Source organism: Rickettsia sp. MEAM1 (Bemisia tabaci) (genome assembly GCF_002285905.1).
Classification (GTDB): domain Bacteria; phylum Pseudomonadota; class Alphaproteobacteria; order Rickettsiales; family Rickettsiaceae; genus Rickettsia.
Genome location: NZ_CP016305.1, coordinates 115,343 through 1,038,088, shown reverse-complemented (window position 1 = coordinate 1,038,088; position 922,746 = coordinate 115,343). Strand labels below are relative to the sequence as shown.

Below are 922,746 nucleotides of genomic sequence, written 5' to 3'. Positions count from 1 at the left end.
TACTTTGACTAAACTTAATCGGTAAATTTATCAATTCTTTATAAATAATATCTTGCGGATGAGTTTCTAGCCATTTAGTAAATAAATATTTTCGCATCTCTAAAATATTTAGATTATTACCACCTCGTTTCAGCGGATTTTGCGGGATAATAGCTAAACTTAATATATCAATTAAGTTTAAACTTTTTAGGTCACGATTAAAATAAATATAGCTACTTGCCGCTATACCTTCAATATTACCACCATAAGGTACTAAGTTTAGATAAGCCGTTAAAATCTCATCTTTTGAATAATGTAACTCTATGTGAATAGCTTTGATAATTTGATAAATTTTACCAAAAATAGTAGAGGAATTTATCCCATATTTTAGACGAGCTACCTGCATTGTTATAGTAGAGCCGCCTATTTTACGATTATTTTTTAGATAAGTAGAGTAAAAAGCTTTGATTAAAGAGCTGGGATTAATACCGAAATGTTTATAAAAATGCTTATCCTCATATAATAAAACTGCTTCTATAAAGCTTTGCGGTACTTCATCAAGCGGAGTAAATATCCGATATTTATCATCTTTAGAAAGCGAGATACGCATTAACTCACCATTTCTATCGAATACTCTTTGCGAGAAACTTACCTTTTCAAGCAAGGAAGTAGGAGGAATAGCAAAGTATAATATTATACCGCTGATTATTGTAATAGGGAATTGCTTAGTTTTACGGGACAAAATAATAGCCTATATAAAAATACGTCATTATAAGGATTTGTAAGATTTTCCACATGGATCGAGAGTCGTCATTGCGAGGAAAAACTGAAAGTTTTGACGAAGCAATCCAGTTGAAAAATGCTAACTTTTAGCATTTTTATTATTTTTTCTGGATTGCCACGCTCCTTACAGTCGCTCGCAATGACGCCCCTCGATCCAAGCAACAAACCTTAAGCAAGGATGACATAACAATAACTATACAACATTATAAAGCATTTTTTCAAGTTCCTCTAAACGTTGTTCTATTCTTTCAATATCTTCTTCTGTTGCGGGGTTTTCTAATAAATATGCAACTTCGTCTTTGAGAGTATTTATCTCTTTTTCAACGAGATCTAACGTAATATTGTTGATGGTTTTTTTATTTTGATTTGACATTTGATGACTCCCGATTAATTAAAACCACCAAAGAAAACCTTAGGTGGTTGGGGAGTTAGAAGAACTGTCGTAGAAACAGCTATAATAGCTTTTAGGTTTAAAGTATACACTTTAAACCCTGAACATATGCTATCATCTCCCCAACCATAAAGTTAAGGAGCATTTTTAAATGGATAATGCTAACCATCTACGTTAAGGACTTCTACATCCCAGAATAGCATTAACTATTCCAGTTACGATTCTATATATGACTACTAAAAAGTCAATAAATTTATAGGTTAAATGTTATTTCTGCTTCTGTCATACTGTGGCTTGGGAACTAGGTTGTTGCACCCTTTATGTCATTCCTGCGTGAGGCTTTACCTGCGTGGATCAAAACGTCCTAGATGTCATTCCCGCGAAAGCGGGAATCCAGCATAAAGCGAGATAAGTCGAGCTTTTATATTCTAAAAAATTGCTGTATTTAGACTTTTTTTCCTGGATTCCCGCTTTCGCGGGAATGACATCAAAGCCATGCAACAAGACCGGCTTGTCCACGGGGTCCAGTAAAATAATAAAAAATACAAATAAAAAAAGCTCGATTTATCTCGCTTTATACTGGATCCCGTGGTCAAGCCACGGGATGACACCGAGGGCGTTTTTCGATCCACGCAAACAATGCCATCACGGGATGACAGTATTAGTTATTATTCAGCTCTTCTTCCTGCTGTTTATACCAAAGTTCTGCGTAATAGCCTTTTTGTTTCAGCAAGGTTTTATGGTTGCCTCGTTCAACTATATAGCCATTATCTAAAACAATAATCTCATCAGCGTCGATTATTGTTGATAATCTGTGAGCAATAATTAAGGTGGTATAATGCTCTGATATTTCTTTAAGACTTGCCTGAATTAGCTTCTCAGTTTTAGTATCAAGTGAGCTTGTGGCTTCATCAAATACATATATTGATGGATTTTTGAGTAACGTCCTAGCTATAGCGATGCGTTGCTTCTCACCACCCGAAAGCTTTAAACCCCGCTCACCTACTTGAGTCTCATACCCCTCCGGCAGGCTAGTAATAAACTCATGAATATGGGCATTCTTCGAAGCAGCTATAACCTCATCATAGCTAGCCGAATTATCACCATAAGCGATATTGTAATATATCGTATCATTGAACAAGACAGTATCTTGCGGCACGATTCCAATAGATTTGCGAAGCGAGCTTTGTGTAACCCCTCTTATATCCTGCCCGTCTATAGTAATAGTGCCACTATTAATATCGTAAAACCTGAAAAGCAAACGTGAGATAGTCGATTTACCTGCCCCGCTACTGCCTACTATGGCAAGCGTCTTACCACTATCTATAGTAAAGCTGATATTATGCAAAATCGGGCGTTCTTGATTATAAGCAAAATTCACCTCTTTAAAAGCGACTTCGCCTTTTGATATAGTAAGCTCTTTAGCATCCTCTACTTCTTCTAGTATGTCTAAAAGATTAAACATATCTTCCATACCAACTAGGGCATTCTTAATTTCCCTATAAGCAAATCCGAGTATTGAAAGCGGGATTGACAGCTGGAAAAGATAAGTATTAACCATGATTAAATCGCCAACAGTCATTTTACCTTGATTTATTTTAGTCGCCGAAAGTATCATAAGAGCGACAAGCCCAAGGGATATTATAACATCCTGCCCTATGTTTAAAATCGACAAACTATTGGTCGTTTTTGTGGCTGATTTTTCATAAATTTGTAGTGCTTCATTAAATTTAGAGGCTTCATATTCCTCATTACTAAAATATTTAACAGTCTCAAAATTCAGCAAGCTATCGATTGCCCTATTATTTGCGGTATTGTCGCTTTGATTCATCTCTCGTGCAAACGAAATCCGCCAAGTACTAATTAGGAAAGTGTAAAGAACGTAAATTGACATGGTTACTAAAATAGTGAAAGAAAACCAAATGCCATATACATACCATAATATCCCGCTTACAAGTATGATTTCTACACTTGTCGGAAGAATATTAAATAATGAATAACGCAACACCGCTTCTATGCCTTTAGTGCCACGCTCTATTGACCTACTTAAGCCGCCGGTTTTTCGTGTAATATGAAAACGCATGCTTAAATTATGCATATGCTTAAAGACGTTCAGAGCAATAAGCCTAGTCGCCTGATGCCCGACTTTTGAGAAAATAATATTACGTAACTCATTAAATATCTGAACAAATATTTTAGTCCCACCATATACCATAATCATACCAATAGTGACCGAAAGAGCTAGGTTTTTATTTAAGCCATCTATTACGTATTTATAAACTATAGGTACGAAAATATTTATTACTTTAGCAAGCAACAAACAAATAAGTGAAGTAACAATCCGCAAGCGTATGTTAAAATCCCTCGACCATAAATAAGGCAGAAGTGAATAGAATAAATTTTTATGTTGATTAGGCATTGTTTGATGTATTGTTACGTGGATTAGTTTGTCATCCCGCGAGCTTGTCCAGCAGTGTTTCATGACTTTTATGTCATTCCCGCGTAGTCGGGAATCCAGAAATACATTCGCCTAAATCGTTCCATTTAGGATTAATACTTTCTATCAATTTTATTTTCCAACTACGATTCCATTTTTTTAAAGCTTTTTCTCTAGCAAGAGCTTCTTTGATGTCAGCAAATTCTTCTGTATAAACAAGTTTTATAATATTATATTTTGATGTAAATCCTTTAATCACTTGTTGCTTATGTTCATAAGCACGACGCAATATATTATTAGTAACACCAATATATAAAGTACCATTGCGATCGGAGCACAATATATATACCCAATACATTCTTATTGCTATAGTTTTATTTTTTTCTGGATTCCTGCCTACGCGGGAATGACATAAATGATCGGTGCAGTAGAGTCGACGCTACGCCTCTCCTCGCAATGACAATAGGTTTTAAGCCCCAACAGCAGCTGAATTTACTTTCGGCTGTCCTTCTAGCAACTTATCTAATCTTCCCTCTTTGTCAAGATCGTATAAATCATCACAACCACCTATATGCATATTATCTATAAATATCTGCGGAAATGTTAATCTATCAGGATTATTTAACTTCTTTCTTAATACTTCTACGTTTGGATCTTGAGAGTTTTGAACTTCGATTTCTTCATAAGCAACTTCTTTTTTATCAAGTAGTGCTTTAGCTTTCATACAATAAGGGCAACCAGCAAGGGTATAAATAATAATAGCGTGTAATATAGCTTTATTCATAATGTTGTACTCTTTTATTTAATTTTAATATATTATCTTAAACTATAATTATTAAAGCAAGAAAAAAGCGATGAGTAACTTTTCTATTATATCAGATTATAAACCAGCGGGTGACCAGCCAAAAGCAATTGATGAAATTATCAAAGGCTTAAACAACAAAAAACGTTCTCAGATGTTGCTTGGTATTACAGGCTCAGGTAAAACCTTTACTATGGCAAATATCATAGAAAGAACCAACCGACCGACGCTTATTATGGCACATAATAAAACACTAGCAGCACAAATCTATTCCGAAATGAAATCGATTTTTCCGAAAAATGCAGTTGAATATTTTGTCTCATATTATGATTATTACCAACCAGAAGCTTATATTCCGAAAACCGATGTTTTTATAGAAAAAGACTCCTCAATTAACGAGCAGATTGACTTAATGAGGCACTCAGCTACAAGATCGTTATTAGAGCGCCGTGATGTTATAGTCGTGTCCTCTGTTTCTTGCATTTATGGTCTTGGCTCCCCTGATTTATACTATCAAATGACAGTCAATTTAGAGCCTGGTAAAAGCTACCCTCGTGATAAGCTACTTAATGATTTAGTGAATTTACAATATGAGCGTAATGATATTGGTTTTGAACGTGGTTGCTTTCGGGTTAAGGGTGATAATGTTGATGTTTTTCCGTCACATTATAGCGATAAGGCTTGGCGTTTATCATTTTTTGGTAATGAACTCGAGTATATTCACGAATTCGATCCGCTAACTGGTGAAAAGCTTGCTAAACTTGATAAAGCTATAATATATGGTAATTCTCACTTCGTAATGCCGAAAGAAACAGTAAATAAAGCAATATCGGAAATTGAAGAGGAATTGCAAAAACGTATCGTATTCTTAAAATCTCAAGACAAATTACTAGAAACACAAAGGATCAATCAACGCACTCAATACGATCTGGAAATGCTAACCGAAACAGGCAGCTGTAAAGGTATAGAAAATTACTCTCGATTCTTTACAGGTCGCAAAGCCGGAGAGCCACCGCCAACTTTGTTCGAATATTTACCTAAAGATGCGTTATTATTTGTTGATGAAAGCCACGTATCTGTACCGCAAATTAGAGCTATGTATAATGGTGATAGAGCAAGAAAAGAAGTGCTGGTAGAGCATGGTTTTCGTCTACCATCCGCTCTTGATAACAGACCACTAAAATTTGAAGAATGGGAGAAGTTTAGACCGCAAACTGTTTTCGTATCAGCAACGCCATCACTTTTTGAGTTAAATGAAACTGGCGGCGAAGTTGTAGAGTTAATAATTAGACCTACTGGGCTGCTTGATCCAGAATGTATTATTAAGCCTGCTACTAATCAAGTTGAGGATTTAGTGGGTGAAATTCAAAGCACGATTGCCAAAGGCTTCCGTGTATTAGTTACAACTCTTACCAAAAAAATGGCAGAAGATTTAACTAATTATTTACAGGAGCTTAAATATAAAACTTCTTATTTGCATTCTAACGTTCATACATTAGAGCGTATAGAAATATTAAGGGATTTAAGACAAGGAACAATTGATATTCTGGTCGGAATTAACTTGCTACGTGAGGGTTTAGACATTCCCGAATGCGGTTTAGTTGCCATACTTGATGCTGACAAAGAAGGGTTTTTGCGTTCGGAAGTATCGCTGATACAAACGATCGGTAGAGCTGCAAGAAATAGCGAGGGAAGAGTTATTCTCTATGCCGATAAAATGACTAAGTCTATCGACAAAGCTATTAGCGAAACGATGCGTAGACGGACTATTCAGCAAGAACATAACGAAAAATACGGCATAATTCCAAAAACCATCAACCGCACTATCCATGCTTTAGCAGAGCTTGAGAAAGTAGATAGTAAGCTTGATAAAAAACAAACCCATAATTTATTTGAAAATCCACCTAAGCTAAAAGCTCATATCGATAAACTAAGAAAAGAAATGCTTAAAGCTGCAAGCAACCTTGAATTTGAACAAGCAGCAAAACTTCGTGATCAACTAAAAACTTTAGAAGAGGCGGCATTAGAATTGAGCTAAATTTATGACAAGTAAACCTCTTTATCTAACGTCCCCTCGCTATTATCAACAAGCATAGTAATTGTTGCATCACCTGTTATATTAATGGTAGTGCGTAACATATCAAGAATTCTATCTATTCCGGCAATAATTGCTACACCCTCAATCGGTAAATGTACAGATGAAAGCACCATAGGCAGCATTATTAACGAAGCTCCAGGAATACCAGCCCCACCAATTGAGCCAAGGGTTGAGGTTAGAATAATCACTAAATAATCATGCGGAGCAAGCGTTACGCCCATCATTTGAGCAAAAAAGATAGTAGTAAGAGATAAATTTATAGCAAACCCATCCATATTAATTGAAGCACCTATCGGCAATACAAACGAGGTACTAGACTCTGAGATCCCAAGTTTCTCACGACAAACTTGCATAGTAGTTGAAAGAGTTGCTTTGCTACTTGAGGTAGAAAAAGCAAGTATCTGATACTCAAAGCTTTTCTTGTAGAAAGGTATAGGGGATACACGACAAAATATATATATAAGCAAACCGAATACTAGATATTGGAATGTCATCGCCACAACAACCGCTATAACAAGCTTTGAAAGGCTTATCATTACTTCTATGCCTTGCGTACCTATAATCCAAGCTGTTAAAGCAAAAGCACCATAAGGCGATAATTGAATAACAAAAGATATCATTTTTAGTACTAATTTTGACATTAAATGTACTAAATCAGTAATAGGTTCTGCTGCTGCTTTCATTTTATTTAAGGTAATACCAACAAAGACGGCAAAAAATACTACTTGTAAAACATCACCATTTGCAAAAGCACCAACAGCATTATCAGGTACTATATTTACAAAGAAATCTATTATATTAAATGAAGTTCTCTCAACCTTGCTAGAGCCAGAAGGATAAAAATCTATATGCATGCCTACGCCAGGTTTCAATATTGCAGCAACAGCAAGACCAAAAACCGTAGCAAAAAAAGTAGTTCCTAAAAAGGCTACTACCGCTTTCATGCCTACCCTGCCAAGTGCAGAAGTATCATTCATACTAGTAATGCCTGAAACCAAGCTAAAGAAAATTAGTGGTGCAATGATCATTTTTATCAAACGTAAAAATATGTCACCGACTGGCTTAATATAATCAACATATTGCGGTAGGTAAATACCGAATATAATACCGAAGATTAGACCTAAGGTAACTTTTTGCCATAATTTCATTTTTTACTCCGAATATACTTACTTAATTTAATTTTAATTCAACCATAGGTTTATTTACAATTTTGATTAATCCATTCTAAGTATTTTTGAAGACCGCAGTCAATATTTATTTTTATTATTTGCGGTAATTCATAATTATGAACTTCAAGGATTTTATTTTCAATCTTTTTATAATTAGAAGATTTTGCTTTAATCACAATTCTATATTCTTTTTCTAGAGCCACTTTATTAGCCCATTTAAAATAACTTTTCACATCATCAATTTGTATGCAAGCAGCAAGATCTAGCTCTAATAATAGAGAGGCTATTTTTTCAGCAATTTGTAAATCATTAGTCGTAGTTAAGATCAAGGCATAATCCTGCATGCTTAGACCTCAACAAAGCAATTAGGTGTCTCGAATAGTTTTATGCTAGTAACAAAGAATTTTTGACTTTCAAAAAGCTTAGGGAAAATCTCATTTTTTAAATGCAGAGCAATATTTTCTGCCGTCGGATTATTCTTTAAATAATATACTTTTTGACCTGTATGACTTTCAATTTTCTGCCCGATTTCTTTATCATCTTGATGCAAAATTAGGCTGTGATCAAAATTCTCATCAATCCAGCCTTTAGCTAAATCTTTAATCAAGCCAAAATCCACTACCATACCAAGTTCATCAGTATTTTTTGCTGCTATAGTTATTTCGAGAACATAACGATGACCGTGCAGATATTGACATTTATTTTTATGACCGATAATTCTATGCCCTGCATCGAACTCAATACGACGAGTACATTTTATCATTAATTATAACTCCAAGCAAACTATAAGTTTAGCAGTAGCTTTTCAGGACTTTCTATTAGCTCTTTAATTTTTACTAAGAATGAAACAGCTTCCTTTCCATCAATTATGCGGTGATCGTATGATAGAGCTATATACATCATCGGACGTATTTCAATTTTACCATCTATAGCCACTACTCTTTCCTCAGTTTTATGTAGTCCTAAAATACCAGATTGAGGCGGATTAATAATAGGAGTAGATAAAAGCGAACCATATACACCACCATTAGAAATCGAGAATGTGCCACCTGATAAATCAGCCATAGAAAGCTTACCATCTCTTGCTTTTTTAGCGAGTCCCCCTATTGTCTTTTCAATATCAGCAAATCCCATTTTGTCAGCATTTCTAACAACCGGTACGACAAGACCTTGCTCTGTTCCAACTGCTACACCTATATCGTAATAATTTTTATATACTAAATCATCACCATCTATCTCAGCATTTACTGACGGAATAAGCTTTAAAGCTTCAATAGTTGCTCTAACGAAGAATGACATAAAGCCAAGCTTTACGCCGTGCTTTTTCTCAAACTCATCTTTATACTTACCACGCAGAGCTATAACTTTTGACATATCAATTTCGTTAAAAGTAGTCAAAATAGCAGCTGTATTTTGCGAGTCTTTTAAACGCTGTGCAATGGTTTTACGCAAACGTGACATACGCACACGCTCTACTCTTTCTTCATTAGTTTTAGCTGAAGAAGTAGTAGTGGCAGGAGTAGGAGCGTTCATAGTCTCCAGCACATCACCTTTGGTAATTCTACCGTCTTTACCTGTCCCTTTTATATTATTTGGATCAAGCTTATTTTCAGTAACTAATTTCTGCACAGATGGAGCAAGGGTATTATTAGCAACTGCTGGCTTTTCTTGTACTTTTTCTGGAACAGGCTGGGAAGCTGTTTGAGGTTTTGCTGCTTCGTTACTATTTGTTGCTATAGCTTCCCCCTCATTTATATCGCCTATTTCTTCCCCAACTGCAACATTTGCTCCGTCAGCTTTTATTATTTTGCCTATAGTACCATTGCACGGGGAATTAACTTCTAATGTTACTTTCTCAGTTTCAATTTCCAATAATAATTCATCGGTTTTAACAGCATCGCCCTCTTTCTTATACCATTTGGCAATAGTAGCTTCTGTTACCGATTCACCGAGAGACGGCACTATAATTTTAACACCCATATTTGTTTCCTTATTTTTATCCTAAATTATTATACAGTTTATGACTTTGGTGCGTGGCTTAACTCACACCTGTCATCCCATGGCTTGTCCGGCGTTATTGCATAACTCGCATGTCATTCCCGCGTAGGCGGGAATCCAGAAAAAAGTCTGTCATACCGCGGCTTGACCGCGGTATCTCAGGACACATTCTATGGCACAAGATCCCGTGATCAAGTCACGGGATGACAATATAATTGACTAGATTCCCGCTTCCGCGGGAATGACATTATGGGCTTTTTTGAGCCATAAAGCAAATCTTACTTGTCGAATGACTTGTCTACACAAAGCTATCTCTTAATTTAACGCTTTTTTTAGTATTTCTTCTTGTTGCTTATTATGTGCTTGTAATGAGCCAACTGCTGGAGATGCTGATTCTTCTCTACCTATATATTTGAATTCATTATTAATTCCTGCTTCTTTTAAAGCATTATTTAGGTGAGAGGTTATATATCTCCAAGCTCCCATATTCATTGGCTCTTCCTGACACCAAATAAATTCACTTGCTTTATTATATTTTTTTAACAGCTCTACTACAACCTTTTTTTCAAATGGGTATAATTGTTCAAGCCTAATAATTGCTATATTACTATTACTGCCACGCATTTCGAATAAATCATAATATACCTTACCGCTACATAAAATTACTTTAGTAATATTGCTTGCTTCTAGTTTATTGACTTCATCTAAAACCGGCATAAAAGTAGTATTATCACTTAATTCATCAAGTTTAGAAACCACATTTTTATGACGCAACAAAGATTTCGGTGACATCACGATCAATGGTTTTCTAATGTTATCAATTATTTGACGACGAAGCAGATGGAAAATTGAAGCAGGCGTAGTAGGATATGTAACATACATATTATCCTCAGCTGCTAGCTGCAAGAATCTCTCAAGCCTTGCTGAACTATGTTCCGGTCCTTGCCCCTCAAAGCCATGCGGTAGTAAAACTACTAGACCGCTCATGCGAAGCCATTTTGTTTCACTGCTTGAAATGAATTGATCGAAAATAATCTGAGCTCCGTTAGCAAAATCGCCAAATTGAGCTTCCCATAAAACTAGATTTTTTGGGTTTGCGAGTGAATAACCATATTCAAAACCAAGCACATCATATTCAGATAAATTACTATCTGCTACTTCATATGTTGCTTGCTCTTTGGATAAGTTATTTAAAGGTATATAGGTAGTATCATCAACTTGGCTATGTAATACTGAATGACGATGTGAGAAAGTGCCACGTCCGCAGTCTTGCCCTGTTAATCTTATATTAGTACCGGATGTAAGCAGGCTTGCAAAAGCGAGCTGTTCAGCTGTTGCCCAGTCAATAGGCTGATCTGTTGTTAAAGCAGCTTTTCGAGCATCAAATAATTTAACCAATTTTGGATTAACGGCAAAATTTTTCGGCATTTCGCATAGCTTAGCCCCTAGATTTTGCAAAGTCTTTTTATCTACCCCAGTTACTGCCGCTTGTGTGCGAGTGCGGGTAATACCTTGCCATAAGCCACCTAAAAAATGAGCTTCTGGCTTATAATTCTTAGCCTGCTCATATTCCTTATCCAATTTTGCTTTAAACTGTTCTTTTAATTTAGCAAAATAATTATTATCGATTACGCCACCTTTCACTAGCTCATTTGCATAAATATTTCCAGGTGTTAGCTTACTCTTGATGATGTTATACATTTTGCCTTGTGTATACATCGGCTCATCGCCCTCATTATGCCCATATTTTCGGTAGCAAATAATTTCCACGATAATATCTTTACCAAATTTTTGCCTATATTCTACTGCAATATTTGTGGCTTTTAATACTGCTTCTATATCATCACCATTAACATGTAAAATCGGAGCTGCTATTATTTTTGCAAATTCTGTAGAATATCTGCTGGCTCTGGTATCTGCTGCATTTGCTGTAAAACCTAGCTGGTTGTTAATTACGAAATGTAGAACTCCGCCAATATTATAAGCAGCTAGTGGTGACATAGATAAACTTTCTGCCACAACTCCTTGACCACAAAAAGCAGCATCACCATGGACTAAAATAGCTTTAACTTTACTGCGTTTAGGATCTTTAAGTATATCCTGTTTTGCTCTTACTTTACCTGCAACTATTGGGTTTACAGCTTCTAAATGTGATGGGTTATCAGCTAGCGACAAATGTATCTTCTTATCACCTATGCTTCTATCCGATGAATAGCCTAAATGATATTTTACGTCACCTGAAACATTTAGCTCGTCAGGGAATACGCTACCACTTATAAAGCCTGCGATAACCGCTCTATAAGGTTTACCGACTACTTTAGTTAGCGTGTTTAATCTTCCACGATGAGCCATTCCTATGACGATCTCTTCCACACCTTGATGCAGAGATAAATCAATAGCCTTATTCATGGCAACTATGGAAGCATCACCGCCCTCTACCGAGAAACGCTTAGCCCCTGGGAATTTTGTATGTAGATATTGCTCAAATCCTTCTACTTCCACTAAGTCATTTAGGATATTTTTCTTTTCTTCCGAGGAAAATGAAATAACACCTGATTCTAATTTAGAATATAACCAATTTTTTTCCTCTTCGTTTTCTACCTGCTCAAATTCAACTCCAATAGAACCTGCATAAGTTTTATCAAGAAAATTAACTAACTCACCTAAATTATATGTTTTTTCTAAAAATTTATGTTCTATTACTTTACTAAGCTGATCATTTGTAAAACCAAAATTCTCTATATCAAGCTTTAAATCCTCTTTAGTTTTAGTAACTTCAAGCCCTAGAGGGTCTAGCTTTGCAAGATAATGGGCATATTTACGATAATTTTTTATCATCGCACCGACATTAAAATTATTTGGGGTGGATGTAGAATTTTCTGAAGTTTTAGACTCTTCTGTGGCTGCTGTTTTTATAATTACTTTAGCGGTACTTTTATTAAGAAGCTGATTGCTGTCCTTAACGCCCGCAAAAAACTCTTGCCAAGTTTGATCAACTGAAGCAGGATTTTCTAAATATTGTTTATATAGTTCTTCAATAAAAACAGCGTTCCCACCGAATAAAAAACCTGTCTTTTTTAAATTTTCTTCCATATTATTATTTGGTTTGTTTTTTGATTAGATGTCATACCGCGACTTGATCGCGGTATCTCTAGATACAATTCGTAATATTAAGATACCGCGATCAAGCTAGCTAGTATGACATATTTATTACAAATACTTATTCTCCAAGTACTTAATAAACACTTCAGGATTTATATTTTCTTCACCGCTAGCACTTTTTAGCAAATCAGGCGAATTTTTTAGTGAACCGAAATTTCTGAAATTTTTATTCAAATAATTATTTAAGTTACTAAAGTCACCTTTTAAAATATCATCTTTTACGTTTTTGTTTATCTCTTTTACTTTCTTCATCATCATTGATGCGATAATTGCACCATTTGTGTAAGCAGGAAAATAACCGAACCAACCACTAGACCAATGAATATCTTGCAGACATCCTTCGCTAAAACTTCTAGGTTTTATTCCTAAATATTCCTGCATCTTACTATCCCAAAAATTTGGCAATTCATCAAGATTTAATTCACCGCTAATAAGCAATTCTTCTATTTCAAAACGCAATATTACATGCATTGGGTAAGTTACCTCATCAGCGTTAACTCTGATAAAATCCGGCTTAACTTTCGTAATTGCCCTATATAAATTATCTGCTGAATATTCTTCCAACTTAAGGTTAAATTCATCACGAAGTAATTTTGCTAAAAACTCCGTAAACTCTCTTGACCTACCTACTTGCATCTCCATAAATAAAGACTGACTTTCGTGAAAAGCCATGCCTTTAGCACGTCCGACTGGCTGCCCCTTGTACATTTCTGGTAAGTTCTGCTCATATAAAGCATGTCTGGTTTCGTGAATAATCCCCATCAAACCACTTATGAAATTATCTTTATCATATCTGGTAGTTAAGCGTATATCATTTGGTGTTCCACCGCAAAAAGGATGAGTAGATTCATCAAGCCGCCCTCTACTCCCATCAAACTGCATAATTTCCATTATACGCTTGCCGATATTTTTTTGTATTTCAGGGCTTAATTCAGTACTTTTTACCAGTTCTTTTTGACTTTTCTGCTTTTCTAAAACCTTACCAATAAGCTCAGAAAGATTTTCTTTAACATATGAAAAAACTTTTTTAATCTCGCTGCTTGTTCTACTTGGATCATACATATCAATTAATGCATCGTAAGGACTGCAATTAAATACACCTGCACGTACTCTTTAGCAACTTCTCTTGTATAATCTAAAACTTTCTGCAAATGAGGCTTAAATAAATTATAATCATTAGTCTTTCTCGCTTTTCGCCAAACAAGTTCAGATTTAGTAGTTGCAGCTACTAATCTCTTTTGTAGCTCCTCATCGATACAATTTGCATCTAATATCTTCCGCTCAATTTCTCTTATATTAGCATTCTGCCATTCATCAAGATTTTTTGCCTCTTCCTTTGGCTCTGCTAACTAACTCTTTAAGCAACGGGGATTTAACCAGAGAATGAACTAGCGAAGTTAAAGATACCATCTCGTTTGTCCTACTTTCCCCTGATCCTATAGGCATATTTACCGCTATATCCCAATATAATATACTTAAGATATTTTCAAAATTTGAGATAGTTGAAAGTTCATTTTCTAGTTTTTTGTAATTGTTCATATGTATATCTTTATAATGTTATTTAGGCTTGCTTACTTGGATCGGAAAGCGTTCTTTATGTCATTCCCGCGTAGGCGGGAATCCAGAAATACATTTGCCTAAGTCTTCCCATTTAGGATTAATTTTTTCTATTAATTTTATTTTCCAACTACAATTCCACTTTTTTAATGCTTTCTATCTTGCAAGTGCTTCTTTAATATTAGTAAATTCCTCTGTATAAATAAGCTTTATAACATTATATTTTGTTGTAAAACCTTTGATTATTTTTTGCTTATATTCATAAGTACGACGTAGTATATTATTAGTAACACCTATATATAAAGTACCATTCCGATCAGAACATAATATATATACCCAATACATTAATTAATGTTTTTGTTTTAACATTTTTTCTGGATTCCCGCCTACGCGGGAATGACATAGAAGCCAAACAACAACCTAGGTACAAGCTAATTAGATGACACCAATGATGCTTGTCAAGAATACAGTAATTCTTTCGCCGCTTTTAAGCTTGCCTCAGTAATTGTTTTGCCTGAAATCATGCGGGCAAGCTCCTGTTGCCTTTCGCCTAAATTTAAAGTTTTTACTGTTACCTTTGTTTCTTTTTCTAACTGCGTTTTCTCAATTTTTATATGCAAATCTGCTTTTCCTGCCACTTGAGGCTGATGCGTTATAACTATCACTTGCGTAGCTGAACTAAGCTTTTTAAGCCTTTCGCCAACTTTATCCGCAACCTCACCGCCAATCCCAACATCTATTTCATCGAATATAATAGCAGGTTTAACCATCTTGTTAAATAAAGAAGTTTTTAAAGCAAGCATAAATCTTGATAATTCACCACCCGAAGCTATTTTATTTATTGCCTCCGAAGCCATCCCTGGGTTAGTGGAAGCTTTAAAAACTATATCATCTATGCCGTATGCTGCTGGTTCTTTTCTTTCTGCTATATTAACATGAAAGGTAGCTTTTTCCATTTTCAGCTGCTTTAATTCATGGTGCAACACTTCTTCTAAACGTTTTGCTGCGGCAAGACGTTTGCCCGATAAATCCTTACCAAGCTTATAATATTCCGTATTTAACTTTACTTCTTGCACTTGCAATTCTGCTTGATTTGCTATTTTCCCTTTCAAGCTATTTAGCTGATTTAAAGATTCCTCTAAAAATGTCTTGAGTGCGTCAGCAGAAACATTATATTTACGACTAATTGCTTTTATTGAAAATAATCTTTCTTCTATTTCTTCAAGTTTATAATCTAACTTGTTAAAATTTTCTAGAAGATTCGATAAATTTTGTCTTGCCTCTTCTAAATTATTATAAGCTTCTTCGAGATTTGTAGAAATATTTACGAATTCTTCATTTTGGCTTTGCTTTGCTAATAGTTTCTCCGCTTTACTAATTGAGCTATTTATTTCAGGATTATTAACCTGTTCTAGAATATCTTTGATTAGCTGCAAATCCTTATCTTTATTTTGCAAATCTTTTCGTATATTTGTTAGCTGCTCTTCTTCACCTATTTGAATATTAAGCTTAGTTAGCTCTTCGGTTACGAAGTTTAAATAATCAATTCTTGTTCTATAGAATTTTGTTTAAGTGCTATTTCGGCTATTTCATTACGGATATTCTGCCACGCTTGATAACACTTGGCAAGTTGCATACGAAGTTCTAAAAGATCTCCAAAACTATCTAAAATGTCACGCTGAGTATTAATTTCTAAGAGAGAGATATTATTGTTTTGCCCGTGAAGTTCAAATAAATAAGTAGCTAATTGTTGCATAATAGCTTTATTAACTACTTGATTATTGATAAAGAAATTTTTGCGTCCCTCTGCTTTTTGGACGCATTTTATAAGTAACGATTCCTCTAATTCAATAAAATTTTGAGTTAGGAAATTTTTTATTTCATCATTTAATGAAAAGACTATATTAACAGCTGCATAATCTTTTCCATGCTTTATTATGCCAGCACTTGAAGTTTTATAGCCTAAACAAAATAAAATAGCATCAAGTAAAATAGATTTACCGGCACCAGTTTCACCGGTAATAACGCATAAACCATTAGTAAATTCGATTTCTAACTCGTCTATCAGAATAAAGTTTCTAACTGAAAGACTCTCGAACATACTGATACTTGTTTAATAGCCTTTAACCAGTCTATAAGCATAGCTATACCATTTACTATCCGGATAGTTATGACCAAGGACCGAAGCATATTTCATTGCCTCATCCGGTAATCCAAGCATCATATAGCTTTCTGTCAAACGATATAAAGCTTCTACGCAATGAGAGGTAGTTTGATAATTTTCGACTACTTCTTCAAATCGATTAATTGCTGCCATTGGATTCTTTTTCTTTAAATAGAATCTACCAATTGTTAACTCTTTACCAGCTAAATGATCATTTACTAAATCAATTTTTAAAGATGAATCAATAGCGTATTTAGTGTTTGGGAATTTTGTAATTAGATCTTCAAAACTATCTTTAGCCAAGAAAGTTCTAGATTGATCATGATTCACATCAGAAATTAGCATATAATATGAAAGAGCTTTAAGGTAATATGCATAAGCAATATCAACATTTGCAGGATGTAGATTAATGAAAATATCAAGTACATCAACTGCTTCCTCATATTGAGCAGCAAGGAATAATGAGTATGCTTGCATTAGCTCTGCTTGCGGCGTAAATTCATTACCTGGATGCTGATAAAATATTTTTCCAAATTCTTCAGCAGCATTTTTATACTTTTTTTTCTCAAGCAGAGTAATGCCCTCATTATAAAGAGTAGAAATAGGAGTAACTAAATCATCACTATTTTTCTTGCTTTTACATCCGTTTAGAATGAGCCCTAAGCATAAAAGGACACTTAATATTTTTGCTAATTTCATAAGAACTTAAATTCAGTTAATACCTAAATATACATATAGGTTTAAAGGATTTCAAGAATTCAATTTCTAAAATTTTGTAAACTTATATATTTTTGCTAGGTTTTGTGTGTTTTTGATAAGGGTTTTTATTATTTTAATAGAAACTAGAATTTATAATGTTTGAGCTTTTAAATCTTAAAAAAAGATAAAGTACCCATAAGAGCAAATCTTATGAGTACTTTATCTTTAGAACTTAAATGTTAACAATTACGAAGTAACGCTGGTGGTACCACAACTAGCATTACCAGTGCTACCTGACACCATAGATACTATGTCTGGAGCTTTGAATAATATTATGATCGCAGCAACTATAACTAAAGCCACTTCCCATTGCAATTTTCCTCTAAGTGTTTGAATACCTAGCACGATTATACCAACAACAGCTATACCTCTTGCTGTATTACCTCTAAATATTAGAATCACATTACATAACGCCGCACCTACTGGATCGCCAACACTAGTAGCTAAGCTATCCATGGACATTGTTATAATAGCTAAACCAAGTACCATAAATAATAGACGTAGCGACATGTTATAATCAATTAATTCTTCATTTAATTTACGCAAATTCATATTTTTTACCTCAATTATGATTAGTTATTTAAAGATTAATGTATATTCTATTTACATATAAATCAACCTATAAATATATGTAATTTAGATTAATATACCAAAATATTGCAAAAATACTTGTTTTAAGTAACATTATAATCACATATTATGGTCTATAGTCTATGACTAACTACCAAATATATATACAAAAGTAAATAAAAATAACCATACTACATCAACAAAATGCCAATACCATGCTGCAAATTCAAATCCTAAATGCCCATTATTTTTAATAGCAAAGTCACCTCTTCTCGCCCTGAAATAGCATACTATTAAAAATATAGTACCTATAATTACATGTGCACCATGAAAGCCAGTTGCTAAATAAAAATTAGACGGATATATACCATCAGTAAATTTAAAACCAGCATGGTAATATTCATATGCTTGCATACAAGTGAAGAATATTCCAAGAATTATAGTAAGACCAAGAGCCGTTACACAATCTTTTTGATTACGTTCTTCTAAAGCATAATGAGCCCAAGTAACAGTAGTACCAGATAAAAGCAATATTAAAGTATTAATAAAAGGAATATCAAATGGATCAAAAACTTTAATGTTAGGTGGCGGCCATACGCCTTGTTTTATTACCCATACACCATCTAAAAGACCAACAGGTGATAAACTTGATTTAAAGAAAGATGCAAAAAATACTCCAAAAAACATTATTTCAGTTAAAATAAATAAAGCCATCCCAATTCTTAGACCATGTCTAACAGGCTCGGTATGACTATGATCTATTATTCCCTCTTTTATTACATCTTTCCACCAAGAATATAAGCAATAAGCTACTGAAATAACTCCAAAAGCTAGTATGTAATGGTTAAATTTATAGCTATGCATAAATGAAACGCCACCCGCAACTAAAATAAGTAAAGCAAATGAAGTTAAAATAGGCCAAGGGCTTGGATCAACTATATGAAATAAATGTGACTTAGTAGTAGGATGAGAATTATTCATATTTTATTTTTTTATTTCTGATTACATATGTAAATATAAATTATTATTTATTTAAAATCAAATTTTACCACAAAATATCAGCCAAAAAATATAAAAAATAGTACTTCTTAACTGAAAATTACATTTTTTATCAATATAACAACTAAAACCTCTTGACTATTTATATTATTCAACTAATATATGAAACGCTAATGATGTTTAAGCTCCATTGTTGCAAGACCAATCTGTCAAAAACTTATAAGTCAAGTTTATGCCAGGGGTCTGTTATTACTAAGTGAGTAAAATCATGAAGTATAATGGAGGTTGTTATATTGTAACAACGGAGCTTAACCCCTGGCACCCTATTTTTTCTTAATTCCTAATACATGAAAAGTAAAAAACACGATTTAAGCAATTTAGAGTCATATACTGATGAAGATGCTAACGTAATTTTAGGCTTAACTCTACAAGAAATTGAAATAATTAAATTTTTTGGTAGCGATAACTATTGCTGCGATATGAAAGAAGCTCTCTAAGATTGGGTATTGCTATAAAAAACTTGGGAATATTGAAGAAAGTAAGAAATATTTTGAACAAGCAGAACTTTATAATTCACAACCTACTCAAGACATAGAAAATATATATTTAGAACTTCTTGGATATGACAGCAGTGAGGATTAAATCTTTTTGCTTAGTTTAATAGCAATTCTACAAATCGCTTTTACTACACTACTTATTGCTTTCGCAAATATTGCTTGCTCGCTATCATTTATTATAGCCGTGTCTTTATGTTCAATCTCATCTAACCGAAATTTTACAATATTATCTAATAATTCTGGTTCAATGTTTTTATTTTCCAAATAATTTATTTGCTGTGCATAATGCTTCTCTATTACTTCTTCTACACTCTCCGTAACTAACATTGCTGTTTTTGTACCAATCTTGGAAGATATAGCTCCAAGTAAAAATCCATAATGATGCCAAAAAGATAATAAGGCAGTAGGTCTTACTTTCTTCTCTAATAATTTTTTCTCAAAATAATTTAGATGCACTTCTTCTTGTTCTAGCATCTCTTTAATTAATACATAGTCATTTTGAGATTTAGTATATTTTAACTGTCCTTGATAAATCCTTTTTGCTCCATACTCACCAGCATGATTAACTCTAATTATCTCTTGAATTTGTTTATCAGGATCAGAAAAATCAGGTCTTGACATAATATATCTTTAATATTTTATTAAAAAAATTTTTACTTTCTTTTTCTGATAAAAAACCTTCTTTAGCTGCATTCTTTGCTTGTACTGCCCAATACTTATCTTTAAATTGACTAAATTTTTCATACTCTTTATGAAACATAGGCGTAGACTGACCATACTTATCTCTAATAATCAATTCTTTCATTACTTAACTCATTATTATTTAAAAGTTTTTGTAAAAGATCAAACCCTGCAGGATTTAATTTATAATACACTTCCGCTTGTTGCAATATTCTTAAAGTCTTCAAGCACTCAGCTAGACTAAGGCTATTTGCTATTTTGGTAAAATCATTAATATACTGATAAAAAATAGGCGGTGATAGCGATTTTATTGCAGAATCAACACGCTCCCCATTTTTTACTTTCGACAACACTATATATAAATTTAGATAATGCCTTATTAAGGCTCTAATCATCAGCACTTCATTTATATTTTGCTTTTTTAATATATCTAGTTCTTTTAAAAAACTGACGTAATTTTTTTGTGAAAAGTACATTGCTAAATCGCTACCATTAGCTATGATCTCACTACTTAGCACCTCTTTAATGTCATTTAAGCTAACTTCTTGTTTATCATGCACAAAATATATCAACTTATTTATCTCGTTGGAAACTAACTCATGATCCCCTTTTAAATAATTTTTTAAATAAATGAGTGCTTCCCTATCTATAATTTTATTACATTTAGCTAATTTTTCTAAAACTATCTTCTCAATCTTTGCTTCATCATCATGATAACAAGCAAGCGAAGCTAGTGATTCTTCAGTTTCAAAAAATTTTCTAAAGCTGCTGCTTGAGGTAATATCTTCACCAATAAATACAGGAAAATTAATATAATTATCATTTAGAATTACTTTTAAATTCTTATCGATCGAATTTCCTACGCCTTTAATTCTAATTAATTCTTTTTGATTAAAGAAGTTAGACGAATTAAGCAATATCTCTAAAGAAGAAATATTAAGATCACTATATTCTATAGAAGTTTGCAGCATGTTAAACTTTTTCACTAAGTGACGGCAAATTTTATCTATATAACCTTTATCAGGACCATATAATAATAGAGCCTTAACCTTACCACTGGCTATTAATTCAAATAAACGATTAATTTGCGAAAAATAGAATTTCATAAATTATTATTTCGAGTAAAGTATAAAATTATTCTGCTGCGAATTTCCTCAGCTGCCGCATAGGCAAGGTCTATTCCTGTTTCATCTCTCTCAACACTTGAAGCATAAGGGGTAAAAATAGAATTATATGATGTTGATTGATAAAATTTTTCTTTGATTAATATTTTTTGGCTTTCTATATCAACTAATTGATATTTGACTAACTGATTAATATACTCCCTTAAAACATTCGAGTTTTTTTCTATGGTAGCAGGCGTAGTAGCTCCTGCTAATTCTGCCTTAAGAATATATTTTGCTTTTGTTTTTTGTGGTAAGATACTTGTTAATCGGTGATAAAATTCAGCCCCTTCTATTGTTTTAATAGGCTCTACCTCAATAGATTCTAAATTTTTAACTACCTCACTATTACTATATTCTGTATTATAAACAGGTTTTAAATTACAACCATTTACAAATACGAGTAGGAAAACAATAAATAAATAACGCATAATTTTTTAGACTTTTTTTGATTATAAGATGCTGGTTGGATTATAAGTGTCATTGCGAGCAAATGAAATGAGCGTGGCAATAGTATAATATTCCTGAGATTGCCTCTGCCCTCGGCATTGCCTCTCCTCACAATGACGATTCCCAATTCACGGGCAACTCTGCTCCAGGATAACAAATCCCCTAACATCTTTTTATATTAATATCAGTTTATTTTGCTTTTGTGAAAGGAAATTATGATAATTACTTTTTATTAATATTTAATATGAGACTTATTAATTTATGTTGACATACTTAAACAAGATTTGTATACTGCCGACTCGAAATAAATTTAGAGAAACATATGCACTTAAGATCATATAATATGGTAAAAACCTTTAACACAACAGGAAAATAGCTTTTTAAGGCTATTAAAAATCTTACTAAACCAAATAATGAAATAAAGCTAGTAAATTATAAATTTCAATACGAAAAATTATTTGAAACAAAAAATTCAACAAATAAATTTGAGCTACCATCATTACCAAAAGAAACAGCAAAGTTAGTAGTAACAGCAAAACAAGAATTATTGAAAGCACAACAATTAATGGGCTTTGACGCTGATGGTAAGCTCATATATTTTGATGAAATTCAAAATTATGCATATGAAGCAAATAGTGAAATAATTAAAATAACTGCTGCTAGCCGAGGTAAAAAGGTAGAGGTAATACAAGATTTCCCTCTACAAACAGCAACTAATATAGATTTTATTTCGGAGAGAGTAAAGTTAGTAAAAGAGGCAATGAAGCAGCCAGAAAATTTAATACGAACTGAATCTCATAACGGATATGAAACAAAATTTTATCAAGTTAAAAATTTAGGCAAAATGCCAGTCACCGAATTATAAATCTACGTATATCATTCCTGTTCTCACAGGAATGATATACGAACAACGACGATTTACCTTAGCCGAACTTCAACGTATCAGCTATCCGCTCCCATAGGCAGGACATAATAATTATTATCATCCATAAACCCTTTTTCATACATATAATTTTTTAAAACAGTACTAGTTTTATCATTTCATTAAGTATTACATACTCTTCATTTTTAATTGCTAAATTTAATACCTTATCTAATATTAATTTCTCACTATACTTTAATTTATCCCTACTATTCTTGGTCATAGAGCATATATAGTTCTCACAAAGATACAGTTTATCTTTAAATAATTGTAGCGTATTTTCAGGTGTTACTTCTTTATCATTATTATGTGGTTGTCCCATTAATCCCTCCTAAATCATTTCCTAATAATTCGTCCTCGAAATCTACCATTTTTTCATTAGGCGAATCAGGCAAATACGAATCATACCTAATAGCATCTCTCTCATAGTCTTTCAGTATTACTTTTATTTTATCAATTTCTTTCTTTGATAGTACTTCACTAAAGCCATATTTTTCTCCAAACATAAGAGGAGTCAAATTTTCCTTATTCTTCTCTGTTATTAGCTTAGGTTTATTTTGCAGTAATATCTCTATCATTTCTGCATCTGCTTTTGCTTTATTTTTAAGTGCCATATGCAATATATTATGACCTTCCGAATTAGTATAATTTATATATTCAGGAGCATAGCTTAATATTTTTTTTACTAACTGTTTTTTATTTGACATCACTGCTTGATAAAAAACATCTTTATTTTGTTTTAAATTGACAGATATATAAAATTTTAAATTTTCTTCATTTCCTTTAGCATATAAATATTGCAAAAACTTTAAACTATCTGGAGTTTCTTTAGTATCTTTAATAGACACTAATTTTGATTTTCTAATAGGTACTTTACCGCTAGCAACTTTTTTCTCATAATATTCTATTACTTTTTTAATGTCCCCCTTCGGGGATCAAAAATCCCTCGCCTTTAGGCGAAGGGAAGATATAATGAAATTGCTTTAGCAATGAATTTATATCAAGAAATATGAGAAGTTATAGAAAGAATAGTCATAGTCAGTATGATTTAAAAGTGCATCTTATATGGATACCAAAATATAGGAAGAGAATATTGATAGGCAAAGTATCGGAAAGGACTAGAGATTTACTGAGGCAGATTTGTATGGAACATGAAGTACATATAATTTCAGGGAAAATATCATGTGATCACGTACATATGTTTATCTCATATAAGCCGCAAATATCTCTTAGCAAGTTAGTACAGTATTTAAAAGGCATTAGCTCAAGAATTTTATTGCAAGAATTTACTCATTTACGAAAACAATTTTGGGGCAATCATTTGTGGGCTAGGGGCTATATGGCAGTCAGTTCAGGTAATATAACTGATGAAATGATACAGCACTATATTGATGAACAGGAAGGTGAACCTGTGAATGATGATCGATTTCTAATCGATTCCACTTTATAACCCCTCAGCTTATAGCTGAGGGTTGTTTAGTTTTACTATTTTGCTCGTTTGGATCTTCTTTACCAAAGCCATGTATTTTACCAAACATAATAGGAGTTAAATCTTGATTGTCTATCATTACTACTAAACAAGGTTCTTCTTTCAATAATATTTTTACCATTTTAACATCTACTATACCCATAAGAGCTTTATGCAGAATATTATGTCCTTCTAATTTAGTTTTTACATTTATTAAATCAGAATTTATTGCCAATATATCTTTTACTAATTCTTTTTTATTTTGTTCTACTGCTTGACAAAAAATACTTTGATTATGTTCATTGATAGACTTAAAATATTTTTTTAATTCATTTTTATTTAAATTCTCACAATCTTCTAAATTTAATTCTTTATAATCTGCGGGAATTGGTGCTGAAGTAGGTGTAGTTATTCTATCTTCTTCAGAATTAGGTGGAGGTGGTAAATCTTCTGATTTGCTTTTTTTTGTAACACTTAAATCTAAACTAGGTACGGATAATTGTTTTTGTTGTTTCTTCATTTTTTTTCCTAAATTATAATAATTAGAGCTTAAAATAATAAATTATAATGGTTTAGGCTTTTTTAAACTTGATCTTGCGGGGGTTGGTCATCTCCTACTAATTCGAGTTCTTGTTTTTGGCAAAATCTTTCTAATTTAGGTTCTATTTCCAACATCTTTGCTACTAAATCCTTTTCGCCATTATCATGTGCTTGACGAAAAATATTTTCAATGATTTCTTTATCATAACTAGTAACGTAGTGTTTTAGCATGTTAGAACTTTTAGAATTTTCTTTTTTAAGAAGACTTGCTGTTTTAAGAAATTGTAAATCTAATGGCTGAAATTTTTCTTGTAAAATTAAAGATTCTATAATTGCTGCTTCCTTTCTAGGTGTAATTGAGTTATAGATATCATTCTCATTACTATTGGGAGGTAAGTTTAAGTTAGGTATATATTTAGTCATCATTTCTCCTAAATTGATAAAAATTAAATTCTTAGTAATTTAAAGTTTATAAATTTAGAAGAAATAACACAATAAAGAGAGTTGAATTTGATATTATTTAATTGATTAACGATTGTTAATTTATCACAACTAAACTAGTTACTGAAGCTTTATATTTTCTGCATCCCATTGATGAGAAACATTATTATATTTGAGTATATACGGCTTAGTATCTATGGAATCTAGAGTTATATCCGCACTCATTTCATCATGAGACGAAATAATTTCATTGTAACCAAAATGAGCATAATATGGTTGGTAATTTTTAAACCTTATAGTTATAAATTTATCTTTAGTAATATTTGGCATAAGCTTTATTAAATCATCAAGATTATTTAGCTTTAAATCTTTCATCTCAAAAATTTGTAGTCTGTAAACATTTTTATAGTCTTTAGTAAAAAATGTTGGTATAGAGCTAAAACTACTACCGGACTGAACAGAAGCTATAGCTAGGGATTTAAGCGGAATGCCTGATTTATTACTAAAATAATCATCTACTTCAAAAAATATAGCACCGCCAAAATTTACCATTCTACTGATTTTATTATTATTGACGTTATATAGATTTACTGTTTGCTCAAGCTTTTTCCCATCACGGAATATAATAAGCTTCGTAACGGCGTTTTTAGAATTATCCATTTCTCTATCGAGCATTGCTAAATTACCGCCTAGCTCTTTATCATTAATAGCCCAAATAATATCACCGGCTTTCAAAACTTTTTCAGCAGGTGAACCTGCTAAAACTGTCTTAACGCTTATAACTCTATTTCTGCTATCGGGAAATTTCTTTATATATTTATCCATTTCCTCTTTAGGGAAATTATTATGTCTAACAGCTTTATTTAAAGAATATAGATCACTTATTATTCCTATATGTTGCCTTGTTGGCTCTTTATTATTTTTCAAGCTTTCTAAAGTGCGGATTACATAATCGCCGTGCAATGCTAAAGAGTGGGTCTTACCACCACCATATAATACGCCTATAGCCTCAATTTTATTGTTTAGCACTGGTGAGCCACTAGCACCACCAGTAATATTTAAATTAATTATATAAGTACCTTGCGGCATCATACCATCAATATTATATAGATCAGACAAATATCCAGTATGGAAAGAAAAGCCTTGTGCTTCGGTGTTACCGACTACAAAAACTTTCTGGTTTAATTTTGGAGACTCGCTAGAAAATGGTATTTCCATTGCGGAGTCAGGTATATCGTTACTTACTACCTTTAGAACGGCATAATCTTGCCAAATATCATAATATATTAATTTTGCCTCAGCTTGCTCACCATTATAAAAGGTAACAAAATAAGTACCGATTGCACTAAGCCCAATAACGTGAGTGTTAGTAATTATATAACCATTTTTCTTATCATTAATAAATCCGGTTCCTGTCCAGCTATTTGTATCTTCATAAGCTGATACAGCAATTCTAGTATCAATCGTCACAATAGCTTTCTTAGCTTTTTCAAATATAGTACTACTTATTTCCGGCGACGCTAAAACTATATTATTTAATAAAAATAGATTAACGATAAATAAAATTTTTGGTAAAATTAATAATTTTTTCATTCCCACCTCTTGTAAAATCATTAGATCAGCACTATATCAAATAAAAAGCAATAAACAAAATAAAAAATTAATAGAGGATTTATGGGAAAAGTAATAGGTATAGATCTTGGAACCACCAACTCTTGCGTTGCAGTGATGGAAGGTAAGGAGACAAAAGTAATAGAAAACTCTGAAGGTGAGCGAACTACACCGTCGATTATAGCTTTCGCAAATGGTGAAAAATTAGTTGGGCAGTCTGCTAAAAGACAGGCTGTAACTAACCCGCGTAATACTGTATATGCAGTAAAAAGATTAATCGGTAGAAATTTTACCGATCCAATGGTTAAAAAAGATCAAGAAATAGTGCCATATAATATAGTTAAAGCTGATAATGGTGATGCATGGGTTGAAGTTGAAGGGAAAAAACATTCACCTAGCCAAATTAGTGCTTTTATTTTACAAAAAATGAAAGAAACAGCTGAAAATTATTTAGGTGAAAAAGTAACACAAGCAGTTATTACTGTGCCTGCTTATTTTAATGATGCACAACGTCAAGCAACAAAGGATGCTGGTAAAATCGCAGGGCTTGAGGTTCTACGAATAATCAACGAACCAACTGCGGCAGCTCTTGCTTATGGTTTTGATAAATCAGCAAGTAAAACTATTGCGGTTTATGATCTTGGTGGCGGAACATTCGACGTTTCAATCCTTGAAATTGGTGATGGTGTTTTTGAAGTAAAATCAACTAACGGCGATACATTCCTTGGTGGTGAAGATTTTGATACAAGAGTATTAGAGCATTTAATAAATACATTCAAGAAAGAAAGTGGGATTGATTTACGTAACGATCCACTTGCACTTCAGCGTTTAAAAGAAGCAGCTGAGAAAGCTAAAAAAGAATTGTCATCTGCATTAACTACCGATATTAATTTGCCTTATATTACAGCTGATAGTAGCGGTCCAAAACATTTAAATATTAAATTTACTAGAGCGGAACTTGAAAAATTAGTTGATGATTTAATTGAGAAAACCATAGAACCTTGCCGCAAAGCTTTAAAGGACGCAGGCTTAAAAGCTGCCGATATTCAAGAAGTAGTTCTAGTTGGCGGTATGACCAGAATGCCGAAAGTACAAGATGCGGTGGAAAAATTCTTCGGGCGTGCTCCACATAAAGGCGTGAATCCTGATGAGGTTGTAGCTCTTGGGGCAGCTATTCAAGGTGGTGTATTAAATAAAGAAGTAACCGATATATTATTATTAGACGTTACACCTCTATCTCTTGGTATTGAAACTTTAGGCGGCGTATTTACAAGATTAATCGATCGTAACACCACGATCCCAAGTAAGAAAAGCCAAGTATTTTCTACTGCCGATGATAATCAGCACGCAGTAACTATTAGGGTATTCCAAGGTGAGCGTGAAATGGCAAAAGATAATAAAATGCTTGGTCAGTTTAATCTAGAAGGAATCCCTCCTGCTCCACGTGGCGTGCCGCAAATAGAAGTGACTTTTGACATTGATGCAAACGGCATAGTGCATGTTTCGGCTAAAGATAAAGCTAGCGGTAAAGAGCAGAGAGTCACAATACAGGCTTCTGGCGGTCTTAGCGATGCGGAAATCGAGCAAATGGTTAAGGATGCTGAGAAAAATGCCGATGAGGATAAAAAGCGTAAAGAGCTTATTGAAGCAAAAAATGCTGCTGATAGCTTAATTTATTCTACTGAAAAAACTTTAACAGATTATAGCGATAAATTATCGTCTGAAGATAAAGGAGCGGTAGAAGATGCTTTATCTGCTTTAAAAGCTGTTTTAGATTCAGAAGATGCTGCATTAATTAAAGAAAAAACAGAAAGCTTAACCGCTGCTAGTATGAAAATCAGCGAAGCAATGTATAAAGCACAAAGCGATGCTGGTGCTGCTGGTAGTGCTTCTGAAGAAAATACTGCTAGCAACGAAAAAGTAGTAGACGCAGACTTTGAAGATGTAGAGAAGAAGTAATTATATTAATATGTTAAGGTTTCTGGGTTATTCCCGCATAGGCGGGAATCCAGAAAAAACAACCTTACATAAAATTACTTATTTAGCAAAATAGACGTATAAAAACTTGTTTTTATATATCTTTACTTACTTCCCGCCTACGCGGGAATGACATTAAACCATATAATATAATTTCATGTCACAAGATTATTATCAAATCCTTGGAGTTAGCAAAACAGCAAGCAGTGCTGATCTTAAAAAAGCCTATCATAAGCTAGCTAAACAATATCACCCTGACAATGCAGCAGCTGGGGATACAAACGCCGAGAAAAAATTTAAAGAAATCAATGCCGCTTATGAAGTTTTGAAAGATGAGCAGAAAAGAGCAGCTTATGACCGATTTGGACATGATGCTTTCCAAAATCAACAAGCAAGAGGCGGAGCTGGCAGTCAAGGCGGTCATCCTTTCGGTGCTGATATCAACGATATATTTGGTGATTTCTTTAGCGACTTTATGGGCGGTGGTGGCAGAAGAAAGCCAACTTCAAGCAAGGTTAGAGGCTCTGATTTAAAATATAATCTTACGATTAATTTAGAAGAAGCATTTCACGGCATAGAGAAAAATATCAGTTTTTCCAGTGAAGTAAAATGCGACACTTGTCATGGTAGCGGCTCTGAAAAAGGTGAAACTGCAACTACTTGCGATGCTTGTGGCGGCGTAGGTGCAACTAGAGTTCAGCAAGGCTTTTTTATGATTGAACAAACTTGTCATAAATGTCAAGGTAATGGTCAAATCATCAAGAACCCTTGTAAAAAATGCCACGGCTTGGGGCGTTATCATAAGCAGCGAAACTTATCGATAAATATTCCCGCAGGTGTTGAAAATGGCACTCGAATAAGACATCCAGGCGAAGGCGAAGCTGGTATTAGAGGCGGCAATAATGGCGATTTATATGTTGATATTGCTATAAAGCCTCATGATATTTATAAGGTAGATGGAGCAAATTTACATTGCAAATTACCTATTAGTTTTGTAAATGCTGCCCTTGGCGGAGAAGTAGCGGTGCCGGTAATCGAAGGCGGCAAAGTTAATTTAACCATTCTGGCAGGTACACAAAATGGTGATCAGCTAAGATTACGTGGCAAAGGTATGTCTAAAATAAGATCAACTATTAGAGGCGATATGCTTGCACATGTGCATGTTGAGGTGCCTAAAAATTTATCAAAAAGACAAAAAGAATTATTAGAAGAATTGAGAAAAGAATCCGTAAATGAAAAAGAAAATGACGGAAGCTTTTTTAACAAAATGAAAAGTTTATGGTCATAAAATTAAGTTAACTTTTTTCTAGAAATAAAACCTCTGATGTTATAAATTATTAGTATCAATAATTATCAGAGGTTTTTTATGCCTTACAAAAACAATACCGACCTACCCGATTCAGTCAAAAATCATCTTCCAAAACATGCTCAAGATATTTATCGTGAAGCTTTTAACCATGCATTTGAACAATATAAATCTTCTGAAAAAAGACGGGATAACGATTCTAGAGAAACCGTTGCACATAAAGTAGCATGGTCAGCTGTGGAAAAGAAATATCATAAAAACGATAAGGGCGATTGGGTGAGTGATTAGTTTAAATTATTTTTCTTACAGTACCATAGTAACATTCTAGATTAGATTCACTCATGCAGAGAAAAAAAGAAGAATATTCAAAACTAAACAACCCTCAGCTATAAGCTGAGGGGTTATAAAGTGGAATCGATTAGAAATCGATCATCATTCACAGGTTCACCTTCCTGTTCATCAATATAGTGCTGTATCATTTCATCAGTTATATTACCTGAACTGACTGCCATATAGCCCCTAGCCCACAAATGATTGCCCCAAAATTGTTTTCGTAAATGAGTAAATTCTTGCAATAAAATTCTTGAGCTAATGCCTTTTAAATACTGTACTAACTTGCTAAGAGATATTTGCGGCTTATATGAGATAAACATATGTACGTGATCACATGATATTTTCCCTGAAATTATATGTACTTCATGTTCCATACAAATCTGCCTCAGTAAATCTCTAGTCCTTTCCGATACTTTGCCTATCAATATTCTCTTCCTATATTTTGGTATCCATATAAGATGCACTTTTAAATCATACTGACTATGACTATTCTTTCTATAACTTCTCATATTTCTTGATATAAATTCATTGCTAAAGCAATTTCATTATATCTTCCCTTCGCCTAAAGGCGAGGGATTTTTGATCCCCGAAGGGGGACATTAAAAAAGTAGCACTTCCTACTTTTAAAGTTTTTCAAAAAGAAGTAACTAGGAAATATCCTAATATTTCTATTAAAATTGATACTCAAACTATAATAAAAGAGATGGTTGACTCATTTTCAAAAGCTTTGTCTTCTTTATTTGAAGAAGATGATATAAAGTTTAATAATTTACATTATGCTGGAGGATATGTTTTAGGTTTTTTTTCATCTAATTTATGGACTCATTGGAAAGGTGAATATCTCTATCCTAAAATTCCAGAATATCAAAATCTAATGTTTTTAAGATCAATATATCTTTATAGTAAAATTGATTACATGCTTAACTATCAATATACTGATAAAATACAAAGAATTTATAATTATTTTACTCAATCCGATCAGAGTAATGTTATCCATGCGAATGATTCTAAGGACAACCTAGTGTTATTAGAAGATTTTAAAAAGCAAAAAAAAACTTATACTAATCAAAAATTTGCTGATTCGCTTACTAACTATTTAGAAAATTTACTTTTGCAAGAACATTATAAAGCTTTTGATAAAATTAATATAGATGATAACTTAAACAACATATGCAACCTTTTTGAAATAAATGAGATAATGGAATTAATTAGTTCTATTAAATCATCAAATTGAACCGACTATAGTATAATCGTTTTATTTGAAAAATTGGCTATGTCGTCTTTGTAAATCCTCAGATGCTCACGTACCTTTGTATGCTCTGCTCCTCGGCTTACAGACTCCATGCCCTTTTCCAAATAAAACTTCGTCTACCCAACTTTTCATTTATTAGCAGTATATCCTGAATTGAGATCAGATAGCTAGTTGTTCGCCAGTTTGCCTATTAGTTATAAGCGTTTGTATTAATGCATGTTGCCAAATCCAATTGAGTTTAATTATGTAGGATTGTTAATAATTCATCTTGTGTTTACGGTGCCAATGTGGGGATTTGAACCCCAGACCTACGCATTACGAATGCGCCGCTCTACCAGCTGAGCTACATCGGCAAGAATTTAAAATAAAAAAATTATTTTGAAAGTATTATTGTGGAAGTACTAGGCTCTATAAAGGAAAATTAATTTAATTTTTTGGTATTACTAATCAAGTATAGATATCGTCATAAGCTATACCACTGCAAGGAGCGTGGCAATCCAGGAAAAATAATAAAAATGCTATGCATTTTACTAGATTGCACACGTACAAAACTTATAGTTTTTCCTCGCAATGACGATATCTATTGCTTCGATGTCATTCCCGCATGAGGATTTGCTTGCGTGGATCGGAAAACGCCCTAAGGTAGTCATCTAGTTGCTTGGGAACTAGATCCAGAAAAACAACTAAAAATATCAATAATATTAATATTTTTAACTGGATCCCGTGAATAAATCACGGGATGACAGGAGGAAATAATCCATGCGGACAATGCCGCCACGGGATGAGAAAGGAAAAACTACTTCACGCAAGCACAACGACCATTTTAGGATGACATTTTACACTTTTTTCAAGCTATACAATAAAGCCTGAAACAAACTAGATTACAATACTAAAGATGCGTAGAAAATCTTAAGTGGAAATGCTGCGTATCGTCATATTTCTTCTTCTTAACCGCAAAACCCCAGTCCATTCTAATTGGTGCAAAGCGTGTTACCCAAATAAATCCGAAACCAACAGAAGCCCTAAGTGACTTATCATTATAGATACCATTTGGACTTTGATATTTCGCTTTATTTAAGCCTACTCCCCATAAGCTTCCTAAATCCATAAATACCGCACCAGTGAGGTTAAATTCTTCAGGTACTGGAGTTGGGAAGTTAAGTTCAGTAGAAAATGTATAATATCTTTTACCGCGTAAACCTTCGTTAGTAACTTTCTCGCGTGGTCCAACCCCACCGCTAGCAAAACCTCTTAAGCTATAATCACCTAAATTAAAGCGATCTGAAATTCTAATAACTCGTCCGCCGAGTGCTGCAATATCACCTCCAGAAGCAGATAGTTTTAAAGTAAGCTTATTTTGTATGAAAGATTTATAATATTTACCATCAACTTCATGTTTCAGATATTTATTATCACCTCCAATACCCGCATATTCTTGACTAATACTTACTAAATAACCATTCTTTGCAATAATTTTACTATCTCTTTGATCATAAGCAATAGTGTGACCAATAGCAGAAGTAATAAACTTACCCATTTGCTCCTGTAAAAATATTGAGCTTGATGGAGATGGAGCACTCAAGGTATCACGTTTAATTAAATAATCTATTTCGTGACTTAAATCTTCTTTAATTTCATAACCTAAGGAAGTTTTACCACCTACAGAATGCTGTCTATAATTTTGATCTGTGTTAGAAAGCACACTCTGACCACGACCGCTTTTATTGATAAATCCGCTTACACCTAGAGATAAATCACGATCTAAGAAATGTGGGTCAGTAATACCACCATAATAGCTTGTAGTATTTTTACTTACTTGCACACCAGCATTAAGTATTTTACCTGTACCTACTAAGTTACGCTCTAAGAAAGAGAAACGTCCAAATACCCCACCTGTGGTGTTATACCCTAAATCAAAACCAACAGAAGAAGTAGATTTTTCATCAACCTCAACATTTAAGTCATATTTATCTTTAGTTTTTGCTTGAGCAAAACTAATTCCTATCTTCTCAAAATAATCTAAGTTTCTAAGATTACGTTCTCCTTTTTCAATATAAGAACGGTTTAGTATATCATCTTCTTCAGATTTAAACTCTCTTCTTATAACATGATCTTCAGTTTTAAGATTATTAATAATATTAATTTTATTGATATAAACTTTATCGGCTTTCTCTATAATAAATTTAATATTAATTGTATGATCAGGATTTTTTACAATATCAGGATAAACATTCACTGCTGGATAGCCCACTGCTGTAAAATATTCTCCAATTTTATCAGCAATATTTTCAACTGTTTTCATATTGAAAACACTACCTTGCTTAATATTGACAATTTTATTAACAGGAGTTATATCAATATTGGTTAATTTGTTTTCTATTGTAACATTACCGAAATTATATTTTTCATCCTCTTCAAGAGAATATGTAAGAACGAAATATTCTTTGGTATTATTTAACTCAGCTGATACTGAAATTACTCTAAAATCTGCAAAACCAACTGATTGATAGAATTCTTTTAATAATTCTTTATCATATTCAATACGATCAGGTTCATAAGTATCATTACTATCTAAGAAACGAAACCAACGAGATTCCTTAGTTAAAACAACAGATTTAAGCTCTGAATCGCTATAATTTTCATTACCACTAAAATAAATATATTTAATACCAGTTTTTGGTCCTTCTGCGATATCAAAAATAACCTTAACTCTATTATTTTCTAAATCTTCAATTTTAGGTGTTACTATAGTAGCAAAACGACCACTACGTTTATAGATTTCTGATATTTTTTTTACATCTAATTCAATTTTAGCTTGGCTTAAAGACTCACCTGCCATTGTATAAATCTCTTTAGATAGCATATTAGCTTTTATTTTAGAGTTACCTCTAAACACTACGCTACTTATAAATGGAGTTTCAGTAACGCTAACAATTAAATTACCATCGCTTGACATATCCATTTTGATGTTTCTAAAAAGTGAAGTAGCATATAAGCGTTTTATTGCTTCGTCTTCTTTTAAACTATTATAACTTTCACCAGGTTTTAGCTTTAAATAGCTCTCAATAGTAGAGCGTTCAATTCTATGATTACCTTCTATAGTTATTTTACGAATAACTGAATCTGCTAAGGAAATGTTATAATAAAAAATTGTTACTGTTAAAATTGTTAATTTAATAATTGACCTGATTATCACCTAAAACCTTCTTATAAGATTTATTTAAAATTTTTGCGTTAAACGTACACTATAGTAAATAATATTAACTAGAGCAAGTAAATCTACCCACTTAAGAGAATAAATTTTTTATATCGTTAGAAAAAGAAATTACAGTAAGGAAAATTATTATCATTATACCTATTTGTAATAAAAGATTTCTAGCTTTAATATTCGGTAATTTACCTGTAACTGCTTCATATAATATGAATACTAAATGACCGCCATCAAGTACCGGTATAGGTAACAGATTAAGTAGTCCTAAATTTACTGAAAGCATTGCTATAAATAGTAAATACATCTCTATACTATGCTCTAAAGTTCTTCCTGATTCTTTTGCAATAGCTACCGGTCCACCTATTTCACTTACTGATCGCTTTCCTACAATCATTTGTAATGCTGCTTTTAAAGTTACCGCCGATACATCTATAGTATTAAATATTGCTTCTGATAAACTTGATAATATCCCTATTTTAGTGTGAACAGGTTCATTTTTAGCCATAATACCAATACGCAGTATTTTTCTAGCTTTTTCTACAACTACTTCTTCAGGAATTATACTAACAGTAAATTCTTCCCCTTTTCGCTCTATTAATAAAGTAGAAGAATTTAAACCATTAATTAGTATTTCTTTTTGTACATCAATAAAATCTTTAACTGCTTTATTATTGACTTTAACAATTCTATCGCCCTCTCGCAAATTAGCTTTTTCTGCTGGTGATTCAGCTATTACCTCCCCTATTACAGGCTGAATTTCTGGTTTACCGAAACAGAAATAAAATCCAGCAAATATTATTATGGCGAGTAAATAATTAATTAAAGGTCCTGCTGCAACTATTAAAAAACGCTCAAAACAGGATTTAGCATAAAACGCTACTTTTTCATTTATTTCTTGTGCTTTATCCATAATGTTTCGATCATAACCATAAATCTTAACATATCCACCAAGTGGCAATAAACAAATTTTCCATCTAACCCCTTTTGAGTCTGTAATACCGATTAATTCTTTGCCGAAACCTATCGAAAATTCTTTGATTTTTACATTAAAGAACCTTGCAACTGCATAATGCCCTAGCTCGTGGATAAACACCAAGATACTAATTGTTATAATAAATCCGACTATAGATAACATAATTTTTTTATTATTAATATGTAGGTAGACGAAGTTTAATTTGAAAAAGAGTAATCAGTCCATAAGTGCGAGACACGGAGCGTATACTTAAATACGTGAGTACCCCAGTATTTGTAGAACGATGTAGCCAATTTTTCAAATTAAACGAGTATACAAATAAGTAGTTTTAAAGTATAGTATATTTAAAACTTTATTTCTTTTTATGAGTTCAAATAAAATCAATAAGAAGTCGATTGCACGTATTGCAGCAATACAAGCTATATATCAACATATGTTACGGAACAATGATAATATAGATGATATAATAGAAAATGTACTTTCTTTTTATCGCAACGATACCTCTATGACTGATTCACCCATAAAAATATCACTAACTATAAGTCATTTTAAAATGTTGGTAAAGTTGGTATTTGAAAATATTGATAAAATAGATGAAATTATAAGTAATCATCTGGTAAATGATAAAAACCAAAATCACATACCTATTTTGCTACAGGCTTTATTACGCAGTGGTATATGTGAATTATTATTTTTTCCAGATATACCTACTAAAGTAATAATTAATGAATATACAGATATAGCAAATGATATGCTAAATGATCACGAAATAGGCTTTGTTAATTCTATATTAGATAAAATAGCACACAAAAATAAAAGATTTTATGACAAATAATTTAAGCGGTTATAGAAATAAGTTTGTTAGAGTTAAGACTTCTAAAAAACGCACTGTTTCTTCTAGTAACTGGCTAAGGCGTCAGTTAAATGATCCTTATGTTGCAAAAGCACGTATTGAGGGCTTTAGATCAAGAGCTGCATATAAACTCCTTGAAATTCATGAAAAATTTAAAATTTTTACTCCAAATATGAAAGTAGTGGATTTAGGAGCAGCTCCAGGAGGATGGAGTCAAGTAGCTTCTAAGCTCATTAAAGCTACGGATGGTAATTTAAAAAATAAAATAATTTCAGTCGATTTACTTGAAATCGAACCAATTCCTGGAGTTGAATCTTTTCAAAAAGATTTCTTTGAAAAAGATACTGAAGAATTGATTATACAAGCTTTAAAAGGCAAAGCTGATATAGTATTGAGTGATATGGCATCAAATACTATAGGTCATAAAGCTACCGATCATATAAGAACCTTGCTTTTATGCGAGCAAGCTTTTGAGTTTGCTTTAAAAGTCTTAAACCCTTCTGGTCATTTTATTGCCAAAATCTTTCGTGGTGGGACTGAAAATGAGCTTTTAAACAAAGTGAAACGCGAATTCTCTACTGTCAAACATTTTAAACCATCATCCAGCCGCAAAGAATCAACAGAAATTTACCTAGTTGCTCTAAATAAGAAATGAATTATTAATAATATTTAACTAAGTGGTTGACATTTATTTAAATATGCTTTATGGTAGTTTTTACTTAAGCTCTAGAAACCATAAAATATGGTAATTCAACTTAACAATGGAGAAAGTTAATGTTTTCTAAAATGTTTAATTATTTTGCTAGTAATAGTAAAACGCACCTTGATAATACTCAAGAATAAGCTATAAATTGTGGTCAGCATTCTGCTGAAGCAGCAAGTTACGCCGTAAAAACTTTACTACAAATTCTTTTAGGTCTTATTAATTTTAAAGAAATATCTGGATCAGTAATGACAGGATATGCCTTTGGGTTTGCTTTACCAGAATTTGCAAAGGTAATAGTAAAAAGCCTTGCTAGTACAATATTTTTCCACCCTACAGCTAGTATGATGGGTACTGTAGCAGTTACAGTAGCTGCTAATTCTGAAAATGTAGTAGAGTGCATAAAAAATACTGCTCATGCATTATATGACGCAGGTTCTACAGTTTATGAAGATACTTTATGTGCAGTAAATGGAGCAGCCGCAGCTGCAACTTTTGTTTATGATAATGTTTATAGTACCGACATGCAATTATCAGGAAATGCTATAGAAGCTGTATTATAAGTTTTCTATCAATTAAGTAAGGTAAAATTAAAGTTTCTTTACCTTACTTAATAATTCCTCTCGCCCTTTCTTCAAAAGCTACAATCATTTTTTCGGTTATTTTAATAAAATAGCTACCAACTAATTTCTCGAGCATTCTAGACTTCATTTCGAAATCAATAAAAAATTTTAGCTCAGTCCCTATAGGATGAGAAGTAAATTGCCAAGTACTTTTTAAATATTTAAAAGGACCAGAAATAGCCAAGGTATTAATGAAATATTCTTTATCATCTATTATTTTATTAGTAACATGAGAACGATAACTTTCTGAAAAACCTTTTAACTGAATCACAAGATCCGCGACGATTTCTTCACTATTTTCTGAAATAACCCTGCTAGCTACACACCAAGGTAGAAATTTAGGATAAGATTTTATATCCCAAACTAAATTAAATAATTCCTGAGGTTTATAAGGTAAGATTTTTGTTTGTTCAAATGATGGCATTATGTAGTTCTTTTCTTTTAAAATAGCAATTTTATACTCTTTTTAAAAGAAAAGAATAAAAGGAAATGATAATATAAACTTCAATAGAAAAAATATTAATGTCCCCCTTCGGGGATCAAAAATCCCTCGCCTTTAGGCGAAGGGAAGATATAATGAAATTGCTTTAGCAATGAATTTATATCAAGAAATATGAGAAGTTATAGAAAGAATAGTCATAGTCAGTATGATTTAAAAGTGCATCTTATATGGATACCAAAATATAGGAAGAGAATATTGATATGCAAAGTATCGGAAAGGACTAGAGATTTACTGAGGCAGATTTGTATGGAACATGAAGTACATATAATTTCAGGGAAAATATCATGTGATCACGTACATATGTTTATCTCATATAAGCCGCAAATATCTCTTAGCAAGTTAGTACAGTATTTAAAAGGCATTAGCTCAAGAATTTTATTGCAAGAATTTACTCATTTACGAAAACAATTTTGGGGCAATCATTTGTGGGCTAGGGGCTATATGGCAGTCAGTTCAGGTAATATAACTGATGAAATGATACAGCACTATATTGATGAACAGGAAGGTGAACCTGTGAATGATGATCGATTTCTAATCGATTCCACTTTATAACCCCTCAGCTTATAGCTGAGGGTTGTTTAGTTTTCAACTAGATTATCTTGACTAAATCATAATAACATGCTCTTATTTCAAGTATAATCAAACTAAATAATAAAATTAATTTGATTTATTAAGAAAAATTTATTACACTATTAATGTCCCCCTTCGGGGATCAAAAATCCCTCGCCTTTAGGCGAAGGGAAGATATAATGAAATTGCTTTAGCAATGAATTTATATCAAGAAATATGAGAAGTTATAGAAAGAATAGTCATAGTCAGTATGATTTAAAAGTGCATCTTATATGGATACCAAAATATAGGAAGAGAATATTGATATGCAAAGTATCGGAAAGGACTAGAGATTTACTGAGGCAGATTTGTATGGAACATGAAGTACATATAATTTCAGGGAAAATATCATGTGATCACGTACATATGTTTATCTCATATAAGCCGCAAATATCTCTTAGCAAGTTAGTACAGTATTTAAAAGGCATTAGCTCAAGAATTTTATTGCAAGAATTTACTCATTTACGAAAACAATTTTGGGGCAATCATTTGTGGGCTAGGGGCTATATGGCAGTCAGTTCAGGTAATATAACTGATGAAATGATACAGCACTATATTGATGAACAGGAAGGTGAACCTGTGAATGATGATCGATTTCTAATCGATTCCACTTTATAACCCCTCAGCTTATAGCTGAGGGTTGTTTAGTTTTTATTAACATATTCATTGATCAAGATGGAAAATCCAACACAAAAATTTATATCTTTTTCAGAACATAAAGCTGATATAGAGCGTATAAAACAAGCAATAGAAGAAGAAGGATGGGCAATAGTAAAACTAGTGCCTAATAAGGGACGTTTTATTGGTCTTTTGGAAAAAATTTCACATGCAGAAGATGAGGAAACCGTATATATCCCGCCGAGAAAAAAATATTAGTTAACTAAACAACCCTCAGCTATAAGCTGAGGGGTTATAAAGTGGAATCGATTAGAAATCGATCATCATTCACAGGTTCACCTTCCTGTTCATCAATATAGTGCTGTATCATTTCATCAGTTATATTACCTGAACTGACTGCCATATAGCCCCTAGCCCACAAATGATTGCCCCAAAATTGTTTTCGTAAATGAGTAAATTCTTGCAATAAAATTCTTGAGCTAATGCCTTTTAAATACTGTACTAACTTGCTAAGAGATATTTGCGGCTTATATGAGATAAACATATGTACGTGATCACATGATATTTTCCCTGAAATTATATGTACTTCATGTTCCATACAAATCTGCCTCAGTAAATCTCTAGTCCTTTCCGATACTTTGCATATCAATATTCTCTTCCTATATTTTGGTATCCATATAAGATGCACTTTTAAATCATACTGACTATGACTATTCTTTCTATAACTTCTCATATTTCTTGATATAAATTCATTGCTAAAGCAATTTCATTATATCTTCCCTTCGCCTAAAGGCGAGGGATTTTTGATCCCCGAAGGGGGACATTAAGCTTAAATAATCATGATATCTTTTCCGAAAGAATAAATATAGATCAATATTTAACTGAAAGTAAACTTGTAGAAGCAAATGGTATTTTAAATTTAAAATTGGGTATTAAGAAAGACTCGCAATTTTATTTAGATGGAGCACATTTATTGCGAAGAAATATGTTAATTTATAGTATCAGCTCATTTTTAACTCTTTAAATATTAGTCTCTATATATTTTAAAATATACAATACCATACAGCAGAATTTTAGAATTTTACATCAAGAAATATATGAAGAAACTGAAATAAATACAGCATTGATAAATAATAATAAAGCCGATCATGACTTAAGAAAGCTCTTTATAAAAAAATTAACAGAAATATATTTAAAACAAGAATTAGGATATACATACAATCCAAATGATTTTCCATTTAAGAATCAACTTTTTCCTATAAACTTAACTGATTTATCCCTTACTAAAATTAATATTGAAAATTTAATCAAGCTATTACAAGGATATTTCGCTCCTTATTTTGCTAAAATTGGTATTAGAACTACTAACAATATAAAAGAGATTGAAATTAACTGCTCTCTTGAAGTTTTTTATCAATTAATATTTAGCTTGGTATTTAATTTGGTAAAATTTATAGATAGGCAAAGCAATATTCCTCAAATAATTAAGATAGATTTTAACCAAGATAAAATTACTATTACTAACGATTGTTTTTCATTAGATGAAAAGAAAATGATTAAATTATCTGATATTATAATAGAAGAATATACAGATCTTTTTATTTTAAATTGTTACAAGATATTTAAATCGTTAAATGAACATAAATTTAAATATAATATCTTCTCGCATGATGGCTCACACTTAATAGAAATAGTGTATCCTCCATTAAATAACTCTAATTTAAATACAGGGAAGATATTAGATTTCACTAAATATTTAAACAATAAAAACTAAATATCATATTGAATATTTTTCTTGGACACGCTGATGTAATATCCATTCAATAATTTTATTATCAATAGATTCATCAGGTGTAGGGCGGTAGTAATTAAATACTTCATTTAAGGTTTGAGAAAATTCTGTTTCAGAAACTACTAGATTTAATTTTTTTATTGTTTTTATTATCTCAGGCAAGATTTTTTGAAATAAGATATAATCATCTTGACCAAGGTAATCATTAACTTTAATATTAGGATTATATAAATCCTTAATTAAAACACCTAAAGTATCAGCTATTGTTTGTAGAATCTCTGCGGAAGGTTTTCTGGATATACCTTTAATAATGTTATAAACACTATTTTTCTTTAGCTCTGCCTTTCTCTCAAGTTCTGTAATTTGAATATTACGTTCCTTTATGAATTTATATAAATTCTTTTGCAATACTGTATCTGACATGAGTTTCAAATTATAGTTGATATTTTATTTTAAAAGTGGTTATTATAATTACATGTATGTAATTGAGAAATATTATTGCTAAAATATAATCAATTTAGATAAGTTTTAAACTAGGCATAAATTAACTAGTAAACGCTAGTAACAACTTACCTTATAAATCCATATAAATTGATTATAAAACTAACAATACTATCCAGTTGAATACAAATGTAATATAAAAACATAAATTCATTATTTTAACTAAAATAATGTTGTTAGAACATATCATATGTCTTTTAAAAAAGGCAAGAAGATAATCATACCTAAATATACTCTAGGTATCAATATATTGCATTTTGTTACGAGAATATAGAAAAACAGAATATCTATACATCAAAATTCATCTCAACTTAATTACTTGCTATTTTTTTATGCCTTAGTAATTTAAGCTCTTACTTTAAAGGCACCAAATATAGAAAATAAGGAGAATATTTTGTGAATTCTATAAGAACAAATTTTTTGGGGTTGGGAAAAATATAGACATAAATTTAAAAAATATTTTTAGACAAGTAAATGAAACAACCGAAATATTTAATACATTTCTTATAGATAAAAATTTTACTGATGAGTGGGATGATGAAGATGATTTTGATGATGGTGTATGGATAGAAGTTCCACTTATAGAATCGAAAGAAATCTAAATCAATATATTTGCATGTCACTAGTTAATTTTTAAAGTAAATTTTTGAAAATTCCTTATACGTTAATGATAATTTATAATATAATTTAGTTAAACTATATTATTTAATTATGTCAAACGATAATTCTCAAGCTACCCCTCCTCTTTCTAAGCAACAATTATTTGCTTTTTTTGGTATGGTTGTTGGTATGTTTATGTCAGTGCTTGACATCCAAATTGTTGCAAGCTCACTATCCGTAATAGCAGCAGGACTTGCGGCTTCAAGTGATGAACTTTCTTGGGTTCAAACGTCTTATTTAATAGCTGAAGTTATCATAATTCCGATTACGGGATTCTTAGCAAGATTACTTTCCACTAGAATCTCTTACTTTGTTGCAGCTCTTGGCTTTACGATTATGAGCGTATTATGCTCACTTGCAACGAATATTGAATCAATGATTATCTTTAGAGCGTTACAAGGATTTTTCGGCGGTGCTATGATACCAACAGTTTTTAGCACTGTTTTTATAATTTTTCCGCCATCACAACGCCCTAAAATCACTATATTAATTGGGCTTGTTGTAACAGTAGCACCAACTTTAGGTCCAACACTTGGAGGATATATTACAGAAATTTTATCATGGCATTTTATGTTCTTGTTAAATGTCATACCTGGTATTTTTGTATGTAGCGTAGTTTTTTTATATGGGAATTTTGACAAACCAAATTACAACTTACTGAAAAATTTTGATTTCCTTGGCATAGCAATTATGGCTTTGACTCTTGGTTTACTACAATATGTTTTAGAGGAAGGTAATAAAAAAGGCTGGCTTGAGGATAATTTAATATTATTTTTAAGTATTGCGGTAGCTTTAGGATTTATTTTGCTAATAATCAGAGAACTAACTTTTATAAACCCGATTTTAGATTTAAAAACATTTCTTTATAAAGATTTTACGTTTGGCTGTCTCTATTCTTTTGTTATGGGTATAGGATTATATGGAGCAGTATATATATTACCATTATTCTTATTTACCATAGCAGGTTATGATACTCTGCAAATTGGTGCTACTATGATGGTAACGGGAATAGCACAATTTTTATCAGCACCACTAGCTGGAAGAATGTTAGGAGCGGGCGTAGATTTAAGGCTAATGCTGATTATAGGACTTGGAGGCTTTGCACTTGGATGTCACTTAAATAGCTTTCTAACACCTGATTCTAAATTTGCTGAATTTGTATTACCACAATTCGTTAGGGGACTTTCCTTAATGTTTTGCTTCATACCAACTAATAATATTGCTCTTGGTAATATGCCTAGGGAAAAAGTAGGGAATGCGAGCGGTCTTTATAACCTTACTCGTAATCTTGGAGGAGCGGTAGGACTAGCAGTAATTAGTACTATACTAACTAATGATACTAAAATTTTTATGCAATATCTATCAGAAAATATTCCCTCCACTTCTATAATGGCAATGGAGCAATTAGATTCATACACCGCATTATTAAGCGGAAAAGTATTTAATCCAGAAAAAGCCTCATATTTATTATTGGCTAATAAAATAAATACGGATGCATTTGTAATTGCAATAAATAATATATTTAATATGATAGCGTTATTATTTATACTTATAATGCTGCTAATTCCTTTTACTTCAAATATCAAGCTATCAGGAAATACTAATGCCCACTAAAATTTCAATTATATTATATTTTCCTTGGTTATTTTGGGAAATATGCAAGTCAGCTTTCTCAGTTATTAAAATAATTTGGCAAAGAAATATAGTTGTAGAACCAGTTTTTGAATGGGTTGATGCAGAAGGACTAAAAGATATCGGTGAAATAATATATGGTAACTCAATTACTTTAACTCCCGGTACAGTAACATTAGACATAAATAATAATATGTTATTAGTGCATGCACTCGATAAATCATCGATTGATGATTTACATAATGGTAAAATGATTAAAAAAATTAAAAGAATTTTGAGGATATGACATCAAATTTAAAATATAAGCGGGTTTTGTTGAAAGTTTCAGGTGAGGCTTTGATGGGTGATAAGCAATTTGGTCATGATTATGATACAATAAAAAAGATTGCTGAAGACATTAAAGAACTTATTGATTTAGGTGTAGAAGTTGCCATCGTAGTTGGCGGCGGAAATATTTATCGAGGGATTAATGCAGCATTAGTTGGTATGGATCGAGCATCAGCCGATTATATAGGTATGCTCGCAACAGTTATTAATGCTTTAACACTGCAAAATGTTATAGAAAGCCTAGACATCTATACAAGAGTTCTATCGGCTATTCCAATGATGACCGTATGCGAGCCATATATTCGTCGCAGAGCTAAAAGACATATGGAAAAAGGTCGGGTAATAATTTTTGCCGGCGGCACTGGTAATCCGTTTTGTACAACCGATAGTGCAGCCGTACTACGTGCAATAGAAATGAATTGTGATGTTTTGCTAAAAGCAACGCAAGTTGATGGTGTATATGATTCTGATCCGAAAAAAAATCCGAATGCTAAAAAATATTTCACTATTAACTACAAAGATGTTATAACTAACAACCTACAAGTTATGGATTTAGCAGCTATAGCAGTTGCAAGAGAAAATAAGCTACCTATAAGGGTATTTTCAATAAAAGAAAAAGGTAACATTGCTAAGGTAGTTCAAGATCAAGGGGAATATACTACAATCGAAGATTAGTATATTGCTCGTAAGAATTAGCTGGAAAACGTCATTGCGAGGAGGCATTGTTGCGTGGATCGAAAAACGTGTACCATATCATCCCGTGCGCTTGTAACGGGATCTTGTGCCATAGAATGTGTCCTGAGATACCTAAGGTACAAGCTAGCTAGTATGACAGACTTTTTTCCTGGATTCCCGCCGTTGCTAAGAATGACAATGGTGAAGCAATACTGCCACTTTTATACACTAAAATAATAACATATGGATAAAAAATTATGGATAAAGCAACTCTTAAGAAAAATTTACAAGAAAAAATGGATAAGGCTTTAAAAGTTTTAGATCATGAGCTTAAAGGACTTCGTACCGGCAGAGCTTCAGTTAATTTACTTGATAGCGTAACTGTAGAAGCTTATGGCGATAGAATGCCACTCTCACAAGTTGCCTCTCTAACAACTCCAGATGCACGAACAATTAACGTGCAGGTCTGGGATAAATCTATGGTATCATCAGTAGAAAAAGCAATTACAGTAGCAAATCTTGGCTTAACTCCATCATCAGATGGGCAATTAATTAGACTACCTATACCAGCTTTAACGGAAGAAAGACGTAAAGAACTTGCAAAACTTGCTCATAAATATGGTGAAGATACTAAAATTTCATTGCGTAATATTAGAAGAGACGGCAATGAAGAACTTAAAAAAATGGGAAAAGATAATATTATAGCAAAAGATGAACATCATAGTTTAGCAGAACAGGTACAAAAACTAACTGATGAATATAGTAGCAAAGTTGATTCGGCGATAAAGCAGAAAGAGCAAGAAATAATGACTGTGTGATAATTCAATTGTCATTCCGAGCGACTGCAAGGAGCGTGGCAATCTCATAAAGCAAACTCCTGAAATTGCCGCGTCGATTCTACGAATCTCCTCGCAATGACGATTTGGTATCCACGAAACAACCGAATAAAGAAAACAAAATAAATTATGATTACAAAAGAAGAAGTAAAAAAAATAGCAAAGCTTGCAAGGCTTAAATTTGAGGAAGATAAGGTAGAGGAATTTTCTAGCAGGCTTAGCTCTATAATGGATATGATCGATATTTTAAATGAAATAGATTGCACCGATGTTAAGCCTTTAACTTCTGTTTGTGAAATGCAAGCAAGAATGAGAGCTGATGAAGTTACAAGCAAAGACCATTCAAATGAATTATTTGATAATGTTCAGGGGGCTAGCAAGCAGCTTGCTAAAGAAGTGAAATATTTTATTACTCCAAAGGTTGTTGAATAATATGACGGAATTAAATAAGTTAAGTGTAGCAGATAGCCTAAAAGGCTTAAAGAATAAAGAATTTACCAGCAAAGAATTAGTTAATGCTCATATTAAGCAAATAGAAAAACATAAAAACCTAAATGCTTATGTTACAGAGACTTTTGATCTAGCTTTAAATCAAGCAGAAGCAGCTGATCAAAATTATGCCAAGAATCAGCCGAGAACTCTTGAGGGAATACCTTTCGCTGCTAAAGATCTTTTTTGTACAAAAGGGATTAGAACAACTGCTTGTTCTAATATATTAAGAGAGTTTATTCCTAATTATGAATCAGGTGTTACGCAGAATATTTTTAATAAAGGCGGGGTAATGCTCGGTAAAACCAATATGGACGAATTCGCTATGGGATCAGCAAATATTACTAGCTGTTTTGGTAATGTAATTAGCCCATGGAAAGCAAACGACGATAATGCCGATTTAGTTCCAGGTGGTTCCTCGGGCGGATCAGCTGCGGCAGTAAGCGGCTTTATGGCTAACGCTGCTCTTGGTAGTGATACAGGCGGTTCGGTGCGTCAGCCAGCAAGCTTTACTGGTTTAGTTGGGTTCAAGCCTACATATGGACGCTGCTCAAGATATGGTATGGTATCGTTTGCAAGTTCTCTTGATCAGGCTGGTATATTTACCCGAAGCGTTTTAGATAGCACTATTATGCTTGAAGCAATGATGGGTTTTGATGAAAGAGATTCTACTTCTATTAAGGCAGAAGTACCGCAATTACAACCTGCTATCGGAAGTTCTATAAAAGGCATGAAAATAGGCGTACCTCTAAGTCTTGGAGAGGGCGGAATTATCGAACCTGATATTATGAAGATGTGGCACTCTACTATAGAGCTGCTTAAGAATGCTGGTGCTGAAATAGTTGATATTTCTCTGCCACATGCTAAATATGGTGTGGCTGTCTATTATGTTATAGCACCTGCTGAAGCCTCTTCAAACTTATCTAGATATGACGGCGTAAGGTATGGGCTTAGAGTAGAGAAAGAAAATATGAGCCTAGACGAGATGTATGAAATAACGAGATCGTCCGGTTTTGGTGATGAAGTAAAACGCCGTATCATGATCGGGACATATGTACTTTCTTCTAGCTTTATGGATGCATATTATTTAAAAGCACAAAAAGTGCGTAGGCTTGTTGCTGATGATTTTAATAATGCTTTTGCAAAAGTAGATGCTATTTTACTGCCATCTGCTCCAACAGAAGCATTTAGAATCGGTGAAAAACAAAATGATCCAACTATTATGTATTTAAATGATTTATTTACCATTCCTGCAAGTTTAGCAGGGCTGCCTTGTGTTTCAGTGCCGGCAGGCTTGTCAAACAGAGGGCTACCACTTGGTATGCAAGTTATAGGTAAGCAATTAGATGAATATAATGTTTTAAGAGTAGCATCTGCCATAGAGTCAGGTGTTAAACATATTAAATTTGAGCCGAAAGGATTTTAATTATGGCATATATTGAAGGTAGTAGCGGAAAATGGGAATATGTAATTGGGCTTGAAATTCACGCTCAAATTTCCTCAAAATCTAAGCTTTTTTCAGGCAGCGGTACAACATTTGCAGCAAGCCCAAATTCACAAGTATCTTACGTTGATGCGGCAATGCCAGGTATGCTACCAGTACTTAATGAGTATTGTGTTCATCAAGCGATTAAAACAGGTCTTGGACTTAAGGCAAAGGTAAATAAATATTCTGTATTTGATCGTAAGAATTATTTTTATGCCGATCTGCCGCAAGGTTACCAGATCTCTCAGTTTTATTATCCGATAGTGCAGGATGGTACTATGGAAATATCAACAAGTACTGGTGAGCTGAAAACTATCCGTATTAATCGCTTGCATCTAGAGCAAGATGCTGGTAAGTCTATGCATGATCAATCACCGCATTATAGCTTTATAGATTTAAACCGTGCAGGTATTGGACTTATGGAAATCGTAACCGAACCTGATATATCTTCACCCGATGAAGCAGCAGAATTTGTTAAGAAGCTCAGAAGCTTGCTTCGTTATGTTGGTAGCTGTGATGGGGATATGGAAAAAGGTTCTATGCGTTGTGATGCTAATGTATCGGTAAGGCGTACAGGTGAACCCCTTGGAACAAGATGCGAGATTAAGAATATCAACTCAATACGTAATATTGTCAGAGCTATAGAGTTTGAAGCTAAAAGACAAGTAGATTTGATTGAAAATGGTGAATCTGTAATCCAAGAAACACGCTTGTTTAATGCCGATAGTGATGAGACAAAAACGATGCGTTCGAAAGAAGAAGCAGCTGATTATCGCTATTTCCCTGATCCTGATTTATTACTGGTTATTCTTTCTGATGAGCTGATAAATGAATTAAAAGCAAGCTTGCCTGAGCTACCAGATCAGAAAATAGATAAATATATAACCAAATTCGGTTTAAGCAAATATGATGCTGAAGTAATCGTAGCTGATGAGTCGGCTGCTAAATATTTCGAAGAAGCAGCAAATAAATGTGATCCTAAACTGCTTGCTAACTGGTTAATTAATGAATTGTTTGGACAGCTTAATAAAGCTTCGACCGAAATAAGCGAGTGTAAAATTACGCCTAACGATTTTGCAAAATTAATTAAATTGATAGAAGATAATATCATATCCGGTAAAATTGCTAAGACTGTTTTCGAAATTATGTTTGAAACCGGTAAAGCAGCTGATAAAATTGTAGAAGAACAAGGGCTAGTACAAGTTTCAGACTCTAATGTACTAAATGCTGTAATTGACGAAGTAATCAGCGAAAACCCTGATTCGGTTGAAGGATATAGAGGCGGTAAGGATAAATTATTCGGCTTTTTCGTTGGTCAAGTAATGAAAAAAACCGGCGGTAAGGCAAACCCTGGTCTTGTGAATCAGCTGTTGAAGGATAAGCTTGGTTCATAGTTATCCTTTGTCATCCCGCACACTTGTAGCGGGATCTCAGTATACAGACTGGAACACAAGATCCCGCTACAAGTGTGCGGGATGATGCATGGTAAAAACATTCAAACTAAAATATTACTCTTTATGAAATTTTTTAAAGTACTTTTATTATCTTTATTATTAATTTCTTGTGAAAAAAAAGAGCAAGAAGCAACTTTAATCGTTGGAACTTCAGCAGACAATCCACCCTATGAATTTATTCAAAATGGTAAAATTGTTGGGATTGATATAGATATTATCAACGCAATAGGCGAGCGTTTAAATACAAGAGTCATTATAAAAAACTTTGACTTTAATGGCTTACTTGCAGCTTTGGTAAGCGAAAATATCGATATTGCAGTTGCAGAACTTTCAGTAACACCAGAACGTGCGGAATATATCAGCTTTTCCGATAATTATGCTACAGCAAAATTTGCTGTATTATACAGGTTAGAGGACAATGTACAAAGTATTGGTGATTTAGATAACAAAATAATTGGTGTGCAATTAGGTAGTGTATTAGAAAAAAAAGCTGAAGAGCTTTCTAAAACAATGAATATTAAAGTTCATTCCTTAGCAAATAGTTTAATGTTAGTTGAAGAATTAAAAGCTAAAGTCGTAGATGTTATTATTTCTGAAGAGTTTCAAAATAAAAAGTTACAAGAATCAAATCCGAATTTAGCAAGTTATACTTTAGAGGAATTTTCTTCAGAATTTGCTTTAGGCTTGTCTAAAAATTCAGGATTAATTAAAGAAATTAATGAAGCTATAGATTCATTGAAAAAAGATGGTACTATCAATAAAATTATGAAGAAATGGCTGGGACAGTAACAGAAAATCAATTTAAAGATGCTATGAGCTGTTTTCCTGCTGGAGTAACAATCATAACTACTAATTTAAATAATAAGTTTTTTGGCTTTACTGCTAGTTCTTTCACCTCCGTATCTTTAAAACCGCCATTAGTATTATTTTGTCTTAATAAAAATTCTTTTAGCATAAAAGGTTTTGAAAACAGTAGTAAATTTGCCATTAGTATTTTAGCAGACAATCAAGTTGATATTTCAGAACATTTTGCAAAATCACATACTGATAAATTTGCAGCAATTGCCTATGAACTTGGACCTGCTACTTCTTGTCCTTTAATAAATGGAGCTATTTGTCATATAGAATGCCTAAAGCATGCCACCTATGATGGCGGTGATCATGTTATATTTATTGGTAAAGTAATAAATACTGCTATTAAAAACGACTCAAAACCTTTAATATATCATCATAAATCTTACATAAAATTAATATGATTATAAATATAGGTCTTAGCGGTGCTACTGGTAAAATGGGTAGAACTATTTTAGAGAGAATAGATAACTTTAAAAATTGTAAAATTTCAGCAAAATTTAATAGCACCCATGATTTACATGAGCTAAATGATTTATGTAAAAATTCTGACATAGTTATTGATTTCTCTACTTCTGAAATATTAGAAAAATTAGTTGATAGTGCTTTAAAATATGATACCAAATTAGTAATTGGAACTACCGGTCTTACTTCCTCACAGTTTAAACTTTTAGAAAAAGCAGCAAAAACCTTACCTATTTTATATTCTGCAAATATGAGTATAGGTGCTAATTTACTCGGTTATTTAGCAAAAGAAGCAACAAAAATATTGAATGATTACGATATTGAGATTTTAGAAGCTCATCATCGGGCTAAAAAAGATGCTCCTTCAGGCACTGCTATTATGCTTGCTGAAATGATTACAGCTGAAAAAGAACTAGATATAACATTTAACCGAGGCAATAAAACAAGAAGAAATAATGAAATCGGTATTTCTTCGCTTCGTGGCGGTAATGTACACGGCACTCATGAAATATTTTTCTTAGGCGATGATGAAACTATTAATTTGAAGCATGAAGCTCTTAACAAGAATTCTTTTGCCGATGGGGCAATAAGGGCGGCAATTTGGCTACAAGATAAACAAGCTGGTTTATATTCTATGCTCGATTTTTATAAAAATTTAATTAATTATCACTTGAAAAAGCCCATTTAAAGGACTATATTATACTATATAAACATAATCTTAAGGTTTCTTATGATCGATTATACAAAAACTTTGACAGCTTCATCATCTAAAAACAAAACTTTTGATGAAGGTCTAAGAAAATATATGCTTAAAGTATATAATTATATGGCTTTAGCATTATTACTAACTGGCATAGCTGCGGTAACAACTATATCAGTTGAGCCTTTATATAATTTAATGTTTCAAACAGGTTTTGGAACGCTTATAATGTTTGCTCCTCTTGGCATCGCTTTATATTTCTTTATGGGATTTGGGCGTATGAACTTGCAAACAGCACAAATATTATTTTGGGTTTATGCCGCTTTAACAGGTATGTCTCTTTCATATTTAGCTCTTGTCTATACTGGTGAATCAATAGCTCGTACTTTCTTTATTTGTGCTTCTGTTTTTGGAGCAATGAGCCTATATGGTTATAGCACAAATAGAGATTTAACATCTATGGGTTCATTTTGTGCAATGGGTCTTATAGGTCTTATAATTGCTTCATTAGTTAATATGTTCCTAAAAAGTTCAGGTCTTTCTTTTGCTACTTCTCTCATAGGAATAGTTGTATTTATGGGTTTAATTGCTTGGGATACTCAAAAAATTAAATCTATGTATTACATGGCAGGAAATGATGAAACAGGACAAAAGCTTTCTATTATGGCAGCTTTTACATTATATCTAGACTTCATAAATCTTTTCTTATATCTAATGAGATTTTTAGGCAACAGAAGAGATTAATATATACTCATTTTATTTGACATTGTCTTTTGCTTATAATCTTCCCCCATGGCGGCATTACTTGTGTGGATACCAAATCGTCATTGCGAGCAACTGTAAGGGGCGTGGCAATCTCATAAAGCAATATTTGACTCATGAGATTGCTTCGTCAATTACTTCGTAATTTCCTCGCAATGACGGAAAAACTAAACAACCCTCAGCTATAAGCTGAGGGGTTATAAAGTGGAATCGATTAGAAATCGATCATCATTCACAGGTTCACCTTCCTGTTCATCAATATAGTGCTGTATCATTTCATCAGTTATATTACCTGAACTGACTGCCATATAGCCCCTAGCCCACAAATGATTGCCCCAAAATTGTTTTCGTAAATGAGTAAATTCTTGCAATAAAATTCTTGAGCTAATGCCTTTTAAATACTGTACTAACTTGCTAAGAGATATTTGCGGCTTATATGAGATAAACATATGTACGTGATCACATGATATTTTCCCTGAAATTATATGTACTTCATGTTCCATACAAATCTGCCTCAGTAAATCTCTAGTCCTTTCCGATACTTTGCCTATCAATATTCTCTTCCTATATTTTGGTATCCATATAAGATGCACTTTTAAATCATACTGACTATGACTATTCTTTCTATAACTTCTCATATTTCTTGATATAAATTCATTGCTAAAGCAATTTCATTATATCTTCCCTTCGCCTAAAGGCGAGGGATTTTTGATCCCCGAAGGGGGACATTAACCCACGCAAGCAATGCCCTAGTTGCTTGCTAACCTTAAGTCCAGCTAAAAATCTGTTACTTTACCCTTATACTGCCAATCACCATATCTTGTTGGCTCTAGACCTTTAGCCCCACCGATTTCCTTTGGCATTTCTTTTTCCTTTGGCAAATTTTCTTCTTCTAATATATTATCTTTTTTATTATCCATGATATCAATTTATGAAATTTAATCGTATCTATATTAATAACCATTTAGCCGAAAATAGCAAGATCGAACTAAGTAGTGATCACACTCATTATATTAAAACTGTATTACGTCTTAAGGTAAATGATCAATTTCGAATTTTTAATGGCACCGATGGAGAATTCCTTGCACAGATTGCTAAATTAGATAGGAATAACCTTGCTATTACAATTCAAGAATGCTTGAGAAAACCTTGTGCTGAATCTTCATTAACGCTTGCTATGTCTATAATAAAACAAGATAAGTTAATGCTTGCAATAAATATGGCTACGCAGCTTGGTGTAACTAAAATTATTCCCTTAATTACTGAAAGATGTCAATTTAGATCAGTAAATATTGAGCGTTTAACAAAATGCGTTATTGAAGCAACTGAACAATCTGAGCGATTAAATCCTCCAGTAATAGAGCCTGCTATTTCTATACAAAATTATCTAAAAAAGAATAATAATTTTGTGTTATATGCAAACGAGCATGAGAAAGAAGAGAATTCTATATTAAAGCTTAAATCTTCTAACAAAGATATTACTGATATTTCGATTGTGATTGGACCAGAAGGCGGATTTACTAATGACGAGATTGCTTTGCTTGCGTCGTATAAGAACGCACATTCTATAAGTTTAGGAAAGAATATTTTACGAGCTGAAACAGCCGCTATAGCAGCACTTGCTCAAGTAAATTTAGTTAGGTAACAAAAAGCATTTGGAGTAATTCCTTTGTGGTGGGAAACCAGAAAAAAATAATAAAAATGCTATGCATTTTACTGGATTGCACGCGTACAAAATTTTCAATTTTTCCTCGAAATGACAAATCTATTCTAATAACAACCCAAGCCTATTTCCCACAGTAACATCAATATATTTTGCAGCAGCTGGAAGCCCTTTGATTTCCATTTCTACATACGTATCTTGCTTTGGAGGAATTTTTGCTTTGAGCTTTGTAATAGATACATATTCATCCAGAACTCTATTATTACCATCCATCGCCCTAACTTTAATTAAAGGATTAGATATTAAATAATCAGAGTTATTAGATATTTTATAAAACATTTTTATATTACCAGCATTATGTGAGCTTCCTAATTTAATTTCCTCTATTTTTAGCTGATCATACTTGCTCAAGGATTTAAAGCTATCTAGCAGTAATATAGCTAAACAAAAAATTATAAAGCTAGTCCACAAGAATGGAAAGACGTTATATTTTGGCTTAGGTGGAATATATGGCAAAATCACTGGTACGTTTGCAGAAAATTGATTACCATATCCATTTTTAATAGGTGTTTTAACGGCTTCGAATTTATCTTCATCAAAATCACTTAATTTACTGGTATTATAATCTAATTTTTGATACCAGATATGCCTACATTTAGAGCATTTAACTCGTCGTCCGTTAATACCTATTTGATTATTTGAGACAATAAATTTTGTTTGACAATTAGGACAACTAATATACATAGTAAATTTTTTTATATTTGACTTCATGATAAGGTTATTTATGCTTTTTAGCAATATAACAGTTAAAAATTATGTTCACATACATCAAAGAAATTAAAGAAGCTTGGCAAATAAAGGACAAGCTATTACAAGATTCCGTAAAACTTTCAGCATTAAAAAAAATACTGCACGATGTTATAGAAAGCCTAAATAAAGGTACTATTCGTGTTTGTGAAAGACAAGAAAATAGTTGGCAAGTTAATGAATGGGTAAAAAAAGCAATTCTTTTATATTTTATGACGACTGAATCACAGCTTTATAATAATAATTATAATAGTTGGTATGACAAAGTTGCCCCTAAATTCCCTTTCGATGCTGAGCTTAATAAATTTAAAGAGGCTGGCATACGCAAAGTCCCAGGATCTTTTGTTAGAACCGGCACATATATTGCTAAAAATGTCGTCATTATGCCGTCTTTTATCAATATCGGTGCTTATATAGATGAGGGAACAATGATTGATACATGGGCTACTATTGGTTCATGTGCTCAAATCGGTAAAAATTGCCATATTTCAGGCGGTACTGGAATCGGTGGCGTGCTTGAACCACTTCAAGCAAAGCCTGTTATTATTGAAGATAATTGTTTTATTGGGGCAAGATCGGAAATTGCTGAAGGGGTTATAGTAGAAGAAGGAGCGGTAGTTAGTATGGGTGTCTTCATTGGAGCTTCTACAAAAATAGTTTATAGAGATAGTGGTGAGATTATCTATGGCAGAGTACCTCCCTACTCTGTAGTAGTACCAGGAGTATTACCTAATAAAGAAGCAGATAAACCAGGACTTTATTGTGCTGTTATCGTAAAACAGGTTGATAAAAATACGAGAGCTAAAGTTAGTATTAATGAATTGTTAAGGAGTTGATATCTAAAAATATTATAAAAATAAATAATTATAAATTGTTATTATTATAATATAAAAACTATTTTTTATTTACATATAAAAATTTTGTTTAACTGTTGTTTTTTAACCTTGACTTGAAAAATATTAAGGCGTAACCTTATAGTTGCAATAAAATAATTAAGGAGGATAAAATGACAACTTTAGTAGGAATCCAAAATAATTTTGTAGATGCAATAAAGGAATTGGTTGAACTTGATTATGATGCTATAGAAGCATATGAAGCCGCCATTAATAGAATTACCGATGAGAATTATAAAATACAATTACAAAGGTTTAAGGAAGATCACGAAAGACATGTAAAAGAATTAAATGAACTGTTATCAAAACATAAAGAATACGAAATAACGGGTCCTAGCAGTAAACAATGGCTAACAAAAGGCAAAGTAGTACTTGCTACACAGATTGGCGATAGAGCTATATTACATGCTATGCTTTCAAATGAAGAAGATACTAACACTGCTTATGAAAGGCTAAATAATCATGCTGATAAATGGCATGATGCAGAGAAGGTTTTAGAACAGGGTTTTAAGGATGAACAAAAACATAAAAAATGGATAGAAAAGCAACTTAACGATTAACTAAGAAAATAAGGAGAGTACAGAGTTAGTACTCTCTATTTTTAGGTTTGCAAAAGCCTTGGAACTATATAGCTATGTAGCATTAGCCCTTTATCGGTTAAATAGAGATTTTCATCTAACCTAATTAAATCTAATTCTTGATAGTGGTTAAGGCTGCTAATATCTAAAATATTCTCTAATTTTGCATCTATTTTCTGCTCCAATGCAGAAATATTTATGCCTTTTTTAAGGCGTAATCCCATCATCAAAATTTCTTCAATTATCTCTTGCTTGGTTAACTTAGAATTAGTTTGAATACCATTATTTTTATTATTAACTGCTTCTAACCATTTTTCTGGTTTATGCCACATCATAATCGCCGATACTGAACTAGGATTTTCAATTATTCTACTGTGAGCACCAGGACCTATACCTAAATAATCATTATAGTTCCAATAGGTTAAATTATGCACACATTCTTGTCCCTCTTTAGCATAATTAGATATTTCATATCTAAAATAATTTTGAGATTCTAGATAATCATTCGTCCACTCATACATTTCAGCAGCCATATCAGAATTCGGGAGGATCAAATTACCATCATGAAACAACTTATAAAACGGTGTACCTTTTTCGATAGTAAGCTGATAAAGAGAAATATGCCCAGTAACAAGTTCCATTGCTTGTTTTAATTCTTGCTGCCAATCTTTTAATTCCTGACCGCTGCGAGCATATATCAGATCAAACGAAACTCTAGAAAAAATTTTATTAGCGGATTCAATCGTTTTAATAGCCTGCAATGAATCATGAGTTCTGCCAAGCTTTTTTAAGTCATCCTCTCTTAAAGATTGCACCCCAATTGAAACACGATTAATACCGGCGGCTTTAAATGCCTTAAATTTTTCTGTCTCAAATGAAGTTGGGTTAGCCTCTAGCGTTATTTCAGTTTGCTTATCTATTCTTGCAAGCTCACTAATTTTATTTATTATTCCCTCGACAATTTTAGGATTCATCAAAGAAGGAGTGCCGCCGCCGAAAAAAATAGATTTTATATATTTATTTTGAATAATATCTTTAAAATATTCTATTTCTTTCTCATAAGATTTAAGCCAATTATCATCATCTATACTATTCGCTATATGGGAATTAAAATCACAATAAGGACATTTAGACAAACAAAAAGACCAATGAATATATATGCTTAAATCATTCGCCTTAACTTCTTTCATAAACATAACTTACTTTAACTACTCAACTTCTGCTTTAGATAATTTCGTAATTTTTATAACAGACTCTAAGGGAAGTCTTTCTTTCATCATTTTTTTTGCCATAATAATTTTTTCTTCTTTTCTACCTTGTTGTATCCAATGATGAGTTATGCTTCCCATAATGTTCTCTCTTTTTTTAGGATTTAATTTTGACGATTGGCTTATTTAAGTTTTTTGATTTCGTCTTCATTTAAACCAGTTGAGGTAGCAATTAAATCAATTTTTAGACCTGCTTTAATTAAATTTCTAGCTATGGCAATCTTTTCTTCCTGCATTTTCTCTACCATAATAGCTTTTTCTTCTTCTCTACCTTGTTGTATCCAATGGTGAGCTATACTTTTCATAATGTTTTCTCTTTTTTTAGGATTTAATTTTGATTTAAGTAGTTTTTCTACTTCTATTATATCATCTTGTTTAATTCTGGTCAAAGTGTAGTATAAAATTAGTTCTATATGATCAATACCAATATCTATTTTAGCAAATTTAGGCAAAAGATCAGCTGTATACTCGTTTTATTTGAAAAAGAGCAAGGAGTTCATAAGGCGAGGAACGGAGCGTATACTTAATACGTGAGTACCGCAGATCTTATAGAACGACAACGCCAATTTTTGAAGTTCATCGAGTATAAATGCATTTGAAAAAATTCTTTAGAAACTAAAGGATTCTCAAACGCACTTCTTATAATTTCGTCGTGTTTAGGCTTTGTAGACACTTAATTATTGGTACACTATTAATATAAAAGGCATTATATGTATTTCTACTAATAGTACAATAATAATATAATATTTTTAACTAAACAACCCTCAGCTATAAGCTGAGGGGTTATAAAGTGGAATCGATTAGAAATCGATCATCATTCACAGGTTCACCACTAACTTGCTAAGAGATATTTGCGGCTTATATGAGATAAACATATGTACGTGATCACATGATATTTTCCCTGAAATTATATGTACTTCATGTTCCATACAAATCTGCCTCAGTAAATCTCTAGTCCTTTCCGATACTTTGCCTATCAATATTCTCTTCCTATATTTTGGTATCCATATAAGATGCACTTTTAAATCATACTGACTATGACTATTCTTTCTATAACTTCTCATTTCTTGATATAAATTCATTGCTAAAGCAATTTCATTATATCTTCCCTTCGCCTAAAGGCGAGGGATTTTTGATCCCCGAAGGGGGACATTAAAAGTGGTGGTTTGCTTTTAGGAAAACAACTTTCCAAGTCCACTACGAAGCAAGTTTTTAGGATTCATGTTGCTTGCTTTTTTCATCATATCGCTTATTTGCTTAAATTGTTTTAACAGGATATTTACTTTCTGCACTGTAGTTCCAGCACCCAAAGCTATACGTTTTCTGCGAGAAGCATTAATAATATCGGGATTTCTTCTTTCTTTCGGAGTCATAGATAAAATAATTGCTTCTTGATGTTCGATTATTTTACTATTTAACTTCGATTGATCTATCTGGTCCATAATCTTACCACTACCTGGAAGCATACTAAGTATACTACCAAAACCACCCATCTTTTTTATACTTTTCATTTGTTGCAAATAATCATTTAAATCAAACTTACCTTTTTTTAATTTAGCTGCTGTTTTTTCTGCTTGTTCTCTATCTACTATACTTGCTGCTTTTTCAACGAAAGAGATAATATCCCCCATATCAAGTATTCTAGACGCTATACGTTTAGCATCGAACTCTTCTAAATCGGTTAGTTTCTCGCCACTGCTTAAAAACTTAATTGGTCTTTGCGTAATATATTTTACACTTAATGCCGCACCACCCTTAGAGTCACCATCAATTCTTGACAAAATTAATCCTGAAATTTCTAGCTGCTCATTAAAGCTACTAGCCGTAACTACCGCATCTTGCCCTGTCATGCTGTCGATTACTAACAACGTTTCGGTTGGCTCTACTAGCTTCTTAATAGCTATCGCCTCATTCATCATTTCTTGATCAATTTGCGTTCTTCCGGCAGTATCATAAATCACCACATCATATGCCGATAATTTAGCCTCAGCCATTGCTCTTTTAACTATATCAAGAGGCTTCTCACCTTTAACAATTGGCAGTGAATTAATTTTTACCGAATTTGCAAGTATTTCTAGCTGCTCTTGTGCTGCTGGTCTATAAGTATCAAGAGAAACTAATAAGACTTTTTTATTCTGGTTTTTAAGACGCAATGCCAGTTTGCCACTTGCTGTAGTTTTACCGCTACCTTGCAGCCCTACCATTAAAAGATTTACTGGCGGTTTTGCATTTAAATTTAGTTTTATTTCATCTTCATTAGACGATAAAATATTTATCATCTCTTCATGGATAATTTTAATTATCATCTGCCCAGGTGAAACAGATTTGATAACTTCTTGCCCTAAGGCTTTTTGTTTAACTTCTGCTACGAAATTTTTTATTACAGGTAGAGCAACATCCGATTCTAAAAGAGCAACTCTTATATCTCTTAAAGCAGCATCTATTTGCTCTTCAGTTAAAAGCCCTGAGCTTACTAGCCGATCAAAAATCTTCGTTAAATTTTGCGTTAAAGTTTTAAACATAAAAATACATATTTGAATCAAGTTTTAATCTAATATATTTCTCTGAACATATTTTAGCAACAATAATATTTGTGACTTTTATACAACATGTTAGTTTTTTGATAAAAAATATATTCTTCAAATAAACCTTGAAAATTAGAGTCATATTATGCCAAAATGTCTTATAATAAGATAAAAATTTACAAAAATATTAAATTGCTGAAATTACCAAAAAACAAGAATCTAAAGAACTTGCAAATAACTAAGTAAAGAAAACTTATTAAAAATTTAAAAAACTAATAAATTTTGAATCTCACCCTAAATCTATAAACGATCAAATAGCAAAGCTAGCTGTTCAGGATACAGTATTATTAATATGCGAATTACTTAATAATAATCTAGATATTATTAATTGTGCCAAATCAATCTTACAAACTGATAATTTTAAAGCCTCAACTGAAACTAATATAGATAATATTCTATTATTTGAAAAACATGTGGAAACAATAGGCAGTACTGTACTTATTAACACCATATTTGATGAATAAAGACCTTAAGAAAACTCTTCCATCACTAATATATAACTAGCTTTTAAATCTAAATCATAATCGATTGTATTATATATTAGCTTTTTTATGTCAGCAAATTTTTGAATTAGATAAGAAAGGTTACGATCCGGTAATGCATGAAATATTTTATTTTCTAAATCAGAAAACTCAACATCAATATTTGAAGATTTTTTTAGAATTCTATTCATTAATAGGAGTATATTATCAGTAAAATCTAACCATAACTCTCTATCTTTAGCATTAAATTGCTTAATAAACTCTAATTTAGAATTTAAGTTTTCATTATCTGCTATAGGCTGAATAAATTTAGAATATAATTCTTCTTCAGAATGACTTTCAAACGATTTAGTACTAATTTTAAAACACCTTGATCTGATCGTAGAAATTATACTTGCAGCTCTTGAAGTGATCAAAAATATATAACTATTTTTAGGAGTGTCTTCTAAAATCTTTAGACATGAATTTGCAGCATTCAGATTCATAAGATCAGCTGAGTAAATTACGGCAACCTTACAACCTGAAATTGCAGAAGTTTTACTTAAGAACTCTTGTGATTTTCTTATTTGCTCAATAGAAATATTCTTAGCATTAGATGTAGCAGAAATTTCCCTAACAATAAGATGATAGTCAGGATTATTTTCGAGAGGAATATTATTTTTTAAAAGCTTTGAACATACAAATTTCTCTATATCTTTCAAAGCTTGCTCTATATTTTCTGCTTCAATAAGCCAGCTATTATGTAGCTTTTTATGTTTTAAACTAAACTCTAGATGCTCAATTATCATATAAACTAATAGTTAAGGCTTCTTTTAATGCCATAATCCTTGAAACATAATTATACCACCAAAGCTATAGGACTGCTAACAGTCCCACGACTGTACCTCAGGCTTAACTGCGGTACTATAGGAAAAAATATAAATTACTTATTATTACAAGCTTCTTTAAGTTTACTTCCAGCTTTAAATACAGGTTGCTTATAAGCAGGTATGGTCATTTTTGCTCCTGTTTTTGGATTACGACCCTCTCTTGATTTTCTGCTTTGTATTCCAAACGAACCAAAACCTGTGATATTAACACTATGTTGATGTTTAGTAGCAGAAATTATAGATTCAAGCACCCAATTAAGTGCCTTTTCTGCATCAGCTTTTGTAAATGATTTATGCCCCTGATGTTTATGGTGGTGACCATGCTCAGTCATAAAAGCAATAAATTCTGTCTTATTCATTTTTTTAGGTTGTGTACTCATAAAAAATCAACTCTCTATTTAATGGATTAATACATTACTGTCGTAGTACAACATATACAACTAGCAATAATGCACATCAATATATTTTTTTATTTTTTAACTAGGTTATTTAATTATAACAAACTCTTATTTTACTGCAAATATCCGTTATTTATAAAGTTTTAAAGATATATATAATTGTATAATTGATAAAAAAATGTAGCCATTTTACATCAGTTATGCTTTTAAAGCTGGATATAATTAAATAATTCAAGTAAAAATTTACAATAAATATATCAAAGAGAACATCAAATCAAATGTTATTATCTGAAATTTGCATAAAACGTCCAGTATTTGCAACTGTTTTAAGTTTAGTTATTTTAGTTCTTGGAACAATTTTTTTCACTAAGTTACAAATTAGAGGTACGCCAGATATTTCAATTCCTATTATAAACGTCAATGCTTTTTATGCTGGTGCTGATGCTTTATATATGGAAAAAGAAATCACAACCCGAATAGAAAAGGCTTTAAAAACAGTTAAAAACCTAGATTATATAACCTCGCAAAGTATCACTGGGCAAAGTAGTATTACTTTATCTTTCTTATTATCTACAGATATTGAAGTAGCATTAAACGATGTACGCTCTAAAATATCAGATATAACTTATATGTTTCCACAGGATATGAAAGCACCTTCAGTTGCAAAGCTTGATGCTGATAGCTTTCCAAGTCTTTTTATAAGCGTTGAAAGTGAACAATATAATGATTTAGAGTTAACAAAAATTGTTGAAGATTATTTGCAAACTCCTTTAGATAAACTAGAAAGCGTAGGACAGTCACAAATTTATGGCGGCAATGAATATATAATGAGAATAGAGCCTGATCCTAAAAAATTATATCAACATAAAATTTCTTTATTAGATATTGAGGTTGCCATAAGAGAGCAGAATAAAGATTATCCTGCTGGTAACATTAAAACTGGAGTAAATAATTTTATAGTAACTCTTGAAGGTTCTTTATCTAAACCAGAAGAATTTGGCAATATTATAATAAAAGTCCAAGATAATAGTATAATCAAACTACAAGATATAGCTAAAGTATATTTAACTGCTCCAGATAGTGAAGTATTATTTAGGTATAATGGGAAAAATTCTATTGCTCTTGGGCTTATCAAAGAATCTAAGGCCAATGTTATAGATTTATCAAATGATGTTACAAAAGAGATTGAAAAAGTAAAAGAGTCACTTCCTAAAGGAATAAGCTTAAATATTGCGTATGATGGAGCAAAACCTGTTAGAGATTCAATTTATGCAGTATTTCAAACCATTTTTGAAGCTTTAATATTAGTGATTTTAGTAACATATTTATTTCTTGCCTCTGCTAAAATTACCCTAATTCCATTTGTTACTATTCCTGTATCATTAATAGGTACTTTCAGCGTAATGTATGCTATGGGGTTTTCTATCAATATCTTTACGCTACTTGCTATGATCCTTGCAATCGGGCTTGTGGTAGATGATGCAATAGTTATGCTTGAAAATATATTTAGATACAATGAAATGGGTCATAAACCCATGGAAGCGGCATTGCTCGCATCTAAAGAAATAGGGTTCGCAATTATTGCAATGACTATTACACTTGCTGCTGTATTTTTACCTGTTGGATTTATAGATGGGTTTGTTGGGAAATTATTCATAGAATTCGCATGGACTTTAGCGTTTTGCGTTTTATTTTCAGGATTTGTAGCCTTAACTTTAACACCCATGATGTCAAGCCGTATGATTACTAAACATAACGCTCCGACTCTTAAGTTTTTAGTTAAATTCAATGAGCTTTTACAATTAATACAGGATAGATATATTCATTACCTAAATCTAACTTTTGATAATAAAAAGAAATTTATCTTAATTATTGCTGCGTCGTTTGTGGTATTAATCATCAGTTTTAAATTTGTGCAAAAAACCTTTATACCCCAAGAAGATGATGGATTCTTGCAATTATCTTTTAAAGGACCGGAAGGATCCAGCTTAGAACATTCTACTGAAGTAGTAATAGAAGCCGAGAAAATCCTTGCTAATTACAAAGATATAGCAGGTTACTTAATGGTAATAGGAGCAGGAGGTAGTGATAATGTCTTTTCTTTCGTACCATTAAAAGATTGGAAGCAGCGTTCTAGATCGCAAGAAACAATTAAGAATATGCTAAATAAGCAGTTCTCCGAGATAGCAGGTATGCAAGTTTTTGCTATGGATCCTCGCTCAATGGTCAGTAGTGGCGGAGGTAGCCCTATCGAATTTACTATTCAAACAAATCTTGAGTATGATGATCTAGATAAAATATCGCAGCAATTTATAGATATAATGAAAGCAAACCCGATTTTTTCTAATGTTAATAGGGACCTACAATCAGCAATGCCAACTATTGCTATCGAAATTAATCGTGATAAAGCTTATTTATATGGAATGAATATGGCAAATATTGGTAAAACAGTGCAGTATTTACTGGTAGGTCAACAAGTAGGTGATTTTAGAATGGGGAACGATCTGTATGAAGTGATGCTGCAATTTAATCAAAAAGACCGCAGTAGCATTAGTGATTTTAGTAAAATTCTGATACCGACAAAAAATAATAATATGCTGCCCCTTGAATCAATAGCTAATATCACAGAAAAAATATCCGTAAAATCATATAGCCATTATAACAACTCAAAATCTGTTACCATCTCTTCCGACCTTAGCCCTGATAGCAAAATTGAAGATGCGATTAACGAAATTAATAAAATAGCAGCTAACTTACTTGATTCGAGTAACACTATACTCGAATATATCGGAGAAATTAAACAAATGAAAGAAGCAGATAGTAATATGCTTATGACATTTGGCTTTGCTCTCATATTCATTTATTTGGTGCTTGCAGCACAATTTGAAAGCTTTGTTGATGCGTTATTAATATTGCTTGCTGTACCTTTTTCAATAACCGGTGGGGTGCTTACTCTTTGGATTTCAGGTAACAGCCTTAATATGTATAGCAATATCGGGCTTATTACTTTAATTGGTTTAATCACTAAGAACTCTATTATGATAGTAGAATTTGCTAACCAACTAAGGGAAAAAGGAGCAAATATTAGAAATGCTATAATAGAAGCTTGTACTCTTCGCCTGCGACCAATTTTAATGACTACACTTGCTGCTGTCGTAGGTAGTATACCACTAATTTTTGCAACAGGTGCGGGAGCTGCTGCCCGTAATTCTATTGGTCTTGTAATAGTTGGTGGCTTAAGCATTGGCACTATATTTACAATTTTTGTTATCCCTGTAATATACCAAACATTTAAGAAAAATTAATAACTTGTAAAATAATTTTACAAATATAAAAATTTAAATGGACATCTATCTAAAAATAGGAAATTATAATTGTATGGTAAATTGTTTTGAAGTCTAGATTTACTTAAACATCAATAATATGGAGAGCAAACTATGCTAATAAATACTTCTAGTAATCCACTTATCACTACTATACATTTACTATCTTCTATAGGTGCTATAAATTGGGGGCTAATTGGATTATTCAATTTTAACCTAGTAACACTTTTATTCGGTTCATTTCCAATTATTGTTAAGTTACTTTATATAATTATTGGTTTTTGTGGGATATATTCATTTTTATGTTTAGGAAAATTATTCTGTAAACCAGGTGTGGAAAAGGGGAAATAATTAATAACTTTAGTATTATCCGTTGAGAAAAAAGCGGATAATACTATCTTTAGTCAGTATAACAAGACTCTATATTTTTTTTAATTAATAGCTGAATTTTGACGAAGCAATCTCAGGAATATATTTCCTTATGAGATTGCTTTTTAACCTTAAGCATTTTCTTCGTCAAGTTTTGCTGCTACTTTATGCATTTTATCCATAAAGAAACCTGTTCCTGCAGGTACTAAACGCCCAACTATAACATTCTCTTTCAGTCCTCGTAGCTTATCAACCTTACCAGCAATAGCAGCTTCAGTTAAAACCCTAGTAGTTTCTTGGAATGATGCAGCAGATATAAATGATCTAGTTTGCAGAGAAGATTTAGTAATACCTTGTAATATTAACTGAGCATCAGCAGGTCTTAAACCATTCTTAATTGCTTTTTCATTTACTTCGTCAAATTCACGTCGATCTATCTTCTCACCTACTAATAATGTAGTACCGCCTGAGTCTGTTATTTCTACTTTCTGTAACATCTGACGAATAATTACTTCTATGTGCTTATCATCAATTTTTACCCCTTGTAGACGATAAACAGCCTGAACCTCTTTAACAATATAGCTTGCAAGAAGCTCTACACCCATCACTTTTAAAATATCCTGAAGTACTGGATTACCATCAATTAATAAGTCACCTTTCTTAACAAAGTCTCCCTCATTAACCACAACATACTTACCTTTTGGCACCATATACTCAAGACCCATTGAACCGTCAACTGGATGTATAATAATACGTCTCTTAGACTTATAATCTTTACCAAACTCTACTCTCCCATCTATCTCAGCAATCACTGCATGATCTTTTGGACGTCTTGCTTCGAAAAGCTCAGCTACTCTTGGTAAACCACCAGTAATATCCTTAGTAGTAGTTGACTCTTTAGGAATACGTGCAATTATATCACCTACTGATATTTGCACCCCATCTTCTACACTTAAAACCGCTCCAACTGGTAAATAATATCTTGCTTCTAAACCATTTGATAACATGATAATTTCACCCTTAGCGTCAAGAAGCTGGATTCGTGGTCTTAGTTCGGCTCCACGTGAATACTGTTTTGATTCAATGATAACTTTGCTTGGAATACCAGTTGCTTCATCAGTTACATCACGAACTGAAATTCCCTCAACCATATCTTTGAATAATACCTTACCAGATTTTTCAGTAATAATAGGTATGGTATATGGATCCCATTCTGCAAGCTTTTGCGTCTTAGTAACCATATCGCCCTCATCAACAAGTAATCTAGCACCATATGGGATTTTACTACGAGCTTTTTCATTGCCGTTATTATCAAGTAATAATAACTCACAGTTACGGCTCATAACAATTTTGCGTTCTTCGGAATTAATAACCACGTTACGGCTAAGAATTTTTACTTTTGCATCATATGAAGCTTCTACAAAAGATACTTCTGCTCCTTTCGTTGCTGCTCCTCCGATGTGGAAAGTTCTCATTGTAAGCTGTGTACCAGGCTCACCGATAGATTGAGCAGCGATCACCCCTATAGCTTCCCCTTCAGAAACTAACGAACCAGTCGCAAGATCTCTACCATAACATATAGCACATATACCGGTGGAACTTTCACAAGTTAATACTGACTTAATCATAATTCTATCTAAACCTGCAGACTCGATTTGCTCTAATTTAGACTCATTAATTAATTCACCTTTGGTAAGAATTAAATCATTAGTTACCGGATGATATATATTAATAGCCGCCGTACGACCTAGAATCATTTCAGCTAAAGGCACTATTACTTCACCACCTTCTATAATACTCTTTACTTCAATACCCTTATCGGTGTTACAATCTTTTTCAGTAATAATACAATCTTGTGCAACATCCACTAATTTTCTTGTTAAGTAACCTGAGCTTGCGGTTTTTAAAGCTGTATCTATTTGTCCTTTACGCATTCCGTTAGCAGAGTTAAAGCATTCAAATACTGTTAATCCTTCCTTAAAGTTAGCGATAATAGGTGTTGGTATAATTTGACCATTTGATTTAGTCATAAGCCCACGCATACCACCAAGCTGTTTAATCTGCTGGAAAGATCCTCTAGCACCTGAAATAGCCATCATATATATAGAGTTTATCTTCTGTTGATTCGAATCATCACTAACAGGTGGTTTAGCAATTTCTTTCATCATGTCATTAGCTACTCTATCAGTACATCTTGACCATGCATCAATTACCTTGTTATATTTTTCGCCGTAAGTAATTAAACCATTTGAATATTGCTGCTCAAATTTCTTAATCTCAAGCTGTGTTTCATCGATATGAACAATTTTAGATTTTGGTACAACCATATCATCCATACCAAAAGAAATGCCTGAAGAATAAGAATATTTGAAACCAAGTTTCATCAACTGATCAGCAAAAATTACTGTAGCTTTTTGACCGCAGTGACGATAGACTAAATCTATTACTAGAGATATATCCTTTTTAGTTAAAGGCTTATTAATAAACTTATATTCTATGTTAGGATTAGAATGCAACAACTCACCAACCATTAATCTTCCATAAGTAGTATCAACTATTACAGGAACTATTTTGCCCTCAGCATTTAACTGATTACGACGATATTTTATCTTAGTATGAATCGTTATAAATTTGTTATATAGAGCATGCTCCATTTCAGTTAGGTCTGAGAACATCATCCCCTCACCTACCTCATGATCAAAAGCAAGCGTTAAATAATATAAGCCGAGTACTATATCTTTATCTGGTACAATAATAGGACGTCCATTAGCAGGGCTTAAGATATTATTAGTAGACATCATAAGTACCCTAGCTTCAAGCTGGGCTTCAATCGATAAAGGAATATGTACAGCCATTTGATCACCGTCAAAGTCCGCATTAAAAGCAGCACAAACAAGCGGGTGAAGCTGTATTGCTTTACCTTCAATTAATAACGGCTCAAATGCCTGAATACCCAAACGGTGCAATGTCGGAGCTCTGTTAAGTAATACAGGGTGTTCTCTTATAACTTCCTCAAGCACATCCCAAACTTCAGGCTTTTCAGCCTCAACCATTCTTTTAGCTGCTTTAATAGTTGTAGCAATACCATATAATTCAAGCTTTGAATAAATGAACGGCTTGAACAATTCTAGAGCCATTTTCTTAGGTAAACCGCACTGATGAAGTTTAAGCTCAGGTCCTACTACGATAACTGAACGTCCTGAGTAGTCTACCCTTTTACCAAGTAAGTTTTGACGGAAACGACCTTGCTTACCTTTCAGCATATCACTTAAGGACTTAAACGGACGCTTATTAGCATTTTTTGCTGCTCTACCGCGGCGTCCGTTATCAAATAACGCATCTACTGCTTCTTGCAGCATTCTTTTTTCATTTCTAACAATTATATCAGGTGCTTTTGACTCTATAAGCTTCTTTAAACGATTATTTCTATTAATTACTCTTCTATATAGCTCATTAAGATCTGAAGTAGCGAATCTTCCGCCATCTAACATAACAAGCGGTCTAAGTTCAGGAGGCATGACCGGCAACACGTTCATAATCATCCATTCTGGCTTATTTTCAGATTCTAAAAAGTCCTCTACTAATTTTAAACGCTTTACTAACTTTTTCTTTTTTACTTCTGAAGTCGTATTTTGTAGTTCTTCGTATAACTCTTGCTTTAATGTTGGGAAATCAAGCTCTTTTAGCATTTGTTGTACTACTTCTGCACCAATAGACGCAGTAAATGCATCTTCCCCGTATTTATCCTTTGCTTTTTGCAGTTCTTCTTCAGTTAAAAGCTCGCCTTTTTGTAGAATAGATAATCCAGGATCAACTACAACATAATTTTCAAAATAAAGAATTTTTTCTATATCTCGCATCGTCATATCAAGAAGCGTACTAATTCTTGAAGGAAGAGACTTTAGAAACCAAATATGAGCAACGGGAGCCGCAAGTTCTATATGCCCCATTCTTTCACGTCTTACTCTAGAAACAGTAACCTCAACACCACACTTTTCACAAGTAATACCGCGGTTTTTCATTCGCTTATACTTGCCGCAAAGACATTCATAATCTTTTACTGGACCAAAAATTCTTGCACAAAATAAACCATCTTTCTCAGGCTTAAAAGTACGATAATTAATAGTTTCAGGTTTTATTACTTCACCAAAAGACCATGAACGTACTTGTTCTGGACTTGCTATATTAATTCTTATCTGATCAAATTGTTGAGTATCACTTAATTGTCCGTAAAAATTTACTACACTCATAAATACTTTTTCCTTAAAATTGCTCTTATATACCTTTGATGCTTCAAGATTTGGTATGCTAAATTACGAGAGTCACTTTTGCTTACGTAGTTTTCTACGTCTTACTTCACCGCTTACTTGCTTCCAAATTTTGAAGTATCTGCATTATACTTCTTTATTAGAGTTGTTGTGTGAGTATACTTCCTTTCTTTCAAGAGCAGCATTATATGCTCCTCCTAATAGAAAATTTTAATAGTTTTATTTAATAATCCTAAGATGTCACTTCAAGTTTTACATTAAGACATAAAGATCTAAATTCTTTTATCATCACGTTAAATGATTCAGGAATACCAGACTCAAAATTATTTTCACCACGCACTATAGAGTCATAAATCTTAATTCTACCATTTACGTCATCTGATTTAACAGTTAACATTTCTTGTAAAGTATAAGCAGCCCCATATGCTTGTAATGCCCAGCATTCCATTTCCCCAAAACGCTGACCACCAAAATGCGATTTTCCTCCAAGAGGTTGCTGAGTCACTAAACTATAAGGACCTATAGAACGAGAGTGAATTTTATTATCTACTAAGTGATGTAGCTTTAATAAATATTTCTGCCCTACAGTTACTAAGCGATCAAAATATTCACCAGTTCTACCATCAATTAGCTTTACTTGCCCTGAAAGATCTTGACCTGCAAGCCTTAGCATATCCTTAACGTCTTCAACCTTTGCACCATCAAATACTGGAGTTGCAAAATATACTCCCTTAGCAGCTTCATTACAGAATGAAATAATTTCCTCTTCAGATTTTTCAAGTATATGGTTAATATTTTCACCATATAGCTCGATTAAAAACTTTTTAATCTTTTCAATACTTACATGGTTAGTTTTATATTCTTCTACTAAACCTGCTATTTTTCTTGCTAGATTCACTGATGCCCAACCAAGATGAGTTTCAAGCACTTGCCCTATATTCATACGAGAAGGAAGACCTAAAGGATTGAGAACAATATCAACTACAGTTCCATCCTCTAAGAATGGCATATCCTCTTCTGGCACAATACGTGAAATAACCCCTTTATTTCCGTGTCTTCCCGCCATCTTATCACCAGGCTGTAATTTATGCTTAGTTGCAATAAATACTTTTACAACTTTTAAAGCACCTTGAGGTAAATCATCTCCACTTTGTAATTTTTCTACTTTAGTAGCAAACCTTTTATTAAGAGCTTCTTTCTTACCATCATAATGACTTTTGAGCTGTTCTATTTCGTTCATTACATTTGCATCTTCAACAGTAAACTGCCAAAGTTGTCCTTTAGATAAACCTTTTAATATTTCGCTTGTAATAGTTTGCCCAGTCTTTACTGTCTTAGGACTATTAATACTTATCTGTCCTACTAAAAGCTTCTCAAGCCAACTAAATACAAAATGCTCGATAATTTCTAATTCATCATCACGGTCTTTTGCTAATTTCTCAATTTGTTGTTTTTCAATAGCAATAGCACGCTGATCTTTTTCAACACCTCGACGAGAGAATACTCTTACTTCTACTACCGTTCCGCTAACCCCGGAAGGAACATGCAGCGATGAATCTTTCACATCAAAAGCTTTTTCTCCAAAAATAGCTCTCAGTAATTTTTCCTCAGGAGTAATAGGTGATTCACTTTTCGGCGTTACTTTCCCTACTAAAATATCACCTGCTTTTACTTCTGCACCTACATAAATTATTCCGACCTCATCAAGATGACGAAGTGCTTCTTCACTTACATTAGGTATATCACGCGTAATTTCTTCAGGACCAAGGCGAGTATCTCTTGCTATGACTTCAAACTCTTCAATATGGACAGAAGTAAATACGTCTTCTTTTACTATTCGCTCTGATATTAAAATTGAATCTTCAAAATTGTATCCATTCCAAGGTAAGAAAGCGACTAAAACGTTTCTGCCTAAAGCAATTTCACCATTATCGGTACTAGGCCCATCAGCTATAATATCATTCTTCTTAACATAATGACCAACCTTAACTAAAGGCTTTTGATTGATACAAGTATTATGGTTAGACTTTTGGAATTTTAATAAGTTATAAATATCAACTGAAGGTGCACTTTCGGTTTTTTGACCAATAGCTCTAATTACAATTCTATTTGAATCTACTTGCTCAACTATACCATCATTTAATGCAAGCACAGATGCTCCAGAATCTTTTGCTACTACTCCCTCAACCCCTGTACCCACAAAAGGTGCATCAGTTTTAATTAAAGGAACCGCTTGCCTTTGCATGTTTGATCCCATTAAAGCACGGTTAGCATCATCATTTTCTAAGAACGGTATAAGAGAAGCTGCAACAGATACAACCTGCATAGGCGTTACATCAATGAAGTCTACTTCATGTGGCTCTACCATTACAAAATTGCCACCTTCAACTCGGCAATTAATAAATTCGCCCTGCAATACTCCATCTTTATCAACCTTAGAATTTGCTTGACCGATCTTATACTTCCCTTCTTCAATAGCTGAAAGATATACTACTTCATCGGTTACATGTCCGTCTTTGACTTTTCTATATGGGCTTTCTATAAAACCATGCTTATTTATTCTAGCATAAGTCGCCATAGAGTTAATTAGTCCGATATTTTGACCTTCAGGTGTTTCAATAGGACAAATACGACCGTAGTGAGTTGGATGCACATCACGCACTTCAAAGCCGGCTCTATCACGACTAAGACCACCAGGACCTAATGCTGATAATCTTCTTTTATGAGTTATTTCAGATAATGGATTTGTTTGATCCATAAATTGAGATAATTGCGAAGTACTGAAAAATTCCTTTACTACTGAAACCAAAATTTTAGAATTCACTAAATCGTGAGGCATTACTGTATCAATATCACCTGCCGACATTCTTTCAATCACTGACTTTTCCATTCGAACAAGACCTATCCTGAATTGATTTTCTATCAATTCACCAACCGATCTAACTCTTCTGTTACCTAAGTGATCAATATCGTCTATAATCCCTTTGCCATCTTTAAGTTCTACTAAAACTCTTAGTATATTTTTTATATCATCTGTAGTTAAAACAGTAGTTTCATCAGAGATATTTAATTCTAACCTTGAATTCATTTTTATTCGACCTACTTCTGAAAGATCATATCTTTCAGGGTCAAAGAATAAATTATAAAATAAACTTTCAGCAGCTTCAATATTAGCAGGTTCGCCAGGTCTTAATACTCTAAAAATATCAAATAATGCTGATTCACGATCCTGGTTTTTATCAGAAAATAAAGTATTTCTTATATATGGACCGGATTGAGGATTAATTACTAGTACGCTAATATTTTTAATTTTCAGATCACTAATTACACTAAGTAACTCAACAGTAACCATTTCGCCGATTTTTGCTAATACTTCACCGTTTTCAGGATCTTTTAAATCCTCAGATAAATATTTACCAATTAAAGCTTCATGAGATACTAAAATATTATTAAGCCCTTCATTATTAAGCCCTTCCCCAGCATATTTTTTAGCTAAACTAGGAGTAATTTTTTGTCCCGCTTTAAGTAAAACATTTCCTGTATCAGCATCTATTAAATCACTTGTTAATCTATGTGCAGTAATATGGCTAGGCATAAATTTAACTGCCCATCCCTTATTTTTAACAACTTTATAATTTACTGAATCATAATAAAATTTTATAATTTCCTCTGTGCTCATGCCAATTGCTTTAAGCAAAGTAGTAGCATAAAGTTTTCTTTTTCTATCTATTCTAAAATAAATAATATCTTTAGTATCAAACTCTAAATCAAGCCATGATCCTCTATATGGAATAACACGTGCAGAATATAAAAGTTTTCTAGAAGAATGAACTTTGCCCTCATCATGATAGAAGAACACCCCAGGTGAGCGATGCATTTGCGATACAACTACTCTTTCTGTACCATTAATGATAAAAGTACCATTTTTAGTCATTAATGGGATGTTACCCATATATACTTGTTGTTCTTTGATACCTTTAATCTCTCGGCTACCAGTATCTTCGTCTATATCCCAAATACTTAACCTTAAGGTTACCTTAAGAGAAGAATCATAACTTAAGCTTCTTTGAGTGCATTCCTCTACATCATATTTTGGATTATCAAATTCATATTTAACGAATTCTAAGTTAGCAATATTAGAAGGATCAGAGATAGGAAAAATTGAATTTAATATAGATTGTAAGCCTTTATTTTTTCTTTCGGAATCTTTTGTATCTAGCTGTAGAAAATTTTTTTCATATGAATTTTTTTGAATCTCAATTAAATTCGGTATATCTGCTACTAAATTTATATGACCAAAATTTTTTCTTACTCTTTTATTATGTGACAAGGGTTGTACTTCAATATTATCCCTTAATGAAACCATATAATCTCCTGACTGATAAAAAATTAACTATCAACATTGAAGTTAATAGTTAAAGAAACTTAAAATAGACTTATTATTAAACTTTATTAACGCAAGCATTATGATAAGATTTTATAAAATCTTGTCTTAATACTGAAAAAACAAGGAAAATAATAGCTTAAGGTGGCTTTTGCTATCATTTTTATACTGTAAATCTTTTTAATATAACTTACGGTAAATCTTCACTTATAATTAAGGACAAGTCTTACTAGAGTCCTAATCTTTTTAGTCGAATTTAAGATTAAATTCTTATCTTAAATCTGCATCATTAACTTTTAATTTTTAATGCTTAGAGTTTAAGTTATTAACGTAAATACGGTTTTACAGTTTCATAACTTAACTACATTAACTAAAATTTTTGTTAAATGAAGATAATTTTGATAAAAATTTTTAATGGTAATTTTTAACTTAGCGTTAACTACTAGAAATTACTAACAAATCACTTTATAAAAAAGTAATTCATTAACAAAATAGCTAAAAGCCTTATTTAAATTTAACTACTAAAATAAGGCTTTTAAAAATTCTAATAAGCAATTTTAAATTTTATATTAACGTAAAAAATTTATTATAAAAATAAAATTACTTTAATTCTACTTTTGCTCCAGCAGCTTCTAATTTGCTTTTAATTTCTTCTGCTTCTGCTTTTTTCACATTACTCTTAATTGGCTTTGGAGCTTCATCAACTAATTTTTTAGCTTCAATTAAGCCAAGACCTGTAATTTCTTTTACAACTTTAATTACTTCCACTTTTTTATCACCACTAGAAGCTAAAACTACTTCAAAATCAGTTTTTTCAGCAGCTGCTTCAGCAGCAGGAGCGGCAGCGGCTGCTACAGCTACAGGTGCTGCTGCAGATACACCCCATTTTTCTTCTAACATTTTTACAAGCTCAGCTGCTTGCATTAATGTTAAAGATGATAATTGTTCTTCAATTTTAGCTAAATCTGCCATAATTTTTTCCTTTTTACTTTTATATATTATTATCTGAATTAATTTTTACTAGCATTTGCTTGTACTACCCTGGCTAAGCTTGAAGACGGTGCTTGTAAAACGCCTGCAATCTTAGTAGCCGGAGCTTGTAATAACCCAACAATTTTACTTCTAAGCTCATTTAATGAAGGTAACTTAGAAAGTTCTTTTATTGAATGTTCATTTAATACTTGTTTATCGACTATACCGCCAACAATCTTAAGATTTTCATTGCTTTTAGCAAAATTAACTACTAATTTTGCCATTTCAACCGGTTCTTTAGAATAAACAATAGCGGTAGGCCCTGAAAATAAGCTTACGATATCATCAAGACCTGCTTTATTTGCTGCTATTTTTGCTAAAGTATTTTTTACAACTTTAAAACCTGCATCCTTAGACTTAAGAGACTCCCTAAGTGAATTGACTTCACTAACAGTTAATCCGTGATAATGAGCAACGATTACAGATGGTGAATCTTTATAAATACTTGCTATTTCTTCTACAACTTCCAGTTTTTCTGATCTTAACACTCTATTAATTCTCCTTGTTACAACACTTGAGATGTTTCTATATTTATCTTAATAACTTATTATTTATTAAGATAGCTATTTTTTTATACTTTATTAGTCTACTTACAAAAATTTAGATTAATATTTGAAGTTTTACTTTAAGCTATATTTATAAAATTTAGTACAAATAAGTTTAATATATATTAGACTTTGCATAAATCAATAAGTTAGATAGCTAAAAAATATAGACTCAAATGTATTAAATTTAGTTTATGCTATACTAGCTAAATCTATTTGTACTGATGCACCCATAGTAGAAGATAAATATATTGCTTTTAAATAACTTCCTTTCACTCCAGTAGGTTTTGCTTTAACTACTGCATCAATAAACGCTTTCAAATTTTTTAATAAATCCTGATCCAGAAAAGATAATTTTCCAAGACCTGCGTGAATTATACCTGCTTTTTCTGCTCTATATTCTACTTGACCACTTTTAGCATTCTTAACAGCACCCTTAATATCTAATGTCACAGTTCTGAGTTTAGGATTCGGCATTAAACCTTTTGGTCCTAAAATTCTTGCAACTGAACCTATAGCTGCCATCATATCGGGAGTAGCTATACATACATCGAAATTGATCTTACCAGCTTTAATTTCATCAATAATATTGCTTGAGCCTACTAAATCTGCACCAGCAGCTTTAGCTTCTTCTTCTCTTTCTTCTTTACAAATAACAGCAACTCTTACAGTCTTACCTGTTCCTGCTGGTAAATTCACTACACCACGTACCATTTGATCAGAATGTCTTGGATCAATTCCAAGCTTCATAACTATTTCTAAGGTTGGATCAAATTTAACATAAGAAGCAGATTTTAATCTCTCAACCGCAGTTGTTAAATTATATAAACTATCCGATCTTACTTTAACGCGTGCTTCTCTTATTTTCTTACCGCCGCTAGATTTTATAGCAACATCTTTGTTATTTGACATAATAATTAATTCCCTACAACTTCAATTCCCATAGATGCCACACTTCCGCAAATAATCTTTGTTGCAGCTTTAATATCTTTTGTATTTAAATCAGGCATTTTTAACTTTGCAATCTCACGGCAATCATCCATAGTGATTTTACCTACCACAGCTTCCTTTTTAGTAGCTCCAGACCCTTTTTTAACTTTAGCATATTTCTTTATAAGATAAGATGCCGGCGGTGTTTTAACTATAAAAGTAAAACTTTTATCTGCATATATAGTAATAACAGTTGGAAGAGGTGTTCCTTTTTCAATACCTTGTGTAACAGCATTAAAAGCTTTACAAAATTCCATGATATTAACTTTTCTTTGTCCAAGCGTTGACCCTATAGGAGGAGCAGCGGTAGCTTCACCAGCATTTACATTCAAGGTAATATAACCTTCTATTTTTTGTGCCATTTACGAATATCCTTCTTTTCTCTCTTAATTATAGCCTTAAATTTTTTTATCTTTAAAGATAATCAAATAATAATTCTATTCATTTATTTACATTAGTCGTTTTTCTTTACTTGAGTAAAGCTCAACTCTATAGGCGTTGCTTTGCCAAATATTGATACTGAAACTTTTAATCTAGCTTTTTCTTGGTCTACTTCTTCTACAGTACCTGTAAAGGTTTCAAAAGGTCCTTCTGTAACAGTTACTATTTCACCGACCTCATATAATTTTGCATCTTTTGCTTCGGTTTCTAATCTAATATTCTGTATTTCGCTTTCCGTAAGAGCTTTTGGAGTAGTTTTACTACCTAAAAAACCTGTTACTCCTGGTATATTTTTTACTAAATGCCAAGATTTATCTGTCATATTCATTTTTATTAGAATATAACTAGGCATTAATTTTTTTTCTACCTTGACGTTTTTACCGCGTTTAACTTCGGAAACACCAAAAACCGGTACTAATATATCATCAAAAAAATCTGACATTTTTTGCTTGCTAATTCTCTCAAGCATCACTCGTTTTATACGATTTTCTGCTCCTGATGCAGTATGTATAACATACCACTTTTTTGTATCTTTTTCAGAATTTGACAATATATCATCTATATTTTGTTCTGCCACAATTTATTCCTTGATAACTTATTTACCGATGTTAAGTAAAATTTGTATTATATTATGTATACCATAATCGAGCACTAAACAAATTAGGCTAAAAACAAAAACCGCTACTATGACTACTAAAGTCGAAGCAGTTAACTCTTTTTTAGTGGGCCAAACTACTTTATAAGCTTCTTGTTTAACTTGTTCAAAAAACTTGTATATTTTATATTCTTTAAACATATTTATAAGTTATTTTATAGTAAAAACCCTATTACTTGTAATGGCAGGAGCGACAGGCATCGAACCCGCAACCTCCGGTTTTGGAGACCGGCGCTCTACCAATTGAGCTACACTCCTATCATATTTTAAATAAAAAATCAACAAAATTTATTGGCAACCTTTTTATTTAAATATAATATTTATAATCTTACTTTACTTTTAAGCTAATAATAAATATTATTTTTTAGCTTAAATAGTATCTGCAACTTGAGTTGGCACTTGATCATAATGATTAAATACCATACTATACTGAGCTCTACCTTGCGATAAAGATCTAAGCGTATTAACATAACCAAACATTTCAGCTAAAGGAACATATGCCTTGATCACTTGAGCATTACCTCTTGGCTCCATACCTTGAACTTGTCCTCTACGACTATTTAGATCACCAATAACATCACCCATATACTCATCTGGTATAATTACCTCAACTTTCATAATAGGTTCAAGTAATTTAGGATTACCTTTAGGCATCCCCTCTCTAAATGCTGCTTTTGCTGCAATTTCAAACGCAAGTACGCTAGAATCCACATCATGGAAAGTACCATCAATTAATGTAGCTTTAAAATCGATCATAGGATAACCTGCAATTACGCCTGTTTCCCTAATGTTATTTAATCCTTTTTCTACACCAGGAATATATTCTTTAGGTACAGCACCACCAACAATTTTACTTTCAAAAATAAAGCTCTTATTTTTATCTTCTTCTTTTAGATCTTTTACATCTTTTAAAGGTTCAAAAATAATTTTTACACGTGCAAATTGACCTGCACCACCTGATTGCTTTTTATGGGTATAATCAATTTCGCAAGCTTTAGTAATTGTTTCACGATACGCAACTTGAGGAGCTCCAATATTTGCTTCAACTTTAAACTCTCTTCTCATACGATCGATGATGATTTCTAAATGAAGCTCACCCATTCCTTTAATAACAGTTTGCCCTGTTTCTTGATCAGTTGAAGTTCTAAATGAAGGATCTTCAGCTGCTAAACGAGAAAGAGCTAGTCCCATTTTTTCTTGATCAACCTTTGACTTAGGCTCTACTGCAAGCTCAATAACTGGCTCAGGGAATTCCATTCTTTCTAGAATTACTTTTTTATCTTCATCTGATAATGTATCACCAGTAGTGGTATCTTTAAGCCCTGCTAATGCTACTATGTCACCTGCTGATGCTTCTTTTACATCCTCACGGTTATTAGCATGCATTAATAGCATTCTACCTATTTTCTCTCTTTTATTCTTTACAGTATTAATAACAGTTGTTCCGGAAGTAATCTTACCTGAATACACTCTAATAAAAGTTAATGAACCAACAAATGGATCATTCATAATTTTAAATGCTAAGGCAGAAAATGGCTCAGAAACAGAAATAGGGAAATCTTTTTCTTCACCTGTACTGACTTCAACGCCTTTTACTGTAGCAATGTCAATAGGTGATGGTAAATAATCTACTACAGCATCTAGTAGAGGCTGTACGCCTTTATTTTTAAATGCACTACCACATAAAACTGGATAAAAAGCTGCCGTAATAGTACCTTTTCTAATTAATTTCTTAATTTCTTCTTCAGTTACTTCTTCACCAGACAAATATTTTTCCATGATTTTATCGTCTAGCTCAACAATCATATCAAGCAAATTAGCACGATATTCTTCTGCTTTTGCTTTCATGTCATCAGGAATTTCTTGATAAGAATACTCAGCACCTAAAGACTCGTCTTTCCAAACTACTGCTTGCATTTTAACAAGATCAACAACTCCTTTGAAATTTTCTTCAATACCTATAGGCAACTGAATAACTAAAGGTTTTGCTCCTAAACGATCCTTGATCATGTCAACGCATCTATAAAAGTCTGCTCCCATTCTATCCATTTTATTGACAAAACACATTCTAGGAACATTATATTTATCAGCTTGTCTCCATACTGTTTCAGATTGAGGTTCAACACCTGCAACGCCGTCAAATACTGCAACAGCACCATCAAGAACACGTAAAGAACGCTCTACTTCAATTGTAAAGTCAACGTGTCCAGGAGTATCAATAATATTAATTTGTTTATCTTGCCATCTACAAGTAGTAGCAGCTGAGGTAATTGTTATACCACGTTCTTGCTCCTGCTCCATCCAGTCCATGGTAGCACCGCCCTCATGAACTTCACCTATTTTATGGGATTTACCTGTATAATATAGAATACGTTCTGTAGTAGTAGTTTTACCTGCATCAATATGAGCACATATACCGATATTACGGATATTTTCAAGCTTTTTACTCATATTTAGTTACCCTGCTTTGTTTTTTTAGGGCTAAAGTGTGAGAAAGCTTTATTAGCTTCAGCCATTTTATGAGTGTCTTCTTTCTTCTTAATAGCAACACCTCTATTATTTGAAGCTTCAAATAATTCTTCAGCGAGTTTATCAATCATCATTTTTTCAGAACGTTTTGTTGCCGCTGTAATAATCCAACGAGATGCAAGAGCATAGCCTCTTCTTTCATCAACCAGAGTTGGAACTTGATAATTAGCTCCTCCTACTCTTACAGAAGTTACTTCCAAATATGGCTTTACATTATTCATAGCATTGCTGAAAGTCTGATATGGATCAGCTTTATGTTTCTTTTCAATTTTATCGAAAGCAGAATAAACTATTTTTTCTGCGAGAGCTTTTTTTCCCTCTTTCATAATATTATTGATAAACCTAGAAAGTAAAACACTGTTATACTTCATATTAGGTAAAATTACTCGCTTTTCTGCGGCGTGACGACGTGACATTTGACTTTTTCTCTCTAACTAATAATTATTTTTTTATAGCTACAACTTGTTTACGAGGAGCACCATAACGTGAACGACCTTGTTTACGCCCTTTAACTCCGGCAATATCATAAGCACCGAGTACCACGTGATATTTTACCCCTGGAAGATCAGGAACCTGCCCGCCTCTTACTAATACTCTATCGTGCTCTTTCACACTATGCTTTTCACCAGGAATATAAACATTTACTGTTCTTTTATTACTTAAACGCACAGTTGCTACTTTACGAAGAGCTGAGTTAGGCTTTTTAGGAGTAACAGTTTTTACTACTAAACAAACTCCACTTTTAAAAGGATTAGCCTCTAACGCAGGAGATTTAGTTTTACGAACTTTTGATTTTCTTCCAAAACGTACTAATTGATTATATGTTGGCATTAAAAAAACACTCCAAAAAAACTTACAAGTACCACAGAGATTTCAAAAGTTGGAAGTCAAATAAGCGGTGAGACTGCACAGCGTACAAATAGTACGTGAGCAAAGACGAATCCCGAAATTTGACGTACTAAATCTTGAAATATCAAAGGTACATAGGATGATTAAAGGGCAAAAACTACTTTTGCCCTTTGAATTTTAAATGATTTTACAAATGCAAATAATATATTTACACTTTCAAATTAAATTACACTAAATTTAAATTATAATTACTTTTTCCATAAAAGCAAGTATGTTTTAACTAACAATTAGTTTTTTCTCTATTATTCTTGCTATAAAACTTATTAGCAGCACTAAAATATAGTAACAACAAGCGGCAACAATCATTGGGAAAAAATAATTATACGTCTCAAGCGATACAATTTGTGCTCTTTTCATCAAGTCCATTTCTCCAAACATTGAAATAATGGCTGACTCTTTGATTAAATTAATAAGCTCATTGGTTAGCGATGGAAAAATATTTTTAATTGCTTGTGGCAAAATTATATCTTTCATAATCAAAAATTGGGGGATAGCAAGAGCTTCTGCCGCGTCAAACTGTCCTTTATCAACTGCATTAATTCCTGCTCTTATTACTTCCGAAACATAAGCACCTGAATTAAGAGAAAAAGAAATAGCACCTGCCATAAATACAGTAAATTTAATACCTATTAAATAAGGCGATGCAAAATATATAATACTTAATTGGATTAATAAAGGCGTACCTCTAAAAATGGAAGTATAAAAATCTGCGAAAAGTCTTAATGCACGATTTTTATTTACTTTACAAAGTGCTAGCAATACTCCTATAACTAAGCCAAATATAACAGCAATAACGCTATATTTTAAAGTGACCAAAGTCCCTTCTACAATAAAAAGAATTTTTGGAGAAAATTTTATTAAATATTCAAACATATTTTTAGTGATATAATTTTTAGCTATTGTGCCAGATTTTTGTCATTGCAAAGAGCAAAGGACGTTATTGCATGGCTTGTTTATGTCGTTCCACGGAGGCATTGCCCACGTGGATCATTTTCCCCTGTCACCCCTTGGCTTGTCCACAGGGTCCAGAAAACAAATGACATAGTACTTCATGAGATTGCTTCGTCAAAACTTACAGTTTTTCCTCGCAATGACAATTTTTTAATACACTCTCTTCGCTGGTGGGATTGCTTTCACTTCATCACTCAAAGTAGTTAAAGTAACAGGTTTGTAATCAAGCCCTACCTTGCCGGCTTCGTCAACCCAACTAAGAGTGTGCTGCATCCAATCTTTATCGTTACGATCAGGATAATCCTCCCTTGCGTGTGCTCCTCTACTTTCTTTTCTTGCAGCTGCTGAATATACAGTTACTAAAGCCTGATCAAGTAAATTATCTAGCTCTAAAGCTTCAACTAAATCGCTATTCCAAATTAAAGATTTATCATTAATTTTTATATCTTTATAACCGCTTCTTATCTCGCTAATCATTTCTGCTACCTCATCTAGCACTTCTTGAGTTCTAAATACTGAAGCATGACTTTGCATAGTTCGTTGCATTTTGAGCCTTAAATCTGCAACCAAAATATTACCGCTACTATGACGAATTTTATCAAATCTACTAATAATTTTTTCAAGTGATTCTTCTGATACAGGTTTATGCGGACTTGCTGGCTTAATAAGCTCAGCTGCTTTTAGTGCTGCACTTCTGCCGAATACTACTAAATCAAGCAAAGAATTTGACCCTAAACGATTAGCACCATGCACTGATACACAAGCAGCTTCACCGATCGACATAAGACCTTTTACTACGCTATTATGGTTTTTGCCGTCTTTAATTATTACCTGACCATGATAATTAGTAGGGATTCCGCCCATATTATAATGTACTGTCGGAAGTACCGGAATTGGCTCTTTTGTTACATCAACACCAGCAAAAATTTTAGCTGTTTCAGAAATACCAGGCAAACGACTATGTAAAATTTCAGGTGATAAATGATTTAAATGCAAGAATACATGATCTTTATGCTCTCCAACTCCTCGCCCCTCACGGATTTCTATAGTCATCGCTCTTGAAACCACATCCCGTGATGCTAAATCCTTTGCCGCCGGTGCATAACGTTCCATGAAACGCTCACCATTAGCGTTAACAAGATAACCACCCTCACCTCTAGCTCCCTCTGTTATAAGACAACCAGCTGAATATATTCCGGTCGGATGGAACTGGACAAACTCCATATCTTGCAGCGGCAAGCCTGCTCTAATCGCCATACCACCCCCATCACCCGTGCAAGTGTGAGCGGAAGTTGCTGAAAAATAAGCACGCCCATATCCGCCCGTTGCAAGCACTACATTATGTGCTCTAAAACAATGCAGACTACCATCATCTAAATTCCATGCAACTACCCCTCTACATTCACCATCTTCCATTAATAAATCAATAGCGAAATATTCGATAAAAAACTGTACTTTATGCTTTAATGATTGTTGATATAAAGTATGAAGTATAGCATGTCCAGTACGATCTGCTGCCGCACATGTACGTTGTGCTGCCTTACCTTTGCCGTACTCAGTAGTCATACCACCAAAAGGACGCTGATAAATTTTTCCCTCTTCGGTTCTTGAAAAAGGTACGCCGTAATGCTCAAGCTCTAAAATCGCATCCGGAGCATTCTTGCACATATATTCGATTGCATCCTGATCGCCTAACCAATCAGAACCTTTAACTGTATCATACATATGCCAACGCCAATCATCCGCCCCCATATTCCCAAGAGCTGCACTAATACCACCTTGTGCTGCAACCGTATGGCTACGAGTAGGGAATAGCTTCGATATACAAGCCGTATTAAGACCTTCTTTAGCCATACCGAACGCAGCACGTAAACCTGCACCGCCTGCCCCTACGACTATTACGTCAAATTTATGATGAATTATATTATACGATTTGGTCATTAAGTTAATTTTCTATTTTTAAATGTTTGTATGGATTTCTTCCACTATTGTCACCCCGTGGCTTGTCCACGGGGTCCAGCTAAAAATACTTTAGTATTTTTATTATTTTTTCTAGATTGCTTTGTCGCTTTGCTCCGGCTTTGTTGTATGGCTCGGAAAATGCCTTATATGTCATTCCCGCTTTCGCGGGAATGACATCGGAGCTATGCAACAAGAACCTTTGCTCCTTGCAATGACGTTTTACAAAAATTTACTCATCATCAATTAAATCTAAAATTAATTTTTTGCTGAATATATCATTTTCAGCGTGATGTATTCCTACCCTTACAGCTTCCCTTAATATTATTAACCTTGCATTCTCTGCATCATACGCTTCTGATGCTTGTTTACTTTCCATAAAACACAGCTACTATAAAAGCTATGATAGTTAAAATACTAAATAGCTTCACTGCTATAATTAATGTATTCCGTAACTTGTTGCAGCTTACATAATCCTCTATTACTACCTGCATTCCAAGCATGGCATGATATAAAGAAGTAATTACTGCGATTAATAAAGGTATTAAATTAATAGGTCTTTTCAGCTCCCAAATAATAATATTTACATCACTGTTTTTATGGGCTAACGTAAAATATAGTAACCATACAGAACACAACACTAATATAATAGCGGTAATTCTTTGTAGTAACCAATGATGTGAACCACTTTTAGCAGAACCAGTATTTTTTGCTTTTACAATCTCTGCTCTAAAATCATATGTCATTAATTTTCTCTAAACACATTTTTTTTGTTATTTGTTTTAGCTTCTCAATCCTTTTAATGTCATTCCCGCGTAGGCGGGAATCCAGAAATACACTCGCCTAAATCGTTCCATTTAGGATTAATACTTTCTATCAATTTTATTTTCCAGCCACGATTCCATTTTTTTAAAGCTTTTTCTCTAGTAGGAGCTTCTTTGATGTCAGCAAATTCTTTTGTATAAACAAGTTTTATAATATTATATTTTGATATAAATCCTTTAATCACTTTTTGTTTATGTTCATAAGCACGACGCAATATATTATTAGTAATACCAATATATAAAGTACCATTACGATCGGAACATAATATATATACCCAATACATTTTTATTACTTTAATTTTATTTTTTCTGGATTCCCGCCTACGCGGGAATGACATAGAACGCTTTTCTCAATACACGTAAGTGAAACTCATACCAAAATAACATCAAAAACTTTTTTCTTTTGACTTAAAACTTATGTGCCTACGTTGGAATAGCATTGTACATTTCACACCCACAACAATATCGTAAATAAGACAGAACAAATAACCACGCTCCAGCCTGTTAAATTAACTGCTTTTATAGAAAAGCCTAATCCAATATCCCAAAATAAATGCCTGATGCCGTTGCATAAATGATAAAACCAAGCAAAGCTAGTTAGTATCAAACATATTTTTATAATGCAACAACAATTAGCTAGCTGTATATAATTACTATCAAATTTACTAAGAATAAACCACCATGCCAAAATTGAAACTGCAAAAAATAAAGCTACCCCTGTCATACGATGCAAAATCGACAAGGTAGAACTTATTTGCGGCTTATATATAGTTAGATGCGGCGAAATAGGACGCTTATTATAAATTTCTTGTTTGGTTTTAGTCATATTATATTATTGGTTTGTATTATACTTTTAAGACGAAGCTTTATTTGGAAAAGAGCAAGGAGTTTTGAAGCTTTTAACCGCAACGTGCATATAGTATAGTATCGGATTAAAAGCAAAAAACAACGTAGCCAATTTTTCAAACAAAGCGAGTATTACTTTCTCTCGAGCCAGTACCCTTCAGCAGGTGCTAGATCATCCGCCACCGCTCTTCTATCATCAAAAACAAAGCACTCACCTTGCCATAAATTATTCTTATTTTGCGTATCTTCTAAATATTGCAATATACCACCTTTTAAGTGATATACCTCTTCATGCCCCATACTTTTCAGTAAGCTAGTAGATTTTTCACAACGTATGCCGCCGGTACAGAACATTGCAATTTTCTTACCTTTAAGTAATTCAGCATTTTGCAGAGCCCAAGCTGGAAATTGTTTAAATGTTTCAGTATATGGATTAATTGCTGCTTTGAACGTACCGACTTCCACTTCATAGTCGTTACGTGTATCCACTACTATAACATCTTGTTTCGTAATGAATTCATCCCAATCTTTTGTCTCTATATACTTGCCTTTAAACAGATTAACATTTAAATTGTCAACATTCATCGCAACGATTTCTTTTTTAAGCCTGACTTTTAACTTTTGAAAAGGATGTATTTCGCTATAATTTATTTTAACATTCACGTTTTTCGCATTAGTTAGTTTTTTTAATTCTTCAAGTACAAGATTTACACTTTCATATGAACCTGAAAAAGAACCATTAAAACCTTCTTTCGATAATAAGATAGTACCTTTAAGATATTTTCTTTTACCGACAAATAATAGTTTCGGTATTAAGCTTTCCGGCTCTTCTATATTTACAAAACTATATGCACTTAAAATTGCAATTTTTTCACTCATAAATTATGGTATTGGTTGTTTTTATTTTATATGGTTTATGTCATCCCGTGGCTTGGATCATTCTCTCTCTGTCATCCCGTGATTTATTCAAGGGATCCATTACTTAAAAAGCCTAAATATAGCAAATTTTAAAATTAAAAGCTCGATTTTTCTCGCTTTTTTCTGGATCCCGTGGACAAGCCACGGGATGACATCGAGGGCGTTTTTCAATCCACGCAGATAACACCACCACGACATGATACTTAATTAGTAACCGATAATGGAACGAACATACTACTATCATCTCTCTCAATCAAAAGCAAAATATTTTGCTTTTCTGATTTTTTAGCATTTTCATATAATTCTTCTAGTTTATTTATATCGCTTATGCTTTCTTGGTTAACATTACTTACTAAATCACCAACTCTAAAGCTACTATCTTCTTCATCAACGTTTGTAATAACTAATCCTACCTTATCAGCAGATATAGCAAATTTTTGCTTTAATTCCTCAGTCAAGTTACTAAAAGTGATATTACTTTTTGTAATAGACGTACCATTATCTTCTTTCTTGGTAACTTTTTCTATATTTTCTTCTAGAGCTTCTTGTTTAACTTCCTCATTATCTGAAGTCATTTTTATTGGTAATTCTATTGTTTCTCCATCTCTTAATACTTTTACTTTCACTTCTTGATCGACAGGAATATCAGCAACAATTACACGTAATCTTTTAGTATTTTTAACTGCCTGCCCTGCAAACTCTAATATTATATCGCCTGTTTTGATGCCTGCTTTATCACCTGGATCATCTTTTTGTATTTTAGCAACTAACACACCATTAGTATCTTTTAGCCCTAAACCTTCTGATATTTCTTCGGTCAAATCTTGTATTGTTACACCAAGACGACCTCTATTTATTTTACCATCTTTTTTAAGACGCTCAATTATAGGCTTTGCAGTATTTGAAGGGATAGCAAAACCAATACCTATATTAGTGCCAAGCGGTGAAAAAATTGCCGTATTTACCCCAATTACTTTTTGATCCAGATTAAACATAGGACCACCAGAATTGCCGTTATTAATTGCCGCATCTGTTTGGATAAAATTATCGACTATATTATTAGTATCGATATCAATATCTCGTCCTTTTGAAGAAATAATACCCGCAGTAACAGTACCGCCAAGATTACCAAAAGGATTACCGATCGCAATAACCCAGTCTCCTACTCTTGCATCATTTGAATCACCAAATTCAACGAAAGGCAGCGGTTCTTCAACATCTATTTTTAAAAGAGCTAAATCAGTTTTAGTATCACTACCTATTAGTTTAGCTGGTAATTCAGTGTTATCAGCTAATTTTACATTAATCTTACTAAGATTAGCAATCACGTGATAATTTGTAACTATCAAACCATTAGGTTCAATAATAAAGCCAGAACCGAGCGGCATCGCTTTTGGAGTAGGGTCAACTTCTTCAAGATTAAGAGGTATGTTAAGACGTTCTAGAAAATCATTAATGAAATCCAGAGGTTTTTTTTCTTGTAAAGGGTCTTTTTCTGCAGCTTCTGCCTTATTATTAACATATTCTATAGTAGAAATATTAACAACAGCAGGGATTAAAGGCTCGACTATATCAGCAAAACTATAACGTGATGCATTATTTACTTTTAGAGGTACGGAATTTATTTCAGTAAATTCACTTTCCTCTTCGAAATCTATTGCTTTTGAAGATTTATTATTTTCTTTCGCTAAAACATTGTTATTAAATATTAAAATTATTATAACAAAAAATATTTTCAGATTCATATACTACTTAGCTAAATTAAGATATTTTAAAACTTCAGCATCGGGCGAAATGATAAAATTAGTATCTTCTTTCTTTAAAGAATTTTTATATACTAAAAGCGACTTATAAAATTTGTAAAATTCTGGATCGGCAGAATAAGCAGAATTATATATTTTAGCCGCTTTCTCGTCACCATCACCTTTGATAATTTGGGCATCTTTGTAAGCCTTAGCAAGTATTATCTTACTTTCCTTATCTGCTTTTGAGCGAATACGAACACTTTCTTCTTGCCCTTCTGCCCTAATTTGTGTCGCTTCTTTTTCACGAGCAGTTTGCATACGACGATAAATAGCCGCACTATTTTCTTTTGGTAAGTCAGATCTTAAAATTCTAACATCAACTACATCAATACCAAAGCTTTTAGCTTCACCATCTACTTGATTTAAAATATTAAGCATTACATTACTACGCTCTTGTGATAATAAACTACTTAGCGAAATCTTACCTATTACTTTTCGCATTGAAGATTCAAGGTTACGAGTCAGCCTAATTTTGACTCCTTGATAATCATGAACAGTTTTATAAAACATTACAGGATTATTAATTTGAAACTTAGCATAAGCATCAACAATAACTCTTTTACCATCAGCAGCCGTTAACTCTTTTGCTTCAACTTTAACATCTAAAAGACGCTTATCAAAAAATTCAACATTTTGAATTAACGGAACTTTAATATGCAGCCCAGGTTTTTCTATGGTTCTTACTGCTTCACCAAATTGGAATACTACAGCAGATTGACGTTGATCAACTGAAAATAGTGAGCTAGAAATTGATATCAGCCCAAAAATAGCCGTAAAAATTATATAGTAAATCTTTTGCATTTAATTTAACATTTTTTATTGTTTTTTGTATGCCACACTACGGCTTGACCGATGTTGTTGCATAAATCGAGAACTGTTTTTTATGTCATTCCCGCGGAGGCGTGAATCCAGAAAAATAAACATGAATACAGTAAATGTTTAAAATAAAAAGCTCGATATATCTCGCTTTATTCTGGATCCCAGCCGTTGCTGGGGATGACATTAAGGCTTAATAGCCATATGTGGCAGCAACGCATTATTAATAATAGTCTTACTTGAGCCACTTAATACTTCTTCAGCTACTTCTAAATATAGCCTGTCTCTAGTTACTTGCTTATTTGCAGCATATTGGTTATAAATTGCACTAAATCTTTGGCTATCTCCTTCGGCCTTTGATATTATTTCCTCTCTATAGGCTTCTGCTTCTTCTATAATTCTAGCTGCTGCCCCTCTAGCTTCTGGTAATACTTTATTATTATAGGCTTGAGCTTGATTTATTTCTTTTTCTTTATCTGCCTTGGAAGTCTGCACATCTCTATAAGCATCTATTACCTCAGCAGGTGGCTCAGCTTTTAACAATTGTACCTTTTCAATCATTACTCCAACGTTATAACTATCTAGAATTTTTTGTGCTAATGTTTCTATTTTATGAGTAATTTCCTGCTTCTGATCAGATAAGACCCAAGAAATGGGTGTGTTCCCTATCACTTCTCTAACAGCACTTTCTACTGTTGACTTAACTGTTTCTTCAGGCTTTTGTACGTTAAACATAAAATCCTCAAGATTACTAATATGCCACATTACGTCACAATTTAAAGCAACAATATTCTCATCACCAGTTAACATAATACTTTCACCGGCAATATTTTTGGTATCACCACCACTACGCACAGAATTATTTGTACGATATCCAATCTCAATTCGTCTTGATTGTTTAACTTTCTCGACTATTTCTTTTTCAAATGGGGCAGGTAAACGATAATTAAGACCAGCGTAACCTTTACGAACAAAACGTCCAAACCTTGTTACAGCCGCTTCTTCACCCTCTTTTACTTCATAAATACCTGAGGCAAGCCACAAAACAAAAGATGCTAGAGCAACTAAAATTATTGTTTTTGTACTGAAATTAAATTGAAACTGAAATTTATCAAAATTAAATTGATTTTTTCTTGGTCTTGTGAATATGTTATCATCTTTATCGTTATCAAAATCTTTCCACGGAGACTTTTTGAAAATTGGGATATATTTTTTACTAAGCATTTGCTTTTTATATTAATTTTGAAATTTGAAGATTTAGTGATTATATATATTATAGTATTTAACGTCAAGTTGTGAACTTATAGCAGACTTAAAAAGGAAATTTAATTATGGCTCATTTACACCAAAACCAAATTATTGATAAACTGCATAATATTGCTTTTAAAGACGGTACTTTTTTAAAACAAGTTATATCAAATATTATAATTAAACATAATAATGTTGGTTTTTCAATAGATATATCAGGCATTGACAAATTAGAAGCAGAAGAAATAAAGAATGAAGCAATTAAAAAGCTTAATGAAATAGTCGGCATAGGTAAAATAACTATTGTTTTTACTGAAAGTAGAATAGTGGAAAAAAAACCTCAAAAACCCAAACATTTTGTAGAGAATATTAAAAAGATTATCCTAGTCGCTTCAGGTAAAGGAGGAGTCGGCAAATCTACTATTTCGGCTCTTATTGCTCAGCAATTAAGTTTAGAGAATTACCGAGTTGGCATAGTTGATGCTGATATTTATGGACCTTCAATTCCCCATATATTTGGTATTAATGAAGTGCCGCAAACAGTGGGTGGGCGAATAATACCGGTAAGAGCAAAAAATATCGAGGTAATGTCTATAGGCTTCTTCGTTAAAGATTATTCCGCAATTATTTGGCGTGGTCCTATGGCTAGTAAAACTATTTATCAATTATTATCGGTGACAAAATGGGATAACCTTGATTATTTAATTATCGATATGCCACCAGGAACAGGCGACATTCATTTAAGTATGCTGGAGAATTATCATCTAAATGGCGTGATAATAGTAACTACTCCGCAAAAAATGTCGGGAATAGATGTCGTACGCTCGATAGATTTATATCAAAAATTAAATTTACCGATACTCGGAATAATCGAGAATATGAGCGATTTATTTGATGGTAATAGTGGTAATCATTTATCACAAAAATATAACATACCTTTAATAGCCCAAATTCCTGTTATGCCAAAAATAGCGGATGCTTGCGATAAATCACTGCCACTTACTGACTTACTAACATTACCTTTAAAGGAGTATTTATGATATGGGTAATTGCTGACGATAGAACCGGCAACACGCATCAAGCAATTGCATTTGCTGAAAAATTATCCAAAGAATATACAGTCATTAGGCTTGAATATAATTGCTTAGCTAAGCTGCCAAACTTTTTACTTAAATATTATCCTATTCATATAAAAAAAGAGATATTACGGGATATTTTAGATAAGCCTCTACCTGATATAATTATTACTGCTGGAAGAAGAACAGCAGCTTTAGCATTTTATTTAAAAAACAAGTTAAAAAAAGAAATTAAACTGATTCAAATAATGCAACCTAATTTATCTTATGAAGCGTTTGAGGCAGTCATTTTACCCTATCATGATCAAGGTCATTGCGAGCGACTGCAAGGAGCGTGGCAATCTCAGGACTTTTTCACTAGATTGCTTCGTCAATGCTATGCATTTCCTCGCAATGACAACATCATCCCAATAAACGGAGCTATCAATAACGTAATTGCTAAATTTGCTACAGCAGAGGCAGAACTACAAAAACACTACCCTAAGCTTAAAGAATTTATTGCCTTAATAATCGGTGGGAACAATAAGAAATTTAATTTCACTGAAAAAGAAGCTATTCATTTTTCTTTATTATTAAAAAGAATATATGATAATCAAAAAATTTCTTTTTTCATTAGTTTTAGCAGACGAACACCTGATTCGGTAAAAACAATTATTAAAAATAACATGCCGGCTTCGACAATTATTTATGACCCAACTACTGATACAGGGTTTAACCCATATATCGCTATGCTCGCTGAGGCAAAATATATAATCTCTACAGCCGATTCTATATCAATGTGCAGCGAAGCAGCTTCAAGCGGCAAACCTCTTTATATATTCTGCCCTTCAAATTTTAATTCTGCAAAGCACAAAATTTTTGTAAAAAAACTAGTTGAGCTGAAAATAGCAAGAATGTTTGATGAGTCTGTAACGAAATTAGAAGAGTATAGCTATCCACATTTAGATGAAGCTGAAAGAGTAGCTGAGATTATTAAACCTTTAATATAAAAGCTGGTAATTAAATGGGCACCGTCAAGTTAAGTAAATTAGTGTCACAAAGTACTATATTTTTAGATTTCAGACAGCAAGAAGTCTTTGAGTAGCTTCATCCCAAATGGATTTAGCGGACGCAAATGCAATTCTTTGCTCAGATGCTGTTTTAGTATATCTTCCAACATTTACAGCAAATATATTTCTGACTTTTCCCATCAGTGATAATGTACATTGTGCTGAATTAGGATGCTTAAATTTAATCAGTATCTTCTCTTTTCTCCTAGTTGGCTGATGGGCATTCTCAATCCGATTATTTAGTCTTTTATCGGTACGATGCTTAGTCCTAGGACACATATACCTAACTGGTTTAATGTAGCTTTTTAGCTTATCAGTCACAATAACCCTTGGACATGGATAATTACCCAATAATCTTGATAAAAAGCGAATAGCTGATTTCTTGTTACGACGCTTCTGCAGTAATACTTCTAATTCATGTCCCTCAGAGTCAACAGCTCTCCATAATATGAATACTTCACCTTTGATCTTGATATTCATCTCATCCAAATGCCATTTATCAGTTGGCTTTCGCTCTCTCTTACTAATAACATCTTGAAAATAAACTACAAACTTATAACACCAAAACCTTACAGTCTCATGACTTAATATAATACCTCGATAAGCCATCTGCTCTTGAACATCTCGGTAACTATTATTAAAGCGATGATATAACCATACTGTATGGCTAATAATGCTTGCTGGAAAACGATGTCTATTCGGGGCTTGAGTAATATGCATAGCGGTAAAATCTAGGATAAATTGTTACTGCTATTCTATAAATCATTCCCTGTAATTGCTCAATACTTAATTTATACCTCCCTTAACTTGACGGTGCCGGAAAAACTGATCCACACGTTGGCAACGTCGCCACGGGATGACAATACAAAACTTCTTGCAAATGTTGTTGCATAATAAAGCTATCGCTTATATACTTTACGGGACAAATTAAATCCGCTAAAATTCTGCATGGTAAATAGTAATTTTTATAGGAATCTGGGACCAAGAAAGCTAACGGCAATTGCAGATTTCCTACAAGATTTTATAGAAGCTCCTAAAATTCATGAAGATGTAGCTATTCATGATATTAAAATTTTACAAGAAGCCTCTTCTAATGATATTAGCTTTTTGAGCAATATTAAATATTCTCAATTTTTAAAAAATACTAAAGCTGCAGCTTGTATTGTGCCAAAAGATTTTGCTGGAGAAGTAAATCCCAATACTGTTTTATTGCGTGCTGAAAATTCATATTTTGCTTACGGCAAGCTAATAGATTTTTTCTATGCTCCAGTAAAATCGTATACTGCTAAAATAATGAAATCAGCTTATGTTGCAGAATCAGCAACTATAGGTAAAAATTGTTATATAGGTCATAATGCAGTTATTGAGGATAATGTTATTATAGGTGATGATAGTATAATAGAAGCAGGCAGCTTTATAGGTACAGGAGTGGTTATTGGCAGAAATGCTAGAATTGAATCTAATGTATCAATAAATTATTCTGTTATAGGAGATGATGTTGTAGTACTTTCAGGAGCAAGAATTGGCCAAGACGGGTTTGGCTTTTCTACTGAAAAAGGTATGCATCATAAAATATTTCATACCGGAATCGTTAAAATCGGTAATAATGTTGAAATCGGTGCTAACACTACTATTGATAGGGGATCGCTGCAAGATACTATTATAGAAGATTTATGCCGTATAGATAATTTAGTGCAGATCGGGCATAGCGTCAAAATAGGTAAAGGCTCTATTATTGTAGCACAAGCAGGCATAGCCGGAAGTAGCGTAATTGGTAAATATTGTGCTCTTGGAGGGCAAGTGGGAGTCGCTGGACATTTAAATATAGGTGATGGAGCTCAGGTAGCAGCGCAAGGCGGTGTAGCACAAAATATAGAAGCGGGTAAGATTGTTGGCGGTAGTCCAGCTGTACCTATTATGGATTGGCACAGACAATCTATTATTATGAAACAATTAATAAATAAGAGATCTAAATAAATGACTATCGATATTACCGAAATTATGGATTTGATACCTCATCGTTATCCGTTTTTATTAGTGGATAAAGTAGTTGAAATTGATCCTAATAAATCAATAACTGGCATTAAAAATGTTACTGTTAATGAGCCACAATTTACAGGACATTTTCCAGCAAGACCTGTTATGCCTGGGGTTTTAATGGTTGAAGCTATGGCACAGCTTGCAGCTATATTAGTTGCTAAATCTCTCGGCTCTACTAAAAATAAAGAAGTATTTTTAATGGCTATCGAGAACTCAAAATTTCGCAAAGTTGTCCAGCCTGGGGATACAATGCATATTCATGCTACTATTGATCAGCAAAGAGCTAATGTATGGAAGTTTTCAAGTACGGTTAAAGTTGATGGTGAAATGGCAGCGGAGAGTAAATTTACTGCAATGATAAAAGATAAATCTTAAGGGTATAGTAGTGTCAAATTCTAATATACATCCAACTAGTATAATTGCTGAAGGTGCAAAACTTGGTAAGAACGTAAAAGTTGGTCCATACTGTATTATTGGTCCAGAAGTAATACTGCATGATAATGTAGAACTAAAGTCTCACGTAGTTATTGAGGGGATTACTGAAATCGGGGAAAATACAGTAATTTATCCGTTTGCGTCTATTGGTCAACCTCCGCAAATCTTAAAATATAATAATGAGCGGTCAAATATGATAATTGGTTCTAACAATATTATTAGAGAATATGTTACAGTGCAGGCAGGAAGCCAAGGCGGCGGAATGATTACAAGCATAGGAAATAATAATTTATTTATGGTTGGTGTTCATATCGGTCATGATTGCAAAATTGGTAATAATGTAGTGTTTGCTAATTATGTAAGCCTAGCTGGACATATAGAAGTACAAGACTATGTCATAATTGGTGGCTTATCTGCGGTTCATCAATATGCAAGAATTGGTAAACACTCAATGATTGGCGGCTTATCACCAGTTGGAGCTGATGTAATCCCTTTTGGTCTTGCAAGCGGCAAACGTGCAGTACTTGAGGGGCTAAACTTAATCGGCATGAATAGGAAAGGGTTTGATAAAGCAGAGTCTTTAAACGCTTTAAAAATAGTTCAAGAAATCTTTTTAGGTGAGGGTAATTTCGCTGATCGAATCAAGCAAGCTCAAGAGAAATATAAAAACAATTCTATAGTAATGCAAATTATAGATTTCCTTGAGCAGGGCAGTAATAGATCAGTTTGTTCTTTTGAGAAGTAATTTTACTATAGTGGTTACTTCTCATAAATGAAAAATTAGTAGACTAGTATACTTATATTCCTAAAGTATCTCTATATAGCTCAAGCATAGCGTCCTGTTCAGCTAGTTTATCTTTATCAAGTTTTTTTAGCTTTAAAACAGTTTTCATCGCTTTAACATCAAATCCGTGTGAAGAAGCATCTTGAAAAATATCCTTAATTTCTTCAGATAGATCAGCTTTTTCTTGCTCTAACCGTTCTATTTTGCTTAAATATTGCTCTAATTGTTCTTTTACTACTACTTCAGACATAAAAAATTATTTAACCTTTTTGAATTTACTACTATATAATACAAATATCATTCTTATTCAATAAAATATTAATAATGCAAATTTATCCTTTGAGGCTTTTGCCTAATAAAATCGATTTTGATTTTATGCATTTTAAAAAAGTCAGTTACACTTTCTCAATTATTTTATCACTCATTAGCTTTATTTGGATTGGTATGTACAAATTTAATTTCGGTATTGATTTTGCCGGAGGTATAGTTATAGAAGTAAGGCTTGACCAAACGCCAGATTTACCAAAAATGCGTCAAGTTTTAGGTGAGCTTGGAATTGGTGAAGTAGTGCTGCAAAACTTTGGTAGTGAGCGTGACTTATCGATTAGATTTGGTAGTAGTAGCGAAGATAATTTAATGAAAAATATTGAGCTAATAAAGACAGCTTTACAAAATAATTTTCCTTATAATTTTGAATATCGTAAGGTAGATTTTGTTGGTCCGCAGGTCGGTAGGCAGCTAATTGAGGCGGGTACTATGGCGATGCTATTTTCGTTTGCGGCAATTATGGTTTATATTTGGGTGCGTTTTGAATGGTATTTCGGGCTTGGTATACTTATTGCTTTAGTGCATGATGTTATATTAGCACTAGGGTTTATGAGTATAACAAAACTTGATTTTAACTTAAGCACCATTGCAGCAGTGTTAACTATCATAGGATATTCTGTTAATGATTCGGTGGTGATATATGATAGGATTAGGGAAAATTTACGTAAATATCATAAAAAAGGCATCACGGAAATTATAAATTTAAGTATCAACGAAACTCTATCCAGAACAATTTTAACAGTAGTGACAACTCTACTTGCTAATTTGGCACTGGTTCTTTTTGGTGGTGAGGCAATCCGTAGTTTTAGCGTACTGGTATTTTTTGGAATAATAGCAGGGACTTATTCATCTATTTTTATTTCCGCTCCAATACTTACGATATTTGCCAATAGAAAATTTGAGAAGAAAACAGTTTAATGTAATGAGTATTATGTCATTCCCGCTTTCGCGGGAATGACGTAAATGAGTTACAGGGATGACATAATTAGTATATTCCATAACCCTTAAGAGTAATTTATGCTGAAAAAAGAAGATAGAATTTTTACTAATTTACATGGTGAGCAGAGCCATGATTTGAAATCTAGCAAGAAGCGTGGTGATTGGGATAATACTAAAGCATTGCTTAATAAAGGCAAAGAGTGGATTATTGAAGAAGTTAAGAAATCAGGACTTAGAGGACGAGGTGGTGCAGGATTTTCTACCGGCACTAAATGGTCTTTTATGCCTAAAGAATCAAAAAAGCCATCTTATCTAGTAGTTAATGCTGATGAATCTGAACCCGGCACTTGCAAAGATCGGGATATATTAAGATATGAACCACATAAGTTAATAGAAGGGTGTTTGCTTGCCAGTTTTGCCATAGGAGCAAATAGCTGTTATATCTATATTAGAGGGGAGTTTTACAACGAAGCTTCCAATATTCAGCGTGCGTTAGATGAAGCATATAAAGATGGCTTGATAGGAAAAAATGCTTGCGGTTCAGGCTTTAATTGTGATATTTATTTGCATCGTGGAGCTGGGGCTTACATTTGCGGCGAAGAAACAGCACTGCTTGAAAGTTTAGAGGGTAAAAAAGGTATGCCGAGGCTAAAGCCGCCTTTTCCGGCGGGCTTTGGGTTGTATGGCTGTCCAACTACTATAAATAATGTTGAATCTATTGCGGTAGTACCAACTATTTTAAGGCGAGGAGCTAGCTGGTTTGCATCCATCGGTAAGCCAAATAATACCGGTACTAAGATTTTTTGTATATCAGGTCATGTTAATAAGCCTTGTAATGTTGAAGAGGCAATGGGGATTCCTTTAAAAGAAATAATCGAAAAACATGCAGGTGGTGTTCGTGGCGGTTGGGATAACCTTAAAGCCATAATACCAGGTGGCTCTTCTGTTCCTCTGCTTCCTAAGTCTCTATGCGAAACTGCCGATATGGATTTTGATAGCTTAAAGGCAGCAGGCTCTAGTTTAGGTACTGGTGGGATTATTGTTATGGATAAATCAACTGATATTATTTATGCAATAGCACGTCTTAGTAAGTTCTATATGCACGAGTCTTGCGGTCAGTGTACGCCGTGCCGTGAGGGTACAGGCTGGATGTGGCGTGTTATGATGCGGCTCGTTAAAGGTGATGCCAAAAAATCCGAGATAGATCAGCTTCTTGAAGTTACAAAGGAAATAGAGGGGCATACTATTTGTGCTTTAGGTGATGCTGCCGCTTGGCCAATTCAGGGGCTTATACGTCATTTCAGAAGCGAGATTGAAGAAAGAATGCAGCAATAAAATGTCATTGTATTGATCAGTGCTGTCATCCTATGGCTTGACCACGGTATCCAGAAAAAGAAGCCTAAATACAACAAGTTTTTAAAGCTAAAAGCTCGATTTTATCTCGCTTTATGCTGGATCCTGTGGTCAAGCCACGGGATGACACCGGTACTTAAGTTGACGCCCTAAGGATGACATACAGCACATTCTATAAAGCTCGATACAAGCGAATTTTGCAGGATTCGCCTTTGCTCACGTATTTAATATACGCTCCGCAGGCTCACCTTGAAATTCATCTTGTCTAGAGCTTTCTGAAACATGCTGTACGAGCATTAATAACACAGCAAATAAATATAACTAAAAAAAACTTTATGCAAACAAATACTGAATCAAACAATAATAAAACAACTGCTCAAGAATGGAAATCTTTTATCTTAGTAGTAGTTGTTGCACTAATGATTAGAATATTAATAATAGAATCTTTTGTTGTTCCGACTGGGTCAATGAAAGCTACTATACTTGAAAATGATCGAATTTTTGGTACAAAATATAGTTATGGATATAGTAATTATTCTTTATCTTTTTTTGATTTTATTCATTTATTTAAAGGACGAATATTTGCTCGCACGCCAGAGCGTGGCGATATCATAATTTTTCGTCCTCCTCACGAAATGAATACTAGATATATAAAGCGTTTGATAGGGCTTCCCGGGGATAAAGTGCAATTAATTGATGATGTAATATATATTAATGATGAAAAAATAGAGCGTATAGAGTCAGAAACTTATGTTAGTGAAGAGGGAAGAAAATATTTAAAATTTAAAGAAACATTGCCAAATGGCAAAACATATTTTTCTTATAAGCTTGCTCCTGTTTTAGGAATTATGTCTAATGATAAATATGGTAACACAGATGCTTTTTATGTACCGGAAGGGGAATATTTCTTTATAGGTGATAATAGAGATCAGTCAAATGATAGTAGGATAGATTTAGGTTTTGTGCCGTTTGAGAATTTTATTGCCAAAGCACAATTTATTTGGTTTTCAACAAAAATAACATGGTGGGATAGTGATATAGGGGTTGTTAATCTGATATTAAAGTTAAAGCCTTGGGTAGAGTCTATTAGGTTTAATAGGATATTTAGAAATCTATACAGCATAGAGGATTGATGGAGTCATTTAAGGAGTTAGAAAAATTACTAGATTATAATTTTAAGAATAAGGCACTTTTAACAGAAGCCTTAAGTCATCCCTCTTTAAGACAGCATCATGAATATAAGGCTAATAAAGATTATGAGCGGTTGGAATTTCTAGGAGATGCGGTATTAAATTTAATTATCACAGAAATTTTATTTAATAATTTTAAAGAATATAACGAAGGAAACTTAGCTAAAATTAGATCATATTTAGTTTGTAAGGAAACAATTTGTGTTGTAGGAGCTAAGCTTGGTTTAAAAAATTATATTATTATGACGCATGGCGAAGAAATAGCCGGCGGGCGTGATAATCCTAATAATATTGAAAATGTTACAGAAGCTTTAATCGCAGCTATATATCTCGATAGTGATATTACTACAATTCATAATATTATAGGGAAATTATGGGCTGAATTTATAAAAGTCAAAGATTTAACAGATTATGACCCTAAAACCGCCTTACAAGAATGGGCACAAAGCAAAGATCATCATATCCCGATATATCGACTTATTAAAAGAGAGGGCGTAGCTCACTTGTCAACCTTTACAGTATCAGTAAAAATAAACGGCTACGAGCAAACAGGTAAGGGACACTCTATAAAAGAAGCTGAAAAAAACGCTGCGAGAAGTTTATTGCATAGGCTAAAAAATGATTAAACAAAAAACAGTCTCAGTTTGTATTATCGGCAGACCAAATAGTGGCAAGTCCACTTTGCTAAATAGAATAATTGGTGGAAAGCTTTCGATAGTTACCCCAAAAGTTCAAACAACTAGGTCGATCATTACCGGCATTATTACCCTAAAAGATACCCAAATAATCTTATATGATACACCAGGGATATTTGAGCCGAAAGGGACTTTAGAAAAGGCAATGGTTAGATGTGCTTGGTCTAGCCTGCATAGTGCCGATATTGTCATGTTAATTATTGATAGTTTGAAGCCGCTAGATAACATAACTCATGATATTTTAAATAAACTTCGCTCGCTTAATGTTATACCAGTAATTTTATTAAACAAAATAGATGTCGAATCGAAATATATAGACGACACTAAAGCTTTTTTAGCTGAAAATTATCCTGATAGTTTGCTTTTTCCTATTTCTGCTATATCGGGTGAGAATGTTGATAAGCTACTTGAATATATAACAAGTAAAGCAAAAATCGCTCCTTGGCTTTATGAAAAGGATGACATAACTGATTTGCCGATGCGTTTTATCGCCGCAGAAATTACAAGAGAGCAGTTATTTTTAGGTTTACAGCAAGAACTGCCTTATAAGCTAACAGTGCAAACCGAAAAATGGGAAGAGCTTGAAGATAAATCAGTAAAGATTAATCAGGTTATAGTAGTTTCAAGAGAAAGCTACAAAACTATAATACTCGGTAAAAACGGCTCAAAAATCAAAGAACTCGGAATGAAATCTCGCAAACAGATGGAACAGTTTTTTGGCTTCCCCGTGCATTTGTTTTTATTTGTCAAGGTGCGGGAGCTATGGGAAGATAATCCTGATTATTATCAGTATACTCGCTGAATTTGAAAAATTGGCGTCGTTGTCTTTTGCTGATAATCCTCACGTATTAAGTATACGCTGCGGTTATCAGCTTCAAGCCGCCTTGCTCTTTTCCAAATTGAGCTTCGTCTACCAACTCTTTATTTATTAAATGTATATATGGATATACGAAGCTGTGATCCCATAGCTTGTACACAGGATTTAGTATTTTAAAAATTATTTTATAGATCTTGTGATCAAGTCACGGGATGATACGGTAGGGGTAACAATGATAGTACTTGGGATTGATCCGGCACTTGGGAGGGCACCGTCAAGTTAAGTAAATTAGTGTCACAAAGTACTATATTTTTAGATTTCAGACAGCAAGAAGTCTTTGAGTAGCTTCATCCCAAATGGATTTAGCGGACGCAAATGCAATTCTTTGCTCAGATGCTGTTTTAGTATATCTTCCAACATTTACAGCAAATATATTTCTGACTTTTCCCATCAGTGATAATGTACATTGTGCTGAATTAGGATGCTTAAATTTAATCAGTATCTTCTCTTTTCTCCTAGTTGGCTGATGGGCATTCTCAATCCGATTATTTAGTCTTTTATCGGTACGATGCTTAGTCCTAGGACACATATACCTAACTGGTTTAATGTAGCTTTTTAGCTTATCAGTCACAATAACCCTTGGACATGGATAATTACCCAATAATCTTGATAAAAAGCGAATAGCTGATTTCTTGTTACGACGCTTCTGCAGTAATACTTCTAATTCATGTCCCTCAGAGTCAACAGCTCTCCATAATATGAATACTTCACCTTTGATCTTGATATTCATCTCATCCAAATGCCATTTATCAGTTGGCTTTCGCTCTCTCTTACTAATAACATCTTGAAAATAAACTACAAACTTATAACACCAAAACCTTACAGTCTCATGACTTAATATAATACCTCGATAAGCCATCTGCTCTTGAACATCTCGGTAACTATTATTAAAGCGATGATATAACCATACTGTATGGCTAATAATGCTTGCTGGAAAACGATGTCTATTCGGGGCTTGAGTAATATGCATAGCGGTAAAATCTAGGATAAATTGTTACTGCTATTCTATAAATCATTCCCTGTAATTGCTCAATACTTAATTTATACCTCCCTTAACTTGACGGTGCCCTTGACGGTGCCCTTTTCTATTATATTTTTGTACAATCTAAGTGATTTAAAACAATATTATAATTTTTAAGTTGTGAATATAAAGCAATATTTAAATTATTTTTAATATATTCAAAATCAGAGTTTTTCTTAATATCAATATTGAATCTAATATAGAAAGTTAAGCCGTTATTATCTACTTTTGTTAAAAATACATTCGCTTCTTCATTAGGAATTATAAAATCTAATTTGCCTATTGATGTTTTAAGTTTATCCATCAAACTTTCAGGATTTAATTTAGTTTCGCTACTCGGGAATGTTATTTCTACCTGATATTTTACTATATCATTATCTAGAGTCCAATTTGTTACATTATTTAAAATAATTTCACTACTAGGAATAAGGATAGAATGATTAGTAGTAGTCTTTAGAATAATACATCTAATGCCTATTGTTTTTACTTTTCCGATTACCCCTTTTATTTCAATTATATCCCCCTCTTTAATTGGTTGCTCGATCATTATAATAATTCCGCTAATAAAATTAGTAATTAATGTTTGCGTACCGAATCCTAAACCGAATGCTAATGCTCCGCCTAAAATGGCTAAGCTTCCCATAGGGATATTAGCTAGAGACATAGCAATAATTATATATAAAATACGTATTGAATATATAATTAGCTTACTTAAAATGCTTGCACTAGTATTATTTCCTTTCAATCTATGACTTATAAAGTTATTAACAAATCTAGATAGGCGTTCTGAATATTTAATGCCAAATAATAAAAGTAATATGAAAATACAAATATTACTTACTGTGATCTGGTTATTAGCAATAGGAAACAATTCATATTTCCATAAAGCAAGAAATTTTTGAGAAATTAATTCAATTCCCTCTTCAATATGATACATATTAATTCCTTTATAATAATTTGTTTTTTAAAAAATATAACAAGAAAAGTTAATATATAAGTAATATAATAAATTTAAAATGTATCAAAAATATAAATTCAATTTAGAAAATCAATTGATTGATAAGTTGCTTTTGAGTAACACATAATTTAATAAAGCTTGAAAGAAAAGTTGCATTTTAGCTTTTACAAAGATTATAATATTGGTTGGCACCGTCAAGTTAAGGGAGGTATAAATTAAGTATTGAGCAATTACAGGGAATGATTTATAGAATAGCAGTAACAATTTATCCTAGATTTTACCGCTATGCATATTACTCAAGCCCCGAATAGACATCGTTTTCCAGCAAGCATTATTAGCCATACAGTATGGTTATATCATCGCTTTAATAATAGTTACCGAGATGTTCAAGAGCAGATGGCTTATCGAGGTATTATATTAAGTCATGAGACTGTAAGGTTTTGGTGTTATAAGTTTGTAGTTTATTTTCAAGATGTTATTAGTAAGAGAGAGCGAAAGCCAACTGATAAATGGCATTTGGATGAGATGAATATCAAGATCAAAGGTGAAGTATTCATATTATGGAGAGCTGTTGACTCTGAGGGACATGAATTAGAAGTATTACTGCAGAAGCGTCGTAACAAGAAATCAGCTATTCGCTTTTTATCAAGATTATTGGGTAATTATCCATGTCCAAGGGTTATTGTGACTGATAAGCTAAAAAGCTACATTAAACCAGTTAGGTATATGTGTCCTAGGACTAAGCATCGTACCGATAAAAGACTAAATAATCGGATTGAGAATGCCCATCAGCCAACTAGGAGAAAAGAGAAGATACTGATTAAATTTAAGCATCCTAATTCAGCACAATGTACATTATCACTGATGGGAAAAGTCAGAAATATATTTGCTGTAAATGTTGGAAGATATACTAAAACAGCATCTGAGCAAAGAATTGCATTTGCGTCCGCTAAATCCATTTGGGATGAAGCTACTCAAAGACTTCTTGCTGTCTGAAATCTAAAAATATAGTACTTTGTGACACTAATTTACTTAACTTGACGGTGCCTACCTAACTCGTCATTGCGAGGAGCAAAGCGACGAAGCAATCTTGTCAAGCATCCTGAGATTGCCGCGTCGATGCTTCGCCTCTCCTCGCAATGACGATAAAAACTTACCACAAAACCTAGTTGCCATTAATCTCTCATAGTATATAATTTAAAAAACTATAATTAATTTACTTATGAAGCATTTAAAGATCATTTTAGCATTTATTATATTTACCTGCTCGCCTATTATATTTGCAGAAGAGTTAGATTCTGTTACGACTACTGAAGATATTGAGAATGATATATTTAACCTTATTAATAATGATCCGCTGGTTTTAAATTCTAATCAAGCCATTAGTGATAGTACAGCATTCAAAAATTGTGATAACTGTGAGATTATTGCCTTAAATAAGACTACTGCTAAATCTGAAAAACTTACGTTTAAAGTTGGTGAAGAACAATATTTTGGTAATATAAAAATCAAAATACATAAATGTGTTAAAAACCTTGATCCGTATAACGAAGATAATTATATATTGATGACTATAACGGAATATATAATTGACGAAGACCCTAAATTACTTTTTCAAGGATGGATGACCTCCGGCAGCATTTCACTTTCCACATTCGAAAACCCTATTTATGAAATCTTTGCTAAAGAGTGTTTTTAAGTTAACATGATAAACTATTTTTTTATATTCTTAATCCCAAGCCTTGGCATGATTGCTGGCTTATCAGTCGCAGCTACTGTTACGGTGTTTTTGTTGAGTATTATTTGCATATACATGTCATCCCTGCGAAAGCAGGAATCCAGAAAGAATATTTTAATGGATTCCCGCCTACGCGGGAATGACACAAAAAATAGCAGAAATAATACCGAAATAATATTCGCTGGTTGGTGCTTGATATCTTGTTTATTTGCGATCAGACCTATCAATAGCCTAACTAATTTTGTTCAAGTCTTTACAATCTTATTTCTTGGCTTTGTTGTTAGTAATTTCAAACCATTTCAAAATCGTCCTCAGCTTAAAAAAGCTTTAATATTTGGTACTCTTACGGCAATTTTACTATTCTTTGTCGAATATTTTTCTGATGGCTTTTTAACTAGAATATTTAAGGCAAATTTTAACCTTCATATGCTAGATCGAGGTTGTGCTTTACTTTCAATTACTGCGTGGGTAGTAATAGCTATTTTAATTTATGATAAAAAATATTATCACGCTCTAATATTATATATCTTAGTACTTTATTTATTAAGTATCTCTGATAGTTTAGCAAGTTTTCTAGGATTTAGTTTAGGCGGGATAGTATTTATTTTAGCAAGACTTATAAAGCCGATATTTTCTAAACTAATAATATTCGGTCTAATAACCGGCTCGTTACTATTTCCAGTTATAGCCGTACAAATTAATCCTAAGGAGTTATCAGATAAATATTTATCTACCCATCTATCAGCGGCACATCGTTTATTTATCTGGCATTTCGTTGCAAATAAAATTGCTGAAAAACCGCTTATGATTAATGGCTTTAATTCTTCTAAATATACCCAAGTTAAAGACAGTGAAATGATTGATTATACAGATAAAAAATGGCATCCTTTGCCGCTTCACCCGCATAATAATATACTACAAATTACTCTTGAGCTGGGACTAGTAGGATTAGCTTTATTCTTAAGCTTGGTTTACAAATATCTCAAACAAATTGGTAATATAGGAAATGATAATTTTAGAGCAAGCTCTTATGCATGTTTCATAAATTATTATATTATCGGCATGATTTCATATAATGTTTGGCAAATATGGTGGGTGGCAAGCAGCATTTGGGTACTAATTTTAATGAAGTTATTAGTCAAACCCGATATTGTCATTGATAATTAATGTTATTTGGGGTAAATATAGAATATAGTGTCATTGCGAGGAGGTATTGTTGCGTGGATCACTTATGTCATTCCCGCGTAGGCGGGAATCCAGAAAAAATTATAAATACAGCAAATTTTTAAAACTAAAAGCGTAGGTTATCTCGCTTTATGCTGGATTCCCGCCGTTGCTAAGAATGACATGGTACAAGTTTTTCGATCCACGCAACAATGCCTTGCGAGGATTAATTACCTTGTCATCCCGTGGTGGAGCCACGGGATGACACATATGACACCAAAACATAACAATAAAATATATGCTGCAAAACTCAGAACTTTTACAAGAATATTTACCTATTGCTATATTTTTTGGTATTGCAACATTAGTATCTAGCTTAATAATGATTCTACCGAATTTATTAGCTACTAAAAAATATAATAAAGATAAATTAGAGCCTTACGAATGCGGATTTGAGCCTTTTGACGATGCGAGATCAAAATTTGATATAAGATTTTATTTAGTTGCTATTTTATTTATTATCTTCGACCTTGAAATCACATTTTTAGTTCCTTGGGCTATTAGCCTTGGAACAATAGGCAAAATAGGCTTTTTCTCAATGATGTTCTTCTTATTCGTACTTACTATAGGATTTGTATATGAATGGAAGAAAGGAGCTTTAGATTGGGAGTGAGAAAATACTGGATTTCATATTGGGGCTTAACTTTCGTCATTGCGAGGAGCGTAGCGACGTGGCAATCTCAGGAATATTATATTACTTCATGAGATTGCTTCGTCGAAACTTGCAGTTTCTTCTCGCAATGACGTTCTCGATTTACGCAACTATATTTAACTTTATGTAAGAATAAAAATGCATAATAATTTTTATCAAGAAGATGAATTGCTGAATAATGAGCTTTCAAATCGAGGGTTCTTATTAACCAAAGTCGATGATGTCATCGGCTGGGCGAGAAGCAATTCATTATGGCCTATGACTTTTGGGCTTGCTTGTTGTGCGGTTGAGATGATGCAGGCAGCGGCAAGTAGGTATGATATGGATCGCTTTGGTATGCTGTTTAGACCAAGCCCAAGACAATCCGATCTTATGATAGTTGCAGGAACGCTTACCAACAAAATGGCACCAGCATTACGCAAAGTATACGACCAGATGGCTGAACCTAAATGGGTGCTTTCAATGGGTAGCTGTGCTAATGGCGGTGGGTATTATCACTTCTCTTATTCAGTAGTACGAGGTTGTGACCGCATCGTACCGGTTGACGTGTATGTTCCTGGCTGCCCTCCTACGGCGGAAGCTTTAATTTACGGGCTTATGCAATTACAAAAGAAAATCAAACGCACTACAGGTTTTAAATATGACGCTCGAAAAAATCATTGAAAAGCTTGCCGCTAAATCAAGTATATTGATAAATCCCATCACGGTTAAGGATTACCTAGCGTATAAAGTTGAGCCGAATTTTTTAATACCTTTTTTAAAAGCTTTAAAAGAATCAGAAGAGCTACGTTTTACTGTACTAACCGACTTATTTGGTGCTGATTTTCTTACAAGATGTCATTCCCGCAAAAGCGGGAATCCAGAAAAGACAACCTTAATAAATAAGAGGTTCGAAGTAGTATATAATTTATTAAGCTTAAAACTAAATAAACGTCTTATCATTAAAACTTATGTGTCTGAAAAAGAAAGCGTACCATCTATAATCAATATATTTAATGCTGCTTGTTGGTATGAGCGTGAAGTTTACGATATGTTTGGTATAAATTTTGACGGCAACGATGATAAAAGGCGAATACTTACCGATTATGAGTTTGAGGGGCATCCTCTGCGTAAAGATTTCCCGTTAACAGGCTATACGCAAGTTAAATATGATGAACAGGCAAAAAAAGTAACTTATGAACCAATTAATTTAGATATAGAATATCGTGAGTTTGATTTTAGCTCACCTTGGCACAGCCCTACTTATGTATTACCAGGAGATGAGAAGGCAGACAATGTCATTCCTGCGAAAGCAGGAATCCAAAAATAGATTTATAATCAGAAATTATTTCTTTTATGAAATACCAAATACCAATTGTACAAGGTCAAATATTTGATATAACATTACATAGTAATTCAATACTTGTAATCAATGAAGAATTTTTTGAAACATTTAATAAGAATATAAGTTACATACGTTTACGCACTACTGAAAAATTTTTAAAGAATATAGTAATTGATCCTTTACGCCGTTCATTTATAGAATACACAGAAGATACTGATCCTAATTATAAATGGAAAATAGTTTATTTAGAAAGTTCTTCTTCGTGCGAATGTGCTGTTTTAATAAATAAACAAACTCCTAATTTATGTAAGAATATAATTTATCCTGATTTTTTCCACCTAATGACTATATAATAAATGGAAATTTAGAAATATTACTTTTAGGTTCTATTAATGTCCCCCTTCGGGGATCAAAAATCCCTCGCCTTTAGGCGAAGGGAAGATATAATGAAATTGCTTTAGCAATGAATTTATATCAAGAAATATGAGAAGTTATAGAAAGAATAGTCATAGTCAGTATGATTTAAAAGTGCATCTTATATGGATACCAAAATATAGGAAGAGAATATTGATAGGCAAAGTATCGGAAAGGACTAGAGATTTACTGAGGCAGATTTGTATGGAACATGAAGTACATATAATTTCAGGGAAAATATCATGTGATCACGTACATATGTTTATCTCATATAAGCCGCAAATATCTCTTAGCAAGTTAGTACAGTATTTAAAAGGCATTAGCTCAAGAATTTTATTGCAAGAATTTACTCATTTACGAAAACAATTTTGGGGCAATCATTTGTGGGCTAGGGGCTATATGGCAGTTAGTTCAGGTAATATAACTGATGAAATGATACAGCACTATATTGATGAACAGGAAGGTGAACCTGTGAATGATGATCGATTTCTAATCGATTCCACTTTATAACCCCTCAGCTTATAGCTGAGGGTTGTTTAGTTTAGAAGAAATATAAAATAATGTCATTGCGAGGAGGCGTTGCCCACGTGGATCGGAAAATGTGTACCATGTCATCCCCGCGTAGGCGGGGATCCAGCATAAAGCGAGATAAATCGAGCTTTTTATTAAAAAAACTTGTTGCTTTTATGTTTATTTTTCTGGATTCCCGACTTCGCGGGAAGGGGTTGTTGCGTGGATTGAAAAAGGTCCTCGGTGTCATACCGTGGCTTGATCAAGGTATCTAGAAAAACAACTTTTAGTACTAATAATTTTAGTGTTTTAAGCTGGATCCCGCGATCAAGTCGCGGGATGACAGGGGAAAAATTGATCCATGCAACAACGCCTCGCGGGAATGACATAATTAATCCACGCGGGCAATGCCTTGCGAGGAGGGACATAGTCCCGACACGGCAATCTAGGAAAAATTATGAAACAACTGGCTGTATATATTACTACTAACAAAGAATGAACGTAAATTGGAAAAATTTATATGATGAAATTATTTAACTGGATTGCCACGTCGCCTATGGCTCCTCGCAATGACAAATGATATGACTAATAACACCAAAAGCATAACGTTAAATCTTGGTCCGCAGCATCCAGCAACGCACGGCGTTTTAAGGCTAATTCTTGAAATGGATGGGGAAGTAGTAAATAATGCTGATCCTCACATTGGATTACTTCATCGTGGTACGGAAAAGCTGATTGAGCATAAAACATACTTGCAGGCTATTCCTTATTTTGATCGTCTTGATTATGTTTCACCAATGTGCCAAGAACATGCATTTGCTTTAGCTACCGAATCTTTATTGGAGTGCGAAATACCAAGAAGAGCTCAATTTATTAGAGTACTATTCTCAGAACTAACGAGAATCCTAAACCATACATTAAATATAGGCAGCCAAGCTTTAGATGTCGGCGCAACCACCCCTTTATTATGGCTATTTGAAGAGCGTGAGAAAATCATGGAGTTTTACGAACGTGTTTCCGGCTCTCGTATGCACTCAAACTATTTCAGACCAGGCGGAGTTGCTGAAGATTTACCAGACGGCTTACTTGAGGATATAGACAAATTTATTGATCAGTTCCCTCCTAAACTTCAAGATATTGAAAATCTATTAAATGAAAATAGGTTATGGAAGCAGCGTTTAGTTGATATCGGTGTTGTTTCTCAAAAAGAGGCGATGGACTGGGGGTTTTCAGGTCCGATGCTTAGAGGTTCGGGCATAGCTTGGGATTTGCGAAAATTAAACCCTTACGACGTGTATGGTGAAATGGATTTTGAAGTACCAACTGGTAAAAACGGCGATTGTTATGACCGATATTTAGTGCGTATGCTTGAGATGTACGAATCTATTAAGATAATCAAACAGTGTATAGAGAAAATGCCGCAAGGAGCAGTTAAAACCGATGATCCAAAATTAGCACCACCAACAAGGGCTAAAATGAAAGAATCTATGGAAGCGATGATCCACCACTTTAAGCTTTATACCGAGGGGTATGATGTTCCAGCTGGTGAAACTTATAAGGCAGTAGAAGCCCCAAAAGGTGAGTTTGGCGTGTATTTATACTCTACTGGTGGTAATAGACCTTATAGATGCCGAATCAAAGCCCCAGGATTTGCTCACTTGCAAGGACTTGATTTTATGTCCAAAGGTCATTTAATGGCAGATGTTATTACTATTATAGCAACGCTTGATATAGTATTTGGTGAGATCGATAGGTAAATTAATGTCTTATGTCATCCCGTGGACAAGCCACGGGATGACACCGATGTGCTTTCGCAGGAATGACATAGCTCCTTAGACACCGAGAACCTAATACAGGAATGACATAGAACATATGAATACAAAAATTACAAATTTTAGTTTTGATAAGAAAAATTTAAGTCTAGCGGAGGATATCATAAAAAAATATCCCACCGAGGGCAAAAGAAGTGCTATATTACCACTTCTTGATTTAGCTCAACGTCAAAATGGTGGCTGGTTGCCTGTTCCTGCTATTGAGTATGTGGCGAATATGCTAGAAATGCCGTATATGCGAGTTTATGAGGTGGCAACTTTTTACACTATGTTTAACCTTACGCCTGTCGGTAAGAATCATATCCAAGTGTGCACTACTACCCCTTGTTGGCTACGTGGTAGCGATGATATAATGAAAACTTGTAAGGAAAAACTTGGCATAAAAGATAAAGAAGTTACAAAAGATCAGAAATTTAGTTTAATTGAAATTGAATGTTTAGGAGCATGCGTTAACGCTCCCGTAGTGCAAATTAATGACGATTATTATGAAGATTTAACGCCGGAAAAGATGGAAGCAATTATAGATAAGTTACAAAATGACTAGTATATTATTATTGTTACTCAAATTCTACCAATACTTCATCTCCCCGATGCTAGGTAATAATTGCTGCTTTTACCCTACTTGTTCAGAGTATGCTAAAGATGCTATAATCTCGCACGGCAATATAAAAGGATTATGGCTTGCTGTTAAAAGAATAATCAAATGCCAGCCACTTTGTGATGGCGGATATGATCCTGTGCCAAATAAATCAGAATGAATAGTAAACTAATCCCTCTTAGTCGGAAATTTTTCGCAAGAGATACTAATATAGTAAGTCAGGAGCTGCTGGGTAAGGTTTTATATTTTCAAGGCAAAACAGCTATTATTACTGAGACTGAAAGCTATATAGGTCAGGACGATCTGGCTTGTCATGCTGCAAGAGGTCGTACAAAAAGAACTGATATAATGTTTGGTCCGGCTGGTTTTAGCTATGTTTATCTGATTTACGGCATGTATTATTGTCTAAACTTCGTAACCGAAACTGACGGCTTTCCTGCTGCTACTTTAATTAGAGGAGCATATATTATTTCTACTAATGATTTATATACTGCAGATACTTCAAAAGTTGGAAGTCAAATAAGTGGTGAGCCTGCGGAGCGTATATTAATACGTGAGCACAGGCGAATCCCGAAATTTGACGTACCAAATCTTGAAGTATCAAAGGTAGATGGACCAGGCAAGTTATGTAGATATCTAGGAATTAACATCTCTCATAATAAAATTGACCTAATCAATAACAACGAATTTTTTGTCAGTGACATTAACCTAAAGCTCCCCTATTCTACCACTACACGCATCGGTATCACTAAAGGCGTAGATAAGCTATGGCGTTACGTTGTCACCAATCCTATTGATTTAACAAAAATATTATTTTAACTAAAAGCAGAAATTTGGAAGAAAATTATTGGAGCGGGTGAAGGGATTCGAACCCTCGACTTCGACCTTGGCAAGGTAGCGCTCTACCCCTGAGCTACACCCGCTTAAATATAGAATAATTAGCTGTGGGCATTTTAATATTTGAATTTAAGGGGATAAAATTCATTATTAATATTAAAACACCCTTGTGCTTTTTATTTAAGCGACTTTGAATATAAGAAATAATGGAATAAATTGCAACAGTTAAATTAGAAAATTATTAATATATTGCATTTATTTTTAAAACGATTTTTTCAGTTCATAAATCAACTCAAGAGCTTCTTTAGGCGAGAGTTTATCGGGATCTATGGTTTTAAATTTTTCTTCAAGTTTAGAATTCTGCATCTGTTTAGGAGGCTCAAGAGCAAATAAATTCAAATTATTTGACTCTGTCGATAAAATATTCTTTCCTTTACCTGCTGCATTTTTTTCAAATTTGAGCAGAATCTGCTCGGCTCTATTAATAACACTTGCAGGAAGCCCTGCTAAGGCTGCAACATGAATGCCATATGATCTATCAGCTGCACCTGCTATAATATTATGTAAAAATAAAATATCTTTGCCTGATTCCTCAATAGCAATAGTGTAATTTTGCATAGCTGGCAGAAAATTATCCATAATAGTTAGCTCATGATAGTGAGTTGCAAATAAGCAGCGACATTTCAATTTATCATGGATATATTCAAGCACCGACCAAGCAATAGATACGCCATCATAAGTAGAAGTTCCACGCCCTACCTCATCTAGTATAATCAACGAGTTTTTAGTAGATTGTGCAAGGATCGCCGATGTCTCTAGCATCTCTGCCATAAAAGTCGATTGTCCTTTAATCAGGTCGTCAGCTGCCCCGATTCTGCTAAATATCTTATCCACCATCTCTATTCTAGCACTTTTAGCAGGCACGAATGAACCTATTTGAGCAATGATTGCGATAATGGCGTTTTGACGCAGAAAAGTACTTTTACCTGCCATATTAGGACCAGTAATTAGCCAAATACGCTCTGCTTCCGATAAATGACAATCATTATGCACAAAGCTTTTTCTCTCTTTATTCAAAGCTTCTTCGACTACCGGATGACGCCCTTTAACGATATCAAAGCTTAAATCATCGGTAAACTCCGGTCTGACATAATCATTTTCACTTGCAATATAAGCAAAGTTACAAAATACATCAATGCCGCTTAAAGAACTGGCAAGAATCCGTAAATAATCGGATTGCTTCGTTACCCGCTTGCATATATCTTCGTATAACTCTTTTTCCAAACTTACTACTAAGGTTTTAGCATTAACTAGATCGCTTTCTAGTTTTTGTAACTCAGCCGTAGTATAACGCACGCTATTAACAGTCGTTTGACGATGAATAAATTTAGGATCATTAATCTTATTAGCATTTTTAGCGGTAATATCGATAAACAGCCCTATCACATTATTATGAGATATTTTTAAACTATCTATCCCTGTTTCTCTTTTATACTGATCTTTTAGTTTCTCAATATGTAATTTGCCGTTATTAATCAGATCATGCAACTGTAATACTTTCGGATGGTATGAGTGTTTTATAACACCACCATCATTTAAATTATTTGGGGCATCTTCGCATATGCTTTCTTCTATTAAATTATATAGCTCATCATTTCTTATTAAGGGTTTAACAATTTTTTCAATAAAACTTGGTAGCTCAAAACCATAATTATCAAAGAATATTTCTTTTATAGAGTTAGCTATCTCTAGCGTATATTTAATACTAAGCAAATCACGCCCCGAACCTCTATTCATAGTAATACGGGTTAAACAACACTCTATATCGCTGGTTTTCTTAAGTAGCTCACGGACTTTTGCAGTTATATCTAGATTAGAATGGAAAAACTCCGTTATATTTAAACGCTGATTTATTTTATGAGTATCAGTTAACGGACTTGATAAGAAGTTATATAACAACCGCCCACCTTGTTTAGTAACAGTGTGGTTAAGGGTGCTAAGCAAGCTTCCTTTATTCCCTCCGCATGAATTTGTAACAATCTCAAGATTACGTCTTGTTGAAAAATCAATTGTCATGTAGCTATGAAAATCGATAATCTTTGGCTTTGGTAAATTGGGGATATTCTCTTTTTGCGTTAGGGTAAGATATTCCAAAATACTACCTATCGCACAAATTTGACTGCTAGATATTTCCCCTACCCCTTTAATATCTTGCATTTTATAAAAATCTAGAATAATTTTTTCACACTTATTAGCAGCAAAAAAGCTATCGACTTGGTAAGTGATGCGGAAATTTAGTTGCTTGGAAATATTACTAGCAAGGTCGGACGATCTTAAATGCTCGCTAAGCAGAATTTCACGAGGCTTAAGGCGGGCAAGTTCATTAAGAATTTCAAGCTCAGGAACATTAACCACAAAAATCGTGGAAGTAGAAAGATCAGCATAACAAAGTGCTGCCGTATCTTTGTTTTTCGGCACAACAAGACTTGCTAGATAATTCGGCTCAGCAGTGGTAATTAGGTTTTCCTCAATCACTGTGCCAGGTGTTATAATACGGGTAACATTTCTATTAACTACTGCCTTATAACCGCCTCTATTCTTTGCTTCTTCTGGAGTTTCGAGTTGATCGCAAATAGCGACCTTATAATTTTCTTCGATTAATTTAGTTAGGTAATTCTCAAGAGCATGGTAAGGTACGCCGCACATCGGGACTGCTTCATCACCATTCTTACCCCTCTTAGTTAGAGCAATACCGAGTACGCCGCTAGCAAGCACGGCATCTTCATAAAACATTTCATAAAAATCACCCATTCTAAAAAGCAATAAGCAATCTAGGTGAGCAAATTTAATATCCAAATATTGCTGCATCATTTTAGTAGCAGCATCATAACCATATTTATGCTTAAACTCTTGAAAATCCATACCAAGTAAAATTATTTATATACTGGCTTATGACTATATAAGAATGTGCTAATGAATTAAATATATATTTTTTATTATCAGATTTTTAGATAATCATTGCCGTATTTTTCAACATATTCTTTATATTTACCTTTAAAATCGATAATATTTCTTTTATGAGAAAGAGCGATAATTCTAGTTGCTAAACTTGCGAAATCACGATCGTGAGTAACTAATATTACTGTACCCTCAAAATCAACCAAGGCTTTTTTAAGTGCTTCTCGTGATTCTAAATCAAGATGGTTTGTTGGCTCATCAAGGACCAAAATATTGCTTTTCTCTAGTATCATTTTAGCAAGTAATAATCTTGCCCCCTCTCCACCACTTAAATTTAGAATATTCTTATTTACTTCATCACTACGAAATAATACCTGCCCCAATATATTTCTTATAGTGTTCTCTGTTTCTTTTTCAGCATAATTTTTAAGCCAGTCAAGAATGCTAATATTTTCATTAAGTAATTCATGATGATCTTGAGTAAAATAAGATATTTGTGCTTCATATCCCCATTCATAACTACCTTGATCAGCTTCTATTTTATTCATCAAAATTTTTAATAAAGTAGATTTGCCGATACCATTTGCACCAATAATGATAATTTTCTCGCCTCGTGATATGCTAAAACCCACTTTATTTAATATTTGTTTATCTTCAAAGCTCTTAGTTATCTAATCAATTTTTAATACTAACTTCCCTGAAGGTCTTAGCTGCAAAAATCTAAATAACGGACTAATTCGTGAAGTTTTTTGCAAATCCGGCACTTGTATCTTTTCTAACTGCTTTTCTCGTGAGCTACTTTGCCTTGCTCTTGTACCTGCTCTAAATTTATCCACCCAAGCTTGCATATTTTCTATTTTTTTCTCTAAAAAATTTCGCTCACTTAGTTTTTGTTCAGCTATTATTGCTTTTTCTTGTACAAAATTATCATAATTACCCGTATATGATTTTATTTCTCCATAATCTATATTAAAATATCCGTTGCAACGTTATTTAAAAAAGCTAAATCATGGGAAATAAAAATTAATATTCCTTTAAAAGAATTTTTTAAATAATTCTCAAGCCAATAAATTGAAACAATATCCAAATGATTTGTCGGCTCATCTAATAATAAAATATCAGGATTATTAAACAGACTTTGAGCAAGTAAAACCCGCAATTTATAACCCCCCGAGGCACCGTCAAGTTAAGGGAGGTATAAATTAAGTATTGAGCAATTACAGGGAATGATTTATAGAATAGCAGTAACAATTTATCCTAGATTTTACCGCTATGCATATTACTCAAGCCCCGAATAGACATCGTTTTCCAGCAAGCATTATTAGCCATACAGTATGGTTATATCATCGCTTTAATAATAGTTACCGAGATGTTCAAGAGCAGATGGCTTATCGAGGTATTATATTAAGTCATGAGACTGTAAGGTTTTGGTGTTATAAGTTTGTAGTTTATTTTCAAGATGTTATTAGTAAGAGAGAGCGAAAGCCAACTGATAAATGGCATTTGGATGAGATGAATATCAAAATCAAAGGTGAAGTATTCATATTATGGAGAGCTGTTGACTCTGAGGGACATGAATTAGAAGTATTACTGCAGAAGCGTCGTAACAAGAAATCAGCTATTCGCTTTTTATCAAGATTATTGGGTAATTATCCATGTCCAAGGGTTATTGTGACTGATAAGCTAAAAAGCTACATTAAACCAGTTAGGTATATGTGTCCTAGGACTAAGCATCGTACCGATAAAAGACTAAATAATCGGATTGAGAATGCCCATCAGCCAACTAGGAGAAAAGAGAAGATACTGATTAAATTTAAGCATCCTAATTCAGCACAATGTACATTATCACTGATGGGAAAAGTCAGAAATATATTTGCTGTAAATGTTGGAAGATATACTAAAACAGCATCTGAGCAAAGAATTGCATTTGCGTCCGCTAAATCCATTTGGGATGAAGCTACTCAAAGACTTCTTGCTGTCTGAAATCTAAAAATATAGTACTTTGTGACACTAATTTACTTAACTTGACGGTGCCATTTTTAGAGCTAAAAGCTCGATTTTTCTTGCTTTATGCTGGATTCCCGCCTACGCGGGAATGACACCGAGGGCATTTTTCGAGTCATGTAATAACGCCGCAACTGTAAGGAACGTGGCAATCACATTAAGATAAACTTCTGAGATGCTTCGTCGCTTTGCTCCTCGCAATGACAATTTAGTAACAATTACTCAAATCTTGGAAATACTATAACCGGTTCTAGAATATTGCTAGCTGGTGTTAAAGCAAACTCAAGCGATAAATGCTTAAATAAACGCTCTTCTGTCTTCACCCCTAGCTGATCAAGCATTTTACTGGCAGAACTTGGCATAAAAGCCTGAAGTATTACGGCGATATAACGCAAAGTTTCTAGCAGAGCATATAATACCTCTAGCATTTTCTCAGGGTCTGTTTTTTTCAAATTCCAAGGAGCTTCGCTATCAATATAAATATTTGCTTCTTCGGCTAAATTAATAATATTATCAAGAATCTTATTAATCTCGGTTTTTTCCATTAGCAGAATATTCTGTTTAGCAGAATTAATTGCTGTTTTTAAAAGTGGTAATTCATATATTTTATTAATTGCATCTTGCGTGATTGCCGGCACTTTACCATCATTATTTTTATAAACAAAAGAAGTAGTACGTTGCAATAAATTACCGATCTTATTAGATAATTCGCTATTAATACGGGTAATTAGATTGCTGCGGGCAAAGTTACCATCCGCTCCAAATGTTATCTCACGCATTAAAAAATATCTAACCTGATCAACACCAAACTCCTCTATCAGCTTAATCGGATCAATAGTATTACCAAGTGATTTAGAAATTTTCTGCCCCTCATTAGTCCACCAGCCATGTGCCATAATTGTCTTAGGCAGCGGAATTTCAGCAGCCATTAAGAAAGCTGGCCAATAAACGGCATGGAAACGTAGAATATCTTTACCGACTACCTGTAAATTGGCTGGCCAAAACTTGCCGTAATTGCTATTTTGATCAGGATAGCCAAGGGCTGAGATGTAATTAGCAAGTGCATCAAACCACACATAAATCACGTGCTTATTATCGTTTGGGACTTTAATACCCCAGTTAAAAGTGGTGCGTGATACGGACAAATCCTTTAGACCTGATTTAACAAAGCTGATTACTTCGTTACGTCTTGATATAGGTCTGATAAAATCAGAGTTTGCTTCATAAAACTCAAGCAATTTATCTTGCCATTTTGAGAGATTAAAGAAATAGCTAGGCTCTTTAACCCATTCCACAGTTGCACCGGTTGGGGCTAATTTGTCCGCTGTTAGTTCTGATTCATCATAAAAAGCTTCATCACGAACGGCATACCACCCCTCATAAAACCCCTCATAGATAGAACCATTATCTAGTAATTTCTGCCAAAATATAGCTACTGCTTCTTTATGCCTTTCTTCCGTTGTTCTTATAAAATCATCATTTGAAATATGCATGGCAGTCATAAGATGACGAAAACTTTGAGATGTCTGATCAGTAAATTTTTGCGGATCAATATTTTTATCAATAGCAGCTTTTTCTACTTTTTGCCCATGTTCATCAGTGCCGGTTAAAAACATAACTTCACGACCGTTAAGACGCATAAAACGAGCGATTACATCACTTGCAACGCTGGTATAAGCATGCCCAATATGTGGGACATCATTAACATAATATATGGGAGTGGTAATATAGTAGGTATTAGTCATATCAAATTTAAGTGTTTTTTTATTAATTCGTGTACTTGCGTAGGATTAAGATCAGAAGCCTTAATTGTTACTATTCTCTCAGGAAATTTTTTGCTTAATTCCTTAAAGCAATCATAAATTTTATTGTAAAAATCTAGACCTCTTACGTCAAATTTATTGCTCATATTTCGTGAATTTACCCGCTCAATGGCAATAGAAGATTCTACATCAATAAAAAAGGTAATGTCCGGCATAAGAGGCGGCATTAAGTCTTTGTGCAGATTATATACGAGTTCTATACCGTTTTCTAGCTCTAATCCTTGATAGCAGGCTGTTGAGTCGATAAATCGGTCGCATATTACTATTTTCCCTGCCTGTAAAGCCGGTATAATTTTTTTTACCATATGGTCATAACGTGCTGCCATAGCTTGCAGTAGTTCAGACATCGGCAGTAGATCGGTGTGTACTAGAATCTCACGCATCTTTTCTGCTACGCTAGTTCCACCAACTTCACGGGTTAGAATTACGGGAATATTTTGGGATTTTAGATATTCATATAACATTTGACATTGGGTAGATTTGCCAATTCCTTCCCCTCCCTCAAAAGTGATAAATGTTCCTTGTTTTAATTTGCTCATTAATTGCAATTATTTTTACTATAACTTTCTAATAATATCTTTTAAAAAAATATTTACAAGGATTGTATATCGCTAATAAATGAAAAGTGGATAGAGTAGTTTATACGTCGAGTATATGCTTTTTTCAAGGTAGAAAAATTACACCCCTAAAGTTTTTTTGCCTTTAGCTTGCTCTTGCTCTACAGATTGAGTATGAGATTTGGCACGAGGGATTGCCAGATCAACTATATGTTCATAGCGTGCTCCGTTTTCAAGTAAAACACGACCACATTTATTCACTAAAGTTATATCATCTTTAGTAAATTTATTGAGAATAGTCTCTGTAATATCATAAAGAAATTTCCAAGATAATTCTATTCGTTCTTGTAAGGTGAGTTTTTTATTATCCTGATTTTTGTTATTAAGAGCAAAAGTTTCCTCAGAATTATTTTCTCCAGAAGCCGTAATATTTTTTTTACGTGATGCTGTTTTATATATTAAGTATATTACTAATACTACTAAACATCCTATAGCAATTAAAATATGAGTATTAAGCACTTTTTGACCTGCCTTGTGTTTGATTTAAGTTTTGTGATTTGGAAAGCACTGTAATTATTGCCTTACCTACTTTAACTAACTCTTCTACCTCAGGAGCTAATTTAGCTATTGTTAAAATCGGCTTAGGTATTAGATTAGTTGTTATTATCCCGCTTATAACGCTTTCTAATTTTTGTCCCCCTGGTATTACTCCTGCTATTTTTTTCACATCACTTGCAATTTTGGTAGCTGCTTCTGCTGCTTTAAATAAAGAAGTTATTTTATCAACAAAAGTAGTTTCAGGGTTTGCTGCTTTTAATAATTCTGTTTTTGTACTATTTAATCTATCACTAATAGTATTTTTGATGGAATGCAATTTTTCATCTTTTATCTCTTCAGGAAGTGCTTTTTCTACATCACTTTTTATTTTTGATATTTTTTCTTCTACCTCTTTAGTAGTTTGCGGTATAGCTTTGTTAGCTTCTATCACGTAATCTAACGATGATTCATTATTAGGATTTTTTGCTACTTTAATTACTTTCTCAATAGATTCTTTTGATATTTCTGAAACTTTTGAAATTTCAATAATTTTCTTAACAGGATCTTTGGATATTTCTGAAATTTCGGCAACTTGTTCAGCTTTTTTATAAACATCCTTAAGGTTTTTATTATCACTTATTTCTTGTTGCATCTTTTTAATATCGCTATGCCATTTTGTTATTTTTGGCAATAGTTTTTCGTGATCGATGAGATTATTGACTTTTTCAAGTATACCGCTTGCTTTTATAAATGTTGAAAGAATAGGTAGTTGAGTTGCAATTACAGTAATTAATATATTTTCTAATGATGTTATAATTTTCTTAGAAGCACCAGGATAAACTTCATCTAATTCTTTTTGAAATTTTAGAACTTGTTCTAAAACACTTAAACATTTTTCTACGATAATTCCGTCAAATAGAAATATCTTTTGTCTTTAACTGATCTTGATACGTTTTATCTAAAGCTTTTGATAATTCACTAAGAGATGTTTTTACTGTTTTGTTAAAAAGTTTTTCTATCTTCTCTAAATCTAAATTTTTAGTTTGTGCTAATTCTTTCAAGGAGCTTTTTAAAATACTAAGAATATTAGCTTCTAAATCTTTTATATTAGTTTTTAAAGAACCAGGAAAACTATTTAGTCTTTTTAAAAGGTTTAATAACTCTGTTTCTTGTTCTTTACTTAAACCAACAAACTGAGAAAAATCTATTAGAGTTTTAGGCATATATGTTATTTATTATCAATTGTTAATTAATTGTAACGCTTTGTGTAGAAAAATGAAATATAAAATAGTTATCATTGCCCTTAGAATTAATTTTTGTTATATTACGTGCTAACATTGTTACATAGTATTATATTATCTAACTTAAAAATAGCTATATTCTTGAAAGATTAAACTAATCTTACTACCATATTACCAACTCATTTAAAAAATTTATGCGTAAGTTAACTATATTTATTTTCTCATTATTACTAACTTCTCCCGTTATTGCAATAGATTTGCAAGAAGCTTTAACAGAAGGGTATAAAAATAACAATGATCTGAAAACTGCAAGAGTTAAATTTTTAAATTCTATTGAGCAGTTTCCTCAAGCTTTTTCAGGTTTTATGCCTAGTGCATCGTTGAGTATTAACAGAAATAATAGTAAAACCAAATATACTAATAAAAGATATGCTCAATTAGATGGTAACCCGCCAGAAATAGACAATAATCAAGGAGCATTAACAATTCAACAATCTTTATTTAATGGTGGTTCAGATGTTGCTGCTCTTAGATCTGCACAAGCAACTTTTAGAGCATCACGTGGTCAATATTATTCTAGTGAGCAAAAAGTATTATTAGACTTAATCGGTGCTTATCTTGATTATTTTGAAAGTAAAGAGAAATATGATATTTCAGAAAGTAGAGTTCGTACTAATATCCAACAAGTAAACACTGTAGAAGAAAAATTAAGGCTTGGTGAAGCAACTGAGATAGATATAGCAACTGCAAGAGCAGGGCTTGCAGCAGCAGAAACGAATAAGCTAACCGCTTATGCTGATTTCCAAGCAAAAAAAGCAAACTTTATTAGAGTGTTTGGTATAGAACCTACTGACATAGCTATGCCTATTTTACCTCAAGGATTGCCAAATTCATTAGATGAGCTAACAAAAAGAGCTGTTAATCTAAATCCTGAGATTGATTCAGCAAGACATAGCGTAACTTCAGCAAAGGCACAAGAGTTAGTAGAAAAGGGAAGATTATTACCGCAAGTAAGTGTGCAATTACAATCTGGTAAAACTAATTACAACCCACAAAATTTAAATACTCAACAAATAAATACTAGAAGTGTTACTACTACGTTATCTGTTAATGTTCCTATTTATCCAAATGGAGGAGCTCAATATTCAAAAATTAGATCAGCTAAAAATCAAACACGAAATAGTGCGATACAGCTTGATGGTGCAATAAGACAAGTGCAGGCTTATGTTATAAGTATATGGGAAGGGTTTGAAGCAGCAAAATCTCGTATTATTGCAGCAGATCAAGGAGTAGCGGCAGCTCAGATATCTTATGATGGTACAGTACAAGAGGAAATAGTAGGTTCTAAAACAATGTTAGATGTTTTAAGTGCTGAAGAAAAGCTCTATGATGCAAAAATAACACGTGTTGATGCTTATAAAGCTTCTATACTTACTGCATATCAAATGAAATCATTAACTGGTGAGTTAACTGCTCAAAGTTTAAAGCTTAAGGTAAAATACTTCAGTCCTGAAGAGGAATTTAAGACTATTAAAAAGAAAATGTTTATAGGTTTCTAAGTGAGTAAGGAAAGCAAGAAAAGCCAAGATATGTCGATAGAAGACATTCTAAAATCTGTTAAAGGAGTAATTAACGAGCGTAAAAATTTAAGCAGTGAGGACGAAGATATACTTGAGTTAACAGAAATAATAGACCAAGATGAAAAGGAGCTAATATCAACTAAATCTGCTGAAAAAGTAAATGATATTTTAAAAGATTTCACCTCAACTATTAAAGATAAGAATTTAGATAATAATGTTTCATCTAAAAATGCTCTTGAAGAATTAGTAATCGAAATGCTAAAGCCGGAACTTAAAACATGGCTTGATAAAAACCTACCTTCGCTTGTAAAAGAATTAGTAGAGAGTGAAATAAAAAAATTAGTACAAAATAGTAGGAAGTAGAGGATGTTAGGTTAAGCGTCATTGCGAGGAGGCTTTGTTGTGTTGATCATTATCCCCTGTCATCCCGTGATTTATTCACGGGATCCAGCTAAAAAATACTAATAAAATTAGTATTTTTTATTATTTTCTGGATATCGTGGTCAAGCAACTAGATGACTACCTTAGGGCATTTTCCGATCCTCGCAATGACCGAAAAATTGAGCCACGCAGCTAAAGTTCCTACAAGATGATAAACTCAAATAACTATTTAATAGGGAAATATATGTTAAATAAATTATGCAGAATATTATTTTTTATAAGTCTATCCCTAGTCACGTTGCAAAGCTATGCTGCTGCACCGCCGCCATTACCTATGCCATCACAAAATTCTGATATAAAAAGCAAAGATGAGCAACCTACTTCTGACTCTGGATCATCTATGTCCATTTTCGATAGGATTAAACAGTTTTTTCATAAATCGCCAAAAAAAGCTCCATTGCCTAACCCGCAAGCACAACAAGATAAGCCAAGTGATAAATTAGTTTCACAAGAATCTAACAAAAACGAAGTACAATTGCCTAGTGCAAATAATCAAACTCATCAAACTAATGCAAATTTAGCTTCACATAATGATACGAATAATGAGAAAGAAGCATCTGAGCCTTTTATAGACATGGGTAATGCAACATTACCTAGTGCAAGCAATCAGACTCATCAAACTAATGCAAATTTAGCTTCACATAATGATACGAATAATGAGAAAGAAGCATCTGAGCCTTTTATAGATATGGGTAGTGCAACACTGCCTAGTGCAAGCAATCAGACTTATCAAACTAATACGAATTTAGCTTCTCATGATGATACAAAAGATGTGGCATCTTCTAGTGAGAAAGAAGCAAATAGTACGCCTTTGCCTAATACTGCAAATAATGAAGAAGCACAGCCGGAACTTAAAGTAGCTGGATCTCTTATATCTAATCCACCTCTTCGTCCAGGTAGCTATGTAGTACCGCCTGCACCACGTACACAAGTATATCAACCTATTGCTCTGCCACCTACGCATCAATATATAAAGCTTACTCCTCCACCAGAGGCGAATGAACAGCAAGATAATGTAACTGCACCACTCCCTCCTCAAGTGGTAGCACCTGCACCAACAGTAATGCCAGCTACTCCTGTTCCTGTAGTTAATCAGCCTACAGCAAGTGACGTAGTAACACCGCCAGTAACGACTCCTGCACCTGTACCGGCAACACCATCTACGCCTAATATGCCTGTACCTACAGTTAATCAACCGACAGCACCAACTGCACCTAGTAATACGCCTATACCGGCGGTACAGCCTGTAGTTCCGCCTGCAACAATGCCAAATACAACCGATTCTTCAGCCAAAACTGATAATTCGAAAGAAACATTTACCGCCGATGTAAATTTGCCGAAAAAACAAGATTGGAATACTCCATTAAAGCCTGTTGAAGTGTTATCTGCAAATCAGAATCAAGGTTCTAATAATACTAATGCTGCTAACAATTCAGCTCCAGCTAATCAAAAACAGGTACAACCACAAAATACAAGCACTCCAGTAAGTTCTTCAAATGTAGTTGTTAAGAAGCAAGATAATATCGTTAATACAGAACTAACGGAATCAGCAACGAAATTTGCTAAAGATGAAAGCCAAATGTTGTTATTGCCTAATGATGATATTGTACTTGGTAAGTTAACCGAGCAGGCTACATTAGATCAGATGGATATATATTCATATATTAAGCTATTCCAGAAAAAAGAAGAATGGATAGCAAATGCTGATAGAAGAAAAGCTGTAGAAAGCTTGGTTAAATATGACAACGACCTAAATAAGAAAAAAGATATTACCGCTACTTTATCTTATTGTAGTGCAATAGATAATTCTTTTAAAGCAATCGACAGAAATAACCTCTCAAAATTACGTGTTTTACTTGATGTTTACCCTATTTACAAGAAAAAAAGGCACCGTCAAGTTAAGGGAGGTATAAATTAAGTATTGAGCAATTACAGGGAATGATTTATAGAATAGCAGTAACAATTTATCCTAGATTTTACCGCTATGCATATTACTCAAGCCCCGAATAGACATCGTTTTCCAGCAAGCATTATTAGCCATACAGTATGGTTATATCATCGCTTTAATAATAGTTACCGAGATGTTCAAGAGCAGATGGCTTATCGAGGTATTATATTAAGTCATGAGACTGTAAGGTTTTGGTGTTATAAGTTTGTAGTTTATTTTCAAGATGTTATTAGTAAGAGAGAGCGAAAGCCAACTGATAAATGGCATTTGGATGAGATGAATATCAAGATCAAAGGTGAAGTATTCATATTATGGAGAGCTGTTGACTCTGAGGGACATGAATTAGAAGTATTACTGCAGAAGCGTCGTAACAAGAAATCAGCTATTCGCTTTTTATCAAGATTATTGGGTAATTATCCATGTCCAAGGGTTATTGTGACTGATAAGCTAAAAAGCTACATTAAACCAGTTAGGTATATGTGTCCTAGGACTAAGCATCGTACCGATAAAAGACTAAATAATCGGATTGAGAATGCCCATCAGCCAACTAGGAGAAAAGAGAAGATACTGATTAAATTTAAGCATCCTAATTCAGCACAATGTACATTATCACTGATGGGAAAAGTCAGAAATATATTTGCTGTAAATGTTGGAAGATATACTAAAACAGCATCTGAGCAAAGAATTGCATTTGCGTCCGCTAAATCCATTTGGGATGAAGCTACTCAAAGACTTCTTGCTGTCTGAAATCTAAAAATATAGTACTTTGTGACACTAATTTACTTAACTTGACGGTGCCGCTCTACCCGCTAAGGATTGTGAGATGCTTTCAAGCAATAAAAAATTCTATGAACCTGTTAAAATAAACTGTCCAGCAATTTGATCATTATCTACTTTCGTTTGTATATATGAAAATAAATTAGGGCAGTATTGTACTTCATCAATGATTGCACCTTGACTATAAGTAGATAAAAAACCTCTAGGATCATTTTGGGCAAACTCTCTTATATCTATATCCTCAAGTGAGACATAGGGTTTATCTGAAAAAATCATTTTTACTAAAGTAGTTTTACCAGATTGGCGTGGACCTGTAACAGTAACCATCGGATAATACTTTGCCGAATATTTTATATAATCGGTTATATCACGATCAAACATAATATAAATTTGCTAATATTAATTATTGTACAAATTATAAATCCAATTTCTAATTTGTACAATATTTTTATGTCTTGGTCCTCTAGAAACTCAAAATTTTCTACATACCTAATGACAAAATTAAAATAACGATATATTATTTAATATACTCGTTTTATTTGAAAAATTGGCGGCGTTGTTTCATATTTTTTAATCCTCACGTATTAAGTATAAGCTGCGGTCAAAAAATATGAAACTCCTTGCTCTTTTCCAAATAAAACTTCGTCTATAATTTATCAAGGAAATTATGAGTGCAGATACTAATATTAGCGATGGTTTAGAAGTCGCTGTACAAGATCATTTATCGATTTTTTCTTTAATAAGTTCATCTGATATTATCGGTAAGTCAGTTATGCTAATGCTGCTTATCGCTTCTATTTGGTCGTGGGCTATCATTCTGGATAAAGTATTTAAGCTAATGCAAGTGCAACGAAAAATGCGAGCATTTGAAAATACTTTTTGGTCAGGTGGTGTTTTAGAGCAGCTATATGATAGCATAAAAAGGTCAGTTAATAATCCGCTAGCTTTAATATTCGTCTCAGCTATGGATGAGTGTAAAAGTATAAATACTAAGGGACTTCCTGAGCTATTAAAAAATAATCATAAAGAGCGTATTACAAATACTATGTATCTTGCTCAAAACAGAGAAATCGAAAAACTTGAGAAGAACTTAAGCTTTTTAGCAACTGTCGGCTCTAGTAGTCCTTTTATTGGGCTATTTGGTACTGTTTGGGGAATTATGCATAGTTTCCAGTCGATCGCTACTTCTAAAAATACCTCGCTTGCTGTAGTAGCCCCTGGTATTGCTGAAGCGTTACTTGCAACCGCAATAGGCTTATTTGCAGCTATTCCTGCTGTAATTTTTTATAATTATCTTATTTCCCGTATTACTCTGATCAATAATAAAATGGAAGATTTTATTAGCGAGTTAAACTCCATACTTTCTAAGGCAATAGATCAGGAGAAAATGTAATGGCTATTAAGCTTGCTGGAAGTAATAGAAAAAGTAAAAGAGATGTAGTTAGTGAAATCAACGTTACGCCGCTTGTCGATGTAATGCTTGTGTTACTAATTATTTTTATGATCACTTCCCCAATGTTAGTTTCAGGTGTAAATGTCGACTTACCTGAAACAAATTCAAGCCCAATTTCAGGACAAGATGAGCCTTTAGTTGTTACTATTAATAATAAAGGGGAAGTTTTATTGCTTGAAACACCTATTGAAAGAAAGCATTTAACTGATAAGCTTGTAAATATCACTAAAGAGAAAAAAGATACTAGGATTTTTGTGAGAGGTGATAAAAACGTTTCTTATGGTGAAGTGGTAGAAGTAGTATCAGAAATTCATGCAGCCGGATTTTCTCGTGTAGCTCTTATTTCAAATATTAAAAATAATGAAAAGTAACGATATAAACAATAAGGATAATTTCACAGTTTTCCTTAGCTGCTCTATTGCACTGCACTTACTTCTTTTATATTTTTTTCTATTTGGTATGCCATCTCTTTTTGAAAAATTACCAGAAGAACAAACCATAACTTTTGAAATGTTGCCTATTAGTGAAAAAGCTAATATCATAACGCAAACGAAGCAAAAAGAAGCTCCGATAGAGAACGAAGATGCTAAAAAATCAGAGCAGACTAAACCTAAAGAAGAGAAGCCTAAAGATTTACCTAAAGAGGAAAAAGCAAAAGAACCTGAAACTAAACCGGTAGAATCAAAGCCAAAAATAGAAGAAAAAAAGCCGATAGAGGAAAAAAAACCAGAAGAAGTAAAGGAAGCACTACCTGAGAAAAAAGAGGAAATAAAAGAAGAAAAGCCTAAAGAAGAAGAAAAAAAACAGGTAGAAGAAGTAAAAAAAACTGAAGAAAAGAAAGAAGCTAAGGGAGTTTATTCAGAAGGATTACCTCTTTCAGATAATGAAAGTTCATCAATAAAGCGTCAAATTGAAAGAAATTGGAGCAACATTCCGGCAGGTGCTAGGGGTAATAAGAATCTAATAATATTTATTCAAATTGTTTTAGATAAAGCAGGTAATGTAGAACAGGCAAAAGTTGTAGAAAAAATTTGCCCTGGTATTCCAAGTAGTATTTGCGAAGCATTAGCAAATAGTGCAGTTAGGGCAGTATGGAAAGCAAGCCCTATCGAAAACCTTGACCCTGCAAGATTTAATCATTGGAAAGAGTTTAAGTTTACCTTTAATCCAGGTAAGTTGTAATCTGTCATCTAGTTGCTGGCATTGCCTGCGTGGATCATTTTCCCCTGTCATCCCGTGAATAAATCACGGGATGACTACCTTAGGGCGTTTTTCGATCCACGCAGGCAATCCTAGCCACGAGGTGACGCCACCACACAAAGGAGTAATTTAGTGAAAAACATTATATATTTTGTTTTACTATTTTTTAGTGTTAATAGCTATGCTATTGAGACAATCAATATTGAATATGGAACGGCTGACCCCACTCCGATAGCGGTGAATAATTTTGAGGCTGATTCTGCTTCAGATAATACAGTAGGTCATGAAATAGTGAAAGTTATATCTAATGATCTAAAACTTTGTGGGTTGTTTCGTCCTATTTCTTCGGCTTCTTTTATAGAAGAAAAAACTGGTATTGGATATAAACCGCTTTTTGCTGCATGGCGTCAAATTAATGCTAGTTTACTGGTTAACGGGGCAGTAAAAAAGCTTGAAAATGGTAAGCTTAGAATTAGTTTTATATTATGGGATACATTGCTTGAAAAACAGCTCGGCGGTGAAGTACTTGAACTACCTGAAAATTTATGGCGAAGAGCAGCCCATAAAATTGCTGATAAAATTTATGAAAAAATCACAGGTGATAATGGTTATTTTGATAGTAAGATAATATATGTAGCTGAAAGCGGTCCTGATTTAAAAAAGGTAAAAAGAATTGCTTTAATGGATTATGATGGGGCTAATAATCGATATATTACCGATGGTAAATCGTTAGTTCTGACGCCAAGATTTTCTGGTTCAGCAGATAAGATTTTTTATGTTTCCTATGCTACTAAAAGACGAACTCTTGTTTATGAAAAGGATTTAAAAACAGGCAAAGAAAGTATAGTTGGCGATTTTGCTGGAATATCCTTTGCACCAAGATTTGCCCCTGATGGTAAAAAAGCTGTAATGTCTATAGCTAAGAACGGCTCAACTCATATTTATGAGATTGACCTTGCAACAAAAAGGCTTCATAAACTGACTGATGGTTTTGGCATTAATACTTCCCCGAGCTACTCACCGGACGGACGTAGAATTGTTTTTAATTCTGATAGAAATGGTGTTCCTCAACTGTATATAATGAATTCTGATGGTAGCAATGTCCAACGTATTAGCTTTGGTGGTGTTTCTTATATGGCTCCCAGCTGGTCGCCTCGAGGGGATTATATAGCATTTACTAAAATTATTAGAAGTTCAGAAGGTAAAACTTTTAATATCGGTGTTATGAAGCCATATCCGCAAGATGATAAAAATAGTGAAAGAGTAATAGCAAGTGGTTATTTAGTCGAAAGCCCTTGTTGGTCGCCTAATGGACGGGTTATTATGTTTGCTAAAGGTTGGCCATCAAACGGAAAATCTTCTGGCAAAAATAGAATCTATGCAATTGATTTAACTGGTCATAACGAGCGAGAAATCAAAACCCCTGGTGATGCGTCCGATCCTGAATGGTCAAATTTACTAAATTGACATCTAACTTTTGAAGTAGCTGCAGTATACCTTTAATACTTCAAGATTTGGCAAGCCAAGTTTCGGGATTCGTCTTTGCTCACGTAGTTTATCTACGTTCCGCAGACTCACCGCTTATTTGACTTACCAACTTTTGAAGTGGCACCGTCAAGTTAAGTAAATTAGTGTCACAAAGTACTATATTTTTAGATTTCAGACAGCAAGAAGTCTTTGAGTAGCTTCATCCCAAATGGATTTAGCGGACGCAAATGCAATTCTTTGCTCAGATGCTGTTTTAGTATATCTTCCAACATTTACAGCAAATATATTTCTGACTTTTCCCATCAGTGATAATGTACATTGTGCTGAATTAGGATGCTTAAATTTAATCAGTATCTGCTCTTTTCTCCTAGTTGGCTGATGGGCATTCTCAATCCGATTATTTAGTCTTTTATCGGTACGATGCTTAGTCCTAGGACACATATACCTAACTGGTTTAATGTAGCTTTTTAGCTTATCAGTCACAATAACCCTTGGACATGGATAATTACCCAATAATCTTGATAAAAAGCGAATAGCTGATTTCTTGTTACGACGCTTCTGCAGTAATACTTCTAATTCATGTCCCTCAGAGTCAACAGCTCTCCATAATATGAATACTTCACCTTTGATTTTGATATTCATCTCATCCAAATGCCATTTATCAGTTGGCTTTCGCTCTCTCTTACTAATAACATCTTGAAAATAAACTACAAACTTATAACACCAAAACCTTACAGTCTCATGACTTAATATAATACCTCGATAAGCCATCTGCTCTTGAACATCTCGGTAACTATTATTAAAGCGATGATATAACCATACTGTATGGCTAATAATGCTTGCTGGAAAACGATGTCTATTCGGGGCTTGAGTAATATGCATAGCGGTAAAATCTAGGATAAATTGTTACTGCTATTCTATAAATCATTCCCTGTAATTGCTCAATACTTAATTTATACCTCCCTTAACTTGACGGTGCCATCTAGAGCAAAATCATTCTCATCATAGATGAAAATTTTAATTAATTTGAGGTAGGATAAAGTACCAAAAATAATAGAGCGAAATAAACCCAAATAGGATTTTGGTAATTGTTTATCAACAAAACTTCAAATAAGTCAATCTGATTTTGTAAGTCTTATTTAATGGATTGGTGTAGAGAAATACCAAAATGATAAGTACAGCTATGTATAATAATAGGTCAATGAGTAGATAGCAGTTTATAAAAATCAGCCGCTAAGAAAAGCGATCCGGTTATTATGATATTTGCTTTATTATCGCCATTTATTTTTTTTATGTCCATAATTGCTTCTTCAAGACTTTCACTAGCAGCAAAATCAATACCAGTTTTACTTGCCTCTAAGGCTATTATCTCAGCATTATAGCTTAATGTTTCAGATAAAACTTTAATACCATAACCTTTAGTTATCAAACCTTTGAAGTAAGCACAAAACTCTTCTATATTGCGGTTTTTAGTCATACCGAGTATTAAATATATCGGTGATTTTAAATTATCACGAATCCACGCTGTTAAGGCTTGGGCTCCACTATTATTATGAGCTCCATCCACCCAAATTTGTACGTTATCACCTATTAATCTAGAATATTTTTGCGGATTAATTTTCTCGATTCTAGCAGACCAAATAGTATTTTGCAGACCTTTAGCAATAGCCTCATTATTAATATTAAATTGTTTATTAATAAGACTTATTAGTGCAATAACACTGGCTGCATTGATCAACTGATGATCACCAACTAAAGAGGGAGTAGGGAATTCATGTGTAAAATTTCGTGATGAGTAAATAAATCCGTTATCCGTTTTCTGTATACCGAAATCATACTCATAACAAAAGGTGGGAACTGCTAAATTTTCTGCCTTTGCAAATAATATTTCATGAACTTCGGGAACTTGTACGCTTACAACACAAGGTACACCCTGCTTCATAATGCCAGCTTTTTCAAAAGCTATTAGCTGCAAGGTTGACCCTAGCACATGCATATGATCATATGAAATAGGGGTAATTAACGTAATTAACGGCTGATCTATTACATTTGTTGCATCAAATCTACCGCCGAGTCCTGTTTCTAAAATTAATATATCAGCTTTATTATTCGCAAATGCTAGAAAAGCGGCAGCTGTCGTTCCTTCAAAAAAACTAGGTTCAATATTAAATTTCTCACTTACTACCCTTACATGTTCACAAACTTGCCATAATTCATTATCTGAGATTTTCTCACTAGCTACTATAATTCGCTCATTAAACTCTAATGAATGCGGGGAAGTATAGCAATGTACTTTATAACCAGCTTGCGTAAAAATGCTTTTAAGCATCGCACTACTTGAGCCTTTGCCGTTCGTACCTGCTATATGTATTACAGGAGGGAGCTTTAAATGAGGGTTACCTAAAGCTTTTAAAAGGCTATTTATGTTTTCAAGGTCATATTTAATTTGGTTTTTCCAGTTTGGTTTTGGTACTGGAAAATGCGGCATGAACATTTTTGTTGATTTTTTTGTGAATTTAGTGATTAATCTATAAAAGCTTTAATGGCTTTAGTTAACTCTTGTATTTGTTCAAGTGATAATTTACCAATTTTTTTCTGAATTTTCTCTTTTTTTATAGCACCACCTTTATCAATCATAATTTGAGATTCTGATACAAGCCCGTTTAGTTTTGTAGGAATCAATAACATACGAGCATCTGAATCATCTGTTAAATGTGTTGTTAAAGGACAAATTAATACACTAGAGCGATTTTTGTTATATTTGTTGGATTGAATAACAACAGCAGGGCGAGGCTTACCATAATCTCCTGCCAGTGCACAAATTATGATATCACCTTTCTCTATATTTATTTCACTCATTAAAAAAATTTACTCTCCAAAATCGTAATTATCTAGCCACAAATCAGATAATTTTTCATTTTCTAATTGTTTAATATCTTTAAACTGTTTAAGAAAATTGTTTACTGCTATATTAAGCAACTGATTTTTACCACAGTGTAATTCTGCAGCTGCCTTTTCAAGTCCTTGAATTAATTTTGGTTCGAGTTCTAAACTAGCTGAAGTGCTATTTGTCATTTTATACCTACACAACATAATTGATAATATAATTATAACATATTATATTATCAATTACATTGTATTTGAATTATATGTTGTTAACATTTCTATATTAAGCTTTTTGAAATATAGCCAATTTTTCAAGTTTATCTAGTATATTTGGCTTTTGGTTTTACTACGTTAATAAGCCCAATTAATAAAGCTGATTTAATTATACCTGGTATTATAAAGGGTAATACACCACCATAAAATGCACCGCTTGCTCCTATAAGTTTAGAAAGCCACATCCAGCCTAAGCTCATAATAATTATATTACCGATTAAACATAAGGTAATTTGATTTAATAGCTTATTATTAATAAAAATTTTATCTTTTAAGCTTGCCATAACGTATACAGCAATTATAAAGCCTGCTAGATATCCAGCGGTAGGACCGAATAATATTCGTAAGCCACTGGAAAATTCTCCAAATACAGGCACTCCTACTGCTCCAAGAGTTACGTAAGATAATATCGTTAAAGGGGCTGTGGTCTTATTATATGTAAGCCCGATAAACATAACTGCAACGGTTTGCAATGAAATAAATATCGGCTTCATAGGTATTATTATTTGCGAACAAATAGCAAGTAATGCTACCCCTAAAGCTATTTCTATTGTTTGCCTTTTTAATAATGGAAAAGAGATCGAACTAAGTTGCATAAGCTACCTCATATTTGATTTTTAAGTAAGTAACTAAATAGAATGATATGGGGTCGTTGTCAATAAACGAAAATAATTATTTTAGTTTTCTTCCACAGAATCTAAATCAAGCTTTTTATACATTTCTTGATAAGAAGAATATTCATTTATGTTTAAGCCATTAACTGATTCTTCTAATATTTTGATGGATTCTGCATTCAGTTCCTTTTCTTGTTTTTTCTTATTATACATAATACTGTATTTTTATAGCTGACATAAGCTTTTAGAAATCTAAATCTGTATAATAGCTTGGTGGAGTAAAGCCTGGGATTCTATCTTGCAATAATAATCTAAAAGCGGGTCTTGATTTAATGAGCGAATACCAATGTTTAATAACAGTCCATTTATCCCAATAAATTTCACTAAAATAATCAAGTACGGATAAATGACAAGCTGCTGCAATATCAGCAATAGTTAGGGAATCTGAAACTATATAACTTCTTTTCTCAAGTAAGCTAGTCATATATTCTAGGTGATAATTTAGGTTATTTTTTGCAGCACGTAAAAATTCAGTTCTTGGACTGCTCATTTTAGCGATTGATCTTATAACTTTTTCATCGATAATAATTTTAGTAACTTCACGATAGAACTTATCATTAAACCAAAAGAATAATCGCCTGATTTCACAACAAACATCTACATCCTCATCTAAAAAATTAAAATTTGGATATTTGCTATGAAGATATTCTACCAAAGGATAAATACCAACTACCGATAAGCCATATTGCTCTTCCAGAACAGGTAACGTTCCAGCAGGGTTTATTTTTAGGAATTCTTTATTAAACTGCCAATAATCTTCTTTAATTGTAGTAAATTGTATATCTAATTCTTTTAAAAAGACACGAGCTTGTCTTGAGATGGGACAGATAGGATAATGATATAATTTCTTCATTATGGGTTTAACATATATATTTATGTTCTTAGTGTCATCCCGTGGCTTGACCACGGGATCCAGCATAAAGCGAGATAAATTGAGCTTTTAATATAGCGAAAAAATTATTTTATAATTTTTAACTGGATCCCGTGGACAAGCCACAGGATGACAGAATAAGGTCTATAAGCCAGATTCTGTACGAACTATAAATAGCTCGTTGTAGTTATTTATCTAGGATAAACGTTATCGTTTACCTCAAGCAATCTACCCGCATTACAAACCAGTTAGAGATACCCGGGAGCTTATAAAAGCTCTGTAACGCCTATTTGATTTTGCTCTTGGTGGGGTTTACCATGCGTAACTTGTTACCAATTTACCGGTGTGCTCTTACCACACCTTTTCACCCTTACCCTACTCGATTAACTTGAAAAATTGGCGTCGTCGTCTTTGTAGCCTCTTCGGTACTCACGTACTTTTGTACGCTCCGTTCCGAAAGTCTACAGACTCCTAGCTCTTTTCCAAGTTAATCTTCGTATATATACATATATATACCAGGGCGGTTTATTTTCTGCGGCACTTTCCCTAAAGTAATATTACTCCGCTGGGCGTTACCCAGCACCATACCTCTATAGAGTCCGGACTTTCCTCGTAATTTTTTAAAAATCACGCAACTACACGACCTATTTAGATTATGCTAAATTTTCACAAATTAGTCAATATTTACTATTAACAATAATTTAACGTTGCCACTATTATTAGCATAATGTATAAATAGGGTTTAAGTTCCAAATACCATCAATAGACATCTTTCGAAACTTACTTATAGGGAGGAATTTAAAGGAGACGCGGAACGCAGAACCACAGCGTACATAAAAGTACGTGAGGATTCGAGTATCGAATCGACGTATAAATTACCCCTAGAAGTAGGGTTTGGGAAGATGTCTAATAATTATTAGCAAATTTTATATATATATGAAAAAATTAATTTACTATTTTGGTAGTAACGGTAGCGATGGGAACACTAGTATGAAAGATATACTTGGTAATAAAGGAGCTGGGCTTGCTGAAATGTCTAACTTAAAATTACCTATACCTGACGGCTTTACTATCACCACTGAACTTTGTAACTATTTTTATACTCATGATAATAGCTTTCCTAAAAATTTTAGACATGAGCTAAAAACAGCTGTAGAAAAACTTAAAATCACAACTGGCAAAATTTTTGGAAGCACTAAAAATCCTTTATTATTATCAGTAAGATCTGGTTCTATTGTTTCAATGCCTGGTATGATGGATACTATACTTAATCTTGGGATGAATGATGAAGTTTGTGCAGCTCTTGGTGAAGTTTATAAGAACAAAAGATTTGCTCTTGATAGCTATAAAAGATTTTTAGAAATGTATGGAGCAACTGTTTTATCCATACCAAGTGATTTATTTGAACAAATTTATGAAAGACATAAGATTCAAGCCGATATTTATAGAGATAGCGATGTTACGCCAGAATTATTAGAAAAAATCATTGAAGACTTTAAAAAATTACATGTAAAATATGCAGAAAAGTTAATAATCGATCCTTACGAACAGTTAGAATCGGCAATTAAAGCAGTACTGAATTCTTGGATGAGTAACAGAGCAGTTATATATAGAAAAATCAACAATATTTCCGAAAGCTTTGGCACTGCTATCAATATACAATCTATGGTTTTTGGTAATTTAAGCAAAACTTCAGCAACAGGAGTTATTTTTACTAGATCACCCTCTACAGGTGAAAAAAAGCTTTTTGGTGAATTTTTGATAAATGCTCAAGGCGAAGATATAGTATCAGGCACTAGAACACCTTTGCCTATTATTTCTGATGATTCAAATTCCATGAAAGCAACAATGCCGAAAGTTTTTGATGAATTATCAAAAATTTCTGAAACATTAGAAAAGCATTATCTAGATATGCAAGATATAGAGTTTACTATAGAAAACAGCAAGCTTTATATATTACAAACTCGTACAGCTAAAAGAACTGCCATTGCTGCTATAAAAATTGCTGTACAAATGGTGGAAGAAAAGCTGATCTCTAAAGAGCAGGCTTTAATGCGAATCGATCCTGAGTCGTTAAACCAATTACTGCACACTCGTATAGATTATAGCAAAGGTCTTACATCTATTGCGGATGGATTACCTGCCTCCCCAGGAGCGGCAACTGGTATTATCGTATTTTCACCTTATGATGCTGAAAAACTATCACATCACCATAAGGTGATTTTAGTAAGGCACGATACTAGTCCTGAAGACATTAACGGCATGCATGTTTCCTCAGGTATTTTAACAATACGAGGCGGTATGACTTCACATGCTGCGGTTGTAGCAAGAGGTATGGGCAAGCCCTGCGTTTGCGGAACTAATAATTTAGTAATAGATGAGAAAAAACAAACATTAACAGCTGGCGATCTGGTACTTAAACAAGGCGACATTATCACAATTGATGGCGGTACAGGGAAAGTTTTCTTAGGAGCAATGCCATTAATTCAACCTACTTTTAGTGAAGAATCAAAACTAATTTTAGAATGGGCGGATGAGACAAGTAAACTAAAAATTCGTACCAATGCCGAAACAGTAAGTGATGCTTTAGTATCCGTAAAATTTGGGGCTAAAGGCATCGGTTTATGTCGTAGTGAACATATGTTCTTTGATAAAAACAAAATTCCTCTAGTACGGGAAATGATTATTGCTCCTGATATAGATAGAAGAAAGCTTGCAGTGCAGAAATTACTACCTCTTCAAACACAGGACTTTAAGGCTTTATTTAGAGTGATGGGCGATAAACTGGTAAATATTAGATTACTTGATCCACCATTGCATGAGTTTTTACCTACAACTGAGGAAGATAAGAAAAATCTAGCAAGTAGTTTAAATTTGCCATTATCAATGATTAATCAACGTCTACATGCTATGCATGAGGTAAACCCTATGCTTGGTCATCGTGGTTGTAGACTTGGTATCTGCTCACCAGAAATTTATCAGATGCAAGTTGAAGCAATCTTTACAGCTATTTTTGAGCTCCATAAAGAAGAAAATATTGAATGCAAATTAGAATTAATGATTCCTTTAATTAGTAACGTTAATGAAATCAAGAAGCTTAAAGGTGATATTTATGAAATGATTCATGAGCTAGAAGAGCGTTATGAGCATAAATTTTCTTTTAGTTTAGGTACAATGATTGAGTTACCAAGAGCAGCACTTAACAGTAAAAAGATAGCTGAAGAAGTTGATTATTTTAGCTTTGGTACTAATGATTTAACCCAAACTACATATGGAATTTCCAGAGATGATATAGCCTCTTTCTTACCTTATTATTTAGAAGAAAGAATTTTTGAGTCCGATCCATTTACTACGCTAGATGAAGAAGGAGTAGGAGAATTAATTGAGATTGCCATAAAACGAGGAAAAAGCAGCAACCCTAGCTTAAAGCTTGGTGCTTGTGGCGAACATGCAGGACATCCTGCTTCTATAGAATTTTTTCACAGAATGAATTTGGATTATGTTTCCTGCTCCCCTTATCGTATTCCAATCGCACGAATCGCCGCCGCACAAGCTAAAATTAAACATGGATAGTCTTTTTGTCATTGCGAGGGGCACCGTCAAGTTAAGGGAGGTATAAATTAAGTATTGAGCAATTACAGGGAATGATTTATAGAATAGCAGTAACAATTTATCCTAGATTTTACCGCTATGCATATTACTCAAGCCCCGAATAGACATCGTTTTCCAGCAAGCATTATTAGCCATACAGTATGGTTATATCATCGCTTTAATAATAGTTACCGAGATGTTAGCAGATGGCTTATCGAGGTATTATATTAAGTCATGAGACTGTAAGGTTTTGGTGTTATAAGTTTGTAGTTTATTTTCAAGATGTTATTAGTAAGAGAGAGCGAAAGCCAACTGATAAATGGCATTTGGATGAGATGAATATCAAGATCAAAGGTGAAGTATTCATATTATGGAGAGCTGTTGACTCTGAGGGACATGAATTAGAAGTATTACTGCAGAAGCGTCGTAACAAGAAATCAGCTATTCGCTTTTTATCAAGATTATTGGGTAATTATCCATGTCCAAGGGTTATTGTGACTGATAAGCTAAAAAGCTACATTAAACCAGTTAGGTATATGTGTCCTAGGACTAAGCATCGTACCGATAAAAGACTAAATAATCGGATTGAGAATGCCCATCAGCCAACTAGGAGAAAAGAGAAGATACTGATTAAATTTAAGCATCCTAATTCAGCACAATGTACATTATCACTGATGGGAAAAGTCAGAAATATATTTGCTGTAAATGTTGGAAGATATACTAAAACAGCATCTGAGCAAAGAATTGCATTTGCGTCCGCTAAATCCATTTGGGATGAAGCTACTCAAAGACTTCTTGCTGTCTGAAATCTAAAAATATAGTACTTTGTGACACTAATTTACTTAACTTGACGGTGCCTTATTTTTATATTATTATACTAAATAATCAACCAGTTAATTTTTCAAATATGCTTTTAGAATATAAAGTTACTGTTTCTGAAAATGGTAGAATAAATATCCCAACAAAAATTCGTGATCAGTTGCATATTTCTTCAGGGGATCAATTGATGTTAGTTTTTGATAAGGAGTTAAAACTTATTCCTTTGAAAAGTAAAATTAGAGCATTTCAAGAATTAGTAAAATCTAAAAATAAAAATAATATATCTTTAGTTGACTCGCTAATTAAATCGAGAAAAGAAGAGTTTGATAATGATTTTCCTAATTAAATGTCCCTACTTCATGCTACTATCTTAACTGTTTTTCCTGAAATGTTTCCTGGTACTTTAGGGCATTCTTTGGGTGGGCAAGCTCTGCAAAAAAATATTTGGTCATATGATGTTATCAATATCTGTGATTTTGGTTTAACCAAGCATAAAAATGTTGACGATGAAGCTTATGGCGGCGGCGATGGCCTAATAATGCGTCCTGACGTGCTGGGTAATGCCATAGATCATGCCTTATCTTTAAATCCAAAAGCTAAAATTTACTATCCCTCACCTCGTGGTAAAGTCTTTACACAAGGCTTTGCTAAAGAGATATTACAGGATACAAATATTATATTCTTGTGCGGACGTTACGAAGGGATTGACGAACGTATAATTGAAGAGTATAATATAACCGAAATTAGTGTAGGCGACTACATTTTATCCGGCGGGGAAATACCCACTCTCACCATTCTTGATTGCTTAATTAGGCTACTGCCTGGGGTTTTAATGAACCAGAATACCCTTTCTTCTGAGTCTTTTGAGAAAGACGGGGAATTTGAGGGAGGGCTTGAATGCGGCTTATATACAAGACCTGAAGTTTGGCGTAACCGAAAAGTGCCGAGTGTTTTATTATCCGGTAATCATAAATTGATTAATAAATGGAAAAAAGAACAGTCGCTTATGATTACAAAATTACGTCGTCCGGAATTATTAAAAGATTTATAGAGACAAGGAAAGGAGTTAACAAATGAATATTATTGACCGCTTTGAACAGGAAAACATTTCAAAGCTTATTGAAAATAAAAAAATTCCTGATTTTAAAGCTGGTGATACAGTTAAAGTTACCGTAAAAATAGTTGATAGATCAGTTGAGAAAGATGGTAAAGAAAAGCTGACTGAAAGATTCCAAGCTTATGAAGGTGTGGTTATTGCTAAAAGAAATCGTGGCATTACCTCTTCGTTTTTAGTGCGTAAAATTAGCCATGGTGAGGGTGTTGAGAGACGCTTCATGACTTATTCACCAGTAGTACATGCTATTGATGTAGTAAAATATGGTATAGTTCGTCGTGCTAAACTTTACTATTTAAGAGAGAGAAGTGGTAAATCAGCGAGAATTAAAGAAAGACATATGCATATTGCTAAAAAGCCTAAAGTTAAAATAGCTGAGGCTGTTTAATCTTATTCGTTATTTCCGCTGCATGGATCAGTTTTTTCGTCATAAGCTATGCGACTGTAAGGAGCGTGGCAATCCAAAAAAGAGGGTCTGTCAGATTTTTTGTGTAAGTACGATTTCTCCATTTGCCCAATTTTGTAAATTAGTATCACAAAGTATAGCAAATTGATTTAAAGCCATCGCCCAATTCTTAATAGGCATTGTCCATTTTTTAGAGGCATTTGTCAACGCCAAAAAGATTATTTTCTGAATCGATTTGTTATCTGGAAATACTCCTTTATTTTTAATAATTTTACGAATTTGACGGTTAGTGGATTCAATAGCATTAGTAGTGTAAATCGCCTTCCTAATGTCTTCCGGAAAGCTAAAAAATGGAGCTATGCCAGACCAATTTCGTTGCCATATGTCAAAAATAACTGGATATTTTTCATCCCATTTTTTGGCAAAGTTTTGTAATTCTCTTAATCCCTCTGCTTCATTTATTGCAGAATAAACTGCTTTTAAATCAGCTGTTACCGCTTTTAGATCTTTGTATGATACGTATTTTACAGAATTTCTTACCATATGAACAATACACAACTGCACTATCGTCTTTGGAAAAATGCTATTTATCGCCTCTGGAAAACCCTTAAGACCATCAACACATGCAACATATATTTGTGCAACTCCTCGATTCTTCAGTTCTGTTACTACCTGCATCCAAAATTTACACCCTTCATTCTTGCCTATCCAAATTCCTAATAGCTCTTTCTTGCCATCCATATTCACTCCAATAGCTAGATAAACCGCTTTATTTATTATTACATGATTATCTCTTGCCTTAACATGAATACAATCTAAGTACATTATAGGATATACATTATCAAGTGCTCTATTCTGCCAAGCAGTTACTTCCTCTAAAATACCATCAGTTACCTTGGCACCGTCAAGTTAAGTAAATTAGTGTCACAAAGTACTATATTTTTAGATTTCAGACAGCAAGAAGTCTTTGAGTAGCTTCATCCCAAATGGATTTAGCGGACGCAAATGCAATTCTTTGCTCAGATGCTGTTTTAGTATATCTTCCAACATTTACAGCAAATATATTTCTGACTTTTCCCATCAGTGATAATGTACATTGTGCTGAATTAGGATGCTTAAATTTAATCAGTATCTTCTCTTTTCTCCTAGTTGGCTGATGGGCATTCTCAATCCGATTATTTAGTCTTTTATCGGTACGATGCTTAGTCCTAGGACACATATACCTAACTGGTTTAATGTAGCTTTTTAGCTTATCAGTCACAATAACCCTTCGACATGGATAATTACCCAATAATCTTGATAAAAAGCGAATAGCTGATTTCTTGTTACGACGCTTCTGCAGTAATACTTCTAATTCATGTCCCTCAGAGTCAACAGCTCTCCATAATATGAATACTTCACCTTTGATCTTGATATTCATCTCATCCAAATGCCATTTATCAGTTGGCTTTCGCTCTCTCTTACTAATAACATCTTGAAAATAAACTACAAACTTATAACACCAAAACCTTACAGTCTCATGACTTAATATAATACCTCGATAAGCCATCTGCTCTTGAACATCTCGGTAACTATTATTAAAGCGATGATATAACCATACTGTATGGCTAATAATGCTTGCTGGAAAACGATGTCTATTCGGGGCTTGAGTAATATGCATAGCGGTAAAATCTAGGATAAATTGTTACTGCTATTCTATAAATCATTCCCTGTAATTGCTCAATACTTAATTTATACCTCCCTTAACTTGACGGTGCCTTTTTTCTGGATTGCCAAGCTCTCTTCAACCGCATAACCCATGATGTGTTTTTTTAAATTGTACGGTACTAATTATTAATCAAGAATTTTACAATAAAATTGCTTGATTACCTTTGTCTGTTCTTTGATGTTTTTGTTCTATTATTAGGAGTGTTAGACGGTTGCAAATTGCCAAGTCTACTGATAGCTTTGCTATACTGTTGTACTTTTTTTGCTCTGGCATTTGCTATTGATCTAGTAACTTTAGCAGTTTCTAAGAAGATTTGTTGTGGAGTTTGTAACTGATCAATTTGATTATAATGATTTTTAAGAAATTCTTTTTTTACCTTTTCATCAACTCCTTTTAAATCAACATATGATTTATATAATTCTTTCAATTGTGCTTTAGATTCTGCCATTTGCTTATCAGAGGATTTTTTAGAAAGCGATTTGATAGAATCAGTGAAAATACTACCTATCTTTTTAAGAGTATTAATAGCGGGTGTTGTTATTTTCTTTATTCCATCATAAATTTTACTTAAAGTATTAGCGATAATGTCTAATAATTTTGGTTCTTGTTCTTTAGATATATCAGGAGTATTTGCTATTATATCTCTCATATCATATAGTTTAGTAGTAAAATCCATTAAAGGTATCTTTGTTTCCTTTTCATTTATTTGTTTAACTGCTTTACTAGCCATTTTAGCTTGCGTATCTAAACTATCAGCAATAATTGATTTAGTCTGACGAAAAGTTAAATTTTTTGGTTTATTTATTACAGGCTTCTTAGGTCTGTCTTCTTTTAATCTTTTCAGCCTATCACCCAATTCTTGATTAGGTCTATCACTAAGCTCTTTACTTTTCTTCTCTAATTTAATTTCAGATTCTATTTGCTCTATTAACTTCTCTGCTTCACTGCTAGGCTTTTTGGATGGCACGTAAGGCTTATCTTGCAACTTAGCAAGTCTTGCTTCTAATTCTTCCAATGATGGAATATTATCTCTATCTTGTAATTTTCTTAATCTTGATTCTAGATCTGATATATCAAATGAAGCCATAAATTACCTAATAAATTTTAATGTCTCTGACAGACTAGCATATTATATATAATGTAGTCAATTCCTATACATATAAAATTATTAGTAGAACTCAATATAATTTTTGGTATTAAGGGTTATAGTACTGGACAGTTATTATTCTATGTCATTCTTAGCAACGGCGGGAATCCAGCATAAAACGAGATAAATCGAGCTTTTTATTTAAAGAACTTGCTGTATTTATGCTTTTTTTCCTGGATTCCCGCCTACGCGGGAATGACGTACAAGGTCACCTACCTCTGAATAAAATATAACATTTTTTTAATAATTGTCCGATACTATAATTTAACATATGTGAGGATTATCAGCAAAAGACAAAGACGCCAATTTTTCAAATTCAGCGAGTATATAGCTTCAAGCAATAAGGTTCAGACATTAAATTTGCGAGCGAGATTGCGGAGCGTATATTAAATACGTGAGCACAATCGAGACTCGCTAAATTTGATGTCTGAACCTTATTGCTTGAAGCTATACTTATCCAGCACGTCAGACATAATTTTGCGGGCGATGGGAGCAGCAGCTTTACTTCCGCCGCCTCCATGATCAACAAAGACGGTAATGGAGTAACGAGGGTTATGATAAGGAGCAAAGCCTATAAATAAAGCATGATTACGTCGCTCCCAAGCTATAGAATCACGGCTAAGATCATCGTTAGCATTTGCTTTGCCTTGTACTTGAGAAGTGCCTGTTTTACCAGCAAGCTGTCTATCTTCCCCGAGTATCCTATTATAATAGGCAGTACCACCTGCAACATTCACTGCATTATACAAACTTTCCTGCACTATTTTAATATTTTCAGGATTAATATCAATATTATGATATTCTAGATAATTTTTGACTATTCTTGGTGTATATAATTTACCCATACTTGCAATAGCTGTAATAAACCTTGCAAGCTGGATAGGTGTAACACCTAAATAACCTTGTCCGATTGCTAAATTGAAAGTATCACCTATTGACCAAGGAAGCTTTAGTTTTTTCTTTTTCCATTCCTTTGATGGTACGAATCCTGAACTTTCAGGGGCTAAATCAATACCGGTTTTTGAGCCTAGCCCAAATTTTCTAGCAACCTCAAGAATTTTGTCAGGTCCCACTATCCTAGAGATCTCATACATGTAAGTATTACAGGAATGCTTAAGGGCAGATGACATATCAAGAGTGCCGTGACCAGTATGTTTCCAGCATCTAAAGCTATTAGTACCCAGTACAGAAGTACCGCTGCAAAAAAAAGTCTTGTTTGGCTTAATGCCCATTTCTAATGCTGCAAGTATGGTAATTATTTTAAAAACAGATCCAGGTGGATAAGAATTCTGCACTACTTTATTGATTAGAGGCTTATAAGGATCGTTAGTTAGACTTTGCCAATAACTCTCGGATAATTTGCTAAAATTATTTGATTCAAACGCAGGTGAGGAAGTACAAATTAATACATTGCCGTTTTCAGTATCCATAACTATTGCAGAAGAGCCTTGTGGATTTAGATATTCTTGTATTTTTTGCTGAAGATTTACATCGATATTCAAATGAATATCATTGCCTGATTTACTGGAAACACCAGAGATCTCTCTTATTTGTTTACCATAAGCATTAACTTCAACTTTTTTATAACCGAATTCCCCTCGCAATTTATCATCATAATATTTTTCGATCCCAGATTTACCTATATTAAAATCACTTAAATTATATACGTTCAATCCTTGTTTTTCTTGTTCATTTATCTGCCCAAGATAACCGATTAGGTGAGAAGTCACATTTGAAAAAGGATAGGATCTTAAATATCCTATATCGATAAATATATTAGTTAATTTATGTTTCTGCTCTTCAATTAAAGATACTTGTTGCCAATCAAGTTGATCGAGTATCATCAAAGGCACGTGACGGCTAGACTTCTTAATTTTTTGCTGGATATAATTATATTTTTCTTCGGATAAGTTTAAAACTTTACTAACTATTTCTAGCTCATCTTTATAATTATTATTAATGCTTCGATCTATTAATAGCTGATAGCATGGCTTATTAGTAGCTAGAATATTATTTTCCAAATCGTAAATTCTACCTCTGCTAGGTGGTAAAACAACAAAATTAATACGGTTTTTATCTGATAACGTCTTATATTCCTCGCTTTTCATAAGTTGCAGATAAAACATCCGCATTCCAAGTAAAGATAAAAGCCCAAGTTTACTTGCTCCAATTATAAAAGCACGACGTGAGATTAACTCATTATGTAATATTTTTTTGTTTAGCATGCTTTTTAAAATAACTTAGAGGAGAGTCAAATATAAGACGAATTAAATTATAAGAAAATATAGTTGTTAAATATTGAAATAAAATTGTTAAATATCCATCTATTTCTAACTTTTTTATTGTTACAAGTAAATATTTAAAGTTCAAGATAAATAAACAGTAAACACAAAATACGATGAAATTTACTAAATAATTTTTTACCGCAAAAAATTTTGAAGATAATTTTAAAATTATATAGGCTGATAAAAAAACTAAGGAATTTGTCCCAATAGGCATGGAATTTATTTGATCAAGCAGTAATCCTATCAAAAATATTCCGAGCATATTTAAGGAATATAACGTCATAAAATAATAAATAAATATGATTTCTATTGCAGGGAAAATTCTGCTTTTTATCCCAATTTTATAAGCAAATTCAGGAAATAATATTATAAAAAAACATAATAACGCAAACAGTAATCTAAATACTATTTGTACAGTGTTGTTTATTATTTCTTGTTTTATTTTAAACATGTTAATAAATTTAATTTTGTAACTTCCAATCCGTTATTGCGAAATAGTATTGTTGCGTAGACCCAAAAACATCCTCGATGTCATCCTGCGTAAAGGTTACGTAAATCGTTGACAAGAATTTAAGAAAGCAAAAGGAGTTTGTCCATCTAAAGATTGATGATTACGTATTTCATTATAATAAATTAAATACTAAAATAAGTCATCCTTTATTGTTTGCCAAAACCTTGCCATTTTTTCATTAGTTTAAGGTTTATATGATCTTGTATAACTGTGCGTCTAATAATATCCTCTCAAATGGATGGTTCTTAGAGAACGTAAATTCCGCTCCATTATCACTTAGTATTTTTGTAAATTCTATATTATAATTCTTTTTTATTACATTAAATATTTTCATATTTGAAAACATTATACTCAAGGGCACCGTCAAGTTAAGGGAGGTATAAATTAAGTATTGAGCAATTACAGGGAATGATTTATAGAATAGCAGTAACAATTTATCCTAGATTTTACCGCTATGCATATTACTCAAGCCCCGAATAGACATCGTTTTCCAGCAAGCATTATTAGCCATACAGTATGGTTATATCATCGCTTTAATAATAGTTACCGAGATGTTCAAGAGCAGATGGCTTATCGAGGTATTATATTAAGTCATGAGACTGTAAGGTTTTGGTGTTATAAGTTTGTAGTTTATTTTCAAGATGTTATTAGTAAGAGAGAGCGAAAGCCAACTGATAAATGGCATTTGGATGAGATGAATATCAAGATCAAAGGTGAAGTATTCATATTATGGAGAGCTGTTGACTCTGAGGGACATGAATTAGAAGTATTACTGCAGAAGCGTCGTAACAAGAAATCAGCTATTCGCTTTTTATCAAGATTATTGGGTAATTATCCATGTCCAAGGGTTATTGTGACTGATAAGCTAAAAAGCTACATTAAACCAGTTAGGTATATGTGTCCTAGGACTAAGCATCGTACCGATAAAAGACTAAATAATCGGATTGAGAATGCCCATCAGCCAACTAGGAGAAAAGAGAAGATACTGATTAAATTTAAGCATCCTAATTCAGCACAATGTACATTATCACTGATGGGAAAAGTCAGAAATATATTTGCTGTAAATGTTGGAAGATATACTAAAACAGCATCTGAGCAAAGAATTGCATTTGCGTCCGCTAAATCCATTTGGGATGAAGCTACTCAAAGACTTCTTGCTGTCTGAAATCTAAAAATATAGTACTTTGTGACACTAATTTACTTAACTTGACGGTGCCTTGCGAGGAGATGCGAAGCAGAGGGCGGAGGCAATCTCACCAAATATCCTGAGATTGCACACGTACAAAACTTACAGTTTCTCCTCACAATGACGAAAAACTGGATCACTATATCTAATGTATTTCCATCCAATTATTACCAGCTCTAATTTCGGTAATAATTGGTACATCCATATTGGTAGAATTTTCCATAATTTGCTTGATAATAGGCATTATCGTTTCTACTTCATCTATTGGTGCTTCAAATAATAGCTCATCGTGAATTTGCAACACTAACCTAGTTTTGAGTTTACGCTTCTCTATTTCTCTATCAAGTAGGGTCATCGCTATTTTGATTATATCGGCATTAGTTCCTTGAATCGGGGCATTGATAGCGGCACGCTCGGCAAATTGCTTGAGTCTTTTATCATTAATTAGCGGCACAAAACATTTACGTCCGAAGAAATCAGTAACATATCCATTTGCTTGAGCAAAGCTTTTAGTCGCTTCCATATATTCCTGTACGCCTTTATATTCAGCAAAATATTTTTTGATATATTCAGCAGCTTCGCTATTACTAACATTTAGCTGCTTTGCAAGCCCAAAAGCACTTATTCCGTAAATGATGCCAAAATTTATAGCTTTTGCTTTACGTCTATGTTCGCTAGTTAACTCCTCTTTTTGTAAATTGAAGATCTGACAAGCAGTTTGAGTATGTATATCATCTTTATTAATAAATGCTTGTTTTAAAGCCTTTATATCTGCGATATGGCTTAATATTCTAAGTTCTATTTGCGAGTAATCCGCTGATATTAATTTATAGCCTTGCTCTGCAATAAAAGCTTGCCTGATTTTATTCCCCTCCCCCGACCTAATAGGTACATTTTGCAAATTAGGCTCTTGTGAGCTAAGCCGTCCTGTAGTAGTGGAAGTTTGCAAAAAAGTGGTATGAATCCGGCGAGTTATATTATCTATTTGCTTTGGCAGACTATCAGTATAAGTATTTTTTAGCTTGGTAAGCTGACGCCATCTTAGCAATAAATCAGCGATAGGATAACCCTGTTCGCTAAGCTTTTCGAGTATCTCAGCACCCGTTGAATAGGAATTTGCTTTAGCTGAAGTTTTGCCGAATGGTAATTGCATCTTTTCAAATAAAATTTCACCTAATTGTTTTGGTGAACCAATATTAAACTTCGTGCCGCTTAAAGCAAAAATTTCTTCCTCAAGCTTTAATATTTCTGCTCCAAATTCACTAGATAATTGATTCAAATAATTCGCATCCACCTTTATGCCAGCTTTCTCCATTTTATCTATTACAAAGCAAACAGGTAAGTCGATTTCTTTATAAATTCTAAAAGCCTTGTTATCCTTAAGCTCTATTATAGTTTGCTGATAAAGATCGGTAAAATTAGCTACTATTTTTGCTGCCTCTTCTATTTCTAACGCTTCAAATAAATTCTTTTGCGGCAGACCTGCGGATAGTGCATAATTCATTAGCTCTAAATCCTCGATTGCTATAATTTGCTCTGCCCTACTAGCATAAAATTTCAGCAGAGATTTTAGTGAATAAGTGATTTTTTTTATTGACTGGTCAGTTAGTAAATTAAAAATAATATCTGTAAACCATTCATTATCAGCCTTAGAATTATAAGAAAAAAGATCATTAGCCTCATTTGAGATTTTAATGATATAAGCTTGACTTTTTAGGGATAAAATAAACGCAATATTAGCTCCTTTATTCTGCAACAAATATATGCCAAATATGCCTGCTTTTTTAGCCTTTTCAGCGAAAGCTTCAAGCTCAGCTTTATTACCAATCTCTTTTATCTCTAATACTTTTTCTTCTATTACTTCTTTATGTTCACTAATTTTAATGTCAAATAAATTCTCTGCTCTTTTACACAAAGATTTAAAGCCATATTCATGTAGAAACTCTGTTAATTTATTATGATCAGGTGGCGACCATTCCAAAGCATCTAGCTTAAAATCCATGTCAACATTATAATCCAGCCCAATTAACTGCCATGAAATTAGAGCAGCTTCCTTTGAGTTTTGTAGCGTCTCACGTTGTTTTATGCTTGAAACTTGCTCTAGGGAATTAAAGATATTCTCAACTGTACCAAACTGGGTAATAAGGCTGCTTGCGGTTTTTGGTCCTATTGACGGTACACCAGGGATATTATCCGACTTATCACCGATTAAAGCCATCACCTCACGTAATTTATCAGAAGTAACGCCGAATTTTTCAACAACATTATCTTCTGTAATATATTTGGCTTTTAGCGGATCATATATTTTTACATTGTCATTCATTAATTGCAGTAAATCTTTATCGTAAGATATGACTACTACTTCTTCCCCAATAGAAGCGGTTTTAGCTGCAAAAGTTGCTATGATATCATCAGCTTCAAAACCATTTTTTTCTAAAATTGGGAAGTTTAAATTTCTTGCAACATCACGCACTAATGGCAATTGTGCGATCAAATCCTCAGGCGGTGGTGGACGATTAGCTTTATATTCAGGATAAATTTCATGACGGAAATTTTTCCCGCCGCTGTCAAATACTACTGCTGCATGCTTCGGCTTAAAGTCGTTAAGTAGCTTTAGCAGCATTGATGTGAAGCCATAAAGAGCTCCTACAGGCTCACCTTTTGGGGAAGTTAAACGCTGTTGTGCATAATAGGCTCTGAAAACAAATCCGTATCCGTCTATAAGCAGTAAAGTATTTTTCTTGGTCATTTTGTACGAGGATTAAAGATAAATGATAATATAATAATGAATTAAGACAGTGATTTCAATTTAAGAATTTTACTCCTCTTTTTTTTAATCTCTGCTATATTCTATAAATGCCCTTAGTGTCATCTAGTTGCTTAAATGTCATTCCTGCTTAAGGCTTGCTTGCGTGGACCGAAAAACGCCCTAAGGTAGTCATACCGTGGCTTGGGAACTAGATCCAGAAAATAATAAAAAATACTAATTTTATTAGTATTTTTAACTGGATCCCGTGAATAAATCACGGGATGACAGGGGGGAGAATGATCCACGCAACAAATCCTATTACAGCTAGGAACAGTATTGAACGTTTTTTAAGACCCATATAATAAAACCTACAAAATGCATTATGTTTAAATTACTAAATCCTCATTATTTTGATAAATTGTCAAAAATAGTAATTCCTATATTGGCAATATTGACTTTTCTAACATCGGCTATTGGTCTTTACTTAGGGCTAGTAGTTTCCCCGCCTGACTATCAACAAGGCGAATTCGTACGTATTATGTATGTTCATGTGCCTGCCTCTTGGATGGCACTCGCTATTTATGTCTTTATGGCAGCGTGTAGCTTCAGCTATTTAGTATGGAAAACTACTATGTCATATTTGCTTGCGGTAGCTGCTAGCTATATCGGGACTACTTTCACTCTAATTAGCTTAGTGACCGGCAGCATATGGGGAAAGCCTATATGGGGAGTATGGTGGGTATGGGATGCACGGCTTACTTCAATGTTAATATTATTCCTACTATATTTAAGCTACATTATAATAGTTAATAGTGCAGAAGATATAAGAAAAGCCCAGAACCCTGCTTCTATTATTGCTCTTATTGGGCTTATTAACATACCAATAATAAAATTTTCGGTAAATCTTTGGTATAGCCTGCACCAGCCAGCTAGCGTTTTAAGATTAGGATCGCCAACCATTCACTCATCAATGCTAAAACCTTTAATGATAATGTTTGTAAGTTTTATATTATATTTTTTGTTAATATTATTTTTAAGAACCTCTATATTAATCAACAAAATTAAAAACCGATAAAAAAATGACCTACGCTAACTCAAGTTGCCAATTATTGCATAATTGCCAACTTGGCTTATATATAAGTTGTAGTTTATAATTAAGGTTATATTAACAAACAAAATTAAAAGTAAATAAAAAAATGACCTACGTTGTAACTGATGAATGTGTGAAATGTAAATATACTGATTGCGTTGAGGTATGTCCGGTAGATTGTTTTTATGAGGGTGAGTTTATGCTGGTTATAAATCCAGATGAATGTATAGATTGCGGGGTATGTGTATCTGACTGCCCAATAGATGCAATAAAACCTGAATCACCAGAATTAATTGAATGGGTGGAGCGAGCAAAACATTTTATAGAACATGAGAAATGGCAAGTTATTACTAAGAAAAAACCCGCTCTACCAGATGCTGACAAATTCAAAGATGAAAAAGATAAATTTAATAAATATATTGGTGTATAAAAGGGCTAATTATCTATTTGTGTCTATTTTGTCACAAACTTATCTAAAGTTCTTGTCTTAATCTATTAAAATTATATATTAATCTAGCACTACTAATAATAGTATGTTATACTAACCCTAAAGATAGCTTTTTATTAATTAATTCAAATTATTGAGGTACTAAAAATGAAAAAATTACTTTTAATAGCTGCTACAAGTGCAACAGTTTTATCTTCAGCCCTTTCATTCGCTGATTGCGGGAATGATAGCTGGTACTTAAGAGTAGATGCTGGTGCGGCAATGTTCAATAAAGAAAAGGACAGCCAAACTGGTCTTAAATTAAAATCTAATACAGCTTTTACTGGTGATATCGGTGTTGGTAACTATGTTGCAGAAAATTTCAGAGCTGACTTAACTTTAGGTACTACATTCAGTGGTAAATTAAAGAAGTCTGGTAATGTCAATGGAGTTAATCGTTCATCAAGCCATAAGCCTAATATCACACGTTTACTTATTAATGGTTACGTAGATCTATCTAATTTTGAGATGTTTGATGTTTTTGCTGGTGCTGGTATCGGTGCTACAATGCTGAAAGAAAAAGTTTCATATTCTCAAAATATTAATAATGTTACTGTTTCTAATTCTTATTCAAGCAAAAACACAACTAACCTTGCTTACAAACTAACTTTAGGTGCTTCTTCACAAATTTCTGATGGAGTTAAAGCAGAGTTAGCTTATAGCTGGATAAGTGATGGTAAGGCAAAAGGCGGGACTGTAAAAAATCAAGCAGGACAAAATGTGCAAGTTAAAGGAACACGTTATCAAAGCCATAACCTAACTGCAGGTTTAAGATTTGATATATAATCAAATAATAAGCGATATTTAATAGTTTCAAGTAATTAAAATAACTTTTCTATTACTTGGAACTATTTTTCATTAGATTTAGGTAATAATCTTATCTAAAATTTAGTTTTAATAACTAACAAATAATTTAAGGAATATTAATAATATGAAAAAATTACTTTTAATAACAGCTGCAAGTACAGCTATTTTATCTTCAGCTGCAATATTTGCTGCTACTGATCCTTGCGAAGGAGTTGTGATGAATGCCCCTATGACTGATTCAGCTATGAATTCATCAATGCCAGCATCAGCTATGGAAAATCTATGGTATCTAAAAGTAAATGCTGGTGCTGTAATTTTTGATAGCCAAAAAGATAAGCCTACAGGCATAAAAGTGAAGTCTAACACTGGCTTTACTGGCGAAATCGGAGCAGGTTACTATATTATGGATAATCTAAGAACTGATTTCACAGTTGGTTTAGTAACAAGTAATCATTTAAAAAAATCAGCAAATGATAAAAATGGTAATAGAGTTTCAGTAAAACACAGACCTAATATTGTAAGCTTCTTATTAAATGGTTATGTTGACGTAGTTGACTTAAATATGTTTAAAGTTTTTGCTGGTGCTGGTATTGGTGCTGCAATGGTAAAAGAAAAAATTTCATATGCATACGCTGATCCTGCTATCGCTGCTAATAAAAGTGGTAAAGTAAATGTTAAAAATAAAACAAATTTTGCTTATCAATTATCTTTAGGAACATCATTTGAAGTAGCTCAAGGCGTAAAAGCTGAGCTAGTATATAGCTGGATAGATTACGGTAAAACAAAAACTAAAACTGTTACTAAGAATGGTGAGTCAGCAAGCTTTGGTGGAACACGCTATAGAGGTAATAACTTAATGGCTGGTCTAAGATTTGATATGTAATTTTTTACATCTTTTAAATCCCTAAATCCAAGAAAAGAGAGTCTTTAGTTTCCTAAAGGCTCTTTTTTTATACACTCACGTCATTGCGAGGAAAAACTGTAAGTTTTGACGAAGCAATCCAGTAAAATACATAGCATTTTTAGGCACCGTCAAGTTAAGTAAATTAGTGTCACAAAGTACTATATTTTTAGATTTCAGACAGCAAGAAGTCTTTGAGTAGCTTCATCCCAAATGGATTTAGCGGACGCAAATGCAATTCTTTGCTCAGATGCTGTTTTAGTATATCTTCCAACATTTACAGCAAATATATTTCTGACTTTTCCCATCAGTGATAATGTACATTGTGCTGAATTAGGATGCTTAAATTTAATCAGTATCTTCTCTTTTCTCCTAGTTGGCTGATGGGCATTCTCAATCCGATTATTTAGTCTTTTATCGGTACGATGCTTAGTCCTAGGACACATATACCTAACTGGTTTAATGTAGCTTTTTAGCTTATCAGTCACAATAACCCTTGGACATGGATAATTACCCAATAATCTTGATAAAAAGCGAATAGCTGATTTCTTGTTACGACGCTTCTGCAGTAATACTTCTAATTCATGTCCCTCAGAGTCAACAGCTCTCCATAATATGAATACTTCACCTTTGATCTTGATATTCATCTCATCCAAATGCCATTTATCAGTTGGCTTTCGCTCTCTCTTACTAATAACATCTTGAAAATAAACTACAAACTTATAACACCAAAACCTTACAGTCTCATGACTTAATATAATACCTCGATAAGCCATCTGCTCTTGAACATCTCGGTAACTATTATTAAAGCGATGATATAACCATACTGTATGGCTATAATGCTTGCTGGAAAACGATGTCTATTCGGGGCTTGAGTAATATGCATAGCGGTAAAATCTAGGATAAATTGTTACTGCTATTCTATAAATCATTCCCTGTAATTGCTCAATACTTAATTTATACCTCCCTTAACTTGACGGTGCCGTACCGATAAAAGACTAAATAATCGGATTGAGAATGCCCATCAGCCAACTAGGAGAAAAGAGAAGATACTGATTAAATTTAAGCATCCTAATTCAGCACAATGTACATTATCACTGATGGGAAAAGTCAGAAATATATTTGCTGTAAATGTTGGAAGATATACTAAAACAGCATCTGAGCAAAGAATTGCATTTGCGTCCGCTAAATCCATTTGGGATGAAGCTACTCAAAGACTTCTTGCTGTCTGAAATCTAAAAATATAGTACTTTGTGACACTAATTTACTTAACTTGACGGTGCCTTCTGAAACTATCAGAACGGAGCGTAGATAAACTACATGAGTACCGAAAGGGCTACAAAGACGAATCAGCCAATTTTGAGAGATTAAACGAGTATATTTATTCAGTTTACTATAAAATTTAAAAAGAAATGGTAGCGAGGGAGGGATTTGAACCCCCGACACACGGATTATGATTCCGTCGCTCTAACCAACTGAGCTACCCCGCCAAAGATGTATTTTTATTGTGGATTTTGCTGTAAATGCGATATTTTATTGTTCTTCAGTTAGTATTAATTGCGTCCAATCTAAAAGCGTGTTCGGTATCATCTAGTTAGCTTGCACCTAGTTATTGTATGGCTTCAATGTCGTTCCTGCTTAAGGCTTGCTTTGTTGCATAGCTCAAGAAACGTCATTGCGAACGAACAAAGTGAGTGCAACAATCCAGAAAATAATAAAAATACTAATTTTATTAGTATTTTTAACTGGATCCCGTGAATAAATCACGGGATGACAGGGGAAACTGATCTACGCTAGCAATGCCGCCACGGATGACGCAGAGGGCGTTTTTCGATCCACGCAATAATGCTTCACCTACACGAAAACGAAATAAAACAATAAATTAACGTTTAGAGAATTGTGTTTTCTTACGTGCTTTATGTTGCCCGTATTTCTTACGCTCTACTACTCTAGAATCACGTGTTAAGAAGCCACCTTTACGTAAAACAGCATGAAAGTCTGGAGCTGATTGTGCTAATGCCTTAGATATACCGTGTAAGATAGCACCTTTCTGTCCTGAAATACCACCACCTCTAACTGTACAAACTATATCATACTGATTATTAGTCTTCGTTAAAGTAAAAGGTTGCAATATAGTTTTAACTTGCGTTTCAGAAGCAAAATATTGATCTAAACTTTTTTTATTAACAATTACTTGCCCTTTTCCTGGTTTAAGCCAAACTCGTGCTATAGCGTTTTTTCTTTTACCAGTAGCATAGAATCTACCTGAGTTATCCATTTTCTCTTTAGGAATTTTAACTGTTTGTTTATCAACAATTAAAGCTTCCTTATTTAGCGGCTTTTCTACTTTGTCTGTTTTAATCTTTAACGTTGTCATAGTTGATTACTTCTTATTTTTTGGATTTTGGCTTGCAAAATCATAAACTACAGGCTGCTGTCCTGCGTGAGGATGTTCATTATTTGCATAAATATATAGATTACTCATTTGCTTAGCACCTAAAGCATTTCTTGTAATCATTCTTTTAACTGCCATTTTAATGACTCGCTCAGGGTGTTTACCACTTAAAATTTTACCTGCGGTAGTATCTTTAATACCGCCTGGAAATCCGGTATGTCTATAATATATCTTCCCGTCTTTAGGATTTGCTTTTTTACCAGTTAATGTTACATGCTCTGCATTGATTATGATTATATTATCACCACAATCCATATGAGGAGTAAAGCTAGGTTTATGTTTACCACGAAGCATATTAGCAACTCTACTTGCAAGTCTCCCAAGTACAACATTTTTTGCGTCTATAACCCACCATTTTTTTTCAATTTCCGATGGTTTTGCAGAATAAGTTTTCACAACAATATCTTTTTAATTAAAATTTTTGAATAAAGATCTAAAGCCATATTTAATAGCATTAATACCGGTAGTTTGTCAAGTTATATTTAGTACTATTTGTTTCCGAATATTATTTTTCTATCAGTAGAAAAATATAAGTTTTTATTAGTAGTTAAACCATAATAATGGATATTATGAATGATTTTAGTAATATTTGGCACTGTACCTAAATGATCATTATTATCTAAATCAAAGCTATATAAAACACCACTCATAGAAATAATATCTAGGCTGCGGCTGCCGTTATTCTCTGCTATAAAAGGTGCTAAGAAAGTAGAAACTTTTAGTTTTTTGGAATCTTTTCCATCATTTAAATCAGCTACAAATTTTACTAAACCTGTTTCAGGATTAAAAGCAGCTACCTGCCTTGCATTATTTGTGACAAATAAACTATTACCGATTAAGGATGTTGATTGAATATCCTCAGCATTTACTTGCCAAATAGCTGCTCCTGTATCGAGATTTAATTTAATAAGTTTACCGAGTCCTGTGGCTATATATAAATTATTATTATCATAAATAGGAGCACATAAAATGCTAGCTTCTTCAAAATTTGGTATAGCTACATGATCGAAACTTGCAAATTCAAAATTCCATTTTACTTCACCATTTTTTGTATTTAACGCAAGTATTTGTCCGGAATTATAAGTTATTATTACACTATCTTTATGTACTATCGGTGTCATGAAATAGCTTGCTGATAGAACTTCAGCTAAACTCTCATGCTCCCAAACGTTTTTTAAAGTTTCGGCATTTAAAGCAGTTGTTTGATTGCTGATTGTTTGGACTAAAACCGTGCTATCATTTAGCATTACCGGTTTTGTTCGTATAATATCAGGAAGCTGTTTTCTAATTATTTCATAACCTGTTTTTGCATCTAGTACTACTAATAATCTTGAACCATATGTTACATATAATTTGTCGTTATAATGTAAAATGCCGCCACCAATGTAATTATCTTTTTTATTTCGGCTTAAATTATAAGACCAAATAACTTTATTTTTCTCTATAGAAAATGCCAAAACATTTGATCTAATATCTAACGCATAAATCATATTACCTACAAAAACAGGCTCTGTAATGGTTTTATTTTTAACAAAATCATAACGCTTGTTTTTTAACATATTTGGATTAAATGCATATATGTTTGCACTGTTCCCTAAATATATTGGCTCGTTAGATTGCAGAGATAATTTAGGAGTTAATTCAACTATATTTTTTACTCTTTTTGGACCAAGTGCGTTACATGCACTTAAAATAATGAGCGGTAATAATAAACTTACTATTTTTTTGATCATATTTCTCCTTTAATTCTATTATTTAGCTCTATCTAAGCCTGCAAGCAAAGCTTTTGCTTGATCTTTTAGTAAATCTGAAGTGTTATTTGATGCTACTAAACTTCTTAAATTCTTTTCTGCTTCTGCAAGCATATTACTCTTAATATCCCAAATAGCTTTCATAATATTTGCTGTAGCCCAAAAAGGCTTATTTTCATCATCAAAATAATTTAAATATTTTACTAATTTTTCTTTGTAAGCAATATCTAGCTTTTCATCATCAATAACAAGACTACACCATGCAATACGTGCATATGAAGTAACAATTTCTGAATATTCCTTATTTTCAATAATCTTATTTAGTAAATCTTTGGCTTCTGAATTTTGTTTCCCTGAAAGTTTTATAGCAACTTGCTCCAGTAAAGCAATCTCTTTTATCTTAGTATCACTTATGCTAACTAAATTTTCTAAGGTACTAATAGCAAGTTCCCTATTACCTTGCACAACTTCTAAATTAACTGCTTTAACAAAAATATCACCATTTTTTTGGTTATTTTCAATTTGCTTACTTTTATTGTTATTATTAATGACCATTATAGTAATAGATATTAAGGCAATAATTATTACTATAGGTAAAAGTCTTTTAAAAAAAATCAGCCTTTTTTCTTCATTTTGATCATTTAATACTTCGTCTAGAATATCTGTCATATTTTTTATTTTGATTTAGTGGTACAGCCAAATTTGAGCTTAGCATCTTCCGCCATTTTTTTAGATGCAGCTGTTCTATTACTTGGAAATTCCTTATTCAGCTTATCAAGCATATTGCAAGCTTCTGTAGTCTTCTTTAATTCACCAAGTGAAAGTGCTAGCTTTAATAGACCATCAGAGGATTTTGCTCCTTTTGGTGATTCTTTATAACCTTTTAGATAATTAACAGCAGCTGTATTATAATCTTTTTGTTTAAAAAAGCATTCTCCATACCAAAAATAAGCATTACTAATCATTGAACTTTTAGGATATTTTTGGATAAAGTTTTTAAATTTATTCTTAGCATCATCAGTCTTATTATCTTTGTAAGAAGCAAGAGCTAAATCATAAGCTTGTTTATCAGGTGCAACATCCTTGTTAGGTTCAGGAGCAGTTTTTACTTCCTCTACGTTATTAGGCAGATCTTTAAGCAGACTTACGTCAAAAATATCAGGGGTATTTTGATGATCTGTTTCCGAAGTTTCAGTGTTTTCGCTTAGTTGTGGAATATTAGAATTTTTGCTTAATATATCAATTTTATGCTGTAAAACCTCAATTTTACCAATCAATCTTCTAATTTCTTGCTCTTGCTCATCTAATCTACTTTCAAAATCATTACTTGCTGCATATTTTAAAGGTTGTCCCTTTATAGTGCCACTTTCTGCAAACGTTAATAATGAAAATAAAAGAGTAAATATTAAAATAACTAGCTTCATATTATTTTTTTATTTTTACAATAATGTTTCTTATAATACTGAAAATTTTCTAACATTCCACATGTTTTTAAAAATCTTACAATAATCTATCATATACCGCAGATATTTTAAGATTTGAAAGTCAAACAAGTGGTGAGCCTGCACAAGCAGTAGATAACCACGTGAGCACAGGCGGATCCTAAAATTTGACCTATACGAAGATCAACTTGGAAAAGAGCAAGGAGTTCATAAGACGAGGAGCGGAGCGTATACTTAATACGTGAGCACCGCAGTACTTATAGAACGACGCAGCCAATTTTTCAAGTTCATCGAGTATATTTTATATTTCGATGCTGCCGTCATAAGCAAAAGTCAATATAATAGTAGTTCCTTCATTTATTTTACTTTGCAAATCAAATTTACCATTCATAAGCTCAACTAACTTTTTAGTAAGGGGTAATCCGAGTCCAGTACCTTCATATTTGCGGCTAAGTTCACTATCAATCTGCCCAAATGTTGATAAAGTTTTTGGAATATCTTTTTCTTCAATACCAATTCCAGTATCTATAACTTTTATATATACTAATTTAGCTAGCTCATCTTTTTCCATTGTAACAGTAACGCTTCCACCAGAGTTTGTAAATTTCACCGCATTTGATAAAAGATTTAAAAATACTTGCTTAAGTCTTTTTGGATCTGCCTTTATAACGATATGCTCTTTCGGTGACTTGTTAACTAATTCTACTCCAGCTTGATCAGCTCGAGGCTTAACAAGTATAAGTGACGAGCTAACCAATTTATTTAAATCAAGGTCAATACTATCTACTTTTAGCTTATCCGCAGAAGCCTTAGAAAGATCCAAAATATCGTTAATCATACTAAGTAGATGCTTACCAGCATCATTAATATCTTTAATATAATTTCTACTTTTTTCTGGATCTTTTTCTGACATTAAAATTTCAGAAAAGCCTATTATGGCGTTAAGAGGTGTTCGTAACTCATGACTAATATTGGCAAAGAATTTTGTATTTGATGAACTAGTCTTTTCTACCTTTATTATTTCAGCTTTTAAATTTCTATTTGTTATTAGCTGCTCTTCGATAATATGCCTAGCATAATTAGTATTACTAACAATTATAGTACAAAATATTATAAAAATAATAATAAACGTTATAAAAACTTTTTGCTCAAGAGATATTATATTTTGCCATTGATTAGTAATATTAGTATTAATCTCAAGTATTGCATCTACTGGAAAATTGTTTAAATCACTACCTATAATAGGTATATAGCTAGTAATAAAAGAAGCTTTTTTTTCTGTTAAATCATTTTCATTCTGAATTATAACCCTAGGAAGTAATATATGACTTGTAACACCTTCAAGAGCACTTAACAAAGGTGCTTTTGCAGTAAGAGATCTAAAAAAATATTTATCAATTTTTGCGGTGAATATTTCAACTAAACTATCATCTGGATAATTATCCACACTATACATATTTAGCATATTACTGGTAATAAATTTATTACCGTTAAGATCATACAGAGAAATGTTAATATCAAGATTAGTAAACCAATCAGCAGTAATAATGACAAAATCAATGAATTCTTGATCTTGTAATAATTTTAAATAGCCAAATTTATGTAATTTATTAATTACATTTTCATGAGCATTCCAAATATTGCGGGTATAAAGACAAGCAATTTTAGTGTTTTGTAAAGCCACCTGTTTTACTATCATCTCTTTTATCATAAAATAACGATAAAACATCATATTTATGACAATATTAAGAAACAATACAACAAATGATAATCTGACTATATATTTATTATGGTTCATTATCACCTTATTTTTCTGTATACTCGTTTACTCAACTCTTCATTTAGTAGTAGTGTAATGTCTCACGTCATTGCGAAAAGATTCGTAGAATCGACGCGGCAATCTCAAAATCCTGTACTGTTTCATAAGATTGCCAAGCCACGGGATGACACAGGGGGAGAATGATCCACTCTTATTTAACTTCCCCTTTTGTCTCTAGATTCTTATTAATAATTAACCCTGTAATTACATCATAAGCACGAGCAAATTGGTAATCTTTTTTGTATAATTCAGATAATTCATTATCTTCTTGTTTATTATTTTTATCTTTTGTTTCTTTTTTACTATCTTTATTTTTGGATGAATTATCTTTTTCGGCATCATTCTTCAAATAATTTTTTAAAGAACTTTCAGAAAAACGTTTATCTATTTTTTTAACCTCTGGATATTCTACTTTTGCTGGTTCAATTATAATATCAGGCTCTATACCATCTGCTTGAATAGAACGACCGCTTGGTGTGTAATATTTAGCGACAGTAAGTTTTACAGCTGCTCTTTGATTAATTTGAGTCAAAGCCTGAACTGAACCTTTACCAAAAGATTTAGTTCCAAGTATTATCGCTCTTTTATGATCTTGCAACGCTCCTGCTACTATTTCCGCAGCTGAAGCAGAATTACCGTTTATCAGGACTATCATAGGAACTTTTGGAGCTTTCAGTGAAAACTCATTTGCTTTGGTTTCAGTATCGATCAAGTTAGCTCTACCTTTTGTCGTCAATATTATACCAGAATCAATAAAGTAATCACTAACAGCAATTGCCTGTTCTAGTATACCTCCTGCATTATTACGTATATCGAGAATAATACCTTTAATATCATCTTTACTTTCAGATTTAAGCTTCTTTACTGCTGCTTTCAATTCGGAGATTGTTGATTCGTTAAAAGTAATAATACGTATATAAGCAATATTATTTTTTTCTAAATGTGCTTTTATTGGGTTCATTTTCACTATTTCGCGAGTAAGCTCTATATCTTGTGGTTTTACCTCATCGGCTTTTATAACTAGTAATTTAACTTTAGTCCCCGGCGTACCTCGCATTTCTTTCACGGCTTTGTTAGGACCAATTGTAGATACTAACTCGTTATTCACCCCAACTATGTAATCCCCTCCTTTTAGACCAGCTTTGAATGCAGGCAAATCATCAATAGGAGATATTATTTTTATAGCCCCGCTATCATACATTATGGTAACTCCAATTCCGCCAAACTCACCTTTAGTAAATATAAAAATATCTTCAAAATCCTCACCTGTGTAATAACCTGAATGCGGATCAAGCGAATTTAACATGCCGTTAATTGCTTCATCTATCATTTTTTGTTTATCTGGTATTTCTACGTATTCTTTTTCAACACGTTCAAATATTTCCTGAAACTGCTTATAAGCTTCTTCGTTTGTTATTTTATTTTGAGGCTCTTTCGTTTCTTCTTTAGTAGCGGCAAATACAGAAACAAAATTTATAGTAAAAAATAATGCTATAATTAAACGTAAATACATAATACTCCATTTTCATTGTCATCCCGTCATTGCGAGGAGAAACTGTAAGTTTCGACGAAGCAATCTTAAGAGTCGTGTACTACTTCATGAGATTGCATCAAAGCTTCGCTCCTCGCAATGACGCTTATCTTAAATATCCAGCTCGTTAATAATCTTATCCATTTTAATTAAAGCTTGCTCATAAATAAATTGGAATCTTTTTTCCGGCTTTTTGCCCATCAAATCATCTACTATTTTATCAACATTTTGAAAATCTTCTAAAGTAACCTTTAATAATGATCTTTTTTCCGGATGCATGGTAGTTTCTTTCAACTGCATAGGCATCATTTCACCGAGTCCTTTAAATCTACCAACTTCAATTTTAGCTTTACTACTCTTGGATAATTTATCTGTTAGTTTGGCTTTTTCCTCTTCATCATTTGCATAATAAGTTTTATTAGACTGAGTTAAGCGATAAAGTGGTGGTTTTGCTAAATATAAATGTCCGTCTTCTACTAATTTTGGCATTCTTAAAAAGAAGAAAGTCATTAATAATGAAGCTATGTGAGCACCATCAACATCGGCATCAGTCATAATAATTATTTTCTCATAACGCAAGTTTTCTTTTTTATAATTCTTCATACTACCGCAAGCAAGAGCTATTTCTAAATCTTGTATAGCTTGGTTATTGACTATCTTTTCAAGCGTAGAGCTTGCGACATTCAACACCTTACCCCATAGCGGCAATACTGCTTGCGTTTCTCTATTACGTGCTTGTTTAGCCGAACCACCTGCCGAATCACCTTCTACAATAAACAATTCCGTACCTTCTGGTGAAGTTCTTGTGCAATCAGCAAGCTTACCGGGCAGACGTAATTTTTGCGTAGCATTTTTACGAGAAATAGTTTTTTCATTTTTCTTATTTAATCTAAACTCAGCAATGGCTATAAAATGCTCAAGCAAATTATTAGCTATGGTTTTGTTGCTACTAAGAAAATGGTCAAAATGGTCTTTTATAATATTTTCAGCAGGTTTGCTTACACCTTGAGATACTAATTTTTCTTTAGTTTGCCCTTGAAAAGTAGGCTCAGCTATAAAAATAGATAGTACAACACTTGCAGTTTCTAAAATATCTTCGATAGTTAGATTAGCGGTTTTTTTATTCCCAACCATTTCACCATATGCTTTAAGCCCACGTAGTAAAGCAGACTTAAGACCTTGTTCGTGAGTTCTGCCTAAGGGAGTTGGGACTGTATTACAATAAGATTGAATAAATGCCGAGCTGTCATTATTTTGCCAACAAATTGCCCATTCAAGCTTTATGCCGTCTTGCTCTGATTCAACATTTCCAGAAAAGATTTCTGGCGTAATTAAATCATCTGGTGTTATTTTTGAGCTTAAATAATCTTTTAAACCATTTGGGAAGTTTATTAATGCTTTCTTAGGTACATCGCTAGATGCTTCAATTTCACACTCCCATTCTATAGTAACACCTCGATATAAATAAGCTTTCGATCTTGCAAGCTCATAAACTTTTTTAGGATTAAAATGTAGTTTTTCGCCAAAAATTTCTGGATCAGGGATGAAATTTATCGATGTACCTTTTAGCCTTTTAGGTGCTTCTTCACATATTAATTCGGTTAATTTTTCACCTTTTGCATAGCTTTGCTTATATAATTTACCCTGCTTATATACTTTAATTTCTAGATGTTCTGCTAAGGCATTAACTACTGATACCCCAACACCATGCAATCCACCAGCAGTTTGATAAACATTGCTTGAAAATTTACCGCCAGAGTGAAGCGTAGTTAAAATAACTTCTAATGCTGATTTGTTAGGGAATTTTGGATGATTATCGATAGGGATTCCACGACCATTATCCGATATGGTTATACTGTGATCCTGATGCATTTTTATCGTGATAATACTTGCAAAACCGGCCACAGCCTCATCCATAGAATTATCAAGTACCTCAGATACTAAATGATGCATAGCATTTAAGTCTGTGCCACCAATATACATACCAGGTCTTTTACGAACAGGCTCAAGCCCCTCTAATACTTCAATATCTTTTGCACTATATGTATTGTTAACTATCTTAGGTTTTTTTTCTTTGTTGAAGCTAAATAGATCGCTCATAAGTTAGAATTACGATTAAAAAAGAATTTTTTATACTTCTTTAAATTAAACTATTTAGTATAGAAAAGCAATTATGGTTTGAAGAAAATATAAATGTTAACTAAAAATAGTTAGTAAGTTATATAATAGTTTAAAATAGATCTTAATAAACTAATAAGAGTTCTTATAATACTTAAAGATTTTTGTTAGAGTTAATTAATTAATATGCTATATAAATTATGACTATTAAAATATTTATTTGAGCTTTAAAATATATGAGCAATATTTCTGTAAATAAAGATATTAACCATGCTTTGGTAGAAGAGAAAAGACCTCCTATATATACAGCACTAAAATATTGGGGCAAAAAACCACACAATATTTGGGCAGAGTATATCAAAACGGCACCGTCAAGTTAAGTAAATTAGTGTCACAAAGTACTATATTTTTAGATTTCAGACAGCAAGAAGTCTTTGAGTAGCTTCATCCCAAATGGATTTAGCGGACGCAAATGCAATTCTTTGCTCAGATGCTGTTTTAGTATATCTTCCAACATTTACAGCAAATATATTTCTGACTTTTCCCATCAGTGATAATGTACATTGTGCTGAATTAGGATGCTTAAATTTAATCAGTATCTTCTCTTTTCTCCTAGTTGGCTGATGGGCATTCTCAATCCGATTATTTAGTCTTTTATCGGTACGATGCTTAGTCCTAGGACACATATACCTAACTGGTTTAATGTAGCTTTTTAGCTTATCAGTCACAATAACCCTTGGACATGGATAATTACCCAATAATCTTGATAAAAAGCGAATAGCTGATTTCTTGTTACGACGCTTCTGCAGTAATACTTCTAATTCATGTCCCTCAGAGTCAACAGCTCTCCATAATATGAATACTTCACCTTTGATCTTGATATTCATCTCATCCAAATGCCATTTATCAGTTGGCTTTCGCTCTCTCTTACTAATAACATCTTGAAAATAAATACAAACTTATAACACCAAAACCTTACAGTCTCATGACTTAATATAATACCTCGATAAGCCATCTGCTCTTGAACATCTCGGTAACTATTATTAAAGCGATGATATAACCATACTGTATGGCTAATAATGCTTGCTGGAAAACGATGTCTATTCGGGGCTTGAGTAATATGCATAGCGGTAAAATCTAGGATAAATTGTTACTGCTATTCTATAAATCATTCCCTGTAATTGCTCAATACTTAATTTATACCTCCCTTAACTTGACGGTGCCGTAAAGATTTATCAAATAGTAACTCTCTATAATAAGGTTGCTTTTCTTGTAAATTTTTCTCTAAACCTTCAATAATATCTTTAAGACAAGGGCTTGAATATTGTTTATACAAATTTTTAACATGGTTTAAATTATTAAGGCTTACCCGCCAATCTACATAAACATTTTTATAAGCTAGATTTTTTTGTTGTGTAGCATAATTTTTCCCAAATAATTGGTTAATAAGTTCGCTATAGCAAAAAGCAATGAGGTTCAGACATTAAATTTGCGAGCGAGATTGCGGAGCGTATATTAAAATACGTGAGCACAATCGAGGCTCGCTAAATTTGATGTATCAACCTTATTGCTTAAAGCTATACCATAATCAGAATTTCCTCCTTGATTACCCCTTAAATCAAAAACTATTATATTCTTTTTCTAAAGTTTTTAATTACAGCTAGAAGTGAATTAAATTCTTGTTGTTGCGATTCAGTTAAATCAAAGTTAGGTAAATCTATCCAAACAATATTTTTAAGAAAATACTTAATTTGAAATGGTTTAAAATTAGAAGGTATTATTTTTGGCGTTTTATTATACCAATTAACGCTTAAATGAGTATCATTAAAAGTGCTGGTAAAAGCTTCTATAATTTGCTTAGGGTTTTGAGATGTTTCATAAAAAGCTTTGTTTGCTTTTAGATAATTATGTTTAAGGTTTTCCTTAAATGTAGGGTCTTCTTTATTAAAAATACCAGGATGATTTTCTTGAATTTCGTTATAAATATATTTAAGATCGCTGTTTCTGTGATTATCATTCTGACAGCTATTAAAAAAATAATACTAAAAAATATATAAAGAAAAATCATATCTTATGTATATACTCAGATAGAACTTGAAAAATTGGCTCCGTCGTCTTATAAGATCGCAGGTAGCCAAATATAAGCTTCGCTCAGAGGGCTTTAGACCGATTACTCTTTTCCAAGTTGATCTTCGTATACCCAGCTCTTCATTTATTAGGAGTATATAATAAAATGATTGAATGCCCTTAACGATGCTTTTTGTCGCTCATAGCTCATTCTATTATTTATAGTCTCTATTTTTTGTAATTGAACTTAATTTTTTGAGTATAAAAAGAAGATTTAACAAGAGGAATTAAAAAATTTGCATTGCAAGCTTGGCAGCGACTTACTCTCCCATGCCTTATGACATAGTACCATTAGCGCTATGAGGTTTCACGTTCGAGTTCGGGATGGGATCGTGTGTTTCACTCATGCTATAACCACCAAGCTAGCAATACAAACTTTTTAAATAATAGATTTGTATTGGTTGCTGTTAGTGTTGTTGCATGGCTTAATTATCTTGTATCACAATTTGTATCCTGAGATCCCGTGGACAAGCCACGAGATGACATTATATTTTACTGGATTCCTGCTTTCGCAGGAATGACATATAAATAAAGCCACGGAATAACAATCATGCAACAACACTTTTATTAATTGATAAAGCTATTTTAACCTGATAACTTTATGAGTTGATACTGACATATTATAGAATAAACACTATATACATGTGTAATCTCACAGCAAAGTAAATCAATCGAGCTATTAGTATCAGTTAGCTACACGCATTACTGCGCTTCCACACCTGACCTATCAACGTGGTGGTCTTCCACGGCTCTAATGGGGAAGTCTAGTTTTGAGGTGGGTTTCCTGCTTAGATGCATTCAGCGGTTATCCCTTCCGTACTTAGCTACCCAGCTGTGCCGTTGGCACGACAACTGGTCCACCAGGGGTACGTCCACCTCGGTCCTCTCGTACTAAAGGCAGATCCTCTCAAACTTCCTACACCCACGGCAGATAGGGACCGAACTGTCTCACGACGTTCTAAACCCAGCTCACGTACCACTTTAATCGGCGAACAGCCGAACCCTTGGGACCTTTTCCAGCCCCAGGATGTGATGAGCCGACATCGAGGTGCCAAACGATTTCGTCGCTATGGACGCTTGGAAATCATCAGCCTGTTATCCCCGGAGTACCTTTTATTCGTTGAGCGATGGCCCTTCCACTCGGGACCACCGGATCACTATGACCGACTTTCGTCTCTGCTCGTCTTGTCAGACTCGCAGTCAGGCTAGCTTATGCCATTGCACTCTAAAAGTTGATTTCCGACCAACCTGAGCTAACCATCGCGCGCCTCCGTTACTCTTTGGGAGGCGACCGCCCCAGTCAAACTACCCACCATGCATTGTCTCGGATCCTGATTCAAGGATCTCGGTTAGATGTCAAGAACCAAAAGGGTGGTATCTCAAGGGTGACTCCACAAAGGCTGACGCCTCTGCTTCATAGTCTCCCACCTATCCTGCACATTTGATTCCTAACACCAGTGCAAAGCTATAGTAAAGGTTCACGGGGTCTTTCCGTCTGACCGCGGGAACTCCGCATCTTCACGGAGAATTCAATTTCGCTGAGTCGATACTGGAGACAGCGGGGAAATCGTTACGCCATTCGTGCGGGTCGGAACTTACCCGACAAGGAATTTCGCTACCTTAGGACCGTCATAGTTACGGCCGCCGTTCACTGGGACTTCAATTCAGAGCTTGCACCCCTCCTCTTAATCTTCCAGCACTGGGCAGGCGTCAGACCCTATACTTCATCTATTGACTTTGCAGAGCCCTGTGTTTTTAATAAACAGTCGCTACCCCCTAGCTTGTGCCACCCACAAATGGTTGCCCATATGTAGGTCATCTTTCTTCCGAAGTTACAGATGCAATTTGCCTAGTTCCTTCAGCATCGTTCTCTCAAGCGCCTTGGTATACTCTACCTGTCCACCTGTGTCGGTTTCGGGTACGGTCTATAATGAAGGTGTTATTTCCTGGAAAATATTCGCTGCACAATCAATCCAATAAGACTGTACAACTTACTACTTTCGTCACATCCTTCAGGTTCAGGAATATTAACCTGATTCCCATCGATTACGCCTTTCAGCCTCACCTTAGGGGCCGACTAACCTTGCGCAGATTAACTTTACGCAAGAACCCTTGGACTTTCGGCGAGAATGTTTCTCGCATTCTTTATCGCTACTTATGTCAGCATTCTCACTTCCGATACCTCCAGCAAACCTTACGGTTCACCTTCACAGGCTTACGGAACGCTCCGCTACCACTCACACCAAATGTGTGAATCCGCATCTTCGGTACATGACTTGAGCCCCGTTACATTGTTGGCGCAAGAAAACTTATTTAGACTAGTGAGCTATTACGCTTTCTTTAAATGATGGCTGCTTCTAAGCCAACATCCTAGTTGTTTTGGTCTTCTCACATCCTTTAACACTTAGTCATGATTTAGGGACCTTAGATGGCGGTCTGGGCTTTTTCCCTCTCGACTATGGACCTTAGCACCCATAGTCTGTCTGCTATGCTATACTCATCGGCATTCGGAGTTTGATTGAGTTTGGTAAGTCTGTGGGACCCCCTAGCTCATTCAGTGCTCTACCTCCGATGGTAACCGCTATAACGCTCTACCTAAATAGATTTCGCGGAGAACCAGCTATATCCGAGTTTGATTGGCCTTTCACCCCTAACCACAGCTCATCCCCTACTTTTTCAACAGTAGTGGGTTCGGTCCTTCAGCGGATTTTACTCCGCTTTCAACCTGGCCATGGCTAGATCACTCGGTTTCGGGTCTAATTCATCTAACTATAGTCGCCCTATTCAGACTCGCTTTCGCTACGCCTACACCTAACGGCTTAAGCTTGCTAGATAAACTAAGTCGCTGACCCATTATACAAAAGGTACGCCGTCACAAGACATAAATGCTTGCCCCGACTGCTTGTAAGCATTTGGTTTCAGATACTATTTCACTCCCCTTGTTGGGGTACTTTTCACCTTTCCCTCACGGTACTTGTTCACTATCGGTCACTAGAGAGTACTTAGGCTTAGAGGGTGGTCCCCCTATGTTCAGACAGGATTTCACGTGTCCCGCCTTACTCAAGGACTTCAAACTTTTTACCTATACGGGACTATCACCCTCTACGGTCAACCTTTCCATGTTGTTTTAGTTATTTTTTTTGAAGCCACTGGCCTGGTCCGCGTTCGCTCGTCACTACTAACGGAGTCTCGGTTGATGTCCTTTCCTCCAGCTACTTAGATATTTCAGTTCGCTGGGTTTGCCTCATATAGCTATGTATTCACTATACAATACCTAATAAATTAGGTGGGTTTCCCCATTCGGAAATCTTTGGATCAAAGCTTATTCGCAGCTCCCCGAAGCTTATCGCAGCGTATTACGTCCTTCATCGCCTTCTAATGCCAAGGCATCCACCAAATGCTCTTATTATATTTACTTACGCTTTATTACTTGAGATTACACGATGCATACAGAATTAATTTTATAATTTCTTCAGTATCTAACTCACGATATAAATTTTTATTATCGCGGTGTATTTAGTTTTTAGCTTTATCAACTTTTTAAACAGCTACAAAGTTTTGTGTTTCAAACCTTGAGTGATTGATTTTATATCCATAATTTCGAATGTTGTCAAACACTATTTTAAATAATTTTTAAATTTCTTTTTTACGATAAGAATAAAATATTATTTTAACTTCTTTTAAGAATCGACTTTTTTGGCTTTCCATTAGGACTTATTGCACTTTTTGGAACTTTTACATCTCTACCTGAATCTTCAAAAAAGAATCCATCTTTTTGTAAAATTTTATTCACTTTCTTCAATTATCCTTGCCTATTTACTAAGCCTTTCTCTGTTTTAACAAACAATAACTTACCATTTTTTCGTAATACTATTTCTTCATCGGCTTCAAAATTTTTAGATATTTTTAAATTACCCTCCTTATCAAACTTGCCTAAAATATCTTTTTGTAAATCGGCAAATTCTGCAAAAGCATATAATTTTAAATTTTGTTTTATCTGTTCAGGTTCAGTTATATATTCCCCAGCTTTATTAATAAAACCAGTTATCTCATATTTAAAATCTTTACCATGCAGAGTTTTTTTAACAAGAAACTGAGTTTCAGTAAGTAATTTAGTTTCATCCTCTACTTCATCGTCAACTATATTAATTATTTTTCTCTTTATAGAATAGATATCGCTATTTTTATCGAGTTTTAGATCAAACTCTTTAATTTGTGGATTTTCATTAAATCGAACTGATTTTTTATTTTTAGTCATAATCACCTCTGTTAAAGATTTTTTAATAATAATCAAGAATAGCTTGATATTAAACTAATGTAAAATATTTACGCTGCTTCAAAAGAAAGTTGATAAACTAATCATTAGTTTAATTTATATTAATATTTATTATACTGAAATCTTAAATTATTATAAACTTTTTGTTGACAAACTTTAGAACCATATTATATGGTAATGCACTAAAAGTTAATTTATAATTATTAAAGGAAATTATTTATGCATGGAAAATTAAATTTTGATAGTCATAACACAGATATTTTTAATTTAAATTTACAAGGTTTAATTACTCAATTAAAAAATATAAAAAAAGTAGAATTTGCTAAAACTAGTAAAGCAAATAATAGTTATATTGATATTATAAGATGTGTAATTGATCAAGCTATATCGGAAAACAATATGAAGGAATAATAGATGCTGATGTAATTGTAATTAGAGAGGATAGTCGATTCCAAATTAAAGTTCTGCTTTACAGGGGAGGACAGAAATGGGGGGAGCAAAACTATTCCCCCATTTATAGCAAAACAGCTACTAAATTAGAAGTTTTAGAGTCTTTTATAGGGCAGTTTTATCAAGCAAGAAAACCTGCTAAAGAAATAATAATTAACATGCCGATACAAAATTCTGAATCAATTATTAGTTCTCTTAAAAAACTATATAATATAAAAACTAAATTTATAATTCCAAAAAGAGGAAGCAAAGCCCAGATATTGAGAGATTTACTTACTACCGAATGAAGAAACAATTTTGTTAATTAAAGATTCGATATTAATTGCCGATTGAGTATATTTTATTTCCTCATTAGGTGTTAAATCAACATTATCGTTTCCAGGTACGATTGCAATATATTTACCTCCGAGTAAACCACTAGTAACTACTTGAGCTTTTGAGTCTTTAGGTATTTTAACATTCTCATTGACATTTAAATATACAGTAGCAAAATAGCTAGTTGGATCTAAAAAAATCTTTTTAACATTACCGATTTTTATACCTGAAATCATTACGTCACTTCCGACTGATATCCCTTCCGCACTTTGAAAGCTGGCAGTGAGCTGATATCCTTTGGCGTTAGTCATAGAACTGCCAGTTTTATAAGCAAAAATTAAGAATAGGAAAGCAATAATTAATACTGCAAAACCGATAATTGTTTCAATAATATTTTGTTTCATTATTTTTTATACCAAATAGTTAATTTATGGTTGCCATCTACTATATCTAGCATTTGACGATTTAGATGATTTTTGGCTTATTTTGTTACTTTCTTGCCAAGAAAAAAGCTTAACATTTCTCGGCACTTCATTTACTAAATGATGCAGCCATGCATGCCAACTTGGCGAAATTTTTGTTGGTTCGTTAGCATTTTTATAAATAACAAATCTTTTAGGACGTCCTAAATAGTCAAGCTTCTTACTTTCGTAATATTGGTTTAGTAACTCATCTTCTCCTACTTTTTTATGAAAAAAAGTAATAAAAAACTTATTTATCCACGACATTTTAAAATTTCTATAGCAGTTTGTCTTCCTTGGACTGCAAGTTTATCAGCAGCAATATTACCGCTATTACTTGCATGTCCTTTTACCCATTTCCAAATGATAGTATGTTTGCTTAATTCTTCGTACAAATTTTGCCATAAATCAGCATTTTTAACGGGTTCATTGTTGCTTTTACACCAGTTGTTTTTTATCCAATTATGGATCCAAACGGTAATACCTTGTTGTAAATACTTACTATCAGTATAAATTTCCACATGACAAGGTTTTTTTAGAATTTTTAGGGCTTCAAGAGCTGCTGTAATTTCCATACGGTTATTAGTAGTCTCAAGTTCATGCCCAAATATTTCCTTATTAACCTCATTAAATTGAAGTAAAGCTCCCCACCCTCCTGGACCTGGATTGCCAGAACATGCACCATCGGTATATATAACTACTTTCGATATATCTTCTTTCAATATTTTAACTAGGTTTAATAGGTTTAGACTTAGAAGAGTTACGGAATTTATCTAGCATAATAACATTTTTTGACAATAAAGCTTCATCAATTTTATCATTATTTTCTTCTTCCAGAATTTGCTTTTCTATTTTCAATATTTCAGCTGTATTATTATTTTGTATATTTAATTGCTGATTAAAAGTAAAACTATAGCTATTACTTGAATCAACAAAACTAATAAGAGCATCAAATGGTATATAGATTGTTTCCTTAATACCGCTAAAACTTAACATTACGGAAAATCCGGTATCTTTTACTACTATATTCTCAAATTGATTCTGAAGTACTATCGTTATTTCTTTTGGGTATGCTTGTCTAACTTTTAAAGGCAAAATGACAGCTGGATGATCGGTCTTATATGATATATATATTAATTGGTCCCAATATAAATTTTCATGCTGAATCCTTGCCAAAACCTTTTTTACAAATTCCAGCATAGATTCATTTAAAAATTTTTTATATTCGATATTCATATATTAGTAAAAAGTAAGTAAACAATAGATGATAATATTAATTTGCAAAAAAGGAATCAGTAACCTCATTGCGAGGAGCGAAGCGACGTGGCAATCTCGTGAAGTAGTATAAAATTGCTGAGATTGCTTCGTCAAAACTTACAGTTTTTCCTCGCAATGACGGTTAAATACCCATGCTATTTTCAAATTAAATCTTGAGGGTTTTTCTGTTGCCCGGTAAACCCCCAAACCGCGTAGGTTTATGCTACAGCTAAAGCTGGAGTACCTGCAGAACGATAGTTATCGTTTGCGTTTCTTTGTTTTGACCCGTAAGACAAAAGCCTGCGGCGGAATCATCCCGAGTAAAAGCAATTTTTTTATTAGGCACGTCGATCCTATTTCGCCCCCTCAAAATACTACTTATCTTTTAAAAATTGCTCTTTCATTTTATCAGGGATTCGTGATGCTCACGTATTAAGTATACGCTCCGCTCACTCACCCATCAAAATAAAATTCAATTTTTAAAATACAAGCAGTATTTGCATCATATTGTTATACGAAGATCAATTTCAAAAAGAGCAAGGCGTCCACAAGACGAGGAACGGAAGCAATTACTTAATACGTGAGTACCAGAGTACTTGTAGGACAACGTAGCCAATTTTTGAAAATCATCGAGTATGAGTATTGGTGGAGGCGTCGGGTACTGCCCCCGAGTCCGCAACCTCTATTCTAAATTACGTTTATTACTATAGCTATATTAGCACTTACTATTATCGCTTAATTTGATTAATTTGTAAAGGTTTTATAGATTTATATTTAAAATACGCTTATAATCAATATTAGATTTTAAATTACAAACTATTTTATGCTCCCAAATCTTGGAATTATTGCTGGTAAAGGTTCATTACCTTCTTTAATAGCAGGTAATTATAGAAAACAAGGTGGTAATTGTTATATAGCTGCGATAGAGGGCGAAGCTGATATAGAATTAATTAAAGACTTTGAGTATCAACCTCTTAAAATCGGTATGGTTGGAGCAGCTATTAAGTATTTTACACAACATAACGTAAAAAATATTATTCTTATAGGAGGAGTCGATAGACCAAATTTAAAAAATTTAGCAGTGGATAAAATAGGCGGTTTATTACTTCTTAAAATAATTAGCCAAAAAATTCGTGGGGATGATAATTTGTTAAGAATAGTAGCTAGTTTTTTTCAGAGTTATGGCTTTAAGATAATTTCAAGTAATGAGATATATCAAAATCAACAATGTGATTCTAATATTATAACTGATACTAGCCCTACAAGTTCTGATAAAAAAGATATTGAATTTGGAGTAAAATTACTAAATCATTTAAGTAAATTTGATATTGGTCAGTCGGTTATAGTTGAAGATGGTTATGTACTCGGCATAGAAGCAGCTGAGGGGACAGATAATTTAATAGCTAGATGTGCAGACTTACGTAAAAAATCTTACGGTGGAGTGCTTATTAAACTTTCAAAAATAGGACAAGATAATAGGCTAGATTTACCAACTATAGGCGTTAATACTATAAAAAATCTTGCTAAATATAATTACAAAGGCGTTGCAATTCAAAAAAACCAAGTAATTATAGCTGAAGAAGAGAAAACTATAAAACTCGCTAATGAACATAAAATTTTTATAACAAAATGTTAGCAATAGGTATTACCGGTAGCTATGCATCGGGCAAAACTTTTATTTTGGATTATTTAGCAGAAAAAGGATATAAGACTTTTTGTGCCGATAGATGCATAAAAGAATTATATCAAGATTTTAAAATACAAACTGATATTTTAAAATTATTGCCGGAGCTTGAAACTTTTAACATTGGAAAGATTAGTAATTTAATCTATAATAATGATCTTGCACGTGAGAAATTACAAAATTTTATTTATCCCCTGCTAATAGAAAAACTAATTCAATTTAAACAGGAAAACATAAAATCCAAATTCGGATTTGCCGAAATACCGCTATTATACGAAGCTAAATTTGATAAATATTTTGACTTTGTCGTAACTGTGCATTGCTCCGAAGAAATAAGAATGCAAAGAGCAACAACCAGATCTTCTTTTGATGTGGAAATCTATAATAAGATTAAAGAAATTCAGCTTTCACAAGAGAGTAAAATAGCAAAAGCAGATTTTGCTATAAATAGCGGCGTTGATATGTTAGAATTAGAAACTCAGATAGCAAAGTTAATAAAGGATTTGGAATGTCGAGTTTAAGAGAAATAATTTTAGATACGGAAACTACGGGACTTGATCCAAAAGGCGGTCACCGAATTGTTGAGATCGGTGCTATTGAAATGGTAAATAAGGTACTGACCGGCAGACATTTTCATTTCTATCTTAATCCAGAACGAGACATGCCATTTGAGGCTTATAGAATTCACGGCATTTCTGGTGAGTTTCTAAAAGATAAACCATTATTTCATACTATTGCAGATGATTTTTTAGAGTTTATTGCCGATAGTAAACTTGTTATTCATAATGCACCTTTCGATGTTAAATTTCTAAATCATGAATTATCATTATTAAAAAGAGCTGAAATTAAACTCCTAGAACTTGAACATGCTATTGATACTTTAGTGATGGCTAGAAGTATGTTTCCTGGATCAAAATATAGCCTTGATGCTTTATGTAAAAGATTTAAGGTGGATAATTCTGGCAGACAACTTCATGGTGCTCTTAAAGATGCAGCTTTACTTGCTGAAGTATATGTAGAACTAACCGGCGGTAGGCAGTCAGCCTTTAAGATGCTTGATAAAGCTACTAAGGTAAATAATTTTAGCTATAATCGCTTGGATTCTCAGGCACATAGGAATATTCCCGTTATTAAACCAACAAAAGAAGAATTACAAAAACATAAGGAATTCTTGAGCAAGATTTTAAAAACTGCTTCGTAAAGCGTCATTTTAGATGACTTATGTCATTCCCGCGTAGGCGGGAATGACAAATACACAACAACCCTCTAAAATCCAATTATGAAAACCAAACTCACCGTACTCATCACCTTTATAATACTGATCTCTTTAGGTTTTTGGCAGCTTAATCGCTTAAAAGAAAAGAAGCTATTTTTAGCATCGATGCAAAAAAATCTTACCTCCCATGCAATCGATTTAGCTGAAATTCATGACAACTTACCTTATCATAAAGTAAAAATTACTGGGCATTTTTTACCTAATAAAGACATATATTTATATGGTAGGCGTTCAATGTCGAGTGAAAAGGATGGCTATTATTTAGTTACACCATTTAACACCGATGAAGACAAAATTATTTTAGTAGCTCGAGGCTGGTTTAGTAACCGCAATAAAAATATTATTACACAAGCAACCAATGAGCAGCCTCATGAGCTTATCGGCGTTACTATGCCGTCCGAAAAAACCCGTAGCTACTTACCGGCTAACGACGTTAAAAATAATGTATGGCTGACCTTAGACTTACAAGAAGCATCTAAAGTTTTAGGATTAAATCTTGAGAATTTTTATCTTATTGAAGAAAGCAAAGATATTAGCAATCTAGATATTTTGCTACCGCTTTCAATAAATCACCTAGCAGCTATTAGAAACGATCATTTAGAATACGCTTTTACTTGGTTTGGACTCGCCGCCTCTTTAGTTGTAATTTATAGGATTTATAGGCGTTCAGTGTCATCCTAGGGCAAGGGATCAAAAAACTTCTTCAGTGTCATCCCGTGGCTTGGGAACTAGATCCAGTATAAAGCGAGATAAAATCGAGCTTTTAGTTTTAAAAACTTGTTGTATTTAGGTTTTTTTCTGGATCTAGTTCCCAAGCCACGGGATGATAGCAATAAATCCTAATTTATACAAAAAAACCACACAATGAACAATTTACAACAACAAGCTTCTGATCCTGATTATTCCGTTTGGGTGTCGGCTTCTGCTGGTACTGGTAAAACCAAAATTCTAACTGATCGGTTTTTACGGCTATTAATCAAAGGAGTAAATTTTCAAAACATATTATGCCTTACTTTTACTAACGCAGCTAGCATAGAGATGCAGCTAAGAATTAGTAACAAACTCAAAACTTTCTCTCTTTGTAATCCCAAACAACTAGAACAAGAGCTTTTCTTAATGAGCGGTTATAAGCCGCTTGCATTAGAACTTGAAAATGCAAAAAATCTATATAGCAAATTACTTGATAATAATGAACCTTTAAACATTTATACGATCCATGCATTTTGTCAAAAAATCCTTAAAACTTTTCCCGTAGAAGCTGGCATAACACCCGAGTTTCAGATTCTTGAAGAGACTCAATTACAAGATATCTTTCTAAAAATACGAAATGAGATTTATTTAAGCGATGAACATAATGATTTAATTAAAACTTTACTAAATCGTTTTCATGAAATAACTTTGCAAGATATTTTCAGCGAGATCATTGATCAGAAGATTAAATTTAAAAAATTATTTACTCATAAAACTATTCCGGCAGAAATACACAATAAGAGATTAGCATTATCCGAGCTAAATAATATCTATGATAAGGTAAAAAATTTATTTGCAGATTATGATTTAGAAATAGAGCCGAAAGAGCTATTTTTTACTAAAGATGGAAAAAAACGTAAAAGCCTTTTATCGAAAGAGCTAACCCAAAAACATCCTAAATTACTGTTAGAGTTAGAGAAGCTAACATCTCAGATTTATAAATTAGATGAAGAATATCGCATAGAAGAGCTAGAATATCATACTAATTTACTTTGTAAACTTGCTTATATTTTGCTAGAGAAGTATGAGAAATTTAAAGAAGAAAATAACTTGCTTGATTATGACGATTTAATTTACCATACCGAAAAATTATTCCAGAATAAAGCTATACATAAGTGGTTATTGCATAAGCTTGAAAGCAAGATCGATCATATACTCGTCGACGAGGCACAAGATACAAGCCGTGAACAATGGAATATAATCACCACTCTAATAACCGAGTTTAATAGAGCTGATAGTAGTATTTTTATCGTTGGGGATGATAAGCAATCTATATATAGCTTCCAAGGTGCTGATCTTGCGAATTTTAATCTAGTAAATGAGAAATTACAAACGAATCTTGCTAAAGCAAATAAAAAATATAAGAATATTACACTTGAATATTCTTATAGGTCGTGCAGCGAAATTTTACAATTTACTCATCAGGTTTTTAAATATATAAAACATTACCCTACTCTTTTCCTATCCGATAATCCGCTAATTTCTGCATTTCGTACACATAAAGGTTCTGTAACAGTTTGGTCTTTGGTAACAAGCGAAAAGCAGGAGGAACTTTTTTGGGCATTACCACAAGATTATGCCAATGCTCTTTCATCAGCTGATTTACTTATAGAAAAAATTATTAGCTTCATAAAGGAAAAAATAGCCAGCAAAGAAATTCTACCAGCAACCGGTAATCCTATATCCGAAAAAGATTTTATGATTTTGGTAAGAAAGCGAGATGAATTTAGCAATAATCTGATAAAAGAGCTTAACAAAGCTAACCTTAAAGTCGAGGCAAGCGATAAAGTAAACCTTAAAGAGCATTTGCCGATAATGGATTTAATTTCGGTAGCTAAATTCGTACTTTTACCTTATGACGATTTAAACCTTGCAGCCTTACTTAAATCACCGATTATCGGTATTAGCGAGCAACAATTATACGAACTTTTAATGAATAAAAATGATGAAAGTTTGTGGAAAAATCTGTCCTCACATACGGATATATATAATAAACTTACTTCTTTTATTGGACTTTATCAAAAATCCACTCTCGATAATTTTTTCGATTTAGTTGTGCATAATTTAAATTTATATATCGATGATATGATAAATGAATTATTAACTTTAAGCAAAAACTATACAAATGATATAGATAATTCTTTGCAAGGTTTTGTAGCTTGGTTTGAGAATAACGATATTTGGATTAAGCGTGATATGGAGCATTCCGATAAAATAAGAGTGATGACCGCACACGGTTCTAAAGGCTTGGAAGCACCAATTGTTATATTATGCGACTCCACCACCCTACCTATCAGCAGTAGTAAATTTATTTGGAGCAAAAACGAAGAAATGCTATTTTCTACAAGTGCTGCTGACACTCCTGAATTTCTACAAAAAATGAAAGATGCAGAAAAGCTAAAAGATCTACAAGAATATATAAGACTGCTCTACGTTGCAATGACTAGGGCTAAAGATCATTTAATTATATGTGGTTTTAGTAACAAATCAAATATCCCCGAAAACTGTTGGTATGAAATAACTAAAAATTTATTCAATTAATAGTTGCTTTACTAAACATAATATGCTATAAGACGCACATACAACCTATAGCAGCATATTATGTGGGACTTTTTTGAAAATAAAGCAAGAATTAAGATAGATAAATTTAAGCAATTACCGCCACTACATAAAGCAGTTTTGGACGGTAATGTCTCAAATGTAAGGATATATTTACATAGAAAATGTGACGTAAACGAACAAGACATCTATGGTAAAACAGCACTACATTATGCTTATGAAAAAAGAAACCTAGATATAATAAAGATATTGCTAAAATGTCCAGGAATAAAAATATGTATAAAAAATAATGATGATTACACGGCACCGTCAAGTTAAGGGAGGTATAAATTAAGTATTGAGCAATTACAGGGAATGATTTATAGAATAGCAGTAACAATTTATCCTAGATTTTACCGCTATGCATATTACTCAAGCCCCGAATAGACATCGTTTTCCAGCAAGCATTATTAGCCATACAGTATGGTTATATCATCGCTTTAATAATAGTTACCGAGATGTTCAAGAGCAGATGGCTTATCGAGGTATTATATTAAGTCATGAGACTGTAAGGTTTTGGTGTTATAAGTTTGTAGTTTATTTTCAAGATGGGCACCGTTAAGTTAAGTAAATTAGTGTCACAAAGTACTATATTTTTAGATTTCAGACAGCAAGAAGTCTTTGAGTAGCTTCATCCCAAATGGATTTAGCGGACGCAAATGCAATTCTTTGCTCAGATGCTGTTTTAGTATATCTTCCAACATTTACAGCAAATATATTTCTGACTTTTCCCATCAGTGATAATGTACATTGTGCTGAATTAGGATGCTTAAATTTAATCAGTATCTTCTCTTTTCTCCTAGTTGGCTGATGGGCATTCTCAATCCGATTATTTAGTCTTTTATCGGTACGATGCTTAGTCCTAGGACACATATACCTAACTGGTTTAATGTAGCTTTTTAGCTTATCAGTCACAATAACCCTTGGACATGGATAATTACCCAATAATCTTGATAAAAAGCGAATAGCTGATTTCTTGTTACGACGCTTCTGCAGTAATACTTCTAATTCATGTCCCTCAGAGTCAACAGCTCTCCATAATATGAATACTTCACCTTTGATCTTGATATTCATCTCATCCAAATGCCATTTATCAGTTGGCTTTCGCTCTCTCTTACTAATAACATCTTGAAAATAAACTACAAACTTATAACACCAAAACCTTACAGTCTCATGACTTAATATAATACCTCGATAAGCCATCTGCTCTTGAACATCTCGGTAACTATTATTAAAGCGATGATATAACCATACTGTATGGCTAATAATGCTTGCTGGAAAACGATGTCTATTCGGGGCTTGAGTAATATGCATAGCGGTAAAATCTAGGATAAATTGTTACTGCTATTCTATAAATCATTCCCTGTAATTGCTCAATACTTAATTTATACCTCCCTTAACTTGACGGTGCCGCTAAGTCTATTAAAAGTTGCAGTTCTAAAGCTAAAAATACTATAACTGAAAAAATGCTAGCACTAAGAGAGGATATAAAATTTGACTAACATATAAAGCTCCTCTATTATCTTGATCAATATATAATCACAAATAGAGTTCTAGTTATGAACAAAAATATAAAACTATTTTTTGCAGCAATTTTTATCGTATTCAGTGTAGGAAATAATATTATTTTGGCTGACGATTATCCCAAAAGTGAACAAGAACAGAAATGGGATGAAGTAGGTTCAATAGCTGGGGAAGAAGGACTAGTTTTTAGACCAGGTAGAATTAAAAATGAATCTACTAAAGCAGCTGGTTGTTCAATTAATAAATATCTATGGCAAGCATCAATAAATACTGTAAGTTTTATTCCTCTTGCATCGGCTGACTCAAATGGCGGCGTTATCATTACAGAATGGTATAGCCCTCCCGTTACACCCAATTTCCGTTTTAAAATAAATATATTCATTAAAGATGATGTAATACATCCTGACGCAATTGAAGTAAAAGTATTTGAAGAAGTGTTGAAAAATAAACAATGGGTAATGAATGAAAATACTTCGAATCTTGCTATCATACTTGAAGACAAAATTCTAAGAAAAGCAAGAGAAATATATATTAATAGTGCGAAGTAGAATACTCTTGGTGTCATCCCGCGACTTGATCGCGGGATCTCAGTACGCAGTCTGTGAAGCAAGACCCCGTGATCAAGTCACGGGGTGACAAGAAAATAGTCAAAAAATAAAAAAACATGAATATCGAACAAAAATGGCAACAAATTTGGCAAGGAGAAAAAGCCTTTGAAGTACCAAATGAAAGCAGCAAACCTAAATATTACGTTTTAGAGATGCTACCTTACCCATCCGGTAAAATTCACGTAGGTCACGTACGTAATTATTCTATAGGTGATGTGGTTGCTAGGTTTATGACCATGCAAGGCTTTAACGTACTTCATCCTATGGGCTGGGACTCTTTCGGCTTACCAGCAGAAAATGCAGCAATAAAAAACAATTCTTACCCAAAAGAGTGGACTTATTCGAATATCGAGAATATGAAAAAGCAGCTGAAATCGATGGGCTTTTCTTATGATTGGTCTAGAGAGATAAATAGTTGCGACCCTGATTATTATAAACATGAGCAAAAATTCTTCTTAGAGCTTTACGAAAGAAATCTTGCTTATCAAAAAGAATCTCTTGTTAACTGGGATCTGGTTGATAATACTGTACTTGCAAACGAACAGGTTGTTGATGGGCGTGGTTGGCGTTCAGGTGCGATAGTTGAAAAGCGTTATTTAAAGCAATGGTTCTTAAAAATCACGAATTATGCTGAAGAGTTATTGAATGAGATTCCAAATTTAACGGAGTGGCCTGAAGCAGTCCGCTCTATGCAAGAAAAATGGATCGGTAAATCAATAGGTGCTAACTTTTGTTTCAAAATTAAAGATAATGAAGATGCTATAGAAGTTTTCTCAACTAAGCCTGAAACTATCTTTGGAGCTAGCTTTGTAGGTATTGCTTTTAACCATCCAATAATAGAAAAATTAGTTTCTAAAACTCCTGAAATAGAAAATTTTATCGCTAAATGCTCTAATATAACTGGCTCTGCTGAACTTGACAAAGCTGAGAAAGAGGGAATATTTACCAGTTTTTACGTTGTTCATCCTTTTAACTCAAATATAACTTTACCTGTTGTTATTACTAATTTCGTGTTGATGGATTACGGCACAGGTGCAGTTTTTGGCTGTCCTGCTCATGATCAACGTGACCATGAATTAGCTGTTAAAATGAATTTACCTATAAAGCAGGTAATTGAAGCAGATACTGATGTGCGAAAAACTGCTTATACTGAAGATGGAATAATTATTAATTCTAGTTTTCTAAATGGCTTATCTACTAATGAAGCTAAGCAAAGAGTCATAGAAGAATTTGAGAAATTAGGCATAGGCAAACGCACAATAAATTATCGCCTGAAAGATTGGGGGATCTCAAGACAACGTTTTTGGGGCTGTCCTATCCCTATAATTCATTGTGATTCTTGCGGTTTAGTTCCTGTACCTGATTCGGATTTACCGGTTACGCTACCTGATGACGTGAAATTTGATGGTCACGGCAACCCTTTAGACAATCACCCAACTTGGAAGCATGTTAACTGTCCAAAATGTAGTAAGCCGGCTATTCGTGAGACTGATACTTTTGATACATTCTTCGAATCTTCTTGGTATTTCACAAGATATTGTAATAGCCAAGCCCTAGAAATGACCGACAAAAAAGCTTGCGATTATTGGTTGCCGGTTGATAAATATATTGGCGGAATTGAACATGCGGTAATGCATTTATTATATGCAAGATTTTTTACCAAAGTAATGAACGAGCAGAATTATGTTAGCGTCCGTGAACCTTTTAAAGGATTATTCACACAAGGTATGGTGCTGCACGCTACTTATAAAGATGAGCATAATAATTGGCTATATCCTGAAGAAGTAATTAAAAAAGGTAATGAATTTTTCCATAAAGATAATGGTGGTTTGGTTACACAAGGTCGCATCGAGAAAATGAGTAAATCCAAAAAGAACCTCATTGATCTTGAAACTATGCAACAACAATATGGTGCAGATGCAATAAGATTTTTCGTATTATCTGACAGCCCACCAGAAAAAGATTTAGAATGGTCAGCAAGCGGTATTGAGGGGTGTGCACGTTTCATCAATAAGCTTGAACAAATGCAAGAAGCGATAATAAAGCTTTCAGATAATGACAATACTAATAAAGAATTAAAGAGGTTAATCCATTTCACCATTAAATATGTTGCTGAGGATATAAAACATTTTGCTTTAAATAGAGCAATAGCACGTATGCGTGAACTTTTTAATGCTATATCGAGCGAGATAAATAAAGAAGAAATTGACGTGCAGAACGCAAAACACGGCTTTAATGTACTAATTCAGCTATTAAATCCTTTTATTCCGCATATTACAGAAGAAATTTGGCAAAAGCTTGGTCACAAAACATTTTTATATAATATGGCATTTCCTACTTTTGATGAATCGATGCTAGAGCTAGACACATATGTTATAGCAGTTCAGGTTAACGGCAAACTTCGTGATATTTATGAGTTTAATACATCCGCAAGTGAAGATGAAATAAAGCAAATTGTTATTAACTTACCAAAAGTTCAAAAATTTTTAGAAAGCAAAGAACCTAAAAAAATTATCCTTGTTCCTAAAAAGATCATAAATATTATTTGTTGAAGTTCTCATCACGCAACTCCTGTCATCCCGTGACTTGATCAGAGGAACTTATATCATATTCTGTGGGCACCGTCAAGTTAAGGGAGGTATAAATTAAGTATTGAGCAATTACAGGGAATGATTTATAGAATAGCAGTAACAATTTATCCTAGATTTTACCGCTATGCATATTACTCAAGCCCCGAATAGACATCGTTTTCCAGCAAGCATTATTAGCCATACAGTATGGTTATATCATCGCTTTAATAATAGTTACCGAGATGTTCAAGAGCAGATGGCTTATCGAGGTATTATATTAAGTCATGAGACTGTAAGGTTTTGGTGTTATAAGTTTGTAGTTTATTTTCAAGATGTTATTAGTAAGAGAGAGCGAAAGCCAACTGATAAATGGCATTTGGATGAGATGAATATCAAGATCAAAGGTGAAGTATTCATATTATGGAGAGCTGTTGACTCTGAGGGCACCGTCAAGTTAAGTAAATTAGTGTCACAAAGTACTATATTTTTAGATTTCAGACAGCAAGAAGTCTTTGAGTAGCTTCATCCCAAATGGATTTAGCGGACGCAAAGGGTCTGTCAGATTTTTTGTGTAAGTACGATTTCTCCATTTGCCCAATTTTGTAAATTAGTATCACAAAGTATAGCAAATTGATTTAAAGCCATCGCCCAATTCTTAATAGGCATTGTCCATTTTTTAGAGGCATTTGTCAACGCCAAAAAGATTATTTTCTGAATCGATTTGTCATCTGGAAATACTCCTTTATTTTTAATAATTTTACGAATTTGACGGTTAGTGGATTCAATAGCATTAGTAGTGTAAATCGCCTTCCTAATGTCTTCCGGAAAGCTAAAAAATGGAGCTATGCCAGACCAATTTCGTTGCCATATGTCAAAAATAACTGGATATTTTTCATCCCATTTTTTGGCAAAGTTGAGGGTGTCAGGAAGTTTGTGTAAGTTGTAAAAATAGTTAAGAATAAAAATAACATAAACAACTTACATGGAGCTAATATGAAGAACAATAACAAAGTATCAAATCCAGCTATAGAAAAATTAGTATCAGAAATACTATCACAAAGTGATCCATCTGAAATATTTGGTAAAGAAGGGATATTTCAGGGAATTAAAAAGCAGATAGTAAATAAGATTTTAGAGAAAGAAATGGAATCTCATATAGGTTATGAGAAACATTCTAAAAATGAGAAATACTCAGATAACAGACGTAATGGTAATTATGAAAAGACTCTAATAGATCCAGAAGGTCGTAAATTGACAGTAGAAGTGCCAAGGGATCGGGATGGAGAATTTGAACCTCAACTAATTCCAAAAGGAGTGCGTAAATTTGAAGGATTTGATGATAAAGTAATATCCTTATATGCTCGGGGAATGACCATTAGGGAAATACAAGGGCACTTAGAAGAACTATATGCCACCAAGGTATCATCTGAGTTAATATCAAAGGTAACTGATGGTATTTTAGAGGAAGTAACTGCTTGGCAGAATAGAGCACTTGATAATGTATATCCTATAATGTACTTAGATTGTATTCATGTTAAGGCAAGAGATAATCATGTAATAATAAATAAAGCGGTTTATCTAGCTATTGGAGTGAATATGGAGGGCAAGAAAGAGCTATTAGGAATTTGGATAGGCAAGAATGAAGGGTGTAAATTTTGGATGCAGGTAGTAACAGAACTGAAGAATCGAGGAGTTGCACAAATATATGTTGCATGTGTTGATGGTCTTAAGGGTTTTCCAGAGGCGATAAATAGCATTTTTCCAAAGACGATAGTGCAGTTGTGTATTGTTCATATGGTAAGAAATTCTGTAAAATACGTATCATACAAAGATCTAAAAGCGGTAACAGCTGATTTAAAAGCAGTTTATTCTGCAATAAATGAAGCAGAGGGATTAAGAGAATTACAAAACTTTGCCAAAAAATGGGATGAAAAATATCCAGTTATTTTTGACATATGGCAACGAAATTGGTCTGGCATAGCTCCATTTTTTAGCTTTCCGGAAGACATTAGGAAGGCGATTTACACTACTAATGCTATTGAATCCACTAACCGTCAAATTCGTAAAATTATTAAAAATAAAGGAGTATTTCCAGATGACAAATCGATTCAGAAAATAATCTTTTTGGCGTTGACAAATGCCTCTAAAAAATGGACAATGCCTATTAAGAATTGGGCGATGGCTTTAAATCAATTTGCTATACTTTGTGATACTAATTTACAAAATTGGGCAAATGGAGAAATCGTACTTACACAAAAAATCTGACAGACCCGCAAAGTTTTGTAATTCTCTTAATCCCTCTGCTTCATTTATTGCAGAATAAACTGCTTTTAAATCAGCTGTTACCGCTTTTAGATCTTTGTATGATACGTATTTTACAGAATTTCTTACCATATGAACAATACACAACTGCACTATCGTCTTTGGAAAGATGCTATTTATCGCCTCTGGAAAACCCTTAAGACCATCAACACATGCAACATATATTTGTGCAACTCCTCGATTCTTCAGTTCTGTTACTACCTGCATCCAAAATTTACACCCTTCATTCTTGCCTATCCAAATTCCTAATAGCTCTTTCTTGCCCTCCATATTCACTCCAATAGCTAGATAAACCGCTTTATTTATTATTACATGATTATCTCTTGCCTTAACATGAATACAATCTAAGTACATTATAGGATATACATTATCAAGTGCTCTATTCTGCCAAGCAGTTACTTCCTCTAAAATACCATCAGTTACCTTTGATATTAACTCAGATGATACCTTGGTGGCATATAGTTCTTCTAAGTGCCCTTGTATTTCCCTAATGGTCATTCCCCGAGCATATAAGGATATTACTTTATCATCAAATCCTTCAAATTTACGCACTCCTTTTGGAATTAGTTGAGGTTCAAATTCTCCATCCCGATCCCTTGGCACTTCTACTGTCAATTTACGACCTTCTGGATCTATTAGAGTCTTTTCATAATTACCATTACGTCTGTTATCTGAGTATTTCTCATTTTTAGAATGTTTCTCATAACCTATATGAGATTCCATTTCTTTCTCTAAAATCTTATTTACTATCTGCTTTTTAATTCCCTGAAATATCCCTTCTTTACCAAATATTTCAGATGGATCACTTTGTGATAGTATTTCTGATACTAATTTTTCTATAGCTGGATTTGATACTTTGTTATTGTTCTTCATATTAGCTCCATGTAAGTTGTTTATGTTATTTTTATTCTTAACTATTTTTACAACTTACACAAACTTCCTGACACCCTCGACGCAAATGCAATTCTTTGCTCAGATGCTGTTTTAGTATATCTTCCAACATTTACAGCAAATATATTTCTGACTTTTCCCATCAGTGATAATGTACATTGTGCTGAATTAGGATGCTTAAATTTAATCAGTATCTTCTCTTTTCTCCTAGTTGGCTGATGGGCATTCTCAATCCGATTATTTAGTCTTTTATCGGTACGATGCTTAGTCCTAGGACACATATACCTAACTGGTTTAATGTAGCTTTTTAGCTTATCAGTCACAATAACCCTTGGACATGGATAATTACCCAATAATCTTGATAAAAAGCGAATAGCTGATTTCTTGTTACGACGCTTCTGCAGTAATACTTCTAATTCATGTCCCTCAGAGTCAACAGCTCTCCATAATATGAATACTTCACCTTTGATCTTGATATTCATCTCATCCAAATGCCATTTATCAGTTGGCTTTCGCTCTCTCTTACTAATAACATCTTGAAAATAAACTACAAACTTATAACACCAAAACCTTACAGTCTCATGACTTAATATAATACCTCGATAAGCCATCTGCTCTTGAACATCTCGGTAACTATTATTAAAGCGATGATATAACCATACTGTATGGCTAATAATGCTTGCTGGAAAACGATGTCTATTCGGGGCTTGAGTAATATGCATAGCGGTAAAATCTAGGATAAATTGTTACTGCTATTCTATAAATCATGCCCTGTAATTGCTCAATACTTAATTTATACCTCCCTTAACTTGACGGTGCCCGTAGACCGCGTGGCAATCCAGAAAAATAGTAAAAAATAACTAATTTTAGCATTTTTTAGCTGGATTGCGTACGTACAATTACTTCGTAATTTCCTTAGCTCAGACGGAAAAACCGATCCACGTAACAATGCCATCTTACTGTTGAGGATTCATAGATTATTCGAGGTGATTTAACATCACTTTAGCGGCTTTTATGCCTGATTCTTTAGAGGTTTTTGGGTTGGATATTTCAGTATGGAAAGCTATTTTACTACCATCAAGATTACTGAGCATAAAATCGGTTTGTATATCACCATTATCTAAATATTTCGAATAAGCACCTATAGGCGTGCGGCAATTTGCATCTAAATATTCTAAAAGTGCTCTTTCTGGCTTTACCAATTCAAAAGTCAGTAGATGGTTAATTTGTTTGCATATCTCAATCATAGTATGATCATCTTTTCGTATTTCAATCGCAATAACACCCTGCCCTATACATGGCAACATCTGCGAATGCTCTATCAAATGACAATATTCCGGATTAAATGCATTAAGCCTTTTTAAGCCTGCATATGCAAGTATAGTTGCGTCAACTTCCTTATTAATTAGCTTATTGATTCTTGAGTCAACATTACCCCTAAACACTATTATTTCTAAATCTGGTCTTATTCTTTGTACACATAATTTTCGGCGTACTGATGAAGTCCCTATTACGGCATTTTTTGGCAGTTCTTCGATGGATTTATGTGTTAGACAAACAAACACATCTCTTGAATCTTCCCGCTCTAAAACAGCTTCAATACTCAAATCTTCAGGTATTATTCCTGGAACATCTTTCAAAGAATGAACAGCCAAATCAACCTTTTTATCAAGCAAAGCCTGCTCTATTTCTTTCAAGAATAAAGCCTTACCGCCTATATCATATAAAGGTTTATTTTGGATCAAGTCGCCGCTAGTAGTAATTTCTACTATCTCACAATTAATATTAGGAAAATGCTTTTTGATTTGCTCAATAACTAGGTTAGTTTGTGTTAAAGCGAGTTTACTTTTTCTAGTGCCTATCCTGATAGAATTTATCATTTAAATTTATTCTTAAATTATTGGTGCTATTTATGTGTTATCCCGTGGCTTGACCTATAGTACCGGACAGTTTTATTATATGTCATTCTTAGCTAGAGGCGGGAATCCAGTCAATTATATTGTCATCCCGTGACTTGATCACGGGATCTTAGAACACAGTTTGTAATGCAAGACCCCGTGGTCAAGCCACGGGGTGACACTAAAGTTACTAGATTCCCGCCGCAGCTAGGAATGACATTAAAGCCAACCTACATCATTTCAAAGGGACTAGAGAAACTTAAGTAATTACCGCTTATAACTACTTCATGATTCATAATAACCGGTTGGTTTACTGCTCCATGCCCTATTCCATCAGCTCTATAAGTCTCAATATTTGGAATATGGTTTAGACAGAAACTTTTTATAGCTAATTCTATATTTTCATCCCCGCTAGTAAAATCACCAAAAATTATCGCCTCTATTCCATCAAATATACCAGCATTCTTTAGCTGCACCAAATTACGATGAATTGCATAGCCTTTTTCGTTGACGTCTTCAAGCAGCAATATATTGTTTGTTTTTAGATTAACGGAAGTTCCAATTAGCTTGCTAAAAACTGTTAAATTGCCGCCTAGTATTTTTCCCTCTATAGGATTGTCATTAATTTTATTTATTGGCGAAAGAGCAATTTTACTATCTTCACCTTTTAAAACATTTAGGATAGAATTAATATCTTGATTTACAGGCGGCAAAAAAGAAGTTAGCACTGAGCCGTGAATAGTTGGAATATCATAATGACCATTTAAAAGTAGATGCAGTGCTGTAATATCGCTATAACCTATCAGGATTTTATCACCCTTTTTCTCTATATTAAAACAATCTTCTACAATCTCACTACAACCATATCCACCACGAAAAGCCCAAATTATCTTAACTTGCTCATTTTCCATTGCCTCTTTAAACATTCTAAGCCTTTCAGCTTTCGGAGCAGCAAAAAATGGTAGCTCATCACCTGCTAGCATTTTATCGTCTGCTAAGGTTTTAAAACCTTGCAAATTTAGCATTTCAATTGATTTAGCTAACCTATCTTGTGCATCAGGACAGCTTGATGCTGGTGCTATAATTGAGATAAAATCTTTTTGTTTATTAAAAGTAATTTTTTTCATGTTTTTTATGCCGTTCCTAGCTCTGATGTATATCCTATAATTTTTAAACTTCTATATCCATATAAACATTCCTCTTCATTAAAAAAATGATTTTCTTCTTCAAACTCCTTTGCAACTATTTTAGCATCACTATAGGCTTCATCAGTAATAACATTAATAATTAAATCAACTTCATTATCATTTAATAATTTAGCCCCTTTATTAGTTTCTATTATTTTATTTACTTGCTTTTCATGAACATCATTCATAGCAGTATTTTTCTTAATATATAACCTACCAGGTACTAAGTCTAACGCTTGTGTAATTTGGATTGAAGATTCCCCGCCAATAACTACTATGCTTTTTTCATTTTCTATAGCTGCACCTAAATATCCTTTAAATACACTTGGCTTTCCAAATACAAAATTCTCAAATTTTACTTTTTCCTCTGCTTCATTATCTAATATGCTTTTTACTCCTTTTAAAAAAGCTTTACTAACTAAATCAATATCACTATTTTTTTCATGTACTGGAAGTTTTACTTTGTCAGGAAAAGCTTTAGGATCATATTGACCGGTTCTAGGTCCATTTGTCACTAAAAGCATCATATTTTTTAATTTTACAATTTGAGCTAATTGCTCACCCAATTTATAAGCTTCTTCTTGGGTATAAAATTTTATTTTTCCATTTGAATCAGGAGCATCACCTGATAGACAGGTAAATATATAGCCGTTAGAAGAATCAGGAATTAACTTTTTATCAGCTAAATCTTTATACTCCTTTACAATCCTCTTTTGTAAGAGTATGAGGTATCCCTGTAGTGTCTATTAACTTAACCTTTGCTTCTTGAATTTGTTTGATTTGCTCTTGATTTAAAGCATAGAATGGTAACACTATATTATCTAGAATCTTTAAATTTTCTGTTACTTCATTTATTAATTGATGACCACTCCAAATAAATTTACTAGTGCCTTTGTTAGAGTTTAAAAGGCACCGTCAAGTTAAGTAAATTAGTGTCACAAAGTACTATATTTTTAGATTTCAGACAGCAAGAAGTCTTTGAGTAGCTTCATCCCAAATGGATTTAGCGGACGCAAATGCAATTCTTTGCTCAGATGCTGTTTTAGTATATCTTCCAACATTTACAGCAAATATATTTCTGACTTTTCCCATCAGTGATAATGTACATTGTGCTGAATTAGGATGCTTAAATTTAATCAGTATCTTCTCTTTTCTCCTAGTTGGCTGATGGGCATTCTCAATCCGATTATTTAGTCTTTTATCGGTACGATGCTTAGTCCTAGGACACATATACCTAACTGGTTTAATGTAGCTTTTTAGCTTATCAGTCACAATAACCCTTGGACATGGATAATTACCCAATAATCTTGATAAAAAGCGAATAGCTGATTTCTTGTTACGACGCTTCTGCAGTAATACTTCTAATTCATGTCCCTCAGAGTCAACAGCTCTCCATAATATGAATACTTCACCTTTGATCTTGATATTCATCTCATCCAAATGCCATTTATCAGTTGGCTTTCGCTCTCTCTTACTAATAACATCTTGAAAATAAACTACAAACTTATAACACCAAAACCTTACAGTCTCATGACTTAATATAATACCTCGATAAGCCATCTGCTCTTGAACATCTCGGTAACTATTATTAAAGCGATGATATAACCATACTGTATGGCTAATAATGCTTGCTGGAAAACGATGTCTATTCGGGGCTTGAGTAATATGCATAGCGGTAAAATCTAGGATAAATTGTTACTGCTATTCTATAAATCATTCCCTGTAATTGCTCAATACTTAATTTATACCTCCCTTAACTTGACGGTGCCAATTGATCATATAGAACTAATTTTATACTACACATTAAATCCTAAAATAAAGAGAAAACGTTATGAAAAGTATAGCTCACCATTGGATGCAACAAGGAAAGGAAGAAGCGAAAGCAAAAGCGGAAGCAGTAAAGCTAGTTAGTATTAAAATGCAAAAAGAAAAAATTACTATGGCAAAGAAAATGCTGAAAGAAGGTATTCCATTAGAGTCTGTTATAAAAATTACAGAATTATCTAAAGAAGATTTAGAAAGATAAAATCACTTTATATTTAAGTATTTTGATAAAGACTAAGAATCTCAAAATCTTGCCCTCGTAAAAAGAATTTTTCTGGCAACGTAATTTTTGCTACAAAATTTTTTACTGATTTACTTGATAAATATATTGTAGCTGTGGTATTACTCTGCTCGTCGTTATTTATACATGCTGATAGTAGAGTAATTATTTGTTCTAATTCTTCGTCATTTTTAGGGTAGAGCTGTAAATCAAATTGCTGATTGCCAGTTGCATTTTCAATTGATGAAAAGCTTTTAGCAGTGATTTTAATACCGCCCTCATCTTTAATGATATCGCAATTAACAACTACTAGACTTTTGACGTCAAGTAGATGTACGTAATCTTTTAAAACCTCTTCGCTAAAAATACTTAACTCAAATATATTTTCAGGATCAGAAAGCACTAGGGTAACAAATCTACCTCTTGCTGACATACGAGAATCTTTCTTTTGTATTACACCAGCAATCATTACTCTATTACTGCCATCAGGCAAATTATTATGTAAGTCAGCCGAGCTTAAGATATTTAAGCGATTGAATATTTCTTTATATTCTGTTAGCGGATGATTTGAAATAAATAACCCCATGGCCTCAAATTCATAAAAAGCTAAAGTATTTTTATCAGCGTAATCACTTGAAACTAATATTTCTTTGCTTAAGCTAGAGACTTTAATTAAACTAAATTGATTAGATGCCTGCTCTTCATGATAAGAAACCGAATATGCAAGAAGCTTAGAAATGCTTGAAAATAATTGCAATCTATTATCATGTAATTCATCAAAACAGCCAGCTTTAATTAGATTTTCAAGTAATTTACTGTTGATAGCTTTTGGTGGTAATCTCTCAATAAAATCAACGATCGATTTAAAAGCACCTCTTGCCTTTCTTTCTTCTTCTACTAACTTACCAAAATTCGGCGTGACTCCTTTTATAGCTCCAAGTGCGAAGATTATAGAACTATCAATGTCATACCGCGGCTTGACCGCGGTATCTTTTAATTGGTCTCCATGGATACCGCGGTCAAGCCGCGGTATGACAGACTTTACACTAAAATACCCACCTGAAATATTAATATTTGGTGCAATGATTTTTATATTATTATCTTTTGCTTCTTGTAGGAATAAATTAATTTTATCGTGATTATTTAGTTCAAGATTTAAGCATGCAACTACGAATTCTGCTGGATAATTAGCTTTAAGATATGCTGTTTGATATGAGATAACCCCGTAAGCTGCGGCATGTGCCTTGTTAAAACCATAACCAGCAAATTTAGCAACAGTTGCGAAAATCGATTTAGCTTGAGCCTCAGAAATATTATTAGCTATTGCACCTTTAACAAAAATTTCTTCTTGTTGTTCCATCTCAGCTTTAATTTTCTTACCCATGGCTCTACGAAGCAAATCAGCAGCTCCTAGCGTATAACCAGCTAAAACTTGAGCAATTCTTTGAACTTGTTCTTGGTATATTACTACTCCATAAGTTTCTCCTAAGATAGGCTTTAATAACTCATGCAAATAATCAGGCTGCTGTAATTTATGCTTACAAGCTATATAGGTTGGAATATTTTCCATAGGTCCAGGGCGATATAACGCACCAAGAGCTATTAAGTCATGTATGGAGTCAGGTTTAAGGCGTCTAAGGGCATCTTTCATCCCAACACTTTCAAACTGGAATACGCCGACTCCTTTACCTTTACATAACATTTGATAAGTTTTTTCATCATCAAATGTCATATCGTTAAAATCTATTTCTATATTTTGTTCTTTTAACAATTTCTTACAATCGGTAATAACAGTTAAAGTTTGCAGCCCAAGAAAGTCGAACTTAATTAAACCAGCAAGCTCGCAATATTTCATAGAGTAGCCGACTACCAACATATCGGAGTTAGCATCTTTATATACAGGTACTATATCAACTAAATCAGTACCAGCTATTACGATTCCTGCTGCATGTGTTGAGGAGTGGCGATGCAGCCCTTCAAGAATTAATGAGGTATCAAGTACTAGCTTAATTAATTCTAGCTCACCCTCTAAATTATATAATCCGTTACCTTTAGCAGCATTTGCAAGTTCTGGCACTTCTCGTATTGCCTGCTCAAGCGTAACGGGGTTTATTGCACTAAACGGCACTAATTCAGTTAGATAATCTGCAAATTTATAGGGCAAGCTTAGTACTCGGGCAACATCCTTAATTACCGCTTTTGCCTGCATTTTACCGAAAGTTATAATTTGTCCTACTCTATTATTACCATATTTAGAACGTACATAATTAATAACTTCTTCTCGTCTTTCCTGACAAAAATCAATATCGAAGTCAGGCATTGAAATACGATCTGGATTCAAAAATCTTTCAAATAATAAACCAAATTTAATAGGGTCAAGATCAGTAATAAGCAAGCTCCAAGCAACAACTGATCCTGCTCCTGAACCTCTACCTGGTCCTACTAAGATGCCTTGATTTTTACTCCATTTTATAAAGTCGGATACGATCAAAAAATAACCAGCGAAATTCATACTGCATATAATATTTAGCTCATAGTCAAGACGAGCAAAATACTCAGTTTTAATACTTTCTTGGTTTTCTACAGAAATATGTTCAGATTTGAATTTTGTATCAAGTCTTGCAAGTAATCCGTCTTTTGCTTCTTTTCTAATTAAATCAGTTTCACTAATGTCTTTAGTAGCAAAATTAGGAAGCATTGGAGGGTTTGTATGGGCAGCAAAATAACAACGCTGTGTTAAATTTACTGTATTTTCGATAGCACTAGGTAGATCGGCAAAAAGCTCGATCATTTCTTTTGCTGATTTAAAATAACAATTCTCACTAACTGTTTTACGATCAGGATATTCTTTAGTAACACCGGCAGAAATACATAATAATACATCATGTGCATCATGCATGCTTTTTTTGCTGAATAGTACTTTATTAGTAGCAACAAGCGGAATATTTAATTGTGATGCTATTTTAATATAAGTATCTTCAATAAGTTGCTCTTCGGGTAGATCGTGCCTCATAATTTCAAAGTAGAAACGATCTCCAAAAATTTCTTGCAAGTTTCGTGCAAACATTTCAGCTTGTTCTTCTTTATTAGCAAGCAAGCATTTTCCTATAACGCCTTCAGTATAACAACATAATACTATTAATCCCTCTTGATGTTCTTTTAAATCCTCAAAAGTAATATGGTTGCATATTTTACGATCATTTGTAGTAAAGGTGATACTGGATAGTTTAAGCAAATTTTTATAGCCAGTTTCATCTTTAGCTATTAGCAAAATTTCAGCAAAAACGTTTGCTTCATATTGTATATTTAAAATAACCCCGTGAATAGGCTGCAAACCTTTCTTTATTGCATATAAAGCAAACTCTAGCGATCCAAATAAATTCTCTTTATCTGTCAAGCAAATAGCAGGCATTTTATAAGAAGAGGCAAGCTCTACTATTTTTTCAGTAGTTAATGCACTCGCTAAGAAAGAATAGGAACTTTGAGTTCTTAAATGTATAAATTCAGTTTGCATTTTTAATTAGTGTTAAAGTGTATGATTTTGTTGTAGAGTCCTATGTCATTCTTAGCAACGGCGGGAATCCAGATTTTTAGCTGTCATCCCGTGACTTGATCACGGGATCTTGTATCACAGATTGTGTCCTGAGATACCTAAGGTACAAGCCGCGGTATGACAGACTTTTTCTGGATTCCCGCCTATGCGGGAATGACATCAGCACTAAATCTTACTTCCTACTGTATAATATCTAAAGCCTATGCTCTTCATTTTATCAGCTTTTAATATATTTCGTAGATCAATCATTATAGGTGTTTTTACCAAACTATAAATTTTCTGCCAATCAAGTGTTTGAAATTCACTCCACTCGGTAGTAATAACTATAGCATCAGCAGAATCACAAGCTTTGATTGCTGCGGAATCTAGATATAACAAATTTTCATTTTGAAAAGTTTTTTGGGAGTTTTCAAGACCCATGGGATCGAATGCCTTAACGTATGCACCTTTATCTAATAAATTTTTAATGATCTCAATTGCAGGGCTTGCTCTAACATCGTCGGTACCTGCTTTGTAGGTTAAGCCTAAAACTGCTATATTTTTACTTTTTAAATTTTCATCTAATAAAGTAGCTATCTTATCTACCATCAGGCTCGGACGTTCTTTATTACTTCTAATCACTGCTTCAAGAATTTTAGAATCTATGTGATTATTCTTAATGATACTATTTAATGCCAAGATATCTTTTGGAAAACATGAGCCTCCAAAGCCAGGTCCAGCATTTAGAAAGGCTGTCCCAATTCTTTTATCAAGCCCCATTCCTTTAGATAAATTTTTAATATCAGCCCCAATTTTTTCGCATAAATTAGCCATCTCATTAATAAAAACAATTTTAGTAGCCAAAAAACTATTTGAGCCATATTTAATAAGTTCTGCTGTAACTAAATCAGTTACTACTAATTCTGCTCCATTATCTGTTAAAGGCATATAAATCTTTCGTAATATATCCTCTGATTCTTTATTATTTACACCAATCACAATACGATCAGGATATAAAAAATCTTCTACAGCATTTCCTTCACGTAAAAATTCCGGATTTGATGCAACATTAAATGAGAAGCCTTTTTCTTTTAAATAATTAATGATATTATTACAACTATTCGGTGGCACAGTTGATTTGATAACTATTAAACAATCTTTGTTTATATGTAGAGATACTTTATCTATTGCCTCATAAACATAACTTAAATCGGCTTCGCCTGATTCTTTAGAGGGTGTACCGACTGTTATAAATACTGCTTCGGTATTGTTAAGTTCATCATTATAAAAGCTAGCAAACTTTAACCTTTCATGTTCCAAAGCTTGTGTAAAATATTTATCAAGTTTAGCTTCATAAATTGGTAATATTTTCTTATTTAACTTAGAGATTTTGGCTTCATCCTTATCAAGGCAAGTGACATTATGACCTAGATAGCTCATCATAACGCCTGAAACTAATCCCACATAGCCGCTACCAATAAATGTAATATTCATAATTTTTGATGATTTTTTCTAGATTATACTTTATATTTAACAAATATTACAAGTCTAAAACTTGCGTTATCTTTTAATCGATTTATAAACTCGAATGAATTTTCTCAAAAAAGCTTTTATTAGTATTTTTACAACTTTTGCTGCATTGTTTCTAATTGCATATTTAATTTTTTATAGTGCAAATCATGGACATATGAATAAGCCTTTAAAAAGAGTAATTGAATTTTATTTAAGTAAAAATGATATCAAAGCTGTAATAGATGACTTAAATTTTAAAGAAAATCACTTAATAATTAATAAAATTTCTTTATATCTTATAGATAATGCTGAAGGGGAAATTAATGACCTTGATATTACTTTAAATTTCAAAAATCTATTTTCTAATTCATTAATAGAAGCATATTTTAATGTAGCTCAATTTTCGGTAATATCAAATAATAAGGAAGAAATTATAAATACTCAAATAAATGGTGATTACTCCTTAAATATATTCCAAAGAAATATTTTAACTAATATAAACCTAACTTCAATAAAAAGTGATATTTTAACAGATGAAAAAGGGGCAGGGCTGCCGCTTGGAAAAGCTGTATGTGTTTATAAAACTAGCAATACAAAAAATAACCCTAAAATAGCTGATTGTAAGCTGAATTTTGGGAATAAAGCTTCTTTATCTTTAAACAGTAAAGTAACCGATAAAAACATAGATGCAAATGCCAATATAGTAAATATTCCTCTGATAATTTACCAAACAGTAGAAAAAATTATTCCTAACAATCCTGTGATATCGTATTTGCGGGAGCATATAAAACAAGGTCACATTCAAAACGGCGAATTGAGCATTAAACTAGATAGAAAATTTTTAAAAGAAAATATTTTAGAAGATGATAATTTAAAAGCAAATTTGCATATATCAAATTTTGAATATAAATATCATAAGGATTTACCTGCTTTAACTAAACTTGATACTAATGTAGTTATTTCAGGGGCAGAGGTAAAATTTTTGATTAACGAGGCTTATAGCGGTAACAGCGTTCTATCTAATGGTATTATGACTTTTAAATGGGAAGGACCTATTAAGTCACAATTTGTTTTTAATGCTACTGCTAAGGGTGAAATTAGTGATTTAGTTGATTTTATCCCAAATGATGCATATCAGAATATTAAAAATGAAGATATTGATTTGAAAGGAATTAAAGGAAATGCCAATTCAATAATAGAGATAATAATTCCTATCAATTCTGAAATCGATAATAGCTGTAATGTTACCTCAACATTAACTGATATAAATTTTAATACTTTAAGTAATAATATATTGTTACAACAAGGTGAGGCAAAAGGTGTTTTTAAAGATAACCAATTAAATATTACTGGTAAGGGTAAAATCAATAACTATGTAAGTAAATTTACTTACGACCACGATATGGTAGATGAAAATAATAATTGCCTGCTTAAAATACAAAGTAATATTACAGCAAATAATAAAAGTTTTGGCATATTAAAATTAATGTCAGGTAGTGCTGTTTTAGATTTTGAATATAAGAAACAAAATAACAATACAACTATTGATCTTAATTCTAACCTTGATAATTTAGAGTTTTATATAGATAAAGTAGCTATCCACAAACAGTTGCGTAAAAAAGCTAATTTAAATATCCATACTAAATTAAGTGATAAGGGTTCAGATAGGAATATCGAATTTAATCTGTCAGGGGATGATAGTTTAAAAATTAGTGGTAATATCTTAGCTAAGAAAGATACTTATAATATATCCTTGCTCTCCATCAATCATAAAAATACAAGATTAAGCGGAAAAATAACTATAGATAGTCATAATCTAAATACTGAAATTTATGGAAGTGTGTTAGATCTTTCAAACTCTAATATGATGGAGTTTTTACAAAAAGATGGTGATTCCACACGTAATGTAACGTTAAAAACTAACATATATAAAATTTTATTAAAAGATAATGTAATTTTAGATAACTTTGATTTAGCGATTAAATGTGATAAAGTACGCTGCTTCTCTGGCTTTCTAAATAGCAATATTTCTAATAATGGTAAAGTGAAGATGTCTCTTACTGCACAAGAAAGCTATGAACAATGGTTAATTGAGTCAGATAATGCTGGAGCATTACTTAAAGGGCTTGGGATGTATAGTTCTATGCAAGACGGTTATGTTAAAATTAACCTGAATACTAGAAGATATAAAGTTAAAAAAGGCGATATAATACCAATATTAGATGGTAAATTCTATATAACACGTTTTGCCTTAACCGATACTCCTTTTTTAACAAGATTAGTTTCTTTTGTTTCAATACCTGGTCTTCTTAGCTCGATAACCAATAATAAGAATATTTCATTTGAAGATATGAACGGTAATTTTAGTTATCAAGGAAACGTAATTACATTATCCGGTGCAGAAGCACACGGACCATTTTTTGACTTTACTATGAAAGGTAATATTGATACCAACCAAAAATTAATTCAAATTAAAGGTAACGTTATCCCATCATTTTTCTTCATTAGTAGTATTGTAACTAAAATACCGGTAGTAGGTAAGATATTTTCTAAGGTCGCACCTTATTCTTTAAAAATACAATATAAATAATATGTTTTTGATAAAGAAAATAAGTATAGATAAAATATATTTACTTGGGATTTTGCTCTTAGGTCTAATTTCTGGTTTCACGTTTAATTTAATTTTTTTTACCGTTCCGTACCAATTATCCGAAGCAAGATATACAACCGATATAATAGGTTTAATATCGCTTGCTGCTTTTCCTTATTGTTTAAAGGTTGTATGGTCTCCCTTTATTGATAAATATTCTATTCCTTTTTTATGTTCTAAATTTGGAGCAAGGCGTGGCTGGGCAATAGCATCACAGCTATGCCTAATTTTAGCGATGACCGGATTTTTAAGCTTTAGCCCTTGTGATAATATATATATTACAGCCACTATATTATTTATTATCTCTTTTTGTGCAGCTACTCAGGATATTGTACTTGACGCATACCGCATTGAGAGACCTACTTCAAAAAAAGAACTTTCTTTAGCATTTACCTTCGGTAGTATTGGATTCCGACTTGGTATGTTACTCGGTAGCGTCGGTGCTTTATATATATCGGTTATTTTTGATTGGAGTACTGTTTATAAATTGGCTATTTGTATTACTCTTCTTGGACCTATGATTGTTTTATGCATTAAAGAACCAAAGCCGAAACAACAATCTCATAGAACGAAAGATTTAATAAATCTGAAACAATATTTTGAAGTTATTAAAAGCAGTATTATATCCTTGAAGAACGAACAACGGCATTTATTGTTAATCATGCTGTTTGTTTTTTTATATAAAGCCGCTGATTCTATACCTATGGCTATGAGTTCACCTTTGTTATTAGATTTAACTTTTACTACTCATGAAATAGCTTTTATTTACAAGGCTTACGGATTACTTATCATGATAGTAGGAGGAGCATTAGGCGGAATTTTATCAACAAAAATCGGTATATTACGCAGCGTTTTAACCGGCGGCGTTATTCAATTACTTTCACCTCTTATGTTCATGATCCTTGCTATTGTCGGATATAACGTAAAGATATTTATAATAACTATTACTACGCAAAATTTTTGCATTGGTTTTGCTGGAACTATTATCTCTATATATTTTGCAAATCTCTGTAATAGTGAGTTTATTGCTACCCAATATTCTATTATAGCATCTTTTAGCTCGGTTGGTCGTATTGTTTTAGCTGCTCTTGGTGGCATTTGTGCAAAATATCTTCCTTGGTCTTTATTCTTTTTTTGTAATACGTTATTTAGTATGTTATTTATACTGGTCTTCTTTAAAGTGTATGGTAAGAAAATATAGAGTATCGCAAATAGCAAATTACTTAGGTAATTCGCTATTTGCGTAGAGTAAGGATAAATTTATCCCTATTCCTAATAACTAAACAACCCTCAGCTATAAGCTGAGGGGTTATAAAGTGGAATCGATTAGAAATCGATCATCATTCACAGGTTCACCTTCCTGTTCATCAATATAGTGCTGTATCATTTCATCAGTTATATTACCTGAACTGACTGCCATATAGCCCCTAGCCCACAAATGATTGCCCCAAAATTGTTTTCGTAAATGAGTAAATTCTTGCAATAAAATTCTTGAGCTAATGCCTTTTAAATACTGTACTAACTTGCTAAGAGATATTTGCGGCTTATATGAGATAAACATATGTACGTGATCACATGATATTTTCCCTGAAATTATATGTACTTCATGTTCCATACAAATCTGCCTCAGTAAATCTCTAGTCCTTTCCGATACTTTGCCTATCAATATTCTCTTCCTATATTTTGGTATCCATATAAGATGCACTTTTAAATCATACTGACTATGACTATTCTTTCTATAACTTCTCATATTTCTTGATATAAATTCATTGCTAAAGCAATTTCATTATATCTTCCCTTCGCCTAAAGGCGAGGGATTTTTGATCCCCGAAGGGGGACATTAAATGTTTTCTACTTCCTGACCTAACATATTCACATTTGATTCTTGTGAGTTGTTTACAGTATAATCTATGTCAAAAAAACTAATTTTATTAAATATAGCGTGCTTTATTTCGGTTGGTAAAATATATAAATCACCATATCCTTCTTTCCCTATTCCTGCTATTTTTAAAAAATTTTCATTTTTATAGTCATTTATTTTTTTAAAATTTGGTATTTCTTTATTGTTATAATTCCAAAACTCTTCAAGCGTACTTTGATCATATTTTTTGTATAATTTTAAATATTTATTTAACTCTACAGCATTTTTATCTTCACTAAACAATTTTAATTGTTCCCATAAACTTTCTAATTTTGCTTTATTGTTTTTGGTTATTATATTAATTTCCTTTTCTAGATCATTATCAATAGAATTTCTGAATTTAAAATTAGTTATGAATTGGTTTTGTTTAATAGCTTCTAACAAATCTTTTTTCATTTCTGGAGTTCTTGGAAACCAATGCACGCTAGTTGTACTATATAAGGTACCGGTAATATCATAAACTGCCCCTTTTTTTAAAACCGCTATCAATGCTTTTACACCTTCAGAGTCTAAATGACTAACATCAAGACTATGTATATTGTTTTCTTCAGAGTTTGCTATTATTTCTAAAACTTTATTTATAATTTTTTGATTTACTCCCTCACCCCATCCTCCTACTAGCACTTGGTTTAAGCTTTTATTTAAAGTAAATAATTCTTCTAATTTTTTTTCTAATGTTTGATTATCATTTACTTTCTCATCTAAATTAAAAGAAATGTTACCTAAATCCAAAATTTTTGCAGTAGTATTTTTTGAAATATCTTCTAATAATGAGCCTAATTCATTAAGAGTTTTATATTGGTTGGATATATCTATTTCAATTTTATTGTTCAACATATTATTCCCCTATTGTAATTTTGAAATAATATTACATTAATAATTTATTAAAATATCAAGAATTTATTAATAAATTTACTTTTTAAAGTTAAAAAATTAATTACATTTACTAATTTAGGGCAAGTTTAGTACGCTAGGGTGTGTTAAGAAAAATAGCAATTCTTGAAAAAGAAAAAAAGAAGTATATTATATAGTTATGAAATTATATTCTTTTCAAGAACATTTATCAGAGCTGAAAGTAAGATTATCTAGAATATTTATTATTTTTATAGTTGCATTTGCTATTTGCTATTATTTTAGTGATAATATTTATAGTTTCTTATTAGAACCGCTTGCTAAATTAAGTAAGGATAATTTACGAAATATAATCTATACTGGACTTACTGAGGCATTCTTTACTTATATTAAGCTTGCAGCTTTTGCAGCTTTCGCTATTATTATACCAGTAATTGCTTTAGAATGTTACTTATTCGTTAGTCCTGGATTATACCATCATGAGAAAAAAATTATTGCGTTTATTCTTTTTATATCGCCTATTTTATTCTGGTGTGGTAGTATTTTCGTTTTTTATTTCGTAATGCCAAAAGCTTGGAATTTTTTTCTTAGTTTTGAAAAGCGTGATTTAATAGTACCGATAGTTTTAGAAGCTAGGATTAGTGAATATTTAAATCTAGTTATTCATCTAGTTATAGCTTTTGGTGTTGCCTTTCAACTTCCAGCTGTTTTAATAATATTAAATATATTAAAAATAATTACAATAGAAACACTTAAGCAAAAAAGACGTTTTGCGATAGTTATTAACTTTATTATTGCAGGAATATTAACTCCTCCAGATATACTAAGCCAGTTTGCTCTTGCAATACCGCTGCTTTTATTATATGAAATTTCAATAATAATATGTAATTATATAGAAAAAACCGAGGTCATAAATGCTAAATATTAAATGGATTAGAGAAAATCAAGAATTATTCGACGAAAAGCTTAGGCAGAGATTTATTGAACCTATGGCGAAAAGAATCGAAGAGCTTGATGGTAAAAAAAGAAAAATCACTAATCTAATTCAAGAATTTCAGCACGCACGTAAAGTAAAGTCAAAAATTTTAGGTAACATAAATCCTAAAAGCGGCGAGGAATTTGAAGGATTACAAAGAGATGTCAAGGACATCAATGAAAAGCTAGAAGAACTCGAACAAGATTTAAATAATAATAATGAGCTAAATGAGCTATTAAATACTCTTCCTAATATTCCTGATGAAGAAGTGCCATATGGTATTGATGAAAGTATGAATAAATTAATTCGTACTCATGGAGAAGTAGATCTTAATGCTCAAAATAAAAAACAACATTTTGAGCTGGGTGTAAAACTAGACCTAATGGATTTTGAGCAAACAGCGAAAATTTCAGGTGCTAGATTCGTAACATTAAAAGGTGATTTAGCAAAATTAGAGCGTGCTTTAGCCAATTTCATGCTTGATATTCATACTGGAGAGTTCGGTTTTCTTGAAGTGTCGCCTCCAGTGCTAGTTCGAGATAATGCTATGTATAATGCGGGTCAGTTACCTAAATTTGCCGATGAATCTTTTGCAACCACAAACGGCTATAGGTTAATTCCAACTGCAGAAGTATCGTTAGTAAATATGGTTGCCGATACTATTATTCCTCGTGAAAAATTACCTATGAGACTTGTTGCTTATACACCATGCTTTAGATCAGAAGCAGGTAGCAGTGGTCGAGATACTAGAGGGATGATTAGATTGCATCAATTTAGTAAAGTAGAGCTTGTATCTATTACAACACCTGAAGAGTCAAAAAACGAGCATGAATACATGACTAACGCTTCAGAAACTATCCTACAGAAACTAGGATTACCTTATCGCACTATGCTACTTTGTACAGGCGATATGGGATTTGCATCACAAAAAACTTATGATATAGAAGTTTGGCTTCCTGGACAAAAGCAGTATCGTGAAATTGCTAGCTGTTCTAATTGTGGTGATTTTCAAGCACGTAGAATGAAAGCACGATATAAGGAATTTGGTAGTCATGATACTACTTTAGTTCATACCTTAAACGCTTCTGGCTTACCAATTGGTAGAACTATGGTTGCAATTTTAGAAAATTATCAAAATGAAGACGGTTCAATAACCGTACCGGATGTTCTGGTAAATTACATGGGAGGGTTACAAAAAATCACTGCATATAAAGAATAATCATTTATTAAACGTAAATAATTAGGTAAAGTTTTGTAATAATGTTTATTACATGATAAAGTTTTGCAGTAAGTGTTTGCGATTATAGCTTGGTGTTATAATAGGACTGGATCGTTACATGGCTTGTTTTTCCCGTCATAAGCTACGCGACTAAAAGAAGCGTGGCTATCTCATGAAACACCATATGATTTCTGAGATTGCTTAGTCGGAACTTTTAGTTTATTCTCGCAATGATGGCTCTCAACCCATGCAACAAAGCCTTCAAGGGATGACAACAAATTAATTTAAATTAAGGTTATTTGTGTTTAGTGGTTTACGAAAGTTTGATAAGGATATATATAATTATAATGCTCCGAATTTTATACCTATAGCATGTCACTATAATGAGCATACTTTGCTTACCAAGGATGGTAAGTTACTACAAATTATTAAAGTCTATGGTATCAGTTCGGAAAAAATTAGTGATAAAATACAAAATTTACGTGAAATAATTAGAGCTTCTGTAAAAAAGCATACAAATAGTTATGATTTTGCTTTTTGGATGCATACAATAAGAGAAAAACAAAATTTAGACGATCCTACTCCGTATAAAAAATTATTACCTGCTAACATCCATGCATTATGGCAGAGAAAAAACCACTGGAATGATAAATTTGTTAATACTTTATATATTTCCATAGTACATGATTCTGCCAAGATTAAAATTAAAAATTTTGGCTCCTTGATAAATTCTTTATCAACTAAATTAATTGTAGACTTTGAAAATAAATATTTAGAGTCTGCTGTTCAGAAGCTAGAAAGTCTTGCTAATAATATTTTGAATGACTTAAATGAATTTGATGCAGAAAAGCTTGGGATAACATTTGAAAATGAAAACACATTTTCTGCACCTTTATTTTTATATAACCGAATAGCTAATATTAACGATAGTGATTGTTTAGTACCTATAATAGATTTATCAAGTGCAATAGGTAGAAGTACTTATACGATTAGCGGTGATAAAATGATAGTAACGAATCAGGAGCAAAATAAAAAATTTATTTCCTTGTTATCTATCAAAGAATATCAGGAATCTCCTTCTGAAGCTCTGGATAAGTTCTTACAGCTGCCGCTTGAATTAATAATAACCGAGATATTTTACTTTGTTGATAAAAAAGTAGTGACTGCTGCTTTAAAGGGGCAGGATTATATTTTAAAAATTACTAATGATAATAACTTAATTGAGCATAAAGGGATTAATAAACTTAATGATAATAAATCTTCTTTTGAGTTTTGTAATCAACAGATTTCAATTGCTGTTATAGAAGAAGATGAAGATAAACTTACTGCTTCTGTTGCAAAAGCTGCAAGAGAGCTTTTTAAACTTGGTATTGTTCATGTAAAAGAAGACCTTAATATAGAACAAACATTTTGGGCACAATTACCGGCTAATTTTGCTTTCATACGAAGAATGTCGCCTTTATTGTCAGATCATATAGCATCTCTTGCTGCTCTGCACAACTCACCTTTAGGTAGCCAATATACTTCTTGGGGACGAGCATTAACACTACTTAGAACAGAAAGAGGTACTCCTTATTTCATGAATTTTCATGATAAAACTGGTAGGGGTAATACTTGTATTTTTGGTACAGAAAAAACTGGTAAAACAGTATTATTAAATTTTCTGGTGTCGGAATCAACTAAGTATGATCCAACAATAATTTATATCTCTAATAGCAATGATTCTAAAATTTTTATCGAAGCATTAGAGGGTACATGGTTGGAAATTGATAAGCAAATTATCAATCCATTTTTAGTAGATGATACAGAAAAATCGCAAGCTTTTATTTTAGAGTTTTTAAAGATGTTAAGTGGTCATTATATTTCACTGCTTAATGAAGTAGAACTAACTTTTTTAGAAAAACTCAGAAGTAAAATTTTATCAATTGATAAGGAAAAGCGAATTTTTTCTGACATCTTAAAATGGGAAGATTTTAAAGAAGAGGGTGGCAGTACAATATTAGATAAATTAAAAGGTTTCACAGAGGGACAATTATATAGCGGTTTATTTGACCAATCAGTTTTTAATATTAATGAAAGCAATATTGTCGGTCTTAATTTATATAAGCTTTCAGATGAACCTTTTGCTAAGCAATTCTATCCAAGTGAAAGAAAATATTTAGAACAATTTAATAATAACTTAAAAAAACATCAAAGTGTTTGTGCTAGTGTAGTTTATGCACTTACTTACCATTTAAGCTTAGTAGGTCCTAAACCTAAAATATTTGCTGCAGATAGTTTTGATAAACTCTATAAACCTGAAATTTATAGTGATAATATAAGCTTAATTTTTAATAATTTATCTGAAAATAATGGTGTCTTTGTAGGTAATTTTAATTTTATTTACCTTAAGGCATATCCGAAATATACTTTAAAAGCATGGCTTGAAATAATTAATACTAAAATTATTTTACCGTCTGATGTAAAAATCGAAGATCTAGATGAGATTTTAGGTTTAACAGATTCAGAAATACGTAAGTTATCGCAATTAATACTTACCAGTAGAATGTTTTTAATTAATAAAGATAATGAATCTATAGCTTTAGAATTAAGTATAGCAGCATTAGTCGGGGTCGTGCGTATTTTATCAAGTAAAAAGGAAGAAATGGCTATCTATAAAGAAGTGCTAGAAAAATACCAAGGACCGCCAGATAATTGGATTAATTATTTATACGATGCATTAAAGGTAGACTAGTCTACCTTTGATATTTCAAGATTTGGCAAGCCAAATTTCGGGATTCGCCTGTGCTCACGTAGTTATCTACGCTCCGCAGGCTCACCGCTTATTTGACTTCCAAATCTTAAAATATCTGCGGTATATGACTACTATGTAACAATATATAACAACTATTTTATAACAATTACTCAAAGTGTTGAAAAAATATTTATTATTTTTTTTATTTCTATTTTGCTCAATTAATACACATGCCAGTATTTGGGGTGATATAGGTGGTTGTATTACTGATCCTTGTAATTGTGGGCAAAGTGAAAGAACAGAAACTTGGAATAAAGGTCCAAATGAAATAACAAAGACATTTAAAACAGGTGCAAATTGTCCTCCTTGGAATAAAAGTGATGGTCGTGATACTGATAATTGTTTATTACAATTTGATTATCCTGGTAGATTTGTACCTTTTGTATTAAATAGATGTGCTCAAGCGTCACCAGACAGTACCTATTTTACTCCTAAAATAACTATTAGAATTCAAAGTTGTAATGCTGCTGCTTGTTGGTCTCAGAACGCTAATTTAAATTGGGATGGACAATGCGTATTATGGCCAACCGGTTATGGCTTACCGCTAACTAGAGTTTGTGCCAGAATTGCAGTGCCTGCAATGGCACCTCCTCCTGGAATAAATTCTGATCCTTCCCCTGCTGATCCTGGATATACTGAAGGATTTCATCTTAATAAAGTTGGTTTTACCGATAGTGACGATACTATAGTTGGGGTAGACGGACAAATACTTACTATTTCTTCCCCTAAGCTTTGTGCATATAGTGATCCAGGCCTTGTAAATCTTGTTTCAGATTCAGGAGCACATACTGACCTTGTGGACTGGAATCCTAATAGTCAACCCCTACATAAAACTACTAAGTTGAGTCCAATTGCCCAAGTATTAAAATTTTTAGTTACTACACTTGGTGGGGCAAATATACCAAGTTTGCTTTCTAAACTGCTTGGTATGATAAGTCAAGATTCGGAAATAATAAAAGTACTACAAACTGTACTTAACGCTATAGGTGACCTATTTAATTTCTTCCCTAATAAGGTAATAATACCAATCATTGAAACTTTTTGGTCTTTAAACGGTTCTGTAGATGATTTTTCTTTCGGTTGTGTACAATTACCTTTAGGTCCTTACCCGCCGCCATTTTGTAAAAGTTTAAACGAGCTTAGCGTTCCTGCGGTCGTTAATAATGTATGTAGTGTTAAAAACCCTGATGGAACTTTTAATCAATCTTCCGTTGTTTTGCCTTGCGTAGTGTCAAATGTTAGAAATAATATTATTAATAATACAGTACGTGTTAGTTTTAATAATCTTATACCGATTTGTACCGGTACCAATCCTGATCTTAATACTTGTGTAGAAATAAAAGGGGTATTTACTTCAGCAAGTAGTGCTCACGTAGCCACTGCGTATACAGATTTTATTAAACCTTGTAGTAGTTCTTCAAATGGTGTTCCTTGCATTAATACAAATATAAAATTAACTTGCGATGTTGCTGCTAATGGTTGTAATCAAGGTTTTAGAATAGTATATTCGCAGGTTATGGGTAGCCTTGAAACTCCTAGTGATTATTTTATAAGCGATATACCTGATTGTGGTACTGCAAAAGCAAATAACTCAACTTCTTGTCAAAAAATATGGGGAGCTAATATAGGTCAGTTTGTTGATGTAAGCGTACAATTTCCTTTAGAGCAAAAGCAAGATAAAGATAGTTTAATGCCAATACAGCAAAGCTTTACTTTAAATGATAGTAACAATAAACCTCGAAGCCTTTATGCTTCTATTAGTAATACTAAAACAGATACACAAGATCCAGCAGATATCTGTGTATTTGAATCGAGTAGTTTAGCAGGATGTGTTCCTAGAGTAAGTGATTCATATAGTTTAGCTACTTATGAATGCGAAAAACAATATTCGGGAATTACTTGCCCAAGTAATAGCTATTATACTCCACAATTTGTTGCTTCTATGCAAGTAATAGATGATAAGGGTAATATTATAGATCAAACTAGCACACTTGTAACCCCATTATCATATGCAGCACCTGACCCTAATAATCCTAATGCTACAGAAAGTATAGTAACGCTTGCTGGTTATAATTATAGTTCCTCTGTTGCATTTATCCCTAAAGATCCCCCAAAATATCCGGATGATAAATATATTGCTATGCCATTTTCAGGTCCTAATTCATTAAACCAAATAACAATTCACGGTGTATATAAAGATAATGTACCGCCTTATGACAATAATGGTAATCCAAACCCAAATGCAGTCTATTTAAAATATTTGGAATATATAAATGGTAAATATGTACAAGGTGGAACGCATACCTGCTTAATGCCTAAGAATTTCCAGCATTGTAGCCCTGTGCCACCACCACCATCAACAACACCTGGTAATCCTAATAATAATCAACAAATAAATTGTGTGCTTGCTAAATTAGATCAGCCAAATACTGTAGATTGTAGCGTATTTAAAAGTGAAGTTGCTAATTATGCAAATCTTAGTTTATGTGCAAGTACAAGCGGTTGTTCTCAAGTAAAAACTTTATCAGGTGCAGGAAAAGGTATTACCATTTATAGTTGTGCTAATAATACTAAATGTTATACTAATAATGATAATCCTAATACTCCTGTGTGCGTCTTAACTACAGACTATTTAAATAGGTTAGAACCTAAATCTAATTTAGGCTCTATATTAGATGCTACTCAATATTATAAAGTTACATTTTATCCTAGTGATGATCCTGCAAAACCTAATCAACCAATATATGATGTTAAGGTTTCAGATGTAAGAGATAAAACTTGGCGGGAATTAAATTTATGTTCGCCTATTTTAGCTCCTGTTTGTTCTGCAATTACTTCTCCTCAAGCTGCTGATGGTAATGCATTGTGGGGTGAAACAGATATAGGAGAGTTAAGAGTAGGTACATGTCCACCTAATTGGGTAGAAATAGATCCATCTTTAGATCCATATCCAAATCTGGAACCAAAAGGAACAAGCCTTAAGCGTTATTGTTTATCAAATTTTGATAAAAAAACTATTGAATTTGAGCCTTTAGGACAAAATATCGGGTGTAGAGAATCAAAAGGACTACCTATAGAAATTATTGAAAACAATTTTCCTACAGAACTAGTAAACACTCCTTATGATCCTACTACAAAAACCGGTGATTTTATTTTAAATGTAATACCAACTCGGAGTTCACAATGGAATGTTATGGCATTCCCTAATGACCCTAGAACTTTTATAGATGCTTCAAATGAACCTGGCGGCACAAAATTATTTACCATAACATTTAAAGTAACTTTAGATGCTATTATGGCAGATATTGATTACTTTAAAATTCTAGATTTATGGTATGATGATTGTACACTTGTATATGTTAACGGTACAAAACTTCTTAGTGCACCTATACCATCACAAGATTCTTTGGATCAAAAAGCTTATTGTAATAACGGTAATGATCAAGGACAAGCATTACAAGCTAAAAATTTACCGCTTGATATCAAGCCTTATTTAAAACAAGGAGAAAATATTATAAAATTCCAGCTAAGAGTTATGTATGGCGGTGGACTATATTACCATATGCAATATAAAATGCTTAGGTAAACGATGAGTTGGATTATTTTTTACACCATAATTTTTGCTTTACTAGTTCTTGATTTAGGAATTATTCATAGAAAGAACGAAGTAATGAGTTTTAAACAAAGCTTACTCTTTAGTCTTTTCTATTTTACAATATCATGCTTATTTGGCATTTATATTTATTATAATATGGGAGCAGATAGCACACGTGAATATTATACTTGCTTTCTAATTGAAAAGGCTATGTCGCTTGATAATATCTTTGTTATCTCAATTATCTTCCAATTTTTTAAGATTCCGCAAAAATATCAACATCGTGTTTTATTCTTTGGCATAATTGGCGTAATAGCTTTTAGGGCTGTAATGATTTATGGCGGGATTATGCTTATAAATAAATTCGTCTGGTTATTATATATTTTTGCCGTGATACTTATTGTTACGGGCGTAAAAACTTTTTATGTATCTCATAAAACCTTTGATATACAAAATTCTTATCTTTATAAGTCAATAATAAAATATCTAAATGTTACGTCTAACTTGGAGGGGGATAAATTCTTTGTTACACGTAATAAAAAACTATATATTACTCCTCTTTTTATCTCTTTGGTATTAATAGAGGCAATAGATTTAGTCTTTGCCATAGACAGTATACCCGCTATATTTGCTATTACTAATGATGCCTATATTATTTATACCTCAAATATTTTTGCTATTTTAGGGCTTAGAGCTTTATTCTTCTGTCTTGCAGAAATTGTTGAACGATTCAGCTATATCAAATACTCCTTAGCATTAATTTTAATATTTATTGGAATTAAAATATTTATTCATCATTATATAGCCATTCTGGCTTATATTTCTTTAACTGTTACTATTACTTTATTGCTATTGGGCATATTTGCTTCTGTAATTAGAAAAAATATAGTTGACCGCCAATAGGCTAAAGATATAATATCCTTAAAAATTTTTCCAAGATAAATATAATGATCAAATTACTACAATTATTTACTGTTGCTTTATCCATTTTTATTACTAATACTGTTTTTGCCGAAGAAAATATAAACGAGCAAACCGGCTTTTATATAGGTGGGGAAGGCGGCGTAGTTGAACCTGTTATTAGTAAATTTCGCCATAAACATTCTAATACCGAAATTATTTTAAAAAGGGCAGGTATGTATAGCGGAAAAATAGGTTATACAATTTATCCGCAAATATCTGTCGAATTCTCGGCAACTTATCAACCTAAATATCGTCTGCATTACGTATTACCACCACAAAATTTAAGCAATGGTTTAACTATACCTAAAACTCCTGGGAATACTAAAGTATTTTCGAACATATATATGTTAAATCTTATTTATGACTTAGAAGAGATGAATGGTATTACTCCTTTCGTAATAATAGGTGGTGGTATAGCTCAGGTAAAAGTTAAGCCTACCTCTTCAAAATGGGATGTTATAAATAGCGATTATTTTAAAGTAAGAAAAACACATAAAAATTGTGTTGCTTGGCAAGCAGGGCTCGGAGTTTCAAAATCTCTTTCTTCAAATTTTAGTGTAGATCTAACTGCAAAATTACAAACAGTATATCGGGTGAGAATTAATTATGACACACTTGATATGAAAACAGGACAATTTTTACCCGCAAAACCTATTAAAAAAACTATAGGTGTTGGAGAATTTGATATAGGATTTACTTATAGATTGCCATTTTAAAGATTCTGTGAAATATTTATATGGTAGCTTTGTCATTGTGAGGAGGTATTGTCGGCATATATGGATAAATGATTTATGCAACAAAGCTTCGCTTCTCGTAATGACGCTAATTACCGCAACTGTACTAATTAATCTAACTTATAAGGAAAAAATATGTATGCAAAAGCTAGTAATTCTTCAAATCTTCCTAATGGTTACGATAAAACAACGAAAGAAAAACATAACACGCAACCTGTTATTAATGGGGCAATAAAGCATAATACTTATGATGAAGTGCCGTATGAAAGCTATCCATATTCCTTTACTAATCCTTTTCATTTAAGCACTCTTGCGACTCTTTTCGGTGTAGATGCCCCGAGTGTAGAAACCGCAAAAATATTAGAGTTAGGTTGTGCTGCTGTTGGTAATTTAATTCCTCATGCTGTTCTTTATCCAAAAGCTCATTTTGTTGGTATTGATTTATCTAAAGTACAAATTGACGAAGCAAATAAAACTGTAAAAGAACTTGGACTGAAAAATATAGAATTTCATCATTGTTCTATACTTGATATTGATGATTCTTTGAATAAATTTGATTATATAATTTGTCATGGTGTAATGTCTTGGGTATCAAAAAACGTTAGAGATAAAATTTTTGATGTTATGTAATAAAAACCTAAGCAAAAACGGTATAGCATATATCAGTTATAATACTCTACCTGGCTGGAATATGGTTCGTACGGTTAGAGATATGATGCTTTATCATTCTAATTCATTTGCAAATGTACGCGATAAAATAGCTCAGTCTAGATTATTATTAGATTTTGTTAAAGATAGCTTAGAGAATTCAAAAACACCTTATGCTGAAGTATTAAAAACTGAAGCCAGATTATTATCGAAACAAACAGATCATTATTTACGTCATGATCATTTAGAAGAAGAAAATGCTCAGTTTTACTTCCATGAATTTATGGATGAAGCTAGAAAGCATAACTTACAATATTTAGTTGATTGTAACCTTTCTACTATGTATTTAGGTAATATGCCACAAAAAGTGGTAGAGCAGTTAAAAGTCGTAAATGATATAGTTAGAACTGAACAATATATGGATTTTATTACAAATCGTCGTTTTAGATCTACTTTATTATGTCATAATGATGTAAAAATCAATAGAAACATTAATAATGAAGATATAATGAAATTTAATATGATCTTTAACGTCGTTCCTGAAAAATCGCTTAAAGAAGTTGATCTTAATAATGCTTCTGAAAGCTTAGCATTCTTTTTGAACGGCAATAAAGATAGTAATTTAACAACTGCTTCACCCTACATGAAAGCTATTTTATATACTTTTAGTGAGCATCTTAATAACCCTCTAAGTTTTGAGAAAATAACCGAGGAAGCTAATAAAAAGCTACATGGTACTAAATTAAATGAAATAAAAGCTGAGCTTTTGGAAAACGCAATGAAGTTAGTATTACAAGGTTACATTAATATCACTACTCAGAAACATAGAGAGACACCTGAGCTTGATAAGCCTAACACTACGAAGCTTGTGATACATCAAGCAAGCCATACTCCTTATATGTGGGTTACAAATTTAAAACATGAACCAGTAGGTGTTAATTTCTTTGAAAAACTTGCTATTAGATATATGGATGGTAAGCATGATAAGAAAGCTATTATTGACGCAGTGATGGGTCATGTAGTAAAAGGTGAAATAAATTTAAGCAAAGACGGACAAAAAATAGAAGATCAAGAAGTAATACGTAAACAACTCGAGGTCTTATTTATGCCAATGATTGACAAGTTTGCCGCTAACGCTTTATTGGTTTAATATACAACCCGTCATTGCGAGGAGCGTAGCGACGAAGCAATCTCAGGAATCCTTACGAGATTGCCTCCTTCATCTGCCATGCATCTCCTCGCAATGACGAGGAAACACAATATAATAACTTATGCCCATATTTTTTTATTTATTTACAACATTAATCATAATTAGCAGTCTATGCGTTGTTTTGAGCAAAAATTCCGTATACTCAGTATTATGGTTAATTTTTGCCTTTATTAACGGCTCTGGACTTATGATATTGCTTGGTGCAGAATTTTTAGCAATGATGCTAATAGTCATATATGTCGGAGCAGTAGCAGTATTATTTTTATTTGTGATAATGATGCTGGATATGCATTTTAATAAAGCTATAATGCAGCTAAAGGAAAAGCCTATCTTAAGCATTTTTGTATCTTTGATTATGTTTGCTGATTTAGTAGTAATTATTTTACTTGGTACTAAAAATATTCATTTTAGTTCTGATCTATCGTTTGTTATAGCAAGTGATGTATCAAATACTAAAGCAATAGGAAAAATATTATATACTGATTTTATGATACCTTTCCAAATTGCAGGACTTATTTTATTTGTTGCTATGATTGGTTGTATTACGTTAACTCTTAGAAAACGTGACGGAGTAAAGCGGCAAAATATCGCAAAACAACTTTCACATAATAAAGAAAATGCTATATTAATGACAAAACCTTTTATAAACAAAGGAATTGAGAATATCAAATATGAATGAATATATAGGGCTTAACCACTATTTAATTTTGAGCAGTTTAGTTTTTACTATAGGGATGCTTGGATTATTTATGCATCGCAAAAATATTATCAATATATTAATGTCGATTGAACTAATGCTGCTTGCAGTTAATATAAATTTTGTTGCCTTTTCGGTATATATGCAAGAATTATCGGGGCAGATTTTCAGCATCATAATTCTAACTATAGCTGCTGCTGAAACTTCTATTGGTCTTGCAATATTACTAATATATTTCCGTAATAAAGGCTCGATTGAAGTCACAGATATCAATCAGATGAGGGGATAAAGATGTATCAAAGCATTGCTATAATGATTATTGTATTACCTCTTGCTTCCGCTTTAATAAACGGATTATTTGTAAGAAGAATAGATAAAAAACTAGCGTCTATAGTTGCAACATCGTTTTTATCTTTATCAGCATTATTTGCATTAATAATATTTTATCACACAGGACTAAACGGGCATATAATCCATATAAAATTATTGCCATGGATTGAAATTAGCCAATTTAAGGTAGATTGGTCGATCTATATAGACCAGCTAACAAGCATAATGTTTATAGCTGTTACATGGGTATCTAGCGTTGTGCATATTTATTCTCTTGGTTATATGGCGGAAGATAAGGGAATAGTACGCTTCTTATCGTTCCTATCGCTGTTTACTTTCTTTATGCTAATGCTAGTATCGGCGGATAATTTCTTACAATTATTTTTTGGTTGGGAGGGAGTTGGCGTCTGCTCGTATTTACTAATTGGTTTTTGGTACTCAAAAGAATCGGCAAATAAAGCAGCTATTAAAGCTTTTATAGCAAATAGAGTTGGAGATTTTGCCTTTATTTTAGGTGTAATAACAATTATTTTTTATTGTCATTCAGCAAATTATGAGGATGTATTTTTGCTTGCTCCAAAATTAGCTAATACAAAAATATTGCTAGCTGATTTTAAAATTTCTATCCTTGATATTGCTTGCTTATTGTTATTCATCGGCTGCATGGGAAAATCGGCACAGATAGGCTTACATGTATGGCTTCCTGATGCAATGGAAGGACCTACTCCCGTATCTGCTCTTATTCACGCAGCAACTATGGTAACGGCAGGAGTGTTTTTAGTAGCACGCTGTTCATATTTGTTTGAATACAGCCCTATGGTGCTACAATTCATCACGATCATCGGCGGTATTACTTGCCTTTTTGCTGCAAGCATTGCCATTATGCAAAACGATATTAAAAAAATTATCGCCTATTCAACTTGTAGTCAGCTTGGTTATATGTTTATGGCTTGCGGAGTATCAGCATATAATAGCGGTATATTTCATTTAGTAACGCATGCCTTTTTTAAAGCCTTACTATTTTTATCAGCTGGCAGCGTTATACATGCTGTTCATGAGCAGGATATATTTAAAATGGGTGAGCTGCGAAATAAGATGCCTATAACTTATGGAAATTTTTTAATCGGTTCGCTTGCGTTAATAGGGATCTATCCGCTTGCAGGGTTTTATTCAAAAGATTCGATCTTAGAAGCGGTTTATAGCATCGGATCATTTATGTTCATATTTGGTATATTAGCTGCAATACTTACCGCTATTTACTCAATGAAAATTATTATGTTGGTATTCCATGGCAAAACTAGACTAGAAAAAGATGTTTTCGAGCATGCTCATGAACCGCCTAAAGTAATGAATAATCCTCTTACCTTATTAGTTGCAGGAAGCTTTTTCAGTGGGATGATCGGTTATTATCTGCTTTCAATGGATAAACCAAATGATTATTTCCATGATAGTTTACTTAATTTACAAGTCTATAAGCTATTAGTTACTCATCCACCTTTGCATATTAAATTATTACCAATGATAGTGGGAATAATAGGGATTGTTGCAGGGATTTATTTATATAAATCAGATGTTGTTATATCATTCCCGCTTAGGCGGGAATCCAGTAAAGATAATTACTTTACCAAAATATTAATCAATAAATACTATTTTGATGAGCTATATAATTTCTTAATAGTAAAACCTATTAACTGCTTAGCTTGTTTATTTTATTCTGGTGATCAAAAAATAATTGATCGTTTCGGTCCGAATGGTTTTGCAAGGAGTGTTAATTGTTTTAGTATTTTAACTGGTAAAACCCAAACTGGATATATTTTTAATTATACTTTATATGTAGTATTTTTCATGGTTGCAGTAATAAGCTGTTTCGTGTGGATAGGGTAGCACCTCCACTTCTGTCATACTACGGCTTGTACCTAGGCTGTTATATGACTCTAAAATTTTTAAAGCTCTATCTGAATATATACTCCTAATAAATAAAAAGTTAATAGATGAAGTTTTATTTGGAAAAGAGCAAGGCGTCTTGAAGCTGAGAACCGCAGCGTATACTTAATACGTGAGGATTATCAGCAAAAGACAACGACGCCAATTTTTCAAATAAAACGAGTATATAATGTTAGAATTACCAATCATATCAATTACTATCTTCCTGCCGCTAATAAGTGTGCTATATATTTTGCTATTTATTAGTCAAAGCAAAAAACCCGATAAGCAAATACATACAATGTATGTTGCGGTGCTGAGTAGTGTTTTAACATTCATCTTAATTATATATATATTAATAGAATTTGATTCTTCAAACCCTGCTTATCAATTTGTTGAACGATATAGCTGGCTTGATAAAATTGGGCTTGAATTTCATGTAGGTATTGATGGTATATCAATATTTTTCGTAAGCTTAACTTCCTTTCTTACTCTTATTTGCATTATTGGGAGCTTATTTACTGTTAAAAAATATATCAAAGAATATTTGGTATGTTTTTTATTAATGGAATCCTTTTGTATAGGGGCATTTACCTCAATAAATTTATTATTATTCTACTTATTTTTCGAAGTAATACTAGTACCAATGTATATTATTATCGGAGTATGGGGTGGTGAGAATAGAATATATGCGGCTGTTAAATTCTTCTTATATACTTTCTTTGGCTCGGTATTTTTCTTGTTATCAATAATATATATTTATACTAAGATTCACAGCTTTGATTTAAGCAATATTGGCGAATTTACTAATAATTTCCCTTTGCATGTGCAGCAAATTTTATGGTGGGCTATTTTTATTGCCTTTGCCATCAAAATTCCTATGATTCCATTTCATACATGGTTACCTGACGCTCATGTACAAGCCCCTACTAGCGGCTCAGTTATTCTTGCTGGGATTTTGCTAAAACTTGGTGGCTATGGTTTTTTAAGGGTATTACTGCCACTTCTACCTAACGCATCGCAAGAATTTGCAATTTACGTAATTTGGCTTAGTGTTATTGCTATAATATATGCCTCCCTTGTCGCCTTAGCCCAAAAAGATATGAAGAAAATGATTGCCTATTCGTCTATTGCCCATATGGGTTATGTTACTATAGGTATTTTTAGCTTCACTGATAGCGGAGTTAGCGGGGCATTATTCCAAATGTTAAGCCATGGTATAATTTCTTCTTGCTTATTCTTAATAGTTGGCACTTTATATGAAAGATTACATACTAAAGAGATAGCTAAATATGGTGGTGTTGCAAGTAAAATGCTGGTGCTTGCAACGTTTTTTATGATTGCAATGCTTGGCTCTGTCGGTTTGCCAGGAACTAGCGGATTTATTGGTGAGTTTCTAAGCCTGCTTGGAATTTATAAGGCAAGTGTGATGGCAACTTTCTTAGCAGCTGTTGGTATAATTCTTGGTGCTGTTTACATGCTGAAGCTATATAAAGAAGTTATGCTGGGCGAAATTACTAATAAAGAAATCATTAATTTCAGAGATTTATATAGTTATGAAATAATCTCAATCGCTCCTTTAATATTACTAATTATTTATTTCGGTCTAATGCCAAGTTCTATTTTAAATGTATTTCATTTGTCAGTAGAGAATTTGTTAGTTAAATTTTTCTAGTTGATTATAAAAGATTCAAGTGTTACTCTAATTATAGAACTTTAAATTGAGGTCTATATGAAAAACAGAATAAAAAAAACAGTTAAAGACGTAAATGAGAAGCTAGATGATGCAAGTAGAGCAGTTGGTCAAGACGTTAATGAAGCAACAGGAATAAATGTAAGCCATGTTGTTAACCCAGAAGCATCTGACCATAAAGAAGCTTTAAGAAATGCTCGTGAAAAATTAGGAATGGGTAACAACCAAGAAAATCAGGATAATACAGAACTTGCTGGGGCTGGGGCTGGGGCTGGGGCTGGGGCTGGGGCTGGGGCTGGGGCTGGGGCTGGGGCTGGGGCTGGGGCTGGGGCTGGGGCTGGGGCTGATGCTGAACTAAACTCATGAAATTAAAATCTGGTATATTATCTACAATTTTCTCTAAATTATTTACAGGAGAAGAAATGGCAAATGAAAATTTGCCATCTTCTGCTGATAATGTAACTGATATAAATGTTGGAAGCCAAGCTTTAGAAACTAAGTTAGATGACAACCCTAATCATGATATAGTATTATTAGAGCTATACTAAGATGCTATCATTTCACCAATTAAAATTTAATATATATCAAAAACAATTATTTGATAATTTAAGTATTACTTTTTTAGATTCTGCTATTACTTATATAAAAGGAGCTAATGGTTGTGGTAAAACTTCGCTATTACGTATGGTAGCGGGCATTATGCAGCCAAGTAACGGTAATATTTTCTATAGAAATCTTAATGTTAACAATATTTCTAAACCTTATTGTACTTATATTGGTCATAATTTAGGTCTAAAGCTTGAGATGACTGTTTTTGAAAATCTAAAATTCTGGTCAGAGATTTATAATTCAGTGGAAACTCTAGATGCTGCCATTCATTATTTTAAATTATATGATTTATTAGATGAAAAATGCTATACTTTATCCAATGGATTGCAGAAAGTTGTAGCTTTAGCAAGGCTTATTGCTTGCCAGTCCGATCTATGGTTGCTTGATGAAGTTGAAACTAATTTAAGTAAAGAAAATAGAGATTTACTAAATAACTTAATTGTCATGAAAGCAAATAGTGGCGGTATTATACTTCTATCCTCTCACACCGAAAATCATATTAAATCAGCACAAATATTACAACTTACTTGAAGTATTAAATGAAATACTATAAAGTCAAAAAGTTCATAACTTTTTATTTATAGGAGTATAACTATGCAAGTAATAAAAGCTTTAGAACAGGTTTTAGCAGATAGCTATGCCTTATATTTCAAAACACAAAATTATCATTGGAATGTTGAAGGGGCTGAATTTAGAAGCCTGCATTTATTATTCGAAGGGCAATATGAAGATTTGGCAGAAAGTCTAGATGAGCTAGCTGAACGAATAAGAACTTTAGATGCTAAAGTTCCAGCATTATCAAATTTAATAAAACTAGCATCTATAAGTGAGCCGAATCCTAATGCTTCTGCAAATGAAATGCTAAAAAGCCTTGTAAAAGATCAAGATATTATAATATATACTTTATATAAAGGTCTAAAAATAGCCCAATCAGAGGGTGACGAGTGAACTGCCGATATGATTATTGGACGGATTAAAGTGCATGAGAAAAATAGGTGGTTCTTAAAAAGTAGTATAGCCTAATGTCATCCCTATTTCCGTCATTGCGAGCCACTGAAAGTGGCGTGGCAATCTCAGGAATATAGTACTGTTTTATGAGATTGCCACGTCGAGGCTTTGCCTCTCCTCGCAATGACGTTAATGCCTGTGACACCAAGTAACCAAAATAAACCAACCAACAAAATAAGAACAACATGGAACAATATGATATAGCCGTGATAGGTGGTGGACCTGGCGGATATGTTGCTGCAATTAGAGCAGCACAATTAAAGAAAAAAGTTGTATTAATAGAGAAAGAGCATTTAGGTGGAGTATGTCTTAATTGGGGATGTATTCCGACAAAATCCTTGCTAAAATCTGCTGAAGTGTTTGAGTATATAAAACACGCTAAAGATTATGGCGTTGATGTTGGTTCTGCTAAAATCGATATTAAGAAGATAGTTGAGCGTTCTAGAGAAATTTCAAATAAGCTAGCTGGCGGCGTTAAGATGCTACTTAAGAAAAATAAAGTTACTGTTATAGATGGAGTAGCAAAGCTTGAAGCAAATAAGGTAATAAATATTAATGATAACCTCAAAATAAAAGCAGATAATATTATTATAGCTACCGGAGCAAGAGCTAGAGTTTTAAAAGGATTCGAGCCAGATGGTAAACAAATTTGGACTTCAAAGGAAGCTATGATACCGCAGCATGTCCCGAAATCTATGATTATTGTAGGTTCAGGTGCAATTGGTATAGAATTCGCCTCATTTTATAATGCTATCGGGGTGGATGTTACAGTAATTGAAGCTCATAGCAAAATATTACCGGTGGAAGATATAGAGATTTCAAACCTTGCCCATAAAAGCTTTGAGAAAAAAGGTATAAAGATTATTACAAATGCTAAACTGATTAAGCAAACAAAATCGAAAGATGGTTTAGAAGTCGAGCTAGAGATAGCTGGTAAAACACAAAAATTACAAGCTGAAATTCTGCTTATGGCAGTAGGTATTGTAGCAAATACTGAAAATCTAGGGTTAGAGAAGACAAAAGTTAAAGTAGAAAATGGCTATATAGTTGCTAATGGTTTGATGCAAACAGCGGAAGCAGGGATTTACGCAATAGGTGACGTAGCAGGTGCACCTTGTTTAGCACATAAAGCAAGCCATGAGGGAATTATTGCAGCGGAAAACATTGCAGGCTTAAAGCCTCATGCTATCAATAAACACAATATTCCTGGCTGCACTTATTCTTCACCGCAAATAGCAAGTGTCGGTTTGACGGAAGAAGCTGTAAAAGCCTTAGGCTATGAACTAAAAATCGGTAGGTTTCCTTTTATGGCGAATGGTAAAGCCCTAGTTGGCGGTGACGCTGAAGGGTTGATCAAAACTATATTTGATGCTAAGACCGGTGAGTTACTTGGGGCACATATGATAGGTTCGGAAGTTACCGAATTAATACAAGGATATGTAGTTTCAAAGAATTTAGAGGGAACAGAGCTAGATTTAATTAATACCATATTCCCACATCCGACTTTATCGGAAATGATGCACGAATCGGTGCTAGCTGCTTACGATAGGGTAATACATATTTAATTATGAGTCTATCATATATTTTGTGTAAGTTGTAAAGCAACAGAGAAAGAAATACTGTTAAAATACAACTAGAACAAAGGTAAAAAATATGGCTAAGAAAATAGAAGCTGGTGTTAGAAGTGCAGATATAAATAATAAGTTAGTAGAGGAAATATTATCCCAATCTAATCCTAAAGAGTTATTTGGAAAGGATGGATTGTTTCAGCAATTAAAGAAGAGGTTAGTAGAGAGAATACTAGAGGACGAGCTAAGTCATGAATTAGGTTATTCGAGGCATAGCAAGGCATCAAAGCAAGATAGCAATCGTCGTAATGGTACGAGCGAAAAGACAGTAATAGATGACAGTGGTCAAAAGATAGTACTTGATATTCCAAGAGATAGAGACAATAGTTTTGAGCCTCAATTAATTCCTAAGGGAGTTAGAAGATTCACTGGATTTGATGATAGCGTTATTTCACTTTATGCAAGAGGTATGACCATGAGTGAGATTCAATCCCATTTAGAGGAAATGTATCATACAGAAGTATCTAAGGAGCTTATCTCGACTATTACAGATGGAGTTATGGAAGAGGTAATAAGATGGCAAGCCCGAGCATTAGATAGAATATACCCAATTGTATATTTAGATTGCATCATGGTAAAAGCAAGAGATAATAATATAGTTATAAATAAGGCTGTTTACGTTGTTATTGGTATAAATATAGAAGGCAAGAAAGAGCTTTTGGGTATTTGGATTAGCAAGAATGAGGGTTCAAAGTTTTGGATGCAGGTTGTAAGCGAATTAAAGAACCGAGGTGTAGAACAAATTTATGTAGCATGTGTTGACGGTCTTAAAGGTTTTAGAGATGCAATAAACAGTGTTTTCCCAAATACCATAGTACAACTTTGTATAGTACATATGGTACGTAATTCTTTAAAGTACGTTTCTTACAAAAATCTTAAAGAAGTAGCAGCTGACTTAAAACAAATCTATACAGCAAATAATGAGAATATGGCTAATTTAGCATTAGAAGAGTTTGCTAAAAAATGGGATAGTAAATACCCAGTTATTTCTGATATATGGATACGTAATTGGAGTGGTATAGTACCTTTCTTTGCGTTCCCTAAAGAGATTAGAAAGGTAATCTATACTACCAATACGATAGAATCGGTAAATAGACAAATCCGTAAAATTATCAAAAATAAAGGGGTTTTCCCAGATGATAAATCTATCACAAAAATTGTCTACTTAGCTCTTAAACATGCTGCAAAAAAGTGGACCATGCCTATTAAAGAATGGTCTCTTGCTTTGAATCAATTTGAGATACTATGTGGAAATTTTAAATATGAATTATTAGAAAATGATTTTTAACAATTTACACAAAAATGATGATTGACTCATAAATATTGTAGTGCATAATCATGTAATTATCAGTAATAATAAATATTTTAGCTTTAAATCTAACATGTTACTATGAATATAAATAGCTGTATTGTATTATTTATTTTTTCTTTTATAGCAACTACTATACTAACATGTATATTAACCAAATATCTTGCGGCACTCGGTTTAGTTGATGTACCTAGTAGTCGTCGCTCTCATGATAAGGTAACTCCTCGTGGTGGTGGTCTTGCTATCGTAATTGTTGTAATGGCTGCTTTAAGCAGTTTTGAATATATAACAAGCGGTTTGCTTACTAACTCGGCATGGATATTACCGCCATTATTTGTAATTGCGACAGTTTCTTTTTTAGATGATTTAAAACCTGTGCCGGTACTAATTCGGTTGATAACTCATTTAATTTGTTCTGCTTTTGCTATCTATCTTTTTATCTCTCTGGATTTTGCTGCTAATATTAATGTACCGATATATCTTATTTTTATTCCATTAATTATAGCTTTAAGTGGATTTGTTAATATATATAATTTTATGGATGGTATAGACGGCATGAGTTGTATAGAATCTATTCACCTATCAAGTACTATACTTATATTATGTTTACTACAATTTCAGGTACTTGCTAATCCATATTTTATATTTAGCATGAATATTGTTATACTTGGTTGTTCTGTTGGATTTTTAATATTTAATTGGCAGCCGGCAAAAATATTCTTAGGAGATGTGGGTAGCATTAGCCTTGGTTTTTTACTGGGTCTTTGTTTGTTAATGCTTGCTACTACAAATATTAACTTATTTGTAGCTTGTTTTATCGCTAGTTTATATTACTTAACCGATGCGGTACTAACTATATTAATTAGGTTAGTAAATAAAGAAAAAATTTGGCAACCTCACTTAAAGCATTTTTTCCAAAAAGCTGTCAAAAAAGGCAAATCCCATAAACGGGTAGTATCGATTATAGCGATTTGTAATGTATTTTTGATGATGTTATCAGTACTATCGTTATACTCACCGATAATATCTGTAATGCTTGCTTTAGGAGTAATTACTGTAACTGTCCAAAGTCTATTAAGATGAAGCTAATTAAAGATGATATTCATAAAATAGTTAGGCATATATTTGCAAGGCAGCATCCTTTGCTTCCTGAAATTATGTTTAATTGGAATAAAATAGTCGGATTTAAATTTAGCGATAAGGTATTACCTTTAAAAATAATTGCTGATACTAATAAAAAGCAAAAGATTAATACACTGTTTATACAAGCAGAAGATCACGCAACAGCTTTAGAAATATCTTTTTACCAAGAAATTATACTAGAACGCATCGCAGTTTATTTAGGCTTTAAGGCAATACACCAGATGCGGGTGACTGTCTATAAGCAAAAATAGTGGTGTCATAGCATTGACTGCGTGGACCAGTTTTTCCCTTGTCATACCGCGACTTGATCGTGGTATCTTAGGACGTAGTTTGCGATACAAGACCCCGTGGTCAAGTCACGGGGTGACATTAAAATTGACTGGATTCCCGCTTTCGTGGGAATGACATATAAGACAATTCTCGAGCCATGCAACAACGCCCGAATTAAATGAGTGTAGCAATCTCACGAAATTGTATTAATTACAGTTTAGTGGAATATTTAATATATTATTCCAAACTGTATCCCAGCCTTTTGTATGGGTAATGTTAGGGAAGACCTTATACTTAACGCAGTTAGATGAGCTAGCTTTTATATAAAGTTCTGTAATAAAAGTTGGAACTCTTTTGTCATCTGCTCCGGAGAGATGCAATTGAGGAATGTAGCTAATTTGCTTTGCGTAATTTATTGGATTTAATGATTTAGTTAGATAACCACGATAATTATGATGCTTGTCAAATTTCTCAGTATCTAAATTACTGGCAATCGTTATAATATCTTTCACATTACTATTTTGGCTAGCGATTAATATTGTAAGCCCGCCGCCACCTGAAAAGCCAACTAAGCTGAATTTTTGTCCGTTATTAATAGTATTTATGACATCATTAATTGAATTTACTACTTCATAGTTCATTCTTTTATCTAACCAATAATCATTGACGCATTTTGCGTTCATCTCTAAAGGAGTATATTGGCAAGGTCTTGCTATATAAACAACATTCGGTCGCTTATCGATTGTAGCAAGTCTTAACAACATCGGATTAACAGGGGTAGGGTTGTCAGAATTAACGCCTCCATCTGCAAGATATCCATCCCCTTCAATGTAAAATACAAAAGGCTGATTACGATCAGTAACACGCTGATAAGTTGTAAGAGTAAAATCACCACCTTTTACAAGTTGTTGCTGAAAATTATTTTGTTTAGCTATATCTTGCGAATGTTTCACTCTACTCGCCACGTCATGAGTAGTAGAACAACCAGAAAGTAGAACAGAAACTAAAAATATTATCCAAATAAAATTTTTCATAATGTATTTAATGGTTATTGGTAGATGCTTTATATTGTCATCCCGTGGCTTGACCACGGGATCCAGGAAAAAGCGAGATAACCTAATCTTTTAATTTTAAAGATTTACTATATTGTATTTTTTAATTACTGGATTCCTACTTTCGCAGGAATGACATCAGAGCCATACAACAAAGCCAGTTTTTCCTCACAATGACGTTACGATAATTAAAATGGTATTTCGTCATCTAAATCGCTATGATCGAAAGAAGGCTTGGAATGCTTATATTCACTATGACCTGAATCTTGAAGATTAGAACTAGTAGAATTTTTGCTATCCAACAATATTAATTGTGAATTAAAATTTTGCAATACGATTTCCGTAGTATATTTTTCCACGCCTGAACTATCGTTCCATTTACGGGTTTGTAATGAGCCTTCAATGTATAATTTACTACCTTTTTTAACGTAGCTTTTTACAACAGACACTAATCCTTCATTAAATATTACTACTCTATGCCACTCGGTCTTTTCTTTTTTTTCACCGGTAACACGGTCTTTCCAAATGTCGGTGGTGGCTAAAGAAAGATTCGCTATTTCCTTTCCTTCCCCTGTAGTTCTAATTTCAGGATCACGTCCTAAATTGCCTATTAATGTCACTTTATTTAAGCTACCTGCCATAGATTACCTATTTTAAAAATATTATTATTGCAATAATAAAATAAAAGAGCCTATAATACTACAGGTTTTTTAAAATATCCTAAAATTTTTCAGTAAGAGTGATATGAACCAAGAATATATCAAGGTACGTGGTGCTAAAGAGCACAATCTAAAGAATATAAATGTTGATATTCCAAGGAATAAATTTGTCGTTATAACCGGTCTTAGCGGTTCGGGTAAATCTTCCTTAGCGTTTGATACGATTTATGCAGAGGGTCAAAGAAGATATGTTGAGAGCTTATCTTCATATGCAAGGCAATTTTTGCATTTACAAAATAAGCCAAATGTTGAGTCTATTTCTGGATTATCGCCAGCTATTGCGATTGATCAGAAAACTACTTCTAAGAATCCGCGTTCTACAGTTGGAACTATAACCGAGATTTACGATTATCTCAGGTTATTATATGCAAGGGTTGGGATTCCTTATTCTCCGGCAACGGGTCTTCCTATACATAGTCAAACTGTTTCTGAAATGGTAGATATAATAAATGAATTGCCTACGGAAACGAAGATATATTTACTAGCTCCGATTGTCAGAGGACATAAAGGGGAATTCAAACGTGAGATTATGAATCTGAAAAAGGAAGGATTCCAGAAGTTAATTGTTAATGGGGAAACTTGTGAAATAGATGATTTGCCGAAGCTTGATAAAAATAAAAAACATAATATTGAAGTAATTGTTGATAGGATAGTTTTAGATGAGAATTTAGGCAATAGGCTAGCTGATAGTTTAGAGAGTTCATTAAATCTTGCTGATGGTATTACCTACCTAGAAATCGTAGAATTACCAACTGCCGCTAATACTGAATATGAAAAAAATCAGCGTATAACTTTTTCCGAAAAATATTCTTGTCCAGTGTCAGGATTTCAGCTTACAGAAATTGAACCAAGAATATTTTCCTTTAATAGTCCTTTTGGTGTATGTCCTAAATGTGAAGGGATTGGTAAAGAGTTTTTCTTCGATCGTGATTTAATTGTACCAGATCATAGAATATCTATTAAAGATGGTGCAATAGTGCCGTGGGGCAGTACGTCCTCAAAATTTATCCTAGAGACATTAAAAGCACTTGCTGAGCATTATAAATTTTCTATAGAGTCACCTTTTTCAGCTTTATCTGATAATATTAAAACAATTTTGTTTGAAGGTTCTGGAGAAGAGGCAATAAGATTTGAGTTTCATGATGGTTCTAAAACACAAGTAATTCATCAGCCATTCGCTGGAATAATACCGAGTTTGCAAGAAAAAGATCGTACTATAGAATCGGTTTTAATCAAGGAAGAGTTAGCTAAATTTAAGTCCGAACATAAATGTACGGCTTGTAATGGCTATAGGCTAAAAGACGAAGCTTTATGTGTTAAAATAGTAAATATTCATATAGGTGAAGTAGCAGATATGAGTATTGCAACACTGCAACAATGGTTTGCTCACCTAGAACAAAAATTAAATAAAAAACAATTATTTATCGCTGAACGTATCCTTAAAGAAATTAATGAAAGACTAAAATTTTTGATGAATGTCGGGCTTGATTACCTAACATTATCACGAGAGTCTGGTACTTTATCAGGAGGTGAAAGTCAGCGTATTCGTCTTGCTTCGCAAATAGGATCGGGCTTAAGCGGTGTTTTATACGTACTTGACGAGCCGTCCATTGGCTTGCATCAACGTGATAATACTAGATTAATTGAAACGCTAAAAAGGCTAAGGGATCTTGGCAATACTGTTTTAGTGGTTGAGCATGACGAAGAAACAATGTATGAGGCTGATCATATTATTGATATAGGACCTGGTGCTGGTATTCATGGTGGTCGTGTTATTGCTGAGGGTAATGCTGAAGAAATAAAGAATTTTGAAGAAAGTATTACAGGAAGATATTTAAGCGGTCGTCAAACAATTAAAGTGCCAACGCAAACACGAACAGGGCATGATAACAGAGCAATAGAGCTTATTGGAGCTGTTTCTAATAATTTAGATAATGTCGATATAAAAATCCCGCTCGGTACATTTACTGCTATAACAGGGGTATCAGGAAGCGGAAAATCAAGCTTAATGATTCATACTTTATATAAGGCTGCTTTAAAGCATCTAGAGCCTACAGCAAAAGTATTTCCAGGAAAATACCAAAAATTAAAAGGGCTTGAATATATAGACAAAATTATCGATATTAATCAGTCACCAATAGGCAGAACTCCACGTTCTAACCCTGCAACTTATACTGGTGCATTTACTCATATTAGGGACTGGTTTGTAGAACTGCCTGAGTCAAAAGCCAGAGGTTATAAAGTCGGTAGGTTTTCATTCAACGTTAAGGGTGGTAGATGTGAGGCATGTCAAGGTGATGGGCTAATTAAGATAGAGATGCACTTCTTGCCTGATGTATATGTAAAATGCGACATTTGTAATGGTCATAGATATAATAGAGAAACTTTAGAGATAAAATATAAAGGTAAATCTATTGCTGATATATTAATGATGACTGTTGAAGATGCAATGCAATTCTTTGAAAAAATCCCATTAATCTATGAAAAACTTATTACCTTAAATGAAGTGGGACTCGGATACATTAAAATCGGTCAATCGGCCACTACTCTTTCCGGAGGGGAAGCACAGCGTGTTAAGCTTGCTAAAGAGCTATCAAGACGTTCAACCGGTAAAACTCTTTACATACTAGATGAGCCGACTACAGGATTGCACATTGACGATATCAATAAATTACTAAAAGTGTTGCATAAGCTTGTTGATATGGGAAATACTGTTTTAGTTATTGAGCATAATCTAGATGTTATAAAAACAGCTGATTACATTATCGATGTTGGTCCTGAGGGCGGTGATAAAGGCGGTAAGATAGTAGTACATGGCACCCCTGCCGATATTGCTGCATGTGACGAAAGCCATACCGGTAGGTATCTAAAGCAGTATTTGAAATGATATAGTTTGTTAGATGCGTAGTATTGATGCGGCAATCTTAGGAATTTGTTAACAGTGCCATATTTATTAGGATTATTTTAATATTTTATCAATCTGTTTTAGAGGAATTAGAGAGGTATTTAAAAATTTACTTTCTTGTATTCCATTATAAACCAAGTAACTTTCAATGTTTGGATCTAGTTTATAAAAATAGTTTAGATTTTTTATATAATCAGGTTGGAAAGTTGAATTAAATTTAATTTCAACAGCTTTTATTGTTCCACCCCACTCTGCAACAAAATCTATTTCATGACCGCTCTTATCTTTCCAAAAATAAAAATTTGCTGGTAGTCCTAAATTCAAACGTCCTTTCAACAGCTCTAATATTACTAAATTTTCATAAAGTGCTCCTTTAAGATAATGTGTTTCTAATTGTTGTTCTTTTTCAAGTCCTAGTAACGTGCAGGCAATACCTGTATCGTAAAAATACAATTTCGGCATTTTAATAAGACGTTTATTAAAATTTTTATAAAATGGTTGAAGAAAAAAAATAATATAGCTTGCTTCCAGTATGCCAAGCCATTGACGGGCTGTTGTATGAGAAATACCACAATCTAAAGCAAGTGATGAAAAATTTACAATCTGTCCAATTCTTCCAGCACATAATTTTAAAAAAGTTTGAAATCGATTAAAATTTTCAATATTTTTTAATTGACGTACATCACGTTCAATATAGGTTTGAATATAGCTTGGGTAAAAATCTAAAGGATGCATATTTAAATTATGCAATAATGGATATCCACCTTTAAATATACTAGCTAAAGGATTTTCTGCTTCTTTTAGTTCTGATAAGCTAAGAGGTAAAAGAGTAACCATACCTATACGACCAGAAAGAGATTGCGATATATGGTGACTTAAACTAAAATTTTGAGAGCCTGTAATTACATATCGTCCTTTTTGAGATGATTCATCTACCACACCTTGCAGATATGATAAAAGTTCTGGAACATGTTGAACTTCATCAAAAATAGCTCCATTTTGATAATTAGCCAAAAATGAGCGTAAATCTTGTTGTGCTTGAATTCTAGTGTCTAGGTTTTCTAACGATACATAAGGTAAATGAGGAAATAATATTTTTGCAAGAGTAGTTTTCCCTGATTGTCTTGGTCCAGTAATACCTAAAACTGGGTAAAATTTAGAAAATTTTTCTAAAACTCCTTGTATAAAACGTTGATACATTTTAAATATTGCCTAATTGAATTTAATAGTTTCAATTTAGCACTCATTAATTAAAAATTCAAGAAATTTAGTTTTTCTGTTTTTAGATATTATGCATTTAATATTTACGAACACCCTCTAACTTGGTTAATCATCTGTAAATATTGATTCTGGAAGCTTCTGGAATCAATATTTTTGATTTCCCAGTTTTCACTATTTAGTATTACTGTTTTAACATTTAATTTGTTATATAAGTTTGGATTTTGCTCAGTACTTAAAACAAGACATTTATTATTAGACTCTTTAATTAAAGAGTCTAATTTACTGAAATATCTTAAGCTTTTTTGGCTGTCGCTATATAATTTTGTCGTACGGATATTTGTATCAATAAAAAAATACTCGCTACTATCGCTTAATAAAATCACATCTTTTAAATTAGCAAACTCGTTATTTTTAGCTTCTTGCAAATCTTGTAATTCTTTCATTGCTAGCTCAAGGTTATTATTAATGTCTGCTTGTAAATCAGGAAATTTTTTACTAAATACTTTAGCAAATTTTTGCAACATAATTCTCGTATTATCAAGATCAAGCCAAATATGCCAATTATCTTTTATGATTTTTAAATCTTTAATATCACTGATTTTTATAATTGTTTTAGCATGATTATTAATTAATTTTTCAGCAAAGCCATCAAACTCTTCATCTATATAAATAGCGATATCGGCATTTTTGACTTTCGCTAGATTACTTGGTTTTAAATTATAATGATGCGGGCAGCCATTACTTATGGCTAAACTCTCTATTTCCGCTTTATCTTTAACCAGCATTGCAGCTATGCTTGCAATTGGAGTAATGCTTGTTACTATTTTGGGTTTAGCGTAGCTAGTAAAGCTGAAGAATAGTAGGTAGAGTATGGCTATTGTCATCCCGTGGCTTATCCAACGTTGTTGCATGACTTCGATGTCATTCCCGCGTAGGCGGGAATCCAAAAAAAATAAATTTTTATACTTCATAGTTTTGATTCCTAATTAATGACTGGATTCTCGCCTACGTATGAAAGCTTTGTTGCGTATATCATTTCCCCCTGTCATTCCGTGAATAAATCACGGAATGACATATACTTATATATTACTAGATTCCTGCTTTCGCAGGAATGACACTAGTTCCAACTTACTAGGCTTAAAATCTTGATCTATCCAAATCTTTTTTAAGTAATTTAGTTTTTCGCCTATGTCTTTTTGTTCTATATTTATATTTAGTAAATCATGACCATTTATTGGGAATTTAGGTCGTTCTAATGAATCATATATATTTATAAATTTTGTTATTTGTGAATAATCTATTTTTTCTAATATACTTGCTGCTAATAAATATTCTTTATAGTTTTTATGCTCCAGCCAGATTTTTTTTATATCAAATTCATTGATTATATTTTTATGAATAAAATCTAATATAGATAATATCTGGATAGTTTCATGTTTTGAGAATTTCCAATCTAGAAAATTTTTTAGGTTTAAATCTTTTTGATAATATAATAATAATGCATATCTAGTACTTAATTCTAGATTAAAGCTTTTGGCTTGCTCTGCAATTTTTATTTCATAATTTTGGATAGAAAATATCAATGCCAAAATCCCTATTTCAAACATGGCTTTTAAAACTTCAGGGCTATTACTAGAAACTATAATTCTATCAAATTCACTTTTTATGCGTTCTCGTGATAAACTCATTAAGCCGCTTTTTAGTTCATCGCATGCTTTAAATCCTTCTGGATCAAGCCTATTTGCATAATAGCTAGAAAAACGAAAGAATCGTAAAATACGTAAATAATCTTCTTTAATTCTTTGGTGAGCAGCTCTTATAAATATTACTTTTTGCTGCTTTAAATCTTCAAATCCATTAAAATAATCATATATTTTACCTTTAAAATGGCAATAGCTTAAAGCATTAATAGTGAAGTCTCTTCTTTCTGCATCTTCAGCAAAATCATTTGTGAAAACTACTTTAGCGTGTCTGCCGTTACATTCAATATCTTTCCGAAGAGTTGTGATTTGGAATTGTTCCTTTTCTAAAATAGCTGTAATTGTACCAAATTTTAAGCCGGTTGGGATAGTTTTTATCTTAGCTTGGGATAAAATGCTTGTTACTTCATTTGGTAGTAAGTTCGTCGCTATATCAATATCATAACTATCTTTACCAAGCAAAGCATCTCGAACAGAGCCGCCAATTAATCTTGCTTCTCCTTTTTTATTAAGAAGACTCAAGATTTTTTCATATCCTTTTGAAGGAATATTTAATATTTTATTGATAGTTTGCATGACTAGATTTTATAGTACATTTTTTAGAATTGCAAAATATAAGTATAACTGGACTTTTGCTTAAAAAATCTCTATTAATAGTCATCAGATTTCCCGTGCATTTTGCTTTATAATTAAGATTGATATGAATTTCGGCTTCGTTGCAATAGTTATTTTTATTAAAGATGATTCTCTGCCCATAATTAGTTATGAAAAGATTATCTTGTAGCGGCAATAATATACTATCTTCTTGTCCAAACCAATTAGCACAATAAATCCTATTAAATTTTGCCATCTTATCGGCATAAATTTCAAGCTTACCTTGCTTATTTTTAATGTCCCCCTTCGGGGATCAAAAATCCCTCGCCTTTAGGCGAAGGGCACCGTCAAGTTAAGGGAGGTATAAATTAAGTATTGAGCAATTACAGGGAATGATTTATAGAATAGCAGTAACAATTTATCCTAGATTTTACCGCTATGCATATTACTCAAGCCCCGAATAGACATCGTTTTCCAGCAAGCATTATTAGCCATACAGTATGGTTATATCATCGCTTTAATAATAGTTACCGAGATGTTCAAGAGCAGATGGCTTATCGAGGTATTATATTAAGTCATGAGACTGTAAGGTTTTGGTGTTATAAGTTTGTAGTTTATTTTCAAGATGTTATTAGTAAGAGAGAGCGAAAGCCAACTGATAAATGGCATTTGGATGAGATGAATATCAAGATCAAAGGTGAAGTATTCATATTATGGAGAGCTGTTGACTCTGAGGGACATGAATTAGAAGTATTACTGCAGAAGCGTCGTAACAAGAAATCAGCTATTCGCTTTTTATCAAGATTATTGGGTAATTATCCATGTCCAAGGGTTATTGTGACTGATAAGCTAAAAAGCTACATTAAACCAGTTAGGTATATGTGTCCTAGGACTAAGCATCGTACCGATAAAAGACTAAATAATCGGATTGAGAATGCCCATCAGCCAACTAGGAGAAAAGAGAAGATACTGATTAAATTTAAGCATCCTAATTCAGCACAATGTACATTATCACTGATGGGAAAAGTCAGAAATATATTTGCTGTAAATGTTGGAAGATATACTAAAACAGCATCTGAGCAAAGAATTGCATTTGCGTCCGCTAAATCCATTTGGGATGAAGCTACTCAAAGACTTCTTGCTGTCTGAAATCTAAAAATATAGTACTTTGTGATACTAATTTACTTAACTTGACGGTGCCATTTTTTATATTAACTAAACAACCCTCAGCTATAAGCTGAGGGGTTATAAAGTGGAATCGATTAGAAATCGATCATCATTCACAGGTTCACCTTCCTGTTCATCAATATAGTGCTGTATCATTTCATCAGTTATATTACCTGAACTGACTGCCATATAGCCCCTAGCCCACAAATGATTGCCCCAAAATTGTTTTCGTAAATGAGTAAATTCTTGCAATAAAATTCTTGAGCTAATGCCTTTTAAATACTGTACTAACTTGCTAAGAGATATTTGCGGCTTATATGAGATAAACATATGTACGTGATCACATGATATTTTCCCTGAAATTATATGTACTTCATGTTCCATACAAATCTGCCTCAGTAAATCTCTAGTCCTTTCCGATACTTTGCCTATCAATATTCTCTTCCTATATTTTGGTATCCATATAAGATGCACTTTTAAATCATACTGACTATGACTATTCTTTCTATAACTTCTCATATTTCTTGATATAAATTCATTGCTAAAGCAATTTCATTATATCTTCCCTTCGCCTAAAGGCGAGGGATTTTTGATCCCCGAAGGGGGACATTAAATTTATCCTACCTTATTCCACGAACCACGTTGATCTTGAGTAAAACAGTCTATAGTGTTTTCCTGTTCGGTAATTTGGCTTATTTTTAAATTCAGCTTTTTTAAATCTTCTGGTAAATCAGTTATTATAATTATTCTTTTAAAATCGCTGACATACTCTTTAACTTGTAAAATTTTCTCTATGTTAGTCGGTGAGATAATAATAAGCACACTAGCGTTATTGGGATTTTGTAGTGTATCAGTAATGTAAATAGGCTGTTTTTCAGGTTGCGGGTCAACTTTACTGCCGTGAGGGATAAATTGTTTGCGGGAATAAGTCCAAAGATTTTTATTTAGCATTTCTTGCTGCTCTGCATCAACAGTAAGTACAACGCTCTTAAGATCAGAATAATAACACTTCTCTATCAAAAGAAAAATTGCTTTCAGCAGTAATTCATCACTTGTTTGATAAATACTAAATTGCTGCATAAAAACCTTAATATTATTCTTATGAGAAAAAATTTAAGTGGTACGGATGAAGGGACTTGAACCCCCACGCCTTGCGGCACAAGAACCTAAATCTTGCATGTCTACCAGTTCCATCACATCCGCATATACTCGTTTTATTTGAAAAATTGGCTGTATCGTTCAATTTTTCTGTTATGTCATTCCCGCATAGGCGGGGATCCAGTAACATTTAATGTTTCCATTAAAAAGTTATAATATACATCGTATAATTTTTGTAAATCGCTAATTTTGGTATATTCGTTTATTTTATGTGCAACGTCTGATAATAAACCGAATTCTACTAAGGGGCAATAATTTTTAACAAATCTTGCATCGGATGTACCGCCGCTTGTAGAAAAATTTGGTTTTATATTAAGAGTTTTTTCTACTATTGTAGCAAATTCTTTTATCTTATCATTAGGATTTTGAATAAAACTATCGGCAGCGCTATTATATTCTAGCGTATAATCTAATTTATACTTTTGGCAGTGTTGTTTAATAATTTCTTCTACCTGTTTTGCTAGAGTTTCTGCACTATACAAGTTATTAAAACGTATATTAAAATGTGCAATTGCTGTTTCGGGAATCACATTTGTAGTATTATTACCAACGTCAATATTTGTTACTTCGAGGTTTGAGCTTTGAAAAAATTTAGTACCTTTATCAAGCTTAATATTTGTTAGTTCGTTTAATACTTTTATTAAGCAAGGTAATGGATTATTTGCTTTTTGCGGATAAGCTACATGTCCACCTAAGCCTTTTACAGCCAACTTAAAATTAATACTTCCTCTTCTGCCAATTTTAATTGTGTCCCCTATCTCTTTTTCGCAAGTAGGTTCACCAACAATAGCAAAATCAATTTCATGTCCTTGATTATATATATATTGTAGCATCTCCTTAGTGCCGTGCTTTGCTTTTCCCTCTTCATCGCTAGTAAGTAAAAAGCTAATCGAACCTACAAAATCGGTGTTATTTTTTATGAAGTCTAAGCTAGCTGCTAGAAAACATGCAATTGACCCTTTCATATCAACTGCCCCTCTGCCGTATATTTTTTCGTCCTGCTCATGAGCTTTAAAGGGATTAGAATTATACCAAAGGTTAGGATCACCAGCAGGAACTACATCAACATGTCCAACAAAGCAAATATTAGGTTTACTATTGCCATAAACAGCATAAAGATTAGTAACTTGCTCGGTCTCACCAAAAATTTTTACCTCGGTCTTAAAGCCATGTTCTTTAAGCAAATTGTCAATATATTCAATAGCTCCGTTACTCTGGGGAGTTAGAGATTCAAAACTAATTAAGTTTTTTAGGTAGGTAGTGTGCATTAGAGTTATTTTTAACTATCTAGTTGTTGCTAAAATCTTTTTACCAAGTAGTGTGATTTTTTCTATAACAATCTTTTGGTTAGTAGGAATAATATTTTTAGTATCTCTATATGCAGAGCCAACTAAATTATAATTATTATTCTTTACTTCTTTTAAGTCTATCCTCTCAAAACTAAATTCAAACATATCAATTTTTGAATTTTCAACGACTTTTTTGAAATTGAAAGAATTATTTTTTCTTTTTTTTGTTGTTTGAGGTGGTACTAGTATTTTTTTTCATAAAACCAATAGTATCTTTGGTAATTAGGTTTATGTGCGTCAGTGAAATAAAGTATAGATGTTTTTACTCCCGTATAAGGTAGAAAAGTATCTTGCGGTAGAGAAATAACGGTTTGTAATTTTGCTTTCGATAATAGAAACTGACGAACGGCAGCTGTATCTCTTCTAAATAAAAATCCTTCAGGTACTACTAATGCCATCCTACCGCCTTCTCTTAAATTCTGAAGACAGTGAAGGACGCAAGAGGCATCACCGTTATTTTTAGCGATGCCGTTATAATAAAGATGTGTGATATGATTTTCTGTTACAGTTTTACCGTTTTTAATAGTCTTTTTAGTAATTTCCTGAGAAAAAGGCATATTAGTAACGATTATATCAAATTTTAATGTTTGATTAGTTGTAGGTCTGATATATTCAGGATTTTCAAGACTGTTTATCTGCTGGATTCCACTATGTCCGTCACCATGTAGAATCATATTCATTTTTGCGATTCTAGCGGTTGTAGTTATTTCTCGCCCATATAATGTATTATGCTTTAATCTTTCCAAGTCTTCGTCAGTGTTAATTATATTATTTTCTTTAATATAATTAAAAGCTTCTGTTAAAAACCCTCCACTGCCACAAAAAGGATCATATACTGTTTCACCAAATTTAGGGTCTACATAATTGATCGTAAGCTTTATTATATTTTTAGGAGTGAAATATTCACCCAAATAATCACAGGTTGATCTAGTTTTTTCTAAAAAATACTCAAACGCATTATCTTTTATATTTGTTGAAGATAAAATAAGAGGATCGATTGCATCAATGATATGACGAAGAGTATGGGAATTGCTTAGAGAAATAGGTGTGAAAACATCACCTCCATATTTTCTCTTAATTTGTTCTATAACATAGCCATTAATGTAACCGATAATATCGTCATTTGATTGAGCTTTAATACTATTTCACCAAGATTTTTCATTATTCTCACTTAGTAATTTCAAGAATAATATATTTGCAAATTCGCTAAATCTTTCTATCCCTGCTCGAAGCCCCTCGCTTCTTAAAAGGTTATTTAAGTTTTTAAATACGGATATTAATTCCTCACGTGAGACCTTAACTTCTTTTGGTATAGTCCAAGCTTCATTGCTGGATTCTTCTAAAAAAGCTAATAACTCTTTTTCACGTAATAATTCTTTTACTTCTTCACCGTTTAATATTAACTCTTTATTATTAGCGACAAAACGAGCTTCACAGTAAGTTCCGTTCATTGCAAATACTATATAAACGTCAAGCAGTTTCGCATATTCTGTAGCTTGCTCTAAAGCTTGCTTTAAATCCTTTCCTGCTTTCTTTGCTTCTATTATTGCAATAGGTTTATCGGTGTTGCTCTTATATAAAATATAATCGGGTCGCTTTCCGTTTAATTTATCTCTTTGTATTTCTAATTTAGGCTTTTGAAAATAAACATTTTTTTTAACATCATTATCTATATGCCAACCTTTATTTACTAGGTTGTTACTGATAATCCACTCAGTTTGTTGTTCTGCTAGCATAAAATTTAATACTAAAATATCTTAATTAATAATTATATATTCCTATATATATTCGTACAAGACTATAATGTTACTTAAGCATAAAAACAACTTTTATCCTATTTATAAGAATAAATTACTATTAAAAATTATACTTTGACTTTATTAAAAAGTTTCAATAATTTATATTAAAAATCTCGATATAATATTAAATAGCATGAGTATAGATAATAAACTAAAAGAATTAATTAAATCAGGAACTTTTGTTGGCATAATATTAATTATTGCATTCGCTTCAGCAATTACCGTTAGTAATACTAGTCTAAGAGGTCATTATATTTTTCTTATTTACAGCAAAATCGCCTTAACAATAGGAAATATAAGTTTAGAAACGACTTTTATAGAGTTAGTTAATGATGGTCTTATGACTTTCTTCTTCCTATTAATAGGTTTAGAAATGAAATTTCATTTAGTAGAAGGTGAATACAAAAATAAAAGAAAATTAGTATTACCTATGGCGGCAGCACTTGGAGGTGTAGTAGTTCCTGCGTTAATATATGTGTTTTTCAATTATAATAAACCTGAATTGATAAAAGGATGGGCAATTCCAAGGCACCGTCAAGTTAAGTAAATTAGTATCACAAAGTACTATATTTTTAGATTTCAGACAGCAAGAAGTCTTTGAGTAGCTTCATCCCAAATGGATTTAGCGGACGCAAATGCAATTCTTTGCTCAGATGCTGTTTTAGTATATCTTCCAACATTTACAGCAAATATATTTCTGACTTTTCCCATCAGTGATAATGTACATTGTGCTGAATTAGGATGCTTAAATTTAATCAGTATCTTCTCTTTTCTCCTAGTTGGCTGATGGGCATTCTCAATCCGATTATTTAGTCTTTTATCGGTACGATGCTTAGTCCTAGGACACATATACCTAACTGGTTTAATGTAGCTTTTTAGCTTATCAGTCACAATAACCCTTGGACATGGATAATTACCCAATAATCTTGATAAAAAGCGAATAGCTGATTTCTTGTTACGACGCTTCTGCAGTAATACTTCTAATTCATGTCCCTCAGAGTCAACAGCTCTCCATAATATGAATACTTCACCTTTGATCTTGATATTCATCTCATCCAAATGCCATTTATCAGTTGGCTTTCGCTCTCTCTTACTAATAACATCTTGAAAATAAACTACAAACTTATAACACCAAAACCTTACAGTCTCATGACTTAATATAATACCTCGATAAGCCATCTGCTCTTGAACATCTCGGTAACTATTATTAAAGCGATGATATAACCATACTGTATGGCTAATAATGCTTGCTGGAAAACGATGTCTATTCGGGGCTTGAGTAATATGCATAGCGGTAAAATCTAGGATAAATTGTTACTGCTATTCTATAAATCATTCCCTGTAATTGCTCAATACTTAATTTATACCTCCCTTAACTTGACGGTGCCTTTTTGTGTCATAACTCCCTCTTAAAAATAAAAATTAATTTATTTTAGTGTAATAAGTTAAATAAGTACTTTTCAAGAAATTTCCAGCATTAGTTATTTCTTAATAGTTAACATTTATTAAGGAACTTGGGTTATTGTGCCGTCCAGCCCCCATCTATCAAGAGTCCAGCTCCTGTTATAGATGATGCTTTTTCGTCACATAGAAAGGCACCGTCAAGTTAAGGGAGGTATAAATTAAGTATTGAGCAATTACAGGGAATGATTTATAGAATAGCAGTAACAATTTATCCTAGATTTTACCGCTATGCATATTACTCAAGCCCCGAATAGACATCGTTTTCCAGCAAGCATTATTAGCCATACAGTATGGTTATATCATCGCTTTAATAATAGTTACCGAGATGTTCAAGAGCAGATGGCTTATCGAGGTATTATATTAAGTCATGAGACTGTAAGGTTTTGGTGTTATAAGTTTGTAGTTTATTTTCAAGATGTTATTAGTAAGAGAGAGCGAGAGCCAACTGATAAATGGCATTTGGATGAGATGAATATCAAGATCAAAGGTGAAGTATTCATATTATGGAGAGCTGTTGACTCTGAGGGACATGAATTAGAAGTATTACTGCAGAAGCGTCGTAACAAGAAATCAGCTATTCGCTTTTTATCAAGATTATTGGGTAATTATCCATGTCCAAGGGTTATTGTGACTGATAAGCTAAAAAGCTACATTAAACCAGTTAGGTATATGTGTCCTAGGACTAAGCATCGTACCGATAAAAGACTAAATAATCGGATTGAGAATGCCCATCAGCCAACTAGGAGAAAAGAGAAGATACTGATTAAATTTAAGCATCCTAATTCAGCACAATGTGCATTATCACTGATGGGAAAAGTCAGAAATATATTTGCTGTAAATGTTGGAAGATATACTAAAACAGCATCTGAGCAAAGAATTGCATTTGCGTCCGCTAAATCCATTTGGGATGAAGCTACTCAAAGACTTCTTGCTGTCTGAAATCTAAAAATATAGTACTTTGTGATACTAATTTACTTAACTTGACGGTGCCTTTCAAACATAGCTTTTATTTCACTCGGCTTTTCAAGATTTACTCCTTGATAAAATATGTCAGCTGCACCAAGATTTTTTAATTCCGTAGAAATTTTTTGCACTTCATCATCTTTGCAAAACCATTAATAACTAATTTTGTACCAAGTTTTGCAAAATGCTTGGCTATTTCAAATCCGATACCACTTGTTGAACCAGTTATAACTACTACTTTATCTTTCATTTTTACCTCTTTAAATAAATATATAATCCTAATAAGAGAAGAGTTAGGTAGACGAAGTTTAATTTGGAAAAGAGCAAGGCGTCCACAAGACGAGGAACGGAACGTATACTTAATACGTGAGTACCGAAGTACTTCTAGGACAACGCCGCCAATTTTTCAAACTAAACAACCCTCAGCTATAAGCTGAGGGGTTATAAAGTGGAATCGATTAGAAATCGATCATCATTCACAGGTTCACCTTCCTGTTCATCAATATAGTGCTGTATCATTTCATCAGTTATATTACCTGAACTGACTGCCATATAGCCCCTAGCCCACAAATGATTGCCCCAAAATTGTTTTCGTAAATGAGTAAATTCTTGCAATAAAATTCTTGAGCTAATGCCTTTTAAATACTGTACTAACTTGCTAAGAGATATTTGCGGCTTATATGAGATAAACATATGTACGTGATCACATGATATTTTCCCTGAAATTATATGTACTTCATGTTCCATACAAATCTGCCTCAGTAAATCTCTAGTCCTTTCCAATACTTTGCCTATCAATATTCTCTTCCTATATTTTGGTATCCATATAAGATGCACTTTTAAATCATACTGACTATGACTATTCTTTCTATAACTTCTCATATTTCTTGATATAAATTCATTGCTAAAGCAATTTCATTATATCTTCCCTTCGCCTAAAGGCGAGGGATTTTTGATCCCCGAAGGGGGACATTAAACGAGTATACTTTACTTTAAAAGTAACTTATGTTAGATTTTACTTAAAGAAAAATGTATAAATCTATGGAAATTGTTAATAGCGTTGATGCATCTGTATCTTGTTGTGGCAAAGAACCGCCTTATGATCATCCGAAAGTTTATTTAGAAATTGATAAAGCAAAAAAGGAAGTTAGCTGCCCTTATTGTAGTAAGAAATTTAGATTAATAGAAACAAAATGACTATAAAGCTTCTTTCAGAAAGTACTATCAACCGCATTGCAGCCGGTGAGGTTATAGAGCGTCCCGCATCGGTTGTAAAGGAATTGGTTGAAAATGCCGTTGATGCAGGTAGTACCAAAATTGACATTATCTTAGAGCGTGCCGGCAAAAATCTAATCATCATTTCCGATGACGGCGTTGGTATGACGGATAAGGAGCTAGAGATTGCCGTTGAGCGTCATACTACTTCTAAACTTGATGAGACCGATTTCCTAAATATACATACTTTCGGTTTTAGGGGCGAGGCATTACCATCTATTGCCGCCATTAGTAAAATGCTGATTACTTCTAAAAAACGTGATAATCAAAAAGCTTTTCAAATTAAATTAATTGGTGGTGACGAAAAACAAATTGCTCCAGCTATTCATAATGAAGGTACTAAAATTGAGATAAGAGATTTATTTTTTGCTACGCCCGCACGTCTGAAATTTTTAAGAACTGATAAAACCGAGCTTGCAGCTACTGTAGATGTAGTTAAGAAAATTGCACTTGCACATCCTGAAGTTTCCTTTAGTCTAACGCATGATGGTAAAATTTTACTGAAGCTTAAAGGGCAAAACAAAGATGCAGAAAGTAATTTAAAACAACGAATAATTGACGTAATAGGTGAGGATTTTATAAAAAATGCCTTTTATATAGATTTTAAATCTCCTGATTTTTCTATTTATGGCTATACGAGCATCCCAACATATAATAGAGCATCTAGCGAAGATCAGTTTTTATTCATCAATAACAGACCAGTAAAAGATAAATTGCTGCAAGTAGCTTTACGGGTGGCGTATCAAGATTATATGCCGCGTGATCGCTACCCTTTATGTGCCATATTCCTACAAATCGATCCACAACTTGTTGACGTAAATGTGCATCCAGCAAAAGCTGAAGTTAGATTTCATGATCCGAATTATGTACGGAATTTACTTATAGATTCAATCAAAAATGCCTTGTCAAATAAAAGTCATATCGCATCCACCGCCATTGCATCTAGTGCTATTGAATTATTTAAAAACCCATTCGTTAATAAAGAATCGCCTGTAAGCAAACCTTTAAACGTGAATAGTAAACCTAGCGAATATCGACCTGCTACGTCACCTACTATCCCTAAATACACGCCAAATAATAGCTGCCAAAAATTAATAGATACACTACCACATGCTAGGATCGAGCAGGAAGTAGAGCAGCGTATACAGAACGAGCCGCAAAAATCTTCACAATATAGGCTTGGAGCTGCTAAAGCCCAGCTTCACACTACTTATGTTATTTCACAGACGGAAGATAGTATAGTAATAACTGACCAGCATGCGGCACATGAACGCCTTGGATATGAAAAAATCAAAAATTATATTAAGAATGAAGAGTTAATAAAACAGCGTTTACTCATTCCTGAAATAGTCGAATTACCGGACGAGAAAAGAGCAGATATTTTATATGAGAACAAAGATAAATTATCTAAATTAGGCTTAAGCTTAGAAAAATTTGGCGAAAAATCTATCATAGTAACCGAAATTCCCAATATTCTTGGTGATATAAACGTACAAAAACTAATTCAAGATTTAGCTGACCATTTAGTAGAATGCGGGGGAAATATAGCCTTAACCGAATTAATTGAGCATGTTACCGAGACTTACGCTTGTCACTATTCTATCAGAGCAGGACGAAAATTATCAGGAGAGGAAATGAACGCACTACTCCGCCAGATGGAAGAAACACCATTTTCAGGACAGTGCAACCACGGCAGACCTACCTATATTGAACTTAAGCTTAAAGATATTGAACGTTTATTTGGTAGAAAATAGATAGCCTTATTGGGTGGATCGACAAACGTCTTCAATGTCACCCCGTGACGGCATTGCTTGCGTGGATCATTTTCCTCTGTCATCCCGTGATTTATTCTATAGTACCGGACAGTTATTATTATATGTCATTCCCGCCTCCGCGGGAATGACATATAAGGTCACTTACACCTGAATAAAATATAATACTTTTTTAAAACTGTCCAGTACTATAATATTTGACATACTATATATACATTATAAATTATACTATATTGTACAATTCGTACTAATAGCTGTCAAGGCTATTGTAAGTTACACTTGTATTAGAGATAAGCTATTTTATCTAACAAAGCTTACAAAATCAGATTGACTTATTTAAAGTTTTGCCTAGAATCTTTTTGAGGCAGCTAAAGGCTGCTTTGGGGTGTCGAAACCTCACGCCAATATGGTTGTATCTACCATAAACGATACGCCCTCAACTTTATTAGGGTTGGGGTGATAATAGCGTATGTCCAGGGTTTAAGGTGTAAATCTTAAACCTAAAGGCTATTATAGACTGTTATTGACGGTTTTTCGAACTCCCCAACCACCATAAAATATTTTGTGGTGGTTAACACTTGAATAATTTAAGCTAGGAGAACTAAACCGTTATGAACAATATTGTAGAAAAAAGAATAACTCTCATTGAGCCATATTTAGATTTTATCATTAGAAATGAAGAATTAATGCGTGAAGTCTATCCAAATGGTTTGGATAGAGATTTAATGGTAGAATTTATTTTAGCTAAGAAACCTTATAAATCCTATGCTTACTATACTCTAATTCGTAGTTTATTCAAATCGCCATGCAATAAAATTATACTTATAATTGATAAGCAACTTTTAAAATCTTTCTTAGGTTTATTCCGCTCTATTATCTTTGGTACTTTATCATATCTCAAGTTAATTAAAATTTTCATCTATGATGAGAATGACTTTGCTCTAGATATAAAAGTCTTAAAAAGTAATGAAAATTACTTCTGGTCTTATAAAATTAATTACTTTAAAAAGCTGATTAATAGGGAGTAATTAGTTTTGCCTGCATGGATCGAGAGTCGTCTGAGCTTGGCAATCCAGAAAAAATAATAAAAAATGTTATAAATTAGCATTTTTTATACTTCTTTACTTTGTAATTTCCTCGCAATGACGTTCTAAACGAAAATCACACTCCGTGTCGTTCAGCAATTAGACCTTTTATCTCAGAAATAGCCTTAGCAGGATTTAGACCTTTCGGACAGGTTTTAGTACAATTCATAATTGTATGACATCTATAGAGCTTGAACGGATCTTCTAAAGCCTCTAGACGCTCGCCTGTATGATCATCTCGTGAGTCGTCAATCCATCTATATGCTTGAAGTAAAATTGCAGGACCTAAATATTTATCACCATTCCACCAATAGCTAGGGCAAGAAGTAGAACAGCACGCACATAATATGCATTCATATAATCCGTCAAGCTTCTCTCGATCTTTAATCGACTGCAATCTTTCAGCATTGGATGGAGCGGGACTATCGTTTTTAAGCCATGGTTCTATAGATTCATATTGTGCGTAAAAATGAGACATATCTGGCACTAAATCTTTTACCACTTTCATATGAGGAAGTGGATAGATTTTAATATCGCCTGAAATTTCTTCTATAGGCTTAATACATGCTAAAGTATTTGTGCCATCAATATTCATTGCACAACTACCACAAATTCCCTCACGACAAGAACGTCTAAAAGTTACAGTAGAATCAATTTCGTTTTTGATTTTAATTAAAGCATCCAAAACCATCGGACCGGTTTTGCTTAAATCTATCTCGAAACTATCAATAGTAGGATTCTCATCAAGGTCAGGATCATATCTATAAATTTTTATTTTTCTAAGATTAGATACATCTCCTTTTGCTTTATGTTCCTTACCTTTTTTTACAACTGAATTTGGCGGTAACCTTAACTCTGCCATACTATATACTCTTTAATATTATGATTTAGCTTTTATCTTCCTTTTTAGCTTTAATTGGTTTTGCTTTCTTAAGGTCTTTTTCTTCGGCTATTTTTATGGTAGATGATGCCGCACCAAAAGGAAAGTTATTTTCCTCTTCGGAATCTAGTTGTCTGCTGCTAAGTAAATTTTTAATTTGCTGACCTGATAATGTTTCATATTCTATTAAGGCTTTAGCAAGTATATGAAGTTGATCTAGGTGCTTAGTTAAAATGTCTTTTGCTAAATCATAGCCGGTAGTAACAATTTTCTTTACTTCTTCATCTATTAACTCTGAAGTACTTTCCGATCTATCACTAGAACTATTTCTATTAGTATACATATCTTCACTAGCACTTCCGTGATATACAGGACCGACCTTATCGCTAAGCCCCCAATCGGTAACCATTGCCTTTGCCATTCTGGTTGCCATCTTTATATCTGATGATGCACCTGAAGTTACCTTTTCTTTACCAAATATAATTTCTTCAGCTACTCTACCAGCCATGGCTACCGCAATATCTGCTTCCATCTTATCACGTGGCATTGAAAAACGATCATTTTTCGGTAATCTCATAACCATACCAAGAGCTCTACCACGTGGAATAATCGTAGCTTTATGAATAGGATCAGAAGCGGGACAATATAAACCAACTAAAGCATGACCTCCCTCATGATATGCTGTTAGTTTTTTCTGCTCATCGGACATAATCATTGAGCGACGCTCAACCCCCATCATGACCTTATCTTTTGCCTCTTCCAAATCATGCATTTCTACTTCTTTTTTATTACGCCTTGCAGCAATAAGAGCAGCTTCATTAACTAAATTAGCAAGTTCAGCACCAGAAAATCCTGGTGTTCCTCTGGCAATAATTCTTGGTACGATTTTAGTGCTGTATTTTACTTTCTTTAAATGCACTTGTAGTATTTTTTCTCGTCCATCAATATCAGGATTTGAGACAGTAATTTGCCTATCGAACCTACCTGGTCTTAATAAAGCGTTATCAAGAACGTCGGGGCGGTTGGTAGCTGCAATAATCACAACTCCCTCATTTGCTTCAAATCCGTCCATCTCTACTAGCATCTGATTTAGTGTTTGCTCACGCTCATCATTGCCGCCGCCCATACCGATACCTCTATGGCGACCTACCGCATCAATCTCATCAATAAAGATAATGCATGGAGCGTTACGCTTGCCCTGCTCGAACATATCACGCACACGGCTAGCACCAACGCCTACAAACATCTCAACGAAATCAGAACCAGAGATACTAAAAAATGGTACGTTAGCCTCACCGGCAATTGCCTTAGCAAGCAGCGTCTTACCTGTTCCTGGAGGACCTATGAGCAAACAACCTTTAGGTATTTTACCGCCAAGCTTTTGGAACTTGCTTGGATCTCTTAAAAAGTCCACTATTTCGGTTAATTCGTCTTTTGCTTCGTCAATACCAGCTACATCTTTGAAAGTTATTTTTGGACCCTTATCCGACAAAAGTTTGGCTTTAGATTTACCAAACCCCATAGCTTTACCGCCGCCATGCATTTGTCGCATAAAGAAAACCCAAACACCGATTAATAAAAGCATCGGAAACCAAGAAATTAAGAAGCTTAAAAACGTATTCATTCTTGTTTCAGGCGGCACCACTTCTATATTAACGTCATTATTATTTAGACGATTTACTAAATCAGGATAATCAGGAGCGTAAGTGCTAAAACTAGAACCATCATTTGAAGTCCCTTCTATTATTCTCCCTTGAATTTTAACTGAGTTAACAGTTTTTTCATCGACTTTTGTTAAAAATTCTGAGAAAGATATATTATTTTTACTGCTGAGTAACCCATCAGACTGAAAAACATTGAAAAGCAGTATTACAAAAACAAAAATTACTGCCCAAACTATAATATTTTTACCTTGATTATTCATTGATACAAAACCTAACAAAAATCATTAATTATAAACAAAAACATTCTTACTTAGTTTAAAACTGACTCAGTAAAAATGTGTAAAACGAGATGTAAAATCTGGAGCAAAAGAGACGTTAAAACTCTTTATGTCGTTATCATAGTATGATATATGTGGTATTGCTACAACTTTTTCAAGTATTTTAATAATAGGTAAGGTAAATAAAATCGCATTGTGGTTTCCACAAGATAGGTTTTTTAAAACTTCTAGATCTAGTTCTTTCTTGATTATTTTATAATCTTCTAGCGATAAATATGTTGCTACACAATTTTCTATGTCATGGTTTTTTGTAATACGAAAACGATTATCCCAAACCACTTGCTTATCCAATAATAACTTACTTTCTGGTAGCTTTTTACCAAACTCTCGATATATTAATAATTTATTTTGCATACGCTTAATTACGCAACCATGCAAAGTATTTTTAAAATCCAAACTTTGCGTAATTAATTTTAAAATAGGCTCTACCGAATAGAAACGAGCCGAGCGTTGTTGTCCGCTAATTATTATCAGTAAAAAATTAATTAGCTGCACTCGTACTTCTGGTGAAAATCTATTAAATTTAATTAAATCAAGAAAAGCAAAGCCATATTCAGATATCTTTACCGATTCGGCTATTGCGGATATTAATTCCGGTTTAAACTTATTTTCTACTAATTCATTAACTTTAATCTGCTGAGTAATTATATCATCTTTAATATAATCTTCTTGTTTGGCTAATTTCTGCCTAACTGCATTACGTCTATATTTAGTCGATAAATTTGATTGATCTTCAAACCATTTAATATTATTTGTAACTAAATAATTTACTAATTCGCTTTTAGGAATATTAAACAAAGGTCTAATTATTTGTGTATTATTATGCCAGTTTACGCTGCTGCTGCTAAGTCCGAATACACCGCTTTTACGCTCTAATCTAAGGCAAAAATTTTCTATATAATCATCTTCATGGTGAGCGGTTAATAAAACTAATATATGAAGCTTCTGGCACAATGAAGTCATTAAATCATAACGCCCTTTTCTTGCTCGCTCCTGTAAATTAGAAAAATTATTTTGATGATCGAAAGAAAGGCTATAAAACTTAAGCCCTAAACTGTTAGCAGTATTTTGGATATACTCAATTTCCTGCTTTGATTGCTCTCTTAAATTATGGTCAACCGATAAAACAAACAGCTCTATATTATTTTTCTTAGCCCAGATACTTGCAAGGTAAAGTAATGTTACTGAATCACTACCGCCAGAAACCGCAATAGCTATTTTAGATAAGCCAAAACCACCTATTAAATTATTGATGTTGTGTTCAAATTTTTCGTATAGCATAGAATTATTATATATAGATAACGTAAAAGTTTAAAGTGAAAAAGAACGCAATAAAATTTTATTTTTGTCAAAAATTTCTACAAATAAGAGAAAAACTATATTAGAAAAATTAGAACGGTTGAGGCTAGATTCTTATAGAGAAAATAATAATATTAAAAGACTAGCAGAATATGACGGGTACAGATTAAGAGTCGGTGATTATCGTATTATATATAAGTTGCTAAGACCAGTGCCGCTTTCGCCTGTACCGGAGAACGCATGACCAGGGGAAGAGGTAAGACCGCTTAAGTACTCGCCCATACCGCCAGAGTCTATCATATATTTTGTGTAAGTTGTAAAGCAACAGAGAAAGAAATACTGTTAAAATACAACTAGAACAAAGGTAAAAAATATGGCTAAGAAAATAGAAGCTGGTGTTAGAAGTGCAGATATAAATAATAAGTTAGTAGAGGAAATATTATCCCAATCTAATCCTAAAGAGTTATTTGGAAAGGATGGATTGTTTCAGCAATTAAAGAAGAGGTTAGTAGAGAGAATACTAGAGGACGAGCTAAGTCATGAATTAGGTTATTCGAGGCATAGCAAGGCATCAAAGCAAGATAGCAATCGTCGTAATGGTACGAGCAAAAAGACAGTAATAGATGACAGTGGTCAAAAGATAGTACTTGATATTCCAAGAGATAGAGACAATAGTTTTGAGCCTCAATTAATTCCTAAGGGAGTTAGAAGATTCACTGGATTTGATGATAGCGTTATTTCACTTTATGCAAGAGGTATGACCATGAGTGAGATTCAATCCCATTTAGAGGAAATGTATCATACAGAAGTATCTAAGGAGCTTATCTCGACTATTACAGATGGAGTTATGGAAGAGGTAATAAGATGGCAAGCCCGAGCATTAGATAGAATATACCCAATTGTATATTTAGATTGCATCATGGTAAAAGCAAGAGATAATAATATAGTTATAAATAAGGCTGTTTACCTTGTTATTGGTATAAATATAGAAGGCAAGAAAGAGCTTTTGGGTATTTGGATTAGCAAGAATGAGGGTTCAAAGTTTTGGATGCAGGTTGTAAGCGAATTAAAGAACCGAGGTGTAGAACAAATTTATGTAGCATGTGTTGACGGTCTTAAAGGTTTTAGAGATGCAATAAACAGTGTTTTCCCAAATACCATAGTACAACTTTGTATAGTACATATGGTACGTAATTCTTTAAAGTACGTTTCTTACAAAAATCTTAAAGAAGTAGCAGCTGACTTAAAACAAATCTATACAGCAAATAATGAGAATATGGCTAATTTAGCATTAGAAGAGTTTGCTAAAAAATGGGATAGTAAATACCCAGTTATTTCTGATATATGGATACGTAATTGGAGTGGTATAGTACCTTTCTTTGCGTTCCCTAAAGAGATTAGAAAGGTAATCTATACTACCAATACGATAGAATCGGTAAATAGACAAATCCGTAAAATTATCAAAAATAAAGGGGTTTTCCCAGATGATAAATCTATCACAAAAATTGTCTACTTAGCTCTTAAACATGCTGCAAAAAAGTGGACCATGCCTATTAAAGAATGGTCTCTTGCTTTGAATCAATTTGAGATACTATGTGGAAATTTTAAATATGAATTATTAGAAAATGATTTTTAACAATTTACACAAAAATTATGATTGACTCCCTTTCTTGGTTTTAATAATAAAAGTTCCCCATAACGCTTCGTTCTTATCAAATATTCCTCTAGCTGACCAATGTTGTGCAGGTTCTAAGCAATATTCTATATTTTGATCTTTGTAAGATTCACCCCACCCTAAAGTAATAATTTCAGCATCTTTAATATGCTTTTTTATTATTATATCATTCTTAAGAGGAGTAATAATTTTAGGCTTATCTCGTAGCCATAAATCGTTAATCGTTTTAATATCTAGATGATCATAATGATTATGGCTTATTAATATAAAATCGATTTTAGGTAAATCAGCAAAATCGATACCAGGTTTTACTACTCTTTTCGGTCCTACAAAAGTAAAAGGGCTTGCTCGCTCCGACCAAACCGGATCAGTTAAAATATTTAGACCTTGCACTTGAATTAAGAAAGTAACGTGACCTACATAGCTTACCCTTATATTCTCATCATGAGTTATTGGAGGAATATCGGCTGTGATAGATTCCGATAATGGTAGCCATTCTGACTTTTTTGAAGTCATTTTCCACTTTAAGATATCAAGCAAATTTTTAGGCTTAATATTAGGATCAAGGTTATAAAACATATTTTTATTTTAACGTGATCTTTCTGTTTGCTTATTAGATCGTTTAACTTGCTCTTTTTCTACAAAAGATTTTTTTGGCTCATTTGGCTTTTGTACTGATTTATGTGCAAACCCTGCTGCTTTTTCTCTTACTTCCATGACAGATTGCAGAGCTTCTTTTGGTAGTTGAGTTAACAATGCTGGTATCTTTGATTCTACTTCTTTCTTATTAATATTTATTTCTTTTGATTTCTTTAATTCTATTTCTTTAGCAAGATCTCTGCCAATAACATCATCTAATGCAGCTCCTATATAATCGGCAAACCGAACAATTGCTTCTGAGCTAGGTAATATTGTTTGTTCCTTTGTTATAAAATTTTTCCATAAAGTTTCATTGGTATTTGTTTCTGCAGCAAGTTTATATGCTGAAATACCTCTTTCTTTTAATTCTTCTTTTACCTTTTCTTTTAAATGATAACTTATATTATCTCTTAAATTTTCTTTATCGCTCATTATTTTTTCCCGTAAATATTCACTCCTAAAAGGCTTAAGAGTTATAACAATTTATTTCTAAATGATAAGAATTTATAGTTTGTATAGATTATTTACTAAACAACCCTCAGCTATAAGCTGAGGGGTTATAAAGTGGAATCGATTAGAAATCGATCATCATTCACAGGTTCACCTTCCTGTTCATCAATATAGTGCTGTATCATTTCATCAGTTATATTACCTGAACTGACTGCCATATAGCCCCTAGCCCACAAATGATTGCCCCAAAATTGTTTTCGTAAATGAGTAAATTCTTGCAATAAAATTCTTGAGCTAATGCCTTTTAAATACTGTACTAACTTGCTAAGAGATATTTGCGGCTTATATGAGATAAACATATGTACGTGATCACATGATATTTTCCCTGAAATTATATGTACTTCATGTTCCATACAAATCTGCCTCAGTAAATCTCTAGTCCTTTCCGATACTTTGCCTATCAATATTCTCTTCCTATATTTTGGTATCCATATAAGATGCACTTTTAAATCATACTGACTATGACTATTCTTTCTATAACTTCTCATATTTCTTGATATAAATTCATTGCTAAAGCAATTTCATTATATCTTCCCTTCGCCTAAAGGCGAGGGATTTTTGATCCCCGAAGGGGGACATTAATATATAACTAATAAATGACAAATAGAAGATATTTCACGATATAAGTAATAAGTTTTAAGATATTTTAATTAATTATACCGAAAATACTTCAAAATTTGGAAAGTTAAATAAGCGTTAATCCAAGATACATGTATTTAAGTGTTAACAGTGTTCTGTTTCAGATATTTTAAGAAGATCATATAAATCGAGAACTGTTTTCTCTAGTTGTTTATCATTTATTAATAGAATAATCTTAATTTCCGATATTTGTACCATTTGAACATTGATATTATCTTTTGCTAATTTTGATAATATCACTTCAAGCAATTTCAAATCATTTTTAATCCCATGACCAATAATTGAAACTGTAGCAATTTCAGTATCAAAGGTAAAATTACTTATTTGATTATTATTTTTCAAATTAGTAAGTAGTATATGTAAACTATTTTTATCTGTTAAATTAGTAATAAAACTATATCTTTTGTTATGCTCTATTTCTTGTATCAACTCAATATGATTATTATTTTGTGCAATAACACTCGCAACTTGAATAAAGTTTAACGAACAGCTTTCTATAGTTAGATATAATAAATTTTTATTAGAAGTAATGCCGCTAATTATTCTTTTTTCCATAATTTTATCTTTTGAAGTGATTAACGTGCAACCTGCTTCAGGTGCAAAAGTTGAAAGAATACGCATATCTATTTGATATCGCATTACTATTTCTGCTGCCCTTGGATGTAATACTTTTGCTCCACTTAATGCTAACTCTAACATTTCTGAAAAGTCTATCTCGTCTATCTTTTTTGCTTTTGGAATAATTCTTGGATCAGCAGCAAATACACCCTCTACATCCGTATAAATATCGCACCTATCTGCTTTCATAGCGGCAGCAATTAAAGCAGCGGTAGTATCAGAGCCGCCTCTACCTAATGTAGCTAATCTATTATGTTTATTGATTCCTTGAAAACCAGCAATTATAGGAATAATATTTTGTTGTAAACATTCGTTCAATAAGTTTGTATCAACTGATTCTACTAAAGCTTTACTGTGATTATCATCAGTCAAAATTGGTAATTGCCACGCCAAAAATGATCTGGCATTTATATTTTCTTCTTGAAGAGCAAGTGCAAGCAATGAAGCCGTAACTATCTCACCGCTAGAAAGTGCTACATCATATTCTGCAAGTTGAGATGATTTATTAAGACTTGATACTTCATTACATAATGTAACAAGTTGATTAGTGACCCCTGCCATAGCAGAAACTGCTATAATTACTTGATTATTTTTAGCTATTTCAGCTTTTATAGTAGGGATGATTTTTTTTATTCTGTCAATAGTTGCAACGGAAGTGCCACCGAATTTTTGAATTATTAAGGCCATAAATTATAGAAGCCTAGGAAATATTATGTTATATAGTCTTAATTCTGTCATACCGTGGCTTGTCCATGGGATTCAGAAAAATAATAAACATACTAATAAAAGCTTGATTTCTCTCACTTTATACTGGATCTAACTTAGCAAGCCAGCGTTGTTGCATGGATCAGTTTTTGCGTCATTGCGAGGAAATTACGGAGTAATTGACAAAGCAATCCAGCTAAAAAATGCTAATTTATAGCATTTTTTATTATTTTTTCTGGATTGCCACGCTCATTTCATTCGCTCGCAATGACGATTACACCATAAATACTTAATTATGCACTAGCGATTTCTGTAACGTTTACTATTTTATGATCACGCTTAGTTAAAAACTCTACTCTTCCTGATGTTAAAGCAAAAATAGTATGATCCTTACCAATCCCAACATTTACTCCAGGATGGATTTTTGTACCACGTTGTCTAACTATAATATTGCCAGGTATTACATATTGTCCATCAGCTTTTTTAACGCCAAGTCTTCGACCAGCTGAATCTCTTCCGTTCCTAGAACTACCACCAGCTTTTTTGGTTGCCATCTTATGATTCCTTTATTATTAACTTTTACAAAAAGTCTATTATTGTTTTGTAATATCTAATATTTTCAGCTCTGTCAATTCTTGACGATGACCAGCTTTACGACGATAATTTTTTCTACGTTTTTTCTTAAAAACTATAATTTTATTATCTCTAAGCTGGTTAGTAATTTCAGCTGTAACAACAGCTCCTTTTACTAATGGAGTACCGATAAAAGAAGGCTTTGAATATTCACCCATCATTAAAACCTGATTAAGCTGAATTTTAGAGCCAAGCTCACCTTCAATTTTTTCGACTTTAATAACGCTATTTTGATCTACTTTATATTGTTTTCCACCTGCTTTTATAACTGCGAACATGAAAAATATCTCTTTAAAAATTTATAAATATTTGTCGTATCATATTATTATATTGGCAATTAGTCAATGATAATTTGAAAGAGATCATCAGTATTTTTTACTGTTTTATTATATCCCGTGAACAAACCACGTGACAACAGAGACGGAAGCAGGTAGACGAAGTTTAATTTGGGAAAGAGCAAGGCGTCTTGAAACTGATAACCGCAGCGTATACTTAATACGTGAGGATTATCAGTAAAAGACAACGCTGCCAATTTTTCAAATTAAACGAGTATACCATCTATCTTTGCAGCTAGTATAAAATCGCTCTCAGTAAGACCATCAATTTTATGAGTCCATATTTCTACTATGCAAGCTCCCCAAGATATAGTCAAATCTGGGTGATGTACTTCCTGCTCGGCAATTTCAGCTATTTTATTAGCAAATTCTATAGGTTGCATAAAATTAGGAAATTTATACTTTTTGTATAGATGTCCTGACTCATTTACTATCCATCCATTTTGTAATTCAGATAGTAATTTATCGATTTCTTTTTTCTCAAGCGGTGGAACACCTCCCTCGCATGGAATACATTTTTTATGACTTAGTGAACATGTTATTGTCATAATAAACCTATTTTTTAATTATTATTGTTTTATCTTTTTCCAGTCTAGATTATTTAGCATATCAAATAGCTGTTGAAAACTTTTAATTACAAAATATGTTTTCTGGAAAGAATCTGTTTCATACTCTGTTTTTATCACTTTATTTAAATCAAACTCCAAACGCATAGGAATTTCTGATTCTAAAGAGTAAATAGATTCACCTTTAGAGGAAATAATACCAGCTCCGTATATTCGCAAATCATCATTTGACTTGATGAGTCCAAATTCAACTGTAAACCAGTATAGAGCCGAAGCAAATTTAAGCATACCCGCTTCAATGGCTTCTAAGCCTTTTAGCCCAAATTGCTGCATAAAGTCAGCAAATACGGGATTTACAAGTAACGGCGCATGACCGAAAACGTCATGAAATATATCGGGTTCTTCCAAATAATCAAGCTGATGAGGCTGACGAATAAAACAGGTAGACGGAAATTTACGCTCTGCTAGAAATTTAAAAAATAAATCTTCAGGTATAAAACCTCTTACCGGTATTATAGAAAAATTGGTTTCTTCCATTAATATTCTATTAAGCTCCGAAAATTTAGGAATTCGATCGTTACAAATTTTTAATTTTTCTATTCCTTCTACTATTTCGTTTGTAGCTCTGTTTTTTAATAATTCGGTATGTCTGTTAAATAATGTTTTCCAAATTTCATGATCTGTTTCAGTAAATTTTTCCCATTGCTCAGAACACACCATTGGGTGGTCTAATAAAGATGACATAGTTTCCTCGTAAGAATAATATTGTTTGATTTAATTTATTCTCTTTTGTAAGTATTAAAACGTCATTGCGAGCGAATGAAGTGAGCGTGGCAACCTCATTAAGCATCCTGAGATTGCTTCGTCGCTACGCTCCTCGCAATGACGTTTTTTAGTACTTAAAAGAGAATTTAGTTAATTGGTAATAATTTAGAATTCGATATTAATATCGATAATAAGAAACTTTAGTGTAGTAATATGAGAATGGGGTAGTGAAAGATATTAAATTAGCCGCAACACGACTAAACGTGAGTGATGGAATTTTTATAAGCTGGATAATTGGTGAGATAGACATTGTTTAAACTTGTTTGTTAAATTACATAATCGAAATATTTTTAAATTTTGATAATAATACATGATTTACTCCTTAATTAATCATAAATTAATTATAACATACTTAACATAAAGCTTCAATAGGTTTTATCAATTAACACAAATACAATCGCATATTGGGTTACTGCGGCGAAGATTGCAGCAGCTAGATCATCAACCATAACCCCAAGGCTACCTTTAATATTTTTATCAAGCCAATTAATAGGCCAAGGCTTTAATATATCAAAAAGACGAAACAAACAAAAAGGTAATATAAAAAGTAATATTATACTAACTTTTAAAGTACTAAAGTGCTTTACTAAATTTGATTCATTAGCAAAAATTGCTGAGAAAAATACTAAAATAACAGTTAGTAACTGCCCTACTACTTCGTCGATTACTACCTCTTTTGGGTCTTTGGAATCCGTATAGTTTAAGTATATTTTAGTAAAATATGTACCGAGTATTAGAAGTAATAGACATATAGCAGACGCTATAATGACTATACTGACAAGCTGAGCTTCATTAAGCGTAAGATTTGCAAAAGGAATAATTATTTTATTATCAACAACAAAATACATTATAGCGTAACATAAAGGAAAAGCAGCAAGAGAGCCGAAAGTACCTGGGCAATATTTTATTTTTCCGATATAAAAGAAAGTAACAAAGAATTCTGAGAATTGTTTTTTGGTAAACATTTTTGCTCTGGATTAGATTTATAATATATAATATAATAAAATTTTAACTTATATAGCAAGAAATACTATGGGAATGAGCTTCAGCCATTTATTAATAGTTCTATTAATTATTTTTGTATTATTTGGTGCTGGTAAATTACCACAAGTTATGTCCGACCTTGCCAAAGGTTTAAAAGCTTTCAAAGACGGCATGAAAGAGGATGATAGCACTAAAAAAGATTAGATGTTGCAACTAAACAACCCTCAGCTATAAGCTGAGGGGTTATAAAGTGGAATCGATTAGAAATCGATCATCATTCACAGGTTCACCTTCCTGTTCATCAATATAGTGCTGTATCATTTCATCAGTTATATTACCTGAACTGACTGCCATATAGCCCCTAGCCCACAAATGATTGCCCCAAAATTGTTTTCGTAAATGAGTAAATTCTTGCAATAAAATTCTTGAGCTAATGCCTTTTAAATACTGTACTAACTTGCTAAGAGATATTTGCGGCTTATATGAGATAAACATATGTACGTGATCACATGATATTTTCCCTGAAATTATATGTACTTCATGTTCCATACAAATCTGCCTCAGTAAATCTCTAGTCCTTTCCGATACTTTGCCTATCAATATTCTCTTCCTATATTTTGGTATCCATATAAGATGCACTTTTAAATCATACTGACTATGACTATTCTTTCTATAACTTCTCATATTTCTTGATATAAATTCATTGCTAAAGCAATTTCATTATATCTTCCCTTCGCCTAAAGGCGAGGGATTTTTGATCCCCGAAGGGGGACATTAAATATAGAATTTGATATGACAAATTTATCTATTACTATACCTGATTATATAGCTAAAGCAAGTAATGAAGTTGCTAAAAAACTAGGGCTATCTAGAACAGCTTTTATCCGTCAAGCAATTATACATGAACTTGATAATCTTCAATCTAAATTTGAGCAGGAAGGTATTATAAAGAGTTTTAATGCAATGAAAAAATCCCCTCAATATTTAGAAGAAGCGGAAGAAATAATGAATGGCTTAAACTCTGAATTACCGGAAGAAGATGAAAAATGGTGGGTCAAAAAGAAGTATTAACACGCGGAGGCGTTTATTTAGCACGACTTGATCCTGCTAAAATAAATGAAGTTGGGAAGATACGTCCTGTTATAGTATTAAATTCACAAATAATATTAGATTCGATTCCTCCTATAGTGTTTATTTGTCCTCTTAGCAGTCAGTCGTATCCAAAATTTAGTAACCTTCATTTTGAATTAGACATACGTGACAATTTAGAGGTTAAGAGTTATGCATTAGTAGAACATTGTAGAGCAATAAGTATAACAAGGATTATACATCAGAGGTTAGCACAAATCACTATTGTACAACAATTAATCGGTATGTAGAAATTTAAAATATAAATATTAAATGAAAACCGAATTACCTGAACGCTCTTTACATATTAGGGGCAGGCTAAATTTTATAGTGCAACAAATTGTAGAACTAGCACAAGATAAAATTGCTATGATTATCTTGTATGGCTCATTTGCTAGAGGTGACTGGGTGCGTGATCTACCTAATGGCTATCATAGCGATACAGATATTTTGATTATCTTAAAGAAAGGTAAGTATAAAGGTCATGCTACTTTAAACCTAAAAGATAGAATATATACAAGATTAAAAAGAAAAGGTGTAATAAAAGATCAAATTATTCCGTATGATTCACGTATATCAATAATTTTAGAATCAATAGAAGAGATAAATAGACAATTAGAAAAAGGACGTTATTTCTATACAGATCTTAAAAAAGAAGGGATACTTTTATACGACAGTGGATAGTATATTTTAAGCGAGGCTAAAGATTTACCTTGGAGCGAGATGAAAGAAATTGCTCAAGATTATTTTGAAGAGTGGTTTAAGAGTGGTAAATATTTTTTAAAAACTTCTAAAAATGCTTTGGAAGAAGAAATTTTTAATATCAGTGCTTTTTTGCTTCATCAAGCTACCGAAAGTTTCTATAGTACTATTTTATTAGTTTTTTCTAATTATAAGCCAAAATTACATGATTTAGAAAAACTAAGTAGTATGGCAGAAAATTATAACAGCGAATTATTACAAGTTTTTCCTATAGCAACTCCAGAGCAGAAAGAATGTTTTACGCTACTAAAAGAAGCATATGTTAAAGCACGATATGATAAAAATTATAAGATCACGAAAGAACAGCTACTTTATCTAATAGAGCGAATAGAAAAATTAAAAGAAATCACCGAAAGAATTTGTATGGTAAAGATTGGTGGGTAGGTTGTCATCCCGTGGTTTGCTAACTAGATCCAGTCAATAGGAAAGACATATTAAATTCCTCAAATTAAAAGCTCGATTACTCTCGCTTTTTTCTGGATCCCGTGGTCAAGCCACGGAATGACAGAAGCCAATTTCATGAGGTAGTATAAAATTCCTGAGATTGCCATGCTCATTTCATTCACTCGCAATGACAGAGAAAAGATCAATTCAACAAATGGATTATCTATTTAACTTCCAGAAACAGTAGTGTAAGTACCATTTTCTTTTCTAATAATATCATATTGTCTTTGGGCTATTGAATCGATAAAATGGATATTACCAGATAGACCTATATAATTTTGTCTACTATTTATTCTATTTAAAAATCTACTTAAATCGAATTCATTTCCTATGAAGCTGGCAGTCATACGTCCTAAATCATAGGAAAGTAGATGCATAAAACCCATATGATTGATTCCGAGAGCTTTTGCTCGCTCAGAAACATTACTGTTAAGGGTATTTAGCGAGCCAGTAAAGCTAATATCAATATTTTCTGGATAATCTACATCAATGCGGTTATCACCAATTAATATAGCTTTTTTATCTAAATTATATTTATTAATACTACCAGCAAGTAGGCTTAAATTTTTTGGATCATCCGATATATAAATAATAGGCTTTGTTGTATCGCTGCGTTCATTTATAATATCAGTATTATCCGAAACATTTTTTACAGCCTTTGCAATAGATTCAGGACTATCTTCATAAAATTCAGTAAGTGCTAAGGTGGCATTTTTCTGAATCAAAATATTTTGCATAACTTGACTAACAGTTTGAGAGTGTTTGCCTGTAGGCAGTAATGCCATAAAATCCTTATGACTACTTCCATAATAATTAACGATCCGGATTAGCTGCTTTAAAGGTGCATGACCAAATACGAATAATTTATCATCTGCAAGAGCAGGGTTATTTGACATAGTTATTATAACAATATTATTGGCTTTGGCTTTTTCGGCTATTAAAGAAGTAAAGTTAGAATATAAAGGACCTAGAATAATTTTAGTTTTACGTGCTACTATTTTATCCATAGCAGCTAATACATTTTTCTCATCTGAACCATCATATGATGTAACATGGATATAAGATTTTACTCCATCATTAAGACCCATTTTAATCAAATCTTTATATTGCTTACCAACAATACCATCAGGACCTTGGTTAGGCATTAAAATTGCAACCTCAATTTCTTTTTGTGCTTTTTTTACAGGTACAATAGTTTCTTCTTTGGAAGTTTGACAGGATGATAGATATAAGGAACAAAAAAACATTAAAATGATTTTTGCAAAGTTTCGTGTTATACTAGCCATAATATTACTACAAGATTTAAAAATTATGTTTTTAAAAGCGGGATTATATATTGTTTCGACACCGATTGGCAATTTTGACGATATCACACTTCGTGCTATATCAACCCTAAAAAACTCGGATATTATCTTATGCGAGGATACTAGAATATCACAAAAATTGCTAGCAAAACATGACATTCGTACTAAATTACAAGTTTATAATGATCATAGTGACGAGAAAGACAGAGAAAATATTATAAATCTAATAAAAGCAAATAAGATATTAAGTTTAATTTCTGATGCCGGCACTCCTTTAATTTCTGACCCTGGATATAAATTAGTACGAGATTTAAGATTGCTAAATTTCCACATAGATGTAGTGCCTGGTGTCTCTTCACCAATCACAGCATTAACATTATCTGCCTTACCTACTGATCGCTTTCTATTTTGCGGATTCTTACCTAAAACTATAGAAAGTAAGAAAAAACTTTTTACTGAGTTTGCAAATATCCGTGCTACGCTAATTTTTTTTGAGACAGCACCCCGCTTAATAAACACTTTATTAATAGCTAAGGAAATACTCGGAAATCGTGAAATATGTGTAGCACGTGAGGTTACTAAGCTTTATCAAGAAACAAAAACTGCAAGCATCGATGAAGTAATAGCATTTTATCAAAATAATACTCTAAAAGGCGAGATAGTATTATTAATTTCGGGGGTTTTACAAGAACAAGAAGAAAAGCTGGAGCTCAATTTAACAGAATTTATAAAATCATGTTTGAGTAAAAATTTGAGTGCTAAAACTACTACTGACCTTGCTTATGAAAAATTTAAAAATACATATAGCAAAAAAGAAATATATAGATTGGTAAATAAGCAAAAGAGCTAATATAAATTTACGGTAGAACATTTACCTTAAAATATGGTATAATTAAACAACAAAAAAGATATGTATAAAGGTTAATCCGAAAGTAGATTTAGCGTTTAAAAAGATCTTCGGAGTGGAAGAGAATAAGGATTTATTGATATCGCTTATTAATTCTATAGTCAGTGAAAAAGATCAAGTAAAAGAAGTAACGCTCCTTAATCCATATAATCCAAAAAACTTGTTAAATAAAGATAAACTTCTGAAAGAATTAAATAATAAAGAGCTAAGAAAAGCATTAAATGTGCTTGAAGTAATAAAAGTGATGAAGAAAGAGAAGAATATGAAAATCGCTTGAATTTGCTTAGAATTGAAGCTAGTGCCGTTAAAAGAGCCGAGGAAAGAAAGGAAGAAAGAGGCAGAGCTGAAGAAAAAATTGAAATGGCAAAAGAAATGCTAAGAGATACTAAACCTATAGAAAGAATAGTTAAACTATACTAAGCTTTCAACAGAAGAAATAGAAAAGCTGAAAGCAGTGTAACACGCAAACACACACGCTACTACGTTGGGCTTTGTAAATAAAATTTAATTTTTTGAAGAGTTGACAATATTAAAAAATATTTATACAATGATACAAGATAATCAACTAAAAAGAGTTTTGCTTTCTTAAATATTAATTATTTTAAAATGATTTTTAACAATTTACACAAAAATTATGATTGACTCAAATTTTTGGAAATACTATTTTTCAAATTTTTTTTGCTATTACCATCGCTATATTCCTTACCCCATATTTTAATTATCAAACCAAACAACTTTTTCTTACTGTTAGTATTTTCTTAAGAACTTTGTTAGTATTAGTATTTTGCTAGCTCAATAGCTTCTCCACTTGGTAATATTCCTAAAGGAGCAAAGTTATTTGTAATAATATTATTTAGTTGTATTTGTTTGTCAAATTTCCTAAACTTCATATTAGGTTGTGTTATTGGTACTATAATTATTCCAGCCCAAACAACTTATCAGGTGAATCAAGTATTAGATAATCTTACACCGTTTTGGACATTAAATTTACAGCCAATAATCTCTAATGATTTTGCACTTATTAGTGGATTTATTATAGGCTTTATCTTAAATATTTTTGGTTTTCCTATTATTAAATTTACAGTAAATAATGTTAACAAATTTTGTATGATGTTTTTGAATAAATTCTTTGTACCTTTGATTCCATTATTTATATTTGGTTATGTAGTAAAACTTGTGGATGAGAAGCTTTTTAATACTCTTTTAGAACAAAATTTAGAAGTAATGATTAAAATGATATGCTTCGTAATTACTTACTTAGTGTTCCATGTTTTGTTAGTGTCACAATTCAATTTAAAAAAAGTAATAGAAATTGTTAAAAGCCTTGTTTCGCCTATGGTTGCAGCTTTTTCTACTATGTCAAGTGCATCTGCCTTACCATTTAATTTAACCGCAGTTAATAAGAATGTCGGTGATAAAAACTATGCAAATTTTATATGTCCTACCATCATGAATATACATATGTTGGGCGATACAATTTGTATACCGATTATTGCTATATTATTATGAATTTTTATGATATTCCTATTTCAAATCAGCAGTTTTTAATATTTGCAATATATTTTACTTTAACAAAATTTTCAGGTGCTGGAGTACCTGGTGGAACAATATTAGTTATGTTACCGGTATTAGAAAAAACTTTAGGATTTACTTCTGAAATGTGTAGTTTAATTACAAGTATTTATATAGTAATTGACTGTGTTACTTCTTCAGTTAATGTAGCCGGTAATAATATATTTGCTATATATATTTATCCAATGTATAAAAAACTTCTAAAAATTTGAAGAATACCTAAATGACTATAGATTCTTTAAGTAAAATTAATAGGAAATAAACGGTCGTTATGTTAAACGTAACGACCTATTTAGTAACGATTTATTAACTACAGCTACAACTTTTTTTAGGTTTGTTGTTTTCTGCTGATTGTTCAAGTTTTTTACCCGCAGCTTGCATATCCTGCCCTGCTCCCTGCATTGTGTTACAAGCACTAGTTAAGAAAGCTACAGAGACTAATATAGAAGTTAGAATTATTGAACGCATATTTTACCTTTATCAAATTGAATCTAGATTTTATGAAGCAAATAAAAACTTGTCAATTTAAAATATAGGAAAAAGCATTATATTATTTACTTTTTGTACAATATCTCATTACTAATATACCGAACAACGCAGAAAGTAGTGAGCCAATAATTACCGCTACTCTCATAGAGTTTGAAGGGCAACCGCTTTCAAACGTAATACCGCCTATAAATAGGCTTAAAGTAAAACCGATTCCTCCAAGAATTGCTATAGAATAAAATTTTAACCATGAAGTATTACTTGGTAGGCTACAAAAATTAAACTTTACGCATGGATAGGAAAATAGCATAATTCCAAGTTGTTTACCTATAAATAAACCTAATATTACTCCAAAAGTTAAACTAGAGCAAACACTTCCAAAAGAGAAATCTTTTAGAAGAACTCCAGAATTCATAAATACAAATAAAGGTAAAATAAAATGGCACCGTCAAGTTAAGTAAATTAGTATCACAAAGTACTATATTTTTAGATTTCAGACAGCAAGAAGTCTTTGAGTAGCTTCATCCCAAATGGATTTAGCGGACGCAAATGCAATTCTTTGCTCAGATGCGAGGGTGTCAGGAAGTTTGTGTAAGTTGTAAAAATAGTTAAGAATAAAAATAACATAAACAACTTACATGGAGCTAATATGAAGAACAATAACAAAGTATCAAATCCAGCTATAGAAAAATTAGTATCAGAAATACTATCACAAAGTGATCCATCTGAAATATTTGGTAAAGAAGGGATATTTCAGGGAATTAAAAAGCAGATAGTAAATAAGATTTTAGAGAAAGAAATGGAATCTCATATAGGTTATGAGAAACATTCTAAAAATGAGAAATACTCAGATAACAGACGTAATGGTAATTATGAAAAGACTCTAATAGATCCAGAAGGTCGTAAATTGACAGTAGAAGTGCCAAGGGATCGGGATGGAGAATTTGAACCTCAACTAATTCCAAAAGGAGTGCGTAAATTTGAAGGATTTGATGATAAAGTAATATCCTTATATGCTCGGGGAATGACCATTAGGGAAATACAAGGGCACTTAGAAGAACTATATGCCACCAAGGTATCATCTGAGTTAATATCAAAGGTAACTGATGGTATTTTAGAGGAAGTAACTGCTTGGCAGAATAGAGCACTTGATAATGTATATCCTATAATGTACTTAGATTGTATTCATGTTAAGGCAAGAGATAATCATGTAATAATAAATAAAGCGGTTTATCTAGCTATTGGAGTGAATATGGAGGGCAAGAAAGAGCTATTAGGAATTTGGATAGGCAAGAATGAAGGGTGTAAATTTTGGATGCAGGTAGTAACAGAACTGAAGAATCGAGGAGTTGCACAAATATATGTTGCATGTGTTGATGGTCTTAAGGGTTTTCCAGAGGCGATAAATAGCATTTTTCCAAAGACGATAGTGCAGTTGTGTATTGTTCATATGGTAAGAAATTCTGTAAAATACGTATCATACAAAGATCTAAAAGCGGTAACAGCTGATTTAAAAGCAGTTTATTCTGCAATAAATGAAGCAGAGGGATTAAGAGAATTATAAAACTTTGCCAAAAAATGGGATGAAAAATATCCAGTTATTTTTGACATATGGCAACGAAATTGGTCTGGCATAGCTCCATTTTTTAGCTTTCCGGAAGACATTAGGAAGGCGATTTACACTACTAATGCTATTGAATCCACTAACCGTCAAATTCGTAAAATTATTAAAAATAAAGGAGTATTTCCAGATGACAAATCGATTCAGAAAATAATCTTTTTGGCGTTGACAAATGCCTCTAAAAAATGGACAATGCCTATTAAGAATTGGGCGATGGCTTTAAATCAATTTGCTATACTTTGTGATACTAATTTACAAAATTGGGCAAATGGAGAAATCGTACTTACACAAAAAATCTGACAGACCCGACCCATTTCAGACAGCAAGAAGTCTTTGAGTAGCTTCATCCCAAATGGATTTAGCGGACGCAAATGCAATTCTTTGCTCAGATGCTGTTTTAGTATATCTTCCAACATTTACAGCAAATATATTTCTGACTTTTCCCATCAGTGATAATGTACATTGTGCTGAATTAGGATGCTTAAATTTAATCAGTATCTTCTCTTTTATCCTAGTTGGCTGATGGGCATTCTCAATCCGATTATTTAGTCTTTTATCGGTACGATGCTTAGTCCTAGGACACATATACCTAACTGGTTTAATGTAGCTTTTTAGCTTATCAGTCACAATAACCCTTGGACATGGATAATTACCCAATAATCTTGATAAAAAGCGAATAGCTGATTTCTTGTTACGACGCTTCTGCAGTAATACTTCTAATTCATGTCCCTCAGAGTCAACAGCTCTCCATAATATGAATACTTCACCTTTGATCTTGATATTCATCTCATCCAAATGCCATTTATCAGTTGGCTTTCGCTCTCTCTTACTAATAACATCTTGAAAATAAACTACAAACTTATAACACCAAAACCTTACAGTCTCATGACTTAATATAATACCTCGATAAGCCATCTGCTCTTGAACATCTCGGTAACTATTATTAAAGCGATGATATAACCATACTGTATGGCTAATAATGCTTGCTGGAAAACGATGTCTATTCGGGGCTTGAGTAATATGCATAGCGGTAAAATCTAGGATAAATGGGTCTGTCAGATTTTTTGTGTAAGTACGATTTCTCCATTTGCCCAATTTTGTAAATTAGTATCACAAAGTATAGCAAATTGATTTAAAGCCATCGCCCAATTCTTAATAGGCATTGTCCATTTTTTAGAGGCATTTGTCAACGCCAAAAAGATTATTTTCTGAATCGATTTGTCATCTGGAAATACTCCTTTATTTTTAATAATTTTACGAATTTGACGGTTAGTGGATTCAATAGCATTAGTAGTGTAAATCGCCTTCCTAATGTCTTCCGGAAAGCTAAAAAATGGAGCTATGCCAGACCAATTTCGTTGCCATATGTCAAAAATAACTGGATATTTTTCATCCCATTTTTTGGCAAAGTTTTGTAATTCTCTTAATCCCTCTGCTTCATTTATTGCATAATAAACTGCTTTTAAATCAGCTGTTACCGCTTTTAGATCTTTGTATGATACGTATTTTACAGAATTTCTTACCATATGAACAATACACAACTGCACTATCGTCTTTGGAAAAATGCTATTTATCGCCTCTGGAAAACCCTTAAGACCATCAACACATGCAACATATATTTGTGCAACTCCTCGATTCTTCAGTTCTGTTACTACCTGCATCCAAAATTTACACCCTTCATTCTTGCCTATCCAAATTCCTAATAGCTCTTTCTTGCCCTCCATATTCACTCCAATAGCTAGATAAACCGCTTTATTTATTATTACATGATTATCTCTTGCCTTAACATGAATACAATCTAAGTACATTATAGGATATACATTATCAAGTGCTCTATTCTGCCAAGCAGTTACTTCCTCTAAAATACCATCAGTTACCTTTGATATTAACTCAGATGATACCTTGGTGGCATATAGTTCTTCTAAGTGCCCTTGTATTTCCCTAATGGTCATTCCCCGAGCATATAAGGATATTACTTTATCATCAAATCCTTCAAATTTACGCACTCCTTTTGGAATTAGTTGAGGTTCAAATTCTCCATCCCGATCCCTTGGCACTTCTACTGTCAATTTACGACCTTCTGGATCTATTAGAGTCTTTTCATAATTACCATTACGTCTGTTATCTGAGTATTTCTCATTTTTAGAATGTTTCTCATAACCTATATGAGATTCCATTTCTTTCTCTAAAATCTTATTTACTATCTGCTTTTTAATTCCCTGAAATATCCCTTCTTTACCAAATATTTCAGATGGATCACTTTGTGATAGTATTTCTGATACTAATTTTTCTATAGCTGGATTTGATACTTTGTTATTGTTCTTCATATTAGCTCCATGTAAGTTGTTTATGTTATTTTTATTCTTAACTATTTTTACAACTTACACAAACTTCCTGACACCCTCGGATAAATTATTACTGCTATTCTATAAATCATTCCCTGTAATTGCTCAATACTTAATTTATAGCTCAATTAACCTGACGGTGCCGTTTTCACCAATACAATCTATGCTATGTTCTGTATTATGCATATCATGATCTATATTATGCGAACTATTATGCCGCATGAATTGTATATAACATTCCTCTGATTCTGCATGTCTACCTAATGCCGCTAAACTTGCTCCTTTATTATTGTATGCTCCTACATAATTAGGATCGATTTGTATGGCTTGGTTATAAAGTTCCAATGCCTCTTCATGTCTACCTAATGCCGCTAAACTGAATCCTTTATTATTGTATGTTACTGGATACTGAGGATTCAGTTGTATGGCTTGGTCATAAAATTTCAATGCCTCTTCATATATACCTAATGCCGCTAAACTGAATCCTTTATTATTGTATGTTCCTGCATAATGAGGATCGATTTGTATGGCTTGGTTATAAAATACAAATGCCTCTTCATGTCTACCTAATGACGCTAAACTTGCTCCTTTATTATTGTATGCTTCTACATAATTAGGATCGATTTGTATGGCTTGGTTATAAAGTTCCAATGCCTCTTCATGTCTACCTAATGACGCTAAACTTGCTCCTTTATTATTGTATGTTCCTGCATAATGAGGATTGATTTGTATGGCTTGGTCATAAAGTTCCAATGCCTCTTCATGTCTACCTAATGCCGCTAAACTGAATCCTTTATTATTGTATGTTCCTGCATAATGAGGATTGACTTGTATAGCTTGGTTATAAAGTTCCAATGCCTCTTCATGTCTACCTAATTTCGCTAAACTTAATCCTTTATTATTGTATGTTCCTGCATAATGAGGATTGATTTGTATGGCTTGGTCATAAAGTTCCAATGCCTCTTCATGTCTACCTAATGCCGCTAAACTGAATCCTTTATTATTGTATGTTCCTGCATAATGAGGATCGATTTGTATGGCTTGGTTATAAAATACAAATGCCTCTTCATGTCTACCTAATGACGCTAAACTTGCTCCTTTATTATTGTATGCTTCTACATAATTAGGATCGATTTGTATGGCTTGGTTATAAAATACAAATGCCTCTTCATGTCTACCTAATGACGCTAAACTTGCTCCTTTATTATTGTATGTTCCTGCATAATGAGGATTGATTTGTATGGCTTGGTCATAAAGTTCCAATGCCTCTTCATGTCTACCTAATGCCGCTAAACTGAATCCTTTATTATTGTATGTTCCTGCATAATGAGGATTGATTTGTATGGCTTGGTCATAAAGTTCCAATGCCTCTTCATGTCTACCTAATGCCGCTAACCTTAATCCTCTATTAAAGTATATTCCTGCATATGCCTCTTCATCATTATTAGAATCGCTTGGATAATTTTCATACATATTTTCATCTCTCTTAGTTTTACTTACCCGTGGCTTCTTGCCACGATGTAGAAGTTAATACGGGATGTTAAAAAAGTCAATCAGGCTACACATATTGTGATATTTTCTATTTTTAATAGCAATAGATCAAAAAACAAAAAAATAATTTTAAGTATCCGTTTAAAATTTTGTACTATCGCAATCATGAATATTTGAATCTGTGTTTTTTGTACGCCTCTGAATTGTGTTCTTCGTAAACCATGATTCTCTTTAGCTTCACCAAATAAACCTTCTATTTTCCACTTTCTCTCAATGAGTTTTTGCTTAAAATCAATTCTATTCTGTCTAGCTTTTACCTCATCTATCTTGCTCTATTAATAGGCACCGTCAAGTTAAGGGAGGTATAAATTAAGTATTGAGCAATTACAGGGAATGATTTATAGAATAGCCGTAACAATTTATCCTAGATTTTACCGCTATGCATATTACTCAAGCCCCGAATAGACATCGTTTTCCAGCAAGCATTATTAGCCATACAGTATGGTTATATCATCGCTTTAATAATAGTTACCGAGATGTTCAAGAGCAGATGGCTTATCGAGGTATTATATTAAGTCATGAGACTGTAAGGTTTTGGTGTTATAAGTTTGTAGTTTATTTTCAAGATGTTATTAGTAAGAGAGAGCGAAAGCCAACTGATAAATGGCATTTGGATGAGATGAATATCAAGATCAAAGGTGAAGTATTCATATTATGGAGAGCTGTTGACTCTGAGGGACATGAATTAGAAGTATTACTGCAGAAGCGTCGTAACAAGAAATCAGCTATTCGCTTTTTATCAAGATTATTGGGTAATTATCCATGTCCAAGGGTTATTGTGACTGATAAGCTAAAAAGCTACATTAAACCAGTTAGGTATATGTGTCCTAGGACTAAGCATCGTACCGATAAAAGACTAAATAATCGGATTGAGAATGCCCATCAGCCAACTAGGAGAAAAGAGAAGATACTGATTAAATTTAAGCATCCTAATTCAGCACAATGTACATTATCACTGATGGGAAAAGTCAGAAATATATTTGCTGTAAATGTTGGAAGATATACTAAAACAGCATCTGAGCAAAGAATTGCATTTGCGTCCGCTAAATCCATTTGGGATGAAGCTACTCAAAGACTTCTTGCTGTCTGAAATCTAAAAATATAGTACTTTGTGATACTAATTTACTTAACTTGACGGTGCCGATGAAACTAATGAAATACCATAAATTAAGATGGTTATATTCGGCTTCAAAAATTGCTTTTAAATAATCTAGTATTTTCAATTATAAGTTAAAAACACATTATACCCGCCCAGCGATCCTTTTTCAATAGCAAGATCAAATTATTAAAATAAATTAAACTATATTATTGATTTTTATTAACTACATTACTATTATATGCAACTTTGGTAAGCATAACTAAATTTTAGGTATTCAAAATATGAGTAAAATAACCACAAATAATTCCACAAAAAAACTAAGACTTTTAAAATATTCTTTACTTGCTTCTATATCAGCAGCAGCAATAATTGCAATACCTTTTGAAGGAGTAGCAAGTAGCAAAGATACTTACCAAGATATAATGGAGTATAAGAAAGCATTAAATAGAGCTCGAAAATGTAGACCTTCAACAAAAAAAGGAAGAGAAAGCCTTAAAAGTAATGATTCAAGCCAAGATATAGAAGATTTGTATAAAAATAGCTCACCGGTACAACATTTAGAAAAAGAAAGATATACGCCAACGCCAAGAAAAAAAACATCACTAGATAACTTTAATAGTTCAGGAGATAAAACATTTGTAACAGCTAATAACACGCTTCCTTCAACTCTAAGTACTTCGTTTGATCAAATGGAGTATAAGTATATGGCTTTGAGGAAAGATGTTCAAATGAAGATGGACAAAATAGATAGTGCTATTGAACAGTCACAGGAAAATAATAAAAAGTCATTAAAACAAGCAAAAAGGAGTTTATCCAAAAAACAAAAAGCCATATTAAATGCAGCTAATATAGAAGAGCAAATAATAGAGCTAAAAAAAGCAGATAGCAGTTCAAGAGAAGAAAATAAGATAAAAGAGCTTGTTAAAGAATTAAAAAAGTCTAAGAAAAAAGTAGAAAAAGCGTATTCAGATATAGAAACGTTATTTCATAAATTAAAATTAGAGAAAGAAATAATATCATCTGGTTTTGATACATCGACTGTACAACAAGAGCCAAACTCACAAAGTGATTTTAAGCCTGCACAGGCTAGCACGTCTAAAAAACGTGGAGTATTTTCTCATGTTTTTAGTGAAGATAAAAAATTATTTCAAGATGCTGATACATCAGCAGAAGAACCAACAAAGCTTACAAAATCTCAAGAACAATTACACAGAACTAAGGCTGCTAAGCATGGTGTAGCTGATAAAAATAAAGCAACTGCGGATAAATTAAAAAGAAAAAGTTTAGAATATAAAGCACAGATAGAGCAAGATGAGAACGAAAGAATAGAAAAAATTAGAGTTGATAAAGAAGCACAAAAAACAGCACAAGAAGTACGAAAAAAACAGGCAGCTGAAGCATACGCAGCAGCAAAGAAAAAAAATAATATAGAAGAGGCATGGATACAAAAAAGTCTACTAATGGATACATTAGAAACGGAGATAGAAAAGAAAAGAGTATTATTAAATAACCAAGAGAGTGAACCGCAGGTTCAAGATAATTTAAACCAATTAGAAAGAATAAAAAAAATATTAAATCAAAAACCAGAATCTTTAGAGACTACAAGAGAAGGGATAGGACGAATAGGATCGTACGAAGATAAAACTGTAGCAGAAAATAAATTATTAAAAATAGAAAAAAAACAAGAAAAGCAAGAAGACTTAAAACTAAAAATAATAGGAGAACTGGCTAAGGAAAAGCCAAATCATAGTGATATAAAGAAATATTATGAGAAAGTAGAAAGGATTTCTGGAGAAATAAAAACTGAAATAGGACAAATTACTTTTCCACCGCAACCACCTGCTCGAGATAAAAATAACACTAATAATGTAAGCATTCCTGTAATACCTAGAGTGCAAAGGATTGTAGATAATAGCAAGTATTCAGGAGGATATTTAAAACCAAACCCGCCCTCAGTACAGGACCATATAGAAGTATTTCCAGATCCAGTTGTAAATGTGCAGCCTCAAAAAGAAGATCAGCCAAAACAACATCCTACGTTTACTCAAGCGGAAAACATACGTATGTTATCATTGATTAAAAGATATACGGAAGTAGGAGAACAAATAAAAAACCTACAAAAAACACCTAGTTCTTCTCAGCAAAAATTAATTGATACAAGTTTAGCAAGTATAAAAAAAGAGCATAAAAACTTAGACAATATAATTCAAGAATTGAATAAGTTAAGCTTAAAGCTAGTTAACAAGCCACAAAATGAAATAAGCTATAATAGGCAATTTAAGGAAAAACTTGCTGAAGCAACACAAATTGAAAGCAGAATAAATGGATACCAAGATAAGATAAAGACGAATGTAGGATTTATTGTAGCTAATAAAGAAGATACGCATATTGTTCCAAAAAATAATTTAGCTCTTTTAGGACATCAAAATATTGAGTACTCATTACGTAGAATTAATAGTGCTAAAAGTAATGGTATACAAAGTCCAGCATCATCTAATTTAGAATATTTAGCACTTGAAGAGAAAAGTAATGGTATACAAAGTCCAGCATCATCTAATTTAGAATATTTAGCACTTGAAGAGAAAAGTAATGGTATACAAAGTCCAGCATCATCTAATTTAGAATATTTAGCACTTGAAGAGAAATTTACCTCATTACGAAAATATGATGAGCTAGATGAAGAGCTTCAAAAAGTATCCACCAAAAAAAGTAATGTTGAAACACAACATCATGAATTACGCCGAAAAAGATTAGACCCTGAAAATTCACAATTACTTCAGGATTTAGCCCAGGAAGCTCTAAATTTATCAAAACAAGAATCACAGTTACAACAAGATATAGAGGATTTAGGTTCAACTCCTAGCTTTAGTAATTCATCAGATAGTGAGGTAGAAATAAAGGCTCAAGGATATAGTGCAACACCGTTAAAAAAATATGCTTCAGTTCATAGCATTAGTCATCTAGTCGGTAGTAAAGAAGACTTAAGCGTAGAATTTGAAAAATTAGTTAAAGCTGAAAGCTTAAACAATGAATCTAAGACAGATAGAGAAAATATAGACCCCAAATTTAAAACAGAATTTAAAGAAATTATGGATGGGTTTGACAGGGTAGATATAAATTCAGAACTTGAAACACTAACTGCAGCGAAAGGCTTAAACGATCAACCTAACGCAAATATTGGTACAAAAACTGAAGATGCTTCTGATCAACTATTATTATCAACTAATGAACATAGCTCCTTGGGAATAAGTAATGGTAGAGAGGATAAACCTAGTTCCTCAGGATTAAGTGATGGTGGAAAGAGTGAACATAGATTGTTAGGAGTAAGTGATGGTAGTGATGATGAGCATGGTCTTTTAGCATTAAGCGATGGTAGAGAAAGTGAAAATGATTTTTTAAAATTAAAAGATGGTGATGATAAACTTAGTTTCTTAAGGTTAAAGAGTGGCGAAAAGGATGAAGATAGCTTTTTAAAATTAATAGATAGTGATGATGATTATGATTCAGGTATAGAAGAAGATTTAGAATATAGTAAACCGCTTAAAAAGATTGATACAATTACAACTATCCCTCTTCCGCAAGCAGTAGAAGAAGTAAAAAAGAGTGTTGCAGCAATTGCTCCTACTACTAATCAACAAATTCAAACTGTTCAGAAAGTGACGAAAGATTCTATTTTTACTAGACTTGATTCTATTGCAGTAGTTAAAATTAATGAAGATAATAACGCTGCTATAGCAGCTGGTGATGAAGAGTCACCAGTTAAAAGAGGTCTATGGATGCATACTATGTACGGTGTTAATAACCAAGGTAGAGTTAATAATATTAATGGCTATAGAGGTATTAATAAAGGTGGTACTGTTGGTTTTGACGTTGAGATCGATAATAATATTATAGGTATTGCTTATAGTAACGTTCATTCAGTATTTAAGTTTAAAAATAACAATAATAATGATAAAGAAATTATTAAAAGTCATATAGTTTCTATCTATGTGCAAAAAGAATTACCGAAAAATTTTGTATTGCAAGGTTTAGTTGCTGCTTCTAAGAACTTTATTAAAAATAAAACTACTTATTTATTTAATAATACTAAATTTAAGAGTAATGTAAAACATCGTAACCATAGCTATAACGCAGAAGCTTTACTTAATTATAACTATCTGGCTAAAAATAATATAGTCATTACGCCAAATATCGGTTTAAGATACAGAAAATCACGAGATGGTGTATATAATGAAACAGGTATTAGTATTCAAGAAATAGCTCTTGCAACGAAAGAAAATAATATATTATCAGGAATTATCGGTGCTAAAACAAAAATACCTTTAAAAAATAATAATTTAGGGCTTACGCTGCATAGTTCCATAGAGCATAATTTCAATGAAAAAACTCAGAGAGTAAATAGAACTATTCAAATACAAGGTAATAAATTTACGCAAAATCATATAATACCGAAACAAGCAAAAACAGCCTATAATTTAGGTGGCGGAATTATAGGAAGTGTTAAGAACACGATTATTTCGTTGGATTATAACTATTATTTGAATAAACGTTATCATAGCCATCAAGGTAGTATTAAACTTAAAGTAAATCTATAATTTTGCTTGCAATACTTAAAAAGATATTGTATAAAACCTTTGAAGTTATTGTAATTAAAGTGCATTGTTATATTATCTGTTACCCCGTAAGGCTTGCTTAAGTGGATGTGGATATAGAGTCGTCATTGCGAGGAGATACAAAGTATCGACGTGGCAATCTTGTCAAGCATCCTCAGATTGCCACGCTCTTTTTAGTCGCTCGCAATGACGGAAAAATGGATCCACTCAGGCAACGCCTTGCGGGGATGACAAATTATAATAATATTTCTTAAAGGCCCCTTCGTCTAGCGGTTAGGACACCACCCTTTCACGGTGGGAACACGGGTTCGAGTCCCGTAGGGGTCACCATCCTTATTTCTCGATTATTCCTTACTAAAAATATTGTTGTGCGACTCAAGAGTCGTTATTGTGAAAAAGTATTATTTGCGTATATAAGTTTTCCTTTGTCATCCCGTGGTGGCTTGTTTGTGCACATCAGTTTCCCCGTCATTGCGAGGAGATACAAAGTATCGACGTGGCAATCTTGTCAAGCATCCTAAGATTGCGTACGTACAAGTTACTTCGTAATTTCCTCACACTGACGGGAAAATTGATCCATACTGCATGACACATATGTAATAAAAAACCTATATAGTTTGACTATGTAGGTTTTTTTGCTTTATAATGTACAAGATGACATTAAGAATCTTAAATAAAAAATTATGTTAAATAATATTAGAAAAACTGCCGATAGTTTTATAATGCGGGTTTTATTCGCAATGATCGTTTTTGCCTTTGTTGGCTTTGGCATTAAAGATGTATTACATGGAAGAGGTGGTAGCAATATCGTAACTTTTTCTCATGCGAAAAACATATCGCAAGAAGATTTTCTGCGGGCAAAATCTTTAGAAATTAACGCTATATCTAAACAAGTAGGAGTAAGCCTAACGGAAGAAGAAATAGCACAATTAAATATAGATAATAGAATCTTAAAAAGGCTTATTTTTGAGAATATCTTAGATTATCTAGTTAGCTATTATGATTTTGATATAAGTGACGATACTGTAAAAAATTTAGTAAAAGAATCACCAGTTTTTAAAAATGATCAAGGAATTTTCGATATAAAGCTCTTTAAAACTTATTTTAGAAATTCTTATACAGATGAAGAAAAATATTTAGTAAATTTTAAAGAAAAAGCTTTAAAAAATATTTTTGCTGGTACTTTTTTAGATAGCTTCTATGTTCCAAAAGCTATGACTGATAATATAGTAAATTATATGGCTGAAAAAAGAGAAGTAGAATTAGTGCAAATGAATCTACAAAACAAGCCAAAAGATTTACAAATTCCAGTTCCCTCTGATCAGGAATTAAAAGATTTTTATCAAAATAACAAATCTTCATTTGAAATACCTGAGAAGCGTAGCTTTTCATATATAAAAGTTACTACTGAAAACTTACAAAAGAAAATCCAAGTTACTAAAGAAGAATTATTAGAATTTTATAATGAGAATAAAGAGGAATTTGAAGAACAAAGTTTTGAGGATGTACAAAAACAATTATATGAACAAATAGAATCTCAAAAAATTGATATTCTAAATATGGAGCTTGCTAAAAACTTAGAAGATGATGTCGCAGCCGGTTCTAGCTTAGTTGAAATCGCAGAAAAATATGAGTTGCCTATTAACAATATCAATAATATAAGCTATGCCGATTTGATCGAAGACAAAATAATTGCCGAAAATGCCGATAGTATTTTTGAGCTTAGCGAGGGGGAATTATCTTATCCGATTGAGGCAGAAGATAAAAGCTATTTAGTACTTGTTGAATTAAAATCTATAAATCCAGCAAAAATACCTGAATTTGATAGTATTAAAGAACAGATAAATAGCACTTGGATAAAGCAATATCTTGCTGATCTTAATATAAAAATTATGAAAGATTTAGCAAAAGAAGACAATTTTAATACAGAAGATAACACATCAAATGCTAAAATACGTAACAAAACTTATATAAGATCAGAAATGGAAAATGATCAGATGTTAACCCCTGAAATATTATTATCCATTTTTAACACTAAAATAGGTGCTAATACTCCTGTATTTCAAGTAGGTGATGACTTATATTTTGCCCATATTAAATCTACAAATATAGATGAGCAGGTGGCTAAAAATATTAGAACTAACTCAGAAAAAAATATAGTACACACTATTAAAAATTCTATAATTGATGAATTGATTAACTATACGATCAAGCAAAACGATATGAAAGTGAAGACTATGTAAATGAGTTGTGTCACCCCGCGACTTGACCGCGGGGTCTTATGTCACAGACTGCATCCTAAGATACCGCGGTCAAGTCGCGGGGTGACAATTAGTATCCAATAACAAAACAACATATGAGCTTTAGAGATTTACCCGAGTTTTTGAAATTGTTAGAAAAAAACGGTGAATTAAAGCGTATTTCTGTTGAAGTTAAAACTGATCTAGAAATTACTGAAATCAGCAGAAGAGCATTGGAGCAAGGTGGTCCTGCTTTGCTATTTGAGAATGTTATAAAATCTAACGGCAGTAAATCTACAATACCTGTTCTAACTAATCTTTATGCTAGTATAAATCGTATTTGCATGGGGCTTAAGCTTCAGAATATTCAGGAATTAAGAGAGCTTGGAGTTTTACTCGCATTTCTTAAACAACCGCAACCACCATCATCTTTTAAAGAAACATTATCGATGTTACCGCTAGCAAAGCGTATCTTTGCTATGTCGCCTAAAACTGTTTTAAAAGCCGCTTGCCATGAGATTATTATCGACAAGCCTGATCTTAATGTATTACCAATCCAAAAATGTTGGTCTCTTGATGTTTCACCTTTAATTACTTGGTCTATAGTTGTAACTAAAGGACCAACCGATGAAAAGGTTGATAATTATAATCTCGGCATATATAGAATGCAGGTTATTTCAGAAAATAAATTATTGATGCGTTGGCTTAAGCTGCGAGGTGGTGCAGAGCATCACAAACGTTGGAAAGAATCGAAAAAAGAACCTTTCCCAGCTGCTATAGTTATTGGGGCAAATCCGGCAATAACTATGGCAGCAGTAATGCCGATACCAGAAAATATTTCGGAATATAATTTTGCTGGGTTGCTTGGTAATGAAAAAGTAGAGCTGGTAAAGTGTAAAACCATTGATTTAAAAGTTCCAGCACATAGTGAGATAGTGCTTGAGGGGTATGTTAGTCTAGATGAATATTTACCCGAAGGTCCTTTTGGCGATCATACCGGATATTACAATGATGTTGAAGAATTTCCAGTATTTACTGTAACAGCAATAACGATGAAAAAAAATCCTGTATATTTGAGTACTTATACAGGCAAACCGCCAGATGAGCCATCAATACTCGGTGAAGCATTAAATGAGATTTTTATCCCTCTTATTCAACAGCAATTTCTGGAAATTGTTGATTTTTGGCTGCCACCTGAAGGTTGTTCATATAGGGTTGCGGTAGTATCAATTAAAAAGTCTTATCCTGGTCATGCTAAAAGAATAATGCTTGGTGTTTGGTCTTATTTACGGCAATTCATGTATAGCAAATTTATTATCGTTGTTGATGATGATATCGATATTCGTAACTGGCAGGAAGTAATTTGGGCAATCTCAACAAGAGTTGATCCAAAGCGTGATACAACTTTCATAGAAAACTCCCCAATAGATTATTTAGATTTTGCCTCCCCAGAGTCAGGGCTTGGCAGCAAAATGGGAATAGATGCAACAGATAAAATATACCCTGAGACAAACAGAAAATGGGGTAAAAAAATCGAAATGGATCAGGAAGTTATCGACAAGATAAATAGTATATGGGATAGTCTAAAGATATATACTCGGTGAATTTCAAAAATTGGCTACGTCGTCTTGTAAGTCCTTCGGTGCTCACGTATTAAGTATACGCTCCGCTCCTCGGCTTACAGTCTCCTTGCTCTTTTTGAAATTGACCTTCGTATACCAACTCTTAATTTATAAGATGTATACCGGAATATACTATGTACAACATACCACACGAAACGATAATTAATAATTTCAAAGAAATAGCTGATAAATATCAAGAATTGATCATGCATTTAATGCAGGGCAAGGGTAGTATAATACCACAAAATTTAATGTCCCCCTTCGGGGATCAAAAATCCCTCGCCTTTAGGCGAAGGGAAGATATAATGAAATTGCTTTAGCAATGAATTTATATCAAGAAATATGAGAAGTTATAGAAAGAATAGTCATAGTCAGTATGATTTAAAAGTGCATCTTATATGGATACAAAAATATAGGAAGAGAATATTGATAGGCAAAGTATCGGAAAGGACTAGAGATTTACTGAGGCAGATTTGTATGGAACATGAAGTACATATAATTTCAGGGAAAATATCATGTGATCACGTACATATATTTATCTCATATAAGCCGCAAATATCTCTTAGCAAGTTAGTACAGTATTTAAAAGGCATTAGCTCAAGAATTTTATTGCAAGAATTTACTCATTTACGAAAACAATTTTGGGGCAATCATTTGTGGGCTAGGGGCTATATGGCAGTCAGTTCAGGTAATATAACTGATGAAATGATACAGCACTATATTGATGAACAGGAAGGTGAACCTGTGAATGATGATCGATTTCTAATCGATTCCACTTTATAACCCCTCAGCTTATAGCTGAGGGTTGTTTAGTGGAAAATAATTTTCAAGTTTTCCTTATTTCATGGGTTAATCCGGATTCATCTTTAGCAGAAAAAGACTTTGATGATTACTTACAAGATGGGATTTTAGCCCCTATTGAATATATTAGAAAGCTTGGCTTTAAAAAAATTGACTTCGTTGGATATTGCATGGGCGGAACATTTCTTGCCATTATTCTTGCTTATTTAAAAGTAAAAAAACTAGATTGCACTAATAGTGCTACGTTCTTTACCACCCTGCTTGATTATACTAGTCCTGGTGAGCTTGGAGTATTTTTTAATGAAAATACGATGAAGTATATTAAAGAGGATATGGATTTGAAAGGATATTTTGATGGAAAATATTTATCAAATACCTTTAGTTTACTAAGAGCTAATGATTTAATTTGGACATTTTTTGTAAATAATTATTTACTTGGCAAAAATCCTATGCCTTTTGATTTGTTATATTGGAATGCTGATTCTACAAATTTACCGGCAAGAATGTATCAAGAATATTTACAAAATACCTATTATAATAATTTACTAAAAGAGCCTAATACTTTAGAGGTATTGGGAACTAAGATAGATCTTAGTAAAGTTGATTGTGATTCTTTTTTTGTGGCAGCTAAGGAAGATCATATCGCACCTTGGCGTTCAATATATGATGGAATGAAATTAATAAATGGTAATAAGATTTTTTGCTTAACTGATTCAGGGCATGTAGCAGGAGTTATTAATCCTCCAAAAACTACTAAATATAATTATAGACTTAATGAGGATTTAAGTTTAAATAGTAGAGAATGGCTTTTAAAAGCTACGGAACATAAAGGCTCATGGTGGGATTGCTGGCTTAATTGGCTTATCAAAAGTAATGCTGAACTAGTAAAATCTTTAGATTATTAAAATTTAATATCAATTGAAGAAGCACCAGGAAGTTACGTTAAAAAATAAAAAAGTTTGTGAAGAGAAAAAATAAAAAATTTACGGAAATATTTATTGCCTTTATTTTAGGCATAGCAATAGGTGTTCTAGGATATTCAGATTATGGAACTGACCTAATAAATCAGTTCAAAATATCACATACACCGCCTCCAAAAATAAAGCATTACAATATTTCGCAGCTTTCTAGAAGTAAAGTTAGTACATGTTTTACTCCCCCATCAGGTTGTACTAAATTTATAGCAGATCAAATTGATACGGCTAGAGAGTCTATTTATATGCATGCATATGGCATGAGCGATTCATTGATTACTGCCGCTTTAATTGATGCTCAAGCACGTGGTGTACAAGTGAAAATCTTACTGGATCGTAGTAATTTAAAGCAAAAATTTTCTAAGTTACACGAATTACAACGAGCAAAAATTGAGGTAGGTATAGATAAAGTTCCGGGTATTGCTCATAATAAAGTTATAATTATCGATAAAAGGAAAGTAATAACCGGTTCATTTAATTTTACTGCTGCTGCTGATAAACGTAATGCAGAAAATGTAATCGTTATAGAAGATGCTGAGCTTGCAGACTCTTATCTACAAAACTGGCTTAGTAGGAAAGCAAGGAATGGATAATCCGTCATTGCGAGAAGCGTAGTGACGAAGCAATCTTAGAAGTTATTTCTATTTCCTGAGATTACCGTGCCACTTTCAGTGGCTCGCAATGAGAGTCTATCATATATTTTGTGTAAGTTGTAAAGCAACAGAGAAAGAAATACTGTTAAAATACAACTAGAACAAAGGTAAAAAATATGGCTAAGAAAATAGAAGCTGGTGTTAGAAGTGCAGATATAAATACTAAGTTAGTAGAGGAAATATTATCCCAATCTAATCCTAAAGAGTTATTTGGAAAGGATGGATTGTTTCAGCAATTAAAGAAGAGGTTAGTAGAGAGAATACTAGAGGACGAGCTAAGTCATGAATTAGGTTATTCGAGGCATAGCAAGGCATCAAAGCAAGATAGCAATCGTCGTAATGGTACGAGCGAAAAGACAGTAATAGATGACAGTGGTCAAAAGATAGTACTTGATATTCCAAGAGATAGAGACAATAGTTTTGAGCCTCAATTAATTCCTAAGGGAGTTAGAAGATTCACTGGATTTGATGATAGCGTTATTTCACTTTATGCAAGAGGTATGACCATGAGTGAGATTCAATCCCATTTAGAGGAAATGTATCATACAGAAGTATCTAAGGAGCTTATCTCGACTATTACAGATGGAGTTATGGAAGAGGTAATAAGATGGCAAGCCCGAGCATTAGATAGAATATACCAAATTGTATATTTAGATTGCATCATGGTAAAAGCAAGAGATAATAATATAGTTATAAATAAGGCTGTTTACCTTGTTATTGGTATAAATATAGAAGGCAAGAAAGAGCTTTTGGGTATTTGGATTAGCAAGAATGAGGGTTCAAAGTTTTGGATACAGGTTGTAAGCGAATTAAAGAACCGAGGTGTAGAACAAATTTATGTAGCATGTGTTGACGGTCTTAAAGGTTTTAGAGATGCAATAAACAGTGTTTTCCTAAATACCATAGTACAACTTTGTATAGTACATATGGTACGTAATTCTTTAAAGTACGTTTCTTACAAAAATCTTAAAGAAGTAGCAGCTGACTTAAAACAAATCTATACAGCAAATAATGAGAATATGGCTAATTTAGCATTAGAAGAGTTTGCTAAAAAATGGGATAGTAAATACCCAGTTATTTCTGATATATGGATATGTAATTGGAGTGGTATAGTACCTTTCTTTGCGTTCCCTAAAGAGATTAGAAAGGTAATCTATACTACCAATACGATAGAATCGGTAAATAGACAAATGGGTCTGTCAGATTTTTTGTGTAAGTACGATTTCTCCATTTGCCCAATTTTGTAAATTAGTATCACAAAGTATAGCAAATTGATTTAAAGCCATCGCCCAATTCTTAATAGGCATTGTCCATTTTTTAGAGGCATTTGTCAACGCCAAAAAGATTATTTTCTGAATCGATTTGTCATCTGGAAATACTCCTTTATTTTTAATAATTTTACGAATTTGACGGTTAGTGGATTCAATAGCATTAGTAGTGTAAATCGCCTTCCTAATGTCTTCCGGAAAGCTAAAAAATGGAGCTATGCCAGACCAATTTCGTTGCCATATGTCAAAAATAACTGGATATTTTTCATCCCATTTTTTGGCAAAGTTTTGTAATTCTCTTAATCCCTCTGCTTCATTTATTGCAGAATAAACTGCTTTTAAATCAGCTGTTACCGCTTTTAGATCTTTGTATGATACGTATTTTACAGAATTTCTTACCATATGAACAATACACAACTGCACTATCGTCTTTGGAAAAATGCTATTTATCGCCTCTGGAAAACCCTTAAGACCATCAACACATGCAACATATATTTGTGCAACTCCTCGATTCTTCAGTTCTGTTACTACCTGCATCCAAAATTTACACCCTTCATTCTTGCCTATCCAAATTCCTAATAGCTCTTTCTTGCCCTCCATATTCACTCCAATAGCTAGATAAACCGCTTTATTTATTATTACATGATTATCTCTTGCCTTAACATGAATACAATCTAAGTACATTATAGGATATACATTATCAAGTGCTCTATTCTGCCAAGCAGTTACTTCCTCTAAAATACCATCAGTTACCTTTGATATTAACTCAGATGATACCTTGGTGGCATATAGTTCTTCTAAGTGCCCTTGTATTTCCCTAATGGTCATTCCCCGAGCATATAAGGATATTACTTTATCATCAAATCCTTCAAATTTACGCACTCCTTTTGGAATTAGTTGAGGTTCAAATTCTCCATCCCGATCCCTTGGCACTTCTACTGTCAATTTACGACCTTCTGGATCTATTAGAGTCTTTTCATAATTACCATTACGTCTGTTATCTGAGTATTTCTCATTTTTAGAATGTTTCTCATAACCTATATGAGATTCCATTTCTTTCTCTAAAATCTTATTTACTATCTGCTTTTTAATTCCCTGAAATATCCCTTCTTTACCAAATATTTCAGATGGATCACTTTGTGATAGTATTTCTGATACTAATTTTTCTATAGCTGGATTTGATACTTTGTTATTGTTCTTCATATTAGCTCCATGTAAGTTGTTTATGTTATTTTTATTCTTAACTATTTTTACAACTTACACAAACTTCCTGACACCCTCTTTAAATATGAATTATTAGAAAATGATTTTTAACAATTTACACAAAAATTATGATTGACTCAGCACGTTTTAATCTATCGTTAATAGCAACACCTATATTTATTGAAGGTATGGGAGCAACCGCTATATGTTCCATATTATGAGCAGCAGCATAATCGTCTAATAATCTCAAATATGCATAAAGATTGGCTGCTGCTTCTGCAAGGTCACCTTTACTGCTTAAGTTTAATGAATATTCCCCTTTAAGATTGCTATCACCGAAATTTAATCCAATTTCTTTATCATTTAAGCTTATAGCATTTAATCTAATCGGTACTGTCGGAGAATAATGTTTCTCAAGCATTCCTGGAGCTTTAATATTAATATTTTTTGATGCTTTACCAATTTTGATATCAAGTGCTGCTTCTAACACTTCGGCAGTGATAAATCCCTCTCTAAGAATAGTAGGTGTGTCAGTCGTAGTATCAATGATAGTTGATTCTAAACCATATTTAGATTGATAATGTTTGTCTGTTAGAATAAAAATTTCTTCATTATCATTAAAATGCTTTGTAACATGATCTAGCCTAGTCGGGCTTATATAATTTGAAGGATTAGCACTTGGAGCAGCTATTGGCTTTCCGAATTGTTTAATAAGTTCCAATGCTAATGGGTGGGATGGTATACGAATCGCTATAGTTTTAAGTCCTGCCATAACTGCTGGTGCAATATTTGCATTTTCTTTTAACGGAACAACTATAGACAAAGGACCAGACCAAAATTTTTCTGCTATTTTTTTGGCTATGTAATTAAACTTACCGATTTCTTTTGCCTGCTCTATAGATGAGACATGCACAATAAGCGGGTTGATAGCAGGGCGATTTTTAAATTGAAAGATTTTTAAGCATGCTTCTTGATTAGTAGCATCTGCTCCTATTCCATATACAGTTTCGGTCGGAAAAACTACGACTTTACCGGAGGTTATAAATTTAACTGCTTGTTTTATCATAAGCGGTTAAATTTAGCGATCTTATGAAATAATTTGCAAACATCTTGTAATATTAACAACCGATTTTTGGCAATTTTTGGGTCACTATCATTAACAAGTACATTATCAAAAAAGCTAGTAATCGGAGTTAATAGAGTCTGCAATAAATTTAATGCCTTATCATAATCCTTATCGACAATTTGTAGTGAAAGCTTTTGAGTTACTTCAAATAATTCTTTTTCAGGTTGAGTACTAAATAGATTAGGCTCAACAGCTCCATCAATATTTTGGCTCTCAATTATGTTACTTGCTCGTTTATAAGCATTTAATAATTGCTTTCCGTCTTCTTTTTCTAAAAACTCTTTCAACGCATCAAGCTTAAATTTTATATTTGCTAAATTTAAATCAAGAACAGCATTAATTAGCGAAATATCATATTCATTTTTAAAATAAAATTTTGCTCTTTCTTCAAAGAACGATATTATTAAATCCCTATCTTTAACAGATGAATCCTTATATAGCTTCAAGGAAAAATCAATTAGATTGCTTAAATTCAGCTCTAATTTATTCTCAATTATTATTCTTATTATGCCTAATACCTGACGTCTTAACGCATATGGATCACCGGAACCTGTTGGGGCTTCACCAGCTATCATTAGACCTACTAAACTGTCTAATTTATCCGCAATCGCAAGCAAAGCAGCATTACCAACCGGTACGCTATCACTCAAACCTTGCGGCTTATAATGATCTCTGATTGCTACAGCTATTTCTTCATTTAGCTTTTCATGTTTTGCATAGTAATAACCCATAATACCTTGTAGCTCGGGGAATTCTCCAACCATTTCAGAAACAAGATCACTTTTGCAAAGTTTAGCTGCCGTAATTAAATCCTTATTATCAGGATCGATATATTTACAAATATTAGTAATACGCTCTACTTTTTCCTTTAAACTACCAAGCTTTGTGTGAAATGTTACAGCTGCAAGCTTTTCTAAATTTGCTTCTAAAGTTTTAGATATATCTTGTTTGTAAAAATATAAAGCATCAGAAAGCCTTGCAGATAATACTTTTTCATTACCTTGCACAACTAACGTGCTATTGGCAAACTGTCCATTACTAACAAAAAGGAAATATGGAGCAAAATTTCCTGATCTATCAAATAAACAAAAATATTTCTGATGAGTACGCATCGAAGAAATTAGCACTTCTTTAGGCAACTCTAAAAACTTTTGCGGTATTGCCCCGCATAATACTACCGGAAATTCACTAAGCCCTGCTACTTCTTCGACTAATCTTAAATCTTCTTTTATAGTTAAATTATGAGTATTTGCTTGCTCTAATAAACCAGTTTTAATTATTTCTTCTCGCTTCAATCTTTCTAAAATTACATGATTTTCTGTGAGTTTAGTTTTATAATCTTCAAAATTTTCTACTTCTATTTTTTTATTATCAGTAAGACGATGCCCGAATGTAATATTGTTGGCTGTTAAATGACCGAACTGCAACGGTAATATTTTGCCGTCAAATATACATAAAATATTTCGTAGCGGTCTAATCCATTTTATATTGTAATTTCCCCAAAACATAGATTTTGCCCAGCTATATTTATTAATAGCTTCCACGATAATTTCAGGTAAAATTTCTTTTATTTGTTTTTCTTCTACTTTTTTAATGTAGAAATAATATAATTGGTTATTAATTAACTTAGTTGAAAGCTCTAATTTGCTAACGTTATGAGCTTTACAAAAGCCACTAATTGCAGCTTCTGGTGCTTCCGTACTTGGTCCTTTAATTTCTATTGCTTTTGGTAACGTTACTTTCGGCAAATGTGTAGCATATAGCGTTATCCTGCGAGATCCTGAAAATACTTGTATTTTTGCAAAAATTTCATTTTCTTCAAAAATCTTCGTAAATATATTTAAATAACCCTCTTCAGCATCTTTTTGCATAAAAGCCGGTATTTCTTCGCTAAATAGCTCTAATAATAATTCACTCACCGTTTAACTCCAACCATTTCATACAACAAATTTTAGCTAAATGACGCACTCTTAACACATATGAAGCACGCTCCGTTACACTAATTACTCCACGTGAATTCAATAAATTAAAATAATGGCTTGCTTTTACACACTTATGATAAGCAACTAAAGGCACATTTTTATTTACTAACCGCACGCATTGTTCTTCGCTGTCTTTAAAATGTCTTAACAAAATTTCGCTATCAGCAAGCTCTAAATTATATTTTGAAAATTGTCGTTCAGCTTCAAAATCAACTTCGCCGTATTTTAGAGCTTTTTCACCTACTTGACCGTTCCAATCAAGCTCTTTTACTTCGTCGATTCCTTGGATATATAAAGCAAGACGCTCTAAACCATATGTGATTTCACCGGCAACTGGTTTACATTCTATACCGCCAATTTGCTGCATATAAGTGAACTGCGACACTTCCATACCGTCACACCATATTTCCCAGCCAAGCCCTGCAGCTCCTAGCGTCGGTGATTTCCAATCATCTTCAACAAACCTAATATCGTGAGCTTTTAAATCTATCCCTAAGCATTCCAAACTTTTAAGATATAGCTCCTGAATATTGTCGGGTGAGGGCTTTAAGATAACTTGAAATTGGTAATAATGCTGCATTCTATTAGGATGCATGCCATATCTGCTATCCCCAGGTCTTCTTGACGGCTGCACGTAAGCGACAGACCAAGGCTTGGACCCGAGACAACGAAGTACTGTTGCAGGGTGAAACGTACCAGCTCCAACATGGGCATCGTAAGGCTGCAAAATCGCACATCCATAATCCTGCCAATAATTCTGCAAGGTTAGTATAATTTGCTGAAATGATAGTTTTTTCATAAGGCGTTGTTATCGGGAAAGAAAATTTTGATCAATTAAAAGGATCGAATATTTTAATGTTAAACATATTATAATGCTTGGTATTTCTAGTAACTAATATCATATTATGTTGTTTTGCTTGTGCTGCTATTAAAGTATCGATTGGATTAGTACCGTCTATACTTATTAATTCTCCCCATTCTTCACATATTTCTCTGTCAATATCAAGAATTCTTTTATCATAATCTATTACTATTCCTTCTAACCATTTTTCTAATTTTAGACTTGCTACTTTATCTTTTTTTGCTAATTTTGATATACCTTTTCTTATTTCACCTTATAGTTATACAGCTTATATGTAATTGACTAGTGTGAATACTTAAAAACCACTGTACTACCTTACTATCAGGATTCTTTTTATATAATTCCGATATAGCGTTAGTATCTATTAAATATTTCATAACTCGAAATCTCTTGCCTTTCCTTGCACTCTTTGGAGATCTAATTTATTAAAATCAGGAGCACTCAATAAATACTCGCTAAAACTAAGTTTTTGTTTAGTAAGTTGTTTATAGTCTTTCATACTAATAACTACAACTGCTTCTTCTCCCCTTTTTGTAATACATTGAGGTGTACCTTGCATTGCTGTATCAACAATATTACTTAGCTTATTTTTTGCTTCGTGCAATTGCCATTTATTCATATTTAAGCTCCTACATGTCTAGATTAGCTAGATTATTATAACATAGATTATTTGTTTATGTAAATAGGTTTATAGGGCTTATGTGGTATCGTCATTGTGAAAGAGTGGGGCAACCCAAAACTTTTGGGTTGCCAAATTGATGCTATGACAGGAAGTAAATAAAAATTATTACATAGCAGTAATGCGTTGCTCTTCTGATTCTAATAATTTTTCTAATTCTTTTCTGTTATATTTTTTCTCTTTGAGATTTACCGCATTATCAAAAATATGTTGTACCGCTTTTTCTTCTAACGCAGGTCCTTTAAGCTGCTCAAAAGCTCTAGGGTTATTTTTATCAAACAATATATTTTCTTGACCAGGAAAGCTACGTGCTTGCTGCATAATAATTCTGCGAAGATCATCAGGCTCTACTTGTAAATTTTTATCTTTTGCATATTCTGCAAGCATTAACCCAATTCTAACACGACGTAATGCTAATTTATCATAGTATTCTTTTACTTGTTCTGGTGATTTATCTTTGAATACAGAATCATCTTGCTCGCTTTTGTCAGTTTCAGACTTTAAGATATTTTTTTCTTGATCTAATAAAGATTCAGGCACGTCAAAATCTAACAATTTTTCTAGTTGATCAAATAAATTCATTTTCATAATAGTAGAAATAGCTTCTTCCGACTCATTTTCTATTTTTTTGGTAAAGTGAGTGCGTAGCTCTTCAAGGCTATTGCTTTGGAATTTTTTAGCAAACTCATCATCAATGACTGTAGGTTCTGCAGTATGAACAGCTTTAACTTGGACTACAAAATGAGCATCCTTACCAGCTAAATCTTTAGCATGATAATTTTCAGGGAAAGTTACATTAACTTCTACTTCACTACCAGCTTTAGAACCTATTAATTGCTTTTCAAAATCAGGAATAAGTGCATTACTACCAATAACTACTTTAAAATCCGTAAGTTTGCCACCCTCAAAAGCCTCATCTTTAACATAACCAACTGCATCCATGGTAATTTGATCACCATCTTTAGCTTTTGCTTTACTTTCTTTGGTATAACTTTTCATCATTTCCGCAAGCTTTTTGAGTTGTTCTTCAACATCATCAGGACTTACTTCTAATTTCGGACGATTTATAGATATTTTCTTTAAATCTGGAATATCAATTTTAGGCAATAATTTCATTTTTATTGTAAATTCTAAAGGCTTATTAGGTTCGTTTTGCAAATCATCAATTTTTGGTCTGCCGATAATATTTAAATTATGCTCCTTAATAACATGATTTACTGAATCATTAATTCTTTTTTCTATTATATCATTTCTGACAGAAGCACCATATTTTTTCTCAACAATTGCAATAGGTACTTTACCAGCTCTAAAACCTGCTATTTTGACCTTTTTTGTTAAGTCGACCAGCTCTTTTTGAATATCATTATCTATTTCACTTAAAGGAGTTGAAATTTTAATATGAAAATCTAGCCCTTCGTTTTTTAATATGGTAGTTGCCATTTGTAATAATCCGTTATTTATAAATAATTCAGCATATTAGTTTGCTAATCAAAATAAACTATAGAGCCAAAATATGCAATAGTTTTTGTAAATCGGATATAAGTAGGTTAAGAAATTAGAATTGCCAAAGGCACCGTCAAGTTAAGTAAATTAGTATCACAAAGTACTATATTTTTAGATTTCAGACAGCAAGAAGTCTTTGAGTAGCTTCATCCCAAATGGATTTAGCGGACGCAAATGCAATTCTTTGCTCAGATGCTGTTTTAGTATATCTTCCAACATTTACAGCAAATATATTTCTGACTTTTCCCATCAGTGATAATGTACATTGTGCTGAATTAGGATGCTTAAATTTAATCAGTATCTTCTCTTTTCTCCTAGTTGGCTGATGGGCATTCTCAATCCGATTATTTAGTCTTTTATCGGTACGATGCTTAGTCCTAGGACACATATACCTAACTGGTTTAATGTAGCTTTTTAGCTTATCAGTCACAATAACCCTTGGACATGGATAATTACCCAATAATCTTGATAAAAAGCGAATAGCTGATTTCTTGTTACGACGCTTCTGCAGTAATACTTCTAATTCATGTCCCTCAGAGTCAACAGCTCTCCATAATATGAATACTTCACCTTTGATCTTGATATTCATCTCATCCAAATGCCATTTATCAGTTGGCTTTCGCTCTCTCTTACTAATAACATCTTGAAAATAAACTACAAACTTATAACACCAAAACCTTACAGTCTCATGACTTAATATAATACCTCGATAAGCCATCTGCTCTTGAACATCTCGGTAACTATTATTAAAGCGATGATATAACCATACTGTATGGCTAATAATGCTTGCTGGAAAACGATGTCTATTCGGGGCTTGAGTAATATGCATAGCGGTAAAATCTAGGATAAATTGTTACTGCTATTCTATAAATCATTCCCTGTAATTGCTCAATACTTAATTTATACCTCCCTTAACTTGACGGTGCCTATATGGATACCAAAATATAGGAAGAGAATATTGATAGGCAAAGTATCGGAAAGGACTAGAGATTTACTGAGGCAGATTTGTATGGAACATGAAGTACATATAATTTCAGGGAAAATATCATGTGATCACGTACATATGTTTATCTCATATAAGCCGCAAATATCTCTTAGCAAGTTAGTGGTGAACCTGTGAATGATGATCGATTTCTAATCGATTCCACTTTATAACCCCTCAGCTTATAGCTGAGGGTTGTTTAGTTTATACCTCCCTTAACTTGACGGTGCCCTGTTGAGTGCTGCTTACGTGGATTGGGTTTCCCTGTCATCCCGTAATTTATTCATGGGATCCAGTAACATAAAATACAAATAAAAAAGCTCGATTTTATCTCGCTTTATGCTGGATCCCGTGGCTTGACCAGTGTTGTTGCATGGCTCAAAAAACAAGTTTTTCAATCTACGCAAGCAAGCCTTAAGTGGGAATGACATACATGGCATTTCCTAAGCCACGGGGTAACAAAATTAAATCGTTTCAACGCACATAGCCATACCCATACCACCACCGATACATAAGGTAACTAAGCCCTTTTTAGCCTTATTTCTTCTTAATCCATGTATTAAAGTAATAAGAACACGTCCGCCGCTAGCACCGATTGGGTGACCGATTGCTATTGCTCCACCATTCACATTAACCTTGCTCATATCCCATTTCATTTCACGATTAACATAAATACTTTGAGCGGCAAAAGCTTCATTAACCTCGATAAGATCTAAATCATTAACACTCCAGCCGGCTTTGCTTAAAGCTTTTTGAGAGGCAGGAACGGGAGCAGTCCCCATAATACTTGGATCAACACCGGCAGAAGCATATGAGACAATACGAGCAAGCGGAGTTAGATTATGCTTTTTTAATGCCTCTTCGGATACTACCATAAGACATGCAGCACCATCATTAATTGAGGAAGCATTACCGGCAGTAACTGTACCGTTTTTATCGAAAGCAGGGCGTAATTTACCTAAAATCTCAAGGCTGGTATCAGGTCTTACTGTCTCATCATGATCAAATAAGTTAGTAGTTTTTTTAATCGTCACTTCAATAGGTAAGATCTCATCTTTAAATATTCCGGCTTTTTGGGCTTTCGCTGCTTTTTGATGTGAACTTAAAGCAAATTCATCTTGCTGCTCTCTAGTAATATTAAATTGCTTTGAAATATTCTCGGCAGTAATACCCATAAATACCCCTGAAAATACATCAGTTAATCCATCATATTGCATTAGATCAACCATTTTAATATCGCCGAATTTAGCTCCTGCTCTTATATAGCTGCCATGCATACCGAGCGACATATTTTCCTGCCCACCTGCTATCACAATATCGTTATCGCCAGTCATAATTGAGGCTGCAGCAAGTGCTACTGTTTTAAGACCTGAACCGCAAACCTTATTAATTGTATAGCCTGGTACTTCTTTAGGAATACCTGCATGAATGAGCGTTTGTCTTGCCGGATTCTGCCCGCTACCGCCTGTGATTACCTGCCCGAGTATCACCTCATTTATTAAAGCTGGATCGATTTTACTATTCTGCAAAATATCCTTTATTAGGTGCGTCGCAATCATTGGTGCAGGAGTAGTACTAAGACTACCCATAAACGAGCCGAAAGCTGTTCTTTTCGCATGAGTGATGTAAATCGGTTTTATCATGATATATACTCCTTAAAATAATATTTGTTACATTCCTGTCATCCCATGGCGGCTTTTTGCGTGGATCGAAAAACTTGTACCATGTCATTCCCGCGGAGGCGGGAATCTAGTTAACTATACTGTCACCCCGTGACTTGATCACGGGGTCTTTTATCGCAGACTGTGTCCTGAGATACCGCGGTCGAGCCGCGGTATGACATAGGGACTTTGTGCTGGATTCCCGCCTCCGCGGGAATGACATCAATTTAAATAACTCTGTCAGCTTATCATTTATCAAATAACTAATATGTCCGCCTGGTACCTCTATAAGAGTAGAGCTTTTAAACAATTTTTGCAAAGATAAAATGGAAGATTCAGGCACTATTTGATCATTTTTTGCAGCTACAATGGCACCGTCAAGTTAAGGGAGGTATAAATTAAGTATTGAGCAATTACAGGGAATGATTTATAGAATAGCAGTAACAATTTATCCTAGATTTTACCGCTATGCATATTACTCAAGCCCCGAATAGACATCGTTTTCCAGCAAGCATTATTAGCCATACAGTATGGTTATATCATCGCTTTAATAATAGTTACCGAGATGTTCAAGAGCAGATGGCTTATCGAGGTATTATATTAAGTCATGAGACTGTAAGGTTTTGGTGTTATAAGTTTGTAGTTTATTTTCAAGATGTTATTAGTAAGAGAGAGCGAAAGCCAACTGATAAATGGCATTTGGATGAGATGAATATCAAGATCAAAGGTGAAGTATTCATATTATGGAGAGCTGTTGACTCTGAGGGACATGAATTAGAAGTATTACTGCAGAAGCGTCGTAACAAGAAATCAGCTATTCGCTTTTTATCAAGATTATTGGGTAATTATCCATGTCCAAGGGTTATTGTGACTGATAAGCTAAAAAGCTACATTAAACCAGTTAGGTATATGTGTCCTAGGACTAAGCATCGTACCGATAAAAGACTAAATAATCGGATTGAGAATGCCCATCAGCCAACTAGGAGAAAAGAGAAGATACTGATTAAATTTAAGCATCCTAATTCAGCACAATGTACATTATCACTGATGGGAAAAGTCAGAAATATATTTGCTGTAAATGTTGGAAGATATACTAAAACAGCATCTGAGCAAAGAATTGCATTTGCGTCCGCTAAATCCATTTGGGATGAAGCTACTCAAAGACTTCTTGCTGTCTGAAATCTAAAAATATAGTACTTTGTGATACTAATTTACTTAACTTGACGGTGCCAGCTCAGGAAATGACTAGAAATATTATGTTTGTTGAAGATTTTGCAGATGGATGGAAGCTTTATGCTAAAACAGGAAGTGGAAATCGTCTTAATGAAGATAGAACTATAAAGTTAAAAGATCGTCAAATAGGTTGGTTTATAGGATGGTTACAAAAAGATAACCGCAAAGTTTTCTTTGTACACTTTATTGAAGATAAAGAACATCACGATTCTTATGCAAGTTTTCGCTCTAGAGAGGCTGCAAAAGAGAAGCTAAAAGGATTAATAAGCAAAGAACTAAAATAATTTTAGCTGTGTCATCCCGTGGTTTGGTGGCTCCTATGTCATTCCCGCAAAGGCGGGAATCCAGTAATTAATAAAAGTAAATACAATTAGTTTTTACAATCAGAAATTATATTTATTTAAATTTTTTCTGGATTCCCGCCGTAGCTAGGAATGACATCGAATGTGTTTTTCGATCCATGCAATAAAACCTTTAGTTACGTAGCTCATGACAGAAAAACTACAACAATCGAGCATATATGAACAAAACTTCTATAGTTTGGTTACGGCGTAATTTACGGCTGCATGATAATAAATCATTTGCAGCAGCACTTCGTAATTCTAATAAAATCCTGCCTATATTTATTTTTGATACCACTATTTTAGAAAGGTTTAAAAATCCACATGACAGACGGCTTTCCTTTTTAGCAAACACACTTTGTTTAATTAATGATGAACTTAAAAAGCTAAAAGGGAAGCTGTTAGTATTTCACGGCAATCCTTTTGATATTATTCCAAAACTCGCAGCTACCTTAAAAATTGAAAATATTTATGCTGATGAAGATTATGAGCCAAGCAATATAGAACGTGATAAAAAAGTTCAGGAGTTATTAGGCGATGATTGCACGCTTAATTTATATTGTGATCATTTACTTATAAAGCCTGATAGAGTTTTAACGAAAGATAATAAGCCTTATAAAGTATATACTCCTTATATGCAGGCTTTTCGTAAATTTATAGCGGATAATGGAAGTATATCACATAATAAGCTACTAACAAATTATAGCTATAATTTAGAGGATAAATTATATACACCAAAAAGTATAGAGCTGAAAACTATTGACCTAAATGTAGGGGAATCTGAAGCGTTAAAACAAATCGGTTACGTCTATAAGGAAGATGAGCTTTGGCAGCCTAAAAATGCTCAAAGTGTTTTGGATAAATTTATTACAAGAAAGATAAATCGTTACAAAATCGATCGGGATTTTTTATATCTTAACGGCACAAGTACCATCTCACCTTATTTAAGATTTGGGCTTGTATCTATAAGAGAATGTTACCACAAGGCTTTTAACGCTCCCTCAAATCCAAGTAGTATAACGTGGATTAACGAACTAATTTGGCGAGAATTTTACACAACTATTCTATATCATTTTCCAAATACTGTTAATGAGGAATTTTTAGAAAAATATAAAAACAAAATACTGTGGAATAATAAGAAAGAGTATTTTGATAAATTCATTAATGCCAAAACCGGTTACCCTATAATTGATGCAGCAGTTAAGCAGCTTGTCGGTGACGGCTGGATGCATAATAGGGCAAGAATGATAGTTGCTAGTTTCTTCAGCAAGAATTTGCTTTTAGATTGGCGGAAAGGCGAAGAGTTTTTTGCTCAGTACCTTATGGATTACGAACTTGCTTCTAATGTTGGCGGATGGCAATGGGCAAGCTCTTGCGGTACTGACGCTCAGCCTTATTTCCGTATTTTTAACCCCTATACTCAAGGGAAAAATTTTGACCCAGATGCTGAGTATATCAAAAAATATTTACCTGCCTTAAAAAAGGTCCCTCCCGCTATCATACATAATATTAATTTCCACAAAATGTATGATCATTACCTAGAACCGATAGTAGATTATGGGCTATCTAGAGCAAGAGCTATTGAGGTGTTTAAGGGAATTGCGTAAATGAATCTTGATGAATAATATGAAATTTCGAATGTAAAGTTCGAAATTTCATGATATAATCTTTTTAAAGATCAAATATTGTGATTTATGAAAGCCATTGTTGAACGTCCAAATTATCTAGAAAAAATAAAGATTCAATTTTTAAGTCATAAGATAGTAGCACTTCTAGGTCCAAGACAATGCGGCAAAACCACCTTAGCCCGTCAATTTGCTCACGGACATCAGGACGTACATTTTTTTGACTTAGAAGATATCAGAGATTTAGCAGCGTTAGAGAATCCTTATATAGCACTAGAAAACAAAAAAGGCTTAATTATCATTGATGAAATTCAAAGATTACCAAATTTATTTCCTACGCTGCGAGTTCTAGCCGATAAAAATATAGAACAACAATTTTTAATATTAGGTAGTGTTTCAAGAGATTTAATTAAACAATCCTCAGAAACCCTTGCCGGTAGAATATCCTATATTGAGGTACATCCTTTTTCTTTATTGGAAGTAAATAACATAAAACAATTACATTTATTTGGTGGCTTTCCGAATTGCTACCTTTATCCCGAGACAGGCTTTGATTGGCTAGAGCAATATATTAGAACTTTTTTAGAACGTGATATCCCAAATCTTGGCTTTTTGATTCCACCTGCTACATTACGCCGTTTTTGGACTATGCTTGCTCACTATCACGGAAATATTTTTAATGCTTCTGAAATCGGAAAATCTTTAGGAATAAGTGACCATACTATAAAAAATTATCTGGATATATTATCTGGTACTTTTATGATACGTCAACTATATCCATGGTTTGAAAATATTTCTAAACGTCAAAAGAAACGTCCAAAAATATATTTTACTGATTCAGGTATATTTCATCATTTAATTGATATTTATTCACAAGAACAATTATTAAAAAATCCAAAACTAGGAGCTAGTTTTGAGGGCTTTGCTTTAGAACAAATAATAAGGCTGTTTGATAAACGAAGCGAGGATTGCTATTATTGGGGAATACATCAAGAAGGGGAACTAGATTTGTTTATAAAGCATAAAGGCTTAAAACTAGGTTTTGAGTTTAAGTTTAGCGATGCCCCTATTCTTACTTCCTCTATGCATAAGGCTATACAATATTTAGCGTTAGATGAATTATTTGTTATATATCCTGGAGCTAAAAAATATCAATTAGCAAGTAATATAACAGTTGTACCTATTAACGATATAATAACGCTTATTTAAGTCACAGTAATATGGTTACCTGAATAGCCAATTAAAAATAATTGGGTCTGTCAGATTTTTTGTGTAAGTACGATTTCTCCATTTGCCCAATTTTGTAAATTAGTATCACAAAGTATAGCAAATTGATTTAAAGCCATCGCCCAATTCTTAATAGGCATTGTCCATTTTTTAGAGGCATTTGTCAACGCCAAAAAGATTATTTTCTGAATCGATTTGTCATCTGGAAATACTCCTTTATTTTTAATAATTTTACGAATTTGACGGTTAGTGGATTCAATAGCATTAGTAGTGTAAATCGCCTTCCTAATGTCTTCCGGAAAGCTAAAAAATGGAGCTATGCCAGACCAATTTCGTTGCCATATGTCAAAAATAACTGGATATTTTTCATCCCATTTTTTGGCAAAGTTTTGTAATTCTCTTAATCCCTCTGCTTCATTTATTGCAGAATAAACTGCTTTTAAATCAGCTGTTACCGCTTTTAGATCTTTGTATGATACGTATTTTACAGAATTTCTTACCATATGAACAATACACAACTGCACTATCGTCTTTGGAAAAATGCTATTTATCGCCTCTGGAAAACCCTTAAGACCATCAACACATGCAACATATATTTGTGCAACTCCTCGATTCTTCAGTTCTGTTACTACCTGCATCCAAAATTTACACCCTTCATTCTTGCCTATCCAAATTCCTAATAGCTCTTTCTTGCCCTCCATATTCACTCCAATAGCTAGATAAACCGCTTTATTTATTATTACATGATTATCTCTTGCCTTAACATGAATACAATCTAAGTACATTATAGGATATACATTATCAAGTGCTCTATTCTGCCAAGCAGTTACTTCCTCTAAAATACCATCAGTTACCTTTGATATTAACTCAGATGATACCTTGGTGGCATATAGTTCTTCTAAGTGCCCTTGTATTTCCCTAATGGTCATTCCCCGAGCATATAAGGATATTACTTTATCATCAAATCCTTCAAATTTACGCACTCCTTTTGGAATTAGTTGAGGTTCAAATTCTCCATCCCGATCCCTTGGCACTTCTACTGTCAATTTACGACCTTCTGGATCTATTAGAGTCTTTTCATAATTACCATTACGTCTGTTATCTGAGTATTTCTCATTTTTAGAATGTTTCTCATAACCTATATGAGATTCCATTTCTTTCTCTAAAATCTTATTTACTATCTGCTTTTTAATTCCCTGAAATATCCCTTCTTTACCAAATATTTCAGATGGATCACTTTGTGATAGTATTTCTGATACTAATTTTTCTATAGCTGGATTTGATACTTTGTTATTGTTCTTCATATTAGCTCCATGTAAGTTGTTTATGTTATTTTTATTCTTAACTATTTTTACAACTTACACAAACTTCCTGACACCCTCAAATAATTAGCTATTCAAATTATCATTCCTCCTTTGCCTCCTCTTGGTGGACGTCCAGCTACATCCTGACTAAAAGAAACTTGTGGCTTATTAGGTTTTTTAGGCGTATTAGCAGCTTTTGTATGATCTTTTAAGTCTTTTTTTATTTTATCTAATTCTGGTGATTTATCCCCTTTTAACCTAAGCTTCATCTGATCTACTTTCTTTCCAGTAGGATTATCATTCTTTTTACTCATAATAGTACCTTTTTTTAATTTATTTTTAAAAAATTAAACTTTTACACCTAATTGCAACTTGATGATATAACAAACAATTTAAATTTTAACTAAACAACCCTCAGCTATAAGCTGAGGGGTTATAAAGTGGAATCGATTAGAAATCGATCATCATTCACAGGTTCACCTTCCTGTTCATCAATATAGTGCTGTATCATTTCATCAGTTATATTACCTGAACTGACTGCCATATAGCCCCTAGCCCACAAATGATTGCCCCAAAATTGTTTTCGTAAATGAGTAAATTCTTGCAATAAAATTCTTGAGCTAATGCCTTTTAAATACTGTACTAACTTGCTAAGAGATATTTGCGGCTTATATGAGATAAAAATATGTACGTGATCACATGATATTTTCCCTGAAATTATATGTACTTCATGTTCCATACAAATCTGCCTCAGTAAATCTCTAGTCCTTTCCGATACTTTGCCTATCAATATTCTCTTCCTATATTTTGGTATCCATATAAGATGCACTTTTAAATCATACTGACTATGACTATTCTTTCTATAACTTCTCATATTTCTTGATATAAATTCATTGCTAAAGCAATTTCATTATATCTTCCCTTCGCCTAAAGGCGAGGGATTTTTGATCCCCGAAGGGGGACATTAAAATCATAAAATATGATATCATGCGTGGAATAAGCCACATATATTTTATACTTTTGGTGAATTAATTTGTATTAATTGCTATTATTAAAGCTAGCTTTCTAGGATTAGAATATGGATTTTGTGATAAGAAATGAGCTTATGAATAGTAAGCAGAATGGTAAATAATATTGGAATATAAATGACTATAATTTATAAAAATATAAGTCATTCATTCATATTAACCTAAGTATTAAAAATATAATAGTACGTGAGGATTATCAGCAAAAGATAACATAGCTAATTTTTCAAATAAAAAAGTATATTATCTATACTCATAATCTTTGTGGAGCTTGTTAGCTAGTGCCTGCTCCCAGCGATCACCGTTTTGCAGTAATCTTTCTTTATCATAAATAAGGGCAGTATGGGTTAGGCTGGCAAACTCAAAATTAGGACCTTCAACTATTGCATCAACAGGGCATGCTTCTTGGCATAGCCCGCAATAAATACATTTAGTCACATCTATATCATAACGGGTGGTACGTCTACTGCCATCTTCCCGCTCATCTGCTTCAATGACTATTGCCTGTGCCGGACAAATAGCCTCGCAAAGCTTACAAGCGATGCAACGCTCTTCACCGTTCTCATAACGACGCAGTGCATGCTCACCCTTAAACCTTGGGCTAACTGGGCTTTTCTCATAGGGATAATTTATAGTGACTTTAGCTTTGAAGAAATATCTTAAAGTCAAAGCCAAACCTCTTATTATCTCATATAGAAAAAAGGATTTTAAATAATTTATCATATTTTATTTTTCAAGCTTGAACCGATAGTGTTAATTAGCTCTTACATTACAGGAACATAATTTCTTATCCTTTTATAGATCTCATCCACAAGTTTTTCATCATAAGTGTGAGATATCATCTTATATCAAACATTTGGTAGGTGATCAGTATAAATTAATACACTAGATACCAAAACCACCCAAAATAAGGTTAGAGGTAAGAATACTTTCCACCCTAAACTCATTAACTGGTCATAACGATATCTTGGCAGCGTTGCCCTAATCCATAAAAAGCAAAATAGTAAAAATCCAACTTTAAAAACAAACCAAAAGAAACCTGGAATACAATCTAACCATGATATATTAAATGGTGGCAAATAACCCCCTAAAAAGAAAGTGGTAGTCATTGCACTAACTAATATCATATTAGCATACTCACCTAGGAAAAATAAAGCAAAACCCATAGAGGAATATTCGACATTATAACCAGCAACTAGCTCTGATTCTGCTTCCGGTAAATCAAAAGGCAATCTGTTTGTTTCGGCAAGCACCGAAATAAAAAATACCACCCCCATTGGCATTAGCATTAAATCAATCCACCACGGCATAGTTCTTTGTGCTTCAATAATTTGGCTTAAGTTCAGCGTGCCAGTAGTCAGCAACACAGTAATAATAACAAGCCCCATCGATACTTCATAAGAAATCATTTGTGCCGATGAGCGTATAGCTCCAAGAAATGCATATTTTGAGTTGCTAGCCCAACCAGCCATAATAATGCCGTAAACACTTAAGGAAGAAATAGCAAGAATATATAAGACTCCGACATTAATATCGGCAAGAACTACACCTTTGGCAAAAGGTATAACTGCCCAACCAATTAAGCTTAATATAAAGGTTATCATCGGTGCTAGGACAAATAATATTTTATCGGCGTTAGTCGGAATGATCGGCTCTTTAAATAATAGCTTTACCGCATCTGCTATAGGCTGCAAAAGCCCAAATGGTCCAACAACATTAGGACCCTTTCTAAGCTGCATAAGCCCAATCACACGACGCTCTGCATATGTCAAATACGCAACGCATAATATTAATGGGATAGTAATCGCCACCACCTTTAATGCGATTATAATTAACGGAAAAATATATTCAAAAAAGAGTTCTGTCATAATGTTATTTAATTGTCATACAATCGTCATTGCGAGGAGATGCGTGAGTGTCAACTTAACGCTCGGTGTCATCCCGTGGCTTGACCACGGGATGACAAATTATATTGGCTAGATTCCCGCCTACGCGGGAATGACATTATTATCACGCTGCCTCCTCATCCCTTTTCTGCTTAGCCTCTACACATCTTGCCATGGTTACAGAATTCTTACTAATAACGTCAGTCATGTAATAATTAATAGTTTCAGCAGTTATAGGCTCTTTTGATAATTTATCTTTGGAACTAAATTTAGCAAACTTATTATCTATAGTTTTACCGATATCAGCAAATACGGGATATTCTTCAGCAAGCTTTATTCGTACTTCCTGTAAATTACTTGCCCCAATATCCACTTGCAAATAATCAGCCAGCTCCTTAATTATCGCTATATCTTCTTTAGCATTGCCTACAGGTGATACTGCTTTTTCTGCTATTTGCGGTCTACCTTCTAAATTCACGTAGATCCCGCTCTGTTCGGTATAAGCAGCTGATGGTAAAATAACATCGGCTTTCGTAGCACCAATATCCCCATGATGTCCTTGATATACTATAAAAGCTGATTTAAGCTTATCAAATGGCAATTCATCCGCTCCAAGTAAATAAGCAAGTTCTATATCTTCTAATTTACCTAACGAAGTATCAAAACCGATATCAAGCCCACCAACCATCGATGCGTGATTATGCAGTATATTAAAGCCTTTCCAATCATCCCGCATGATATTATATTTATCGACTATTTTATGGATTAGCGATAATATAGCATGCCCGTCATTTCGTCCATAAACGCCATCACCTACTATAATCATCGGGTATTTTGCTACTTTTAATTCTTCTGCAAATTTATGTTCATCTAAAGCTAGCTCCTCAAGTATCTTGAGCTCACTCCCTAAATCCTGAATTTTATAGGTTTGGTTATGCCCCTCTCCTATTCTTGCTACTTTTAATGAACCTGCTCTAACTCTTCCACCTATTCTACTGTTTAGAACTGGTGCTATCTGTCTTGGATTTGCTCCAATTAATAAGCATAAATTAGCTTTTTCAAGCCCTGCAATAGTTGTATTAAATAAGTAATTTGCTCGCTGCGTAGTATCTAATTTATAGTCAAACTGATTAACGCTATAATTATTGCATCCTAGTTTTTGCAAGAAAGTTTTAAGCATAAACATTGCTTCAACGGAAGCAAGAGTCCCAGCGAAAGCAGTAATTTTTTCTGGCTTAATAGATTTAATTTTATCAGCTATTGCTTCTAAAGCTTCATTGAAGCTTGCAGAGACTAATTTACCATTTTTTCTAATATAAGGCTGATCCAAACGCTGATATTTTAAACCATCATAGCTAAAGCGATTTTTATCTGAGAGCCATTCTTCATTAATTTCCTCATTAACTCTTGGTAATACTCGCATCACTTCGTCACCCCTACTATCAATGCGGATATTTGAACCTTCTGCATCATGCACGCCAATACTAGCAGTATGTCTTAGCTCCCACTTACGAGCTTTAAAGGCATAAGGTTTGGAGTTAAGAGCTCCGACAGGACAAATATCTATCATATTGCCAGAAATTTCAGAATCCAAAGTTTGCTCTAAATAAGAAGTAACTTCCATATGCTCACCACGATGGATAGCCCCTATTTCTTCTATTCCAGCTATATCATTGGCAAATCTAATACATCTAGTACATTGAATACACCTAGTCATCGCTGTTTTAATCAGCGGTCCCATATATTTATCTTTAATAGAGCGTTTATTTTCGTGAAATCTATTAGTGCCTTTGCCATATCTAAAAGCCTGATCCTGCAAATCACACTCTCCACCCTGATCACAAATAGGACAATCAAGAGGATGGTTAACAAGCAAAAACTCCATTACCCCCTCACGGGCTTTTTTCACCATTGGCGTATCAGTATGAATAACCATGCCGTTACCTGCGGGCATTGCACAAGAAGCTATCGGCTTTGGTGATTTTTCCATCTCAACCAAGCACATACGGCAGTTACCAGCAATTTTTAAACGCTCATGATAACAAAAATGTGGGATTTCTTTACCGGCTTTTGTGCAAGCTTGATAAATAGTAGTACCTTCTGATACTTCTATTTCTTGACCATCTATCGTAAGTTTTATCATTCTTATTGTTTTAAAAATTGTACAAATCACCACTTTTTAGTAAATTTTACTGAGGTATTCATTTCATAAATTGTTGCAATACCGCTACAATTATTTTATCCAGTAAGTCATAGGATTTGGATATGCCTGATCTTCTATCATATATTTAAAGCCGATAGCAACACGCAATATATACCAAACAGCTAAAATAAAATATAACACTACGCCAATAACAATAAACGTAAATATAAAACATACGATCCATCCGAGAACACTAAGGCAGAAAGTACGGAATAAGAATATATAATGGCTAGTGGCAAAATTATTGCCTTTATCCTTGTTGAGATATGCAAAAAACACACCAATTAAAGGCAATATCGGTGCTACTATTCCGCATAAATATAATATATATACTACAATTAAATTTTTCTTACCGCTTTCGGTATATTCCTTAAGTTGTTTATCCATATTTTTACCTTTTATTTCTCTATTTCTAATTTCAACTTTTCTATTTCTTCTTTTGAAAGCTTAGTATATTTAATGATTTTTTTATAGGCTCATTATCTTGTAACATTTCTTTTGCTATCTCTATTTTACCTTCTTCTTTTCCTTCTCTAAACTTACTTTTTTGGTTTAATTCCTCTATTTGAGCAGCAAGCATCGCTTTAATATAATTGTCATATTCTGCTTCACTCCAATTAAATTGCTCAATAGTCTTATAGGCTGACAATACTATCTCATCCTTGGTATGCTTTGGCGGCTCTTTAGCTTTATCAAATTTAGCCATCATATATAGCCAATCATCTTCTATCGTCTCAAGCTCGTTCGCTTCTTTTGTAAACTTATCAAGCTCCACAAATACATATGATAAACATTTAAGTTGATTCCTACCATTACCAACATTAATGGTTTGATGATAACTAATACATTCTGTTTCTTCAGGTAATGCCTGAAATCCAGAAGTAATTACTACCATAACTACAGGGGCAAGGTCAGCATATTCTTTTCCTCTTTTCAATTGTGAAGAAAAAGCTACACAACCATAAAATTGTACCCTTGCTAAAAAAGCATCAGCATAACCATTTTGCATCTCAACAATATAAATATTGCCAGAATTATCTTTTACTTTAACGTCAACAATACTCCTTTTATTCTGTCCTAAATCTGGCACTTGTTCATTTGAAATATATTCAAGATCAATAATCGTTAACTCTTCCGGCAACCGCATAATATTATTGAGAAAGCTGATTAACCTTGCTTTATCTGTAAACAGCTTTTTAAAAGCTACATCATTTGTTGGGTCTAAATATCTTTGCATATTACTTTAAATTCTCTACCACAAAATGCATAATACTACCATGCTTTATATAATTTATCTCATTATCTGTAAATATTTGCAATATTAAATCAATAGTTTGCGTTTCACCATTTTGTTTTTTTATAACACATTTAACCGGATTATAAGGTTTTATATGTTCATTTAAACCTATAATATCAATAGATTCTGATCCATCTAATTTTAAATCAAAACGAGTCATATTATTTGTAAAAATTAGCGGCAATACTCCCATACCGACTAAATTTGAGCGGTGTATTCTCTCAAAGCTCTCAGCAATAACAGCTTTAACACCAAGCAACTGCGGACCTTTTGCTGCCCAATCTCTTGATGAACCACTACCATATTCTTTACCGGCAAAAATTACCGCAGATACATTATTTGCTTTATAATCCATTGCTGCATCATAAATAGTTTGCTGCATATTTTTTAGCTGGTTTATGGTAAAGCCGCCCTCTACTCCGCTGCACATTTCATTTTTTATGCGAATATTAGCAAATGTGCCACGCATCATCACTTCATGGTTTCCTCTGCGTGACCCATAAGAATTAAAATCAATAAGTGATGTTTGATGATCCGTTAAATATTTAGCAGCAGGGCTAGTTTTACTTATACTTCCTGCAGGTGAAATATGATCGGTAGTGATAGAGTCACCAAAAATCGCTAAAATCCGTGCAGATTTTATATCTTTTATATTATTCTTACTGCCTATATTTTCAAAATAAGGCGGATTATTAATATAAGTGCTGCTTTTATCCCAAGCGTATGTAGAACTGCCTGTTACCTCTAAGCTTTGCCATTCTTTTGTTCCGCTAAATATATCGGAATATTTTTCTACAAACATAGATGAATTAATAGAATTTGCAATGACCTTATCTATCTCTTCTTTACTTGACCAAATATCTTTTAAATAAACATCTTTGCCTTTATCATTTTTTCCTAAGGGGTGATTTGTCAGATCAGTATTAAGGCTACCGCTAAGAGCATATGCTACAACTAAAATAGGCGAAGCAAGGTAGCTAGCTTTAGTAAGGGGATTAATTCGCCCTTCGAAATTTCTATTACCTGATAAAACAGAAGCAACGACTAAGCCGTTTTTGTTAATAGTATCTTCTATTTCTGGGTTTAAAGGTCCTGAGTTACCAATACAAGTAGTGCAGCCATAACCGACTAGATTAAATCCTAATTGATCTAAATATTGATCAAGTCCACTACTCTTCAAATATTCCGTTACAACTTTTGAACCAGGAGCAAGTGAAGTTTTAACCCAAGGCTTAACCTTTAATCCCTGCTCTATCGCTTTTTTAGCAAGCAAAGCTGCCCCAATCATCACAGAAGGATTAGAGGTATTAGTACAGCTAGTAATCGCTGCAATCACCACGTCACCATTACCAATTTCATAATTCTGATTTGCTACAGCATATTTTTTATCAATGCTCATATTATTTGAAGAAAAAGTCGGCAACTCTTTCTTAAAACCACTCGCTACATCGCTTAAATTTACCCGATCTTGCGGACGTCTTGGACCTGCTAGTGAACTTGTTACTTCAGATAAATCCAGCTCTAAAATATCAGTATATTCTGCTGCATGGTCAAAATTGCACCATAAATCTTGAGCTTTTGCATATTCTTCTACTAGCTTGATCTGCTCTTTATCCCTACCTGTCAACTCTAAATATTTGATAGTTTCCTGATCAATCGGGAAAAAACCACAAGTAGCACCATATTCAGGTGCCATATTAGAAATGGTAGCACGATCGGCAATTGTCATAGCTTTAAGCCCTTCGCCATAAAACTCAACAAACTTACCTACTACTTTTTTCTTCCGTAGCATTTCAGTAATCTTTAAGACTAAATCGGTGGCAGTAGCAGTACCTGTTAACTTACCTGTTAGCTTTACGCCGATTACTTCTGGCAGAATCATAGTAAGCGGCTGTCCAAGCATTGTGGCTTCTGCTTCTATACCGCCAACACCCCAACCAAGTACCGATAACCCATTCACCATGGTTGTATGGCTATCTGTACCAACCAAACTATCAGGATAAGCCACACCATTACTATGCCATACAACCTTTGCTAAATACTCTAAATTTACCTGATGGCAAATACCTGTACCAGGCGGCACTACCTTAAAATTATTAAATGCTTGCTGTCCCCATTTAAGAAACTGATAACGCTCTATATTGCGTTTCATTTCCATTGCTACATTTTTGTCAAATGAGCTACCCGACGCATAAGAATCAACACTAACTGAGTGATCTATAACCAAATCAACAGGGATAAGTGGGTTGATTTTTAGCGGATCACCACCTATCTTCTTCATCGCATCACGCATAGCAGCAAGATCAACTATAGCCGGCACACCTGTAAAATCCTGCATCAAAACCCTTGTCGGCATAAAATCTATTTCCGCATCAGATTTTTTATTCTTTAGCCATTCTTTGAATACCAGTAAGTTTTGTTTTGAACCGGTACGTAGCACGTTCTCAAACAACACTCTCAAACTATAGGGTAATTTTTTTAAAGGCAAATCGATATCGCTTGCAGCTTTATTTATGTCGTAAATTTTGTATGAGATATTATTAACTGATAATTCTTTAAGATATTCCGAATTATGCATCTTTTGCATATTTTCCTCGTTTGATATTCGTTATGCGGTAGTTGGTATGTGTTGCTCCGTGGCTTGTACGACTTTGTTGCATGACTCCTATGTCATTCCCGCGAAAGCGGGAATCCAGTCTAAAAATTCTAAACACGGTAAGTTTTCAAAATTAAAAGCTCGATATTATCTCGCTTTATACTGGATTCCCGCTTTCGCGGGAATGACATAAGTGATCCATGCAACAACGCCTACAGTCGCTTGCAATGACATCAACTTAATATTACCCCAAAACGTAGATTTTTAAAACAAATTAATGCCGATGTGGGAGATATTTATATAGATTTTTGAAGAGCAGTGAGTTTATTTTCTATTTCTGCTTCACTTAAACCGGTAACGTTAATAGCTGTTTCTGTAGCTATGTTAATATAACTTCCTGTTACTTCGGTTACACCATTAGCAATAAGATAAGTAATTTTAGGCTTGTGCATATCATCTATGTAAACTTGTACTAAACCGGCTTTTAGGCTAACAATCATTGGAGCATGACCCTGCAATACACCAAACTCACCCTCTTCACCTGGAAGCGTTACCATTTTAGCCTGCTCTTCAAAAACGATATTTAAAGGCGTGATTATTTTAACGTTAATTGTTTCGCTCATATGATAATATAATTTTTCGTCATTATGACTGAACTTTGTTTCCTGTCATCCCGTGGCTTGACCTATAGTACCGGACATTTTTAAAAAAATGTTATATTTTTTCAGGTATAGGTGACCTTATATGTCATTCCCGCGAAGGCGGGAATGACATATAATAATAACTGTCCGGTACTATAGGCTTGACCACGGGATGACTACCTTAGGGCGTTTTTCGATCCACGCTGGCAATGCCGCCACGGGATGACACCGCAAATACTTTGAGGTCCACGTGGGATAACAATTTATTTTAGTGTCTTAGCTTTCTCCACCGCCTCTTCTATAGTCCCAACCATATAAAAAGCTGCTTCCGGTAAATCATCATATTTACCTTCTGTGAGTCCTTTAAAGCCTGCTATAGTATCGGCTAAATTAACAAACTTCCCCTCAGCTCCTGTAAATACCTCAGCTACGTGGAAAGGTTGCGACAAGAAACGCTGTATTTTTCTTGCACGTGATACTGTTAGTTTATCTTCTTCAGATAACTCATCCATACCTAGGATAGCGATAATATTTTGTAGAGATTTATAAGTTTGCAATATTTGCTGCACCTTTCTTGCTACATTATAATGCTCTTCCCCAACAATCATGGGATCAAGCACCTGCGAAGTACTATCTAGAGGGTCAACTGCCGGATAAATTCCAAGCTCTGCTATCTGACGGCTAAGTACTGTTGTGGCATCTAAATGTGCGAAAGATGTTGCCGGAGCAGGATCGGTTAAGTCGTCTGCCGGTACGTATATAGCCTGCACGGAGGTTATTGAGCCATGTTTGGTAGAGGTAATACGCTCTTGCAATGCACCCATATCGGTTGCAAGAGTTGGCTGATAACCTACTGCCGACGAAATTCTGCCAAGTAATGCCGATACTTCTGAACCTGCTTGGGTAAAACGGAAAATATTATCGACAAAAAATAAAACATCCTGACCTTGGTCCATATCTCTAAAGCTTTCAGCAATAGTAAGACCACTAAGGGCAACCCTTGCTCTTGCACCTGGGGGTTCGTTCATCTGCCCATAAACTAAAGCTACTTTTGATTTTTCAGGCTCTTCAAGATTAATAACTCCTGAGTCAATCATTTCATGATAAAGATCGTTACCCTCTCTAGTTCTCTCACCAACTCCAGCAAATACGGTATAGCCACCATGAGCTTTCGCAACATTATTAATCAGTTCCATTATAAGCACGGTTTTACCAACCCCCGCACCACCAAACAGCCCTATCTTACCGCCTTTAGTATAAGGGGCAAGTAAATCAACGACTTTAATACCAGTTACTAATATATTACGATCAGTTGATTGCTGAGTAAAACTAGGTGCAGATTTATATATAGACGAAATATTTGAGCCTTTAATCTTTCCTTTGCCATCAATCGGCTCACCTACCACATTTATAATACGCCCTAATGTTTCAAGTCCTACAGGAATACTAATTGGGCTACCAGTATCTACTACTTCCATACCTCGCACTAACCCCTCCGTGGAGTCCATAGCAATACAACGCACAGTATCATCACCTATATGCTGAGCTATCTCTAACACTATTCTTTGTTCACCGTTATAGCACTCAAGAGCATTTAAAATCGGCGGTAATTTACCTTTATTGGTAAATTTCACGTCAACTACCGCTGAAATAATTTGAGTAATTTTCCCGATATTTTTTTTCATTATTTTTTCTTTTGTTATAATTACTTAAAATCATAATTATGGGCGTATTTTGACGAAGATCAACTTCAAAAAGAGCAAGGAGTCTATAAGTCGAGGAGCGGAGCGTATACTTAATACGTGAGCACCACAGATCTTATAAGACGACGTAGCCAATTTTTGAAGTTCATCAAGTCAAACCGCTTCCGAACCCGCTATAATCTCTATCAATTCCGTAGTAATAATTGCTTGTCTTGACCTATTTAACTTTAATACCAATTTATTAATTATATCGTGAGCGTTATTTGTAGCATTTTCCATAGCAGTCATTCTTGAGCCTTCTTCACTTGCTCTATTTTGTAGCAGTGCATAATTTATTTGTGAATTAACATATAAATTAATCAAATTGGAAATTAGATTTTCTCCCTTATATTCATAAATATCGTTAGCTCCCTCTATCTTTGAATCATCATGATATTTCTCTATTGGTAAGATTTGCTGCTTCGTCATTATTTGAGTCATAGCATTTTTAAATTTATTGAAATAAATAGTACAATTACTTACTTCTAAACTTGTTACTAATGCCATAATCTTTTGCTTTATTTGCAACATTAGATTTTCATCATGGTTTTTTGGCAAGTCAAAATAACTATCAATATAACTTTCATAAGGCTTTTTTAATGCCTCATAACCTTTTTTCCCGATAATAATAAGCTTGATTTTTTCGCCTTCACTTTTTAAAGTCTCAATATCACTTTTTACTTGTTTAATTATCATATAATTAAACGTTCCACACAAACCACGCTCAGATGTCATAACTATTAGCAAGTTTGCTTTATTTGTCTCTGTATTGAAAAATTTTTGTGCTTCTATAGGAAAGTCATAAATATCAGCGGATAATACAGTAGACAGCATTTTACTAATAGCTTCAACATCAAAATTTGAATGAGCTATTTGATTTTTTATTTTTGTCAATTTAGAAGCTGAAACTAATTGCATTGCTTTAGTAATCTTCTGCGTAGATTTAACGCTTTTAATCCTAGTTCTTAGCTGTTTTAAATTTGACATAAAATTTTTCTTTTAATTCTTCTATGTCATTCCCGCTTTCGCGGGAATGACATTATCCTAATCTATCTTGACAAAGTCCTTAGCAAAATTCTCTAAAAATGTTTTTAATTTCTGTTCATTTTCTTCAGTGATACGCTTTTCACTTTTTATTGACTCTAAAATATCTTTTTGATTCTGCTTTATTTCACTAAGCATTTTTTCTTCAAATTCCTTAATTCTTTCTATAGGTATATTAATTAAATATTTTTTAGTTCCAGCATAAATACTTATTATCTGCTCTTCGACTGAAAAAGGATGATATTGTGCTTGTTTTAATATCTCAACGAGTCTCTTACCATGTTCGATTTGTGCTTTAGTGGCAGAATCTAAATCTGAACCAAATTGTGAAAAAGACTCAAGTTCTCTAAACTGGGCTAATTCAAGCTTTATCGAGCCTGCAACCTGCTTCATAGCTTTTATTTGTGCAGCAGAACCAACACGGCTTACCGAAATCCCGACATTAACAGCTGGTCTTATACCTTTATAAAACAGCTCGCTTTCTAAGAAAATTTGACCGTCAGTAATAGAAATAACGTTTGTTGGAATATAAGCAGATACGTCACCTGCTTGAGTCTCGATTATAGGTAGTGCAGTAAGTGAGCCACCACCTTTTTCCTCTGACATTTTAGCGGCTCGCTCAAGTAATCTTGAATGCAAGTAAAATACGTCACCAGGATATGCTTCACGTCCTGGTGGTCTTCTAAGTAACAATGAAATTTGTCTATATACAACAGCATGTTTACTTAAATCATCATAAATAATAAGTGCATGCTTGCCGCTATCACGGAAATACTCACCCATACTACATGCAGCATAAGGAGCAACAAATTGTAATGCAGCAGCTTCCGAAGCAGTAGCCGAAACAATGATTGTATAATCCATTGCCCCAGCATCTTCTAGTTTTTTTACTATCTGGGCAACACTTGATCTTTTTTGCCCGATTGCTACATAAATACAATAAATTTTATCTTTCTCATTTTTTAGCGAATGAGCTTGCTTTTGGTTAATAATAGTATCGATAGCTATTGCTGTTTTTCCAGTTTGTCTATCACCTATTATTAATTCTCTTTGTCCTCTTCCTATCGGGATTAATGAATCAATAGCCTTTATACCGGTTTGCACAGGCTCACTAACACTAGTTCTATCGATTATTCCTGGGGCTTTCATTTCAATATGGCGATATTCTTTGCTTTTAATATCACCCTTACCATCAATAGGGTTACCAAGTGCATCAACGACACGACCAAGCAAAGCAGTTCCTACTGGTACTTCTAGCACCTCTTTGGTTCTTTTAACCTTATCACCTTGCTGTACCTGATTATCATCCCCCATAATCACAGCACCAACGCTATCATTCTCTAAATTTAGAACCAGCCCTTTAACACCTGATTCAAATTCCACTACTTCACCGGATTGCACATTTGCAAGACCATAAATTTTTGCTATACCATCACCAACATTTATTACCTGCCCTACTTCTTCAAGCTCGCTTAAGCAATTGATATTTGCTATCTCTTTTTGTAATATATCAGCTACTTCAATAGGTTTTAATTTCATATGGTTTAAGTTTTTTATGTATTTAGTTTTTATTGTCATCCCGTAGCTTGTCCACGGGATCCAGTAATAAAAATACAAATATAAAAAGTTTAAGTTATCTTGCTTTTTTCTGTATCTAGTTCCCAAGCCACGGGATGACACCGGAAATACTGTCTGACCCGTGCAATAAAACTTGCATCTCCTCGCAATGACGTTTTTTATTCATGCAGCGATCTTAACTTTTTTCAAGGTCCTAGCTATCTTATCTAAACTACCTTTTATCGAACAATCTTGCAATATACTATCATATTTGATTACGATTCCTCCCATAATGGTAGGATCTATTTCAAAATTTATTTTTGTTTCTTGCTTGAGCTCTTTTTCGATATTTGTTTTAACCCATTCTTGTTCTTTTGGCTGCAATTTACTTGCAGAAATTACTTGCACTATTTTAATATTCTTGCTTTCATATAATAATTTACTATATGTGTTTGCTATATCTGCTAAGATAGAAGTACGGGAATTTTTTATCAACAATAATAAGAAATTTTGCATTATTTTGCTGATTTTAATATTTTTTACCAGCGAATTAATCACGTCAATTTTATCAACTTTATTTACTATAGGGGAAGATAATAGCTTTTTGACCTCTATATTATCTTCAATAATGCTAGTCACTAGATTAATTTCTTCAAGTATCTTATCTTGAGTATTATCAGATTTAGCATTATCAAATAACGCAACTGCATAATTCTGAGTTAAAATATCTTTATTCATAGCTTAATACTTTGCACATTTTATATTTATATTATTATATATCGGATAATATTTTATATTACATTGATATTTTTTAGAATCTTCTAAAAGCTCTTGTATATTTATATTAGATTCTATTTGGTTCTTCTTAACCTCACTTACATAATTCGCATCCGGCTTAGGCTGGCTAATACATTTTGAACGCATTTCATTATTAAAATAAGGAGTAAGAAAATATGCTAACTTATAACATATAAAAGTCTTCTCTGTTGTAGAATAATTATTATCAAAGTCAAAATCAAAATCAACTTGAAAATCTTTTGATAATAACTCATAAACAATCGGAGTTTGAGATTTTAATGATAATTGATTCTCAGATTGAGCACTTAGCTTAGGCATCTTCCACAAAAGTACTAATAAAGAACTTACTACATATACTGTAAAAATTATTACCACAGCAGTAATTAAAATTTTTGTTATTTTATGTCTACTAAATGCACTTAGCTCTTTATAAAATAACGTTTTTTTAAGATAAGCACAGCTGATTGCCATAAAAATTACCCCATAGCTACTTGCATATCTTTTAACACAACCTAAATCAATTCCACTAGGTGTGGAGTATATCGTATTTGCCATTACTATATATAAATATAGTCTCCAAGCTAAAAATATAATAAAGCATAAAATGGCAGTAATTACTAAAATTAAGAAGCTTTTTAAATATTGAGGTTTATATTTATGTATGCTAATTCCAGTAAACAACAAAATACCATAAATACATAAAAATGATTTTTTTCCTAATGCTTTAAAGACAATATTAATGTAAGAGGATATTATATTAATAGTTTTTGCTTCCTTATTAAATAATGAAGAAACTATTTTTACAAATTGATCTAGAGAATGTGGTTCTCTTCCTAAAGTTACGTGAGATTTAACATACATAAACCAAAGATAATTTGTTAAAAATGGTAAAATTAATAATATTATTAATACCCCAATTTTTACGCTCAAGGACTTTAATTTTTCATTATCATCTACTAACAAATTACAAAAAATCATTATAGAAGCAAACCACGACAACCATAAACCTACTTCTCTAAATAACGGCATAAATAATAAAATAGGCATTACCATTAATAATGCTTTATATTTATAATCTTCCAATATGAAAATAACTAATACTGACGAAAAAATAAATGCTATCAAACCATCATTATAAATTGCTCGCAGTACAAAACTTTCTTGAACAGGAAAGAACAAAACTAGTGATACTAATAAAATAGTTTGTACAAAATATTTATTTGCCATTAATGGTGCTAAGAATAGCATCTGTAAAATAAAATGACTTAACAATAAATCATTTTCGGAATAGCCAGGGAAGTATAACATAAAATAATGAAATATACTTGGACCCCGAGGATAATGTATATGCGAAGGTAAAATAGAGGTTAAACTATTTTGTGGGAATATATCGTTATAGCTTATCAATTCTTTAGTGTATACTGCCCAAAAAGCCAAATCATCCCATATATTTAGATAAGTAGTATGCAAAAAGAGATAATAACTTAAGGTAATAGCCGTTAAAACGCAAAGCTCTACTTTATATTGGAGAATGTTTGATCTTAATTCAGCAAATTTATATAAATCATATATAAGAGCTACTATACCTATAATAGTTATTAAGCAAGTGGCATAATATAATATTCCCGTTACAGAGCATAAAGTTAAGATTGCTACCAATATAGTAGTTACTATAGGCAAAGAAAAAGTAAATCTAGTTTTAAATATATTAGCAAAAAATCCCGCTAGCCCAAAAATACTTAGTAAAGGTAATATTATCATAAAGCATAATTAAGAGTCAATCATAAGGCACCGTCAAGTTAAGTAAATTAGTGTCACAAAGTACTATATTTTTAGATTTCAGACAGCAAGAAGTGGGTCTGTCAGATTTTTTGTGTAAGTACGATTTCTCCATTTGCCCAATTTTGTAAATTAGTATCACAAAGTATAGCAAATTGATTTAAAGCCATCGCCCAATTCTTAATAGGCATTGTCCATTTTTTAGAGGCATTTGTCAACGCCAAAAAGATTATTTTCTGAATCGATTTGTCATCTGGAAATACTCCTTTATTTTTAATAATTTTACGAATTTGACGGTTAGTGGATTCAATAGCATTAGTAGTGTAAATCGCCTTCCTAATGTCTTCCGGAAAGCTAAAAAATGGAGCTATGCCAGACCAATTTCGTTGCCATATGTCAAAAATAACTGGATATTTTTCATCCCATTTTTTGGCAAAGTTTTGTAATTCTCTTAATCCCTCTGCTTCATTTATTGCAGAATAAACTGCTTTTAAATCAGCTGTTACCGCTTTTAGATCTTTGTATGATACGTATTTTACAGAATTTCTTACCATATGAACAATACACAACTGCACTATCGTCTTTGGAAAAATGCTATTTATCGCCTCTGGAAAACCCTTAAGACCATCAACACATGCAACATATATTTGTGCAACTCCTCGATTCTTCAGTTCTGTTACTACCTGCATCCAAAATTTACACCCTTCATTCTTGCCTATCCAAATTCCTAATAGCTCTTTCTTGCCCTCCATATTCACTCCAATAGCTAGATAAACCGCTTTATTTATTATTACATGATTATCTCTTGCCTTAACATGAATACAATCTAAGTACATTATAGGATATACATTATCAAGTGCTCTATTCTGCCAAGCAGTTACTTCCTCTAAAATACCATCAGTTACCTTTGATATTAACTCAGATGATACCTTGGTGGCATATAGTTCTTCTAAGTGCCCTTGTATTTCCCTAATGGTCATTCCCCGAGCATATAAGGATATTACTTTATCATCAAATCCTTCAAATTTACGCACTCCTTTTGGAATTAGTTGAGGTTCAAATTCTCCATCCCGATCCCTTGGCACTTCTACTGTCAATTTACGACCTTCTGGATCTATTAGAGTCTTTTCATAATTACCATTACGTCTGTTATCTGAGTATTTCTCATTTTTAGAATGTTTCTCATAACCTATATGAGATTCCATTTCTTTCTCTAAAATCTTATTTACTATCTGCTTTTTAATTCCCTGAAATATCCCTTCTTTACCAAATATTTCAGATGGATCACTTTGTGATAGTATTTCTGATACTAATTTTTCTATAGCTGGATTTGATACTTTGTTATTGTTCTTCATATTAGCTCCATGTAAGTTGTTTATGTTATTTTTATTCTTAACTATTTTTACAACTTACACAAACTTCCTGACACCCTCATTACGTATCCATATATCAGAAATAACTGGGTATTTACTATCCCATTTTAGCAAACTCTTCTAATGCTAAATTAGCCATATTCTCATTATTTGCTGTATAGATTTGTTTTAAGTCAGCTGCTACTTCTTTAAGATTTTTGTAAGAAACGTACTTTAAAGAATTACGTACCATATGTACTATACAAAGTTGTACTATGGTATTTGGGAAAACACTGTTTATTGCATCTCTAAAACCTTTAAGACCGTCAACACATGCTACATAAATTTGTTCTACACCTCGGTTCTTTAATTCGCTTACAACCTGCATCCAAAACTTTGAACCCTCATTCTTGCTAATCCAAATACCCAAAAGCTCTTTCTTGCCTTCTATATTTATACCAATAACAAGGTAAACAGCCTTATTTATAACTATATTATTATCTCTTGCTTTTACCATGATGCAATCTAAATATACAATTGGGTATATTCTATCTAATGCTCGGGCTTGCCATCTTATTACCTCTTCCATAACTCCATCTGTAATAGTCGAGATAAGCTCCTTAGATACTTCTGTATGATACATTTCCTCTAAATGGGATTGAATCTCACTCATGGTCATACCTCTTGCATAAAGTGAAATAACGCTATCATCAAATCCAGTGAATCTTCTAACTCCCTTAGGAATTAATTGAGGCTCAAAACTATTGTCTCTATCTCTTGGAATATCAAGTACTATCTTTTGACCACTGTCATCTATTACTGTCTTTTCGCTCGTACCATTACGACGATTGCTATCTTGCTTTGATGCCTTGCTATGCCTCGAATAACCTAATTCATGACTTAGCTCGTCCTCTAGTATTCTCTCTACTAACCTCTTCTTTAATTGCTGAAACAATCCATCCTTTCCAAATAACTCTTTAGGATTAGATTGGGATAATATTTCCTCTACTAACTTATTATTTATATCTGCACTTCTAACACCAGCTTCTATTTTCTTAGCCATATTTTTTACCTTTGTTCTAGTTGTATTTTAACAGTATTTCTTTCTCTGTTGCTTTACAACTTACACAAAATATATGATAGACTCGAAATCTAAAAATATAGTACTTTGTGACACTAATTTACTTAACTTGACGGTGCCCACATGAGTTATAAATATTACCAGCAATATCATGAAAAACCGAAAGTCCTCCAGTTACAAAAGGTTTAAACCATCCCGCCGTAACCATATCTAACGCAATACATATTCCTTTTTCAATAGAAGTTGTACGCTCCATATGCCCAACATTTACTACTACTGCATCACTACTAGTAATACAAGAAGCCAAATATATAGACTGCAACCCTGAAAGAAAATACTTATAATACTTATATAAATCGGAATCTTTCTTCTCTAGCTCTTTTATTTGTGTATTAATGCCATCTATAGTATCAATATTTGCATTAGATAACATTTTCTTTATCTTATCAATTTCTTGTTCTAATGCACCAATTCTTTGTCCTTGTTCTTGTTGTACTTTATTTTGTCTTTGCTGTTCTAAAAATAAATGACGAATTGCTTCTTGTATAATTTGAGGCGATATATTATCATTATCTTGGATTGGATTAGCTATAACTAATTCTTGTGAATTCTTTTGCTCTAGTTCTTTTGCAAGTTTATAAAATGTAGTTTTTTGTAAAAATTGTAATGCTTTTTCTTCATTACCAGCGTTATTATATGCTCTTGCTATAAGCTGATTTAGATCTTGCCCCCTAAATATGTCGTTCCGAGAATTTGTCCGTGCTTCTTCAAAACAATATGCTGCCATTTCATGATATCGCTTTTGTTGAATTGGCTCCACTTCTTTCTGAGCCAGCTTATTATAGACTAAACCCGACTTATAGTCACAATGATGGACAAGTTTTTTTCGTTCAAATATATTTTCATGATTTGCGTCTAATTTTTTAGCATATTCAAATTGTTCAAGTGCTTCTTCATATTCCCCCTTTCTATAAGATTCAGTCCCTTTTGTCAGAAAAAATTTTATACCCTTTGTTGTATCAAAATCATGATACACCTCGTCATTATTATTCGGATCTACTCTTTCTTTGCTCATATAAAAATCTATTAAATTATTTATAACATGTTATGGCCGCCATTAATTGAGATAGTTTCGCCCGTGATAAATCCAGCATTTTCATCAACTAGAAATGCTACTGCTCTTGCGATTTCTTCAGGTTGCCCTAATATTTTTTTCGGAATACTATTAACGATTTTTGCAAGCACGTCTTCAGGTACTGCCCCTACCATTTCCGTTGCAATATATCCAGGAGCTATACAATTAACCGTGATATTTTTAGAAGTAGTTTCACGTGCTAAGGCTTTAGTAAAACCAATAATTCCAGCTTTAGCAGCAGAGTAATTAGTCTGCCCGATTTGTCCTGCTTGGGCGTTGATTGAGCTGATATTTACTATACGACCGTAATTTTGATTTCGCATCGGCTCGATTACGTTACTTGACATATTAAAGCAAGAATTGAGATTAACGTTAATTACATCGTTCCAATCTTGATGACTCATTTTATGCAGCATTTTATCTTTGGTAATTCCGGCATTATTAACCAAAATGCTTACTGGCTGTTTATATTCCTCTTCAATTTCTTTTATTGCTCTTCTGCAATCTTCAAAATCTGCAACATTCCAACGTTTGGTTTTGATACCATATTGCTCTTCCATAGCTTTTGCAGCTTCATGATTACTAAAAAAATTAGCAATAACAGTAAAACCTTTATTTTTTAATTCTTTGGCAATAGACTCTCCTATTCCTCTAGTACCGCCTGTTACAACTGCTAAATGCGACATTATTACTCCCTATATTATTATCTTTATTACGTTGATTTACTTTTGGTGCAGGTGTAACATTAGGAGTAATTCTTCCTCCATTATCCAATTCTACTGTAGGTTTATATATTATTTGTTGTTGGGCTTTATTTAAATCTGGTATTAGTTCAGTTAGTTCATTTTTTGGAGTAGTTACCACAACAGAAGGTGTTTGTATATTTGCAGCTATTTCATAATTTGTCGTTTGATACGGATTAGGCGTTTCTTTAGCTTTTTTCTGCTCTACTGGTTCATTAATTATTTGACCTTTTTTAAGCTTTTTAATTTTATTATTGGCTCCCGATGGCTCAATCATACTTTTTAATGATTCTTGTCTAGATTCAGGAAAACCTTGTGCCGTTACTTTTAATGTACCGTAACATCCGATTGTAGCACCACCCGCATAAACTCCGCCAGCTTGACCAGCAGTATGACCTGCTTTTAAAAGCTGTTCGTCAGCAGCTTTTACTTCTATTCCTAATTTATTAGCTATAGCAGTACTAGTTTGGTCATGTTCGGTAAGACCTGTACGATCCTTACCACTTGCACACATAGTAAGCGTTTCGTGCTTTGGAACATCTTTAAAAATAGAGTCTTTAGAATTTGAGATTTGGTTGCTTAAGTAATTTAATTTTCGTGAAATGCTACTACTTATATTTTCTTTATCTGCACCTCTATAAAAAATTGCGTCAGCTTTTTCTATATCTTGTTTTAAACTAGCTGCATTGGTTAATATTTCATGAGCTTGCTTAGATAACCTACCTGCATTAATTCTGTATTCAGCATTGTTTTTAGATCACCTTTCGGTTTATTAATACCAAATAATCTTTCTAATTTACCACGTGGTTTTAAATGGGTCGCAATATCTTTGAAGTTAGCTTCTTTTGGTAAATTATTAGCCAAATCGTTAAGTTGTTCTTTTGTACCATCAAAATGATTAAAACCTGCGATTTTTCTAAATTTATTAAACGCTGTATTAGTATAACGACCTCCTACATGATCTATAGCTCTTTTAGTAAGAGTTACTAACTTCGCATCAGGGTGCGGCACTACAAAATTTGCAGCTCCACTATTTAAAGTATTAGCATGCAATTTATGATCGCCCATCCATTCTTGAGCTTGCTTAGTATTTAAATCTGTAATTCTTTGTTGTGATTCTTTATCATGAGAAATAGAAGCAAGAGTTCCTGCATGTTTAGAGGCATGTATTATTTCAATAGGTTTATTTTCTTCAGCTATTGCTGTAATTTTCTCAAAAGCGTTTTTCATTCCTACTATTTGACGCAATTGAGTAGGGATAACATGCTCACCCTCTTTAATTGTTTCAGCATATTTATTAACTAACTGTCTTTCCCAACTAGGCATTTTCTTGAACCAATCTTTATCGGCTCTATTTTGGTACTCTGCTTTTTGCTCATCAGTTATTCCCTTTAGTGCTACTTCTGCCTCAATAACAGTATGATCTTTACCATTTTTATCTTTAATATTTGAGAGCGTTACTATATTACAATGTTCATCATTAAAATTCTGAAAATCTTTTGCTACATTTAGCTTCTTATGCACTTCTTTAATGCCATTATTTTCTAGCAGTATGGCTATATCATTAATCTTATCCTTTACATTAGGAGAGATCTGCATTTGAGAATTTTTTTCATTATCTTTATGAAAGCTATCAATAAAATCTACTGCTTGTTTTCTTAATTCTGTCTTAAGTGCTTCCAGTTTTCCTTCGATTTCAGCTATGTCTATTGCTGCTCTTATGACATTTAAATATTGCATCTCAAAGCTTTCCGTTCCAAGCTCTCGAGGATCTTTAGCATTTCGTGCATCACGAATTATTATCGGTGTTGTACCTTCTATCAACGGATCAATTTTAGTAAGTGTTATACCAGTTTTTTCTTCACGTAAAATTTCAAGCTTTTGTAATGCTTCAGTAAAATTACCGCTTTTAACTGCTTCTCTAACTTCATCCCTGTTTGTATGTAGAGGGGCTTGTTTGTTATTTGCTAAAAATTCATTTGTTTGTGTTGTAAGAAAATATTTATCTGCGTCGAATTGTTGTTTTAATCAGGACATAGTGAAAGCTTTATATATTAATATTTAGTTTAGTTAGATAGTAGACGAAGTTTTATTTGGAAAAGAGCAAGAAGTTTATAAGCACGAGGAACGGAGCATAGATAAACTACGTGAGTACCTCAGCACCTGTAGGACGTCGCCGCTAATTTTTCAAATAAAACGAGTATACCCTTGTATTATAATTTTAAAGTAATTATATAAACAATATCTATTAAAAAATTTTAATCTTATTAATTAAAATATATTATTTATATGAATATTGATAAATTTACTGCACATGCTAAATCAGCGATAACAAACTGTCAACACATTGCTGCTAAAAATGATCATCAGCAAATATTACCTTTGCACTTATTAGCTAGTCTTTTTAATGAAGGTACAGGGATCGTTAAAACACTTATTAGTAACAGCGGAGGTAACTTAAATATTTTAGCTGATCAAGTACAGGTAGAATTAAATAAAATTCCAAAAGTGCAAGTTGATGGCGGAGGAACAATTTATTCTTCTGCTGAATTTCTTAAAGTTTTAGAAAAAGCTAATAGTCTTGCTAAAGATAATGGGGATAGCTTTGTTACAATCGAGCGTATTTTGGAAGCTTTAAGTTTTGATAATACTATAGCTGGTAAAATTTTAACCAATAATGGGGTTAATAGCAAAAAACTAGCAGCTAGTATTTTGCAGCTTCGCAAAGGTAAAAAAGCTGATACTGAATCAGCAGAAAATAGCTATGATGCTCTAAAAAAATATGGCAGAGATGTAACTGAACTTGCGATCAGTGGTAAGCTTGACCCGATAATCGGACGTGATGAAGAAATCAGAAGAACAGTGCAAGTATTATCTCGTCGTATGAAAAATAATCCGGTATTGATCGGCGAACCTGGCGTTGGTAAAACTGCGATAATCGAAGGGTTAGCACAACGAATATTTAGCAAAGATGTGCCAGAAACTCTTATTAATTGCCGAATTATTGAGCTTGATATGGGAGCATTGATTGCGGGTGCTAAATATCGAGGTGAGTTTGAAGAGCGGCTTAAAGCTGTTCTTGGTGAAATAAAAGAATCAAGTGGTGAGATTATTTTATTTATCGATGAATTACATTTATTGGTCGGTACGGGTAAGACTGATGGAGCTATGGATGCATCGAACTTACTAAAGCCAATGCTTGCTCGCGGTGAACTGCATTGTATCGGAGCTACTACTTTAGACGAGTATCGTAAATATATCGAGAAAGACGCTGCACTTGCTCGTCGCTTCCAGCCTGTCTATGTTAGCGAGCCAACTGTAGAGGATACGATATCAATCCTTAGAGGTATTAAGGAAAAATACGAATTACACCATGCCGTGCGGATTTCCGATAGTGCGATAGTTGCGGCAGCGACTCTATCTAACCGCTATATTACGGATCGTTTTCTACCTGATAAAGCGATTGATTTAATCGATGAAGCTTGTAGCCGTATGAAAATCGAGTTATCAAGTAAACCCGAAGAGCTGGACGAACTAGATCGCCGTATTATTCAGATAAAAATAGAGCTTGCAGCTTTGAAAAAAGAAAGCGATGAACATTCTAAAAAGAAAATTGAGCATTTAACCGCAGAGTTAGAAAAGCTGGAATCTAAATCTTACGATATGAGTTCTAAATGGCAAGCCGAAAAATCCAAAATTCAAGGACAGCAGAAACTTAAAGAAGAATTAGACCGTGCTAGAATTGATTTAGAGCGAGCAGAACGTGATGCTAATTTAGCTAAAGCTAGTGAGTTAAAATATGGAATTATTCCTGAGATTATGAAAAAAATTCAGGAAACCGAAAATGCTGACAGTAAAGGCTTGTTAAAGGAAATCGTTTCAGAAAGCGACATAGCAAGTATTATTTCACGTATCACCGGTATTCCAATCGATACAATGCTATCAAGTGAGCGTGAACGTTTGCTTGTGATGGAGCAGAAATTACGTGAGTCGGTAATAGGGCAGGATGAGGCGATAAAAAGCGTTAGTGATGCTGTTAGAAGATCACGTGCAGGTATTCAGGATGTTAACCGCCCGCTTGGTTCTTTCTTGTTTCTCGGTCCGACTGGAGTTGGTAAAACTGAACTGACTAAGGCTTTAGCAGGTTTTCTTTTCGATGATTGTAATAACTTACGTATCGATATGTCGGAATATATGGAGAAGCATGCTATCTCTCGTTTGATAGGAGCACCTCCCGGGTATGTTGGATATGATCAAGGTGGAGTACTTACCGAAGCCGTAAGACGCCGCCCGTATCAAGTCATATTATTCGATGAAGTGGAAAAAGCCCACCCTGATATTTTTAATATTATGCTGCAAATCCTAGATGAGGGAAGACTTACCGATAGTCAGGGTATCACAGTTGATTTTAAGAATACTATTATTGTGCTAACATCTAATTTAGGGGCTGAAATACTCGTTAACCAAAAAGAGGGCGAAGATACTTATAAGGTAAAAGACCAAGTTATGGAATATGTGAAAGCCGTATTCAAGCCGGAGTTTTTAAATAGATTAGATGAAATTATATTATTCCATCGACTAAACCAAAGTAATATTCACGATATAGTAAAGATTCAGCTAGAGGGTTTAAAGAAAATCTTATCAGCACAAAATATCACTCTTGAATTTGATGAACCAGCTTTAAACTATTTAGCCTTAAAAGGTTATGATCCGAGCTTTGGAGCAAGACCATTGAAGCGACTTATCCAGCGTGAAATACAAAATAATCTAGCCAAGATGATTTTAGCAGGCGAGGTAAGTAGCGGAAAAATAGTAAAAATAACCACAAAAAAAGAAGAGCTACAGATACAAATAATTGATTAGTTTTCCTGTCATTTAGAAGAGGTGTTGCCTACGTGGATCAGTTTCCCGTCATTGCGAGCGGGTATTGTTGCGTGGATCACTTATGTCATTCCCGCGAAAGCGGGAATCCAGAAAAAAGCATAAATACAGTAAATTTTTAGGACTAAAAGCTCGATTTTATCTCGCTTTATGCTGGATCCCCGCCTACGCGGGGATGACATGGTACACGTTTTTTGATCTACGCAACAACGCCTTGCGAGCGACTGCAAGAAGCGTGGCAATCCAGAAAAAATAATAAAAATGCTATGCATTTTACTAGATTGCACACGTACAAAACTTATAGTTTTTCCTCGCAATGACGATATCTATACTTAGTTAGGAATGCTAGCCACCCTCAATTCACTTACCGATTGACTTTTTTAGGAAATAGAATATAAAATTGTGTTTGAAATAGTTAAAGCTATTTTGGGGTTTCAAAGCCTCTTGCTATTATGGTATATGCATCAGCCATAAAATGGTGCAATCCTCAATACTTATGGTTGGGGATGATAATAGACATGTCCAGAGCTTAAAGTACTAACTTTAGGCTTAAAATCTATTGTAAACTGTTAGTAGCGGTTTCTTTGAACTCCCCAACCACCATGAATGTTTTGTGGTGGTTAAAACTTGAGCAAATTGAGCAAACTAAACAACCCTCAGCTATAAGCTGAGGGGTTATAAAGTGGAATGGCACCGTCAAGTTAAGGGAGGTATAAATTAAGTATTGAGCAATTACAGGGAATGATTTATAGAATAGCAGTAACAATTTATCCTAGATTTTACCGCTATGCATATTACTTAAGCCCCGAATAGACATCGTTTTCCAGCAAGCATTATTAGCCATACAGTATGGTTATATCATCGCTTTAATAATAGTTACCGAGATGTTCAAGAGCAGATGGCTTATCGAGGTATTATATTAAGTCATGAGACTGTAAGGTTTTGGTGTTATAAGTTTGTAGTTTATTTTCAAGATGTTATTAGTAAGAGAGAGCGAAAGCCAACTGATAAATGGCATTTGGATGAGATGAATATCAAGATCAAAGGTGAAGTATTCATATTATGGAGAGCTGTTGACTCTGAGGGACATGAATTAGAAGTATTACTGCAGAAGCGTCGTAACAAGAAATCAGCTATTCGCTTTTTATCAAGATTATTGGGTAATTATCCATGTCCAAGGGTTATTGTGACTGATAAGCTAAAAAGCTACATTAAACCAGTTAGGTATATGTGTCCTAGGACTAAGCATCGTACCGATAAAAGACTAAATAATCGGATTGAGAATGCCCATCAGCCAACTAGGAGAAAAGAGAAGATACTGATTAAATTTAAGCATCCTAATTCAGCACAATGTACATTATCACTGATGGGAAAAGTCAGAAATATATTTGCTGTAAATGTTGGAAGATATACTAAAACAGCATCTGAGCAAAGAATTGCATTTGCGTCCGCTAAATCCATTTGGGATAAAGCTACTCAAAGACTTATTGCTGTCTGAAATCTAAAAATATAGTACTTTGTGACACTAATTTACTTAACTTGACGGTGCCGCCTCAGGTACAAGCAACTGGATGACAGCTTTAAAGCGAATGGCAATTTAATTCCGCTTCTTTCGTTCTTGTAAAATAATTGCATGTATTTGTTGAAGAGTATCGTTAAAATCATCATTAGTAATTATATGATCATATTCGTTAGAATGTGATATTTCCGCTTGTGCTGAAGCCATGCGTAGTTGTATTGCTTCTTCGTTATCAGCAGCTCTATTTCTTAAACGTTGCTCCAGTATTTCAAGGTTAGGAGGTAAAATAAATATAGAAACGGCATTAACTGCATTTTGCTTTATACTCCTTGCACCTTGCCAATCAATATCGAATAAAACATCTAGCCCTTGATTTAGCAAATTTTCGACATGTTTTTTAGGGGTGCCATAATAATTATCATATATTTTAGCATGTTCAAGAAATTGATTTTGTTTAACTAATTCTTCAAATTCAGATTTAGTTTTAAAATAATAATTCACCCCGTCTTGCTCATTTGGTCGTGGTTTTCTAGTAGTTGCCGAAATTGATAAGCGTAGATTATTATCGATTTCTAATAATGCCTTTGCTAAGCTTGATTTACCTGCACCAGATGGGGAAGATAAAATTATGATCAACCCTTTATTTTTTGTCATATTTACTAACTATTCGTATTAGGTACAGTTCTCTTTATTACCTCATCAGTAGTACAACTAAAATATTTTGCTATTTTTAAAATTGTATCTATTTCAGGATTAAATTCACGATTTACTCCCGCTCTCATAATTCTGCTAATTGTAGTATAAGGGACATCGGTAACCTCAGCGAGATATTTACGGTCTATTTTTTCTTGTTTTAACTTTTCTTCTAAAAATTCTTTTACTTTAGTAGCAAGTGCCATATTGTTATGCTCCAAATAGTTGGATTAAATATTTGTATCACGATGAAAACCATCTTTGGTGTTGTTGTTGCGTGGATCCTTTCCTCCCAAGCCACGAGAGGTATTGCCCGCGTGGATCATTTTCTCCTGTCATCCCGTGATTTATTCACGGGATCCAGCTAAAAAATACTAATTTTATTAGTATTTTTTATTATTTTCTGGATCTAGTTCCCAAGCAACTAGATGACACCAAGGACGTTTTGGATCCACGCGGGCAATGCCTATGCGGGGATGACATATGAGCCATTTACCAGCAGTTCTTTATAATTATAGGAATTTATACGGACTGACAATAACTAAATCAAAGCGAATATTATAATTATTATATTTACTACTGCTGCTTAAGAACATTTCAGCTGCTCGCTTAATTCTTTTTTGCTGATTAAAAGATACAAATCTATCATCAATGTTAGAACTTCTTGCTTTTACTTCAATAAAAACAATTTCTTTATTACGCAATGCGATGATATCTATTTCACCGACATAATAACGTTTTCTATGATGAAGAATTTGATAAAATTTTATTTTATAGATTACTATACAGATATATTCGGCGATAATACCAAGATATTTTTTCTTAATATTATTTACAGTATGTAGACGAAGATCAACTTTAAAAAGAGCAAGGATACTATAAGTCAAGGATCGCAGCGTATAATAATACGTGAGAACCGCAGATCTTATAAGGCGACGTAGCCAATTTTTCAAGTTCATCGAGTATACATTATTCTTTAGGCAATAATACTTGCACAAACTCAGTTTTAGATAGATCGGCAGCGATGTTAACTATAACATCATTTTCTGTAACTTTAGTGACATAACCAACTAAGATACCTGCTGGGTAAGTACTGCCATGACCAGAAGTTATTATCTCTTCATCTTTCTGCACTAAATGATTATTGGGTAAGTATAAAATTTTACTATTGTTGTTACCTGCTAAAATGCCTTGTTCTCTTGAGGAACTTGTTTTAATAGGTATTCTAGAGTTAACATCACTAATTAGCATCACTTTAGCATAATTATTACTTACTTCTATTACTTTGCCGACTAATACTTGTGAATTAGTCGTAACAATTTGATCAGGTTCAACTCCGTGTTTTCTACCAGCAGAAATTAATGCCGTTTTAGAAAAAGGACTAAAAGACACGCTTAATAACTTAGCAGTAACATACTTAAATTCTTCTTCCTCGGTAACTGTTAAGAGGTCTTTTAGAGCAATATTTTCAGCCCTTACTGATTCTACTTCGCTCTGAAGATGTTTGAGCCTTGCTACTTCAAGCTCAAGCTCTATATTTCGTTTTTCTAGATCTTGAAAATAAATAAATTTTTGTTTTATAGAATTTATACTTTCAAATATTTTTTCATAAAATACTAATCCAGCTGATAATACGCTGCCTGTTATTTCAATAGATATATTGGATATTTTTTTAGGTGAAACAAGAAATAAATATAAAGATAATCCAAGAAAAAATATGACAAAAAAGCGTTTAAGAGTAACTAGTATAGTTCTTACTAGCTCCAAGGAACTTGAAGAATTTTTTACTCTATTCGCAAGTATCGCCATCTTTAATCCTGTTTAAATAGTACATGTTTTAGCTTTGTAAAATCTTCAAGTGCTTTTCCTGTGCCGAGTGCTACACATGATAGTGCATCATCTGCAATTATTACAGGTAATTTTGTTGCCTCACTAAGAACAAAATCAAGATTTCGAAGTAATGAGCCACCACCTGTTAGCACTATTCCTTTATCCACTATATCAGAAGATAATTCGGGAGGCGTCGCCTCTAATGCTACTTTTACCGCCTCAACAATTTGACTTACTGGTTCTATTAGACTATCAGCAATTTGCCTTTCATTCAATACCATTTCCTTTGGAATACCATAAATTAAATCACGACCTTTTATTTCCATAACCCTTGGTTCTGCATTTTGATCTACATAAGCAGTACCTATTTCTTGCTTTATCTTTTCGGCTGTAGCCTCACCAATTAGCAGGTTATAATGCCTTCTTATATATGAAATAATTGCTTCATCCATCTTGTCGCCACCGACTCTTACGGACCTTGCATATACTATGCCACCTAGTGACAAAACTGCAACTTCTGTAGTGCCACCGCCAATGTCAACAATCATTGAGCCAGTTGCTTCTGTTACAGGAAGCCCTGCACCAATTGCTGCCGCCATAGGCTCTTCAATTAAATATACATCCTTACCACCCGCACTTTCTGCTGCTTCTTGAATAGCACGACGTTCAACAGGGGTAGAGCCTGACGGCACACAAATAACAATCGTTGGACCAAAAAAAGAACGACGATTATGTACCATTTTAATAAAGTACTTAATCATTTCTTCTGCACCTTTGAAATCAGCAATTACGCCGTCTTTTAAAGGTCTTTTAGCTTCAATATCAGTTGGCGTACGACCAAGCATCATTTTCGCTTCATGACCAAAAGCATAAGGCACAAAAGAGCCATCTTTTTTTATTAATGCAACTACTGAAGGTTCACGCAGAACAATACCGCGTCCTTTTTGATATACGATAGTATTTGCCGTACCAAGATCAATAGCCATACCGGAAGAAAACCCTTCCAAAAATTTCATTATCATTTTTCTTTTTCTCTCTAAATTCTAAAAATTCTTCTATGCTAAATTAATTATAGACGAAGTTTTATTTGGAAAAGAGCAAGGAGTTTCATATTTTTTGACCGCAGCGTATACTTAATACGTGAGGATTAAAAAATATGAAACAACGCCGCCAATTTTTCAAATAAAACGAGTATAATTTAAATTTCTTTATAATGTAAAATAATAAAGTTACTAATAAAAAATATTAACATACTTGGTAACAAAATAGCAGCAATTAAAGATAGATTATTATAGGTCAGTACCTTAAGTAATATTTCTGATAATGAATATACTATAAAACCTGAAAATAATCCTAATATTAATATTTTTTCTTGCGAATTATCACGTTGTTTTAGGCTAATAAAACAACTGGCTAAAATTATAGTCGCTATCATCATTGCAGGTTTAAATAGTTGCTTATAATAATAAACTTGGTAGTTAGTAATAGGTAGACCTGAATTTAATAATTCATCGATTAATTTAGGTAGATTCCAAATGGAAACCATTTCAGGATGAGTAAACTTATTGACCAAGCTGTTAACAGATAAATTAGTTGGTATAGTTAAGTTGTTATATGCTTCTGTACTATCTTTTGTAAAAACTTTTACCCTATTTAAATGCAGTGATTTATTCTCAATGATGCCATATAACGCATCAATTCTCTTTAAGAAGTTGTTGCTATTATCGATAAATAAAACTGTAACATTATTTAATTTTTTCTCAGAAATATTAATAAATTGTGTTTGAATTATTTGATTTTTTCCGTTTAAAGCTTCAAAAAATAATAAACCTGATTTAGATATTACTGCTTCATTATGTGTTTTTTTAGTAAGCTTTGCTTCTAGTAAATTATATTTTCGTAAGCCTAAAGCACCGATAGGATTTAATATAGTCGTAAAAACTATACCTAAAATTAAAGTTACGATACACGGAATTATCAATACTTGCCAAATATGAATACCACTAGATAGTATAGCAGTCAATTCATTATTTTTTGTTAAGTTTCTAAGGAAAAAAAGCATAGAAGTAAAGCTGATTAAAGCAGAAACTTGATTCAAAAGATATGGAACTTTATATAATATAAATCGCCAAAAAAAATCAAAAGGCACATACATGTTTTTGAATTTTTGTAAGAGATCAAAGAGATTGGATATGATTAATAATCCAATTAATATAGATAATATAATAAAAAAACACTTGAAATATAATTTAGCAAGATACCAAGAAAGTGTTTTTAAATTAATCATTTAAATTCAATTTAATAATGATTTTTTAGAATATTGTAAGGATTGCTTCGTCAATTACTTCGTAATTTTCTCACAATGACGGGAAAACCGATCCACGCGGGCAATGTCCCCGTGGTCAAACTAACTAGATGACACATATAAATTTGTGTGGTGGGGCTGGTAGGACTTGAACCTACGACCACACCGTTATGAGCGGCGTGCTCTAACCAACTGAGCTACAGCCCCATGTTCATCTGAATTTTATATAATTATTATGGCTATAAGTCCAGCAAAATTTTTATATTTTTTTAATATATACTTTAAATTTAGATATTTTTTGCTACGAATAAAACTTCGTCTATCCAACTCTTCATTTATTAGTAGTATACTCAAATGATTTGGAAAATTGAAATATAAAACAAGGATCGAACACGCAGAGCCTAACTTAATAGGTGAGCATGTGAGTTTCCAAAAGTTTTGCAGAGCCCCAATTCTTCAAAGAAGAAGAGTATACAAATAAAAAAGGTCTAGTAATAATTACTCGACCTTTCCTATAAATACTAAATTTGATGATTTAGAAATTTTTAGTGATGTACAACTGTTACAGCTCTACGATTATAAGCAAAAGCTTCTTCAGTGTTACCCATCATAGCAGGTCTATCTTTACCATAAGATATTGTGCTTACTCTATGATGCTCGATTCCTTTATGTTTTAGGAATTCCGCAGCTTTTTGTGCTCTTCTTTCACCTAAAGCTAAGTTATACTCTCTAGTACCTCTTTCATCACAATGTCCTTCGACAGTAGCTTTTACATGAGGATGTCTTGATAACCAGCAAGCTTGTCTTTGTAATTCTTCTTTAGCTTTTTCAGATAAAGCAGAACTATCGAAAGCAAACCATACAGCATTACCTGCTTGCTTTTCAAAATCTTTCATTATAGATGTTTCTTCTGATTGATTCATTCCACAACCATGTGATGCTCTTTTGGTTTTATTACACCCTGCAAGCACAAATAATGCAAGAAAAGCTAATGTTATTTTTGTTATTTTCATAATTAAACTCCTTGAGGTTATAATTTATTAAAATTTAAATTATTCAGTTAGATAACAAGTTTAAACTAACTAAAACTATGAGGTTAGTATATATCATTATTTTATGAGTTTAAAGGCTAAAATACTATAAAATACAAATAGTGCTATATAAATGTGGTAAAAATATCATTGACCTTTCCCCAAAACTCCCTTTAAAGAAGTCATAATGGGCTTTGGTAGAGTAGATAGAATATAATATATATATATTTTGTGATAAAGGTGAAAGCCGCCTTTCATCTTTATCACTCATTATTAATTAAAATCTTCTTTTAAAGTAGCATGTAATGCTACTTTAAAAGAAAAGAAGTATATCACCATTTTAGTAAAGCACTACCCCAAGTAAGACCAGCACCAATAGCCGAGAATAAAATAATATCACCTTTTTTTATTTTATTTGAAGCTTTGAGAGTACTTAAAGCAAGTGGAATAGAAGCAGCTGAACAATTAGCGTGTTTTTCTACAGTTTTTACTACTTTATGATCTTCGACATTTAATAGCTCGGCAAGCTTATTAATGATACGTATATTTGCTTGATGGGGGATAAAATAATCAATATCATTTACAGTGAAATTATTATTGCGTAATAATTCTTCTATAGATTGGTGCATTTTCTCTACTGCAAGACGGAATAGTTTCTGCCCCTGCATAATTATTTTACCGCTGCTGCCATTCATACTTACGCCGCCGTTGGTATATAGTATTTCGTAATCTGCACCGCTTGAGAAAATATTACTGTCTATTACACCGGAGTTATCATCGCTACGTTGTAGGATTACACTGCCTGCTCCGTCGCCAAATAAAACACAAGTAGCTCTATCTTCCCAATCTAATAAAGATGTCATTTTTTCAGCACCTATTAGCAGGATAGTTTTATATTTACCGGAAGAAATAAGAGAATTTGCTACTTGCACGCCATAAACAAAACCGGCACATACGGCTTGTAAATCAAATGATGGAACGTTAATTAAACCAAGATAACCTTGTAGTTTAGTTGCAACTGATGGAAAGCTATTGTCAGGAGTAGTAGTGCATGTAATAATTAAATCAATCTCATTTACCGAAACACCAGCGTCTGCTATAGCTTTTTCAGCGGCTTTTAAAGCAATATGAGAAGTATATTCAGTATCACCTGCTATATGACGCTGCGAAATACCAGTTCTTGTTCTGATCCATTCATCGTTAGTATCAACAAATTTTGCAAGCTCATCATTGCTAACAATTTTTGACGGAAGATACCCGCCGCAGCCAATAATTTTACAGGTCATAAAAATTTAAATTTAAGCTACTTCTTCTTCAGCTTCGATTTTTTTCTCTACTACTTGACGATTATTATAAGTACCGTCAACTAAAGAAATATGATGCGGAAGTTTATATTCACCAGTTTGAGAGTCAACTATTACATTAACTTTACCAAGTGCTAAATGTGAACGTCTCATATTACGTCTTGATTTTGATGTTTTCTTCTTTGGAACTGCCATTATTTACCTCTTTTATTAAAAAGTATTTGTCAAATTAGTGAAGCACTATATTATAATCTTATAATAAAATCTAGATAAAATTAAATTTATGAAATTTTTCTTAATATTCGTCTCCAGTATATTCGTCATTTTTTCCTTAAGCGGTTGCCAAACTATCGAAAATAGAGGGCAGTCTATAGATGACTCAGCACTTACAAAATTAGAAGCAAAAAAACTAAGTAAAACAGAAGTGGTAGAGCTAATTGGCACTCCTACCATGATCCCAGAATATTCTCAAGATACATGGTATTATGTTGAGCGAGTGATGTCACAAAGAGCTTGGCTTAACCCTAAAATCGTAAAACAGAGAATAGTAAAAATTACCTTTGATAGCCGTAATTTAATGCAAGAGATTGTCGTCATTGATGATTCACATAGACATGATATAGAAACGATCAGTGAATATACGAAAACATACGGCACTGAACTTAATGGCTTACAAAAATTCGTTAAAAACCTAGGTAGATTTAATAAAACTACTGGCGGAAATAAGAATAAAAATAAAAGCAAGAAAAAGAAATAAGTTGTTGTACTTTCATCCTGCTTAGGTCGAGAATCGTCATTGCGAGGAAATTATAAAGTAATTGTACGTACGCAATCCAGCTAAAAAATGCTAACTTATAGCATTTTTTATTATTATTTCTGGATTGCCCCGCTCATTTCATTCGTTCGCAAGGCACCGTCAAGTTAAGTAAATTAGTGTCACAAAGTACTATATTTTTAGATGGCACCGTCAAGTTAAGGGAGGTATAAATTAAGTATTGAGCAATTACAGGGAATGATTTATAGAATAGCAGTAACAATTTATCCTAGATTTTACCGCTATGCATATTACTCAAGCCCCGAATAGACATCGTTTCCCATCAAGCATTATTAGCCATACAGTATGGTTATATCATCGCTTTAATAATAGTTACCGAGATGTTCAAGAGCAGATGGCTTATCGAGGTATTATATTAAGTCATGAGACTGTAAGGTTTTGGTGTTATAAGTTTGTAGTTTATTTTCAAGATGTTATTAGTAAGAGAGAGCGAAAGCCAACTGATAAATGGCATTTGGATGAGATGAATATCAAGATCAAAGGTGAAGTATTCATATTATGGAGAGCTGTTGACTCTGAGGGACATGAATTAGAAGTATTACTGCAGAAGCGTCGTAACAAGAAATCAGCTATTCGCTTTTTATCAAGATTATTGGGTAATTATCCATGTCCAAGGGTTATTGTGACTGATAAGCTAAAAAGCTACATTAAACCAGTTAGGTATATGTGTCCTAGGACTAAGCATCGTACCGATAAAAGACTAAATAATCGGATTGAGAATGCCCATCAGCCAACTAGGAGAAAAGAGAAGATACTGATTAAATTTAAGCATCCTAATTCAGCACAATGTACATTATCACTGATGGGAAAAGTCAGAAATATATTTGCTGTAAATGTTGGAAGATATACTAAAACAGCATCTGAGCAAAGAATTGCATTTGCGTCCGCTAAATCCATTTGGGATGAAGCTACTCAAAGACTTCTTGCTGTCTGAAATCTAAAAATATAGTACTTTGTGACACTAATTTACTTAACTTGACGGTGCCCCTAAAATATCTCTAATCTCGGATTTACAGTCAGAAGTGGCAAAAATCATCTTGTTGCTGTAAGCTATTTTATTACATATTTTAAACATCGGGTTTTGACATCTTCTATGTACCAATAAAGGAAAACCAACTTTAACATTATTTAGGTTAGTTTGATATAAGGAATTACGATCTGCTAAATTCTGCAATGAAACTTCTGACGGAGACCAGTCATGGTATAAAACTTTAAAATTTTCACATAATTTTTTGATTAAATCCTGTTTTAATATAGAAATAGGTTCTGTTTGTAGTGGGTCACCTACCACCACCACCACAACTTTCTTCGATTTGTAAATAGCACTAGCTGCATATTGCGGCGGTATTTGTCCTGCTTCATCAATAAATAGCCAAGGAATTTCATTATGACTAGCTGTTGCAAACATTCTATCAAATGAATGGAAAGTCGTAGATACAACAGGTACAACCATAAAGAAATTTTGCCAAGCAATTTTGTTCATTTCAGGATTATCTGACGAATTGATTGCTACATCAAAAAAATATTTTAGACTATGCCAAAAATTATCTGAATTGGCGTTGATAAATATCTCATGCAATTTGACGGCACTTATGAATAGCTTTGATCTTAATTTCTCAAATTCAGGATTAAAGTAAGGAGTAACTTTATTTAAATCTTCAAAATTCTCTTCCCAATTTTTCCAAAATAAATCTTCTTCAAAATCTTTAACATTAAAATTTTTATTTTTTAAATATATAATTGATAAATTTATTTCATTATTAAGGTGTTTTATTTCTTCTATGGAAGATTCAATTTTGTTAATTTCAGCTTTAATATTTTTTATATTAGTGTTTATATAATTAATTTCTTCTGAATATTTATTTTTTAATTTAACTAATTCTAGCTTTTTCTCATAAAAAGAACTGTATTTTGTTGTTTTAAAAAATGCATGTATTTTTTCAAAAAAACCTAAATTTAATAGTTTCAGTTCATAATCAATTTCAAGAGTTTTGGAGTTTTTATAATTAAGTTCTGAGGCACCGTCAAGTTAAGTAAATTAGTGTCACAAAGTACTATATTTTTAGATTTCAGATAGCAAGAAGTCTTTGAGTAGCTTCATCCCAAATGGATTTAGCGGACGCAAATGCAATTCTTTGCTCAGATGCTGTTTTAGTATATCTTCCAACATTTACAGCAAATATATTTCTGACTTTTCCCATCAGTGATAATGTACATTGTGCTGAATTAGGATGCTTAAATTTAATCAGTATCTTCTCTTTTCTCCTAGTTGGCTGATGGGCATTCTCAATCCGATTATTTAGTCTTTTATCGGTACGATGCTTAGTCCTAGGACACATATACCTAACTGGTTTAATGTAGCTTTTTAGCTTATCAGTCACAATAACCCTTGGACATGGATAATTACCCAATAATCTTGATAAAAAGCGAATAGCTGATTTCTTGTTACGACGCTTCTGCAGTAATACTTCTAATTCATGTCCCTCAGAGTCAACAGCTCTCCATAATATGAATACTTCACCTTTGATCTTGATATTCATCTCATCCAAATGCCATTTATCAGTTGGCTTTCGCTCTCTCTTACTAATAACATCTTGAAAATAAACTACAAACTTATAACACCAAAACCTTACAGTCTCATGACTTAATATAATACCTCGATAAGCCATCTGCTCTTGAACATCTCGGTAACTATTATTAAAGCGATGATATAACCATACTGTATGGCTAATAATGCTTGCTGGGAAACGATGTCTATTCGGGGCTTGAGTAATATGCATAGCGGTAAAATCTAGGATAAATTGTTACTGCTATTCTATAAATCATTCCCTGTAATTGCTCAATACTTAATGTCCCCCTTCGGGGATCAAAAATCCCTCGCCTTTAGGCGAAGGGAAGATATAATGAAATTGCTTTAGCAATGAATTTATATCAAGAAATGAGAAGTTATAGAAAGAATAGTCATAGTCAGTATGATTTAAAAGTGCATCTTATATGGAGGCACCGTCAAGTTAAGTAAATTAGTATCACAAAGTACTATATTTTTAGATTTCAGACAGCAAGAAGTCTTTGAGTAGCTTCATCCCAAATGGATTTAGCGGACGCAAATGCAATTCTTTGCTCAGATGCTGTTTTAGTATATCTTCCAACATTTACAGCAAATATATTTCTGACTTTTCCCATCAGTGATAATGTACATTGTGCTGAATTAGGATGCTTAAATTTAATCAGTATCTTCTCTTTTCTCCTAGTTGGCTGATGGGCATTCTCAATCCGATTATTTAGTCTTTTATCGGTACGATGCTTAGTCCTAGGACACATATACCTAACTGGTTTAATGTAGCTTTTTAGCTTATCAGTCACAATAACCCTTGGACATGGATAATTACCCAATAATCTTGATAAAAAGCGAATAGCTGATTTCTTGTTACGACGCTTCTGCAGTAATACTTCTAATTCATGTCCCTCAGAGTCAACAGCTCTCCATAATATGAATACTTCACCTTTGATCTTGATATTCATCTCATCCAAATGCCATTTATCAGTTGGCTTTCGCTCTCTCTTACTAATAACATCTTGAAAATAAACTACAAACTTATAACACCAAAACCTTACAGTCTCATGACTTAATATAATACCTCGATAAGCCATCTGCTCTTGAACATCTCGGTAACTATTATTAAAGCGATGATATAACCATACTGTATGGCTAATAATGCTTGCTGGAAAACGATGTCTATTCGGGGCTTGAGTAATATGCATAGCGGTAAAATCTAGGATAAATTGTTACTGCTATTCTATAAATCATTCCCTGTAATTGCTCAATACTTAATTTATACCTCCCTTAACTTGACGGTGCCCCTGAGCTTTAAGGCTTACAGGTAATTGATCTGCTGCAAGTTTTTGTAGAAAAGCAATCTGTTCTTCAGGTGAAATTTCTAAAGAGCTAGAAAGCCACGCATTAGTTAAACCATTGTTCTTTCCCTTATCTCCTGAAGTATCTTGGTTACCATAACTAAACAACCCTCAGCTATAAGCTGAGGGGTTATAAAGTGGAATCGATTAGAAATCGATCATCATTCACAGGTTCACCTTCCTGTTCATCAATATAGTGCTGTATCATTTCATCAGTTATATTACCTGAACTGACTGCCATATAGCCCCTAGCCCACAAATGATTGCCCCAAAATTGTTTTCGTAAATGAGTAAATTCTTGCAATAAAATTCTTGAGCTAATGCCTTTTAAATACTGTACTAACTTGCTAAGAGATATTTGCGGCTTATATGAGATAAACATATGTACGTGATCACATGATATTTTCCCTGAAATTATATGTACTTCATGTTCCATACAAATCTGCCTCAGTAAATCTCTAGTCCTTTCCGATACTTTGCCTATCAATATTCTCTTCCTATATTTTGGTATCCATATAAGATGCACTTTTAAATCATACTGACTATGACTATTCTTTCTATAACTTCTCATATTTCTTGATATAAATTCATTGCTAAAGCAATTTCATTATATCTTCCCTTCGCCTAAAGGCGAGGGATTTTTGATCCCCGAAGGGGGACATTAAATTTTGTTACGTAATTATGGAACTTTTCATAACCTAATTCTTTAGTAATAAGACGTGAATACCAAAGACAGCTATTTTTCATCCAGTCTTTAGGTGTATGTGGCTGTTTCCAAACTTCAAGATAATCGTCATAACCATCTTTAAAAGGTAATTTTGGATGAGTTTCGTCAATTAAAATCCATCATCATAACCCATTAGACTTAAAACAATTTTAAAGGTAGAACATGGAGCATAGCGTGATTTGCAATCACCATCTTGTTTAATAAGCTTATCATTTTCCTTGACTAAAAAGCAATCTGCTTTAGCTGCAAAAGATGCAGTAAATGATATTAACGCAGTTAAGTATAGAGTAATTTTTTTCATTAGTTTTAACTTTTTTAGGTTTAGTATATTTCCTGAGATTGATCTTTTTCGCTAGGCACGTAATCAAAAACGTCATTATTATAATTGTTGTCTATAATTTCGCTTTCATCTTCAATTATCAGGATGTTATTGATCTTAAATGCTTCTATAACAGAACCACTATGCGTGATTTGACCAGTTGCTCTATCTACAGCTTGTAGCTTTATTGAATCAGGTACTTTAAAAGGTAAGGGCGGTTCATCTTTATAAGCGTTACTCATAAAATCAATAAAAATAGGCAATACTACGCTTGATCCTGTTGCTCTTCTTCCTAGAGTTCTTGGCGTATCATATCCAACATAACTCCCCACAACTATTTTGGGTGTGAAGCCTATAAACCATGTATCTTTACTATCGTTACTAGTACCGGTTTTTCCTCCGATAATTTTCCCTAATTTCTTTGCAGAGTAAGCAGTTCCCCTATCTACTACACCTGTTAAAAGTGAAGTAATTTGATAGTCACTTGCTGCATCCGTGACCATATAAATATTTTCTGCCGGAATTTCTAATATAGCGTTATCTAAATTATTATCTGAAACGTTACAAGTTGTACATTCTCTATCATCTCTGCGATAAATAACTTTGCCGTTACGATCTTTGATTAATTCAACAAAATGCGGCTTTATTCTTTTACCACCATTAGCAATAATGCCATAAGCATTAGTTATTCTCTCAAGCGTTGTTTCAATAGAACCAAGTACCATAGAATAGACTTTTTGCGGATTATCATTAATTCCGAATCGCTTAATTATATCAACGATTTTGGTGAGTCCCACCGCAGTTGCTACTCTAACTGTTACAAGGTTACGGGATTTTTCAAGTCCGGTACGCATAGTAATTGGTCCTAGAAACTTACCCTCATAATTTTTAGGACGCCAGCTTGGCATACCAGGACCTTGTGAGATTTCAATAGGACCATCATTAAAAATCTGATTTGGTTTAACGCCATTTTCAAGGGCTGCTAGATAAACAAAAGTTTTACTTAAAGAACCAGGTTGACGAAGTGCCTGTGTTACCCTATCAAATTTACTAGCAAAGAAATCATATCCGCCGACGCTTGCAAGTACCTGTCCAGTATTTGGATTCATGACCATAATAGCACCGTTTACTTCTGGAATTTGCCGTAAGGCATAATAATCTTTTACAGGTTCTACAACTATTACATCACCCTTTGTTAGTAGCTTTTTAGCTGATTTCAGCTCACTTTTTGCCCATTTCATTTCAGAAATAGGGATTTTAGATTTAGCTCCGCTTGCAAACCCGATCTCAGCTTGAGTATCAGTAACTTCTAAAACTACAGCGATTTTATATTCTAGAAGCGATGGTGTGGTTGGTAATTTTTTTAGTTCTTCTTGCCAGTTATTAAGTGAAATAGTAGCTATAGCTTTTCTGAAACCACGTTTTCTATCAAAATCTCTAAGACCTTTTCGTAGTGATTCTTCAGCAAATTTTTGCATTTTAGCATCTAAAGAAGTAATAATAGTAAGACCGCTAGTATAAAATTCATCTTTACTACCTAGCATTTTAATTACTTCATCCCTAACTTGCTCAGCATAATAGTCAGCCGTAACAGTTTCATCCAGATCTCGCTTTCGCAACATAATTGGGCTATCTACCGCCTCTTTTGCTGCATCGCTTGTGATATAACCATCTTCTAGCATCCGCATTATTACATAATCACGACGAGCTTTAACTCTAGCATAATTTTTCTCAGGATTAAGTTCAGAAGGTGCTTTAGGTAATGCTGCAATAAAAGCTGACTCCGCAATAGTTAGCTCCTCTACTGATTTGTTAAAATAATTTTGTGCGGCAGTAGCAACCCCATACGCACCACGCCCAAAAAATGTTTGATTGAGATATAATTCTAAAATCTGATCTTTGGTAAATACTCTTGAGATCATATAAGATAAAATTGCTTCTTTGATCTTACGTTGAAACGATACTTCATTGGTAAGTAAAAAATTCTTTACTACCTGCTGAGTAATAGTAGAAGCCCCCTCCATACGCCTATGATGAAGAAAATTTGATACGTTAAGAAACGCTGCCCTAACTATTCCAAATAAATCAACCCCTTGGTGGTTATAGAAATTTTTATCCTCTGCAGCAATAAAGCTTTCTTTTAATGAGGTAGGAATACTATTAATTGGAATAAATACACGTCGTTCAAAAGCGTATTCCTCCATTAATTTCCCATCACGAGAATAAATACGGGTTACCGAGGGAGGATAATATCTTGCTAGCTGTCTATAATCAGGTAAATTACGAGAATAGTAATATATTATATAAGAGACAATTCCGCAGCCTATTAAAAAAAGCAAAGCAAGAATTTTTAAACAAAAAAATAGAGATTTATACATGTATAGATGATATTTTTTTTTATTATACTAAAACTATGCAATATTATAAAGTATTATCTCTTTATTTTAATTGGCTTAAAGCGATGAGTATATAATTTATCTAAGTAAATTACCATTTTTCGTATTATTTTTTCGACACAAATAACACATCTAAAATTATATCCCTCTTCCTTGAGGTTGTCTTAATTGTTCTCTTTGTGCTTGTAACCTGTCTTGGTGAGTAGTTTTACCTGATTCTTTATTATTCACCTCTATATTGGGTTTATTAGAAGTACCAGCATAAATATCAGGATTTAGAGCAAACTTTTGCATTTCTCCACTTTGTGGCATTGTATTTATAAGGGTTTTATATTCTTCAAATGTTGGTTCTATCTTATCATAATTTGATAAGTGTTCTTTTATATGCTTACTGAAATATGTATTAATTACGGATAATATTTTTTCCTCTTCCTTAGATAATTTTTCTGGAGTGTTGATCGGTAAATCTTGCATACCTAGTATTGATTCTTGCAAAAGATCTTTTAAATTCTCATTTGCTATAATCGTACTATCTTTCTTACTTAATTCATCTTTAGCTAATGCATCTAAAAACGGTTTTATATTTTCGGCACCGTCAAGTTAAGTAAATTAGTGTCACAAAGTACTATATTTTTAGATTTCAGACAGCAAGAAGTCTTTGAGTAGCTTCATCCCAAATGGATTTAGCGGACGCAAATGCAATTCTTTGCTCAGATGCTGTTTTAGTATATCTTCCAACATTTACAGCAAATATATTTCTGACTTTTCCCATCAGTGATAATGTACATTGTGCTGAATTAGGATGCTTAAATTTAATCAGTATCTTCTCTTTTCTCCTAGTTGGCTGATGGGCATTCTCAATCCGATTATTTAGTCTTTTATCGGTACGATGCTTAGTCCTAGGACACATATACCTAACTGGTTTAATGTAGCTTTTTAGCTTATCAGTCACAATAACCCTTGGACATGGATAATTACCCAATAATCTTGATAAAAAGCGAATAGCTGATTTCTTGTTACGACGCTTCTGCAGTAATACTTCTAATTCATGTCCCTCAGAGTCAACAGCTCTCCATAATATGAATACTTCACCTTTGATCTTGATATTCATCTCATCCAAATGCCATTTATCAGTTGGCTTTCGCTCTCTCTTACTAATAACATCTTGAAAATAAACTACAAACTTATAACACCAAAACCTTACAGTCTCATGACTTAATATAATACCTCGATAAGCCATCTGCTCTTGAACATCTCGGTAACTATTATTAAAGCGATGATATAACCATACTGTATGGCTAATAATGCTTGCTGGAAAACGATGTCTATTCGGGGCTTGAGTAATATGCATAGCGGTAAAATCTAGGATAAATTGTTACTGCTATTCTATAAATCATTCCCTGTAATTGCTCAATACTTAATGTCCCCCTTCGGGGATCAAAAATCCCTCGCCTTTAGGCGAAGGGAAGATATAATGAAATTGCTTTAGCAATGAATTTATATCAAGAAATATGAGAAGTTATAGAAAGAATAGTCATAGTCAGTATGATTTAAAAGTGCATCTTATATGGATACCAAAATATAGGAAGAGAATATTGATAGGCAAAGTATCGGAAAGGACTAGAGATTTACTGAGGCAGATTTGTATGGAACATGAAGTACATATAATTTCAGGGAAAATATCATGTGATCACGTACATATGTTTATCTCATATAAGCCGCAAATATCTCTTAGCAAGTTAGTACAGTATTTAAAAGGCATTAGCTCAAGAATTTTATTGCAAGAATTTACTCATTTACGAAAACAATTTTGGGGCAATCATTTGTGGGATAGGGGCTATATGGCAGTCAGTTCAGGTAATATAACTGATGAAATGATACAGCACTATATTGATGAACAGGAAGGTGAACCTGTGAATGATGATCGATTTCTAATCGATTCCACTTTATAACCCCTCAGCTTATAGCTGAGGGTTGTTTAGTTTATACCTCCCTTAACTTGACGGTGCCTGTTTAAGAGCTAAGTAGACAATTTTGTGATAGATTTATCATCTGGGAAAACCCCTTTATTTTTGATAATTTTACGGATTTGTCTATTTACCGATTCTATCGTATTGGTAGTATAGATTACCTTTCTAATCTCTTTAGGGAACGCAAAGAAAGGTACTATACCACTCCAATTACGTATCCATATATCAGAAATAACTGGGTATTTACTATCCCATTTTTTAGCAAACTCTTCTAATGCTAAATTAGCCATATTCTCATTATTTGCTGTATAGATTTGTTTTAAGTCAGCTGCTACTTCTTTAAGATTTTTGTAAGAAACGTACTTTAAAGAATTACGTACCATATGTACTATACAAAGTTGTACTATGGTATTTGGGAAAACACTGTTTATTGCATCTCTAAAACCTTTAAGACCGTCAACACATCCTACATAAATTTGTTCTACACCTCGGTTCTTTAATTCGCTTACAACCTGCATCCAAAACTTTGAACCCTCATTCTTGCTAATCCAAATACCCAAAAGCTCTTTCTTGCCTTCTATATTTATACCAATAACAAGGTAAACAGCCTTATTTATAACTATATTATTATCTCTTGCTTTTACCATGATGCAATCTAAATATACAATTGGGTATATTCTATCTAATGCTCGGGCTTGCCATCTTATTACCTCTTCCATAACTCCATCTGTAATAGTCGAGATAAGCTCCTTAGATACTTCTGTATGATACATTTCCTCTAAATGGGATTGAATCTCACTCATGGTCATACCTCTTGCATAAAGTGAAATAACGCTATCATCAAATCCAGTGAATCTTCTAACTCCCTTAGGAATTAATTGAGGCTCAAAACTATTGTCTCTATCTCTTGGAATATCAAGTACTATCTTTTGACCACTGTCATCTATTACTGTCTTTTCGCTCGTACCATTACGACGATTGCTATCTTGCTTTGATGCCTTGCTATGCCTCGAATAACCTAATTCATGACTTAGCTCGTCCTTTAGTATTCTCTCTACTAACCTCTTCTTTAATTGCTGAAACAATCCATCCTTTCCAAATAACTCTTTAGGATTAGATTGGGATAATATTTCCTCTACTAACTTATTATTTATATCTGCACTTCTAACACCAGCTTCTATTTTCTTAGCCATATTTTTTACCTTTGTTCTAGTTGTATTTTAACAGTATTTCTTTCTCTGTTGCTTTACAACTTACACAAAATATATGATAGACTCGTTATATTTTATTCAGGTGTAGGTGACCTTATATGTCATTCCTAGCTAAAAGCAGGAATCTAGTAACTTTAGTATCACCCCGTGGCTTGACCACGGGGTCTTGCATTACAAGCTGTGTTCTAAGATCCCGTGATCAAGTCACGGGATGACAATATAATTGACTGGATTCCCGCCGTTGCTAAGAATGACATAGAGTAATAACTACTAGTACTATAGTGCTATTGATGCGGTAGGTAACAACTATAAAGTTTTACTCTTTTTCCGCATTCTTTCTAGCAGATGGGGAGAGCATGACACTTAGTTCTTTTAACGCCTTATCTTCAACATAATTCGGAGCGTTCATTAATAAATCTTCAGCTTGCTGATTTAATGGGAAAGCGATTATTTCTCTTATATTAGTAGCTTCCGCAAGTAACATAACGATTCGGTCTATACCTGGAGCTATGCCGCCATGTGGTGGTGCTCCAAATTTAAACGCTCTAATCATACCACCAAATCGTTTATCCACTTCCTCTTCACTATAACCAGCTATAGCAAATGCCTTATACATTATTTCCAGCTTATGATTCCTAACAGCACCGCTAGAAAGCTCTATGCCATTACAAACAATATCATACTGATATGCGGTAAGCTCTAACAGCTCTTCAGTAGTTTTAGCGTTCTCAAGAGCTTCTAACCCACCCTGAGGCATAGAAAATGGATTATGGCTAAAATCAATTTTACCGGTTTCTTCGTTTAGCTCATAGAATGGAAAATCGGTAATCCAGCAGAATTTAAAGCAATCCTTTTCAAGTAAATCTAGCTCATCAGCAAGTTTAATTCTTACCTTACCGGCAAGTTTGGCTGCTTTATCTTTTTTATCGCTAGCGAAAAATACCGCATCGCCATTGCTAATATTAGCAGTAGCCTTCAAATCTTCTAATTGCTGAGTGCTTAAGAATTTTGCGACCGGTCCTTTTGCTTCACCGCTTTCGCTAAACTGAATATAGCCAAGTCCTCCAGCTCCCTCCGATATTGCGAATTCTATCATTTTATCGAAGAAGCTACGAGGCTGACTTGTAGCACTCGGTGCAGGAATTGCTCGGACAATACTACCTTTTTTGATATTTTCCCTAAAAATAGTAAAGTCTGAATCTCTAAAAATTTCCGTTACATCAGTAATTACAATAGGGTTTCGTAAATCAGGCTTATCAGAACCATATTTCAGCATAGATTCGTTATATGGAATACGGATAAAGGGTGCTTCTGACACTTTCTTATCTGTAAATTTTGTAAATAGCTCATACATAACCGGCTCGATTGTGCTGAATATATCTTCTTGCGTAACAAACGACATTTCGATATCTAGCTGATAAAACTCGCCTGGTGACCTATCTGCTCTTGCGTCTTCATCACGAAAACACGGAGCAATTTGGAAATAACGATCAAATCCCGATACCATCAATAGCTGCTTAAATTGTTGTGGTGCTTGCGGTAATGCATAAAACTTGCCCAGATGTAATCTGCTTGGGACTAAGAAATCCCTAGCTCCTTCAGGTGAGCTAGCAGTTAGAATAGGTGTTTGAAATTCGGTAAAGCCTCTTGCAGTCATTAGCTGACGAATGTAAGAAATAATTTGTGAACGAAGCATTATATTATTATGCAACTTCTCACGTCTTAAATCTAAAAAGCGATGTTTAAGCCTTGAGTCTTCAGGTGCGTCTTTTTCCGTATTAATCACAAACGGCAGAGTATCAGCCGCTGATTCAATAATAAATTCACTGGCTAAAACTTCTATATGACCAGTAGGAAGTGTGTTATTAATAGTCTCTTCTGATCTTGCTACTACTTTCCCAACTACTGTAACAACTGACTCATAACGTAAACGGCTAGCATCGTCCATAAGCTGCGGATTTTGGTCGGTAAACACGATTTGTGTTATGCCATAATGATCACGTAAATCTACAAAAACTAGATTGCCATGATCTCTTCTTCTATGTACCCAACCAGACAGTTTTACTTCAGTCCCAACATCGGAAATTTTTAATTCGTTACAATTATGAGTTCTATATTTATGCATTTTATCTTTGTTTTTAAATCAACTCACTATAATCAAAATAGCTAAATCCTGCAATAAAATTATCTAGGTTCTGTGAAGGGTTCTAATTGATTTTGAGTTTTGAACTATTTTTTAGCGAAAATTAATAAGATTTTTGACGGAATAGTTATTCATATTTCAAAAAAATCTTGTAATTTGCAGCAAAAAAGAGTCAAAATTAAATCTTTTTAGAAATCTTCACAGAGCCTAGGATACAAAAGTAATATTTAGGAATTTTAAGAAATTTTTTAGTTCCTGACGAGCAACTATATGTGAGCTGTTAAATGCTCGGTCATAATTTGCGACTTTTAAATCAAGTAGAGTTAAACCTTGCAGAAATAACTCCCTATATATCACACGTTCACTAAAACCATCAGCGAGTTTAAAATTAATTCTTTTAGCAAGCTTGTTCAATACGTTACTAACACGTCTTTTATTTAGAGCATCAAGGTTACTTAAACGATTACGCAAAATTATCCAATCTATGCTCCCTCTATCACGACTAGCACGCTGCATTTTCTGTTCCCATATCATTTGGCTATAGATTGAAGGGCTAATAATTTCATCTTTATTGTCAACTTTTGCTATTACATCTAAATCTAAAAAGCTATCATTTATCGGCGTAATAATGGTGTCAGCATAAGAATGAGCAAGCCTTGATAAAGCAGTATGGCTACCAGGCGTATCGATTACTATATAATCAGCATCCATATTATCTGTTAATATCTGCTCAAAACTATTAGCTTGCTCCTCTTCAGAACTTTCTTTGACATGGAAATGCTTTGGTACTAGTACCGGTTTGTCAGGATTTTGCTCATTATATAAATCTCGATTTTTTAGGTAATTAGTTAAAGAGCTTTGGCGAGAATCGGTGTCTATACTTACTACTGAATATTTTTGATAAAGTAGTGCCACTATTAAATGGATAGAGCAGGTTGTTTTACCTGCCCCACCTTTTTCATTACCTATAACAAATATATAAGGCTTATTGCTCATAATTTTCCTTTATAAATTTCTCAAGTAGCCTTACACCATAACCTACTGCTCCTTTCGGACCAAGTGATGAGGGTTTACTGCTATTTGCAACGCCTGCTATATCTAAATGTGCCCATTCTACCCCTTCTTGAATAAAACGTTTGATAAAATGAGCAGCGGTAGAACTTCCAGCAGCTCCTGGCACATTACCGATATTTGCCATATCAGCTATGTCGGAGTTAATCATTGCATCATAATCTTCATGAAGCGGCATTCTCCATAATTTTTCATTTACTTCCTCACCAGCTTTTATTAGTTTATCAGCAAGCTCATCGTTATTAGAAAAACAACCAGCATATGTAGGACCTAAAGACACCACTATTGCACCAGTTAAAGTAGCAACGTCAATCACGCATTTAGGTTTGAATTTCTCTTGTGCATACCAAACAGCATCAGCAAGAACTAAACGTCCTTCTGCATCGGTATTTAAAACTTCAGCAGTTTGACCTGACATAGTAGTTACAACATCCCCAGGACGTTGTGCATTACCTGACGGCATATTTTCAACAAGCCCTACAACACCTACGATATTTACCGGCAATTCTTGACTAGCAACCGCAATCATAGCACCAACTACTGCGGCAGAACCACACATGTCATATCTCATTAAATGCATATTACTTGATGGCTTTAGAGATATGCCACCCGTATCAAAAATAACTCCTTTTCCGACTAGGGCAATATAAGGAGCATCTTTGCTTGCACCTTGATATTCCATTACCACTAGCTTTGATTCATTTTGTGAACCTTGACCAACTCCAAGAAGAGCTCCCATGCCAAGATTTTTCATTTCTCTTTCACCAAGAATAGAAACATCGACATTTAATTCTTCTAGTGTTTCTGCTATTCTTTCAGCGTATATTTGTGGAGTTTTAATATTTGATGGTTCATTACTAATATCTCTTGTGAAAAAGACCCCTTCAGCAATTAATTTTTTAACTTCAAACAATTTTGTTGCTTCTGCGTTATTATCTGTAGAGATTTCAAATGATTCTACAACAAACTTATCCGCTTCTTTTAAAGTAGTTCTGTATTTATCGAATCTGTAGGAAGCAAGTAACGCACCACTAGCAATTAAAGATGCAACATGTGATGATGTAAAATTGCTAATTCTATTTTTAATTTTTAAGCCAATAGTAGCGATTTTAGCATTAGTAACATTCTGTAATATTTTACCCCCTAACTCTTCGATTTTCGCTTCGGTTAGTTTTTCTTCACTTCCAAGCCCTGCTAATACTAAATATTTTACTTCCCCTGACTTAACAACGGAAGGAATAATTTTGATCTGCCCGTATTTACCGGTAAATTGTAATTTATTGGCAATAGTCTTAGAGATCAAACCATGATGTTGTTGGTCAAGGCTTATTAGTTCACTATCAAGTTTTAATTTGTCATCAATAAACACTATTAATGCTTGAGTATTTAATGATTCTTCCTCAGTAAAATTTACATGTAGCATATTTATTTTTCCTTATTAACATTTTCCTAGATAATTCTATTTATCTTATGAAACTTTGCAAGTATTAATTGCCTATAGGGAAACCAAATTAAAAACTAATTGACATAATTTAACGTTTTTTATATTTTTTGCCTCGTAATAATTAAAATTAAGTAATTTAATGCTGAGTCTAGAAGCTAAAACGGCACCGTCAAGTTAAGTAAATTAGTGTCACAAAGTACTATATTTTTAGATTTCAGACAGCAAGAAGTCTTTGAGTAGCTTCATCCCAAATGGATTTAGCGGACGCAAATGCAATTCTTTGCTCAGATGCTGTTTTAGTATATCTTCCAACATTTACAGCAAATATATTTCTGACTTTTCCCATCAGTGATAATGTACATTGTGCTGAATTAGGATGCTTAAATTTAATCAGTATCTTCTCTTTTCTCCTAGTTGGCTGATGGGCATTCTCAATCCGATTATTTAGTCTTTTATCGGTACGATGCTTAGTCCTAGGACACATATACCTAACTGGTTTAATGTAGCTTTTTAGCTTATCAGTCACAATAACCCTTGGACATGGATAATTACCCAATAATCTTGATAAAAAGCGAATAGCTGATTTCTTGTTACGACGCTTCTGCAGTAATACTTCTAATTCATGTCCCTCAGAGTCAACAGCTCTCCATAATATGAATACTTCACCTTTGATCTTGATATTCATCTCATCCAAATGCCATTTATCAGTTGGCTTTCGCTCTCTCTTACTAATAACATCTTGAAAATAAACTACAAACTTATAACACCAAAACCTTACAGTCTCATGACTTAATATAATACCTCGATAAGCCATCTGCTCTTGAACATCTCGGTAACTATTATTAAAGCGATGATATAACCATACTGTATGGCTAATAATGCTTGCTGGGAAACGATGTCTATTCGGGGCTTGAGTAATATGCATAGCGGTAAAATCTAGGATAAATTGTTACTGCTATTCTATAAATCATTCCCTGTAATTGCTCAATACTTAATTTATACCTCCCTTAACTTGACGGTGCCTCCTCAAGTATTAAAATGTACGCTGAGGTCAAAAATTTAGATGTTTCTTGCTCTTTTTCGAGTTGATTTTTATTTATTAAGAGGGTTATTTTTCTGCTCTAAACTGAATAAAGTAAAGCCTGTAAAGATTTTACTTTCTTTTTTACCTGTTGCATATTCTTCTAAAGACACTTCAACAATTTTTTTAGGACCTACTGGGGTTGCATGTCTAAAATAAAGTTTATCGTTTTTGGTAAATACAAACCCAACGTGCGCTATATTATGTTCTGATTTTGTTAGCTCTAATAGTTTTGAGTTGTCCATTGTCATAACCATAAGATATACAGCGTCATTCAGAAAACTTGATCCAAGTGAATTTTTTGACATTCGCCTTTGCTCACGTATTTTTATACGCTCCGCAGTCTCGTCTTTAAATTCATCTTGTCTAAAGCTTTCTGAATTTAGCTGTGTTTTATTTACTAGTTGCTTTGTCAGTTCTTGCTCATGATCTAAGAAATCAGTAAAGCTTATATAACTAATATCAGATTTAAAAGGTTTGATGGATTTTATCTGATGATATTTTTCACCAAATGAAAAGCATTCATCTTTAGATACATTATCTTTAATGTAATTATTGATTTGTGTTTCAAGTAAACCTGCTTTATTAATCATCGCAGTTTTAACTTTAGCATATGGAAGATTTGCAAATACATTTTCCATTGTAAGATATTTACTATTATTCTTTAACCATTCATCCATAAAATGATTTCTGTTAACATATGATATATCGTCAGAAGGAAACATAATTTTTGCTAAAGCTTCTGCAAGCTGCTCTTTAAATTTTACAGAATCCGCATTTGGTTCTTTTATTTCTGCTAATGCTATAACCATTTCTATATAGCTAAAGCAGTCAAAAGTTTCTAGATTAATTAGCTCATTCTTATCTCTATTCTTATCCCAAATAATTAAATTTGTGCCTATCTCTGTATCATAAGGTTTACCTATGAAATAGTCAGAATATGCTAATATTTTATTGGGAAAACTCTCATCTTTTAATGATATTGCTAGCTTGTGAAGATTTTGCATATTAATAGGAGAGATTTTATTTGTTTGTGTGCTTGTGTTTTGAACCTTATCAGTAGTAGGTGACTCATTAAAAGCATAGCTATTAAAAGAAATAATAGAACAAATGCTTAAAGTTAAAACTAATTTCTTTCTCATCATAAACCTCTCCTATTTAATAAAAGAGGTATTATAAAGAAAAATTAACTATTCATCAAGAATTAGCTAATAAATATTTACTATTTGAGAATTTTCATTAGTTCTTCCCATTCTCGTTTAGTCATTCCACTAGTTTCATGGATAACTTTTTCACCATTTATCATCTTTTTAATTACTTCTAAACCTGTACGGGAAATATTTGCTCCGCACATACGATATTCTTCAAAAGCTTCATAAGTAAAAGGTACCCAAGCTTTAACTATATCAAGCATCTTTTCGGCATAAACTCTAATTTCATATTGAGCGTGCGGATCAGCTCGTAGCCTTAAGAAGTGAAGCAAATTATGTAAATTAATTTTCCAATACCATTCCGTATAATAATTTAATGTCAAATTCATACGAGCAAGCTCCCTAGCTATACCGGTAGTATTTTCGTCTATGACATTACCATCTTCGTCGGTATTCATTAATTCCGTATAGTGCTTATAACAATTTCGGGCATCTTCTTCTAATATATTAAGGACCTTTTCGGCTACTTCTTTTGGTAGGCTATCGTTTTCTCGGCATTGTTTATTAGTACTAGATTGCGGGGCAATATTTTGTGGTTCAGGTAAATAAAACTCATTACCTAATATTGAGTATCTAGCAGAATATTCGTTAACGCTGGCTGTTCTATGCCTAATCCACTGTCTTGCAATAAAGATCGGTAATTTAATATGAAACTTAATATCACACATCTCAAAAGGCGTAGTATGATAGTGACGAAGCAAATAATTAATCAACCCTTTATCTTGGTTTAGCTGTTTTGTACCTTTGCCATATGAAACTCTAGCAGCTTGCACTATAGCACTATCATCGCCCATATAGTCGATCACTCTAATAAAACCATGATCTAATACCTTTATAGGCTCGTATAAAATTTCCTCAAGTGCCAGAACTACTACTCTTTTTGTTGCGTTATTCATTTATTCCTCTGTTTTTTTTAATTATCGTAATAATGATTCCATATCTTTAGTACTTTTATTCTTTTGTTTTTTTCATCAACTTCGTAGAATAATCTATGTTGTATATTAATCCTTCGAGAATACATTCCTTCATATATACCAGAAAGTTTTTTATATGGTGGTGGGGCACCGTCAAGTTAAGTAAATTAGTGTCACAAAGTACTATATTTTTAGATTTCAGACAGCAAGAAGTCTTTGAGTAGCTTCATCCCAAATGGATTTAGCGGACGCAAATGCAATTCTTTGCTCAGATGCTGTTTTAGTATATCTTCCAACATTTACAGCAAATATATTTCTGACTTTTCCCATCAGTGATAATGTACATTGTGCTGAATTAGGATGCTTAAATTTAATCAGTATCTTCTCTTTTCTCCTAGTTGGCTGATGGGCATTCTCAATCCGATTATTTAGTCTTTTATCGGTACGATGCTTAGTCCTAGGACACATATACCTAACTGGTTTAATGTAGCTTTTTAGCTTATCAGTCACAATAACCCTTGGACATGGATAATTACCCAATAATCTTGATAAAAAGCGAATAGCTGATTTCTTGTTACGACGCTTCTGCAGTAATACTTCTAATTCATGTCCCTCAGAGTCAACAGCTCTCCATAATATGAATACTTCACCTTTGATCTTGATATTCATCTCATCCAAATGCCATTTATCAGTTGGCTTTCGCTCTCTCTTACTAATAACATCTTGAAAATAAACTACAAACTTATAACACCAAAACCTTACAGTCTCATGACTTAATATAATACCTCGATAAGCCATCTGCTCTTGAACATCTCGGTAACTATTATTAAAGCGATGATATAACCATACTGTATGGCTAATAATGCTTGCTGGAAAACGATGTCTATTCGGGGCTTGAGTAATATGCATAGCGGTAAAATCTAGGATAAATTGTTACTGCTATTCTATAAATCATTCCCTGTAATTGCTCAATACTTAATTTATACCTCCCTTAACTTGACGGTGCCCTAAATACTTGTACTAACTCATTAGTAAAAAAATTTGTACGCTTTGTTACTTCTGATGTATGTACTGACTGTGCGTCATTCACAATACTAAGCATTATATTATCTGGATCTATTTCTTTAGAAGGAATCATGCCTTTTTCAAAAAATAATTTCTGCATTTCAGGGTCATGTGTATAAAAATGCATTAAATTATGATCATATTCATCTTTGGTGTTAACTAAAAAAGGATATTTTTCTTGATTATTCAATATGTATTTAATATATTCATCTTTTCCTTGTTGAGCAAAACTAAACATTATATCTTTTATTCTTTCTTCTTTATTAAAATCGGAATTAGATTCAAAATCTCTCAGCTGAATTAAATAATTACAAAACTCGCTTAATCCATTATCATCGGCAATCTTTAATTCTTGAATTTTAGGTAATTTTTTTACAATATCTTCTATTTCTTCAATCGACATTAGTGTTGATAATGAGATAATAGTAAGATTTTTTGTGCTTGAAGAATTAACTAAATCCGTTATCCCTTTATTCGTAATATCATTACAATCTTTAAAATTAATATTAGTAATATTTTGCATATTTAGAGAATTTGCTAAATCCATCAACGCTTTATCCGTGATAATAGTTCCTCTGAAATTAATGCTGGTAATATTTTGCATATTTGAAGAGTTTGTTAAATCCGTTAACGCTTTATCCGTAATGTTGCACCCTCCTAAATTAATGCTAGTAAGGTTTTGCATATTTGGTGAATTTACTAAACTTTCTACTCCTTCATCAGTAATCTTATAACAGTCCTCAAAACTAATGCTGCTAAGGTTCTGTATATTTTGTGAATCCGCTAAAGCCTCTATTCCTTTATTTGTAATCTTGTAACAGTATTGAAAATTAATGCTGGTAAGATTCTGCATATTTGGCGAATTAGCTAAAGCCTCTATTCCTTTATCTGTAATATAGATACAATTTATAAAATTAATGTCAGTAAGATTTTGTATAATTCCATCATTAATATACTTCCCAGCTAACTTTAATTGGGTCACTTGATGGTTATTGCTTAAAGATTCAAGTAAATCAGAAATATCTGGCTCTTTTAAGTTAGCGTTTTCTAAATCTAATAAAGTACCTTCTTTATATGAATCAAATTTCATCATTATACCCTTAATCAAATTGTCCTATATAATTATATTATTAATAATTTACTTTCCCAGATCAACTTATTAAATATTATTAACATATAAAATTAAATAACCTGACAAAAAAAGTACAATATATAGTATGAATAAATAAAGAATAGGAGTATTTGAAAAGGAACATATACTTCGTTTAATTTGAAAAATTAGCAGATAATGATTATCGCTCTTTCAAATTAAACTATTATATTAAATTTTAAAGTATTAACGGTATATTTCGCCACTTAAACTATTAAGTGCTGCTTTAGTAATTTTTACCTCAATAATTTTACCAAGTAAATCTTTATTAGGGTTTTTGATATATACGGACTGCATATAAGGTGTTTTGCCTATGATTTGATCATCAAATTTACCATTACGATCAAATAAAACTTTCATAATACTTCCTACACAGCTTTCATTAAAGGCTAGCTGTTGATTTGATAATTCTTGCTGTAAGATAGTTAATCTTTCTGATTTAATATGTTCAGGCACTTGATCGTTTCTTGTTGTCCCTGGGGTACCAGGACGTGGGCTATATTTAAATGAATAGCATTGACCATATTTTACTTTACGGACTAAATCTAAAGTATCGGTAAAATCTTCATCTGTTTCGCCAGGAAATCCAACAATAAAATCAGAAGATAAAACTATATCAGGTCTTGCTTTTCTTAAGCGATCAATTATGTCAAAGTAATAATCCCGATCATGTTTGCGGTTCATTGCCTTGAGTATTTTATTTGAACCTGATTGCACTGGAAGATGTAAAAACGGCATTAATTTAGGCTCTAAGCCGTGCAAGCTTATTAAATCATCTGTCATATCTATCGGATGTGACGTGGTATAACGTAATCTCTCTAAATTTGGAATTTTTGCTAAATGCCTTATCAAATCAGCAAGAGAAAATATTTTATCGTCTGATGTTTTGCCGTGATAGGCATTAACATTCTGTCCAAGCAGCATGATTTCTTTAGCACCGCTGCTAACTACCTTTAAGGCTTCTCTATAAACTTGCTCTACATTTCTTGAAAATTCAGCACCTCTAGTATAAGGTACTACGCAAAAAGTACAAAACTTATCGCACCCCTCTTGCACTGATATAAAGCTACTAGCTCCTTGCGGATATAACTGCTCAGGTAATTGGTCAAATTTTGCTTCTTCAACAAAATCAAGATCAATTAAGTGTTTTTCGTGTCTAACAACTTTAGAAATTAATTCAGGTAAGTTATAATAAGATTGAGGACCAACTACGATATCAACATAAGGAGTTCTGGTAAAAATTTCTTCGCCCTCAGCTTGTGCAACACAGCCAGCTACTACTATTATTGCTGAATTTAAACCTTGTTTTTTTCGTGCATCTTGTAATTTTTTAATGCGACCAAGTTCCGAATAGGTTTTTTCTGCGGCTTTTTCTCTAATATGGCAAGTATTTAAAATAATAACATCTGCTTCCTCGATATTTTCCGTAGGCTCATAGCCATAAGGATATAGCAAGTCCTGCATCTTAACGGAGTCATACACATTCATCTGACATCCGTAAGTTTTAATATAAAGCTTCTTACTCATATATAATGTTTTGTAATACCTTAAAAGGTCTACATTATAATATATTTAAATAACTTTATCAAATTTTTAAATAATATTAGATGACGGGTTACTTAGGTTCTATGCATTTTTAAAAAATGCATAGAATTTGGAATTTGTGTAGATTCTAGATAGGTTATATGAAAATAAAGAAGAAAGATAATTACATTATTTCACATTTAGAGTGATGTTTAGTACCTCCTAATTTTTTAACGCTATTATCTTGTTCTTGATGCAAATCTCCATGATGAGGTGGTGTTGAATGGTGAGTAACCATTTCTACTAGATTTTTGGAATGTTGTTGTGTTTGTTCTACAAAAGCTTTGTTTGCTTCAGGATTATAAGTTTTTTGGAATTCTTTAAATAATTCAGCGGCAGTTTTTTTTTCTTTAGACATAATTTTCTCCTTTTTTAGTTTTGTGATTGATTATTTTATAGATGAATGAATTATATTTCCCGACCTATTTTTTTTTGATTATTAATTTGTGGTTGTACATTTTGTGATATAGTTTTTTTAGGTTCTGAATTAGTTACAGAATCTTTTATTTTATCGCATTGGTGCTGAGTTTTTATATTTTGGCGTGTTTTTTTATCGTTTTTATCCAGCTCTTTATTATTTGTTATTGCGTCATGTTGATTATGAAGTAAAATATGTTTTTGCTTTAATTGTTCATGTTTATCAGGGCTTCTAGTACGTTCCGTTTTTTCTATAGCATCTTTAAATTGTTTTATATGTACGTGATCTTTTTCATGCGATGATTTTAATTTATCGAGATCACTCTTTATGTTTTGTCTTATTTCTCGAGCTTTTTCTAATAAGTCCTTATTTGCTGCTAGCTTTTCATGATTAGTTTTTAGTTTATTTATTTGCTCTGGGGTTAAATTTTGTTTTTTTATTTGCGATAAGCTGTTAATTTCTTTTTCTAGCTCTTCCTTTTCTTGCTGAGCTTTCTCAAATACTTCATTTATTCCTTTCTCTTGTTCTTTAAGCCCTGCAAATTTTTGTCTACGCTCTTCTACTTCTTGATGAGTTAGTATATTTTTATCTACAACTTTTTCATCAATTGTTATATCCCCTTTAGAATCTTTTTTTACCATTTCTTCTAGTGGGGTATATAATTTTTTATATTCTTCTAGATTTTCCTTAAATTTATCGTGTTTAGTATTAAGCTCTCTAATTTGTTCTGTTACTTTTGCTTTATATTTTTGTATTTCTTCTTGTTGTAGTTGCTGTTGTAATTTTTCTAAGTCTCTTGCATAAGTTTCAGAATTAGATTGTATTTCAGAAGTTTCTTGCTTTTTTATTATAGTGTTTTGAATTTCATCAATTATATTATTAAGATAACTATTATCAGATTTTAGCGATCGTATTTGACTTGCTAATCTACTTAATTCTGCAGGATTATTAGTAGCACTTACTTGAGAAAGTATAGATTTAATCTCATTAGAAATTTGAAGATCATCTATCTGTTTCTTGCTTATATTTTCTTTATTACTCACAATAACCTTTTATATCTATTGCTCTCATTGCGAAAAAACGTTAGCAAATAGTAAAATTTAAGTCAAGTATTTATTAACAAAAATTAACTTTATATTGTAAGCCACTGATTTAATAACTCATCAAGTTTCTTTTTATCATTAACTAGTTGAGTACTGATTTGATTATATTTTTGAGGGTTTGCTAAATATAAATTACTATCCTCAAGTTGCTTTTCTAAAGCTTTAATTGAAGCTTCTAATTTTTCAATTTCATGTGGTAATATTTCAAGCAAACGTTGATATTTGTAAGATAGTTTTTTGTTTTGTGGTTCTTTAGGACTAGAAATAGGAGTTATAGGCTTTGAGGTTTTTTTAGTTGTGGGGTTTGCAGTAAAATATTGTTTGTAATCTTCATATCCACCTGTTAAATCGTGAATTTTACCTTGAGCAAAGACTAAAGTACGTGTAACTAATCTATCTAAAAAATCACGATCATGGCTAACTACTATTAAAGTACCGGAATAATCTGCAAGTATGTCTAGTAAAATCTCTAAACTATCCATATCTAAATCATTGGTTGGTTCATCTAGGATGAGCAAATTGCCAGGGTTAATTAAAATTTTTGCTAGTAATAGTCTGTTAGCCTCACCTCCTGATAGAATAGCAGTTTTAGCATTTAGTAGCTTAGGGTCGAACATGAATTGCTTTAAATAACCAGCAACATGCATGGTTTTATCATTAGGCAAAAATACCTGATCCCCACCAGTAGGACATAAAGTTTGCTGTAAAGTATGATTATGGTTTAGTTTTTCTCGATGTTGATCAAAATATGAAATATCTAAATTACCACCATATATAATTTTGCCGATTTCAGGAGTAAGTTGTTTGGTTAGTAATTTGATAAAAGTAGATTTTCCTGAGCCATTCGCTCCAATTATGCCGATCTTTTCGCCTTTTTTAACACGGAAGCTAAAATTATCAATAATTTTAGTATTTTTATAGCTAAAACTAACATTATCAGCTTCGATAATAAACTTACTTTTAGCTATATTTTCTTCAAGCTCTGCTTGGACTCTTTGTTTTGAACGAGCTAGCTTTGCAGCGTGGTCTCTTGCTATATCCCTTAAAGTTTTTAGCTGAGCAAGCCTTTTCTGGTTACGCTTACGTCTAGCTGTGACACCTGCGTTTAACCAGTCATTTTCTTGAGCTAATTTTTTATTTAATTTCCGCAGGGCTGCTTCTTCTTGCTCTATAATAATATTTTGCCATTCGTCAAAATATTTGAATCCTTTATCGGATTTGCGTAAATGTCCACGATCAAGCCACCAAATTTTATTAGTCACGTTTGATAGAAAAGTTCTATCGTGACTAACGCAAATAATCGCACCATTATATGATTTAACGTATCCTTCCAGCCATTCAATTGTTTCAATATCTAAATGATTAGTCGGCTCATCAAGCAATAATATTTCTGGTTCTAATATTAAGGCTTTAGCAAGGCTGGCTCTTCTAAGCTGTCCACCTGAGTAGGTGGATAGGTTATCTGTGCCGTTGATTTGTAACTTTTCTAGTATTATATCTATTTCATACTTATCTATTTCATTTTTACTGTTCTGATCTAAAATGAAATCATAGACGTTAGAATTAAGTTTGATTGCAATATCTTGTTTTAAATATCCGGTTGTGATTGCAGGGTCTTTAAATAATTCTCCATTATCTAATTCATAATCTTCCGATATTACTTTCATTAGGCTTGATTTACCGCAGCCATTACGACCTATCAGACAAATCTTATCGCCTTTGTATAAATAAAGCTCTAAATCAGATAAAATTATTTTATCAGCAAAACTTAAATTACCATCTTTAATGTAATAGATTGGAGTAGTCATAAGAGTATGTTAGATCGTGGCTTGGGAATTATAGATCCAGTAAATAAATATAATAAGCGTAAGTTGTTTCTTTGGATTCTATGAATACGTTAATGTCATTGGATGCTCATATGTTATCCCTGCGAAAGTGTATTGTTGCGTGGGTACCAATTAGTCATTGCGAGCGAATGAAATGAGCGTGGCAATCCAGAAAAAATAATAAAAAATGCTATAAGTTAGTATTTTTTATACTTCCTTGCTTCGTCAATTACCTCGTAATTTCGTCACAATGACGGAAAAACTGATACACGCAACAATGCCTCCCGTGGCTGTATTGTTGTGTGGATCATTTTCCCAAGCAACTAGATGACATAGTGACTCCTGAGATTGCTTCGTCGAAACTTTCAGTTCCTTCTCGCAATGACAGAAAAAACCGCTCCATATAACAAGACTCGTCTTGCAATGATGTTAAATCTTTTTAATTATTAAACTAGTGTTAGTGCCGCCAAAGCCAAAAGAATTGGAAAGTACGTAGTTTATTTTAGCCTCTTTAGCTTTAAGTGCAACTAAGTCTAACTTAACTTCGTCCATTGGGTTTTCTAAATTTAGGGTAGGTGGTGCAATCTGATCTCTAATTGCAAGTGTACCAAAGATAAATTCAACACTTCCGGCAGCACCAAGCAAATGCCCTATTGAAGATTTAGTAGAAGACATTAAAACTTTAGGGTTAGCTTCTAAAAATAATCTCTGAACTGCATTTAATTCGATTGCATCTCCTATATCAGTAGAAGTACCATGTGCGTTAATATAGCCAATCGCATCAGGGGTTATACCAGCATCTTGCAGTGCTTCATGCATTGCTCGATAAGCTCCTCTTCCCTCAGGATGCGGAGCTGTCATATGATACGCATCACCCGTAGAGGCATATCCTACGACTTCACCATAAATTTTAGCACCACGACGTACAGCATGTTCGTATTCTTCTAAAACTACAACGCCAGCTCCTTCGCCCATAACAAAACCACCTCGATCCTTATCCCAAGGTCTCGATGCTTTTTCAGGGTCATCATTATATTTAGTACATAAGGCTCTTGCTGCTACAAAACCTGCAACTCCAACAGGTGTTACCGGTGCTTCCGCACCGCCTGCGATCATAACATCAGCATAGCCATGCTTTATCATACGCATAGCATCGCCTATAGCATGTGCTCCAGTAGAGCAAGCCGTTACTGCAGCTTGGTTTGGACCACTAAAGCCATATTTTATTGAAACAAGACCTGATAAAAGATTAATTAAGGAAGCTGGAATAAAGAACGGGCTAACTTTACCATTATTTTCTTGATGAAGCTTTACTGAAGTATCTTCAATCATTTTAAGACCGCCAATTCCTGAACCTAATATTAAACCAGTTCTGTCACGTGATTTTTGATCCTCTGGTAACCATCCACTATCTTCAATTGCTTCAGTTGCAGCTGCAACGCCATAATGGATAAATTTATCCATTTTACTCAATCTATTTACATCTTCAGTTTTCGTAAAATTTTCAAGTTTGAAGCCATTCTCTTCAGAATGGTTTAATAGCCCTGCAATTTTGCATGCAAGTTTGGAAGTGTCAAATGCTGTAATAGTTTTTATACCGCTTACTCCTTGGACTATATTATCCCAAGATGACTTAACGTTAAGCCCAATTGGGGTAATCAGCCCAAGACCAGTAATAACTACTCTTTTATTCATGGTTTGATTTAACATCCTTAATTATTTTTTATTAGGTCTTAATTTGACACAGATTAAGATTTATGTTCTTTTATATAGTTAACAACATCTGCTACTTTTTTTATCTTAGTTGCTTCTTCATCAGGAACATCAACACCAAATTCTTTCTCTATTTCCATCATTATTTCTACTGTAGATAGGCTATCTACTCCTAAATCTTCTGCAAATCGCGAGTCCACGCTGATTTCTTCAATTTTTTTCCCTTGATTATCAGCAATAATTTTGATAACTTTCTGCTCGATATTATCCACTTTACTCATAATTTTGAACTCCATAAATCATTTTTTATTAGTTTGTATATTTTAAACATACGTTTAATATTTTAAAATATTATGAATATTTATTATTCATAGCTATTTTAGTTTTAAAAGAACTTCTAGCACAAAAAATTGTTTTATGCCAGCATAAAATTTTATACCATTAACATTCCACCATTTACATGTAGGGTTTGACCAGTAATATATGACGATTGATTGCTTGCTAAGAATGCAACCGCATTTGCTATATCTTCAGGCATACCATATGTTCCTTTTGGGATTTTTCGTGTTATAGCTTCTTTTTGTTCATCATTTAACTTATCAGTCATATCAGATTTAATAAAACCTGGAGCTACTGCATTAACTGTAATTCCTCTGGTTGCAACTTCATAAGCAAGCGACTTTGTCATACCGATTAAACCTGCTTTAGAAGCACAGTAATTCGCTTGCCCAGGATTTCCTGAAACTCCTACTATTGAGGCTATGTTAATGATGCGTCCGTATCTATTAGTCATCATCTTTTTTATTGCTTCACGATTTAAGATGAAATTTGCTTTTAAATTAATATCAATAACTTGGTCAAAATCTTCATTTTTCATTCTTATTGCTAGCGTATCTTTGGTAATACCGGCATTACAGACTAAAATATCTAATTTTTCTATTTGAGCTACTAAATTGCCGCATTCTTCAGTATTTGTAAGATTACAGACTTTAATAGTGTAATTATCTTTTAAATCATTGCCAAGAGTTTTTAATTTCTCCTCATTACTCCCGCTTATAATTACATGACTTCCAAGCTTATGAAGCTGCCTTGCAATAGCACCTCCTATACCCCCCGAAGCTCCGGTAATTAATGCTGTTTGACCGCTTAAATCAATCATTTACTTCCTCCTCTTGTTCAAAATTTATATTATTGACTTTAGATGATTTTTCTCGTACAAGCTTCTCAATTTCATTAGAGATTTGTGGATTATCTTTCAAATATTGTTTAACATTTTCACGCCCTTGACCGATACGTACGCTATTATAAGAAAACCAAGAGCTGGATTTTTCTATTATGTCAAGCTTCACTCCAAGGTCGATTATTTCACCTTCTTTTGAGATACCTGAGCCATACATTATGTCAAAATCTGCTGTTTTAAATGGAGGTGATACTTTATTTTTTACTACTTTTACTTTGGTTTGGCTGCCTATTACTTCTTCTTTATCCTTAATAGAACCTATTCTTCTGATATCTATTCTAACTGAAGCATAGAATTTTAAAGCATTACCGCCGGTTGTAGTTTCAGGACTACCAAACATTACACCTATTTTCATTCTAATTTGGTTGATGAAAACAGTAATACAGTTAGTACGATTAATTGAGGCAGTAAGTTTATGTAAAGCCTGACTCATTAATCTTGCTTGAGAAGCCATTTGTGCATCGCCCATCTCGCCTTCAATCTCTGATTTTGGTACTAGAGCGGCAACACTATCTATTATTATCATATCAATACCGCCGGAGCGAACTAAACAACCCTCAGCTATAAGCTGAGGGGTTATAAAGTGGAATCGATTAGAAATCGATCATCATTCACAGGTTCACCTTCCTGTTCATCAATATAGTGCTGTATCATTTCATCAGTTATATTACCTGAACTGACTGCCATATAGCCCCTAGCCCACAAATGATTGCCCCAAAATTGTTTTCGTAAATGAGTAAATTCTTGCAATAAAATTCTTGAGCTAATGCCTTTTAAATACTGTACTAACTTGCTAAGAGATATTTGCGGCTTATATGAGATAAACATATGTACGTGATCACATGATATTTTCCCTGAAATTATATGTACTTCATGTTCCATACAAATCTGCCTCAGTAAATCTCTAGTCCTTTCCGATACTTTGCCTATCAATAGTCTCTTCCTATATTTTGGTATCCATATAAGATGCACTTTTAAATCATACTGACTATGACTATTCTTTCTATAACTTCTCATATTTCTTGATATAAATTCATTGCTAAAGCAATTTCATTATATCTTCCCTTAGCCTAAAGGCGAGGGATTTTTGATCCCCGAAGGGGGACATTAAAATATAGGCTTAATTCTAAAAAATCAAATTTTATTTTTTAAAGTTAAAATAAAACTTTTAGTGTTGAAAATTCTATAAAAATATACTAAAAGTAGTAAAACATAATATATAGAAAAATCCATGAGTGAAATAACAACAAATACTAATGAACTAATAAATGATATTAGCGTTCTTATTAATAATGCTAAAGTGAGAGTTGCCATTAAAGCTAACGCTGAAATGACAATGTTATATACCTTTGATATTTCAAGATTTGGTAAGCCAAATTTTGGGATTCGCATTTGCTCACGTACTATTTGTACGCTCCGCAGGCTCACCGCTTATTTAACTTCCAAATCTTAAAATATCTGCGGTATACTGGCATAGAGGTTCTTAAAAGTACAAGAGCGGAATACGGACAGGAGGTTATTAAGACTTTGGCTAAAGGTCTTTCTTCATTATATGGGCAAGGCTTTTCTCGTACAGCTCTAATTCGCATGAATCAATTTTATCAATCTTTTAAAGAACAACAAATTAGTGCGACACTGTCGTACCAATTAAGTTGGAGTCATATAATAGAGTTATTACCTCTAAAAGAACAGAATCAGAAAGATTTTTATGCCTATATGTCTATACAAGAAAATTGGAGCGTTAGACAGTTACGTAGTAATATTGATAAAATGTTATATGAAAGAACGAAGTTATCTAATAGATCTGAAGAGCAAGTAATATCATTATTTAAAACAGATTCTAGGTTAGAGCCTGATTTAATTCTTAAAGGCCCTTACATACTTGATTTTTTAGAACTTCCAGATGAACATTATGAAAAATGCAATATTACAGCGTATTGAACAATTTATTTTAGAACTAGGTACCGGCTTTTCATTTGTAGCAAGACAAAAGCGTATGACTATAGATAATGAACATTTCTATTTAGATTTATTATTTTTCAATAGAAAGCTAGAAAGATTAGTAGCGATTGAGTTAAAAACAGGAAAATTTAAAGCAGAGTATAAAGGTCAAATGGAGCTATATTTAAATTGGCTAAAAAAGAACGAATGTTTTGAAAATGAAAAGCCTCCAATAGGTATTATATTATGTTCTGAAAAATCTGACGCACAAGTAGAATTGTTAGAAATGTCGGCAAGCGGCATTCACGTTGCACAATATTGGACAGAATTACCTCCTATAGAGATTTTGCAGAAAAAAATCGGAGAAATAGTATTGCAGACAAAAAGAATTTATGAAAATAGACCTATTGCAAACGCATATGAATAAAGATAATTTGTATATCCTTGATATTTCAAGATTTGGTAAGCCAAATTTCAGGACCCGCCTATGGTGATGAATAGTATCGGATAGTTTTTATTCTAGGTCATTCCCGCGGAAGCTTTGCCTGCGTGGATCATTTTTTCCGTCTGAGCTGAGGAAATTACGAAGTAATTGACGAAGCAAGGAAGTAAAAAAATGCTAAAATTAGTTATTTTTTACTATTTTTCTGGATTGCCACGCGGTCTACGACCGCTCGCAATGACGGTTTTAATAATACTCCAATTTTATCTGGACACTACTGTGCCTATGCGGGAATGACATAGGGTGAAAATTGTCCGGTACTATGGAATAAATCACGGGATGACAAAGGAAAATGATCCACGCAAGCAAGCCTTAAGCGGGAATTGTAAAGGTCACCTACACCTGAATAAAATATAACACTTTTTTAAAACTGTCCGGTACTATAAGACAAGCAACTAGATGACACCGATCACGTTTTTCGATGTAGGAAATGCCGTTATAAGGTAATATAGGAAACTAGTCCACACAAGCAATACTTACTTCTTTGCATATAATAAGTACTAATTATGCATTAACTAAGATAGATGTTTAGTGATTATTATCTTATCTATCCCGTAATTAAGTTGCGGGATAAATAAAGCATTTGGATAAAGACAAATCAAATTGTAAAATGATAAAGCTAGTCTTATGCTGACTCAGCTAAAGGCTCTGTTGTAGATTCTTCAGTTTTTTGTTCACGTAAATAGTCTTGTACTTCTGATTCTGATCTTGCAACAATTACTGTAACATCTGTGCTAAGCTCAGCATGTAATCTTACTTCAACCTTGTAAATCCCTGTAGATTTGATTTGAGTATCAAGAATTATATTTAAATGAGAAATAGGGTAAGATACAGCTTGAGATAATTTTTCGGCTATTTCCTTATTATTTACTGAACCAAATAATTTACCATCATCTGAGGTCTGACGAACAAAAATTAATTTTTGATCTTTAATAAGATCATTAATTTTTGTTATTTCTTCTTTTACTTGTTTATCTTTTTCTTCTAATTCATGCTTCTGCTTAACAATTAAATCTTTATTAAGCTCAGTAGCTCTAATAGCTAATTTTTGTGGTAAAAGATAATTACGACCAAATCCGTCGGCTACTTTATGTATTTCCCCTATCTTACCTAATTTTCTTACCGGTTTAATTAAAATAACTTCCATGGTATTATACATCCTTTACTTAGCTTGAAATACAAAAGGTAACAATGCTAAAATTCTTGCAATTTTAATAGCATTATTTAGCTTTCTTTGTTTTTTTGCACAAACATTTGTGATTCTACTTGGTAGCATTCTACCGCCTTCAGAAACAAATTTTATTAAAAGCTCTGGATTTTTATAATCAATAACTGGTGCATTAGACACGGAAAGAGGACAACCTTTACGTCTTCTAAAGAACACTTTTTTAGAAGCTCTTTTCATTGGTTTTCGGGTTGTTGTTTCACTAGTATTATTTTTCGACATTCTTTACCTTAATTCCTGCAAATTTAGATTTGATTATTTTAATTAGCCGTTACATCAATTACTGGAGTATTTTCTGTACTTTGATTTTTTAATATCGGTGAAGGCTCATTACTAATTGAATCTACTTTCTGTGTAAGAAATCTTATGATATTTTCATTAAGTTTCATTTTTCTTTCTAGCTCTTGCTTTACAGCTGGAGTAGTATCAAGACCTAAAAGGTAATAATGTCCTTTTTTGTGATTACCGATTTTATAAGCTAAAGCTCTTAATCCCCAGTATTCTTTTTTTACAATAGCACCGTTATTATCTTTAATGATTTTACTAAAATCATCAACAATTTTATCTATATCATTTAATGATACGTCTTGACGCACAATAAAAACTGACTCGTAAAAACTCATAATTATAAGAATCCCAACAAAAACTTTAAAATAAAGCTATTTATAGCAACTGAAACTATTAAATTCAAGTATTATTTTTAAAAAATTATTATTTCTTTGTTTATTTTTAAAAAAAGTTTGCTATAATCCCTAGTAAATCTGAAGATTATTAACAATAATTTTCAATTATTTACTAAATATTAACAGAGGTTAATTTAGTGTTAGACAAACTCTTACCACAACTTACTAATTATAGAAGAAGAAAATAAAAAAAGCATTAATATTTCTTTATGTAACGATATAGAAAGAGCAGGCTTTAATATAACAAGGATTATAAACATAGAAAAAATATTAAATTATTTCTTCCATGAACCCCTTGCTATCATAGTTACTAATGCAGAACTACAGGAAAATCCTATGGTTACTGTATCTAATATTAGAAAAATTGATAAGCTTTCTAATACCCCGATAATTTTTCTGTCCTCAACTAAACAGTTAAATTTAATGGATATCGATGATTTGATATCATTTTTCTATAAACCTTTTTTATCTGATCAGATCATCCATTTTCTGAAAAACTTATTGAGACGCTCTAAAACAATTTTACAGGATAATATTATCAAATTTAAAAATATAAGCATTGATTTAAATGCTGAAAGGGTTTATAAGGGCAAGGAAACTATTCGTTTAGGTCCTACAGAATTTAAAATTCTGCGACTTTTTCTTCAATCACCTGATAGTGTATATTCACGCCGAGAAATAATGCGATATTTATGGGAAGATGACGAAAGTTTTAACCAGCGTCTGATTGATGTGCATATAAATAGAATTAGAGATGCTTTAGGAAAAGATAGTCCAATTATTAAAACAGTTCGTTTTATTGGTTATTCACTTAATAAAGATATAGTAGAATCAGATACTTAATAATAACAATTAAAAATTTCTTTGTATTTGTGTAGTAATTGTGTTAATATTTCTTATCGATGCTAGTTAGGTTCATTGTTACAATTAAAAATCGGTTAAACTTTATGCTAAGTAAAATAAATAAGCCTGCATTTTTTGCACTAATAATTTATCCTGTTATCCTGATATCGCTTTTAGTTAAATATGTATCCAATTATGGAATAGGTTGGACTGAAATTATTTTTCTGATTAGCAGTTATTATGTTAATAATATTACGGTTGGAATTGGATTGCATAGATTATGGTCTCATCATTCTTATAAGATAAATAAATATGCTGAGTTTGTTTTAGTTGTACTATCTGCTGGAACTTTGCAAGGTCCTGCTTTATCTTGGGCTTCAAACCACTATAAACACCATGCTAAAACAGATACAGATCAAGATCCGCATAGTCCTTTAAAATTTGAAAATAGGGTTTTAGGTTTTATTTGGTCTCATATAGGTTGGATGTTAGTTGGGCAAGGCAGCTATAAATCTATCGATCGTATTACTTGGGTTAAACTTGGTAAAAATAATTTATTAAAGTGGCAGCTAAGATATTATTGGCAGATAGCAGCCTTTATGAATATAGCTGTACCATTAATTATAGGTTACCTAGTCGGTGGCACTCTACATTCGGCATATATGGGATTTTTATTTATGGGGCTTGGTAGATTCTTGCAACAACAAGCAACTTTTTGTGTAAATTCTTTATGTCACTTTGTCGGTAGTAAAAAATATTATAAAGGAACTGCTGGAGATATTTGGTGGATGGCTTTATTTTTACTTGGGGAAAACTGGCATAACTATCATCATGCTTTCCCTTCAGACTATCGTAATGGTGCAAAATGGTATCATTTTGATGTCCACAAATGGATAATATTCTTGATGAGTAAGGTTGGGCTTGCTTCAGAACTTGATCGTACTACAAAGGTAAGAATTCAAGCAAAAATGCAAGAAACATTAAGTTATCTTAGTGAAAAAGAAAAGCAAAAATTAAACTTAATGCAAGCTAAGATAGAGCAGCTTTTAGAAAATTTATGTTTAAAAATAAAAGAGCTTGAAGAATCATCTACTACGATTAAAGAGCAATTTAGAAGATCCTTTATAGAAATACAAGAATCTCTTAAAAATTTAGCAGAACAAATAAGCTCTGCTGCACAAATAACTGAAGAGCCTTCAAAAAAATTATTGAAAGTAGTTAATAGAAAAATTAACGATGCTGAACAGTCTATTTACAAACTATATAATAAATTAAATGCAGTAAAAGTTTCTAATTAATTGCTTTATTTTCATTATTATCTAACAATTCTCTTCGTTTACTATTGGTTTATGCGGCACCGTCAAGTTAAGGGAGGTATAAATTAAGTATTGAGCAATTACAGGGAATGATTTATAGAATAGCAGTAACAATTTATCCTAGATTTTACCGCTATGCATATTACTCAAGCCCCGAATAGACATCGTTTCCCAGCAAGCATTATTAGCCATACAGTATGGTTATATCATCGCTTTAATAATAGTTACCGAGATGTTCAAGAGCAGATGGCTTATCGAGGTATTATATTAAGTCATGAGACTGTAAGGTTTTGGTGTTATAAGTTTGTAGTTTATTTTCAAGATGTTATTAGTAAGAGAGAGCGAAAGCCAACTGATAAATGGCATTTGGATGAGATGAATATCAAGATCAAAGGTGAAGTATTCATATTATGGAGAGCTGTTGACTCTGAGGGACATGAATTAGAAGTATTACTGCAGAAGCGTCGTAACAAGAAATCAGCTATTCGCTTTTTATCAAGATTATTGGGTAATTATCCATGTCCAAGGGTTATTGTGACTGATAAGCTAAAAAGCTACATTAAACCAGTTAGGTATATGTGTCCTAGGACTAAGCATCGTACCGATAAAAGACTAAATAATCGGATTGAGAATGCCCATCAGCCAACTAGGAGAAAAGAGAAGATACTGATTAAATTTAAGCATCCTAATTCAGCACAATGTACATTATCACTGATGGGAAAAGTCAGAAATATATTTGCTGTAAATGTTGGAAGATATACTAAAACAGCATCTGAGCAAAGAATTGCATTTGCGTCCGCTAAATCCATTTGGGATGAAGCTACTCAAAGACTTCTTGCTGTCTGAAATCTAAAAATATAGTACTTTGTGACACTAATTTACTTAACTTGACGGTGCCCTATTATTAAAGCGATGATATAACCATACTGTATGGCTAATAATGCTTGCTGGAAAACGATGTCTATTCGGGGCTTGAGTAATATGCATAGCGGTAAAATCTAGGATAAATTGTTACTGCTATTCTATAAATCATTCCCTGTAATTGCTCAATACTTAATTTATACCTCCCTTAACTTGACGGTGCCCAAAAATGTTATAAAAAAATGTTGCTTTCTTTTAAATTCGGCATTAACGTATATATTTATGTCAACATTTTAGGGTAAGTCATAATGTCACTGATAGATGTTTTAATAGTAGACGATGAAGAAGATATACGGAATATCATTGCTGCAATTTTAAAGGATGAGGGTTTTAATCCTAAAGTTGCAGCTAATAGTACGCAAGCTCTTAAAATACTTGCTGAAAAGCCAGTATCTGCGGTGATACTTGATATTTGGCTTCAAGGAAGTGAGATGGATGGTCTTGGTATCTTAGAGGTGATTAAAAAACGCTACCCTTTAATGCCAGTAATAATTATTAGTGGTCATGGTACAATAGAGACAGCAGTAAATGCTATAAAAATGGGAGCTTACGACTATATAGAAAAACCTTTTAATAATGATAAGCTAGTTATTTTACTCAAAAGAGCTTGTGAAGTTACAAAGCTAAAACGTGAGAATATAGATTTAAAATCAAAAGTTATAGATAAGACTGAGCTAGTAGGCAACTCTACTATTACTTTAAAATATAAAGCAGAAATAGACAAAGAGGCAAGCTCCAGCAGCCGTATTATGATTCATGGTAAAGTAGGTAGTGGTAAAGAGTTAACAGCAAGGTTAATTCATAAAAAATCAAAGAGAGTTAATAATCCATTCATTATTTTCAGTCCTACCTGCATGACTTTAGAAAAAATCAATCAAGAGTTATTTGGGGAAGCAGAAAAACAAGAAAGCAATAATAACAGTAACAAACGACCTACTATTTTAGAATTTGCTAATAACGGCACTTTATATATAGACGAAGTTAGTAATATCCCAGTTCCAATTCAAATAAAATTATTAAAATTTTTAAAAGATCATACCATAAAAAAACCTTGTGGGAAAATTGTCAAAGTTGACATAAAAATCATCACTGGCACTTCTAAAAATATTCAAGAAGAGGTTAATAACGGTAGGTTTTTAGAAGATTTATACTATCGCCTAAATGTATCGTCATTAAAAGTACCATCATTATTTGAGAGAAAAGAAGATATACCACTGCTAGTCAAATATTTCGTTAAACAACTTTCAAAATTTTCAGGTTTAAAGGAACGTATTTTTGCCGATGAAACTATTGCTGCACTCCAATCTTACGAGTGGCCAGGTAATATTAGACAGTTACGCAACGTTGTTGAGTGGACTTTAATTATGAATCCTATCACTTCAGGAAATAATGAAATCATTAAACCCTATATGATACCTTCAGAGATTCTAGCAAACAGCGTTAATCTAACTAAACTTGAAGATAGCTTTGATATGCTATCTATGCCCCTTAGAGAAGCTAGAGAAGTTTTTGAACGCCAATATCTATCAGCACAAATGAGTCGTTTTAATAATAATATCTCGAAAACATCTTCATTTGTTGGTATGGAGCGATCAGCATTGCATCGTAAATTAAAACTATTAAGCTTACATATACCTCCGACAGGCAGAATAAACGAGGAGGAATATGAAGAAGCAAACGCCTAACCTACTTCTAGTATTTACTTTTTCGCTATTCTTAACTAACTGCTCTGAACCTACACGTGATGCAAATGGTTTATTAACTGATAACCAAAGTACTGTAATTAGGAATTACATAATATCACAAAATGCTAAAAATCTTAAAGTTAACCTTAAAGGACAATTTGGCTCAAACCTAAGAGGATTAAAACTAATTGGAGTAAAATTAATAGACGAAGATTTATCAGAGGTAGATTTAACTTCATGCGAAATATTACGTGCTGATTTTACTGGAGCTAATTTACAAAAAGCTATCTTAACAAATGCTATCATACAAGAAAGTAATTTTGCAAATGGGACAATACAAAATGTTTCAGGATATAACTCTGATTTCCAAGGCTCTATTTTTGATAATATTACTCTGCAAGATATAAATTTTGTTCAGGCAAATTTTAGTAATACTGCTTTTAGTAAAACTACTATTAAAAATGTAAATTTTGAAAATGCTAAGCTTGAAAATATATTATGGAATAACAATACTCTTGATGGGGTTAATTTTCAAAAAGCCGTTCTTAAAAGCAATAGTTTTAAAAATACTAATATAGAAAATTCAATATTTTATGGTGCAGATTTAGAGGGGAGTATCATAAATAATACTAATTTTACTAATAATTATTTTGAATCTAGCGACTTAAGTAGAGCAAAATTAACTGCCGTAATAATTAAGGATTCTAATTTTACACAAAGTATATTTAATGAGATAAATTTTAATAATGTGCAAGCTAATAACTCTATTTTTTCCTATACTACTTTTCAAGGTTCAACCCTGCAAAATATCAATATAGTTAAATGTGATTTACAAAGTAGTGTAATTAGTGGCTCTACTTTAAATCAGTTTAAAGTAGATACTAGCTTATTAAATAATGTAAGCCTAAATGATATTAAATTTAATAATTTATCGATAAAAAATAGTAACGCTAATTTTGCAAGACTTAATAAAATGGCTGGGGTAAATATTACTTTCAACAATTTAAGCTGGACTAATAATATTTTTAGCAATAACGATGTTAAGCAGTTCACAGTAATTAATACCGACTTAAATAATAGTGAATTATTAAACTCGAATATAAGCAATAGTCAGTTTAGTAATGTGAATTTTTCTAAAACATTAATGCAAAATATAAATTTTTCGGATGTAAAAATTACTTCAGGAAATTTAAATCAGATAGCTTTAATAGGATCTAATTTAACGAATACTACATTTAACAATTCTTCTTTTTATAATTCGCAAATAACTAACAGCCACTATACAAATTCGACTTTTGTTAATACCAACTTTGCAAGCAATATCATTTTAAATAGTGAAGATTTCAGTAAATTCCCGTCAAATACAGTAATTACTTCTGTAAAGGATTTATAAAAAACTACTAATCTAGAAATATGAATTTAGCAAATTTTGATTTAAGTAATTTAATATTTAACGCAGTTAATTTTTCTGGTGCTATTTTTAAAAATAGCTAATTTAACAAATACAGCAACTAAACAACCCTCAGGGCACCGTCAAGTTAAGGGAGGTATAAATTAAGTATTGAGCAATTATAGGGAATGATTTATAGAATAGCAGTAACAATTTATCCTAGATTTTACCGCTATGCATATTACTCAAGCCCCGAATAGACATCGTTTTCCAGCAAGCATTATTAGCCATACAGTATGGTTATATCATCGCTTTAATAATAGTTACCGAGATGTTCAAGAGCAGATGGCTTATCGAGGTATTATATTAAGTCATGAGACTGTAAGGTTTTGGTGTTATAAGTTTGTAGTTTATTTTCAAGATGTTATTAGTAAGAGAGAGCGAAAGCCAACTGATAAATGGCATTTGGATGAGATGAATATCAAGATCAAAGGTGAAGTATTCATATTATGGAGAGCTGTTGACTCTGAGGGACATGAATTAGAAGTATTACTGCAGAAGCGTCGTAACAAGAAATCAGCTATTCGCTTTTTATCAAGATTATTGGGTAATTATCCATGTCCAAGGGTTATTGTGACTGATAAGCTAAAAAGCTACATTAAACCAGTTAGGTATATGTGTCCTAGGACTAAGCATCGTACCGATAAAAGACTAAATAATCGGATTGAGAATGCCCATCAGCCAACTAGGAGAAAAGAGAAGATACTGATTAAATTTAAGCATCCTAATTCAGCACAATGTACATTATCACTGATGGGAAAAGTCAGAAATATATTTGCTGTAAATGTTGGAAGATATACTAAAACAGCATCTGAGCAAAGAATTGCATTTGCGTCCGCTAAATCCATTTGGGATGAAGCTACTCAAAGACTTCTTGCTGTCTGAAATCTAAAAATATAGTACTTTGTGATACTAATTTACTTAACTTGACGGTGCCATGCATAGCGGTAAAATCTAGGATAAATTGTTACTGCTATTCTATAAATCATTCCCTGTAATTGCTCAATACTTAATTTATACCTCCCTTAACTTGACGGTGCCTCCAGAACCTTTAGATATGTATCGTGGGATAAAAAAGATACAAGAAAAAATACCAGGAGCTTTAGACAAAAATTGTTTAATTCTTATTCAGAACAAAGAGCCTGAGCCTCTTAAGAATTTTGTGGCAAAAATGGAGGAAAAGGTTCAAGGAACAGGTGGCAAAACTCGTTATGAACAATTGCGTGAAAACCGAATATCAAAAATTAAAGAATATCAAGCTAAGTTAAAAAATGTTTCTAAGAAAACTGCCGTAACACAAGCAGCAACAATAGGTAAAGATTTAAAAGATACATTATTAAAAAGAAAGCAAGATAATAAAAAGGCTACTGGAGATTTAGCTGCAAATGCACGACGTGCAAAAAGGGCAAATTTTATTGGATAAAAATTTATACTTTATAAATGATAGAACTTGTTTATAATAACTAATTAGTAATTAAGTTATTTAGAGTTCGATGAATAAATCTAAATTCATTTTTCTATCTGCCATTTCAGGGAATATACTTGAATATTATGACTTTACTGTATATTCAGTTTTCTCGCCGATTATAGGGCGAATTTTCTTTCCTGGGGAGTCAGAATTTATCCAGATTCTTTTAAGCTTAGCCGTATTTGCAGTTGGGTTTTTGACAAGACCAATCGGCGGTATATTATTTGGTTATATTGGTGATAGATATGGTAGGCGTATTGCCCTGATAATATCTATGCTTGGTATGACTATCCCGACCTTTATCATGGGTTTGATCCCCTCATATGCAGATATTGGGGTTTATGCACCCGTTACTCTAATCATAATGCGGCTTATTCAGGGGCTTTGTATTAGCGGTGAGGGAACAGGAGCTGCTATTTTCATTTTAGAACATCGTCAAAATTTAAGACCTGGTTTTACAGCAGGTTTAGTACATGGTTCCAATATTGTTGGCACATTAGTAGCAATTTTTATTGGTATTATAATAGAGCGTTATTTTTCCCATATTGATTTTGCATGGCGGTTTGCTTTTCTTCTCGGCGGATTTATAGGGCTTGCTGGATTTTACTTGCGACTGCGTGTTTCAGAAACGCCGATTTTTAAAATGCTTGAGAAAAAGAAAAAAGTTCTTAAAGCTCCTTTTTCCAACGTAATAAAAACAGCTTGGAAATCTATGTTTTTGACCATATGTATAGGTGCCATAGCTAGCAGTATTATGTATTTAGTAAAAACATATATAAATGTGTTTTATTACAATGTTATGCATTTTGATAATGCTATTGCTTTATCCTATTCAGCTTATAGCTTGTTTATTGCAATGGTTGCGATGCCGCTTGCTGGCGGTGCTGCCGATATTATCGGAAAGTTTAAGATGAGTATGTTAGTCGGTACTGCAATTTTGTTATTGATCTTACCGACTATGTTACTTATGTCGGCAGAAGAAACTTGGCAGCAAATTCTAGCACTTACTGTTCTTGGCATGCTTGCAGGAAGTATAGCAGGTACGGCATATATATTCGTTATTTCTCTATTTACTGCAGAGCAAAAATTTACCGGCGTTGCTTTCAGCTACAACTTTGCGATAGCAATATTTGGCGGTACGTCCCCGATTATTTCACGTTGGCTTGTTGAGCATACTAAATTATTTTACGCTCCAGCTTTCTATATCATGATTATTGCAGCTATATTTTTAATTATTATGTATATGATGAGAAGAGTAATCAAACAGTTGTTAAATAGTTATGAACAAAAAAAATAGAGAAGTAACAAGTAGCTGGTTTACTAATTTACGTGATTTAGTATGTACAGAATTTGAAAAAATCGAAGAAGAATACGCAAAGGCAAAAGGTTTAAAGGCGGGTAAGTTTGTCCGCTCAAGCTGGGAACGTGATGGCGGTGGTGGCGGTGTTATGTCGGTTATGAAAGGGGAAGTGTTTGAAAAAGTCGGCGTTAATATATCCACTGTATTTGGTGAATTCTCAAAGGCGTTTCGTGCCGAAATCCTGGGAGCAGAGCTAGACGGCAAGTTTTTTGCTACTGGTATTTCATTAGTTGCTCACCTTAAATCTCCGTTAATCCCTGCAATGCACTTCAATACTCGTTATATTGAAACCTCAAAAAATTGGTTTGGCGGTGGTGGTGATTTAACGCCTTTTTATCCGGAAGAAGACGAGACAGCAAAATTTCATGCAGCTTTCAAAGAAGCATGCGACAAATATGATTCTGGTTATTATCCTAAATTTAAAAAGCAATGTGACGAATATTTTTATTTGAAACATAGAAAAGAACCGAGAGGAGTCGGCGGAATATTTTACGATTATCTAAATAGTGGTAATTTTGAGCAAGATTTTTCTTTTACGCAAGATGTAGGCAAAGCGTTATTATCAGTATATCCTGAAATCGTTAGAAATAAGCTATTTTTACCTTGGACGGACGAGCAGAAAGAATACCAGCTCATAAGACGAGGTAGGTACGTAGAATTTAATTTGCTATATGATAGAGGTACAAAGTTCGGCTTAATGACTGACGGCAATGTTGAGGCAATATTGATGTCTCTACCACCCGAAGTAAAATGGTCATAACAAAAAACCAGCCAAGGTGGTTTTTTCCTTGACTATTTTTTAATTTCGTTTTATTCTGGTCTACTTAGAATATTATAATATCTTAATTAGGCGATAAGCTAATGGCAAAGAAAAATAAAAATATTTTGGTAAGGTTAGTAAGTACAGCAGGTACAGGCTTTTTTTTAGTGAAAAAGCGTAATCCAAAAACGCAAACTGAAAATCTTTCTTTTCGTAAATACGATCCAAAAGTAAGAAAACATGTTCTTTTTAAAGAAGAAAAAATAAAATAATCGAAGTAATATATGGCAGTAAAAATTCGTTTAGCTAGAGGCGGTGCTAAAAAGCGTCCTTTTTACCGTGTAGTAGTAGCTAACGCAACCGCACCACGTGATGGTGATTTTTTAGAAAAAGTTGGAACTTATAATCCGATGCTTGCTAAAGATAGTAATGAGCGTGTAGTTCTAAAAGCGGATCGTGTAGAATATTGGCTTAAATCTGGTGCTAAACCAACAGATAGAGTTGCAAGATTTATCGAGCAAGCTGGTATAGCTCTTCCTGAGAAAGTTAAAAAAGAGATGGAAGTTAAGCTAAAAAACCGTAAAGCTAAACCAAGCAAAAAAGAAGCTAAAGAAGCGTAATGTCATCCTGTGGCGGTATTGTTGCGTGGACCATTTTTCCCTGTCACCCCGTGGCTTGACCACGGGGTCCAGTAAAATAACTTACTATAAGTTATTTTACTTTTTACCAAATTTTTGTTACATGGCTTGAAAAAAGCTCTTGGTGTCATTCCTGCTTAAGGCTTGCCTACGTGGGGGCGTCCATCGTCATTGCGAGAAGATGCATAGCATCGACGTGGCAATCTTACGAAGTAGTATAGAATTCCTGAGATTGCTTCGTCGCTTTGCTCCTCGCAATGACGTTTTCAGTTCAAGTAATAAATAAAAAATAAGCCGGATTAGCTCAGTGGTAGAGCAACCGCCTTGTAAGCGGTAGGTCATCAGTTCAAATCCGATATCCGGCACCACCTTTATAGGTGAAAAATTGTAAAAATATTAGATTGCCGAGTTGAGAATTTCCGGCATTGTTGCATGACTCCGATGTTATTTCTGCGTAGGTGAGAATCTAGATTTTTTTTGTCGTACCGTGGCAGCATTGCCCGCGTGGATTGAAAAACGCCCTCGGTGTCATCCCGTGATTTATTCACGGGATCCAGTTAAAAATACTAATTTTATTAGTATTTTTTATTATTTTCTGGATCTAGTTCTCAAGCAACTAGATGACACCGAACATGTTTTTCGATCTATGCGGGCAATGCTGGCTTGACCACAGGATGACACTAATAATAACGGTTTCAGTGCCATAAAAACACTGTACTGAAACACATAAACCATATCCACCCATTTCAGCGCCCTTAGCTCAGCTGGATAGAGCAACGGATTTCTAATCCGTAGGTCAGAGGTTCGAATCCTTTAGGGCGCGCCAATCTTCAGTTTTTACTATTTGTACGAACGTCTTGAACTATGAATCATGATAACAATTTAAAACAAAAAAATTCTTACATATTAGGGGTAGGAAAAGCAGGGGCACCGTCAAGTTAAGGGAGGTATAAATTAAGTATTGAGCAATTACAGGGAATGATTTATAGAATAGCAGTAACAATTTATCCTAGATTTTACCGCTATGCATATTACTCAAGCCCCGAATAGACATCGTTTTCCAGCAAGCATTATTAGCCATACAGTATGGTTATATCATCGCTTTAATAATAGTTACCGAGATGTTCAAGAGCAGATGGCTTATCGAGGTATTATATTAAGTCATGAGACTGTAAGGTTTTGGTGTTATAAGTTTGTAGTTTATTTTCAAGATGTTATTAGTAAGAGAGAGCGAAAGCCAACTGATAAATGGCATTTGGATGAGATGAATATCAAGATCAAAGGTGAAGTATCCATATTATGGAGAGCTGTTGACTCTGAGGGACATGAATTAGAAGTATTACTGCAGAAGCGTCGTAACAAGAAATCAGCTATTCGCTTTTTATCAAGATTATTGGGTAATTATCCATGTCCAAGGGTTATTGTGACTGATAAGCTAAAAAGCTACATTAAACCAGTTAGGTATATGTGTCCTAGGACTAAGCATCGTACCGATAAAAGACTAAATAATCGGATTGAGAATGCCCATCAGCCAACTAGGAGAAAAGAGAAGATACTGATTAAATTTAAGCATCCTAATTCAGCACAATGTACATTATCACTGATGGGAAAAGTCAGAAATATATTTGCTGTAAATGTTGGAAGATATACTAAAACAGCATCTGAGCAAAGAATTGCATTTGCGTCCGCTAAATCCATTTGGGATGAAGCTACTCAAAGACTTCTTGCTGTCTGAAATCTAAAAATATAGTACTTTGTGATACTAATTTACTTAACTTGACGGTGCCCTTTGTGACACTAATTTACTTAACTTGACGGTGCCATCATTCCCTGTAATTGCTCAATACTTAATTTATACCTCCCTTAACTTGACGGTGCCCTTGGTCTAATGGAGCAGATTTTGCTCCTGAATTCTTAAAAGCTCACTTAGAGAATATAAGGTAAATAGAATTTACACCTTTTAAAAAACTATGTTATAATATAGTTTTATAGAGAACACATAGTATAACATGACGATAAATGACCATAAAAATTCATTCCGAGAAAGATTTTGAGAAAATGCGGGCAGCTGGCAGGTTAGCTGCTGAAACACTTGATTTTATAGAACCGCATGTAAAGCCAGGCGTTACTACAAATAGTTTAAACGATCTTTGTCATAATTTTATTATTTCGAATAATGCCATTCCTGCCCCTTTAAATTATAAAGGTTTCCCGAAATCTATTTGCACCTCGATAAATCACGTAGTTTGTCACGGCATTCCAAACGATAAGCCATTACGAAATGGTGATATAATAAATATTGATGTTACAGTAATTTTAGATGGTTGGTATGGTGACACTAGCCGTATGTATTATGTTGGCGATGTAGCAATAAAACCAAAACGCCTTATTCAAGTAACTTATGATGCGATGATGAAAGGAATCGAGGTAGTAAAACCAGGGGCAAGGCTCGGTGATATAGGTCATGCTATTCAAAGCTATGCTGAGAAGCATAATTATTCTGTGGTTAGAGATTATACTGGTCATGGGATCGGTCGCGTGTTTCATGATGAGCCATCAATATTAAATTATGGTCGCAGCGGAACAGGAATTATTTTAGAAGAAGGTATGTTTTTTACTGTTGAGCCAATGGTAAATGCCGGCGGATATGATACTATATTAAGTAGCCTTGATGGTTGGACAGTTACCACACGTGACAAGTCTTTATCAGCACAATTTGAGCATACTATAGGCGTTATTAAAGACGGTTTTGAAATATTTACATTATCCCCTAAAAAATTAGATCATCCTCCATATGTTAAACTGGCACCGTCAAGTTAAGTAAATTAGTGTCACAAAGTACTATATTTTTAGATTTCAGACAGCAAGAAGTCTTTGAGTAGCTTCATCCCAAATGGATTTAGCGGACGCAAATGCAATTCTTTGCTCAGATGCTGTTTTAGTATATCTTCCAACATTTACAGCAAATATATTTCTGACTTTTCCCATCAGTGATAATGTACATTGTGCTGAATTAGGATGCTTAAATTTAATCAGTATCTTCTCTTTTCTCCTAGTTGGCTGATGGGCATTCTCAATCCGATTATTTAGTCTTTTATCGGTACGATGCTTAGTCCTAGGACACATATACCTAACTGGTTTAATGTAGCTTTTTAGCTTATCAGTCACAATAACCCTTGGACATGGATAATTACCCAATAATCTTGATAAAAAGCGAATAGCTGATTTCTTGTTACGACGCTTCTGCAGGGCACCGTCAAGTTAAGGGAGGTATAAATTAAGTATTGAGCAATTACAGGGAATGATTTATAGAATAGCAGTAACAATTTATCCTAGATTTTACCGCTATGCATATTACTCAAGCCCCGAATAGACATCGTTTTCCAGCAAGCATTATTAGCCATACAGTATGGTTATATCATCGCTTTAATAATAGTTACCGAGATGTTCAAGAGCAGATGGCTTATCGAGGTATTATATTAAGTCATGAGACTGTAAGGTTTTGGTGTTATAAGTTTGTAGTTTATTTTCAAGATGTTATTAGTAAGAGAGAGCGAAAGCCAACTGATAAATGGCATTTGGATGAGATGAATATCAAGATCAAAGGTGAAGTATTCATATTATGGAGAGCTGTTGACTCTGAGGGACATGAATTAGAAGTATTACTGCAGAAGCGTCGTAACAAGAAATCAGCTATTCGCTTTTTATCAAGATTATTGGGTAATTATCCATGTCCAAGGGTTATTGTGACTGATAAGCTAAAAAGCTACATTAAACCAGTTAGGTATATGTGTCCTAGGACTAAGCATCGTACCGATAAAAGACTAAATAATCGGATTGAGAATGCCCATCAGCCAACTAGGAGAAAAGAGAAGATACTGATTAAATTTAAGCATCCTAATTCAGCACAATGTACATTATCACTGATGGGAAAAGTCAGAAATATATTTGCTGTAAATGTTGGAAGATATACTAAAACAGCATCTGAGCAAAGAATTGCATTTGCGTCCGCTAAATCCATTTGGGATGAAGCTACTCAAAGACTTCTTGCTGTCTGAAATCTAAAAATATAGTACTTTGTGACACTAATTTACTTAACTTGACGGTGCCATTCCACTTTATAACCCCTCAGCTTATAGCTGAGGGTTGTTTAGTTGTCGTCCCGTGACGGCATTGCCTGCATGGATCATTCTCCCCGCTGTCATCCCGTGATTTATGAACTAGAGCCAGTTAAAAATACTAATAAAATTAGTATTTTTTATTGTTTTTTTGGATACCGCTACAAGCTCGCGGTATGACATTAAAGGGGCATAGTAAAAACAAAAGTCGTCTTCCCCTGTTTGTCATTTTCTGCCCAGATTTTTCCACCATGCAGCTCTATTACCTTTTTACACAAGGCAAGCCCCATTCCTCTACCACCCGCAGGTGTTCGGGTTTTCGAGCTTACGACGAACACACCGAATATAGTTTGTAGTTCCTCTTTTGGAACGCCTATTCCATCATCTTTGATAGTAAATAAAATATTATTTTCTTGCTTTTGTAAATCAATTTTTATTATACCGTCATTACAATAGCTAATAGCGTTAATTATCAAATTATCGAATGTATGGCTAATATAATGAGGATCGCATTTAAGCACTATATTTTCTTCAATCTCAGATATAAATTCTAACTTCTTATTGTTCAAATATAATTTCTTACATATTTTTATTCGCTCATGCAATAGCTCGCTTAAATTTATGCTTTCTTTTTTTAACTCATAACCAAGACTAGATAGTTTTGAGAAATCTAAGATATTGCCTATCAAACTATTTAACCTACTAGAGCTTTTAGCTATTATCTCTACTGCATTACGGCGTTGATCATCACTAAATCTATCGTAATTAGCCCATAAAGTTTCACCAAGGCTAATAATACCAGTTAGCGGCGTATTTATTTCATGGTTTATATTACGTAAAAATTCATGTTTTAAATCAAGTAATTTCTCTAGTTCCTGCTCTCTAAAACTAACCCTATCCCCTAAATGAGTATTTTTTAGGTTAATTAATCTTTCCTGCTCTTGCCTTGGTCTTAAGAAAACGATTAACAACCCACTGAATAAAGTAAGGAAATATATCACTTTGAACTGGAAGCTATCTATATTAATTAACAGCTTCTCATCCATAAAATATTTATAAAACTCTATGCTAGCAAATACGCCAATAATAGTCATAACTAAAGTAGTATTCCATCTAAACAATGTCGCAATTATTAGTAGGTTAATTATTAAACTCATCAATTGTAATTGATAGAAATTGCTTGATAAAACAAGCAAACTACTAAAAAATATCAATATCCCGAAATTAGCAACAAACCAGAATAAGGATATGATATATTTCTTCTGAAACCTCAAAGGCCATAACGGATAAGTGATAAGTATTGCAGAAGTTACAAGCGTACAGTGATAAATGATATTATATATATTTAGATGGTTCATTATCCTACTGTTAGGCGTAAGATATAAGGATGAAAAGATAGAGATTAAAATAAATATCCCAACATAGCTATAAGTGATTTCTTGGCGTGGTAATGTATTATTCCAGTATATCAAAGGATTAAAATTCTTGATTAAGCGAAATAAACCCAAGAATCTTCTTCTTCGCTCTTGCTTTATCAGCCTTACGCTCAGCGGCTCTTTTAACGAACCAAAACCGCCTGGCTGTTTTAAAATATAATGACTACCAAGGAAAAAGATTAAGTTTATGATCGCAGCCGGCAAGATTGGATAAATCCCTATAATTTGCCTTAAAGAAAATAATTGCCATGCTATGATTGTTAATAATGCTGCTACCGCACCGATAAAAAAGGTTTTAGCAGTTGATTTAAAGCCGTATATTAAGAGAATCAACGGCAAGGTAATTATAGGTAAATAGATGCTGGTGAGTAATAAGAATATATTAATTAGGTCTTTCGTATAAAGTGAGATAACGAACCCTATCAAGCCTATGATAATCGCAGTTACATAGCTATATCGCAGCGAGGTTTTTTTACAGATATCATACATCAAGCTTACTGTTGCAACGTTAATATAAGAGTTAGTGCTTGAGATTATCATTGCCATAATAACGCCAACTATTAAGCCTTTAAATCCTATATAGCTTTTAGTAATCTGAGAAAATAATTGACTACTATCGACAGCATTTTGGGAAAGCAATAATATCGCAATCCAAATGAATAAGACAGATAAACAAAGGCAAATAATTGCTGAAATAAAAAAGGTTCTTGATATCTGGTGTATGTCCTTTGCCATCAATATTCTTTGAAAAATCGAAGGACCAAGCGATGGAATCGCAAAATATATAAAGATATTTAAGGATATCCAAAATTTAGGGTTCGTATAATTAAATACCATACCTAAATCGGTAAGATGATGCTGCACATTTGAGTCGATAGAAATAGCCAGATCGCTAAAAACATTCCACACTATAATCCCTATTACCGGAATAACGGCACTATAGGTAAAAAACTGTACGGCTTCAGTAAAAGTAACCGATTTAACGCCGCCGAAAGCCGAATAGCTTATTATGAAAGTTGCTAAAAATAAATCTACGTAAAAATTTGAAATACCAAAAAATAACTCCAGCACTAAACTAGCTATATGAAACTGAATGGCAATCCTGCCTATAGCCATTAATATGCTAACAATAGAGGTAAGACCACGAACTTTATTGCCGTAAGCCTCCCCCATTATTTCGGCTACTGACATACTGCCTAAAAAATGTTCGAAACGAGGAGCAAGAAAATAGGCAATTAATAGCCAACTAACAACACTACCAAGTATGCTAGGAAGCAGGTAAAACAACCCGTCAGTATATATTCGTGAATTATCGATTAGGAAAGTACTAGTGCCGATCCAAGTAGCAATTAGGGTTGCAACTATCGTACCGGTCGAGAAATTTCTTTTCCCAATCGCATATTCCCGAATATTCTTTATATTTTTAATATCCGCAAATCCAACGATTAAATTAATCGCTAAAAAACTAGTAAAAATAAGAATGTCTATATTTGGCATAGAACTTAAGTTAATTTTCTATGCGATAATAATCACAAAAAGTAAAACAAACAATAACTTTGTGAGGGTAAAGGGTAAAGTAAGTATGGAAGTAGTTTTATTAGTTATAAAATTGGTTTCATCCTAGCTACAGCATTGCCCGCGTGGTATTGTTGCGTAGATCGAAAAACTTGTACCATGTCATTCCCGCGGAGGCGGGAATCCAGCATAAAGCGAGAGAAATCGAGCTTTTAGTTTTAAAAATTTGCTGTATTTATAATTTTTTCTGGATTCCCGCCTCCGCGGGAATGACATAATCTCTTCGCAATGACGATTGTAATTGTCCCTAGTATAACATTTTTCTCCAAGGTGTAAATTTTCTTGTTTAATTTACTTCAAAATAGTATGTTATAGTAAATTTTTATCAATAAGTATTTAATGCTATACTACGTAAACAAATTTCTTTCAAATAGTAAAGTACAAGCTGTTATTTTAGGAATAATCGGGCTTGCTACTATTTCGATGCTTATATCATATAAGCTTGATGACCCGTCTTTTAATTCGGCAACAACTGGATATACTAATAATTTATTAGGGATTTTTGGTTCTTATCTATCTGATTTTTTATATCAATTTTTTGGGGTGGCAGCTTTTATAATACCGCTTTCTTGTTTTATTTGGGGGAAGAATTGTTGGCAACAGAAATATCACAAATCCTTTATCCGTATATCGGTAATGCTACTTGCTCTTTTCAGCACCGCAGCTTTACTATCTAATTTTAATTTAGAATTCGTGCCCTCTAATGGTGGCGGAGCAGCTGGTATAATTATTTTTCATTTTCTTAAACAATTCACAAATCAGCTTCATTTATTATTAGTATTTTTTACATTTATTATATTTGTTGTTTTATTTGAAATTAAATTTACTTCTTTAAGCAGCTTTATCATTAAATTAGGTAAATTCTTAGCATATAAAATACAAACTTTTTTCTATAATCTATTTTCACAATTAACTTTGCCAAAATTATTTTCCGGTAAAGCAAATAATAAAATAAAGATTACCCCTTCTTATACAAAACTGGTAAGCGAAAAAATAAGATTTATAGAAGAGCCAAAGCATATTATGGCTAAACCAGCCCCTGTAAATCCTATAAAATTCTTTAATAAACCTGCTGCTCCTAAAATCTCTCAAAATGAAACAGCAGCACTGCCACCAATTTCTTTACTTCGTAACCCTGAAAATCATCATATAAAAGGTGCTTCATCGTCAGAATTAAAGCAAAAAGCCGAAGAATTGCTAACTGTGCTAAATGATTTTGGTGTGAAAGGACAAATAATTAATATAAGCCAAGGTCCGGTAGTAACTTTATATGAGTTTGAACCGGCAGCAGGCACTAAAACCTCAAGAGTAGTAGGGTTATCCGATGATATAGCTCGCTCGCTCTCAGCCCTATCGACAAGGATTGCGGTAGTACCTGGTAAAAATGTGCTTGGTATTGAGCTACCTAATAAGCAGCGAGAATTTTTTTGCTTGAAAGAGCTTATAGCAACACCGGAATATCAAGATACATCTACTTTATTGCCTTTAGTCTTAGGTAAAGATTTGGCAGGTAAACCGCTTATCGCCGATCTTGCCAAAATGCCGCACTTGCTTGTTGCAGGGACAACCGGTTCAGGTAAATCGGTGGGAATTAACGCTATGATCGTTTCGCTGTTATATCGCTATACCCCTGAAGAGTGTCGCTTTATCATGATTGACCCGAAAATGCTTGAGCTATCAGCTTATGACGGAATACCGCATTTATTAACGCCCGTGGTAACTGAACCGGCTAAAGCAGTGGTGGCACTGAAATGGGCAGTTAAAGAAATGGAAAACCGCTATAGAATGATGAGCAATATCGGTGTTAAGAATATTGCTGGCTATAATACTAAGATTCAGGAAGTAGTTAAAGAGGGAAGAATAATTGAGAAGTCAATTCAAACAGGCTTTGATCCTGAAACCGGCAGACCTATTTATGAAACTGTGGCGATGAATATGGAAAAGCTGCCGTTCATAGTGGTGATTGTTGATGAGATGGCTGATTTAATGCTGGTTGCCGGTAAAGATATCGAGATGTTGATACAGCGTTTAGCTCAAATGGCAAGAGCTGCCGGCATCCATATTATTATGGCAACGCAAAGACCATCTGTTGACGTTATTACCGGTGTTATCAAGGCTAACTTCCCAAGCCGTATCAGCTTTAAGGTTACCTCTAAAATCGATAGCCGAACTATCTTAGGCGAACAGGGTTCAGAGCAGTTACTTGGTATGGGTGATATGCTATTTATGGGCAATACCTCTAAAATTACAAGGGTACACGGACCTTTTGTTAACGAATCTGAGATCGAGCAAATTACGGAATATTTAAAAGAAACAGGCACACCAGAATATATATCTGCTGTAACAGAGCAACCTGATGAAGATGATAGTAGTATTGATATCGGTGATGGCACATCAGATGAAGTACTTTATAAAAGAGCCGTGCAGATAGTACGTGATGAACGAAAATCTTCCATTAGCTATATTCAAAGATCGCTTAGAATCGGTTATAACAAAGCTGCCAATTTAGTTGAGAAAATGGAAAAAGAAGGGATAGTCTCCCCACCGAATCATACAGGTAAAAGAGAGATATTATTACCGGAAAGGTAAAGTTTGGAATGACATATAAAAATTATAGAATCAACAATTTAAAACAAAATCAATGAAATTACTAACTGCTAAGACTTACTTAATATTTCAAACAATCACTAGAATAGCTCTATGCACATATGCGTTATTCTACAAACAAGTTTCGTTTATAGAATTGCCATTAGTGTTCATTTTTGGTTTAATTAATGATTTTATTTCTGCGGCTTATTTTTTACCTGTAATGTTAGTTTTAATATTGCTGGGAAACTTAGCATTATCAAGGTTTAGGCTAGTCTACACGCCGCTTTGTTACTTATTTTACTGTGGTTTTATTGCTTCACTAATCTTTATTACAGCAGCTGAACTTACTTTTTGGGATGAGTTCGGTACTCGCTTTAATTTTATTGCCGTTGATTATCTAGTATATACTCATGAAATTATCGGCACAGTTAAAGAATCTATGCCCTATATAGAGATTATTAGCGGAATTCTAATAGTTAGTGCTATTACTACCTATATCTTGCGAAAAGCTGTTATTGATGCAGCATATAATATAAATAGAAAATGTTGTTTAGCTACAGCAATTATTCTAGCTGCAATTAGTTTTATTGAGTTTAAATCTTATAGCCCTGAAAAACTAAATTTCCACTCTAATAAATATGCAGAAGAGCTTGCTAAAAACGGTCCATATGAGATTTTCTCGGCTTATCTTAATAACAGTCTAAATTATAATAGTTTCTATCCCACTATAGATAGTAAGCAGGCTTTAAGCATAGTACGTGATAGCTTACAAAATAATAGTGACAAGTTCGTGGGTGGTGACTCTATCGAGCGTATTATTACCTCTAAAAATTCAAATAAGCAAAAATATAATGTAATCTTTATTACAGTAGAAAGCTTAAGTGCCAAATTCATGCAAAGCTTTGGCAATAGTGATAATATTACGCCTTACTTGGATGAATTAACAAATAAAGCTATGTTCTTCACTAATATTTACGCTACTGGTACAAGGACAGTGCGGGGACTTGAAGCTATAACTTTATCGATTCCGCCAACACCAGGTTCATCAATCGTGCGTAGACCTGATAACCATAATTTATTTAATATCGGCACTGTGTTTAGGAATCAAGGATATAACACTAACTTTATATTTGGTGGTTATAGCTATTTTGATAATTTACGTAATTATTTTGGCGGTAATCACTATAATATAATAGACCGAGGTAACTTAATAGCTTCAGAGATAAGCTTTGCAAATGTATGGGGAGTAGCAGATGAGGATATTTTAAATAAGGCAATAGAGCAAGCTGATACGGACTATAAAGATGGTAAACCATTTTTCTCATTAATCATGACTATTTCAAACCACCGACCTTATACTTTCCCTGAGAATAGGATTGATCTACCATCAGGTGGTGGACGTAATGCAGCAGTTAAATATACCGATTATGCGATAAATAAGTTCTTAGAAATTGCTAAAACTAAAGAATGGTTTAACGATACTATCTTTGTTATTACTGCCGATCATTGTGCTTCAAGTGCTGGTAAAACGGAACTACCAGTAGAGAAGTATCATATACCACTAATTATCTACGCACCACAAATATTGAAACCAAAAAAAATAGATAATCTAGCAAGTCAAATAGATATAGCCCCAACGATTTTCGGTTTGCTTGGCTTTGAATATAAAAGCAAATTATGGGGGCAGGATATAATAAATAATCCTGCAAATAGAGCTTTCATAAGCACTTATCAGTTACTAGGCTTTTTAAAAGACGATAAGCTAGTAATTTTAAGCCCTAAACTACACCCAAAAACCTATATATTATTAGGAGAAGAAAAAGAAGAGATACCCAACTCTATTAACCTTACCGAAGAAGCTATTAGCTTTTACCAGACCGCATACGATTTTTACGTACAAGGTAAATTAGTTGAATAAAAGATAGTGGTATTAAGGGCACCGTCAAGTTAAGGGAGGTATAAATTAAGTATTGAGCAATTACAGGGAATGATTTATAGAATAGCAGTAACAATTTATCCTAGATTTTACCGCTATGCATATTACTCAAGCCCCGAATAGACATCGTTTTCCAGCAAGCATTATTAGCCATACAGTATGGTTATATCATCGCTTTAATAATAGTTACCGAGATGTTCAAGAGCAGATGGCTTATCGAGGTATTATATTAAGTCATGAGACTGTAAGGTTTTGGTGTTATAAGTTTGTAGTTTATTTTCAAGATGTTATTAGTAAGAGAGAGCGAAAGCCAACTGATAAATGGCATTTGGATGAGATGAATATCAAGATCAAAGGTGAAGTATTCATATTATGGAGAGCTGTTGACTCTGAGGGACATGAATTAGAAGTATTACTGCAGAAGCGTCGTAACAAGAAATCAGCTATTCGCTTTTTATCAAGATTATTGGGTAATTATCCATGTCCAAGGGTTATTGTGACTGATAAGCTAAAAAGCTACATTAAACCAGTTAGGTATATGTGTCCTAGGACTAAGCATCGTACCGATAAAAGACTAAATAATCGGATTGAGAATGCCCATCAGCCAACTAGGAGAAAAGAGAAGATACTGATTAAATTTAAGCATCCTAATTCAGCACAATGTACATTATCACTGATGGTAAAAGTCAGAAATATATTTGCTGTAAATGTTGGAAGATATACTAAAACAGCATCTGAGCAAAGAATTGCATTTGCGTCCGCTAAATCCATTTGGGATGAAGCTACTCAAAGACTTCTTGCTGTCTGAAATCTAAAAATATAGTACTTTGTGACACTAATTTACTTAACTTGACGGTGCCATAATGCTTGCTGGAAAACGATGTCTATTCGGGGCTTGAGTAATATGCATAGCGGTAAAATCTAGGATAAATTGTTACTGCTATTCTATAAATCATTCCCTGTAATTGCTCAATACTTAATTTATACCTCCCTTAACTTGACGGTGCCAGTTAAAGTAATAAGTTCCATTTTAGAATGCGATATATTTAGTTGGATCAACTGCTACTTTGCCTTTACGCATAGCTAGATACAGCTTATCTTCCACATGCCCGATTATACTAGTTTTAGTAACTTCATCGCCTTTTTTAACTGATAAATCTTTTAAGCCGGCATAAGCTACTTCTAGATCGTCTTTATCTAATTTAACGATTACTAAATTACCGAATTGTGCATTATTCCCTGAAAATATAACAGTTCCTGAGCCTATAGAATTAACGCTGCTTTCTTCTAAAACAGCAATATCTATGCCTTTATTCTTGCCAGCTTTAAACTCGGTGACAATCTCGCCATCTAGAGGTTTTTCAAAAATTAACTTTGTTATTTCTTCATCATGTTTTGTGGTAGGAATCACTACAGCATCATTATCATCTTCGGTAGTTTCTATTGCAGGCTCTTCTAAAGAACCGCTTACTTCTAATTTAGGAGCTTCTTCTATAGTGCTACTAGTTATTATCCCCTTATCATTATCAATAACATTACCAGAATTACTAACGGTAATTCCTCTTTCTTTATACTCGATTGGGGCAGGAGGTTGATCAACGCAAGCAGCTAAACAAAAGAATATTAGACTACTTAGTGCAACAGGGTATTTCATATATTTAATAAGATTATTATATTGTGTTGGTCAATAAATTATACTTATTATATAATTCTTATCATTCATTTTCCATTAAAAAAATTAATTATGAAAACTTACGATATTGTTATAGCAAGTAATCACTCTGGTTATGAACTTAAATCCATAATTATCGATTATTTACAAAAAAAATCTTTGAGTGTTTACGAGGCACCGTCAAGTTAAGGGAGGTATAAATTAAGTATTGAGCAATTACAGGGAATGATTTATAGAATAGCAGTAACAATTTATCCTAGATTTTACCGCTATGCATATTACTCAAGCCCCGAATAGACATCGTTTTCCAGCAAGCATTATTAGCCATACAGTATGGTTATATCATCGCTTTAATAATAGTTACCGAGATGTTCAAGAGCAGATGGCTTATCGAGGTATTATATTAAGTCATGAGACTGTAAGGTTTTGGTGTTATAAGTTTGTAGTTTATTTTCAAGATGTTATTAGTAAGAGAGAGCGAAAGCCAACTGATAAATGGCATTTGGATGAGATGAATATCAAGATCAAAGGTGAAGTATTCATATTATGGAGAGCTGTTGACTCTGAGGGACATGAATTAGAAGTATTACTGCAGAAGCGTCGTAACAAGAAATCAGCTATTCGCTTTTTATCAAGATTATTGGGTAATTATCCATGTCCAAGGGTTATTGTGACTGATAAGCTAAAAAGCTACATTAAACCAGTTAGGTATATGTGTCCTAGGACTAAGCATCGTACCGATAAAAGACTAAATAATCGGATTGAGAATGCCCATCAGCCAACTAGGAGAAAAGAGAAGATACTGATTAAATTTAAGCATCCTAATTCAGCACAATGTACATTATCACTGATGGGAAAAGTCAGAAATATATTTGCTGTAAATGTTGGAAGATATACTAAAACAGCATCTGAGCAAAGAATTGCATTTGCGTCCGCTAAATCCATTTGGGATGAAGCTACTCAAAGACTTCTTGCTGTCTGAAATCTAAAAATATAGTACTTTGTGACACTAATTTACTTAACTTGACGGTGCCGGTGAACCTGTGAATGATGATCGATTTCTAATCGATTCCACTTTATAACCCCTCAGCTTATAGCTGAGGGTTGTTTAGTTTATACCTCCCTTAACTTGACGGTGCCTTTTTTGCGTAACTATTATATAGGTCAAAATATTTCTGATATTTATCGTTATTCTGCATCCTAACTTTCTTATATTATATTAATCTTTCTTGACATTGGACCAAAAATATTGTATAAACTTTCGCATCTTCAGAATGTAACAAAACAGTATATAGCCTCTAAAATTTTTAGGGCAAATATCTTTTCATAAAATCTTGAAGTGCTTAAGTTTTTTTTTTGTCCCTAGGGCTTTATAATGCTAAGTACCTCATCATCGCGACCGTTTAAAAGCAAATTTAGAGCCGCTTTTTGGCCTATTCATAATTACGAACTCGGAAAATTTATTCCGATGAGTGCCTTAATGTTTTGCATTTTATTCAATCAGAATATTTTACGCATATTAAAAGATAGTATCTTAATTTCTGAAATTAGTGCAGAGATAGCTGGTTTTGCTAAAGTTTATTGTGTTACACCTGCAGCTGCTTTATTTGTAATTATTTATGCTAAAATGATTAATCATCTCACTTTTGAGAAGATTTTTTATTATTTAACTGCATTTTTTATCGGCTTTTTTGTTTTATTTGCTTTTGTTATCTACCCTAATATTCATGTTTTTCATGTACATCTGGACCATCTAGCTGATTGGATGGAACGTTACCCGCATTTTAAATGGTATATATCATTAATAGGCAATTGGGGTTATATAGTATATTACAGCCTTGCCGAACTCTGGCCTAATATTTTTTACGTACTATTATTTTGGCAATTCGCCAATGAGCTTACCACTACTGAAGAAGCTAAGAGATTCTATACGCTTTTCTCGTTATTCGGTAATTCATCTTTAATATTAGTCGGCTTCTTAATGATGAATTTATCATCTGAAGAAACTATTGTGAAGCATTTTATAAATATTTCTGACAGCAAAATCACTTTAGTACAAATATCAACTATTCTAGTTACAATCGTTGCTGTTATATGTTGTCTACTAATTCGTTTTATTAGTAAAAATGTTTTTACCAATCCATTATTTTACGCTAAGGCAAAAAGTGGGCGATCAACTTCGGAGCGTATGGGGATCATTAAGAGCTTTAAATATATTGCAAAATCTAAATATTTATGGCTACTTTTAATCTGCTCGGCAGCATTTGGTTTTGCTATTAATTTGGTTGAAGCCGTATGGAAAGCAAAAATTAAGGAGCTATACCCAACTGTTAATACTTATGCTGAATTCAATAGTCTGTACATACTTTGGACCGGTGTTGCAATTATGGTTATGACTATTATCGGTAATAATGTTATGCGTATGCATAACTGGTTTGTTGCGGCTGTAATCTCACCTGTAATAATAATGGTTACCGGAGTTCTGTTCTTTGTCCTTATTGTATTTGATCAAAAAATCCTCTCATTATTTGATGGGGCAATTTTAATGTCACCTCTTGCACTCGCCGTATCTATCGGCGGAATCCAGAATATTTTAGCCAAAGGAACAAAATATTCTATATGGGATACTTCAAGAGAAATGCTATATATTCCCCTCGATCAAGAGTTAAAAACAAAAGGTAAAGCTGCTGTTGACGTGATAAGTGCAAAAGTTGGTAAATCATCAAGTGGGCTTGTACAATCTATTATATTTACCATAATCCCAACTGCAACTTTTACCTCTATTTCACCTGTTCTAATGGTGGTGTTTACTTTCGTATGTCTTGCTTGGATTTATGCGGTAAGAAAGATATATTTCGAATATCAAAAAATCGCGTAGACTCGATGAACTTCAAAAATTGGCGTAGTCTTCTTTGTCATCCCGCAAGCTTGTAGCAGGATCCAGTTAAAAATGCTATGCATTTTACTGGATTGCTTCGTCAATTACTTTGTAATTTCCTTAGCTCAGACGGAAAAAATCGATTCCTGCAACAAGACAGTTCTGGTTTTCTATAATTGTTTATCTAAATTGCAGTTAAAAGCTTACAAAATCAGATTGACTTATTTAAAGTTTTGCCTAGAATCATTTTGGAGCAGCTAAAGGCTGTTCTTGGGTGTCGAAACCCTAACGGCAAGAGGTTTAAATCAGCCTTTAAATGATTTTCCTCGATCATATCAAGGTCGGGGAGGTTGTAGCCATGTTCAGGGCTTAAAGTTAATACTTTAAGCGGCACCGTCAAGTTAAGGGAGGTATAAATTAAGTATTGAGCAATTACAGGGAATGATTTATAGAATAGCAGTAACAATTTATCCTAGATTTTACCGCTATGCATATTACTCAAGCCCCGAATAGACATCGTTTTCCAGCAAGCATTATTAGCCATACAGTATGGTTATATCATCGCTTTAATAATAGTTACCGAGATGTTCAAGAGCAGATGGCTTATCGAGGTATTATATTAAGTCATGAGACTGTAAGGTTTTGGTGTTATAAGTTTGTATTTTATTTTCAAGATGTTATTAGTAAGAGAGAGCGAAAGCCAACTGATAAATGGCATTTGGATGAGATGAATATCAAGATCAAAGGTGAAGTATTCATATTATGGAGAGCTGTTGACTCTGAGGGACATGAATTAGAAGTATTACTGCAGAAGCGTCGTAACAAGAAATCAGCTATTCGCTTTTTATCAAGATTATTGGGTAATTATCCATGTCCAAGGGTTATTGTGACTGATAAGCTAAAAAGCTACATTAAACCATTTAGGTATATGTGTCCTAGGACTAAGCATCGTACCGATAAAAGACTAAATAATCGGATTGAGAATGCCCATCAGCCAACTAAGAGAAAAGAGAAGATACTGATTAAATTTAAGCATCCTAATTCAGCACAATGTACATTATCACTGATGGGAAAAGTCAGAAATATATTTGCTGTAAATGTTGGAAGATATACTAAAACAGCATCTGAGCAAAGAATTGCATTTGCGTCCGCTAAATCCATTTGGGATGAAGCTACTCAAAGACTTCTTGCTGTCTGAAATCTAAAAATATAGTACTTTGTGACACTAATTTACTTAACTTGACGGTGCCGTTGGCTTTCGCTCTCTCTTACTAATAACATCTTGAAAATAAACTACAAACTTATAACACCAAAACCTTACAGTCTCATGACTTAATATAATACCTCGATAAGCCATCTGCTCTTGAACATCTCGGTAACTATTATTAAAGCGATGATATAACCATACTGTATGGCTAATAATGCTTGCTGGAAAACGATGTCTATTCGGGGCTTGAGTAATATGCATAGCGGTAAAATCTAGGATAAATTGTTACTGCTATTCTATAAATCATTCCCTGTAATTGCTCAATACTTAATTTATACCTCCCTTAACTTGACGGTGCCGTTAGTAATTACTGCTTTTATTGTTAAATAAGCTAATATTTACATATTTTTAAATAAACAAATTGATTTGTTGCGAATAATAGAGTATATAATATAGGAAATTAACTCTCGGGGCGTAGCGCAGCCTGGTAGCGCATCTGGTTTGGGACCAGAGGGTCGGGAGTTCGAATCTCTCCGCCCCGACCATTTATAAATATAAATTAATGTCAAAAGACGATCTCATTCAGTTTACGGGTATAGTAATTGAGCTTGCACCTAACGCTACTTTTAGAGTGAAGTTGGAAAATGGTCATGTAATTATTGCTCACACCGCTGGTAGAATGCGTAAAAATCGTATTAGAATATTATTGGGTGATAAAGTTACAGTAGAAATGACTCCTTACGATTTAACTAAGGGACGTGTAATTCTTCGTCACCAATCTTAAGCATGCAATATCGATCAAAAAACCTACCTATAATACTAGCATCACAGTCACCTGCAAGGGTTGAGCTTCTTAAAAGAATTAAAATTACACCTGCACAAATTATTCCAGCAGATATAGACGAAACGCCTAATCTACGTGAATCACCAAATCATTTAGCGACAAGGCTTGCTTACGAAAAAGCTACAAAAGTTGCCTCTCAAATAGAAGATTCTGCTATTATCATAGCAGCAGATACTGTAACGGCACTTGGAAGAAGAATATTGCCAAAAGCAAGTAGTGCTGAAGAAGTAAGATATTGTATGAATATATTATCTGGACGTCGTCATCGTGTTTATACCGGTTTGTGCATCATCAAAAAAGATAAAGATCAGTTGGTTACTAGGCAGAAAATAGTCCGAACAGTCCTTAAGTTTAAAAGATTAAGCGAAGAAGAGCTAAATTTTTATTGCTCGCTAGATGAGGGGATTGATAAAGCTGGTGGATGTAAAATCTCTGGTTACGCCGAAGCTTTCATTTCATTTATTTCCGGCTCTTATTCAAATGTTATGGGATTACCATTATTTGAAACAGTAAACTCCCTGAATTCTCTGGGATTTATAAGTTATAAATAAACATCACCTTACTTTTTGCATTGCCTGCGTAGATCAACTCAATCTTGTCATCCCGTAAAGGCTTTGTTGCGTTGATCAGTTTTCCAGTTGTCATCCCGCGACTTGATTGCGGGACCCAGTTAAAAATATCAATAATATTTTATGTCATTCCCGCGTAGGCAAAACTAATCACTCTCCATTAATCAGTTTTTTAAAGTAATTGATTTTATAAGACCAGAAGTAATTCTCATTACTTTTTAAAGCTTTTATATCTAGAACAAAATCATTTTCATCATAGATAAAAATTTTAATTAACTTGAGATATGATAACGTACCAAGGATAATAGAGCGGAATAAACCTAAGAAAGATTTTAGCAATTGTTTATCAATTATTAGTATAATTTTATTGCATGGCGATTTAAATAAACTACGAATTAGAGTGGCACCGTCAAGTTAAGTAAATTAGTATCACAAAGTACTATATTTTTAGATTTCAGACAGCAAGAAGTCTTTGAGTAGCTTCATCCCAAATGGATTTAGCGGACGCAAATGCAATTCTTTGCTCAGATGCTGTTTTAGTATATCTTCCAACATTTACAGCAAATATATTTCTGACTTTTCCCATCAGTGATAATGTACATTGTGCTGAATTAGGATGCTTAAATTTAATCAGTATCTTCTCTTTTCTCCTAGTTGGCTGATGGGCATTCTCAATCCGATTATTTAGTCTTTTATCGGTACGATGCTTAGTCCTAGGACACATATACCTAAATGGTTTAATGTAGCTTTTTAGCTTATCAGTCACAATAACCCTTGGACATGGATAATTACCCAATAATCTTGATAAAAAGCGAATAGCTGATTTCTTGTTACGACGCTTCTGCAGTAATACTTCTAATTCATGTCCCTCAGAGTCAACAGCTCTCCATAATATGAATACTTCACCTTTGATCTTGATATTCATCTCATCCAAATGCCATTTATCAGTTGGCTTTCGCTCTCTCTTACTAATAACATCTTGAAAATAAACTACAAACTTATAACACCAAAACCTTACAGTCTCATGACTTAATATAATACCTCGATAAGCCATCTGCTCTTGAACATCTCGGTAACTATTATTAAAGCGATGATATAACCATACTGTATGGCTAATAATGCTTGCTGGAAAACGATGTCTATTCGGGGCTTGAGTAATATGCATAGCGGTAAAATCTAGGATAAATTGTTACTGCTATTCTATAAATCATTCCCTGTAATTGCTCAATACTTAATTTATACCTCCCTTAACTTGACGGTGCCCTTTTACGGTCGTTAGGGTCGAGTAGAGCTTTACGTAAGCGGATAGATTTCGGTGTTACCTCAACTCGCTCATCATCTTGTATATAGCTGATTGCTTGCTCTAAAGTTAAAAGCATTGGCGGGGTTAATTTAATAGCCTCATCTTTACCGGATGCTCTAACGTTGCTTAGCTGCTTAGCCTTAAGCGGATTTACCTCTAAATCGTTATCACGGCTATGTTCACCGATAATCATTCCTCTATATACTTTATCGCCTGGATTGATAAACATTTTTCCCCTATCTTCCAGATTCCATAAAGCGTAAGCAACAGCGTCACCATCGCCGTTAGAGATAAGTACGCCCTTAGTTCTTCCTTCGATAGTGCCTTTATAATCAGCATAGCCATAGAAAATACGGTTCATGATACCAGTACCACGAGTTTCAGTTAAGAATTGGCTGTGATAACCGATCAAACCTCTTGATGGACCGATAAAGGTAACACGGCTTTTGCCGCCACCTGATGGTCTCATATCGGTCATTTCGCATTTTCTAAGCGATAAGGAGCTTACGACCACACCAACATAATCATCATCAACGTCAACTTGAATTTCTTCCATAGGTTCTTGTTTATTGCCGTTTTCGCCTGTTTGGAATAATACTTCTGGTCTACTGATTGATAATTCAAAGCCATCACGACGCATAGTCTCGATTAAGATACCAAGCTGTAATTCTCCACGTCCTGCAACTTGGAAAGCGTTTGATCCAGGTGCTTCGGTTACTTTAAGGGCTACGTTACTCTCAAGCTCACGCATTAACCTGCTACCTATTAAACTCGATGTAACTTTCGTACCCTCTTTACCTGCAAGTGGTGAGTCGTTAACGCTAAAGGTCATCGATAGAGTTGGCGGATCAATCGGTAGTGATAGTAGTGCCTCAGTTACTTCTGGTGAACAAATAGTATCGGCAACGTTGGCATTTTCAGCACCGGCAATAGCGATAATATCGCCGGCTACAGCCTCATCTATAGCTATTCTCTCAAGTCCTCTAAAGGCTAATATTTTAGTGATTCGCCCATTTTCAAGTACTTTATTTTCCTGGTTTAGTACCTTAATATTTTGGTTAACCTTAACGCTACCGCTTTGTACTCTACCAGTTAAAATTCTACCGAAGAAAGGATTGAATTCTCTAGTAGTAACAAGCATAGAAAAAGGTACTTTAGCATCAGCTATAGGAGCGTGTACATGCTTTACTATTAGGTCAAATAAAGGTGCTAGATCCTCTGCTAGATTGTCTAAAGGATTTAGCGTTTCATCAAAATTTAAAGAAGCTCTACCTGCTCTACCTGAAGCGTAAACTATTTTATCTATGAAATTAAGCTGATCATCATTTGCTTCTAACGCTACAAATAGCTCGTATACTTCATCAATAACTTTATTTATTCTTTGGTCATCTCTATCGATCTTATTGATAACAACGATAGGTTTTAAACCAAGCTTTAAGGCTTTAGAAAGCACAAATTTTGTTTGTGGCATTGGTCCTTCTGATGCATCAACAAGTAGCACAACGCCGTCAACCATGCTAAGTATGCGTTCTACTTCACCGCCAAAGTCAGCGTGTCCTGGTGTGTCTACTATATTGATACGTACATCACCCCACATAAGGGCAGTACATTTGGCAAGTATGGTAATCCCACGTTCACGCTCAAGGTCGTTAGAGTCCATAGCACGTTCGGCTACTTGTTGGTTAGCTCTAAAAGTACCGCTTTGTTTAAGCATGTTGTCAACAAGCGTGGTTTTCCCATGATCAACGTGGGCAATAATTGCTATATTACGAATAGATGTCATCTTTAAAAATTCTCACAAGTTTACAATAGTTTTCTGCATTATATACCAAAATAGCAAAAATTGGAATAAACTTCTTGTAAAACGGCACCGTCAAGTTAAGGGAGGTATAAATTAAGTATTGAGCAATTACAGGGAATGATTTATAGAATAGCAGTAACAATTTATCCTAGATTTTACCGCTATGCATATTACTCAAGCCCCGAATAGACATCGTTTTCCAGCAAGCATTATTAGCCATACAGTATGGTTATATCATCGCTTTAATAATAGTTACCGAGATGTTCAAGAGCAGATGGCTTATCGAGGTATTATATTAAGTCATGAGACTGTAAGGTTTTGGTGTTATAAGTTTGTAGTTTATTTTCAAGATGTTATTAGTAAGAGAGAGCGAAAGCCAACTGATAAATGGCATTTGGATGAGATGAATATCAAGATCAAAGGTGAAGTATTCATATTATGGAGAGCTGTTGACTCTGAGGGACATGAATTAGAAGTATTACTGCAGAAGCGTCGTAACAAGAAATCAGCTATTCGCTTTTTATCAAGATTATTGGGTAATTATCCATGTCCAAGGGTTATTGTGACTGATAAGCTAAAAAGCTACATTAAACCAGTTAGGTATATGTGTCCTAGGACTAAGCATCGTACCGATAAAAGACTAAATAATCGGATTGAGAATGCCCATCAGCCAACTAGGAGAAAAGAGAAGATACTGATTAAATTTAAGCATCCTAATTCAGCACAATGTACATTATCACTGATGGGAAAAGTCAGAAATATATTTGCTGTAAATGTTGGAAGATATACTAAAACAGCATCTGAGCAAAGAATTGCATTTGCGTCCGCTAAATCCATTTGGGATGAAGCTACTCAAAGACTTCTTGCTGTCTGAAATCTAAAAATATAGTACTTTGTGACACTAATTTACTTAACTTGACGGTGCCATGCTTAGTCCTAGGACACATATACCTAACTGGTTTAATGTAGCTTTTTAGCTTATCAGTCACAATAACCCTTGGACATGGATAATTACCCAATAATCTTGATAAAAAGCGAATAGCTGATTTCTTGTTACGACGCTTCTGCAGTAATACTTCTAATTCATGTCCCTCAGAGTCAACAGCTCTCCATAATATGAATACTTCACCTTTGATCTTGATATTCATCTCATCCAAATGCCATTTATCAGTTGGCTTTCGCTCTCTCTTACTAATAACATCTTGAAAATAAACTACAAACTTATAACACCAAAACCTTACAGTCTCATGACTTAATATAATACCTCGATAAGCCATCTGCTCTTGAACATCTCGGTAACTATTATTAAAGCGATGATATAACCATACTGTATGGCTAATAATGCTTGCTGGAAAACGATGTCTATTCGGGGCTTGAGTAATATGCATAGCGGTAAAATCTAGGATAAATTGTTACTGCTATTCTATAAATCATTCCCTGTAATTGCTCAATACTTAATTTATACCTCCCTTAACTTGACGGTGCCGAAACAAATCCTTTAAACCTGCTTCCTTTAAGGCTAATGATGAATTTATATTCGGTGAAGAGAATATAATTGAATTTAATAAAGCTGAACAATCTAAAAAATAAAATATGACTTCTGATAAAATAAAGTTTTTTATTATAGTTAAATTGAAAAGTATACTTCCTGCTACTTATTTAGAAAAAGCTTTAGATACAACCTCAGATGAAAGATTATTAAAAACTACTATTTCAAATCATGATTTACCACAAGTGATGCAAAATATCTCTATTGAAAAAAATATCCAGATACCTAATTTATATCACAATACAAGTTATATTGAAGATTCTATGCCTCTTATTGAAGCGTTAGGTATTGATGATGTGTATTGTTCTAAAGCAATATTGGTTTAAAGTTTTAATATAAATAGTAAATTACTTCTGTAATTTGCTATTTATGACACTTATTTTAGCATCAGGTGGGCGGATATAAAGCGGCTCTATAGCACTATTTAACTCCGCCTTATTTGTAAGTAAGCTTGCTACATATCTACAAATAATAAAAGCTTTAACTCTAGCAAAGCGTAGCAGAATTATTATATTCGGCAGATTTTTAACTTGAGTATATATAAATTCAAGACCGCTACCACAACAAATTATATTCCCTTTCTCATACTTAAGCAGCCATATAGCATAATCAAAATCTATTAATAGCGGCTCATTTGTTTTACCTGATCTATCAAAAATCTGTAAATAAAGCTGACTACGATAGGCGTTTAAGAATACATATATCTTATCGTAATCTTTAACCTGCCCCATAGCTCTAAAATAAGCATGCTCAAAATTACTAACCGCCACACCTTTAATATTCTCTTTGGCAAATAATATACCTTTAGCCGCAGCAAGCCCTATTCTAATACCAGTAAAACTACCAGGACCGTTTGTTACGGCTAAATAATCCAGCTCATCATACGAACACTGAGCAGCTTTCATTACCTGCTCTATCATCGGCATTAGATTTTCTGCCTGCATAGACGGACGTACTTCTTCCGCATACGCTAAGATATTGTCTTTATCTGAAAGTGCTACCGATGCCGTATTATTTGCCGTATCAAACGCTAGAATTTTCATGAGTTATAATGACTAAATCTATAACCCCGTAGAGCCAAAGCCGCCACTACCTCTTGCAGTCTCTTCAAGAGTTTCTCTTTCTTTCCATGATATACGCTCATGTTTTGATATTACCATTTGAGCAATTCTCATACCTTTTTCTATAACAAAGTCATCTTTGCCTAAATTAATAAGAATAACTTTTATCTCTCCACGATAATCAGCATCAATAGTACCGGGGGAATTAGCAACTGTAATACCATTTTTGGCGGCAAGACCCGAACGTGGTCTTATTTGTGCTTCGAATAATTCCGGTAGTGCAATAGCTATACCAGTTGGAATTAGCTGTATCTCACCTGCTTTTATAGTTATAGGTTGCTCGTTTGCTGCCGTTAAATCCATACCAGCACTATGATCCGTAGCGTATTCTGGCAATTTGCCAAAAAAATTATCTAATTTCTTAATTTTAACTTGTGTTATAGTCATGTTACTTTATATCAAATTTATCGTTAATAATCTTATTATCAACTGCATTAATTAAGGAGTCAGCAAAATTATCAGTTAGTATTTTACTTGCCATACCAAGCTTTCTTTTAATCCATGGCTGTTTAGCACAAAGATATTGAAATTTAATATTATCACCAAATTTAGCTTTCATAGTACTATACATATCGCCAAGGTCATCAATTAAACCATAATCAAGAGCTGTTCGTCCTGCCCAAAATTCGCCATTAAATAAAATATCGTCTTGCTGAGTTAATTTGCCGACTCTTCTTGTTTTTACATAATCAACAAAATGTTCATAAACTTGCTTTTGTAGATCTTTAATAATTTTTACATCCTCTTTGTTAATAGGTTTGAAAGGATCTAAAACTGCTTTATTTTTCCCCTCTGTATAAACTCTTCTTTCTATTCCAAGCTTATTAATTGCTTCATGAAAGCCAAAGCCGCTTGAGACTACACCAATACTACCTATAATCGAGCTATGCAAAGCATATATTTGATCACCAGCACAAGCTAGCCAATAACCACCCGATGCTGCCATATCTTCTATAAAGCTATAAATTTTGATTTTGTGTTCTTTAGCAAGCGTGCGGATACGTTTTGCAATAAGTTCCGATTGTACAGGCGATCCACCTGGGGAATTGATAATAAGGCACAAAGCTTTTAGCTTTTTTATTTTAAAAACTTTTTCTATTAGCTCATTTAGTGACTCTAAAGTAAGCCCTGACTGCACAGTACTAACTTTACCTATAACACCGTTTAAACGTAAAACGGCAACTACTTCTTTAGAATCACCAAAGATCGAGGCAAATAATTGCTCTAATTTACTTATCTGAGGCTTAGCTATTATTGGTTCAAACTCTGCATTCGCAATAGTTGATTTATTTACTTCGTTCATTATCTTGCTCATTGTTATCTTTTGGTGCTTCTTCAGCAGGTGCTTCTAAAGGATTTATTAGATCTTTTACTGTTCCTTTTTTTATAGGCTGCAAAGGCTTTGCTGGTTTATTCAAAGATTGCCCATTATAGCTATTTTTAGGTTCTGGATAATTTCCTGGTATAGCAGATAAAATAGTTTCTCTAATTTTTTCATCATACCAATTAGTATTACCAATAAAACTAGTTACTATTTTACCATTTGGATCTATTAATATGCTTGTAGGTAAACTAATTACTCCTAAAGCCTTAAATAGCTGATTTCTATAATCTTGATAAATCGGTAAATATCTTATCTGGTAACTTTTATAATACTCCATAATAACTTTTACATCTTGATAATCTTCTGAGACTGGAATCACTGAAAAAGGCAACTTCCTAAAATCTTTCTGTAATGTATCAAGATCGGGCATCTCTTTTACACAATTAGCACTCCAAGTAGCCCAAAATACTAATAATATAGTTTTTCCCTCGAACTGATCAAGAGAATATTGATTTTTTTCTTCATCAAAAAAAATTATATCATCAGGAACATTAGAGCCATTCTTAGGATTTGCATAAATTTTAGGAGTAAAAACTATTATTAATAATAAAAATACTGTAATGGTCAAAAAATATTTATTATAATTACTTAAACCCATAAAATAATTTATTATTGTAATGAAAAAATTTGATTTCGTTGTACTTTTACTTTTATGCACTATGTTATGTAGCTGCGGCATAAAAAAACCTTTAGAACCACCGACTGATGACAATGACGTCATTGCGAGGAAATTATAAAGTAATTGTACGCACGTAATCTCAGGAATTTAGTATTGTTTCATGAGATTGCCAAGCTCCTTGCAGTTGCGTAGCTCATAACGGGTATCAATATCTCTTCAATGTCGCACCCTGTAATACTAAGTCAAAACAAAATGATTTCAGACGTTGTTGAGGCTCAATCAAAGCGGGATTAATCTCACCACATTCATTGCTACATATATTTTTATTAGATAGATCTAAACGTGTTTCTAATGTTTTAAGATCTGCATGCTCTACTCTTATATTAACACTTTTTAAATTACCAGCAGATTTATAAGGTAACATACTGACAAAATAATATTCCCCTTTATTATTAGTAGTAGCAGTGCCGCTACCAGTAAAGCTAGAATCTTTTTTACCGGTAAATCTTCTTTTATCAACACGTGTTTTTAAAGGTTCATAAGGATATTTATCACCGCTACCTGCTTGCCATAAATAAACTTTAGCATCTGCAACTGGCACACAATTCTGATCTAGTACTATTCCTTTTATTATGATTTTTTCACCATAAAATCTAGATATCTGCCCTGTCTTACGTAATAAATTATTGGTAGGCTCAAAAACTTTTGGTTCATAATCATTAAATATATTTCTTGTAATTTTACAACGATTAAGCTTATTAGGATAGCCTTTGGAAGCAGCAAATATATTTAACGTCCAGAAACATAAAAAACAAAATATAAATTTTTTCACTTTTCACCACTTTATTTTTTGTTATAACAACAACATTACTCGCATAGATCAAAAAGTGCGTTCGGTGTCATCCCGTGGCTTGTCCACGGGATCCAGAAAAACAACTTATCTATGTCATTCTTGCAAAAGCAGGAATCCAAAAAAAGCAAAATAAAGCAAGCTTTTAATTTTTAAAAATTTACTATATTAGTATTTTTAACTGGATCTCGTGAATAAATCACGGGATGATAGGGAGGATAATGATCCACGCGGGCAATGCCTCCTCGCAATGACGACTCCCGATCTATACTATAATCAAATTAAAACAATTATTCATATTAATCAAATTATTTTTATTCTCATTTGATTATTAAATAATTGATTGTTATAGTAAATTTAATTGTAATACTAATATTATCAATATGCAAAAACTTCTATCTTTAATAATTGTAGCTTTAGTACTTTATAATATAGCAAAGTTAAAAATCTCCTCTGATGATAATAATGCTACGATTATAGAACAAGCAAGTGTAAATAACTCAGCTAATAACGAAAATCAAGTTAGTATTAATAACGACCCTCCTGTCTCTCTAAATGGCAATTTATTTGAACGAACAATTTCCAAAATAGTAATTAATGCTCTTAAAACTGAGGAAGGTAAAGCATTCTTTGAAAATATTTTACAGCCATTAAATAAGCCTATAGATACTAAAGATTATACCATTCCTGTACATAAAGATTTAATAACTTCTCTATTTAAAATTAATACTATTGGTACTGGTAATGTTGGACCTGCTTCTTGTGGTCATGTAGTTACAGTATTTTATCAAATATCGGATATGAGTAATAATTTAATATCAGAAGATACTAAAACTTTTACCATAGGTTCAGGGGCTGTAATGCTTGATCTTGATAACGTAATAGTAGGGATGAATGTAGGGCAAGCAAGAGAGGCTATTATTCCTGCTAAATATGCTACTAATGTTGGTGCTAATAATGATAATGCCGATAGTGCATATAGAGTTAATGTAATGCTCAAATCTATATTGCCACAAAATTTTATTAACAGTAATGAAGTTAAAATTTATGATAATGAAATAGCTTATCGTATTCCTTTATTATGTGGTGAAAAGATAGCTTTCAATGCTAAAATTACTCGCCTTGCAAATGGCAAAGTGTTATATGACTCAAAAGCTAAAGGGCAAAAAGTCGATATGAAAATTGGTGATATTACCTATCCTCTAATTTTTTCTTATGCTTTGCAAGGTAAAGTACCAGTGGGTACTCGAACTGTTATTGCTAAAGGACAGACTTTTAAGGCATTAGGGTCTAATATAAATAAGATAATTTCACAGGAATCACTACCTTTAAATGAATATCTAATGCTTGAAATTAATGATTTTAAATAATAAATATGAAACAACGTAAAATATCTGATATTAAGAAACAAAAAAATTATATTTTATTATCTGTGCTTGTCATTATGATAATTATTGTATATCTTGTAGCTTTAATAAAATTTGCAGGGTGAATTTTATAATTATTAAAGATATGAGATTTAATTGATATGTAAGAACATTAAAAATTTTATAAACAAAAATTTGTTTTAAACTTTATTTAAGCTGGGAGTTTAATATGCAAACGAATCAAAAGAATAAAAATATTATTATATTGGCAAGTTTAATATTTTTATTAATAGCAGGGATAAGTCTTTTTATTTTAGCAAATAAAAATTCTAACAATAATAATGATGAGATATTAGAAATAAAAATAGTTATAAAGGATCATAAATTTGTTCCAGACATAGTAGAAGTGCCAAAATCTACTAAAATAAGATTAGTTATTCATAATGAAGATGATACTGTAGAAGAATTTGAAAGTCATGATTTACATCGAGAAAAAATCGTGATGCCACATGATTCTATAAAAATTATACTTGCTCCTTTAAAGCCGGGAAAATATGATTTTTTTGGAGATTTTCACCAAGATACAGCACAAGGTTTTTTAATTGTTAAGGATTAAGTAAAAATATGTTTAAAATTGCTTTAATAGTATTTCGTGAATGTTTAGAAATATCTTTGTTAGTTGGTATAATACTAGCCGTAACAAAGCATATAGAAAAATCACGTATTTATATTATTGCTGGTGGAATGCTTGGGGTAGTATGTGCTTCAATTTTCGCCTTTTTTACTCGTAAGTTATCTTTATCTTTCGGCGGCATGGGGGATGAATTATTTGACTCCGGAATTATGATATTGATCACTATTTTACTTAGCTGGACAATAATATGGATGCAAGGCTATGGAACAAAAGTTAAACAACATATAAACAATATCTCAACAAAAATTCATGAAGGTAATTCCAGCTATTTAATGTTGGTTTTTTTAGTCGCTAGCACTATATTGCGAGAAGGTGTAGAAATTATTATTTTGGTATATAGTATTTCTTCAGTTGAAACTATAACAAGTAGTAACTATATACAGGGATTAATCATAGGTGCTACAAGCGGCTTTCTACTCGGTCTAATAATATATTTTGGTTTAATTAAAATAGCCAATCAAAAATATTTTTTTAAAATTTCTACTATATTATTAATGTTGATCGCAGGTGGTTTTGCAGCGAGTGCGGCAGGGATTTTAACCTCCTCTGGTTTAGTTATGTTCTTATCTGATCAAGTTTGGGATAGCTCTTGGTTAGTAGCAGATAGAAGTATGATAGGTAAAATTTTACATATTGTTACTGGTTATATTGCAAGACCTAATGGCTTACAAGTGCTTGCTTACTTTACCACTATATTATTAATAAATATTTTCATACAAGTGCGACTAAGATACTCTAAAAATATCTTAGCACCATTACCAAAAGAAAATACACAACAAATAAGTTAAGAAATATCAAAATATGTTTAAACTTTTATCAGAAATTGGTCCAGTAGTAGCATTCTTCGCAGGATTTTTTTATGGTGGCGGCATACAGAGTGCTACCCTCTATATGCTTATTACTTCTGTTATTTGTATTACCCTTTGTTATATTATAGATAAAAAAGTGTCGAAGCTTTCCATTATTTCTACAGCTGTATTACTTGTTTCAGGTATTATAACTTTAATTAGTGGTGATTCGATGTATATAAAAATCAAACCGACTATATTATATGTTATTTTTGGAATAATTTTCCTTACAAGCGGTATTAAGAAAAATCCTTTTATTAAATATGCTTTAGAAAGTATAATCCGCCTCAAAGAAGAAAGTTGGATTACTTTAAGCTACAGAACAGCAACTTTTTTCTTTTTCATGGCTATAGTTAACGAAATAGTTTGGCGTAATTTCCCAGATGAAACATGGGTTAAGTTTAAAGTATTCGGCGTAGTGCCGATTACTTTTGTATTCATTTTACTTCAATTGCCTCTACTATTGAAAAATAAGTTACCCGATAGTAAAATATAGTTATATATACCGCAAATACTTCAAAAGTTGGTAAGTCAAATAAGCGGTGAGTCTGCACAAGCGTAGATAAACTACGTGAGCAAAGATGAATCCCGAAATTTTGCTTATACGAAGATCAACTTCAAAAAGAGTAATCGGTTCATAAGACGAGGAGCGGCAGCAGTTACTTAATACGTGGCTACCTGCGTACTTATAGAACATTGTCACCAATTTTTGAAGTTCTATCTGAGTATTTACCAAATCTTGAAGTATTAAAGGTATACTTGTCTACCAACTTTTCATTTACTAATAATATTATGTTAAAAATTTTAGTTTTCATAGCTCTAACTTTTAATCTTTCAGGCTGTTTACCTGCTATCTTTACCGCAGCAACTACTACCGGTATTGTTGCTTCGAAAGATCAGCCAATATCTGGAACATTAAATGATTCAAGAATTTCAGCTGGTATTAAAGCTGGTCTAGTAAAAAATAATTTTAAAGAATTAGGGGCTAAAATCAAAGTTGAGGTGTCTGAAGGTAGAGTGCTGTTAACAGGAAATATTCAGAAAGAGGAAGATGCGTTGAAAGCAGTAGAAATTGCTTGGAATCAAAAAGGCGTAACTGAAGTAATTAATGAGTTAAAAGTAAGTAAAAATAGTAATCACTTTGACTTAGCACAATATACTAGAGATAGTATGATAACAGCACAGATTAAAGCTAAAAATCTCGTCAGAAAGGACATTAAATTTGCTAATTATACTGTTTTAACAGTAGATAATGTGGTTTATTTATTTGGAGTTGCAAGGTCAGAAGAAGAGCTAGAAAACTTTGCTGATCTTGCCTCAAAAATAAAAGGTGTTGAAAAAGTTGTGTGTTATGCTAAAATAGCAGATAATTTTAATAGTAACACTGAGGGTGATGAATCATAAATTTGTTTTACTAATTTTATTAATCTTTTATTGTTTTTTTTTAAGTGGTTGTAATAATTCAAAAAAGCTACCATGTTCTCGTAAGCATTCACATAAGGAACTATCAAAAGACGATCCCCATAATTTAGTTTATAAAGGGCATTATAAGGTTGGTAACCAATATAAAATAAAGGGCAAAACTTATAAACCTCATGCTCCAAAAAGCTTTACTGAAACAGGTTATGCTTCCTGGTATGGTGGAGGTGGAGACAAATTCCATGGTAAAAAAACTGCTAATGGGGATATTTTTAATAAAAATTTATTAACTGCTGCTCACAAAACTCTTCCTCTTCCATGTTTAGTTAAAGTAACTAACAAAGCTAATAATAAATCAGTGATTTTAATGGTTAATGATCGTGGACCTTATAAACCAAATCGTATAATAGACGTATCTGCAAAAGCAGCAGAGGTTTTAGCTTTTAAAAAGCAAGGTTTAGCTAAAGTAAAAATAGAATATTTACATGCTGAAACAGAAAAATTTTTAAAGAATATTAATATAAAAAAACCACAAACTAAGACTCTTGCTAAAAGCCCTAAAAAACCTTCTTCTACTAAGTTAGCAAACAATAAATGTAGTATCAATTGTCATATAAAACTGGTTAATTTAAAATATAAACTAGCCGTAAATTAGATTATTTGTTGCGTAGCAACAAAATCATAAACCAAAATGAATTCAGCATAAAAAAATAATAAAGTGCAAAGGTTAGCCAAATTAATTAGTAATGCAGGAGTTTGTTCTAGGCGAGATGCCGAAAAGCTAATTCTTGATGGACAAGTGAAAGTAGACGGGGTAATAGTTACGTCACCTGCTACAAATGTTGATATCGATAATCAAATTGAGGTATCAGGTTCATTAATTACTTCTTCTCAAAAATCAAGGCTATGGATTTACTACAAGCCTGTTGGTTTAATTACTACCCATAAAGATCCACTATCTCGTAAAACTGTATTCGAACAATTAACTGGGTTACCGCGTGTAATTTCGATAGGTAGACTAGATTTAAATAGTGAGGGTTTATTACTACTAACCAATAATGGTGATTTAGCTCGTCAGTTTGAACTACCCTCAAGTAAGTTAAAACGGGTATATAATGTTAGAGCTTACGGAAATCCTGATCTTCTACTAAAAAGTAATTATAAAAACCTAGAAATTGACGGAATATTTTATAATCCACAATCAGTAAAGTTGCTTAGGAAAAATTCCACTAACTCATGGTTTGAAGTTATTTTGTTTGAGGGCAAAAATCGGGAAATTAGAAGAATATTCCAGCATTTTGGATTAAAAGTTAATAAGCTAATTAGAACTGAGTATGGTGATTTTAAACTAGATAATCTTAAACCGAATGAATACCGAGAAGTAACTAAAAAATTAAATAAGTGTTGAAAATAATATCAGGTAAATTTCAAAATCAAAAAATACCTATTGCTAAAAATATAAAATATCGTCCCTCTACCGGTAAACTCAAGGAAGCAATATTTAGCATATTAACTTCCGGTGAGTTTATAGGTAATAAATTATTCAATGAAAATATTAAAGTACTAGATTTATTTGCTGGTAGCGGTAGCCTAGCTTTCGAAAGTTTATCAAGAGGAGCAGGCTTTGCTACTTTAATTGATATTGATCTATATTCATTAAAAATAGCAGAAGAATTTGCTAAGACCTTAAATATTCAGGATAAAGTTAATTTCGTTAACATTAATGCCTTAAATCTGCCGAAAGCAAATATAGCTTTTGATCTCGTCTTCGTTGATCCCCCTTATCATAATAAAATAGTGCCGAAAGTAATGAAGGTGCTTATAAAGAATAACTGGCTCAATACAAACGCTATAATAGTCGTTGAAATGGCTAAAACAGATGATTACGTTTTAGACGAAAATATCGCAATTATACGTGAGAAATTGTATGGTAATACTAAATTGTTGATTTTGAAGTATAATAATTAAATCTTCTTGAAGTAACATATATTGTTGTGTTAATATCAATTATTGTTATTTTTAGAGGTATATATGAATGTTTCTTTAACTCCTGAACTAGAAAAATATATAAGTAAACAAGTAGAAAGCGGTTTTTATCACTCTTCAAGTGAAGTTGTAAGAGCTGCATTAAGATTATTAATTACCTCTGAATCTAAAAACTCTAACATTGAATTAGAAAATTATAAAATGTGGCTTAATGGAGAAATTCAAGTTGGATTAGATCAGGTGACTCAAGGTAAATTGATATCTGGAGAAAAGGCTTTACAGAATATTAAAAATTTTCGTAAAGAACAGCTAAAAGCAAATGTCTAATTATAATTTTTCATTAACTCTACAAGCTGAGCAGGCACCGTCAAGTTAAGTAAATTAGTATCACAAAGGGCACCGTCAAAACTTTAGAGTTTATGCAGCAAGCAATTGATGAACTTGAAAACGAATTCCCAAAAGCTGAGTTATCAATTGATGGCATGGTAGAGCAGAAAATATTAAACGGCGAAGAAGATGTTGTTGGTTTTATTGCAGCAGAGCTTCATAAAACAAGAGATAAAGACAAATTACTTGGTCGCACCAGCTTTGGAGTTCATAAAAGTGATTTTTTGGTTAAGCATAAATATAAGAATATCTTGGCAAAATTTTGCTCTACTGGTGAGCAGAAAGCTATTTTAATATCCCCATTCGGGGATCAAAAATCCCTCGCCTTTAGGCGAAGGGAAGATATAATGAAATTGCTTTAGCAATGAATTTATATCAAGAAATATCAGAAGTTATAGAAAGAATAGTCATAGTCAGTATGATTTAAAAGTGCATCTTATATGGATACCAAAATATAGGAAGAGAATATTGATAGGCAAAGTATCGGAAAGGACTAGAGATTTACTGAGGCAGATTTGTATGGAACATGAAGTACATATAATTTCAGGGAAAATATCATGTGATCACGTACATATGTTTATCTCATATAAGCCGCAAATATCTCTTAGCAAGTTAGTACAGTATTTAAAAGGCATTAGCTCAAGAATTTTATTGCAAGAATTTACTCATTTACGAAAACAATTTTGGGGCAATCATTTGTGGGCTAGGGGCTATATGGCAGTCAGTTCAGGTAATATAACTGATGAAATGATACAGCACTATATTGATGAACAGGAAGGTGAACCTGTGAATGATGATCGATTTCTAATCGATTCCACTTTATAACCCCTCAGCTTATAGCTGAGGGTTGTTTAGTTGCAATAATACTTGCCGAGATGAATTATGCTATAAAGTTAACTAAAACAGCTTCTATTTTGCTTTTAGATGAGGTATTTGTTCATTTAGATGATAGAAGACGAAACTATTTAACCGAATTTTTTATAAGCATCAATCTACAATTATGGGTCACAGCCACCGATTTAAAAGGAATAGAAGAGTTTGGAAATAAATCTCAGTTGATTAAATTATAGGTTGCCAGCATAGGTTAGTTTTACTCCTGTCACCCCGTGAATAAATCACAGGGTCTAGTTAAAAAATACTAATAATTATTAGTATTTTTTATTGTTTTTCTGGTTTTAAGAGTTAAGCGATGTATCGGTTTATCTCTATTAACTAAAAAAATATCATCACAAAAACGTGAACAATTGTTATTACCATCGCTCAATACTTAATTTATACCTTTATTAACTTGACGGTGCCGAAATTAGGCTATATATGGAACAGAAAGGCAACAAATGCATATGAAATCACGAGAAGAGTTTCTAATCATGAGAAAAACATCTTGCTAAATACAGAATATAAGCAAAAATATGAAGAACAACAAAAGTTAAAAAATTTAACAGAAGCATACATTTAGATTTTAAATATCTATAAGATTAAATCTTAACTTCTACAGACGGATATTTTAGTTTTTCCTTAAGGACCATTAGATGAAAATAATTTTTATTATTCAAAATCCTACATTTAATTTATTTGAAAGTTTTTATAATGAAATTAAACAGGATAAATTCTTTGATGTACAATTTATACTTATCCCATGTGAAAATAAAAACTATGTATTCAATAATATCGAAGAGCTAGCTAATTATTTTGACGAAAGAAACATACCATATGTAATGGGATATAACTCATGTTCAAAAGAGTATATAGATATTGAATCTTTTTCTCCTGATCTTGTTATATATCAAATTTTATACGATGACTATAGGCAATCCGAATTGTTTCATTCTACTCATGTTGCTCAGTACGCTCGCATTGCACATATTTCTTATGGTCTTAACATGATAAAACATACGGGTCTCTACAAGGGATTGTTAGAAAAAAATCCTTTTACAAAAGTAATGTGGAAAATTTTCGTAGAAAATCAATGTATAGAAAAAGAAATCAATAAAAAAATGCCTGAAAAGGCAAAAGCTATAGGATACTTAAAATGCGAAAAATATTTACACACTTATGAAGATTTTTCAAAACGTTGGAGTCTTTCGAGAGAAAAATCTTTCAGAATAGTCTGGAAACCTAGATGGACAGGAACATCAGAGAGTTCTAATTTTTTAAAATATCTTGATTACTTTATTACTCTTGTTAAAACTGATAGTAATATTGATTTTGTATTTTATAGTCATCCATTGCTAGAATGGCAAATGGTCGAAAATACAAAAATTATGAAGCGTCATTCTTATAATATGCTTATTAAGGAATTATTGTGTTTAAAAAATTTTAGGATTGAAGATAGTGGAGATTTCTTAGATACTATAATGACTGCAGATTTGTACATAGGTGATTTTAGCTCTACTATAGCAGAGTTCTTTTTGACAGGAAGACCTATCATCTATACTCCTGTTAAAAGTCCTTTAAATAAAATTGGAAAAATGATGCAGCAAGGTATGTATACTGCGAATAATAAAGAAGAATTACATGGTTATATTATGAATATAAAAAATAAGAATGATCCTTTATCTTCCATTAGAAAGGATATTAAAAATATTGTAAGTTTGCCAGTTCAAAATAACCAATTTGCTCGCTATTTAGTAGATTATTTAAAAGGTAATCCTCCCCAAAAACAATCGATGGCATCGTCAAGTTAATAAAGGTATAAATTAAGTATTGAGCAAACGTAAGGGATGATATATAGAATAGCAGTAATAATTTATCTCTCAATTTTACCGTTGTACAAAGATTACTGGGTAATTATTCAGCTCCAAATTGTCATTTTACAGTGATGTTATTTTTGAGGGGTAGTCTTACTCCTATAACCCCGTGATTTATTCACGGGGTCCAGTTAAAAAATACTAATAAAATTAGTATTTTTTATTATTTTCTGGATACCGCAGGTACAAGCAACTAGATAACACCGAGTAGAGTAAATTATATAGCAACTTCAGCAAAACGTTGTTAATTAATATCATGATGATCTTGCATATTGGTGTCTTCACCAATAGATGGTACAGATTCAGTAAGATCTGAAGTAGTTACTTGATTAATTTCGTTTATTTCTGAACTTAGTGAGCTATTAAGTTCTCCTAATTGTTTAGTCAAGAATTCCAATTCTTTGTCAATATAATTATCCGAAGCTGGTTTATTTAATGTCCCCCTTCGGGGATCAAAAATCCCTCGCCTTTAGGCGAAGGGAAGATATAATGAAATTGCTTTAGCAATGAATTTATATCAAGAAATATGAGAAGGGCACCGTCAAGTTAAGTAAATTAGTATCACAAAGTACTATATTTTTAGATTTCAGACAGCAAGAAGTCTTTGAGTAGCTTCATCCCAAATGGATTTAGCGGACGCAAATGCAATTCTTTGCTCAGATGCTGTTTTAGTATATCTTCCAACATTTACAGCAAATATATTTCTGACTTTTCCCATCAGTGATAATGTACATTGTGCTGAATTAGGATGCTTAAATTTAATCAGTATCTTCTCTTTTCTCCTAGTTGGCTGATGGGCATTCTCAATCCGATTATTTAGTCTTTTATCGGTACGATGCTTAGTCCTAGGACACATATACCTAACTGGTTTAATGTAGCTTTTTAGCTTATCAGTCACAATAACCCTTGGACATGGATAATTACCCAATAATCTTGATAAAAAGCGAATAGCTGATTTCTTGTTACGACGCTTCTGCAGTAATACTTCTAATTCATGTCCCTCAGAGTCAACAGCTCTCCATAATATGAATACTTCACCTTTGATCTTGATATTCATCTCATCCAAATGCCATTTATCAGTTGGCTTTCGCTCTCTCTTACTAATAACATCTTGAAAATAAACTACAAACTTATAACACCAAAACCTTACAGTCTCATGACTTAATATAATACCTCGATAAGCCATCTGCTCTTGAACATCTCGGTAACTATTATTAAAGCGATGATATAACCATACTGTATGGCTAATAATGCTTGCTGGAAAACGATGTCTATTCGGGGCTTGAGTAATATGCATAGCGGTAAAATCTAGGATAAATTGTTACTGCTATTCTATAAATCATTCCCTGTAATTGCTCAATACTTAATTTATACCTCCCTTAACTTGACGGTGCCATAAAAAATATACAGATGATAGACTAATGCTTATGATCGTGGTGGTGAGTATAAAAGCCTAGAGAGGAAAGGGCATTTGAGAAATCAGAGTTTGGAGCTATAGCATTTGGGGTTCCCATGCAACATATATGACCGTTTAAGCATATTACTTGATCAGAATTTTTAATTACTGTAAATAAATCGTGTGAAATCATGAAAACAGTAATATCTAGCTTCTTACGGATTAAACTAATAAGTTGATAAAATTCTTGCTGGCTTGTGACATCTAAAGATTGTAGTGGCTCATCTAAAATAATTAGATCGGGTTTGCTAAGCAAAGAGGATGCAAGAACTATCTTTTGAAACTGCCCACCTGAAAGCGTAGAAATTTCTTGATCTTTTAAACGCTCCAAATCGATGAATGTATGAATTTCTTTAATATCATTAGCAAGATTATTTGGTGCTAGTAAATCTAAGAACTTCTTTACTGTAATTGGCAAATCAGAACTTAAGTTAAATTTTTGCGGCACATAACCGATCTTTAATCTAGGATCAATTATAATCTCGCCACTTGTTGGTTTTTCAAGCCCAAGCATTAGCCTAACTATAGTAGTTTTACCTGCCCCGTTTGGTCCTATTAAAGTGGTAATATTATTTTTTTTAACAGTGAAACTAACGTTATTTATCGGTAACTTATTACTGAATTTTTTAGATACGTTATGAAATTCTATTATGGGCTTTCGCATAGATCAATCGACTACTGTCATCCCGTGGCTTTTATGTCATTCCCAGCAACGGCGGGAATCCAGTCAATTATATTGTCATCCCGTGACTTGATCACGGGATCTTGTGCTATAGAATGTGTCCTGAGATACCTAAGGTACAAGCCGCGGTATGACAGACTTTTTTCTGGATTCCCGCCTACGCGGGAATGACATAGGGCTTAATTAACAACTTGCCATTGTCCATCAGGTTGACGGCAGGCAGTGCCATAAGCTTTTTGTTGTTTTCCACCTACTACAACTGTTTGGGTATATTCACGGCAATATTGACCAGTATTGTTTTTATAAGCTTTGCTTGGTGTTACAGTACCATAATTACCATTATCAGGATTACGCCATTGTACACTGCTACCACTTGGTGCAGCTTCTAAAGCTCTTTGGGAGGTAAGCTCTGCAAGTTTTCTATCTTGTTCATCCATACCTGCACCAATTTTGTTACCAAGGATTGCACCAAGTAATGCACCTGCTCCTACTGCAGCAAGTCGTCCTGTACCACCGCCAAATTGAGAACCTAGTAATGCACCAGCTGTACCACCGATTAGCGTACCACTACCTTGCTTATTCATGCCGCCTGGACCTTGGCATGCTTGCAACATTGAAGCTGCAAGTAATATAACAATAATTTTAGATATTATTTTCATATGATTTCTCATTTTAAAGTACTATATATAACTAATTATACGGTTTTTGGAATTTTGTAAAGTATAAAACAATATAGATAGACGAAGTTTAATTTAGAAAAGAGCAAGGAATCCACAAGACGAGGAACGCAGCGTATAATAAATACGTGAGTACCGAAGTACTTGTAGGATGACGTAGCCAATTTTTCAAATTAAACGAGTATATCATTGAATTTTATATTTTCTTTGTTAAACTACTAAAAAGAATTGGAAATATTATTTATGGATATTAATAGTCGTAATTTATTAATAAAATCGGCATCTTACTTATCAGTTACTACGGCATTAATTATTCTAAGCGTAAAAATATATGCTTGGTTTGTGACTGATTCGCAATCAATACTTGCTTCTTTGATTGATTCTATGCTTGATATAACTTCTTCTTTTATAAATTTAATAGCTTTAAGATTTGCATTGCAACCACCAGATTATCATCACAGATTTGGGCATGAAAAAATGCAAGATTTAACACTTTTCTCTCAATCAATATTTTTCTTTGCCTCAGCTTTTTTTGTCGGTTTTTCCTCTATTAAATCCTTGTTTGAAAAAACTAAACCAGAAAATATTAGCGATGGTACGATGATAATGTACATATGTATATTTTTAACAATTATCTTAGTGCTCTATCAAACCTATGTAATAAAAAAAACTAAATCAGATATAATTAAAGCTGATAAGCTACATTATTTTACCGATTTACTTACTAATGTTATAGTAATTATCTCTTTAAATTTAAGTGATCGTTTTTGGTTTGTTGATCCTTTATTTGGAGTGGTTATTGCATTATATATATTTTATACTTCTTATTCCTTGTTTAAAAAAGCTTTTAAAAATTTAGTTGATCATGAATTACCAGAACAAGACAGACAAAAAATTATTGCAATAATTAATAAGCATCGTGGCGTGAAAGGTGTGCATGAAATGAAAACTAGATATGCCGCCCAAAAAGCTTTTATACAATGCCACTTGGAAATGGATGGCAATATGTCGCTTTATAATGCTCATGAAATTAGCGATGAAATTGCTTTTGATATATTACAAGAATTCCCTGACTCTGAAATAATAATCCACCAAGACCCTTATGGGGTGGAAGAGCATGTCAATTATCGTGAATATATTGTCAGATGAATTTTGATAATTTTTTTATGCGAGAAGCTTTAAAACAAGCAGAACTTGCTTTTAGTAAAAACGAAGTGCCGGTTGGAGCAGTTATTGTTGATAGAGAAAATCAGAAAATTATAGCTAAAAGTTATAATAACACAGAAGAAAAAAATAATACTCTTTATCATGCTGAAATTATTGCAATTAATAAAGCATGTAAAATTATATCTTCTAAAAATTTAAGCAATTACGATATATACGTTACTTTAGAGCCTTGTGCTATGTGTGCTACAGCTATCGCTCATAGCAGACTAAGACGCTTATTTTATGGTGCTTCTGATTCAAAACACGGAGCAGTTGAGAGCAATTTGAGATATTTTAACAGCAAAGCCTGCTTTCACCGACCAGATATATATAGTGGAATTTTTGCTGAAGATTCTGCCTTATTAATGAAAGAATTTTTTAAAAAGATAAGAGACTAAGAAAATAACATGCTACATGCGTTCAAATCAGTTTACTATTACTATATCAGTCAAAAGGTTTTACTATAACCATAATAACCGCAATAATCATGCAAATGGCAGGGATTTCATTGACTATGCGGTAAAATTTTTCTGAATGAACATTCTTGCCAATGGCAAAATCTTTTCGCCATATTGCAAGTAAGCCATGAAATATTACTAAAATTAATACTGCAAACATCTTAACGTGAAACCAAGCATCAAGGGCAGCAAATCCATAAATATAAGCATTTATTAAACCAAATATAAAGGTGCTAATCATTGCGGGATTCATGATGAATCTAAGGAGCTTTAATTCCATTATTTGGAAAGTTTTATCTGTTTCACTACCTACTTTGACCTTAGTATGATAAACATATATTCGTGGTAAATATAATAATCCAGCCATCCAGCATATCGCAGAAATTAAATGAATTGATTTAAACCATAGGTAGTAATTTGCCATTTTCTATCCTTGTTTTTATAATTTTTTATTTACTGGATTCCCGCATAGACGGGAATGAGGTAAAGCATAAACATTTACTAAATTTATCAGGACATATTCTTTCACTATTACTACTAGCTACTAAAAAATTACCCTCTTTTTTATTAATAAATTTTAATATAGTACTTGTTAAACTTTTAATAAAAATTTTGTTTGTGCTAAGCGTTGGGGCTCTATTATATTTTATTTTATACTTATCTGCAATTAATTTATATTCAATATCAAGCTCAACTAGTGTTTCTACATGTTCAGAAACGAAAGCTATAGGCACAATTATTATGTTTTTATTTTGCTTCCCTGCTATTTCTATTTCATCTTCTGTATTTGGCTTTAACCATTCTACAGGTCCTACTCTACTTTGATAAGTTACTTTATAATCTAAATCTTTTATATTTAACTCTTTAACTACTGCTTTTACTGTTTCTTCTACTTGAAAACTATATGGATCTCCTGTATCTATTATTTTTTGAGGCAAACCATGAGCTGAAAATAATACTCTAGAGTTTTTATCAAATATTTTTTCTTTTATTAAAGCAGTATGAGCTTTTATAAAATTTTCTTCTAATGGATAACAACAAATAACTTTAACCGGTATATTAAGATCAAAGTTATTTAAAAAATTCTTTACCGATGAACCGGTGGTTGTTGTTGAAAATTGAGGGTATAAAGGTAATAATATCACCTCTGTAGGATTATATTCTTTTATTTTCTTTATGGTTTCTTCTATTTTTGGTGAGGCATAACGCATATTTATAAAGATATAAAAATCTTCATTGGTAGCTTGTTTTAAATTTTCTGCCAATGCTAGTTTCTGTTTCTCTGTTTCTTCAAGTAAAGGAGATTTTCCACCTATTAAAGAATATATTTTTTGAGATTTCTTTTCTCTCGTTGTAGATATTAATTTAGCAATGACATAACGTAGCGGGTTAGGCATATTAATAATAGCTTTATCATAAAACAAATTAAATAGGAATGGCTTCACTGATTTAAGACTATCTGGACCTCCTAAATTGAAAAGCACTATTGCTATTCTTTTTTTATTTATATTCATATTCCCTAATGCATTCTACTAAAAATTCTACATTTTCTGGCGGTGTTTCCGGTAAAATACCATGTCCTAAATTAAAAATAAAATTCTTATTTTCCATTATTGATAAAATTTTATGGATTTTTTCTTTTATTATTTTTTTATTAGTAAGCAATATTACCGGATCTAAATTACCCTGCACTATTACTTTATTACTCCACAATTTCATTTTCTCAAGCGGTATTAATGGGTCAATAGCTAAAACATCCATTGGTACTTCTTCTAGAAATTTTTCATATAAAAGCCCTGCACCTTTAGGAAAAGTAATAATAGGAATATTTGGAAAAGCTTCTTTTATATTCTTTATTATTTTCTTCGTTGGTTTTATCACAAAATCATCAAATTCTTTTTCCAGTAAAATACCAGCCCATGAATCAAAGATTTTTATTATATTTGCACCTGATTTTATTTGATTTATAAGATGATGAATTGTTTTTTCTGTAATAAAATCAAGTAATTCTTTTGCTAAGTCTTTATTTTCATAAATAAATTTTTTACTAACTCTAAAATCTTGTTTACCTTTTCCTTCTAACATGTAAGTCATTACTGTCCAAGGACCACCTGCGAAACCTATTAGAGAAGTAGATTCAGGTAATTCTTTCCTTACTTTTTTTACTATTTCATATACTTTTTCTAATGTATCATTTGAATTATCTTGTAAATATTTAAAATCTTCTTTTGATTTAAATTGCTTTAGTACCGGTCCAATATTTTCTTTAAAATCTACTTCCCAACCAAGAGCATGAGGCAATACTAATATATCAGAAAAAATTATCGCTGCATCAAAGCCAAAACGTTTTATCGGTTGGAGTGTTACTTTTGTTGCCTTATCTACATCATAACAAAATTCTAAAAAATTTTTCACCTCTTTTCTTACTGCCATATATTCAGGCAAATATCTACCAGCTTGTCGCATTAGCCAAATTGGTGGTTTATTATCTAATATTTTAATAGGATTGGAAATCAATGTCATACTGTTATTAATAGAAATAATTATAATATATTCTTTATTTATTGTATATGTAAGTAGAATTATGTAGATTAAATGTTTTCTACATAGTTATAAACAAAATATATATAAAAAATATTCCTATAAAATAAGTAATTTTAATAATTATTCACATAAATCTGATTGAAGTTTTTATAAGTGGATAACTAAGTGTAATAGCTCTGTATTACTTGGAAAAGGCGATATTTTCAAAGAAAAATGTTACTTATTCACAATTTTATCCACAAACTGTTTGTTTAAAGTAAACAATATGAAATTTCCTTGATTTAATAAGGATTTTGGATATTTTTAAAAATTTTTTAATAAGAAAAATAATAAGTTATCAAAACTTTTATCCACATTAGTATGTGTAAACTATGACAAAGCTGATTATTCACCTAGTTTCAGACTCTTCTGTTCAAACTGCAAAGAGTGCGGCTCATTCTGCTCTTGCTCAATTTACTTCTTTGAAACCAAAATTATATCATTGGCCAATGATTAGAAATTTAGAATTATTAAAAGAAGTACTGAGTAAGATAGAATCAAAACATGGTATTGTATTATATACGATTGCAGATCAAGAACTAAGGAAGAATCTGACAAAATTTTGTTATGAATTAAAAATTCCTTGTATTTCAGTAATAGGTAAAATTATCAAAGAAATGTCAGTTTTTTCAGGAATTGAGATAGAAAAAGAGCAAAATTATAATTATAAATTCGATAAAACTTATTTTGATACTCTTAATGCTATTGATTATGCTATAAGACATGATGATGGACAGCTGCTTAATGAGTTACAGTTTGCGGATATTGTGTTAATAGGTCCATCTAGAACTTCTAAGACCCCTACTTCCGTATTTTTGGCATATAATGGGCTAAATACGGCAAATATTCCTTATGTTTATAATTGCCCGTTCCCTGATTTTATAGAAAAAGATATAGATCAATTGGTAGTAGGGCTTGTAATTAATCCAAATAGATTAATAGAAATAAGAGAAACTAGGCTGAATTTGCTACAAATTAATGAAAATAGAAATTATACAGATTTTAATATAGTACAAAAAGAATGTTTAGAAGTTAAAAAAATTTGTGAACTAAGAAACTGGCCAGTAATAGATGTATCAACAAAATCAATAGAAGAAACAGCAGCTTTAATAATGCGGATATACTATAATAGAAAAAATAAGTATAACATACTCGTTTAATGTCCCCCTTCGGGGATCAAAAATCCCTCGCCTTTAGGCGAAGGGAAGATATAATGAAATTGCTTTAGCAATGAATTTATATCAAGAAATGAGAAGTTATAGAAAGAATAGTCATAGTCAGTATGATTTAAAAGTGCATCTTATATGGATACCAAAATATAGGAAGAGAATATTGATAGGCAAAGTATCGGAAAGGACTAGAGATTTACTGAGGCAGATTTGTATGGAACATGAAGTACATATAATTTCAGGGAAAATATCATGTGATCACGTACATATGTTTATCTCATATAAGCCGCAAATATCTCTTAGCAAGTTAGTACAGTATTTAAAAGGCATTAGCTCAAGAATTTTATTGCAAGAATTTACTCATTTACGAAAACAATTTTGGGGCAATCATTTGTGGGCTAGGGGCTATATGGCAGTCAGTTCAGGTAATATAACTGATGAAATGATACAGCACTATATTGATGAACAGGAAGGTGAACCTGTGAATGATGATCGATTTCTAATCGATTCCACTTTATAACCCCTCAGCTTATAGCTGAGGGTTGTTTAGTTTAAAAAATTGGCTACGTCATCCTACAAGTACTATGGTACTCACTTATTATTATAAGCTCCGTTCCTCGTCTTGTGGATTCCTTGCTCTTTTTCAAATTAAGCTTCGTCTATCTACTTCTTATTTATTATTATGATTGATAATAAAAAATAAAAATTTTCATTATTTACAAGTATAGTTTGGTAATTTATAATTTTACTTATAAAAAATATAGAGGATATATGGCAAGCAATGTAACAGATAAATCTTTTGAAGAGGAAGTACTAAAATCAGATTTACCTGTATTAGTAGATTTTTGGGCTGAGTGGTGTGGTCCATGTAGAATGTTAACCCCAATAATAGAGGAAGTAAGTAAAGAGCTAGAGAACAAAGTAAAAGTACTTAAAATGAACATTGATGAAAATCCAGAAGCTCCTTCAAAATATGGTATTCGTAGTATCCCAACAGTAATGTTATTTAAAAATGGCGAGCAGAAAAGTACTAAAATAGGACTGCATCAGAAAAATTCGCTTATAGAATGGATTAACGAGAATATATAATTATTGATTTTATGTCTTTTAGTTCTAAAGTATTTATAGAGATAAAAAACGCTTACGTTGAGGGTATAGATACCCACAAAAGAGCACAAGGATTAAAGCATTTCTTTCTTAATAGAGGAACTTCTTTTTATCCAAATATACCAATATTGAATAATATTAATTTCTCTTGCTATGAGGGAGAAAAAGTAGCTTTTATTGGTAGTAATGGTTCGGGAAAAAGTTCTGTTTTAAAAATGATTGCAGGAATTTATCCGCCAATAAAAGGAACAATAAGGGTTTGTGGTGATATTGCACCTATAATAGATATGAGTGCTGGGTTTGAGCAAGAACAAACAGGGCGTGATAACATCAAAATGTTGATGTTATATAATAATATGCTAGATAAATATAACAAAGAAGTAGAGCAGGAAATTATAGAATTTTCGGAATTAGGTAGTAAAATTGATTTACCTATAAAAAATTATAGTTCCGGAATGTTATCTCGAATTGCTTTTTCCATATCAATATTTCAACATCCACAAATACTATTACTTGATGAAATTTTTGCTGCAGGAGATAGTTATTTTATAAAAAAATCTTTAAATTTAATGAAAAATAAATTTAAAAATACACCTATTTCAATAATAGTAAGTCATCAAGAAGAACTTGTAAAAGATAATTGTAATAGATGTATTTTATTACGTGATGGTAGTATTGTTGCTGATGGTAAACCTTCAGAAATATTTAAAATTTACAATAGAGAAAAACATAAATGATAAAGTATTTTTTATCTAAAAAATATTGGCAAGCGGTAATATTATTAGTTAGAGCTTCTATAATTAAGCAAAACAAAGATTCATTTTTAGGATCTTTATGGAGTTTGATTCAACCATTTGTTAATATATTGGTAATTTCGTATTTTTTTGGCTTTTTATTAAATCAGCCAAGAGAGTTTTTGATAATGAATTTAGTTGGAGGAATTCCTTTATGGACTTTTCTAGTAACTAGCTTAACAACTTCTTCAAATTCTTTAGTAGCACGTGACCAAATAATAAAAAAAGTTAGAATTTCTAAGACTTTTTTCCCAGTTGCAGATAGTTTAGCACAGCTATACAATCTATTTTGCTCATTTTTGGCAATGTATGTTGCTTTTATTTTATTGTTTCCAGAAAAATTTTCATGGCAAATAATATTTATGCCAATATTAATTTTACCACTAATAATTTGTACAATTAGTGGATCTATTGCAATGGCTTTTCTAACGCCTTATATCCGCGATATTCCACAAATATTAAATGTTGTTTTAGGAGTCATTTATTGGAGCATACCTATAGTTTATCCATATTCATTAATCCCTGAAGCTCAAAGAGACTTTTTTGAGCTTAACCCATTCTTTATAATTATAAGACCTGCACAATCATTAGTAATTAATGGAACATTACCAGATTTATTATCAATAGGTAAATCTGTGTTAGTAGCATTTATAACTGTTTGTATAAGCTATTTAGTATATAAACGTTTTTCAAAAAGAGTTATTTATTACCTATGAAGCTTGGTTTTAATCTAGATTTTAAAAAATTAGATTTAACCGGTCTTAAAAAATTAGATCAAATATTTTTAGATTATCTCTTTAAAGCCAACAAATCGCTTTATAATAATATATTATTATTTAGATCTAATCCTTATTCTATTCTCTCTCAAGATTATTCCGAGTTTTTATTAAATATATATCCTTACTTAGATGATTTTCTAGCAGAGTTATTTTGTATTTCAAAGGAAGTTACAAGTTTGAGATTACAGCATAAAGATTTTGATATTATTTATGAGTGTAAAAGAAAATTTGTCCAGCGTTATGCTATCAAAAAATATCCGCAGGAAAAAATAAAAGATATAGATTTTGAGGATATATATTTAAAATTAGCTGATTTAATAGGTAAAAATTTTACTTCTAGAGATTTCGCTAAACAAGTAATTATATGGCAACAAGCAGAAGATAATTTTGTACAAGAACTTGATATAGCCGCACAATATGCTGCTTATAGGGTGTCTAATCATTGTCATTCCCGCGTAGGCGGGAATCCAGAAAAAAATAATATAAATTCCAACTTTGTTAATTCTAAATTCCTAGATTCCCGCCTACGCGGGAATGACATAAATGATAATAATATTCTATTTGATCTCCCACAAAAGCTAGACAAAGAAAACCTAATAGATGATAAAAAAATATCTAAATATCAAAAAAACGAAAGGTTAGATTTTGATTATACAGATTCTTTTTTAAATCTGGATGAAGCTTTAAACCACTCTCATTATTGTATTTATTGCCACAAGCAAGATAAGGACTCGTGTTCGAAAGGTTTAAATGTCATCCCGCAAGTTCGTCATTGCAAGGAGCGAAGCGACGTGGCAATCTCGTCAAACTTTCTGAGATTGCCACGCTCATTTCATTCGCTCGCAATGACGGATGGTTGCCCCCTAAAACAAAAAATTTCTGAGATGAATTATGTTAAAGCTCAAGGCTTTAATTTAAGTGCTCTTGCGATTATTGTTATAGATAACCCAATGGTTGCGGCTACTGGTCATAGGATTTGTAATGATTGCTCAAAAGCCTGTATTTATCAAAAGCAAGATCTGGTAAATATACCGCTAATAGAATCAAATATTTTAGAAGAAACGCTTAAGCTACCTTATGGTTTAGAGATATATCTACTTTTAACTCGTTGGAATCCGCTTAATATTTATAACCCGCTGCCAAAAGAATCTACTAACTATAATATTCTGGTTACAGGGCTTGGTCCGGCAGGTTTCAGTCTTAGTTATTATTTATTACGATCTGGTCATAATGTTACGGCTATTGATGGCTTGAAAATTACACCTCTACCTTTTGATATTCACAAGCCTATAAAATTCTGGCACGAATATAAAAATAAATTATCTGAAAGAGTACCGAAAGGATTTGGTGGGGTAGCGGAGTATGGTATTACTGTTCGCTGGGATAAAAACAACCTTGATATATTACGGCTAATACTCGAGAGAAATAGCCAGTTTAAATATTATGATGGGGTGGCTTTAGATTTTAATGTAACGAAAGAGCAAGCCTTTAATTTAGGTTTTGATCATATAGCTTTCTGCATTGGAGCTGGTAAGCCAAAAATTTTGGATATAGAGAATTTTGATGTTAAAGGTGTTAAAACAGCTTCAGACTTTTTAATGACTTTGCAAAGCGGTGGAGCGTTTTTAGAAAACTCTAATACTAATATGCTTATTAGAATGCCGATTGCGGTAATTGGTGGCGGTCTTACCTCCCTAGATGCAGCAACAGAAAGCTTATATTATTATAAAAAGCAGGTAGAGAGTTTTGTTAAAGATTACGAGTTTGCTGTTGCCAAATACGGTAAAGATTATACGGAAAATGATTGGACTGAAGAAGATAAGGAAATAGCCGAGGAATTTATTGCTCATGCAAAATTATTTGAGAAAGCTAAGAATAATGAAGAGCTAAAAGAGGTTTTTAAGAAACTTGGTGGAGCTACTATTTATTATCGTGGGAAACTGCAAGATTCGCTGGCATATAAATTAAATCATGAGGAGCTAATATATGCATTAGCATTAGGAGTTAATTTTGAAGAAAATATGCAGCCTTTGAGAATTAATAATGATAAATATGGGCATGTGGAGTCCGTGGAGTTCAGGAATAAAGAACGTCATTGCGAGGAGAAGTCTGTATGTCATTCCCGCCTACGCGGGAATGACATAAAACATAGTAAAATAACCATCAAAACCCTAATCATGGCAATTGGTATAGAGAATAACCTTGATTTTGACGAAAATGAGTATACCGCAGATACTTCAGAATTTGAAAGACAAATAAGCGGTGAGCCTGCACAGCGTACAATAGTACGTGAGCACAGGCGAATCCCGAAATTTGGCTTAACAAATTTTGAAGTATCAAAGGTATATAGTTACTTTGGAGATTGTAATCCTAAATACTCAGGTAGTGTAGTTAAGGCACTTGCTAACAGCAAAGATGGCTATGAGGCTATTAATAAGAAGTTAGCAAATAATAACGCGAATTTTAAAGGTGACTATAAAAATTTTGTAAAACAACTAGATGATTTGTTAATTAGCAAGGTTCACAAAATAAACATCTTAGGCGATAAAACTTTTGAGTTGGTAATTCACTCACCGCTTGCTGCTAGGAATTTTAAGCCAGGGCAGTTTTTCCGCTTACAAAATTATTCTGCTGATGTAACTAAATTAATAGAGCCTATAGCCCTAAGCGTTGCGGATATTAATGTAGAAAGCGGCTTGATTAGTTTTATAATATATGATGTCGGCAAATCAACTAGTTTATGTAAATTATTTTCTGAAGATGAAAAAGTAGTTTTGATGGGACCAAGCGGGATACCATTAGAGATACCAAGTAATAAAAGAATAGTAGTTATTGACACCGAACCGAATAATGTTTTAATTAAAACTCTAAAAGATAACAATAACGAAGTTATGTTTTTTACCTATCCTGAAATAAAAACCCAAAAACTAACTTTAATAGATAGAGTAATAATTAATGCATCACCTGAAATAGCAGAAGAGTTAAAAAGCTTAAAAATATTTGGTGAAAGTGCAGAAATAATTGTTAGTGTTAATTCATCTATGCAATGCATGATGAAAGGAATTTGTGGTCAGTGTATACAAAAAGTTGAAGATGAAAGAAAATACATTTTTGCTTGTAGCTGCCAAAATCAAAAAGCAGAAATAGTTGATTTTGAAAGCTTAAAAACTCGCTTGCGTCAGAATTCTTTACAAGAGAAGATGAAGAAATTATAACTTGAATCTTCCTTTGGGGGTCTGTCAGATTTTTTGTGTAAGTACGATTTCTCCATTTGCCCAATTTTGTAAATTAGTATCACAAAGTATAGCAAATTGATTTAAAGCCATCGCCCAATTCTTAATAGGCATTGTCCATTTTTTAGAGGCATTTGTCAACGCCAAAAAGATTATTTTCTGAATCGATTTGTCATCTGGAAATACTCCTTTATTTTTAATAATTTTACGAATTTGACGGTTAGTGGATTCAATAGCATTAGTAGTGTAAATCGCCTTCCTAATGTCTTCCGGAAAGCTAAAAAATGGAGCTATGCCAGACCAATTTCGTTGCCATATGTCAAAAAGGCACCGTCAAGTTAAGTAAATTAGTATCACAAAGTACTATATTTTTAGATTTCAGACAGCAAGAAGTCTTTGAGTAGCTTCATCCCAAATGGATTTAGCGGACGCAAATGCAATTCTTTGCTCAGATGCTGTTTTAGTATATCTTCCAACATTTACAGCAAATATATTTCTGACTTTTCCCATCAGTGATAATGTACATTGTGCTGAATTAGGATGCTTAAATTTAATCAGTATCTTCTCTTTTCTCCTAGTTGGCTGATGGGCATTCTCAATCCGATTATTTAGTCTTTTATCGGTACGATGCTTAGTCCTAGGACACATATACCTAACTGGTTTAATGTAGCTTTTTAGCTTATCAGTCACAATAACCCTTGGACATGGATAATTACCCAATAATCTTGATAAAAAGCGAATAGCTGATTTCTTGTTACGACGCTTCTGCAGTAATACTTCTAATTCATGTCCCTCAGAGTCAACAGCTCTCCATAATATGAATACTTCACCTTTGATCTTGATATTCATCTCATCCAAATGCCATTTATCAGTTGGCTTTCGCTCTCTCTTACTAATAACATCTTGAAAATAAACTACAAACTTATAACACCAAAACCTTACAGTCTCATGACTTAATATAATACCTCGATAAGCCATCTGCTCTTGAACATCTCGGTAACTATTATTAAAGCGATGATATAACCATACTGTATGGCTAATAATGCTTGCTGGAAAACGATGTCTATTCGGGGCTTGAGTAATATGCATAGCGGTAAAATCTAGGATAAATTGTTACTGCTATTCTATAAATCATTCCCTGTAATTGCTCAATACTTAATTTATACCTCCCTTAACTTGACGGTGCCGTTTCTACTAACAAAGATAAATAAAGACTACGAAGGTGATACTTTTTTCCCTCTTGATCTTTTAGAGGGTTGGGATTCAATGATGATCGATAAAACAAACGATTATAAAATTTACAAATTTACTAAACATTAATAATAAAAGGAAGTAACGTGAAATTTTTAGAACAGCTCAATACAGATCTTAAACAATATAATCTTTTAAATCACCCATTTTATCAATTATGGAATATGGGAAAACTTAGTCATTCTACTTTACAAACTTATGCAAAAGAATATTATCATCATGTTGCAGCTTTTCCACGCTATATAAGTGCAATACATTCTAAATGTAGTGATATAGAAACTAGACAGATATTACTTGGTAATCTTATAGAAGAAGAACAAGGAGACGAAAATCATCCAGAATTATGGAAACGTTTTGCTGAAGGATTAGGTTGTTCAAGAAGCAGTTTTACTTTAGAACCTGAACTAAACTCAACCCAAAAACTTGTTCAAGGTTATTTTAAATTAACAGAAAAATCTTTTGCTGAAGGTCTTGGTGCTCTTTATGCTTATGAGCGTCAAACTCCGGAAGTATCTGATTCCAAAATTCAAGGATTAAAAAAATTCTATGGAATTTCAGATTACAAAACATTACAATTTTTCACTGTTCATAGCGAAATTGATCAATGGCATACTCAAGAATGTGCAAACTTGATTGAGGATTTAGACGCAAAGGAACAAAAATTAACATATCAAGGAGCAATAGAAGGAGCAAAATTGCTATGGCAATTTCTTGATGGCATGAATATTGTATCTAAATAATTTAATTTTAAATGAAAAATATTTTCTTACATTCTTTAATAGTTGAGAAGGCACCGTCAAGTTAAGGGAGGTATAAATTAAGTATTAAGCAATTACAGGGAATGATTTATAGAATAGCAGTAACAATTTATCCTAGATTTTACCGCTATGCATATTACTCAAGCCCCGAATAGACATCGTTTTCCAGCAAGCATTATTAGCCATACAGTATGGTTATATCATCGCTTTAATAATAGTTACCGAGATGTTCAAGAGCAGATGGCTTATCGAGGTATTATATTAAGTCATGAGACTGTAAGGTTTTGGTGTTATAAGTTTGTAGTTTATTTTCAAGATGTTATTAGTAAGAGAGAGCGAAAGCCAACTGATAAATGGCATTTGGATGAGATGAATATCAAGATCAAAGGTGAAGTATTCATATTATGGAGAGCTGTTGACTCTGAGGGACATGAATTAGAAGTATTACTGCAGAAGCGTCGTAACAAGAAATCAGCTATTCGCTTTTTATCAAGATTATTGGGTAATTATCCATGTCCAAGGGTTATTGTGACTGATAAGCTAAAAAGCTACATTAAACCAGTTAGGTATATGTGTCCTAGGACTAAGCATCGTACCGATAAAAGACTAAATAATCGGATTGAGAATGCCCATCAGCCAACTAGGAGAAAAGAGAAGATACTGATTAAATTTAAGCATCCTAATTCAGCACAATGTACATTATCACTGATGGGAAAAGTCAGAAATATATTTGCTGTAAATGTTGGAAGATATACTAAAACAGCATCTGAGCAAAGAATTGCATTTGCGTCCGCTAAATCCATTTGGGATGAAGCTACTCAAAGACTTCTTGCTGTCTGAAATCTAAAAATATAGTACTTTGTGATACTAATTTACTTAACTTGACGGTGCCTTATGCACTCGTAAATAGTTGACCCCATTTTCAGCTAAATATTTTGATATTGCTATTGTTTCTAAATCTCTTTCTTTTGCAATAGAATTATAGAAAGTAGAAATATAAGATTTTCTTGAGTGACCAACTAATATCTCACATCCTAATTTTTTAAATTCTTGAATATTTTGTAGTATATGTAAATTTTGGTAAACAGACTTTCCAAAACCTATACCAGGATCAAAAATTATATCTTTTCTATCAAATCCACATTTTTCTAATTTTGCTATTTCTTGCTCTGCCCATATATTTAAGCTAATAATCGGAGATTTATCAAAATCAAGACATTGCTGTTTTTGTGGCGGAACGGTTAGCGAATGCATAATAACAATTTTACAATTATAATCTGCAATTAATCGTAATGTATCATTATCTAAATTAGTTTTCACTAAGTTAATACAATGAACGGGATATTTTTTTAGAATTCGTTTTATCACTTCAGGTGAAAAACTATCGATACTAATAAGGGCTTCTGTTTTTTCTATAACTCCTTTTAGCTCTTCAAGAACACTATCAAGTCTAGTATATTCTTCATCCTCACTAATCATAAAAGCAGAGGGACGTGTTGACTGAGCACCAAGATCAATCATACTAGATCCTGCATCCATTAAATGTACAAAATTCTTAACGGCATCTTCCTTATGAACACTCAAACCTCCATCAGAAAAAGAATCAGGAGTAATATTTAAAATACCAACAAATTGAGGATTTAAAATAAGTGAGCGTATAACCCCTTGATTTTCGATTAAATGGGCTATTTCTGCAAAAGTTTTATCGTTATAGAGGTTATTATCAGGGCAAATATAACGGCATTCTATGCTCAAGCTTGCAATAAGATGAATAAGAAACGATCTATTTAATAATTGGGAATGAGGTATTTTTAAATCTGGTAAATCTATATAATAATTATCCCAAAGTAAAATATCTAGATCAATAACTCGTGGACACCATTTATCATATTCTCTTTTCTGCCTATTTGCTGTTCAATCTTTTTAAGCACAGTTAGCATTGCATTGGGCAATAAAGCAGTAGTACCTTGTACCACCATGTTAAAATATGGCTTATCCCAACTACTATTTGCATTTGAAGGTAAGATAGCTTGCGTCTCAAAAATAATAGATTGCTTAATTAATACAAAACCATGATTTTTAAGTAAATTTAGAGCTTTTTTAATATTTAAAAGTCTGTTGCCTAAATTACTGCCTATAGAAATATAAATCATATACTATCTTTCCCTGAGTAAGAAAAAGAAATTCCGCCATGTACTCCTGAAACTGGTGATTTTAATTTAGTAACAGTTACCTTTAAAAAAACTTTCTCTGATTTAGTTTTGATAAGATCATGATAAATAATATCATATATTCGGGCTGCTAAATGTTCGATAAGATTAAAGCGATTCTCCTGACAAAGCCCTTGTATCAGTCTTACAGTTTCTGCATAGCAAATGGTATCATCGATATTATCAGTTTGAGTAGCTAGTGGAGGAGTTGGGAAAATTAAATTTATATTAATTTCTACAGCTTGAGCATGGTGTTTTTCTTCAGAGCCGCAACCAAGATGTATCCAAGTTATTAATTTTTCAATATTAAGTTCGCATGAATGATTTAAGTTGAAAGTGCTTCCTCCATAATAATTGAATTAATTTTATTAAACTATAAGGCTTTTGTAGAAGAAGACAATATTTAAATTGAAATGCCACCGCTTTTTTTAAAACCAGCGCGAGCTCTTTCAAGCTTTTTAATAAGTTTAGGGGAATATGATTTGATATCTCTTGGCTTTCCACCCTCATATTTTTGGGCTAATTTCATTCCACCTCTAATAAAATTATAGGCAAAATTCATTAATTTTGTCTCACCGGCTATCCTTTTCGGATTCATAAACATATAAATCTGATAAACAGCAAAACTTTTGATCAAACGCTTTAGGTCTATTCTTGCCTGCTTGGTTAAGCCTTGTAATTTATCTTTCGGGTTTGCAAGGTTTTTATTAGCATCTCTAACAATTTTGGAATGTTGATGCATTAAATAGTTACTGACTTCAGAAATATTTTTACTAATAAGTTTTTCATCCATCTTCAGCATTTTAAGCTTTAGATTTTTAGTTTTACCTAAATATTTGCGGATCAATAAAATAATTTGCGATTGGAGTTGAGTTAAATCCATAGTTTGTTCATTTAAGATAGCAAGTATCTGCTCTATCTCATATTCAAAATCTTCATTTTGGCTCAACTCCTCAAAAAGCTCTTCTACTTCTGTGCTTTCAAGTACAAGCGAGTCGCTAATACCCATTAAAGCATCTTTTATTTGCTCAGCAATTTTTTTTGTATCATCAGCTGGATAATCTTGAGTCATATCTAATTTGTAATTAAATATATTTATTTTATACTATCACCTCATTTTTACTTGTCTATAAAAATTATATTAAGATATTTTAATTACCTGAGTCTGAGTAATAACCAGAATCGTCACCACTTAGTAAAACATCCTTAGGATCGTAAATAGGGCGTGATGAATCTACAGATGTATCTTGTTCTATTTTTTGAGGAATACCAAATTTTTCTGCTAATTCCTTATATCCTGTAGCTTGCACAAAATATTCTGCTTTATTATTATTACTCGGTAAAACTATTTTTGCTAGATTTGTATATATCTCAGACAATTTTAAATAATCCTTAGGTTTAACTATTCCTTCCAGCTTACCTATAGCAATAAGATAAGCTTTTGTTGCATCATCTATTCTGCTGTGCTTTTTATAATATTCTGCATGCAATAAATACTCGTCTGCTAAATTCCTATTATTTATCTGAGGATTATGCTTCATCTCATCGATTAATCCTTTAAATGCTTTCTTTTCGTCATCAATACATTTAGTTTTTCTTAAATACTCTAATGCTTGTGCATATTTACTTTGCTGTAAATATATGTTACCGAGTTTTGTATTTGCTTTAACAGAATCTAGTGCAACAGCTTTTTTATATAAATCTATTGCAGAAGGTGTATTTACAACTTGTGCATGCTGACAATAAATTTCAGCTAATTGATTTTTGTACAATTCATCTTGTTTATTATGAAAAGCGATAGATCCATGCGTTGCTATTAATAACTCCCCTAACGAATTATAAGCACTCTGTCCTTGCATAGGTGCTATTTGGCTATGTAGTAGCTTACTATATATTACTTCAGTAAAACTTTTTTCATCAATAGATTTAAATGCTATAATACAAGTCCAGAGAGATTTAGCTTGTTGCTCACTAATCGAACTTACTAATTTTTTAAAGTTACTTATACTATCAAGTATGATCTTAGACATATCTAAAGGTTTAAAAGATATACAATGAATATTGTTTGTTAATGTATCTGTAATATCTTTTAAATTTTGAATCTTAGCATCTTTAATAGATTTTAAAAAAGCTTTTAGATTTTCTATGTTATTTATTTGGTTTATATCTAAAATCTTACTATTTTTTATATCTTGATAAAAGTCTTTAATAGCATCATTTAGCTTACCAACAAATGAAAACTCATCACTTTTTAATACAGTTTTAAAAGACTCTATTAATTCTGCTTCTAAATCTATTTTACTAAACAACCCTCAGCTATAAGCTGAGGGGTTATAAAGTGGAATCGATTAGAAATCGATCATCATTCACAGGTTCACCTTCCTGTTCATCAATATAGTGCTGTATCATTTCATCAGTTATATTACCTGAACTGACTGCCATATAGCCCCTAGCCCACAAATGATTGCCCCAAAATTGTTTTCGTAAATGAGTAAATTCTTGCAATAAAATTCTTGAGCTAATGCCTTTTAAATACTGTACTAACTTGCTAAGAGATATTTGCGGCTTATATGAGATAAACATATGTACGTGATCACATGATATTTTCCCTGAAATTATATGTACTTCATGTTCCATACAAATCTGCCTCAGTAAATCTCTAGTCCTTTCCGATACTTTGCCTATCAATATTCTCTTCCTATATTTTGGTATCCATATAAGATGCACTTTTAAATCATACTGACTATGACTATTCTTTCTATAACTTCTCATATTTCTTGATATAAATTCATTGCTAAAGCAATTTCATTATATCTTCCCTTCGCCTAAAGGCGAGGGATTTTTGATCCCCGAAGGGGGACATTAATTAATAAATCTTAACTAAAAAGATTTGTTGTGATAAAAATAACACTAGGTAAATATTGCAATATTTATACGCATGTATGATTATTTTTACTTTATTTACTAGACTAACAAGCTTTATAATTGTAGTTATTTCTAATTATGTTAAATTTTATAATATATTTTCGTTAACTAATTTCGGCAAGGTATGAAAAAACATAAAAACCAAATGTACCTAATAAAAATCTTCATAGCCTTAGCTGTAATCACTGGCATAATATATCTATATTTATTTTACTCTTCGTTTGAACCATCTCAGATTTATATTAATACGAAAGTTAGCGATAAAAATAATTCTCAAGCCATCAAATTCGCTCTTAAGGATCAAAAAGGGAAAGTTTTTAATGATAAAGATTAAAAGGACATCTAAGCCTAATTTACTTTGGCGTTACTTACTCGTTAGATGATGAGAATTCATTGAAAAAGATAGAGGATATTATAAAGATTTTACAAAAAGAAAATATCGTAGTGCAGACAGTATTTATTACTCTAGATCCAATAAATGATACAAGCGAAGTACTTAAAAAATATCTTGAAAATATAGATAATAATTTTAATAGGTTTAACTGGTACAATAGATGATATTACGCAGGTTGCTAATGAATTCAAAGTATTTTATGAGCCAAAAACATTTGATACAGAAACCAGTAAATATGAACTAAACCACTCTAATTTTGTATATTTAATTAGTAGCGATGGAAAGTTTCTTAAACATTATTGCTTAGGCTTACCTAAAAATGATAGGTAATTGCGAGGAGGCTTACAGAGTAATTCGACGCAACAATGTCAGGAAGCTTATACTGCTTCTTGAGATTGCTTTGTCGCTACGCTCCTCGCAATGACAGCAATAAAATCATAACCCCACTAAGCTTTTTGCAAAATCGTGTCGGTTAAATATTTTCAAATCTTCTATCTGTTCACCTATACCAATAAAATATATTGGTAAATTAAATTTCTGCACCACCCCGACAATCACACCAGCTTTAGCACTTCCGTCAAGCTTGGTTACAATAAGACCGGTTAAATTAGTAGCCTCGTTAAAATGCTCCACTTGGTTATAGGTATTTTGTCCAGTAATAGCATCTATCACTAAAACGCTATGAGTAGGGAGGTCCTCGTCTACTTTCTTGATAACTTTCACAATCTTAGTAAGCTCATCCATCAAGTTCTTTTTATTGTGAAGTCTGCCTGCCGTGTCGATAAAAAGTATATCGATATTTTGCTTAATTGACTCTTCTACTGCTCTGTAAGCAACGCTTGCAGGATCTGCTGCCTCTTCGCCGGTAATGAGCAAAGCTTTTGCTCTTGTCACCCAGCTATCTAACTGATTTACGGCGGCGGCTCTGAACGTATCACATGCGGCAACTGCTACTTTTTTACCCTGCATTCCATACATTGCAGCAAGCTTACCGATAGTGGTTGTTTTACCTGCACCATTAACACCGCATACTAAAACCACGTTTAGTTTATTTTCATTTAAAGTGAAAGGAATTTCTGATTCTAATAATTGCTGTTCAATAAGATTTGCAAGAGTTTCTTTTATTTCGGTAGTTTCAACTTCTTTATCGAATTTGAGCGATTTAAAATCTTCGATAATTTTAGCTGCTACCAAACTCCCCATATCAGTCGAAATTAATAGCTCTTCCAATTCCTCTAATGTTTCTGCATCTAGTTTTTTCTTGTAAAATATCTTATCAATACCTGATGATATTTTACCTGAGGTCTTAGATAAACCTTGCTTTAATTTGCTAAATATCGAAATCATTTTTTGTTTATGTTTATTCTAAAATGCGTTGTTATAATTATGATTTGTGATCCTGTAACTTTTTTGTTATATGGATCGAAAAGTATTTTTCAATCGCTCGCAATGACGATTCGTTATCCATGCAATAACGCTGACTTAAGCACTTCCTACTTGGGAAGAGAAATGTGCCTCATCAATACCTAAATGCTTCAACGCATTATGCCATTTATTTTCAGGGTTATCAGCAAAAATAAATTCTTTATCACAATCCATAACTAGCCATAGATTTTCTTCTAGCTCTTTTTCAAGCTGCCATGCTTTCCACCCAGTATATCCTACAATTAATAAGCTGTTTTTAGGTCCTTTACCGAAAGCTATATCTTCTGAAATTTCCAAATTAGAGCTTACTGCTAAATCATTATGAAAATCTAATAATAAGTTTTTATTATAATCTGTGGAATGTAAAAAGAATCCTTTTTCATGCTCTACAGGTCCACCAAGATATATAGGCACCATAACAGGATTTACTATTTCATCATTTTTTATTTTAAAAAATGATTTTAAATCTATATGATTTACTAAACGATTAAACATTAATCCTATTGCACCTTCTTCTGTATGTGATAACATATAAATCAAGGATTTATGGTAGATACCTTTTGTAATTACATAAGGTGTTGAAACTAGTGTTTTACCAGATAGGTTATAAAAGATCTTATCATTCATAATAAAACTAGTATTATAATAGTTACTTATTAAGTATATAAGATTTAAATTCAATTATTCAATAGAAGTTAACAATAATGATCACATTTTTTGATATTACTATTTTTTCTATTATCATACTTTTTTCGTTTTTTGGATTATACCAAGGGATAATAGGTTTTTCGACAAGAATACTCGGTTTTATTACCTCGATAATGTTAACATATTTCTTATATCCATATATTTCGCAAATAATAAGCAAATACGTACATAATGAGGTTGTAAGAGTAATAAGTAGCGGGGTTATATCCTATATTATTTCTTTAATCTTATGCATTTTTATCGTCTATAAATTCCTAGCAATAATTTCATTTATGAGGAATGGTTTCATTGATCGATTTTTGGGATTATTAACCGGTTTTGCAGTAGGAGCTGCTATTTCAGCCGTGATATTTTTTATAACAATGATTTTTACATCTGAAAATTATTATAAAAGTAAATCTTTAGAGGATTTCATAGCAAGCAGCAAAAGCAATAAATATTCAGGAGTGCTTAAAGATTCTTTAACTACAGAATATTTTGATGAATTAAATAAAAACATAATAGTTATTATCCCTGTTGAGACTTTAAAATCAGTTAAAACCTTAAACAGTAAAGATTTAGGTAATTTTAAAGCTTCATCTACTAAATCCGATGATGAAAATAACCAATATTCTCAAGAATTAGATGATGAGCTTAATGATAATGATGCATTTTCCGATGTGGATGATTAGAAAAAACGCTCGATGTCGTGTGATGGCATTTCTCGTGTGGATTGAGAGTCGTCATTGCGAGGATATTCGTAGAATCGACTTGGCAATCTCATAAAGTAGAATTCCTGAGATTAATTAGTCGAACTTTCAGTTTCTTCTCACAATGATGTTTTTTGTCTTAAGAGTCTTTAGTTTCTTTGTTTTGGCTTGATGCGGATTCTAGCATCGCTACTGCCTTATTTAGTTCTACTTGGCTACAAAGTCCAAGTAATACAGGGTCACGTGGATGAATAGATTTCATATTCCAATGGCTGCGGGTTCTAATAGCATCGATGGTAGTTTTAGTAGTACCAATAAGCTTAACTACTTGATTATCTTGAATATCTGGATAATTACGTAGTAACCAGTATATAGCATCAGGTTTATCTTGGCGTCTTGCAATTGGTGTATATTTAGCACGCTGTTTTTTCTGATTCTTCATTAATTCATAGGCAGGGCTATGAGAAATTTGTAGGATATTTTTAGGGTCTTTGCTACAACGATCAATTTCCTCCAGAGTTAGCTGACCATTTGCAATCGGGTCAAGCCCTTTAATAGATTGTGCTACTTCACCATCTGCCATACCTTTTATTTCAAGTTCATGAATACCACAAAAATCAGCAATCTGCTTAAAAGTTAATGAGGTGTTTTCAATTAACCACATAGCCGTAGCTTTTGGAAGTAGCGGTAATATTTTTTGGGAATTCATGATATTTGTTTTTTAGCTTAATAAGAAAGGTTATAACAAATGGTGCTATTTAAGTCAATCTTCATTTATGTCATCTCGTGGACAAGCAACTAGATGACACGAGGACGTTTTTCGATCTATGTAACACATTCTAGTCTTCATTTAGAAACTTTACAATTTCTTCAACTACTTTCTTAGCATCACCAAATAACATAAAGGTATTGTCGTGATAAAATAACTCATTTTCTATACCAGCATATCCTGAAGCCATAGAACGTTTAATAAACAAAACGCTGCGAGCTTTTTCAACATCTAAAACAGGCATACCGTAAATTGGGCTATCTGGATCATTTTTAGCAGCTGGATTAGTTACATCATTTGCTCCAATAACTAAAACTATATCGGTAGTAGCAAAATCTCTATTAATCTCTTCAAGCTCTAAAACTTTCTCATAATCAATATTAGCTTCGGCAAGTAGCACATTCATATGCCCTGGCATTCTACCTGCTACAGGATGTACAGCAAAACGTACGTTAATGTCTAACCTTTCTAATATATCAACCATTTCTTTTATAATATGCTGAGACTGAGCTACTGCCATACCATAACCAGGAACAATTATAACAGATGATGCATTACGCAATAAATTTGCTGCATCTTCAGGGCAGCTTGATTTTGCTACCTTATCATCGTCTATATTTTTGCTAGCACCGCTAGGAGCTGGTAAAAATGCACCAAAAATAACTTTGATTAAGGAGCGATTCATTGCCTTACACATTATATAGCTAAGTATAGCACCGCTACTACCAACTAAAGCTCTGGTAATAATAAGTAAGCTATTACTAAGGGTAAAACCTATACCGGCAGCTGCAAAACCTGAATAGGAATTTAACATCGATACTATCACCGGCATATCAGCACCGCCTACCAGTATTATAAGCAATACCCCAATTAGCAAAGATAGTAATATTATTAGACTAAACAACCCTCAGCTATAAGCTGAGGGGTTATAAAGTGGAATCGATTAGAAATCGATCATCATTCACAGGTTCACCTTCCTGTTCATCAATATAGTGCTGTATCATTTCATCAGTTATATTACCTGAACTGACTGCCATATAGCCCCTAGCCCACAAATGATTGCCCCAAAATTGTTTTCGTAAATGAGTAAATTCTTGCAATAAAATTCTTGAGCTAATGCCTTTTAAATACTGTACTAACTTGCTAAGAGATATTTGCGGCTTATATGAGATAAACATATGTACGTGATCACATGATATTTTACCTGAAATTATATGTACTTCATGTTCCATACAAATCTGCCTCAGTAAATCTCTAGTCCTTTCCGATACTTTGCCTATCAATATTCTCTTCCTATATTTTGGTATCCATATAAGATGCACTTTTAAATCATACTGACTATGACTATTCTTTCTATAACTTCTCATATTTCTTGATATAAATTCATTGCTAAAGCAATTTCATTATATCTTCCCTTCGCCTAAAGGCGAGGGATTTTTGATCCCCGAAGGGGGACATTAAAAACTAAATCCTATACCTATAGAAACTACTAAAGGATTAAGCTTAGTTCTAGAGGTAACATTTTTATTTCCTACTAAACTTGGCTTATATACAATTTTAGGATTTAAATAATATTGTTTTATGTCTAAATTTATTACTGTATCATCTTTAGCATAGAAATCCAGACCTATTTGTCCTACAAAACCATTTCCGTTTCTTATTTTAATACCGCTAGATTGAGTGATCATATATGAACCATGATAACCTAGCCCTACATAAGGTCTAATGCCACCGAAAGGTGCCATATGAAATTGTCCTGTAATTGTTGCTGGGATCATGTAAAGAGGCTTGCTTTTACCAGGTGTTGCTCCAACGCCATAGTTATAGGATACATTACTAAGCACTGAATTTTTAGTACGTAAAACATTAAAACCTAAAGATAATTCAGTAGCAAAATAATTGTTAAAGAATATAGTAGTAGATATATCACCACCATAACCATTTTTTACAAACTCACCTATTGGAAGAGGCTGAGGAACTGTAGGAGCGGGTAAGTTTTTTTGCTTAGCATGTGCAAAAACTCCGTTTAGACGCATTTTAACGAGTAAACTTCCTTCATTTTCATAATATGGAATATCATCATAATTATATTCTGGTACAGCCTTTACATCAGCTTCCATGCTTTTAGCAAAGCTATTAATGCTTATGCATGATACAAACAAAATTACTCCTAACCTTTTAGACATTCTTATCATAGTTACAATCCTTTACTTGCTTAAAATTCATTATTATATTATAACATAAGCTTTTCATCGTTATGTATTTATATTTTTTAGAAGATAAGATTCTTTCATATCAAAAGTCAAGAAATTTAAATAAAATTATAGAAATTACTGGAGTATATTAATGAATGATGCATTAAAAACATATTCAATAGGTATAGGTTGGTTCTTACTTAGTTTAGTAAGTAGTAGTGCTAACGATGTAATGTCTAAATATTTAGGAACTAGATTGCACAGTTTTGAAGTAGCTTTTTTCCGTTTTTTCTTCAGTAGCATAGTTTTATTACCTTTCGTTGCTTATTATGGTAAAAATACCTTAAAAACAAGTCGTCCTTTTGTTCATATTTTAAGAGGATTATTATTGTTTTTCGGTATGACTTCATGGACTTACGGCTTAAGTATTGCACCTGTTACTACTGCGACTGTTATAAGTTTTTCTATCCCACTATTTACTTTAATACTTGCCATATTTTTTCTTAATGAGAACATCATTTGGCAAAGATGGGTAGTAACAATAGTAGGATTTGTTGGGCTGGTGATTACACTTAAACCTCATGCTGAAGATTTTAACCCTGAAATACTCTATTTTATTTTAACCGCTATTTCATTTGCCATGCTTGATATTATAAATAAAAAATTTGTGGTAAAAGAATCTATGATTAGTATGCTATTTTATTCAGCAATAGTAACTGCTGTGGTGTCGATACCTGCTGCTGCTAACTACTGGCTTACTCCAACTCTTTTTGAATTAGCGTTGTTATTTATCTTAGGCAGTAGCGGGAGTTTAATATTATTCTTGCTACTTAAAGCTTTTTCTATGGTAGATGCTACCGCTACCGCTCCTTATAGATATTTAGAGCTTGTGATTTCGGCAATAGCCGCATATTTCATATTTAACGAGTTTCCAGACAAAAGTACATTGCACGGGGCAGTAATCATAATTCCAGCAACTTTATTTATAATATATTCTGAAAAAAAAAAGCCATGAGCAAAAAAATATGAATCGAAAAAAAATAGTATTTTCAAGCGGCATAGCCAACACTTTTGAATGGTATGATTATGTACTATTCGGTTACTTTGCACCGATAATCGGAACTAAGTTTTTCCCAAATGATGATGCTAATACTTCTTTATTGCATGCTTTTTTAGTCTTTGCTATAGGGTATTTGGCAAGACCACTTGGAGGCATATTTTTCGGTGTTATCGGTGATAAATTTGGTAGAAAAGCAGCTTTAACTGGTGCTTTATTCTGCATGTCTGCCCCAACTGTATTAATCGGAATATTACCGACCTACCATACTATCGGTATCACTGCCACTATATCAATGATTGTTGTGAGAATCTTACAAGGGCTGTCAATGGGCGGAGCTTTAACCAGTTCTATCTCATTTGTTATTGAGCATACTCATCCAAAGCATCGAGGCTTTACTGGCAGTATTTCAATGTCTAGCATATGTGCCGGTTTACTGCTTGGTTCTTTTGTTTCTTATATCGTCAAGAATATCTTAAACGCTGAACAGTTTGATAGTTTCGGCTGGAGGATACCTTTTTTACTTGGTTTCTTTATTCTTTTTGTAGCTTTTTATATTAAGAACCATACGCATGAAACGCCAAATTTTAAAAATTTAAAAGAACAGAAAAAGATACAGAATTCGCCGCTAAAAAAAGTTATTACTAAGCACTGGTTTGATATATTGATTTCGATTTTTATTAATGCTCCAGGTTCGATAATATTCTATTTGCATGCAATTTATTTAGTGTCATTCTTAAAAATCAGTCGTAACTTTACTGAAAATGAAGTAAACAGCCTAGCAAGCGTATGTTATGTAATTATGATAGCTATAACATTACTTAGCGGTTATTTATCCGATGTTATAGGTCGCAGGAAAATTTTTGTAATTAACCTTGTAGTGATTATTATAGCAACTCCATTTCTACTTAATAATTTTGAAACAGGTAATTTCACCGGCGTAATTATTTCACAATTTATACTCGCAGTACTTGCTGCTAGCTATATTGGTCCTGAGCCAGCTTTGCAGGCAGAATTTTATCCTACTGAAATACGTAACACTGCACTCTCGCTTTCATATAACACTGCTACAACTATATTTGGTGGTACTACTCCACTTGTTTTTGAGTATCTAGTACAAAAAACAGGTCAAGTTACTTCTGCAGTTTATTATATTATTTTAAGCTGCATTCTTGCATTGATAGCATTATTCTTTTACAAAAACCGTACATAAATATACTCGTTTTATTTGAAAAATTGGCTAAATAATCTTTTACAAGCCTATCTTGGACAGTAAAAATTCAGAAGATGCTGCTATTCACTTTGAAGAATTCTATATTTTTAAAGAGGTTGATATGTGTGGTGAAGCCTTTGGATAGTAGAGGAATAATATAACAAATTCCAAATTTTTCTTGATTTAATAATAAATATGTGGCAAAAAGAGTTTGGAATAAAATTCTAAGCTCTATAAACATTTCTAAAAAGATTTATAAAGCTTAAGCTACTATAGCTCAGGGGTAGAGCACTTCATTGGTAATGAAGAGGTCGGGGGTTCAATTCCCCCTAGTAGCACCACAAAATCCTCTTAGTACTGATTATTAAATTGCAATGGTTTTTATCGTAATTGCATGGAGTTTTTTATTTAATACCTCAGATAGAGCATTTTTTACTAGTTTATGTTGATTAATTAAAGTAAGTCCTTTAAACTGTATATCTGATAATTCTAATGCATAATGGTCTTGATCACCTACTAAATCGGTAATTTTAATTACACCATTTGGAAAAGATTTTTTAAGTATTTTTTCTAATTCTTCTGCAGATATTGCCATTATTTTATTAATTACTATATTATCTATAGAGTTCTATTGATAATAATGATTCTTGCGAATATATAATTAATACTAAAATAATATATTACAGTAACATGAAAAAAGAAAGCGAAGAACTAAAATTATTTATTTTAGAATGTCTAAATGAAAAGAAAGCAGAAGATATCGATGTAATTGACTTGAGTGGTAAAAATAAGATAGCTGATTATATTATATTTGCTAACGGCAGGTCAACTAAGAATGTTGGAGCAATAGCTGAATATGTGGCATTAGAGTTAAAAAATAAAGCCGGTATAAGCACTAATATAGAGGGGCTTGGTAAATCAGAATGGGTACTAATAGATGCAGGTACTATTTTGGTTAATATCTTTTACCCTGAAGCAAGAACACATTTTAAACTTGAAGAAATTTGGAAAAAATAAATATTTTTAAATGAACGATCACATACTTATTAATGTTATAATTTTACTTGGTACTGCAGTCTTTATCGTGGCTATACTTAAGCGATTTAAGTTAAGTCCGGTACTTGGCTATTTGATTGCTGGGGCTGCAATTGGTGACCATGGTCTGAAAATTGTAACGTATGACCAGACTAAGTTACTCGGCGAACTTGGTGTAGTATTTCTATTATTTGCGATAGGGCTTGAGTTATCTTTCGAGCGATTAAAAGCTATGAGACGGTATGTTTTTGGGCTTGGTACTTTACAGGTTTTAACAACTGCCATAGTAATTGCCGGTGCGATGGTGCTTATAGACGGCAATAGTAGTGCTGCTATTATTACTGGAGGCGGGCTTGCACTTTCATCTACCGCCCTTGTTATGCAGGTCATTGAGGAAAATCGTAGCCAATCAACACAAATCGGTAGAATTTCTTTAGCAATCTTACTACTTCAAGATTTAGCTGTAGTACCTTTACTTGTAATAGTGCCACTGCTTAGCGGTAATAGTCAGGCTTCTCTTGCAACAGCACTTGGTATTGCATTTTTAAAAGCCATTGCTGCTTTACTTACTATATTTGTTGCTGGTCGTGTTTTACTTCGTCCAATATTTTCATTTATTTCTTCCGAAAGTAATAGTGCTAATGAGCTACCTATTTCAATGACTTTGTTAATAGTGCTTTCTGCTGCTTGGGCTACTGAAACTTTTGGCTTATCGCTAGCACTTGGAGCATTCGTTGCTGGAGTATTAGTTGCTGAAACTGAATTTAGACTACAAGCAGAAGAAAGCATTTACCCTTTCAAAAGTTTATTCTTAGGGCTATTCTTCATGACTGTCGGTATGAATATCGACGCACTTGAAATGTATGAAAAACTATCTCATATCCTTACTTTATCTATTGCTTTAATAGGTATTAAAACCTTGATAATAACAGCTTTTTGTATTTTATTTGGGTTTAATAAGGGTGTTGCTTTTTATTCAGGTCTTTTATTATCGCAGGGCGGGGAATTTGCTTTCATATTATTTAGCTTAGGCAAAGAAAGTGGTGTTTTAGAAGAAAGTAGTGCTAACATATTATTGCTTGTTGTTACCTTTACTATGGCACTTACACCGCTACTTGCAGCATTAGGACGAAAGATTGCTGAAAAAGTCGATAAAGGTCTTGGCAAAACCCCAACTCAAATTATAGAGCTTGGGGCAAGAGATTTGACAAATCATATTATTATTGCGGGGCTTGGTAATATCGGTAAAATGGTCGCAAGGGTTTTAGAAGCTGAAGGAACAAGCTATGTAATATTAGATTTAGACGAAGATAGAGTTAAGGAAGGGTTAACAGACGGTTTTCCAGTTTTTAAAGGTGATGTATCACAGGCAGATACTCTAAAAGCCCTTGGTACAGATAGGGCTCTTGCTATCATACTTACTATGAATAATCAAGTAACTATAAAGAAATCGCTTAAAACAATTACCGCTAACTATCCTGATATGCAAGTTATCGTGAAGTTAAAAAGCCTTAAAAATTCTAGAGAGTTCTATGATTTAGGGGCAACAACTATTATCCCTGAAAGCTATGAAACAGGTCTTCAAATTGGTGGTACTGTTTTAAAATTCATAGACATCAGCGAGCAAGAAATTAATAGAATAAAAGTACAATTTAGGCTTGGTAATTATATAGTAGCAAAGAAAGAGGATAGCTTATCAGAAGTAGAGTATAATGATTAAAATTCTCATTGCTTTAATTGCAATAATACTATCAACTACAATTAATGCCGATAATAAAAAGTTACCTATTCCGAGATTTGTGTCAATAAAATCTAATGAAGTTAATGCACGAAGCGGTCCGACAACTAAAGCAGCAATAGAGTGGTTTTTTGTTAAAAAAGGTGAACCAGTAGAAATAATTGCCGAATATGAACAGTGGCGACAAGTGCGTGATATTCATGGAGAAAGTGGTTGGATACATTCAAGCGTCTTATCAGGTAGAAGATCAGTAATTATTATTGCTGATCAAGAGATCGAATTACTTAAATATGCAAATATAGAGAGTAGAGTAATAGCAAAATTAATGCCTAAAGTTCGCTGTGGCTTAAAAAAATGCAAAGAACAATTTTGCCAAATTACCTGCAAAAATTACACTGGTTGGGTACTTAAAAAAGACCTTTGGGGGGTGTATGATGATAAGGATAGGTATTAAATGAAGACCGAATTACCCGAACGCTCTTTGCATATTAGAGGTAGGCTTGATTTTATAAAATCGATGTCATCCCGTGGCGGCATTGCGGAGTCAATCATAATTTTTGTGTAAATTGTTAAAAATCATTTTCTAATAATTCATATTTAAAATTTCCACATAGTATCTCAAATTGATTCAAAGCAAGAGACCATTCTTTAATAGGCATGGTCCACTTTTTTGCAGCATGTTTAAGAGCTAAGTAGACAATTTTTGTGATAGATTTATCATCTGGGAAAACCCCTTTATTTTTGATAATTTTACGGATTTGTCTATTTACCGATTCTATCGTATTGGTAGTATAGATTACCTTTCTAATCTCTTTAGGGAACGCAAAGAAAGGTACTATACCACTCCAATTACGTATCCATATATCAGAAATAACTGGGTATTTACTATCCCATTTTTTAGCAAACTCTTCTAATGCTAAATTAGCCATATTCTCATTATTTGCTGTATAGATTTGTTTTAAGTCAGCTGCTACTTCTTTAAGATTTTTGTAAGAAATGTACTTTAAAGAATTACGTACCATATGTACTATACAAAGTTGTACTATGGTATTTGGGAAAACACTGTTTATTGCATCTCTAAAACCTTTAAGACCGTCAACACATGCTACATAAATTTGTTCTACACCTCGGTTCTTTAATTCGCTTACAACCTGCATCCAAAACTTTGAACCCTCATTCTTGCTAATCCAAATACCCAAAAGCTCTTTCTTGCCTTCTATATTTATACCAATAACAAGGTAAACAGCCTTATTTATAACTATATTATTATCTCTTGCTTTTACCATGATGCAATCTAAATATACAATTGGGTATATTCTATCTAATGCTCGGGCTTGCCATCTTATTACCTCTTCCATAACTCCATCTGTAATAGTCGAGATAAGCTCCTTAGATACTTCTGTATGATACATTTCCTCTAAATGGGATTGAATCTCACTCATGGTCATACCTCTTGCATAAAGTGAAATAACGCTATCATCAAATCCAGTGAATCTCTACTCCCTTAGGAATTAATTGAGGCTCAAAACTATTGTCTCTATCTCTTGGAATATCAAGTACTATCTTTTGACCACTGTCATCTATTACTGTCTTTTCGCTCCTACCATTACGACGATTGCTATCTTGCTTTGATGCCTTGCTATGCCTCGAATAACCTAATTCATGACTTAGCTCGTCCTCTAGTATTCTCTCTACTAACCTCTTCTTTAATTGCTGAAACAATCCATCCTTTCCAAATAACTCTTTAGGATTAGATTGGGATAATATTTCCTCTACTAACTTAGTATTTATATCTGCACTTCTAACACCAGCTTCTATTTTCTTAGCCATATTTTTTACCTTTGTTCTAGTTGTATTTTAACAGTATTTCTTTCTCTGTTGCTTTACAACTTACACAAAATATATGATAGACTCGCATTGCCAGCGTGGATCATTTCCCCCTGTCACCCCGTGGCTTGGGAACTAGATCCAGTAAAAACATAAAGACAATAAATTTCTAGAGTTAAAAGCTCGATTTATCTCGCTTTAGCCTTGATTCCCGCTTTCGCGGGAATGACATTGAGAGTAATTTTCGATTTACGCAATAATGCCTGCTGATCACGGGGGTGACACGGTAGGTGGCGTTTTCATCACCTGTAATACCTTAAACAACCCGCCCATTTCTTTCAGAGATATCAATCTATTTACTTGTCTCTCTATTAGCTCTGCTTGCTCGGGATCAAGTTTGTTTTGCAGTGTTTGCTTGCGTAGTAAAATCCCATTTTCTATTAAGAAATCATGTTGTAAGATTGTATCTATTATATTTATCTTGCTATTTTGAGCTACTGTTTTGAGTACATAAAAATCTACATGAGCTGATAAATCTGCCTCCCCTAAATTCTCAATTATTGGGCAATATTTATGATTTTTTATAGCTTGCAAGGTTGAGTTATATTGATATCTAGTTCTAATATTTGGGTTTATATCATAACCGTAATCTATTATAAGACCGCTTCCGCCCAATTCTTTTATATGCTCGGATATAAATTTCATAATCTCTATAGATTTATAGGACTCTTCAAGCACTGCTCCGTCTTTCGCATCTAAATGTGTCTTCTGTAAATATTCTTGTAATTGTTTACTAACAGCTATTTTATCATACTTGATTTTCTCATCTACCGGCTGCACTACAAATATTCTTTCATACCATGATTCTTTTACTTTGATATATTGCTTTATCGGCATAGTATCAAAGAACTCATTAGCTATTATTAGAGCGGGTTTTTTGGGGATATCTTCTATAGATGCGTACCAATTAATCGGTAAATCAAAGTTTTGTAGATTAGATTTTTGGTGAATAATAAAATTTTCATTGATATCAATTAAGTTGATCGATAAAGCGTTATAAAATTCTGGAACTAATTTTGCTGTACGTAATAAGTCCCGCATTAATAACCCTCTGCCAGGACCAAGCTCGACTATGCTAAGATTTTTAGGGCTACCAATTCTTTGCCATTCTTTTATACACCATAAACCGATAATCTCACCAAATAGCTGCGAAACTTCAGGAGCGGTAATAAAGTCCCCTTCTTCTGCCAAGGATTTCGTTTGCCTATAATAAGAAGTCGGGCTTACATGTAAAACTTCCTGCATAAGACGATCACAAGTGATATAGCCACTTTGCTCAATTATTTCCCTTATTCTGTGATCGATCGACATTCTGCCTTTATTATTAAATAACTACCTAAAAGTAACAGCGGCATCGATAAAATTTGCCCCATAGTTAAACTATCAAAAATAAAACCGATTTGCACATCCGGCTCTCTAAATACTTCAATAACTATTCTAAAAAGAGAATAAAACATTAAAAACAGACCTGAGTTTAAACCTTCTTTCTTAATTGTATTACGCTTAAATACAGCATAAGCCAAAATACAAAATAACACTAACCCTTCAAAGAAAGCTTCATATAATTGACTAGGGTGACGCAAGTTTAAATCGCTATCTGGGAAAATTACACCAATAGATGAATTTGTAATACGCCCATATAACTCACCATTAATAAAATTAGCAATTCTACCGAAAAATAAGCCAATCGGTACTACTGGAGCAATAATATCGGTAAGACTTAAGAAATTAAGTTTATGTCGTTTGCAAAATATATAAGCAGTGATAATGACTCCTATAGCACCACCGTGAAAGGACATTCCGCCCTCATATGTTTTTAAAATCTCTATTGGATTTGAAAAATATTTATAAGGATTATATAATAGAATATAGCCAAGTCTGCCTCCAACTATTATCCCAATAATAGCGTATGTAACAAACTCTTCTAAATTTTTCTTGGTGATTTGTGTAGGAAATTTTTCTATAATTTTACTTGCATAAAACCAACCAAATAAAATTCCAACTACATATGAAAGAGAGTACCAAGATACGGCTAGCGGTCCTATAGAGAAAATAATAGGATTAATATTCGGGAATGTCATAGTTAAAAAGTTATTTTGTTCTTTTTAGTTAAATTTATTGATAAAAATAAAATTTTTAGGAATAATAAAAATTTATTTATAATCATACATAATAATATGGTAAGTAAAATATGCAATATTTAATGGATTTATATCGTACATCAAGTACTGAAATAATAATGTTATTTGTTATGCTGGTATCTATTATACCTTTAGTATTTTTAATTAAAAAACTAATTTTTGTTCCAGTAAGAAATTATTTAACAAGACATCATTATGAATGATTATGAAAGAGTGTTGAAGAAATATCCGATATTTCGTTATTTACTACACTCTCTCTTAGGGATTTATTTCATATCTTGGGGAAATATCTTTCATCCAAGTTCTTTTAAAGCACATATATTACTTGGGATTAAAGATACTATAGTCATATTATATGTCAGTTTATCTTTCACTATGCTATTGCTAACCCTTATAGATGCTGGTGCTGACCTTTATCATAATAGAATTAAAACTTTTGCTAAAAAAGCTCCTTTAAGCTTATATTTTCAAATATTAAAAATATTTGTCATGATCATTTCGGCTATGATAACTATTTCTTATTTGCTAAATATTTCGTTTGGTGCCTTTCTAACAAGTTTAGGTGCTGCCGCTGCTCTTTTAACATTCATCTTTAAAGACACTATGCTTGGGTTAATTGTAAGTCTTCAACTAACCAGTCAAGATATTATCAATATAGGTGACTGGGTGCGTATTGGTGAAGTCGAAGGGACTGTAGAAAAAATTACTATTTCTGTAGTGATAATTAGAAATTTTGATCAATCTATTTCAACTATTCCTACTTCTAGTGTTTTAAGCTCCAACGTTATAAATTACAAAGGAGTCGATGAGGCAGGAGCAAGAAGAGTAAAAAGAGAATTTAATATAAATATGGCAACTATTAATTTTTGTGATTCTACTATTTTAACAAATCTCAAAAAATCTCCTTATCTATCAAAAGATGTAATCAATAAAATCACTCTTGATAAAGACGAAAAAGATCTAACAAATATCAAAATATTCAAATTATATGTTCAAGAATATCTAAAAAATAATCCTGCTATTTATACTGAAGGGTTTACTTTTTTAGTTAGACAACTTCAGCCAACTGTTAATGGTTTACCTATTGAAATATATATTTTCGTTAAAGAAACAAGTTTAATAGGATACGAAAAAGTTCAAGCCGATATTTTTGAACATATAATTTCCGTATTGCCTGAATTTAAATTAAAAATCTTCCAAAATGTCGGTATAGTGTAGGACATGTTAAGTTGTTGCATGGATTGAAAAACGTCCTCGATGTCATCTAGTTGCTTGACCACAATACCCAAAAAAATAATCTAATAGTAAGTGTAGATAGACGAAGTTTAATTTGGAAAAGAGTAATCGGTCCACAAGACGAGGAACGGAACGTATACTTAATACGTGAGTACCGCAGTACTTGTAGGACGACGTAGCCAATTTTTCAAATTAAACGAGTATATCCTTGATTATTTTATTTAAATCCTATAAAATTTAAAGCTCTAAAATATAAAAAATTAAGTACTTACTAATGAATAATAATATAGTTAATCTTGTAGCAGCCATTGTACTATCTTTAGGTATAATTTTTGGTTGGCAATATTTTATTGTAAAGCCGCAGCAGCAAAAGCAACAAGAACAAATAGCATTACAAAAAGCAAAGGATTTAAAGAAAAAAGAATCCGCACAATTAGAAGCTACACCTGTTATTGTTCAAGAAGCAAGTCAAGCACCACGTATTAAAATAGACTCAAATGCACTTTCTGGTTCTATTTCATTAAAAGGACTTAGATTTGATGATTTGATTTTGAAAAAATATAAGCAAGATTTATCTGAAAATAGCCCTGAAGTGGTATTATTTTCACCATCTGATACTAAAGATGCGTATTTTGCAGAAATAGGCTGGGTGAGTAATTTATCTAGTGTAAAGCTACCTAATAACGAAACTATATGGAATAGTGATAGTGAAATATTAACTCCTGAAAAACCAGTTAATTTATTTTGGGTTAATGAGGATGGGGTTAAATTTTTAGTAGCTATTACAGTAGATGAAAACTATTTATTTACTATAGAACAAACCATAGTCAATAACAGCAATCAAGAACTTCCTGTGCAATCTTACGGCTTAATAAATCGTAAATATACTGCTGTAGAAAAAGCCGTAAATATACTACATCAAGGTCCTATTGGGTGTATAGATGAAAATCTAAAAGAATATTCATATGATGATATTAAGGACAAAAAAAGTGAGAAATTTTCCGCAAGTAAAGTTGATTGGATAGGAATTACTGATAAATATTGGCTTACTTCTTTAATTCCTGATAAATCAAGTAATTATAGTTCAAACTTTAATTATGCAGTTAAACAAGAAGTAGAGCGATATCAAGTAGATTTTATTTCACCTGTACAAATAGTAAAACCAGGTGAGAATTTTTCTATTAAAGGAAGACTTTTTGCGGGAGCAAAGAAAGTAGATTTGCTAGACAAATACGAAAAGCAATATGACATTAAATTATTTGATAGAGCTATAGATTTCGGTTGGTTTTATATAATTACTAAGCCAGTTTTCTATGCTATGAACTTCTTTTATAAATATGTTGGTAATTTCGGTATCAGTATCTTAATAGTTACTGTTATTATTAAGTTATTGATGTTTACTTTGGCTAATAAATCCTATCGTTCAATGAAAAGAATGAAGAATTTACAGCCTGAAATTAATAGGATAAAAAATCTATACGGTGATGATAAAGCTCGTTTAAATCAAGAAATTATGGCTTTATATAAAAAGGAAAAAGTCAATCCCGTAGCTGGTTGTTTGCCTATAATTGTTCAAATACCGGTATTTTTCTCTATCTATAAAGTGCTTTATGTTACTATTGAAATGCGTCAAGCACCATTTTATGGCTGGATTAAAGACTTATCCGCTCCTGATCCTACTAGTATCTTTAACTTATTCGGGTTGTTGCATTTTTCTCTACCTTCATTCTTAATGATTGGTGCATGGCCTATCTTAATGGCTATTACTATGTTCCTGCAACAAAGAATGAGTCCTGAGCCTGCTGATCTGGTACAAGCTCAAGTAATGAAATTTATGCCTTTAGTTTTCCTAGTAATGTTTAGTAGTTTTCCAGCAGGTCTTTTAATATATTGGTCTTGGAATAATATTTTATCCATAATCCAACAATATTATATTAATAAGCTAGATAAATAAATGGAGTGTTTATAATATAATTGATGAAAATTGATGAAAATTTACCTAACTATTTGACGATTGCCCGAATAGCTGCAATTCCAGTTATTATACTAACATTTTATGTTAATAGCCCTCTTGCCCGCATACTTGGAGCTTTACTATTTGTGCTAGCTAGTATTACGGATTTTTTTGATGGTTATATTGCAAGAAAATATAACTTGGTTACAAGTTTTGGTAAAATGCTCGACCCTATTGCTGATAAATTATTAGTCGGCTGTGTTATTATAATGTTATTGAAGAAAAGTGATGTAGATGAAATTCCTTGTTTATTGATATTGGCAAGAGAGTTTTTAGTTAGCGGTCTTCGAGAATTTTTAGCATTAGTTAAAGTTAGTGTTCCTGTCTCAACACTTGCAAAAACTAAAACCTTTTTACAAATGTTTGCTTTATCAATATTAGTATTAGGCTCAAAAGGTTCTAATATTATCTATCTTGATTTAGTTGGAGAAATAATTTTATGGATTGCAGCTTTTTTAACAATCATAACTGGTTATTCTTACTTTAAAGCATGTAAGAAATATTTTTAATTTTTAGGTTCATTAAATATGCTTGCCGATAAAAAGATTGTAAAAGTAGAAGTAAGTAAAGAACATTTAAAAACTCTAAATGAAGCTTCAACTCTTTTAATAAGTTGCGTAGATTTTAGATTGATAGATGAAACAGACAAGTTAATGAAGCAATTAGGTTTAGAGGATGATTTCGATAAGGTATCACTTCCTGGAGCCTCGCTTGCTCTTGTTAATGAGAAATATACCCATTGGGGAAAGACTATAGAAGATACTATAGAAATTCTACAAGACTTACATAACATCAAGCAAATTATTTTCCTTGATCATCGTGAATGTGGGGCTTATAAAAAGCTTATAGCTGAAGAACGTTTAAGCACTAAAGAAAAAGAAACCGAAGCACATACGGAAATTTTAAATAAAGCCCGTAAGATAATCAAAGAAAAATTCCCACAACTAAAAGTTTACACATTCTTAATGGGTCTTGATGGCGTGATAGAACAGATTTATGAGAAGTGATTATAATGTCTAACTCTAATAAAAGATTAGATAAAAACTTTGACAAAGCTTTATTATGTCTTGAAGAGGAAAAATATGAAAGTGCAATAAAATATTTTGATAGAGTTTTAAATCTAGATCCGTTTTCAACCCCAGCATATAGTAATAAAGCTTTTGCTTTAAAACAACTTAGAAAATTTGAAAAAGCTTTAGAAACTTTGAATGCAGCTATAAAAATCGATCCTAAAATGTCAGACTGTTATGACAACAGAGGTATAGTTTTAAGTATTTTAGGTCGCTACGAGGAAGCAATAAAAAGTTATAACCAAGCTCTAAAACTTGATCCAATGGATGCTCTAACTTTTAATAATAAAGGATGGACTTTTAATAATTGGGAAAAATATAGAAAAGCACTTAGTATTTTAGATAAAGCTATTGAGCTTGATCCCACTGATATTAAAGCTTACGCTAATAAAGCAATATCTTTAGAAAAATTGGGTAAATTTGATGAAATAGTCCAGATGTATAATAAAGCACTGGAAATTAACTCTGATTGTCCTGAGCTATATTATGATAGAGCTAAAGCTTTAATTGATATAGATGAAAAAGAAAAAGCACTTTTTGATATTAATAAAGCGATTGAAACTAAACAACCCTCAGCTATAAGCTGAGGGGTTATAAAGTGGAATCGATTAGAAATCGATCATCATTCACAGGTTCACCTTCCTGTTCATCAATATAGTGTTGTATCATTTCATCAGTTATATTACCTGAACTGACTGCCATATAGCCCCTAGCCCACAAATGATTGCCCCAAAATTGTTTTCGTAAATGAGTAAATTCTTGCAATAAAATTCTTGAGCTAATGCCTTTTAAATACTGTACTAACTTGCTAAGAGATATTTGCGGCTTATATGAGATAAACATATGTACGTGATCACATGATATTTTCCCTGAAATTATATGTACTTCATGTTCCATACAAATCTGCCTCAGTAAATCTCTAGTCCTTTCCGATACTTTGCCTATCAATATTCTCTTCCTATATTTTGGTATCCATATAAGATGCACTTTTAAATCATACTGACTATGACTATTCTTTCTATAACTTCTCATATTTCTTGATATAAATTCATTGCTAAAGCAATTTCATTATATCTTCCCTTCGCCTAAAGGCGAGGGATTTTTGATCCCCGAAGGGGGACATTAATCCAAATGAAATAGAATTTTATCATAAAAAAGGCTGGATATTATCAGAACTTTACAAAAATGATGAAGCGATAGAATGCTGTAATAAAATTATTGAAATCGATCCTAAAGATCCTTATGGCTATTTTAATAAAGGCTCAATGTTACGCCTCAATAAAAAATATGAAGAAGCGATTGAAGCTTTCAATATGGCTATTAAGCTTATACCTTTTGAAGCGGAATTATACTTTCTGAAAGGAACATGTTTATATAAATTGAAAAAATACGAAGAAGGAATCGAAGCTTTTAATATGGTTACTAAGCTTGTACCATCTAAAGCGAAATCATACTATTTAAAAGGTCGGTGTTTATATGAATTAAAAAGACATAAAGAAGCAATTAAGACATTTGATAAAGCTATTAAACTTGAGCCAGATACTTTATCTTATCACTATAAAGGACAAGCATTATATAGATTAAAAGAATATAAAAAGGCAATTGAGGCTTATAACCATGCTCTTAATTATCCGCAATATGATAATTATACCTACTATTTTAAAGCCTTAAGCTTAGGATAATTAAAACGATATGAAGAAGCAATTGAGATGTTAGATGAAGCATTAAAAATTGATTCTAAAGATGAGGATGCATTTTATGCTAAAGGATATGCTTTAAATAAATTAATGAGATGTGAAGAAGCAGTTAAAGCTTTTGATAAAGCAATAAGAATTGATCCTAATTACTATAAAACTTATTATGGTAGAGAGGGTGGGCATCTAATAGACTTGGTAAATATAAAAATGCCATAAATAATTATAATAAAGTGATTAAACTAGGTGAAGCCAACTCAGATGCTTATTATGAAATAGCCCTAGCTTCCTATAATCTTAAAAGGTACAAAACAGCAATAATAAATTATGATAAAGCAATAGAACTTGGAATTGAAGCACTAGACGTAAAAGTTTCTACCTACTCTACTAAAGGGGATTGCTTATATAATATAAAAAACTATAAAGCTGCGTTAGAGTCATATAATAAGGCAATTGAATTTGATCCCACTAATTATGTTCATTATTATGATAAGGCTTATACTTTGGATAATCTAAAAAGATATCAAGAAGCATTAGAAAATTATGATAAAGTAATTTTATTAAATCCCTCATATTTGTCGGCATATGTTAATAAAGCTGATATATTTTTAAACTAAAAGAATATACTAAAGCTATAGATTGTTCTAATAAAGCCTTAGCTATAGTTACTGATGATGATGCAGCATATTATAATAAAGGTTTAGCTTTAATCAAATTACAAAAATATGAAGAAGGTATAGAAAATTTGAATAAATCCATAAAATTAGATCCAGATTATCCTTATGCATATTATTATAATGCTATTGCTTTAAACAAAATTAAAAAGCCCGTCTGAGCTATAGGATATCTCAATAAAGCTATAGAACTTGCACCTAAAAACAAAATTTTTCAAAATTTATATAAAAAATTAATAAAAATTATTTAGGTTTAATTAGCTATTTTAATTATAGTATTTGATTATATACCTTTAATGCTTCAAAAATTGGAAGTCAAATAAGAGATGAGCTAAGCGTATAAATAAGGTAAACCTTCAAATTTTACGTACCGAGCCTTGAGGTATCGAAGGTATACACAAAAATATTGCTTGCCTTGCTTATAAAGAAAAGTTAAAATTCAGTTTATTTATATAGAATATTCTAACATGCAAATTAAAGAGATTTTTCCTTGTTCTGTAGAAAAGGCTTGTGAGTTGCCGTTATTTGACACAAAAGTACAGGCAGGTTATCCGTCGCCTGCTGACGGATATATGAGTAATAGCCTTGATTTGAATAGCCATTTAATTAAGCATCCTAAATCAACTTTTTTTGTTCAAGTAACTGGTGATTCTATGATAGATGCTGGTATTAGAGAAAATGATTTATTGATAGTTGATAAATCTCTACCCCCTACTAATAATAAAATAGTAATTGCTGTTATTAATAACGAATTTACTGTAAAACGCTTAAAATTTATCAACGACGAAGCTTACTTAATGCCTGAAAATAAAGATTTCCCACCTACCAAAATTGAAAATGGTACATATATCTGGGGAGTTGTCACAAGCGTAATCCAACAGTTTTAATTTTTCCAAAGGAGAGGGTGTCAGGAAGTTTGTGTAAGTTGTAAAAATAGTTAAGAATAAAAATAACATAAACAACTTACATGGAGCTAATATGAAGAACAATAACAAAGTATCAAATCCAGCTATAGAAAAATTAGTATCAGAAATACTATCACAAAGTGATCCATCTGAAATATTTGGTAAAGAAGGGATATTTCAGGGAATTAAAAAGCAGATAGTAAATAAGATTTTAGAGAAAGAAATGGAATCTCATATAGGTTATGAGAAACATTCTAAAAATGAGAAATACTCAGATAACAGACGTAATGGTAATTATGAAAAGACTCTAATAGATCCAGAAGGTCGTAAATTGACAGTAGAAGTGCCAAGGGATCGGGATGGAGAATTTGAACCTCAACTAATTCCAAAAGGAGTGCGTAAATTTGAAGGATTTGATGATAAAGTAATATCCTTATATGCTCGGGGAATGACCATTAGGGAAATACAAGGGCACTTAGAAGAACTATATGCCACCAAGGTATCATCTGAGTTAATATCAAAGGTAACTGATGGTATTTTAGAGGAAGTAACTGCTTGGCAGAATAGAGCACTTGATAATGTATATCCTATAATGTACTTAGATTGTATTCATGTTAAGGCAAGAGATAATCATGTAATAATAAATAAAGCGGTTTATCTAGCTATTGGAGTGAATATGGAGGGCAAGAAAGAGCTATTAGGAATTTGGATAGGCAAGAATGAAGGGTGTAAATTTTGGATGCAGGTAGTAACAGAACTGAAGAATCGAGGAGTTGCACAAATATATGTTGCATGTGTTGATGGTCTTAAGGGTTTTCCAGAGGCGATAAATAGCATTTTTCCAAAGACGATAGTGCAGTTGTGTATTGTTCATATGGTAAGAAATTCTGTAAAATACGTATCATACAAAGATCTAAAAGCGGTAACAGCTGATTTAAAAGCAGTTTATTCTGCAATAAATGAAGCAGAGGGATTAAGAGAATTACAAAACTTTGCCAAAAAATGGGATGAAAAATATCCAGTTATTTTTGACGGCACCGTCAAGTTAAGGGAGGTATAAATTAAGTATTGAGCAATTACAGGGAATGATTTATAGAATAGCAGTAACAATTTATCCTAGATTTTACCGCTATGCATATTACTCAAGCCCCGAATAGACATCGTTTTCCAGCAAGCATTATTAGCCATACAGTATGGTTATATCATCGCTTTAATAATAGTTACCGAGATGTTCAAGAGCAGATGGCTTATCGAGGTATTATATTAAGTCATGAGACTGTAAGGTTTTGGTGTTATAAGTTTGTAGTTTATTTTCAAGATGTTATTAGTAAGAGAGAGCGAAAGCCAACTGATAAATGGCATTTGGATGAGATGAATATCAAGATCAAAGGTGAAGTATTCATATTATGGAGAGCTGTTGACTCTGAGGGACATGAATTAGAAGTATTACTGCAGAAGCGTCGTAACAAGAAATCAGCTATTCGCTTTTTATCAAGATTATTGGGTAATTATCCATGTCCAAGGGTTATTGTGACTGATAAGCTAAAAAGCTACATTAAACCAGTTAGGTATATGTGTCCTAGGACTAAGCATCGTACCGATAAAAGACTAAATAATCGGATTGAGAATGCCCATCAGCCAACTAGGAGAAAAGAGAAGATACTGATTAAATTTAAGCATCCTAATTCAGCACAATGTACATTATCACTGATGGGAAAAGTCAGAAATATATTTGCTGTAAATGTTGGAAGATATACTAAAACAGCATCTGAGCAAAGAATTGCATTTGCGTCCGCTAAATCCATTTGGGATGAAGCTACTCAAAGACTTCTTGCTGTCTGAAATCTAAAAATATAGTACTTTGTGATACTAATTTACTTAACTTGACGGTGCCTTTTTAATCTATCAACTTCTTCGTTAGTTAATTTCTTTTTCATAATTTTATCTAATTTTAATATATTGTGAATAATAAAAATCTATTACTAACTATCGCAAGAAAAAGCAAGAAGTTTTTCTAATAATTCATCACTTCCCTATACAGAAATTCTTAAATATCTCGCCGAGGATTTCTTCAACATCAATAATGCCTGTAATAGCACCTACTTTCCGCATAGTCATTCTGATATCTTCAGTTGCTAGAACTAAATCATTATCAAGGTTAAAATCTTTTAGATAGGCAAGAGCTTGCTTAAGGTGATGGCGGTGGCGTTCATTTGTTATATAAGGCGTTTCAGTAAAACCTGCCATATTTTCAGCAATTTCTTCAATGTTTTTTAATATACTTGGTAAAGCTATATTGTTTTTAATTGAAACCTTTAAGCATCTATATTTATTTTCTATATTAAATATTCTATTTTCGGGAATAAGGTCAATTTTATTAATTATTACAATAGTATTCTCATCAATCAAACCTGTTATATCTTCATTGACTGTAGAGCCTAAAGTCTCAGCATCGAACATCACAATTTTAATATCGGCTTTTTTTGCTGAATCTATTGCTCTCTTTATCCCTTCTTGTTCTATAACATCATTGCTTTCGCCTCTTATACCTGCTGTATCTTGCAAAATAATAGGGTATCCGCCTATATCCAAATGTCCCTCTATTATATCTCTAGTAGTACCTGCTATATTTGAGACAATTGCAATATCTCTTCGCATTAGGAAGTTAAGCAAGCTAGACTTGCCAGCATTTGGTGGTCCTATAATTGTAAGCTTTAACCCACTTCGGAGCAACTCCCCTTTTCTGTTATCATTAAGATATTCGGATATTGTGTTTATAAGTGTTTTATGAGTATTTGTAACATCTTTTAATACACTTTTCGGTATATCTTCATCAGGAAAATCTATATATGCCTCAAGTAAAGATATAATCCGCAGCAATTGACTTCGCCAACTATTATATAGCTCTTCAAGTGCTCCTCCTGCTTGCCTAATTGCCTGTTTATGTTGCATAATTGTTTCAGCATTAATTAAATCGGCAATGCCCTCTGCTGCCGTTAAATCGAATTTATTATTTAGAAAAGCTCTTTTGGTGAATTCCCCTGCCTCTGCTAAACGAACGCCTGGTATATTCAGTAAAGCATTCGTAAGCATTATAGAGATGGCTTTACTACCGTGAGTATGAATTTCTACCACATCTTCGCCGGTAAAGCTATTAGGTGCTTTGAAATAAACAACCATAGCATTATCGATTAAGTCATTGCTTTCTGGGGAAGTAAGTTTTTGGTAATACATAAAGCGTGGTTTAAAATTAGATTTACCAGTTAGTAACTTTAAAACTTCTAAACTTTTAGCCCCAGAAACTCTAAAAACTGCTACCCCTGCTTTACCAAAGCTAGAGCTTTGTGCAAATATCGTTTCCATTTTTTTGATACTCCTAATATAAAACAATGTCACCTTAATAACTCTTCTACAAAGCTTTAAAGCAGAAGAGTATTGTTTATTAAATAATATATAATATAATAACAAATTAAATAAGCTATATTTACTTGAGAAAATCATGACGCCAAAAACACCTCTTTTAGATTCCGGTCGGTTAAATTGTCAAATACCAAACCATAAAGCTAAAATTTTAGAGCTTAGCAAAAAACATGAGCCAAATTCTTTATATGTGGAATTTATTGAAAAATTTTTGAGTTATATTCCTATTGATTATGATTTTGAGAATAAACAAAAACTATTTTTCGATTTTGCCAATGAAGCTTTTAACTTTTTTAAGTATAGAGAAAAAGGCGAGAGGAAAATATCAATAACAAATACTGTTATTGAAAACGATCCAGCAATAAATGTGTTAATATTGCTTGATAATAAACCACATATTGTTGATTTTATCGTGTGCTTTCTTAAGAATAAGGCACTGCAAACTAAATTTTTGCTGCATCCGGTAATAAAATGTACTCGTGATAGTAAAGGCAACCTAGAAAAAATACTAGAAAATTCAGCCGTAGAAAAAAAATCAGAATCTATATTACATTTAACAATCCTCGGAAATTTTGATGATAGTGCAGCTAATTTACTAACAAAAACTATAAATGATAGGCTAGATGAGCTTGAGGAAAGCCATAATGCCTTGCCAAATATGCAGGCAAAGCTCCAAGACTTATCTAAAAATATAATCGATAATGAGAAACTGAATTCCGTAGAGGCTAAAGAATTTTTAAATTGGTTACAAAATGATAATTTAATTTTATTAGGTACTATTGATTTTGAAGTAAATTCTACAAAGTTAAGCAATAAGATTGGGACAACAAAAATATGGCAAGAAGTAAAAGATGAGATTGAAGACATTGTAAAATGTTCCGCTAGCCCATTATATCAAAACCAGCTAATAATACTTGGTAAAATAAATAGTGCCTCGCTTATTCATACAGATAATTTAATTGATTATATTTTAGTAAAGAAATTTGACTCTTCTGGTGAATATATTTCAGGAAGTATAATTTTTGGTATATATAACTCAAATATGTATTACCATTCAATAAGTAATATCCCAATTCTTAGACAGAAATTTAACTTTGTAATAGGAAAAGCTGGTTTTGCATTGTCTGGTTATAATGCTGATAAGTTAAAAATTTTAATGGAGTCCTTACCTGGTGAAGCTTTAATTCAAATTGATCAAGGTGATTTATATTGCATGTGCTTACATATGCTTTCTAGTATGATGAGTAAGAAGCTTAAATTATTCATTCAATATGATTGGTCGAGTTCTTTTTTAAATATTATAATTTTCTTACCTAGAGAGCGTCTAACTTCTGAAATACATAACATGATAGATTGTTATTTAGCTGAGAAATTCGGCAGTAAAATCCTATCTAACTATATCACTGAAGTAGTAGGCAGCTTTTCTTATCTTTTTGTCACCCTTGAAGCACAAGATAAGCATAAAATAAATTTTGAAGCGGAAAAAATTCAGCAAGATTTAGATCGTATTTCTAGATGTTGGAGTGAAGATTTTTACTTGAAACTTTCTAAAAAATTTGGTGAATATCAAGCAGGAATTAATTTTAAACTATTCGATAATATTTTTCCTGCTGATTATAGGCAAAAATTTTCTCCTGAAATAGCTTTAACGGATATTGAATATTTAACTGAAGCAAGTAGAAATCAAAGACGCATGTTTAATTTGATTGCTACAGGTGAATCAGAATTTTATCTAAAAATATATAGCCCAGGAGTAAGTCTTGCTCTTTCTAATATATTACCACCAATAGAAAATTTAGGCTTTAGTGCAATCGACGAACAGAGCTTTGTAATTAAAGAACTCGGTGAGATTAAAGAAAGCTGGATATATAATTTTATTTTAACTTCCGTAGTACCAGTAAAAGATAATATTCAAGAGCTAAAAATAAATGTTGAAGAAGCCTTAGATAAAATGGTTCTTGGCATGCTCGCTAATGACTCTTTAAGTAAATTAATAGTACTTGCCGGTTTTAACTGGAAGCAAGTTAAACTAGTCAAAGCTCTAACAAGATATTTACATCAAACAGGTTTTAGTTACGGCAAGGGTTATGTGCAATTGACACTTCTTAAACATCCTGAATATACGAAAAAATTAGTAAATCTATTTGATATAAAATTTAATCCTAAACATCTCGATCATGATTTCAAGGATATCAAAAAACAATTAAATGATTATTTATTAAAAGTTGAAGTAAGTAGTGAGGATAAAGTACTGCGTAGTATGCTTGGTATTCTTGAGGCTGTTACTAGAACAAATTACTATCAACCTAACAAACATTATTTTTCATTTAAGTTCGATTCCTCTAAAGTCCCCCATTTACCTCAACCGATCCCATTTGCTGAAATATTTGTTTACTCAAGAAGTTTTGAAGGAGTGCATTTAAGAGGTGGTCCTGTATCACGCGGGGGGCTTAGATGGTCAGATAGAGCAGAAGATTATAGATATGAAGTGCTTGGGCTTATGAAAGCACAAATGACTAAAAATTCTGTTATAGTACCTGTTGGTTCTAAGGGCGGTTTTTATCTTCATTTTACTGATGAGGGAATGAGTCGTGATGAATATATGGCAAAGGTCGTTGAGTGTTATAAGAATTTCCTTAGAGGTTTACTAGATATTACCGATAACATAGTTGATGGCAAGGTAGTACACCCTCAAGATATCATTATTTACGATAAGGAAGACCCATATTTAGTAGTTGCTGCCGATAAAGGAACAGCTTCATTTTCAGATTATGCTAATAGCGTTTCTAGAGAATATAATTATTGGCTTGATGACGCTTTTGCTTCAGGTGGTTCTGCTGGTTATGACCATAAGAAAATGGCTATTACCTCTAAAGGTGCTTGGATTTCAGTAACTAATCATTTCAAAACTTTAGGTATAGATGTACAGAAAGACCCTATCACTGTCACAGGGATAGGCGATATGTCTGGTGACGTGTTCGGTAATGGAATGCTTCGCTCGAAAGCTATTAAGCTAGTTGCTGCTTTTAACCATAAGCACATATTCATTGACCCAAGCCCTGATCCCTTAACAAGTTTTAATGAGCGTTTACGTCTATTTAATTTAAAAGGTTCTAACTGGTCTGATTATGATAATAAGCTGATTTCTAAAGGCGGTGGGATATTTGAGCGTAGTAGCAAGTCGGTAAAATTATCACCAGAAATTAAAAAATTACTCGATGTAAGTGATAGTGAAATATCACCTGAAGAGCTAATTAAAGCTATTTTAAAAGCTGAAGTTGATTTGCTATGGAATGGTGGTATAGGCACTTATATTAAAGCGAAAACAGAGAATCATCTAGAGATTGGCGATAAAGCGAATGATAATTTAAGATGTAATGGTGAAGAAATTAGAGCAAAAGTTATTGCAGAAGGTGGTAATGTCGGTGTATCACAACGAGGCAGAGTTGAGTATGCCAAAAAAGGCGGACGCATCAATACCGACTTTATTGATAATTCAGCGGGTGTTGATTGTTCTGACCATGAAGTAAATATTAAAGTTGCTTTTAGTAATTCTGTTGCTTCCGGTAAGGTTACTTTAGATGAGCGTAACAAGCTGTTAATTGATATGACAAAGCAAGTTGAAGAGTTGGTTTTAGAGGATAATTATAAGCAAACCGAAGCAATAACGATTATGCAGTTATCGCCTACCTTAACAGTCAGTATATTCAGTCAGTTTATAGATATTTTAGAAGAAGAGAAAATATTAGTACGTGAGAATGAATTTTTACCAACTTCCGAAGAATTAAACAGAAGAGCCATAAACGGGGAAGTATTAACTCGCCCTGAACTTTGCTTATTACTTTCATATAGTAAAAGATCGGCTTCTCATGAATTACGTAACTCAACCTTTTCTCATGATAAATATTTTGATTCTTATCTTGTAAATTATTTTCCTAAAATAATGCAAGAGAAGTTTCGTGAAGAAATTTTATCTCATCCTCTTAAGCATGAAATTATTAAAACTGTTGTAATAAATAAAATAGTTAATCAGCTTGGTGGACCACTTATTAGCATAACAAAACGTGAAACTGGTGCTCCTCTTTGCGACATAATAAGATCATATACTATTATTTGTGAAATTTTTGAACTTGATGATATATGGGAAAAGGTAAGCAATCTAGCTACTAATATCGATTATAATATTAAGATTGATATGTTTACTGAGATAACAAAATTAATGCGTCGTGGTATTTCTTGGGTTATCAAAAATTTAAAACATCCAATTAATATTAGTAAAACCATAGAAGAGTTTAAAAAACCTGCACAGAATCTAAGAGAAGTAGTAGGTAATTTACTAGCCGGAGAAGCAAAAATAAAGTTTGAAGAAAAGTTAAACTATTATGTAAGTAACGGAATAGACAAATCATTTGCTAAAGATATTCTTACCTTTGATAGTTTGATTTCGGTATTTGATATAATACATGTAACGAAACAAGTATCAGGTAATGATGAAGAAATGGCAAAAGCTTATTTTACAATCGGTAATATGTTTAGTTTAGACTGGTTACGTAAAACTTGTGATAGACAATTAAACGATTCATATTGGCGTCGTTTGGGTCTACAATCCTTAAAAGATGACTTATATGACAAACAACGTAGATTATTAATAAAAATTATTAATAAATCTCAAACAACTATTGATTTAGATTTATGGATTGATAATAATAAAAGTTTAGTTAAGAATTTTCTTGATTTTATTAAAGAAATTAAATCTCAGGAAGTTATAGACTTAAATGTAATAATTTTAGTAAATAAAAAATTCGAAATATTTTTACAAAAACTTGAATAACTATGCCATCAATGCTTAAGCAGACCAGATTAGATTTGGGTAAAACCTTAAACCAAGTATCTTTAGATTTAAAAATTAGAAAAAAATATTTAATAGCTTTAGAAGAAGGGAAATTAGATGTTTTACCAGGGGAAGTATATGTAAAAGGTTATCTAAAATTATATTTAGATTACCTTAACATAAGAGATCGTAATGCTGAGCAGTTAGAAACTAAAAAAAATAATGAACAAGAAAAATTATTAAGTAGAAATAAAAATAAAGCCTTAGTAAATTATAGACACAAAAAACAGTTGATATTTATGTCTATTGTAATGTTATCTATTATTATAATAATTTATCCATTTATAGAGTTAGCTTAAAAAATGAATAATGAAATATTAATGAGCTTAATGCAACAAGTAGAGTATAGGCTTGATAATCTATTAAATGTGCTTGCAAATAATCAATATGAGATCCATAGATTACAAAATGAAAATAATCAACTAAGAAATGATTATGTAAGAATATTAGATCAGATTAACATTTATGTTAATGAACTTGAAGAAATAAAAAAATTACAAAAATAATTATGGCAATTGTTACGATAACATTAAATAATAAAAACTTTCAATTATATTGTAATAGTGGTGAAGAGAAAAAATTATTATTTTTAGCAAATAAACTAAACAACCCTCAGCTATAAGCTGAGGGGTTATAAAGTGGAATCGATTAGAAATCGATCATCATTCACAGGTTCACCTTCCTGTTCATCAATATAGTGCTGTATCATTTCATCAGTTATATTACCTGAACTGACTGCCATATAGCCCCTAGCCCACAAATGATTGCCCCAAAATTGTTTTCGTAAATGAGTAAATTCTTGCAATAAAATTCTTGAGCTAATGCCTTTTAAATACTGTACTAACTTGCTAAGAGATATTTGCGGCTTATATGAGATAAACATATGTACGTGATCACATGATATTTTCCCTGAAATTATATGTACTTCATGTTCCATACAAATCTGCCTCAGTAAATCTCTAGTCCTTTCCGATACTTTGCCTATCAATATTCTCTTCCTATATTTTGGTATCCATATAAGATGCACTTTTAAATCATACTGACTATGACTATTCTTTCTATAACTTCTCATATTTCTTGATATAAATTCATTGCTAAAGCAATTTCATTATATCTTCCCTTCGCCTAAAGGCGAGGGATTTTTGATCCCCGAAGGGGGACATTAAATGAAAAAATAAGCGAAATCAAAGCAGTAAATCCTACTGCATCATTTGATTTGTTGCTTGTTATAGCCCTACTTAATGCTCAATCTGAAATAACACATCTCGCTAATAAGATTGAGACCAATAGTCTTCAAAAAAATTCCCAAGACGAAGAAAAATTTGCAGAAACCTTATCCACTATAGCAGGTTATCTAGAAAACCTTGCACGCAAGATGGAAAAGTGATATATTAACGTTTGGCTGCTTGGTTCGTGAGCTTAATATTAGCCTAGGACTACCACTAACTTTAGGACATCGTCCCTGTCTAATACTCATTTAAGTTTAGATATATGAAGTCCACCTTTACATAAAGGTCTTTGAAGGATTTTAAGTAACGACTAAAGCGGTCATGTATACTCGTTTTATTTGAAAAATTGGCGGCGTTACTTTTTGCTTATAATCCTCACGTATTATATATACGCTGCGGTTATAAGCTTCAAAGTGCCTTGCTCTTTTCCAAATAAAACTTCGTCTACCTACATTATAATCTTCTTTTAGGAGTATGAAATATTACTTTTAAAAGAAAAAAGTATACACCTCTAAAATGAAACAAAAAAAATCTGCTAATAAAGTGCTTGGTGCTTTTTTAGGTACCATCATTGAATATTACGACTATAGCCTATATGGATTTTCTGCTGCAATTATTGCTGAAAAATTCTTTTCTCCTGCTACGGATCAATTAACAAAACTTGTAAATGTTTTTGCTGTATATGCTGTTGCATATCTGTCAAAGCCTCTTGGAGCTTATATATTTGGACGTATAGGTGATAAATATGGCAGAAAAAAAGCTCTTAGTTTTACGATTATCGGCATTATAATCCCTACCTTAATAATAGGGTTATTACCTGACTACTCTACCCTTGGAGTTTGGAGTACGACAATCCTTGTTTTATGTCGTTTTATGCAAGGTATATTTATTGCAGGTGAGTATGATGGTGCTGCAATTTACGTTATTGAACATTTAGGTCCAAAATACCAATTTACAGCTTCAGCTATCACTAGATGTACGGGAGTTATTGGATTATTATCAGGAATTGGGGTAACTAACTTTTTTAATGCACATATTTTTCCTGATTGGAGTTGGCGTATTCCATTTTTATTAAGCGTACCATTAGGGCTTGTAACTCTTTATTATCGTCAGAAATTTGATGAGACACCTGAATTTAAAAAGGCTGGTGGTAATAATTCTATTCAAAAATTTAATGTTTTGATTAGAAAGCAATGGAAGAATATTTTGCCTCTCATATTTTTAGCAGGAGGCTTTGGAGCAACATATCAAATTGCAATCATTTTCATGAAGCAATATTTACCGCTTGTGCTGCCTGCAACCGGCGTTATAATGAGTTCTTTTTCGGTATTAGTAGTATTATGCTTTGCTGTTTTTATGCCAATCGCCGGATTTATTGCCGATCGTAGTCGTGTTAATATAGTATTAAAAACTGCCCTCATATCTACCATTATAGCAAGTATAATTTTTACGATAGCAGTGCAGTATCAAATGACCAATTTAGGGCTTTTTGCTAGCTTAATGCTAGCTGCTTCAGTTGCTCCGTTTAATGCTCTCGCTCATAGTGTAGTTATTAAATCTTTTGCAGTTAGAGAACGTTATCGTGTCATAAGTTTTGGGCATACTGTAGGCTCGATGCTAATGTCTGGGACTGCTAATTATATATGTCTATTAGTAATAAAAGAATATAATTTTACCCTATTTCCTATTTTATATATTTGCATTTTCAGCGTACTAGCTTATTCTATGACTGTGTTATTTAGTAATAAATAATATATCTTGACGAAAGTAACAATATAGCTATTATTTTAATAACTTTTCAAACTTGAGATTTAAACATTGTGAGTAAAATTTTTCATAAATCTATAATTTTTATTATCTTAGCTACCTTTATCAGTGGTTGTGCACGTGACTTATCTTCAAATGTATATAGTAGTGATTCAACATTGAGCCTAACATTAGAAGGTGAAGTAGTATCAGTACGTCCTATAAAAGTAAAAGAATCAGAGCGTTTATCAGATAACGCTGGAGGTATGGCAGCTGGAGGTATTGCAGGTGGCGTACTTGGTAGTACAGTAGGACAAGGAGGCGGAACTACAGCCGCAATAGTTGGAGGTGCGATTGCAGGAGCCGTTGTTGGAACTATATTGCAAGATAAGCTTGGTGAAAGTAAAGGGTATGAATATCTAATCAAAGTTGATACTTCTAAAATAAAAAGTAATTATTATGAAGGCAGCACTGCAATGCGTAATGTGATATCCTCAGCAGTTACAAGCGGCTTAATCACAGTAGTCCGAGGTACAGACATAGTGATAAGAGAAGGACAAAAAGTATATGTTATTTTCTCTGACAAACGTACACGCATAATACCAGCTAATAGGTAGTATTATGATATAAGAAAAATAACACTATGTTGCTTTTTAGCTTTTATTACTGTCGGGTGTACAAACATGACTTCAGTACGCCATATTAGCGGATATAACAAGACAATGCTTGCTCATAAAGAAATATTGATTTTACCACTGCAGATTGAAGTATATACTCTAGATGTAAGCAATCGCAAAGAACGTAAATATGACTATGAAGACCATTTAGAAGAACTACTTAAGCAAGAAACTTTGCTAGCAATTCAGAAAAGCGGCTTAAGAGCGAAATTATTATATAAAAAGGATATTAGAAGTCAAAAGCTTGATGATATAGTAGCTCATGTTGTTCGTTCTTATAATAATGCATGTGAAGAATTATATCCATCTTTATTTTTAGAGGAAGGACAAGCATTCTCAATTACTCAAAATATCGGTAAACCTGCTATAGTGTTAGGGGAAAAAACAGGAAGTGATTTATTTGTCCTAATTAATGTCCCCCTTCGGGGATCAAAAATCCCTCGCCTTTAGGCGAAGGGAAGATATAATGAAATTGCTTTAGCAATGAATTTATATCAAGAAATATGAGAAGTTATAGAAAGAATAGTCATAGTCAGTATGATTTAAAAGTGCATCTTATATGGATACCAAAATATAGGAAGAGAATATTGATAGGCAAAGTATCGGAAAGGACTAGAGATTTACTGAGGCAGATTTGTATGGAACATGAAGTACATATAATTTCAGGGAAAATATCATGTGATCACGTACATATGTTTATCTCATATAAGCCGCAAATATCTCTTAGCAAGTTAGTACAGTATTTAAAAGGCATTAGCTCAAGAATTTTATTGCAAGAATTTACTCATTTACGAAAACAATTTTGGGGCAATCATTTGTGGGCTAGGGGCTATATGGCAGTCAGTTCAGGTAATATAACTGATGAAATGATACAGCACTATATTGATGAACAGGAAGGTGAACCTGTGAATGATGATCGATTTCTAATCGATTCCACTTTATAACCCCTCAGCTTATAGCTGAGGGTTGTTTAGTTATTCTCAGATGATTAAGACTAATGGGGCTCGTACTCGTGACTTTTTAATGAGTACTTTTGGTTGTCCAGCAAGTGAGGCAGATACTATATTCATGTCTGTAGCAATAATAGAAGCAAAAAGCGGTAGAATATTATGGGCTAATGCAACGCCGAACGCGCAACCATTTATAGGCTCTATCTTCTCTTCTCGTGATAAGTCAGAAATTGAAAATTTTCATTTTGTAATTAATGTACTTTTATCTAAACTATAAGGAAGATTTTTATTAAACAATATAACCACATTATTCTAGTGAGCTTTTGCAGTAAAGCTTACTTCTTTTTAAACATCTCTAGCATTCTTTTTGTGACTATGAATCCGCCAAAGATATTGATAGATGCAAGCAGCGTTGCAAAAATCCCTAGCAAGCCAGAGAAACCAAAAGCACTACTACTTGCTGCTATCATAGAGCTTAGCACTATAATACCTGAAATAGCGTTAGTGATTGACATAAGTGGAGTGTGTAATGCTGGAGTTACTTTCCATACTACATAATAGCCTACAAAAGAAGCTAGTACAAAAACTGTTATAGCAAACACTAAAGGATCAATAGTAGAAGCTGCAACTTGCGAGCTGCCATCTATCACTAAATCTTTTAATTTATCTGATAGTTCTTGGGTATTTTGAGCAATTTCACTAGCTTGCTTAGCTATTATTAGTAATTGATTCATATTTTTTCTTTTAGTTGTGTTATGTATTAAGTATGTGGTGAGATATACGAAGATCAACTTGGAAAAGAGCAAGGAGTCTATAAGGCGAGGAGCGGAGCGTACACTTTAGTACGTGAGCACCACAGATCTTATAAGACGACGTAGCCAATTTTTCAAGTTCATCGAGTATATTTCTCATTTACAATTTTGCCATCCTTAGTAACCAACATAGACTTCACTAACTCATCATCTATATTAAGTTTGCCGTCTTGGAGTGCATAATTTAAAAAATTATATAAATTCTTAGAATATAATTTTGAGCTATCAGTTGCAATTTTAGCAGCAAGATTTGATAAACCTATTATAGTAACGCCATGTTTAGTAATGATTTTATCGAGTTCCGAGCCTTCAACATTTCCACCCGTTGCGGTTGCTATATCAACAATAATCGATCCATGCTTCATTGATTTTAGCATTTTGTCTGTAACAAGCAAAGGTGCTTTCTTTCCAGGAATTTGTGCAGTAGTAATAACTATATCATAGTTTTTGATGATTTTTGCTAAAAATTCCTCTTGTTTAGCTTTATAGCTTTCAGAGCTTTCCCCAGCATAGCCTGATTTATCTTGTAGATCCTCTTGCAGTTCTGGCGAAACAAATTTAGCCCCTAAGCTCTCTACTTGTTCCTTTGTTGCCGATCTTACGTCATATCCTGCAACGACGCTACCAAGTCTTTTTGCTGTTGCAATTGCTTGTAGTCCTGCAACACCAATACCAAGTATTAGAGTTTTACAAGGTGAAACGGTGCCTGCTGCCGTCATCATCATTGGAAAAGCTTTGGTATAATGATAGCTCGCTTCAATTACTGCCCTATATCCTACTAAATTACTTTGCGAAGATAGAGCATCTATATTTTGAGCTTTAGTAATTCTTGGCACTAGCTCCATAGCAAAGCTAGTCAGATTTTTTTAGCTGCTGCTTTGATATATTCGTGATTCAAATAAGGCGATAGAAGCCCGATAATAACAGCTCCTTTTTTTGCAAATTCAAGCTCGCTATATTTATCGCTAACAGGCGATGGTTGAACCTTTAATATAATATCAGCATCAGAAATAATTTCGAGTGGTACTGAAGATATTTTAGCACCTACTGCTATATATTCTTCATCAAGAAAGCCAGCATAAGCCCCTATATCTTTCTCGACAGTAACGGCAAAGCCTTTTTTAACCAAAAGGCTAGCTACTTCAGGCGTTATAGCAACTCGAGTTTCGTGCTTTACTTTTTCTTTTAAGGCAACAATTTTCATAAATACTATTTGTTTTAAGTATACAACTAAGGTATTTTAAACATAATTTAAAATATAAAACAATGAAAATGAATAAAATATTTTCTTTAATTATCATTTATCTTTCCATAAATTCGATTGCGGCGTTTGGAGCAGATGATAAAGCGGCAATTTTAGAATTAAAAACATATCTGCGTACAATGAAATCGATTGCGGTAGATTTTACACAAGAAGATTCTAAAGGTAATATATCTCAAGGAAAATTATTGATCAGTAAGCCTTATAACTTCAGATGTAATTATTACCCTCCTTTCCCTATAATTATAGTAGGTACTAAAAATTTTGTATCAATGTATGATTATGATATGGAACAAATAAGCCGTATTGCTAGGGATGAAAATATATTTAATTTTTTACTTGAGGATAATGAAAATTTCGACAAAGATTTTGTAGTTGAATCATTTGTTAATGAAAAAGAGTTCTCAAGGATTAATATTTATCATAAAGTAACAGAACGACATAGTGAAATTACTTTAAATAAAGCTAATAAACAAATTGAGTTGCTTAAAATATTTGAGGATACTAATGTAGTAACCATTAAATTTGATAATATAGTCAAAGTACAAAAATTTGATGAAGATTTATTTAAGTTAAAAAATCCTGAAATATTTGGTCCACCTAATAGGTTAACAAAATCAGAAATAGAAAAAAAATATGTTGTTTCTTCTAGCTAAAAAGGTTATAGTAATTATACTAGTAGTGGGCATCGTGCTTATTTAGTTGGTCAGGTCCGAGAGGAAGCAGCCAGAGTAGGATTCGCTGGGTCACTACTAGCATTCTAGTTAATTGATACCCACTTGCTGCTTCGTTGTTCGTCGACTCGCCTATTATTATAGGCTCTACCCTCACGCCTGTCATCAAATGGGTCTGAATTAACTAGCACTTTTTGTATTTTTAAAGTCGCTCTTTTATTTTACTTAAGAGTTCATATGCTCACGTACTATTTGTACGCTCTGCTATTCACTCTTAAAATAATCTTGATGTCATTCCCGCCTACGCGGGAATGACATATAAGTGATCAATGTAACAACGTGGTAAAAACAGGAGTCCAGTATAAAGCAAGACAAATTAAATCATTCTTCAAAATTTAAATCGTGACCGATATAAATTCAAATAATCAATATATCCCTTTTGCTAGGAAATATCGTCCAAGTAGCTTTGCTGAGCTGCATGGGCAAGAGGTACTTGTAAAAGTCTTAAGTTATACTATCCTGAATAATCGCCTAGCTGGTGGGTATCTTTTAACAGGTATTAGGGGAGTCGGTAAAACTACATCCGCTCGTATTATTGCTAAAGCGGTAAACTGCTCTGCTTTAATTACTCAAGGTAATGATATTAAGACGTGTGAGCAATGTGTAAATTGCGTTAGTTTCAACAACCATAACCACTCTGACATAATTGAAATCGATGCGGCAAGTAAAACTAGCGTTGATGATATACGCAGAATTATAGAGTCAGCTGAGTATAAGCCGCTGCAAGGAAAGTATAAAATATTTATTATTGATGAAGTGCATATGCTTTCTAAAGGTGCTTTTAATGCACTTCTTAAGACTTTAGAAGAGCCGCCTCCACATGTGATATTTATTTTTGCAACAACCGAAGTGCAGAAAATCCCAGCAACGATTATTTCAAGATGTCAAAGATATGATTTAAAACGTCTTAGCTTTGAAGAAATTTTTAAGCTACTTGAGTATATAGTTAAAGAAGAAAGTCTTAAAACAGATATAGAAGCTTTAAGAGTAATAGCTTATAAATCAGATGGTTCTGCTCGTGATGCGGTATCTATTCTAGATCAGGCAGCTAGTTTATCCGCTAAATCTGATAGTATGATTACAAGACAAGCGATTAATCAGATGCTTGGGCTTGTCGACAATAATGTTATACTAGAATTTAGTGAGTATATAGTTAATAGAGATATCGCAAATAGTATTGCTTTAATAAATAAGCTTTATTCTTCTTCAGTTAACCTTGAAACATTTATAGAATCAGTATCAGAATTTATAGCTTATCTTAATAAGGTGAAAATGTTGCCTAGCTATAGCATGCCATTATACGAGTCGTTTAATGATAGAATTAAGAATATTTTGAGTAAAATTAGTTTCCCGCATTTATCAATTTTATGGCAAATATATAGTAAAGGGGTAGCGGAAATCAAAATTTTCTATAATCAACTTATTGAAACTGAAATGTTGATTATAAAATCAATATATTCAGTCTCGTTACCATTGGATGATTCACCGAGTGATAATAGAGATTTAAAACAGCCATCTACTGAAGAAATAAAAAAAAAATTTGAAATTGTAGATTTTCTTAAGTATCTTTATGAAAATAATGAGATAGAAATATATTATTTTTTATTGAACAGTATAGAACTTAAAAATTTTTATGATAATAAATTAGAAATTGTGAGTTCTGAGATAACAAGCAAAATAAAGAAACAAATAGAAAATTTATTGTTTACTTTTAGTAATGAAAAAATCGAAATTATAATATTGAAAGAGCAGCAACAAACGACTCTAAAAAGTCAATTAACAGATAAAATTGAGTCAGGTGATGGTTTTAGTTTAATAAAAAAACATTTTCCTGATGCAAAAATTATGGATATTCTACTTAAAAATTAAAGGATAAAATTATGGTAAACTTTAATCAATTTTTAAAACAAGCTCAAACAATGCAGAAAAAAATGCAAGAAGCACAAGAGCAAATGGCAAATACTAGATATACTGGTAAAGCAGGAGGTGGGCTTGTAGAAATTATAGCAACAGGCAAAGGTGAAGTTGAAAAGGTTTCAATAGATGCATCCCTGCTAAAAGCAGAAGAAAAAGAGATGTTGGAGGATTTAATTAAAGTCGCCTTTAATGATGCAAAACAGAAATGTGATGCAGATTCACAAAATTCTATGTCAGGTGCTTTAAGCGGTATGAGTTTGCCACCAGGTTTTAAAATGCCTTTTTAATTTAAACTACTGGACGCCGTGGTCGAGCCACGGCATAACATTTGATATCTAATTAATTATTTTAGCTTTTCAATCTCTTCTTTAGGTAACTTCGTTATTTTTATAATCGCTTCTAAAGCAATAATTTCTTTTTTCATCTTTTTAGCTAGAGTAATTTTCTCTTTTTTTCTTCCATCTTGTTCCCAGCGGCGTGCTAAACTTCCCATAATATTTACTCCTAATTCAGGATTTAAATGTGGTTTAAGTATTTTTTCTAATTCTATTTTATCAGGCATTAATATTATCTTGTAACTAATAGGAAAGCATTATATATAAAATTTTCTATTATAAGTATATATCTAATAAAGAGTAGATAAGTGATTTATAAACTTAATAAATAATTATTGTAGTGTTTAATTAAAGTCATATAGTTTTGTTGTTTGGCAATAACAGGATATAGAGCTATATAAATATTATTATTAGAAGATGAGATAGCTGTTGTAAGGTTGTTCACTATAGAGGGTATATCGTAATTATAAGCTACTAAACGCACAGAAGTAATATTATACTTTAAAATAAAATCTGAAGCTTTCTTAATATAATCGTCTTCCGACATTATTTTATTTGGAGCAAGTATCACTTGCTGTTCTAGAACGTTATTTTCTTTTAGTAGATTTTTTAGCTGATCGGAAGTTTCAATGCCGGTAATAAATAATATAGGTGCATATCCAGCTTTTAGTAAAGCAATTCCGGTTTCAATTTTGTGTCCTCCGCCATGACACTCTCCCTAAGCAGGCTTTTTATTAAATACGTTTTTTTGTGCTTGCTGTGCCATATTCTGCATGTTAGAAGAAGCTTGATGAACATTTTCAGAAATATTTTTGTTTACTGCTTCTAATATTTTTGCTGAAGATTCATAGGCAATATTTGCAATCTCTTTAGCATTATTCATAGATGTTTCATAAATAGATTTAAAACATTTTTGGTGACAATCGCTAGCTTGCTTAAAATCATTAGTACCCATTGCTTCTTTAGTAGAATTCAAAATGGTATTAACATTATGTTGTATCATTTCGGAGTTTTTCTTAAGCAAATTTTGCATGCTTTCAGTAGCTATTTGATTTGTTGTTACTAAAATATTTAAAGCTCTTTGCATTGTTCCGGTGGTAGATGAAAAATCTATATTAGGCATATTTTTTAAAGAACTCATATAAAGTTCAGGATTCATATAAGATTTCATAAAATCTAAAAATTGTGTATTATTTAACATTATTTTTCTCCTAAAAATAAATTAAACTTTGTAAAATATAAGTGACTGTGTGTTTTGTGGGTTTGTTAAGAACCCTTAACCCATTAGTCCATGCTAACATTTATAAAATTACGCGTCAATAATTGTTAGATGGTAAGTTAATATTAAAATTAGTTAAGCTTTATAAATGTTAGATACACAAACACAAGAATTAATAATTAAGTGGCAAAAATACCTCAGCTTGCAAAAAAATTACTCTAATCATACCATGATTTCCTATAATAATGATCTTAAACATTTTCTTGAGTTCATGAATTATTATAATTCGGATATCGTCACAATGGATTATATTAGGGCAGCAGATATAAGATTGATGCGAAGTTGGCTTGCTAAAAGAAAATATGATAATTTTGTTACTTCATCAATTGCTCGTGGTTTATCTGCCATAAAGAATTTTTATAAATTTTTAGAAAAGACGGCTGAATTACATAATCATGTAGTTTTTTCTATTAAATCTCCCAAAAAAAGTAAACTACTGCCAAAAGCCTTATCTGAAGAAGAGGTAAATATATCACTTGATCATATTGAAGAATATGGAAATAGTCAGTGGATAGAAATTAGAAATAAAGCATTACTTGTTCTTATATATGCTTCAGGTTTACGAATATCTGAAGCCTTATGGATTACAAAGCTTCATTTACAAAATTTAGAATTTATAAAAATAATGGGTAAAGGGAATAAAGAGAGAATAATTCCTTGGCTTGCTATTGCTAGAAATTTGATCACAGAATATTTAGAAAAATTACCATATGAATTAAAAGATGATGAACCAATATTTAGAGGGAAGCAAGGTAAGAAATTGCAACCTACTGTATTTAACCGTGAGTTAATTAAGTTGAAACGGTTTTATGGTTTACCTGAGCATTTAAGTGCTCATTCATTTAGGCATAGTTTTGCCTCGCATTTACTAGAAAATGGGGCAGATTTACGCTCTATTCAGGAGCTGTATAAAAGTTTATCAACTACACAAAGCTATACAAAAACAAGTATAAAGCATTTAGAAACGGCATATGTTACCGCACATCCAATCAAAAAATAAAATATTATTTAATATTAACAATCTTCTTGCGTTAATTTTAAGTTATATATTATTTTAATTTAAAACCTTATAAGTATAGGTACTAAATAGATAATATTGAGATTTATGAATATGTTTAAAATTACTACATTGCCTGAAGAATATAAGCCGTCTAAAGACGAAGAATATATGTGTAAAAATCACTTAGAATATTTTAGACAAAAACTTTTAAAGTGGAAAAATTCTTTACTAAGTGAATCTCAAGAAACTTTAAATCATCTAAAAGAAGAAAATTGGAATGAATCAGACCCTAATGATCGTGCTACTACTGAAACAGAAACTGCTTTCGAACTTCGTACTAGAGACAGATATCGTAAGTTATGCGAAAAAATAGAGCAAGCATTAAAGCGTATTGAAGAGGGTGAATATGGTTATTGTGAAGAAACAGGTGATCCGATAGGTATAAAAAGGTTAGAAGCACGACCAATAGCTACATTATGTATTGAAGCACAAATGCGGCATGAAAATTATGAAAAAAATCATTTAGACGAACCGCGGGGGTAAGTAAGTGAAATTGATTAATTATAATGTTACCCCGTGATTTATTCACGGGGTCCAACTTAACTAATCCTAGTTTATTGCAATGATTTTAGTTTGTCTAATACTTCCTGAGCATGTCCTTTAGCATTGACAGAACGCCAAATATGCCTAACAATACTTTCCTTATCAAGTAAGAAAGTGGCTCTATCTATGCCCATATATTTTTTACCAAACATTGATTTCTCTACCCATACCCCATATTGTTCGCATAAATTTGAATTTGCATCTGAAGCTAAATCAAATTCTAAGCAATATTTTTCTTTAAACTTATCATGAGAGTCGAGTTTATCTTTTGAAACCCCGATAATTACTGCATTAAGCTTATCAAATTCTGGTTTTAACTTATTGAAATCTTGTGCCTCTAAAGTACATCCCGGTGTGTCATCTTTTGGGTAAAAATATAGTACCACAAATTTGCCTTTTAAATCAGATAGTTTAATTACTTTCTCTTTCCCTATATGTAAAGAGAAATCATGAGCTTTTTTCCCTATTTCTAATGTCATAAAATTTCCATGTTTAATTATTAAGTTCAGAGGACTTAACTTAGTTAATCATCTTATATTAAAATATGCGTTTTTAAAATTATTTTTTATCATATTGCTTTTTTTATCGGATTATTTATTATGTAAATACAAAATATCTAGGTTTAATTTTTATTAACTATTTTCAAAAAAATAGTAAGAAATTTGAATGATATAATATAAACAATAACATTAATGATCGGAGAATATCATGAAAAAAAATTTTAGTAACATTTGCAACTGCTGCTACATTATTAGTAACCCCTAATGCTTTTGCTGATGATGCTACAAAAAGTGAAATACAAGCACAAGAAGTAGCTCAGGAACAAACAAAAACAATTGCTCAAAAATTAGAAAAGCTAAAAGAAAATTTAAAAGATTTAGCAAAAAATGGTAGCGAAAAGTTTAATCAAACTTTAAGTGATACTTATAATCAAATGTCACAAGCTATTGCAGAAATAAAAGATGAAAAAGGTAAAGAGCTATAAAAAGCTTTAGATGATGCTAATGAAAAAATCGAAGAATATAAAAAAGCTGGTACTAAACAACAAGAACAAATGCATCAAGCTATTATTGATAAATTAGATGCGTTAAATAAAAATATTAACGAACACAACGAAGAAAAAGCAAAATCATAAGTAATTTATTTCTAGTTGGACCTAGTTCCCAAGCCACGGGGTGACAGCGAGAAATAATCTCTACGCAGGAATGGCATAAAAACCGGCTAATTACATATATTTGACTTTAATAAGTTAAGCATGCTATAAGTTAATTACACTCATATAATTGATTCGTATGCTATGACTATTACTAAAGAAAAAATTGCTTTTATGCTAAACGCTAAATTAGGCTTTTCAAAAAGCTTATGCGAAGAGATAGTTAATGCAGTTTTTTCTAATATTTTAGAGATCGCAAAAGAGCAGAAATTAACTTTAAAGAACTTTGGTAGTTTTGAAGTTAAGCATAAAAATTCTCGTCCTGGAATAAATTTTCATACAAAATCTCAAATCACTATAGAGCCGAAAAATATATTACGTTTTGTCCCCTCTGCTAAGTTAAAAGCTTTGATTAATGAAAATGACTAAAAAAAATATTATTCAGCTAGCGAAATAACCAAGCTTTTAAACATTGCTTTATACCAATTAAGGTATTTAGAAACAAAAATTTTAGGCTTATCTAATTACAAAATAAAAAATAGAAAATATTACACTGCGAATGATTTTGAATTATTTCAAAAGCACTTAAACATTGATCAAAATATTTCTAGTTCCTTTCCAAATGTTAATATTAATGATAATATAGATATACTGCTTATTAATTTCAATAATTTATCCCTCCAAATAAAAAAATCCTTGCCGATGATTTTAGATCGTGTGTATTGTATTATAAATTTAATATTATATTCTAAGCAACTATGACTTTAGAGAAAGCTGTAAAACCTGTAATTATAGGCATATCAGATACTAAATTAACTGATAAAGAAAAAGCATTGTTACATGAGCATAGTCCGCTAGGGATAGCTTTATTTGCACGAAATATCAAAACAGATGAAAAAGGAAAGCAAAATAAAGAAGCCCTTGCTCAGCTTATCACTGATATAAAAGAAATATTAGGGGAAAATTCTATTATTGCTATAGATCAAGAGGGTGGTAGGGTACAAAGGCTTACAAAACCAACTTTCTATAATGCACCTCCTGCTAAAGATTTTGGTGATTTAGCAAAAGATCAAGGATTAGAAATTGCAATAGAAAAATGTAAACAAAATTACAGTAATATAGGTAAAGAACTTAAAGCACTTGGTATTAATTTAGATTTTGCACCGGTAGGCGATATAAGCCATAAAGGAGCTCATGATGTTATAGGTAATAGAAGTTTTGGTGCAGAGCCTGAAATAGTTGTGCCTTTATGTATAGCAGCTTTAGAAGGTTTACAGCAAGAAAAGGTAAAAGGTTGTATAAAACATATGCCAGGGCATGGTAGAGCTAAAGCTGACAGCCATAAAGAATTGCCACAAGTAAACGCTAGCATAGAAGAGTTAAATGAAACAGATTTTAAAGTATTTAAAGAGTTAGCTACTTTTAATAAAATTAAACTTGCCATGACGGCACATATAGTTTACAAGTCTATCGATGCTAATAATCCTGCTACATTATCACCAAAAGTTATTAAATATATTAGAAATGAAATCGGCTATAAAGGTCTTATTATTTCCAATGCAATAGAAATGAAAGCATTAAATGGCGACATGAAAGATATTGCTAAAAAAGCTTTAGAAGCAGGAGTAGATATAGTTTTAGAATGTACTGGTAAGTTAGAAAATATGGTTGAAGTATTAGATAGTGTGTCTAAAATATCTATAAATAAATTCGCTAATTTACTACTAAACTAACATGTATAAGTTGCTTTAAGGAAACTATTTTATTAACTTAAGTTAAATTTAATTAAACAATATATTGAAAAAACTTGTTTTTAATATTAATTTTTTTTAAATTTTTAGTTAAAGAATTAATTTTATTAGTTTTCTTAATATTTAGGTATGATAGCCTTATAACTTTAGTTTGAAAGCATTATAAGCTATTTACTAATAATTAAAGTTAAGAAATTCTTTTGTATATTTATTTAGTAAGTGGGAGAAAAGTGCTTGATTTACGATATAATTAATATAATTAAAGAGGACTTGCATAAAGCCGACATAGAGAACAAGATATTTATGCGTCTTAAAGAACCTTACTCTGTTCTTAAAAAAATGAAAAGAAAAGAGGTAGCGGTTCATGAATTGAAAGATTTAATTGCATGTAGAATTATTGTTAAGTCTAAGGATCAATGCTATAATACTCTAGATATAATAAAGGATTCCCCGCATCTATCATTATTGCATACCAAAGATTATATTTGTAGACCGAAAAATAATGGTTATCAATCTATTCATAGTATAATGCAGCTTCAATATTCTAAACGTAAATTTGAAATACAAATAAGAAGCGAAGAAATGGATAGAGATGCCGAACTTGGTAGAGCAGCCCATCTAAATTATAAAGCTGAACAAGATAAGCATTTAAAAAAAGTTTTTGATATTGCTAATGATAAAATATTATATAGAGCTAGACAAATGGTAGAAAGCTTTAAAGGTCTAGAAGAGCAAATTATAGAATATGAAAAAGAAATTATGCGTGTTTGGCATACTAGATATGATGAAATGCTGAAATGGGAAAGTGAGGCTAAGTTATTAATATTTAGCCAAGAATAGATATATACTTCTTTTCTTTCAAAAGTTAGTATTAACATACTCCTTTTGAAAGAAGTTTGTAATAATGAGTATTCTAGATGGAAAGCGGTTCCCATCTAGAATACGAATTTAATTTATTCATTAGCGGTATATATCGTTATCATTTTTCTCGCAATAACTTTTTCCCATCTCCAAAATCACAAAAATATCATAAATTTGACCCCTGAAAGTTTTATTAACAACAATAAAACTTAATAATTTATTAAGTTAAATTTCGTGATAAAAATATTACATTAGTTAAAACTTTATTAATAAAATATAACGCTTCTTTGTAATTGATTATTACCTATAATACTAGTTGATCAGGTAGTTTAGAGGAATTTCCTAACAATTTTTAGTTTTTTTTACGTTAGAAAATAAGCTTTTTTGTTTAATTCCAAATACTAGATTTTAACTTAAGAAATGGGAAAAAATCATGGCTCAAAAACCAAATTTTCTAAAAAGATTAATAAAAACAATTTCTACTGCAGCTTTTATCGCAGCTGTCTCAAGTTCCGCTATGGGTGCTGGTGTTCAAAAAACTGTTAATGTTCCAACAGCAAGTTTTGGTACTGGAACAGATTGGCTTCCTGCTGTTGCTGTTGGGAATGGTGATTCCCTTTTATATAGTGCAACAGGCAACACGATAATAGGTAACGTTAATAATACTGTAACTATCAATAATAATGGTATTAACTCCATTTTACAAATAGGAACTGCTACTGCTGGTAATACTGTTGGAGTTGCAGGGGTTGTAGGTAGTAAGCAATTAACTATCATGATGATGAATGAAGCCTCTAATCTTATTTTAGGACCTAATGGTGTTACTGCTGGAAATTTTGCTGTTGCTGGTGAAGTTGGTAGTTATGTTGGTTTATTAAATATAAATTTTTCCAATACAAATTCTAATGTGTCAATTGAAACTGATGGCTTTACTTCAGATGTTACTTTTATTAGTAGTGGAGGTGTTAATGGTACTATTACCCTTAATGCAAAAGGTGTAACTCTTAATGGTAATATTACGAATCTTAAAGCTATTGATTTAAATAGTAATAACTTAACATTTGGCGGTAATAATATTCAATTATTAGCTAATGGCAGTGCTATAACTTTTAGAGCTAATGAGCAATTAACTCTAACTAGTGCAGCTGATATAGAAATTAATAGTAATATAGTTGTAACTAATGATCAGCAAGGTTCTATAGATGCAAGTGGTTTAGAAAGTGGGCAAGGTTTAGTTATTAAGGGTGATATCGGTAATTATTCAACATCTGTAAGACTTGGACAGTTCAATATTGGTTCATCTGCAACTGATTTTAATGCTGGTAATGCTGCTATTGATAACTTAATTTTTGGAAATGACGGAATAGCATTATTCGCTTACAATAACTATTTAATAACCAAAACTACAAATGCTAGCGGTCAAGGTACAATAATATTTAGACCTGTAGTTGCTGACAATACAAATCTTGTAGCTGGTACGAATTTGGGTAGTGCAGATAATCCACTTGCAGAAATTAATTTTGCTGCTCCAGCTGGTACTAATACAGATACTATATCTTAACGTTGGTCAAGGTGTTAACTTATATGCTACTGAAATTACTACTGCAGGTGTTAACACTGGTTCATTTAACTTTAATGGTGGCGGAACAAGTATAGTAAGCGGTACTGTTGGTACGGATGCTAATAAATTTAACAGTATAACATTAACTAATAATACTACTGTAAAATTCACAGATGATGTTATTTCTAATGGTACTACTACAATCGGTGGTAATTCTACCTTACAAATTGCCAATGATTATATTGCAGATTCTATCCAAGGTAATGCTGCGGGTGATACAGGTACATTACAATTTGTTAATACTAAGGGTATTCTTGTAGCGTTAAAAGGTAATCCTAATCCTGATAACGCTTTAGCAGCATTACAAGTTTCAGGTAGTGCTGATGTAGCTATAAATGGTATCGTAAATGTTAACGGTGAAATTAGTCTTGGTGTAAATGTTTTAGGATTTACAGACGGTACTTCGACATGGGGAAATGATACGACTATTTCTACTACTTTGACATCAGATGAAGTTATGGGTAATATCGTTATCAGTGGTGCAGCAGAAGTTAAGGTTGCAGGATTGAAAACCATTAAGGTACAAGATAATGCGAGTATAGACTTTATCGGTACAAGAGCCTATACTTTAATCCAAGGTAAGATTAGTGCTGTTAATGATGACATTGATCCTAACGTAGTTGGAACTAATCGTTATGTAATTTATGGTTTAATCGATAATAATGAAACATTAGTAACACGTACCATTGATATCGATAATATAGAAAATATACTTAATAATGATATTAGTGGTAATGGTAATCCAGTTATACGTCATAACCTTGTAACATTCTTAAATACAAATAATACTGGTAATGCTGAACAAGCATATAACAATATCCTTTTAGCACAGAATACTAATGATGCAGCTACGTCGTTTGCTGCTACTCTTACCGATACAAGTACATCTGTTAATAATATAAACATAAATGTAGCGAAAGAAGAGCAGGGTTTAATTGGTTATAGATTAGATGAGCTTAGATATCTTTGTACTCCTGAAAGTGATAAAATGGCATCAAGTGAAGGTGGTGTCGCTGCGGGTGATGAACCTATTGACAATGTAGCTTATGGTGTATGGTTTAAACCTTTATATGTAGATACGCATCAAAGCGAGAAAGGTGGTGTAGCAGGTTACAAAGCTAGAACTGTTGGTACTGTAATCGGTTTAGATACTCTAGCTAATGATAATTTAATGATAGGTGCTGCTATTGGTCTTGCTAAAACTGATGTAAAACACCAAAATTATAAAAGAGGTGACAAAACCACTATTGATAGCTTATCATTCTCTCTATATGGTGCTCAGCAACTTGTTGCTAACTTCTTCATCCATGGTAATGCAATATTCAGCGTGAACCAGGTAAAGAATAGAAGCCAGCGTTATGTATTCGATAAGAACGGAAATAGAAATACACAAATTGCTTCTGCTAATTATAGCAATATGACATTTGGTGGTAATTTTATGGTAGGTTATGACGCTAGTTTAATGGATGGTTTATTAGTCACTCCAATGGCAGGTCTTAGTTACTTAAAATCATCAGATGAAAGCTATAAAGAAAGCGGTACAACATTTGCAAACAGACAAGTTTATAGTAAGTTTAGCGATAGAACTGATTTCATAGGCGGTGCTAAATTAATGGGTTACACCATGAATCTAGCCGATCTTATAGTATATCCAGAAGCTCACGCTTTTGTGATTCAGAAAATAGGTGGTAGATTATCTAAAACACAATATCAGTTAGAAGGACAAGTAAATCCATATATTACTCCATCAGATAAAACAGCCAGAACAACTTACAATCTAGGTTTAAGTGGAACAATAAGACCAGATACTAAAATGGAATACGGAATCGGTTACGATTTAAACATTGCAAAAAAGTTTATTTCGCACCAAGGTACTCTTAAAGTCCGCCTAAACTTCTAGTATACCTTTGATACTTCAAGATTTGAAAGCCAAATTTCGGGATTCGCCACGTACTATTTGTACGCTCCGCAGGCTCACCACTTATTTGACTTCCAACTCTTAAAGTATCTGCGGTATACGTAGATACAACTTCAAAAATTGGCTACATCGTCTTAATATATTTTTTAGAAAAAGTCCTCTTTGAAAAAAGGGGGTTTTTTTATTTAAAATAATTTTAAAAGAAGTGTATAATGATACGAAGAAACATAATTTTTTAGTATGATTAAACTTCTATATCCTAAATTTTGGCAAAAGCGGAATATTATAGCTTATATATTATTCCCTATAAGTTGGATATATCAATTTCTAAGATTTTTGCGGCATGTTTTTGCACGTCCCGTTATATTACCTGCTAAAGTTATTTGTGTCGGTAATTGCAGCGTAGGCGGTACTGGTAAAACGCAGATAGTTATGTATCTAGCTAATTTACTGAAGACCCAAAATATAGATTTTGTTATAGTCACTAAAGCTTATGGTAGTAACCTTAAAGAAGCAACTATCGTAAAAGCAGAGCATAGCACTCTAGAAGTAGGGGATGAGTCTGTAATACTTGTAAAGCACGGCACAGTTATTGCTACTAAAAATATTAAGCAAATTTTACCTCTGATTCGTGAACTTAAGCCAAGTATAATAATAGTTGATGACTTCCTACAAAATCCTTATTTTCATAAAGATATCACTATAGTTTCTGTAGATAGACAAAGGCTTTTCGGGAATGGATTTTTAATTCCTGCAGGTCCATTAAGAGAATATCCAAATAGAGCTTTAAGTGTTGCTGATTTAATTTTTTTAGTAGGTAATAATTCTGATGAAATACCAGTTAGCTTAGCTTCTTATGCAAATAAGTTAATACAAGCACAAATAGTAGCTTCAAGCGATATAGACAAAAATAAAAATTATTTTGCTTTTAGCGGTATAGGTAATCCTGAACGTTTCTTCCTTACCTTAAAAAATCATGGTTTGAATATAGTAGGGTATAAAATATTTCCTGATCATTACAATTATTTACAAGCAGATTTAGAAAATTTATATCTACTTGCTAAAATAAATAATGCTACTCTTATCACTACGAGAAAAGATTATGTTAAGATTGGTGATTCGAGTGATATTATTGTATGCTTAGATGTGAAGTTATCTATTAATAATCCTAATTTACTTTATGAAAAAATTTTTAAAAAAGATTAGATATCTAATTGAGTATGCTGTGGTTGTTATTTTTTTGAAGATAATTGGCATATTTGGTATAGATAAAGCAGCGGATATTTGCAGCTTTATAGCTCGCAAAATTGGTATATTATTTGCTGTTAATAAAATTGCCAGACGAAATATTAAAGCTGTCTTCGGTGATGCGTTTGATGTAGAAAAAACTATAGACCAGACTTGGGATAATTTCGGTAGGTTCATAGGCGAGTTTGCTTATATTAATGAAATGGATGAGTTAGAGCTAGAACGCCGGATTGAGATAATAGGTTTGGAAAATATTAAAAAGCTGAAAGGGCAGCCTTTTTTGTTTTTTACTGGTCATTTTGCTAATTGGGATATTGCTGTTAAAATTATTCATAAAATTTATCCTAAATTTGCTGTAATTTATCGTAAAGCTAATAATCCTTATGTTAATAAACTGATTAATGAGAGTCGTGCTAGTTCTAAGCTAAGACTTATTCCTAAAGGACCAGATGGTAGCAGAGCTTTAGTTAGAGCAATTAAAGAGCGTGAATCTATTGCTATGCTTGTTGATCAGAAAATGAATGATGGCATCGAAGTAACTTTTTTAGGTTATCCTGCCATGACTGCTAACGCTATTGCTAAAATAGCTTTACAGTATGGATATCCGATTGTGCCATGTCAAATTGTTAGGACTAAAGGTAGTTATTTTAAGTTAATAATCCATCCAAATTTAACCTGGGAGCAAACAGGCGATAGTAAAACAGATTGCTATAATATCATGCTTAATATTAACCAAATTTTAGGAGATTGGGTTAAGCAAAATCCTAGCCAATGGTTCTGGTTTCATAACAGATGGAAAAAAATATAGTGAATTAAGGGACGCCATTGCGAGTATAATACTGGACAGTTTTATTATTATAGGGATATTAAATGGCTTCCAAATCATCATTGCGAGGAGCGAAGTTTTGTTGCAATCGTAGGAAATAATGATGAGATTGCTTCGTCAAAACTTATAGTTTTTCCTCGCAATGACGAGGCTTTTTTAATGTCCCCCTTCGGGGATCAAAAATCCCTCGCCTTTAGGCGAAGGGAAGATATAATGAAATTGCTTTAGCAATGAATTTATATCAAGAAATATGAGAAGTTATAGAAAGAATAGTCATAGTCAGTATGATTTAAAAGTGCATCTTATATGGATACCAAAATATAGGAAGAGAATATTGATAGGCAAAGTATCGGAAAGGACTAGAGATTTACTGAGGCAGATTTGTATGGAACATGAAGTACATATAATTTCAGGGAAAATATCATGTGATCACGTACATATGTTTATCTCATATAAGCCGCAAATATCTCTTAGCAAGTTAGTACAGTATTTAAAAGGCATTAGCTCAAGAATTTTATTGCAAGAATTTACTCATTTACGAAAACAATTTTGGGGCAATCATTTGTGGGATAGGGGCTATATGGCAGTCAGTTCAGGTAATATAACTGATGAAATGATACAGCACTATATTGATGAACAGGAAGGTGAACCTGTGAATGATGATCGATTTCTAATCGATTCCACTTTATAACCCCTCAGCTTATAGCTGAGGGTTGTTTAGTTCCCTGAAATATCCCTTCTTTACCAAATATTTCAGATGGATCACTTTGTGATAGTATTTCTGATACTAATTTTTCTATAGCTGGATTTGATACTTTGTTATTGTTCTTCATATTAGCTCCATGTAAGTTGTTTATGTTATTTTTATTCTTAACTATTTTTACAACTTACACAAACTTCCTGACACCCTCATTTAATGGCAATTTAGCTTTAGTATTTCTATACTTCTTGGATGCTGTTCCCCAAATTTTTCTATATGATGATCACGGAAATTTTTATAAAAAGATTTGAGAGGTACATGACAACTTGCTTTAGCTGCGTTTAAGTACATAATACTTATTTTCTCTATATTTTTCATATTTTCTCGGTAGTTATTCCAATATATATTTTCTGCAGTAGTATAAGCCGTAACTGCTTCCTGATATTTATTGAGGCTAGTTAATGCATCCGCTTCGGCAACAAATGCCAAAGCTAAAAATATATCAGGTGAAGCAGCAACATCTTTATTTGATCTATTTGGATCTTTGAGGAAAGCTTCCACAGCTTTTTTAGCATATTCTAAAGCTTCGTTAGTATTTCCAAGTCCTAGCTTTACTATAGACATTTGAGTATAAATACGTCCATATATTTGATATTCTTCTTTTTCTTTAGATTTCTTCATCTTATATACTTCCTCTAGTAAAGGAAGAGCTTCTTTATACTTTTTAAGGCTGTTTAATATATCCACTTTAATTAAGTATAAGCCAGTAAGAAAGGAATCCTGAGGCTTCATACCATTACTAATACAAGCATTTATCGTAGTATCAATTTGTTCTAATGCTTCATCATATTTACCCTGAGTATCAAATAATCTAGATTTTGCATAATCTAACGTTGCAGCATCTGTTTTATCTATTAGCTTTTGATTAAACATATTTTGCATTATTTTGATATTTTCTTCTGCTTCCTTTAGATTCCCTAGTTGAATATTAGATATAGCTAAACCAAAAATTATATTACTTTTTGAGGTTTCATATCCTTTAACATCTTCAAATATTTTTCTAGCTTTTACATCATATTCAATTGCTTCTCTCGCTTCTAATCGGTTTAAATAATACGACCCTATGCGTCCTAGATAAGTAGCATAAGCTCCTTTCTCGTCATTATCCATCATCAATAATTTAAAATTATTTTCTTTTTCGTTTTTATCAAACCAGTCAACTAATATTTTTGCTCTGGTTATATCGCATGCAGTAACATATTGTATTAACAGATTTAGTTTTAACCCTAAAATTTTATATATTGAAATATTATAATTTTCTGCATTTTGGGTAATTATTTCAATATTGTCCAACACAGTTTTATTTTTTCTAAAAACATTTCCTTTTATTAAACTTTTAGGGATAGTATTTAAAAGATTGGTGATAAGTTGATTGAGATTTTCTTTATTATCATTTTCATTAATCTGTAATATTTTTTCAACTATAACATCATGCATTTCAAATGTTGGATTATCTTCATTTGGCTCAATATTAGTGATTAAAGCAAATTTGGAAATATTATAAATGTCATCATCTAAATGATCTTTATCCGAGGTGATAGAAATTAGAAATTCTTTTGAAAAACTTTGATTGTTAATTAAGGCTATTTCATTTAGTAATTTTCGAGCAGAAGGGCTTAATTCATTGATAGCAAGTTCAATATTTAGCTCAATTTTATCATCAGCCTCTTGTATTTTTTTCTTATATTCGTTTAAACTTAAACCTTGTACCTGATTCAATATTTGCGATCCTTGAACCATAAGAATTGGATAACCTTTAAATTCTTGGGCTAAAAATTCTATCGATTCTGGATTATTACTTTCTAAAATATTTTCTACAAGCATTTTAGATTCTTTTTCCTCAAAAGCACTAATTTGGCACCGTCAAGTTAAGTAAATTAGTGTCACAAAGTACTATATTTTTATATTTCAGACAGCAAGAAGTCTTTGAGTAGCTTCATCCCAAATGGATTTAGCGGACGCAAATGCAATTCTTTGCTCAGATGCTGTTTTAGTATATCTTCCAACATTTACAGCAAATATATTTCTGACTTTTCCCATCAGTGATAATGTACATTGTGCTGAATTAGGATGCTTAAATTTAATCAGTATCTTCTCTTTTCTCCTAGTTGGCTGATGGGCATTCTCAATCCGATTATTTAGTCTTTTATCGGTACGATGCTTAGTCCTAGGACACATATACCTAACTGGTTTAATGTAGCTTTTTAGCTTATCAGTCACAATAACCCTTGGACATGGATAATTACCCAATAATCTTGATAAAAAGCGAATAGCTGATTTCTTGTTACGACGCTTCTGCAGTAATACTTCTAATTCATGTCCCTCAGAGTCAACAGCTCTCCATAATATGAATACTTCACCTTTGATCTTGATATTCATCTCATCCAAATGCCATTTATCAGTTGGCTTTCGCTCTCTCTTACTAATAACATCTTGAAAATAAACTACAAACTTATAACACCAAAACCTTACAGTCTCATGACTTAATATAATACCTCGATAAGCCATCTGCTCTTGAACATCTCGGTAACTATTATTAAAGCGATGATATAACCATACTGTATGGCTAATAATGCTTGCTGGAAAACGATGTCTATTCGGGGCTTGAGTAATATGCATAGCGGTAAAATCTAGGATAAATTGTTACTGCTATTCTATAAATCATTCCCTGTAATTGCTCAATACTTAATTTATACCTCCCTTAACTTGACGGTGCCGCTCAAAATTATTCAACTTTTACAAAGGCTAAAAATACTCTTTTAAATATAGTTAATTTTAAAAATAAGGACGAAATATCATCGCAATTTATGGGGGTACTGATTAATTTAGAGTATATTTTTAAGCCTGTTATAGATTTTAACTATAATGTTGCAACTTTTAATCATTTTATGCATCATAAGCCTTCAGTACCAATTTTACCTGATATAAATACACCTATTAATAACTTTAAGCCTTTACTACCTCGTATAACCTTACCTAGAGATATAAATGAAACTTCCTCATTTAGAGATCTAGCACTCCTGGACACAAGCGTAAAACAAATAGTATTGAATATAATAATACAAAGAAACATAAAACTATCAGTAATGACTCACATCATAATTTATATTCATCTATTGAAAATAAGAGATTAGATAACGATCTAAACTCTACAAGCAAAACAACAACTACTACCTCATATAATGAGTTAAATAAATCACTTATTGCATTTTCTAATAAAATAATGCATCTATAGATGAAGATGGAGTAGAGATTGTTTTAAGCGGACATAATTTATAGTTAATTCGCTATTGGTTCTAGTTACCAAACCATAAAACGAGTATAATTTTTTGATTATTTTTAGAAAGATTTAACAAGCTTTTTTTATAAGAAAATTTTTTACTATAAAATTTCGAGTTTTTTCTTCCAATAGATGATATGACACAACAGAAATTATAAAATTGATAATAAAAGCTATTATAACTACAAAATGAAAGCTAATATCTGGATAATTCTGAATTAATTTCTTTCCGACTTCCATCGCAACAAATTGCCATAGATAAAAAGAATAACTAATTTTTCCTAAATATTCCATAATTTTATTATTATAAAACTTGGATTTAGAATGATAGACTATTACTATCCATAATCCAAGCAAAGGAGTAATTATAAACTGTCCGTTCATATACTGATACTGACTTTCACAATTTATACAAATGAAAGCTAATAAAGCTATTATTATTAAATTTATAAAATCAGCAAACTTAACCTTGGTAAAATTTTCTTTTGCAAAATAAAAACCTATTCCGCACATAAAATCAAAAGTTCTAAAAACCGGATTAGCGTATATGTAATCAGATTTGTCTATATATGCATTATAACTTATAAGTACAAGCATAATAGCAACAATAACTAATATCTTTTTTTTACCTTTGTTCTAGTTGTATTTTAACAGTATTTCTTTCTCTGTTGCTTTACAACTTACACAAAATATATGATAGACTCTTTATTTTTATATTATATATAACAAACTTTTTTAATGGCTTCTATTACGTCATCCTCACTAGGTAAAGCTAATTTTTCTAGATTTACTGCATAAGGAAGTGGGACGTCTTTACCGCTTACGATCTCTACCGGTGCATCTAAATAATCAAATGCTTCTTTCATAACGATAGCTGCGATAGTTGCACCGATACTGGCAAAAAACCATCCTTCTTCAACTACAACTAAACGACCGGTTTTTTTTACTGACTCTATTATAGTATCTATATCAAGCGGTTTGATGGTACGTAAATCAATGACCTCGCAATTAATATTATCGCTTTGTAAAATATTTGCAGCATCTAATGCAAGTTTCACCTGAATCGAGAATGTCACTATAGTAACGCTATCACCCTCTTTTAAGATTTTTGCCTTACCAAAAGGGATAGGCTCAACATTTTCAGAAATATCGAAACTGTGACCATATAAAATCTCATTTTCTAAGAAAATAACCGGATTATCGTCTCTAATAGCTGTAATCATCAGCCCTTTATGATCTTCAGCACTATAAGGAGCTACTACTTTGAGCCCAGGTATATGAGCATAACAAGCTGCGTAGTTCTGGCTATGTTGTGCTGCTACTCTACTTGCTGCTCCGTTTGGACCTCTAAATACTATTGGACATCTGACCTGACCGCCGGACATATAATGTGTTTTAGCAGCTGAGTTAACTATATGATCCATTGCTTGCATAGCAAAGTTAAAGGTCATAAATTCAACAATCGGGCGAAGACCTGCAAAGGCTGCTCCAACGGCAAGCCCAGCAAAACCATACTCCGTTATTGGTGTATCGATTACCCTTTTAGGACCAAACTGCTCAAGCAATCCTTGCGTTACTTTATAAGCTCCCTGATACTCAGCGACTTCTTCACCCATGACAAAAACTTTGTCGTCTCTTATCATCTCTTCTTGCATCGCATCACGCAATGCTTCCCGTACAGTTATTTGCATCTTTCTTTTTAGTTAAATTGAATCTTTATATTTAGCATTGGTGTCATCCCGTGGCTCATTAATGTCACCCCGTGGCTTGTATCTTCGGGGTCTTTTGTTATGGACTGTGTCCTAAGATCCCGCTACAAGTGCGCGGGATGACATTTAAAGCTTTATGCTGGATCTAGTTCCCAAGCCACGGGATGACACAGCAATACAAGTAAACCTCGCACATCCTAAATATATATATTGCTATAAAGCTCTTCTTCATTGGGCAGTGGTGAGTTTTCTGAAAATTCCACAGCTTCCTTAATAATCTCTTTAACTGATTGCTCTATTTCTTTTAAATCAGCTTCACTTACATAGTTATTTTCTAATATTATCTTCCGTATTTCAGTAATAGGATCACGTTCTTTATACGTCTCTACTTCTTCTTTACTACGATATTTTGCCGGATCGGACATTGAATGCCCACGATAGCGATAGGTTTTTACTTCTAATATTAGCGGCATACTATTTTCTCTAACATATTCCGCTGCTTGTTTAGCACCATTATACATTTCCTCAAAATCCATGCCATTTAGCTGGAATCCTTTAATCCCAAACGACTCACCTTTTTTATAAAGATCACGCATAAAGGTAGAACGAGCAACCGAAGTACCCATAGAATACTCATTATTTTCGATAATATAAACTACCGGTAAACCCCATAAAGCGGCCATGTTAAAGGCTTCATACACTTGACCTTGATTAACCGCACCATCACCTAAGAAAGTAAAGCAAATATTGTTTGTACCATTATATTTCTCAGCAAAAGCAAGCCCTGTACCTATCGGCACTTGAGCCCCTACTATGCCGTGTCCACCATAAAACTTATTCGGCACGTCAAACAAATGCATCGAGCCACCCTTACCTTTTGAACAGCCTGTAGCACGCCCCATAAGTTCCGCAAGTACATATTTAGGCTCTGTACCTGCTAAAATAATATGAGCATGATCACGATAGCTGGTAACCATACTATCTTCTTTTTGTTTAACCATATCTACAGCAGAAATTACTGCTTCCTGTCCGATATATAAATGACAAAAACCACCTATTTCACCCATACCATATAACTGCCCGCATTTTTCTTCAAAACGCCTAAGCAACAACATATCTTTGAAGCTTTTTATATATTCTTCTTTTACTGGTTTATATTTTCCTAATTTAATATCCACTAATTACTCCTTTAGTATATTGTCATGTTATTGCATAGCTCGTTTATGTTATTCCTGCGTGGCTTTGTTGCGTAGATCAGTTTTTCCTCTGTCATCCCGCGACTTGATCGCGGGATCTCAGGACACATTCTATGGCACAAGATCCCGTAATCAAGTCACGGGATGACAATATAATTGACTGGATTCCCGCCTCCGCGGGAATGACATATAAAATCTATCAAGCAATTAGATGACATCTTAACGTCACAAAATACGGCACATGATCAGAAGGTGGCGTCCAATCTCTTGCTTCTGACAATAAATGTATAGAAAATAATTCATCTTTTAAATTATTACTAACCCAAATATGATCAAGCCGTCTACCTCTGTTAGATTTTTTCCAATCTACGTTTCTATAACTCCACCAAGTATAAAATTTTTCATCAAGTGGCACAAAATGCCTACTACTATCAATAAACTCTAATGAGTTTTGCAATTCTACCAATAAAGAACGCTCAATATCAGTATGACTAATAACATTTTTTAGCTGCTTGCTAGACCATACATCATGCGGGTGTGGTGCAATATTTAAATCACCTGCAATTATAATCTTATCATCTCTGGTGCGGTTATTAATCAGCCATTCTTGCATCAACCTTATATATTCTAGCTTATGTTTAAACTTCGAATTTAGCTCTATGTCAGGTATATCACCACCGGCAGGAACATAAAAATTATGTATCTCAATATTATTAACAGTAGCTGCTATATGCCTTTTATCGCCGTTATATAGCTCAAGCGAAAAGACATTTTGCAGTGGAAGTTTTGAAATAATAGCAACGCCGTTATATGATTCCTGCCCTGAATATATTACATGTTCATAGCCTATATTTTTAATTACTTCAAGAGGAAATAAAGGATCATCTACTTTTGTCTCTTGCAATAAAATAATATCAGGCTGATGTTCATATGCCAATCTTTTTAATAAATCAATACGTAAACGTAGCGAATTAATATTCCACGTAACTATCTTCATTTAGGTTTTATCATCTTTTATAGATGCATTTACTATTGCGTCCCTGAAATAAATTATTCCAATTTGGTTTAGAGGATTTTTTAGATCAATTTTATCTTGCATTTCCTCAGGAATTTTTACCATAGTATTACTTAGTATAGCAAAATAAAGATTATTAGGCAAAATATATCCCATTTCACTCTGCACTCCTAAAGCTTTACCAGAAAAATGAATCATTGTATGTTTAAAATCAAGGTCAGTAATATAGATACCATAGCCCATGTAAGTTTTACGCCCATCTATTTCTTTTGCAGGAAAATACTTAGTAGTCATAAGCTTATAGGACTTTGTAGAAAGAATTTTACCGCTATTTAATGCTCTATACCATTTAATAAGGTCGCTTGGAGTTGATATAATCCCGCCATCAGCACAAGGAAGTGCTACAAAATCAGCAGTTGCAGGAGTAAATATAGGTTTATTACTATTATTTGGCGTTATAAAATATCTTACTGGGTAATTAGAACTAACCACATTTCTTTGAATTCTAGCCACTTCACTATATGAAGCAAAACTAGTAGATTTCATATTTAATGGTCTAAAAAATTCATCTTGAAAAAAATTACATAAATCTTTTTTAGTTACTTTTTCAATAATCATACCAAGTATAACAAAATTAGTATTACTATATTTAAACTTTTTTCCTATAGGTACTTCTAAAGGCTTAGACGCAACATATTGTAATATTTTTTTACGTGCATCTTTTCTAGTCATATTTAAATCAAGTTTCACAAAACTAAAATATTCAGCAATACCACTACTATGAGTTAATAAATTATGAATTGATATTTTATATGCCCAATCTGGTACTTTGCCTTGCCACATTTCTAAATCAATATATTTATATATCTTATCATCGACGTTTAATAATTTTTGCTCTTGTAACCTTAAGATTCCTGCAGCAGTTATAGGCTTTGTAGCAGAAGCGATAGGCATCATTTCATTTGCTTTTAACTGCTCCCCGTTTAAAGCAAAAATTCCTTTAGCTCCGGTTAATAGCTGCTTATAGTCATCGGCAAACATAAAAACAGCATTTACAAACCTATTGCTTATATATTCTTTTTCTGCTTCACTAATTCTTTGCTGAATATCTGCAAAACTATCAACACTATTAATGACTAAAAACACCAATAGTAAAATATAACTACGGAACATAATAACTTTAACTCTATACCAACTAAAACTTAAACTTTATTAAAATAAAAAGGCAATTTTGCTTCTAAATTAACCTCTTTGCCAAAAATTTTTTTAGACAATACTATATTACTAGCATGCAAAAACATATATTTACTATACGGCATTAATTTGTCATTGCCATATTTATTATCACCAAATATTGGACAACCTAGTAATTTAGCATGCAATCTTAATTGATGCATTCTACCCGTAATCGGAATAAATTCAACCAAAAACAAGTTATTGGTAAGTGATTTAAGTAATTTATAATAAGTAATGGCAAGTTTACCATTATTCGTTGAAATATCAGTAATATTAAGAGTACTTCCTTTAGTTTTTTCTATATTACTTTTAACCTCTCCTTGCTCTTTAATTGGTTTTCCATAGGTTACAGCGAGATAGGTCTTTTCAACCAATTTTTCTTTAAAAGCATCATGAAGTTTTACGCTACTTACATAATTTTTAGCAATTAAAAGCAAACCGCTTGTTTCTTTATCTAATCTATGTACTAACTTAAAATCAGCTCCTTGACTGTTTAAATATTTTAATGCAGAATCGACCGATAAATTAATTTTACTACCGCCTTGCGTTGCAAGACCCGCAGGTTTATTAATCGCTATTATATTATCATCCTCATATATTAAATATTCAGTGGTAATTTTCTTTGCTAATGTAATTTCAGCATCAGTAAAAACTAGTTCAGTTGGTTGAGCTATAGGTAAATTAAACTTATCATGAATAAAAATTTCATCACCCTCCACTACTCTTAAACTCGCTTCTGCTTTTTTAGAATTAACGATTATTTGCTTTTGACGTAATGCTTTTTCTATCACTCCTTGGGTCAAAAGAGGATATAGACGCCTTAAATATTTATCTAACCTTAAGGCGATAGGGCTGTTTACAGTGATGATCATTAAGAATTTTTTATTAGAGAATAGCACCAAATTACTACAGATAAAAGCACTATAGCAAAAAATTGATGCATAGAAGCTGCTATTATAGGAACGTAATATAAAAGAGTAATTATGCCGGTAGATAATTGTATTAATAAAGCAATAGCCAAATAAAATGCTACTTTATTCAATTTTGGATTTTTAACTTTTAACAAAGAAATAATCAAAGCTATGATGATTATAGACAAACTATAAGCACCTAGACGGTGTATAAACTGGACAAAAACCGGATCAGACCAATTTTTGAAGCTAATGAAATTATCTTTTATTTCTATAGGAATAAAATTGCCACCCATCAATGGAAAGCTATTATATATTAGCCCTGCATCAAGCCCCGCCACTAAAGCACCTAAAAAAATCTGTACATATATTATAGCAATAGCAGCAACAGAAAATATTAGCGGTAATTTTAAATTTATTTGTGATGGAATTAGTAAAATATCACAACAATTTTTGACTAGCTTATAAAAAAGTAAATGATAAATAATTATAGCAATAATTAAATGAAAAGCTAAACGAAAATGGCTAACAGATGGGTGGTTAACTAAACCGCTTTTTACCATATACCACCCCATAAAGCCTTGCATGCAGAATAACAGCAAAACAATTATATAGGATAATACATCACGATTTTTTATGATCCCTTTAAAATAAAAATACATTAAAGGTAATACATATATCAAACCTGTAGCCCTACCAAGCAGGCGATGCACAAACTCTAATAAATAGATGAATTTAAACTCTGATAAAGTCATCCCGTAATTAACTGCATTATATTCCGGAAATGCTTTATATTTAGCGAATTCAGCTTGCCAAGCATCATAACTAAAAGGGGGCAAAATACCCGTTACCGGACGCCACTCAACTATCGACAAACCAGAATCCGTAAGCCTTGTTATCCCGCCTACAATAATCATCGCCACGACCATTATACAGCAAGTTAATAGCCATTTTGTGACTCTTTCAAAGTCATTCCTGCGTAGGTGAGAGTCTAGAAACAAATTTGAGAACATAAAACAATAGAGATTTAGAGTCAATCATAATTTTTGTCATATCTTGCTTTAACATATGATTCTTTTAGCAGCTTAAAACATTCTTTTTGCTCAGGAGTTGCTATAGGAAAAACTTGTAATAACTCACTGCTATAATTTTTTGCTCTATTGCCTAACTTTTTTATATCATGCAATTTTGGTTTATAATTAGAAAAAACTAATAAAATAGTATTATAAAAACTTTCGGTAGCTTGATGAAGATAAAAAGCACTTTTGTTTAATTATCCTCTTTCAAATGGATATTTACAATCTATTAGAAATCCGCACCCTTCTCTAAACCACTCTTCAAAATAATCTTGAGCGATTTCTTTCATTTCACTCCAAGGCAAATCTTTAGCTTCACTTAAAACATACTCTCTACTATCATACAAAAGAATACCTTCTTTTTTGATATCGGTATAAAAATAGCGTCCTTTTTCCAGCTGTCTATTTATTTCTTCTATGGATTCGAGGATTATAGATATCTCTGACTCGTATGGGATAATCTGATCTTTTATTACTCCTGTCTTTATTAATCTTTTATATATATTATCTTCTAAATTTAAAGTAGCATGACCTTTATACTTACCTTTCTTCAATATTATTAAAATATCTGTATCACTATGATAGCCGTTAGGTAAATCACGTACCCAATCACCTCGTGCAAAAGAGCCATACAAAATAATCATAGCAATTTTATCTTGAGCAAGTTCTAAAATCTGCTGCACTATAAAATTTAGCCTGCCCCTAATATGTAAAGAGCGTTCAGGTAGTTCGGTTTTCATTGAAATATTTATTTTCTATAGCCAAGGTGGTATGACATTGTTGCGTGGATCACTTATGTCATTCCCGCGGAGGCAATGCTTCCTTGCAATGATGTATATTACCCCTCACCGCCTCCGCTATCCTCTGCCACAGAACTCTCTTTATTAGCCGTAGGGCGGTTCTTATTCGATTTTTTATTACGATATCTGCGTTTTGTCTTTTTTGGTAGAGGTTTCTCTTCTACTACTACACCATCATCCGTAATCTCTACTTCTTCCTTTACAAGACTTACTACCTGATCTTTTACCTCTTTTACTTCAGGCGTTTTTTTCTTTTCTTCACTAACAACATTATTATTATTGCCTGTTTTCCATTTATGCTTGTTTTTACGTAGCTGCTCTTTTTTAGGCTCTTCTTCGGTATAATCAGCACTATGATTTTGAATCACTGGCTTACCAGCATTGAGGTTATTACTATTTTTCTTTAATAATTTTACTTTCTCGATTGAATAGCTATCAGATGTAGCGTTAGGATCAGAATAAAAATTTAGCCTTATATTATATTTCTCTTCAATAAATTTTATCTCTTGGCGTTTATTATTAAGTAGATAAATCACTGAAGAAACATTAGCAAAAACATTTATTATATCAATTCTATCTTCGAAAATTTCATTTTCAATAGTACGCAAGATTAGCATAGCATTCGACTCGTCGGCTCTAACGACACCTTTACCATTACAATGAGAACAAATTAAAGAATTAGTTTCTAGGAAAGAAGAGCGTAATCTTTGCCTCGAAAATTCAAGCAATCCAAACTGGCTAATATTGCCGGTTTGTATACGTGCACGATCACGACTTAAGAATTCTTTAAAAGATCTCTCGATAATTTTACGATTTTTTGTCTCATCCATATCAATGAAATCAACAACTATAAGACCTGATAAATCTCTAAGCTTAACTTGTCTTGCTATTTCTTTTGCTGCTTCTAAATTAGTTTTTAAGGCTGTTTCTTCAATATTTTTTTCCGAAGTTGATCTACCAGAATTCACATCTATAGAAATAAGAGCTTCAGTTGGATTAATAACAATATATCCTCCTGAAGGTAAAGTTACCACAGGCTGGTATAGCTTAATTAACTGTTCCTCTACTTGAAACTTAGTAAATATAGGCGTTTTACTTTTATGCTCTTTAAGTTTTGTCATCTCTGAAGGTAACAAATCTTGCATAAATTTTGCCGCATCTTCATATGCTTCTTGCCCATGAATTATGACCTCTTTAACATTATGATCACACATATCACGTATAGTTTTACGTATTATGCTGTCTTCTTCGTGAATAAAGCATGGAGCTGGAAATTTAACAGTACTTTTACGGATTTTATTCCATAACCTTGATAAATAGCTATAATCTTTTTTCAGGTCTAAAGTACTACAACCCCTACCTGCTGTCCTGATAATTACGCTATAAGGACTCTTATCGCCGTTTACTACCTTATTTAAAATATTCTTAAGCCTTTTTCTTTCATCACCATTTGATATTTTACGAGATATACCATTTTGTGCTGCTTTATTAGGCATTAAGACACAATATTTACCCGCTAAAGATACATAAGTAGTGAAAGCTGCACATTTATTTCCACGCTCCTCTTTAGTAACTTGAACTAATAATATTTGGTTTTTTCTTATTACGTCTTGTACTTTATATTGCTTATATTGTGGAACATTTTCTTCCTTATCGCTTTGGATAATTTCAATATCATCTGCTGCTTCTAAATTAAGCTCTGACTGAAATTTACTCTCTACTAAATCCTCTATAGCCTTTAGATCGATTTCTTCACCATCGATTAAGGGGTCATATGAAGTAGCTGCCCGCACCTCATCCTCATCATCAAGAATGATATTAGGCGGTACTATCTCAGGAAATGCATTAATTGGAAAATTCTTCTCTGACGCAGGTAAATTATAATAATTAGGATGTATTTCGCTAAAAGGCAAAAAGCCGCTTTTATCCATACCATATTCTATGAACACAGCTTGTAAAGATGGTTCTATTCTTGTTACTTTTGCTAAATAAATATTACCTTTATTTTGTTGTTTTCTTGTTGTTTGAAATTCAATATCTTCTATATTATTGCTTTGTCCCAATAAAACCACTCTTGTTTCATTTGAGAAATTAGCATCAATTATTATCTTTTTATTCATTAATCTCGCTCACTAACTCGAAGAATAAATAATTAATATAACACCTTAAGCATATCTTGTATTAATCTATTTAAATAAGTACCTATCTTTCTTTAAACTCTGTGCATAACCATAGGTAAATTAAGTAGCGAATTATATTATTATTTTTCTTACATTAAATTATTTATCATATATAAAAACTACATTAGATATTTATTTTATATATCTAATGCTATATAAGCTCATCATACTAAAATATTAACTATAAATATCTTAATGAAATTACAAATCTCTTTAATTATTTAGAATAACTATTTATACTAAACTCTGTATATCTAAAATAGTTTTAACCTTTGTATCGTATCTTGATACAGTAAACTTATTAACTATGAGTTATATACCATGTATGTATGTTTAGCAAACACTTAATTTATGACTTTAAAAAACGATTATAAGACAATTTTATTTTCACTTTTGGGAATATTTATTTTTTCTTGTATTAATGCTACAAATTTTTATACTTCTAAAATTTTCTTACTTATAAATAAAGGTTTAGGTGGAGAAGAGATAAATAATATCAATCAAACTAAATTCCTAGGCTCAATAATTGCTGCTTTCGCTTTAACCCAGCTAATCAATAAATTAAGTAATAAAGTAATTATTATTACTAGTTTAATATTGCTCATTCTTTGTACTATTAACTTAGTCTTACTAGATGATTTTACTTTCATTAAAATTAACTTTATTATAATCAACGCAGGAATATTTGCATATTTCACTTCAACAGTACTAGAGATTATTGAAACTTCCAGTGAAAAAAAATATTTTTTCTTAGCTTGTGTAATATTATTATGGGCATGTGGAAATCTAATAATAAACTTAATAAGTCAATTCATTAACCCAACAAATAATACCATAATAATTTGTGCTTTATTATACTGTATCAATATTTTAACTGAGTTTCTGCATTCTAATCCCACTATTCACACTTTGAAATTGGATTCAAAATTTTCATCTTTGATAAAAAATGTGGAATTACAGATATTAACGGGCTTTGTAGTGTCTTATGTTACCTTAGATATATTTTGGTATTATGAAGCATTTGCGTTAAAAAAAGAATTAGCATTAATTAATCTATCACTAATATTGAAATATATTTTTACAGGAATATTTTTTTCCATAATACCTATTTGTTATTTAATAAATAAAGCAAATAAATATTTAGCTAATTTCATATTAACTTTAGTCCTACTCATATGCTTTATTTTATTACCACTACATGGTTGGAACAAAAACCTAAATATATTATATGTTATATTGATCGGAAGTTGCTTAGGATCGATTTTTATCTGCAATATTTTAATATTGATTGATAAATTTAAAGGATATGAATTTAGAACAGCATTATTTTCATACTTTTCTATGTGTAGTGTAGGTATTTATGCTGGTGCTTTATCTTCTAGCGTTCCGTATGGCACAGTTAATGGTAGTGATTTCCTATTTTCTATTTCTGCTGTAGTTGGTAGCTTTGTCGTTTATCATCTATGGTATCTTATTAGCTATAGATTATATACTCGATGAACTTCAAAAATTGGCTACGTCATCCTACAAGTACTGCGGTACTCACGTATTAAGTAAATGCTGCCGCTCCTCGTCTTGTGGATTCCTTGCTCTTTTTGAAGTTGATCTTCGTATATCAGAAGTGTACAATAATACAAAAAATGAAAAATTCCTTAAGTAAAAGAGACATCTCAATATTAATCGGTAATGCGTTAGACCATTTTGATACTGCACTTTATGGGTTTCTTGCTCCGCTGCTTGCTGGCATTTTTTTTTCGAATCACGATAAAATAGTAGCATTAATTTTAACTTATAGCGTTCTTACTACTTCCTTATTTACTCGTCCTATAGGCTCTTACTTTTTTGGAGTAATTGCTAAGAAATATGGTGGGGTTTTTGCATTATCCCACTCTTTAATCGGCGTTGCTTTAACCACTGCTTTGATAGGCTTAATACCCTCGCATGCTCAAATAGGCTGGCTTGCACCGCTATTATTAGTCGTAATTAGGACTATGCAGGGTATATATTCTGAAGGAGAATGTGCTATTGCTAAGTTATTTATTTTAGAGAATAAAGAAGAAAAAAAAGCCTTTAAAGCCTCTTATCTCTATAACACCTCTACCATGGTTGGGATTATTTTTGCATCCTTTATCAGTACTATAGTTTTAAATACTGAATATAATGATTACTGGCGAGTATGCTTTATATTTGGTGGACTTACCGCACTTGTCGGTTATTTTTTAAGGAAGAGTTCCCCACCTTTGTCATCTACTACTTCTTTATGTCAGTCCCGCGTAGGCGGGAATCCAGTAATTAAAAAATACAAATTTTTTTCCTGGATTCCCGCCTACGCGGGACTGACAATACATCACGACCTACTTACAATATGGAATAACAAACTAAATATCATACGAATCAGCTTTGCCATAGGTTTTTCATATATGACTTATATAGTGCCATTCGTCTTTATGAATAGCTTTATTCCTCTAATTACTGATATTTCTCTAGAAACAATGATGAAGTTTAATACGGAATTTCTGATTTTTGATATGATTATGATTCCAGTAATCGGGAATCTAACGAAAAAATTTCATTATCTTAAAATATTAAGAGGCACTCTTATATTAATGATTTTAAGCTTAATTCCTCTATGGTGGTTTTTAAACAACTCATCAATATGTTATGTTAATTTTGTTCGTATATTTATTATATTAGCCGGAGTTAGCTTTCTTGCCCCATTAAATTGCTGGCTAAATGATCTCTTTAAAACTGCCGATAAATATATGCTAGTTGGTATCGGCAGCAGCATCGGCTCTTCACTAATCGGACGGCTTACCCCCTCCACATGTTTAATGCTCTGGCATATCACAAATAGCAGTATATCGATTGCGTTTTATATAACCGTGATATCACTAGTAGCTTTATGGTGTATTAAACCTAAATTGAATTGAGATATTCCTCAGGCGGGCACCGTCAAGTTAAGTAAATTAGTGTCACAAAGTACTATATTTTTAGATTTCAGACAGCAAGAAGTCTTTGAGTAGCTTCATCCCAAATGGATTTAGCGGACGCAAATGCAATTCTTTGCTCAGATGCTGTTTTAGTATATCTTCCAACATTTACAGCAAATATATTTCTGACTTTTCCCATCAGTGATAATGTACATTGTGCTGAATTAGGATGCTTAAATTTAATCAGTATCTTCTTTTCTCCTAGTTGGCTGATGGGCATTCTCAATCCGATTATTTAGTCTTTTATCGGTACGATGCTTAGTCCTAGGACACATATACCTAACTGGTTTAATGTAGCTTTTTAGCTTATCAGTCACAATAACCCTTGGACATGGATAATTACCCAATAATCTTGATAAAAAGCGAATAGCTGATTTCTTGTTACGACGCTTCTGCAGTAATACTTCTAATTCATGTCCCTCAGAGTCAACAGCTCTCCATAATATGAATACTTCACCTTTGATCTTGATATTCATCTCATCCAAATGCCATTTATCAGTTGGCTTTCGCTCTCTCTTACTAATAACATCTTGAAAATAAACTACAAACTTATAACACCAAAACCTTACAGTCTCATGACTTAATATAATACCTCGATAAGCCATCTGCTCTTGAACATCTCGGTAACTATTATTATATTAAAGCGATGATATAACCATACTGTATGGCTAATAATGCTTGCTGGAAAACGATGTCTATTCGGGGCTTGAGTAATATGCATAGCGGTAAAATCTAGGATAAATTGTTACTGCTATTCTATAAATCATTCCCTGTAATTGCTCAATACTTAATTTATACCTCCCTTAACTTGACGGTGCCTTAACAATTGTTGATCAATATCTAAGTTGCAATCTATAAACCAAATAAGATCATAATCTGCTTTATTATCATAAGCATACATCCTAGCAAGCTGAGTTTTTCCCATGCCACTGACACCTACCAAACTAGATTGTTTATATTTGATTAAGTTACTTTTAATCTTTTTTAGTTGTGATATATGATCTATAAAATAACTAACAGGTGTAACAAGATTGGATATTTGTTCCCTTGCAAATATATTATTGCTCATTAATAATATGATGATTATTGATATATATTTTTTCATAGTATTTTTGCTAATTATAATCCTTAGATGTAAAGGTTTAGGATTTTTTCGATCAAAAGCCAATAGGATTTTATTATGAAATGAAAAAGATGAATATTTTAGATTAGGATTTACGGCAGTTAAATATAAAATCAAACGGATTTATTGGTTTATTATCTAATATAATTTCAAAATGTAGATGTTCACCTGTAGCATTACCGGTCTTTCCTTGAGTGCCTATAAATTGACCAAGTGTAACTTTTGTTCCCTCTTTAACATGTATTTCTTTTAAATGAGCATATTTAGTGATAAATTTATGTGAATGTTTAATCTCAATGAAATTTCCGTAATCACGTACTCTAGCGGTCTTAATTACTACTCCGCTTGCTGATGCATATATCGGTGCTTCTTTTTTTGCTTGTAAATCAATGCCATTATGAAAACATTTTTTCTTCCGTTTCTTTTTATGCGGGCTTATTCTATTGCCGTAATGGCTAGTGATTTTAGGTTTGTATTCTGGCAGCATGAGAGGTATTTTAGAAATTATTCTATCAAGTTTTGCTAACTCAGACATATTATTTCTGTGAGTGGTTTTTTTAGCAAAATAACTAGTTTCGGCGTTAGAAAGGAATTTATATTTTGAATTTAATTTCGTAACCAATTCTTTTATAGCAGATATTTTTAAACCAGCAGCGTTATTAAGTTCAGTAGGATTTTTGTTATGGAATTTCTGCAAGAAAATTTTATTTTGTTTAGGATCATTGATTACGACACCTAAATTTTTAGCATATAAATATTTATTGTTTTTATTTGTAAGATTATATAAAACTACTAATTCTGCATGATTTATATTATATTTTTTTTCTAGTTTAGAAGAGGTAGTAGAAAGTAGTGTTTTATCCTTAGAGAATTCAAGAGTACTACAGCTTTGAAGAAAAAAAAGGGTAATTAGTAAAAAAATATTTCTTCGGGTAAACATTAAAAGTCAATATAAGTAAATTTTAGATTTAAAGCATTGCTTAGATATTTTGTTAACTCTTCTAGTTCCTGTCTAATATTAGGCGGGTTAATCAACATCAATCCACATTTTACCATATTCTTATCACTAGATAAAAGTTCATATTCAATAATTAATGTTTCTTTAAATCCGATAGTTTTATAATTGTGGTAAAAATCACTTACTAGTAACAAATCCTTTATAGGATACCAAATCAAAGTAGAATTATTTAAAGCTGAAACTTTGATTTTTCTCAAGGCAGTAATTAGTTTTTGAAACTCATTTTTTACTTCAAATGGTGGATCAAGAAATATTAATCCTCTATTTTCTTTAAAAGGCAGAAAAGCTTTTATAGCATTATATGCGTCAATGCAGTGTGTATTATTTGGTAATAGCTTTTTTAAATCAAGGTAATCAGTCGGATGGAGTTCACAAGCAATTAAACGATCTTGAAGTCGTAATAATTTATTAATTATAAAAGGCGATCCAGGATAAAAATTCTGACCCACGGAATTTATTACAGACAGAAATATTTTTAATGATTTAGGAGTATGATCTAGAGCTTGTAATAATTTACCAATTCCGTTGTTATATTCTAAAGTTTTAGAAGCGGCTTCTGAAGCTAAATCGTATAGTCCAAGCCCTGCAAAAGTATCTAAAACGGCAAAAGGCTTTTCTTTGTTTTTTAGCTGCTCTAAAATCGCAATTAAAACTAGATGCTTAACTATATCGGCAAAATTGCCTGCATGATAAATATGACGGTAATTCAAAGTTATAGACTATATTTTTATTTTAGTAACTTTTCTGCTTTTTCTGACGAGATGTAATAAATTATATCATATTATAATGTCTTATACAAATTAATCATAAAAACTGTTTATTTCTTTACTTGATAAGTTATATTATTACCAGTGCTGGAATAATAAATTGTTAAATTTAAATTATGAAAAAATTATATGTAGCATTATTAACTATAATACTAAGTAGTAGTGTTTATGCTAATAGTCCTCATAACCTTTTTAAAACCGCTCAATATATATTTGGTATTAACTTACATGGTATAATCCATATTGGAGCATTTTATGGTGGTGAAAAAGACTTTTATAAGACTCTAAATATAGAAAATATATTGTGGATTGAGGCTGATCCAGATACATACAAAAAATTATTAGAAAATGTTAAGCCCAATGGTACTACATGTATAGCAGAAAACTTTGCTGTTACAAATGAAAATGGAATTGCTAAATTTCATAGAACTAATAATGGGCAGTCTAGCTCTTTATTAGAGTTAAATTTACATAAAATTATTCATCCAGATGTTTTGTTTAAGGAAACTATAGAGGTAACTCAAAAGCGATTAGATACATATTTTCAGGAATCGTAATATGATGTAAAAAAATATAATGTTATTTTAATAGATGTTCAAGGAGCTGAATTATTAGCTTTGCAGGGAGCGGTAAACACTTTAAAAACGATTGATTATATAATAGCAGAAGTTAACTATGCTGAGCTGTATACAAATGGAACAAATATATGGGATTTAGATAAATTTCTTGCCGATCAAGGGTTTTTAAGAATTGATACTGTTTCTACAACATGTGGATGGGGTGATGCACTTTATATTAGAAATTTATTATTAAAACATTCTGATTCTGTAAAATAAATTAAAAAAAGTGTACTCTCGTTATTAAAAAATTGACAACGATGCTTCCATATACCAATTATGTACTTTGCGGGCAAAAATCTGCATAAGGAGCAATTAAGTTTATCATTAGCTCTTTTTGTTTAGGATTGCTTTCAGCAATTAGTAGAGCTATGTCATTCCTAGCTAGGCATTGTTGCGTGGCTCTTATGTCATTCCCGCGTAGGCTGGAATCAAGTAATTAATAAACACAAATACGATTAGTTTTTACAATCAAAAATTATATTTATTTAAATTTTTTCTGGATTCCCGCCTACGCGGGAATGACATCGAACGCGTTTTTCGATCCATGCAACAAAACCTTGATTAATATTATAGCCTTTAATCAGATATTCTTTAAGCAAGTTAGTAGCCCATTTTCTAAAAGCTATACCTCTCTTAGAATTTACTCGATACCCTACTGATATTATCATGTCTAAATTATAATATTTGGTATTATATATTTTATCATCTAAAGCAGTATGTGCAAAATTTGCACATACTGTATTATCTAATTCTCTATCAATGAGAATTTTATTAATATGCTTTGTGATAACTGTTCTATCTCTATCAAAAAGTTTAGCTAATTGGTTTTGGGTTAACCAAACTGTATCATTATATAATTGTACATCAATATTAACTTCCCCGTTCTCGTCTTGGTAAATTACTAACTAATTTTCTGCTGCTTTATTTATACTCATACTAGGTTCTGTAAACATTTCTCATTAATGTCCCCCTTCGGGGATCAAAAATCCCTCGCCTTTAGGCGAAGGGAAGATATAATGAAATTGCTTTAGCAATGAATTTATATCAAGAAATATGAGAAGTTATAGAAAGAATAGTCATAGTCAGTATGATTTAAAAGTGCATCTTATATGGATACCAAAATATAGGAAGAGAATATTGATAGGCAAAGTATCGGAAAGGACTAGAGATTTACTGAGGCAGATTTGTATGGAACATGAAGTACATATAATTTCAGGGAAAATATCATGTGATCACGTACATATGTTTATCTCATATAAGCCGCAAATATCTCTTAGCAAGTTAGTACAGTATTTAAAAGGCATTAGCTCAAGAATTTTATTGCAAGAATTTACTCATTTACGAAAACAATTTTGGGGGGCACCGTCAAGTTAAGGGAGGTATAAATTAAGTATTGAGCAATTACAGGGAATGATTTATAGAATAGCAGTAACAATTTATCCTAGATTTTACCGCTATGCATATTACTCAAGCCCCGAATAGACATCGTTTTCCAGCAAGCATTATTAGCCATACAGTATGGTTATATCATCGCTTTAATAATAGTTACCGAGATGTTCAAGAGCAGATGGCTTATCGAGGTATTATATTAAGTCATAAGACTGTAAGGTTTTGGTGTTATAAGTTTGTAGTTTATTTTCAAGATGTTATTAGTAAGAGAGAGCGAAAGCCAACTGATAAATGGCATTTGGATGAGATGAATATCAAGATCAAAGGTGAAGTATTCATATTATGGAGAGCTGTTGACTCTGAGGGACATGAATTAGAAGTATTACTGCAGAAGCGTCGTAACAAGAAATCAGCTATTCGCTTTTTATCAAGATTATTGGGTAATTATCCATGTCCAAGGGTTATTGTGACTGATAAGCTAAAAAGCTACATTAAACCAGTTAGGTATATGTGTCCTAGGACTAAGCATCGTACCGATAAAAGACTAAATAATCGGATTGAGAATGCCCATCAGCCAACTAGGAGAAAAGAGAAGATACTGATTAAATTTAAGCATCCTAATTCAGCACAATGTACATTATCACTGATGGGAAAAGTCAGAAATATATTTGCTGTAAATGTTGGAAGATATACTAAAACAGCATCTGAGCAAAGAATTGCATTTGCGTCCGCTAAATCCATTTGGGATGAAGCTACTCAAAGACTTCTTGCTGTCTGAAATCTAAAAATATAGTACTTTGTGACACTAATTTACTTAACTTGACGGTGCCTTTTGAGCATATATTAATTTTTTATAAGCAAGATGAAGAGGGGTATCTCCATCTTTGTTTGGTATTCCTAGATTAAAGCCAATAGATGGAATATGCTTTAGAAAATCAATTTTATCGTATCTAACACATTTATGAATAACATTTTCACCTTGTTCATCAATAATATCAGTACTAACTATATTTAATGGGTATCTTTGCCACTGTTCTAACTGCATAAATTTAAAGTGCTTTAAAAAAGCAGCACTAATAAGATCATTAGCTTGCTCTATACCTAAAGTATTTAATATATCTATAATAGCTTTATCTTCTCCAACTATATTTTGATGTATTACTTGCAAGAACTCATCAAGTATTTGTGTGCATTTTTTTGGCATCTTTATTCCTAAAATATAATAATGCTTAGATATTAATAAAAAATTGAAAAAGTAAAGAAGTTTTTTATAAAAAAATAGTAAATTTTTATTTATTAACTCTGCTAAGGCTCATCATTATATTGATATATCTAAATAAATAACTTATTTTAAAAATAAAAATCTTATGTTTGATTTCTCTGCTTATATAGATTTACCGCTCGTTTGGGGCGGTCTTATAGCTACTGCTATTTGTTTATATGTTTTGTTAGACGGCTTTGATTTAGGGATCGGTATATTATTCCCGTTTGCTCCAACTGATGATTGTCGTCATAAGATGATTAATTCCATTGCTCCTTTTTGGGATGGTAATGAAACTTGGTTAGTGCTTGGTGGTGGCGGCTTGCTTGCTGCTTTCCCTCTTGCGTATTCTTTGCTATTACCGGCTTTGTATATCCCTATTATCCTGATGTTACTCGGTCTTATATTCCGCGGAGTTGCTTTTGAATTTCGGTTTAAAGCTCATATAGGACATCGTTATATTTGGGATTATGCTTTTCATTTTGGTTCTATGCTTGCTGCTTTTTGTCAAGGTTTAATGCTTGGTACGTTTGTACAAGGTATAGAAGTGGAGGGACGGGAATTTGTAGGGAACGCATTTGATTTTCTGACTCCTTTTTCAGTGATGACAGGAATAGCTTTGATATTTGGTTACGCTCTCTTAGGTGGTACATGGCTGATCATGAAAACCGAAAAAGAAACGCAAGATTGGGCATATAAATCTACCTTATATATTTTGTTTTATGTCGCACTTTTTATGGGGTTAGTAAGTCTTTGGGTGCCTTTCTTGAATGATCAAATACGTCATCGTTGGTTTAGTATACCAAATATTTACTACTTATCTGTTGTTCCTATTTTAACCTCTATAGTATTTATTAGGTTAATTAAAGCTGTAAGAGATAAAAAAGAAGTAGCTCCATTTATATATACTATTTCTTTGTTTTTATTAGGATATTTAGGGCTTGCTATAAGTATATGGCCATTTATAGTGCCTTATAAGGTAACGCTTGCAAAAGCAGCGGCAGCACCAGAGTCGCAATCTTTACTATTAGTCGGGGCAGGGATATTTTTGCCCGTTATACTTGGTTACACTTTTTATTGTTATTATATATTCCGTGGCAAATCTTCGCATCACCCTATGTATTAAAAATTTATACCTCAAAATGACTTCCCGTTTGAATAGATGGCAGTGGTTTATTGTCCTATGGCTTACGGGATTGTTATCAACTTTATTACTATCTTGTATGGTTAAATTAGTATTTTGGGCAATAAAATTGATATAGTCTTGTGACTTTTATATCATCCTTTCTTCTTAGTCAAGTTCTATTATAAAATCAACATTTCTTTAGCTTGTTAATAAGTATTAATGTCCCCCTTCGGGGATCAAAAATCCCTCGCCTTTAGGCGAAGGGAAGATATAATGAAATTGCTTTAGCAATGAATTTATATCAAGAAATGAGAAGTTATAGAAAGAATAGTCATAGTCAGTATGATTTAAAAGTGCATCTTATATGGATACCAAAATATAGGAAGAGAATATTGATAGGCAAAGTATCGGAAAGGACTAGAGATTTACTGAGGCAGATTTGTATGGAACATGAAGTACATATAATTTCAGGGAAAATATCATGTGATCACGTACATATGTTTATCTCATATAAGCCGCAAATATCTCTTAGCAAGTTAGTACAGTATTTAAAAGGCATTAGCTCAAGAATTTTATTGCAAGAATTTACTCATTTACGAAAACAATTTTGGGGCAATCATTTGTGGGCTAGGGCTATATGGCAGTCAGTTCAGGTAATATAACTGATGAAATGATACAGCACTATATTGATGAACAGGAAGGTGAACCTGTGAATGATGATCGATTTCTAATCGATTCCACTTTATAACCCCTCAGCTTATAGCTGAGGGTTGTTTAGTTTAATTTTTTAACTAAAATTTCAACTTTTTGTATATTTTTATGGCACCGTCAAGTTAAGGGAGGTATAAACTAAACAACCCGGCACCGTCAAGTTAAGTAAATTAGTGTCACAAAGTACTATATTTTTAGATTTCAGACAGCAAGAAGTCTTTGAGTAGCTTCATCCCAAATGGATTTAGCGGACGCAAATGCAATTCTTTGCTCAGATGCTGTTTTAGTATATCTTCCAACATTTACAGCAAATATATTTCTGACTTTTCCCATCAGTGATAATGTACATTGTGCTGAATTAGGATGCTTAAATTTAATCAGTATCTTCTCTTTTCTCCTAGTTGGCTGATGGGCATTCTCAATCCGATTATTTAGTCTTTTATCGGTACGATGCTTAGTCCTAGGACACATATACCTAACTGGTTTAATGTAGCTTTTTAGCTTATCAGTCATAATAACCCTTGGACATGGATAATTACCCAATAATCTTGATAAAAAGCGAATAGCTGATTTCTTGTTACGACGCTTCTGCAGTAATACTTCTAATTCATGTCCCTCAGAGTCAACAGCTCTCCATAATATGAATACTTCACCTTTGATCTTGATATTCATCTCATCCAAATGCCATTTATTAGTTGGCTTTCGCTCTCTCTTACTAATAACATCTTGAAAATAAACTACAAACTTATAACACCAAAACCTTACAGTCTCATGACTTAATATAATACCTCGATAAGCCATCTGCTCTTGAACATCTCGGTAACTATTATTAAAGCGATGATATAACCATACTGTATGGCTAATAATGCTTGCTGGAAAACGATGTCTATTCGGGGCTTGAGTAATATGCATAGCGGTAAAATCTAGGATAAATTGTTACTGCTATTCTATAAATCATTCCCTGTAATTGCTCAATACTTAATTTATACCTCCCTTAACTTGACGGTGCCGATGACAGGGGAAAATAATCCACGCAAGCAATGCTTTCTTGCAATGATGATTTTAACAATATTACAATTTTATCCGGACGCTACTGTACTTCTGCGGGAATGCCATTGTAAGTACTTTTTGATTCGTGCAACAAAAACGGATATTGCATGATAAAGGTAAGTATACTAGCCTTTCATTACAGCGGCTACTTCATCGGCAAAGTTTTTTTCTTCCTGCTCTATACCCTCACCAAGTTCATATCTGATAAATTTAGTAATTTGAATTTCTGCACCAAGTTCTTTAGAAGCATTTTTGATTACTTCAGCAACAGTTAGTTTATTATCAAATAAGAAATTTTGTTGTAATAGCACAACTTCAGCAAAGAATTTACGAATTCTGCCTTCTACCATTTTTTCGATAATATTGTCAGGCTTACCTTCTTCTTTTGACTTCTCAAAGAATACTTTTCTCTCACGTTCTACAAGGGCTTGATCTAAACCAGAATCATCTATACTTTGTGGATTATTTCCTGCCACGTGAACAGCGATTTGCTTAGCTAAAGCTTCTAGTTTTGCCGTATCTTTTGCACTTGATTGTAGACCTACTAATACAGAAATTTTACCTAAGTTTGGTGCAACTTCATTATGTACATAAGAGCCAATCGCTCCTTCAGATACTTTTAGTACTTCCATGCGGCGTAGTGTTAAGTTTTCACATATTGTAGCAATATTTTCTACAACGTCTTCTTCTACTGATTTGCCGTTTGGCATTTTAGCTGCTTTTAGTTCTTCTATATCTTTAACATTTATTGCAAGGTTAGCAATATTTGTAACTAGACTTTGGAATTGCTCATTTCTTGCGACAAAATCGGTTTCAGAATTTATTTCAACGACAACTCCAGTTAATCCGTCAACTTTAGCAGCTGTTAACCCTTCAGCAGCAACACGTCCAGCTTTCTTTGCAGCAGCAGCAAGACCTTTTTTACGCAAAAAGTCAACAGCTTCTTCAAGATTGCCTTTAGTCTCGATTAAGGCTTTTTTACAATCCATCATTCCAGTACCAGTTTTTTCTCTGAGCTCTCTAACGTCACTAGCACTTATATTTACTTCACTCATTTATCTATATCCATTTAATTATGCATTTTAAAAAGATGTCTAATTTTTGTCTTCATCAGCATCACTTAATGCTTGCTCAAATTCTGTATTTGCTTCTTCATTGATATTTTTTGTTTTAGAGAACTTTTTAGCTTGTTTTAATTTAGAAACATTTTTAGGAGCTAAATTTTTATCACCATGTTCTTGGATGCTGCCTAAATCGACTCCTGATGCTTTCATTGATTCTTCTAAACCTTGTAGTGCAGCATCAGCAAATAAACTACAATAAAACCTAATTGATCTTATAGCGTCATCATTACCTGGAATTGGATAATCTATATGGTCAGGATTAGAATTAGTATCTACAACAGCCACGATAGGTATATCAAGCCTTACAGCTTCACTAATTGCAATATGTTCTTTATTAGTATCGATAATTACTATTAAATCTGGCTTAGAATGTAGTTCTCTAATTCCAGCAAGTGATAGAAGTAATTTATCTTTCTTGCGGTTCATATCAAGTATTTCTTTCTTAGTATAACCGATGCAAGCTTCTTCATTTTCTAAAGTTTGTTCTAATTTATTTAATTTCTCTATAGAGCCTGAAATAGTTTTCCAGTTAGTTAGCATTCCGCCAAGCCATCTATGATTTACATAGTATTGTCCGCATTTTTCAGCATATTCTGCTATAATATCGCTTGCTTGTATTTTTGTACTCACAAATAATACTTTGCCATCATTTTTTACAGTTTCATATATTGCATTTAAAGCAACATTCATTAAAGCTGCTGTTTGTCTTAAATCAATTATATGTACCTCATCACGCTCACCATATATATAAGGTGCCATTTTAGGATTCCAACGTGAGGTCTTATGACCAAAATGCACGCCGGCATCTAATAAATCTTTAACGTTAACTGGTGGTATTTTTGACATTTATTTCTCCTAATTGTTAGTTTATACCTCCGTAAAATAGTCTTTCATTGTGTGTCTTGTCGTACCATAGTTGTACAACTATGTCATTCCCGCGGAGGCGGGAATCCAGTAAAACCTTTAAAATAAAAAGCTTAGATTATCTCGCTTTATGCTGGATCCCCGCCTCCGCGGGAATGACATAAGAACTAGTCACTTAACTAATGAACTAACATTTATCTTACGTGTGAATTTGCTTAAAAATATAAGCCTACAAATTATATACTTATATTCCGTAATTTACAAGTCCTTATTCTTTCCTCCATATAGTAGTGCCGTTTGGCTTATCTTCTAAAATTATTTTTTCATTTAATAATTTGTTACGAATTTGATCAGCTAATCCCCAATTTTTTTGTTTTTTTGCTTTTAAGCGTTCATTAATAAGATTATTTATATAATTTTCGTCTACATCTTTATTAAACCATTCATGTGGTGTTTCGTTCATTAATCCAATAAAATTAGCACAAGCAATAAGATTAGAGGCATTAAATTGTTTTTCTTCTTCGGTATTAGCTGTAAAAATGGCTTTGGCATAGTCGTTAATTATTTTAATAGCAAGCGGACTATTCATATCGTCAAGCAAGCTTTGCATAAAGTCGTTAGGCAGAGTATCTATTTTTTGTATATTTATATTTTGAATAGCTCTATACCAATAATCTAGAGTTTTTTTAGCATCCTCTATAGCCTTGTCGTTATAATCAAGAGGACGTCTATAATGGGCGGTTAATAAAAATAATCTTACTATTTCGCCTTTAATTTGTTTATCCATTAAATCCCTGACAGTAATAAAATTACCAAGAGATTTACTCATTTTTTCGCCGTTAACTGTTAAAAAGCCATTGTGAACCCAGTATTTTGCATAAGTGGAGTTCGAGAAAGCACATTTACTTTGTGCAATCTCGTTAGTATGATGTGGAAATATTAAATCAGCACCGCCGCCATGAATATCAAAATTTTTGCCTAAATATTTATAGCTCATTGCTGAACATTCAATATGCCAGCCGGGACGTCCTAGTCCCCATGGGCTCTTGAAGTTCATGTATACATCTTCATCTGGTTTTGCTGGTTTCCATAAAACAAAATCCTGCGGATGCTTTTTAGTTTTGCTATTTTCTACCCGTACGCTTTCAAACATATCTTCTAATTTTCGGTTAGATAATTCTGTATAATTAGGAGCTGATAAAACATTAAAATAAACATGATCATCTGCAATATATGCATGCCCAGATTTAATTAGCTTTTCTATTATTTCGATCATTACATCAATATGCTGCGTAGCCTTTGGTTCTATAGTAGGTGGTAAACAAAATAGATATTTCATATTCGTATGAAATTCTTTTGTAACTTTGTCTGTTAACTCGTTAATGCTAATACCTAAGTTTGCTGCTCTCTCAATTATCTTATCATCTACATCGGTAATATTCCGTACATATTTTACAGATTTAGCCTCAAATATATCTACAAGTATGCGATAAAGTAAGTCATATACCACTACCGATCTACTATTGCCAATATGTGGGTTATCATAAACAGTTGGACCGCATACATACATTTTTACATTAGTCTGATCTTCAGGTTCAAATAGTTCTTTGTTTTGGGTGAGGGTGTTAAATAAGTATATTTGCATAAGGTTTGGTTTATTTACAAAAAGTTAGATTTTATCATATTATGAGGCTTTTTAACCATAGTATAACTAAACAACCCTCAGGGCACCGTCAAGTTAAGTAAATTAGTGTCACAAAGTACTATATTTTTAGATTTCAGACAGCAAGAAGTCTTTGAGTAGCTTCATCCCAAATGGATTTAGCGGACGCAAATGCAATTCTTTGCTCAGATGCTGTTTTAGTATATCTTCCAACATTTACAGCAAATATATTTCTGACTTTTCCCATCAGTGATAATGTACATTGTGCTGAATTAGGATGCTTAAATTTAATCAGTATCTTCTCTTTTCTCCTAGTTGGCTGATGGGCATTCTCAATCCGATTATTTAGTCTTTTATCGGTACGATGCTTAGTCCTAGGACACATATACCTAACTGGTTTAATGTAGCTTTTTAGCTTATCAGTCACAATAACCCTTGGACATGGATAATTACCCAATAATCTTGATAAAAAGCGAATAGCTGATTTCTTGTTACGACGCTTCTGCAGTAATACTTCTAATTCATGTCCCTCAGAGTCAACAGCTCTCCATAATATGAATACTTCACCTTTGATCTTGATATTCATCTCATCCAAATGCCATTTATCAGTTGGCTTTCGCTCTCTCTTACTAATAACATCTTGAAAATAAACTACAAACTTATAACACCAAAACCTTACAGTCTCATGACTTAATATAATACCTCGATAAGCCATCTGCTCTTGAACATCTCGGTAACTATTATTAAAGCGATGATATAACCATACTGTATGGCTAATAATGCTTGCTGGAAAACGATGTCTATTCGGGGCTTGAGTAATATGCATAGCGGTAAAATCTAGGATAAATTGTTACTGCTATTCTATAAATCATTCCCTGTAATTGCTCAATACTTAATTTATACCTCCCTTAACTTGACGGTGCCATTCCACTTTATAACCCCTCAGCTTATAGCTGAGGGTTGTTTAGTTTACCAAATTTTTCTTATATGTCTCTTTATAAAATCTCAGAATTATAGAGGATACTAAAGCAAGTGCAATTAAATAATATGAGATTGCGTAATTGTCGCCGGTCATTTTCATTAATAACATTGCTACCATCGGAGCAGTACCACCAAATATAGCAGCAGCAAGGTTATATGAAAGTGCAACACCGGTAAACCTTACGCTAGTTGGGAATATTTCTACTAATACAGTCGGTATAGGTCCCATATAAACAGCTATAATTCCGGCAAATAATATCTGTGAGATAATTGCTAAAGCAAAATTCATTGATCCAAGGCAAATGAAAATAGGATAAACTAATAGAATTAGTAAAATAATACCGCATATTAGTACAGGACGACGCCCTACTCTATCTGAAATATAAGCCGATATTGGAAACACTACCATCATAACAACTAATATTACGCTACTTACAATAACGCTTTGTTGGTTAGTATATCCAAGAGTTTGCATAAAATTGCCGATAAAAACCGTCGAAGTATAAAAAGGTGCAGTTACAGTAATATAAAGTCCAAGTGCTACGATTAGCTCCTTTGGGTATTTTGTTAAGGTTTCCCGTAGAGGAAAACGTGCTAGCCTACCGCTCTCTTTAGCTTTTTTATAAATAGGGCTTTCTGATAGATTCTTCCTAATATATAAACCTACTGAACTAATGAATAATCCGGCAATAAAAGGTATTCTCCATCCCCATTCAAATAACATATCAGCCGGCATAAAATAAGAAAAACTGGCGGCGGTTATAAGCCCAAGTAGCATGCCCCCGCACATACTAACGAATGAGGCACTTCCTGCAAGTCCTCTTTGCTCAAATGAAGCATGCTCAACTATATAAGAAATGCAGCCGCTAAATTCACCGCCTAAGGAAAATCCTTGAATTAGTCTTATAATAGTTAGAATAATAGGTGCAGCAATCCCAATAGTTTTATATCCAGGAAGTAACCCTATACCTGAGGTTGGTACTGCCATAGTTATAATGCCGACTACTAAAGCAATACGTCTACCGAACTTATCACCGATATTACCAAAAATGATACCTCCTAAAGGACGTACTATAAAACCTGCAGCAAATACTGCAAAAGTTAGAGTATCACGCATTTCAGAATCAGGGAAAAAATGCTGACCTATAATATAAGCAAATTGGGCATATAATGCATAATCATACCACTCTAAGGCATTGCCTACCATGCCTGATATTACTACTTTTTTCATTTAAAACTATTATATTAATATTAACAGGATAATAAGGTGAATATTTTATATTCTCAAGTAAAAATATATCTTAGATGAGTTTTAAAAAAGATTAAATAATAATTATGCTTTAAAGATGATTAAAAGTAGCTTTCAAATATTACTTGCACTAATAAATTCAATTATTATTATATAGCTTTTATTTATTGGTTAACCTTAATGCAAAAACATATTATTTTATCAATAGTAGCCTCTTGCTTATTAATGAACTGTAATTCAATTAATAATAAAAATTTGTCTCAAGGCAAAGAAGTTTTAACATTATTTCCTTTAGAGAAATACGACCAAAACGTTTCTACTTGGTTAAATCCTAATGATCCTAATTATAATACTCCATTATTAGCGGCAGATACGCAGCAGAGACATTTTAAATTATTTTATGAGCATAAATATGGTAAATTATCCCCGTGGGATCAGAATTTTGTTAATTTAGTTCTGCATAAAGCTTCTCTGGAAGATATAATATCTATACAAGAAGAAATAGTGAGTAACTATAGCAATAGAGGTAAAAAAGCAGAAAATGATATAGGTTATGCTGAAAATTATCGTCCTTACTCATCTGCTTGGGCTGATCAAATTACTTATAATATGAATATAGCTCAATTCGCTAATTTAGATTATAACCCTAATAATAGAGCTATAGCTATTGATAATTTACATGCTAGAGCCTTGCCAACAAATGATGTACATTTTTACAGCAATAAAATTGCTGGACAAGGATATCCTTTTGACAATCTTCAAGAAACTGCTATTTGGGCAGGAACACCTCTATATGTAGTGGAACTACTATGGATAAAAATTGGTCTTTAGTAATAGCCCCTTCATCGTTTTTAACTTGGGTAGAAAGTAGGGGCATCGCTAAAGCATCAAGTATAGTTTATAAATAATTGGCAAAAAGCAGCTAAATTAAAGCTTGGTGCGATTACTCAAACAAATACAAATATTATAGATTTAAATGGCAGGTCTTTATTTACTGCTTATATAGGATCGGTATTTCCTATAGTAGATAGTAAAGATACCTCAAATAAAAAATTGATGATACCGGTAGTAGAAAATAATCAAGCTATTATTAAACATGTATTAGTACCTGATGAAAATGTTAAGGTTATGCCTTTAAGCTTTACTCAGCATAATATGGCAAACCTTATTAGTAGTTTAATAGGTAGACCTTACGGTTGGGGAAATATGTATTTTTATAATGATTGTTCTGCAGAATTAAAAAATCTTTTTACACCTTTTGGTATATGGCTACCTAGAAACTCAGGTGCTCAGGCAGAATTTATTAAGGAAAATTTTTATGCAGTTGATATGAGTGCTGCCACTCCGTTAGAAAGATTATCTTATCTAATTAAAAATGGAAAACCTTTTCTTACTATAATACATATTGAAGGACATGTATTTTTATATATAGGTAATTATCCCAACGTTCATAATAAAGAAAGTACCTTAATGGCTATGACCTATCAAAATATATGGGGATTGCGTCCTAAAAACGAAAATAGTCGTATTGTGATTGGAGGCAGCTTGTTTTTGCCATTATTACTGGAGTATCCAGAAGCTCCTAAAGCTCAGTCGCTTGCTGATAAGAAACGTTTTGAAATATTATATTTATAGTAAAATACGTTGAATTATGTGTAATTTATAGGAAATATTTTATTTTTTTAAGGGGATATCGAATGCCGCTAATGCTAACCCATTTACGGTATCAGATATGTTCTTAAAAAATTAAAAGATGATGTAGAAATTGTATTTTACTATAACTAATTAATTTGCTTTATCTATGTTTTTCATGTCCTAGTTTCTTATCTAATTTGATGTTTAATTTAGTTGGTATTGTTACTATGCTCTTTTGAATATTTTGTCTTTTTTCTTGAGATAATAAATTTTCATTATTATTGGATATTTTCGCTATAATCTGATTAATATTATTCTGTTCCAGTTTTATCGCTTTATCGTTATTTAAAATTAGTTCTCCAATTTTTTCACCAATTTTAGGGGCATATTTCACGGCAAAAATTGAAACAGGCAAAACTACAATAGAAAAAGCTGCTCCTGCTGTTGCAACGCTAATCGCTCCGACTAAAAGGGCACAAGCAGCACCAGCAATTTTTCCAGTAGTTTGTTTAAATAGATTACTTCTTCTTGTAAGTTCTGAAGATATTTCTAATACTTTACTAAATTCTTGTTGTATATAAACGCTTATTTCGTTGGGAGTCTTATACTTATTTATGCCATATCTTAAAGACGTACGGAATAATTTTACGTGCGATTGTGCATAATTAATTATTTCGTCGAAATTCTTTTCTTTTAAAAGAACTTTAAACACGTTTTTTATTTTTAATTTTTCTTCTCTACTTATTTTTTCAGCTCCAAAATACATTTCTACTAGATTTTCTGCTACGATATCCTGTGATTGTTCAGAAATATTTTGATTATTCTCATCTTCTGGAGTAATCAGAATTACAAATAATTTTAGAGCTAGAGAAAAACTATCATCATTAATAACACGTAGCCTTAAGTGATTTTTAAGCCTTGAAATACATACATTTATATATTTTTTAGCTTCAGGTTTTGAATTAAGTCTTACCGCATAATCTATAGCAAGCATATTTGCAAGAGTTGAGCAGGTAATTTCGGTAAGGTTATTAATAAAATTATTAATAATGTCTTTTTTAAATAAAGTAGTATCTATATTATTCATGTTGAAGATAATTCTCGTATATATAATATTAATTTGGCATAAATAAGGTTAGGAGGGTGAGCTACTGAAAGTTTGTAAATATTTTTAGGTGTTAATACTTCTTCATTTCGTACTCTTACAAATGATATAAGCGTGTTAGGCGGCATATAAGAATAGATTTCATGAAATATTTTTAGGAAAGTTATAAAATCCACAGCTGCATATTTTATATTTATACTATAATTATTTACACGAATATTTTTATTTTCGTTTTCGATTGCAGGAATATTATTTTTAAAAAAGACTGAGTTTATTGATATATCTATAGGTTCTAGTAGATTATATTTATTGCTTAAACCTTTTATTTTAGGAATTAATTCTTGATAATTTAGGCAGGTTACTTTATTTGGTAAACTTAAATCGACATATTTCTTATAGGATTCTAAAATTTCTTCTTTAGAATTTTGCACGGAATAAAGCTTTAATACTTCTTCAGTTAAACTTTCTTGAGCTAATTGTTTATCAAGAATTGATTGTGCATATTCTTGCTGTAAACTTTTTATTACCCAAACAGTTAATGAAATAAAGAAAAAATATATAATAAATTGAAAGAATATAAGATTCTTTAAATACACAATATATTTTTGAAACATCTCTTTACCTTAAATAATTTAAGTTTTTTCGTCAATGATACTAACAAATAAAGGGATTTCTACTCTATTTGATATATCAATTATTTTATCCTTATATATAACGTAATCTATATACAAATGAGGTAATTTATTTTTTACGCTTGTCATATGATCATTAAGCATTTTGATTGACTCATCTACCGAGATACCTTGAGTATTATAATTAAGCAATAGTTTAATTAATAAGTGTCTTTTTGAGACCAGTAAAATATTATCTATATTTGTTAATTCCCATTTTATTTCTTTTACTTTAAAAGATGGATTAAGGGTAATAATAAGTTTTTCAAGTAGTTCAAATGGTAATGGTACTGGTGCTTCCAGTAATTTGTCTATTACGTATAAGTCAGCAAGACTAGTAGTATTTTTAATATATGGATATTTATATTTTATATTATCATATTCTTGATTTGTGGCATAATATTTTTCATTAATAAAGTTAGTGTCTTTATAATTTGTATCTGTACGATATTTCATAACACCAGCAGTAATTATTAGTGTTGCAAGTAATGCAGCAGATAATTTAAATGTTAAGCTTCTTATAATAGTTAGCTTTTTTATTGATTTTAGATAACTATTAGAAGCAGGAAAGTTTTTATGTTTGATAAGTAATTTACTGATATTTGTATCTATAAGTCGAGTATTCTCTAAATTTGGTTCGTTTAATATGTTATCAACTGGAACAAGGATTACACGATAATCTTCAAAGCTTATAGGCTCTAATAAAGATTTTAATTCTTCATCTACTATAAGAATAATGCAAACTTCTTTATTGATATTATTGATACAGTTTTTAAATAATATAAAACAGTCATTAATTTCCTGTTCTATAATACCTTGAACATAGCTAGCTGTCTTATCAAATGGATATTCAAAATTTCTAATAGTGATTATATTATTTTTATGTTTGATAATGAACTTTATACCGCTAGCTTGTGTTGCAAATGCACAAATTTGAAAATAATTTGCAAATTTATTATTTTCTACATTTTGAACTATTTTATTGATAATAACTTGTAGTTCTAGCGTTAAAAAATACATTCCTTTAAAATTAAACAATCTATTTTCTATTACGCATGAAACTATATCGCTTAAAGGAGCTTTTAAAGGAGATGACATAATTAAAAGCAACCAAATCTCGCTTGGTTGAGAAGTAACCTCATAAACACAATGAGCTATAATATCTTCTTTTTCAAAATACCCTGCAATAAATTGTTCAATAGGATCTATCTTGACTATAGATTGCAATACTGGCAACTGATCATGACGCATCTTGCATTCAGTATTATCAAGTAAAAAGTAAATATCGCTTTTGGAAAATTTATTAAAAAAATTCTTATATAAGCTTAAATCAATTTGCTCTTCTTCCTTATAAGGAATAAATAATTTATCTAATATTTTATCACCAAGAAAAGCACTAAGAAAAATGCCTTTATTGCCTAATAAAACTACAATATTTTTTTTCAGTTTAAATAAGTCAAAAATATTTTTCATGAATATTTTTTATAAATTAAGTTTATTTTGATTATAATTCATTATATATAATTAATTTTTATACTTATCATAATATATATGTCTAAATTTACCACTGAAGAAATTAGAAGTAAATTCATATCTTACTTTAAAACAAATAATCATACACATGTAAGTAGTAGTCCGCTCATTCCTCATAACGATCCGAGCCTTATGTTTGTTAATTCTGGTATGGTGCAGTTTAAAAATGTCTTTACTGGGCAAGAAAAAAGACCGTACGATAAAGCAGTAACCAGTCAAAAATCGCTACGGGCAGGCGGAAAACATAACGACCTTGAAAATGTCGGCTATACTGCAAGACATCATACATTTTTTGAGATGCTCGGTAATTTTTCTTTTGGTGATTATTTTAAAGAGCAGGCTATATATTATGCTTGGAATTTATTAACTAAAGAGTTTGAATTACCAAAGGATAAGCTTTATGCAACAGTTTATCACACTGATGACGAAGCAGCTTCTTACTGGAAGAAAATAGCAGGGTTTTCGGATGATCGCATAATCAGAATTAAAACGAATGATAATTTTTGGTCAATGGGTGATACTGGTCCTTGTGGTCCTTGCTCGGAAATATTTTATGATCATGGTGAGCAAATATATGGTGGTTTACCTGGCACTAAAGATGAAGATGGTGACCGCTTTATTGAAATCTGGAATATGGTATTTATGCAATATGAGCAGATTGATAAAGACACCAAAATAGATTTGCCGAAGAAGTCGATTGATACTGGCATGGGTCTTGAGCGTATGACAGCAGTGCTACAGCATGTTAATAATAATTATGATATAGATCTATTCCAAGAAATAATTGGTTTCACAGAGAATATATTAAAGGTGAAAGTAGAGGCAGAGGCAAAATTCTCATACCGCGTTATTGCTGATCACTTAAGAGCTTGTAGCTTTTTGATAGCTGATGGGGTAGTGCCATCAAATGAGGGACGTGGTTACGTGCTACGCCGCATTATGAGAAGAGCTATGCGTCACGCTCATATACTTGGGTCAAAAGAGCCATTAATGTATAAGTTACTGCCAAAGCTTGTTGATTTAATGGGCAATACTTACCCTGAGCTTAAAAGAGCAGAAAGCTTTATAAGCAGTATATTGGAGCAGGAAGAAATTAGATTTAAAACTACTTTAGAGCGGGGTTTAAAATTACTTTCCGAAGAAACAGAAAATCTAAATGCAGGCGGTAGATTATCAGGTGAAGTAGCATTTAAGTTATATGACACATATGGATTTCCTCTTGATTTGACGGAAGATATTTTAAAAAATCGTAATATTGCTGTTGATCATCAAGGATTCGAGCAGCAAATGCTAGAGCAAAAAGAGCGTGCTAGAAAATCTTGGTTTGGATCGGGCGAATCTAAAACCGATCAGCTATGGTTTGATATTAAAGCAAAATATGGCAGTACAGAGTTTTTAGGCTATAATCTTAATGAAGCTGATGGAAAAATAGTTGCTTTAATTAAAGATAATGCTTTAGTAAGCGATATTAGTGAAATAGATACGCAGTTTCTCTTAATAGCCAACCAAACGCCTTTTTATGGTGAGTCAGGTGGGCAGATGGGCGATATCGGAGTAATTAAAACCCAAAATTGTGAAATAGAGGTAATAGATACTCTAAAATATCTAGGTTCTATCATAGTTCATAAATGCGTTCTTAAAAAAGGTAAGGTTACTACAGATGAAAATGCTAATTTTAGTATTGATGTTAAATATAGACAGAATTTAAGAATTCACCACTCGGCAACGCACCTACTTCATACGGTATTGCATCAGGTACTTGGCAAGCATGTTACGCAAAAAGGATCACTCGTTGCTACTTCTTATTTAAGATTTGATATTAGCCATCCTAAAGCTTTAACTCCTGAAGAAATTGTTTTAATTGAAGATAAGGTAAATGAGATTATTAGAGATAACCACGAAGTAGATACTACGCTTATGTCTACCAAAGATGCTGTAAAACAAGGAGCTATGGCATTATTTGGCGAGAAATACGATTCTGAAGTTAGAGTAGTTAAGATGGGCGAAACTTCGCTCGAGCTATGTGGCGGTACGCATGTTAGACATACCGGTGATATTGGTTGCTTTAAAATTACCAGCGAATTAGCTATTGCAGCAGGTATTCGTAGAATCGAAGCAGTTTGCGGTGAATTTGTAATTAAGCTAATTAGAGAAAAAGAGGGGTTACTTAAAAATATAGAAAATAGCCTAAAGACTAACAAAAATGAGCTTGTCAGTAAAGTTAACAATATTTTAGAACGTAATAAAGAGCTTGAAAAGGAGTTAGAAAAAACTTATTTAGCTAGTTTAGATTTAAGCGTCGAGCAGATTGAAAAGCAAGCCGAAAAGATCAAGGAAATTAAGTTAATTTATCGCCACACAGAAAATTTAGACAATAAAATTTTACGTCAAGCTGCTGAGAATTTAACTAAAAAAGTAGAAGATTTAGTAGTAGTGTATGTTGGAAATAATAACTCTAAATTGTCCATTACTGTAGCAATAAGTAAGGCTATAACAGATAGATTTAATGCAGGGTTCATTGCAAAAGAGCTTTCACTGTTTTTAGGTGGTAGCGGTGGCGGCGGGCAGCCTTCCATTGCCCAAGCTGGCGGAAGCGATCTTGCCAAATTACCAAAAGTTAAAGACCAACTACAAAGCTTATTAGATACTTAATATAACTTTAGATTAAAAAAAAATAATATTGTTGTTGTACTATTAGTAGAAAATGTATATAGTGCGTTTATAGTTTTTTAACTTGAACTGGGGACAGTCAATTTTGCAAGTTTTGCCTGTGCTCACGTATTAAGTATACGTCCGCAGTCTCACTTTTAAATTAACTATCCCGAGTCCAAGTTAATTCACTATGTATTAATAGTATATCAATAATTAAGTGTCTACAAAGCCTAAACACGACGAAATTATCCGAAGTGCGTTTGAAAACCCTTTAGTTTCTAGAGAATTTTTTGAGATGCATTTACCTCCCCATATACAAAATTTGATTTCCTTTGAAAAGCTGAAAATGGAAAAAGACAGTTTTGTAGATAAAAGACTCAAAAAATCTATAGTAGATATTTTATTTTCTGCTAAGTTTGGAGATAGAAAAGGTTACTTATATCTGCTCTTAGAGCATCAAAGCTCGCCTAATCATAATATGGCTTTGAGGTTATTTCGGTATATGTTTAAAATTGCCGAATATCATAAAAAATCAACAAAAAGCAAAAAATTTCCTTTCATATATCCATTAATATTTTATAACGGTGTACAAAAATATAATGCTCCACGAAATCTATGGGAATTATTTGAGAATAGTGAACTTGTAAAATCTACATGGAGCGGTGATTATCAATTAATCAATGTACATGATATTCCAGACGAAGAACTAAAGGAAAGAGCTTGGTCAGGAATATTACAGTTTTTCATGAAGCATATTCATGAGCGTGATTTATTGAAGAGATAGGAGGAAGTAGCTGATCTTTTGCCTAAATTTGCTATCGGTATTGATCATATTGAACTAATTTTATACTACACTTTGACCAGAATAAAACAAGATGATATACTAGAAGTAGAAAAACTACTTCAATCAAAATTAAATCCTAAAAAAAGAGAGAACATTATGAAAAGTATAGCTTATCATTGGATGCAACAAGGTAGAGAAGAAGAAAAAGCTATTATGGCAAAGGAAATGATGAAATAAGGGTTTTCTTTAGAGTCTGTTATAAAAATTATAAAATTGTCTAAAGAAGATTTAGAAAAATAAATATTATGAAAAGTATAGCACACCATTGGATGCAACAAGACTAGCTAATGTTAAAATTTTTTGTTAGTTTGAGTCAATCATAATTTTTGTGTAAATTGTTAAAAATCATTTTCTAATAATTCATATTTAAAATTTCCACATAGTATCTCAAATTGATTCAAAGCAAGAGACCGTTCTTTAATAGGCATGGTCCACTTTTTTGCAGCATGTTTAAGAGCTAAGTAGACAATTTTTGTGATAGATTTATCATCTGGGAAAACCCCTTTATTTTTGATAATTTTACGGATTTGTCTATTTACCGATTCTATCGTATTGGTAGTATAGATTACCTTTCTAATCTCTTTAGGGAACGCAAAGAAAAGTACTATACCAATCCAATTACGTCTCCATATATCAGAAATAACTGGGTATTTACTATCCCATTTTTTAGCAAACTCTTCTAATGCTAAATTAGCCATATTCTCATTATTTGCTGTATAGATTTGTTTTAAGTCAGCTGCTACTTCTTTAAGATTTTTGTAAGAAACGTACTTTAAAGAATTACGTACCATATGTACTATACAAAGTTGTACTATGGTATTTGGGAAAACACTGTTTATTGCATCTCTAAAACCTTTAAGACCGTCAACACATGCTACATAAATTTGTTCTACACCTCGGTTCTTTAATTCGCTTACAACCTGCATCCAAAACTTTGAACCCTCATTCTTGCTAATCCAAATACCCAAAAGCTCTTTCTTGCCTTCTATATTTATACCAATAACAAGGTAAACAGCCTTATTTATAACTATATTATTATCTCTTGCTTTTACCATGATGCAATCTAAATATACAATTGGGTATATTCTATCTAATGCTCGGGCTTGCCCTCTTATTACCTCTTCCATAACTTCATCTGTAATAGTCGAGATAAGCTCCTTAGATACTTCTGTATGATACATTTCCTCTAAATGGGATTGAATCTCACTCATGGTCATACCTCTTGCATAAAGTGAAATAACGCTATCATCAAATCCAGTGAATCTTCTAACTCCCTTAGGAATTAATTGAGGCTCAAAACTATTGTCTCTATCTCTTGGAATATCAAGTACTATCTTTTGACCACTGTCATCTATTACTGTCTTTTCGCTCGTACCATTACGACGATTGCTATCTTGCTTTGATGCCTTGCTATGCCTCGAATAACCTAATTCATGACTTAGCTCGTCCTCTAGTATTCTCTCTACTAACCTCTTCTTTAATTGCTGAAACAATCCATCCTTTCCAAATAACTCTTTAGGATTAGATTGGGATAATATTTCCTCTACTAACTTATTATTTATATCTGCACTTCTAACACCAGCTTCTATTTTCTTAGCCATATTTTTTACCTTTGTTCTAGTTGTATTTTAACAGTATTTCTTTCTCTGTTGCTTTACAACTTACACAAAATATATGATAGACTCAACGTGCTGCAAATAACTAATTATTTCTTATCAGCATCTTTATTATCTTCTGTAGCCATGCTGGAGGAAGATAATCTTTGTTTATATTCTTGTTCTTTTGCTAAAAAATTTTGTGCTTCTTTAGAAAGCTTATCATATAGTTCACGTTTCTTTTTATTAATGTTAACTATTTCTACCCTATATTTTTGTATTTCTTCACGTATTTCTGGTTTAATAGTGCCAGCATAGGCATAAAATTCATCTAGAATTTTTTGTGTTGTAATATCTGTTTTGGTATCTTTTTTTGAAGCATTAGATATAGTATCATCTGCAAAGCCTTTTGAGGTTAACAATAATATTGCAGAAATAGTAATAATTATGTTTCTTATCATATAAGCCTTATTAAAATTTTATCACATAAGTAGATCATGTTTAAATCTGATAGTCAATCAAAAGATATTTTTAAAATTTCATTTAATATTCAGTATAAGGATATAAATATATTTGAAGAATTTTTTACAGAAAAAGTAAGTGCCATTTCTGTTTATGAAGTAAAGTCAAAAACTTTAGAATCACAACCTAAAGATATTTGGTGCTTTGAAATTTATTGTGATAATCAAACAAATTTAGTTACTTTAAAAAAAGAAGTACAGGAATTAGCAAAACTAAACAATATAGAAATCACTAGTGACATAATTAGTGAAGAGATAGAAGATAAAGATTGGGTAGCATTTTATCAAAACCAGTTAGCACCAATTCAAACAAATCGTTTCTTTATTTGCACAACATTACATCAAGATAAATGTCCCAAAGATAAAACACTTATATTAATTGAAGCTTCTAGAGCTTTTGGTACTGGTACTCATGAGACTACATCAGGATGTATAGAGGCTTTAGAATGTCTTAAAGATATTAAAGCAAATAAAATTTTAGATATAGGTACTGGCAGTGGGATTCTTTCATTTATAGCTGAAAAATTATGGAATGAGGCAGAGATTTTAGCCTGTGATATTGATGATGCATCGGTAGAAATTGCAAAAGAAAATGCTAGCTTTAACAATTCTAATATAAAATTCTATCAAAATACCTCTGAAAATATTTTATTAGATAGCTATTGTAATAGTAAATTTGATTTAGTCTTAAGTAATATTTTAGCTTTACCTTTAATTGAGTTATCTACCCAGATTAGCAATCTTATGAATAAAAATGGTTATTTAGTATTGTCAGGTTTTCTTGATAATCAATTGGAAGATGTTAGAGATGCTTATGAAAAAATAGGATTTGAGGTTAAAGAAATAATTTATAAAAATTCTTGGGTAATATTGATTGCAGCCTATTATAAATAATCATCATATTTGACTTTTCTAACATAGTTTAGTATAATACTTATCTTTGAAACAAATAGAAAAATTTAATTTATGAGTACTACGAAAAGCGATAATTATATCTCGGAACTAAGAAAAGTAATTTGGCCTATTGAGAGGTATGAGAACAAAAAGTTTTTGCCGATGGCATTTATGATGTTTTGTATTTTACTAAATTACTCAACACTTCGTTCAATTAAAGACGGTTTTGTAGTAACTGATATAGGAGCTGAAGCAATAAGCTTCTTAAAAACTTATATAGTACTTCCTTCTGCGGTAATTGCTATGATAGTTTACGTTAAGCTATGTGATATTTTAAAGCAAGAAAACGTATTTTATGTAATTACTTCTTTTTTCCTAGCATATTTTGCATTATTTGCATTTGTTCTTTACCCTAATCCTGATTTAGTTCACCCTAATCCTGAAACTATAGAATCCTTAAGTTTAGCATATCCTAATTTTAAATGGTTTATAAGAATAGTTGGAAAATGGAGTTTTGCATCTTTCTATACTATGGCTGAGCTTTGGGGAACATTAATGCTAAGCTTACTATTTTGGCAATTTGCTAACCAAATTACTAAAACCGATGAAGCTAAGCATTTTTATTCAATGTTTGGATTACTTGCTAATTTAGCATTACCTGTAACATCGCTAATTATTGGGTATTTTTTACATGAAAAAACCCAAATAGTAGCAGAGCATTTAAAGTTTACTCCATTATTTATTATTATGATAATAAGTAGTTTGGCTGTAATACTTACATATAGATGGATGAATAAAAATGTTTTAACTGACCCTAAACTTTATGATCCAGCACTTGTAAAAGGAAAAAAGGCTAAAGCTAAAATGTCGTTAATAGAAAGCTTTAAAATGATATTTACTTCTAAATATGTAGGTTATATCGCATTATTACTTATTGCTTATGGTATTTCTGTAAATCTAGTTGAAGGTGTTTGGAAATCAAAATTAAAAGAATTACACCCCACAAAAGAAGCTTATACTATGTATATGGGGCAGTTTCAAGCTTATCAAGGTTGGGTTGCTATAGCCTTTATGATTATAGGAAGCAATATTTTGAGAAAAGTATCTTGGTTAACTGCTGCGATGATTACGCCTTTAATGATGCTAATTACCGGTATTGCGTTTTTTGCGTTTATCTTCTTTGATAGTGTAATTGCTATGTATCTAACAGGTATTTTAGCATCAGGTCCTTTAGCACTTGCGGTTATGATCGGTACAATTCAAAATGTTTTAAGTAAAGGTGTAAAATATTCTCTATTTGATGCTACTAAAAATATGGCTTATATTCCACTTGATAAAGATTTACGAGTAAAAGGTCAAGCTGCTGTTGAAGTTATCGGCGGAAGATTTGGTAAATCAGGTGGTGCTATTATTCAATCTACATTTTTTATTATATTCCCGGCATTGGGGTTTGTTGAAGCAACCCCATATTTTGCTTCTATATTTTTTGTGATAGTAATATTATGGATATATGCCGTTAAGGGATTAAATAAAGAATATCAAGTTTTAGTAAATAATACTGAAAAATAGTATCAATATAAGAAAATAGGTTTTTAAGAGCTTATTTTCTTTGTAATTATAGGATTTATGATATGAGAAATACAAAATCTGAAATTAAAATTCCAAGAATACCATATGTCAAAAAATATAACAGTTGGCGAATAAGGATTTTGTATTCTATCATTATAGGTTATGCAACTTTTTATTTTTGTCGTCAAAATTTTAATATAGCAACGCCAGCTATTAGAGAATATTTTGATGTTACAAAAACTCAAATTGGTTGGATATTAACTGCTTCTTCTATAATGTATGGAGTTAGTAAATTTTGTAATGGATTTATCAGTGATAAGACTAATGCTCGGATATTTATGGTTCTGGGGCTTTTGTTCGTTGGTATTATCACTATTCTAATAGGCTTTTCAGATTCTTTATTCCTTATTGGTATTTTGTGGATAGCAAGTAATTGGTTTCAGTCAATGGGATGGCCTCCTGCTACAAAAATGTTAACTCACTGGTTTGCTTCTAAAGAGCTTGGAACTAAATGGGCAATGGGAGCAACTTCTAACCAAATAGGTGGTGCTCTTGCTATGGTAAGCTGTGGTTACCTGATTGATAAGTTCGGTTGGAGATCTGCTTTTTTTGTACCTGGCGTGGTTGCTTGTGTAGTATCAATTTTTTTATATAATAGACTTCGAAATTCTCCCAAAGAAGTAGGTTTGTCTACAGTTGAAGAATATAAAAATTACCCTCCTGAATTAATAAGCGATTATGATAAACTGCCAACTGCCGAATTACTTAAAATAGTATTTTGCAATAAATTAATATGGTATGTTTGTTTAGCAAACATGTTTGTATATATAATACGTTTAGGGGTAATTTATTGGGCTCCTACATTTTTAAAAGATTTACGAGGTATAAGTCTCTTAAATGCTGGTTTACAAATAGGTTTATATGAAATGATAAGTATTCCAGGGGCGTTAATAGCAGGCTTTTTATCTGATAAATTATTTCAAGGAAGACGTGGTCCTGTAAGTACAATATGTATGCTAGCACTTAGTTTATTGCTAATCTTATTTTGGAAGCTTCCTATCCAAAGCGAGTTGCTAAGTATAGTAATTCTTTCTCTTGTTGGTTTTTTTGTCTCAGGTCCACAACTACTTGTAGGTATTGCCGCGGCTGATTTCAGTACTCGTCAAGCTGTTGGCACAGCTAATGGATTATCAGGGTTGTGTGGTTATTTAGGAGCAGCAATTGCAGGAGTCGGTGTTGGATGGATAAGTGATAATTATGGATGGGATGGGGTGTTTATATTTTTTAGTATTTCTACTCTTTTAGGAAGTAGCTTGTTCGCTTTAACATGGAATTGTTCAGCAAAGAAATAAATTTAATAATTATATAAATATGTTAAAAATGACAATACAATATACTTTTTCAATGATTAAGCCTGATGCTATAAAAAGGAATAAAATAGGGCAAGTTAATACTTACTTAGAAAATGCGGGCTTAAAAATAGTAGCTCAGAAAATGACAACTTTAACTAAATATGAAGCAGAATGTTTTTATGATGAACATAGAGCAAGGCCATTTTTTGATAGTTTAGTTGAATATATTACTTCAGGTCCCGTAGTGCTTCAAGTTCTTAAAGGTATGGACGCTATAACTTTAAACCGTAAAGTTATGGGAGCAACTAATCCAGCAGAAGCTGAAGGTGGAACTATTAGAAAGGATATAGGTGAATCAATTGAAGCTAATAGTATTCACGGTTCTGATAGTGAAAATAGTGCAAAAAGAGAAATTAAGTTTTTCTTTAAAAAATCTGAAATTATAGAATAATTAATGCAAAAATATGACGTAATAGTGATAGGAGGTGGGCATGCTGGTGTTGAAGCTGCTGCTGCCTCTGCACGTCTTGGAGTTTCTACTCTATTAATTACGCCAAAACCCGAAAATTTGGGAGAAATGTCCTGTAATCCTGCAATTGGTGGAATTGCAAAAGGTACATTAGTTAAGGAAATTGATGCACTTGATGGATTAATGGGATATGTTATAGACCAAGCTGGTATACATTATAAAATGCTTAATGAAACTAGAGGACCAGCAGTTTGGGGACCTAGGGCACAAGCCGATAGAAAGCTTTATAAAAAAGCAATGTATCAAATACTAACAAACTACCCAAATTTAGAAATACTATATGCAAAAGTAGAAGATATTGAAATTAAATCTTCAGAAATAAAAGCAGCTATCTTAAATAATGGTAGTAAAATACCGTGTCAAAAAATTATATTAACTACAGGTACATTTTTATCAGGGCTAATTCATATTGGATCAAAAAAAATCCCTGCTGGTAGAGTAGATGAAGAACCATCTTATGGATTATCAAATACCTTAAGAAGAATAGGTTTTAAACTCTCTCGATTAAAAACAGGAACTCCTCCAAGAATCGATGGGCGTACTATTGATTACAGTAAAGTAGAATCACAACCTAGAGATGAAGTGCCTAGACCTTTCTCAGAATTGACTGATAATGTAAATGTACCCCAAATAAATTGCTTTGTAACAAAAACTACTCCAGAAACGCATAATATTATCCGAGCAAATCTTGATAAATCCGCAATGTATTCTGGTCAAATAGAGGGAACAGGTCCACGTTATTGTCCTTCCATAGAAGATAAAATAGTTAGATTTAGTACAAAATCAGAGCATCGTATTTTTTTAGAGCCTGAAGGATTAGACGACCATACAATTTATCCAAACGGAATTTCTACTTCTTTACCTGAAGAAGTACAACATCAATTAATAAAAACTATCCCAGGCTTAGAGAATGCAATAATTTTACGTCCAGGTTATGCTATAGAGTATGATTATATTGATCCACGTGAAATAAGTAGTACACTGGAAACAAAAAAAATAACAGGTTTGTATTTTGCAGGTCAAATTAATGGTACTACAGGATATGAAGAAGCTGCAGGACAAGGTATAGTAGCAGGTATTAATGCCGCTTTAGCAGTAAAAAATCAACAGCCTTTTGTACTAACAAGAGCAAATAGTTATATTGGAGTAATGATAGATGATTTAACGTCGTTTGGAACGTTAGAGCCATATCGGATGTTTACTTCACGTTCAGAATATAGATTATCTATAAGAGCAGATAATGCTGATTTACGTTTGACAGAGATGGGAATAAGTATTGGTGTTATATCTGAAAAGCGTAAAGAAATATTTACAATAAAATGTAAAAATATAGAAAGTACAAAATCATTATTAAATACTTTATCTTTAACTACTAGTAAACTCGCTAAAATGGGGATACAAGTTGCACAGGATGGTACACATAAAACAGTGTTAGATTTATTTAAAATACCTAATTTTGATGTTGAACAAGCTATTAAAATTTTTCCTGTACTTAAAGATATAGATAATAATATTTTACAACTACTTTATATTGAAGCTAAATATGCTTCGTATTTAGCCAGGCAACATGCTGACATTAATTTATTCCAAAGCGAGGAAGCTTATCCAATTCCTAAAAATATTGACTATTTTAAAATACCAAGTATATCATTAGAAATACAGGAAAAGCTTTCTTATCATAACCCTATTACTATTGCTGCGGCACGACAAATTTCTGGTGTTACTCCTGCTGCAATTACTGCTATTATAATTTATTTAAAAACTAAATATAATGATAGAAGTTCCACATGAAGTAATTGAAAAATTACAAATTTTTCAAGAATTAGTACAAAAGTGGAATAAAGCTATTAACCTTATATCAGAAAATAGTACGCAAAATTTTTGGAAACGTCATATATTAGATTCCTTGCAATTAATGCAGTATATTAACGATAAAGAAATACATTTAGTTGATATAGGAAGTGGAGCAGGTTTTCCAGGTATAATATTGTCTATCGCTGGAGTAGCAAAGACAAGTTTAATAGAAGCTGATTTACGTAAGTGCATCTTTTTAGAGAAAGCAGCAAAAATATCAAATAATAATATACAAATAATTAATCAAAGAATTGAAAAAACAGAAATAAGTTGTAATATATTAACCTGTAGAGCTTTTTCTAATTTAAATACAATATTTGATTGCACAAAAAATATCTCTGTGCAAAATAAATTTTTGCTTCCAAAAGGAAAAAGCTATTTATCTGAAATAAAAGATGCTAGAAAAAAATGGTTATTTAAGTGTTTAATAAACCAAAGTATAACTTCAAAAGAAAGTAAAATTTTAGAAATTAGCGGCTTAACAAAAATAATATGACTGTAAAAGTAATTTCCGTAGTTAATCAAAAAGGAGGTGTAGCTAAAACTACTACCACTGTAAATTTAGCTACTGCTATTGCAGCTATGGATAAAAAAGTTTTAGTAATAGATCTTGACCCTCAAGGTAATAGTAGTACTGGTTTTGGCATTAGTCAACAACAACGAAAAAATACTATATATCAAGCATTAACAAATATCATCAAATTAAAAGATACAATAATCTCTACTAATATTCCAAATTTAGAAATAATAACCTCAAATACTAATTTATCTGCTGCTGAACTAGATTTAGTAAAATTAGAAGAACGAGAATATATTTTAATGAAGTTATTAGAAGAAATAAAAGCATTATATGATTATATAATTATTGACTGTCCACCTTCGTTAAATTTATTAACAATAAATGCTTTAGTTGCAGGCGATGAGGTATTAATTCCAATGCAATGTGATTTTTATTCTTTGGAAGGGTTAAGTCATTTGCTAAAGACAGTTGAAATTGTAGAAAAAAGATTAAACCCTAAGATAAAGATTGCAGGTATATTATTTACAATGTATGATAGGCGTAATCGTTTAACTGAGCAAGTAGAAGAAGATGTAAGAAGTTGTTTAGGAGAATTAGTGTTTAAAACTGTAATTCCTAGAAACATTAAATTATCTGAAGCTCCTTCATATGGAAAACCTGCTATTATATATGATTATAAATGTGCAGGAGCAGTGGCGTATATGGAACTTACAAAAGAAATTTTGGGAAGATATAATGAAAAATAAAGGGTTAGGTAGAGGCTTGTCTTCATTATTAGGTGAAGAGGTTATATCTACAGAAAAAGAAAATTTAGAAATAGTACAAATTATAAATATTGATAGAATAAAACCAAATGAAAATCAGCCTAGAAAACATTTTGAATATGATAAAATAAAAGAATTATCAGATTCTATATTAAATAATGGTTTACTTCAGCCTATTATTATTGATAATAGTTTTCAAATTATAGCAGGTGAAAGACGCTGGCGTGCATGTAAATTAGCAAAGATTTCTGAGATACCGGTAATTATAAAAAATTTAGATGCTAAAGAGAGTATGGAAATAGCATTAATTGAGAATATACAAAGATTGGATTTAACAGTCATGGAAGAAGCTCGTGGCTTTAAATATTTAGTAGAAAATTTTAATTATACAGCAGAAAAATTAGCAGAAAGACTTGGTAAAAGCCGTAGTCATATAGCTAATTTACTAAGGCTCAATAATTTACCACAATCTATTCAAAATAAATTAGATGAAAATATACTTAGTATGGGACATGCTAGATGCTTAATAAATCATGAGCATGCAGAAGTAATAGCAAATTATGTTATAGACAATGATTTGAATGTGCGTCAAACAGAAGAGTTAGTAAGGCAATGGTCTCAAAATGAATATACAAAGTATCCTGATAATAATAGAATAGGAAAACAGCTTTTTAAAGAAAAAACAGAAGATAATGATTTACAAGCATTAGTAAAAATTTTGTCAGAAAAATTTAATATAAAAGTGACAATAGAAAATTATTCTTTAGGAGGAAAGTTAATATTCCATTATAAGGATTTAAAAGAATTAGATAAAATTTTGTTAGAGTTAAGTTAATACAAGGAAATAAATAATTTATGTCATCTCAATATATTTATGAAATAAATGGTTTAAGTAAAACTATAAACGGTAAGAAAATTTTAAAAGAAACAAATTTATCTTTTTTACCAAGTGCTAAAATTGGAATAATAGGACCAAATGGAGTAGGTAAATCTACTTTATTAAAAATTATGGCAGGTATAGATACGGAATTTGATGGTAAAGCAATGGCAGCACTAAATATAAAAGTAGGCTATTTACCTCAAGAACCATATCTTAATCCAAATAAAAATGTATTTGATAATATTATGGAAGGCCTGCATGAGAAAAAAAAGCTTATCGATGAATTTAATGAAATAAGTAATAAGCTGGCTACTCAACTCACTGATGAAGAAATGACTCAACTTTTTGATAAGCAGGCAGAATTACAAGAAAAAATAGATAATTGTGATGCGTGGGATTTAGAGCGAGAAATAGAAATTGCAATGCTAGCATTGCGTTGCCCATCAAAAGAGGCAAATATTAATGAAATTTCTGGTGGAGAAAAAAGAAGAGTTGCTTTGTGTAAACTTCTTTTAGAAAAACCTGATATGTTATTACTTGATGAGCCGACAAATCATTTAGATGCAGAATCAGTTTCTTGGCTTGAGAACTATCTTAAAGAATATAAAGGTACTGTAATAGTTATTACACATGATCGCTATTTTTTAGATAATGTTACAGAATGGATATTAGAAATAGATAGAGGTCATTGTGTACCCTGGAAGTCTAATTATAGTTCGTGGTTGGAACAAAAACAAGAAAAATTGGCTCTAGAAAGTAAAGAAGAAGATGAGCGAAAAAAACAATTAAATCGTGAATTAGAATGGATTCGTCAAGCTCCAAAGGCTAGACAATCAAAAAGCAAAGCTCGTATTACAGCATATCAAGAGTTGTTAAACAAACAGCAGGAACAAAAAAGTGATCCTACTCAAATAATTGTACCTAATAGTCCACGTCTTGGTGATTTAGTTATTGAAGCAGAACATATAGCCAAAAAATACAATGATAAAACGCTCTTATCGGATTTTAGTTTTAAAGTTCCACGTGGAGCGATTGTAGGGATAATTGGACCAAATGGTGCAGGGAAAACTACATTATTTAATATTATTACAGGTAAAGTAAAACCTGATAAAGGCTCTATTAAAATTGGTTCAACAGTAAAATTAGGATATGTTGACCAATCGCGTGATCATTTAGATGGTAATAAAACTGTTTGGGAAGAAATTGCAGAAGGATTAGATGAATTACAGCTTGGTAGCAGAATAGTTAAAAGTAGAGCGTATTGTGCAGCTTTTAACTTTAGGGGAGGTGATCAGCAAAAAAAAGTTGGACAACTTTCTGGAGGAGAGCGTAATAGGGTGCATTTAGCGAAATTATTAAAAGAAGGAGCAAATGTTATATTATTAGATGAACCATCTAATGACTTAGATATTGATACGTTAAGAGCTCTTGAAGATGCAATTTTAGATTTTGCAGGTTGTGTATTAGTAATTAGTCATGACAGATGGTTTTTAGATAGGATAGCTACTCACATTATTGCATATGATATAAAAGGTAACGCCACTTGGTTTGAAGGAAATTATCAGGATTATCACGAGTATATGTTAAAAATAAATGGAGAAAATACTTTAAATCCCAAATATAAGCATAAAAAATTAATTTAAATATGTCACTAATACAAACATTAATAGTGTTATTTATAGGATTGTTTGTAATAAAACCTGATGATATTCCTATGCTTATCAATCAAATAAAAAAAATTAAATCTTATTTTAGTAATGTTGATTCATCAGAAGTGGAACAATTAAATTTCTATATACAAAAAATTATTAGCATAGAGGGGTACTATGATGGTGACTATAATTTAGTTGCAATAAAAGAAAAATATAATAAATTAATCAAATCAGTTATAAATAATGATTTAAATAATACCAATGAATAAGTACAGTTCAACATTTTTTGTTCATTTTATCTATTATTTAAAGCTGCATTGCAAATGAGATAAAATTATTATATAATTCCTTAAAACAATACCAATGGTTATTTTATATTATGTTAGACATACTTCTTTTTGTACATATTACTATCGCAATATTATTGATTATAGTTATTCTAATGCAACGTAGCGGTTCAGATGGAATTAGTAGTATAAGTGGTGGAGGAAATATGGGAGTGATTAGTGCTAAAACAGCAAATAATTTTCTTACTAAGAGTACTGTAATACTTGCGTCATTATTTTTAATAAATGCAATAATACTTGCTAATCTTTCTTCTCAGAAGAAACCGGATTTAGTATCTAAAATCAATGAAATTGAAGAAAATCAAGTAGATAATAGTCTGCCTATAGCTAAATAAATTGTAATAAAAAATTATGCAAAAAATAATAAAGTTAAAAGATTTAAAAATAGGCAATGATCTACCTTTTACTCTGATTGCAGGACCTTGTCAAATTGAGAGGCTAGATCATGCTTTGTTTATGGCAGAAGAACTTGTTAAATTAACTACTAAACTTAATATTCCATTTATATATAAGTCTTCTTTCGACAAAGCTAATAGAACTTCTATAAACGGTGCTAGAGGCCTTGGAATTGATAAAGGATTGGAAGTTTTAGCAGAAGTAAAAAGAGCATTTAACTGCCCTATAGTTACTGATGTTCATAGTGAAAATCAATGTGCTGAAGTAGCTAAAATAGTTGATATGTTACAAATCCCAGCATTTTTGTGTAGGCAAACAGATTTACTTGAGGCTGCAGCTGCAACCGGAAAAATAGTAAATGTTAAGAAAGGGCAGTTTTTAGCTCCTTGGGATATGAAAAATGTACACAAGAAGTTAGAATCATTTGGAGCAAAAGACATATTATTAACAGAGCGTGGTACATGTTTTGGTTACAATAATTTAGTATCCGATATGCGTAGTCTTGCGGTAATGGCTGAATTAAATGCACCTGTAATTTTTGATGCTACTCACTCCGTGCAGCAACCTGGTGGGCTTGGAGGAAGCACTGGAGGAGAGCGTAAATATGTGGAATTACTTGCAAAAGCTGCAGTTGCAGTAGGTGTTGCTGGTCTTTATATGGAAGTACATCAAGATCCGGATAATGCTCCAAGTGATGGTCCATGCATGATTAGGTTAGATAATTTAGAGCGTGTCCTTACAAAGCTCAAAAAATATGATAAAATTACTAAAGAAAAATAGTAATGGTAACCTACAAAGAATTTGAGAATGTTGAGTTACGTTCAGAGACAATTACCAAAGTAGAGGAGTTTCCAAGAGCCAAAAAGCTAGCATTTAAAGTTTGGGCTGATTTTGGCACAGAAATTGGAATTTTACAAACATCCGCACAAATAACAAAACATTATACCTCTCAAGAATTAATAGGCAAATCCATAGTCGGTTGTGTAAATTTAGGAGAAAAGAATATAGCTGGCTTCTTGTCTCAGTTTTTATTAGTAGGATTTCCTGATTCTAATAACAATATATGTTTAGTCACGATTGACGGTACCGTCAAGTTAAGGGAGGTATAAATTAAGTATTGAGCAATTACAGGGAATGATTTATAGAATAGCAGTAACAATTTATCCTAGATTTTACCGCTATGCATATTACTCAAGCCCCGAATAGACATCGTTTTCCAGCAAGCATTATTAGCCATACAGTATGGTTATATCATCGCTTTAATAATAGTTACCGAGATGTTCAAGAGCAGATGGCTTATCGAGGTATTATATTAAGTCATGAGACTGTAAGGTTTTGGTGTTATAAGTTTGTAGTTTATTTTCAAGATGTTATTAGTAAGAGAGAGCGAAAGCCAACTGATAAATGGCATTTGGATGAGATGAATATCAAGATCAAAGGTGAAGTATTCATATTATGGAGAGCTGTTGACTCTGAGGGACATGAATTAGAAGTATTACTGCAGAAGCGTCGTAACAAGAAATCAGCTATTCGCTTTTTATCAAGATTATTGGGTAATTATCCATGTCCAAGGGTTATTGTGACTGATAAGCTAAAAAGCTACATTAAACCAGTTAGGTATATGTGTCCTAGGACTAAGCATCGTACCGATAAAAGACTAAATAATCGGATTGAGAATGCCCATCAGCCAACTAGGAGAAAAGAGAAGATACTGATTAAATTTAAGCATCCTAATTCAGCACAATGTACATTATCACTGATGGGAAAAGTCAGAAATATATTTGCTGTAAATGTTGGAAGATATACTAAAACAGCATCTGAGCAAAGAATTGCATTTGCGTCCGCTAAATCCATTTGGGATGAAGCTACTCAAAGACTTCTTGCTGTCTGAAATCTAAAAATATAGTACTTTGTGACACTAATTTACTTAACTTGACGGTGCCCCATGCACTAAGATAAAAGAACCATCTTGAACTTTTTTCACCTTTTGCAAGCCAAGCATCGCTTCCGAGCGGAATAAATCCAAAATCTTTTAGCTTTTCTATTAATGTTTGATCTGAAACTAAACCAGGAAAACGGAAGAAAGGTGACGGAGCAATATTATGACTAACTAGTACTTTCCCTGCTTCAAGCACTTCGCTTTCAAAATTTTCTTTATTAGAGAGAAGAAAATTATTCTCAAGAGGTTTATCCTTGAAATACGGATGGCTAAATGAATGGTTAACCCAAGTAATTTGTAAATGACCTTTTTGTTGCTGCTGTACTAATCATAAAAATTCTTTCTCATGTTTATTAATCCATAAACCTGAAACGCATATAGCAATTGGAATAGGTTTATTTAACTTAACAGATAGCTCAACAAGTTTGTTAAAAAATTCCTCCTCAAAGCTTTTAGAAGAAGGACACATATCAATTGTAAGAAATTGTCCTTTCACCTCATACATTGAATGAGTAGCACCATAATTTTGCTGTACGTAAGGCGGCTTAGTATATTTATTTAAAGCATTGATATAAGGAGTATTATCTAATTTTTTTAGCAGATTTTGCTTTTCTGCTTCATTGCTAGGTAACTCCACTTGATCTTGCGGTATTAGAACAGTTTTAAAGGAATTTGGATCGACTAAAACAAAATATTTTTTAGAATTATTTAAGTACGAACGTATAGCAATTTTTGTTTCTTTATCTCTAGTAATTACAGGCAAAAAGACCAATTTATAGTCAACTATTTTTTCATTTGCATAGCTCGCATTAAAAAACAATATTATAAAAATAAAACTTAAAACTTTTCTCATTACTCTCTATTTATAATGCTTGTATAAAACTCCACAATCTTATCTTTTACCGCTATTGGATCATTCATTAAATTAACAGCTCCCCTAAATTCTGTCGAATTAGGCAGCCCGCTACTATACCAACCCATATGTTTACGAGCGATAGGTACGCCCGCAGATTCGCCATAATAATCAACGATAGCCTGATAATGTTCAAGTACTATATCTAGCTGCTCTTCTATAGACGGAGCGGGTTTTTCCTTACCTGTTTTAAGATAGTGGTCAATTTGCGAGATAAGCCAAGGCTTGCCGTATGCTCCTCTACCAACCATAACCCCGTCTGCACCGGATTTCTCTAATGCTTCTTTAGCCTTGGCAAAATTAGTGATATCGCCGTTAGCAATAACTGGAATTTTTACTGCTTCTTTAACGTTTCTGATAAACTCCCAATCGGCATTGCCTGAATAAAATTGGCATCTAGTTCTGCCGTGAACTGTCACCATTTGAATTCCTGATCTTTCTGCAATTTTAGCTAGCGTTGGAGCATTTTTTGTCTGATCATCCCAGCCCATACGCATTTTAACAGTTACAGGAATTTTTACTGCTTTAACGGCTGCTTCAAAAATTTTAGCTGCAAGTTGTTCGTCTCTCATCAAAGCCGAACCTGAATAGCCGTTCACAACTTTTTTCGCTGGACAGCCAAAATTCAGATCGATAATTTTTGCTCCCATATCCTCGTTCATCTTAGCAGCTTCAGCTATAACGTTCGGCTCACAACCAGCAAGCTGCACGCATGCACTTGTCGCATCGTCTTGCATAATAGAACATTTTTGCAGTGATTGCCTAGATTCTACAATCATTGCTCTGCTTGCAATCATTTCCGACACTACAAGTCCTGCTCCGAATCTTTTCACTAATCTTCTAAATTCCAAATCCGTCACACCCGACATCGGAGCAAGGATTACGTTTGAAGAAAGTTCAATATTACCAATTTTTATCATAGAAAATGCTATATAAATAATTACGCATTATACTATAATTTCTTATTTTTGTCTAATACTAGTAAATTAAGAATAGACAAAAGCCAATTAATCTATTATAAGGATTAGATTACATCCCTAGGTAAAATGAATATAGACAAAGTTTTATTTGGAAAAGAGCAAGGAATCTATAAGATGAGGAACAGAACGTATACTTAATACGTGAGTACCGCAGTACTTATAAGATGACGTAGCCAATTTTTCAAATAAAACAAGTACATACTCAAATGATTTGGAGAATTGGAATGTAAAACGAGGGGCGAACACGCGGAGCCTATACTTAATAGGTGAGCATGTGAGTTCCCTGAAGTTTTACAGAGCCAATTCTTCAAAACAGAAGAGTATATTTGGCCATGTAGCTCAGTTGGTAGAGCAAAGGACTGAAAATCCTTGTGTCGTTGGTTCGATTCCGACCATGGCCACCACTTCTTTAATCACTCCCCATTAATCAGTTTTTTAAAGTAACTAAACAACCCTCAGCTATAAGCTGAGGGGTTATAAAGTGGAATCGATTAGAAATCGATCATCATTCACAGGTTCACCTTCCTGTTCATCAATATAGTGCTGTATCATTTCATCAGTTATATTACCTGAACTGACTGCCATATAGCCCCTAGCCCACAAATGATTGCCCCAAAATTGTTTTCGTAAATGAGTAAATTCTTGCAATAAAATTCTTGAGCTAATGCCTTTTAAATACTGTACTAACTTGCTAAGAGATATTTGCGGCTTATATGAGATAAACATATGTACGTGATCACATGATATTTTCCCTGAAATTATATGTACTTCATGTTCCATACAAATCTGCCTCAGTAAATCTCTAGTCCTTTCCGATACTTTGCCTATCAATATTCTCTTCCTATATTTTGGTATCCATATAAGATGCACTTTTAAATCATACTGACTATGACTATTCTTTCTATAACTTCTCATATTTCTTGATATAAATTCATTGCTAAAGCAATTTCATTATATCTTCCCTTCGCCTAAAGGCGAGGGATTTTTGATCCCCGAAGGGGGACATTAATTTTATAAGACCAGAAGTAATTTTCATTACTTTTTAAGGCTTTTATATGGCACCGTCAAGTTAAGGGAGGTATAAATTAAGTATTGAGCAATTACAGGGAATGATTTATAGAATAGCAGTAACAATTTATCCTAGATTTTACCGCTATGCATATTACTCAAGCCCCGAATAGACATCGTTTTCCAGCAAGCATTATTAGCCATACAGTATGGTTATATCATCGCTTTAATAATAGTTACCGAGATGTTCAAGAGCAGATGGCTTATCGAGGTATTATATTAAGTCATGAGACTGTAAGGTTTTGGTGTTATAAGTTTGTAGTTTATTTTCAAGATGTTATTAGTAAGAGAGAGCGAAAGCCAACTGATAAATGGCATTTGGATGAGATGAATATCAAGATCAAAGGTGAAGTATTCATATTATGGAGAGCTGTTGACTCTGAGGGACATGAATTAGAAGTATTACTGCAGAAGCGTCGTAACAAGAAATCAGCTATTCGCTTTTTATCAAGATTATTGGGTAATTATCCATGTCCAAGGGTTATTGTGACTGATAAGCTAAAAAGCTACATTAAACCAGTTAGGTATATGTGTCCTAGGACTAAGCATCGTACCGATAAAAGACTAAATAATCGGATTGAGAATGCCCATCAGCCAACTAGGAGAAAAGAGAAGATACTGATTAAATTTAAGCATCCTAATTCAGCACAATGTACATTATCACTGATGGGAAAAGTCAGAAATATATTTGCTGTAAATGTTGGAAGATATACTAAAACAGCATCTGAGCAAAGAATTGCATTTGCGTCCGCTAAATCCATTTGGGATGAAGCTACTCAAAGACTTCTTGCTGTCTGAAATCTAAAAATATAGTACTTTGTGACACTAATTTACTTAACTTGACGGTGCCAGTGGAATCGATTAGAAATCGATCATCATTCACAGGTTCACCTTCCTGTTCATCAATATAGTGCTGTATCATTTCATCAGTTATATTACCTGAACTGACTGCCATATAGCCCCTAGCCCACAAATGATTGCCCCAAAATTGTTTTCGTAAATGAGTAAATTCTTGCAATAAAATTCTTGAGCTAATGCCTTTTAAATACTGTACTAACTTGCTAAGAGATATTTGCGGCTTATATGAGATAAACATATGTACGTGATCACATGATATTTTCCCTGAAATTATATGTACTTCATGTTCCATACAAATCTGCCTCAGTAAATCTCTAGTCCTTTCCGATACTTTGCCTATCAATATTCTCTTCCTATATTTTGGTATCCATATAAGATGCACTTTTAAATCATACTGACTATGACTATTCTTTCTATAACTTCTCATATTTCTTGATATAAATTCATTGCTAAAGCAATTTCATTATATCTTCCCTTCGCCTAAAGGCGAGGGATTTTTGATCCCCGAAGGGGGACATTAAGTATATACCTTTAATACTTCAAGATTTGGCAAGCCAAATTCGGGATTCGTCTGTGCTTACGTATTAAGTAACGACTTTCGCAGACTCACCGCTTATTTGACTTACCGACTTTTGAAGTATTTGCGGTATACTAGATGAGCTTGAAAAATTAGCTAAATTTTTTATTTGTTAGATATATACTTATAATAGAAAATTATGTATAATACTTTCCTATTAGTTACAAGATAATATTAATGCCTAATAAAATAAAGCATGATAAGTTTTTCCAAAAAGCTTTATCAAATGCGATAGTAGCAAGAGAATTTTTTAATATGCATTTGCCACCACATATAAAAGCTTTATTCTCGCCTACTACTTTAACGTTAGAAAACGATAGCTTTATAGAACCAAACTTTAAAGAATCAATCACGGATATTTTGTTTTCTGTTAAAATAAATGATAGAGAGGGTTATCTATACTTGCTCGCAGAACACCAAAGTAGTTCAGATTATTTTATGGCTTTTCGCTTGTTCAAATATATGTTAAATATTGCTGAGAGACACTTAAATTCGTATCCCGATTCTAAAAAGTTTCCTTTTATATATCCGTTAGTATATTCAAATGATCATAAAAAATATACTGCTCCTTTAAATTTGTGGGATTTATTTGAAAATAGCGAGCTTGTAAAAAATACATGGAGCAATGATTATCAGCTTATCAACTTGCGTGATATATCTGATGACAAATTAAAAGAAAATTCTTGGCTTGCTCCTTTACAAATTCTAATGAAATATATAAATGAGCCTGATTTACTTCCAAGATGGAAACAACTAGCTGATATTTTACCGGAGTTTGCTGATTCCAATATTGGAGTTGATTATGTAAAATCAGCTATATCGTATACTTTGACTAAAATAAAAGAAGATGATAAAATAGAATTAGAAAAAATACTTAAATCACATTTAAATCCTGAATTAGGAGTAAATATTATGGGAAGTTTAGCACACCGCTGGGAACAACAAGGTATAGAGAAAGAAAGAGCTAGAAGTTCAATAAAGATTAAAAAAGAAAAAATTAATATAGCTAAAAAGATGCTAACAAGAAATAAGCCTTTAGATGAGATTATAGATTTTACAGGTTTGAAAAAAGAAGAAATTGAGAAGTTAAAAACATAACAAAATTATGGGAAACCATATTAACTATATTGCATTATTAAAAACATTATGAATGAAGTTTTTGAAGTACCTGGCGGTGAAGAGAAAGTATTACTACATACTTGTTGTGCTCCTTGCGTTGGTCCTTTAATGGAAAAAATGATGAGTAGCGGTATTAATTTTACGCTATTTTTTTATAACCCTAATATTCATCCTAAGCAAGAATATGAATTGCGTAAGAATGAAAATATACGTTTTGCCGAAAAGCATAATATCGAATTTATCGATGCTGATTATAACCCACAAAACTGGTTTAAACGTGCTAAAGGTTTAGAGTTTGAGCCGGAAAGAGGCAAACGCTGCTCTATGTGCTTTGATATGCGTTTTGAGCGTACGGCTTTATATGCACATGAAAACGGTTTTAAGGTTATTAGTAGCTCACTTGGTATTTCCAGATGGAAAGACATGAACCAAATTAATGAATCAGGAGTTAAAGCAGCATCGCATTATGAGGGTATAACTTACTGGACGTATAATTGGCGTAAAGACGGCGGAGCAAGTCGTATGTATGAAATCGCTAAAGAAGAGCATTTTTATAAGCAAGAATTTTGCGGCTGCACACCATCGCTTCGTGATACTAATAAATGGCGAGTAGCTAACGGTCGCCCGAAGATCGAGATTGGTAAAGAGTATTATTAGTGAAAGTCTCATCTCGTGTGGGCATTGTCCATATGGATCGTTTCCCCATATCATCCCGTGGCAGCGTTGCTTGCGTGGATCGATTCTCCCGTCTGAGCTAAGGAAATTACGAAGTAGTTGACGAAGCAATCCAGTAAAACAATAAAAAATACAAATATATAAATGAAAATCTTATTACCTGAACGCTCTTTACATATTAATGGTAGACTCAATTTTATAGTGCAGCAAATTTTAGAACTTGCACAAGATAAAATCGCTATGATTATCTTGTATGGCTCTTTTGCTAGAGGCGACTGGGTACGTGATTTACCTCACGGTTATCATAGCGATACTGATATTTTGATTATTTTGAAAAAAGGTAAGTATAAAGGGCATGCTACTTTAAATTTAAAAGATAGAATATATACAAGATTAAAAAGAAAAGGTGTAATAAAAGATCAGATTATCCCTTATGATTCACGGATATCAATAATTTTAGAGTCAATAGAAGAAGTAAATAGCCAGTTAGAAAAAGGACGTTATTTCTATACCGATCTTAAAAAAGAAGGGATACTTTTATACGATAGTGGTGAGTATACTTTAAGCAAAGCTAAAGATTTACCTTGGAGCGAGATGAAAGAAATCGCTCAAGATTATTTTGAAGAGTGGTTTAATAAAGGTAAAGATTTTTTAGATGGAGTAGATTATTATTTAAAAAACGATCGTTATGCAATTGCTGCTTTCTTATTACATCAAGCTACTGAAAGTTTTTATAATACTATTTATTAGTTTTTTCTAATTATAAACCTAAGCTGCATGATATAGAAGAATTAGGCGGCATGGCGAAAAATTATGATAGTGAGTTATTACAAGTTTTCCCTATAGCAACGCCTGAACAAAAAGAATGTTTTGAGTTGTTAAAAAAAGCTTATGTTGATGCACGATATGATAAAAATTATAAGATTACGAAAGAACAACTACTTTATTTATTAGAGCGAATAGAAAAACTAAACAACCCTCAGCTATAAGCTGAGGGGTTATAAAGTGGAATCGATTAGAAATCGATCATCATTCACAGGTTCACCTTCCTGTTCATCAATATAGTGCTGTATCATTTCATCAGTTATATTACCTGAACTGACTGCCATATAGCCCCTAGCCCACAAATGATTGCCCCAAAATTGTTTTCGTAAATGAGTAAATTCTTGCAATAAAATTCTTGAGCTAATGCCTTTTAAATACTGTACTAACTTGCTAAGAGATATTTGCGGCTTATATGAGATAAACATATGTACGTGATCACATGATATTTTCCCTGAAATTATATGTACTTCATGTTCCATACAAATCTGCCTCAGTAAATCTCTAGTCCTTTCCGATACTTTGCCTATCAATATTCTCTTCCTATATTTTGGTATCCATATAAGATGCACTTTTAAATCATACTGACTATGACTATTCTTTCTATAACTTCTCATATTTCTTGATATAAATTCATTGCTAAAGCAATTTCATTATATCTTCCCTTCGCCTAAAGGCGAGGGATTTTTGATCCCCGAAGGGGGACATTAAAAGAAATCACTGAAAGAATTTGTACGATAAAGATTGGTAGATAAAATGCCATGCCGTGGCTTGGGAACTAGATCCAGAAAAAAGCGAGATAAATCGAGCTTTTAGTGCTAGAGGTTTAACGTATTTTAATTTTTTTTGGATTCCCGCCTACGCGGGAATGACAAAGAGCTGAATCCCGTGAATAAATCATGGGATGACAGAGGAAAAATTGATCCACACAACAATGCCGTCATAGGACAACAAGTAAGATAATTATATATAGTAAGAGGTGAAACTATCATATAATTCAGATGCATCACCCATATTAGGGACATGCAAATTATCTTCTGTATTTTGACTCGTACCAGCAAAATATTCGCAAATATTTTTTGATAAAGGAGCCATTACCTCTAACGCATAATTAAAACCATATGCAACTGTATTATAAAAATTTGTAAAAAAGCTACTACTGGTCTCTGTAATAGAATCTTTCATATAGATACTTGTAAAAATTTCTATACTTTCTAATAAATCTTCTATTTTCATTAACGGCTCTATTTCTATACTTGCCAACTTTTGTTCTTTATTTTTCATAAAAATTCCTTTAATATAAGTTAATAAATTAATTATTAGTAAAGGCATTATACATAGTTTCAATGTTCATGTCAATATATATTATTAACAAATTAATAACTATTTAATAATCTGCTTTTATGAAATAAAGACCGCAAGCAGGAGCGGTAGGACCAGCAGCTTTTCTATCTGCTGCCTCTAAAACTTGCTGCATTTGTTCAGCTTGCCAAATATTTTTACCGACTAATACTAGGCTACCGACTATATTACGCACCATATGATGTAAAAAAGAGGGGGCAGAAAAATATAATTTTATTTCCTCATTTTCCTTTATAATATCAAGCTTTGTTAAGGTTTTGATGGGAGATTTTGATTGACAAGAGCTAGCTCTAAATGAAGTAAAGTTATGTTTACCTAAAAGATATAAGCTACTTTTTTGCATAGCTGAAACATCTAACGGCGCACTAATCCACCAAACACGATCAAAATCAATTACTGATGGGTAGGGTCTATTAAGAATTCTATATACATAATGACGTGCTATTGCGGAAAAGCGAGCATGGAAATTATTGTCTACTAATTCACAATTACACACTCCTACTATATATGGTCTTGTAAAATAATTAATGGCTCTGATAATTTTATAAGGTTCAAAATATTTTGAGAGATCAAAATGTGCTATTTGACCTATTGCATGAACTCCAGCATCAGTTCTACCTGATCCGAATAATGTTACTTGCTCACCAGAAAATTTATAGATCGCTTCTTCTAATATCTGCTGTACCGACATTACTCCCGATTGTCTTTGCCAACCCGCAAGATTCGCGCCTAGATATTCAACGCTAATTTTATATCGATACATAGTTTTACAATTATCATGCCGTGGTGAGATCTACTCGTTGCATGGCTTCTATGTCATTTCCACGAAGTATTGCCCGCATTGGTCAATTTCCCCTATATCATCCCCTAGCGGCGTTGCCCGCATGGATCGAGAGTCGTCATTGCAAGGAGCGAAGTGACGTGGCAATCTCAGGAAATAATGATGAGATTGCTTCGTCAAAACTTACAGTTTTTCTCGCAATGACGAGAAAATGATCTACGCAGGCAATGCCTCCCCACGAAAGCGGGAATGACATACAGGGCATTTTCCAAGCTATGCAACAACCTAGCAACTAGATAAAAGTTTAGATTTAAGCTTCTAACAAATCAGAAGGTTTACCATCACCACGTTTTCCACCGCTTCTAAAGCTATTAAGCTTTTTGGATCTGATAGGATGTTGTAACTTTCTTAAGGCTTTTGACTCAATTTGTCTTATACGTTCTCTAGTTACTTTAAATTGCTGCCCTACTTCTTCAAGCGTATGATCAGTATTCATACCTATTCCAAAACGCATTCTAAGCACCCTTTCTTCACGAGGCGTAAGGGTTGCAAGCACTCTAGTTGTAACTTCACGTAAGTTTGACTGAATTGCCGCATCAATTGGTGCTACTGCGTTTTTATCCTCAATAAAATCGCCTAAATAACTATTATCATCACCATCACCTACCGGATTTTCAAGGCTAATCGGCTCTTTAGCTATTTTCATAACTTTTCTTACCTTATCAATCGGCATAGAAAGTCTTGCTGCTATTTCTGCTGGAGTTGGTTCATACCCAAGCTCATTAAGCATTTGTCTTGAAGTTCTTATTATCTTATTAATTGTTTCGATCATATGCACAGGAATACGTATAGTCCTTGCTTGATCGGCAATAGCTCTTGTTATTGCTTGTCTAATCCACCAAGTTGCATAAGTAGAAAATTTATAACCACGGCGATATTCAAATTTATCAACCGCTTTCATAAGTCCTATGTTACCTTCTTGAATTAGGTCTAAAAACTGTAAGCCTCTATTAGCATATTTTTTAGCAATAGATATTACTAAGCGTAAATTCGCCTCTATCATATCTTTTTTCGCTTGCAACGTTTGTCGTTCACTTTTTTGGATAGTATTTACTAACTTTTTAAAATCATTAACTAGAAGACCGGTATTAATCTCTATCGCTGATAATTCAGCAATCATCTGATCTATATAATCCGATTCTTTAGTGAGCAATTCTTTCCAACCAGCTTTCTTATTTTTCAGCATTTTTTCTTTCCATGCTGCATTAATTACGGCTCCTATATATTCATCTAAGAAGTTCTGACGAGTTATTCCGTATTTTTCAGCAAGCTTTAAGAAGGCTGTTTCTTTATTTATTAAATCACGATTTATCCCATACATTTCAGATAAAATTTCTTCTGTTCTTTTAGAATTAAAATGTATTTCTGAAACTTCGCTAATTAATAGTTCTAAATTATCATTATATTTTTTACTATTTTGTAATATTTTTGGATCAGCAGACTTTTCAAAAGATTTTTTAGTTTCAATTAATAATTCCTCACAAATAAAAGCGATTTTTTTCATCCGCTCTATAATATTAGGCAATATCTGTGTTTCTACTTTAGACATTGATAAGATATTTTCTTCATGATTGTGATCCTGCTCTTCTTCTTCATGATCACTATTATGATCGTCTTCACTTTCCGAAGTCTCATCATCATGCATCATATTAGATTCTAGATCTATGAGATCACGCAGTAACATATTATTCTCATTAACCAAATCCGCATACCACTTTCTAAACTTATCCATAGCAATAGGACTTCTACATAGTGCAGCGATCAATGTTTTGCGACCTTCTTCAATTCTTTTTGCTATTTCAACTTCATTTTCACGAGTAAGTAGATCAACCCCTCCCATATCTTTCAGGTAAAGCCTTACCGGATCATCGGTAGTACCTATATTTTCTTCCTCTGTTTCATCTTCAGGTTTATGATCAATATTGGTGGATATTTTAAAACCTTCTTCCATTTCCATGTCATCAATCTTAATTGCGTCATCCTCGTTAGTATCTAAAATATCTACTTCCGCCTCGGAAAATCTAAACATAACTTTATCTATCTCTTCTACAGATGTCCCATCAGGAAGAGCTCTATTTATATCATTATAAGTAACCGAACCTTTTTTAGATTTAGCTTTTTTTAGTAAACTATCTATTTTATTTAGATTATTATTATCTGTATTTGTCATTAAATACCTATGGAATTAAGCTGATTAAGTTATAATAATATTTTATTGTGAAACCGCCATAAATTACGATTTCTACAGTTTGTTATTTGCTATTATCAATAATATGATTAATAAAAGTTTCATTTAAGTTTTGCAATTCACTTGCAATCTTTAAGATTTCTTTTTTATAAAACAAAACTTTCTCATAATCATCAATGTTAGTTATAACATATTCTTTTGTAATATGTGCATATTCTTGCTGTAAATTTAATAGATAATATCTTTTGTATAACCATTGCCATAATAAATCTAAGCGAACATTATCTTTATTAAATGCTATATCTAAGAATAAGTTGTCTGCTTCTGATAATAATAAAAAAATATCAAAAAAGCTAGTTTTTTCCACAATTGCGGCAATTTCACCTGCCTCTACAGCATTATCAATAATCTCACTTAAGTACCAATTACGGAATTCTTCAAGTAGTTTATTACTGAAATTTAAATTTAATATAAATTCTTTAATTTCGAATTCTTGTAATATTTGCGGGAATTTTATTAATAAAGCACAAAAAGCATGCTCTAATATTTCAAGCTCTGAATAACCGCTACTAAGAGGCAGCAAGTTTACATTTTTAGCTACAGTCTTTTGCTGTTTTGTAACTAAATTTTGCCATATTTGATCTTTAAAAAACCTATAATAGCTAGCTCTTAAATTACTATCAGATATTTTACTGCAATAATCTTTTAAATTCTTTTCTAAATTAGCTTTATCTTCTGCTGTTTTAAAATTTTTACCAGCATATTCTATTTGCCAAATCATTTCCGATAAGCTTATCCTTGTATCTATAAGCTTTGTAAAAAAATCCGCACCATTTTTATTTACTGCATCATCAGGGTCTAGCCCGCTAGGTAGCCTAATAAAAGAAATTTTCTTTTCACTATTAATAAACGGTAAAGCTAAATTAATTGTCCTAACGCTTGCCTTTATTCCAGCATTATCTCCATCAAGACATAATATAATTTCATCTCCTGCTCGCCATAATTTGTGCAAATGATTTTCAGTAACACTAGTGCCAAGGCTTGCTACTGCTTCACTAAATCCTGCTTGATGCAGAGAAATAACATCGAAATAACCTTCTACTAAAATCGAGTAATTTTTTTTATAGCTACTACTTATGGCTTTATGCTCACCATAGAGAGTTTCACTTTTTTGGAATACTACAGTTTCTGGCGAATTTAAATATTTAGGTAGACCTTGCCCAATTACTCTACCCCCAAAACCTACTATTTTATTGTAAATATTTCTGATAGGTATAGTTATACGATTTGAAAATAAGCTATATATTTCGCCATCTTCTCTTTTTCCTATAAGACCTGCTTTTCCAAGTTGCACATTTGTTATATTTTTATCATGAAAAAATTTCTCAAATTTGTTACCTCTAGGTGCAAAACCGATTGAAAATTCCTTTATTGTCTCATTAGTAATATTTCTTTCATTTAGATAGTTTAATATTTCAGGTGTTAATTGTGATTTAAAAAACTTATTGGCAAGTTCAAGAATATTTAAAATCTCGTCTGATTCTTCATAAAACTCTTTTTGCTTCTGGGTTAATTTTGGTATTTCTATACCATAATCGGTAGCTAATTTTATAGCAGAATCGCTATAAGATAAACCGCTAACATTGGAGGTAAATTTTATAACGTCACCTGATGCCTTACAACCAAAACAATAAAAAAATCTTTTACTATCACTAACTGTAAAAGATGGGGTTTTCTCTTGATGGAAAGGACATAAACCTACATAATTACCAGATTTTCTAGTTAAAACTACTTTTTGACGCACTACATCAGATATGTTAATACGATTTCTTAAAACTTCATAAAATTCTGGTGCAAGCTTCATGTTCTAAATAATATAAGAAAGGATAGCTGTAGAAAAACAATAAGTAAGCGGAATTGATAAATTATCATTAACTTTCAAATCCTTTGAATAAAATTCAATTGCTGTAGTTGCTATAGAACTTATAATAATAATAATAAAACTAGTGTTAAATCCTAAGTAAAAATACGCTAATATACTTATAAAAATTGCGGATAGTAAGAATGCTACAGAACCTGCAAAAGACTTACCATTATTTAAACTATTTCCTATTTTTGTACCAACAAGGGCAGCTAAACAGTCAGAAATAATTAAAATTAACCAAGAACAAATTGCCAAATTTTTAGGAAAAAGAAGAGCTGTTAAGAAAAAACCAAGCATCATAAAGCTAGAGCCACTTAAGGCAAAAGAGCCGTTACTTTCGTCTGCTCTCATAATTTTTGTAAAAAATTTAGTTACAAACTCACTAATTTTAATGTTACTATGACGTGATATATCTAAATACAAAGTTGCAGCAGTTACTATAAATAACATTATTAGAGTAATAGAGGTTCTTGAGATAAATATATATATTAAAGGTAGTATTATAGCAGATAAATGAAAAGCTTTACGCTTTTTCTCAAAATTAAAATCTTCAATGTTCATGAGGTTACTAATTTTAGGGTATACGAAAGATAATAAAGATGATATAATATCATACTAAAATTACCAAATTTACACAATAACAATATGATGGCAAAATTTCCTATCACCGACAAAGGCTTTGAAAAATTAGAACATGAGCTTAAGCATTTAAAACATGTAGAGCGTAAAAAAGTTAGCGAAGATATAGCAGAAGCACGAGCACATGGCGATTTATCAGAAAATGCTGAATATGAAGCTGCACGTGAAAAACAAGCATTTGTAGAAGCTCGTATTAAACATTTGGAAGATATAACAGCAAGAGCAGAAATTATAAATGTTGCTAAATTGTCGGGTGATAGTATAAAATTTGGTGCTACTGTCGTGTTAATAGATGACGAAACTGAAGAAGAAGTTATGTATCATATCGTTGGTGAATATGAAGCTGATATAACTAAGAAAAGAGTCTCTATTGCATCTCCTATAGCGAAAGCTTTAATTGGCAAATCAGTAGGTGATATTGTGGAAGTTATGACCCCTGGAGGCGTTAAATCCTACGAAGTTGTAACAATAAAATATGAAGAATTAGTATTTTAATTGTTTTAGTTTTATCAAAAGTACTGAATATATGGTACAATTCATTACTACACTAACACCTATAGACTATCAAGATAGCTTAATGTTAATGGAAAATTATGTTAACAAGGTTATCGATGGTAAAGAACTGGAAGCAGTCTATTTAGTTGAGCATTTAGATGTATATACTGCTGGCACTAATTACAAACAGGAAGAATTACTAAACCATAATAATATTCCTGTTATTTATACTGGTCGTGGCGGTAAGTTTACCTTTCACGGAGCTGGACAACGTGTTATTTACCCTATCCTTAATTTAGCCTTACCGAATCGTACTAAAGATTTAAAGCTATATGTAAGAATGCTTGAAGAATGGATTATAAATAGTCTAGATATTTTGGGAATAAAGGCATATATTATAAAAGATAAAGTAGGTATTTGGGTAAAAACAAACGATGATATTCCATCAAAAGTTGCTGCGATAGGAGTCAGAGTAAGAAAATGGATAACATATCACGGCATAGCTATAAATATTTCAACAGACTTAAATAAGTTTAACGGAATTATTCCTTGTGGTCTTGAAGATTCTTTAGTAACATCTCTAAATCAATTAGGAGTTTATATTAAAATGACTGAATTTGATAAAATTCTTGAAGCTGAATTTATTAAAATATTCAAATGATAAGAAAAATTACTCTTACAATTTTAACAATAATTGCTATTTGGGCTAGCGGTTTTGTTTATTATTTATATCTGATAAATTCTTATAAGCCAAGTAGTAATACTGCTAATGCAATAATAGGGCACCGTCAAGTTAAGTAAATTAGTGTCACAAAGTACTATATTTTTAGATTTCAGACAGCAAGAAGTCTTTGAGTAGCTTCATCCCAAATGGATTTAGCGGACGCAAATGCAATTCTTTGCTCAGATGCTGTTTTAGTATATCTTCCAACATTTACAGCAAATATATTTCTGACTTTTCCCATCAGTGATAATGTACATTGTGCTGAATTAGGATGCTTAAATTTAATCAGTATCTTCTCTTTTCTCCTAGTTGGCTGATGGGCATTCTCAATCCGATTATTTAGTCTTTTATCGGTACGATGCTTAGTCCTAGGACACATATACCTAACTGGTTTAATGTAGCTTTTTAGCTTATCAGTCACAATAACCCTTGGACATGGATAATTACCCAATAATCTTGATAAAAAGCGAATAGCTGATTTCTTGTTACGACGCTTCTGCAGTAATACTTCTAATTCATGTCCCTCAGAGTCAACAGCTCTCCATAATATGAATACTTCACCTTTGATCTTGATATTCATCTCATCCAAATGCCATTTATCAGTTGGCTTTCGCTCTCTCTTACTAATAACATCTTGAAAATAAACTACAAACTTATAACACCAAAACCTTACAGTCTCATGACTTAATATAATACCTCGATAAGCCATCTGCTCTTGAACATCTCGGTAACTATTATTAAAGCGATGATATAACCATACTGTATGGCTAATAATGCTTGCTGGAAAACGATGTCTATTCGGGGCTTGAGTAATATGCATAGCGGTAAAATCTAGGATAAATTGTTACTGCTATTCTATAAATCATTCCCTGTAATTGCTCAATACTTAATTTATACCTCCCTTAACTTGACGGTGCCCATAAGAGCTGACGATAACACCTAACCATTGAGTAAATCCAGCATAGTTTTGCCGATATCCGCAGGTGATCTTGTGATAGTTACACCAGCACTTTGCAGAGCTTCAAGCTTATCTTCAGCACTACCTTTTCCGCCAGCAATAATAGCTCCAGCATGTCCCATTCTTTTACCTGGAGGGGCAGTAATACCTGCTATAAAGCTTACTATAGGTTTTTTGATTTTTGAATGCTTGATAAAATCAGCTGCATTTTCTTCTGCGTCGCCACCAATTTCACCAATCATGATAATTGCTTTTGTTTCGTCATCTTGTAAAAACATATCAATGCAATCTACAAAATTAGTGCCATTAACGGGATCACCGCCAATACCGACACATGTAGATTGACCAAGCCCCACAGCTGTTGTTTGTGCTACTGCTTCATAAGTTAAAGTACCTGATCTTGAGACAATTCCTATAGCACCTTTTTTATGAATATGTCCTGGCATGATACCTATTTTACATTCATCAGGGGTTATAATGCCTGGGCAGTTAGGACCGATTAATCTTGTTTTAGAACCGACTAAAGCACGTTTTACTCTGACCATATCAAGTACCAGAATTCCTTCAGTGATACATACAACTATTTCAATCCCAGCATCAATTGCTTCTAATATTGAATCAGCTGCAAAGGGAGGTGGTACATAAATAACACTAGCATTAGCACCAGTTTTGGCTTTTGCTTCATGCACAGTGTTATATATCGGCAAGTCTAGGTGAGTTTTACCACCTTTACCTGGTGTCACCCCACCGACCATTTTAGTACCATAAGCTATTGCTTGCTCGGAGTGGAAAGTACCTTGTGAACCTGTAAAACCCTGACAGATTACTTTGGTTTTTTTATTAACTAATATTGCCATCTTTGATATACTATTTTATAAATTTTTATGTTTTTTCTTATGTTGTGTCATCCCGTGGCTTGTACCTAGGTTGTTACATAGCTCTTAGAGTTGCCCTATCCATGTCATTCTTAGCAACGGCGGGAATGACATAAGTGATCCATGAACGCCGACTTATCCACAAGATGACACCCTAATTTATAGCCTCGACTATTTTACTAGCCGCATCAGCTAAATCATGAGCCGGTATTATTTCTAAACCTGAATTAGATAAAATCTCTTTACCTTTTTCAACATTTGTACCAGCCAAACGAACTACTAACGGCACTTTTATACCTATATCTTTTGCGGCTGCGATAATTCCTTCTGCTATAATATCACAACGCATGATACCACCGAAAATATTAACTAAAATGCCTTTTACTTCTTTATCAGATAAAATTATTTTTAAGGCCTCTTTCACACGTTCACGATCAGCTCCGCCGCCAACGTCCAAGAAATTTGCAGGTGTTGCACCATAAAGCTTAATAATATCCATTGTTGCCATAGCAAGCCCTGCACCATTTACCATACAGCCGATACTGCCATCCATTTTCACATAGCTAAGACCAGCATCAGCTGCTCTTGTTTCTAGCGGATCTTCTTCATCTTGATCACGCAGAGCCATAATTTCAGGATGCTTAAATAGACCATTATCATCAAAGGTAAATTTTGCATCTAACGCTAATAAATTGCCCTCTTTATTTACAATTAACGGATTAATCTCAATTTGTGCTGCATCTGTTTCAATAAAAGCTTTGTAAGTTGCTTTTACTATTTCTTTCATTTGCTTTACTTGATGGTCTTTAAACCCCAATTCATATGCTATTCCTTGAGCATGGAAATTTTGTAAGCCGGTAGCTGGATCAACTGAAAATTTGATAATTTTTTCAGGCGTTTTTTCTGCAACTTCTTCAATATCAACACCGCCCTCCGTAGAAGCTATAAAGGTAATGCAGCTAGCTGATCTATCAAATACGACACTAAAATAATATTCCTTTAAAATATCACAACCTGATTCAATATAAAGACGATTTACTTTCTGTCCTTGTGGTCCTGTTTGGTGTGTGACTAAATTAATACCGAACATATCATGAGCAACTTTTTTTGCTTCCTCTTTACTCTTAACAACCTTAACACCGCCGGCTTTACCTCTACCACCAGCATGTATTTGTGCCTTAACCACATAAACCTTTGTATTTAGTTCATCAATTGCGGCATTAATGCTTTCGGTTTTCGTGATCACTACCCCAGTTGAAGTAGGCACACCGTATTTTCTTAAAATCTCTTTTGCTTGATATTCGTGAATATTCATAAATAATTTATTTAAATAATTAAAATATAGTATAATGATTAATTTTTAGACTGTAAAGTAGAGAGTTTTTTATTGTCATCCCGTGGTCAAGCCACGGGATGACACAGCAAACTTTTTCAATCTACTCAATAATACATATCTTACTCATTCCACATCCTCTTAAGTACATTATCCTTTCTAATAAAATGATGATAAAACGCAGCTAGTATATGAAGAATAATCAGAGCAGTAAATAATAAAGCTGCTTTTTGGTGTATTTTTTTGCATATTTTGGCGAATTGTAAATCTTGGGCAAAAGATTTTATGGTAAACAAGCCGTAAAAATCTATATGATGATTTGACAGGATAGTCATAAGAAAGCCGCTTATCGGCATTAATATCATTAAAAGATATAAGAGATTTATGTTAATGGTGGCGGCTTTCTTTTGCCAGTTTGGTAAATCTGCCGGCAGTAAAACAGTAGTGTTATAGAATTTCCATAAAAGCCTTAATATAACTAGAGTTAAAATTAGCACTCCAGTTGCCTCATGTAAGCCAAATATTTGCCATTTTAAAGGCGGCTCTATGTAATCATCCATTAAAAAACCAGCAATGAGCATTACTATAACCATAATACTCATAATCCAGTGGAAAAGTTTAGCAATCAACCCATAAGAATTTTCAGTATTCGTAAGTAGCATAATGGTACTCCTAATGATGTCATACCGCGGCTTGACCGCGGTATCTTTTATTACATGCTGTATCCTGAGATCTCGTGGTCAAGCCAGCGTTGTTGCATGGCTCGGAAAATGCCTTATATGTCATTTTTAGCAACGGCAGGAATCCAGAAAAAAAGCATAAACACAACAAGTTTCTAAAGCTAAAAGCTCTCTTTGTCTCGCTTTATGCTGGATCCCCGCTTTCGCGGGGATGACATTGTACTTGTTTTTTGAGCCATGCAACAACGCTGGTCAAGCCACGGGATGACAGGAGTAGGAATTACATAGAAGCCACAGGTGACAGTATTACACTCGCAATGACGTAGCCCTCCAACTGCCTTATCAATTATCTTCTCTGCTTCCGCTCCGTTTAGATTCTCTTGATCATTCAAAATTAAATTAGCATTTTTTAGATCATCGCCAATTTCTTCAGCACGTCCTTTTAAGATTTTAGCTAAAAATTGTTCAGCAAGAGCATAATAAGAAATTCTGTTACCAGGTTTTGCAAAGCCGTGACCTTCATCTTTATAGAGTGCATAAACTACCGGTATGTGCTTTGCTTTCATAGCATTAACGATTTGATCGGATTCCGCTTGCACGACTCTTACATCATGAACACCTTGGGCTATGAATAAAGGCTTTTTGATATTATCAACAAAATTAATCGGTGATCTTTGTCTTAAAAACTCTTTTTCCTCTTCAGTATCCCAAGGACCTATACGTGTCTTATATATACTTAATAATGGTGTTATATATGGAGCTTTTGATTGTACACGAGTTAATAAATTAGATGCACCAAAAAGGTCAATACCACAAGCAAAAATATCTGGCGTCATGGTTATTCCAACCAATGTTGCATAACCACCGTAACTAGCTCCCATAATTGCTATTTTGCTAGCTTCTGCTATATTATTATTAATTGCCCAATTTACACCATCAATTAAATCAGTATGCATTTTACCAGCATATTCTAAATTTCCAGCATTAAGGAAATTTTTACCAAAGCCAGTAGAACCACGATAATTAATACTTAACACCGCATAACCGCGATTAGCAAGCCATTGATGTTCTGGATCGTACCCCCAACTATCACGCACCCACGGACCACCATGAACATTAATTATTAGCGACACTTTTCTATCAGGTATATTATTTTCATCAAGTTTTATATCATTTGGGAAAGTAATATAGCTAACCAAGTCTAAACCATCACGTGACTTAATAATTACCGGTATCATTTTAGCAAGTTTATATTGCTCTAATTCTTTGCGGTTAGTGAATAAAAACTCAGCTTTTTTATTAGTGCGATCATATTTATAATATTTCACCGGTGAATTATCGCTGTTATAAGCTATAATCCAAGTTTTATCATCAAGTGTTCTACTATTAATAATTAAATCACCACGATCAAGATTTTGCAAATATTTTATATCATCTTCAATATCTTTATCTAATATTTTGTACGATACCATATCATAGTTTACTGATACTGCTTGTGGGGTCTGCTTGGTAGGATGTACGGCAAATAAACCAATATCGTCTTTTGCATCTTCTGCTAATATTTCTGAACTATTAGTAGCTAAATTTATAGCTTTCAGGGCTGAGGTATTACGATCACGCCCCTCGAGCATATATAAAGTTTCACCACTAGAGTCAAAACCAAGTATAGCGGTATTAAATGAATCTTCCATTGATATTTTGGTAAATAGCTGAGGCTTGCCGTCTTTTAATTCGTAATATTCAACAGCACCATCTTTATCTAATAAACTACCAAATCTTAAATCTAAATTTTCATCTGTTACAAAATTGGTAAATTTATCATTTTGATAAATCAGTTCTTTTTCTAAACTATCTAAATTTAATTTATAAATATCAAAATATTCAGGATTACGTTCATTTGAATCTATTAATATTTCATTTGGCTTTTTGTAGCTTAGTCCAACTAGCCCAGCCTTTACCCCCTTTTCCGGAGTAAGTAACTTTGTCTCTTTTGTTTCTATATTATAACTATAAATTCGGTCATTTTCATCGCCGTTAAAATCTTGAGTGTATAAAATATTTTTATTGTTATAAGCTTTAGCATAGGACCATATACCACGCCCTTTATCATGCGTTATAGCTTCCGCTTTACTAATATCATCGCTAGGAGCTAGCCAAATATTCAACACCCCGTCTTTCGGTGCAACATATAAGATATACTTACCATCATGAGTTAATGACACTCTGGCTTTGTCAGGATTACCGAACAGAACTTTACGAGGGATTATTTTGTTATTATCACCTGTTATGGTGGATTTATTTTGAAACATAAAAAAGACACCTATTATTAATATAGTGCCTATAATATAGAATAATTTATTCATTACTAATAGTTTGTTATTGTTATTTATATGTGTCACGTGGCTTGATTATTGTTCGGTGTCATCCCGTGGCTTGGGAACTACCGTGGCTTGGGAACTAGATCCAGCATAAAGCGAGAGAAATCGAGCTTTTATATTTGTATTTTTTATTACTGGATCCCGTGGACAAGCCACGGGATGACAGGCTCTAAGTAACAAAGTCACTACAGAACAACAAAACTAAACCTTTTCGATGTTACTTAAAAACCAATCCACTTCCTTGGTATTAGCATTACGGGTAAAAGTCCATTCTTCTTTCAATTCCTCTATTTTGTCAACTACGTTTTTACCTTGGAATAGTAATTTAATAAATATGTTGTTGCCAAATGTATAAATTTCAGAATATTTAGCGTTTAAAGCTGTTGAATCGAAAAAATTACCATAAGAATCAGATATTTTTTCAAATTCTTCTAAAAACCTTTTATCAACTAATTCAGCAAGTTCTTCTGTTTGGTTTTTATAAGCAGCTTCTATAATCATTTGGAAAGCGATTTTAGCGTTGTTTATAAATTTAATAGGTTGAAATGCATTAAGACGTTTATGTACTGTTTCCATACCATCTACAACTGCCGTTATATTCTGTTCTACTATCAAATTTTTAAAAGCTTTAATATGTTGTGCGGTTGGCAGATCTTTTTCTTCATCATATGATTTAGTAGAACTATGAGTTACATCTTTAATAACCGGTTCACCAAAATAAGATTTCTGTTTAGCTGGATCATCATCCGAAGTAGCACCAAGCGCCGTAATTAGCTTATTAATAATAAAAAAAGCAATACCAGCAAAAATTAATAACTCGATTATTTGAGGAGACATTCTACTTACTCTAAAAGATTATCTCTTTATTTTAATACAAAAAAACAATCTTTGAAAGTTATTTATGGAAATAAGGCTTTATTTTTTATAAAAATTAATAATTTTTTATACTGGAAATATAAAAACATTAAGAAATAATATGGGTATACTTATAGTTTAAAAAAATACTAAAAAGTAACTAAAAGCACTTGATTATTTTAATTACTGTTGATAGTATGTAGAGCGTGAATGATGTTTAAACTCCATTATTGCAAAAACAGCTTATTAAGCCTTTAGTGCAAACTTTATGCTAGGGGACTGTTGTACTAAGTATTTTTAAATACTTAGTACAATGGATAATTATTGTTTTCAATGATTGAGTTTATCCCATAGCACCTGTTCCTATCTAAAATATATCCCATTTTTAGTAATTATATATTATTAGTATCCTTTAGTAACTGCTCTACTTTCAAGGCATTGTCAAATCCGTGGTCATAATGAAATCTTATATCGGGTGAATATTTCATATTTATCTTGCTTGTTACGAAATTTCTGATAGCATTTTTGGAATTATTTAGGCTTTCGGTAATCTCTTGAGGCGTTAGTTTAGTGTTAAAAGGTAGAAAATAGCAGTTGTCGGCAGTAACTATAATTTTTGTTATTGTAAGAGGACAATCGTAAAGTCTAGGATCAAGCATTTTACCACGATGTAAAATCTCAATTAATGCTTCATTTATTATACTTGCTACTTTTTGTTGTCTATGAGAGTTTTCTGAGGTTAATTTTTTCATGGCTATTTATATAATATATAGTTCTGCAATATAATAGCAGGCTTTTGCCAAACAACCAAGCCCCAAAAATTTTGAAAATTTTGTTTTAAAAAAACCAGAAAATAAGGAAATAAAGCTTCCCCAAAAAGGAAACGCCATCAAAAGAAGTATAAATATCTCATATTTATAAAAGAGTTGGGTTAAATTCTTATGTCTCAAAATATTCTGTTCATTTTTAGAAGAGTAAAAAATATTTAAAGCACATTTACCAAAAATATAATTAACTATATTACCACCAAGAGAAGCACAAGTAGCTACTACAAACATTATAGGGTAACTATAGTTACCAAACATTTTCATAGAATGAAAAATTAATTCACGCTGAAAACCGATAATTAAGTTTGAGACAAAACTATCAACAAATAATAAACTAAATGCTTCAAATTGTTCCATAAATACTGTAATGTTTTTGATATTATTAAACATCAAAAAATAGTAATCAGCAATGAAAAAACAAATTATATATCCAGATTTTATAGCACGTATTTTTTCTACGGCACTTGATTTATCGTTATTTGCTTTTATAGCAATTCCAATTTTACAATTTTGCTTCTTTTATCTAATGATTTTTTTCTACAATGATTATTTCCAGAGCTATAATATTGACTTGCATAATCAAAGCGAAGTACTTCAATCTGTTATGAGTCAAGAATTTTATGAATATCTTAAAGCAGGAAATTTTAATAAATATATTTTATTTAATGTCTCAATTTTACTAATTAATTTAACAGTGATAGGTTCATATTTTATAGGCTTTTGGTATTATAAAGGAGCAACTATTGGTAAAATATTTATGCGTATGAAAATAGTTGACGCTAAAACATTTAATCGCCCAACTCTTAAACAGTTAATTAAACGATTCCTTGGATATATGACATTTCCGATCGGTATTTTCTTTATACTTTTCTCTTCTCAAAAACAAGCATTACATGATAAAATAGCTGGAACTGTCGTAATAAAGGCTTAATATGAACGATAATAATAACGAGATAGACCAGCTAATTTACCTATTTTCTAATCTTCCTGGACTTGGTAGCAGATCAGCAAGACGTATAGTATTATATTTACTGCAAGACAAGGATGTAAGGCTAAAAACTCTTATCAATAATCTTACAGAAATAGATAAGAAAATAGTAAAATGTCAGGTCTGTGGTAATATGGATACTGAAAATATTTGCGGTATCTGCACGTCTGAATATCGAGATAAATCAGTTATTGCAATAGTTGAAACTGTTGCTGAATTATGGGCAATGGAGCGTAGTGGTAATTTCAAAGGATTATATCACGTGCTTGGTCATAATTTATCAGCAGCTAGCAGACAGAACCCTAGTATCTTGAGGTTACTGGAACTACTTGACAGATGCTTTAAAGAAAATATTAAAGAAGTCATTATCGCAACTAACTCTACTTTAGAGGGGAAAACTACTGCTTATTTTATTACAGAATATCTAAAAGACCATCCTACAAAAATCTCTCGCCTTGCTAGCGGCATACCTATAGGCGGTGAACTCGACTATTTAGACGAGGGAACTTTATCTGCTGCTATCAACCTAAGGCAACCTTTTGAGTAGATTATTAAAATATTTTAATAATCTGTTGACATAAATATTAAAAGAAACTAAACAACCCTCAGCTATAAGCTGAGGGGTTATAAAGTGGAATCGATTAGAAATCGATCATCATTCACAGGTTCACCTTCCTGTTCATCAATATAGTGCTGTATCATTTCATCAGTTATATTACCTGAACTGACTGCCATATAGCCCCTAGCCCACAAATGATTGCCCCAAAATTGTTTTCGTAAATGAGTAAATTCTTGCAATAAAATTCTTGAGCTAATGCCTTTTAAATACTGTACTAACTTGCTAAGAGATATTTGCGGCTTATATGAGATAAACATATGTACGTGATCACATGATATTTTCCCTGAAATTATATGTACTTCATGTTCCATACAAATCTGCCTCAGTAAATCTCTAGTCCTTTCCGATACTTTGCCTATCAATATTCTCTTCCTATATTTTGGTATCCATATAAGATGCACTTTTAAATCATACTGACTATGACTATTATTTCTATAACTTCTCATATTTCTTGATATAAATTCATTGCTAAAGCAATTTCATTATATCTTCCCTTCGCCTAAAGGCGAGGGGTTTTTGATCCCCGAAGGGGGACATTAATTCAACCAGGTGATATTTATCTTCGTGGAACGCATACAGCAATTATTGCCACTCTACCAGATAATGAATCTAATATTACTACATTACAATTTGCAAGAGATATAGAATATGCCACAGAGAAAAAAATCTCAGGTGGTGGATTATACAATTACAATTTAAGTGAACAACTTAAAGGACATTCTTCTAACCCTATTTATATTTTACGTGTAGAAAACTCTAAACCATTAGATGAAGAAGTTTCCTCGCTAGATTTCTTAAATAAAATAGATAATGCATATACAAAATTATATCCAAACGGTCCTGATGAAGATGTGATAGGTGATTGTTCACAATTTTTTGAAGATTTTGAGTAAATGAAGAATCGGTAGACGAAGTTTTATTTGGAAAAGAGCAAGGAGCCTCAGAATTTTTGACGGTGCCGATTAGAAAGGTAATCTATACTACCAATACGATAGAATCGGTAAATAGACAAATCCGTAAAATTATCAAAAATAAAGGGGTTTTCCCAGATGATAAATCTATCACAAAAATTGTCTACTTAGCTCTTAAACATGCTGCAAAAAAGTGGACCATGCCTATTAAAGAATGGTCTCTTGCTTTGAATCAATTTGAGATACTATGTGGAAATTTTAAATATGAATTATTAGAAAATGATTTTTAACAATTTACACAAAAATTATGATTGACTCCTTCTCATTTTTGTTCGTCACGTACTAATATGTACGCTGCGGTCAAAAAGGTACCGTCAAGTTAAGGGAGGTATAAATTAAGTATTGAGCAATTACAGGGAATGATTTATAGAATAGCAGTAACAATTTATCCTAGATTTTACCGCTATGCATATTACTCAAGCCCCGAATAGACATCGTTTTTCAGCAAGCATTATTAGCCATACAGTATGGTTATATCATCGCTTTAATAATAGTTACCGAGATGTTCAAGAGCAGATGGCTTATCGAGGTATTATATTAAGTCATGAGACTGTAAGGTTTTGGTGTTATAAGTTTGTAGTTTATTTTCAAGATGTTATTAGTAAGAGAGAGCGAAAGCCAACTGATAAATGGCATTTGGATGAGATGAATATCAAGATCAAAGGTGAAGTATTCATATTATGGAGAGCTGTTGACTCTGAGGGACATGAATTAGAAGTATTACTGCAGAAGCGTCGTAACAAGAAATCAGCTATTCGCTTTTTATCAAGATTATTGGGTAATTATCCATGTCCAAGGGTTATTGTGACTGATAAGCTAAAAAGCTACATTAAACCAGTTAGGTATATGTGTCCTAGGACTAAGCATCGTACCGATAAAAGACTAAATAATCGGATTGAGAATGCCCATCAGCCAACTAGGAGAAAAGAGAAGATACTGATTAAATTTAAGCATCCTAATTCAGCACAATGTACATTATCACTGATGGGAAAAGTCAGAAATATATTTGCTGTAAATGTTGGAAGATATACTAAAACAGCATCTGAGCAAAGAATTGCATTTGCGTCCGCTAAATCCATTTGGGATGAAGCTACTCAAAGACTTCTTGCTGTCTGAAATCTAAAAATATAGTACTTTGTGACACTAATTTACTTAACTTGACGGTGCCTCACCATATGTGTTATCACAGCATTCGGTTTAATAACGTTACCTAAATTATTTAAATATGATAAAATCTTTGAGATTTCGAGTAGGGTGTAACTTTGTCATACCGCGGCTTAACCGCGGTATCTTAGGACACAGCTTGGGACATAAGATCCCGCGAATAAATCGCGGGATGACATCAAAAAACCAATAGAATGACAACAAACAACAAAAATGATTAATAATAACTTTATCTTTACAGTAGCTTTTAGATATTTCAAAGCTAAAAAAAATGAAAAATTTGTTTCTATTATTTCAGGCTTTTCTCTGCTTGGAGTAATGATCGGCGTTGCGGCATTAATAGTCGTTATGTCGGTGATGAATGGTTTTCATACAGAACTAACTAAAAATATTATCGGCTTAAACGGCGATATAGTCATAAGCCCGCAAACTAGCAGTATTGATAATTACGAAGAAATTAAAGCTAAATTATTGCAGCAAAATTACGTAAAACATGTAAATATTATTGCTAATGGTCAAGCTTTAGCACTAGGCAAAAATAATAATAGCGGTGCTATTATTAAAGGTATTGATTTAAATGATTTAAAATTAAAAAATGAAATTTTTAAAAATGTCAATTTTGGTAGTTTTGATAATTTCCACGGCAAGAATGTAATAGCACTTGGACAAGGTTTAGCTGCTAATTTAGGTGTAACAGTTAATGATAAAGTTAAATTAATCTCACCGAATTCCATTTCCACCGCTTTTGGCAGCGTACCAAGATCAAAAGAATTTAAAGTTATAGCGATTTTTAATAGCGGTATGTATGATTATGATTCAGCAACCATATTAATGCCACTTGAAGCAGCACAAAATTTTCTATCTCTTGGAAATAATATAAACTTAATTGAAGTTAATACCCTGCATCCTGATAAGGCTCTTGCATATTCGCATAAAGTGCAGCTATTACTAGGTACAAATTTACAAATATCTAGCTGGCAAACTTTGAATTCACAATTTTTAAGTGCTTTAGCTGTTGAGCGTACAGCCATGTTTACTATCCTTTCTTTAATCATTACAGTTGCTGCCTTTAACATTATCTCAAGCTTATTTATGTTAGTGAAAGATAAAACTTCTGATATAGCAATTTTAAGAACAATGGGAGCAAGCACAAATCAGATAATGCTAATTTTTATCTATAATGGCATGTTTATTGGTTTGCTTGGTACTATTCTTGGTTTAATTCTTGGTATTACTTTTTCTTATAATATAGGGACTATCAAAAACTTTTTAGAAAATATAACCGGTACTAAGATTTTTGAAGCAGCAGTTTATTTTCTTTATAGTCTACCATCAGAAGTAAGAAGTCAGGATATTATCTTAATCGCTTCTTTATCTATAATATTATGCTTTTTAGCAACAATTTATCCCTCTTACAAAGCTTCAAAATTAAATCCTGTGGATGCCTTAAGATATGAGTAATAAAATCCTAACTTTAAAAAATGTCTCTAAACATTATAGGCAAGGCAACTCTATTATCAGAGTATTAGACGACCTTAATTTAGATATTAACGAGGGCGAGCTAATTGCTGTAATTGGCTCTTCAGGTAGTGGTAAATCGACTTTACTACATATTGCAGGCTTGCTTGATAAACCAACTAACGGCGAAGTTATTATTGCAAATAACGAGTATAAAACAAACCATCTAATTCGTCTTAATTATTTGGGTTTCATTTATCAGCAACATCATTTATTAAAAGATTTTACTGCAATTGAAAACGTTATTATGCCTCGTCTTATTAATGGCTCTAACCAAAAAGAAGCAATAGAAGCAGCAAAAAATATATTGAATAGTTTGGGTCTTGGCAAAAAGCTACATAATATGCCAGGTGAATTATCAGGAGGGGAGCAGCAACGTGTCGCAATAGCACGCAGCTTAATTAATAAGCCAAAAATTATCTTAGCAGACGAGCCTACAGGCAATTTAGACCCTAAAACTACCAATGAAGTATTTAACTTATTTTTAAAAGTAGCCAAGGAACAAAATACAGCCATTGTAATGGTAACGCATAATCATGAATTAGCACATAGAATGGATAAATTATACAAGTTAAAGCATGGAGCATTAAATATGTCTTGACCCAACTCCTTAAAATAAGGTTAATAATAACTAAACAACCCTCAGCTATAAGCTGAGGGGTTATAAAGTGGAATCGATTAGAAATCGATCATCATTCACAGGTTCACCTTCCTGTTCATCAATATAGTGCTGTATCATTTCATCAGTTATATTACCTGAACTGACTGCCATATAGCCCCTAGCCCACAAATGATTGCCCCAAAATTGTTTTCGTAAATGAGTAAATTCTTGCAATAAAATTCTTGAGCTAATGCCTTTTAAATACTTTACTAACTTGCTAAGAGATATTTGGAGGGTGTCAGGAAGTTTGTGTAAGTTGTAAAAATAGTTAAGAATAAAAATAATATAAACAACTTACATGGAGCTAATATGAAGAACAATAACAAAGTATCAAATCCAGCTATAGAAAAATTAGTATCAGAAATACTATCACAAAGTGATCCATCTGAAATATTTGGTAAAGAAGGGATATTTCAGGGAATTAAAAAGCAGATAGTAAATAAGATTTTAGAGAAAGAAATGGAATCTCATATAGGTTATGAGAAACATTCTAAAAATGAGAAATACTCAGATAACAGACGTAATGGTAATTATGAAAAGACTCTAATAGATCCAGAAGGTCGTAAATTGACAGTAGAAGTGCCAAGGGATCGGGATGGAGAATTTGAATCTCAACTAATTCCAAAAGGAGTGCGTAAATTTGAAGGATTTGATGATAAAGTAATATCCTTATATGCTCGGGGAATGACCATTAGGGAAATACAAGGGCACTTAGAAGAACTATATGCCACCAAGGTATCATCTGAGTTAATATCAAAGGTAACTGATGGTATTTTAGAGGAAGTAACTGCTTGGCAGAATAGAGCACTTGATAATGTATATCCTATAATGTACTTAGATTGTATTCATGTTAAGGCAAGAGATAATCATGTAATAATAAATAAAGCGGTTTATCTAGCTATTGGAGTGAATATGGAGGGCAAGAAAGAGCTATTAGGAATTTGGATAGGCAAGAATGAAGGGTGTAAATTTTGGATGCAGGTAGTAACAGAACTGAAGAATCGAGGAGTTGCACAAATATATGTTGCATGTGTTGATGGTCTTAAGGGTTTTCCAGAGGCGATAAATAGCATTTTTCCAAAGACGATAGTGCAGTTGTGTATTGTTCATATGGTAAGAAATTCTGTAAAATACGTATCATACAAAGATCTAAAAGCGGTAACAGCTGATTTAAAAGCAGTTTATTCTGCAATAAATGAAGCAGAGGGATTAAGAGAATTACAAAACTTTGCCAAAAAATGGGATGAAAAATATCCAGTTATTTTTGACATATGGCAACGAAATTGGTCTGGCATAGCTCCATTTTTTAGCTTTCCGGAAGACATTAGGAAGGCGATTTACACTACTAATGCTATTGAATCCACTAACCGTCAAATTCGTAAAATTATTAAAAATAAAGGAGTATTTCCAGATGACAAATCGATTCAGAAAATAATCTTTTTGGCGTTGACAAATGCCTCTAAAAAATGGACAATGCCTATTAAGAATTGGGCGATGGCTTTAAATCAATTTGCTATACTTTGTGATACTAATTTACAAAATTGGGCAAATGGAGAAATCGTACTTACACAAAAAATCTGACAGACCCGATATTTGCGGCTTATATGAGATAAACATATGTACGTGATCACATGATATTTTCCCTGAAATTATATGTACTTCATGTTCCATACAAATCTGCCTCAGTAAATCTCTAGTCCTTTCCGATACTTTGCCTATCAATATTCTCTTCCTATATTTTGGTATCCATATAAGATGCACTTTTAAATCATACTGACTATGACTATTCTTTCTATAACTTCTCATATTTCTTGATATAAATTCATTGCTAAAGCAATTTCATTATATCTTCCCTTCGCCTAAAGGCGAGGGATTTTTGATCCCCGAAGGGGGACATTAACTCTTTTATTAACAAAGGTTAATGATGGCTGAACCTATCATATTTACTCTTTTACTTGGTGGTAATAATCAAATATTAGAAAAAATATCAAAAGAAACAGTTCTAGACCCACCAACAATTGTCTCACTTCAGACTAATAAAGAATCAAGCATACCAGATAAAGAGCGTATTTTTGCAGAAATACTTAAAGAATCTAGAGAACAAAATAAAAGCCCTATTTTTAATGTTCAGCTCAGTAACAATAACACCGCCCCCATTTTTAAATCGCAAGATTTAATCAATCTACAAAATTTAAATATAAAAAGTACTATTACTTTCGAACATTATAATTCACTAGCAGAAAATCCTGCATTAGCAGCATATTGGAAAGAACTTTTTACAAAAACCAGCCATGTATTTTTTGCAAATGAGCAAGATAAGGAGCTTGCTATAAATGAAAATACAATAAATAGAGGTAAAGCTACTACTATTACAGATATAGATTCAGTGTTATCGGTTTTTAACAACCTTGCTGATGATAAAAAAGTTAATAAATTACTTTCCGGTGCTATACCTGACAAAGCAGAATTAGACAAGCTGATAAAAACAACTAAAAATCAAGGAGGAAGAGTAATTGTAAAAACTTGGCCCTTATCCTCAGATCAAGCAGCAAATCTTATAACGGCTAAATTTGGTATTACTTCTGAAGATCAAATTTATGGTCTTAAACTTGAAATTACCGAAATTTTAAAAGATCCAAATAATGCTGCTGAAAATTTAAAAAAATACGTATTTCAAATATCACGGCAATTTCAAAAAGATTTAGGAAAATCCGAAGTAAATCCTATAGATTTTAATTTCGATAGAGAGCAAATTATGAAAAATATTCCTGATAATACAAAAAAAGAACCGACCATATCATATGAAACTAAACAGCCAGAACAGCCAAGTTTTTTTAGAAGAGTCTTTAACTATTTTAAAAGTGTAATAACTAGTTACTTTGGTACAAAAGAAGAAGCTCAACCCCCTCAACAACAACCTACGACAAAAACAGAAGCAGAGTTAATTAAATTACCAAAGGAGCAAATACAAGAAAAAACTATGCCAACACAGCAACAATCTGCACAACAAATTAATGCTAATTCCCCACAAAAAGATTGGAAAAAAGTTGGAATGACAGAGCAAGCTTATAAAGCAATGATGTCAGATAATACTCCTGCACTTCCATCTCGTACAAATAATGACTTTAATATAAACGATTTTAAATATGAAATATCTACACAAGATATTAATAATGTAAAAACCCCCAATTACTGGTATACTGAAAATGAGATTACGCACCTTTTAACAGCACAACTAGATGAAAAAAAGTTTTCAGTGCAACCAGCTATAACTTTTCGCAATACAGCCCTAACAGAAGAAATGCTTAAAGATTATACAGCAAAAGGCGAAGAGAAGAAAGAAATTTTAGCTAAAGTTCAAGAAACAATAGAGCTCGCTAATCTTATTCCTGATAAAGAGGAACGAACTCTAATGCTAGGGGATGCTAAGAAGAGAGAAGAAATACTTAATCTTTCAGATGCAGAACGTGAAAAGCTAAAAAATGATTTGACTAGAGGAGGAGAAGCTCAACAACAAATTAATGAAGATATTTTAAATAGAGCTACTCAAGATATAAAAGATAATGGAAAAGAAGCTGCCGTTATCCCTGTTGAGATGGGTTATGGTCATTGGACAGTTTTAGTAGCTAAATATGACAAAAAAGATAACCAAATAACATTAACTTTTAACGATTCACTAGGTAACTCTATTAATTATGACGGTCAGAAATTACCGAAATTAATAGATAAAACTTTAGGAAATCTTCCTAATAAGCCGATTATAATTGATGAGCAGACGAAGCAACAAAATAATCAATCAGATTGCGGTGTTTTTACTGTAGATAATGGTGTCAAGATTGCTAAAGAGCAAGAAATACTTTCTACTGAACAATCTAAAGGCGAAAAAGGATTAAGATTAAGAGAACGTCACGCCGAGATATTAACTGACGCTATGTTTAAACAAGATGCTCAATGGCTCGGGCAACAGATAAAAACAAATAAGAACGCACCAGATACTACATTCCAAGATATGATTAAAAGCCAAAAAACAAGAGACTCATCTATACGACGTTAATTATAATTTTGAAAGCTAAAACTTTACCACCAATTTTTCAAATAAAATGAGCATGCAAAAAAGATTAGGCAAAATGCTTAATTCCTAATATAATTACTTATAGTTAATTTTATATTTTAACATCAAATGACTACTATACTTGTGATCGCTATTATAGTTATGATCGCCTTATCTGCTTTATTTGCTGCTACTGAGACTGCTATTACTGCTTCTTCCCCTGGGAAGATTCATAAACTTAAGATTGCTGGCGACAAACGTGCTAAGACAGTTTTGCAGGTTTTAAAGAAAAAGGAAAAAGTAATTGGAACTTTGCTAATCGGTAATAGTTTAATCAACACTGTTTGTACTACTATTGCAACTACTTTATTTATCAGCTTTCTTGGTGATAATGGTCCTTTGGTTGCTTCTGCCGTCATGGCTTTTATAATTATTGTTTTTGCTGAAGTTGCACCTAAAGCTATAGCTGTTGCCAAAGCTGAGCAATTAGCTCTTAAAATGGCTTCAACAATTGTAATTTTTCTAAAGCTTTTTAAACCTATTAATATTGCTCTTGATTACATTACAAGGATATTTTGTTTCATATTCCGGATTAATTTAAATCCTCAAATATCTGGTACTGAGGAAGTTAGAGGCGTAATTGAACATTACCATCAAGAGGGCGGCGTATATAAAACCGATCGTAATATGCTTGGCGGAATTTTAGATATACGTAATATGACGGTATCGGAAATTATGACTCATAGGAGTAATATTATAGCTATTAATATTGATCTACCTAGCGAGGTAATAATTAAAACCTTATTATCAAGCTCTCATACCCGCATACCTTTATGGAAAGATAATCGAGATAATATAATCGGTATTTTGAATTTAAAAGATTTGTTGAAATCGCTTTATGAACATAATAACGATCAAAAGAAGATTAATATTAATGAGCTTCTGACGCCTCCATGGTTTATTCCTGAAAATGCACTTGTTGTAGATCAGCTAAATGCTTTCAGAGAGCGTAATAACCATTTTGCTTGTGTTGTCGATGAATATGGGGATTTGCAAGGCATCATTACTCTTGAAGATGTTATAGAGGAAATAGTTGGTCCTATCACTGATGAACATGATAGGCATAGTGATGAAATTATTAAAAAATCTGATACTGAATATGTTATAAAAGGTACCACGACTATTAGAGATGTTAATCGAGAACTTGATTGGAACTTACCGGATGATGATGCAAATACTATAGCAGGGTTAATAATCCATAAAATTGCTAGAATTCCAAATCGAGGCGAAGTAATTGAGTTATTTAACTTCAAAATAATAATTTTAAAGAAAATCGCTAATAAAATCGATAGCCTAAGAATTATTATATTGCCTACCATAGAGGAAATATCAGACAGTGAGTGAAATCGGTAATTTTTTCCTCATTGCTGTTATGTGCTTAAGCGGGGTGTCCATAATATTACCTGTCATACCGCGACTTGATCGCGGTATCCAGAAAAACAACTTAAAACCTAACAATATTTTTAAATGGATCCCGCAGTCAAGCCGCAGGATGACAATTAAAAAATTAGATTCCCGCTTTCGCTGGAATGACATACTCACTTTCTACACCGCTATCCTATGCACCCTGCTCGCTTTCTGTACACTAGTTTATGCTTTTATTGTTTCTGACTTTTCTTTGCAAAATGTTTTCTTAAACTCCAGCACATTAAAGCCATTAATATATAAAATAGCCGGCAGTTGGTCGAGCCATGAGGGTTCAATATTATTATGGTTTACTTTATTACAAATTGTTAGTTGCTGTTATATCTACCTAATTAAAAACCAAGAAGATAAAAAATTACCTATTATTATTTTATCAATCATCCAATTACTTTTCAGCAGCTTTATTTATTTCACTTCTAATCCGTTTAATACATTTTCCTTTATTCCTAAAGAAGGACTGGGGCTAAATCCGATGCTACAGGATATCGCTCTAAGCATCCACCCTCCTCTACTTTATTTAGGCTATGTCAGCTACGTAGTACCATTTACTATTGTTTGTGTGAGGTTGCTCACTCCTGATGTCATACCGCGGCTTGACCGCGGTATCTCAGAACGCAATTTATGGTACAAGATCCCGTGGCGGGGCCACGGGATGACACTTAAAAAGCTGGATTCCCGCTTTCGCGGGAATGACATAAGACTCCTCAAAACATTCTCCAATATCGGTATTTTATTTACCACAATCGGTATAGCTCTTGGTTCGTGGTGGGCATATAGAGAACTCGGTTGGGGAGGATTTTGGTTCTTCGATCCTGTTGAAAATATTTCGCTATTTCCGTGGTTATCCAGCATAATTCTACATCATTCTATAATAGTCACGACAAGAACCGGAAATATGCAAAACTGGACGTCGATTTTGTCAATTGTTACTTTTTTATTAGTAATATTCAGTACTTTTTTAGTTCGATCTGGTTTTATTACCTCAATCCACTCTTTTGCATTCTCACCTGAGCGAGGTATATATTTACTAGCAATATTTTTGATTATGGGTATTAGTGCTTTGGGGTTGTATATCCGTACTATGTCATTCCCGCGTAGGCGGGAATCCAGTTTTTCTTTTATAAATTATTTACTGGATTCCCGCCTACGCGGGAATGACATAAAAGAAAAAGGCATACTACTCGGCAACATTCTTTTCACCTTAAGCCTTATCGTATTAATATCCGCCACGCTTTATCCTTTAGCTTATTCTATATTTGACGATAAACCTGTTATTATCGATGTGAGATTCTTTATTAATAATTTTCTTATTTTCGTTATACCTATTCTTTTCACTATCGGACTATTTACTACTAAAAGCTCAATTAAAAAACATATTTTTATCCTAATGTTATCCTTAGTAATAACATATTTAATATCACTGAAAGTAAACTTTAGGGTCATATCTGTTTTAACTACGATCGCCTCTATCTTCTTAATGCTACATAACATTTTATATTTTATAGTCAAAACCAATTATTTTAGACAATCTTTAAAAGCAAGTACTGCTAGCATGATCCTTGGGCATTTCGGCTTTGCACTGATCGCTTTTAGTATTACTATGAATGCATTATTGCAAAGTGAAATGGACTTTACCGGCAACGTTGGCACAAGTAGAAAATTTAATGAGTTTAAAGTAACTTTGCAAAATGTTAAGTTCGCTCAAGGCAAAAATTACTATAGGCAAATCGCTGAATTTTGGCTCGAGGATAACAACCATAACATAACCATATTAAAACCAGAAAATAGGCTTTATATAGTTGAGAAAGGCTTGTCACAAGAAAGCGATATATACTCTTATTTACTATATGATCTTTATGCTGTCTTAAGCAATATAGACGGCGATATAATTCATGCTAAAATATACTATAAACCGATGATGAGCTTTATCTGGCTCGGAGTATTCATTACTGTTAGCGGTTTCTTGATTGGATTACTTAGAAAAAAAGAAGAAAAAAATTTCAAATAATCTTTTATCCTTTTACATATTTATATGATATAATATAAGTTTAATGTAATAGATTATATATATGTCTAATAAAGTGGCTATTGACGATTTTCAATCACATTGCTTAGAAATAATTGAAGCATCAATCCGTAATTATTACAAAAAAAATATACCTATTGCAAAATTAGAACCTTTAGAGGAAGCTAAAAATTCCATAATTGGCATGATGAAAGGTAAAGTTAAAATAACAGGGGATATAATTGATCTATAGGATCGGCGTTGTTGCATGGTTCCTATGTCATTCCCGCGGAGGCGGGAATCCAGTAAAAAAAACATAAATACGACAAGTTTTTAAAATTAAAAGCGTAGGTTATCTCGCTTTATGCTGGATCCCCGCATACGCGAGGATGACATCGAGGGCGTTTTTCAAGCCATGCAATAACCTAAGTACAAGCACCGAGGAGGCTTTTCGAATCATACCTATAAGATCGTTTGAAGTATAAGCTAATCAATGAATAAAAAATATCAAAACATCGATTTAATATCTAAAGAAGAAGCAAAGAAATTATTAATAGAGCTAGCCGATAAAATAGCAGAATATAACCATGCATATTATATTGAGGACAAGCCATTAGTTTCAGATGCTGAGTATGATCAGCTATTTAACATCAATCTAAAATTAGAACAAAAATTTCCTCATCTTACCTTAGAAAACAGCCCTAGCAAAAAAGTAGGTGCTAAAGTCGAAAATAAGTTTGCTAAAGTCACGCATCAAGTACCGATGCTATCGCTTAGTAATGTATTTGATGAAGAAGATGTAAAAGATTTTTTAGATCGTATTAAAAGCTTTTTACGCCTTGATCAATTCTCTCCTATCTTTTGCGAGCCTAAAATAGATGGTTTATCATTTGCTGCTACCTACAAAAACGGCATTCTTACAACAGGTGCAACAAGAGGCGATGGCTATATAGGTGAGGATATAACGGCAAATATCAAAACAATAAAAGATTTTCCTCACAAAATTAATAATGCTCCAGAGCTTTTAGAAGTACGGGGGGAAATTTATATTGAAAAAAATGACTTTACAAGTTTAAACCAAGAGCAAGAACAGCAAGGCAAAGATAAATTTGCTAATCCTCGTAATGCGGCTGCCGGCTCGCTTCGTCAGCTTGATCCTTCCGTTACTGCAAAAAGACCACTGAAATATTTTGTTTATGCTATAGGTTCTGCAAAAGAGGAGCTAGCAAACTCTCAAGATCAACTACTTGCAAAATTTAAAGAGCTTGGTTTTAACGTTAATGAAATAGGTAAACTTGCAAACTCCGAAGAAGAGATATTTAGCTTTTACGAATATTTAAAAACTAACAGGGGAAATTTACCTTATGAAATTGATGGGGTAGTATATAAGCTAAATGACTTCGCCTTACAAGATAGGATGGGCTTTATTGCTAGGTCACCAAGGTTCGCTACTGCCCACAAATTCCCCGCTATAATAGGGCAAACCAAACTGCTTTCTATTACAGTACAAGTAGGTAGAACCGGTACATTAACACCAGTAGCAGAGCTTGAGCCTATAGAAATTGGCGGGGTCATAGTTAGCAGAGCAACATTACATAACTATCAAGAGATAGCACGAAAAGACGTACGGGTTGGCGATTATGTATTTTTGCAACGTGCAGGTGATGTAATCCCACAAATTACTGGAGTTGATCTTGCTAAACGTTCTGCTGATGTCACAACATTTGATCCTCCTTTATTCTGTCCTTCTTGTAATTCTAAATTACATTATGTTCCTGAAGATATTATAATAAGATGTGATAACGGTCTTAACTGCCCCGCTCAGAATTATGAGCGTATACGTCATTTCGTATCAAAAAACGCTATGGATATTGAAGGACTTGGGCGTAAGCAAGTTGAGTTTTTAATCGATAAAGGCTTAATTAGTAACCCTTATGATATATTCTTTTTAAAAGAAAAAAACGAAGCTAGCTTAACCAAACTTGAAAATATGGACGGGTGGGGTAAAAAATCTGTAGAAAATCTTTTTAACAATATTGAAAAATCAAAAAATGTTAGCCTGCCTAGGTTTATATATACCTTAGGTATCAGGCATATAGGCGAGCAGAACGCTAAGTTACTCGCTAGAGAATTTGGTAGCTATGAAAATTTTATAGCTCAAATGGAATTACTAAAGGAAAACGATCCTGAAATTTATCAAAAATTAAACAATCTTGACGGTATCGGCGACAAAATGTTAGTAGATATCATTGATTTTTTTGATGTTAAGGAAAATATTGAGCTTATCAAAAATTTAAGTGAAGTATTAAATATTGAAGATTATAAAGAGACTAGAGAGCAAAGTAGCTTAACAGGTAAAATAGTAGTATTTACTGGCAGCATGCCAACTTTGTCACGAGCTGAAGCAAAAGCAACTGCCGAGAAACTTGGAGCGAAAGTTGCAGCTAGCGTTTCTTCTAATACCGATTTAGTAATAGCCGGCGAGGATGCAGGTAGTAAGCTTAAAAAAGCCAAAGAACTGGGAATTAAAATTATTGATGAAGCAGAATGGCTTACTCTTGTAAGAGATACTTAGGTCCCATAAGTATTTCTACTTAAGATTTATACTTAAAAAAATTTTAAAGTATAGGTTGTTATTATTTCAAAAAAATTTTATAATTGCTAGCTGCGAAGAACTAAAATTAAACTAAACAACCCTCAGCTATAAGCTGAGGGGTTATAAAGTGGAATGGCACCGTCAAGTTAAGTAAATTAGTGTCACAAAGTACTATATTTTTAGATTTCAGACAGCAAGAAGTCTTTGAGTAGCTTCATCCCAAATGGATTTAGCGGACGCAAATGCAATTCTTTGCTCAGATGCTGTTTTAGTATATCTTCCAACATTTACAGCAAATATATTTCTGACTTTTCCCATCAGTGATAATGTACATTGTGCTGAATTAGGATGCTTAAATTTAATCAGTATCTTCTCTTTTCTCCTAGTTGGCTGATGGGCATTCTCAATCCGATTATTTAGTCTTTTATCGGTACGATGCTTAGTCCTAGGACACATATACCTAACTGGTTTAATGTAGCTTTTTAGCTTATCAGTCACAATAACCCTTGGACATGGATAATTACCCAATAATCTTGATAAAAAGCGAATAGCTGATTTCTTGTTACGACGCTTCTGCAGTAATACTTCTAATTCATGTCCCTCAGAGTCAACAGCTCTCCATAATATGAATACTTCACCTTTGATCTTGATATTCATCTCATCCAAATGCCATTTATCAGTTGGCTTTCGCTCTCTCTTACTAATAACATCTTGAAAATAAACTACAAACTTATAACACCAAAACCTTACAGTCTCATGACTTAATATAATACCTCGATAAGCCATCTGCTCTTGAACATCTCGGTAACTATTATTAAAGCGATGATATAACCATACTGTATGGCTAATAATGCTTGCTGGAAAACGATGTCTATTCGGGGCTTGAGTAATATGCATAGCGGTAAAATCTAGGATAAATTGTTACTGCTATTCTATAAATCATTCCCTGTAATTGCTCAATACTTAATTTATACCTCCCTTAACTTGACGGTGCCCCCCAAAATTGTTTTCGTAAATGAGTAAATTCTTGCAATAAAATTCTTGAGCTAATGCCTTTTAAATACTGTACTAACTTGCTAAGAGATATTTGCGGCTTATATGAGATAAACATATGTACGTGATCACATGATATTTTCCCTGAAATTATATGTACTTCATGTTCCATACAAATCTGCCTCAGTAAATCTCTAGTCCTTTCCGATACTTTGCCTATCAATATTCTCTTCCTATATTTTGGTATCCATATAAGATGCACTTTTAAATCATACTGACTATGACTATTCTTTCTATAACTTCTCATATTTCTTGATATAAATTCATTGCTAAAGCAATTTCATTATATCTTCCCTTCGCCTAAAGGCGAGGGATTTTTGATCCCCGAAGGGGGACATTAAAAAATCCAATAGTTAATAGAAAATTAATAATTTTTATTGACTCTAATTAACGAAAATTATATATTGCCATTCGTTTAAGTTAATATTAATGAGATAAATCTAATGAGTTTGAGATATAAGCTAAAATCTACATTGTTAAAATACTCTTTCGTTGTTGCCATATCAATAAATTTATTGGCAATTAATTCAGGAATATTATTGCTTACTTTAAATAATAAAGCAGAAGCTGCATCGCAGCCACCACCGCCACCGCCACCGCCACCACCGCCACCACCGCCACCGCCACCACCGCCACCGCCACCACCGCCACCACCGCCACCAAAAACACCGCCTGTTGATCCTAAATCAGCAGCAAAAGATATTAATGCTGAATTAGGTGCAACATTTAATCCTCTTGATCAACTTAAAAAGAATAGGAAAAATATAAAAAATAAAAAAGATAATTCTGATTTAGAAAACTTTTTACAATTGAATGCAATACAGAACATGGATAAGCTAATTAAGATTGCTTTTCCTCAAGACACTGATGACGAATTACGTAAGAGGTTTCTTCACGATATTGTATGTAATAATAAAATTTCTTCTACAGAAAAATTTAATTTGGCAAACCAAATTGCGGCTAATAATGGAATATATGAGAAAGATGATAAAGGTAACATTATAATTGATAATACAAACTTAAATAATAATATAGTAGATTCTACATCTTATATTTCTAATTTTAATCCAAATTATAAGTATATAATTTCGTATAGTACGCCAACAGAGATTTTAGAAAAAGATCTCACCTCTGAAATTATTGATATTACTAAAGGTTTTGAAAAAGATTCTAAAGGAAATTCTTATAGGAAGTTTAATAAAACAGAACTTAAGCACATAGAACAAAAAATAGTTTATGATCTAATAAAATCAAAAGTTGAGTCGCTAATAGAATCAGCTTATGGTGCTAATGTAAAATATGTCGACTATTATAACAGCAACATAAATGATAATAGTTATGAAAAATATTTTACAAAAAATGAAAAAGAGGTAATAACTAACGCTTTAGGTTATAAACGTACCTATGAAGAAAAGACAGGATTATACAAAAGTGAGGTAGATAAACTAGATAGATCGATCTTAAGTGAAGAAGAATACCTTAAAAAATGTGAAGAAATACTTAAAAAAATTGGAGAAAGTACTTGGGACAGTTATCAAGTTTCTAAACCTGGTAGTAGCAGTAAAATAAGGTATGAAGAGTATGAAAAACTAGTGACAAATGACGCAAAAAAACGAGCTGTAATTGCAAGGTTTTTAATGGAAGATAACAATAAAATAAATGGAAAAAGACTAAAAATAGTAAAGGAAGATGGTTCTGAAGAATATATAGATAATACAGAATTTAATTTAATAAGGGCTGAAAATAATTGGGATTTAACACCAGCAAATATACCACTTTCTAAAGTAATGAAAGATACAAATAATTTATCTGAAAATGAAAAAGTAAAAAAATTATTAGCTCGAATTAAATTTTTAGAAAATATTACTAATAACCTAGATATAATTAATGAGCTTGAAGATGCAAAAAGACAATTAGATGAATTAAAAAGTAAAAAAATTACTGGATTATTTGCTTTAAATAATAATGGTGAAAATGCATCAATATCTTTTGATCAAAATTTGATAGATATACTTAAAATTTTAAAAGAGGTCCCAGATTTTGTTAGTATAATAAGAGCACATCCCGATTTGTTTCCAACTATATTTAATGATCCTGATACTCTAGCATTTTTAGAGAAATGTTCACCAGAAGATTATGAGAATATAATAATAGAGTTAAGTTTATTAGATTCAAAATCTCAAGACCTGGAATCTTTAATTGTAAAAAAGCAAATATCTGAAGAAGTTACTTTGCATAATCAAGTAGCTTCTATTACTAATAAACCTATTCATATGGGTATTCATGGTAGATTGTTGTTGCCTACTGCTGTGATTACTGGCGGTGATGAAGAGGACGCAATAAACAGAGGAGTATGGATCAGTGGTTTATATGGAGTAAGCAATCAAAAAGCATGGAGAAGCATACCGAAATATCAAGGACGCACTAGCGGTGTAACTATCGGTATGGACACAGAGCTTAGTAATAGCTCTGACGTAATAGGTATAGCTTATTCAAGAATTGAGTCGCATTTTAAATATAATAAGAAGTTTGCTAAGACCGCACTTAATGGGCATTTACTTAGTGTTTATGGTTTAAAAGAATTACCGAAAAATTTTTCATTGCAAGCTATAGCATCTGTTGGTCATAATTATATTAAAAATAAAGCTACAACTGCTAATAATATTATTGGTAAATATCAAAATAATAACTTTAATTTTGAAGCATTATTAAATTATAAATATCGTACAAATTATAATTTATACTTAATACCAAATATTGGATTAAAATACGATTATTCAAGAAGTAGTGGTTATAAAGGAAATAATTTTGTACAAAAATTAATGATTCAAAAGAAGTCAAATCGACTATTAACAACTAGTTTAGGCGGTAAGATAGAATTTAAATCGATAAAGGTTTTAAATGATATAACGCTGGTGCCGAGCTTGTATGGGAGTATAGAAAATCATTTTTATAATAAAGATACAAAAGTTAATGCTAAGGCAATTTTAAATAATCAAATAATAGAAGAGAAGATTATTATATCAAAACAGCCTAAATTTGGTTATAATATTGGAGGTAATATTCTTTTGACGAAGAAGAATATAAATGTAATATTTGAGTATAATCATTACACCCATAAAAAATATAAAAGCCATCAAGGGTTAGTGAAGTTAAAAGTTAATTTGTAAAACAAAATAGATAAAGAGATAAGGCTTTATTCTCTTTATCTATTTGAATTTAAGTAAGTAATATTAGTAATTACTTCTTGACAGTATACAAGTATTACTTTATATTTTTTATCTATTAATTATATAAGTTAAAGTTTGATAGGTTAAGCTTATGTCTCGTAAATGTGGACTCACTGGAGTGGGTGTTTTATATGGTAATAATGTATCGCATTCACAGCGTAAAACTAGAAGGCGTTTTGAGCCTAATTTAAGATCGGTTAAGTTTATAAGTGATATAACAACCGCAGAATATAGATTATCAGTTAGTGCTAGATGTATAAGTTCAGTTGAAAAAGCTGGCGGTTTTGATGCATATATGTTAAAAGCTAATAATGATGCTTTATCCACTACAGCTAAAGCTATTAAGAAAAAAATAATTCAGACTAAGGTAGCAAAATCATTATGAAAAATGGGATACATCCAGACTATAAAAAGTTTTTAATTAAAGTTGGAAGTGATGTTTTTGAAACAATGTCAACTCATCCTGCGGGTGAGATTTTAATGGATGTTGATTTCAGAAAACACCCAGCATGGAATAAAGATATTGGAAATGTAGTAAATCAGTCTAACAAAAGCGTTAGTGATTTTAATAAAAGATTTTCTGGTCTTTCTTTCGGTAGTCAAAAAAAGGAAGCTAGTTAAGATCGTCATTGCAAGGAAATGCATTGCAGAGGGCGAAGGCAATCTCAGGAATTCTGCTTTATGAGGTTGCCACGCTTATTTCATTTGCGTAGTTTATGACGCTAGAGATTAGTTTACTCTAATCATTTATGTTATCAATCTTTGTTTATAATATTAATAAACAAAGTCATCAAATTTCTTTATTGCGGGGTGGAGCAGCTCGGTAGCTCGTCAGGCTCATAACCTGAAGGTCGTTGGTTCAAATCCAGCCCCCGCTACCATATTTTTATTTCAATTTTTTTATTGTTGCCTTGTGGTAAAATTGTTGTGTAGAACGGTTTGGCTTTGCCCGCCTGGATCGAGAGTCGTCTAAGCTACGCGAATGAAATGAGCGTGGCAATCTAGAAAAAATAATAAAAAATGCTATAAGTTAGTATTTTTTATACTTCCTTGCTTTGTCAATTACTTCGCAATGACGGAAAAACTGATCCACGAGGGTAATTTTGCTACAGGATGACACAGGACGTATAATATACAGATTACAAAATTATGACTGATGAAAAAGTAATTAATAAAAAATTAGTAGGTGATAATAAGCTTTTTCGTCATCAAGCTAAATTTGTAGCTGGTGCTATGGATATAAAGCAACTTCCTAATTTTGCATTACCGCAAATTGCTTTTGTTGGTAAATCAAATGTCGGCAAATCAAGTTTAATAAATACTATATGTAATAACAAAAAACTTGCTAAAGTTTCTAATACCCCAGGGCGTACTAGGCAGATTAATTTCTTTAATCTTGTAGATAAACTTATAATAGTTGACCTACCAGGTTATGGTTTTGCAGAAGTTCCAAATCAAGTTAAAGATCAGTGGGAAATATTAATTAATCATTACTTACGTAAGAGTGATAATCTAAAATTAGTTAACTTATTGATAGATTCAAGAAGGGGAATTAAAGAGAACGATAAAAAAGTAGCGGAGTTATTACTTGCAAATAAGCGAGATTTCCAAATTATTTTTACAAAATCCGATAAAGTTACGGATCGTAAAAACCTTAACCTAGAAGCACAGAATTTTCTTGCAACTTTAAACTACTCATGTAATCTTATTTATGTAAGTAGTAGGAGTAAAGAAGGTGCAAGAGAACTTAAAACTAGTTTGGCAAAATGCATCAAACTTGAAAAGTAAAGAAATAGATAATATTTCTGAATTAGGCGACATTACTATAATTAGGGATATAATCACATGTAGTAACGAGCTTAGAAATCAAGCGATAGTTCTAAAGTTACCAATCAATATTATTATTAATGAGAAGTTGTTTGCTTCTTTTATAGAATCTATCAAACTGCTTGAGATGTGCGGTGCTAAAATCTATATATTACATGACCATATAGATTTAGGTAATCTATCTTTAATATCACAATTAGATAAAAGTTTCAGTAAAAAATTTAATAAAGTAAGGGAAAATAGTTCCATAGATAATCCTATTATTATGGAAATTCTATCGAGTTATGTCAAAAACTTATTGTGACAAAACTTAGCAATAAAGGTTGTTATGCGGTTGGTATTTCAGGAAAAGATGCGAATTTACTACAAGCAAGAAAATCAAAATTATCACATAGAAGAGTTGCAAATCGTGACGTTATAGATATTGGCTTTGTAAGCGAGCCTATTATAGTTAACCCAGAAATTCTATTAAATTTTGAAGATAGTAATATTATACCTGTAATAACTCCTTTTGCTAATGATGACCAAGAAAAGACCCATTTACTAAATGTTAATTTAACTACTGCGACAATTGCTGTTACTTTAGGAGCAGAGCATCTAATATTTCCATATGAAATGTCCCAGATATTTAGAGGATTTCAGTATAATATGAAAATACAAAATGCTAATTTGTTAAAATCAATGCTAAATGATAGTAATCATTATTTAGAAGAAGAATTAATCAAAATAGCAATTAAGGTGATTGAAAGTATAGGTAATAATGTGCATTTTGTTAATAGTAAGATACCAAACTCAATATTATTAACTATGTTTGCAAATAAAAATATAAATTTATATTAATAATTTTTAAGTTTATGTTTATTATTGAATAAAAAATATAAAAGAGGAAAAGTATATGGCAGGAACATTAGCAACCGATCTTTTATTCGTAGGGCTAACTAGACCACCCATGATATTTGGTGTGAGTATTAAATTTGCAGCATTAAATATGATCATGACTATGATAGTATTTATTTGGAATAACGGCATTATGATTTTATTCATCGCAGCAGGTCTACATTTAATAGCCTATATTATATGCTTTAAAGAGCCACGATTTATAGAGTTGTATATGAATAAAATGTCAAGGACTAGCCAATGTCCTAATAAATTTTATTATGGGGCAAATTCATACGGAATTTGAATTTGATATCATTCCTATTAGGGATTAGCCTATTGTGTGGATTATATGTCATTCCCGCTTAAGGCTTTGCCCGCCTGGATCGAAAAGCACCCTAAGGTAGTCATACCGTGGCTTGTCCACGGTATCCAGAAAATAATAAAAAATACTAATTTTATTAGTATTTTTAACTGGATCCCGTGAATAAATCACGGGATGACAGGGGAAAAATCGATCCAGGCGGGCAAAGCCTTAAGCGGGAATGACATTATAAGAACCAAAAATCAAAATAGTTAAGTTGAGTTACACAATGAAGTTATTTAGAACTAGAGCAGCTAATGAATTAAGAGCTAAACAAGATAGACCTACTTCGCATTTTATCCCTTATAAATGTCATTGGGATAGTAATACCATTTTAACTAAAGATAATTCGCTTCTACAAGTTATTAAAATAAATGGCTTTTCTTTTGAAACAGCCGATGATGAAGATTTAGATATTAAAAAGAATATAAGGAATGCTTTACTTAAAAACATGGCTTCAGGAAATATTGTTGTATATTTCCATACTATCAGAAGACGTAAAGCAGTAATATTTGACGATACTGAATTTACTTATGATCCTACTGTAAAAGTACCAAACGATTTTATTACGTATCTTGGAGCAGAATGGCGTAAAAAACACGCAGGTGCTAGATCGTTTTTTAATGAATTATATGTCAGTATTTTATACAAACCTGATACTGATGGTGCAGCTATAGTTGAGTATTTTTTAAAGAAGCTTAGACAAAAATCTAATAAAAATGTTTGGGAAAATAACATGAAAGAGATGAAAGAAAATCTCCAAGAAATGTCAAACAGAATAGTTAATACATTTAGAAGTTATGGAGCTAGGATTCTTGGAGTTCGTAAAACTCCTACAGGTAATTATTGTGAAATGCTAGAATTCCTTTCATCTTTAGTTAATTGTGGTGACTCGCCAGGTCCAGTAGCATTGCCACGTAGTACTATAGATGAATATTTACCAACACATCGCTTGTTTTTTGATTCACGTACTATTGAGGCAAGAAGTTCGATTGGAACTAAATATGCTGGAATAATAAGTATTCTTGAATATGGACCTAATACTTCGGCAGGGATTTTTGATGGATTTTTGCAAATGCCTTTTGAGTTCGTAATGACTCAGAGTTTTATATTTGCTAACAGAACTGTAGCAATTGGTAAAATGCAATTACAGCAAAATAGAATGATACAGGCAGGTGATAAAGCTACTTCACAAATTGCTGAAATATCAACAGCACTTGATATGGCAACTAGTGGTGATATTGGCTTTGGAGAACATCATCTATCACTTTTATGTTCTGCAAATAGTATTAAAGCTTTAGAAGATATATTATCAATGGCATCTGTTGAGCTTTCTAATTCAGGAATTCAGCCTGTTAGAGAAAAAATTAACATGGAACCTAGCTATTGGGGACAGTTACCAGGAAATATGGAGTATATAGTTCGTACATCCACCATAAATACCCTTAATATGGCTAGTTTTGCCTCTCAACATAACTACCCTATTGGAAAGGTGAGAGATAACCATTGGGGCGAATATGTCACAGTGCTAGATACAACTTCAGGTACTCCGTTCTATTTTAATTTCCATGTAAGAGATGTTGGGCATACTTTAATCATAGGTCCGACTGGTGCCGGTAAAACTGTTCTTATGAATTTCTTATGTGCTGAAGCACAAAAATTCAAACCACGTATGTTCTTTTTTGATAAAGATCGTGGTGCTGAAATATTTATCAGAGCTTTAAACGGCGTTTATACAGTTATAGATCCAGGTTTAAAATGTAACTTTAACCCATTGCAGCTTGAAGATACTAGTGAAAATAGAACATTTATTCTAGAGTGGTTAAGGATGCTTGTAACTTCTAATGGTGAGAGTATAACAGCACAAGATAATAAAATATTATCGCAAGCAGTGAGTGGTAATTTTAGACTAGAAAAAAAAGATAGACGGCTTAGTAATGTAGTAGCGTTTCTTGGAATCGATACACCAGATAGTCTAGCAAGTAGAATTGCGATGTGGGTTGGAAATGGTTCTCATGCTAAAGTATTTGATAATGAAGTAGATGATATTGATTTGCAAAAAGCTAGAGTGTTTGGCTTTGATATGACTGAATTACTTAAAGACCCAATAAGCCTTGCTCCGGTATTGTTGTATATTTTCCATCGTATAAATATTTCTTTGGATGGGCAAAAAACTATGATAGTACTTGATGAGGCTTGGGCTTTAATCGATAATCCAGTATTTGCTCCTAAAATCAAAGATTGGTTAAAAGTGTTGAGAAAACTAAATACTTTTGTTATATTTGCTACTCAAAGCGTAGAAGATGCAGCAAAAAGTAGAATTAGTGATACGTTAATTCAGCAGACGGCTACGCAAATTTTCCTACCTAACCTTAAAGCTACCGATATTTATCGTAGTGCTTTTATGTTAAGTCAGAGAGAATATATTTTGATTAAAACTACCGATCCTACAACACGTTACTTTTTGGTAAAACAAGGAGTAGACGCAGTAGTTGCTAAAGTGAATTTAGACGGTATGAATAATATAATTAGTGTTTTATCGGGTAGAGTGGAAACTGTTATACTACTCGATCAAATTAGGGAAAAATACGGGAATGATCCAGAAAAATGGTTGCCTATATTCTATGAAGCAGTTAAGACATTGTAGATTTAATGGATTATGGTTACTGGTTGTTGTAAGCCTAAAAAATCGTCTGAGCTACGCGACTGCAATGAGAGGGGTAATCCAAAAAAATAATAAAAAATGCTATAAGTTAGCATTTTTTACTGCATTGCTTCGTCAAAATTTTCAATTTTTCCTCGCAATGACGTTTATCATACACGAGGCAAGTAGCTAGTCATGAAATTATTTCCTCGTACTTTACTTAAAATTTTAGTAGTCAGTGTTATCCTCAATTTTGGGGTTACAAGCAAGTCATATGCCGATGACACCCTTGATACTATTGTTAATACACTACAGAATTTAACTTGTGAAACACAAGGAGTCGGTGACTTATTACGTACCGAATTTTCTCAAACCTGTATTGTCGCTCCATTTTTTACTTTTGCTATAATGAATCTTGTATCTCCTGTTTTATACATGAATACATTGTTAAAGCTTAGAATAAATGACAATGAATTATTTGGTACACAATTTCCGGGAGGGCAATGTACGCGTGAAAACAGAGCTGACCCAAATGATCTTAAATTAACTTTTGGTTTATGCAGTAATTTAAAACTGGCAGGGGTAAGAGCAAAAGCAGTTGTAGATTCAGCACTTGCTATTGCTAAGGCTGTATTAACCGGCAATGATCCATGGGATGATATAAAGGAAGCTTGGAAAAACAATAAAGCAGATTATTATAATATATATACCCAAAAACCAGAAGATAGCGGTACAATGTGGGATTTAGGGGTACCAATTTTTTGGAAAGTTGTTCAAGATAATGATCGTATATGTGTTGGGACATATGGTTTTACGGGTGTAGTACCCGTAGGATGTAAATATATAAAAGAGCCATTTCCAAAATCTATGTATAATAGCTTTATGGATGTAAACGATACAAATTTTATTGACGATCCTAATAATAAAGCTGTTGATCCTTTAGCATTGGTTTCTTGTAGTGCAGCAGGTGGAGGTTGCTATCAAAAAGCTTATAACGCTTCAAGAACTGCAGTAGTTATGACTTCTCCGCTTATAGAATGCATAAGACAAATGATTGCAAGGCTATTAATCAGTCAAGATGTATGTAGCTTTGATGATGTAAACTCAGTAGTTAATTCAGCTTCAAGGCAGACTAGTGCTTTATTCCAGTTTCAAGTAGGAATGTATAGAATAGTTACGGCTTTCTTAACTTTATATGTTATGCTTTTTGGTGCTAAAATACTTCTTGCAGGTCAAGTTCCCCCAAAAAATGAGTATATAAACTTTATATTAAAAATAATATTTGTAACTTATTTTTCAATAGGATTAAACATAACACCTGGTAGTACTTCCCCTTATGATCGTATGGATGGGATGATTCAATGGGCATTTCCTTTCTTGCTTAATGGTATAAACGGATTAGCTAGCTGGGTTATGAATGCTGCACCATCTGGGTTATGTAAATTTAATGGTCCAGATATTTCATATGACAATAGTGTTGCATATATTGCATTATGGGATGCTTTAGATTGTCGGGTAGCCCATTATTTGGGGCTAGATATGTTATCTACACTATTAGTTGAGAATGCTTATAGAAGCCATAATTTTGCAAATTTTGACTTTTTTAGCTTTAGTGCTCCTCCATATATCTACCTACTAATACCCGCTATAATATCTGGTAATATGATGCTAGTATCGCTAGCTCTTGCCTATCCGTTGCTTGTGATCTCAGTTGCTGCTTTTATGGTTAATGCCACTGTTATGTGTATGGTATCTATAGTAATACTTGGTATTTTAGCCCCTCTTTTCGTGCCGATGTTTTTATTTGATTATACACGAAATTATTTTGATAGCTGGGTTAAGCTAATGATTTCGTTTTTACTTCAGCCTATGGTAGTAGTTACTTTTATGATTACTATGTTTTCGGTTTATGATTTTGGTTTTTACGGAAAATGCCAATATCAAAGTAAATTGATTCATAATAGTATAGAGGGTGCCTTGCAGGGACAAACTTTTAAAAGGGATGTTTTAGTATTTTTTGTTGATAATGATTGGACAAAATATAGTAAAGAAGATGCAGCAAGTTGTCAAAATAGCTTAGGCTATATGTTAAATAATCCGATTTCAACAGCCTTTAACTTTGCCAAAGACAGTGTAGAACAAATAGTTGGCAGTAAGCCAAACCAGACTTGCGATCCAAAGGCAGCCGATGCAGATACTAAATGTAATCCAAAGCCAGGAGATAGTAGTACAAGCAGCTTCCTTTCTAAATTCCAGTTTTTATCAGGAGTAATTTTAGGTCCTGGAATGTTCTTTGTTTCACCTAAATTACTTTTTGAGAAGATTAAAGATATTTTACTTGCTTTAGTTACAGCCTGTTTTACCTTATATTTAATGTATAATTTTAGTAGTCAGCTGGCTAATTTTGCAGCAGATATGACGGAAGGGGTAGCTCTTAGCAGCGTTGCCATAAAACCGCAAGCGATATTTAAAGCCGCAATGGCAGGGCTTGCTGCTGCAGGTGCTGCAACCAAAGGTCTTGACCAATTCGCTACCAAAGGCGACGGCGGTGGTGATTTACTCAGCACTAAAGGCGGAAGAGCCGGTGATTTAGTAAAAGGTAGCGGCGGTGGCGGTGGTAGTGAAGGAGGTGATTCTTTCACATCAGGTGCTCTTAGAGAACCTTCTAGTACGGCTGCAACTCCATCTTCTGCATTAAGTTCTGTTGGTAAAAGTGTAGGCGGCACAGCAACACCAAGTAGTGCTTCTGAAGAAATGCTTGATACTAGCTTTAGCAATAGAAAACCTATAGAAGCACCTGTGTCTCAACCAACGACAGTTTCAACACAAATTGATACTACTATTAAAACTGAGCCACCGAAAGTAAGTGCAGCAGAAGTTGTAAGAAGTACTGCAGAAGATAAGCTTGAAGATTTATCAAGTAAGCTTAATGTTACAAAAGAAATTAAAGAAGCTGTACCTGAACCTCAGAAAGAAGAATCAAAAGAGCCAAGAGTAAAACATACTACTGAGGTAGAACAGGAACTTAATTTAGATGAAAATCTTGGAGTTACACGTACTATTAGAGGGCTTGATAAGGACAGAAAATTTACCGAACAAGAAAGTCACGAATTAAAGATAGGTGAGGCAGGATACGTAAAGCAAGAGATGAGAAATGCTCAAATTCGTGATAGAAGAGCAGCATTTGAGAAAGAAACGGAAGAATTATATCATAGTGGGGGTGGTAGAGCAAAAGATAAAGCGACCGAGCGAAATGATGGAACGATTGAAAATAGAAGCAAGAAAATAGATAGCGGTTCCGATGAAAATCCATAATATTATAAAAATTATTATTGTCGTTTGTTTGGAAGGTTTTGCTTTAACTAGTTTTGCCAGCTTTGGAGATTCTTGTGCCTCGTTGCCAACTACTACAGATGGGTATTTAGAATCTGATACGGCATATGGTTACATAATTCGTAGTATTGATATGAAAGCACCAGGAGGGAATTGTGCTGCAAACAATCCGGGTATAACTTTTTGCTTTAAGAATAAAGATGGTAGTAGTGACCCTTGTACTATGTATACTTTAAATCAAGGTGATTCTAAAAAAATTAGCGATTTAAGCAAGGATAATAATCCTGATCTTGGTGCAAATCCTATATTAAAAAATATAGTCCTAACAGTACAAACATGGCAAAATGATATATGTTTGCTTATGCCAACGTCAAGAGGACCAATGCCAGTGGCATGTAAAGCATTAAGTAATCCTCCTGCTCCTCCTCCTGTTGATCCTAGCTGTAGTAATATAGGACAAAGTTGCTATACTGGAGCAAATTATAGTCAATCATTAATTAATTTTTCCGGTCTTGCTGTCCAGTGTTTAAAAGAAACTCTTGATAAAATATTTTTTGTAGGAAATAGTTGCGGTTCACAAAGTCAAAGTTATGAAATAACTAATCTTACTGCTTTCCCTACCTTTCAAGGATATTTAAAAAATGCTATTGGTGCTGCTCTGATTCTGTACGTAATGTTTTTTGCATTTAATATGGTGCTTAATAAAGAATATGGCAACCCAGATAAAATAGCCCTTTTTATAATAAAACTTTTATTTGTTACTTATTTTTCTATAGGGCTTGGTCCTCTGAATTTTAATAGCAGTCAGCCAACTCAAGAGAATGGTATGTTAAAATATGGGTTACCTCTCTTAACAGGAATAGCACCGGAATTTGCACAAATTATTTTTAATGCTGCCGGTTCAAAAGGATTATGCGTATTTGATACTTCAAAATACCAAAGTGGGTATCAATTTTATGCTTTATGGGATTCTATAGATTGCCGTATAGGTTATTATCTTGGTTTAGATTTGCTTTATAATATAGATAAAAATAACATATTGAGCGGTTTTGCAAGAGGTGATGGTGGTAATAGTAGCGGCAGTATACCTATACCAAATCTCGGAACTCCTGATAAAAACAGTCCAAATGCTTTAACTTCAGTAGGGTCTTTAAGGTTTTTTACTGTTATGTTTGGTTTCTTTATGGCAGGAAACGTTATTATTCTTATAAGTGGTTTAGTATTTGCGGTAATATTCCTTTCTATACTTTTATATTTTATCACACATTATTTAGTTTGTATGATTACTATTTATGTGATGACATATGTTTCGCCAATATTTATTCCTATGATGTTATTTAATCGTACAAAGGGTTATTTCAATGGATGGTTGAAAGTATCATTGTCATGTGCATTACAACCATCTGTAGTAGCAGGCTTTATAGCTTTATTAATTACCATGTATGATTCAGCAATATTTAAAAATTGTGAGTTCTTAAGGTATGATTACGAAAAAAATAATGTAAAATTTAGTACTTTTGAACTAAGGTTGCCAGCTAGTAGTGCAGAGGTGTGTCAAGAAAGCTTTGGATATAAAATGCTAAATTATTATGCTGGTAAAGGTTGGGAAGAACATTTAGTCATACTTTTCCCTATAAAATCAATTGCTAAAGATGTTGTGTCTATTCTTGCTGAGCTGTTGTGCGTTTTGGTATTTTCGGTAATTTTCTATTATTTCTCTAAATCGATAAGTCAATTTGCTGCTGATTTAACTAACGGTCCAAAAATGGATTCGGTAACAGCAAGCCCAACTAAAATTGTTGATTTAGTAAAGCAAGGGGCAGCTTTTATTAAAGATGCCGCACAAGCAACGCAAGGTAAACCTCCGAGCGGTGGTGATATGCCAGGCGATGGAGGAAGTAAACGTTCAGAAGGACAAAAAGGTGATGATTCATTTATCTCAAGCGGAGGAAATAGTAGCGGAGATTCACTATCATCGAGTGGAGGTAAATAAGGTAATATGCAAAGTAGCTTAATAAAAATTTTAGGTGTGCTTGCTATAGTAGCAACCCTTGTTTGCTTCGTTTTTGCAGCCCTTGGAATGATAGGAGCAGTAAGCGTTGGTAATGGTTGTTATATGAGGTATGCTCCAGGTGGTAAAGGAGGTTCAGATTCTATAACTAGTACAATTACTCTTAACGCTAATGCTAATTATGTTAATACCTCTACAATGTTACCAGATGGTACTATGCAGCTTACTCCTGATCCTGCTCATTATGGTGAGTGGTTAAATACCCAAGTAGAAGTAAAAGATAAGCAAGCAGTATCATTACAAGTAGTTGGTCAGATTAGTTTATGTCTTGCTTATGTGCCGAAAGATAATTTGCAATTTACTGAAACTACAAGACCAGGTAAGTCTAATTTAGACGATAATGGCAAGATGATTCCTATTCCTCGTGTTACAGATGTTAATAAACCGCCGCTTTCCTTGATAATGGACGCAAAAAATAATGAGTGGCGTAATATTACTGAAATATATGCTAATGATAGAATATTAGTTTCGGTGACGCCTAATTATTCTCCTGGGGCAGGTGGAACAGTAGGGACAATGGATGCTTTTAAAGGTACTAACGTTACGGCTGATTGTTCACAAGGTAAAACTGCTTATGATCCGATTTGTGGAAGATACTCTATTTACTCAGGACCATATGTAAATGCTTGTGAATTAAAGCAAAATTATTGGCAAGGTAATAAAAAGCAAAAATGTCCAAATGGTTGCGTTTGGGGAACGATAGATTGGTGTTACACGGCTCCCTTAGCTTGGTGTACTTATTATTATGTATGCGATTCCTTACCGGCTTGGATAAATAATTATGGAACAATGCCGGAACCTTATAAGGATGATGGCACTTTTACTTTTAGTTGGGCAAGTAATTCTGGGGGTATATTTATTGATTATGCTAATCTTCAATGTTCTAATAATATTAATATTCCGCCAAACGACAAATGTCCTGATAGTGTAGATAATCGTAGTCCTAAAGATAAAGATTATATAGGCGGAACTGGGTGTACTTCAGGTGTATGTAATGGAGGGGAATTTCAGTCACAACGAAGATTTTGGTATACGTCAGATGGTAATGGTGGTAAGGGTCCAACAGGCTTAATATGGCAAATAAGTAATACAAGTAACGTAGATTCAACCCTACCTTCCACCCTACAATTTGCTGAATTTGTAACAGCTTCAGATCAACCTACCGAATATGGTAATGAATATAAAGTAATATATAATATACCATTTAATAGTAATACTGATAAAGGCTATTTACAGTATAGGCTCTGGTGTCCTACTTCTCAGGATGCAAGTAAAAATACTGGTGGTTATGTTATGAACATCAAACACACTAAATGCTATAGAGAAAATGGCAATAGTATAACTGATGTTTTTACTAATCGTGGTCAGGTACAATATTTAGTAGTACCAGGTGCAGAAAATCCAAATACTAGCGGTAAAAATTATTCGCCTGAAGCTGCTATAGTAGATAGTAAGGGTAAAGCTAATTTTAATGCAGCTGGTGAAGGGTATATATGGATGAGAGTGCTAAACGATCCGAATGATTATAAAGATAGTGAGGGTAGTTATAAAGTACATTTTTCCACTTCTCAGTCAGTAGGAAGCTTTACCATTAAAGTAATGAATCCTCTACTTCAGTTATTTAAAGGCAAAGTTAAAGGGGCTGCTGAGTCTATTTTCCGAAATATAGTATGTTATGGAGGAGATACTTCTTCTTGTACTAACTTTTTTAATTATATTAAAGCACTTCTAATTCTTTATGTTATGGTTTACGGGGCAATGTTCTTACTAGGCTTTGCAAAAATAAACCAGAAAGATTTAGTAGTTAGAATAGTAAAAATAGGTATTGTTAGTGGACTTATGAATGGCAATACGTTTGAGTTTTTTAATAATTATCTATTTGATACTATTGCTAACTTTTCCGATGAAATTATTTCTAATATGAGCGGATATAGCTTATTTACTTCCACTAATACGGTTTCAAATCCTTTCATGTTTTTAGATGCAGTAATGAGTAGAATATTGTTTAGCCAAACATTTATGGCACAATTACTTGCGTTACTATCTTTAGGTCTTAGCGGTATTATATATTTTATCATTACTGTTATTGCAGTAATGATTGTGATTTTGACAGCATTTAGAGCAGCTGCCGTTTATATTATGGCATTTATGGCAACTTGTATATTAATTGGTATAGCACCTATATTTATTAGCTTCTTATTATTTGATTTTACTAGGTATTTATTTGATAATTGGGTTAGATTCACAATTAGATATATGATTGAGCCGGTAATTTTAATGGCAGGTATTATCGTGCTGACTCAACTATTTACGATATATTTAGATTTTGTGTTAGGTTATAGCGTTTGCTGGAAATGTGCACTACCTATAAAAATTCCATTTATTGGTACTATTTTACCGGTTGCATTACTTAATGTACCAATCTTTTGTATAAACTGGTTTGCACCTTGGGGCATGGATTATATGTCGGGTATGATGGGTGTGAATATGCAAAATATAGTTGCATTAGTTATTATAGCTTATGGTATGTATGGTTATGTTGAGTTTTCTGGTAATATGGTGGCAAAACTAACAAGTGCTGCTGGTCCTTCAGCTACTAGTATGGGTGGAGCAATGTCAGGTGTTGCAGAGCAGGGAGCATTGAGCCAAGTAGGTATGGATGAAAAAACAAGAAAAGGTATTACTGGTAGAGCAAAAGAACGATTAAAGCAACGTAATGAAACTTTAAAGCAAGCTGAGAAAACTAGAAAAAATGCACCAAAAGAAGAGCCGCCTAAAGCGGAAATACCGAAATAAAAAATTATGAAAATTATTAAGAGTTTAATTTTATTAGTTTTATTTATGGCGTCACCTGCCAAGGGTGATGACTTTGCTTGGATGTCAAGTGGGCTTAGCGGTCTTAAAAGCATTTTTGGTTGTTTAGAAGTACCTACATTTACAAGTTTCCAAGAGGGTAAAATAGGTATTAGTTTATCGACTGCTGGAGATTGGCAATCAACTGGTAGTGTAGTTGACAAAGGTAAGCTGCTTAAGATTAAATGGTCTACTGCAGGTCTTACCCCAGAGCCTCGAAAATATTTAGTATTATATAGAATTGATCCAAGGTTTAGTACCCCGCAAGTCTTTATTAAAAATTATAATTATAAAACTTCACAATTTGAAGTTGCAGGATTCCCAGGTTTTAGTACAGCAAATAATGGTGTTATACCTCCTGATAAAAACCTTGATGCATTATCATTTACTAAGATGAATAATTATGTTAACTACTTTAATTATGCTAATGGTAATCCGAAAATTCAGGTTAATGTTGGTGATATAGTAAATATTAGCCTAGCTGATAAAGATGATTTTTTTAATCCAAGTACATCGACAACTCCAAGCACCTTAAATAATATACTAGCTAAAGAACTCGATAGTTCTGTATTTGCCGCTTCTGCTCTTTATACTGAAAGCAATCTTGGTAATTTTGAAAATAGGATAGTTTACTCAAGTGCAGAGCAAGTTTGTAATATTATAGATGCCCAAAGAACAACTTTATGTACTGGTACAGGTTCGGCTACAAAATATACTAATGTTAGTAATGGTGCATTAGTTGGTAAGCCAATGGCTATAACTACATTACAAAATTTTATGAGCATGATTAACTCTTGCCCTGCTAATTCTAATTTAAATGCTAACCCTTCTTGTTATTATGATCAAGGTAGAGGAATGGTTATTAAAATAGGTGGACAAGTCATTAAAAATCGTGATCAAAGTTTTGTTAATAATGATAATACACAGAATGGTTTTATGTATTATCAAGCAACTAACGGTGGTGCTATGGATTTTAGTAGCGATTGGCAGCCTACTGGTATGTTTAATAATTCTTTTTCAATGAGTGATTGGAGTAGAAATTTTTCTAATTATACTGATTTTGCAACTTATATAATTGATGGTAATTGGGCAGCTAATTTTTTATATTTTGGTCGTTATGCAATGATTGTTGAGATAGGTAATGGTACAAACACTATAAGTCCGGGTGATCAACAAAATATAACTTTAGAGTATTTAATAACAGCTGATGGTACATTACCTAGTTCATCTACTTCCGGCACGGCAGTCGGTTATGATTTTTCAGGTGATGCACCACAAGATGGATATTTATGGTTAAGAGTAAAAACTCCTAATAGTAATATACAGGGAACAATTAGTGTAGATTACGCTAATTATACTGGTACAACTTGGTTTTCAAATATAGTTTATAATGGTGCAATTAAGCCTATTACAGATGAATTTAGAAGTTATAGTGAGGATTTTTATTTTAAATTAGTTGCAAATTCTGCAATACAAAATATAGCTAAAACCGCATTAACACTTTACGTTACTATATTTGGTTTAATGTTTGTTTTGGGGGCTTTGAAATTAACTGCTGTAGAAGTAGTAACTCGTATATTTAAAATAACTATAGTAGCTATTTTACTTAGACCTGAAAGCTGGAGTTTCTTTAATAACAATTTCTTTAGTGCATTTATTAATGGTATAGATTTCTTTGCAACGAATGTTGTAGGTGCTACAAGCTCTAAATCTAATATTTTTGGTTTTATTGATCCTATATTTGATAAATATACTAATGGTAGGATTTGGGGATTACTGTTTATTCAGCTATTGCAAATACATAATGGTTTAGCATTTATTGCTGTTATAACCATTTACTCACTTATTACTTATTTTAGAGCAGTACTTGAAGTAATTATAGGTTATGTTATAGCCTTTATAGGCTTGACAGTTATGATTTCATTAGCACCATTTTTTATAATATTAATGTTGTTTGAAAAAACAAAAACTATGTTTGATAGTTGGATATCAATTCTATTTAGCTATGTAGTGCAGCCAACGATATTATTGGTTTTCTTTTTATTAATAGATCAAATTTTATCAGAACAGCTATTAAAAGTAATTGTTAGAGCTTGCTGGGATACGCTCATACCGATTAAAATAGGGCTTGATTTGTCAAACCTTGGTATTCCATTAAATTTCTCTTTCACTTTACCATTTTTACCAGGAATACCTTTTTTCGTTCCGCAAGTTCCAGATATCACTAGTTCTAACATTTTAACGAATGACACTAATACATTTTTAGTATTATTCACTACAGCTTTATTATTTTATTCATATTGTCTAATGTCATATGGTTTAGTAAGTTTTGTAACCATAGTTGTTGGGATGTTAACACAAGTTACTCCTGCACGAATAGAAGGTAATTACCGAGCTCCCGCTAACCCTACAGAATCTATTATGAAAGATATAGGTGCGGTGACAGCCCCAATTAAGAAAGCTGCCATTGCTCCAGCACGTGTTTTTAAAGATAAGGTAATTGATCAGAATTATGAAGCTAGAAAGCCGCAAGGTGGTGGGGAGCATACAGGTAAGTTTTTTCAAAATCGTAATGATATGAAACCTGAGCAGAAAGAAGAGAAAGATTAACGTCATTGCGAGAAGCCGTAGGCGATGTGGCAATCTTATGAAACATTTAAGAAGTCTGAGATTGCTTCGTCGAAACTTTTAGTTTACCCTTGCCATGATGTTGAAATTTAAAATATTAAAACTTTTATGGATTCTGTGGACAAGCCACGGAATGACAAATCGATTTAAAATGAACAGAAATATTTTTATTACATTATTAATATCGTTATTAGCACTTTCGGGGTGCAGCGGGGATACTTGTATTGATCCAGATGATTTCGGTTTTATAAAATTTAATATTTCCTCTAGATATGATCCATCTGAAGTTACTTCAAGACAAGAGGGGAACCAAGTAGCACCATGGCGGGATAGTGCTTATAAAGTAAATGGTTATCCTTTAACAATTATGGTAAAACCTTGGGATTATATGTCTGGGGACAAGAATACTTCAGGGATGTTATCAGCATGGTGTCCATGGTATGGGCAGCAGAATAATTTTACTACCTTAGCTGAGTTTTGTGTTAGACTGCGACCATGTCAATTTACTGACGGTAAGATGTGTCCAACTCCTACGCCAAGAGATGCACCTATTAATAATGCTCCTTGTATACTTAAAAACGGGGTAGGGCTTTATTTTTTAATTGCTGATAAAGGTTCTAATCCTAATATGTCGCCAGATTCACAGCATAGCCCGAAAGGCATAACGCAGCATTTAGGTGAACCAGTTACAAGCCAAGGTTATGAATTTTATAGTATTAGCAGTACTGGAAAGTTTTTACAAGCTGGTGGTATAAATTACCAATATGGTTGTACTAGCCTACATTGCGATCAAGCTTCAAATTATGCTCAATCTCCTCTATATTTTAAAATTTTAGATAAATTTTATGATGATAATAGTGGACAATATAGGGTAGTCATAAAATCTGGAGTCAGCGATACAAGACCTGATCCGCTACAATTTTTAACAAATTTAATAAAGAATGAGTTATTTGGTACTAGCGATAAAGATCCTGGAATTGTAAGGAAAACTTATCAGCAAATAATTGAAACGCCTGGCTATAGATTAAGTGTTTCGGCTCTTTTAACTCTTTATATAATGTTTACTGGATTTTCCTTTTTAATAGGAAACATAAACATGACTCATGTTGAGTTAGTAGTTAGAATACTAAAAGTCAGTGTAGTTTCAATATTATTAAGTACAAGTAAAGCTTGGACATTTTTCCATGATTATTTATTTGTATTTTTTGTTGAAGGGCTAGCACAGATATTACAGATAGTACAAGATGCTTCAACAGGTCAAAGTTTACTAAATCTTCTTATTTCCCCGCAAACTTTATCTAAGCTATTTTCTTTATTATTTGTAGATCCGCTTGGGTTTATTTATATCATACTATATTTAATAGCTCTGTATTTTATTTTCTTACTTATATTCAAAGCTACAATTATTTATCTTACAGCACTAATAACCATTGGTATGATTATAACAATGGCACCGATATTTATTTGTTTGATGTTATTTAATATAACTAGATCATTATTTGAAAATTGGTTAAGGCAATTAATATCATATACTATACAACCTATAATTTTATTTGTTGGTATTGCTTTTATCGGAATGATTATTAAAACGGAAATACAATCGACATTAGGTTTTGCTGTATGTAAGAAAGATTTTCCTGATTTAGGACCTATAAATCAAATTTTCGGTAGTTTTACAGAAGATTTAGATTCAAGTATTGGTAATTCGATATTTTATTGGTGGTTTCCAGTACCGATGAAAGGAGGAATTGAGAATTTCACTCAAGCAAATATATTAGTCCCTGAAGATTATACCAAAAATGATGGTACTAAGTGTTTGGCATATCAATGTATAGATAAACGTTATATTCAATTACCGTTTTTAGATTTAGTTAAAGATGCAAATAGAATTAGTAATTTTATAAATGGTAAATTTGTCCAGCTTGATGGCTTATTATTGATATTTGTTTCTATTTATTTGCTTAGTAAATTTAATGATACTGCTATATCGACGGCTAGTTTTATTGCGGGTACTTCGGGTAATTTAACATCGATACAGGCTGTTAACCAGCAATCTTACGATTCTATTATGAAGCAGGTTAATAGACCAATAAATTATGCAACAGGAGTTATTAGTAAGCCAATAAACCGACTGCAAGAGCAAACGAGTATGTTCTTTGCTGAAAAATATCAAGGGCTTATGATGGGTAGGCTTGAAAATAAAGCCCTCAGTTCTTCAGCTAACAAAGCGGTGCAAAATGAAGTTAAAAGAAAATATGGCATAGACCATAGAGACGTTAATATGGAAGCCAGAGTAGATTATAAAAATGGCATTTCTAAATTGCTAGATAATAAAGCGTTTTTACCGAAAGGTGGTGATTTGGATGTGAAAAAACTAGCAACTATGAATTTTGCAAAGCTTCGAGATGAATTTGCTAAAAATAAATATGGTGCAAAAAATTATAGCTCTTTAACTAGTGAACAAAAACTAGAGCTTGATAAATTCATGAAATCCGATTTAGGCGAAAAAGGTAAATCAGCAAAAAGCTTACGTGAGCTTGCAAGTAATGCAAACTTTACTAGAGATTATCAAAGTGCTTATAAATATGCTCACCAAGAAATGTCAGGAAGAGGAGTTGGTCTATTCGGTAAAAATATAGGGGTACTTAGAAGCTGGCAAGAAATGGAAAATCGCGTAAAAACTAAACGTGAATTAAAAGAACAAAAACGTGTAGCTATAGGTGAGAAAATATATGCTGGCTATACAGGATTAAAAAGAGAAGCTCTTACTGCAATAGTTGGTAAAGATTTACGTGATAAATATGAGGGTAATCTAACTAGTGCCGAGTGGCATGACTTTGACTATAACGATCCACAGCTTAGAACTTATAGCGAAAGTCTAAAAGATAAAGAAAGAGCACGAGAAGTCAAAGAGCTTCAAATGCAGATTAATAAAGAAACGCTTGCTGTTCAAGAAGATATATTATCGCCTGAATATTTAGCAAGATTAAAAAGACCAAGTGATGTAGAATATTATCAGGAATTAGGTCAAAGAAGGCTTATTCATGAAGTGCGTGATAGATTATCTGAAGGAAGTGATCCAGTGATAATGGGTGATAGATTTATGCAAGAAAAAGCTACCGATGATCAAATGCGGACTATGATAGATAATGCTCATCAAAAACATGCAGAATTTATAGATCAAGATCGATATACTCGTCGTCAAGAGCATTACGATATTATGCATGAAAAAGCTCAAGAAAATATCGACAGAACTTATAAAGAGATTAAAGATCATTTCAAAAGAGATGATATTAAGCTTGAGGAAATGCCAGCCTTAATAGCACAATATGAAAGAGAAAAACCGATAGAATCTTTTGATGGTAAGACAGAGCATTCTCTAGATAAAAGGATTGAAGAGGCAGTTAGTAACTTTAATATCAATGCTAAAAATTATGAATATAGTGCATCGGTGCTTAATAATATAGAAGAAAGAAAGCAAGTTATTACTGATGAAGTAAATGCTCAGATTGATCGAATTAATAAATATAGAGAAAATGCTAAAATGCCGAAATACCAGAAACCGGTAGAGAATTCAGGAAGAAAGCTCAGAAAATTAGAAGACCATTTGAGAAATATGAAGTAAAAAACCGTCACCCCGTGGCGGCATTGTTGCTTGGATCGAAAAACGTGCTCGGTGTCATCGGCACCGTCAAGTTAAGTAAATTAGTGTCACAAAGTACTATATTTTTAGATTTCAGACAGCAAGAAGTCTTTGAGTAGCTTCATCCCAAATGGATTTAGCGGACGCAAATGCAATTCTTTGCTCAGATGCTGTTTTAGTATATCTTCCAACATTTACAGCAAATATATTTCTGACTTTTCCCATCAGTGATAATGTACATTGTGCTGAATTAGGATGCTTAAATTTAATCAGTATCTTCTCTTTTCTCCTAGTTGGCTGATGGGCATTCTCAATCCGATTATTTAGTCTTTTATCGGTACGATGCTTAGTCCTAGGACACATATACCTAACTGGTTTAATGTAGCTTTTTAGCTTATCAGTCACAATAACCCTTGGACATGGATAATTACCCAATAATCTTGATAAAAAGCGAATAGCTGATTTCTTGTTACGACGCTTCTGCAGTAATACTTCTAATTCATGTCCCTCAGAGTCAACAGCTCTCCATAATATGAATACTTCACCTTTGATCTTGATATTCATCTCATCCAAATGCCATTTATCAGTTGGCTTTCGCTCTCTCTTACTAATAACATCTTGAAAATAAACTACAAACTTATAACACCAAAACTTACAGTCTCATGACTTAATATAATACCTCGATAAGCCATCTGCTCTTGAACATCTCGGTAACTATTATTAAAGCGATGATATAACCATACTGTATGGCTAATAATGCTTGCTGGAAAACGATGTCTATTCGGGGCTTGAGTAATATGCATAGCGGTAAAATCTAGGATAAATTGTTACTGCTATTCTATAAATCATTCCCTGTAATTGCTCAATACTTAATTTATACCTCCCTTAACTTGACGGTGCCATTACATCCTATTAACCTTATTTACAACTATACCTAACATAAATATCAAACAGCTTACTATTGTCCCTATAAATACTCCCCTGAGGTTAAAATATTGTAGAGATAAGGAATAATATTCCCAAAGTAAAAAAGTTGCTGCTCCGCTTATTGATGATAAAACCATTATTTGTGTTGGTACTCTAATACTAAAAAGCGTTGTTACTAGCGGTACTAATATTACAGGTCCCCAAAAGCTGGTAAAGAATACTACTAAATCTATTACGTTGCTAAATTTTAGGGCAGCAATTATAGCAAGGCTTCCTGTTGCTACGTTAATAATTCGGGCAATTAATAATAGCTTCTGCCCAGTTTTTACCTTTAGAACTGGGTTAATTATGTCTTTAACAATAGCTATGGAAGTAACGTTTAAATCAGAATCGGCAGTAGACATAACAGCAGCAAGCAGTCCGCTTATGACCAAGCCTTGAATTAAAGGCGGGATTATTTGATTGATCAGATAAGGTAATACTAAGTTCGATGGTTGTTCTGGATAAAGTTTATAAGCAATTAAGCCATTTAAAGTAACGCAAATTAAAAAGAATAAATATATAACCGATTTTGTATATATTGCTTTAGTTGTTTGAGTAGGGTTTTTATTAATCAAAGCTCTTTGAATAAAGGTAGGGTATAGATTCATTACACTAAAGCTTAAAGCAGCAGCGATTATATAAGAAAATAAGTTAGATTGATTAGTTTCAACAATCAAATCGCCTATAGGATTTATAGAACCAATTTTGTTTAGCCCTATAAAAGTGACCACAGGTATCGCAATTATCATAGCAAAAAATTGCAGTAAATTAGTAAAAACGATAGATTGCAGCCCTCCTATTGTAGTATATATAAGTACTATACTATAGCTTAAAATTACTCCCTCAATATAATTTATTTCTAAGATATATTGAAAAATATAACCGCTGACGCTTATTTGAGCTGCTAAAAATCCAACCGATACAATTACAGAGCTAACCCCGCCAATAAAGCGACCTATATTGCCGTAATATATACTTATTATATCGCCTATGCTTTCTGCTCCATGATGTTTTGCAATTAGCGGTACTACATAAATAGCAATTATGATATCTATCGGGATAGTAAGTATTAAAGCGTAAGCATAATATGCGTGTCCTAAAAAAGCTTTTTCCGTAATACCAAAAGTAGTAGCCCCTCCTACGGAACTTGCAAAAATGGTAGCTATTAATAGCAGCTTGTTATTCTGAACCTTACTCTCTACATTTGCATAATTTTTAAAGCTACTATTTTTAGCTCGGTAATAAATACCTACAGCTAAAATGGATATCAGATATAAAAATACGATAATATTATCGATAGGTATTTTGGGCATTATGAGATTTCTGAATTAAAAACAAGTTATTAATATATCTTATTTATCACAACATAAGAATAAAAAACTCATTAACAATTATTAACTAATTAATAGATATTAATATTTTTTAATAAATAATTCAATATAAAAAGAATTAATTATGCCAAATTTTGTATGTATAGCGACTTTACTTGAAGCAATATAACCTGTAGGCACACCTCTATTAATTTATGTTGGAGGGGAGGAATTTGCTATATATCCTGCCCCTAATGAAATGATAAATAAAACCGCAAATACTTTAATAAAATATAGTGAATGTAATTATGATGTAGAGTATAGTACTGATATGCCGCTTACTGGTGTTAATCTTGGTCATGTATAGGTTTTAATGTCACAATTATGTCATCCCCGCATAGGCATTGCCCGCGTGGATCGAAAAGTACCCTCGGTGTCATCTAGTTGTTTGACCACGGCATCCAGAAAAACAATAAAAAATACTAATATTATTAGTATTTTTTAGCTGGACCTAGTTCCCAAGCCACGGGGGTGACAGGGGGAAATGATCCCCGCAAGCAAGCCTTAAGCGGGGATGACATCGGAGCCATGCAACAAGACCAGTTTCTCCTCGCAATAACGTTTTATAGCATCAAAAAATTCAATGCGTAAAGATATCAACTTCATCCCAGCCAACTAAATCTAAATTGGCTCTGACCGGTAGAAATTTAAAGATGTCTTGAGCAAGTTCAAATCTATTTTCTTTAACTAACATTGCTATTAAATGTTCTCTTAACTTATGCAAATAAAGCACATCTTTAGCAGCATATTCTTGTTGGTCGGAAGATAAATTATCAGCACCCCAATAAGAAGATTGTTGTTGTTTGGAAATATTTACTCCTAACAATTCTCTACATATATCCTTAAGCCCATGGCTTTCAGTATAAGTTCTAACTAGCTTTGAAGATATTTTAGTACAAAAGATATTCTCTAAATCAACTCCCAAATATTTTTTTATCGCTGCTAAATCAAACCTTGCGAAATGAAATATCTTGCAACGTTCTTTATCACTTAATAAATTTTTTAGGTTAGGAGCATTATAGTTTTGATCTAGAAAATGCACAAGGTGAGCATCACCATTTCCGTTACTAAACTGCAATAGACAAAGTTTATCTCTATATAAATTTAATCCCATCGTTTCGGTATCTATTGCTAAATCACCTTCAAGTTCAAAATCATCAGGTAAATCGTTTTGGTAAAGCGTAATAGTCATAATATATTCTTCAGTTAAATTTTAATTTCTGTGATGAGCCTATGGTTTGCTATTGGGGTTAAAAACTTGTTCGCTTGGAGCTGCTATACCTAAAACTTTGCGTGCTTGTTCATCTAGCATATCCTTATCTAACGATTCGGTTCTAAGTAATTTAACATTATGTTCAAGCTCTACTCGTTCAGCTCGCAATAACTTCAATTCATCATAGGCTTTTTCAAGCTGTCTATTTACTTTTAAATATGCAATAACTCCTTTATTGCCGTAAATGCAGTGAAAAACAAAATATCCTAGCAGTAATGCTAGAAAAATATTTAAAATTATTTTTTTTGTATGATTATTTGAAAGTATTGAATTAAAAATACTCATAAATATAATCCATTTATAAAAAATAATATTAGGGCAGTTAAAATTATACTGTCAAATCTATCTAATACCCCTCCATGACCAGGTATAATATTGCCACTATCCTTAATATTAAACTTTCGTTTAAAATATGAAATAAATAAATCACTTAGCTGAGCTATTAAAGCTAGCGTGCAACTAATTATAAACAGATAAATCCTATTTGAGAAATAGTAATTTTCAATGTAAAAACTTGGTATGAAACTAATTAAGGTTGCAACTAAACCTGCCGATAATATTCCTGTAATTAAGCCACTCCAAGTTTTTTTAGGGCTGATTTTTGGAGCAAGTTTTGCACCGCCCAAGGTTTTGCCGCCAATCATCGCAAATGTATCTACCGACCAAATTATGCAAAAATAAAGCATAATAAGCCAGTTATTTATAGGATTGCTACTTAAGGATATTAACAAGCTTATGGGAATTGGGATAATAATTAAACCTATTAGTAGATACATAATAGAGGAATGGGTCATATCATACCATTCGCTAAGCATCCCTATAGCTACTAATATCATTAAAACATAGAATAAAGGTTTAAGCCATAATATAGCTACCACAAATGATGGTACTAATACTATACCAGACAGTACTCTTAAATATAAATTTGATTTTTGTTTATCTTTTGCCAAACGTTCTTTTCCTTTTTGAATAATCATCTATAGCGTTTATTATGTCTTCTTTATTAAAATCAGGCCAATATTTTTGAGAAAAATATAGTTCAGCATAAGCTGCTTGCCAAAGCAAGAAATTACTAATCCGGAAAACACCGCCAGGTCTTATTAATAAATCTACATCAGGCATTTCCGGATCATATAACGCATTTTGTATATCGCTCTCAAGAATTTCTGTTTTACCGCTTGCGATAATCTTAGTGCAAGCGTCTGTTATTTCTTGACGACTACCATAGCTAAAAGCTATACAAAGAGTTAATTTGTTATTATTTTTCGTTAATTCTATAGCATTATTTATTTGTTTTTGCAATGAGTCGCTTAATAAATTAAGTCTACCTATTACTTTTATTTTAATGCCGTTTTTATGCAAATTATCTAGCTCTTTTTTTAAATAAATGTTTAATAATCTCATTAAAAAAGATATTTCTGTAGTTGAGCGTTGCCAGTTTTCGGAAGAGAAAGTATATAGCGTAACATATGGTATTTTAAGGTTAATAAATTCCGGTAATAACTCATGTACTTTATCAGCTCCGGCTCTATGTCCTTCAGATTTAGGTAAGTCATGCGTAGCTGCCCAGCGTGCATTACCATCCATTATTATTGCTAAATGTTTTATGTTAGTCATTATTAAATATTATTTTTGGTTCTTTTTAACGTCATTGCGAACCACTGAAAGTGGCGTGGCAATCTTATCAGAATGGGCACCGTCAAGTTAAGTAAATTAGTGTCACAAAGTACTATATTTTTAGATTTCAGACAGCAAGAAGTCTTTGAGTAGCTTCATCCCAAATGGATTTAGCGGACGCAAATGCAATTCTTTGCTCAGATGCTGTTTTAGTATATCTTCCAACATTTACAGCAAATATATTTCTGACTTTTCCCATCAGTGATAATGTACATTGTGCTGAATTAGGATGCTTAAATTTAATCAGTATCTTCTCTTTTCTCCTAGTTGGCTGATGGGCATTCTCAATCCGATTATTTAGTCTTTTATCGGTACGATGCTTAGTCCTAGGACACATATACCTAACTGGTTTAATGTAGCTTTTTAGCTTATCAGTCACAATAACCCTTGGACATGGATAATTACCCAATAATCTTGATAAAAAGCGAATAGCTGATTTCTTGTTACGACGCTTCTGCAGTAATACTTCTAATTCATGTCCCTCAGAGTCAACAGCTCTCCATAATATGAATACTTCACCTTTGATCTTGATATTCATCTCATCCAAATGCCATTTATCAGTTGGCTTTCGCTCTCTCTTACTAATAACATCTTGAAAATAAACTACAAACTTATAACACCAAAACCTTACAGTCTCATGACTTAATATAATACCTCGATAAGCCATCTGCTCTTGAACATCTCGGTAACTATTATTAAAGCGATGATATAACCATACTGTATGGCTAATAATGCTTGCTGGAAAACGATGTCTATTCGGGGCTTGAGTAATATGCATAGCGGTAAAATCTAGGATAAATTGTTACTGCTATTCTATAAATCATTCCCTGTAATTGCTCAATACTTAATTTATACCTCCCTTAACTTGACGGTGCCCAAATATATCATCCTGTCACCCCGTGGACGAGCTACGTAACCTTTACACGGGACGACGCCGAGAGCGTACGCAACAACTCTTTAATTATATCAATCTAGCCAAGGATAAATAATCGTTAGGGGTAAGGTTTTCTGCTCGGCAATTATCGTTTATACTTAGTTTAGCTAAAAGTTCAGATATGTTAGGGGCAAGGTTTTTTAGCGATGATTTAATCATTTTTCGGCGTCCTGCAAAAGCCATTCTTGTTATCAATTCAACTTTACTTATTAAATCACTATTAGGAATTTTTTCTAAAGGAGTCAGTTTAACTATTGCTGAATATACTTTAGGAGGCGGGTAGAAAGCTGTAGGTGCTACATCAAAGCATTTTTCTACTGTTGCAATTAAGCTACATATTACCGATAACCTGCCATATGCTTTGGTCGAGGGTTTAGCACAAATCCGCTCCACTACCTCTTTTTGCAACATCAATGTCATGCTAGTAACAAGGCTTGCTTCTTTTAGCCACCTAATTACTAGTTCAGTTCCTATATGATATGGTAGATTAGAAATGATAGTGAGTTTAGCAAGGTTTAAATCATTTAAATTGAGTTTAAGAGCATCCTGCTTAATGATATTTAGATTAGGGTGATGTTCTTTAATTTCATTAAGTAATGGGATGCATCTTTCATCTGTTTCAATAACTGTTAAAAGTTTAGGATTTTTGTGTAATATTGACCTAGTAAGTCCGCCCGTACCTGGTCCTATTTCTAGAACATTACTATTTTCTTCAAGTCCACTAGCTCGCACGATTTTATCACATAAGCTACTATCAAAAATAAAATTCTGCCCATGCTTTTTGAGAGGATGGATTTGATGACTCGCTGCATGTTTAGCAATGGATGGAAGCATATTAAGTTATGTAGTTTTGTTTATTTTCTCGTCATTGCGAGGAGAGGCAAAGCCTCGACGCGGCAATCTCATAAAACAGTACTATATTCCTAAGATTGCCACGCTCACGTTGTTCGCTCGCAATGACGATTTTAAAGTCACGGGATGACAATTATGGATTTTTAAAATTAGCAATTACCGGTATATGATCGGAGGGTTTTTTCTTAGTTCTTAAATTATAATCCATATAGCAATTTTCCAGATAGTCAATGCTATTATTGCTACCAAGGATCATATCTATTCTCATACCTTTATTCTGTTCAAAACATCCAGCTCTATAGTCCCACCATGAAAATTCTTGTTTTTTGGGATTTAAGAATCTATAACAATCTTCAAATCCAGAATTTAAAATAGTCCGCATTTTCTTTTGTTCAATTTCTGTAAAACAGGTAGTATTTGCAAGTGCTGTAGGTGAATATACATCAATATCAAAAGGTGCAATATTAAAATCACCACCTATAATGGTTTTTTCATCAAAAGATTTTTTGCTTGATAGATAATTAAAAAAACTATCATAGAATGCTAGTTTTGCCGTAAATTTATCGCTACCCACCATTGAACCGTTAGGAGCATATAAAGAAATTATATTACAAAATCCGATAGGTAGTGATATTCTTGCTTCTATAAATCTTGCTTGATCAGAACAATTATTATTTGGAAAATCCTTAACTATTTCATCAGCAGGAAATTTTGAAAGAATAGCAACGCCATTATATGATTTTTGTCCATGAACATAAAAATTATAAGGTAGATTAGATAACTCTTCGAAAGGAAATTTATCACTTTCGCATTTTAGTTCTTGTAATAATAAAATATCTGGATTTTCGTTTGCTAAAAAATCACGCAATATACTAATCCGCATTTTTATGGAATTAATATTCCAAGTAGCAATCTTCATTAAACCTCTCGTGCAGAACCTAATTTTTCTTTATAAAATAAGTTATGTAAGAAGTCTATTTTATTTTTCTGCACCACTTTCTGCTTCGTTAGTTATTACTTCCTTATTGCGGAATCTCCACTCACGGAAACCAAAATGATAAAGTAAAAGATGGGTAATAAATGCACTGACAATTATTATGATCATAGAATATTTTATCGTATCGTAATTTGGATTAGCACCATACATATCGGTACCGTCAAGTTAAGGGAGGTATAAATTAAGTATTGAGCAATTACAGGGAATGATTTATAGAATAGCAGTAACAATTTATCCTAGATTTTACCGCTATGCATATTACTCAAGCCCCGAATAGACATCGTTTTCCAGCAAGCATTATTAGCCATACAGTATGGTTATATCATCGCTTTAATAATAGTTACCGAGATGTTCAAGAGCAGATGGCTTATCGAGGTATTATATTAAGTCATGAGACTGTAAGGTTTTGGTGTTATAAGTTTGTAGTTTATTTTCAAGATGTTATTAGTAAGAGAGAGCGAAAGCCAACTGATAAATGGCATTTGGATGAGATGAATATCAAGATCAAAGGTGAAGTATTCATATTATGGAGAGCTGTTGACTCTGAGGGACATGAATTAGAAGTATTACTGCAGAAGCGTCGTAACAAGAAATCAACTATTCGCTTTTTATCAAGATTATTGGGTAATTATCCATGTCCAAGGGTTATTGTGACTGATAAGCTAAAAAGCTACATTAAACCAGTTAGGTATATGTGTCCTAGGACTAAGCATCGTACCGATAAAAGACTAAATAATCGGATTGAGAATGCCCATCAGCCAACTAGGAGAAAAGAGAAGATACTGATTAAATTTAAGCATCCTAATTCAGCACAATGTACATTATCACTGATGGGAAAAGTCAGAAATATATTTGCTGTAAATGTTGGAAGATATACTAAAACAGCATCTGAGCAAAGAATTGCATTTGCGTCCGCTAAATCCATTTGGGATGAAGCTACTCAAAGACTTCTTGCTGTCTGAAATCTAAAAATATAGTACTTTGTGACACTAATTTACTTAACTTGACGGTGCCGATTAAATTCGTCTTATTTTTCAGGGACCATTTAATGAAGAAATAAAGATAGGTACTATATATTTATAGGTATAATATGCAAGAGTTAGACCTAAAGCTGTACCGATAACTATAATACGAAATTTTGCAGGGCTAAAAATTAAAGCAACAATTCCAAGAACAATCGCTATTTTTACTATATCTGATGTCGTATAAGCTCTATTATTTATGGCATAAACATTAAAACTTATACTTAAAATCGTTAGTATAAATAATAAATTTTTAAACATATTATACCTCAATAGGACCAGTAGTTAAGCCATTTATGAATTGCTTTAAGTAAGGATTATTACTATTACGCATTTCATCTTTGCTACCATACCACTTAATTTTTCCTTGATAAATCATAGCTATTTCTTTAGCTATTTTTTCGGCACTAATCATATCATGAGTTATAGTGATTGTAGTTGCCCCTAACTCTTCTTGGATTTTTATAATCAATTCATTAATAACATTAGCCATTATAGGATCAAGCCCAGTTGTTGGCTCATCAAGAAATAAAATTGAGGGAGTGCTACAAATTGCTCGTGCAAGTGCTACTCTTTTTTGCATACCTCCTGATAATTCTGATGGATATAGGTCAAGAATTCTAGGGGATAAACCTACTGAGTCAAGTTTTGCTCCAGCAAGATCGTTCTTCTCTTTTTTAGATAATTTATTAGTATCAAAAGTAATATTATCACGTACATTTAAAGAATCAAAAAGAGCTCCACCTTGGAATAAAAATCCGATATCTTTCATAATCTCAAATCTTTTTTTGCTTGAGATATTTTGAATTTCTGCACCATCAATAAAGATTTGACCTTGATCAGGTTTAATTAACCCTACTATATTTTTAATTAGGACCGACTTACCGCTACCTGAACCGCCTAAAATAACTAAAGAACTACCTTTTTTTACATCTAAATCTATTCCATCTAATACTTTATGACTATTGAAAGATTTATATAATGACCGAATTTTAATTTTTATTTCTTCTGCACTCATATCTTTTTTATACTTTAAAAAATAATTCGGTTATTAAGTAGTTACTAATTAGGATTAAAATGGAAGAATTTACTACCGCAGAAGTAGTAGATCGTCCAACACCTTTAGCTCCTTTACCTGAATAATAACCACTATAGCAGCTTATTATAGAAATAATAAAGCCGAAAACGCCAGCTTTAACAAGACCAGATATTACATCTATTGGCGCTAAATATTGAAAAGTGCTAGTCAAATAAGTGCTACTGTTAAAGTCAAGCTTATATACGCCCACTAAGTAACCTCCCATAACCCCGATTACATCGCCGATTAGAACTAGACAAGGCATAGTAATAATAGCTGCAATTACTCTTGGGAAAACAAGATATTTAATAGAATCTGTAGAGAGAGTATATAAAGCATCTACTTGTTCTGTAACTCTCATAGTACCTATTTCCGCTGCAATTGATGCTCCTACTCTTCCTGCTACCATTAACCCCGCAAGCACTGGTCCTAGTTCCCTAGTTAAGGATAACACCACTACAGTTGCGATAGAACTTTCAGCAGAAAAGCGAGAAAATCCTGTATAACTCTGTAATGCCAATACTGCCCCTGAGAAAAAAGTAGTCATGGCGACAACAGGCAACGAATAAAAGCCAATAAATAATAATTGTTTGATAATTAAACTAAAATATAAAGGTGGTCTTATAATGCTAGTAATGGCAGCTAAGCTAAATATAGAAAATTTGCCGATACTTTGTGCTAGTCTTATGGTACGTTTACCAATAGAATTAGCTATATTTAATAACATCTGTATTATTCTTTTTATATTTTAAATTATTAAGGTTATTTTGCTGTCATCTCGAGGACAAGCAGGCATTGTCGCATGGCTCGGAAAATGTCCTATATGTCATTCCTGCGAAAGCGGGAATCCAGCATAAAGTGAGATAACCTACGCTTTTAATTTTAAAAACTCGTTGTATTTATGCTTTTTTTTTCTGGATTCCCGCCTCCGCGGGAATGACATTGAAGCCATGCAACAACATCGGACAAGCAACTAGATGACAATAAGGTTATAACATTATCAAGTATAAATTCTTTTATATCTATTACCAAGGCTAGTTAATATCTCATATCCTATAGTACCTATAATATCTGCTATTTTATCAGGAGTGCAATTATTTCCAATAATTTCTACTTCTTGTCCTAGAAAAATATCTGAGGGTGGTAGATCGGTAACATCAATATTGACTAAATCCATTGATATTCGTCCTATTATTGGGACGCTGCGACTATTAATAAATACTGTACCTTGATTACTAAAATTACGACTAAACCCATCAGCATAGCCAAAAGGCAGAGTTGCAATTAAGCTATCACGCTTGGTTGTAAAAGTCATATTATAGCCGATACGACTCCCATATGTCAAATTTTGTAAGTGAATTATAGGTGCTTTTAAGGTTACAGGGTTTTGCATCGGATTGGGTTTGTTATGTCCTAAAGGATTTAAACCATATAAAGCAGCACCAGGTCTTACTAAATTAAAATGATAATCTTTCCCTAAAAATATACCGCCGGAATTAGCAAGGCTTGCTTTAGCAGTTGGGAAATATTCCAAATAAGCTTTAAATTTGTTTAGTTGTTCTAAATTATAAGGGTTATCGCTATCCTCAGAAGCTGATAAGTGGCTTATAATATATTCCACATTCAAACCCTTTAATAAATCACGATTATTAATTATCTGTTCTATCTCATTATGGTTTAGCCCAAGGCGATTAATACCAGTATTAAAATGCAGGTAGCAAGGTAATAATTGATTTTTTAGACTACTAAATTTTTGCCAAATCTTGATTTGGTTTAAATTATTTAAAACAGGTATTAAATTATATTCTATAAGTTCTAAAGCATCATGTTCAAATACGCCGTTAAGAATAAGAATATTTGCTTCATCACCTATAGCTTTACGCAAACTAATTCCCTCATTACTTGAGGCAACAAAAAAATATCGGCAATTTTCTTCTAGCAAGGTTTTAGAAATTTCTATTGCACCGAGTCCATAAGAGTTGGCTTTAACTGCCGCCCCGACCAGAGCATTTTCACAAATATTTTTTAATAAACGATAATTAGCTTTTATAGCTGACAAATTTATTTCAAGAGTGCATAAACTCATATTATATTTTTTAACTCTTTTACTAAGATAGGCAATATAGGTATTATATGAAATTTAGAAGATAAGTCATCTGTTTCTATGGTATCAGTAACAAAAATACGATCCAATAATGCGATATCATAATTTTTTGAAAGTACAGCATGCGTAATAAAAGCATTTACCGATAAAGCTCTATGCTGCTTTAAAAAATTAGCAGCTTTATAAATAGTTTCACCGCTGTCGATAATATCATCAATTAATATACAATTTCTGCTCTCAACATTCCCTGTTATTTCTACCATATTGCAGCTATTATTAACATCTCTTTCTTTGGTTATATAGGCTAAATCTATGTTTAACAAGTTTCCAATGGTTTCTACCTTATTAATGCTTCCTTTATCAGGGGCAACTATAATACAATTTTTATAATTTTGCAAAAATGGTAAATATAATTCGATAGGTTTGAGATTAGAAACCGGAATATTAAAAAATCTTTCTATTTTATCAGAATGCAAATCAATTCTTTTACTTTTTCTCTTTTGGAAAATGTAGGGCTTTCTTGAGATTCAGTAAGTGTAGGACCATATTCAGGAGCTTTTTCTATAATATTACCTTGGTTATCGGTATTTACAATTTCTACTTATCCTTTATGTAATTTACGAGCATTTATTACCGTTTTACCTGCTATCTTTCCTCCTTCCACAGCCATTTTTCCCCCTGCTATAGCAGCTTTTCCAGCGAATTTTGCTCCTTGATATGCTGCATAACATCCAATTACTATTAATGTCCCAAGTAGTTATCCATCACTAGAATCATGGGATCCATTTTTATGATCTTTCTCCCATTTCTTTTTATTATCATCCCACTTATTTATATAGTCTCTTACCACTTTAGCTTTTTGATCTTCTTCAGGCATAATAAGCTCCGTTTATAATTTAAATAGAGCTATTTAATCATTTTACAATCAAAAGTCAAATATTATTTTTAGAAATTCTACTTTTGTTATATTTTATGGGAAAAATTTTGTAATTATTTGAAGATATTTATCAAGTATTTTCTGGTTTTCTTCAACAAATTTTAGTGAATTTTCTTGATAGTTTTTTAATTCTCTAGAGTTATTAGGATCAAGCAAATATTCCAGCATATTTAATAACTCTTCACCGCTTTTAATTTGAATAGCTGCTTTACTTTGCAACACGCCTTTAGCAATATCAGTGTTTTTACTCATATCAGGACCGAATATAATGCAATTAGAGAAATGTGCCGCCTCTAAAATATTATGCCCGCCTTGTTTGAAAGAGCCGCCAATAAATGAAATTGATGCTATAGAGAAAAATAACCCCATTTCACCGAATCTATCAACTATATAAAGATCATCGGTTAAAATCGGTAAGTCATTTTGTGATTTAGCAGTAGCTGATAAATCTTGTGCTATGCAGTTATCAAGAATTGATTTAACTCGTTCTGGATGTCTTGGGATTAAGATAATATAGCAATTTATAACTTGTTTTTTTAAGTTTTTTATGATAGGTAAAATAATTTGTTCATCTTCTGGATGGGTGCTAGCAAATACGATAACTTGCTTGTCTTTTAGATGTTCACTTAGCTTTATAAGATCTTCTTGATTAACTGGAAGCTTTTCATTAGCAAATTTGATATTTCCTAAATTAGTTGTGTTTGATATTCCAAGCTCATTAAATTTCTGTAAATCACGCTCACTTTGCACAATAACTTTGCTAAAATTTTTAACAATGAGCTGAAAAAAGCCTTTTCTTTTCTTCCAAGATTTAAAGGATTTATCAGACATGCGGGCATTCACAAGCAATAATTTACACTGCTTTGCTGCTTCATTAATAGTACCTGGCCATAATTCCGATTCTATGAAAATACCTAAATCAGGCTTCCAATTATTTAGAAAAATTTTGGTAAAAATAATATTATCTATCGGAAGCAATTGGTGAGTAGCTATTTTAGGTAATTTAGTGCTTAATATTTTAGCAGAAGATTGTGTCCAAGAAGTGACTAAAAAACGGACTTCAGGAAAATGTTTGCTTATATTATCAACTAAATTTAAAGCAATCATAGATTCGCCGACGCTAGCCGCATGAATCCAAATTAAAAATCCATTATCTTGCTTGTGTTTACCAATCGCAAAACGCTCCTTAACACGCTTTATGTCTTCTTTGCCTATTAATAGGCGAATGAAAATTATAACAAAATAAATAGGTAATAACAAAAAACTTAAAAAGTAATATAAACGCATCATTTTATTAAGTTCTCAGTTAAATTAACTAAATATTTTTCAAGATTCATATGATTTTGTACTTTATTGTCTGTCAGCTCTAAAGGTGACCCTATTATTACTTTAATCGTACCAAATGGCAAAGGGATTATCAATTTATCCCAGCTTTTTAATCTAAAACATCTAGAAGTAGTACTAACTACCAGAATTAATTTTTTATTGTATTTATAAGCAATTTCAGTAATTCCGCTATTTACTTTATATACAGGACCTTTAGGACCATCAGGCGTAATTATTATATTTGCACCTTGAGAAAGCTTTTCGATAATACTCCGTAATGCTCCAAGTGGATTTTTATTGCTAGAACCGACTATAACTTTGCAGCCAAATTTATCGACTAAATCATTTAAAATTTTGCCATCTAAATGTGGGGATATTAATGCGTAGACATCTGGCATTCCTTTAAACATAGCAGGACTTAATGCAAGCATATTATGCCAAAATGCAAAAATTACGCCTTGCTCATTTAAAAACTTTTCCTTATTGCCATTGTCATAGAATATAAATTTTTGCTTTGAAGTAAAATAAACAAAACGCAAATACCAATATAGTAAAATAGTAATTAAACTAAGGACAAATTTATTACGTTTTAAAAATTTTTTAAAAGCTTTACGCATTAGTTACCTATATGTGTCATCCCGTGCAAGTGAATTGGTGTCATCCCGTGGCTTGGGAACTAGATCCAGAAAAATAATAAAAAATACAGGTATAAAAAGCTCGATTTATCTCGCTTTATGCTGGATCCTGTGGCGGGGCCACGGGATGACATAAAACATGTTTGTACTATAATGAACCACAAGCCCTCTCAATCCTTAAGCAAGCCTCTTGCAGCTCTTCCATAGAAGTAGCATAGGAAATCCTGAAATACCCCTCTAATCCGAAAGCAATACCAGGGACTACAGCGACTTTTGCTTCTTCAAGTAAATATTCACCGAAATCATTATTATTATTAATTACTTTTCCTGATTTAGTTTTAGTTCCAAAAATCTTATCGCATTTAATAAATAAGTAAAAAGCTCCCTCAGGTTTATAGCATTCAAAATATTTCACTCTTTGTAAAATCGATAAAGCAAGATCACGTTTTTTCTCAAAATTTAAAGCATTTTGTGCAATATAGCCTTGCACGCCATTTAATGCCTCAACGGCTGCTGCTTGGCTTATTGAACACGGGTTTGAAGTACTTTGTGACTGAATAATAGTCATAGCTTTGATTAAAGCTTTCGAACCTGCACCATAACCTATACGCCAACCTGTCATAGAATATGCTTTCGATACTCCGTTAACAGTAAATATTCGATCTTTTAAATCAGGTGCTATTTCTGCTAAAGTATAAAATTTAAAACCATCAAAAGTAATATGCTCATAAATATCATCAGACATGACGTTTACGTGCGGATGCTTTCTTAGAATTTCAGCAATATTTTCTAATTCTGAATGGCTATAGCTTGCACCTGTTGGATTACTAGGCGAATTAATAATAAGCCATTTAGTTTTAGGCGTAATTAACTGCTCTAAAGCCTCACCACTTAGTTTAAAGTTACTTTCAATACCACAATTTGCAAAAACTGGAGTACCTTCAGCAAGTAAAACCATATCTGGATAGGACACCCAATAAGGAGCAGGAATAATAACCTCATCACCTTTATTTAAAGATGCCATAAATAAATTATATATAACTTGCTTGCCGCCGGTGCTAACTATTATTTCATCAAGATCATAATCTATATTATTTTCTCGTTTAAATTTAGCTTGTATTGCTTCTTTTAAAGCTGGCATACCCTCAACGTTTGTATATTTAGTAAACCCATCTTTAATAGCTTTGATAGCTGCTTCTTTGATATTATCAGGTGTATCGAAATCAGGCTCACCTGCCCCAAGTGCAATAATATCAATACCCGCTCTTTTAAGCTCAAGCGTTTTCCTAACAACTGCAAGAGTAGGGGACGGTTTTATAGCATTTAATCGAGTAGAAATAATTGACATAATATTAGTCCGTATTGATGAAAATGATAATATAGTAAGTTTTAAATTGTATACTCGTTTTATTTGAAAAATTGGCGGCGTTATCTTTTGCTGATAATCCTCACGTATGTTAAAAATACGCTGCGGTTATCAGCTTCAAGATCGATTCCTCTTTTCCCAATAAAACTTCGTCTACCCAACTCTTGATTTATTAGCAGCATATTCACAAGCTGATACTTGAAAAAATTTTTACTTTTTATAATGAAATCTACAAGAGTATATTATAATTTCTATAGCATCAATAGAATATACTAATCTATGTTCATGAGTAATTCTCCGAGACCATAAATTAGTCATTGAGTATTTTAAAGGCTCTGGCTTACCTATACCACTAAATGGTGTTTCTTGAATATTTTTTACTAAGCGTTTAATGCGTTTGTAATTTTTAATGTCATATTTTTTCCAATATGCTAAATCTTCTGCTGCCTCCAATATCCATCTAACTTCAATCATCTAAATTAACTTCTACAAATTCTCTTCTTTCTGCTCGTTTGATGGCTTCGTGTAGTCGATCAGCATTAGCCGGATTAGATAATAAATATAATGTTTCTTTTGTAGATTCATACTCTTCTTCTGTTATAATAATAAGATTTGTATGGTTTCTTCTTTTTACGAGATAAGGGATATGGTCACGTTCCACCGTATCAAACACAGTGCTTAGATTCTTTCTAAATGAAGAACTACTAATTGATTTCATAAAATACCTATATTGTACATGTTTCATGTACACATTACTACAAATTTCACTGATTTACAAGTAAAACTAAGCATAAGAGTATTATTTTATTTTAAAATTTATAAAGATATGCTTTATTATATTAGATAATATTTAATTTAAAAATAGCTATGCTTAGTAAAATAAAGGATAAAATCAAAAATTTTTGCTTAACGATAATAAATATACCAAATTTTATTAAAAACAAAATTCTAGAATTTAAAAAATATTTAAATGATTGTAAATATAAAATGAATCATTTAAGTGAAACCAATTATGAGCTTGGACTTGAACATTTATATAGAGGTAATTTAAACGATGCATTACTTAGATTTAAATTAGTTGATAACTTTTTTAGTCCTAATGATTCTAGAGTATATTACCAATTAGGTTGGACTTATTTTTTAAAAAATGACTATCCAAAAGCCATAAAATATTTAGAAAAATCAAATGAAAAATATAAAACAATTTTTGTAAATTTTTTGAAAAATTATAAAAATGCTACCGAAATACCTGTGGAAATTTGGGGAAAATACAGGGACTTAACTGCAAAAAATTATCCAAGTATTTTTAACAATGATAAAAATATTCATTTGCCTTATAGATTTGTGAATGAGAGTTTGAAGCAAATAACTGACCTGCCAGATGATTATTCTATCTTAGAGCTTGGTAGTAATATAGGACTTGTCGGATACGAATTAGAAAAGCGTTTTCTGGAGAGCTTTACTTTAACAGCTGTAGAAATTTCTAATTTAATGAATGATATTCAAGAAGAATATTATGCTAACCTTAAAATTTACGATCAGATATATAATATTTCCATAAGTGAGTTTTTGAAACAAAATTCAAATAAATTTGATATTATTTTAAGTTTTTGTGGATTAACTTTTACTAAAGATCTTTCTGCATATTTCAATGCAATATATTCATCGCTTAATCAAGATGGGTATTTTTCTCTTTGTTTACCTACTAATTTGGATACGCACTTTTCAGTAAAACGTAAAGAATTTATTTTTAATTTAAATGAAATAAATAATATTTTACAAAAAAATAATTTCGTTATATTAACTTCTGAAGAAATAATACTAGCGGAAAATAATGAATACGGTATTATTATTTGTAAGAAAACTGAAAATAAATCATGAGAATACTAATTATACTTTCGATTATCCTATGTTCATTATTCGCAAAAGCTGATCTTGAATATGTAGATGATGACATATATAACTATAATGGTAGCAGTAATATTAATGGTTGCCGAGAGGTTTGCGATCCATACGAAAAATTTAACCGTAAAATTTTTGCGTTTAACTCAGTATTAGATTATATATTTTTACGTCCTTTAGCTGTTGGGTATAAAAACCTTACAAATGATTATATGAAAGCAAGGGTTAATAGTTTTGTTGGTAATATTGATATGCCACTTACTGCTGTAAATTATGGCTTGCAGCTAAATTATGATAAGACTATGAAAAGCGTATGGCGGTTTATCATTAACACAACGCTTGGTATAGGTGGTTTATTTGATGTGGCAGGTAAAGTAGGGCTACCATCAGATCGTCAGACTTTTGGTAATACTCTTGCACATTATGGAGTAGGTCCAGGTCCTTATTTGGTGTTACCGATAATAGGTAGTACTAATGCAAGAGATATGACTGATCCAATATTTACTAATTATGCACTTAATCCTTTAATGTATTATACCCATAAAGATTTTGAATTAAGTGTTTTAGCGGTGAGTAAAATAAATGATAGATATAATGTATTATCATTTAGTGATTATGTTATGAAGAATTCGTTAGACCCTTATGCTACTATCAGATCGGCATTATACCAAGCTCGTGAAGCATCTGTTCAATATCCTAAAAACTTTAAATGCCCTAAACCTAAAAACGTAAATTCTAATTAAAAGAGGTTCTTATGCAAAAAATTATTACTAGCTTATTTTTATTGATTTTTACATTTTCTTCCTATGCAGACGATAATGCCCCCGCAGGTTTAAATGATTATGTTACTAACTTAGTAAATGAAGCTTCTACTACCTTAAATAATCCTAACCTATCTCAAGATGCAAAAGTTGCCAAAGCACGTGAACTAATGCATAATAATCTAGATTTTGACTGGATGGCTAGGTATACATTAGGACGTAACGGAGTACAAACTTTATCTAAGGAACAAATTGCAAAGTTTACAGAAGTTTATTCTAAATATGTTACTAAAGCTTATACTGATCTAATAAAAGATTACAAAAGTGAAAAACCTCAAGTAACAGGAGTGCGTGTTTTAAGCCTAAAAGATTCTATGGTTAGCATGAATATTAATAATAAAGGACAGGATATTAAAGTAGAATATTTAGTGCGTAAAATGGAAAATGGAAAATTCAAAGTTTCCGACGTTATTACAGAAGGTGTAAGTCTTATTGGTGCTCAACAACAAGATTTTACTTCGACTTTAAAAGACCAAGGTTTTGATGCTTTAGTACAAAGCCTACAAAGCCGTTCATAAAAATTTGTCTATGCGTTCTTGCATAGATCAGTTTTTCCTCTGTCACCCCGTGGCTTGACCAATAGTACCAGACAGTTTTTATTCTATGTCATTCCCGCGGAGGCGGGAATCCAGAAAAATAAACATAAAAGCAGCAAGTTTTTTAAATTAAAAGCTTAGGTATCTCGCTTTACGCTGGATTCCCGCCTCCGCGGGAATGACATATAAGGTCACCTATACCTGAATAAAATATAACATTTTTTTTAAACGTCCGGTACTATTGGCTTGGGAACTAGGTCCAGCCAAAAAATACTAATTTTATTAGTATTTTTTACTATTTATAGAAATAATATTTGAAAATATAGCCTTTAAAAATTGGGGTGTTCTGCTTTCATTAATAGCTTTTTGGTGATATTTCGTTATTATATAGTTATCGTGTGGTTTTGAATAATTATCCTCATTAGTAATTTGGAAATTACTATTTTGTTTAATTAATTCTACTACTTCCTCAAAATAATTTTCAATATCAGAAGTAAAGATCAAGCTACCTTTATTTTTTAGCTTAGTTTGTAGGATTTTCAGACGTTCTTTATTCAAAATACGTTTCTTTTTCTGCCTATTTTTTATCCAAGGATCAGGAAATAAAATATAAATTCCGTTTAAACTATTATTTGGTAAATCATCTAATATAAAATCTAAATTATTGGGAAATAATAAGAAGTTTGTAATATTCTGCTCTTCTGCAAGTTTTAAAACATTCGCAACACCGTTTAGATATACCTCCACACCGATAAAGAGTTTATCCGGATTTGTTTTAGCTTGATTGATGAAATGCTCGCCCATGCCAAAGCCAATCTCGAGAAAAATTTGACGTTTTTCACCGACAAGCTTTTCTTTTGAAAATAAATATTTTGGCAGTTCGTTATCTAATAAATTTTGTTGCACTCCTGACAGACTTTTACCGATACGTCTTGCATATGACCTATTTAGCTTAATTAAGGATATTTCTATTACTCTATTATGAGATTGCAAATCTTGATGGATATTATCAATAACATAACCATGATCTAAAAAGATTTGGCTAACTTGATCTGCTTGTTTATATCCTATTTCTAATATAATTTTACCATTTTGTTTTAGAAATTTTTTAGCATTTTCTGCTATGATTTTATAGCTCAGCAAGCCTTCTTCTTGGGCAAATAAAGCAATAGATGGCTCATAATTTATTGTCTCAATTGCCATTTCAGGCTTTTCGTTTATAGATATATATGGCGGATTATTAACTATAAGATCAAATTTTTGCTTCTTAAGACTCTCAAACCAATCGCTATGAATAATTTGCAAACGATCCGTTACATCATGCTTTATGGCATTACTTTTTGCAACCTCTATCGCATTAATACTTATATCAGTTGCAGTTATTTGACTATTTGGTAGTTCAAGCAATAGACTGATAGAGATGCAACCGCTACCCGTGCCGAGTTCGAGTATATGAAAATTGTCATTGCGAGAAGACGCTATAGGCGTCGACGAAGCAATCTCAGGAATTTTGCCTGAGATTGCCACGCTCATTTCATTCGCTCGCAATGACGGTTTGAATAAACCTATAACAGCATCCACTAAAATTTCCGTATCGTTTCTTGGAATTAATACGTGCTTATTAACAATAAATTCACGTGAATAAAATTCTTTGATGCCTGTAATATAGGCTATAGGCTCGTGCTTTAGTCTTCTTGTTAATGCTTTTTCGAAAGCTTCTATTTCTAGCTGATTTAGTTGTTTTTCAGGATTAGCAAGCAGATATTCATGAGGTTTATTTATAGCATGCTGCAATAAAATTCGTGCTTCTAATTTTGGATTACTAACCCCAATTTGTTGTAATTTATAAGCTCTTTCGTTAAGAAACTCTTGTATAGAATATTGCATGGAAATTATAATATTATTATATTTTTATGAGTGGATCATCTACCGGTCTCATCCCGTGGATTGGAAACTAGATCCAGTAATTAAAAATACAGTTATGAAAAGCTCGATTTATCCAGCTTTATAATGGATTCCCGCTTTTGCGGGAATGACATCTGATAAAGTAATCCCCTCCATATCCTCAGGCAAATCGCAAGAGAATTCCATAACTTCGTTACTGGTTGGATGGGTGAAGCTTAGATACCAAGAATGCAAAGCTTGGCGTTTGAAGTCTAGTAACTTTGCCTTTAGTTCAGGCGGAGCATGGTTAATTTTTCGGTCGTTATTACCATATGTTTGATCACCAACCACCGAATGCTTTAAATGACTTAGCTGCACTCTAATCTGGTGAGTTCTGCCAGTAGCAAGCTTACATTCTACCATACTAATGCTACCTCCATAAAATAGCTCTAGAGTTTTGTAGTAGGTTACGGCTTCTTTCCCGCCATATTTCAATATTGTCATTTTTTGCCGATCGCTTCGACTGCGACCTATATTATTCTTAATTATTCCCTCTAGCGGATTAATTACGCCCCACACTAAAGCCTTATATTTCCGTACGATCTGCCTTTGTTCAATCTGATTGGCAAGCAACATATGTGCTTTATTATTTTTAGCAACCACCATCAAACCCGTTGTGTCCTTATCTAAACGATGCACTATACCAGGTCTTTCTGATGAGCCGATATCGGATAGGTTTCTTGTATGGTGGAGTAGGGCGTTAACAAGCGTATCGTCATGATGTCCTGCCCCTGGATGGACAGTCATACCGGCAGCTTTGTTGATAACTATTAAATCTTCATCTTCATAAACTATATCAAGTTTTATGTCAGCTGCTTCTATTGTTAATTCTTCTGGTTCTTTAAAAGAAAATAATATAATATCATTATCCTTGACCAAAATATCAGAATCGAGAACAATCACATTGTTAATTTGTACACAAGAACTTTTAATTGCTTTTTGAATCTGGTTGCGTGAGACATTTTCAAGAAGCTGAGATAAAGCTTTATCAAGCCTTAAGCCGCTTAGTTCAGTAGGTACAGAATATTCTAACATATTTAATTTATTTAATGAATAATACATTTAAATGGCTAAATGCAATTGGGATTGAATATTATTGTTCAGAGCATCCGCCAAAATTAAAAGTAAATGATAATATCAAACCGGTCGAAAAGCCACAAGCAAAACCTACGCCTCAAAAAGAAATCGGGTTTAATATGAACGATAAAACACATGATAATATAAGCCTTGCAAGATCACTTGCCGATAAAGCCAATAATATAGCAGAACTAAAAGAATCTCTACTAAATTTTAATGGCTGTGAGCTAAAGAAGTTAGCTACTAATACTGTATTTGGTGATGGTAATCCGGCAGCTAAGATCATGTTAATAGGTGAAGCTCCTGGCAGTAATGAGGATTTAAAAGGTATACCCTTTTGTGGTGAGAGCGGTAATTTACTTGATAATATGCTGCGTGCAATCGGAATTTCACGAAAAGATAATGCTTATATTACCAATACAGTGTTTTGGCGTCCACCTGCCAATAGGCAGCCAACTTTAGAGGAAGTTGATATTTGTAGACCCTTTGTTGAAAAGCATATTGCTTTAGTTAACCCGAAGCTTATTATTTTAGTCGGTAGCACTGCCGCAACTAGCTTGCTCGGAAAAAATGCTGGTATTACTAAAATTAGACAAGAATATTATTTTTACACCAATAAATACCTAACCGCTCCTATCCAGACTACGGCGATTTTCCACCCCGCCTATCTACTCCGCCAACCTAGCCAAAAACGCACCTCTTGGTATGATTTGCTGAAGATCAAAGATTATCTTGAAAGTAAGAATTTGGTAACTGGTTAATCTCAAAATTTTTATCCTTTATGTAACTAATTTTAGTTGCTTCATGCTAATAAATATATTATTATGAATTTATAAGTGAAAAGAATATTAAATTGAGTTCAATAGATAAACTTATCAAAAGATTTAAATCAAAACCTAAAGATTTTACATGGGATGAATTAACTAGAGTATTAGGTAGCCTATTATTTGAAGAATTTACTGGAGGTAAAACAGGAGGTTCTAGAAGAAAATTTTATAATAAAAAAACGGGTTTAATCATTAACTTACATAAACCTCATCCTAAACCAATTATAAAGCCATATCTAATTGAACAAATAATTAAAAAATTAGAAGAAGAGGAGTTAATATGACAAAAAACGATTTTATAAGTTATAAAGGTTATTTTGGGTCAGTGCATTTTAATGCTTCGGAAAAAATATTTTTTGGTAAAATAGAATTTATAAGAGATTTAGTAAGTTACGAAGCCTCAGATGCTAAAACTTTAATAAAATCATTTCATGAAGCCGTGGATAGTTATTTAGAAGATTGTAATATATTAGGTAAAGCTCCAGATAAACCGTTTAAAGGCAGTTTTAATGTTAGAATTGATCCTGAATTACATAAAGAAGTAAGTTTATATGCTATGCAGCATGGTGATAGTTTAAACGGAATAGTTAAAAAAGCTTTAAACGAATATATTAAGTGCTAACTGTTTGCTTTATAACACTTCTAAGAAAGTATGGAGGCGGTAATCTTAGGAAGTATTATAAGACTTCTGAGATTGCTTCGTCGATATACTCCTCGCAATGAAGATCCTTAATGTCCCCCTTCGGGGATCAAAAATCCCTCGCCTTTAGGCGAAGGGAAGATATAATGAAATTGCTTTAGCAATGAATTTATATCAAGAAATATGAGAAGTTATAGAAAGAATAGTCATAGTCAGTATGATTTAAAAGTGCATCTTATATGTATACCAAAATATAGGAAGAGAATATTGATAGGCAAAGTATCGGAAAGGACTAGAGATTTACTGAGGCAGATTTGTATGGAACATGAAGTACATATAATTTCAGGGAAAATATCATGTGATCACGTACATATGTTTATCTCATATAAGCCGCAAATATCTCTTAGCAAGTTAGTACAGTACTTAAAAGGCATTAGCTCAAGAATTTTATTGCAAGAATTTACTCATTTACGAAAACAATTTTGGGGCAATCATTTGTGGGCTAGGGGCTATATGGCAGTCAGTTCAGGTAATATAACTGATGAAATGATACAGCACTATATTGATGAACAGGAAGGTGAACCTGTGAATGATGATCGATTTCTAATCGATTCCACTTTATAACCCCTCAGCTTATAGCTGAGGGTTGTTTAGTACACACAACAAAGTAATGCTCGAATCTCATAAAGATAAAAATAATTTCTCATTTTCTTAAAGTAGGTTTATAATTCTAGTATATAACAATATTAAGGGTATATATGACCAGTGAAAATAATAATACAGAATTTGCCGAATTAAAGATTAGAGATAAAATATTCAAATTACCCATACTGAAAGCAAGTATTGGGCAGGATGTAATTGATATTAGTAAAGTATATTCTGAAGCGGATTGCTTTACTTACGATCCGGGTTTTATGTCTACTGCCTCGTGTAGATCAACTATAACTTATATAGATGGCGATCAAGGAATTTTGCGGCATCGTGGTTATGATATAAAAGATTTAGCCGAAAAAAGCGACTTTTTAGAGGTGGCGTATTTATTGATTTATGGGGAATTACCAAATAGTAAGCAGTATAATGATTTTACTAAAAAGGTTGCTCATCATGCGTTAGTTAATGAAAGATTACATTATTTATTCCAAACGTTTTGCAGCTCTTCGCATCCTATGGCTATTATGCTTGCGGCGGTTGGTTCTCTTTCTGCATTTTATCCTGATTTACTGAATTTTTTTAAAGAAGCGGATTATGAGCTTACAGCTATTAGAATGATAGCTAAAATCCCAACTATTGCTGCAATGTCTTATAAATATTCTATAGGTCAGCCTTTTGTTTATCCCGATAATTCTTTAGATTTTACTGAAAATTTCTTGCATATGATGTTTGCCACACCTTGTGAAAAATATAAAGTAAATCCAGTGATAAAGAATGCCCTAAACAAGATATTTATTTTACATGCTGATCATGAGCAAAATGCTTCTACTTCAACAGTCAGAATTGCTGGCTCATCGGGAGCTAACCCTTTTGCTTGCGTCAGTACTGGTATTGCATCGCTTTGGGGACCTGCTCATGGCGGAGCTAATGAAGCAGTGATAAATATGCTGAAAGAAATAGGCAGTGTAGAGAATATACCTAAATATATCGCTAAAGCTAAAGATATAAATGATAATTTTAGGTTAATGGGCTTTGGTCATCGTGTATATAAGAACTATGATCCGCGTGCTGCAGTGCTTAAAGAAACCTGCAAGGAGGTGTTAAAAGAATTAGGGCAGCTAGATAACAATCCATTACTACAAATAGCTATAGAGCTTGAAGCTATCGCTCTTAAAGATGAGTATTTTATTGAGAGAAAATTATATCCAAACGTTGATTTTTATTCAGGTATTATTTATAAAGCGATGGGTATACCTCCGCAAATGTTCACAGTGCTTTTTGCCACAGCAAGAACAGTAGGCTGGATGGCACAATGGAAAGAGATGCACGAAGACCCTGAGCAGAAAATCAGCAGACCAAGGCAGCTTTATACTGGTCAAGTTCATAGAGAATATAAGACTATTAAAGAGAGATAAATTTTGGTATAATGCGTTTTTTAAGTGATATTGCCCATGTCCAATGTCATTCCTGCTTTCGCAGGAATGACATATAAGTGCGTGTAGCAACAACGTTACAACAAAGGTTATATGAATTTTATTGATGAAGTTAAGATATATATAAAAGGTGGGAATGGTGGCAATGGTTGCGTTAGTTTCCACCGTGAAAAATTTATTGACCGAGGTGGTCCTGATGGTGGTGACGGCGGACGTGGCGGTAGTATTATTTTTAGAAGCAATCACCATCTTAATACGCTACTAAATTATAGATATAAGCAGCATTTTATTGCAGATAGTGGTGAAAATGGTAAAGGCTCAAATAAAAGCGGTAAATCGGGTAAATCTTTAACTCTTGATGTGCCGATCGGTACGCAAATTTTTGCAGAAGATAGCGATATATTACTGCATGATTTTACCGAAGATGATCAGACTTTTGAAATAATTAAAGGTGGAAATGGCGGTCTTGGTAATAGCCATTTCAAAACATCAGTCAATCAAGCACCAAGACGTAGAACAGAGGGCGAAATTGCTGAAGAAATGTGGGTTCAGCTAAGCCTAAAGCTGCTTTCCGATGTTGGGCTTGTGGGGATTCCTAATGCTGGTAAATCTACCTTTTTATCGGTAGTATCGGCAGCTAAACCTAAAATCGCCGATTATCCTTTCACTACTTTAGTGCCGAATCTTGGAGTAGTATATATTGATGATGAAGAGTTTGTTATAGCCGATATTCCAGGCTTAATAGAGGGAGCTAGTCAAGGTCATGGCTTGGGCGATAAATTCCTAAAGCATATTGAAAGATGTAACGTACTGATTCACTTAATAGACGGCAGTAGCGAAGACGTTGTTGCTGATTATAATATAGTACGCACGGAACTTGAATCTTATTCAGATTATTTAAAAGATAAAACCCAAATTATTTGCCTTAATAAAATCGATGTTTTAACTGATGAGGAAATAGCAGAAAAAACAACTCAGTTACAAAAAATCACTGGTAAAGAAATTTTTCCTATCTCTACCTATACCAATACTGGTATCACAAAAATAATCAAACTAGCACTTCAGACTATTAAGGGTTAGTACGTTTATATGTCATTCCTGCTTTTGCAGGAATGACATAATCCCACTATGATACTCCACGCTCTAATTCTTGTTATAAATTTACTTATTTATGAAAATTTTTTAAGTAGTGTTAATATTTATTTATTCAACTTACAGATCAAAGATGATTTTATTTGTAATGGTAAATATTTTAGGGCACCGTCAAGTTAAGGGAGGTATAAATTAAGTATTGAGCAATTACAGGGAATGATTTATAGAATAGCAGTAACAATTTATCCTAGATTTTACCGCTATGCATATTACTCAAGCCCCGAATAGACATCGTTTTCCAGCAAGCATTATTAGCCATACAGTATGGTTATATCATCGCTTTAATAATAGTTACCGAGATGTTCAAGAGCAGATGGCTTATCGAGGTATTATATTAAGTCATGAGACTGTAAGGTTTTGGTGTTATAAGTTTGTAGTTTATTTTCAAGATGTTATTAGTAAGAGAGAGCGAAAGCCAACTGATAAATGGCATTTGGATGAGATGAATATCAAGATCAAAGGTGAAGTATTCATATTATGGAGAGCTGTTGACTCTGAGGGACATGAATTAGAAGTATTACTGCAGAAGCGTCGTAACAAGAAATCAGCTATTCGCTTTTTATCAAGATTATTGGGTAATTATCCATGTCCAAGGGTTATTGTGACTGATAAGCTAAAAAGCTACATTAAACCAGTTAGGTATATGTGTCCTAGGACTAAGCATCGTACCGATAAAAGACTAAATAATCGGATTGAGAATGCCCATCAGCCAACTAGGAGAAAAGAGAAGATACTGATTAAATTTAAGCATCCTAATTCAGCACAATGTACATTATCACTGATGGGAAAAGTCAGAAATATATTTGCTGTAAATGTTGGAAGATATACTAAAACAGCATCTGAGCAAAGAATTGCATTTGCGTCCGCTAAATCCATTTGGGATGAAGCTACTCAAAGACTTCTTGCTGTCTGAAATCTAAAAATATAGTACTTTGTGACACTAATTTACTTAACTTGACGGTGCCAGTGGAGTCTATAAGATTAAAGAAATTCTAAAAGAAAGTTTAAGAATAGAAAATTTAGATAAAGAAAATGGCTATTATAACGGTGGTCAAATTATATTTTGTGATAATAATTTTAGCAGTAAAGTTTTAAGCAACTTCGGTGATTTGTTTATATTAGAAGATGTTATACCTGATTATGCTAAGGGTGCTAGAGAAGTAAAAATTATATCAGGATGTGATAAAAATTTTATAACTTGTTGCAATAATATTTAATAATGCTATAAATTTTAGAGGCGAACCACTAATACCTGACAAAGATTTTATAAATTCACATTTAATGTCCCCCTTCGGGGATCAAAAATCCCTCGCCTTTAGGCGAAGGGAAGATATAATGAAATTGCTTTAGCAATGAATTTATATCAAGAAATGAGAAGTTATAGAAAGAATAGTCATAGTCAGTATGATTTAAAAGTGCATCTTATATGGATACCAAAATATAGGAAGAGAATATTGATAGGCAAAGTATCGGAAAGGACTAGAGATTTACTGAGGCAGATTTGTATGGAACATGAAGTACATATAATTTCAGGGAAAATATCATGTGATCACGTACATATGTTTATCTCATATAAGCCGCAAATATCTCTTAGCAAGTTAGTGGTGAACCTGTGAATGATGATCGATTTCTAATCGATTCCACTTTATAACCCCTCAGCTTATAGCTGAGGGTTGTTTAGTATAATAATGAAACAAAGTTCTATAAAAGTGATTTTTAATGAATTAAAGACTATATTCAAAACAAGCAACAATATAGAGCAAAAGAAAGAAGTAGCATTGTTTGACTATTTTGAGATAGTAAGAGATAATTTAGCATGTACGTTTCAAAAAATAATAAGAGAATATGAAAGAGACTAAAAGTTTTTTTACAAAAAATAATAGATTAAACAAAGGCTATGCTAAGAGTTTTCATTCTAACGAAATAGATAAAAATTTTTATCGTAAAAAGTTTGAGCATATATTGCCGCCAATTGATACAGTTACCGAATATGAAAATATTTATCCAGGTACTTTAGAAAAGTTAGTGAATATGGCACAAAAAGAGCAAGCTCATAAACATGAGATAGAATTACAAAATTTAAAAATAAAGGAAAAAGTTGCTAAATTAACTAGAATTTGTCTAACAATATTTGGTATTGTCGCTGTATTGGTATTCGGTATTTGTTTAATTATATCTTTCCCATTTTTTTAATAGAATATATAAAAATAAAGATAAAATATTTTATTTACTTGTAATTTAGAGTAAAATAAGTTAAATGCAATATGAAACAACATAAGACGGAGTAGTTTTATTTCTAAAAATAATTTTCCTAAAGCTAATAGAGAAATCAGAGCTAGAGAGGTTCGTTTAGTAGGCGAAAATGGCGAGATGCATGGCATCGTAAATATTAGGCAAGCACTTGATATGGCTGAAAGAGTCGGTCTTGATTTGGTTGAGATATCGCCTAATGCTGAGCCTCCTGTATGTAAAATTTTAGATTTCGGTAAATTTAAGTACGAAAGCAAAAAGCGTTTGCATGAAGCACGTAAAAAGCAAAAAATAGTCGTACTTAAAGAAATGAAATTCAAACCTAATATTAGTATAGGTGACTTTGAAACTAAACTAAGGAAAATAAAAGAATTTCTAAAAGATGGTGATAAAGTAAAAATCTCTTTATGGTTTAAAGGTAGAGAAATTCTTCATAAGGATGTTGGTGAGGAATTATTTAAACGTATAGAAGTAGGATTAGAAGGCCTTGCTAAAATCGATCAGCAGGCTAAAATGGAAGGCAAACAAATGATAATGATAGTTAGCCCTGACAGTAAGGTGTGATGAGGGCGTAATCCTGTCATCCCGTGGCCCCGCCACGGGATCTCAGGACACGGATTGTGATACAAGATACCGCAATCAAATTGCGGTATGACAAATACTACGCAAAGAAGACGACAATAAAAAAATCAAAACTATAATAAATTATGCCAATCAAACTTTTAATGCCTGCTTTATCTCCAACTATGACGGAAGGGAATTTAGCAAGGTGGTTAAAAAAAGAAGGGGATAAAATCAATCCCGGAGAAGTAATCGCTGAAATCGAAACCGATAAAGCAACTATGGAAGTAGAGGCAGTAGATGAGGGTACTCTTGCTAAAATAATTATTCCTCAAGGTAGTCAGAACGTGCCTGTAAATTCGTTAATTGCAGTATTAATCGAAGAAGGGGAAGAATCATCCGAAATTGAAGAATTTATAGCGAAAAACAACAGTAACTCACCTAAAAAAGAAGAAATATCAAAACCTGCTGAAACTATAGCTCCTCAGAACGTTAAGGAAGAAAATATCGCAACCGCTTCAAATCAAAACAATATTAAGGTATTTGCTTCACCACTTGCTAAAAGACTTGCAAAAATCCAAAATGTCAGACTTGAAGAAATTAAAGGTAGTGGACCGCATGGCAGAATAATCAAACAAGATGTATTATCGCATAAAGGCGGCTTAAAAGCCTTAAGTAATAAGATAGTTAGTAGAAATCCTGAAGAATATCGTTTAGCACCTAATAACAATATACGTAAAATTATAGCTAAGCGTCTTCTTGAATCAAAACAAACTGTTCCACATTTTTATTTATCAATAGAATGTAATGTTGATAAGTTACTAGATATAAGAGAAGATATTAATAAGTCTTTTGGTGATGATAAATCTGCAAAAATATCAGTCAATGACTTTATTATTCTAGCTGTTGCTAAAGCTTTGCAAGAAGTGCCGAACGCTAATGCATCGTGGGGGGATGATGCTATTAGATACTACAATAATGTTGATATTTCAGTAGCGGTAGCAATTGAAAATGGACTTGTTACTCCGATAATTAGAAATGCTGACCAGAAAAATATTGTAGAGCTGTCTAGTGAAATGAAAGGGCTAATCAAGAAAGCTAGAGAAAATAAACTAACTCCCGAAGAATTCCAAGGCGGAGGGTTTACTATTTCAAATCTTGGTATGTATGGTATTAAAAATTTCAATGCTATAATTAACCCACCACAAAGTTGTATAATGGGCGTTGGTAGTAGCTCAAAACGTGCTATAGTCAAAAATGATCAAATAAGTATAGCAACAATTATGGACGTAACTCTTTCTGCTGACCACAGAGTAGTAGATGGAGCAGTTGGAGCAGAATTCTTAAGCGCATTTAAGAAGTTTATAGAAAGCCCTGCCCTATTATTGTTGTAACAAATTTTTTTGTGTCATCCCGTGGCTTGGGAACTAGATCCAGCATAAAGCGAGATGAATCGAGCTTTTAATTTTTTAAATTTAATGTGTTTAGACTTCTTATTTACTGGATCCCGTCGACAAGCCACAGGATGACAGACTTCTCACAGTAATACCACCATGATATAACAACCTCACCACAAATAAATCACAAATAAAATAATATGAATATTTCAAGCTTTTCGGATAATCTGACAAAAATTTTAGGTAAATATGAGGATTTAAGTGAAAAACTATCCTCAGGAATAGGAGGGGAAGAATTTGTTAAAGCTTCCAAGGAATATGCTGACCTTGAAGATATTGTCCAAAAAATTAAGGAATATAATAAAGCCAAAGATGAACTCGAAGAGGCAAATAATTTTAAGCAAGAGCCTGGTTTAGATAAGGCGACTTTAGAAATGATAGAGGAAGAAATACGCACTCTTGAAGATTCCTTGCCAAGCCTTGAGCGTTCCGTAAAAATAGCTTTACTGCCAAAAGATGAAGCGGATAGTAAAAGTGCTATTATTGAAATTAGAACAGGCACAGGCGGGGAAGAGGCAGCACTTTTTGCGGCTAAGCTGTTTAATATGTATCAAAGATATGCTGAATTAAAGGGCTGGCGTTTTGAGATACTATCTATTGATGAGACAGGCATAGGGGGATACAAAGAAGTTTCAGCATCTATAAAAGGTAAAGATGTATTCTCTAAGCTCAAATTTGAATCAGGAGTTCATAGAGTGCAGCGTGTTCCGGAAACAGAATCGCAAGGGCGTATTCATACCTCAGCTGCTACTGTTGCTGTACTTCCTGAAGTAGAAGATGTTGATATTAAACTTGAAGAAAAAGATTTAAGAATTGATACTTATAGAGCTTCAGGAGCAGGAGGGCAGCACGTTAATACAACTGATTCTGCTGTCCGAATAACACATATACCTACCAGTATTACTGTAGCACTACAAGATGAAAAATCCCAACATAAAAACAAAGCTAAAGCATTAAAGATCTTACGTGCTAGAATATATGAAGAAGAACGTAGGAAAAAAGATCAAGAAAGAGCCAATAATAGACGTGAGCAAATAGGCTCTGGGGATCGTTCGGAACGTATACGTACTTATAATTTTCCACAAGGACGTGTATCGGATCATCGAATAAATCTTACTCTTTATAAAATAGATGAGGTAATTAACGGACAGTTAGATGAATTTATTGAGGCTTTAATTGCAAATGATGAGGCTAAGAAGCTTTCAGATATATAAAGGGTTCATATGGGTAAACGTAAACTATTGAAAGAATCTCAGAATAAAACAAGCAAAGAGTTAGCAAAAGAAAGATTAGAAATTAGAAGATTACAGTTTAAAGCAGAAAAACTTGGTTTTAAAAATTCTGATAATAAAGAAGAACTTTTATCAGCCTATGCAGGTTACAGAGAAGAGAAATCAGCAAAGAAAGCTGGATTTATAGATAAAGATGGCGAAGCTGATATAAAAACTTATAATAAATATATATTAGAACAAACTGCAAAAAATGCTGGATTCATAGATGAAGACGGTAAGGTAAATGTTAAAGCTTATGATAAGTATGCCAAAGAAAAGACAGCAAAAAATACCAGATTTATTTATAATGGTAAAGGAGATATTAATGCTTATAAGAAGCACTTAAGAGAACAAAAAATAAAAAAAATAGAAAATGATAATTGTCTAAATATAAATTATTTAGACATGGAAGAGGAAAGCCATTTAATGTCCCCCTTCGGGGATCAAAAATCCCTCGCCTTTAGGCGAAGGGAAGATATAATGAAATTGCTTTAGCAATGAATTTATATCAAGAAATATGAGAAGTTATAGAAAGAATAGTCATAGTCAGTATGATTTAAAAGTGCATCTTATATGGATACCAAAATATAGGAAGAGAATATTGATAGGCAAAGTATCGGAAAGGACTAGAGATTTACTGAGGCAGATTTGTATGGAACATGAAGTACATATAATTTCAGGGAAAATATCATGTGATCACGTACATATGTTTATCTCATATAAGCCGCAAATATCTCTTAGCAAGTTAGTACAGTATTTAAAAGGCATTAGCTCAAGAATTTTATTGCAAGAATTTACTCATTTACGAAAACAATTTTGGGGCAATCATTTGTGGGCTAGGGGCTATATGGCAGTTAGTTCAGGTAATATAACTGATGAAATGATACAGCACTATATTGATGAACAGGAAGGTGAACCTGTGAATGATGATCGATTTCTAATCGATTCCACTTTATAACCCCTCAGCTTATAGCTGAGGGTTGTTTAGTTTTAGCTCGAATGAGTCAAGAATTTAGTTCTAAAATTATATGAAAAATAGAACAAATCTATAATGAGGTGAAGTATGGATAAAGATGAAAGTGATATAACGATATATACATATGATCCTCAAGGTAGAATGTCTAGCGTGTCAATTGGAAATGTAAGAATAGAAAAAGCTGATTCTAATAACAGTTTAAATAGTAATGAATTAAACTTGTTAAATGAAATAGAAAAGAAAAAAGATAAGTATAATGATGAAGATTTAGAAATAATTAGTATCACTGCTGATACAGACTCATTAAAAGAGCACAAGGATAGTGATAATAATAGTCAAACAAAAATTTTAGATTCAGAAAAGGAAAGTGATTGTGGTACGTTTGATTGTATGGGTAAAAATGATGATTTTTGTTGTGTAATTATATAACATCATATGGAAACGTTTAAACAATTTAGGTAATTAATGAAATCGCAAGCATCTATAAATGGTAAAATATGGCAGCGTAGAAGCGTTAACGAGGAAATAGTCATAGAATTATGCCGTAGTTTTAAAATCAGTGATTTGCTTGCTAGAATGATATCTTTAAGGATTGATGATATAGCTAAGGCAGAAGATTTTTTAATGCCGAAAATCAAGAATTTGCTTCCTGATCCTTTCCATCTACTTGATATGCAAAAGGCAGTAGATAGAGCTATTAAAGCTATCTTAAATAAGCAAAAAATATGTATATTTGCCGATTATGACGTCGATGGTGCTACTTCGTCAGCATTACTTAAAAATGTTTTCAAAGATTTAAATATTGTTTGTGATATTTATGTCCCTGATCGTATAGCTGAAGGGTACGGTCCTACTCCTTCTGCTATGCAAAAAATTAAAGATAACGGCACTGAATTATTAATAACAGTTGATTGTGGTGCGATGGCTCATGAAGCCTTGAAATACGCAAAGGATGTAGGGCTTGACGTAATCGTTATTGATCATCATATAGCTACTGAAATATTACCTGAAGCGGTAGCTATAGTGAATCCGAATCGTGTTGATGAGACAAGTGAGTGTAAACATCTTGCAGCTGTAGGGGTTGCTTTTTTATTTGCAACTGGGATATTATCAGATTTAAAGAAGCAAAATTATTTTGAGAAAACTCTTCCGCCTAATTTGATGAAATATTTGGATTTGGTGGCTCTTGGTACTGTGTGCGATATGGTAAAGCTTATTGGGTTAAACCGTGCTTTTGTATCGAGCGGCTTAAAAATAATGCATCAAAGGCAAAATATCGGCATTAAAACGTTATATGATATGGCAGGGCTTAATGAAATCCCAAAATGTTATCATTTAGGTTTTATTTTAGGTCCGCGTATTAATGCTGGCGGTAGAGTAGGAAAATCAAGTTTAGGTGCTAATCTATTATCTACCAATTGCTCTAATGAAGCTCTTAAATTAGCTGAGGAGCTTGAGAAGCATAATAATGAACGTAAAGTCATTGAAATGCTGATGATAGAAGAAGCAATGGAAATGGCTAAGACACAGCAAGATAATAGTTTATTATTTATTGTTAAAGAAGGATGGCATCCCGGTGTTATAGGTATTGTTGCAGGAAGACTTAAAGAGAAGTTTGATAAGCCAGTAGCAGTTATAGCCCTAAATGACGGAATTGGTAAAGCATCATGTCGCTCTATTTTAGGTATTGATTTTGGTGCTGAGATTATTAATGCTAAAGTCAAAGATTTACTAATTACAGGCGGAGGACACGTCATGGCAGCAGGTTTTACAGTAGTTGCCGAAAAAATACAAGAATTACAAGAATTTTTAAATAATGCTTTTAGAATTAGTCTAAATAGACTAGAAAATTATAAGCAAGCAGAATATGATCTTGATTTAAGTCTTAGTAGCGTCCACTTACCTTTAATGGAGGAATTAAGTACTTTGGAGCCTTTTGGTCAAGGTAATTATGAACCTATATTTAAATTTGATAATTTATTTGTATTAAAAGCGGATATAGTGGGAAGTAAGCATATTAGATGCTTGTTTGCTCCGAATAAAAAAAGTTCCAGTAGTAAAGCATTACAAGCTATTGCTTTTAATTCGTTAGGTACTTCATTTGAAGAGGTATTACTTAGTCCTAAAGCACATAATATTTCAGTATTAGGAACATTAAAGACAAATAATTGGCAAAATAATTACACTATTCAGTTAATTATAAAAGATGTAATAATAACTTAAAAATGATGTTTATGAGCAATTTTAAAAAAAATAAAAGATGCTTCTACAAAAATTTCAAAAGATTTAGCCAAAGTCGAAGAGCATTATCAAAATTATCCCCATCCATTTAGAGATCCAAATCAAGAAAAAGAACGTTTACTTAATGTTTGCGGTGAGTTTTTAGGAGAGTTAAATCATTTTTTATATAAAGGTAAAGAAAATTTTGATAATGGTTTTAGATGTTTAGTAGTTGGTGGGGCACCGTCAAGTTAAGGGAGGTATAAATTAAGTATTGAGCAATTACAGGGAATGATTTATAGAATAGCAGTAACAATTTATCCTAGATTTTACCGCTATGCATATTACTCAAGCCCCGAATAGACATCGTTTTCCAGCAAGCATTATTAGCCATACAGTATGGTTATATCATCGCTTTAATAATAGTTACCGAGATGTTCAAGAGCAGATGGCTTATCGAGGTATTATATTAAGTCATGAGACTGTAAGGTTTTGGTGTTATAAGTTTGTAGTTTATTTTCAAGATGTTATTAGTAAGAGAGAGCGAAAGCCAACTGATAAATGGCATTTGGATGAGATGAATATCAAGATCAAAGGTGAAGTATTCATATTATGGAGAGCTGTTGACTCTGAGGGACATGAATTAGAAGTATTACTGCAGAAGCGTCGTAACAAGAAATCAGCTATTCGCTTTTTATCAAGATTATTGGGTAATTATCCATGTCCAAGGGTTATTGTGACTGATAAGCTAAAAAGCTACATTAAACCAGTTAGGTATATGTGTCCTAGGACTAAGCATCGTACCGATAAAAGACTAAATAATCGGATTGAGAATGCCCATCAGCCAACTAGGAGAAAAGAGAAGATACTGATTAAATTTAAGCATCCTAATTCAGCACAATGTACATTATCACTGATGGGAAAAGTCAGAAATATATTTGCTGTAAATGTTGGAAGATATACTAAAACAGCATCTGAGCAAAGAATTGCATTTGCGTCCGCTAAATCCATTTGGGATGAAGCTACTCAAAGACTTCTTGCTGTCTGAAATCTAAAAATATAGTACTTTGTGACACTAATTTACTTAACTTGACGGTGCCGCGGGAATGACATCGGAGTCGCACAACAAAAGCCCATTTATCCTCGCAATGACACATAAGCTAATTCTGCAAGATTTTCATCATTAGGTTAATCTCTTCGCGTAATTCTAAGTCGCTTTCTAGTAGCTCTTCTACTTTTTTGATGGCATGCATAACTGTTGTGTGGTCTTTTTTACCGAATTTTTTACCTATATCGACTAGACTTTTAGGGGTGAGGATTTTACTTAAATACATAGCTATCTGACGCGGTCTTGCAATAGTACGCATTCTTCTTGGCGATGACATATCAGATAATTTAATATTGTAACGATTAGCTACTTTTTTCTGGATATCTTCAACTGTAATTATCCTTTCATTAGAACGGAGCAAATCTCTTAAAATATTTTGTGTATTTTCGAGTGTTATTTCTTTTGCAGTAAAGTTAGAGTGGGCAATAACCTTATTTAATGCTCCCTCAAGCTCTCTTACATTTGAAACAATCTTAGAAGCTAAAAAATCAATTACATCTTTTGGAACTTTAACGTTCATCTGCTCAATTTTAGACTCTAAAATACCAAGACGTAACTCATAAGTAGTGCTATGAACGTCTGCCACTAAACCCCACCCTAAACGAGATTTAATTCGGTCTTCAATATCATCTAAATCGGAAGGCGACCTATCGCAAGAAATAACCATCTGACGGTTATTATCAATCAGCGTATTGAACGTATGGAAGAACTCTTCCTGCGTACTATCTTTACCACAAATAAATTGAATATCATCAATCATTAATACATCAACTGAGCGAAATTTCTCTTTAAAAGACATTACTTCTTTGTTACGCAAAGCCTTAACAAATTGGTACATAAATTTTTCTGCCGACATGTATATAACCTTACGGCTTGGATTATTCTGTTTTATGTACCAACCAATTGCATGCATTAAATGGGTTTTACCAAGCCCTACCCCGCCATATAGAAAAAGAGGATTAGATTCGGAAACCGCACTTGAGGACTCGGCTACTGCTCTTGCAGCAGCATAAGCAAGCTCATTCGGAGCACCAACAACAAAATTATCGAAAGTAAAACGTATATCAAGCGTTGAGAAAATATTTTCTGAATTAAGCTCGCTACTACCAATATCGGCAAAAGTTTTAGTAGGCAACTCAAGAGTTGATTGATTAGATGCCGGCAATTCTTTAGTAATTATTTCTACTGTTTTAATAGCATTATTATAATGCTGAAATAATTGCAATATAACGACAGAATATTTAGATTTTATCCAATCTCTAATAAAATTAGTAGGAGCACAAAGGATAACAGTATTTAGTGAAGATTCTATAAAATTGACCTTACTAAACCAGCTATTATATAAAGCCTCACCGTAATAGTTATAAAGGTCTTGGGTTACGTTACTCCAGACATTTACACTATTATCATTTTGATTTGTTAAAATTATTTGATTAGTATTCACTTAAAACTGCCACGGTAAGTTATTTTGTTTCCAGCCTTTATTTTGAAGATTTCCTTCGAAACCATCAATAATATTATAACAATTTTTATAACCTATATTAGCCATAAAATTTGCTGCCATTAATGATCTATGCCCTGATCTGCATAAAAAAATATAATGTTAGACATTTTATCATCAATAATAGATAAAAATTTATCTTTAAAATCTCTATTCAGCTCCATAAAAGGCGATAGCTGCCAGCTTAAAAAGATTACATTATTTTTATTACTCAAACTCGGAACACCCACATGTTTCCATTCTTCTTCTGTTCTAACATCAACAAGAAAAGTATTATTATTTGAAACCAGCATATTATAAGCTTCTTTAGAACAGATATTTTGAACTAACATATTTTGCCTATTACTTATATTGCTGTTATATATAATAAAAATGTTTAAACTATTGGATTTTATTCATGCGAAGATGAATTTATTAAGATAGTATAGCTTTCGTAAAACCTTAAATATTTTTAAAATATTCTTGGTCTCTGATAGTTTTAATAATATTATCATAAAAAAATTTTGCAAGATTTTATAACATGAATAAATTAAATAAAAACTCTTTACAAAAGAAACTTTTTTATCGTAGTAAAAATCGTGGCTGCAAAGAAATGGATTATATATTAGGCAATTTTGCTAGTCTTTATCTACCTTTCATAGCGGAAGAAAAACTTTTAAGCTATGCTTTAATACTTGATCAAAATGACAATGATCTTTATAATTGGATTACTAATAAATCTTCCGTTCCTTCTAATTTAGATGCCGAAATAATGGAGCAATTACGCAAAATAATAAAAATATAATTTCCCATCATACATGTTACAACAAAAATTTCCATCTACTGCTAAATCTTTCTTCACAATTGATAGCTTTATAAAGAATTCTAAGCAAGATTTCATTTTAGTTACAAGCAATGAAGAGGAGGCATTGCAATTATACAAGCAGGCTTTATTTTTTTTACCAAGCGAAAATATATATTATTTTCCGAGCTATGATACAATTCCTTATGACCATACGTCACCAAATTGTAATATTTTATCTAAGCGAGCCGAAACATTAAGTAAACTTACGACCAATAAAGGAAATAAATTAGTTATTACACACGTAATGAACTTATTGAATAAATTACCGCCTAAGGATTTCTTTGCTAAATATTATCTAAAACTATTTCCTAAAATGAAGCTAAGTGCGAACGAGCTTAGTAAGTTTTTGGTAGAGAATAGCTTTACAAGAAATGCAAGCACTGTTGATGTTGGAGAATTTGCAGTTAGAGGCGAGATTGTTGACTTAATACTACCTGAATCTAAAGGCTATAGAATTAATTTTAGCTGGGATTATGTCGAGTCTATCAAACAATTTGATATTGATACCCAAATCTCAACTAAATCTTGTAACGAACTAATTATTGGTCCAGCAAATGAGATAGTTTTAAATTCTGAAACAATCAGTAATTTTAAAGATAATTACCTGCGTAATTTTGGAGTTAACCATACCGATAATCCTTTATATGAAGCAATAACCAGCGGAAGAAAGTTCTCAGGATATGAACAGTTACTACCTTTATTTTATGATGACTATTCCGGTTTAATAGATTATCTTAACAAGCTGGTCATTATCTTTGATAATCTAACAAAGCAGGATATTTTAGAATTTGAGCATAGCTATAACGATTTTTACAAAGCAAGGCTAGATGCCAATAAGCTTAAATTTAACAGCTTTTACCCTACTCTTTCACCCTCCCAGCTATATTTTACTTCTCTTGAAGCTATAGAATTACTTGAGCAGGATAATAATATCCTAATTAGTTATGAAAATTCCGAGCAGGCTAGCATAGTTGAAAATATAGCGGCTGCAAGCTTTGTAGAAAAGAAAACTGTTTTTGATAAGCTGTTTGAAGTTATTAAAGCTAATTCTCGTAAGAAAATTATTATAGGCTCAAGCGTTTTAAGTAGCTTTGAAAGAGTTAAAAGTATAATCGAAAACTATGAATATAGTTATAATGAAATAGAATATTTAGAGGAGGCAAATCTTGGTACAATAAATATTGCCATATTACCCTTAAATCAAAGCTTTTCTACTCCTGAATATTTATTTATTGCAGCTAGCGAGCTATTAGAAGAAAAAGTTATCACTACAAACACTAATAAAAAACTCAAAAATATTTTACTTGAGCTTGATCATTTAGCCGAGGGAGAGCTGATAGTCCATAAAGATCATGGTATAGGGCAATTCTTAAAGCTTGAAGCTTTAGAGATTAAAGGCAAACTTCATGATTTCTTAAAGATTCTCTACGCCGGTAATGATAAGCTATATATACCAGTTGAAAATATTGAGGTAATAAAGAAATATGGCAGTGATGTAGCCCAGCTTGATAAGCTCGGAAGCGTCTCATGGCAAAAAAATAAAGCTAAACTTAAAAACCGTATTAAGGAAATTGCCTTGCATTTAATGCAAATAGCTGCCAAGAGAAAACTTAATACCACTGCTGCTATTGAATTTGACCTTGAAGAATATGATAAATTTTGTGCTAAATTTCCTTTTACCGAAACTGAAGATCAATTAAATGCAATAAACGATATTAGAGAAGATTTAAGCAATGGCATGCTAATGGATAGGCTAATATGCGGAGATGTTGGGTTTGGTAAAACCGAAGTAGCAATGCGTGCTGCCTTTATGGTTGCTAAATCCCTAAACGAAAATTCACCGCAAGTGGCGGTTGTCGTACCAACTACTATCCTATGCAGCCAACATTTTGCAAGATTTACCGAAAGATTTAAAGATTTTGGCTTAAATATCAAGCAATTATCTAGTGTTGTTAGCTCCAAAGAAGCAAAGATTGTAAGATCGGAACTTGAAAGCGGTAAGATAAACATAGTAATAGGTACGCATTCTTTATTACATAAAGTTACTAAATTTTGTAATCTTAAACTATTAATTATAGATGAAGAGCAGCATTTTGGGGTTGGTCAAAAGGAATTCCTTAAATCGCTAAAATCTTCTACGCACGTGCTTGCAATGTCTGCAACTCCGATACCTCGCACCTTACAAATGTCAATGACCAGCTTAAAGGAGCTAAGCATTATCGCAACACCTCCACTAAATAGGCTGGAAGTCCGCACCTCTGTTATGCCGTTTGATCCTGTTATTATCAGGGATGCATTACTGCGTGAGCATTTTAGGGGCGGTAAAAGCTTTTTCGTTGTTCCGAGAATTAACGATATAGAGGATATAGAAAAGCAGTTAAAGCAAATCGTCCCTGAATTAAGCTATAAAGTAGCACATGGTAAAATGTCACCGAATAAAATTGATGAGATTATGAGCGAATTTTATGCCAGCAAATTCGATATATTAATCTCAACAACTATAATAGAGTCAGGAATTGACATACAAGACGCTAATACTATGATTATCCATAAAGCCGATATGCTGGGCTTGAGTCAATTATATCAGTTACGGGGTAGAATTGGACGAGGTAAGATGCGAGGTTATGCCTACTTAACACTACCAAGTCATAAGAAAATGACTCCGCATAGCCTAAGACGTTTAGAGATAATCCAGAATAGCTGTGCTCTCGGTTCAGGCTTTACTATAGCAAGTCATGATATGGATTTACGGGGCTTCGGTAATTTAATTGGTGAAGAGCAATCAGGACAAATTAGAGAAGTTGGAACAGAGCTTTACCAGGAAATGCTAGAAGAGCAAATAGCTATTTTTAAAGATGAGCCGATAAGCGGCGAGCAGCCTTTCATCCCGACTATTAATTTAGGTTTATCGGTGTTTATTCCTGATAATTATGTATCGGATTCAGTTCTAAAGCTTGGTTTATATAGAAGAATAGGTAATCTAAACGATGATCTAGAAGTAGAAAAATTTAAAGACGAAATGATAGATAGATTTGGCAGCCTGCCAACTGAATTTAATAATTTACTTGATATTGTTAAAATAAAATTATTATGCTTTAAGTTGAACATTGAAAATCTAGATTCAGGCGATAACGGTTTTGTCATTAAATTTTATAAAAACGCTGATATGGCTGATAAAATTCTAAAATTTGTCAGTACCTATACTGCTAACGCAAAAATTAAACCTGATAACAAATTAGTATTTATCAAGAAGTTAGTAGGTAAGAATATAATTGCTGAGGCGAATCAGTTACTATGGAATTTAGATTCTGTATGTCATCCCGTGGCTTGTCCACGGGATCTTGTGCCATAGAAAGTGTCCTGAGATACCTAAGGTACAAGCTGCGGTATGACAGACTTTTTTCTGGATTCCCGCCTACGCTGGAATGACATAAAACTTAAAAAAATATATATAACTTGACGGTGCCCACGCAGGCAATAAATCTTTATCTGTAATCTATATTATGCTAAAATGCTGTCTTTAATACTTTAAATAAAAAGGCAGTTATTAGTGTCAAAATTTTCCTTTAATATCAATCATCAACATAAAAAAGCAAGAAGCGGTGTTATTACTACTGCTCATGGCGAAATTCGTACGCCTGCTTTTATGCCCGTCGGAACAAGAGGAACTGTTAAAGCAATGCTGCCTGAATCGGTAGGCGAAACAGGGGCTGATATTCTGCTTGGTAACACCTACCACTTAATGCTACAACCAAGTGCTGAGCGTATCGCACGCCTTGGTGGTTTGCATAAATTCATGAATTGGGATAAGCCAATACTAACCGATTCCGGTGGTTATCAAGTAATGTCTCTATCGAAGTTGCGTAAGATAACGGAAGAGGGAGTAAGTTTTAACTCGCATATTAATGGTGATAAATATTTGCTGACGCCTGAACGTTCTACCGAAATACAGCATTTACTCGGTAGTACTATTACTATGGCTTTTGATGAATGTACGCCTTACCCTGCAACGTTTGAAGAAGCAAAAACCTCTATGCAGCTCACAACTAGATGGGCATATAGATCAAGAGAAGCATTTGTTAAGCCAGATGGTTATGCACAGTTCGGTATTATTCAAGGTAGCACTTACGAAGAGTTACGCAAGCAATCGGCTAAAGATTTAATAGAGCTTAATTTTGAAGGATATGCTATAGGTGGTCTTGCAGTTGGGGAGGGACAAGAGCTTATGTTTAAAGTTCTTGATTATGCCCCTGATTTCCTACCGCAAAATAAACCTAGATATTTGATGGGGGTAGGAAAGCCTGCTGATATTATTGGAGCAGTCAGCAGAGGGGTAGATATGTTTGACTGCGTAATCCCGACTAGGTCAGGTCGTAATGGTCAGGCTTTCACAAAATATGGCACGGTAAATATCCGCAATAGTAAATATGCTGAAGATAACGAGCCTTTGGAAACTGATTGCCTTTGCCCTGCTTGTCAAAATTATAGTAAAGCCTATTTACATCACTTGGTGAGAATAGGCGAAATACTTGGAGCGATGCTAATGACTTGGCATAATCTTACATATTTTCAGAACCTAATGAGCCGTATTAGGGAGTATATTGCCTTAGGTAAAGATTTTGATTTTACTACTTGATGAACTTCGTAGTACTTATTTATATATATATTAGCATCATGAAAAATTCTATAAAATCAAATAAATATTCTAATGCTGGAAAAGAAACTTTATATTTATTAAAAAGCCCTAAAAATGCTGAGAGATTAAAGCAAGCAATTAATGATTTTGAAGCAAATAAAAACTTTAAAATGACTTCTTTACTAAAACCAAAATGAAAAAAATTTTAGGCATTGAATCAAGTTGTGATGATACTAGTGTTTCTATAATAACTGAAGATAGGAAAATCTTATCGAATATAGTTATATCACAAAATACAGAACATGCAGACTATAAAGGAGTAGTGCCGGAAATAGCCGCACGTTCTCATTTAACTAATCTCGAAAAAGCTATGAAGCAGGCTTTACTTGAGAGCAATACTAGCTTAGATGAAATTACGGCAATAGCTGCAACTTCAGGACCTGGCTTAATTGGCGGCGTTATAGTCGGCTCAATGTTTGCAAAGTCCCTTTCTAGCGTTTTAAATAAGCCTTTTATTGCAGTAAATCATTTAGAAGGACACGCATTAACTGCAAGATTAACCGATAATATCCCGTATCCATATTTGCTTTTATTAGCTTCCGGTGGGCATTGTCAATTTGTTGCAGTACTTGGGCTTGGAAAATATAAGATTCTTGGTAGTACTATAGACGATGCAGTAGGTGAGGCTTTTGACAAAGTAGCTAAGATGCTTGATTTGCCTTTCCCAGGTGGTCCTAAAATTGAAAAAAGGGCAAAGCTTGGCGATTCTTACAAATATAAACTCCCAAAACCGATTATTAATAGCGGTGATTGTAATATGTCTTTCTCAGGGCTTAAAACGGCAGTGCGTACTTTAATAATGAGTTTACAAGAGATTAACGATACTATAATTAACGATATAGCAGCAAGTTTTCAGTTTACGATAGGGGAAATTTTAAGCAACAAAATACTAGAAGCTATTAAAGTTTATGAACAAATAACAAATGATTTTAATAGAAATATAGTAATAGCCGGCGGAGTAGCAGCTAATAAATATTTGCAAGAAATATTAAGTAATCTTACCAAAATACATGGCTATAAGCTTATTTACCCGCCCACAACGCTATGTACGGATAATGCTGCGATGATTGCTTATGCTGGGCTTGAGCGTTATAATAATGGGTTATTTACGCCTTTAAATTTCTGTCCTAAAGCTAGATGGAGCTTAGAAGAAATATAATTATACCTTTGATACTTTAACATTTGGTAAACCATAGGGCACCGTCAAGTTAAGGGAGGTATAAATTAAGTATTGAGCAATTACAGGGAATGATTTATAGAATAGCAGTAACAATTTATCCTAGATTTTACCGCTATGCATATTACTCAAGCCCCGAATAGACATCGTTTTCCAGCAAGCATTATTAGCCATACAGTATGGTTATATCATCGCTTTAATAATAGTTACCGAGATGTTCAAGAGCAGATGGCTTATCGAGGTATTATATTAAGTCATGAGACGGCACCGTCAAGTTAAGGGAGGTATAAATTAAGTATTGAGCAATTACAGGGAATGATTTATAGAATAGCAGTAACAATTTATCCTAGATTTTACCGCTATGCATATTACTCAAGCCCCGAATAGACATCGTTTTCCAGCAAGCATTATTAGCCATACAGTATGGTTATATCATCGCTTTAATAATAGTTACCGAGATGTTCAAGAGCAGATGGCTTATCGAGGTATTATATTAAGTCATGAGACTGTAAGGTTTTGGTGTTATAAGTTTGTAGTTTATTTTCAAGATGTTATTAGTAAGAGAGAGCGAAAGCCAACTGATAAATGGCATTTGGATGAGATGAATATCAAGATCAAAGGTGAAGTATTCATATTATGGAGAGCTGTTGACTCTGAGGGACATGAATTAGAAGTATTACTGCAGAAGCGTCGTAACAAGAAATCAGCTATTCGCTTTTTATCAAGATTATTGGGTAATTATCCATGTCCAAGGGTTATTGTGACTGATAAGCTAAAAAGCTACATTAAACCAGTTAGGTATATGTGTCCTAGGACTAAGCATCGTACCGATAAAAGACTAAATAATCGGATTGAGAATGCCCATCAGCCAACTAGGAGAAAAGAGAAGATACTGATTAAATTTAAGCATCCTAATTCAGCACAATGTACATTATCACTGATGGGAAAAGTCAGAAATATATTTGCTGTAAATGTTGGAAGATATACTAAAACAGCATCTGAGCAAAGAATTGCATTTGCGTCCGCTAAATCCATTTGGGATGAAGCTACTCAAAGACTTCTTGCTGTCTGAAATCTAAAAATATAGTACTTTGTGACACTAATTTACTTAACTTGACGGTGCCCTTGAGTAATATGCATAGCGGTAAAATCTAGGATAAATTGTTACTGCTATTCTATAAATCATTCCCTGTAATTGCTCAATACTTAATTTATACCTCCCTTAACTTGACGGTGCCCTTCTAACTTATTATTATATTCTCTACCCTTAAATCTATCCATAGATCCATCTGAATGGCAGCAGGATGTGCCAATGTTAGCAGAACATTCAGACTAGACAAATCATATTATGTTATTTATTCTTGATTAGTGGAGTTTTATATATAGTAGTGTCATCCCGTGGTGGTATTGCCTGCGTGGATTAAAAAATGTCCTATATGTCATTCCTGCGAAAGCAGGAATCCAGGAAAAAAAGCATAAATACAGCAAATTTTTAAAATTAAAAGCTCAATTTATCTCGCTTTATATTGGATTCCTGCTTTCGCAGGAATGACATAGAAGCCACGGGATGACAGATACATAATCTCCTAACCAACAAATAAACAGAGTTATATCGTGCAGTATAGATTATTAGGGTTGCTTTTAATAATAAGTTTTTCATATTTTGTTCAGGCAGAGTTGCCAAATAAAGAAGATAATTTTAAAGTTAGAGTGGCTATTGTTGATGTTCAATCGATTTTAGAAGGGTCAATGGCTATAAAAAATTTGCGTAATAAAGTTGAAAAAATTAATCAAAAAATTCAAGAAGATATTAACACAAAAGAAGCAGAATTTAAGCCTATGGAAGAAAGAGTGATGAAAGAACGTTCTTCTTTAAGTGAAGATGAGTTTGAAAAGAAAGTAAGCGAATTTTATGAAAAAGTTACTGAAGTAAAAAAAGAAATTCAGAGTAAAAAAGCAAGACTTGAGCAAGCTCATGCTGAAGCTATGAGTAAAATTCATGAATTAACGATTACAATAATTAGTGAGCTTGCAGAAAAATATAGCGTTAATTTAGTCATTCCAAGTGCTCAAATTTTATATGCAAAAGATAATTTAAATATAACTTCTGAAGTAACTTTTATATTGAATGAGAGATTAAAAGAAGTCCAAATCAATTATAATTATTAATAAGTATCAATATGGCAGAATTTACACCGATTACAATTGCATATGGGGATGGTATAGGTCCTGAAATAATGGAAGCCGTGCTTTATATATTACGTAAAGCTGAAGCACGAATCCGTTTAGAGACTATAGAAGTAGGGGAAAAACTCTATGTAAAGCACTATAGTTCAGGTATAAGTGAACAAAGTTGGGAGTCGATAGAACGTACCAGAATTATACTTAAAGCTCCGATTACTACGCCGCAAGGAGGAGGATATAAAAGCCTAAATGTTACGATTCGTAAGACGTTACAGCTTTTTGCTAATATTCGCCCCTCTGTTTCGTTTTATCCATTTACCAAAACTCAGCATCCAAATCTAAACCTAACTATCATACGTGAGAATGAGGAAGATTTATATGCCAGTATAGAATACCGCCAGACGCATAATATGTATGAGTCGGTTAAGCTTATTAGCCGTACCGGTTGCGAGAAAATTATCAGATATGCCTTTGAGTATGCGGTAAAAAATAATCGTAAAAAAGTTACTTGTTTAAGTAAGGATAATATCATGAAATTTTCCGATGGGATTTTTCATAAAGTATTTAATGAAATTGCCAAAGAATATCCGCAAATCAATAATGAGCATTATATTATCGATATCGGCACTGCAAGGCTTGCGACCAAACCAGAAATATTTGACGTTATCGTAACTTCTAATCTTTATGGCGATATCATTTCTGATGTAGCTGCTGAAATTTCAGGCTCGGTAGGCTTAGCTGGTTCTGCCAATATCGGAGAGCATTATGCAATGTTTGAAGCAGTACACGGAAGTGCTCCTGATATTGCAGGTCAAGACATCGCAAACCCATCAGGGCTATTAAATGCTGCTATAATGATGTTAGTGCATATAGGGCAGGGTGATATTGCCACTCTAATCGAAAATGCTTGGAAGAAGAATATAGAAGACGGCATGCATACGGCAGATATATATAATAAAGACCATTCTACTAAAAAGGTCGGCACAAAAGAATTTGCTGAAGAGGTAGTAAAAAGGCTAGGTCAGAAGCCAGAGAAATTAGCTAAAGCAGATTATCCGTTAGTTACTAAAAAGCAGAAAAGTAATACCACATATAAAATTAATACTAAAGAATCGAAAAAATTAGTCGGCACGGATATATTTGTAGGTATGAATGTTGCTTCTGCTCATGATATAGCTGATAAGGTAAATAAGCTTGATATTGGTAATTTTGAGCTGAAAACAATCTCTTCTAAAGGACTGAAATTATGGCCTCGTGATACAAGATTCGAGACCATATCCGATCATTGGTGTTGTCGTTTTATGGCTAAAGATGGAAAAGAATTAAAGCATTTAGATATAACAAAATTACTTGAGACCTTAAGCAAGGCAAATATCGACTTCATCAAAGTAGAAAACCTTTTTGAGTTTGATGGAGCAGCTGGCTATAGCTTAGCACAGGGGGAGTAAAATTAACCTTGTCATACCGCGACTTGTCCAGCACCGTCATTGCGAGCGACTGCAGGCTTTGTTGTATGGCTTGGAAAATGCCTTATATGTCATTCCCGCAAAAGCGGGAATCCAGAAAAAAAGTATAAACACAACAAGTTTCTAAAGCTAAAAGCTCGCTTTGTCTCGCTTTATGCTGGATTCCCGCCTACGCGGGAATGACATAGAATAAAAACTGTCCGGTACTATAGGAGGCACCGTCAAGTTAAGGGAGGTATAAATTAAGTATTGAGCAATTACAGGGAATGATTTATAGAATAGCAGTAACAATTTATCCTAGATTTTACCGCTATGCATATTACTCAAGCCCCGAATAGACATCGTTTTCCAGCAAGCATTATTAGCCATACAGTATGGTTATATCATCGCTTTAATAATAGTTACCGAGATGTTCAAGAGCAGATGGCTTATCGAGGTATTATATTAAGTCATGAGACTGTAAGGTTTTGGTGTTATAAGTTTGTAGTTTATTTTCAAGATGTTATTAGTAAGAGAGAGCGAAAGCCAACTGATAAATGGCATTTGGATGAGATGAATATCAAGATCAAAGGTGAAGTATTCATATTATGGAGAGCTGTTGACTCTGAGGGACATGAATTAGAAGTATTACTGCAGAAGCGTCGTAACAAGAAATCAGCTATTCGCTTTTTATCAAGATTATTGGGTAATTATCCATGTCCAAGGGTTATTGTGACTGATAAGCTAAAAAGCTACATTAAACCAGTTAGGTATATGTGTCCTAGGACTAAGCATCGTACCGATAAAAGACTAAATAATCGGATTGAGAATGCCCATCAGCCAACTAGGAGAAAAGAGAAGATACTGATTAAATTTAAGCATCCTAATTCAGCACAATGTACATTATCACTGATGGGAAAAGTCAGAAATATATTTGCTGTAAATGTTGGAAGATATACTAAAACAGCATCTGAGCAAAGAATTGCATTTGCGTCCGCTAAATCCATTTGGGATGAACCTACTCAAAGACTTCTTGCTGTCTGAAATCTAAAAATATAGTACTTTGTGACACTAATTTACTTAACTTGACGGTGCCGGTTATTCATGCATAGGTCTTGTTCCAACCATGTCATCCCGTGGTGGATAAATAAAATTAAAAGAGATAATGAAATGAGTGTAGTTTATAAGGTGGAAAATTTGGAAGATGCACGAGATTTTTTATCTTCTGCACAAGGTGAGTATATATTAACAAATTCTGAAAGCAGTGTAAAATATTATGGTATGTTAGTAGTTGATCATATGCTTGAAACTTTACAAAAAGAATTTCCTAAAAAAGTTATAGATGTTATTGTGAATGTTGACGATGACCATGCAGCTTTATTTACTGCAATAAAACTAAATTATAAAAATATAGTATATACGGCACCGTCAAGTTAAGGGAGGTATAAATTAAGTATTGAGCAATTACAGGGAATGATTTATAGAATAGCAGTAACAATTTATCCTAGATTTTACCGCTATGCATATTACTCAAGCCCCGAATAGACATCGTTTTCCAGCAAGCATTATTAGCCATACAGTATGGTTATATCATCGCTTTAATAATAGTTACCGAGATGTTCAAGAGCAGATGGCTTATCGAGGTATTATATTAAGTCATGAGACTGTAAGGTTTTGGTGTTATAAGTTTGTAGTTTATTTTCAAGATGTTATTAGTAAGAGAGAGCGAAAGCCAACTGATAAATGGCATTTGGATGAGATGAATATCAAGATCAAAGGTGAAGTATTCATATTATGGAGAGCTGTTGACTCTGAGGGACATGAATTAGAAGTATTACTGCAGAAGCGTCGTAACAAGAAATCAGCTATTCGCTTTTTATCAAGATTATTGGGTAATTATCCATGTCCAAGGGTTATTGTGACTGATAAGCTAAAAAGCTACATTAAACCAGTTAGGTATATGTGTCCTAGGACTAAGCATCGTACCGATAAAAGACTAAATAATCGGATTGAGAATGCCCATCAGCCAACTAGGAGAAAAGAGAAGATACTGATTAAATTTAAGCATCCTAATTCAGCACAATGTACATTATCACTGATGGGAAAAGTCAGAAATATATTTGCTGTAAATGTTGGAAGATATACTAAAACAGCATCTGAGCAAAGAATTGCATTTGCGTCCGCTAAATCCATTTGGGATGAAGCTACTCAAAGACTTCTTGCTGTCTGAAATCTAAAAATATAGTACTTTGTGACACTAATTTACTTAACTTGACGGTGCCGTGCCGATGCACTACCTAGTATTAGAAATTTCTTAATTTGAATAATCAGCAAGAATACGTAAATAAGGGAAAAGTTCTGGCTGCCTTTGAATTTCATCGATAACTATTAATCCATCTAGTGGGTCTAGAGTTGCTTTAGGATTTTTAAGTTGATCTAAATGGGATGGATCTTCTAAGTCAAAAAAATAATTTTTATCATTAAGTTGTTTGATAGCTATGTGCTAAGGTAGTTTTCCCGCACTGTCTTGGTCCAAGAATGGCACATATAGGGAATATATCAAAAGAGTCTTTGATATATTCTAAGTAATAACTTCTTTCTATCATCCTTGCAATTTCATAGTGTGACTTTGAATTTACAATATAACTATAACAAAATAATTACAAGATTTTTAGTCTAATTCATCAATTTTATCATATAATTTTTCTAAATGATGCTTTACTAGACGTAATATTTTTGCTTCAGGGCTAAGGTTTTTGATAGCCCATTTTTTAATCCAAGGTTCGGCAAGTTGCCACATATTAACGTTTTCGTCTAATTGTCTGCCTATCCCTTCAACCATTATTAAAGTTTTTTGTAACAACAATAAATCCGGTTGCACTTCCATGCCAAAATCTTCAGTGATTTTAAATAGATGAGCAAGTAACTTACCAACTGAAATATTCTTAGTAGGCATACCTACGACTGGTTCGGTAACAGCTCTGCAACTTTGGGCAAATAAATCTAAATCGGTATTAATAGGAACGTAACCAGCTCTTAGATGTACTTTGGCAACTAATTTATAATCACGGCTTAAAAAACCAAATAAGCTTTCAGCAATAGCTAAACGATCTTTTTCTTTTAGCCTGCCCATAATACCAAAATCAAGTAAAATTAGCCTACCTTGTTTATCTACTAAAATATTTCCTGGGTGTAAATCAGCGTGGAAAAAGCCGTCTCTATAAGCTTGGTTAAAAAATATTACAGCAAAGTTTTGGGCTATTTTTGCCGGCTCTAAATCCATTTCTTTTAATAGCAGAGTATCATATATGGAAGTTCCATCTAACCACTGCGTAGTTAGTATGTTTTCTGATGTTAAATCCCAATATATTTTAGGAATTATTACGTTATGATCTTTTCGCATATTATTAGCAAGCTCTGAAGCAGCAGCAGCCTCTAGGCGTAAATCAAGCTCAAATTTCATAGTTTCATGAAATTTATCAACTACTTTAAGAGGTTTTAGCCTTTTTGCTTTAGAAAATTTTGAGGCAATTTTTGCAAGGAAATATAATAGCCTAATGTCTCTGTTATATTTTTTATGAATATCAGGACGTAATATTTTTACCGCTATATAGTCGCCTGTTGCGAGCTGTGCCTTATGCACCTGCGAGATTGATGCAGCAGCTATAGGCGAGTCATTGAAGTGGCTGAATATTGTTGTCATCCCGCTTCCCTCTATGTCATTCCCGCTTCCCCCTATGTCATTCCCGCGGAGGCGGGAATCCAGTAATTTTTTTTCTAGATCCCCGTTTTCACGGGGATGACATAAAAATTCCCTCTCTATTATCCCCCTAGCCACCTTACTATCAAATGGTGGTAATTTATCCTGCAACAATCTTAAGTAATCTGCAATTTGTATTCCTACTAAATCGGGTCTAGTGGAAAGCGTTTGCCCAAATTTTATATAAATCGGTCCAAGGCTGCTTAAAGTGTCTATTAAGCGTTTGCCGTAATCTTCTTTTGATTTTCTAAATAACGATAATGGAGCAAAAAATAATGCTAATATATAGCCAATAAATCTAATATCTTTAGGTATTTTAACATTAGAAGTATTAGTCAAAATTTGCTTTTTGCTAATGATATGAAAAATACGTAATAAATTAAAAAAATTACAAATCATAACTTATATGCACTATGAATGACAACAATGCCGCCGCTTAGGTTTTTATAGTTAATTTCTTCAAAGCCTGCCTCTTTAATCATTATTCTAAACTCGTCTTGCGATGGAAATAAATCTATACTCTCGACTAAATAGTCATAGGCTTCTTTATTGCCGGTAATTATTTGACCGATTTTAGGGATAACATTAAACGAATAGAATTTGTAGAAATCTTGTAATAAACTTTCTTTTACCTTGGAAAATTCAAGACAGACAAATTTACCCATAGGTTTTAAAACTCTATAAGCTTCTTTTAGAGCTTTATTAATATCAGGAACGTTTCGAATCCCAAATGCAATGGTATAATAGTCAAAGCTATTATCAGGAAATGGCAATTCTTCAGCACTTGCTACAGTAAATTTAAGATTCTGAAATAGGTTTAGATCAATTGATTTTTTCTTAGCCTGCCTTAGCATCTCTTCATTGATATCGCTTAAAGTTAAAGAGATATTACTACCCCTATCTTTCGCTTTTTTAGCAAGCTTCAAAGCAATATCACCGCTACCGCTAGCAACATCTAATATATTAGAGTTAAGATTGGGGATTTGTCTAATAAACTCATCTTTCCATAAGCGATGCATTCCAAAGCTCATAAGATCATTCATTAAGTCATATTTATCAGCAACGTTAGAAAAGATATTATTAACAAGCGGCTGCTTGTCTGCTATATCGATTTTTTTAAATCCAAAATTTGTTTGGTTCATTTTGTTTATATGTTATATGGAATTTTTATATCTGGAGCTTGAGCAGGAAAATCTTTTGTATTTCTAGTGATTAGTAAACTATTGCTGTACTTAGCAGTTGCCCATATTATAGCATCAGGTAGTTTAATTTTATGTTCTTTTCTGATACCTACAGTAACTTCTGCAATTTCCTCATTTAAATTAATTATGGTAAAGTTATCTAAAAATTCCCTTATCATTTCTTGATTATCTTTTGAAGCACCAACTAATATTTCCATTTTAGTAATTATACTAATTTGAGGATTCTTGTATAATTTAAGTTCCTTATAAGTTAATAAATTGCCAGACAAATAATCTATTAGTATATTAGTATCAAATACTGCTTTCATTTATTCCATTCATCCCGTAATTTAGCTTGATATTCTAAACTATCTAATTTCATATCTTTCCATATACCAAAAGCAGATTCATAGCTTTTATTGTTTTTAGTATTATCAGCAATATAATCAGTTAGAGCTTGTCTTACAATTTGAGCACGGGATATTTTCTTTTTTTTAGATAGTTGATCTAAAATTTTAATTTGTGTATCTGGTATATCAATAATAGTTCGCATAATAGTTTTCATTATGTATATTCAATTAAATATAGTATAAACATAAAATTATTAAAATAATAGTAAAAATGCCAGAACTTCCTGAAGTAGAAACTTTGAAAAACTCTCTAGAAAGTAAATTAATAGGGCTTGTTATAAAAAAAGTGGAGTTTAAAAGAGATAATCTACGTTATAAATTATCTGCTGATTTAGCCGAGCAAATCGTAAATACGAATATAATAAATGTTAGGCGTCGTGCTAAATATTTAATAATCGACTTTAATAATAATTATTCTTTAATAGTTCACTTAGGTATGAGCTGCAGGTTTACTTTGCAACCCGCAGGCTACGAAGCCAAAAAACATGATCATGTAGTTTTTAACTTAAGTAATAATGAAAAGCTGATTTTTAACGATACTCGAAGATTTGGGATGATTTACAGCTTTCATACAGAGCTTTTAGAGAAAGATTTTTTTGCTAATCTAGCGTTAGAACCTCTATCTGATTTATTTGAGCTTCAATATTTAAAAAGTAAGCTAATTAATAAAAAAGTGCCGATAAAAAATTTACTCATGGATAATAGAATTGTCGTTGGAGTCGGCAATATTTATGCTTCTGAAAGTCTTCATTTAGCTAAAATTCATCCTGATAAATTCGGAAAAGATTTAAACGATGATGAGATAAAGAATTTAATTGCAGCAGTTAAGAATGTTCTATCTAAAGCTATAATTGCTGGTGGCACTACCCTTAAAGATTTTGTTAATGGCGATAATAAACCAGGTTATTTTACTCAGCAACTTGACGGTGCCCTTTTCATTTGGCGTTTTTATTAGTTCTACTTTTTGGGAAGATGGTATTTTTGCCGGCACTATTTTTGGAGTAGGCGGGGCTTTTGTTGTTGTTTTTTGTGGAGTTTGAAGCCAATTGAACATACCTATATCCTTATCAGATTCTATAATTTTTAATACTTTGTTAAAAATGAGCTATGGGAAGAATCTAGATAAGAAGATTTAATAATGCAATAAATATTTAACCAATGATATAAATTAATGATTTAAGGATAATTTGGGAAATATAAGGATTGGTATAGGATAAAGGGGAATAATAAAGGGCTTTAATAATTAGCAATAATTACTACTTATAATTATAACAGAATGTTTAAGGAATTTTTATTAAGATGTAAAAATAGAAAAGATTTTAGCTAAAATTAATAATTGCTCTAGCTGTCTAAACAGTATTTATATATTCTTAATTTTATCTTAGAAAAAATTTTAAGTAATTTATAAACTTATGGTTTATTGTAAAGACCAAGAGTGGAAAAGGGGATTTAGTAAATTTAGTATTTGCTAACCTTTTTTTAAACGGCGAAAAGCTTGATTTTAAGCTACGTTCGCCATTCGATACGTTTATAAATATACCAAAAAGTAATGAATGGTGGGTGATAGTGGACTCGAACCACCGACCTTTACGATGTCAACGTAATGCTCTAACCAACTGAGCTAATCACCCTTGTAAATGTTAAGTTCTATATTTATTGTATAATATAGTAGATTTCAAGCTTTATTTACATTATTTATAGTATTTTATTATCTATTCTACAAATTTTTTATGACAAACTTAAAACCTAAAGCTTTAGACTTTACTCAAAATTTTGTTATTGCACTTGATGGTCCTGCTGCTTCCGGTAAAGGTACTATTGGGTTTATGCTGGCTGAAAAATTTTCTTTAAAATATGTTCAATCAAGTATTGTTTATAGGCAGCTTGCTTTTAATTGCATTAAAGAAAAAATAGACATTACAGATATCAATAAAGTAATTTCCTTGTCTAAAGAAATAGATATTACAGATAAGTTTGACTTAGAGGATGAAAATATAGGAGGCGTTGCTTCACAAATTGCCGTAATAGCTGAGGTAAGAGATAATCTAAATAAGCATTTAGTAAAGTTAATTAATATTACACCTCGAATTCTTATGGAGGGTAGAGATATAGGGACAATAGTTGCACCTAATGCCGATTTTAAAATATTTATAACCGCAAACCCTGAGGTTAGAGCTGAGAGGCGATATAAACAGTTGCAAGCTAAAGGGAAAGCATGTATACTTGACGAGATTTTACAACAGATAATTCTGCGTGATAAAAGAGATAAAGAGCGAGAAGTAGCACCTTTATTACCGGCTTTGGATGCATTAATTATTGATACTTCCAAGCTTTCACCCTTATCGGTTGTAGAACAAATAACACAATATTATATTAAAAGAATAAAATAACTTGGTGCTTATAGTTTATTTTATTTAGAGGATGTTTTTCCAAACTCGCTTATAGATAGAAATGTCATCTAGTTGCTTGACCATGGGGAGCATTGTCCGCCTGGATCGTTTCTCCCTGTCACCCCGTGATTTATTCACGGGGTCCAGCTAAAAAATACTAATAATATTAGTATTTTTTATTATTTTCTGGATGCCGTGGTCAAGCCACGGCATGACACCGAGTATGCTTTTCGATCCACCCAGGCAATGCCATCACGGGATGATAGTGATATTTGGAAAATATCTTTTTTATTAACCCTTTAAAAAGATTATCTATTAGTTCAGCACCACTAATATTTACGAGAAAAATATGACAACAAAATTAAAACAAAGATTCGTTCCACAACTTGCAGCAGTTAATCATGAATTTGAAGATGATTTTTCTAAAATGCTTGAAACTGTTGATATGAGTCATATAAAACCTGGAACAGTAGTAAAAGGTCAAGTAGTTGATATTAATAAAGTAGTGGTTGTTGACGTTGGATTAAAAAATGAAGGTAGAATACCTAAATCTGAATTTTTATTATCACCGGCACATAAATTACCTGAGATTGGTGATTTAGTCGATGTTTATATTGAAAAAACTGAAGGACATAGCGGCAAAACACTAAGCCGTGAGAAAGCGATAAAAGAAGAATTATGGGGTCAGTTAGAACTCATGTGTAGCAAAGGTGAGTTTGTTGATGGTACAATTTTTGGTCGTGTAAAAGGTGGTTTCACTGTTGATTTATCCGGTGTTGTAGCGTTTTTACCAGGAAGCCAAGTGGATGTTAGACCAATCAAAGATCCTAGCTCTATAATGAATATTAGACAGCCATTTAAGATCCTAAGCATGGATAAAAAGCTTGGTAACATAGTTGTTTCAAGAAGAGCTATATTAGAAGAATCACGTTCTGAAGCTAGAGACGAGATGCTATCTAAAATCAAAGAAGGAATGATCCTTGAGGGAACAGTAAAGAATATTACAGATTATGGTGCATTCATTGATCTTGGTAGTGTTGACGGCTTATTACACTTAACTGATATTTCTTGGGGTAGAGTTAACCACCCATCAGAAGTGCTAGAATTTAATCAGAAAGTTAAAGTAATGGTTATTAAGTTTAACGAAGAGACAAAAAGAATATCTCTTGGTATGAAACAACTTGATTATAACCCATGGGAAAAAATTAAAGAAGAATTCCCTGTCGGTAAAAAAATGACTGGAAAAGTCACAAATTTTGCTGATTATGGTGTGTTTATTGAATTAAAGGATGGTTTAGAAGGGCTTGTTCACTCAAGTGAAATTAGTTGGCTTAAATCTAATCAAAATCCTAGAAAGACCCTTACCATAGGTCAAGAAGTAGAATTCATGGTGTTAGAAGTTGATACAGAAAAACATCGTGTTTCTTTAAGTATTAAGCAATGCCAGCAAAATCCTTTAATAAAATTTGCTGAAACTAATCCTGTTGGAACAGTGATCAAAGCTCCAATTAGAAACATTACTGATTTTGGAATCTTTGTTGCACTTAGCGACAATTTAGACGGTATGATTCATGAGGGTGATATTACTTGGGAAGATAATGGCAATGAGTTACTTAAAACATACAAAAAAGGTGACAAAGTAGATTGTAAAGTTCTAACAATCAATATTGAAAAAGAACAAATTAGTCTAGGTATCAAGCAATTAACTCCTAATCCATATCAAGGAATTGCTGATGAATATAAAAAAGGAACAGTAGTTAAAGCTGTTGTAACAGCAATCAAAGACGATGGATTGGAAGTATTAGTAAACGATAAAGCAGCAGGATTTATTAAAAAATCTGATTTATCAGATGAAAAAGAAGAACAAAAGCCTGAAATGTTTGCAGTAGATCAAGAAATCGAAGCAAAAGTCGCTTCTATCGAAAAGTCAACCAATAAAATTTTATTATCAATAAAAGCCCATAAAATAGCAGAGCGTCAAAAAGCTCTTAAAGAATATGGCTCTAGCGATAATACAACCAATATGGGTGACATACTTGCTAATGCTTTAGAAGATAGTAAGAAGTAGGATTGTTAGTCAATCTCCTTGGTGTTATCCCGTGGCTTATCCACGGGATGCATTGTTGCGTAGATCGAGAGTCGTCATTGCGAGCGAATAAAATGAGCGTGGCAATCTAGAAAAAATAATAAAAAATGCTATAAATTAGCATTTTTTAACTGGATTGCTTTGTCAATGTACTTCGTAATTTCCTCGCAATGACGGAAAAACTGATCCACGCGGGCAACGCCTCCACGGGATGATACATATCATTCCAACAAAAACTTTAAGGAAAAATATCCAATGTCCTACGTACCGATAGTAATTGAACAAACCTCTAGGGGTGAGCGTGCTTATGATATATATTCAAGGTTATTAAAAGAACGGATAATTTTTGTATGTGGTCCTATTGAAGACCATATGGCAAATTTAATTACTGCTCAATTATTGTTCCTTGAGGCAGAAAATCCGGAAAAAGATATATATATGTATATAAACTCTCCTGGAGGAGTCGTAACAGCTGGTCTTGCAATTTATGACACGATGCAATATATCAAGCCTAAAGTAGCTACTCTTTGTATCGGTCAAGCTTGTTCTATGGGGTCATTTTTACTTTGTGGTGGTGAAAAAGGAATGAGATATAGCCTGCCGCATAGCCGTGTTATGATCCACCAACCATCCGGAGGTTATCGAGGTCAGGCAACAGATATAGAAATTCATGCTCAAGAAACATTGAAAATCAAAAAAATCCTTAATAGTTTATATAGTAAACATACTGGGCAAGATGTGAAACATGTTGAGAAAAGCATGGAACGTGATAATTTCATGTCACCTGAAGAAGCCAAAAAATTCGGCATAATCGATAAAATAATTACACACAGAGATATTAAGTTATTAAAAGATAAGGAACAAGGTAAGTAGCAAATCGTCATTGCGAGGAGCGTAGCGGCGAAGCAATCTTAGGATGTTTGACGAGATTGACGTGTCAGTGCTTTGCATCCACAAAGTTGTTGTGTGGATCGGTTTTCCAATTGTCATCCCGTGATTTATTCTATAGTACTGGACAGTTTTAAAAAAGAGTTATATGAGTCTATCATATATTTTGTGTAAGTTGTAAAGCAACAGAGAAAGAAATACTGTTAAAATACAACTAGAACAAAGGTAAAAAATATGGCTAAGAAAATAGAAGCTGGTGTTAGAAGTGCAGATATAAATAATAAGTTAGTAGAGGAAATATTATCCCAATCTAATCCTAAAGAGTTATTTGGAAAGGATGGATTGTTTCAGCAATTAAAGAAGAGATTAGTAGAGAGAATACTAGAGGACGAGCTAAGTCATGAATTAGGTTATTCGAGGCATAGCAAGGCATCAAAGCAAGATAGCAATCGTCGTAATGGTACGAGCGAAAAGACAGTAATAGATGACAGTGGTCAAAAGATAGTACTTGATATTCCAAGAGATAGAGACAATAGTTTTGAGCCTCAATTAATTCCTAAGGGAGTTAGAAGATTCACTGGATTTGATGATAGCGTTATTTCACTTTATGCAAGAGGTATGACCATGAGTGAGATTCAATCCCATTTAGAGGAAATGTATCATACAGAAGTATCTAAGGAGCTTATCTCGACTATTACAGATGGAGTTATGGAAGAGGTAATAATATGGCAAGCCCGAGCATTAGATAGAATATACCCAATTGTATATTTAGATTGCATCATGGTAAAAGCAAGAGATAATAATATAGTTATAAATAAGGCTGTTTACCTTGTTATTGGTATAAATATAGAAGGCAAGAAAGAGCTTTTGGGTATTTGGATTAGCAAGAATGAGGGGTCAAAGTTTTGGATGCAGGTTGTAAGCGAATTAAAGAACCGAGGTGTAGAACAAATTTATGTAGCATGTGTTGACGGTCTTAAAGGTTTTAGAGATGCAATAAACAGTGTTTTCCCAAATACCATAGTACAACTTTGTATAGTACATATGGTACGTAATTCTTTAAAGTACGTTTCTTACAAAAATCTTAAAGAAGTAGCAGCTGACTTAAAACAAATCTATACAGCAAATAATGAGAATATGGCTAATTTAGCATTAGAAGAGTTTGCTAAAAAATGGGATAGTAAATACCCAGTTATTTCTGATATATGGATACGTAATTGGAGTGGTATAGTACCTTTCTTTGCGTTCCCTAAAGAGATTAGAAAGGTAATCTATACTACCAATACGATAGAATCGGTAAATAGACAAATCCGTAAAATTATCAAAAATAAAGGGGTTTTCCCAGATGATAAATCTATCACAAAAATTGTCTACTTAGCTCTTAAACATGCTGCAAAAAAGTGGACCATGCCTATTAAAGAATGGTCTCTTGCTTTGAATCAATTTGAGATACTATGTGGAAATTTTAAATATGAATTATTAGAAAATGATTTTTAACAATTTACACAAAAATTATGATTGACTCCACTCTCTAAATTTTTATGCTGCTTGTGAATTTTGTTGCATAAAAAAAAGCGTCACTAATTTGGCTTCTGTGAGTGGTTGAGGTTAGCAAATCGTACTACTTACCTCCATCATTCCAAATTTCTCATTTATTTGTAGTATACTACAGATACTTTAAAAGCTGGAAGTCAAATAAATGGTAGTAGATAACTAGGTTAGCAAAGGCAAATCCCGAAGTTCGACGTACCAAATTTTAAAGTATCAAAGGTATATATCACAATAAATTTTTTATTTGGATTTGTTCTAATTTTTCTTCTTTTTCTAGCTTATTTAAAAAATCCTTATAGAAATTATTCGTAATATATACTAGCTCCATGTTCGAGTTATCTTCAGATGATTCAAGTATTACTAAGCAATCATCATTTCTAAAAGTAGCCATTTTTCCACTTTCTTGTTCTATTACATTATCTACCAAAATATATTTATCTTTCAAAATCTTATAAAATTCTTCAAATTTATTTTTATCTATAGTTAAAATTACTGCTTCTATTATATTAAAATCATTACATATTACTAAAGCTTGAGATGTGTATTTTTCATTAGGTTCTATAAAATAATTATGACCTTGCCAATAATTAAGTTCCTTTCCAGTAATTGTATATTTTTTTATTAAATCTGAAGCGGTAGCTTTATTTAGCTCAAGCCCAAGCGGGGTAGGATTAGAATAAGAATTTAAGGATACAAATATGGTAATAAAGTATAATAAGTTTTTTATAAACATATGAAAACCTTAGTGAATTAGATCGGGGAATAGGTAAGACTATTTTTTATAAATTGATATCCGTACATTATTAATATCATAATATTTATAATTTTTCAATTAAAACTTAATATTAAAAATCTTTACAAAATTTAGTGAAAAAAGATAAAATCTAATATATTATAGATAATTATATCTTTAGCTCATTACATGGTAATTTTTAGTATAGTTTTTTTTAAAACCGTTTCAGTGTTATTAAGTGTAGTAATCGGGTTTTTAGCGGGTAAATACTCAAATGTTGAAAGAGATAGCATCTCTTCTTTATTATTCTATTTTATATCACCTATAGTATTCTTTACTATTCCTGCTAGCACAACTTTGACATTTTCAGCATTAAGTGTTACAGTTGTAACCTTTGTAATTGCGACATTGTTGTCATTATTTTCTTACTATTTTTTCGGTAAATTTTGGCAGGATCATACACGTAATATTATAGCTTTGTCTGCTGGTACAGCAAATGGGGGATATTTCATGTTGCCTATAGCTACTGCACTTTTTGATGATTATACGCTAAGTATTTATATGATGGCAGTGATAGGCGTTAATATTTACGAGTGTTCGGTAGGCTTTTATATTTGCATGCGAAGCTTTGCAAACACTACTGATAGTATATTGAAAGTAGTAAAATTGCCAATTTTGAATGCATTTTTCCTAGGTTGTTTATTTAGTTTTTGCGGTTTTACTTTACCTGATTTCTTGGATGATTTTATATATAATATGAAAGGTTCTTTTTCTATACTTGGTATGGTTATGGTAGGACTTGCTCTTTCATCACTTCAAAAATTTGAAGTGGATATAAAATTTACTCTTGCTACTTTTGCTGCTAAATTCTTATTTTATCCTTTAGGGGTAGGGCTATTTATCATGTTTGATCATTTTGTAACAAAATGGTATAATAATGATTATTATAATGCGTTAAAGCTACTTTCTACAGCACCCTTAGCTGCAAATACCATAGTTATAGCAAATTTACAAAAATTTTATCCTGAAAAGGTCGCTGCCACCGTGTTTTTATCGCTACTTTTTGTAGTAGTATATATGCCGACAATGGTCAGTATATTTTTAAGTGATTTAAATTAGTAGGTTTATATGAAAATTAACTCAATTAAAATTGGTCCATATATTAACTTTCTTCCTCTTCAATATATACCAAAACATAAAATCTCTTATGTAGAATTTGGTGATCCTCAAAATAAAAACGTAATAATATGTGCTCATGGTTTAACAAGAAATGCTCATGATTTTGATAAAATAGCTAAAGAATTAAGTAAAGATTATAGAGTAATTTCCCTAAGCTATCCTGGTCGTGGTGATAGTGAAAATTTAAAAAAAACCAGCCATTATAACTATACCACTTATATCAAAGATACATTGCTATTTTTAAATAAGTTAAAGATAAAAAAACCTATTTGGCTAGGTACTTCAATGGGGGGAATTATAGGTATGGTACTTGCTAGTAGATTTAAAAATATATTTAAAGCTTTAATATTAAATGATATAGGAGCGTTTATTGATGCCGAACCTTTGATCAAAATTGGAACTTATGCTAAAAAAACGGTAATATTGGATGATTTAGCAAGTGCAAAAGAACACATGAAACTTATTTACGGACAGGCAGGTATCAAGAATGAAGAAGATTGGGATTATTTAACAAAATATAGCGTCATTTCTACGTTTGGCGGAAAATATAAGATGAATTATGATCCTGCTATAACAAAAGGCATGAAAAATGTCAAAAGCCAAAAAGATGTAGATTTATGGTCTATATGGAATAAAATAAAATGTAAAATTTTACTGATTCATGGCATTAAATCTCAAGTTCTAACAAAATCTACTGTTGAAAAAATGCAAAAAACAAAAAATTTTGATCTTTACGAAATTAAATATGCAGGTCATACTCCCTCCTTAACAAATTCTAATGAAATTGAACATATAAAATCTTGGTTAGAAAAATTATACAAAGAAGATAAATTAAATTATGAGAATTACTAATAAAGTACTAATAATCGGTTCAGGTCCTGCTGGTTTAAGTGCTGCTATTTATGCAGCAAGGGCATCTTTAAACCCAATATTAATTAATGGTATTCAGCCTGGTGGTCAGCTTACTATTACCACTGATGTTGAGAATTATCCAGGATTTGCAGAAAGCGTACAAGGACCTTGGCTAATGGAACAGATGCGTATGCAGGCTGAAAATGTCGGCACTAAAATTGTTAACGATTATGTTGAGAAAGTGGATTTATCACAAAGACCTTTTAAAATATCTACAGGATCTGGAACAGAGTACGAAGCTGAAAGCATAATTATTTGTACTGGTGCGGAAGCAAGATGGCTTGGTATTCCTACAGAGCAAGAATTTATGGGATTTGGGGTGTCAGCTTGTGCTACTTGTGATGGTTTCTTTTTCAAAAATCAGGAAGTAGTAGTAGTTGGTGGGGGTAATAGTGCTGTTGAAGAGGCTTTATATCTGACCAATCACGCAAGCAAAGTTACTATAGTACATAGACGAGATAGTTTTAGAGCTGAGAAAATATTACAAGAGCGGCTATTTAAAAATCCTAAAATATCTGTGATTTGGGATCATGTAGTAGAAGAGATTGTTGGTAATAATAACCCAAAATCCGTTACTAGCGTTAAAATTCAAAATGTTCATACTAAAGAGACAAGCTTAGTAAATTGTAGCGGCGTATTTGTAGCTATCGGGCATAAACCAAATACTGCTTTATTTGCAGGACAAGTTACAATGGATAGCGATAATTATATTATTACTGAACCTGATAGCACTAAAACTAATATAGAGGGTGTTTTTGCTGCTGGTGATGTTCAAGATAAAATCTATAGGCAGGCTATAACCGCAGCAGGTACTGGCTGTATGGCTGCCCTTGAAGCAGAGAAATTTTTGAATAAGTGATGTGTTCCCGTGACTGTAAATAGGTTGTTGCATAGTTCTGATGTCATTCCCGCATGAGCCTTGCCTGCGTGGATCAAAAAACATGATCGGTGTCATCCTGTGGCGGCATTGTTGCGTGGATCAATTTTTCCTCTGTCATCCCGTGCACTTGTAGCGGGATCCAGCTTAAAATACTGAAATTATTAGTATTAAAGGCACCGTCAAGTTAAGGGAGGTATAAATTAAGTATTGAGCAATTACAGGGAATGATTTATAGAATAGCAGTAACAATTTATCCTAGATTTTACCGCTATGCATATTACTCAAGCCCCGAATAGACATCGTTTTCCAGCAAGCATTATTAGCCATACAGTATGGTTATATCATCGCTTTAATAATAGTTACCGAGATGTTCAAGAGCAGATGGCTTATCGAGGTATTATATTAAGTCATGAGACTGTAAGGTTTTGGTGTTATAAGTTTGTAGTTTATTTTCAAGATGTTATTAGTAAGAGAGAGCGAAAGCCAACTGATAAATGGCATTTGGATGAGATGAATATCAAGATCAAAGGTGAAGTATTCATATTATGGAGAGCTGTTGACTCTGAGGGACATGAATTAGAAGTATTACTGCAGAAGCGTCGTAACAAGAAATCAGCTATTCGCTTTTTATCAAGATTATTGGGTAATTATCCATGTCCAAGGGTTATTGTGACTGATAAGCTAAAAAGCTACATTAAACCAGTTAGGTATATGTGTCCTAGGACTAAGCATCGTACCGATAAAAGACTAAATAATCGGATTGAGAATGCCCATCAGCCAACTAGGAGAAAAGAGAAGATACTGATTAAATTTAAGCATCCTAATTCAGCACAATGTACATTATCACTGATGGGAAAAGTCAGAAATATATTTGCTGTAAATGTTGGAAGATATACTAAAACAGCATTTGAGCAAAGAATTGCATTTGCGTCCGCTAAATCCATTTGGGAGAGGGTGTCAGGAAGTTTGTGTAAGTTGTAAAAATAGTTAAGAATAAAAATAACATAAACAACTTACATGGAGCTAATATGAAGAACAATAACAAAGTATCAAATCCAGCTATAGAAAAATTAGTATCAGAAATACTATCACAAAGTGATCCATCTGAAATATTTGGTAAAGAAGGGATATTTCAGGGAATTAAAAAGCAGATAGTAAATAAGATTTTAGAGAAAGAAATGGAATCTCATATAGGTTATGAGAAACATTCTAAAAATGAGAAATACTCAGATAACAGACGTAATGGTAATTATGAAAAGACTCTAATAGATCCAGAAGGTCGTAAATTGACAGTAGAAGTGCCAAGGGATCGGGATGGAGAATTTGAACCTCAACTAATTCCAAAAGGAGTGCGTAAATTTGAAGGATTTGATGATAAAGTAATATCCTTATATGCTCGGGGAATGACCATTAGGGAAATACAAGGGCACTTAGAAGAACTATATGCCACCAAGGTATCATCTGAGTTAATATCAAAGGTAACTGATGGTATTTTAGAGGAAGTAACTGCTTGGCAGAATAGAGCACTTGATAATGTATATCCTATAATGTACTTAGATTGTATTCATGTTAAGGCAAGAGATAATCATGTAATAATAAATAAAGCGGTTTATCTAGCTATTGGAGTGAATATGGAGGGCAAGAAAGAGCTATTAGGAATTTGGATAGGCAAGAATGAAGGGTGTAAATTTTGGATGCAGGTAGTAACAGAACTGAAGAATCGAGGAGTTGCACAAATATATGTTGCATGTGTTGATGGTCTTAAGGGTTTTCCAGAGGCGATAAATAGCATTTTTCCAAAGACGATAGTGCAGTTGTGTATTGTTCATATGGTAAGAAATTCTGTAAAATACGTATCATACAAAGATCTAAAAGCGGTAACAGCTGATTTAAAAGCAGTTTATTCTGCAATAAATGAAGCAGAGGGATTAAGAGAATTACAAAACTTTGCCAAAAAATGGGATGAAAAATATCCAGTTATTTTTGACATATGGCAACGAAATTGGTCTGGCATAGCTCCATTTTTTAGCTTTCCGGAAGACATTAGGAAGGCGATTTACACTACTAATGCTATTGAATCCACTAACCGTCAAATTCGTAAAATTATTAAAAATAAAGGAGTATTTCCAGATGACAAATCGATTCAGAAAATAATCTTTTTGGCGTTGACAAATGCCTCTAAAAAATGGACAATGCCTATTAAGAATTGGGCGATGGCTTTAAATCAATTTGCTATACTTTGTGATACTAATTTACAAAATTGGGCAAATGGAGAAATCGTACTTACACAAAAAATCTGACAGACCCATTTGGGATGAAGCTACTCAAAGACTTCTTGCTGTCTGAAATCTAAAAATATAGTACTTTGTGACACTAATTTACTTAACTTGACGGTGCCGTTTAAATCTTTCATAAAAATTATTTATATAGTAATATTAATTAATTCAAATTTTTTAGGTTAGCAAATAGTCCTCTAGGGCTTAGCCCTAGAGGACTCGAACCTAAAGTTTATTAATAGAATTAAGGACTGTTTCTAAGATCATACTAGCTGCTACTGCATCATTATTATTACGCTCTTTTCGTTTAATACCGAATGATTTTAGAAAATTGTTTGCGGCTTTTGTAGTGAATCGTTCGTCTTGTAGATATATAGGTAAATTTATAGATTTTGTCAATTCTTCGGCAAATTTTATTACTATAGCTGATTGCTCTGTCTGCATTCCGCTCATATCAATCGGCAAGCCTATTACAATACCGCAAGCTTTATATTGTTCAATTTTCTCCAGCAAAGAGGCTATGATCGCTTTTTTACTTGCTTCAGTGATAATATTTAGCGGCATGGCTATATTACGTTCTTGATTAGATATAGCAATGCCTATTTTTTTGCTGCCGTAATCAATAGAGATAAGAGGTGCATTCGGTAATAAAAGCCGATAAAATTCTTGAAGATTATTTATGATCATGATAGGTTGTGTGTACAAAATTTACATAATTATTGTATTATATGCTAAAAAATATTCAGAAACATTTAGATATCAAATTAATTAAATTATCGGCAATTTTAGCCTTTATTTACTGCTTATTATTCAATAGTGCAATATTAATTTATAAATTTGATTACTATAAAGCAACAATCTTTAGAAGAATATTAGAGCTATCAAAAGATTTCTGCTATGTTTATATATTTTCTTTTATAGCATTTTTTGGTCTTAGCGTACATAGATTAGCATTAAAAATTGGTTCATGCTTTCTATTTATCACTTCTGCAATAGCTAGCTATTATATTTATTTCTTTAAAATAACCACTACTAAACAAGTAATTGGTAGTTTTTTCTCAACAGATTTAAACGAAGTTTATGAAATTACAAGTATTAAATTGATAATATGGATGATTTTTAGCTTATTTACTTGTCTTTACACACTCAAATCTTTTGCCACTTCTGATACTAAATCTTTTGTCACAAAATTATTATCCGCAGCGTGTTTACTTATCTTTTTATATAATATCATTACTCCATCTTTTAAAATATTAAAAAATTACTTTCCTGTTCAATATTTACATAATACTTATCTTAATTTTGCTGGAAGCCTAGAAGGTAAAAATTATGCTCGGCACCGTCAAGTTAAGTAAATTAGTGTCACAAAGTACTATATTTTTAGATTTCAGACAGCAAGAAGTCTTTGAGTAGCTTCATCCCAAATGGATTTAGCGGACGCAAATGCAATTCTTTGCTCAGATGCTGTTTTAGTATATCTTCCAACATTTACAGCAAATATATTTCTGACTTTTCCCATCAGTGATAATGTACATTGTGCTGAATTAGGATGCTTAAATTTAATCAGTATCTTCTCTTTTCTCCTAGTTGGCTGATGGGCATTCTCAATCCGATTATTTAGTCTTTTATCGGTACGATGGCACCGTCAAGTTAAGGGAGGTATAAATTAAGTATTGAGCAATTACAGGGAATGATTTATAGAATAGCAGTAACAATTTATCCTAGATTTTACCGCTATGCATATTACTCAAGCCCCGAATAGACATCGTTTTCCAGCAAGCATTATTAGCCATACAGTATGGTTATATCATCGCTTTAATAATAGTTACCGAGATGTTCAAGAGCAGATGGCTTATCGAGGTATTATATTAAGTCATGAGACTGTAAGGTTTTGGTGTTATAAGTTTGTAGTTTATTTTCAAGATGTTATTAGTAAGAGAGAGCGAAAGCCAACTGATAAATGGCATTTGGATGAGATGAATATCAAGATCAAAGGTGAAGTATTCATATTATGGAGAGCTGTTGACTCTGAGGGACATGAATTAGAAGTATTACTGCAGAAGCGTCGTAACAAGAAATCAGCTATTCGCTTTTTATCAAGATTATTGGGTAATTATCCATGTCCAAGGGTTATTGTGACTGATAAGCTAAAAAGCTACATTAAACCAGTTAGGTATATGTGTCCTAGGACTAAGCATCGTACCGATAAAAGACTAAATAATCGGATTGAGAATGCCCATCAGCCAACTAGGAGAAAAGAGAAGATACTGATTAAATTTAAGCATCCTAATTCAGCACAATGTACATTATCACTGATGGGAAAAGTCAGAAATATATTTGCTGTAAATGTTGGAAGATATACTAAAACAGCATCTGAGCAAAGAATTGCATTTGCGTCCGCTAAATCCATTTGGGATGAAGCTACTCAAAGACTTCTTGCTGTCTGAAATCTAAAAATATAGTACTTTGTGACACTAATTTACTTAACTTGACGGTGCCTATGGAACTCGTATACAACTTGCATAAAAAGCTCATGTCCTCTATAATGCTGGACATTACTTCTTTCATAAAGAGTAAAAGTTCGTAATGGTAGTAACTATAGTAGCAGTAATTTGAGAGATAATAGATTTGATATTAAAGACTTAGATTATTATAGGAAGATTCATAATGGCTTTAGAACATTAGCTGATAAATACCCGAAACGCATCAAAACAATTAAGGTAACGGCTTTAAGTACACCAATACTAACACATAAGATTATCACAAAATATTATAATGATTTAGATTTAGGATAGAAGAAGGTAAAATATGGCAACAGCAATACACGCACAACAAGCATTTGAGCATATCAAACAGGAAATAGTAGAGAATATCAATGGCGGCACTACAACTCATGATAGTACAGCTGAATCAATTAAGAGTAACCGCATATTATCATTATCTGGTGGTGGAGTGAAGGGGATAGCTGAGCTTGTGGTACTTGCTGAGATAGAGGAACGTACAGGCAAATCTATATCAGAGTTATTCCCGATCATTACAGGCACTAGTGTTGGCGGTCTTATTGGAGCATTGCTAACTATCCCAAAAGAGCAAGGCTCAAACATAGCTAAATATAGTGCAAAAGATGCTTTGAAGATATTTACAGACGCGGCACCAAAGATCTTTGAACATCATTGGTATGATGGAATAAAACAAATATTCACCCATAAACACAGTCAAGGACCATTAAAAGAAATATTAGAGCAGCATTTGGCAGAATTAAGATTAGATGATACGACATCTAGATTAATAATCCCTGTTACTGATTTAGCAAGTAAAGATACAGAGGTTAAGATATTTGATAGTCAGGATGATTATAGTCCGCATATCAGAGTTCAGGACGTGTTACTAGCGACCACTGCAGCACCTACATACTTTAAGCCTGTAACTAATAAAGAGTATATTAAAGGTTATGAGAATCAGGAGGAAGTACTTTATGCATATGCCGATGGAGGGCTTTGGGCTAATAGACCAGCATATGAGGCACTTAAGATATTAAAGCGCGGTCATAGTAGGGAAGAGAATGCCAAAATACTAGATAATACCATGGTATTATCACTTAACTTTGACAATGATCGTGAGGCTAGCAGCTCTATACCTAAGATAGGATTTGATGGAGTAATAGTATGGCTTGTTAAAGGCAAGTTAGTCAGTCGTTTAATGCAAAGCAGTGAAGATAGCTCCACAGCAGAGGTAAGAGTAGATTTACCGGGAGAAGATGAGTTTGTGGAAGTAAAGCTACCTATTACTAAAGAGACAAGTAGTCTAGATAATAGTAACCTTCAAAACATTGAAGCTTTAGTAGCGGTAGGTCTTAAATATATAGAGGATCACACGGAGCAATTACAAAAGCTATGTGATAATTTAGTAAAATATGTAGAGGTAGAGACTAAAGCTATGCCTTATGAAAAAGTTACAGAAGATACAGAGGTAGTAATAAAACTTGGCTTAGATTTAGATAATAGTAGCGATGATGCTACGGTTCAAGCCGTTATTACAGACGAAAATAGAGGGCAGATACTTGATGGTATCAAGCAATATCTATCATCATTTGCAAATGAAAATCCCGATTTAAAAGAAAACATAAGTCAGTATCTAACTGCTGTGAGTGATTATAGTAATCAGGAATTAGAGAAGCTAATACTAGATTTTGCAGAAAGCCAAAAGGTAGTAAAAGAAATGGAGCTACATGAGGCAGAGAGTGTGCTTGCTCCTTATATGAGCTGCGGACAGGAAGCTAATCAAGAGTCCATGGAACTTGAAGGGATAGATGACGAAGTACAAAGTCATGAGGTTTTGGCTTAAGGAATAAATTCTAAGCGTATTATGTAATGTTAGTAGATAGCTTGGATTTATTGCTTCCGAGAGTACATGATTTATTTTTATGTATAAACCACTTAAGAAATATGTTAAAACTTTTAGTAACAAAGTAGAGTAAATTAATGATTAATAAAAGACCCGCTGTAATATCACTGTTTGCAGGAGCAGGAGGATTAAACATGGGCTTTGAACGGCATGGGTACAAAATAGTTTGGGCAAATGGTATTGATAAGGATGCATGTGAGACACATAAATTATGGTCTAAGACAGAAGTAGTTTGTGGATATATAAGAGAAAATAATGGTAGTATCAATGACTAAATATAACTCTTGCAATCAATTGGATAGAGCCAAGAACCTATTTACGCAGTGTAAATTCACATTTATAGATTTATTCGCAGGAATAGGTGGTTTTCATATTGCACTTTCAAACATCGGCGGGAAATGTGTGTTTGCTTGTGAAATTGATAAATCTGCAAGAGAGACATATAAAATAAATCATAAAATATCTGACGATATATTTGGCAATGATATTACCAAAGTTGCAAGTATTGATATTCCAGACCACGATGTTTTATGGCACCGTCAAGTTAAGGGAGGTATAAATTAAGTATTGAGCAATTACAGGGAATGATTTATAGAATAGCAGTAACAATTTATCCTAGATTTTACCGCTATGCATATTACTCAAGCCCGAATAGACATCGTTTTCCAGCAAGCATTATTAGCCATACAGTATGGTTATATCATCGCTTTAATAATAGTTACCGAGATGTTCAAGAGCAGATGGCTTATCGAGGTATTATATTAAGTCATGAGACTGTAAGGTTTTGGTGTTATAAGTTTGTAGTTTATTTTCAAGATGTTATTAGTAAGAGAGAGCGAAAGCCAACTGATAAATGGCATTTGGATGAGATAAATATCAAGATCAAAGGTGAAGTATTCATATTATGGAGAGCTGTTGACTCTGAGGGACATGAATTAGAAGTATTACTGCAGAAGCGTCGTAACAAGAAATCAGCTATTCGCTTTTTATCAAGATTATTGGGTAATTATCCATGTCCAAGGGTTATTGTGACTGATAAGCTAAAAAGCTACATTAAACCAGTTAGGTATATGTGTCCTAGGACTAAGCATCGTACCGATAAAAGACTAAATAATCGGATTGAGAATGCCCATCAGCCAACTAGGAGAAAAGAGAAGATACTGATTAAATTTAAGCATCCTAATTCAGCACAATGTACATTATCACTGATGGGAAAAGTCAGAAATATATTTGCTGTAAATGTTGGAAGATATACTAAAACAGCATCTGAGCAAAGAATTGCATTTGCGTCCGCTAAATCCATTTGGGATGAAGCTACTCAAAGACTTCTTGCTGTCTGAAATCTAAAAATATAGTACTTTGTGACACTAATTTACTTAACTTGACGGTGCCTATGGAACTCGTATACAACTTGCATAAAAAGCTCATGTCCTCTATAATGCTGGACATTACTTCTTTCATAAAGAGTAAAAGTTCGTAATGGTAGTAACTATAGTAGCAGTAATTTGAGAGATAATAGATTTGATATTAAAGACTTAGATTATTATAGGAAGATTCATAATGGCTTTAGAACATTAGCTGATAAATACCCGAAACGCATCAAAACAATTAAGGTAACGGCTTTAAGTACACCAATACTAACACATAAGATTATCACAAAATATTATAATGATTTAGATTTAGGATAGAAGAAGGTAAAATATGGCAACAGCAATACACGCACAACAAGCATTTGAGCATATCAAACAGGAAATAGTAGAGAATATCAATGGCGGCACTACAACTCATGATAGTACAGCTGAATCAATTAAGAGTAACCGCATATTATCATTATCTGGTGGTGGAGTGAAGGGGATAGCTGAGCTTGTGGTACTTGCTGAGATAGAGGAACGTACAGGCAAATCTATATCAGAGTTATTCCCGATCATTACAGGCACTAGTGTTGGCGGTCTTATTGGAGCATTGCTAACTATCCCAAAAGAGCAAGGCTCAAACATAGCTAAATATAGTGCAAAAGATGCTTTGAAGATATTTACAGACGCGGCACCAAAGATCTTTGAACATCATTGGTATGATGGAATAAAACAAATATTCACCCATAAACACAGTCAAGGACCATTAAAAGAAATATTAGAGCAGCATTTGGCAGAATTAAGATTAGATGATACGACATCTAGATTAATAATCCCTGTTACTGATTTAGCAAGTAAAGATACAGAGGTTAAGATATTTGATAGTCAGGATGATTATAGTCCGCATATCAGAGTTCAGGACGTGTTACTAGCGACCACTGCAGCACCTACATACTTTAAGCCTGTAACTAATAAAGAGTATATTAAAGGTTATGAGAATCAGGAGGAAGTACTTTATGCATATGCCGATGGAGGGCTTTGGGCTAATAGACCAGCATATGAGGCACTTAAGATATTAAAGCGCGGTCATAGTAGGGAAGAGAATGCCAAAATACTAGATAATACCATGGTATTATCACTTAACTTTGACAATGATCGTGAGGCTAGCAGCTCTATACCTAAGATAGGATTTGATGGAGTAATAGTATGGCTTGTTAAAGGCAAGTTAGTCAGTCGTTTAATGCAAAGCAGTGAAGATAGCTCCACAGCAGAGGTAAGAGTAGATTTACCGGGAGAAGATGAGTTTGTGGAAGTAAAGCTACCTATTACTAAAGAGACAAGTAGTCTAGATAATAGTAACCTTCAAAACATTGAAGCTTTAGTAGCGGTAGGTCTTAAATATATAGAGGATCACACGGAGCAATTACAAAAGCTATGTGATAATTTAGTAAAATATGTAGAGGTAGAGACTAAAGCTATGCCTTATGAAAAAGTTACAGAAGATACAGAGGTAGTAATAAAACTTGGCTTAGATTTAGATAATAGTAGCGATGATGCTACGGTTCAAGCCGTTATTACAGACGAAAATAGAGGGCAGATACTTGATGGTATCAAGCAATATCTATCATCATTTGCAAATGAAAATCCCGATTTAAAAGAAAACATAAGTCAGTATCTAACTGCTGTGAGTGATTATAGTAATCAGGAATTAGAGAAGCTAATACTAGATTTTGCAGAAAGCCAAAAGGTAGTAAAAGAAATGGAGCTACATGAGGCAGAGAGTGTGCTTGCTCCTTATATGAGCTGCGGACAGGAAGCTAATCAAGAGTCCATGGAACTTGAAGGGATAGATGACGAAGTACAAAGTCATGAGGTTTTGGCTTAAGGAATAAATTCTAAGCGTATTATGTAATGTTAGTAGATAGCTTGGATTTATTGCTTCCGAGAGTACATGATTTATTTTTATGTATAAACCACTTAAGAAATATGTTAAAACTTTTAGTAACAAAGTAGAGTAAATTAATGATTAATAAAAGACCCGCTGTAATATCACTGTTTGCAGGAGCAGGAGGATTAAACATGGGCTTTGAACGGCATGGGTACAAAATAGTTTGGGCAAATGGTATTGATAAGGATGCATGTGAGACACATAAATTATGGTCTAAGACAGAAGTAGTTTGTGGATATATAAGAGAAAATAATGGTAGTATCAATGACTAAATATAACTCTTGCAATCAATTGGATAGAGCCAAGAACCTATTTACGCAGTGTAAATTCACATTTATAGATTTATTCGCAGGAATAGGTGGTTTTCATATTGCACTTTCAAACATCGGCGGGAAATGTGTGTTTGCTTGTGAAATTGATAAATCTGCAAGAGAGACATATAAAATAAATCATAAAATATCTGACGATATATTTGGCAATGATATTACCAAAGTTGCAAGTATTGATATTCCAGACCACGATGTTTTATGGCACCGTCAAGTTAAGGGAGGTATAAATTAAGTATTGAGCAATTACAGGGAATGATTTATAGAATAGCAGTAACAATTTATCCTAGATTTTACCGCTATGCATATTACTCAAGCCCCGAATAGACATCGTTTTCCAGCAAGCATTATTAGCCATACAGTATGGTTATATCATCGCTTTAATAATAGTTACCGAGATGTTCAAGAGCAGATGGCTTATCGAGGTATTATATTAAGTCATGAGACTGTAAGGTTTTGGTGTTATAAGTTTGTAGTTTATTTTCAAGATGTTATTAGTAAGAGAGAGCGAAAGCCAACTGATAAATGGCATTTGGATGAGATAAATATCAAGATCAAAGGTGAAGTATTCATATTATGGAGAGCTGTTGACTCTGAGGGACATGAATTAGAAGTATTACTGCAGAAGCGTCGTAACAAGAAATCAGCTATTCGCTTTTTATCAAGATTATTGGGTAATTATCCATGTCCAAGGGTTATTGTGACTGATAAGCTAAAAAGCTACATTAAACCAGTTAGGTATATGTGTCCTAGGACTAAGCATCGTACCGGCACCGTCAAGTTAAGTAAATTAGTGTCACAAAGTACTATATTTTGGGTCTGTCAGATTTTTTGTGTAAGTACGATTTCTCCATTTGCCCAATTTTGTAAATTAGTATCACAAAGTATAGCAAATTGATTTAAAGCCATCGCCCAATTCTTAATAGGCATTGTCCATTTTTTAGAGGCATTTGTCAACGCCAAAAAGATTATTTTCTGAATCGATTTGTCATCTGGAAATACTCCTTTATTTTTAATAATTTTACGAATTTGACGGTTAGTGGATTCAATAGCATTAGTAGTGTAAATCGCCTTCCTAATGTCTTCCGGAAAGCTAAAAAATGGAGCTATGCCAGACCAATTTCGTTGCCATATGTCAAAAATAACTGGATATTTTTCATCCCATTTTTTGGCAAAGTTTTGTAATTCTCTTAATCCCTCTGCTTCATTTATTGCAGAATAAACTGCTTTTAAATCAGCTGTTACCGCTTTTAGATCTTTGTATGATACGTATTTTACAGAATTTCTTACCATATGAACAATACACAACTGCACTATCGTCTTTGGAAAAATGCTATTTATCGCCTCTGGAAAACCCTTAAGACCATCAACACATGCAACATATATTTGTGCAACTCCTCGATTCTTCAGTTCTGTTACTACCTGCATCCAAAATTTACACCCTTCATTCTTGCCTATCCAAATTCCTAATAGCTCTTTCTTGCCCTCCATATTCACTCCAATAGCTAGATAAACCGCTTTATTTATTATTACATGATTATCTCTTGCCTTAACATGAATACAATCTAAGTACATTATAGGATATACATTATCAAGTGCTCTATTCTGCCAAGCAGTTACTTCCTCTAAAATACCATCAGTTACCTTTGATATTAACTCAGATGATACCTTGGTGGCATATAGTTCTTCTAAGTGCCCTTGTATTTCCCTAATGGTCATTCCCCGAGCATATAAGGATATTACTTTATCATCAAATCCTTCAAATTTACGCACTCCTTTTGGAATTAGTTGAGGTTCAAATTCTCCATCCCGATCCCTTGGCACTTCTACTGTCAATTTACGACCTTCTGGATCTATTAGAGTCTTTTCATAATTACCATTACGTCTGTTATCTGAGTATTTCTCATTTTTAGAATGTTTCTCATAACCTATATGAGATTCCATTTCTTTCTCTAAAATCTTATTTACTATCTGCTTTTTAATTCCCTGAAATATCCCTTCTTTACCAAATATTTCAGATGGATCACTTTGTGATAGTATTTCTGATGGCACCGTCAAGTTAAGGGAGGTATAAATTAAGTATTGAGCAATTACAGGGAATGATTTATAGAATAGCAGTAACAATTTATCCTAGATTTTACCGCTATGCATATTACTCAAGCCCCGAATAGACATCGTTTTCCAGCAAGCATTATTAGCCATACAGTATGGTTATATCATCGCTTTAATAATAGTTACCGAGATGTTCAAGAGCAGATGGCTTATCGAGGTATTATATTAAGTCATGAGACTGTAAGGTTTTGGTGTTATAAGTTTGTAGTTTATTTTCAAGATGTTATTAGTAAGAGAGAGCGAAAGCCAACTGATAAATGGCATTTGGATGAGATGAATATCAAGATCAAAGGTGAAGTATTCATATTATGGAGAGCTGTTGACTCTGAGGGACATGAATTAGAAGTATTACTGCAGAAGCGTCGTAACAAGAAATCAGCTATTCGCTTTTTATCAAGATTATTGGGTAATTATCCATGTCCAAGGGTTATTGTGACTGATAAGCTAAAAAGCTACATTAAACCAGTTAGGTATATGTGTCCTAGGACTAAGCATCGTACCGATAAAAGACTAAATAATCGGATTGAGAATGCCCATCAGCCAACTAGGAGAAAAGAGAAGATACTGATTAAATTTAAGCATCCTAATTCAGCACAATGTACATTATCACTGATGGGAAAAGTCAGAAATATATTTGCTGTAAATGTTGGAAGATATACTAAAACAGCATCTGAGCAAAGAATTGCATTTGCGTCCGCTAAATCCATTTGGGATGAAGCTACTCAAAGACTTCTTGCTGTCTGAAATCTAAAAATATAGTACTTTGTGACACTAATTTACTTAACTTGACGGTGCCTATGGAACTCGTATACAACTTGCATAAAAAGCTCATGTCCTCTATAATGCTGGACATTACTTCTTTCATAAAGAGTAAAAGTTCGTAATGGTAGTAACTATAGTAGCAGTAATTTGAGAGATAATAGATTTGATATTAAAGACTTAGATTATTATAGGAAGATTCATAATGGCTTTAGAACATTAGCTGATAAATACCCGAAACGCATCAAAACAATTAAGGTAACGGCTTTAAGTACACCAATACTAACACATAAGATTATCACAAAATATTATAATGATTTAGATTTAGGATAGAAGAAGGTAAAATATGGCAACAGCAATACACGCACAACAAGCATTTGAGCATATCAAACAGGAAATAGTAGAGAATATCAATGGCGGCACTACAACTCATGATAGTACAGCTGAATCAATTAAGAGTAACCGCATATTATCATTATCTGGTGGTGGAGTGAAGGGGATAGCTGAGCTTGTGGTACTTGCTGAGATAGAGGAACGTACAGGCAAATCTATATCAGAGTTATTCCCGATCATTACAGGCACTAGTGTTGGCGGTCTTATTGGAGCATTGCTAACTATCCCAAAAGAGCAAGGCTCAAACATAGCTAAATATAGTGCAAAAGATGCTTTGAAGATATTTACAGACGCGGCACCAAAGATCTTTGAACATCATTGGTATGATGGAATAAAACAAATATTCACCCATAAACACAGTCAAGGACCATTAAAAGAAATATTAGAGCAGCATTTGGCAGAATTAAGATTAGATGATACGACATCTAGATTAATAATCCCTGTTACTGATTTAGCAAGTAAAGATACAGAGGTTAAGATATTTGATAGTCAGGATGATTATAGTCCGCATATCAGAGTTCAGGACGTGTTACTAGCGACCACTGCAGCACCTACATACTTTAAGCCTGTAACTAATAAAGAGTATATTAAAGGTTATGAGAATCAGGAGGAAGTACTTTATGCATATGCCGATGGAGGGCTTTGGGCTAATAGACCAGCATATGAGGCACTTAAGATATTAAAGCGCGGTCATAGTAGGGAAGAGAATGCCAAAATACTAGATAATACCATGGTATTATCACTTAACTTTGACAATGATCGTGAGGCTAGCAGCTCTATACCTAAGATAGGATTTGATGGAGTAATAGTATGGCTTGTTAAAGGCAAGTTAGTCAGTCGTTTAATGCAAAGCAGTGAAGATAGCTCCACAGCAGAGGTAAGAGTAGATTTACCGGGAGAAGATGAGTTTGTGGAAGTAAAGCTACCTATTACTAAAGAGACAAGTAGTCTAGATAATAGTAACCTTCAAAACATTGAAGCTTTAGTAGCGGTAGGTCTTAAATATATAGAGGATCACACGGAGCAATTACAAAAGCTATGTGATAATTTAGTAAAATATGTAGAGGTAGAGACTAAAGCTATGCCTTATGAAAAAGTTACAGAAGATACAGAGGTAGTAATAAAACTTGGCTTAGATTTAGATAATAGTAGCGATGATGCTACGGTTCAAGCCGTTATTACAGACGAAAATAGAGGGCAGATACTTGATGGTATCAAGCAATATCTATCATCATTTGCAAATGAAAATCCCGATTTAAAAGAAAACATAAGTCAGTATCTAACTGCTGTGAGTGATTATAGTAATCAGGAATTAGAGAAGCTAATACTAGATTTTGCAGAAAGCCAAAAGGTAGTAAAAGAAATGGAGCTACATGAGGCAGAGAGTGTGCTTGCTCCTTATATGAGCTGCGGACAGGAAGCTAATCAAGAGTCCATGGAACTTGAAGGGATAGATGACGAAGTACAAAGTCATGAGGTTTTGGCTTAAGGAATAAATTCTAAGCGTATTATGTAATGTTAGTAGATAGCTTGGATTTATTGCTTCCGAGAGTACATGATTTATTTTTATGTATAAACCACTTAAGAAATATGTTAAAACTTTTAGTAACAAAGTAGAGTAAATTAATGATTAATAAAAGACCCGCTGTAATATCACTGTTTGCAGGAGCAGGAGGATTAAACATGGGCTTTGAACGGCATGGGTACAAAATAGTTTGGGCAAATGGTATTGATAAGGATGCATGTGAGACACATAAATTATGGTCTAAGACAGAAGTAGTTTGTGGATATATAAGAGAAAATAATGGTAGTATCAATGACTAAATATAACTCTTGCAATCAATTGGATAGAGCCAAGAACCTATTTACGCAGTGTAAATTCACATTTATAGATTTATTCGCAGGAATAGGTGGTTTTCATATTGCACTTTCAAACATCGGCGGGAAATGTGTGTTTGCTTGTGAAATTGATAAATCTGCAAGAGAGACATATAAAATAAATCATAAAATATCTGACGATATATTTGGCAATGATATTACCAAAGTTGCAAGTATTGATATTCCAGACCACGATGTTTTATGGCACCGTCAAGTTAAGGGAGGTATAAATTAAGTATTGAGCAATTACAGGGAATGATTTATAGAATAGCAGTAACAATTTATCCTAGATTTTACCGCTATGCATATTACTCAAGCCCCGAATAGACATCGTTTTCCAGCAAGCATTATTAGCCATACAGTATGGTTATATCATCGCTTTAATAATAGTTACCGAGATGTTCAAGAGCAGATGGCTTATCGAGGTATTATATTAAGTCATGAGACTGTAAGGTTTTGGTGTTATAAGTTTGTAGTTTATTTTCAAGATGTTATTAGTAAGAGAGAGCGAAAGCCAACTGATAAATGGCATTTGGATGAGATAAATATCAAGATCAAAGGTGAAGTATTCATATTATGGAGAGCTGTTGACTCTGAGGGACATGAATTAGAAGTATTACTGCAGAAGCGTCGTAACAAGAAATCAGCTATTCGCTTTTTATCAAGATTATTGGGTAATTATCCATGTCCAAGGGTTATTGTGACTGATAAGCTAAAAAGCTACATTAAACCAGTTAGGTATATGTGTCCTAGGACTAAGCATCGTACCGGCACCGTCAAGTTAAGTAAATTAGTGTCACAAAGTACTATATTTTGGGTCTGTCAGATTTTTTGTGTAAGTACGATTTCTCCATTTGCCCAATTTTGTAAATTAGTATCACAAAGTATAGCAAATTGATTTAAAGCCATCGCCCAATTCTTAATAGGCATTGTCCATTTTTTAGAGGCATTTGTCAACGCCAAAAAGATTATTTTCTGAATCGATTTGTCATCTGGAAATACTCCTTTATTTTTAATAATTTTACGAATTTGACGGTTAGTGGATTCAATAGCATTAGTAGTGTAAATCGCCTTCCTAATGTCTTCCGGAAAGCTAAAAAATGGAGCTATGCCAGACCAATTTCGTTGCCATATGTCAAAAATAACTGGATATTTTTCATCCCATTTTTTGGCAAAGTTTTGTAATTCTCTTAATCCCTCTGCTTCATTTATTGCAGAATAAACTGCTTTTAAATCAGCTGTTACCGCTTTTAGATCTTTGTATGATACGTATTTTACAGAATTTCTTACCATATGAACAATACACAACTGCACTATCGTCTTTGGAAAAATGCTATTTATCGCCTCTGGAAAACCCTTAAGACCATCAACACATGCAACATATATTTGTGCAACTCCTCGATTCTTCAGTTCTGTTACTACCTGCATCCAAAATTTACACCCTTCATTCTTGCCTATCCAAATTCCTAATAGCTCTTTCTTGCCCTCCATATTCACTCCAATAGCTAGATAAACCGCTTTATTTATTATTACATGATTATCTCTTGCCTTAACATGAATACAATCTAAGTACATTATAGGATATACATTATCAAGTGCTCTATTCTGCCAAGCAGTTACTTCCTCTAAAATACCATCAGTTACCTTTGATATTAACTCAGATGATACCTTGGTGGCATATAGTTCTTCTAAGTGCCCTTGTATTTCCCTAATGGTCATTCCCCGAGCATATAAGGATATTACTTTATCATCAAATCCTTCAAATTTACGCACTCCTTTTGGAATTAGTTGAGGTTCAAATTCTCCATCCCGATCCCTTGGCACTTCTACTGTCAATTTACGACCTTCTGGATCTATTAGAGTCTTTTCATAATTACCATTACGTCTGTTATCTGAGTATTTCTCATTTTTAGAATGTTTCTCATAACCTATATGAGATTCCATTTCTTTCTCTAAAATCTTATTTACTATCTGCTTTTTAATTCCCTGAAATATCCCTTCTTTACCAAATATTTCAGATGGATCACTTTGTGATAGTATTTCTGATACTAATTTTTCTATAGCTGGATTTGATACTTTGTTATTGTTCTTCATATTAGCTCCATGTAAGTTGTTTATGTTATTTTTATTCTTAACTATTTTTACAACTTACACAAACTTCCTGACACCCTCTATATTTTTAGATTTCAGACAGCAAGAAGTCTTTGAGTAGCTTCATCCCAAATGGATTTAGCGGACGCAAATGCAATTCTTTGCTCAGATGCTGTTTTAGTATATCTTCCAACATTTACAGCAAATATATTTCTGACTTTTCCCATCAGTGATAATGTACATTGTGCTGAATTAGGATGCTTAAATTTAATCAGTATCTTCTCTTTTCTCCTAGTTGGCTGATGGGCATTCTCAATCCGATTATTTAGTCTTTTATCGGTACGATGCTTAGTCCTAGGACACATATACCTAACTGGTTTAATGTAGCTTTTTAGCTTATCAGTCACAATAACCCTTGGACATGGATAATTACCCAATAATCTTGATAAAAAGCGAATAGCTGATTTCTTGTTACGACGCTTCTGCAGTAATACTTCTAATTCATGTCCCTCAGAGTCAACAGCTCTCCATAATATGAATACTTCACCTTTGATCTTGATATTCATCTCATCCAAATGCCATTTATCAGTTGGCTTTCGCTCTCTCTTACTAATAACATCTTGAAAATAAACTACAAACTTATAACACCAAAACCTTACAGTCTCATGACTTAATATAATACCTCGATAAGCCATCTGCTCTTGAACATCTCGGTAACTATTATTAAAGCGATGATATAACCATACTGTATGGCTAATAATGCTTGCTGGAAAACGATGTCTATTCGGGGCTTGAGTAATATGCATAGCGGTAAAATCTAGGATAAATTGTTACTGCTATTCTATAAATCATTCCCTGTAATTGCTCAATACTTAATTTATACCTCCCTTAACTTGACGGTGCCAATCCTCTACTTTTTTTTGACATTCTTTATCTGATGACTTAAATGACTTGTTTGAGTTATCTGTAACATTTAAGTATAATTCTTGTAAACAATTTTGATTTAATGTTTTAGCAATTCTTAAGGTAGGTTCTACCATGTGACAAAAAACAATTTTTCCGTCAGGTAATTCGCACCTTGTGTTAAAGTTTGTTTTTTTCATAATAATTTTCTAATTAATTAAACTTAATTGAAAATATCTAATAAACTTCAACTATGCAATAAAATATTTAAACTTCTTTTGAAAGGATTACAAAATACTCTTTTTCAAAGAGAAGAAATATACTTATCCAAATTTCTTGTCATTTCTAAGTAGTTAACTTTACCATTTGCAAGTAGCGGTATCTCAGGTAAAGTAATAACTATTTTCGGTATATAAAGTAAGGAAACCTTTGCCTTGCGTAGGTTATTTGTAAAATTTTCTCTATTTATGATAGTACTGGTAGTAAATAAAATAATTTTTTCCCCTTGCGTTTCATCTTGTGTAGAAATTGCAGCATGTAAGGAGCTAGGATCAATCTCACTTGCAAGCTCCTCGACTTTTGTAAGAGAAATCATCTCGCCAGCTATTTTGGCAAATCTTTTTAAACGTCCTAAAATGGTTATGTAGCCTTCTCCATCGATCTTAACTATATCACCCGTATCGTGCCATTCTTTATAAATATAGTTACCATTTTCGTCTAAATAACCAAGCATGACATTAGGACCACGAATTAGTAAACGTCCACCTTCGTCTATCCCTTCAACTTTTTCAAGTTTATATTCAATCTTTGACAACAACCTCCCAACAGTACCAGCTTTACTATGCATAGGGGTATTGCAAGCAATGATTGAGGAGCTTTCCGTTATACCATATCCCTCAAAAATGCGTATGCCATATTTATTAAGCCAAAATTGTCTGGTAGTTTCTTTTAGTTTTTCACTACCTGCAAATATATAACGCAATGAATAAAAATCATATGGATGAGCATAATTTGCATAGCCATTTAAAAATGTATCAGTTGAAATTAATATGGTTGCTCCGACATCATATATCATTTCTGGTATGCTGCGGTAATTTAAAGGTGAGGGGTATAAAAATAGCTTAATGCCGTTTAAAGTTGTAATAATCGCTCCACCAAGTCCAAAGCAGTGGAATAATGGCAGTGAGTTAAATACTATATCATCAGGGCTAAAAGGTATTTTAGCGGTTGCTTGATATCTATTAGCTTGCAGATTTCTATGAGATAACATTACAGCTTTAGGCTCCCCTTCGGTACCTGAAGTGAAAATTATTACTGCTGGTTTTTCATCATCACGATTACGGCAAAAATACTTATAATAAGTTTTAGAAAAACGGATGCCCATTGAGGCTTTTAATTTTAGAGCTAGATTGATTTGGTTTTTAAAATCTTCTAAATATATTACTTTAATACCAAAATCTAATAAATTAGTTATTAATTCGTGTAGCTCTGCTTTTTCTATAAATTGCTTTGAGGTATAAATTACTTTTAGCTGTGCAGTTTTACATGAGTTAATAATAGTATTTATCCCGCTACTCCAATTAATTATAGCTGGAACAAATCCGCTAAATTGCATGGCATAAAAGGTAATTAGTGTATTTGTTGTGTTAGGTAGCATTAAACCTAGATGCTTGCCAAAAATATTATTTCTTTTGATTAAATCACCAAGAATAAAAGATTTGAGTATTAAATCACGATAAGTAGCTTTGTTATTTTCAAAGTCATTAACTATTCTTTTCTTAAACCCATGAATTTTGGCAGCTTCTATCAGCGATGCAAATAAAGTATTCTTATAGTCTGAACTCTCAAACATCATATCAGCCATAATATCATATAGAGTTCTTGCTATATATTGGCGTCTTTCTTGACCGGATGCAGCACCAATATCAGCAAATTTTACTGGTGGTAGAACAGTAACAGTAATTTTAGGAAATATTTTTCTCTTTAATATATTTTGTAGTTTTGAGAAATGAGTAAATTGTGTGCCATCTATTCTAACTGGTAAAATAGTTGCGTTTGCTTTATCGGCGATCATTCCAGGACCTTCGTAAATCTTCATTAAAGAGCCAGTAACACTTATTCTACCCTCCGGAAAAATAGCTATTTTTCGGTCATTTTGTACTTCTTTTACTAAGGTCTTAATTGCCATTGGGTTGTTTGGATCAACAGGCAAAGTATTAGCCATACGTAAGAATGGTCTAATCCACCATATTTTGCGTATATCAGGGCTTATTGCAAAGGTCATTTCTTCCTTTAGGTAAGTAGCAATTAGCGGTGGATCGAGATATGAAATATGGTTGGCAATTACTACTACTTTGTTACCTGCTTTCTGTAAATTCTCAAGCCCTTTAACTTCAACCTTATACATTAAATCAAACCAAAATTGGAATATTCTACGCAAGACAGGGTAAGGAATAATTTTAACTTCAGGGATTAGGTGATAAATATATATGGTAACGATGATATTAGATAGGCTGATAAATAATATTATCCAAGGTATCGTAAAATTTAAATAAAATAATAATGATAGGATAATAGTTGATCCCACCATAAAGATAGAATTAATTAGGTTGTTTACGGCAATAATACGGCTGCGGTGAGCGGGATTTGCGTAATGCTGTAATATAGCAAAAAGAGGCACGATATATAATCCACCAATTGCTGCTAAAAAGAATAGATCGATAACTATTCGCCAATTATGCCTTTTTGATAAAAATATAAAAATACTTTTTAGTTGAGCTGGTTCATAAGCAACTGCACTAATTCTACTAGCAAAAAATAAATCGATGCCAAAAATACTAATGCCAAGTGCTGAAATAAAGAGGTATTTAACAGTAATTTCGTTTTCAAATATTTTGCTACATAAAAATGAACCGACCCCAACACCAAGCGAGAAAACTGCTAAAAATAAATTAGCAACATTCTCATCAGCTTTAAACGTTATTTTAGCAAGTAAAGGTATCTGAGAAATTATAGCAGCTCCAATAAACCAAAACCATGAAATGCCTAGTATTGCTAAGTATATTTGCTTTTTGGTTTGAGCATATCTTATCATATTTAGGCTTTCGCTTATGATATTAAAATTTATCTTGATATCACGATTTGCGTTATTTGATTTTGGTGTAGTAAGACTTGAAATAAAGCCAATAGCTGCAATTGTAATTAAGGAATAAATTATGAAATTATTACTGATTGTGTAATAGCTGCCGATTATAGTACCAATGAAAATAGCGATGAAAGTTCCAGCCTCAACAAAGCCGTTAGCTCCAAGCAATTCCTCTTTACTTAAATGATCAGGAAGAACGCTATATTTAATTGGACCAAAGAAAGTGGAATGAATACCCATCAGGCAAATAGAGCAGAGCAGTACTATAATGTTATTATGATGAAAGCCATAAATTGCAAAAGCGATTATAGCAATCTCGCAAGCTTTTATGATTTTAATTAGGGTAGAGCGTTCATATTTATCAGCGATTTGTCCGGCTATACTTGCAAATATTATAAAAGGTAGAACAAAAATAGCATTGGTAACTAAAACAAGTAAGTTATTATATTTGCTTAGAGAACCAACAACTCCATAAGTAATTAAAATTACAAGAGCATTTTTCAAGATGTTATCGTTAAGACAACCACATAATTGTACTATAAAATTCGGTAAGAATCGCCTATCCTTAAAGAGATATAATTTATTTGAATCCATAGTATATAGTAGTTTATTTTAATGATTACAATTATCTAATCAATTTAATATCAGCATTATTTAATTTTAGTTTTGCCCATATTTTATCGGCAGTGTATATAGGAGCTTGTAATTTAATACCTAAAGTAATACAAGCTCGATCTCCAAGCGACAAGCCTTTATGTTGAGTATATGATTGTAATTGAGCTGTATGAGCAGCTTGGGCACCGTCAAGTTAAGTAAATTAGTGTCACAAAGTACTATATTTTTAGATTTCAGACAGCAAGAAGTCTTTGAGTAGCTTCATCCCAAATGGATTTAGCGGACGCAAATGCAATTCTTTGCTCAGATGCTGTTTTAGTATATCTTCCAACATTTACAGCAAATATATTTCTGACTTTTCCCATCAGTGATAATGTACATTGTGCTGAATTAGGATGCTTAAATTTAATCAGTATCTTCTCTTTTCTCCTAGTTGGCTGATGGGCATTCTCAATCCGATTATTTAGTCTTTTATCGGTACGATGCTTAGTCCTAGGACACATATACCTAACTGGTTTAATGTAGCTTTTTAGCTTATCAGTCACAATAACCCTTGGACATGGATAATTACCCAATAATCTTGATAAAAAGCGAATAGCTGATTTCTTGTTACGACGCTTCTGCAGTAATACTTCTAATTCATGTCCCTCAGAGTCAACAGCTCTCCATAATATGAATACTTCACCTTTGATCTTGATATTCATCTCATCCAAATGCCATTTATCAGTTGGCTTTCGCTCTCTCTTACTAATAACATCTTGAAAATAAACTACAAACTTATAACACCAAAACCTTACAGTCTCATGACTTAATATAATACCTCGATAAGCCATCTGCTCTTGAACATCTCGGTAACTATTATTAAAGCGATGATATAACCATACTGTATGGCTAATAATGCTTGCTGGAAAACGATGTCTATTCGGGGCTTGAGTAATATGCATAGCGGTAAAATCTAGGATAAATTGTTACTGCTATTCTATAAATCATTCCCTGTAATTGCTCAATACTTAATTTATACCTCCCTTAACTTGACGGTGCCTAGAGTAATTATAGAACCTAAAATTGAACTAAGTAATAATACATCTGATAAAATACATATATATACTGTTGATGATAGTGAATATAAGCTTACTGGAGATATACCTTATTCAGCATAATTAGATGTTCAAATAAAAGTGAGAAGTAAATTTGCTAACTTGATGCTAAAACCTCAAAACCTTGATTATACCTTGCGTCCGCCGTTTGATACATTCATACAAATAGCAAAAAATGAAGAATGGCGCACCCGAGAGGAGTCGAACCCCTAACCTTATGATCCGTAGTCATATACTCTATCCAATTGAGCTACGGGTGCTAAATCCTAAAGAAGGATATATAAAAGCTTATAGTTTGTCAAGAAACACTTCAGGTTAACGATTTATACTTACTCTTTACCAAATAAAACGGCACCGTCAAGTTAAGGGAGGTATAAATTAAGTATTGAGCAATTACAGGGAATGATTTATAGAATAGCAGTAACAATTTATCCTAGATTTTACCGCTATGCATATTACTCAAGCCCCGAATAGACATCGTTTTCCAGCAAGCATTATTAGCCATACAGTATGGTTATATCATCGCTTTAATAATAGTTACCGAGATGTTCAAGAGCAGATGGCTTATCGAGGTATTATATTAAGTCATGAGACTGTAAGGTTTTGGTGTTATAAGTTTGTAGTTTATTTTCAAGATGTTATTAGTAAGAGAGAGCGAAAGCCAACTGATAAATGGCATTTGGATGAGATGAATATCAAGATCAAAGGTGAAGTATTCATATTATGGAGAGCTGTTGACTCTGAGGGACATGAATTAGAAGTATTACTGCAGAAGCGTCGTAACAAGAAATCAGCTATTCGCTTTTTATCAAGATTATTGGGTAATTATCCATGTCCAAGGGTTATTGTGACTGATAAGCTAAAAAGCTACATTAAACCAGTTAGGTATATGTGTCCTAGGACTAAGCATCGTACCGATAAAAGACTAAATAATCGGATTGAGAATGCCCATCAGCCAACTAGGAGAAAAGAGAAGATACTGATTAAATTTAAGCATCCTAATTCAGCACAATGTACATTATCACTGATGGGAAAAGTCAGAAATATATTTGCTGTAAATGTTGGAAGATATACTAAAACAGCATCTGAGCAAAGAATTGCATTTGCGTCCGCTAAATCCATTTGGGATGAAGCTACTCAAAGACTTCTTGCTGTCTGAAATCTAAAAATATAGTACTTTGTGACACTAATTTACTTAACTTGACGGTGCCTATATTTGCTACAATATAAATTTGCTTACATAAAAATTTTCAAAGGTTTGGTATAATTTAGCTTGAAAGCTGTTATAGCTTTGTTATAATCAACTTTACAAAACAAAAAAGGTTAATAAAATGAAAAATTTATTGAAAATTCTATTAATTCTAGCTTTTTCAGCACCAGTATTTGCTTCTTCAACAACAACTACTACCACTACAACATTTGATACAACAGTTACAACTGATCAAATAAAGGATATGAGTACTGATGCTCAAAAAGCTTGGGTAAATAGTTTATTAGCAGCTCCAAATGCTCCAGAATTATATAATAATTTAAATTCTGATGTTCAAAAGTGGGTTGTAGAAAATACTACTGCTGACCAACAAAAAGTTTTAGGATTAATCAATAATATTTAATTTTTAAGCACAGCGTCATTGTGAGGGATTGTAAGGAACGTGGTAATCTCATAGGCATTATAGAACTATTTAGGTTGCTTCGTTAATTTACTTATTAACAAATTCTTCACAATGACGAGTAATTTTTTATCCCTCTACTTTTCTCACTTTAGATTCTTTACAAAAAATAATAAAAAATTCTTATATTTTACTGTAAAAAGAAGTAATATCATCTATTTTGATATTTCTTGAGTTCTGTGATCATTGTACGGCACCGTCAAGTTAAGGGAGGTATAAATTAAGTATTGAGCAATTACAGGGAATAATTTATAGAATAGCAGTAACAATTTATCCTAGATTTTACCGCTATGCATATTACTCAAGCCCCGAATAGACATCGTTTTCCAGCAAGCATTATTAGCCATACAGTATGGTTATATCATCGCTTTAATAATAGTTACCGAGATGTTCAAGAGCAGATGGCTTATCGAGGTATTATATTAAGTCATGAGACTGTAAGGTTTTGGTGTTATAAGTTTGTAGTTTATTTTCAAGATGTTATTAGTAAGAGAGAGCGAAAGCCAACTGATAAATGGCATTTGGATGAGATGAATATCAAGATCAAAGGTGAAGTATTCATATTATGGAGAGCTGTTGACTCTGAGGGACATGAATTAGAAGTATTACTGCAGAAGCGTCGTAATAAGAAATCAGCTATTCGCTTTTTATCAAGATTATTGGGTAATTATCCATGTCCAAGGGTTATTGTGACTGATAAGCTAAAAAGCTACATTAAACCAGTTAGGTATATGTGTCCTAGGACTAAGCATCGTACCGATAAAAGACTAAATAATCGGATTGAGAATGCCCATCAGCCAACTAGGAGAAAAGAGAAGATACTGATTAAATTTAAGCATCCTAATTTAGCACAATGTACATTATCACTGATGGGAAAAGTCAGAAATATATTTGCTGTAAATGTTGGAAGATATACTAAAACAGCATCTGAGCAAAGAATTGCATTTGCGTCCGCTAAATCCATTTGGGATGAAGCTACTCAAAGACTTCTTGCTGTCTGAAATCTAAAAATATAGTACTTTGTGACACTAATTTACTTAACTTGACGGTGCCTAATAAAGATATTTCTCCTAAAAAACTCTCTTTCTGCTTTTTATTACTAACCATCAGGATTTTAGGTTGAGCTGAAATAACAAAATCATGATCACCAAATAATTTAAACTTATAATAAATAGCAGCCTCTAGGCTTGTATTTTTTTTATTTATAAATTTATCTTTTTTATATAGGAAGCTCATACCTATATTCTGATTATCGGTTATGCTGTACTCTATACAGATATTTGCTAATTGCACATCTTGATAGGATAATAATTCCAGTATTTTCTGCTCTAATTTTTTTATTTGCCGTAGAATTTTTGCTTGAAGATTAGGTTGATTTTTTACTTCTTCAAGATATTGCCTAAGATATATTATTCTATTATTTACATGTAAAACAGTTTCCTCTCTTTGCTTTTTTTCATTTTTTGAGATTCTATTAGTTTTATTTCCCCCTATAATGTATCTATATCTGCCTTGTTCTAACAGCCATGCGGAAGCATGTGCCGTATTAATATCAAAAACAATTATAATAAATATGAGACAGCAATATAGCTTTAATATCATAACCGCTTAAATTTAAAAAACGCATTATAATAATAATTATAAGTTGAGTAAAGTATTAAATGAAAAATTTTTTGTGTGAGTAAAAAAAACTTATTTTATAACTCAAAATATGCTATAATATGAGTTATAAAATAAACATTTATAGCTCATGATATGGAATTGGCAGCATAAAGATTGGCCTAATTTTAAATATGATCAGAAAAATATTTCTGATTTGGAAAAACGTTTTATCAATAATAGTGGTGTTCTTTTAGGGGCAACTAAACATCTTTCGAAATCTGATAAAGATAATTTAGTTGTGATGCTTGCAAGTGATGAAGCATTAAATAGTTCTGAAATTGAAGGGGAATATTTAAATAGAGACAGCTTGCAATCCTCTATAAAGCGTTATTTTAATATAGCAAAGGATAATAGAAAAGCTTCGCCTGCGGAAAATGGTATCTCAGAATTGCTTGCCGACATGTATTATTCATATGATCAGCCTTTAAGCCATGATTGTTTGTTTCGTTGGCATGAAATGTTAATGAATGGTATAAAAGATTTAGATGCTATAGGAAAATATCGCATCCACCTAGAGCCAATGCAGGTAGTTTCAGGCAAATATCATGAGCCTACTATTCATTTTGAGGCACCGCCATCTGATATTGTACCAAAAGAAATGGATAGATTTATAGAATGGTATAATAATATTACGGATTCTATTACTCCACTTACTAAAGCTGCTATTGCCCATCTTTATTTTGAGTCTATACATCCGTTTGAAGATGGTAACGGAAGAATAGGTAGAGTTATCACTATAAAAATGCTATGTCAAAATATAGGAAAACCAATATTAATAGCTTTGTCTCACGTAATAAATCAGGAAAAAAAGTTATATTATAATGCTTTAGAAAATAACAATAAAAGTTTAGAAATTACTGACTGGATATTATACTTTGTTAAAACGATAATTAAAGCTCAAGATTATACTTTGCGTAATATTGAGTTTTTAATAAATAAAACAAAATTTTATGATAAGTTTAAAGATACCTTAAATACAAGACAAGAAAAAGTCGTTAAAAGAATTTTTGAAGAGGGGGGAGAGGGCTTTAAAGGTGGTTTGAGTGCTAAAAATTATCTAAACATCACTAAAACCTCTAAAGCCACTGCTACAAGAGATCTACAAGAATTGGTAGAAATGCAGGCATTTATTAAAACCGGCGAACTTAAAGCTACAAGGTATTATATTAATTTAGAAAATTAGAGTAAAATTAACTTTATTGTGTGCCTAAATTAAGAAGAAGTATCTTCATCTATGAGGGTGTCAGGAAGTTTGTGTAAGTTGTAAAAATAGTTAAGAATAAAAATAACATAAACAACTTACATGGAGCTAATATGAAGAACAATAACAAAGTATCAAATCCAGCTATAGAAAAATTAGTATCAGAAATACTATCACAAAGTGATCCATCTGAAATATTTGGTAAAGAAGGGATATTTCAGGGAATTAAAAAGCAGATAGTAAATAAGATTTTAGAGAAAGAAATGGAATCTCATATAGGTTATGAGAAACATTCTAAAAATGAGAAATACTCAGATAACAGACGTAATGGTAATTATGAAAAGACTCTAATAGATCCAGAAGGTCGTAAATTGACAGTAGAAGTGCCAAGGGATCGGGATGGAGAATTTGAACCTCAACTAATTCCAAAAGGAGTGCGTAAATTTGAAGGATTTGATGATAAAGTAATATCCTTATATGCTCGGGGAATGACCATTAGGGAAATACAAGGGCACTTAGAAGAACTATATGCCACCAAGGTATCATCTGAGTTAATATCAAAGGTAACTGATGGTATTTTAGAGGAAGTAACTGCTTGGCAGAATAGAGCACTTGATAATGTATATCCTATAATGTACTTAGATTGTATTCATGTTAAGGCAAGAGATAATCATGTAATAATAAATAAAGCGGTTTATCTAGCTATTGGAGTGAATATGGAGGGCAAGAAAGAGCTATTAGGAATTTGGATAGGCAAGAATGAAGGGTGTAAATTTTGGATGCAGGTAGTAACAGAACTGAAGAATCGAGGAGTTGCACAAATATATGTTGCATGTGTTGATGGTCTTAAGGGTTTTCCAGAGGCGATAAATAGCATTTTTCCAAAGACGATAGTGCAGTTGTGTATTGTTCATATGGTAAGAAATTCTGTAAAATACGTATCATACAAAGATCTAAAAGCGGTAACAGCTGATTTAAAAGCAGTTTATTCTGCAATAAATGAAGCAGAGGGATTAAGAGAATTACAAAACTTTGCCAAAAAATGGGATGAAAAATATCCAGTTATTTTTGACATATGGCAACGAAATTGGTCTGGCATAGCTCCATTTTTTAGCTTTCCGGAAGACATTAGGAAGGCGATTTACACTACTAATGCTATTGAATCCACTAACCGTCAAATTCGTAAAATTATTAAAAATAAAGGAGTATTTCCAGATGACAAATCGATTCAGAAAATAATCTTTTTGGCGTTGACAAATGCCTCTAAAAAATGGACAATGCCTATTAAGAATTGGGCGATGGCTTTAAATCAATTTGCTATACTTTGTGATACTAATTTACAAAATTGGGCAAATGGAGAAATCGTACTTACACAAAAAATCTGACAGACCCTCATCTATATATTATTCTTTATGGCACCGTCAAGTTAAGGGAGGTATAAATTAAGTATTGAGCAATTACAGGGAATGATTTATAGAATAGCAGTAACAATTTATCCTAGATTTTACCGCTATGCATATTACTCAAGCCCCGAATAGACATCGTTTTCCAGCAAGCATTATTAGCCATACAGTATGGTTATATCATCGCTTTAATAATAGTTACCGAGATGTTCAAGAGCAGATGGCTTATCGAGGTATTATATTAAGTCATGAGACTGTAAGGTTTTGGTGTTATAAGTTTGTAGTTTATTTTCAAGATGTTATTAGTAAGAGAGAGCGAAAGCCAACTGATAAATGGCATTTGGATGAGATGAATATCAAGATCAAAGGTGAAGTATTCATATTATGGAGAGCTGTTGACTCTGAGGGACATGAATTAGAAGTATTACTGCAGAAGCGTCGTAACAAGAAATCAGCTATTCGCTTTTTATCAAGATTATTGGGTAATTATCCATGTCCAAGGGTTATTGTGACTGATAAGCTAAAAAGCTACATTAAACCAGTTAGGTATATGTGTCCTAGGACTAAGCATCGTACCGATAAAAGACTAAATAATCGGATTGAGAATGCCCATCAGCCAACTAGGAGAAAAGAGAAGATACTGATTAAATTTAAGCATCCTAATTCAGCACAATGTACATTATCACTGATGGGAAAAGTCAGAAATATATTTGCTGTAAATGTTGGAAGATATACTAAAACAGCATCTGAGCAAAGAATTGCATTTGCGTCCGCTAAATCCATTTGGGATGAAGCTACTCAAAGACTTCTTGCTGTCTGAAATCTAAAAATATAGTACTTTGTGACACTAATTTACTTAACTTGACGGTGCCATCAGTTGGCTTTCGCTCTCTCTTACTAATAACATCTTGAAAATAAACTACAAACTTATAACACCAAAACCTTACAGTCTCATGACTTAATATAATACCTCGATAAGCCATCTGCTCTTGAACATCTCGGTAACTATTATTAAAGCGATGATATAACCATACTGTATGGCTAATAATGCTTGCTGGAAAACGATGTCTATTCGGGGCTTGAGTAATATGCATAGCGGTAAAATCTAGGATAAATTGTTACTGCTATTCTATAAATCATTCCCTGTAATTGCTCAATACTTAATTTATACCTCCCTTAACTTGACGGTGCCTCTATGCTTGTAAATAATATTCCTTTGCCATCAAAATTTAAACCTCATAAACTTACTGGTGATTACTACTTAAAATGGGAGTGTCATATAGAACCAGATTGGTTGTTAGTTTATGAAATAAAAGAAGACGTAGTTATTTTATACTGGACAGGGACTCATTCTGATTTATTTTAAATACAAAAAAAACTAAAGAATAAGCTAGAAACTTATTCTTTAGTTGGATTATCTAGATAAATCTGTTTTTTAACAATTTACACAAAAATTATGATTGACTCCTTTGTTGAGATTGTTTAGCGTTTCGTTCTCTTCTAGTTAAAACTTTTTTACTTCTAGTACTAACATCGCTAGCCCATCCTGAATCAGTTCCGCTATCACTATTACTTCTTTCGCTATCGCTATATGCTGTTGCTGATTTTATTTTATCTAGAGTAGCTTTCATAAGATCAAATATTTCTTTATTACCATCTTTATTTTCAGGTATGGTTTTGTTAAGCTTAGGTATAGGTTTACCATCTGCGTCATATTCAACTTTTTTAAGGTTAAATCCTCCCTGTATTTGTTTCATTAAATTTGTAGTATCTACTGCTGGGCGAGGTTGGTTAGTTTCTTTAGTCTTTTGAGGTGTTGATGTAGCGATATTATTACCAACAGGCGGAGGTGGTGGTGTAGGAATATTACTTTTAGGCTCAGGAGGCGGTGGCGGAACATTACCTGTAGGCATAGGTGGTGGAGGCGGTGGTGGTACATTAGATGCAGCAGTTTCTATATTTTTATGCTCAGTAGCTTCTGCTTTTGACACAGGGGGTGGCGTAGGAATATTATCTGTAGGCATAGGTGGTGGAGGCAGTGGTGTAAAAGTTTTTTCTTCAGTTACAGGAGGTGTTGTAGATATAGCATTGTTAGGCAATACAACAGCAGTTGGTTTAGTTTCAGCAGATTGCAATTGAGCAGCACTCGCTTGTTCAGTTATATTATTCGTATCTTTTACGTTTATATGCTTTTGAAGATTTTCTCTTATATCCTCTAATCTTTTACTATCTGGTAATTTTGAAATTATATTTTCAATATCTTGCTTTTTATTACTAACTAGTTCAAAAAACTTATTATTAGCTTTATGTAATTTTTCTTCTATCTTTATAATAGTTTTAGTATTGTTTTCTTTATTTTTAGCTAAAACTTGCTCACTATTATTAACAAAAATGTTTTTGATTTTTTGCCAGCTATTATTTAATTTTTCAAAAAATGTGTAAGGTACTTCCTCTCTAATTTCAGCAACTTGTTTTTGTATTTTTTTGAGCTCTTCAATATTAGAATTTTCAGTCAATAAATTTAGGACATTTTGTTGGATGACTTTTAAATCGTTATGCTGATTTTCTAATTCTTCTGCATTAGGGAAATGCAGAGGTTTAGACATAGGTAATTGAGCAAATTTTTGTGGGTTAGCTGCATATTCATTATTGAATAAATTGCTAAGCCTTTCACGTTGATCTTTAGATAAGTCTTTTTTTGCTAAATCATCAAAATTTTTTCTAAGTTCCTTTTGTAACTCTTGTTTTAAAGGACCGGACTTATCTGCTATAGATAATATAGTATTGTCTATACGCTTTAATAATTTATTGTTTTGTTCTATAGCGTCTTTAGCTAATTGTTCCTCACTTTTTACAAAAACATATTTTATATTAGAGACTGTATTTATAAGTTTTTTAAACCAAGAAAGAGATTTAATATGCTCTTTTTTTAGTTCTTTAACTTCTTTCTGTATTTCAATAAAGCCTTGTAACTTTTGATTATGTTCGCACAGCTCATTTAGGTTACTTAGTACTTTATCTAATGCTTCTTTTTCTTGATTTAAGTGATGATCAAGCTCAGTTATCTTTGCCATATAAACCCATTATAATTTAATGAGACATTATAATGAGTTCAAACCTTGAAATCAAATAAAAATTAATGTTTTTTAATACGTTAGCGGCATAAGTATTAACGTAATTTAAGAGACGATAATCCAATAAGGACAAATATGAGAGAGATAATCCAGAATCTTATTACGACTTTTGATTCTGCCCAGCCGCTTTTTTCAAAATGATGATGCAATGGTGCCATTTTAAATATTCGCTTTCCTTTGGTAGCTTTAAAGTAATATACCTGCATAATCACCGATATTGTTTCAATAACAAATAATCCGCCAACAATGCCTAAAACTATTTCATGTTTAGTAATAACGCTGATAATTCCAAGTACACCGCCAAGGCTTAAGCTACCGGTATCACCCATAAAAACTTCAGCCGGTTGTGCGTTAAACCATAAAAATCCAAGACAGCTACCTACTATACTTGCACAAAAAATCGTTAATTCTCCAGTATTTGGTAGGTAAGTTAGTTGTAGATAATTTGAGTAAATTAAATTTCCGACTAGGTAGCTTATTAAAGCAAAAGAACTGGCAGTTAAGGCAATAGGAACTGTTGCGAGTCCATCCAGTCCATCAGTGAGGTTAACAGCATTAGAAGCACCGACTATAACGAATATGGCAAAGAATATATATAAATAACCAAGGTCCATACTTAAACTTTTAAAAAATGGCACGTTAAGCATATGACTAGGGCTATCGATTGTATATTCTAGTAAAATACATACTATTAAGCTAATGATACCTTGAAGTAAGAGTTTACTTTTTCCCTTTACGCCATAATGGTTATTTTTAGTTACTTTTGCATAATCATCAAGAAAACCGATAATACCGAAGCTAATAAAACCAAATAATGTAATCCAAATATATTTATTGGTTAAATCGGCAAGCAATAAGGTAGAAAAACAGCTGGATAATATAATCATAATACCGCCCATAGTAGGAGTGCCGGCTTTTGCTTGATGTGATTCAGGACCATCTAAACGTATCGGTTGACCATGTTTTTGAAGAGCTTGTAAAAACTTTATTAATCTTGGACCAATAAGAAAACTGAGGCTAAGAGTAACTAGAACTGCAAGCCCGCTACGAAAGGTTATATAATGAAATAAGTTAGCTATATGTGAATTATGAATATAAGGTAGTAAGAGGTTGTATAACATATTTTAGTTTAATTAAAAATAAAAATTTATTGAAAGTGTTATTTGGTTGCTTGATTGGCTTTATTTTATGATTTTGATGTCATTCCCGCGTAGGCGGGAATCCAGTAACTAAAAATTCTAAACACAGTAAATTTTTAAAATTAAAAGTTCTATTTATCTCACTTTATCCTAGATTCCCGCTTCCGCGGGAATGACATCGAAGCAGTTTTTGGGTTATACAACAATACCAGTCAAGTCACGGTAACACATTAGATTATACTAATTTACTTTAGTGTAATAATCAATAATCTTGTCAAGTTTTATTCCTCTAGAACCTTTTATCAAAATAAGCTCATCATTTTTGAATAAATCATTTGTAGATGCAATTAATTCATCAATATTTTTAAAATATGCTTTAGTTATTTTTTCGGCACCGTCAAGTTAAGTAAATTAGTGTCACAAAGTACTATATTTTTAGATTTCAGACAGCAAGAAGTCTTTGAGTAGCTTCATCCCAAATGGATTTAGCGGACGCAAATGCAATTCTTTGCTCAGATGCTGTTTTAGTATATCTTCCAACATTTACAGCAAATATATTTCTGACTTTTCCCATCAGTGATAATGTACATTGTGCTGAATTAGGATGCTTAAATTTAATCAGTATCTTCTCTTTTCTCCTAGTTGGCTGATGGGCATTCTCAATCCGATTATTTAGTCTTTTATCGGTACGATGCTTAGTCCTAGGACACATATACCTAACTGGTTTAATGTAGCTTTTTAGCTTATCAGTCACAATAACCCTTGGACATGGATAATTACCCAATAATCTTGATAAAAAGCGAATAGCTGATTTCTTGTTACGACGCTTCTGCAGTAATACTTCTAATTCATGTCCCTCAGAGTCAACAGCTCTCCATAATATGAATACTTCACCTTTGATCTTGATATTCATCTCATCCAAATGCCATTTATCAGTTGGCTTTCGCTCTCTCTTACTAATAACATCTTGAAAATAAACTACAAACTTATAACACCAAAACCTTACAGTCTCATGACTTAATATAATACCTCGATAAGCCATCTGCTCTTGAACATCTCGGTAACTATTATTAAAGCGATGATATAACCATACTGTATGGCTAATAATGCTTGCTGGAAAACGATGTCTATTCGGGGCTTGAGTAATATGCATAGCGGTAAAATCTAGGATAAATTGTTACTGCTATTCTATAAATCATTCCCTGTAATTGCTCAATACTTAATGTCCCCCTTCGGGGATCAAAAATCCCTCGCCTTTAGGCGAAGGGAAGATATAATGAAATTGCTTTAGCAATGAATTTATATCAAGAAATATGAGAAGTTATAGAAAGAATAGTCATAGTCAGTATGATTTAAAAGTGCATCTTATATGGATACCAAAATATAGGAAGAGAATATTGATAGGCAAAGTATCGGAAAGGACTAGAGATTTACTGAGGCAGATTTGTATGGAACATGAAGTACATATAATTTCAGGGAAAATATCATGTGATCACGTACATATGTTTATCTCATATAAGCCGCAAATATCTCTTAGCAAGTTAGTACAGTATTTAAAAGGCATTAGCTCAAGAATTTTATTGCAAGAATTTACTCATTTACGAAAACAATTTTGGGGCAATCATTTGTGGGCTAGGGGCTATATGGCAGTCAGTTCAGGTAATATAACTGATGAAATGATACAGCACTATATTGATGAACAGGAAGGTGAACCTGTGAATGATGATCGATTTCTAATCGATTCCACTTTATAACCCCTCAGCTTATAGCTGAGGGTTGTTTAGTTTATACCTCCCTTAACTTGACGGTGCCTCTAATAGTTCTAGATTTACTTCAATTAAGGGCGTAGGTAGGAGATACTTAATAACTTCAGACCATTCTATTAAAGTTAAGTTACCACCTAATGCCTCTTCAAGTCCTAATTCATAAATTTCTTCAGGCGATTTTAGACGATAAAGATCATAATGATAGATAGTAAAATGAGGTGCTTTATATGTTTGTAATAAGTTAAAGGTTGGGCTTATAATTGAGGTGTTTTCACCACAGAAATATTTAATAATTTCACGACAAAAAAAAGTTTTACCTACTCCAAGATCACCATTTAATAACACAATATTATTAGGCTTTAAGGTTGCAGCAAAAGCCCTAGCAAAATTTTTTGTTTCTTCTTCGTTATTTAATATGGTTTGATTATTTAACATTTGCAAGAATAGATAATAATTGTTTGAAATAGCTACTCTTTGAAAAGCTTTTCTTACAAAGATCGGGATCAAATTGTTTTTTCGTCATTGCGAGGAAAAATTAATTATTATATGACTACTATGTCATTCGAAGCAACTGTCCAGTACTATCGTTTATAAAACGAGGAATGAAACCGTTACTTAAGGCATGAGTACCGCAGTACTTATAAAACGACGACACCAATTTTATCGAATATACCGCAGATACTTCAAAAGTTGGAAGTCAAATAAGTGGTGAGTCAAGCTACGCGTATATTAATACGTGAGCAAAGGCGCATCTCAAAATTTGACTTACCAAATCTTGAAGTATCAAAGGTATACTATGCCACCAACTTTTCACGTAATACTTCCACTAACTTGTTAATAGCTTCAGATGAATCTATGTTCTCAAGAATAGCAAGTTCACCTGCAAGTCTATTTAGAGCTGCTTCATAAAGAGTTCTTTCACTATAAGAACGGTCATTATCGACATTTTTATGTAAGTCACGTAATACCTCAGCAACTGCTACAATATTACCTGAATTAATCTTTCCTTCATATTCTTGAGCTCTTCTGCTCCACATTCTATTACCCTGTTTTGGCTTGCCTTGAAGGGTAGAATATATTAAATCTAAATCTTTTTTGCTCGCAACTGCTCTAAGCCCTACAACTGTAGCTCTACTAACCGGTACTTTTAGAGTCATTTTATCTTGAGGGAAAGAGATTACATATACCTTTATCTCAGTACCTGCGATAGTATGGTTCTCTATATTTGTAATTTCACCTACTCCGTGTGCAGGATAAACAATTCTTTGTCCTATTTTAAACTCAGATTTTTGTTGTTCTGTTTTATCTTCGGATTGTGCTATATTTGTCATTATTAATTCCTCCGTAGTAATTCTTAGTGCTTAAAAATCCAATGTTAGACTATTATCCTGACTAGCATAGCACATTTTGTACAAATGATAAAGCAGATAATTTTATATGACAAATTTATTTACTATTGAAATAAAGTAAATAAAACCTTATTGTATTGTTAAATCAATATTATAAAGGGTTAAATTATGCGAAATAGTTTTATTACGTTAATATTTCTATTGCTTTTGAGTGGTTGCTCAGAAGAGAAAGTAGTAGAGCAAGAATCATCTGAATCCATAACTCCAGCTCAGGCTTCAACTTCAGATGAAAACAACAATCTAACAACCGAAACAACAACTCCAGCTGTAATAACTCCAGCTGTGCAAGAACAAATAGAGCAAAAGCCTGAAGTAAAAACTTTTAAGGTTACTTTTAAGATTGATGAAAATGATATGGTTCTTGGGAATAAAGACTCTAAAATAGTTGTAGTTGAATATTTCTCTCCTACTTGCCCACATTGTGCTTATTATCACTCTACAATCTTTCCTGAACTTAAGCAAAAATATATAGATACTAATAAAATAGCATATGTTACTAGAGAATTTATTGCTACTAAACAAGATTTAGATGCTTCTATTTTAGCACGTTGCAAAGGTGACCTAAATAGCTTTATGCTGTTTCATGATATTATGTTAAAGCAACAAGATAAATGGTCAGTTAGCAATAAATATAGAGAGTTATTAACTGATATAGGTCAGCTTGGCGGCGTTACTCCGGAAGAGTACAAAAAATGTTTAAGCGATGATAAAATTACTGAAACCTTAATTGCTAACACTAATTTTATAACAAAAGCACCAAAATTTATAGGAACTCCTTCTTTCTTTGTTAACGGAGTACAAACTGAGAATTATAGTATAAATAGTATTTCAGCAGCAATAGATAAAGCCATAGAAGAGTCAAAAAATAAAATAGATTTATAATGGATAATGATAAATTAAAACAAGAATTAATCAGTTAAAAATTGATAAAACTCCTAATTCTAACTTGCAACAGGAAATAAGTCCGTTTACTCTAGCTATAGACTTAGTTTCGGGAACAATGGTAGGGTTTGTTATTGGTTTATTAACTGATAAATTCTTTCATTCTAAACCTTTATTTATTATTATATTTACCATAATCGGAATTATAGCGGGATTCAATATAGTTAGGCAAAGGCTAATCAGTAAGAAATAACAAAATGCTTCATAATCCTTTAGTACAATTTGATATAAAAAAGCTGATAGACATCCAAGTTATGGATTTCGATATTAGCTTTACTAATTCAGCTGCCTATATGCTACTTGCTAGTGTTTTAGCTTCAACTTACTTTTACTTGGCTTTTTCAAATCCTAGGTTAGTACCATCAAGGTTACAAATAAGTGGCGAAATAATCTATAACCTTGTAACTGATATGCTAAATCAGAATGTAGGCAGTAAAGGACGCAAGTTTGTTCCTGTGATTTTTACACTATTTGTTTTTATTTTATTTTGTAATTTATTTGGCATGATACCTTACGGGTTTACTGTTACCAGCCATATCATTATTACTTTTGCTTTAGCAATTCTAGTATTTTTAATGGTGACTATAGTTGGCTTTGTAAAGCACGGTATGCATTTTCTTTCCCTCTTCTTGCCGCACGGTACGCCTTTATGGCTTGCCCCACTAATGATCATAATTGAATTATTTACATATCTAGCAAGACTGGCTAGTTTATCCCTAAGGCTTGCGGCAAACATGATGGCAGGTCATATTTTATTAAAAGTAATTGCTAGCTTTGTTGTAACCTTGATGATTTACTTGAAATTTCTACCAATACCTCTTATGGTTATATTAATTGGGTTTGAAATCTTTGTTGCAATTCTTCAGGCTTATATTTTTACTATTTTATCTTGTGTATATCTTAATGATGCAGTTAATTTACACTAGAGTTTTTTAATTAATTAAAGTTGAGTTTTTTTATGGATATGGTTTCTTTAAAGTTCATCGGTGTTGGTTGTATGGCTATTGGAATGCTTGGTGCAGCTTTAGGCGTCAGTAATATATTTAGTTCACTACTTAATTCAATAGCTAGAAATCCTTCAGCTACTGAACAACTTCAAAGAATGGCACTTATTGGTGCAGGTCTTGCTGAAGCAATGGGGCTTTTTTCTTTTGTAATCGCAATGCTACTTATCTTTTCCTAAAATTTGCTTTTAAACAATATGCCTCAATTTGATATTAATACATATTATTCACAAATTTTTTGGCTAATAGTTACTTTTAGCTTATTATATATTTTTGTCTACAAATTTATAGTTCCTAAAATTGAAAGAGTTTTAAATAATAGACACTCTAATATTCAAGGTAACATTGCAAAAGCGGATGAATTAGCTTTAGAAATCGAAAAGCTAAATAAATATTATAATGAAGAAATAACAAGAATAAGTAATGAAATAGATAGGTTAAAAAAAGAAAAAATAGCTTCTTTAGAAGCAGAATTTTTAATTAAAAAAACTAATTTAGAACAAAACCTACGAAAGCTGATAAATCAAAATATCAAAGATATAAAATTAGTTGCAGAAAAATTTAGAACTAGTAAGGTAGATGCAACTATAACTCTTGCTGCTAGTATTATCGAAAAAATTACTGGCACTAAAGCAGATATAAATTTACTAAAAAATATAAAAATACAATAATAATGCATTTTCTAGACGAAAGCTTTTGGCTTGCTATTAGTTTTATAATTTTTGTGTATCTAATTTATAGACCAGCAAAAAAAGCAATTTTAAAATCTTTGGATACGAAAGTTTTAGAAGTACAAGAGAGAGTTCTAAAAGCTGAAAAATTAAAAGATGATGCAAAATTATTATTTGAACAAACTGAAGAGCAAATAAAAAATTTAGAAGCTTTGCAACTTCAAATGACAAAAGAAAATAACGAAATCACAGAAAAAATAGTTCAAGAAAAAACTAAAGAAATTGAAGAATTTTTAGAGCATAAGAAAGTTGAAACTATTAAATTAATTGAAAGCCAAAAATTATTAGCAAGTAAAGAATTACAAGATGAATTTTCTGATGAAGTCGTTAAACTTGTTTCAGAATATTTTCACTCAACCAAAAATAATAATCTCTCAGAAACTGACATAGCTAAGAATTTAATGGATAAAGTATAGCATTCCATAAAGGTCGATACAAGCGAATTTGGAAGTAATTGTCCACCAGCATCATCGGGAAGCGGTAGCAGCTAATAATACGTGAGTATGCATTGCCTGCGTGGATCATTTTCCCCTGTCATCCCGCAAGCTTGTAGCAGGATCCAGCTTAAAATACTAAAATTATTAGTACTGTTTTCTGGATCCCGTGAATAAATCACGGGATGACAGGGGAAAATGATCCATGCGGGGCAAGCCTTAAGCAGGAATGACATAGAATAAAAACTGTCTGGTACTATTATATCACTGCCTAATTAGTCTTTTAGAACTCGGTAGAGTATAGTTTGAATCAGTAGAACGATATGGGCAAATATCAATTCCACCTCGTCTTGTGTATATTATGTAGATAGATAGAAATTCTGGATTTATAGCATTTTTGATATCAGTAAAAATACGCTCTGCACATTGCTCGGCAAATTCATTACAATTTCTAAAAGATACTAAATACTTTAAAAGTGCATCGTGTTTTAACTTTTTTCCTTTATATTTTATAATTATTGTTCCCCAATCCGGTTGCCCTGTTACTAAACAGTTTGATTTTAGTAAATTAGAATTAAGTTCTTCCTCTACTAAAACATCTTCATGTTTAATCAAGCTATTATTAGGTGGACCATAATCACTACATTCTATATCTAAATCATCAATATTAATGCCGCTTGGTTCACCAAATTCTATTTTTGTATTTATAGGAAATATTTCTCCTGTTACTTCAGCATGTGTATTATTACTTAAATCCTGCAAAATAATTTTTTTTAACTCATCGATGGAATCAACAGCAAAATTATTAAAAGAATTAAGATATAACTTTACTGATTTAGATTCTACAATATGAGAAGAAGTTGTTGGCACAAAAAAAGTAAAGATCGCAACACAAGGCTTACCTTTTTTATCTAGCCAAGATAGCTCATAAGCATTCCAAATATCTACGCCATGAAATGGAAGCTTATCATTAACTATACCTAATTCTTTACGATTATCTATGCGTGGGATTTTAAACAATAAAGTTGGATCGTAAGTATCTTTATAAGTACTTTTTTTACCAAGAGCGGAATTAGATAATGTCATAATATATTAGAGTAAATGAAAAGTTTTTTTGTCATTGCGAGGAGATGCGTAGCATTGAGGTGGCAATCTCAGGAGTTTTATACCACTTCATGAGATTGCCACGCAGCCTACAGCTGCTCGCAATGACGACTTATTATTCATGCAACAACACCTATTTCTAAATGAAAATACACTATGCTCCTTGGGCTAAAGCTTCCTTATGTCCATTCTCATCATACTCTTTTAGTATATAACCACGTCCCCAAACTGTATCTATATAGTCTTTACCACCAGCAGCATCACTTAACTTTTTACGCAATTTACAGATAAATACATCGATAATCTTCATTTCAGGTTCATCAAGACTACTATACAAATGATTTAAGAACATCTCTTTAGTTAAAATTGTTCCTCTACGCAATATTAATAGCTCCAAAATAGCATATTCTTTATTGGTTAAATGTACTTTTTTACCATCAATTTCAACACTTCTAGTATCTAAATTTACACTGACTTTATCAAATCTAAATACTGATGCCGCATGCCCTTTAGAACGTCTAACTATAGCTTTAATTCTAGCGATTAGCTCTTCTCTAACAAATGGTTTAGTTAAGTAGTCATCAGCTCCGGAAGAAAAGCCAGTAATCTTTTGGTCTGTATCAGTTAAACTAGATAAGATTAAAATAGGGGTTTTTATTTTTGCTGCACGCAATCTTAGTAATATTTCGAAACCATTAATATCAGGTAACATTAAATCTAAAATCATTAGATCATACCTACCAAGTTTACCTAATCTTAAACCTTCTAAACCAACCGAAACTTTATCGCAAACTATTCCTTCTGAAGCTAAAGTAAGCTCAATTAGATTAACCATTTCTGGTTCATCTTCAATTAATAAAACTCTCATTTTATTTTCTCCTAAAATTCAATTTTTATGTTCGTGCTATAATTTAATTACAGTTAATTATTGTTAACTAAATTATAATTTTTTATTAGTGCTTTATACATTTATTAGCAACGTAAGTAAAGAATTTTTAATTATATTGATAAAATTTTTACTATTAAAGTATATCTGTGATTTAAAAACCATACCAATTAATTAAGTAAAAGGTAAGATTCCCTAATAACTAAAAGGTTCTTAGTTCTGATGCTCAGACATTTTCTTATGGTACAAAGCTCCAAAATCTATCGGATCAATCATTAAAGGTTGAAATGCCGCATCTTGAGTACAACTTGCTATAATTTTTCTAGCGAATGGAAATATCATTGCCGGACAATGGACTGATAGCAAAATTTGATGTTGCTCAGGAGCAATATTAATTAAATTAAATACACCTGCATATTTTAGCTCTACTTGAAATAATTTATATTTCTCATTTCTTGCTACTGCTTCAATATTTAATTCGACTTCATAAAAATTTTCTTCTGATAGATTAGTGATATTTATATCAAGAGACAAATCAATTTGAGGTCTATGTTCTAAAGCTGCCAAAGAAGATGGAGCATCAGGATTTTCAAGAGATAAATCTTTTATATATTGTGCATTAACAGAAATATGAGGCATTGCCTCGTTTGCATCGGTATTTATTGTACTCATAAAATCCTTTATTAAGAAAAATAGTTATTAAATATATTATAAAAAATTATACTTTATGTTATCTTAAAGTAAAAATTAACATGCTTTTATATAAAATAATTTACATGTATCTTGCAACAAAAAAAGTAACAATTATGTTAAGGGCAAAGTTACACCTAATTGTTTCATATATTTTCCTTGACGATCTGCATAAGATAAGTCGCAAAGTTGATCACCTTTTAAAAATAAAAATTGACAAGCTCCCTCATTTGCATAAATCTTAGCTGGCAGCGGTGTAGTATTTGAAAACTCTAGCGTTACATGTCCCTCCCATTCTGGTTCTAGAGGCGTAACATTTACTATTATACCGCATCTTGCATAAGTAGATTTACCAACACAAATAACTAATACGTCACGTGGTATTTTAAAATATTCTACAGTTCTTCCAAGTGCAAAGCTATTGGGCGGAATAATGCATACATCCACTTCCCTATCAACTAAATTATATTTATCAAAATTTTTAGGATCAACCATAGTAGAGTTTATATTTGTGAATATTTTAAACTCATTTGATACTCTAGCATCATAGCCATAAGAAGATAAACCATATGAAATAATTTTTTCTGAATCTTTAACCCTTACTTGCTTTTCTGCAAAAGGCTCAATCATTTTATGATTTATAACAGCTTCCTTTATCCACTTATCCGACATTATAGACATAATAAATTTATTATTTAGTTAAACTATAAAATATAACTGATAATTATTTTTAATACAAAGTAATTATGTTTATTTAAAATTGTAATTGCTTTAACTTTAAACCACTTTAATAACATAAGTTGTAATAATACAACATTATACATCTATAAATAAATAATTACAAATTAAAATATGTTTATTTATTGTAAGTTTTAAAAATTATATTATATTTAGCATAAATTAATTTAGCCGCTATAACATAATAACCTTAATTATAGCATATAGTTTCACAAATATATGAGGTTTTAAAGTGAAAAAGTTATTATTAGCAAGTATTATTGGTCTTGCATCTACTACCAGTTTTGCCTCAGGAAGTACTACTCCTGTCATTTCTAGTTCTGATTCTGAAATAAAATTAGAAGGTTTTTATCTATTTGAAAGTGGTTTCTCGAATCAAAATCGTTTAGGTGAATTTGAAAATTTAAGTGACAATAGGAAAAAAACAGCGTTTTATACAGAGGCAGCATTTGCGGCTACTATAACTAAAACTATAAATGATGTAATAGGTGGGGTTAAAATAGTATTACAACCTACTACAAGATCAAAAACATCTACATCTTATAATGGTTCTCACATCTTTATTGAAACTAGTTGCGGTAAAGTAGAACTTGGTTCTCCTTATGATGCAGGTAATAAACTTCGTATTACTGGTGGTCAATTAGCTGCTGGAACAGGCGGATATTGGAGATATATTAATGTTGGTAGTCAATACATGCAATATGAAAAATTAAAACCCGATTTTGATACCAGTCCTAGCTTTTATATAGAGTCATTTTCTAACAATTTTGATGAATTTAATGTTAAAGCTGAGGCAGCTAGAAAGATTAGCTTCTACACCCCTAAAATGAAAGGTTTTCAATCTGGTATATCTTATACTACCGATTCTGCTAACACAGGTGGTAATAAAAATATAAATAATGTGGCATTTGACAATTCAGTTACCGGTCTTACTACATTTAACACTGGCATAAAGCGTTACAATGTAGAAAACAGTGAAGTTATTACTATTAATCAAAATGTTACAGATTCAATATCTGGTGGTTTAACTTATGAGCATGCACTTGGTGAAGATGCCGATTTAAAATTATCTGTTACCGGTGAATATGGTAAACCTGCTCGCCTTGCTATTCGTTCCAAAGGAACAGGTAAAGAATATACTGTATTAAAACCTTATAAACTATCTAACTTAAAAGCTTATAATCTTGGTGCAGTTTTTACATATGGTAATTTCTCATGCGGTGCTTCTTATGGCAATCTAGGAAAAAGTTTAACAACTCCTGAATACCATAAAAATGGTCGTAATACTTATTATTACAACGGAGCTATCGCTTATGGTCAAGGTCCTATTAAAACAAGCCTTAGCTATTTTAAATCTTCAAGATATAAGAACACTGTGGATACTATAACTGTAGCTACAGAATATAAAATTATGCCAGGTTTATTACCATATGCAGAAATTTCACATTTCCAAGCCAAAGGTAAACCAGTATATTATCCTGAAGCTCCTAACAAGAAAACTAAAGGTACTGTTGGTTTAATCGGTACAAAACTTAAGTTCTAATAAAAGTCATTGCGAGGAGAAACTGCAAGTTTTGACGCAGCAATCTTATGAGGTAGTATAAAATTCCTGAGATTGCAAAGTCACTTCGCTCCTCGCAAGGCAAGTCGTCATTGCGAATGAGCCAAGCGAATGTGGCAATCCAGGAAAAATAATAAAAAATGATATAAATTAGTATTTTTTAGCTGGATTGCTTCGTCAATTACTTCGTAATTTCCTCGCAATGACGATTCTTTATCTATACAACAACCCACTGGATAACATTACACCGCAAAAGAATTGCCGCAACCGCATTTTATTTTAGCTTGCGGATTACTAACATTAAAATATGAACTGCCTAACTCTTCTATAAAATCAAGAGTGCAATCTAGCATAAATTTTTGAGAAATAGGATCGATAATAACAGTAGCGTTATGTTTAGTAAAAACATGATCGTCTTTTTCTATAGTATTTCTTAAAACTAGTTCGTAATTATACATTAGTCCAGAGCAACCACCGCTATCAACGGATACTCGTAGTACTAGATCCTTATCTTTTTCTAACTCTATTAATTTCTTTACCCGCTCAAAAGCTCTATCGGTAATTGTGATTGTCACTAAAATAACCTTGTAAAAATCTTATAAATTATATAATATACCTAATATTTCATATTTTTTCAAGGTAGCGTTGTTGTGTGCTCTTATGTCATTCTTAGCTAAAAGCGGGAATCCAGAAAAAAGTCTGTCATACTGCGGCTTGTACCTTAGGTATCTCAGAACACAGTTTGTAATGCAAGACCCCTCAGGTACAAGCCACGGGGTGACACTAAAGTTACTGGATTCCCGCTTTCGCAGGGATGACCCCGAGGGCATTTTCAAGCTACGGAATAACAATAACAGTGGTAGAATCAAGTCACACAATAAGAAAAATAACATAGCGATCACATAAAACATAAAGGATAACAATGCTAGCTTCATATGCTTCTGATCCGCTTAAAAGTCGGGGAAGATTATACAGAGAAATACCGACCTCTTACCGCAATGAGTTTGAGCGTGATCGTGATCGTATCATCCATACTAACGCATTCAGGCGTTTGCAGTATAAAACTCAGGTTTTTATCAACCATGAGGGCGATCATTATAGAAATAGGCTAACTCATTCTTTGGAAGTCTCAACAGTTGCTCGCTCGATTGCCAACACTTTAAACCTGTCAAGCGACTTAGCCGAGACTATAGCACTTGCCCATGATCTTGGTCATACACCTTTTGGTCATGCGGGAGAGCGAGCTTTGAATGAGTGTATGAAAGAGCATAACGGCTTTTCTCATAACGCTCAATCTCTGAAAATATTAACCTTACTTGAGAAAAGATATGCTGCTTATAGAGGAGTAAACCTTACTTGGGAAGTTTTAGAAGGGATAGTAAAGCATAATGGTCCTATAAGCGGCGAGGTAAATGAGTATATAGAAGAGTATAATAACCAAAATGATTTAGAGCTTAATACTTACGCTTCTGCTGAAGCTCAAATAGCAGCACTTGCTGATGATATTAGCTATATTTCACATGATTTGGAGGATAGTATTGGTGCTAAAATCATCGATTTCAATAATCTTGCTGAGCTTAAATATATCGACCAACATGTTTTTAAACTTAAATCAAAATATAAAAATATAAGCTCCTCTTGCTTAATCTATGAAGTAGTACGCAAGCTAATGCATGAACTCATTACCGATTTATTATGGCAAACTAAGACTAATATAAATAAAGAAAAAATTACTCATATAGATGAAATACGTAACCTAAATTATCAAATAGTCGATTTTACAGAAAAAACTAACGAACGTATTAAAGAGATTAAAAAATTTCTACATGAGCGGGTTTATAAAAGTAATAGGATTACTGCAATCAGCCTTAAATGTACTAAGATCGTGCAAGGCTTGTTTAAGGTTTATATGGAAGATGTTAATTTACTGCCTGTTAATTGGAAAATACAAATAGATTCTGACAATCCAAATAGCAAAGCTAGAATTATTGCCGATTATATAGCTGGTATGACTGATCGCTTTGCTATTCAAGAGTATAACCAACTTTGTTTGCTAAACTTTAATAATATTTAAAACTTAATCATGAATATATTTAACAAACTAAAACACGATATAATTACTGCAAGTACGCAGCTATATAATAATTCTGAAATAGCAAATCAGGCTAGCATTGAAACCCCGAAAGATAGCTTTAACGGCGATTTATCAAGCAATATTGCAATGATTATTGCTGCCAAAGAAAATATTCCTCCTCGTGAAGTTGCATTAAAATTCAAAGAAATTCTTAATGAACTACCATATATCGCAAGTATAGAAATAGCAGGACCAGGGTTTATTAATTTTACTATTAAAGCTGATAGCTGGCACACTGCAATTAAAGATATTTTACAAAACGAATCTAAATTTTTTGAAATTGACATAGATAAAAACAAAAATATCAATATTGAGTATGTTTCAGCTAATCCAACCGGACCAATGCATATAGGGCATGCAAGAGGTGCGGTATATGGGGACGTGCTTGCAAACATCTTAAAAAAAGTAGGATATCCTGTTACGAAAGAATATTATGTTAACGATGCCGGTTCACAAATAAATGATTTAGTAAGTACAGTAATATTACGTTATAGGGAAGCTTTAGGCGAAAAAATTACTATCCCTGAAGGATTATATCCAGGAGAGTATTTAATTCCTGTTGGGCAAGCTTTAGCTAAAGAGTATGGTGATAAATTATTAAGTATGGATGAGCCAGAAAGGTTTAAAATAGTTAAAAATTTTGCCATACAAAAAATGCTAGATTTAAATAAAGAAGATTTAAAAGAGCTAGGCGTTAAACACGATGTATTTTTTTCCGAGCAGACATTACACGATAATAGTAAAATAGAAAAAACTGTTAAATTACTAACCGATATGGGGTTAATTTATGAGGGTAGTGTACCTGCTCCCAAAGGTAAAGTCCACGCAGAATGGGAAAACAGAACCCAAGAATTATTTAAATCTACCAAATATGGCGATGATCAAGATCGTCCTATAAGGAAAGCCGATGGAAGTTGGACATATTTCGCTTCCGATCTTGCATATGCAAAAGATAAAATAGATAGAGGAGCAAATCACTTAATTTATGTGCTTGGTGCTGATCATAGCGGGTATGTCAAAAGAATTGAAGCGATTGTTAAAGCTCTAGGCAAAGAGCAGGTTAAAGTTGATGTTAAAATCTGTCAATTAGTAAACTTTGTTGAAAATGGTGTGCCGGTTAAGATGTCAAAGCGTCTTGGAACTTTTGCTAGTGTACAAGACGTAAATAATGAAGTAGGCAAAGACATTATAAGATTTATGATGTTAACAAGAGAAAATAATAAGACTCTTGATTTTGACCTAGTAAAAGTAAAAGAACAATCCAAAGAAAATCCTATATTTTATGTCCAATATGCACATGTTAGAACGCTATCGATATTATCGAAAGCTATGGAAACGATTCCGCAATCTTATAATAGCTTTGAAGCTAGCACATATGATTTATCGTTATTATCATCGGAAGAAGAGATTGAGATAATAAAGCTCTTAGCTAGCTGGACAAAAACTTTAGAAACAGCAGCAAAATATTTTGAACCACATAGAGTGGCGTTTTATTTGATAAATCTAGCTTCAAAATTTCATGCTTTATGGAACTTTGGTAAAGAAAATAACGATTATAGATTCATAATAGAAAATAATGTAGAGTTAACAACAGCACGCCTTGCTCTTGCTAAAGCCATACAGAAAATTATAGCTAGCGGTCTTGAGGTTATAGGTGTAGAACCGATGGAAAGGATGTAGTACCGTCATTGCGAGGAGCGTAGCGACGTGGCAATCTCAGGAGGTTTTATGAGATTGCCACGCTCCTTGCAGTCGCTCGCAATGACGTCTACCTGTACCTACTTTATCATTTACTAATTAATTATGATTAATAATATTTTTACTAAAATATGTCTGGTGTTTTTGATATGTATTGCTGCTATTTATTTTGCTTATCAATATTATCAAGATAGTAGACCAGTAATTACTATTTATGCAGACGAACTACCTACAAAAATAAAACCTTCTAAAGTAGAAGATATTATGCCGTCTGCGGTGCATAGCACTATATACGAAAATCTTATTTCTAAAAATACCAACCCTAAAAATGCAAAACTTCTTCCTGAACCTGAAAAACCTGTCAATATAAATTCACGCAATCAAAATGATGACCCTTGTGATATAGATTCTTCGGATGACATATCAAATCTACTTTCTTTAATAGAACCAAATAATACTTCACAAAAAGAGGATACAGGTTTAAATATAATAAAACGTGATAAAGAAAGTACAGATAGCAATAAAAATATAAAAAGTTATAATAACATTAATAGTTATAAAGTGCAGCTCGGTTCAGTAAAATCGGAAGCAGATGCAATAAATGAAGGTGAGAGAATAAAAAAGAAATTTCCAAAAATCCTAAAAAACGCTCTTATCACTACTCAAAAAGTTAAATGTGACGATGGAAAATTTTTCTATTTAATATTAGCTGGTAACTATGATAACCTTAGTCAAGCAAAAGCAGTTTGTAAGAAATTGGCACAGAATAAGCAAAGCTGTGTGTTGAAGTAGTATACTTGTCTACCCAACTCTTTATTTAATATTTAGTGAGAATAATTTATGACAACAGAGGAAGAAGATTTTGATGAAATTACACCTGAAGAAGATATGTATTTTTCAAAACTTGCAGATAAACGATTAGAAGAAACTAAAAATTGGATAAAGCATGAAGATTTTTGGGGTATTCCTCCTGTCATTGCAAAGGTTGAAAAACACTCTCGGTGTGATCTCGTAGACAAGCCAGCATTGCTAGATGGCTCCTATGTCATTCCCGCGAAAGCGGGAATCCAGCAAAAAAAAGCCTAAATACAGAAAATTTTTAAAATTAAAAGCTCGATGTCATCTCGCTTTATGCTGGATCCCCGCTTTTGCGGGGATGACACTGTGTGTTTTTCTTGAGTCATACAGCAACGCTGGACAAGCCACGGGATAACACCGCAACAAAAAAATTAAATAAATTATGAAAGAAACTAAAATAGAAAATATTGACTTTGGTAGTGCTTTATCCGAGCGTTATCTTGCTTATGCACTGTCAACGATCATGTCCCGCTCGCTTCCTGACGTACGTGACGGGTTAAAGCCTGTACATCGTCGGTTATTATACGCAATGTTGCAGCTAAGGCTTGAACCGAATTCGGGCTATAAGAAATGTGCCAGGGTAGTCGGTGACGTAATCGGTAAATATCACCCACACGGTGATGTTGCAGTATATGATACTTTAGTGCGTCTTGCTCAACATTTTTCCCTCCGCTATCCTTTAATTGACGGACAGGGTAATTTCGGCTCTATCGATGGCGATAATGCGGCTGCGATGCGTTACACCGAATCACGTATGACGGAGATATGTACGCTTCTTATGGAAGATATAGACAAGGATACGGTAGATTTCCGTCCAACATATGACGATTCTGATTTAGAGCCGGTCATAATGCCGGCAAGCTTTCCGAACTTGCTTGCTAATGGTTCAGAGGGAATAGCGGTTGGTATGGCAACTAACATACCGCCGCATAATTTGCATGAACTTTGTGATGCTTTAATGCATTTAATCGATCATCCGAAAGCCGAAATTAGCGACATGATGAATTTCATTAAAGGACCTGATTTTCCGACTGGCGGTATAATTATCGATAAAAGCGATGTTATCACTAGTGCCTATATGACGGGACGCGGTAGCTTTAGGGTAAGAGCTAGATGGGAAAAAGAAGAGCTAAGCTATGGTACTTACCAGATAGTCGTAACCGAGATACCTTATCAAGTTCAAAAATCCAAGCTTATAGAACAAATCGCAATATTATTAAAAGATAAGAAGATACCGCTTGTTAGTAATATTAGAGATGAGTCAACCGATATTATCAGGCTTGTTATCGAGCCAAGAGATCGCAGCTGTGACCCGCAAATCGTTATGGAATCCCTGTTTAAGCTGTCAAATCTTGAAAGCCGTATCCAGCTAAATATGAATGTCATTGGTAGTAATAATGTACCGAAAGTGATGAATATTTTAGAGGTTCTGCAAGAGTTTTTAAGCCACAGACAAAATATTATTACTCGCAGATCGACTTATCTATTAAACAAAATAAAGCATCGTTTGGAAATCCTAGAGGGTTTACGAATAGCTTATCTGAACCTTGATGAGATCATTAAAATTATCCGTGAAGAGGATGAGCCGAAAGCGATAATGATGCAGCGTTTTAAACTAACCGAAATTCAAGTAGAGGCAATATTAAATACTCGCCTACGTTCACTTCGTAAACTTGAAGAGCAAGAAATTATAACTGAACATAGTAATTTGCAAAAGCAGCAAGCAATACTTGAGGAAATCTTGAATAATCCAAAAGAACTATGGAAAGTCGTTAAAAAAGAAATAAAAGCTGTGCAGGCTAAATTCGGCTTAAATACTTCTATAGGAGCGAGGCGAACTAATTTTGAAGAAGTGACGCTGACGAATCAAGTAGTTGACATAACGGCTTTTATTACCAAAGAACCAATCACGATTATCTGTTCAAAAATGGGCTGGGTGCGTTCACTAAAAGGTCATAATAACGATTTATCTAGTATTAAATATAAAGAGGGCGATGCAGAAAAGTTTATTTTAGAGGCTTACACAACCGATAAAATATTGATAATCAGCTCAGAAGGAAGATTTTTCACCCTCCTTGCCGATAATATTTCTAAAGGCAAAGGCACGGGTGAGTCTATAAAATTGCTTGTAGATATAGGCAATAATGATATTACTGAGATTTTAGTCTATAAGCCTGATCAGCGTTTATTGCTTGCAAGCAGCATAGGTAAAGGCTTTATGGTTAATTCAAACGAGGTAATGGCTCAAACAAAAAGTGGCAAACAAATTATGAACGTGCCAGATGGTCATACATGTATAGCCTGTTTACCGGTTAACGGTGATAGCGTTGCTTGCATTGGTGAAAGCCGCAAGTTGTTGGTGTTTAATATCGATGAAATACCGGAAATGAAGAAAGGACAAGGTGTAACGCTGCAAAAATTTAAAAACGCCAAGCTTTTAGATATTAAAATATTTAATAGGGAAGATGGCTTAAGCTCGAATAGTAATGGGAAAGTGAAACTTGAGAAGAATATTATTGCCTTTTTAGGTAAACGAGGCAGTGCCGGTAAACTCCCACCTATGGGCTTCCCGAAAAATAACAGGTTTAGTTAAAATGCACTTGAATAATACGGCAATTTGCCGTATACTGTAAAAGTATAAATTATTTCTTAGGTCATTTATGAAAGCTAAAATAAAAGAAGAATTTAGTGATAGTAACACCAACCATTCAGCACGATTAGAAGCTAGAATTAGCCCTGAGTTAAAAAATTTTTTTTTAAAAGCAGCAAAAATGCAAGGTACTAGTTTAACTAATTTTATCATTGCTAGTGCTAAAAAAGAAGCAGATGCAACTTTTAAGCAGCAAACATTAATCGATTTGACATTACAAGATAAAATACACTTAATTAAAAATTGTATAAACGACTCTTATCCAAGTGAAGAATTACAAAAAGCAGCAAAAGAATTCTTAAAATTACCTAATCTACAATGATACTGCTTTCAGAACTTAAAATATTTTCTTTTAATAAAAATTTTGATTGTGGGCAAAATATACTAAATGATTATTTAAGAAAATATGCTTCTCAAGATTTAAAAAGATATTTAACTTCGGTATATATTTGTAGCACAGAAGATCAAAAAGAAGTAATAGGTTATTATACTCTATCTTCTAACAGAATTGATGTATCAGAAATATCAAAAGATTATACAAAAAAGTTACCTTGTTACCCATATTTGCCTGCTATATTAATAGGTAGACTTGCTATTAAAATATCAAAAGAACAAAATTGGTAAGTTACTTTTAATGAATGCTCTTTATAAGTCCTACAAATCAGGTATTGCAGCTTTTGCTGTTATTGTTGAAGCAAAAAATATAGAGGCACGGAACTTTTATAAAAAATATGGATTTAATGAATTTTTAGATAATCCTGATAAACTGTTTTTATCTATGTCCCAAATTGCTAAATTATTTTAGCAGCTAATCTATAATACTCACAATATTTTTTGATAGGGCAGATTTCACAGTCGGGCTTTCTTGCCTTGCAAATATATCTGCCGTGCAGAATTAACCAGTGATGGGCATGGCTTAGCCATTTTCCATCGATAATTTGCAATAGCTCCTTTTCCACTGCTTCAGGGGTGTTACCTTTAGCAAGCCCTATTCTTTTTGCTACTCTAAATACATGCGTATCAACTGCCATTGTTGGCAGACCGAATAAACAATTAAGTATAACATTTGCGGTTTTCCTGCCTACTCCCGGTAGTTTAATCAACTCTTCAAAATTATTCGGTACTTTGCTATCATAATTGCTTATCAATATTTGACATAAGGCAATAACATTTTTTGCTTTGCTATTAAATAGTCCGATAGATTTTATGTATTTTTTTAAGCCCTCTTCACCAAGCCCTAAAATTTTTTCTGGTGTGTCATAAATTTCAAACAAAGATTTAGTCGCTAAATTCACTGACACATCTGTTGCTTGAGCTGATAATATTACCGCTACTAATAGGGTAAAATCGTTTTTATAAACTAACTCAGTTTTTGGGTTTTCATTATTCTTGCTAAAAACTTCAAAGATTTTATTAACTATTTCTGCTTGCATGGTGTATAATGTTACAAATAAAATTAAACATATCAGGTTTTTAATGTTAGAAAATAAAAGTTTTAAATTTATAGAAAATGAGATAAAAAATAATAAGGTAGTATTGTTCATGAAAGGTAGTAAAGAAGCCCCGATGTGTGGGTTTTCCGGTAAAGTAGTGATGATTTTGACTAAGCTTGGCGTCGAATTTCGTGATATTGATGTGTTATCAGATCCCGAGTTACGTGAGTCTTTAAAAGTTTTCAGTGATTGGCCAACATTCCCACAATTATATATTAATGGCGAATTAGTTGGTGGCTGCGATATCGTAACAGAATTATATAGTAGTGGTGAATTAGAAAAGATGCTGAAATAATATTGTCATACCGCGATCAAGTCGCGGTATGACGGATTTGAATCATGAATAAAAATTTAATATATCCTGAAATAGCAAGTATCGAGCAGCCGGCAAAAAAGCTAGTAGTATTGCTACATGGTGTCGGTTCGGACGGTCACGATTTAATAGGATTAGTACCATATATTAAAGACGATTTACTAGATTGTCATTTTATTTCGCCGCATGGCATCGAGCCTTATGATATGGCTCCATATGGCAGACAATGGTTTAGTTTGCAGGATCGTAACCCTGATATTATATCTAAGCTTCTGGTAAAAAATATTTCTAAACTAGAAGATATCATAAAGCAAAAGCAGGAAGAGCTAAATTTAACCAATAAAGATACGATAATTATTGGATTTTCTCAAGGTACTATGATCGGATTATATTTAACTCTTATTCAGAAAGAGCCATTTTATTGTACTGTAGGTTTTTCGGGTGCGTTAATTCCACCTGCTGAGATTAATAATAAGACCACGCCTATATGCTTGATTCATGGAGAGCTGGACGATATAGTAAGTGTTAATGAAATGTATAACGCCTCGCATTATTTATCCAAATATCATATACCTCATAGCGGGCATAAATTAACTCGGCTTAGCCATTCAATAGATGGCAGAGGGATTGAGATTGCTGTTAATTTTGTCTGTCATCCCGCGACTTGATCACGGGATCTTAGGACACAATCTGTGATACAAGACCCCGTGATCAAGTCACGGGGTGACAGACAACCAACCAAAAAACACATGAGGAATAATGAACATTTTTAATAATAAATTACAAGAAATAGATAAAGAAATTTTCGAAATAATTAAGCACGAGAAAGCTCGTCAGAATAGTGTGATTGAGCTTATTGCCTCTGAGAATTTCGTAAGCCCTGCGGTGCTTGAAGCTCAAGGATCGGTGCTAACTAATAAATATGCTGAAGGATATTCAGGTAAGCGTTTTTATAATGGCTGTGAAGAAGTAGATAAAGCCGAAAATTTGGCGATAGAGCGAGCAAAAAAGCTATTTAACTGTAAATATGCCAACGTGCAACCTCATTCCGGTTCGCAAGCAAATCAAGCTGTATATCTTGCTTTAATGCAGCCTGGTGATACTGTGCTTGGTATGTCTTTAGATAGCGGGGGGCATTTAACACACGGCTCAACTGCTAATATGTCAGGTAAGTGGTTTAATGCAGTTTCTTATAGCGTCGATAAAGAGACTTACTTAATTGATTATGATGAAGTTGAACGCTTAGCAATTTTACATAAACCAAAATTGCTTATAGCTGGTTTTTCAGCTTACCCACGCAATCTTGATTTTGCTAAATTCAGAGAAATAGCGGATAAAGTAGGAGCGTATCTCATGGCTGATATCGCTCATGTTGCGGGGTTAGTTGCGGCAGGTGAGCATCAAAGCCCTATTCCGCACGCTCATATTGTTACCTCAACTACCCATAAAACACTTAGAGGACCAAGGGGTGGTTTAATTTTGTCTAACGATGAAGAGATAGGTAAAAAAATAAATTCTGCTTTATTCCCGGGTTTGCAAGGTGGCCCATTAATGCATATAATAGCTGCAAAAGCCGTAGCATTTTTAGAAAGCTTGCAGCCGGAATATAAACACTATATAAAACAAGTTATAAGTAATGCTAAGGTACTAGCTGGTAGCTTGCAAGAGCGAGGATATGATATATTAACAGGTGGCACTGATAACCATATTGTGTTAGTGGATTTACGAAAAGACGGTATCACCGGTAAAATTGCTGCTAATTCTTTAGATAGAGCAGGTATTACTTGCAATAAAAACACTATTCCTTTTGATGAAACTTCACCTTTTATTACTTCAGGTATTAGGCTTGGCACACCAGCTTGCACTACTAGAGGATTTAAGGAAAAAGATTTTGTGCTAGTTGGTCATTTAATAGCTGATATTTTAGATGGCTTAAAGAATAGCGAAGATAATAGCAAAGCCGAGCAGAAAGTATTAAGCGCAGTAACAAAATTAATTAAATTATTTCCGTTTTATGGCTGATTTAAATAGACCTAGCTGGATTAAGGTAAAAGCTCCTAACTCTTCAGAATATTATAATACAAAAGATTTAATCAAAAATCTCAAGTTAAATACTGTATGTGAGGAAGCTGCTTGCCCTAATATTGGTGAATGCTGGTCAAAGAAACATGCAACTGTGATGATTCTCGGCTCGGTTTGTACTAGAGCTTGCAGATTTTGTAACGTTAAAACTGGCAGACCGGATTTACTTGATCCGCATGAACCACAAAGACTAGCGGAGGCAGTACAAAAGCTGGGTCTTAAACATGTAGTAATTACTTCGGTTGATCGTGACGATCTAGAGGATGGCGGAGCTACGCATTTTGCAGAGTGTATTAGTGAAATTCGTAAGTCTTCACCGAATACTACTATCGAGATTTTAACTCCTGATTTCTTAAGAAAAGATGGAGCAGCTGAAATAATAGCGAACGCAAAACCTGATGTTTTTAACCATAATGTTGAGACTGTCCCATCTTTATATAAGGCAATTAGACCAGGTGCGAGATATTATAATTCTCTAAGCTTACTCCATAACATTAAGAAATTATCACCAGAAGTTTTTACGAAATCTGGTATGATGGTAGGGCTTGGGGAAGAAATCAGCGAAGTAGTGCAGGTTATGGATGATTTAAGGGAAGCAAAGGTTGATTTCCTGACTATTGGGCAGTATTTGCAACCTACGAAGAATCACGCAGAAGTGGCAAAATATGTTACTCCTGAAGAGTTTAAATATTTAGAGCGAGTAGCACGCACAAAAGGATTTTTGATGGTTTCCGCAAGTCCACTAACTCGCTCTTCATACCATGCTGACCAGGATTTTGAGAAGTTAAAGGAAAATTATAGGTAAACTCTGTGTAATACTGTGGCTTGATTATGATAGTAAGTAATAACAATTATAGAATAATTTATGAAACAACTTGCAAAACTTTATATTATTGATGAAAAGCTTGGAGCTGCTTATAAAGCTATAGCTAAAGATATGAAAGCTAAAGAAAAAGCCAATGAGTGGGTAGAAGCATTAATAGATAATTAATAAGTAAAAGCCTAATTGACATTTTAAAAAAACTCCTTAGGATCTTTTGCAAGAATAGCAGCGATGTTATTCTAGGGTGTAGCAGCTCTAAATCTAAGATGGTATGCATTAGCCATAAATTGATGTAATCCTCGACTTTATTAAGGTCGGGGAGATTTTAGGCATGTACAGAGCTTTAAGCTTAAAACCTATTATAAGCTGATCTTAGACAGTTTTGCTACCTCCCCGACCACCAAGAGCTTACTCTTCGGTGGTTTTAATTAATTGGAGGTATTAAATGTCAAATCACAACAAACAAACTATTTACGATCGTGCTTTAAATTTTGCTGAATATGAAATAAATAGGTTACAAGATGAAATCACATATTTATTAGAAAATCCTGGAACAAAAGAAGATGTTGAAAGAGTAGAGCAGCGTTTTAAGGAGCTTGAAAAAATATTTTTATGATGTCATCCTGTGACTTGTCCAATAATACTGGACAGTTTTTATTTTATGTCATTCTTAGCAACGGCAGGAATCCAGAAAAAATGTCATACCGCGACTTGATCGCGGTATCTTAGAACACAGTTTGTAATGCAAGACCCCTCAGGTACAAGCCACGGGGTGACACTAAAGTTACTGGATTCCCGCTTCTAGCTAGGAATGACATTGGAGTCATACAACAAATTCGACTTGTCCAAGGGATGACATCTACCTTAAGAAAAATTATATAATAATGATAAACGTAGAGATTATAAAAAACTACAGCAAATGGCGTGAGCATAAGCAAATAAATAAGGCTTTGATTAAAAAAATTACTCAAAAAACCTTATCGCAATTTGAAAATTTTAGTGAAATAAAACAATTCGAACTATCGATTTTGCTGACAAATAACGAAGAAATATTGACCTTAAACAAGCAATTTCGTAATATAGAAAAAGCAACTAACGTTCTTTCTTTTCCTGCTAATGAATTAAATTGGCAAGATTTACATTTTAGCGGTAACAAGGTAGTATCTAATAATCAGCCTATTATCCTTGAAAATTTAGGGGATTCTGATTATATGCATTTAGGGGATATAGCATTTTGCTATGATGTAATATATAATGAATCATACGAGCAACAAAAAACTTTTGAGAATCACTTTATTCATCTTTTAATACATAGTATTTTACACTTAATCGGGTTCGATCATCAAAATGACACAGAAACAAAGATCATGGAAAATCTAGAAATCGAGATATTAGCACATTTCGGTATATCCTCGCCCTATTTATTAACTAAATAAAAAAATTTATGTTAAAATCTTCAAAAAAAGAAGATGACAATAAAAAGAATCACGATAATAAGTCAATTTTTCACTTACGAAAATTATTCTCACCGATAAAATCTTTATTTTCAAATAAAGTACCGGATGATTTCTTTAGCGTTATAAAACGTTTAAAAACTAATAGTCAGAAAATGACTTTAGATGAACGTAATATTTTAGCTAATTTGCTAAAATTAAAAGGCAAGACCATTGAAGATATAATGGTACCACGCTCTGATATTGCAGCAATAAAACTTACTACAAATATAGAAGAATTAAACGAATCTATTAAAGTAAAAATTCCGCATACCAGAACTCTAATATATGATGGTACTTTGGATAATATAGTTGGTTTTATTCATATCAAAGATTTATTTAAAGCATTAGTTACGAAACAAAATTTTCGCTTAAAAAAGCTAATACGTAAGCATATAATCGCTGCTCCTTCTATGAAGCTATTGGATTTGCTTGCAAAAATGCGTCGTGAGAAAACCCATATTGCTATAGTTATTGACGAGTATGGCGGTACTGATGGCTTAGTAACTATCGAAGATGTTATGGAAGCATTAGTTGGGCGAATCGATGATGAGCATGATCAGAAATCAGAGTATGATAACTATAAGGTCATTAATAACTCGACAATTATTTCAAACGCACGTGTTGAAGTGGAAGTGTTTGAAGAGATAATCGGCGAAAAGCTAAAAGATGATGATGATGAGTTTGATACTATAGGTGGTTTAGTGCTGACAAAAATGGGGAATGTTCCAGCAGTGGGTACTAAAATAAATGTTTCAGAAAATATTGAAATTGAAGTAACGGATGCAAATCCTCGCTCATTAAAGCAAGTCAAGATTACGCTTAAAAATAGTTTAAAACGTGCTAAATCATCTTAAATCTTTATTACAAAACTATAACAGCATCCACTCCGAAGAAATTCTTTCCAAAGAAAAAATGCTAGAGTTTTTGGATAATTTTACATACTCAAATGATTTGGAGAATTGGAATGTAAAACGAGGGGCGAGTACGCACAGCCTATACTTAATAGGCGAGCATACGAGTTCCCTAAAGTTTTGCAGAGCCAATTCTTCAAAGCAGAAGAGTATGGGGCATTTTACTGCCTCTGCGGGCACCGTCAAGTTAAGGGAGGTATAAATTAAGTATTGAGCAATTACAGGGAATGATTTATAGAATAGCAGTAACAATTTATCCTAGATTTTACCGCTATGCATATTACTCAAGCCCCGAATAGACATCGTTTTCCAGCAAGCATTATTAGCCATACAGTATGGTTATATCATCGCTTTAATAATAGTTACCGAGATGTTCAAGAGCAGATGGCTTATCGAGGTATTATATTAAGTCATGAGACTGTAAGGTTTTGGTGTTATAAGTTTGTAGTTTATTTTCAAGATGTTATTAGTAAGAGAGAGCGAAAGCCAACTGATAAATGGCATTTGGATGAGATGAATATCAAGATCAAAGGTGAAGTATTCATATTATGGAGAGCTGTTGACTCTGAGGGACATGAATTAGAAGTATTACTGCAGAAGCGTCGTAACAAGAAATCAGCTATTCGCTTTTTATCAAGATTATTGGGTAATTATCCATGTCCAAGGGTTATTGTGACTGATAAGCTAAAAAGCTACATTAAACCAGTTAGGTATATGTGTCCTAGGACTAAGTATCGTACCGATAAAAGACTAAATAATCGGATTGAGAATGCCCATCAGCCAACTAGGAGAAAAGAGAAGATACTGATTAAATTTAAGCATCCTAATTCAGCACAATGTACATTATCACTGATGGGAAAAGTCAGAAATATATTTGCTGTAAATGTTGGAAGATATACTAAAACAGCATCTGAGCAAAGAATTGCATTTGCGTCCGCTAAATCCATTTGTGATGAAGCTACTCAAAGACTTCTTGCTGTCTGAAATCTAAAAATATAGTACTTTGTGACACTAATTTACTTAACTTGACGGTGCCGATTCAGAAAATAATCTTTTTGGCGTTGACAAATGCCTCTAAAAAATGGACAATGCCTATTAAGAATTGGGCGATGGCTTTAAATCAATTTGCTATACTTTGTGATACTAATTTACAAAATTGGGCAAATGGAGAAATCGTACTTACACAAAAAATCTGACAGACCCAAAATATGTTATCCTGCTAAAATATTACCATTCAATTTAGAATGTATCGGTGAATCAATATTTAGTTCAGATTCTGAATAAAATCTAAGTTATTTAATATACTGCTATATTCTATTTTAGTTGTGTGAATTTTAATAATGTCCTTTACAACTTTCTATTACAATAATTTTAGTTTCTTTATTGAAAGAATAAACTAATCTATGCTCTTGATCTATTCTTCGAGACCAAAAACCACTTAACTCATACTTTAAAGGTTCAGGCTTTCCTATACCGGTACAAGGTGTTGACATAATACTATCTATTAAAAGATGTAGTCGTTTAGTCATTTTTTTATTAGTGTACTTCCAAAATTCTAACTGTGTTAAAGCTTCATCAGACCAAACAACTTTCAAAATTTTTACCTTCTTGTTTCTGTTTTGCTTTTAAAAGTTGTTCTGTAATATCTTCAGCAGGTACACCGCTATCATAATTCATCCACCACTGATCTTCTGCATTTTCTATTTGTTCAAGATCTTCCTTATTAATCAATAAAATATAATCTTTAATATTATTAATTATATTAACTTTAAAAAATTCCTGTATTTTTTCTTTGGTCATAGTATGATTTATACTTTCTATAGCTTCAAGCCAAATAGAATGCCGGTGTGTTAAATTACGTAAATAGCTTGCCGTATGTTCGCCATATATAGAATATATTTTATAAATTAAGTTTTTTTGCTGTTGTGTGTAAATATCAAAGTCCATTTCACCAGGAGCGGCAATTGGACCATCTTGTAAATTACCGAACGGTATACGTAATTTTGGTACTACTGGCCCATGTTTCCATGCTTCAATCTCTTCTTCAAAAAAAGGTTTATTAAATAAAGCGAGATGAACACCTTGAGCAAAATATATTAGCTTTTGAAGCTTTAGCTGAGTTATAGTATCTCCTGCTTCTCTATCTACTAGAACCAAAAAATAATTAGCTACGTCAAAACAACTAATGGTTTTTTCTGTTTGTTTGTTATTCATAATTATAAATAATTATACTTATCTTTTAACTTTATAACATAACTGTATAATAAATACTACAAATCAAAACAGTTTCTTTAATCCTTTTTGCAGCAGTTTATTAACTGGATCGGCAGGTTGGTTTTGCGGCTTGGAACTATTTTGCTCCTCCGCATTACTATCATTATCCTTTTTTTTACCTATACCTAAAGCATCTTTTATAATATTTTCAGGTTTCTTTTCACCACTTTTTAGATCTTTAATGACGCTGCTAAATACATTTTTTACTAAATATGTTTGAAGAGCTTCTATATCTAATTTATGTTGCGGATTATTTATAGAACCATAAAATTTGACCCCTAGAGGAGGAAAATTATTGATAGTGACGCTTGCCCCAACATCTAGCATATATTGTGGTAGGTTAATCTGACCATGAGCATTGGCTTTAGCTGGGCTAGCATCTAAATGACATTCAGTTAGTCGTACCATACCACGCTCTATATTGCCGGTTGCTACTAAATTGGAAAAGGATGTAGTACCGCCACTGAAAGAGTTGTTAATAAGGTTTAGAACTCCTTGAGTGTTTTTGGCATTACTTATTGCATCCACAATGCGGTTTAAATCAAATCCGCTTATTTTTCCATTACTACTATTTACGTTAAATTGTCCGTTAAGGTTATTGACATAAGTATAAACGCTATTACCAGTAGAATTAAGTTCGGTGGTAAAATTTAATCGTCCATCGGTTATTTTTATTTTACCACTTTGTGGAGTTAAGCTTTTAACATAAGCATTTTTTAAATCAATTTTAATCGCTGCATTTTGATCTTTTCCTGAGCTTACATAACCGTTTACGTTAAGATCGCCACCATAAATATTTGCACTAACTGAAGTAATATTTAGCTTACCTCCGGTAATGGCTAATTTTGCTTTGAAATTATTTATTACCAATGAATCATTGGTTAGTTTATCTATATTTGCTGATAGCTGTCCCTCGATTGTATTTAAAAAGCTTAAATCAATAGGACTATTTGACCAAGGAGTGCTACTTTTAGGAGCATTAGCAGACGCTTGACCTGTATTATTTGCAAGAGGATTAGAAGTAGATGTAGGTGCAGGAGCAGGGCTGTCTGAGGTAATTTTTTCTAAGTTAATTAATGGGCTGTATATATTAAGGTTAAAATTAGTTTTTTGAGAAGCTAAATTAACATCGCCCTTAATTGCTATATTAGTATTAAAAGCTGATATTTTATCATTTATATGTAATGTATTTTTAGTTTTTTGCACTTCCCCGTTTAATTGTAAAGCACCAATATGGCTTAAATTATTGACTCCAAGCAAAGCCATAAATGACTCAAAATTATTAATTTTTAAATTATGAATAGCAGATATGTCTTGCTTTAAATTTTTCAGCGTTACATCGCCAGATAAATTACTATTTCCAGCAATTAAATTGATATTATATAAAATTAGGGCTTGTGAATTATAAACTACATTAGAAATAAGAGAAATTTTTTGGTTAGTAATAGGAGGCAATTTATCAGTTTTTATTTTCAGAGCATTAAGTAAAGGTTTTAGATTGTCGGCTGCTATTTTAATATTACCGTTGAAAATACTTGCCTTATCTAAATTAGAGCTAATATCACCAACGATATTACCCAGATTTGCAATAATATTTGCCTTTAAACTACTATGTTCTATATCATAATTTGCATTTGCCAGTAATTCTATATTAGTATAGTTAAGCCTTACATCTTTTAAATTTAGATTTTTGCTATCTGCAATTATAAATGCTGTTAACTCATAATCATTTTGTAAATCACTTGGCAGCCCTAGAGTTTTAGTATTACCTTTAATATTTGCAAGACCTATGAAAGAATTATTTTCACTATCGAGCTTTCCCTCAATTTTAATTTTTTCGTCCGCAATATTGATACTTGCACTTAATGGTATTACTTTTCCAATTTCTTCAATATTACCATCTATATAAATTTTTTGCTCTAGAGCCTCTAATGCTAAAGTAAAATCTATTGGACCTCTAGTACTTTTAACGTTAGTATCTAAATTAATATTGTTAAATATTTTTTCATTACCATTCTCTCTATATATAATTTTACCATCTGATATCTTGAAGTGATTGATAAGAATAGGAAGTTCTAACTCAGTTTTGGCATTAGAAGCTGTAGGTATAGGAGCATCTTGATTTATTTCAGTTTTATTTTTAGGCGTGGAAAAATCCCAATTTTTTTGTCCATTATTTAAAACTTCAAGGTTTATAATCGGCTTTTGTAGCTCTACAGATGCTACTTCAATTGTTCCTCTAAAAAGTGGTAGAAGCTTAAGTGAGGCTTTAGCGTTTTCAACAGATACTAAATAAGGCTCTTTTGTTTTATCTATTGAAGATAATTTAACTTCTGGTAAGGATATTGCAGGATTTGGTAGTAAAGATAATTTTATATCGCCATTAATAGTTAAATCTCTATTTATCGTTTCTTTGACTTTACTTATTATTAACCCTTTATAATTGTTCAAAGGGATAAAGAAAGGAATAATAATTAATAATAATATTATACTGATAAATATAATAAGTGAGTATTTCAAAGGGCACCGTCAAGTTAAGTAAATTAGTGTCACAAAGTACTATATTTTTAGATTTCAGACAGCAAGAAGTCTTTGAGTAGCTTCATCCCAAATGGATTTAGCGGACGCAAATGCAATTCTTTGCTCAGATGCTGTTTTAGTATATCTTCCAACATTTACAGCAAATATATTTCTGACTTTTCCCATCAGTGATAATGTACATTGTGCTGAATTAGGATGCTTAAATTTAATCAGTATCTTCTCTTTTCTCCTAGTTGGCTGATGGGCATTCTCAATCCGATTATTTAGTCTTTTATCGGTACGATGCTTAGTCCTAGGACACATATACCTAACTGGTTTAATGTAGCTTTTTAGCTTATCAGTCACAATAACCCTTGGACATGGATAATTACCCAATAATCTTGATAAAAAGCGAATAGCTGATTTCTTGTTACGACGCTTCTGCAGTAATACTTCTAATTCATGTCCCTCAGAGTCAACAGCTCTCCATAATATGAATACTTCACCTTTGATCTTGATATTCATCTCATCCAAATGCCATTTATCAGTTGGCTTTCGCTCTCTCTTACTAATAACATCTTGAAAATAAACTACAAACTTATAACACCAAAACCTTACAGTCTCATGACTTAATATAATACCTCGATAAGCCATCTGCTCTTGAACACCTCGGTAACTATTATTAAAGCGATGATATAACCATACTGTATGGCTAATAATGCTTGCTGGAAAACGATGTCTATTCGGGGCTTGAGTAATATGCATAGCGGTAAAATCTAGGATAAATTGTTACTGCTATTCTATAAATCATTCCCTGTAATTGCTCAATACTTAATTTATACCTCCCTTAACTTGACGGTGCCGTATGAAGTTCTTTTTCTCCAAAGAGTAATGATCCAAGCACATTTTTGCTATTTCTTCTAAGTATTTATTATTTTTTATAAGATCGTCACTTATTATATTTTGAATCTCGTTAATTTCTGCACATATTCCTAATAATATCAAAAGATTTTTAAGATTTACAGAATTATTAATTTGTTTATGATATGGGCTAGCTTTTTCATCTGACTGACAATTTATTATATCAGATAATAGCCACAAGAATTTATCTTTATAATCTAATGAATATTTTGTTTTGAAATTTAGATATTTACTTAGAGCATCATTAATTTTTGAATTTTCATTTACCCACTGCCTACATTTTTCAGTATCATAAATTTTATCATTGATCAACTCTATGACTTGATTACTTTTTACAAAATTTTCTAATATTTTTTGTTCTTCATTTGTAAATTTTCTTGTATTAACCATTAATGTCCTTATAAAAATAAAAAATGATTTTAAAAGGGCATTATATAGGTTTGTTAATAAAAAGTAACTATTTTGTGATTAGGTTTGTCAAGGTAGTTTAAAACTATGTATGACAAAAATCTAAAAGTACAAATATAAAGAACAAATAAAATATCGAATAAGCAAAAAATCTTTTTGCCTGCTTATTATCAGTATTATCATAAAATAATGATATAGAATAATATAAAAACACTAAACCAAGTACCACAGCAATTACTAAATATATAATATTACTCATACCTATAAAAAAAGGCATAAGAGAAGTCAAAAATAAAAGTACGCTGTAAATTAGAATTTCCTTCTTAGTATATAAAGCTCCTTTTATTACAGGCATCATAGGCACTTTACAGTTTTTATAATCATCGTTACAAAATAAAGCCAAAGCCCAAGAATGAGGCGGCGTCCAAATAAAGATAATTAGGAACAATATAATAGAATCCAAGGACACGCCGCCACTTACAGAAGCATAACCTATTACAGGAGGGAGAGCTCCAGCAGCTCCACCAATAACAATATTTTGGATAGAATTACGCTTTAACCACATAGTATAAATGCAAATATAATAAAAAATAGTAAATAATAATAATAATGCTGATAGGAAATTTACGCATAATGCCATAAAAAATACTGAAAAGAATGCCATTATCAATCCGAATGATAACGCTTCGTCAGCTTCTATAGCACCTCTTATTATCGGTCTTTTTTGTGTACGTTTCATCAAGGCATCAATATCCCTATCATACCACATATTAATCGCTCCAGCACTACCGGCACCTATGGCTATACAAATTAAGGCAATTACATTAATGAAAGGATGCAGAGAATTAGGAGCAAGCCACATTCCAGAAAAGCCAGTAAAGACAACCAACGACATTACGCGTGGTTTCATTAGTAAAATATAGTCTTTAACTGTGCTTTGAGGATAATTAACTTTATCTAAATTTATTGATTTTGTTAAAGAGTTCATATAAAAGTTTTTTTACTAAATATAAAAAGTTTTAAGGTAAAAATCAACGATTGACTTTAATGTAAGAAATGTATATATTTTTTTGTAATTATAATTTAAAAGTTAAGGATATTTTCAGTGACAAAAATCGTACGTTCTAAATATAAAGCTAGTAGAAGACTTGGTGTTAGCTTATGGGGTGATGGTAAAGATGCATTTAATACCCGAAATTATCGCCCAGGTCAACATGGACGCAATACCATGGTTAAAACCTCCGATTATGGGTTACATTTAAAAGCTAAACAAAGAATAAAATGCCATTACGGTCGTATCACTGAAAAGCAATTTAGAAATATCTTTGGATTTGCTCAAAAAATGAAAGGTAATACTGGTGAGAACTTCATCGGATTACTTGAAAGTAGGCTTGACTCTATAGTTTACAGAATGAATATTGCACCAACTATTTTCTCTTCTAGACAATTAATATCACATGGTCATATTAAAGTAAATGGTAAAAAAGCTGATATAGCAAGTATGCGTCTTAAAGAAGGTGATGTTATAGAGATTAAAGAAGCTTCAAGACAAATGGGTATTATCCAAGAATCAGTTTCAAAGCAAGGTCAAACAACACCTGATTATGTATCATTTGATGTAGATTCACTAAGTGGTAAATATCTAAGAGTCCCAACAATTTCCGACGTTAGATATCCTTTCACTCCTGAAGTTCATTTAGTAGTCGAGCTATATTCTCGTTAATATCATGCTTGTTTAACTTAAAAAAACTACAAGTACTGCGGTACGAACTATATTAAGTAACTACCGCCGTTCTTTGTCTTGCGGATTCCTCGCTCTTTTTCAAATTAAACTTTGTCTATCTATTGTTTTTATATCTTTGATGGGGTTGTTGCATAGATCGAAAAACATCTTTTGTGTGTCATCCTATAGTACCGGATAGTTATTAAAAAAATGTTATATTTTATTCAAGTGTAGGTGAACTTGATATGTCATTCCCGCATAGGTGCAGTGGTGTCCGGAGGAAAATTGGAGTATTATTAAAACCGTCATTGCGAGCGGTCGTAGACCGCATGGCAATCCAGAAAAATAGTAAAAAATAACTAATTTTAGCATTTTTTTACTTCCTTGCTTCGCCCGGCACCGTCAAGTTAAGGGAGGTATAAATCATTCCCTGTAATTGCTCAATACTTAATTTATACCTCCCTTAACTTGACGGTACCCCTGTAATTGCTCAATACTTAATTTATACCTCCCTTAACTTGACGGTACCGTTTAAACTGTAATAGCTAATATTTTTTGATTTATATTAAATTATTTTAACTTTTTCTTGACTTACATATTAATATCCTTTAGTAAAGAACCGTATTTTATGGTTTTTAACTTAAATTGGAGAATAAATTATGTATATACCTAAAGTTTTTAAATGTGTTATGCCTGTAGGTTTAACCGAAATTATCAGTAATTTAGATAATAATATGAAATATGCAATTTCTCAAATAGCCAGCAAAACATTTCTGTCTGTTTATACAACAAATGATGATGGAGAATTCAGAGAAGGTTATTCCGCTAATATTTTATCATGTGATTTACCGCAGATTTATGAGGATAGTAAGCAAGAAGTAGCAAGTTTAACAACAGTATTTATGAATTGTGGTGATAGAAATGCAATACATAAAATAGCGGGTCTTATTAATGAAGATGGTCAAAATCATGTTATTTTAATTTTAAATCCAGCTGCAACTGTTTCTCAAAATGATACAGCTACTGTTTTAGACGAACTTTATGAGGTAATGGATACTAGATTATCTTCAAATGGTACTATTTCTTATTTAGGTTTAGAAGATTGTAGCCCTAAAATAGCTAATAATGCACTTCAACAATTTAAAGATTATTTAATAAGCTTGATACCTACCACAACAACGACTACAGAGTCACCTATTGATAAGGGTTGGGATATTAAAAATCATCTTAATATTACTTCAAATGATGCATATGAAGCGGGAAAAAAGTTTCTACATATGTTAGGTATTTCCGTTCCAGACACTACAACTCCTCCTCCTACTACAGAAACTTCTAATGATGATACAAATGATGGTGGCTATACAGCTGCTTATATTGCTGTTGCTACTGTCCTTGCTACACTAGGAGCAGTAGGGTTAGCATACTTAAGATACTATGGAATTAAGCGTGTAATAGATTGGTATAAAGGGAAGAAATCATCAGATAATAAAATACCATTAGAAAAAGTTTTGAATATAAAGCTAGAAGAAGATTTAAATTTTATAAAAAAAATCTTAGAAAGATTAAATATGCAAGAATTAAGCGAAAATAAATATTACTTACAACTAGATGAAGAGACACCAATAGAAGATATAAATTACCCACAATTAATTCTAAAAATAACACAATTCTATAAACAGTTAAGTGTTTTATGTAACTCATTTAATGAAGCTAATACTACACCATACATTAAAGTCGTGCAAAAAGTAAAAGAAATAGAAGGAGTGATAAAATCATTAAAAGCATTAGAAGAAAGCAATGTTAATATTGATGATAATAGTCAACAACATTTGTATATTGGTCATGTAACTGATTTAAATAAAATATTCGCATTTAGTAATATTTATACTCCCTCCAATTTTGATATGCATAGTAGCAATACAAGCAATGAGTTAGAGAAAACTATGACATTCTTAGGAGAAACCAGCGAGACTATATAGCTCCAAGAGTCTATCATATATTTTGTGTAAGTTGTAAAGCAACAGAGAAAGAAATACTGTTAAAATACAACTAGAACAAAGGTAAAAAATATGATAGACTCACATCCTCGATTTCATAGCGTGGGGGCATTGCCCGCGTGGATCATTATCCTCCTGTCATCCCGTGATTTATGAACTAGAGCCAGTTAAAAATACGTTACCGTCAAGTTAAGGGAGGTATAAATTAAGTATTGAGCAATTACAGGGAATGATTTATAGAATAGCAGTAACAATTTATCCTAGATTTTACCGCTATGCATATTACTCAAGCCCCGAATAGACATCGTTTTCCAGCAAGCATTATTAGCCATACAGTATGGTTATATCATCGCTTTAATAATAGTTACCGAGATGTTCAAGAGCAGATGGCTTATCGAGGTATTATATTAAGTCATGAGACTGTAAGGTTTTGGTGTTATAAGTTTGTAGTTTATTTTCAAGATGTTATTAGTAAGAGAGAGCGAAAGCCAACTGATAAATGGCATTTGGATGAGATGAATATCAAGATCAAAGGTGAAGTATTCATATTATGGAGAGCTGTTGACTCTGAGGGACATGAATTAGAAGTATTACTGCAGAAGCGTCGTAACAAGAAATCAGCTATTCGCTTTTTATCAAGATTATTGGGTAATTATCCATGTCCAAGGGTTATTGTGACTGATAAGCTAAAAAGCTACATTAAACCAGTTAGGTATATGTGTCCTAGGACTAAGCATCGTACCGATAAAAGACTAAATAATCGGATTGAGAATGCCCATCAGCCAACTAGGAGAAAAGAGAAGATACTGATTAAATTTAAGCATCCTAATTCAGCACAATGTACATTATCACTGATGGGAAAAGTCAGAAATATATTTGCTGTAAATGTTGGAAGATATACTAAAACAGCATCTGAGCAAAGAATTGCATTTGCGTCCGCTAAATCCATTTGGGATGAAGCTACTCAAAGACTTCTTGCTGTCTGAAATCTAAAAATATAGTACTTTGTGACACTAATTTACTTAACTTGACGGTGCCTCAAATTCCGCAAGCAATGTGTCTTTAAGGCATTACTATTTCTATATTATTTTCCTTATTATTTTTTTATTTATTAGTTTTAATAAATACAGTATGCTTATATATGATATAAGTCTTTTTGGTTATTCGTACAAAAAGCTATTCTCTATATATTTTTTCTAGAGCTAATAATAAAACAGGAGAAAAATAACATGACTTATTGTGATAAATCTAATCAAACTTCCTATCCTTTTGTGCTACCTAATTTACCTTATGACAAAGAAAGTTTTAAACCGCATTTTACTGCTGAAACTTTTGAGTACCATCATGGTAAACACCATAATGCTTACGTGCAGAATTTAAATAATTTGCTAAAAGATAAAGAAGAACTACAAAAAAAGAATTTAGAAGAAATTATAGACTGGTCATCGCAAAATCAAAATATTGCAATTTTTAATAATGCTGCACAGGTTTGGAATCATACATTTTTTTGGCATTCAATAAAGCCGAATGGTGGAGGAAAGCCAAGTGGTAAAATATTAAAGCAAATTAATGACGATTTTGGTAGTTTTGAAAAGTTTTGTGAACAGTTTAAAGCAGAAGCAACGGGGCAGTTCGGTAGTGGCTGGGCTTGGCTTGTATATCATAATAACAGATTACAGATTGTAAAAACTGCAAATGCTGGTACGCCTATAGCAAATGGTATGCAACCGCTTCTTGCATGTGATATTTGGGAGCATGCTTATTATATTGATTATCGTAATAAACGTCCTGATTACGTTGACATTTTTATTAAGCATATGATCAATTGGGAATTTGTAGAAAATAATTTAACTAAATAAATATAAATTATGGCAGAAATAGAAAACTTTAAAAAAAATCGAAATTTTATTAAACCTATTGTTGATTTAAAAGAAGCTCAAGAAGAGCAAGTCAAATATAAATATATAGATGATCTAAAAGAAGTTCAAGAAACTCCAATTAGAAATATAGAAGATTCTAAAGAAGCTCTTATAGAATATGTAGCTTTTAGTGGTGGTGGGGCTAAAGGGGCTATATATTCAGGTGCTTATGCTGCACTAAAAAAAGCTGATCTTTTAGATAATGTAAAAGCTGTTGCAGGCTCATCAGCCGGTGCTATAACTGCAGCAATAGTGGCATTTGGTACACCAGCTGAGCGATTTGAAGAAATATCTAAAACTACTAATTTACAAGATTTACTAGGACAAAAAGGGTTTTCTGCTGGCGTTTTGCAATTAAATAAAGATGGTAAACCTTTATATAATTTACTTGATAAAACTATAAAAGATAATGTAGGCGATTTTTTACAAAGACCAGATATTGTAAATGTCCAAGATGATAAAGATTTAGATAGGTTAAGAGAAAGGCATAAAAGCGGCGGTAAAATATATTTTAGGGATTTAGCATTACTTCGAAAATATGATCCTGTTAACTATAAAGATTTAGTGGTTACGGCTGTTGAGAAAGATGCAGGTGTGCTAACTATTTTTAGTAGCCTTGATACGCCTGATGTTGAAGTTGCTTTAGCATGCCGTGCTTCTGCTTCTATCCCACTTATTTTTGAGCTGGTAGAAATTAATGGCAAAAAATATGTTGATGGTGGTTATTTGGATAATGTACCGACAAAATATTTTAAAGATAATGAGCCGGAATTTGATATAAAAGAAATAACGAATGATACAGATGAGATTATATTAGCTAAAAAGCAAGGGAGAACTCTTTCTATGGCTTTTGGTGTTGGTATGGAAGCGGATGCAAATATTGCGATATGTAGTGCTAAAGAATTTAAAAGTCCAGGTGAAATTGTAAAATTTTTAGCTGACGTATTATTTAAAATGATTGCAAAAATAGGTGGAAAATTTAAATATACCGACACTCTAAAAGAAACAAATGAGCAGCTACGTGAAAATGCTTTAAATACTGTTGTTTTAGATACCCAAGGGATTGATACTCTTGATTTTAAAGATGCCCAAAAATATGCTAACTATCTACATATTAAAGGATATTGCCAAACTATGGAATATGCTAATAATCATGGGCTTGCTAAAGAAAAAGATAAAACGCTTGAACATCAGAAATTTCTATTAAATGTTTATGAAGTTTATGACAACAAGAATTTAAATAAAACCTTTGGAACCAAATTATTAGAAATGTTTATTCCGTCAAAGGAAAATAATGATTCTAAATGGCAACAAGGAGTTGTTGAAAACCATGATGATAAAGCAAAAATACTATTATCATTTTGTAATGTTAATGCTTTAACTAAAGAAAATTTACAACCACTTCTTACAGAATATGTAATAGCAGCTGCAACTAGTCGTAATGGTACATTAAAAGACAATACAAATTCAGTAAAAGCTTTATTCCATGTATTGAATGATCCGAGTACTTCTAATGAAGTAAAAGAAAGTTTTATAGAGGTGTTTGCTATAGATAAAAGCAAAGATACAAGATTTAATAAAACTAAAACTTATGATGGAAATATTGCTAAGTTCAAATTTACTAAAGATGATTTAGAGTCGTTTATAACTAAAAATAAAAGCAATGCAATAAAGGTTCAAAATAAATATGCTCCACCTAAGCATAGGCAGCATGGGTAAACGTATTGCTATTTATCTTTTTCTAAGATATTAATAGGGTCATCAAACTCTTTTAAATTTAAAGCTTTATTATCAGAGCTTATAGTAGAACCACATCCAGATATTTTATTAACTTGACGGTGCTCATGAGACTGTAAGGTTTTGGTGTTATAAGTTTGTAGTTTATTTTCAAGATGTTATTAGTAAGAGAGAGCGAAAGCCAACTGATAAATGGCATTTGGATGAGATGAATATCAAGATCAAGATCAAAGGTGAAGTATTCATATTATGGAGAGCTGTTGACTCTGAGGGACATGAATTAGAAGTATTACTGCAGAAGCGTCGTAACAAGAAATCAGCTATTCGCTTTTTATCAAGATTATTGGGTAATTATCCATGTCCAAGGGTTATTGTGACTGATAAGCTAAAAAGCTACATTAAACCAGTTAGGTATATGTGTCCTAGGACTAAGCATCGTACCGATAAAAGACTAAATAATCGGATTGAGAATGCCCATCAGCCAACTAGGAGAAAAGAGAAGATACTGATTAAATTTAAGCATCCTAATTCAGCACAATGTACATTATCACTGATGGGAAAAGTCAGAAATATATTTGCTGTAAATGTTGGAAGATATACTAAAACAGCATCTGAGCAAAGAATTGCATTTGCGTCCGCTAAATCCATTTGGGATGAAGCTACTCAAAGACTTCTTGCTGTCTGAAATCTAAAAATATAGTACTTTGTGACACTAATTTACTTAACTTGACGGTGCCCCTTGACGGTGCCGATTTAAGAAAGGCTGAAAAGCCTTAAAGTAACTGGTGGAGCCAGGGGGAATCGAACCCCCGACCTTTTGAATGCCATTCAAACACTCTACCAACTGAGCTATGACCCCAATAAAAAGATAATTGTTTATACTCTAATAATAATACTAAATCTATAAGTTTTTTAGGCACCGTCAAGTTAAGTAAATTAGTGTCACAAAGTACTATATTTTTAGATTTCAGACAGCAAGAAGTCTTTGAGTAGCTTCATCCCAAATGGATTTAGCGGAGGCAAATGCAATTCTTTGCTCAGATGCTGTTTTAGTATATCTTCCAACATTTACAGCAAATATATTTCTGACTTTTCCCATCAGTGATAATGTACATTGGCACCGTCAAGTTAAGGGAGGTATAAATTAAGTATTGAGCAATTACAGGGAATGATTTATAGAATAGCAGTAACAAGTTATCCTAGATTTTACCGCTATGCATATTACTCAAGCCCCGAATAGAAATCGTTTTCCAGCAAGCATTATTAGCCATACAGTATGGTTATATCATCGCTTTAATAATAGTTACCGAGATGTTCAAGAGCAGATGGCTTATCGAGGTATTATATTAAGTCATGAGACTGTAAGGTTTTGGTGTTATAAGTTTGTAGTTTATTTTCAAGATGTTATTAGTAAGAGAGAGCGAAAGCCAACTGATAAATGGCATTTGGATGAGATGAATATCAAGATCAAAGGTGAAGTATTCATATTATGGAGAGCTGTTGACTCTGAGGGACATGAATTAGAAGTATTACTGCAGAAGCGTCGTAACAAGAAATCAGCTATTCGCTTTTTATCAAGATTATTGGGTAATTATCCATGTCCAAGGGTTATTGTGACTGATAAGCTAAAAAGCTACATTAAACCAGTTAGGTATATGTGTCCTAGGACTAAGCATCGTACCGATAAAAGACTAAATAATCGGATTGAGAATGCCCATCAGCCAACTAGGAGAAAAGAGAAGATACTGATTAAATTTAAGCATCCTAATTCAGCACAATGTACATTATCACTGATGGGAAAAGTCAGAAATATATTTGCTGTAAATGTTGGAAGATATACTAAAACAGCATCTGAGCAAAGAATTGCATTTGCGTCCGCTAAATCCATTTGGGATGAAGCTACTCAAAGACTTCTTGCTGTCTGAAATCTAAAAATATAGTACTTTGTGACACTAATTTACTTAACTTGACGGTGCCACTGAGACCTATTGCAATACGACGTTGCTTTAAGCGTTCACTTGCGAATTTATCTATGTGTTTTATTGTATTCATAATTAATAATAGGCTTAATATTAAAAATTGGTTATCACAAAGTATATTCAACTTTGAATATATATTATACACATAGCACGCATTTAATCAAGCAACTTTATTAAAAATTTAATACAATTAAACTAATCCCTTGAGTTAATAAGCTTTTTATCTAATAAATAGTTAACCAAAAATATAAAAAATATGATTAGTAGAATAGTAATATTTCCAAATTTCGAAAAAATTGTAGAAGAATTTAGTTTTTTAGGAATTAAACCATCAATATAATTTGTTTCGTTTAAATCTAATTTTTTCATTACCCTACCAACAGGGTCTATTATTGCAGAAATACCATTATTTGCTACTCTAACCATCGGTAAACCATTTTCTACAGCTCTACTTCTGCTAATATGGAAATGTTGATATGGTCCGCTAGATTTTCCATACCATGCATCATTTGTAACGTTAATTATTACATCGGCTGTTTCATTATTCGTTCGGACAAAATCAGGGAAAATAGATTCGTAGCAAATCAAAGGTTTTATTTTTAGGTCATATTTATCAAGATAAACAAGCCCGCCATTTCCTTCAGTATAATCAATAAAACCATGAGTTAGCTTTTTAAAAGGTAGTATTTTTTTAAATGGCATATATTCACCAAAAGGCACTAGATGGGATTTATGATATTCAAATAATTTATTGCCGTTCTTTTCAAGAGCATACATAGCAGTATAGAGTTCAAAATGCTCTCCCCGTTTTTTATTATCGGATATCCCACCTGTAATTAAAGTAGCATCTACCGAATTTAGCAGCCCTAGCAACTCTGATTTAACTGCCGGTATGTCATAAGGTACTACTAAAGCCGCTTCCGACCAAATAACTAAGTCAACAGGTTGTGGATTTTCTGATAAATTAATATGCAACATTAAATTATGCCAAAATTCTTCCTCATTCCATTTATCGGTTTGAGGGATTGATGGTTGCACTAAATGGACTTTTATATCAGTAAAATTTGTAGGATAATTATATAGCCTTACACTGCCATAAGTAATTATCACGGCTAGGGTTATGCTTGAAGTCAGTAATAAAACTTTTAGCTGATCAAATTGTTTAGTAAAAAACGGATAACAAGAAGTGGAAATATAGATTACTATAAAACTAAGCCCATATATTCCAATTATATTTAAAGGTTGGATTAAAATATCTGAGAATGAAAAAGCATAACCTATTAAATTCCAAGGAAGACCGGTAAATATCCACGATCTTACCCACTCAAATAACACCCAATATAAGCAAAATATAAAATGATAATATTTGTTATTTCTAACAAAAAAACTAAACACACAACTTGCAGATATGAAAAAAGCTAAAATTACAGGTAATCCAAATAATGCGAAAGGAATAGCCCACCAGAAATCTGATATATAAACGCTAACGCCGATGCTAATCCAATATATGCCACTTAAAAAATGCCCAAAACCGAATATATATCCAAGCTTTGCTGCCTCTTGCCAGTCTTTAGATTTTTGTACTAAATAACACAGATAAGATAAGGTTAATAATGCAGGTAATAGAAAAGTCGGAGCAAAAACCAAGCCGCTTAATAGACCTAATAATAAACAGCTAATCTTCGGTTTATACATTTTTTTATCAAAATTATTTTATTTACAAAATAATACATCATGCTATCATCCAGACAAGTTATATTTTGGTATTAGGTACGTGGATAAGTTTTTCCTGTCACCCGTGGCTTGTCCAGTGTTTTTGTATCACTCATATGTCATTCCCGCGAAAGCGGGAATCCAGAAATAATAAGCGTAAATACAGCAAACTTCTAAAACTAAAAGCTCTATTTATCTCGCTTTATGCTGGATTCCCGCCTACGCGGGAATGACATAGAATACAAGGCTAATTCATGCAAGCAATGCCATCTCATTTTATATTTATTTAGGAGCGTGTTTAATGACTACAGGATTATTACAGGGGAAAAGAGGTATAATTACTGGTATTGCAAATAATATGTCTATATCATGGGCGATAGCACAGCTCGCACGCAAACATGGTGCTGAACTTTGCTTTACTTATCAATCAGAAATCTTAGAAAAAAGAGTTAAACCTCTTGCTGAGGAAGTTGGTTGTAATTTTGTTAGCGAGCTTGATGTTACAAATCCAGAATCAATTACTAATTTATTTGCTGAAGTAAAAGAAAAATGGGGAAGTTTTGACTTCTTACTGCATGGCATGGCTTTTTCCGATAGAAATGAACTTAAAGGACGTTATATAGATACTAGCCTTGGCAATTTCAATAATAGTTTGCATATATCATGCTACTCTTTAGTTGAGCTTGCAAGAGAAGCTGAAAAGTTGATGAATGATGGCGGTAGTATAGTAACATTAAGCTATTACGGTGCTGAGAAAGTTATACCAAATTACAACGTTATGGGTGTAGCTAAGGCGGCATTAGAGGCGAGTGTTAGATATTTAGCAAATGATATGGGTGAAAATAATATCCGTGTAAATGCTATTTCAGCAGGTCCTATTAAAACTCTTTCAGGTAGCGTTATTGGTGATTTTAATAACATGCTTAGATCTCATGCAGCAACTGCTCCGCTAAGACGTAATACTCTTCAGCAAGACGTAGCAGGAGCGGCGGTATATTTATTTAGCCAACTTGCATCCGGAGTTACAGGCGAAATTCATTATGTAGATTGCGGCTATAATGTTATGGGTAGCAATAAGATAGTGGGTTAGTTGCCACTCCATGGTGGCGTGGATTAAGAATTGTCATTGCGAGGATAAGTTTTGTACGTGTGCAATCTCAGGATGTTTGATGAGATTGCTACATCGTTTTGTTCCTCGCAATAACGTTTTTTGGCTCACATGGAATAAGAAAGAACTACTCTATAGCTTTTTCGATATTAACTATTATTGCAGGGGATTTATTAATTTCTTGTTTAAGAGTTTTTCGTATCGTAGATTTTATTTTTTCTTCTATCTGTTCCTTAGATAAAGCTTTTTTAGCTTGGCTCTGCTGAGTTTTAATAAGCTCTGCGATGTCATTTTTAATTATATTAATCAATTGCATATCTTCATTTGCGTCAAGTAAACCTGGCATAGATAATATGGGTTTTGCGGCAAGCAAGCCTTTTTGATCAATTACAATCGAGGCTATTACTATACCAGACTCACGCATACGTCTTCTAGCTTTAAAAATAGGTGATTCTACAGGGAGCAAATAGTTACCATCAACAGCCAAATAACCGCTTTCAACTTTTGCAATCACTTTAGCATTATTAGGTTCAAGTATCACCACGCTACCATTCTCAACTTCCACTGCATTAGGTATGCCGTTTTTCTTAGCAAGTTTAACATGCTCATGAATATGTACTGGCTCACCATGTACAGGTATACAAATATTTGGTCTAATTAAAGAATACATTTTTTGTAGCTCATCAACAGAAGGATGACCTGATACATGCACGAAATGGTCTCGTTCGGTAATAACTTCCACACCACTTTTAACGAATATATTAAACAGCCTAAATATTTTCTTTTCATTACCAGGAATAATTTTTGAAGAAAAGATCATGGTGTCTTTAGGAGCAAGCTTTATTGACTGGTGAGAGTTAGAGGCTAGTTTTGCAGTAGCAGCTAGCGGCTCACCTTGACAACCAGTAGCGATTATTAATAGTTCTTCTCTTCTGAATCTACTAACATCACGTTCACTAATTAAAGGTGCAATATCTTTAAAATAACCGCTTTCTTCGGCTGCAAGTTTAATTCGGTGCAAGCTTCTACCAGTTAGGGCTACTTTCCTACCTGCAAGTTGAGCAGCGTGAATTATGGTATCAAGACGGGCTAGATTAGAAGCAAAAGTTGAAACTACTACCATTTGCGGGCAGCCAGCTATAATATCTATTAAACTTTTTCTAACATCACCCTCAGAGCCGGAACTTCCTTTATTAAAGACGTTGGTAGAATCGCAAACGAGAGCAAGCACTCCCTCGTCCCCATAAGACTTTAAAAGCTCTTCATCGGCTTTTTTGCCTAGCACTGGATCGTTATCAAATTTCCAATCTCCTGTATGTAAAATATTACCAGCTTCCGTGCGGATCATAATTGCTTGCATCTCAGGTGCTGAGTGAGTTAATGGTACCATTTCCAGCGAAAAAGGAGATAAATCTATTTTACCTCCTGGTTTTACTTCATGAATTTTAATATTTTTAGCAAAATCATATTCGCTTAAACGAATTTTTAAAAAATTTGCTGTGAAAGTAGTAGTATAAATAGGACATTTAAGACTATTCCATAAATATTGTACTCCGCCCAAATGATCTTCATGAGCATGAGTTATGATCATTCCGACTATATCTTTTTTATGTTTTTCAATGAAACTGCTATCTGCAATCATCATATCAACGCCTGGTAAATAATCATCAGCAAAACCGCTACCACAATCAATAATTAGCCATTTACCTTTATAATGATACAGATTAAAATTCATACCTATTTCATTAGAACCACCAAGAGGTATAAATAGTAAATCATTTTTATGATTTTTGATATTGAATGATGACATATTAATTTCTATAATTATTATACTTATATATTATTTATTGTATATCTTATAACTTATTATTGCTTAAGCGTCTATCTTTAAAAAAGAAATTCACAATGAATATGAATAAAATAGCATTAGTTTATAACCAAAATTCTAAATCTTCAACTAGTATAGAGGAAATAAAAAAACTTCATACTTATTGTAACGTGCAAGATGCAGATGTGATTATGGTAGCTGGTGGGGATGGGGAATTATTGCATAATATCCATCGTTATATGCATTTAAACATACCTTTTTATGGTGTTAATTTAGGCAGTCTCGGCTTTCTGATGAATCCTTTGGATATTAAACATATAATACAAAATATTCAAGAAAGCACCGCTTCTATTCTTAATCCTCTTTTAATGCAGGCTGAAACTGTAGATGGTCAAATACATAAAGCTCTTGCGATTAATGAAGTATCAATATTCCGTAAAACTAATCAAGCAGCTAAATTTAGAATTGAAGTAAACGGCGTAGAGCGAATGAGTGAGCTAGTAGCAGATGGAGCTTTAGTTGCAACACCAGCAGGGAGCAGTGCCTATAATTTATCTGCTGGTGGTCATATTCTCCCTCTAGAGTCGAATATGCTATGCCTAACCCCTATATGTTCATTTAGACCGCGTAGATGGCATGGGGCATTATTGCCGTCTTCAGCTTCCATTAAATTTGAAATACTTAATACAAATAAAAGACCAGTAAACGCCACTGCTGATTTTCAAGAATTCAATAATATAAAATCAGTTACTATTAAATCAACTAACGATAAATCTATCAAACTGCTCTTTAATAAGAATTATACTTTGGAAGATCGTATTATTAAAGAACAGTTCGGTGGATAGACTCATTTTATTTGAAAAATTAGCGTCGTCGCTTCTCATGAGTCTATCATATATTGTTGTGAGGCTTTAACTTATAAGATTTATGGGCACCGTCAAGTTAAGGGAGGTATAAATTAAGTATTGAGCAATTACAGGGAATGATTTATAGAATAGCAGTAACAATTTATCCTAGATTTTACCGCTATGCATATTACTCAAGCCCCGAATAGACATCGTTTTCCAGCAAGCATTATTAGCCATACAGTATGGTTATATCATCGCTTTAATAATAGTTACCGAGATGTTCAAGAGCAGATGGCTTATCGAGGTATTATATTAAGTCATGAGACTGTAAGGTTTTGGTGTTATAAGTTTGTAGTTTATTTTCAAGATGTTATTAGTAAGAGAGAGCGAAAGCCAACTGATAAATGGCATTTGGATGAGATGAATATCAAGATCAAAGGTGAAGTATTCATATTATGGAGAGCTGTTGACTCTGAGGGACATGAATTAGAAGTATTACTGAAGAAGCGTCGTAACAAGAAATCAGCTATTCGCTTTTTATCAAGATTATTGGGTAATTATCCATGTCCAAGGGTTATTGTGACTGATAAGCTAAAAAGCTACATTAAACCAGTTAGGTATATGTGTCCTAGGACTAAGCATCGTACCGATAAAAGACTAAATAATCGGATTGAGAATGCCCATCAGCCAACTAGGAGAAAAGAGAAGATACTGATTAAATTTAAGCATCCTAATTCAGCACAATGTACATTATCACTGATGGGAAAAGTCAGAAATATATTTGCTGTAAATGTTGGAAGATATACTAAAACAGCATCTGAGCAAAGAATTGCATTTGCGTCCGCTAAATCCATTTGGGATGAAGCTACTCAAAGACTTCTTGCTGTCTGAAATCTAAAAATATAGTACTTTGTGACACTAATTTACTTAACTTGACGGTGCCCACCAAAACCTTACAGTCTCATGACTTAATATAATACCTCGATAAGCCATCTGCTCTTGAACATCTCGGTAACTATTATTAAAGCGATGATATAACCATACTGTATGGCTAATAATGCTTGCTGGAAAACGATGTCTATTCGGGGCTTGAGTAATATGCATAGCGGTAAAATCTAGGATAAATTGTTACTGCTATTCTATAAATCATTCCCTGTAATTGCTCAATACTTAATTTATACCTCCCTTAACTTGACGGTGCCATGGTGGTTAGCAAATCGTACTACTTACTTCCACCATTCAAATCATTCGCAATTAATCACAAATATACTAAATATTAAATTCATTATACATATTTGTATATTTTCCTATAATATCTTTAGCTAATTCAGCTATATTAGCATTAATTTACTATCCGATGATAGATAAACTAAAAATAATAATCATCTGAAAGTCAAAAAATCATGCATAAATTCTTATTAACTTTAAAATTAATGCGGGCAGATAAGCCGGTAGCTTATTTGCTAGTCTTCTTCCCTGCCTTATTTGGTTTACTGCTTGCCAATCCATCTAGAGCAGATTTAATATATTTACTACCAATATTTATCCTAGGCAGCATCACAACAAGAAGTAGCGGATGTATTATCAATGATATATTTGACCGAAAATTCGATAAGCATGTTGCACGAACTAAAAACCGCCCTCTAGCTAGAGGTATTTTGTCTATAAAATATGCTATTGCCATACTTTTTATTCTTGGTGTAATCTCGCTTTTTATTTTGCTAGCTTTGAATAAGACAGCCATATATATAGGTTTTTTCGCAGTGATGATGATTAGTATATATCCGCTGATGAAGCGTGTTACCTACCTCCCGCAAGTTTTTTTAGGTTTTACATTTAATTTAGGAACGCTAATAGCCTATGCGGCAGTTCAAAATAAGCTGGATATAGCAGCAATTACGATGTATTTAGCCTGCTGTTTATGGACGATAGGGTATGATACGATATATGGATTTATGGATATAAAGGACGATAAGAAAATAGGAGTGAAATCCTTAAGTATTTATCTAGAAAATAAAGCATATAAATTTTGGCTTTATATATTTTACGTTGGATTTATTTTATTATTTATTTCAGCTGCCGGCTATAATCTAGACTACCTACCTATCCTCGGTGCTTCAACCTTATTAATATTACAAATAGCAACTTTAGACATTCATAATCCGGCTAATTGCATGACAAGATTTAAAGCAAATCATTATACCGGATTGCTATTAAGTTTAAGTTTCTGTTAAATATATTGCTAATTTGTATATGAACCATACAGCACATTCCATATCTAAAGTGGCACCGTCAAGTTAAGGGAGGTATAAATTAAGTATTAAGCAATTACAGGGAATGATTTATAGAATAGCAGTAACAATTTATCCTAGATTTTACCGCTATGCATATTACTCAAGCCCCGAATAGACATCGTTTTCCAGCAAGCATTATTAGCCATACAGTATGGTTATATCATCGCTTTAATAATAGTTACCGAGATGTTCAAGAGCAGATGGCTTATCGAGGTATTATATTAAGTCATGAGACTGTAAGGTTTTGGTGTTATAAGTTTGTAGTTTATTTTCAAGATGTTATTAGTAAGAGAGAGCGAAAGCCAACTGATAAATGGCATTTGGATGAGATGAATATCAAGATCAAAGGTGAAGTATTCATATTATGGAGAGCTGTTGACTCTGAGGGACATGAATTAGAAGTATTACTGAAGAAGCGTCGTAACAAGAAATCAGCTATTCGCTTTTTATCAAGATTATTGGGTAATTATCCATGTCCAAGGGTTATTGTGACTGATAAGCTAAAAAGCTACATTAAACCAGTTAGGTATATGTGTCCTAGGACTAAGCATCGTACCGATAAAAGACTAAATAATCGGATTGAGAATGCCCATCAGCCAACTAGGAGAAAAGAGAAGATACTGATTAAATTTAAGCATCCTAATTCAGCACAATGTACATTATCACTGATGGGAAAAGTCAGAAATATATTTGCTGTAAATGTTGGAAGATATACTAAAACAGCATCTGAGCAAAGAATTGCATTTGCGTCCGCTAAATCCATTTGGGATGAAGCTACTCAAAGACTTCTTGCTGTCTGAAATCTAAAAATATAGTACTTTGTGACACTAATTTACTTAACTTGACGGTGCCGATAAACTTTCTGTACTTGATATTAAAGCACAAAGTGAAAGCGGTAAAATATTTAACGTTGAAATACAAATAACGGATGAAGCGGATTATGATCAAAGAGCCTTATATTATTGGGCAAAAATGTATACGCAACAATTAAAAGAGGGAGATGATTACTCAAAGTTAAATAAAACGATAGGTATTCATATTCTTAATTTTACAAGTATTACGGACACAGATAAATATCATAATGTTTTTAATTTACATGAAAAAGACACCGGCAGAAAATATTTTTCTGATATAGAATTACATACGATAGAGCTTAATAAGTTTGCCAAGGGTGCTAAAGAAGACATATCGGATATAGTAGAAAAAGTTAAAAATGCTTTAGATATGTGGTTAGCTTTTTTAACACGTCATGATTTGCTTAATAAGGATAATCTTCCTAAAGAGCTAGATAATAAAGATTTAAAAAAAGCGTTAACAGTACTTGAGATAATAAACTTTACTAAAGAAGAAAGAGAAGAGTATGAAGACCGCTTAAAGTGGCTTAGAATTGAAACTAATACTCTTAAAAAAGCTGAGGCTAGAGGTGAAGCTAGAAGAAATATTGAGATAGCAAAGAACTTATTACTTGATAATGTAGATATAAATACAATAATGAGAGCTACAGGGTTAATTATAGAGGAAATTGAAAAACTAAAAACAGAAATTGAGGACCTTAAGAAATAATTTAGAACTTTTAAACAAAATGAAAAAAATTTACTTCATAGCAGGTGAGGCATCAGGGGATTTTGCTGGTGGTCGGATAATTCGGAATCTAAAAGATGATAAAGAATTAAAAATTATCGGAATAGGTGGGCGAAATATGGAAGAAGCTGGCAATTTTGAAAGCCTATTTCCAATATCTGAAATAAATTTGATGGGCTTTTTTGAAGTAATACCTCATATTTTTAGGATAAAAAAATTAATCAATAAAACAGTCGAAGATATAATAGATAATAAACCTGATATATTAATTACCATTGATTCGCCAGGGTTTACTTACCGCGTGGCAGCTAAGGTAAGAGAGCGTTTGCCAGAACTTAAGATGATTCATATTGTTGTACCATCAGTTTGGGCTTATAAAGAGGGCAGGGCAGCAAAATATGCAAAAATCTATAATTGTTTATTTGCTCTACTACCTTTTGAACCACCATATTTTACTAAAGTTGGGCTTGATTGTAGGTATATAGGTCATCCAATAATGGAGCAGGAGTTTTATAGTGATAAGGCAGCTTTAAGACAAGAGCTTGAAATAGATGAGGATACAAAAGTTTTATGCGTTACTCTTGGAAGTAGAAAAGGGGAAATCTTAAGGCATCTACCAATTTTTATCCCTGCTATTGAAAAAATTTATGATGATCATAAAAACCTTATGGTGATATTTCCGCTTGCAAATCCTGATCATGAAAGAATAATAAAGCCTTTTTTAGAAAAGGTTAGGTTTAATTATATATTCTCATATGAAAGATTGAAAAGCTATGCTGTTTCTGACTTAGCATTAGCCAAATCGGGTACTAATACTTTAGAGATAGCAGCGTCTGGTACCCCTATGATTGTAGCATACAAAGTTAATGTTTTTAGTTTTATTATTATTAGGTTATTAATAAAAATCAAATATGTTACTTTGATTAATATAATAGGGAATAGAGAAATAATTCCAGAATTTATTCAATTTAATTGTGAAGCTAATCTTATTAGTGGTAAATTAAAAGAGTTATTGTTAAATCCTCAGAAAATTGATAAGCAAATAACGGAAAGTCACAAGATTTTACAGGAGTTAGGTTTTAAATCAAATATATATCCGTCTTATTTAGCTACAAAAATTATTAGACAAGAATTCTTAAAATAAATTTGTTAAAAGAGAAAGATTTTTGCTTGAACCGCTCCAAAGCATTTTTTGCGTCATGAAAAACATTAATACTAATATAACAATAAAATATATTTCTATACTTTTTTGCATAGTATTAATCTGTTTCATTAAAGCTTTTAAATCATGCGAAATTTTCTTTTGTTCTTCAATAGTGTCAGAACGCATTGTCATTAAGAAGCCTGAAATGCTTCCTAATTTATTATGCAAAGATTTTAGCTTATCGCTTTCGTTATTTTTTGGATCGTTGTCTTGATCTTGTGTCATACTATATAATGCCTATTATTAAGATCAGTATATATACCTTTTATACTTCAAGATTTGGTAAGCCAAATTTCGAGGTTCGCCTGTGTTTACGTACTTTTGTACTGCTTGTACAGGCTCACTACTTATTTGACTTCCATCTTTTGAAGTATCTACAGTATACCTTTGATATTTCAAAGGTTGGTAAGCTAAATTTGGGGGTTCATAATTTCTAAAATGGAGTGATATTTACTATATTCTTTTAATATAATCCAAATATTTCAGTGCTAAATTTTAAAACTCTTGATCTATTTTACAAGCAGTATATAATTATTAGCAAATATATGATCTTAACCAAACTTTAAGTTATTTCTACTACATGTTATTTTAAATGTCAAGAAAAAACCATATTTCATGGTAATATTATTATTTTCTAAGTTTTATAAAAAATGTTAAAAAATATACTAAAAATCAAGTTTTTTTTAGCCACATTATCTTTAATTATATTTATTACCATATTAAACTTCGGTGTATTTTATATTTTTGTACCGGGTAATTTAGCTCAAACTAAAACAATAATTATTGAGCCTAAATTATCTATAAACCAAATAGTTACAAAACTTTACTCTAATAAAGTAATAAAATATCCAGAAGTTTTTAAGATAATTGCTAAAATTTACTCCATAAAAAATCCTCTTAAAAGTGGTGAATATATTTTCACGCATAATATTTCGCCTCTGCAAACTTTAAGAGTTTTAGCAAGCGGCAAGTCTATAATACATAAAATAATAGTGCCTGAGGGTACTGTAGTTCAGGAAGTTGTAAAAAAAATTAACGAAGAAACACGTTTAGTAGGTGAGATAAAGGGAGTTATACCGGAAGGATTTCTAATGCCATCAACTTATTTTTTCTCATATGGTGATCAAAAAGAGCGAATAATCAATCAGATGAGAAATCTAATGTCTAATAACTTAGATAAAGTGATGATAGATCTCTCGCCTAATTCTCCATTAAAAACTAGACTTGATATATTAACGCTTGCTTCTATAGTAGAAAAAGAAGCGGGTTCTGATGCAGAGAAGCCTATTATTGCCGCAGTATTTCTTAATCGTTTAAAGAAGAATATGAAGCTGCAAGCTGATCCTACTACTATATATGCTTTAACGGAAGGGAAATTTAAGCTAGCAAGAGCTTTAACTAAAAAAGATTTATTGCAAGAATTGCCGTATAATACTTATTATATTAAAGGATTGCCGCCAGGACCAATTTCCTGTCCCTCATTAAAATCTCTAGAAGCAGTTGTAAAACCTGCTAAAACAGATGCATTATTTTTTGTAGTTGATGGAAAAGGTGGGCATTATTTTTCTAATAACCTTAATGATCATAATAGATTTGTTGAGATGTATAGGAAGAGTTTAGTAAAAACCCCTATAATTGACCCTGAAAAACCAAAAGAAAATTATGAATAATAGTGAATTTAGTAAAATAGCTGAAACAGTAATTGCACATATAGCAGACAGGATTGAAGAACAAAATCAAGATATAGATGTAGATTTGCAAAGCGATATATTAAGTATTGATACAACTGACGGTATATATGTAATAAATAAACAAAGTGCAGCTAAGGAAATTTGGTTATCATCTCCTGTTAGCGGACCTTACCATTTTTTCTATGAGCAAGGGAAATGGAAAAATAGAGCAGGGCTAGAGCTAATGAGTATTTTAACTGACGAGCTTGGAATTGCTTTTTAAAGAGTTAACTAGATTTACATAAACTTAAACTCTTATCAACAATTTCAGAATCTATATTTAAACAATCAAGGCACCGTCAAGTTAAGGGAGGTATAAATTAAGTATTGAGCAATTACAGGGAATGATTTATAGAATAGCAGTAACAATTTATCCTAGATTTTACCGCTATGCATATTACTCAAGCCCCGAATAGACATCGTTTTCCAGCAAGCATTATTAGCCATACAGTATGGTTATATCATCGCTTTAATAATAGTTACCGAGATGTTCAAGAGCAGATGGCTTATCGAGGTATTATATTAAGTCATGAGACTGTAAGGTTTTGGTGTTATAAGTTTGTAGTTTATTTTCAAGATGTTATTAGTAAGAGAGAGCGAAAGCCAACTGATAAATGGCATTTGGATGAGATGAATATCAAGATCAAAGGTGAAGTATTCATATTATGGAGAGCTGTTGACTCTGAGGGACATGAATTAGAAGTATTACTGCAGAAGCGTCGTAACAAGAAATCAGCTATTCGCTTTTTATCAAGATTATTGGCACCGTCAAGTTAAGTAAATTAGTGTCACAAAGTACTATATTTTTAGATTTCAGACAGCAAGAAGTCTTTGAGTAGCTTCATCCCAAATGGATTTAGCGGACGCAAATGCAATTCTTTGCTCAGATGCTGTTTTAGTATATCTTCCAACATTTACAGCAAATATATTTCTGACTTTTCCCATCAGTGATAATGTACATTGTGCTGAATTAGGATGCTTAAATTTAATCAGTATCTTCTCTTTTCTCCTAGTTGGCTGATGGGCATTCTCAATCCGATTATTTAGTCTTTTATCGGTACGATGCTTAGTCCTAGGACACATATACCTAACTGGTTTAATGTAGCTTTTTAGCTTATCAGTCACAATAACCCTTGGACATGGATAATTACCCAATAATCTTGATAAAAAGCGAATAGCTGATTTCTTGTTACGACGCTTCTGCAGTAATACTTCTAATTCATGTCCCTCAGAGTCAACAGCTCTCCATAATATGAATACTTCACCTTTGATCTTGATATTCATCTCATCCAAATGCCATTTATCAGTTGGCTTTCGCTCTCTCTTACTAATAACATCTTGAAAATAAACTACAAACTTATAACACCAAAACCTTACAGTCTCATGACTTAATATAATACCTCGATAAGCCATCTGCTCTTGAACATCTCGGTAACTATTATTAAAGCGATGATATAACCATACTGTATGGCTAATAATGCTTGCTGGAAAACGATGTCTATTCGGGGCTTGAGTAATATGCATAGCGGTAAAATCTAGGATAAATTGTTACTGCTATTCTATAAATCATTCCCTGTAATTGCTCAATACTTAATTTATACCTCCCTTAACTTGACGGTGCCTGCAAGCCCTATAGAAGATAAAGCTGCTTTAACTCGTTCTTTTGACTCAGCAATAGTTTTATCAGCAAGCCCTACTATGGTAAAAGCAGGTATACCAGGCGATATTTGTACCTGCACATCAACATCGGTGATATCAATCCCGTTAAACGTAAGACTTGCTATATGAATTATCATGTTTTAACAGTACTACCTTTGATTGCAAAGGCATACTACAGAACAAACTTTGCTAAGTCAAGATTAGTTAGTATTTTTGATAATTGATTTTCTACAAATTTATCATCTATAGATATTTTTTCACCTTGCATTTCACTAGCTCTAAAGCTTATATCTTCAAGTAAATTCTCAAGTATAGTATGCAATCTTCTTGCTCCTATATCTTCGATTTCTAGATTAACTGTAGTAGCGTAATCTGCAATTTTCTCTATAGCGGAATTCGTAAATTCAAGTTCTACTTTCTCAGTACCTATTAAAGCCGAATATTGCTTTATTAAGCTAGTTTCAGGCTCAAGTAGTATCTTTATCATATCCTCTTTAGTTAATGAATTCAACTCTACTCTAATAGGTAGTCTTCCTTGCAATTCAGGTAATAAATCTGAGGGTTTTGCTATATGGAAAGCTCCTGAAGCAATAAATAATATGTGATCTGTTTTAACAGGACCATATTTTGTATTAACTGTTGTTCCCTCAATCAAAGGTAGTAAATCCCTCTGCACGCCCTCTCTACTTATTTCTGAATTCTTTGCTCCAGAATTAGCTACTGAGGCAATCTTATCAATCTCATCAATAAATACTATTCCATCATTTTCAACTAAATTAATTGCCTGTTGGATTATTTTTTCTTGATCAATTAATTTTTCAGACTCTTCTGATAAAATTATACTCATTGCTTCTTTAACTAACATTTTCTTTGTTTTAGTTTTAGTCGTTCCAAAAGCTCTTCCTATCATATCACCAAGATTAAGCACTCCCATAGATGCCCCAGGCATGCCAGGTATTTCAAAGCTACCTCCGCCTACAGGAGCTGTATCAGCTACACTAATTTCAATTTCCGTGTCATCAAGCTCACCGCTTAAGATTTTTTCTTGAAACTTTTCTCTTGTCTCACTACTTGAAGTCTTACCTACTAAACTATCTAGCACTCTCTCGATTGCTTTCTCACGTGCATTAATATCTACTTCCGTTTTAGCTATCGTTTTTTGAGTATTAACAGCTATTTCTACTAAATCACGAATTATTGATTCTACGTCACGCCCTACATAGCCAACCTCGGTGAATTTTGTTGCTTCTATTTTATAAAAAGGAGAATTAGTAAGTTTAGCAAGTCTTCTTGCAATTTCTGTTTTACCAACTCCCGTTGAACCTATCATTAAGATATTTTTTGGTACTATTTCATTACGTAAGTTTCCCTCTACTCTTTTACGACGACCACGATTTCTAAGAGCAATAGCAACGGCTTTTTTAGCCTTTTCTTGACCTACGATAAATCTGTTAAGCTCGTTAACTATTTGAGAAGGTGTAAGCCACATAGGGTCTTTTTTATTAGTATTAGTAGTTTTAGTAGATTTCATACAACTTTTTCCGTTATAATATTATGATTAGAAAATACACAAAGATCTGCTGCTATATTCATAGATTTTAAAGCAATTTCTTCAGCAGTTAGAGGATTATCGTAAGACATTAAAGCACGTGCTGCGGATAAGGCGAATAGACCACCTGAGCCTATTGCTGCAACATTATTCTCTGGCTCAACAACATCACCGTTACCAGTTAAAATTAGTATATGATTGCGGTCGGCAACAATCATCATTGCTTCTAAACGACGTAAATATTTGTCGCTACGCCAGTCTTTGGCAAGTTCAACTGCACTTCTAAGCAAATTATGCTTATGTTGCTCTATTTTTACTTCTAACTTTTCAAATAAAGCAAGCCCGTCAGCAGTAGAGCCAGCAAAACCTGCAATAATTTTATTATTTGCTATAGTTCGTAATTTTCGAGCAGTAGATTTTAATACTGTATTGCCATGTGAAACTTGTCCATCTGCTGCTATAATTATTTCTTCGTTCTTTTTTAAACAAAGTATTGTAGTGCCATGTAATGCTAAATTATCTGACATAATGTAAAATTTATTGATATTAATTTGCTGATTAAGTAATATATTCATTATTTATAATAATTAAATAATGTTAATTATTCCTTGAGTAATCTAGTTATAATTAATCATTTTCCTGTGAATTTTCAAGGTTTAAATAATGAATATATACGCAATATACATTAACCCTACACAAAAAAATAATAATTTTATTGTCGTTGAAGAAAGTTTTTCATGGACAGCAGTTCTTTTAAGTGTATTCTGGGCATTATACCATAAAATGTGGTTACCTGTTATCATAGCTGTAGCACTTAATATAGTAGCAATGGCAATTAATATATATGAGTTAACGCTTGCATTAAAGCTAATTATCATGTTAATATTCGGTTTTTTTGCTGCTGATATTAGAGAAAATCACTTAAAAAGAAATGATTATACCCTTAAAGATATAGTAGTTGCAGGTTCGCAAGTAGAGGCTGAATTAAAATTTTTGGAACGTAACAGTTATGTATAATAAAGAAAACATTTTTGCAAAAATTATCAATAAAAATTTACCAGCAGAAGTAATTTATGAAGATGAGCAGGTTTTAGCATTTAAAGATATAGCACCTGTTGCACCAGTACATATTATTGTTATACCTAAAAATGAATATATCGATTACGCCGATTTTATTTCTAAAGCTTCAGTAGAAGAAATAAAGCATTTTTTTGCTAAGGTTTCTGATATAGCAAATAAAGCAGGACTAGACAAAGACGGATATCGCTTAATCACCAATAAAGGCGAGAAGTCCGGACAAACTATTTTTCATTTCCATTTTCATATTATTGGTGGTGAAAAACTTATTGGATTAATTAAATAAAAATGACCAAGAAATATAATATTGCTGTTATCGGTGCTACTGGAAATGTCGGTCGTGAAACCTTAAATATTCTAGCAGAACGCAATTTTCCTATTAACAAAATTTATGCTGTTGCTTCAAATAATTCTATTGGAAAAAAAGTTAGCTTTGGCGAGCAAGTATTACAAATAAGTAGCTTAGATGATCTAGATTTTGAGGAAATAGATATTGCATTTTTTTCAGCAGGTTCGGAAGTATCAAAAAAGTATATACCAAGTGCTATTACTAAAAATTGTGTGGTTATTGATAAATCTTCTTTTTTTAGACTAAGTGAAGATATACCTTTAATTATACCTGAGGCTAATTTATCAACACTTAAAGACTTTGCTACTAAAAATATTATATCGAATCCTAACTGCATTGCGATTCCTCTTGCAGTTGTACTTAAACCGCTAGATAATGAAATAAGTATAAAAAGAGTTGTAATATCTACTTATCAATCAGTATCTGGAGCAGGTAAAGCAGGAATGGATGAACTTTATGATCAAACAAAATCTAAGTATATCTTTGAAGAAAAAAGCCCCAACATATTTCCAAAACAAATTGCATTCAATTTATTTCCTTACATAGGCGATTTAAATAAAGATGGTTATACAAGCGAAGAGTTAAAAATTGCTTTAGAACTACAGAAAATTATTGGTGATCATCTTAAAGTTAGCGTAACTTCTGTACGAGTACCTGTATTTGTTGGTCATTCTATATCCGTTAATATAGAATTTAGTAGTAAAGTGGATGCTAAAGAAGTTGAGGAAATACTAGAAGATGCTGACGGGGTTGTTACGATTTCACAAACTAAAGATTTAGCATATATCTCAGCTACTGAAGTAGTAGGCGAAGACGCTGTATATGTCTCACGCATTAGGGATGATGCAAGTAAAGAGAACGCCATAAATTTATGGATTACATGCGATAATTTACGTAAAGGAGCTGCTTTAAATAGCGTTCAAATTGCTGAAGAATTAATTAAAACTTATTTATAAAATAATTAATATGGATAATAAAAACACTGCCTTAAATAAAAAAAATCCTTTGATGATCGCACTTGGAGAGTGCCGAACAGCTTTTTGGATAGTTTTTTGGTTTGCCTTTGTAATTAATTTATTAATGTTAATCACTCCCCTTTATTCACTACAAGTTTTAGATAGGGTGCTTGGTAGTGGTAATTTATACACATTGTTATATTTATCGATAATAATTGCTTATATTTATTTTGTTTACGGGTTACTGCAAATTGCTCGTTCTTTTACTCTTATAAAAGTGGGAGAATGGCTTGATAGAACAGTGGCACCGGTTATTTTTGCCTCTTCGATTTCAGCGGCAGCAACACGTGTAAATATGGGTTCTAGCCAGCTATTACGTGATTTTCAATCTGTTAAAACATTCCTAACAAGTACCGGAATTAATACCTTATTCGATGCACCTTGGAGTATCATATATATTGCTGTTATTTTCTCAATACATCCTTATATCGGTTTTATTACAATTTTCGGTGCTATACTCATTGTTTCAACAGCTTTCTTTAATGCAGCTGCTACTAACAAAACCTTAGGTGAAGCTACAGAATTCTCGATTAAAGGTATGACGCAAGCCGATATTGCTAATAGAAATGCCGAAGTAGTCGAAGCAATGGGGATGATGAAAAATGTTACAAAAAACTGGCATAAATTTAACTTAGCAGCACTTGATAAACAATCAACCGCTAGCTATCGTAATGGCGTCATTTCTAACTTTTCAAGGTTTATCCGTAACATAATGCAAATGGCAGTTACTGGCGTTGGTGCTTATCTTGTTGTAGAAACTCATGGAGCATCAATGACACCTGGTAATATGATTATGAGCTCTATTATAGTTGGTAGAGCACTTGCTCCTTTTGATAACGCTATTGAGTTATGGAAAAGCATGAGTGGAGCTATTAAATCATTCAAAAATATCAATAATTTATTTAATACTTATGCTTCTCGTGATGAAGCAATGCCAATTCCAAACGTCGAAGGACATTTAAATGTAGAAAATATTTATTATGCTCACCCTATTCCAAAACATATGCCGCAACCACCCACACCAAAATATATTTTAAAAGGCGTTAGTTTTGAGGTGCAACCAGGTGAAATTTTAGCAATTATCGGACCATCAGCAACCGGAAAATCAACTTTAGCCAAAATCATAGTTGGGGTATGGAGAGAATCCTCAGGCTCAGTACGTTTAGATGAAGCTGAAATTTATCGTTGGAATAGAGAAGATTTTGGCAGACATGTAGGATACTTGCCTCAAGGAATAGAGCTTTTCAGTGGTAGCATCAAGCAAAATATTGCTAGAATGGAAGAAAATGCTAACCCACAAAAAGTTATCGAAGCAGCTAAGCTAGCTGGTGCTCATGAAATGATATTAAGATTTCCTGACGGTTATGATTCAGATATAGGTCCTGCTGGCTCTAATTTATCAGGCGGGCAAAGACAACGTATAGGGCTTGCTAGAGCATTTTATGGTGATCCAAAACTAGTAATTTTAGATGAACCTAATGCTAATTTAGATGAAGCTGGTGAAGTAGCACTTGCGAGTGCTTTAAAGCAAGCAAAACTAAAAGGAATATCAGTCGTTGTAATTTCACATAGACCTTCTGTATTATCAGTTGTTGATAAGATATTAATATTACAGGATGGTGCTGTTGCAGTTCATGGAACGCTGGATGAAATTCAAAACCACTTTAAAACTTTAAAAGGCGGCACAATTCATATTAATAACAAATAGTGCAAAATCGTCATTGCAAGGAAAAATGTAAGTTTTGTACATACGCAATCTCAGGAGTTTATCTTAATGAGGTTGCCACGTGTTGCTACGCTCCTCACAATGACAAAAAATAATAATGAATGATTGAATATTATGCAGGACTTAAAAAACAATAAACCTCAAATTACGCCGGAACAGTTAAAGCAATTACTGTCCTTGAGAGAAAATTCACTAAGCCTTAAAGGTCAAAGCTCTAAACGTAAAGCTTTAATAAATAGCACATTAAAAAAGACTTCACAAGTAATAGAATTTTTACTGCTTAAACTTGATAGATTTGTTAATTTTACTACTAAAAAAACTGATAAAGATCGTAATAATGTCGCACAAGCTGCAAGATCACCTATACTTTTTGGTATTTATGTTATTATTTTCTTAGTATTAATCGGTGGTGTTTGGATGGCTGTTGCACCGCTTGATAGTGGGGCTGTAGCAGTTGGAATATTAATGCCAAGCACTAATAAAAAGACAATCCAGCACAATGAAGGTGGAATAATCAAAGCTATTTATGTGAAACAAGGTGATAAAGTTAAAGCAGGTGATAAGCTAATAGAACTTGAAGAAACACGAATAAAAAGCGAGCATGAGAGCACTTTAGGTCAATATCGTACTGCTCTGGCTACTGAAAATCGTTTAATTGCTGAGCGTGATAATCTAGAGCAAATCGAATTTTCTGATTTTTTAATGCAAGATATTAATTTACCGGAAGTCGCTAAGATAATACACACTCAAGAAAATTTATTTAGATCAAAAAAAGAAGTATATAATTCAGAAAAAGATGCTTTACAGCAACGTATTTCTCAGCTTGAAAAGAAGATTGAAGGCTTGGAGGCACGAAAAGTAGCTGCAACTAAAACAGCCGAAGTTTACCAAGAACGTTTAAAGGCTTTAAGAACTCTACAAAATAAAGGCTTTGTGCAAAAAAAGGACTTGTTAGAACAAGAAGCAAGAGTTGCTAGTGCAAAAAGTGACGTTGCAACGACTGATACGGAAATAGCAGGAACACACCACGCTATTACTGAATCTCAAATTAGCATTATAAACCTACAAAACAAATATACTGAAAAGACTTTAACAGAGCTTCGTGATGCACAAGTACAAACAGCTTCTCTTAAAGAAAAATATAACTCTTTAACTGATTCACTTAATCGAATAGTAATAAAATCACCTGTGGATGGTATAATTAATAATCTAAAATATCATACAATTGGTGGTTATATAGGTACCGGACAACCTATTATGGAGATTTCACCTACTAACGATCCACTAATTATAGAAGCAAAGGTATCACAAAAAAATATAGATTCAGTGCATGAAGGACTAGTTGCAAAAATACGTTTTAGTGCTTTTAAATCACGTACTACTCCAACATTTACCAGTAAAGTAGTCAGCGTATCACCGGATATTGTTCAAGATGAAAGACAGCATCCGCAGCAGCAAGATAATTACTATATTGCTAGGGTAGAGATTGATATGGATGAATTTAACAGAATTGCCAAAATAAAAAATCTAGAATTACATCCTGGTATGCAAGCCGAAGTACAGATCGTTACTGGAACTAGAACATTGCTTAGATATCTCCTTGATCCTGTAATCGATACAGCATTTAAGGCATTCAGAGAGAAGTAGTTTTCTGACTGTGTTATGACGACTAATATGTCATTCCTGCCATTGCTGGGAATGACATTAAAAACACCTTTGTACTGGAATAGCTTATATATCTGATAAACGAGTATCACATGAACAAATGGCACCGTCAAGTTAAGGGAGGTATAAATTAAGTATTGAGCAATTACAGGGAATGATTTATAGAATAGCAGTAACAATTTATCCTAGATTTTACCGCTATGCATATTACTCAAGCCCCGAATAGACATCGTTTTCCAGCAAGCATTATTAGCCATACAGTATGGTTATATCATCGCTTTAATAATAGTTACCGAGATGTTCAAGAGCAGATGGCTTATCGAGGTATTATATTAAGTCATGAGACTGTAAGGTTTTGGTGTTATAAGTTTGTAGTTTATTTTCAAGATGTTATTAGTAAGAGAGAGCGAAAGCCAACTGATAAATGGCATTTGGATGAGATGAATATCAAGATCAAAGGTGAAGTATTCATATTATGGAGAGCTGTTGACTCTGAGGGACATGAATTAGAAGTATTACTGCAGAAGCGTCGTAACAAGAAATCAGCTATTCGCTTTTTATCAAGATTATTGGGTAATTATCCATGTCCAAGGGTTATTGTGACTGATAAGCTAAAAAGCTACATTAAACCAGTTAGGTATATGTGTCCTAGGACTAAGCATCGTACCGATAAAAGACTAAATAATCGGATTGAGAATGCCCATCAGCCAACTAGGAGAAAAGAGAAGATACTGATTAAATTTAAGCATCCTAATTCAGCACAATGTACATTATCACTGATGGGAAAAGTCAGAAATATATTTGCTGTAAATGTTGGAAGATATACTAAAACAGCATCTGAGCAAAGAATTGCATTTGCGTCCGCTAAATCCATTTGGGATGAAGCTACTCAAAGACTTCTTGCTGTCTGAAATCTAAAAATATAGTACTTTGTGACACTAATTTACTTAACTTGACGGTGCCATTGAATATTATAGTATTTTACAGAAGTAACGTAAGCAAAAAATACAATTTAAATTGCTAAGGTTGTATCCTAAAATTAGGATTACTAAATAAGTATAGATATCATCATTGCGAGGAGCATAGCGACGAAGCAATCTCAGGACACTTTCATGAGATTGCCACGCTCCTTTTAGTCGCTCGCAATGACGGCAATGACGTTTTATTCACTCCCCTCTTCTGCCACTTCTTCTTCAAACTCACCCTCTTCTTCATTATTATCAGAACTTTCGGCAATTAGAGAAGCAGACACGACTTTTTCCCCATCATCTAGCTTAAATAAAGTAACACCGCTAGTGTTACGCCCTGTAATACGTACTGTTTCGAGTTTACAACGGATTAATTTACCGCTATTGGTGATAAGCATTAGCTCATCATCCATTTTAACAGGCATAACGCCAACTACTAAACCGGTTTTGTCGTTAATATCCATATTGATTATACCGCTACCGCCACGGTCAGTAATCCTATAACCATAAGCCGAGCTTCTTTTACCAAAGCCGTTTTCAGTTACTGTTAAAATAAACTCTTCGGAATTTGCCATTTCTAAAATAGATTCGGCAGTCAAATCCACGCCTAATTCTTCAGAATTAAATTCTTCCCCTTTAGCGATCTCAAGTCTTTTCTCCCACGATACGGATAAATAAGCATCTCGCTCCTCACGTGTAGCTTTGATACCTCTCAAGACAGTCATAGAAATCACTGAATCGTCTTCGGCAAGTCTCATACCACGCACTCCGTCGGAAGTACGGCTCTTAATCACACGCAACGACTCAACAGGGAATCTTAGAGCTTTACTGGACTTAGTCGCTAATAAAATATGCTCATCTTCTTTACAAGGCTTTACATCTATTAACTTGTCATCTTCATCAAGCCTAATTGCAATCTTACCGTTTGACTGAATCTTTTTAAAATCTAATAAATCGCTTCTTCTAATATTACCTTTAGCAGTTGCGAACATGATATTTAGATTATCCCACTCATCTTGATTTTCAGGCAGCGGCATAATATTGGTAATATGCTCATCACCTTTAAGCGGTAATATATTGACCATCGGTCTACCTTTCCCTTGCGGATTACTTAGCGGCAATTTATATAGTTTTAAGCTATAAACCTGCCCGATATTTGAGAAGAATAACATTGGAGTATGAGTGCTACCAACAAAAACTTGTGTAGTAATATCCTCATCACGCATTGAAAGCCCTGACCTACCCTTACCACCTCGTTTTTGAGCTCTATAACTACTTAGAGGCACACGCTTAATATAACCGCCAAGCGTTACAGTTACTACCATTTCTTCACGCTGGATTAAATCTTCGATATCCTGATCAAACTCACCAAATTCAATCGAGGTAAGACGAGGGGTTGCAAATTCTTCTTTAACTTTAATTAGCTCTTCTTTTAAAATTTCAAGTAACCGCTCACGTGAACCTAAAATATTTAAATACTCCGTAATCTCAGTGGCAAGGTTCTTTAAATCTTCCTCTAACTTATTCTTTTCCATGGCGGTTAAGCGTTGCAATCTCATCTCTAAAATTGCCTTTGCTTGAGCTTCGGTAAAGCTACATTTCCCCTCTTCATTCAACATTGCCTTATCATCAACTAACTTCACAAGCGGCAGAATATTTAATGCATCCCAGCTGCGGGCCATTAATTCTTGTTTAGCAGCATTCGGATCGCTTGCAGCTTTTATAATACGGATTATTTCGTCGATATTGCTAACAGCAATAGTTAGCCCAAGTAAAATGTGAGCTTTATCTCTTGCTTTATTAAGTAAATATATAGTGCGGTTAGTGATAACTACTTCCCTAAAGCTAACGAAAGCCGCTATTACTTCTTTTAAATTCATTACCTTAGGCAAGCCATCTTTTAGAGCAAGCATTATAACACCAAAGCTAGTTTGAAGCTGTGTACAAGCATATATTTGGTTTAAAACTACTTCAGCTACAATATCTTTCTTTAGCTCAATATAAATTCTTATGCCGTTTTTATTCGACTCATCACGTAAATCGCTTATACCCTCAATACGCTTTTCCTTGACCATTTCGGCAATCTTTTCAACAAGCCTTGCTTTATTTACCATGTAAGGTATTTCGGTAATAATAATTGCTTGACGTCCGTTACCTAAATTTTCAATCTCAGCTCGCCCTCTTATAGCGATGCTACCCCTACCTGTTAAATAGGCTGATTTAATACCATTAACACCTAGAATGATCCCGCTTGTAGGGAAGTCAGGACCTTTAACAACTTCTAAAAGGTCTAAAATTTCTATATCATTATTATCTACATATAAACAACAAGCATCGATAACCTCCCCAAGATTATGAGGTGGAATATTAGTTGCCATACCAACCGCAATACCACCACTTCCGTTTACTAGTAAGTTCGGGAACATAGAAGGCAGCACTGAAGGCTCTTCTTCAGAACCATCATAGTTTGGGTTAAAACTGACAGTTTCTTTATCGATATCCTCAATCAGTTTATGGGCTACTTTAGCCATACGTGATTCGGTATACCTCATTGCCGCCGCAGCGTCACCATCCAATGAGCCAAAATTACCCTGCCCATCAACAAGCGGTAGACGCAGCGAAAAATCTTGAGCCATACGCACTAACGAATCGTAAATAGCACTATCACCGTGCGGATGGTATTTACCCATCACGTCACCGACTATTCTAGCGGATTTTCTGTAAGCTCTGTTTGCATGGTTGCCAGCTTCATGCATTGAGTAGATGATACGGCGATGTACCGGCTTTAAGCCATCTCGAACATCTGGTATTGCCCTACTTACTATGACGCTCATAGCATAGTCAAGATAAGATACTTTCATCTCATCTTCAATATTTACCAGTACTAAATTAGAAGAATTATTATCAGTCACGATTATATAGCCTTGAATTTAATGATTATATTGATTATAGATGTATAATTCATTTCTTTCAAGGATACTCTCGTAATTTTCTTACACTAACGGAAAAATCGATCCATACATGGAAGTCTGTTTTCTAAAAGATGATATGGTAAAAGTTTCTCCTCTAGGAAACTAAAGGAGACACCATAACTACACTAATTTTATAATAAATTATCGATGGTTTTTATGGGAACTATGAGAACCATGACTACTGCCATGCCCCCTCCTTTATGACCCATGGTAGAAGCAGCCTTGCTTCGCTCTTCCGGAGAAGAATCCTTGCTATGCATTACTGCTGCTGCATGCGATAAATTATTATTGTGTTTTTCTTCATTTTTACTGTGATGATTGTTTTTATGAATGGTCATAATAACCTCCTTATGTTCAAAATATATTGAACACTATTAGTAAGTTAACGTAAGCTGATAAACAACCTACAGCCACAAGATACTCCTCTAAAAAAATATGTCAAGCGTTTTAATTTATTATTTTTTACAAAAATTATAGACTTTAATGTCCCCCTTCGGGGATCAAAAATCCCTCGCCTTTAGGCGAAGGGAAGATATAATGAAATTGCTTTAGCAATGAATTTATATCAAGAAATGAGAAGTTATAGAAAGAATAGTCATAGTCAGTATGATTTAAAAGTGCATCTTATATGGATACCAAAATATAGGAAGAGAATATTGATAGGCAAAGTATCGGAAAGGACTAGAGATTTACTGAGGCAGATTTGTATGGAACATGAAGTACATATAATTTCAGGGAAAATATCATGTGATCACGTACATATGTTTATCTCATATAAGCCGCAAATATCTCTTAGCAAGTTAGTGGTGAACCTGTGAATGATGATCGATTTCTAATCGATTCCACTTTATAACCCCTCAGCTTATAGCTGAGGGTTGTTTAGTTTTTATGATAAATTCTTAACTTAAAGTAACTTTAATTAAATATGATATTTATGCTGATGATAGATATTATTTGTGATAGTCATTCTGTCATCCCGTGGCTTGCTAACTAGATCCAAAAAATGGATCACGCTACAAGCTCGCGGGATGAGAACTGGAAAACTGATCTACGCAATAAAGCCGCAATGGAATGACAGTTGTTCTAGTGAATCCTACTACAAGTGAGCTAGATGACAGAAATAACGCTGTGATAATTAGTATTCTAAGGCTTCTTAGTCAATGCATGCTCTAAAACCTGATCAATATTTGAAACAGGGATAATTTCTAGACTACTTTTTATATTCGGTGGTATGTCTTTCAAATCTTTGACATTTTCTTCCGGAATTAATACTGTCTTAATCCCTCCCCTACTTGCTGCTAGCAGCTTTTCCTTAAGACCGCCAATCGGTAGAACATTCCCTCGTAAAGTTACCTCACCAGTCATAGCAACAGTGCGGCGTACCAGTATTTTAGTCATCAACGAAACAATGGTGGTAAACAAAGCACAACCAGCAGAAGGACCATCTTTTGGAATAGCACCAGCGGGAACGTGGATATGAACATCAAAATCTTTATAATCTTCATATTTTAAGCCGAAATCAGCCGCTCTACTTCTAAAGCAGCTATATGCAGCCATTGCTGATTCTTTCATTACATCACCGAGTTTTCCGGTAGTTTTGATTTCACCTTTTCCTGGGAATGATAAAGCCTCAATAGTTAAAAGCTCACCGCCTACCTCCGTATAAGCAAGCCCTGTAGTACTACCTATTTGATCCTTTTTTTCAGCAAGACCAAAATTATATTTTCTAGCACCTAAAAACTCTTCTAAATTATTGCTATCTACAGAAATATGCTTAATTTTTTTATCAGCTAGAATTTGCTTTAATGCCTTTCTGGTTAATGCTCCTATTTCACGCTCTAATGATCTTACGCCTGACTCTTTAGTGTAATATCTAATTAAATCTAAAATAGCATCATCGGAGATAGTAATTTCATCCTTTCTAATTTTATGCATTTTAAGCTGCTTAGGAACTAGATAATTCTTAGCAATTTGGATTTTTTCTTCTTCTACATAACCGGAAATATCGATAATTTCCATTCTATCGATTAAAGCTCTAGGTAAATTATAAGAGTTAGCAGTCGCAATAAATATTACATTTGATAAATCATATTCCACTTCTAGATAATGATCGACAAAATGGCTATTTTGTTCAGGATCTAACACCTCAAGCAATGCTGATGCAGGATCACCTCTAAAGTCCGAACCCATTTTATCTATTTCATCAAGTAACATAACAGGGTTACTTGTCTTAACTTTCTTAAGCTGAGTAAGGATTTTACCAGGCATTGAGCCAAGATAAGTTTTTCTATGCCCTCTAATTTCAGCCTCATCTCGAACACCGCCTAAGGCAAATTTGGTATATTTTCTACCCATCACCTCGGCAATAGATTTTATTAAAGATGTTTTACCAACGCCAGGAGGACCGATTAAGCATAATATAGGACCTCTGATTTTACTGGAACGCTGTAATACTGCTAAATATTCTATTATTCGCTCTTTAACTTTCTCTAAGCCAAAATGATCACGATTTAGGATTTTTTCAGCTTGGTTAATATCAATTTTACTATTATCATATTTACCCCAAGGCAGGCTAAGTAACGTCTCAAGATAATTACGTGTTACTCCGGATTCTGCTGACATCTGGTTCATAGTGCGAAGCTTTTTAAGTTCAGCTTCGGCTTTTTCTCTAGCTTCTTTCGATAGTTTTGCAGCTTTAATTTTTTTATCAAATTCAGCAAGATCTGATTTATCTTCATCAAGCTCTTTCTGAATTGCTTTCATCTGCTCGTGCAAATAATAATCACGCTGGGTTTTCTCTATTTGCTTTTTCACCCTTTGCTGCAAAGCTTGTTCGGTTTCTGAATTAACTATATTGGATGTAAGGATGTTAATAATTGTACTGATACGCTTAAAAGGACTTATCTCCTCAAGTAAGCGTTGTTTTTCTTCAAGCGAAGTAATCAGATGTGAAGCTAAAATATTTATAATATTTATAAAATTAGTAGTCTCACTTATTTCTTTATTTATAGTTTCAATAATTTCTGCATTGATTTTTTTATCACTACCTGCATATTTAGCAAATAACTGCACAGCATTATCAACTAATGACCGCATATTATTAGCATCGAATATTTCTTCATCAGGAATAATTTCATAATTTGCTTCGAATGCTTCATCACCTTTAATATTACTTATCTTTACTCTTGCTATCGCCTCTACTAAAATTTTTGCGGTAGTGTTAGGCAATTTTACTATTTGAATAACCTTAGCAAGTATGCCAACATCGTAAAGCTCGTTTTTATTTGGGTTTTCTTGATCGAATTTTTTCTGCAATGTTACTAAAATGTACTTGCTATTATCTTCTTCGGAAAGTGTAGTATTAGAAAGAGCATGCAGGGATTTTTGCCTACCTACAAATACAGGAGCAATTACACCAGGAAATACTACTATATCTCGCAGTGCCATTAATGGCAGTGATTTTTTATTCATCAATTAAAACCTTTGAAATTTGACGGTTATTAATTATATAATATAGTATTAAGACTATTTCAAGCTACCATTATTATTTATGAATTTATTACTTCAAAATCCTAAAAATGTAGCAACTGCACATAACAGGATTAAACAATATCTGCATTTAACTCCTATGGTTCATTCTGAAAGCTTAAACGAGATGCTTGGACATGAAGTTTTTTTTAAGGTTGAATCACTGCAAAAAACTGGGGCATTTAAAGTAAGAGGCGTATTAAATCATTTATTAGAATTAAAAGAACAGAGAAAGCTACCCGAAAAAATAGTTGGTTATAGCACAGGTAATCATGGAATCGGACTTGCTTATGCCAGTAAGATACTTGGTATTAAAGCAAGAATTTATTTGCCGTTAAATACTTCTCGTGTAAAACAGCAAGCAGTAATTCATTATGGCGGGGAAGTTATATATACCGATACTCGGCAAGAAGCGGAAGAAAAAGCAAAACTAGACGAAATGCAAGGCTTTTACTATATGCACCCATCCGATAGCGATTCTACGATAGCGGGCGCTGGTACGTTATGCTATGAGGCTTTACAACAATTAGGGTTTAGCCCTGATGCTATTTTTGCCTCTTGCGGCGGTGGCGGACTGATCTCAGGCTCTTACCTTGCCAAAGAATTAATATCACCAACTAGTTTATTGATAGGCTCAGAACCGCTATCGGCTAATGATGCTTATTTATCAGTTAAGAATAATGATATATTTAGGTTTAAGGATTCACCTAGTACCATTGCAGACGGTCTTAAAACTCTTAGTGTTTCAACACGTACATTTGAATATTTAAAAAAACTTGATCATTTTTATTTAGCTGAAGAATATGAAATATATTATTGGACGGCTTGGCTTACCCATTTGCTGAAAGTAATATGCGAGCCATCAAGTAGTATAAATATGATTTCGGTAGTAAATTGGCTAAAAACACAGACAACTCCTAAAAAGCTACTTGTGCTAATATCCGGCGGTAATATCGACCCTATCCTTTATAACGAGTTGTGGAAAGAAGAGTATTTAACCATGTCACCTAACATATCTGCTTAAAAATTTATTCATACAGTTTTTCCGGAAAACCAAAACAAGTAAGAAAGCAAAAATGTTAGAAATTTCATATAAAAATGCGAAAATCCATCCTAACATCATAGCCTCACTTTTATCTACGGAATTATCCATATCTAGTAGATATTTTTTAAATTCAGCTGAATCTTTGAACTGCATAAGATCAATTTGAAACATTGAATCAAATTGGTTAGGATTTTTTTAGCATTTTCTAATTGCTTATCCTGTTCTAACAAAACAAATTCTTCATATCGCTTATATGCATCATTTTCTGCACTTCCTCCGCCAATAGACATAACAAAAAATGTTAAAAATGTGACCGCATGACACAAAATTATTAGATATTTATTTTTAATAAAATGTCTTATTGTTAATATGATTAAAAATGTATAGATTGATATTAAAAATAACTCATAATTCGATTGTAAGAAATTGAACATAAATATGCTTTTTTGATTTCGCAACTTTAAAATATAATTTTCATCTTTTACAAGCAATAAATTTTAATTAATTATTATTCTATCATGAATTTCGATTATACTCGTTTACAAGGCAATAATTTATCCTTAGCTTGGCTTAAGCTTGGTATTACATCTTTAGCGTTTGCGGGTTTATACTCGGTTGTTTTGGTGGTGCTTCGAACGCCGCAGCTAGCTAGTTTTTTCCCTAATCCTCATATTTTCAAATCTGCATTAATTATTCATGTTGATTTATCGGTATTGATTTGGTTACTGTCTATTACAGCAAGTATTTGGTCTTTGTCATTCTCGCAACCCTCTATGTCATTCCCGCGAAAGCGGGAATCCAGTATATTTTTTCTAGATTCCCGCTTTCGCGGGAATGACATAATGCATAAATTAGCTTTCTTTGCTACCATACTTATAGCCATTTCCCCTATAGCTGGACATAATCCGATCATGAATAATTATATACCGATGCTTGAAAATATAATATTCGTCTTAGGTCTTAGCTTATTCGGTATTACTTTGCTATTATACGCTATAAACATTCTATATTTTTTCAACTGGGCAAACTGGAGTAATTTAGTTAACTTCACTATTTTATCGACTATAATAATGTATATCTTGAGTTGGGTTTGTTTTTGGTGTTCTTATAGTGATTTACAAAATGTTATACAAATTATTCCTATCGAAATAGAATTTTATTATGAGCTACTTTTTTGGAGTGGCGGTCATTTATTGCAATTTATTTATACTCAAATAGCAATGTTTATTTGGATTATGTTATTTGAAAAGCTAATAGGCAAAGAATCAAAATTCCAAAAATTCTATCTATTCTTGCTATATTTAAATTTTGTTTTCAGCACTCTTATTATTTGGGGGCATATCTCTTACGATATTATCGATGGTAACTTTAAAGAATTTTATACCAACCATATGAAATATTTAGGCGGAATAGCACCCGGATTATGTATTGGAGGAATAGGGTTTGAGTGGGTATGTCACTGTAGCGTCATTGCGAGCGACTATAAGGAGCGTGGCAATCTCAGGATGTCTGCTGAGATTGCTTCGTCAATTGCTATGCAATTTCCTCGCAATGACAATATAATCAAATCCACCCTCCTCTGTTCCATTACTTTATTCCTACTTGGAGGATTAATTGCCATAAATATATCAGGCATAAATGTAGTGATCCCTGCTCATTATCATGGCTCTATTGTAGGAATAAGTATTGCGTGCATGGGATATTGTTATCAATCTGTCATACCGCGACTTGATCGCGGTATCTTAGAACATAATCTGCGGTACAAGATCCCGCGGTCAAGCCGCAGGATGACAATAACAACCACACTCTACCTCCTCACTTTTGGGCAAATCCTGCATATACTCGGGCTTGCTTTTGCCGGTGGTTATGGCGTTATGCGTAAAGACCCAAATACTGTAATGCCGTTATCTGCTAAGCTATTAATGGGTATGATGGGCGGCGGCGGACTTATTGCTATAGTAGGTGGCTTGATGTTTGTGTTTATTTGTGGTAAAACAATCTTTTTGAAAAATAAACAAAATTATGACGATTAAAAAACCGACAAAAGAAGAAGCAAAAGAGGCAGTAAGAACATTACTAAGATTTATCGGTGAGGATCCTAATCGTGAGGGATTATTTAAAACTCCGGATAGAGTAATCAAAAGTTATGAAGAAATATTTTCAGGATATGGTAAAAATATTGAGGAAATATTAGAAACAAAATTTAGTGATACCGGTAATTTTCAAGATTTTATCTCATTAGAGGGCATAAAATTTACCTCTTTTTGTGAACATCATATGTTACCTTTTAGCGGTACAGTACATATAGCTTATATTCCAGATAATTGCATTGTCGGCATAAGTAAGCTTGCTAGAATAGTAAATACTTTTGCTAAGAGATTGCAAATTCAAGAAAAAATGACAGTACAAATAGCTGAAAGCGTACAGGAAAATTTAAAGCCACTTGGTGTTGCAGTTAAAATATCAGCTTTGCATAGCTGTATGTCAATGCGTGGTGTAATGCAAGATAACAGCATCATGAACACTATGAATTATACTGGTATATTTGCCGAACAGCAAAAATATCGCCATGAATTTTTAAATCTCACATCGAAGAAGTAACTTACGATTGTCATACTATGTGTTATATGTCATTCCCGCAAAAGCGGGAATCCAGAAAAAATAGATATAAAAGTAACAAGTTTTTTAAAATTAAAGCTCGATTCATTTCGCTTTATGATGGATTCCCGCTTTCGCAGGAATGACATATAAAGTTTTTTGAGTTGTACGGGAATGACATAAAAATATTAAACTAACAAAATAACTAACTTAAATTCTATGCTACTATCCAAATATTTCTTACCTGTTTTAAAAGAAGACCCAAGTGAAGCCCAAATAACTTCTCATAAATTAATGCTTAGAAGCGGAATGATTAGGCAGCAAGCCGCAGGTATTTATAGCTGGTTACCACTCGGTTTAAAGGTGCTTAAAAATATCGAGAATATTGTACGCTCAAATATGGATAAAGCGGGTTGTCTAGAAGTCTTAATGCCTTGCATTCAACCAGTTCATTTATGGGTAGAATCTGGACGTTTTGATAATTACGGCAAAGAGATGCTAAAGTTTCAAGATCGTCACGACAATACTTTGTTATTTGGTCCAACTAACGAAGATATGGTTACGGATATTTTCCGTAATAATATTAAATCATATAAGGATTTACCAAAGAATCTTTATCATATTCAATGGAAATTTCGTGATGAAATTAGACCACGCTTTGGTGTTATGAGAGGTCGAGAATTTCTCATGAAAGATGCTTATTCTTTTGATATTGATGAAGAAAGTGCAGTTAAGACTTATAATCAGATGTATAAGGCTTATATTAATACTTTTAGAGATTTAGGCGTATTCGCTATTCCGGTTATTGCCGATAATGGTCCGATAGGCGGGAATTTAAGCCATGAGTTTCATATTATTGCCGAAACTGGTGAAAGTACTATTTATTATGATAAAAGATTTAAGACGCTGAAAGATAATATAGATATTGATATTGAAGAAATAAAAAGCTGGTATGCAGCTGCTGAAGAGAAACACGATGCAAGTAAATTATCTTGTGATAAAGAAATAGCTAGTAGCAAAGGTATAGAAGTTGGGCATATTTTCTATATTGGCACAAAATACTCCGTTAACATGAATGCCCTTATTAATGATGAGCATGGCAAATTAACACCGATAGAAATGAGTTCATACGGCATAGGTATTTCAAGGCTAGTTGCAGCTATCATAGAAGCAAATAGTGATGCAAAAGGTATTATATGGCCTACCGCTGTTGCACCTTTTAAAATTTCATCAATCAACTTAAATATTCATGATAGCAAATGCGTAGAACTTGCAGAAAAAGTTTATAATGAGCTAGTTGCTCAAAATATTGAGGTGTTATACGATGATACTGACGCAAGAGCTGGTAGTAAATTTGCAACGCACGATCTGATCGGCTCACCTTACCAAATTATAATCGGTCCTAAAAAAGCTGTAAATAATATTGTCGAACTTAAAAACCGCAAAAGTGGTGAAATAGAAGACATTGATTTAAATAAAAGAGCTTTAAACTCATACTTAACTTTTTTTAACTATTAAATAAAATTCTTTATTGACTTTTATATAAAACAGTATAGCCTTTTTTACAATTTATTTTGTAGGAAAATTATGCTGGGTTACGCAAAAGAACAAACAACTTTGACCAGAGAGCAAAAAGAAGCTGCTGGTATTTTATCTACTGCCACCTTTTTAGAATATTTTGACTTAATGCTATATGTTCATTTAGCCGTCTTATTAAATGAACTATTTTTCCCTAAATATGAGCCTAGCGTTACTTCTCTTCTATCTGCTTTTACTTTTTTTGCTCTACCTTTATATTTAGACCATTAGGAGCATATATCTTCGGAAGAATTGGTGATAAATTAGGTAGAAAGTCCACTGTTATTATGACAACTACCTTAATGGCTTTATCATGTATAGTGATGGCTAATGCTCCTACTTACGAGCAAATAGGTTATTTCGCTGCTGTATTAATCACAGTTTGCCGTGCAGTCCAAGGTATAGCATCCGTAGACGAGATAGTAGGTGCAGAGCTGTATTTAACTGAAATTACAAAGCCACCTGTTCAATAGGCACCGTCAAGTTAAGTAAATTAGTGTCACAAAGTACTATATTTTTAGATTTCAGACAGCAAGAAGTCTTTGAGTAGCTTTATCCCAAATGGATTTAGCGGACGCAAATGTAATTCTTTGCTCAGATGCTGTTTTAGTATATCTTCCAACATTTACAGCGGCACCGTCAAGTTAAGGGAGGTATAAATTAAGTATTGAGCAATTACAGGGAATGATTTATAGAATAGCAGTAACAATTTATCCTAGATTTTACCGCTATGCATATTACTCAAGCCCCGAATAGACATCGTTTTCCAGCAAGCATTATTAGCCATACAGTATGGTTATATCATCGCTTTAATAATAGTTACCGAGATGTTCAAGAGCAGATGGCTTATCGAGGTATTATATTAAGTCATGAGACTGTAAGGTTTTGGTGTTATAAGTTTGTAGTTTATTTTCAAGATGTTATTAGTAAGAGAGAGCGAAAGCCAACTGATAAATGGCATTTGGATGAGATGAATATCAAGATCAAAGGTGAAGTATTCATATTATGGAGAGCTGTTGACTCTGAGGGACATGAATTAGAAGTATTACTGCAGAAGCGTCGTAACAAGAAATCAGCTATTCGCTTTTTATCAAGATTATTGGGTAATTATCCATGTCCAAGGGTTATTGTGACTGATAAGCTAAAAAGCTACATTAAACCAGTTAGGTATATGTGTCCTAGGACTAAGCATCGTACCGATAAAAGACTAAATAATCGGATTGAGAATGCCCATCAGCCAACTAGGAGAAAAGAGAAGATACTGATTAAATTTAAGCATCCTAATTCAGCACAATGTACATTATCACTGATGGGAAAAGTCAGAAATATATTTGCTGTAAATGTTGGAAGATATACTAAAACAGCATCTGAGCAAAGAATTGCATTTGCGTCCGCTAAATCCATTTGGGATGAAGCTACTCAAAGACTTCTTGCTGTCTGAAATCTAAAAATATAGTACTTTGTGACACTAATTTACTTAACTTGACGGTGCCAATATGACCCCTACCTTAAAAAAATTATTTGAAAAGCATAACGTAAAAGGTTTATCGAATAATTCTAAAACTATTAAGGCAAATGATGCATTTTTTGCCATTAAAGGTGGGAATGATTTTATTGCAGATGCCCTAGATAAAGGGGCAGCATTAGTTATTACTGATGATAAAAAAAATACTACAAGTAAAGTAATCTTTGTCGAAGACATTAAAGAAACTTTATATGAAGCTGTAGAACTCTTCTACCCTAAAAAACCTAGCACTATGATAGCCGTAACTGGTACTAACGGCAAAAGCTCGGTAGTATCATATATAGCTCAAATATATTCGTTACTTGGGCAAAAAGCAGCATCAATAGGCACAATAGGCGTAGAAGTTTTTGGCATCGATAATTTTAATGAATCTATAGGCGGGCTAACTACAACTGACTATTTAAGCTTTCGAAAAATCGCTCATAAGCTAGCTGAAAATGGTGTAAATTATTTAGCACTTGAAGCTTCAAGCCACGGCTTAGATCAACAAAGGCTTGGCGATTTAAAAGTAAATATTGCATGTTTCACTAGCTTTAGCCAAGATCATCTTGACTATCATCACACAAAAAAAAATTATTTGCTTGCTAAATTAAAGTTATTTACCGATCATTTAGCAAAAGATGGCATTGCAATATTAAATTCTGATATAGAAGAAATAAAGTTTATTAAAGATTATTTGGATAAGCATAAGATAAAATATTTATGCGTTGGAGCAAACGATTATTGTAAAATAACTAAAACTAACAGTTCTTTAAAAGGACAAAATATTAATTTTATCTTTGATAATAAAAATTATGATTTTGATACTCCAATAATAGGTAGCTTTCAGGCTAGTAATTTATTAATATCTGGACTTAGTGTTTATTATACCAGTTTTGATTTTAGTAAAGTTATAAGTGCTTTGACTAAAGTTAAAGCCGTAAAGGGACGAATGGAGCGAATAGAAGATGCTAACATATTCATTGATTATGCCCACACTCCCGATGCTCTTGAAAAAGCTTTGAATGAGCTAAAAAATATTAAAGCTAAGGGTGGTAAATTAAGTGTAATTTTTGGCTGTGGCGGTAATCGTGATACTACAAAAAGAAATCTTATGGGAAAAATAGCAGCCTCAATAGCAGATAATGTTATTGTGACGGACGATAACCCACGCCATGAAGACCCAAAAGCTATCAGACAAGGAATTATTAGCGGGATAGAAACAAAAAACTATATAGAAATAGCTGACAGAAAAGAAGCTATTAAATATGGGATAAATAATTTAAAGAAAGACGATATTTTACTAATCACCGGCAAAGGACATGAAAATTATCAAATTATAGGTGATGAGAAAATAGAGTTTGATGACGCCGAGGTGGCAGGGAAAGTAATGTCATTGCGATGATATGCATAGCATCGACGTGGCAATCTCATAAATCAGATAAGACTCCTGAGATTGCTTCGTCGCTATACTCCTCGCAATGACGATAAAAACGCACAACAACAAAAACACATGATTTGGAATTCTAAAACTTTAAGCGATGCATTAGGGCTATTAATACCGCAATCTATTATCGCTAACGAAATACAATTTAACTCTAAGGATGTTAAAAAAGGTGATTTATTTATAGCACTTCAAGGCAATAAAGATGGTCACGATTATGTTCAAGATGCCATTAATCAAGGAGCATCAGCAGTAATAGTTAGCAAGCAAGTAGATATATCTGACCCAAGTAAGATTATCCTAGTAGACAATTGCTTAAAAGCCCTAGAGCAGCTGGCTTTATATAAAAGAAAAACTTCAAACGCCAAATTTATTGCTATAACCGGTAGTGTTGGTAAGACTTCAACTAAAGAAGCTTTAAAAACTCTATTACAGCATGAGGCACTAACTTTTGCCAGCCGAGGTAATTTCAATAATCATTTAGGGTTACTTATCAATCTTGCTTCGATGCCGGATAATACAGAATTTGCTATTTTTGAACTCGGTATGAACCATAAAGGTGAGATAAGGGAGTTAGTTCAAGTATTAAAACCAAATATTGCTATGATCACTAATATTTCAGAAGCACATTTGGAGTTTTTTAACTCACTTGAAGATATCGCTGAAGCTAAATGTGAAATTTTTGAGAGCTTTGACAAAGATGGAATTGCCGTTATTAATTCAGATAGTAATTGTTATGATAAAATCTTATCTATATTAAAAAAATTATCTGTAGAAAATATACATAATTTTGGTAAATCATCCTCATCTGAATTAATTTTATATGAAGTTTCTGGAAAGCAAGTTCATTTAAAATATAAGATATATGACACAATTATAGAGACTACTATATCCTCTATACCTAAGCACTTTGCTGAAAATTATGCTGGTGTATTATTGATTATATTTTTGCTTAATCAAGATTTAAATAAATCTGTTAGCTATTTAGGTGATATTCGGTTAACAAAAGGCAGAGGCGAAATTATCAATATAGGAAATAGCAGCATTATTTGTGATTATTATAATGCAAGCCCTACGTCAATGAAAGCTGCCTTAGAATATTTAAAGCAAATGCCTGCCACAAATAAAACCGCTATAATAGGCGAGATGCTAGAGCTTGGGCAGAATTCAGAAAGGCTACATAAAGAGCTAGTACCTTATATATTAGATTCAGGCTGTTCTAAGGTTTTCTTAGTAGGTGCAAATACTAAATATATTTATGATTCATTACCTGAAAAAATAACTAAAGCATATTTTAAAAATATTGATGAATTAATTGCATCTACAAATGATTTATTCAAAAATGATGAGCTTATTTTGATAAAAGGTTCTAGAGGAATAAAACTTGACAAGATTATTGATTATTACACTAAAGTAAATTAGTATAATCTAATGTGTTACCGTGACTTGACTGGTATTGTTGTATAACCCAAAAACTGCTTCGATGTCATTCCCGCGGAAGCGGGAATCTAGGATAAAGTGAGATAAATAGAACTTTTAATTTTAAAAATTTACTGTGTTTAGAATTTTTAGTGGCACCGTCAAGTTAAGTAAATTAGTGTCACAAAGTACTATATTTTTAGATTTCAGACAGCAAGAAGTCTTTGAGTAGCTTCATCCCAAATGGATTTAGCGGACGCAAATGCAATTCTTTGCTCAGATGCTGTTTTAGTATATCTTCCAACATTTACAGCAAATATATTTCTGACTTTTCCCATCAGTGATAATGTACATTGTGCTGAATTAGGATGCTTAAATTTAATCAGTATCTTCTCTTTTCTCCTAGTTGGCTGATGGGCATTCTCAATCCGATTATTTAGTCTTTTATCGGTACGATGCTTAGTCCTAGGACACATATACCTAACTGGTTTAATGTAGCTTTTTAGCTTATCAGTCACAATAACCCTTGGACATGGATAATTACCCAATAATCTTGATAAAAAGCGAATAGCTAATTTCTTGTTACGACGCTTGTGCAGTAATACTTCTAATTCATGTCCCTCAGAGTCAACAGCTCTCCATAATATGAATACTTCACCTTTGATCTTGATATTCATCTCATCCAAATGCCATTTATCAGTTGGCTTTCGCTCTCTCTTACTAATAACATCTTGAAAATAAACTACAAACTTATAACACCAAAACCTTACAGTCTCATGACTTAATATAATACCTCGATAAGCCATCTGCTCTTGAACATCTCGGTAACTATTATTAAAGCGATGATATAACCATACTGTATGGCTAATAATGCTTGCTGGAAAACGATGTCTATTCGGGGCTTGAGTAATATGCATAGCGGTAAAATCTAGGATAAATTGTTACTGCTATTCTATAAATCATTCCCTGTAATTGCTCAATACTTAATTTATACCTCCCTTAACTTGACGGTGCCCATAATTCAACTTCTTTTACTATACAGGAATTTCTACTCTAACCGACAACCCACCTAAATCCTTACTATCTTCTAGGTAAAGAAATCCGTTATGATCTTTTATTATCTCACGAGTAATAGCAAGTCCAAGACCTACATTACTTGAATGATCTAACTGTCTTGCTTTATCCGATCTATAAAATGGTTTTAATACTAAAGGTTTTTCTGCATCATCTATGCCCCTGCCATTATCTTCAATGATTATCGATAAGTTAGATGAATTAGCGTTTAACGAAATTCTAACTTTAGTACCATATTTTATAGCGTTACTAATTAAATTAGACAAGGCTCTTTCAAAAGAATGTGGTTTAATTCGAAGTTTTACCCCATCTAATTTGGTAGGGTTTATAAACTCAATATCTATATGTGACCATTTATTTAAAAAAGATTTAATCCAAGATAAAATAAAAATTTCTTTAAACTGTTCTGCACTTTCGCCTCTCGCAAAATCTAGATAGGAGTTTATCATTTGTTGCATAGTTAATATATCTTGCTTTAGTCCAGTAGTCTCTTCATTTTCGTCCATTAATTCAAGTTGTAATTTCATGCGTGTTAGAGGAGTTCTTAAATCATGAGAAATCATAGCAAGCATGGTAGTTCTTTTGGTAATTTGCTTTTCTATACGAGATTTCATTTTTAGAAAAGCAAGCCCTGCTTTTCTTATTTCTAAAGCACCTGTAGGCTTAAAATTCTTACTTTTTAAGATACCTCGACCGAATTCATCCATGCTATCTGCAAGAGCAACTATTGATTTAATTTGATTCTTAGAGAAAATAATGGAGATGGAAAGTAATATAATAGTTAAAAATATAATCCATAGAACAAAAATATATACTGTTGGGTTAAGTAAAAGTTTGGCTGGAAAAGAAATATTTAATATCTCGTTATTTAGCTCTAATAATACTTGAATTCTGTTTTCCTTAGTTAAGTTAATTATATTTTTTTCATGAATTTTTGTATTTAAAATATTTTTAAATATAGTTAAGGGTTCGTTTAACTTAGGCTGTTTTGCTAATAGTTTCTTATTAGGCTCAAATTGATAAGACAAATTGAGATAATTTTCTGATAATTGTGTTATTTCTTTTGGATTATCTTTATGCTCTTTAATTAAAGATTCTATTTCATTGATAATAATGGTACTAGTATAATATGAAACATTATACCAATGACGATCATAAAACAAAAATATAGCAACTAGCTGTCCTATCAGAATCGGCATAATTATGATAAGCATAAATCTTAGGAATAAAGTCCTAGGTAATAATTTAGATATAAAGTGCATATCCCTCATTACGCACGGTTTTTAAATATTTCGGTTCTTTAGGATTATCTTCTAGCTTATTTCTTATTCTGGTAATTTGTACGTCAATAGAACGTTCACTAAGACCTCCCATAATTTTTGAAAGCTCAAGGCGGCTAACAGAAGTGCCAAGACGTTCTATAAATATTTCAAGTAACTTCTGCTCAGTAGAGCTAAGCGGAATTATCTGATCATTTTTAGTAAATTCTTTGGTACTATAATTATAAAAATTATTGCCGAACTTAGTTATATTTTTTTCTTTTTTGGGATTATTATAATTATTGATCAAGTTATTTATACGCAATAATAATTCTCGTGGTTCAAAAGGTTTAATAACATAATCTGATGCACCGGCTTCAAGACCTTTAACACGGTCATCAGCTTCCGATAAAGCAGTTAGCATTACTATTGGTATATTATTACCAGCATCCCTAATGGTAGTAGCAAAATCAAGCCCTGTAACGCTTGGTAGCATGACGTCTAAAATAATCAAATCGTAATTAGAAGTTTTTAACAAATCCTTTGCCTCTATAGCTGAAACAGCCGTCGATACTAAAAACTCATTTTTATTTAAAAATTGCTTTAAAAGTGCTAATATTCTGGTATCATCATCAACAATTAGGATATGTGCCTTATATTCTTGCATATATATTTGTTTAATTTGAAAAATTGACAGTGTTCTATCATCCCGTGGCTTGTCCACGGGATCCAGAAAAATAATAAAAAATACTAACGTATTTTTAACTGGACTCCGTGGACAAGCCACGGGGTGACACCGAGAGTGCTTTTCAATTCACTATGCGGAAATAACATAATTACTCTAATACAAATAACAATTAATAACAATGACAAAAAATTCAGAAAATAATCTTTGGTATATTTGGATTAATGGTGAGTTAGTTCCTTATGAACTTGCTACAGTGCATGCTTTAACTCATAGTTTACATTACTCGGGATCGGTATTTGAGGGTGAGAGGGCTTATAATGGGAAAGTTTTTAAACTTAAAGAACATACTGAAAGATTGATTAAATCAGCAGAAGTTTTAGGATTGAAAGTACCTTATAGTGTAGAAGAAATTATAAAAGCTCATGAATTATTAATAGAGAAAAACAAGATTCAGGATGCATATATAAGACCGCTTGTTTGGTGTGGGAGTGAGTCTTTAAATATTATTAACCCTAAATTGTCGACTAACGTTTTAATTGCGGCTGTTCCCTCTATGCCACGAGCATTTACCGCTGGAGTTAATTTGCATGTAAGCAGATGGCGTAAAGCTGCACCTAATATGATGCCAGTGCAATCTAAATCCGCTGCTCATTATAACATGGCAATAACGAGTAAGAAAGAGGCTAAAGACCTTGGCTATGATGATGCATTATTACTTGATTATGAGGGGTATATTGCGGAATGTACTACAACAAATATTTTCTTTGTTAAAGATAATGTGCTATATACTCCAATTGCCGATAGATTTTTAGATGGCATAACAAGACAAACTATTATTGAAATTGCAAAAAATTTAGGATTAGAAGTAAAAGAAGAACGTCTAAAATTAGAGCAAATAGAAAATTTTACTAGCTGTTTTGCTACAGGTACGGCAATTGAGGTGCAGCATATTAGCTCTATAGATCTTGGCGGTAAGAAATTTACTTTTAATGATCATAAAATTGTGAATGCTTTGAAAGAAGAGTATGGTAAAATTGTGAGGGGTAGTATGTCATTCCCGCGTAGGCGGGAATCTAGTAAAAAATACAAACATAAAAAGCTCGATTTATCTCGCTTTATGCTGGATCCCCGCCTACGAGGGGATGACATGGTACACGTTTTTCGATCCACGCAACAATGACATAACAACACAAAAATGAAAAACAATGAATAATATATTTAAAGGTTTGATTACGGCAATAATAATGCCGTTTAAAAATAATAAATTAGATTTAGAATCGCTTGAAAAAATTTTGGAGCATCAAATAAAAGCCGAAGTCAATGCCGTAGTAATAGCAGGTTCAACAGGTGAGGGTAGTAGTTTAAACCTTGAAGAGTACAAATTATTACTACAAACTAGTAAGAATATTGTAAATAAGCGTATTCCTATAATTAGTGGATGTTCTTCAAATAATACTGCTTATGCAATAGAGCTTGCGGCTGAATCTACAAAAATTGGAGTTGACGGCTTTATGATTAGCCCGCCATCATATTTGAAGCCTACTCAAGACGGAATTTATAAACATTTTGAAGCAATACATGAAGCTAGTAATTTGCCGATTATGCTATATTCAGTTCCGGGTAGAACTGGGGTTGACTTTACCGATGAAGTGATCTTTAAACTCGCTAAATTACCTCGTATTTTAGCTTTAAAAGATGCGGGAATAGATTTAGAAAAACCGCTTAGAATTAAAGCTATAGTTAAAAAAGAATTTAATCTATTATGCGGTAATGATGATTTAAGTCTTGCTTTTAATGCTCAAGGCGGAGTAGGGTGCGTGTCTGTAGCTTCTAACGTTGCACCTAAATTATGCAAAGAGCTTCAAAAGAAATGGTATAACAATGATGTTAAAGGAGCTTTAGAGATTCATCAAAAATTATTACCTTTATATAAAGCATTATTTGTAGAATCAAACCCAATCCCAGTTAAGTATGCTATGCATTATTTAGGATTCTGTACAAATGAAATTCGTTTGCCTTTAACTGAAGCAACAAATACAACTAAAAAACAAATTGAGGAAATTATAACATCCTTATCTATAAAAGTATGATGGAATATAAGAAAATTATTGCACAAAATAAAAAAGCTCTCTTTAATTATTTTATTGAGGAAAGACTAGAAGCAGGTATTGTATTAAAGGGTAGTGAAGTTCAATCGCTTCGTCAAGGTAAAGCATCTATAGAAGAGAGTCATGCAGCTGATACGGGAAATGAGGTATTTTTGTATAATTGTCATATTGCAGAATATGAAAAAGCAAATAGGCTCAATCATTCTACTAGAAGACCACGTAAATTGTTACTACATAAAAAAGAAATAAACAAAATTATCGGTAAAACTAAAATAAAAGGTTATACTCTAGTTGCCTTGTCTATGTATTTTAACAAAAAGAATAAAATAAAAATTGAACTTGGCATTGCTAAAGGTAAAAAATTACACGATAAAAGAGAATCTATTAAAGAAAAAGATTGGAAGAGAGATCAGAGTAGATTGATCAGACAGAAGTAAGGGTTATATGTCATCCCCGTGTAAGGCTTGCCAGCGTGGGTCGAAAAACGTCCTAAGGTAGTCATGCCGTGGCTTGACCACGGCATCCAGAAAAACAATAAAAAATATTACATATTTTTTCCTGGACCCCGTGAATAAATCACGGGGTGACAACCATACACAAGCCCGAAACAAAATAAAATTAATTTTAAAGGTTATTTATGCAGCATATTATTGGAAAGATATTAGTTATATTTGTAGTAATTATAGGAGTTTTATTTATTTTTAAAACTATAAAAACTTCTTCTACAAAACCTGTTTCCATAGAAGTAAAACAAAATGAAGAGCCGAAACAATGTGAAGAAGAAAGAGTTAAGAAGATTATTGAAGAATATTTGCTTAATACTCCTGAAATAATAATACAATCAATAGAAAATCTACAAAAGCGTAAAGTACAAGAAAGTGAAACCAAAGTTAATAGCTATATTAAGGATAACAAATTAGATATCGAGAATAGCCAAAATTTTCCTGTCATAGGTAATAAAGACGGTGATGTAACTATAGTTGCTTTTTATGATTATTCTTGTTCCTACTGTAAAAAAGGTGATGTTTCTTTAAATGAGTTATTACAAAATGATCCAGAAGTGAAAATTTTGTTAAGACCATTACCTATCCTTGGTGATGCTTCTGATTATTTAGCAAAAATAGCTTTAGCAGTTTATAAAATTAACCCTAGTAAATTTAAAGCTGTTCATAGTGAATTAATGAAGATAAGAAATGTTTCTAAAGAAACTGTCGAAGAATTATTAGCCAAAAATGACTTAAATATTACGGAAGTTGAAGAGATAGCTGATAGTTCTGAGGTAAGAGATTTAATCGCTCAAAATATGCAAATAGCTAGAAATCTTAAAATTCAAGGTGTGCCTGCATATGTAATTAATGCTAGGTTAATCCCTGGATCAGTAGATTTTCCTCAATTATTAAGCATAGTCAAAGAAATTAGAGATAATAAGGATTCCTAATTAAGCCTTGTGGGTCAAAGTCGTCATTGCGAGGAGATGCAAATATAATTTTCTCGCCATGACGGAAAAGCTGATCCACTTTTATTAATATTATAGTCAATTTTCAAATTAAACTTCGTCTACCAACTTTTCATTTATTAGCAGTATATACTTGACAATATGCTTTTAGATTGTTAATATCCTTTTACATATATTAAAGCTTTATAAAGCTAAGAAATAAAATTAATTCTTCAAGCCACAAGAATAAATCTAAAAATCTAGTTTGATTCCAATTTAAAACAAACGTAATATTTCCTCTACATTTAAGGAATTAAATTTTTCATTCATGTCAACTATAATCTATTATAATAAAAATAATGAGTATAACTAATAAAGAATCCCCAGAACAACTAAATAACCCTGAATTTAATAATCATTATGCAGAAAACGGCAATATAATTAATTTAAAAGAATTAAAACGTAAATTGCCTGAAGAATTGCAAGCTCAAGCAGAAGAGCTAAAAATTGAAAATGTTAGTTCTTTACGTAAACAAGAGTTAGTTTTTGCAATTTTAAAGAAATCTGTAGAGCAGGGTGGTTCAATAGTAGGTGAGGGGGTACTTGAAGTTTTGCCTGACGGGTTTGGCTTTTTGCGTTCTCCGGAAGTAAATTATTTAGCAGGACCTGATGATATTTATATTTCTCCAAGCCAAATTCGTCGCTTTGGTCTTCGTACTGGTGATACTGTGGAAGGACGAATAAGAGCTCCGAAAGAGGGTGAGCGTTATTTTGCACTGCTTAAAGTAAATAAAGTGAATTTTGAAGATCCCTCTAAGGCTTATCACCGCGTCAATTTTGATAATCTCACTCCTTTATATCCTGATGAAAAATTAGGCTTAGAGCTTGAAGATAACAGTAAAGATTTTAGTACACGTGTTATCGAGCTAGTCGCACCAATGGGTAAAGGTCAGCGTGCTTTAATAGTTGCACCCCCCCGTACTGGTAAAACTGTATTATTACAAAATATTGCACATGCTATTACTACCAATAATCCGGAAGTATTTTTAATTGTGTTGTTAATAGATGAGAGACCTGAAGAGGTAACGGATATGCAACGTTCCGTGCGTGGTGAGGTTGTTAGCTCTACTTTTGATGAGCCAGCAAGTAGGCACGTACAGCTTGCGGAAATGGTCATTGAGAAAGCAAAAAGATTAGTAGAACATAAGAAAGATGTAGTGATTTTAGTTGATGCTATTACCCGTCTTGCTCGTGCTTATAATACTGTAGTGCCGTCATCTGGTAAGGTATTAACAGGCGGTGTTGATGCTAACGCACTTCAGCGTCCGAAAAGATTTTTTGGTGCTGCAAGAAATATTGAGAATGGCGGTTCACTCACCATAATCGGTACGGCTCTAATTGAAACCGGCTCACGTATGGATGAGGTGATTTTCGAAGAGTTTAAAGGTACAGGTAACTCTGAAATAGTATTAGATCGTAAGATTGCCGATAAACGTATTTATCCTGCAATTGATATAACTAGATCAGGAACTAGAAAAGAAGATTTATTAGTTGATAAAATAGTGCTAAATAAAATGTGGGTTCTTCGCCGCATCATTGACCCAATGGGTAGCAGTGAAGCAATAGAATTCTTGCTTAAAAAGTTAGAACACACTAAAACTAATAGTGAGTTTTTTGAGATGATGAAAAGCCCAGCAGAACGTAAGTAAGTTGTGGGGTCATCCCGTGGTGGCATTGCCCGCATGGATCAAAAAATGTTCTAAGTGTTATCTAGTTGCTTGACCACGGGGTGACACAGCAGGCTTTGCCTCCCCTCGCAATGACAAAAAACTAAAAAATATATTGCAAAATGAATATAACACCTGATTATTTAATTGAAAGAAAACAAATAAAGGCTCGTTTATTAGTCTGGAAGTTAATAGCAATTATTTTAATTGGTGTTTCATTCTTCTTAATTTGTAAAGATTTTGTTTCAACGGAAGTTTTAGCCAATAATAATGATGATTATATAGCTTCGGTATTAATTGACGACATAATACTTGAAGATGAGAAGCGTGATAAAAAGCTTAAGAAAATTGTTGATGATTCTCATATTAAAGCCTTAATAGTTAATGTAAATTCTCCAGGCGGTACAGTAGTAGGATCAGAAAAAATTTATAATATTCTACTTAAAATATCAGAAAAAAAGCCAGTAGTTATAGTTATGGGAACGATGGCAGCAAGCGGTGGTTATTTAATCTCTCTTGCTGGTGATTACATTATTAGCCATAATGGAACTATTACAGGTTCAATTGGGGTAATATTGCAGACTGCTGAGGTAACTGACCTTGCACAAAAACTTGGCATTACTTTTCTTAATTTTAAATCAGGTGAGCTTAAAGCTGCCCCAAATCCTACTGAAAAACTTACTGAAAATGTAAGAGTAGCGATTATGGAAAATATTGAAGATACTTACAATTTTTTCATTGAACTTGTTGCTGAAAGACGTAAAATTCCTATAGATGAAGTCAAAAAACTAGCTGATGGCAGAATATATTCAGGACGTCAGGCTGTAAAACTAAAGCTGGTAGATAGTATAGGTAATGAGGATACAGCCTTAAAATGGTTACAAGATGAGAAAAAAATCGATGCTAAATTAACGGTTAAGGACTATCAATTAAAACCAAAACCTAAATTAGTGGAAATGATGCTTGAAGATTTCGATAGTTTAGTACCTAGTTTTTTCAAAAATAGTTTTAATGGAATTAAGGCGATTTCTAATCATTGCTACTAAAATTGATTTGATAAATAAAATACATAAGCAGCTAGATTATCTTTCTAAAGAAGATGTAAGTGATTCTGTGAATTTAATCCTTAATTATTTAAGCAATTCTCTTAAAGAACAAAACCGTATCGAAATCAGAAATTTCGGTAACTTTTCTATCCGCACACGAAAATTCCCAGAAAGTGGTAAATTTTATAATACAATTTATTACAGAATGCCTAAAAATTTCCTTAAAGACTAAAGTTATTACTTTACAAATTTTAATTTAACGTTAGTTTATGGCTAATTAGGATTAAGATATATACAAATTGTGAAATGGTCTAAATATAGTTTCTCAGAAAAACTTAAAATAATAAAAAGTAAAATAACGCATAATAATATTATATGCGTAGCTCTTCATACTTATGATTTAGAGCTTTTTGAAAAAATACTGATAACAGAAAAGGTTAAAGATATTAATATGCTGTTCCTTGCTCGTTACGGATTATGTAAAGGCGATAAATATTATACTTTTTTACAAAAACTATATAATTACTTAGACGAAAATAATGTTACTTTAGATAAACAAAAAAAAGAATCTTTAGACTACGTATTAAAATATATAGAAATGTTTGATCCTTTAAAATTTACCAAAAATGAACAATTACAACCTCGTTATAATGATGAAGACACGTTAGGGTATTACGATCGTACTTCTAAAAATTTAAGTGTAAATAATACAAATCCTAGAGAATCTTCTGAACTAAACTATGCAGAGTTGGATTGGACAAGTTAAAACTTATTTCTCAAAATACTATCATTACAATAATGCAACTATCCTACATAATTTATACAATTTAAGAAAATTTAATACTCGCTTGAGTTTGCTTTGAACTATCGACTGTCAAGGGGTAAATCTAAAATAATTATAAATATTTATGTTGAATAAACTCTTATTCTAGTGTCTACTTAAGAAAAAGTTTTATACTTAATTAGCTTCTACCAACCCCATTAGTACTTATAATGAGCACAGCAAAAAAAAATAAATTTCAAATAAATATCAGTAATAATTATAACGATTTACTTACACCTTTTGGTAAGGCAATTTTGCGAGATCGATACCTTATGAAAGGCGAAGATTTTCAAGATTTATTTGCTCGTGTTTCTAGTTACTATGCTGAAAATAAAGAGCATGCTCAGAAGCTATATGAGTATATGAGCAAAATGTGGTTTATGCCTGCAACACCGATTTTAAGTAATGGTGGCACTGATAGGGGATTACCTATCTCTTGTTTCTTAAACGAGACAGATGATAGTTTAGATGATATAGTAAATTTATGGACGGAAAATGTTTGGCTTGCCTCACGCGGTGGCGGAATAGGAAGTTATTGGGGTAATGTTAGATCTATTAATGAAGCAATCCATAATAAGGGACATTCATCAGGCATTATAACTTTTATTAAGGTAATGGATTCTATGACCCTTGCTATTTCTCAAGGATCGATTAGACGAGGTTCATCGGCTGTATATCTACCTATTGATCATCCTGAAATCGAAGAATTTATTGATATAAGACGCCCGACAGGTGGAGACGTTAACCGAAAATCTCTTAATATTCACCACGGCATTGCCATAACTGATAAATTTATGCAAGCTGTTGAAAATAATATAGACTTCGAGCTTATTAGTCCTGCTACCAAAAAAGTTGTAAGTAAAGTTAGAGCAAGAGATTTATGGGTTAAGCTGCTCACTACCAGAATAGAAACTGGTGAGCCTTATCTGTTATTTATTGATAGTGTTAATAAGTCAATACCTAAGCATCATAAAAAGTTAGGCTTACATGTTAAGATGTCCAATCTTTGCAGTGAAATTACATTGCCAACCGGTATTGATCATCTAGGTAAATCAAGAACTGCTGTTTGTTGTCTTTCTTCTCTAAATTTAGAATATTATGAAGAATGGAAAGACGATAAAGAATTCATACCAACCATTATGCTATTTCTTGATAATGTTTTAGAAGATTTCATCAATAAAGCACCTGATACTATGGCAAGAGCTAAATACTCATCTTTTCGTGAGCGAAGCGTTGGACTTGGTGTTATGGGATTCCATTCATTTCTGCAAATGAAAAAAGTACCAATAGAATCGGTTATGGCAAAGGTTTGGAATAAGAAAATATTTGAATATGTATCTAAGGAAGTAGAAGAAGCATCTGTTAAAATCGGTAAAGAGAAAGGAGCTTGTCCTGATGCATTAGATGCAGGAAGTAATGAGCGTTTTAGTAACAAAACAGCAATAGCTCCTACTGCTTCAATTTCAGTAATAGCAGGAAATGCATCACCAGGAATAGAGCCGTTTGCTGCTAATAGTTTCGTACAGAAAACCCTAACCGGTTCTTTTAATGTACGTAATAAGCATTTAGAAAAGTTATTAGAGGAAAAAGGATTTAATAATGATCAAGTTTGGTCTTCAATTAGTACTCACGAAGGATCAGTGCAGCATCTAACATTCTTAACTGAAGAAGAAAAGCAGGTCTTTAAAACAGCTTATGAAATTGATCAAAATTGGTTGATAGAGCTAGCAGCAGATCGTACTCCTTATATTACTCAGGCACAATCTTTAAATGTCTTTTTACCGGGTAATGTTAGCAAAAAATATCTAAATGATATTCATTTTAAAGCTTGGAAAAAAGGAGTTAAAAGTTTATATTATTGTAGATCAACATCAATTCAACGAGCTGATAAAGTTTCGCACGATGTTTTAAAGGCAGATTTTAAAGATTTAGAAAAACAAAATGACGAACTAGCTGAAGCTAATAAATATGAAGAATGCTTAGCTTGCCAGTAAATCGGAAACGTCATAAGCTATGCGACTGCAAGGAGCGTAGCAATCTCATAAGGGTTTCTGAGATTGCTTCGTCGCTATGCTCCTCGCAATGACGATTTTAGGTTATTTTTTAAGCTATGCAACAAAGCCATAACAACGGAATATGGTAATCAACAAAAAAATTAAAAAAATAAATTAAAAAGAAAGCATATGTCATTACTTGATGCAAGTCCGATTTATAAGCCATTTTCATATCCGTGGGCATATGAAGCTTGGCACACTCAACAAAAAATTCATTGGCTACCGGAAGAAGTGCCGCTTGCTGATGATGTTAAAGATTGGAAATATAATTTAACGCCAGGTGAGAAGCATTTATTAACGCAAATATTTCGCTTTTTTACACAAGCTGATATTGAAGTAAATAATTGCTATATGAAGCATTATTCACGAGTATTTAAACCCACTGAAGTAATGATGATGTTATCTGCTTTTTCTAATATGGAAACAGTGCATATTGCAGCATACTCACATTTGCTTGATACTGTAGGAATGCCTGAAGTAGAATATTCTGCGTTTCTTAAATACAAGGAAATGAAAGATAAATATGATTATATGCAGCAATTTGGGGTTGCTACTAATGAAGATATTGCAACTACGCTTGCAGTATTTGGAGCTTTTACAGAAGGATTACAGCTATTTGCATCTTTTGCTATTATGCTTAATTTTCCACGTTTTAATAAAATGAAAGGTATGGGACAGATTATTGCTTGGTCAGTGCGTGATGAAACTCTGCATACTAATTCTATTATTACACTCTTTAAAACTTTCGTTAGAGAAAATCCTGAAGTTTGGACAGAAAATTTACGTAGTCGTATTTATAAAGCTTGTACAACTATTGTACATTTTGAAGATGCTTTTATTGCTCTTGCTTTTGAAGTAGGAGGAATTGAAGGGCTAAAAGCTGATGAAGTAAGATTATATATTAGATATATCGCTGACAGACGTTTATTTCAGCTAGGGCTAAAAGATATTTATATGGTAAAAAATAACCCTCTGCCATGGCTTGATGAAATGCTAAACGGGGTTGAGCATACAAACTTCTTTGAAAATAGAGCAACCGAATATTCAAAAGCAGCAACTACTGGCTCATGGGAAGAAGTATTCGCTGATATGGATAAGAAGTAGTATACTCGTTTTATTTGAAAAATTGGCTACGTCGTCTTATAAGATCTGTGGTGCTCACGTACTAAAGTGTAAGCTCCGCTCCTCGACTTATAGACTCCTTGCTCTTTTTCGAATAAAACTTCGTCTACCAACTCTTTATTTATTAGATGTATATTGTCATTTTTGCGGTGGCGTTATTGCATGGCTCGGAAAACATCCAGTATGTTAGACATAAAAAGAAAACAAGACCATATCGAAATTAATCTTACAAAGAATGTTGAATCTGGCTTAAGTAGTAGATTTGAGTCAGTTCAATTTGTGCATAATGCCTTACCTGAAATCAATTATAGTAGTATAGATACAACTACTACTTTCTTAAATAAAATCTTACAAGCACCTATTCTAATTTCTAGTATGCAGGCGGAACATCTAGGGCAAGAGATATTAATCATAGATTAGCTGCTGCTGCTCAAAAAGCAGGTATCGCTATGGGGCTTGGTTCTATGCGTACATTACTTACAGAACCAAGTACTTTAGATACATTTACAGTACGAAATAATGCTCCTGATATAGTATTACTTGCTAATATTGGTGCGGTGCAACTCAATTATGGCGTAACACCAAAGCAATGCCAATATTTAGTAGATAGCGTTAAAGCCGATGCCTTAATTTATACCTCCCTTAACTTGACGGTGCCTTATTAGCTCAAGAATTTTATTGCAAGAATTTACTCATTTACGAAAACAATTTTGGGGCAATCATTTGTGGGCTAGGGGCTATATGGCAGTCAGTTCAGGTAATATAACTGATGAAATGATACAGCACTATATTGATGAACAGGAAGGTGAACCTGTGAATGATGATCGATTTCTAATCGATTCCACTTTATAACCCCTCAGCTTATAGCTGAGGGTTGTTTAGTTAATAAACTTTAACCAATCCTTAAAAACTCTTTAATTTTTTTTGTACATAATATAGCCTCTTCTTCAGTCAAATGAGGTCCTATTGGTAAACTAAGAATTTCTGAGCTAATTTTTTCAGTTAATTCAAAAGAACCAACTTTTAAATTCATATTTTGATAAGCAGGTTGTAAGTATATTGGGGTAGGGTAGTGAATTATAACTTGTACCCCCTGACTAACAAGATAATCTTTTAATTGATCTCGTTTTTTAGTCATTATAGGAAATATATGCCATACATTACCGTCATCATATTGAGGTAAAACTATATCATTAATATTTAATTCTTGTAAATAAATTTTAGCAATTCTTTGTCTTTTTTTATTCCATTCATTAAGATATCTTAATTTAATAGAAAGTATTCCTGCTTGCAAATCATCTAATCTACTGTTTTTCCCTATGATTTCATGACTATAGCGTACTTTACTTCCGTAATTACGTAGTAATTTAAGTGTGTCAGCAATTTTATCATCATTTGTTGATATACATCCACCATCACCAAAACAACCTAGATTTTTACCTGGATAAAAACTAAAACCATTGCAATCTCCGAATGATCCAGCTTTTTTTCCGCTAACTAAATCTATAGCTCCATGTGCTTGAGCAGCATCTTCTATAATTTTCAGATTATATTTTTTTGCTATAGCTAAAATTAGCTGCATATCACATACACGCCCATATAAATGAACCGGCATAATTGCACGTGTTTTACTTGTTATAGCATGCTCAATTTTTGAAGGGTCTAATAAATAAGTATCTTTGCAAACTTCAACTGGAACAGGTACTGCTCCAATTTCGGAAACAGCAAGCCATGAAGCTATAAAAGTATGGGCAGGCACTATTACCTCATCGCCAGCACCTATACCTAATGCCTTAAGGCTTAGAACTAATGCATCAAGACCGTTTGCTACGCCAATTACATGCTTTACTCCTAAGTAACTTGCAAATTTTTGTTCGAATTTTTCTAAACGATTTCCCAAAAGATATGAAGCATCATTATTTACATCTTGCCATAATTTATCTGCTTCTTGTTTAATTTCAGTGTAAGCACTTTTTAAGTCTAAAAATTTGATTTCCATAATTTAAATTCTTCGTATGATCTAATATAATCGCTTTCTTGGTAGTTTTCTGAAGCACAGATAATTACTTGAGGATTATTTTTTATATTTGTTATTTCCCGCCATAAAGGTTTTAGAATGTATAAACCTTTATTCGGTGCATCAAGAGTAATGGTTGTTTTATACTCGCCATCATCTAAAACGAAATCTACCGAGCCATGAGTACAAAAAATAAATTGTTTTAAATTTTTATGTGCATGCCCGCCGCGATCTTTTTTTAAATTATAAAGCCAGTAAACACGATGTATAGGAAAATCTAAAATTTGTCCTAGCTCAACAAAGGATAAGCTACCTCTATCGTCATCAAAACGTGGAATTTCAATTAATTTATAACTGTGATTCATAATAATTAATATACCATTCTACAGTTAATCTTAATGAATCGATAAAAGAAAATTTAGAAGACCAATTTAATTCTGAGCATAGTTTTGTATTATCGATAGCATATCTGAAATCGTGTCCCGCTCTATCTGTTACGTATGTTATTTGTTTTGCATAAGGTGTAGAATCAGTGTGAGGTCTTAATTCATCCAAAATATTACAAATTTTATTAGCAAGTTCTAAATTAGTTTGTTCGTTACGTGTACCTATATTGTAGTTTTCACCTACCACGCCTTTATGGAAAATAAGGTCTAAAGCAGAGCAATGATCTTCTACATACAACCAATCTCTAATATTTTTTCCATTACCATAAATTTGGATTGGCTCACTATTTAAGGCTTTTCTAATAATAGTAGGAATTAATTTTTCATTATGTTGCCTTGGTCCATAATTGTTTGAACAATTGCTAATTATTGTCGGTAAATTATATGAGTGAAAGTAACTTCTAACTAAAAAGTCACTGGAAGCTTTAGAAGCACTATAAGGGGAATTTGGAGCATAAGGAGAATTTTCAGAGAAATAACCTGTATCACCTAAACTACCATATACTTCATCGGTAGAAATATGTAAAAATCTGGAATTTATATTATCTTGTGATGACCAGTGATTTCTTGCAGATTCTAGTAAGTTGAAAGTACCTTGTATATTAGTTTCTATAAAAATTCTTGGATTAGCTAATGAATTATCTACATGCGATTCTGCTGCTAAATGAATTACATCGGATATATTATATTCTTTAAATAAATTTTCTATTAAGTCGATTTGGCAAATATTGCCATGAATAAATTTATAATTTTGTTTATTGCTAATATGATCAAGGCGTTTGATATCAGCAGCATAAGTTAAGGCATCTAAGTTAATAATATAGTAATTATTATATTTATTTAAAAAATATTCTACTAAATGGCTACCAATAAATCCGGCACCTCCTGTAATTAAAATAACTTTATCCATTTTTATTTTCTCTGCATTTTTAAAGATTTTATTTTTGTGTATTTAAAATAGAAAAGCTAGGGTGAGAATAAATATTTTTTAAATATTTACAATAATCGGAATTAGGGCTAAGTTCAGCTAGTTTTAGTAACATTTCTGCATCTATATATTTACAATTATATGCTACCTCTTCTAAACAGGCAATTTTTAATCCTTGTCTTTTTTCGATAGTAGCAATAAAATTCGATGCCTCGAGTAAACTATCATATGTACCTGTATCTAACCAAGCTACGCCACGTCCAAATACTTCTATATTTAAATTATTTTCCTCTAAATAAGCTTGAAGAACTGATGTAATTTCTAATTCCCCACGCTTTGAAGGTTTAACTGCTTTTGCTTTTTTAATTACTGAATTATCAAAAAAGTATAAACCGGTTATAGCATAATTTGATTTAGGGTTTTGAGGTTTTTCTTCAATACTTGATACTTTACAGCTAGGAAAAGAAATCTCAGCAATCCCATACCTTTCTGGATCTTTAACATAATAACCAAAAATTTTCGCTCCCTCTTGTAAAGATCTAGCATTTTGTAATATTGATACTAGTCCTTGACCATAAAAAATGTTATCCCCAAGAATTAAGCACACATTAGAATCTCCTATAAAATCTTCACCTATTATAAAAGCATCCGCAAGACCTTTAGGAGTATCTTGTATAGCATACTGAATATTAATGCCTAAATGACTACCATCATTTAATAGATCTTGATATAAAGAAAGAAATACACTGTTAGTAATAATTAGGATTTCCTTGATTCCAGAAAGCATTAATACTGAAATAGGATAATAAATCATCGGTTTATCATAAACCGTTAAGAGCTGCTTTGATAAAGATTTTGTAGCAGGGTAAAGCCTAGTAGCAGAACCGCCTGCTAAAATTATACCTTTCATAAACTATTTAATAAGTTGTTGTGGATAAAATTATTAGTACCTTATACATTAAATATGTACTAACTACAAGCCTTAGTTTTGTAGAGAATTTACATATTTGCTTAATAAATCTATATCAATACTATAATCTGAATGCATAGGTGATATGATTTGAGTATTGGTATGAGCTCCTATCAAAAATTTTAAATCCATTTCTAGGCTCATAGCTAAAGAATGAAATACTCGGAAATTCGCTTCTTGTACGTTACTACTTAAAATTAATATTTTACAATCTTTAGGAGCGAAAATTAAATTAACCATACCCGCACCAGTAGGACCGATAATAACTTGTGCCATTGAGAATAATTCAATTTGTGCCTGGGCTGATAAAAAATCTGTGTAAACAATTTCAAATCCTTGAGTAATCAAGAAATTTTCAATTTCTTCACTATTGAGTAATTTTCTATATGTAGCTCTTTTTCTTGATATATAAAGTTTACGAAATGCTTTTTTAGGGTTATTAAATTGTTTAGATATTACCTTTTTTACAAACTGTATTGCTTTGGGAGCAATCACTACTGCATTTGAATAATCAGGTGCATTAACATTATCTTTAATTAAGGATAATGGGGAGGGATAATATAACTTTTTTACTAAATATCCGTTTTTTCTTTCAAGCTTTATTAAATCTCTATTATCCAAATTGAACATTTTTAGGAGTTCTAATGATTGAGGATAATGATCTTCATCAATTAATAATGGTATTTTTTTGTCTAATCCTTGAATTAAACTGAGTCTTGGTAAACATTCTACAATCCAATGATAGTAGTTTTTGGAATGATCTTTAACAAGATGAATCCCGCTATCAATAACTTGGGGATTTTTTATTATTTCAAATGACAAGTTTTTTTCATTAATCTTATTTACAATACCTATAGATTTAATATGGTAAACATATTTTTTAAGATAGAAGTCGCTTTCTTCGCCATAAATAATATACTGATCATTATTATCAAGACCATCATATAAAGCTGTATTATTACTTAATATTAGATCTGTACCCCCGATTACAATTGCATTATTTATTTCTGCAAGATAAGTATCTGGTAATTTTATTGTGCAATTATATTTTTCTGATACATGAAAATCATTATTTATTACTTTAGGTTTAGTTAATTTTAATGTTTTGTTAGTATCAAAAAATTTTATTTTGTGAGATAATAATTTACATCCTTCAGAGACAGAATAATAATTAAAAATGTCTTTTAAAGGGCTTTTAAAAATTACATCCTGAGTTTCTTGAGTGTTTGTATTTAAATCATGAGATTTTTGAATACTTAGACCTGCATATTTAATTTTAAGGATGGTTCTCAAAGAAGCTAAATTTTCTCTAAATATTTGTTTTTTAGGGTTTAACCAAATTGCAATTGAAATTAAACATTTTGAAGCATAAAATATAGCGTAGCGTAACAAATATAAAATTTTATTAACAGCAGATAATATTCTAGGTTCAATTTTAACAGTTAAGGAAGCACTTTTTATGCCTAACCCATTTAAAATATTAGCTAGCTTATATTTTGTTGTGTCTAAATTGGCTAGAATCTTTTTTAAGATAATCATAAATTACAAGATTTAAAGTAATAATTTGTATATATCAAATAACTTAGAGAGTTAAAAGTAAAGCAAGGAACTAAAATATGAATTCCTTAAAGTTTTGTAGAAATAATTCTTTAAATTAATAATGAGTATACAGTCAAAATGAATTTGAGATTAGGCAAGAGGAGTAATATCTATAACTAATTAGCTTAGCAACAAAATTACATGCTCAAAATATATATCAACTAATTAGTTCCTAATAAAGCGTCTATTATATTATTTTCTTGCATAATTGTAAATATAAAAATATTTTTATTTGAAATTAAAATAATTATTTTTTCAAATCCCTATGCCCCAAATAAGCTTTATAAAACCCAAACAAATTATTGGCAATCACCTAATATTACGTGATGTAGAGGTAGAAGATAGTTCGTTTATTTTAAACCTAAGAACTGATACTACTAAATCTAAATATCTCTCTTCAACCTTTAACGATTTATTACAACAAATTGAATGGATTAAAAAATACAAGCAAGATAATTCCCAATTATATTTTTTAATCCAAGATCAAAATTTAGAGCAAGTTGGAACAGTGCGACTTTATGATGCTCAAGAAGATTCATTTTGTTGGGGATCATGGATTTTAAAGGCTAATACACCAAGTGGCTACTCTATTGAGTCAGCTTTAATCATATATAGTTATGCACTTAGCCTAGGTTTTACTAAGGCTCACTTTGATGTAAGAAAAGAAAATGAATCTGTTTGGAGATTTCATGAAAGATTTGGAGCTATTAAAGTAGATGAAACAGACAAAGATTATTTTTTTACAATATCCTTTGAAGCAATAAAAAATTCTTTAGAAAGATATTCTAAATATTTACCAAAAAATATAAATATTATTTTATAAGCAGGGAATTTTTTGAAAAATATTTGATGATATTTTTGCTTTTTCAACAGGTAAACTATAAGTAATAAAGGATTTTTTAGAGCTGGCGGATAGGGTGGGATTCGAACCCACGGTACGGTTGACCGTACGCCAGTTTTCAAGACTAGTGCCTTAAACCGCTCGGCCACCTATCCAAGAAGATTCATAGCAAAAAATATAGCATAATTCAAGAGAAATCGTAAAAAATCTTTACTATGTTCGTTTAATTTGGAAAATTAGCAACAAGGTCTTATTAAATCAGCATTGTTGTGTGGAGCGACTTTTTCGTCATTACGAGGAGATGCTAGCATCGACGCGGCAATCTCATAAAACAGTATAAAATTCCTGAGATTGCGTACGTACAATTACTCCGTAATTTCCTCGCAATGACGATTTGGTATCCCTCAAAATCTACTTCATATCACGAAGCCAAATTGTTCTTTTAACTCATTTACAGTTTCAGACGCTCTAATTCTTGCTTTCTCTGCACCTTGGTGAAGTATTTTGAGTAAATATTCCTGATCATTCATTAACTCTAAATATTTATCACGCATAGGTTGCAAGTTAGTAATAATAATTTCTGCTAAATCTTCTTTAAATTTGGCAAAGCCTTGATTCTCATAGTTCTGAATTATATTCTCAAGTTTTTCTTCTGATAAGCTTGTATAGATGTCTAATAAATTACTAATCTCTGGTCTTGCTTCTTTATCATAACTGACAAAACTTAAATGATCTGTTTTGGTTTTTTTAATTTTTTGATGAATAAGATCATTATCATCTCTTAAATTAATACGAGAAAAATCTGAAGAATCGGATTTGCTCATTTTTTTACTGCCATCTCTAAGACTCATAATTCTTGTTCCTGAGCCACCAATTAAAACATCAGGTACTTTTAAAATTTCCTTATTAAATTTCCTATTAATTACGCCGGCGATATCTCTAGTTAGCTCCAAATGCTGCTTTTGGTCCTTACCAACAGGCACTATATCGGCTTTATATATCAGTATATCAGCAGCCATAAGTACTGGATAGGAAAAAAGCCCAAGGCACGCCTTTTCTTGGTCCTTTCCAGCCTTATCCTTAAACTGCGTCATGCGTTTTAACCAGCCGAGCGGTGTTACGCAATTTAGCAACCAAGCGAGTTCAGCATGTTCTTTTACCATACTCTGAGCAAAGATTGTGACTTTATTAGGGTCAAGACCTGCTGCTAGATAAATTGCTAAAGTTTCGATAACCGATCTTTTAAGTTCACTAGGTGCTATATCAACAGTAATAGAATGCAGATCAGCCAAAAAGAAAAAACAATTATATTCTTCCTGCATTTTAACCCAGTTTCGAATCGAACCTAAATAGTTACCAAGATGCAAAGAACCAGTGGCTTGCACACCTGAAAGAACAGTTTTTTTCATTTTATACCTTTATTATTGTATTCATTAATAAATATATGTTATATATATACCGCAAATACTTCAAAAGTTGGTAAGTCAAATAAGCGGTGAGTCTGCACAAGCGTAGATAAACTACGTGAGCAAAGACGAATCCCGAAATTTGGCTTATACGAAGATCAACTTCAAAAAGAGCAAGGAGTTTATAAGACGAGGAGCGGAGCGTATACTTAATACGTGAGCACCGCAGTACTTATAGAACGACGTAGCCAATTTTTGAAGTTCATCGAGTATTTACCAAATCTTGAAGTATTAAAGGTATACCAAATTAATATTTAATTTTTACTATATGCTTTGGCGTTTAAGAATTTTATCATTTTACGGATTATTATCGTTATTTACTTTTATCTTTTTTCTTATATGTTACATACCCGTAACGTTTTTCAATGTCAACTATCAAATAAGATATAGGATCGCTGTTATCTTTTCTTATGCTTTTGTGTGGCTTGCAAAAATTTGTTGTGGTTTGAAATACGAGGTAGAGGGACTTGAGAAATTGCCTAAAACCATTTCAATAGTTGTATCTAACCATCAATCCTTTTGGGATCAGATGTTTATGCAGCTTATTATCCCTAAACATTCATGGGTATTAAAGCGTGAACTATTTAATATACCGCTACTTGGTTGGGGACTTCGTATGGTTAAGCCGATTGCAGTAAATCGTGGCACTAATAGTTCAGTTGCTCAAATTTTAAGAGAGGGTGAGGAAAAAATCAAGGAAGGTTTATGGTTAATAATATTTCCTGAATCAACAAAAGTTCCGCCTGATAGAACAGTAAAATTTAAGCCAAGTGCTGTAAAGCTTGCTTCTATTACTAAAGTGCCGATAGTAATGATGGCACATAATGCCGGCTTATTTTGGCCTAGAGGCTTTTGGTTTAAACAGCCTGGAACTATAAAGGTAAAAATTATTGGAGTAATAGAAAAAGAAGAGGTAGAACAGACCGAAGTGCGGATTCTTAATGATAAGATTGAAGAGATAATTAATAGTGAAAAGCAAAAATTATTAAATTAATGTCCCCCTTCGGGGATCAAAAATCCCTCGCCTTTAGGCGAAGGGAAGATATAATGAAATTGCTTTAGCAATGAATTTATATCAAGAAATATGAGAAGTTATAGAAAGAATAGTCATAGTCAGTATGATTTAAAAGTGCATCTTATATGGATACCAAAATATAGGAAGAGAATATTGATAGGCAAAGTATCGGAAAGGACTAGAGATTTACTGAGGCAGATTTGTATGGAACATGAAGTACATATAATTTCAGGGAAAATATCATGTGATCACGTACATATATTTATCTCATATAAGCCGCAAATATCTCTTAGCAAGTTAGTACAGTATTTAAAAGGCATTAGCTCAAGAATTTTATTGCAAGAATTTACTCATTTACGAAAACAATTTTGGGGCAATCATTTGTGGGCTAGGGGCTATATGGCAGTCAGTTCAGGTAATATAACTGATGAAATGATACAGCACTATATTGATGAACAGGAAGGTGAACCTGTGAATGATGATCGATTTCTAATCGATTCCACTTTATAACCCCTCAGCTTATAGCTGAGGGTTGTTTAGTACTTACTCGAATAGCAAATTACTAATGTAATTTGTTATTTGTATTAAATTAGTCTTGGATTAAGAAATAATTAGTATTATCATACAATTACCAACTATTCTTATGGAGGTATTATGAATAATACAACAGCATTAAAATTAATTGCAGTTATCGATAGTAAGCAAATGATGCTTTACGATGCTCAAGGAGTTAAAATTACTAATAATAAGCCTTTAAAGTTACCTTTAGATTTGGAAGAGCATCACCACCATAGAGAAAAAAGACAGAGTTTATACCAAAATAAATCTACGCCTGCTTCATTGTTTGAGCCTCATACTTCTTTAAAAGATATAGAGCATAAAGAAGCAGCAAAAAGCGTTATAAAACATTTAGAAAAAGCAGTAGGTCATGACCAAGGTAAATATAAAGAGCTAATTATAGTTGCTGAACCGCAAATGCTTGGTTGCGTTCGTCATGAGCTTAAAAATGGTCTAAAAAAGATGATTACTAAAGAAATAGCGAAAGATTTAGTGCAGCATAATGCTGAGGCAGTCGAGAGGGCAGTGTTCTCTTGATATGCATAGACTTAATGTCATTCCCGCGGAAGCGGGAATCCAGAAAAATAAACATAAAAGCAGCAAGTTTTTTAAATTAAAAGCTCGCTTTATGATGGATTCCCGCCTACGCGGGAATGATATAGAATAATAATTGTCTGGTACTATTGGCTTGACCACGGGATGACAGGATGATAAAGTTTTCGCTCGCAATGACGCAAAGTTTATTAACAAAAACAAATTAAATATTACAAATAATTATGTCGCGAATTTATTTTAACGGTCCAGAAGGTAGAATCGAAGGAATATATGTAAAAGCAGAAGCATATAATGCTCCTGTTGCATTGGTTCTTCATCCCCATCCTTTGCATGGCGGTGATATGAATAATACAGTAGTGTATAACGCCTATAAAGTTTTATCTGAGCATGGCTATACAGTTCTACGTATTAACTTCAGAGGAGTAGGGCATTCAGAGGGTAACTTTAATAATGGAGTGGGTGAGGTTATAGATGCCGGAACAGGACTTGATTGGTTACAGCAGAATAATCCAAACGCTCAGTCTAACTTAGTATTAGGGTTTTCATTCGGTGCATGGATAGCTATGCAGCTGGTTATGAGACGCCCTGAAATAAATAACTTTATTGCTATTTCACCTCCAGTAAATAAATATGATTTTTTATTCCTCTCGCCTTGTCCTATTCCAGGATTTGTACTACAAGGTGATAGTGATAGTATAGTTTCAGCTGAAGCAGTAAAAGATTTAGCAAGTAAGTTATCTAAACAACAAGCTCATATTAAGGTTGGATGTAAAATTATTAGCGGTGCTGACCATTTCTTTCGTTATAAAATGGAAGAATTTTCTAAAGCAATAGGGGATTATTTGAAAACATTAGATCATGGTTATCCACAAAATAATAATAATGTAAACGAAGAATCGAAGAGTCAGAAGAAGTTGTTTTTGTATTAAATGGATGTCATTGCGAGCCACTGAAAGTGGCGGGGCAATCTCATGAAGTAAAACTCCTAAGATTGCTTCGTTGGTTATTACATAACTTTCTCGCAATGACAGAAAAACCAAGCCATGCAACAGCAAAAGAACCCAATCAAGACATTAAACATTTATTATCATCCAAAGTTTCACCTGTTACAGTTACTGAATCCTGCTCTTCCTCCAATATCTCAAAGATGATAACGTTAAATCAGGATATTCAAATTTACAAAAATGCCATTCTTCTTTAAACTGCTTATTACAATCCCTAATGATTTTTTTTTAATATCTTCCCCTATACATCTAAAATTAGAATAGTAGAATAAGGTATTAGAAATAATAATAATAGCTAGATCTTCTAACTGTTTATCAAAATATTTAGTATTAGTGATAAGTTGCAAAGGGATATCATTACATATTTCATATTCAAGTTTTCGTCCTAGTAAGATAATATAATCACTGAAGACTAAATCCGGTAAAATGCCATAAATAGTACCTTTAGAATAAAGTTGTGCAAGAGGCAAAATAGCTTTTTCTTCGCCAAGCAGCATAGCACAGGTTAGATTTTCAACAGCCGACTCAAATAATAAATTTATCGCTTTTTCAGCATAAGAATCCCAAATTGTCTCAAAAATAGATAATATCTTAACTTGTCGCAGACCTTTTTCAAGTAACTGATTTTCAGGCAGTAAATAAAAAATTTCTTTATTATTTATTTCTACGATTTTCAAAATATACCTTAAAATTTATTACATTATTAAACAAGTACATCCTTGTTTCCCTAATACTGAAGTTCCATCATCATCATTTCCGATTTTTTGTGGTTCTGATGTGTTAATAGGTTGTTCATAATAATAATTATCGCCTCTTGATACTAAAGTTTTTTCTTCAACCCCCCCAGTAGTAGCAGAGTTATAATTTACTTCGCTTTGTGTTTTGGGTATACTAGTAGGTTTGTTGCCTGAATTTGTTTCTTCATCTTTTTCAACGTTAATATTATAATCTATTGTACTTTTTGTTTTTTTTATATTAGTAGTTTTTTTATTTTTGAAGTCTTTTATATCGCTTTGAGTAGCTCGCCTTACTGTATTAGATGGTTGGTGTGTAGTACTAGGTAAAGGAGCGGAAATTGTGGGAATAATAGTTGATTCTGAAATATCAAATATGTCTTTTAAATCAGTATTGTTTAAATTTATATAATAGCCTTTTCTGCATTTAGTTTCATTGTATCATTAATACCTGTTCGGTATAAATATTTATTATCGGAGATAGAACTAGCACAAACTGTAACTAATTTTTGTAAGTAATCTGCTAAAATATCTTCACCTTTATAATCGCTATTAGAGTATTTTTTAGATTCAAAATGCTTTCCTATCGCAAGTATAAAGTCTCCATAAATAATATTTTTTTCAACCAACCAGCCATTATAATAAAATTGAGCTAAGTACCAAGCGGCATTTTCTTGACCACAAACTAAAGCTTCTTTTAATTTTACACATATTTTGGATATAATATATTTATTATCTTGTGTTACTGTTAATGTGCTATCTTTTGATTGGGTAAGAGGTAATTTTATATTTTGAGAATAATATAGTAATGCTTCTTGTAATATATCTAAAGAGGTAGGAAAAAATTTTGGTTCAAATATATTTTTTAATTCAGTATTTTCTAAATTTCTTTTAAAATTAGATTCGGCATTTTTCTTTATTTCGTCAGTAATAATACTATTTATATCTAATTGATATTGATTTTTGGTATTTTTAATAGTTTTAGCACAATCTTTGGCTAAATTTTTTAAATCTTTTGATATGTCACCTTTAAATCCATTATTTGCACATCTTATAGAACCAAGCTTTATTCCTATTGCAATAATAAAATTGCCTATCGTACAATCTTTTTCAAATAACCAACCATTTAATAGAATTGAGCTAGATACCAAGATGCTTTTGCTTCGCCATAAACGAATATTTCTTTTAATCTTTTGTATAGTTCAATTAGAACTGCTTCATTATTTTGTGTTATTTCTAAATCCTTTGATGTTCTAAGAGGTATTTCAATATATTCATCATAATCGCTTAATGCCTTTTTTATTATTTCATAAAGATGAGGTAATTTTTCTTTCATCGGTTTCATTCCTTTTTTAAGATATAGTGCAAAGTACTGCACCATCTAGTAAGTCTAGATTTTCTCCCATTAATTTTGTTGATTTGTCATTAAATATTTGTTTTTTCACTACCCCAGAAGCAGTATCGTTATTTAATATAGTGAATGCACTTAATAGCTCTTGCTCTTTTTCTTCTTCTTCCAGTTCTATTTTTTTAAATACTTCCTTCCTACCATCAAAAACGCTTATATTAGTAATTAAGCGACCTTCAGGGGGTAAAGGATTATTAAAATCTCTTATAATGGTTTGTATATTAGTAAGAATTAAGTACTCAGGAACAGGAATTTTATCCCAGCTTTTGGATGCAATATTAATTATTCCTGTTTCTATAAAAGCTAGCTCTTTAAGATCAGAATCACTGATTATTCCAAAATTCTTTAAATATATGGAATTTGTCCTATTTATATGATCTGTATATTTTGTTATAGTACTCAGCATTTTTATTAAATTACTTGCATATTGATTGTCGATTCCTAAATGATTTTTGTTATAAAATGCATTCAAATATGCACAAGCATCTTTACTTCCTAAAAGCATAGCTCCTTGAAAATATAGTATGGCTTTAAAATAAGTTTCTTTAGCTGCATTAAAATTCTTTTCTTTATCTGGAGTTAGATCTCTCTCTTGTGGCAGTTCTATGTTTATAGCTTCTTGATAGAATTTTTTTCCTTCTTCGTATAGATAATCATGTGTCATACATACATTTTTATAAACTTTAGGAGGTTTCTTTTTTGTCATATTGAATACGATTTTATATACTAAAGAAATGATTGATAATTTCTAAAAGGTTTGGATAGCTGCTAAGATTAACTTCCTCGTTGTTGTTTTGTGTGTCATAAACTATCGTTATTGATATATCTTTTTCCGCATCGCAATAGATCTCATGTAATTTATTATTTTTATAAAAAGTAATAGTCGGCTTTATCTTTGGTTTACGATCATTAATTATAAAATCTAAAGTTTTTTTATCAGCACAATTTAAAACTGTACCTGTAATTTCTTTTATTGAACTAAACAACCCTCAGCTATAAGCTGAGGGGTTATAAAGTGGAATCGATTAGAAATCGATCATCATTCACAGGTTCACCTTCCTGTTCATCAATATAGTGCTGTATCATTTCATCAGTTATATTACCTGAACTGACTGCCATATAGCCCCTAGCCCACAAATGATTGCCCCAAAATTGTTTTCGTAAATGAGTAAATTCTTGCAATAAAATTCTTGAGCTAATGCCTTTTAAATACTGTACTAACTTGCTAAGAGATATTTGCGGCTTATATGAGATAAACATATGTACGTGATCACATGATATTTTCCCTGAAATTATATGTACTTCATGTTCCATACAAATCTGCCTCAGTAAATCTCTAGTCCTTTCCGATACTTTGCCTATCAATATTCTCTTCCTATATTTTGGTATCCATATAAGATGCACTTTTAAATCATACTGACTATGACTATTCTTTCTATAACTTCTCATATTTCTTGATATAAATTCATTGCTAAAGCAATTTCATTATATCTTCCCTTCGCCTAAAGGCGAGGGATTTTTGATCCCCGAAGGGGGACATTAAAATACTGTTTCTCTGATATTGCTTTAAAAGATTTGAGGTAATAATTAATAATTTCATCGTTTGTTTCAGGATTATCAACTAATTTTTTATTACTAAAATATTCTCGTGTTCTGCAAATAGCATCGTAGAAAATATTTATCTCGCTTTCGTTTGTCGTAGGTGGGTTAAATATTAAATTCATTTGCTGACATTCGGCAATTTCAAATTTCGGACCTAATAAAACTAAATCATTGCGGAATATTTTTTTTTGCAAATCATTATTCTGAGAGTCAGGGTATTTTGTAAATATAAAATCATATAATTGAATTAACTCATAAGCTGCATTATCACAACCTGTGAATAAAGCATATTTAAAATATTTTTCTGCATACTCTGACATGGCTTTTAGTTTTTTAATATCATTAATACTAGGAGTTGGGCTAAAGTTCAGTTTTTTTATTTTACTAAATTGCTCATTAGCCTTATTCATAAATATTTATGAAATAGGGTTAGGGTTTGTTTGAGAATTATTATTTTTAGGCATATGTTATTACTTTTTAATTTAAGGGCTTAAGCTTTTATTGTCATTGCGAGGAGGCATTGTTACATGGATCAGAAAACGCTCGCAATGTCATTCCCGCATGAGGCTTGCTTGTGTAGATCAATTTTTCCTCTGTCATCCCGCAAGCTTGTAGCGGGATCCAAATACTGATAAAATTAGTATTTTTTATTATTTTTTGGATGCCGTGGTCAAGCCACGGCATGACATCGAAAGTGCTTTTCGATCCACGCAGACAATGCATTCTCGCAATGACGGAAAAATAATTAACAATAATTAAATTTACAATTTAAATTTAGTAATATTTTTGCTAAAAGGAAAGTTCAGCGGTAGAAAAAGAGAGTATTTTTTTGGAAGGTAGTTGCAATATTATTCTACCTATGGAATCGATACCTTGAAAAGTACCTGTAACAATGTCATTTTGATATTTAACACTAATATTTTCATGTAACTTATAAGCATGTTTCAGCCATGTTTCTCTAATAAATGAAAAGCCATTTTTTTCCCAAATTTGATAATATTTTTCAAAATTTTCTATTAATATTTCAAGTAAAGCTTTAGGGGTGATAACGGGAAGTTCTTCAGCTACTAAGCTAGTAGTGGGCTGGTCGATATTTATTGGGTGATAAGTAATATTAATACCAACACCTATAATAAGATAATAAGCATCTTCTACTTTAACCGATTCAAGAAGTATACCAGATATTTTTTTACCCCCTATTAAAACATCATTTGGCCATTTGAGATGTATTATGTCATTCCCGCTTTTGCGGGAATCCAGAAATATATTAGAAGAGTTATTATATAAATCTTTATCAGAGTGGCTTTGATTTTTTACTGGATTCCCGCCGTTGCTGGAATGACATAGGGCGTTTACACTATCATAAACCGCAAGGGCTGTAACGAAAGACAATTGTGGTAGTAATTCAAGCTCTTTATTAGGCTTAATTAGTAAACTAGCGTGTAAATTTCCGGAAGTAGATTGCCAGTTTTTACCGCTTCTGCCACGTCCTTTGGTTTGAGATTTAGCAAGTATGATATAATCTCTATCAGGTTTATTATTTTTAGCTATTCTAATGGCTTCAAGGTTTGTGCTATCTAATTCATCAAAAACAAATAGCTTATATCTACCTAAATTCATTTAAACCTAAGACGAAATAATGAAAGATCCGAAAAGTAAAAATTCTATTACTACAAAGTTAATTAATAATAGCCCGTAAGAAGTAGGTATTTTTGTTGGATTAGGTTTTTCAGCAAAATACATCGTTTTAATTATTTTAAGATAGTAAAAAGCCGCAATGACGCTAGTAAAGATACCAAAATAAGCAAGCAGAAACTCTTCTTGAGTAATTGCTTGGTAAAAGAGGTAGTATTTTCCAAGAAAGCCAGCAAGCGGCGGGATACCTATCATAGAAAACATAATTATACAAATCGCAGCAGCTATAGCTTTATGGTTTTCTGCAATTCCTTGTATGCTTTCAAAATTAGCTTTATCTGTTTGTTTTCCTAGTAACATAATTAGGCAAGTAAAGAACCCTATACTTGCTGCTGCATATATCAACATATAGAGCATAGCAGCTTTATTTCCGTCTTCAGTACGCAGTAATACGCCTATTAATACATAACCGATATTTAGAATGGTACTATATGCCATTAATCTTTTTAAGGAAGTTTGACGAATAGCACCAAGAACACCAAATATCATAGATAATAAAGCAATTATTTTTATTAGATTATAGCTAATAGGGTGATAGTTTTTGATAATTAAATTTTCGATATTTAATAAAATGGCAACAGCTCCAATTTTTGAAGCCGCTGTAAAATATGTAACTGAAGCGATAGGTGAACCCTCATATACATCTGGTACCCAAAAATGCAAGGGGGCACTTGAAAGCTTAAAGAAAATACTGCTTAAAAATAGCACTACACCAATTACTAAACCTAAATTTACCGAAGAGCTATCATTTAGCTTATAAAATATATCTGAAAATTGTAAGCTTCCGCCAAATCCATATATAAAAGAAATACCAAATAATGATAAGCAACTAACTAAACTGCCTAATATAAAATATTTTAATGCCCCCTCTGATGATTTAATCTCACTTAATTTAAAACCAGCGAGTATATAAGAAGTTAAAGCAGTAAGTTCCATGGCACAAAAAAGTAATAAAAAATTCTGTGCTGAAATTGCCACAAAAATCCCAACTGTAGATAATAATATCAAAGTTATAAATTCAAATTTTAGTGGTTCACCGCTACGCACCGAATAATCTCGGTAAATTATCATAGATATTATAGTAAATATCAATATGATAGCCTTATAATTAGCAATATTTGCATTAGTAGTAAACATTACATAATCTAGGTATAATACACTTTCAGAGTAAGAATATTTTAAAATAACGAAAATTGTTAATATGGTGAGTAAAATAGTTATGTTAGCAACAATTCTATTTTTACCTTGCAGTATTACGGCAAAGAATTGGCTTAAAAGTGCTGTTAAAGTTAAAGTTATTTCAGGAAGTAGCATATAAAATTAATGTTGTTTATCGAAATATAAATATTAGTAAATAAATAATTTTTTATCAATAAACTTATATATAAATTAGCCTTTAATGCACTAAAAATTTGCAATTTTCTATAATTATACGCTATATTACTGCTGTTTATGTATAAAAGTTTAATAAAATAATGTATTTATTATCATATATATTAGGAGGACTAAATACATTACTCCGCCAGTTACGTCTATCAATTAGCTCTATAGAGTTCTATAAAGACGTATATCAAAAATATCATGGTTATGGAATAAGGTATTTATTTGTTGTGTCTTTCATTCTGGCAATAATTTATTGTATCTTTATATTAAATTATCTAATAACCTTGAAAGACAGCTTTAACGGAATAAAACAGACAAAAACGACAGATAATATTGAATATATCATCAATCAATTACCAGAAATGCAATATGCTAATTCACGGATTCTTGTAAAAGATGAAGAACCTATTTATTTATATAATAAAAATAATGATAAAGTAGCTGTTATTGATACAAAAAATCAGGTTTCAATTAGAGAAAAAAGCAAGATACCTTTTGTAATTGAGGCAGATAAACTTACAATAAATTTTGCAATAGATAGCACTAAAAAAAGCTTCCCTCGTACCATTAATTACTCAAGTTTATTCGATCAAAGTCAGATGACTTTAACTCCTGAAATAATAAAAAAATATTTTGCTGATAATTTAATGCATTTACCAAATTTATTTATTTATCTTGGTATGCCAGCTATTATATTATTTTGGTTTGTAACATTCTTTTTAGAAAGAAGTATTATAATATTATTAGTATGTGTCGCATTTAAATTATTATTTAATAAAGTCTCAGTACAAGATGCTACAAGATTAGTGATGTTTTCAAGCGGAGTGCCGATATTATTGCAGCCGGTTGTTCCTTTTGTACTGGTATTAGGTACAATATTACAAATACTTCAAATATTTACTACTGGTCTATTATTTATTGCTATTTGGCAAGTCAATAAGAATAGAAAGTTTTCGAGCTACTTGTAAAAACTCTTCTTCGTTAGAATAGTCTAAAGTTATTTTTTCTTTTATCTGATGCTTAAACCAAGTGATTTGTCTTTTAGCATATCTGCGTGTTCGTGTTTGAGCTAGGTTTAAAGCTTCACCCAAAGTTAGTTTGTTTTCTAGATAAGCCAGAATTTCTTTTATGCCTACAGCTTTTAAATTTAGATAATCAGGATTGAATTGTTTTTTGATTAAAGCAATTTCGTCTATTGCACCATCTTTAAATATATTAGCTAAACGTTCATCACATATTTTATATAAAAATTTTCTCTCAGGATTTAAGAAGATAATTTTAAAATTAAATGCAGATAAGATTTGTTCTTTTGGCAAAGTTTGGAAAGAGAAAATAGACTTGCCGGTTTGCAGCACTACTTCATAAGCTCTAATTAGCCTTTGAGTGTCTGATTGATTAATTTTAGATGAAGCTAGTGGATCAAGCTTTGTAAGCCTATTATGTAGCTCTATATTGCCTATTTCGTTATGCAGCTTTCTTACTTGCTGTCTTAAATCGTCAGATATATCAGGAATATTATTATATCCAAAAACTAAGGAGTTAATATATAATCCCGTACCACCTATTAATATAGGAAGCTTACCACTAGCATTTACCTGATTTATTTTTTCGGCAGCAAGTTTTAGATATTTTACTACCGAAAAATCTTCAGTAATAGGCAAGAAATTATATAAATGATAAGGAATTTCGCTTTTATAGCTTTTCGGAGGGGAGGCGGTAATAATTGGAATTTCTTTATAAACTTGCATTGAGTCAATATTTATTATTTCCCCGTCGCAAGCTTTGGCAAGTGCATGACCTAGATAAGATTTTCCACTAGCAGTAGAACCGCATAAGATGATTATTTCTTTTTTTTGCACTTAAATATTAAGTCCGTACTTGCTTAATAATTGATTAATCATCGTTTTTAGCTCTTCTAATTTTTCAGCATTACTTGATTCAGCTCTTGCAATAATGGCAGATTCAGTATTAGAACTACGCAATAACCACCAACCATCTTCTGTGTTTACTCTTACTCCATCAATATCATTAAACTCTATTTTATCCTTTAGTAATTTTTCTTTGATTTCTTCAATAATTTGTAATTTTAATTCAGAAGAAACAAAAATTTTAACTTCCGGCGTGCTATAGCTTTTCGGTAGCTCATCTATTATTTCGTCTAAAGTTTTGCTTGATCTAGTGAGTAAATCCAAAAATCTTAATCCCGCATAGATTGCATCGTCAAAACCGAAATATTTATCGGCAAAGAATATATGCCCGCTCATCTCACCAGCTAGTAAAGCCTTTGACTCAGCCATTTTACTTTTAATAAATGGATGACCAGTTCGCCATATTATAGCTTGCCCACCATATGATTTGATTCTATCGGCTATGAGCTGACTGGCTTTTACATCAAGTATTATAGTAGCATTTGGGTTTTCTTTTAAAATATCCTCGGCAAAAATACATAAAATTTGATCACCAAATAACATCTTACCGCTTGAGCTTACAATGCCTATTCTATCGCCATCGCCATCAAAAGCTATACCAAGGTCACAATTTTGTTCTTTAACTAATTTAATTAATTCTTGTAAATTATCGACTTTAGTAGGATCAGGGTGATGACTTGGAAAATTTCCATCAATCTTGCTATTGATGATAATGTTTTCATTATTTAAACGATTTTTTAACTCTTCAACAATATTTCCGGTTGCTCCGTTACCAGGGTCCCAAGCTACTTTTAGGTTGGAATTTACTATTATTTTTTCTAGAATATTTTTTATATAACTGTCACTAATATTGATTTTACTCTTATTTACAATATTAATTTCAGGAGGATTATTACTCCAGTCAGTATTTAAAATCTCTGTTAATAAATCCTGTATTTGAGAACCAAAAAAAGATTTGCCATGTTGTATTATTTTAAAGCCGTTATCATCACGAGGGTTATGTGAACCGGTAACCATAATACTACCAGCTGGGGTAAATTTTTTATCAGCAAAATATAGAACTGGACTTGGGACAACGCCAATATTTATAACCTCAGCTCCTCCATTAACCAATCCTATTTCTAGGAGTTTGTAAAGAGCAGGGGAGCTAAGCCGCCCGTCCATACCGACGCAGATCTTATTATTGCCATCCTTTATAGTCATCTTTGCAAAGCAAAAACCAACCTTATAAGCTACTTCTACTGTTAAATCGGTAAGGCTATTACCTCTTATGTCATAAGCCCTAAAAATGTCTTTGTTAATGTTCATAAAAACCATCTAATAAATGAAAGTTCGGTATACGAAGATCAACTTCAAAAAGAGCAAGGAGTCCATAAGACGAGGAACGGAAGCAGTTACTTAATACGTGAGTACCACAGTACTTATAGGACGACGTAGCCAATTTTTGAAGTTGATCGAGTATACTATAGGCTAAAGCTTTCGCCTAGATAAACCTCTTTAACTTTTTTGCTATTTGCTATTTCTTTGCTACTTCCTTCTAACAATACTTTTCCCTCGAAAATAACATATGCTCGGTCAACTATATCTAAAGTATCACGCACGTTATGATCAGTAATTAGAATGCCGATATTGAATTCACGCAAGTAAGTAATTAGATTTTTGATATCGGAAATAGCCAGCGGATCAATACCAGCAAGTGGTTCATCAAGCATGATAAATTTCGGCTCTATTGCAAGCGATCTTGCAATCTCAAGCCTGCGTCTTTCACCACCTGATAAGCTAGCAGCCGATAGATCCTTTAAATGTATTATAGAAAATTTTTCCAGTAAATTATGAGTTTTTTGCTCAATTACTTCTTTATCATTTTTAGATATTTTAATTATAGCTTTAATATTATCTTCAACCGATAAGCCTCGAAAAATTGAAGGTTCTTGAAGAAGGTAACCAATACCAAGCCTTGCTCTTAAATAAATCGGCAAATTAGTTATATTAATATCATTTAATAATAACTGTCCGGAATCTGCTTTCATTAAGCCAATAATGATGTTAAAACAAGTTGTTTTACCAGCTCCGTTTGGACCAAATAACCCAACTATTTCGCCTTGTTTTACATTAAGAGATATATCGCTTAATATGGTTCTCTTTTTATAGGATTTTGATATATTTTTAACTTGTAAGCTGTCCATTTAATTTATTTTCTTACTATTTTTATTAATAATATCCACATAATAAATAAGTTTATTAGTTTTTAAAATATTATTATTACGTTCTAATACAACATTACCAAGTAAAATAAGTTGTCTATTATCTAAAAAATATTTCCCTGAATCTGCCAATAACAACTCATTATTAATTTTTTTCTCAACACTTAATTTAGTTGGAACAACTATATAATCAATGGTTTGTTTATTATCTACAGTTTTATAAAAAATATATAATTCTTCAGTTCTAAGTATCGCATTATCAAAATAAACAACGACATTTCCAAGGTATTCTGCTTTTTGTTTAACTCTGTTAATGATTAAAGTATCAGATGTAATATGTAAGTTTGAAATATCTTTATCATTAGCATATGTTGAGATACTAATAGTAAAGAATATTACAAGTTTAATAATCCGATAGATCAATAGTTGTGTAGACATTGCCTTTAAAAATTATAATATTATTGTCGTCTTGCGTGTTAAAACTATCTGAAGTAATAGTAGAGTTTTTATGAAATAATGTAGCAGGAGAGTTGCTAATTATGCTTTTATTTATTAAATCGATTCTTGCATCATTAGTGTCAAATATCATATCTTCAAAATAAAATTTTACATCATTTTTTAAATCTAATATATGCGACTCTTCGTTTAAAAACCCTTCTTTTGCATAAACAGTAACTGATTGGTTTTGATTTACGTTATATGTGCCGTTTATTATATCTAATTTATACTTGTTATCCGAATCTTTTATAGCTTGCTCAGCTTTAACTAAATAGCTATTTAAATTTTTATCTACCCCCTCAAAAACTGAATCTTTTAATATAATATTATATTTTAAGTCAAGGTTTTTTTCTGGAGCTTTTTCTACAATATTAGTATTATTTTCTTCGGTAGGGTAGCTACTTTTAACTAATATATATCCTGCATATAAAATTCCAAGTATAATTAGGAAATAAGTAAATTTCCAAAATTTTTTCCGTCGTTTATAAGAGGAAGGCATATACTAATTGACTCCTGCTCGCAATAAATCATGTATATGAGTAATGCCTATAATGATATTATTGTCAACAATGGGTAAATTAGTAATATTTTTAGCTTTCATTAAATCTAAAACTTCTTTTGCAAATATTTCAGATGAAATATATACAGGATTTTTAGTCATAATATCTGAGGCTGTTTTTAAATGAATTTGATCGTTAATATGACGACGTAAATCACCATCTGTTATAACCCCTACTAAATTCTTAGCTTTATCTATTACTAAGGTACAACCTAAGCGTTTTTTATTCATAACAATTATAGTTTCAGCAAAAGGTGTATCTTCATGCACTAAAGGTATTTGGTCACCGCTACGCATTAAATGTTTAATCTCTGTTAAATTAGCCCCTATGCTACCGCCTGGATGATATGACTTGAAATCATCCTTAGTAAAACCTTTTACTTCATGTATGACAGTCATTAATGCATCGCCAAGTGATAACATTATTAAGGATGAAACTGTAGGAGCTCCAATTATTGAAGCTTCTGAATATTCAGGCACTATAAGTAAGAAATCACTATTTGCAGCTAAAGTAGAATTTTTATTCATTGTCATTGCGGCAATTTTTACAGAAAAATCTTTGCAATATTTAATGATGTTAAATAATTCCTTAGTTTCACCGGAATTAGAAAGAATGATTACTAAATCATCTTTAGTAATCATTCCAAGATCCCCATGGCTTGCTTCCGCTGGATGTATATAAAAAGCTGGCATACCAGTTGAAGAAAAGCTTGCGGCTATTTTCTTTGCAATATAACCACTTTTACCTATACCAGTTAAAATTACTCTTCCTTTAAAAGATAGTAAAAACTCTACAATTCGGTTGAAATCTTCAGGGATATATTCAGATAGCTTTTTTAAAGCACTAGCTTCACTAGAAATTACTCTTTTAGCAATATTCTGGTAATTGTTTATAGGGTTCATTGCTTTTATAGTTGTTGAAAAAAGTGTCACCTTGTTAATTTATCCGACCTTGTCATATAGCTTCTATGTCATTCCCGCGTAGGCGGGAATCCAGAAAAAAGTATAAATACAACAAGCTTTTAAAGTTAAAAGCTCGATTTATCTCGCTTTATGCCTAGATTCCCGCTTCCGCGGGAATGACACCAAAGCCATGTAACAACGCTCCGCCTATGCAGGAAAGCATTGTTGCGTGGATCATTTTTCCCTGTCATTCCGTGATTTATTCTCTGGATGCCGTGGTCAAGCCACGGCAATGACAACCAAAGATGCTTTTCGATCGATGCAATAATGCCACCACGGGATGACAATATTACTAGGTAAAATATTTACGTTCTGTAACTACTTCAGTCGTTTCGGCATTATTGTCTTCGTTCCAAGCTCTTTTTTTACCATTATCCCGTTTTTCAGGTTCTTGGTGTTCTTTAGGACTATTTTTTGGTTTTGGGCTTGCTGAAGATTTATCTTTCTCAGCATTTTTAATAGTTAGTTTGGCTTTACCTTTATTATCAAACCCGATAAGCTTAACTTTTACTATATCGCCTTGCTTTAAAACGCTGCTAACTGATTCGATTCTTTCTTCGGCAATTTCACTAATATGAACAAAACCATCTTTATTGCCTAGATAATTAACAAAAGCACCAGAATCTAATATTTTCATCACTGTGCCGTTAAATACTTCACCTATTTCAGGTTCGATAGCAATAGCCTTAACTTTATCTAAAGCAACTTTTAGCTTATCCTTATCTGGAGCGTAAATAGAAACTGTGCCATCATCGCTTATATCAATTTTAGCACCGCTAGTTTCGCAAATTTCCTTTATTACTTTACCACCAGGACCGATAATATCTCTGATCTTATCCTTATCAACTTTTAAAGTAGTAGTAGATGGAGCGTTTTTGCTCATCTCATTATTTGGTTTACTAATAACTTTATTCATTTGCTCAAGTATATGCAAACGTCCTGCTCGTGCTTGCTCTAAAGCTATTTTCATTATGTCAAAATTTACACCAGATATTTTAATATCCATTTGTAAAGCTGTGATACCTTCGCTAGTACCTGCAACCTTAAAGTCCATATCGCCGAAATAATCTTCATCGCCAAGAATATCAGATAATACCGCAAATTTTTCTTTTTCTTTAACAAGCCCCATAGCAATACCTGCTACTGGTGCTTTTATTGGAACACCAGCATACATTAAAGCAAGTGAACTACCACAAACTGTTGCCATTGAAGAAGAGCCATTAGATTCGGTAGTTTCTGCAACTACTCTAATAGAATAAGGGAACTGTGTTTTAGTAGGTAATACCGGATTAACAGCACGCCAAGCGAGTTTACCATGCCCAACTTCACGTCTTCCTGGAGCTTTCATCGGCATTGCTTCATTAACAGAGTAAGGCGGGAAGATATAATTAAGCATAAAGCGTTCCTTATATTCACCCTCAAGGCTATCAATTATTTGTTCATCTAAGCTAGTTCCAAATGTGCTACTTACTAAGCTCTGTGTTTCGCCTCTAGTAAATAAAGCTGAGCCGTGAGCACAAGGTAATAATCCAACTTCACAAGTAATTTGTCTTATATCTGTTGTAGTACGTCCATCTATACGTTTATTTTTTTGTAAAATATTACCACGTAATACATCTGATTCAACAGATTTTAAAGCTGATTCGATTTGGTAATTATTATATTTTTTACTTTCTATATCATCCTCAAAATGCTTAAGTACTTTTTCAGGTATTAGTTCTAAATTAGTACTGCGTTCTTGTTTAGATTTAATCGCAAAAGTTTGCTCAATTTCTTTTGCAAATAATTTTTTGATTTCATTCTTTAATTCAGCAGGGTATAAATCTTGCATTTCAAGCTTTGGTTTTTTAGCTTCAGCTGCAAGTTCTTTAATAATATTTACTACTGGCTGGAAACTATCAAAGCCAAATTTTACAGCAGCAAGCATTTGCTCTTCAGAAAGTAAATGTGCTTCTGACTCAACCATCATTACAGAATCGCTTGTTCCTGCAACCACTAAATCAAGCTGGCTTGTCTTTAATAAGTCAAGTGTTGGGTTTAAAACGAATTCCCCGTTTATTAAGCCTATTTTACTTGCAGCAACTATTTCTAGATAAGGTGCAGGTGAAAGGCTAAGTGCAGCAGAAGCACCAATGATAGCAAGTATATCAACTGGTGTTTCAGGGTCATATGAAAGAACAGTGCAGGTAACAAATGTTTCATTAACAAAAGCAGGGTGAAATAATGGTCTGATCGGTCTATCTATCAGACGTGATACTAAAACTTCCCGATCTGATGCTTTGCCCTCACGCTTAAAAAAGCCGCCTGGTATTTTACCAGCAGCATATGCCATTTCTCTGTAATTAATTGTTAGAGGAAAAAAGCCAATACCTTCTTTTGCTTTGGCAGCAGTTACTGCTGTACATAGTAATACAGAATTACCCATTTTAACAGTAACTGCTCCATCAGCTTGGCGAGCTATCTTGCCGGTGCTAAGTTCAAGAGTCTTCCCGCCCCATTCAACTGTTGTAATTATCTCATTAAACATCTATATATATCTCTTAATTTATTTTTAGGTTATAGGTTATTTTTGTATACTTAGGATTCATTATGTCATTCCCGCGTAGGCGGGAATCCAGTAAAAATAAGTATAAATACAGCAAGAATTTAAAAATAACAGCTCGATTCATCTCGCTTTATGCTGGATTCCCGCCGTTGCTAGGAATGACATCAAACCATATAACAACTTTTGTTTACAATTTAGTTACTTAATCTTTCTAATACCGAGCTTACTTATTAAATCTAAATACTCGCTTACATTTTTTTTCTTTATATAATTAAGTAATCTACGGCGACGTCCGACTAAGATTAATAAACCTCTTCTTGAGGTATGATCTTTATGGTTAGATTTGAAATGCTCAGTTAAGTTATTGATCCGCTCAGTTAAAATAGCACACTGTACTGCACTTGAGCCTGTATCATTATCATTTATAGCATAATTTTTAATTAATTCTTGTTTACGTTCTTGTGTAATCGACATCGATAATTTCTCCTTATTAGTCTATTGTGTTAAATTAAATACTCGTAAAGAATGGAAGCAATTCTTATTTAAGCTACCAATTGCAAGCAGAACGCCCTTATATCGAACCCACATAAAATCTACGTTTTTATCATAATCAAATAGGCATTTTTGACCATATTTAATTTTTTGTGCTTGCTCATCGTTAGCATCAAGAACCAGGATGTCGTCCAGTATTGCTTCTATCTTTATATTTTTTTCCTCAAGGGAAAGTTTGGTAATATCATTAGAAGAGTCAATTCGGATAGAATTTTCTTCTTTAAATATCCCAACTTGAGTACGGCGTAATTCTATCACAAATCCTAAACTTTGCAAGGACAATGCCAAATCTTCTGCTAAAGTCCTTATATAAGTACCTTTTGAGCATTCAGCGTAGTAGGTAGCGGTGGTATTTTTTTCATCGTAATCAAGACATTTTAGATCATAAATTGTTATATTACGTGGTTTTAGTTCTACTTCTTTACCATCTCGTGCTAATTTATATGCTCGTACTCCATTAACTTTAAGAGCAGAGAAAGCAGGGGGGATTTGTGTTATAGTACCAATAAATTTAGAGCATACAGCATATGCATTTTCTTTCGATGGTATATAATCTGTTGTGGCTATTACTTTACCAGCATAGTCACCGCTATCGGTTTGCTTGCCAAATTTTACAGTAAAAATATAGGTTTTTTTAGCGTCAATTAGCATTTGCACTAATTTTGTAGCTTCACCTATAGCAAGGGGCAGTACTCCTTCTGCCTCGACATCTAAAGTGCCACTATGCCCTATCTTAACTTTACCAAGTACTTTTTTTATTATACTAACAAGTTTAGCCGAGCTTATTCCTCTAGGCTTATAAACATTTAACCAATAACTATTCATCTAATTTAACTTGACGTGGGTTTAAAAAATCTCTAATATATAATTCTAGCCAATTAGGTTAGACCGAAATCAATGACAATTAACCAAAATAATTCAAACCATACTTTTTCAAGTCATAATTTAGATAATTCCCCTCGTAAAATCAACAAGTTAATAAATAAATTTTCAGACTATATTTGGCCAATAAAACGCCAAGAGCTTTCTAAGTTTTTATTCATTACTTTGTTAATGTTTTGTATTTTATTTATTCAAAATTTAATCAGAGCATTAAAAGATAGTATAGTTACTACGATGATTGGAGCGGAAACAATTTCCTTTCTAAAGTTCTGGGGAGTTATGCCTTGTGCTTTTTTAATGACGGCTATTTATGTGAAGCTTGTTAACAGAATGAAAGCAGAAAATATATTTTATCTGATCATTTCAATATTTTTAGCATTTTTTGCCCTTTTTGCTTATGTTATTTTCCCAAATCACGAGATATTACATTTAAGTCCAACTACTGCTCAAAATTTAATTACAAGTCTGCCAAACTTAAAATGGTTTATTTTGCTTTTATCAAAATGGAGTTTTTCTCTATTTTATATAATAGCTGAATTATGGCCAAATGTAGCTTTTGCACTACTTTTTTGGCAATTTGTAAATAATATAACTACTGTTGAAGAATCGAAAAGGTTTTATCCTTTATTTGGATTACTTAGTCAAACAGGGATTTATTTAGCAGGACAGTTTTTAGAAAATTTAAGTCATATTAATGAGTATGTAGCCGCAAAATTTTCACTACAGGCATCTTTTCATACTCTTTCCGTGCAGATTATATTAACCATAGTATTGATTCTCGGGATAGTAGGTATTAAAACTTTTTGGCTGCTAAATCATAAAGTGCTAGATAAAGAACATATGGCATTGTTGCGTTTTAAGGCAAAGAAAAAAACCATGACAATTGCCGAAAGCTTTCAGATGATCCTTTCTTCCAGACATATTAGATTAATTGCAACTTTACTTATTTGTTATGGTATTGCTATAAATTTAGTGGAAGGACCTTGGAAAGCAGCAGCTACTAAAATATACAAAACCCCAACGGAATATGTTGCATTTATCGGTAATTATTTAAGTTATACGGGAGCGTTTACTATTCTTTTTGTTGTACTTGGCTCAAATATAGTTAGAAAACTTGGTTGGTTTACGGCAGCTATTATTACTCCTATAATAGTTTTTACTACAGGTATATTATTTTTTACTGTTAATAATTTTGAAAGTTCTGCTGGTTTGATAGTAGCAAGTATTATCTTAACTGATCCGGCTTTAATTGCTATAACTATCGGTGCTATTCAAAATGTACTCAGTAAATCAAGTAAATATACTTTATTTGATTCAACAAAAGAAATGGCTTATGTGCCGTTAGATAAGGAAATAAAGATAAAAGGAAAAGCTGCTGCTGACGTGCTTGGTACAAAACTTGGAAAATCAGGAAGTGCATTTTTACAATCTTTAGTTTTTATTATTTTACCTTCTGCAAGTTATCAATCTATTTCCGTATGTTTAATGTTTATATTTATAATCACTTGTTTAATATGGTTTTGGGCAGTAAAAGAATTAAACAAAGAATATAAAAAATCTGTTAAACTTTCTCAATAAAAAACAATTTTTTTCTTGCTATTACTAGCAAACTATTATTAGAATTAATGTAATTTAAAATATAGCCTGGAGGTTTTATGAGTAAAGATCCTAATGTAGAAGAAATTATAAAGGAGTTTGATCCAATAGCAAATAAAATAGCAAATAAAGAGTTCACTGAAGCAGAAAAGCAAGAACAAACAAGACAGGAGCAAGAGTTGTTTGAGTCTGAGGGAGATAGTATTTTTTTTAGTAGTACTGATACTACACCTGCTACTGCCACTTCAACATCTTCGCTTTCAGCTAGTGCTTTAGCAGGAGGTATATCAGGAGATGGCTTTATAGATCCAATAACTGAAGCTATTCGAAAAGAAATTTTGGAAAAGCAGCGTGATTTAATAAGAAATCAGTTACTAAAAAAAAATGCAGAAAATCCTGATCTGAAACCTAATTTTGAAAATGACGAAAAATTTAGAGATTTTTTAAGAACTTTAAATGAAGATCCAAATAAAAGAGAATTATACGATAAAGCTTTAGAAAATCCTGATCTTAAAAAGGGATTAGAAAATATAGAAATAGCAGGCTATAAGAACGTTCATGCATCACATAGTGCAGAAGTTTATCGTGAAAATAAAATTAAAGAAGAACAAGAAGAGTTATTAAGAAATTATCTTAATAATGATCCTGCTTACTCAGAAGAAGCAAAAGATAAAGAAAAATTCAGACAATTTTTAGCAAACCTTAATGCAGAGGAAAGACAAGGCTTATATGATAAAGCTTTATCTAACGAGCAGTTTAAAGGGCAGTATGAAAACATTAGACAAGAATATGCCAATAAATATGTTGGTGGATTTAGGTCAATGCAATGGGAAAATCAAGTAAGTGCAGGCGATCTTAGATCAACAGTAATTAAAAATGATGCTGGTGAAGAAATTTGTACGTTAGCCGAAAAAACTCATAAAACTGCTCCGATGACTGTCTATAAGCAGGATGGTACTCCAGTTACAGTTAATTCATATAGAACGATAGACTTTCCTATAGACCTTGAGGGCAAAAGTGGTACGATGCATTTATCGCTTGTTGCACAAAATAAAGAGGGTAAATCTAATAATGCACTCCGTTTTACTGCTCACTATGAAGCAGATCCGCATCCTGATGGCACTCCTAAACTCAAAGAAATAAGCTCACCGCAACCTATAAAATTTATGGGGAAAGATGAAAATGCCGTAGGTTATATAGAGCATGGTGGAGAAATTTATACGTTGCCTGTAACACGAGGCAAATATGAAGCCATGATGAAAGAGGTTGCAGTAAATAAAGGGCAGGGCGTTGATGTCTCACAAACTATAGACCAAGATATTTATAGAGTTCAAGGAGGTGAAAAATCTGTATCTTCGCAGCAAATAGATCCAGCAAATGAAAAGCCTATTGAAACTAAAAATACAGCGATACCTGAACCTCAATCGGGGATAGCTTCCAATCAAGTGCCTCCTGTAACACCTCTTAGTTCAGGGCAAAAGCCTGTGGTTTCACAAATGCCACAACCACAACAAGCTGAGATTTCGCAGCCACAACCACAATCACAAGATATAGTGGATGCAGCAAAAGGCTTATCGCAAGCTATGCAGAATTTATTAGATCAGTTAAATAAAGATTTAAAAAATGAAAATGAGCCAGCTGGTTTAATCGGTGAGGTAGCAGAGAAAATCTTAGGAGAGAAAGAAGCAAGCGTTGACCAAAAACAAGCAGGAATTAATACTTTAGCTGAAAATGTATTAGGCAATAAAGAGCTTCCTGAAGAGGTAAGGATAGAGGGTTTAGGTAAAATATTAGACACAATAAATAATGATAATGTTTTATCAGAACCACAAAAAGGAATTCTGCTAAAAGATATGATGACTGCTATTTTAAATACAGATGATATAGGGTTAGCTTCTAAAAAACAATTAGCAGGAAAGATAACTGACTCTGCTTTAGAGCTTAAAGAGCCAGATGTAAGATTGCAGGCTATTAATGGCATAACTGATGCTGTACTAGACAGTAACCTGAATAAAGACGAAAAAGGAGAGATATTTGAAGTAATAAGGAATGTAATAGAAGCTTCGAAGCATCCACTTCAAGAGAAAAGCCAATTAATAAGCGATGTGCTAGATAAAGGTAAGGGTGCAGAAATTTTAAGCCCTGAGCAGTTGCACCTAATGCAACAAAATTTAGATAAAATTAAAGAAAAGCAAGCAGCAGAAGAAACAATAAAAAAAGTAAACGGTATTTTATATGATCCTTTATCTGATGCTGTAAAAAAGACGGATGCAATAAAAACTATCACTATAGATGTTTTAGATGGTCCAGCTAAAGCGGAAGTAAAAGGTGAAATAGTTCAAGGTATTACAAAAGAAGTTGCTCAAAGTCCTTTAAGTATTAAGGATAAAGTAGGTATTATTGAGGTTGTGGGTGAGGCTATAGCTAGTCATAAAGACATGTCTATACCAGAGAAAGCTACTATTGCTTCATTTGCAGAAGATGGAATTGTAAAAAGTACAGCTGAGCTGAAAGATAAAGAACTAATGACCAAAGGCTTGATAGATGGAATTCATAAGGGTATAGGAAATGCAAGTCCTGAAATAACTCAAGGTGTTGTTAAAAGCATTAAAGATAATGCTGTACCTGAAGATAAATCTACTCTTGAAAATATAGCAAACGAAGCAATATTAGAAAGGGAAATGCAGAATTTAACTCAAGGGTTAAAAGGACAAAATCTAGAACAAGATAAACCAGAGAAAGATATAGTTAAAGCTGCAAGAGAAACAATGGAGGCTTTGGGAAATCTTAATAAAGCTGCTGAGCCTGGATTTGAAAAAGGACCTGTTGATGATATATCAAAACAACAAACAGAAAAACCTATAGTCTCTGAAGAAGAAAAAGTTGTACAAGAAACTTCAAGTAGGTTAAATGATATATCTCAATTTATAAGTAAAAAAGTTAATAACCTCCGTAGCCTTCTTGATGAACGCGGAAATCTTAAAACTAATGAAGAAAAGAAAGCTGAATCGGAAAAGCAAGCTAAAGATTTAACTGAAAAGTTTAATGAAAAATCTTCTACTAAAGATCAGTTAGATTTCATACAGGCTAATTTAATTGATAATAAAGATTTATCTAAAGATGCTCGTTTAAAAGCTATAGATAATTTATTACAAGAACAGGTGGAAAAAAGAGGGGCAGCTGTTTCAGGACAATCTCAAGATAAAACGGAAGATGTAAGAACTTTATCAGGAAAGTCTGAATTAAAAACTGTAAGTAAAGATGAACCGGATATTGAAAGAGCTAAAATGGTTGTAGGAAAAGATAAAGTTAATATTAAGGATAATGTCCAAATTATGGCAAAATTGACGGAAGCAAAAAATGCTATACACTCAGAAAATCCTACAATATCCAATGTCAAAGCTCCTAATGGCACTAAAAAAGGACAATCATTTCCATGGGCACCGTCAAGTTAAGTAAATTAGTGTCACAAAGTACTATATTTTTAGATTTTAGACAGCAAGAAGTCTTTGAGTAGCTTCATCCCAAATGGATTTAGCGGACGCAAATGCAATTCTTTGCTCAGATGCTGTTTTAGTATATCTTCCAACATTTACAGCAAATATATTTCTGACTTTTCCCATCAGTGATAATGTAGGCACCGTCAAGTTAAGGGAGGTATAAATTAAGTATTGAGCAATTACAGGGAATGATTTATAGAATAGCAGTAACAATTTATCCTAGATTTTACCGCTATGCATATTACTCAAGCCCCGAATAGACATCGTTTTCCAGCAAGCATTATTAGCCATACAGTATGGTTATATCATCGCTTTAATAATAGTTACCGAGATGTTCAAGAGCAGATGGCTTATCGAGGTATTATATTAAGTCATGAGACTGTAAGGTTTTGGTGTTATAAGTTTGTAGTTTATTTTCAAGATGTTATTAGTAAGAGAGAGCGAAAGCCAACTGATAAATGGCATTTGGATGAGATGAATATCAAGATCAAAGGTGAAGTATTCATATTATGGAGAGCTGTTGACTCTGAGGGACATGAATTAGAAGTATTACTGCAGAAGCGTCGTAACAAGAAATCAGCTATTCGCTTTTTATCAAGATTATTGGTTAATTATCCATGTCCAAGGGTTATTGTGACTGATAAGCTAAAAAGCTACATTAAACCAGTTAGGTATATGTGTCCTAGGACTAAGCATCGTACCGATAAAAGACTAAATAATCGGATTGAGAATGCCCATCAGCCAACTAGGAGAAAAGAGAAGATACTGATTAAATTTAAGCATCCTAATTCAGCACAATGTACATTATCACTGATGGGAAAAGTCAGAAATATATTTGCTGTAAATGTTGGAAGATATACTAAAACAGCATCTGAGCAAAGAATTGCATTTGCGTCCGCTAAATCCATTTGGGATGAAGCTACTCAAAGACTTCTTGCTGTCTGAAATCTAAAAATATAGTACTTTGTGACACTAATTTACTTAACTTGACGGTGCCAATGGAACTTGTAATCCTAATAAAAAGAACTTTGCTTGTTTTCTCGTTAGTAATGGATATACAAATGATACACGTACTAATAACCCTTTAGATGGAGTTAAAGCAAGGGATCATTTATTTCATAAATTATCTTCTTCTTATAATAAAAAAGTTCTTAGTGGTGGAAGACATTTAAATAATATTGGTAGAAATCTAGAAATTAGCGAAACTATGGAGTGGTTATCTAATTGTAAATTTGTTATTGCTTATGAAAATCAAACACATAATGGGTATATGACTAAAAAGCTATTTCAAGCATATTTCGCCGGTGCTATACCAATATATTATGGTGATAAAACTGCGGTATTACAAGATATAAATAAGGATGCTATAATTTATGCATGCGATTTTAATACGGAAGATGATTTAGTTGATTATATTAAAAAAGTAGATAATGATGATTCATTATATTGTGACATTTGGAATAAAAACCTGTTAATAGATCCAAGTAAGGATTGGTCGGTAGTACAAGATAAATTGCGTACTAAAATATTACAATTGTTAGATGAAAAACTTAAAAAGTAAATGTATGAAAAACAAGAAAAAGTTTATATGTGCTATATTTTTTATAGCATTAGTCATTTTTTTAGCTTTTTATACAAAAAAATATTATAAGCAATATTATTTTAATAATATTGTACAAGAAAAATATAAATACCAATATGACTTTGCAATATTAAACAAATCTTTTACTAGAGATTTAAATAGAAGTTTGCATCTATACGAATCATTTGAAAAATATTTTGTCGATGCTGAAAATACACCCTTTTATGTTGTAGTCGGTAAGGATGAACTTGACTTATTCAAAAATGCTTTTGCTGATCTTAAAAATAAAGGTGCTATACAACGAATGCCTAATTTTATGACAGAAAATGAAGTGTTAGAAAAATGCGGTGAGCCTGATGTGACCATTCAAGGCAATTGGACACAACAAGTTTGTAAATTATGTTTTGGTACTTTAGGGATAGCAAAAAATTATATAACTATAGATTCAGATACTTACTTTACCAAAAAATTTGATAAATCTGTTTTATTTCATGGCGATGTAATTAAAACTTGGGCTTCTAAAAAAGGTCTGGAACAAATAGAAGCAGATAAGAAATATAAAACGTATTTTCCTACCATGAGCTGTAAGCTTAATCAAGGTATAGCAATAGATACTAAATTAAATTGGTATGATTCATTAACTTTTATAAAACAGTTCTTTGGTGGCAATAAAATTGATGAGAATTATGCTTTTGTTACTACACATCAGTTTTTTAGTTCTGATGCTATTAATAGAATGAAAAAGTTTATTAAAAATAAAGGATATAATTTTGCAACTCTTATTTTTTTAATACCTTTTGAATTTCAATGGTACGGAGAATATGTACTTCAGCACGAACCTTTCTTCATAGGAGAGGGAGTATTTTCTTTAATAGATAATGAAAGTGATTGTATTCCCGAAGAAGGGTATGACGTACATTATGGCGTTACTTATCAAGCAATTATATATCTAGACCCAAGCCGCTGTGAATCTGGACAAATCCAATGTGATAGAAAGGAAATTATCTATAAACGACCTGACCATTGCCCTGTTTTAAAAAAATAACAAATTACTAATTAAGTTTAAATCAAGGTTAATATAAATATTGTAACTGTTAAAAAGCTTAATAAAAAACTAAAATATTGATTATAATATGAAAAATAAAACTAAATCTAGATATATATTACTCTTGATAGTTTTAGTAATTCCCTTAGCTTTTTATACAAAAAAATATTATAAGCACTATAATTTTAATAATATTGTACAAGAAAAATATAAATACCAATATGATTTTGCGGTACTAAATAAATCTTTTACTAGAGATTTAAATAGAAGCTTACATTTATATGAATCATTTGAAAAATATTTTGTCGATGCTGAAAATACACCCTTTTATGTTGTAGTCGGTAAGGATGAACTTGACTTATTCAAAAATGCTTTTACTGATCTTAAAAATAAAGGTGCTATACAACGAATGCCTAATTTTATGACAGAAAATGAAGTGTTAGAAAAATGCGGTGAGCCTGATGTGACCATTCAAGGCAATTGGACACAACAAGTTTGTAAATTATGTTTTGGTACTTTAGGAGGCACCGTCAAGTTAAGGGAGGTATAAATTAAGTATTGAGCAATTACAGGGAATGATTTATAGAATAGCAGTAACAATTTATCCTAGATTTTACCGCTATGCATATTACTCAAGCCCCGAATAGACATCGTTTTCCAGCAAGCATTATTAGCCATACAGTATGGTTATATCATCGCTTTAATAATAGTTACCGAGATGTTCAAGAGCAGATGGCTTATCGAGGTATTATATTAAGTCATGAGACTGTAAGGTTTTGGTGTTATAAGTTTGTAGTTTATTTTCAAGATGTTATTAGTAAGAGAGAGCGAAAGCCAACTGATAAATGGCATTTGGATGAGATGAATATCAAGATCAAAGGTGAAGTATTCATATTATGGAGAGCTGTTGACTCTGAGGGACATGAATTAGAAGTATTACTGCAGAAGCGTCGTAACAAGAAATCAGCTATTCGCTTTTTATCAAGATTATTGGGTAATTATCCATGTCCAAGGGTTATTGTGACTGATAAGCTAAAAAGCTACATTAAACCAGTTAGGTATATGTGTCCTAGGACTAAGCATCGTACCGATAAAAGACTAAATAATCGGATTGAGAATGCCCATCAGCCAACTAGGAGAAAAGAGAAGATACTGATTAAATTTAAGCATCCTAATTCAGCACAATGTACATTATCACTGATGGGAAAAGTCAGAAATATATTTGCTGTAAATGTTGGAAGATATACTAAAACAGCATCTGAGCAAAGAATTGCATTTGCGTCCGCTAAATCCATTTGGGATGAAGCTACTCAAAGACTTCTTGCTGTCTGAAATCTAAAAATATAGTACTTTGTGACACTAATTTACTTAACTTGACGGTGCCATTTGTTGTGATAAAAAGCAAATTTGTTTTTGTTCATTATTAAGATTACAATTTAAATTCCAAGCTCCATATTTTTTAGGTGCTGTTGAAGCATTAACATTTTCCACCCTAAATAATACAAAAACCCCAGCTATTACAAATAACCCGCTACAAACAAATATAATTTTCTTTATGTAATTTTTCATTTTACTTTTAACCTTTTTAAAATATTTTCTTTCCCTAAAATTTCAGCAATTTCAAATATGCTAGGTGAGCCAACCATACCCGTAATTAAAGCTCTCACAGGCTTCATAACTTCATTTAGCTTTAAACTATTTTCTGTTGCTATTTTCTTAAATTCAGACTGCACTGATTCTTTATCAAACTGCTCAAGTTTTTCTAGGCTTTCTATAACATTGCTAAGCAAATTTTTATCGCAATTTTCTATAATTTCCTTTGCCTCATTTTCATAAGCAATAGGAGTATCTATTAAATAAATTTTGGCAAGATTTGCTAAATCTAATAATGTTTCGCTTCTAACTAATAAACCTTGTAGACCATGTTTTATATAATTTACTTCCTGCTCGCTGACCTTGTAATTTCGATTTAATATCTCTAAAATTTTAGTAATTAAACTGTTCTCATCAAGCATTCTTAAATAATGGCTATTTAAGCTGTTCATTTTAGTAAAATCAAGCCTTGCAGGTGATTTACCAAGTGAATCTAGGTTAAACCATTTTATTGCTTGATCCATCTTGATAATCTCATCATCCCCATGACTCCAACCAAGACGCAATAGATAATTACATAAGCTTTCCGGCAAATACCCCATATCCTTATAAGCTTCAACACCTAAAGCCCCATGCCTTTTAGACAATTTAGCACCATCTGCTCCATGAATTAGCGGTATATGAGTCATGCTTGGAACGTGGTAACCAAAAGCGTTATATATAGCGATTTGCCTTGCAGCATTCGTTAAATGATCATCACCTCTAATAATATGAGTTATGCCCATATCGTGATCATCCACCACCACGGCTAGCATGTAAGTAGCAGTGCCGTCACTACGCAATAGTACCATATCATCAATGTGAGAGTTCTCAATTACTACGTCACCCTGCAAAGTATCATTAATTGTTATACTGCCTGTGCGAGGAGTTTTTAAACGTATAACCGGCTTTATGTCTTTTGGGTAAGTATCAGGAGTTTTATCTCGCCACCTACTATTAAAAATAAAATGCTGCTTATTTTCTAGAGCTTCTTGTCTTTGCTTTTCTATTTCTTCCTGAGGCGTAAAACAATAATATGCCTTACCCTCTGCAAGCAACTTTAATGCTGCTTCCTTATAAAGATCATTGCGTTTAGATTGGAATACAACTTCATCATCCCAATTAAGCCCTAGCCATTTCAGTCCTGAAAATATGGCTTCTACCGCTGCTTCTGTTGATCTTTCTCTATCGGTATCTTCAATACGTAGTAAGAATTTGCCGTTATTATGCTTAGCAAATAAATAATTGAATAAAGCCGTTCTTGCTGAACCTATATGCAAAAACCCCGTCGGTGACGGAGCAAATCTAGTAATTATGTTGTTAGTCATTTATTTAAATATATATTAAGTACATAAAAATTAGTAGACGAAGTTTAATTTGGAAAAGAGCAAGGAATCCACAAGACGAGGAACGGAGCGTACACGCAAGTAACGTGAGTACCAAAGTACTTGTAGGATGACGTAGCCAATTTTTCAAATTAAACGAGTATACACATAAAATAATTTACATCTATATCATCATCACTTAAATGCCATTCATCTTTAGCTAAATTATACACCAAACCTTTTAGCTCCTCAATTTCTACATTAGTGTCTGCGAGCATCTCATAAATTTCAGATGGTTTTAGAAACTTACTATAATCATGAGTATTTTTTGGCACCCATCCGAGTATATATTCAGCTGCTATTATCCCAAGTAAATAAGCTTTTTTAGTGCGGTTAATCGTAGAAATTATAGCCATACCTTTTGGCTTAATACGCTTTACCAAATTAAGCATAAATTCTTGAACATTTTCCACATGCTCGATAACTTCAAGACAAATCACTACATCATATTGCTTATCATTCTCTAATTCTTCTATAGTGCTTTTTAAATAATTTACCTTAATATTATTTTCTGTAGCATAAGCCAAAGCAGTATCAATATTACTTTGCAAAGCATCAATAGCCGTAACCTTAAAACCTTGTATTGCAAGATTAGTAGCAATTAAACCGCCACCACAACCTACATCTAATATTTCCAAATCAGAAATATCGTTGTAATGCGATTTTATCTTCTCTATTATATAGTTAAGGCGAATAGGATTTATGCGGTGTAAAATACCGAATTCCCCATCCTTATTCCACCAACTATGAGAGATTTTCTCAAATTTTTCTAATTCGTTTTTATTAACTGAAGACATAGCTATAATATACTTATATGGTACTAATAATACTAGCCCTAATTTTAATTAGCTGCATATTTGCTCCTATTGGCTGCATAGCATTATGGAAAAGATATGTTTACTTTGGCGATGGGCTTGCTCATAGTAGCTTTCTTGCAGTCAGCATTAGTATTATTGCTCATTTTCCATTAATATATTCAGGATTAATTGTTGCAATTCTTTTTTCAATTTTTGTGTTTATCTTCCAAAATAATTCTGAGAAAAATGCAGTTATTAATTTAATTTCTAGCTCTATGCTGGCTATTGCTTTAATTATTAATTATTTTTCTTCTACACAAAACAATATAGTAAATTTACTATTTGGCGATATTTTATCTGTAGCTTTTGATGATTTAATTGTGCTAGCAATAATGCTTATAGCTACTATATGTTTTATTACATATTTTTATAATAAAATTCTTCTTATAATTATTAACAGAGATATTGCCGTAATTAAAGGCGTAAAAGTTAATATTATAGAACTACTATTTTTACTTATTTTATCTATATCAGTATTTTCTGCAATTAAAATAGTTGGGGTTCTTATGGTGACGGCTGTGTTACTTATTCCTGCTATGATTGCAAGGTTTATGGTAGGCGGCCCTGCTATGATGATTATAATATCAATTTTTATTTCGCTATTTATTAATTTCTGTGCTGCTACTGCCTCTTTTTATTTCGATCTTCCTCTAACGCCATTAGTTATAATAATCGGCTCGTTGATTTATGGGGTGTTGTATTTAAAAAGATTGTCTTTTTGAATAGAAAGAAAACAAGTAGAATAGCTTTTGAAATTTTAAAATAAAAAATTACAATAAAAGGAAATCTTAATTATGTTTATAGAACTTTATAATAGAATTGATGGCAAACTTCATTTTTGGCAAACATGGGATAATGAGCAAAAAACAAAATTAATAATACCCTATGGAATAGTAGGTATAAAAGGAAAATATGATGAATTTGATGTATCACCTCAGCTATATGAAGATATAGGTAATAAAATAGAGCAGCTTACACAAGAAGGTTATAGACCTATAGATATAGATGATCATGCAATACTTATAGTTGAGTATAACGTGACAGATGATTTTGGTCCTTCAGAAGATTTAGAAAAAAGACATAAGCTGCAAGATTTATTAGGAGAAATTTTAGGATGGACAGGGCTGGGAAATTGTGACGGTGGTAGTGTTGGTGCGGGGACAATGGAAGTATGTTGTTATGTAGTTGATTTTGATATAGCCAAAAAAGTAATAGAAGAGGAATTAAAAAATACAGAGTTTGAAGATTATACTAGAATTTATAATGAAAGTGAAGATAGCGAAGATGAAGAGTTCAAGTAAAAATATATTGGCATTTTTATATAAAATATATGTGCTTTTACAACACCTAATTTTAATGGCACCGTCAAGTTAAGGGAGGTATAAATTAAGTATTGAGCAATTACAGGGAATGATTTATAGAATAGCAGTAACAATTTATCCTAGATTTTACCGCTATGCATATTACTCAAGCCCCGAATAGACATCGTTTTCCAGCAAGCATTATTAGCCATACAGTATGGTTATATCATCGCTTTAATAATAGTTACCGAGATGTTCAAGAGCAGATGGCTTATCGAGGTATTATATTAAGTCATGAGACTGTAAGGTTTTGGTGTTATAAGTTTGTAGTTTATTTTCAAGATGTTATTAGTAAGAGAGAGCGAAAGCCAACTGATAAATGGCATTTGGATGAGATGAATATCAAGATCAAAGGTGAAGTATTCATATTATGGAGAGCTGTTGACTCTGAGGGACATGAATTAGAAGTATTACTGCAGAAGCGTCGTAACAAGAAATCAGCTATTCGCTTTTTATCAAGATTATTGGGTAATTATCCATGTCCAAGGGTTATTGTGACTGATAAGCTAAAAAGCTACATTAAACCAGTTAGGTATATGTGTCCTAGGACTAAGCATCGTACCGATAAAAGACTAAATAATCGGATTGAGAATGCCCATCAGCCAACTAGGAGAAAAGAGAAGATACTGATTAAATTTAAGCATCCTAATTCAGCACAATGTACATTATCACTGATGGGAAAAGTCAGAAATATATTTGCTGTAAATGTTGGAAGATATACTAAAACAGCATCTGAGCAAAGAATTGCATTTGCGTCCGCTAAATCCATTTGGGATGAAGCTACTCAAAGACTTCTTGCTGTCTGAAATCTAAAAATATAGTACTTTGTGACACTAATTTACTTAACTTGACGGTGCCGTCTGAAATCTAAAAATATAGTACTTTGTGACACTAATTTACTTAACTTGACGGTGCCCTCCCTTAACTTGACGGTGCCGCAAATAGTAATCAGCAATTTTTAAACTGTCTGAAATAGGTATAGCTTTATGAAGTTTGGCAATTTTGTTTGTGATGAAAGTAAATTTAGGCCATAAAGCAAGTTGTCCGTAACAATAAGCTAAAGTAACTAAATTATCTGCATCATATTCATTTAAATTATAAGCTTTAATAGCATAATTCTCAGCTTCTTGATAAAGTCCTTTATCGTAATAAAGTCTGGCTAAATTTTTATTGCTATAAAAAGCAAATTCTTTTGATTTAGAAAGATTTTGCAAATAAGCGATTTTCTTATCTACCTCCTCTTCTGTTTCGGCTAAAATTAAGTTATGAAATTCTTTTAAATTTTCACAAGATGAATTCTTGCGGGCAATAGAGCCTGCTTTAATTTTATCACCAGTAATATATTTTGCAAAGGCTAGAACTAATGAATATCTATCATTATTGATTTTACGATTGCTAAAAACATTATGTATCTTAATTGGTAAGTCGATAATTAATATCAAAAATCTTATTATGATAAAACCAAGTACTATTAATAGAATTAAGATAATTAGACTAAAGAAAAAAGTAGTTTCAATATTATAATTATATAAACTAATGAAAACCTTTGAATCAAAGCTTTGCGTTAAGGTAAAGCCAAAATAAAGAAGAAAAAGAGCAGCACATATTAATAATAATCTAAACATCTTTATTTATAAACTCCTGCATAAATTTTTCTGAATAAAGAAAATTAATTAGATATTTTAATTTTTCTAGGATCAAGGATTTATCTTGTTCTTTTATAGTTATACTAGAAGGTCTTTTCTCAATTTTAACAAATTTTTCAAGCCATTTATGATTTAATGGGAAAATTACTTCTACTCTTTCAGATTTAGAAATAAGGTAATTATTATTATATTCTTCTAAGTTTGCTAAAATATTTTTTATTTCCTGAGGTAGCGGCAGAGATTTTAATACTGTTAATTCTTTACTATATTCCTGATCTTGTAAGAAATTATATGTTAACAAATTTGTATTTAGCAGATAATGAATATAATCAGGTGAATATATTTTTTGCTTAGGCTCAGGTTTTTGTTCTAATGTAGCAGTAGGAGCTTCGGGAAATTTTAAGGAATCTATATAATTAAAAAATGTTTTAGTAGATAGCAAAGGTGCTTCTTCTTTTACTTCTGTAATATTTGTTTCAATATCCTCTGGGGTATCAAGAGTTTGACTTAAGTTTTTATTTTCGCTTTTAAATAATTTTAAGATATCGCTCCTATTGTTATAAAGCGTAAAGGAAGATAAAGTAAATATTACTATCGCTATGAGAAAGATGTTACGGCTTTTAAATAAACTATTGAATTTTTGCATTTTCAAATAATAATTTGATTAAATCATTAGGATTTTGGTCATCACAATAAACCACATTTTTTAAAAAAGGTCTAACTATATTTGCAACTTTTGAACTTATAGCTATAACTAAACTATTTTGTAAATATTCTAATAAATTATTTTCATTCAATAATTTTAACAGAGTCTTAGCACTATTTTGAGAATAAACTAAAATAAAATCAACAGAATTTTTAAGTTCTTTTACAACAGATAACGGAAGATCATTTAAATATTCTACATTATAAATAATATAACGTTTTATCTTATCAGGCAAATCTTTAGTGATTTCATTTGAAGATAGATATATAGCTTGTTCATACAAATCAGCCGGAAAATGCTGTATCAAATCATCGACGTTTTTACCAGCATAGGCTATTTTAAAGCCTTTATTTATTAATATCTCTCTTGATTTATCACCCACCACCCAAATGTTGTGTTTGTAATCTAGGGGCTTGTCCACAGAATCTAGCTTATTACTAGATGCCGTGATCAAGTCACGGCATGACAAGTTGTTTATAATTGTGGCGGCATATTTGCTAGTTATTATTATATTTGAGTAGTTTTTTAAAATATTAGCATCAAAATCTAAAGTTTTATACTTAATTACAGGGCAGTTAATATAATGAAAATTTAAGCCATGGTTATTTATTTCTTGGGTAGTTTCTAAATTAGCCTCCCAGCTTCTAGTTAATAAAACCGATTTCATATAATATTTGTATTCCTATATAAATAGCTACTGCCCAAATTATAATAGCCGCTATTTTATTAACTATAGCTAAAATTGTGCTACTTTTATTCAGCTTTCTAATATTATAACCAGCAAAACCTAAAGAGAAAAACCATAACCAAGATACAAGCACGCAAGTTAAAGTAAATATAGTTTTTGTAAGTCCTTGATATTTTAAGGCACTTGTACCTATTACTACTATTGTATCCATAATTGGATGTGGATTTAATATCGATACTGATATAGCAAATAGAATCTGTTTTTTAGCTGAAAGTGCGTTCGAGTTATTAGTAAGATCAAGAGGCGGCTGATTCCAAGTATTATATCCCATATATAATAAAAAAATAAATCCCAAGACAAATATAGTAAGTTTTAGGGTAGGGATTTCAAAAATTATTAAAGACAAACCAAAAACGGCAGAGCAGATAAGAATAGTATCGCATATAGAAGCTGATATTATACTAGGTAGAACTTTTTGAAATTTTTGATGTGTAGCTCCTTGATTAAATATAAAAATATTCTGCACTCCTAAAGGGCACCGTCAAGTTAAGGGAGGTATAAATTAAGTATTGAGCAATTACAGGGAATGATTTATAGAATAGCAGGGCACCGTCAAGTTAAGTAAATTAGTGTCACAAAGTACTATATTTTTAGATTTCAGACAGCAAGAAGTCTTTGAGTAGCTTCATCCCAAATGGATTTAGCGGACGCAAATGCAATTCTTTGCTCAGATGCTGTTTTAGTATATCTTCCAACATTTACAGCAAATATATTTCTGACTTTTCCCATCAGTGATAATGTACATTGTGCTGAATTAGGATGCTTAAATTTAATCAGTATCTTCTCTTTTCTCCTAGTTGGCTGATGGGCATTCTCAATCCGATTATTTAGTCTTTTATCGGTACGATGCTTAGTCCTAGGACACATATACCTAACTGGTTTAATGTAGCTTTTTAGCTTATCAGTCACAATAACCCTTGGACATGGATAATTACCCAATAATCTTGATAAAAAGCGAATAGCTGATTTCTTGTTACGACGCTTCTGCAGTAATACTTCTAATTCATGTCCCTCAGAGTCAACAGCTCTCCATAATATGAATACTTCACCTTTGATCTTGATATTCATCTCATCCAAATGCCATTTATCAGTTGGCTTTCGCTCTCTCTTACTAATAACATCTTGAAAATAAACTACAAACTTATAACACCAAAACCTTACAGTCTCATGACTTAATATAATACCTCGATAAGCCATCTGCTCTTGAACATCTCGGTAACTATTATTAAAGCGATGATATAACCATACTGTATGGCTAATAATGCTTGCTGGAAAACGATGTCTATTCGGGGCTTGAGTAATATGCATAGCGGTAAAATCTAGGATAAATTGTTACTGCTATTCTATAAATCATTTCCTGTAATTGCTCAATACTTAATTTATACCTCCCTTAACTTGACGGTGCCTTTGCGTCCGCTAAATCCATTTGGGATGAAGCTACTCAAAGACTTCTTGCTGTCTGAAATCTAAAAATATAGTACTTTGTGACACTAATTTACTTAACTTGACGGTGCCAGAATGACATATAAGGTCACCTATATCTGAAAAAATATAACATTTTTTTAAAAATGTCCGGTACTATAGAATAAATCACGGGATGACAAGGGAACTATATTCTTTTACGTATAAATAAATATAACCCTATTGATAAAATGAGGAATATATTGAGGTAGCAAGCAGTAATAAAAGCTAAATTTTTTGAAGCAAAGTTTTGTAGTGTAAAGTGAGCAGAAGTAGCTATTAATACTGATAAAGCAGCAAATAATATCGGCATGAAAGTTGTTTTTTTGCTGTAAGGATATTTTAAGAAAACTGCCAATGCTAAAAATGGTAATACAAAATTATATAAAGGCCAGATGATTCGTTGGTGGGCTTCGGCAATTAATTTAATTTTTTTCATTGGATTTAAATCAACAGGAGGTTCAAGCAATTCTTCAATATAATATTCGTTTGCTTCCTTATTATGTGTTGTTCTCTGTGATATTAACGGATTATCATTTTGTAGCTTTATCATCAATGAATCAAAAGTTAGCTGCGTTATATTCCCATTTATGTCATATTCTTGTCTACTACCCTTACTAAGCTCAAAAATAGGATCATTCTCATATATATCAAGTATGCCAGAATTTGCAAATACTACAGATGGGTTATCAGCATTGCGGTTATCAAATATGATTACGCCTTTCATAACATTTCCTACAGATTTTTTATCTATATAAACAGTAATATCTTTTGTTATTTTGTTAAAAGTCTTTTCCTCAATCATACTTGATATGTAGTTATTCTTTATAAAGCTTAAACGTGATTTTAAATTTATATGAGATAAAGGCATGACTGTAGAAGATATGTAGTAAGCAAGTAATGCGACTATCAATGCAACATATAAAGCAGGTAAGGCTAATTGTAGGTTACCTACTCCTGAAGTTTGTAATATAATTAATTGCCTCTCAATTTTTAGGTTATTATAAATATAAATTATTGTAATAACTGTTATGATGGGTAATAAAATAAATAATAAGGTAGGCAGTACTAAAACTATTAAACTCAAGAAATCCATAACTTTTATACCTTTGTCAAATAAATATAAAAGCTTTAATACTTGAGTAATCCACACTAAGCTAGTCATTGAAAAAGTAATGACTATAAGCAGAGGTAGGATATTTTTTATAAAATATTTTCTATATAACAGCATATATTTGTTTTATTTGAAAAATTGGTTGTGGTGTTATTTCCTAGTTTTTATGTCATTCTTAGCAACGGCGAGAATCCAGAGAAACAAACATAAAAGCAGCAAGCTTTTAAAATTAAAAGCTTAGATATCTTGCTTTATGCTGGATTCCGTGGACAAGCCACGGAATGACAGAGCACCCACCCACTTTATTATATTATTTTTAAAAATTCGGTAAATTATTTTACCGATTAATATTGTTATAAATCCGGTAATAATACCATAAATTATGTCGCTTGGATAGTGCATAGCAAGACTAATGCGAGATAGAGACACTAATATAATAACACAAATCATTAATATTTTAACTGGTAATTTTATATAATTCCAGATAAAATACGTTACTAAAACGCTAAGTGCTGCGTGACTAGTTGGAAAACTCGATAAGCATCTTTCACTTGCAGTATTTAATATAGTGATAAAACTTCCCTCAGGTAGGCTACAATAAGGACGTGGTAAATTAACAGTAAATTTAAGAGCAGTAAAGACCAAACCAAATACGCCATATACTATCCCGATTTCAACTAATTTATTATAATTATGCCAAAATTTATTTTGTCGCTCATTATCGTTTTTAATTTTCTTTAGTTGAATATAAAGATATATACAGTATAAAATATATATAATGGCAAAATTAGCGATATTAAAACAAAAAGAAAATATTCTTAAAAAATAGGCAAACAGCCCGATATTAGTAATTTTATTTAAGAATAAAAATATTTCTTGGTTTAAACCGCAAAAATTATAAAAAATTTCAAACATTATTTTATTAGTTTATGTTACAGGTGACAATACTGGGCTGCGGAGCATCTATAGGCGTACCGGTAATCGGATGCGGTTGCTCTGTATGTTTATCAGATTCAAAGTACAATAAAAGAACTAGATCAGCAATATATATCAACGATGAAAATAGTCAAATATTAGTTGATTTTGGCTTTGATATCAAAAATCAGCTAGTAAGAGAAAAGATAAATAAACTTGATTGTGCGGTATTAACCCATTATCATTCCGATCATGTTAACGGAATTGATGATTTACAAATATTTTCTTTTATGGAAAAAAAGGCATTAGAAATCTATACAGACGAGAATACAGCAGCAAATTTACATAAAAGTTTCGAATATTTATTTGGTTATAATTCATTTATGCAAGGTCCAGTTCTTGAAACTAAAAATATTGGTTTTTTTGATAAAATTAAGATTAACACAATTGAAATACAATTTTTTAGGCAAAATCATGGTCCTATCGATAGTTTAGGTTTACGGATAGGTGATTTTGTTTATTCGCCTGATGTTATTAATTTTCCGCCTGAGTCAGAGAAATTTTTGCAGAATATAAAAATATGGATTTTAGATTGTATGGATTATACTTCAAATAAAAACCATGCAGGGCTTGATAAAGTGTTAGAGTGGCGAGAGAAATATAAACCAGAGCAAATATTATTGACAAATATGCGTCATACTATAGATTATCACGAAATTATAAAAATACTTCCAGATAATGTTAAACCGCTTTATGACGGTTATAAGTTTAATATATGATTATTTTAGAAAAAGTTTGTAAGCGTTACGGCAAAAATTACGGCATTAAAAATATAGATTTAAGTTTTACTGCTAAAGAAATTACTGTAATAATTGGTCCGTCAGGAGGTGGTAAGACTACTTTACTACGTGTTTTAAATAATTTAGAAGAACCAACTAGTGGAACTTTGCTTGTAGACGGCAAAAAGCTATTGCCAAAAGATAGAAGAAAATTGCGGCTAAAGGTCGGGATGGTTTTTCAGAATTTTAACCTTTTCCCGCATTTAAGCGTAGGTGATAATCTGATCTATACAACGGTAAATGTTTTAAAGATTCCAAAAGATGAAGCTATATTAAAAGCAAAAGAACTACTTGAGAAGTTTAAGCTAAGCCAGAAGTTTAACTCATATCCGGCAAATCTATCAGGTGGGCAGAAGCAGCGTATTGCAATAGCAAGGGCTTTAATGATGAAGCCAGAAATTTTATTGTTCGATGAGCCAACATCGGCATTAGATCCTGAAAATATTAAGGATGTGATCGAGAATATTAATTTACTAAAAGAGCAAATGAGTATGGTAGTAGTAACCCATCACTTAAAATTTGCAAAACTGATAGCTGATCGTATTATTTTTATGGATCAAGGACAGATTTTAGCAAATCAGCTGGCACAAGAGTTTTTTAGCAAACCAGCTTCTCATAGGGCTAGGTTGTTTTTAGAGAATATTGGAGATTTTCTATAAAGAAGTGCATTTCTGCACCTCCTTATAGAAAAGAACAAATTAAAAAGTATCAAAAATAAAAGGGGGCTTCCACTTTTGATATTAATTGTTATACTTTCAATATGGACAGAAAATACATAAAACTTATATTTATAATTTGCAGTACTATATTTGTAACCGGCTTAGCATATAAATATATCAATCAACACTATCCAAAGTTTTTTAAAGAGCCGCAAAATATCGGAAGTTTTTGTGCCTCATTACTAATATTATTTAGCATAATTTACAGTACTATAAGCCAAAATGAAATACGTAAATTTTGCCTGCAACTAGCAGCCTGGGCAGCAATTTTTTTAGTTATAATCATCGGCTATGCTTTTAGATTTGAGCTAAATTATGCTTATCAAAGGGTAGCATCGGTGTTGATTCCATCATATAATTGGTCTACGGAAGCTGGTGAAATAATCATAGCTCGTAGCGGAGATGGACATTTTTATATTGATGCTGTTGTGAATAATGTTAAGATAAGCTTCATGATTGATACAGGAGCAAGTGATGTAGCTTTAACCAAAGAAGATGCTCAAAAATTAGGGTTTGATCTAACTCAGTTAAAATATACTAGAACCTATCTAACTGCTAATGGTGAGAATAAAGCCGCTCCTATAAAATTAGATAGTGTAATAATAGGAAAAGAATTTAAGGATGTTAGTGGACATATCGGACTTGGTGATCTTGATGTTTCTCTTCTTGGTATGTCAGTACTTGAACGCTTTAAAGGTTTTAAGATTGATAAGGATTTACTAATTTTGAATTATTAAAAACAAAGCTTATTTAAAGCATATAGCCCTCAAACTAATGGAATATGTGAACGATTCCACACATTATAAGAATTACAAATTGATATAGATAATTGACATTGAACATGAGAATATTAGTAACTGGAGCTAACGGTTTTATTGGATCATATATTACTGCTGCATTGTTAAAAAGTAATTATAAAGTAGTATGTGCCGTTAGAGATATTGAATCTACTAGAAAAAAATTCCCTACTGCAGAAATTATACATTGTGATTTTAATACAGATATTAGCTCCCAAGATTGGATAAATAAATTAGAGAAAATAGATATAGTAATTAATATATCAGGTGTATTAACGTCTAGTCGTGCTAATAATATTGAAAATGTTCATATCAACGGTCCAAAAGCTCTATTTAAGGCTTGTACTCTTACTAACGTAAAAAGAATTATTCATATTTCAGCTCTTGGAATAGATGATGAAGAAAACACTGCTTATGCTTTAACTAAAAAAGCAATAGAAAGGTATTTACAAAAATTAGAAAATATAGATTGGGTAATTTTACAACCTTCTCTCATTTATGCGAGTGGTTGCTATGGTGGTACATCATTATTTAGGGCTTTAGCAGCATTACCGTATTTTATTCCTTTGATAGGTGACGGTTTACAACAATTTCAACCTATCCATATTGAAGATCTAGCGAAAGTAATCATTCACTGCGTAGAAAGAGAAGGAAAAATTTGTAGATTATTAAAAATAGTTGGACCTGATATAGTTACTATGAAGGACATCTTAATTGGATTTAGAAGATGGCTTGGGGTCGAACCTGCAAGGCTGATAAAAATTCCTTTAATATTCATTAAAATAGCCTCTAAGTTAGGGGATTTTTTCAAAATAGGACCTATTAATTCTACGTCGTATAATATGTTGCTTCAACCTAATATTGCTAATAAAAAAGATTTTATGGATTTTACTTCTATAATTCCTAGAAGCTTGCAGCAAGGTCTTACAACAGAACCTTTAACCGTACAATCTATATGGCATGCTAGGCTTTATTTTCTAAAACCTATAATAAAAATTGCCTTAGGGTTATTTTGGATAATGACAGGAATTATTTCAAGTATTTTTGCTTATGATACTAGCAAGCAAATTATAATATCACTGGGTTTTGATAAGCAAATAGCACCCTACATATTATATGGAAGCTGCTTTATGGATATTATTCTGGGAATTTTACTAATTATCAAAAATAAAATAAGCAGTATATGTAGTTTACAAATTTTACTAATATTATTTTATACTTTACTATTAACGTATCTTAAGCCAATATTATGGTTGGATCCTCTAGGTCCAATACTAAAAAATATTCCGATAATATTACTTACTTTAGTAATAATGGCTATAGAAAGAGATAAATAATGGCATATCTTTTTATAAAAACTATTCATATTATTAGCTCTACTATTTTATTTGGTACTGGAATTGGCACTGCTTTTTTTATGTGGTGGGCAAATAAAACTGGTGATTTGTATGCGAAAGCATATGCAGCTCGGGCTACAGTTATTGCTGATTTTCTTTTTACTACTCCAACTGTGATAATTGGCACCGTCAAGTTAAGGGAGGTATAAATTAAGTATTGAGCAATTACAGGGAATGATTTATAGAATAGCAGTAACAATTTATCCTAGATTTTACCGCTATGCATATTACTCAAGCCCCGAATAGACATCGTTTTCCAGCAAGCATTATTAGCCATACAGTATGGTTATATCATCGCTTTAATAATAGTTACCGAGATGTTCAAGAGCAGATGGCTTATCGAGGTATTATATTAAGTCATGAGACTGTAAGGTTTTGGTGTTATAAGTTTGTAGTTTATTTTCAAGATGTTATTAGTAAGAGAGAGCGAAAGCCAACTGATAAATGGCATTTGGATGAGATGAATATCAAGATCAAAGGTGAAGTATTCATATTATGGAGAGCTGTTGACTCTGAGGGACATGAATTAGAAGTATTACTGCAGAAGCGTCGTAACAAGAAATCAGCTATTCGCTTTTTATCAAGATTATTGGGTAATTATCCATGTCCAAGGGTTATTGTGACTGATAAGCTAAAAAGCTACATTAAACCAGTTAGGTATATGTGTCCTAGGACTAAGCATCGTACCGATAAAAGACTAAATAATCGGATTGAGAATGCCCATCAGCCAACTAGGAGAAAAGAGAAGATACTGATTAAATTTAAGCATCCTAATTCAGCACAATGTACATTATCACTGATGGGAAAAGTCAGAAATATATTTGCTGTAAATGTTGGAAGATATACTAAAACAGCATCTGAGCAAAGAATTGCATTTGCGTCCGCTAAATCCATTTGGGATGAAGCTACTCAAAGACTTCTTGCTGTCTGAAATCTAAAAATATAGTACTTTGTGACACTAATTTACTTAACTTGACGGTGCCCTTGACGGTGCCCTTAAACATGCTGCAAAAAAGTGGACCATGCCTATTAAAGAATGGTCTCTTGCTTTGAATCAATTTGAGATACTATGTGGAAATTTTAAATATGAATTATTAGAAAATGATTTTTAACAATTTACACAAAAATTATGATTGACTCTTAATTAACGTACTCTACCAGTTGCTTGGTTTTTTTGTAATGAATCACTAACTGCTGCTCCAAAATCCTTTACACTTGTAGCAAGCTTACCATTGGCTATGGCAGAATTTACAGCTGCACTAACAGTAACTTTTATTACTTCACATCCAGCAAGTACAACTCCCCATGCAGCTTTCAAAATCTTATTTTCACCTACAAAACCATGCAATTTTTCTTGTGCTTTTTCTGCTTGATCAGTTACAAACTTTTGTAACTTACCAAGCGGAGTATTTTTTTCTAAATGTTCAGCTAAATTTTTTATAGGTGACGAGATAATTTCATCAATATTATTTTTGACATTTTCAGTATGATTTTTGAATTCTTCACTAATAATATTAAAATCTTTCATAGCATTTAAAAGAGCTTTGTTTGTTGGATCTTTACTTATTGCTTTTTTTAAACTCTCTATTATTTTATCAAAATTATTATTAACTTCTGTTAATTTTATCCCGATATCATTAAATTTTATTTCTTCTTTATTTTGTTTTTCGGGTTCTTGTCCCCCTATAGTAATTTCTCTTGCCATTTTTTTACTCCAAAATTATTTACTTAAAGATAATTAAGATTTCAGAAATGTCAACAATACTCTTTATAAACTTTTTGACTTTAATAACAAAATATTTGTACTAAGGGCACCGTCAAGTTAAGGGAGGTATAAATTAAGTATTGAGCAATTACAGGGAATGATTTATAGAATAGCAGTAACAATTTATCCTAGATTTTACCGCTATGCATATTACTCAAGCCCCGAATAGACATCGTTTTCCAGCAAGCATTATTAGCCATACAGTATGGTTATATCATCGCTTTAATAATAGTTACCGAGATGTTCAAGAGCAGATGGCTTATCGAGGTATTATATTAAGTCATGAGACTGTAAGGTTTTGGTGTTATAAGTTTGTAGTTTATTTTCAAGATGTTATTAGTAAGAGAGAGCGAAAGCCAACTGATAAATGGCATTTGGATGAGATGAATATCAAGATCAAAGGTGAAGTATTCATATTATGGAGAGCTGTTGACTCTGAGGGACATGAATTAGAAGTATTACTGCAGAAGCGTCGTAACAAGAAATCAGCTATTCGCTTTTTATCAAGATTATTGGGTAATTATCCATGTCCAAGGGTTATTGTGACTGATAAGCTAAAAAGCTACATTAAACCAGTTAGGTATATGTGTCCTAGGACTAAGCATCGTACCGATAAAAGACTAAATAATCGGATTGAGAATGCCCATCAGCCAACTAGGAGAAAAGAGAAGATACTGATTAAATTTAAGCATCCTAATTCAGCACAATGTACATTATCACTGATGGGAAAAGTCAGAAATATATTTGCTGTAAATGTTGGAAGATATACTAAAACAGCATCTGAGCAAAGAATTGCATTTGCGTCCGCTAAATCCATTTGGGATGAAGCTACTCAAAGACTTCTTGCTGTCTGAAATCTAAAAATATAGTACTTTGTGACACTAATTTACTTAACTTGACGGTGCCTTCGATATTAATACCTATTTTTGCAGCAAGAGCATTAATTAATTCAATATCCATACCAGAAACATTAGCAGTACCGTTTGAAGTAACCATCCAGTATTGGTAAGGCTCATTTATATACCATGCAGTTGTTAAAGTTTTTTTATCAGGTAAGTTCTCGCATTCTAAAGCTGCTTCTTGTTTAGATATTGAATTGCTTAAGGAATAAAAACTTTTTAAAATAATTAGTATAAAAATAAAAAGTTTGAAAATTTTCATTTCTTCACACACCTTAAAATAAAATTAATCACGAACTGCTTTAATATTTCCATCAAAAAATTGTATATTTAAAACTTTTTCAGTAGTAGTTTTAGAAGATACAAAATTACCTGATTCCCCTTTAACTATAGCAAAGCCACGTTTTAGTATATTATGATAGTCTAAGCTTAATAGTAACAGACTATTTAATTCTAATTTATACTCAAAATTTTTCAAAGTATTATTTGCCGATTTTATGATATAAGCGGCTTTATGTGTTAATTCTAGTGTCTTATAAGTAATGATTTTATGAGGATGGATTCTTTCTTTTGAAAATGATTTAAGCTTTGTTTCTTTTAGACTAATTAGGCATGGTAAGGAGTCTAATAGGTTAAATCCTGTTTCATCGAGTAATTGTTGTTTATGATTCATATAATGGGCAAGATACCTATTTATTTTATCATAATTTGTAATAGCTTGTTCATGATTTTTAACTAACTGCTTGGTATTGGTTACTAATACTTTTTCATAAGATTGCAGGGTGCTATTTAAAATAGACCGCACAGGTACAGCAAATTCAGCGGCAGCAGTTGGGGTAGGGGCTCTTTTATCGGCTGCTAAATCTATCAAAGTATAATCTACTTCGTGACCTACAGCTGAGATAATAGGAATTTTGGAGTTGTAAGTAGCACGCACTAGTACTTCGTCATTGAACGACCAAAGGTCTTCGATAGAACCACCACCTCTTGCAACTATTATAACGTCCGGCTTATTTGATTCTTCTAGCTTGTTAAAACCATCTATGGCTTCAGCAATCTCATTACCAGAATTCTCGCCTTGTACACTAACAGGCCATATTATTACATGAGTTGGAAAACGTTCACGGATTCGGTGAATAATATCTTGTATAACAGCACCAGTTATTGAAGTTATAACGCCTATTTTACTAGGTAAAAATGGTATAGGTTTACGTATTTTGTTAAATAATCCCTCTTTTTCTAAACGTGCTTTGCGTTCGTTGAGAATTTGTATCATAGCTCCGAGTCCTGCGGGCTGTAAATTCTCGACTGATAGCTGATAACGTGAATTACCCGCATAACTCGAAAGCTTGCCGCTAATTACTACTTCCATCCCGTCATTTAACGGAAACTTGATTTTAGCAAGAATAGGACGCCAGCAAGTGCAAGCTAAAATTGCATAGTTTTCTTTTAAGTTAAAATAAGCATGCCCTGAACTAGCTATTTTTAAGCCAGAAATCTCGCCTTTTACTTTAATATAACCAAAATTATTTTCTAATAATTCTTTAATTTTATTAGAAATTTCACTAACGGAAAATTCTTTAGTAGCTTGACTGGAAGTAAAATTATCTAGCATTGGGATATTTTTTGTTTTTGGCTTATTCGTCATTGCGAGGAGAAACTATAAGTTTCGGCGAAGCAATCTCGGGAGGTTTATACGAGATTGCAGCAAGGCTTCGCTCCTCGCAATGACGTTTATCATCCCAATAGAATAACTCTCCAATACTCAAAAGAGCAAGCAAAATTTTTATTATTTGCTATATTAATAATAGCTTGCTATTATTTCCTACTATTTAAATATTTGGTTAATGATAAATGCTACGGGTAATATTTCTATTTATTATCGTAATATATCCTTTGTTTAGTTTCGCAAATAACTTGACAAAAAGCAGCGGCGTTAAAATTAATAATTTAATTGCTGATTTTGTAGAATATAATGAAAATAAGGGATTAATATATGCTAAAGGTAATCTAAAAATTCTTACGGATGAGCATTTGCTAACAGCAGATAATTTACTTTATGACGTAAATAATGATATTTTATGGGTAGAGGGTAATGTAAGAGTTAAAGATAAAGACAATAGAATTACATTAGGTGATAAGGCAATCTTAAAAAATGAATTTAAACAAGGTGTAATGTCTAAATTTATTATGCTTTTTAATAATAATAGTCTTTTAGTTGCTAAGCTCGCTGAAAGAATAGATGAAAATAATATACGTCTTCATTATGCCAAGTTTACTCCATGCGAAGTTACTTGTAGTGGGAATCCCCTCTGGCAAATTTCTGCTAAAAATACTGATATTCATTCTGCAGAGCATAAAATAGTTTATAAAAATGTATTTTTCGAGGTATATGGTATACCAGTTTTTTACTTGCCATATTTTTTCCATCCAACTCCGTCAGCTCCTGCTTCCTCAGGGCTACTAGTGCCAGATGTGAAGAATGGAAGATTTGGAGTGCCTCTATATTTGCGTGCAAAGCCTAACATGGATTTTACATTAACTCCAAGAGTTTTTAATAAAGATCCAATTTTCGAGCTAGAAGGGCGTTATAGACCAAATAATACCGATAATATAAGTCTTGATGGTAGTTATGGTAGACTACCTTACCTTTTGGAAAAAAACGGAGATAAAATAAAGGATAAAAAAATCTCTTCCTATCATTATATTGTAAATGGTAATTTTTATAGTAGTGATAAAGTTTATAATTATGGTTTTAAAGCAGAGCGTACGTCTGATAAAGCTTATTTAAAAAATTATTATAATAACTATGCTTCATACCTAACTTCTAGGGTATTTTTAAATAAGATTCACAAGGCGGATTATTTTCAGATAGAAGCTTTAACTTCGCAAGGATTAGGTAGTAATGATAGCAGATCTAACTATCCACTAGTATTACCAAAAATCACTACAAAAAATGTAATAAGTCTAAATGATGACGAAAGTAGGCATATCGTTATCGAAAATAACACTTTAATGTATAAAGAAAGGATAGGAAAGCAGCTTACTAGAACTTCTCTACAATTATCTTATATTCATAATCTTATGACTTCTTCGGGACAAATTTTTGAGTTTGTTGCTCGAGATAGAGGAGATTTTTATATAGCAAAACAGGCTTATTTTGAGAGAACAAGAGGAGCTAAGACGCTTCAACGTAATATACTGGAATTTCAAACTTTATGGCGTTATCCATTCGCAGGTGCTATAACAAAAACAATAAATGTACTTATTGAGCCGATAGTTTCTTTTACTATAGGGCGTAAATTAACCAGTAAAGATATGAAGTTTGTTATAATTGACCCTATGAAATATGAGCTATCAGGAAAAAATCTTTTCTTATCCAATCGTTATAGCGGTATTGATTGCCATGATTTCGGTAATAGATTAAATTATGGTTTAAACGCTAGTTTTGCTAAAGAACAAAATTATTTAAGATTATTTTTAGGGCAGTCTCTTAATACTAGATATAGTGTATATCAAAAAGCAAGTGATACTGAAAATGTTGGTAAAATTTCAGGAAATATTTATGATAATTTAGAATTATTTTATGATTTTCGAAAAAATAGATATTTTAAGCCTATACGTGATGAGGTAGGAGCTAATTTATATTATGGTAGAATAAGTTTAACCGGAAGTCTTATTCAGCTTACAAATCTTAAAAAGTATTATAGAGCAGAAGATATGCAGCTTTCAAGTAATCGAGCAAGACAATTTTACGGAAATGTCAATTACCAATTGACAGATAATTGGTCTGTTGGAATTGGTGGACGTATTGATCTTTCAAAAGGCTCAGCAGATTTATTGACTAGAACTATTAGAGTGACATACGCTAAAGATTGTGTTAGAATCGCAGCTAAGATTTATTCTGATTATTTATCCGATGAAAGTAGAGGAATTAAAAAAACTAAATCCTCACTTACTATTTCTGTTGGTTTAAGAGTCCTGAATATGTAGTATACTCGTTTTATTTGAAAAATTGTCTACGTTGTGTTTTGCTGATAATCCTCACGTACCCTATGCGGCAGTTCAAAATAAGCTGGATATAGCAGCAATTACGATGTATTTAGCCTGCTGTTTATGGACGATAGGGTATGATACGATATATGGATTTATGGATATAAAGGACGATAAGAAAATAGGAGTGAAATCCTTAAGTATTTATCTAGAAAATAAAGCATATAAATTTTGGCTTTATATATTTTACGTTGGATTTATTTTATTATTTATTTCAGCTGCCGGCTATAATCTAGACTACCTCCCTTAACTTGACGGTGCCTTTCCATGATGCAAATTTTTAGAGTTGTTGCGTGGATAGAAAACATCCTCGGTGTCATCTAGTTGCTTGGGAACTAGATCCAGAAAAACAACTTCTAATACAATATTAATAATTTTAGTATTTTAAGCTGGATCCCGTGGTCAAGCCACGGGATGACAGGGGAAAATGATCCATGCAACAATGCCGCCACGGGATGACTACCTTAGGATGTTTTCTATCCACGCAGGCAATGCCAAGTCGCAATTACATTATCATTCATCCCTCTTATAATTTAAAATGGCATAATCCTTAGTTATAATAGGGAAGAAATCTTTGTTGAAAGGTAGTAATTCGGTTGTTTTATCTAAAAATTCTACTTCTATTATATCACCAGCACCAAAATTGAGGATATTTTTAATTTTACCAATTTCAGTATGATTACTGTCTAATACTGATAAATTATTTAAATCGGTTATATAAAACTCGTCCTCTTCTAGTTTCGGCAAACTTGAACGTAAACAAAATAATTTATAGCCTTTTAAATTTTCTGCTTCATTGCGAGTAGATATATCATTAAATTGGCAAATTAATTCACCTTTAGAGTTTTGTTTAATTAGATTAATATTTACTTTCTCACCTGATTCGTTTACTAATTCCCTTTCAGTTATTTTTATAGCAGGATCGGTAAAAGATCTTAAAATTACATGTCCTTTAATCCCATGACATGATTTTATTACACCGACTAGAATTAAATTTTCTAAGGAATCCATTAATTTACCTTTAAATTTTGCTAGTTATATATAATAATATATTTAAATAATTTTTTATAGATATATACTCGTTTTATTTGAAAAATTGGCGACAAAGTCTTTTGCTGATAATCCTCACATATTAAGTATACGTTGCGGTTATCAGCTGGGGGACGCCTTGCTCTTTTCCAAATAAAACTTCGTCTATCTATTTTTTGTTCATTTTATTAGATTTATATGATAAAAAAAATAATTGCTGGCATAATAATTTCTTGCTCCTTATTACTATTTCTTTTTTTTGGTGCATTGTCTTTAGTTAATTATAACTCTGTTGCTAGTAATTTCACTAGCCGTTTAGGAATTGCCAATGAGAATATCGGAAAAATAAAGATAAATAAATTCCCAATACCTTATTTAGCCATTGAATCGATAAAGGAAGAAGGAAAATTAGATTTAGAAGAAGTTAAAGTCTATTTCTCATTCTGGTCGCTTATAAAATTTAGCCCTCAAATTAGTAGATTAGAAATATTAGATGCTAAGATTTATGCAGATTCTAAGATGCTTAATATTTATAATAACGAAGAGCTAATAGATAAGTTTTTTAAATATAAACTGCAAAATATAAATCTTAATATTACGAACCTCAATATTATTAATAAACAAGATTATTCCATTTTAAACTTTTCTAATTGTTCATTAAAAAAGGAAAATTTAGCATCTAATTATATATTTAAAACTACAAATAACGAGTTAGGCACAATTTCAGGCTCAATTAATAAGAATGAAAATATAGTAAATTTTAGCTTTGATATTGATAATAAAGATTATAATTTTAAATTGTCGCAAGTTTATAAGGATTCTAAACTTGATAGCGGTAATGGTGAATATAATATCAAAAATCTAGCATTAGCAATGTATAATATACTACCGGATTTAAGCCATATTTTAAATAAGCTGAATCAAACAAGTGTAGTAAATGTTAAGTTTAATATTTTAAATTCAGAAGATGCAGTAGAGCTAAAAGATATAGTTGTAGAATCACCATTTATTACGGGGGGCGGTGCTATTAACATTGCTAAAAATGATAATACTACTGGTACTGTTAATTTAAATTTTTCTAAAATAGATTTAAATTCAATAGTTTCTTCAAATGCTCCGGTAACATTTAATACTGCTCCATCGAATATTAGATTTATTTTTGCTGATAAGTTGCTTAAAATCAATATTGTAATTGATGAAGTAATTTTAAGTAATAATAATATATTAGAGAAAGTAACGTTTACTTCTAACTTATCAAAAGGTACTTTAAAAATAGATGAATGTTTAGGAAGTATTAAACCAGATGGTGAGTTCAAGCTTCTAGGGAATGTAACGCAGAATTCTATTAGAAGTATGTTTGATGGACAAATATATTTAAAGCATAACGATTTTAATTCGTTACTAAATATATTAGGATTTGCTGATATCACAGTTAAAGATGCTATACCATTTACTCTATCGTCTGAGTTAAAACTAACTTTAATAGATTTATTTTTTAAAGATTTATCGCTAAAAACAGATAATTTAAGTCTATCAGGAAATTTTTCTGGTAAATTTATTGCTCAAACACCTCATTTAAATGCTACACTTAGTATATCTTCGCTTGATTTAACAAAAAATAGTTATCCAGTAATTTCACCTTTTATCGAATTTGTGCAAGGCTTGACTAAGGATATGAAGAGCCTAGATTATCCAAGTAAATTTATCCCAATTAGAACAAATCCTTATACAATTAATTTAGATATTTTAGTAGATGGTGTTAAATATAACGATCAAATCTTTGATAAGATGAATCTACTTGCTAAAATTTCACCAGCTAATGTAAAAATTAGTAATTTAGATTTTAAAACAAATAATAGCTACTTATCAACTAGTTGGAATTTGGATGCTTCTAGCGTATTACCATCTTTAACTGTTGAAATTAAAGACGGTAGTCTAAATACTGATTTATTATCACCTGCAAAGTTACTTGATTTAAGAAATAAATTAGTAAATGATTATAGTTTAGATAAAGTTACGTTACAAATATATGGTAATTTATCTAGCTTGTTGCAAAATGATTTAGTATTAAAAAATGTTAAATTCTATGCAGTAAATAATAGTAATTTACTACAATTCAATAATATTGAAGCAGATTTATTAGGTGGTAAATTGCAAGGTAGTGGTAATATTTTGCTAGATCCTTACTCTCTTAATTTTGTGTATGCATTAAATACAATAGATTTAGATAAAGCTTCAGCACTCTTACCTAAAATATTTGCTGCTTCAGAAGGTGAAATAAGTATCAGTGGTAGTTTTTCCACTAACGGCAATACTCTGCAAAATCAACTATATAACCTTACTAGTAAATCACAATTTGCTATAAATGTTATCACGGTTAATAACTTTAATATTGATTCTTTCATACAGAAAATTAATAATTATGATTATAATGCATCGAATCTTGATAAAGATATAAATAGTGCTATAACGACGGGACAACAAAGAATTACGGGTATAAGTGGTAATGTTGACTTACAAAAAGGCATTGCTCTTTTAAAAGATATAAATTTTGTTACCCAGTACAGTACAGGAGCTGCATCTTTTGCAGTTAATATATATAATTTTGATATGGATTCATCAAATATGCTATCTTTTTATATTCCGTCTAGCCTTGTTAAATCTGATCCAAAAAATACTAGTTCTAACGCAGATAAAAGTATTTTAAGCAATCTTAGTTTTAGGGTACAAGGAAATATGTTTGCTCCTAAAAAGACCTTTGATAGTAGTGAATTAAAAAAATTGCTAATACCTCAGCAAACAACTACAGAGGCAACTGATTTAGTTAACCATTAAAAATAAAAACACATGACTACCAATAAAAATTTAGACGAAAATATTAGTTTTGAAGAAGCTTTAAGCGAACTCGAAGAAATTGTAAAAAAAATAGATAACGGGCAAGAGACTTTAGAAGCAGCAGTTAATAGTTTCGAGCGTGGTATTTTGCTTAAAAATCACTGTGAAAAGAAGCTCAAAGAAGCTCGTTTGAAGATTGAGAAAATTACTAAGCTTGCCGATTCTACAATAACCTTGGAGGAAGTGGAGGTCTAATATTGACATAAGGCACACATTATACTAATATTGTAATATGTTAAAAAAATCTAATTATAACTTTTCAGGGCACCGTCAAGTTAAGGGAGGTATAAATTAAGTATTGAGCAATTACAGGGAATGATTTATAGAATAGCAGTAACAATTTATCCTAGATTTTACCGCTATGCATATTACTCAAGCCCCGAATAGACATCGTTTTCCAGCAAGCATTATTAGCCATACAGTATGGTTATATCATCGCTTTAATAATAGTTACCGAGATGTTCAAGAGCAGATGGCTTATCGAGGTATTATATTAAGTCATGAGACTGTAAGGTTTTGGTGTTATAAGTTTGTAGTTTATTTTCAAGATGTTATTAGTAAGAGAGAGCGAAAGCCAACTGATAAATGGCATTTGGATGAGATGAATATCAAGATCAAAGGTGAAGTATTCATATTATGGAGAGCTGTTGACTCTGAGGGACATGAATTAGAAGTATTACTGCAGAAGCGTCGTAACAAGAAATCAGCTATTCGCTTTTTATCAAGATTATTGGGTAATTATCCATGTCCAAGGGTTATTGTGACTGATAAGCTAAAAAGCTACATTAAACCAGTTAGGTATATGTGTCCTAGGACTAAGCATCGTACCGATAAAAGACTAAATAATCGGATTGAGAATGCCCATCAGCCAACTAGGAGAAAAGAGAAGATACTGATTAAATTTAAGCATCCTAATTCAGCACAATGTACATTATCACTGATGGGAAAAGTCAGAAATATATTTGCTGTAAATGTTGGAAGATATACTAAAACAGCATCTGAGCAAAGAATTGCATTTGCGTCCGCTAAATCCATTTGGGATGAAGCTACTCAAAGACTTCTTGCTGTCTGAAATCTAAAAATATAGTACTTTGTGACACTAATTTACTTAACTTGACGGTGCCCCTCTATGTAAACATTCTAACTATTGGAATATTTGATGGATCGAGCAGTTTTTTCATTTGCGAAAAAGCTTGCACAATATTTTCTACAGAACTATCAATAAATTTATCGGTGTTAATATAATTTTCTGATTCATCTTGAATATAAAAAAGAATAGATGATACATAAACTGAAAGTAGTAAGCCTCGTTTAGTATAATAATTATAATCAATCGATTTATCACCAGCATATTGCCAAATAATATCACAGCTGTGGAATGCAACTTCTGTACCTTGAACAGGATTTAATGCAAAATATGCAGCATTCTTGCTATGAATAATAGGTAACACAGCTTTAATTCTAGTTTTTACTGCTAAGGATATTTTTTCTCTAATTTTATTTGGTACTTCCTGCTCATTTAAACTTTCTAGCGTAATATTATCTAAATAGCTTTCAAAAAATTTTATTATTTCAGCTAACCCATCTGGAAAAAGTATTAAGCTATAGCCCTTAGCAAAGCCGCATTTTTCTTCTGCTTCATTAATTATTTTGTCATTCCATTCATTAAATGGTAATAATTGTAGTAATGATTGCATAAAGCTTATTTTCTTTGTGTAGTGTTCTTCTTGAATATTCATATTTTTAACCTTGACATTATAACTTATTATATAGATAATATAGCTTGTTACCAATATATATTTATTTTAAGGAGAGTAATTTTAGTGATACTAGTAAATGTTCACGCCGGTAATTGTGATAATACGCTTAAGAATTTTAAGAAAAAGCTACAAAGAGAGCTTTATTTTCGTAAGATGAAAGAACAGCGTTACTACGAACCGAAGTCAGTAAAGCGTGTTCGTAAAGCACAAGAAGCTGCACGAAGAAAAAGAAAGTTTGCTCGTAAAAGAATGTACGAAGATTAAAATTTCTAATTAGTTTCAGGTAAAATAAAAGGCAAGTTATTATTAAATAGCTTGCCTTTTTTGTTGTTTATGAATTAAAATGGCACCGTCAAGTTAAGTAAATTAGTGTCACAAAGTACTATATTTTTAGATTTCAGACAGCAAGAAGTCTTTGAGTAGCTTCATCCCAAATGGATTTAGCGGACGCAAATGCAATTCTTTGCTCAGATGCTGTTTTAGTATATCTTCCAACATTTACAGCAAATATATTTCTGACTTTTCCCATCAGTGATAATGTACATTGTGCTGAATTAGGATGCTTAAATTTAATCAGTATCTTCTCTTTTCTCCTAGTTGGCTGATGGGCATTCTCAATCCGATTATTTAGTCTTTTATCGGTACGATGCTTAGTCCTAGGACACATATACCTAACTGGTTTAATGTAGCTTTTTAGCTTATCAGTCACAATAACCCTTGGACATGGATAATTACCCAATAATCTTGATAAAAAGCGAATAGCTGATTTCTTGTTACGACGCTTCTGCAGTAATACTTCTAATTCATGTCCCTCAGAGTCAACAGCTCTCCATAATATGAATACTTCACCTTTGATCTTGATATTCATCTCATCCAAATGCCATTTATCAGTTGGCTTTCGCTCTCTCTTACTAATAACATCTTGAAAATAAACTACAAACTTATAACACCAAAACCTTACAGTCTCATGACTTAATATAATACCTCGATAAGCCATCTGCTCTTGAACATCTCGGTAACTATTATTAAAGCGATGATATAACCATACTGTATGGCTAATAATGCTTGCTGGAAAACGATGTCTATTCGGGGCTTGAGTAATATGCATAGCGGTAAAATCTAGGATAAATTGTTACTGCTATTCTATAAATCATTCCCTGTAATTGCTCAATACTTAATTTATACCTCCCTTAACTTGACGGTGCCGTTCAGCGTCCTGTATCCGATGCGATAGTTATATTACCAAAACAATAGACATTACAGCTTGACACTAATTTATAATGATTTTACTATGGCACTGTTAACAAAATAGCTTTAATTGATAATCAAAGAGATTTTTTAGCGAAAATTAATAAGATTTTTGATGGAATAGTTATTCATATTTCAAAAAAATCTTATAATTTAAGCAAAAAATGGTTTAATTATCTTTAAAATTATTTTGTTAACAGTGCCATATTATAATAATACATAATTTGGAGGTAAAAGACTATGCCAAAACCAGGACAAAAAAATCATATACTTGCTAAAGGTCATAAATTATATACAGTCAAACAGGGCGATACATTGTGGAGTATATCTAAAAATGAGTGTGGACGAAAAGGTTCCGCATGGAAAGATACTGTCCTTGCATATAATCAATGGCTAATAGATGAGGGACGTTATAATCAAGCTACAGAACACGTACTAATAAAGGTAGGTGAAGTACTTGATATATATACTGATTTTCATAGATGATATCATCCACATTTAGGATTTGCCCCGCATAGGTCAGGAGTCGTCATTGCGAAAAAAGCTTTGTTGCATGGATCATTTTCCTCTGTCATCCCGTGATTTATGAACTAGAGCCAGTTAAAAATACTAATAAAATTAGTATTTTTTATTATTTTCCCTAGATTGCCATATGAGCAATGACGATTTGGTACCACGCAAGCAAGCCTTAAGCGAGAACGATATAATATGCTTTTCAATCCACATAACAATGCTGCTTTCTCCTACTTAAAAAAATATGATATTATCTTACATTGGAATATTATTGGTAATTATTGGGCTGTTTGCTATATTTTCAGGTATTATTGGTTTTTTTCGTTTCCCTGATTTTTATACAAAATTGCACGCTGCAAGTGTTATTGAAAGCTTTGGAGTACCGATTTGCTTAATAGGTTTTGCATGCCTTGCAGGAAATCTTTTTAGTTGTTTTAAGCTACTTCTAGCTGCTATATTAATTTTCTTATTAAATCCGGTAGCAACTCACGCTCTTGGTAAAGGGTCACTACTTTCAAGGTCATTTTTACAAAAACAAGAAGCTAAGAAAAAATAAGAAAATATTTATGCTTTTAAATTTTGATCTCAGTAATTACTTACTTAATTTTATTGTTTTTTTACTGGTTATAATATCAATTAAAATCATTATTGCTAAAGATTTATTGGAAGCAGTAATATATAGCTCAGCATTTAGCTTATTAATTGGCGTATCTTATTTACTAATGGATGCACCGGATGTTGCAATGACTGAAGTAGCCCTTGGAGCGTGCCTATCAACCTGCGTATATCTAAATTTATTACGAAAATTACCCTCTAATTTAAAAATAATCCAAAGAACTAGAATTATTTCGGCAAGCTTAATATGTTTATTATTTGTAGTAACTCTTACTTACATGGGGCTTGAACTACCAGATTATGGTGATAAACAGGCCCCGCTCCACACACATCTAACTAAATATTATGTAGAAAATACTAGTAAGGATATTGGAATACCGTCTTTTGTAGCCGCCATTTTAGCTAGCTATAGGGGGTACGATACCTTAGGTGAAACTAGTGTAATTTTAATTGCCGGAATTTCTGTGTTGCTAGTATTTTCAAGAAGTAATATCATACCATGCATGGAACAAGAAACACTTTCAATGTCATTCCCGCCTACGCGGGAATGACATAAAAACCATACAACAATGTCAGCAAGCCCATGGGATGACAAAAATAATAAAAACCATTTCTATTTTTATAGTACCTTATATAATCCTATATAGCTTATATATTCAGCTTAATGGAGAAGCATCACCTGGAGGCGGATTTCAAGCGGGTGTTATATTTGCATCCTCTCTTATTGCTTATGATCTAGTATATGGTAACCAAAAATTAAATCGATATTTTTCAGTAAATACGCTAATAATTATTGCTGCTTTAGGTGTTATGATATACGGATTTACCGGTGTGATATCGCTATTTTTTAATGATAATTACTTAAACTATTATTCTCTAACAAATTTTGTTAACGATAGTCTAACTGCTCAACATATAGGAATATTTGCTGTAGAGATAGGCATAGGCTTAACAGTTGCCGCTATTATGTATTCAATTTACAACTCATTTAACAATTGTGAATAGCTTGTTTTTACTAATTAAACGTGAATTTATAGTGCAGAATCGTATCAATAATATGATTAAATATCTGATGATATTTTTTCTATTTTGTATTATTAGCACTACTTTAATTAACAGCCATGAAGATATTAAGAAATTCGGCTTAATTTTTTCGGTAATTTGTTTATTAATTTCATTAATTAGTTTTTCTTCTATTATATTTAAGTCAGATTTAGAAGATGGAAGCTTGGAATTAATGTTATCTATGGTTAATCCAACTAAAATAGTACTGGCTAAATTTTTTGCGATATTTACAAGTAGTACGATAGGGATAATTTTAACATTACCTATTATTTATATTTTTTTCAGCCAAACCTTGCTAGAAATAATATTTTTCTTTTTCAGCGTCTGGCTTGTAATAATTTTATCAAGCAGTTTAGTGGTATTATCGGGTAGTATGCAAAGTTATTTTAGGGTTAATGCTAATTTTATCGGCATATTTATTATGCCTTTGCTAATTCCCAGTATTATAATGACAGGGTTAGTACTACAAGATAGTAATTTACAATTAATTTTCATTATGATAGGTATTAATTTAGTAATTTTACCTATTTCATTTGTCTTAAGTTCATATTTAATCAGAAATATTTACAGCATAACATGATTATTTTCTTTATTTTTACTAGTAGAATAGTATAAGATAAGATAATAAATTTTTTTGAGAAAATAATATGTGGCAAGCTTTACGAAGGTTAATTGCAGCTAACCCTATGGGCGTTTTCTTATGGGGCATTATTACTAAATGGTATATAATGATAGCTGTTGCATCATTAATAGTATTATTTTATGTAGTAAAAGGGCTTGAGAAAATCGGCTTTATAGACTATTTTGGCAGAACAACAGTTGAGATATTAGATACTAGTAAAGCTATTGCTCAAAATTGTACTGTAAAACTTGGTCCTAATTGGGATAATTTAGTTAACTTTTGGAATTGTTTAGGTGATCCAGGAAAATATGAAGTTAAAGAAGGTACAGGAGAGCAAGAATTACAGCAAGGTGTAGAAAGGCTTATTAATAAGCCTGAAGATGGTGGCGAGGGTGATGGTACTGTTCCCGAACCGCGTTCTCCAATAGTAAATCCTTATGATAATGGTAATAATACGAATACAAATTAAATATGTCAGATACTGAAGATACTAATAACGATAACAAAGTAGAGTTTGAGGATTGCTCTAAAACCTCACGTCGTGATTTCATGGTCTTAACGGCTAGTAGCGTTGCAGCGGTTGGAGCTGCATGTACGCTTTTGCCTCTTATTGATTCTTTAAACCCTTCAGCCGACGTTCTTGCCTTATCATCAATTGAAGTTGATTTATCAAATATTGCTGTAGGTCAAACAGTTACAGTTAAATGGCAAGGAAAACCGGTATTCATTACTAATCGTACTCCAGATAAAATTGCTGAAGCACGGGCTGTAAAAATGTCAGAGCTTATTGATCCTGAAGAAGATCAAGATCGTGTAAAAGTTGGGCATGATAATTGGTTAGTAACAATTGGTATCTGTACACATTTAGGTTGCGTACCCCTTGCAAATCAAGGTGATTATGACGGCTGGTTCTGCCCGTGCCATGGTTCACAATATGATTCATCAGGTAGAGTAAGAAGAGGTCCTGCACCTTTAAATTTAGCAGTACCGCCCTACACTTTTATTAGCGACAAAAAAATTAGAATCGGGTAATTACCTATGAGCGACAACATTACCCCAAAAACTGGAAAGAATAATGCTATTATAGAGTGGATAGATTACCGTCTTCCGGTCTTCTCTTTTCTAAAGCATTTTAGCCATTATCAAACTCCAAAAAACCTTAGTTATTTGTGGAATTTAGGCTCTATTGCTGGCATTGCGTTAGTAATTCAGATAATTACCGGTATTATACTTGCTATGCATTATACGCCGCACGTTGATCATGCTTTTGATAGCGTTGAGAAAATCATGCGTAACGTTAATTATGGCTGGTTACTACGTTATACTCATGCTGTTGGTGCATCAATGTTTTTCGCAGCCGTATATTTACACATAGCAAGAGGGCTATATTATGGCTCGTATAAAGCACCAAGGGAATTACTGTGGCATATCGGTATAATCATTTTCCTAACCATGATGGCAACGGCTTTTATGGGTTATGTACTACCTTGGGGGCAAATGAGCTATTGGGGTGCAACAGTTATTACTAATCTATTCTCAGCTATTCCGCTTGTAGGTAAGTCTATAGTTACATGGTTGTGGGGTGGATTTTCAGTAGATAATCCAACATTAAACAGATTCTTTTCGCTACATTATTTATTGCCTTTTGTTATCGTTGCTCTTGTAATGCTGCATTTAGTCGCTCTGCACCAACATGGTTCGAATAATCCGAAAGGTATTGATGTCAAAAGCCCTAAAGATACGATTCCATTTCATCCTTATTATACGATTAAGGATTTTGTTGGTTTCGGGGTTTATTTCATAATATTTGCCTATTTTATTTTTTATGAACCAAATTATTTAGGTCATCCGGACAATTACATTCCTGCAAATCCATTAGTTACACCTGCTCATATTGTTCCTGAATGGTATTTTTTACCATTTTATGCGATATTGCGTGCTGTGCCGTCCAAGCTTGGTGGCGTGCTATTAATGTTTGGCAGTATATTTGTGTTATTCTTATTACCTTGGCTAGATACTTCAAAGGTAAGAAGTGCCAACTATAGACCAATATATCGTATTGTTTTTTGGATATTTATGGCAGATTGCTTATTACTTGGTTATTTGGGCGGGCAACCAGCAGAAGAGCCGTATATTACCATTAGCCGTTTTGCTGCTTGTTATTACTTCTTTCATTTTCTAGTGGCCTTGCCATTGATAAGTAAATATGAGAAACCACTACCACTACCGGAAGAGTTGTAGAACCGTTATTGAAATATAAAAGTCATTGCGAGCCACTGAAAGTGGCGTGGCAATCTCAGGAAGTATAGCTCATGACGTTTTTGTATTATACAAATTTATGAAACAACCAGCTGTATATATAACTACTAATAAAAAAAATGGTATACTTTATACCAGTGTAACCTCTAATCTTATAAAAAGAATATACTAACATAAAAACGAAAACATTAAAGGTTTTAGTAAAAAATATAATTGTAAAATATTAGTATTTTATGAGCTTCATCAAACTATGGCTTCGGCAATAAATAAAGAAAAACAAATTAAGGCTGGTTCAAGAAATAACAAAGATTAAATTAATAGAACAAATAAATACAAACTGGGATGATTTATATAATGAAATTATTCTATAAATAAAAATATTGTTGCAATAAAAGATAAAATCTTGATACAACAATCTCATAAAACAATACTAAACTCCTGAGATTGCTTCGTCAAAATTTTCAATTTTTCCTCGCAATGACGGTCAAAAAAATTATATGAAAACTAAACTATTCATCTCTATCATCATAATATTAACCTCTGCTTTAAGCTTAGCCAATGAGGAAGCGTTACATCCCAAAAAAATGAAATGGCATTTTGAAGGATTGCGTGGCAGTGTTGATCGTGAAGCCGCACAAAGAGGTTTTCAGGTTTATAAAGAAGTATGTAGCGTTTGCCACAGCTTAAGCAATCTATATTATCGTAATCTTAAGGATATTGGCTTTTCTGAAGAAGAGATTAAAGAAATTGCTAAAAATTATACTGTAAAAGATGGTCCGAATGATGATGGTGAGATGTTTGATCGCCCTGCTCTTCCATCTGATCGTTTTGTATCGCCTTATCCAAATGAGCAGGCAGCAAGAGCGGCTAATAATGGTGCTCATCCGCCTGATTTATCATTGATAATAAAAGCTCGTCATGATGGAGCTAATTATATATATTCGCTACTAACCGGTTATGCTGAGCCACCTACAGGTTTCAAGCTAATGAATGGGGCTCACTATAATCCGTATTTTCCAGGCGGTCAGATAGCAATGCCCCCTCCTCTAATAGATGGGCAGGTGACTTATATGGACGGCACTAACGCAAGTGTTGAGCAAATGAGCCACGATGTTGCAGTATTCTTACAATGGGCAGCTGAGCCAGAAATGGAACATCGTAAATCTATGGGGCTTAAAGTTATGATGTTTTTAGTAGCGTTTACTATATTCTTCTATATTGCCAAAAACCGCATCTGGTCTAATTTAAAATAAAGAAATCATCATTGCGAGGAAAAACTGTTGTGGCATGGTTCTTATGTCATTCCCGCGTAGGCGGGAATCCAGCATAAAGCGAGATGGCACCGTCAAGTTAAGTAAATTAGTGTCACAAAGTACTATATTTTTAGATTTCAGACAGCAAGAAGTCTTTGAGTAGCTTCATCCCAAATGGATTTAGCGGACGCAAATGCAATTCTTTGCTCAGATGCTGTTTTAGTATATCTTCCAACATTTACAGCAAATATATTTCTGACTTTTCCCATCAGTGATAATGTACATTGTGCTGAATTAGGATGCTTAAATTTAATCAGTATCTTCTCTTTTCTCCTAGTTGGCTGATGGGCATTCTCAATCCGATTATTTAGTCTTTTATCGGTACGATGCTTAGTCCTAGGACACATATACCTAACTGGTTTAATGTAGCTTTTTAGCTTATCAGTCACAATAACCCTTGGACATGGATAATTACCCAATAATCTTGATAAAAAGCGAATAGCTGATTTCTTGTTACGACGCTTCTGCAGTAATACTTCTAATTCATGTCCCTCAGAGTCAACAGCTCTCCATAATATGAATACTTCACCTTTGATCTTGATATTCATCTCATCCAAATGCCATTTATCAGTTGGCTTTCGCTCTCTCTTACTAATAACATCTTGAAAATAAACTACAAACTTATAACACCAAAACCTTACAGTCTCATGACTTAATATAATACCTCGATAAGCCATCTGCTCTTGAACATCTCGGTAACTATTATTAAAGCGATGATATAACCATACTGTATGGCTAATAATGCTTGCTGGAAAACGATGTCTATTCGGGGCTTGAGTAATATGCATAGCGGTAAAATCTAGGATAAATTGTTACTGCTATTCTATAAATCATTCCCTGTAATTGCTCAATACTTAATTTATACCTCCCTTAACTTGACGGTGCCGTTGGAATTGGTGGACGTATTGATCTTTCAAAAGGCTCAGCAGATTTATTGACTAGAACTATTAGAGTGACATACGCTAAAGATTGTGTTAGAATCGCAGCTAAGATTTATTCTGATTATTTATCCGATGAAAGTAGAGGAATTAAAAAAACTAAATCCTCACTTACTATTTCTGTTGGTTTAAGAATCCTGAATATGTAGTATACTCGTTTTATTTGAAAAATTGGCTACGTTGTCTTTTGCTGATAATCCTCACGTACTATATGTACGCTGCGGTTATCAGCTTCAAGACACCTTGCTCTTTTCCAAATAAAACTTCGTCTACTAAATTTTATTAATATTACATAATATTACAGAGTTAAATATGAAAAAATTATTACTAATAATTACTGTTTTTTTTACATGTAGTGCGGTTGCTGAAACATCAAATATAGTGGCACTTGTAAATAATGAACCGATTACTCTTAATGAGTTTCGTGCCAGAAAAAAAATGATCATGGCATTAAACAATGTTGAGGAGGTAACACCTGCTCAGGATAAGCAGTTAAGTGATATAGCTATAAAAAGCTTGATTGATGAATCTTTACTTTTCCAATATTATGGTGATAAAGAAATTTCACAAGAAGAGATAGATAACGCTATCAAATCTATTGAAGATCATAATAAAATGCCTCATGGCTCTCTTCTTCAATATTTAAAAAGTAGATCGGTTAATCCTGATAGCTTTATTTCCCAAATTAAGTCTGAACTAATTAAGATGAATGTTTTATCAGGTTTATCAAGGTCAGTACAAGTAAGTAATAAAGAAATAGATGTAGCAATTTTATCTAGCGATCAAAAAGAAGTAGAAGTGTCAATGCAGATTTTTACCTCTAAAAATAAGAGTGATAAAACTTTTGCACAGATGAATAATTTAAAAAGTAAGTTAAAGAACTGTTCAGATGTTAAGAAATCTCTTTATGAGAATTTCGCAACAATGACAGTAATTACTGATAAGCTTAGTAAAATAGAAGAAGCCAAGCAAACTATAGTAAAAGACTTGAACCCTAATCAGGCAAGTAATGTTTTTGAAAAATATAATGAGTTTGAGATAGTGCAGGTATGTACTAAAAAAATCTTAAACATTAGCGAAGATGAAAATAATTATGTGGTAAATTTTCTAACAAATAAAAAGATTTCTCAAAAAGCTCAGAAGTTTTTCGAAGATATGCATAAGAAGGCATATATAAAAATAACTCTTCCTTCGTAGGATTTGTGCGGTGTTATCCCGTGGACAAGCCACGGGATAACACCGAAGACGTTTTTCGATCCATACAAAAATGATATCAATAACCTCACTTCAAAATATAAAAATATGTCTCCAAAATTCATGAAGTTTTATGAAAAATACATGACTGTAGTAGGTACAGTTGGTAATTTCATGTTTTACTTTCAAGCTCATAAAATTTTTACCTGTAAATCGGTAGCATCTGTATCACTTCCTGCTTTTACTATAAGTGCTGTTGCTTTAAGTAGCTGGTTATTATACGGTATTTTAATAAAAAATACTCCTATCATAATTGCAAATATAGTGGACTTTATCGGTGCATTACTTGTTTTGGTAGCTATAATATTACATTAAATATAATGACTAAAAAGATTATTGCCTTAGTAGGGCGTCCAAATGTTGGTAAATCAACGTTGTTTAATCGCTTAAGTACACGTAAAAAAGCTATTGTTCATGATCTACCAGGTGTTACTAGAGATAGGAAATATACAGACGGCAGAATCGGTTCGTTTGAGTTTTCGCTTATTGATACGCCAGGGCTTGAAGAAAATCCTGATAGCTTCGGTAAAAGACTAATGGAGCAGACTACTAAAGCGATAAATGAAGCAGATTTAATTTGCTTTATGGTGGATAGTAGAAGCGGAATATTGCCTGATGATAAATTACTTAGCGATTTTGTTAGAAAATATAATAAGCCGGCGGTCTTAATAATTAATAAATGTGAAAAGGCTTTTGATTTTGATAAGGAATATTACAAGCTTGGATTTGATAGTATGGTTGCTATCTCTGCCGAACATGGCACAGGAATGATTGATTTATATGATGAAATTATTGCCAAGTTACCCGAAGAAAATTCAGAAGAAGCAGAAATAAATGACCCAATTAAAGGGGATTGTCTGCAAATAGTTGTAAGCGGTAGACCTAATGCTGGTAAATCTACTTTCATAAATGCTTTAATTAACGATGAAAGATTACTAACCGGACCGGAAGCAGGGATTACTCGTGAATCAATTGAAATTGATTGGCAATATAAAGGTAATCATATTAAATTGATTGATACGGCAGGGCTTCGTAAAAAAGCCGCTATTACAGAATCTTTAGAAAAACTATCAGCATCAGACGCTATTAATAGCATCAAATTTGCTAATACTGTGATTTTAATGATTGATGCCTTATCGCCTTTGAAACAGCAAGATTTAAACATTGCAAGCCATGTAGCAAATGAAGGGCGAAGTATTGTTATAGTAGTCAATAAATGGGATTTAGTTAAAGAATCTGAGAAAGAAGCGTTTAAAGAAGAGTTTTATTATCAGATTAATACTCATCTGCCTCAGATTAAAGGCGTTCCTACCTTATTTATCTCAGCAAAAAATAAACAAAATATAGCCGATGTATTAGATAGCTGTATTAAGATTTACAAAACTTGGAATAAAAAAATAACTACCAGCAAATTAAATGAGTGGCTTAATTTTACTACCGAAGCACATCCATTGCCTTTGCAAAAAGGTGGCAAGCGAGTGCGTGTAAAATATATGACGCAAACAAAAACTAGACCACCTACATTTAAATTATTTTCCAATAATCCAGAAAAAATTACTGATAGCTATACAAGATATTTGGTGAATAATATGCGTGAAGCTTTCGACATGCCTGGTGTTCCTATTAGGTTTATTTATGTAAAAACCAAAAATCCTTATGTATAACGTCATTGCGAGAAGAAACTGTAAGTTTTGTACGTGTGCAATCTTAGGAGTCAAGATACTACTTCATGAGATTGCAACAAAGCTTCGCTCCTCGCAAGGCATTGTTGCGTGGATCACTTATGTCATTCCTAGCTGCGGCGGGAATCCAGAAAAAATTATAAATACAGCAAATTTTTAAAACTAAAAGCTCGATTTCTCTCGCTTTATGGTGGATTCCCGCCGCAGCTAGGAATGACATGGTACAAGTTTTTCGATCCACGCAACAATGTCTCCTCGCAATGACGCTAATTTCTCAAAACAATAAACCATTCCATAAATCTGATAAAAACTCCTCTACAGGATATATTATGATTTTTTGATCATCGAATTTTATAACACGTTTATTTTCTTCAAGGCTAACTACAATAGAGTGTTTAGGAGGCACCGAGGATAGGTAGGTAGTCTAGATTATAGCCGGCAGCTGAAATAAATAATAAAATAAATCCAACGTAAAATATATAAAGCCAAAATTTATATGCTTTATTTTCTAGATAAATACTTAAGGATTTCACTCCTATTTTCTTATCGTCCTTTATATTCATAAATCCATATATCGTATCATACCCTATCGTCCATAAACAGCAGGCTAAATACATCGTAATTGCTGCTATATCCAGCTTATTTTGAACTGCCGCATAGGGTACGTGAGGATTATCAGCAAAACACAACGTAGCCAATTTTTCAAATAAAACGAGTATACTACATATTCAGGACTCTTAAACCAACAGAAATAGTAAGTGAGGATTTAGTTTTTTTAATGTCCCCCTTCGGGGATCAAAAATCCCTCGCCTTTAGGCGAAGGGAAGATATAATGAAATTGCTTTAGCAATGAATTTATATCAAGAAATGAGAAGTTATAGAAAGAATAGTCATAGTCAGTATGATTTAAAAGTGCATCTTATATGGATACCAAAATATAGGAAGAGAATATTGATAGGCAAAGTATCGGAAAGGACTAGAGATTTACTGAGGCAGATTTGTATGGAACATGAAGTACATATAATTTCAGGGAAAATATCATGTGATCACGTACATATGTTTATCTCATATAAGCCGCAAATATCTCTTAGCAAGTTAGTGGTGAACCTGTGAATGATGATCGATTTCTAATCGATTCCACTTTATAACCCCTCAGCTTATAGCTGAGGGTTGTTTAGTTCCTCTACTTTCATCGGATAAATAATCAGAATAAATCTTAGCTGCGATTCTAACACAATCTTTAGCGTATGTCACTCTAATAGTTCTAGTCAATAAATCTGCTGAGCCTTTTGAAAGATCAATACGTCCACCAATTCCAACAGACCAATTATCTGTCAATTGGTAATTGACATTTCCGTAAAATTGTCTTGCTCGATTACTTGAAAGCTGCATATCTTCTGCTCTATAATACTTTTTAAGATTTGTAAGCTGAATAAGACTTCCGGTTAAACTTATTCTACCATAATATAAATTAGCTCCTACCTCATCACGTATAGGCTTAAAATATCTATTTTTTCGAAAATCATAAAATAATTCTAAATTATCATAAATATTTCCTGAAATTTTACCAACATTTTCAGTATCACTTGCTTTTTGATATACACTATATCTAGTATTAAGAGACTGCCCTAAAAATAATCTTAAATAATTTTGTTCTTTAGCAAAACTAGCGTTTAAACCATAATTTAATCTATTACCGAAATCATGGCAATCAATACCGCTATAACGATTGGATAAGAAAAGATTTTTTCCTGATAGCTCATATTTCATAGGGTCAATTATAACAAACTTCATATCTTTACTGGTTAATTTACGCCCTATAGTAAAAGAAACTATCGGCTCAATAAGTACATTTATTGTTTTTGTTATAGCACCTGCGAATGGATAACGCCATAAAGTTTGAAATTCCAGTATATTACGTTGAAGCGTCTTAGCTCCTCTTGTTCTCTCAAAATAAGCCTGTTTTGCTATATAAAAATCTCCTCTATCTCGAGCAACAAACTCAAAAATTTGTCCCGAAGAAGTCATAAGATTATGAATATAAGATAATTGTAGAGAAGTTCTAGTAAGCTGCTTTCCTATCCTTTCTTTATACATTAAAGTGTTATTTTCGATAACGATATGCCTACTTTCGTCATCATTTAGACTTATTACATTTTTTGTAGTGATTTTTGGTAATACTAGTGGATAGTTAGATCTACTATCATTACTACCTAATCCTTGCGAAGTTAAAGCTTCTATCTGAAAATAATCCGCCTTGTGAATCTTATTTAAAAATACCCTAGAAGTTAGGTATGAAGCATAGTTATTATAATAATTTTTTAAATAAGCTTTATCAGACGTACGCTCTGCTTTAAAACCATAATTATAAACTTTATCACTACTATAAAAATTACCATTTACAATATAATGATAGGAAGAGATTTTTTTATCCTTTATTTTATCTCCGTTTTTTTCCAAAAGGTAAGGTAGTCTACCATAACTACCATCAAGACTTATATTATCGGTATTATTTGGTCTATAACGCCCTTCTAGCTCGAAAATTGGATCTTTATTAAAAACTCTTGGAGTTAATGTAAAATCCATGTTAGGCTTTGCACGCAAATATAGAGGCACTCCAAATCTTCCATTCTTCACATCTGGCACTAGTAGCCCTGAGGAAGCAGGAGCTGACGGAGTTGGATGGAAAAAATATGGCAAGTAAAAAACTGGTATACCATATACCTCGAAAAATACATTTTTATAAACTATTTTATGCTCTGCAGAATGAATATCAGTATTTTTAGCAGAAATTTGCCAGAGGGGATTCCCACTACAAGTAACTTCGCATGGAGTAAACTTGGCATAATGAAGACGTATATTATTTTCATCTATTCTTTCAGCGAGCTTAGCAACTAAAAGACTATTATTATTAAAAAGCATAATAAATTTAGACATTACACCTTGTTTAAATTCATTTTTTAAGATTGCCTTATCACCTAATGTAATTCTATTGTCTTTATCTTTAACTCTTACATTACCCTCTACCCATAAAATATCATTATTTACGTCATAAAGTAAATTATCTGCTGTTAGCAAATGCTCATCCGTAAGAATTTTTAGATTACCTTTAGCATATATTAATCCCTTATTTTCATTATATTCTACAAAATCAGCAATTAAATTATTAATTTTAACGCCGCTGCTTTTTGTCAAGTTATTTGCGAAACTAAACAAAGGATATATTACGATAATAAATAGAAATATTACCCGTAGCATTTATCATTAACCAAATATTTAAATAGTAGGAAATAATAGCAAGCTATTATTAATATAGCAAATAATAAAAATTTTGCTTGCTCTTTTGAGTATTGGAGAGTTATTCTATTGGGATGATAAAGGTCATTGCGAGGAGCGAAGCCTTGCTGCAATCTCGTATAAACCTCCCGAGATTGCTTCGACGAAACTTATAGTTTCTCCTCGCAATGACGAATAAGCCAAAAACAAAAAATATCCCAATGCTAGATAATTTTACTTCCAGTCAAGCTACTAAAGAATTTTCCGTTAGTGAAATTTCTAATAAAATTAAAGAATTATTAGAAAATAATTTTGGTTATATTAAAGTAAAAGGCGAGATTTCTGGCTTAAAAATAGCTAGTTCAGGGCATGCTTATTTTAACTTAAAAGAAAACTCTGCAATTTTAGCTTGCACTTGCTGGCGTCCTATTCTTGCTAAAATCAAGTTTCCGTTAAATGACGGGATGGAAGTAGTAATTAGCGGCAAGCTTTCGAGTTATGCGGGTAATTCACGTTATCAGCTATCAGTCGAGAATTTACAGCCCGCAGGACTCGGAGCTATGATACAAATTCTCAACGAACGCAAAGCACGTTTAGAAAAAGAGGGATTATTTAACAAAATACGTAAACCCATACCATTTTTACCTAGTAAAATAGGCGTTATAACTTCAATAACTGGTGCTGTTATACAAGATATTATTCACCGAATCCGTGAACGTTTTCCAACTCATGTAATAATATGGCCTGTTAGTGTACAAGGCGAGAATTCTGGTAATGAGATTGCTGAAGCCATAGATGGTTTTAACAAGCTAGAAGAATCAAATAAGCCGGACGTTATAATAGTTGCAAGAGGTGGTGGTTCTATCGAAGACCTTTGGTCGTTCAATGACGAAGTACTAGTGCGTGCTACTTACAACTCCAAAATTCCTATTATCTCAGCTGTAGGTCACGAAGTAGATTATACTTTGATAGATTTAGCAGCCGATAAAAGAGCCCCTACCCCAACTGCTGCCGCTGAATTTGCTGTACCTGTGCGGTCTATTTTAAATAGCACCCTGCAATCTTATGAAAAAGTATTAGTAACCAATACCAAGCAGTTAGTTAAAAATCATGAACAAGCTATTACAAATTATGATAAAATAAATAGGTATCTTGCCCATTATATGAATCATAAACAACAATTACTCGATGAAACAGGATTTAACCTATTAGACTCCTTACCATGCCTAATTAGTCTAAAAGAAACAAAGCTTAAATCATTTTCAAAAGAAAGAATCCATCCTCATAAAATCATTACTTATAAGACACTAGAATTAACACATAAAGCCGCTTATATCATAAAATCGGCAAATAATACTTTGAAAAATTTTGAGTATAAATTAGAATTAAATAGTCTGTTACTATTAAGCTTAGACTATCATAATATACTAAAACGTGGCTTTGCTATAGTTAAAGGGGAATCAGGTAATTTTGTATCTTCTAAAACTACTACTGAAAAAGTTTTAAATATACAATTTTTTGATGGAAATATTAAAGCAGTTCGTGATTAATTTTATTTTAAGGTGTGTGAAGAAATGAAAATTTTCAAACTTTTTATTTTTATACTAATTATTTTAAAAAGTTTTTATTCCTTAAGCAATTCAATATCTAAACAAGAAGCAGCTTTAGAATGCGAGAACTTACCTGATAAAAAAACTTTAACAACTGCATGGTATATAAATGAGCCTTACCAATACTGGATGATTACTTCAAACGGCACCGTCAAGTTAAGGGAGGTATAAATTAAGTATTGAGCAATTACAGGGAATGATTTATAGAATAGCAGTAACAATTTATCCTAGATTTTACCGCTATGCATATTACTCAAGCCCCGAATAGACATCGTTTTCCAGCAAGCATTATTAGCCATACAGTATGGTTATATCATCGCTTTAATAATAGTTACCGAGATGTTCAAGAGCAGATGGCTTATCGAGGTATTATATTAAGTCATGAGACTGTAAGGTTTTGGTGTTATAAGTTTGTAGTTTATTTTCAAGATGTTATTAGTAAGAGAGAGCGAAAGCCAACTGATAAATGGCATTTGGATGAGATGAATATCAAGATCAAAGGTGAAGTATTCATATTATGGAGAGCTGTTGACTCTGAGGGACATGAATTAGAAGTATTACTGCAGAAGCGTCGTAACAAGAAATCAGCTATTCGCTTTTTATCAAGATTATTGGGTAATTATCCATGTCCAAGGGTTATTGTGACTGATAAGCTAAAAAGCTACATTAAACCAGTTAGGTATATGTGTCCTAGGACTAAGCATCGTACCGATAAAAGACTAAATAATCGGATTGAGAATGCCCATCAGCCAACTAGGAGAAAAGAGAAGATACTGATTAAATTTAAGCATCCTAATTCAGCACAATGTACATTATCACTGATGGGAAAAGTCAGAAATATATTTGCTGTAAATGTTGGAAGATATACTAAAACAGCATCTGAGCAAAGAATTGCATTTGCGTCCGCTAAATCCATTTGGGATGAAGCTACTCAAAGACTTCTTGCTGTCTGAAATCTAAAAATATAGTACTTTGTGACACTAATTTACTTAACTTGACGGTGCCATTCATTGTTGTAATTTATTTTTTATTTTTAATAATACTAATAAAGATGGGATAGTTATAATAGTAGTAAATAAAAAGAAATTTTGCCAGCCAAAATTTACTACTATATAACCTGAAATTATTGGAAAAATTGATCTAGAAATACCCATCATTGATGAAAAGAATGAATATTGCGTAGCACGAAACTTACCTTGACATAATGAGGAGATAAAAGCAATGTAAGCTGTCATCGTCATACCACCCGTAATACTTTCTGCTCCTATTGTAATAAATAATAGTGTGGAATTTTTTCCGTATATTTTAAGAATAATAAATAATATATGAGCTAAAGCATGAATAATACCAAATAGTAGTATACTATCTAATATATTCTTTTTCTTCATAATAAAACCGCCAATTAATCCACCAACAATAGCCCCCATAACTCCCCAAAACTTCCCGACACTTGCTATTTCAAAAGCATCATAATTTAAATGAAGTAAAAACGGATTGATCATGACATTAATAAAATTGTCGGGTAGTCTATATAATATTAGGAAGATTAATATGAGAACAATGAAAGATAAGAGGCTCAGGTCATTTTCTGATTTCCCTATGTCATTCCCGCGGAGGCGGGAATCCAGAAAAATTTTTAAGATATAAGAAGATAAAGATTTCCCCAAGTGATTATAATAACGTTTTATAAAGTTTATATTATTTACTGGATTCCCGCCTCCGCGGGAATGACATAAAGAGGTGCGGGAATGGCATAAAGAGGTGTTAGAATGGTATAAAGAAAGGTGGAGATGACTTGAAGAAGTATGAGAACTATATGTTTTTTCTTCAATAACATTAAAAGAATTAAAATATTTTACGCCAACTATAAGTAAAATAAGATAAACAAATATTAAAATTGCAAAAATTTTATATATTTCGTTGAAAGTTAAATATATAGATAAATATATAGCTCCCGAATTTGCAATTAGCATACCGAATCGATAACCGAATATATATATTCCTGAAGCAAAACCAAGAGATTCCTTATTAACTATTTCTGTCCTAAAAGCACTTAATATAGTGTCTTGCATAGAGCTAAAAAATGAAATAATCAATGAGATAGAGGCAAATAATAATAAATTATCAAAAGGATTTAAAAAACTTAAAATATATACAAAAAATACTAGTGCTATGGAAGTTAAGCAAATCCAAGATAATCTATGACCAAAAATTTTGTCTAAATATTTAATCCTTAAACTATCGAATATTGGAGCAAATAAAAAATTGATAGAGTAGGGCAAAGTTATAAGTGATAATAAGCCTATTGTTTGCAAAGCTATATTCTCTTTAGCAAGCCAATAATTTAATGTATTACCGGTAATCATTATATTAAAGCCGCTAATAAGTCCAAATAACCAAATAATAGATAAACTGCGTGACATATTGTTTTTAATTGTTATAAATAACGACACCGTCAAGTTAAGTAAATTAGTGTCACAAAGTACTATATTTTTAGATTTCAGACAGCAAGAAGTCTTTGAGTAGCTTCATCCCAAATGGATTTAGCGGACGCAAATGCAATTCTTTGCTCAGATGCTGTTTTAGTATATCTTCCAACATTTACAGCAAATATATTTCTGACTTTTCCCATCAGTGATAATGTACATTGTGCTGAATTAGGATGCTTAAATTTAATCAGTATCTTCTCTTTTCTCCTAGTTGGCTGATGGGCATTCTCAATCCGATTATTTAGTCTTTTATCGGTACGATGCTTAGTCCTAGGACACATATACCTAACTGGTTTAATGTAGCTTTTTAGCTTATCAGTCACAATAACCCTTGGACATGGATAATTACCCAATAATCTTGATAAAAAGCGAATAGCTGATTTCTTGTTACGACGCTTCTGCAGTAATACTTCTAATTCATGTCCCTCAGAGTCAACAGCTCTCCATAATATGAATACTTCACCTTTGATCTTGATATTCATCTCATCCAAATGCCATTTATCAGTTGGCTTTCGCTCTCTCTTACTAATAACATCTTGAAAATAAACTACAAACTTATAACACCAAAACCTTACAGTCTCATGACTTAATATAATACCTCGATAAGCCATCTGCTCTTGAATATCTCGGTAACTATTATTAAAGCGATGATATAACCATACTGTATGGCTAATAATGCTTGCTGGAAAACGATGTCTATTCGGGGCTTGAGTAATATGCATAGCGGTAAAATCTAGGATAAATTGTTACTGCTATTCTATAAATCATTCCCTGTAATTGCTCAATACTTAATTTATACCTCCCTTAACTTGACGGTGCCATTATAAATAATAAATGAAAATAGCTAAATAATCTAATATAATTATTGCGAGTTTTATTATTAGTTGATAAATTCTTTTAAACTAATTAGTTATAAATTTAAATGTTTAAAAAAAGGTCTAAAAAAAATATTTTTGCTACCATTAAAATTCCTCTGTTACTTCTTCTAATTTTAATAATGTTTATAGTTATTATAGGGTTTTTTACGAGTAATTATAAAATGCATTCAGAAAATTATTGTATTAGGGATATTTCTACCTATAGCTATCAAAAGTTTTATAGTATTATGCGTGAAGATCTATTCAGCTTTAATTCAGCACTTGAGAAGCTAGAAGATAAGCCGCTAAGCGTTAAAGATAAGGTAAAATTAGAAAAAATTTGTACTTTTAAAATAGAAGACGAAAAGGTACGTTTAGAAGTCGCAAAAGGTTATGATTGTTTGCTGCAGCTATATTCGGGTGAGGATGCTACTTTAGTAGAGAAATATAAAGCAATTAAGAATGGTAGTTATGGTCTTGATACTTTATATACTAAAAATGCTGCGATTAATTTAGCAAAATTAATAATTTCAGGTTATGAAAAAGAAGTAAAAGAACATTTGAATATAAAAAATGATTCTGACTTAATAAAATATTTTAGCGGTTATACAAAAGATGAAATTCCTGCTCTAAAAAGTCTAATTTCTCTTAATATATCTGAGCTTACAGCAAGATGTTTGTATAGGCTTAGCATGATTCACCTACTTGGTAGACCCTCACTTAATGAGCAGGATATAAAACTTGATTATAAGCTTGCCATAGAGGAAATACAAAATGTAATTAAGTTAACTGGCATTAAACAAGATAATGTATTAGATATAGCATTGATTATTAATGATAAGTTTGCTCGCCATGCTGCAACAGTTATTGCTTCAAGTTTAATAAATAGTGATCTAGATAGTTTTTATAAATTTCATATTGTGATGAATCCAAACGATTCACTTACGGAAGAATCAATGGAAAAATTAGCTTCCATGAAACATATAAGGGACTATTCTATAGATTTCGTTCCTTTTCCTGAAAATGTATTAGACTTAAATTTAGCTAATAAAAAAATAGAATTTTCGGAGATGTGGCCTCCTTTAGTAATGTATAGGTTATATTTTGATCAAGTTTTTTCAAATTTAGACTCTATATTATATCTCGATGCGGACATTATTGTGTTGCGTGATTTAAATTCTTTCAAAAAGTTAGATATGTCAAACTATATAGTTGCTGGTGGTATGGATACAGCTCTTACTTATTGTACTTTAAAAGTAGAAGAAGAATGTAACAGGAAAATAAATAATTTTTATAAAAATAGCGGTATAGTATTTTTAAATCTACAAAATATGCGTGAAAAGCAAGCAAAGAATATGGTTTTAGATGCGATGCATAATTCAAAATGTAGTTTTGCTTACCCTGATCAAGATTTATTGAATATTGCTTTTCATAATTATGTATATCCATTATCTATGAGATGGAATTTTTACACCTACTTTATAGATAGAGATACTTATTTTTCATATTTCATTATGCATTATGCGGGTAAAAAGAAACCATGGAATAATGAGGAAATAAAATGGACGAAAGATATTTTAGAAAAGTATCAAGAAATTGAAAAATATTATTGGCGATATAGAGAGTTTAGTCCTTGGGGCAATGAAGATTTTAATTGACTTTAATGAGTAAGAGATTTAAAAGTTTAGATTCTATGAATATTTAAAAAGATTCACAGAATTTAATTTAATTTTTATGTAAGGTTACAATATAAATGTTGCCGCCCAAAACCTTTTTTGAAAAAGTTAAGGAAATAATTTGGCCAATAGAAAGAAAGGAATTAAAGCTTTTCATACCTATGGCGTTAATGATGCTATGTATTCTTTTCAATTTCGGAGCGTTGCGTTCTATAAAGGATAGCTTAGTAGTACCCTCTATGGGAGCAGAGATTATTAGCTTTTTAAAATTATGGTTAGTATTACCCTCATGCGTGATCTTTACAATACTTTACGTTAAGCTCAGTAATAAATTCAATTTCGAATATGTTTTTTACATTATAGTTGGTAGCTTTTTATTATTTTTCTTATTTTTTGCTTATATAATTTATCCAAATCAAGAAGCTTATCATCCTAATGATGAAATAATAAATAGCTTGATAGCATCTTATCCTAACTTCAAATGGTTTATTAAAATAGCCAGTAAATGGAGCTACGGACTAATGTATATCTTTGCAGAGTTATGGAGTGCTGTAGTTATAAACTTAATGTTTTGGCAGTTTGCTAACCATATTTTTGATACTAATAAAGCAAAAAGATTTTATCCTGTCCTTGGAATGGTTGGTAATATGGGACTAATACTTGCAGGTAGCGTACTCGTGTTTTTCTCAGGTAATAAAATAATCGATCCTGAATTATTACCAAATTCTTTCGATGCATCGGTTAATTTAACCTCTCAAACAACAGAGATGTTACAACCTATTATGTCAATAATTGTAGCAGCGGGTGTTATTTCTATGCTGCTATTTAGAGTAATAAATAAATTTGTTTTGACTGATTCTAAAAATGTTTTAGATTCAAAGAAAGTTAAAGCTAAAACAAAAACTAAACTTTCGGTTTTGGAAAGTATTAAGCTAGTAATTAACTCGAAATATATAGGTCGTATTGTCTTATTAATAATCTGTTATGGCTTATTGATTAATATCGTAGAAGGACCTTGGAAAGCAAAAGTAAAAGAACTATATCCAAATACTATAGATTATGTTCATTTTATGGGTAGGTTTAATATTTTGATGGGTATATCATGCGTTACTTTCATGATAATAGGCAGCAATATCCTTAGAAGACTAGGTTGGTTTGTCTCTGCATTATTGACACCTATTATGCTATCTATAACCGGTTTAATGTTTTTTATTTTCATAATCTTTATCGAAGAAATAGGTTCATGTTTTGGTAATTTTAACCTTTTATATGCCGCAATAATTGTTGGAGCAATTCAAAATATCCTGAGTAAATCATCTAAATACTCACTCTTTGATTCAACAAAAGAAATGGCATATATCCCGTTATCGCTTGAACTTAGAACTAAGGGTAAAGCTGCCGTGGAGGTAATAGGTACAAAGTTTGGTAAATCACTCGGTGCATTTATTCAGTCTTTAATATTTATAATCATTCCAACGGCTACTTTTGACTCTATAATAATATATCTATTAGTAATTTTTATAGTTATGATTAGCTTATGGATTTGGGATGTTGTAAAGTTGAATAAAGAATATACTGAGTTGTGTAAATAAAATATTAATAATGCCATTCTATGAGGGGGCTTTGATCATCCCGTGGCTTGGGAGGCGTTGTTGCATGGCTCGGAAAATGCCTTATATGTCATTCCCGCGTAGGCGGGAATCCAGAAAAAAAGCATAAACACAACAAGTTTCTAAAGCTAAAAGCTCGCTTTGTCTCGCTTTATGCTGGATCCCCGCTTTCGCGGGGATGACATTGTACTTGTTTTTTGAGCCATGCAACAACGTTGGCTTGGGAACTAGATCCAGAAAAACAATAAAAAATACTAGCGTATTTTTAACTGGATCCCGCTACAAGCTCGCGGGATGACAATTAATAATCATATGAAAAAAACTTTAAAAATAATATTTTTTGTATCTATTCTTGCTGTATTAACTTATAGCGTATTGTGGTTTGCAATCCTATTTTCCTTATCAAATTCTATAAATCAAAAATATTCTGATACCTATCTTAATATCGATGATTCTAAGCAATATTTTGTTAAATTTTCTAAAGCTAAGCCTTATGGTTTTCCTTTTAAATTTGGTGTTTCAATTATTAATTGGCAAGAAGAAAGCATTAATAGAAAAATCGAATTTAACTCACCTATAAATATTGGTTATGATTTATTAAAGCAGCAAATATTTATAGATTTTTCAGGAGAGGCAGTTGGCAGATTTAAACCAACCCAGAGAGGTTTTGGAGTAAAGTTTTATAACGATAATTGTATATTATCCGCAAAAATGCCTTTAAGTTTTAGGTTATTTAAAATAATAGAAGAGAAAAAAGATTTTTTTGAAATAGTAAATTTTATAGAAGATGTTAAATTTACTTTAAATAAAGCAGAAATTTTTGATTTAGTAGATAATAAAAAGCTATATGAAGAGGATCATACTCTATTTACTTTAGCATTTGATAAGAGTAAGTATTATACAAGTAAACAAGATTTTCTTGATAATATACCACAAAAATTAGAAATTAATTATGATACAGAAATAATACAGAGTGATCTTGAAGATAGAATAATTCCGGCAGGGTTGTTATTATATAGACTAGCATGGCATAATAACTTTAAATTTTCAGCTAATTTTTTAGTTACTGCGGGTAACTCAAATTTTAAGGACTTTGCTAAAGACCTAACAATTAAAATTACTAATGCACAAATAAATAGTAATAGTTTTGAAAATAACATTAATGTACTATATAAAGGTAAGTTAGATGGTTTAGGTAATAATAATGTTAGTCTTTTGATAGATTCAAAAATTAAGCTAAAGCAAGACTCTATAACAAATTTCTTAAGTTTTATAAGAAAATATTATGACAGGCAAAACTATCTGCTGACAATTTCAGATAATGAGTCATATAAAAATTTAAACTCTAAACTAAGCTATATTTTAGATAATAATCAGCAGTTTGATTTTAGTATTTTGGAAAACCGAGAATATAATTTTAAATTAAATGCTAGTTTATTTACTGAGCTGAATAATTTAACTAGAGCTCAAATAAATGCTCTAAGTTTGTATTCAAATAGAACAGGGTTTAATATAACAAACGAAACATTAGTAAGTATATTTAAAGATTCTTATAGTAAGGGTGATATTATAACCAATAATTATCCTAAAATAATGGAAGTGCTAAGCTCTTATATATATAAAAATCTTTCGGAAGAAAGTAAAGAAATCTATAAAAATGCTTTTATATCTTTTTTTAAAACTATTTCCGATCACCCAAATTCTTCTAACTTAATTGATGTTAGTTTTGAATATAATTTTGATTTATCAGATTTAAATAAAACTAAAATAGGCACTATAGATGATATAAATAAAATTCTACCTTTATATTATTTGTCTTTATACCAAGCAGCAGTAAAAGAAGTTAAAGCAGGTGATAATTTAAAAGAAAAAATCATGGAGCTAATACTGGATTTTAAAGAACATAAAAAAATACCAGAAAAATGTATGCTACCAGGGTTTCAAGATATTAATGAAACTATGTGGCAAGAGATTACAAAATAATGGATATTATAGTAAAAATACAGCAAGATTTAAAAGATGAAGTAACACAGTTAAATAACTTGATTATTAGCTGTTTAAAAAGTGATGAAGAGTTAATAGAGAAAGTCGGTAAATATTTACTGGAAGCAGGTGGCAAACGAATTCGTCCGCTATTAACTATCATAACTGCTAAAATGTTTGATTATAATGGTGATAGTCATATAAAGCTTGCTAGTGCCGTGGAATTTATTCATACAGCAACATTACTTCATGATGATGTAGTAGATGACAGTACGCTCCGAAGATTTAAGCCAACTGCTAACGTTATTTGGGGAAGTAAAACAAGTATTTTAGTCGGTGATTTTCTTTTTAGTCAATCATTTAAATTAATGGTAGCTTCTGGCTCTATTAAAGCCATGAATGTTTTAGCAAAAGCTTCAGCGATAATTTCAGAAGGTGAGGTAGTACAGCTAGTTAAGCTAAACGAGCGTCGTCTTATAAATATAGAAGAATATCAGCAAATAGTTAAGTCTAAAACTGCTGAATTATTTGGTGCTTCTTGCTCTGTTGGAGCTATCATAGCAAATCAGAGTGATGATATTTCTAAAGATATGGAAGAGTTTGGAAGATTGCTTGGCACTATATTTCAGGTTATAGATGACCTGCTTGATTATCTTGGTAATGATAAGCAGGTAGGAAAGAACATCGGTGACGATTTTTTAGAAGGGAAAGTTACATTACCGCTAATCTTCTTATATGACAAATTAGAGAAAGAGGATAAAGCCCATCTTAAAAATATGATAAAGTCAGATAATCGTACTAAGGAAGAATTTGTGCAAGTATGTGATTTGATGGTAAAGCATAAAATTAGTAAGGATATTATAAATCATCTGAATAGCTTAGAAAATGAAGCTATTAGCTTGCTTAACAAAATCCCCGTTCAAAATGTTTATAAAGAGTATTTATTTTCTATTATTAGGTTTATTTTGGATAGGTCGTATTAGACTGTGTCATTCCGCGTGCTTGTAGCGGGATCTTATATCACAGACTGTATCCTGAGATACCGCGGTCAAGCCGCGGTATGACACTGGTCCACAATAATATCTCTAGTAATTTCCAAAATTTCAATATAAGATAAAAACGAAAATAAAAAAGGTGTTAATATGGAATATGCATTATTAATTTTTAGTATCATAGCTATTTTGGTTATAATACAAATGGTTAAAGTTGTGCCTCAGCAACAAGCTTGGGTAGTAGAGAAATTAGGGAAGTTTGATAAGGTATTGCAACCTGGATTGAATCTATTAATTCCAGTAATTCAAAGAGTAGCATATAAACATACGTTGAAAGAAGAAGCGATAGATGTTACTGCACAAACTGCTATTTCAAACGATAACGTAACATTATCTATTGATGGGGTTTTATATGTAAAAATCATTGATCCGATGGCAGCTTCTTACGGTGTTAATAATCCTTATTACGCTATAACTCAGCTTGCACAAACTACTATGCGTTCGGAAATTGGTAAATTACCTTTAGATAGAACTTTTGAAGAACGTGAAACTTTAAACGTTGCTATTGTTGCAGCCATTAACCAAGCAGCGATAAATTGGGGCATACAATGTATGCGTTATGAGATTAAAGATATCCAGCCACCGCAATCTATTCTGAAAGCTATGGAGTTGCAAGTAGCAGCGGAACGTCAAAAACGTGCACAAATTCTAGAGTCTGAGGGTAATAGACAAGCAAAGATTAACCATGCAGAAGGGGAAAAAGCACAAATAGTTCTAAATTCGGAAGCTTCCTATACTGATCAAGTTAATAGAGCAAAAGGTGAATCGGAGGCGATTGGTTTAGTTGCAACAGCTACAGCTAAAAGTATTGAGACTATAGCATCAGCAATGCAGAAAACTGGTGGTAGTGAGGCGGTATCTCTAAAAATAGCCGAGCAGTATATTAATGCATTCGGTAATTTAGCTAAAGATACTAATACAATAATTTTACCTGCAAATCTTTCAGAGCCAAGTAGTTTTATTACTCAAACTCTAGGTATATTTAACCAATTAAAAACTTCTTCAGAAAAGAAAGAAAGTAAATAAAATTTGTGAAGATTTATTGTTGTAATAATAATTAGTTTTATATATCATAATCAGGTTGTTAACTAAAAAGGTGAGAATATGCTAAAAAATGAGAATGTTTGTGAAAATATGAAAGTATTTGTTGGCAAACCTGCTCCAGATTTTACAGCTACAGCAATTATGCCTAATAATAATGTAGAAAGTGAATTTACTCTTAGTCGTTATGCTAAAGGACATAAAATTATATTGTTCTTCTATCCTTTGGATTTTACTTTTGTATGTCCATCGGAAATTATAGCATTTCATAATAAACTTGGTGAGTTTACTGAAAGAAATACTAAAGTAGTGTCAGTTAGTGTTGATTCGCATTTTAGCCATTTAGCTTGGAAAAATACTCCTCATAGCAAAGGTGGACTTGGACAGGTTCAATTCCCAATGGTTTCTGATCTTAAAAAAGAAATTTCTTCAATGTATAACGTGCTTAATGATGGTGGTATTTCATTACGTGGTACTTTTTTAATAGATGAAGATTTTGTAGTGCGTCATATGTTAGTTAATGATTTGCCAATCGGTCGTGATATTAATTATACACTGAAAGTAATTGATGCATTAGCTCATAATCAAAAACATGGTGAAGTTTGCCCAGCAGGTTGGCATAAAGGTGAGGAAGCTATTACTCCATCGCATGAGGGTATAGCACATTACTTAAGCTCACATGCAGAGAAACTATAGTATAGGTGTGTCATCCCCGCGTAGGCGGGGATCCAGCATAAAGCGAGATAAATCGAGCTTTTATTCTTAAGATTTTACTGTATTATACCTTTTATTACTGGATTCCCGCTTTTGCGGGAATGACACCAATGCCATGTAACAACGTCCATAGGCGGGGATGACATAACCACGGGATAACAATAATCCACAATACCAAATAAACTTTACCTAATGCTAAAAGAACTATTTTCTGCTCCTACTTCTAAAATATCTTATGATCTTGAAACAATTAATATTTTACGGCTTATTAGGAGTGAAAATGTAGGACCTAACACTTTCTATAGCTTAATAAAGTTATTTGGTGATGCAGCAACTAGCATAGAAAATATTGGGGATTTTTTACTAAGGGGTGGAAAATCAAAGCCGATTAAGATTTTTAGTAAAAGTGATGCTGAGAAAGAATTAGAACTGCTTAAAAAAAATAATGCTAAACTTATCACATATAAATCTCTAGAATACTCACGATTATTATTTGAAATTTATGATCCCCCGCCAGTATTAAGCTATAAAGGTAATATAGATTTACTAAATCATCATAAATGTATTGCGATAGTTGGAGCTAGAAACGCCTCAGCAAATGGGAGAAGCTTTGCTCATAAAATTGCTGCCGAGTTAACAGAACAGGGGTATGTAACTGTTTCAGGCTTAGCAAGAGGAATAGATAGCAGTGTACATCAAGCAGCAACTTCTAAAACTATTGGAGTTATTGCTGGTGGTATTGATCATATATATCCACCAGAAAACAAAAAATTATTTGAAAATTTGGCAGAAGAGGGGTTGATAATAGCTGAATTACCAGTAGGATCTACGCCCCTTGGTAAGCATTTCCCGCAACGTAATAGAATAATATCTGGTCTTGCTCTTGCTACAGTAGTAATAGAAGCGAGCCTAAAATCTGGCTCTTTAATTACTGCAAGATTTGCTCTTGAGCAAAACAGAGAAATTTTTGCCGTGCCAGGTTTTCCTTTAGATCCAAGATGTCAAGGTATAAATAAACTTATTAGACAAGGTGCATATTTAGTAGAATCGGTTAATGATATTGTAGCTAATTTGCCGCAATATGAAGAATTTATCAAGAAAGATGAAAGCTTATTTAAAGATTTTGCTGAGTTAGATGCTAATTTTAAACCACTAAATACAATGCAGATAAAAGAACCATCAGAAAAAGAGCGTGCTGCTGTTATAGAATTATTATCTACGGTACCTATAGATTTTGATTATTTGCAAAAAATGACGGAATTACCGCTGCATATTATATATACAATAATATTAGAATTAGAGCTTGCTGGTAAAGCAATGCGACACCCAAGCAATAAAATATCGTTAATTTATACTGCTGATAAGTAAAAATAGTTGTTTTTATAATAAAATTATACAAATTAGATAAGTATATAATAAATAATAATAATTGATGAAATTAGTAATAGTAGAATCGCCAGCAAAGGCAAAAACAATAAATAAATATTTAGGTGATGAATTTAAAGTTATTGCCTCATTTGGTCATATTAGAGATCTTCCATCTAAAAAAGGTTCTGTAATACCTGATGAAAATTTTTCAATGAAATATGATATTTCAGAGAAAGCAGGTAAATATGTGGATGCAATAATTAAAGATGCAAAAAAAGCTGAGTCAGTATATCTTGCAACCGATCCAGATCGTGAGGGTGAATCCATCTCATGGCATATTGCAGAAGTAATTAAAGAAAAAAATAAAGTCAAATCCGATGATTTTTTTAAGCGAGTAGCATTTAATGAAATTACCAAAAAAGCAATTACTCATGCTATAGAAAATCCGAGGAAACTTGATAATAATTTAGTAAATGCTCAGCAAGCACGAAGAGCTTTAGACTATTTAGTCGGTTTTACACTTTCACCTCTCTTATGGCGTAAGCTTCCTGGTTGTAAGTCAGCAGGGCGTGTACAGTCTGTAGCACTTCGTTTAATATGTGAACGTGAAGATGAGATAGAGCGATTTAAATCGGAAGAATATTGGGATATTAGCCTTAAAATGCTAAATAGTAATAATGAGCTATTTACCGCTAAATTAACTCATATAAACGACCAAAAGCTAGAAAAGTTTTCGATTACTAATGATAAAGAAGCAAAAAATTTAACCGAAAAGCTTAAATCTCAAAATTTTCATGTCGATAAGATAGAAAAGAAACAGCAAAAACGTCAACCACAACCGCCTTTCATTACTTCATCTCTGCAACAAGAAGCCGCACGAAAATTAGGTTTTAGTGCTAAAAAAACCATGCAAATAGCTCAAAAGCTGTATGAGGGTGTAGATATCGGTAAGGAAACTATCGGGCTTATTACTTATATGAGAACTGATGGCGTTACCTTATCAAACGATGCGGTAGATGAAATACGTAAATTAATAAATAAGGATTATGGCGATAAATATTTACCAAGCAGTCCTCGTATTTATAAATCGAAAGTAAAAAACGCTCAAGAAGCTCACGAAGCTATAAGACCGACAAATATTAACTATACCCCTAATGATTTAAAGGAAAAGCTAGAGAAAGATTATTATAAGCTTTATGAATTAATTTGGAAAAGGACTATAGCCTGCCAAATGGAAAATGTCATAATGGATTTAGTAAATGCAACCTTAGCTTCAGAAAATAAGGAATATTTGGCAAGAGCAAATGGATCAACTATAGCTTTTGATGGATTTTATAAAGTCTATCGCGAAAGTATAGACGATGAGGCTGAAGAAGAAAATAAGATGCTGCCGCCTTTAAAAGAACAAGAGCATTTGAAAACTAAAGAGATTGTTCCAAATCAACATTTCACCGAACCACCGCCACGATATTCAGAAGCTAGCTTAGTGAAAAAGCTTGAAGAGCTTGGAATTGGTCGTCCATCAACTTATGCTACTATTTTATCAGTTTTACAAGATCGTAAATATGTGACGTTAGAGAAAAAGCGTTTTATGCCTGAAGAGCTAGGGCGTTTGGTGACAGTATTTTTAGTTGGTTTTTTCAAAAAATACGTTGAATATGATTTTACAGCAGGGCTTGAAAATGAGCTAGATGAAATAGCTGCTGGCAAGCTTGAATGGAAATCTGCTTTAGGCAATTTTTGGAATGGCTTTAACCATAATATAGAATCTGTAAGTAAGCAAAACATTACAGAAATTATTAGCTATGTACAGCAAGCTCTTGATTATCATATATTTGGAGAAAATAAAGACTCTAAAGTTTGTCCCTCATGCAAAACTGGTGAGCTAAGCTTAAAGCTTGGTAAATTTGGGGCATTTTTAGCGTGCAGTAATTACCCTGAATGTAATTTTAGAAAATCTATTGTTAGTGGTAATGATAATAATGAAGCTGATGGGGAGGCTAAAGATATTGTTAATGAAAACAAAGTTTTAGGCAAGGATAAAGAGGGAATAGAGATATATTTGAAAAAAGGACCTTATGGACCTTATATCCAATATGGTGAGCAAGTTGATAGCAAAATAAAGCCAAAACGTTCACCTTTGCCTGCTGGTTTAAATCAGAATGATATCACTCTTGATATGGCATTAAAGCTTTTGAGTTTACCGCTTAAAATAGGTATGCATAAAGATAGCGGTGAAGAAGTTTTAGTCGGGTATGGTAAGTTTGGTCCATACATAAAATATATGGGTAAATTTATTTCGATACCTAAAAAATATGATTTCTTAAATTTAAGTTTAGATGATGCAATGAAGTTAATTGAAGAAAAACCAAATGCAATTGCTGCTAAACAACCAAATCCTCTAAATATGGATGAGGTAACTAATCTTGTCGATAAAAAGATAAAAGTTAAAAAGACAAAAAAATAAGCAAAAATGACAAAAGTTATAACACGATTTGCTCCATCACCGACAGGTATGTTACATGTCGGTAATATAAGAGCAGCACTACTTAATTGGCTATATGCGAAGAAGCATGATGGACAGTTTATTTTAAGATTTGACGATACGGATCTAGAGCGTAGCAAACAAGAATATAAAGACGCTATTAGAGCAGATTTGAAGTTTTTAAACCTTAATTGGGATCAAACATTTAATCAATTAAGTCGTTTAAGTAGATATGACGAGATCAAAAAACTATTATTGGATAAAAAAAGATTATATGCATGTTATGAAACGCCAGAAGAGCTTGAGCTAAAGCGTAAATTTCAGCTTTCTAAAGGGTTGCCTCCTATTTATGATCGATCAGCCCTAAATCTAACAGAAGATCAGATACAAAAATATATAGAACAAGGACGAAAGCCGCATTATAGATTTTTAGTAAATCATGAGCCGATCACTTGGCATGATATGATCAAAGGCGAAGTTAAGTATGAGGGTAAGGCTTTAAGTGACCCGATAGTGATAAGGGCAGATGGAAGCATGACTTATATGTTATGCTCGGTTATTGACGATGTTGATTATGAGATCACTCATATTATTAGAGGTGAAGATCATGTTAGTAATACTGCGATTCAAATTCAGATGTTTGAAGCTTTAGATAAATATCCACCAACTTTTGGGCATCTAAGCTTAATCATTAATAAGGATGAAAAAATTTCAAAAAGAGTAGGAGGGTTTGAGATTGCAACCTTAAGAGAAGAAGTGGGATTAGAAGCGATGGCAATTGCTAGCTTCTTTAGTTTGCTTGGATCATCAGCACAAATTATCCCTCATAAAAAGATGGATGAGTTAGTAAAACATTTTGAAATAGGTAGCTTTTCTAAAAGCCCAACTATTTACCAGCCAGAAGATCTAGAAAGATTAAATCACAAATTACTAATAAGTCTAGATTTTAATGAGGTAAAAGATCGCCTTAAGGAAATAGAAGCTGAATATATTGATGAAAATTTTTGGCTGTCAGTAAGACCTAACTTAAAAAAATTATTTGATGCAAAAGATTGGTGGGAGATTTGTCATAAAACTCCAAACATAAAAGATTTGAATTTAGATAAAGAATATTTAAAACAAGCATCAGAGTTATTACCGGTAGGGGAAATAACAAACGAAGTTTGGAGCATTTGGACAAAGAAAATAGCGGATAGTACAGGTAAAAAAGGTAAAGAATTATTTTTACCGCTACGTCTTGCTCTAACAGGTAAAGAATCCGGACCCGAAATTGCTAAGGTGTTGCCCTTAATTGATAGAGAAGAGATAGTTAAGAGATTGAGTGTTTAATGTCCCGCGGAAGCGAGAATTAAGCATAAAGCGAGAGAAATCGAGCTTTTTGTATTTTTATTATTTTTCTGGATCTAGTTAGCAAGCCACGGGATGACAATTCACAAAACCTATTGCAACGATATACTATTTATGTTAGAAACGATGCGGAAATTAAAGTAAATTTAATTATGAAAATATTGATTTTAGGTGCAACCGGCATGCTTGGTAATAGCATGTTTAGGTTTTTGAGTACTGACAAAAATCTTGATGTTTATACGACAAGTCGGAGCAACTCAGCTCGTTCTTATTTTTCTAAAGAGTTAGCAGATAAAATAATTCCAAATGTAGATGTTGAGAATAACGATTCGTTAGTTGAAGTATTAAATAAAGTAAAGCCTAAGGTAGTAATAAATTGTATAGGGCTGGTAAAACAGCTTGCTGATGCAAATGATCCTTTAAAAGCATTACCGATTAATAGCTTACTGCCGCATAGGCTTGCAAGGTTATGTGAACTTATTAATGCACGTTTTATTCATATTAGCACTGATTGTGTATTTTCAGGAAAAAAAGGCAATTATAAAGAAAGTGATTTTCCGGATTGTTATGATTTATATGGTCGTTCTAAATTTCTTGGTGAGGTAGATTATCCACATGCTATTACGCTTCGTACTTCAATTATAGGTCACGAATTTTCAGGAAATAGAAGCTTGACTAACTGGTTTTTGAGTTCAGAAAGGTCAGTAAAAGGTTTTGAAAAAGCTATATATTCAGGTTTTCCGACTGTAGAGCTTGCAAGAATAATAAAGGATTTTGTGCTACCTAATAAAGAACTGCATGGTCTTTATCATGTTGCATCAAAACCGATTAATAAACTAGAATTGCTAAAGCTAATAGCGGAAATATATAATAAAAAAATCGATATTATTCCGTCAGATGAGTTAGTAATAGATCGCTCACTAGACGCTATGCGTTTTAATGAGATAACAGGTTATAATCCTCCTGAGTGGAGGGAGCTTGTGAAGCGTATGTGTGATTTTGGGTGATTTGTGTCATCCCGTGGCTTGTCTACGGGAACCAGAAAAAGCGAGATAAGTCGAGCTTTTAATTTTAAAAATTTGTTGTATTTATATTTTTTTTCTGAATTCCCGCCGTTGCTAAGAATGAAATAGAAGCCATGGGGATGATACAGTAGGCTTTGCCTCTCCTCCCAATGACACCAAAATAAATTAATAAAATAGGTATTTATAGATAATGTTTGTGGATAAAACTTTGTTGATTACTGGAGGTACCGGTTCATTTGGTAATGCGGTGCTTTCTCGTTTTCTAAAAAGCGATATTATTAACGATATTAAAGAAATTAGAATTTTTAGTAGGGATGAAAAAAAGCAAGAAGATATGCGTATTGCTTTAAATAACCCAAAACTCAAATTCTATATCGGGGATGTACGTAATTACAATAGCATTGATGACGCAATGAGAGGTGTAGATTACGTATTTCATGCTGCTGCTTTAAAGCAAGTTCCAACTTGTGAATTTTATCCGATGGAAGCAATAAATACGAATATTTTAGGTGCTGAAAATGTTTTAAGAGCCGCTACTAACAATAAAGTTGCAAAAGTTATAGTACTTAGCACTGATAAAGCCGTATATCCAATTAATGCAATGGGTTTATCTAAAGCGTTAATGGAAAAGATAACAGTAGCAAAAACACGTATGAATGTGAAAGATAAAACAGTGTTTTGTGTTACTAGATATGGTAATGTTATGGCATCAAGAGGGTCGGTAATTCCTTTATTTATCAATCAAATTAAGCAAAATAAGGATTTAACTATTACAGAGCCTTCAATGACGCGTTTTTTAATGTCGTTAGTTGATTCTGTAGATTTAGTTTTATATGCGTTTGAGCATGGTCGCCAAGGGGATATTTTTGTACAAAAATCTCCAGCTAGTACTATTGAAATACTCGCAAAAGGGTTACAAGTAATATTTAACAGTAAAAATAAAATACGTTTTATCGGCACACGTCATGGTGAAAAACATTATGAATCTTTAGTATCATCGGAAGAAATGGCGAAAGCCGAAGATTTAGGAAATTATTATCGTATTCCTATGGATGGACGTGATCTTAATTATGCAAAGTACTTTGTTGAGGGTGAAAAGAAAGTAGCACTTTTAGAGGATTATACCTCACATAATACAAAACGTTTAAATCTAGAAGAAGTCAAAGAGTTGTTACTAAATCTTGATTATATTCAAGAGGAGCTAAAAAATGCTTAAGGTAATGACTATTGTCGGTACTCGTCCTGAGCTTATTAAGCTGTGTTGTGTGATCTCTGAGTTTGATAAACATACCAAACATATTCTAGTTCATACCGGTCAAAATTATGCATATGAATTAAATCAGGTTTTTTTTGATGATATGGGAATCAGAAAACCAGATTATTTTTTAGAGGTTGCAGCAGATAATACAGCAAAATCTATCGGACTTGTTATTGAAAAAGTAGATGAAGTTCTTGAAAAAGAAAAACCTGATGCTGTGCTATTTTACGGTGATACTAATTCTTGTCTTTCTGCAATTGCTGCTAAACGTCGTAAGATTCCAATTTTTCATATGGAAGCAGGAAATCGTTGTTTTGATCAAAGAGTACCAGAAGAAATAAACCGTAAAATCATTGATCATATTAGCGACGTTAATATTACATTAACCGAGCATGCAAGACGTTATTTAATTGCTGAAGGGCTACTGGCTGAGCTTACCTTTAAATCAGGTTCACATATGCCAGAAGTACTTGATCGCTTCATGCCTAAAATATTAAAGTCAGATATTCTAGATAAATTATCACTCACACCAAAACAATATTTCTTAATTAGCTCACATCGCGAAGAAAATGTAGATATCAAAAATAATCTAAAAGAATTATTACATAGTCTACAAATGCTTATTAAAGAGTATAATTTCCCGATAATTTTTTCTACGCATCCGAGAACTAAAAAAAGGCTTGAAGATTTAGAAAGGTTTAAAGAGCTTGGAGATAAAATAAGATTTTTACCGGCTTTTAGTTTTACTGATTATATAAAATTACAAATGAATGCTTTTTGTATTTTATCCGATAGTGGTACTGTCACTGAAGAGGCATCAATACTTAATCTGCCGGCTTTAAATATCAGAGAGGCTCACGAACGTCCTGAAGGAATGGATGTCGGCACGTTAATTATGTCTGGTTTTAAGGCTGAGCGGGTATTACAAGCGGTAAAGACTATTACTGAAGAACATGATAACAATAAACGTTCGCAAGCTATAGTGCCTGATTATAATGAAGCAGGGCTTGTATCTAAGAAGATATTACGTATAGTTTTAAGTTATGTAGATTATATTAACCGCACAGTATGGCATAAGTAAATTGTATTGTGAGAGTGGTGTCATCTAGTTGCTTGTACCTTAGGTATCCAGAAAATAAATAAAAATACTAATATCATTAGTATTTTTAACTGGACTCCGTGAACAAGTCACGGGGTGACAATAGTGCAAATGATCCATGCAAGAATAACATAACATTCAAGTAAAATAATAGGTGAGTAATGAATACTAAAAGATTTTCACAGCAACAAATGAAAAATTTTGCAGAAGAAAGCATAAAAAAAATAATAAATGCAGAAAAAGAAAAAGAGTATTTTTTATCGCCTTTTAAACATTTAGTAATTGATAATTTCTTATCCTTAGAACTCGCTAAAAGCTGTTTAGACGATTTTCCGAATCCTAAAGAAAAGCAATGGGATATAGCGAATGATAAAGACATAGAAATTAAACAAAGATCAACTTGGAAATCTGAATTTGATATACCAGATGGCATTGTTGATACAATACGTTTATTTAATTCATCGGATATGCTTTATGCACTTGCAGAGCTTTTTGAAATTCCGAAACTTGTTCCTGATCCGTATTTTACTGGTGGTGGGCTTAATATAACAATGCCTGGTGGTTTGTTAGATGTGCATGTTGATGGAAATTATCATGATGCAACAGGTCTTAATCGTCGTATGAATGTTATTTTATATTTAAATCCTAACTGGCGAAAAGGGTGGGGTGGAGAATTTGGTATATATGATGAAAATGGTGATAAATGTGTAAAAAGAGTAGAGCCGCTTTTTAATCGTTTAGTTACCTTTGACACTCATGATAAAAGTTATCATGGTCTTCCTGATCCATTAAATTTTCCTGAAGGTGAATATCGTAAATCTATTATACTATATTATTATACTAAAGCTCCACGTGATGAACTAATGATATTATAAAAAAGCCACATAGAGCTTTATGGAAAAAGCATGATTTTACTGATAAAGACAGAAATCTTACTAGAAAATATTATTTACAGCAAGTTTAAAATGAAGATATTACAAGTAAATGGTTATGAGTCACCAGGGAGTCGTTTTCATGGTCTAGCTATTACACCTCTTTTAAAAGAATATAGCATAGATTCCAAACATCTGATTTGGAAAAGAGATACCAATAACCCTGAGGTGTTATCTTTTAGCAAAAAAGATCATATAATAAATAACTTTTTGTATGTAGCAGAAAATATTTTATCGTTGCAATCAATTTTATATCGTAATGCTTTACAAATGATAAAGATGCCTGAGTTTCAAGAAGCTGATCTTATACATCTTCATATTATTCATTCTCGGTTTTTTAGCATAAATCACCTACCTGAAATAACTAGGTTAAAACCAACAGTTTGGACTTTGCACGATCCTTGGGCAATGACAGGACGTTGCGTTTATCCAATGGGTTGCACCGGATGGGAAAAAAATTGCGGTGTTTGCCCTGACCTTAAAACCCTATTTCCAATGAGAGTAGACAATAGTAGATCTTTATTTGATAACAAACGAAAAATCTATGAAAAATCCAATTTTAATTTAATTGTAGCATCAAAATGGATGAAGAATATGGTTGATACTTCACCTTTATTTGATAAAGAAGTTAAGGTTCATCATTTACCTTTCGGTTTGGATTTAAAATTTTTCTCTCCTGATCATACTAAAAAAGCAAGAGAGCGTTTTAATATTAGCGATGATAAGATAGTGATTTGTTTCCGCTCGGAAGATACTCCTTTTAAGGGTTATCGCTATATTATGGATGCGTTAGAAAAGTTGGAAACTACAAAATCTATATGTCTATTAACAGTTGGTAGACATAATTTGTTAGAACGATTTAGAGGAAGATTTGAAATAATAGAACATGGTTGGACTAATGATGATGTTTTACTCCGAGATGTTGTAGCTGCTTCCGATATTTTCTTGATGCCCTCTGTTGCGGAAGCGTTTGGCGTTATGGCGATAGAAGCAATGGCATGTGGTAAGCCGATAATAGTTTTTGATGAAACATCATTACCTGAGGTAACTTTTGCACCTGATATCGGTATTTCTGTTCCAATGCGTGATAGTAATGCTTTATCAAATGCAATAAAGCATTTAATTAATAATCAAGGAGAACGTTTAGAACGAGGTAGTAAAGGAAGAAAGGCAGCTGAGTTACATTATAATCAAGATATGCATGTAAAGAACTTAGTAGATATTTATAAGGAAGTTCTGAATAAATGAAGATTTTACTTTTAACCGATATTCCTCCTTGCGATAATTATACTGCAGGGTTGGTATTAAAACCTTTAGTAAAATTTCTACCCCTAAATCAAATTGTTATATGTACAGTTTCACATTCGTCTTTAGAATTTAAAATACCAGAAGAATTAGATAAGATTCCTCATTTAAAATTATTCAAACCTAGTGAATCAGTTACAGGATTTAAAGGAAAGAAAATAAAAACTTTAATTTCTTATGGTATTGAGCTACTTCGTGCCTTAAAAGTAAAATATTTTTTACTTCCTAATATTATTAATTTTGCCAAAAAACATAAAGTTGATACTATATGGATTATATTGCAAGGTCAAACTATAGTTAGGCTAGCACGTCCTTTAGCTAAAAAACTTTCAGTTCCTTTATATACGCAGGTATGGGATCATTTTGAATGGCGGTTACGCAGTCATTATATTGATAAATATACCAGCAAAAGACTCTTAGAAGAATTTGATGAAGTACTCAAATATAGTACTTGTTGTGCTACCGCCTCTTGGGGGATGTCTAAGGAGTATGAAGCTAAATATAATATACCAACTATACCGATAATTGCTAGTTTACCTAAAGAATTAGCTAAATCTCCTGCTACTACTTCACATGAAGATAGAGATGTTTTTATAATTGCAATAGCAGGGCAGTTATATGCTCAAGATGCATGGATGAGTTTTATTAATGCGTTAAATGAGGCTAATTGGATAATAGGGGAAAAGCGTATTTTAGTCCGTATTATTGGACGTTCTGAAGTTTCTACACAAAAATCAGAAAATTTTGAATATTTAGGATGGCGTCCGCAAGAGGAAGCTATAACTTTATTATCAGATTCAGATCTTTTATATCTTCCATATTGGTTTTCAGAAGAATTTTATAAAGAATCATCTACTAGTTTTCCAGGAAAATTAGTTACATATTTTGCAGCCGGTAGACCAGTTTTTTGTCATGCTCCTGACTATTCCTCCCCAAGTAAATATATAGCAAACAATAATGCAGGATATTTATGTAATTCTCTTGTTACTGATAAAATAATATATGAGCTTGAAAAGGCAATAACCGATAGAGATTCTTATAAACAATTTGCTAAAAACGGGCATGATTGTTTTTTACAAGATTTTACTTTAGAATGTATGAGAGATAGATTTTTAAAATTTTTGAAATTAGGTAATTAGAGTTAAATGAAGCAAAATACATATTTCCCCTTAGTTTCCATTATTATTCCGGTATATAATGGGGCAAATTATATGCGTGAGGCAATAGATAGTGCTTTAGCTCAAACATATAAAAATATTGAAATTATAGTCGTTAATGATGGCTCAAAAGATAATGAGAAAACGGAAGAAATAGCATTATCATATGGTGATCAAATACGTTATTTTTCTAAAGAAAATGGTGGATGTGCTTCGGCTTTAAATGTCGGCATAAAAAATATGAAAGGTGAGTATTTTTCTTGGCTTAGTCATGATGATCTATATTATCCTAGTAAAATTGAACATCAAATTAATATATTAAATAAATTAGATAACAAAGATACCATAATTTATGGTGGTTATGAGCTAATTGATGAAAAATCCCGTTCTTTACGTTTTATAAAACCTGATGAGAAATATCCAAAAGAAAAATTAAATATATCATTATTTGCTCTTTTACGTGGATTAGCATATGGTTGTACTTTATTAATACCGAGTATATATTTTCAAAAAATTGGGTTATTTGATGAGTCACTAAAACATACTCAGGATTATGATTTATTTTTTAAGATTTTTCGGATAGCAACAATTCATTTCGATTCTCAAATTCTTGTAAAATGTCGTCAACATCCAAATCAAAGTAATCGTATCGTTCCTAACCAGTTAGAAGAATGTGAAGTGTTATGGACGGGTTTTTTAAAAGAATTAACAGAGCAAGAAATGCTGACCATGGGTAGTGGCTCAATAGCAGCGTTTCTATTCGATACTATAAATTTTTTAAAATACAGTACTCCCTATAAAAAATCAGAACAATTAGCTTTAGAGATGGTAAATAAATATTTAAATAATACAAAAGTTACCGTGATTATTCCTCTATATAATAGGATAAATTGGACTATAGAGGCTATAGAAAGTGTGCTTATTCAAACTCATAGAAATTTTGAAGTGCTAGTAATAGATGATGGATCAACTGATGAGGTATCAAAATTGATTGAAACCTGTAAAAAAGATGAAAGAATAAAATATTTTCGTAGAGAAAATAAAGGCGTTAGTTCAGCTCGTAATTTTGGAATTGAAAAAGCTATCGGAGAATATATTGCTTTTCTTGATTCAGATGATTTATTTATGCCGGATAAAATAGAAACTCAATTAAGGTATATGGCAGAAAATGATAAATCATTTTCTCATACTTCTTATCAAAAAGTAGATGAGCAACTAAAATATCTTTCTTCTGAGGATTCAGGTACTTTTTCTGGACAATGTTTTCCCCAGATTATTAATTACTGTCCAATAGCAGTGCCGACAGTTATGGCTAAAACTTCTGTATTTAGACAAAATTTATTTCCTGAAAATATTAGAAATGGTGAAGATTTTTGTGTATGGATTTCTATTGCAAGTAAGAATCTGATAGGTGGTATTAATAAAGAATTATCACAAGTAAGAATAACTAGTACTAATACTTTGTCAAATCCTAGAAAACATGCAGAAAGTTTAATAAACACAGCATCTTATATTATTAGTCATCCTTATTTAAATAAATATAGTTCCCTAACTGTTGGTTTATTATCAAAAGCTATAACCAAATTAAAATCATTAAAAGAAGATGATGTTACAAAGAGCGACTCTAGTGGTATAAAAAAAATACTATTAGGTTTTTCTAATATACCAAGTTTAATTAGATTAGCCATTTATTCTATAAAATATAATGGAATGCATGCAACTATATCTAGAATAAGTATATGGCTTAAAAGAAGCAGATCTAAGTAATTTACTCATTAAGTATTTTTACTTTTGCACCATCGCTTATTTGAGGCATGCCCTCTGTAACGATTATATCGCTGTCTTTGATGTTATCGGAAATAATCTCGATTAAGCCATTGGTTCGTAAACCAGTTTTTACATATAGTTGTTTTGCTATATCACCATCTATTTTATAGACAAAATTACCTTGATTATTACGTTGTATAGATTTTTCTGGCACAGCTAAATTTTCATGTGGGTTAATTATCAACTTAACATCTACATAGCTATTATGTAAGATATTTGTATTATTTGGTAAGGCAATTTTAGCGGTTATAGTACCATTATTTGATAAATAGTGTGAGATAGCAAAAACCTCACTATGGATTTTGCCATTAACTATTGCTTTTGTACCGGCAAGGACCTTGCCGCTTAAAGATTCTGGTAATTCAATAAAAACACTTTGTGATTTATCAGCTCCTGTAATACTAAAAAGATAATCACCTATTTTTACTTCATCACCAACCATAGGTTTTATCACCCCTATTTTACCATTAAAAGGAGCGATAATTATCATGTCATTGTAAGTTTTAAGAGCTATTGTATAATTAAATTTAGCCTCTTCAAGCTCGCTTTTCGATTTTTTATGTTCTTGGCTACTTACATATTTCTTTGTAAATAAAGCATCTTTTCTATTATACTCTTCCTGCTTTGTATTTAATAAAGCCTCGGCTTTTGATTTAGTAGTTTCCGCTACATCTCTATCTATAACTAGTAATATATCACCTTTTTTAACTATTTGTCCTTGCATAGCTGAAATTTTTTCAACAGTACCAGCAGCATTAGCATAATAATCACGGCTATTATTATTTTGGCATCGCCCTACAATATTAAAGACTTCATAAAGCTCAGCTGTTTCTGCTTTAGTAACTTTTACTCCTGTAATTTTTTCTTCTATTTTTTTACTTGCAATAGTAGAAAGCGAAAAAAATAGGACAAAAAGGATAATAAGTTTTGTAGGCATAATTAATATTATTTATTTAATTTTTTAAGTTCGTGATCCGTTAACCATTTATATTCTTTTTCTAAAATCTCAAATCTAATTTTTTCTAGTTGTTCATCAAGATCAGGTTCAAGAACTATTGCAGAGCCCATAAACTCAAAACCTTGGTAATTAATTTTTAGTTTACTACATGTCTTTTGTAATGATAATAAATTTTCTTCTATATCATCTATAAATATTATTGATTTCGGAGAATAATTTGTTTTTTGCAACACATATTCAAGCACAGCTCCCTTATCATATTCTGCGGTGTAAATTATCCCATCTTTTAAAATAGGATCACCATAACCAGCATTAAAATCCTTTATTATTACTTCATCATTTAAAGGTGATAATTCTTGAAGATTCAATTTTAATGAAGTTAGTTCTCGTACTCTCCACTCTATCATATCTTCAATTACGCCAAATTTACCGGTAGGAAGCTTTGTAAGACCCATTGCTGGAATATTTTTTTCTTTAAGTAAAGCAAATATGGTTAAAATATCGTCACTCACAAACCTAGCTTTGCGGTCCTTTAGAACTACGCTCATTAATAATTCACACTCTTTACGAGAGAGCCTTTTTTCAATGTCATTTACTAATATTTTGCGGTAATCATGTGTTCTAGACTCGTCTGAATCCATCACTATTACTTCATCAACATCAAAAAGTACTAGATAAGTTCCATCTGCTTTTTCTATTGCTTTTATAACTTCTTTAAAATCATGAATTTTATTTATTTTACTAAACATAATTATTTTTTTCTTTATTTAATATAATTTACAGCAAAAACATTTTTGAATATTGATGCTGAATTTAAAAGTGAGCTTAACGGAGCGTATATTTAATACGTGAGTATAAGCGAATCTTGCAAAATTTAGTATCAAGATCGAAAATGTTGAAGCTGGATCAATTCCTCTAAAGAATTTGTCATCACCTTTAAGTCCTCTTCTCTAGATAGGTTATGTTTTCCGTCTTTAATTAATTTCAGTATTATCTGTTTACTTGTTATTTTTTCTAACAGCTTAAGAGAAATATCATAAGGTACATCTTCATCTAACATGCCATGGATTAAATGTACCAGAATATTTATATCAATTTTGTTCTTTGTCAATAGTAAATGCTTTTTTGCATCTTCTATTAATTTATAGCTAATAGGATATCTATGTTCACAACTTCTACCTGATATTTCTAACACACTTTCTTTTTGTATTCTAGATTGATCTGTTGGCGATAGATTGTGCCAAATATCTTCCGTAAAATCAGCCGCAGGGGCTAAACAGATAAGTCCTTTAACTTTATTTGGAAACTTTAAAGCTGCAAGAAGTGCAAGCCATCCTCCCATGCTTGAGCCGACTATTATAGCTTGATCATCAATTAATTCATCTAAAACTAGAGCTACTCCTTCTAACCAACTACTAATAGTTTGATCTGTAAATTGTCCTGCAGCATGACCGTGACCAAAATTATCAAAAATAGTAAAATTATAATTGTTTTTTTTACAATAATCTATTAAATAGAGAGCTTTAGATGAATGCATACCTGACATTAAGCCGTGTAAAAAAATTACAGGTGGAATATTTGTATTAACAATTCTATAATTATTATAGACAACAAATTTGTCTTGTGTTCTAGTATAAAGCTTGTGCATTTTAAATGATTATTTAAACAGATGAAATTATAATGCCTTCATTAAATATAATGCCTTCATTAAATTCAAGTAAACGATACAATAAATATACTATTTTGCAAGTAGTTCCTGCTTTAGTTTCAGGAGGAGTTGAAAGAGGGACTATAGAAGTTGCAAAATATCTTAAAGTTCTTGGTCATACTCCGATTATAATTTCAGCTGGCGGTGCTTTAGTTAAAGAGTTAGATAATGAGGATATACTACATATTCAAATGAATAGTAGTAGTAAAAACCCTTTTGTAATTCTAAGTAATGCTAGGTTAATAGCTGAAATAATCAAAAAATATAAGGTTGATATAGTTCATACAAGATCAAGAGCTCCAGCATGGAGTTCATATCTAGCAGCAAAATGGACGAATACTAAGTTTTTAACAACCTTTCATGGTATTTATAACGCTCCTAATGATTTGAAGAAATATTATAATAGTATAATGTTAAAGGGAGAGAAAGTTATTGCCGTATCCAATTTTGTGAAGCAGCATTTACTTAAAAATTATAATGTTGATGAAAGTAAAATAGTGGTAATTGAGCGTGGTGTAAATTGTGATTATTTCGATCCAGCAAATTTAACACCAGAAAGGCTTAAAAAATGTCGTGATAAATATGATGCTCCAGATAATGTACCGATAATATCGATGCCCTCGAGAATGACTAGCTGGAAAGGACATCTTGTTTTAGTAGAGGCATTAAGTAAGTTAAAGCATAGAAATTTTTATTGTTTAATGGTTGGTGATTTATCAAGACATCCAAGTTTTACTAATAGAGTAAAAGAACTTATCGCAAATTTAAAACTTCAAAATAAAATTCAAATTTTTGGTAATGATTCTGATATCATAAATCTTTACGGTATTTCAGATATTATTGTTTCTGCTTCGATTGAGCCTGAAGCTTTTGGGCGTACTATCATTGAAGGGCAGGCTATGGAAAAGCTTGTTATTGCCACTAATATTGGTGGAGCTACTGAAACAATAAATGATAATGTAACAGGTTTTCACGTAAAGCCGAATGATGCTGAAGATTTAGCTCAAAAAATTGATCATTGCTTATCTATTTTAAATACTGAAGAAGCTAAGAAAATTCAAACCGCCGCAAGACATACTGTAATTAATGATTTCTCTCTTGATTTAATGCTCCGAAAAAATCTTGAAGTTTATAAAGAAGTTTTAAAAAACTCCCATAATTCAAAAACGATGCCATAAATTTAAGATTTTCTAATAAAATCACTTATTCCTCATTCTCTATTAAGTGATAAAGCAATTAATAATCTCTCTTTTTCTTCTATATTTTTATTTTACCCTTGCATTAAAGCGATTAGGCAACTATTTTTATTTCATTGATTTTTTAAACTTAAAGGAAATAATTTATGTCGACAAATGGGCAAGACAGTAACGCAAATAATAATGATACAATAGAGATACAAGAAACTGAAGTGGTACCTGTAGAAACTACGAATTCTTTACAATCGGGGTTAACAAGCTTAATACCGATGGTTTTAATTTTTGCAGTATTTTATTTCTTACTGTTACGTCCACAAGAAAAACGTCGTAAAGAAAGAGAGAAATTAGTAAGCGAAGTTAAAAAGGGTGAAGAAGTTCTAACAAATAGCGGTATTTACGGGATCGTTACTAAAGTTAGTGAAAGCGAACCTAACATTGAAGTTGAGATAGCAAAAGATGTACGTATTAAAGTTTTAAAAAGTGCTATTGTTGATATAACTAGCCGTTCTAAAGATGTAGCATTTAAAAAGGAAGATAATAAAAATAACAAAAAAGATAAGAAGGTAAGCGGTGCAAAATCTTCCTAAGTGGAAAATTTTCCTTTCAATTATATGTACGATTTTTGCAGTTATTTGTGCTTTACCGAATTTTACACAGGTAGAGTCCAAATATCTGCCTCATGATTCAGTAAATTTAGGGCTTGACCTTAGGGGTGGAGCACATTTATTGCTTGATGTTGATTTCGATACTTATCTCAATGACACTATGGAAAATTTAGCCGATACTTTACGTAAAAGCTTCCGTGAAGATAAAGTTGGTTATAAAAATCTATTAGTTAAGCAGAATAATATTCAGTTAGAGCTGAGATCGCAGGAAGAATTAAAGCCATTAAAGAAAATAATTAGCAAAATTGATCCTGAGATTAATGTTGAAGCAAATGATAATAGGATAAAGCTTTCCTATAGCGAATCTAGATTAAGTGAGCTACTTAATAAAGTAGTCGATCAATCTATTGAGATTGTTAGAATGCGAGTTGATAGTACTGGCACTAAAGAGCCTATACTGCAAAAACAAGGTGACAGGCATATATTATTACAAGTTCCTGGTGAAGAAGATCCAACCTATTTAAAAAATATCTTAGGTAAAACTGCCAAGTTAACTTTTCACTTGGTTGATGAAAATGCCAATGTTGAAGAAGCAGTAAAAGGTCATGTGCCTATGGGTTCAATGCTTGTTCAAGGGGATAGAATGGGTTATTTAGTTGTAAAGAAAAAAGCTATTTTAGGTGGTGATTCATTAACAACTGCCGCAGCCTCTTTTGATCAGAATTCACAGGCGGTTGTATCATTTTCTTTTAATAGTTTTGGTAGTAAATTATTTGGTGAAGTTACTAAAAATAATGTTGGAAAGCATCTTGCTATAGTTTTAGATAATAATCTGCTTAGTGCTCCAACAATAAATCAACCAATTATGGGTGGTAGTGGTATAATCTCAGGTGATTTTACTGTTGAATCGGCAAATGAACTTGCGTTATTATTACGTGCCGGCTCGTTGCCTGCACCGCTTAAAATTATTGAAGAAAGAAGTATAGGACCGAATCTTGGAGCTGATTCTATAGAATCGGGAAAAAAGGCAGGGATAATTGGTTTTGCAGCAGTTTGTATATTTATGATATGGTCTTATGGCTTGCTTGGTTTATTTGCAAATATAGCTTTAAGCCTTGCTATGCTATATGTTTTAGCATTATTGTCGCTTTTCCAAGCTACCTTAACTCTGCCAGGGATTGCTGGGATAATACTTACTATGGGTATGGCTGTTGATGCTAATGTATTGATTTACGAGCGAATAAAGGAAGAGCTAAATAAAGGAACTTCCAACCTTTATGCTATTAAAACTGGTTTTGAGTCAGCTTTTGCTACTATTTTAGATTCTAACCTTACTACTCTGATTGTTGCTTTTCTACTTTATATATTTGGAGTTGGAGCAATAAAAGGCTTTGCTGTGGCATTAACAATCGGGATTATATCATCGATGTTTTCAGCAATTATTATTACTAAATTACTAATAGATATTTGGGTAAAATATTTTAAACCTAAAAAACTAGGTCTTGTATAAGATTTGAGGATATAAAAAATGCAATCAAATGTTATAAAAATTATTATTGGAGTTAGTCTATTAATAGGCGTTGGAGCATTATATTTGTTATTATCTTTAAAGACTCCAGATAAGCCTCTTGCTGGTCAGGTAAATATTTATGAAGATAACGCAGAAATCGGTGGTGACTTTGAATTAATAGATCAAAATGGTGAAATATTTAGCAGTGATGAATTAAAAGGTAAATTAAGCCTTATATATTTTGGATTTACTAGCTGTCCTGATATATGCCCAACTTCTTTAAATAAAATAACAAAAGCGGTGGAAATTTTAAGCGAAAATAAGATAGATATAGTACCAGTTTTTATTACTATTGATCCAAGCCGCGATACTCCAGCGGTATTAAAAGAATATTTAAAACATTTTCATCCTAAATTTATTGGACTTACAGGTAATGAGAAGCAAATAAGAGAAGTAGCAGATAAGTTTAAGGTTTATTATGCTAAGGCTGCTAGTGAAAATGATAATGACCAAGATTACATGTTAGATCATTCTTCTTTTACTTATCTAATGGATAAAAATGGAAAATATCTAAAGCATTTTTATTTAGATTCTGCTCCTAGCGAAATTATGGAATTTTTAAAAAGTAACTGATGAATAATTATTTGTTAGCAGCATATATATTTACCTTTTTAAGTCTGGGAGTATTGTTAGTTAGTAGCTTTATAAGTTATAAGAAAGAGAAAAAAAATATTGATGCAAAAAGGAGCAAAAAATAGGTTAATAACTATCATTATTTGCTTTTGTTCAGCAGTAATAGGAGTTAGTATAATACTTTATAATTTAGAAAAAAGTATAGTATTTTTCGTGCCACCATCAAAAATTAATGAAGTAGCGCAGGGGAAAGAACTAAGAGTTGGCGGACTAGTTAAAGTAGATTCAATAAATAAAATTGCGGCTGATAAAATAAATTTTGTTATCACAGACAATATTAAAGACTTAGAAATATTATATCAAGGAGTGCTGCCTGCCTTATTTCGTGAGAATCAGGGCATTATTGCTATAGGTAAGTTATCAAATGGCAAGTTTATAGCAAGGGAGTTGCTTGCAAAACATGACGAGAATTACCGACCTCCGAATACTGTCATTCCCGCAGAAGCGGGAATCTAGAAAAAAATCTGTCATACTAGCTCACTTGTACCTTAGGTATCTCAGGACACATTCTATGGCACAAGATCCCATGATCAAGTCACGGGATGACAATATAATTGACTGGATTCCCGCTTTTAGCTAGGAATGACAAATGAGCTATTCAATAACATAAAACAATTATAACAAAAAAATAAAACATGTTCATAGATAAAATTAAAGCAAAAGCAAATAACGACGAAATAAATGTAATCATTGAAATACCGATGAATAGTGGTCCGATTAAGTATGAATTTGATAAAGAATCAGGAGCGGTTTTTGTTGATCGTTTCATGCAAACTACAATGAGTTATCCATGTAATTACGGTTTTATTCCGCATACTCTTTCTAATGATGGTGATCCGGTAGATGTGCTTGTTGTATCGCATCATCCAGTAGTGCCTGGCTCAGTAATTAAGTGCCGAGCTGTTGGGGTATTGATGATGGAAGATGAATCGGGTTTTGATGAGAAAATTATTGCAGTTCCAACCTCTAAGCTTGATATTACCTTTGATCATATCAAAGAATTAGATGATGTATGTGAGATGCTTAGGAAACGTATAGTTCATTTCTTTGAGCATTATAAAGATTTAGAAAAAGGTAAATGGGTTAAAGTTACCAGCTGGGAAAATAAAGCCAAAGCTGATAGCCTGATTAATGAGGGAGTAGAGAGAGCTAAGAATTAGTTTTATGTCATTCCTGCCAAGGTGGTGCATGGGTGTCATCCCGCGGCAGCATTGCCCGCGTGGTTCGAAAAGCACTTTCGATGTCATGCCGTGGCTTGTACCTGCGGCATCCAAAAAATAATAAAAAATACTAATCTTATTAATATTTTTAACTGGATCCCGCGATCAAGTCGCGAGATGACAACTGGAAAACTGATCTATACGGGCAATGCCGCCACGGGATAACAGAGGAAAAATTGATTCACCCAAGCAACATCTTTTCGCAATGACGTACTTATAAAAACAATAGTATTATAAAACAGTGACATTATTCAGATCAGGGATTGTAGTAGCCTTTTTTACACTAATTTCTCGCATATTTGGGCTTGTGCGTGAGCAATTTATTGCATCATTATTCGGCTCTACTCAAATGGGTGATAGCATAAATGTTGCTTTTAAATTACCAAATCTATTTAGAAGAATTTTTGCTGAGGGAGCATTATCAAATGTCTTTATCCCTATTTATAATGAAAAAATGCTGATTTCTAAGAAAGCAGCAGGTAGATTTTCTGGTGAGGTCTTTACACTTTTACTACTCTCATTAATAATTATAATAGTATTAATGCAGATATTTATGCCGCAATTAATGCTATTTATAGCTCCTGGTTTTCACGGTAAAAAAGAGAAGTTTGAGCTTACAGTATTCTTATGCCGAATCACTATACCTTACTTAATATTTGTATCACTTACAGCTTTGTTAGGTGGGATTTTAAACTCAGTAAAACGCTTTGCTGCTTTTGCTTTTTCACCTGTTATCTTAAGCATATGCGTAATAGTCTGTACATTAATGTTGGATAATTATACAGAGTCTACCATTTCAATCAGCTTATCTTTAATAATTGCTGGAATATTACAAGTCTCTTTTATGTTTGTTTGCGTTAAAAGAGCGGATTTAAGCTTTCCGTTTATTTTTAAGCCAAATGATCCAGATGTAAAAAAGCTTTTAATTAATATGGGACCGGCGACCATTAGCTCAGGCGTACAGCAATTAAACCTTTTTATCTCTCAATCTATTGCTAGCTTTATTGAGGGAGCTATATCCATACTATCCTATGCGGACCGAATTTATCAATTTCCTCTATCAATAATAGGCACTAGCTTTTCAACTATTTTATTACCTGAATTATCAAAAATATATAAATCAAATGATATAGTAGCTGCAACGAAAGTACAGAATAACGCAATTAGAATGGGGCTATTTTTGTCTTTACCTGCGACTTTTGGAATTATAATTTTATCGCATCCTATCATTAACGTGATTTACGAAAGAGGCGTTTTTACTTCCCTTGATACTACAAATACGGCTGAGGCTATTTCTGCGTTTGCTTTAGGGCTGCCTGCTTTTATTTTAGCAAAAATTCTAACCCCCATTTTTTATGCTAATATTGACACTAAAACACCTCTGAAAATAACTCTATTTTCAATAATAATTAATACCAGCATGAATTTATTATTGATGGATTCTTTAAAGCATATCGGTATTGCAGTTGGTACTTCTATTGCAGCTTGGTATAATTTAGGTTTATTATATAGCTATACTAAAAAGCAGAATATGCTACATATAGAACAGGATATAAAATCTTTTTGTATTAAAGTTTTATTATGCTGCACAATTATGTCTATTATGATTGGCTCAATAAAACATTATTTCTTAGAATATTTTTATTCGGAATATTTGCTGATTAAAGTTTTTGCATTAGGAGGTACTATTACAATTGGGATTATAGTCTTTTTTAGTGTAGCTTATTTATTAAAAGTAGTTAAGCATGTTAGAAAGTAGTAAAAATAAATCAAATTATCAAGATTTGCTAAAAACTCTAGCAATCATAGCCATGATCATTGATCATATAGGTTTGTATCTATATCCTGACCTTATTATTTTGCGAATAATTGGTCGTACTGCTATGCCAGTTTTTTGCTTTTTTGCTGGCTATAATTTTCATGATAAGCCAAAATTGCGAATAATAATATGGGGTATTTTACTACAAATTTACACTACAATATTATTCAAGCAGTTTATCACCACAAATATTTTAATCTCTATTTATTTAGGGCAGTGCTATATTTATTGTTTTCGTAAGTCGCTAACTCGTTTCTTCTATAGCGGCTACTGCCATGTTATTATAATGATAATATTATGGTATATAAGTTGGGCTATCATTGATTATGGTACGATTGTAATTGCAATTATGATACTTGGATTTATTGCAAAACATGAACCCAAAAGCCTAAAACTTTGTTGTTTTGTAACAATTCTTATTACTTTAGTACATTCAGCTTTGTTCATGCTTACTATTTCTTTTAGTGATCTTAATTCCTCAAATTTTGATTTAGTTTTAGATCTTATCTTATTAACAGCTACATATATATTAATGATCATAAGTAATTATTCAAAAAGAATATTTATAAATTTAAAATGGATCAGCAGAAATATTATATATATATATTGTGTACAAATTATGATTTTGCAGTTTATATTTGTCTATAGCTACACATATGGTTTTAAAAATTGGTAGATAAAGATTAACAATTTTGATGGCATTTATTTTCTATTAATATTAATATGTCTGAATAATTAATTAATATTAATAATCATGAATATAATAGATCGTTTAATTTTAGATAATGAAAAATATAAAGAAAGATTTAAACAAAATAAGTTATTTAAAATTAAATTAGAAAGTGACGCACAAAAAAATAAATTTCTTGATTACTTCCAAATCTGGTCAAATGAATTTTAAAAAATGGTACTTGCAAGGGTAGTATTTTCAGAACATAAAAAATTTACAAAACTTGCTTGGGAACATTTACTTGATGAATTCGGTCACAATATAGAACTCTCAAAAGATAGAAAAAATAATACAGAAATGGAAGATCCTATCTTTGAGGCACTTGGTTCTTGGTTTACTTTAAAAATGATGACACTTGGTGATAGTGAGCGGGCGGTGCTTGTGCATATGATAATAGAATCGTGTGCTACTATATTTTATGAGCAATTAGGCTCGATATTTTTAAGTTGTAAAAAAGCAGAAAAGCACTTTAAAACCCATCTGCACCTCGACCCCGAGCATGAACAAATGGGAGTAGATTTATTAAAACAGTTAAATGTTAATGATCTTTTACTGCTTAATATTCAGAAAAAAGGCTGGGACATGATTGAGGCTCTATTCACTAGACTTGCAGATATTATAGATGATTGACTGTTTTCCCGTCATTGCAAGGAAAAATTGTTACGTGGATCGAAAAGTACTTTCAATGTCATGCCGTGGCTTGTACCTGCGGCATCCAAAAAATAATAAAAAGTACTAATTTTATTAGTATTTTTAACTGGATCCCGTGATCAAGTCACGGGATGACATGGTAAACGTTTTCCGATCTACGCAGGCAATGCCTTGCGAGGAACGAAGCTTTGCTGCAATCTAATATTAAATCCTGAGATTGCCACGTCGATACTTCGTATCTCCTCGTAATGACAACTTGTTATCCATGGGACAAAACCAGTTTTTCCTCGCAATGACGTCACTCAAACTAAACAACCCTCAGCTATAAGCTGAGGGGTTATAAAGTGGAATCGATTAGAAATCGATCATCATTCACAGGTTCACCTTCCTGTTCATCAATATAGTGCTGTATCATTTCATCAGTTATATTACCTGAACTGACTGCCATATAGCCCCTAGCCCACAAATGATTGCCCCAAAATTGTTTTCGTAAATGAGTAAATTCTTGCAATAAAATTCTTGAGCTAATGCCTTTTAAATACTGTACTAACTTGCTAAGAGATATTTGCGGCTTATATGAGATAAACATATGTACGTGATCACATGATATTTTCCCTGAAATTATATGTACTTCATGTTCCATACAAATCTGCCTCAGTAAATCTCTAGTCCTTTCCGATACTTTGCCTATCAATATTCTCTTCCTATATTTTGGTATCCATATAAGATGCACTTTTAAATCATACTGACTATGACTATTCTTTCTATAACTTCTCATATTTCTTGATATAAATTCATTGCTAAAGCAATTTCATTATATCTTCCCTTCGCCTAAAGGCGAGGGATTTTTGATCCCCGAAGGGGGACATTAAATACTCTCTATTCTATCTGTTTTAATCGTTTGGAATTATTGGTTAAAAAAAAATAAAATTGTTAAATAAAGAAATCAATATATAATACTAAAAAAATTTTAGGTAAAAAAATGAGTTTAAAATCCACTTTTCTTGATACGCCGCTTGGTTCGATGCTTGCTATTAGTGATGAAGAGAAACTTTATTTGCTTGATTTTGCTCAAAGTAAAGGCTTAGAACGTAAAATTAAAATGCTTAAAGTTAAGACTAAATTGTCTATTATTAATGGCAATACCAAACCTATTTCATCAGTTGAAAAAGAACTTAAGTCATATTTTGACGGCAATTTACAAAAATTTAATACATCTTTACGCCTTGTAGGAAGCGAGTTTCAGAAATTAGTATGGGAAAAGCTAATGAATGTGCCATATGGCGAAACAAGAAGCTACTTTACACAAGCTAAGGCAGTGGGTAAAGAAACTGCTTATAGAGCTGTTGCAAATGCTAACGGAGCAAATAGATTTGCTATAATTATTCCATGTCACCGCATTATTAATAATAATGGCGAGCTTGGCGGATATGGTTCAGGATTACATCGCAAAAAATGGCTTATTGAACATGAAAGAAAATTTATAAGAAATTAGAAATATTCTAATTAATGTCCCCCTTCGGGGATCAAAAATCCCTCGCCTTTAGGCGAAGGGAAGATATAATGAAATTGCTTTAGCAATGAATTTATATCAAGAAATATGAGAAGTTATAGAAAGAATAGTCATAGTCAGTATGATTTAAAAGTGCATCTTATATGGATACCAAAATATAGGAAGAGAATATTGATAGGCAAAGTATCGGAAAGGACTAGAGATTTACTGAGGCAGATTTGTATGGAACATGAAGTACATATAATTTCAGGGAAAATATCATGTGATCACGTACATATATTTATCTCATATAAGCCGCAAATATCTCTTAGCAAGTTAGTACAGTATTTAAAAGGCATTAGCTCAAGAATTTTATTGCAAGAATTTACTCATTTACGAAAACAATTTTGGGGCAATCATTTGTGGGCTAGGGGCTATATGGCAGTCAGTTCAGGTAATATAACTGATGAAATGATACAGCACTATATTGATGAACAGGAAGGTGAACCTGTGAATGATGATCGATTTCTAATCGATTCCACTTTATAACCCCTCAGCTTATAGCTGAGGGTTGTTTAGTTCCGCAACCATTCCTACAGAACGCTTAGCTGTCTTTTTTAAGACCAAAGAAGGGCAATATGGTGAGCATGATAAATTTATAGGGGTGACTGTACCGAATTTACGTAAAATAGCTAAAACTTATTATAATTTAAGTAAGGATGATTTAGGCGGACTTATTAAATCAAGATTTAATGAAGAAAGACTTTTAGCATTAGTTATCCTTATCAATCAATATCAAAAAGCTTCTGATAATGATAAGAAATTTTTTTATGAATTCTACATAGACAATATAAAATATGTCAATAATTGGAATTTGGTTGATGCTTCAGCTCATTATATTATTGGAGCTTATTTATGGGATAAAGATAAGGAATATCTTTTTAAATTAGCAAAATCTGAAAATCTTTGGGAAAGAAGAATAGCAATGGTTGCAACTTGGTATTTTATTCGCAAAAATGAACTCAATTTAACTTTTAAAATAGCACAATTATTACTGAACGATAAGCACGATTTAATTCATAAAGCGGTAGGGTGGATGCTATGTGAAGCAGGAAAAAAGGACGAAAAGCAGCTTATAGATTTTCTAAATCAACATATATCGCAAATGCCTAGAACTACATTGCGTTATGCGATTGAGAGATTTCCTAAAGAAACACGCAGGCATTATATTCTAAAAAACTAGATTTATATAAAATTTATGCTAGTATTTTATAAAACTATTAAAAGGTGTTAATTATGATAAAAACTTTATTGGCTGGTTTTATAGCTTTTGCTAGTATAACAAGCTATGCTAGACCTAATACTCAGCCAACCCAAAATACTAACCCTACAGATTCATCTGTTACTTTATCTACGTTAAATGCAGCAGGAGCTGTACAATTTGCACAACCTTGGGTAAGACCTACAACAAATGTTAATAATGTACTAAGCAATTCTGCTATGTATTTTACATTAGTAAATACTAGACCGGCTAGCTATAATATAGTTAATATATCTTCAGATCAAATAGGTAGAATAGAGATGCACCAAACAGTTACCGACAGTAATGGTGTTAGTCAAATGGTGAAAGTAGATTATCCGTTTTTAATTTCTGGTAATCTTAACGTTGGTTTTGTACCTGGAGGTATGCATATAATGCTTTATGATATAAGGAAAGATCTAAAAGTTGGTGACACAGTTGATATAACTTTTTTCTTTGATGATAATAGTGTAAAAACTGTTACTGCTCAAGTGGCAAGTAATAACCCGTATCCTCAACAGTAAAAGAAAATTTTAATAGCCCGTCATTGTGGGAAGGTATTGCCCGCGTGGATCATTTTCTCGTCATTGCGAGGAAAAACTGTAAGTTTTGACAAAGCAATCTCATCATTATTTCCTGAGATTGCAACAAAGCTTTGCTCCTCGCAATGACAACTCTCGATCTACGCGGGGCAAGCCTTAAGCGGGAATGACATAGAATAATAACTTTTCGGTGCTATTCTATTTTATGCATATAGCTATTGCATAATTGTATTAGCTCTTCTTTGTATCTTGGTTTTAGTAAATGTCTACTTTTTAGGTTTAGATTTTTAAAATCTTGTTCAGTTAAAGGTAGATATTTACACAACTTCATTAAGTCTTCATCTGAAATGAAATGTTTTCGTGGAATATTTATAGTTTGAGCTTTTTCTTCACGATAGGCTGCAAGCATTTGTATTTTAGTATTAAAATCTTTAATCTCAATTCTAAATTTTACTTTTTTCCAAGCATCTTCGGGTTTTACCTCATAGTTTTTAATATTAAATAAAAACTGAAGCATGGACTGATATTGATTCGTTAAATTATTATCTAAAATTATCTTATTTAGTTGTTTATATATTTTGTCCAAATATTCAACATCTAAAAATGCATAATTTAGCATATCTTCGGTGATAGGGCGTTTTAACCAATTAGATTTTTGATGAGTTTTATCAATATTGATTTTGAAAAGTTTATAACAAATATCATCATAGCTTAGTTGACTACCAAAACCGCAAATATTTGCTGCAATTTGTACATCAAAAATATTAGAAGGTAGAGTTTTAAACAAATTATAGAAAATTTCAAAATCTTCACGAGGTGCATGAAATATTTTAATAATATTATTATCTATAAGTAGCTTGTTAAAGACATTTAAATCTAGGTTATTTATTGCATCAATTATTATGCTGCAACCCTTTGCTTTTACTTGGATTATACTAAGTTTAGCATAATAGGTATAACGACGTTCAAATTCTGTATCTATACTCAACCATTTTTTGGTGGATAATTCCCTACAAAACTCTTCTAATACTTTTTGACTATTAATAATTTGCATAAATGAAGCTATTTACAAAGCTCCAATAATTTTTAGAAAAAGATTAGTATGAGATAAAGATAATACTACTTCAAGACCAATTAATATAATAATAATCCACTCAAGTTTAGTAGAATGTTTATAATTAAGGTCATTTGAAAGGATATCGAGCAACTCATGAATCATATTAAGGCGATGATTCATTATATTTTGTCTTATTTCTATGTCCTGAAATTCTGCCGTCATAAGATATAGGGGTTCATAGCTAGGACGACGCCAAAAAAATTCAGGAGTATCGAATATATCGCTATGTAAGCTAATTGAATAGCGTTCACTAAATAATATACCTATTTGTTGTAATATCTCTTTTTTAGACAGAGAGACACTACCGGTTCTAGCTAGCTCTTGTTGTATAGGAGTGGTTTGAGAGATCAAATTACTTACAGATTGCTCAAGAACGCTAAGCTTAACAGATTGAGCAAGTGCATGAGAAATAGATAGCTTAACAAATACCGATTTATCAGCTAAAATTATTTTGTTTTTTTCTTCGTCAATAAAAGTTTTTTCGTGTTCTTCATTATATTCAAAATAAATATAATCGGATACAGGTTCAGCAAGTCTATTTATCGTTACTAAATCAGTATCATTTAAAATTACTTTTTCCTGAATTTCGTCACCACCCCAAATAGTTACACAACCGAATGGAAAGAAAAATATATCTATATAATCAGAATCTTTATTTATTTCTTTCCGAATATATAAAACATCATCAAAATGCTGAGGTTCAAGCCCAATCTTTTTTAAATTAGTAACCAGATCACTCATCTTATATTCAGAAGAAACACAGTAAGATGAACATCTCATAATTATTTAAGTT

Annotated in this window: 928 protein-coding genes, 17 tRNA genes, 2 rRNA genes, 3 other RNA genes and 76 pseudogenes (1 of these 1026 running past the window's edge); 542 read left to right on the top strand and 484 right to left on the bottom strand. The window is 32.6% G+C overall.

Annotated features, from left to right (window positions below; translation table 11 throughout):
• The 5 genes from pbpC to grxC form a co-directional block, all read right to left on the bottom strand.
• On the bottom strand, positions 1 to 721 hold the 5' end (the start) of the coding sequence (pbpC, locus tag BA173_RS05525) for a penicillin-binding protein 1C (RefSeq protein ID WP_068041229.1). The gene continues 1,559 nt to the left of window position 1, outside the view; 721 of the gene's 2,280 nt are visible here — the first part of the coding sequence; it begins with the start codon at positions 719 to 721; its stop codon lies beyond the left edge, outside the window.
• A 234-nt stretch (positions 722 to 955) separates the two neighbouring features.
• Complete coding sequence (locus BA173_RS05520; RefSeq protein ID WP_016948359.1) at positions 956 to 1,135, bottom strand: hypothetical protein; 180 nt, start codon at positions 1,133 to 1,135, stop codon at positions 956 to 958.
• Positions 1,136 to 1,814: 679 nt separating this feature from the next.
• The gene (locus BA173_RS05510; protein WP_068041231.1) at positions 1,815 to 3,572 is read right to left on the bottom strand and encodes an ABCB family ABC transporter ATP-binding protein/permease; all 1,758 of its coding nucleotides are present in this window, start codon (positions 3,570 to 3,572) and stop codon (positions 1,815 to 1,817) included.
• 73 nt (positions 3,573 to 3,645) lie between these two features.
• Positions 3,646 to 3,948 carry a GIY-YIG nuclease family protein gene (locus tag BA173_RS05505; RefSeq protein WP_068041232.1) on the bottom strand — a complete coding sequence of 101 codons (303 nt, stop codon included), beginning with the start codon at positions 3,946 to 3,948 and terminating at the stop codon, positions 3,646 to 3,648.
• 111 nt (positions 3,949 to 4,059) lie between these two features.
• Positions 4,060 to 4,374 carry a glutaredoxin 3 gene (grxC, locus tag BA173_RS05500; protein WP_016948504.1) on the bottom strand — a complete coding sequence of 105 codons (315 nt, stop codon included), beginning with the start codon at positions 4,372 to 4,374 and terminating at the stop codon, positions 4,060 to 4,062.
• Positions 4,375 to 4,444: 70 nt separating this feature from the next.
• On the opposite strand from grxC, the gene uvrB reads away from it, so the two are divergent.
• Entirely contained in the window at positions 4,445 to 6,430 is a 1,986-nt protein-coding gene (uvrB, locus tag BA173_RS05495; protein WP_016948503.1) for an excinuclease ABC subunit UvrB, read from the top strand.
• Positions 6,431 to 6,432: 2 nt separating this feature from the next.
• Here the strand turns inward: uvrB and BA173_RS05490 are convergent, their stop codons facing one another.
• The 11 genes and pseudogenes from BA173_RS05490 to BA173_RS05440 all read right to left on the bottom strand — a co-directional run bounded on the left by BA173_RS05490 (position 6,433) and on the right by BA173_RS05440 (position 18,850).
• Positions 6,433 to 7,638, bottom strand: a complete 1,206-nt coding sequence (locus BA173_RS05490; protein ID WP_016948502.1) for a dicarboxylate/amino acid:cation symporter — start codon at positions 7,636 to 7,638, stop codon at positions 6,433 to 6,435.
• Positions 7,639 to 7,688: 50 nt separating this feature from the next.
• Positions 7,689 to 8,003, bottom strand: a complete 315-nt coding sequence (gene cutA, locus BA173_RS05485) for a divalent-cation tolerance protein CutA (RefSeq protein ID WP_016948501.1) — start codon at positions 8,001 to 8,003, stop codon at positions 7,689 to 7,691.
• 2 nt (positions 8,004 to 8,005) lie between these two features.
• A complete protein-coding gene (locus BA173_RS05480) occupies positions 8,006 to 8,422 on the bottom strand; it encodes a 6-pyruvoyl trahydropterin synthase family protein (protein WP_016948500.1) in 417 nt (138 codons plus the stop codon).
• Positions 8,423 to 8,442: 20 nt separating this feature from the next.
• The gene (odhB, locus tag BA173_RS05475; RefSeq protein ID WP_016948499.1) at positions 8,443 to 9,639 is read right to left on the bottom strand and encodes a 2-oxoglutarate dehydrogenase complex dihydrolipoyllysine-residue succinyltransferase; all 1,197 of its coding nucleotides are present in this window, start codon (positions 9,637 to 9,639) and stop codon (positions 8,443 to 8,445) included.
• Positions 9,640 to 9,972: 333 nt separating this feature from the next.
• A complete protein-coding gene (locus BA173_RS05470) occupies positions 9,973 to 12,750 on the bottom strand; it encodes a 2-oxoglutarate dehydrogenase E1 component (protein ID WP_068041234.1) in 2,778 nt (925 codons plus the stop codon).
• A gap of 117 nt (positions 12,751 to 12,867) precedes the next feature.
• Positions 12,868 to 14,358 (bottom strand): annotated as a pseudogene (locus BA173_RS05465) (carboxypeptidase M32).
• Between the two features lie 60 nt (positions 14,359 to 14,418).
• Positions 14,419 to 14,721, bottom strand: a pseudogene (locus BA173_RS05460) (GIY-YIG nuclease family protein).
• Between the two features lie 113 nt (positions 14,722 to 14,834).
• Positions 14,835 to 16,477, bottom strand: a pseudogene (gene recN / locus BA173_RS05455) (DNA repair protein RecN).
• A gap of 12 nt (positions 16,478 to 16,489) precedes the next feature.
• A complete protein-coding gene (locus BA173_RS05450; RefSeq protein ID WP_068041236.1) occupies positions 16,490 to 17,239 on the bottom strand; it encodes an outer membrane protein assembly factor BamD in 750 nt (249 codons plus the stop codon).
• Between the two features lie 246 nt (positions 17,240 to 17,485).
• Positions 17,486 to 17,851 carry a TrbC/VirB2 family protein gene (locus BA173_RS05445; protein WP_016948458.1) on the bottom strand — a complete coding sequence of 122 codons (366 nt, stop codon included), beginning with the start codon at positions 17,849 to 17,851 and terminating at the stop codon, positions 17,486 to 17,488.
• Between the two features lie 165 nt (positions 17,852 to 18,016).
• Entirely contained in the window at positions 18,017 to 18,850 is an 834-nt protein-coding gene (locus BA173_RS05440; protein WP_016948459.1) for a cytochrome c oxidase subunit 3, read from the bottom strand.
• Between the two features lie 516 nt (positions 18,851 to 19,366).
• On the opposite strand from BA173_RS05440, the gene BA173_RS09020 reads away from it, so the two are divergent.
• Positions 19,367 to 19,510, top strand: coding sequence for a hypothetical protein (locus tag BA173_RS09020; RefSeq protein WP_143548610.1), 144 nt, complete (start codon positions 19,367 to 19,369; stop codon positions 19,508 to 19,510).
• Here BA173_RS09020 and BA173_RS05435 read toward each other — a convergent pair.
• From BA173_RS05435 to BA173_RS05420, 4 genes are read right to left on the bottom strand one after another with little or no spacing between them, the layout of a single operon-like run.
• The gene (locus BA173_RS05435) at positions 19,507 to 20,046 is read right to left on the bottom strand and encodes a demethoxyubiquinone hydroxylase family protein (protein WP_016948461.1); all 540 of its coding nucleotides are present in this window, start codon (positions 20,044 to 20,046) and stop codon (positions 19,507 to 19,509) included. The two genes, BA173_RS09020 and BA173_RS05435, sit on opposite strands and share 4 nt — an antisense overlap.
• Positions 20,033 to 20,230 (bottom strand): hypothetical protein, encoded by a 198-nt coding sequence (locus BA173_RS05430; protein WP_016948462.1) that lies wholly within the window; start codon positions 20,228 to 20,230, stop codon positions 20,033 to 20,035. Before BA173_RS05430 ends, BA173_RS05435 begins: the two co-directional genes overlap by 14 nt.
• A complete protein-coding gene (gene holA / locus BA173_RS05425) occupies positions 20,211 to 21,212 on the bottom strand; it encodes a DNA polymerase III subunit delta (RefSeq protein ID WP_016948463.1) in 1,002 nt (333 codons plus the stop codon). The genes BA173_RS05430 and holA overlap by 20 nt, the downstream gene beginning before the upstream one ends.
• Positions 21,209 to 21,700, bottom strand: a complete 492-nt coding sequence (locus BA173_RS05420) for a hypothetical protein (protein ID WP_016948464.1) — start codon at positions 21,698 to 21,700, stop codon at positions 21,209 to 21,211. The genes holA and BA173_RS05420 overlap by 4 nt, the downstream gene beginning before the upstream one ends.
• A 566-nt stretch (positions 21,701 to 22,266) precedes the next feature.
• On the opposite strand from BA173_RS05420, the gene BA173_RS05415 reads away from it, so the two are divergent.
• Complete coding sequence (locus tag BA173_RS05415) at positions 22,267 to 22,584, top strand: hypothetical protein (protein ID WP_143548609.1); 318 nt, start codon at positions 22,267 to 22,269, stop codon at positions 22,582 to 22,584.
• Positions 22,585 to 22,946: 362 nt separating this feature from the next.
• Here BA173_RS05415 and BA173_RS05405 read toward each other — a convergent pair whose 3' ends face one another.
• Entirely contained in the window at positions 22,947 to 23,489 is a 543-nt protein-coding gene (locus BA173_RS05405) for an ankyrin repeat domain-containing protein (RefSeq protein WP_016948467.1), read from the bottom strand.
• A 161-nt stretch (positions 23,490 to 23,650) separates the two neighbouring features.
• On the opposite strand from BA173_RS05405, the gene tnpA (BA173_RS05400) reads away from it, so the two are divergent.
• Positions 23,651 to 24,091 (top strand): IS200/IS605 family transposase, encoded by a 441-nt coding sequence (tnpA, locus tag BA173_RS05400; RefSeq protein ID WP_095568239.1) that lies wholly within the window; start codon positions 23,651 to 23,653, stop codon positions 24,089 to 24,091.
• Positions 24,092 to 24,095: 4 nt separating this feature from the next.
• Here the strand turns inward: tnpA (BA173_RS05400) and BA173_RS05395 are convergent, their stop codons facing one another.
• The 3 genes from BA173_RS05395 to BA173_RS05385 form a co-directional block, all read right to left on the bottom strand.
• Positions 24,096 to 24,629 (bottom strand): ankyrin repeat domain-containing protein, encoded by a 534-nt coding sequence (locus BA173_RS05395; RefSeq protein WP_068041854.1) that lies wholly within the window; start codon positions 24,627 to 24,629, stop codon positions 24,096 to 24,098.
• A 62-nt stretch (positions 24,630 to 24,691) separates the two neighbouring features.
• On the bottom strand, positions 24,692 to 25,072 hold the full coding sequence (locus tag BA173_RS05390; RefSeq protein ID WP_016948469.1) for a hypothetical protein: 381 nt from the start codon (positions 25,070 to 25,072) through the stop codon (positions 24,692 to 24,694).
• Between the two features lie 138 nt (positions 25,073 to 25,210).
• Positions 25,211 to 26,704, bottom strand: a complete 1,494-nt coding sequence (locus tag BA173_RS05385; protein WP_016948470.1) for a S1C family serine protease — start codon at positions 26,702 to 26,704, stop codon at positions 25,211 to 25,213.
• Positions 26,705 to 26,764: 60 nt separating this feature from the next.
• Between BA173_RS05385 and dnaK the strand changes: the two genes are divergently transcribed.
• The 3 genes from dnaK (at position 26,765) to BA173_RS05370 (ending at position 30,272) form a co-directional block, all read left to right on the top strand.
• The gene (dnaK, locus tag BA173_RS05380; protein ID WP_016948471.1) at positions 26,765 to 28,660 is read left to right on the top strand and encodes a molecular chaperone DnaK; all 1,896 of its coding nucleotides are present in this window, start codon (positions 26,765 to 26,767) and stop codon (positions 28,658 to 28,660) included.
• A gap of 175 nt (positions 28,661 to 28,835) precedes the next feature.
• The gene (dnaJ, locus tag BA173_RS05375) at positions 28,836 to 29,966 is read left to right on the top strand and encodes a molecular chaperone DnaJ (RefSeq protein ID WP_016947775.1); all 1,131 of its coding nucleotides are present in this window, start codon (positions 28,836 to 28,838) and stop codon (positions 29,964 to 29,966) included.
• Between the two features lie 78 nt (positions 29,967 to 30,044).
• On the top strand, positions 30,045 to 30,272 hold the full coding sequence (locus BA173_RS05370) for a ChaB family protein (protein WP_016947774.1): 228 nt from the start codon (positions 30,045 to 30,047) through the stop codon (positions 30,270 to 30,272).
• Between the two features lie 113 nt (positions 30,273 to 30,385).
• On the opposite strand, the gene tnpA (BA173_RS05365) is transcribed toward BA173_RS05370, so the two are convergent.
• Complete coding sequence (gene tnpA / locus BA173_RS05365; protein WP_095568239.1) at positions 30,386 to 30,826, bottom strand: IS200/IS605 family transposase; 441 nt, start codon at positions 30,824 to 30,826, stop codon at positions 30,386 to 30,388.
• A gap of 194 nt (positions 30,827 to 31,020) precedes the next feature.
• On the opposite strand from tnpA (BA173_RS05365), the gene BA173_RS05360 reads away from it, so the two are divergent.
• The gene (locus BA173_RS05360; RefSeq protein WP_016947805.1) at positions 31,021 to 31,551 is read left to right on the top strand and encodes a hypothetical protein; all 531 of its coding nucleotides are present in this window, start codon (positions 31,021 to 31,023) and stop codon (positions 31,549 to 31,551) included.
• 298 nt (positions 31,552 to 31,849) lie between these two features.
• Here BA173_RS05360 and BA173_RS05350 read toward each other — a convergent pair.
• The 3 genes from BA173_RS05350 to rseP form a co-directional block, all read right to left on the bottom strand.
• Positions 31,850 to 31,922: transfer RNA gene (locus BA173_RS05350), tRNA-Thr, on the bottom strand.
• Positions 31,923 to 32,458: 536 nt separating this feature from the next.
• Positions 32,459 to 34,765, bottom strand: a complete 2,307-nt coding sequence (gene bamA, locus BA173_RS05345) for an outer membrane protein assembly factor BamA (protein WP_016947665.1) — start codon at positions 34,763 to 34,765, stop codon at positions 32,459 to 32,461.
• Between the two features lie 91 nt (positions 34,766 to 34,856).
• Positions 34,857 to 35,915: an RIP metalloprotease RseP gene (gene rseP, locus BA173_RS05340; RefSeq protein WP_016947664.1), complete on the bottom strand. Its 1,059-nt coding sequence runs from the start codon at positions 35,913 to 35,915 to the stop codon at positions 34,857 to 34,859.
• 202 nt (positions 35,916 to 36,117) lie between these two features.
• On the opposite strand from rseP, the gene nusB reads away from it, so the two are divergent.
• From nusB to BA173_RS08565, 3 genes are all read left to right on the top strand, one after another.
• Entirely contained in the window at positions 36,118 to 36,588 is a 471-nt protein-coding gene (nusB, locus tag BA173_RS05335; protein ID WP_016947663.1) for a transcription antitermination factor NusB, read from the top strand.
• Positions 36,578 to 37,261, top strand: coding sequence for an RlmE family RNA methyltransferase (locus BA173_RS05330; protein WP_016947662.1), 684 nt, complete (start codon positions 36,578 to 36,580; stop codon positions 37,259 to 37,261). The genes nusB and BA173_RS05330 overlap by 11 nt, the downstream gene beginning before the upstream one ends.
• A gap of 296 nt (positions 37,262 to 37,557) precedes the next feature.
• On the top strand, positions 37,558 to 37,872 hold the full coding sequence (locus tag BA173_RS08565) for a hypothetical protein (RefSeq protein WP_016947661.1): 315 nt from the start codon (positions 37,558 to 37,560) through the stop codon (positions 37,870 to 37,872).
• Between the two features lie 43 nt (positions 37,873 to 37,915).
• Here BA173_RS08565 and BA173_RS05320 read toward each other — a convergent pair whose 3' ends face one another.
• Positions 37,916 to 38,356 (bottom strand): type II toxin-antitoxin system RatA family toxin, encoded by a 441-nt coding sequence (locus BA173_RS05320; RefSeq protein ID WP_016947660.1) that lies wholly within the window; start codon positions 38,354 to 38,356, stop codon positions 37,916 to 37,918.
• A gap of 189 nt (positions 38,357 to 38,545) precedes the next feature.
• Between BA173_RS05320 and tnpA (BA173_RS05315) the strand changes: the two genes are divergently transcribed.
• The 3 genes from tnpA (BA173_RS05315) (at position 38,546) to BA173_RS05305 (ending at position 39,919) form a co-directional block, all read left to right on the top strand.
• On the top strand, positions 38,546 to 38,986 hold the full coding sequence (gene tnpA / locus BA173_RS05315; RefSeq protein ID WP_095568314.1) for an IS200/IS605 family transposase: 441 nt from the start codon (positions 38,546 to 38,548) through the stop codon (positions 38,984 to 38,986).
• A 234-nt stretch (positions 38,987 to 39,220) separates the two neighbouring features.
• Positions 39,221 to 39,661, top strand: coding sequence for an IS200/IS605 family transposase (tnpA, locus tag BA173_RS05310; RefSeq protein WP_095568314.1), 441 nt, complete (start codon positions 39,221 to 39,223; stop codon positions 39,659 to 39,661).
• A gap of 57 nt (positions 39,662 to 39,718) precedes the next feature.
• Positions 39,719 to 39,919 carry a DUF2674 domain-containing protein gene (locus BA173_RS05305; protein ID WP_016948550.1) on the top strand — a complete coding sequence of 67 codons (201 nt, stop codon included), beginning with the start codon at positions 39,719 to 39,721 and terminating at the stop codon, positions 39,917 to 39,919.
• Positions 39,920 to 39,953: 34 nt separating this feature from the next.
• On the opposite strand, the gene tnpA (BA173_RS05300) is transcribed toward BA173_RS05305, so the two are convergent.
• Positions 39,954 to 40,394 (bottom strand): IS200/IS605 family transposase, encoded by a 441-nt coding sequence (gene tnpA / locus BA173_RS05300; protein WP_095568314.1) that lies wholly within the window; start codon positions 40,392 to 40,394, stop codon positions 39,954 to 39,956.
• 390 nt (positions 40,395 to 40,784) lie between these two features.
• On the opposite strand from tnpA (BA173_RS05300), the gene BA173_RS05295 reads away from it, so the two are divergent.
• Entirely contained in the window at positions 40,785 to 41,435 is a 651-nt protein-coding gene (locus BA173_RS05295; RefSeq protein ID WP_016948549.1) for a hypothetical protein, read from the top strand.
• Between the two features lie 3 nt (positions 41,436 to 41,438).
• On the opposite strand, the gene BA173_RS05290 is transcribed toward BA173_RS05295, so the two are convergent.
• Entirely contained in the window at positions 41,439 to 41,876 is a 438-nt protein-coding gene (locus tag BA173_RS05290; RefSeq protein WP_068041494.1) for a helix-turn-helix domain-containing protein, read from the bottom strand.
• 789 nt (positions 41,877 to 42,665) lie between these two features.
• Here BA173_RS05290 and BA173_RS05285 point away from each other — a divergent pair.
• The 11 genes from BA173_RS05285 to BA173_RS05235 all read left to right on the top strand — a co-directional run bounded on the left by BA173_RS05285 (position 42,666) and on the right by BA173_RS05235 (position 52,274).
• Positions 42,666 to 44,228, top strand: coding sequence for a DHA2 family efflux MFS transporter permease subunit (locus BA173_RS05285; protein ID WP_016948547.1), 1,563 nt, complete (start codon positions 42,666 to 42,668; stop codon positions 44,226 to 44,228).
• Positions 44,212 to 44,532, top strand: coding sequence for a monovalent cation/H+ antiporter subunit E (locus tag BA173_RS05280; protein ID WP_068041491.1), 321 nt, complete (start codon positions 44,212 to 44,214; stop codon positions 44,530 to 44,532). Before BA173_RS05285 ends, BA173_RS05280 begins: the two co-directional genes overlap by 17 nt.
• Complete coding sequence (gene pyrH / locus BA173_RS05275; RefSeq protein ID WP_016948546.1) at positions 44,529 to 45,248, top strand: UMP kinase; 720 nt, start codon at positions 44,529 to 44,531, stop codon at positions 45,246 to 45,248. The genes BA173_RS05280 and pyrH overlap by 4 nt, the downstream gene beginning before the upstream one ends.
• 257 nt (positions 45,249 to 45,505) lie before the next feature.
• Positions 45,506 to 46,066: a ribosome recycling factor gene (frr, locus tag BA173_RS05270; RefSeq protein WP_016948545.1), complete on the top strand. Its 561-nt coding sequence runs from the start codon at positions 45,506 to 45,508 to the stop codon at positions 46,064 to 46,066.
• Between the two features lie 147 nt (positions 46,067 to 46,213).
• Positions 46,214 to 46,516: an Asp-tRNA(Asn)/Glu-tRNA(Gln) amidotransferase subunit GatC gene (gene gatC, locus BA173_RS05265; protein ID WP_016947883.1), complete on the top strand. Its 303-nt coding sequence runs from the start codon at positions 46,214 to 46,216 to the stop codon at positions 46,514 to 46,516.
• 1 nt (position 46,517) lies between these two features.
• Positions 46,518 to 47,999: an Asp-tRNA(Asn)/Glu-tRNA(Gln) amidotransferase subunit GatA gene (gene gatA / locus BA173_RS05260; protein ID WP_068041488.1), complete on the top strand. Its 1,482-nt coding sequence runs from the start codon at positions 46,518 to 46,520 to the stop codon at positions 47,997 to 47,999.
• A 2-nt stretch (positions 48,000 to 48,001) separates the two neighbouring features.
• Positions 48,002 to 49,453 carry an Asp-tRNA(Asn)/Glu-tRNA(Gln) amidotransferase subunit GatB gene (gene gatB / locus BA173_RS05255; RefSeq protein WP_068041485.1) on the top strand — a complete coding sequence of 484 codons (1,452 nt, stop codon included), beginning with the start codon at positions 48,002 to 48,004 and terminating at the stop codon, positions 49,451 to 49,453.
• A 123-nt stretch (positions 49,454 to 49,576) separates the two neighbouring features.
• Positions 49,577 to 50,302, top strand: coding sequence for an ABC transporter substrate-binding protein (locus tag BA173_RS05250; RefSeq protein ID WP_068041497.1), 726 nt, complete (start codon positions 49,577 to 49,579; stop codon positions 50,300 to 50,302).
• The gene (locus BA173_RS05245) at positions 50,287 to 50,769 is read left to right on the top strand and encodes a flavin reductase family protein (RefSeq protein ID WP_016947679.1); all 483 of its coding nucleotides are present in this window, start codon (positions 50,287 to 50,289) and stop codon (positions 50,767 to 50,769) included. Before BA173_RS05250 ends, BA173_RS05245 begins: the two co-directional genes overlap by 16 nt.
• Positions 50,769 to 51,518 carry a 4-hydroxy-tetrahydrodipicolinate reductase gene (dapB, locus tag BA173_RS05240; RefSeq protein WP_068041500.1) on the top strand — a complete coding sequence of 250 codons (750 nt, stop codon included), beginning with the start codon at positions 50,769 to 50,771 and terminating at the stop codon, positions 51,516 to 51,518. Before BA173_RS05245 ends, dapB begins: the two co-directional genes overlap by 1 nt.
• A gap of 42 nt (positions 51,519 to 51,560) precedes the next feature.
• Positions 51,561 to 52,274 (top strand): Bax inhibitor-1/YccA family protein, encoded by a 714-nt coding sequence (locus tag BA173_RS05235; RefSeq protein WP_016947677.1) that lies wholly within the window; start codon positions 51,561 to 51,563, stop codon positions 52,272 to 52,274.
• Positions 52,275 to 52,489: 215 nt separating this feature from the next.
• Here BA173_RS05235 and tnpA (BA173_RS05230) read toward each other — a convergent pair whose 3' ends face one another.
• Positions 52,490 to 52,930: an IS200/IS605 family transposase gene (gene tnpA / locus BA173_RS05230; protein ID WP_095568239.1), complete on the bottom strand. Its 441-nt coding sequence runs from the start codon at positions 52,928 to 52,930 to the stop codon at positions 52,490 to 52,492.
• 138 nt (positions 52,931 to 53,068) lie between these two features.
• A pseudogene (locus tag BA173_RS05225) lies at positions 53,069 to 53,194 on the bottom strand (DUF1674 domain-containing protein); the annotation flags it as partial.
• A gap of 29 nt (positions 53,195 to 53,223) precedes the next feature.
• Between BA173_RS05225 and BA173_RS05220 the strand changes: the two are divergent.
• Positions 53,224 to 53,937: a 16S rRNA (uracil(1498)-N(3))-methyltransferase gene (locus tag BA173_RS05220; RefSeq protein WP_068041933.1), complete on the top strand. Its 714-nt coding sequence runs from the start codon at positions 53,224 to 53,226 to the stop codon at positions 53,935 to 53,937.
• Positions 53,938 to 54,057: 120 nt separating this feature from the next.
• Here BA173_RS05220 and BA173_RS05215 read toward each other — a convergent pair whose 3' ends face one another.
• Positions 54,058 to 54,699: an MJ0042-type zinc finger domain-containing protein gene (locus BA173_RS05215; protein ID WP_068041938.1), complete on the bottom strand. Its 642-nt coding sequence runs from the start codon at positions 54,697 to 54,699 to the stop codon at positions 54,058 to 54,060.
• 71 nt (positions 54,700 to 54,770) lie between these two features.
• Between BA173_RS05215 and dapD the strand changes: the two genes are divergently transcribed.
• Together dapD and BA173_RS05205 are read left to right on the top strand one after the other, a co-directional pair.
• Positions 54,771 to 55,598 (top strand): 2,3,4,5-tetrahydropyridine-2,6-dicarboxylate N-succinyltransferase, encoded by an 828-nt coding sequence (gene dapD / locus BA173_RS05210; RefSeq protein WP_068041932.1) that lies wholly within the window; start codon positions 54,771 to 54,773, stop codon positions 55,596 to 55,598.
• Between the two features lie 221 nt (positions 55,599 to 55,819).
• Entirely contained in the window at positions 55,820 to 56,215 is a 396-nt protein-coding gene (locus BA173_RS05205) for a DUF2383 domain-containing protein (RefSeq protein WP_232505912.1), read from the top strand.
• Positions 56,216 to 56,256: 41 nt separating this feature from the next.
• Here the strand turns inward: BA173_RS05205 and hemW are convergent, their stop codons facing one another.
• The 7 genes from hemW to BA173_RS05170 form a co-directional block, all read right to left on the bottom strand.
• Positions 56,257 to 57,423, bottom strand: coding sequence for a radical SAM family heme chaperone HemW (gene hemW / locus BA173_RS05200; RefSeq protein ID WP_068041929.1), 1,167 nt, complete (start codon positions 57,421 to 57,423; stop codon positions 56,257 to 56,259).
• An 18-nt stretch (positions 57,424 to 57,441) separates the two neighbouring features.
• Entirely contained in the window at positions 57,442 to 57,582 is a 141-nt protein-coding gene (locus tag BA173_RS08225) for a hypothetical protein (RefSeq protein ID WP_179852181.1), read from the bottom strand.
• A 41-nt stretch (positions 57,583 to 57,623) separates the two neighbouring features.
• Positions 57,624 to 57,953 (bottom strand): hypothetical protein, encoded by a 330-nt coding sequence (locus tag BA173_RS05195; protein ID WP_016948600.1) that lies wholly within the window; start codon positions 57,951 to 57,953, stop codon positions 57,624 to 57,626.
• Between the two features lie 366 nt (positions 57,954 to 58,319).
• Positions 58,320 to 58,565, bottom strand: a complete 246-nt coding sequence (gene tnpA, locus BA173_RS05190; protein ID WP_232505910.1) for an IS200/IS605 family transposase — start codon at positions 58,563 to 58,565, stop codon at positions 58,320 to 58,322.
• 108 nt (positions 58,566 to 58,673) lie between these two features.
• On the bottom strand, positions 58,674 to 60,023 hold the full coding sequence (gene ffh, locus BA173_RS05185) for a signal recognition particle protein (RefSeq protein ID WP_016948601.1): 1,350 nt from the start codon (positions 60,021 to 60,023) through the stop codon (positions 58,674 to 58,676).
• A gap of 532 nt (positions 60,024 to 60,555) precedes the next feature.
• Positions 60,556 to 61,356 (bottom strand): DNA polymerase III subunit delta', encoded by an 801-nt coding sequence (locus tag BA173_RS05175; protein WP_068041183.1) that lies wholly within the window; start codon positions 61,354 to 61,356, stop codon positions 60,556 to 60,558.
• A 134-nt stretch (positions 61,357 to 61,490) separates the two neighbouring features.
• Complete coding sequence (locus BA173_RS05170; RefSeq protein ID WP_179852190.1) at positions 61,491 to 61,796, bottom strand: HU family DNA-binding protein; 306 nt, start codon at positions 61,794 to 61,796, stop codon at positions 61,491 to 61,493.
• A 317-nt stretch (positions 61,797 to 62,113) separates the two neighbouring features.
• Here BA173_RS05170 and BA173_RS05165 point away from each other — a divergent pair, with 317 nt between their 5' ends.
• Positions 62,114 to 65,140, top strand: a complete 3,027-nt coding sequence (locus BA173_RS05165; protein ID WP_016947644.1) for an efflux RND transporter permease subunit — start codon at positions 62,114 to 62,116, stop codon at positions 65,138 to 65,140.
• A gap of 132 nt (positions 65,141 to 65,272) precedes the next feature.
• Positions 65,273 to 65,509, top strand: a complete 237-nt coding sequence (locus BA173_RS05160; protein ID WP_016947643.1) for a DUF378 domain-containing protein — start codon at positions 65,273 to 65,275, stop codon at positions 65,507 to 65,509.
• A 149-nt stretch (positions 65,510 to 65,658) separates the two neighbouring features.
• Here BA173_RS05160 and rpoC read toward each other — a convergent pair whose 3' ends face one another.
• From rpoC to rpsL, 12 genes are all read right to left on the bottom strand, one after another.
• Entirely contained in the window at positions 65,659 to 69,777 is a 4,119-nt protein-coding gene (gene rpoC, locus BA173_RS05155) for a DNA-directed RNA polymerase subunit beta' (protein WP_016947642.1), read from the bottom strand.
• A 250-nt stretch (positions 69,778 to 70,027) separates the two neighbouring features.
• Positions 70,028 to 74,161, bottom strand: a complete 4,134-nt coding sequence (rpoB, locus tag BA173_RS05150; RefSeq protein WP_068041180.1) for a DNA-directed RNA polymerase subunit beta — start codon at positions 74,159 to 74,161, stop codon at positions 70,028 to 70,030.
• 618 nt (positions 74,162 to 74,779) lie between these two features.
• Positions 74,780 to 75,151 carry a 50S ribosomal protein L7/L12 gene (gene rplL, locus BA173_RS05145; RefSeq protein WP_011477813.1) on the bottom strand — a complete coding sequence of 124 codons (372 nt, stop codon included), beginning with the start codon at positions 75,149 to 75,151 and terminating at the stop codon, positions 74,780 to 74,782.
• 38 nt (positions 75,152 to 75,189) lie between these two features.
• Positions 75,190 to 75,699, bottom strand: coding sequence for a 50S ribosomal protein L10 (gene rplJ, locus BA173_RS05140; protein ID WP_016948109.1), 510 nt, complete (start codon positions 75,697 to 75,699; stop codon positions 75,190 to 75,192).
• A 249-nt stretch (positions 75,700 to 75,948) separates the two neighbouring features.
• A complete protein-coding gene (gene rplA, locus BA173_RS05135) occupies positions 75,949 to 76,668 on the bottom strand; it encodes a 50S ribosomal protein L1 (RefSeq protein WP_016948110.1) in 720 nt (239 codons plus the stop codon).
• Positions 76,669 to 76,673: 5 nt separating this feature from the next.
• Entirely contained in the window at positions 76,674 to 77,108 is a 435-nt protein-coding gene (rplK, locus tag BA173_RS05130) for a 50S ribosomal protein L11 (RefSeq protein ID WP_016948111.1), read from the bottom strand.
• Positions 77,109 to 77,200: 92 nt separating this feature from the next.
• Positions 77,201 to 77,764 (bottom strand): transcription termination/antitermination protein NusG, encoded by a 564-nt coding sequence (gene nusG / locus BA173_RS05125; protein WP_016948112.1) that lies wholly within the window; start codon positions 77,762 to 77,764, stop codon positions 77,201 to 77,203.
• Between the two features lie 18 nt (positions 77,765 to 77,782).
• A complete protein-coding gene (secE, locus tag BA173_RS05120) occupies positions 77,783 to 77,983 on the bottom strand; it encodes a preprotein translocase subunit SecE (protein ID WP_011477818.1) in 201 nt (66 codons plus the stop codon).
• Positions 77,984 to 78,024: 41 nt separating this feature from the next.
• Positions 78,025 to 78,100: transfer RNA gene (locus BA173_RS05115), tRNA-Trp, on the bottom strand.
• A 111-nt stretch (positions 78,101 to 78,211) separates the two neighbouring features.
• Positions 78,212 to 80,293 carry an elongation factor G gene (fusA, locus tag BA173_RS05110; RefSeq protein WP_016948113.1) on the bottom strand — a complete coding sequence of 694 codons (2,082 nt, stop codon included), beginning with the start codon at positions 80,291 to 80,293 and terminating at the stop codon, positions 78,212 to 78,214.
• A 2-nt stretch (positions 80,294 to 80,295) separates the two neighbouring features.
• A complete protein-coding gene (gene rpsG, locus BA173_RS05105) occupies positions 80,296 to 80,787 on the bottom strand; it encodes a 30S ribosomal protein S7 (protein WP_016948114.1) in 492 nt (163 codons plus the stop codon).
• A gap of 25 nt (positions 80,788 to 80,812) precedes the next feature.
• Positions 80,813 to 81,202 carry a 30S ribosomal protein S12 gene (gene rpsL / locus BA173_RS05100; RefSeq protein WP_016948115.1) on the bottom strand — a complete coding sequence of 130 codons (390 nt, stop codon included), beginning with the start codon at positions 81,200 to 81,202 and terminating at the stop codon, positions 80,813 to 80,815.
• Positions 81,203 to 81,232: 30 nt separating this feature from the next.
• Here rpsL and BA173_RS07925 point away from each other — a divergent pair.
• Positions 81,233 to 81,353, top strand: a pseudogene (locus BA173_RS07925) (palindromic element RPE5 domain-containing protein); the annotation flags it as partial.
• Between the two features lie 143 nt (positions 81,354 to 81,496).
• Here BA173_RS07925 and BA173_RS05095 read toward each other — a convergent pair.
• From BA173_RS05095 to hflK, 10 genes are all read right to left on the bottom strand, one after another.
• Positions 81,497 to 82,153: an amino acid ABC transporter permease gene (locus BA173_RS05095; RefSeq protein ID WP_016948116.1), complete on the bottom strand. Its 657-nt coding sequence runs from the start codon at positions 82,151 to 82,153 to the stop codon at positions 81,497 to 81,499.
• A 228-nt stretch (positions 82,154 to 82,381) separates the two neighbouring features.
• The gene (gene sdhA / locus BA173_RS05085) at positions 82,382 to 84,172 is read right to left on the bottom strand and encodes a succinate dehydrogenase flavoprotein subunit (RefSeq protein WP_068041178.1); all 1,791 of its coding nucleotides are present in this window, start codon (positions 84,170 to 84,172) and stop codon (positions 82,382 to 82,384) included.
• Between the two features lie 250 nt (positions 84,173 to 84,422).
• Positions 84,423 to 84,569, bottom strand: a complete 147-nt coding sequence (locus tag BA173_RS07920) for a hypothetical protein (RefSeq protein ID WP_016948118.1) — start codon at positions 84,567 to 84,569, stop codon at positions 84,423 to 84,425.
• A complete protein-coding gene (gene sdhD / locus BA173_RS05080; protein WP_016948119.1) occupies positions 84,559 to 84,936 on the bottom strand; it encodes a succinate dehydrogenase, hydrophobic membrane anchor protein in 378 nt (125 codons plus the stop codon). Before sdhD ends, BA173_RS07920 begins: the two co-directional genes overlap by 11 nt.
• 59 nt (positions 84,937 to 84,995) lie before the next feature.
• A complete protein-coding gene (locus BA173_RS05075) occupies positions 84,996 to 85,298 on the bottom strand; it encodes a GIY-YIG nuclease family protein (protein WP_068041188.1) in 303 nt (100 codons plus the stop codon).
• 164 nt (positions 85,299 to 85,462) lie between these two features.
• A complete protein-coding gene (gene sdhC, locus BA173_RS05070) occupies positions 85,463 to 85,840 on the bottom strand; it encodes a succinate dehydrogenase, cytochrome b556 subunit (protein ID WP_016948121.1) in 378 nt (125 codons plus the stop codon).
• Positions 85,841 to 85,992: 152 nt separating this feature from the next.
• Positions 85,993 to 86,739, bottom strand: coding sequence for a rhodanese-like domain-containing protein (locus tag BA173_RS05065; RefSeq protein ID WP_016948122.1), 747 nt, complete (start codon positions 86,737 to 86,739; stop codon positions 85,993 to 85,995).
• 242 nt (positions 86,740 to 86,981) lie between these two features.
• A complete protein-coding gene (locus BA173_RS05055; RefSeq protein ID WP_016948123.1) occupies positions 86,982 to 88,523 on the bottom strand; it encodes a Do family serine endopeptidase in 1,542 nt (513 codons plus the stop codon).
• A 3-nt stretch (positions 88,524 to 88,526) separates the two neighbouring features.
• Positions 88,527 to 89,384, bottom strand: a complete 858-nt coding sequence (gene hflC / locus BA173_RS05050; RefSeq protein ID WP_016948124.1) for a protease modulator HflC — start codon at positions 89,382 to 89,384, stop codon at positions 88,527 to 88,529.
• Positions 89,385 to 89,585: 201 nt separating this feature from the next.
• A complete protein-coding gene (hflK, locus tag BA173_RS05045; RefSeq protein WP_016948125.1) occupies positions 89,586 to 90,623 on the bottom strand; it encodes an FtsH protease activity modulator HflK in 1,038 nt (345 codons plus the stop codon).
• A 107-nt stretch (positions 90,624 to 90,730) separates the two neighbouring features.
• Between hflK and BA173_RS05040 the strand changes: the two genes are divergently transcribed.
• Positions 90,731 to 91,687, top strand: coding sequence for an Mrp/NBP35 family ATP-binding protein (locus tag BA173_RS05040; RefSeq protein ID WP_016948126.1), 957 nt, complete (start codon positions 90,731 to 90,733; stop codon positions 91,685 to 91,687).
• Positions 91,684 to 92,722, top strand: a pseudogene (locus BA173_RS05035) (mitochondrial fission ELM1 family protein). The gene BA173_RS05040 and the pseudogene BA173_RS05035 overlap by 4 nt, the downstream one beginning before the upstream one ends.
• A 59-nt stretch (positions 92,723 to 92,781) precedes the next feature.
• Here the strand turns inward: BA173_RS05035 and BA173_RS05030 are convergent.
• Positions 92,782 to 93,492, bottom strand: coding sequence for an IS6 family transposase (locus BA173_RS05030; RefSeq protein WP_095568243.1), 711 nt, complete (start codon positions 93,490 to 93,492; stop codon positions 92,782 to 92,784).
• 21 nt (positions 93,493 to 93,513) lie between these two features.
• Between BA173_RS05030 and BA173_RS07915 the strand changes: the two genes are divergently transcribed.
• Genes BA173_RS07915 through lpxA form a run of 4 tightly spaced genes read left to right on the top strand, consistent with a single transcriptional unit; the run spans position 93,514 to position 95,992 of the window.
• Positions 93,514 to 93,666, top strand: coding sequence for a hypothetical protein (locus tag BA173_RS07915; protein ID WP_157738091.1), 153 nt, complete (start codon positions 93,514 to 93,516; stop codon positions 93,664 to 93,666).
• Positions 93,667 to 93,720: 54 nt separating this feature from the next.
• Positions 93,721 to 94,749 (top strand): UDP-3-O-(3-hydroxymyristoyl)glucosamine N-acyltransferase, encoded by a 1,029-nt coding sequence (gene lpxD / locus BA173_RS05025; protein WP_016948128.1) that lies wholly within the window; start codon positions 93,721 to 93,723, stop codon positions 94,747 to 94,749.
• Positions 94,750 to 95,187, top strand: a complete 438-nt coding sequence (fabZ, locus tag BA173_RS05020; protein WP_011477847.1) for a 3-hydroxyacyl-ACP dehydratase FabZ — start codon at positions 94,750 to 94,752, stop codon at positions 95,185 to 95,187.
• Between the two features lie 10 nt (positions 95,188 to 95,197).
• Complete coding sequence (lpxA, locus tag BA173_RS05015; protein ID WP_016948129.1) at positions 95,198 to 95,992, top strand: acyl-ACP--UDP-N-acetylglucosamine O-acyltransferase; 795 nt, start codon at positions 95,198 to 95,200, stop codon at positions 95,990 to 95,992.
• Positions 95,993 to 96,044: 52 nt separating this feature from the next.
• Here lpxA and BA173_RS05010 read toward each other — a convergent pair whose 3' ends face one another.
• A complete protein-coding gene (locus BA173_RS05010) occupies positions 96,045 to 96,281 on the bottom strand; it encodes a DUF2312 domain-containing protein (protein ID WP_011477844.1) in 237 nt (78 codons plus the stop codon).
• Positions 96,282 to 96,355: 74 nt separating this feature from the next.
• Here BA173_RS05010 and secF point away from each other — a divergent pair, with 74 nt between their 5' ends.
• Both secF and nuoF read left to right on the top strand, forming a co-directional pair.
• Positions 96,356 to 97,276: a protein translocase subunit SecF gene (secF, locus tag BA173_RS05005; RefSeq protein ID WP_016948130.1), complete on the top strand. Its 921-nt coding sequence runs from the start codon at positions 96,356 to 96,358 to the stop codon at positions 97,274 to 97,276.
• 99 nt (positions 97,277 to 97,375) lie between these two features.
• Positions 97,376 to 98,632, top strand: a complete 1,257-nt coding sequence (gene nuoF / locus BA173_RS05000; protein ID WP_068041701.1) for an NADH-quinone oxidoreductase subunit NuoF — start codon at positions 97,376 to 97,378, stop codon at positions 98,630 to 98,632.
• A gap of 179 nt (positions 98,633 to 98,811) precedes the next feature.
• On the opposite strand, the pseudogene BA173_RS08915 reads toward nuoF, so the two are convergent.
• Positions 98,812 to 98,941, bottom strand: a pseudogene (locus BA173_RS08915) (palindromic element RPE3 domain-containing protein); the annotation flags it as partial.
• Between the two features lie 44 nt (positions 98,942 to 98,985).
• On the opposite strand from BA173_RS08915, the gene lepB reads away from it, so the two are divergent.
• The 3 genes from lepB to era are packed head-to-tail and all read left to right on the top strand — an operon-like array spanning position 98,986 to position 101,337.
• On the top strand, positions 98,986 to 99,783 hold the full coding sequence (gene lepB, locus BA173_RS04985) for a signal peptidase I (RefSeq protein WP_068041698.1): 798 nt from the start codon (positions 98,986 to 98,988) through the stop codon (positions 99,781 to 99,783).
• A complete protein-coding gene (rnc, locus tag BA173_RS04980) occupies positions 99,783 to 100,466 on the top strand; it encodes a ribonuclease III (RefSeq protein WP_068041695.1) in 684 nt (227 codons plus the stop codon). The genes lepB and rnc overlap by 1 nt, the downstream gene beginning before the upstream one ends.
• Positions 100,459 to 101,337, top strand: a complete 879-nt coding sequence (gene era / locus BA173_RS04975) for a GTPase Era (RefSeq protein WP_068041693.1) — start codon at positions 100,459 to 100,461, stop codon at positions 101,335 to 101,337. The genes rnc and era overlap by 8 nt, the downstream gene beginning before the upstream one ends.
• Positions 101,338 to 101,671: 334 nt before the next feature.
• Here the strand turns inward: era and BA173_RS04965 are convergent, their stop codons facing one another.
• Positions 101,672 to 102,382, bottom strand: a complete 711-nt coding sequence (locus BA173_RS04965) for an IS6 family transposase (RefSeq protein WP_095568243.1) — start codon at positions 102,380 to 102,382, stop codon at positions 101,672 to 101,674.
• Between the two features lie 21 nt (positions 102,383 to 102,403).
• Between BA173_RS04965 and BA173_RS07905 the strand changes: the two genes are divergently transcribed.
• Entirely contained in the window at positions 102,404 to 102,550 is a 147-nt protein-coding gene (locus BA173_RS07905) for a hypothetical protein (protein WP_157738087.1), read from the top strand.
• Here BA173_RS07905 and BA173_RS04960 read toward each other — a convergent pair.
• The gene (locus tag BA173_RS04960) at positions 102,501 to 103,370 is read right to left on the bottom strand and encodes a mechanosensitive ion channel family protein (RefSeq protein WP_016947824.1); all 870 of its coding nucleotides are present in this window, start codon (positions 103,368 to 103,370) and stop codon (positions 102,501 to 102,503) included. The genes BA173_RS07905 and BA173_RS04960 overlap by 50 nt on opposite strands.
• Positions 103,371 to 103,481: 111 nt before the next feature.
• Complete coding sequence (locus BA173_RS07900) at positions 103,482 to 103,655, bottom strand: hypothetical protein (protein ID WP_157738085.1); 174 nt, start codon at positions 103,653 to 103,655, stop codon at positions 103,482 to 103,484.
• Positions 103,656 to 103,676: 21 nt separating this feature from the next.
• Between BA173_RS07900 and BA173_RS04955 the strand changes: the two genes are divergently transcribed.
• The 12 genes from BA173_RS04955 to BA173_RS04895 all read left to right on the top strand — a co-directional run bounded on the left by BA173_RS04955 (position 103,677) and on the right by BA173_RS04895 (position 112,502).
• The gene (locus BA173_RS04955; RefSeq protein ID WP_095568243.1) at positions 103,677 to 104,387 is read left to right on the top strand and encodes an IS6 family transposase; all 711 of its coding nucleotides are present in this window, start codon (positions 103,677 to 103,679) and stop codon (positions 104,385 to 104,387) included.
• A gap of 226 nt (positions 104,388 to 104,613) precedes the next feature.
• Positions 104,614 to 105,090 carry a DUF2155 domain-containing protein gene (locus tag BA173_RS04950; protein WP_016947897.1) on the top strand — a complete coding sequence of 159 codons (477 nt, stop codon included), beginning with the start codon at positions 104,614 to 104,616 and terminating at the stop codon, positions 105,088 to 105,090.
• Positions 105,091 to 105,096: 6 nt separating this feature from the next.
• On the top strand, positions 105,097 to 106,296 hold the full coding sequence (locus BA173_RS04945; protein WP_068041978.1) for an O-antigen ligase family protein: 1,200 nt from the start codon (positions 105,097 to 105,099) through the stop codon (positions 106,294 to 106,296).
• Positions 106,297 to 106,591: 295 nt separating this feature from the next.
• Positions 106,592 to 106,966, top strand: a complete 375-nt coding sequence (locus BA173_RS04940) for an NADH-quinone oxidoreductase subunit A (protein WP_011477088.1) — start codon at positions 106,592 to 106,594, stop codon at positions 106,964 to 106,966.
• Between the two features lie 177 nt (positions 106,967 to 107,143).
• Complete coding sequence (locus BA173_RS04935; RefSeq protein WP_012152061.1) at positions 107,144 to 107,668, top strand: NuoB/complex I 20 kDa subunit family protein; 525 nt, start codon at positions 107,144 to 107,146, stop codon at positions 107,666 to 107,668.
• Entirely contained in the window at positions 107,646 to 108,314 is a 669-nt protein-coding gene (locus tag BA173_RS04930; RefSeq protein ID WP_068041975.1) for an NADH-quinone oxidoreductase subunit C, read from the top strand. Before BA173_RS04935 ends, BA173_RS04930 begins: the two co-directional genes overlap by 23 nt.
• 26 nt (positions 108,315 to 108,340) lie before the next feature.
• Entirely contained in the window at positions 108,341 to 108,682 is a 342-nt protein-coding gene (locus BA173_RS04925; RefSeq protein WP_068041972.1) for a hypothetical protein, read from the top strand.
• 130 nt (positions 108,683 to 108,812) lie between these two features.
• On the top strand, positions 108,813 to 109,253 hold the full coding sequence (gene tnpA / locus BA173_RS04920) for an IS200/IS605 family transposase (protein WP_095568239.1): 441 nt from the start codon (positions 108,813 to 108,815) through the stop codon (positions 109,251 to 109,253).
• 581 nt (positions 109,254 to 109,834) lie between these two features.
• The gene (nuoD, locus tag BA173_RS04910; protein ID WP_068041784.1) at positions 109,835 to 111,010 is read left to right on the top strand and encodes an NADH dehydrogenase (quinone) subunit D; all 1,176 of its coding nucleotides are present in this window, start codon (positions 109,835 to 109,837) and stop codon (positions 111,008 to 111,010) included.
• A 115-nt stretch (positions 111,011 to 111,125) separates the two neighbouring features.
• Positions 111,126 to 111,629: an NADH-quinone oxidoreductase subunit NuoE gene (nuoE, locus tag BA173_RS04905; RefSeq protein WP_068041776.1), complete on the top strand. Its 504-nt coding sequence runs from the start codon at positions 111,126 to 111,128 to the stop codon at positions 111,627 to 111,629.
• Positions 111,622 to 111,843 carry a membrane protein insertion efficiency factor YidD gene (yidD, locus tag BA173_RS04900; protein ID WP_068041779.1) on the top strand — a complete coding sequence of 74 codons (222 nt, stop codon included), beginning with the start codon at positions 111,622 to 111,624 and terminating at the stop codon, positions 111,841 to 111,843. The genes nuoE and yidD overlap by 8 nt, the downstream gene beginning before the upstream one ends.
• On the top strand, positions 111,840 to 112,502 hold the full coding sequence (locus tag BA173_RS04895; RefSeq protein ID WP_016947854.1) for a DNA-3-methyladenine glycosylase: 663 nt from the start codon (positions 111,840 to 111,842) through the stop codon (positions 112,500 to 112,502). The genes yidD and BA173_RS04895 overlap by 4 nt, the downstream gene beginning before the upstream one ends.
• A 29-nt stretch (positions 112,503 to 112,531) precedes the next feature.
• On the opposite strand, the gene BA173_RS04890 is transcribed toward BA173_RS04895, so the two are convergent.
• From BA173_RS04890 to BA173_RS07895, 6 genes are all read right to left on the bottom strand, one after another.
• Positions 112,532 to 112,606 (bottom strand) — tRNA-Gly (locus BA173_RS04890).
• 175 nt (positions 112,607 to 112,781) lie between these two features.
• Positions 112,782 to 115,442 carry a DNA mismatch repair protein MutS gene (mutS, locus tag BA173_RS04885; protein WP_068041781.1) on the bottom strand — a complete coding sequence of 887 codons (2,661 nt, stop codon included), beginning with the start codon at positions 115,440 to 115,442 and terminating at the stop codon, positions 112,782 to 112,784.
• A gap of 77 nt (positions 115,443 to 115,519) precedes the next feature.
• Positions 115,520 to 116,110: an ATP-binding cassette domain-containing protein gene (locus tag BA173_RS08555; RefSeq protein WP_020372508.1), complete on the bottom strand. Its 591-nt coding sequence runs from the start codon at positions 116,108 to 116,110 to the stop codon at positions 115,520 to 115,522.
• 39 nt (positions 116,111 to 116,149) lie between these two features.
• The gene (locus BA173_RS08550) at positions 116,150 to 116,431 is read right to left on the bottom strand and encodes a hypothetical protein (protein WP_232505994.1); all 282 of its coding nucleotides are present in this window, start codon (positions 116,429 to 116,431) and stop codon (positions 116,150 to 116,152) included.
• Between the two features lie 11 nt (positions 116,432 to 116,442).
• The gene (locus BA173_RS08545; protein ID WP_020372510.1) at positions 116,443 to 116,637 is read right to left on the bottom strand and encodes a hypothetical protein; all 195 of its coding nucleotides are present in this window, start codon (positions 116,635 to 116,637) and stop codon (positions 116,443 to 116,445) included.
• On the bottom strand, positions 116,583 to 116,729 hold the full coding sequence (locus tag BA173_RS07895) for a hypothetical protein (RefSeq protein WP_157738083.1): 147 nt from the start codon (positions 116,727 to 116,729) through the stop codon (positions 116,583 to 116,585). The genes BA173_RS08545 and BA173_RS07895 overlap by 55 nt, the downstream gene beginning before the upstream one ends.
• Before the next feature lie 21 nt (positions 116,730 to 116,750).
• Between BA173_RS07895 and BA173_RS04875 the strand changes: the two genes are divergently transcribed.
• Entirely contained in the window at positions 116,751 to 117,461 is a 711-nt protein-coding gene (locus BA173_RS04875) for an IS6 family transposase (protein ID WP_095568243.1), read from the top strand.
• Between the two features lie 239 nt (positions 117,462 to 117,700).
• Here BA173_RS04875 and metG read toward each other — a convergent pair whose 3' ends face one another.
• The 4 genes and pseudogenes from metG to BA173_RS08540 form a co-directional block, all read right to left on the bottom strand.
• Positions 117,701 to 119,227 carry a methionine--tRNA ligase gene (gene metG, locus BA173_RS04870; protein ID WP_016947673.1) on the bottom strand — a complete coding sequence of 509 codons (1,527 nt, stop codon included), beginning with the start codon at positions 119,225 to 119,227 and terminating at the stop codon, positions 117,701 to 117,703.
• Positions 119,224 to 119,844 (bottom strand): dTMP kinase, encoded by a 621-nt coding sequence (gene tmk, locus BA173_RS04865; protein WP_016947674.1) that lies wholly within the window; start codon positions 119,842 to 119,844, stop codon positions 119,224 to 119,226. The genes metG and tmk overlap by 4 nt, the downstream gene beginning before the upstream one ends.
• 138 nt (positions 119,845 to 119,982) lie before the next feature.
• Positions 119,983 to 120,381 (bottom strand): DUF2660 domain-containing protein, encoded by a 399-nt coding sequence (locus tag BA173_RS04860; RefSeq protein ID WP_016947675.1) that lies wholly within the window; start codon positions 120,379 to 120,381, stop codon positions 119,983 to 119,985.
• Positions 120,374 to 121,622 (bottom strand): annotated as a pseudogene (locus BA173_RS08540) (hypothetical protein). The gene BA173_RS04860 and the pseudogene BA173_RS08540 overlap by 8 nt, the downstream one beginning before the upstream one ends.
• A gap of 212 nt (positions 121,623 to 121,834) precedes the next feature.
• Here BA173_RS08540 and BA173_RS04850 point away from each other — a divergent pair.
• The 4 genes from BA173_RS04850 (at position 121,835) to BA173_RS04835 (ending at position 126,356) form a co-directional block, all read left to right on the top strand.
• Positions 121,835 to 123,199, top strand: coding sequence for a TolC family outer membrane protein (locus tag BA173_RS04850; RefSeq protein ID WP_016947737.1), 1,365 nt, complete (start codon positions 121,835 to 121,837; stop codon positions 123,197 to 123,199).
• On the top strand, positions 123,200 to 123,583 hold the full coding sequence (locus BA173_RS04845) for a DUF2497 domain-containing protein (protein WP_016947736.1): 384 nt from the start codon (positions 123,200 to 123,202) through the stop codon (positions 123,581 to 123,583).
• 262 nt (positions 123,584 to 123,845) lie between these two features.
• The gene (locus tag BA173_RS04840; protein WP_232505909.1) at positions 123,846 to 125,579 is read left to right on the top strand and encodes a hypothetical protein; all 1,734 of its coding nucleotides are present in this window, start codon (positions 123,846 to 123,848) and stop codon (positions 125,577 to 125,579) included.
• 66 nt (positions 125,580 to 125,645) lie between these two features.
• Complete coding sequence (locus BA173_RS04835; RefSeq protein ID WP_095568243.1) at positions 125,646 to 126,356, top strand: IS6 family transposase; 711 nt, start codon at positions 125,646 to 125,648, stop codon at positions 126,354 to 126,356.
• A 99-nt stretch (positions 126,357 to 126,455) separates the two neighbouring features.
• Here the strand turns inward: BA173_RS04835 and BA173_RS04830 are convergent, their stop codons facing one another.
• Positions 126,456 to 126,767, bottom strand: coding sequence for an AAA family ATPase (locus BA173_RS04830; protein ID WP_016947935.1), 312 nt, complete (start codon positions 126,765 to 126,767; stop codon positions 126,456 to 126,458).
• A 286-nt stretch (positions 126,768 to 127,053) separates the two neighbouring features.
• Here BA173_RS04830 and tolQ point away from each other — a divergent pair, with 286 nt between their 5' ends.
• The 4 genes from tolQ (at position 127,054) to tolB (ending at position 130,506) form a co-directional block, all read left to right on the top strand.
• Positions 127,054 to 127,779, top strand: coding sequence for a protein TolQ (gene tolQ / locus BA173_RS04825; RefSeq protein WP_016947770.1), 726 nt, complete (start codon positions 127,054 to 127,056; stop codon positions 127,777 to 127,779).
• Positions 127,779 to 128,210, top strand: coding sequence for a protein TolR (gene tolR, locus BA173_RS04820; RefSeq protein ID WP_016947771.1), 432 nt, complete (start codon positions 127,779 to 127,781; stop codon positions 128,208 to 128,210). Before tolQ ends, tolR begins: the two co-directional genes overlap by 1 nt.
• A complete protein-coding gene (locus tag BA173_RS04815; RefSeq protein WP_068041981.1) occupies positions 128,200 to 129,021 on the top strand; it encodes an energy transducer TonB in 822 nt (273 codons plus the stop codon). The genes tolR and BA173_RS04815 overlap by 11 nt, the downstream gene beginning before the upstream one ends.
• A 150-nt stretch (positions 129,022 to 129,171) precedes the next feature.
• Complete coding sequence (gene tolB, locus BA173_RS04810) at positions 129,172 to 130,506, top strand: Tol-Pal system beta propeller repeat protein TolB (protein ID WP_068041984.1); 1,335 nt, start codon at positions 129,172 to 129,174, stop codon at positions 130,504 to 130,506.
• Positions 130,507 to 130,530: 24 nt separating this feature from the next.
• Here the strand turns inward: tolB and BA173_RS09015 are convergent.
• The 9 genes and pseudogenes from BA173_RS09015 to rnpB form a co-directional block, all read right to left on the bottom strand.
• Positions 130,531 to 130,633: pseudogene (locus BA173_RS09015) on the bottom strand (diaminopimelate epimerase); the annotation flags it as partial.
• Positions 130,634 to 130,698: 65 nt separating this feature from the next.
• The gene (locus tag BA173_RS04805) at positions 130,699 to 131,409 is read right to left on the bottom strand and encodes an IS6 family transposase (RefSeq protein ID WP_095568312.1); all 711 of its coding nucleotides are present in this window, start codon (positions 131,407 to 131,409) and stop codon (positions 130,699 to 130,701) included.
• A gap of 316 nt (positions 131,410 to 131,725) precedes the next feature.
• Positions 131,726 to 133,021 carry a bifunctional folylpolyglutamate synthase/dihydrofolate synthase gene (locus BA173_RS04800; RefSeq protein WP_068041790.1) on the bottom strand — a complete coding sequence of 432 codons (1,296 nt, stop codon included), beginning with the start codon at positions 133,019 to 133,021 and terminating at the stop codon, positions 131,726 to 131,728.
• A gap of 29 nt (positions 133,022 to 133,050) precedes the next feature.
• On the bottom strand, positions 133,051 to 133,386 hold the full coding sequence (locus BA173_RS04795; protein WP_068041793.1) for a type II toxin-antitoxin system PemK/MazF family toxin: 336 nt from the start codon (positions 133,384 to 133,386) through the stop codon (positions 133,051 to 133,053).
• Positions 133,387 to 133,395: 9 nt separating this feature from the next.
• Positions 133,396 to 133,602 carry a hypothetical protein gene (locus BA173_RS04790; RefSeq protein WP_016947861.1) on the bottom strand — a complete coding sequence of 69 codons (207 nt, stop codon included), beginning with the start codon at positions 133,600 to 133,602 and terminating at the stop codon, positions 133,396 to 133,398.
• Between the two features lie 128 nt (positions 133,603 to 133,730).
• The gene (locus BA173_RS04785; protein ID WP_068041795.1) at positions 133,731 to 134,282 is read right to left on the bottom strand and encodes a biotin transporter BioY; all 552 of its coding nucleotides are present in this window, start codon (positions 134,280 to 134,282) and stop codon (positions 133,731 to 133,733) included.
• A gap of 81 nt (positions 134,283 to 134,363) precedes the next feature.
• The gene (locus BA173_RS08210) at positions 134,364 to 134,513 is read right to left on the bottom strand and encodes a hypothetical protein (RefSeq protein ID WP_016947782.1); all 150 of its coding nucleotides are present in this window, start codon (positions 134,511 to 134,513) and stop codon (positions 134,364 to 134,366) included.
• 31 nt (positions 134,514 to 134,544) lie between these two features.
• Positions 134,545 to 135,213: a glutathione S-transferase family protein gene (locus BA173_RS04780; RefSeq protein WP_016947781.1), complete on the bottom strand. Its 669-nt coding sequence runs from the start codon at positions 135,211 to 135,213 to the stop codon at positions 134,545 to 134,547.
• A 149-nt stretch (positions 135,214 to 135,362) separates the two neighbouring features.
• An RNA gene (gene rnpB, locus BA173_RS04775) (RNase P RNA component class A) lies at positions 135,363 to 135,882 on the bottom strand.
• A 285-nt stretch (positions 135,883 to 136,167) separates the two neighbouring features.
• Here rnpB and ppdK point away from each other — a divergent pair.
• The 6 genes from ppdK (at position 136,168) to rplS (ending at position 141,143) form a co-directional block, all read left to right on the top strand.
• Entirely contained in the window at positions 136,168 to 138,804 is a 2,637-nt protein-coding gene (gene ppdK / locus BA173_RS04765; protein WP_016948650.1) for a pyruvate, phosphate dikinase, read from the top strand.
• A gap of 117 nt (positions 138,805 to 138,921) precedes the next feature.
• Positions 138,922 to 139,053 (top strand): hypothetical protein, encoded by a 132-nt coding sequence (locus tag BA173_RS08835; protein WP_257789540.1) that lies wholly within the window; start codon positions 138,922 to 138,924, stop codon positions 139,051 to 139,053.
• A complete protein-coding gene (locus tag BA173_RS04760; RefSeq protein WP_198387179.1) occupies positions 139,029 to 139,628 on the top strand; it encodes an IS6 family transposase in 600 nt (199 codons plus the stop codon). The genes BA173_RS08835 and BA173_RS04760 overlap by 25 nt, the downstream gene beginning before the upstream one ends.
• Positions 139,629 to 139,729: 101 nt before the next feature.
• Entirely contained in the window at positions 139,730 to 139,987 is a 258-nt protein-coding gene (locus tag BA173_RS04755; RefSeq protein ID WP_068042186.1) for an AbrB/MazE/SpoVT family DNA-binding domain-containing protein, read from the top strand.
• Positions 139,988 to 140,692 carry a tRNA (guanosine(37)-N1)-methyltransferase TrmD gene (gene trmD, locus BA173_RS04750; protein ID WP_068042182.1) on the top strand — a complete coding sequence of 235 codons (705 nt, stop codon included), beginning with the start codon at positions 139,988 to 139,990 and terminating at the stop codon, positions 140,690 to 140,692.
• A 22-nt stretch (positions 140,693 to 140,714) separates the two neighbouring features.
• Entirely contained in the window at positions 140,715 to 141,143 is a 429-nt protein-coding gene (rplS, locus tag BA173_RS04745) for a 50S ribosomal protein L19 (protein ID WP_016947864.1), read from the top strand.
• A 90-nt stretch (positions 141,144 to 141,233) separates the two neighbouring features.
• On the opposite strand, the pseudogene BA173_RS04740 reads toward rplS, so the two are convergent.
• The 6 genes and pseudogenes from BA173_RS04740 to BA173_RS07885 all read right to left on the bottom strand — a co-directional run.
• Positions 141,234 to 142,061: pseudogene (locus BA173_RS04740) on the bottom strand (IS256 family transposase); the annotation flags it as partial.
• A 49-nt stretch (positions 142,062 to 142,110) separates the two neighbouring features.
• Positions 142,111 to 142,821, bottom strand: coding sequence for an IS6 family transposase (locus tag BA173_RS04735; RefSeq protein WP_095568310.1), 711 nt, complete (start codon positions 142,819 to 142,821; stop codon positions 142,111 to 142,113).
• Positions 142,822 to 143,026: 205 nt separating this feature from the next.
• Positions 143,027 to 143,956, bottom strand: coding sequence for a hypothetical protein (locus BA173_RS04730; protein WP_016948530.1), 930 nt, complete (start codon positions 143,954 to 143,956; stop codon positions 143,027 to 143,029).
• A gap of 494 nt (positions 143,957 to 144,450) precedes the next feature.
• A complete protein-coding gene (gene mrdA / locus BA173_RS04725; RefSeq protein WP_016948531.1) occupies positions 144,451 to 146,241 on the bottom strand; it encodes a penicillin-binding protein 2 in 1,791 nt (596 codons plus the stop codon).
• Positions 146,216 to 146,752, bottom strand: coding sequence for a hypothetical protein (locus BA173_RS04720; RefSeq protein ID WP_016948532.1), 537 nt, complete (start codon positions 146,750 to 146,752; stop codon positions 146,216 to 146,218). Before BA173_RS04720 ends, mrdA begins: the two co-directional genes overlap by 26 nt.
• Before the next feature lie 250 nt (positions 146,753 to 147,002).
• Positions 147,003 to 147,245 carry a hypothetical protein gene (locus tag BA173_RS07885; RefSeq protein WP_157738081.1) on the bottom strand — a complete coding sequence of 81 codons (243 nt, stop codon included), beginning with the start codon at positions 147,243 to 147,245 and terminating at the stop codon, positions 147,003 to 147,005.
• Between the two features lie 21 nt (positions 147,246 to 147,266).
• Between BA173_RS07885 and BA173_RS04715 the strand changes: the two genes are divergently transcribed.
• The gene (locus BA173_RS04715) at positions 147,267 to 147,977 is read left to right on the top strand and encodes an IS6 family transposase (RefSeq protein ID WP_095568243.1); all 711 of its coding nucleotides are present in this window, start codon (positions 147,267 to 147,269) and stop codon (positions 147,975 to 147,977) included.
• Between the two features lie 166 nt (positions 147,978 to 148,143).
• Here BA173_RS04715 and polA read toward each other — a convergent pair whose 3' ends face one another.
• On the bottom strand, positions 148,144 to 150,747 hold the full coding sequence (gene polA, locus BA173_RS04710; RefSeq protein ID WP_016948533.1) for a DNA polymerase I: 2,604 nt from the start codon (positions 150,745 to 150,747) through the stop codon (positions 148,144 to 148,146).
• A 382-nt stretch (positions 150,748 to 151,129) separates the two neighbouring features.
• Here polA and BA173_RS04705 point away from each other — a divergent pair, with 382 nt between their 5' ends.
• From BA173_RS04705 to BA173_RS04690, 4 genes are all read left to right on the top strand, one after another.
• Positions 151,130 to 151,822, top strand: a complete 693-nt coding sequence (locus tag BA173_RS04705) for a heme ABC transporter permease (RefSeq protein ID WP_016948202.1) — start codon at positions 151,130 to 151,132, stop codon at positions 151,820 to 151,822.
• A 121-nt stretch (positions 151,823 to 151,943) separates the two neighbouring features.
• Positions 151,944 to 152,267, top strand: a complete 324-nt coding sequence (gene fdxA / locus BA173_RS04700; protein ID WP_016948203.1) for a ferredoxin FdxA — start codon at positions 151,944 to 151,946, stop codon at positions 152,265 to 152,267.
• Between the two features lie 165 nt (positions 152,268 to 152,432).
• Complete coding sequence (locus BA173_RS04695; RefSeq protein WP_016948204.1) at positions 152,433 to 153,110, top strand: outer membrane protein; 678 nt, start codon at positions 152,433 to 152,435, stop codon at positions 153,108 to 153,110.
• 145 nt (positions 153,111 to 153,255) lie between these two features.
• Positions 153,256 to 154,014: an outer membrane protein gene (locus BA173_RS04690; RefSeq protein WP_068041868.1), complete on the top strand. Its 759-nt coding sequence runs from the start codon at positions 153,256 to 153,258 to the stop codon at positions 154,012 to 154,014.
• 194 nt (positions 154,015 to 154,208) lie between these two features.
• Here the strand turns inward: BA173_RS04690 and BA173_RS04685 are convergent.
• Both BA173_RS04685 and BA173_RS08830 read right to left on the bottom strand, forming a co-directional pair.
• Positions 154,209 to 154,826, bottom strand: a pseudogene (locus tag BA173_RS04685) (IS6 family transposase); the annotation flags it as partial.
• Positions 154,784 to 154,918: a hypothetical protein gene (locus tag BA173_RS08830; RefSeq protein ID WP_257789539.1), complete on the bottom strand. Its 135-nt coding sequence runs from the start codon at positions 154,916 to 154,918 to the stop codon at positions 154,784 to 154,786. The gene BA173_RS08830 and the pseudogene BA173_RS04685, both read right to left, overlap by 43 nt.
• Positions 154,919 to 155,132: 214 nt before the next feature.
• On the opposite strand from BA173_RS08830, the gene BA173_RS08825 reads away from it, so the two are divergent.
• On the top strand, positions 155,133 to 155,264 hold the full coding sequence (locus tag BA173_RS08825) for a hypothetical protein (RefSeq protein WP_257789538.1): 132 nt from the start codon (positions 155,133 to 155,135) through the stop codon (positions 155,262 to 155,264).
• A gap of 181 nt (positions 155,265 to 155,445) precedes the next feature.
• Here BA173_RS08825 and BA173_RS04675 read toward each other — a convergent pair.
• From BA173_RS04675 to parE, 9 genes are all read right to left on the bottom strand, one after another.
• A tRNA-Met gene (locus BA173_RS04675) sits at positions 155,446 to 155,522 on the bottom strand.
• A 392-nt stretch (positions 155,523 to 155,914) separates the two neighbouring features.
• Positions 155,915 to 156,409: a 30S ribosomal protein S9 gene (gene rpsI, locus BA173_RS04670; RefSeq protein WP_016948206.1), complete on the bottom strand. Its 495-nt coding sequence runs from the start codon at positions 156,407 to 156,409 to the stop codon at positions 155,915 to 155,917.
• A gap of 6 nt (positions 156,410 to 156,415) precedes the next feature.
• Entirely contained in the window at positions 156,416 to 156,883 is a 468-nt protein-coding gene (rplM, locus tag BA173_RS04665; protein ID WP_016948207.1) for a 50S ribosomal protein L13, read from the bottom strand.
• A gap of 92 nt (positions 156,884 to 156,975) precedes the next feature.
• On the bottom strand, positions 156,976 to 158,220 hold the full coding sequence (locus BA173_RS04660; RefSeq protein WP_016948208.1) for a PQQ-binding-like beta-propeller repeat protein: 1,245 nt from the start codon (positions 158,218 to 158,220) through the stop codon (positions 156,976 to 156,978).
• 18 nt (positions 158,221 to 158,238) lie between these two features.
• Positions 158,239 to 158,907 (bottom strand): DUF2659 family protein, encoded by a 669-nt coding sequence (locus BA173_RS04655; protein WP_016948209.1) that lies wholly within the window; start codon positions 158,905 to 158,907, stop codon positions 158,239 to 158,241.
• 5 nt (positions 158,908 to 158,912) lie between these two features.
• Positions 158,913 to 159,662, bottom strand: coding sequence for a tol-pal system protein YbgF (gene ybgF, locus BA173_RS04650; protein WP_016948210.1), 750 nt, complete (start codon positions 159,660 to 159,662; stop codon positions 158,913 to 158,915).
• Between the two features lie 319 nt (positions 159,663 to 159,981).
• Positions 159,982 to 161,478, bottom strand: coding sequence for a sensor histidine kinase (locus BA173_RS04640; RefSeq protein ID WP_016948211.1), 1,497 nt, complete (start codon positions 161,476 to 161,478; stop codon positions 159,982 to 159,984).
• A gap of 172 nt (positions 161,479 to 161,650) precedes the next feature.
• Positions 161,651 to 163,012, bottom strand: coding sequence for a S41 family peptidase (locus BA173_RS04635; protein ID WP_016948212.1), 1,362 nt, complete (start codon positions 163,010 to 163,012; stop codon positions 161,651 to 161,653).
• A gap of 129 nt (positions 163,013 to 163,141) precedes the next feature.
• On the bottom strand, positions 163,142 to 165,130 hold the full coding sequence (gene parE, locus BA173_RS04630; RefSeq protein ID WP_016948213.1) for a DNA topoisomerase IV subunit B: 1,989 nt from the start codon (positions 165,128 to 165,130) through the stop codon (positions 163,142 to 163,144).
• A 254-nt stretch (positions 165,131 to 165,384) separates the two neighbouring features.
• Between parE and BA173_RS07875 the strand changes: the two genes are divergently transcribed.
• Entirely contained in the window at positions 165,385 to 165,528 is a 144-nt protein-coding gene (locus BA173_RS07875) for a hypothetical protein (RefSeq protein ID WP_016948214.1), read from the top strand.
• A 36-nt stretch (positions 165,529 to 165,564) separates the two neighbouring features.
• Here the strand turns inward: BA173_RS07875 and BA173_RS04625 are convergent, their stop codons facing one another.
• The 6 genes and pseudogenes from BA173_RS04625 to BA173_RS08530 form a co-directional block, all read right to left on the bottom strand.
• Positions 165,565 to 166,035, bottom strand: a complete 471-nt coding sequence (locus tag BA173_RS04625) for a DDE-type integrase/transposase/recombinase (RefSeq protein WP_232505908.1) — start codon at positions 166,033 to 166,035, stop codon at positions 165,565 to 165,567.
• Positions 166,032 to 166,274 (bottom strand): IS6 family transposase, encoded by a 243-nt coding sequence (locus BA173_RS08205; RefSeq protein ID WP_198387178.1) that lies wholly within the window; start codon positions 166,272 to 166,274, stop codon positions 166,032 to 166,034. Before BA173_RS08205 ends, BA173_RS04625 begins: the two co-directional genes overlap by 4 nt.
• Before the next feature lie 66 nt (positions 166,275 to 166,340).
• A complete protein-coding gene (locus tag BA173_RS07870) occupies positions 166,341 to 166,484 on the bottom strand; it encodes a hypothetical protein (protein ID WP_016948215.1) in 144 nt (47 codons plus the stop codon).
• A gap of 1,038 nt (positions 166,485 to 167,522) precedes the next feature.
• Positions 167,523 to 167,637 (bottom strand): 5S ribosomal RNA (gene rrf / locus BA173_RS04620).
• A 296-nt stretch (positions 167,638 to 167,933) separates the two neighbouring features.
• Positions 167,934 to 170,693 (bottom strand): 23S ribosomal RNA (locus tag BA173_RS04615).
• 252 nt (positions 170,694 to 170,945) lie between these two features.
• Positions 170,946 to 171,350: pseudogene (locus BA173_RS08530) on the bottom strand (hypothetical protein).
• Positions 171,351 to 171,770: 420 nt separating this feature from the next.
• Here BA173_RS08530 and BA173_RS04605 point away from each other — a divergent pair.
• Positions 171,771 to 171,962, top strand: a complete 192-nt coding sequence (locus BA173_RS04605) for a hypothetical protein (RefSeq protein WP_068041413.1) — start codon at positions 171,771 to 171,773, stop codon at positions 171,960 to 171,962.
• Entirely contained in the window at positions 171,938 to 172,288 is a 351-nt protein-coding gene (locus BA173_RS09010) for a hypothetical protein (RefSeq protein ID WP_410528027.1), read from the top strand. The genes BA173_RS04605 and BA173_RS09010 overlap by 25 nt, the downstream gene beginning before the upstream one ends.
• Here the strand turns inward: BA173_RS09010 and mlaD are convergent.
• The 5 genes from mlaD to ssrA form a co-directional block, all read right to left on the bottom strand.
• Positions 172,271 to 172,720: an outer membrane lipid asymmetry maintenance protein MlaD gene (mlaD, locus tag BA173_RS04595; protein WP_016948219.1), complete on the bottom strand. Its 450-nt coding sequence runs from the start codon at positions 172,718 to 172,720 to the stop codon at positions 172,271 to 172,273. The two genes, BA173_RS09010 and mlaD, sit on opposite strands and share 18 nt — an antisense overlap.
• A 24-nt stretch (positions 172,721 to 172,744) precedes the next feature.
• Positions 172,745 to 173,044, bottom strand: a complete 300-nt coding sequence (locus BA173_RS04590; protein ID WP_068041416.1) for an NADH-ubiquinone oxidoreductase subunit NDUFA12 family protein — start codon at positions 173,042 to 173,044, stop codon at positions 172,745 to 172,747.
• Entirely contained in the window at positions 173,032 to 173,499 is a 468-nt protein-coding gene (gene rnhA / locus BA173_RS04585; protein ID WP_011477056.1) for a ribonuclease HI, read from the bottom strand. Before rnhA ends, BA173_RS04590 begins: the two co-directional genes overlap by 13 nt.
• A 4-nt stretch (positions 173,500 to 173,503) precedes the next feature.
• Complete coding sequence (locus tag BA173_RS04580) at positions 173,504 to 174,013, bottom strand: ClpXP protease specificity-enhancing factor SspB (RefSeq protein ID WP_068041421.1); 510 nt, start codon at positions 174,011 to 174,013, stop codon at positions 173,504 to 173,506.
• Positions 174,014 to 174,207: 194 nt separating this feature from the next.
• Positions 174,208 to 174,794, bottom strand: a transfer-messenger RNA (tmRNA) gene (gene ssrA, locus BA173_RS04575).
• A 63-nt stretch (positions 174,795 to 174,857) separates the two neighbouring features.
• Here ssrA and BA173_RS04570 point away from each other — a divergent pair.
• The 7 genes from BA173_RS04570 (at position 174,858) to BA173_RS04535 (ending at position 180,904) form a co-directional block, all read left to right on the top strand.
• Positions 174,858 to 175,670, top strand: a complete 813-nt coding sequence (locus tag BA173_RS04570; RefSeq protein WP_068041424.1) for an LpxI family protein — start codon at positions 174,858 to 174,860, stop codon at positions 175,668 to 175,670.
• Positions 175,664 to 176,239 carry a dephospho-CoA kinase gene (gene coaE, locus BA173_RS04565; RefSeq protein WP_068041425.1) on the top strand — a complete coding sequence of 192 codons (576 nt, stop codon included), beginning with the start codon at positions 175,664 to 175,666 and terminating at the stop codon, positions 176,237 to 176,239. Before BA173_RS04570 ends, coaE begins: the two co-directional genes overlap by 7 nt.
• Positions 176,227 to 176,919 (top strand): DNA polymerase III subunit epsilon, encoded by a 693-nt coding sequence (dnaQ, locus tag BA173_RS04560; RefSeq protein ID WP_016947821.1) that lies wholly within the window; start codon positions 176,227 to 176,229, stop codon positions 176,917 to 176,919. The genes coaE and dnaQ overlap by 13 nt, the downstream gene beginning before the upstream one ends.
• 78 nt (positions 176,920 to 176,997) lie before the next feature.
• Positions 176,998 to 177,675 (top strand): SURF1 family protein, encoded by a 678-nt coding sequence (locus BA173_RS04555; protein ID WP_068041428.1) that lies wholly within the window; start codon positions 176,998 to 177,000, stop codon positions 177,673 to 177,675.
• Positions 177,676 to 177,858: 183 nt separating this feature from the next.
• A complete protein-coding gene (locus BA173_RS04545; protein ID WP_068041431.1) occupies positions 177,859 to 180,285 on the top strand; it encodes a UvrD-helicase domain-containing protein in 2,427 nt (808 codons plus the stop codon).
• Between the two features lie 60 nt (positions 180,286 to 180,345).
• The gene (locus BA173_RS04540; protein WP_083198504.1) at positions 180,346 to 180,621 is read left to right on the top strand and encodes an ankyrin repeat domain-containing protein; all 276 of its coding nucleotides are present in this window, start codon (positions 180,346 to 180,348) and stop codon (positions 180,619 to 180,621) included.
• Positions 180,622 to 180,703: 82 nt separating this feature from the next.
• On the top strand, positions 180,704 to 180,904 hold the full coding sequence (locus BA173_RS04535) for a hypothetical protein (RefSeq protein WP_095568309.1): 201 nt from the start codon (positions 180,704 to 180,706) through the stop codon (positions 180,902 to 180,904).
• A gap of 41 nt (positions 180,905 to 180,945) precedes the next feature.
• On the opposite strand, the gene BA173_RS04530 is transcribed toward BA173_RS04535, so the two are convergent.
• Positions 180,946 to 181,656 carry an IS6 family transposase gene (locus BA173_RS04530; protein ID WP_095568243.1) on the bottom strand — a complete coding sequence of 237 codons (711 nt, stop codon included), beginning with the start codon at positions 181,654 to 181,656 and terminating at the stop codon, positions 180,946 to 180,948.
• Between the two features lie 21 nt (positions 181,657 to 181,677).
• On the opposite strand from BA173_RS04530, the gene BA173_RS08815 reads away from it, so the two are divergent.
• The 4 genes from BA173_RS08815 (at position 181,678) to BA173_RS04515 (ending at position 185,564) form a co-directional block, all read left to right on the top strand.
• Positions 181,678 to 181,800 (top strand): hypothetical protein, encoded by a 123-nt coding sequence (locus BA173_RS08815; protein WP_257789537.1) that lies wholly within the window; start codon positions 181,678 to 181,680, stop codon positions 181,798 to 181,800.
• 101 nt (positions 181,801 to 181,901) lie between these two features.
• Complete coding sequence (locus tag BA173_RS04525; RefSeq protein ID WP_068042098.1) at positions 181,902 to 182,414, top strand: DUF3576 domain-containing protein; 513 nt, start codon at positions 181,902 to 181,904, stop codon at positions 182,412 to 182,414.
• Positions 182,415 to 182,530: 116 nt separating this feature from the next.
• Positions 182,531 to 185,026 carry a leucine--tRNA ligase gene (leuS, locus tag BA173_RS04520; RefSeq protein ID WP_068042096.1) on the top strand — a complete coding sequence of 832 codons (2,496 nt, stop codon included), beginning with the start codon at positions 182,531 to 182,533 and terminating at the stop codon, positions 185,024 to 185,026.
• A 163-nt stretch (positions 185,027 to 185,189) separates the two neighbouring features.
• Complete coding sequence (locus tag BA173_RS04515; RefSeq protein WP_095568308.1) at positions 185,190 to 185,564, top strand: hypothetical protein; 375 nt, start codon at positions 185,190 to 185,192, stop codon at positions 185,562 to 185,564.
• A gap of 158 nt (positions 185,565 to 185,722) precedes the next feature.
• On the opposite strand, the pseudogene BA173_RS04510 reads toward BA173_RS04515, so the two are convergent.
• A pseudogene (locus BA173_RS04510) lies at positions 185,723 to 186,004 on the bottom strand (transposase); the annotation flags it as partial.
• 33 nt (positions 186,005 to 186,037) lie between these two features.
• Here BA173_RS04510 and BA173_RS04505 point away from each other — a divergent pair.
• Positions 186,038 to 187,309 carry an IS256 family transposase gene (locus BA173_RS04505; protein WP_068042377.1) on the top strand — a complete coding sequence of 424 codons (1,272 nt, stop codon included), beginning with the start codon at positions 186,038 to 186,040 and terminating at the stop codon, positions 187,307 to 187,309.
• Here the strand turns inward: BA173_RS04505 and BA173_RS04500 are convergent.
• From BA173_RS04500 to BA173_RS04475, 7 genes are all read right to left on the bottom strand, one after another.
• A complete protein-coding gene (locus BA173_RS04500; protein WP_095568306.1) occupies positions 187,262 to 188,239 on the bottom strand; it encodes an IS256 family transposase in 978 nt (325 codons plus the stop codon). The two genes, BA173_RS04505 and BA173_RS04500, sit on opposite strands and share 48 nt — an antisense overlap.
• A 47-nt stretch (positions 188,240 to 188,286) precedes the next feature.
• Complete coding sequence (locus tag BA173_RS04495; protein WP_095568305.1) at positions 188,287 to 188,979, bottom strand: IS6 family transposase; 693 nt, start codon at positions 188,977 to 188,979, stop codon at positions 188,287 to 188,289.
• A gap of 255 nt (positions 188,980 to 189,234) precedes the next feature.
• Positions 189,235 to 190,137 carry a hydroxymethylbilane synthase gene (hemC, locus tag BA173_RS04490; protein ID WP_016948656.1) on the bottom strand — a complete coding sequence of 301 codons (903 nt, stop codon included), beginning with the start codon at positions 190,135 to 190,137 and terminating at the stop codon, positions 189,235 to 189,237.
• Positions 190,138 to 190,385: 248 nt separating this feature from the next.
• On the bottom strand, positions 190,386 to 191,282 hold the full coding sequence (locus BA173_RS04485; protein ID WP_068042070.1) for an LD-carboxypeptidase: 897 nt from the start codon (positions 191,280 to 191,282) through the stop codon (positions 190,386 to 190,388).
• A gap of 5 nt (positions 191,283 to 191,287) precedes the next feature.
• On the bottom strand, positions 191,288 to 191,908 hold the full coding sequence (locus BA173_RS08525; protein WP_232505907.1) for a hypothetical protein: 621 nt from the start codon (positions 191,906 to 191,908) through the stop codon (positions 191,288 to 191,290).
• A gap of 124 nt (positions 191,909 to 192,032) precedes the next feature.
• A complete protein-coding gene (locus tag BA173_RS08810) occupies positions 192,033 to 192,155 on the bottom strand; it encodes a hypothetical protein (protein WP_257008598.1) in 123 nt (40 codons plus the stop codon).
• 147 nt (positions 192,156 to 192,302) lie between these two features.
• Positions 192,303 to 193,013, bottom strand: coding sequence for an IS6 family transposase (locus BA173_RS04475; protein ID WP_095568243.1), 711 nt, complete (start codon positions 193,011 to 193,013; stop codon positions 192,303 to 192,305).
• Between the two features lie 21 nt (positions 193,014 to 193,034).
• Here BA173_RS04475 and BA173_RS08520 point away from each other — a divergent pair, with 21 nt between their 5' ends.
• On the top strand, positions 193,035 to 193,253 hold the full coding sequence (locus tag BA173_RS08520; protein ID WP_232505906.1) for a hypothetical protein: 219 nt from the start codon (positions 193,035 to 193,037) through the stop codon (positions 193,251 to 193,253).
• Between the two features lie 128 nt (positions 193,254 to 193,381).
• Here BA173_RS08520 and dnaE read toward each other — a convergent pair whose 3' ends face one another.
• Together dnaE and BA173_RS04460 are read right to left on the bottom strand one after the other, a co-directional pair.
• Positions 193,382 to 196,900 (bottom strand): DNA polymerase III subunit alpha, encoded by a 3,519-nt coding sequence (dnaE, locus tag BA173_RS04465; RefSeq protein WP_068041590.1) that lies wholly within the window; start codon positions 196,898 to 196,900, stop codon positions 193,382 to 193,384.
• 204 nt (positions 196,901 to 197,104) lie between these two features.
• Positions 197,105 to 198,412, bottom strand: coding sequence for a UDP-glucose dehydrogenase family protein (locus BA173_RS04460; RefSeq protein WP_016948526.1), 1,308 nt, complete (start codon positions 198,410 to 198,412; stop codon positions 197,105 to 197,107).
• Between the two features lie 94 nt (positions 198,413 to 198,506).
• Between BA173_RS04460 and BA173_RS04455 the strand changes: the two genes are divergently transcribed.
• Together BA173_RS04455 and BA173_RS04450 are read left to right on the top strand one after the other, a co-directional pair.
• On the top strand, positions 198,507 to 201,020 hold the full coding sequence (locus tag BA173_RS04455; protein WP_068041593.1) for an AsmA-like C-terminal region-containing protein: 2,514 nt from the start codon (positions 198,507 to 198,509) through the stop codon (positions 201,018 to 201,020).
• Between the two features lies 1 nt (position 201,021).
• Positions 201,022 to 202,281 (top strand): AmpG family muropeptide MFS transporter, encoded by a 1,260-nt coding sequence (locus tag BA173_RS04450; RefSeq protein WP_068041596.1) that lies wholly within the window; start codon positions 201,022 to 201,024, stop codon positions 202,279 to 202,281.
• Between the two features lie 108 nt (positions 202,282 to 202,389).
• On the opposite strand, the gene tnpA (BA173_RS04445) is transcribed toward BA173_RS04450, so the two are convergent.
• Entirely contained in the window at positions 202,390 to 202,830 is a 441-nt protein-coding gene (gene tnpA / locus BA173_RS04445; protein WP_095568239.1) for an IS200/IS605 family transposase, read from the bottom strand.
• A 90-nt stretch (positions 202,831 to 202,920) separates the two neighbouring features.
• Positions 202,921 to 203,838, bottom strand: coding sequence for a hypothetical protein (locus BA173_RS04440; protein WP_068041297.1), 918 nt, complete (start codon positions 203,836 to 203,838; stop codon positions 202,921 to 202,923).
• 196 nt (positions 203,839 to 204,034) lie between these two features.
• On the opposite strand from BA173_RS04440, the gene tatC reads away from it, so the two are divergent.
• From tatC to BA173_RS04425, 3 genes are all read left to right on the top strand, one after another.
• Entirely contained in the window at positions 204,035 to 204,781 is a 747-nt protein-coding gene (tatC, locus tag BA173_RS04435) for a twin-arginine translocase subunit TatC (RefSeq protein ID WP_068041295.1), read from the top strand.
• Positions 204,768 to 206,048, top strand: a complete 1,281-nt coding sequence (gene serS, locus BA173_RS04430; RefSeq protein WP_068041294.1) for a serine--tRNA ligase — start codon at positions 204,768 to 204,770, stop codon at positions 206,046 to 206,048. Before tatC ends, serS begins: the two co-directional genes overlap by 14 nt.
• Positions 206,049 to 206,349: 301 nt before the next feature.
• Positions 206,350 to 208,782, top strand: a complete 2,433-nt coding sequence (locus tag BA173_RS04425; RefSeq protein ID WP_016948107.1) for a VirB4 family type IV secretion/conjugal transfer ATPase — start codon at positions 206,350 to 206,352, stop codon at positions 208,780 to 208,782.
• A gap of 2 nt (positions 208,783 to 208,784) precedes the next feature.
• Here BA173_RS04425 and BA173_RS08200 read toward each other — a convergent pair.
• Positions 208,785 to 208,910 (bottom strand): annotated as a pseudogene (locus tag BA173_RS08200) (palindromic element RPE5 domain-containing protein); the annotation flags it as partial.
• A gap of 47 nt (positions 208,911 to 208,957) precedes the next feature.
• Here BA173_RS08200 and BA173_RS04415 point away from each other — a divergent pair.
• The 16 genes and pseudogenes from BA173_RS04415 (at position 208,958) to BA173_RS04335 (ending at position 226,583) form a co-directional block, all read left to right on the top strand.
• Positions 208,958 to 212,428, top strand: coding sequence for a hypothetical protein (locus BA173_RS04415; RefSeq protein ID WP_068041291.1), 3,471 nt, complete (start codon positions 208,958 to 208,960; stop codon positions 212,426 to 212,428).
• A 3-nt stretch (positions 212,429 to 212,431) separates the two neighbouring features.
• A complete protein-coding gene (locus BA173_RS04410; RefSeq protein ID WP_068041286.1) occupies positions 212,432 to 213,340 on the top strand; it encodes a TerC/Alx family metal homeostasis membrane protein in 909 nt (302 codons plus the stop codon).
• Positions 213,341 to 213,384: 44 nt separating this feature from the next.
• Positions 213,385 to 214,116, top strand: coding sequence for an outer membrane beta-barrel protein (locus BA173_RS04405; protein WP_068041283.1), 732 nt, complete (start codon positions 213,385 to 213,387; stop codon positions 214,114 to 214,116).
• A gap of 153 nt (positions 214,117 to 214,269) precedes the next feature.
• Positions 214,270 to 215,932 (top strand): annotated as a pseudogene (locus BA173_RS04400) (methyltransferase regulatory domain-containing protein).
• A gap of 121 nt (positions 215,933 to 216,053) precedes the next feature.
• Positions 216,054 to 216,671, top strand: a complete 618-nt coding sequence (locus BA173_RS04395; RefSeq protein ID WP_068041281.1) for an NADH-quinone oxidoreductase subunit J — start codon at positions 216,054 to 216,056, stop codon at positions 216,669 to 216,671.
• Positions 216,664 to 216,978 (top strand): NADH-quinone oxidoreductase subunit NuoK, encoded by a 315-nt coding sequence (gene nuoK / locus BA173_RS04390; RefSeq protein WP_016948103.1) that lies wholly within the window; start codon positions 216,664 to 216,666, stop codon positions 216,976 to 216,978. The genes BA173_RS04395 and nuoK overlap by 8 nt, the downstream gene beginning before the upstream one ends.
• Before the next feature lie 2 nt (positions 216,979 to 216,980).
• Positions 216,981 to 218,903, top strand: a complete 1,923-nt coding sequence (gene nuoL, locus BA173_RS04385) for an NADH-quinone oxidoreductase subunit L (RefSeq protein ID WP_068041278.1) — start codon at positions 216,981 to 216,983, stop codon at positions 218,901 to 218,903.
• A 229-nt stretch (positions 218,904 to 219,132) separates the two neighbouring features.
• Positions 219,133 to 220,617 (top strand): NADH-quinone oxidoreductase subunit M, encoded by a 1,485-nt coding sequence (locus BA173_RS04380; RefSeq protein WP_068041275.1) that lies wholly within the window; start codon positions 219,133 to 219,135, stop codon positions 220,615 to 220,617.
• A gap of 57 nt (positions 220,618 to 220,674) precedes the next feature.
• Positions 220,675 to 221,001 (top strand): hypothetical protein, encoded by a 327-nt coding sequence (locus BA173_RS04375; protein ID WP_232505905.1) that lies wholly within the window; start codon positions 220,675 to 220,677, stop codon positions 220,999 to 221,001.
• A gap of 56 nt (positions 221,002 to 221,057) precedes the next feature.
• On the top strand, positions 221,058 to 221,183 hold the full coding sequence (locus BA173_RS08805; protein ID WP_257789536.1) for a hypothetical protein: 126 nt from the start codon (positions 221,058 to 221,060) through the stop codon (positions 221,181 to 221,183).
• Between the two features lies 1 nt (position 221,184).
• Positions 221,185 to 221,775 (top strand): heme ABC exporter ATP-binding protein CcmA, encoded by a 591-nt coding sequence (gene ccmA, locus BA173_RS04365; protein WP_068041269.1) that lies wholly within the window; start codon positions 221,185 to 221,187, stop codon positions 221,773 to 221,775.
• Positions 221,776 to 221,838: 63 nt separating this feature from the next.
• Positions 221,839 to 222,267: pseudogene (locus tag BA173_RS04360) on the top strand (Dps family protein).
• Positions 222,268 to 222,437: 170 nt separating this feature from the next.
• The gene (gene lpdA / locus BA173_RS04350; protein ID WP_016948098.1) at positions 222,438 to 223,817 is read left to right on the top strand and encodes a dihydrolipoyl dehydrogenase; all 1,380 of its coding nucleotides are present in this window, start codon (positions 222,438 to 222,440) and stop codon (positions 223,815 to 223,817) included.
• 88 nt (positions 223,818 to 223,905) lie between these two features.
• Positions 223,906 to 225,168 (top strand): IS256 family transposase, encoded by a 1,263-nt coding sequence (locus tag BA173_RS04345; protein ID WP_095568304.1) that lies wholly within the window; start codon positions 223,906 to 223,908, stop codon positions 225,166 to 225,168.
• A 102-nt stretch (positions 225,169 to 225,270) separates the two neighbouring features.
• Entirely contained in the window at positions 225,271 to 226,272 is a 1,002-nt protein-coding gene (locus BA173_RS04340) for an MraY family glycosyltransferase (protein ID WP_016948097.1), read from the top strand.
• On the top strand, positions 226,269 to 226,583 hold the full coding sequence (locus tag BA173_RS04335) for a DUF721 domain-containing protein (protein WP_016948096.1): 315 nt from the start codon (positions 226,269 to 226,271) through the stop codon (positions 226,581 to 226,583). Before BA173_RS04340 ends, BA173_RS04335 begins: the two co-directional genes overlap by 4 nt.
• 225 nt (positions 226,584 to 226,808) lie before the next feature.
• Here BA173_RS04335 and BA173_RS04330 read toward each other — a convergent pair whose 3' ends face one another.
• Together BA173_RS04330 and ssb are read right to left on the bottom strand one after the other, a co-directional pair.
• The gene (locus BA173_RS04330) at positions 226,809 to 227,636 is read right to left on the bottom strand and encodes an alpha/beta hydrolase family protein (protein WP_016948095.1); all 828 of its coding nucleotides are present in this window, start codon (positions 227,634 to 227,636) and stop codon (positions 226,809 to 226,811) included.
• Positions 227,637 to 227,842: 206 nt separating this feature from the next.
• Complete coding sequence (gene ssb, locus BA173_RS04325) at positions 227,843 to 228,295, bottom strand: single-stranded DNA-binding protein (protein WP_016948094.1); 453 nt, start codon at positions 228,293 to 228,295, stop codon at positions 227,843 to 227,845.
• A 103-nt stretch (positions 228,296 to 228,398) separates the two neighbouring features.
• Here ssb and uvrA point away from each other — a divergent pair, with 103 nt between their 5' ends.
• Positions 228,399 to 231,260, top strand: coding sequence for an excinuclease ABC subunit UvrA (gene uvrA / locus BA173_RS04320; RefSeq protein ID WP_016948093.1), 2,862 nt, complete (start codon positions 228,399 to 228,401; stop codon positions 231,258 to 231,260).
• Between the two features lie 72 nt (positions 231,261 to 231,332).
• Here uvrA and BA173_RS04315 read toward each other — a convergent pair whose 3' ends face one another.
• From BA173_RS04315 to BA173_RS04305, 3 genes are all read right to left on the bottom strand, one after another.
• Positions 231,333 to 232,478 (bottom strand): ATP-binding protein, encoded by a 1,146-nt coding sequence (locus BA173_RS04315; RefSeq protein WP_016948092.1) that lies wholly within the window; start codon positions 232,476 to 232,478, stop codon positions 231,333 to 231,335.
• A 104-nt stretch (positions 232,479 to 232,582) separates the two neighbouring features.
• Positions 232,583 to 233,410, bottom strand: a complete 828-nt coding sequence (locus BA173_RS04310) for a metal ABC transporter solute-binding protein, Zn/Mn family (RefSeq protein ID WP_373554019.1) — start codon at positions 233,408 to 233,410, stop codon at positions 232,583 to 232,585.
• 168 nt (positions 233,411 to 233,578) lie between these two features.
• Positions 233,579 to 234,775 carry a CCA tRNA nucleotidyltransferase gene (locus tag BA173_RS04305; RefSeq protein ID WP_016948090.1) on the bottom strand — a complete coding sequence of 399 codons (1,197 nt, stop codon included), beginning with the start codon at positions 234,773 to 234,775 and terminating at the stop codon, positions 233,579 to 233,581.
• A 456-nt stretch (positions 234,776 to 235,231) separates the two neighbouring features.
• Between BA173_RS04305 and BA173_RS04295 the strand changes: the two genes are divergently transcribed.
• The gene (locus BA173_RS04295) at positions 235,232 to 235,942 is read left to right on the top strand and encodes an IS6 family transposase (protein WP_095568243.1); all 711 of its coding nucleotides are present in this window, start codon (positions 235,232 to 235,234) and stop codon (positions 235,940 to 235,942) included.
• Between the two features lie 96 nt (positions 235,943 to 236,038).
• Here BA173_RS04295 and tnpA (BA173_RS04290) read toward each other — a convergent pair whose 3' ends face one another.
• The 7 genes from tnpA (BA173_RS04290) to BA173_RS08510 all read right to left on the bottom strand — a co-directional run bounded on the left by tnpA (BA173_RS04290) (position 236,039) and on the right by BA173_RS08510 (position 240,203).
• On the bottom strand, positions 236,039 to 236,479 hold the full coding sequence (tnpA, locus tag BA173_RS04290; protein WP_095568239.1) for an IS200/IS605 family transposase: 441 nt from the start codon (positions 236,477 to 236,479) through the stop codon (positions 236,039 to 236,041).
• Positions 236,480 to 236,575: 96 nt separating this feature from the next.
• Positions 236,576 to 237,040, bottom strand: a complete 465-nt coding sequence (locus tag BA173_RS04285; RefSeq protein ID WP_016948088.1) for a DNA polymerase III subunit chi — start codon at positions 237,038 to 237,040, stop codon at positions 236,576 to 236,578.
• Between the two features lie 38 nt (positions 237,041 to 237,078).
• Positions 237,079 to 237,163 (bottom strand) — tRNA-Leu (locus tag BA173_RS04280).
• A 53-nt stretch (positions 237,164 to 237,216) separates the two neighbouring features.
• Positions 237,217 to 238,386: a succinyl-diaminopimelate desuccinylase gene (dapE, locus tag BA173_RS04275; RefSeq protein WP_016948087.1), complete on the bottom strand. Its 1,170-nt coding sequence runs from the start codon at positions 238,384 to 238,386 to the stop codon at positions 237,217 to 237,219.
• 15 nt (positions 238,387 to 238,401) lie between these two features.
• A complete protein-coding gene (locus BA173_RS07845) occupies positions 238,402 to 238,572 on the bottom strand; it encodes a hypothetical protein (RefSeq protein ID WP_016948086.1) in 171 nt (56 codons plus the stop codon).
• Between the two features lie 77 nt (positions 238,573 to 238,649).
• Positions 238,650 to 239,378: a class I SAM-dependent DNA methyltransferase gene (locus tag BA173_RS08515; RefSeq protein ID WP_016948085.1), complete on the bottom strand. Its 729-nt coding sequence runs from the start codon at positions 239,376 to 239,378 to the stop codon at positions 238,650 to 238,652.
• 234 nt (positions 239,379 to 239,612) lie between these two features.
• Positions 239,613 to 240,203: a type I restriction endonuclease gene (locus BA173_RS08510; protein ID WP_179852200.1), complete on the bottom strand. Its 591-nt coding sequence runs from the start codon at positions 240,201 to 240,203 to the stop codon at positions 239,613 to 239,615.
• Positions 240,204 to 240,399: 196 nt separating this feature from the next.
• Here BA173_RS08510 and BA173_RS04265 point away from each other — a divergent pair.
• Positions 240,400 to 240,792, top strand: a pseudogene (locus BA173_RS04265) (Na+/H+ antiporter NhaA); the annotation flags it as partial.
• 53 nt (positions 240,793 to 240,845) lie between these two features.
• On the opposite strand, the gene BA173_RS04260 reads toward BA173_RS04265, so the two are convergent.
• Both BA173_RS04260 and BA173_RS08905 read right to left on the bottom strand, forming a co-directional pair.
• On the bottom strand, positions 240,846 to 241,556 hold the full coding sequence (locus BA173_RS04260) for an IS6 family transposase (RefSeq protein ID WP_095568243.1): 711 nt from the start codon (positions 241,554 to 241,556) through the stop codon (positions 240,846 to 240,848).
• Between the two features lie 229 nt (positions 241,557 to 241,785).
• Positions 241,786 to 241,860 (bottom strand): annotated as a pseudogene (locus BA173_RS08905) (D-beta-hydroxybutyrate dehydrogenase); the annotation flags it as partial.
• Positions 241,861 to 241,958: 98 nt separating this feature from the next.
• Between BA173_RS08905 and BA173_RS04250 the strand changes: the two are divergent.
• Complete coding sequence (locus BA173_RS04250) at positions 241,959 to 242,669, top strand: IS6 family transposase (RefSeq protein WP_095568303.1); 711 nt, start codon at positions 241,959 to 241,961, stop codon at positions 242,667 to 242,669.
• A 32-nt stretch (positions 242,670 to 242,701) separates the two neighbouring features.
• Here BA173_RS04250 and BA173_RS08800 read toward each other — a convergent pair whose 3' ends face one another.
• The 3 genes from BA173_RS08800 to tnpA (BA173_RS04240) form a co-directional block, all read right to left on the bottom strand.
• On the bottom strand, positions 242,702 to 242,824 hold the full coding sequence (locus BA173_RS08800; protein WP_257789535.1) for a hypothetical protein: 123 nt from the start codon (positions 242,822 to 242,824) through the stop codon (positions 242,702 to 242,704).
• A complete protein-coding gene (locus BA173_RS08505; RefSeq protein ID WP_232505904.1) occupies positions 242,800 to 242,943 on the bottom strand; it encodes an SDR family NAD(P)-dependent oxidoreductase in 144 nt (47 codons plus the stop codon). Before BA173_RS08505 ends, BA173_RS08800 begins: the two co-directional genes overlap by 25 nt.
• A gap of 191 nt (positions 242,944 to 243,134) precedes the next feature.
• Positions 243,135 to 243,575 (bottom strand): IS200/IS605 family transposase, encoded by a 441-nt coding sequence (gene tnpA / locus BA173_RS04240; protein WP_095568302.1) that lies wholly within the window; start codon positions 243,573 to 243,575, stop codon positions 243,135 to 243,137.
• Positions 243,576 to 243,722: 147 nt separating this feature from the next.
• Between tnpA (BA173_RS04240) and BA173_RS04235 the strand changes: the two genes are divergently transcribed.
• From BA173_RS04235 to BA173_RS04225, 3 genes are all read left to right on the top strand, one after another.
• Positions 243,723 to 243,890, top strand: a complete 168-nt coding sequence (locus BA173_RS04235; protein ID WP_083198513.1) for a zinc-finger domain-containing protein — start codon at positions 243,723 to 243,725, stop codon at positions 243,888 to 243,890.
• Positions 243,887 to 245,722: a DNA mismatch repair endonuclease MutL gene (gene mutL, locus BA173_RS04230; RefSeq protein ID WP_068041730.1), complete on the top strand. Its 1,836-nt coding sequence runs from the start codon at positions 243,887 to 243,889 to the stop codon at positions 245,720 to 245,722. The genes BA173_RS04235 and mutL overlap by 4 nt, the downstream gene beginning before the upstream one ends.
• 629 nt (positions 245,723 to 246,351) lie before the next feature.
• Positions 246,352 to 246,768, top strand: coding sequence for a hypothetical protein (locus BA173_RS04225; RefSeq protein ID WP_016948510.1), 417 nt, complete (start codon positions 246,352 to 246,354; stop codon positions 246,766 to 246,768).
• A gap of 133 nt (positions 246,769 to 246,901) precedes the next feature.
• Here the strand turns inward: BA173_RS04225 and BA173_RS04220 are convergent, their stop codons facing one another.
• The 3 genes from BA173_RS04220 to tilS all read right to left on the bottom strand — a co-directional run bounded on the left by BA173_RS04220 (position 246,902) and on the right by tilS (position 250,988).
• A complete protein-coding gene (locus BA173_RS04220; protein ID WP_016948511.1) occupies positions 246,902 to 247,687 on the bottom strand; it encodes a succinate dehydrogenase iron-sulfur subunit in 786 nt (261 codons plus the stop codon).
• Between the two features lie 25 nt (positions 247,688 to 247,712).
• A complete protein-coding gene (gene ftsH / locus BA173_RS04215; RefSeq protein ID WP_016948512.1) occupies positions 247,713 to 249,629 on the bottom strand; it encodes an ATP-dependent zinc metalloprotease FtsH in 1,917 nt (638 codons plus the stop codon).
• Between the two features lie 66 nt (positions 249,630 to 249,695).
• On the bottom strand, positions 249,696 to 250,988 hold the full coding sequence (tilS, locus tag BA173_RS04210; protein ID WP_016948513.1) for a tRNA lysidine(34) synthetase TilS: 1,293 nt from the start codon (positions 250,986 to 250,988) through the stop codon (positions 249,696 to 249,698).
• Positions 250,989 to 251,052: 64 nt separating this feature from the next.
• Between tilS and BA173_RS04205 the strand changes: the two genes are divergently transcribed.
• Both BA173_RS04205 and BA173_RS04200 read left to right on the top strand, forming a co-directional pair.
• The gene (locus tag BA173_RS04205; protein ID WP_016948514.1) at positions 251,053 to 251,250 is read left to right on the top strand and encodes a type II toxin-antitoxin system RelE family toxin; all 198 of its coding nucleotides are present in this window, start codon (positions 251,053 to 251,055) and stop codon (positions 251,248 to 251,250) included.
• A 129-nt stretch (positions 251,251 to 251,379) separates the two neighbouring features.
• Positions 251,380 to 252,642, top strand: coding sequence for an IS256 family transposase (locus BA173_RS04200; protein WP_095568301.1), 1,263 nt, complete (start codon positions 251,380 to 251,382; stop codon positions 252,640 to 252,642).
• Positions 252,643 to 252,657: 15 nt separating this feature from the next.
• On the opposite strand, the gene BA173_RS04195 is transcribed toward BA173_RS04200, so the two are convergent.
• The 9 genes from BA173_RS04195 to BA173_RS04150 form a co-directional block, all read right to left on the bottom strand.
• Entirely contained in the window at positions 252,658 to 253,197 is a 540-nt protein-coding gene (locus tag BA173_RS04195) for an MBL fold metallo-hydrolase (protein ID WP_232505903.1), read from the bottom strand.
• Positions 253,198 to 253,269: 72 nt separating this feature from the next.
• Entirely contained in the window at positions 253,270 to 253,752 is a 483-nt protein-coding gene (locus tag BA173_RS04190) for a hypothetical protein (RefSeq protein WP_016948516.1), read from the bottom strand.
• A gap of 125 nt (positions 253,753 to 253,877) precedes the next feature.
• Positions 253,878 to 254,318: an IS200/IS605 family transposase gene (tnpA, locus tag BA173_RS04185; RefSeq protein ID WP_095568239.1), complete on the bottom strand. Its 441-nt coding sequence runs from the start codon at positions 254,316 to 254,318 to the stop codon at positions 253,878 to 253,880.
• Positions 254,319 to 254,553: 235 nt separating this feature from the next.
• Positions 254,554 to 255,774, bottom strand: a complete 1,221-nt coding sequence (locus tag BA173_RS04180) for an aspartate kinase (protein WP_016947691.1) — start codon at positions 255,772 to 255,774, stop codon at positions 254,554 to 254,556.
• Between the two features lie 311 nt (positions 255,775 to 256,085).
• Positions 256,086 to 256,346 carry a 50S ribosomal protein L27 gene (gene rpmA / locus BA173_RS04175; RefSeq protein WP_011478055.1) on the bottom strand — a complete coding sequence of 87 codons (261 nt, stop codon included), beginning with the start codon at positions 256,344 to 256,346 and terminating at the stop codon, positions 256,086 to 256,088.
• A 39-nt stretch (positions 256,347 to 256,385) separates the two neighbouring features.
• Positions 256,386 to 256,703: a 50S ribosomal protein L21 gene (rplU, locus tag BA173_RS04170; RefSeq protein WP_011478056.1), complete on the bottom strand. Its 318-nt coding sequence runs from the start codon at positions 256,701 to 256,703 to the stop codon at positions 256,386 to 256,388.
• A 263-nt stretch (positions 256,704 to 256,966) separates the two neighbouring features.
• Positions 256,967 to 257,308, bottom strand: coding sequence for a 4a-hydroxytetrahydrobiopterin dehydratase (locus BA173_RS04160; protein WP_016947690.1), 342 nt, complete (start codon positions 257,306 to 257,308; stop codon positions 256,967 to 256,969).
• A gap of 21 nt (positions 257,309 to 257,329) precedes the next feature.
• Positions 257,330 to 258,070: a phenylalanine 4-monooxygenase gene (locus BA173_RS04155; RefSeq protein WP_068041948.1), complete on the bottom strand. Its 741-nt coding sequence runs from the start codon at positions 258,068 to 258,070 to the stop codon at positions 257,330 to 257,332.
• Positions 258,071 to 258,516: 446 nt separating this feature from the next.
• The gene (locus BA173_RS04150; protein WP_068041951.1) at positions 258,517 to 259,116 is read right to left on the bottom strand and encodes a phosphatidylglycerophosphatase A; all 600 of its coding nucleotides are present in this window, start codon (positions 259,114 to 259,116) and stop codon (positions 258,517 to 258,519) included.
• 67 nt (positions 259,117 to 259,183) lie between these two features.
• On the opposite strand from BA173_RS04150, the gene BA173_RS04145 reads away from it, so the two are divergent.
• Positions 259,184 to 259,339 carry a Sec-independent protein translocase subunit TatA gene (locus BA173_RS04145; protein WP_016947907.1) on the top strand — a complete coding sequence of 52 codons (156 nt, stop codon included), beginning with the start codon at positions 259,184 to 259,186 and terminating at the stop codon, positions 259,337 to 259,339.
• 39 nt (positions 259,340 to 259,378) lie between these two features.
• On the opposite strand, the gene tnpA (BA173_RS04140) is transcribed toward BA173_RS04145, so the two are convergent.
• The gene (tnpA, locus tag BA173_RS04140) at positions 259,379 to 259,819 is read right to left on the bottom strand and encodes an IS200/IS605 family transposase (RefSeq protein ID WP_095568239.1); all 441 of its coding nucleotides are present in this window, start codon (positions 259,817 to 259,819) and stop codon (positions 259,379 to 259,381) included.
• 108 nt (positions 259,820 to 259,927) lie between these two features.
• Here tnpA (BA173_RS04140) and BA173_RS04135 point away from each other — a divergent pair, with 108 nt between their 5' ends.
• The 3 genes and pseudogenes from BA173_RS04135 to BA173_RS09005 all read left to right on the top strand — a co-directional run bounded on the left by BA173_RS04135 (position 259,928) and on the right by BA173_RS09005 (position 261,409).
• Complete coding sequence (locus BA173_RS04135; RefSeq protein WP_016948581.1) at positions 259,928 to 260,206, top strand: ribbon-helix-helix domain-containing protein; 279 nt, start codon at positions 259,928 to 259,930, stop codon at positions 260,204 to 260,206.
• Positions 260,182 to 260,514, top strand: a complete 333-nt coding sequence (locus tag BA173_RS04130) for a type II toxin-antitoxin system PemK/MazF family toxin (protein WP_016948582.1) — start codon at positions 260,182 to 260,184, stop codon at positions 260,512 to 260,514. Before BA173_RS04135 ends, BA173_RS04130 begins: the two co-directional genes overlap by 25 nt.
• 22 nt (positions 260,515 to 260,536) lie before the next feature.
• Positions 260,537 to 261,409, top strand: a pseudogene (locus BA173_RS09005) (HEPN domain-containing protein).
• Positions 261,410 to 261,636: 227 nt separating this feature from the next.
• Here the strand turns inward: BA173_RS09005 and BA173_RS04115 are convergent.
• Complete coding sequence (locus tag BA173_RS04115) at positions 261,637 to 262,755, bottom strand: penicillin-binding protein activator (protein ID WP_068041840.1); 1,119 nt, start codon at positions 262,753 to 262,755, stop codon at positions 261,637 to 261,639.
• 25 nt (positions 262,756 to 262,780) lie between these two features.
• Here BA173_RS04115 and rsmI point away from each other — a divergent pair, with 25 nt between their 5' ends.
• From rsmI to BA173_RS09000, 4 genes and pseudogenes are all read left to right on the top strand, one after another.
• Entirely contained in the window at positions 262,781 to 263,623 is an 843-nt protein-coding gene (gene rsmI, locus BA173_RS04110; RefSeq protein ID WP_068041850.1) for a 16S rRNA (cytidine(1402)-2'-O)-methyltransferase, read from the top strand.
• A 58-nt stretch (positions 263,624 to 263,681) separates the two neighbouring features.
• Entirely contained in the window at positions 263,682 to 263,957 is a 276-nt protein-coding gene (locus BA173_RS08490) for a PD-(D/E)XK nuclease family transposase (RefSeq protein ID WP_306452521.1), read from the top strand.
• Entirely contained in the window at positions 263,954 to 264,100 is a 147-nt protein-coding gene (locus tag BA173_RS08485; protein WP_016948588.1) for a hypothetical protein, read from the top strand. Before BA173_RS08490 ends, BA173_RS08485 begins: the two co-directional genes overlap by 4 nt.
• Positions 264,101 to 264,547: 447 nt before the next feature.
• Positions 264,548 to 265,464: pseudogene (locus tag BA173_RS09000) on the top strand (cation:dicarboxylate symporter family transporter).
• A 94-nt stretch (positions 265,465 to 265,558) separates the two neighbouring features.
• Here the strand turns inward: BA173_RS09000 and BA173_RS04090 are convergent.
• Positions 265,559 to 265,720 (bottom strand): entericidin A/B family lipoprotein, encoded by a 162-nt coding sequence (locus BA173_RS04090; RefSeq protein ID WP_011478066.1) that lies wholly within the window; start codon positions 265,718 to 265,720, stop codon positions 265,559 to 265,561.
• 82 nt (positions 265,721 to 265,802) lie between these two features.
• A pseudogene (locus BA173_RS04085) lies at positions 265,803 to 266,180 on the bottom strand (Na+/H+ antiporter NhaA); the annotation flags it as partial.
• A 207-nt stretch (positions 266,181 to 266,387) separates the two neighbouring features.
• Here BA173_RS04085 and BA173_RS04080 point away from each other — a divergent pair.
• A pseudogene (locus BA173_RS04080) lies at positions 266,388 to 267,659 on the top strand (IS256 family transposase).
• Between the two features lie 15 nt (positions 267,660 to 267,674).
• On the opposite strand, the gene BA173_RS04075 reads toward BA173_RS04080, so the two are convergent.
• The 4 genes from BA173_RS04075 to BA173_RS08995 form a co-directional block, all read right to left on the bottom strand.
• On the bottom strand, positions 267,675 to 268,385 hold the full coding sequence (locus tag BA173_RS04075) for an IS6 family transposase (RefSeq protein ID WP_095568299.1): 711 nt from the start codon (positions 268,383 to 268,385) through the stop codon (positions 267,675 to 267,677).
• 29 nt (positions 268,386 to 268,414) lie between these two features.
• Positions 268,415 to 269,686, bottom strand: a complete 1,272-nt coding sequence (locus tag BA173_RS04070) for an IS256 family transposase (RefSeq protein ID WP_157738079.1) — start codon at positions 269,684 to 269,686, stop codon at positions 268,415 to 268,417.
• A 135-nt stretch (positions 269,687 to 269,821) separates the two neighbouring features.
• Positions 269,822 to 271,177 (bottom strand): tetratricopeptide repeat protein, encoded by a 1,356-nt coding sequence (locus BA173_RS04065; RefSeq protein WP_095568298.1) that lies wholly within the window; start codon positions 271,175 to 271,177, stop codon positions 269,822 to 269,824.
• Positions 271,178 to 271,257: 80 nt separating this feature from the next.
• The gene (locus BA173_RS08995) at positions 271,258 to 271,521 is read right to left on the bottom strand and encodes a transposase (RefSeq protein ID WP_095568297.1); all 264 of its coding nucleotides are present in this window, start codon (positions 271,519 to 271,521) and stop codon (positions 271,258 to 271,260) included.
• A gap of 113 nt (positions 271,522 to 271,634) precedes the next feature.
• On the opposite strand from BA173_RS08995, the gene BA173_RS04055 reads away from it, so the two are divergent.
• The 10 genes and pseudogenes from BA173_RS04055 to BA173_RS04005 all read left to right on the top strand — a co-directional run bounded on the left by BA173_RS04055 (position 271,635) and on the right by BA173_RS04005 (position 284,504).
• Positions 271,635 to 272,345 (top strand): IS6 family transposase, encoded by a 711-nt coding sequence (locus BA173_RS04055; RefSeq protein ID WP_095568243.1) that lies wholly within the window; start codon positions 271,635 to 271,637, stop codon positions 272,343 to 272,345.
• Positions 272,346 to 272,635: 290 nt separating this feature from the next.
• Entirely contained in the window at positions 272,636 to 276,949 is a 4,314-nt protein-coding gene (locus BA173_RS04050; protein ID WP_095568296.1) for an autotransporter outer membrane beta-barrel domain-containing protein, read from the top strand.
• A 273-nt stretch (positions 276,950 to 277,222) separates the two neighbouring features.
• Positions 277,223 to 277,297 (top strand) — tRNA-Glu (locus tag BA173_RS04045).
• A gap of 353 nt (positions 277,298 to 277,650) precedes the next feature.
• Positions 277,651 to 279,210, top strand: a complete 1,560-nt coding sequence (locus BA173_RS04040; protein WP_016948474.1) for a SurA N-terminal domain-containing protein — start codon at positions 277,651 to 277,653, stop codon at positions 279,208 to 279,210.
• A gap of 113 nt (positions 279,211 to 279,323) precedes the next feature.
• Positions 279,324 to 280,811, top strand: a complete 1,488-nt coding sequence (locus BA173_RS04035) for a UbiD family decarboxylase (RefSeq protein WP_016948475.1) — start codon at positions 279,324 to 279,326, stop codon at positions 280,809 to 280,811.
• Between the two features lie 152 nt (positions 280,812 to 280,963).
• Positions 280,964 to 281,083, top strand: a pseudogene (locus BA173_RS08900) (poly(3-hydroxyalkanoate) synthetase); the annotation flags it as partial.
• A gap of 88 nt (positions 281,084 to 281,171) precedes the next feature.
• On the top strand, positions 281,172 to 281,612 hold the full coding sequence (gene tnpA, locus BA173_RS04020) for an IS200/IS605 family transposase (RefSeq protein ID WP_095568295.1): 441 nt from the start codon (positions 281,172 to 281,174) through the stop codon (positions 281,610 to 281,612).
• Between the two features lie 29 nt (positions 281,613 to 281,641).
• Positions 281,642 to 282,535 (top strand): PHA/PHB synthase family protein, encoded by an 894-nt coding sequence (locus BA173_RS04015; RefSeq protein ID WP_198387177.1) that lies wholly within the window; start codon positions 281,642 to 281,644, stop codon positions 282,533 to 282,535.
• A 56-nt stretch (positions 282,536 to 282,591) separates the two neighbouring features.
• Entirely contained in the window at positions 282,592 to 283,197 is a 606-nt protein-coding gene (locus tag BA173_RS04010; protein ID WP_016948477.1) for a phospholipase D family protein, read from the top strand.
• Between the two features lie 176 nt (positions 283,198 to 283,373).
• Positions 283,374 to 284,504 carry an IS256 family transposase gene (locus tag BA173_RS04005; protein ID WP_095568294.1) on the top strand — a complete coding sequence of 377 codons (1,131 nt, stop codon included), beginning with the start codon at positions 283,374 to 283,376 and terminating at the stop codon, positions 284,502 to 284,504.
• On the opposite strand, the gene BA173_RS04000 is transcribed toward BA173_RS04005, so the two are convergent.
• From BA173_RS04000 to BA173_RS03965, 8 genes and pseudogenes are all read right to left on the bottom strand, one after another.
• Positions 284,457 to 285,728, bottom strand: coding sequence for an IS256 family transposase (locus BA173_RS04000; RefSeq protein ID WP_068042377.1), 1,272 nt, complete (start codon positions 285,726 to 285,728; stop codon positions 284,457 to 284,459). The two genes, BA173_RS04005 and BA173_RS04000, sit on opposite strands and share 48 nt — an antisense overlap.
• Positions 285,729 to 285,843: 115 nt before the next feature.
• Positions 285,844 to 286,794, bottom strand: coding sequence for an L-threonylcarbamoyladenylate synthase (locus tag BA173_RS03995; RefSeq protein ID WP_068041871.1), 951 nt, complete (start codon positions 286,792 to 286,794; stop codon positions 285,844 to 285,846).
• Entirely contained in the window at positions 286,791 to 288,773 is a 1,983-nt protein-coding gene (gene glyS, locus BA173_RS03990; RefSeq protein ID WP_068041874.1) for a glycine--tRNA ligase subunit beta, read from the bottom strand. Before glyS ends, BA173_RS03995 begins: the two co-directional genes overlap by 4 nt.
• A complete protein-coding gene (locus tag BA173_RS03985) occupies positions 288,766 to 289,635 on the bottom strand; it encodes a glycine--tRNA ligase subunit alpha (RefSeq protein WP_068041878.1) in 870 nt (289 codons plus the stop codon). Before BA173_RS03985 ends, glyS begins: the two co-directional genes overlap by 8 nt.
• A gap of 31 nt (positions 289,636 to 289,666) precedes the next feature.
• Positions 289,667 to 290,075: pseudogene (locus tag BA173_RS03980) on the bottom strand (type II toxin-antitoxin system VapC family toxin).
• Positions 290,072 to 290,317: a type II toxin-antitoxin system Phd/YefM family antitoxin gene (locus BA173_RS03975; RefSeq protein ID WP_016948643.1), complete on the bottom strand. Its 246-nt coding sequence runs from the start codon at positions 290,315 to 290,317 to the stop codon at positions 290,072 to 290,074. Before BA173_RS03975 ends, BA173_RS03980 begins: the two are co-directional and overlap by 4 nt.
• 168 nt (positions 290,318 to 290,485) lie before the next feature.
• Positions 290,486 to 291,817, bottom strand: coding sequence for a trigger factor (gene tig, locus BA173_RS03970; protein WP_016948642.1), 1,332 nt, complete (start codon positions 291,815 to 291,817; stop codon positions 290,486 to 290,488).
• Between the two features lie 181 nt (positions 291,818 to 291,998).
• Positions 291,999 to 292,709, bottom strand: coding sequence for an IS6 family transposase (locus BA173_RS03965; protein WP_095568243.1), 711 nt, complete (start codon positions 292,707 to 292,709; stop codon positions 291,999 to 292,001).
• Positions 292,710 to 292,730: 21 nt separating this feature from the next.
• Here BA173_RS03965 and tnpA (BA173_RS03960) point away from each other — a divergent pair, with 21 nt between their 5' ends.
• Positions 292,731 to 293,000, top strand: coding sequence for an IS200/IS605 family transposase (gene tnpA / locus BA173_RS03960; protein WP_232505902.1), 270 nt, complete (start codon positions 292,731 to 292,733; stop codon positions 292,998 to 293,000).
• Between the two features lie 326 nt (positions 293,001 to 293,326).
• Here tnpA (BA173_RS03960) and BA173_RS03955 read toward each other — a convergent pair whose 3' ends face one another.
• Together BA173_RS03955 and BA173_RS08475 are read right to left on the bottom strand one after the other, a co-directional pair.
• A complete protein-coding gene (locus BA173_RS03955; protein WP_068042169.1) occupies positions 293,327 to 294,505 on the bottom strand; it encodes an acetyl-CoA C-acetyltransferase in 1,179 nt (392 codons plus the stop codon).
• Between the two features lie 244 nt (positions 294,506 to 294,749).
• A pseudogene (locus BA173_RS08475) lies at positions 294,750 to 294,893 on the bottom strand (alpha/beta hydrolase family protein); the annotation flags it as partial.
• A gap of 98 nt (positions 294,894 to 294,991) precedes the next feature.
• Between BA173_RS08475 and BA173_RS03945 the strand changes: the two are divergent.
• The 4 genes from BA173_RS03945 to BA173_RS03930 all read left to right on the top strand — a co-directional run bounded on the left by BA173_RS03945 (position 294,992) and on the right by BA173_RS03930 (position 298,931).
• On the top strand, positions 294,992 to 295,702 hold the full coding sequence (locus BA173_RS03945; RefSeq protein ID WP_095568243.1) for an IS6 family transposase: 711 nt from the start codon (positions 294,992 to 294,994) through the stop codon (positions 295,700 to 295,702).
• A gap of 62 nt (positions 295,703 to 295,764) precedes the next feature.
• Positions 295,765 to 296,040 (top strand): penicillin-binding transpeptidase domain-containing protein, encoded by a 276-nt coding sequence (locus tag BA173_RS03940; RefSeq protein WP_068042078.1) that lies wholly within the window; start codon positions 295,765 to 295,767, stop codon positions 296,038 to 296,040.
• Positions 296,041 to 296,276: 236 nt separating this feature from the next.
• Complete coding sequence (locus BA173_RS03935; protein ID WP_068042073.1) at positions 296,277 to 297,704, top strand: cryptochrome/photolyase family protein; 1,428 nt, start codon at positions 296,277 to 296,279, stop codon at positions 297,702 to 297,704.
• A gap of 87 nt (positions 297,705 to 297,791) precedes the next feature.
• Positions 297,792 to 298,931 (top strand): ATP-binding protein, encoded by a 1,140-nt coding sequence (locus BA173_RS03930; protein WP_068042075.1) that lies wholly within the window; start codon positions 297,792 to 297,794, stop codon positions 298,929 to 298,931.
• Between the two features lie 50 nt (positions 298,932 to 298,981).
• Here BA173_RS03930 and BA173_RS03925 read toward each other — a convergent pair whose 3' ends face one another.
• The 21 genes from BA173_RS03925 to BA173_RS08465 form a co-directional block, all read right to left on the bottom strand.
• A complete protein-coding gene (locus tag BA173_RS03925; protein ID WP_068042377.1) occupies positions 298,982 to 300,253 on the bottom strand; it encodes an IS256 family transposase in 1,272 nt (423 codons plus the stop codon).
• Positions 300,254 to 300,345: 92 nt separating this feature from the next.
• Entirely contained in the window at positions 300,346 to 300,567 is a 222-nt protein-coding gene (locus BA173_RS03920; protein WP_068042220.1) for a hypothetical protein, read from the bottom strand.
• Between the two features lie 119 nt (positions 300,568 to 300,686).
• Positions 300,687 to 301,127, bottom strand: a complete 441-nt coding sequence (gene tnpA / locus BA173_RS03915) for an IS200/IS605 family transposase (RefSeq protein WP_095568244.1) — start codon at positions 301,125 to 301,127, stop codon at positions 300,687 to 300,689.
• Between the two features lie 394 nt (positions 301,128 to 301,521).
• A complete protein-coding gene (gene nuoI, locus BA173_RS03910; RefSeq protein ID WP_068041396.1) occupies positions 301,522 to 302,001 on the bottom strand; it encodes an NADH-quinone oxidoreductase subunit NuoI in 480 nt (159 codons plus the stop codon).
• A gap of 125 nt (positions 302,002 to 302,126) precedes the next feature.
• Entirely contained in the window at positions 302,127 to 303,146 is a 1,020-nt protein-coding gene (gene nuoH, locus BA173_RS03905) for an NADH-quinone oxidoreductase subunit NuoH (protein ID WP_068041393.1), read from the bottom strand.
• A 142-nt stretch (positions 303,147 to 303,288) separates the two neighbouring features.
• Positions 303,289 to 305,307 (bottom strand): NADH-quinone oxidoreductase subunit NuoG, encoded by a 2,019-nt coding sequence (gene nuoG / locus BA173_RS03900; protein ID WP_068041390.1) that lies wholly within the window; start codon positions 305,305 to 305,307, stop codon positions 303,289 to 303,291.
• Between the two features lie 90 nt (positions 305,308 to 305,397).
• Positions 305,398 to 305,754: a DUF4870 family protein gene (locus BA173_RS03895; RefSeq protein ID WP_011476796.1), complete on the bottom strand. Its 357-nt coding sequence runs from the start codon at positions 305,752 to 305,754 to the stop codon at positions 305,398 to 305,400.
• 40 nt (positions 305,755 to 305,794) lie between these two features.
• Positions 305,795 to 306,604, bottom strand: a complete 810-nt coding sequence (locus BA173_RS03890; RefSeq protein WP_232505901.1) for an Rpn family recombination-promoting nuclease/putative transposase — start codon at positions 306,602 to 306,604, stop codon at positions 305,795 to 305,797.
• Position 306,605: 1 nt separating this feature from the next.
• Entirely contained in the window at positions 306,606 to 309,251 is a 2,646-nt protein-coding gene (gene acnA / locus BA173_RS03885; protein WP_016947687.1) for an aconitate hydratase AcnA, read from the bottom strand.
• Positions 309,252 to 309,556: 305 nt separating this feature from the next.
• On the bottom strand, positions 309,557 to 309,883 hold the full coding sequence (locus BA173_RS03880) for a F0F1 ATP synthase subunit epsilon (protein ID WP_016947954.1): 327 nt from the start codon (positions 309,881 to 309,883) through the stop codon (positions 309,557 to 309,559).
• A gap of 281 nt (positions 309,884 to 310,164) precedes the next feature.
• Entirely contained in the window at positions 310,165 to 311,586 is a 1,422-nt protein-coding gene (gene atpD, locus BA173_RS03875) for a F0F1 ATP synthase subunit beta (RefSeq protein ID WP_068041387.1), read from the bottom strand.
• A 171-nt stretch (positions 311,587 to 311,757) separates the two neighbouring features.
• Positions 311,758 to 312,630, bottom strand: a complete 873-nt coding sequence (atpG, locus tag BA173_RS03870) for an ATP synthase F1 subunit gamma (protein WP_068041383.1) — start codon at positions 312,628 to 312,630, stop codon at positions 311,758 to 311,760.
• 57 nt (positions 312,631 to 312,687) lie between these two features.
• Positions 312,688 to 314,226 carry a F0F1 ATP synthase subunit alpha gene (gene atpA / locus BA173_RS03865; RefSeq protein WP_068041380.1) on the bottom strand — a complete coding sequence of 513 codons (1,539 nt, stop codon included), beginning with the start codon at positions 314,224 to 314,226 and terminating at the stop codon, positions 312,688 to 312,690.
• Positions 314,227 to 314,427: 201 nt separating this feature from the next.
• Complete coding sequence (gene atpH, locus BA173_RS03860; protein WP_016948631.1) at positions 314,428 to 314,982, bottom strand: ATP synthase F1 subunit delta; 555 nt, start codon at positions 314,980 to 314,982, stop codon at positions 314,428 to 314,430.
• A gap of 3 nt (positions 314,983 to 314,985) precedes the next feature.
• The gene (locus BA173_RS03855; RefSeq protein ID WP_068041379.1) at positions 314,986 to 316,803 is read right to left on the bottom strand and encodes a hypothetical protein; all 1,818 of its coding nucleotides are present in this window, start codon (positions 316,801 to 316,803) and stop codon (positions 314,986 to 314,988) included.
• A gap of 101 nt (positions 316,804 to 316,904) precedes the next feature.
• Entirely contained in the window at positions 316,905 to 318,176 is a 1,272-nt protein-coding gene (locus BA173_RS03850) for an IS256 family transposase (RefSeq protein ID WP_068042377.1), read from the bottom strand.
• A 115-nt stretch (positions 318,177 to 318,291) separates the two neighbouring features.
• The gene (locus BA173_RS03845; protein WP_095568293.1) at positions 318,292 to 319,236 is read right to left on the bottom strand and encodes an IS256 family transposase; all 945 of its coding nucleotides are present in this window, start codon (positions 319,234 to 319,236) and stop codon (positions 318,292 to 318,294) included.
• Positions 319,237 to 319,354: 118 nt separating this feature from the next.
• A complete protein-coding gene (locus tag BA173_RS03840) occupies positions 319,355 to 320,329 on the bottom strand; it encodes a tetratricopeptide repeat protein (protein WP_232505900.1) in 975 nt (324 codons plus the stop codon).
• 20 nt (positions 320,330 to 320,349) lie between these two features.
• The gene (locus BA173_RS03835; protein WP_016947666.1) at positions 320,350 to 321,075 is read right to left on the bottom strand and encodes an SDR family oxidoreductase; all 726 of its coding nucleotides are present in this window, start codon (positions 321,073 to 321,075) and stop codon (positions 320,350 to 320,352) included.
• Positions 321,041 to 321,646 carry a hypothetical protein gene (locus BA173_RS08470; RefSeq protein ID WP_016947667.1) on the bottom strand — a complete coding sequence of 202 codons (606 nt, stop codon included), beginning with the start codon at positions 321,644 to 321,646 and terminating at the stop codon, positions 321,041 to 321,043. The genes BA173_RS03835 and BA173_RS08470 overlap by 35 nt, the downstream gene beginning before the upstream one ends.
• A gap of 176 nt (positions 321,647 to 321,822) precedes the next feature.
• On the bottom strand, positions 321,823 to 322,956 hold the full coding sequence (locus BA173_RS08465; protein WP_016947668.1) for a hypothetical protein: 1,134 nt from the start codon (positions 322,954 to 322,956) through the stop codon (positions 321,823 to 321,825).
• 465 nt (positions 322,957 to 323,421) lie between these two features.
• Between BA173_RS08465 and clpB the strand changes: the two genes are divergently transcribed.
• Positions 323,422 to 325,995: an ATP-dependent chaperone ClpB gene (gene clpB, locus BA173_RS03825; RefSeq protein WP_068041787.1), complete on the top strand. Its 2,574-nt coding sequence runs from the start codon at positions 323,422 to 323,424 to the stop codon at positions 325,993 to 325,995.
• A gap of 574 nt (positions 325,996 to 326,569) precedes the next feature.
• On the opposite strand, the gene BA173_RS07800 is transcribed toward clpB, so the two are convergent.
• On the bottom strand, positions 326,570 to 326,779 hold the full coding sequence (locus BA173_RS07800; RefSeq protein ID WP_157738075.1) for a hypothetical protein: 210 nt from the start codon (positions 326,777 to 326,779) through the stop codon (positions 326,570 to 326,572).
• A gap of 54 nt (positions 326,780 to 326,833) precedes the next feature.
• Here BA173_RS07800 and BA173_RS03820 point away from each other — a divergent pair.
• Positions 326,834 to 327,511, top strand: a pseudogene (locus BA173_RS03820) (IS6 family transposase); the annotation flags it as partial.
• Between the two features lie 99 nt (positions 327,512 to 327,610).
• Here BA173_RS03820 and gmk read toward each other — a convergent pair.
• The 10 genes from gmk to rpmF all read right to left on the bottom strand — a co-directional run bounded on the left by gmk (position 327,611) and on the right by rpmF (position 334,890).
• Positions 327,611 to 328,186: a guanylate kinase gene (gene gmk, locus BA173_RS03815; RefSeq protein ID WP_016948508.1), complete on the bottom strand. Its 576-nt coding sequence runs from the start codon at positions 328,184 to 328,186 to the stop codon at positions 327,611 to 327,613.
• Positions 328,187 to 328,191: 5 nt separating this feature from the next.
• Positions 328,192 to 328,431, bottom strand: coding sequence for a helix-turn-helix transcriptional regulator (locus tag BA173_RS03810; RefSeq protein ID WP_016948507.1), 240 nt, complete (start codon positions 328,429 to 328,431; stop codon positions 328,192 to 328,194).
• A 306-nt stretch (positions 328,432 to 328,737) separates the two neighbouring features.
• Positions 328,738 to 329,178, bottom strand: a complete 441-nt coding sequence (locus tag BA173_RS03805) for a YraN family protein (protein ID WP_232505899.1) — start codon at positions 329,176 to 329,178, stop codon at positions 328,738 to 328,740.
• A 16-nt stretch (positions 329,179 to 329,194) separates the two neighbouring features.
• The gene (gene mreC / locus BA173_RS03800; RefSeq protein WP_068041689.1) at positions 329,195 to 330,034 is read right to left on the bottom strand and encodes a rod shape-determining protein MreC; all 840 of its coding nucleotides are present in this window, start codon (positions 330,032 to 330,034) and stop codon (positions 329,195 to 329,197) included.
• A 2-nt stretch (positions 330,035 to 330,036) separates the two neighbouring features.
• The gene (locus tag BA173_RS03795; RefSeq protein WP_068041687.1) at positions 330,037 to 331,077 is read right to left on the bottom strand and encodes a rod shape-determining protein; all 1,041 of its coding nucleotides are present in this window, start codon (positions 331,075 to 331,077) and stop codon (positions 330,037 to 330,039) included.
• A 176-nt stretch (positions 331,078 to 331,253) separates the two neighbouring features.
• Positions 331,254 to 332,342, bottom strand: a complete 1,089-nt coding sequence (locus BA173_RS03790) for an LptF/LptG family permease (RefSeq protein WP_068041683.1) — start codon at positions 332,340 to 332,342, stop codon at positions 331,254 to 331,256.
• Positions 332,343 to 332,490: 148 nt separating this feature from the next.
• Positions 332,491 to 332,567, bottom strand: a tRNA-Ile gene (locus BA173_RS03785).
• A gap of 338 nt (positions 332,568 to 332,905) precedes the next feature.
• On the bottom strand, positions 332,906 to 333,373 hold the full coding sequence (gene pal / locus BA173_RS03780; protein WP_016948649.1) for a peptidoglycan-associated lipoprotein Pal: 468 nt from the start codon (positions 333,371 to 333,373) through the stop codon (positions 332,906 to 332,908).
• A 350-nt stretch (positions 333,374 to 333,723) separates the two neighbouring features.
• Entirely contained in the window at positions 333,724 to 334,677 is a 954-nt protein-coding gene (locus BA173_RS03775; protein WP_068041680.1) for a beta-ketoacyl-ACP synthase III, read from the bottom strand.
• A 12-nt stretch (positions 334,678 to 334,689) separates the two neighbouring features.
• The gene (gene rpmF / locus BA173_RS03770; protein WP_068041677.1) at positions 334,690 to 334,890 is read right to left on the bottom strand and encodes a 50S ribosomal protein L32; all 201 of its coding nucleotides are present in this window, start codon (positions 334,888 to 334,890) and stop codon (positions 334,690 to 334,692) included.
• A gap of 88 nt (positions 334,891 to 334,978) precedes the next feature.
• Here rpmF and BA173_RS03765 point away from each other — a divergent pair, with 88 nt between their 5' ends.
• Complete coding sequence (locus BA173_RS03765) at positions 334,979 to 335,452, top strand: outer membrane protein assembly factor BamE (RefSeq protein ID WP_068041674.1); 474 nt, start codon at positions 334,979 to 334,981, stop codon at positions 335,450 to 335,452.
• A gap of 133 nt (positions 335,453 to 335,585) precedes the next feature.
• On the opposite strand, the gene BA173_RS07790 is transcribed toward BA173_RS03765, so the two are convergent.
• Positions 335,586 to 335,732 (bottom strand): hypothetical protein, encoded by a 147-nt coding sequence (locus BA173_RS07790; protein ID WP_157738073.1) that lies wholly within the window; start codon positions 335,730 to 335,732, stop codon positions 335,586 to 335,588.
• Between the two features lie 21 nt (positions 335,733 to 335,753).
• On the opposite strand from BA173_RS07790, the gene BA173_RS03760 reads away from it, so the two are divergent.
• Positions 335,754 to 336,464 carry an IS6 family transposase gene (locus BA173_RS03760; RefSeq protein WP_095568292.1) on the top strand — a complete coding sequence of 237 codons (711 nt, stop codon included), beginning with the start codon at positions 335,754 to 335,756 and terminating at the stop codon, positions 336,462 to 336,464.
• Between the two features lie 36 nt (positions 336,465 to 336,500).
• Here the strand turns inward: BA173_RS03760 and BA173_RS03755 are convergent, their stop codons facing one another.
• The 10 genes and pseudogenes from BA173_RS03755 to BA173_RS03715 all read right to left on the bottom strand — a co-directional run bounded on the left by BA173_RS03755 (position 336,501) and on the right by BA173_RS03715 (position 344,238).
• Positions 336,501 to 337,109 (bottom strand): hypothetical protein, encoded by a 609-nt coding sequence (locus BA173_RS03755; RefSeq protein WP_232505898.1) that lies wholly within the window; start codon positions 337,107 to 337,109, stop codon positions 336,501 to 336,503.
• Between the two features lie 490 nt (positions 337,110 to 337,599).
• Complete coding sequence (locus tag BA173_RS03750) at positions 337,600 to 338,310, bottom strand: IS6 family transposase (RefSeq protein ID WP_095568291.1); 711 nt, start codon at positions 338,308 to 338,310, stop codon at positions 337,600 to 337,602.
• A gap of 271 nt (positions 338,311 to 338,581) precedes the next feature.
• Positions 338,582 to 339,292, bottom strand: coding sequence for an IS6 family transposase (locus BA173_RS03745; RefSeq protein WP_095568243.1), 711 nt, complete (start codon positions 339,290 to 339,292; stop codon positions 338,582 to 338,584).
• 102 nt (positions 339,293 to 339,394) lie between these two features.
• A pseudogene (locus BA173_RS08460) lies at positions 339,395 to 339,550 on the bottom strand (penicillin-binding transpeptidase domain-containing protein); the annotation flags it as partial.
• 25 nt (positions 339,551 to 339,575) lie between these two features.
• Positions 339,576 to 340,016 (bottom strand): IS200/IS605 family transposase, encoded by a 441-nt coding sequence (tnpA, locus tag BA173_RS03735; RefSeq protein WP_095568239.1) that lies wholly within the window; start codon positions 340,014 to 340,016, stop codon positions 339,576 to 339,578.
• A gap of 53 nt (positions 340,017 to 340,069) precedes the next feature.
• On the bottom strand, positions 340,070 to 340,282 hold the full coding sequence (locus tag BA173_RS08455; protein ID WP_232505989.1) for a penicillin-binding transpeptidase domain-containing protein: 213 nt from the start codon (positions 340,280 to 340,282) through the stop codon (positions 340,070 to 340,072).
• A complete protein-coding gene (locus tag BA173_RS08450; protein ID WP_232505897.1) occupies positions 340,282 to 340,473 on the bottom strand; it encodes a hypothetical protein in 192 nt (63 codons plus the stop codon). Before BA173_RS08450 ends, BA173_RS08455 begins: the two co-directional genes overlap by 1 nt.
• Positions 340,474 to 340,493: 20 nt before the next feature.
• Complete coding sequence (locus BA173_RS03725) at positions 340,494 to 342,869, bottom strand: penicillin-binding protein 1A (RefSeq protein WP_016948597.1); 2,376 nt, start codon at positions 342,867 to 342,869, stop codon at positions 340,494 to 340,496.
• 156 nt (positions 342,870 to 343,025) lie between these two features.
• Positions 343,026 to 343,382, bottom strand: coding sequence for a hypothetical protein (locus BA173_RS03720; RefSeq protein WP_016948598.1), 357 nt, complete (start codon positions 343,380 to 343,382; stop codon positions 343,026 to 343,028).
• Between the two features lie 145 nt (positions 343,383 to 343,527).
• On the bottom strand, positions 343,528 to 344,238 hold the full coding sequence (locus BA173_RS03715; protein WP_095568243.1) for an IS6 family transposase: 711 nt from the start codon (positions 344,236 to 344,238) through the stop codon (positions 343,528 to 343,530).
• A 160-nt stretch (positions 344,239 to 344,398) separates the two neighbouring features.
• On the opposite strand from BA173_RS03715, the gene tnpA (BA173_RS03710) reads away from it, so the two are divergent.
• Entirely contained in the window at positions 344,399 to 344,839 is a 441-nt protein-coding gene (gene tnpA, locus BA173_RS03710) for an IS200/IS605 family transposase (protein WP_095568276.1), read from the top strand.
• A 68-nt stretch (positions 344,840 to 344,907) separates the two neighbouring features.
• Here tnpA (BA173_RS03710) and BA173_RS03705 read toward each other — a convergent pair whose 3' ends face one another.
• The 19 genes and pseudogenes from BA173_RS03705 to tnpA (BA173_RS03615) form a co-directional block, all read right to left on the bottom strand.
• Positions 344,908 to 346,050: an IS256 family transposase gene (locus BA173_RS03705; protein WP_095568290.1), complete on the bottom strand. Its 1,143-nt coding sequence runs from the start codon at positions 346,048 to 346,050 to the stop codon at positions 344,908 to 344,910.
• A gap of 334 nt (positions 346,051 to 346,384) precedes the next feature.
• Positions 346,385 to 348,193: an aspartate--tRNA ligase gene (gene aspS / locus BA173_RS03700; protein ID WP_068041955.1), complete on the bottom strand. Its 1,809-nt coding sequence runs from the start codon at positions 348,191 to 348,193 to the stop codon at positions 346,385 to 346,387.
• Between the two features lie 225 nt (positions 348,194 to 348,418).
• The gene (locus BA173_RS03695; protein ID WP_016948133.1) at positions 348,419 to 349,207 is read right to left on the bottom strand and encodes a division plane positioning ATPase MipZ; all 789 of its coding nucleotides are present in this window, start codon (positions 349,205 to 349,207) and stop codon (positions 348,419 to 348,421) included.
• Entirely contained in the window at positions 349,197 to 350,705 is a 1,509-nt protein-coding gene (locus tag BA173_RS03690; protein ID WP_016948134.1) for a leucyl aminopeptidase, read from the bottom strand. The genes BA173_RS03695 and BA173_RS03690 overlap by 11 nt, the downstream gene beginning before the upstream one ends.
• 235 nt (positions 350,706 to 350,940) lie before the next feature.
• The gene (locus BA173_RS03685; protein WP_095568243.1) at positions 350,941 to 351,651 is read right to left on the bottom strand and encodes an IS6 family transposase; all 711 of its coding nucleotides are present in this window, start codon (positions 351,649 to 351,651) and stop codon (positions 350,941 to 350,943) included.
• 167 nt (positions 351,652 to 351,818) lie between these two features.
• On the bottom strand, positions 351,819 to 352,949 hold the full coding sequence (locus BA173_RS03680; RefSeq protein ID WP_016948135.1) for an N-acetylmuramoyl-L-alanine amidase-like domain-containing protein: 1,131 nt from the start codon (positions 352,947 to 352,949) through the stop codon (positions 351,819 to 351,821).
• 80 nt (positions 352,950 to 353,029) lie between these two features.
• Positions 353,030 to 353,914 carry an FAD-dependent thymidylate synthase gene (thyX, locus tag BA173_RS03675; protein WP_016948136.1) on the bottom strand — a complete coding sequence of 295 codons (885 nt, stop codon included), beginning with the start codon at positions 353,912 to 353,914 and terminating at the stop codon, positions 353,030 to 353,032.
• Between the two features lie 17 nt (positions 353,915 to 353,931).
• Positions 353,932 to 354,054: pseudogene (locus tag BA173_RS03670) on the bottom strand (type II toxin-antitoxin system YoeB family toxin); the annotation flags it as partial.
• A gap of 76 nt (positions 354,055 to 354,130) precedes the next feature.
• Complete coding sequence (locus BA173_RS03665; RefSeq protein ID WP_095568243.1) at positions 354,131 to 354,841, bottom strand: IS6 family transposase; 711 nt, start codon at positions 354,839 to 354,841, stop codon at positions 354,131 to 354,133.
• Between the two features lie 82 nt (positions 354,842 to 354,923).
• Positions 354,924 to 356,090 carry a hypothetical protein gene (locus tag BA173_RS03660; protein ID WP_143548557.1) on the bottom strand — a complete coding sequence of 389 codons (1,167 nt, stop codon included), beginning with the start codon at positions 356,088 to 356,090 and terminating at the stop codon, positions 354,924 to 354,926.
• Positions 356,091 to 356,333: 243 nt separating this feature from the next.
• Positions 356,334 to 357,674 carry a tRNA (N6-isopentenyl adenosine(37)-C2)-methylthiotransferase MiaB gene (miaB, locus tag BA173_RS03655; RefSeq protein ID WP_068041560.1) on the bottom strand — a complete coding sequence of 447 codons (1,341 nt, stop codon included), beginning with the start codon at positions 357,672 to 357,674 and terminating at the stop codon, positions 356,334 to 356,336.
• A gap of 181 nt (positions 357,675 to 357,855) precedes the next feature.
• Complete coding sequence (locus tag BA173_RS03650; protein ID WP_016948139.1) at positions 357,856 to 358,089, bottom strand: hypothetical protein; 234 nt, start codon at positions 358,087 to 358,089, stop codon at positions 357,856 to 357,858.
• A 50-nt stretch (positions 358,090 to 358,139) separates the two neighbouring features.
• On the bottom strand, positions 358,140 to 359,192 hold the full coding sequence (locus BA173_RS03645; RefSeq protein WP_016948140.1) for a hypothetical protein: 1,053 nt from the start codon (positions 359,190 to 359,192) through the stop codon (positions 358,140 to 358,142).
• Positions 359,193 to 359,281: 89 nt separating this feature from the next.
• Complete coding sequence (locus tag BA173_RS03640) at positions 359,282 to 361,060, bottom strand: ABC-F family ATP-binding cassette domain-containing protein (protein WP_016948141.1); 1,779 nt, start codon at positions 361,058 to 361,060, stop codon at positions 359,282 to 359,284.
• Between the two features lie 447 nt (positions 361,061 to 361,507).
• Positions 361,508 to 362,788: a beta-ketoacyl-ACP synthase II gene (gene fabF, locus BA173_RS03635; protein ID WP_068041556.1), complete on the bottom strand. Its 1,281-nt coding sequence runs from the start codon at positions 362,786 to 362,788 to the stop codon at positions 361,508 to 361,510.
• Positions 362,789 to 362,826: 38 nt separating this feature from the next.
• The gene (acpP, locus tag BA173_RS03630) at positions 362,827 to 363,087 is read right to left on the bottom strand and encodes an acyl carrier protein (protein ID WP_095568289.1); all 261 of its coding nucleotides are present in this window, start codon (positions 363,085 to 363,087) and stop codon (positions 362,827 to 362,829) included.
• A gap of 137 nt (positions 363,088 to 363,224) precedes the next feature.
• Positions 363,225 to 363,950 (bottom strand): 3-oxoacyl-ACP reductase FabG, encoded by a 726-nt coding sequence (gene fabG, locus BA173_RS03625; protein ID WP_016948144.1) that lies wholly within the window; start codon positions 363,948 to 363,950, stop codon positions 363,225 to 363,227.
• Positions 363,943 to 364,581, bottom strand: a pseudogene (locus tag BA173_RS03620) (DNA recombination/repair protein RecA); the annotation flags it as partial. The pseudogene BA173_RS03620 and the gene fabG, both read right to left, overlap by 8 nt.
• 26 nt (positions 364,582 to 364,607) lie before the next feature.
• Complete coding sequence (gene tnpA / locus BA173_RS03615) at positions 364,608 to 365,048, bottom strand: IS200/IS605 family transposase (RefSeq protein ID WP_095568288.1); 441 nt, start codon at positions 365,046 to 365,048, stop codon at positions 364,608 to 364,610.
• A gap of 214 nt (positions 365,049 to 365,262) precedes the next feature.
• Here tnpA (BA173_RS03615) and BA173_RS08990 point away from each other — a divergent pair, with 214 nt between their 5' ends.
• From BA173_RS08990 to BA173_RS08435, 3 genes are all read left to right on the top strand, one after another.
• Complete coding sequence (locus BA173_RS08990) at positions 365,263 to 365,484, top strand: DUF1016 domain-containing protein (protein WP_143548595.1); 222 nt, start codon at positions 365,263 to 365,265, stop codon at positions 365,482 to 365,484.
• A 74-nt stretch (positions 365,485 to 365,558) separates the two neighbouring features.
• Complete coding sequence (locus BA173_RS08440) at positions 365,559 to 365,972, top strand: DUF1016 N-terminal domain-containing protein (RefSeq protein WP_373554023.1); 414 nt, start codon at positions 365,559 to 365,561, stop codon at positions 365,970 to 365,972.
• On the top strand, positions 365,944 to 366,399 hold the full coding sequence (locus BA173_RS08435) for a PDDEXK nuclease domain-containing protein (RefSeq protein ID WP_016948148.1): 456 nt from the start codon (positions 365,944 to 365,946) through the stop codon (positions 366,397 to 366,399). The genes BA173_RS08440 and BA173_RS08435 overlap by 29 nt, the downstream gene beginning before the upstream one ends.
• A 700-nt stretch (positions 366,400 to 367,099) precedes the next feature.
• On the opposite strand, the gene rplI is transcribed toward BA173_RS08435, so the two are convergent.
• Genes rplI through rpsF form a run of 3 tightly spaced genes read right to left on the bottom strand, consistent with a single transcriptional unit; the run spans position 367,100 to position 368,322 of the window.
• Positions 367,100 to 367,621, bottom strand: coding sequence for a 50S ribosomal protein L9 (gene rplI / locus BA173_RS03600; protein ID WP_016948149.1), 522 nt, complete (start codon positions 367,619 to 367,621; stop codon positions 367,100 to 367,102).
• 15 nt (positions 367,622 to 367,636) lie between these two features.
• The gene (gene rpsR / locus BA173_RS03595) at positions 367,637 to 367,921 is read right to left on the bottom strand and encodes a 30S ribosomal protein S18 (RefSeq protein WP_016948150.1); all 285 of its coding nucleotides are present in this window, start codon (positions 367,919 to 367,921) and stop codon (positions 367,637 to 367,639) included.
• Positions 367,922 to 367,959: 38 nt separating this feature from the next.
• Complete coding sequence (gene rpsF / locus BA173_RS03590) at positions 367,960 to 368,322, bottom strand: 30S ribosomal protein S6 (protein WP_011476818.1); 363 nt, start codon at positions 368,320 to 368,322, stop codon at positions 367,960 to 367,962.
• Positions 368,323 to 368,805: 483 nt separating this feature from the next.
• Between rpsF and BA173_RS03585 the strand changes: the two genes are divergently transcribed.
• From BA173_RS03585 to BA173_RS03525, 14 genes and pseudogenes are all read left to right on the top strand, one after another.
• On the top strand, positions 368,806 to 369,225 hold the full coding sequence (locus tag BA173_RS03585; RefSeq protein ID WP_232505978.1) for a winged helix-turn-helix domain-containing protein: 420 nt from the start codon (positions 368,806 to 368,808) through the stop codon (positions 369,223 to 369,225).
• A 104-nt stretch (positions 369,226 to 369,329) separates the two neighbouring features.
• Positions 369,330 to 370,523, top strand: coding sequence for a fatty acid desaturase (locus BA173_RS03580; RefSeq protein ID WP_068041916.1), 1,194 nt, complete (start codon positions 369,330 to 369,332; stop codon positions 370,521 to 370,523).
• Positions 370,524 to 370,676: 153 nt separating this feature from the next.
• The gene (locus tag BA173_RS03575; RefSeq protein WP_095568243.1) at positions 370,677 to 371,387 is read left to right on the top strand and encodes an IS6 family transposase; all 711 of its coding nucleotides are present in this window, start codon (positions 370,677 to 370,679) and stop codon (positions 371,385 to 371,387) included.
• A gap of 162 nt (positions 371,388 to 371,549) precedes the next feature.
• Entirely contained in the window at positions 371,550 to 371,699 is a 150-nt protein-coding gene (locus BA173_RS07775; protein WP_157738071.1) for a hypothetical protein, read from the top strand.
• A gap of 11 nt (positions 371,700 to 371,710) precedes the next feature.
• Entirely contained in the window at positions 371,711 to 373,147 is a 1,437-nt protein-coding gene (locus BA173_RS03570) for a sigma-54-dependent transcriptional regulator (RefSeq protein ID WP_068042101.1), read from the top strand.
• Positions 373,128 to 374,663 (top strand): annotated as a pseudogene (locus BA173_RS03565) (pentapeptide repeat-containing protein); the annotation flags it as partial. The gene BA173_RS03570 and the pseudogene BA173_RS03565, both read left to right, overlap by 20 nt.
• A 108-nt stretch (positions 374,664 to 374,771) precedes the next feature.
• The gene (locus BA173_RS03560; RefSeq protein ID WP_095568243.1) at positions 374,772 to 375,482 is read left to right on the top strand and encodes an IS6 family transposase; all 711 of its coding nucleotides are present in this window, start codon (positions 374,772 to 374,774) and stop codon (positions 375,480 to 375,482) included.
• Positions 375,483 to 375,561: 79 nt separating this feature from the next.
• Complete coding sequence (locus tag BA173_RS03555) at positions 375,562 to 376,020, top strand: hypothetical protein (RefSeq protein WP_232505977.1); 459 nt, start codon at positions 375,562 to 375,564, stop codon at positions 376,018 to 376,020.
• A gap of 70 nt (positions 376,021 to 376,090) precedes the next feature.
• Complete coding sequence (locus BA173_RS03550; RefSeq protein ID WP_068042004.1) at positions 376,091 to 377,362, top strand: MFS transporter; 1,272 nt, start codon at positions 376,091 to 376,093, stop codon at positions 377,360 to 377,362.
• Positions 377,346 to 378,185 carry an oxygen-dependent coproporphyrinogen oxidase gene (hemF, locus tag BA173_RS03545; protein WP_068042009.1) on the top strand — a complete coding sequence of 280 codons (840 nt, stop codon included), beginning with the start codon at positions 377,346 to 377,348 and terminating at the stop codon, positions 378,183 to 378,185. Before BA173_RS03550 ends, hemF begins: the two co-directional genes overlap by 17 nt.
• 101 nt (positions 378,186 to 378,286) lie before the next feature.
• A complete protein-coding gene (rpmG, locus tag BA173_RS03540; protein WP_016948339.1) occupies positions 378,287 to 378,457 on the top strand; it encodes a 50S ribosomal protein L33 in 171 nt (56 codons plus the stop codon).
• A gap of 12 nt (positions 378,458 to 378,469) precedes the next feature.
• On the top strand, positions 378,470 to 378,805 hold the full coding sequence (gene rpsP, locus BA173_RS03535) for a 30S ribosomal protein S16 (protein ID WP_011478028.1): 336 nt from the start codon (positions 378,470 to 378,472) through the stop codon (positions 378,803 to 378,805).
• 311 nt (positions 378,806 to 379,116) lie between these two features.
• A tRNA-Thr gene (locus tag BA173_RS03530) sits at positions 379,117 to 379,191 on the top strand.
• Between the two features lie 381 nt (positions 379,192 to 379,572).
• Positions 379,573 to 379,649, top strand: a tRNA-Arg gene (locus BA173_RS03525).
• A 36-nt stretch (positions 379,650 to 379,685) separates the two neighbouring features.
• Here the strand turns inward: BA173_RS03525 and BA173_RS07760 are convergent.
• On the bottom strand, positions 379,686 to 379,826 hold the full coding sequence (locus BA173_RS07760) for a hypothetical protein (protein WP_157738067.1): 141 nt from the start codon (positions 379,824 to 379,826) through the stop codon (positions 379,686 to 379,688).
• A 21-nt stretch (positions 379,827 to 379,847) separates the two neighbouring features.
• Here BA173_RS07760 and BA173_RS03520 point away from each other — a divergent pair, with 21 nt between their 5' ends.
• Both BA173_RS03520 and map read left to right on the top strand, forming a co-directional pair.
• Positions 379,848 to 380,558, top strand: coding sequence for an IS6 family transposase (locus tag BA173_RS03520; protein ID WP_095568287.1), 711 nt, complete (start codon positions 379,848 to 379,850; stop codon positions 380,556 to 380,558).
• Between the two features lie 284 nt (positions 380,559 to 380,842).
• Entirely contained in the window at positions 380,843 to 381,643 is an 801-nt protein-coding gene (gene map, locus BA173_RS03515) for a type I methionyl aminopeptidase (RefSeq protein WP_016948340.1), read from the top strand.
• Between the two features lie 36 nt (positions 381,644 to 381,679).
• On the opposite strand, the gene BA173_RS03510 is transcribed toward map, so the two are convergent.
• The gene (locus tag BA173_RS03510) at positions 381,680 to 382,021 is read right to left on the bottom strand and encodes a DDE-type integrase/transposase/recombinase (RefSeq protein ID WP_232505976.1); all 342 of its coding nucleotides are present in this window, start codon (positions 382,019 to 382,021) and stop codon (positions 381,680 to 381,682) included.
• The gene (locus BA173_RS08430) at positions 381,988 to 382,149 is read right to left on the bottom strand and encodes a hypothetical protein (protein ID WP_232505975.1); all 162 of its coding nucleotides are present in this window, start codon (positions 382,147 to 382,149) and stop codon (positions 381,988 to 381,990) included. The genes BA173_RS03510 and BA173_RS08430 overlap by 34 nt, the downstream gene beginning before the upstream one ends.
• A gap of 21 nt (positions 382,150 to 382,170) precedes the next feature.
• Here BA173_RS08430 and BA173_RS03505 point away from each other — a divergent pair, with 21 nt between their 5' ends.
• Positions 382,171 to 382,881, top strand: a complete 711-nt coding sequence (locus tag BA173_RS03505) for an IS6 family transposase (protein WP_095568243.1) — start codon at positions 382,171 to 382,173, stop codon at positions 382,879 to 382,881.
• Positions 382,882 to 383,123: 242 nt separating this feature from the next.
• Here BA173_RS03505 and BA173_RS03500 read toward each other — a convergent pair whose 3' ends face one another.
• A complete protein-coding gene (locus tag BA173_RS03500) occupies positions 383,124 to 385,874 on the bottom strand; it encodes a sodium:solute symporter family transporter (protein WP_016948341.1) in 2,751 nt (916 codons plus the stop codon).
• Positions 385,875 to 386,291: 417 nt separating this feature from the next.
• Here BA173_RS03500 and BA173_RS03495 point away from each other — a divergent pair, with 417 nt between their 5' ends.
• Both BA173_RS03495 and BA173_RS03490 read left to right on the top strand, forming a co-directional pair.
• Positions 386,292 to 388,541: a DNA translocase FtsK gene (locus BA173_RS03495; protein ID WP_016948342.1), complete on the top strand. Its 2,250-nt coding sequence runs from the start codon at positions 386,292 to 386,294 to the stop codon at positions 388,539 to 388,541.
• Positions 388,542 to 388,704: 163 nt separating this feature from the next.
• Positions 388,705 to 390,459, top strand: coding sequence for an LTA synthase family protein (locus BA173_RS03490; RefSeq protein WP_016948343.1), 1,755 nt, complete (start codon positions 388,705 to 388,707; stop codon positions 390,457 to 390,459).
• On the opposite strand, the gene BA173_RS07755 is transcribed toward BA173_RS03490, so the two are convergent.
• Positions 390,404 to 390,553 carry a hypothetical protein gene (locus BA173_RS07755; RefSeq protein ID WP_157738065.1) on the bottom strand — a complete coding sequence of 50 codons (150 nt, stop codon included), beginning with the start codon at positions 390,551 to 390,553 and terminating at the stop codon, positions 390,404 to 390,406. The genes BA173_RS03490 and BA173_RS07755 overlap by 56 nt on opposite strands.
• Before the next feature lie 21 nt (positions 390,554 to 390,574).
• Between BA173_RS07755 and BA173_RS03485 the strand changes: the two genes are divergently transcribed.
• Positions 390,575 to 391,285 (top strand): IS6 family transposase, encoded by a 711-nt coding sequence (locus BA173_RS03485; RefSeq protein ID WP_095568285.1) that lies wholly within the window; start codon positions 390,575 to 390,577, stop codon positions 391,283 to 391,285.
• A gap of 123 nt (positions 391,286 to 391,408) precedes the next feature.
• Positions 391,409 to 391,564: a hypothetical protein gene (locus BA173_RS07750; RefSeq protein ID WP_157738063.1), complete on the top strand. Its 156-nt coding sequence runs from the start codon at positions 391,409 to 391,411 to the stop codon at positions 391,562 to 391,564.
• Here BA173_RS07750 and BA173_RS03480 read toward each other — a convergent pair.
• Positions 391,508 to 392,131: a murein hydrolase activator EnvC family protein gene (locus BA173_RS03480; protein WP_068042208.1), complete on the bottom strand. Its 624-nt coding sequence runs from the start codon at positions 392,129 to 392,131 to the stop codon at positions 391,508 to 391,510. The genes BA173_RS07750 and BA173_RS03480 overlap by 57 nt on opposite strands.
• Positions 392,132 to 392,221: 90 nt before the next feature.
• On the opposite strand from BA173_RS03480, the pseudogene BA173_RS03475 reads away from it, so the two are divergent.
• The 3 genes and pseudogenes from BA173_RS03475 to tlc5 all read left to right on the top strand — a co-directional run.
• Positions 392,222 to 392,323 (top strand): annotated as a pseudogene (locus BA173_RS03475) (ribose-5-phosphate isomerase); the annotation flags it as partial.
• Positions 392,324 to 392,420: 97 nt separating this feature from the next.
• Complete coding sequence (locus BA173_RS03470; RefSeq protein WP_095568243.1) at positions 392,421 to 393,131, top strand: IS6 family transposase; 711 nt, start codon at positions 392,421 to 392,423, stop codon at positions 393,129 to 393,131.
• Positions 393,132 to 393,524: 393 nt separating this feature from the next.
• Entirely contained in the window at positions 393,525 to 395,027 is a 1,503-nt protein-coding gene (gene tlc5, locus BA173_RS03465) for a GTP/GDP exchange transporter Tlc5 (protein ID WP_068042152.1), read from the top strand.
• A gap of 211 nt (positions 395,028 to 395,238) precedes the next feature.
• Here the strand turns inward: tlc5 and BA173_RS07745 are convergent, their stop codons facing one another.
• The gene (locus BA173_RS07745) at positions 395,239 to 395,493 is read right to left on the bottom strand and encodes a hypothetical protein (protein WP_157738061.1); all 255 of its coding nucleotides are present in this window, start codon (positions 395,491 to 395,493) and stop codon (positions 395,239 to 395,241) included.
• A gap of 21 nt (positions 395,494 to 395,514) precedes the next feature.
• Between BA173_RS07745 and BA173_RS03460 the strand changes: the two genes are divergently transcribed.
• Positions 395,515 to 396,225, top strand: a complete 711-nt coding sequence (locus BA173_RS03460) for an IS6 family transposase (RefSeq protein ID WP_095568284.1) — start codon at positions 395,515 to 395,517, stop codon at positions 396,223 to 396,225.
• A 36-nt stretch (positions 396,226 to 396,261) separates the two neighbouring features.
• Here BA173_RS03460 and BA173_RS03455 read toward each other — a convergent pair whose 3' ends face one another.
• On the bottom strand, positions 396,262 to 396,495 hold the full coding sequence (locus BA173_RS03455; RefSeq protein WP_095568283.1) for a hypothetical protein: 234 nt from the start codon (positions 396,493 to 396,495) through the stop codon (positions 396,262 to 396,264).
• 207 nt (positions 396,496 to 396,702) lie between these two features.
• Here BA173_RS03455 and BA173_RS03450 point away from each other — a divergent pair.
• The 3 genes from BA173_RS03450 (at position 396,703) to BA173_RS03440 (ending at position 397,629) form a co-directional block, all read left to right on the top strand.
• A tRNA-Pro gene (locus tag BA173_RS03450) sits at positions 396,703 to 396,779 on the top strand.
• Between the two features lie 17 nt (positions 396,780 to 396,796).
• Entirely contained in the window at positions 396,797 to 397,018 is a 222-nt protein-coding gene (infA, locus tag BA173_RS03445; RefSeq protein WP_016948676.1) for a translation initiation factor IF-1, read from the top strand.
• Between the two features lie 2 nt (positions 397,019 to 397,020).
• On the top strand, positions 397,021 to 397,629 hold the full coding sequence (locus BA173_RS03440) for a Maf family protein (protein ID WP_068042193.1): 609 nt from the start codon (positions 397,021 to 397,023) through the stop codon (positions 397,627 to 397,629).
• Positions 397,630 to 398,101: 472 nt separating this feature from the next.
• On the opposite strand, the gene BA173_RS03430 is transcribed toward BA173_RS03440, so the two are convergent.
• The 3 genes from BA173_RS03430 to BA173_RS07740 form a co-directional block, all read right to left on the bottom strand.
• A complete protein-coding gene (locus BA173_RS03430) occupies positions 398,102 to 398,812 on the bottom strand; it encodes an IS6 family transposase (RefSeq protein ID WP_095568282.1) in 711 nt (236 codons plus the stop codon).
• Positions 398,813 to 398,894: 82 nt separating this feature from the next.
• Entirely contained in the window at positions 398,895 to 400,733 is a 1,839-nt protein-coding gene (gene typA / locus BA173_RS03425) for a translational GTPase TypA (protein WP_068042166.1), read from the bottom strand.
• The gene (locus tag BA173_RS07740) at positions 400,717 to 400,893 is read right to left on the bottom strand and encodes a hypothetical protein (RefSeq protein ID WP_157738059.1); all 177 of its coding nucleotides are present in this window, start codon (positions 400,891 to 400,893) and stop codon (positions 400,717 to 400,719) included. Before BA173_RS07740 ends, typA begins: the two co-directional genes overlap by 17 nt.
• A gap of 21 nt (positions 400,894 to 400,914) precedes the next feature.
• Between BA173_RS07740 and BA173_RS03420 the strand changes: the two genes are divergently transcribed.
• Entirely contained in the window at positions 400,915 to 401,625 is a 711-nt protein-coding gene (locus BA173_RS03420) for an IS6 family transposase (RefSeq protein ID WP_095568243.1), read from the top strand.
• Here the strand turns inward: BA173_RS03420 and BA173_RS03415 are convergent.
• Positions 401,600 to 402,139, bottom strand: coding sequence for an IS6 family transposase (locus BA173_RS03415; RefSeq protein WP_095568281.1), 540 nt, complete (start codon positions 402,137 to 402,139; stop codon positions 401,600 to 401,602). The two genes, BA173_RS03420 and BA173_RS03415, sit on opposite strands and share 26 nt — an antisense overlap.
• Before the next feature lie 205 nt (positions 402,140 to 402,344).
• On the opposite strand from BA173_RS03415, the gene BA173_RS03410 reads away from it, so the two are divergent.
• On the top strand, positions 402,345 to 402,626 hold the full coding sequence (locus BA173_RS03410) for a hypothetical protein (protein WP_232505974.1): 282 nt from the start codon (positions 402,345 to 402,347) through the stop codon (positions 402,624 to 402,626).
• Between the two features lie 21 nt (positions 402,627 to 402,647).
• Here the strand turns inward: BA173_RS03410 and tsaB are convergent, their stop codons facing one another.
• From tsaB to BA173_RS03390, 4 genes are read right to left on the bottom strand one after another with little or no spacing between them, the layout of a single operon-like run.
• On the bottom strand, positions 402,648 to 403,343 hold the full coding sequence (gene tsaB / locus BA173_RS03405) for a tRNA (adenosine(37)-N6)-threonylcarbamoyltransferase complex dimerization subunit type 1 TsaB (RefSeq protein WP_068041752.1): 696 nt from the start codon (positions 403,341 to 403,343) through the stop codon (positions 402,648 to 402,650).
• Positions 403,344 to 403,361: 18 nt separating this feature from the next.
• Positions 403,362 to 403,808: a dUTP diphosphatase gene (gene dut, locus BA173_RS03400; RefSeq protein ID WP_068041754.1), complete on the bottom strand. Its 447-nt coding sequence runs from the start codon at positions 403,806 to 403,808 to the stop codon at positions 403,362 to 403,364.
• A 1-nt stretch (position 403,809) separates the two neighbouring features.
• Entirely contained in the window at positions 403,810 to 404,724 is a 915-nt protein-coding gene (locus BA173_RS03395) for a S49 family peptidase (protein WP_068041756.1), read from the bottom strand.
• On the bottom strand, positions 404,708 to 405,403 hold the full coding sequence (locus BA173_RS03390) for a TlpA disulfide reductase family protein (protein WP_232505987.1): 696 nt from the start codon (positions 405,401 to 405,403) through the stop codon (positions 404,708 to 404,710). Before BA173_RS03390 ends, BA173_RS03395 begins: the two co-directional genes overlap by 17 nt.
• Before the next feature lie 19 nt (positions 405,404 to 405,422).
• Here BA173_RS03390 and lptM point away from each other — a divergent pair, with 19 nt between their 5' ends.
• Positions 405,423 to 405,542 (top strand): LPS translocon maturation chaperone LptM, encoded by a 120-nt coding sequence (lptM, locus tag BA173_RS08985; RefSeq protein ID WP_368681181.1) that lies wholly within the window; start codon positions 405,423 to 405,425, stop codon positions 405,540 to 405,542.
• Positions 405,543 to 405,629: 87 nt separating this feature from the next.
• Here the strand turns inward: lptM and BA173_RS03385 are convergent, their stop codons facing one another.
• Entirely contained in the window at positions 405,630 to 406,256 is a 627-nt protein-coding gene (locus tag BA173_RS03385) for a dioxygenase (protein WP_068041761.1), read from the bottom strand.
• A 401-nt stretch (positions 406,257 to 406,657) separates the two neighbouring features.
• Between BA173_RS03385 and BA173_RS03380 the strand changes: the two genes are divergently transcribed.
• The 14 genes and pseudogenes from BA173_RS03380 (at position 406,658) to BA173_RS03320 (ending at position 415,659) form a co-directional block, all read left to right on the top strand.
• Positions 406,658 to 407,644 (top strand): FKBP-type peptidyl-prolyl cis-trans isomerase, encoded by a 987-nt coding sequence (locus tag BA173_RS03380; protein WP_068041763.1) that lies wholly within the window; start codon positions 406,658 to 406,660, stop codon positions 407,642 to 407,644.
• A 226-nt stretch (positions 407,645 to 407,870) separates the two neighbouring features.
• On the top strand, positions 407,871 to 408,257 hold the full coding sequence (locus tag BA173_RS03375) for a cupredoxin domain-containing protein (RefSeq protein ID WP_068041767.1): 387 nt from the start codon (positions 407,871 to 407,873) through the stop codon (positions 408,255 to 408,257).
• Positions 408,258 to 408,265: 8 nt separating this feature from the next.
• Positions 408,266 to 409,123: an FTR1 family protein gene (locus BA173_RS03370; RefSeq protein ID WP_016948552.1), complete on the top strand. Its 858-nt coding sequence runs from the start codon at positions 408,266 to 408,268 to the stop codon at positions 409,121 to 409,123.
• Positions 409,124 to 409,136: 13 nt separating this feature from the next.
• Entirely contained in the window at positions 409,137 to 409,679 is a 543-nt protein-coding gene (locus BA173_RS03365; RefSeq protein WP_068041770.1) for a septation protein A, read from the top strand.
• A gap of 296 nt (positions 409,680 to 409,975) precedes the next feature.
• The gene (locus tag BA173_RS03360) at positions 409,976 to 410,587 is read left to right on the top strand and encodes a BON domain-containing protein (RefSeq protein ID WP_373554022.1); all 612 of its coding nucleotides are present in this window, start codon (positions 409,976 to 409,978) and stop codon (positions 410,585 to 410,587) included.
• Positions 410,577 to 411,257: a septal ring lytic transglycosylase RlpA family protein gene (locus tag BA173_RS03355; protein WP_068042059.1), complete on the top strand. Its 681-nt coding sequence runs from the start codon at positions 410,577 to 410,579 to the stop codon at positions 411,255 to 411,257. The genes BA173_RS03360 and BA173_RS03355 overlap by 11 nt, the downstream gene beginning before the upstream one ends.
• 63 nt (positions 411,258 to 411,320) lie before the next feature.
• The gene (locus BA173_RS03350) at positions 411,321 to 412,010 is read left to right on the top strand and encodes a pseudouridine synthase (protein WP_016948556.1); all 690 of its coding nucleotides are present in this window, start codon (positions 411,321 to 411,323) and stop codon (positions 412,008 to 412,010) included.
• Positions 412,004 to 412,570: a 16S rRNA (guanine(966)-N(2))-methyltransferase RsmD gene (rsmD, locus tag BA173_RS03345; RefSeq protein WP_068042056.1), complete on the top strand. Its 567-nt coding sequence runs from the start codon at positions 412,004 to 412,006 to the stop codon at positions 412,568 to 412,570. Before BA173_RS03350 ends, rsmD begins: the two co-directional genes overlap by 7 nt.
• A 63-nt stretch (positions 412,571 to 412,633) precedes the next feature.
• The gene (locus tag BA173_RS03340; RefSeq protein WP_016948558.1) at positions 412,634 to 412,915 is read left to right on the top strand and encodes a type II toxin-antitoxin system ParD family antitoxin; all 282 of its coding nucleotides are present in this window, start codon (positions 412,634 to 412,636) and stop codon (positions 412,913 to 412,915) included.
• Positions 412,916 to 412,989: 74 nt separating this feature from the next.
• Positions 412,990 to 413,274: pseudogene (locus BA173_RS03335) on the top strand (DNA replication and repair protein RecF); the annotation flags it as partial.
• An 85-nt stretch (positions 413,275 to 413,359) separates the two neighbouring features.
• Positions 413,360 to 413,800 carry an IS200/IS605 family transposase gene (gene tnpA, locus BA173_RS03330; protein ID WP_095568239.1) on the top strand — a complete coding sequence of 147 codons (441 nt, stop codon included), beginning with the start codon at positions 413,360 to 413,362 and terminating at the stop codon, positions 413,798 to 413,800.
• A 26-nt stretch (positions 413,801 to 413,826) separates the two neighbouring features.
• A pseudogene (locus BA173_RS03325) lies at positions 413,827 to 414,045 on the top strand (DNA replication and repair protein RecF); the annotation flags it as partial.
• Between the two features lie 218 nt (positions 414,046 to 414,263).
• Complete coding sequence (locus BA173_RS07735; protein WP_157738057.1) at positions 414,264 to 414,431, top strand: hypothetical protein; 168 nt, start codon at positions 414,264 to 414,266, stop codon at positions 414,429 to 414,431.
• 73 nt (positions 414,432 to 414,504) lie between these two features.
• Positions 414,505 to 415,659, top strand: a complete 1,155-nt coding sequence (locus tag BA173_RS03320; RefSeq protein ID WP_016948559.1) for a hypothetical protein — start codon at positions 414,505 to 414,507, stop codon at positions 415,657 to 415,659.
• A 307-nt stretch (positions 415,660 to 415,966) separates the two neighbouring features.
• Here BA173_RS03320 and BA173_RS07730 read toward each other — a convergent pair whose 3' ends face one another.
• From BA173_RS07730 to BA173_RS03305, 4 genes are all read right to left on the bottom strand, one after another.
• Complete coding sequence (locus BA173_RS07730) at positions 415,967 to 416,110, bottom strand: hypothetical protein (RefSeq protein ID WP_157738055.1); 144 nt, start codon at positions 416,108 to 416,110, stop codon at positions 415,967 to 415,969.
• A gap of 198 nt (positions 416,111 to 416,308) precedes the next feature.
• A complete protein-coding gene (locus BA173_RS03315) occupies positions 416,309 to 417,019 on the bottom strand; it encodes an IS6 family transposase (protein WP_095568243.1) in 711 nt (236 codons plus the stop codon).
• A 121-nt stretch (positions 417,020 to 417,140) separates the two neighbouring features.
• Positions 417,141 to 417,842, bottom strand: a complete 702-nt coding sequence (locus tag BA173_RS03310; RefSeq protein WP_016947686.1) for a metal ABC transporter ATP-binding protein — start codon at positions 417,840 to 417,842, stop codon at positions 417,141 to 417,143.
• 197 nt (positions 417,843 to 418,039) lie between these two features.
• Entirely contained in the window at positions 418,040 to 418,519 is a 480-nt protein-coding gene (locus BA173_RS03305) for an RT0821/Lpp0805 family surface protein (protein WP_068041825.1), read from the bottom strand.
• Positions 418,520 to 418,780: 261 nt separating this feature from the next.
• Between BA173_RS03305 and BA173_RS03300 the strand changes: the two genes are divergently transcribed.
• Together BA173_RS03300 and BA173_RS03295 are read left to right on the top strand one after the other, a co-directional pair.
• Positions 418,781 to 419,686 (top strand): cation diffusion facilitator family transporter, encoded by a 906-nt coding sequence (locus tag BA173_RS03300; RefSeq protein ID WP_016947684.1) that lies wholly within the window; start codon positions 418,781 to 418,783, stop codon positions 419,684 to 419,686.
• Positions 419,683 to 420,141, top strand: coding sequence for a nucleoside deaminase (locus tag BA173_RS03295; protein ID WP_016947683.1), 459 nt, complete (start codon positions 419,683 to 419,685; stop codon positions 420,139 to 420,141). Before BA173_RS03300 ends, BA173_RS03295 begins: the two co-directional genes overlap by 4 nt.
• 46 nt (positions 420,142 to 420,187) lie before the next feature.
• Here the strand turns inward: BA173_RS03295 and hemJ are convergent, their stop codons facing one another.
• From hemJ to hemE, 3 genes are read right to left on the bottom strand one after another with little or no spacing between them, the layout of a single operon-like run.
• Positions 420,188 to 420,625: a protoporphyrinogen oxidase HemJ gene (gene hemJ / locus BA173_RS03290; protein ID WP_016947682.1), complete on the bottom strand. Its 438-nt coding sequence runs from the start codon at positions 420,623 to 420,625 to the stop codon at positions 420,188 to 420,190.
• A 25-nt stretch (positions 420,626 to 420,650) separates the two neighbouring features.
• A complete protein-coding gene (gene hemH / locus BA173_RS03285; protein ID WP_068041828.1) occupies positions 420,651 to 421,715 on the bottom strand; it encodes a ferrochelatase in 1,065 nt (354 codons plus the stop codon).
• Positions 421,702 to 422,724 carry a uroporphyrinogen decarboxylase gene (gene hemE, locus BA173_RS03280; RefSeq protein WP_016947733.1) on the bottom strand — a complete coding sequence of 341 codons (1,023 nt, stop codon included), beginning with the start codon at positions 422,722 to 422,724 and terminating at the stop codon, positions 421,702 to 421,704. The genes hemH and hemE overlap by 14 nt, the downstream gene beginning before the upstream one ends.
• Positions 422,725 to 423,116: 392 nt before the next feature.
• On the opposite strand from hemE, the gene BA173_RS03275 reads away from it, so the two are divergent.
• The 6 genes from BA173_RS03275 to BA173_RS03250 all read left to right on the top strand — a co-directional run bounded on the left by BA173_RS03275 (position 423,117) and on the right by BA173_RS03250 (position 429,848).
• Complete coding sequence (locus tag BA173_RS03275; protein WP_068041831.1) at positions 423,117 to 423,944, top strand: pyruvate, water dikinase regulatory protein; 828 nt, start codon at positions 423,117 to 423,119, stop codon at positions 423,942 to 423,944.
• A gap of 88 nt (positions 423,945 to 424,032) precedes the next feature.
• Entirely contained in the window at positions 424,033 to 424,473 is a 441-nt protein-coding gene (gene tnpA, locus BA173_RS03270) for an IS200/IS605 family transposase (RefSeq protein ID WP_095568239.1), read from the top strand.
• Positions 424,474 to 424,724: 251 nt separating this feature from the next.
• On the top strand, positions 424,725 to 425,042 hold the full coding sequence (gene trxA / locus BA173_RS03265) for a thioredoxin (protein ID WP_016948628.1): 318 nt from the start codon (positions 424,725 to 424,727) through the stop codon (positions 425,040 to 425,042).
• 11 nt (positions 425,043 to 425,053) lie between these two features.
• Complete coding sequence (locus BA173_RS03260) at positions 425,054 to 425,797, top strand: ABC transporter ATP-binding protein (RefSeq protein WP_068041925.1); 744 nt, start codon at positions 425,054 to 425,056, stop codon at positions 425,795 to 425,797.
• Positions 425,794 to 426,570 carry an ABC transporter permease gene (locus tag BA173_RS03255; RefSeq protein ID WP_068041922.1) on the top strand — a complete coding sequence of 259 codons (777 nt, stop codon included), beginning with the start codon at positions 425,794 to 425,796 and terminating at the stop codon, positions 426,568 to 426,570. Before BA173_RS03260 ends, BA173_RS03255 begins: the two co-directional genes overlap by 4 nt.
• A complete protein-coding gene (locus BA173_RS03250) occupies positions 426,567 to 429,848 on the top strand; it encodes a palindromic element RPE5 domain-containing protein (RefSeq protein ID WP_068041919.1) in 3,282 nt (1,093 codons plus the stop codon). Before BA173_RS03255 ends, BA173_RS03250 begins: the two co-directional genes overlap by 4 nt.
• 144 nt (positions 429,849 to 429,992) lie before the next feature.
• Here the strand turns inward: BA173_RS03250 and BA173_RS08980 are convergent.
• Positions 429,993 to 430,184 (bottom strand): annotated as a pseudogene (locus BA173_RS08980) (transposase); the annotation flags it as partial.
• A 60-nt stretch (positions 430,185 to 430,244) separates the two neighbouring features.
• Positions 430,245 to 430,955, bottom strand: a complete 711-nt coding sequence (locus BA173_RS03240; RefSeq protein WP_095568243.1) for an IS6 family transposase — start codon at positions 430,953 to 430,955, stop codon at positions 430,245 to 430,247.
• A gap of 21 nt (positions 430,956 to 430,976) precedes the next feature.
• Here BA173_RS03240 and BA173_RS03235 point away from each other — a divergent pair, with 21 nt between their 5' ends.
• From BA173_RS03235 to BA173_RS03225, 3 genes are all read left to right on the top strand, one after another.
• Complete coding sequence (locus BA173_RS03235; RefSeq protein WP_232505972.1) at positions 430,977 to 431,186, top strand: dihydrofolate reductase; 210 nt, start codon at positions 430,977 to 430,979, stop codon at positions 431,184 to 431,186.
• Between the two features lie 17 nt (positions 431,187 to 431,203).
• Entirely contained in the window at positions 431,204 to 431,857 is a 654-nt protein-coding gene (locus BA173_RS03230; protein ID WP_016947872.1) for a CADD family putative folate metabolism protein, read from the top strand.
• A 147-nt stretch (positions 431,858 to 432,004) separates the two neighbouring features.
• Complete coding sequence (locus tag BA173_RS03225) at positions 432,005 to 432,715, top strand: IS6 family transposase (protein WP_095568243.1); 711 nt, start codon at positions 432,005 to 432,007, stop codon at positions 432,713 to 432,715.
• 36 nt (positions 432,716 to 432,751) lie between these two features.
• Here BA173_RS03225 and folP read toward each other — a convergent pair whose 3' ends face one another.
• From folP to tnpA (BA173_RS03200), 6 genes are all read right to left on the bottom strand, one after another.
• Positions 432,752 to 433,630, bottom strand: a complete 879-nt coding sequence (gene folP / locus BA173_RS03220) for a dihydropteroate synthase (RefSeq protein ID WP_232505986.1) — start codon at positions 433,628 to 433,630, stop codon at positions 432,752 to 432,754.
• A 101-nt stretch (positions 433,631 to 433,731) separates the two neighbouring features.
• Entirely contained in the window at positions 433,732 to 434,028 is a 297-nt protein-coding gene (locus BA173_RS08425; protein ID WP_250638357.1) for a 2-amino-4-hydroxy-6-hydroxymethyldihydropteridine diphosphokinase, read from the bottom strand.
• Positions 434,025 to 434,369, bottom strand: coding sequence for a dihydroneopterin aldolase (locus BA173_RS03215; protein ID WP_232505985.1), 345 nt, complete (start codon positions 434,367 to 434,369; stop codon positions 434,025 to 434,027). The genes BA173_RS08425 and BA173_RS03215 overlap by 4 nt, the downstream gene beginning before the upstream one ends.
• A gap of 119 nt (positions 434,370 to 434,488) precedes the next feature.
• Complete coding sequence (locus tag BA173_RS03210) at positions 434,489 to 435,157, bottom strand: DUF5394 family protein (protein ID WP_016948083.1); 669 nt, start codon at positions 435,155 to 435,157, stop codon at positions 434,489 to 434,491.
• Between the two features lie 79 nt (positions 435,158 to 435,236).
• A complete protein-coding gene (locus BA173_RS03205; RefSeq protein ID WP_232505971.1) occupies positions 435,237 to 436,394 on the bottom strand; it encodes a tetratricopeptide repeat protein in 1,158 nt (385 codons plus the stop codon).
• Positions 436,395 to 436,416: 22 nt separating this feature from the next.
• Positions 436,417 to 436,857 (bottom strand): IS200/IS605 family transposase, encoded by a 441-nt coding sequence (gene tnpA, locus BA173_RS03200; RefSeq protein ID WP_095568239.1) that lies wholly within the window; start codon positions 436,855 to 436,857, stop codon positions 436,417 to 436,419.
• Between the two features lie 277 nt (positions 436,858 to 437,134).
• Between tnpA (BA173_RS03200) and BA173_RS03195 the strand changes: the two are divergent.
• A pseudogene (locus BA173_RS03195) lies at positions 437,135 to 437,734 on the top strand (SCO family protein).
• Positions 437,735 to 437,839: 105 nt separating this feature from the next.
• Here the strand turns inward: BA173_RS03195 and ftsY are convergent.
• Together ftsY and BA173_RS03185 are read right to left on the bottom strand one after the other, a co-directional pair.
• Entirely contained in the window at positions 437,840 to 438,751 is a 912-nt protein-coding gene (ftsY, locus tag BA173_RS03190; RefSeq protein ID WP_016948080.1) for a signal recognition particle-docking protein FtsY, read from the bottom strand.
• 135 nt (positions 438,752 to 438,886) lie between these two features.
• A complete protein-coding gene (locus tag BA173_RS03185; RefSeq protein WP_068041944.1) occupies positions 438,887 to 439,456 on the bottom strand; it encodes a YqgE/AlgH family protein in 570 nt (189 codons plus the stop codon).
• A 77-nt stretch (positions 439,457 to 439,533) separates the two neighbouring features.
• Here BA173_RS03185 and BA173_RS03180 point away from each other — a divergent pair, with 77 nt between their 5' ends.
• Complete coding sequence (locus tag BA173_RS03180) at positions 439,534 to 440,208, top strand: CvpA family protein (protein WP_068041941.1); 675 nt, start codon at positions 439,534 to 439,536, stop codon at positions 440,206 to 440,208.
• Between the two features lie 157 nt (positions 440,209 to 440,365).
• Here BA173_RS03180 and BA173_RS03175 read toward each other — a convergent pair whose 3' ends face one another.
• The 4 genes and pseudogenes from BA173_RS03175 to BA173_RS03160 form a co-directional block, all read right to left on the bottom strand.
• Entirely contained in the window at positions 440,366 to 440,935 is a 570-nt protein-coding gene (locus BA173_RS03175) for a cell cycle transcriptional regulator TrcR (protein WP_016948077.1), read from the bottom strand.
• Between the two features lie 130 nt (positions 440,936 to 441,065).
• A pseudogene (locus tag BA173_RS03170) lies at positions 441,066 to 441,899 on the bottom strand (NAD(P)(+) transhydrogenase (Re/Si-specific) subunit beta); the annotation flags it as partial.
• A 22-nt stretch (positions 441,900 to 441,921) separates the two neighbouring features.
• Positions 441,922 to 442,362, bottom strand: a complete 441-nt coding sequence (tnpA, locus tag BA173_RS03165; RefSeq protein ID WP_095568239.1) for an IS200/IS605 family transposase — start codon at positions 442,360 to 442,362, stop codon at positions 441,922 to 441,924.
• 90 nt (positions 442,363 to 442,452) lie between these two features.
• Positions 442,453 to 443,190: an OmpW family outer membrane protein gene (locus BA173_RS03160; RefSeq protein ID WP_016948075.1), complete on the bottom strand. Its 738-nt coding sequence runs from the start codon at positions 443,188 to 443,190 to the stop codon at positions 442,453 to 442,455.
• A 151-nt stretch (positions 443,191 to 443,341) separates the two neighbouring features.
• Here BA173_RS03160 and BA173_RS03155 point away from each other — a divergent pair, with 151 nt between their 5' ends.
• The 3 genes from BA173_RS03155 to BA173_RS03145 all read left to right on the top strand — a co-directional run bounded on the left by BA173_RS03155 (position 443,342) and on the right by BA173_RS03145 (position 445,801).
• Positions 443,342 to 444,205, top strand: a complete 864-nt coding sequence (locus BA173_RS03155; protein ID WP_016948074.1) for a DMT family transporter — start codon at positions 443,342 to 443,344, stop codon at positions 444,203 to 444,205.
• 10 nt (positions 444,206 to 444,215) lie between these two features.
• Positions 444,216 to 445,460 (top strand): MFS transporter, encoded by a 1,245-nt coding sequence (locus tag BA173_RS03150; RefSeq protein ID WP_016948073.1) that lies wholly within the window; start codon positions 444,216 to 444,218, stop codon positions 445,458 to 445,460.
• Positions 445,461 to 445,726: 266 nt separating this feature from the next.
• Positions 445,727 to 445,801 (top strand) — tRNA-Thr (locus BA173_RS03145).
• 23 nt (positions 445,802 to 445,824) lie between these two features.
• On the opposite strand, the gene BA173_RS03140 is transcribed toward BA173_RS03145, so the two are convergent.
• Positions 445,825 to 446,055 carry a BolA/IbaG family iron-sulfur metabolism protein gene (locus tag BA173_RS03140; protein WP_016948072.1) on the bottom strand — a complete coding sequence of 77 codons (231 nt, stop codon included), beginning with the start codon at positions 446,053 to 446,055 and terminating at the stop codon, positions 445,825 to 445,827.
• 95 nt (positions 446,056 to 446,150) lie between these two features.
• On the opposite strand from BA173_RS03140, the gene rsfS reads away from it, so the two are divergent.
• From rsfS to BA173_RS03125, 3 genes are read left to right on the top strand one after another with little or no spacing between them, the layout of a single operon-like run.
• On the top strand, positions 446,151 to 446,477 hold the full coding sequence (gene rsfS / locus BA173_RS03135) for a ribosome silencing factor (RefSeq protein ID WP_011476714.1): 327 nt from the start codon (positions 446,151 to 446,153) through the stop codon (positions 446,475 to 446,477).
• A 10-nt stretch (positions 446,478 to 446,487) separates the two neighbouring features.
• Positions 446,488 to 448,215, top strand: a complete 1,728-nt coding sequence (locus BA173_RS03130; RefSeq protein WP_016948071.1) for a monovalent cation:proton antiporter-2 (CPA2) family protein — start codon at positions 446,488 to 446,490, stop codon at positions 448,213 to 448,215.
• Positions 448,208 to 448,687, top strand: coding sequence for an SH3 domain-containing protein (locus BA173_RS03125; RefSeq protein ID WP_016948070.1), 480 nt, complete (start codon positions 448,208 to 448,210; stop codon positions 448,685 to 448,687). Before BA173_RS03130 ends, BA173_RS03125 begins: the two co-directional genes overlap by 8 nt.
• A gap of 115 nt (positions 448,688 to 448,802) precedes the next feature.
• On the opposite strand, the pseudogene BA173_RS03120 reads toward BA173_RS03125, so the two are convergent.
• From BA173_RS03120 to lgt, 3 genes and pseudogenes are all read right to left on the bottom strand, one after another.
• A pseudogene (locus BA173_RS03120) lies at positions 448,803 to 450,063 on the bottom strand (IS256 family transposase).
• 267 nt (positions 450,064 to 450,330) lie between these two features.
• Positions 450,331 to 451,431, bottom strand: a complete 1,101-nt coding sequence (locus BA173_RS03115) for a class I SAM-dependent methyltransferase (protein WP_016948068.1) — start codon at positions 451,429 to 451,431, stop codon at positions 450,331 to 450,333.
• The gene (gene lgt, locus BA173_RS03110; RefSeq protein WP_016948067.1) at positions 451,410 to 452,201 is read right to left on the bottom strand and encodes a prolipoprotein diacylglyceryl transferase; all 792 of its coding nucleotides are present in this window, start codon (positions 452,199 to 452,201) and stop codon (positions 451,410 to 451,412) included. The genes BA173_RS03115 and lgt overlap by 22 nt, the downstream gene beginning before the upstream one ends.
• Positions 452,202 to 452,311: 110 nt before the next feature.
• On the opposite strand from lgt, the pseudogene BA173_RS03105 reads away from it, so the two are divergent.
• From BA173_RS03105 to BA173_RS03080, 5 genes and pseudogenes are all read left to right on the top strand, one after another.
• Positions 452,312 to 453,479 (top strand): annotated as a pseudogene (locus tag BA173_RS03105) (mechanosensitive ion channel family protein).
• A gap of 292 nt (positions 453,480 to 453,771) precedes the next feature.
• Positions 453,772 to 455,451: a membrane protein insertase YidC gene (gene yidC, locus BA173_RS03095; RefSeq protein WP_016948066.1), complete on the top strand. Its 1,680-nt coding sequence runs from the start codon at positions 453,772 to 453,774 to the stop codon at positions 455,449 to 455,451.
• Between the two features lie 23 nt (positions 455,452 to 455,474).
• The gene (pgsA, locus tag BA173_RS03090) at positions 455,475 to 456,020 is read left to right on the top strand and encodes a CDP-diacylglycerol--glycerol-3-phosphate 3-phosphatidyltransferase (protein WP_016948065.1); all 546 of its coding nucleotides are present in this window, start codon (positions 455,475 to 455,477) and stop codon (positions 456,018 to 456,020) included.
• Positions 456,021 to 456,035: 15 nt separating this feature from the next.
• Positions 456,036 to 456,518, top strand: a pseudogene (locus BA173_RS03085) (carbonic anhydrase); the annotation flags it as partial.
• A 5-nt stretch (positions 456,519 to 456,523) separates the two neighbouring features.
• Positions 456,524 to 457,168 carry a tetratricopeptide repeat protein gene (locus BA173_RS03080; RefSeq protein ID WP_016948063.1) on the top strand — a complete coding sequence of 215 codons (645 nt, stop codon included), beginning with the start codon at positions 456,524 to 456,526 and terminating at the stop codon, positions 457,166 to 457,168.
• A gap of 4 nt (positions 457,169 to 457,172) precedes the next feature.
• On the opposite strand, the gene tnpA (BA173_RS03075) is transcribed toward BA173_RS03080, so the two are convergent.
• The gene (tnpA, locus tag BA173_RS03075) at positions 457,173 to 457,613 is read right to left on the bottom strand and encodes an IS200/IS605 family transposase (protein WP_095568239.1); all 441 of its coding nucleotides are present in this window, start codon (positions 457,611 to 457,613) and stop codon (positions 457,173 to 457,175) included.
• Between the two features lie 89 nt (positions 457,614 to 457,702).
• Here tnpA (BA173_RS03075) and BA173_RS03070 point away from each other — a divergent pair, with 89 nt between their 5' ends.
• The 7 genes and pseudogenes from BA173_RS03070 (at position 457,703) to BA173_RS03040 (ending at position 461,696) form a co-directional block, all read left to right on the top strand.
• Complete coding sequence (locus BA173_RS03070) at positions 457,703 to 458,263, top strand: tetratricopeptide repeat protein (RefSeq protein WP_083198499.1); 561 nt, start codon at positions 457,703 to 457,705, stop codon at positions 458,261 to 458,263.
• A 3-nt stretch (positions 458,264 to 458,266) separates the two neighbouring features.
• Positions 458,267 to 458,494, top strand: a pseudogene (locus tag BA173_RS03065) (tetratricopeptide repeat protein); the annotation flags it as partial.
• Between the two features lie 14 nt (positions 458,495 to 458,508).
• Positions 458,509 to 458,892, top strand: a complete 384-nt coding sequence (locus BA173_RS03060; RefSeq protein ID WP_016948061.1) for a tetratricopeptide repeat protein — start codon at positions 458,509 to 458,511, stop codon at positions 458,890 to 458,892.
• Complete coding sequence (locus BA173_RS08975) at positions 458,880 to 459,110, top strand: tetratricopeptide repeat protein (protein ID WP_083198500.1); 231 nt, start codon at positions 458,880 to 458,882, stop codon at positions 459,108 to 459,110. Before BA173_RS03060 ends, BA173_RS08975 begins: the two co-directional genes overlap by 13 nt.
• 306 nt (positions 459,111 to 459,416) lie before the next feature.
• Positions 459,417 to 459,836, top strand: a complete 420-nt coding sequence (locus tag BA173_RS03050) for a LexA family protein (RefSeq protein ID WP_016948060.1) — start codon at positions 459,417 to 459,419, stop codon at positions 459,834 to 459,836.
• 91 nt (positions 459,837 to 459,927) lie between these two features.
• Complete coding sequence (locus tag BA173_RS03045) at positions 459,928 to 460,914, top strand: IS256 family transposase (protein ID WP_095568278.1); 987 nt, start codon at positions 459,928 to 459,930, stop codon at positions 460,912 to 460,914.
• Positions 460,915 to 460,985: 71 nt separating this feature from the next.
• The gene (locus BA173_RS03040; RefSeq protein WP_095568243.1) at positions 460,986 to 461,696 is read left to right on the top strand and encodes an IS6 family transposase; all 711 of its coding nucleotides are present in this window, start codon (positions 460,986 to 460,988) and stop codon (positions 461,694 to 461,696) included.
• 183 nt (positions 461,697 to 461,879) lie between these two features.
• Here BA173_RS03040 and mnmE read toward each other — a convergent pair whose 3' ends face one another.
• Complete coding sequence (gene mnmE, locus BA173_RS03035; RefSeq protein WP_068041822.1) at positions 461,880 to 463,217, bottom strand: tRNA uridine-5-carboxymethylaminomethyl(34) synthesis GTPase MnmE; 1,338 nt, start codon at positions 463,215 to 463,217, stop codon at positions 461,880 to 461,882.
• 136 nt (positions 463,218 to 463,353) lie between these two features.
• On the opposite strand from mnmE, the gene BA173_RS03030 reads away from it, so the two are divergent.
• The 4 genes and pseudogenes from BA173_RS03030 to BA173_RS03015 form a co-directional block, all read left to right on the top strand.
• Positions 463,354 to 468,105: an NAD-glutamate dehydrogenase gene (locus BA173_RS03030; RefSeq protein WP_016948058.1), complete on the top strand. Its 4,752-nt coding sequence runs from the start codon at positions 463,354 to 463,356 to the stop codon at positions 468,103 to 468,105.
• Positions 468,106 to 468,107: 2 nt separating this feature from the next.
• On the top strand, positions 468,108 to 468,464 hold the full coding sequence (locus BA173_RS03025) for a helix-turn-helix domain-containing protein (RefSeq protein WP_016948057.1): 357 nt from the start codon (positions 468,108 to 468,110) through the stop codon (positions 468,462 to 468,464).
• 3 nt (positions 468,465 to 468,467) lie between these two features.
• Positions 468,468 to 468,671 (top strand): hypothetical protein, encoded by a 204-nt coding sequence (locus BA173_RS03020; RefSeq protein ID WP_012151542.1) that lies wholly within the window; start codon positions 468,468 to 468,470, stop codon positions 468,669 to 468,671.
• A gap of 2 nt (positions 468,672 to 468,673) precedes the next feature.
• Positions 468,674 to 468,775: pseudogene (locus BA173_RS03015) on the top strand (cell division protein ZapA); the annotation flags it as partial.
• Between the two features lie 21 nt (positions 468,776 to 468,796).
• Here the strand turns inward: BA173_RS03015 and tnpA (BA173_RS03010) are convergent.
• Positions 468,797 to 469,237 (bottom strand): IS200/IS605 family transposase, encoded by a 441-nt coding sequence (tnpA, locus tag BA173_RS03010; RefSeq protein ID WP_095568239.1) that lies wholly within the window; start codon positions 469,235 to 469,237, stop codon positions 468,797 to 468,799.
• Positions 469,238 to 469,327: 90 nt separating this feature from the next.
• Between tnpA (BA173_RS03010) and BA173_RS03005 the strand changes: the two are divergent.
• The 6 genes and pseudogenes from BA173_RS03005 to BA173_RS02980 all read left to right on the top strand — a co-directional run.
• Positions 469,328 to 469,552: pseudogene (locus BA173_RS03005) on the top strand (cell division protein ZapA); the annotation flags it as partial.
• Positions 469,553 to 469,910: 358 nt separating this feature from the next.
• On the top strand, positions 469,911 to 471,146 hold the full coding sequence (locus tag BA173_RS03000; protein WP_016947729.1) for an MFS transporter: 1,236 nt from the start codon (positions 469,911 to 469,913) through the stop codon (positions 471,144 to 471,146).
• Between the two features lie 68 nt (positions 471,147 to 471,214).
• Positions 471,215 to 471,757, top strand: coding sequence for a hypothetical protein (locus tag BA173_RS02995; protein ID WP_016947730.1), 543 nt, complete (start codon positions 471,215 to 471,217; stop codon positions 471,755 to 471,757).
• 66 nt (positions 471,758 to 471,823) lie between these two features.
• Complete coding sequence (locus BA173_RS08420; protein WP_016947731.1) at positions 471,824 to 472,267, top strand: hypothetical protein; 444 nt, start codon at positions 471,824 to 471,826, stop codon at positions 472,265 to 472,267.
• Positions 472,268 to 472,320: 53 nt separating this feature from the next.
• Positions 472,321 to 472,761, top strand: a complete 441-nt coding sequence (tnpA, locus tag BA173_RS02985) for an IS200/IS605 family transposase (RefSeq protein WP_095568239.1) — start codon at positions 472,321 to 472,323, stop codon at positions 472,759 to 472,761.
• A gap of 22 nt (positions 472,762 to 472,783) precedes the next feature.
• A complete protein-coding gene (locus BA173_RS02980; protein WP_232505970.1) occupies positions 472,784 to 473,044 on the top strand; it encodes a hypothetical protein in 261 nt (86 codons plus the stop codon).
• 58 nt (positions 473,045 to 473,102) lie between these two features.
• Here the strand turns inward: BA173_RS02980 and BA173_RS02975 are convergent, their stop codons facing one another.
• Together BA173_RS02975 and BA173_RS02965 are read right to left on the bottom strand one after the other, a co-directional pair.
• Positions 473,103 to 473,501: an NAD(P) transhydrogenase subunit alpha gene (locus BA173_RS02975; protein ID WP_016948424.1), complete on the bottom strand. Its 399-nt coding sequence runs from the start codon at positions 473,499 to 473,501 to the stop codon at positions 473,103 to 473,105.
• Between the two features lie 158 nt (positions 473,502 to 473,659).
• Positions 473,660 to 474,783 (bottom strand): annotated as a pseudogene (locus tag BA173_RS02965) (NAD(P) transhydrogenase subunit alpha).
• Between the two features lie 68 nt (positions 474,784 to 474,851).
• Between BA173_RS02965 and BA173_RS02960 the strand changes: the two are divergent.
• The 4 genes from BA173_RS02960 (at position 474,852) to BA173_RS02945 (ending at position 477,778) form a co-directional block, all read left to right on the top strand.
• Positions 474,852 to 475,496 carry an outer-membrane lipoprotein carrier protein LolA gene (locus BA173_RS02960; protein WP_068041354.1) on the top strand — a complete coding sequence of 215 codons (645 nt, stop codon included), beginning with the start codon at positions 474,852 to 474,854 and terminating at the stop codon, positions 475,494 to 475,496.
• Between the two features lie 16 nt (positions 475,497 to 475,512).
• Positions 475,513 to 475,602: signal recognition particle sRNA small type (gene ffs, locus BA173_RS02955), an RNA gene on the top strand.
• Between the two features lie 314 nt (positions 475,603 to 475,916).
• On the top strand, positions 475,917 to 477,443 hold the full coding sequence (dnaX, locus tag BA173_RS02950; RefSeq protein ID WP_016948421.1) for a DNA polymerase III subunit gamma/tau: 1,527 nt from the start codon (positions 475,917 to 475,919) through the stop codon (positions 477,441 to 477,443).
• Positions 477,444 to 477,454: 11 nt separating this feature from the next.
• Entirely contained in the window at positions 477,455 to 477,778 is a 324-nt protein-coding gene (locus BA173_RS02945; RefSeq protein ID WP_016948420.1) for a YbaB/EbfC family nucleoid-associated protein, read from the top strand.
• 56 nt (positions 477,779 to 477,834) lie between these two features.
• Here BA173_RS02945 and BA173_RS02940 read toward each other — a convergent pair whose 3' ends face one another.
• The 3 genes and pseudogenes from BA173_RS02940 to BA173_RS02930 form a co-directional block, all read right to left on the bottom strand.
• Positions 477,835 to 478,053 carry a hypothetical protein gene (locus BA173_RS02940; protein WP_016948419.1) on the bottom strand — a complete coding sequence of 73 codons (219 nt, stop codon included), beginning with the start codon at positions 478,051 to 478,053 and terminating at the stop codon, positions 477,835 to 477,837.
• Between the two features lie 86 nt (positions 478,054 to 478,139).
• A pseudogene (locus BA173_RS02935) lies at positions 478,140 to 478,529 on the bottom strand (YdcF family protein); the annotation flags it as partial.
• A gap of 15 nt (positions 478,530 to 478,544) precedes the next feature.
• Positions 478,545 to 479,027 (bottom strand): phasin family protein, encoded by a 483-nt coding sequence (locus BA173_RS02930; RefSeq protein ID WP_068041350.1) that lies wholly within the window; start codon positions 479,025 to 479,027, stop codon positions 478,545 to 478,547.
• Positions 479,028 to 479,193: 166 nt separating this feature from the next.
• Between BA173_RS02930 and BA173_RS02925 the strand changes: the two genes are divergently transcribed.
• Both BA173_RS02925 and dksA read left to right on the top strand, forming a co-directional pair.
• Positions 479,194 to 480,105 (top strand): tyrosine recombinase XerC, encoded by a 912-nt coding sequence (locus BA173_RS02925; protein ID WP_068041349.1) that lies wholly within the window; start codon positions 479,194 to 479,196, stop codon positions 480,103 to 480,105.
• 111 nt (positions 480,106 to 480,216) lie between these two features.
• On the top strand, positions 480,217 to 480,648 hold the full coding sequence (gene dksA / locus BA173_RS02920; RefSeq protein WP_068041360.1) for an RNA polymerase-binding protein DksA: 432 nt from the start codon (positions 480,217 to 480,219) through the stop codon (positions 480,646 to 480,648).
• Between the two features lie 71 nt (positions 480,649 to 480,719).
• Here dksA and bcp read toward each other — a convergent pair whose 3' ends face one another.
• Positions 480,720 to 481,187, bottom strand: a complete 468-nt coding sequence (gene bcp, locus BA173_RS02915) for a thioredoxin-dependent thiol peroxidase (protein WP_016948417.1) — start codon at positions 481,185 to 481,187, stop codon at positions 480,720 to 480,722.
• Between the two features lie 239 nt (positions 481,188 to 481,426).
• On the opposite strand from bcp, the pseudogene BA173_RS08410 reads away from it, so the two are divergent.
• From BA173_RS08410 to BA173_RS02885, 7 genes and pseudogenes are all read left to right on the top strand, one after another.
• A pseudogene (locus BA173_RS08410) lies at positions 481,427 to 481,843 on the top strand (hypothetical protein).
• Between the two features lie 162 nt (positions 481,844 to 482,005).
• Entirely contained in the window at positions 482,006 to 482,290 is a 285-nt protein-coding gene (locus BA173_RS02905; RefSeq protein ID WP_068041348.1) for an HU family DNA-binding protein, read from the top strand.
• Positions 482,291 to 482,314: 24 nt separating this feature from the next.
• Positions 482,315 to 482,623, top strand: coding sequence for a hypothetical protein (locus BA173_RS08405; RefSeq protein WP_083198523.1), 309 nt, complete (start codon positions 482,315 to 482,317; stop codon positions 482,621 to 482,623).
• A complete protein-coding gene (nagZ, locus tag BA173_RS02895) occupies positions 482,620 to 483,594 on the top strand; it encodes a beta-N-acetylhexosaminidase (RefSeq protein WP_016948416.1) in 975 nt (324 codons plus the stop codon). Before BA173_RS08405 ends, nagZ begins: the two co-directional genes overlap by 4 nt.
• Positions 483,595 to 483,846: 252 nt before the next feature.
• Complete coding sequence (locus BA173_RS02890) at positions 483,847 to 484,452, top strand: guanosine polyphosphate pyrophosphohydrolase (protein WP_068041347.1); 606 nt, start codon at positions 483,847 to 483,849, stop codon at positions 484,450 to 484,452.
• 454 nt (positions 484,453 to 484,906) lie between these two features.
• On the top strand, positions 484,907 to 486,034 hold the full coding sequence (locus BA173_RS08400) for a hypothetical protein (protein WP_232505969.1): 1,128 nt from the start codon (positions 484,907 to 484,909) through the stop codon (positions 486,032 to 486,034).
• Positions 485,964 to 487,994 carry an autotransporter outer membrane beta-barrel domain-containing protein gene (locus BA173_RS02885; RefSeq protein ID WP_410528019.1) on the top strand — a complete coding sequence of 677 codons (2,031 nt, stop codon included), beginning with the start codon at positions 485,964 to 485,966 and terminating at the stop codon, positions 487,992 to 487,994. The genes BA173_RS08400 and BA173_RS02885 overlap by 71 nt, the downstream gene beginning before the upstream one ends.
• Here the strand turns inward: BA173_RS02885 and BA173_RS08970 are convergent.
• Positions 487,994 to 488,115: pseudogene (locus BA173_RS08970) on the bottom strand (diaminopimelate epimerase); the annotation flags it as partial. The gene BA173_RS02885 and the pseudogene BA173_RS08970 sit on opposite strands and share 1 nt — an antisense overlap.
• 137 nt (positions 488,116 to 488,252) lie before the next feature.
• Here BA173_RS08970 and lpxK point away from each other — a divergent pair.
• The 3 genes from lpxK to tnpA (BA173_RS02865) all read left to right on the top strand — a co-directional run bounded on the left by lpxK (position 488,253) and on the right by tnpA (BA173_RS02865) (position 490,777).
• Positions 488,253 to 489,218 (top strand): tetraacyldisaccharide 4'-kinase, encoded by a 966-nt coding sequence (lpxK, locus tag BA173_RS02880; protein WP_016948606.1) that lies wholly within the window; start codon positions 488,253 to 488,255, stop codon positions 489,216 to 489,218.
• Positions 489,193 to 490,068, top strand: coding sequence for a lauroyl acyltransferase (locus tag BA173_RS02875; protein WP_016948607.1), 876 nt, complete (start codon positions 489,193 to 489,195; stop codon positions 490,066 to 490,068). Before lpxK ends, BA173_RS02875 begins: the two co-directional genes overlap by 26 nt.
• A gap of 268 nt (positions 490,069 to 490,336) precedes the next feature.
• Positions 490,337 to 490,777 carry an IS200/IS605 family transposase gene (gene tnpA / locus BA173_RS02865; protein ID WP_095568276.1) on the top strand — a complete coding sequence of 147 codons (441 nt, stop codon included), beginning with the start codon at positions 490,337 to 490,339 and terminating at the stop codon, positions 490,775 to 490,777.
• Between the two features lie 4 nt (positions 490,778 to 490,781).
• On the opposite strand, the gene BA173_RS08175 is transcribed toward tnpA (BA173_RS02865), so the two are convergent.
• From BA173_RS08175 to BA173_RS02845, 3 genes are all read right to left on the bottom strand, one after another.
• Positions 490,782 to 490,919 carry a hypothetical protein gene (locus BA173_RS08175; protein ID WP_198387184.1) on the bottom strand — a complete coding sequence of 46 codons (138 nt, stop codon included), beginning with the start codon at positions 490,917 to 490,919 and terminating at the stop codon, positions 490,782 to 490,784.
• 80 nt (positions 490,920 to 490,999) lie between these two features.
• The gene (locus tag BA173_RS08395) at positions 491,000 to 492,670 is read right to left on the bottom strand and encodes a tetratricopeptide repeat protein (RefSeq protein WP_232505968.1); all 1,671 of its coding nucleotides are present in this window, start codon (positions 492,668 to 492,670) and stop codon (positions 491,000 to 491,002) included.
• 84 nt (positions 492,671 to 492,754) lie between these two features.
• Entirely contained in the window at positions 492,755 to 493,465 is a 711-nt protein-coding gene (locus BA173_RS02845) for an IS6 family transposase (protein ID WP_095568243.1), read from the bottom strand.
• Between the two features lie 21 nt (positions 493,466 to 493,486).
• Between BA173_RS02845 and BA173_RS08795 the strand changes: the two genes are divergently transcribed.
• A complete protein-coding gene (locus tag BA173_RS08795) occupies positions 493,487 to 493,609 on the top strand; it encodes a hypothetical protein (protein WP_257789554.1) in 123 nt (40 codons plus the stop codon).
• A gap of 586 nt (positions 493,610 to 494,195) precedes the next feature.
• Here BA173_RS08795 and BA173_RS02835 read toward each other — a convergent pair.
• The 10 genes from BA173_RS02835 to BA173_RS02795 all read right to left on the bottom strand — a co-directional run bounded on the left by BA173_RS02835 (position 494,196) and on the right by BA173_RS02795 (position 504,189).
• Positions 494,196 to 494,735 (bottom strand): acyltransferase family protein, encoded by a 540-nt coding sequence (locus tag BA173_RS02835; protein ID WP_257008635.1) that lies wholly within the window; start codon positions 494,733 to 494,735, stop codon positions 494,196 to 494,198.
• Positions 494,736 to 494,842: 107 nt separating this feature from the next.
• Positions 494,843 to 495,817 carry a pyruvate dehydrogenase complex E1 component subunit beta gene (locus tag BA173_RS02830; RefSeq protein WP_016947827.1) on the bottom strand — a complete coding sequence of 325 codons (975 nt, stop codon included), beginning with the start codon at positions 495,815 to 495,817 and terminating at the stop codon, positions 494,843 to 494,845.
• A 215-nt stretch (positions 495,818 to 496,032) separates the two neighbouring features.
• Entirely contained in the window at positions 496,033 to 497,013 is a 981-nt protein-coding gene (gene pdhA, locus BA173_RS02825) for a pyruvate dehydrogenase (acetyl-transferring) E1 component subunit alpha (protein WP_068041439.1), read from the bottom strand.
• Positions 497,014 to 497,230: 217 nt separating this feature from the next.
• Positions 497,231 to 498,028, bottom strand: coding sequence for an exodeoxyribonuclease III (xth, locus tag BA173_RS02820; RefSeq protein ID WP_016948411.1), 798 nt, complete (start codon positions 498,026 to 498,028; stop codon positions 497,231 to 497,233).
• Entirely contained in the window at positions 498,029 to 499,219 is a 1,191-nt protein-coding gene (locus tag BA173_RS02815; protein WP_016948410.1) for a serine hydrolase domain-containing protein, read from the bottom strand.
• Positions 499,220 to 499,248: 29 nt separating this feature from the next.
• Positions 499,249 to 500,154 (bottom strand): RluA family pseudouridine synthase, encoded by a 906-nt coding sequence (locus BA173_RS02810; RefSeq protein ID WP_068041446.1) that lies wholly within the window; start codon positions 500,152 to 500,154, stop codon positions 499,249 to 499,251.
• Positions 500,154 to 501,206, bottom strand: coding sequence for a COX15/CtaA family protein (locus BA173_RS02805; protein WP_068041436.1), 1,053 nt, complete (start codon positions 501,204 to 501,206; stop codon positions 500,154 to 500,156). Before BA173_RS02805 ends, BA173_RS02810 begins: the two co-directional genes overlap by 1 nt.
• A gap of 20 nt (positions 501,207 to 501,226) precedes the next feature.
• Positions 501,227 to 501,412, bottom strand: a complete 186-nt coding sequence (locus BA173_RS08390) for a hypothetical protein (RefSeq protein WP_232505982.1) — start codon at positions 501,410 to 501,412, stop codon at positions 501,227 to 501,229.
• 54 nt (positions 501,413 to 501,466) lie between these two features.
• Positions 501,467 to 502,009 (bottom strand): nucleotidyltransferase domain-containing protein, encoded by a 543-nt coding sequence (locus BA173_RS08385; RefSeq protein ID WP_016948406.1) that lies wholly within the window; start codon positions 502,007 to 502,009, stop codon positions 501,467 to 501,469.
• 98 nt (positions 502,010 to 502,107) lie between these two features.
• Positions 502,108 to 504,189: a ribonuclease E/G gene (locus BA173_RS02795; protein WP_016948405.1), complete on the bottom strand. Its 2,082-nt coding sequence runs from the start codon at positions 504,187 to 504,189 to the stop codon at positions 502,108 to 502,110.
• 411 nt (positions 504,190 to 504,600) lie between these two features.
• Between BA173_RS02795 and BA173_RS02790 the strand changes: the two genes are divergently transcribed.
• Together BA173_RS02790 and BA173_RS02785 are read left to right on the top strand one after the other, a co-directional pair.
• Entirely contained in the window at positions 504,601 to 505,749 is a 1,149-nt protein-coding gene (locus tag BA173_RS02790; protein ID WP_016948404.1) for an MFS transporter, read from the top strand.
• A 140-nt stretch (positions 505,750 to 505,889) separates the two neighbouring features.
• A complete protein-coding gene (locus BA173_RS02785; protein ID WP_068041434.1) occupies positions 505,890 to 507,179 on the top strand; it encodes an MFS transporter in 1,290 nt (429 codons plus the stop codon).
• Between the two features lie 67 nt (positions 507,180 to 507,246).
• Here the strand turns inward: BA173_RS02785 and BA173_RS08170 are convergent, their stop codons facing one another.
• The 6 genes from BA173_RS08170 to BA173_RS02765 form a co-directional block, all read right to left on the bottom strand.
• Positions 507,247 to 507,459 carry a transposase gene (locus tag BA173_RS08170; RefSeq protein WP_198387192.1) on the bottom strand — a complete coding sequence of 71 codons (213 nt, stop codon included), beginning with the start codon at positions 507,457 to 507,459 and terminating at the stop codon, positions 507,247 to 507,249.
• A complete protein-coding gene (locus tag BA173_RS08165; protein ID WP_198387191.1) occupies positions 507,419 to 507,844 on the bottom strand; it encodes an IS6 family transposase in 426 nt (141 codons plus the stop codon). The genes BA173_RS08170 and BA173_RS08165 overlap by 41 nt, the downstream gene beginning before the upstream one ends.
• Entirely contained in the window at positions 507,820 to 507,960 is a 141-nt protein-coding gene (locus BA173_RS08160) for a hypothetical protein (RefSeq protein WP_198387190.1), read from the bottom strand. The genes BA173_RS08165 and BA173_RS08160 overlap by 25 nt, the downstream gene beginning before the upstream one ends.
• 66 nt (positions 507,961 to 508,026) lie before the next feature.
• Positions 508,027 to 508,344, bottom strand: a complete 318-nt coding sequence (locus BA173_RS02775) for a hypothetical protein (RefSeq protein WP_232505967.1) — start codon at positions 508,342 to 508,344, stop codon at positions 508,027 to 508,029.
• Positions 508,345 to 508,447: 103 nt separating this feature from the next.
• Positions 508,448 to 509,302 (bottom strand): M23 family metallopeptidase, encoded by an 855-nt coding sequence (locus tag BA173_RS02770; protein WP_016948402.1) that lies wholly within the window; start codon positions 509,300 to 509,302, stop codon positions 508,448 to 508,450.
• Positions 509,302 to 510,090: a 23S rRNA (adenine(2030)-N(6))-methyltransferase RlmJ gene (locus BA173_RS02765; RefSeq protein ID WP_016948401.1), complete on the bottom strand. Its 789-nt coding sequence runs from the start codon at positions 510,088 to 510,090 to the stop codon at positions 509,302 to 509,304. Before BA173_RS02765 ends, BA173_RS02770 begins: the two co-directional genes overlap by 1 nt.
• 173 nt (positions 510,091 to 510,263) lie before the next feature.
• Between BA173_RS02765 and BA173_RS08380 the strand changes: the two genes are divergently transcribed.
• Positions 510,264 to 510,704 carry an FkbM family methyltransferase gene (locus BA173_RS08380; protein WP_016948400.1) on the top strand — a complete coding sequence of 147 codons (441 nt, stop codon included), beginning with the start codon at positions 510,264 to 510,266 and terminating at the stop codon, positions 510,702 to 510,704.
• 24 nt (positions 510,705 to 510,728) lie between these two features.
• Positions 510,729 to 510,983 carry an FkbM family methyltransferase gene (locus tag BA173_RS08375; RefSeq protein ID WP_323754858.1) on the top strand — a complete coding sequence of 85 codons (255 nt, stop codon included), beginning with the start codon at positions 510,729 to 510,731 and terminating at the stop codon, positions 510,981 to 510,983.
• A gap of 269 nt (positions 510,984 to 511,252) precedes the next feature.
• Here the strand turns inward: BA173_RS08375 and rhuM are convergent, their stop codons facing one another.
• Positions 511,253 to 511,528 carry a RhuM family protein gene (rhuM, locus tag BA173_RS08370; RefSeq protein WP_410528022.1) on the bottom strand — a complete coding sequence of 92 codons (276 nt, stop codon included), beginning with the start codon at positions 511,526 to 511,528 and terminating at the stop codon, positions 511,253 to 511,255.
• 292 nt (positions 511,529 to 511,820) lie between these two features.
• Between rhuM and tnpA (BA173_RS02750) the strand changes: the two genes are divergently transcribed.
• On the top strand, positions 511,821 to 512,141 hold the full coding sequence (tnpA, locus tag BA173_RS02750) for an IS200/IS605 family transposase (RefSeq protein WP_232505960.1): 321 nt from the start codon (positions 511,821 to 511,823) through the stop codon (positions 512,139 to 512,141).
• Between the two features lie 82 nt (positions 512,142 to 512,223).
• Positions 512,224 to 512,934: an IS6 family transposase gene (locus BA173_RS02745; protein ID WP_095568275.1), complete on the top strand. Its 711-nt coding sequence runs from the start codon at positions 512,224 to 512,226 to the stop codon at positions 512,932 to 512,934.
• Between the two features lie 36 nt (positions 512,935 to 512,970).
• Here BA173_RS02745 and BA173_RS02740 read toward each other — a convergent pair whose 3' ends face one another.
• On the bottom strand, positions 512,971 to 513,360 hold the full coding sequence (locus BA173_RS02740) for a hypothetical protein (protein WP_232505966.1): 390 nt from the start codon (positions 513,358 to 513,360) through the stop codon (positions 512,971 to 512,973).
• A gap of 163 nt (positions 513,361 to 513,523) precedes the next feature.
• Here BA173_RS02740 and cydB point away from each other — a divergent pair, with 163 nt between their 5' ends.
• Complete coding sequence (gene cydB / locus BA173_RS02735; RefSeq protein WP_016947812.1) at positions 513,524 to 514,543, top strand: cytochrome d ubiquinol oxidase subunit II; 1,020 nt, start codon at positions 513,524 to 513,526, stop codon at positions 514,541 to 514,543.
• A 308-nt stretch (positions 514,544 to 514,851) separates the two neighbouring features.
• Complete coding sequence (gene tnpA, locus BA173_RS02730) at positions 514,852 to 515,205, top strand: IS200/IS605 family transposase (RefSeq protein WP_232505965.1); 354 nt, start codon at positions 514,852 to 514,854, stop codon at positions 515,203 to 515,205.
• A 250-nt stretch (positions 515,206 to 515,455) separates the two neighbouring features.
• Here tnpA (BA173_RS02730) and BA173_RS02725 read toward each other — a convergent pair whose 3' ends face one another.
• A complete protein-coding gene (locus tag BA173_RS02725) occupies positions 515,456 to 516,166 on the bottom strand; it encodes an IS6 family transposase (RefSeq protein ID WP_095568274.1) in 711 nt (236 codons plus the stop codon).
• A gap of 21 nt (positions 516,167 to 516,187) precedes the next feature.
• On the opposite strand from BA173_RS02725, the gene BA173_RS07710 reads away from it, so the two are divergent.
• Positions 516,188 to 516,415, top strand: coding sequence for a hypothetical protein (locus BA173_RS07710; RefSeq protein ID WP_157738053.1), 228 nt, complete (start codon positions 516,188 to 516,190; stop codon positions 516,413 to 516,415).
• A 14-nt stretch (positions 516,416 to 516,429) separates the two neighbouring features.
• On the opposite strand, the gene tsf is transcribed toward BA173_RS07710, so the two are convergent.
• From tsf to BA173_RS02705, 4 genes are all read right to left on the bottom strand, one after another.
• Positions 516,430 to 517,359, bottom strand: coding sequence for a translation elongation factor Ts (tsf, locus tag BA173_RS02720; protein ID WP_016948544.1), 930 nt, complete (start codon positions 517,357 to 517,359; stop codon positions 516,430 to 516,432).
• A 39-nt stretch (positions 517,360 to 517,398) separates the two neighbouring features.
• Entirely contained in the window at positions 517,399 to 518,274 is an 876-nt protein-coding gene (gene rpsB, locus BA173_RS02715; protein WP_011477933.1) for a 30S ribosomal protein S2, read from the bottom strand.
• Positions 518,275 to 518,560: 286 nt separating this feature from the next.
• Positions 518,561 to 519,937 carry a cysteine--tRNA ligase gene (cysS, locus tag BA173_RS02710; protein ID WP_016948543.1) on the bottom strand — a complete coding sequence of 459 codons (1,377 nt, stop codon included), beginning with the start codon at positions 519,935 to 519,937 and terminating at the stop codon, positions 518,561 to 518,563.
• A gap of 133 nt (positions 519,938 to 520,070) precedes the next feature.
• Entirely contained in the window at positions 520,071 to 520,781 is a 711-nt protein-coding gene (locus BA173_RS02705) for an IS6 family transposase (protein ID WP_095568243.1), read from the bottom strand.
• Positions 520,782 to 520,802: 21 nt separating this feature from the next.
• Here BA173_RS02705 and BA173_RS07705 point away from each other — a divergent pair, with 21 nt between their 5' ends.
• Positions 520,803 to 520,982, top strand: a complete 180-nt coding sequence (locus BA173_RS07705) for a hypothetical protein (RefSeq protein ID WP_157738051.1) — start codon at positions 520,803 to 520,805, stop codon at positions 520,980 to 520,982.
• On the opposite strand, the gene BA173_RS02700 is transcribed toward BA173_RS07705, so the two are convergent.
• On the bottom strand, positions 520,920 to 522,167 hold the full coding sequence (locus BA173_RS02700; RefSeq protein ID WP_068041545.1) for a metabolite/H+ symporter: 1,248 nt from the start codon (positions 522,165 to 522,167) through the stop codon (positions 520,920 to 520,922). The genes BA173_RS07705 and BA173_RS02700 overlap by 63 nt on opposite strands.
• A gap of 198 nt (positions 522,168 to 522,365) precedes the next feature.
• Here BA173_RS02700 and BA173_RS02695 point away from each other — a divergent pair, with 198 nt between their 5' ends.
• Both BA173_RS02695 and BA173_RS02690 read left to right on the top strand, forming a co-directional pair.
• Entirely contained in the window at positions 522,366 to 523,016 is a 651-nt protein-coding gene (locus BA173_RS02695; protein ID WP_016948541.1) for an SH3 domain-containing protein, read from the top strand.
• 225 nt (positions 523,017 to 523,241) lie between these two features.
• Positions 523,242 to 523,820 (top strand): NlpC/P60 family protein, encoded by a 579-nt coding sequence (locus tag BA173_RS02690; protein ID WP_068041549.1) that lies wholly within the window; start codon positions 523,242 to 523,244, stop codon positions 523,818 to 523,820.
• Between the two features lie 160 nt (positions 523,821 to 523,980).
• Here BA173_RS02690 and BA173_RS02685 read toward each other — a convergent pair whose 3' ends face one another.
• Genes BA173_RS02685 through BA173_RS02675 form a run of 3 tightly spaced genes read right to left on the bottom strand, consistent with a single transcriptional unit; the run spans position 523,981 to position 527,069 of the window.
• Positions 523,981 to 524,907 carry an RP853 family protein gene (locus tag BA173_RS02685; protein WP_016948281.1) on the bottom strand — a complete coding sequence of 309 codons (927 nt, stop codon included), beginning with the start codon at positions 524,905 to 524,907 and terminating at the stop codon, positions 523,981 to 523,983.
• Positions 524,904 to 525,539, bottom strand: coding sequence for a hypothetical protein (locus BA173_RS02680; protein ID WP_012151529.1), 636 nt, complete (start codon positions 525,537 to 525,539; stop codon positions 524,904 to 524,906). The genes BA173_RS02685 and BA173_RS02680 overlap by 4 nt, the downstream gene beginning before the upstream one ends.
• A gap of 18 nt (positions 525,540 to 525,557) precedes the next feature.
• Positions 525,558 to 527,069, bottom strand: coding sequence for a hypothetical protein (locus BA173_RS02675; protein WP_016948282.1), 1,512 nt, complete (start codon positions 527,067 to 527,069; stop codon positions 525,558 to 525,560).
• A gap of 78 nt (positions 527,070 to 527,147) precedes the next feature.
• Between BA173_RS02675 and alaS the strand changes: the two genes are divergently transcribed.
• Together alaS and BA173_RS02665 are read left to right on the top strand one after the other, a co-directional pair.
• Positions 527,148 to 529,781, top strand: coding sequence for an alanine--tRNA ligase (alaS, locus tag BA173_RS02670; protein WP_016948283.1), 2,634 nt, complete (start codon positions 527,148 to 527,150; stop codon positions 529,779 to 529,781).
• 217 nt (positions 529,782 to 529,998) lie between these two features.
• Positions 529,999 to 530,865 (top strand): annotated as a pseudogene (locus tag BA173_RS02665) (Rpn family recombination-promoting nuclease/putative transposase).
• 98 nt (positions 530,866 to 530,963) lie between these two features.
• Here the strand turns inward: BA173_RS02665 and BA173_RS02660 are convergent.
• Both BA173_RS02660 and BA173_RS02655 read right to left on the bottom strand, forming a co-directional pair.
• Entirely contained in the window at positions 530,964 to 532,226 is a 1,263-nt protein-coding gene (locus BA173_RS02660) for an IS256 family transposase (RefSeq protein ID WP_095568273.1), read from the bottom strand.
• A gap of 104 nt (positions 532,227 to 532,330) precedes the next feature.
• The gene (locus BA173_RS02655) at positions 532,331 to 532,681 is read right to left on the bottom strand and encodes a hypothetical protein (RefSeq protein ID WP_016948286.1); all 351 of its coding nucleotides are present in this window, start codon (positions 532,679 to 532,681) and stop codon (positions 532,331 to 532,333) included.
• A gap of 36 nt (positions 532,682 to 532,717) precedes the next feature.
• Here BA173_RS02655 and BA173_RS02650 point away from each other — a divergent pair, with 36 nt between their 5' ends.
• The 14 genes from BA173_RS02650 to BA173_RS02585 all read left to right on the top strand — a co-directional run bounded on the left by BA173_RS02650 (position 532,718) and on the right by BA173_RS02585 (position 545,389).
• Positions 532,718 to 533,635: a 50S ribosomal protein L11 methyltransferase gene (locus BA173_RS02650; RefSeq protein WP_016948287.1), complete on the top strand. Its 918-nt coding sequence runs from the start codon at positions 532,718 to 532,720 to the stop codon at positions 533,633 to 533,635.
• Positions 533,636 to 533,707: 72 nt separating this feature from the next.
• On the top strand, positions 533,708 to 535,204 hold the full coding sequence (gene tlc1 / locus BA173_RS02645; protein ID WP_016948288.1) for an ATP/ADP exchange transporter Tlc1: 1,497 nt from the start codon (positions 533,708 to 533,710) through the stop codon (positions 535,202 to 535,204).
• 62 nt (positions 535,205 to 535,266) lie between these two features.
• Positions 535,267 to 536,556 (top strand): MFS transporter, encoded by a 1,290-nt coding sequence (locus BA173_RS02640; protein WP_016948289.1) that lies wholly within the window; start codon positions 535,267 to 535,269, stop codon positions 536,554 to 536,556.
• A gap of 28 nt (positions 536,557 to 536,584) precedes the next feature.
• Positions 536,585 to 537,007: a nucleoside-diphosphate kinase gene (gene ndk / locus BA173_RS02635; protein ID WP_068041479.1), complete on the top strand. Its 423-nt coding sequence runs from the start codon at positions 536,585 to 536,587 to the stop codon at positions 537,005 to 537,007.
• A 3-nt stretch (positions 537,008 to 537,010) separates the two neighbouring features.
• On the top strand, positions 537,011 to 538,876 hold the full coding sequence (mnmG, locus tag BA173_RS02630; protein ID WP_016948291.1) for a tRNA uridine-5-carboxymethylaminomethyl(34) synthesis enzyme MnmG: 1,866 nt from the start codon (positions 537,011 to 537,013) through the stop codon (positions 538,874 to 538,876).
• Positions 538,857 to 539,435 carry a 16S rRNA (guanine(527)-N(7))-methyltransferase RsmG gene (gene rsmG, locus BA173_RS02625; protein WP_016948292.1) on the top strand — a complete coding sequence of 193 codons (579 nt, stop codon included), beginning with the start codon at positions 538,857 to 538,859 and terminating at the stop codon, positions 539,433 to 539,435. The genes mnmG and rsmG overlap by 20 nt, the downstream gene beginning before the upstream one ends.
• Complete coding sequence (locus BA173_RS02620; protein WP_016948293.1) at positions 539,432 to 540,205, top strand: ParA family protein; 774 nt, start codon at positions 539,432 to 539,434, stop codon at positions 540,203 to 540,205. The genes rsmG and BA173_RS02620 overlap by 4 nt, the downstream gene beginning before the upstream one ends.
• Entirely contained in the window at positions 540,192 to 541,058 is an 867-nt protein-coding gene (locus tag BA173_RS02615) for a ParB/RepB/Spo0J family partition protein (RefSeq protein WP_068041482.1), read from the top strand. Before BA173_RS02620 ends, BA173_RS02615 begins: the two co-directional genes overlap by 14 nt.
• A 20-nt stretch (positions 541,059 to 541,078) precedes the next feature.
• Positions 541,079 to 542,746 carry an energy-dependent translational throttle protein EttA gene (gene ettA / locus BA173_RS02610; RefSeq protein ID WP_016948295.1) on the top strand — a complete coding sequence of 556 codons (1,668 nt, stop codon included), beginning with the start codon at positions 541,079 to 541,081 and terminating at the stop codon, positions 542,744 to 542,746.
• Between the two features lie 2 nt (positions 542,747 to 542,748).
• Entirely contained in the window at positions 542,749 to 543,024 is a 276-nt protein-coding gene (locus BA173_RS02605) for a DUF2672 domain-containing protein (RefSeq protein WP_016948296.1), read from the top strand.
• Between the two features lie 110 nt (positions 543,025 to 543,134).
• On the top strand, positions 543,135 to 543,437 hold the full coding sequence (gene secG / locus BA173_RS02600; RefSeq protein ID WP_011477996.1) for a preprotein translocase subunit SecG: 303 nt from the start codon (positions 543,135 to 543,137) through the stop codon (positions 543,435 to 543,437).
• Positions 543,438 to 543,453: 16 nt separating this feature from the next.
• Complete coding sequence (gene kdsA / locus BA173_RS02595; protein ID WP_016948297.1) at positions 543,454 to 544,278, top strand: 3-deoxy-8-phosphooctulonate synthase; 825 nt, start codon at positions 543,454 to 543,456, stop codon at positions 544,276 to 544,278.
• Positions 544,279 to 544,280: 2 nt separating this feature from the next.
• Positions 544,281 to 544,607 carry a tRNA-binding protein gene (locus tag BA173_RS02590; protein WP_068041476.1) on the top strand — a complete coding sequence of 109 codons (327 nt, stop codon included), beginning with the start codon at positions 544,281 to 544,283 and terminating at the stop codon, positions 544,605 to 544,607.
• Positions 544,608 to 544,678: 71 nt separating this feature from the next.
• The gene (locus BA173_RS02585; protein ID WP_095568243.1) at positions 544,679 to 545,389 is read left to right on the top strand and encodes an IS6 family transposase; all 711 of its coding nucleotides are present in this window, start codon (positions 544,679 to 544,681) and stop codon (positions 545,387 to 545,389) included.
• Between the two features lie 51 nt (positions 545,390 to 545,440).
• Here the strand turns inward: BA173_RS02585 and BA173_RS02580 are convergent.
• Positions 545,441 to 546,290: pseudogene (locus tag BA173_RS02580) on the bottom strand (polysaccharide deacetylase family protein); the annotation flags it as partial.
• Entirely contained in the window at positions 546,290 to 547,270 is a 981-nt protein-coding gene (gene dusB, locus BA173_RS02575; protein WP_068042146.1) for a tRNA dihydrouridine synthase DusB, read from the bottom strand. The pseudogene BA173_RS02580 and the gene dusB, both read right to left, overlap by 1 nt.
• A gap of 388 nt (positions 547,271 to 547,658) precedes the next feature.
• Between dusB and BA173_RS02570 the strand changes: the two genes are divergently transcribed.
• A tRNA-Phe gene (locus tag BA173_RS02570) sits at positions 547,659 to 547,734 on the top strand.
• Between the two features lie 70 nt (positions 547,735 to 547,804).
• On the opposite strand, the gene tnpA (BA173_RS02565) is transcribed toward BA173_RS02570, so the two are convergent.
• Positions 547,805 to 548,245 (bottom strand): IS200/IS605 family transposase, encoded by a 441-nt coding sequence (gene tnpA, locus BA173_RS02565; protein WP_095568239.1) that lies wholly within the window; start codon positions 548,243 to 548,245, stop codon positions 547,805 to 547,807.
• Positions 548,246 to 548,485: 240 nt separating this feature from the next.
• Between tnpA (BA173_RS02565) and BA173_RS02560 the strand changes: the two genes are divergently transcribed.
• Positions 548,486 to 549,196: an IS6 family transposase gene (locus BA173_RS02560; protein WP_095568243.1), complete on the top strand. Its 711-nt coding sequence runs from the start codon at positions 548,486 to 548,488 to the stop codon at positions 549,194 to 549,196.
• Here BA173_RS02560 and tnpA (BA173_RS02555) read toward each other — a convergent pair.
• Positions 549,171 to 549,683 (bottom strand): IS200/IS605 family transposase, encoded by a 513-nt coding sequence (gene tnpA, locus BA173_RS02555; RefSeq protein ID WP_232505964.1) that lies wholly within the window; start codon positions 549,681 to 549,683, stop codon positions 549,171 to 549,173. The genes BA173_RS02560 and tnpA (BA173_RS02555) overlap by 26 nt on opposite strands.
• Positions 549,684 to 550,010: 327 nt before the next feature.
• Here tnpA (BA173_RS02555) and BA173_RS02550 point away from each other — a divergent pair, with 327 nt between their 5' ends.
• The 4 genes from BA173_RS02550 (at position 550,011) to BA173_RS08145 (ending at position 552,616) form a co-directional block, all read left to right on the top strand.
• Entirely contained in the window at positions 550,011 to 550,931 is a 921-nt protein-coding gene (locus BA173_RS02550; protein WP_016947744.1) for an Rpn family recombination-promoting nuclease/putative transposase, read from the top strand.
• Positions 550,932 to 550,979: 48 nt separating this feature from the next.
• Positions 550,980 to 551,609 carry an epoxyqueuosine reductase QueH gene (locus tag BA173_RS02545; protein WP_016947745.1) on the top strand — a complete coding sequence of 210 codons (630 nt, stop codon included), beginning with the start codon at positions 550,980 to 550,982 and terminating at the stop codon, positions 551,607 to 551,609.
• 162 nt (positions 551,610 to 551,771) lie between these two features.
• On the top strand, positions 551,772 to 552,377 hold the full coding sequence (locus BA173_RS08360) for a nucleotidyltransferase domain-containing protein (protein WP_232505963.1): 606 nt from the start codon (positions 551,772 to 551,774) through the stop codon (positions 552,375 to 552,377).
• A 50-nt stretch (positions 552,378 to 552,427) separates the two neighbouring features.
• Positions 552,428 to 552,616, top strand: coding sequence for a HEPN domain-containing protein (locus BA173_RS08145; protein WP_068042105.1), 189 nt, complete (start codon positions 552,428 to 552,430; stop codon positions 552,614 to 552,616).
• Between the two features lie 9 nt (positions 552,617 to 552,625).
• On the opposite strand, the gene tnpA (BA173_RS02535) is transcribed toward BA173_RS08145, so the two are convergent.
• From tnpA (BA173_RS02535) to BA173_RS02510, 6 genes are all read right to left on the bottom strand, one after another.
• The gene (gene tnpA / locus BA173_RS02535; protein WP_095568239.1) at positions 552,626 to 553,066 is read right to left on the bottom strand and encodes an IS200/IS605 family transposase; all 441 of its coding nucleotides are present in this window, start codon (positions 553,064 to 553,066) and stop codon (positions 552,626 to 552,628) included.
• A gap of 346 nt (positions 553,067 to 553,412) precedes the next feature.
• Positions 553,413 to 553,733, bottom strand: a complete 321-nt coding sequence (locus BA173_RS02530) for a hypothetical protein (RefSeq protein WP_068041746.1) — start codon at positions 553,731 to 553,733, stop codon at positions 553,413 to 553,415.
• Positions 553,734 to 553,836: 103 nt separating this feature from the next.
• Positions 553,837 to 554,574, bottom strand: coding sequence for a tRNA pseudouridine(38-40) synthase TruA (gene truA, locus BA173_RS02525; protein ID WP_016948448.1), 738 nt, complete (start codon positions 554,572 to 554,574; stop codon positions 553,837 to 553,839).
• 328 nt (positions 554,575 to 554,902) lie between these two features.
• The gene (gene rpoD / locus BA173_RS02520; RefSeq protein ID WP_016948450.1) at positions 554,903 to 556,822 is read right to left on the bottom strand and encodes an RNA polymerase sigma factor RpoD; all 1,920 of its coding nucleotides are present in this window, start codon (positions 556,820 to 556,822) and stop codon (positions 554,903 to 554,905) included.
• An 82-nt stretch (positions 556,823 to 556,904) separates the two neighbouring features.
• Entirely contained in the window at positions 556,905 to 558,704 is a 1,800-nt protein-coding gene (gene dnaG / locus BA173_RS02515; RefSeq protein WP_016948451.1) for a DNA primase, read from the bottom strand.
• Positions 558,705 to 558,707: 3 nt separating this feature from the next.
• Complete coding sequence (locus tag BA173_RS02510; protein ID WP_016948452.1) at positions 558,708 to 559,325, bottom strand: diacylglycerol/polyprenol kinase family protein; 618 nt, start codon at positions 559,323 to 559,325, stop codon at positions 558,708 to 558,710.
• Between the two features lie 84 nt (positions 559,326 to 559,409).
• Between BA173_RS02510 and greA the strand changes: the two genes are divergently transcribed.
• From greA to BA173_RS02495, 3 genes are read left to right on the top strand one after another with little or no spacing between them, the layout of a single operon-like run.
• The gene (greA, locus tag BA173_RS02505) at positions 559,410 to 559,898 is read left to right on the top strand and encodes a transcription elongation factor GreA (RefSeq protein WP_016948453.1); all 489 of its coding nucleotides are present in this window, start codon (positions 559,410 to 559,412) and stop codon (positions 559,896 to 559,898) included.
• A gap of 13 nt (positions 559,899 to 559,911) precedes the next feature.
• Positions 559,912 to 560,559, top strand: coding sequence for a lipoyl(octanoyl) transferase LipB (lipB, locus tag BA173_RS02500; protein ID WP_257008614.1), 648 nt, complete (start codon positions 559,912 to 559,914; stop codon positions 560,557 to 560,559).
• A complete protein-coding gene (locus BA173_RS02495) occupies positions 560,556 to 560,699 on the top strand; it encodes a hypothetical protein (protein WP_373554027.1) in 144 nt (47 codons plus the stop codon). Before lipB ends, BA173_RS02495 begins: the two co-directional genes overlap by 4 nt.
• Positions 560,700 to 560,731: 32 nt before the next feature.
• Here BA173_RS02495 and BA173_RS02490 read toward each other — a convergent pair whose 3' ends face one another.
• From BA173_RS02490 to BA173_RS02455, 8 genes and pseudogenes are all read right to left on the bottom strand, one after another.
• Positions 560,732 to 561,442, bottom strand: a complete 711-nt coding sequence (locus BA173_RS02490) for an IS6 family transposase (RefSeq protein ID WP_095568243.1) — start codon at positions 561,440 to 561,442, stop codon at positions 560,732 to 560,734.
• A gap of 119 nt (positions 561,443 to 561,561) precedes the next feature.
• Positions 561,562 to 562,437, bottom strand: coding sequence for a succinate--CoA ligase subunit alpha (sucD, locus tag BA173_RS02485; RefSeq protein ID WP_016948454.1), 876 nt, complete (start codon positions 562,435 to 562,437; stop codon positions 561,562 to 561,564).
• Between the two features lie 172 nt (positions 562,438 to 562,609).
• Complete coding sequence (gene sucC / locus BA173_RS02480; RefSeq protein ID WP_016948455.1) at positions 562,610 to 563,770, bottom strand: ADP-forming succinate--CoA ligase subunit beta; 1,161 nt, start codon at positions 563,768 to 563,770, stop codon at positions 562,610 to 562,612.
• A 140-nt stretch (positions 563,771 to 563,910) separates the two neighbouring features.
• Positions 563,911 to 564,450, bottom strand: coding sequence for a cytochrome b (locus BA173_RS02475; protein ID WP_016948456.1), 540 nt, complete (start codon positions 564,448 to 564,450; stop codon positions 563,911 to 563,913).
• A 347-nt stretch (positions 564,451 to 564,797) separates the two neighbouring features.
• Positions 564,798 to 566,831, bottom strand: a pseudogene (locus BA173_RS02470) (S9 family peptidase); the annotation flags it as partial.
• Between the two features lie 216 nt (positions 566,832 to 567,047).
• Positions 567,048 to 567,683 carry a Tim44 domain-containing protein gene (locus tag BA173_RS02465; RefSeq protein WP_016947777.1) on the bottom strand — a complete coding sequence of 212 codons (636 nt, stop codon included), beginning with the start codon at positions 567,681 to 567,683 and terminating at the stop codon, positions 567,048 to 567,050.
• 410 nt (positions 567,684 to 568,093) lie between these two features.
• On the bottom strand, positions 568,094 to 568,453 hold the full coding sequence (rbfA, locus tag BA173_RS02460; RefSeq protein WP_068041625.1) for a 30S ribosome-binding factor RbfA: 360 nt from the start codon (positions 568,451 to 568,453) through the stop codon (positions 568,094 to 568,096).
• 6 nt (positions 568,454 to 568,459) lie between these two features.
• Positions 568,460 to 568,885, bottom strand: coding sequence for a YqaA family protein (locus BA173_RS02455; protein WP_016947868.1), 426 nt, complete (start codon positions 568,883 to 568,885; stop codon positions 568,460 to 568,462).
• Positions 568,886 to 568,937: 52 nt separating this feature from the next.
• Here BA173_RS02455 and BA173_RS02450 point away from each other — a divergent pair, with 52 nt between their 5' ends.
• Entirely contained in the window at positions 568,938 to 569,459 is a 522-nt protein-coding gene (locus BA173_RS02450) for an RDD family protein (RefSeq protein ID WP_068041621.1), read from the top strand.
• Between the two features lies 1 nt (position 569,460).
• A complete protein-coding gene (recR, locus tag BA173_RS02445; protein WP_016947858.1) occupies positions 569,461 to 570,063 on the top strand; it encodes a recombination mediator RecR in 603 nt (200 codons plus the stop codon).
• Positions 570,064 to 570,140: 77 nt separating this feature from the next.
• Here the strand turns inward: recR and tnpA (BA173_RS02440) are convergent, their stop codons facing one another.
• A complete protein-coding gene (gene tnpA, locus BA173_RS02440) occupies positions 570,141 to 570,581 on the bottom strand; it encodes an IS200/IS605 family transposase (RefSeq protein WP_095568272.1) in 441 nt (146 codons plus the stop codon).
• A gap of 515 nt (positions 570,582 to 571,096) precedes the next feature.
• On the opposite strand from tnpA (BA173_RS02440), the pseudogene BA173_RS02430 reads away from it, so the two are divergent.
• From BA173_RS02430 to BA173_RS02415, 4 genes and pseudogenes are all read left to right on the top strand, one after another.
• Positions 571,097 to 571,336: pseudogene (locus BA173_RS02430) on the top strand (transposase); the annotation flags it as partial.
• 175 nt (positions 571,337 to 571,511) lie between these two features.
• Entirely contained in the window at positions 571,512 to 572,222 is a 711-nt protein-coding gene (locus BA173_RS02425; protein ID WP_095568270.1) for an IS6 family transposase, read from the top strand.
• A 261-nt stretch (positions 572,223 to 572,483) separates the two neighbouring features.
• Entirely contained in the window at positions 572,484 to 573,731 is a 1,248-nt protein-coding gene (locus BA173_RS02420) for a lipoprotein-releasing ABC transporter permease subunit (RefSeq protein WP_016948605.1), read from the top strand.
• The gene (locus BA173_RS02415; RefSeq protein ID WP_016948604.1) at positions 573,724 to 574,389 is read left to right on the top strand and encodes an ABC transporter ATP-binding protein; all 666 of its coding nucleotides are present in this window, start codon (positions 573,724 to 573,726) and stop codon (positions 574,387 to 574,389) included. Before BA173_RS02420 ends, BA173_RS02415 begins: the two co-directional genes overlap by 8 nt.
• Before the next feature lie 60 nt (positions 574,390 to 574,449).
• Here the strand turns inward: BA173_RS02415 and tnpA (BA173_RS02410) are convergent, their stop codons facing one another.
• On the bottom strand, positions 574,450 to 574,677 hold the full coding sequence (gene tnpA / locus BA173_RS02410; RefSeq protein ID WP_257789555.1) for an IS200/IS605 family transposase: 228 nt from the start codon (positions 574,675 to 574,677) through the stop codon (positions 574,450 to 574,452).
• Between the two features lie 81 nt (positions 574,678 to 574,758).
• Between tnpA (BA173_RS02410) and BA173_RS02405 the strand changes: the two genes are divergently transcribed.
• Entirely contained in the window at positions 574,759 to 576,030 is a 1,272-nt protein-coding gene (locus BA173_RS02405; RefSeq protein WP_157738049.1) for an IS256 family transposase, read from the top strand.
• Here the strand turns inward: BA173_RS02405 and tnpA (BA173_RS02400) are convergent.
• Positions 575,983 to 576,255, bottom strand: a complete 273-nt coding sequence (tnpA, locus tag BA173_RS02400) for an IS200/IS605 family transposase (protein WP_232505962.1) — start codon at positions 576,253 to 576,255, stop codon at positions 575,983 to 575,985. The two genes, BA173_RS02405 and tnpA (BA173_RS02400), sit on opposite strands and share 48 nt — an antisense overlap.
• 118 nt (positions 576,256 to 576,373) lie before the next feature.
• On the opposite strand from tnpA (BA173_RS02400), the gene BA173_RS02395 reads away from it, so the two are divergent.
• From BA173_RS02395 to ligA, 5 genes are all read left to right on the top strand, one after another.
• Positions 576,374 to 578,503 (top strand): hypothetical protein, encoded by a 2,130-nt coding sequence (locus BA173_RS02395; RefSeq protein WP_068041660.1) that lies wholly within the window; start codon positions 576,374 to 576,376, stop codon positions 578,501 to 578,503.
• A 126-nt stretch (positions 578,504 to 578,629) separates the two neighbouring features.
• Positions 578,630 to 579,904, top strand: a complete 1,275-nt coding sequence (locus BA173_RS02390; RefSeq protein WP_068041658.1) for an HlyC/CorC family transporter — start codon at positions 578,630 to 578,632, stop codon at positions 579,902 to 579,904.
• 148 nt (positions 579,905 to 580,052) lie between these two features.
• Positions 580,053 to 581,993 (top strand): heme lyase CcmF/NrfE family subunit, encoded by a 1,941-nt coding sequence (locus BA173_RS02385; RefSeq protein ID WP_410528020.1) that lies wholly within the window; start codon positions 580,053 to 580,055, stop codon positions 581,991 to 581,993.
• 73 nt (positions 581,994 to 582,066) lie between these two features.
• Positions 582,067 to 582,243 (top strand): hypothetical protein, encoded by a 177-nt coding sequence (locus BA173_RS02380; RefSeq protein ID WP_198387189.1) that lies wholly within the window; start codon positions 582,067 to 582,069, stop codon positions 582,241 to 582,243.
• Between the two features lie 240 nt (positions 582,244 to 582,483).
• Entirely contained in the window at positions 582,484 to 584,565 is a 2,082-nt protein-coding gene (gene ligA, locus BA173_RS02375; protein WP_068041655.1) for an NAD-dependent DNA ligase LigA, read from the top strand.
• A 207-nt stretch (positions 584,566 to 584,772) separates the two neighbouring features.
• Here the strand turns inward: ligA and BA173_RS02370 are convergent, their stop codons facing one another.
• Together BA173_RS02370 and tnpA (BA173_RS02365) are read right to left on the bottom strand one after the other, a co-directional pair.
• Complete coding sequence (locus tag BA173_RS02370; RefSeq protein WP_095568243.1) at positions 584,773 to 585,483, bottom strand: IS6 family transposase; 711 nt, start codon at positions 585,481 to 585,483, stop codon at positions 584,773 to 584,775.
• Between the two features lie 82 nt (positions 585,484 to 585,565).
• On the bottom strand, positions 585,566 to 585,886 hold the full coding sequence (tnpA, locus tag BA173_RS02365) for an IS200/IS605 family transposase (protein ID WP_232505960.1): 321 nt from the start codon (positions 585,884 to 585,886) through the stop codon (positions 585,566 to 585,568).
• Positions 585,887 to 586,082: 196 nt separating this feature from the next.
• On the opposite strand from tnpA (BA173_RS02365), the gene BA173_RS08965 reads away from it, so the two are divergent.
• The 13 genes and pseudogenes from BA173_RS08965 (at position 586,083) to BA173_RS02295 (ending at position 609,090) form a co-directional block, all read left to right on the top strand.
• Entirely contained in the window at positions 586,083 to 588,809 is a 2,727-nt protein-coding gene (locus tag BA173_RS08965) for an autotransporter outer membrane beta-barrel domain-containing protein (RefSeq protein ID WP_095568269.1), read from the top strand.
• A 151-nt stretch (positions 588,810 to 588,960) separates the two neighbouring features.
• Positions 588,961 to 589,254, top strand: a complete 294-nt coding sequence (rpmB, locus tag BA173_RS02355; protein WP_016948661.1) for a 50S ribosomal protein L28 — start codon at positions 588,961 to 588,963, stop codon at positions 589,252 to 589,254.
• Positions 589,251 to 589,490, top strand: a complete 240-nt coding sequence (rpmE, locus tag BA173_RS02350; protein WP_016948660.1) for a 50S ribosomal protein L31 — start codon at positions 589,251 to 589,253, stop codon at positions 589,488 to 589,490. The genes rpmB and rpmE overlap by 4 nt, the downstream gene beginning before the upstream one ends.
• Positions 589,491 to 589,673: 183 nt before the next feature.
• A tRNA-Met gene (locus BA173_RS02345) sits at positions 589,674 to 589,750 on the top strand.
• 268 nt (positions 589,751 to 590,018) lie between these two features.
• Positions 590,019 to 590,657, top strand: coding sequence for a ribosome biogenesis GTP-binding protein YihA/YsxC (yihA, locus tag BA173_RS02340; RefSeq protein WP_016948318.1), 639 nt, complete (start codon positions 590,019 to 590,021; stop codon positions 590,655 to 590,657).
• A pseudogene (locus tag BA173_RS02335) lies at positions 590,605 to 591,536 on the top strand (acetylglutamate kinase). The gene yihA and the pseudogene BA173_RS02335 overlap by 53 nt, the downstream one beginning before the upstream one ends.
• A 55-nt stretch (positions 591,537 to 591,591) precedes the next feature.
• Positions 591,592 to 591,879: a type IV secretion system protein VirB3 gene (locus BA173_RS02330; protein ID WP_011477926.1), complete on the top strand. Its 288-nt coding sequence runs from the start codon at positions 591,592 to 591,594 to the stop codon at positions 591,877 to 591,879.
• 286 nt (positions 591,880 to 592,165) lie between these two features.
• Positions 592,166 to 594,583: a VirB4 family type IV secretion/conjugal transfer ATPase gene (locus BA173_RS02325; RefSeq protein WP_016948317.1), complete on the top strand. Its 2,418-nt coding sequence runs from the start codon at positions 592,166 to 592,168 to the stop codon at positions 594,581 to 594,583.
• 192 nt (positions 594,584 to 594,775) lie between these two features.
• Positions 594,776 to 597,895, top strand: a complete 3,120-nt coding sequence (locus tag BA173_RS02315) for a type IV secretion system protein (protein ID WP_016948316.1) — start codon at positions 594,776 to 594,778, stop codon at positions 597,893 to 597,895.
• Entirely contained in the window at positions 597,882 to 599,906 is a 2,025-nt protein-coding gene (locus BA173_RS02310) for a type IV secretion system protein (protein WP_016948315.1), read from the top strand. Before BA173_RS02315 ends, BA173_RS02310 begins: the two co-directional genes overlap by 14 nt.
• Positions 599,907 to 599,912: 6 nt before the next feature.
• Positions 599,913 to 602,780: a type IV secretion system protein gene (locus BA173_RS02305; protein WP_016948314.1), complete on the top strand. Its 2,868-nt coding sequence runs from the start codon at positions 599,913 to 599,915 to the stop codon at positions 602,778 to 602,780.
• Between the two features lie 6 nt (positions 602,781 to 602,786).
• Positions 602,787 to 605,447 carry a type IV secretion system protein gene (locus BA173_RS02300; protein WP_016948313.1) on the top strand — a complete coding sequence of 887 codons (2,661 nt, stop codon included), beginning with the start codon at positions 602,787 to 602,789 and terminating at the stop codon, positions 605,445 to 605,447.
• Between the two features lie 169 nt (positions 605,448 to 605,616).
• Entirely contained in the window at positions 605,617 to 609,090 is a 3,474-nt protein-coding gene (locus BA173_RS02295) for a type IV secretion system protein (protein WP_068041266.1), read from the top strand.
• Between the two features lie 111 nt (positions 609,091 to 609,201).
• On the opposite strand, the gene BA173_RS02290 is transcribed toward BA173_RS02295, so the two are convergent.
• From BA173_RS02290 to xth (BA173_RS02250), 10 genes are all read right to left on the bottom strand, one after another.
• The gene (locus BA173_RS02290; protein ID WP_198387194.1) at positions 609,202 to 609,720 is read right to left on the bottom strand and encodes a DDE-type integrase/transposase/recombinase; all 519 of its coding nucleotides are present in this window, start codon (positions 609,718 to 609,720) and stop codon (positions 609,202 to 609,204) included.
• Between the two features lie 17 nt (positions 609,721 to 609,737).
• On the bottom strand, positions 609,738 to 609,911 hold the full coding sequence (locus tag BA173_RS08140) for an IS6 family transposase (RefSeq protein WP_198387188.1): 174 nt from the start codon (positions 609,909 to 609,911) through the stop codon (positions 609,738 to 609,740).
• Positions 609,912 to 610,010: 99 nt separating this feature from the next.
• Positions 610,011 to 611,390, bottom strand: coding sequence for a sodium:solute symporter (locus tag BA173_RS02285; RefSeq protein ID WP_068041966.1), 1,380 nt, complete (start codon positions 611,388 to 611,390; stop codon positions 610,011 to 610,013).
• A 637-nt stretch (positions 611,391 to 612,027) separates the two neighbouring features.
• A complete protein-coding gene (locus BA173_RS02280) occupies positions 612,028 to 612,639 on the bottom strand; it encodes a ribonuclease D (RefSeq protein ID WP_016947709.1) in 612 nt (203 codons plus the stop codon).
• Between the two features lie 39 nt (positions 612,640 to 612,678).
• Complete coding sequence (locus tag BA173_RS02275; protein ID WP_016947710.1) at positions 612,679 to 613,005, bottom strand: FtsB family cell division protein; 327 nt, start codon at positions 613,003 to 613,005, stop codon at positions 612,679 to 612,681.
• Positions 613,002 to 613,697, bottom strand: coding sequence for a phosphatidate cytidylyltransferase (locus tag BA173_RS02270; protein ID WP_016947711.1), 696 nt, complete (start codon positions 613,695 to 613,697; stop codon positions 613,002 to 613,004). The genes BA173_RS02275 and BA173_RS02270 overlap by 4 nt, the downstream gene beginning before the upstream one ends.
• Positions 613,657 to 614,337, bottom strand: coding sequence for a polyprenyl diphosphate synthase (gene uppS, locus BA173_RS02265; protein ID WP_016947712.1), 681 nt, complete (start codon positions 614,335 to 614,337; stop codon positions 613,657 to 613,659). The genes BA173_RS02270 and uppS overlap by 41 nt, the downstream gene beginning before the upstream one ends.
• A 127-nt stretch (positions 614,338 to 614,464) precedes the next feature.
• Positions 614,465 to 615,175, bottom strand: a complete 711-nt coding sequence (locus tag BA173_RS02260; protein ID WP_095568243.1) for an IS6 family transposase — start codon at positions 615,173 to 615,175, stop codon at positions 614,465 to 614,467.
• Positions 615,176 to 615,358: 183 nt separating this feature from the next.
• Positions 615,359 to 616,165 carry a 16S rRNA (adenine(1518)-N(6)/adenine(1519)-N(6))-dimethyltransferase RsmA gene (gene rsmA / locus BA173_RS02255; RefSeq protein WP_068042161.1) on the bottom strand — a complete coding sequence of 269 codons (807 nt, stop codon included), beginning with the start codon at positions 616,163 to 616,165 and terminating at the stop codon, positions 615,359 to 615,361.
• Positions 616,166 to 616,316: 151 nt separating this feature from the next.
• Positions 616,317 to 617,102, bottom strand: a complete 786-nt coding sequence (gene xth, locus BA173_RS02250) for an exodeoxyribonuclease III (protein WP_016947793.1) — start codon at positions 617,100 to 617,102, stop codon at positions 616,317 to 616,319.
• A gap of 329 nt (positions 617,103 to 617,431) precedes the next feature.
• Here xth (BA173_RS02250) and BA173_RS02245 point away from each other — a divergent pair, with 329 nt between their 5' ends.
• Positions 617,432 to 618,142: an IS6 family transposase gene (locus BA173_RS02245; RefSeq protein WP_095568268.1), complete on the top strand. Its 711-nt coding sequence runs from the start codon at positions 617,432 to 617,434 to the stop codon at positions 618,140 to 618,142.
• A gap of 72 nt (positions 618,143 to 618,214) precedes the next feature.
• Here the strand turns inward: BA173_RS02245 and BA173_RS02240 are convergent, their stop codons facing one another.
• The 10 genes from BA173_RS02240 to BA173_RS02195 form a co-directional block, all read right to left on the bottom strand.
• Entirely contained in the window at positions 618,215 to 618,463 is a 249-nt protein-coding gene (locus BA173_RS02240; RefSeq protein ID WP_011477992.1) for a DUF5510 family protein, read from the bottom strand.
• 1 nt (position 618,464) lies between these two features.
• Positions 618,465 to 619,220 carry an ABC transporter ATP-binding protein gene (locus tag BA173_RS02235; RefSeq protein WP_016947652.1) on the bottom strand — a complete coding sequence of 252 codons (756 nt, stop codon included), beginning with the start codon at positions 619,218 to 619,220 and terminating at the stop codon, positions 618,465 to 618,467.
• A gap of 7 nt (positions 619,221 to 619,227) precedes the next feature.
• Positions 619,228 to 620,007: an MlaE family ABC transporter permease gene (locus tag BA173_RS02230; protein ID WP_016947651.1), complete on the bottom strand. Its 780-nt coding sequence runs from the start codon at positions 620,005 to 620,007 to the stop codon at positions 619,228 to 619,230.
• Positions 620,008 to 620,280: 273 nt separating this feature from the next.
• Positions 620,281 to 621,366, bottom strand: a complete 1,086-nt coding sequence (locus tag BA173_RS02225) for an alanine racemase (RefSeq protein ID WP_016947650.1) — start codon at positions 621,364 to 621,366, stop codon at positions 620,281 to 620,283.
• A complete protein-coding gene (gene prs / locus BA173_RS02220) occupies positions 621,363 to 621,860 on the bottom strand; it encodes a ribose-phosphate diphosphokinase (protein ID WP_016947649.1) in 498 nt (165 codons plus the stop codon). Before prs ends, BA173_RS02225 begins: the two co-directional genes overlap by 4 nt.
• Positions 621,861 to 622,354: 494 nt before the next feature.
• Positions 622,355 to 623,611, bottom strand: a complete 1,257-nt coding sequence (gene waaA / locus BA173_RS02215; RefSeq protein ID WP_016947647.1) for a lipid IV(A) 3-deoxy-D-manno-octulosonic acid transferase — start codon at positions 623,609 to 623,611, stop codon at positions 622,355 to 622,357.
• On the bottom strand, positions 623,608 to 624,264 hold the full coding sequence (locus BA173_RS02210) for a lysophospholipid acyltransferase family protein (protein WP_016947646.1): 657 nt from the start codon (positions 624,262 to 624,264) through the stop codon (positions 623,608 to 623,610). Before BA173_RS02210 ends, waaA begins: the two co-directional genes overlap by 4 nt.
• A gap of 166 nt (positions 624,265 to 624,430) precedes the next feature.
• Complete coding sequence (locus BA173_RS02205; protein WP_068041399.1) at positions 624,431 to 625,630, bottom strand: pyridoxal phosphate-dependent aminotransferase; 1,200 nt, start codon at positions 625,628 to 625,630, stop codon at positions 624,431 to 624,433.
• Positions 625,631 to 625,858: 228 nt separating this feature from the next.
• Complete coding sequence (locus tag BA173_RS02200) at positions 625,859 to 626,122, bottom strand: Txe/YoeB family addiction module toxin (RefSeq protein WP_068041402.1); 264 nt, start codon at positions 626,120 to 626,122, stop codon at positions 625,859 to 625,861.
• Positions 626,115 to 626,366 carry a type II toxin-antitoxin system Phd/YefM family antitoxin gene (locus tag BA173_RS02195; RefSeq protein WP_068041404.1) on the bottom strand — a complete coding sequence of 84 codons (252 nt, stop codon included), beginning with the start codon at positions 626,364 to 626,366 and terminating at the stop codon, positions 626,115 to 626,117. Before BA173_RS02195 ends, BA173_RS02200 begins: the two co-directional genes overlap by 8 nt.
• 149 nt (positions 626,367 to 626,515) lie before the next feature.
• On the opposite strand from BA173_RS02195, the gene BA173_RS02190 reads away from it, so the two are divergent.
• The 3 genes from BA173_RS02190 to BA173_RS02180 are packed head-to-tail and all read left to right on the top strand — an operon-like array spanning position 626,516 to position 628,889.
• Positions 626,516 to 627,529, top strand: a complete 1,014-nt coding sequence (locus BA173_RS02190) for a methyltransferase domain-containing protein (RefSeq protein WP_016947718.1) — start codon at positions 626,516 to 626,518, stop codon at positions 627,527 to 627,529.
• Entirely contained in the window at positions 627,526 to 628,293 is a 768-nt protein-coding gene (locus BA173_RS02185) for a VacJ family lipoprotein (RefSeq protein WP_016947717.1), read from the top strand. The genes BA173_RS02190 and BA173_RS02185 overlap by 4 nt, the downstream gene beginning before the upstream one ends.
• An 11-nt stretch (positions 628,294 to 628,304) precedes the next feature.
• Entirely contained in the window at positions 628,305 to 628,889 is a 585-nt protein-coding gene (locus BA173_RS02180; RefSeq protein ID WP_016947716.1) for a phospholipid-binding protein MlaC, read from the top strand.
• A gap of 300 nt (positions 628,890 to 629,189) precedes the next feature.
• On the opposite strand, the gene trmB is transcribed toward BA173_RS02180, so the two are convergent.
• Positions 629,190 to 630,794 carry a bifunctional peptide chain release factor N(5)-glutamine methyltransferase PrmC/tRNA (guanosine(46)-N7)-methyltransferase TrmB gene (gene trmB, locus BA173_RS02175; protein ID WP_068041408.1) on the bottom strand — a complete coding sequence of 535 codons (1,605 nt, stop codon included), beginning with the start codon at positions 630,792 to 630,794 and terminating at the stop codon, positions 629,190 to 629,192.
• Between the two features lie 108 nt (positions 630,795 to 630,902).
• Positions 630,903 to 631,886 (bottom strand): RluA family pseudouridine synthase, encoded by a 984-nt coding sequence (locus BA173_RS02170; protein WP_068041410.1) that lies wholly within the window; start codon positions 631,884 to 631,886, stop codon positions 630,903 to 630,905.
• 14 nt (positions 631,887 to 631,900) lie between these two features.
• On the opposite strand from BA173_RS02170, the gene BA173_RS02165 reads away from it, so the two are divergent.
• The 20 genes and pseudogenes from BA173_RS02165 to BA173_RS02075 all read left to right on the top strand — a co-directional run bounded on the left by BA173_RS02165 (position 631,901) and on the right by BA173_RS02075 (position 646,414).
• The gene (locus BA173_RS02165) at positions 631,901 to 632,689 is read left to right on the top strand and encodes a uracil-DNA glycosylase family protein (RefSeq protein ID WP_016947722.1); all 789 of its coding nucleotides are present in this window, start codon (positions 631,901 to 631,903) and stop codon (positions 632,687 to 632,689) included.
• A gap of 92 nt (positions 632,690 to 632,781) precedes the next feature.
• A complete protein-coding gene (locus tag BA173_RS02160) occupies positions 632,782 to 633,039 on the top strand; it encodes a type II toxin-antitoxin system HicA family toxin (RefSeq protein WP_016947723.1) in 258 nt (85 codons plus the stop codon).
• Entirely contained in the window at positions 633,036 to 633,377 is a 342-nt protein-coding gene (locus tag BA173_RS02155; RefSeq protein ID WP_016947724.1) for a type II toxin-antitoxin system HicB family antitoxin, read from the top strand. The genes BA173_RS02160 and BA173_RS02155 overlap by 4 nt, the downstream gene beginning before the upstream one ends.
• A gap of 201 nt (positions 633,378 to 633,578) precedes the next feature.
• Positions 633,579 to 634,019 (top strand): IS200/IS605 family transposase, encoded by a 441-nt coding sequence (gene tnpA, locus BA173_RS02150; RefSeq protein WP_095568267.1) that lies wholly within the window; start codon positions 633,579 to 633,581, stop codon positions 634,017 to 634,019.
• Positions 634,020 to 634,153: 134 nt separating this feature from the next.
• A complete protein-coding gene (locus BA173_RS02145; protein WP_016948525.1) occupies positions 634,154 to 635,461 on the top strand; it encodes a citrate synthase in 1,308 nt (435 codons plus the stop codon).
• A gap of 111 nt (positions 635,462 to 635,572) precedes the next feature.
• The gene (obgE, locus tag BA173_RS02140) at positions 635,573 to 636,559 is read left to right on the top strand and encodes a GTPase ObgE (RefSeq protein ID WP_016948524.1); all 987 of its coding nucleotides are present in this window, start codon (positions 635,573 to 635,575) and stop codon (positions 636,557 to 636,559) included.
• Positions 636,560 to 636,833: 274 nt separating this feature from the next.
• Positions 636,834 to 637,544 (top strand): IS6 family transposase, encoded by a 711-nt coding sequence (locus BA173_RS02135; protein WP_095568243.1) that lies wholly within the window; start codon positions 636,834 to 636,836, stop codon positions 637,542 to 637,544.
• A 196-nt stretch (positions 637,545 to 637,740) separates the two neighbouring features.
• Positions 637,741 to 637,903, top strand: a pseudogene (locus BA173_RS07670) (phage BR0599 family protein); the annotation flags it as partial.
• A gap of 98 nt (positions 637,904 to 638,001) precedes the next feature.
• A complete protein-coding gene (gene tnpA, locus BA173_RS02130) occupies positions 638,002 to 638,247 on the top strand; it encodes an IS200/IS605 family transposase (RefSeq protein WP_232505910.1) in 246 nt (81 codons plus the stop codon).
• A 72-nt stretch (positions 638,248 to 638,319) separates the two neighbouring features.
• Entirely contained in the window at positions 638,320 to 638,490 is a 171-nt protein-coding gene (locus BA173_RS08135) for a hypothetical protein (RefSeq protein ID WP_016948522.1), read from the top strand.
• Positions 638,477 to 638,824: a DUF2335 domain-containing protein gene (locus BA173_RS02125; protein ID WP_016948521.1), complete on the top strand. Its 348-nt coding sequence runs from the start codon at positions 638,477 to 638,479 to the stop codon at positions 638,822 to 638,824. Before BA173_RS08135 ends, BA173_RS02125 begins: the two co-directional genes overlap by 14 nt.
• 81 nt (positions 638,825 to 638,905) lie before the next feature.
• Positions 638,906 to 639,445, top strand: coding sequence for a translation initiation factor IF-3 (gene infC, locus BA173_RS02115; protein ID WP_083198482.1), 540 nt, complete (start codon positions 638,906 to 638,908; stop codon positions 639,443 to 639,445).
• A 143-nt stretch (positions 639,446 to 639,588) separates the two neighbouring features.
• Positions 639,589 to 640,836, top strand: coding sequence for a pyruvate dehydrogenase complex dihydrolipoamide acetyltransferase (locus BA173_RS02110; protein WP_016948519.1), 1,248 nt, complete (start codon positions 639,589 to 639,591; stop codon positions 640,834 to 640,836).
• A 203-nt stretch (positions 640,837 to 641,039) separates the two neighbouring features.
• On the top strand, positions 641,040 to 642,113 hold the full coding sequence (gene prfA / locus BA173_RS02105; protein ID WP_016948518.1) for a peptide chain release factor 1: 1,074 nt from the start codon (positions 641,040 to 641,042) through the stop codon (positions 642,111 to 642,113).
• Between the two features lie 27 nt (positions 642,114 to 642,140).
• Positions 642,141 to 642,665 (top strand): hypothetical protein, encoded by a 525-nt coding sequence (locus BA173_RS02100; RefSeq protein ID WP_232505959.1) that lies wholly within the window; start codon positions 642,141 to 642,143, stop codon positions 642,663 to 642,665.
• 22 nt (positions 642,666 to 642,687) lie between these two features.
• Positions 642,688 to 643,128, top strand: a complete 441-nt coding sequence (tnpA, locus tag BA173_RS02095; protein ID WP_095568239.1) for an IS200/IS605 family transposase — start codon at positions 642,688 to 642,690, stop codon at positions 643,126 to 643,128.
• A 105-nt stretch (positions 643,129 to 643,233) separates the two neighbouring features.
• Positions 643,234 to 643,575: a hypothetical protein gene (locus BA173_RS02090; RefSeq protein ID WP_016947735.1), complete on the top strand. Its 342-nt coding sequence runs from the start codon at positions 643,234 to 643,236 to the stop codon at positions 643,573 to 643,575.
• Between the two features lie 36 nt (positions 643,576 to 643,611).
• The gene (gene recJ, locus BA173_RS02085) at positions 643,612 to 645,369 is read left to right on the top strand and encodes a single-stranded-DNA-specific exonuclease RecJ (RefSeq protein ID WP_016947734.1); all 1,758 of its coding nucleotides are present in this window, start codon (positions 643,612 to 643,614) and stop codon (positions 645,367 to 645,369) included.
• Between the two features lie 11 nt (positions 645,370 to 645,380).
• A pseudogene (locus tag BA173_RS02080) lies at positions 645,381 to 645,606 on the top strand (class I SAM-dependent methyltransferase); the annotation flags it as partial.
• A gap of 97 nt (positions 645,607 to 645,703) precedes the next feature.
• On the top strand, positions 645,704 to 646,414 hold the full coding sequence (locus tag BA173_RS02075; RefSeq protein ID WP_095568243.1) for an IS6 family transposase: 711 nt from the start codon (positions 645,704 to 645,706) through the stop codon (positions 646,412 to 646,414).
• 112 nt (positions 646,415 to 646,526) lie between these two features.
• Here BA173_RS02075 and dnaA read toward each other — a convergent pair whose 3' ends face one another.
• Together dnaA and BA173_RS02060 are read right to left on the bottom strand one after the other, a co-directional pair.
• Positions 646,527 to 647,918 (bottom strand): chromosomal replication initiator protein DnaA, encoded by a 1,392-nt coding sequence (gene dnaA / locus BA173_RS02070; RefSeq protein ID WP_016947672.1) that lies wholly within the window; start codon positions 647,916 to 647,918, stop codon positions 646,527 to 646,529.
• Positions 647,919 to 648,307, bottom strand: a pseudogene (locus tag BA173_RS02060) (rhodanese-like domain-containing protein).
• 188 nt (positions 648,308 to 648,495) lie between these two features.
• Between BA173_RS02060 and BA173_RS02055 the strand changes: the two are divergent.
• The 9 genes from BA173_RS02055 (at position 648,496) to BA173_RS02020 (ending at position 658,324) form a co-directional block, all read left to right on the top strand.
• A complete protein-coding gene (locus BA173_RS02055; protein ID WP_016947671.1) occupies positions 648,496 to 648,759 on the top strand; it encodes a succinate dehydrogenase assembly factor 2 in 264 nt (87 codons plus the stop codon).
• A gap of 13 nt (positions 648,760 to 648,772) precedes the next feature.
• Positions 648,773 to 652,171 (top strand): transcription-repair coupling factor, encoded by a 3,399-nt coding sequence (mfd, locus tag BA173_RS02050; protein ID WP_068041670.1) that lies wholly within the window; start codon positions 648,773 to 648,775, stop codon positions 652,169 to 652,171.
• Positions 652,172 to 652,369: 198 nt separating this feature from the next.
• Positions 652,370 to 653,455, top strand: a complete 1,086-nt coding sequence (tgt, locus tag BA173_RS02045; protein WP_016947713.1) for a tRNA guanosine(34) transglycosylase Tgt — start codon at positions 652,370 to 652,372, stop codon at positions 653,453 to 653,455.
• A 38-nt stretch (positions 653,456 to 653,493) separates the two neighbouring features.
• Entirely contained in the window at positions 653,494 to 653,652 is a 159-nt protein-coding gene (locus BA173_RS08130; protein WP_179852184.1) for a hypothetical protein, read from the top strand.
• On the top strand, positions 653,649 to 654,674 hold the full coding sequence (gene tsaD / locus BA173_RS02035; protein ID WP_016947715.1) for a tRNA (adenosine(37)-N6)-threonylcarbamoyltransferase complex transferase subunit TsaD: 1,026 nt from the start codon (positions 653,649 to 653,651) through the stop codon (positions 654,672 to 654,674). Before BA173_RS08130 ends, tsaD begins: the two co-directional genes overlap by 4 nt.
• Before the next feature lie 135 nt (positions 654,675 to 654,809).
• A complete protein-coding gene (locus BA173_RS07660) occupies positions 654,810 to 654,971 on the top strand; it encodes a hypothetical protein (protein WP_157738045.1) in 162 nt (53 codons plus the stop codon).
• An 82-nt stretch (positions 654,972 to 655,053) separates the two neighbouring features.
• Positions 655,054 to 655,764, top strand: coding sequence for an IS6 family transposase (locus BA173_RS02030; RefSeq protein ID WP_095568243.1), 711 nt, complete (start codon positions 655,054 to 655,056; stop codon positions 655,762 to 655,764).
• A 542-nt stretch (positions 655,765 to 656,306) separates the two neighbouring features.
• On the top strand, positions 656,307 to 656,861 hold the full coding sequence (locus BA173_RS02025) for an OmpH family outer membrane protein (protein ID WP_016947707.1): 555 nt from the start codon (positions 656,307 to 656,309) through the stop codon (positions 656,859 to 656,861).
• A gap of 11 nt (positions 656,862 to 656,872) precedes the next feature.
• Positions 656,873 to 658,324: an NADP-dependent isocitrate dehydrogenase gene (locus BA173_RS02020; RefSeq protein WP_016947708.1), complete on the top strand. Its 1,452-nt coding sequence runs from the start codon at positions 656,873 to 656,875 to the stop codon at positions 658,322 to 658,324.
• 147 nt (positions 658,325 to 658,471) lie between these two features.
• On the opposite strand, the gene BA173_RS07655 is transcribed toward BA173_RS02020, so the two are convergent.
• Positions 658,472 to 658,633 (bottom strand): hypothetical protein, encoded by a 162-nt coding sequence (locus tag BA173_RS07655; RefSeq protein WP_157738043.1) that lies wholly within the window; start codon positions 658,631 to 658,633, stop codon positions 658,472 to 658,474.
• 21 nt (positions 658,634 to 658,654) lie between these two features.
• Here BA173_RS07655 and BA173_RS02015 point away from each other — a divergent pair, with 21 nt between their 5' ends.
• From BA173_RS02015 to BA173_RS02005, 3 genes are all read left to right on the top strand, one after another.
• Positions 658,655 to 659,365 carry an IS6 family transposase gene (locus BA173_RS02015; RefSeq protein WP_095568266.1) on the top strand — a complete coding sequence of 237 codons (711 nt, stop codon included), beginning with the start codon at positions 658,655 to 658,657 and terminating at the stop codon, positions 659,363 to 659,365.
• A gap of 126 nt (positions 659,366 to 659,491) precedes the next feature.
• Positions 659,492 to 659,758: a hypothetical protein gene (locus BA173_RS02010; RefSeq protein ID WP_068042217.1), complete on the top strand. Its 267-nt coding sequence runs from the start codon at positions 659,492 to 659,494 to the stop codon at positions 659,756 to 659,758.
• A gap of 82 nt (positions 659,759 to 659,840) precedes the next feature.
• A complete protein-coding gene (locus BA173_RS02005; RefSeq protein ID WP_095568243.1) occupies positions 659,841 to 660,551 on the top strand; it encodes an IS6 family transposase in 711 nt (236 codons plus the stop codon).
• A 56-nt stretch (positions 660,552 to 660,607) separates the two neighbouring features.
• Here BA173_RS02005 and BA173_RS08890 read toward each other — a convergent pair.
• The 5 genes and pseudogenes from BA173_RS08890 to BA173_RS01980 all read right to left on the bottom strand — a co-directional run.
• Positions 660,608 to 660,927 (bottom strand): annotated as a pseudogene (locus BA173_RS08890) (AAA family ATPase); the annotation flags it as partial.
• A gap of 65 nt (positions 660,928 to 660,992) precedes the next feature.
• Positions 660,993 to 662,480: a 2-polyprenylphenol 6-hydroxylase gene (ubiB, locus tag BA173_RS01995; RefSeq protein WP_068041614.1), complete on the bottom strand. Its 1,488-nt coding sequence runs from the start codon at positions 662,478 to 662,480 to the stop codon at positions 660,993 to 660,995.
• Positions 662,477 to 663,223 carry a bifunctional demethylmenaquinone methyltransferase/2-methoxy-6-polyprenyl-1,4-benzoquinol methylase UbiE gene (gene ubiE / locus BA173_RS01990; protein ID WP_016948385.1) on the bottom strand — a complete coding sequence of 249 codons (747 nt, stop codon included), beginning with the start codon at positions 663,221 to 663,223 and terminating at the stop codon, positions 662,477 to 662,479. Before ubiE ends, ubiB begins: the two co-directional genes overlap by 4 nt.
• 5 nt (positions 663,224 to 663,228) lie before the next feature.
• On the bottom strand, positions 663,229 to 663,591 hold the full coding sequence (locus BA173_RS01985) for a type II toxin-antitoxin system VapC family toxin (RefSeq protein WP_016948386.1): 363 nt from the start codon (positions 663,589 to 663,591) through the stop codon (positions 663,229 to 663,231).
• Positions 663,588 to 663,815 (bottom strand): CopG family transcriptional regulator, encoded by a 228-nt coding sequence (locus BA173_RS01980; RefSeq protein ID WP_068041619.1) that lies wholly within the window; start codon positions 663,813 to 663,815, stop codon positions 663,588 to 663,590. Before BA173_RS01980 ends, BA173_RS01985 begins: the two co-directional genes overlap by 4 nt.
• A 68-nt stretch (positions 663,816 to 663,883) precedes the next feature.
• Here BA173_RS01980 and mutM point away from each other — a divergent pair.
• A pseudogene (mutM, locus tag BA173_RS01975) lies at positions 663,884 to 664,594 on the top strand (bifunctional DNA-formamidopyrimidine glycosylase/DNA-(apurinic or apyrimidinic site) lyase); the annotation flags it as partial.
• A gap of 632 nt (positions 664,595 to 665,226) precedes the next feature.
• Here mutM and BA173_RS01965 read toward each other — a convergent pair.
• A tRNA-Val gene (locus BA173_RS01965) sits at positions 665,227 to 665,303 on the bottom strand.
• A 99-nt stretch (positions 665,304 to 665,402) separates the two neighbouring features.
• Here BA173_RS01965 and cmk point away from each other — a divergent pair.
• A complete protein-coding gene (gene cmk, locus BA173_RS01960; protein WP_016948389.1) occupies positions 665,403 to 666,062 on the top strand; it encodes a (d)CMP kinase in 660 nt (219 codons plus the stop codon).
• A 150-nt stretch (positions 666,063 to 666,212) separates the two neighbouring features.
• Here cmk and BA173_RS08960 read toward each other — a convergent pair.
• A pseudogene (locus tag BA173_RS08960) lies at positions 666,213 to 666,275 on the bottom strand (permease); the annotation flags it as partial.
• Between the two features lie 136 nt (positions 666,276 to 666,411).
• Here BA173_RS08960 and BA173_RS01955 point away from each other — a divergent pair.
• The 3 genes from BA173_RS01955 to BA173_RS01945 all read left to right on the top strand — a co-directional run bounded on the left by BA173_RS01955 (position 666,412) and on the right by BA173_RS01945 (position 670,533).
• On the top strand, positions 666,412 to 668,130 hold the full coding sequence (locus BA173_RS01955) for a 30S ribosomal protein S1 (protein ID WP_016948390.1): 1,719 nt from the start codon (positions 666,412 to 666,414) through the stop codon (positions 668,128 to 668,130).
• A gap of 273 nt (positions 668,131 to 668,403) precedes the next feature.
• Complete coding sequence (clpP, locus tag BA173_RS01950) at positions 668,404 to 669,021, top strand: ATP-dependent Clp endopeptidase proteolytic subunit ClpP (protein WP_016948391.1); 618 nt, start codon at positions 668,404 to 668,406, stop codon at positions 669,019 to 669,021.
• A gap of 249 nt (positions 669,022 to 669,270) precedes the next feature.
• Complete coding sequence (locus BA173_RS01945; protein WP_095568265.1) at positions 669,271 to 670,533, top strand: IS256 family transposase; 1,263 nt, start codon at positions 669,271 to 669,273, stop codon at positions 670,531 to 670,533.
• A 280-nt stretch (positions 670,534 to 670,813) separates the two neighbouring features.
• Here the strand turns inward: BA173_RS01945 and BA173_RS01940 are convergent, their stop codons facing one another.
• Positions 670,814 to 671,320, bottom strand: coding sequence for a hypothetical protein (locus tag BA173_RS01940; RefSeq protein ID WP_016948392.1), 507 nt, complete (start codon positions 671,318 to 671,320; stop codon positions 670,814 to 670,816).
• Between the two features lie 189 nt (positions 671,321 to 671,509).
• Between BA173_RS01940 and BA173_RS01935 the strand changes: the two genes are divergently transcribed.
• From BA173_RS01935 to BA173_RS01915, 5 genes are all read left to right on the top strand, one after another.
• A complete protein-coding gene (locus BA173_RS01935) occupies positions 671,510 to 672,439 on the top strand; it encodes an AEC family transporter (protein ID WP_016948393.1) in 930 nt (309 codons plus the stop codon).
• 9 nt (positions 672,440 to 672,448) lie between these two features.
• Complete coding sequence (locus BA173_RS01930) at positions 672,449 to 673,351, top strand: alpha/beta fold hydrolase (RefSeq protein ID WP_016948394.1); 903 nt, start codon at positions 672,449 to 672,451, stop codon at positions 673,349 to 673,351.
• Positions 673,338 to 674,270: a thioredoxin-disulfide reductase gene (trxB, locus tag BA173_RS01925; protein ID WP_016948395.1), complete on the top strand. Its 933-nt coding sequence runs from the start codon at positions 673,338 to 673,340 to the stop codon at positions 674,268 to 674,270. Before BA173_RS01930 ends, trxB begins: the two co-directional genes overlap by 14 nt.
• Before the next feature lie 291 nt (positions 674,271 to 674,561).
• The gene (locus tag BA173_RS01920) at positions 674,562 to 675,272 is read left to right on the top strand and encodes an IS6 family transposase (RefSeq protein ID WP_095568264.1); all 711 of its coding nucleotides are present in this window, start codon (positions 674,562 to 674,564) and stop codon (positions 675,270 to 675,272) included.
• A 47-nt stretch (positions 675,273 to 675,319) separates the two neighbouring features.
• Positions 675,320 to 676,591, top strand: coding sequence for an IS256 family transposase (locus BA173_RS01915; RefSeq protein ID WP_068042377.1), 1,272 nt, complete (start codon positions 675,320 to 675,322; stop codon positions 676,589 to 676,591).
• A gap of 201 nt (positions 676,592 to 676,792) precedes the next feature.
• Here the strand turns inward: BA173_RS01915 and ruvX are convergent, their stop codons facing one another.
• Entirely contained in the window at positions 676,793 to 677,254 is a 462-nt protein-coding gene (gene ruvX, locus BA173_RS01910; RefSeq protein ID WP_016948396.1) for a Holliday junction resolvase RuvX, read from the bottom strand.
• Between the two features lie 41 nt (positions 677,255 to 677,295).
• Here ruvX and BA173_RS01905 point away from each other — a divergent pair.
• Positions 677,296 to 677,901: pseudogene (locus tag BA173_RS01905) on the top strand (phosphoethanolamine transferase domain-containing protein); the annotation flags it as partial.
• Between the two features lie 53 nt (positions 677,902 to 677,954).
• Here BA173_RS01905 and BA173_RS08790 read toward each other — a convergent pair.
• Positions 677,955 to 678,086, bottom strand: a complete 132-nt coding sequence (locus BA173_RS08790) for a hypothetical protein (protein WP_257789538.1) — start codon at positions 678,084 to 678,086, stop codon at positions 677,955 to 677,957.
• A 217-nt stretch (positions 678,087 to 678,303) separates the two neighbouring features.
• Between BA173_RS08790 and BA173_RS01895 the strand changes: the two genes are divergently transcribed.
• From BA173_RS01895 to BA173_RS01845, 11 genes are all read left to right on the top strand, one after another.
• Positions 678,304 to 679,014 (top strand): IS6 family transposase, encoded by a 711-nt coding sequence (locus tag BA173_RS01895; RefSeq protein WP_095568243.1) that lies wholly within the window; start codon positions 678,304 to 678,306, stop codon positions 679,012 to 679,014.
• A gap of 165 nt (positions 679,015 to 679,179) precedes the next feature.
• Positions 679,180 to 679,362 carry a hypothetical protein gene (locus BA173_RS01890; protein WP_068042348.1) on the top strand — a complete coding sequence of 61 codons (183 nt, stop codon included), beginning with the start codon at positions 679,180 to 679,182 and terminating at the stop codon, positions 679,360 to 679,362.
• Positions 679,363 to 679,375: 13 nt separating this feature from the next.
• Positions 679,376 to 680,911 (top strand): patatin-like phospholipase family protein, encoded by a 1,536-nt coding sequence (locus BA173_RS01885; RefSeq protein WP_068042346.1) that lies wholly within the window; start codon positions 679,376 to 679,378, stop codon positions 680,909 to 680,911.
• A gap of 137 nt (positions 680,912 to 681,048) precedes the next feature.
• A complete protein-coding gene (locus tag BA173_RS01880) occupies positions 681,049 to 681,246 on the top strand; it encodes a DNA cytosine methyltransferase (protein ID WP_068042343.1) in 198 nt (65 codons plus the stop codon).
• Positions 681,239 to 681,535: a DNA cytosine methyltransferase gene (locus tag BA173_RS01875; RefSeq protein WP_068042339.1), complete on the top strand. Its 297-nt coding sequence runs from the start codon at positions 681,239 to 681,241 to the stop codon at positions 681,533 to 681,535. The genes BA173_RS01880 and BA173_RS01875 overlap by 8 nt, the downstream gene beginning before the upstream one ends.
• A 20-nt stretch (positions 681,536 to 681,555) precedes the next feature.
• The gene (locus tag BA173_RS01870; protein WP_198387187.1) at positions 681,556 to 682,311 is read left to right on the top strand and encodes an IS6 family transposase; all 756 of its coding nucleotides are present in this window, start codon (positions 681,556 to 681,558) and stop codon (positions 682,309 to 682,311) included.
• 165 nt (positions 682,312 to 682,476) lie between these two features.
• A complete protein-coding gene (locus tag BA173_RS01865; RefSeq protein ID WP_068042348.1) occupies positions 682,477 to 682,659 on the top strand; it encodes a hypothetical protein in 183 nt (60 codons plus the stop codon).
• 13 nt (positions 682,660 to 682,672) lie between these two features.
• Positions 682,673 to 684,208 carry a patatin-like phospholipase family protein gene (locus BA173_RS01860; protein ID WP_068042346.1) on the top strand — a complete coding sequence of 512 codons (1,536 nt, stop codon included), beginning with the start codon at positions 682,673 to 682,675 and terminating at the stop codon, positions 684,206 to 684,208.
• A gap of 137 nt (positions 684,209 to 684,345) precedes the next feature.
• Complete coding sequence (locus tag BA173_RS01855) at positions 684,346 to 684,543, top strand: DNA cytosine methyltransferase (protein WP_068042343.1); 198 nt, start codon at positions 684,346 to 684,348, stop codon at positions 684,541 to 684,543.
• On the top strand, positions 684,536 to 684,832 hold the full coding sequence (locus BA173_RS01850) for a DNA cytosine methyltransferase (protein WP_068042339.1): 297 nt from the start codon (positions 684,536 to 684,538) through the stop codon (positions 684,830 to 684,832). The genes BA173_RS01855 and BA173_RS01850 overlap by 8 nt, the downstream gene beginning before the upstream one ends.
• 66 nt (positions 684,833 to 684,898) lie before the next feature.
• Positions 684,899 to 685,495 (top strand): IS6 family transposase, encoded by a 597-nt coding sequence (locus BA173_RS01845; RefSeq protein WP_095568262.1) that lies wholly within the window; start codon positions 684,899 to 684,901, stop codon positions 685,493 to 685,495.
• Here BA173_RS01845 and BA173_RS01840 read toward each other — a convergent pair.
• The gene (locus tag BA173_RS01840) at positions 685,420 to 686,655 is read right to left on the bottom strand and encodes an IS256 family transposase (RefSeq protein ID WP_410528029.1); all 1,236 of its coding nucleotides are present in this window, start codon (positions 686,653 to 686,655) and stop codon (positions 685,420 to 685,422) included. The genes BA173_RS01845 and BA173_RS01840 overlap by 76 nt on opposite strands.
• An 87-nt stretch (positions 686,656 to 686,742) precedes the next feature.
• Here BA173_RS01840 and BA173_RS01835 point away from each other — a divergent pair, with 87 nt between their 5' ends.
• The 6 genes from BA173_RS01835 to BA173_RS01810 all read left to right on the top strand — a co-directional run bounded on the left by BA173_RS01835 (position 686,743) and on the right by BA173_RS01810 (position 690,637).
• Positions 686,743 to 687,453, top strand: coding sequence for an IS6 family transposase (locus BA173_RS01835; protein ID WP_095568243.1), 711 nt, complete (start codon positions 686,743 to 686,745; stop codon positions 687,451 to 687,453).
• 165 nt (positions 687,454 to 687,618) lie between these two features.
• Positions 687,619 to 687,801, top strand: coding sequence for a hypothetical protein (locus tag BA173_RS01830; RefSeq protein ID WP_068042348.1), 183 nt, complete (start codon positions 687,619 to 687,621; stop codon positions 687,799 to 687,801).
• Between the two features lie 13 nt (positions 687,802 to 687,814).
• Complete coding sequence (locus BA173_RS01825; RefSeq protein WP_068042346.1) at positions 687,815 to 689,350, top strand: patatin-like phospholipase family protein; 1,536 nt, start codon at positions 687,815 to 687,817, stop codon at positions 689,348 to 689,350.
• A 137-nt stretch (positions 689,351 to 689,487) separates the two neighbouring features.
• Positions 689,488 to 689,685 (top strand): DNA cytosine methyltransferase, encoded by a 198-nt coding sequence (locus tag BA173_RS01820; protein ID WP_068042343.1) that lies wholly within the window; start codon positions 689,488 to 689,490, stop codon positions 689,683 to 689,685.
• Positions 689,678 to 689,974, top strand: a complete 297-nt coding sequence (locus BA173_RS01815) for a DNA cytosine methyltransferase (protein ID WP_068042339.1) — start codon at positions 689,678 to 689,680, stop codon at positions 689,972 to 689,974. Before BA173_RS01820 ends, BA173_RS01815 begins: the two co-directional genes overlap by 8 nt.
• 66 nt (positions 689,975 to 690,040) lie before the next feature.
• Positions 690,041 to 690,637: an IS6 family transposase gene (locus BA173_RS01810; RefSeq protein ID WP_095568262.1), complete on the top strand. Its 597-nt coding sequence runs from the start codon at positions 690,041 to 690,043 to the stop codon at positions 690,635 to 690,637.
• Here the strand turns inward: BA173_RS01810 and BA173_RS01805 are convergent.
• The 4 genes from BA173_RS01805 to BA173_RS01785 all read right to left on the bottom strand — a co-directional run bounded on the left by BA173_RS01805 (position 690,562) and on the right by BA173_RS01785 (position 697,437).
• The gene (locus BA173_RS01805; RefSeq protein ID WP_068042377.1) at positions 690,562 to 691,833 is read right to left on the bottom strand and encodes an IS256 family transposase; all 1,272 of its coding nucleotides are present in this window, start codon (positions 691,831 to 691,833) and stop codon (positions 690,562 to 690,564) included. The genes BA173_RS01810 and BA173_RS01805 overlap by 76 nt on opposite strands.
• 92 nt (positions 691,834 to 691,925) lie before the next feature.
• Positions 691,926 to 692,636, bottom strand: a complete 711-nt coding sequence (locus BA173_RS01800; RefSeq protein WP_095568243.1) for an IS6 family transposase — start codon at positions 692,634 to 692,636, stop codon at positions 691,926 to 691,928.
• Positions 692,637 to 693,037: 401 nt separating this feature from the next.
• Positions 693,038 to 696,472, bottom strand: a complete 3,435-nt coding sequence (locus tag BA173_RS01790) for an acyl-[ACP]--phospholipid O-acyltransferase (RefSeq protein ID WP_068042023.1) — start codon at positions 696,470 to 696,472, stop codon at positions 693,038 to 693,040.
• Positions 696,473 to 696,726: 254 nt separating this feature from the next.
• Positions 696,727 to 697,437, bottom strand: coding sequence for an IS6 family transposase (locus tag BA173_RS01785; protein ID WP_095568243.1), 711 nt, complete (start codon positions 697,435 to 697,437; stop codon positions 696,727 to 696,729).
• Between the two features lie 21 nt (positions 697,438 to 697,458).
• Here BA173_RS01785 and BA173_RS01780 point away from each other — a divergent pair, with 21 nt between their 5' ends.
• Positions 697,459 to 697,653 carry a hypothetical protein gene (locus BA173_RS01780; protein ID WP_095568261.1) on the top strand — a complete coding sequence of 65 codons (195 nt, stop codon included), beginning with the start codon at positions 697,459 to 697,461 and terminating at the stop codon, positions 697,651 to 697,653.
• Positions 697,654 to 697,773: 120 nt separating this feature from the next.
• Here BA173_RS01780 and BA173_RS01770 read toward each other — a convergent pair.
• A tRNA-Arg gene (locus BA173_RS01770) sits at positions 697,774 to 697,850 on the bottom strand.
• 188 nt (positions 697,851 to 698,038) lie between these two features.
• Here BA173_RS01770 and BA173_RS01765 point away from each other — a divergent pair.
• The 3 genes from BA173_RS01765 to BA173_RS01755 all read left to right on the top strand — a co-directional run bounded on the left by BA173_RS01765 (position 698,039) and on the right by BA173_RS01755 (position 700,261).
• Entirely contained in the window at positions 698,039 to 698,749 is a 711-nt protein-coding gene (locus tag BA173_RS01765) for an IS6 family transposase (RefSeq protein WP_095568243.1), read from the top strand.
• A gap of 172 nt (positions 698,750 to 698,921) precedes the next feature.
• Positions 698,922 to 699,203: a DUF2673 domain-containing protein gene (locus BA173_RS01760; protein ID WP_068791201.1), complete on the top strand. Its 282-nt coding sequence runs from the start codon at positions 698,922 to 698,924 to the stop codon at positions 699,201 to 699,203.
• Positions 699,204 to 699,550: 347 nt separating this feature from the next.
• Positions 699,551 to 700,261: an IS6 family transposase gene (locus BA173_RS01755; RefSeq protein ID WP_095568260.1), complete on the top strand. Its 711-nt coding sequence runs from the start codon at positions 699,551 to 699,553 to the stop codon at positions 700,259 to 700,261.
• Here BA173_RS01755 and BA173_RS08885 read toward each other — a convergent pair.
• Positions 700,236 to 700,862, bottom strand: coding sequence for a hypothetical protein (locus BA173_RS08885; RefSeq protein WP_322101066.1), 627 nt, complete (start codon positions 700,860 to 700,862; stop codon positions 700,236 to 700,238). The two genes, BA173_RS01755 and BA173_RS08885, sit on opposite strands and share 26 nt — an antisense overlap.
• A 148-nt stretch (positions 700,863 to 701,010) precedes the next feature.
• On the opposite strand from BA173_RS08885, the gene BA173_RS01745 reads away from it, so the two are divergent.
• From BA173_RS01745 to BA173_RS01735, 3 genes are all read left to right on the top strand, one after another.
• Entirely contained in the window at positions 701,011 to 702,105 is a 1,095-nt protein-coding gene (locus tag BA173_RS01745; protein ID WP_068945242.1) for a Fic family protein, read from the top strand.
• A 131-nt stretch (positions 702,106 to 702,236) separates the two neighbouring features.
• On the top strand, positions 702,237 to 703,508 hold the full coding sequence (locus BA173_RS01740) for an IS256 family transposase (RefSeq protein ID WP_068042377.1): 1,272 nt from the start codon (positions 702,237 to 702,239) through the stop codon (positions 703,506 to 703,508).
• A 127-nt stretch (positions 703,509 to 703,635) separates the two neighbouring features.
• Positions 703,636 to 704,346: an IS6 family transposase gene (locus BA173_RS01735; RefSeq protein WP_095568243.1), complete on the top strand. Its 711-nt coding sequence runs from the start codon at positions 703,636 to 703,638 to the stop codon at positions 704,344 to 704,346.
• Here BA173_RS01735 and BA173_RS08955 read toward each other — a convergent pair.
• Entirely contained in the window at positions 704,321 to 704,620 is a 300-nt protein-coding gene (locus BA173_RS08955; protein ID WP_095568259.1) for a hypothetical protein, read from the bottom strand. The genes BA173_RS01735 and BA173_RS08955 overlap by 26 nt on opposite strands.
• A 101-nt stretch (positions 704,621 to 704,721) precedes the next feature.
• Between BA173_RS08955 and BA173_RS01725 the strand changes: the two genes are divergently transcribed.
• Positions 704,722 to 704,892, top strand: a complete 171-nt coding sequence (locus tag BA173_RS01725; protein WP_016947893.1) for a type II toxin-antitoxin system YafQ family toxin — start codon at positions 704,722 to 704,724, stop codon at positions 704,890 to 704,892.
• An 88-nt stretch (positions 704,893 to 704,980) separates the two neighbouring features.
• Here BA173_RS01725 and BA173_RS01720 read toward each other — a convergent pair whose 3' ends face one another.
• The 4 genes and pseudogenes from BA173_RS01720 to BA173_RS01705 all read right to left on the bottom strand — a co-directional run bounded on the left by BA173_RS01720 (position 704,981) and on the right by BA173_RS01705 (position 708,952).
• Positions 704,981 to 706,600 carry an Arp2/3 complex-activating protein rickA gene (locus BA173_RS01720; protein ID WP_068041856.1) on the bottom strand — a complete coding sequence of 540 codons (1,620 nt, stop codon included), beginning with the start codon at positions 706,598 to 706,600 and terminating at the stop codon, positions 704,981 to 704,983.
• A gap of 95 nt (positions 706,601 to 706,695) precedes the next feature.
• The gene (gene mraY / locus BA173_RS01715; RefSeq protein ID WP_016947728.1) at positions 706,696 to 707,781 is read right to left on the bottom strand and encodes a phospho-N-acetylmuramoyl-pentapeptide-transferase; all 1,086 of its coding nucleotides are present in this window, start codon (positions 707,779 to 707,781) and stop codon (positions 706,696 to 706,698) included.
• Between the two features lie 258 nt (positions 707,782 to 708,039).
• Positions 708,040 to 708,186 (bottom strand): annotated as a pseudogene (locus BA173_RS01710) (UDP-N-acetylmuramoyl-tripeptide--D-alanyl-D-alanine ligase); the annotation flags it as partial.
• 55 nt (positions 708,187 to 708,241) lie between these two features.
• Positions 708,242 to 708,952 (bottom strand): IS6 family transposase, encoded by a 711-nt coding sequence (locus BA173_RS01705; protein ID WP_095568243.1) that lies wholly within the window; start codon positions 708,950 to 708,952, stop codon positions 708,242 to 708,244.
• Positions 708,953 to 709,112: 160 nt separating this feature from the next.
• Here BA173_RS01705 and tnpA (BA173_RS01700) point away from each other — a divergent pair, with 160 nt between their 5' ends.
• Positions 709,113 to 709,553, top strand: a complete 441-nt coding sequence (gene tnpA, locus BA173_RS01700; protein ID WP_095568239.1) for an IS200/IS605 family transposase — start codon at positions 709,113 to 709,115, stop codon at positions 709,551 to 709,553.
• Between the two features lie 42 nt (positions 709,554 to 709,595).
• Here tnpA (BA173_RS01700) and tsaE read toward each other — a convergent pair whose 3' ends face one another.
• On the bottom strand, positions 709,596 to 710,000 hold the full coding sequence (tsaE, locus tag BA173_RS01695; protein WP_016948590.1) for a tRNA (adenosine(37)-N6)-threonylcarbamoyltransferase complex ATPase subunit type 1 TsaE: 405 nt from the start codon (positions 709,998 to 710,000) through the stop codon (positions 709,596 to 709,598).
• 230 nt (positions 710,001 to 710,230) lie between these two features.
• On the opposite strand from tsaE, the pseudogene BA173_RS01690 reads away from it, so the two are divergent.
• Positions 710,231 to 710,360 (top strand): annotated as a pseudogene (locus BA173_RS01690) (palindromic element RPE5 domain-containing protein); the annotation flags it as partial.
• On the opposite strand, the gene BA173_RS01685 reads toward BA173_RS01690, so the two are convergent.
• The gene (locus tag BA173_RS01685) at positions 710,360 to 710,896 is read right to left on the bottom strand and encodes a CarD family transcriptional regulator (RefSeq protein WP_016948591.1); all 537 of its coding nucleotides are present in this window, start codon (positions 710,894 to 710,896) and stop codon (positions 710,360 to 710,362) included. The pseudogene BA173_RS01690 and the gene BA173_RS01685 overlap by 1 nt on opposite strands.
• 186 nt (positions 710,897 to 711,082) lie before the next feature.
• Here BA173_RS01685 and BA173_RS01680 point away from each other — a divergent pair, with 186 nt between their 5' ends.
• Genes BA173_RS01680 through BA173_RS01655 form a run of 6 tightly spaced genes read left to right on the top strand, consistent with a single transcriptional unit; the run spans position 711,083 to position 714,067 of the window.
• Positions 711,083 to 711,856, top strand: coding sequence for a DsbA family protein (locus BA173_RS01680; RefSeq protein ID WP_016948592.1), 774 nt, complete (start codon positions 711,083 to 711,085; stop codon positions 711,854 to 711,856).
• Between the two features lie 13 nt (positions 711,857 to 711,869).
• Positions 711,870 to 712,109 (top strand): AtpZ/AtpI family protein, encoded by a 240-nt coding sequence (locus BA173_RS01675; RefSeq protein WP_083198497.1) that lies wholly within the window; start codon positions 711,870 to 711,872, stop codon positions 712,107 to 712,109.
• Between the two features lie 4 nt (positions 712,110 to 712,113).
• A complete protein-coding gene (locus BA173_RS01670; protein WP_068041255.1) occupies positions 712,114 to 712,842 on the top strand; it encodes a F0F1 ATP synthase subunit A in 729 nt (242 codons plus the stop codon).
• A 32-nt stretch (positions 712,843 to 712,874) separates the two neighbouring features.
• On the top strand, positions 712,875 to 713,099 hold the full coding sequence (locus tag BA173_RS01665; RefSeq protein ID WP_011477942.1) for a F0F1 ATP synthase subunit C: 225 nt from the start codon (positions 712,875 to 712,877) through the stop codon (positions 713,097 to 713,099).
• An 18-nt stretch (positions 713,100 to 713,117) separates the two neighbouring features.
• Positions 713,118 to 713,591 (top strand): F0F1 ATP synthase subunit B', encoded by a 474-nt coding sequence (locus BA173_RS01660; protein ID WP_016948593.1) that lies wholly within the window; start codon positions 713,118 to 713,120, stop codon positions 713,589 to 713,591.
• Between the two features lie 2 nt (positions 713,592 to 713,593).
• Positions 713,594 to 714,067, top strand: coding sequence for a F0F1 ATP synthase subunit B (locus BA173_RS01655; RefSeq protein WP_016948594.1), 474 nt, complete (start codon positions 713,594 to 713,596; stop codon positions 714,065 to 714,067).
• 282 nt (positions 714,068 to 714,349) lie between these two features.
• On the opposite strand, the gene queF is transcribed toward BA173_RS01655, so the two are convergent.
• The 4 genes from queF to dcd all read right to left on the bottom strand — a co-directional run bounded on the left by queF (position 714,350) and on the right by dcd (position 717,446).
• Positions 714,350 to 715,171, bottom strand: a complete 822-nt coding sequence (gene queF / locus BA173_RS01650) for an NADPH-dependent 7-cyano-7-deazaguanine reductase QueF (RefSeq protein WP_016948595.1) — start codon at positions 715,169 to 715,171, stop codon at positions 714,350 to 714,352.
• Positions 715,172 to 715,343: 172 nt separating this feature from the next.
• Positions 715,344 to 716,057, bottom strand: coding sequence for a response regulator transcription factor CtrA (ctrA, locus tag BA173_RS01645; protein ID WP_068041250.1), 714 nt, complete (start codon positions 716,055 to 716,057; stop codon positions 715,344 to 715,346).
• A gap of 231 nt (positions 716,058 to 716,288) precedes the next feature.
• On the bottom strand, positions 716,289 to 716,747 hold the full coding sequence (secB, locus tag BA173_RS01640; RefSeq protein WP_016948179.1) for a protein-export chaperone SecB: 459 nt from the start codon (positions 716,745 to 716,747) through the stop codon (positions 716,289 to 716,291).
• A 132-nt stretch (positions 716,748 to 716,879) separates the two neighbouring features.
• Complete coding sequence (dcd, locus tag BA173_RS01635) at positions 716,880 to 717,446, bottom strand: dCTP deaminase (protein ID WP_068041248.1); 567 nt, start codon at positions 717,444 to 717,446, stop codon at positions 716,880 to 716,882.
• Positions 717,447 to 717,735: 289 nt separating this feature from the next.
• Here dcd and BA173_RS01630 point away from each other — a divergent pair, with 289 nt between their 5' ends.
• Positions 717,736 to 719,046, top strand: a complete 1,311-nt coding sequence (locus BA173_RS01630; RefSeq protein WP_016948180.1) for a porin — start codon at positions 717,736 to 717,738, stop codon at positions 719,044 to 719,046.
• Positions 719,047 to 719,306: 260 nt separating this feature from the next.
• Here the strand turns inward: BA173_RS01630 and BA173_RS01625 are convergent, their stop codons facing one another.
• Positions 719,307 to 719,639, bottom strand: a complete 333-nt coding sequence (locus BA173_RS01625) for an iron-sulfur cluster assembly accessory protein (protein ID WP_016948181.1) — start codon at positions 719,637 to 719,639, stop codon at positions 719,307 to 719,309.
• A gap of 347 nt (positions 719,640 to 719,986) precedes the next feature.
• Between BA173_RS01625 and BA173_RS01620 the strand changes: the two genes are divergently transcribed.
• The 8 genes from BA173_RS01620 (at position 719,987) to BA173_RS01585 (ending at position 727,209) form a co-directional block, all read left to right on the top strand.
• Positions 719,987 to 721,138 carry a deoxyguanosinetriphosphate triphosphohydrolase gene (locus BA173_RS01620; protein ID WP_068041245.1) on the top strand — a complete coding sequence of 384 codons (1,152 nt, stop codon included), beginning with the start codon at positions 719,987 to 719,989 and terminating at the stop codon, positions 721,136 to 721,138.
• Positions 721,139 to 721,147: 9 nt separating this feature from the next.
• Positions 721,148 to 722,878, top strand: coding sequence for an arginine--tRNA ligase (gene argS, locus BA173_RS01615; RefSeq protein ID WP_016948183.1), 1,731 nt, complete (start codon positions 721,148 to 721,150; stop codon positions 722,876 to 722,878).
• 123 nt (positions 722,879 to 723,001) lie between these two features.
• Positions 723,002 to 723,688 carry an SPOR domain-containing protein gene (locus tag BA173_RS01610; RefSeq protein WP_016948184.1) on the top strand — a complete coding sequence of 229 codons (687 nt, stop codon included), beginning with the start codon at positions 723,002 to 723,004 and terminating at the stop codon, positions 723,686 to 723,688.
• A gap of 48 nt (positions 723,689 to 723,736) precedes the next feature.
• Positions 723,737 to 723,982, top strand: a complete 246-nt coding sequence (locus BA173_RS01605) for a hypothetical protein (RefSeq protein WP_016948185.1) — start codon at positions 723,737 to 723,739, stop codon at positions 723,980 to 723,982.
• A 154-nt stretch (positions 723,983 to 724,136) separates the two neighbouring features.
• Positions 724,137 to 726,347: a DNA topoisomerase IV subunit A gene (gene parC, locus BA173_RS01600; protein WP_016948186.1), complete on the top strand. Its 2,211-nt coding sequence runs from the start codon at positions 724,137 to 724,139 to the stop codon at positions 726,345 to 726,347.
• 67 nt (positions 726,348 to 726,414) lie between these two features.
• Positions 726,415 to 726,726, top strand: coding sequence for a DUF1778 domain-containing protein (locus tag BA173_RS01595; RefSeq protein ID WP_016948187.1), 312 nt, complete (start codon positions 726,415 to 726,417; stop codon positions 726,724 to 726,726).
• Positions 726,723 to 727,028 carry a hypothetical protein gene (locus BA173_RS01590; protein WP_016948188.1) on the top strand — a complete coding sequence of 102 codons (306 nt, stop codon included), beginning with the start codon at positions 726,723 to 726,725 and terminating at the stop codon, positions 727,026 to 727,028. The genes BA173_RS01595 and BA173_RS01590 overlap by 4 nt, the downstream gene beginning before the upstream one ends.
• Before the next feature lie 10 nt (positions 727,029 to 727,038).
• Entirely contained in the window at positions 727,039 to 727,209 is a 171-nt protein-coding gene (locus BA173_RS01585; protein ID WP_083198498.1) for a hypothetical protein, read from the top strand.
• Here BA173_RS01585 and nth read toward each other — a convergent pair.
• Positions 727,196 to 727,837, bottom strand: a complete 642-nt coding sequence (gene nth, locus BA173_RS01580) for an endonuclease III (RefSeq protein ID WP_016948190.1) — start codon at positions 727,835 to 727,837, stop codon at positions 727,196 to 727,198. The two genes, BA173_RS01585 and nth, sit on opposite strands and share 14 nt — an antisense overlap.
• A gap of 43 nt (positions 727,838 to 727,880) precedes the next feature.
• Here nth and grxD point away from each other — a divergent pair, with 43 nt between their 5' ends.
• The 8 genes from grxD (at position 727,881) to tlyC (ending at position 733,465) form a co-directional block, all read left to right on the top strand.
• Positions 727,881 to 728,192 carry a Grx4 family monothiol glutaredoxin gene (gene grxD, locus BA173_RS01575; protein WP_068041257.1) on the top strand — a complete coding sequence of 104 codons (312 nt, stop codon included), beginning with the start codon at positions 727,881 to 727,883 and terminating at the stop codon, positions 728,190 to 728,192.
• Positions 728,193 to 728,236: 44 nt separating this feature from the next.
• Positions 728,237 to 728,878: a dienelactone hydrolase family protein gene (locus BA173_RS01570; protein ID WP_016948192.1), complete on the top strand. Its 642-nt coding sequence runs from the start codon at positions 728,237 to 728,239 to the stop codon at positions 728,876 to 728,878.
• Between the two features lie 91 nt (positions 728,879 to 728,969).
• Positions 728,970 to 730,232: a serine hydroxymethyltransferase gene (glyA, locus tag BA173_RS01565; RefSeq protein WP_016948193.1), complete on the top strand. Its 1,263-nt coding sequence runs from the start codon at positions 728,970 to 728,972 to the stop codon at positions 730,230 to 730,232.
• On the top strand, positions 730,225 to 731,097 hold the full coding sequence (gene lipA / locus BA173_RS01560; RefSeq protein ID WP_016948194.1) for a lipoyl synthase: 873 nt from the start codon (positions 730,225 to 730,227) through the stop codon (positions 731,095 to 731,097). Before glyA ends, lipA begins: the two co-directional genes overlap by 8 nt.
• A gap of 60 nt (positions 731,098 to 731,157) precedes the next feature.
• Positions 731,158 to 731,283, top strand: a complete 126-nt coding sequence (locus BA173_RS08785; RefSeq protein WP_257008592.1) for a hypothetical protein — start codon at positions 731,158 to 731,160, stop codon at positions 731,281 to 731,283.
• Between the two features lie 277 nt (positions 731,284 to 731,560).
• The gene (locus BA173_RS08125; RefSeq protein ID WP_179852177.1) at positions 731,561 to 731,731 is read left to right on the top strand and encodes a hypothetical protein; all 171 of its coding nucleotides are present in this window, start codon (positions 731,561 to 731,563) and stop codon (positions 731,729 to 731,731) included.
• A 268-nt stretch (positions 731,732 to 731,999) separates the two neighbouring features.
• Entirely contained in the window at positions 732,000 to 732,551 is a 552-nt protein-coding gene (gene ybeY / locus BA173_RS01555; protein ID WP_068041241.1) for an rRNA maturation RNase YbeY, read from the top strand.
• Positions 732,552 to 732,559: 8 nt separating this feature from the next.
• Positions 732,560 to 733,465, top strand: a complete 906-nt coding sequence (gene tlyC, locus BA173_RS01550; protein ID WP_016948196.1) for a hemolysin C — start codon at positions 732,560 to 732,562, stop codon at positions 733,463 to 733,465.
• Positions 733,466 to 733,480: 15 nt separating this feature from the next.
• Here the strand turns inward: tlyC and BA173_RS08880 are convergent, their stop codons facing one another.
• Positions 733,481 to 733,774, bottom strand: coding sequence for a hypothetical protein (locus BA173_RS08880; RefSeq protein WP_322101065.1), 294 nt, complete (start codon positions 733,772 to 733,774; stop codon positions 733,481 to 733,483).
• A 21-nt stretch (positions 733,775 to 733,795) separates the two neighbouring features.
• Between BA173_RS08880 and BA173_RS01540 the strand changes: the two genes are divergently transcribed.
• Both BA173_RS01540 and BA173_RS07645 read left to right on the top strand, forming a co-directional pair.
• Positions 733,796 to 734,506: an IS6 family transposase gene (locus tag BA173_RS01540; RefSeq protein ID WP_095568258.1), complete on the top strand. Its 711-nt coding sequence runs from the start codon at positions 733,796 to 733,798 to the stop codon at positions 734,504 to 734,506.
• Between the two features lie 41 nt (positions 734,507 to 734,547).
• Complete coding sequence (locus BA173_RS07645) at positions 734,548 to 734,718, top strand: hypothetical protein (RefSeq protein ID WP_157738041.1); 171 nt, start codon at positions 734,548 to 734,550, stop codon at positions 734,716 to 734,718.
• Between the two features lie 138 nt (positions 734,719 to 734,856).
• On the opposite strand, the gene BA173_RS01535 is transcribed toward BA173_RS07645, so the two are convergent.
• From BA173_RS01535 to BA173_RS01520, 4 genes are all read right to left on the bottom strand, one after another.
• Complete coding sequence (locus tag BA173_RS01535) at positions 734,857 to 735,051, bottom strand: Txe/YoeB family addiction module toxin (RefSeq protein ID WP_232505958.1); 195 nt, start codon at positions 735,049 to 735,051, stop codon at positions 734,857 to 734,859.
• Between the two features lie 46 nt (positions 735,052 to 735,097).
• A complete protein-coding gene (locus tag BA173_RS01530) occupies positions 735,098 to 735,736 on the bottom strand; it encodes a Panacea domain-containing protein (protein WP_016948198.1) in 639 nt (212 codons plus the stop codon).
• 63 nt (positions 735,737 to 735,799) lie between these two features.
• Positions 735,800 to 738,316, bottom strand: a complete 2,517-nt coding sequence (locus tag BA173_RS01525) for an AsmA family protein (protein ID WP_016948199.1) — start codon at positions 738,314 to 738,316, stop codon at positions 735,800 to 735,802.
• Between the two features lie 54 nt (positions 738,317 to 738,370).
• Positions 738,371 to 739,081 carry an IS6 family transposase gene (locus tag BA173_RS01520; protein ID WP_095568257.1) on the bottom strand — a complete coding sequence of 237 codons (711 nt, stop codon included), beginning with the start codon at positions 739,079 to 739,081 and terminating at the stop codon, positions 738,371 to 738,373.
• Positions 739,082 to 739,102: 21 nt separating this feature from the next.
• Here BA173_RS01520 and BA173_RS07640 point away from each other — a divergent pair, with 21 nt between their 5' ends.
• The gene (locus BA173_RS07640; protein WP_157738039.1) at positions 739,103 to 739,240 is read left to right on the top strand and encodes a hypothetical protein; all 138 of its coding nucleotides are present in this window, start codon (positions 739,103 to 739,105) and stop codon (positions 739,238 to 739,240) included.
• A 490-nt stretch (positions 739,241 to 739,730) separates the two neighbouring features.
• Here BA173_RS07640 and cyoE read toward each other — a convergent pair whose 3' ends face one another.
• On the bottom strand, positions 739,731 to 740,633 hold the full coding sequence (cyoE, locus tag BA173_RS01510) for a heme o synthase (protein ID WP_016948201.1): 903 nt from the start codon (positions 740,631 to 740,633) through the stop codon (positions 739,731 to 739,733).
• Between the two features lie 117 nt (positions 740,634 to 740,750).
• Here cyoE and rpsD point away from each other — a divergent pair, with 117 nt between their 5' ends.
• The 6 genes and pseudogenes from rpsD to BA173_RS01475 form a co-directional block, all read left to right on the top strand.
• Positions 740,751 to 741,368 carry a 30S ribosomal protein S4 gene (gene rpsD / locus BA173_RS01505; RefSeq protein WP_011477507.1) on the top strand — a complete coding sequence of 206 codons (618 nt, stop codon included), beginning with the start codon at positions 740,751 to 740,753 and terminating at the stop codon, positions 741,366 to 741,368.
• A 734-nt stretch (positions 741,369 to 742,102) separates the two neighbouring features.
• Complete coding sequence (locus BA173_RS08335) at positions 742,103 to 743,347, top strand: DUF5460 family protein (RefSeq protein WP_232505957.1); 1,245 nt, start codon at positions 742,103 to 742,105, stop codon at positions 743,345 to 743,347.
• Between the two features lie 293 nt (positions 743,348 to 743,640).
• A complete protein-coding gene (locus BA173_RS01490) occupies positions 743,641 to 744,351 on the top strand; it encodes an IS6 family transposase (RefSeq protein WP_095568243.1) in 711 nt (236 codons plus the stop codon).
• A 243-nt stretch (positions 744,352 to 744,594) separates the two neighbouring features.
• Entirely contained in the window at positions 744,595 to 745,224 is a 630-nt protein-coding gene (locus BA173_RS01485) for a superoxide dismutase (RefSeq protein ID WP_068042113.1), read from the top strand.
• A gap of 9 nt (positions 745,225 to 745,233) precedes the next feature.
• Entirely contained in the window at positions 745,234 to 747,003 is a 1,770-nt protein-coding gene (locus BA173_RS01480) for a patatin-like phospholipase family protein (RefSeq protein WP_068042111.1), read from the top strand.
• Between the two features lie 133 nt (positions 747,004 to 747,136).
• Positions 747,137 to 747,706: pseudogene (locus BA173_RS01475) on the top strand (IS6 family transposase); the annotation flags it as partial.
• A gap of 98 nt (positions 747,707 to 747,804) precedes the next feature.
• Here BA173_RS01475 and BA173_RS01470 read toward each other — a convergent pair.
• From BA173_RS01470 to BA173_RS07635, 3 genes are all read right to left on the bottom strand, one after another.
• Positions 747,805 to 747,880 (bottom strand) — tRNA-Ala (locus BA173_RS01470).
• 108 nt (positions 747,881 to 747,988) lie between these two features.
• Positions 747,989 to 748,120, bottom strand: a complete 132-nt coding sequence (locus BA173_RS08780) for a hypothetical protein (protein WP_257789538.1) — start codon at positions 748,118 to 748,120, stop codon at positions 747,989 to 747,991.
• A complete protein-coding gene (locus BA173_RS07635; protein WP_157738037.1) occupies positions 748,071 to 748,214 on the bottom strand; it encodes a hypothetical protein in 144 nt (47 codons plus the stop codon). The genes BA173_RS08780 and BA173_RS07635 overlap by 50 nt, the downstream gene beginning before the upstream one ends.
• Before the next feature lie 21 nt (positions 748,215 to 748,235).
• Here BA173_RS07635 and BA173_RS01460 point away from each other — a divergent pair, with 21 nt between their 5' ends.
• Positions 748,236 to 748,946 carry an IS6 family transposase gene (locus tag BA173_RS01460; protein ID WP_095568255.1) on the top strand — a complete coding sequence of 237 codons (711 nt, stop codon included), beginning with the start codon at positions 748,236 to 748,238 and terminating at the stop codon, positions 748,944 to 748,946.
• Between the two features lie 249 nt (positions 748,947 to 749,195).
• Here BA173_RS01460 and lnt read toward each other — a convergent pair whose 3' ends face one another.
• Positions 749,196 to 750,695: an apolipoprotein N-acyltransferase gene (gene lnt / locus BA173_RS01450; RefSeq protein ID WP_068041913.1), complete on the bottom strand. Its 1,500-nt coding sequence runs from the start codon at positions 750,693 to 750,695 to the stop codon at positions 749,196 to 749,198.
• A 319-nt stretch (positions 750,696 to 751,014) separates the two neighbouring features.
• On the opposite strand from lnt, the gene fabI reads away from it, so the two are divergent.
• Positions 751,015 to 751,803, top strand: coding sequence for an enoyl-ACP reductase FabI (gene fabI, locus BA173_RS01445; protein ID WP_016948019.1), 789 nt, complete (start codon positions 751,015 to 751,017; stop codon positions 751,801 to 751,803).
• A gap of 145 nt (positions 751,804 to 751,948) precedes the next feature.
• Here fabI and BA173_RS01440 read toward each other — a convergent pair whose 3' ends face one another.
• A complete protein-coding gene (locus tag BA173_RS01440) occupies positions 751,949 to 753,631 on the bottom strand; it encodes a ribonuclease J (protein WP_016948018.1) in 1,683 nt (560 codons plus the stop codon).
• 95 nt (positions 753,632 to 753,726) lie between these two features.
• Here BA173_RS01440 and BA173_RS01435 point away from each other — a divergent pair, with 95 nt between their 5' ends.
• Together BA173_RS01435 and BA173_RS01430 are read left to right on the top strand one after the other, a co-directional pair.
• Positions 753,727 to 754,494, top strand: a complete 768-nt coding sequence (locus BA173_RS01435; protein ID WP_068041909.1) for an NAD kinase — start codon at positions 753,727 to 753,729, stop codon at positions 754,492 to 754,494.
• A 183-nt stretch (positions 754,495 to 754,677) separates the two neighbouring features.
• On the top strand, positions 754,678 to 755,388 hold the full coding sequence (locus BA173_RS01430; protein WP_095568253.1) for an IS6 family transposase: 711 nt from the start codon (positions 754,678 to 754,680) through the stop codon (positions 755,386 to 755,388).
• Positions 755,389 to 755,424: 36 nt separating this feature from the next.
• Here BA173_RS01430 and BA173_RS07630 read toward each other — a convergent pair whose 3' ends face one another.
• The gene (locus BA173_RS07630; protein ID WP_157738035.1) at positions 755,425 to 755,601 is read right to left on the bottom strand and encodes a hypothetical protein; all 177 of its coding nucleotides are present in this window, start codon (positions 755,599 to 755,601) and stop codon (positions 755,425 to 755,427) included.
• Between the two features lie 21 nt (positions 755,602 to 755,622).
• On the opposite strand from BA173_RS07630, the gene BA173_RS07625 reads away from it, so the two are divergent.
• The 5 genes and pseudogenes from BA173_RS07625 (at position 755,623) to lpxB (ending at position 759,516) form a co-directional block, all read left to right on the top strand.
• Positions 755,623 to 755,823 (top strand): hypothetical protein, encoded by a 201-nt coding sequence (locus BA173_RS07625; protein WP_157738033.1) that lies wholly within the window; start codon positions 755,623 to 755,625, stop codon positions 755,821 to 755,823.
• A 77-nt stretch (positions 755,824 to 755,900) separates the two neighbouring features.
• Positions 755,901 to 756,731, top strand: a complete 831-nt coding sequence (gene ubiA / locus BA173_RS01425; protein ID WP_095568254.1) for a 4-hydroxybenzoate octaprenyltransferase — start codon at positions 755,901 to 755,903, stop codon at positions 756,729 to 756,731.
• Positions 756,732 to 756,880: 149 nt separating this feature from the next.
• Positions 756,881 to 757,591, top strand: coding sequence for an IS6 family transposase (locus tag BA173_RS01420; protein ID WP_095568253.1), 711 nt, complete (start codon positions 756,881 to 756,883; stop codon positions 757,589 to 757,591).
• Between the two features lie 61 nt (positions 757,592 to 757,652).
• Positions 757,653 to 758,354 (top strand): annotated as a pseudogene (locus tag BA173_RS01415) (Rpn family recombination-promoting nuclease/putative transposase); the annotation flags it as partial.
• Between the two features lie 19 nt (positions 758,355 to 758,373).
• Entirely contained in the window at positions 758,374 to 759,516 is a 1,143-nt protein-coding gene (gene lpxB / locus BA173_RS01410) for a lipid-A-disaccharide synthase (RefSeq protein WP_083198488.1), read from the top strand.
• Here the strand turns inward: lpxB and BA173_RS01405 are convergent.
• Positions 759,508 to 759,801: a hypothetical protein gene (locus BA173_RS01405; protein ID WP_011477479.1), complete on the bottom strand. Its 294-nt coding sequence runs from the start codon at positions 759,799 to 759,801 to the stop codon at positions 759,508 to 759,510. The two genes, lpxB and BA173_RS01405, sit on opposite strands and share 9 nt — an antisense overlap.
• A 425-nt stretch (positions 759,802 to 760,226) precedes the next feature.
• Here BA173_RS01405 and mltG point away from each other — a divergent pair, with 425 nt between their 5' ends.
• The 3 genes from mltG (at position 760,227) to BA173_RS01390 (ending at position 762,083) form a co-directional block, all read left to right on the top strand.
• Positions 760,227 to 761,246, top strand: coding sequence for an endolytic transglycosylase MltG (mltG, locus tag BA173_RS01400; protein WP_068042018.1), 1,020 nt, complete (start codon positions 760,227 to 760,229; stop codon positions 761,244 to 761,246).
• Positions 761,239 to 761,529, top strand: coding sequence for an iron donor protein CyaY (gene cyaY / locus BA173_RS01395; RefSeq protein ID WP_068042020.1), 291 nt, complete (start codon positions 761,239 to 761,241; stop codon positions 761,527 to 761,529). The genes mltG and cyaY overlap by 8 nt, the downstream gene beginning before the upstream one ends.
• 167 nt (positions 761,530 to 761,696) lie before the next feature.
• Entirely contained in the window at positions 761,697 to 762,083 is a 387-nt protein-coding gene (locus BA173_RS01390) for an IS6 family transposase (protein WP_095568252.1), read from the top strand.
• Positions 762,084 to 762,119: 36 nt separating this feature from the next.
• Here BA173_RS01390 and BA173_RS01385 read toward each other — a convergent pair whose 3' ends face one another.
• From BA173_RS01385 to hslV, 4 genes and pseudogenes are all read right to left on the bottom strand, one after another.
• Positions 762,120 to 762,830, bottom strand: coding sequence for an IS6 family transposase (locus BA173_RS01385; RefSeq protein WP_095568243.1), 711 nt, complete (start codon positions 762,828 to 762,830; stop codon positions 762,120 to 762,122).
• A 98-nt stretch (positions 762,831 to 762,928) separates the two neighbouring features.
• Positions 762,929 to 763,102 (bottom strand): annotated as a pseudogene (locus BA173_RS01380) (magnesium chelatase domain-containing protein); the annotation flags it as partial.
• 35 nt (positions 763,103 to 763,137) lie between these two features.
• Positions 763,138 to 764,496: an ATP-dependent protease ATPase subunit HslU gene (gene hslU, locus BA173_RS01375; protein ID WP_016948010.1), complete on the bottom strand. Its 1,359-nt coding sequence runs from the start codon at positions 764,494 to 764,496 to the stop codon at positions 763,138 to 763,140.
• Positions 764,493 to 765,041: an ATP-dependent protease subunit HslV gene (hslV, locus tag BA173_RS01370; protein ID WP_011477485.1), complete on the bottom strand. Its 549-nt coding sequence runs from the start codon at positions 765,039 to 765,041 to the stop codon at positions 764,493 to 764,495. The genes hslU and hslV overlap by 4 nt, the downstream gene beginning before the upstream one ends.
• A 136-nt stretch (positions 765,042 to 765,177) precedes the next feature.
• On the opposite strand from hslV, the gene BA173_RS01365 reads away from it, so the two are divergent.
• The 6 genes from BA173_RS01365 to BA173_RS01340 all read left to right on the top strand — a co-directional run bounded on the left by BA173_RS01365 (position 765,178) and on the right by BA173_RS01340 (position 771,258).
• Positions 765,178 to 765,531 carry a DUF2628 domain-containing protein gene (locus BA173_RS01365; protein WP_016948008.1) on the top strand — a complete coding sequence of 118 codons (354 nt, stop codon included), beginning with the start codon at positions 765,178 to 765,180 and terminating at the stop codon, positions 765,529 to 765,531.
• Positions 765,524 to 765,877: an HIT domain-containing protein gene (locus BA173_RS01360; RefSeq protein WP_016948007.1), complete on the top strand. Its 354-nt coding sequence runs from the start codon at positions 765,524 to 765,526 to the stop codon at positions 765,875 to 765,877. The genes BA173_RS01365 and BA173_RS01360 overlap by 8 nt, the downstream gene beginning before the upstream one ends.
• Positions 765,878 to 765,879: 2 nt before the next feature.
• A complete protein-coding gene (gene asd / locus BA173_RS01355; protein WP_016948006.1) occupies positions 765,880 to 766,896 on the top strand; it encodes an aspartate-semialdehyde dehydrogenase in 1,017 nt (338 codons plus the stop codon).
• Between the two features lie 10 nt (positions 766,897 to 766,906).
• A complete protein-coding gene (locus BA173_RS01350) occupies positions 766,907 to 768,664 on the top strand; it encodes a type I secretion system permease/ATPase (protein WP_016948005.1) in 1,758 nt (585 codons plus the stop codon).
• Positions 768,665 to 768,796: 132 nt separating this feature from the next.
• Entirely contained in the window at positions 768,797 to 770,329 is a 1,533-nt protein-coding gene (locus tag BA173_RS01345) for an HlyD family type I secretion periplasmic adaptor subunit (RefSeq protein ID WP_068041741.1), read from the top strand.
• Between the two features lie 218 nt (positions 770,330 to 770,547).
• Positions 770,548 to 771,258, top strand: coding sequence for an IS6 family transposase (locus tag BA173_RS01340; protein ID WP_095568243.1), 711 nt, complete (start codon positions 770,548 to 770,550; stop codon positions 771,256 to 771,258).
• A gap of 251 nt (positions 771,259 to 771,509) precedes the next feature.
• On the opposite strand, the gene gyrA is transcribed toward BA173_RS01340, so the two are convergent.
• Both gyrA and BA173_RS01330 read right to left on the bottom strand, forming a co-directional pair.
• A complete protein-coding gene (gene gyrA, locus BA173_RS01335) occupies positions 771,510 to 774,227 on the bottom strand; it encodes a DNA topoisomerase (ATP-hydrolyzing) subunit A (protein WP_016948004.1) in 2,718 nt (905 codons plus the stop codon).
• 191 nt (positions 774,228 to 774,418) lie between these two features.
• On the bottom strand, positions 774,419 to 774,625 hold the full coding sequence (locus BA173_RS01330) for a hypothetical protein (protein WP_016948003.1): 207 nt from the start codon (positions 774,623 to 774,625) through the stop codon (positions 774,419 to 774,421).
• A gap of 234 nt (positions 774,626 to 774,859) precedes the next feature.
• Between BA173_RS01330 and tnpA (BA173_RS01325) the strand changes: the two genes are divergently transcribed.
• Positions 774,860 to 775,105: an IS200/IS605 family transposase gene (gene tnpA / locus BA173_RS01325; protein WP_232505910.1), complete on the top strand. Its 246-nt coding sequence runs from the start codon at positions 774,860 to 774,862 to the stop codon at positions 775,103 to 775,105.
• Between the two features lie 325 nt (positions 775,106 to 775,430).
• Here tnpA (BA173_RS01325) and lon read toward each other — a convergent pair whose 3' ends face one another.
• Positions 775,431 to 777,758, bottom strand: coding sequence for an endopeptidase La (gene lon, locus BA173_RS01320; protein ID WP_068041631.1), 2,328 nt, complete (start codon positions 777,756 to 777,758; stop codon positions 775,431 to 775,433).
• A 79-nt stretch (positions 777,759 to 777,837) separates the two neighbouring features.
• Here lon and BA173_RS01315 point away from each other — a divergent pair, with 79 nt between their 5' ends.
• The 8 genes and pseudogenes from BA173_RS01315 (at position 777,838) to BA173_RS01270 (ending at position 787,406) form a co-directional block, all read left to right on the top strand.
• Positions 777,838 to 778,839: a serine/threonine dehydratase gene (locus BA173_RS01315; RefSeq protein WP_016948001.1), complete on the top strand. Its 1,002-nt coding sequence runs from the start codon at positions 777,838 to 777,840 to the stop codon at positions 778,837 to 778,839.
• Positions 778,840 to 779,378: 539 nt separating this feature from the next.
• On the top strand, positions 779,379 to 780,893 hold the full coding sequence (locus tag BA173_RS01305; RefSeq protein WP_016947999.1) for a cbb3-type cytochrome c oxidase subunit I: 1,515 nt from the start codon (positions 779,379 to 779,381) through the stop codon (positions 780,891 to 780,893).
• On the top strand, positions 780,883 to 781,461 hold the full coding sequence (gene folE, locus BA173_RS01300; protein WP_016947998.1) for a GTP cyclohydrolase I FolE: 579 nt from the start codon (positions 780,883 to 780,885) through the stop codon (positions 781,459 to 781,461). Before BA173_RS01305 ends, folE begins: the two co-directional genes overlap by 11 nt.
• Positions 781,462 to 781,677: 216 nt before the next feature.
• Positions 781,678 to 782,976, top strand: coding sequence for a proline--tRNA ligase (proS, locus tag BA173_RS01295; RefSeq protein ID WP_016947997.1), 1,299 nt, complete (start codon positions 781,678 to 781,680; stop codon positions 782,974 to 782,976).
• Between the two features lie 69 nt (positions 782,977 to 783,045).
• Positions 783,046 to 783,506 (top strand): annotated as a pseudogene (locus tag BA173_RS01290) (MFS transporter); the annotation flags it as partial.
• Positions 783,507 to 783,766: 260 nt separating this feature from the next.
• On the top strand, positions 783,767 to 784,477 hold the full coding sequence (locus BA173_RS01280) for an IS6 family transposase (RefSeq protein WP_095568243.1): 711 nt from the start codon (positions 783,767 to 783,769) through the stop codon (positions 784,475 to 784,477).
• 55 nt (positions 784,478 to 784,532) lie between these two features.
• Positions 784,533 to 785,945, top strand: coding sequence for a UDP-N-acetylmuramoyl-L-alanyl-D-glutamate--2,6-diaminopimelate ligase (locus BA173_RS01275; protein WP_068041865.1), 1,413 nt, complete (start codon positions 784,533 to 784,535; stop codon positions 785,943 to 785,945).
• A 108-nt stretch (positions 785,946 to 786,053) separates the two neighbouring features.
• Positions 786,054 to 787,406: a UDP-N-acetylmuramoyl-tripeptide--D-alanyl-D-alanine ligase gene (locus BA173_RS01270; RefSeq protein WP_068041862.1), complete on the top strand. Its 1,353-nt coding sequence runs from the start codon at positions 786,054 to 786,056 to the stop codon at positions 787,404 to 787,406.
• Positions 787,407 to 787,609: 203 nt separating this feature from the next.
• On the opposite strand, the gene BA173_RS01265 is transcribed toward BA173_RS01270, so the two are convergent.
• Entirely contained in the window at positions 787,610 to 788,320 is a 711-nt protein-coding gene (locus BA173_RS01265; RefSeq protein WP_095568251.1) for an IS6 family transposase, read from the bottom strand.
• Between the two features lie 21 nt (positions 788,321 to 788,341).
• On the opposite strand from BA173_RS01265, the gene BA173_RS08775 reads away from it, so the two are divergent.
• Complete coding sequence (locus BA173_RS08775) at positions 788,342 to 788,476, top strand: hypothetical protein (protein ID WP_257789551.1); 135 nt, start codon at positions 788,342 to 788,344, stop codon at positions 788,474 to 788,476.
• On the opposite strand, the gene BA173_RS01260 is transcribed toward BA173_RS08775, so the two are convergent.
• A complete protein-coding gene (locus BA173_RS01260) occupies positions 788,438 to 789,739 on the bottom strand; it encodes a sensor histidine kinase (protein WP_068041459.1) in 1,302 nt (433 codons plus the stop codon). The genes BA173_RS08775 and BA173_RS01260 overlap by 39 nt on opposite strands.
• Positions 789,723 to 790,403: a response regulator transcription factor gene (locus BA173_RS01255; RefSeq protein WP_068041463.1), complete on the bottom strand. Its 681-nt coding sequence runs from the start codon at positions 790,401 to 790,403 to the stop codon at positions 789,723 to 789,725. Before BA173_RS01255 ends, BA173_RS01260 begins: the two co-directional genes overlap by 17 nt.
• 199 nt (positions 790,404 to 790,602) lie before the next feature.
• On the opposite strand from BA173_RS01255, the pseudogene BA173_RS01250 reads away from it, so the two are divergent.
• From BA173_RS01250 to BA173_RS01190, 12 genes and pseudogenes are all read left to right on the top strand, one after another.
• A pseudogene (locus tag BA173_RS01250) lies at positions 790,603 to 791,466 on the top strand (branched-chain amino acid transaminase); the annotation flags it as partial.
• Positions 791,467 to 791,629: 163 nt separating this feature from the next.
• Positions 791,630 to 792,514 (top strand): 4-hydroxy-tetrahydrodipicolinate synthase, encoded by an 885-nt coding sequence (gene dapA, locus BA173_RS01245; protein ID WP_068041467.1) that lies wholly within the window; start codon positions 791,630 to 791,632, stop codon positions 792,512 to 792,514.
• On the top strand, positions 792,511 to 792,969 hold the full coding sequence (gene smpB, locus BA173_RS01240; protein WP_068041470.1) for an SsrA-binding protein SmpB: 459 nt from the start codon (positions 792,511 to 792,513) through the stop codon (positions 792,967 to 792,969). Before dapA ends, smpB begins: the two co-directional genes overlap by 4 nt.
• Before the next feature lie 200 nt (positions 792,970 to 793,169).
• Complete coding sequence (locus tag BA173_RS01230; protein WP_016948429.1) at positions 793,170 to 793,970, top strand: DsbA family protein; 801 nt, start codon at positions 793,170 to 793,172, stop codon at positions 793,968 to 793,970.
• Between the two features lie 356 nt (positions 793,971 to 794,326).
• Entirely contained in the window at positions 794,327 to 795,676 is a 1,350-nt protein-coding gene (gene rho, locus BA173_RS01225) for a transcription termination factor Rho (RefSeq protein WP_016948430.1), read from the top strand.
• 140 nt (positions 795,677 to 795,816) lie between these two features.
• A complete protein-coding gene (sppA, locus tag BA173_RS01220) occupies positions 795,817 to 796,740 on the top strand; it encodes a signal peptide peptidase SppA (protein ID WP_016948431.1) in 924 nt (307 codons plus the stop codon).
• On the top strand, positions 796,730 to 796,972 hold the full coding sequence (locus BA173_RS01215) for an HU family DNA-binding protein (protein ID WP_068041473.1): 243 nt from the start codon (positions 796,730 to 796,732) through the stop codon (positions 796,970 to 796,972). Before sppA ends, BA173_RS01215 begins: the two co-directional genes overlap by 11 nt.
• 69 nt (positions 796,973 to 797,041) lie before the next feature.
• Positions 797,042 to 797,506, top strand: a complete 465-nt coding sequence (locus BA173_RS01210; RefSeq protein ID WP_016948433.1) for a hypothetical protein — start codon at positions 797,042 to 797,044, stop codon at positions 797,504 to 797,506.
• A 227-nt stretch (positions 797,507 to 797,733) separates the two neighbouring features.
• The gene (locus BA173_RS01205; protein ID WP_016948434.1) at positions 797,734 to 799,557 is read left to right on the top strand and encodes a ribonucleoside-diphosphate reductase subunit alpha; all 1,824 of its coding nucleotides are present in this window, start codon (positions 797,734 to 797,736) and stop codon (positions 799,555 to 799,557) included.
• A gap of 189 nt (positions 799,558 to 799,746) precedes the next feature.
• Complete coding sequence (locus tag BA173_RS01200) at positions 799,747 to 800,721, top strand: ribonucleotide-diphosphate reductase subunit beta (RefSeq protein ID WP_016948435.1); 975 nt, start codon at positions 799,747 to 799,749, stop codon at positions 800,719 to 800,721.
• A gap of 201 nt (positions 800,722 to 800,922) precedes the next feature.
• Positions 800,923 to 801,371 (top strand): annotated as a pseudogene (locus BA173_RS01195) (alpha-hydroxy-acid oxidizing protein); the annotation flags it as partial.
• A 46-nt stretch (positions 801,372 to 801,417) separates the two neighbouring features.
• Entirely contained in the window at positions 801,418 to 801,591 is a 174-nt protein-coding gene (locus BA173_RS01190; protein WP_232505956.1) for a transposase, read from the top strand.
• Between the two features lie 40 nt (positions 801,592 to 801,631).
• Here BA173_RS01190 and BA173_RS01185 read toward each other — a convergent pair whose 3' ends face one another.
• The 5 genes from BA173_RS01185 to BA173_RS01165 form a co-directional block, all read right to left on the bottom strand.
• Positions 801,632 to 802,738 carry a DegT/DnrJ/EryC1/StrS family aminotransferase gene (locus BA173_RS01185; RefSeq protein ID WP_068041637.1) on the bottom strand — a complete coding sequence of 369 codons (1,107 nt, stop codon included), beginning with the start codon at positions 802,736 to 802,738 and terminating at the stop codon, positions 801,632 to 801,634.
• Positions 802,720 to 803,121, bottom strand: a complete 402-nt coding sequence (locus tag BA173_RS01180) for a sugar 3,4-ketoisomerase (RefSeq protein ID WP_068041640.1) — start codon at positions 803,119 to 803,121, stop codon at positions 802,720 to 802,722. Before BA173_RS01180 ends, BA173_RS01185 begins: the two co-directional genes overlap by 19 nt.
• Complete coding sequence (gene rfbB / locus BA173_RS01175) at positions 803,105 to 804,112, bottom strand: dTDP-glucose 4,6-dehydratase (RefSeq protein ID WP_068041643.1); 1,008 nt, start codon at positions 804,110 to 804,112, stop codon at positions 803,105 to 803,107. Before rfbB ends, BA173_RS01180 begins: the two co-directional genes overlap by 17 nt.
• A gap of 28 nt (positions 804,113 to 804,140) precedes the next feature.
• On the bottom strand, positions 804,141 to 805,040 hold the full coding sequence (rfbA, locus tag BA173_RS01170) for a glucose-1-phosphate thymidylyltransferase RfbA (protein WP_068041646.1): 900 nt from the start codon (positions 805,038 to 805,040) through the stop codon (positions 804,141 to 804,143).
• A 72-nt stretch (positions 805,041 to 805,112) separates the two neighbouring features.
• Positions 805,113 to 806,639, bottom strand: coding sequence for a glycosyltransferase family 61 protein (locus BA173_RS01165; RefSeq protein ID WP_068041649.1), 1,527 nt, complete (start codon positions 806,637 to 806,639; stop codon positions 805,113 to 805,115).
• 325 nt (positions 806,640 to 806,964) lie between these two features.
• Here BA173_RS01165 and BA173_RS01160 point away from each other — a divergent pair, with 325 nt between their 5' ends.
• Positions 806,965 to 807,522 (top strand): GNAT family N-acetyltransferase, encoded by a 558-nt coding sequence (locus tag BA173_RS01160; RefSeq protein WP_016947958.1) that lies wholly within the window; start codon positions 806,965 to 806,967, stop codon positions 807,520 to 807,522.
• Positions 807,523 to 807,605: 83 nt separating this feature from the next.
• Here BA173_RS01160 and BA173_RS01155 read toward each other — a convergent pair.
• Both BA173_RS01155 and trpS read right to left on the bottom strand, forming a co-directional pair.
• Positions 807,606 to 807,695: transfer RNA gene (locus BA173_RS01155), tRNA-Ser, on the bottom strand.
• Positions 807,696 to 807,956: 261 nt separating this feature from the next.
• On the bottom strand, positions 807,957 to 808,949 hold the full coding sequence (gene trpS / locus BA173_RS01150) for a tryptophan--tRNA ligase (protein WP_016947959.1): 993 nt from the start codon (positions 808,947 to 808,949) through the stop codon (positions 807,957 to 807,959).
• Between the two features lie 325 nt (positions 808,950 to 809,274).
• On the opposite strand from trpS, the gene BA173_RS01145 reads away from it, so the two are divergent.
• The 5 genes from BA173_RS01145 to BA173_RS01130 all read left to right on the top strand — a co-directional run bounded on the left by BA173_RS01145 (position 809,275) and on the right by BA173_RS01130 (position 812,063).
• On the top strand, positions 809,275 to 810,000 hold the full coding sequence (locus tag BA173_RS01145) for a lysophospholipid acyltransferase family protein (RefSeq protein ID WP_068041652.1): 726 nt from the start codon (positions 809,275 to 809,277) through the stop codon (positions 809,998 to 810,000).
• Positions 810,001 to 810,090: 90 nt separating this feature from the next.
• Positions 810,091 to 810,531: an IS200/IS605 family transposase gene (tnpA, locus tag BA173_RS01140; protein ID WP_095568244.1), complete on the top strand. Its 441-nt coding sequence runs from the start codon at positions 810,091 to 810,093 to the stop codon at positions 810,529 to 810,531.
• A 144-nt stretch (positions 810,532 to 810,675) separates the two neighbouring features.
• On the top strand, positions 810,676 to 811,116 hold the full coding sequence (locus BA173_RS01135) for a host attachment protein (RefSeq protein WP_016947961.1): 441 nt from the start codon (positions 810,676 to 810,678) through the stop codon (positions 811,114 to 811,116).
• 1 nt (position 811,117) lies between these two features.
• The gene (locus tag BA173_RS08770; RefSeq protein WP_257008630.1) at positions 811,118 to 811,246 is read left to right on the top strand and encodes a hypothetical protein; all 129 of its coding nucleotides are present in this window, start codon (positions 811,118 to 811,120) and stop codon (positions 811,244 to 811,246) included.
• Positions 811,247 to 811,355: 109 nt separating this feature from the next.
• A complete protein-coding gene (locus BA173_RS01130) occupies positions 811,356 to 812,063 on the top strand; it encodes an alpha/beta hydrolase (protein WP_016947888.1) in 708 nt (235 codons plus the stop codon).
• 227 nt (positions 812,064 to 812,290) lie between these two features.
• On the opposite strand, the gene BA173_RS01125 is transcribed toward BA173_RS01130, so the two are convergent.
• The 9 genes from BA173_RS01125 to nuoN all read right to left on the bottom strand — a co-directional run bounded on the left by BA173_RS01125 (position 812,291) and on the right by nuoN (position 818,891).
• Positions 812,291 to 812,815 carry a hypothetical protein gene (locus BA173_RS01125; protein ID WP_016947962.1) on the bottom strand — a complete coding sequence of 175 codons (525 nt, stop codon included), beginning with the start codon at positions 812,813 to 812,815 and terminating at the stop codon, positions 812,291 to 812,293.
• Between the two features lie 461 nt (positions 812,816 to 813,276).
• Positions 813,277 to 814,023: a hypothetical protein gene (locus tag BA173_RS01120; RefSeq protein WP_016947963.1), complete on the bottom strand. Its 747-nt coding sequence runs from the start codon at positions 814,021 to 814,023 to the stop codon at positions 813,277 to 813,279.
• Positions 813,999 to 814,208, bottom strand: a complete 210-nt coding sequence (locus BA173_RS08330) for a hypothetical protein (RefSeq protein ID WP_016947964.1) — start codon at positions 814,206 to 814,208, stop codon at positions 813,999 to 814,001. Before BA173_RS08330 ends, BA173_RS01120 begins: the two co-directional genes overlap by 25 nt.
• A gap of 16 nt (positions 814,209 to 814,224) precedes the next feature.
• A complete protein-coding gene (locus BA173_RS08115; RefSeq protein WP_068791206.1) occupies positions 814,225 to 814,986 on the bottom strand; it encodes a hypothetical protein in 762 nt (253 codons plus the stop codon).
• A 13-nt stretch (positions 814,987 to 814,999) separates the two neighbouring features.
• Positions 815,000 to 815,266 carry a hypothetical protein gene (locus BA173_RS01110; RefSeq protein ID WP_016947965.1) on the bottom strand — a complete coding sequence of 89 codons (267 nt, stop codon included), beginning with the start codon at positions 815,264 to 815,266 and terminating at the stop codon, positions 815,000 to 815,002.
• Between the two features lie 22 nt (positions 815,267 to 815,288).
• Positions 815,289 to 815,729 carry an IS200/IS605 family transposase gene (tnpA, locus tag BA173_RS01105; RefSeq protein WP_095568239.1) on the bottom strand — a complete coding sequence of 147 codons (441 nt, stop codon included), beginning with the start codon at positions 815,727 to 815,729 and terminating at the stop codon, positions 815,289 to 815,291.
• Positions 815,730 to 815,782: 53 nt separating this feature from the next.
• A complete protein-coding gene (locus BA173_RS01100) occupies positions 815,783 to 816,292 on the bottom strand; it encodes a hypothetical protein (protein ID WP_016947966.1) in 510 nt (169 codons plus the stop codon).
• 379 nt (positions 816,293 to 816,671) lie between these two features.
• Positions 816,672 to 817,502, bottom strand: coding sequence for a biotin--[acetyl-CoA-carboxylase] ligase (locus BA173_RS01095; RefSeq protein ID WP_068041299.1), 831 nt, complete (start codon positions 817,500 to 817,502; stop codon positions 816,672 to 816,674).
• A 6-nt stretch (positions 817,503 to 817,508) separates the two neighbouring features.
• Complete coding sequence (gene nuoN / locus BA173_RS01090; protein ID WP_016947968.1) at positions 817,509 to 818,891, bottom strand: NADH-quinone oxidoreductase subunit NuoN; 1,383 nt, start codon at positions 818,889 to 818,891, stop codon at positions 817,509 to 817,511.
• Positions 818,892 to 819,052: 161 nt separating this feature from the next.
• Between nuoN and BA173_RS01085 the strand changes: the two genes are divergently transcribed.
• A complete protein-coding gene (locus BA173_RS01085; RefSeq protein WP_016947969.1) occupies positions 819,053 to 819,928 on the top strand; it encodes a DUF1189 family protein in 876 nt (291 codons plus the stop codon).
• On the opposite strand, the gene miaA is transcribed toward BA173_RS01085, so the two are convergent.
• The 9 genes from miaA to truB all read right to left on the bottom strand — a co-directional run bounded on the left by miaA (position 819,872) and on the right by truB (position 829,034).
• Positions 819,872 to 820,819: a tRNA (adenosine(37)-N6)-dimethylallyltransferase MiaA gene (miaA, locus tag BA173_RS01080; protein ID WP_016947970.1), complete on the bottom strand. Its 948-nt coding sequence runs from the start codon at positions 820,817 to 820,819 to the stop codon at positions 819,872 to 819,874. The two genes, BA173_RS01085 and miaA, sit on opposite strands and share 57 nt — an antisense overlap.
• On the bottom strand, positions 820,820 to 822,196 hold the full coding sequence (locus BA173_RS01075; RefSeq protein ID WP_016947971.1) for a phosphomannomutase/phosphoglucomutase: 1,377 nt from the start codon (positions 822,194 to 822,196) through the stop codon (positions 820,820 to 820,822).
• 155 nt (positions 822,197 to 822,351) lie between these two features.
• Positions 822,352 to 823,074 carry an LPS export ABC transporter ATP-binding protein gene (gene lptB / locus BA173_RS01070; RefSeq protein ID WP_016947972.1) on the bottom strand — a complete coding sequence of 241 codons (723 nt, stop codon included), beginning with the start codon at positions 823,072 to 823,074 and terminating at the stop codon, positions 822,352 to 822,354.
• A complete protein-coding gene (locus BA173_RS01065) occupies positions 823,075 to 823,530 on the bottom strand; it encodes an LptA/OstA family protein (protein WP_068041300.1) in 456 nt (151 codons plus the stop codon).
• Positions 823,496 to 824,089 (bottom strand): LPS export ABC transporter periplasmic protein LptC, encoded by a 594-nt coding sequence (gene lptC / locus BA173_RS01060; RefSeq protein WP_016947974.1) that lies wholly within the window; start codon positions 824,087 to 824,089, stop codon positions 823,496 to 823,498. Before lptC ends, BA173_RS01065 begins: the two co-directional genes overlap by 35 nt.
• A 3-nt stretch (positions 824,090 to 824,092) precedes the next feature.
• Positions 824,093 to 825,052, bottom strand: a complete 960-nt coding sequence (locus BA173_RS01055) for an SIS domain-containing protein (protein WP_016947975.1) — start codon at positions 825,050 to 825,052, stop codon at positions 824,093 to 824,095.
• A gap of 352 nt (positions 825,053 to 825,404) precedes the next feature.
• Positions 825,405 to 827,639 (bottom strand): polyribonucleotide nucleotidyltransferase, encoded by a 2,235-nt coding sequence (gene pnp / locus BA173_RS01050; RefSeq protein ID WP_016947976.1) that lies wholly within the window; start codon positions 827,637 to 827,639, stop codon positions 825,405 to 825,407.
• A 216-nt stretch (positions 827,640 to 827,855) separates the two neighbouring features.
• Positions 827,856 to 828,131: a 30S ribosomal protein S15 gene (gene rpsO, locus BA173_RS01045; protein ID WP_011477440.1), complete on the bottom strand. Its 276-nt coding sequence runs from the start codon at positions 828,129 to 828,131 to the stop codon at positions 827,856 to 827,858.
• A 21-nt stretch (positions 828,132 to 828,152) separates the two neighbouring features.
• The gene (gene truB, locus BA173_RS01040; protein ID WP_016947977.1) at positions 828,153 to 829,034 is read right to left on the bottom strand and encodes a tRNA pseudouridine(55) synthase TruB; all 882 of its coding nucleotides are present in this window, start codon (positions 829,032 to 829,034) and stop codon (positions 828,153 to 828,155) included.
• A gap of 72 nt (positions 829,035 to 829,106) precedes the next feature.
• Here truB and tlc4 point away from each other — a divergent pair, with 72 nt between their 5' ends.
• Positions 829,107 to 830,669 (top strand): NTP/NDP exchange transporter Tlc4, encoded by a 1,563-nt coding sequence (gene tlc4, locus BA173_RS01035; protein ID WP_016947978.1) that lies wholly within the window; start codon positions 829,107 to 829,109, stop codon positions 830,667 to 830,669.
• A gap of 77 nt (positions 830,670 to 830,746) precedes the next feature.
• Positions 830,747 to 834,142, top strand: coding sequence for a Sca4 family spreading effector (locus tag BA173_RS01030; protein WP_016947979.1), 3,396 nt, complete (start codon positions 830,747 to 830,749; stop codon positions 834,140 to 834,142).
• Positions 834,143 to 834,178: 36 nt separating this feature from the next.
• On the opposite strand, the gene BA173_RS08110 is transcribed toward BA173_RS01030, so the two are convergent.
• Entirely contained in the window at positions 834,179 to 834,400 is a 222-nt protein-coding gene (locus tag BA173_RS08110; protein ID WP_198387186.1) for a hypothetical protein, read from the bottom strand.
• 21 nt (positions 834,401 to 834,421) lie between these two features.
• On the opposite strand from BA173_RS08110, the gene BA173_RS01020 reads away from it, so the two are divergent.
• From BA173_RS01020 to BA173_RS01010, 3 genes and pseudogenes are all read left to right on the top strand, one after another.
• Positions 834,422 to 835,132 carry an IS6 family transposase gene (locus BA173_RS01020; RefSeq protein WP_095568250.1) on the top strand — a complete coding sequence of 237 codons (711 nt, stop codon included), beginning with the start codon at positions 834,422 to 834,424 and terminating at the stop codon, positions 835,130 to 835,132.
• Positions 835,133 to 835,211: 79 nt separating this feature from the next.
• Positions 835,212 to 835,748 (top strand): annotated as a pseudogene (locus BA173_RS01015) (glycosyltransferase family 10 domain-containing protein); the annotation flags it as partial.
• A gap of 4 nt (positions 835,749 to 835,752) precedes the next feature.
• Positions 835,753 to 836,814: a DUF6492 family protein gene (locus BA173_RS01010; RefSeq protein ID WP_157738031.1), complete on the top strand. Its 1,062-nt coding sequence runs from the start codon at positions 835,753 to 835,755 to the stop codon at positions 836,812 to 836,814.
• A 471-nt stretch (positions 836,815 to 837,285) separates the two neighbouring features.
• Here the strand turns inward: BA173_RS01010 and BA173_RS08765 are convergent, their stop codons facing one another.
• The gene (locus BA173_RS08765; RefSeq protein ID WP_257789550.1) at positions 837,286 to 837,414 is read right to left on the bottom strand and encodes a hypothetical protein; all 129 of its coding nucleotides are present in this window, start codon (positions 837,412 to 837,414) and stop codon (positions 837,286 to 837,288) included.
• Between the two features lie 21 nt (positions 837,415 to 837,435).
• Between BA173_RS08765 and BA173_RS01000 the strand changes: the two genes are divergently transcribed.
• A complete protein-coding gene (locus BA173_RS01000; protein ID WP_095568243.1) occupies positions 837,436 to 838,146 on the top strand; it encodes an IS6 family transposase in 711 nt (236 codons plus the stop codon).
• 51 nt (positions 838,147 to 838,197) lie between these two features.
• On the opposite strand, the pseudogene BA173_RS00995 reads toward BA173_RS01000, so the two are convergent.
• The 3 genes and pseudogenes from BA173_RS00995 to ubiG form a co-directional block, all read right to left on the bottom strand.
• Positions 838,198 to 838,383, bottom strand: a pseudogene (locus BA173_RS00995) (invasion associated locus B family protein); the annotation flags it as partial.
• Positions 838,380 to 839,774, bottom strand: a complete 1,395-nt coding sequence (gltX, locus tag BA173_RS00990) for a glutamate--tRNA ligase (RefSeq protein ID WP_068042032.1) — start codon at positions 839,772 to 839,774, stop codon at positions 838,380 to 838,382. The pseudogene BA173_RS00995 and the gene gltX (BA173_RS00990), both read right to left, overlap by 4 nt.
• Before the next feature lie 149 nt (positions 839,775 to 839,923).
• Positions 839,924 to 840,628 carry a bifunctional 2-polyprenyl-6-hydroxyphenol methylase/3-demethylubiquinol 3-O-methyltransferase UbiG gene (ubiG, locus tag BA173_RS00985; protein WP_016947758.1) on the bottom strand — a complete coding sequence of 235 codons (705 nt, stop codon included), beginning with the start codon at positions 840,626 to 840,628 and terminating at the stop codon, positions 839,924 to 839,926.
• A gap of 17 nt (positions 840,629 to 840,645) precedes the next feature.
• Between ubiG and BA173_RS00980 the strand changes: the two genes are divergently transcribed.
• Together BA173_RS00980 and BA173_RS00975 are read left to right on the top strand one after the other, a co-directional pair.
• Positions 840,646 to 841,410, top strand: a complete 765-nt coding sequence (locus BA173_RS00980) for a metal ABC transporter permease (protein WP_068042029.1) — start codon at positions 840,646 to 840,648, stop codon at positions 841,408 to 841,410.
• A gap of 72 nt (positions 841,411 to 841,482) precedes the next feature.
• Positions 841,483 to 841,989 carry a hypothetical protein gene (locus BA173_RS00975; RefSeq protein WP_016947983.1) on the top strand — a complete coding sequence of 169 codons (507 nt, stop codon included), beginning with the start codon at positions 841,483 to 841,485 and terminating at the stop codon, positions 841,987 to 841,989.
• Here BA173_RS00975 and BA173_RS07615 read toward each other — a convergent pair.
• Positions 841,947 to 842,123: a hypothetical protein gene (locus BA173_RS07615; protein ID WP_157738029.1), complete on the bottom strand. Its 177-nt coding sequence runs from the start codon at positions 842,121 to 842,123 to the stop codon at positions 841,947 to 841,949. The two genes, BA173_RS00975 and BA173_RS07615, sit on opposite strands and share 43 nt — an antisense overlap.
• Before the next feature lie 21 nt (positions 842,124 to 842,144).
• Here BA173_RS07615 and BA173_RS00970 point away from each other — a divergent pair, with 21 nt between their 5' ends.
• Positions 842,145 to 842,855 (top strand): IS6 family transposase, encoded by a 711-nt coding sequence (locus tag BA173_RS00970; protein WP_095568243.1) that lies wholly within the window; start codon positions 842,145 to 842,147, stop codon positions 842,853 to 842,855.
• A 132-nt stretch (positions 842,856 to 842,987) separates the two neighbouring features.
• Here the strand turns inward: BA173_RS00970 and BA173_RS00965 are convergent.
• From BA173_RS00965 to BA173_RS00945, 5 genes and pseudogenes are all read right to left on the bottom strand, one after another.
• Positions 842,988 to 843,674, bottom strand: a pseudogene (locus BA173_RS00965) (tetratricopeptide repeat protein); the annotation flags it as partial.
• On the bottom strand, positions 843,667 to 844,341 hold the full coding sequence (locus tag BA173_RS00960) for a hypothetical protein (RefSeq protein WP_016947985.1): 675 nt from the start codon (positions 844,339 to 844,341) through the stop codon (positions 843,667 to 843,669). The gene BA173_RS00960 and the pseudogene BA173_RS00965, both read right to left, overlap by 8 nt.
• Complete coding sequence (locus tag BA173_RS00955) at positions 844,325 to 845,068, bottom strand: uroporphyrinogen-III synthase (protein ID WP_068042108.1); 744 nt, start codon at positions 845,066 to 845,068, stop codon at positions 844,325 to 844,327. Before BA173_RS00955 ends, BA173_RS00960 begins: the two co-directional genes overlap by 17 nt.
• A pseudogene (locus BA173_RS00950) lies at positions 845,046 to 845,624 on the bottom strand (LysE/ArgO family amino acid transporter); the annotation flags it as partial. The pseudogene BA173_RS00950 and the gene BA173_RS00955, both read right to left, overlap by 23 nt.
• 122 nt (positions 845,625 to 845,746) lie before the next feature.
• The gene (locus BA173_RS00945; RefSeq protein ID WP_095568243.1) at positions 845,747 to 846,457 is read right to left on the bottom strand and encodes an IS6 family transposase; all 711 of its coding nucleotides are present in this window, start codon (positions 846,455 to 846,457) and stop codon (positions 845,747 to 845,749) included.
• A gap of 21 nt (positions 846,458 to 846,478) precedes the next feature.
• Between BA173_RS00945 and BA173_RS07610 the strand changes: the two genes are divergently transcribed.
• Positions 846,479 to 846,619, top strand: a complete 141-nt coding sequence (locus BA173_RS07610; RefSeq protein WP_157738027.1) for a hypothetical protein — start codon at positions 846,479 to 846,481, stop codon at positions 846,617 to 846,619.
• A gap of 139 nt (positions 846,620 to 846,758) precedes the next feature.
• Here BA173_RS07610 and BA173_RS00940 read toward each other — a convergent pair whose 3' ends face one another.
• Both BA173_RS00940 and BA173_RS00935 read right to left on the bottom strand, forming a co-directional pair.
• Positions 846,759 to 847,841 (bottom strand): LptF/LptG family permease, encoded by a 1,083-nt coding sequence (locus BA173_RS00940; protein WP_016947987.1) that lies wholly within the window; start codon positions 847,839 to 847,841, stop codon positions 846,759 to 846,761.
• Between the two features lie 120 nt (positions 847,842 to 847,961).
• A complete protein-coding gene (locus BA173_RS00935) occupies positions 847,962 to 848,639 on the bottom strand; it encodes a phosphatase PAP2 family protein (RefSeq protein WP_016947988.1) in 678 nt (225 codons plus the stop codon).
• A 14-nt stretch (positions 848,640 to 848,653) separates the two neighbouring features.
• Here BA173_RS00935 and BA173_RS00930 point away from each other — a divergent pair, with 14 nt between their 5' ends.
• The 6 genes from BA173_RS00930 to BA173_RS00905 all read left to right on the top strand — a co-directional run bounded on the left by BA173_RS00930 (position 848,654) and on the right by BA173_RS00905 (position 853,322).
• Positions 848,654 to 849,418, top strand: a complete 765-nt coding sequence (locus BA173_RS00930; RefSeq protein ID WP_016947989.1) for an MBL fold metallo-hydrolase — start codon at positions 848,654 to 848,656, stop codon at positions 849,416 to 849,418.
• Positions 849,415 to 850,137: an amino acid ABC transporter ATP-binding protein gene (locus BA173_RS00925; RefSeq protein WP_016947990.1), complete on the top strand. Its 723-nt coding sequence runs from the start codon at positions 849,415 to 849,417 to the stop codon at positions 850,135 to 850,137. The genes BA173_RS00930 and BA173_RS00925 overlap by 4 nt, the downstream gene beginning before the upstream one ends.
• A 101-nt stretch (positions 850,138 to 850,238) precedes the next feature.
• Positions 850,239 to 850,934, top strand: a complete 696-nt coding sequence (locus BA173_RS00920) for a TIGR02281 family clan AA aspartic protease (RefSeq protein ID WP_016947991.1) — start codon at positions 850,239 to 850,241, stop codon at positions 850,932 to 850,934.
• A 104-nt stretch (positions 850,935 to 851,038) separates the two neighbouring features.
• Complete coding sequence (locus BA173_RS00915; RefSeq protein ID WP_016947992.1) at positions 851,039 to 852,331, top strand: NAD(P)H-binding protein; 1,293 nt, start codon at positions 851,039 to 851,041, stop codon at positions 852,329 to 852,331.
• A complete protein-coding gene (locus tag BA173_RS00910) occupies positions 852,331 to 852,540 on the top strand; it encodes a DUF2269 family protein (protein WP_016947993.1) in 210 nt (69 codons plus the stop codon). Before BA173_RS00915 ends, BA173_RS00910 begins: the two co-directional genes overlap by 1 nt.
• Positions 852,541 to 852,611: 71 nt before the next feature.
• A complete protein-coding gene (locus BA173_RS00905) occupies positions 852,612 to 853,322 on the top strand; it encodes an IS6 family transposase (RefSeq protein ID WP_095568243.1) in 711 nt (236 codons plus the stop codon).
• A 213-nt stretch (positions 853,323 to 853,535) separates the two neighbouring features.
• On the opposite strand, the gene BA173_RS00900 is transcribed toward BA173_RS00905, so the two are convergent.
• On the bottom strand, positions 853,536 to 854,096 hold the full coding sequence (locus BA173_RS00900; RefSeq protein ID WP_016947994.1) for a hypothetical protein: 561 nt from the start codon (positions 854,094 to 854,096) through the stop codon (positions 853,536 to 853,538).
• A gap of 203 nt (positions 854,097 to 854,299) precedes the next feature.
• Between BA173_RS00900 and BA173_RS00895 the strand changes: the two genes are divergently transcribed.
• Positions 854,300 to 855,010, top strand: a complete 711-nt coding sequence (locus BA173_RS00895) for an IS6 family transposase (RefSeq protein ID WP_095568243.1) — start codon at positions 854,300 to 854,302, stop codon at positions 855,008 to 855,010.
• On the opposite strand, the gene BA173_RS00890 is transcribed toward BA173_RS00895, so the two are convergent.
• Positions 854,985 to 855,317, bottom strand: coding sequence for a hypothetical protein (locus tag BA173_RS00890; protein ID WP_232505954.1), 333 nt, complete (start codon positions 855,315 to 855,317; stop codon positions 854,985 to 854,987). The genes BA173_RS00895 and BA173_RS00890 overlap by 26 nt on opposite strands.
• Positions 855,318 to 855,341: 24 nt before the next feature.
• Positions 855,342 to 856,670 (bottom strand): exodeoxyribonuclease VII large subunit, encoded by a 1,329-nt coding sequence (gene xseA, locus BA173_RS00885; protein WP_068945244.1) that lies wholly within the window; start codon positions 856,668 to 856,670, stop codon positions 855,342 to 855,344.
• 239 nt (positions 856,671 to 856,909) lie between these two features.
• Between xseA (BA173_RS00885) and BA173_RS00880 the strand changes: the two genes are divergently transcribed.
• Together BA173_RS00880 and BA173_RS00875 are read left to right on the top strand one after the other, a co-directional pair.
• Positions 856,910 to 859,048, top strand: coding sequence for an LPS-assembly protein LptD (locus BA173_RS00880; protein ID WP_095568247.1), 2,139 nt, complete (start codon positions 856,910 to 856,912; stop codon positions 859,046 to 859,048).
• Between the two features lie 55 nt (positions 859,049 to 859,103).
• Positions 859,104 to 859,355: pseudogene (locus tag BA173_RS00875) on the top strand (UbiA family prenyltransferase); the annotation flags it as partial.
• A gap of 266 nt (positions 859,356 to 859,621) precedes the next feature.
• Here the strand turns inward: BA173_RS00875 and rimM are convergent.
• Positions 859,622 to 860,119, bottom strand: coding sequence for a ribosome maturation factor RimM (gene rimM / locus BA173_RS00870; RefSeq protein WP_016947875.1), 498 nt, complete (start codon positions 860,117 to 860,119; stop codon positions 859,622 to 859,624).
• 216 nt (positions 860,120 to 860,335) lie between these two features.
• Here rimM and BA173_RS00865 point away from each other — a divergent pair, with 216 nt between their 5' ends.
• The 3 genes from BA173_RS00865 to BA173_RS00855 all read left to right on the top strand — a co-directional run bounded on the left by BA173_RS00865 (position 860,336) and on the right by BA173_RS00855 (position 864,104).
• Complete coding sequence (locus BA173_RS00865; RefSeq protein WP_016947694.1) at positions 860,336 to 862,972, top strand: AsmA-like C-terminal region-containing protein; 2,637 nt, start codon at positions 860,336 to 860,338, stop codon at positions 862,970 to 862,972.
• A 12-nt stretch (positions 862,973 to 862,984) separates the two neighbouring features.
• On the top strand, positions 862,985 to 863,227 hold the full coding sequence (locus BA173_RS00860; RefSeq protein ID WP_011477434.1) for an exodeoxyribonuclease VII small subunit: 243 nt from the start codon (positions 862,985 to 862,987) through the stop codon (positions 863,225 to 863,227).
• Between the two features lie 166 nt (positions 863,228 to 863,393).
• Positions 863,394 to 864,104 carry an IS6 family transposase gene (locus tag BA173_RS00855; protein ID WP_095568243.1) on the top strand — a complete coding sequence of 237 codons (711 nt, stop codon included), beginning with the start codon at positions 863,394 to 863,396 and terminating at the stop codon, positions 864,102 to 864,104.
• A 55-nt stretch (positions 864,105 to 864,159) separates the two neighbouring features.
• Here BA173_RS00855 and BA173_RS00850 read toward each other — a convergent pair whose 3' ends face one another.
• Positions 864,160 to 864,771 carry a COQ9 family protein gene (locus BA173_RS00850; RefSeq protein ID WP_016947843.1) on the bottom strand — a complete coding sequence of 204 codons (612 nt, stop codon included), beginning with the start codon at positions 864,769 to 864,771 and terminating at the stop codon, positions 864,160 to 864,162.
• An 84-nt stretch (positions 864,772 to 864,855) separates the two neighbouring features.
• Between BA173_RS00850 and rpsU the strand changes: the two genes are divergently transcribed.
• A complete protein-coding gene (gene rpsU, locus BA173_RS00845; protein ID WP_011477128.1) occupies positions 864,856 to 865,056 on the top strand; it encodes a 30S ribosomal protein S21 in 201 nt (66 codons plus the stop codon).
• A gap of 133 nt (positions 865,057 to 865,189) precedes the next feature.
• Here rpsU and BA173_RS00840 read toward each other — a convergent pair whose 3' ends face one another.
• Positions 865,190 to 865,900: an IS6 family transposase gene (locus BA173_RS00840; RefSeq protein ID WP_095568243.1), complete on the bottom strand. Its 711-nt coding sequence runs from the start codon at positions 865,898 to 865,900 to the stop codon at positions 865,190 to 865,192.
• 380 nt (positions 865,901 to 866,280) lie between these two features.
• Here BA173_RS00840 and BA173_RS00835 point away from each other — a divergent pair, with 380 nt between their 5' ends.
• The 9 genes and pseudogenes from BA173_RS00835 (at position 866,281) to BA173_RS00795 (ending at position 872,367) form a co-directional block, all read left to right on the top strand.
• Entirely contained in the window at positions 866,281 to 866,526 is a 246-nt protein-coding gene (locus BA173_RS00835) for a LysM peptidoglycan-binding domain-containing protein (RefSeq protein ID WP_016947695.1), read from the top strand.
• A gap of 271 nt (positions 866,527 to 866,797) precedes the next feature.
• Entirely contained in the window at positions 866,798 to 867,109 is a 312-nt protein-coding gene (locus BA173_RS00830; RefSeq protein WP_016947696.1) for a Na+/H+ antiporter subunit G, read from the top strand.
• Positions 867,110 to 867,119: 10 nt separating this feature from the next.
• Positions 867,120 to 867,657 (top strand): annotated as a pseudogene (locus BA173_RS08950) (DUF4040 domain-containing protein); the annotation flags it as partial.
• 90 nt (positions 867,658 to 867,747) lie between these two features.
• A pseudogene (locus BA173_RS08945) lies at positions 867,748 to 868,173 on the top strand (Na(+)/H(+) antiporter subunit B); the annotation flags it as partial.
• Positions 868,166 to 868,813, top strand: a complete 648-nt coding sequence (locus BA173_RS00820; protein WP_016947697.1) for a heme exporter protein CcmB — start codon at positions 868,166 to 868,168, stop codon at positions 868,811 to 868,813. The pseudogene BA173_RS08945 and the gene BA173_RS00820, both read left to right, overlap by 8 nt.
• 67 nt (positions 868,814 to 868,880) lie before the next feature.
• Positions 868,881 to 869,324: a DUF2670 domain-containing protein gene (locus BA173_RS00815; RefSeq protein ID WP_016947800.1), complete on the top strand. Its 444-nt coding sequence runs from the start codon at positions 868,881 to 868,883 to the stop codon at positions 869,322 to 869,324.
• Between the two features lie 2 nt (positions 869,325 to 869,326).
• Positions 869,327 to 869,887 (top strand): ubiquinol-cytochrome c reductase iron-sulfur subunit, encoded by a 561-nt coding sequence (gene petA, locus BA173_RS00810; protein ID WP_016947799.1) that lies wholly within the window; start codon positions 869,327 to 869,329, stop codon positions 869,885 to 869,887.
• 6 nt (positions 869,888 to 869,893) lie between these two features.
• A complete protein-coding gene (locus tag BA173_RS00805; protein WP_068041834.1) occupies positions 869,894 to 871,096 on the top strand; it encodes a cytochrome b in 1,203 nt (400 codons plus the stop codon).
• A gap of 515 nt (positions 871,097 to 871,611) precedes the next feature.
• On the top strand, positions 871,612 to 872,367 hold the full coding sequence (locus tag BA173_RS00795; protein WP_016947756.1) for a cytochrome c1: 756 nt from the start codon (positions 871,612 to 871,614) through the stop codon (positions 872,365 to 872,367).
• A 137-nt stretch (positions 872,368 to 872,504) separates the two neighbouring features.
• Here the strand turns inward: BA173_RS00795 and BA173_RS00790 are convergent, their stop codons facing one another.
• A complete protein-coding gene (locus BA173_RS00790) occupies positions 872,505 to 873,215 on the bottom strand; it encodes an IS6 family transposase (RefSeq protein WP_095568243.1) in 711 nt (236 codons plus the stop codon).
• A 21-nt stretch (positions 873,216 to 873,236) separates the two neighbouring features.
• Between BA173_RS00790 and BA173_RS08760 the strand changes: the two genes are divergently transcribed.
• The 5 genes and pseudogenes from BA173_RS08760 to der all read left to right on the top strand — a co-directional run bounded on the left by BA173_RS08760 (position 873,237) and on the right by der (position 876,283).
• The gene (locus tag BA173_RS08760; protein ID WP_257789549.1) at positions 873,237 to 873,365 is read left to right on the top strand and encodes a hypothetical protein; all 129 of its coding nucleotides are present in this window, start codon (positions 873,237 to 873,239) and stop codon (positions 873,363 to 873,365) included.
• Positions 873,314 to 873,514: pseudogene (locus BA173_RS08940) on the top strand (hypothetical protein); the annotation flags it as partial. The gene BA173_RS08760 and the pseudogene BA173_RS08940, both read left to right, overlap by 52 nt.
• Positions 873,515 to 873,677: 163 nt before the next feature.
• Positions 873,678 to 874,562: a SurA N-terminal domain-containing protein gene (locus BA173_RS00785; protein ID WP_016947704.1), complete on the top strand. Its 885-nt coding sequence runs from the start codon at positions 873,678 to 873,680 to the stop codon at positions 874,560 to 874,562.
• A gap of 105 nt (positions 874,563 to 874,667) precedes the next feature.
• Positions 874,668 to 874,934, top strand: coding sequence for a SemiSWEET family sugar transporter (locus tag BA173_RS00780; protein WP_068041811.1), 267 nt, complete (start codon positions 874,668 to 874,670; stop codon positions 874,932 to 874,934).
• 5 nt (positions 874,935 to 874,939) lie between these two features.
• Positions 874,940 to 876,283: a ribosome biogenesis GTPase Der gene (gene der, locus BA173_RS00775; RefSeq protein ID WP_068041814.1), complete on the top strand. Its 1,344-nt coding sequence runs from the start codon at positions 874,940 to 874,942 to the stop codon at positions 876,281 to 876,283.
• 419 nt (positions 876,284 to 876,702) lie between these two features.
• Here the strand turns inward: der and BA173_RS00770 are convergent.
• Positions 876,703 to 876,966 (bottom strand): annotated as a pseudogene (locus BA173_RS00770) (UbiA family prenyltransferase); the annotation flags it as partial.
• Positions 876,967 to 877,168: 202 nt separating this feature from the next.
• On the opposite strand from BA173_RS00770, the gene tnpA (BA173_RS00765) reads away from it, so the two are divergent.
• The gene (gene tnpA / locus BA173_RS00765) at positions 877,169 to 877,414 is read left to right on the top strand and encodes an IS200/IS605 family transposase (RefSeq protein WP_232505910.1); all 246 of its coding nucleotides are present in this window, start codon (positions 877,169 to 877,171) and stop codon (positions 877,412 to 877,414) included.
• A 39-nt stretch (positions 877,415 to 877,453) separates the two neighbouring features.
• Here tnpA (BA173_RS00765) and BA173_RS00760 read toward each other — a convergent pair whose 3' ends face one another.
• Positions 877,454 to 879,559 (bottom strand): LPS-assembly protein LptD, encoded by a 2,106-nt coding sequence (locus BA173_RS00760; RefSeq protein WP_095568246.1) that lies wholly within the window; start codon positions 879,557 to 879,559, stop codon positions 877,454 to 877,456.
• A gap of 239 nt (positions 879,560 to 879,798) precedes the next feature.
• On the opposite strand from BA173_RS00760, the gene xseA (BA173_RS00755) reads away from it, so the two are divergent.
• A complete protein-coding gene (gene xseA / locus BA173_RS00755; protein WP_068041817.1) occupies positions 879,799 to 881,127 on the top strand; it encodes an exodeoxyribonuclease VII large subunit in 1,329 nt (442 codons plus the stop codon).
• A gap of 302 nt (positions 881,128 to 881,429) precedes the next feature.
• Positions 881,430 to 882,140, top strand: coding sequence for an IS6 family transposase (locus BA173_RS00745; protein WP_095568243.1), 711 nt, complete (start codon positions 881,430 to 881,432; stop codon positions 882,138 to 882,140).
• A 54-nt stretch (positions 882,141 to 882,194) separates the two neighbouring features.
• Here BA173_RS00745 and BA173_RS00740 read toward each other — a convergent pair whose 3' ends face one another.
• Complete coding sequence (locus BA173_RS00740) at positions 882,195 to 883,610, bottom strand: AmpG family muropeptide MFS transporter (protein WP_016948664.1); 1,416 nt, start codon at positions 883,608 to 883,610, stop codon at positions 882,195 to 882,197.
• Between the two features lie 77 nt (positions 883,611 to 883,687).
• Positions 883,688 to 884,398 (bottom strand): IS6 family transposase, encoded by a 711-nt coding sequence (locus BA173_RS00735; protein WP_095568245.1) that lies wholly within the window; start codon positions 884,396 to 884,398, stop codon positions 883,688 to 883,690.
• Between the two features lie 317 nt (positions 884,399 to 884,715).
• Here BA173_RS00735 and BA173_RS00730 point away from each other — a divergent pair, with 317 nt between their 5' ends.
• From BA173_RS00730 to BA173_RS00655, 16 genes are all read left to right on the top strand, one after another.
• Entirely contained in the window at positions 884,716 to 886,191 is a 1,476-nt protein-coding gene (locus BA173_RS00730; protein WP_232505953.1) for a glycosyltransferase family 8 protein, read from the top strand.
• Positions 886,192 to 886,286: 95 nt separating this feature from the next.
• Positions 886,287 to 887,801: a nucleotide exchange transporter Tlc3 gene (tlc3, locus tag BA173_RS00725; protein ID WP_016948382.1), complete on the top strand. Its 1,515-nt coding sequence runs from the start codon at positions 886,287 to 886,289 to the stop codon at positions 887,799 to 887,801.
• 330 nt (positions 887,802 to 888,131) lie between these two features.
• Entirely contained in the window at positions 888,132 to 889,802 is a 1,671-nt protein-coding gene (locus BA173_RS00720; protein WP_068041196.1) for a hypothetical protein, read from the top strand.
• Complete coding sequence (locus tag BA173_RS00715) at positions 889,802 to 890,785, top strand: polyprenyl synthetase family protein (protein ID WP_016948380.1); 984 nt, start codon at positions 889,802 to 889,804, stop codon at positions 890,783 to 890,785. The genes BA173_RS00720 and BA173_RS00715 overlap by 1 nt, the downstream gene beginning before the upstream one ends.
• A gap of 159 nt (positions 890,786 to 890,944) precedes the next feature.
• Positions 890,945 to 891,880, top strand: coding sequence for an SPFH domain-containing protein (locus BA173_RS00710; RefSeq protein WP_016948379.1), 936 nt, complete (start codon positions 890,945 to 890,947; stop codon positions 891,878 to 891,880).
• A 108-nt stretch (positions 891,881 to 891,988) separates the two neighbouring features.
• A complete protein-coding gene (locus BA173_RS00705) occupies positions 891,989 to 892,591 on the top strand; it encodes a peroxiredoxin (RefSeq protein WP_068041209.1) in 603 nt (200 codons plus the stop codon).
• Between the two features lie 210 nt (positions 892,592 to 892,801).
• Complete coding sequence (gene dprA, locus BA173_RS00700) at positions 892,802 to 893,977, top strand: DNA-processing protein DprA (protein ID WP_016948377.1); 1,176 nt, start codon at positions 892,802 to 892,804, stop codon at positions 893,975 to 893,977.
• A gap of 64 nt (positions 893,978 to 894,041) precedes the next feature.
• Positions 894,042 to 896,444, top strand: coding sequence for a type I DNA topoisomerase (topA, locus tag BA173_RS00695; RefSeq protein WP_016948376.1), 2,403 nt, complete (start codon positions 894,042 to 894,044; stop codon positions 896,442 to 896,444).
• A gap of 6 nt (positions 896,445 to 896,450) precedes the next feature.
• Positions 896,451 to 897,791 (top strand): glutamate--tRNA ligase, encoded by a 1,341-nt coding sequence (gene gltX, locus BA173_RS00690; RefSeq protein ID WP_016948375.1) that lies wholly within the window; start codon positions 896,451 to 896,453, stop codon positions 897,789 to 897,791.
• A gap of 170 nt (positions 897,792 to 897,961) precedes the next feature.
• The gene (locus BA173_RS00685; protein ID WP_016948374.1) at positions 897,962 to 898,816 is read left to right on the top strand and encodes a dTDP-4-dehydrorhamnose reductase family protein; all 855 of its coding nucleotides are present in this window, start codon (positions 897,962 to 897,964) and stop codon (positions 898,814 to 898,816) included.
• Positions 898,817 to 899,024: 208 nt separating this feature from the next.
• Positions 899,025 to 900,050, top strand: coding sequence for a polysaccharide biosynthesis protein (locus BA173_RS00680; protein ID WP_068041200.1), 1,026 nt, complete (start codon positions 899,025 to 899,027; stop codon positions 900,048 to 900,050).
• Complete coding sequence (gene wecB, locus BA173_RS00675) at positions 900,043 to 901,173, top strand: non-hydrolyzing UDP-N-acetylglucosamine 2-epimerase (RefSeq protein WP_016947740.1); 1,131 nt, start codon at positions 900,043 to 900,045, stop codon at positions 901,171 to 901,173. Before BA173_RS00680 ends, wecB begins: the two co-directional genes overlap by 8 nt.
• Positions 901,174 to 901,352: 179 nt before the next feature.
• On the top strand, positions 901,353 to 902,066 hold the full coding sequence (locus tag BA173_RS00670) for a 2OG-Fe(II) oxygenase (protein ID WP_068041202.1): 714 nt from the start codon (positions 901,353 to 901,355) through the stop codon (positions 902,064 to 902,066).
• 90 nt (positions 902,067 to 902,156) lie between these two features.
• Complete coding sequence (locus BA173_RS00665; protein ID WP_068041212.1) at positions 902,157 to 903,371, top strand: glycosyltransferase family 4 protein; 1,215 nt, start codon at positions 902,157 to 902,159, stop codon at positions 903,369 to 903,371.
• Positions 903,368 to 904,567 (top strand): glycosyltransferase, encoded by a 1,200-nt coding sequence (locus BA173_RS00660; RefSeq protein WP_068041205.1) that lies wholly within the window; start codon positions 903,368 to 903,370, stop codon positions 904,565 to 904,567. The genes BA173_RS00665 and BA173_RS00660 overlap by 4 nt, the downstream gene beginning before the upstream one ends.
• A 6-nt stretch (positions 904,568 to 904,573) precedes the next feature.
• Positions 904,574 to 906,352, top strand: coding sequence for a glycosyltransferase family 2 protein (locus tag BA173_RS00655; protein ID WP_068041207.1), 1,779 nt, complete (start codon positions 904,574 to 904,576; stop codon positions 906,350 to 906,352).
• A 1-nt stretch (position 906,353) separates the two neighbouring features.
• Here BA173_RS00655 and BA173_RS00650 read toward each other — a convergent pair whose 3' ends face one another.
• The 3 genes from BA173_RS00650 to BA173_RS00640 all read right to left on the bottom strand — a co-directional run bounded on the left by BA173_RS00650 (position 906,354) and on the right by BA173_RS00640 (position 909,018).
• Positions 906,354 to 907,352: an efflux RND transporter periplasmic adaptor subunit gene (locus BA173_RS00650; protein ID WP_179852209.1), complete on the bottom strand. Its 999-nt coding sequence runs from the start codon at positions 907,350 to 907,352 to the stop codon at positions 906,354 to 906,356.
• Between the two features lie 5 nt (positions 907,353 to 907,357).
• On the bottom strand, positions 907,358 to 908,119 hold the full coding sequence (locus BA173_RS00645) for a DUF2608 domain-containing protein (protein WP_068041208.1): 762 nt from the start codon (positions 908,117 to 908,119) through the stop codon (positions 907,358 to 907,360).
• 131 nt (positions 908,120 to 908,250) lie between these two features.
• The gene (locus BA173_RS00640; protein ID WP_016948174.1) at positions 908,251 to 909,018 is read right to left on the bottom strand and encodes an alpha/beta hydrolase; all 768 of its coding nucleotides are present in this window, start codon (positions 909,016 to 909,018) and stop codon (positions 908,251 to 908,253) included.
• A gap of 50 nt (positions 909,019 to 909,068) precedes the next feature.
• Here BA173_RS00640 and BA173_RS00635 point away from each other — a divergent pair, with 50 nt between their 5' ends.
• The 9 genes and pseudogenes from BA173_RS00635 to BA173_RS00595 all read left to right on the top strand — a co-directional run bounded on the left by BA173_RS00635 (position 909,069) and on the right by BA173_RS00595 (position 917,481).
• Positions 909,069 to 910,256: a glycosyltransferase family 4 protein gene (locus BA173_RS00635; protein ID WP_068041214.1), complete on the top strand. Its 1,188-nt coding sequence runs from the start codon at positions 909,069 to 909,071 to the stop codon at positions 910,254 to 910,256.
• A 164-nt stretch (positions 910,257 to 910,420) separates the two neighbouring features.
• Positions 910,421 to 910,861 (top strand): preprotein translocase subunit YajC, encoded by a 441-nt coding sequence (yajC, locus tag BA173_RS00630; protein ID WP_016948172.1) that lies wholly within the window; start codon positions 910,421 to 910,423, stop codon positions 910,859 to 910,861.
• The gene (gene secD, locus BA173_RS00625) at positions 910,845 to 912,389 is read left to right on the top strand and encodes a protein translocase subunit SecD (protein ID WP_016948171.1); all 1,545 of its coding nucleotides are present in this window, start codon (positions 910,845 to 910,847) and stop codon (positions 912,387 to 912,389) included. Before yajC ends, secD begins: the two co-directional genes overlap by 17 nt.
• An 18-nt stretch (positions 912,390 to 912,407) precedes the next feature.
• Positions 912,408 to 913,022, top strand: a complete 615-nt coding sequence (locus BA173_RS00620) for an SCO family protein (RefSeq protein WP_016948170.1) — start codon at positions 912,408 to 912,410, stop codon at positions 913,020 to 913,022.
• 102 nt (positions 913,023 to 913,124) lie between these two features.
• Positions 913,125 to 913,538 (top strand): cytochrome c maturation protein CcmE, encoded by a 414-nt coding sequence (ccmE, locus tag BA173_RS00615; RefSeq protein WP_016948168.1) that lies wholly within the window; start codon positions 913,125 to 913,127, stop codon positions 913,536 to 913,538.
• A gap of 179 nt (positions 913,539 to 913,717) precedes the next feature.
• Positions 913,718 to 914,242 carry an inorganic diphosphatase gene (gene ppa, locus BA173_RS00610; protein WP_016948167.1) on the top strand — a complete coding sequence of 175 codons (525 nt, stop codon included), beginning with the start codon at positions 913,718 to 913,720 and terminating at the stop codon, positions 914,240 to 914,242.
• 301 nt (positions 914,243 to 914,543) lie between these two features.
• Positions 914,544 to 916,061, top strand: a complete 1,518-nt coding sequence (gene murJ / locus BA173_RS00605) for a murein biosynthesis integral membrane protein MurJ (protein ID WP_016948166.1) — start codon at positions 914,544 to 914,546, stop codon at positions 916,059 to 916,061.
• Positions 916,048 to 916,797: a TraX family protein gene (locus tag BA173_RS00600; RefSeq protein ID WP_016948165.1), complete on the top strand. Its 750-nt coding sequence runs from the start codon at positions 916,048 to 916,050 to the stop codon at positions 916,795 to 916,797. The genes murJ and BA173_RS00600 overlap by 14 nt, the downstream gene beginning before the upstream one ends.
• Positions 916,798 to 916,875: 78 nt before the next feature.
• Positions 916,876 to 917,481: pseudogene (locus BA173_RS00595) on the top strand (hypothetical protein).
• Positions 917,482 to 917,839: 358 nt separating this feature from the next.
• Here BA173_RS00595 and tnpA (BA173_RS00590) read toward each other — a convergent pair.
• Positions 917,840 to 918,280, bottom strand: coding sequence for an IS200/IS605 family transposase (gene tnpA / locus BA173_RS00590; protein ID WP_095568239.1), 441 nt, complete (start codon positions 918,278 to 918,280; stop codon positions 917,840 to 917,842).
• A gap of 204 nt (positions 918,281 to 918,484) precedes the next feature.
• Here tnpA (BA173_RS00590) and BA173_RS00585 point away from each other — a divergent pair, with 204 nt between their 5' ends.
• The 4 genes from BA173_RS00585 to BA173_RS00570 all read left to right on the top strand — a co-directional run bounded on the left by BA173_RS00585 (position 918,485) and on the right by BA173_RS00570 (position 920,818).
• The gene (locus BA173_RS00585) at positions 918,485 to 918,997 is read left to right on the top strand and encodes a methylated-DNA--[protein]-cysteine S-methyltransferase (protein ID WP_016948162.1); all 513 of its coding nucleotides are present in this window, start codon (positions 918,485 to 918,487) and stop codon (positions 918,995 to 918,997) included.
• A gap of 105 nt (positions 918,998 to 919,102) precedes the next feature.
• The gene (gene tnpA / locus BA173_RS00580; protein WP_095568244.1) at positions 919,103 to 919,543 is read left to right on the top strand and encodes an IS200/IS605 family transposase; all 441 of its coding nucleotides are present in this window, start codon (positions 919,103 to 919,105) and stop codon (positions 919,541 to 919,543) included.
• 22 nt (positions 919,544 to 919,565) lie between these two features.
• On the top strand, positions 919,566 to 920,237 hold the full coding sequence (locus tag BA173_RS00575; protein ID WP_016948161.1) for a DNA alkylation repair protein: 672 nt from the start codon (positions 919,566 to 919,568) through the stop codon (positions 920,235 to 920,237).
• A 53-nt stretch (positions 920,238 to 920,290) separates the two neighbouring features.
• Entirely contained in the window at positions 920,291 to 920,818 is a 528-nt protein-coding gene (locus tag BA173_RS00570; RefSeq protein WP_016948160.1) for a copper chaperone PCu(A)C, read from the top strand.
• Positions 920,819 to 921,029: 211 nt separating this feature from the next.
• Here BA173_RS00570 and BA173_RS00565 read toward each other — a convergent pair whose 3' ends face one another.
• Positions 921,030 to 921,890 carry a ribonuclease D gene (locus BA173_RS00565; RefSeq protein ID WP_016948159.1) on the bottom strand — a complete coding sequence of 287 codons (861 nt, stop codon included), beginning with the start codon at positions 921,888 to 921,890 and terminating at the stop codon, positions 921,030 to 921,032.
• A 12-nt stretch (positions 921,891 to 921,902) separates the two neighbouring features.
• Positions 921,903 to 922,694: an RMD1 family protein gene (locus tag BA173_RS00560; RefSeq protein ID WP_016948158.1), complete on the bottom strand. Its 792-nt coding sequence runs from the start codon at positions 922,692 to 922,694 to the stop codon at positions 921,903 to 921,905.
• Positions 922,695 to 922,746 lie beyond the last annotated feature (52 nt).

Bases quoted from the DNA above. Each gene is read 5' to 3' on its own strand.
- BA173_RS05520 (WP_016948359.1), bottom strand. From the start codon at position 1,135: ATGTCAAATCAAAATAAAAAAACCATCAACAATATTACGTTAGATCTC.
- BA173_RS05510 (WP_068041231.1), bottom strand. From the start codon at position 3,572: ATGCCTAATCAACATAAAAATTTATTCTATTCACTTCTGCCTTATTTA.
- BA173_RS05505 (WP_068041232.1), bottom strand. From the start codon at position 3,948: ATGTATTGGGTATATATATTGTGCTCCGATCGCAATGGTACTTTATAT.
- grxC (WP_016948504.1), bottom strand. From the start codon at position 4,374: ATGAATAAAGCTATATTACACGCTATTATTATTTATACCCTTGCTGGT.
- uvrB (WP_016948503.1), top strand. From the start codon at position 4,445: ATGAGTAACTTTTCTATTATATCAGATTATAAACCAGCGGGTGACCAG.
- BA173_RS05490 (WP_016948502.1), bottom strand. From the start codon at position 7,638: ATGAAATTATGGCAAAAAGTTACCTTAGGTCTAATCTTCGGTATTATA.
- cutA (WP_016948501.1), bottom strand. From the start codon at position 8,003: ATGCAGGATTATGCCTTGATCTTAACTACGACTAATGATTTACAAATT.
- BA173_RS05480 (WP_016948500.1), bottom strand. From the start codon at position 8,422: ATGATAAAATGTACTCGTCGTATTGAGTTCGATGCAGGGCATAGAATT.
- odhB (WP_016948499.1), bottom strand. From the start codon at position 9,639: ATGGGTGTTAAAATTATAGTGCCGTCTCTCGGTGAATCGGTAACAGAA.
- BA173_RS05470 (WP_068041234.1), bottom strand. From the start codon at position 12,750: ATGGAAGAAAATTTAAAAAAGACAGGTTTTTTATTCGGTGGGAACGCT.
- BA173_RS05450 (WP_068041236.1), bottom strand. From the start codon at position 17,239: ATGAAATTAGCAAAAATATTAAGTGTCCTTTTATGCTTAGGGCTCATT.
- BA173_RS05445 (WP_016948458.1), bottom strand. From the start codon at position 17,851: ATGAATTTGCGTAAATTAAATGAAGAATTAATTGATTATAACATGTCG.
- BA173_RS05440 (WP_016948459.1), bottom strand. From the start codon at position 18,850: ATGAATAATTCTCATCCTACTACTAAGTCACATTTATTTCATATAGTT.
- BA173_RS05435 (WP_016948461.1), bottom strand. From the start codon at position 20,046: ATGTCAAGACCTGATTTTTCTGATCCTGATAAACAAATTCAAGAGATA.
- BA173_RS05430 (WP_016948462.1), bottom strand. From the start codon at position 20,230: ATGAAAGAATTGATTATTAGAGATAAGTATGGTCAGTCTACGCCTATG.
- holA (WP_016948463.1), bottom strand. From the start codon at position 21,212: ATGAAATTCTATTTTTCGCAAATTAATCGTTTATTTGAATTAATAGCC.
- BA173_RS05420 (WP_016948464.1), bottom strand. From the start codon at position 21,700: ATGCGTTATTTATTTATTGTTTTCCTACTCGTATTTGTAAATGGTTGT.
- tnpA (WP_095568239.1), top strand. From the start codon at position 23,651: ATGAGAAGTTATAGAAAGAATAGTCATAGTCAGTATGATTTAAAAGTG.
- BA173_RS05395 (WP_068041854.1), bottom strand. From the start codon at position 24,629: ATGAAGAAACAACAAAAACAATTATCCGTACCTAGTTTAGATTTAAGT.
- BA173_RS05390 (WP_016948469.1), bottom strand. From the start codon at position 25,072: ATGACTAAATATATACCTAACTTAAACTTACCTCCCAATAGTAATGAG.
- BA173_RS05385 (WP_016948470.1), bottom strand. From the start codon at position 26,704: ATGATTTTACAAGAGGTGGGAATGAAAAAATTATTAATTTTACCAAAA.
- dnaK (WP_016948471.1), top strand. From the start codon at position 26,765: ATGGGAAAAGTAATAGGTATAGATCTTGGAACCACCAACTCTTGCGTT.
- dnaJ (WP_016947775.1), top strand. From the start codon at position 28,836: ATGTCACAAGATTATTATCAAATCCTTGGAGTTAGCAAAACAGCAAGC.
- BA173_RS05370 (WP_016947774.1), top strand. From the start codon at position 30,045: ATGCCTTACAAAAACAATACCGACCTACCCGATTCAGTCAAAAATCAT.
- tnpA (WP_095568239.1), bottom strand. From the start codon at position 30,826: ATGAGAAGTTATAGAAAGAATAGTCATAGTCAGTATGATTTAAAAGTG.
- BA173_RS05360 (WP_016947805.1), top strand. From the start codon at position 31,021: ATGGTTGACTCATTTTCAAAAGCTTTGTCTTCTTTATTTGAAGAAGAT.
- rseP (WP_016947664.1), bottom strand. From the start codon at position 35,915: ATGTTATCTATAGTCGGATTTATTATAACAATTAGTATCTTGGTGTTT.
- nusB (WP_016947663.1), top strand. From the start codon at position 36,118: ATGAGTTCAAATAAAATCAATAAGAAGTCGATTGCACGTATTGCAGCA.
- BA173_RS05330 (WP_016947662.1), top strand. From the start codon at position 36,578: ATGACAAATAATTTAAGCGGTTATAGAAATAAGTTTGTTAGAGTTAAG.
- BA173_RS08565 (WP_016947661.1), top strand. From the start codon at position 37,558: ATGACAGGATATGCCTTTGGGTTTGCTTTACCAGAATTTGCAAAGGTA.
- BA173_RS05320 (WP_016947660.1), bottom strand. From the start codon at position 38,356: ATGCCATCATTTGAACAAACAAAAATCTTACCTTATAAACCTCAGGAA.
- tnpA (WP_095568314.1), top strand. From the start codon at position 38,546: ATGAGAAGTTATAGAAAGAATAGTCATAGTCAGTATGATTTAAAAGTG.
- tnpA (WP_095568314.1), top strand. From the start codon at position 39,221: ATGAGAAGTTATAGAAAGAATAGTCATAGTCAGTATGATTTAAAAGTG.
- BA173_RS05305 (WP_016948550.1), top strand. From the start codon at position 39,719: ATGGAAAATCCAACACAAAAATTTATATCTTTTTCAGAACATAAAGCT.
- tnpA (WP_095568314.1), bottom strand. From the start codon at position 40,394: ATGAGAAGTTATAGAAAGAATAGTCATAGTCAGTATGATTTAAAAGTG.
- BA173_RS05290 (WP_068041494.1), bottom strand. From the start codon at position 41,876: ATGTCAGATACAGTATTGCAAAAGAATTTATATAAATTCATAAAGGAA.
- BA173_RS05285 (WP_016948547.1), top strand. From the start codon at position 42,666: ATGTCAAACGATAATTCTCAAGCTACCCCTCCTCTTTCTAAGCAACAA.
- pyrH (WP_016948546.1), top strand. From the start codon at position 44,529: ATGACATCAAATTTAAAATATAAGCGGGTTTTGTTGAAAGTTTCAGGT.
- frr (WP_016948545.1), top strand. From the start codon at position 45,506: ATGGATAAAGCAACTCTTAAGAAAAATTTACAAGAAAAAATGGATAAG.
- gatC (WP_016947883.1), top strand. From the start codon at position 46,214: ATGATTACAAAAGAAGAAGTAAAAAAAATAGCAAAGCTTGCAAGGCTT.
- gatA (WP_068041488.1), top strand. From the start codon at position 46,518: ATGACGGAATTAAATAAGTTAAGTGTAGCAGATAGCCTAAAAGGCTTA.
- gatB (WP_068041485.1), top strand. From the start codon at position 48,002: ATGGCATATATTGAAGGTAGTAGCGGAAAATGGGAATATGTAATTGGG.
- BA173_RS05250 (WP_068041497.1), top strand. From the start codon at position 49,577: ATGAAATTTTTTAAAGTACTTTTATTATCTTTATTATTAATTTCTTGT.
- BA173_RS05245 (WP_016947679.1), top strand. From the start codon at position 50,287: ATGGCTGGGACAGTAACAGAAAATCAATTTAAAGATGCTATGAGCTGT.
- BA173_RS05235 (WP_016947677.1), top strand. From the start codon at position 51,561: ATGATCGATTATACAAAAACTTTGACAGCTTCATCATCTAAAAACAAA.
- tnpA (WP_095568239.1), bottom strand. From the start codon at position 52,930: ATGAGAAGTTATAGAAAGAATAGTCATAGTCAGTATGATTTAAAAGTG.
- BA173_RS05220 (WP_068041933.1), top strand. From the start codon at position 53,224: ATGAAATTTAATCGTATCTATATTAATAACCATTTAGCCGAAAATAGC.
- BA173_RS05215 (WP_068041938.1), bottom strand. From the start codon at position 54,699: ATGTATATTAGTTGTCCTAATTGTCAAACAAAATTTATTGTCTCAAAT.
- dapD (WP_068041932.1), top strand. From the start codon at position 54,771: ATGTTCACATACATCAAAGAAATTAAAGAAGCTTGGCAAATAAAGGAC.
- hemW (WP_068041929.1), bottom strand. From the start codon at position 57,423: ATGAAAGAAGTTAAGGCGAATGATTTAAGCATATATATTCATTGGTCT.
- BA173_RS08225 (WP_179852181.1), bottom strand. From the start codon at position 57,582: ATGGGAAGCATAACTCATCATTGGATACAACAAGGTAGAAAAGAAGAA.
- tnpA (WP_232505910.1), bottom strand. From the start codon at position 58,565: ATGAGAAGTTATAGAAAGAATAGTCATAGTCAGTATGATTTAAAAGTG.
- ffh (WP_016948601.1), bottom strand. From the start codon at position 60,023: ATGTTTAAAACTTTAACGCAAAATTTAACGAAGATTTTTGATCGGCTA.
- BA173_RS05175 (WP_068041183.1), bottom strand. From the start codon at position 61,356: ATGATAATTGAGCATCTAGAGTTTAGTTTAAAACATAAAAAGCTACAT.
- BA173_RS05170 (WP_179852190.1), bottom strand. From the start codon at position 61,796: ATGAATAAGACAGAATTTATTGCTTTTATGACTGAGCATGGTCACCAC.
- BA173_RS05165 (WP_016947644.1), top strand. From the start codon at position 62,114: ATGTTATTATCTGAAATTTGCATAAAACGTCCAGTATTTGCAACTGTT.
- BA173_RS05160 (WP_016947643.1), top strand. From the start codon at position 65,273: ATGCTAATAAATACTTCTAGTAATCCACTTATCACTACTATACATTTA.
- rpoC (WP_016947642.1), bottom strand. From the start codon at position 69,777: ATGAGTGTAGTAAATTTTTACGGACAATTAAGTGATACTCAACAATTT.
- rpoB (WP_068041180.1), bottom strand. From the start codon at position 74,161: ATGGTTTCATTAAGGGATAATATTGAAGTACAACCCTTGTCACATAAT.
- rplL (WP_011477813.1), bottom strand. From the start codon at position 75,151: ATGGCAGATTTAGCTAAAATTGAAGAACAATTATCATCTTTAACATTA.
- rplA (WP_016948110.1), bottom strand. From the start codon at position 76,668: ATGTCAAATAACAAAGATGTTGCTATAAAATCTAGCGGCGGTAAGAAA.
- rplK (WP_016948111.1), bottom strand. From the start codon at position 77,108: ATGGCACAAAAAATAGAAGGTTATATTACCTTGAATGTAAATGCTGGT.
- secE (WP_011477818.1), bottom strand. From the start codon at position 77,983: ATGTTTAAAGAATATAAAATATACAAGTTTTTTGAACAAGTTAAACAA.
- fusA (WP_016948113.1), bottom strand. From the start codon at position 80,293: ATGAGTAAAAAGCTTGAAAATATCCGTAATATCGGTATATGTGCTCAT.
- rpsG (WP_016948114.1), bottom strand. From the start codon at position 80,787: ATGTCACGTCGTCACGCCGCAGAAAAGCGAGTAATTTTACCTAATATG.
- rpsL (WP_016948115.1), bottom strand. From the start codon at position 81,202: ATGCCAACATATAATCAATTAGTACGTTTTGGAAGAAAATCAAAAGTT.
- BA173_RS05095 (WP_016948116.1), bottom strand. From the start codon at position 82,153: ATGTTTGAATATTTAATAAAATTTTCTCCAAAAATTCTTTTTATTGTA.
- sdhA (WP_068041178.1), bottom strand. From the start codon at position 84,172: ATGACCAAATCGTATAATATAATTCATCATAAATTTGACGTAATAGTC.
- BA173_RS07920 (WP_016948118.1), bottom strand. From the start codon at position 84,569: ATGGAAAGTAAACAAGCATCAGAAGCGTATGATGCAGAGAATGCAAGG.
- sdhD (WP_016948119.1), bottom strand. From the start codon at position 84,936: ATGACATATGATTTTAGAGCAGAGATTGTAAAAGCAAAAAATACTGGT.
- BA173_RS05075 (WP_068041188.1), bottom strand. From the start codon at position 85,298: ATGTATTGGGTATATATATTATGTTCCGATCGTAATGGTACTTTATAT.
- sdhC (WP_016948121.1), bottom strand. From the start codon at position 85,840: ATGACTAAAACCAAACAAGAAATTTATAATAAGCGTCCTATTTCGCCG.
- BA173_RS05065 (WP_016948122.1), bottom strand. From the start codon at position 86,739: ATGAGTGAAAAAATTGCAATTTTAAGTGCATATAGTTTTGTAAATATA.
- BA173_RS05055 (WP_016948123.1), bottom strand. From the start codon at position 88,523: ATGAATCTGAAAATATTTTTTGTTATAATAATTTTAATATTTAATAAC.
- hflC (WP_016948124.1), bottom strand. From the start codon at position 89,384: ATGCAAAAGATTTACTATATAATTTTTACGGCTATTTTTGGGCTGATA.
- hflK (WP_016948125.1), bottom strand. From the start codon at position 90,623: ATGCTTAGTAAAAAATATATCCCAATTTTCAAAAAGTCTCCGTGGAAA.
- BA173_RS05040 (WP_016948126.1), top strand. From the start codon at position 90,731: ATGGCTCATTTACACCAAAACCAAATTATTGATAAACTGCATAATATT.
- BA173_RS05030 (WP_095568243.1), bottom strand. From the start codon at position 93,492: ATGCATATTACTCAAGCCCCGAATAGACATCGTTTTCCAGCAAGCATT.
- lpxD (WP_016948128.1), top strand. From the start codon at position 93,721: ATGGTAAATAGTAATTTTTATAGGAATCTGGGACCAAGAAAGCTAACG.
- fabZ (WP_011477847.1), top strand. From the start codon at position 94,750: ATGACTATCGATATTACCGAAATTATGGATTTGATACCTCATCGTTAT.
- BA173_RS05010 (WP_011477844.1), bottom strand. From the start codon at position 96,281: ATGTCTGAAGTAGTAGTAAAAGAACAATTAGAGCAATATTTAAGCAAA.
- secF (WP_016948130.1), top strand. From the start codon at position 96,356: ATGCAAATTTATCCTTTGAGGCTTTTGCCTAATAAAATCGATTTTGAT.
- nuoF (WP_068041701.1), top strand. From the start codon at position 97,376: ATGCTGAAAAAAGAAGATAGAATTTTTACTAATTTACATGGTGAGCAG.
- lepB (WP_068041698.1), top strand. From the start codon at position 98,986: ATGCAAACAAATACTGAATCAAACAATAATAAAACAACTGCTCAAGAA.
- rnc (WP_068041695.1), top strand. From the start codon at position 99,783: ATGGAGTCATTTAAGGAGTTAGAAAAATTACTAGATTATAATTTTAAG.
- era (WP_068041693.1), top strand. From the start codon at position 100,459: ATGATTAAACAAAAAACAGTCTCAGTTTGTATTATCGGCAGACCAAAT.
- BA173_RS04965 (WP_095568243.1), bottom strand. From the start codon at position 102,382: ATGCATATTACTCAAGCCCCGAATAGACATCGTTTTCCAGCAAGCATT.
- BA173_RS04960 (WP_016947824.1), bottom strand. From the start codon at position 103,370: ATGTATCATATTGAAGAGGGAATTGAATTAATTTCTCAAAAATTTCTT.
- BA173_RS04955 (WP_095568243.1), top strand. From the start codon at position 103,677: ATGCATATTACTCAAGCCCCGAATAGACATCGTTTTCCAGCAAGCATT.
- BA173_RS04950 (WP_016947897.1), top strand. From the start codon at position 104,614: ATGAAGCATTTAAAGATCATTTTAGCATTTATTATATTTACCTGCTCG.
- BA173_RS04945 (WP_068041978.1), top strand. From the start codon at position 105,097: ATGATAAACTATTTTTTTATATTCTTAATCCCAAGCCTTGGCATGATT.
- BA173_RS04940 (WP_011477088.1), top strand. From the start codon at position 106,592: ATGCTGCAAAACTCAGAACTTTTACAAGAATATTTACCTATTGCTATA.
- BA173_RS04935 (WP_012152061.1), top strand. From the start codon at position 107,144: ATGCATAATAATTTTTATCAAGAAGATGAATTGCTGAATAATGAGCTT.
- BA173_RS04930 (WP_068041975.1), top strand. From the start codon at position 107,646: ATGACGCTCGAAAAAATCATTGAAAAGCTTGCCGCTAAATCAAGTATA.
- BA173_RS04925 (WP_068041972.1), top strand. From the start codon at position 108,341: ATGAAATACCAAATACCAATTGTACAAGGTCAAATATTTGATATAACA.
- tnpA (WP_095568239.1), top strand. From the start codon at position 108,813: ATGAGAAGTTATAGAAAGAATAGTCATAGTCAGTATGATTTAAAAGTG.
- nuoD (WP_068041784.1), top strand. From the start codon at position 109,835: ATGACTAATAACACCAAAAGCATAACGTTAAATCTTGGTCCGCAGCAT.
- nuoE (WP_068041776.1), top strand. From the start codon at position 111,126: ATGAATACAAAAATTACAAATTTTAGTTTTGATAAGAAAAATTTAAGT.
- yidD (WP_068041779.1), top strand. From the start codon at position 111,622: ATGACTAGTATATTATTATTGTTACTCAAATTCTACCAATACTTCATC.
- BA173_RS04895 (WP_016947854.1), top strand. From the start codon at position 111,840: ATGAATAGTAAACTAATCCCTCTTAGTCGGAAATTTTTCGCAAGAGAT.
- mutS (WP_068041781.1), bottom strand. From the start codon at position 115,442: ATGGATTTTCAAGAGTTTAAGCATAAATATGGTTATGATGCTGCTACT.
- BA173_RS04875 (WP_095568243.1), top strand. From the start codon at position 116,751: ATGCATATTACTCAAGCCCCGAATAGACATCGTTTTCCAGCAAGCATT.
- metG (WP_016947673.1), bottom strand. From the start codon at position 119,227: ATGACTAATACCTACTATATTACCACTCCCATATATTATGTTAATGAT.
- tmk (WP_016947674.1), bottom strand. From the start codon at position 119,844: ATGAGCAAATTAAAACAAGGAACATTTATCACTTTTGAGGGAGGGGAA.
- BA173_RS04850 (WP_016947737.1), top strand. From the start codon at position 121,835: ATGCGTAAGTTAACTATATTTATTTTCTCATTATTACTAACTTCTCCC.
- BA173_RS04840 (WP_232505909.1), top strand. From the start codon at position 123,846: ATGTTAAATAAATTATGCAGAATATTATTTTTTATAAGTCTATCCCTA.
- BA173_RS04835 (WP_095568243.1), top strand. From the start codon at position 125,646: ATGCATATTACTCAAGCCCCGAATAGACATCGTTTTCCAGCAAGCATT.
- BA173_RS04830 (WP_016947935.1), bottom strand. From the start codon at position 126,767: ATGTTTGATCGTGATATAACCGATTATATAAAATATTCGGCAAAGTAT.
- tolQ (WP_016947770.1), top strand. From the start codon at position 127,054: ATGAGTGCAGATACTAATATTAGCGATGGTTTAGAAGTCGCTGTACAA.
- tolR (WP_016947771.1), top strand. From the start codon at position 127,779: ATGGCTATTAAGCTTGCTGGAAGTAATAGAAAAAGTAAAAGAGATGTA.
- BA173_RS04815 (WP_068041981.1), top strand. From the start codon at position 128,200: ATGAAAAGTAACGATATAAACAATAAGGATAATTTCACAGTTTTCCTT.
- BA173_RS04805 (WP_095568312.1), bottom strand. From the start codon at position 131,409: ATGCATATTACTCAAGCCCCGAATAGACATCGTTTTCCAGCAAGCATT.
- BA173_RS04800 (WP_068041790.1), bottom strand. From the start codon at position 133,021: ATGTTCATGCCGCATTTTCCAGTACCAAAACCAAACTGGAAAAACCAA.
- BA173_RS04795 (WP_068041793.1), bottom strand. From the start codon at position 133,386: ATGAGTGAAATAAATATAGAGAAAGGTGATATCATAATTTGTGCACTG.
- BA173_RS04790 (WP_016947861.1), bottom strand. From the start codon at position 133,602: ATGACAAATAGCACTTCAGCTAGTTTAGAACTCGAACCAAAATTAATT.
- BA173_RS04785 (WP_068041795.1), bottom strand. From the start codon at position 134,282: ATGCAACTTAGTTCGATCTCTTTTCCATTATTAAAAAGGCAAACAATA.
- BA173_RS08210 (WP_016947782.1), bottom strand. From the start codon at position 134,513: ATGTATAATAAGAAAAAACAAGAAAAGGAACTGAATGCAGAATCCATC.
- BA173_RS04780 (WP_016947781.1), bottom strand. From the start codon at position 135,213: ATGAAGAAATTATATCATTATCCTATCTGTCCCATCTCAAGACAAGCT.
- ppdK (WP_016948650.1), top strand. From the start codon at position 136,168: ATGAAAAAATTAATTTACTATTTTGGTAGTAACGGTAGCGATGGGAAC.
- BA173_RS08835 (WP_257789540.1), top strand. From the start codon at position 138,922: ATGCATATTACTCAAGCCCCGAATAGACATCGTTTTCCAGCAAGCATT.
- BA173_RS04760 (WP_198387179.1), top strand. From the start codon at position 139,029: ATGGCTTATCGAGGTATTATATTAAGTCATGAGACTGTAAGGTTTTGG.
- BA173_RS04755 (WP_068042186.1), top strand. From the start codon at position 139,730: ATGCTTTTAGAATATAAAGTTACTGTTTCTGAAAATGGTAGAATAAAT.
- trmD (WP_068042182.1), top strand. From the start codon at position 139,988: ATGTCCCTACTTCATGCTACTATCTTAACTGTTTTTCCTGAAATGTTT.
- rplS (WP_016947864.1), top strand. From the start codon at position 140,715: ATGAATATTATTGACCGCTTTGAACAGGAAAACATTTCAAAGCTTATT.
- BA173_RS04735 (WP_095568310.1), bottom strand. From the start codon at position 142,821: ATGCATATTACTCAAGCCCCGAATAGACATCGTTTTCCAGCAAGCATT.
- BA173_RS04730 (WP_016948530.1), bottom strand. From the start codon at position 143,956: ATGGCTTCATTTGATATATCAGATCTAGAATCAAGATTAAGAAAATTA.
- mrdA (WP_016948531.1), bottom strand. From the start codon at position 146,241: ATGCTAAACAAAAAAATATTACATAATGAGTTAATCTCACGTCGTGCT.
- BA173_RS04720 (WP_016948532.1), bottom strand. From the start codon at position 146,752: ATGTTTAAAATAAAACAAGAAATAATAAACAACACTGTACAAATAGTA.
- BA173_RS04715 (WP_095568243.1), top strand. From the start codon at position 147,267: ATGCATATTACTCAAGCCCCGAATAGACATCGTTTTCCAGCAAGCATT.
- polA (WP_016948533.1), bottom strand. From the start codon at position 150,747: ATGACCAAGAAAAATACTTTACTGCTTATAGACGGATACGGATTTGTT.
- BA173_RS04705 (WP_016948202.1), top strand. From the start codon at position 151,130: ATGTTTAAATTACTAAATCCTCATTATTTTGATAAATTGTCAAAAATA.
- fdxA (WP_016948203.1), top strand. From the start codon at position 151,944: ATGACCTACGTTGTAACTGATGAATGTGTGAAATGTAAATATACTGAT.
- BA173_RS04695 (WP_016948204.1), top strand. From the start codon at position 152,433: ATGAAAAAATTACTTTTAATAGCTGCTACAAGTGCAACAGTTTTATCT.
- BA173_RS04690 (WP_068041868.1), top strand. From the start codon at position 153,256: ATGAAAAAATTACTTTTAATAACAGCTGCAAGTACAGCTATTTTATCT.
- BA173_RS08830 (WP_257789539.1), bottom strand. From the start codon at position 154,918: ATGCATATTACTCAAGCCCCGAATAGACATCGTTTTCCAGCAAGCATT.
- BA173_RS08825 (WP_257789538.1), top strand. From the start codon at position 155,133: ATGGGAAAAGTCAGAAATATATTTGCTGTAAATGTTGGAAGATATACT.
- rpsI (WP_016948206.1), bottom strand. From the start codon at position 156,409: ATGACAACGTTAAAGATTAAAACAGACAAAGTAGAAAAGCCGCTAAAT.
- BA173_RS04660 (WP_016948208.1), bottom strand. From the start codon at position 158,220: ATGATCAAAAAAATAGTAAGTTTATTATTACCGCTCATTATTTTAAGT.
- BA173_RS04655 (WP_016948209.1), bottom strand. From the start codon at position 158,907: ATGACAGATATTCTAGACGAAGTATTAAATGATCAAAATGAAGAAAAA.
- ybgF (WP_016948210.1), bottom strand. From the start codon at position 159,662: ATGAAGCTAGTTATTTTAATATTTACTCTTTTATTTTCATTATTAACG.
- BA173_RS04640 (WP_016948211.1), bottom strand. From the start codon at position 161,478: ATGAACCATAATAAATATATAGTCAGATTATCATTTGTTGTATTGTTT.
- BA173_RS04635 (WP_016948212.1), bottom strand. From the start codon at position 163,012: ATGTATTTACGTTTAATTATAGCATTATTTTTTACTATAAATTTTGTT.
- parE (WP_016948213.1), bottom strand. From the start codon at position 165,130: ATGAGCGATCTATTTAGCTTCAACAAAGAAAAAAAACCTAAGATAGTT.
- BA173_RS07875 (WP_016948214.1), top strand. From the start codon at position 165,385: ATGAGCAATATTTCTGTAAATAAAGATATTAACCATGCTTTGGTAGAA.
- BA173_RS04625 (WP_232505908.1), bottom strand. From the start codon at position 166,035: ATGAATATCAAGATCAAAGGTGAAGTATTCATATTATGGAGAGCTGTT.
- BA173_RS08205 (WP_198387178.1), bottom strand. From the start codon at position 166,274: ATGCATATTACTCAAGCCCCGAATAGACATCGTTTTCCAGCAAGCATT.
- BA173_RS04605 (WP_068041413.1), top strand. From the start codon at position 171,771: ATGCATGGAAAATTAAATTTTGATAGTCATAACACAGATATTTTTAAT.
- mlaD (WP_016948219.1), bottom strand. From the start codon at position 172,720: ATGAAACAAAATATTATTGAAACAATTATCGGTTTTGCAGTATTAATT.
- BA173_RS04590 (WP_068041416.1), bottom strand. From the start codon at position 173,044: ATGTCGTGGATAAATAAGTTTTTTATTACTTTTTTTCATAAAAAAGTA.
- BA173_RS04580 (WP_068041421.1), bottom strand. From the start codon at position 174,013: ATGAATATCGAATATAAAAAATTTTTAAATGAATCTATGCTGGAATTT.
- BA173_RS04570 (WP_068041424.1), top strand. From the start codon at position 174,858: ATGCTCCCAAATCTTGGAATTATTGCTGGTAAAGGTTCATTACCTTCT.
- coaE (WP_068041425.1), top strand. From the start codon at position 175,664: ATGTTAGCAATAGGTATTACCGGTAGCTATGCATCGGGCAAAACTTTT.
- dnaQ (WP_016947821.1), top strand. From the start codon at position 176,227: ATGTCGAGTTTAAGAGAAATAATTTTAGATACGGAAACTACGGGACTT.
- BA173_RS04555 (WP_068041428.1), top strand. From the start codon at position 176,998: ATGAAAACCAAACTCACCGTACTCATCACCTTTATAATACTGATCTCT.
- BA173_RS04545 (WP_068041431.1), top strand. From the start codon at position 177,859: ATGAACAATTTACAACAACAAGCTTCTGATCCTGATTATTCCGTTTGG.
- BA173_RS04540 (WP_083198504.1), top strand. From the start codon at position 180,346: ATGTGGGACTTTTTTGAAAATAAAGCAAGAATTAAGATAGATAAATTT.
- BA173_RS04535 (WP_095568309.1), top strand. From the start codon at position 180,704: ATGCATATTACTCAAGCCCCGAATAGACATCGTTTTCCAGCAAGCATT.
- BA173_RS04530 (WP_095568243.1), bottom strand. From the start codon at position 181,656: ATGCATATTACTCAAGCCCCGAATAGACATCGTTTTCCAGCAAGCATT.
- BA173_RS04525 (WP_068042098.1), top strand. From the start codon at position 181,902: ATGAACAAAAATATAAAACTATTTTTTGCAGCAATTTTTATCGTATTC.
- leuS (WP_068042096.1), top strand. From the start codon at position 182,531: ATGAATATCGAACAAAAATGGCAACAAATTTGGCAAGGAGAAAAAGCC.
- BA173_RS04515 (WP_095568308.1), top strand. From the start codon at position 185,190: ATGCATATTACTCAAGCCCCGAATAGACATCGTTTTCCAGCAAGCATT.
- BA173_RS04505 (WP_068042377.1), top strand. From the start codon at position 186,038: ATGAAGAACAATAACAAAGTATCAAATCCAGCTATAGAAAAATTAGTA.
- BA173_RS04500 (WP_095568306.1), bottom strand. From the start codon at position 188,239: ATGAAGAACAATAACAAAGTATCAAATCCAGCTATAGAAAAATTAGTA.
- BA173_RS04495 (WP_095568305.1), bottom strand. From the start codon at position 188,979: ATGCATATTACTCAAGCCCCGAATAGACATCGTTTTCCAGCAAGCATT.
- hemC (WP_016948656.1), bottom strand. From the start codon at position 190,137: ATGATAAATTCTATCAGGATAGGCACTAGAAAAAGTAAACTCGCTTTA.
- BA173_RS04485 (WP_068042070.1), bottom strand. From the start codon at position 191,282: ATGAAAAAAATTACTTTTAATAAACAAAAAGATTTTATCTCAATTATA.
- BA173_RS04475 (WP_095568243.1), bottom strand. From the start codon at position 193,013: ATGCATATTACTCAAGCCCCGAATAGACATCGTTTTCCAGCAAGCATT.
- dnaE (WP_068041590.1), bottom strand. From the start codon at position 196,900: ATGCAAACTGAATTTATACATTTAAGAACTCAAAGTTCCTATTCTTTC.
- BA173_RS04460 (WP_016948526.1), bottom strand. From the start codon at position 198,412: ATGAATATTACATTTATTGGTAGCGGCTATGTGGGATTAGTTTCAGGC.
- BA173_RS04455 (WP_068041593.1), top strand. From the start codon at position 198,507: ATGAATTTTCTCAAAAAAGCTTTTATTAGTATTTTTACAACTTTTGCT.
- BA173_RS04450 (WP_068041596.1), top strand. From the start codon at position 201,022: ATGTTTTTGATAAAGAAAATAAGTATAGATAAAATATATTTACTTGGG.
- tnpA (WP_095568239.1), bottom strand. From the start codon at position 202,830: ATGAGAAGTTATAGAAAGAATAGTCATAGTCAGTATGATTTAAAAGTG.
- BA173_RS04440 (WP_068041297.1), bottom strand. From the start codon at position 203,838: ATGTTGAACAATAAAATTGAAATAGATATATCCAACCAATATAAAACT.
- tatC (WP_068041295.1), top strand. From the start codon at position 204,035: ATGAAATTATATTCTTTTCAAGAACATTTATCAGAGCTGAAAGTAAGA.
- serS (WP_068041294.1), top strand. From the start codon at position 204,768: ATGCTAAATATTAAATGGATTAGAGAAAATCAAGAATTATTCGACGAA.
- BA173_RS04410 (WP_068041286.1), top strand. From the start codon at position 212,432: ATGAGTTGGATTATTTTTTACACCATAATTTTTGCTTTACTAGTTCTT.
- BA173_RS04405 (WP_068041283.1), top strand. From the start codon at position 213,385: ATGATCAAATTACTACAATTATTTACTGTTGCTTTATCCATTTTTATT.
- BA173_RS04395 (WP_068041281.1), top strand. From the start codon at position 216,054: ATGCCCATATTTTTTTATTTATTTACAACATTAATCATAATTAGCAGT.
- nuoK (WP_016948103.1), top strand. From the start codon at position 216,664: ATGAATGAATATATAGGGCTTAACCACTATTTAATTTTGAGCAGTTTA.
- nuoL (WP_068041278.1), top strand. From the start codon at position 216,981: ATGTATCAAAGCATTGCTATAATGATTATTGTATTACCTCTTGCTTCC.
- BA173_RS04380 (WP_068041275.1), top strand. From the start codon at position 219,133: ATGTTAGAATTACCAATCATATCAATTACTATCTTCCTGCCGCTAATA.
- BA173_RS04375 (WP_232505905.1), top strand. From the start codon at position 220,675: ATGAAAAACAGAATAAAAAAAACAGTTAAAGACGTAAATGAGAAGCTA.
- BA173_RS08805 (WP_257789536.1), top strand. From the start codon at position 221,058: ATGGCAAATGAAAATTTGCCATCTTCTGCTGATAATGTAACTGATATA.
- ccmA (WP_068041269.1), top strand. From the start codon at position 221,185: ATGCTATCATTTCACCAATTAAAATTTAATATATATCAAAAACAATTA.
- lpdA (WP_016948098.1), top strand. From the start codon at position 222,438: ATGGAACAATATGATATAGCCGTGATAGGTGGTGGACCTGGCGGATAT.
- BA173_RS04345 (WP_095568304.1), top strand. From the start codon at position 223,906: ATGGCTAAGAAAATAGAAGCTGGTGTTAGAAGTGCAGATATAAATAAT.
- BA173_RS04340 (WP_016948097.1), top strand. From the start codon at position 225,271: ATGAATATAAATAGCTGTATTGTATTATTTATTTTTTCTTTTATAGCA.
- BA173_RS04335 (WP_016948096.1), top strand. From the start codon at position 226,269: ATGAAGCTAATTAAAGATGATATTCATAAAATAGTTAGGCATATATTT.
- BA173_RS04330 (WP_016948095.1), bottom strand. From the start codon at position 227,636: ATGAAAAATTTTATTTGGATAATATTTTTAGTTTCTGTTCTACTTTCT.
- ssb (WP_016948094.1), bottom strand. From the start codon at position 228,295: ATGGCAGGTAGCTTAAATAAAGTGACATTAATAGGCAATTTAGGACGT.
- uvrA (WP_016948093.1), top strand. From the start codon at position 228,399: ATGAACCAAGAATATATCAAGGTACGTGGTGCTAAAGAGCACAATCTA.
- BA173_RS04315 (WP_016948092.1), bottom strand. From the start codon at position 232,478: ATGTATCAACGTTTTATACAAGGAGTTTTAGAAAAATTTTCTAAATTT.
- BA173_RS04310 (WP_373554019.1), bottom strand. From the start codon at position 233,410: ATGCAACAACGTTGGATAAGCCACGGGATGACAATAGCCATACTCTAC.
- BA173_RS04305 (WP_016948090.1), bottom strand. From the start codon at position 234,775: ATGCAAACTATCAATAAAATATTAAATATTCCTTCAAAAGGATATGAA.
- BA173_RS04295 (WP_095568243.1), top strand. From the start codon at position 235,232: ATGCATATTACTCAAGCCCCGAATAGACATCGTTTTCCAGCAAGCATT.
- tnpA (WP_095568239.1), bottom strand. From the start codon at position 236,479: ATGAGAAGTTATAGAAAGAATAGTCATAGTCAGTATGATTTAAAAGTG.
- BA173_RS04285 (WP_016948088.1), bottom strand. From the start codon at position 237,040: ATGCAGCAATTTAGTATTTATCAAACAAGTGATGAATTACTGCTGAAA.
- dapE (WP_016948087.1), bottom strand. From the start codon at position 238,386: ATGCACACTACCTACCTAAAAAACTTAATTAGTTTTGAATCTCTAACT.
- BA173_RS07845 (WP_016948086.1), bottom strand. From the start codon at position 238,572: ATGTTTGAATTTAGTTTTGAGAGGATAGACTTAAAAGAAGTAAAGAAT.
- BA173_RS08510 (WP_179852200.1), bottom strand. From the start codon at position 240,203: ATGCTAGCAGAACAACAAACTGAGTGGATTATCAGTAACAACCTAGTA.
- BA173_RS04260 (WP_095568243.1), bottom strand. From the start codon at position 241,556: ATGCATATTACTCAAGCCCCGAATAGACATCGTTTTCCAGCAAGCATT.
- BA173_RS04250 (WP_095568303.1), top strand. From the start codon at position 241,959: ATGCATATTACTCAAGCCCCGAATAGACATCGTTTTCCAGCAAGCATT.
- BA173_RS08505 (WP_232505904.1), bottom strand. From the start codon at position 242,943: ATGAAAGATAAAGTAGTAGTTATAACTGGTTCAACAAGTGGTATCGGA.
- tnpA (WP_095568302.1), bottom strand. From the start codon at position 243,575: ATGAGAAGTTATAGAAAGAATAGTCATAGTCAGTATGATTTAAAAGTG.
- BA173_RS04235 (WP_083198513.1), top strand. From the start codon at position 243,723: ATGTATAAATCTATGGAAATTGTTAATAGCGTTGATGCATCTGTATCT.
- mutL (WP_068041730.1), top strand. From the start codon at position 243,887: ATGACTATAAAGCTTCTTTCAGAAAGTACTATCAACCGCATTGCAGCC.
- BA173_RS04225 (WP_016948510.1), top strand. From the start codon at position 246,352: ATGAACAATATTGTAGAAAAAAGAATAACTCTCATTGAGCCATATTTA.
- BA173_RS04220 (WP_016948511.1), bottom strand. From the start codon at position 247,687: ATGGCAGAGTTAAGGTTACCGCCAAATTCAGTTGTAAAAAAAGGTAAG.
- ftsH (WP_016948512.1), bottom strand. From the start codon at position 249,629: ATGAATAATCAAGGTAAAAATATTATAGTTTGGGCAGTAATTTTTGTT.
- tilS (WP_016948513.1), bottom strand. From the start codon at position 250,988: ATGCTATACGAAAAATTTGAACACAACATCAATAATTTAATAGGTGGT.
- BA173_RS04200 (WP_095568301.1), top strand. From the start codon at position 251,380: ATGGCTAAGAAAATAGAAGCTGGTGTTAGAAGTGCAGATATAAATAAT.
- BA173_RS04195 (WP_232505903.1), bottom strand. From the start codon at position 253,197: ATGACTTCAAAAAAGTCAGAATGGCTACCATTATCGGAATCTATCACA.
- BA173_RS04190 (WP_016948516.1), bottom strand. From the start codon at position 253,752: ATGAGCGATAAAGAAAATTTAAGAGATAATATAAGTTATCATTTAAAA.
- tnpA (WP_095568239.1), bottom strand. From the start codon at position 254,318: ATGAGAAGTTATAGAAAGAATAGTCATAGTCAGTATGATTTAAAAGTG.
- BA173_RS04180 (WP_016947691.1), bottom strand. From the start codon at position 255,774: ATGGCCTTAATAATTCAAAAATTCGGTGGCACTTCCGTTGCAACTATT.
- rpmA (WP_011478055.1), bottom strand. From the start codon at position 256,346: ATGGCAACCAAAAAAGCTGGTGGTAGTTCTAGGAACGGAAGAGATTCA.
- rplU (WP_011478056.1), bottom strand. From the start codon at position 256,703: ATGTTCGCAGTTATAAAAGCAGGTGGAAAACAATATAAAGTAGATCAA.
- BA173_RS04160 (WP_016947690.1), bottom strand. From the start codon at position 257,308: ATGACAATAACATGTTCACTAAGTCATAAAAAATGTATTCCATGCGAG.
- BA173_RS04155 (WP_068041948.1), bottom strand. From the start codon at position 258,070: ATGTCATCTTTATTAGACCACCCAATGGTGTGTTCTGAGCAATGGGAA.
- BA173_RS04150 (WP_068041951.1), bottom strand. From the start codon at position 259,116: ATGTTTACCAAAAAACAATTCTCAGAATTCTTTGTTACTTTCTTTTAT.
- BA173_RS04145 (WP_016947907.1), top strand. From the start codon at position 259,184: ATGGGAATGAGCTTCAGCCATTTATTAATAGTTCTATTAATTATTTTT.
- tnpA (WP_095568239.1), bottom strand. From the start codon at position 259,819: ATGAGAAGTTATAGAAAGAATAGTCATAGTCAGTATGATTTAAAAGTG.
- BA173_RS04135 (WP_016948581.1), top strand. From the start codon at position 259,928: ATGACAAATTTATCTATTACTATACCTGATTATATAGCTAAAGCAAGT.
- BA173_RS04130 (WP_016948582.1), top strand. From the start codon at position 260,182: ATGGTGGGTCAAAAAGAAGTATTAACACGCGGAGGCGTTTATTTAGCA.
- BA173_RS04115 (WP_068041840.1), bottom strand. From the start codon at position 262,755: ATGGCTAGTATAACACGAAACTTTGCAAAAATCATTTTAATGTTTTTT.
- rsmI (WP_068041850.1), top strand. From the start codon at position 262,781: ATGTTTTTAAAAGCGGGATTATATATTGTTTCGACACCGATTGGCAAT.
- BA173_RS04090 (WP_011478066.1), bottom strand. From the start codon at position 265,720: ATGCGTTCAATAATTCTAACTTCTATATTAGTCTCTGTAGCTTTCTTA.
- BA173_RS04075 (WP_095568299.1), bottom strand. From the start codon at position 268,385: ATGCATATTACTCAAGCCCCGAATAGACATCGTTTTCCAGCAAGCATT.
- BA173_RS04070 (WP_157738079.1), bottom strand. From the start codon at position 269,686: ATGAAGAACAATAACAAAGTATCAAATCCAGCTATAGAAAAATTAGTA.
- BA173_RS04065 (WP_095568298.1), bottom strand. From the start codon at position 271,177: ATGTATGAAAATTATCCAAGCGATTCTAATAATGATGAAGAGGCATAT.
- BA173_RS04055 (WP_095568243.1), top strand. From the start codon at position 271,635: ATGCATATTACTCAAGCCCCGAATAGACATCGTTTTCCAGCAAGCATT.
- BA173_RS04050 (WP_095568296.1), top strand. From the start codon at position 272,636: ATGAGTAAAATAACCACAAATAATTCCACAAAAAAACTAAGACTTTTA.
- BA173_RS04040 (WP_016948474.1), top strand. From the start codon at position 277,651: ATGTTAAATAATATTAGAAAAACTGCCGATAGTTTTATAATGCGGGTT.
- BA173_RS04035 (WP_016948475.1), top strand. From the start codon at position 279,324: ATGAGCTTTAGAGATTTACCCGAGTTTTTGAAATTGTTAGAAAAAAAC.
- tnpA (WP_095568295.1), top strand. From the start codon at position 281,172: ATGAGAAGTTATAGAAAGAATAGTCATAGTCAGTATGATTTAAAAGTG.
- BA173_RS04005 (WP_095568294.1), top strand. From the start codon at position 283,374: ATGGCTAAGAAAATAGAAGCTGGTGTTAGAAGTGCAGATATAAATACT.
- BA173_RS04000 (WP_068042377.1), bottom strand. From the start codon at position 285,728: ATGAAGAACAATAACAAAGTATCAAATCCAGCTATAGAAAAATTAGTA.
- BA173_RS03995 (WP_068041871.1), bottom strand. From the start codon at position 286,794: ATGATAAAACAAGCAGTTAAATTTATAACCTCCGGTAAAGTCGTAGTT.
- BA173_RS03985 (WP_068041878.1), bottom strand. From the start codon at position 289,635: ATGAAAAAACTATCATTTCAGCAAATTATACTAACCTTGCAGAATTAT.
- BA173_RS03975 (WP_016948643.1), bottom strand. From the start codon at position 290,317: ATGAATAAATGGCAATTGCACGAAGCAAAAAATAAGCTAAGTAATATT.
- tig (WP_016948642.1), bottom strand. From the start codon at position 291,817: ATGGCAACTACCATATTAAAAAACGAAGGGCTAGATTTTCATATTAAA.
- BA173_RS03965 (WP_095568243.1), bottom strand. From the start codon at position 292,709: ATGCATATTACTCAAGCCCCGAATAGACATCGTTTTCCAGCAAGCATT.
- BA173_RS03955 (WP_068042169.1), bottom strand. From the start codon at position 294,505: ATGATAAAACCGATTTACATCACTCATGCGAAAAGAACAGCTTTCGGC.
- BA173_RS03945 (WP_095568243.1), top strand. From the start codon at position 294,992: ATGCATATTACTCAAGCCCCGAATAGACATCGTTTTCCAGCAAGCATT.
- BA173_RS03940 (WP_068042078.1), top strand. From the start codon at position 295,765: ATGACTAGAAATATTATGTTTGTTGAAGATTTTGCAGATGGATGGAAG.
- BA173_RS03935 (WP_068042073.1), top strand. From the start codon at position 296,277: ATGAACAAAACTTCTATAGTTTGGTTACGGCGTAATTTACGGCTGCAT.
- BA173_RS03930 (WP_068042075.1), top strand. From the start codon at position 297,792: ATGAAAGCCATTGTTGAACGTCCAAATTATCTAGAAAAAATAAAGATT.
- BA173_RS03925 (WP_068042377.1), bottom strand. From the start codon at position 300,253: ATGAAGAACAATAACAAAGTATCAAATCCAGCTATAGAAAAATTAGTA.
- BA173_RS03920 (WP_068042220.1), bottom strand. From the start codon at position 300,567: ATGAGTAAAAAGAATGATAATCCTACTGGAAAGAAAGTAGATCAGATG.
- tnpA (WP_095568244.1), bottom strand. From the start codon at position 301,127: ATGAGAAGTTATAGAAAGAATAGTCATAGTCAGTATGATTTAAAAGTG.
- nuoI (WP_068041396.1), bottom strand. From the start codon at position 302,001: ATGATAAATTATTTAAAATCCTTTTTTCTATATGAGATAATAAGAGGT.
- nuoH (WP_068041393.1), bottom strand. From the start codon at position 303,146: ATGACAGAACTCTTTTTTGAATATATTTTTCCGTTAATTATAATCGCA.
- nuoG (WP_068041390.1), bottom strand. From the start codon at position 305,307: ATGATAAAACTTACGATAGATGGTCAAGAAATAGAAGTATCAGAAGGT.
- BA173_RS03895 (WP_011476796.1), bottom strand. From the start codon at position 305,754: ATGGATAAACAACTTAAGGAATATACCGAAAGCGGTAAGAAAAATTTA.
- BA173_RS03890 (WP_232505901.1), bottom strand. From the start codon at position 306,604: ATGCAAAGATATTTAGACCCAACAAATGATGTAGCTTTTAAAAAGCTG.
- acnA (WP_016947687.1), bottom strand. From the start codon at position 309,251: ATGCAAAAGATGCATAATTCGGAATATCTTAAAGAATTATCAGTTAAT.
- BA173_RS03880 (WP_016947954.1), bottom strand. From the start codon at position 309,883: ATGAGCGAAACAATTAACGTTAAAATAATCACGCCTTTAAATATCGTT.
- atpD (WP_068041387.1), bottom strand. From the start codon at position 311,586: ATGAAAAAAAATATCGGGAAAATTACTCAAATTATTTCAGCGGTAGTT.
- atpG (WP_068041383.1), bottom strand. From the start codon at position 312,630: ATGTCAAATTTAAAACAGCTAAGAACTAGGATTAAAAGCGTTAAATCT.
- atpA (WP_068041380.1), bottom strand. From the start codon at position 314,226: ATGAAATTAAAACCTATTGAAGTAGCTGATATATTACAAAAAGAGATA.
- atpH (WP_016948631.1), bottom strand. From the start codon at position 314,982: ATGAATAAAGATATTTTAACTCAGAATTATGCAGTTGCGTTATTTGAT.
- BA173_RS03855 (WP_068041379.1), bottom strand. From the start codon at position 316,803: ATGATAATATTACCTTTACTAAGTATTTTTGGGCTAGCGGGATTTTTT.
- BA173_RS03850 (WP_068042377.1), bottom strand. From the start codon at position 318,176: ATGAAGAACAATAACAAAGTATCAAATCCAGCTATAGAAAAATTAGTA.
- BA173_RS03845 (WP_095568293.1), bottom strand. From the start codon at position 319,236: ATGGCTAAGAAAATAGAAGCTGGTGTTAGAAGTGCAGATATAAATAAT.
- BA173_RS03840 (WP_232505900.1), bottom strand. From the start codon at position 320,329: ATGAGCAAAGAAAGAGTAGATCCGAATAATAATGACGAGGTGTATCAT.
- BA173_RS03835 (WP_016947666.1), bottom strand. From the start codon at position 321,075: ATGTCGCATTTAGCAGTTGTAACAGGCGGTACTAGAGGAATAGGAGAG.
- BA173_RS08470 (WP_016947667.1), bottom strand. From the start codon at position 321,646: ATGTGTGCAAGTGGTAAGGATCGTACAGGTCTTACCGAACATGACCAA.
- clpB (WP_068041787.1), top strand. From the start codon at position 323,422: ATGAATATTGATAAATTTACTGCACATGCTAAATCAGCGATAACAAAC.
- gmk (WP_016948508.1), bottom strand. From the start codon at position 328,186: ATGACAAAAAATAAAGGGTTGATCATAATTTTATCTTCCCCATCTGGT.
- BA173_RS03810 (WP_016948507.1), bottom strand. From the start codon at position 328,431: ATGGCACTTGCTACTAAAGTAAAAGAATTTTTAGAAGAAAAGTTAAAA.
- mreC (WP_068041689.1), bottom strand. From the start codon at position 330,034: ATGGCGATACTTGCGAATAGAGTAAAAAATTCTTCAAGTTCCTTGGAG.
- BA173_RS03795 (WP_068041687.1), bottom strand. From the start codon at position 331,077: ATGATAATGAAATTTTTGGAAGGGTTTTCTTCCGGTATGGCTATTGAT.
- BA173_RS03790 (WP_068041683.1), bottom strand. From the start codon at position 332,342: ATGATTAATTTAAAAACACTTTCTTGGTATCTTGCTAAATTATATTTC.
- pal (WP_016948649.1), bottom strand. From the start codon at position 333,373: ATGAAAATAACAAAAATAACATTAGCTTTTCTTGCATTATTTGTGCTT.
- BA173_RS03775 (WP_068041680.1), bottom strand. From the start codon at position 334,677: ATGACCTGTAAAATTATTGGCTGCGGCGGGTATCTTCCGTCAAAAATT.
- rpmF (WP_068041677.1), bottom strand. From the start codon at position 334,890: ATGGCAGTTCCAAAGAAGAAAACATCAAAATCAAGACGTAATATGAGA.
- BA173_RS03765 (WP_068041674.1), top strand. From the start codon at position 334,979: ATGAAATTTTTCTTAATATTCGTCTCCAGTATATTCGTCATTTTTTCC.
- BA173_RS03760 (WP_095568292.1), top strand. From the start codon at position 335,754: ATGCATATTACTCAAGCCCCGAATAGACATCGTTTCCCATCAAGCATT.
- BA173_RS03750 (WP_095568291.1), bottom strand. From the start codon at position 338,310: ATGCATATTACTCAAGCCCCGAATAGACATCGTTTCCCAGCAAGCATT.
- BA173_RS03745 (WP_095568243.1), bottom strand. From the start codon at position 339,292: ATGCATATTACTCAAGCCCCGAATAGACATCGTTTTCCAGCAAGCATT.
- tnpA (WP_095568239.1), bottom strand. From the start codon at position 340,016: ATGAGAAGTTATAGAAAGAATAGTCATAGTCAGTATGATTTAAAAGTG.
- BA173_RS08450 (WP_232505897.1), bottom strand. From the start codon at position 340,473: ATGAAAAAAATTACTCTATACTTAACTGCGTTAATATCATTTACTGCA.
- BA173_RS03725 (WP_016948597.1), bottom strand. From the start codon at position 342,869: ATGTATAAATCTCTATTTTTTTGTTTAAAAATTCTTGCTTTGCTTTTT.
- BA173_RS03715 (WP_095568243.1), bottom strand. From the start codon at position 344,238: ATGCATATTACTCAAGCCCCGAATAGACATCGTTTTCCAGCAAGCATT.
- tnpA (WP_095568276.1), top strand. From the start codon at position 344,399: ATGAGAAGTTATAGAAAGAATAGTCATAGTCAGTATGATTTAAAAGTG.
- BA173_RS03705 (WP_095568290.1), bottom strand. From the start codon at position 346,050: ATGGCTAAGAAAATAGAAGCTGGTGTTAGAAGTGCAGATATAAATAAT.
- aspS (WP_068041955.1), bottom strand. From the start codon at position 348,193: ATGCATAAATATAGAACTCATAATTGTAACGAATTAAAAATTTCCGAT.
- BA173_RS03695 (WP_016948133.1), bottom strand. From the start codon at position 349,207: ATGAGCAATAAGCCTTATATATTTGTTATAGGTAATGAAAAAGGTGGG.
- BA173_RS03690 (WP_016948134.1), bottom strand. From the start codon at position 350,705: ATGCTACATGTAAATTTTACTGAGGAAGAATCATTAAATACTCAAGCA.
- BA173_RS03685 (WP_095568243.1), bottom strand. From the start codon at position 351,651: ATGCATATTACTCAAGCCCCGAATAGACATCGTTTCCCAGCAAGCATT.
- BA173_RS03680 (WP_016948135.1), bottom strand. From the start codon at position 352,949: ATGAGAAAGAAATTAGTTTTAACTTTAAGCATTTGTTCTATTATTTCT.
- thyX (WP_016948136.1), bottom strand. From the start codon at position 353,914: ATGAATAACGCAACAAAAAGAGTAGTAGTTCTGGCACTTGAGGAAATT.
- BA173_RS03665 (WP_095568243.1), bottom strand. From the start codon at position 354,841: ATGCATATTACTCAAGCCCCGAATAGACATCGTTTTCCAGCAAGCATT.
- BA173_RS03660 (WP_143548557.1), bottom strand. From the start codon at position 356,090: ATGATGAAATTTGATTCATATAAAGAAGGTACTTTATTAGATTTAGAA.
- miaB (WP_068041560.1), bottom strand. From the start codon at position 357,674: ATGAGTAAGAAGCTTTATATTAAAACTTACGGATGTCAGATGAATGTG.
- BA173_RS03650 (WP_016948139.1), bottom strand. From the start codon at position 358,089: ATGTCTAAAGAAAAAAAAACTGCCGCTGAATTATTTAAAGAATTCCAA.
- BA173_RS03640 (WP_016948141.1), bottom strand. From the start codon at position 361,060: ATGACTACTCCAATCTATTACATTAAAGATGGTAATTTAAGTTTTGCT.
- fabF (WP_068041556.1), bottom strand. From the start codon at position 362,788: ATGTTAAATCAAACCATGAATAAAAGAGTAGTTATTACTGGTCTTGGG.
- acpP (WP_095568289.1), bottom strand. From the start codon at position 363,087: ATGGAGTTCAAAATTATGAGTAAAGTGGATAATATCGAGCAGAAAGTT.
- fabG (WP_016948144.1), bottom strand. From the start codon at position 363,950: ATGATTGATTTAAGCGGTCAAACAGCATTAATTACCGGAGCTTCGGGG.
- tnpA (WP_095568288.1), bottom strand. From the start codon at position 365,048: ATGAGAAGTTATAGAAAGAATAGTCATAGTCAGTATGATTTAAAAGTG.
- BA173_RS08990 (WP_143548595.1), top strand. From the start codon at position 365,263: ATGAGTGAAATAACAACAAATACTAATGAACTAATAAATGATATTAGC.
- BA173_RS08435 (WP_016948148.1), top strand. From the start codon at position 365,944: ATGAAAAATGCAATATTACAGCGTATTGAACAATTTATTTTAGAACTA.
- rplI (WP_016948149.1), bottom strand. From the start codon at position 367,621: ATGGAAGTTATTTTAATTAAACCGGTAAGAAAATTAGGTAAGATAGGG.
- rpsR (WP_016948150.1), bottom strand. From the start codon at position 367,921: ATGTCGAAAAATAATACTAGTGAAACAACAACCCGAAAACCAATGAAA.
- rpsF (WP_011476818.1), bottom strand. From the start codon at position 368,322: ATGAGTTTTTACGAGTCAGTTTTTATTGTGCGTCAAGACGTATCATTA.
- BA173_RS03585 (WP_232505978.1), top strand. From the start codon at position 368,806: ATGGATATCGATGATTTGATATCATTTTTCTATAAACCTTTTTTATCT.
- BA173_RS03580 (WP_068041916.1), top strand. From the start codon at position 369,330: ATGCTAAGTAAAATAAATAAGCCTGCATTTTTTGCACTAATAATTTAT.
- BA173_RS03575 (WP_095568243.1), top strand. From the start codon at position 370,677: ATGCATATTACTCAAGCCCCGAATAGACATCGTTTCCCAGCAAGCATT.
- BA173_RS03570 (WP_068042101.1), top strand. From the start codon at position 371,711: ATGTCACTGATAGATGTTTTAATAGTAGACGATGAAGAAGATATACGG.
- BA173_RS03560 (WP_095568243.1), top strand. From the start codon at position 374,772: ATGCATATTACTCAAGCCCCGAATAGACATCGTTTTCCAGCAAGCATT.
- BA173_RS03550 (WP_068042004.1), top strand. From the start codon at position 376,091: ATGAATAAATCTAAATTCATTTTTCTATCTGCCATTTCAGGGAATATA.
- hemF (WP_068042009.1), top strand. From the start codon at position 377,346: ATGAACAAAAAAAATAGAGAAGTAACAAGTAGCTGGTTTACTAATTTA.
- rpmG (WP_016948339.1), top strand. From the start codon at position 378,287: ATGGCAAAGAAAAATAAAAATATTTTGGTAAGGTTAGTAAGTACAGCA.
- rpsP (WP_011478028.1), top strand. From the start codon at position 378,470: ATGGCAGTAAAAATTCGTTTAGCTAGAGGCGGTGCTAAAAAGCGTCCT.
- BA173_RS03520 (WP_095568287.1), top strand. From the start codon at position 379,848: ATGCATATTACTCAAGCCCCGAATAGACATCGTTTTCCAGCAAGCATT.
- map (WP_016948340.1), top strand. From the start codon at position 380,843: ATGACCATAAAAATTCATTCCGAGAAAGATTTTGAGAAAATGCGGGCA.
- BA173_RS03505 (WP_095568243.1), top strand. From the start codon at position 382,171: ATGCATATTACTCAAGCCCCGAATAGACATCGTTTTCCAGCAAGCATT.
- BA173_RS03500 (WP_016948341.1), bottom strand. From the start codon at position 385,874: ATGCCAAATATAGACATTCTTATTTTTACTAGTTTTTTAGCGATTAAT.
- BA173_RS03495 (WP_016948342.1), top strand. From the start codon at position 386,292: ATGCTATACTACGTAAACAAATTTCTTTCAAATAGTAAAGTACAAGCT.
- BA173_RS03485 (WP_095568285.1), top strand. From the start codon at position 390,575: ATGCATATTACTCAAGCCCCGAATAGACATCGTTTTCCAGCAAGCATT.
- BA173_RS03480 (WP_068042208.1), bottom strand. From the start codon at position 392,131: ATGAAATACCCTGTTGCACTAAGTAGTCTAATATTCTTTTGTTTAGCT.
- BA173_RS03470 (WP_095568243.1), top strand. From the start codon at position 392,421: ATGCATATTACTCAAGCCCCGAATAGACATCGTTTTCCAGCAAGCATT.
- tlc5 (WP_068042152.1), top strand. From the start codon at position 393,525: ATGCTAAGTACCTCATCATCGCGACCGTTTAAAAGCAAATTTAGAGCC.
- BA173_RS03460 (WP_095568284.1), top strand. From the start codon at position 395,515: ATGCATATTACTCAAGCCCCGAATAGACATCGTTTTCCAGCAAGCATT.
- BA173_RS03455 (WP_095568283.1), bottom strand. From the start codon at position 396,495: ATGCATATTACTCAAGCCCCGAATAGACATCGTTTTCCAGCAAGCATT.
- infA (WP_016948676.1), top strand. From the start codon at position 396,797: ATGTCAAAAGACGATCTCATTCAGTTTACGGGTATAGTAATTGAGCTT.
- BA173_RS03440 (WP_068042193.1), top strand. From the start codon at position 397,021: ATGCAATATCGATCAAAAAACCTACCTATAATACTAGCATCACAGTCA.
- BA173_RS03430 (WP_095568282.1), bottom strand. From the start codon at position 398,812: ATGCATATTACTCAAGCCCCGAATAGACATCGTTTTCCAGCAAGCATT.
- typA (WP_068042166.1), bottom strand. From the start codon at position 400,733: ATGACATCTATTCGTAATATAGCAATTATTGCCCACGTTGATCATGGG.
- BA173_RS03420 (WP_095568243.1), top strand. From the start codon at position 400,915: ATGCATATTACTCAAGCCCCGAATAGACATCGTTTTCCAGCAAGCATT.
- BA173_RS03415 (WP_095568281.1), bottom strand. From the start codon at position 402,139: ATGCATATTACTCAAGCCCCGAATAGACATCGTTTTCCAGCAAGCATT.
- BA173_RS03410 (WP_232505974.1), top strand. From the start codon at position 402,345: ATGACTTCTGATAAAATAAAGTTTTTTATTATAGTTAAATTGAAAAGT.
- tsaB (WP_068041752.1), bottom strand. From the start codon at position 403,343: ATGAAAATTCTAGCGTTTGATACGGCAAATAATACGGCATCGGTAGCA.
- dut (WP_068041754.1), bottom strand. From the start codon at position 403,808: ATGACTATAACACAAGTTAAAATTAAGAAATTAGATAATTTTTTTGGC.
- BA173_RS03395 (WP_068041756.1), bottom strand. From the start codon at position 404,724: ATGAACGAAGTAAATAAATCAACTATTGCGAATGCAGAGTTTGAACCA.
- BA173_RS03390 (WP_232505987.1), bottom strand. From the start codon at position 405,403: ATGGGTTTAAGTAATTATAATAAATATTTTTTGACCATTACAGTATTT.
- lptM (WP_368681181.1), top strand. From the start codon at position 405,423: ATGAAAAAATTTGATTTCGTTGTACTTTTACTTTTATGCACTATGTTA.
- BA173_RS03380 (WP_068041763.1), top strand. From the start codon at position 406,658: ATGCAAAAACTTCTATCTTTAATAATTGTAGCTTTAGTACTTTATAAT.
- BA173_RS03375 (WP_068041767.1), top strand. From the start codon at position 407,871: ATGCAAACGAATCAAAAGAATAAAAATATTATTATATTGGCAAGTTTA.
- BA173_RS03370 (WP_016948552.1), top strand. From the start codon at position 408,266: ATGTTTAAAATTGCTTTAATAGTATTTCGTGAATGTTTAGAAATATCT.
- BA173_RS03365 (WP_068041770.1), top strand. From the start codon at position 409,137: ATGTTTAAACTTTTATCAGAAATTGGTCCAGTAGTAGCATTCTTCGCA.
- BA173_RS03360 (WP_373554022.1), top strand. From the start codon at position 409,976: ATGTTAAAAATTTTAGTTTTCATAGCTCTAACTTTTAATCTTTCAGGC.
- BA173_RS03355 (WP_068042059.1), top strand. From the start codon at position 410,577: ATGAATCATAAATTTGTTTTACTAATTTTATTAATCTTTTATTGTTTT.
- BA173_RS03340 (WP_016948558.1), top strand. From the start codon at position 412,634: ATGAATGTTTCTTTAACTCCTGAACTAGAAAAATATATAAGTAAACAA.
- BA173_RS03320 (WP_016948559.1), top strand. From the start codon at position 414,505: ATGAAAATAATTTTTATTATTCAAAATCCTACATTTAATTTATTTGAA.
- BA173_RS03315 (WP_095568243.1), bottom strand. From the start codon at position 417,019: ATGCATATTACTCAAGCCCCGAATAGACATCGTTTTCCAGCAAGCATT.
- BA173_RS03310 (WP_016947686.1), bottom strand. From the start codon at position 417,842: ATGCGAAAGCCCATAATAGAATTTCATAACGTATCTAAAAAATTCAGT.
- BA173_RS03305 (WP_068041825.1), bottom strand. From the start codon at position 418,519: ATGAAAATAATATCTAAAATTATTGTTATATTACTTGCAGCTTCAATG.
- BA173_RS03300 (WP_016947684.1), top strand. From the start codon at position 418,781: ATGGATATTAATAGTCGTAATTTATTAATAAAATCGGCATCTTACTTA.
- BA173_RS03295 (WP_016947683.1), top strand. From the start codon at position 419,683: ATGAATTTTGATAATTTTTTTATGCGAGAAGCTTTAAAACAAGCAGAA.
- hemJ (WP_016947682.1), bottom strand. From the start codon at position 420,625: ATGGCAAATTACTACCTATGGTTTAAATCAATTCATTTAATTTCTGCG.
- hemH (WP_068041828.1), bottom strand. From the start codon at position 421,715: ATGAATATAAATAAAAAAAGAATAGCAATAGTGCTTTTCAATTTAGGA.
- hemE (WP_016947733.1), bottom strand. From the start codon at position 422,724: ATGACATTGATTTCCAATCCTATTAAAATATTAGATAATAAACCACCA.
- BA173_RS03275 (WP_068041831.1), top strand. From the start codon at position 423,117: ATGACAAAGCTGATTATTCACCTAGTTTCAGACTCTTCTGTTCAAACT.
- tnpA (WP_095568239.1), top strand. From the start codon at position 424,033: ATGAGAAGTTATAGAAAGAATAGTCATAGTCAGTATGATTTAAAAGTG.
- trxA (WP_016948628.1), top strand. From the start codon at position 424,725: ATGGCAAGCAATGTAACAGATAAATCTTTTGAAGAGGAAGTACTAAAA.
- BA173_RS03260 (WP_068041925.1), top strand. From the start codon at position 425,054: ATGTCTTTTAGTTCTAAAGTATTTATAGAGATAAAAAACGCTTACGTT.
- BA173_RS03255 (WP_068041922.1), top strand. From the start codon at position 425,794: ATGATAAAGTATTTTTTATCTAAAAAATATTGGCAAGCGGTAATATTA.
- BA173_RS03250 (WP_068041919.1), top strand. From the start codon at position 426,567: ATGAAGCTTGGTTTTAATCTAGATTTTAAAAAATTAGATTTAACCGGT.
- BA173_RS03240 (WP_095568243.1), bottom strand. From the start codon at position 430,955: ATGCATATTACTCAAGCCCCGAATAGACATCGTTTTCCAGCAAGCATT.
- BA173_RS03225 (WP_095568243.1), top strand. From the start codon at position 432,005: ATGCATATTACTCAAGCCCCGAATAGACATCGTTTTCCAGCAAGCATT.
- BA173_RS08425 (WP_250638357.1), bottom strand. From the start codon at position 434,028: ATGATTTATATTTCTATAGGCAGTAATTTAGGCAACAGACTTTTAAAT.
- BA173_RS03210 (WP_016948083.1), bottom strand. From the start codon at position 435,157: ATGACTCAAGATTATCCAGCTGATGATACAAAAAAAATTGCTGAGCAA.
- tnpA (WP_095568239.1), bottom strand. From the start codon at position 436,857: ATGAGAAGTTATAGAAAGAATAGTCATAGTCAGTATGATTTAAAAGTG.
- ftsY (WP_016948080.1), bottom strand. From the start codon at position 438,751: ATGATTTCGATATTTAGCAAATTAAAGCAAGGTTTATCTAAGACCTCA.
- BA173_RS03185 (WP_068041944.1), bottom strand. From the start codon at position 439,456: ATGAATGATAAGATCTTTTATAACCTATCTGGTAAAACACTAGTTTCA.
- BA173_RS03180 (WP_068041941.1), top strand. From the start codon at position 439,534: ATGATCACATTTTTTGATATTACTATTTTTTCTATTATCATACTTTTT.
- BA173_RS03175 (WP_016948077.1), bottom strand. From the start codon at position 440,935: ATGAATTCCCAAAAAATATTACCGCTACTTCCAAAAGCTACGGCTATG.
- tnpA (WP_095568239.1), bottom strand. From the start codon at position 442,362: ATGAGAAGTTATAGAAAGAATAGTCATAGTCAGTATGATTTAAAAGTG.
- BA173_RS03160 (WP_016948075.1), bottom strand. From the start codon at position 443,190: ATGATAAGAATGTCTAAAAGGTTAGGAGTAATTTTGTTTGTATCATGC.
- BA173_RS03155 (WP_016948074.1), top strand. From the start codon at position 443,342: ATGAATGATGCATTAAAAACATATTCAATAGGTATAGGTTGGTTCTTA.
- BA173_RS03150 (WP_016948073.1), top strand. From the start codon at position 444,216: ATGAATCGAAAAAAAATAGTATTTTCAAGCGGCATAGCCAACACTTTT.
- BA173_RS03140 (WP_016948072.1), bottom strand. From the start codon at position 446,055: ATGGCAATATCTGCAGAAGAATTAGAAAAAATACTTAAAAAATCTTTT.
- rsfS (WP_011476714.1), top strand. From the start codon at position 446,151: ATGAAAAAAGAAAGCGAAGAACTAAAATTATTTATTTTAGAATGTCTA.
- BA173_RS03130 (WP_016948071.1), top strand. From the start codon at position 446,488: ATGAACGATCACATACTTATTAATGTTATAATTTTACTTGGTACTGCA.
- BA173_RS03125 (WP_016948070.1), top strand. From the start codon at position 448,208: ATGATTAAAATTCTCATTGCTTTAATTGCAATAATACTATCAACTACA.
- BA173_RS03115 (WP_016948068.1), bottom strand. From the start codon at position 451,431: ATGTCGATCGATCACAGAATAAGGGAAATAATTGAGCAAAGTGGCTAT.
- lgt (WP_016948067.1), bottom strand. From the start codon at position 452,201: ATGACATTCCCGAATATTAATCCTATTATTTTCTCTATAGGACCGCTA.
- yidC (WP_016948066.1), top strand. From the start codon at position 453,772: ATGAATAATAATATAGTTAATCTTGTAGCAGCCATTGTACTATCTTTA.
- pgsA (WP_016948065.1), top strand. From the start codon at position 455,475: ATGAAAATTGATGAAAATTTACCTAACTATTTGACGATTGCCCGAATA.
- BA173_RS03080 (WP_016948063.1), top strand. From the start codon at position 456,524: ATGTCTAACTCTAATAAAAGATTAGATAAAAACTTTGACAAAGCTTTA.
- tnpA (WP_095568239.1), bottom strand. From the start codon at position 457,613: ATGAGAAGTTATAGAAAGAATAGTCATAGTCAGTATGATTTAAAAGTG.
- BA173_RS03050 (WP_016948060.1), top strand. From the start codon at position 459,417: ATGCAAATTAAAGAGATTTTTCCTTGTTCTGTAGAAAAGGCTTGTGAG.
- BA173_RS03045 (WP_095568278.1), top strand. From the start codon at position 459,928: ATGAAGAACAATAACAAAGTATCAAATCCAGCTATAGAAAAATTAGTA.
- BA173_RS03040 (WP_095568243.1), top strand. From the start codon at position 460,986: ATGCATATTACTCAAGCCCCGAATAGACATCGTTTTCCAGCAAGCATT.
- mnmE (WP_068041822.1), bottom strand. From the start codon at position 463,217: ATGGAAACGATATTTGCACAAAGCTCTAGCTTTGGTAAAGCAGGGGTA.
- BA173_RS03030 (WP_016948058.1), top strand. From the start codon at position 463,354: ATGACGCCAAAAACACCTCTTTTAGATTCCGGTCGGTTAAATTGTCAA.
- BA173_RS03025 (WP_016948057.1), top strand. From the start codon at position 468,108: ATGCCATCAATGCTTAAGCAGACCAGATTAGATTTGGGTAAAACCTTA.
- BA173_RS03020 (WP_012151542.1), top strand. From the start codon at position 468,468: ATGAATAATGAAATATTAATGAGCTTAATGCAACAAGTAGAGTATAGG.
- tnpA (WP_095568239.1), bottom strand. From the start codon at position 469,237: ATGAGAAGTTATAGAAAGAATAGTCATAGTCAGTATGATTTAAAAGTG.
- BA173_RS03000 (WP_016947729.1), top strand. From the start codon at position 469,911: ATGAAACAAAAAAAATCTGCTAATAAAGTGCTTGGTGCTTTTTTAGGT.
- BA173_RS08420 (WP_016947731.1), top strand. From the start codon at position 471,824: ATGACTTCAGTACGCCATATTAGCGGATATAACAAGACAATGCTTGCT.
- tnpA (WP_095568239.1), top strand. From the start codon at position 472,321: ATGAGAAGTTATAGAAAGAATAGTCATAGTCAGTATGATTTAAAAGTG.
- BA173_RS02975 (WP_016948424.1), bottom strand. From the start codon at position 473,501: ATGAATCAATTACTAATAATAGCTAAGCAAGCTAGTGAAATTGCTCAA.
- BA173_RS02960 (WP_068041354.1), top strand. From the start codon at position 474,852: ATGAATAAAATATTTTCTTTAATTATCATTTATCTTTCCATAAATTCG.
- BA173_RS02945 (WP_016948420.1), top strand. From the start codon at position 477,455: ATGGTAAACTTTAATCAATTTTTAAAACAAGCTCAAACAATGCAGAAA.
- BA173_RS02940 (WP_016948419.1), bottom strand. From the start codon at position 478,053: ATGCCTGATAAAATAGAATTAGAAAAAATACTTAAACCACATTTAAAT.
- BA173_RS02930 (WP_068041350.1), bottom strand. From the start codon at position 479,027: ATGTTAAATAATACACAATTTTTAGATTTTATGAAATCTTATATGAAT.
- BA173_RS02925 (WP_068041349.1), top strand. From the start codon at position 479,194: ATGTTAGATACACAAACACAAGAATTAATAATTAAGTGGCAAAAATAC.
- dksA (WP_068041360.1), top strand. From the start codon at position 480,217: ATGTTTAAAATTACTACATTGCCTGAAGAATATAAGCCGTCTAAAGAC.
- bcp (WP_016948417.1), bottom strand. From the start codon at position 481,187: ATGACATTAGAAATAGGGAAAAAAGCTCATGATTTCTCTTTACATATA.
- BA173_RS02905 (WP_068041348.1), top strand. From the start codon at position 482,006: ATGACTATTACTAAAGAAAAAATTGCTTTTATGCTAAACGCTAAATTA.
- nagZ (WP_016948416.1), top strand. From the start codon at position 482,620: ATGACTTTAGAGAAAGCTGTAAAACCTGTAATTATAGGCATATCAGAT.
- BA173_RS08400 (WP_232505969.1), top strand. From the start codon at position 484,907: ATGGCTCAAAAACCAAATTTTCTAAAAAGATTAATAAAAACAATTTCT.
- lpxK (WP_016948606.1), top strand. From the start codon at position 488,253: ATGATTAAACTTCTATATCCTAAATTTTGGCAAAAGCGGAATATTATA.
- BA173_RS02875 (WP_016948607.1), top strand. From the start codon at position 489,193: ATGAAAAAATTTTTAAAAAAGATTAGATATCTAATTGAGTATGCTGTG.
- tnpA (WP_095568276.1), top strand. From the start codon at position 490,337: ATGAGAAGTTATAGAAAGAATAGTCATAGTCAGTATGATTTAAAAGTG.
- BA173_RS08175 (WP_198387184.1), bottom strand. From the start codon at position 490,919: ATGAAGAACAATAACAAAGTATCAAATCCAGCTATAGAAAAATTAGTA.
- BA173_RS08395 (WP_232505968.1), bottom strand. From the start codon at position 492,670: ATGCTTGTAGAAAATATTTTAGAAAGTAATAATCCAGAATCGATAGAA.
- BA173_RS02845 (WP_095568243.1), bottom strand. From the start codon at position 493,465: ATGCATATTACTCAAGCCCCGAATAGACATCGTTTTCCAGCAAGCATT.
- BA173_RS02830 (WP_016947827.1), bottom strand. From the start codon at position 495,817: ATGCAAATAACTGTACGGGAAGCATTGCGTGATGCGATGCAAGAAGAG.
- xth (WP_016948411.1), bottom strand. From the start codon at position 498,028: ATGAAGATAGTTACGTGGAATATTAATTCGCTACGTTTACGTATTGAT.
- BA173_RS02815 (WP_016948410.1), bottom strand. From the start codon at position 499,219: ATGTTCCGTAGTTATATTTTACTATTGGTGTTTTTAGTCATTAATAGT.
- BA173_RS02810 (WP_068041446.1), bottom strand. From the start codon at position 500,154: ATGATCATCACTGTAAACAGCCCTATCGCCTTAAGGTTAGATAAATAT.
- BA173_RS02805 (WP_068041436.1), bottom strand. From the start codon at position 501,206: ATGTTCTCAAATTTGTTTCTAGACTCTCACCTACGCAGGAATGACTTT.
- BA173_RS08385 (WP_016948406.1), bottom strand. From the start codon at position 502,009: ATGAAAACCGAACTACCTGAACGCTCTTTACATATTAGGGGCAGGCTA.
- BA173_RS02795 (WP_016948405.1), bottom strand. From the start codon at position 504,189: ATGAATAAAAAGATAATAATTGATGCTAATTTCTCAAATGAAACAAGA.
- BA173_RS02790 (WP_016948404.1), top strand. From the start codon at position 504,601: ATGACTTTAAAAAACGATTATAAGACAATTTTATTTTCACTTTTGGGA.
- BA173_RS02785 (WP_068041434.1), top strand. From the start codon at position 505,890: ATGAAAAATTCCTTAAGTAAAAGAGACATCTCAATATTAATCGGTAAT.
- BA173_RS08170 (WP_198387192.1), bottom strand. From the start codon at position 507,459: ATGCCCATCAGCCAACTAGGAGAAAAGAAGATACTGATTAAATTTAAG.
- BA173_RS08165 (WP_198387191.1), bottom strand. From the start codon at position 507,844: ATGGCTTATCGAGGTATTATATTAAGTCATGAGACTGTAAGGTTTTGG.
- BA173_RS08160 (WP_198387190.1), bottom strand. From the start codon at position 507,960: ATGCATATTACTCAAGCCCCGAATAGACATCGTTTTCCAGCAAGCATT.
- BA173_RS02775 (WP_232505967.1), bottom strand. From the start codon at position 508,344: ATGAAAAAATATATATCAATAATCATCATATTATTAATGAGCAATAAT.
- BA173_RS02770 (WP_016948402.1), bottom strand. From the start codon at position 509,302: ATGTTTACCCGAAGAAATATTTTTTTACTAATTACCCTTTTTTTTCTT.
- BA173_RS08380 (WP_016948400.1), top strand. From the start codon at position 510,264: ATGAAAAAATTATATGTAGCATTATTAACTATAATACTAAGTAGTAGT.
- tnpA (WP_232505960.1), top strand. From the start codon at position 511,821: ATGAGAAGTTATAGAAAGAATAGTCATAGTCAGTATGATTTAAAAGTG.
- BA173_RS02745 (WP_095568275.1), top strand. From the start codon at position 512,224: ATGCATATTACTCAAGCCCCGAATAGACATCGTTTTCCAGCAAGCATT.
- BA173_RS02740 (WP_232505966.1), bottom strand. From the start codon at position 513,360: ATGCCAAAAAAATGCACACAAATACTTGATGAGTTCTTGCAAGTAATA.
- cydB (WP_016947812.1), top strand. From the start codon at position 513,524: ATGTTTGATTTCTCTGCTTATATAGATTTACCGCTCGTTTGGGGCGGT.
- tnpA (WP_232505965.1), top strand. From the start codon at position 514,852: ATGAGAAGTTATAGAAAGAATAGTCATAGTCAGTATGATTTAAAAGTG.
- BA173_RS02725 (WP_095568274.1), bottom strand. From the start codon at position 516,166: ATGCATATTACTCAAGCCCCGAATAGACATCGTTTTCCAGCAAGCATT.
- tsf (WP_016948544.1), bottom strand. From the start codon at position 517,359: ATGAGTGAAGTAAATATAAGTGCTAGTGACGTTAGAGAGCTCAGAGAA.
- rpsB (WP_011477933.1), bottom strand. From the start codon at position 518,274: ATGTCAAAAATACCACCAGTTAACGTTAAAGATTTATTAGATGCCGGC.
- cysS (WP_016948543.1), bottom strand. From the start codon at position 519,937: ATGCAAATATACTTATTTAACACCCTCACCCAAAACAAAGAACTATTT.
- BA173_RS02705 (WP_095568243.1), bottom strand. From the start codon at position 520,781: ATGCATATTACTCAAGCCCCGAATAGACATCGTTTTCCAGCAAGCATT.
- BA173_RS02700 (WP_068041545.1), bottom strand. From the start codon at position 522,167: ATGAAAAAAGTAGTAATATCAGGCATGGTAGGCAATGCCTTAGAGTGG.
- BA173_RS02695 (WP_016948541.1), top strand. From the start codon at position 522,366: ATGCAAAAACATATTATTTTATCAATAGTAGCCTCTTGCTTATTAATG.
- BA173_RS02690 (WP_068041549.1), top strand. From the start codon at position 523,242: ATGATACCGGTAGTAGAAAATAATCAAGCTATTATTAAACATGTATTA.
- BA173_RS02685 (WP_016948281.1), bottom strand. From the start codon at position 524,907: ATGAATAATATAGATACTACTTTATTTAAAAAAGACATTATTAATAAT.
- BA173_RS02680 (WP_012151529.1), bottom strand. From the start codon at position 525,539: ATGTTTCAAAAATATATTGTGTATTTAAAGAATCTTATATTCTTTCAA.
- BA173_RS02675 (WP_016948282.1), bottom strand. From the start codon at position 527,069: ATGAAAAATATTTTTGACTTATTTAAACTGAAAAAAAATATTGTAGTT.
- alaS (WP_016948283.1), top strand. From the start codon at position 527,148: ATGTCTAAATTTACCACTGAAGAAATTAGAAGTAAATTCATATCTTAC.
- BA173_RS02660 (WP_095568273.1), bottom strand. From the start codon at position 532,226: ATGGCTAAGAAAATAGAAGCTGGTGTTAGAAGTGCAGATATAAATAAT.
- BA173_RS02655 (WP_016948286.1), bottom strand. From the start codon at position 532,681: ATGATAAGAAACATAATTATTACTATTTCTGCAATATTATTGTTAACC.
- BA173_RS02650 (WP_016948287.1), top strand. From the start codon at position 532,718: ATGTTTAAATCTGATAGTCAATCAAAAGATATTTTTAAAATTTCATTT.
- tlc1 (WP_016948288.1), top strand. From the start codon at position 533,708: ATGAGTACTACGAAAAGCGATAATTATATCTCGGAACTAAGAAAAGTA.
- BA173_RS02640 (WP_016948289.1), top strand. From the start codon at position 535,267: ATGAGAAATACAAAATCTGAAATTAAAATTCCAAGAATACCATATGTC.
- ndk (WP_068041479.1), top strand. From the start codon at position 536,585: ATGACAATACAATATACTTTTTCAATGATTAAGCCTGATGCTATAAAA.
- mnmG (WP_016948291.1), top strand. From the start codon at position 537,011: ATGCAAAAATATGACGTAATAGTGATAGGAGGTGGGCATGCTGGTGTT.
- rsmG (WP_016948292.1), top strand. From the start codon at position 538,857: ATGATAGAAGTTCCACATGAAGTAATTGAAAAATTACAAATTTTTCAA.
- BA173_RS02620 (WP_016948293.1), top strand. From the start codon at position 539,432: ATGACTGTAAAAGTAATTTCCGTAGTTAATCAAAAAGGAGGTGTAGCT.
- ettA (WP_016948295.1), top strand. From the start codon at position 541,079: ATGTCATCTCAATATATTTATGAAATAAATGGTTTAAGTAAAACTATA.
- BA173_RS02605 (WP_016948296.1), top strand. From the start codon at position 542,749: ATGTCACTAATACAAACATTAATAGTGTTATTTATAGGATTGTTTGTA.
- secG (WP_011477996.1), top strand. From the start codon at position 543,135: ATGTTAGACATACTTCTTTTTGTACATATTACTATCGCAATATTATTG.
- kdsA (WP_016948297.1), top strand. From the start codon at position 543,454: ATGCAAAAAATAATAAAGTTAAAAGATTTAAAAATAGGCAATGATCTA.
- BA173_RS02590 (WP_068041476.1), top strand. From the start codon at position 544,281: ATGGTAACCTACAAAGAATTTGAGAATGTTGAGTTACGTTCAGAGACA.
- BA173_RS02585 (WP_095568243.1), top strand. From the start codon at position 544,679: ATGCATATTACTCAAGCCCCGAATAGACATCGTTTTCCAGCAAGCATT.
- dusB (WP_068042146.1), bottom strand. From the start codon at position 547,270: ATGATAAAAATTGGTAATATTGAACTTTCTTCAAACGTAATCCTTGCT.
- tnpA (WP_095568239.1), bottom strand. From the start codon at position 548,245: ATGAGAAGTTATAGAAAGAATAGTCATAGTCAGTATGATTTAAAAGTG.
- BA173_RS02560 (WP_095568243.1), top strand. From the start codon at position 548,486: ATGCATATTACTCAAGCCCCGAATAGACATCGTTTTCCAGCAAGCATT.
- tnpA (WP_232505964.1), bottom strand. From the start codon at position 549,683: ATGAGAAGTTATAGAAAGAATAGTCATAGTCAGTATGATTTAAAAGTG.
- BA173_RS02550 (WP_016947744.1), top strand. From the start codon at position 550,011: ATGCCTAATAAAATAAAGCATGATAAGTTTTTCCAAAAAGCTTTATCA.
- BA173_RS02545 (WP_016947745.1), top strand. From the start codon at position 550,980: ATGAATGAAGTTTTTGAAGTACCTGGCGGTGAAGAGAAAGTATTACTA.
- BA173_RS08360 (WP_232505963.1), top strand. From the start codon at position 551,772: ATGAAAATCTTATTACCTGAACGCTCTTTACATATTAATGGTAGACTC.
- BA173_RS08145 (WP_068042105.1), top strand. From the start codon at position 552,428: ATGGCGAAAAATTATGATAGTGAGTTATTACAAGTTTTCCCTATAGCA.
- tnpA (WP_095568239.1), bottom strand. From the start codon at position 553,066: ATGAGAAGTTATAGAAAGAATAGTCATAGTCAGTATGATTTAAAAGTG.
- BA173_RS02530 (WP_068041746.1), bottom strand. From the start codon at position 553,733: ATGAAAAATAAAGAACAAAAGTTGGCAAGTATAGAAATAGAGCCGTTA.
- truA (WP_016948448.1), bottom strand. From the start codon at position 554,574: ATGTATCGATATAAAATTAGCGTTGAATATCTAGGCGCGAATCTTGCG.
- rpoD (WP_016948450.1), bottom strand. From the start codon at position 556,822: ATGACAAATACAGATAATAATAATCTAAATAAAATAGATAGTTTACTA.
- dnaG (WP_016948451.1), bottom strand. From the start codon at position 558,704: ATGAAGCTTGCACCAGAATTTTATGAAGTTTTAAGAAATCGTATTAAC.
- BA173_RS02510 (WP_016948452.1), bottom strand. From the start codon at position 559,325: ATGAACATTGAAGATTTTAATTTTGAGAAAAAGCGTAAAGCTTTTCAT.
- greA (WP_016948453.1), top strand. From the start codon at position 559,410: ATGATGGCAAAATTTCCTATCACCGACAAAGGCTTTGAAAAATTAGAA.
- BA173_RS02495 (WP_373554027.1), top strand. From the start codon at position 560,556: ATGATAAGAAAAATTACTCTTACAATTTTAACAATAATTGCTATTTGG.
- BA173_RS02490 (WP_095568243.1), bottom strand. From the start codon at position 561,442: ATGCATATTACTCAAGCCCCGAATAGACATCGTTTTCCAGCAAGCATT.
- sucD (WP_016948454.1), bottom strand. From the start codon at position 562,437: ATGGCAATATTAGTTAATAAAAAAACCAAAGTAATCTGTCAGGGTTTT.
- sucC (WP_016948455.1), bottom strand. From the start codon at position 563,770: ATGAATATTCACGAATATCAAGCAAAAGAGATTTTAAGAAAATACGGT.
- BA173_RS02475 (WP_016948456.1), bottom strand. From the start codon at position 564,450: ATGCTACTTACGAATACTGAAAATTCTTATGGGTTGATTGCTAAACTT.
- BA173_RS02465 (WP_016947777.1), bottom strand. From the start codon at position 567,683: ATGTCTCCTCAAATAATCGAGTTATTAATTTTTGCTGGTATTGCTTTT.
- rbfA (WP_068041625.1), bottom strand. From the start codon at position 568,453: ATGAAAAAATTAACCTCAGAAAACTCTCATAGACAACAAAAAGTAGCA.
- BA173_RS02455 (WP_016947868.1), bottom strand. From the start codon at position 568,885: ATGGAACAATTTGAAGCATTTAGTTTATTATTTGTTGATAGTTTTGTC.
- BA173_RS02450 (WP_068041621.1), top strand. From the start codon at position 568,938: ATGAAAAAACAAATTATATATCCAGATTTTATAGCACGTATTTTTTCT.
- recR (WP_016947858.1), top strand. From the start codon at position 569,461: ATGAACGATAATAATAACGAGATAGACCAGCTAATTTACCTATTTTCT.
- tnpA (WP_095568272.1), bottom strand. From the start codon at position 570,581: ATGAGAAGTTATAGAAATAATAGTCATAGTCAGTATGATTTAAAAGTG.
- BA173_RS02425 (WP_095568270.1), top strand. From the start codon at position 571,512: ATGCATATTACTCAAGCCCCGAATAGACATCGTTTTTCAGCAAGCATT.
- BA173_RS02420 (WP_016948605.1), top strand. From the start codon at position 572,484: ATGATTAATAATAACTTTATCTTTACAGTAGCTTTTAGATATTTCAAA.
- BA173_RS02415 (WP_016948604.1), top strand. From the start codon at position 573,724: ATGAGTAATAAAATCCTAACTTTAAAAAATGTCTCTAAACATTATAGG.
- BA173_RS02405 (WP_157738049.1), top strand. From the start codon at position 574,759: ATGAAGAACAATAACAAAGTATCAAATCCAGCTATAGAAAAATTAGTA.
- tnpA (WP_232505962.1), bottom strand. From the start codon at position 576,255: ATGAGAAGTTATAGAAAGAATAGTCATAGTCAGTATGATTTAAAAGTG.
- BA173_RS02395 (WP_068041660.1), top strand. From the start codon at position 576,374: ATGGCTGAACCTATCATATTTACTCTTTTACTTGGTGGTAATAATCAA.
- BA173_RS02390 (WP_068041658.1), top strand. From the start codon at position 578,630: ATGACTACTATACTTGTGATCGCTATTATAGTTATGATCGCCTTATCT.
- BA173_RS02385 (WP_410528020.1), top strand. From the start codon at position 580,053: ATGACAATTAAAAAATTAGATTCCCGCTTTCGCTGGAATGACATACTC.
- ligA (WP_068041655.1), top strand. From the start codon at position 582,484: ATGAATAAAAAATATCAAAACATCGATTTAATATCTAAAGAAGAAGCA.
- BA173_RS02370 (WP_095568243.1), bottom strand. From the start codon at position 585,483: ATGCATATTACTCAAGCCCCGAATAGACATCGTTTTCCAGCAAGCATT.
- tnpA (WP_232505960.1), bottom strand. From the start codon at position 585,886: ATGAGAAGTTATAGAAAGAATAGTCATAGTCAGTATGATTTAAAAGTG.
- BA173_RS08965 (WP_095568269.1), top strand. From the start codon at position 586,083: ATGAGTTTGAGATATAAGCTAAAATCTACATTGTTAAAATACTCTTTC.
- rpmB (WP_016948661.1), top strand. From the start codon at position 588,961: ATGTCTCGTAAATGTGGACTCACTGGAGTGGGTGTTTTATATGGTAAT.
- rpmE (WP_016948660.1), top strand. From the start codon at position 589,251: ATGAAAAATGGGATACATCCAGACTATAAAAAGTTTTTAATTAAAGTT.
- yihA (WP_016948318.1), top strand. From the start codon at position 590,019: ATGACTGATGAAAAAGTAATTAATAAAAAATTAGTAGGTGATAATAAG.
- BA173_RS02330 (WP_011477926.1), top strand. From the start codon at position 591,592: ATGGCAGGAACATTAGCAACCGATCTTTTATTCGTAGGGCTAACTAGA.
- BA173_RS02325 (WP_016948317.1), top strand. From the start codon at position 592,166: ATGAAGTTATTTAGAACTAGAGCAGCTAATGAATTAAGAGCTAAACAA.
- BA173_RS02315 (WP_016948316.1), top strand. From the start codon at position 594,776: ATGAAATTATTTCCTCGTACTTTACTTAAAATTTTAGTAGTCAGTGTT.
- BA173_RS02310 (WP_016948315.1), top strand. From the start codon at position 597,882: ATGAAAATCCATAATATTATAAAAATTATTATTGTCGTTTGTTTGGAA.
- BA173_RS02305 (WP_016948314.1), top strand. From the start codon at position 599,913: ATGCAAAGTAGCTTAATAAAAATTTTAGGTGTGCTTGCTATAGTAGCA.
- BA173_RS02300 (WP_016948313.1), top strand. From the start codon at position 602,787: ATGAAAATTATTAAGAGTTTAATTTTATTAGTTTTATTTATGGCGTCA.
- BA173_RS02295 (WP_068041266.1), top strand. From the start codon at position 605,617: ATGAACAGAAATATTTTTATTACATTATTAATATCGTTATTAGCACTT.
- BA173_RS08140 (WP_198387188.1), bottom strand. From the start codon at position 609,911: ATGCATATTACTCAAGCCCCGAATAGACATCGTTTTCCAGCAAGCATT.
- BA173_RS02285 (WP_068041966.1), bottom strand. From the start codon at position 611,390: ATGCCCAAAATACCTATCGATAATATTATCGTATTTTTATATCTGATA.
- BA173_RS02280 (WP_016947709.1), bottom strand. From the start codon at position 612,639: ATGACTATTACGCTTTACCAAAACGATTTACCTGATGATTTTGAACTT.
- BA173_RS02275 (WP_016947710.1), bottom strand. From the start codon at position 613,005: ATGAGTATTTTTAATTCAATACTTTCAAATAATCATACAAAAAAAATA.
- BA173_RS02270 (WP_016947711.1), bottom strand. From the start codon at position 613,697: ATGATTATTCAAAAAGGAAAAGAACGTTTGGCAAAAGATAAACAAAAA.
- uppS (WP_016947712.1), bottom strand. From the start codon at position 614,337: ATGACTAACATAAAACATTTAGCAATAATAATGGATGGTAATGCACGC.
- BA173_RS02260 (WP_095568243.1), bottom strand. From the start codon at position 615,175: ATGCATATTACTCAAGCCCCGAATAGACATCGTTTTCCAGCAAGCATT.
- rsmA (WP_068042161.1), bottom strand. From the start codon at position 616,165: ATGCTTCCATCCATTGCTAAACATGCAGCGAGTCATCAAATCCATCCT.
- xth (WP_016947793.1), bottom strand. From the start codon at position 617,102: ATGAAGATTGCTACTTGGAATATTAATTCCATAAAAATGCGGATTAGT.
- BA173_RS02245 (WP_095568268.1), top strand. From the start codon at position 617,432: ATGCATATTACTCAAGCCCCGAATAGACATCGTTTTCCAGCAAGCATT.
- BA173_RS02240 (WP_011477992.1), bottom strand. From the start codon at position 618,463: ATGTTTAAAAATTTATTATTTATACTAACGATTTTAAGTATAAGTTTT.
- BA173_RS02235 (WP_016947652.1), bottom strand. From the start codon at position 619,220: ATGAGTGCAGAAGAAATAAAAATTAAAATTCGGTCATTATATAAATCT.
- BA173_RS02230 (WP_016947651.1), bottom strand. From the start codon at position 620,007: ATGTTATTAAATATAGCTAATTCTATTGGTAAACGTACCATAAGACTA.
- BA173_RS02225 (WP_016947650.1), bottom strand. From the start codon at position 621,366: ATGAGTTTATGCACTCTTGAAATAAATTTGTCAGCTATAAAAGCTAAT.
- waaA (WP_016947647.1), bottom strand. From the start codon at position 623,611: ATGATGCGTTTATATTACTTTTTAAGTTTTTTGTTATTACCTATTTAT.
- BA173_RS02210 (WP_016947646.1), bottom strand. From the start codon at position 624,264: ATGCGTAAAGCTTTTAAAAAATTTTTAAAACGTAATAAATTTGTCCTT.
- BA173_RS02205 (WP_068041399.1), bottom strand. From the start codon at position 625,630: ATGTCAATTATTTCTACTCGATTAAATGCTATAAAACCGTCCCCTACT.
- BA173_RS02200 (WP_068041402.1), bottom strand. From the start codon at position 626,122: ATGATTGAAGTTAGATGGATATTGGAGGCAGCAGAAGATTTAGCATAT.
- BA173_RS02195 (WP_068041404.1), bottom strand. From the start codon at position 626,366: ATGAAATCAATTAGTAGTTCTTCATTTAGAAAGAATCTAAGCACTGTG.
- BA173_RS02190 (WP_016947718.1), top strand. From the start codon at position 626,516: ATGCTTAGTAAAATAAAGGATAAAATCAAAAATTTTTGCTTAACGATA.
- BA173_RS02185 (WP_016947717.1), top strand. From the start codon at position 627,526: ATGAGAATACTAATTATACTTTCGATTATCCTATGTTCATTATTCGCA.
- BA173_RS02180 (WP_016947716.1), top strand. From the start codon at position 628,305: ATGCAAAAAATTATTACTAGCTTATTTTTATTGATTTTTACATTTTCT.
- trmB (WP_068041408.1), bottom strand. From the start codon at position 630,794: ATGCAATATTCTATACAAGAGTTTCTTAACGAAAGAGCTTATAAATTA.
- BA173_RS02170 (WP_068041410.1), bottom strand. From the start codon at position 631,886: ATGTTAGAATATTCTGTACCTACTGAACTAAGCGGCTTAAGGCTTGAT.
- BA173_RS02165 (WP_016947722.1), top strand. From the start codon at position 631,901: ATGAATAATACATTTAAATGGCTAAATGCAATTGGGATTGAATATTAT.
- BA173_RS02155 (WP_016947724.1), top strand. From the start codon at position 633,036: ATGACAAAAAACGATTTTATAAGTTATAAAGGTTATTTTGGGTCAGTG.
- tnpA (WP_095568267.1), top strand. From the start codon at position 633,579: ATGAGAAGTTATAGAAAGAATAGTCATAGTCAGTATGATTTAAAAGTG.
- BA173_RS02145 (WP_016948525.1), top strand. From the start codon at position 634,154: ATGACCAGTGAAAATAATAATACAGAATTTGCCGAATTAAAGATTAGA.
- obgE (WP_016948524.1), top strand. From the start codon at position 635,573: ATGAATTTTATTGATGAAGTTAAGATATATATAAAAGGTGGGAATGGT.
- BA173_RS02135 (WP_095568243.1), top strand. From the start codon at position 636,834: ATGCATATTACTCAAGCCCCGAATAGACATCGTTTTCCAGCAAGCATT.
- tnpA (WP_232505910.1), top strand. From the start codon at position 638,002: ATGAGAAGTTATAGAAAGAATAGTCATAGTCAGTATGATTTAAAAGTG.
- BA173_RS08135 (WP_016948522.1), top strand. From the start codon at position 638,320: ATGAAACAAAGTTCTATAAAAGTGATTTTTAATGAATTAAAGACTATA.
- BA173_RS02125 (WP_016948521.1), top strand. From the start codon at position 638,477: ATGAAAGAGACTAAAAGTTTTTTTACAAAAAATAATAGATTAAACAAA.
- BA173_RS02110 (WP_016948519.1), top strand. From the start codon at position 639,589: ATGCCAATCAAACTTTTAATGCCTGCTTTATCTCCAACTATGACGGAA.
- prfA (WP_016948518.1), top strand. From the start codon at position 641,040: ATGAATATTTCAAGCTTTTCGGATAATCTGACAAAAATTTTAGGTAAA.
- tnpA (WP_095568239.1), top strand. From the start codon at position 642,688: ATGAGAAGTTATAGAAAGAATAGTCATAGTCAGTATGATTTAAAAGTG.
- BA173_RS02090 (WP_016947735.1), top strand. From the start codon at position 643,234: ATGGATAAAGATGAAAGTGATATAACGATATATACATATGATCCTCAA.
- recJ (WP_016947734.1), top strand. From the start codon at position 643,612: ATGAAATCGCAAGCATCTATAAATGGTAAAATATGGCAGCGTAGAAGC.
- BA173_RS02075 (WP_095568243.1), top strand. From the start codon at position 645,704: ATGCATATTACTCAAGCCCCGAATAGACATCGTTTTCCAGCAAGCATT.
- BA173_RS02055 (WP_016947671.1), top strand. From the start codon at position 648,496: ATGAATAAATTAAATAAAAACTCTTTACAAAAGAAACTTTTTTATCGT.
- mfd (WP_068041670.1), top strand. From the start codon at position 648,773: ATGTTACAACAAAAATTTCCATCTACTGCTAAATCTTTCTTCACAATT.
- BA173_RS08130 (WP_179852184.1), top strand. From the start codon at position 653,494: ATGAAAAATTCTATAAAATCAAATAAATATTCTAATGCTGGAAAAGAA.
- tsaD (WP_016947715.1), top strand. From the start codon at position 653,649: ATGAAAAAAATTTTAGGCATTGAATCAAGTTGTGATGATACTAGTGTT.
- BA173_RS07660 (WP_157738045.1), top strand. From the start codon at position 654,810: ATGCATATTACTCAAGCCCCGAATAGACATCGTTTTCCAGCAAGCATT.
- BA173_RS02030 (WP_095568243.1), top strand. From the start codon at position 655,054: ATGCATATTACTCAAGCCCCGAATAGACATCGTTTTCCAGCAAGCATT.
- BA173_RS02020 (WP_016947708.1), top strand. From the start codon at position 656,873: ATGGCAGAATTTACACCGATTACAATTGCATATGGGGATGGTATAGGT.
- BA173_RS02015 (WP_095568266.1), top strand. From the start codon at position 658,655: ATGCATATTACTCAAGCCCCGAATAGACATCGTTTTCCAGCAAGCATT.
- BA173_RS02010 (WP_068042217.1), top strand. From the start codon at position 659,492: ATGAGTGTAGTTTATAAGGTGGAAAATTTGGAAGATGCACGAGATTTT.
- BA173_RS02005 (WP_095568243.1), top strand. From the start codon at position 659,841: ATGCATATTACTCAAGCCCCGAATAGACATCGTTTTCCAGCAAGCATT.
- ubiB (WP_068041614.1), bottom strand. From the start codon at position 662,480: ATGATTTGTAATTTTTTTAATTTATTACGTATTTTTCATATCATTAGC.
- ubiE (WP_016948385.1), bottom strand. From the start codon at position 663,223: ATGAACCAAACAAATTTTGGATTTAAAAAAATCGATATAGCAGACAAG.
- BA173_RS01985 (WP_016948386.1), bottom strand. From the start codon at position 663,591: ATGAAAGCAGTATTTGATACTAATATACTAATAGATTATTTGTCTGGC.
- BA173_RS01980 (WP_068041619.1), bottom strand. From the start codon at position 663,815: ATGCGAACTATTATTGATATACCAGATACACAAATTAAAATTTTAGAT.
- cmk (WP_016948389.1), top strand. From the start codon at position 665,403: ATGACAAACTTAAAACCTAAAGCTTTAGACTTTACTCAAAATTTTGTT.
- BA173_RS01955 (WP_016948390.1), top strand. From the start codon at position 666,412: ATGACAACAAAATTAAAACAAAGATTCGTTCCACAACTTGCAGCAGTT.
- clpP (WP_016948391.1), top strand. From the start codon at position 668,404: ATGTCCTACGTACCGATAGTAATTGAACAAACCTCTAGGGGTGAGCGT.
- BA173_RS01945 (WP_095568265.1), top strand. From the start codon at position 669,271: ATGGCTAAGAAAATAGAAGCTGGTGTTAGAAGTGCAGATATAAATAAT.
- BA173_RS01940 (WP_016948392.1), bottom strand. From the start codon at position 671,320: ATGTTTATAAAAAACTTATTATACTTTATTACCATATTTGTATCCTTA.
- BA173_RS01935 (WP_016948393.1), top strand. From the start codon at position 671,510: ATGGTAATTTTTAGTATAGTTTTTTTTAAAACCGTTTCAGTGTTATTA.
- BA173_RS01930 (WP_016948394.1), top strand. From the start codon at position 672,449: ATGAAAATTAACTCAATTAAAATTGGTCCATATATTAACTTTCTTCCT.
- trxB (WP_016948395.1), top strand. From the start codon at position 673,338: ATGAGAATTACTAATAAAGTACTAATAATCGGTTCAGGTCCTGCTGGT.
- BA173_RS01920 (WP_095568264.1), top strand. From the start codon at position 674,562: ATGCATATTACTCAAGCCCCGAATAGACATCGTTTTCCAGCAAGCATT.
- BA173_RS01915 (WP_068042377.1), top strand. From the start codon at position 675,320: ATGAAGAACAATAACAAAGTATCAAATCCAGCTATAGAAAAATTAGTA.
- ruvX (WP_016948396.1), bottom strand. From the start codon at position 677,254: ATGATCATAAATAATCTTCAAGAATTTTATCGGCTTTTATTACCGAAT.
- BA173_RS08790 (WP_257789538.1), bottom strand. From the start codon at position 678,086: ATGGGAAAAGTCAGAAATATATTTGCTGTAAATGTTGGAAGATATACT.
- BA173_RS01895 (WP_095568243.1), top strand. From the start codon at position 678,304: ATGCATATTACTCAAGCCCCGAATAGACATCGTTTTCCAGCAAGCATT.
- BA173_RS01885 (WP_068042346.1), top strand. From the start codon at position 679,376: ATGGCAACAGCAATACACGCACAACAAGCATTTGAGCATATCAAACAG.
- BA173_RS01880 (WP_068042343.1), top strand. From the start codon at position 681,049: ATGATTAATAAAAGACCCGCTGTAATATCACTGTTTGCAGGAGCAGGA.
- BA173_RS01875 (WP_068042339.1), top strand. From the start codon at position 681,239: ATGACTAAATATAACTCTTGCAATCAATTGGATAGAGCCAAGAACCTA.
- BA173_RS01870 (WP_198387187.1), top strand. From the start codon at position 681,556: ATGATTTATAGAATAGCAGTAACAATTTATCCTAGATTTTACCGCTAT.
- BA173_RS01860 (WP_068042346.1), top strand. From the start codon at position 682,673: ATGGCAACAGCAATACACGCACAACAAGCATTTGAGCATATCAAACAG.
- BA173_RS01855 (WP_068042343.1), top strand. From the start codon at position 684,346: ATGATTAATAAAAGACCCGCTGTAATATCACTGTTTGCAGGAGCAGGA.
- BA173_RS01850 (WP_068042339.1), top strand. From the start codon at position 684,536: ATGACTAAATATAACTCTTGCAATCAATTGGATAGAGCCAAGAACCTA.
- BA173_RS01845 (WP_095568262.1), top strand. From the start codon at position 684,899: ATGCATATTACTCAAGCCCCGAATAGACATCGTTTTCCAGCAAGCATT.
- BA173_RS01835 (WP_095568243.1), top strand. From the start codon at position 686,743: ATGCATATTACTCAAGCCCCGAATAGACATCGTTTTCCAGCAAGCATT.
- BA173_RS01825 (WP_068042346.1), top strand. From the start codon at position 687,815: ATGGCAACAGCAATACACGCACAACAAGCATTTGAGCATATCAAACAG.
- BA173_RS01820 (WP_068042343.1), top strand. From the start codon at position 689,488: ATGATTAATAAAAGACCCGCTGTAATATCACTGTTTGCAGGAGCAGGA.
- BA173_RS01815 (WP_068042339.1), top strand. From the start codon at position 689,678: ATGACTAAATATAACTCTTGCAATCAATTGGATAGAGCCAAGAACCTA.
- BA173_RS01810 (WP_095568262.1), top strand. From the start codon at position 690,041: ATGCATATTACTCAAGCCCCGAATAGACATCGTTTTCCAGCAAGCATT.
- BA173_RS01805 (WP_068042377.1), bottom strand. From the start codon at position 691,833: ATGAAGAACAATAACAAAGTATCAAATCCAGCTATAGAAAAATTAGTA.
- BA173_RS01800 (WP_095568243.1), bottom strand. From the start codon at position 692,636: ATGCATATTACTCAAGCCCCGAATAGACATCGTTTTCCAGCAAGCATT.
- BA173_RS01790 (WP_068042023.1), bottom strand. From the start codon at position 696,472: ATGGATTCAAATAAATTATATCTCTTTAAGGATAGGCGATTCTTACCG.
- BA173_RS01785 (WP_095568243.1), bottom strand. From the start codon at position 697,437: ATGCATATTACTCAAGCCCCGAATAGACATCGTTTTCCAGCAAGCATT.
- BA173_RS01765 (WP_095568243.1), top strand. From the start codon at position 698,039: ATGCATATTACTCAAGCCCCGAATAGACATCGTTTTCCAGCAAGCATT.
- BA173_RS01760 (WP_068791201.1), top strand. From the start codon at position 698,922: ATGAAAAATTTATTGAAAATTCTATTAATTCTAGCTTTTTCAGCACCA.
- BA173_RS01755 (WP_095568260.1), top strand. From the start codon at position 699,551: ATGCATATTACTCAAGCCCCGAATAGACATCGTTTTCCAGCAAGCATT.
- BA173_RS08885 (WP_322101066.1), bottom strand. From the start codon at position 700,862: ATGATATTAAAGCTATATTGCTGTCTCATATTTATTATAATTGTTTTT.
- BA173_RS01745 (WP_068945242.1), top strand. From the start codon at position 701,011: ATGATATGGAATTGGCAGCATAAAGATTGGCCTAATTTTAAATATGAT.
- BA173_RS01740 (WP_068042377.1), top strand. From the start codon at position 702,237: ATGAAGAACAATAACAAAGTATCAAATCCAGCTATAGAAAAATTAGTA.
- BA173_RS01735 (WP_095568243.1), top strand. From the start codon at position 703,636: ATGCATATTACTCAAGCCCCGAATAGACATCGTTTTCCAGCAAGCATT.
- BA173_RS08955 (WP_095568259.1), bottom strand. From the start codon at position 704,620: ATGCATATTACTCAAGCCCCGAATAGACATCGTTTTCCAGCAAGCATT.
- BA173_RS01725 (WP_016947893.1), top strand. From the start codon at position 704,722: ATGCTTGTAAATAATATTCCTTTGCCATCAAAATTTAAACCTCATAAA.
- BA173_RS01720 (WP_068041856.1), bottom strand. From the start codon at position 706,600: ATGGCAAAGATAACTGAGCTTGATCATCACTTAAATCAAGAAAAAGAA.
- mraY (WP_016947728.1), bottom strand. From the start codon at position 707,781: ATGTTATACAACCTCTTACTACCTTATATTCATAATTCACATATAGCT.
- BA173_RS01705 (WP_095568243.1), bottom strand. From the start codon at position 708,952: ATGCATATTACTCAAGCCCCGAATAGACATCGTTTTCCAGCAAGCATT.
- tnpA (WP_095568239.1), top strand. From the start codon at position 709,113: ATGAGAAGTTATAGAAAGAATAGTCATAGTCAGTATGATTTAAAAGTG.
- tsaE (WP_016948590.1), bottom strand. From the start codon at position 710,000: ATGTTAAATAATCAAACCATATTAAATAACGAAGAAGAAACAAAAAAT.
- BA173_RS01685 (WP_016948591.1), bottom strand. From the start codon at position 710,896: ATGACAAATATAGCACAATCCGAAGATAAAACAGAACAACAAAAATCT.
- BA173_RS01680 (WP_016948592.1), top strand. From the start codon at position 711,083: ATGCGAAATAGTTTTATTACGTTAATATTTCTATTGCTTTTGAGTGGT.
- BA173_RS01670 (WP_068041255.1), top strand. From the start codon at position 712,114: ATGCTTCATAATCCTTTAGTACAATTTGATATAAAAAAGCTGATAGAC.
- BA173_RS01665 (WP_011477942.1), top strand. From the start codon at position 712,875: ATGGATATGGTTTCTTTAAAGTTCATCGGTGTTGGTTGTATGGCTATT.
- BA173_RS01660 (WP_016948593.1), top strand. From the start codon at position 713,118: ATGCCTCAATTTGATATTAATACATATTATTCACAAATTTTTTGGCTA.
- BA173_RS01655 (WP_016948594.1), top strand. From the start codon at position 713,594: ATGCATTTTCTAGACGAAAGCTTTTGGCTTGCTATTAGTTTTATAATT.
- queF (WP_016948595.1), bottom strand. From the start codon at position 715,171: ATGACATTATCTAATTCCGCTCTTGGTAAAAAAAGTACTTATAAAGAT.
- ctrA (WP_068041250.1), bottom strand. From the start codon at position 716,057: ATGAGAGTTTTATTAATTGAAGATGAACCAGAAATGGTTAATCTAATT.
- secB (WP_016948179.1), bottom strand. From the start codon at position 716,747: ATGAGTACAATAAATACCGATGCAAACGAGGCAATGCCTCATATTTCT.
- dcd (WP_068041248.1), bottom strand. From the start codon at position 717,446: ATGTCTATAATGTCGGATAAGTGGATAAAGGAAGCTGTTATAAATCAT.
- BA173_RS01620 (WP_068041245.1), top strand. From the start codon at position 719,987: ATGCTAGCTTCATATGCTTCTGATCCGCTTAAAAGTCGGGGAAGATTA.
- argS (WP_016948183.1), top strand. From the start codon at position 721,148: ATGAATATATTTAACAAACTAAAACACGATATAATTACTGCAAGTACG.
- BA173_RS01610 (WP_016948184.1), top strand. From the start codon at position 723,002: ATGATTAATAATATTTTTACTAAAATATGTCTGGTGTTTTTGATATGT.
- BA173_RS01605 (WP_016948185.1), top strand. From the start codon at position 723,737: ATGACAACAGAGGAAGAAGATTTTGATGAAATTACACCTGAAGAAGAT.
- parC (WP_016948186.1), top strand. From the start codon at position 724,137: ATGAAAGAAACTAAAATAGAAAATATTGACTTTGGTAGTGCTTTATCC.
- BA173_RS01595 (WP_016948187.1), top strand. From the start codon at position 726,415: ATGAAAGCTAAAATAAAAGAAGAATTTAGTGATAGTAACACCAACCAT.
- BA173_RS01590 (WP_016948188.1), top strand. From the start codon at position 726,723: ATGATACTGCTTTCAGAACTTAAAATATTTTCTTTTAATAAAAATTTT.
- BA173_RS01585 (WP_083198498.1), top strand. From the start codon at position 727,039: ATGAATGCTCTTTATAAGTCCTACAAATCAGGTATTGCAGCTTTTGCT.
- nth (WP_016948190.1), bottom strand. From the start codon at position 727,837: ATGCAAGCAGAAATAGTTAATAAAATCTTTGAAGTTTTTAGCAAGAAT.
- grxD (WP_068041257.1), top strand. From the start codon at position 727,881: ATGTTAGAAAATAAAAGTTTTAAATTTATAGAAAATGAGATAAAAAAT.
- BA173_RS01570 (WP_016948192.1), top strand. From the start codon at position 728,237: ATGAATAAAAATTTAATATATCCTGAAATAGCAAGTATCGAGCAGCCG.
- glyA (WP_016948193.1), top strand. From the start codon at position 728,970: ATGAACATTTTTAATAATAAATTACAAGAAATAGATAAAGAAATTTTC.
- lipA (WP_016948194.1), top strand. From the start codon at position 730,225: ATGGCTGATTTAAATAGACCTAGCTGGATTAAGGTAAAAGCTCCTAAC.
- BA173_RS08785 (WP_257008592.1), top strand. From the start codon at position 731,158: ATGAAACAACTTGCAAAACTTTATATTATTGATGAAAAGCTTGGAGCT.
- BA173_RS08125 (WP_179852177.1), top strand. From the start codon at position 731,561: ATGTCAAATCACAACAAACAAACTATTTACGATCGTGCTTTAAATTTT.
- ybeY (WP_068041241.1), top strand. From the start codon at position 732,000: ATGATAAACGTAGAGATTATAAAAAACTACAGCAAATGGCGTGAGCAT.
- tlyC (WP_016948196.1), top strand. From the start codon at position 732,560: ATGTTAAAATCTTCAAAAAAAGAAGATGACAATAAAAAGAATCACGAT.
- BA173_RS01540 (WP_095568258.1), top strand. From the start codon at position 733,796: ATGCATATTACTCAAGCCCCGAATAGACATCGTTTTCCAGCAAGCATT.
- BA173_RS01535 (WP_232505958.1), bottom strand. From the start codon at position 735,051: ATGACTAAACGACTACATCTTTTAATAGATAGTATTATGTCAACACCT.
- BA173_RS01530 (WP_016948198.1), bottom strand. From the start codon at position 735,736: ATGAATAACAAACAAACAGAAAAAACCATTAGTTGTTTTGACGTAGCT.
- BA173_RS01520 (WP_095568257.1), bottom strand. From the start codon at position 739,081: ATGCATATTACTCAAGCCCCGAATAGACATCGTTTTCCAGCAAGCATT.
- cyoE (WP_016948201.1), bottom strand. From the start codon at position 740,633: ATGAACTCTTTAACAAAATCAATAAATTTAGATAAAGTTAATTATCCT.
- BA173_RS08335 (WP_232505957.1), top strand. From the start codon at position 742,103: ATGAAATATGCAATTTCTCAAATAGCCAGCAAAACATTTCTGTCTGTT.
- BA173_RS01490 (WP_095568243.1), top strand. From the start codon at position 743,641: ATGCATATTACTCAAGCCCCGAATAGACATCGTTTTCCAGCAAGCATT.
- BA173_RS01485 (WP_068042113.1), top strand. From the start codon at position 744,595: ATGACTTATTGTGATAAATCTAATCAAACTTCCTATCCTTTTGTGCTA.
- BA173_RS01480 (WP_068042111.1), top strand. From the start codon at position 745,234: ATGGCAGAAATAGAAAACTTTAAAAAAAATCGAAATTTTATTAAACCT.
- BA173_RS08780 (WP_257789538.1), bottom strand. From the start codon at position 748,120: ATGGGAAAAGTCAGAAATATATTTGCTGTAAATGTTGGAAGATATACT.
- BA173_RS01460 (WP_095568255.1), top strand. From the start codon at position 748,236: ATGCATATTACTCAAGCCCCGAATAGAAATCGTTTTCCAGCAAGCATT.
- lnt (WP_068041913.1), bottom strand. From the start codon at position 750,695: ATGTATAAACCGAAGATTAGCTGTTTATTATTAGGTCTATTAAGCGGC.
- fabI (WP_016948019.1), top strand. From the start codon at position 751,015: ATGACTACAGGATTATTACAGGGGAAAAGAGGTATAATTACTGGTATT.
- BA173_RS01440 (WP_016948018.1), bottom strand. From the start codon at position 753,631: ATGTCATCATTCAATATCAAAAATCATAAAAATGATTTACTATTTATA.
- BA173_RS01435 (WP_068041909.1), top strand. From the start codon at position 753,727: ATGAATATGAATAAAATAGCATTAGTTTATAACCAAAATTCTAAATCT.
- BA173_RS01430 (WP_095568253.1), top strand. From the start codon at position 754,678: ATGCATATTACTCAAGCCCCGAATAGACATCGTTTTCCAGCAAGCATT.
- BA173_RS07630 (WP_157738035.1), bottom strand. From the start codon at position 755,601: ATGCATATTACTCAAGCCCCGAATAGACATCGTTTTCCAGCAAGCATT.
- ubiA (WP_095568254.1), top strand. From the start codon at position 755,901: ATGCATAAATTCTTATTAACTTTAAAATTAATGCGGGCAGATAAGCCG.
- BA173_RS01420 (WP_095568253.1), top strand. From the start codon at position 756,881: ATGCATATTACTCAAGCCCCGAATAGACATCGTTTTCCAGCAAGCATT.
- lpxB (WP_083198488.1), top strand. From the start codon at position 758,374: ATGAAAAAAATTTACTTCATAGCAGGTGAGGCATCAGGGGATTTTGCT.
- BA173_RS01405 (WP_011477479.1), bottom strand. From the start codon at position 759,801: ATGACACAAGATCAAGACAACGATCCAAAAAATAACGAAAGCGATAAG.
- mltG (WP_068042018.1), top strand. From the start codon at position 760,227: ATGTTAAAAAATATACTAAAAATCAAGTTTTTTTTAGCCACATTATCT.
- cyaY (WP_068042020.1), top strand. From the start codon at position 761,239: ATGAATAATAGTGAATTTAGTAAAATAGCTGAAACAGTAATTGCACAT.
- BA173_RS01390 (WP_095568252.1), top strand. From the start codon at position 761,697: ATGCATATTACTCAAGCCCCGAATAGACATCGTTTTCCAGCAAGCATT.
- BA173_RS01385 (WP_095568243.1), bottom strand. From the start codon at position 762,830: ATGCATATTACTCAAGCCCCGAATAGACATCGTTTTCCAGCAAGCATT.
- hslU (WP_016948010.1), bottom strand. From the start codon at position 764,496: ATGAAATCTACTAAAACTACTAATACTAATAAAAAAGACCCTATGTGG.
- hslV (WP_011477485.1), bottom strand. From the start codon at position 765,041: ATGTCAGATAATTTAGCATTACATGGCACTACAATACTTTGTTTAAAA.
- BA173_RS01365 (WP_016948008.1), top strand. From the start codon at position 765,178: ATGAATATATACGCAATATACATTAACCCTACACAAAAAAATAATAAT.
- BA173_RS01360 (WP_016948007.1), top strand. From the start codon at position 765,524: ATGTATAATAAAGAAAACATTTTTGCAAAAATTATCAATAAAAATTTA.
- asd (WP_016948006.1), top strand. From the start codon at position 765,880: ATGACCAAGAAATATAATATTGCTGTTATCGGTGCTACTGGAAATGTC.
- BA173_RS01350 (WP_016948005.1), top strand. From the start codon at position 766,907: ATGGATAATAAAAACACTGCCTTAAATAAAAAAAATCCTTTGATGATC.
- BA173_RS01345 (WP_068041741.1), top strand. From the start codon at position 768,797: ATGCAGGACTTAAAAAACAATAAACCTCAAATTACGCCGGAACAGTTA.
- BA173_RS01340 (WP_095568243.1), top strand. From the start codon at position 770,548: ATGCATATTACTCAAGCCCCGAATAGACATCGTTTTCCAGCAAGCATT.
- BA173_RS01330 (WP_016948003.1), bottom strand. From the start codon at position 774,625: ATGACCATTCATAAAAACAATCATCACAGTAAAAATGAAGAAAAACAC.
- tnpA (WP_232505910.1), top strand. From the start codon at position 774,860: ATGAGAAGTTATAGAAAGAATAGTCATAGTCAGTATGATTTAAAAGTG.
- lon (WP_068041631.1), bottom strand. From the start codon at position 777,758: ATGAATAAAAAATCACTGCCATTAATGGCACTGCGAGATATAGTAGTA.
- BA173_RS01315 (WP_016948001.1), top strand. From the start codon at position 777,838: ATGAATTTATTACTTCAAAATCCTAAAAATGTAGCAACTGCACATAAC.
- BA173_RS01305 (WP_016947999.1), top strand. From the start codon at position 779,379: ATGAATTTCGATTATACTCGTTTACAAGGCAATAATTTATCCTTAGCT.
- folE (WP_016947998.1), top strand. From the start codon at position 780,883: ATGACGATTAAAAAACCGACAAAAGAAGAAGCAAAAGAGGCAGTAAGA.
- proS (WP_016947997.1), top strand. From the start codon at position 781,678: ATGCTACTATCCAAATATTTCTTACCTGTTTTAAAAGAAGACCCAAGT.
- BA173_RS01280 (WP_095568243.1), top strand. From the start codon at position 783,767: ATGCATATTACTCAAGCCCCGAATAGACATCGTTTTCCAGCAAGCATT.
- BA173_RS01275 (WP_068041865.1), top strand. From the start codon at position 784,533: ATGACCCCTACCTTAAAAAAATTATTTGAAAAGCATAACGTAAAAGGT.
- BA173_RS01270 (WP_068041862.1), top strand. From the start codon at position 786,054: ATGATTTGGAATTCTAAAACTTTAAGCGATGCATTAGGGCTATTAATA.
- BA173_RS01265 (WP_095568251.1), bottom strand. From the start codon at position 788,320: ATGCATATTACTCAAGCCCCGAATAGACATCGTTTTCCAGCAAGCATT.
- BA173_RS01260 (WP_068041459.1), bottom strand. From the start codon at position 789,739: ATGCACTTTATATCTAAATTATTACCTAGGACTTTATTCCTAAGATTT.
- BA173_RS01255 (WP_068041463.1), bottom strand. From the start codon at position 790,403: ATGCAAGAATATAAGGCACATATCCTAATTGTTGATGATGATACCAGA.
- dapA (WP_068041467.1), top strand. From the start codon at position 791,630: ATGAATAATATATTTAAAGGTTTGATTACGGCAATAATAATGCCGTTT.
- smpB (WP_068041470.1), top strand. From the start codon at position 792,511: ATGATGGAATATAAGAAAATTATTGCACAAAATAAAAAAGCTCTCTTT.
- BA173_RS01230 (WP_016948429.1), top strand. From the start codon at position 793,170: ATGCAGCATATTATTGGAAAGATATTAGTTATATTTGTAGTAATTATA.
- rho (WP_016948430.1), top strand. From the start codon at position 794,327: ATGAGTATAACTAATAAAGAATCCCCAGAACAACTAAATAACCCTGAA.
- sppA (WP_016948431.1), top strand. From the start codon at position 795,817: ATGAATATAACACCTGATTATTTAATTGAAAGAAAACAAATAAAGGCT.
- BA173_RS01205 (WP_016948434.1), top strand. From the start codon at position 797,734: ATGAGCACAGCAAAAAAAAATAAATTTCAAATAAATATCAGTAATAAT.
- BA173_RS01200 (WP_016948435.1), top strand. From the start codon at position 799,747: ATGTCATTACTTGATGCAAGTCCGATTTATAAGCCATTTTCATATCCG.
- BA173_RS01185 (WP_068041637.1), bottom strand. From the start codon at position 802,738: ATGGAAATCAAATTTTTAGACTTAAAAAGTGCTTACACTGAAATTAAA.
- BA173_RS01180 (WP_068041640.1), bottom strand. From the start codon at position 803,121: ATGAATCACAGTTATAAATTAATTGAAATTCCACGTTTTGATGACGAT.
- rfbB (WP_068041643.1), bottom strand. From the start codon at position 804,112: ATGGATAAAGTTATTTTAATTACAGGAGGTGCCGGATTTATTGGTAGC.
- rfbA (WP_068041646.1), bottom strand. From the start codon at position 805,040: ATGAAAGGTATAATTTTAGCAGGCGGTTCTGCTACTAGGCTTTACCCT.
- BA173_RS01165 (WP_068041649.1), bottom strand. From the start codon at position 806,639: ATGATTATCTTAAAAAAGATTCTAGCCAATTTAGACACAACAAAATAT.
- BA173_RS01160 (WP_016947958.1), top strand. From the start codon at position 806,965: ATGCCCCAAATAAGCTTTATAAAACCCAAACAAATTATTGGCAATCAC.
- trpS (WP_016947959.1), bottom strand. From the start codon at position 808,949: ATGAAAAAAACTGTTCTTTCAGGTGTGCAAGCCACTGGTTCTTTGCAT.
- BA173_RS01145 (WP_068041652.1), top strand. From the start codon at position 809,275: ATGCTTTGGCGTTTAAGAATTTTATCATTTTACGGATTATTATCGTTA.
- tnpA (WP_095568244.1), top strand. From the start codon at position 810,091: ATGAGAAGTTATAGAAAGAATAGTCATAGTCAGTATGATTTAAAAGTG.
- BA173_RS01135 (WP_016947961.1), top strand. From the start codon at position 810,676: ATGAATAATACAACAGCATTAAAATTAATTGCAGTTATCGATAGTAAG.
- BA173_RS08770 (WP_257008630.1), top strand. From the start codon at position 811,118: ATGCATAGACTTAATGTCATTCCCGCGGAAGCGGGAATCCAGAAAAAT.
- BA173_RS01130 (WP_016947888.1), top strand. From the start codon at position 811,356: ATGTCGCGAATTTATTTTAACGGTCCAGAAGGTAGAATCGAAGGAATA.
- BA173_RS08330 (WP_016947964.1), bottom strand. From the start codon at position 814,208: ATGAAAGAAAAATTACCTCATCTTTATGAAATAATAAAAAAGGCATTA.
- BA173_RS08115 (WP_068791206.1), bottom strand. From the start codon at position 814,986: ATGACAAAAAAGAAACCTCCTAAAGTTTATAAAAATGTATGTATGACA.
- tnpA (WP_095568239.1), bottom strand. From the start codon at position 815,729: ATGAGAAGTTATAGAAAGAATAGTCATAGTCAGTATGATTTAAAAGTG.
- BA173_RS01100 (WP_016947966.1), bottom strand. From the start codon at position 816,292: ATGAATAAGGCTAATGAGCAATTTAGTAAAATAAAAAAACTGAACTTT.
- BA173_RS01095 (WP_068041299.1), bottom strand. From the start codon at position 817,502: ATGAATTTAGGTAGATATAAGCTATTTGTTTTTGATGAATTAGATAGC.
- nuoN (WP_016947968.1), bottom strand. From the start codon at position 818,891: ATGCTACTTCCTGAAATAACTTTAACTTTAACAGCACTTTTAAGCCAA.
- BA173_RS01085 (WP_016947969.1), top strand. From the start codon at position 819,053: ATGTATTTATTATCATATATATTAGGAGGACTAAATACATTACTCCGC.
- BA173_RS01075 (WP_016947971.1), bottom strand. From the start codon at position 822,196: ATGAACATTAACAAAGACATTTTTAGGGCTTATGACATAAGAGGTAAT.
- lptB (WP_016947972.1), bottom strand. From the start codon at position 823,074: ATGGACAGCTTACAAGTTAAAAATATATCAAAATCCTATAAAAAGAGA.
- BA173_RS01065 (WP_068041300.1), bottom strand. From the start codon at position 823,530: ATGTCTACACAACTATTGATCTATCGGATTATTAAACTTGTAATATTC.
- lptC (WP_016947974.1), bottom strand. From the start codon at position 824,089: ATGCCTTCCTCTTATAAACGACGGAAAAAATTTTGGAAATTTACTTAT.
- BA173_RS01055 (WP_016947975.1), bottom strand. From the start codon at position 825,052: ATGAACCCTATAAACAATTACCAGAATATTGCTAAAAGAGTAATTTCT.
- pnp (WP_016947976.1), bottom strand. From the start codon at position 827,639: ATGTTTAATGAGATAATTACAACAGTTGAATGGGGCGGGAAGACTCTT.
- rpsO (WP_011477440.1), bottom strand. From the start codon at position 828,131: ATGTCGATTACACAAGAACGTAAACAAGAATTAATTAAAAATTATGCT.
- truB (WP_016947977.1), bottom strand. From the start codon at position 829,034: ATGAATAGTTATTGGTTAAATGTTTATAAGCCTAGAGGAATAAGCTCG.
- tlc4 (WP_016947978.1), top strand. From the start codon at position 829,107: ATGACAATTAACCAAAATAATTCAAACCATACTTTTTCAAGTCATAAT.
- BA173_RS01030 (WP_016947979.1), top strand. From the start codon at position 830,747: ATGAGTAAAGATCCTAATGTAGAAGAAATTATAAAGGAGTTTGATCCA.
- BA173_RS01020 (WP_095568250.1), top strand. From the start codon at position 834,422: ATGCATATTACTCAAGCCCCGAATAGACATCGTTTTCCAGCAAGCATT.
- BA173_RS01010 (WP_157738031.1), top strand. From the start codon at position 835,753: ATGAAAAACAAGAAAAAGTTTATATGTGCTATATTTTTTATAGCATTA.
- BA173_RS01000 (WP_095568243.1), top strand. From the start codon at position 837,436: ATGCATATTACTCAAGCCCCGAATAGACATCGTTTTCCAGCAAGCATT.
- gltX (WP_068042032.1), bottom strand. From the start codon at position 839,774: ATGACTAACAACATAATTACTAGATTTGCTCCGTCACCGACGGGGTTT.
- ubiG (WP_016947758.1), bottom strand. From the start codon at position 840,628: ATGTCTTCAGTTAATAAAAACGAATTAGAAAAATTTGAGAAAATCTCT.
- BA173_RS00980 (WP_068042029.1), top strand. From the start codon at position 840,646: ATGGTACTAATAATACTAGCCCTAATTTTAATTAGCTGCATATTTGCT.
- BA173_RS00975 (WP_016947983.1), top strand. From the start codon at position 841,483: ATGTTTATAGAACTTTATAATAGAATTGATGGCAAACTTCATTTTTGG.
- BA173_RS00970 (WP_095568243.1), top strand. From the start codon at position 842,145: ATGCATATTACTCAAGCCCCGAATAGACATCGTTTTCCAGCAAGCATT.
- BA173_RS00960 (WP_016947985.1), bottom strand. From the start codon at position 844,341: ATGCAAAAATTCAATAGTTTATTTAAAAGCCGTAACATCTTTCTCATA.
- BA173_RS00955 (WP_068042108.1), bottom strand. From the start codon at position 845,068: ATGAAATCGGTTTTATTAACTAGAAGCTGGGAGGCTAATTTAGAAACT.
- BA173_RS00945 (WP_095568243.1), bottom strand. From the start codon at position 846,457: ATGCATATTACTCAAGCCCCGAATAGACATCGTTTTCCAGCAAGCATT.
- BA173_RS00940 (WP_016947987.1), bottom strand. From the start codon at position 847,841: ATGCTGTTATATAGAAAATATTTTATAAAAAATATCCTACCTCTGCTT.
- BA173_RS00935 (WP_016947988.1), bottom strand. From the start codon at position 848,639: ATGTTTGAAATTTTTTATAATTTTTGCGGTTTAAACCAAGAAATATTT.
- BA173_RS00930 (WP_016947989.1), top strand. From the start codon at position 848,654: ATGTTACAGGTGACAATACTGGGCTGCGGAGCATCTATAGGCGTACCG.
- BA173_RS00925 (WP_016947990.1), top strand. From the start codon at position 849,415: ATGATTATTTTAGAAAAAGTTTGTAAGCGTTACGGCAAAAATTACGGC.
- BA173_RS00920 (WP_016947991.1), top strand. From the start codon at position 850,239: ATGGACAGAAAATACATAAAACTTATATTTATAATTTGCAGTACTATA.
- BA173_RS00915 (WP_016947992.1), top strand. From the start codon at position 851,039: ATGAGAATATTAGTAACTGGAGCTAACGGTTTTATTGGATCATATATT.
- BA173_RS00910 (WP_016947993.1), top strand. From the start codon at position 852,331: ATGGCATATCTTTTTATAAAAACTATTCATATTATTAGCTCTACTATT.
- BA173_RS00905 (WP_095568243.1), top strand. From the start codon at position 852,612: ATGCATATTACTCAAGCCCCGAATAGACATCGTTTTCCAGCAAGCATT.
- BA173_RS00900 (WP_016947994.1), bottom strand. From the start codon at position 854,096: ATGGCAAGAGAAATTACTATAGGGGGACAAGAACCCGAAAAACAAAAT.
- BA173_RS00895 (WP_095568243.1), top strand. From the start codon at position 854,300: ATGCATATTACTCAAGCCCCGAATAGACATCGTTTTCCAGCAAGCATT.
- BA173_RS00890 (WP_232505954.1), bottom strand. From the start codon at position 855,317: ATGAAAATTTTCAAACTTTTTATTTTTATACTAATTATTTTAAAAAGT.
- xseA (WP_068945244.1), bottom strand. From the start codon at position 856,670: ATGCTAGATAATTTTACTTCCAGTCAAGCTACTAAAGAATTTTCCGTT.
- BA173_RS00880 (WP_095568247.1), top strand. From the start codon at position 856,910: ATGCTACGGGTAATATTTCTATTTATTATCGTAATATATCCTTTGTTT.
- rimM (WP_016947875.1), bottom strand. From the start codon at position 860,119: ATGGATTCCTTAGAAAATTTAATTCTAGTCGGTGTAATAAAATCATGT.
- BA173_RS00865 (WP_016947694.1), top strand. From the start codon at position 860,336: ATGATAAAAAAAATAATTGCTGGCATAATAATTTCTTGCTCCTTATTA.
- BA173_RS00860 (WP_011477434.1), top strand. From the start codon at position 862,985: ATGACTACCAATAAAAATTTAGACGAAAATATTAGTTTTGAAGAAGCT.
- BA173_RS00855 (WP_095568243.1), top strand. From the start codon at position 863,394: ATGCATATTACTCAAGCCCCGAATAGACATCGTTTTCCAGCAAGCATT.
- BA173_RS00850 (WP_016947843.1), bottom strand. From the start codon at position 864,771: ATGAATATTCAAGAAGAACACTACACAAAGAAAATAAGCTTTATGCAA.
- BA173_RS00840 (WP_095568243.1), bottom strand. From the start codon at position 865,900: ATGCATATTACTCAAGCCCCGAATAGACATCGTTTTCCAGCAAGCATT.
- BA173_RS00835 (WP_016947695.1), top strand. From the start codon at position 866,281: ATGCCAAAACCAGGACAAAAAAATCATATACTTGCTAAAGGTCATAAA.
- BA173_RS00830 (WP_016947696.1), top strand. From the start codon at position 866,798: ATGATATTATCTTACATTGGAATATTATTGGTAATTATTGGGCTGTTT.
- BA173_RS00815 (WP_016947800.1), top strand. From the start codon at position 868,881: ATGTGGCAAGCTTTACGAAGGTTAATTGCAGCTAACCCTATGGGCGTT.
- petA (WP_016947799.1), top strand. From the start codon at position 869,327: ATGTCAGATACTGAAGATACTAATAACGATAACAAAGTAGAGTTTGAG.
- BA173_RS00805 (WP_068041834.1), top strand. From the start codon at position 869,894: ATGAGCGACAACATTACCCCAAAAACTGGAAAGAATAATGCTATTATA.
- BA173_RS00795 (WP_016947756.1), top strand. From the start codon at position 871,612: ATGAAAACTAAACTATTCATCTCTATCATCATAATATTAACCTCTGCT.
- BA173_RS00790 (WP_095568243.1), bottom strand. From the start codon at position 873,215: ATGCATATTACTCAAGCCCCGAATAGACATCGTTTTCCAGCAAGCATT.
- BA173_RS00785 (WP_016947704.1), top strand. From the start codon at position 873,678: ATGAAAAAATTATTACTAATAATTACTGTTTTTTTTACATGTAGTGCG.
- BA173_RS00780 (WP_068041811.1), top strand. From the start codon at position 874,668: ATGTCTCCAAAATTCATGAAGTTTTATGAAAAATACATGACTGTAGTA.
- der (WP_068041814.1), top strand. From the start codon at position 874,940: ATGACTAAAAAGATTATTGCCTTAGTAGGGCGTCCAAATGTTGGTAAA.
- tnpA (WP_232505910.1), top strand. From the start codon at position 877,169: ATGAGAAGTTATAGAAAGAATAGTCATAGTCAGTATGATTTAAAAGTG.
- BA173_RS00760 (WP_095568246.1), bottom strand. From the start codon at position 879,559: ATGCTACGGGTAATATTTCTATTTATTATCGTAATATATCCTTTGTTT.
- xseA (WP_068041817.1), top strand. From the start codon at position 879,799: ATGCTAGATAATTTTACTTCCAGTCAAGCTACTAAAGAATTTTCCGTT.
- BA173_RS00745 (WP_095568243.1), top strand. From the start codon at position 881,430: ATGCATATTACTCAAGCCCCGAATAGACATCGTTTTCCAGCAAGCATT.
- BA173_RS00740 (WP_016948664.1), bottom strand. From the start codon at position 883,610: ATGTCACGCAGTTTATCTATTATTTGGTTATTTGGACTTATTAGCGGC.
- BA173_RS00735 (WP_095568245.1), bottom strand. From the start codon at position 884,398: ATGCATATTACTCAAGCCCCGAATAGACATCGTTTTCCAGCAAGCATT.
- BA173_RS00730 (WP_232505953.1), top strand. From the start codon at position 884,716: ATGCATTCAGAAAATTATTGTATTAGGGATATTTCTACCTATAGCTAT.
- tlc3 (WP_016948382.1), top strand. From the start codon at position 886,287: ATGTTGCCGCCCAAAACCTTTTTTGAAAAAGTTAAGGAAATAATTTGG.
- BA173_RS00720 (WP_068041196.1), top strand. From the start codon at position 888,132: ATGAAAAAAACTTTAAAAATAATATTTTTTGTATCTATTCTTGCTGTA.
- BA173_RS00715 (WP_016948380.1), top strand. From the start codon at position 889,802: ATGGATATTATAGTAAAAATACAGCAAGATTTAAAAGATGAAGTAACA.
- BA173_RS00710 (WP_016948379.1), top strand. From the start codon at position 890,945: ATGGAATATGCATTATTAATTTTTAGTATCATAGCTATTTTGGTTATA.
- BA173_RS00705 (WP_068041209.1), top strand. From the start codon at position 891,989: ATGAAAGTATTTGTTGGCAAACCTGCTCCAGATTTTACAGCTACAGCA.
- dprA (WP_016948377.1), top strand. From the start codon at position 892,802: ATGCTAAAAGAACTATTTTCTGCTCCTACTTCTAAAATATCTTATGAT.
- topA (WP_016948376.1), top strand. From the start codon at position 894,042: ATGAAATTAGTAATAGTAGAATCGCCAGCAAAGGCAAAAACAATAAAT.
- gltX (WP_016948375.1), top strand. From the start codon at position 896,451: ATGACAAAAGTTATAACACGATTTGCTCCATCACCGACAGGTATGTTA.
- BA173_RS00685 (WP_016948374.1), top strand. From the start codon at position 897,962: ATGAAAATATTGATTTTAGGTGCAACCGGCATGCTTGGTAATAGCATG.
- BA173_RS00680 (WP_068041200.1), top strand. From the start codon at position 899,025: ATGTTTGTGGATAAAACTTTGTTGATTACTGGAGGTACCGGTTCATTT.
- wecB (WP_016947740.1), top strand. From the start codon at position 900,043: ATGCTTAAGGTAATGACTATTGTCGGTACTCGTCCTGAGCTTATTAAG.
- BA173_RS00670 (WP_068041202.1), top strand. From the start codon at position 901,353: ATGAATACTAAAAGATTTTCACAGCAACAAATGAAAAATTTTGCAGAA.
- BA173_RS00665 (WP_068041212.1), top strand. From the start codon at position 902,157: ATGAAGATATTACAAGTAAATGGTTATGAGTCACCAGGGAGTCGTTTT.
- BA173_RS00660 (WP_068041205.1), top strand. From the start codon at position 903,368: ATGAAGATTTTACTTTTAACCGATATTCCTCCTTGCGATAATTATACT.
- BA173_RS00655 (WP_068041207.1), top strand. From the start codon at position 904,574: ATGAAGCAAAATACATATTTCCCCTTAGTTTCCATTATTATTCCGGTA.
- BA173_RS00645 (WP_068041208.1), bottom strand. From the start codon at position 908,119: ATGTTTAGTAAAATAAATAAAATTCATGATTTTAAAGAAGTTATAAAA.
- BA173_RS00640 (WP_016948174.1), bottom strand. From the start codon at position 909,018: ATGCACAAGCTTTATACTAGAACACAAGACAAATTTGTTGTCTATAAT.
- BA173_RS00635 (WP_068041214.1), top strand. From the start codon at position 909,069: ATGCCTTCATTAAATTCAAGTAAACGATACAATAAATATACTATTTTG.
- yajC (WP_016948172.1), top strand. From the start codon at position 910,421: ATGTCGACAAATGGGCAAGACAGTAACGCAAATAATAATGATACAATA.
- BA173_RS00620 (WP_016948170.1), top strand. From the start codon at position 912,408: ATGCAATCAAATGTTATAAAAATTATTATTGGAGTTAGTCTATTAATA.
- ccmE (WP_016948168.1), top strand. From the start codon at position 913,125: ATGCAAAAAGGAGCAAAAAATAGGTTAATAACTATCATTATTTGCTTT.
- ppa (WP_016948167.1), top strand. From the start codon at position 913,718: ATGTTCATAGATAAAATTAAAGCAAAAGCAAATAACGACGAAATAAAT.
- BA173_RS00600 (WP_016948165.1), top strand. From the start codon at position 916,048: ATGTTAGAAAGTAGTAAAAATAAATCAAATTATCAAGATTTGCTAAAA.
- tnpA (WP_095568239.1), bottom strand. From the start codon at position 918,280: ATGAGAAGTTATAGAAAGAATAGTCATAGTCAGTATGATTTAAAAGTG.
- BA173_RS00585 (WP_016948162.1), top strand. From the start codon at position 918,485: ATGAGTTTAAAATCCACTTTTCTTGATACGCCGCTTGGTTCGATGCTT.
- tnpA (WP_095568244.1), top strand. From the start codon at position 919,103: ATGAGAAGTTATAGAAAGAATAGTCATAGTCAGTATGATTTAAAAGTG.
- BA173_RS00570 (WP_016948160.1), top strand. From the start codon at position 920,291: ATGATAAAAACTTTATTGGCTGGTTTTATAGCTTTTGCTAGTATAACA.
- BA173_RS00565 (WP_016948159.1), bottom strand. From the start codon at position 921,890: ATGCAAATTATTAATAGTCAAAAAGTATTAGAAGAGTTTTGTAGGGAA.
- BA173_RS00560 (WP_016948158.1), bottom strand. From the start codon at position 922,694: ATGAGTGATCTGGTTACTAATTTAAAAAAGATTGGGCTTGAACCTCAG.